Genomic DNA, 901,318 nt, shown 5'->3' on the forward strand with positions numbered 1-901,318 from the left:
GACCTCGTGGCCGGGCTGGTCGGCGGCCTGGGCATGGCGCCCGGCGCCAACATCGGCACCGACGCGGCGATCTTCGAGGCCGTGCACGGCTCCGCCCCCGACATCGCCGGCAAGGGCATCGCCAACCCCACCGCCTTGCTGCTTGCCGCCGCGCTGATGCTCGACCACGTGAAGCTGCCCGAGCTGGCCGCGCGCCTGCGCACCGCCATCGACGAGACGCTGAACATCGACAAGGTGCGCACCGGCGACCTGGGCGGCACGGCGGGTACGGCGGCGTTCACGAAGGCGCTGGTCAGCCGCATCAACGGCGCTTGAGTCTCGCTGCGGCCGCGTTTCCCTTTTCGAGCCCACATGTCATCGACAACCCTTCCAGTCCTTTCCCTGGTCGAAACCCGCGTGCTCGGCGTGCTCGCCGAAAAGCAGCGCACCGTGCCCGACAGCTACCCGCTCACGCTCAACTCGCTGGTGTCGGGCTGCAACCAGAAGACCAGCCGCAACCCGGTGCTCGAACTCACCGAGTCGCAGGTGCAGGCCGCCATCGACAGCCTGCGGGGCTACAGCCTCGTGGCCGAGACCAGCGGCGGGCGGGCATTCCGCTACGAGCACAACGTCGACCGCGTGCTGCGCATCCCGTCGCAGTCGGTGATCCTGCTGACCGTGCTGATGCTGCGCGGCCCGCAAACGGCGGGCGAACTGCGCATCGCCTGCGACCGCATGCACAACTTCGCGGATATCTCGTCGGTGGAAGGCTTCCTCGACGAGCTCGCCGAGCGCCCGGCCGGCGCGCTGGTGGTGAAGCTGCCGCGCCTGCCCGGTGCGCGCGAGAGCCGTTGGGCGCATCTGCTGAGCGGTCCGCCGGCCGAGGAAACCATGCGGCCTGCCGGTGTGTCGGCCGATGCGGCGCAGGCGTCGCACGACGTGTCGCTGGGCGAAGTCGCCGCGCTCAAGGCCAACGTGGCGCGGCTCGAGGCCGAGGTGGCTTCGCTGAAGGCGCTGCTGGGGCGGGTGTGTTCGGAGCTGGGGATTTCCGAGGCGGGCTGACCGCCCGTCCAGTGGATTCGCCAGTCGGCTGACGTCCTGCATCGATGAAGATCCCGCTTCCCTTCCTGTTCAAGGCCCTGGGGATACTGGTTGCGCTGGGTCTTGTGCTCACGGTGGCGCCCCTGTTCATCGCCGCAATGCTTCCGCGCGGCCACCGTATGGCGGATCGACTTCGGTTGTTTGCCAGCTATGTGCCGGTAGCGGTGATGTTCTGCATTGCCCGCTTCGAGATACTCCTGGCCATGGTCGTCATCGTCGTCGGCCTGACCATCGCGCTGCTCCACGCGTGAAACACATCTGTCCGCACTGCAAGGCCGCCGGCATCGGCGGTCTCGCCAAGCGTTGGTCCAGCCGTGCCAATCCGGCCGAATGTCCGGCCTGCAGCGGTCTTTCGCATGTGCTGGCGAGCACCAGCAGCGGCATCTGGGTTGCTGGCATCGTGATCTTCATGTTCGCGTTGGTCGGCGGGCTGGCGCTGCATTCGGGGCTTCTGTTCGTGAGTGGGGCGGTCCTTGCGGCGGCAGTCAACGTGCTGGCCTGGAGGCGCGCGAAGCTGTATCCGATCTCCAGGGAAAGCGCGGGCAATGCGGCAAGGGCCGGCTGGTTCGTGGCCGGCGTCTACGCCTTCATCGCGCTCTTCCACTAGCTAGCACCGCGGTCGAGAGAGGCGGCAGGGGCGTTCGCGCACCGGCATCTTCTGCTCACCGCATTTCACACGGGCTTCACGCAGCCCGCACATCCGGTGCCTAACTTCGGCCTCCATCGTGAAAACCACTGGAGCCCCGAATGGACAACGGACCCACCATCGCCTGGCGCGACCACACGCCCTTCGACGACATCACCCGCCGTGCGCTCGCATGGCTCGCTGCACTGGCCGGCATCGCGAGCCTGTATGCCTTCTTCTGGTGGGCCGCCTCGGCCACCGGCTTCTTCCTCTTCGACGGCTGGCGCCACACCTGGCAGAGCCTGGGCACGGCGATCGTCTTCCGTGACCTGGACACGGTCTACTACCTGCTGAGCTGGGTCCTTTCCGTTCTGGGCGGCCTCTGTGGCTGGATCGCGCTGGTCGGCTTTGCCTTCACGCATCGGCGCGGCTGGGAGGCTGTCGCGCCCTGGATCAAGATCGGCTGCGCCGTCGGCGTGGCGGCAGGGCTGGCCTTCGAGCCCGGGCGCCTGCTCGCGCTGGCACCGATCGTCTGCGCGGTGGCGCTGCTGCTGCGTTCGATGATGCCGGTGCCATCCGCTGGGGCAGAGTTCGGCTCTCGAACATCGGCACGTCCAGACTGAGCTTCAGCGGTTCCATCGCGGCCGGCGTGCGCGAGTGCCGGGCGACGCACCTGCCACTACGCCGCGTTCCAGCCGAAAAAGCGCAACACTTCGTCGCGCTGCTTCATTGTGTCGGCGCGCCCCAGCGCCATCAGCTCGCGCGTGTAGGCCGACTCGAACAGCAGGTAGCTGGCCAGTGCGCCGCCCTTCACGTCGGCAGCCACTTTCGAGCCGCCCAGCAGGTGCCGCACCGCGCCGGGCAGGGCGTCGACGTGGCGTGCCGCGATCACGTCCAGGCGCTCCGAGGGCGAGATCACCAGCAGGTCGAGCGGGCGCAGCGAGCTCGCCGCGCGCGCCTCCTCGGGAATCAGCCCCAGCGTGTGGTTGATGCGGCGCAGGCGCTCGATGTCCACCGCCAGCGCGTCCAGGAAGATGCTCGACAGCGCATGGCCCGCGATCTGCGCCATGGTCGGATAGCCGCTGTGGGTATTGGGCGCGGTGGCGTCGCGCGGCTCGTGCATGCGGCCCGCGCCGATCACCACGATGCGCTGCGCGCCAAGGTGGATGGCCGCCGCGATGGGGGCCGACTGCCGCATCGAGCCGTCGCCGAAGTATTCGGTGTGGCCCTGCATCGGCAGTGCCGTGGCCGGGAACACGAATGGAATGGCCGAGGAGGCCAGCAGGTGCGCATGCGTGATGCTGTCGCGCACCGACAGGCGCTGCGAGCGCACCCAGGGCTCCATCGGCACGGCGGCCTCGAAGAAGGTGACGTGCTCGCCCGAGCTGTAGCTCGACGCGGTCACGGCCAGCGCCTGCAGGTGGCCTTCCTTCATGAGCCGGGGCAGCCGGTCGAGCAGCACCATGCGCTGCAGCAGCTCGGACAGCGGCGTGTTGTCCAGCAGCGACTTCGGCTTGATGCGCATCCAGTTGGCCGCGAAGCGCCCGAAGCCGAGCAGCATGCGCCAGCGCGTGCCGCTGCCGATCACCGAGAGCGAATCGGCGCGGTACACCTGCTCGGCGCGGAACTGGCCCCAGACCTCGGCGATGTGGCCCACCACGTAGTCGAAGTCGTCGCAGCCGCAGGCCAGCGCCGCCGCGTTGATGGCGCCGGCCGAGGTGCCGGTGATGACCTGGAAGGGGTTGCCGGTGCCGGTGAGCGCCGGCCCGGCGGCGCGGCGGATTTCGGCGATGGCTTCCAGTACGCCCACCTGGTAGGCGGCCCGGGCGCCGCCCCCGGTGAGCAGAAGGCCGGTGACGGGGCTTGTCTCGGGCATTTTTGTTCGTTGTCGGGCTATTGGAGGCGCTCGGGGTGCGCGCCTGGCGAGCCCCTTAGACTACCGGCCATTCAGGAGTTTGATCAATGGCACTCACCCCAGAAGGGCTCATGGAGGCACTCAAGGCCGTCCAGGACCCTAACACCGGCAAGCCTTTCGCGGCGACCCGTTCGCTCAAAAACCTCCAGGTCTCGGAGGGCGACGTCTCGTTCGACCTCGAACTCGGCTACCCGGCGAAAAGCCAGCACGCGGCCATCCGCAAGGAGCTGGTGGCGGCCACCAAGGCGCTGCCGGGCGTGGAGAACGTGTCGGTCAACATCGTCACCAGGGTCATCAGCCATGCGGTGCAGCGCGGCGTGCAGCTGATGCCCAACGTCAGGAACATCATCGCGGTGGCCTCGGGCAAGGGTGGCGTGGGCAAGAGCACCACGGCGGCCAACCTGGCGCTGGCGCTGGCGTCCGAGGGCGCCACGGTCGGCCTGCTGGACGCCGACATCTACGGCCCGAGCCAGCCCATGATGATGGGCATCGAGGGCCGCCCCGACAGCGCCGACGGCAAGACCATGGAGCCCATGGAGCGCCACGGCGTGCAGGTCATGTCCATCGGCTTCCTGGTCGACCAGGACCAGGCCATGATCTGGCGCGGCCCCATGGCCACCCAGGCGCTGGAGCAGCTGCTGCGCCAGACCAACTGGAAAGACCTCGACTACCTCGTCGTCGACATGCCCCCCGGCACCGGCGACATCCAGCTCACGCTGAGCCAGCGCGTGCCGATGACGGGCGCGGTGATCGTCACCACGCCGCAGGACATCGCGCTGCTCGACGCCAAGAAGGGCATCAAGATGTTCGAGAAGGTCGGCGTGCCGATCCTGGGCATCGTCGAGAACATGGCAGTGCACGTGTGCTCGAACTGCGGCCATGCCGAGCACATCTTCGGCGCCGACGGCGGCAAGAAGATGGCGGCCGAGTACCAGATGGAGTACCTGGGCGCGCTGCCGCTGGACATCAAGATCCGGCTGCAGGCCGACAGCGGCGCGCCCACCGTGGTGTCCGACCCCGAGGGCGAGGCGGCCGGCATCTACAAGGCGGTGGCCCGCCGCGTGGCCGTGGGCATCGCAGAGAAGGCGAAGGACTTCTCGGCGAAGTTCCCGACGATCTCGATCAGCAAGAACACCTGAAGAACGGCCTTTTCAGATGAACCTGCTCGCCTCGATGCGCTACCTGGTGGCGCTGAACGAGCACAAGCACTTCGGCCGCGCCGCCCAGGCCTGCCACATCACGCAACCGGCCTTGTCGAACGCGCTGCGGGCGCTGGAGACCGAGTTCGGCGTCGTCATCGTCAAGCGGGCACGCGTTTACGTGGGCCTCACGTACGAGGGCGAGCGCGTGCTGGCCACTGCGCAGCGCATGCTGCGCGACAACGAGGTGCTGCTGCAGGAGCTGCGCAGCGACGTGGACAACCCGCACGGGCGCCTGCGCATGGCGGCCGTGCCCACCGCGATACCGATGCTCTCGCGCTTCGCGGCGATGCTGCAGGAGCGGCACCCGGGCATCGTGCCGGCGGTGCTTTCGATGAGTTCGCAGGACCTGGAGACGGGACTGGAAAGTCTCTCCATCGACCTCGCGCTGGGCTACACCGAGCGCATGCACCTGCCGGGCATCAAGCTCAGCGCCTGGCCGCAGAGCGTGGAGCACTACTTCCTGCTGCGCCGCGCGAAGAAGCCCTCATCCGACGAGCTGCGCATCGGCCAGCCGATCTCGTGGGCCGAGGCGGGCAGGCTGCCGCTGTGCCTGCTCACCTCCGACATGCACAACCGCGCCATCGTCGACCAGGCGCTGCGCGAGGCGGGCGCGCCGGTGAGTCCGGCCATCGAGACCAACTCGGTGCTGGCTCTGGCGCTCGCGGTGAGCGCGGGCACCGTCAGCAGCGTACTGCCCGGAGGCATGGTGGATGCAGTGCGCACCCATCGCGAACTGGAAGCGCTGCCGCTGGTGGCGCCGGACGTGCGCACGCCCATCGGCTTCATGACGCAGGACGGCGTGCGCGCTTCGCGCGCCCTCGAGGCCGCGCTGGCGTTCATGCAGGCGCCCGAGTGGCAGGCGCGTCTGCAGCAGCATGACGGCTCGCTCGGCGAGTAATGGTCGTGCGATCGCCTGGCGATGCCACCAAAGGCCTGATCATTTAGTTATTGAATCAGGTCATGCCCTGATCGAATTTGACGGCGCTTAAACCGTTCGCAGACACTCCGCGCCCCGGATTAGCAAAAACTTACACATCCGGCGAACAAGGAGAAATATGGCAGGTTCATCTGCAGGCGTTCTCGATGGAGAACGCGTCGTTGGGGGAGGGGCGCAGACGCAACCCGGCTTCCTGGAAAAAGAACGCATCATCGCGGGCCCCGGCTTCAACCGCTGGCTCGTCCCACCGGCCGCATTGGCCATCCACCTTTGCATCGGCATGGCCTACGGCTTCTCGGTGTTCTGGCTGCCGCTGTCGAAGGCGCTGGGCACCGCGGGCACCGGCGCCCAGGCCTGCGCCAAGGACATGAGCTTCTTCGCCGAGCTCTTCGCCACCGGCTGCGACTGGCGCGTGGCCACCCTCGGCTGGATGTACACCCTGTTCTTCGTCTTCCTCGGCTGCTCGGCGGCCCTGTGGGGCGGCTGGCTCGAACGCGCGGGCCCGCGCAAGGCCGGCGTGGTGTCGGCGCTGTGCTGGTGCGGCGGCATGCTGCTGTCGGCACTGGGCATTCACCTGCACCAGTTCTGGCTGATGATCCTCGGCTCGGGCGTGATCGGCGGCATCGGCCTCGGGCTGGGCTACATCTCGCCGGTGAGCACGCTGATCAAGTGGTTCCCCGACCGCCGCGGCATGGCCACCGGCATGGCCATCATGGGCTTCGGCGGCGGCGCGATGATCGGCTCGCCGCTGGCGGTCGACCTGATGAAGCGCTTCTCCACCGCCACCGACGTGGGCGTGATGCAGACCTTCGTGGTCATGGCGCTGGGCTACTTCGTCTTCATGATGGCCGGCGCGCTGGGCTACCGCGTGCCGCCCTCGGGCTGGAAGCCCGAAGGCTGGACGCCGCCCCCGGCACAGACCAGCAACACCATGATCACGCAGCGCCACGTGCACGTGAAGAAGGTCTGGGGCATTCCGCAGTTCTGGCTCGTGTGGCTGGTGCTGTGCATGAACGTGAGCGCGGGCATCGGCGTGATCGGCATGGCCTCGCCCATGCTGCAGGAAGTGTTCGGCGGCGCGCTGATCGACCTGCCGGCCAGGTACGGCGAGCTCGACAAGACGCAGCTCGCGGCCATCGCCGTGGTGGCGGGCGGCTTCACGGCGCTGCTGTCGCTCTTCAACATCGGCGGGCGCTTCGTGTGGGCGAGCATGTCGGACAAGCTGGGCCGCAAGCTCACCTACACGGTGTTCTTCGTGCTCGGCGGCATCCTGTACGCGAGCATTCCGTCTTCGGCCGGCGCGGGCAGCAAGCTGCTGTTCGTGGGCGCCTGCTGCGTGATCGTGTCGATGTACGGCGGCGGCTTCGCCACCGTGCCGGCCTACCTGGCCGACCTGTTCGGCACTCAGTTCGTGGGCGCCATCCATGGCCGCCTGCTGACCGCATGGGCCACGGCCGGCATCCTCGGCCCGGTGGTTGTGAACTACATGCGCGAGTACCAGCTGGGCCTGGGTCTGCCGCGCGAGCAGGTCTACAACCAGACCATGTACATCCTCGTGGGCATGCTGGTGATCGGCTTCATCGCCAACCTGCTGGTGCGTCCGGTGGCCGACAAGCACTTCATGAGCGACGAAGAGCTGGCCGTCGAGAAGAAGCTGGCGCACGAGAAGGCCTCGGCCGCCGAAGTGGGCAGCGGCTCGGGCCGCGCCGACACGGTGAGCCCGGCGGTCGTGGCGCTGGCCTGGCTCGCGGTGGGCATTCCGCTGGCCTGGGGCGTCTACAAGACGCTGGTGAGCGCCGCCAAGTTCTTCAACTGAGGAACGGCGGGATTCAGCGGCGCCGGAAGCGCAGGCCGATCGCGGCTCATGGCGCACGGACCGGACGGACAATGGCGGCCCGCATTGGTTTACGCTTGGCGCCCACATGAAATCGAAAGTCCAGTTCCGTCTGCGCGTCTACCGGGACGACACCATCGCCATCGGCCCCGGCAAGATCGCGGTGCTCGAAGCCGTGGCCGAGACCGGCTCGATCTCGGCGGCCGCCCGGCTGCTGGGCATGTCGTACCGGCGGGCCTGGATGCTGATCGACGAGATGAACCAGTCGCTCGCCTCGCCGGCAGTGAACACCGCCGCAGGCGGCTCGCGCGGCGGCGGTACGGCGCTCACGCCGGTGGGCGAGGAGATCGTCAAGCACTACCGGGCCATCGAGAACGCGGCGCGACTTGCCGCCGCGGCGGACATCCGGGCGCTGACGCGGCTGCTGGCGCCATGAGTTCCTCCGAAGTGGTCTGCCGTCCGGTCGGCATCGTTCGCAGCCGCTTCACCGAAGCCACCGGCATGCCCATCCAGACCGCCGGCGCGCCCGAGGAAACCGGGCGCGTCGAAGTCTTCGCCGAGTTCGCGCCAGGCCTGCGCGACATCGAGGGCTTCGACTACCTGATCCTCGTCACCCACCTGCATCTTTGCGCGCACGAGCGGCTGGAGGTGGTGCCCTTCCTGGAGCAGGGCAACGCGTCGCACGGCGTCTTCGCCACCCGCGCGCCGGCACGGCCCAACCGGCTGGGCCTGTCGATCGTTCGGCTCACCTCGGTGGAAGGCTGCACGCTGCACTTCGGCGGCAACGACATGATGGACGGCACGCCCGTGCTCGACATCAAGCCCTACGTGCCGAAGTTCGATGTGCGCGAGACCGCGCGGGTCGGCTGGTTCGGCGACAGGCTCGATCAGCTGCCGCGCACCCGCTCCGACGGCGGGATGGGCTGATCGGTCTGCTCGGCGGCCGGTGGCTGTTCCTGCCAGCCTTGCCAGCACGACCACACGCTTTGCGACAGCACCTCGCGCGCCTGCGGCGGCGCCTCGCGGATGCTGCCCACGCTGATGAAGCCCGCCAAGTACTCGCCCGGCAGAACGCCCACCTGCCGCGCCAGCGTCTCGTCGAAGCAGCGTTCGCCGCTCAGCACGATCGCGCCGTAGCCCAGTTGGTGCGCGGCGCTCAGCAGATTGCCCAGCGCGGCTCCCGCGCCCAGCCATTGCTCGCGCGCCAGGATCTTGCTGCGTTCGCGCGGCGACACGACAAAGCCCAGCAGCAGCGGAGGGCGCGTGGCGTGTTCCCGCGCGCGCCGGAGGTCGGTGGGGCTGGCCAGCGGATCGCGCCGCAGTTTCTCCTGCTCGAAGCACCATGCCAGCGCCTCGCGGTTCTGCGGGCGGAATTCGATCACCCGCCAGGGATGCAGGCCGCCGTGGTCGGGCGCGCGCAGGCCGGCCTGGATGATCGCATCGAGTTCGTCGGGGTTCGGGCCCGGATGCTCCAGTCGACGGGGCGACACCGAACGGCGCGTCAGCAGGACTTCGAGAATGCGCTCCGCGCCTGTCATGTGCCGCCACATGTGTGTCATTGCTCCTTGATGGTTCGCGCTCTTTGCGACACGGCCCACACCGCCTCGCGGCGCAGCACCTCGCCGATGTCGCCCGCGTCGGTCGCGTCCACGAAGAAGCACTGGCTTGCGCCGTCGGCGCCGGTGATTGACAGCACGAAGCCCGCGGCATCCACGGTGCGCTCGATGCGCCATTCCTGTACCTGCGTCACGTGATGGCGGAGTTCCGGCCGGCCGGAGATCGAACGGACGACGGCGTCGTGGGCGGAAGTGCGCATGGGCTGATGTCTCCTACGCTGTATCCCGCAGTATATGAAGACTCATCGGATTGCGCATCCCCGTGAGAACCTTGGGCCTCTCCGTGCAACAATTGCGCCGTATTTTCATGAACACGACGAATTCGCTCATCGCTTCGACCGACTGGTTCCCGCTGGTGCTGTCGCTCAAGGTCGCCGCCGTGGCGACCGTGCTGGCGCTGATCGTCGGCGTGGCGCTGGGCTGGGTGTTCGCGCGCAAGAAATTTTTCGGCAGCAGCGTGCTCGAAGCCGTCTTCATGCTGCCGCTGGTGCTGCCGCCTACGGTGATCGGCTACGCGATCCTCGTGGCCGCGGGCCGCCGCAGCCCGCTGGGCGCCTGGCTGCGCGAGCACCTCGACTACACCATCATCTTCAGCTGGCACGGTGCGGTGGTGGCTTCGGCCGTGGTGGCGTTGCCGCTGGTGCTCAAGTCGGCCAGCGCGGCATTCGCGGGCGTGGACCGCTCACTCGAAGCCGCCGCCAGCACGCTGCGGCAGTCGCCGTTCTCGGTGTTCCTGCGCGTCACGCTGCCGCTGGCCTGGCCCGGCATCCTGGCTGGCACGCTGCTGGCCTTCGCGCGCGCCATGGGTGAGTTCGGCGCCTCGCTGATGGTGGCCGGCTCCATCCCCAAGCAGACCCAGACCCTGTCGATGGCCATCTACGACGCGGTGCAGGCCGGGCACGACGACCTCGCGCTGCTGCTGGTCATCGTGACCTCGCTGCTGTCGATCACCGTGCTGGTGCTGTCGAACCGCTTCTTTTCCCTTCGCTGATTTCGTGTTCCATTCATACCCATAAGGAGTCGTCATGCGTCCGTTCCGCCTCTTGTCCCTCGTCGTCGCGCTCGCGCTGCCGCTGGCTGCATCGGCCCAGCAGATCACAGTGTCCGCCGCCGCGAGCCTGACCGACGCGTTCAAGGAGATCGGACCCAAGTTCGAGGCCGCCAAGTCGGGCGCCTCGGTGCGCTTCAACTTCGCCGCCTCGGGCGTGCTGCTGCAGCAGATCGGCCAGGGCGCGCCGGTGGACGTGTTCGCCAGCGCCGACCAGGAAACCATGAACCGCGGCGTCGAGCAGAAGGCCATCGACGCCGCCACGCGCAAGGACTTCGTCACCAACAGCCTGGTGCTCATCGAGCCCGCCAAGGAAGGCGTGGGCCTGAAGTCGCTGCAGGATCTGAACGGCGCTGGCGTCCGGAAGATCGCCGTCGGCAAGGTCGCGACCGTGCCGGTCGGCCGCTACACCAAGCAGGTACTGGACAACGCCAGCCTCTGGACCGCGCTCGAACCCAAGTTCGTGCAGGCCGACAGCGTGCGCCAGGTGCTCGACTACGTGAGCCGCGGCGAGGCCGAGGCCGGCTTCGTCTACCGAACCGACGCAGCCATCGCCGGCGACAAGGTGAAGATCGCCTTCACGCCCACCGGCCACACGCCCGTGACCTACCCGATCGCCGTGGTCGCCGAGAGCAGGCAGAAGGCGCTGGCCGGCGACTTCATCGCCTTCCTCTCGACGCCGGCAGCGCAGGAAGTGCTCGCGCGCTACGGATTCGGCAAGCCATGATCGACGTCGATCTGAAGCTCACGGTGGCCGACGGCCGCCGGCGCTTCGATCTCGCGGTGCGTTTCGCGACGGACGTGCCCTTTGCCGCGCTCTACGGCCCGTCGGGCGCGGGCAAGTCGCTCACCCTGCAGGCCATCGCCGGCCTGCTGCATCCCAGTTCGGGCCATGTGCGGCTCGACGGCCGCACGCTGTACGACTCGGCCCAGGGCATCGACGTGCCTGCGCCGGCGCGGCGCATCGGGTATCTCTTCCAGGACTACGCGCTGTTCCCGCACCTCAGCGTGCGCGAGAACGTGGCCTTCGGCCTGACCGCATGGCATCGCCGCAAGCCCGCCGCGAAGGACGCCGAGCGGGTGCACGCCCTGCTCGAGAGCTTCGGCCTCGCCGCACTCGCCGACAGCCGCCCGCAGACCCTCTCGGGCGGCCAGCGGCAGCGCGTGGCGCTGGCCCGCGCCCTGGCCTGCGAGCCGCAGGTGCTGCTGCTCGATGAACCTTTCGCCGCCCTCAACCCCATGCTGCGCGCCGAACTGCGCGAGGAGCTCGCCCAGGTGCGCAGGCAATGGGGCATTCCGGTGCTGATGATCACGCACGACATCGAGGACGTGCTCGCCCTGGCTGACGTGGCCTTTGTCTACAGCGAGGGCAGGGTGGTGCGCGAGATCGACCTGCACAACGCCGAGAGCCGCAATGTCGCGCTGCGCGAGGCGGCCGGTGCTCGCCTCGTGGAAGACACGCCGCTGCGGCGAAAACTACGGGGGCTGCTGATGCGGGATACGCGGGGAGCCTGAGGCGGCTGCCTTCATTTCCTTTTTGAATCGCCGCATGTCCCGATTCAATTTGACGCTCCTCCGGCCCGCGGCGAACACTCGCCCGCATGAGCAGCGAGCAGAAGATCGAGTTTTACAAGGGCCCCGCGGGCGGTTGGGGCGCATTGCGCAGCGTGACGAACGCGCTGCTGCGGCAGGACATTCCCATCAAGGGCGCGAAGACGCTGCTTTCGGCCAACCAGCCTGACGGCTTCGACTGCCCAGGCTGCGCCTGGCCCGACCGCAACCATGCCTCCACCTTCGAGTTCTGCGAGAACGGCGTGAAGGCCGTGGCCGCCGAGGCCACTGCGCGCCGCGCCGGCCCGGAGCTGTTCGCGAAGCACACGGTGGCCGAGCTTGCCGAGCAGAGCGACTTCTGGCTCGAAGACCAGGGCCGGCTCACCCACCCCATGGCCTACGACGCGGCGAGCGACAAGTACGTGCCGATCGAATGGGACGATGCCTTCGCGCGCATCGCCTGCCACCTGAACGCGCTGCCCGACCCCGATCAGGCCATCTTCTACACCTCGGGCCGGGCCAGCAACGAGGCGGCCTTCCTGTACCAGCTCTTCGTGCGAGAGTACGGCACCAACAATTTCCCCGACTGCTCGAACATGTGCCACGAGCCCAGCGGCAGCGGCATGCGTCCGCAGCTCGGCGTGGGCAAGGGCACGGTCACGCTCGACGACTTCGAGAAGGCCGACGCGATCTTCATCTTCGGACAGAACCCCGGCACCAACCACCCCCGCATGCTCGGCGAGCTGCGCGCGGCCTCGAAGCGCGGCGCGCGCATCGTGAGCTTCAACCCGCTGCGCGAGCGCGGCCTGGAGCGTTTCGCCGACCCGCAGGACAAGCTGGAGATGGCGACCCTGGGCTCCACGCCCATCAGCACGCACTACTTCCAGCTGCGCGTGGGCGGGGACTTCTCGGCCGTCAAGGGGATGATGAAGCACGTCATCGAGCGCGAGGACGAGGCCGTGGCGCGGGGCGAGCCTTCGGTGCTCGACCATGCATTCATCGCCGAACACACCACCGGCTTCGAGGCGCTGGCGGCCGACCTGCGCGCCGAGCAATGGGAGGTGCTGGTGCGCGAATCGGGCCTGAGCGAGGAGCAGATCCGCGCCGCGGCCGACGTGTACCTGGGCGCCGGGCGCGTCATCGCCTGCTGGGGCATGGGCATCACGCAGCACCAGCATTCGGTGGCCACCATCCAGATGATCGGCAACCTGCTCATGATGCGCGGCAACATGGGCCGCGAAGGTGCGGGCGCCTGCCCGGTGCGCGGCCACAGCAACGTGCAGGGCGACCGCACCATGGGCATCTGGGAGAAGCCGCCCGCCGCGCTCCTCGACCGCCTGCAGAAGGTGTTCGGCTTCGAGCCGCCGCGCCGCAACGGCGTGGACACGGTCGAGGCCATCCAGTCGATGCTCGACGGCAAGGGCAAGGTCTTCTTCGCGCTCGGCGGCAACTTCGCGGCCGCCACGCCCGACACCTACCAGACCTGGAAGGCGCTGAAGCAGTGCGAGCTCACGGTGCACGTGACCACCAAGCTCAACCGCAGCCACGTGATCCACGGGCGCGAGGCGCTCATCCTGCCGTGCCTTGGCCGCACCGAGATCGACATGCAGGCCGGCGGCCAGCAGGGCGTGACGGTGGAGGACTCCATGAGCATGGTGCACATCTCGATGGGCATCAATCCGCCCGCGTCGGAGCAGCTGCTGTCCGAGCCGGCCATCGTTGCGCGCCTCGCCGCGGCCACGCTGGGTGCGCGCAGCAACACGCCGTGGCTGTGGCTCATCGAGGACTACGCGCGCATCCGCGACAAGATCGAAGCCGTGTTCGACGACTTCAAGGACTTCAACGCCCGCGTGGCGCACCCCGGCGGCTTCCGCCTGCGCAACACCGCGAGCGAGCGCGTGTGGAACACCGCGTCGAAGAAAGCCGTGTTCTTCACGCACGCCGTGCCGCTGGATACCCCCTCGCACCGCGCCCGCGCGCGCTTCGCGAAAAAGGGCGACACCATCGTCTTCACGCTGCTGACCACGCGCTCGCACGACCAGTACAACACCACCATCTACGGCATGGACGACCGCTACCGCGGCGTGTTCGGCCAGCGCCGCGTGGTCTTCATCCACAAGGAAGACATCCGCGCGCTGGGCATGAAGGACGGCGACTGGGTCGACATCCAGACCGTGTGGAACGACGGCCAGGAGCGCCGCGCCGACCGCTTCAAGCTGGTGGCCTACGACATTCCGCGCGGCAACATCGCGGCCTACTACCCCGAGACCAATCCGCTGGTGCCGCTGTCGGCAGTGGCCGAGAACGCGGGCACGCCGACCTCCAAGTCGATTCCCGTGGTGCTGGTGCCGCACGAGCTGCCGATCCAGAAGCTGGCGGAGGACGAGGCCGACGGCGTGGTGGCTGCATGAGCCCCGGCCCGGCCGCTCCGAAGGGGGCTCGCACCGCAGCCCGCCAGGACGGAGGTACTCCGTGAGCGCCTTGCTGCAGGACAGTCTGTCGGTGGCCATCCTGCGCATGCTCGCGCAGGAGCCCGACGGCACCGGCGTCTCGCTGCCGCGCCTGGGCAAGCGGCTCGGCCAGGGCGCCAGCGTGCTGATGCGCCGGCTCACGATGATGGGCGATGCCGCCATCGGCGGCGTGCGCGGCCCCGGCTGGGTGCGCGTGGTGCAGCACGATGATCGCTGGGTCGCGCACCTGCTCGATGCCGGCAGGGCGCAGGCGCAAACCCTGCCTCCCGAAGACGAAAACCGCGACTGAGCCGACAATGGCTCGCCTACCCCGGAGCCTTCATGTCGCAGTTGCCAGCCCCAGCCGATTCCGAAGACACCCTGCCGCCGCTGTCGCGGCACGCCGTGCGCGTATTCGGCGAGCGCGGCGTCGCGCCCGAAGGCGAGCTGCGCGACGACACCCTCGCGGCCGAGGTACCGGTGGCGCTGGTGTTCAACGGTGTCTCGCACGCGGTGATGATGGCCACGCCGCAGGACATGGAAGCCTTCGCGCTCGGCTTCGCGTTGAGCGAGGGCATCCTCGACGCCGCCGCCGATTGCCGCGGCATCGACGTGCGCACTGTCGATGCATCCGAAGCCGGCCTGCCCGCCGGCATGCCTGGCATCGAGGTGCAGCTCGAAATCTCCACGCGCAGCTTCGAGCGCCTGAAAGACCGCCGCCGCAGCCTCGCGGGCCGCACCGGCTGCGGCGTGTGCGGCGTCGAGAGCTTCGCGGGGCTCGACCTCTCTCCGCAGCGCGTGCCCCGGCGCGACTGGATCGAACGGATAGACCTCGCGACCGTGCTGCGCGCCTTCGCGGCCATGCCGCCGCGCCAGGTGTTCAACGCCGAGGCAGGCGCGATCCATGCGGCCGCATGGGCCACCGTCGACGGCGAACTCACCGACCTGATGGAAGACGTGGGCCGCCATAACGCGCTCGACAAGCTGCTCGGCAGGCTTGCGCTGGCAGGCCGCCTCGAGGAGCCGGGCTTCGTGCTGATGTCCAGCCGGGGCAGCCACGAACTGGTGCGCAAGTGCGCGCGGCTCGGCATCGCGGCGATGGCGACCATCTCGGCGCCCACGGCCATGGGTGTACGCATGGCCGAGCTGTGCGGCCTGCGGTTCTGGGGCCTGTGCCGTGCGCCGCGTGGCGTGCTCTATGCCGATGGGCTCGGCGGCGCGCTCCTTTCGAGCGCCAGCACCGCCTCGGCCACAGCATCGATCCCCTGATCCGAAAGATCGCCCGCCGCCACGCGCTGCCGCCCCGCCCAAGCGCGGAAATGCAGTTCCTGCGACTTCTGGTAATGCGGGTCGTAATGCAACGCCATCAACTCCGCGAACAGATGCGGCAGATCCGCCTCATGCGCCCACTGCTGCCAGCGCGAAACGGTCTCCTTGCCTTGGAGTTCCTTCAGCGCCCCCAGTCTGTCCGCCAGCGCGTCGCGGTCGTCGCCCAGGTAGGCGTAGTCGCGCAGCAGATAAGCCAGCCGCGCCTCGGGCGTGGCCGACACCTCGATGCACGGCGCGGCACGCATCCGCGCCACCAGCGGCAGGGGCAGCGACAACCGCCCGATACGGATGCTCTCGCCCTCCACGTACAGCGGGCGCGATAGATCCACGGTTTCGAGCACGGCCGCGATGCGCGTCTCGAAGTGTTTTTGCGAAGGCTGCGCCACGCCCGGCAGCGAACCGAGCAGCGAGCCCTTGTGGCGGGCGAAGTCTTCCAGGTCGAGCACCTGCGCGTCGCGCGCGGCCAGCGCGTGCAGCACGCGGGTCTTGGCGCTGCCGGTGGCGCCGCAGATCACGCGCAGGTCGAGCTTCGGGGTCAGCGTGTCGATCTGCGAGATCACGTGCCGGCGGAAGCTCTTGTAGCCGCCGGCGAGCTGCTGGGCGTCCCAGCCGACGAGGCGCAGCCAGGTGACCATCGAGCCGCTGCGCATGCCGCCGCGCCAGCAGTAGACCAGCGGCTTCCAGTTCTCGGGCCGGTCGGCCAGCGTCTCGCGCAGATGGCGCGCGATGTTGGCCGCCACCATCGCGCCGCCGATGCGGCGTGCCTCGAATGCGCCTGTCTGCACGTAGACGGTGCCGACGATGTGGCGTTCCTCGTCGTTCAGCACGGGGCAGTTGATGGCGCCGGGAATGTGGTCGAGCGCGAACTCGGCCGGCGAGCGGGCGTCGATCAGCGTGTCGAAGGCGTGGCGGTCGCCCACCCGCACGGGCTGGCGATGACTCATGGCAGAAGTGACCTCATGCCCCGGATTGTCGGCGACCGGGGCAATCAGGCGTAGGCCGGGCCGAGCCCCTTGCGCAAGCGAGCGCTAGCAAAGTCCACCAGCGTGACGAGCGCGAACATCGCGATCAGCACCGTCATCGCCTGCTGTTGCTGGAAGATTGACAGGTGGAAGTACAGCAGCTGCCCCAGCCCGCCGCCGCCCACGAAGCCCAGCACGGCCGCCATGCGGATGTTCATTTCCCAGCGGTAGAGCGTGTAGGCCACCCATTGCGGCAGCACCAGCGGCAGGCTGGCGTAGCTGAAGGCGGTGACGGCATTGGCGCCCGACAGCGTCAGCGCCTGCTCGGGCTCGCGCGGCGCGTTCTCCAGCGCCTCGGCGAAAAGGCGGCCCAGCACGCCCGTGGTGTGCAGCGACAGTGCCAGCGCGCCCGCGAAAGGGCCGATGCCGGCGGCCAGCACCATCAGCGCGGCCCACACCAGCTCGGGCACGCTGCGCAGGAAATTGAGCGCAAAGCGCGCCACATGGCGCGGCAGCCAGCCCGCTCGGCCGGAGGCCGGCAGCGCCAGCACCGCACCTGCGAGCGCCGCCAGCACGGTGCCCAGGGCCGACACCGCCAGCGTCTGCAAGGCGCCGGTACCCGCCTTGGCGAGAAACTCGGGCGAGAGATCGGGCGGGAAGAACTCCGCGATGAACTTGCCCATGAGCCGCAGCGATTCCATCGAACCAAGCGCGCGATAGTCGATGCCCAGGTAGACGAAGCTCGCCACGACGGCCGCGCCGATCAGCAGCAGGGCGATGCGGCAGCGCCAGCACGGCGGCGGGCGCGGAGGCAGCGTCGTTCGTGCCTGCGTCACGCCAGCAGCCTCCGCAGCGCGCTGCTCAGCAGGTCGGCCAGCAGCACCAGCGCCAGGAACACCAGCAGGATGCTGCTGGCTTCGCCGCCGTTGAGCATCTTCATCGACTGGTCCATCAATTGCCCCAGGCCGCCCGCGCCCACGAAGCCCATCACCACCGACGCGCGCACCGCGCATTCCCAGCGGTAGACCGTGTACGAGGCCAACTCCTGCGCCGTGTTCGGGAGCAGGCCGTAGCACAGCGCAGCCAGCCGCCCGCTGCCGCCTTCGAGCAGCGCGCGGGCCGGGCGCGTGTCGGCCGATTCGAGGATCTCCGCGTAGACCTTGCCCAGCATGCCGCCGTAGGTGATGGCCAGCGCCAGCACGCCAGAGGCCGGACCGAGCCCGAGCGCACGCACGAACAGCAGCGCCCAGACGATCTCGGGAATCGCCCGCAGAACCATCAGCAGCCAGCGCGCCGCCTGCCGCACGATGCCCGCCTGCACCCGGCCCGGTCCCGGCCCGATGCGCGAGATGGAAAGCGCGCGCGTCGTCACGAAGCCCAGCGGCGCGCCGATCAGCAACGCGAGCGCGGTGCCGGCCGTGGCCATGGCCAGCGTTTCCAGCGTGGCCTTGAAGAGCAGCGCGAGAAATGCCGGCGAGCCCTCCGGCGGAAAGAAGCCCGCCAGGAAGCCGCCGATGACCGCGAGATTGCCGCTGCCGAAGAGCGCCCACGGCTTGAATTCGGACAGCGCCAGCATCGGCCATGCGATGACGAGCGCGGCGGTCCAGGCAGCCAGCCGGCGCGTGGCGCGCGGATCGCGCAAAGCTACGGTCGCGCTCAAGGGCAGTCCGGCCGGTGGAAGGCCGCCTCGACCGCCGCGCCGGCCGGCAGCGGCCGCTGCGTCGCAACCCCGCCTTCGCTCGCGTAGAGCGCGTCGAGCATCCCGGGCGTGACCTGCGCGGTCGGCAGGTCGAACATCACCGCGCCGCCGCGCATGCCGACGATGCGCGGAAACCAGCGCAGCGCCAGGTCCACCGCGTGCAGCGAGGCTATCAGCGTGGCGCCCGTAGCTTCGCTCTGCGCGACCAGCTGGCCGATGGCCGCGTCGGCCAGCGTCGGGTCGAGCGCGGACACCGGCTCGTCCGCCAGCAGCAGCGCCGGTCGCTGGTACAGCACGCGCGCGATGCCCACGCGCTGCAGCTGGCCGCCGGAGAGCCGGTCGCAGCGCTCGAAGAGCCGCTCCTCCATGCCCAGCCGCGCGAGCGCCTCGTGCGCGCCGGCGATGTCCGAGGGGTGAAACAGCGAGCCCAGCGCGCGCAGCGTCGACCACTCGCCGAGCCGCCCCGCGAGCACGGCGGTGACCGCGCGCAGCCTCGGCGCGATGGGAGGCGACTGGTGCACCGTGCCGATGCGGGCGCGCAGCTTCTTCAGCGCCGCGGCCGGCAGCTGCCAGGGCTTCGCGCCCAGCACCTGCACCTCGCCCTCGGTGGGCCGCAACGCCGCGCCGAGCACGCGCAGCAGCGTGGTCTTTCCCGCCCCCGAGGGCCCGATGACGGCGATGCGCTCGCCGTCGCGCGCGGCCAGCGTCACCTCGGCCAAGGCGCGCTGGCCGTTGGGGTGGACCATACCGACGGCAGTGAGGGAGAAGCTCATGCCAGGGGGCTTCCCGAGGCCATCCCCTCACCCCAGCCCTCTCCCGCAAGCGGGAGAGGGAGCCAACAGCCACTCCCTGCGTTGCCCCCTCTCCCGCTTGCGGGAGAGGGTCGGGGTGAGGGTGTCCCCGCCGCCCGACGAATCACTTGATCAGACCCGCCGACTTCCCCGCAGTCTCGATCCCGTCGTAGTTCGACGACTTGGTCGGAATGAACTTGCTCGCGCGCTGCAGCGCCATGATTTCCTTGTGCGCCGGGTTGGCCGGGTCGAGCTTCAGGAAGGCGTCGGTCAGCTTCTTGGTGAGCGCGGGGTCGAGGCCGGGGCGCACGGTCCAGTTGTAGTCGTAGTAGGTGGGCGTGGTCGCCAGCACCCGTACCTTGGCGGCGTTCGGGTTCTTCGCCTCGACCAGCTTGTCCCACACCGAGGCGTTGAGCACGCCGGCTTCGGCGCGCGAGGCGGCCACGAAGGCCACCGTGGCGTCGTGCGCGCCCGAGAAGGCGACCGTCTTGAAGTCCTTCTCGGGGTTGATGCCCGCCTGCAGCAGGAAGTAGCGCGGCATCAGGCTGCCCGAGGTGGAGGAGGGCGCGCCGAAGGCAAAGGTCTTGCCCTTCAGGTCGGCCAGCGTCTTCGCGGTGCTGTCCACCGGCACGATGAACTTGCTGGTGAATACCTCGTCTTCCGCACGCTGCACGATCGGCACCGCGCCGCCGTTGGTGCGGATGCGCGCCTGCACGAAGGTGAAGCCGCCGAGCCAGGCCAGGTCGATCTTGTTGGTGGCCAGGCCCTCGACCACGGCGGCGTAGTCGGTCACGGGCGTGAACTGCACGTCCATGCCGGTTTCCTTCTTCAGGTAGTCGCCCAGCGGCGTGAACTTGCGCTGCAGCTCGGTGGGCGCCTCGTCGGGAATGGCCGACACGCGCAGCACGCCCTGCGCGAAGGCGCCGAGGCTCGCGGCGGAGAAGGTCAGGCCAAGGGCCAGTCGGGTGAGAGTCTTTTTCATGGATGCGCCTCTGGGACGTGCGGGATAGGAAGGGACGGGATTGTAGAAAGCGGGCCCGATTCGATAATCGCGCCATGAACCCGACTCTCATGAACCCGCTCGCGCCGCTGCGCCTCACGAGTTTTTCGCATGGAGGCGGCTGCGGCTGCAAGATCGCGCCCGGCGTGCTGTCGCAGATCCTGAAGAACCAGGCCGGCGGGCTGATCCCGCCCGAGCTCATGGTGGGCATCGAGACCGCCGACGACGCAGCCGTCTACCGGCTCAACGACCAGCAGGCGCTGATCGCGACCACCGACTTCTTCATGCCCATCGTGGACGACCCCTACGAGTTCGGCCGCATCGCCGCGACCAACGCGATCAGCGACGTGTACGCGATGGGCGGTCGCCCGATCATGGCACTGGCGCTCGTCGCCATGCCGATCAACCAGTTGCCGGTGGAAGTCATCGCCGAGATCGTGCGCGGCGGGCAGGACGTCTGCCGCGCGGCCGGCATCCCGATTGCGGGCGGGCACACCATCGATTCGGTCGAACCCATCTACGGCCTCGTCGCCATGGGCCTCGTGCACCCCGATCGCGTGCGCCGCAACGCCGACGCCAAAGCCGGCGACGTGCTCGTGCTGGGCAAGCCGCTGGGCGTGGGCGTGCTCTCCGCCGCGCTCAAGAAGGAGCAGCTTTCGGAGACCGGCTACCGGCAGCTGATCGAGAACACGACGAAGCTCAATACACCCGGCATCGCGCTCTCGGCCCTCGACGGCGTGCACGCGCTGACCGACGTGACCGGCTTCGGCCTGGCCGGCCACACGCTCGAACTGGCGCGCGGCGCCAGGCTCACGGCCGTCATCGAGTGGTTGAAGGTGCCGCTGCTGGAAAACGTGCTCGCCATGGCCGCCGAAGGCTTCGTCACCGGCGCCTCCGGCCGCAACTGGGCCGGCTACGGTGCCGAAGTGAGCCTCGCGCCCGGACTGCACGCCACCACGCAGAACCTGCTGAGCGATCCGCAGACCTCGGGCGGTCTGCTCGTGAGCTGCGCGCCCGATGCGGTCGATGCGGTGCTGAAGGTCTTCCGCGACGAAGGCTTCGCGCGCGCGGCCGTCATCGGCCGTGTGGAAGCCGGCCAGCCCTCGCTGCACGTGGTGCCCTGAAGAAGCAGTTCTACGCCGACTCGTCGAGTGGGCAGTCGCCGTCGCGAGCGGTCCGAGCTTGCGCAGAGAAGCGCAGACGTACATGGGTACGTCGAGCATCGCAGGTGCAAGATCGGATCGCGCAGCAGGCGAATGCCCGCTCGACGGCGGAGGAAGGAAGGAGTCGAACCTTCCCGGCGACGGCTGGCGCCACCAACCGGGTTTGAAGCCCGGCCGCCCCACCAGGGACGATCTCCCTCCATGACTCATTTCGTCGTTCACGGCCTCGCCCCGAACAACACCGTGTCGGGCCGCAGCAGGTGCGTGTCCTTCACGCGCCGCGTGTAGCCCACACGATCGAAGAATTCCAGCAGCTGGATCGCACGCTTGCGCCCCAGCCCGGTCGCGTCCCTGAAGCTCGCAGCCTCCAGGCCCGCGGGCCCGTCGAGGCAATCGCGCGCGATCGCCGCGAGGCGCTCCACGGTCGCCAGCGGATAGTACAGGTCCTTCACCACCTGGAAGGTCTCGCCGCGTCGCGCGAGGCTCGCGAGCGTCTGCCGCACCATCGCCTCGCTTGCCGCGCAATCCTTCGCCAGGTCACGCACCCATGGCGGATCGAAGCCGCCGTCGGCCAGCCTGGGCAGCAGCTTCTGCGCGAGCTTCTGCTCGGCCTCGTCGAGGCGCGCCGCGTGGTCTGGCAGATGCAGCCAGGTGCCGCTGCGCACCAGCGTGCCGCGTGCGACCAGCTCGTCGATCGCATGGCGCCAGAGCGCGTCGTCCGTGCGCGGCCCGGCAAGGCGCTTGAGGCGGCGCGCGTCGGGGCCGACCTCGTCCGGCGCGGTGCGATGGAAGTCCGCGAGGCGCCCGGCGATCTGCTCTTCGAGCGCGTCCAGGTGCGATTGCGCGATGGCCGTGTGCCCAATGCGCACCGTATCGGCCGGCAGCGGCAGGGCTTCTTCATCCGCCAGCGAGAGCGCACGCGCGGCCTGCGCGGTGTCGACGCCCAGCGGCGCGTTGTGCAGCAGCGCGGCCACGCGCGCGCCGCGCTCGTCGATGGCCCAGGCCGCCAGTGTGCGCAGCCGCTCGGGCGTGCGGCGATAGCGCACCGGCGCGAACGGATCGAGCACGCGCACGCCCGCTACGGTGCGCGTGGCCGAGGCATCGCGCAGCACGCCGCGGTCGCCATGCCATGCACTGACCGGCTCGCGCAGCACAAGCTGGGCCAGCGCGGTCTCGCCGGGCGCGAGCGCGTCGCGGTCGAGCAGCGCTACCGATGCCATCGCGTCGCTCGCACCCAGGTGCGCATGCACCGTCGCGCCAGAGCGCAGCGGCTTCGCCTCGTCGGGCCACAGTGTGAGCAGCACGTCGATGCGTGCCGAAGCGAGCGCAACCGACGGCGCGCAGACCCACTCGCCGCGATGCACCTCGTCCTTGCCGATACCCGCCAGCGCGAGCGCGCAGCGTTGCCCCGCATGCGCCGACTCGGCCTGCTGGTTCTGCGCATGGATGCCACGCACGCGCACCGTGCGGCTGCCCGGCGCGATGCGCAGCTCGTCGCCGATGCGTACCGTGCCGCTGAAGACCGTGCCGGTGACGACGGTGCCCACGCCCGACAGGGTGAACGAGCGGTCCACCGCGAGCCGGAAGGCCAGGCCGTCCTCGCGCGCGCTTTCCTGCCGCGCCACGTCGAGCAGCCGCTCGCGCAGCGCGTCGATGCCTTCGCCCGTCGTGGCCGACACCTCCAGCATCGGCGCACCGGCCAGCGGCGTGGGCGCGAGCAGGGCGGCGATGCCGGCCCGCACCTTCGCGAGCCGCGCTTCGCGCGCGCCGGCATCGATGCGGTCGATCTTGGTGATGGCCACCGTCGCCTCGCGCACGCCGAGCAGCGCCACCACCGCGAAGTGCTCGCGCGTCTGCGGCATCACGCCGTCGTCGGCGGCCACCACCAGCAGCGCATGGTCGATGCCGGTGGCGCCGGCCAGCATGGTGTGCAGCAGGCGCTCGTGGCCCGGCACGTCGACGAAGCCCAGCGACACGCCGCCGGGCGCGTGCAGGTAGGCATAGCCGAGCTCGATGGAAATGCCGCGCCGCTTTTCCTCGGGCAGCCGGTCGGTGTCCACGCCGGTAAGGGCGCGCACCAGCGTGGTCTTGCCGTGGTCGATGTGGCCTGCGGTGCCGATGATCATCGTGGGTAGGTCGTCACATGAAGTTGCGGGTGTGCAGCTCGGCGAGCCGTTGCGCCTCGTCGTGCCCGAAGCCCAGCCGCGAGAGCCGCGCCCGGCGCCCGGCCGCCATGTCGCGCTGCAACTGCTGCACGGCCGCATGGCCGTGCGCGACGGCGGCGGGCGATAGCTCGCCCGCCGCCAGCAGCACGAGCGAATCGAACACCTCCTCGTTGAGGCCCGCCGTGCCGGCCAGCGTGTCATAGCGCAGCTCGATGGCGTTGCGCAGCCGTGTCTGGTAGTCGGGCTGCACCGAGAGCCGGTATTCCAGGTGCGCCATGCCGAAGGCGACGTGGCGCGCCTCGTCGCGCGCGGCGAGCCGCGCGATCTGCCGGGTCACCGGGTCGGGCGCGTGCGCATGCAGGAAGTTGAGCAGGTTCACGAAGCTGCCCTCGCCGAGCACGGCCAGCAGGAAGGTGGCGACGGAGAAATCGGGCGCGTCGAACAGCGTGCGCAGCGAGGCCTGCCCGCCGGCCGTCGACAGCGCGGGCTGGTGGCCGCGCAGCGTGGCGCGGCGCGTGAAGACTTCGACATGCCGCGCCTCGTCCGCGCACTGCAGCGCCAGCAGTTGCAGCACCTCGCGGAAGTGCGGATGAATCTGGCCCAGGTGGCGCGCCGGCACCAGCAGCGCGGCGTTCTCGTTCTCGATGAGGTAGGTCATCACCTGCACCACGGCGGCTTCCACGGCGCCCGGCAGTTCGAAGGGGGCGTCCCAGTCGATGGCGGTGGCCGGGTCCCACTGGGCTGCGGCTGCCTGCCGGTAGAGTTCGCCGGCCGTCGCGGCCCAGAGCTCGTCGCGGCGATGCAGCGCGAAGAAGAAGGGCGGGCTGCCGGCTTCCACCGTGGCGCCGCGCGCGGCAAGGCCCCAGCCGGAAGCGGCATCCTCGGCGGGCACGTCGTCGGCATCGCCGGTCGACTGCGCGCCGAGCCAGCGGCCTTCGGCATGAGGGCCGCGCGTGACCAGCGCTTCTTCATGCGCCGCATCGAAGCGCAGCGCATGCCCCTGGCTTCGGCACCACGCCTCCAGGTGCATGCGCCAGTCCGGCGAGCGGCCGCGCACGCGCAACTCGCCGCCCACCGGCCGTTCGGCCAGCGCGCGGCGGATGAGCAGCAGGGCGCCCTGGTCGAGGCCCAGCGACTCAATATCGATAGTCGGTGTTGGTGATGCGGCCATCGCCGTCGTAGAAGCCTTCGTCGTCCACCGCGCGTTCGAGCAGCGCATAGCCGCTGGTGCGGCCGGGGCGCCATTCGCGCAGGCCCTCGAGTTCGAGCAGCGGGCGCACCTGCGGGTCGTCCCAGCGCATCGCCATCAGCAGCGAGACGAAGCGGTCGACCAGCGCAGCCGGCGCGCCGGGGCTGGTGGTGAAATTGCAGTGGTCGTAGGCGCCGGTGCGCGCCACCACACGCGTGCCGCCCGGCGGCAGCGTGCCGTCGAGGCCGAAGGCCAGGTGGTTGCCGTCGATCAGGCAGCAAGCGTCGATTTCGCCCGCCATCAGCGCCAGCGCCGCGTCGCGCTCGCCGCCGATGTGGTCGCCGTGCTTGCCGCCGAGCACGTCGAAGTAGCGCACCTGGAAGTCGCGCTGCTTCACCAGCCCCTCGCCGCGCAGGTGGTCGAGCGGGATCAGCGTGGCCTGCGGCGAATCGAGCGCGCCGAAACCGATGGTCTTGCCGCGCAGGTCGGCCAGCGACTGCACGGGGCTGTCGGCGCGCACGACGATGGCCGAGCGCAGGTCGCAGTCGGTGTCGCGCATCGCCACGGCCTGCACCTTCAGGCCCCGGCTGCGCGCGATGCGCTCGGCGCGCACCCAGGCCAGCGGCGAGTTCCACGCGAGGTGCAGCGTGCCGTCGAACTGGGCCTCGACCTGGCTTTCGTAGTTCGAATACAGCACGTAGTCGAAGGCCAGGCCGTTCTTTGCGAAGAAGGCCTTGAAGCCTTCCCAGATGGTGATGACCTTGGGCGCGTAGGCCACGGCGCCCATGATCAGCGTCGGTTCGGGCATGGAGTCGATCCTTCCTCAGAACAGCGGCAGGCCGGTAATGGCCTTGCCGATGAAGTCGTAGAGCACGTCGGACGTGGGCGCCATCACGCTCGAGGCGCGCGCATCGCGGAACAGCCGCTCGATGCCCGCCTCCTTGCGGAAGGCTGCGCCGCCGCACACGCGCATCGCGATGTCGGTGACCTCCAACGCGGACTCGGCGGCGGCCGCCTTCACTTCGAGCACGCGCAGCATGGTGTCGGCCCGGCCCGCGCCGATGGCGGCGACGGTGTCGTCAAGCAGCGCTTGCGCCATGTCGGTCTTGATGCGCGCCTTCGCCAGATAGGCGCGGATGGTGGGCAGGTCGGCCAGCGACGAATCGAGGTGCACGTGCCGCGTCTGGCTCACGTGGCCGATGGCAGCTTGCAGCGCGCCTTCCATCAGCCCGGTCGAGCAGGCGGCGCTGAGCACCGAGAACCATGGCAGCACCACGCCCATCATGGTGTCGAAGCCCTTGCCGTCCTCGCCGAGCCGCGCGCTCGCGGGAATGCGCACGTTGCTAGCGGTGATCGGCGTGGATGCATTGCCGCGCAGGCCCAGCCCGTCGAAGCGGCCGGGCAGGCCCAGGCCGTCGGACTTCGCATCGACCAGCCACAGCGTGCTGGCGCCTTCGGCCGCGAGTGGCTTGCTCGACCACACGTAGCTGTCGGCTTCGAAGGCAGAGGTGACCCAGCTCTTGCGGGCGTCGAGCACCACGTTCGCGCCATCCGCGCGCGCGGTGCCGGTGGGCGCCCAGAAGTGGCTGCGCGAATCGGCCTCGGAAAAGGCCAGCGTGCTCAGGTGCGTGCCCTTGGCGATCGCACGGCGCGTTTCCTCGGGGCCGAACTGTTCGAGCACGGCCGTGGCGCAGTAGTGCATGCACACGACCATCGCGGTGGAAGGGCAGGTCTGCGCGATGCGCGAGACCACCTGCGCGGCCTCCTTCAGGCCCAGGCCCTGGCCGCCTACCGACGCGGCCGAGACCAGCCCGAGCAGGCCGGCCTCGCCCAGCGCCGAGATCGTCTCTCGTGGAAAGCGTCCCTCGGCGTCGGTGCGCTGGGCCAGCGGCTTCAGCGTGTGCGTTTCGATACCGGCGAGCACTTCGAGGGGGTTCATCGCTTTCTCCTGGAGTATGGGTTGAGGGAGTTGGTCTATTGCAGCCGCTCGCGCAGGGCATCGAGCTGGGCAGTGAAGGGCGCGCTGTCGTCCAGGCAGCGCAGGTCGAGCAGCAAGCGGTCTTCGGCGATGCGGCCGATCACCGGCAGCGGCAGGCCGCGCAGCGCGGCGGAGAGGGCATCGAGCGCGGTGCCGATGCCCTTCTTCGAGGTGCCGGCCGGCGCGATCGCGAGGCCTGCGGAGGGCAACCGCTCGACAGGCAGCGAGCCGGAGCCGATCTGCCCGAGCAGCGGCACGACCTCGACGGTGAAGCGCGGCGCCACGGCCGCCTGCACCGGTGCCTTCAAGCTCTCGGCCATCTCGCGGATCGCATCTGCGGGCCGCGTGAGCAGGCGCAGCGTAGGCAGGTCTTGCGCGAGGCGCTCGGGCCGCAGGTAGAGCGAGAGCGTGGCTTCGAGCGCGGCCAGCGGCAGCTTGCTCATGCGCAGCGCGCGCTTCATCGGGAACTTGCGGATGCGGCCCACGGCCTCCCTGCTGCCGACGATGAGGCCGGCCTGCGGGCCGCCCAGCAGCTTGTCGCCCGAGAAGGTGACCACGTCGCAGCCGGCCGCGAGCATCTCCTGCGGCAGCGGCTCGCGCGGCAGGCCGTAGCGCGCGAGGTCGATCAGCGAGCCGCTGCCCAGGTCGGTCGCCAGCGGCACGCCGCGCGCATGCGCGATGCCGGCGAGCGTGGCCTCGTCGACGGCCGAGGTGAAGCCCTGCACCGCGTAGTTGCTGGTGTGCACCTTCATCACCAGCGCGGTGTGTTCGTTGATGGCGCGCTCGTAGTCCTGCGGATGCGTGCGGTTGGTGGTGCCGACCTCGACCATGCGCGCGCCGGCGCTGGCCATCACGTCGGGCATGCGGAAGGCGCCGCCGATCTCCACCAGCTCGCCGCGCGAGACGATCACCTCGCGCTCGCGCGCCAGCGCCGCGATGGTGAGCAGCACGGCCGCCGCGTTGTTGTTGACCACCGTGGCGGCCTCGGCACCGGTGATGCTGCACAGCAGCTCTTCCACCAGCGAGTCGCGGTCGCCGCGGCTGCCGGTGGCGAGGTCGTACTCGAGGTTGTTGGGCGAGGTCATCACCGCGAGCAGCCGCTGCAGCGCAGCGTCGGCCAGCAGCGCGCGGCCGAGGTTGGTGTGGATGACGGTGCCCGTGAGGTTCAGCACCGCCTTCATGCGTGGCGCGAGGCGGAACTGGATGCGCGCCGCGAGCGCGTTTCCCAATGCGTCAGGTTGCACTTCGGTCGCGGCGAGCTTGCCCGCCACGGCCTGCGCGCGCAGCCCTTCGAGCAGCGCGCGCGCCTCTTTCACCACGAGCGTATGGCCATGCTCGGCCAGAAGCGCACCCGGCACGGCGAGGCGCAGCAGTTGATCGACAGAAGGCAGATCCTGGGGCCTTGCCGTCGAGCCGTGGACCACGGACTCTTCGGGCATCGCCATCAGCCGCCTCCGCCGTCGTCAGGGATTTCAGGTTCGCCGAACAGAAGCATCAGGTTGTGGCCGCTGCGCTGGTGGCCGGCTTCGGAGACGAGCAGGTCGAGCGTCACGCTCGCCAGGTCGTCGGCGACGGGTTCGACCTCGGGGTCTTTCTCCATCGCGATCTGCTTGAGATAGTGGCCGCAGCTGTCGCAGCACTCGGCCTTCACCGCGCCTTCGCGCGCGCCGGTGGCGGGCAGCTCGACGCCGGGCTGCGGCGACAGCGACTCGAAGTGGATGCCCTTGGTGCTTTCGCAGTGCGAGCACTTGATGCGCACGTAATGCCACTCGGTGCCGCACAGCGAGCAGTGCAGGTAGCGGAAGCCCGCCTCGTCGGCGCCGATGCGCGTGATGCTCACCGTGGGTGCGCTGCCGCAGCAGGGGCATTCGTTGCCGGGGTCGGTGCGGCCGTAGATGTTCTCGCCCGCGCTCTCGGCCACCTGCAACACCAGCTGCGTCCAGTAGGCCTGCAGCCCCGCGGCGATCAGCGGCGCGGCGGCGAGGTCGAGCCCGAACATGATGCGGCGCGAGAGCCGGTCAGCCTGCGTGTCGATCCATGCATCGTCGGCGGCCGCCACGCGGTCCAGCGTGTCGCGTGCGGGGCCTTCGGGCAGCCGTGCGCGGAAGAGAGCGAGCAGCCGCCGCAGCTCCTTCAGCCACACGGGGTCGCGTGTCCAGCCGAAAGCCGGCATCGGCGGCTTGAGCACCTTCGCGGCGGCTTCGAGCGCTTCGGTCTCGGGCAGCTCGACCGGCGCGTAGTCCTGCAGCACCTGGTGCTGCGCCTGCGCGAGGTCGGCGATGAAGATCAGGTACTCGCGCATCGGATGCGATGCGGCGAGCTGGCGCAGCCGCAACTGCCGGTCGGAGAACGCGAGAGAGCGCACCGGCAGGCGCAGGAACGGCATCTGCCGCCCGGCCTGCATCGCGATCTGCTCGGGCTCGAGGATGCGGGTGGTTCTGGTCGGCGGTGCGCTGCCGTTGGAACTGCTCATTCAGCGGACTCTACAGCGATTCATGCGATTCGCGATACGTGATTGGCCCCAGACAGGACATGGCCGGTTCTGTTCGCGGGATACCGCGGAACCGGCTTTGCCGGGCCGCTGGTATCGCCCCCGGAAGGGGGTTGGCGAAGCGACACGAAGTGCGCGAAGCCTGGGGGAGAACTCGCCTACTCACCTCGCGTCATTTTGCGATGCCACAACGGATGGTTGAGTTTTGCCCAGCCTTCGGTGACCGTACCTCGCGTCATCGCGCGCAGCGTGCCCTTGACCCAGATGGCCGCGTAGATGTGCGTGATGACCGACAGGATCAGCACCACGGCCGAGACCGAGTGCACCACCACCGCGATGCGCCGCACGAGGATCGGGAAGAAGCCGACGAACCACGGGCTCCAGAACATGAAGCCCGTCACCAGCAACAGCAGCAGGCTGATGCCGAAGGCCCAGAACACCAGCTTCTGGCCGGCGTTGTACTTGCCCACGGGCGGCATGCTCGACTTGTCGCCCTTGAGCATCTTCGGCGCGTTGGCGATCCACTCGCGGTCGCCCTTGTCGAGGATGTTCTCGCGCCACATCGTGAAGAACAGGAACACGAAGCCCAGCACCATCAGCAGGCCCATGAAGGGATGCAGGATGCGCGTCCATGGGCCGCCGCCGAAGAGCGCGCTCAGGAAGAACAGGCTCGGATGGAAGAAGGCCAGGCCCGAGAGCGCGGCGGCGAAGAACATGATCGCGACGAACCAGTGGTTCATGCGCGTGGCGTCGCGGTAGCGGCGAAGGTAGTAGCGTGTCATCGCGTTCTTCTCCTCATGCGCGGGGTGCGGTGGACGGTGGCGAGGAGGCCGGCGGCTCCTCGATCACCACCACCTCGTCGGGCTTGCCATCGCGGTCGGCATCCGGATGCTCGTCCTTCGGCTCGATGGGGCCGGTCTTCATGTAGTGGAAGAAGCTGCCCACCACGGCGCCGATCATGGCGACCATCGCGAGCGGCTTGGCGACGCCCTTCCACAGCGACACCAGCGGGCTGATCTGCGGGTCTTTCGGCAGGTCGGCGTACAGGCCCGGCCGGTCGGCGTGCTGCAGCACGTACATCACGTGCGTGCCGCCCACGCCCGCCGGGTCGTACACGCCGGCGTTCGAGAAGCCGCGTTCCTTCAGGTCGACGATGCGTTCCGAGGCGTACTCGTGCATGTCTTCCTTGGTGCCGAAGTGCAGCGCGCCGGTGGGGCAGGCCTTCACGCAGGCCGGCTCCAGGCCCACGCCCACGCGGTCGGAGCACAGCGAGCACTTGTAGGCCTTGTTGTCGGCCTTGCTGATGCGCGGCACGTCGAAGGGACAGCCCGTGACGCAGTTGCCGCAGCCCACGCAATGCTCGCTGATGAAGTCGACGATGCCGTTGGCGTACTTGACGATGGCGCCCGGCGAGGGGCACGACTTCAGGCAGCCAGGGTCCTCGCAGTGCATGCAGCCGTCCTTGCGGATCAGCCATTCGAGCTTGCCGGCCTCGGGCTCCACCTCGGAGAACTTCATCACCGTCCAGGAGGAGGGCGTGAGGTCGACCGGGTTGTCGTAGGTGCCGTGCGTGGTGCCGATCTCGTCGCGCAGGTCGTTCCACTGCATGCACGCGACCTGGCAGGCCTTGCAGCCGATGCAGGTCGACACGTCGATCAGCTTGGCCACCTGCTGCACCTGCGGGCGGCTGCGGATGTCGGGCGACGGCGTGGTCGTGGCCGAGCGGGCGGCGATGTCCAGGGTTTGAAGGGACGACATCGCTCAGGCCTTTTCGATGTTCACGGTGAACGACTTGTACTCGGGCGTCTGCGTGTTCGCATCACCCACGAAAGGCGTCAGCGTGTTCACCAGATAGCCCGGCTTGGCCACGCCGACGAAGCCCCAATGATTGGGCAGGCCCACGGTGTGGACCGTGCGCCCGTCCACCTGCAGCCCGACGATGCGCTTGGTGACCACAGCCACGGCCTTGATGTAGCCGCGCTTGCTCGACACCTTGACCATGTCGCCGTGGCCGATGCCTTTTTCCTTGGCAAGCTCCTCGCCGATCTCGACGAACTGCTGCGGCTGGATGATGGCCGAGGTGCGCACGTTCTTGGTCCAGTAGTGGAAGTGCTCGGTCAGCCGGTAGCTGGTCGCCACGTACGGGAAGTCCTTCGGCACGCCGAGCCTCTCGAGGTCACCCTTGAAGATGCGCGCCGCGGGGTTGGCGCGGGCCTTCTCGTTGTTCGGGTGCATCAGGTTGTTGACCAGCGGCGACTCGAAGGGCTCGTAGTGCTCGGGCAGCGGTCCTTCGGCCATGCCGGTGGGCGCGAACAGGCGCGCCACGCCCTCGGCGGTCATGATGAAGGGGCGCACCGCCTCGGCATCGGTCGGATTCGCGTCGGGGCGGATGTCGGGCACGTCGGCGCCGCCCCACTGCTTGCCGTTCCACGCGATGAGGCCGCGCCTGGCGATCCACGGCTTGCCGGTGGCCGGGTCGGTCGAGGCTCCGTTGTAGAGGATGCGCCGGTTCGCCGGCCACGCCCACGCCCAGTTCTGCACCATGCCGATGCCATACGGGTCGGCGTTGTCGCGCCGCGCCATCTGGTTGCCGGCCTGCGTCCATGCGCCTGCGTAGATCCAGCAGCCGCTGGCGGTGCTGCCGTCGTCGCGCAGCAGGCCGAAGCCCGCGAGCTGCTCGCCGGCCTTGGCCGTCGGCGGCTTGCTCGGGTCCTTCGGGTCGGTCAGGTCGACGAGCGCGCGGCCGTTGTATTCCATCGCCAATTCCTGCGCGGAGGGCGAGTGCGGAATCTTGTAGGGCCAGGTGAGCTTGACGATCGGGTCGGGGAAGGCGCCGCCGTCCTTGGCGTAGGCCGTGCGGATGCGGTTGAAGATGCCCGCCACGATCTCGATGTCGCCCTTGGCCTCGCCCGGCGGCTCCGCACCCTTCCAGTGCCACTGCAGCCAGCGGCTGGAGTTGGTGAGCGAGCCGTCTTCCTCCGCGAAGCAGGTGGAGGGCAGGCGGAACACCGTGGTCTGGATGTCGGCGGTCTTGACGTCGTTGAACTCGCCGAAGTTGCGCCAGAACTCGCTGGTCTCGGTCTGCAGCGGATCGATGGTGACCAGGAACTTGAGCTTCGAGAGCCCGTCGACGATCTTCTTCTTGTCGGGGAACGAGCCCACCGGGTTGAAGCCCTGGCAGATGTAGCCGTTGAGCTTGCCCTGGTTCATGAGCTCGAAGGCCTGAAGCACGTCGTAGAGCCTGTCGATCTTCGGCAGGTAGTTGAAGGCCCAGTCGTTCTCCGCCGTGGCCGCGTTGCCCCACCAGGCCTTCTGCATGCTGACGAAGAACTTCGGGTAGTTCTGCCAGTAGCTCATCTGGTTGGGGCGCAGGGGCTTGAGCGCGCGGGTCTTGTAGTAATCCTCCAGCGTCTGCTCGTTGTCACGCGCCAGCGACATGTAGCCGGGCAGCGAGTTCGACAGCAGCCCCAGGTCGGTGAGGCCCTGGATGTTGCTGTGGCCGCGCAGCGCATTCATGCCGCCGCCGGGTACGCCGATGTTGCCCAGCAGCAGCTGAACGATGGCGCCGGTGCGGATCATCTGCGAGCCCTGGCTGTGCTGCGTCCAGCCCAGCGCGTACATGATGGTCATGGTGCGCTGGGAGGTGCTGGTGCTCGCGATGTACTCGCACACCTTCAGGAACTTGTCCTGCGGCGTGCCGGTGATGCGGCTCACCATCTCGGGCGTGTAGCGCGAATAGTGCCGCTTCATGACCTGCAGTACGCACTGCGGGTCCTGCATGCTCATGTCGACCTTGGCCATGCCCTGCTCGTCGAGCGCGTAGCCCCACGACTTGGGGTCGTAGTTGCGCTTTTCGGGGTTGTAGCCGCTGAACAGGCCGTCCTCGAACTTGTAGTCGGGGCCGACGATGAAGGTCGCGTTGGTGTAGTTGCGGACGTACTCGGTCTGGATCTTGTCGTTGCCCAGCAGGTAGTTGATGACCCCCGCCAGGAAGGCGATGTCCGACCCCGCGCGTATCGGCGCGTAGTAGTCGGCCATGGCAGCCGAGCGCGTGAAGCGCGGATCGACCACCACCAGGCGGGCCTTGTTCTGTTTCTTGGCCTCGATGACCCACTTGAAGCCGCACGGGTGCGCCTCCGCGGCGTTGCCGCCCATGATCAGCACCACATCCGCGTTCTGGATGTCCTGCCAGTGGTTGGTCATCGCGCCTCTGCCGAACGTCGGGGCCAGACTGGCCACCGTAGGTCCGTGTCAGACGCGTGCCTGGTTGTCGAACACCAGCATTCCGGTCGAGCGGAATGCCTTGTGCGTGATGTATCCGGTTTCGTTGGACGAGGCCGAGGCGCAGAGCATGCCGGAGCTGGTCCAGCGGTTCACGGTCTTGCCGTCGGCGTTGGTGGTCTGGAAGTTGGCGTCGCGGTCGGCCTTCAGCAGCTTGGCGATGCGGTCGAGCGCCTCGTCCCAGCCGATGCGCTTCCACTCGGTGCCGCCGGGCTCGCGCACCTCGGGGTACTTCAGGCGCATGGGGCTGTGCACGAAGTCGAGCAGGCCCGCGCCCTTGGGGCACAGCGTGCCGCGGTTCACGGGGTGGTCGGCATCGCCCTCGATGTGGAGGATGTCGGACACCACGTTCTTCGCCTTGTCGCCCAGGCTGTACATGATGAGCCCGCAGCCCACCGAGCAGTACGGGCAGGTGTTGCGGGTTTCGGTCGTGCGCGCGAGCTTGAAGTTGCGGGCCTCGGCCAGCGCGGCGGTCGGCGAGAAGCCGAGCGCGACGATGCTGGAGCCGACCAGCCCCGCGCTGCTCACGCGGAAGAATTGCCGGCGGTTCATGTCCATGACACAACCTCCTGCAGCGGTGAAGTGATGGGGTGTTTCATCGTGGTCTTCTTTTCTTCTGGCGGGTAACTTCGAATTCGAATGAACCTGGTGGCGCTACTTGGGCGCCGTGCCGTCGCCTCCGCTGGGCGCGGGCGCCGCGCCGCCGGAGCTGCCGCCCGGTCCGCTCATGCCGCCCACGGCCGCGCCGCCTTCGGACGGGCCCTGGTGGGAGCTGGAGGATTCGACCTTGTCACCGGAGGCGGCGGGGGCGATGCCCGTCGGGCTCGCGCCGGTGGAGGCCTTCGGCGTGGGAGGCGCGGTGGGCTTGGGATCGCAGGCGCTCGCCAGCAGGCCGGCGGCCAGGCAAAGGCCGATGATCTGCAAGCGCTGCTGACATCGTGGCATCGACACTCCTTGTGGGAAGGACGGGTTCGGCAACGGGCTGTTTTTATGGCCTCGTCTTCCGCTGACCGGGCTGCCCGGTTTGCGACAAACGGGATACGTTTGTAGCATCATGCGACAGCATCATGTCCGGATCAAGGCCCGAAAGGGCGCAATAACCCTCGAACCCTGCCGCGGCGCCGGGCGTCGGCTATCGTTCGCGGCATGAATGCCTCCCTCCGCCTCGGTTGGCGCACGCTCTGGCGCGACCTGCGCGCCGGCGAGCTGCGCCTGTTGATCGTCGCCGTGCTGCTAGCCGTGGCCGCGCTCACGGCCGTCGGCTTCTTCGCCGACCGATTGCAGGGCGGCCTCAAGCGCGACGCGCGACAGCTCCTGGGCGGTGACGCGGTGATCGTCAGCGACAACCCGACGCCCGAAGCCTTCGTGGCGCAGGCCAGGTCGCTCGGGCTTCAGGGCACATCCACCTACGGCTTTCCGACCATGGCCCGCGCCGAGGACGCGCAGGGCGGAGCCAGCAAGCTGGTGGCGCTGAAGGCGGTGACGGCGGGCTATCCGCTGCGCGGCAGCCTGCAGACCTCCACCACCATCGACGGCGCCGGCGCCGTCACGCGCGACATCCCACCGCCGGGCGAAACCTGGGTCGACGCCTCGCTGCTCGACTCGCTGGCGCTCAAGGTCGGCGACACGCTGCTGCTGGGCGACACCGGCCTGCGCGTGGGCCGCGTCATCACGCTGGAGCCCGACCGCGGCGCCGGCTTCATGAGCTTCTCGCCGCGCGTGATGCTCAACCAGGCCGACGTGGCCCGCACCGGGCTCGTGCAGCCGGCCAGCCGCGTCGGCTACCGCTATGCGGTGGCGGGCAGCGACGCGGCGGTCAAGCGCTTCACCGATTGGGCCGACGCCACCATCAAGAAGGGCGAACTGCGCGGCGTGCGGCTCGATTCCTTCGAGAGCGGACGCCCCGAGATGCGCCAGACGCTCGACCGCGCCGAGAAATTCCTGAGCTTGGTCGCGCTGCTCGCGGCGCTGCTGTCCGCCGTGGCGGTGGCTCTGGCCGCGCGCGGCTTCGCGGCCAGCCACCTCGACGACTGCGCGATGCTGCGCGTGCTCGGCCAGAGCCAGCGCACCATCGCCATCGCCTATGCCTTCGAGTTCGCGGTGATCGGCATCGTGGCCAGCGCGCTGGGCGTGGCCATCGGCTTCGCGGTGCATTACGTGTTCGTGCTGCTGCTGGCCGGGCTGGTCGAGACCGCGCTGCCGGCGGCCACGCTGTGGCCCGTGGCCTTCGGGCTCGGCATGGGGCTCACGCTGCTCTTCGCCTTCGGGTTGCCGCCGGTGCTGCAACTGGCGCGCGTGCCGCCGCTGCGCGTGATCCGGCGCGACGTGGGCGGGCTCAAGCCCGCGTCGCTCGCGGTGCTGGGCGTGGGCGTGGCGGGCTTCGCGGCGCTGCTGATGGCGGCGAGCAGCGACATCAAGCTGGGGCTGATCGCCGTCGGCGGCTTCGCGGGCGCGGTGGCGGTGTTCGCGCTTTTGAGCTGGCTCGCGGTGAAGGTGCTGCGCCGCAGCGTCAACGAGGCCACCGCGCCGCGCTGGCTGGTGCTGGCCACGCGGCAGATCTCGGCGCGGCCGGCCTATGCGGTGGTGCAGGTCAGCGCGCTTTCCGTGGGGCTGCTGGCGCTGGTGCTGCTGGTGCTGCTGCGCACCGACTTGGTTGCGAGCTGGCGCCAGGCCACGCCGCCCGACGCACCGAACCGCTTCGTCATCAACGTCATGCCGGAGCAGAGCGAGGCCTTCCAGAAGTCGCTGCGCGACGCGGGCGTGGGCAAGTTCGACTGGTACCCGATGATCCGCGGCCGCCTCGTGGCGATCAACGACAAGCCGGTGTCGCCCGACGACTACACCGAAGACCGTGCCAAGCGCCTGGTGGACCGCGAGTTCAACCTCAGCAACAGCGCGGAAGCACCGGCGCACAACAGCATCACCGCCGGCAAATGGATACCCGGCGCCGCCGGCGAGGTGAGCGTGGAAGAGGGCCTGGCCGAGACGCTGGGCCTGAAAATGGGGGACATGCTGCGCTTCGACATCGGCGGCATGCAGAACGAGGCGCGCATCACCTCGCTGCGCAAGGTCGACTGGGGCTCGATGCACGCCAACTTCTTCGTGATGTACACGGTGGCCTCGCTGGCCGACGTGCCCACCACCTACATGGGCGCCTTCCGCGCGCCCGAGACGCGCGGCTTCGACAACGCGCTGGTGCGCAGCTACCCCAACGTGACCAACGTGGACATGAGCGCCACCATCAACCAGGTACAGCGGGTGCTCGACCAAGTAATCCGCGCGGTCGAGTTCCTGTTCGGCTTCACGCTCGCGGCTGGGTTGGTCGTGCTGTTCGCCGCCGTGACGGCCACGCGCGAGGAGCGCGCGCGCGAGTTCGCGGTGATGCGCGCGGTGGGCGCGCGCGCCAGCCTGCTGCGGCAGGTGCAGCGTGCCGAACTCGCGGGCGTGGGCCTGCTCGCGGGCTTCCTCGCGAGCATCGTGGCCGTACTGATCGGCTGGGGACTCGCGCGCTACGTGTTCGATTTCACCTGGACCGCATCGCCGCTGGTGCCGGTGGCCGGCGCGCTGGCGGGGGCGGTGCTGGCGCTCGGTGCCGGTTGGTGGGGCCTGCGCGAAGTGCTGCGCCGGCCGGTGGTCGACACCTTGCGGCGCGCGGCCGAGTAATTTTTCTTTTCTTCGAGGCGAGACGGGGCCGTGGAATGCAATACATTCCCCGGCCCCGTATCCAATTCAGAGAAGAGAAATTCCTGCATGCGCCTGGCGTCTTTCCAGATCACCAACTTTCGCTCGATCAACGACAGCGGCCTCATCGATTCCACGCAGATCACCACGATCCTCGGCCGCAATGACAGCGGCAAATCGAACCTGCTGCGCGCGCTCCACAGCCTGAACCCCACCGAGGGCATCGCCGAACTCAGCCCCATCAAGGACTTCCCGCGCCATCGCCGGCTCGAAGAGTGCACCGGCGACACGCCCGTCGTCTTCACGCGCTGGAGCCTGGACGAGAGCGAACAGGCCGAGCTGGCCGCGATCCTTCCGCGCGCTGCCGGCGTGCGCCACGTCACCGCGAGCCGAGGCTACGCGGCCAGCCGCTCGGCCGGTTTCGAAGGGCTGGCGGCCCTGTCGCTGGACGTGAGCGAGATCAAGGGCAAGGTCCGCAAGATCGTGCCGGCGGTGAAGGCCGCGGCCGAGAAGGTCGCAGAGGAAGCGAAGACGGCGCTCGACCAGGAAGCCGACGTCTTCGACGCCGCGATGATCATGAGCCCCGACTACATCAAGTGGTCGGCCGGCGCCGTCGAGGCGGCGCGGGCCCTGCGCAAGGCGCTGGCCGTGGCGGGCGCCGAGCTCAGCGACAAGCAGGAGCAGATGCTGGCCGAGCTCGAAGACATGGCGCTGGCCATCGCCAACGACGCGCCCGCGCTGGAGCGCGCGCAGGAATGGGTGATCGGCAAGCTGCCGCGCTTCGTCTACGTCGACGAATACCCGGCGCTGCCCGGCCGCCAGAACATCGCCGAATACCTGGGGCGCGAAGGCTGGGGCCAGCTCACGCCCGAGCAGCAGAGCTTCGGCAAGCTCTGCAAGGTCGCGGGGCTGGACCTGCGGCAGCTGCAGGCACTGCTCGAGAAGAATGACCAGGCCACGCGCAACCAGCTCGTCAACCGCGCCGGCTCGGTGGTGACCGCCGAGATCCGCCGCCTCTGGAAAGACCGCGCGCTGAAGGTGCGCTTCAACCTCGACGGCCAGTACCTCGACACGCTGGTGTCCGACCCGAACGCCGCCTACGAAGTCGAAGTGAACCTGGAAGAGCGCAGCCGTGGCTTCCAGTGGTTCTTCTCGTTCTACGTGGCCTTCTTCGCGGACACCAAGGGCGGCCAGTCCGAAGACGCCGTGCTGCTGCTGGATGAACCCGGTCTGCACCTGCACGCCCACTCGCAGGCCGACCTGCTGGCGCACCTGGAAAAGGATTTCGCCGGCAACCAGGTCATCTACACCACGCACTCGCCCTTCATGGTGCCCACGCACCGGCTCGACGCGGTGCGCACCGCGAGCCTGGACGAGGCTTCAGGCACGACGGTGAGCAACACCGCGCAGGGGGACGAGCGCACGCTGTTCCCGCTGAAGGCGGCGCTGGCGTTGAGCCGGATGGCTGGCGAGCCGGTGAAGCAGGAGGCTTCGAAGCCGGTGGCTGCGACGCAGGAATCGGTGAAGCCGGCGCCCGCGAAGCAGGCCGCGTCGGAGGGCGCGAAGCCTGCGAAGTCGGCAAAGTCCGCCGAGGCGGCCAAGCCTGAGCCTGTGAAGCCCGTCATCGTGGAAAGCGCCAAGCCAGTGGAGGCCGCACCTGTTGCAGTGGCCGCACCGGCAGTCTCGCCTGCACCTGCGATGTCTGAGCCGGCGAAGGTCGCAGCTCCTGCCAAGGCCGAGGCAGCCAAGCCCGAACCCGCGAAGCCTGTGGAGGCAGCGCCAGTTGCCTCGCCCGCACCGACGATGCCCGAGCCGGCGAAGGCTGCCGCTCCTGCAAAGACCGAGGCAGTCAGGCCCGAGGCTGCGAAGGCCGAACCCGTGAAGCCAGCCGTGGTGGAAAGCGTCAAGTCCGTGGAGGCTGCACCAGTTGCCGTGGCCGCGCCGGTCGTCCCGCCTGCGGAAGTGCCGGCACCGGTGACGCCCGAACCGGAGAAGCCGGTGGCCGATGGGAGCATCAAGCCCGCCGAGCCTGTGGTCGAGGCCCCGGTCGCCGTGGCTGCCGTGCCCGCCGAGGCGCCAGTGGTGCAGGCCGAGCCCGCCTGATCCATTCCGGGGGACTTTGTTCAGAGGATGGCGTCTTCTTCCCTGAACATGTGCTCCCCCGCAAAGTCCACGAACGCCCGCACCTTCGGCGACAGCTGCCGGCTCGACGGCCACAGCGCCGAGAACTGGCCCTGTCGCACGAGGTGGGTGGCCAGCACGCGCTGCAGTTCACCCCGGCACAGGGAATCGCGCGCGAGAAAGTCGGGCATGTAGGCCACGCCCAGGCCGGCGACTGCGGCGCCGAGCATGGCTTCCATGTTGTTGCACAGCAGGCCGGGCGGGAGTTGGGTGGGCAGGCCGGGCAGGTCCCAGTCTTCGATCTTTCCGCCGGTGACGAACTTGTAGCGCAGGCAGGCGTGCCGCGCGAGGTCGGCGGGTGTCTGCGGCACGCCGTGGCGCTCCAGGTAGGCCGGCGAGGCGACGAGCACGAATCGGAACGGGCCGAGGCGGCGCGCGACCAGCTGCGAGTCGACCAGGTCGCCGCTGCGGATCGCCACGTCGACGCCCTCGGCGATCACGTCGACCAGCCGGTCGTTGAAGTCCAGGTCGAGCTCGATCTCGGGGTAGCGCTCCCTGAAGGCCGGCAGCATCGGCAGCAGGAAGCGGTAGCCGATGGTCGGCAGGCTCACGCGCAGGCGGCCGCGCGGCGCGGCGATGGCGTCCTGCATCATGGCCCGCGCGTCGTCGAGTTCGTCGAGGATGCGGCGGCAGCGCTCATGGAAGAGGGCGCCTTCCTGCGTGAGCCGCATGTGCCGCGTGGTGCGGTTGAAGAGGCGCACGCCGAGCTGCTCTTCGAGCCGCGCGACGTTCTTGCCCACGGCCGAGGCCGAGATGCCCAGCAGCCGGCCGGCCCTGGCAAAGCTCGACAGCTCGGCCGCCCGCACGAAGGATTCGAGTCCGCTGAAGCCGTCCATGGATTGGCAACCTTTGGTTGGGAGTGTGAGGAGCAATGCGGCAATTCTCAGCGCATTGATTCCTTTCTATCTTCGTGCCTTCCTTTTCACCTTCCGCGAAAGCACGTCCCATGTCCGCGTCTTCCTCCAGAAACTGGCTCCTGGCCGCCGTTTGCCTCGCGGCGCTGGGCATGCCGCTGAGCTTCACCGGCCCGGCGGTGGTGCTGCCCGCCGTTCGCGACGCGCTGGGCGGCAGCCCGGTGCAGCTCAACTGGGTGACCAACGCCTTCATGCTGAGCTTCGGCGCCACGCTGATGGCGGCCGGCGCGCTGGCCGATGCCTATGGGCGCAAGCGCGTCTTCCTGCTGGGGCTCGCGGTGGTGGCGCTCAGCGCCTCGCTGCTGACCCTGGCGCCGGGCATTGTGGCCTTCGACCTGGCGCGCGCGCTGCAGGGGCTGGGCTCGGCCGCGGCCTTCGCGGCGGGCACGGCCGCGCTGGCGCAGGTGTTCGACGGCGCCGCGCGCACGCGGGCCTTCAGCCTGATCGGCACTTCGTTCGGCGTGGGGCTGTCCTGCGGCTCGATGCTTTCGGGCTGGCTTGCGGAGAGCTTCGGCTGGCAGGCGGTGATGCTGAGCCCCGGCGCGGCCAGCCTGCTGGCGCTCGGCATCGCGTCGCTCGCGATGCAGGAGTCGCGCAACCCGCAGGCCATGGGGCTGGACGTGCCGGGCACGCTGAGCTTCACTGCCGCGCTGAGCCTGCTCACGCTGGGCGTGCTACAGGCGCCCGACAGCGGCTGGGGCAGCCCGTGGGTGCTTGGCGCGCTGGCGGGCGCGGCGGCAATGGGCGCGGTCTTCGTCGCCGTCGAGCGACGCGTGGCGCACCCGATGCTCGATCTGTCGCTGTTTCGCTTTCCGCGCTTTGTCGGCGTGCAGCTGCTGGCGGCCGCGCCGGCCTACGGTTTCGTCGTGCTGCTGGTGCTACTGCCGATCCGCTTCATCGGGCTCGAAGGGCGCGGCGCAATCGAGGCGGGCGCTTTCATGTTTGCGCTCTCGGGGCCGATCCTCGTGGTGCCGACGCTGGCGGCGTCGCTGGCGCACCGTTTCTCCGCCGGCGCGATCTCGGCCGTGGGACTGCTGGTGTGCGCCGCAGGCCTCTTTTGGCTCAGCCGCTGCGCGCCGGGCACGCCGCTGGGTGTGATGGTGTGGCCGCTGCTGCTGATCGGCGCGGGCATCGGGCTGCCGTGGGGGCTGATGGACGGGCTGGCCGTGAGCGTGGTGCCGCGCGAGCGCGCGGGCATGGCCTCGGGCATCTTCAACACGGTGCGGGTGGCGGGGGAGGGCATCGCGCTGGCGCTGGTGGGCGCGGGGCTGACCGCGCTGGTGGCGGCGCGGCTGGGTCATGCGGAGGCGGCATCGCGCGCGGCGCAGCGCGTCACCACCGGAGACCTGTCGCAGGCGCTGGCCCTGCTGCCGGGCATGGACCGCGCGGCGCTGCTGCACGCCTACGGCTCGGCGTTCGGCACGCTGCTGTGGGTGCTCGCGGGCGTGACGGTGGCGACGGCACTGGTGGTGTTCGCCTTCCTGCGCGGCGAGACGCATGCCGAGGCCGGCGCGGTGGCGCTGGAATCGACGGCTTGCTGAGGGCCCGGTCTGCTCAGTCCGTTCCAGTTGCTTCGGCGGCTTCGAAGATGTCGCGCAGCCACTGGGTGAAGACGCGCACGCGCGACGACAGCTGCCGGTTCTGGGCGTAGAGCACCGACACCGGCATCGGCGGCGGCGCGAACTCAGGAAGCAGTACCTTGAGCCGTCCGTCCGCCAGCTCGCTGGCCACCCGGTAGCGCGGCACCTGCACCAGCCCGAGGCCCGCGACGGCCGAGCCTGTGTACAGGTCGGCGCCGGTCACGGACACGACGCCGCCCAGCTGCATGGCCGTAACCCGCCCGTCGACCGTGAATTCGAGCGGCACCGCCTTGCCCGTGGCGCTGGAGATGTAGTGGATGGCGCGGTGCGACGCCAGCTCTTGCATGCTTTCAGGCTCTCCGTGCGCAGCGATATAGGCCGGGCTCGCGACCGTGACCTGGGGCAGCAGCGCCACGCGCCGGCCGATCATGGACGAGTCCTGCAGCGTGCCCGCGCGCAGCACGCAATCGACGCCCTCGCGTACCAGGTCGACGAGGCGGTCGTCCTCGCCGACGTGCAGCTCTAGCTCCGGGTAGCGCGCCAGGAAGCCCGGCAGCGCGGGCACCACGAAGTGCCGCGCCAGCGTGCCCTGCAGGTTCACGCGCAGCAGGCCCTTGGGGGCGGCGTCGCGGAACAGGCCCTCGGCTTCTTCCACGTCGGCCAGCAGCCGCACGCAACGGCGGTAGTAGGCCTCGCCGTCCTGCGTGAGGCGCACGGTGCGGGTGGTGCGCTCCAGCAGCCGGGTGCCGACGCGCTGTTCCACGCGCTTGATCAGGTTGGTGACGGTGGCGCGCGGAATCTGCAGATCTTCCGAAGCCTGCGTGAAGCTCTGGCGTTCGGCGATGCGCACGAAGGCCTGCATTTCCTGGAAGCGGTCCATGGGCGAGCTTGGAGCCTATTGTTGAAGTAAATGGAATGGTAATGGCGATTTCCGGCTGATTATCTTTCGGATGGAACGATCGAAGATTCGTCTCACCAACCAACCACCACTGCAAAGGAACAGCCAGCCATGACCAACCCATCCACCACCAAGGTCGCCATCGTCACCGGCGCATCGCGCGGCATCGGCGCCGCCGTCGCGCAGCGGCTCGCCAGGGACGGCTTCGCGGTCGCCATCAACTACGCATCGAGCCCGGAACAGGCCGATGCCCTCGTCGCCGAGCTGCAGGCCGCCGGCGGCTGGGCCTTCGCGGTCAAGGCCGACGTGGCCAGCGCTGAAGAAGTGCGCGCCATGTTCGATGCCGTCGAGGCGCAGCTCGGCAAGGTCGACGTGCTGGTCAACAACGCCGGCGTGCTCAAGACGCTGCCGCTGGCCGAGCACAGCGACGCGCTCTACGACCAGGCCTTCGACATCAACGTGCGCGGCACCTTCAACACGCTGCGCGAAGCCGCCACGCGCCTCAACGAGGGCGGGCGCATCGTCAACTTCTCGAGCACCACGCTCGCGCTGAACATGCCCGGCTACGCGGTCTACAACGCCACCAAGGCGGCCGTCGAGGCTTTCACGCACGTCTTCGCCAAGGAACTGCGCGGCCGCAGCATCACGGTGAACGCCGTGGCGCCGGGCCCGATCGCCACGTCGCTTTTTCTCGACGGCAAGACCGAGGAGCAGATCCAGACCTTCGCGAAGATGCCGCCCCTGCAGCGCCTGGGCCAGCCCGAGGACATCGCCTCGGTGGTGGCTTTCCTCGCCGGCCCCGACGCGGGATGGGTCAACGGGCAGATCCTGCGCGCCAACGGCGGCGTCGCCTGAGCGGCGACTCGACGCGAAACAAACCGGAAGGAGAAACACGCCATGAAGAAGCAGATCGTCCTCGTCACCGGTGCCGGCACCGGCATCGGCAGGCTCACAGCCCAATCGCTGGCCGAAACCGGCCACGTCGTCTACGCCTCGATGCGCGACATCGCCGGGCGCAACAAAGGCCGCGCCGCCGAGCTGCGCGCGCTGGCCGCGGCGAAGAACATCCAGCTGCATCCGCTCGAACTCGACGTGCTCTCGCAGGAATCGGCCGATGCGGCCGCCGCGACCATCGTGCGCGAGCAGGGCCATCTCGACGTGGTGATGCAGAACGCCGGCCACTTGGTGGTCGGCCCCACGGAGGCCTTCACACCGGAGGAGATCGTCAAGGTGTTCGACACCAACGTGCTCGGCGCGCAGCGCGTGAACCGCGCGGTGCTGCCGTACCTGCGGGCGCAGGAGTCGGGGCTGATGCTTTGGATCAGCAGCATCACCACCAAGGGCGGCTTTCCGCCGTTCATGGGGCCTTATGGCGCGGCCAAGGCGGCGATGGACTCGCTGGCCGTCACGCTGGCTTACGAGATCGCGCGCTTCGGCATCGAGACCTCCATCGTCGTGCCGGGCGCCTTCACCAAGGGCACCGACCACTTCCCGAGCGCGGGCAAGCCGGCCGATGCTGCAACCGCCGCCTACGCCCGCTACGACGGGCTCATGGACCAGATCGGCGCGCGCCTCTCGGCGCTGACGCCCGACAACGCCGACCCGCAGGCCGTGGCCGACGAGATCGTGCGCATCGTGGGCTTGCCCGCCGGCACCCGGCCGATGCGCTCGGTGATCGACTTCGTGGGCGATGGCGCGACGGAGGTGTTCGAGGTGTCGGAGCGGGTGCGCGTCGAGTTCGCCAAACGCATCGGCATGGCGGACCTGCTCGAAGCGAAGGTGCGTCGCTAAGCAGGGCGTCACAAAGAGCGGGGCGGTATTACTGTCCAATAGCGGGATGGAAAACCCGCCCCACGACCACCTCATCGCCGAGCGCGTGACCGAACTCGAGATCAAGTCCAGCTACGCGGAGGACCTGCTCGACCAGCTGAACATGACGATCTACCGCCAGCAACAGCAGATCGACCGGCTGATCCTCGAAGTCACGCAGCTCAGGGAACAGAGCCGCAATACGATGCAGGAAGGCGCCGCGCGAAATCCCCGCGACGAGCTACCACCGCATTACTGAGCTGGAAAGAAAGATCGATCAGCCGTGCGAGTGCCAGAGCACGGCGAAGAAATGGCAGGTGCTGCCGGCCAGCACGAACAGGTGCCAGACGCTGTGCGCGAAGCGCACCTTGTTGTCGAACAGGAAAACCACAGCACCGGCCGTGTAGAACAATCCGCCGGCCACCAGCCAGCCCAGTCCCGCCGCCGACATGCGCTCGTACAGAGGCACGGCGGCCATCAGCGCCATCCAGCCCATCGCCACGTACAGGCCGGTGGACCACAGCGGATGCTTCAGCCGGTTGAACAGCTTGGCGCTCACGCCCAGTGCCGCCGCCGCACAGATGGCGCCGAACAGCGTCCAGCCCAGCGGGCCGCGCAGCACGCCGAACAGGAAGGGCATGTAGCTGCCCGCGATGAAGAGGTAGATGGCCGCGTGGTCCAGCCGGTTCAACCAGGCCTTCGCCCGGCCGATGGGCAGCGCGTGGTACAGCGTGGAGATGAGGTACAGCACGATGGCCGTGCCCGCGAAGAGGCAGGCGCCGACCACGCCGGCGGCCTGGCCCTTCTGCGCCGCGCTGTAGACCAGGATGGGCAGCGAGGCAATCGCCAGCGCCAGGCCCAGCCCGTGACTGAGGGCGTTGAAGAGTTCCTCCATCGCCGTCTGGTCGCGCGCCGCGAGGACGGAGGTCTTGCTGCGTTGCGAGGCAAGAGGTTGCTGCGAGGGCAAAGAAGAAGTCATCGTCGATTCCGTGCGCAAGTGCGTGTGTGTGGTTCGAAACCGGATGGGCCTGCCTACTTGACCTGCTGCTTGCCCAGCTTGCGTGCCAGCGTGCGCCGGTGCATGCCGAGCCTGCGCGCGGTCTCCGAGATGTTGAAGCCGGTTTCGGCCAGCGTTTCGTGGATGCGCTCCCATTCGAGCGTCTTGATGGATGTGGAGCGGTTGGTCAGCTCCACCTCGGTGGTGCCGGTGGCGCGGCCGAAGGCGGCCTCGATGTCGTCGGTGTTCGACGGCTTGGCCAGGTAGTGGCAGGCGCCGAGCTTGATGGCTTCCACCGCGGTGGCGATGCTGGCGAAGCCCGTGAGCACCACGATCAGCATCTTGGGGTTGTGCCGGTGCAGCATCTGCACGCAGGCCAGGCCCGAGGCCTCGCCGTTGAGCTTGAGGTCGACCACCGCGTAGCCGGGCGAGGAGCCGGCCAGCAGGGACTCGACCTCGGCAAGGTTGCTCGCGTGCGTCACGGCATAGCCGCGGCGCTCGAAGGAGCGACCGAGCGCGCGCGCGAAGGCGCCGTCGTCCTCGACGATCAGCAGCTGGCGCTGCGCTTCAGCTCCGGTTTCGCTCATTGCCTTCCATTCCGATGGTCCTGCTGGCGGCGAGGGCTTCTTCGTCGTCCTCGTCGTCGTCCACTTCCGTCTCTTCTTCCTCGAGCACGATGGCCGCGAGCGGCAGCGTGATCTTCACGATGGCGCCGCCCTCCGGCCGGTTGGCCGCCGCCACGCGGCCGCCTACGGTGCGCGCCACGTTCACCACCAGGAACAGCCCCAGTCCGCCGCCAGCGCGGCCCTTGCTCGACTGGTAGGGTTTGCCGAACTCCTTGAGGATGGCCGGGAGGAAGCCGGGGCCTGCGTCGGTGACGGTGATTGTCAGCGCGTCGGCGTCGTGCGCCGCCTCGAGGCGCAGCCAGTGCGGCGACGCCTCCAGCGCATTGTCGAGCACGTTGCAGATCATCTGCTTGAGGGCCGAGTCGGAAACCATGGGCAGGTCGCGGCCGAAGTGGTTGTCGTACTCGAAGTCTTCCACCGGGCGGGTTGTGCGCCATTCCTCGACCAGGTCGTCGAGGAAGGTGCTGACGGTGGTTTCTTCCGACGACTCGCCGCGCGCCTCGCCGGCCGACAGCAGGATGCCGCTCACGATGCTCTTGCAGCGCTGGATCTGCAGCTCCATCTCGGCCACCTCGGTCAGCAGCTCGGGGTCGGAGCTGAAGTGCGGCAGCCGGCGCCAGTCTCCGAGGATGACGGCCAGCGTGGCCAGAGGCGTGCCCAGCTCGTGCGCCGCGCCCGAGGCCAGCAGGCCCATGCGCACGATGTGCTCCTCTTCGGACGCGCGCTGTCGCAGGTCGGCCAGCCGGGCATCGCGTGCGCGCAGGTTGCGGCTGATGCGGGTGATGAAGATGACGAGCAGCGCCGCGTTGAGCGCGAAGCACACCAGCATGCCCTGGATGTAGGGGCTCCACAGGCCCCTGTCGTGGTCCAGCGGCAGCGCGAGCGGGCGCGAGAACAGCGCCAGCCCGGCGAAGCAGATGCTGGTGATGACCACCATGGTCCAGGTCGACCAGGCCTTCAGCAGCACCGCGCCCAGCGTCACCTGCAGCAGGAAGAGAAAAACGAAGGGGTTGGTCGCGCCGCCGCTCAGGTAGAGCTGCGCGGTGAGGGTGGCCACGTCGACCAGCAGCGCGACGAACAGCTCGCCGTTGGTCACGCGCCGGTGGCTGCGCGAGCGCAGCAGGCTCACCATGTTGAAGAGCGCGAGGCAGGCCAGCACCTGCAGCATGTGGTCCAGCGGCAGCCGGATCTCGAAGCCGTAGTGCACCACCAGGATGGTGGCGACCTGCCCGACCACGGCGAACCAGCGCAGCTGTATCAGCTGCTGCATGTTCTGGTGGCCGATGGCGTTGTCGAGGCTCGCGACGCCGGCGCGGGGCGGGTGCAGCTCGCCCGCGACGGCGGCGGACTCAGCCGTCGCGGCGGGCATCTTGGTCGGCGGGGCGGGCGTCGGCATGGGCCGCATTTTCGCTGCGCCGCACGAACCAGGCCGCGATCAGCACCATGAGGGCCAGGCCATACCAGGTCAGGGCGTAGACGAGGTGGCTGTTGGGAAAGGAAATGACCGTCAGGCCGCCGGCGGGCCAGGCGGGGGTGTCGGTGGCCGGGGCGCCCGGCTTGGCGGGGGCGGCTTCGGCATCGACGAAGTAGGGCGCCACGTCGCTCAGGCCGCGCGCGGCGGCGATGGCCTGCACGTCGCGCGAGAACCAGCGCTCGCCGGCGGGATCGTTCTTGCGCAGGAAGCCGCCCTTGGGCTCGGTCAGGCGCAGCAGGCCGGCCACGGTGGTCTCGCCCTGGGGCTCGGTGGCGGCGCGCGCCTCCCGTTTCTGCGCTTCAGGGGGCACGAAGCCGCGGTTGACGAGCACCACGCTGCCGTCGGCGCTGTTGCGCAGCGGGGTCAGCACCCAGAAGCCGGCGCCGAGCTTCGTGCTGGCCTGCACCAGCGTCTCTTTGTCGTGGAGGAAAGTGCCGGCAAGGCGGACATGCCGGTATTCGTCGTTGGCCGCGTTGACCGTGGGCCATTCGGTTCGCCCGGGGGCCGTGGTGGCCGGGGCTTGCACGCGCTGGTCGACGCGTGCGATGAGATCCAGCTTCCAGGCCCTGCGCTCGACCTGCCATGTGCCGAGCGCGACGAAGCCGGCGAAGGCGAGGACTGCGCAGACCGCCAGCGCCACCCGCGCGGCGGCCGAACGCTGGCGGGCGGCCTGTTCCGCCATCAGGGCATGTTCTTCATGTCGTGCATCGAGTGCGGCATCATGTTGGTGTTCATGTGGTACATGACCCACAGCGAACCGGCCAGCGTGATGACCACGAGCACGAGCGTGAAGATCAGCGCCAGCATGTTCCAGCCGCCTTCGGACTTCGCGTCCATGTGCAGGAAGTACACCATGTGCACCACGATCTGCACCACGGCGAAGGCCAGGATGACGAGGGCGGTGGTGTTGGGCTTGTCGAAGACCTTGGCCATCACGAGCCAGAACGGGATGGCGGTGAGGATCACGGCCAGCACGAAGCCGGTCATGTAGCCCTTGAAGGTGCTGTGGCTCACCGGGCCGTCATCGTGCCCGTGGTCGTCGTGGCCATGGCCATGTGCGCCGTGGCCGGCGGTTTCGGTGTGCACGCTCATTGCAGCGATCCCATCAGATACACGAAGGTGAAGACGCCGATCCAGACCACGTCCAGGAAGTGCCAGAACATCGACAGGCACATCAGGCGTCGGCGGTTGGCGGCGGTGAAGCCGTGCTTGGGCAGCTGGATCATCAGCACGATGAGCCAGACGATGCCGAAGGTCACGTGCAGGCCGTGGGTGCCCACCAGCGCGAAGAACGACGACAGGAAGGCGCTGCGCTGCGGGCCCGCGCCTTCATGGATCAGGTGCGCGAACTCGTAGAGCTCCAGGCCGATGAAGCCCGCGCCCAGCAGGCCGGTGATGGCCAGCCAGACCAGCATGCCGCGCATGCGGCGCTTCTGCATCTCGAGCACGGCGAAGCCGTAGGTGATGGACGACAGCAGCAGCAGCGAGGTGTTGATCGCCACCAGCGGCAGGTCGAACAGGTCGGCGCCCGAGGGGCCGGCCGCGTAGCTGCGGCCCAGTACGCCGTACACCGCGAACAGGCAGGCGAAGATGAGGCAGTCGCTCATCAGGTAGAGCCAGAAGCCCAGCAGCGTGCCGTTCTCGGGGTGGTGGTCTTCGTTGCGGACGTTGAAGACCTCGAACGCGGGCGCGTTCACGGCATTGCCGTGGGAGGAAAGAGCGGTGGTATTAGACATTGGCGGCCAGCAGGCGCGTGCGCGCGTCTTCGGTGCTAACGACTTCTTCCGTGGGGATGTGGTAGTCGCGCTTGTAGTTGAAGGTGTGGATGATCACGGCGGCGAGCATGGCGACGAAGCCGATGCCGGCCAGCAGCCACATCTGCCAGATCAGCGCGAAGCCGCACACCGCGCTCAGCGCCGCGATGATGAAGCCGGCGGCCGTGTTCTTGGGCATGTGGATCGGGCTGAAGCCTTCCAGCGGACGCTGGTAGCCGCGGGCCTTCATGTCGGACCAGGCGTCGTTGTCGTGCACGCGCGGCGTGAACGCGAAGTTGTAGGCGGGCGGCGGCGAGGAGGTCGACCATTCCAGCGTGCGGCCGTTCCACGGGTCGCCCGTGGTGTCGCGCAGCGATTCGCGGCGGATGAAGCTCACCACCAGCTGGATGATGAACGAGGCGATGCCCAGCGCGATCAGCACGGCGCCGAAGGCGGCGACCTGGAACCAGATCTGCAGCGACATGTCCTGGAAGTGGCTCATGCGGCGGGTGACGCCCATCAGGCCCAGGATGTACAGCGGCATGAAGGCGAACCAGAAGCCGACGATCCAGAACCAGAACGAGCACTTGCCCCAGAACGGGTCGAGCTTGTAGCCGAAGGCCTTCGGGAACCAGTAGGTGATGCCCGCCAGCATGCCGAACAGCACGCCGCCGATGATCACGTTGTGGAAGTGGGCGATCAGGAAGAGGCTGTTGTGCAGCACGAAGTCGGCCGGGGGAACGGCCAGCAGCACGCCGGTCATGCCGCCGATCACGAAGGTGATCATGAAGCCGATGGTCCACAGCATGGGCAGCTCGAAGCGGATGCGGCCGCGGTACATGGTGAAGAGCCAGTTGAAGATCTTCGCGCCCGTCGGGATCGAGATGATCATCGTCGTGATGCCGAAGAACGAATTCACGCTGGCGCCGGAGCCCATGGTGAAGAAGTGGTGCAGCCAGACGAGGTACGACAGGATGGTGATCACGACCGTGGCGTACACCATCGAGGCGTAGCCGAAGAGGCGCTTGCCGGAGAAGGTGGAGACCACTTCCGAGAAGATGCCGAAGGCCGGAAGGATCAGGATGTACACCTCGGGGTGGCCCCAGATCCAGATCAGGTTCACGTACATCATGGCGTTGCCGCCGAGGTCGTTCGTGAAGAAGTTGGTGCCTGCGTAGCGGTCGAGCGACAGCAGGGCCAGCACGGCGGTCAGCACCGGGAAGGCGGCGACGATCAGCACGTTGGTGCACAGAGCGGTCCAGGTGAAGACGGGCATCTTCATCATGGTCATGCCGGGCGCGCGCATCTTCACGATGGTGGCCAGCAGGTTCACGCCGGACAGCAATGTGCCCACCCCCGCTATCTGCAATGACCATATGTAGTAGTCCACCCCCACGTCGGGGCTGAACAGAATGCCCGACAGCGGGGGGTAGGCCAGCCAACCGGTCTTGGCGAACTCGCCGACGAACAGCGACGCCATCACGAGGCCGGCGCCGAAGGTGGTCATCCAGAAGCTGAAGTTGTTCAGGAACGGGAAGGCCACGTCGCGCGCGCCGATCTGCAGCGGCACCACGAAGTTCATGAGGCCGGTGACCAGCGGCATCGCCACGAAGAAGATCATGATCACGCCGTGGGCGGTGAAGACCTGGTCGTAGTGGTGCGGCGGCAGGAAGCCTGCGTTGTCGCCGAAGGCCATAGCCTGCTGGGCGCGCATCATGAGCGCGTCGGCGAAGCCGCGAAGCAGCATCACCAGGCCCAGGATGATGTACATGATGCCGATCTTCTTGTGGTCGATGCTGGTGATCCAGTCGCGCCACAGCATGCCCCACAGCTTGAAGTAGGTCAGTGCGCCCAGGACGGCCAGGCCGCCCAGCACCACGCCGGCAAAGGTCACGAGCAGGATCGGCTCGTGGAAGGGAATCGCCTCCCAGGAGAGGCGGCCGAAGACGAGCTTCGTCAGGTCTAGGTTCTGCAACATCTTATTCTTCGGTGGTGCACATCGCGGTGACGTACTTGCGCTTGGGCGAATCGAGGGATTCGATGTCCCAGGCCTGCTTGGTGGCAACGTTGAAGGCGCCGGGCTTGCCCATGCCGCCGCTGGCGTCGATGGCCATCATTTCCTTCATGCACATCTTGTTGCGGTCCACGCACTGGTTGAGGATCGCGTCGTACAGGTCGGATGCAACGGTGGGGTAGTGGCGCACGGGCTCGCGCTCGCTGGGCACTTCGAGCTTCTTGTAGAGCGCGCGGGAGAGTTCGCCGTCCTTGCCGGACTTGACCTTCTGGACCCACTGGTCGAAGCCTTCGTTGCTCAGGCCGTGGAACTTGAAGCGCATGCCCGAGAAGCCGGCGCCGCTGTAGTTGGCGGAGAAGCCTTCGAACTCGCCCGGCTTGTTGATGACCGCGTGCAGCTTGGTCTCCATGCCCGGCATGGCATAGATCTGGCCGGCCAGCGCGGGGATGAAGAAGGAGTTCATGACCGAGGAGGCCGTGATCTTGAAGCTGATCGGGCGGTCCACCGGGGCGGCCAGCTCGTTCACCGTGGCGATGCCCTGTTCGGGGTAGATGAAGAGCCATTTCCAGTCGAGAGCGACCACTTCCACCGTCAGCGGCTTGGTTTCGGCCGGAATCGCGCGCTGGGCGTCGAGGCGGCGCAGCGGCTGGTAGGGGTCGAGCGTGTGGGTGCTGATCCAGGTGATGGCGCCCAGCGCGATGATGATGAGCAGCGGCGCTGCCCAGATCGCCAGCTCGAGCTGGGTGGAATGGTCCCAGTCGGGGCTGTAGGTGGCCTCCTTGTTCGACTGGCGATAGCGCCAGGCAAAGAAGATGGTCAGGGCGATCACCGGAATGATGATGATCAGCATCAGCACGGTGGAGACGACGATCAGTCGTCCCTGCTGGTGGGCGATGTCGCCGGATGGGTTCATCAGCACCGTGTTGCAGCCCGCCAGGAGCATGGCGGAGAGCAGCAGGAGTGCTCGGCGAAGGTTCTTGAGGATGTGCATGCCGGGGGAAAAGAGGTGCAGGGGCGACGCAAAAAGACCCCACAATCTACGCTCGAAGACGGGTTTCGCCTATTGGACGTTTTGTCCTATGGCGGTAAATGTGATTCGGTGCGACGCTCTGGGATCTCCCATGGTCTTATGGTGTCGCGCCGCGGCGTTACACCTGAATTACAGCAAGCAATGACGACGTCCAGCATCATTTCGCAAGGCGCACAGCCGCTGCCGAACCCGGCCGATCACGGCGGCGCCCGGCAGGGCGACGACCACTCGCACATCGCCCCCGGCGAGATCGCGGTCGGTGTGGTCATCGGCCGCGCCTCCGAATACTTCGACTTCTTCGTCTACGGCATCGCCTCGGTGCTGGTGTTCCCGGCGGTCTTCTTCCCGTTCGAGCAGCACCTCGAGGGCGTTCTCTATTCGTTCCTGATCTTCTCCTTCGCGTTCATCGCGCGTCCGTTCGGAACTGTCATCTCGATGATGATCCAGCGACGTTTCGGTCGGGAAGCCAAGCTCACGCTGGCGCTCTTCGTGCTCGGCACCTCCACCGCCGGCATTGCCTTCCTGCCGGGCTATGCCAGCCTGGGCTTCACGGCCATCGTGCTGCTGTCGGTGTTCCGCTTCGGCCAGGGCCTGGCGCTGGGCGGTTCGTGGGACGGCCTGCCGTCGCTGCTGGCGCTGAACGCGCCGGCCAACCGCCGCGGCTGGTACGCCATGCTGGGCCAGCTGGGCGCGCCCATCGGCTTTTTCATCGCCAGCGCGCTGTTCGCCTACCTGTATTCCAGCCTGCCGTCCGAAGACTTCCTCGACTGGGGCTGGCGCTACAGCTTCTACGTGGCCTTCGCGATCAACGTGGTGGCGCTGTTCGCCCGCCTGCGCCTCGTGGCCACCGACGAATACTCGCGCCTGCTCGAAGAGCGCGAACTGGAGCCCACCAGCATCACCGAGCTGGTCAGCTCCCAGGGCAGCAACATCCTGATCGGCGCCTTCGCCGCGCTGGCCAGCTACGCGCTGTTCCACCTGATCACGGTGTTCCCGCTGTCGTGGATCACGCTGTACTCCGACCAGTCGGTCACCGAATTCCTGGTGATCCAGATGATCGGCGCGGCCTTCGGCGCCGCCGGCATCGTGGCCTCGGGCCTGCTGGCCGACCGCATCGGCCGCCGCTTCACGCTGGGCGGCCTGGCCGCGGTGATCGCCGCCTTCAGCGGCTTCGCCCCCACGCTGCTCGACGGCGGCCGTGTCGGCCAGGACATCTTCATCCTGCTGGGCTTCGTGATCCTGGGCCTGTCGTACGGCCAGGCGGCCGGCGCGGTGACTTCCAACTTCGCGCCCAAGTACCGCTACGTCGGCGCGGCGCTCACGGCCGACGTGGCCTGGCTGATCGGCGCGGCCTTCGCCCCGCTGGTGGCCCTGGGCCTTTCGGCCCACTTCGGCCTGGCCTATGTCAGCGTCTACCTGCTGTCGGGCGCCATCGCCACGCTGGCGGCGCTGGGCCTGAACCGGGCGCTGGCGCGGGACTGAGATCTTTCCGCGCAGCAATGAAAAAGGGGCCTTCCGGGCCCCTTTTTCATTTTCATTACGATGCCCCGATGTTCGCCGCTGCAATCTTCGACATGGACGGGCTGCTGATCGACTCGGAGCGCCCCATCATGGCCGCCTGGATCGATGTCGCCCGAACGCTCGGCATCGAGCTTTCGCACAGCCAGTACCTGCAAGTGGTGGGGCTGTCCACGGTGGAGTCTGAAGTGGTCCTCGCTTCGCTGCTGGGCGGACCTGCCGCCTACACCCACGCGGTGGGCCTCGTGCGCCAGCGGCTGCAGCTGGAGCGCTCCGACGGCACGCCGCTGTTCCCGATCAAGCCCGGCGCGGCTGAATTCCTGGCGGCGCTGCGCGAACGCGGCACGCGCTGCGCCGTGGCCTCTTCCTCGACCAGCGGGCAGATCCAGGCCTGCCTCGGCAGTCTCGACGTGCTGCACCACTTCTCGGCGTTCGCGGGCGGCGACGAAGTGGCGCGTGCCAAGCCCGATCCGGCGCTCTACCTGCTCGCGGCCGAGCGCCTGGGCGTGGACCCGGCCGAATGCATCGCCTTCGAGGACAGCGAGAACGGCGCCAAGGCGGCGCTGGCGGCCGGCCTGCGGGTGGTGGTCGTGCCCGACCTGAAGCATCCGCCCGCGTCCATCGTCGAACGGGCCTTCCACGTGCTCGATTCGCTGCACGACGCGCTGGGGCACCTGCCGCGCTGGTTTCCGCAGCAGGCGGCGCAGAAGCCCCAACCCGCATGATCAAGATCGGCACGCTCTGCCACGTGGTCGACAGCTGCCTGGCGTCGCCCTTCACCGAGCGTGCCGTGGGCCGGATCGTGGAGGTGGTCTCCGCGCCCTATGAAGCGCCGAGCGAGCGCTACCTGCCTGGCACCTACTACGACGTGCTGTTCGAGGGCTGGACCTTCTACTGCCGCAGCGACAAGCTCGTGCCCATCTCCGACCCTGATGCCGAGATCGAGCGATGGGAGGACGTCTTCCTCGAAGAGCCCGGCCTCTTGCCCGCGCCCGCTCCTCAGAGCACTTCGTCGCGCAGCTGCGGAAATACCTTCGAGACCTTCGCCAGCAGGTAGTCGCCGTAGCGCCCGCTGAAGGCGTGCACGTTGGCGCGGTCCCAGCGCTCGGCGCTGTCGTCGCGCGCTTCCGCTCCCGCGAGGCCCTCGATGCGCTGCACCCGCGCCTCGAAGTTCGGATCGAAGAACAGCGGAAACGACAGCCGGTCGTGCCCCGAGGTGTTGCGCTTCACGCGGTGCGGCGTCGACTTGTAGAGCCCGCCGGTCATGCGGTCGAGCATGTCGCCGATGTTGCAGACGAAGGAGCCCGCCATCGGCGGCGCGTCGATCCAGCCGCCCGGCGTGTGCACGGCGAGGCCGCCGATGTGGTCCTGGTGCAGGATCGTCAGCAGCCCGTAGTCGGTGTGCTCGCCCACGCCCCATTGCACGTCGAGGCCCTCGGGCACCGGCTGCGACGGGTAGTTGAAGAGACGGAACAGGATCAGCGGGTCGGCCGTGTAGCGCTTCGCGAAATAGCCGGCGTCGAGGCCCAGGCTCAGCGCGATGCCTTCCATCAGCCGGTGGCCCAGCTGCGTGACGGCCTGCATGTAGTCGAGGATGGTCTCGCGAAAGCCCGGCACCTCGGGAAACAGGTTGGGCCCATGCACCGGCGTCTTCGCCTGCACCAGCGGATGTGTGGCGGGCAACTCGGTGCCGAGGTAGAGGCCTTCCTTCCAGTCGGGCCGGCCCGAGGTCAGCTCGCCGCCCAACGGAAAGTAGCCGCGCCAGGCGCGCCCGCCCAGGGCCATGCGCCAGCGCATCTTGGTTTCCTCGGGCAGCTCGAAGAAGCGGTGGCTCAGTTCTTCGAGCCGCTTCACCAGCGCCGGGTCGACGCCGTGGCCGGTCACGTAGAAGAAGCCGTGTGCGCGGCAGGCGGCGCCGATCTGCGCGGCGACGGCGTCGCGTGCGGCGGTGCCCGCGACGAGCGCGGACACGTCGATGAGGGGGAGGGCGTTGTCTTCCATCTTGGTCATGCGTCTCTCGCGAAGGGGGAGCGGATGTCGGCCAGGAACTGCTGCGCGCGCGGATGCTGCGGCCGGTTGAAGAAGTCGTCGGGCGTGGCGCGCTCCAGCACCTTGCCCTCGTCCATGAAGAGCACCCGGTCGGCCACCTCGCGCGCGAAACCCATCTCGTGCGTCACGCAGACCATGGTCATGCCATCGCGCGTGAGGTCGCGCATCACCAGAAGCACCTCGCCGACCATCTCGGGGTCGAGCGCGCTGGTGGGTTCGTCGAACAGCATCAGCGGCGGCTGCATCGCGAGCGCGCGGGCGATCGCCACGCGCTGCTGCTGGCCGCCCGAGAGCTCGCCGGGCCAGGCGTTGGCCTTGTTCGACAGACCGACGCGGTGCAGCAGCGCCATCGCGCGTTCGTCGGCCTGCTTGCGCGTGAGGCCGCGCAGCTGCATCGGCGCCATCGTGCAGTTCTGCAGCACCGTGAGATGCGGAAACAGGTTGAACTGCTGGAACACGAAGCCGATGCGCGAGCGGAATTCGTTCACGTCCAGGCCCGGCGCGTGGATGTCCTGGCCGTCCACCACGATGCGGCCCGACTGGATCGGCTCCAGCCGGTTGAAGGTGCGGATCAGCGTCGACTTGCCCGAGCCCGAGGGCCCGCACACCACGACGACCTCGCCCTTGTGGATGGTTTCGGTCACGTCGACCAGCGCGTGGTAGCTGCCGTACCACTTGTTGACTTTTTCGAGTTCGATCATGCGGACACCTTGGTGGCGGCGGTGGAGATGCCGCGGCGCGCGAGCCGGCGCTCCAGCCAATAGGCGAAGCGCGAGAGGCCGAAGCACAGGATGAAATACGTCCCGCCCAATATGAGGTAGATCTGCGCCGGCTTGGTGAACACCTGCGTGTTGATCTGCGTCGCGATGAACGACACCTCGGCCAGCCCGATGATGTAGCCCAGCGAGGTTTCCTTGATGGTCGAGACGAACTGGTTCACCAGCGAGGGCAGCATGCTGCGCAGCGCCTGTGGCAGCACCACGAGGCGCATCGCGGCGCCGTAGCCCAGGCCCAGCGCACGGGCGGTTTCCATCTGCCCGCGCGGCAGGCCCTGGATGCCGGCGCGCACGATCTCGGCGAGGTAGGCGGCGTCGAACACCACCAGCGCGATCAGCATGGTGGTGAACTGGTCGGTCTTCACGCCGGTGACGCTGGGCAGGAAGAAGTAGGCCCAGAAGATCACCATCAGCAGCGGCAGCCCGCGCACCACGAACACGAAGCCCGTGACCGGCCAGCGCAGCCAGCGCCACGGGCTCACCCGCGCCAGCCCGAGCACGATGCCCAGCGGCAGCGCCAGCACCAGGCCGCAGGAGGCGAGGATCAGCGTGAGCACCAGCCCGCCGAGCGGACCGTTCGGGTACTGGCCGATGAGGAAGTAGACCCAGTAGTCGTTGATGATCTGAAGCATCGCGCCGTCGCCTTCCTCAGATCGTCCGCACCGGGTAACGGTGGTGATACCAGGTGGCAAGTCCGGTGATGGCCAGCGACACCGTCAGGTAGGCCGCGCTCGCGAACGCGAAGGACTCGAAGCTGCGGAAGGTCGCGCTCTCGACCTGGCCGGCCTGGTACATCAGCTCGGCCACGCCGATCACGGTGGCGATGGAAGTGTTCTTCCAAAGGCTCAGCGTCTGCGAGATGAGCGGCGGAATGGTCACGCGCAGCGCCTGCGGAAGCACCACGCGGCGCATGGTGGCCAGGTAGCTGAAACCCATCGCGCGGCCGGCCTCGAACTGCACCGTCGGAATCGCGCGGATGCCGCTTCGGATGTCCTCCGCCATGAAGGCCGCCGTGTAGAGCGCCAGCGCGATGACGGCGCTGTAGGCCTCGATGTGCCCCGCGTAGAGCCATTGCTTGATGTCCTCCGGCAGCAGCTCGGGTGCGCCGAAGTACCAGAAGAGCATGTGCGCCAGCAGCGGAATGTTGCGGATCGACTCGACATACGCGAAGCCCACCCAGCGCAGCGGCGCGAAGGGCGACAGCCGAAGCAGCGCCACCACCAGCGCGATGGGCAGCGCCAGCACCAGCGAGGCCGCGAGCAGTTGCAGCGACAGCAGCAGGCCGGCGACAAGCATGTCGTGGTACTTGCCGGTCAGCAGCAAGGAATAGTCGAACAGGGGCATGGGGGGCGACAGTATCACTGCCGCAGGGGGTCTTGGCTCTCTCCCCGCTGGGGGGAGGGTTGGGGTGGGGGGCACGGCGGCGCCTGGAAAGACGCGGCACTCATGCGGAGGCCGCATGCCCCCATCCCTACCTTCCCCCAGTGGGGGAAGGAGAAACGCGGGCTCAGTCGATCTTGTCGGAGTCGAGCTTGAAGTCGCGCGACTGGAAGCCCGAGGCCGTGTCCGGGCCGTACCACTTGACGAAGATCTTCTGCGCCTCGCCCGACTTCTCGAGCTCGCGCAGCGTGTCGTCCACCACTGCCTTCAGGCCGCTCTCACCCTTCTTGATGCCGATGGCCAGCGCCTCGGTGCTCAGATTCTGCTTGAGCACCACGTACTGCGCCTTCTGCGGGCCCAGCTTGGCGTAGCTGCGCAGCAGCGCGGCCTCGTCGTCCACGTAGCCCACGCCCTTGCCCTGCTGCAGGGCCTGGAAGGCCTGCTGGCTCGTGTCGAAGGTCACGACCTCCACGTTGGGCACGGCCTTGCGGATGTTCGGCTCCTGCGTGCCGCCGCGGATGGTCAGCACCTTCTTGCCGGAGAGCTGCGGCACCTCGGTGATGCCGCTGTCCTTCTTCACGAGGGCCTTCTGGCCGGTGACGAAGGTGGTGAGCGAGAAGTCGATCTGCGCCTCGCGCTCCTTGTTGTGCGTGAGGCCGGCGGCCACCAGGTCGACGTGGCCCTGCTGGAGCTCGGGAATGCGCGCGGCCACCGCGATCTGCTTGAGCACCGGCTTCACGCCGATCTTCTTCGCGATGGCGTTCACCAGGTCCACCTCGTAGCCGACGATCTGGCGGGTCTTGGGGTCGACGAAGGTCGCGGGCTCGTCCGTGCCGAGCACGCCGACGACCAGTTCGCCCTTCTTCTTGATGTCGGCCAATTGGTCGGCATGGGCGGCGGTGCCGATCAGGAAAGTGGAAGCCGCGAGGGCCGCGGCGGCAATCAGGTTCAGGCGCATGTTCTTCTCCTTGGTGGAAAGCAGAGGGGCGAGACCATATCAATAAAACCCCTGATTATTAAATCGTCAATCGACATATGCATATGGTCGAGCTGAAGAGGGCTTTGGCGGGCTGGGTTAAATTCGCGGCGCAAAAACGCGCTTCCGGCGCCTTCTTTCCGCATCTCTTCGAGCGAGATCCTCATGATCATCAAACCCCGCGTGCGCGGCTTCATCTGCGTCACCTCCCATCCCGCCGGCTGCGAAGCCAACGTCCGCCAGCAGATCGAATACGTCAAGGCGAAGCCCGCCATCGAGGGCGGCCCGAAGAAGGTGCTGGTGATCGGCGCATCGACCGGCTACGGCCTCGCCGCGCGCATCACCGCCGCCTTCGGCTGCGGCGCCGACACGCTGGGCGTCTTCTTGGAACGCCCCGGCAGCGAGACCAAGCCCGGCTCGCCCGGCTGGTACAACACCGCCGCCTTCGAGCGCGCCGCGCACGCCGAGGGCCGCTATGCGAAGAGCATCAACGGCGACGGCTTTTCCGATGCGGTGAAGCAGCAGGTCATCGACACCATCCGCGCCGACCTGGGGCAGGTCGACCTCGTCGTCTACAGCCTGGCCGCGCCACGTCGCACGCATCCGAAGACCGGGCAGGTCTTCAACTCGGTGCTCAAGCCCGTGGGCAAGGCGGTGAATCTGCGCGGCCTCGACACCGACAACGAGACAGTGAAGGAATCGGTGCTCGAGCCCGCCACGCAGGAGGAGATCGACAACACCGTGGCCGTGATGGGCGGCGAGGACTGGCAGATGTGGATCGACGTGCTGCAGCAGGCCGGCGTGCTCGCCGACGGCGCGAAGACGACGGCCTTCACCTACCTGGGCGAGCAGATCACGCACGACATCTACTGGAACGGCTCCATCGGCGCGGCCAAGAAGGACCTCGACCAGAAGGTGCTGGGCATCCGCGCGCAACTGGCGGCCAAGGGCGGCGACGCGCGCGTGTCGGTGCTCAAGGCGGTGGTTACGCAGGCCAGCTCGGCCATTCCGATGATGCCGCTGTACCTGTCGCTGCTCTTCAAGGTGATGAAGGAGCAGAGCGTGCACGAGGGCTGCATCGAGCAGGTGCACGGCCTCTACGCCGAGAGCCTCTACGGCGGCGCACCGCACATCGACGCCGAAGGCCGCCTGCGCGCCGACTACAAGGAACTGGCGCCGCAGGTGCAGTCCCGCGTGCTCGAGCTGTGGCCGCAGGTGACCAAGGAAAATCTGTACGAGCTCACTGACTTCGCGGGTTACAAGACCGAGTTCCTGCGGCTCTTCGGCTTCGCCGTGGAGGGCGTGGACTACGAGGCCGACGTGAACCCCGACGTGGGCATTCCGGGCATCGTGCAGCTCTAGCAGGCCCCTCAAGGGATACTCCCGCCCATGCAGATACAAGAAAAGCCGCCCGCCGGCACGCCCTTCGACTGGATCGGCGGCGAAGCAAAAGTGGAGGCGCTGGTCGAGCGCTTCTACGACCTGATGGACCTCGAACCCGCCTACGCCCAGCTGCGCGCGGTGCACGGCACCAGCCTCGACAACGCACGCCAGCGCCTGTTCTGGTTCCTGTGCGGATGGCTCGGCGGCCCGCAGCACTACACCGACCGCTTCGGCCACCCGATGCTGCGCGCGCGTCATCTGCCGCAGAGCATCGGCGGCCACACCATCGGCATCAAGGAACGCGACCAGTGGCTGGCCTGCATGGACCAGGCGATGGGCGAGACGGGCGTGCCCGAAGACCTGCGCGCGCGCCTTCGCGACTCCTTCTTCAAGACCGCTGACTGGATGCGCAACAGAGGCGAGTGACCGCACGGCCGAACATACAAGCAACGATTTCGAAAGACGCTCTCCCATCATGAATTCCATCGTCATCATCGGCGGCGGCCACGCCGCGGCCCAGCTCTGCGCCGGCCTTGCTGAAGCCGGGCAGGGCGCGCGCGTGCACCTGGTCTGCGAGGAGGCTTGCGAGCCCTATCACCGCCCGCCGCTGTCCAAGGCTTTCCTGAAGAGCGCGGAGGAAACCACGCAGCCCCACAAGGCCGCCGACTGGTATCGCGAGGCAGGTATCACGCTGCACCTGGGCGATGCGGCCGTGGCCATCGACCGCGAGGCGCACACCGTGACGCTGCGCTCGGGCGCGGTGCTTCCCTGGGAGCAACTGGTGCTGGCCACCGGCACGCGAGCGCGCCAGATGCCCGACCTGAAGCCGGGCCTGGAGAACGTCGCCAGCCTGCGTGCGGCCGACGAGGCGCATCGCCTGCGCACGCGGCTCGCGGCGGCGGAGAGGGTGACTGTGCTCGGCGGCGGCTTCATCGGCCTCGAAGTGGCGGCCACCGCCAAGGCGCTGGGCAAGACGGTGCAGGTCATCGAGAGCGCACCGCGCCTGCTGGGCCGCGCCGTGTCGCCCGAACTTTCGGCGCACGTGCTGGCCACGCACCGCGCGGCGGGCATCGACATCGTGCTCGGCGCGCAGACCGGCGCCTTCGAGGTCGAGGGCGATCGGCTGGTGTCGCTGCAGGTCAACGGCGTGAAGCAGCCGGTCGACCTGCTGCTGCTGGGCATCGGCGCCGTGCCCGAGACCGCGCTTGCGCAGGCGGCGGGCATCGAATGCGCGGACGGCATCGTGGTCAACGGCCACATGCAGACCAGCGCGGCCGGCGTGCTCGCGGTGGGCGACTGCACGCGCTTCCCTGATCGCCGCGCGGGCCGCGCGCTGCGGCTCGAATCGGTGCAGAACGCCAACGACCAGGCGCGCACCGCGGTTGCCACGCTGACCGGCGAGGCGCGCGCGCACGACGCGGTCGCGTGGTTCTGGTCCGACCAGGGCGGCATGCGCCTGCAGATGGTGGGCCTGATGCCTGCGGAAGGAACGCCCGGCCTGAGCAGCGTGCGCCGCGCGGGTCCGAAGGCCGATGCGTTCTCGCTGTTCCACTACGTCGACGGCCAGCTCGTGTGCGTGGAATCGGTGAACGCGCCGGTCGACCACATGATGAGCCGCAAGCTGCTCGAAGCGGGTCGCAGCCCCGATGCGGCTGCGGTGGCCGATGCCTCGGTTCCGCTGAAGAACCTGCTGGCTTGAGCCGAAGAAGCTGCCTAGCGCCGCGCGGGCGCGAGCAGCACGACCAGCGCCCCGGCCCCGCCTTCGGCCGGTTTGGCCTGCACGAAGGCGATCACTTCGTTCTTCTGGATCAGCCAGCGCTGCGTCTTGGTCTTGAGCACCGGCTGCTTGCCCGGCGAGCCCAGGCCCTTGCCGTGCACCACGCGCACGCAGCGCAGTCCCTGTTTGTAGGCGTTGCGGATGAAGCCGCCCAAGGTTTCGCGTGCTTCGTCGCTGCGCAGCCCGTGCAGGTCGACCTGCGCCTGGATGGCCCAGTCGCCCTTGCGCAGCCGCGCGGTGACGTCGGTGCCGATGCCGGGGCGGCGGAAGCTCATGGCATCGTCCACGTCGAGCAGCGTGGTCACGTCGAATTCGTCTGAGAGCGATTCGCGCAGCACGCGCTGCTCGTCGAGCTGGTGCTGCACCGGGATGGGCGCGGGCGGCTCCGGCGCGAGCGGCACCACGGCCTTGCGGCGCAGCGGCTCGGTGGCGCCGATGGCGCGGGTGAACAGGTCTTTCTCGGCCGCGCGCTTGCGCTCGGCCAGCGCCTTGGCCGCTGCCTCGGCGGCTTCGCGCTCGCGGGTTTCGGCGAGCGCGCGCTGCACCTGCTTGAGATCGGCGAGGTTCTTGATCGAGGACGGGCGCGCGGGCATCAGAGCAGTCCTTTCTCGGCCATCGAGAAACTCTGGCCGGGGCTCACGATGATGTGGTCGAGTACCCGCACGTCCACCAGCGCCAGCGCGGCGCGCAGCGTCTGCGTGAGCGATTCGTCGGCGCGCGAGGGCTCGATGTTGCCGCTGGGGTGGTTGTGCGCCAGCACCACCGCCGCGGCGTGGTGGTGGATGGCGCGCGTGACCACCTCGCGCGGATAGACGCTGGTCTGCGTGAGCGTGCCGCGGAACATTTCCTCCAGCGCGAGCATGCGGTGCTGCACGTCGAGGAACACCACCGCGAACACTTCGTAGGGACGTGGGCCGATATGCAGCTGCAGGTACTGCTTGACCGCGTCGGGCGAGTCGAACACCGCGCCCTCGCGCAGCTTCTCGCCCATGGCGCGGCGCGCCAGCTCGAGCACTGCGATCAGCTCGGAGCGCTTGGCGCTGCCGCCCAGGCCCTTGACCGACTTGAGGTCTTCGGCGCCGGTGTGCAGCAGTCCCGAGAGCCCGCCGAAGCGTTCGAGCAGCTGCTGCGCCAGCTGCAGCACGTTCTTGCCCGCCACGCCGGTGCGCAGCAGCAGGGCCAGCAGCTCGGCGTCGGCCAGCGCGGACGCGCCGCGCGCGATGAGTTTTTCGCGCGGGCGGGCGTCGAGAGGGAGATCCTTGAAAGACATGAAACCCCGGGGTGAAACCTTGGCGGAGCCGGGTCGAAGCCCCGGTCCTTAAAATGAGGCCAGTTTATCGGGACACCTCCCCGTCTCCGCACACCTCAGCTGCTCCATGTCCCAAGTCGTGAATTCCGGCTCTTTTCTCACCCTGCACTACCGGCTGGCCGGTCCTGCGGGCGACATCATCAACACCTTCGCCGACAAGCCCGCGACCCTGTCGCTGGGCACCGGCGAGCTTTCTCCCGCCATGGAGCAGCGCCTCATGGGCCTGGAAGAGGGCACGCACGCCACCTTCGATCTGCCCGCGGGCGAGGCCTTCGGCGAGCGCAATCCCGACATGCAGCAGTGGGTGGCCAGGAAGCTGCTCGCGCAGATGGGCGACCCCGACGAGCAGTACGCCGTCGGTGACGTGGTGCAGTTCCCCACGCCCGACGGCACGGGCAGCTACGCGGGCGCGGTCATCGAGTCGAACGACACCGCGGTGCGCTTCGATTTCAACCACCCGCTCGCGGGCCAGCCCGTGACCTTCGAAGTGAAGCTCATCGGCGTGCTATGAACCCGGGCATTTCCGACGTCATCCTTGCCGAGCCGCGCGGCTTCTGCGCGGGCGTGGACCGCGCCATCGAGATCGTCGAGCGCGCCATCGCGAAGTTCGGCGCGCCGATCTACGTGCGCCACGAGATCGTGCACAACACCTACGTGGTGAACGAGCTCAAGGCCAAGGGCGCGATCTTCATCGAGGAGCTCTCCGACGTGCCGCCCGGCGCCACGCTGGTGTTCAGCGCGCACGGCGTGAGCAAGGCCGTCGAGCAGGAGGCGCGCGACCGCGGCTTCTCGATCTTCGACGCGACCTGCCCGCTGGTGACCAAGGTGCACGTCGAGGTCGCCAAGCTCGCGAAGGAAGGCTACGAGTTCATCATGATCGGCCACAAGGGGCACCCCGAGGTCGAGGGCACGATGGGCCAGCTCTCCAGCGGCATCCACCTGGTGGAAGACGTTGAAGACGTGGCCAGGGTCGCCCCGGCGCAGACCGACAAGCTCGCCGTGGTCACGCAGACCACGCTCAGCGTGGACGACGCCGCCGACATCGCCGCTGCCGTGCGCGCGCGCTTCCCCAAGGTGCGCGAGCCCAAGCAGCAGGACATCTGCTACGCCACCCAGAACCGCCAGGACGCGGTGAAGATCATGAGCCCGCAGGTCGACCTCGTGATCGTGGTCGGCAGCCCCACCAGCTCCAACAGCAACCGCCTGCGCGAACTGGCGCAGCGCCTGGGCACCGAGAGCTACATGGTCGATTCGGCCGCCGAGCTCAGGCCCGAGTGGTTCGAGGGCAAGGCGCGCGTCGGCATCACCGCCGGCGCCTCTGCGCCCGAGGTGTTGGTGCGCGAGGTGATCGACCGCGTGCGCGCGTTCGGCGCGGTCTCGGTGCGCAAGATGGACGGCATCGAGGAAACCATCAAGTTCCCGCTGCCCAAGGGCCTCAAGCTCGACGACATTCCGCCTCCTGGACACATTTCTTGAACAACACAAAAACCACCGACTGGCGCTCCGAAATAGATAGCGCAACGCAACGGCTGGGCGAGCGCGCCGGCCACTTCCTGCGCGAAACCCCGCTGTGGAAGCTGCCGGCAGCCGCTCTCGGCATCGATGCGCCGGGCGCGGAGATCTGGCTCAAGCTCGAGCACATGCAGGTCAGCGGCAGCTTCAAGGCGCGTGGCATGATGAACCGGCTGCTGGCCAACGACATCCCGCAAAGCGGTGTGATCGTGGCCTCGGGCGGCAACGCGGGCATCGCCACCGCTGCCGCGGCGCGTGCGCTGGGCGTGCCCTGCCAGGTGTTCCTGCCGGGCGTGTCGCCCGAAGCCAAGCGCGCGCGGCTGCGTGCCCTGGGCGCCGAGGTGGTCGTCGTCGGCGAGCTGTACCCCGATGCGCTGGCCGCCTGCCTGACGCGCCAGAAGGAATCGGGCGCCTTGCTCACCCACGCCTATGACCAGCCCGAAGTGGTGGCCGGCGCCGGCACGCTGGGCCGCGAGATCGAGCAGCAGGGCGGCTTGCCCGACTCCGTGCTGGTGAGCGTGGGCGGCGGTGGCCTGATCGGCGGTCTCGCCGGCTGGTTCGAGAAGCGTGCCCGCGTGGTCGCACTTGAGCCCGAGAAGGCGCCTACGCTGTTCCGCGCCCGCGAGGCCGGCGAGCCGGTCGACGTGGAGGTGGGCGGCATCGCCGCCGATTCGCTGGGCGCGCGCCGCATCGGCGCCATCGCCTGGGAAATCACGCAGCAGCAGGTGCAGGACGCGCTGCTGTTGTCCGACGAATCCATCCGCGCGGCGCAGCAGTGGCTCTGGAAGGAGCTGAAGCTGGCCGTGGAACCGGCGGCCGCGCTGCCGCTGGCGGCTCTGCAGACCGGCGCCTATGTGCCGCGTGCGGGCGAGAAGGTCTGTCTGATCGTCTGCGGGGCGAACGTCGATCCCGCGACGGTCGCCTGAACGGCTTAGGCGGCCGCCGCCGGGCCGCGCCTCCCTCTCGGGGGCGAATTACACGGAGCGAAGCTCAGTGAAAAGCCGGGGAGCCTTCATTTCTCGCAGTTCACCATCCACGCGACACCGAATTTGTCGGTGAGCATGCCGAAGCCCGTGGCCCAGAACTGGGGACCATAGGGCATCGTGACCTTGCCGCCTTCGGCCAACGCGTCGAACAGCTTCTTGCCCTCGTCCACGTTGTTGGCCTGTACCGACAGCGAGAAGCCCTTGTAGCCCTCGAAGGGCCACTCGGGCGGGGCGTCGGAGGCCATCAGCTTGTGGCCGCGGGCCTCGAGCGTGGCGTGCATGATCTTGTCCTTGTAGGCGGCGGGCGTCTCGTTGCCCGCGGGGCTCTCGCCGAAGGTCATGCTGAAGGCGATTTTGCCGTCCAGTGCCTTGGCGTAGAAGGCGAGCGCCTCGGCGGCGTTGCCGTTGAATGTCAGATAGGCTTCCATCGCTGAATCCCTTTGAGGTGGGTTGGTGGGGCGCCGATGCTACGCCCACCTAAAATCCCCCCATGCTTGACATCACCCTGCTCCGCAAAGACCTGGCCTCCGCAGTGGCCGGCCTCGAAAAACGCAAGAAGAACCAGCCGTATCTCGACGTGTCGGCGTTCACCTCGCTCGAGGCCGAGCGCAAGACGCTGCAGACCCGCACCGAAGAAATCCAGGCTCGCCGCAACACGCTGAACAAGCAGATCGGCCCGCTCAAGGCCAAGGGCGAGTCGACCGATGCGCTGATGGCCGAAGTCAACGCGCTGAAGGCCGAGCAGGAATCGCAATCGAAGCGTCTGGACGAGATCCAGCCCGAGCTGCACGCGCTGCTGCTGGCCGTGCCCAATTTGCCGCACGCCAGCGTGCCGGTCGGCGAGGACGAGACCGGCAATGTCGAAATACGCCGCTGGGCACCGAAGGGCGGTGCCGGCGCCAGCGCAACGCCGCTGGCCTTCACGCCCAAGGACCACGTCGACCTCGGCGCACCGCTGGGCCTTGATTTCGAAATGGGCGCCAAGCTCTCGGGCTCGCGCTTCACTGTCATGAAGGGTCCGATCGCCCGCCTGCACCGCGCGCTCGCGCAGTTCATGCTCGACATCCAGACCGAGAAGCACGGCTACAGCGAGTGCTACGTGCCGTACATCGTCAACGCCGCCACGCTGAGCGGCACCGGCCAGTTGCCCAAGTTCGAGGGCGACCTGTTCGCCGCGAAGAAGGGCGGCCAGGACGGCGAGCCCGCGCCGGACCACTCGGCGCTGTACCTCATTCCGACCAGCGAAGTGCCGCTCACGAACTTCGTGCGCGACGAGGTGGTGGCCGAGTCGCAGCTGCCCATCAAGCTCACGGCGCACACGCCGTGCTTTCGCTCCGAAGCCGGCAGCGCGGGCCGCGACACGCGCGGCATGATCCGCCAGCACCAGTTCGACAAGGTCGAGATGGTGCAGATCGTGCACCCCGAGAAGAGCTACGACGCGCTCGAGCAGATGACCGGCCACGCAGAGGCCGTGCTGCAGGCGCTGGAACTGCCGTACCGCGTCGTGCTGCTGTGCACCGGCGACATGGGCTTCGGCTCGACCAAGACCTACGACCTCGAAGTCTGGCTGCCCGCGCAGGACACCTACCGCGAGATCAGCTCGGTCTCGAACTGCGAAGCCTTCCAGGCGCGCCGCCTGCAGGCCCGTTTCAAGAACGCGCAAGGCAAGAACGAACTCGTGCACACGCTCAACGGCTCGGGCCTGGCAGTGGGCCGCACGCTCGTGGCCGTGCTCGAAAACCACCAGAACGAAGACGGCTCGATCAACGTGCCGGCGGCACTGCGGCCATACCTCGGCGGACTCGAAGTTTTGAAGGCCTGACCACGGGGGGCTTCAAAAGCCCCGTTTTTGTCTGCTAGAATCGCAGGCTCGACAGCACCGGAGAGGTGGCAGAGTGGTCGAATGTACCTGACTCGAAATCAGGCGTACTAGCGATAGTACCGAGGGTTCGAATCCCTCCCTCTCCTCCAAAAAATGACGGCCTGATCCATGTAAAACGTGGATCAGGCCGTTTTCTTTTGGGCCGACGAGCTGACAAGACTCCTCGTATTTCCAGGAAAGGATTTGCCATGAAGCTCCATCCCAGGCTGATTCCGGGCGCAGCCCTGACGCTGGCGATTCTGTCGATCACCGCCTGCTCGGCACCGCAGGCAAAGGACAGCGGCGCGCCAGCCGCGTGCCGTCAGGACGCCGCAGCTGCCCTCACAGGAAAGAACCGCATCAGCGACACCGATGCCCGGCAGGCGACCGGCGCATCCATCGTCCGCCAGATCCAGCCGGGCCAGCCCGTGACGATGGACTACCGCCGCGAGCGCGTGACCATCGAGACGGACCCGGCCAGCGGCAAGATCGTCCGCGCCTACTGCGGATAAGCCGGCCGTTCTCTCAGCTGTTCGCCGTGGCCGCCGCGCCAGCCTGGGCCGAGGGCCGTGGCGCAAGGGCAGGAGCGACTGCGCCTTCCTTGTCGAGCGAACACCACGCCGCTTGAGGCTTGCCGGCTTCCAGCGAACACCAGGCAGCCGAAGCCTTGCCCGTCTCCAGCGAGCACCACGCGGCCTGAGGCTTGCCGGCTTCGAGCGAGCACCACGCTGCCTGAGGTTTGCCGGCTTCGAGCGAACACCACGCTGCCTGAGGTTTGCCGGCTTCGAGCGAACACCACGCTGCCTGAGGTTTGCCAGCTTCGAGCGAACACCACGCTGCCTGAGGTTTGCCAGCTTCGAGCGAACACCACGCTGCTTGAGGTTTGCCAGCTTCGAGCGAACACCACGCTGCTTGAGGCTTGCCAGCTTCGAGCGAACACCACGCTGCTTGAGGCTTGCCCGCCTCCAGCGAACACCAGGCAGCCGAGGCCTTGCCTGCTTCCAGCGAGCACCAGGCAGCCGAATCCTTCACCGCCGCGTGCTGGAGCGCGGGCATGGGCTCGCCGAACTCCTCGGCAAGCAGTTGCTGCATCTGCTGGAAGGCTGCCTCCAGCGCCTTCGCGTCGTCCTCGCCGCGCAGGCCGAGGTACGGAAAGTGATGCAGGAAATATCCGAAGGTGGCCTCGCAATCGGCCGCGTATTTCCTCGTGTCGAGGATGTGCATGTGCCAGAAGCGGTCGACGTCCTGCTCGGGTGCGAGCGTCAGCTCGGGGTGCTTTGCGTGCAGGATCAGATAGCGCTTGTAGGCCACTTCCATCTGGTCGGCGTAGCTTGTCGACCAGCCGTAGCCGTCCTCCTTGCGGCTGGCCTTGAACTTGATCGGGGTCAGGTCGAGCGCGTGGATCGCGGCGATCGTCTGCTCCAATGTCTTGCTCTGGGTTGAATCGGTCATGAATGCTCCTGTGAAGTTGCGGGGAAGCCCGAGCGAACGTGCCCGGTAACGATTGCCGCGACGGTGCTGCGGCCCTCAGGCCGCCACCGACGGGACAAACTGGTTGCGCAGGTGACGCGCCATGAAATCGCGTGCCTCGTCCGCGGGCACGGGCTTGCACAGCCAGTAGCCTTGGGCTTCGTCGCATCCGTGGCTGTGCAGGTAGTTGAACTGGACGGCGGTCTCGACGCCCTCGGCCACCACCTTCATCCGCAGCCCGTGGGCCAGCGTGATGATTCCGTCGATGAGCGCGCGCGCATCGGCGTCCTGCGAGAGGTCGTTGATGAAGGAGCGGTCGATCTTGACCGTCGACAGCGGAAAGTGCTTCAGGTACGAGAGCGAGGAATACCCCGTTCCGAAATCGTCGATGGCCAGGCCCACGCCCATGTCGCGGATGGCCCGCAGCAGTTTCGCCGCGTGCTCGGGGTTCGCCATCATCGCGCTCTCGGTGATCTCAAGCTCCAGCAGCGACGGATCGAGGCCCGATGATTCCAGGATGGCCTTGACGTCGGCCACGAGCGTGCGGCTCTCGAACTGTCGCGGCGACAGGTTGACGCTGGTCAGTATCTCTGGCAGGCCGTGCTTCTGCCATGCGAGCGCGTCGGTGCAGGCTTTTTCCAGTGCCCACTTGCCCATCGAGACGATCAGGCCGAGCTCCTCGGCGATCGGAATGAACTGCACCGGCGGAATCATGCCGAGCACCGGATGGTGCCAGCGCATCAGCGCCTCCACGCCGACGATGCGCTGCGTCTGCAGGTTCATCTTCGGCTGGTAGTGCATTTCCAGCTCGCCGCGCTCCAGCGCATGGCGCAGCGCGCTCTCCAGCATCAGCTGCTCGGTGCTCTGCGCATTCATCTTCGCGGCGTAGAAGCGATAGGTGTTGCGGCCCTTTTCCTTGGCGCGGTACATCGCGGTGTCGGCGTTCTTCAAAAGCGTCTCGGCATCGCCGCCGTTCTCCGGATAGACGCTCACGCCCACGCTGGCGCTGACGTGCAGCTCGCGTCCCTCGATGACGAAGGGCTCGGCGCAGCACTCCAGGATCTTTTCGGCGAGCACCGCGGCTTCGCTCGCGCTGTCGAGGTTCTCCATCAGCAGCACGAACTCGTCGCCGCCGAAGCGCGCCACCACGTCGGTGTCGCGCAACAGCGCCGTGAAGCGCTTGCCGCAGGTCTTGATCATCTCGTCGCCCACGCCGTGGCCCAGCGTGTCGTTGATGTGCTTGAAGCGGTCCAGGTCGACGAACATCACGGCGAACAGCTTCTCCTGCCGGTTGGCGCGCCGGATGGCGCGGGCAAGCTCGTGCTGCAGCGCCGCGCGGTTGAGCAGCCCCGTCAGCTCGTCATGGCTGGCCATGAAGCGAAGGGTCTTCTCGGCCTGCTTGCGCTGCCGGTACTGCACGATCTGCAATGCGATGACGCGCAGCGACTCCAGCGTCTCGGCGTCCGCGACGTACGGACTGGCGCCGAAAAGCTCCAGCGCCGTGGTCGCCTCGGGCGCAACCATCGGCACGACCAGGCCGGTGGTCAGCCCTGCCTCGTGGGCCATCGCGTCGCGGGCGAAATGGCTCGGAGAAGCCTGCGTGTCGATGCGCACGACGCTGCCGATGCCCCACGCACGGCCCAGCGAGCCTTCGCCGGAGCGGTAGGTGAGCAGGCGGCTGGCCTCGACGAAGCGCCGCACCACCGGGTCGTTGTCGGCATGCCAGGCCACGGTGCAGTGAGCCAGGCCGTCCTCGCCGACGCTCCACAGCGCGCCGCAGTCCCAGCGCAGGTCGGTGCAGATCGCCTCCAGCGCCAGCGCGATCACCGTCTCGGTCCTGCCGTCGCCGGCAAGCAGGCGCGCGATCTTGTATTCGAGCTTCTGGCGCAGCGCATCCTTGCGCGGACGCGTGGCGTCGCGCACCGTGCCGCGCACCAGCCGCTTGCCCGCGTCTTCGACCGACTGCGCGATGACGTGGAGCCAGCGCTCGGTGCCGTCGGGCAGGCACAGGCGGTGCTCGAACTCGCTGCGCTCCGTCGACTGGGTGGCCAGCGCGATCTGCCGTTCGACCGTGCTGCGTTCCATGTTCGGCACACGCGAGAGCAGGGCGTGCAGGTCCAGCGGCAAGGGGTCGCCCGCGAAGCCCAGGATGCGCCGCGCTTCCTCGGAGCATTGCAGCGCGCCGGTTTCGGGGTCGAGGGTCCAGCTGCCCAGGCTGGCCAACTGCTGGGCGTCTTCCAGCTGTCTTTCACTCGCGCGCAGGTTGCTGGTCATCTCGTCCGCCAGGACCTGGGCCCGGCTGCCCGTGGTGGCCAGCGACAGCATGATGCCGGCCAGCAGCGCGCTGGTGGCCAGGCCGCCGAAGAAGACGAGCCAGGGGATGGACTTGTCCAGCGGGCCGAGGATCTGGTTCTCGTCCTGCCTGACTTCCACCAGCCAGGAGTGGCCGCCCAGTTCGAAGCCGAGCATGCGCTCCAGGCTGTGCGCCGGCTCGGCAACCGGCTTCGCCAGCGTCGCGCTGTCGAACAGCAGCTCGCGCTCGCCGAACGTGACCGGTGCCACGAACCGGGTCTCGATGCGTGTTCCGATCGGCCCCTTGCCCGGCCCGGCGTCAGCCAGGCGCAGCCGCAGCGTCTTCGCGGCCTCGATGCTGATCACGTCGCGCAGCATTCCCGTGATGCTGAAGCCCGCGCCCACCGAACCCATGTAGGCCTGGCGCCGCTGCTCCAGCGTGTCGATCGGCATCTTCGGGCGATACACCGGCAGCCGCATCGCCAGCCCGACGTCGGACTCGCGCCCCGCGATGCGGATCTTGCGCCCCGAGGTGACGAGCCCGCCGGTGTCACGCCCTTGCTCGAGCGCGTCCCCCCGGTCGGGCATGGCGCCCAGGTCGTTGCCGAGCAGTTTCTCGTTGCCGGCCAGCGGTTCGATGAAGATCAGCGGGTAATAGATGTCCCGCTCGCCGCGCGGCTTGATGGCGAAGCCGGAGGCGACGGCAGCGTCGAGACTGGCATCGCCGCGCACCTGTTCCTCGAAGCGCAGCTTGTCGCCGGGCGCGATGCGGGGGGCGTAGTTGACGGCCTGGAAGCCGGGGTAAGCGCTGGGCAGGTTCAGCCCTGTAACGTAGTCCCGGAAGTCGCTCCGGGTCACCGCGTCGGAGGTGTTGAATCGCGCGCGCAGGCCGATCAGGACGGCGACGTAATCGTCGAATCGACCTTCGACCTTCCGCGCTAGGTCGAGGGCGGTCGCGTCGAAACGCGTCCGTGCGCTTCGCCCGATTTCCTGATGGGCAGAGATTCCGAGGGCGATCGACAGCGCTGTGCCGATGATGAAAATCACAACCGGCAGGCGAATCCTGGCCCAGATGGACAAAGACATGGTTCGATCCTGTCGCTAGTGCAAGCGGTGTGGCTCCGAGTGCTCCACAGTGTGGCACGGTAGCGAGCGCCGTGGTTTCATTTGGGAACAATTCACTCGTTATTCTGTAATGTTGGGTAAGGAGTTCTTAAATATTAATTCTTAAGAATTAATTTCGTCCTGGCGGCAAATCTTTTAACCCGGGTCAAAATGCCAATCCTGGGTACCGCGGAAAGCGGCCTCCTGCCTAGAATGCGGCGACGTGCCCGACAGGGCGCGCAAGAAATCGGGAGTTTCGGGTGGCCAACCGTTCCTATCTCTACAGCCTCGGCAACCGGCCTTCTTCCTACGCCGACCGCCCGGAAACCATTTCGGGCCTGTCCGAGTGGCCGTATGACGTGCCTTTCATGTTCCGGGTTCTCATGTCGGGCGACCCTCGGCTGTGCGCCTCGCTGGTCTCGGACGGCTTCGACACCGACGAGCCTGACAGCAAGACCCGGCTCCATGCGATCAGCAGTTCCTTCGACCCCGGTTTCGAGCGCGTGAAGCGTTTCGTCGACATCGTGCGGCCGCTTGCATTGGCGGCGCCAGCGCCCGGGCCGCAATCCGACGCAGTGGCGAAGCCTGCGTCCTTTCTCGGGCGCCTCGTGGCGCTGGCCTCGCCCCGAAAGGACGCCGTCGCGCCGGCGGCTGCGCCAAAGGCTCCGGAGCAACTTCCGGCCTGGCTCGACGAAACGCTCGTCTTCCTCGAAGCCCATCGCGACCGCTATCTGCTCCTGGAGACGGTCGAGCTCGACACCATGTCCGAAGAAACGGAAGAGGCGCTGCGTGCCTGCGTCGAGCAGGAGATCGCGCGCTGCGTCCACGTCGGCGCCGCCATCGACGCGCTGCCGGCGAATATCGCCGAAGCAGGGCGGCAACTGCAAAAGGCCATCGCGCAGAAATGCCCGGCGCCGCTCGACGCCTTCTTCGGGCTTCGCCTCGACGACGATTGCGACAGCACCCGCAACGGCGCCACGAAGCATCCGCTCGGCCTTCAATGGACGGACGTGCTGTATTTCGGCTTGTGGAACCGCGCCGAATTCGAGGCGAACCTGAGCCAGCAATAGCAGGCGGCGGGCAGGCTTCAGACGCCCGCCGATCGGCGCGTCACCGTGCCCTGGAATTCCTCTGTCGACGCAAGCAGCGGCGTCGCCTTCAGGCACAGGATCTGCGCCTCGCGCCCGTCGTGCGTTCGTTCCAGGCAGAGCGCGACGGCATGCGCATCGTCCGGCCGCAGTCGCCAGAACCGCCAGCGCTCGGCGCTGTTGCCCTCGAGGCCGTGCTCGAAGCCGATGGCCGCGCCGTCGCCGCCGTCCAGGTCGAAGGAAAACCGGTCCAGCGGAATAGACAGGCCCATGCCGCGCGCCTTGATATAGCTTTCCTTGAGCGTCCAAAGATCCCAGAAGCGCGATGGCTGTAGCCCGGCGGGAAGCTGCTGCAGCGCCTGCGCCTCCTTCGCCGAGAAGAAATTTTCCGCGATCTCCAGAGGCGCATTCCTTGCCGTGTGCTCGACGTCCACGCCCACTTCGCGCTCCACCGCCAGCGCCGCCACCACGAGCGATGCGCTGTGCGAAATGTTGAAGCGGATGCGTTGCGCCTGCGGCAGCGCGTTGGCGATCCGCGGGCGCCCGTACTCGTTGTTCTCGAAGCGCCAGTCCGCGGGCGCGACCTGGGGGACGTAGCGCGAGAGCAGCGAGCGGATCAGCCCCCGCGTCATGAGATAGCGGCGCCGGTCCCGGGCGAAGTGAAAGCGCCCGTGCTTTTCGCGTTCCTCGGGCGTCAGCAGGGCCATGATGGCCTCGTCGCCGGTGGGGTCGTCCTGTCCGGGAACGTACAGGTGCCAGAGGTGGACCTGGTGCGGGTCGATCTGCAATTGCATGCGCAGGATTCTGGCCTGCCCCGGCGGTCTTCAGCCCGGCTTAAGCCAGCCGGACGATACTGGAGCCGACGGTCTGCTGGCGTTGGTAGAGGTTGCCCCGGCACCCGCGCCGCTTGATGCGGGCGGTTCCTCGAGGCCGGCGATCGTCACGCCTTTCTTTCTTGCGTTCGCGCGGCTACGCGCGGGCGGCTTCCCCAGCCAGCTTGGCTCGTTCGACGTATCCGGAAAGCCCGAGTCGTCCACCGTCCCTGCCACCGGCTGGGCGGCTGCGTGCCGGAGCTCGTAACCCCGGCCGTAGACCGAGTGCAGCACGAACTCGTTCTTCTTGTGCAGCGACAGCTTGCGGCGGATGTTCGCCACGCAGCAGTCGAGCACCCGGCTCTTGCGTTCGACGCGAGAGTCCTGCCACAGGGAACCCAGCAGCCATTCGCGCTCCAGCAGCTGTCCGGCATTGCGAAACAGCAGCAGCGCCAGCTCGAACTCGCGCGGCTTCAGGCGGATTTCCTCTCCCTTGCGCACCACCACCTTGCGATTGCCGACGAAGCGGTAGTCGCCGAACAGCGCATTCATCGCCTGTGGATGCAGCAGCGTCTCGTTGCGCCGCAGTGCTTCGCGCACGCGCAGTTCCACTTCGAAATCGTCGATCGGCAGCACCGCGAAATCGATGCCGGGGCCTTGCGACTCGGGCTCCGCCGCCGACAGCACCTCGGCCAGCAGTTCGCGCTGCAGCGCATTGGCAACCAGGAAGATCGGCACCCGCAGCGCCTGGCACATCGAGGTCAGCACCGGCCACGCGCCTTCGTCCTTCAGCACCACCAGGAGCAGGTCGAAGTGATTGGTGCCGTGCGTGGCCGCATGCAGGAAGTCGGCGCTGCTGTCGAAGGAAACCGGCGTGCAGCCCATCAGGCGCAGCTTCTGGCCCCAGGCGCGCGTCTGTGCCTCGTCGCAACCCACCATGGCCACCTGTCGCGCGTCGTCGTGAGCATCGTTGTGCATGTCGAAAGCTTCCATGTGTTGGTGGTGGGCGAGGCCGGCCGGCCTCAGCGGTCTGCGCCGCGCGGCAGCTTCCAGCCGATGCCGGCGTTGAACCCCCAGTCCCGCCCCGCGTTGGCGATGGCCATGCCCCAGGCCATCTGCTCGTCGTCCGAAAGAGTCTTGAAACCCAGGCTCGCCGCCGTGTAGCCCCTGTAGTTGCCGAAGGCCAGGCCCACGGTCTTCTCGCCGGGCTGAAGGGCCGGCACATACGCCGCCGTCATCGCCACGGCCATCGCCGTGCCCGAATACGAGATGCGCTCCACGTCGCGCAGTGCGGCGCCCGTCTGGTTCAGTTGGCCGAGGTTGACCGCGTCGCCCGGCAGCATGCCCGGCGCCAGGTTGGAGATCAGCACGGCCTCGGCAGCGCCCGCCATGCCGTGCCCGGCGGCGCACAGCCACAGCACGATCAGCAGCCCGCCTCGCACGCGCTCAGCCCACCGCGAGACGGTTGCCCGAGCCCGCCTGCGTCTTGCGCGCGCCGTCCGGTCCGTAGAACAGCTGCGCGCTGGCCTGCAGGAAGTGCAGCGCCTGCTGGGTGAAATCGAGATGCGCGTAGACCATCGAGCCGTTGCGCAGGTTGTGGCCGCGAGCCTGCCCGGCGAGCTCCAGCAGCGCCTCCCAGGCCTGCCGCGCCTGCGGGCCTGCGGCAGCGGCGGCAGCATCGGCGCCTTCGCGACCGGGCCCGAAGCCCAGTGCAGCCTGCAGCGCCTCGCGCTGCGCGTCGAGCTCGGCCATGCGGTCCAGCAGCACGGTCTTTTCTCCGGCGATGGCCGCCAGGTCGGTGAAAGTGCCGCCCGACATCGCCTCGGCCTCGCGGTCGAGCACCGACAGGAATTCCTCGATGCAGGCCGCCTCCGTGCGCAGATGGGCCAACAGGTCGGGCAGTTGCTTCCTCATTCGCCGTCGCCCTTCGGTACGTTCTGGCCATTGCCGGCCGGGGCATCGGGCGCGCCGGGCGTGAGCAGGTCGCGCACGCTGGCCAGCAGGCCGTCGGCGATGCGTTCGGGCCGGATCTGGTAGCGCCCGGCGCGGATGTCCTCGCGGATCGCCGCCACGCGGGCCGCGTCGAAATCGCTGGCGGTGCCCGCGGCGCTGGGCAGCGTGTGAACGTGCGCCGAGGCAGCCGGGGCCGCCGCCTTGGCTGCGCCTGTCGCAGCGGCCGTCCCTGCCGTGGCGGGCGTCGTTCGATGAAGGGGCGTGGCCGAAGGGGCGGGTTGATCGATTTTCAAGGTGATTCCTCAGGGGCTGACCCGTATATCGGCAGCCTGCGCAAGAACTTTAGGAATGGCGTTCGTGACAGTTTTTGTGCGCCGCGTCATTGCGCCAGCTGTATCTGCCCCTCTTCGTCCGCCACGCCGCTGACCAGCCGCCCGTCGCGGGTTCTGGCCTGCACCACGGCGCCCACGGTCGCCCCGGTCATGGCCTTGGCCTCGGTGCTGACGACGAAGCCCTGGCCCTGCGCCACCACCTTCACCGCCTGCCCCTGCTGGATGACGGTGACGCCGCGCACCAGCTCCTTGCGCAGCGGTGCGCCGGGCGCCACGCGGTTGACCGTCACGACGCCGGCCAGCTCGGCCGCGCTGGTGATGACCGAGCGCGGCAGGCGCGTCAGGTCGCCGGTGCGCTCGGCGACGTCGCCCGCGCCCAGCGGCCGGCCCGCGTCGATCGCGCGCGCGGCCACGAAATAGCTGCCTTCCACCGCCACATGCGCCTGCACGAAGCGCGTCCATGGCCGCTCCGTCTGGCAGCGAACGCCCACCGACACCCGGCCCCAGGGCCTCGCGCCCGGCGGCAGGAAGGCTTCGGGCGCGTCGCAGGCGGGCAGGGCGGAGGCGCCTCGGCCCTCGAGGCTGATCGTCACCTTGCCCGGCAGGCCGGCCGACTGCGTCTGCAGGTATTTCTCGATGACCGCGCCGGCGGTATCGGCCGTGGCGGTCGCATCGGCTGCGGCGGCCGCGCAGCAGCCCGCCAGCGCCAGTGCCGGCAGCACGGTGCGCAGTGCGTGATCGCGAAGCTCGGCAAGCTTTGGAAGGGTCATCGGATACGTGTGGATAGTGGCTTCGATGGCGATGCGTCACACAGGAGCAACGCATGCCGCCGCACGGAAATTCTAGAAATCCGCACGTCGATCGAAGTTGCGAGCAGCAGGCGAAAACCCCCTTTGTTCGGGCGATTGCAAAAGCGGCTCATGCATAGACTCGCTTTCCATCTGTCGCTGCGCCCCGCGCATTGGCGACGCCTCAACGGATGGAACAAACATGCTCGACAAGCTGGATGCGGCGCTTCGCTTCAACCGCGAAGCCCTCAACCTCCGCGCGGAACGCCAGGAGGTTCTCGCGGCCAACATCGCCCATGCGGACACGCCCAACTACAAGGCGCGCGACTTCGATTTCAGTGCGCGCCTGAGCGACGCCGTGGAGCGTGGCCGCGCATCGCAGTCGATGTCGCTGGCCACCACCTCGTCGCGCCATCTCGCCGGGCAGGCGCAGTCCATGCCCGACAAGGACCTGCTCTACCGCGTGCCAAACCAGTCCAGCCTCGACGGCAACACCGTCGAGATGGACGTCGAGCGCATCGCCTTCGCCGACAACGCGCTGCGCTACGAGTCGAACCTCACGGTCATCAACGCGAAGATCAAGTCGCTGCTCTCGGCGGTGCAGCAGTAACAGGCACAAGAAGCAGGAGTCCGTTCCATGCCCTTCAACAGCACCTCCATGAACATCTTCAACGTGGCCGGCTCGGCCATGACCGCGCAATCGCAGCGCATGAACGTGACCGCGAGCAACATGGCCAACGCAGAGAGCGTGGCCGGCCCAGACGGCATGCCCTACCGCGCGAAGCAGGTGGTGTTCCAGGTCGCGCCGTCGGCGTACGGCGCCGGGGACATCGGCGGCGTCAAGGTGGCCGGCGTGGTGGAAGACCCGTCTCCGCCGAAGCTCGTGTTCGACCCCAAGAGCCCGCACGCCAACGCCGAAGGCTACGTGGCGATGCCCAACGTCAACGTGGTCGAAGAGATGACCAACATGATTTCCGCCTCGCGCAGCTACCAGGCCAACGTCGAGGTGCTCAACACCGCCAAGACGCTGATGGTCAAGACGCTGAGCATCGGCCAGTAACTCCCCAAGTCCCGCAAGACGCACACGAAAGAACAGGCACGAACGCGCCATGGCCATTTCCGACACCTCGTCCATCACCGGACAGAACGCCGCCTCGGCGACAAGCAGCAACAGCAGCACCTCGAACGTGGACAGCGAGCAGCGCTTCCTGAAGCTGCTGGTCACGCAGCTGAACAACCAGGACCCGCTCAACCCGATGCAGAACGCCGAGCTCACCTCGCAGCTCGCGCAGATGAGCACCGTGAGCGGCATCGAGAAGCTCAACAGCACGCTCTCGGGCCTGGTGAACCAGACCGGCTCCAACCAACTGCTGCAGGCCACTTCGCTGATCGGGCAGAACGTGCTGTCTCCCGGCGACGTTCTCACCACCAGGGCGCCGGAAGAGGGCAAGGACCCGGCCATGCAGGCCTTCGCCGTGCAGCTGCCGGGCACCGCCTCCGACGTGCAGATCAAGATCCTCGATGCCAGTGGCAAGGTGGTGCGCACCATCGACGCGGGCTCCATGAACGAAGGCGTCAACGCCGTCACCTGGGACGGCAAGGACGACGTGGGCGCCGTCGTGCCCGCGGGCGCCTACCGCTTCACCGTCGAGGCGGCCAACGGGGGCACCTCCGTGAAGTCGACCGCGCTCACCTTCTCGCAGGTCGCCGCCGTCAAGCAGGGTGCCAGCGGCGTGACGCTGGAGCTGTCGTCGGGCGCCAGCATCGGCCTGTCCGACGTGCGCCTGTTCCTCTGAGCTTCTTCTTTCCTTTCCCCACCGCATTCAACGCAAACGTGCCGCAGCCAGCGGCAGACAAGGAACCATCATGGCTTTTTCCCAGGGCATCAGTGGACTCGGCGTGGCCGCGGCCAATCTCGACGTCATCGGCAACAACATCGCCAACTCGGGCACCGTCGGCTTCAAGTCGGCCGCCGCGACCTTCCAGGACGTGTACGCCGGCTCGCGCGTCGGCCTGGGCGCCTCGGTCTCGGGCGTGACGCAGAACTTCTCGCAGGGCGTGACCCAGGCGAGCAGCCGCCCGCTGGACGTGGCCATCCTCAACGGCGACGGCTTCTTCCGCCTGACCAGCGCCACCGGTGAAGTCATGTACTCGCGCAACGGCCAGTTCACGCGCGACAAGGACGGCTACATCGTCAACGCCTCGGGCCTGCGCCTCACCGGCTTCGGCGTGAACGCCAACGGCGGCGTCAGCGGCGGCACGCCGGCGGCCATCCAGATCCCGACCACGCCGATGACGCCCAAGGCAACGACCAGCATCGACGCCGAGTTCAACCTCGACGCGCGCAAGACCGCGCCCACCAAGACGCCGTTCAACTCCGCCGACTCCGACACCTTCAACTACTCGAACGCCGTCGGCCCCATCTACGACTCGCTGGGCAACCCGCACGACGTGTCGGTGTACTTCGTCAAGAGCGCCACCCCCGCCAACACCTGGAACATGTACGGCACGATCGATGGCGCCGCCATCGGTGCCGGTGCGCTCGGCACGCTGACCTTCGACGCAGCCGGCAAGATGACCGCCCCGGCCAGCGGCCAACTGAGCCTCGGCACGCTCAACCTGACCAACGGTGCCGCCGCACTCACGCCCACGATCGACATCTCGGGCACCACCCAGTTCGGCGCCGCCAACGCGATGAGCAAGCTCGCGCAGGACGGCTACCGCTCGGGCGAACTCACCTCGTTCTCGATCAACGCCGACGGCACCATCACCGGCAAGTTCTCCAACGAACAGACCAAGCTGCTGGGCCAGGTCGTGCTGTCCTCCTTCGCCAACCCCAACGGCCTGGAGCCCAAGGGCAACAACGTGTGGGCCGAGACGCAGGCCTCGGGCAACCCGCTCACCGGCACGCCGGGAGAGGGCACCAAGCTGGGCTCGCTGCAGTCGGGCGCGCTGGAGGCGTCAAACGTCGACCTCACCTCCGAACTGGTCAACCTCATCGTCGCGCAGCGCAACTACCAGGCCAACGCGCAGACCGTGAAGACGCAGGACCAGGTCATGCAGACGCTGATGAACATCCGCTGACGCGAAGACAACGACAAAGCCCGAAGACCGACATCAGGAGCACCCAGTGGATCGCATGTTGTACGTCGCCATGAGCGGCGCCAAGCAGGTCATGGAACAGCAGGCCGCCGTCGCCAACAACATGGCGAACGTCTCGACGCCGGGCTTTCGCGCGCAGATCGCCAACTTCCGCGCGGTACCCGTGGTCGGCCAGGAAGCGCCCACGCGCGCCTTCGTGGCCGCCACCACGCCCGGTGCCGACTTCACCCACGGCCCGCTCACCGAAACCGGCCGCGCGCTCGACGTGGCCGTGAGCGGCCAGGGCTGGCTGGTGGTGCAGACGCCCGACGGCGGCGAGGCCTACACCCGCGTGGGCAACCTGCAGATCGGCGCCGACGGCCAGCTCACCACCATGGGCGGGCGCCCGGTGATGGGCGACAACGGCGCGCTGACCGTGCCGCCGGGCTCCACGGTGAGCATCGCTTCCAACGGCCTGGTGGGCGCGCGCGACGCGGCCTCCACCACGCTCACCGGCATTGCCGAAGTCGGCCGCCTGAAGCTGGTCAACCCGGCGGTCACCGACCTCGAGCGCGGCGACGACGGCCTGTTCCGCATGCGCGCGGGCCAGCCACCGGCCGAGGCCGACGAGGCCGTCACGCTGGTCAGCGGCGTGGTCGAAGGCAGCAACGTCAATCCGGTCGAGACCATGGTGGCCATGATCGCCAACGCACGCAGCTTCGAGATGCAGATGAAGTCGCTGCAGACGGCCGACACCAACGCGCAGTCCGCCAACAAGCTGCTGGCCTACGGCTGACGCGCGCTCTTTCGCAATTTCTTCCGCAGGACTTCCAGAAAAATGATCCGCTCCCTCTACATCGCCAAGACCGGCCTCGACGCGCAGCAGACGCAGCTCGACGTGGTCTCCAACAACCTCGCCAACGTCGGCACCACCGGCTTCAAGCGCAGCCGCGCCGTGTTCGAAGATCTGGTCTACCAGAACCTGCGCCAGGTCGGCGGCCAGTCGTCGGACCAGACGCGCCTGCCCTCGGGCCTGCAGGTCGGCACCGGCGTGCATGTGGTCGCCACCGAGCGCATCCACTCGCAGGGCAACCTCACCAAGACCGACAAGCCCACCGACGTGGCCATCAACGGCAGCGGCTTCTTCCAGGTACTGATGCCCGACGGCACCACCTCGTACACCCGCGACGGTTCGTTCCAGACCGACCGCGACGGCCAGCTCGTCACCGCCAGCGGCTTTCCGGTGCAGCCGGCCATCACCGTGCCGGCCAATGCCACCAGCATCACCGTGGGCCGCGACGGCATCGTCTCGGTGGTGCAGGCGGGCAGTACCAACACCGTTCAGATCGGCCAGCTGCAGCTCGCCACTTTCGTCAACCCCACGGGCCTGCAGAGCAAGGGCGAGAACCTGTACGCCGAGACCGACGCATCGGGCGCGCCCAACCAGGTGAACCCCGGCATCGACGGTGCGGGCACGCTGAGCCAGGGTTACGTGGAAGCCTCGAACGTGAACGTGGTGGAAGAGCTGGTCAACATGATCGCCACCCAGCGTTCGTACGAGATCAACAGCAAGGCGGTCCAGACCTCGGACCAGATGCTGCAGCGCCTGGCCCAGCTGTGAACGTGACGGTGACGATGCTGCAGGTGTTCGACCGTCTCTGCCGCGGCGCCGCCGAGGCGAAGGCCCGGCTGATGACGCTGCTCGTGGTTGTGGGCGCGGTGTTCGCCACCGGCTGCGCGCAGGTGCCGCGCGAGCCGCTGGTGCACCAGCCGATGACTGCGCGCTCCGACAACTACGCGGCGGTGCAGACGCGGCGCTCGCCCGGCGCGATCTTCCAGGACGGTCCCGGCGCGAATGCGCTCTTCGAAGACCGCCGCCCGCGCAACGTCGGCGACATCCTCACCATCGTCATCAGCGAGAAGGTCAACGCCACCAAGAATTCCGGCGCCAACGCCAGCCGCACGGGCAGCACGACCGGCGTGTTCTCCGCCATTCCGAAGCTCATCGGCGGCCTGCTCGACGGGCAGGGCACGAATCTCTCGGGCACCAACAAGCTCGACGCCAAGGGCGGAGCCAACGCCAACAACACCTTCAACGGCGTGATCACGGTCACGGTGACGGACGTGATGAGCAACGGCAACCTGCTGGTGAGCGGCGAGAAGCAGATGGGCATCAATCAGGGCACGGAATACATCCGCTTCTCGGGCGTGGTGAACCCGCGCACCGTCTCGGGCAACAACACCGTGCCTTCGACGCTGGTGGCCGATGCGCGCATCGAGTACTCGGCCAAGGGCTACATCGACGAGGCGCAGACCATGGGATGGATGCAGCGCATCTTCCTCAACGTCATGCCATTTTAAAAATGACTTACTCCCAGGCTTCGCGCACTTCGTGTCGCTACTCCTACCCTCTTGCAGGGGGCGATGCCTGCGGCCCGGCAAAGCCGGTTCCGCGGCATCCCACGAATTTTCGGGCTCGCTGGCGCTTCGCGGCGGTGGCTGTGTTGGGCGCTTTGTTCTTTGTTCCTGTGCATGCGGAGCGGCTCAAGGAGCTCGCCAGCATCCAGGGCGTTCGCGACAACCCGCTGATCGGCTACGGGCTGATGGTGGGTCTGGACGGCACCGGCGACCAGACGATGCAGACGCCGTTCACCACGCAGAGCCTGAACAACATGCTGCAGCAGCTGGGCATCACGATTCCGCAGGGCGTGAACATGCAGCTGAAGAACGTGGCGGCGGTGATGGTGACTGCCACGCTGCCTTCGTTCGCGCGGCCTGGACAGAACATCGACGTGACTGTGTCTTCGATGGGCAATGCGAAGAGCCTGCGCGGAGGCACGCTGCTGATGACGCCGCTGAAAGGCGTGGACGGCATGACGTACGCGGTGGCGCAGGGGAACATGGTGGTCGGCGGCGCGGGGGCCTCGGCCAACGGGAGCAAGGTGCAGGTCAACCAGCTCAGCTCGGGGCGCATTCCCGCCGGCGCGCTGGTGGAGCGCACGGTGGAAGCGCCCGTGGGTGCCGAGGGTACTTTCTCGATCGAGCTGAACCGCTCGGACTTCGGCACCACGCAGCGTGCGGTGGATGCGATCAACCGGCAGTTCGGTTCGGGCACGGCCGAGGCCATCGATGCGCGGTCGATCCGCGTGCGTGCGCCCGAGCCGCAGCAGCGCGTGGGTTTTCTCGCGCGGCTGGAAGATCTTGAAGTGACGCCTACGCAGGCCGGCGCCCGCGTGGTGGTGAATGCGCGCACCGGGTCGGTGGTGATGAACCAGGCCGTGCGCGTGAAGGACTGCGCCATCGCGCACGGCAACCTGTCGGTGGTCATCAACACCGAGCCGGTCATCAGCCAGCCGGGGGCGTTCTCGGGCGGCAGCACGGTGGCGGCGCAGACTTCGCAGATCTCGGTCAACCAGGGCGGCGGCGCGATCCAGATGGTGCGCGGCGGCGCTTCGCTGTCGGACGTGGTCAAGGGGCTCAACAGCCTGGGCGCGAACCCGCAGGACCTGGTGTCCATTCTCCAGGCCATGAAGTCGGCCGGCGCCCTGAGCGCCGAGCTCGAAATCATCTGACGGGGTCGGGGCGATGACGGTATCGGCCAATGACCGGAGTGGCGCGCTCGACCAGCGCTTCGCACTCGACGTGCAGGGCGTCGATGCCCTGCGCCGCACGGTGCGCAGCTCGCCTGAAGAAGGGCTGCAGCAGGTCTCGCGGCAGTTCGAGGCGCTGTTCATGAACATGGTGCTCAAGAGCATGCGCGAGGCGACGCCGTCGAGCGGCCTATTCGACAGCCAGGATCAGAAGGTGTACCTGTCGATGTTCGACCAGCAGCTCACGCAGAACCTCTCGGGGCGCGGTGTGGGGCTGGCCGAGGCGATGCTCGCGCAGCTGCGGCGCAGCATGCCGTCGGGACCGCCCGATGCGGAGGCCGACGCAGAGATCGGCGTGAAGCCGATGCTGCTGGAGCCGCGCATGCCCGGGTTTCCGCTCGGAGCCCGTGCGGGCATCCCCCTGGGCTCGGCACCGCCGGCCGCACGCGCGGCCGACCTCGGTATCTACCAGTTCAACAGCGACCGGCGCGCACCAGGCGTGAACAACGGTTCGCTGCAGGGCCAGGTCGACGAGTTCGTGGGCCGCATGGGCGCATCGGCGCAGGCCGCAAGCACGGCCAGCGGCGTGCCCGCGCCGCTGATCCTCGCGCAGGCCGCGCTCGAATCGGGCTGGGGCAAGCGCGAGATCCGCGCCGACGACGGTACGCAGAGCTTCAACCTGTTCGGCATCAAGGCCGACCGCGGCTGGAAGGGTGCGACGGTGGAAACCACCACCACCGAGTACGTCAACGGCGAACCACAGAAGGTGCGCGCGAAGTTCCGCGCCTACGGCTCGTACGAGGAAGCCTTCACCGACTACGCGCGCTTCATCACCCGCAACCCGCGCTACGCGAACGTGCTGGCGACCGACGACCCGAACGAGGCGGCCCACGGCCTGCAGCGCGCGGGCTACGCGACTGACCCGCGCTACGGCGAGAAGCTGGTTCGCATCATGCAGAAATTCGGTTGAGCCGCCAGAGCGCTCACCGCACCAAGGAACTCCCATGGCACAGACCGCAGCAACGGCAACCGCAGCGACCAGGCATGCACAGGCACCGCAGCTTCAGGGCGCGCCCCTGGAGGTCGTGACCTTCAAGCTTGGAGAAGAGGAATACGGCATAGACATCCAGAAGGTGCAGGAGCTGCGCGGGTACGACGCGGTGACGCGGATCGCGAACGCGCCGGAGTACATCAAGGGCGTGGTGAACCTGCGCGGAATCATCGTTCCGATCATCGACATGCGCATCAAGTTCAAGCTGGGCGAGCCGACGTACGACCAGTTCACGGTGGTGATCGTGCTGAACATCGGCGGTCGCGTGGTGGGAATGGTGGTGGACAGCGTGTCGGACGTGATCACGCTGACGGGGGAGCAGATCAAGCCCGCACCCGAGATGGGCTCGGTGCTGGACGCGGACTACCTGATCGGTCTTGGCACGCTGGAAGAGCGGATGCTGATCCTGGTGGACATCGACCGGCTCATGTCCAGCGAGGAGATGGGCCTGGTCGAGAAGATGGCCGCCTGACCGCCCGGACCTGAACCCATACAACGACGAGACAGAGGTTCCGACAGGAGACACGGACATGATGAAGAACTGGACGGTCGGGCGGCGCATGGGCGCTGTCTTTGCATGTTTGCTGGCACTGGTGGTGCTCATCGCGGGCATCGGCGTGCTCCGGCTGCAGGCCGTGGGGGAGGCCACGCAGGCCATGGCCGGTGATTCGCTGGCCAAGGAGCGGCTCGCGGCCGCATGGCAGCTGGCCACCAACACCAACAGCGTGCGCACCTTCTCGCTGCTCAAGAGCGAGGACCCGGCCGTGCAGGCGTATCTGCAGAAGAACATCTCGGCCACCAGCGCCGTCATCACCGAAACGCAGAAGAAGCTCGAGGCCGTGCTGGCGTCGCCCGAAGAACTGGCGCTGAGCGCAGACATCAAGAAGAAGCGCGGCGACTACATCGAGCTGCGCAACCAGGTCCTCAAGCTCAAGGCCGATGGCAGCAAGGACGAGGCGACGAAGCTGACCGACGCGCAGCTCATGCCCGCGCTCGACGCCTACGACGCAAGCATCCGGGCCATGGTGAATCTCCAGCAGCAGGAGATCGACAGGACCGCTGCCGCCATCGACGCGCAATACCGCTCGGGCCGCACCTGGATCGCGGCGCTCGCCTGCCTCGCGCTGGCCGCCGGGGCGACTGCCGCATGGCTGCTGACGCGCAGCATCGTGCAGCCCATCGGCGAAGCGCTGCTGATCGCCGAGACCGTGGCCTCCGGAGACCTGAGCCAGGAATTCGAAACCGAACGCGGTGGTGACTTCGGCCGCCTGCTGCGCGGCATGGGCGAGATGGAAGACACGCTGACCGACCTAGTGACGCGCATAAAGGCATCCACGGATTCGATCGCGGTCGCTTCGCGGCAGATTGCGGCGGGCAACCAGGACCTATCTTCGCGCACGGAGCAGCAGGCTAGTTCGCTCGAGCAGACGGCTGCTTCGATGGAGGAGCTGACTTCGACGGTCAAGCAGAACGTGGACAATGCTCGTCAAGCCAACCAACTGGCGGTGTCGGCGTCCGAAGTCGCGGTCAAGGGCGGTAGCGTCGTGTCTCAGGTGGTCGACACGATGGGCTCGATCAATGCGTCGTCCAAGAAGATCGTGGACATCATCGGCGTGATCGATGGCATCGCGTTCCAGACCAACATCCTGGCACTGAACGCTGCCGTTGAAGCTGCTCGTGCTGGTGAACAAGGCCGTGGCTTTGCGGTCGTCGCCTCTGAAGTCCGCAGCCTCGCTCAACGCTCCGCTGCAGCAGCCAAGGAAATCAAGACCCTGATCGGCGACTCGGTAGAGAAGGTCGAAGAAGGCAGCAAGCAGGTCGAGGAGGCCGGCCGCACGATGGAGGAGATCGTGGGCAGCGTGAAGCGCGTGACGGACATCATGGGCGAGATCACGGCGGCGAGCCAGGAGCAGACCTCGGGCATCGAGCAGATCAACCAGGCGATCACGCAGATGGACCAGGTAACGCAGCAGAACGCGGCGCTGGTCGAGGAGGCTTCGGCAGCAGCGCAATCGCTGCAGGAGCAAGCCAGCAGCCTCGTGCAAGCCGTCAGCACCTTCAAGCTCGATGCCGAAGAGGAAGCCCTGCCGGCCTGAAGACCCATGCGTACGCGTATCAGTCCCAGGCGAGCCCTGCGCATCGGCGCGCGCTTCGCCATCCTGTTGCTCCTCCTGGTCATCGCGCTGAGCCTCGGCTTCCAGGCCGGTGCGGGCTACGAGTGGGCACAACAGACAGTGTTCGTGCTCGGCCTGACGGCCCTGCTTACCGCCATCGCCGTCGTCTGGCTCGTCATGCGTTCGGTCACCCGTTCGACGCATGACGCGGCCAAGGTGTCGGACCGGCTCGACCGGCTGCTCGAGCACGTCAACACGAATATTTCCGAAAAGAACCTTTCTCCATGACTTTGTTTCCCAATCTCAAGATCGGCACCCGCCTCGGCGCGGGCTTTGCCGCTGTCCTTCTCTTGCTGGCAGGCATCGCCGGGCTCGGCCTCAGCGCGATGACCGACATCCAGTCGCGGCTCAACGGCATCGTTAGCGGCAACAACGTCAAGGTGGTCCTGGTGAACAAGATGCTGGACTCGATCCGCGACATCGCCATCCTCGACGGCAACATGATTCTCCTGACCGACGATACAGCCATGCGCGAGGAGTCGAAGAAGATCGCCGCCGCGCGCGAACGCTTCACCGAAAGCCGCGGCGCGCTGGCCAAGCTGCTCGCCACGCCGGAGGGCAAGGCGCTGCTCGCGCGCATCGACGAGAAGGTGGCCGTGCTCGTGCCGCTGAACGCGCAGATCAGCGAGTTCGCGCTGCAGAACAGGAACGACGAGGCGACAGCGCTCTTCATTTCCAAGTTCCAGCCCGCCGTGCGGGCCGTGCTCGCGGAGCTCGAGGCGATGGCCGAGCATCAGGAGCGTCGCTCCATGGAGGCCAATCAGGAGGCAGGCGAAGGCTATGCGTGGTCGCGCAACCTGATGCTCGCACTGGCCAGCTTCGCCGTGCTTGTCGGCGCCGGCATCGCATGGCTCATCACGCGCTCGATCACCCGGCCCATCGGCGAAGCCGTGCAGGTGGCAGAGAAGGTCGCGGCGGGCGACATCAGCTCGCGCATCGAGGTGGCGTCGAAGGACGAGACCGGCCGGCTGATGCATGCCCTCAAGGAAATGAACGAGAGCCTCGTGAAGATCGTCAGCGAGGTGCGCACCGGCACGGACACGATCGCGACGGCATCCGCGCAGATCGCATCGGGCAACCAGGATCTTTCGTCTCGCACCGAAGAGCAGGCGAGTTCGCTGGAGCAGACCGCTGCTTCGATGGAGGAGCTGACTTCGACGGTCAAGCAGAACGCGGACAACGCGCGGCAGGCCAATCAGTTGGCTGTTTCGGCCTCGGAAGTGGCAGTGAAGGGCGGCAGCGTCGTGTCTCAGGTAGTCGACACGATGGGCTCCATCAATGCCTCGTCCAAGAAGATCGTGGACATCATCGGCGTGATCGACGGCATCGCCTTCCAGACCAACATCCTGGCACTCAACGCCGCCGTTGAAGCGGCTCGTGCAGGCGAGCAGGGTCGCGGCTTCGCAGTGGTTGCTTCGGAAGTCCGCAGCCTCGCTCAGCGTTCCGCAGCAGCAGCCAAGGAAATCAAGACCCTGATCGGCGACTCGGTAGAGAAAGTCGAAGAAGGCAGCAAGCAGGTCGAAGAGGCCGGCCGCACGATGGAAGAGATCGTCGGAAGCGTGAAGCGCGTGACGGACATCATGGGCGAGATCACCGCAGCCAGCCAGGAACAGACCTCGGGCATCGAGCAGATCAACCAGGCGATCACGCAGATGGATCAGGTCACGCAGCAGAACGCCGCGCTGGTGGAAGAGGCCTCGGCCGCAGCCCAATCCCTGCAGGAACAGGCCGGCAGCCTCGTCAGGTCCGTGAGCATCTTCAAGCTCGATGCGAATGCCGTCGCCAGCATCCGCCCGGGCTTCACGCCCATCACCCCGATCCCGAAGCCGGCCAAGCCCGCACCGAAGCGGCCGGCCAAGGCCCTGCCGACGCGCAAGGAGCCGTCGGCCGCACCGCAACTGGCCATGGCCGGCGACGACAAAGGTGACTGGACCGAGTTTTAGGTTAACAAATTGAAGGTCCGAGATTCCGAGGCCGATAACGGTGTGACGGTGTTGCGCATCGCGCAAGCATGGGTGCCGTCCCCTGTCATCGGAGGAGGAAGTATGAAATTCAAGGACCTGAGGATCAGCACACGGCTGGGGCTCGGCTTTGCGGCGATGCTGTTGCTTGTGGCCTGCATGGCCGGCGTCGGGCTATGGAGGCTGGCCAACGTGAGCCAGGCCACGGAGAAGATGATGACGCAGGCGCTGGCAAAGGAGCGCCTGGCCGGCGAATGGCAGAGCAATCTCAGGTCGACCTCCATCGCCACCATTGCCATGATCAAGGCGCCGGATGCCACGCTCGAAGCCTATTTCGCCAAGCTTCAGTCGACCGGCATGGAGCGTATCGCCTCGGTTCAGAAAGAGTTCCAGTCGAAGCTGAGCACGCCGGAGGAGAAAGCGCTCTACGACAGGGTCATGGTCGCGCGAACCAGGGTGCGCGAGACTGTGACGAACCTGACCATGCTCAAGGACCGGGGACGGCTCGAGGAAGCGCAGAAGATGGTCGATACCACTTTCTCGGAGGCGCTGGCCGCCTATGGCAGCGCAGTCGACAGGCTGGACCAGCACCAGCACGACGAGATCGACGCGGCTGCCCGCGATATCGCCGAAGACTATGTTTCAGGCCGAATCACGCTGCTGTCGCTGGCCGCCGCAGCCGTCGTGCTGGGTGCGCTGTTCGCCTGGCGCCTGAGCGCGGGCATCGTGCAGCCGCTGCGGCGTGCGCTCGTCGTGGCCGAGACCGTGGCCTCCGGCGACCTGCGTGTGGAAATCCGCGTGGAGAGCCGCGACGAGGCCGGCCTGCTGATGCAGGCACTCAAGGACATGAACCTGAGCCTTGCCAAGGTGGTCGGCGAAGTCCGCATCGGCACGGACACGATCGCTACGGCATCGAGCCAGATCGCTTCGGGCAACCAGGATCTTTCTTCGCGTACGGAAGAGCAGGCGAGCTCGCTGGAGCAGACGGCTGCTTCGATGGAAGAGCTGACCTCGACGGTCAAGCAGAACGCGGACAACGCCCGGCAGGCCAACCAGCTCGCGGTTTCCGCTTCCGAAGTCGCCATGAAGGGCGGCATGGTGGTGTCGCAAGTGGTGGACACCATGGAGTCCATCAATGCGTCGTCCAGGAAGGTGGTCGACATCATCGGCGTGATCGACGGCATCGCGTTCCAGACCAACATCCTGGCGCTCAATGCTGCGGTCGAAGCAGCCCGCGCAGGTGAGCAAGGCCGTGGCTTCGCGGTCGTCGCTTCGGAAGTCCGCAGCCTGGCCCAACGCTCTGCCGCAGCAGCCAAGGAGATCAAGACCCTGATCGGCGACTCCGTAGAGAAGGTCGAGGAGGGCAGCAAGCAGGTGGAAGAGGCCGGCCGCACGATGGACGAGATCGTCGACAGCGTGAGGCGCGTGACGGACATCATGGGCGAGATCACCGCAGCGAGCCGGGAGCAGAACTCGGGCATCGAGCAGATCAACCAGGCGATCACGCAGATGGATCAGGTCACGCAGCAGAACGCGGCGCTGGTCGAGGAGGCTTCGGCAGCAGCGCAATCGCTGCAGGAGCAGGCCGGCAGCCTCGTACAGACTGTGGGCATCTTCAAGCTGGATCCCGGTACAGGTGCCATGCAGCGCCCCAGCTTCAGCCCCATCACTCCCATCGCGAAGCCGGCCAAGGCGCTTTCCTCGCGCGGCGAGAAGCGGGCCGATCCCATGCGCCAGTTGGCCATGACCGGCGCCGACGGTAACGAATGGACCACTTTCTGATGACAAAGGGCTCAACTCTGGCGCACATGTGCCGATAACAGGACGACGGTGCTGGCGCATCCAACGAATGCGGCTGCGCGGTCTCACGCTAGAGAAGGAAGAAAGAGTATGAGCTTGCAGGATCTGACAAACGGCACTCGGCCAGGCCCGGGTTTCGCGGCGGCGCTGCTGCCGATGGCCCTGGCCATGGGTTTCGAGCGAGGCGATCAGGCGATCGTGCAGACGAATCTGGTCGCGCAGCAGCGCCCGGCCCTGGCCTGAGCGAGGACGAACGGACCATGCGCGTCAATCTTCCCGTCACCGGCACCGAATACGAACTGTCGCCGGACGCCGCCCTGGTGTCCCGCACCGACCTGAAGGGTCGCATCACCTACGTCAATCCGGCCTTCATCGAGGCCAGCGGCTTCACCGCGGCCGAACTCATGGGCAAGGCGCACAACATCGTGCGCCACCCCGACCTGCCGCCCGAGGCGTTTGCCGACCTGTGGCAGACGCTGGGTCAAGGCCTGCCCTGGACCGGGCTCATCAAGAACCGCCGCAAGAACGGCGACTTCTACTGGGTGCTGGCCAACGTCACGCCCATCCGCCGCGACGGCCGCACGCAGGGCTACATGTCCGTGCGCAGCAAGCCGGGCCGTGCCGAAGTGGCCGAGGCCGAGGCGCTGTACGCCCGCATCCGCGAAGGCCGCGCGAAGGACATCGAACTGCTGCAGGGCGAGGTGGTCTCGCGCGGCTGGACCGACCCGCTGGCCCGGCTGCGCCGCATCCCCGTGCGCCAGCGCGTCTTCGGCGCGACCGGCATGGGTGCGCTGCTGTCGCTGGGCCTCGGCGTCTTCGGCTGGATGGAAGCATCGCGGCTGGTCGCTTCCGCTGGTGCACAGAGCTGGCTGCCGGGTGCCATGGCCATCGGCGGTGCGGGCTTCACGCTGGCGTGGCTGGGCCTGGGGCAGTTCCTGGTGCGCACGGTGTTCCGCCCGCTGGACGAGGCGGTGCACGTCGCGCGTGCCATCGCGGGCGGCGATCTCGTGCGCTTCGATGTGCGGCGCGGTGACGAGATCACCGGACTGCTGCGTGCGCTGAACCAGATGAGCGCGAACCTGTTCGCCATCGTGGCGGACGTGGGCGCCAACGTGACGGGTGTGATGTCGGCTTCGAGCCAGATCGCTTCAGGTAATCAGGATCTGTCTTCGCGCACGGAGCAGCAAGCTAGTTCGCTCGAGCAGACGGCTGCTTCGATGGAGGAGTTGACCTCGACGGTCAAGCAGAACGCGGACAACGCTCGGCAGGCCAATCAGCTGGCTGTCTCTGCCTCGGAAGTGGCCGTGAAGGGCGGTAGCGTTGTGTCTCAGGTGGTCGACACGATGGGCTCGATCAATGCGTCGTCCAAGAAGATCGTGGACATCATCGGCGTGATCGATGGCATCGCCTTCCAGACCAACATCCTGGCACTCAACGCTGCCGTTGAAGCGGCTCGTGCCGGTGAACAAGGCCGTGGCTTTGCTGTTGTCGCCTCTGAAGTCCGCAGCCTCGCTCAACGCTCCGCTGCAGCAGCCAAGGAAATCAAGACCCTGATCGGCGACTCGGTAGAGAAGGTCGAAGAAGGCAGCAAGCAGGTGGAAGAGGCCGGCCGCACGATGGAAGAGATCGTGGGCAGCGTCAAGCGCGTGACGGACATCATGGGCGAGATCACGGCGGCGAGCCAGGAACAGACCTCGGGCATCGAGCAGATCAACCAGGCGATCACGCAGATGGACCAGGTCACGCAGCAGAACGCGGCGTTGGTCGAAGAAGCATCCGCAGCAGCGCAATCGCTGCAGGAACAGGCCGACGGCCTGGTGAAAGCCGTGCGGGTGTTCCGGGCCGAAACCGCCGAGGCCGTCGCCGAAGCCGCCTGAACCCACGCAGAAACGCCAACCCCATTCAAACCGGAGAAGAAAAGATGCTGAACAAGGCAAGAGATCCCCTGCAACAGGCCGCCTCGGGCTCGTCAGCCGCCACTGGCATGAGCCGCCTGGAGGTCGTGACCTTCAAGCTTGGCGAAGAGGAATACGGCATAGACATCCAGAAGGTGCAGGAGCTGCGCGGGTACGACGCGGTGACGCGGATCGCGAACGCGCCGGAGTACATCAAGGGCGTGGTGAATCTTCGCGGAATCATCGTTCCGATCATCGACATGCGCATCAAGTTCAAGCTGGGCGAGCCGACGTACGACCAGTTCACGGTGGTGATCGTGCTGAACATCGGCGGTCGCGTGGTGGGAATGGTGGTGGACAGCGTGTCGGACGTGATCACGCTGACGGGCGAGCAGATCAAGCCTGCGCCGGAGATGGGCTCGGTGCTGGATGCGGACTACCTGATCGGTCTTGGCACGCTGGAAGAGCGGATGCTGATCCTGGTGGATATCGACCGGCTCATGTCCAGCGAGGAGATGGGCCTGGTCGAAGCCGCCGCCACCGCCTGAGCCCCGGCGTCATGGCCGCGAGGCCTGGCCCGGCTTCCAACTTCCACCCTTGAACGCCTGCACCATGAACTTCCTCTCTAACCTCCGCATCGGCAACCGGCTGGCGCTGGCCTTCGCCATCGTCCTCGGCCTGACCGTGGTTTCGACTGCCATCGCGCTGGTCTCCTCGCGCAGCAACGCGGAAGCCACGCGGGTCATGATGCACAGCCCGCTGGCGAAGGAGAGGCTGATCTCCGACTGGTACGTGCTGACCTACTCGGCCATCGCCCGCACGTCGATGATCGCCCGCACGACCGACGAGAGCCTGCCGGTGGTGTTTGCCGACGTGATTTCCGACAGCGTGAAGAAGGGCAGCGAGACCATCGCCAAGGTCGAGAAGCTGCTGGTGACGGACGAGGAGAAGGCGATCCTGAAGTCCATCCTCGAACTGCGCGCGAAGTACCAGACCGCGAAGGACGACGTGGGCAAGGCCAAGGCGGGCGGTGACACGGTGGCGACTGCGCGCGTCTTCAAGGAAGTCTTCCAGCCGGCGGCCAAGGCCTATGAAACCCGTGTGCTGGATTTGCTCTCGCTGGAGCGCAAGGCCATCGACGACATGAGCGAGGCCATCGACGCGGCCAACACGCGCAGCTTCAACCTGCAGCTGCTGCTGACGGTGCTGGTCGTGGTCAGCGGCGGTGTCTTCGCGTTCTTCATCTCGCGCAGCATCGTGCGCCCGCTGGCGCAGGCCGTTCAGGTGGCCGAGACGGTGGCCGCTGGCGACCTGAGCGCGAACATCGAAGTGCGAAGCCGCGACGAGGCGGGACAGCTGATGGAAGCACTGAGGAAGATGAACATCAACCTGGCGAAGGTGGTGGGCGAAGTGCGAGAAGGGACCGAGACGATCGCGACGGCTTCGGGGCAGATTGCTTCGGGCAATCAGGATCTTTCCTCGCGTACCGAAGAGCAAGCCAGCTCGCTGGAGCAGACGGCTGCTTCGATGGAAGAGCTGACCTCGACCGTGAAGCAGAACGCGGACAACGCGCGGCAGGCCAATCAGCTGGCCATGTCCGCGTCCGAAGTCGCCGTCAGAGGTGGCAGCGTCGTTTCCCAGGTCGTCGACACCATGGGCTCGATCAATGCGTCGTCCAAGAAGATCGTGGACATCATCGGCGTAATCGATGGCATCGCTTTCCAGACCAACATCCTGGCACTGAATGCAGCCGTTGAAGCGGCTCGTGCAGGCGAGCAGGGGCGCGGCTTCGCGGTGGTTGCTTCGGAAGTCCGCAGCCTCGCTCAACGCTCCGCTGCAGCAGCCAAGGAAATCAAGACCCTGATCGGCGACTCGGTAGAGAAGGTCGAAGAGGGCAGCAAGCAGGTGGAAGAAGCCGGCCGCACGATGGAAGAGATCGTCGGAAGTGTGAAGCGCGTGACGGACATCATGGGCGAGATCACGGCGGCGAGCCAGGAACAGACCTCGGGCATCGAACAGATCAACCAGGCGATCACCCAGATGGACCATGTCACGCAGCAGAACGCCGCGCTGGTCGAAGAAGCATCCGCGGCAGCGCAATCGCTTCGCGAGCAGGCCGGAAGCCTGTCGCAGGTGGTCGGCGTGTTCCGCCTGGGTGACAGCGACGTTGCCAGTCCGGCGCATCGGCTCGCGTTCGCAGCTTCGGCGGCGTGAAGAAAAGAACAGAGGGCAAAACAATGCAGTGGTTCCAGAACCTTCGCGTCACCGTCCGGCTGATCCTCAGCTTTCTCGTGGTCGCGGCAATAGGTGCCGCCGTGAGTGCGCTCGGCATCTTTCACATGGGGCGCATCAGTGCTTCGACCGAAGCGCTCTACGCCAACGAGCTTCGTGCCCTGCAGGGCGTGCAGGAAGCCAACATCCACCTGCTGTATGCCAGCCGCGCGCAGATGACGCTGCTGTCGGCCAGCACGCTCGGCGAACGCAATGCAGGCGCGAACGAGGTCAAGGCGTCCATCGAGAGCCTCGCGGCGCGCGCCGCCGAGCTCAAGTCCTTCTTCGGCGAAACCGAGGAGGGCGCGAAGCTGTTCGGCCAGTTCGAAGGACTGATCGGGCCGCTGACGGCACACATGAACGATTTCGTGGCCTTGCTGAAAAAGCAGCCACTGGACAGCACCCAGTTCGACAGCCAGGTGAGCGAGGACAGCGCGCGCCTTCTGAAGGAGTCGCGCGGGCTGGAAGAAGTGCTGCGCCGCATGGTCGCCCACAGCAAGGATCTCGCCCTCGAGCGCGCGGTGCAGGCCGACGGAACCTACAAGACCTCCAGGCTGACGATGCTCGCTCTGGCGCTGGCCGGCATCGTGGTCAGCGTCGGGCTGGGCGTGCTGGTGGCGCGCCTGATGGGGCGGCAGCTGGGCGGCGAGCCGCAGTACGCCGCCGACGTGGTCGGCCGCATCGCCGGCGGCGATCTGTCGCTGGCGGTCGAGGCCGACGCCGCGCACGATGCCAGCTTGTTGCGCTCCATCCAGAAGATGCAGTCGCAGCTGACGTCGGTCGTCCTGGAGATCAAGGGTTCGAGCGACACCATCGCCAAGGCCTCGGAGCAGATTGCGGCGGGCAACCAGGACTTGTCTTCGCGCACGGAGCAGCAGGCGAGTTCGCTGGAGCAGACGGCTGCTTCGATGGAGGAGCTGACTTCGACGGTCAAGCAGAACGCGGACAACGCTCGGCAGGCCAACCAACTGGCTGTCTCTGCCTCGGAAGTGGCCGTGAAGGGCGGTAGCGTCGTGTCTCAGGTGGTCGACACCATGGGCTCGATCAATGCGTCGTCCAAGAAGATCGTGGACATCATCGGTGTGATCGACGGCATCGCGTTCCAGACCAACATCCTGGCGCTGAATGCAGCCGTTGAAGCGGCTCGTGCAGGTGAACAAGGCCGTGGCTTTGCGGTTGTCGCCTCCGAAGTCCGCAGCCTCGCTCAGCGATCCGCTGCAGCAGCCAAGGAAATCAAGACCCTGATCGGCGACTCGGTAGAGAAGGTCGAAGAAGGCAGCAAGCAGGTCGAAGAGGCCGGCCGCACGATGGAAGAGATCGTCGGAAGTGTGAAGCGCGTGACGGACATCATGGGCGAGATCACGGCAGCCAGCCAGGAACAGACCTCAGGCATCGAGCAGATCAACCAGGCGATCACGCAGATGGACCAGGTCACGCAGCAGAACGCGGCGCTGGTCGAAGAGGCTTCGGCAGCAGCGCAATCGCTGCAGGAACAGGCCGGCAGCCTGGTGCGCGCAGTGAGCATCTTCAAGCTCGACGCCAACGCCGTCGCCACCGTGCGCCCCGGCTTCACGCGCATCACGCCGATCCCGAAGCCCGCCAAGGCCTCGCCCACGCGCAAGGAACCCTCGGCTGCCCCGCAGCTCGCGGTGGCAGGCGACGCCAAGGGCGACTGGACCGAGTTCTGAGCAAGAGGCTGTCCCACATGCAGACCGCGAACGCCGCGAGGCGCGACCCCGCCTTTGTCTCCCTGGCACGCACCATGACCCTCGGCGCCGCCGTGGGCATGCTGCTCGTGGCTGCGCTGGTGCTGGCGGTCTTCTACGCGATGGCTTCCGCGCAGCAGCAACGCAGCGCCGCGCAGTATGCCAACGCCAAGGCAGAGGCCATCGCCCGCTCGCTGGACATCTTCGACCAGACCATGCGCCTCACTGCGGAGAATGCCTTCGGCGTCTTCAGGCGCCAGTTCGCGCCCGACTTCGTTCTGGACGAGGCCGCGCAGGGCGCGTTGAGCAGCGACGGCAAGCCCGTCGACGCTGCGCGCATCGCGGAAGTGGATGCTTTCGCGCGCGACTTCCCCGGCGCCAACGCCACGGTGTTCGTGGCGCAGGGCGACGAATTCCGCCGCGTCACCACCTCGGTGAAGAAGGAAAGCGGCGAACGGGCCGTCGGAACGCTGCTGGATCGCAAGAGCGGAGCCTATCCGGTGCTGCGCGAAGGCAAGCGCTTCGTGGGGCGCGTCATGCTGTTCGGCCGCCCGTACATGACGGTCTATGAGCCGGTGCGCGATGCGGCCGGGCGCGTCGTCGCGGTGCTCTATATAGGGCTGGACATCTCCCGGCAGCAGGCCTCCTTCGGCGAAGCCGTCGGGATGACGCGGATCTTCGACACCGGCGGGCTCTACATCGTCAACCCCGCCGGTGGCGCCGAGGCGGCAACGCTCGTATTTCATCCGTCGGCGGCCGGCAAGAAGCTGTCCGAATTCCTGCCGGGTGCGGATGCGGCCGGCTGGCTGTCGCGGATCGCGGCGGCCCCGGATGCGACGTGGATCGACGATGCGCAGCCGGTTCTCGCGCCAGCGAACGGCCAGCGGCGCTATGCCTCGGTGGCCAGGAGCGATGCGACGGGCTGGCTGGTGGTGGCCGAGCTTCCCGCTTCGGAAGTGCTTGCGGTGCTCTATCGCCAGATGGCCTGGATCGGCGCCTGCATCGTGCTGGCCGCCCTGGTGCTGGGCGCCGCGCTGATCGTCTTCATCCGCCGCACGGTGCGCCCCCTGGGACTGCTGAGCGAGCATGTGCAGGCCCTCGGCCAGGGCGACCTGTCGCGCCGGCTGACTTCGGAGCGCCGCGACGAGATGGGCGTGATCACCCGCGCCGTGGAGAACATGCGCGAGAGCCTTGCCGGCGTGGTCGGCGGTGTGCGCGACAGCAGCGACGCCATCGCCACCGCCTCGGGCCAGATCGCGAGCGGCAACCAGGACCTTTCGTCGCGCACGGAAGAGCAGGCGAGCTCCCTGGAACAGACGGCGGCGTCGATGGAAGAACTCACCGGCACCGTCAAGCAGAACGCCGACAACGCACGGCAGGCCAACCAGCTGGCGCTGTCGGCCTCCGCAGTGGCGCTCAAGGGCGGCGCCGTGGTCGGGCAGGTGGTGGACACGATGGCCTCGATCCATGCCTCGTCGAAGAAGATCGTGGATATCACCGGCGTGATCGACGGCATCGCCTTCCAGACCAACATCCTCGCCCTGAATGCGGCGGTCGAAGCGGCCCGCGCCGGTGAGCAGGGCAAAGGCTTCGCAGTCGTGGCTTCCGAGGTGCGCAGTCTTGCTCAACGCTCCGCTGCCGCCGCGAAGGAGATCAAGGGCCTGATCGACGACTCGGTCGGCAAGGTCGATGCAGGCACTGCCCTGGTGGGTGAGGCCGGAAAGACCATGGAAGAGATCGTGGGCAGTGTCGGGCGCGTGACCGACATCATCGGGGAGATCAGCGCGGCCAGCCAGGAGCAGACCTCCGGCATCGAGCAGATCAACCAGGCGATCACGCAGATGGACCAGGCCACGCAGCAGAACGCCGCGCTGGTCGAAGAGGCCTCGGCCGCTGCCCAGTCGCTGCAGGAGCAGGCTGCCAGCCTGGTGCGCGCGGTCAGCATCTTCAAGCTCGACGCGGGCCGGCAAGCCACGCCCCGGACACAGGCCGCAAGCCCGCCCGCCGCGCGCATCAAGCCGTCGTTGCCCGAGCGGCCGCAACTGGCGGTGGCCGGTGCAGGCGACTGGCGCGAATTCTGACGAACTCCGGGCAAAACCAGAAACACACCGTACCGGGCTCCGGCCCCAAGGAAAAGATCATCAAAGCCTTCTACAACCTCAAGATCGCGACCAAGCTGCTCGTGTCTTTCGTCGCCGTTCTCATGCTCACCGCATGCCTGGGCGTGATTTCGATGATGCAGCTCGCCAAGGTCCACGAGACCTCCATCGACCTCTCGATCAACTGGCTGCCGGCCACGCGCTCGCTGCTGGAGCTCAAGGGCATGGTGGCGAACTATCGCTCGCAGGAAATGGCGCATGCCCTCTCGGGTTCGTTCAACGAGATGGCCGCTTACGAGAAGGCGATGGACGAATCGTGGGCGGCGCTGCAGAAGAAGCGCAGCGTGTACGCCGGGCTCATCTCGGAGCCCGAGGAGCGCGAGGTCTTCCCGGTGTTCGAGAAGCTTCTTGCGCAATACGAGCTGGAGCACAGGAAGATCGTTGCCGTCTCGCACACGCAGGACACCGATCAGGCCAGTGCCATGATCCGCGGCAAGTCTCAGCAGCTCAGCGGCGAGATGAATGCCGCGCTCGACAAGCTGACGCAGGTGAACCTGGCGGGTGCCGTCCGCGCGGGCGAGACGGCGAACGCCGTTCACCAGCAGGCCAGGCTCTGGGTTCTGGGCCTGCTGCTGGGCGCCGTGGCGCTGGGCCTGGGGCTGGCGCTGTGGATCGCGCGCATCGTCGCCCGCCCGCTGGAAGAGGCCGTGAAGGTCGCGCAATCGGTGGCTGGTGGCGACCTCACCAGCCACATCGAGGCGCAGACGACGGACGAGACCGGGCAGTTGCTGGAAGCGCTGAAGGGCATGAACGACAGCCTGGTGAAGATCGTCAGCGAGGTGCGCACCGGTACCGACACGATCGCGACGGCTTCGGGGCAGATTGCTTCGGGCAACCAGGATCTTTCGTCGCGTACGGAAGAGCAGGCGAGTTCGCTGGAGCAGACGGCCGCTTCTATGGAGGAGCTGACTTCGACGGTCAAGCAGAACGCGGACAACGCCCGACAAGCCAATCAGCTGGCTGTCTCTGCCTCGGAAGTGGCCGTGAAGGGCGGTAGCGTCGTGTCCCAGGTCGTCGACACGATGGGCTCGATCAATGCGTCTTCCAAGAAGATCGTGGACATCATCGGAGTGATCGATGGCATCGCGTTCCAGACCAACATCCTCGCGCTGAATGCAGCCGTTGAAGCGGCTCGTGCAGGCGAGCAGGGTCGCGGCTTCGCAGTGGTTGCTTCGGAAGTCCGCAGCCTCGCTCAGCGCTCCGCTGCAGCCGCCAAGGAAATCAAGACCCTGATCGGCGACTCGGTAGAGAAGGTCGAAGAGGGCAGCAAGCAGGTGGAAGAAGCCGGCCGCACGATGGAAGAGATCGTCGGAAGTGTGAAGCGCGTGACGGACATCATGGGCGAGATCACGGCAGCCAGCCAGGAACAGACCTCAGGCATCGAGCAGATCAACCAGGCGATCACGCAGATGGACCAGGTCACGCAGCAGAACGCCGCGCTGGTCGAAGAGGCTTCGGCAGCAGCGCAATCGCTGCAGGAACAGGCCGGCAATCTCGTCCAGTCCGTGAGTGTCTTCAAGCTCGACGCCAATGCCGTCGCCAGCATCCGCCCCGGGTTCACGCGCATCACGCCGATTCCAAAGCCCGCAAAGCCCGCGCCGAAGCGCCCCGCCAAGGCCTTGCCCACCCGCAATCAACCCGCAGCCGCTCCACAGCTCGCCATGGCCGGTGACGCCAAGGGCGACTGGACCGAATTCTGAAACGCGTAGGAGGAAGTCAAATGAACCTGAAGGATCTGAAAATCGGAACCCGCCTGGGACTCGGCTTTGCAGCCGTTCTGCTCCTGATGGCGGTCATCGCGGTCACCGGCATGCTGCGGCTGGCGAGCGTGGGCAAGGCCACGGAGGACTTGATGCAGCGCGCGCTGGTCAAGGAACGGCTGGCCAACCAGTGGTCCGTTCTGCTGGGGCCGGCCATCGTGAACTCCTTCGCGATGGTCAAGTCGACCGACCCCAAGTCGGTTGCCTACTTCGAGAAGGCGCGGGCCGACAAGTCGGTGCAGATCAACCCGGTGCAGAAGAAGCTCGAGGAGCTGCTGACCTCGCCCGAGGAGAAGAAGCTGTATTCCGCCATCGCCGATCCGCGCAGCGTGGTGCTGGCGCTCGTCGGGAACATCAACAAGCTCAAGGCCGAGGGGAAGGACGAGGAGGCCATGGTGATGGCCGACACGCAGTTCGCAGCCGCGCTCGCCGTCTACGAGGAGGCCGTGGGCAAGCTCGCCGCGTACCAGCGCGATCGCATCGACGAGCTGGCCAAGGGCATCGATGCCGACCACACGACCGGCGAAAGAACGCTGCTGGTGCTTTCCGTCATTGCGCTGGTGCTGGGCGCGCTGTTCGCGTGGCGTCTGACGGTGGGTATCGTGCGCCCGCTGGGCCATGCGGTGGAAGTCGCGCAGACGGTGGCGGCGGGCGACCTGAGCTCGAACATCACGGTGGAAAGCCGCGACGAGACGGGCAAGCTGATGCATGCGCTGCGCGAGATGAACGCGAGCCTGGCGAAGGTGGTCGGTGAGGTGCGTGAAGGGACCGAGACGATTGCGACGGCTTCGGGGCAGATTGCCTCGGGCAACCAGGACTTGTCTTCGCGCACGGAGCAGCAGGCTAGTTCGCTGGAGCAGACCGCTGCGTCGATGGAGGAGCTGACTTCCACCGTGAAGCAGAACGCGGACAACGCTCGTCAGGCCAATCAGCTGGCCGTGTCGGCCTCCGAGGTCGCGGTCAAGGGCGGTAGCGTCGTCTCGCAAGTGGTCGACACCATGGGCTCGATCAATGCGTCGTCCAAGAAGATCGTGGACATCATCGGTGTGATCGACGGCATCGCCTTCCAGACCAACATCCTGGCGCTCAATGCAGCCGTTGAAGCTGCCCGCGCCGGCGAGCAGGGTCGCGGCTTCGCAGTGGTTGCTTCGGAAGTCCGCAGCCTCGCTCAGCGTTCCGCTGCAGCCGCCAAGGAAATCAAGACCCTGATCGGCGACTCTGTAGAGAAAGTCGAAGAAGGCAGCAAGCAGGTCGAAGAGGCCGGCCGCACGATGGAAGAGATCGTGGGCAGCGTGAAGCGGGTGACGGACATCATGGGCGAGATCACCGCAGCCAGCCAGGAGCAGACCTCGGGCATCGAGCAGATCAACCAGGCGATCACACAGATGGATCAGGTCACGCAGCAGAACGCGGCGCTGGTCGAGGAGGCTTCGGCAGCGGCGCAATCGCTGCAGGAACAGGCCGGCAGCCTGGTGCGCGCAGTGAGCATCTTCAAGCTCGACGCCAACGCCGTCGCCACCGTGCGCCCCGGCTTCACGCACATCACGCCGATCCCGAAGCCCGCCAAACCGGCGCCGAAGCGACCGGCCAAGGCTTTGCCCACGCGCAAGGAACCCAAGGCAGCACCGCAGTTGGCCATGGCCGGCGATGCCAAGGGCGACTGGACCGAGTTCTGACCGGCCCGGCCCTCAACTTTCGGCGGCCGCTGCCGATATAGACGCTGAGGCGCCGACGCGATCGGTGCCACTCCAACTCTCACACCTCATCGACAGGTAAAGCCATATGTCCGGAAGTTTGTTCTACACGGGTCTGAGCGGCCTCGGCGTTGCACGCACCGCGCTGATGACCACGGCCCACAACACGGCCAACGCGTACACCGCCGGCTACAGCCGCCAGGTCGCCGAAATCGCCACCGGCACGGCCCTCTCCAGCGGCTCGGGCTTCATCGGCTCGGGCGCCAACGTCTCGACCATCTCGCGCAGCTACGACCGCTACCTGACGGCGCAGCTCTCCATCGCGCAGTCGGCCTCGGCGGCGCTCGCCACCAACGGCACGCAGGTCAACCGCATCGACACGCTGCTGGCCGACAAGACCTCGGGCATCGCGCCGCTGATGCAGAGCTTCTTCACCAGCGTCCAGGGCGTGGCCAACACGCCGGCCGACCCGGCCGCCCGCCAGCAGATGATCAGCTCGGCGCAGGCGCTGGCCAACAAGTTCCGCGCGACCGACCAGTACCTGTCGGACCTGAACTCCTCCGTCAACGACCAGATCGTCGGCAGCGTCGATCAGATCAACACCTTCGCCAGCAAGATCGCCAGCCTGAACAACCAGATCAGCCAGATCAGCGCCATGGCCGGCGGCCAGCCGCCCAACGACCTGCTCGACCAGCGCGACCAGCTCGTGAGCCAGCTGAGCCAGGTGGTCGACGTGAAGGTGCTGCAGCAGGACAACGGCAAGTACAACGTGTTCATCGCCACCGGCCAGTCGCTGGTGGTGGGCGACTACGCCGCCACCATGGCCGCGGTGAACTCGGCCGCCGACCCGACGCGCAAGGCCGTGGCCCTGCAGGGCTTCGCCGGCAACACTTCCGAGCTGCCCGACGGCGTCATCACCGGCGGCGTGCTCGGCGGCCTGCTGTCCTTCCGCAACGACACTCTCATTCCCACGCAGAACGCCATCGGCCGGCTCGCCATGTCGGTGGCCGACTCGGTGAACGCGCAGCACAAGCTGGGCGTGGACCTGAGCGGCGCGCTGGGCAAGGACTTCTTCACGCAGTCCGTGCCGGTCGCGCTCTCCAACGCGAAGAACGCGGGCAACCTCGAACTCAACGCCACGCTCACCAACGCGTCGCAGCTCACCACCAGCGACTACGGCGTGGCCGTCACCGACGTGGCGGGCACGCTCACCTACACGGTCACCCGGCTCTCGGACAAGACCTCGATGGGCAGCTTCACAACCTTCCCTATTACCTTCGACGGCGTGAGCCTCTCGGCCGCCAGCGGCACGGCGCAGGCCGGCGACTCGTTCCTGATCCAGCCCACGCGCACCGGTGCGCGCGACCTCGACGTGGTGACGCGCGACCCGGCCAAGGTGGCCGCCGCCTCGCCTATCGTCACCGGCAACACCGCCGGCAACAAGGGCAGCGGCGCGCTGGGCGCCGCCACCGTGGACGCGAGCTACCCCGCGACGCCGCTGGCCGGCACCGTCACGCTGAGCTTCGACGCCACCACCGGCAACCTCACGGGCTTTCCCGCCACCTCGCCCGTGACGGTCACGCTGGCCAACGGCACCTCCACCACCTATGCGGCCGGCGCGCCCGTGCCCTACACTGCCGGCGCGAAGATGAGCTTCGACGGCGTCACCGTCAGCATGACCGGTGCGCCCGCGCAGGGCGACACCTTCACCATCGGCAAGAACACGGCCGGTGTCTCCGACGGCAGCAACGCGCTGCTGCTGGGCGCGCTGCAGCGCAAGACCACCATGGCCAACGGCACCGCGACCTTCAACGGCGCGTATTCGCAGATCGTCAGCGAAGTGGGCAACCGCGCCATGGCCATCAAGGTGGCGGCCACCACGCAGGACAGCGTCACCAGCCAGATCAAGGCCAGCCAGCAGGGCATCTCCGGCGTGGTGCAGGACGAGGAAACCGCCAACCTGCTGATGTTCCAGCAGATGTACCAGGCCAACGCGAAGGTGATCCAGACCGCGTCGACCATCTTCGACACCATCCTCGGCATCCGGGGCTGAGCCCGATAGCGGGTCTCACCAAGGGCAGACAAGAAACAAGGCAAGGCAGGCAAAGCGATGCGCATCAGCTCCCAATCCTTCTACGAACAGAACGTGCTGGCCATGGGCCAGCAGCAGCAGAAGCTGTTCAGGGTCCAGCAGCAGCTGGCGACCAACTCCAAGTTCCTCAGCGCCGGCGACGATCCGGTGGGCGCGGCGCGCTCGCTGGGCGTCAGCCAGTCGCTGTCGGAGATCTCGCAGTACGCCACCAGCCGCCAGCGCGCTGCGCTGTCGCTGTCCACCGAGGAGAACGCGCTCAACTCGGTGACCTCGATCCTGCAGAACATCAAGACGCTCACCGTGGCGGCGGGCAATGGCACGATCTCGGACGCAGACCGCGCATCGCTGGCGACCACCATCCAGAGCGCCTACGACCAGCTCGTGGGCGTGGCCAATACCGACGACGGCAACGGCCAGTACCTGTTCGCGGGCTTCAAGAGCGGCTCGCCGCCCTTCGTGGCCACGACCGGCGGCGGCGTGCAGTACGTGGGCGACCAGGGCCAGCGGCTGATGCAGGTCGACGTGGCGCGCCAGATGCCCACTTCGGACGACGGCCGCACCATCTTCCAGTCGGTGCAGGGCGGCGCGGGCTACGTGGCCTCGGGCGCCGCAAGCAACACCGGCACCGGCGTGTTCAGCACGGTGAGCGTGACCGACGCCACCGCGCCGAACTACGGCAAGGACTTCACCATCACCTTCAGCGCCACCGACTACACGGTGACGACCAAGGACACGCCGCCGGTCGTCGCGGCCACCGGCCCGATCTCGGCGGGCACGCCCATTTCCTTCGGCGGTGTCCAGATCAAGTTCACCGGCACGCCGGCGGCGGGCGACAGCTTCGACGTGTCCACCGCGCAGAACGCCGGCACCGACGTGTTCGCGGCCATCGGTGAGCTGGTGAGCGCGCTGCGCACCCCGCTCACGGGCGGCGCGGCCGCCCAGGCCAGGCTGCAGAACGCACTGAGCACCGCCAACGTGAAGGTGACGAACGCGCACGACAACGTGCTCACCGTGCTGTCGTCGGTGGGCTCGCGCCAGAGCGAGATCGACGCGCTGGATTCGGGCGGCGCGGCACGCAAGCTGCAGGAGCAGTCGTACATGTCTTCCATCGAAGACCTCGACCCGTACAGCGCGATCGCGGAGTTCTACCAGCGGCAGACTTCGCTGCAGGCCACGCAGATGACCTTCGCCAAGCTCAACAGCATTTCGTTGTTCAACTATCTGTAGCCGGGTCCGCCGGCACCTGGCCCGAGAGTCGACGAAACAACAACTCCCAGATCGTCAGGGCCGGTAGCGAGAAAGGGTAGTCGCCGCGCAGGGCAGCATGCGCAGGCGCAAGGAGTTCGTGACCGTCCGCGCGGGCACGGGCAGCGTGATACGAAAACCTGGGAGCACGAGCGTGTGGGAATTCGTTCTTTCCGCGTGGAAGGCTGAGCTGGTCAACTATCCCATCCTTCTGATGCAGTCGGCGGCATTGCTGGGCGTCTTCAGCCTGGTGCTGATGCTGTCGAAGCCATCCGAAGCGGTGCTGCATTCGCGCGCGAGCTTCTACGGCTGGACGATGGGCCTGACCGGGTTCGTCCTCATCGCGATGGCGTTCCAGCTGATGAACCTGCCGTCCAAGCCGTACATCGGCTCCGACCTGCTTTTCATGGCGGGCCTGCTGGGCGGATGGCGGGGCGGCGCGATCGGCTGGGCATTGATCGTGGGCGCAAGGTTCCTTTTCGGCGGGACTCACCAGGCGCCGGCCTTCCTGCTCGACATGTCCATGCTGGTGCTTGGCGGCATCGTCATGCACTACCGCCTCGGCCACAAGCCGATCTCGTCCTTCGGCTGGCGCGACATACGCAACGCATGGCTCGTGCGAGTGCTGTTCTCCGTGCTCTCGAGCGGACTGATCCAGGTTCTCGAGCTGGTTCCCACCATGATCAACGCACGGGTCTTCGCGCTGCGCATCCTCGGTTGCGCGCTGTCGCTGGTGATCATCGGGTGCATGCTCGCCCTGCTGCGCAGGGATGCACGCGAAAGGGAGTCGCGCGCCCGCGCATTGGCCATGTCGCGCACCAACCTGCTGACCGGGCTTCCCAACCGGCGCGCGCTCAGCGAGTTTCTCGACAGGCTGCTGGAGGCCGACCCCAGGCAGCACGTGCTGATGACCTTCCAGGTCGCGAACCTCAAGGACATGGTTCGCGCCCTCGGCCACGACTGGACGGACCACTTCTGGGGGCAGCTTTCCAGCAACCTCACCAAGGGGCAGGCGGGCCAGAATCTCGAAGCCTTCCGCCCCCACAGCTTCCAGCTGAGCGACCTCTCCCTGACCGTGGTGCTGCAGGGGGCGTCGCTCGAATGGATGGAGCGGGAGCAGATGGCGCCGCGGGTGCAGGCCGAGGTGGTGGCGACGCTTCGTACCACCCACATCGCCTACATGCAGCTGCAGCTGCGCATCGGCATCTCGAACGTCCGCATGGGCTCGCAGGTGAATGTCTCCTCGATCCTGCGTGACCTGAGCCTCGCGTTGCAGAGCAACGAGCAGATGGTCCGCTACTTCCATTCGTCGTTCGCGGAGCAGTCCGACAGGGACGAGGATGTCCGGCGCCTGCTGATCGACTGGATCCGCACGGCGAACCCGCCCATGCAGTACCAGCCGAAGTTCCACCTGATGACGCGCCATGTGTGCGGCGCGGAGGCCCTGCTGCGGGCGCGATCCATGAAGGACCAGCCGCTGCCGCCGCCCTACGTGATCGAGATCGCGACCCGCCACCAGCTCCTGTCGCAGCTCGAATGGTGCACGCTGGAAGTCGTGGCGCGGGACATCAAGCGCTGCGTTGCCGCCGGCTATCCGATACCGCTGGCCGTCAACATCTCGGCGACCACCCTGACCCTGCCGCGTTTCGGCGATCGCGTGCTGGCGTTTCTCGATCTGCTGAGCGTTCCGCCCCGGCTGCTTTTCATCGAGATCACGGAAAGCGGCCACGTGCCCGACGTGGAGACGGTACGCACCAACATCGTCGTGCTGCAGCGCGCGGGGGTCGGGCTCTCCCTGGACGACTTCGGAACCGGCTACTCCGCGCTGACGACGCTGGCCACCATTCCGTTCTCGGAGGTGAAGATCGACCACAGCATGATCTCGCGCATCGACCAGCCGCGCATGCGCGAGGCCGTGTCCCTCGCGCTCGAAAGCGCGACGCGCTACAACGCCACGCTGGTCGCGGAGGGCGTGGAGACGGAAGCCCAGTCGGCGCTGCTGCTGGAGATGGGGGTGCTCTTCGGCCAGGGCTACCTGTTCTCCAAGGCGATCTCCATGGAGGCGCTGATCCAGATGGCTCGGCGAAAGGGCGCGTTCTGCGCGGATGGAACACTGAAGAGCCCGATGCCCGTACGAGCCTGAGAAGAAAGGACTGCCATCCCCTCGCGCGCCATTGAACGGCTCGAGCGGCGTGAACCACCAGGTTGCAGATACCCGATCATGATCGTCAGCTTCCAATCCATCGACGAACGGGCCCGGCTGGAGGACTTTCTCCGGCTCATCAAGCCGATCTCCGTGGGGACCCAGGTGATCGGGCTCATGTTCTGGGGTGCGGCATGGTGGCTGGCGGACCCGGGCTACCGGTACGTGACCTGGCAAATGGCGCTGCTCGCATGCAGCGTGGCCCTGTGCATCGCCGGGAGCTGCGCGACCCGATTTCTCTCGTTCTTCTCGATCATCTCCGTGTGGCTGCTGAGCCTGGGTTTCTCCATGCTCATGTCGGAGAGTCCCGATCGCCAGGTCTGGGCGGTTTCCATGGGCGTGATCGTCTCGGTCGTGGGCGCGCCGCTCTTCTCCCGATTGAGTCTGTCGGCGTTGGCGAGCGGGGGTGCATGGCTGATCATGGGAGGAGGCGACTGGGTCGGAACTCCCCATGGCCTGGATCCCGGCTGGACTCTGCTGATGCCTTGCGGGACCATCACCATGGGCCTGCTCATGCACGTCATCTTCGCGAAGCTGCACCGCGAGAGCCTGCGGCTGCGCCAGGAGCTCGAGCAGCTCGCATACAAAGACGTGCTCACGGACATGAACAACCGCCGCAAGCTTCTGGGCGACATCCAGAGCATTCATGAGCAAGGCCGGCTCGGCAAAGGATGCTTCCTGATGATCGACGTGGACGACTTCAAGAAGATCAACGACGACTTCGGCCATGCGATGGGAGATCTGGCCCTGCAGCGGATCGCGGCCGTGCTCAGGGAGGTCGCCATCGGGAATGCATTCGGCAGGCTGGGCGGAGAGGAGTTCGGCATCATGCTGGATGGCGGAGGCGAGAGGCATGCGCAGGCGGTGGCGAGCCGGATCCTGGAGCAGGTGCGCGTCATACGCATCGAGGGCCGGCCCGTCACGGTGAGCGTGGGCATATCGGGCGAGGGGCGGCAGCGCGCTCCTTCCGTGCTGATCCGCGAAGCCGACGTTGCGCTCTACGAAGCCAAGCGCCTGGGCAAGGACCGGTTCGTCCTGCATGGCGCGGCCAACTGAATTCGCGCCCCATCAGGGCCGCAGGCCCTGCGTGAAGCGCAGCATGCCGGCGATGCCCTGCACGAAGCGCGGCTCCAGGAAGGCGCCGAGGTTCGGCATCAGCAGCTGCAGCATGAAGATGCCCGCCAGCAGCGTCAGCGGAAAGCCCACCGCGAAGATGCTGAACTGCGGCGAGGCGCGGTTCAGGATGCCCATGGCCAGGTTCAGCGTGAGCAGGGCGGTGATGAGCGGCAGCGACAGCATCAGCCCGCTCGCGAAGATCTCGCCCCCGCCCAGCACCAGGAACATCCAGCCGCCGGAAGCCAGCGGCGCATCGGCCACGGGCAGGGTGTGGAAGCTCTCGGCCAGCGCGTTCAGCATCAGCAGGTGCCCGTCGAGCGCCAGGAAGATCAGCATCGCCAGCATGTTGAGCAGCCGCGCCACCACCATGGTGCTGCCGTGGCTCATCGGGTCGAAGAAGGAGGCGAAGGACAGGCCCATCTGCAGCCCGATGTACTCGCCGGCCGCCAGCACGGCCGTGAACACCAGGCGCATGCTGAAGCCCATGGCCGCGCCGACCAGCACCTGCTGCATGATGATCCAGACGCCGCCCACGGACACCACCGGCACGGCGGGCAGCGGCCCGATGGTGGGCGAGACCACGAACGCCAGCATCGCGGCCATGGCCACCTTCACCGGGCGCGGCACCCAGGGCTCGCCGAAGACGGGCGCGGTGCTCACCAGTGCGAGCATGCGCACGAAGGGCCAGAGAAAGGCGACGATCCAGCCCTCGAGCTGCGCCGAGGTGACCGAAATGATCGACGGCGTCACGTTGGCCCGGACCGCGTCAGGCCAGCAGCTGCGGAATGCCCGCGAACAGCGCGCGCATGTAGTCCAGCATGCGGTCGAGCATCCACGGGCCCGCGACCACGAGCGTCGCGAACACCGCGAGCAGCTTCGGAATGAAGGAGAGCGTGGCCTCGTTGATCTGCGTGGCGGCCTGGAAGATGCTCACGATCAGGCCGATGATCAGCGCCACCAGCAGCAGCGGCGCGCCGATCAGCAGCGAGATTTCCATGGCCCGGTGGCCCATGGTCATGACGGATTCGGGGGTCATCTCTGCGCGGGCCCTAGAGGTAGAAGCTCTGCGCCAGCGCGCCGATGAGCAGTTGCCAGCCGTCGGCCAGCACGAAGAGCATCAGCTTGAAGGGCAGCGCGATGGACGCCGGCGGCACCATCATCATGCCCATGGACATCAGCACGCTCGCCACCACGAGGTCGATGATGAGAAAGGGAATGAAGATGGTGAAGCCGATCTGGAAGGCCGTCTTCAGCTCGCTGATGACGAAGGAAGGCAGCAGGATGCGCAGCGGCACGTCTTCGGGCCCCTGCATTTCGGGCACCTTGGCGAGCCGCGCGAAGAGTGCGAGGTCGCTCTCTCGGGTCTGCTTGAGCATGAAGGTCTTGAAGGGCGCGATGCCGCGCTCCATGGCCTTCTCGGCACTGATCCTGTTTTCGGAGAAGGGCTTGTAGGCCTCGTCGTAGGCCTTGTCGAGCACCGGCGCCATCACGAAGAAGGTGAGGAACAGCGACAGCCCCACCAGGATCTGGTTGGGCGGCGAGGTCTGCGTGCCGATGGCGGTGCGCAGCAAGCCCAGCACGATGAGGATGCGCGTGAAGCTGGTCATCGACAGCAGCAGCGCGGGCAGGAAGGTGAGCGAGGTCAGCAGCACCATGGTCTGCACGCTCAGCGACCAGGTCTGGCTGCCGCCGGGGCCGGGTGTGCTGGTGATGCCGGGCAGGCCTTGTGTCCAGGCGGCTGCGGGCACCAGGGCGGCGGCGAGCAGCAGCAGCGCGGCGCGCAGGCCGCGGCGCAATGCGGGGCGGGTCATGGGGCGGGGTGTTGTTGCCGTGGCTGCTGCGTCTTGCCGGTGAGCGATTCGCGCAGCTTGCGGGCAAAGAGTTCGACGGGGGTCGCAGGCGCCGATGCCATTGCCGCGCCGGCCTGCGTGTGGGGCTGGGCCTGCGCCGGCAGCGTGTGCAGCGTATTGACCTGGCTCGGGGTGACGCCCAGCACCAGCCAGGTGTCGGCCACTTCGACCACCACCACGCGCTCGCGCTGACCGACGGCAGCGCTCGAAACCACCTTCACCAGGTGGCCGCCGCCCAGCCGCTGGAGGCCGAAGCGCCGCGCCAGCCAGGCGCACAGGAAGATCAGGCCGACCACCATCGCCATGCCGAAGCCCGCCTGCAGCAGGCCCGAGGCGCCGACGGCGGCCGGCGCCACTTCGTGGACGGGTGTGGGCACGGTGGGAAGGCTCATGCCCGTGCGAGCTTCTGCATGCGCTCGGAGGGCGTGACGATGTCGGTCAGGCGGATGCCGTACTTCTCGTTCACCACCACCACCTCGCCCTGCGCGATCAGGTAGCCGTTGATCAGAACGTCCAGCGGCTGGCCGGCCAGGCCGTCGAGCTCCACCACCGAGCCCTGCGACAGCTGCAGCAGGTTCTTGATGGTGATGCGCGTGCGGCCGATCTCTGCGGTGAGCTGCACAGGCACGTCGAGCACGCGCGCGATGTCCACCGGCGTGGTGCTGCCGGCCGGCACGGGCGCGGCGGCGGGAGCGTCCTGGATCTGCTGGAAGACCTGCGCGGTGGCGGGTGCCACGGCGGGAGCCGGTGCTGCGGTTGCGGCAGTGGCGGCCGTCTGCTCGGCCAGCGCGCTGGCCCAGTCGTCCGCTTCGCTGCCGGCGGAAGAGGTGTTGTCAGTCATGTTCGTTCTTCAGGTCGCTGTCTTGATGGGTGATCATGTTCTGCACGCGCAGTGCATAGCGTTCGTTGGAGGTGCCGTAGCCGCACTCCATCACCGGCACGCCGCCCACCTTGGCGACGACCGTTTCCGGCAGCTCGATGGGAATCACGTCGCCGACGCGCAGCTTCATCACCTCGCCGATGGTCGAGGGCATGGTCACGAAGTCGGCCACCAGTTCCACGTCGGCGGACTGCATCTGGCGCGACATCTGCGTGACCCAGCGCTTGTCGACCTCGACCTCGTCCTGGATCGGGTTGGACAAGAGGTCGCGGATCGGCTCGATCATCGAGTAGGGCAGGCACACATGCAGGAAGCCGCCGATGGGGCCGAACTCGATCTGCAGCGTGGTGTTGATCACCACCTCGTTGGGCGCGACGATGTTGGCGAGCTTGCCGTGCATCTCCGCGCGCACGTAGTCGAAATCGAGCGGGAACACCGGCTGCCACGCGTCGCCATAGCACTGCAGCGACAGGTCGAGCAGGCGCTTGATGATGCGCTGCTCGGTGCGCGTGAAGTCGCGGCCTTCCACGCGCACGTGGTAGCGCCCGTCGCTGCCGAAGAGGTTGTCCACCACGAGGAACACCAGCTTCGGGTCGAACACGAAGAGGGCGGTGCCGCGCAGCGGCTTCATGTGGATCATGTTGATGTTCGCGGGCACCGGCAGGTGCCGCACGAACTCGCCGAACTGCTGGATCTGCACCGGCCCCACCGAGATGTCGGGGCTGCGCCGCATGAAGTTCAGAAGCGCGCTGCGCAGGCCGCGCGCGAATCGGTCGTTGATGACCTCCAGCGTGTGCATGCGGTTGCGCACCACGCGGTCGGGCGCACCGAGGTCGTAGGCGGGCAGCCCGTCCTTCGGCGGTGGGGGAGGGGGCGCCTGGTCGACGTCGCCGGTGACGCCTTGCAGCAGCGCATCGACCTCGTCCTGCGAGAGCACCTGTTCATACGCCATGGATCGCTTGTCGTCCGGAGGAAGGTGACGTGGTGCTCACTGCACGACGAAGATGTTGAACGAGACGCTGGAGATGCCCAGCTCGGGCGTTTCGGGCGTCAGCGGTGCGTTCAGCGCGGTGCGGATTTCCTCGGCCAGCCTGGCCTTGTCTTCCGGCGTGACCAGCGATTCGGGCGCGCGGTTCGACAGGTGCACCAGCAGCCGGCTGCGCAGCTCGGGCATGAACTCGACGATCTGCGCCTTGGCATGTTCGTCGCGAACGCGCAGGGCCATGCCGATCTGCAGGAAGCGGCTGCGGCCTTCGGACTGCAGGTTCACAGTCAGCGGGTCGAGCATGACGAAGATGGGCTTCTCGGGAACCGGCGGCTTGGTCGTCTCCGCGGAGGCGGCGCCCGTGAAGCGGGGCAGGAAGACGTATGCGGCGGCGCCGGCCGCGGCGAGAAGGCCGACGGCCAGCACGATCCCGATCAGCAGCTTCGGTGAGCGGCGCGGGGGCGGCAGCGAGGCGGAGGCCGGTGCGGCATTTGCGACAGATGTTGGGGGAGCCATGGTGAAGCGGTTTTTCTTGTCCGGTCTATTCTTTTCGAAGTCCCTCGCGGACGAACGGCCGAACAAGCGCACAAAGGCGTTTCATATCCGTTCATTGCAAGGCGCCGTTCAGGGTGGCGGCGTCGCGGGGGCGGAGGCGAAGGTGTGTTGCTGCGTGCCTTTGCGTCAAGCGAAGGTGTCCACGCCGGAGCGCGAGTTGGCGGCAGCGGCGGGGCGTGCGGCGGCGACGGGCGCGGCCGGCGCATTGGCCGTCGCACGGTCGGTGCCGGGGTAGGAGGCCGTGGCCTGCTGCCGCGCGGCGTTCTGCTGCTGGCTCTGCTGCTGTTGCTGCGCGAAGGCGGCGTCGTTGCCGCTGGGCTGGCGCGTCTCCGCGCCGACCGAGGCCTGGCCCAGCGTGATGCCCTGCTCCGACAGCGAATTGCGCAACTGCGGCAGCGCGGCCTCCACGGCCTTGCGCACGCTCTCGTGCGCCGAGACGAACATCGCCTGCGCCTGGTTGTCGCCCATCGACAGCGTGACCTTGAGCGGACCCAGGCCGGCCGGGTTCAGGTTGAGCTCGGCCGTGTGGTGCCCGCTGGCGCTCATGCGCAGCAGCTGCTGGCCCAGGGCCGGCGCCCATTTGTCGCTGCCGACTTCGGGTGCGATGGTGTGTGCCGGAGTGCGTGCGGCTGCCGTGGTGTCGTCTGCGCGATCCGGGGGAGATGCCGTCACCGAAGCCGGCTGCTGCAGCACGACGGGGTCCACCGTGGCCTGCGCGTCCGCGCCGTCGGCTGCGGTGACCGCCGGGCTCGCGGCGACAGCGGCCTTGGCTGCCTGCGCATCGGTGGCCGCCGCAGGTTGCGCCGCGCTCGCAAGCTGCTCGGCGGCGGTTGCGCTCACGGGTGCGCGCGATGTGACGCCACGACCCGTTGCGGCGGTGCCCACGGAGGGGCCTGCGGGGGCGGACACCGGCTTCGCGAACCCGACGGCCATGGTCTGTGCCGCGATGGCGGCGCGGGCGGCGTCGTGCAGCGATCCGGCGGGCGCTGCGTCCGCCTGCAGCGGTGCGGCCTGCGCGGCGGCTGCGGGGGGCTTCTGGGCGGCAGTTTCCTTCGCTGCCTTGGCGGCGACGGCGGCCTCGGTCGTGTCCTGGGCGTCGGTGGCGCCGGTGGCCGTGCCGGCTGCGGCCTTCGCCGAAAGCGCCTGCAAGGCCGGGGCCAGCGCGACGTCGGCCGTGGCATCGGCGGGCGCCGTCTTCGCAAGCGCGCCGGCCTCGCCTTCGCCAGCCTGTGCCGCCGAGCGGCCCACGAGCGTCAATGCGTGCAGCGGCGTGTTCGCCTGCGCGAGAAAGGCGAGGTTCGGATCGGCGAGCGGGGTGTCTTCGCTCTTCGTGTCTTCATCCGCGCCGGGCTTGCGCGCCGCCTTGCGGTCGACGGTGGCGGCATCCGAGATACCGTCCTTGGCGGCCGTGTCGGCATGGTTGCCGCCGTTGGCGCGCGAGCGCTCCAGCGCCGCGCCGAAGCTGAGGCCCTGCGCGTCGTCCGCGTCGCGCCCGCGCGAGGCGGTCTGCGCGGCGGCGGGCTGGACGGCGGCATTCGTCGTGACGGGGGGCATGATCATGGGAGGCATGTCGGTTCCTGCGTGCGGATGTTTTTCTCAAAGAGTCGGGTGCGAGGCGCGGTCGAAGAACTTGCGCGCCGCGCGCTCGTCGCTGTCGCGCTGCTCGCGCTTGGCCTCGGCCATCAGCTCCTGCATGCGCACGCGCTCGGCCAGCGTGTCGAAGGAACTCAGGCGGCGGCGCTGCTGCTGCCAGTCGTCGCGGCCGTGGTCCAGCCGGGTGCCGGTCTGCGCCGCGATGGCGCGCTGCTGCTCGATGGCGTTGTCCAGCGTGCCGAGGAAGTTGCGGTAGTTGCGCCACTGGGAGGAAGGCAGGCCGTCGCGCATCAGGGCGTCGAGCTGGTCGTGGTAGTCCTGACGGTACTGCAGCAGCAGATCGAGCTTCTGGCTGGCGTCCAGGTGCGCGTTCTGCAGCGCGCCGAGGCGCCGCGCGGCGTCGTCGGTCTGCGTGTGCGCCAGGTCGATCAGCATGCCGAGGGGGAGCTTGCGTGTCATCTTGTGCCTCTTTGCGGAGTGGGTGTGCGCGGCTCGCCTTCGAACAGGCTTTCCAGGCGGGCGATGGATTCGGCGTAGTCCGTGCGCTCGTCCATCGACTGCTGCAGGAAGCCTTCGATGCGCGGGTACATCGCGATCGCCTGGTCGAGCTGCAGGTCGTGGCCGGGTGCGTAGGCACCCACGCTGATCAGGTCGCGGTTGCGCTGGTAGCGCGAGAGCATCTGCTTGAAGCGGCGCACGGTGTCGAACTGCGAGGACGGGATCAGCGCCGTCATGGCGCGGCTGATCGAAGCCTCGATGTCGATGGCCGGGTAGTGCCCGGCCTCGGCCAGCGTGCGCGAGAGCACCACGTGGCCGTCGAGAATCGCGCGCGCCGAGTCGGCGATGGGGTCCTGCTGGTCGTCGCCTTCGGAGAGAACCGTGTAGAAGGCCGTGATGGAGCCGCCGCGCCCGTTCGCGTCGCGCGCGCCGTTGCCGGCGCGTTCGACCAGCGCGGGCAGCTTGGCGAACACAGATGGCGGATAGCCCTTGGTGGCGGGCGGCTCGCCCACGGCCAGCGCGATCTCGCGCTGCGCCATCGCGTAGCGGGTGAGCGAGTCCATGATGAGCAGCACGTCCTTGCCGCGGTCGCGGAAGTATTCGGCCAGGCAGGTCGCGTAGGCCGCGCCCTGCAGGCGCAGCAGCGGCGAGTTGTCGGCCGGCGCCGCCACCACCACCGCGCGGGCCAGGCCCTCTTCGCCCAGCGTGTTCTCGATGAAGTCCTTGACCTCGCGGCCGCGCTCGCCGATCAGGCCGACCACGATGACTTCGGCGCTGGTGTAGCGCGCCATCATGCCCAGCAGCACGCTCTTGCCCACGCCCGAGCCGGCGAACAGGCCCATGCGCTGGCCGCGGCCCACGGTGAGCATGCCGTTGATGGCGCGCACGCCCACGTCGAGCACCGAATCGATGGGCGCGCGCGTCAGCGGGTTCATGGGGGGCGAGCTCAGCGGCACCTTGCGCGCCATGTCGAGCGGGCCGAGGCCGTCGAGCGGCCGGCCGGCCGCGTCGACCACGCGGCCGAGCATGCCTTCGCCGACGGGCAGGCGCTTGGTGTGGGCGTTGCCGCCGCCGATGATTCCGGCCGCATCGGGCTCCGGCGCACCGGGGCGCGCATACACGCGCGCGCCGGGCAGCAGGCCCGCCACTTCGGTCTGCGACATCAAAAAGAGCCGATCGCCCGCGAAGCCGACCACTTCGGCTTCGGCATGCCGTTGCGCATGGCCCGGCGGCAGCTCGATCAGGCAATCGCTGCCCACGGGCAGCTGCAGCCCCACGGCCTCGAGAACCAGTCCCACGGCGCGCGTGAGCCGGCCCGATGCGATGGTGGTCTCGCAGCCGGCGACATTGGCGCGGGCTTTCTCGAGCGCGGCGAGCACCGACTGCAGATGGGGATTGGGCGCGGTGGCCTGCATCGTGGCTGTCATCGGGCTTCGGGCCTGCCGTCGGCGTCGCCATTGAGGGCGCCCGTCACGCGCTTCCAGCGCGTTTCCAGCGTGCCGTCGAGCTCGCCCGTGGCCGATTGCACGCGGCAGCCGCCGCGGGTGATGGCGTCGTCGGCGCGCATCTGCCAGCCGGCGGCTTCGATTTCTTCGCCCAGGCTGCTTCTCACCAGCGCCACGTCGTCGGGGTGCAGCAGCAGGCGCGGTTCGCCGCGCAGTGCGGGTTCGGTGTTCAGCAGGTCGCGCACCACGGGCAGCACCCATTCGGGCTCGGCCTTCAGCGTGCGGTGCACCACCTGGCGGGCCACGTCGAGCGCGAGCGCGAGCACGGCCTGCGAGAGCTCTTCCTCGGCGCGGCGCAATGCATCGGGCAGCGACTGGGCCAGCGTGCGCAGGCGTTCTGCATGCGCGCTCGCGGCCGCGAGGCCGGTGGCCAAGCCTTCGGTGTGGCCCACCTTGCGGCCTTCGGCAAGTCCGGCGGAGCGGCCCTCGGCTTCGCCGTCGATGCGGGCTTCCTTGCGGATACGCGCGAGATCGGCGAGGTCGATCCTGGGTGCGGGCGGCGGCGGTGGCGGAGCGGTGTTCCGGCGTTCGGCTGCCGTCTTGCGGGCGGCGGGTGTGGGCGTGCGAGGGCTGCCGTCGATGGTGCCCATCTCCCAGCGCTCCCATGCCGACAGCGCGGGCGGGCTGGGCGGCATGCGCTCGGTCCTCGGCCCGCCGGCGGCGTGGCGCGCGGCGGCATGGATGGCGGCGAGCCGCTCGCGCGATCCGGCGAAGTTGCCGAAGTTGTCGTTGGCGTCAGACGAACTCATCGGTGCCAGGCGTCGAGATCACGATTTCGCCGGCCTCCGCCAGTCGGCGGGCGACCTGCAGGATGGCCTTCTGTTCGGTTTCGACCTGCGACACGCGCACAGGTCCGCGCAGCTCCATGTCCTCGCGCAGCGTTTCGGCGGCGCGCTGCGACATGTTGTTGAGGAACTTGTCGCGCAGTTCCATCGGCGCGCCCTTGAGGGCGATGATGAGCGAGTCGCTCTCGATGTCCTTGAGCAGGCGCTGGATGCTGCGGTCTTCCAGGCCCAGCAGGTTCTCGAAGACGAACATCTCGTCGACGATGCGCTGCGCCAGCGCCTCGTCCTGCTCGCGCACGTGGGCGATGGCTTCTTCCTCCACGCTGGTGCTCATGAGGTTGACGATCTCGGCCGCGGTGCGCACGCCGCCCAGGCGGCTGCGGCGCAGGCCCTGGCCCGCGAGCATCTCGGTGAGCACGTCGGTCAGCTCGTTGAGCGCCGAGGGCTGCACGCCGCCGAAGGTGGCCACGCGCATGATCACGTCGTGGCGCAGCCGTGCCGGCAGCTTCTCAAGCACTTCGGAAGCCTTCATGCGGTCCAGGTGCACCAGCAGCGTCGCCAGGATCTGCGGATGCTCGTCGCGGATGAGCTCGGCCACCTCGCCGGCCTCGAGCTCGTTGAGCCGCTCGATGCCGCCGTGCGGCTCGTCGGGCTGCAGGATGTCTTCCAGCAAGTTGCTGGCGCGGTCCTCGCCCAGCGCCTTGCGCAGCACGGCGCGGATGTAGCTGGTCGAGCCCAGGTGCAGGGCCGAGAGCTGCTCGGTCTCGTGGCGGAACTCGGCCAGCACCTCGGCCAGCTCTTCCTTCGAGACGGATGTGAGCTTCGACATCGCGAGGCCCAGCGCCTGCACCTCGGAGGTAGGCAACTGGTGCAGCGCGGCCGCCGCGCGGTCTTCGCCCAGTGCCATCAGCAGGATGGCGCTCTTGCGTGTTCCCTGTTCGCTACTCATCGTTGTTCATCCAGTGCTGGATCAGCGCCGCCACCACCTTCGGATCCTTGTCGGCGGTCTGGTGGGCGTATTCCATGTCGGCCTTGCGGCGGTTTGCCTCGCGTTCGCGCAGGCTCTCCTCGGCGGAGGGGGCGTTCTCGTCCGGCGCCGCAGCAGCCACGAAGGCCGGGGCTTCCGGCGCGGCAGGCGCGGGCGGAGGCGCCAGGTGCTTGCGCATCAGCGGGCGCAGCACGGCGAACCAGGCGAAGAGCGCGAGCAGGGCGTACAGCAGGTACTGGCCGGCAGTCTTGGCGAGGTCGAGGCTCTCGCGGTCGCGCCAGAAGGGCACCTCGGGGGCGGGGGCGCTGTCGGCATCGCGGGCGAAGGCGCTGTTCACCACGTTGAGCGAGTCGCCGCGCTCCTGGCTGAAGCCCATGGCTTCCTTCGCGAGGTTGCGGATCTGCTCCAGCTCTGCCGGCGTCAGTGCGCGGCTGGCGGTCTTGCCCGCGGCATCCACCGCGTCGCGGTTGTTCACCACCACGGCGACCGACAGGCGCTTCACGCCGCCCGCAGCCTGCTGCACGTGGCGGATGGTGCGGTCGAGCTCGTAGTTGGTGGTGGTGTCCTTGCGCGAGCTGCTCGGGCCGGTGGGCGTGGTGCTCGTCGATGCGGTGGCCGCGCCGGGTGTTCCCGGTGCGCCGGGCGTTCCCGGAGCGGGCGGGGTACCCGGTGCGTTGGGCGCCCGCGGCCCGGTGATCGGCGCGGTCGGGTTCACCGGCGGCTGGTTCGACAGCGCGCCCGGCACGCCGCCGGGCTGTCCGCCGCCGTGCTGTGCCGACTCGCTGCTCTGCTGGCTGCGGATGGCGGCCTGCGTCGGGTCCTGGTTGGGCTTGTATTTCTCGTCGGTGTGTTCGACGACAGAGAAGTCGATGTCCGCCGCCACCTGCGCGCGCACGTTGTTCGCGCCCACGATGGGCTGCAGGATCGCCTCGATGCGGCGGATGTAGCCCTGCTCGATCTCCTGCGCATACTTGAGCTGGCTCACGTCCAGCCCGCGGTCGGCGCCGCGCGCGGAAGAAAGAAGGTTGCCGCGCTGGTCGACCACGGTGACGCTCTTGGCGTCGAGGTCGGGCACGCTGCTGGACACCATGTGCACGATGGCGCTGACCTGGCCTTCGTCGATGCTGCGTCCGCGCGCCAGTGCGAGCACCACCGAGGCCGAGGGCTTCTTCTGTTCGCGCACGAACAGCGATGGCTTGGGCAGCGCCAGGTGCACCCGGGCCGACTCGATCGCGCCGATGGATTCGATGGAGCGCGCCAGCTCGCCCTCGAGCCCGCGCTGGTAGTTGACCTGCTCCGCGAACTGGCTGGTGCCGAACTTCTGGTTGTCCATCAGTTCGAAGCCCACGCCGCCGGCCTTGGGCAAGCCTTGCGCCGCCAGCTTGAGGCGGGTCTCGGCCACCTTGTCGCCAGCGATGAGGATCGCCCCGCCGCCTTCGGCGAACTTGTAGGGCACGTTCATCTGCTGCAGCGACGCGATGATCGCGCCGCCGTCGCGGTCGGACACATTGGTATAGAGCACCTTGTATTCGGGTGCGCGGCTCCAGAGCATGAACGCGGCCACGGCGGCCACCACGGCGGCGCCGCCGATGATCAGCGGCAGCCGTGGCTGCGCGCGCAGGCGTTCCAGGAGCGGGAGCGGGCCGTCGCCGGCCGGGGGCAGCGCGCCCGCGGGCGCAGCCGTGCTCATGGATGCACCCTCGTCGCGGCCATTGCCATGGTGGGAGAGGAATTTCGGTTTAGAGATTTCATTCCGGATGGCCGGTGATGTCGTCCGCGGCCTGTTCGTTTCGCGGACGATTGTCAGCAGTCACCCGGAATTCGAATGGCCGAACAGCCGGGGTTTTCGCCCTCAGTTGAGCGCTTGAATCGGGGTCTTCCCTTGATACGCTGCAAGCCAGCCGGAGAGCCTTTGCTCCTCCGTGTCAAGTCACGCAGAAGTGTTCAGACAAACAATAGGAAGAGGATCACCATGTCCATCAGCGCCATCGAATCGGTCCTGCAGCAGATGCGGGCCACAGCGGTCCAGACGGGCATCGCGCCGCAGGCGGCCGCCCCGGCCGAAGCCGGCGGCTTCGCGGCCGAGCTCAAGCGCTCGCTCGCCAATATCAGCGGCGCCCAGCAGCAGGCCTATGCGCAGGCCGAGTCCTTCGAGCTGGGCAAACCCGGCATCGCGCTCAACGACGTGATGGTCGACATGCAGAAGGCGAACGTCGCCTTCCAGACCGGACTGCAGGTGCGCAACCGGCTGGTGACCGCCTACCAGGAAGTGATGAACCTGCAGGCCTGAGGGTGAACGGGTGATGTGGATAGGGGCACGCAACTTTTTCGTGCATGCCCCCTAAAGGTTCGCAGGACCCCGCCGATAACCAAGTCAACGATGGCTTGAGTCTCTAAGTGGAAGCGGGTCCAGCGTTACGGCCAAAAGCCGGAGTCCACAACCTTTTTTCATCAATCAGGAGTCGAACATGGCGCAAGTCATCAACACGAACAGCCTCTCTCTCATCACGCAGAACAACCTCAACAAGTCGCAGTCGGCGTTGAACAGCGCCATCGAGCGCCTGTCCTCGGGCATGCGCATCAACAGCGCCAAGGACGACGCTGCCGGCCAGGCCATTGCCAACCGCTTCACGGCCAACATCAAGGGCCTGACGCAAGCAACGCGCAATGCCAACGACGGCATCTCGATCGCCCAGACGACCGAAGGCGCGCTGACCGAAGTCAACAACAACCTGCAGCGTATCCGCGAACTGTCGGTGCAAGCCGCCACGGGCACGAACTCGGCCAGCGATCTGGACTCGATCCAGTCGGAAATCGGCCAGCGCCTGGACGAAATCAACCGCGTGTCGGACCAGACCCAGTTCAACGGCGTGAAGGTCCTCTCGGCCAACGCCGGCAAGCTCACCGTGCAAGTCGGCTCGAACGATGGCGAAACCATCGACATCGACCTGCAGGAAATCAGCGCCAAGACCCTGGGTCTGGACGGCTTCAACGTCAACAACACCGGCTCGAAGAACAAGACCGCGACGGCCTCCGACCTGCTGGTCGCCGGCTTCACCGCTGGTGCGACGACCAACGGCATCACGGCCTACAGCCGCACGCTGACCGCCGCCGCCAACGGCGCCACGGCCAACGACGTGCTGGCGAAGATGCAGGACGGCGGCACGGTCACCATGACCGGCGGCGCAACCTACACCTACAGCGCAGCGACCAAGAGCTACACCGCCACGGAAGCCACTCGCAGCCAGGCCAACACCCTCGCTTCGCTGACCCCGGCCGCCGGCACCAGCGTGACCGCCACGGTCAAGCTCGGCAACCGCTCGATGGACGTCAAGATCGACAGCAACGGCACCATGACCGACGCCGCTGACGGCTCGGCCCTGTACCTCGATGCTTCGAAGAACCTGACCAAGACCGGCGCCGGTGCGACGAGCGCCGCCACCCTGTCGGCAGTGCTCGAGCAAGCCACCGGCATGTCCGCCGCTGGCGATTCGATCACCATCGGCGCAACCGGCGCTTCGTACACCGTGGTGACGGCAGCCGCCGGCGCCAGCACCTTCGCGGTTGCAGGCGAGCGCGCCACGGCCGACCAGGTCGCAGCGAAGATCAACGCTGGTGCAGGTTCCATCGACATCGACGGCGGTGGCGCTACCGCTGCCTACGCAGTGGCTGCAGCCGGCGGTGCCGTGACCGGCGCCTACATCGGCGTGAGCGGCCTGACGACGACCGCCGCCGAATCGATCAACCTGAACGCCAATGGCGTGGTGACCGATTCGCAAGGCAGCACGGTGTACGCCGATTCCACCAAGCCGGGCAAGCTGACGACCAACGCCGTGAGCGACGCCAAGTCGACCGTGGATCCGCTGAAGGCACTCGACGCCGCTCTGTCGAAGGTCGACAAGCTGCGCAGCTCGCTGGGCGCGGTGCAGAACCGTTTCGACTCGGTGATCGCCAACCTCGGCACCACGGTGACCAACCTGTCCTCCTCGCGTTCGCGCATCCAGGACGCCGACTATGCGGTCGAAGTGTCGAACATGACGCGCGCCCAGATCCTGCAGCAAGCCGGTACCTCGGTGCTGTCGCAGGCCAACCAGACCACGCAAGGCGTGCTGTCGCTCCTGCGTTGATCGAAGGAGTCTGACCAGAGGTAAAGGAAATGCCGGGGCTCTTCCGCAAGGGCGGCTCCGGCCGGTGCAGGCCTGTGGCGCGAGCCGCGAGTGCCTGCCCTGTCCTCTGCGGCCATGCCCATCGGCGAGGCCGCAGAGGACAGGAAACCCAGCAAGACAAGGTGGAAATGATGTTGAACCCCGTGCCTGCAAATTCCGCGACGGAAAGCCCTTGGGCGCAGCTGCTTCGCGGCGGCGCCGCGGCTGCAGGCGCGCGCGGCGCGGTTGCCGACTCGAAGGGCGGTGCCGATGCGAAGGACGAGGCGACGCCGGTGCAGGTAGAGCAGGCGGTGCGCCAGGCCAACGAGGTGCTCGCGGTGCGCGAGGTCGGTGTGCGCTTCGAGGTCGACAAGGACACCGAGATGCTGATCGTCAAGGTGGTGGACAGCTCCAGCGGCGAGGTCATCCGCCAGATTCCCAACGAGGAAGCGGTGCGCATCGCGAAGCTGATGAACGACGGCAACGGCCTGCTGGTGGACCAGGCGGCCTGAGGTCGCATCAGGCACGCATACACGAAGCGCATCCATCCAGATTCAAGAAAGCATAGACATGGCAACCATCAGCAGCCTCGGCGTCGGCGCTAATCTCGACCTCGCCTCCCTGCTCACGCAGCTCGAGACCGCCGAGAAGCAGCCCATGGTGGCGCTGCAGGCCAGGGCCAAGAGCTACACGAGCAAGCTGTCGGCCTACGGCACGATCCAGAGCGCGCTCGCCACGCTGCAGACGGCCGCCAAGAAACTGGGCGACCCGACGCTGTTCCAGAGCGTGACCGGCACGCCGACGGTCAGCGGCATTCTTTCCGCGACCTCCACGGATTCGAGCGCGGCAGGCAACTACACCATCGACGTTTCGCAACTTGCGCAGGCGCAGACCGTGGTCACCGCGGGGCAGGCCAGTTCCAAGACCGCGATCGGCAACGGCAAGATCACCATCGACTTCGGTGCGATTACCGGCGGCACGCTCGATCCGGCGACCGGCAAGTACACCGGCGCTACCTTCACCGCCGATGCGAGCCAGCCGGCCAAGTCGATCACCATCGATCCGACCAACAACACGCTCGAAGGCATTCGCAACGCGATCAACGGCGCCAATGCCGGCGTGACGGCTTCCATCGTGAATGACGGCAGCGGCGCGCCCAACCGGCTGGTGCTGACCTCGACGCAGACCGGCGACAAGTCGAGCATGCGGATCTCGGTCGACGGCGACGCGACGCTGCAGGGCCTGCTGAACAACGACCCGGCCGGCACGCAGAACCTGAAGCAGACCTCGACGGCGCAGAACGCGAAGCTCAACGTCAACGGCATCGACATCACGAGCTCGACCAACACCGTGAAGGAAGCCATCCAGGGCGCCACGCTGACGCTGGTGAACACCGGCAAGACGGGGCTCTCGATGAAGGAGAACACGGCCAGCGTGGCAACGGCCATCAACGATTTCGTGAAGGCCTACAACAGCCTGCAGAGCACCGCCAAGACGTTGACCGCATACGACGCCGACACCAAGACCGGTGCCGCGCTGGTGGGCGACACCACGCTGCGCAACCTGCAGACGCGCATCCGCCAGGCACTCACCACGCCGCAGTCCGGCGGCACGAACGACATGAAGGTGCTGACCGAGATCGGCGTGTCCTTCCAGAAGGACGGCACCCTGGCCGTGGATTCCGCCAAGCTGGAAAAGGCGCTGGCCAACAACCTCAAGGGCGTGGCGAACCTGTTCTCCAGCGCCACCGGCAGCAAGGCCGGCTACGGCAAGCAGATCGACGCACTGGTGGACGACGTGACCAAGGGTGCGCTGAAGGTGGCCAGCGACGGCGTGACGGCGACCATCAAGGAGCTCGACACGCAGTACGACGCGATGCAGCTGCGCGTGGATGCGACGGTGGACCGCTACCGCAAGCAGTTCAACCAGCTGGACGTGCTGGTCAACAAACTGAACAACACCAAGAACTACCTCACGCAGCAGTTCGAGGCGCTGTCGAGCCAGACCAAGTAAGGCGCAGCACGCGCAAAGAGACCCGGAGCATCAGCCGATGTACACCCCCCACAACATGCGCACCGGTGCCGGCGCCTATGCACGCCTCGGTGTGGAAACCAGCGTGATGAGCGCGTCGCCGCACCAGCTCATCACGATGCTGTTCGACGGCGCGAAGACTGCCATAGGCATGGCGCGCCACCACATGGCGGCCGGCGATACCGAGGCCAAGGGCAACGCGATCTCCAAGGCCATCGGCATCGTCGACAACGGCCTGAAGGCCGGGCTCGACGCCCAGGCGGCCGGCGAAGCAGGCGCCGAGCTGGTGGGCAACCTGTCGGCGCTGTACGACTACGTCGTGCAGCGGCTGTTCCGCGCCAATCTGCACAACGACGTGCAGGCCCTGGACGAGGCCGACCGGCTGCTCGAGAACGTCGCTTCCGCGTGGCGGGAGATCGACGACCGGGCTCGTGGCTGAAATGCAACCGCAAGAGAAACAGGAAAACATGGCATTCCGGAGTGAGGTCGTTCATTGCTACGAAGAGCTGGCCACCGGCATCGCGTCGATGCTGGTGCTGGCACGCGCCAAGGAGTGGGGCCAGCTCCCTGCGCTCGAAGCCCGCTGCTCGGCGATGGTGGAGCGCCTGCGGGCCATCGAGCCCCATGAGATGCTGGACGCGACGCAGGTGGAGCATGTGCTCGACCTGCTGGAGCGCATCCGTTCCGATCAGGCCGAGGTGTCGGGCCTCATCAAGCCGCAGCTCGAGGATCTGATCAGCCGCATGGGGTATCTCACGCAGCAGAAGAACCTCGGCAGGGCTTACGGGCCGCCGCACTGAGCGGGCCCGCCGATCGAACGCGACTCGCTGAAGAAACCGCACCATGACCGTCATCGCCGGACTGCTCGACGCGCTGCTGGCCGCAAGGCTCACGCCGCGGCTGGACGTGCTCGGCATCAAGCCCGAGGCCACCATCGGTGCGCCCGGGCCGGCGGTGGCGATCGGCAAGGTCGAGAACGATGTGCGGCTGCTTTCCAATGCCGCGCTCGACAGGCAGATTCCGGGTGCTGCGGCCGGTGGAACGGCGCATGCGGGGGCGGGTGCCCCGCCTTCGATGGAGGCGCGGCTGTCGGTGGCGGCGCGCGTCATCGGCGCCGTGCTGGCCGACCTGCAGGCACAACCCGGTCCGGTGCGCGGCGCCGTGCCCCTGATGTCTTCGCGCGCGCAGCCGGTGAACGCTGCGGCGCTGGCTGGCACGCTGGCGCAGACGGTGTCGGACAGCGGACTCTTCTATGAGTCGCACCTGGCGTCGTTCACGGCGGGTGGCCGTTCGCTCGCGCAGATGAAGCAGGAGCCGCAGGCGCAATGGGCCGTGCCGGTGATCGCGAAGGCGCAGGCGAGTGCGCTGGTTGCATCGGCGATCGTGGCTGCTGGTCCGGCGGCGGTGATTGCCGATTCGCCGGACGCGCTGCCTTCGCTCGTGGCGCAAGTCCAGGTGCCGATGCTGCAGGGCGGCGAAGTCCGCACGGCGAACCTTGCCGCGCCACAGGCGTCGGCTGCAGATGCGCAACCTCGGGACGCCGGTCACTCCTCTTCTCAAGGCAAACCGCAGACTCTGGAACAACAAGCCGCGACGAATGATGCTGCCCGGGTGCAGGCCGCATATCGCCAGCCCGGGAGCGCGTCGCCCGGCGGCACGCTCGATTCGATGCCCGCGCACCGCGCGAGCGAATCCGCGCGCCAGGCCGACGGTGCCGCAGCCCTGCCGCCATCGCGCGCCGCCGAAGTGATTCATCCGCAGGCCATCACGCTGGTGCACCAGCAGCTCGACCTGCTGGCCAGCTCCGTCTTCCGCTGGAACGGCCACGCCTGGCCCGACGTGCCGATGAGCTGGACCGTCGAGGAAGAACAGCAGGCGCAGCCCGATGCGCGCGGCGTGGCGACAGAAGAAGAGGGCGCGCGCCGGTGGTCGACCACGGTGTCGCTGGAGCTGCCGAAGCTCGGCGAGGTCGATCTGCGGCTGAGCCTGGACGGCCAGGCCGTGCAGGCGCATCTGTTCGCGCGCGAGGCTTCGACCATGGCGCGCCTGCGCGGCGACACCGGCCGGCTCGCGAAGCGCTTCGACGCAGCGGGCCTGCAGTTGCAGCAGGTGCTGGTCGCCGAGAAGGAGGCCGCATGAGCGCCGCGCCGGGCCGCCCCAAGCAAGCTCGCACCGCAGTGCGAAGCACGGAGGTATTCCAATGAGCGCCGCGCCGGGCCGCCCCAAGCAAGCTCGCACCGCAGTGCGAAGCACGAAGGTATTTCAATGAGCGAGGTGCTCGACAACCGCAACAGCGCCGTCGCACTGTCGTACGCGGACAAGACGCGGGCGCCTGTCGTCGTGGCCAAGGGTTATGGCGTGGTCGCTGAATCGATCATGCGCGAGGCGCGCGAGCACGGCCTGTACGTGCACTCGTCGGCCGACCTCGTGAAGCTCCTGATGCAGGTCGACCTGGACCGGCAGATCCCGCCGCAGCTGTATCTGGCGGTGGCCGAGGTGATGGCGTGGATCTACCGCCTCGAGGGTCGCGAAGGCGACTAATTGACCAGATGGACCAATGTGAAATCATGGATCGGGAAATTCACCAAAACGGTCTTTCATCGGGTCGAAATAAACCCATAGTCTTTCTTAATTCGATGTTGCATGCGAATAAATTCATGCATTTTTTGGTGATGCATGAAACATTTGTTACCCAAACTTCTGACACCTGTAAACCCGCGCTCTCCACTCGGAGATGAGGGGCATCGTGTCAGACACCTCCTACATTTTTTATCCTGCTGTCATACAAAACACTTCAACATGTAAAACTTTGTGTATATAATGTATACACGATTGTTAGGAGCACGAAGTGAGCTTTGAATCGGAAATGGGATCAGACATGGAAAACGTCAACATCAGCGCCAACGGCGTGATTTCGAGGGAAATCGGCGAGATAAATCTGGCCTATATGCTGCTGGCTCAGAAGCTGGTGAAGCAGGACCGGGCCGAGGCCATGTTCCGTCTCGGCGTGGGCCGTGAACTGGCCGATCTGCTGGCGAACATGTCGCTCAGCCAGATCGTGAAACTGGCTGCATCGAACTTCCTGCTGTGCAGCTTCCGGCTGGACGACCGCCCGATGTTCGCGGTGGTCGGCGAGGGCAAGGAGCCCGCGCTGCAGCAGGCGCACATGTCGATCCTGATGGCCGCGCGCCAGGCGCAGGCCCAGTCGCAGGCGCAGATGCGCGGAGCGAGCGCGGCGTGACCGGCAAGAGCGTCCTGGGCGAGGTGCGGCAGGTCCAGCTTGCGATCGAGCTGATCGGGCTCGGCGCGCGCCTGCAGTTCCTGGAGGCCGCGGTCACGCTGAGCCGCGAGCGGCTGATCCGCCTCTACAAGGAACTCAAGGGCGTTTCTCCGCCCAAGGGCCTGCTGCCGTTCTCCACCGACTGGTACATGACGTGGCTGGCCAACATCCACTCGTCGATGTTCTACAACATCTACCGCTTCATGCTCGACGAGGCGGACGAGAACGAACTGCCGGCGCTCATCAAGGCCTACCGCCTCTACACGCAGCAGGTCGAGGCCAACGGCGGCGAGGTGGTGCTCGACTTCACCCGTGCCGAGACCATGGTCCGCTTCTTCGACAGCGACATGCTGCAGCTGAGCACCTGCTGCCGGTGCGGCGGTCATTTCGTGGCGCATGCGCACGACAACAAGAACGGATATGTGTGCGTGCTGTGCCGGCCGCCTTCGCGCGCGGGCAAGGCACGCAAGCCCAAGGCGACCGAGCGCCGGCGCGGCGGGCTTGTCGCCGTGGCGCCGGTCATGGACATCGGCGGCGCCGTCTAGGAAGAGTGCCCCGCCGGCGGCCATGGCCGCCAGGGGTTTGTTGATTCGACGCCCGCTGGGCGATAGGGGAAGCGCGTGCTGGTACTGGTTGGATATCTCGTGGTGATCGGTGCCGTCTTCGGTGGCTACGGCCTCATGGGCGGGCACTTCGGCGTCCTGTTCCAGCCGGTCGAACTGCTCATGATCGGCGGCTCCGCGCTGGGCGCCTTCATCGCCGGCAACAACGGCAAGACCATCAGGGCCACCATCAAGGAACTGCCGCTGCTGCTGCGCACTTCCAAGCACAACCGCCAGCTCTACATGGACCTGCTCGCGCTGCTGTACGAGCTGCTCGCCAAGGCCCGCAAGGAAGGCATGATGAAGCTGGAGACCGACGTGGAAGACCCCAGCCAGAGCGAGATCTTCACGCGTTACCCGAGCATCATGGCGCACGAGGGCATCACCGTCTTCCTGTGCGACTACCTGCGCCTGGTCATCAGCGGCAACACCGACGCGCACGAGATCGAGGCGCTGATGGACCACGAGATCGAAACCATCCGCCACGAGGCCGCGGTGCCCGGCCACAGCCTCTCGCGCGTGGGCGACGCGCTGCCCGCGCTGGGCATCGTCGCGGCCGTGATGGGCGTGGTGCACGCACTCGGCTCCGCCAACCTGCCGCCTTCCGAGATGGGCGCGCTGATCGCGCACGCGATGGTGGGCACCTTCCTCGGCGTGCTGCTGGCCTACGGCTTCGTGTCGCCGCTGGCCTCGCTGATCGAGCAGAAGGTGGAAGAGGGCATGAAGATCTACCAGTGCGCCAAGGTCACGCTGCTGGCCAATCTCAACGGCTATGCACCCCAGCTCGCGGTGGAGTTCGGCCGCAAGGTGCTGTTCTCGACCGAGCGCCCCTCGTTCACCGAGCTGGACGACCACGTCCGCGAGGTCAAGGCGCGCTGACGCGCCCATCGCACGAAGCAACGAGCGATCATGAGCGACGAGAAGCCCCGGGTCATCTTCAAGCACGTCCACAAGGGCAAGCACGGCGGCGCGCACGGCGGCGGCTGGAAGATCGCCTATGCCGACTTCATGACGGCCATGATGGCCTTCTTCCTCGTGATGTGGCTGCTCTCCATCTCCAGCACCAAGCAGCGCGAAGGCATCGCCGAGCACTTCCGCATGCCGCTGCGCGTGGCGCTGACCGGCGGCGACAAGTCCAGCCTCAGCACCAGCATGATTCCCGGCGGAGGCGCCGACCCGGTCCACGTCGAGGGCGAAGTCAAGCTCACCGAGACCGCCAGCGAGGACGAGGCCGACGCGAGCCGCCTCGTCGAGATGAAGAAGAAGCTCGACGAGCTGATCGAGAAGAGCCCGGTGTTCCAGCAGTTCCGCTCGCAGATCCTCATCGACATCACCACCGAGGGCCTGCGCCTGCAGATCGTCGACACCGAGAACCGCCCGATGTTCGAGCTGGCGAGCGCTCGCGTGGTGCCCCACATGCGCGCCATCCTGCGCGAACTCGCGCCCGCGCTCAACGGCCTGCCCAACAAGATCACGCTGTCGGGCCACACCGACGCCATCGTCTACACCAACGACCGCTCCTACGGAAACTGGGAGCTGTCGTCCGACCGCGCCAACGCATCGCGGCGCGAGCTCGTGGCCGGCGGCATGACCGACGGCAAGGTGCTGCGCGTGATCGGGCTGGCCGACAGCATGCACCTGGACAAGGCCGATCCGCGCAACCCGATCAACCGGCGCATCAGCATCATCCTGCTCAACCACCGCACCCAGGAGCGCATCGAGCGCGAGAACAGCGTGGAGCCCGTCGGCGGGCTGCGCATCGGCAAGGCGGCCGCGAAGGCGGACTGAGCGAACCCACGACAGCAGACGGCACAACAACAAGAACCACACAAAGACACGAGATGGACCTCAGTCAATTCACCCAAGCCTTCTTCGTCGAAGCCATCGAACTGCTCGCCGAGATGGAGCAGCTCCTGCTGGAGCTCGACGTCGACGCCCCCGACAGCGAACAGCTCAACGCCATATTCCGCGCGGCGCACTCCATCAAGGGCGGCGCAGCGACTTTCGGTTTCACCGCCCTGACCAACACCACGCACGTTCTCGAGTCGCTGCTGGACCGCGCCCGCCACGGGCAGCTGCGTCTGACCGGCCGGATGATCGATGCATTCCTGGAAACGAAGGACGCCTTGCAAGAACAACTCACCGCCTACCAGGCCGGTAATGAGCCGGACCCGGACATGGTCGCGCACATCTGTGGCGTGCTTCAGCAACTCGCGCTCGAAAGCGGCGATGCAAGCGCCGCTGCGGCTCCCCCGCCAGCCCCTGCGCCCGCACCGGTGGCTGCGCCCGAGCCCGTGGCGGCACCGGCCGATGCCGGCAGCGGCAACGGTGGCGGCGCACTGCGCATCCGCTTCGCGCGCCTGTCGGAGAGCGAAGGCGAGCTGCTGACCGGCGAACTGGCCAACCTCGGCAACGTGCTGTCGCGCACGCGCAGCAACGACCAGCTCACCGTGCTGCTGGAAACCACCTGCTCGCCCGACGACATCGTCGCGGTCTGCTGCTTCGTCATCGACGAGTCGCAGATCGACATCACGCATGAAGCCGTTGCAGCGGCTCCGGCGGCTCCCGCGGAAGCCCCGGCGCCGGCGGCCGCGCCCGAGCCGGCCCCGCAAGTGGAAGCCTTGAAGCCGCAGGCCGCACCGGCTCCAGCCTCCGCCGCGGCCGCCGCATCGTCGGCCGTCGCCAAGGAGTCCAGCTCCATCCGTGTCGACGTCGAGAAGGTCGACCAGCTCATCAACCTCGTGGGCGAACTCGTCATCACGCAGTCGATGCTCACGCAGGCCGCGACCATGCTCGACCCGGTGGCCTACGAGCGCTTCCTGAGCGGCCTGGGCCATCTGGAGCGCAACGCGCGCGACCTGCAGGAATCGGTCATGTCCATCCGCATGATGCCGATGGACTACGTGTTCAGCCGCTTCCCGCGCGTCATCCGCGACGTGAGCGCCAAGCTGGGCAAGCAGGTTCGCCTGGACACCTACGGCAAGGAGACCGAGCTCGACAAGGGCCTGATCGAACGCATCGTCGACCCGCTCACGCACCTGGTGCGCAACAGCCTCGACCACGGCATCGAGACGCCCGACGTGCGCCTGGCCAAGGGCAAGGACGCCACCGGCCAGCTGCTGCTGTCGGCGCAGCACCACGGCGGCAACATCGTGATCGAGGTGAGCGACGACGGCGGCGGCCTCAACCGCGAGCGAATCCTCGCCAAGGCGATGCAGCAGGGGCTGCCGGTCAGCGAAACCATGCCCGACGACGAGGTGTGGCAGCTCATCTTCGCGCCCGGCTTCTCCACCGCCGAGCAGGTCACCGACATCTCGGGCCGCGGCGTGGGCATGGACGTGGTCAAGCGCAACATCCAGGAAATGGGCGGCCATGTCGAGATCCACTCGCGCGGCGGGCAGGGCACGACCACGCGCATCGTGCTGCCGCTCACGCTGGCCATTCTCAACGGCATGTCGGTGAAGGTGGGCAGCGAGGCCTACATCCTGCCGCTGAGCTACGTCATCGAATCGCTGCAGCCGTTGCCGGAGCACCTGCATTCCATCACCGCCGACGGCCACGTGATCCGCGTGCGCGGCGAATACCTGCCGCTCATCGAGCTGCACCGCGTGTTCGACGTGGCCGGTGCGCAGACGCACCCCACGCAGGGCATCCTGGTGATCGTGCAGGCCGACGACAGCCGCTTCGCGCTGCTGGTGGACGAGCTGCTCGGCCAGCACCAGGTGGTGGTGAAGAACCTCGAGACCAACTACCGCAAGGTGCCCGGCATCTCCGCCGCGACCATCCTCGGCGACGGCAGCGTGGCTTTCATCATCGACGTGGGCGCCATGCCGCGCATCCAGCGCGCGCAGGCCGCGAGTGCGGCCGCGCTCGCGGGCGCGGCCCGGAGGACCGACGCCATTGCACTCTGACACCCGACGGAGACAGCTGAATGCGGTTTGATTTCTTCCGTCGCGCTTCCGAAGACGCCGGCGCCGACACGGACGCTTCCCCGCAGACCGAGGCGGGCTGCGAAGGCCATGTGGCCTACGCGATGCTGCTCGACGCGCAGCGGCGCGTCATCGGCTATCGCATGGGGTGGCGTGCCACTGGCGCGGACTCCAGGGCGTCCGGTGCCGCAGGCGTCAAGGCGCTCATGGACACGCTCGCCATGCACCTCAACCCGGGCGGCGACGGCTGGTTGCTGGGCTCGCAGCTGCTGTTCGTCGACGTGACGGTCGACGCGCTCTTCCAGAGCGAGCTGCAATCGCTGCCGCCGCAGCAGGTGGTGCTGTGCATGCAGGCGGACGAGCTGATGGACGCCGACTTGCGCTCCATCGTGCTGTTCCTGCGTGAGCAGGGCTTCGGCTTCATGCTGTGCGGCGGCACCGAGATGCCCGAAGACCCGGAGCTGCGCTCCATCGTCACTCACCTCGAAGTCGGCGCGAACGATGCCGACACCGTCGAGCGGCTGCGGCAGGACGCGCAACTGGGCCACCCGCCGGTGGAGCCGGTCGCTTCGCGCGTGGAAGACTGGACCGAGTTCGACGCCTGCGCGTCGCGGCGCGTGAACGTGTTCATCGACGGCGCGTTCCGCAACCCGCCGGTGCTCGAGACCGAAGACGCGCTGCAGCCCGAGTCGCTGCTGATCGTGCAGCTGATGCAGATGCTTCAGCGCAACGAAGACCTGCGCGTGATCGAGGCTGCGCTCAAGCACGACGCCGCGCTCACCTACCGCCTGTTGCGCTACATCAATTCGCCCGCGGTGGGCATGGCGGTGGAAATCCACTCGCTGCGCCACGCGGTCGCCATGCTCGGTTACTCGCCGCTGTACCGGTGGCTTTCGCTGCTGCTGGCCACCAGCAACAAGGCCGGATCGCCCTACATGATGAAGAAGGCCATCCTGCGCGGACGCTTCGTCGAGCTGGTGGGGCAGGGCATGCTGCCCGCCAGCGAGGCCGACAACCTGTTCGTGGCCGGCATGTTCTCGCTGCTCGACCAGTTGCTGGGCGTGTCGATGGAAGGCGTGCTGCGCAAGGTGCAGCTTACCGAGGCGGTGCAGCAGGCCATTCTTTCGCGCGGGGGCCTGTACGGTCCCTTCGTGGCGCTCGCCGAAAGCTGCGAGCTCGACGACGGGCAGGCGGCGCGCCTGTCGGAAGCGCTGTTCCTGAGCCCGGCGCAGGTCAACGCCGCGCAGCTCTCGGCGCTGGTGTGGGCGCAGGACGCCAGCCCGGCCGCGGGCGAGCCATGAAGCGCACGAGGCCCGACGAGATGCGGAAAGTGCGGAAAGCGCGGAAATTGCAAGGCATTTGCGCGTCTGATCGGCCCATTGGAAACGGTGGGCGCTATGTACATTGAAAGCCAACCCTCCAGGCTGGCCGTGACTACCGAGTTCCTCTTCACCGACAGCGATTTCTCGCGCGTGCGAACCCTCATCCACCGCCGCGCCGGCATCGCCCTGGGCGAGCAGAAGCGGCAGATGGTGTACAGCCGGCTCTCGCGCCGGCTGAGGGAGCTGCAGTTGCCCGACTTCACCTCGTATCTCGACTGGCTCGAACAGCGCCAGGACGGCGAGGAGTGGCAGCTCTTCATCAACTCGCTGACCACCAACCTCACCTCGTTCTTCCGCGAGGCGCATCACTTCCCGACGCTGGCCGAGCACGCGCGCAAGGCGAAGCAGCCCGTCACCGTGTGGTGCGCGGCGGCATCGACCGGCGAGGAACCCTATTCGATCGCCATCACGCTGATGGAGGCGCTGGGCGACAAGGCTTCCGCCTCGCGCGTGATCGCCACCGACATCGACACGGCGGTGCTGGCCAAGGCCGCCACCGGCGTGTTCACCGCCGAGCAGGTGCGCAGGCTCGCGCCCGAGCGGCTGCGGCGCTTCTTCAACAAGGGCACCGGCTCCAACGCGGGCAAGGTGCGCGTGCGCCCCGAAGTGGCGGCGATGGTGAAGTTCTCGCGCCTCAACCTGCTCGACAGCGCCTGGTCGGTGAAGGAGCCGGTGGACGCGATCTTCTGCCGCAACGTGATGATCTATTTCGACAAGCCGACGCAGAAGAAGGTGCTCGACCGCTTCGCGCCGCTGCTCAAGTCCGACGGCCTGCTGTTCGCCGGGCATTCGGAGAACGCCTCGCTGGTCAACCAGGCCTTTCGCCCGCTGGGCCAGACCGTGTACGAGCTGGCGCGTTTGCGCGCCGCGGGTGCTTCCTCATGACCACGGCCTCCAACGCGGCCGCGCCGGGCTCGGTGGCCAGCCATCATTACTTCGACCGCGACGTCGGCATGATGGCGGTGAAGCTGCTGCCCTCCGAGTACTACGTGACCTCGAGCAACACCGCGCTCAGCACGGTGCTGGGCTCCTGCGTGGCCGCATGCCTGCACGACCGCGAGGCCGGCGTGGCCGGCATGAACCACTTCATGCTGCCCGACGACGGTGAGCCGGGTGCCTCGGCCGGCACGCGCGACGCCAATGAATCGATGCGCTACGGTGCCTACGCCATGGACGTGCTGATCCGCGAGCTGGTGCGCGCGGGTGCGCGCCGCGACCGGCTCAAGGCCAAGGTGTTCGGCGGCGGCGCGGTGCTGGCCAACATGACCACGCTCAACATCGGCGACCGCAATGCCGACTTCGTGCTGCGTTACCTGAACAACGAGCGCATCGAGGTTGCCGCGCAGGACCTGCGCGGGCCGCACGCGCGCCGCGTGTGCTTCGTGCCGGCAACGGGCAAGGCCATCGTGCGCAAGCTGCGCGCGCAGACAGAAGTGCGGCAGGTGCAGCACGAGGAGGGCGAGCTGCTGCGCAGACTGTCCGGCTCGCGAGCGGCATCGGCAGCCGATAACAAAGGAAACCCGTGAGCGTGAAGAAGATCAAGGTGCTGTGCGTCGACGACTCGGCGCTCATCCGCAGCGTGATGACGGAGATCATCAACAGCCAGTCCGACATGACCGTGGTGGGCACGGCCGCCGATCCGCTGGTGGCGCGCGACCTCATCAAGGTCACCAACCCCGACGTGCTCACGCTCGACGTGGAAATGCCGCGCATGGACGGACTGGAGTTTCTCGAGAAGCTCATGCGGCTTCGGCCCATGCCCGTGGTCATGGTGTCGTCGCTGACCGAGCGCGGCTCCGAGATCGCGTTGCGCGCGCTCGAACTGGGCGCCATCGACTTCGTGACCAAGCCGCGCCTGGGCGTGCGCGACGGCCTGCTCAACTACACCGAGCTGATCGCCGGCAAGATCCGCACGGCGGCCAGCGCGCGCCTGCTGCCCGCGCGGCATGCCGCCCCGGCGCGCCCCGGCGGCGAGGCACCGCAGGAATCTCTGCTGCGCAGCCCGCTGCTGAGTACCGAGAAGCTCATCATCATCGGCGCCTCCACCGGCGGCACCGAAGCCATCCGCGAAGTGCTGCAGCCGCTGCCGCCCGATTCGCCCGCGGTGATGATCGCGCAGCACATGCCCGCCGGCTTCACGCGCTCGTTCGCGCAGCGGCTCGACGGCCTGTGCCGCATCAACGTGAAGGAGGCCGAGCACGGCGAGCGCGTGCTGCCGGGCTATGCCTACATCGCGCCGGGTGGCTTCCACCTGTCGCTCGCGCGCAGCGGCGCCAACTACGTGGCGCACCTAGACCAGGAGCCGCCGGTGAACCGCCACCGGCCGTCCATCGACGTGCTGTTCGATTCGGCCGCCAGGCATGCCGGCAAGAACGCCATCGGAATCATCCTGACCGGCATGGGCAAGGACGGCGCCGAAGGCCTGCTGCGCATGCGGCGCGCGGGTGCCCACACGCTGGCGCAGGACGAGGCGAGTTGCGTGGTCTTCGGCATGCCGCGCGAGGCCATCGCGCTGGGCGCGGTGGACGACGTGTCGCCGCTGGCCGAAGTGAGCCGCCGCGTGCTGGCGCACCTTCGCACGTTCGGTGAACGCGCGAACCGAGTTTGAGAGAAAAGAAAACGACCTTGGAGTTGGAAATATCGTGATCGACAAGAGCATCAAAATCCTGGTTGTGGACGACTTCCCGACCATGCGCCGCATCGTGCGCAACCTGCTGAAAGAGCTGGAGTTCCACAACGTCGACGAGGCCGAGGACGGCGCCGCCGGCATCGAGAAGCTGCGCGGCGGCAACTTCGGCTTCGTGGTGTCCGACTGGAACATGCCCAACATGGACGGCCTGACCATGCTGCAGACCATCCGCGCCGACCCCGAGCTCAAGAAGCTGCCGGTGCTGATGGTCACGGCCGAGGCGAAGAAGGAAAACATCGTGGCGGCGGCGCAGGCCGGCGCCAACGGCTACGTGGTGAAACCCTTCACCGCTGCAACGCTCGAAGAAAAGCTCACCAAGATCTTCGAGAAGCTCGCCAAGGAAGCGGCGTGACATGAGCCAGAACACTTCTCCAGCCGCGGAACCCGCGAACAACACCACCGAAGAGCTTCTGGGCCGCATCGGCCAGCTCACGCGCCAGCTGCGCGACGGCCTGCGCGAGCTGGGCCTCGACAAGCAGGTGGCCAGGGCCGCGCAAGCCATTCCCGATGCCCGCGACCGCCTGAGCTATGTGGCGGCCACCACCGAGCGCGCGGCGCACCGCGCGCTCAACGCCATCGACGTGGCGCAGCCGCTGCAGGAAGCGCTGGCCACCGACGCCAAGGGCCTGAGCAAGCGCTGGGACGAGTGGTTCCAGAACCCCATCGAGCTCGACCATGCGCGCGAGCTCGTGCTGGACACGCGCGGCTATCTCGACGGCGTACCCGAGCGCGCGAGCGCGATCAACTCGCAGCTCATGGAGATCCTGATGGCGCAGGACTTCCAGGACCTGACCGGCCAGGTCATCAAGAAGATGATGGAAGTGGTCAACGACGTCGAGACGCAGCTGCTGCAGGTGCTGATTGACAACTCGGCGCCCGAGAAGCGCCACGAGGCCGTGCAGAGCCTGCAGAACGGCCCGCAGGTCAAGCCCGGCAACCCCGAGGCCGTCACCGACCAGGCGCAGGTCGACGACCTGCTGGAGAGCCTCGGCTTCTGATCGCCGGGGCTTGCCGGCCCCTTTCTATTGTCCGAATTGCAGGGCTATCAGGGCCCTGATCGACAGATTGTTCCGAGGGGTCGAATTCAATAATTTGGCCATGAGCAAGGCGTACTTCGCCAGTGCTGGTTCGGAGCATGAATGGCTGAGGAAAGCGATCTCGAGAAAACGGAACCCGCCTCCGAGCGGCGCCTTGAAAAGGCCCGCGAGGAAGGCAACGTAGCCCGTTCGCGCGAGCTCACCACCTTCGTCATGCTGGGCACGGCCTGTGCCGGCCTGTGGCTCGCTTCGGAGTCGCTCGGCACCAGCATGAACGGCGCGCTGCGCATGGGGCTGCAGTTCGACCGCGCCAGCGCCTTCGATCCCAACTACATGCTGGCCCGCACCGGGCTGATGTCGATGCAGGCGCTGGGCGCCATCGGCCCGATGTTCGCGATGATGATCGTCGCAGCAGTGGTCGCGCCGATGATGCTCGGCGGCTGGCTCTTCTCCACCAAGTCGGTGGCGCCGAACTTCGGCAAGCTCAATCCCCTGGCCGGAATCGGCCGCATGTTCTCCTCGCAGTCGCTCGCCGAACTGCTCAAGGCGCTGGCCAAGTCGGCGCTCATCGGTGGCGTGGCCTGGTGGGTGGTGTCGAGGGACATCGGCACCCTGATGGCCCTGATGGCGCAGCCTGCCCAATACGCGCTGCCGCACGCGCTCGTGCTGGTGGCCAGGCACTGCGTGCTGATCGCCGCCACGCTATTCCTCGTTGCGCTGATCGACGTGCCCTTCCAGCTCTGGAGCTACTACCGCAAGCTGCGCATGTCGCGCGAGGACGTGCGCCAGGAGCACAAGGAAAGCGAAGGCGATCCGCACATCAAGGCCGCCATTCGCCGCCAGCAACAGCAGATGGCACGGCGCCGGATGATGTCCGAGGTGCCCAAGGCCGACATCGTGCTGACCAACCCCACGCACTTCGCCGTGGCGCTCAAGTACCAGGAAGGCGGCATGCGCGCGCCGCGCGTGGTGGCCAAGGGCACCGAGCTCGTCGCCGCGCGCATCCGCGAACTGGCGAAGGAGCACAAGGTGGCGATCCTCGAGGCGCCGCCACTCGCCCGCTCGCTCTACCGACACACCAGGCTCGGCGACGAGATTCCCGCCGGCCTCTACACCGCCGTGGCCGAGGTGCTGGCCTGGGTCTACCAGCTCAGGCGCTGGAAGGCCGAGGGCGGCGAGGCGCCGCGCACACCCACCGACCTGCCGGTTCCCGCAGACCTTCAATACACCGCCGCGGAAGCGGCAGAGCAAGCCGCATGAACGCGATGACAAACCTGATGCGCATGCCCGCGCGCTTCTTCCCGGGCTCGCAGCTCAAGGGGCTGGCAGGGCCGATCCTCATCATCCTCATCCTGAGCATGATGGTGCTGCCGCTGCCGCCATTCCTGCTCGACCTGCTGTTCACCTTCAACATCGCCATGTCGGTGATGGTGCTGCTGGTGAGCATGTACACGATGAAGGCGCTGGACTTCGCGGCGTTCCCGGCCGTGCTGCTGTTCTCCACGCTGCTGCGCCTGTCGCTGAACGTGGCTTCCACGCGCGTGGTGCTGATGAACGGCCACACCGGTCCCGATGCGGCGGGCAAGGTGATCGAGGCCTTCGGGCACTTCCTCGTGGGTGGCAACTTCGCGGTGGGCGTGATGGTCTTCATCATCCTCGTGCTCATCAACTTCATGGTGATCACCAAGGGCGCGGGCCGCATCGCCGAGGTGGGCGCGCGCTTCATGCTCGACGCGATGCCCGGCAAGCAGATGGCCATCGACGCCGACCTCAACGCCGGCCTGATCGGCGAGGACGTGGCCCGCAAGCGCCGCACCGAGGTGGCGCAGGAAGCCGACTTCTACGGCTCGATGGACGGTGCCAGCAAGTTCGTGCGCGGCGACGCGATCGCGGGCCTGCTCATCATGGTCATCAACATCATCGGAGGCCTGGTGGTGGGCATGGTGCAGCACGGGCTGGACTTCTCCACCGCCGGCAAGACCTACACGCTGCTGGCCATCGGCGACGGCCTGGTGGCGCAGATCCCGGCGCTGGTGATCTCCACCGCCGCCGGCGTGATCGTCTCGCGCGTGACCACCGACGAGGACGTGGGCAGCCAGCTCACGGGCCAGCTCTTCTCCAACCCGCAGGTGCTGTTTCTCACGGCCGGCATCGTCGGCCTGCTGGGCATGATCCCGGGCATGCCGAACCTGGCCTTCCTGCTGATCGCGGGCGGCCTGGTGTGGCTGGGGCGCGGGCTGCTGCAGCGCAAGCCGAAGCAGCAGGCGGCGCAGGAAGCCGCGGCGGCGCAGGCCGCGAACCTCGCCGCGTCTTCCGCCGAGACGGCCGAGGCCACCTGGGACGACGTGGCCATGGTCGATCCGCTGGGCATGCAGGTCGGCTACCGGCTCATTCCGCTGGTCGACCAGTCGCAGCAGGGCGAGCTGCTGGGCCGCATCAAGAGCATCCGCAAGAAGATCGCACAGGAAGTCGGCTTCCTGGTGCCGGTGGTGCACATCCGCGACAACCTGGAGATCAAGCCCAACACCTACGTCATCAGCCTGAAGGACGTGGAGATCGGCCGCGGCGAGGCCTTCCCGAATCAGTGGATGGCCATCAACCCGGGGCAGGTGAGCGGCACGCTGCCAGGCACGCCCACGCGCGACCCGGCCTTCGGCCTTCCGGCGACGTGGATCGACGCGAGCCTGCGGCAGCAGGCGCAGGTGTACGGCTACACGGTGGTCGATGCCTGCACGGTGATGGCCACCCACCTGAACCACCTCATACAGACGCACGCCGCAGAGCTGCTGGGCCGCCAGGAAGTGCAGCAGCTGCTCGACCAGATCGCCAAGACCGCGCCCAAGCTCACGGAAGACCTGGTGCCCAAGGTGCTGTCGCTCAGCACGCTGCACAAGGTGCTGCAGAACCTGCTCGACGAGGAAGTGCCGATCCGCGACATGCGCACCATCCTCGACGTGATGGCCGAGCACGCGCCGACCGTGAAGGACCCGACCGAGCTCACCACGCTCACGCGCCTGGCGCTGGGCCGCGCGATCACGCAGCAACTCTTCCCGGGCGACACCGAGATGCAGGTCATCGGCCTGGACGGCTCGCTCGACGGCGTGCTGCAGCAGGCCCTCACCAACAGCAGCGGCATCGAGCCCGGCATTGCCGACAACCTGCTGCGGCAGGCGCAGGCCGCCATCACCCGCCAGGAGCAGATGGGCCTTGCGCCCGTGCTGGTCGTGCAGCACGCGCTGCGCGTGCTGCTGTCGCGCTTCCTGCGGCGCAGCCTGCCGCAGCTCAAGGTGCTTTCGCACGCCGAGATTCCTGATTCCCGAACCATCAAGGTCACCACCGCCATCGGAGGACGAGGTTGAATTCCCCCCAACAGACAGACGTGCGCGCCACCGCGCGCAAATTCGTCGCGGCCACCAGCCGCGAAGCCCTGCGATTGGTCAGGGAGGCGCTGGGCGCCGACGCCATCGTGCTCTCGCACCGCGTCACCGCGCAAGGCGTGGAGATCGTCGCCATGGTCGAGGGCGAAGTGCAGGGCGTGGTGCAGCAGGGCAGTGCGCCTGCGAAACCCGTGGCTGCACCGATCGTGGCGACACCGGTTGCCGCGCCGGCTCCGGTCGCACGTGCGGTGCCGGTGCCGGCGGCGCCTGCTCCCGTTGCGCCCGTCGCATCTGCTGCCCCGGTTGCAACACCCGCCCCGGCCCCCGCCGACACGGTGCTCGAAGAGCTGCACTCCATGCGCGGCATGATCGAGGAACAGCTCGCCAGCGTGGTGTGGAACGACAGGCAGCGCCGCGACCCCGTGCGCGGCCGTCTGCTGCGCACGCTGCTGGGCGCGGGTTTCAGCGCGCGGCTTTCCAAGGCCATGCTCGAGAAGCTGCCCACCGGCCGCACCTATGCCGAGGGCATGGCCTACGTGCGATCGGAGCTCATCCGCGCCGTGCCCGTGCACGAGGACGAGGACGCGCTTTTCGCGCAGGGCGGCGTCTATGCGCTGATGGGCCCCACCGGCGTGGGCAAGACCACCACCACCGCCAAGCTGGCCGCGCGCTGCGTGATGCGCTTCGGCGCCGACAAGCTCGCGCTGGTGACCACCGACAGCTACCGGATCGGCGCCTACGAGCAGCTGCGCATCTACGGCCAGATCCTCAACGTGCCGGTGTACGCGGTGAAGGACGCCGCCGACCTGCATCTCGTGCTGCAGGACTTGCGCGAGAAGCACATGGTGCTGATCGACACCGTCGGCATGAGCCAGCGCGACCGCGCCGTGCCCGAGCAGATCGCCATGCTGGGCCAGAGCCCGAGGCCGGTGAAGCGGCTGCTGCTGCTCAACGCAACCAGCCACGGCGACACGCTCAACGAGGTGGTGCACGCCTACCGCCACGGCAACGAGCTGGCCGGCTGCATCTTCACCAAGGTGGACGAAGCCACGCACCCGGGCGCGCTGATCGACACCGTGATCCGCCACCGCCTGCCGGTGCACTACATCTCCAGCGGCCAGAAGGTGCCCGAGAACCTGATGCAGGCCGACCGCGCGCAGCTGGTGGACAGCGTGTTCCAGCCGCGCCAGCACAGCCCTCTGTTCGTGCCCGCCGAGAGCGACCTGCCGGAAGACACCGCATCGGGCGCCACCTCGCAGCAGGCGGTGCAGAAGGCGCAGGGCGAGACCGATCTGCTGCGCCTGAAATACCAGAACCTGATCCGCGCGATGGCGCACGACGCGCAGGAGCTCGCCACCACCGCGAGCGCGCTGGCCGGTGCGCAGATCGGCTTCGAGCGTGCACGCGCGCTGTGGCGCCAGGCCGTGGATGAGGAAGCCGGCCAGAAGGCCGTGCTGAACGATCTTCTGGTGCATGCGCGCAGCGAAGTGGCCGCGGGCTGCGAGAGCTACGTGCTCGCGCTGTGCGGGCAGGTCGGCCTGCGCTCGAACGAAGGCGGCGATGCATACGAATGCCACGGCAGCCTGCTGCTGTCGGACCGCACGGGCCTGCCGATGGCGGCGCCCAACCAGTGGCTTTCGACGGCGGCCACGCGCGGCACGAAGGACGCCGCGCGCAAGCCCGGCGCACGCCAGGTGCCATGGCTGCGCCAGCAGGACTTCGGCCATCGCCCGCTGGTACATCTGCTGACGCGGCTGCCCGGCATCGAGGCCATGGTGCAGTGGCAGGCCACCGGCCAGCGCTGGCTGGCGCGCGCCCCGGGCTCCACGGCCGTGATCGACTCGCGCACCGGCTCGCCCGACACGCTCGCGCGCATGGATTTCGAATTCGGCGAGGAGCGCCCCATGCGCTTTCGCGGCAAGGCGGCGCTGCTCGCGGTGGCGCATGCCGACGTGGTGCTGCGCTTCAACGCCGCCGCAATGGCTGCGGGCATGGCGCGCGACGAGATGCCGGCGTTGCGCTGCATCGCCACGCGCGTGGTCGACGCGCGCAGCGGCAACGTGCTCGCGCTGAGCCATGCGCTGTCGAACGTCGGCGCCGAGGTTTCCACGCCCCAGCTCGCGCAATGGCTGGGCTGGGCCGTGGATGCCGAGCCCTGCTTCCGTCTTCTGCGCGACGGTGTGCAGCTGGTGGGCGGCATCGGCGAGCTGGGCGATCCGGACCTCATGAAGCGGCTGCTGATCGCCGGCCAGATGACCACCACCGTGTGGCGTCTGCTGCAGGCCGAAGGTGAATGGGCCGACCGCGCCCGCGCGCTGATGGGGCAGCTCACCGGGCGCCAGGCGCGCAACGGCCGCGCCATGAGTGGCAGCGCGCTCTACGCGGGCGTGGGCAAGCTCTTCCTGCTGCTGGATGCGCTCGGTACCGAATCGACCGCCCCGGTGCAGTCGCACCGCGCGCTGGAGAAGCCGCAGAAGCTGGAGCGGCAGGATTGAGGGCACTGCGATGAACAAGCTGGTTGCGGATCAGGCGGACGGCCTCCGGCGCCTGCTCGCGCCGACGCAGGCGCGCGTGGTCGCGGTGGCCGGCATGGGGCGTGGCGCTGGCGGCACCACCGCCGCTATGAACTTCGCCGTGGCGCTGGTGGGGCAGGGCCGCAACGTGCTGCTGCTGGATGAGCACTGCCGCGCCGAGGGTTCGGCCTGCGAGGTCTGGGACATCGACCCGCTGGGCCGCCTGGTCGATGTGGCGAGCGGACGTCTCACGCTCGACGGCGCCGAGGTGCGCGTGGCCTGCGGCGTGCACGTGTTGCCGGCGCCGCCCGATGCCGCGAATGGATCAATTGGCGATGCGGCCGACCCGCGCAGTTTCTGGCACGACGGCGTCGTCGTCATCGACGCGGCCTGCGACGGCGAAGGCCGGCTGTCGCCGCTCGCGCAGTGCGCGGACGACCTGCTGCTGGTGCTGCAGCCGCATCCGGCCTCGGTCACCTCGGCCTACGCGGGCATCAAGCGCCTGCACCACGCCCATGGCCTGAAGCAGATGCGCTTCCTGCTCAACGGCGTGGTCGACGTGCAGGCCGCGCGCCAGATCATGAACAACCTCGCCCATGCCGGCAGCCGCTACCTCGCGCTGTCGCTGCAGGCGGCGGGATGGGTGCGCTTCGATCCGCTGGTCGCCGACGCATGGCGGCTGAAGAAGACCATCGCAGAGGCCTTTCCCGCGAGCCATGCGGCGGTCGACTTCCGCCGCGCCGCGGGCGAGATGGACCAGTGGCCATGGCCCGAGGCAGCGCCGCTGCAGGCCGTGGCCTGAGCCGCCGGCTCCGCACCGAGCAAGGAAGGACGCACGCACGGCCATGTACACCGCACAAGGAACTATCGAGAAATCGCACCTGCTCGCGCAGCACCAGCCGCTGGTGCGCCGCATCGCGCTGCAGATGATGGCGAAGCTGCCGGCCAGCGTGGAGCTGGACGACCTGATCCAGGCCGGCATGCTGGGCCTGCTGGACGCATCCGCGCGCTACCAGGACAACCGGGGCGCGCAGTTCGAGACCTTCGTCAGCCAGCGCATACGCGGCGCCATGCTCGACGAGCTGCGCGCCGCCGACTGGGGCTCGCGCGGCCTGCGCCAGTCGGCGCGCGGCATCGAGAAGGCGATACAGGCACTGGGCCACAAGCTCGGGCGCGCTCCCACCGAAGGGGAGATCGCCCGGGAACTGAAGATGGACATCGAGGCCTACCAGTCGCTGCTGCAGGAGATCCAGGGCTGCCAGCTGCTGTACGTCGAGGACTTCTCCAAGGACGACGCCGACAACGGCTTCCTCGACAGCCGTTCGCAAGACGCCCGAAAGGACCGGCGCAGCAGCGACGATCCGCTGGAGCAACTGCTGGAAAGCGGCTTTCGCCACCAGCTGGTGGACGCCATCTCGGCGCTGCCCGAGCGCGACCAGCTGCTGCTGAACCTCTACTACGAGGAAGAGCTGAACCTGCGCGAGATCGGCGCCATCCTCGAAGTGAGCCAGTCGCGGGTGTGCCAGCTGCACAGCCAGGCGATCAGCAGGCTGCGGGCGAAGCTGAAGGATGTGCTCTAGAAGGAGGCGCTGAATAGGCGTTGTCCGTCAGCGAAGCGCGCCTGCCTCCGGCGCAGCGCGCTCGCCAGGGCACGAAAACTCGGAGGCTTGCCAAAGACCCGCAAGCAACCCTCCTCAAGGCTGCAGGCCAGCCGCCCCATAGGCGAATACGCGCTCATCGGCTCTACCCACAGCGCGGCGCTGGTGCATCTGGGCGGCGACATCGAGTGGCTGTGCCTGCCGCGCTTCGACTCGGCCGCGATGTTCGCCAGCCTGCTCGGCGACGAGCGCAACGGCCACTGGACCATGTGCGCGCGCGACCGCAAGGCGCGCGTCTCCCGGCGCTACCTGCCCGGCACCGTGGTGCTGGAGACCACGATTCGTACGAGCACGGGCGTGGCCGTCGTCACCGACTTCATGCCTCGCCCCGCGCTCGACGGCACACACGAGGTGGTGCGCATCGTGCGGGGCGTGCGCGGGACGGTGAGCATGCACACCGAGTTCCGCATCCGCTTCAACTACGGCGAGTGGTGCCCGTGGATGGAGCGGCGCGACGGCGCGGTGTTCGCCACGGCCGGGCCGGATTCGGTGCGCATCAGCTCGGGCGTGCCGCTGGTCAACGAGAACTTCGCGAGCTTCGCCGACTTCACCGTGTCGGCCGGGCAGTCCATCGCGTTCAGCCTGGACTGGTTTGCCTCGCACCTGAAGCCGCCGGTGACGCGCGATGCCAACGCTCTGCTGGCGCGCACGGTCGCCGAATGGAGCGCGTGGACCGATCGCTGCGGCTACCACGGCGAGTTCCGCGAGCCGGTGATGCGCTCGCTGCTCACGCTCAAGGCGCTGACCTACGAGCCGACCGGCGGCATCGTCGCCGCGCCGAGCACCTCGCTGCCCGAGCTGCCCGGCGGCGAGCGCAACTGGGACTACCGCTTCTGCTGGCTGCGCGACGCGGCGCTCACGCTCTACGCGCTGATCGGCTCTGGCTACGTCGAGGAGGCCAGCGCATGGCGCTGGTGGCTGATGCGCGCGGTGGGCGGATCGCCCGAGGAACTGCAGGTGATGTACGGCCTGCACGGCGAACGCTCGCTCACCGAGCTCGAACTGGGCTGGCTGCGCGGCTACGAGGACAGCCGCCCGGTGCGCATCGGCAACGGCGCGCACGGGCAGCGCCAGCTCGACGTGTACGGCTCGGTCATCGCGGCTTTCCATGCGGCGCGCAAGGCCGGGCTGTCGGACATGGACAAGCTGTGGCCGCTGGAGCGTGCCATCGCGAAGCAGCTCATGGAACTCTGGCGGGAGCCCGACTGCAGCCTGTGGGAGGTGCGCGGCGAGCCCCGCCACTTCGTGCATTCCAAGATCATGTGCTGGCTGGCCTTCGACCGCGTGATCGCCAGCGCAACCGAATACGGGCTCGAGGGCCCCATCGACCGCTGGCGCGAGGCGCGCGACCAGATCCACGCCGAGGTCTGCGCGCGCGGCTACGACGCGGCGAGCAACTCGTTCGTGCAGTACTACGGTGCCGACACGGTGGATGCGGCGCTGCTGTGGATGCCGCTGATCGGTTTCCTGCCGATCCACGACGAGCGCGTGCAGGGCACGGTCGCGCGCATCGAGAAGGAGCTGGTCTTCAACGGGCTGGTGTACCGCTACCGCACCGAGAAGGGCGTGGACGGCCTCGGCGGCGGTGAGGGTGCATTCCTGGCGTGCAGCTTCTGGCTGGCCAACGTGTACGTGGCCATGGGCAGGGTGCGCAAGGCGCGCGCGCTCTTCAGGCGGCTGCTGGCGCTGGGCAACGACCTGGGCCTCTTTGCCGAGGAATACGACCCGGTGGCACAGCGGCAGCTGGGCAACTTTCCGCAGGCCTTCTCGCACATCGGGCTGATCAACAGCGCGCACGCGCTGGTGTCGGCGGCCGGCGGCGTGTGGGAGCTGGCGGACCTCGATGGCAAGGCGCCGTCGAAGAAGAAAGAAGAAAAGAAAGAGAAGAAGAAGGAAAAGGCGCCCGTCAGGAAGCGTTCGCGAGCGCGAACTCCTCGGCGCTGAACACGGTGTGGAAGACCGTGCCATCGAACATCTCGAACAGTTTCTTCGACACTTCGCGGCTTTCGTAGCGCACGGGCGATTCGAGCGCGCGGGCGATGTCCTCGCGGCTCGCGTAGCGGATCGACAGCACCATCGCCAGCTCGGGGTCGCTCACGTCGCTTTCCAGCTGGCGAAGCACGCGCACTTCGAGCGCGCCGGGAAAGCGGGTCCACAGCGGCACCAGTTTCTCGTGCACGTGGCGGTCGAAGGCTTCTTCCATGCCGGGCTTGACCCGGCCCCTGAAGAACGCGCAGCGGATGAACATGGGTTCTCTCTTTCCTGTGTGTCGAGTGCGTGTGGTGAAGGGGGATTCAGCCGCGTTCGTAGCCGCTGAACTGCCGCATCATCTCGGCCGTGTCCCGCGCGATAGCCGAGCCCATGATGCCGACGCCGATCACGGCCACGCGCATCGTCGGGGCAGTCGTCTTCGTCATGCGAAGGCCTTCATGGATGGCCGAGGTGGGCCCGCCGCACGGTGCTACAGGCTCGCGGTGATGCCGCCGTCCACATAGAGGATGTGGCCGTTGACGAAGCTCGATGCGTCCGAGGCCAGGAAGATGGCCGCGCCGCCGAGCTCTTCCACATCGCCCCAGCGGCCGGCGGGCGTGCGGCCGGAAAGCCATGCGGTGAAGGCCTCGTCGGCCACCAGCGCTTGCGTGAGTTCGGTCTTGAAGTGGCCAGGACCGAGGCCGTTGACCTGGATGCCGTGCTTGCCGAGGTCGATCGCCATGCCCTTGGTGAGCATCTTCACCGCGCCCTTGGTGGCGGCATAGGGCGCGATGCCCGGGCGGCCCAGTTCGCTCTGCACCGAACACACGTTGATGATCTTGCCGCGCTTGCGTTCGATCATGCGCTGCGCGACCGAGCGGCCCACCAGGAACACGCTGTCGATGTTGGTGGTGGTGATCTTGTGCCACGCATCCACCGGGAACTCGGCGAACGCCCCGCGATGCTGCATGCCGGCGTTGTTGACGAGGATGTCGATGGGCCCGACCTCGGCCTCGATGGCGGCCACGCCGGCTTCCACGGCCTCGGCGTCGGTCACGTCGAAGGCCTTTGCTTCGGCCGCGATGCCCCTGGCGCGCAGGGCGTCGCGGGCGGCGGCGAGCAGGGCGGGGTCGCGCGCATTGAGCACGACGCGGGCGCCCGCGTTGCCGAGTGCGCCGGCCAGCGCGAAGCCGATGCCCTTGCTGGAGCCGGTGACGAGGGCGGTGCGCCCGGAGAGGTCGAACAGTTTCAAGGGAGTTTCCTGGTGCGTGACTGGCGAATAAGTTACCGGTATCTTTTGCTGCGGTCAATGGGTAAACCCTGAGTTCTCTTGCCCCTCCCTGAAGATTAAAGTTACCGGTATCATTGATACGCCAGCCAAAGGACGCCAGCTTGACCACCACCGCCACCCCTGCGCATGTGCTGATGCCAGGCACCTACCCCGAATGGGACATGGCGCCGATGCGGGAGGCCTACACGCTGCACCACCTCTGGCAGGCGCCTGACCGGCAGGCCTTCATCGCCGAACACGCATCGCAGATCCGCGCGATCGCCACGCGCGGCGAGCTGGGCGCGAGCACTGAGCTCATCGCGGCGCTGCCGAAGCTGGAGCTGGTCGCCTGCTACGGCGTGGGCACCGACGGCATCGACCTCGCCGCCTGCCGTGCGCGCGGCATTCGCGTGACCAACACGCCCGACGTGCTCAACGGTGACGTTGCCGACCTTGCAGTGGGCCTCATGCTGGCAGTGCAGCGGCGCATTCCCGCGGGCGACCAGTTCGTGCGCAGCGGCGCCTGGGCCCACGGCGGCATGCCGCTGGCCACGCGCGTCTTCGGCCAGCGCATCGGCATCGCGGGCTTCGGCCGCATCGGCGGCACCATTGCGCGGCGGCTCTCGGGCTTCGACGTGGAGGTGGGCTACTTCAGCCGCACGCCGAAGGCGGAGAGCCCGCACCGCCACTTCGCCAGCCTGAGCGCCATGGCCGAGTGGTGCGACGTGCTCGTCGTCATCCTTCCCGGCGGCGAGGCCACGCGCGGCATCGTCGATGCCGGGGTGCTGCAGGCGCTGGGCCCCAAGGGCTGGCTGGTGAACGTGTCGCGCGGCACCGCCGTCGACGAAGGCGCGCTGCTGCAGGCGCTGGAGACGCGCGCCATCGCCGGCGCGGCGCTCGACGTGTTCCTCAACGAGCCGCGCATCGACCCGCGCTTCGCCGCGCTCGACAACGTTGTGCTCACCCCGCACCATGGCAGCGGCACCGAAGCGACGCGCCGTGCCATGGGCGAACTGGTGCGCCGCAACCTCGAGGCCCACTTCGCGGGCCGACCCCTGATCACCCCCGTTGCCTGACACCTGACAAAGACAGAAGGAAGAAGAACCATGCGTCTTCGTTGCATGTGCCTCGTGATCCACGCCCCCGACGACCTGCGCCTGGACGAACAGGATGCCGGCGAGATCGGCCCCGGCCAGGTGCTGGTGAAAGTCGGGATGGGCGGCATCTGCGGCTCCGACCTGCACTACTTCCACAACGGCGGCTTCGGCACCGTGCGCATCAAGGAGCCGATGGTGCTGGGTCACGAAGTGGCCGGCACCGTGGTGGCAGTGGCGCCCGGCGTCGAGAGCGTGCGCATCGGCGACAAGGTGGCGGTCAACCCGAGCCGCCCCTGCGGCGCCTGCAAGTTCTGCCTCGAAGGCCTGCCCAACCAGTGCCTGGATATGCGCTTCTATGGCAGCGCGATGCGCACGCCGCACGTGCAGGGCGCCTTCCGCAACATGCTGCTGTGCGAGGCCACGCAGTGCGTGAAGGTGGCCGACCATGTTCCGCTGCGGCTGGCCGCGCTGGCCGAGCCGTTCTCGGTGGGGTTGCACGGCGTGTCGCGCGCCGGCCCCTTGCTGGGCAAGCGCGTGCTGGTGTCGGGCTGCGGGCCCATCGGCGTGCTGGCCATCGCGGCGGCGCGCGCGCACGGCGCGGCCGAGATCACCGCCACCGATGTGGTCGACGAGCCGCTGGCCATCGCGCGCGCCCTGGGCGCCGACCACGTCATCAACGTCGCGAAGGAAAAGGCCTGGGTGTCGCGCTATTCGGCCGACAAGGGCAGCTTCGACGTGCTGCTCGAATGCTCCGGCAACGAGCGCGCGCTGCGCGACGGCCTGGAGGTGATGCGCCCGCGCGGCGTTGTCGTGCAGCTCGGCCTGGGCGGCGACGTGAGCATTCCGCAGAACATGGTGGTGGCGAAGGAGCTCAGCATCTGCGGCTCGTTCCGCTTCCATGCCGAGTTCGCGCTGGCGGTGAAGCTCATCAACGAAGGGCGCGTCGATCTTTCGCCGGTGGTGTCGCACACCTTTCCGATGCTGCAGGCGCGCCAGGCCTTCGAGCTGGCGAGCGACAGGCGCAAGGCAATGAAGGTGCTGATCGATTTCGCGGGAGATGCGGCGCAGGCGGAGGCCGTCGCCGCCTGAAAACCTGAGCAGAGGGCTCAGCCCCGGTGCAGCGGGGTGCCCGGCGCGTCGAGCTCGGCCTTCAACACGTTGCCGTGCGTCGAATCGGTGACGAACAGCGTGGACCGGTCCGGCCCGCCAAAGGCGATGTTGGTCGTCGAGGCTCCGACCGGGCCGCGCAGCACCATGACCGGCTCGGCTCGTGCATTGAGCACCCACACGATGCCGAGCCCCGGGTTGGCGACCAGCAGCCGCCCCCGCGCGTCGACGGCGAGCCCGTCGGGGCCGCTCGGGCCGTAGGAGGTGAAGAACTGGCCCACCTTGGCGACGCTGCCGTCCGCGAGCAGCGGCACGCGCCAGACGCAGTTGCCGCGCGTCACGGCGAGGTAGAGCACCTTGCCGTCGGGCGAGAGCGCCACGCCGTTCGGGCTGGGCACGTTCGACAGCAGCAGGTCGAGCTGTCCGTCGGGCCGCAGGCGATACAGGCGCCCCGACGGGTCGTGCAGCCCGCTCTGGCCCTGGTCGGTGAAGTAGACGTTGCCCCGCGCGTCCAGCACCAGGTCGTTCACGCCCTTGAAGCTCTCGGTGTTGCGCCGCTGCAGGTGCGGCGCGACGCTGCCGGTGCGCACGTCCACGCGCATCAGGCCGTTCTTGTAGTCGGTGACGAGCAGCGTGTTCGCGTCGATGAACTTCATGCCGTTCGGCTCGCCGTCGTATTCGGCAACCGGCGTCCATTCGCCCGAGGCGTCGATGCGGAAGATGCGGCCGAAGGGGATGTCCGAGACGTAGAGGTTGCCGGCGTCGTCGAACACCGGCCCTTCGAGGAAGGAGTCGGTCGGCTGGCCGCCACGGTTGGCGCCGGCCCAGATGCTCGGCTCGCGGCGCCGGAAGTGCTCGGGCATGCTGGTGAAGGTCTGGAGTTCCAGCACCTGGGGCGCTTGCAGGAAGTACATGTCGGTCTCCTAGTCGGCGCGGATCAGGCGGCCGCGAATCCATAGAGTTTCGCCGGGTTGTCGACGAGGATGCGCCTGCGCACTGCCTCGTCGCCGCACCAGGCTGTGAGCACGTTGGCGAGCGCAGTGTCGTCCACCGTTCCCGGCGTCTCGGTCGTGTGCGGCCAGTCGCTGCCCCATACCAGCCGCTCGGGCGCGGCCTCGACCAGTGCCCTGCCCATCGTGAAGGCGTCGCGGTAAGCAGGTGCGCCGTCGCGCGAACGCATGTAGACGCCCGAGAGCTTCATCCACGTGTTGCCGCCATCGAGCAGCCGGCGAGCCGCCGCGAATGCGGCCGCGTCTGCACCTTCGGCCGGGTCGAGGCGCGCCATGTGGTCGATGACCAGCGGCACCGGCAGGGCGGCCAGCACCGGCTCGAGCTCCACCAGCTGCTCCGGATGCACGAAGACCTGGATGTGCCAGCCCAGCCGCGCCACCTTGCGCGCCAGCGTCGTCAGCATCTGCGGCGTGGTGACGCCCCAGGACTGCGGCGTCACGAAGTTCACGCGCAGGCCGCAGACGCGTTGCGCCGCGAGGCGGTCGAGTTCATCGTCGGCCACGTCCTCGGCGACGACCGCGACACCGCGCGCCTGCTCGCCCAGCTGCGCGAGCGCATCGAGGGTGCAGGCGTTGTCGGTGCCGTAGGTCGACGGGTTGACGACCACCGTGCGCGAGGTGCCCAGCCGCTGCTGCAGCAGCCGATAGGCCGCCACCTCGGCGCGCGGCGGCTGGCGCTTCCAGTGCGGCGACGCGGCGAAGCGCGGGTCGAAGATGTGCATGTGGCTGTCGCAGGTGTCCGCAGGCAGCGCGGGCGCGGGGCGATCCAGGCCCACCGAGTGGGGAACCGGCTGCGCGATGGAGGTGGCGTTCATTCGTGCGTTGTCTTCAGTCGAGCTTGATGTTGCCCTTGCGGATCACGTCCGCCCACTTCGCATCTTCCTTCTTCAGGAAGTCGGCGAACTCGGCGGGCGTCGAGCCTACCGGCTGCACGCCGACGTCGACGAAGCGCTTTTTCACTTCCTCTTCCTTCAGCGCCTCGACCACCGCCTTGTGCAGCTTCTCGGCGATGGGTGCCGGCGTGCCGGTGGGCAGGAAGACGCCGTTCCATTCGTAGGCCTCGTAGCCGGGCACCACGGTCTCGGCGATGGTCGGCACCTCTGGCAGGCGTGGCGAACGCTGCGGCGAAGACACCGCCAGCGCGCGCAGCTTGCCGGAGGACACGAGCGGATACGAGGCGGCGATGGTGCTGAACATGAAGTCGACCTGCCCGCCCATCACGTCGGTGATGGCGGGGCCGCCGCTCTTGTAGCCCACGTGCACCATGTCGAGACCGAGCCGCTGGCGCAGCAGCTCCGCCGCGAGCCGCTGCACGGTGCCGCTGCCGCCCGATGCGAAGTTGATCTTTCCGGGTTCGGCCTTGGCCTTGTCCGCAAGGTCCTTGATGCTCTTCAACGGCGATTCGGCGCGCACGATCACGATGTTGGGCGCCAGGGCGACCAGCGCCAGCGGCTGCAGCGCGTTGGCGGCATAGGGCATGCGCGCGAAGAGATGCGGGTTGATCGAGTAGGGCGTGGCGTCGTAGAGCACGGTGTAGCCGTCGGGCGCGGCCTTGGCCGCGAAGCCCGCGCCGATGGTGCCGCTTGCGCCGGGCCGGTTGTCGACGATCACGGTGGTGCCCAGCTTCATGCCCACGCGCACGGCCAGCACGCGCGCGAGCGCATCCGCCGATCCGCCGGGTGCATAGGGCACGACCAGCGTGATGGGGCGCTCCGGATAGGCGGCCTGTGCGGAAGTCGCTGCGGCCGCGATGAGGGTGCATGCGGCGAGCATGCGTCGGATGGCTTTCATGGTGTGTTCCTCTCGTATGCGTTCATTCGGTCTTGAGGTCGAGCGATCGGGCCAGATCGCCGTAGAGCTTGACCTCGCCCGCGAGCTGCGCACCGAATGCGTCGCCGCAGGTGTTGCGGGTCTCCATGCCCAGCGAGCGCAGCTTTTCCTGCGTGGCCGGCGCCTGGGAGAACTCGGTCGCCACGCGGCGAAGCGTGGCCAGCACCTCGGGCGGTGTCTTCGCCGGTGCCAGCAGGCCGTACCAGGCGTCGGCCGTGTAGCCCTTGACGCCGGCCTCCTCGAAGGTCGGCACGCCGGGCAGCAGCGCCGAGCGCTTCGGCGCAGCCACCGCCAGCGCGGTCAGCTTGCCGCTTTGCACCTGTGCGAGCACCGAGCCCAGCGTGGCGAAGGAGCTGTCGACCTGCCCGCCGATGAGATCGGTCACGGCCTGCGCCGCGCCCTTGTAGGGGATGTGGTTCATCGAGGTGCCCGTGAGCTGCGTGAACTGCGCGCTCGCGAAGTGGCCCGAGCTGCCCGAGCCCGGCGTGGCATAGGTGCGCTTGCCCGGCTCGGCCTTCACGGCCTGCAGGAAGGCGCCGAGCGACTTCACCGGCATCGACGGCCCCACCACCAGCACCGTGGGGCTTACGGCCAGCGAGCACACCGGCGCGAAGGAGCGCACCGCGTCGAATTTGACGCGCTGGCTGTAGAGCGCCGGGATCATCGTGTGGTTCGTCGCGCCCAGCAGCAGCGTGTAGCCGTCCGCCGGCGCCGCGGCGACCGCTTCGGCTGCGAGGATCGTGTTGGCGCCGGGCTTGTTGTCCACGATGAATGGCTGGCCCAGCGCGCGCGATGCGTGGTCTGCGAAGGCGCGCGCCACCACGTCTGTGGGGCCGCCCGCGGAGAAGCCGACGAGCACGCGCACCGGCTTGGCCGGCCAGGCCTGGGCGTGCGCCTGCATGTGGACTGCCAGTGCGACCGGCAGGCCGAGCGCGAGCGTGAGCCCGGCCCGGCGGCCATTCTTGCCGCTCTTCATTCTGTTGTCTCCTTGTTATTGGTCGGGATGGTGGCGATGCCTTCAGCTGCTCGCCGCCGTCTGTCGCTCCAGCACCTGAAGCAGGTTCTTCGCGGCGCCCACGCCCATGTTGACGTAGGCGTCGCTGGTCACGCCGCCGATGTGCGGGCTCAGCACGATGTTCTTCTCTCCCTGGAAGGGGTGGCCCGCGGTCATCGGCTCCACCGCGAAGCTGTCCAGCCCTGCCATGAAGACCTGGCCCGAGCGCACGGCCGCCAGCAGGGCCCCTTCGTCGATCAGGCCGCCGCGCGCAGTGTTGACCACGATCACGCCGCGCTTGCAGCGCGCCAGCGTGTCCGCATTGATCAACCCCCGGTTCTCGTCGGTCAGCGGGCAGTGCAGCGAGATGACGTCCGACTCGGCCCAGATGGTCGCGAGGTCCGCGGCCTGCACGTAGGCGGGCAGGTTCTTCGCGTAAGGGTCGAAGCCGAGCACGCGCATGCCCAGCGCATCGACCATGCGCGCGAAGCGCAGCCCGATGGCGCCGAGCCCGATCAGGCCGATGGTGCGGCCGCCGAGTTCGAGGCTCTTGTGCGTCGCCTTGTCCCAGTGGCCCGCGTGCATGCGCGCATCCAGCGCCACCACCGACTTCGCGCAGGCCAGCAGCAGCGCGAGCGCCTGCTCGGCCACCGCCGCCGCATTCGCGCCCACGGCCGCGACCACCTCGATGCCGCGCGCCTGCGCCGCAGCCTTGTCGATGGTGTCGGTGCCGCTGCCGTGCTTGGAGATCACCTTCAGCGAAGGGGCCGCGTCCATGACGGCCGCGCCCACCTTGCCGTAGCGCACGATGATGGCCACCGGGTCGTGCGCGCGGCACAGCGTAACGAGGTCGTCTTCGGTCGGCGTCTTGCCCGCGTAGACGATCTCGTGGCCTTCGAGCAGCTTCACCGCCTGCGGCGCCAGGTCGGCGCCCGTCACCAGAATGGCTGTCACAGCGTCTCGCCTTCCTTCAGGACGCCGGCCGCACGCAGCGCGGAATCGAGCCACTTGGCGGCGGTGTCGCCCTGCTTGATGGCGGCGATGCGCGCGGCCTCGTCCTTCACCTTCTTCGCGGCCAGCGGCAGCAGCGATTCGATCTTCTCGCGCTCCACCACCACCACGCCGTCGGCGTCGCCGATGACGAAGTCGCCCGGACGCACCGTCACGCCGCCGATCGACACCGGATGCCCGATGCGGCCGCCGATGCTCTTGGTGGGGCCGTTCGGATTGGTGCCCGCGCAGAAGACGGGGAAGTCCATCTCGTCGATCTCGATGCTGTCGCGGCAGGCGCCGTCCATCACCACGCCGGCAATGCCGAGCTGGCGGCAGGCGGTCATCATGATCGTGCCCATGAGCGCGGAGCTGAGGTCGCCCTTGCCGTCGATGACGAGCACGTCGCCGGGCTTGGCCATGGCGATGGCGGCGTGGATCATCAGGTTGTCGCCGGGGCGCACTTCCACGGTGATCGCGGTGCCCGCCAGCTTCATGCGGGGACGCAGGGCCTTGATGCGGCCGTCCAGCGCGCCGCGGCGGCCGGCCACGTCGGCCAGGATGGCGGGCTGGAACTCGGCCGCCTGCGCCACGATGTTCGCAGGCACGCGCTCGAAGTCGCGAATGACGTCGGGGAGGGGAGATGACATGGGGAAACCTCTTGGAGTGATGGTGATGGATGGGAGGAAATGAAGAGGGCCAGGCTCATTCGGGCTTGATGCCCGCGTCCTTGACGACCTTGGCCCACTTGGCCAGGTCCGCTTTCTGGGTGTCGGCGAGCTGCTGCGGCGTGCTGCCCACGAGGGTGACGCCGAGCTTGTCGGCCATGGCGGCGATCTCGGGGTCCTTCAGCTGGCGCACCACCTCGGCGTTGAGCCTCTGGACCACGGCGGCGGGCGTGCCCGCCGGCGCGTAGAGCGCCTGCCACTGCTCGACCACGAAATCCTTGAAGCCGGCCTGGCCCATCGTGGGCACATCCGGCAGCGCCTTCAGCCGCGCGGCCGAGGTGACGGCCAGCGCCCTCAGCTGGCCACCCTGGATATGCGGCAGCGCCGCGGCCACCGGCGCGAACATGAAGCTGGTGTGGCCGGCCAGCACATCCTGGATGGCCGGCGTGTCGCCCTTGTAGGGCACGTGCGTCATGCGCGTGCCTGTCTGCAGGCGCAGCAGCTCGCCCTGCATCTGCAGGATGGTGCCGCTGCCGCCGGACGCGAACGACAGCTCCTCGGGCCGCGCCTTCGCCTGCGCGACGAGGTCTGCCACGGTGCGCATCGGCTGTGCAGTACCGACGACCAGCACGTGCGGAATGGTCCCGATCAAGGTCACCGGGGCGAAGGCTGCAACCGGGTCGTACTGCATCTTCTGCAGCAGGTTCGGCACGATGGCCTGCGGGCCGATCGAGGTGCCCAGCAGCGTGTAGCCGTCGGGCGTGGACCGCGCGACGAAGGCGGAGCCGATGGTGCCGGTGGCGCCGGCCTTGTTGTCGACGATCACCGTCGTGCCCAGCGATGCGCCCAGCCGCTGCGCGATGGCGCGGCCGAGAATGTCGGTGGTGCCGCCCGGCGGGTAGGGCACGACCCAGGTGATGGGCCTGCCGGTGGGCCACTGGCCCTGTGCGAGTGCGGGCAGCGACGCCGCGGCGAGCGCGGACAGGCCCAATGCGCCGAAGCGGCGCCTGTGCATGCGGGTCATATTGTCTCCGTGGAAGCGTTGTTCTGTCTGTCGAAGCCGTAGAGCGCGGCCGGGTTGTCGACCAGCACGCGGCGCAAGGCGTCCGACGTCCCGGTCCAGCCGGCGAGCAATGTCATCTGGTGCGCGTCGTCGGGCATGGTCTGGTGGCCGGCACTGGCGCTGGCGTGCGGCCAGTCGCTGCCCCACAGCACGCGCTGCGGCGCGGCCTGCAGAAAGCTCCTTGCCAGCGGTGCCACGTCCGCGAAGTGCGGCGGGCCTTCCTCGCTCACGATGTAGCTGCCCGAGAGCTTGATCCATGCGCGGCCCGATGCGAGCAGGCGCAGGATCAGCGCATGTGCCGCATGCCTGCCGGCCGTCAACGGCGCGAGCCGTGCGAAGTGGTCGAACACCAGGGGGACGGGCAGGTCTTCGAGCACGCCCGCGAGTTGCACCAGCACGTCCGCCGGCGCGAGCAGCTGCAGGTGCCAGCCCAGCGGGGCGATGCGCCTTGCCAGCGGCGCGATCTGCGCGGCGGTGTTCACGACGCCGAGCGAGAGATTGAGCCGGATGCCGCGCACGCCGCAGTCGTGCAGCGAGCGCAGTTCGTCGTCGCCGGTGTTCTCGTCGATGACCGCCACGCCGCGCGCCTGCGCACCGAAGGCGGCGAGCGCATCGCGCAGGGGGCGGTTGTCGGTGCCGTAGGTGGAGGGCGTCACGAACACCACGCGCTCGGTGCCGGTGCGCTGCTGCAGCAGGCGGTAGTCGTGCGCGGTGGCGTCCGGCGGCGTCAGCTTCGCGCCCGGTGCTTGCGGATAGCGCGAGTCGTACAGGTGCACGTGGCAGTCGCAGGCACCCGGCGGTACCTCGACCGGCGTGCGTCCGTGCCCGGCAGAGAAGGGCGCGGTGGGCATGGCGGGCGAAACGGTGCCCGCGACGATGGAGCCGGACATCGGAATCAGTCCAGCCGGACGCCCGAGGCCTTCACGATTGCGCCCCAGCGTACGCCGTCGGTGCGGATCAGCGAGGCGAACTTCTCCGGCGGGCCGGACAGCACCTCTGCGCCCTGCGCCGCGAGCTTCTTCTGCACGTCGGGCGTCGCGAGGGCCTTGTTGAAGGCTGCGTTGAGCTTTGCGATCGCGTCCTTCGGCATCGCCGCGGGGCCCGCCACGCCGAACCAGGTGACGGCCTCGAAGTCCTTGTAGCCGGCCTCGACCATGGTGGGCACGTCGGGCAGGTCGCGGTTGCGTTGCAGCGAGGTCACGGCCAGCGCGCGCAGCTGTCCGCTCTTGATCTGCGCGATGAGCGTCGGCACCGACGACACGTAGAGCTGGATCTGCCCGCCGACCAGGTCGGTCATGCCCTGCGATGCGCCCTTGTAGGGCACGTGCGTGAGCTGGATGCCGGCGACCTTCTGGAACTGCTCGGTCGCGAGGTGGGCCACGGTGCCGTTGCCCGAACTCGCGTAGTTGAGCGCGGTGGGCTTGGCCTTCGCGGCGGCGACCACGTCGGCGAGCTTCTTGTAGGGCGAGGCGGAAGACACGACCACCACCAGCGGCGCCGATGCGACGAGGCCCACTGCTGCGAGGTCCTTCACCGGGTCGTAGGGCAGCTTGGTGTAGAGCGACGGGTTGATCGCGAGGTTGCTGGTCTGGCCCAGCACCAGCGTGTAGCCGTCGGGGCTGGCCTTGGCTGCCGCGTCGACGCCGATGTTGCCGCCGGAGCCGGGCTTGTTGTCGATGACGATGGTCCAGCCTTCGGAGGTCGCGACCTTGTTGGCCACCTCGCGGGCGATGATGTCCGTGCCGCCGCCCGGCGGGAACGGCACGATGAGCTTGATCGGGCGCGCCGGATAGGCCTGCGCCGCCGCGATGCCCGAGGCGAGAAGAAGGGCGAGGCCGAGGGCCGCGCGACGAGGAATGGAGCCGAGGCTCGAGGTACGCATGGGTCTGTCTCCTTATCGTTCGTTACCCACCTGCAGGCCGTGCTGCGAGGCGTGGAACGACTTTAGGTTTGCGTTCCATTCCATACAATGGTGGTCCACTGAACGGACCTTGGACCACTGTGTGAAACAAAATTCGAAGACCGGATCCGCGCTCAAGGAAGTGATCGAGATGCCCCGCGAGGCGGACGCCGAGGCCTCGGGCGGAGTCACCGCCGTCATCCGTGCGCTGCAGTTGCTCGATACCTTCGGCATGCAGGACGAGCACCTCTCGCTCGCGGAACTCACGCGTCGCAGCCAGATGCACAAGACGACCGCGCTGCGCCTGCTGCGCACGCTGGCGCTCGCCGGCTACGTGGTGCAGCGCGAGGACGGCGGCTGGCGGCTGGGCCCCGCGGCCGGCTGGCTCGGTGCCCGCTACCAGGCCAGCTTCGATGCCAACGGCGTGGTCGAGCCGATGCTGCTCGCCCTGTCGCAGGCAACGGGCGAGAGCGCCGCCTTCTACGTGCGCGAAGGAAATTCCAGGACCTGCCTTGCGCGCGTGGAAGGGCCGCAGCCCATCCGGCACCACGCACGCATGGGCGCGATGCTCCCGCTGGACCTGGGCTCACCAGGCCGCGTGATCCTCGCGTTCTCCGGCGAGCCCGGAAAGCTCTACGAGGACATCCGCAAGAAGGGCTACCACTACTCCATCGGCGAGCGCGAGAAGAACGTGGCGACGGTGTCGGCGCCGGTCTTCGGGCTGCGCTGGGCGCTGCTGGGCTCGGTGTGCATCTCGGGCCCCTCGGACCGGTTGCCCAAGGCCAAGCTGATCGGGCTTGCCAAGACGATCATGAAAGCCGCGAACGAACTCTCCTATGCGCTCGCGGGCCGGCCTACTGCGCAGACGCCTGCGGTGGTGTCGACCTGGCACCCCTGACGGGAGGGCTCAGGAACTCTCGCGCTGCTCGATGTGGAACGGAATCAGCACCGTCTCCGCCGGCGGCCGATGCCCCTCGCGCGTGCCGTCGATCACGCGCAGCAGCAACTCTCCTGCCGCCTTGCCGATGCCCACGCAATCCACCGCCACGGTGGTGATGCGCGGATGGCAGGCGCGCGCGACCTCGAAGTCGCCGAAGCCCGCGATGGCGATGCGGCCGGGCACTTCCCAGCCGCGGCGCTGGCATTCCATCAGCGCGCCGAAGGCCGAGAGGTCGGACACGCAGATCACCGCATCCACGTCGGGCCATTGGCGGATGAGCTGCGCCACGGCCTCGCCGCCCTGCGCCATCGAGATCGGTGGCTGGCCGAAGCTGATCACGCGGCCGTCGGGCAGGCCCAGTTCGCGGATCGCGTTCGCATAGCCGCGCTGGCGGTCGGCGCCGCGCGTGTCGCGGTTGGAGGTGCCGCCGATGAAGGCGATGCGCCGGTAGCCCTTGGCGTGCAGGTGGCGCACCATCGCGGCGGCGGCCTCGGCGTTCGAGAAGCCCACGGTGTGCTCGATGGGCGCGGCCGGCAGGTCCCAGGTCTCGACCACCGGCACGCCCGCTGCCTGCAGCATGGCGCGTGCGGCCGGCGTGTGCGAGCCGCCGGTGAGGATCACGCCCTCGGGCCGGCGCGCGAGCATGGCGCGCAGCAGGCGCTCCTCTGTCTCCACGCGGTAGTCGGTGTAGCCCAGCAGCACCTGCAGCCCGCGCGCCTCCACGGCGGCGGTGATGCCCTGCGCGGTTTCGGAGAAGTTGGAGTTGTTGAGCGAAGGAATCAGCACCGCGACGAAGCCCGATCGCTTGCTGGAGAAGGTGCGCGCCGTCTGGTCGATGACATAGCCCATCTCCTCGCAAGCCTGCAGGATGCGCTGGCGCAGCGCCTCGGAGGTCACGCGGTCGCTGCTCGCGCCGCGGTTGAGCGCGCGCGACACCGTCATCTTCGACACGCCGACGCGCGCGGCCACGTCGGCCATCGTCGCGGGGCGGGCGAGGCCAGGAGCGGAGGCGGGGGAGGCTTTGGTCGGCGACAAGGACGGAGCTTCTTTCTCGGGCGGGCGGTTCCGAGGATATGCGACGAGGCATCGCCCGGATCGATGCTCCGGAGGATACGCCGGGAACTCCGCCCGCCCTTCAACCGCCGGTCACTCCGTGACTGCCAGATTCTTCATGCGAACCTGGTCGCCGTTGCGGTAGTAGAAAGAAGTCGTTGGGGCGCTTGAGCTGCGCGCGCTTCTCCAGGTCTTCCAGGCTGATGCCCTCGGGGTTGGCCTGCAGTTCCTGTTCGAGCACGGCGAGTTCGGACTCGCTGGTCACGGTCGCGTAGTCGGCCTCGCGATAGCGGATCAGGGGCTTGCCGTCGCTCGCCGTGAGGCGCCGCCGCAGTTGCCGCCGCAGCCGTAGGTTTCCCAGACGAGCTTGTTGCTGTCGGTGAACCGGAGCTTGTTCCTGACCTTCACTTGCCGGTCTGGGTGCATCCCGCCGGCTCCAGCACCAGCTCGCCGACGAACTGGGCCTGCGCGAGCATCGATGCCGTGCAGAGACCGGCCGCCGCGAGGATTCCTCGAAAGATCTTCCAGGTTGTTTTCACTGGATCTCCCGGTGCATGAAGGTGGCGTTGTCGATGACGTTGTGCATCTCGAGCCCCTTCTTGTCGTAGAGCTTGATGTCGGTGCTCGCGGGCGAGTATTCGAGGATGCCGAAGTTCTCTCGTTCGCCCGTGAGGTAGTACTTGGTGACGAAGGCGCCGGAGGAGACCACTTCAAACATCTTCGTCTCGCCCGCCGGCGGCAGGAAGGCGTTCTCATGGATGTCGCCGGTCAGGAAGATCGACTTGCGCCCCTGAATGATCGCGCGGAACTTTGCGTAATCGTCGCGGTAGCGCATCCAGCCGTTGCCGGTCGCGCGGATCGGCGTGCCGGCGCAGATCACCACGTAGCCCTGCTCGTCGGCCAGTTCCTGCTTCAGGTAGTCGAGCTGCTTCTGCCCGAGCAGCGGTTTGGAGTCGCCGGGGGCGGTGCTGTACCAGCGGGTGTCGAGGAAGATGGCCTTGCCGATGCGCTGCTGCTGGTGCACCAGCGGAATCGAGTAGTAGATGCCGTCGATGGCCGGATCGAGATGCACGGGGTTGCGCAGTTGCTCGATCTGCATGTACTTGGTGAAGAGCCGGCGTGTCTGCTGCTTCACCTCCTGCTTGAGGTCCGAGCCGTGCGCGTTGTTCCAGGCGAAGTCGTGGTCGTCCCAGGTGCCGTACACGCCGCCGCCGTTGTCCTGCTTCTGGCGCAGCGCGTCCCGCAGGGCCTTGAAGTTCGGCACGTTCCACTGCGCTTCGTACTTGCCCTGCATCAGTTCGGCGAACATGGCGGCGTCCCCGCCGGACGGGTCGCCCAGATTGGGGAAGTAGTCCATGTAGATCTGGTCGCCCAGAAGGAACAGGTAGTCGGGCTGCTCCTGCGCGATGCGGTTCCACACGCGCTGGTAGCCCTCGGGGCCGGGCTTGAAGTTCATGCACGACGTGAAGGCGATCTTCATGGGGGACTCCTCGTTCCGCCGGTCTCGGTGCCGGGGTGAGGCGGATCATAGGCAGTCGCCGCGCGCTGTCCCTCCGCAGAATATGGGATGGCGCCGCTCGCTCAGGCGGGCTCTTTCTTCAGCTGGCGCAGTGCTTTCCTTGCATGCGCGGCAGGCGGTTCGCCAGCGGCGAGGCCGCGAAGTTCTCGTTCAGAGCCAGTTGCCGCTTTGCGGCATCTGCACCTTCTCGGCAGGGTCGCTGCCGGTGACGAAGGAGCCGATGACCACGCTCAGCAGCGAGATGAAGATGCTCGCGAAGAGCGCGGTCCAGAAGCCCGAGACCCTGAAGCCCTTCACCAGCGCGGCCACCAGCAGGATCATCAGCGCGTTGATGACCAGCAGGAAGAGCCCGAAGGTGACCAGCGTCAGCGGCAGCGTGAGCACGATCAACAGCGGCTTGACGATCGCGTTGGCCAGGCCCAGCAGCAGTGCCGAGACAACCAGCGCGCCGGTGCTGTCGAACTTCAGCCCGCGAAAGAGATGGCTGGCCACCCACAGCGAGATGCCGGTGATGGCCCAGTGGACGAGGAAGGGAGTCAGGTTGTTCAGCATTGATTCGGTGGTGTGTGGCAGCAGACGCAGAGCTTGTTGCCGTCAGGGTCGCGGAAATAGGCTCCATAGTAGTCCGCGTGGTAGTGCGGCCTGAGGCCGGGTGGGCCTTCGCAGGTCCCGCCTTGCGCCAGGGCGGTTGCATGGGCGCGGTCCACCACGGCACGGTCGGCGGCCATCAGCGCCACCATCTGTCCGTTGCCGGGCGAGGCGGCATGCTCGTCGTACGGGGTGCCCACCAGGAAGAGAGGGCGGGGCGCGTCGGGGCTTTGCCAGCCGGCCCAGGGCTTGCTGTCGTCGCGGAACCTCAGCTTCAGGCCGAGATCGCGCATGAGCGCTGAATAGAAGGAAAAGGCACGCCCGAAGTCGTTCGCGCCGATGTAGACATGGGACAGCATGCGGGTTAATCCTTCCGGGTTATCGCTTGCATTGTGGATGCAACGATCGATTGTTACCCCATGAAACATTGGCGGACGGGCCGTTAAGATCGCCGGCTTATGGCCAATGCGTCGATCGCCAGCATGACCCCCGCTCCCGCTTCGGCCGACGAGGCCGAATCGTGGGTACGCGGCGAACTCATCCGCAGCCTGATGCGCTCCGCGCGCGGCTCCTACTTCGTTTCGGCCGCGCTGATGCCCGCGATGGTCGGCCTGAACTGGGGCTACGTGCCGCGCTGGGAGTTGCTCACCTGGCTGCTGGCCGGCGTCATCGCCACGGCCTGCCGCGCCTGGGGCGCGAGGGTCTACGCGCTGCGCTATGCCGGTCGCAGCTCGGCGGCGCAGCAGCAGTTCACCGAGCGCTACGGCTTCGTATGGAGCACCAGCGCGGTGGTGTGGGGCCTGTCGGTGCTGCTGTTCTTCGAGCGCACGCCGCAGGTCAACCAGTTCATGAGCTGGCTCATCGTGGCCGGCGTGGGCACCTTTCCGCTCAACGGGCTGGCGCTGCATCCGCCGCTGCTCAAGCGCTACGTGAACACGCTGTTCATCACGATGCTGGGCGCGGTGCTGATACGGCTGGTGTCCATCACGCTGCAGCATCCGCAGTTCCAGTACGGCTACCTGATGCCCATACTGCCGATCCTCCACTGGTTCCTGCTGCTGCGGGCCGGGCGGCACATCCATGAGACGGCGCGCAACAGCCTGGAGCTGCTGTTCCACAACCACATCCTCATCAAGTCGCTGACCCAGCAGCGGCAGGCGGCGGTGTCGGCCGTGGCCATGAAGAACCGCTTCCTGGCCAGCGCCGCGCACGACATGCGCCAGCCCGTGCTGGCACTTTCGTTGTATGCCGACTGGCTGCGCAACGAGCCCGAGCTGGTGCTGGAGCTCGCGCCGAAGATCGTGCGCGCCACGCATGCGGTGAACGCGTTGTTCGACTCCATGTTCGACCTGGCGCGCATCGACTCGGGCCAGGTGCGCCTGCACGTCGAGCGCGTCGACGTGCCCGAGCTGCTGCACGACCTCGAGCTGCAATACCGCCCCGTGGCCGAGAGCCGCGGCCTGGATTTCCGCGTGCACATGTGCGAGGGCTCCTTCCTCACCGACCCCATCCGCGTGCGCCGCATGATCGGCAACCTGCTGGCCAACGCGATCAAGTACACGACCGAAGGCGGTGTGCTGCTCGCCGCCCGTCAGGCACGCGACGGCCTGCGCGTGGAGGTGTGGGACACGGGTATCGGCATCGCGCCCGAGCACCTGCGCGACGTGTTCCTGGAGTTCTACAAGGTCGCCGACCACGCCGGCACCTCGGACGGCTTCGGCCTGGGCCTCGCCATCGTCGCGCGCCTCTCGCACGTGCTGGGGCACCCGGTGAGTGTGCGTTCGCGCCTGGGCAGCGGCAGCGTGTTCCGCGTGGCGCTGCACGACGCCGATGAAGCGGTGGCGCAGGCGCGGGTGACGGCCTCCGGCGGCTGAGCTGGTCGCGGGCTGACTGCCCGCACATTTCTGCGCGTTCTGCGCGCCCGAACTCCGACGACCCCCGGTCGCTTAGGGACGCTTTGGATACTTTCGGTAACGTCATCTACGATCCCCGACGCATCTCGCGATGCCTCCAGAACCACGATTCTGTGAGCTGGAGAACTATTTCTATTCGGGTGGAGGGATCAAATAGATATGAAGAGACAAGTCAAGCACGTCTTGGCAAGCAGTGCCGCGCTCGTGTTGCTGGGCGCATGCGGCGGCGGTGGTGGTTCGTCGGGGGGCGGTTTTCCATTTCCGGTGCCTGCACCGGTGCCGGCGCCATCCCCGGGAAACCAGCCATCGGATCCGGGTGCGGTTCCATCTCCTATCGCAGTGGTGACCGCGCCTTCCAACGGAGTGCTGGGGCAGGTTTTCAACCTTGATGGCAGCGCGAGCACCGTGGCGAGCGGCAAGACCAAAACCTACCGTTGGGAACTGCGGTCCAAGCCTTTCGCGAGCCAGTCGGTGCTCGTTGAGTCGGCGGGCGCGAAGCCGTTTCTCCTGCTGGATGTCGTGGGTGACTACACCGTTCGCCTGATCGTCAATGATGGGGAAAGGGACAGCGCCCCGGTGGATGCGACGATTACTTCGGTGGTGCCCGCGTCCACTGGGCCCATGCTGAAGTTCGCGCTTGTCGAGACCACGGCGACGCCAGATTCGAGCAGGACCGCCAACATCCAAGTGTGCGATGCGTACCGGCTCGATAGCCATCTTGCCGATTTCTGGACTCCGGGGTTGAGCGCCTCGAACTGCAATTCAGGCTTGGGCCTTCCTGCTGATTTCCAGACCCAATACCGAAGCACAGGCTCTCTGTCGGTGACTGCCGGCCTCTTCCCTGGCGCGTTGGGGGAGCACAGCACGGTTGCGGCCGGCGCACTCCCCACGGACCTGCCTGCCACGCCGATCAGCATGAGCTATGAACTTGCGGCGAACATCACGGGGTTGGCCCGCACTTCGATCGGGAAAGCCGGTGGAACCTCGCTGGACTATGTCGTTCCTGGGTACAGGATGTACGCACCGTCGAGCAACCCAGGCGCCAAGGCTTCGTACCGTATCGCCGGAGCAGTGGCTCCGCAGCATGCGCCCCAAGGCTGGGAAGCTGTCGTCGAAACTACAGTGAACATCGACGTCTCCGCGTACAGCGGCGCGACGCCCACAACGAAGTTCAACGTGTACACGAAGAAGTTCAACGCGGACTTTTCCGAGGACGTCGATGTCGAACTGGACCCATCTGCCTACACGCAGTTCGTCGGCGACCAGGCGACCTATGCCTTGAGCGTGTCTCATCAGGTGGCCTACAAGAGAAAGCCCAACTGAGCGCGCTGCGCGCTTGAAGACAAAAAAGAACCGCGCATCAAGCGCGGTTCTTTTTGGGGTACCCGGATCGTCGAAGAGGTTGGGCCTTCTATCAGCCCGACAGCAGCCCGTTCGTGCGCGCGTAGTGCAGCGCCTGCGTACGGCTCTTCACGCCCAGCCTGCGGAACAGGCGCCACAGGTGAACCTTCACCGTGTGCTCGCTGATCTCCAGGTCGGTCGCGATGTCGCGGTTGCTCATGCCCTTGTCGAGCATGGCGATCAGCTGCGTCTGGCGCTTCGAGAGCTTGCCGCTGTTGGCGGCGGGCATCTCGTCGGCCTCGTCTTCCGAGCCGGCCATCAGCAGGCCGCGCAGGGCGGCCGCCAGCTCGTTGGAGCTGGCCGACTTCTCGATGTAGGTGTCGGCGCCGGCCTCGATGCAGGCGTCTTCCATGTCGGCGGACGGCGCTGCCGAGTAAACGGCGATCGGCACGTTCGGATAGACCTGCTTGACCGCGATCACGCCCGACACGCCGTTGGTGTCCGGCAGCTTCAGGTCCAGGCAGAAAAGCGTAGGCGCACCACGCTGCTGCACGGAGCCTGCGAGCTTGTCGAGGCGCTCGAGCTCGACGATGTTCTCGGCCGGGCGCAAGCGCCGCAAGACCATCACGATCGCGTCGCGCATCAGGGGGTGGTCGTCGATGACATAAATGCTCATGTTTTCTTCCTTTGTGATCGCACCGTCTTCTCTCGTCGTGCTCATCGGCGGATAAGCCGATGGGCGTTGCCGGATCAACTCCCGCTGGTTGTGCCGGGTGTTGCTTCCGTCAGTGCCTCCAGCGCCTCTTCGACGGCGCGTATTCCTTCTGTACCGATGGGCTCCATCTGGCCGGCCAGCGCGGGCAATGCTTCGCCGCGCTGCGCTTGCAGGATTGCGATGGTACGGCCCGCTTCCTGCGGCGAGGCGAATCCACGGCTTTGCAGCAGGGTTTCGCCGCGCGCATCCAACAGCTTGAAATAGAAAAGCCCGTCCGCCTTCTCGCGGTACTGCTTGAAACTGGGTTTTGCGACCTTGGCCGCCTTGGCCTGGCCCTTGTCCTTGCCGGCCGCCAGGTTGCGCAGGCCGACCGCGTGGCGCAGGCTGGCCATGAACGGCTTGGACAGCGCCTGCGCCTTCTCGGCGCCCAGCAGAAGGGTGCGCTCGATCTGGGCCGGGTCGTTCATCAGCGCCTCGTAGCGCTCGCGCAGCGGCGCCACTTCGAGGTCGATGCGCTCGAACAGCATCTGCTTGGCGTCGCCCCAGCCGATGCCATCGGCGTACGCCTTGCGCAGCGTCTCGGTTTCCTCGGCGCTGGCGAAGGCCTGGTAGATCTGGAACAGCGCCGAGCCTTCGGTGTCCTTGGGCTCGCCGGGGGCGCGCGAGTCGGTCACGATGCTGGAAATCTGCTTTTGCAGTTGCGCGCGCGGCGCGAACAGCGGGATCGTGTTGCCGTAGCTCTTGCTCATCTTGCGGCCGTCGAGGCCGGGCAGGGTGGCGACTGCGTCGTCGATCTCGGCCTCGGGCAGCGTGAAGTGATCGCCGTAGAGGTGGTTGAAGCGCTGCGCCATGTCGCGCGCCATCTCGATGTGCTGCACCTGGTCGCGGCCCACGGGCACCTTGTGAGCGTTGAACATCAGGATGTCGGCGCCCATGAGCACCGGGTACATGAAGAGGCCGGCGGTCACGTCGGCGTCGGGGTCCTCGCCCTTGGCCACGTTCTTGTCGAGCTGCGCCTTGTAGGCATGCGCGCGATTGAGCACGCCCTTGCCGGTCACGCAGGTGAGGAACCACGTCAACTCGGGAATCTCGACGATGTCGGACTGGCGGTAGAAGGTGACGCGCTCGGGGTCGAGCCCGCAGGCCAGCCAGCTGGCGGCGATCTCGAGAGTGGAGCGCTGGATCAGGGCCGGCTCCTGCACCTTGATGAGCGCGTGGTAGTCGGCCAGGAAGAAGAAGCTCTGCACACCGGGCGCGACGCTTTGCCGCACCGAGTGGCGGATCGAGCCGACATAGTTGCCGAGGTGCGGCGTGCCCGATGGCGTGATGCCGGTCAGGACGCGCAGGGGAGCTTTGGAAGACGAAGCCATGGACGAGGAGGAAACTTAGCGCAGCAAAGCCACAAACGGAATAAGGATCGTGTTGATGATGGCGTAGCCCGCAGCCATCAGCGGCTGCAGCCAAAGCTTGCCGAGAACGCCGGCCAGCACCAGAGCCATAACGATAAAGAAGCCGTAGGGCTCGATGCGCGCGAGAAAGTTCGGCACCGGTCCATTCGGCAGCAAGCCCACGAGGATGCGACCGCCATCAAGCGGTGGCAAGGGGAACAGGTTGAAGGCCCACATCACGAGGTTGACCAGCACACCGCCCTGCGCCATCTGTACGAAGAAAGGCTCATCGATACCTGCGGCACGCAGCAGGACGAAGAGGATGGCCCATACAAGTGCCATCGAGAAGTTGGCGGCCGGCGCTGATAGGGACACCCAGAGTAGATCCCGTTTTGGATTGTGCAGATTGCGCGGATCGAATGGAATTGGCTTGGCATAGCCGAACAGCAACGCGCCCGAGGTTGCGAAGTACAGCACCAATGGAATCAGCAGAGTGCCAATGGGATCGATGTGCTTGATCGGGTTGAGCGTGAGCCGGCCCATCATGGCCGCCGTCTGATCGCCGAAGTGGCTTGCCACGCGGCCTCGAACCACGGCGGGCACCGTGATGGCGAACAGCACTGGCAGCGCCAGGATCAGGACGGCTTGAATCTGACTTGAAATATCCACTGGGCGATTGTGTCAGACGGGAGTAGTTCTCAGCCCCGATTTCAGAGGCCCAGCACGGCCAGCGCACCGCGCCCCTGGCGCACCACGACAGGGTCGTCGCCCGTGCCCATGGGCGTGAGGTCAACCACTGTGGTCGGCTGCGAAGGGCATGCACCGGCATCGATGACCGCGGCGATCTGCTTCTCGAAACGCTCGCGGATGGTCTGCGCGTCGTTCAGCGCCTCGGTCTCGCCCGGGGCGATCAGCGTGGTGGCCAGCAACGGCGCGCCGTGCAGCGACAGCAACTCCAGCAGCACCTTGTGGTCGGGCACGCGCAGGCCGATGGTCTTGCGCTGCGGGTGGCTCACGCGGCGCGGCACTTCCTTGGTGGCTTCGAGCAGGAAGGTGTAGGGCCCGGGCGTGGCCGCCTTCAGCAGGCGGTATTGCTTGTTGTCGACGCGCGCGTAGTTGGCCAGCTCGCTCAGGTCGCGGCACAGCAGCGTGAGGTGGTGCTTCTCGTCGACCTGGCGGATGCGGCGAAGCTGGTCTACCGCGTCCTTGTCGTCGAGATGGCAGGCCAGGGCATAGCTGGAGTCGGTGGGCACGGCAACGATCTCGCCGCGCTCCAGCAGCGTGACGGCCTGCTTCAGCAGGCGCTGCTGCGGGTTCTCGGGGTGGACTTCGAAGTACTGGGCCATGATGAAGAAAAAGGCTCCTGGTCAGGATTCGGCGGGCTCGATGGGCACGCGGCGCTCGCGCACCGTGAGCCACGCGCCGGCCGCGCCGCAGACCGCGATCATCGCCATGCCGATGAGCGAGAAGCGGTCCGGCACATGGGAAAAGACGATCCAGCCGCCGAGCATGGCGAAAGCGATCTGTGCATAGAGATAAGGCGTCAGCGTGGAGGCCGGCGCGCGCTGGTAGGCCAGGATCAGCATGAAGTGCCCCACCGTGCCCATGAAACCCATGAGGCACAGCAGCGCCCACCATTCCCACGAGGGCAGCGAGGTCCACACGAAAGGCACCACGAGCGAGACGATCAGCGTGCCCACCCAGCCGGTGTAGAAGTGCATGGTCAGCGGGTTCTCGGTCTGCGCCAGCTTGCTCGTGAGCACCTGAAACCAGGCGTTGCTCAGCACCAGCCCCAGCGGCAACAGCACGGCCCAGCTGAACGCGCTGCCGCCCGGGCGCAGGATCACCAGTGTGCCGATGAAGCCGCCCGCCACCAGCGTCCAGCGCAGCGGCGAAACATGCTCCTTGAGCGTGGTGGCTGCCAGCAGCGTGATGACCAGCGGCGCGATCAGCACGATCGACGTGAACTCGGCCAGCGGCATGTAGCGCAGGCTCAGGAAGGCGAAGATGCTCGACGCCAGCAGCAGCGCACCGCGCAGCGCCTGGTAGCGCGGATGCCCCGTGCGCAGCAGCGCCGTGCCCCGCAGCGGCAGCAGCACCAGCGTGGTCGCCACCGCCTGGAAGGCATAGCGGAACCACACGCCCATGAGGATGGGCACGCCCAGCGTGGAGTACTTGGTGGCCGTGTCGAGCGTGGCGAAGCAGGCCACGGCCAGCACCACGAGGCCGATGCCGGCGAGGATGCGTTCCGATTCCTTGCTCAAGCTTCGCTGCTGCGCCGCGCGAGCGGCCGCCAGCGCAACGGTCGCCGCGTTGTCGGTGCTGGTCCCGGGGCTTGGGCTCACTGCTGGATACGGTCGCCGAGCAGTTCCCACACGGGGGTGAGTGCGCCGGGTAATGGCGGCAGCTTGCCGAGATCGCAGTGGCTTTCGTCGGGGCTGTGGAAATCGCTGCCGCGCGAGGCGGCGAAATCGAACTCGAGCGCCTTGTCGGCGTACTCGACGAACTCGGCCGGCGTGTGGCTGCCGGTGACGACCTCGATCGCCTTGCCGCCGTGCGCCTTGAATTCGAGGAAGAGCGCGTATTCCTCGTTGGCCGTGAACTTGTAGCGGCCCGGGTGTGCGATCACGGCCATGCCCTTGGCAGCGGTGATCCAGTGCACCGCATCCTTCAGCGAGGCCCAGCGGTGCGGCACGTAGCCGGGCTTGCCTTCGGTGAGGAACTTGCGGAACACCTCGGGCGTGTCGCGGCAGTGGCCCTGCTCGACGAGAAAGCGCGCGAAGTGCGTGCGCGAGATGAGTTCGGGGTTGCCGACGAACTTGAGCGCGCCTTCGTACGCGCCGTGGATGCCGACCTTGGCCAGCCCCTCGGACATTTCCTGCGCCCGCTTGCCGCGGCCGCCGCGCGTGTCGTACAGGCCCTGCGAGATGGCCGCGTCGTCGGCATCGAAGCCGAGGCCGACGATGTGCACCGTCTCGCCCGCGAAGGTCACGGAAATCTCGGTGCCGGTGAGGTAGCGCATGCCGTTGGCGCGGGCCGCGGCGGCGGCGCGGTGCTGCCCGCCGACCTCGTCGTGGTCAGTGAGGGCCCAGAGCTCGACCCCGTTGGCGGCGGCGCGCGCGGCCAGTTCTTCGGGCGTCAGCGTGCCGTCGGAGACCACGGAGTGGCAGTGGAGATCGGCATTGAGAATAGAGGACACCCCTGCATTCTATGGGGTCTGGAACACCGTTGCGGGCGCATGGATGCTGCGCAAGATGCTATTAAATAAATAGCATTACTGCGCCGCTGCATGCGCCTCAGCGCTGCTTGCGAAAAGCCGCCCAGGCGGCCACCACGGTGAAGGTCGCCACGATCGCCACCACGATCCAGAAGCCGTGCTTGTGATCCGCCAGCGGGATCCCGCCCACGTTCATGCCGAACAGGCCGGCCAGGATGTTGATCGGCAGCGCCAGCACCGTGACCACCGTCAGCACGAACAGGCTGCGGTTGTTGTCCTCGTTGACGTTGGCCGCGATTTCTTCCTGCAGCAGCTTGATGCGCTCCTGCAGCGCCTGCATGTCGCGCAGCACCACCGAGAACTCCTCGGTCGAGCCGCGCAGCGCCTGCGCATCGGGCTCCGACATCCAGCCCGGCGGCCCCTGCAGCAGCCGGAACAGCGCAGCCGGCTCGGGCGCCAGCAGCCGCTGCAGCCGCACCAGCAGCCGGCGCAGCACGCCCAGTCGCGCGCGCTTGTGGTCGAGGCGGCCGGCCAGCAGTTCGTCCTCGATGCGGTCGATGCGCGAAGTGACGCCGCGCACGATCTTCACCAGCACGTCGGCCTGCGCGCGCAGCAGGTGCTCCAGCAACTCGGTGCTGGAGCGCGGCGCGTCGCCTGCCTTCACCGCCGTGCGCAGCGCATCGACCGAGCGCAGCGGCTTGGTCCGCGCCGTGACCACGAGGCGCGGGCCCACGCTGATCCACAGCGTGGAGATGTCCGAGGGCTCGAAGCTGAACTCGAAGTGCACGTCGTTGATGACGGCGATCAGCGAGTCGTCGTCGCGCTCGATGCGCGTGGAGGGCAGGCCCTCGTGCAGCGTCTCGTAGAAGGTGTCGGAGAGATTCGCGTGCCGCACCAGCCAGCGCTCCGCATGCGCATGGCTCAGGTTGAAGTGCAGCCAGACGTAGGCGGGGTTTTCCTGAGCGTCTTCACCTTCGCAGCCGACGCGGGCTTCGCTGGTTTCGACATCGCGCTGTTCGGCCAGCCACGCGGCGGCCTGCGCCGAGTCGATGGCCCGCGCGGGCTCGGGCGCGCGGGCGTCGAAGAGGTAGCCGCTGATCAGCCCGGCTTCGTCGCCCCCGTAGGACTGGGCGGCGAGATCATGGAATGCCGACAAGATAGTAAATGGACGAGTTCAGAAGATGCGGGTGAACAGCCAGTAGAGCGAGCCCGACAGCAGCATCGCCACCGGCAGCGTCAGCACCCAGGCCAGCGCGAGGTTGCGCAGCGTGGACATCTGCAGGCCCGAGCCGCTGGCCGTCATGGTTCCGGCAACGCCGGAAGACAGAACGTGCGTGGTCGACACCGGCAGCCCGTACATGTCGGCCGCGCCGATGGTGACCATGGCCACCACCTCGGCCGAGGCGCCCTGCGCGTAGCTCAGGTGCGTCTTGCCGATCTTCTCGCCCACCGTGACCACGATGCGCTTCCAGCCGATCATCGTGCCGAGTCCGAGCGCGATCGCCACGGCCACCTTGACCCACAGCGGGATGAAGCGCGTTGCGCTGTCGAGCTCCTGGCGGAAGGTGCCCACGCGCAGCTTCGTCTCCTCGTCGAACTTCGCCGCGCCGCTCTTGTCGAGGTGGCGGATGGCCTCGGAGGCCAGGTACATGTCATTGCGCACGTTGGCGACGGCGTCCGCCGGAACGCCGGCCAGCGAACCATGCTGGCGCACCTGCGTGCCGATGCTGCCGGCCGTCACGGCCAGGGCGGGCACCACTGCGGGGGTGAACTCGCGGGTGCGGACATAGCTGGAAAGCGTGTCGCGCGCGGCGGCCGCCTCCATTGCGGGCAGCGAGGCCGGCACGCTGCGGTTCAGCGCGTTCTGCGCCATCTCGGCCACGGCCACGAACTTGACGCTCTCGTTGGCGGGCATCGCGCGGTTCAACGCATAGGCCATCGGTACCGTGCCCACCAGGATCAGCATGATCAGGCCCATGCCCTTCTGGCCGTCGTTGGAGCCGTGCGCGAAAGACACGCCCGTGCAGGTGAGGATCAGCAGGCCGCGGATCCACCACGGCGGCGGCTCGGTGCCCTTGGGCTCTTCATACAGTGCGCGGTTCTTCACGAAGGCGCGCAGCGCCAGCAGCAGCAGGGCTGCGCAGCCGAAGCCGACCATCGGCGACAGCAGCAGCGAATAGCCCACCTTGGTGGCCTGCGCCCAGTCGACGCCGCTGGTGCCGTCGCGCCCGTGCATCAGCGCATTGGCCACGCCCACGCCGATGATCGAGCCGATCAGCGTGTGCGAGGACGAAGCCGGCAGCCCCAGCCACCAGGTGCCCAGGTTCCAGATGATGGCGGCGATCAGCAGCGCGAACACCATCGCGAAGCCGGCGCCGGAGCCCACCTGCAGGATGAGTTCAACCGGCAGCAGCGCGATGATGCCGAAGGCCACCGCGCCGCTGGACACCATCACGCCCAGGAAATTGAAGAAGCCCGACCACACCACCGCGAAGTTGGGCGGCAGCGAGTGGGTGTAGATGACGGTCGCGACCGCGTTGGCGGTGTCGTGGAAGCCGTTGACGAACTCGAAGCCCAGCGCGATCAGCAGCGCAACGCCAAGAAGTATGTAGGGCACCCAGGTGGTGACGGGGGCTCCGGAGGAAGTGACGTCGCCGACCAGGCTCCAGGCCGTGAAGAGCAGGCCGGCGGCCAGCAGGCCCACGAAGGTGATTAGCGTGAGCGGACCGGGCTTGGCGTCGAGCCTGGGCCGTTGCGTGGGAGGCGCGGACGGCACCTCGGCTTGCGGGGCTGCGAGCGTGTTCATGGGGGATTCTGGGGTGTTGGAATGGCTCCAGATGGTGTTCGCCGTTTGTGACGACTACATGTCAATGGCGTCAAAACCGTCACGTAGTCGTCATATGGGGCGAGCAGCATGCTTTTTCGTTCTCTTTCCCAATCTTTCTTCTGCTGCCACCATGCTGACGAGCGCACTTCCCGACCACGAAGACCTGATGCAACGCATCGCCCGCGACCTGATCGACAGCTACGACGAAGAGCTCGAGCTGGAAATCGAGGACCGCAACATCGACGGCCTCGACCCCGCTTCGGGAGCCGCGGTCGCCTCCACCGACAAGGCGGCCCGTCAGGCCTACTTCAAGGAGCTGTTCCGCCTGCAGGGCGAACTGGTCAAGCTGCAGGACTGGGTGCAGCACAGCAAGCAGAAAGTCGTCATCCTGTTCGAAGGCCGCGACGCGGCGGGCAAGGGCGGCGTCATCAAGCGCATCACCCAGCGCCTGAACCCGCGCGTGGCTCGCGTGGCCGCGCTGCCGGCGCCCAACGACCGCGAACGTACCCAGTGGTACTTCCAGCGCTACGTGGCGCACCTGCCGGCGGCCGGCGAGATGGTGCTGTTCGACCGCAGCTGGTACAACCGCGCCGGCGTCGAGCGCGTCATGGGCTTCTGCTCCGACGACGAGTACGAGGAGTTCTTCCGCACCGTGCCCGAGTTCGAGAAGATGCTCGGGCGCTCGGGCATCAAGCTCATCAAGTATTGGTTCTCCATCACCGACGACGAGCAGCACATGCGCTTCCTCGGCCGCATTCACGACCCGCTCAAGCAGTGGAAGCTCAGCCCCATGGACCTCGAAAGCCGCCGCCGCTGGGAGGAATACACCAAGGCGAAGGAAATCATGCTGGAGCGCACCCACATCCCCGAGGCTCCGTGGTGGGTGGTGCAGGCGGTGGACAAGAAGAAGGCGCGCCTGAACTGCATCAGCCACCTGCTGAGCCAGCTGCCCTACCAGGAAGTACCGCATCCGCCGGTCGACCTGCCCGAGCGCGTGCGCCATGCCGACTACCTGCGCCAGCCCGTGCCGGCGAACATGATCGTTCCTGAGATTTACTAACCCCCAGGCTTCGCGCACTTCGTGTCGCTTCTCCTCCCCCTTGCAGGGGGCAACACCTGCGGACCGCCGGAGCCGGATCCGCGGTGTTTCTGGAAGGGGCCGTGGTGGCGTTCTTGGAGGGTGGGCGCTTTGCCTTCACACTGCGCCATGGCCCGTCGTTCCACCGCTTCCGTTTTTGCACGTGCTTATGAGCGAAACCTCAAGGCGCTGACGAGGCTCACGCTGAGCAACGGCAAGCGCGTGGCGGGGCAGGTGCAGCGCGCGACCGCGAAGCGGCTGAAGCCGCCTCCGGGCAAGGGCGACTGGCTCGCCGGGGTTGCGATGGGACCTGGCGGTGCGCGCGGCTACCACCTGTTTCGGCCTGCCGGGCTGGAACTGCAACCGGGCGAGCGCCTGCCGCTCATGGTCATGCTGCATGGCTGCGGCCAGACCGGGCGCGACTTCGCCGCGAGCACCCGCATGAACGCGCTCGCCGTGCGCCAGCGCTTCCTGGTGCTCTATCCCGAGCAGGACCGGCTCGCCCATCCGCAGGGCTGCTGGAACTGGTACGAGCGCCGTTCCGGCAAGGCCGACGCCGAGGCCGCGACGCTGATGGCCGCCATCGACCAGGCCTGCCTGCTCTATCCGGTCGACCGCGACCGCGTGGCGCTGGCCGGCCTTTCCGCCGGCGCGAGCATGGCGGCCTTGCTCGCGACGCGCTATCCGAACCGCTTTCGCGCCGTCGTCATGCACTCGGGCGTGGCGCCCGGCGCGGCGAAGTCGCCCGCCACGGCCCTGGGCGCGATGCGCGGCGAGCATGTGCCGCCGATGCCCACCACGGCCGTCGGCAAGGCGATGGGCGCTGCGGCAGTCTTCACCACCTTGCCGCCGATGCTGGTGCTGCACGGCGATGCCGACGCGGTGGTCGCGCCGAGCAACGCTGTCAGTAGCGCCGCGGTGTGGGCGACCGCCGTGGGCGCGCGACCGGGGTTGCCGCGCGAGGTGCGGCGCGGCAGGCGCCGTGCGATGCGCGTGACCGACTTCAAGCGCAAGGGCCGTACGCTCGTCACGCTGTGCGAGATCGCGGGGCTCGGCCATTCGTGGAGTGGCGGGGCGCCGAAGCTGCTGTTCAGCGACCCCGAGGGGCCCGATGCCACGCGCATGACCTGGGCTTTTGCCGCCGCGCAGTTCAAGGCCGCTGGAGGCCCGAAGAAGGTCTAGCGGAAGGGGCGGCTATGCGGCGACCGCTCCGTCGCGCGCCGCAGCCCGCCACGCACTGGGCGCCATCCCCTTGCTGCGCTTGAAGGCCTTGCTGAACGCCGCCTCCGACTCGTAGCCCACCGCCGCGGCGATCGTTCCCAGGGCGGCGTTGCCTTGCCCCAGCATGTTGCCGGCCTTGAACATGCGCCATTGCGTGAGGTACTCCAGCGGCGCCTGTCCCACCCGCTCGCGAAAACGCTGTGCGAAGGCCGAGCGCGACAGGTTCGCGACGGCGGCAAGAGCCTCTACCGTCCAGTCGTGGGCGATCTCCTTGTGCATCGCGCGCAGTGCGGGGCCGATGCGCGCATCGGCCAGCGCGGCCAGCCAGCCCGTCTGCGATCCGGCGTTGGCCGCGACGTGCGCGCGCACCGCCTGAACGAACACGATGTCGGCCAGCCGGCTCACGAGCAGGCCGGACCCCAGGCCCGGCTCGCCGGTTTCCATGGCCAGCAGTTGGAGCGTGCCTTGCAGCGCAAGGGCGCGGGCCTGCTCCATCTTCACGTGAAGCAGCACCGGCAGCAGATCGAGCAGCGGCCGTGCGGCGCGCTGGTCGAAGTGGAACCAGCCGCAGATCACCGAGGCCGCCGTGCCCGTGCTACCGAGCTCCACCAGCCCGCCGATACGGTCGCGCACGACGGAGGCGCAACTCACGGTCGGCGTGTTCGGATGGTCGCGCAGGATGTAAGGCGTGCCATGCGCCAGCACATAGCAGTCGCCCGCCGCCAGCGCCACCGGCTGCGCCATGCCCTCGATCTCCAGCAGGCAGCCGCCGCGCACCACGAGCCCGAAGCGTGCGCTCTCGCCGCCGGCCAGGCTCACTCCCCAGGGCGCGCCGGCCTCGAGGCGGGCGTACAGGGCGCTGCGCACCCTCATGGCGGCAAAGATGTCGTCGAGCGGGTCCATCGAAGGCTCCTGGGGTGGTGGACGAATGGACAAGATTTTCGTCTTCCTGGGCATTCACTGTCCATCAGTGGCGACAGAAACTGCGGCCTCACTCTTTCCAAATTGCAACGTGCAGCAGGAGCAGGCCATGAACACCAGGACCGATCTCACCGATTCCACCCAACTCGCCGACCGCTACGTCGCGCTCTGGAATGAACCCGATGCCGACGCGCGCCGCGCCGCCATCGCCAGGCTCTGGGTGCCCGACGGCGAGCACTACGTGCGCACGCTGCAGGCCAAGGGCCACGAGGCGTTGCAGCAGCGCGTCACCGGCTCGCATGAGAAGAACGTGCGCGACGCCGGCTTTCGCTTCGTCCGCGCGGGAGACGTCCAGTTCCTGCGCGACGCGGTGATGTTCCATTGGCACATGGTCCCTGCCGAGGGCGGTCCGGTGGCCGCGCTCGGGCTGGAGTTCCTGGTGCTGGCCGAAGACGGCCGCATCGCCACGGACTACCAGTTCATCCTGCCGACGCCCACCGCCTGAGCCCGGCCGATGACCTCCGAGGTCATTGCCTCCATGCCGCTTCCTTCCAACACTCGAATCCATCATGACGCAGTCAAACATTGCTTCGGCAGCATCGATCTCTTCCTCCGGCAGCCAGAGCCCGGATGCGACAAGGCCCGGCCGGTTGGGCCTGTGGGTCATGCTCAGCGGCACCTTCCTGGTAGTGCTGGACTTCTTCATCGTCAACGTCGCGCTGCCCTCGATGCAGCGCGAACTGCAGGCGAGCGCGGGCACCCTGCAGCTGGTGGTGGCCGGCTACGGCCTCGCTACCGCCGCAGGCCTGATCACCGGCGGGCGGCTCGGCGACCTGTTCGGGCGCCGCCGCATGTTCATGCTGGGCCTGCTGCTGTTCACGCTCGCTTCGGCCGCCTGCGGCATGGCGCCGAACGCCGAACTGCTGGTGACTGCACGCGTGCTGCAGGGACTGGCCGGCGCGCTGCTGCAGCCGCAGGTGCTGGCGATGATCGGCCTGGCCTACACCGGGGAAGACCGGGCGCGCGCCTTCGCGGCCTATGGACTCACGCTGGGGCTGGGTGCCACGCTCGGGCAGCTGGTCGGCGGCCTGCTCATCCATGCCGACCTGGCGGGACTCGGCTGGCGCAGCTGCTTTCTCATCAACGTGCCGGTCGGCCTGTTGGCGCTGATGCTCGCACCGCGCGTCATTCCGCCGCTGGCGAACAACGGCAACAGCCGGCTCGACCTCGTCGGCATGCTGCTGGTGGCCGCGGGCTCGGCGGCAGTGGTGCTGCCGCTGGTGGAAGGCCGCGAACAGGGCTGGCCGCTGTGGAGCTGGCTGTGCCTCGCGGCGGCGCTGCCGCTGCTCGCGGCCTTTGCATACCAGCAGCGCCGGCTCGCCGCGCGCGGCGGTACGCCGCTCGTGGCTCCGGTGCTGCTCGCCAATGCCCGCTTCGGCATCGGCCTGCTCACGACGCTGGCCTTCTACGTGGGCAATGCCTCGCTGTACTTCGTGCTGGCGCTGTACCTCCAGCAGGGCCTTGCACTCGATCCGCTCAGCTCTGGCATCGTCTTCACGTCGCTGGCGGCCGGATTCTTCGCGACGTCGATGGCGGGTGCGCGCCTGGCACGCCGTTTCGGCGGCAAGCCGCCCATCGCGCTCGGTGCCCTCGTGCTCGCTGCAGGGCATGCGCTGCAGTTCGTCAACGTTGCCGTCTGGCCCGGACACCCGCACGTCGTGGCGTGGATGGTGCCGTTGCTGCTGGTGCAGGGCGCGGGGCTCGGCATGGTGATGGCGCCGCTGGTCTCTACCGTGCTGGCCGGCCTGCCGCCGCAGCATGCGGGCGTGGCCTCGGGCGTGATCTCGATGGTGCAGCAGGCGAGCAACGCGCTGGGCGTGGCGCTGATCGGCATTCTTTTCTACGGGCGTCTCGGCCACGCGCCGGATGCGGGGGCATATGCAAGTGCCTTCGGGGTGGCGCTGCTGTATCTGACGGTGTCGGCGTTGCTGGTGGCTGTCTTGCACCGGCGCGGCAACCGGCAGACCTGAAACCGAAGCGCCGTGCGCTGAGGGTGGCCATGCCAAACTCTCCTGTCCGCAAGACAGGACAGACATGGCCACCGACCTGCAGCAACTGACCCAGGCCCTTCGCGACTTCGCCCAGGCCCGCGACTGGGAGCAGTTCCATTCCCCCAAGAACCTTGCCTCCGCGCTCTCCGTAGAGGCCGCCGAACTGCTCGAACACTTCCAGTGGCTCACCGAAGCCCAGAGCCGCAACCTGCCGGCCGACAAGCGCGCCGAGATCGGTACCGAGATCGCCGACGTCTTTCTCTACTTGCTTCAGCTCGCCGACAAGCTCGGCATCGACGTGGTCGAAGCGGCGCGCAGCAAGATGCTTCTCAACGCCCGCAAGTACCCTGCGCCGCCCGCCTGAGTACGTCCGTGTACGCCACCCGGCGTATTTCCCCTTTGTGGTGCATTCCGCAGACTCCCTCCCACGCCAGCCAAGGCTGTCGAAAAGGTTCAACCACCCCGGAGCAGGAGTCCACATGCAACGTCGTTTCACACTCAAGGCGCTTACCGCCGCCGTCGCGCTGGCCAGCATTTCTGCTGCGCCCGCATTCGCTGCCGACACCATCAAGGTCGGCGTGCTGCACTCGCTGTCGGGCACGATGGCCATCTCCGAGACCGTGCTCAAAGACACGGTGCTGATGGCGATCGACGACATCAACAAGAAGGGCGGCGTGCTGGGCAAGCAGCTCGAGCCCGTGGTGGTCGATCCGGCCTCCAACTGGCCGCTGTTCGCCGAGAAGACCAAGCAGCTGCTCGGCCAGGACAAGGTCTCGGTCATCTTCGGCTGCTGGACCTCGGTGTCGCGCAAGTCGGTGCTGCCGGTGGTCGAGGAAATGAACGGCCTGCTGTTCTACCCCGTGCAGTACGAAGGTGAAGAGCTCTCGAAGAACGTGTTCTACACGGGCGCGGCGCCCAACCAGCAGGCCATTCCGGCCGTCGACTACCTGATGAGCAAGGAAGGCGGCGGCGCCAAGCGCTGGGTGCTGCTGGGCACCGACTATGTCTATCCCCGCACCACCAACAAGATCCTGCGCGCCTACCTGAAGAGCAAGGGCGTGAAGGAAACCGACATCGACGAGAAGTACACCCCCTTCGGCCACAGCGACTACCAGACCATCGTCGCCGACATCAAGAAGTTCTCGGCCGGCGGCAAGACGGCGGTGGTCTCGACCATCAACGGCGACTCCAACGTGCCCTTCTACAAGGAACTGGGCAACGCCGGCCTGAAGGCCAAGGACGTGCCGGTGGTCGCCTTCTCGGTGGGCGAGGAAGAACTGCGCGGCGTGGACACCAAGCCGCTGGTGGGCCACCTTGCGGCGTGGAACTACTTCATGTCGATCAAGAACCCGACCAACACCGCCTTCATCAAGCAGTGGAGCGAGTACGCCAAGGCCAAGAACATCGCCGGCCACAAGGACAAGCCGCTCACCAACGACCCGATGGAAGCCACCTGGATCGGCATCCACATGTGGAAGCAGGCGGTCGAGAAGGCCAAGTCGACCGACACCGACAAAGTGATCGCAGCCATGGCCGGCCAGACCTTCACGGCTCCCTCGGGCATCGTCTCGAAGATGGACGAGAAGAACCACCACCTGCACAAGAGCGTGTTCATCGGCGAGATCAAGGCCGACGGCCAGTTCAACGTGGTGTGGAAGACGCCGGGCCCGGTCAAGGCCAAGCCGTGGAGCCCGTACATCGAAGGCAACGACAAGAAGCCGGATTACCCGGCTGGCAAGTCGATGTAAGTCTTCGACAAGTCCCTTGCCTTGCTCCCTCTCCCCTCGGGGAGAGGGCGGGGGTGAGGGCAACGGCGGTCGCTCTGGCCGCCGCGCTTGTTTGAAGGCCGCCGGCCCTCACCCCAACCCTCTCCCCCAGGGGAGAGGGGGCAACACGAAACTCATGATGCTTCGACGAACCCTTCACTGCGCACTCGCCGCCATGCTCCTCATGGCATCGGCCGTCCACGCGCTGACCGCCGACGAAGCCCGGGCCATCGCCTCCGGCGACTCCGAAGCCCGCATCGCCGCGCTCAACAAGGCCGTGCTCACGGCAGACGACAAGACGGCTGCCTTCATCCAGGCCATGTCCGACGACGCGGTCAAGTACACCGAGGACAAGGTCTTCGTGATGAAGGACGACAAAGGCTACGACCCCGTCACCGGCGCCGAGCTGAAGGTGCCCGACACCGCAGAGGACGTCGTCAACAACAACCTCATGCGCGGCGCGCTCGATGCCGCGCAGGCCGCGCTCAAGCTCACGAGCAAGGACGACGCCGTGCGCGCCGAAGCCGCACAGGCGCTCTTCAAGGAGCCCGACGAATCGCGCGTGCCCATGGTCGAGAAGGCGCTGGCCGCCGAGACCAATCCAAAGATCAAGGCGCAGCTCGAACTGGTGCGCGCCGCCAGCATGCTCACCAGCGCCGACAAGGCCAAGCGCCTCGTCGCCGCCAAGGAGCTGGGCAACAACCGCAACCCCGACACCAAGCTGCTGCTCAACCAGCGCCTGGCCGACGAAACCGAGGCGGACGTCAAGGCCGCCATCGTCGCGTCCATCGCCAGCATCGACGGCTCACTGGTCTGGGGCGACCGCATCAACGCCGTTTTCAGCGGCATCAGCCTGGGCTCGGTGCTGCTGCTTGCCGCGCTGGGCCTGGCCATCACCTACGGCCTGATGGGCGTGATCAACATGGCGCACGGCGAGCTGATGATGATCGGCGCCTACGCCACCTACGTGATGCAGGGCATCTTCCAGAAGTACATGCCCGAGGCGGCCTTCGGCTGGTATCTGGTCGCCGCGATTCCCGTGTCCTTCCTCGCGTCTGCGCTGGTGGGCGCGGTGCTGGAGCGCGGCGTGATCCGCTTCCTCTACGGCCGCCCGCTCGAGACGCTGCTGGCCACCTGGGGCATCAGCCTGATGCTGCAGCAGCTGGTGCGCTCGCTGTTCGGTGCGCAGAACGTCGGCGTCGAAAACCCCGGCTGGATGAGCGGCGGCTTCACCATGCTGAGCAACGTCACGCTGCCGTGGAACCGCATCTGCATCATCATCTTCGCGGCCCTGGTGCTGCTGGCGATGGGCTGGCTCATCGGCAAGACGCGCCTGGGCCTGTTCGTGCGCGGCGTCACGCAGAACCGTCCGATCGCCTCGTGCATGGGCGTGAACACCGCGCGCATCGACACCTACGCCTTCGCGCTCGGCTCCGGCATCGCGGGCCTTGCCGGCTGCGCGCTGAGCCAGATCGGCAACGTCGGCCCCGACCTGGGCCAGAGCTACATCGTCGACAGCTTCATGGTGGTCGTGATGGGCGGCGTCGGCCAGCTCGCGGGCACCGTGTACGCGGCGCTTGGGCTGGGCATTCTCAACAAGTTCATCGAAGGCTGGGCGGGCGCGGTGCTCGCGAAGATCGCGGTGCTTGTCTTCATCATCATCTTCATCCAGAAGCGGCCCCAGGGCATCTTCGCAATGAAAGGCCGGAGCGCTGAGGCATGAGCAAGGTCACGTTGCCAACCAAGGGGCCGCTGCTGAGCGGCAAGGGCTGGACGGCCTTCTTCGTCGCACTCATCGTGGTGTGCGCGCTGGCGCCCGTTCTCAACATGTGGGTGCCGGTCGACAGCCCGCTGCACATGAGCGACTACGCGGTGGCGCTGGTCGGCAAGATCATGTGCTACGCCATCTGCGCGCTGGCCATGGACCTGATCTGGGGCTACACCGGCATTCTCTCGCTGGGCCACGGCCTCTTCTTCGCGCTGGGCGGCTACATGATGGGCATGTACCTCATGCGCCAGATCGGCCGCGACGGCAACTACAAGAGCGACCTGCCCGACTTCATGGTGTTCCTCGACTGGAAGACGCTGCCCTGGCACTGGACCTTCAGCGACAGCTTCATCGCCACGCTGATTCTGATCGTCGCGGTGCCGGGCCTCATCGCCTTCGTGTTCGGCTTCTTCGCGTTCCGTTCGCGCATCAAGGGCGTGTACTTCTCGATCATCACGCAGGCCATGACTTTCGCGGCCATGCTGCTGTTCTTCCGCAACGAGACGGGCTTCGGCGGCAACAACGGCTTTACCGACTTCAAGCGCATCCTGAATATTCCGATCGCCACGCAGGAGATGCGAATGACGCTGTTCGCGCTCACCGGTGCCACGCTGCTGGGCTTCTTCCTCTTTGCGAAGTGGCTCATCGGCAGCAAGTTCGGCCGCGTGCTGCAGGCCATTCGCGACGCCGAAACGCGCGTGATGTTCTCGGGCTACAACCCGCTGCCGTACAAGCTCACGATCTGGGTCATCTCCGCCGTGATGTGCGGCGTGGCCGGCGCGCTTTACGTGCCGCAGGTCGGCATCATCAACCCGGGCGAGATGAGCGCGGCCAACTCCATCGAGATCGCCATCTGGGCGGCGGTGGGCGGGCGCGCCACGCTGATCGGGCCGATCATCGGCGCCTTCATCGTCAACGGCGCGAAGAGCTGGCTGACGGTGGCCTATCCGGAGTACTGGCTGTACTTCCTGGGCGCCTTGTTCATTGCTGTCACGCTGTTCCTTCCGAACGGCATCGTGGGGTTGGTGCGCAAGTGGCTCTCCAGGGAGAAGAAAGAAGAGGCTGAAAAGGAGAAGCCGCGGCCCGAGCCCGTGCAGGACGCACGCCGCGCCGTCGCGGCGGAGCAGGGTGTGGAGCCCGAAGCGCTGGCCTCGCTGCCCGTGGACGCGAAGGGAGCACGCGCATGACGCCCGATCTGATGGAAGCCGGCGCCGAGCGCGCGGCACGCGCCAGCGGCATTCACTACGTGAGCGGCAGCACCGAATCGGGCGGCCGTGCCGCCGACTTCGGCCGCCACGTCACGCCGGGCGAAGTCGACGTCACGCACGGCCGCATCCTCTATCTCGAAGACGTCAGCGTGAGCTTCGACGGCTTCAAGGCCATCAACAAGCTCTCGCTCGACATCGCGCCGGGCGAACTGCGCTGCATCATCGGCCCCAACGGAGCGGGCAAGACCACGATGATGGACATCATCACCGGCAAGACCCGGCCCGACGAGGGCACCGTGTTCTTCGGCAGCACCATCGACCTGCTGCGCCACCGCGAAGCGGAAATCGCGCAGCTGGGCATCGGCCGCAAGTTCCAGAAGCCGACCGTGTTCGAGCACCTGACCGTGTTCGAGAACCTGGAGCTCGCGCTGAAGACCGACAAGGGCGTGCGCGCCTCGATGATGTTCAGGCTCGACTCGGCACAGAGCGACCGCCTGGCCGAGGTGCTCGAAACCATCCACCTCGCCGACAGCGTCTCGCGCCTCGCGGGCAACCTGAGCCACGGCCAGAAGCAGTGGCTCGAAATCGGCATGCTGCTGATGCAGGACCCGAAGCTGCTGCTGCTCGACGAGCCCGTGGCCGGCATGACCGACGAGGAAACCGCGCGCACCGCCGAGCTCTTCCTGTCGCTCAAGGGCAAGCACTCGCTGATGGTGGTGGAGCACGACATGAGCTTCATCCGCACCATCTCCGAGATCGTCACCGTGCTGTGCGACGGCTCCGTGCTCGCGCAGGGCACGCTGGACGAGGTGCAGGCCGACGAGCGGGTGATCGAGGTCTATCTGGGCCGCTGAGGAACCGAACCCATGCTGACAGTCAAGAACATCCACCAGTACTACGGCGGCTCCCACATCCTTCGCGACGTGAGCTTCGAGGCCAAACTGGGCAAGGTCACCGTGCTGCTGGGACGCAACGGCGTGGGCAAGACCACGCTGCTGAAGTCGCTCATGGGCCTGGTGCCTATCAAGAGCGGCAGCATCGAACTCGAAGGCAAGCCCATCCACAAGGCCACGCCTTACGACAGGGCAAGAGCCGGCATCGGCTTCGTCCCGCAGGGCCGCGAGATCTTCGCGCGGCTCACGGTCGAGGAGAACCTGCGCATGGGCCTGGCCTACAAGAGCGGCGGCACGCCCATTCCCTCGGAACTGTTCGAGCTGTTCCCGGTGCTCAGGCAGATGATCAACAGAAGAGGCGGCGACCTCTCGGGCGGGCAGCAGCAGCAGCTCGCCATCGCACGCGCCCTGGCACCCAAACCCAAGCTGCTGATCCTCGATGAGCCGACCGAGGGCATCCAGCCCAGCATCATCAAGGACATCGGCCGCGTCATCCGCATGCTGGCCGACCGGGGCGACATGGCCATCGTGCTGTGCGAGCAGTACTACGACTTCGCGCAGGAGCTGGCCGACGACTACCTCGTGATGGAGCGCGGCGAGATCATCGCGCGCGGCCTCGGCAAGGACATGGAAGCACAGGGCGTGCGGCAGCTGGTGGCGATCTGAGCCCACTGGCCAGGCCCTCGCGGCCCTGCCAGTACAGGGCCTTCGGCAATTGCGTATCGGCGCGATTTCAGGGTTTACCCTAAAATCGCGCCTTGCCCGCGGCCGCCGGGCACCCCTCCCAGGAGCCTGGCCTTGAACGCCTCCCCACCCGCGCTGGACAGCGCGGTCACCGACATTTCTTCCTTTTCCCTGCCTTCGGGCAAGCCCGCCAACTTCCTGCGCGCGGTGCTCGCGCTCGGCGTCGGCGGCTTCGCCATCGGCACCGGCGAGTTCGTCATCATGGGCCTGCTGCCCGAGGTGGCGAAGGACATCGGCGTGAGCATTCCCCAGGCCGGCCATGTCATCAGCGCCTATGCGCTCGGCGTGGTGATCGGCGCGCCGGTGCTCGCGGTGCTGGCCGCCGGCTGGCGCCGCCGCGCGCTGCTGATCGCGCTCATGGCCGTGTTCGCGGCCGGCAATTTCGCCAGCGCCGCGGCTCCCAACTACCTGCTGCTGAACCTGCTGCGCTTCGCCGCCGGACTGCCGCACGGCACCTACTTCGGCGTGGCCGCGCTGGTGGCCGCCACGCTCGCTCCGCCGGGGCGCCGCGCGCGGGCCGTGGGGCTCGTAATGCTCGGGCTCACCGGTGCCACGCTTGTGGGCGTGCCCATCGCGGCATGGCTGGGCCAGTTCTTCGGCTGGCGCGCGGCCTTCGTGTTCGTGGGCCTCATCGCGCTGGTGGCCATCGCGCTGCTTCGCCGCGACATTCCCGACATGGCGCCCGCCGCCGGCGCCAGCCCCTGGCGCGAACTCGGCGCGCTCAGGCGCAAGCAGGTGTGGTTCACGCTGGGCATCGCCGCCATCGGCTTCGGCGGCATGTTCTCGGTGTTCAGCTACATCAAGCCCACGCTGATCGAGGTGGCCGGCATGCCGGTGGGCGGCGTGCCCATCGTGCTCGCGCTCTTCGGCCTCGGCATGGTGGTGGGCAACCTCGTGGGCTCGCGGCTGGCCGACAAGTCGCTGATGCGCACCATCGGCGGTGTCCTGGCCTATGCGGCGCTGGTGCTCGCGGTGTTCACCTTCGCGGCGCACCATGTCGTGGCTGCAGCATTCACCGTGTTTCTCATCGGCTCGACCGTGGCCATCGGCCCGGCCCTGCAGATCCGCCTGATGGACGTGGCCGGCGACGCGCAGACGCTCGCCGCCGCGCTCAACCACTCGGCCTTCAACATGGCCAACGCGCTCGGCGCATGGCTCGGCGGCGTGGCGATTTCCGCCGGGCTGGGCTGGACTTCGACCGGCTGGGTCGGCGCACTGCTCGCTCTGGCGGGCCTGGGCATCTTCGGCTGGGCGATCGCAAGCGCCCGTGCCGCCGCACGCCGGCCGGCCGCCGTCGCCTTCTGAGCCGGCTGCCGGCTACTTCGCAGCGGGCGTCGCGGTGCGCTCGCGCAGCAGCGCCGCGAAGTTCTGCAGCTCGGCTGCATTGAGATCCGACACGGCCCAGGCCTGCATGCCGCCCTGGGCCCAGTGCACGAGCTGGTAGCCCTGCCGCGCGGAGAGCACCGGCGCCTGCATCTTTGCATCCGCAGCCGGCCACACGAACAGGTTGATGACGTGCGGCCCCGAGCGGTAGACCAGCGCCGCCACCGTGCGCCCGTCCAGGTAGTCGAGCCGCCCGCCAGCGAGCGGAAAGCCCTCCGCGGCAAGGTCGACCACCGGCGGTGAAAAGTCGAGCTTGCCCGCGAACCAGGGCTTGACCGCGTGATGGTCGGACGAGGCCACGTCCGCCAGGTGCGCTGCCATCAGCGAGCGCACATGGTTGGCGGTGACGCCCTCGGCGAGAGCGTCCGAAGGCGGCACCGGCGTTGCCAGCAGCACGAGCGCCAGGCCCCAGGCCGTGGCCGCGCCGGTGCCGAACCATGCCAGCCCTTGCCACAGGCCCCGGTTTCGCCGCGCAGGCGCGGGTGCAGGCGTGGGCGAGGCGGCCACAACAGCTTCCTCTGCACGCACCGCGTGCCCGATGCGCGCGGCCAGCCCCTCGGGCGGCATGTGCCGCGTGGCATGGCGCCGGATCAGCGTGCCCAGTTCCTCGTCAGACATTGACATGGCGTGTCCTTCCTCCCGCGTCGCCGGGACGTTCGTCGCGCAGGCTCTCGCGCAGCATCGCCCGCGCGCGCGACAGCCGCGACATGACGGTGCCCAGCGGCACGCCTACGATGCGCGCGATGTCCTCGTAGCGCATCTCCTCCAGCTCGCGCAGCACGATCACCTCGCGGTACACCGGCGGCAGCGCATCGATGGCGGCGTTGATTCGCTCGCCCTGCACGCGCTGCTCCCACTGCCGCGCCGGATCGCCCGCATCGGGCGAGGAGGGCGCCGAGACGGCCTCGCTGTCGCGCAGTTCGTCGAACTCCACCTGGTCGGCGAGCTGCCGGTTCTGCCGCATCCAGTCGTAGCAGGCGTTGCGCACGATGCCCAGCAGCCACGGCCGGGCGCTCTCGCCGCGCAGCCCATCGAAGAACCGGAACGCGCGCAGACAAGCCTCCTGCACCGCGTCGTCGGCCAGCTGGTCGTCGCGCAGCAGCCAGCGCGCAAGGTTCCATGCCGCATCGAGATGCGGCAGCGCGGCGGCTTCGAACTGGCGTGTGCGGTCGGTCGACAGGCTCAAGAGCTCCTTCTTCCTGCATGACGTGGCAGCCCGGCGATTTATTCCAGCTCTTTCGGTTTTTCTTTTGGCTCCGCTGGAATAAGCAGGGCATGCCATGCGTCATGCCCTCTGCGGATTCTGCTTCTTCTTTCTTCTTCCAGGAGGTCTTCACCATGATCGCCATGCCCGGCTTCGCGCGCATCTTCGTCATCTTCGCGGCCCTGGCGGCTTCGGCCGGAGCCGCGCTTGCAGCAGGCCCCAAGGCCTATGTCGGCAACTTCAAGGACAGCACCGTCAGCGTGATCGACACCGGCACCGAGCGCGTTGTCGCCACGCTGCCTGTGGCGGCGGGGCCCGACGGCATCATCGTCGCGCCCAACGGGCGCAGCGTGTTCGTGAGCGGCTCGGGCGCCGCTGCCGTGAGCGAGATCGACGCCGCGAGCGACCGCGTCACGCGCGCCATCGACGTGGGCAAGGGGCCGCAGGGCCTGGCCATGACCACCGACGGCAAGTGGCTGCTGGTGGCCGTCAACGGCGACGACCGCGTGGCCTTCGTCGACACATCGGCCCACGGCGTGAGCGCCACCGTGCCCGTGCCCAAGCCGCACACCATCGCCATCCGGCCCGACGGGCGCCAGGCCTACGTCGCTTCGCAGGAGCCGGGGCACTTCGCGCTGGTGGTCATCGACATGGCGACGCGCGCCGTGGTCACGCAGATCCCGCTCGACAAGCCGCCGCGCGACCTCGAGTTCAGCCATGACGGCAAGTCGCTGTACCTCACGCTGGCCGGCGTGGCCGCCGTGCAGGTACTCGACCCCGCCACCAACCAGTGGGGCGCGCCGGTTCCCACGGGCGTGTCGCCGCACATCGCGCAGCACTTCATGGGCATGGCGAGCGGTGTGGTGGTGGTGCAGGGGCCAGGCGAGGTCATGTTGTTCGATCCGGCCACGCACGCGGCGGTGCGCAGCATCCCTGTGGGCAAGCAGCCGCACTGGCTCGACCTGTCGGCGGACGGCAAGAAGCTGTGGGTGAGCAACGAGGGCTCGAACGACGTCAGCGTGGTCGACCTTGCGGGCGGGCCCATGCACACGGTGGCGGTGGGCAACGCGCCGCGCAAGATCGCGCTGCAGCGCACGGCAGCTTCCGAAGGCGCGCACGCAGGCGGCTCGGCGCACGTGGCCATCCGAAACTTCGCCTTCGAGCCCGCGCAGATCACCGTCAAGGCCGGCCAGCGCGTGAGCTGGCAGAACGACGACGGCGCGCCGCACGGCCTGGTCTTCAAGGACGGCTCGACGGGCATCGACCTGCTGCTGCCCGGCAAGGCCTTCGCCCGCGTCTTCGACAAGCCGGGCGTGTACGACTATGTCTGCTCGGTGCATCCGTACATGACGGCGCGGGTCACGGTGGTGGGCTCGCAGCCGGGGGCCTGACTGTCGGCTTTCAGCCGGCCTGATTGACAGGGGCGAGCGAACCGGGGGACATTGCCCCGGATGAAGGAAGAAAGACTCTCGCGCCGACGCCTGCTGTGCGGCGGGCTGGCCGCCGCTTCGCTGGGCCATCCGTTCCTGCGGCTGAATGCGCAGCCGGCCACGGCGTCGCGCGATCCGTTCACGCTGGGCGTGGCCTCGGGCGTGCCGCGCGCCGACGGCTTCGTGCTCTGGACACGCCTGGCGCCAGAGCCGCTGCAGGGCGGCGGCATGGGCGGCGGCATGGGCGATGCGCCCATCGAAGTGCGATGGGAAGTCGCTGACGACGAGGGCTTCAAGCTCGTGGTGGCGAAGGGCTCGGCCATCGCTACGGCCGAGCTTGCGCATTCGGTGCATGTCGAAGTGCAGGGGCTGTCGCCGGGGCGCCCTTACTGGTATCGCTTCACGGCCGGCGGCGCACCCAGCCCGATCGGACGCACGCGCACCACGCCCGCCGAGGACGACGAGACGCAGCAGCCGCTGCGCTTCGCCTTCGCCTCCTGCCAGCAGTACGAGCAGGGCTACTACGCCGCCTACCGCGACATGGCCGCGCAGCCGCTGGACTTCGTGGTGCATCTGGGCGACTACATCTACGAAAGCTCCTGGGGCTCGCGCCACGTGCGGCGCCACGAGGGCGGCATTCCCACGCAACTGGCCGAGTTCCGCAACCGCTACGCGCTCTACAAGACCGATCCGCACCTGCAGGCCGCGCACGCCGCCTTTCCCTGGCTCGTGACCTGGGACGACCACGAGGTGGCCAACGACTACACGAACGACATGTCGCCGCGCAGCTCGGACCCCGCGCAGTTCCTCGCGATCCGCGCCGCCGCCTACCAGGCGTGGTACGAGCACATGCCGGTGCCCGCCAGCATGCGCCCGCGCGGCGCCGATGCGCTCATCTACGGCCGCCACCGCTTCGGCCGCATGCTCGACGTGCTGCTGACCGACGGGCGCCAGTACCGCTCGCACCACGCCTGCCTTTCGGGGCGCAGCGCCTCGCCGCTGGCCGACTGCGCCGACAGGCTCGCGCCGCAGCGCAGCTTCTTCGGCGCGCAGCAGGAAGCCTGGCTGGCGCGCGAGCTGGCTGCGCCACCCGCGCGCTGGACCGTGCTCGCCCAGCCCACGCTGCTCGCCGAGGCCGACCGCAAGCGCGGCCCAGAGCACGGCTACTGGATGGACGGCTGGGACGGCTACGCCACGGCCCGCGCCCGCCTGCTCGATGCGCTGGCCGCGCACAAGGCGCGCGGCGGCAATGCGCTGGTCGCCAGCGGCGACGTGCACGCCTTCTGGGCCGCCGACCTGCGGCGCGGCGACGCGCAGCAGGGCCCGGTGGTCGCGACAGAGTTCGTCGGCGGCGCCATCACCTCCGAGGGGCCCAGCGCCGCCAGCGTGGCGAACATGCTCGCGAAGAACCCGCAGCTGCGCTATGGCCGGGCCGACAGGCGCGGCTATGCGCTCGCCACGCTCGATGCCCGCGACTGCTCGGTCGAGTTCCGCGTGGCGGACGACGAGAAGACCGCCGATTCGCCGGTCGGCCCCATGGCCCGCTTCTCGGTCGAGCCCGGCGCGCCCGGCGTGCACGCCGAGAGCACCTGAGTCGTAAACGCCCGGCGCCTGCAGGATTGCGCGGCCGTGCCTATGATGGCCGCCGCCGCGCAGGCCCCGTCTCCATCTCTATCTGCGTCTCTTTCACCCTTCCCTGAAGCGAGAACCGAACACCATGAGCATTCCCTCCACCCGCCTCGGCCGCACGGGCCTCACCGTGTCCCGCCTTGCCCTCGGCACCATGACCTTCGGCCTGCAGACCGACGAGGCCGTGTCGCACCAGATCCTCGACAAGGCGGCCGAAGGCGGCATCAACTTCCTCGACACCGCCGACGTCTACCCGCTCGGCGGCACCATCGAGACGGCGGGCCGCACCGAGGAAATCATCGGCAACTGGCTGGAAAAGCAGGGCCCCTCGGGCCGCCGCCGCTTCGTCGTGGCCACCAAGGCCGTCAACAAGGTCGGCCCCAACAGCTGGGACCAGGGCGCCTCGCGCAAGCACCTGCTCGACGCCATCGATGCCTCGCTCAAGCGGCTGAAGACCGACCACGTCGACCTTTACCAACTGCACATGGACGACCGCGAGACGCCGCTCGAAGAGAGCCTGGAGGCGCTCGACACCATCGTGAAGTCGGGCCGCGCGCGCTACATCGGCGTGTCGAACTTCCTGGCTTATCGCCTGGCCCGCGCGCTGGGCAAGGCCGAACTGCTCAGGCTCACGCGATACGTGTCGGTGCAGCCGCGCTACAGCCTGCTGTTCCGCGAGATCGAGCGCGAGCTGCTGCCGCTGGCAAGCGAAGAGGGCCTGGGCGTGATCCCCTACAACCCGCTGGCCGGCGGCCTGCTGACCGGCAAGTACAAGCCCGGCGGCAAGCCCGAGGAGAACACCCGATTCACGCTCGGCACGGCTGGCGGCATGTACCAGGACCGCTATTGGAACGAGCGCAGCTTCAACACCGTGACCCAGCTGCACAAGCTCGCCGACGAAGCCGGCGTGCCGCTGGCCACGCTGGCCGTGGCCTGGGTGATGGCGAACCCGCTCATCACCGCGCCGCTGCTCGGCGCAAGCCGCCCCGACCAACTCGACGCGACCATCGCGGCGGCCGAGTACAAGCTCGATCCGGACCTCAAGCAGAAGCTGGACGAGCTGACCGCCGAGTACCGCAAGGGCGACGCTCCGCGCTGAGCGGTCTTTCTCCTTCCCCGCTGGGGGAAGGCCGGGATGGGGGCAGGTCCTTGAACAGGCGCCGCGTTCCATGAGCGCGCCCGTGCCCCCACCCCGACCCTCCCCCAGCGGGGGAGGGAGGAAGCTCAGGAACACCGCGGAACCGGCTCGGCCGGGCCGCTGGTGTTGCCCCCGGAGGGGGTTGGCGAAGCGACACGAAGTGCGCGCAGCCTGGGGGAGAGCCATTTTTTCTGGGGGTGAGCCAATTCTTTCAGAACTGTCAGTTAGTCGACAGCGAGGGGTTTGATGGGGGTGCCTAGAGTGCCCTCATCATGGTTCTTTCCGACGTACCTCATCTCCCGCGCGCAGCCCTCGCGCTGGCCGCCTTGCTCCTTGCGGGCTGCGCCGTCGGCCCCGACTACGTCCGCCCGCAGCTGGACGTGCCCGCTGCCTTCAAGGAAACCGGCGGCCCCTGGAAGACCGCCGCCCCGCAGACCATCGACGCCGACCATCCCTGGTGGGATGCCTACGGCGACGTCACGCTCAGCGCGCTGATCGTGCAGGCCAACGCGGCCAACCAGAACATCCGCGTGGCCGAGGCGCAGTACCGCCAGGCGCAGGCCATCACCGCGGCAGCGCGCGCCGGCTTCTTCCCCTCGGTGGGCCTCAACGCCGGCGCCACGCGCGCCCAGACCAACAGCACCGGCACCGTCAAGCTCGGCACCACCGACACCCTGGGCCTCGGCGCGAGCTGGGAGCCCGACATCTGGGGCGCGGTGCGCCGCTCGGTCGAGGCCGGCAATGCCAGTGCGCAGGCCAGCGCCGACGACCTGGCCGGCGCGCGGCTCAGCATCCAGACCACGCTGGCGCAGGACTACCTGCAGGTGCGCGTGATCGACCTGCAGCGCAACCTGTACGCCAGCACCACCGCCGCTTACGCCAAGGCGCTCGAACTCACGCAGCACCAATACGCGGCCGGCACCGTGCTGCGCTCCGACGTGGCGCTGGCGGAGAGCCAGCTCAAGACCGCGCAGGCGCAGGCCGTCGATCTGGATGCCCAGCGCAGCCAGCTCGAGCACGCCATCGCGGTACTGACGGGGCAGGCGCCCGCGTCGTTCTCGCTGCCGCCGCTCGAAACTTCGTCGCAGCCGCCCACCGCCGAATCGCTCTCGTCGGCCGCAGCGCTGCACCTGCAGCTGCCGGTCACGCCCGCAGGCCTGCCTTCGGAGCTGCTGGAGCGCCGCCCCGACATCGCCGGCGCCGAGCGCCGCGTGCAGGCGGCCAACGCCAACATCGGCGTGGCCAAGGCCGCCTACTACCCGCAGATCGTGCTCAGCGCCAGCGGCGGCTTCAGCGCGGCCACGCTGGGCACGCTGTTCAACACCCCCAGCCGCGTGTGGTCGCTGGGCGCGGCGCTGGCGCAGACCGTGTTCGACGGCGGCCTGCGCAAGGCCCACACCGACCAGGCCGTGGCCGCCTACGACGCCTCGGTCGCGCAATACAAGCAGACCGTGCTCGCCGGCTTCCAGCAGGTGGAAGACAACCTCGCCACCCTGCGTGTGCTCGACAACGAATCGGCGCTGCAGGCCGACGCGGTGCGCGCCGCGCAGCTCGCCGAGCGCCTGGCGCTGAGCCAGTACCGCGCGGGCACCGCCACCTATCTCAGCGTGGTGACGGCGCAGACGCTTTCGCTCACCAACCAGCGCACGGCCGCGCAGGTGCTCGGCCGCCAGCTGGCCGCCAGCGTCTCGCTGATCGCCGCCACGGGTGGCGGCTGGAGCGCCGCCGCAGATGCTGCACAGAAGACTTCCGGGAATTGATGCCATGACGACGACCGCAGAAACCACCACGCTCCCCCTGTTCCAGCGCCGCTCCACCTGGCTCGCGACTGCCACCCTGGTGCTCGTGCTGGGCGGCGGCGCCTGGGCGCTGACCCACCACGCGGCCAACGCAGCCAAGCCCGATGCGCCGAAGAGCCCGCCGGTGCAGGTGACCACCGCGCGCGTCGCGACGCAGACCGTGCAGGTCTATCGCTCGGGCATCGGCACCGTCGCCTCGATGGCCACCGTGACCGTCAAGGCGCGCATCGACGGCCAGCTCGACAAGGTCGGCTTCGTCGAAGGGCAGGACGTGAAGGCCGGCCAGCTGCTGGCCCAGCTCGACCCGCGCACGCTGCAGGCCCAGCTCGCGCAGGCGCAGGCCACCAAGGCCAAGGACCAGGCCACGCTGACGAATGCCCGCGCCGACCTCAAGCGCTACACCACGCTGCTCTCGCAGGACGCCGCCACGCAGCAGCAGGTCGATACGCAGAAGGCCCTGGTCAACCAGCTTGAAGCGGCAGTGCAGAACGACGCCGCACAGGTGCAGTACGCCGAGGTGCAGCTCAGCTTCACGCGCATCTCCTCGCCGATGAACGGCAGGGTGGGCGCGCGGCTGGTGGACCCGGGCAACATCGTCCACGCGGCCGACACCAACGGGCTGGTGGTCATCAACCAGATCGACCCCATCGCCGTGCAGTTCACGCTGCCTGAGGATGCGGTGCAAGACATCAACCGCGTGCAGCAGCAGAGCAGCCAGCCTCTCTCGGTGGTGGCTTATGACCGCAGCGGCACGCAGATGCTGGGCACGGGCAAGCTGATATTGCTGAACAACCAGATCGACACCACCAGCGGCACGGTGCAGCTCAAGGGCAGCTTCGCCAACCCGCAGCACACGCTGTGGCCCGGCCAGTACGTCAACGTGCGCTTGCAGCTCGACCGCCGGGCCGACTCGCTCACACTGCCCGCCGCCGCGGTGCAGCGCGGGCAAGACAGCACCTACGTCTGGACGGTCGATGCCGAGAACAAGGTCGCCAACGTGCCGGTGCACGTGGTGCAGATCGCCGACGGCACGGCCGTCATCGACAAGGGCCTGGAGGCCGGCCAGCGCGTGGTGGTCGACGGGCAGTACAAGCTCAAGCCCGGCGCTACCATCGTCGAGCCGCCGCCCGCCGCGAAGAGTGCAGTCAAGGACGCCGTGAAGGACGCGGCGAAGGTCGCCAGCAGCAGCGGGAGCAGCAATTGAGCATCTCCGCCGCATTCATCAAGCGCCCCATCGGCACCACGCTGCTGGCGCTGGCCATCCTGCTGGTCGGCGCGGCGGTGTTTCCGCTGCTGCCGGTGGCGCCGCTGCCGCAGGTCGACTTTCCGACCATCCAGGTCTCGGCCAACCTGCCGGGCGCCAGCCCCGAGACCATGGCGTCGAACGTGGCGCAGCCGCTGGAGCGGCAGTTCTCGCTGATCGCAGGGCTTTCGCAGATGACCTCGACCAGCGGCCTGGGCTCCACCCAGATCACGCTGCAGTTCGACCTCGACCGCAGCATCGACGCCGCCGCACTCGACGTGCAGGCCGCCATCAACGCCTCCACCGGCCAGCTGCCCGCCAACCTGCCGAGCCCACCCACCTTCCGCAAGGTGAACCCGGCCGACGCGCCCATCCTCATTCTTTCGGTGCAGTCGAAGACGCTGCCGCTGACCGAGGTGAACGACTACGCCGACAACATCCTCGCGCAGCAGATCTCGCAGATCTCCGGCGTGGGCCTGGTCAACATCGGAGGCGTGCAGAAGCCGGCGGTGCGCGTGCAGGTCGACCCCGCCAAGCTCGCCGCGCTGGGCCTGAGCCTGGAAGACGTGCGCACCGTGCTCGCCTCGGCCACCGTCAACGCGCCCAAGGGCACCATCGACGGGCCCAACCAGAGCTTCACCGTCTACACCAACGACCAGCTGCTGAAGGCCAAGCCCTGGAACGACGTGGTGCTGGCCTACCGCAACGGCGCGCCCATCCGCGTGAGCGACCTGGGCGTGGCGGTGGACGGCCCCGAGAACGCCAAGATCGCCGGCTGGGCCTACGCGGGCGCCGCCGCACCCGAAGGCAGCAACGTGCAGAACGGCCGTTCCATCGTGCTGGCCATCACCAAGCAGCCCGGCGCCAACGTCATCGAGACGGTGGACCGCATCAACGCCGCGCTGCCCAGGCTGAAGGCCTCGATCCCGCCGACGGTGGAGGTCAACGCCATCATCGACCGCACGCAGACCATCCGCGCCTCGGTGAAGGACGTGGAGTTCACGCTGCTGCTGACCATCGCGCTGGTGGTGGCCGTGATCTTCGTGTTCCTGCGCAACGTGCCGGCCACGCTCATCCCCAGCGTGACGGTGCCGCTCGCGCTGCTGGGCACGGTGGCGGTGATGTACCTGCTGGGCTACAGCCTCGACAACCTCTCGCTCATGGCGCTGACCATCGCGGTCGGCTTCGTGGTGGACGACGCCATCGTGATGCTGGAGAACATCTACCGCTACGTCGAAGAAGGCATGTCGGCCGTGGAGGCCGCGTACAAGGGCGCGGGCGAGATCGGCTTCACCATCATCTCCATCTCGGTGTCGCTGGTGGCGGTGTTCATTCCGCTGCTGCTCATGGGCGGCATCGTGGGGCGGCTCTTCCGCGAGTTCGCGGTGACGGTCACGCTCACCATCGTGGTCAGCGTGGTGATCTCGCTCACGCTCACGCCCATGCTGTGCTCGCGCTTCTTGAAGAACGAGCACGGCAGCAAGCACGGGCGGCTCTACCAGCTCTTCGAGCGCGGCTTCGACGCCATGCTCGGCGCCTACAAGCGCGGGCTGCATGTGGTGCTCGACCACCAGTTCATCACGCTCATGACCTTCATCGCCACGGTGGCGGCCACGGGCGTGCTGTTCGTGTTCATTCCCAAGGGCTTTTTCCCACAGCAGGACACGGGCTTCATCTCTGGCTTCGCCGAGTCGGCGCAGGACGCTTCCTTCGCGTCGATGAACGCCCGCATGGTCGAGCTGGCCGATGTGGTGCGCAAGGACCCTGACGTGACCGGCTTCGGCATGAACGGCAGTTCGTCGACCTACAACACCGGCAACTTCTACATCAGCCTGAAGCCCAAGGACGAGGGCCGTACCGCCACCGCCGACGAGATCATCGCGCGGCTGCGCCCGCAGCTGGCCAGGGTGCAGGGCGTGAACCTGTTCCTGCAGGCCGGGCAGGACATCCGCGTGGGCGGCCGCGCCTCGCGCACGCAGTACCAGTACACGGTGACCGACGCCAACCTCGACGAGCTCAACACCTGGGCGCCCAAGTTGCTGGAGCGCTTCAAGCAGCTGCCCGAAATCACCGACCTGGCCACCGACCAGCAGAACGCCGCCGCCTCGGCCGTGCTCACCATCGACCGCGACCGCGCGTCGAGCTTCGGCATTTCGCCGGCCACCATCGACGCCACGCTGTACGACGCCATCGGCCAGCGCCAGGTGGCGCAGTACTTCACCCAGCTCAACAGCTACCACGTGGTGCTGGAGGTGACGCCCGCGCTGCAGCAAGACCCGGCGCTCTTCAGCAAGCTCTACCTCAACTCGCCCATTACCGGCCAGCAGGTGCCGCTGTCGACCTTCGTGAAGGTGGACACCAGCAAGACCGCCTACCTCTCGATCAGCCACCAGGGCCAGTTCCCGGCCGTGACCATCTCGTTCAACCTCGCGCCGGGCCATGCGCTGGGCGACGCGGTGAACGCCATCAACAAGGCGCAGGCCGACATGGGGCTGCCGCAATCGCTCACCGGCTCGTTCCAGGGCACGGCGCAGGCCTTCCAGGACTCGCTGGCCTCGCAGCCCTACTTGATCGCGGCGGCGCTGGTGGCGGTGTACATCGTTCTGGGCCTGCTGTACGAGAGCTACATCCACCCGCTGACGATTCTCTCGACGCTGCCCTCGGCCGGCGTGGGCGCGCTGCTCATATTGATGGCGGGCGGCTACGACCTGAGCGTGATCGCGCTGATCGGCATCATCCTGCTCATCGGCATCGTGAAGAAGAACGGCATCATGATGATCGACTTCGCGCTCAAGGCCGAGCGCGAGCAGGGCATGACCCCGCACGACGCCATCTACCAGGCCTGCCTGCTGCGCTTCCGCCCGATCATGATGACCACCATGTGCGCGCTGCTCTCGGGCCTGCCGCTGATGCTGGGCCACGGCTCGGGCTCCGAGCTGCGCCGGCCGCTGGGCTACGCGATGGTCGGCGGGCTGATACTCTCGCAGGCGCTCACCCTCTTCACGACCCCGGTGGTCTACCTGTACCTCGACCGCGCCCACTACTGGTACCTGCGCCGCAAGGAAGCGCGCAAGGCCCGCAAGGCAGCGAAGCAAGGCAAGGCCCCCGTGCCCGCCGAGGTGCACGGATGAACACCGGCTGAGATCGCGGGGGTGGAGACAAAGACAAGAGGGCAGAAAGCGCCATGAAGATCCTGATAGTCGAAGACGAACTGAGAACCGCGGACTACCTCTCCAAGGGGCTGACCGAGCAGGGCTGCACCGTCGACATGGCGCACAACGGCATCGACGGCCAGCACCTCGCGCTTACGCACGAATACGACGTGATCGTGCTCGACGTGATGCTGCCGGGGCAGGACGGCTTCTCGGTGCTGCGCGCGCTGCGTGCCGTGAAGCAGACGCCGGTCATCATGCTCACCGCGCGCGACCGTGTGGAAGACCGCATCAAGGGCCTGCACGAGGGCGCCGACGACTACCTCGTCAAGCCCTTCTCCTTTCTCGAGCTGCTGGCGCGGCTGCAGGCACTGAACCGCCGCGGCCGCAAGCAGGAGCCGATGCAGCTACGCATTGCCGACCTGCAGATCGACCTGCTGGCGCGCAAAGCCTTCAGGGGCAGCACCCGCATCGACCTCACCGCCAAGGAGTTCGCGCTGCTGGCCGTGCTGGCGCGCCGCCAGGGCGAGATCCTCTCGAAGACCGCCATCGCCGAGCTGGTGTGGGACATGAACTTCGACAGCAACACCAACGTGGTCGAGGTCGCCATCAAGCGGCTGCGCGACAAGATCGACGCGCCCTTCAGCCCGAAGTTGCTGCACACCATACGGGGCATGGGCTACGTGATGGAGGTGCGCGATGCTGGCGGGGAGGGCGCGGCGCCGTGAAGCGCTCCATCACCGCGCGGCTGGTGATCATGTTCGCGGCCGTGGCGCTCGCCACCTTCGCGCTGGCCGGCTTCGCGCTGCACAACGTGCTGGCGCGCGAGTTGGAGCGGCACCAGTACGAGGAGCTCGACACCACGCTCAAGAGCCTGCAGTTCTGGATCAAGGCCATCGGCAGCCCCGAGCGCTGGTCGCGCGTGCAGGCGCGCATGGACGCGCTCACGCCCGAGGACGGCAGCGTGCGCTTCTGGGTGCTCAGCGACGACCCGCGCTTCCAGTACGGCAAGGGCCTGGCCGAGATCGACGGGCTCACGCGCGAGGCCAACGGCCACACCAGCGTCGTCGAACTGCCGGGGCAGGAGCGGCCGTTCCGTACCCTGTCGGTGCACATCGATCCCTTCGAGCAGCGTCCGGCCGTGCGGCTGATCGTCGGGCGCAACACCGAGCCCTATGCGCGCACGCGCCAGGCCTTTCTGACGGCGCTGGTCGCGCTTGGGCTGTGCGCGGTTCTGGTGGTGGCCGTGGCGGGCTACTGGATTGCGCGCGTGGGGCTGCGGCCGCTGGAGCGCTTGTCGAAGGAGGCGCAGGCGCTGCGGCCCAAGACGCTGTCGCAGCGGCTGCAGTCGGAGCCGCTGCCCGTGGAGCTCTCGGCGCTGGCCGAAGCCTTCAACGGCGCGCTGAGCCGTCTGGAAGAAGCCTACGGCCAGCTCGAAGCCTTCAACGCCGACGTGGCGCACGAGTTGCGCACGCCGCTGGCCAACCTCATCGGCAGCACGCAGGTGGCGCTGTCGCGCCAGCGCAGCGCCAGCGAGTTCCAGGAGGTGCTGCAGGCCAACCTCGAAGACCTGGAGCGGGTGCGCTCCATCGTCAACGACATGCTCTTTCTCGCGCGCGCCGATCGCGGCGAGGTGGCGACCGGGCTGGTGCTCACGCCGGTGGCGCAGGAAGTGCGCAAGACCATCGAGTTCTTCGAGTTCGTGCTCGACGAGACGCGCGCGCAGGTCGTCATCGAGGGCGACGTGCTGGCCGAGGCGCGGCTGGAAAGCGCGCTCTTCCGCCGCGCCATGTCGAACTTGCTGCAGAACGCCATCGAACATTCGAGGCCGGGCGCGCAGATCGCCGTCACGCTGCGCGAGGAAGCGGCCGCGACGTGGATCACCGTGTCGAACCCAGGCGAGCCCATCGACGCGCAGCACCTGCAGCACCTGTTCGACCGGTTCTATCGCGTCGACGAGGCGCGCAACGATGGGGGCGGGCACCACGGCCATGGCCTGGGGCTGGCCATCGTGAAGGCGGTGGCGAGCATGCACGGCGGGCAGGTCAGCGCATCGAGCGAAGAGGGTTGGAATACCTTCGGCTTCAGCGTAGCGCGCTCGCCCGAGAAAGCCGCCGGCTGACGATGGCTGAAGGCGCCAGGCAATGGCCTGTGCCCGGTACGTTCTTGGGCCATGCCGGACAATCGCTGCCGGCATGAACAGCACGCAACCCCCGCAACTTCCTCCGGCATCCGGGCCACGACAAGGGCAGCCATGGCGCAACTGATGTCCCTGCTCGTGCAGAACGCGATCCTGGTGGTGTTCGCCGCCAGCTTCGCCGCCCGCCTCGGGCTGCCCGTGCCGGCTGCGGCGGTGCTGGTGCTCACGGGCGCGCTGCTGGCGGCGGGAGACGTCTCGGTGGCCGGCGTGGTGGTGGCGGCCGTCATTGCCAACCTGCTGGGCGACGGGGCCTGGTTCTACGCGGGGCGGCGCTTCGGCTACCGCTTCATGCGCATGCTGTGCCGCATCTCCCTGTCGCCCGATTCGTGCGTGCGGCGTGGCGAATCCCTCATTTCAGACTGGGGCGGCCTCTCGCTGGTGGCCGCCAAGTTCGTGCCGGGCGTGTCGGTGGTGGCACCGCCGATGGCCGGGGCGCTGGGCATGTCGGTGCGGCGCTTCATTGGCTTCGACGTGGGCGCGGCGCTGGTGTGGACCGGGCTCTTCCTCGGGCTGGGCTGGGTGTTCCGCAACCAGATCCAGGAAGTGCTGGCCATCCTCGCGCAGGCCGGTGGCATCGCCACCGCGGCGGTGGCCGTGCTGCTGGTGGTGATTCTCGCGGTGCGCTACTGGCGCCGCCGCGCCTTCATGCGGCTCACGGGCATGCCGCGCATCTCTGTGGAAGAGCTGCACGAACTGCTCAGCGGCGAAGAGCCGCCGCTGGTGATCGACGTGCGCGGCAAGGCTGGCGTGCAGGTCGATCCGCGCCGCATTCCGGGGGCGCAGTCGTACACCCTCAAGGCGCTGCAGCAGCGCAGCCTCGACCTGTCGCACGCGGCGGGGCGCGACGTGGTTCTGTACTGCAACTGCCCCAACGAGGTGTCGGCCGCGCAGGCCGCGCGCGTGCTGCTGGCGCGCGGTGCGCGGCGGGCCCTGCCGCTCACGGGCGGGCTCGACGCCTGGGTGGCCTCGGGCCGGCCCACCAGCACGGACTGAACCGGGAAGGGCCAGCCCCTTCGCCTGCAGAAACCGGGCGCCCATGCTAAGGTGCCGCGCTCCGGGTTAACCCTTGGTTGGCCCCGCCTCCCGATACACCCCCCGCCAGCCAACGAGGCCCCTCGTGCCATCTCCTCAAGCTCCGCTTTCTTCCGGCGCACACGCACCCGGCCTCAGCCCGGCCCTCACGCTGGTCTTCGCCGTCGCATGCGGCCTGTGCGTGGCCAATATCTACTACGCCCAGCCGCTCATCGGCCCCATCTCCGACACGCTGCAGCTGCACGCCGGCCTGGCCGGGCTCATCATGGCGCTCACCCAGCTCGGCTACGGCGCGGGCTTGCTGCTGCTGGTGCCGCTGGCCGACGTGGTCGAGAACCGCAGGCTCATCGTGGGCGCGCTCTTCGGCGCGGTGATCGGGCTGGTGGGCATTGCGCTGTCGAACTCGGCCATCACCTTCCTGGCCGCTTCCTTCGTGGTGGGTACCTGCGCGGTCGCGGCGCAGGTTCTGCTGCCCTTCGCCTCGCACCTCGCGCCCGAGGCCACGCGCGGCAAGGTGGTCGGCAACATCATGGCCGGCCTGCTCGGCGGGATCATGCTGGCGCGGCCCTTCGCCAGCGTGGTGGCTTCCGCGCTGGGCTGGCGGGCGGTGTTCTGGGTGTCGGCCGTGCTGATGGCCACGCTCATCGCCGTGCTGTGGCGCGCGCTGCCGCAGCGCCGCCCGCACGCCTCGGTGGGCTATGCGCGCACCATGGCTTCGCTGCCCGGCATCGTGCTGAACACGCCGCTGCTGCGCCGTCGCGGCTTCTACCAGGGAATGATGTTCTCCGGCTTCCAGGCCTTCTGGACTGCCGTGCCGCTGGCTCTGATGCACGAGTTCGGCATGGGGCAGCGCGGCATCGCGCTCTTCGCCCTGGCCGGTGCGGCGGGCGCGTTGATGGCCCCCATTGCCGGCCGGCTGGCCGACCGTGGCCTGACCCGCCCGGCCACCGGCGCTGCCATCGTCGTTGCGCTGTTCTCCTTCGTGCTGGGCGCAGTCTCCATGCACTACCGCTCGCTGGCAGGGCTGGTCGCGGCGGGCATCCTGCTCGACGGCGCGGTGCAGCTTTGCCAGGTGCTCAACTTCCGCAGCCTCTTCATGCTCGCGCCCGAACTGCGCGGCCGTCTCAACGGCCTGTTCATGACCTTCATCTTCATCTGTGCGGCGGTGGCCTCGGGCATTGCGGCCGCGGTGTATGCCTTCCACGGATGGAGCGGGCTGTGCCTGCTGGGTGGCGGGTATGTGGTGCTGGCGCTGCTCTACTACGCGACGGAGTTCAGGCGGGTAGCCGCTCCAGCAGCCGTAGGCGGCTGATCCGGCACCTGGAGGTGCGGTGGTAGCCTTGCCACCCGATGAACCTCCGCACCAAGATCGTCGCCCTGGCCGTCGCACCATTGCTCATCGCGCTGGTGCTGGTGGCGCTGGCGGTGCGCCACCAGGAGCACGATCTGGCCGAGCGCGAGCGCGCCCTCATCGAGCGCAGCTACATGGCCCAGCGCCGCAGCGAGCTGCGCAGCTATGTCGACCTGGCCGTGAGCAACCTGCTGCCGCTGTACGAATCGGGCCAGGACGACGAGGCCACGCGCAACGAGGCGCTGCGCCGGCTGGCCGCGCTCAACTACGGCGACGACGGCTACTTCTTCGTCTACGACCTGGAGGGCAACTCCCTCATGCATTCGCGCCAGCCCGAGCTGGTTGGCCAGAACCTGTGGGAGCTGCGCGATTCGCACGGGCGCTACACCATCCAGGAACTCATCAAGGGCGCGAAGGAGAACGGCGGCGGCTACGTGGAGTACGAGTGGCGCAAGCCTTCGAGCGCGCAGATGGCGCCCAAGCTCGGCTACGTGACCGCGCTGCCGCGCTGGAACTGGATGGTCGGCACCGGCCTGTACCTCGACGACATCCAGTCGACCATGGACACCCTCGACCGGCAGATGAACGCCAACGTCACGGCCACGCTGCTGTGGATTGCCGGCATTGCCGCGCTGTGCCTCGGCGTGGTCAGCGCCGCCGGACTGCTGCTCAACCTCAGCGAGCACCGCACGGCAGAAGCCAAGCTGCGGCTGCTCGCGCGCCGCGTGGTGCAGTCGCAGGAAGAAGAGCGCGGCCACCTCGCGCGCGAGCTGCACGACGGCACCAGCCAGACGCTGGTGTCGGCCAAGCTGCTGATCGAGTCGGCTGTCGAAGCGCTCGACCGCCAGCAGCAGCCCGCGCCGCCCGCGCTCGCGAAGGCGCTGCAGCGGCTCAACGATTCGCTCATCGAGGTACGCCGCATCTCGCACCGCCTGCGCCCCGCACTGCTCGACACCCTGGGCCTGCCCGCCGCACTGGAGCGGCTGGTCGACGAGTTCAGGGAAGAGGGCGGCGGCGTCGATGCATCGATGATGGTCGGCGGCGAATCCTTCGAGCTGCAGCCCGAGGTGAAGACCGCGCTCTTCCGCCTCACGCAGGAGGCGCTGACCAACGTGCGCAAGCACGCCAGGGCGCAGCACGTGCACATTGCGCTGAGCTTCGACGAAGAAGAAGGCGTGCGCCTCGAAGTGAGCGACGACGGCACCGGCTTCGACATTCAGGCCGTGCAGCTCGACCCCCGGCGCGGCATCGGCCTGCGCAACATGCGCGAGCGCATGGAGGCCATCGGCGGGCGGCTCACCATGTGCAGCAACGCCGGGCGCACATCCATCGAAGCCGAAGTGCCGGCCCGCAGCGCGAAGGCGCAAACAGCAGCAGCATGACGACCGCACCCAAGCCCACGACACCCCCTTCGGCACCCGCAACGATGGTCCGCCTCTTCCTGGTGGACGACCACCCGCTGGTGCGCGACGGCCTGCGCGCAAGGCTCGGCTCCATGCCCAACCTCGAGATCGTCGGCGAGGCCGGCAGCGCCGCCGAAGCGCTGGAGCTGGTGGAAAGCCTGCGGCCCGACCTCATGCTCATGGACGTCGGCATGAAGGACATGAACGGCATCGAGCTCGCGGCACTGCTTCTGCAACGCCAGGGCGCGCCGCACGTCGTGATGCTCAGCATGTACGACAACCCCGAGTACGTGCAGAAGGCCCTGCAGGTGGGCGCGCGCGGCTACGTGCTGAAAGACGCGCCCGCGGCCGAGATCGTCGCGGCCATCGAGGCCGTGTCGGCCGGCGGCACATTCCTGAGCCCCGCCGTGTCGAAAAAACTCTTCCGCACGCAGGAGCCCAGGCCGCTGCTCACCCCGCGCGAGAGCGAGATTCTTTCAGCGCTGGGCCGAGGCGAATCGAGCAAGCAGATCGCGCGCGACCTGGGCCTGAGCGTGCGCACCGTGGAGGCGCACCGGCAGAGCATCAAGCGCCGCCTGGGCATCGAGGGGCAGGCCGAGCTCATCAAGTACGCGGTGGAACATGCGCGCGAATTCGGGCGCGATTCCTGAGCTGATGCAGCCGCTTCTGCAGCCTCTTTTTCGCTGATCGATCCCGCGACTGTCAGCGCTTTGTTGACTGGCGCCGCCGCCTCGCGATCAAGCGTAGGAATCGGCAGGTTCTGGGCAGAAAGTCACTTCTGCGCAGCCTGGTCTTCTATACAGTGAATGCCCCTGTGGTTGAACGACCCACCAAGTGGGCATGGAGGGCAGAGCACACAAAGACTTCTCTTGAGCGAAACCGCATTGCCTTGCGGCGGGCTGTCGGTGCGATTTGCATCGACGCGAACGTGAGGCACAAAAGGCGACGGCCAAGGTGTTCGCGCACCTTGACCGTCTGACCAAGTGACGTGCATTACTTTGGAAAGCGAGCACACCAAATGGCTAAACGAATTATGGCCGGGGCAGCAAAGCCGGCATCCGCGGACGCTACGACCACGACACGGGACCCGGCTGGTCTTCTGGAGAACAAGCTGGAGCAGCTGAACTCGCTGCTCTGGTGCTTCTACGGCGCTGGGGACGGATGGTTCCAGGATGCGGGGGAGGCGCATCGGGAGAATCTGCTTTGGATTGCTTCGGATTTGGCGCGGGAGGCTGTGGCGCTTTATCAGGAGATGAGTCCGGCTGGGTGACCGGGATTAGGGCGCCAAGCCTTTAAGGAGGGCTTGGCGCCCGTTCCAGTTTTTCGGCTCCTATCGCGAGTCCTTGCTTGAAGCGCTTACCGCCTGTGGTCGCCGACGGGGGCATTGATGCCCCTTGGTCTCCCCCACTCCGAAACCGTTGAGGCCACTGAATGGTGGTTGTGCGAGGCCGCTCATGCAGGCCTTCACCTCGAGAGATCCCACATCTAGACCCATCTACTCGGTCGGTGATGCTAAACCCCTAATGAAATACTTGTAGCATGAAGTAGCATTCTGCGGTCAATAACTAGAGGATCAGCGAAATGGCGGATGGCAATGTCCTTCGGATCGGGAGTGAGGGTCAAGCGGCCGCGTTCCTGGAAGGCGCGCTCGCAGGTCGATTCGATGGAAAAAACGTCGAGATTGAATTTCAAGACTGGCCAATTCTTAGTCTTCGAGCTAAGGGCGAAGGCTATGACAGCACGATCACGCCCGATATCGCTGAGGCTCTAGTCGAAATTCAGCATGCAATGAACCGTGCCTTCGCACGCCATGTTCATGGTAGTGGAAATGCTCGAGTTCTAACAGCAGATGAGCGACAGGAAATACAGTTCAAGGCGAAGGTCAAAAAGGGAAGCTCTCTTATTGAGGTCAACCTTGGCGAGTACGCGGAGAAGCTCTCAACAGCACTGGCGGGAAAAATGACTGGTACAGAGATTGTTGTGACCGTTCTCGGGCTGGCGTTCATCGCGGGGAGCACGTTGATGGTCAAGTCTTTCTTGAAAGGACGGGCCGAGGAGAAGCAGGCGGACCGCGACTTCCAAAAACTCGTTGCGCTGTCCCAGCAAGAGACGAAGCGACTAGAGACCGTCACGCGCGCGATGGCGGGAAACCCAAGGTTGAGAGCCGATCAAGAGGATTTTGACGAGAGCAGACGAGAGGTCCTGCGAAGTGTTGGCGATGCCTCCTCTCTAGAGGTCAATGGTGTTGAGATGTCGAACGCGATCGCACGCTCCATATCGACTTCTTCGCGCAGAAAGGCCAAGGAACTCCAACTCAACGGGAACTACAAGATCTTCAAAATCGATTGGCAGAATGAAGAGAATGTTCGTTTGTGGTTGGGTGGTGGAGATAGAAATGGCGAATTCGTGGCCTCCCTAGGGACGGACACCATCACGGATGAACACCGAGAGCTTCTTAAGACTGCTGAATGGGAGCGGAAGTCGCTGTACATGCAGATTAACGCCACGGAGCTGAGCGGTGATATCACTACAGCGCGCATCGTCAGCGTTTCTTGGCCGCGGAGGCCGAGGCGACTGCGCGAGGTGGACTCGGAGTAAGACGGTACTTCAAAGAGAATGCTTTTATGAACTCGGAGCCATTTACGACAATGGCTAAAAGAGCTCTTCGCTGTCTCGCACCGACGGTCACCCCAAAGATGCTCTCTTTAAGTCACCGGCGATCAGGTGCACTCAGCGAGTCGATCTCCGTCGAGTTGATCTCCCTTTTCAGAAGGTTGAGTCCCCAGGGAAGTGAGTCATGTGGTTTTGCGGCATCTCCAAGTAGAGCTTAAAGGGGAGGCCTCGAAGCAATGCGGGACGATCAATTGAACGATGCAAGTGGGACAGAGATGCCACGGTTTGTGCCATTCCTAAAGTGGGCCGGAGGTAAGCGCTGGCTTGTGAGCAGTCATGCCCATTTATTGCCAACAACTTTCAATAACTATATCGAACCGTTCGTTGGGGCAGGATCTGTCTATTTCCACCTGCAGCCGGACAAGGCACTACTTGGCGATGCAAATACTGAGCTAGTTGCGACATATCAAGCGATTCAGAGCGACTGGCAGGGGCTCGTCAGTAGCCTGCGATACCGCCAGCGGCGTCATCGAGAGGACGCAGACAGTTATTACTACTGGCTTCGCGGGAAGATGCCCGAGGACCTTACGCAGCGAGCGTCTAGGTTGATCTACTTGAATCGCACATGCTTCAACGGCATTTATCGTGTGAACCGTGAAGGGGAATTCAACGTACCCCGCGGGACAAAGAATAAAGTTCTTATCGAGACAGATAACTTTGCAGGGATGTCTCGGTTGCTGCAAGGTGCCGAGCTAGTAGCTGGGGACTTTGAGGTGCTGGTTAATCGGGCGAAGAAAGGCGACTTAGTCTTCGCAGATCCACCATACACCGTTCTGCACAACTACAACGGTTTTCTTAAGTACAACGAAATCTTGTTTTCTTGGGCGGACCAACAGCGACTTTCACAAGCGCTGCTGCGCGCGGCACGCCGTGGCGTGAAGATTTTTTGTACGAACGCCAATCACCAATCTGTGCGCAGCCTTTACACGAATCCGGAATTCACACTTAAGGTCGTCTCCCGGTACTCACGCATTTCCGCTGATAGCGCGAGCCGAAAAACCTTCGAAGAGCTGATCATCCGAGCCAACATCTAAGGAGAGCAAAAGAATGTCAGAACTTGGCGCACTGCTGAACACTGCCGCAACTCAAGGCAACCCGATTGATGCGCTGAGAGCGTTCCTAGCCCGTGAAGATGCTATGGAGACTGCACGCCAGATTGATCAAATGCGCTTCGTTGGCTACGTTCTAGAGCTCGGCTTCGACATAGCAAAAATTATTACAAGCGACCCGTACAAGTTGGCGGTCGGCGGCATACCCCGGGGGTCTTTTTTGATCATGACCCCAGTGAATGCCGGCAACACACCACCCCACTTCACATTGCTTCGTGTGACCGGTGTGTCGCCTACGCCGTTGTCGAGCCAGGTTCAACAGACATATTTTGAACTGCATAAGAAAGCGATGCCAGAACTCGACGTCTGGACGCAGAGCGAGTTGCAATGGGGGGCTCTCGATTGCGACGTACTCGGAATGTTCTATGCCAATCCGCAGGACATGCGCAAGCTTGGATTTTCTGGAGACGTGAATAACGTGGTTAGCGCGCATCGGTACAAGGTTTTTGCTCCTGATGACGCGCTGCTGAGGCTCATCGTTAACGGGATGGTTAAGCCAGATGATCGTATCGAGATCGGTGCGCTACGAACCATGGAATGTGGCCTGTACAGCACTGGCGGTGTTACGAACATCCCAGTAGAGATTTCGATGAAAGACTTCAAAGGTTGTCGAACCGCGATGTTTGGAAAAACCCGTCTGGGTAAATCTAATGTCGTGAAGTTGTTAGCGCAAGGTATGCTGGATGCCACCGAGCAAGACGGCTCGGTCGGTCAACTTATCTTTGACATCAACGGAGAGTACGCGAACGATAACCCTCAGGATGGGAATCGCTCGTTGCGCTCAGCGAATGAAGCGCGCTCTCAGGTCTATGCGTTGACCGCTCGCCCAGGCACGCCGTCGCGGCCCTTGCGAATGAATTTCTATGAGCAACCAACTGCTTGTCTTGAGGTGCTGGGACAGATGCTGGCTCAAGACAATAAGACTTCCATTTATATCCGGAGCTTCGCCGGAGTAACGCTTCCAGAAATAGCTGAGATCTCCGGCATGACCCCGTCAGATAGGTCGCGTGCTGTTCGCAAGATTCAGATGTATTGGGCAATACTCAACAAGGCGGGGTTTCCAGCGGACGAGTCACGCCTGAGAAATTTGAACCTTTATGCTTCAAAGCACGTTCAGCACTTTGACTGCCACTTCAATCAAGCGCTTAGAGAAGCTGCATACGCAGCAGTGCGAGGGGCTCAGTCGGTCCCACCAAACCCTACGAATTTGGACCAATTACAGACTGAATTGGAAGTCATTGCAGAGTTCAGGCGCGAGTTTCCCAACGATCAATCCCTTCAAAGCAGCGATGGTCGCCCGGGCTTCGATTCAGACGCGATGGCGCTGCTAGAGTTTTTGAATCCCGCAACTGGCGCTGGTCCTACGGTGATCCGTCCTTATCGCGAATACCACGCAGCAAATGCAGGGAATTTTCAAGAAGAGATCTTGAGACTGCTTGATCAGGGGCGAACAGTTATTTTGGATCTTGGAAACGCAACCGATTCTATTCGTAGATATTTCTCGAACATGCTCTCTTCAGCGGTTTTTAGCGCTCAAGAAAGCAAGTTTGTAGCAAACACATTGGGCAACAAGTATGTACAGCTTTACTTTGAAGAAGCTCACAACATTTTCCCGCCGGACAGCAAAGATCTAACTGGCGTGTATGCTCGGTTTGCTAAGGAAGGTGCCAAGTTTCACATCGGAATGGTGTATTCAACGCAGTCTCCTTCAACTATCAACAGAGAACTGCTTGCTCAAACGGAAAACTTCTTTGTTGGGCATCTTTCCAGCCAGGATGAAACAAGAGCCTTATCAAGAGTGCAAATCGCTTTCTCCGGTGTGGAAGAAGACATCCTGAGAGCAAAGACTCCTGGGTATATGCGAATGTTGACTATGTCGCACAGGTTTGTCGTACCAACCCAAGCTTCGAAATTCGAAGCTCGGCAAGCCTCTGCTGCCTAACGGAGACATCCCAATGCCATATAGTCAAGGCACACGGCTGCCGGGGGAGTCCGCATCAAAGTTGGGCCACTTGGCGGTTGTACAGAGCGATTGGGTGAGGAGTCTTGTTGAAGACTTTGAGAGCACAAAAGCTCTCGATGAAGACCCGTCTACTACGGCTTGGCAGTCCTTTGATTCAAACGGCGTTGAGCCATTAAGGAGCATTTGGGCTGTCGACGGTTCATTCGTGTCTGTGAGGTCCAGTCAGAAACCGCCAAAGGAAGTTGCGTTCGTCAAGACAGCGCTACTCATGCTGGACAAAGCCAAACTCGATGTCATCGACAAGGACCTTCCTCACCCTCTTTTACTGCGCGATGCCCTGAAGGACAGCGGAGTGCAACATGCCTCCGTCTTTCCTTTGAAGAACGTGCGTACGCCTTTGGGGAGCAACTACGAGGCCGTGCGTCACATCGTTCGCGATTCGATGCAAGTAGATCAGAGTGGGGCGTTTTACGAGACGTTCAGATGGCTTGCCTTTCGTAAATGGGACTCTGAATCTACGGCACGTTCGCCTGGATTTCAGTGCCCTCATTGCGGTCAGGAGATTCCCGACGGACTCGCTCATGGAACGGACTCGCGCCATTGTCCGCATTGCGAGGGCGAAGTGTTCTTATCCGATGTATGGGGCTTCCATTTGGAAATGGACGAGGACAGCGCTCCCGAGTCGCTGGCATCTTCCTACATGCTTGTCATGGAGCATCTGATGCTTTTCACAGCGGTCAGGCTGATGTGGCATCACACCGATCGAACATTGGTCACTGACACGCTATTCATCAAGGATGGTCCGCTGACTTTGCGGAGTCAGTATTCGAAGCTCGTGCCGAACATTCGTGCATTCCTTCAGTTCGCTAAGACACAACGGCGCCCTGTACACATCATCGGTCAAGAAAAAAGTGGAGCTTTTTTTGACCATCTTGACTCTATTGTGCGATTTGCCGCGCCACATTCGAGAGGTGAGCCAATTGGCTATGCCCCGCTTACGCATGCGTTCGTGCGGCGGGAGGTATATCGCTCGCCAGATCTGTCTAACCCATATGGATCACGCACAAACTGGGGCGAAAAGCTGTACGTGAAGATCGATCCGAACTCGCACATGGTATTAAACGTGCCGACAGGGGACTACCTTGACGATGCCGATCGACCCGTTGCGCAGGACCTTATTGGGCTGGCGCGAATATTGGCGACAGTGCCCTCGCTTATTAGTCACAAGTTTGAAGGTGCCATGTTTCCGGTAGAGCTCGCAAACGGGATTGCGTCAATGTCTAGTTATCCATCCGCGACCATCCTCCAGCGATTCCTTGACGGGCAGCAGCGCTGATCAGGAATTTCAGTGCGATGGCTGATGGAGCGCCATTGCAGGATTCCGCATTGTTCCGCTCGTCGGCCGCTTGAGACTACATAGCGGCTCGTGTAAACGCTGCCCGTGCTCCTGACCCAAACCCTCAATATCCCCGCCCCGGATCAACCACATCCATCGGCTCTTCCCCCTCCGCCACACGCAAGATATTCGCCGCGATCTGCCGCGCAGACGAGGAGGGAATCGCAACCGAAGCCAGATGCGGCGTGATCAGCACCTGCGGCATGCCCCACAGCGGGTCATCGGCTGGCAGCGGCTCGCGCTCGAACACATCGAGCGTCGCGCTGCCGATGTGCCCGCTCTGCAGCAGTGCCGTCAGCGCCGCCTGATCGACCAGCGCCCCGCGGGCCACATTCACGAAAGCAGCGCCGGGCCTCATGCGCTCCAGCCGTGCGCGGTCGAAAAGGCCTTTGGTATGCGGCGTGAGCGGCAGCATCAGCACGACGATGTCGGCCTGGCCGAGCACGTTGTCCAGCGTCTCCATGCCCGAGAAGCATTCCACGCCTTCGATCAGCCGCTGGCTGCGCGACCAGCCCAGCGTTCTGAAGCCCTGGCGCTGCACTTCGGTCGCGGCCATGGCGCCGAGATGGCCCAGGCCGAGTACGGCCACCGTGATTTCCTCGGGCGAGCGCGGGTGGCGGTAGGCCCATTCGCCGCGCCGTTGGGCCTGCTCGAAGTGGGGAATGTCGCGCGCATGGCGCAGCACGGCGAAGAGCACGTAGCCGGCCATCATGCGAGACATGTTCGGATCGGTGATGCGCGTGATGGGGATGCCGGCCGGCAGGTCGCTGCGCGAGACCAGCGCGTCGACGCCGGCGCCCAGGTTGACGATGAGCCGCAGGTTCAGCATCTGCTGGAAGAAGCCCTCTGGCGGCTTCCAGGCCATGGCGTAGTGCACGTCCTCGGGCCGCTCGAGGGCGCTGGAGTGGACCACCTGCAGGTCGGGCAGCTGCGCCTGCAGTGCCTTCTGCCAGGCGCCGAAATCGTCGAAGTCGCTGTAGAAGACCAGGGTGCCGAGGCGTTGCTGTGCCATCTTCATGTGCTCTTCTGCTGCTGTTCGCTGGCGCTGCGAACCAGCCGTGCCACGGCCTCGATCGCGAACTCGTAGCCGTCGCCACCCAGGCCCGCGATCACGCCATGGGCCGCCTTGGAGATGAAGGAGTGGTGGCGGAAGGGCTCGCGCTTCCAGATGTTGCTCATGTGGGCTTCGATGATCTTGCCGGGGAAGGCCAGCAGTGCGTCGAGGATGGCGATGGAGGTGTAGGTGAGGCCGGCCGCGTTGATGACGATGCCGTCGGCCACGCCGCGCGCCTCCTGGATCCAGTCGATCAGCTGGCCTTCGTGGTTGGACTGCAGGAAGCGCAAGCTCACGCCCAGCAACGCGGCCTTCTGCTCGCAGCGCGACTGCAGCACCGGAAAGCTGTCGCTGCCGTAGGTCTTGTTGGCATCCAGGCCATAGAGGTTGGCGTTGGGCCCGTTGAGGAACCAGACCGTGAGGGTAGGAGGAAGCGTGGTGGTGTTGCTCATCATGGGTGCTCTCAGGCTTCGTGGGGAATGGTGGCCTGCATGGCGGGCAGTTGCGCGAACTGGGCATACCAGCGCGTTGCGGCGGGATGGCTGGCGCGCCAGTCCAGTTCAGGAAAACGGAAGTCGAGGTAGCCGAGGCCGCAGCCGATGGCGACTTCGCCGATGGTGGGGCGGGCCACCGCCAGCTCCGGCGCGATGGCCTCGATGGTGCCCAGGCAGGCCGTGACCTTGGTCAGCAGCGCCTGGCGCCAGACGGGCCACTGCATTTCAGTGGGCCGCGCCGTGAGTTCGTAGCGCGCAAGCAGCGCGGCGTCGAGCAGGCCGTCGCCCATCGACTGGCGCGTGAGCGCCTTCCAGCGCGCGGGGCCGGCCGGCGGAAAGATGCCGGCGCTGCCCAGGCTGTCGATGTATTCGCAGATCACGCGGCTGTCGTAGAGCGACTCGCCGTCGTCCAATATCAGCGTGGGCACCTTGGCCAGCGGGTTGTGCGCCGCGATGCGGCTGTCGCGGCGCACCGGATGCGCGGCGCTGTCGAGCCATTCGATGCGTTCGGCCTGGCCGCTCAGGTGTGCGCAGACCATGACCTTGCGCACGAAGGGCGAGGTTGGGGCATACAGCAGTCGCATGATGCTCAAGGCTCCAGGACGAGTTTGCCGAACACCTGGCCGCTCTCCAGCAGCACGTGGGCCTGTGCGGCCTGGGCCAGCGGCAGCCGCGCATGCAGGCGCGGCGCGATGCGTCCGCTGGCGAGCAGCGGCAGCACGTGGCGCGCAATGGCCTGGGCCATGCGCGTCTTCTCGGCATGGGTCTGCGGGCGCATGGTGGATGAATGCAGGCTCAGCTGGCGCTGCATCAGCGTGAGCAGTTCCACCGTGACGGCGGACCCCTGCATGAATGAAAGGCTCACGTGCCGGCCGCCAAAGGCCATGGCCTGCAGGTTGCGGCGCACGTAGTCGCCGCCGACGATGTCCAGCACCACGTTCACGCCGCGCCCGTTGGTGAAGTCGATGCAGGCCTGCACGAAGTCGGTGGTGGGCCAGCAGACTGCGAGGTCGGCGCCCATGGCTTTCAGTTCTGCGAAGCGGGCCTCGTCGCTCGCGGTCGCGATGACGGTGCAGCCGGCCGCATGCGCCATCTGCACTGCCAGCGAGCCGATGCCGCCCGTGGCGCCGTGGATCAGCACGGTCTCGCCCATGGTCAGCCGGCCCAGCTCGAAGAGGTTGTGCCAGACGGTGAAGAGCCCTTCAGGCAGGGCCGCTGCCTCTGCGTCGGACAGCCGCGCCGGCACTGCGAACGAATGGTCCACTGCAGCCACGCACCAGGGCGCATAGCCGCCGCCGGGCACGAGCGCCATGCGCCGCGTGCCGCGCAGCGCGGTGTCGACGCCCGGGCCGCAGGCGACGACCTCGCCGCAGACTTCGAGGCCCAGCACGTCGGTGACGCCGGGCGCGGGCTTGGCGATGCCCTGGCGCTGCATGATGTCGGGCCGGTTGATGCCGGCGGCCAGCACGCGCAGCAGCACTTCGCCGGGGCCAGGTTGCGGCACGGGCCGCTCGGCGAGCACCAGCACGCTGGCATCGCCCGGTTCGCGGGCCACGATGGCCTGCATGGTGGAGGGCAGGGCTTCGCTCATGGCTGGGGGCTGAAGACGCTCACGCCTTCAGGGGCCAGAGCCAGTCCTGCGACCGAGCCGACCGGCCATTGCCGCATGGCCGTGAGGCCCGGGCTGCGCACGGTGACGATCTGGCGTGCCGTCATCGGCAGGTCGACATCGACGAAGGTGTTGATGTGGTCGCCCTGGAACACGTGGTTGACCACGGTGCCGCTGAGCACCGAGGCCGGGTGCAGGTTCTCCAGCCGCAGGTGCTCGGGCCGCACATAGACGTCGAGCCGCTCGCCTTCATGCGAGGCGTGCACCAGCCGGTCCTGCGACAGGCTGATGAGCCCCGAGCCCAGGCGCAGCTGCACGTCGCCCGCGCCCTTGCCGTGGTAGTGGGCCGGCAGGATGTTCACGTCGCCCAGGAAGGACGCGACGAAAGGGTCCTGCGGGCTCTGGTAGAGCTCGGCCGGCGGCGCGATCTGGCGGATCACGCCCGCCGACATCACCGCGATGCGATCGGACATGGCCAGCGCCTCGCCTTGGTCGTGCGTGACGAACACGGTGGTCAGGCCCAGGCGGCGCTGGATCTCGCGGATCTCCACCTGCATGGAGCCGCGCAGGCTCTTGTCCAGGGCCGAGAAGGGTTCGTCGAGCAGCAGCACCTTGGGCTGGATGACGAGCGCGCGCGCCAGTGCCACGCGCTGCTGCTGGCCGCCCGAGAGTTCGCGCGGCTTGCGGTGGCCCAGGCCGTCGAGCTTGACCATGGCCATGGCCTCGCGGATGCGCCTGGCGGCTTCGTCCGTGGGCACGCCCTGCATGCGCAGGCCGTAGCCGATGTTGCGCTCCACCGTCATGTGCGGGAACAGCGCGTAGTTCTGGAACACCAGGCCGATCTTGCGCAGGTGCGGCGGGTCGCTGGTGACGGGGCGGCCTTCGATGAAGACCTCGCCGCTGTCGGCCTCGGCAAAGCCTGCGATCAGGTTCAGCAGCGTGGTCTTGCCGCACCCCGAAGGCCCCAGCAGGGTGAGGAACTCGCCGCGCCGGATCTTCAGCGAGACATCGCGCAGCACGGTCTGGTCGTGGTACTTCTTGACCACGCCTTCGATGCTGACGGCCACGTCGGACACGTTGGCCACATTTGCGGCAGCAGGGCCGAGCTCGGAAGGGACAGGATTCATGGGCCGAAACGATAAGCCCATCGGCTGCCGTCGGGCCTTTGCAGATATTGAGGCCGCCCCTCGGAAAAAACGAAACAGGCGATTCCTCCAGCGTGAGCGCAGCGCCTTCGCTGCGTTGCCGCTGCGCTTCGCTTTTTCCTAAGCCTTGCGTCTGAAAAACATGATTTTCAAACGCGGTGCCCTTCATCAGACTCGCCCCCCAATCGGTGCCTGGCAGTGCCGGCCCGCCCGGCCGAGATCTCCGGCGCCGATCATCCTGAGGAACATCAAATGTCAGTGGAGTCAGTGGAGAAAATCAACACCCTCGTGGTCGGCGCAGGCCAGGCCGGCATCGCGATGAGCGAGCATCTGGCGGCCATGGGTGTTTCGCACCTCGTGCTCGAACGCAATCGCATCGCGGAGCGCTGGCGCTCGGAGCGCTGGGATTCGCTGGTCGCCAACGGCCCGGCCTGGCACGACCGCTTTCCGGGGCTGAAGTTCGAGGGCATCTCGCCCGAGGCCTTTCCGCCCAAGGAGCGCATGGCGCAGTACTTCGAGGACTACGCAGCCATGCTGAAGGCCCCCGTGCGCACCGGCGTGGAGGTGCAGCGCGTCGAGCGCCATGTCGGCCGACCGGGCTTCAAGGTGACCACTTCGCAGGGCGTGATCGAGGCGATGAACGTGGTCGCGGCCACCGGCCCGTTCCAGATTCCGGCCTATCCCGCCATCGTGCCGGCCGATGCGCCGGTCGCGCAGCTGCATTCGTCGGCCTACAAGAACCCGGGCCAGCTGGCCGATGGTGCGGTGCTGGTGGTGGGTGCGGGCGCTTCGGGCTCGCAGATCGCGGAAGAGCTGCGCCAGGCCGGGCGCAAGGTGTACCTGTCGGTGGGCGAGCATTACCGTCCGCCGCGCGCCTACCGCGGGCGCGACTACTGCTGGTGGCTGGGCGCGCTCGGCCTGTGGGACGAAGTGCGCATCAAGCCCAAGAAGAAGCACGTGGCCTTTGCCGTGAGCGGTTATGAAGGCGGCCGCACGGTGGACTTCCGTCGCCTGGCGCATGCGGGCATCGAACTGGTGGGCCTGACCGAGTCCTACGAGGGCGGCGTGATGCGCTTCGCCGAAGGCCTGGCCCGCAACGTGGCGGAGGGCGACCAGGCCTACTTCGACGTGCTGCGCGAAGCCGATGCGTACATCGAGCAGAACGGCCTGCCGTTTCCGCCCGAGCCCGAGGCCTGGGAGCTGCTGCCCGACCCCGCATGCCTGACCGAACCCATCCTGAGCCTGGACCTGAGCGAGGCCGGCATCACCACCGTGCTGTGGGCCACGGGCTTCAAGTTCGACTACAGCTGGCTGCAGGTCAATGCCTTCCACGAGAACGGCGAGCCGTACCACAAGCGCGGCATATCGGCGGAAAGCGGCATCTACTTCCTGGGCCTGCCGAACCTGGTGAACCGCGCCTCGTCGTTCATCTACGGCGTGTGGCACGACGCCAAGTACATCGCCGACCACATCCTTTTGCAGCAGGGCTACATGTCCTACGAAAAGAGCTGAGCGCGCGGGCTGCATAAGTGCTGCATCAATGAGAAGGCCGCCGGATCCTGCGATCCGGCGGCCTTCGTCATTCAGTGCGCGCCGTGGGCCGCAGCACTCTGCGGCTTGCTGATGTATCCAGTCAGCGGCAGAGGAAGTCGACGAGCCCGGCCAGCATGCGGTCGCAGGCCTGCAGCTGCGACAGCTCCACGTATTCGTCGGCCTTGTGCGCCACGGTGATGCTGCCGGGGCCGCACACCAGCACGGGCGTCTGCTGCCAGCTCTGCTTGAACAGGCCGCCCTCGCTGCCGTAGTCGACCTTGGTGGTGGGCGTGCCCTCGGGCAGCAGTCCGCGCAGCAGGCCGACGGCGGGCGCGTCTTCCGGCGTCGAAAGGCTGGGGTAGCTGTTCTGCAGCGTGACCTCGGGCAGCGGTGCGTCGGCATGCTGGGCCTCGCGCTTCACGCGTGCGGCCAGGTTCTGCAGGATGCGTTCGAGGATCTGCGCCGGTTCGTCCTGCGCGACGTTGCGGATCTCGAAGTTCAGCGTGCATTCGCTGGGCACGATGTTGAGCGCGCGGCCGCCCTGGATGGTGCCCACGTGCACGGTGGAGTAGGGCACGCCGTAGCCTTCTTCGCGCGGGCCGCTCTCGGCCAGCTCGCGCTGCACCTCGCGCGCCGAGGCCACGAGGTCGCTGGCCATGTGGATGGCATTGACGAACTGCGGCGCCAGGCCCGAGTGTCCGGCCTCGCCGCAGCAGACCGCACGGTAGGCGGCCTTGCCCTTGTGGCCGGTGCCGATGCGCATCAGCGTGGGCTCGCCGACGATGCACAGGTACGGCGCCGGAAGATGGCCTTCGAGCCGGCGCAACAGATGGCGCACGCCGACGCAGCCGATTTCCTCGTCGAAGGACAGAGCAAGTTGCAGCGGCCTTTTCAGCGGCCGCCCCGCAGCCGCCACCATGGCGGTGACCGCGCAGGCGACGAAGCCCTTCATGTCGGCTGCGCCGCGTCCGTAGATGCGGCCGTCCCTGTGCGTGGCCTCGAAAGGCGGCGAGGTCCAGGGCTGCCCTTCCACGGGCACCACGTCGGTGTGGCCCGACAGCAGCACGCCGGGCACGCCCTCGGGCCCGACCGAGGCGAACAGGTTGGTGCGGCGCGGGTCCTCGGGGGCCGGCGCGCGCGTGGAGGCGATGCCGGCGGACGACAGGATCTCTTGCACCGCGGCGATGAGTCCGTCGTTGGGCCGAAGGGAGACGGAGGGAAAGGCGATCAGCGTCTCCAGCAGGGAGACGCTGGAGACGCTGGCGGAAGGTTCAGGGGTCATGGTTTTTGCGCAGGTGGCACGTCGGACGACTCCGGCGCCACGGGATGGGGATCGAAGAAGCTGGCTGCGCTCATGCCCGGGATGTACTGGTCGGAGATGTAGGCGCGGCAGCGGTCCATGAAGGCCTGGGTCAGCCGCGATTGCTTCATGGGTTTGTAGGTGGCCAGCCCCAGGAGCATGGGGCGGTTCTTGCCGGCCAGGCGCACGCGCACCAGGCGCTTGCCGTCCAGCGACAGGTTGGACTTGGGCCGCACGTTGAACAGCGCATAGCCGATGCCGTTGGCGGCCATGGAGCGCACCACCTCTTCCGAACGCGAACGCGCCACGATGTTGGGCGCGAGGCCGACGCTGGCGAACAGCGAGGTGAAGTAGTCGCGGCTCATGGGCAGGTCGAGCAGCACGAAGGGCTGCGGGGCGAGCTCCTCGAAGGTGACGGCCTTCTGTTGCGCGAGCGGATGCAGTTCGCTCACCAGCACGTAGGGCGGCAGCGTGGCCAGGCTCTCGAACTCGATGTCGTCGTCCAGGCGCAGGTCGTAGGTGAGGGCCACGTCGATCTCGAGCGAGCGCAGCTTGTTCATGAGCACTTCCTGGTCGCCCTCCACCATCTGCATCTCGACCCGCTCGAAGGCGCGCGCGAAGCGGAAGATGACCTCCGGCGCGATCATGGCCGTCAGCGACTGGAAGCTGCCCACGCGCAGCGGGCCCTGCATCACGTCGCCGGTGTCGGAGGCGATCTCGTACAGGCGCGAGGAGCGTTCGAGCACGTCCTGGCACTGGTTCAGCACCAGCGTGCCGATGGCCGTGAGCCCCAGCCCCTTGGAAGGGTGGCGCACGAACAGCTGGACGTTGAGTTCGCTCTCGATGTGAGCGATGGCCGCGGAGATCGAAGGGGAGGAGATGTGGATCTGCGCGGAGGCCGCGGCGATGCTGCCGTGCTTGGCCGTCGCGACGAAGTACTCCATCTGGCGCAGGGAGACGCGGTTGAGCATGTCGGTACAGGAAGGCGCGCCACGCGCGGCGCGAAAGCGAGCGCGCCAGTTTAGCGACACCCCTGCGTCAGAGATTGCCGGGCACACCGAAGCTGGGGGCTGCGCGCGGGTCCAGGGCCCGCGTGATGTAGGCCTCCTGCTGCGGCGCGTAGACCTGCCAGGTGGCGTACAGCGCCTGTACGGGGTCGGATTCGACCCAGTCCAGCCGCAGGTCGACCACGGGCCAGTTCTGCGTGCCGTAGACCAGCAATCCCGCTGAATGCACGGGGCCTTCCTCGCCGCCGGCTGCCTGGCCGGCGAGCATGGCCTGCATCAGTCGCTCCGCCAGCGCCCCCTCGGCTTTCTCGAAGGCCGCCAGCATGGCCGCCGGCACCTCGCGGTTGTGCAGCATGTTGCCGGCGCAGGCCGCGTGCGTGCCCACCACGCTTGCCAGGGTACCCAGCGCGTTGGCGCCGGTGAACACCACCGGCGGGTTGTGTGCGTCGATGGCCATGAGCTGGCGGTAGTCGATGAAGGGCCGCTGCTGCTGCAGCTGCGCCACGGCCTGCGCGGGCGTGTTGCCGGCGGCCATCAGGTCGAGCAGCAGCGGGCCCAGGTCGGGGTCGGTGATGTTCTGGCTGGCGGCGGCGCCCACGCCACGGCGGCCGCGCACGCAGCGCGACGCCACGGCAGGCGAAGAAGAAGCCACGGCCGCACCGAACTGGCCGGTGGCGGGACAGCGCGCAACGATGGAGAAGGTCATGGCGCTCAGTCGGGAATGACGGCGGTGGCGTCGATCTCCACCAGCCATTCGGGGCGGGCCAGGGCCGAGACCACGATGCCCGTGGACACCGGGAACACGCCCTTGAGCCAGCGGCCGACCACGAGGTAGACGGCCTCGCGGTAGCGCGGGTCGATGATGTAGATGGTGATCTTGCAGATGTCCTGCAGCTCGCCGCCGGCTTCCTCCAGCAGCATGGCGATGTTGGACATGGCCTGTTCGGCCTGCCCGGCGACGTCGCCGATGCACACGCTCTCGGAGGTTTCCAGGTTCTGGCCGATCTGCCCGCGCAGGAACACGGTGCGGCCGCGCGCGACGACGGCCTGGCAGAGGTCGTTGTCCAGCTTCTGTTCCGGGTAGGTCACCTTGGTGTTGAAAGGACGGATGCGGGTGTGCTTCATGGTCGCTGCAGGGGGCTGGGGGCAAGAGACGCCGATGGCGCCGGGACCGGCATGGTCGTCGGCGCCGGCCGTCGGCGCCATTTGTTTTTTCCGTGCGACCGTTTAGGAATTTCCGAGCGGCACGCGCGCCGGGGCCCTCGGAAAATTTGAGCCACCTGTACGTAAAAGGCGATTAGGCCGCGGCGTAAGCCATTCCTATGATCCGGCCCCGTGATGCAGGTGCTGCACACGCAGAAGGTGTTGCAGGTGTTTCAGGGCACCTGCAGCCGCAGTACCGACAGATGTTCAACTTTTACGATCGAGGTTCAATCAATGATTCGCAAGCTTCTGACTTTGTGCGCGCTCTCCGCCGCGCTGGGCGGCACCACCGCATGGGCACAGGACAACGCGCTCGTGGTGAGCACCTGGGGCGGCAGCTTCCGTGACCTCATCGACGACAACATCGGCAAGGAATTCACCCGCCAGACCGGCGTGCCCGTGAAGTACGTGACGGGCGGCACCATCGATCGCCTGAACAAGGCCAAGCTGGCCGCCAAGCCCGAGAGCGACATCACCTTCACCACCTCGCACGTGGGCTGGCTGTATGTGAACAGCAACCTGTTCGAGCAGATCGACACCGCCAAGATCCCGAACTACGCCAACTTGGTGGACCGCGCCAAAATCAGCCCGTACCACATCGGCAGCTGGGCGTACGTCTACTCCATCGGCTACCGCCCCGACCTGGTGCCCGCCAGCATCAAGCTCGAAAGCTGGAACGACCTGTGGAACCCGGCGCTCAAGGGCAAGCTCAGCGCGCCCGACTTCGACCCGAGCCACATCATCGCGGTGTCGGCCATGCTCTCGGGCGGCGACGCCGCCACCTGGGAGAAGGGCCAGGACAAGCTCAAGGCGCTCAAGCCTAACTTCAAGGCCTTCTACACCAACGACGCCAACGCACAGCAGCTGATCGCCACCGGCGAGACGCCCGTGGAAGTGATCCTGTCGATGAACGCGTACCACATGGCCAGCCAGGGCGTGCCGATCAAGGTCGTCATGCCCAAGGAAGGCGCGGTGCTCGGCGTGGACACCATGGCCATCATGAAGGGCACGACCAAGGCCGACCTGGCCTACAAGTTCCTGAACATCGCGCTGTCGGCCGACGTGCAGTCGAAGATCGTCGCCTCCAAGAAGGCCAGCCCGGTCGTCACCAACGCGAAGGTCTCGGCCGAGGACGCCAAGCTGCCCGGCGTGTTCACCACCAAGGCGCAGTGGGACACCCAGGCCATCGTGATCGACAACAAGCTGCGCGCCGAGAAGACCGCCGAATGGCGCAAGTGGTTCACCGAGAACATCATGAACTGACCCCTCACTGGAGCACGCAAGCCGGGGAGACCGGCGCGGCCGATGCCGCGCCGGTCTCCCCGCGACGATCGAGCATCTGAAGAAGTTGAATGTTGTTGGGAAGGGCGGGAATGCGTTCCGATCTACGGGCCTGGCTGGTGTCTCCGGCCGTCATTGTTGCGGCGGGCATCGCCGTGTCGCTGCTGGCCGTGCTGCAGTTCAGCTTCCGCGCCTTCGTGCCCGGCTCGCTGGACGTGGGCGGTCTCACGCTGGAGAACTTCAGCGGACTGACCAAGTCGATCTATCTCTCCGCGTTCGCCAACACCCTGCTGCTGAGCGTGGAGACGACGGTGTTCTCGCTGCTGGCAGCCTATCCGCTGGCCTACGCGCTGGTGCGCGTGCGCAACCGCGCGCTCAAGTCCTTCATCCTCGTGGTGTCGATCACGCCGCTGTTCCTGGGCGAGATCGTGCGCACCTACTCCTGGATCGCGGTGCTGGGCAGCAACGGCTTCATCAACGGCGTGCTGCGCCGTGTCGGGCTGATCGAGTGGCCGCTGGAGCTCATGTTCACCCACCTGGGCGTCCTGGTGGCGCTGGTGCACGTGACCATCCCGGTGGTGGTGCTGATGCTGGCCACGGCCATCTCCCACATCGACCGCGACTACGAGAAGGCCGCGCAGAGCTTGGGCGCGGGCCCGGTCAAGACCTTCCTCACGGTCACGCTGCCGCTGTCCATGCCCGGCATCCTCGCCAGCATCACCACGGCCTTTGCATGGACCTTCAGCGCCTTCGCCACGCCGCAGATGATCGGCGGCGGCCGCGTGCCGACCGTGTCCACGCTGGTCTACCAACTCGGCTTCTCGTCGATGAATTTCCCGCTGGCCGCGAGCCTGAGCGTGGTCGGCCTGCTGCTGACCGCTGCCGCGCTGCTCGCGCTGGGCCAGCTGACCAAACGGCTGAAGGCCGTCGGAGGGCACTGACACCATGAAGATCCAGAGCGCCCTGCCGCTTCCGCTGCGCATCGCCGGCCCCTTGCTGATCGCCGTGTTGCTGGGCTTCGTGCTGCTGCCGGTGGTGGTGGTCACCATCGCCGCGTTCAACGAGAAGGCCATCCTGAGTTTCCCGCCCGAGTCGTATTCGCTCCAATGGTTCGCGCGGGTGTTCAGCTACCCCGACTTCCAGCATGGCTTCAAGGCCAGCCTGGTCGTCACCGGCTGGTCGTCGTTCCTGGCGCTGGTGATCGGCACCTGCCTGGCCATCGCAGCGAAGCGGATGGAGTTCAAGGGCAAGCAGACCCTGCTGGCCATCCTGCATTCGCCGCTGGTGGTGCCGCACTTCACGCTGGGGCTGGGGCTGCTGATCCTGGTTTCGCAGGCCTCGGTGCAGCGCGGCTGGGGCATTGCCATCCTGTGCCATGTGATGCTGGTGCTGCCCTTCGTGATGCGCAGCGTCTACGTGTCGATGGAGAACCTGGACGAGCGCCTGGAGCAGGCCGCGGCCAGCCTGGGCGCATCGCCGCTCAAGGTGCTGCTGACCGTGACGGTGCCGCTGCTGGCGCCGGGTCTTTTCGGCGGCTGGCTGTTCGCGGCCATCATGTCCTTCAGCGAGTTCACCGCATCGCTGTTCGTGACCACGCAGGACACGCAGACGCTGCCCGTGGCCATGTACAACTACGTGCGCGAGTTCGCCGACCCGACGCTGGCGGCGCTGTCGGTGGTCTACATCGCAGTCACGGCCACCGTGCTGGCCCTGGCCAACTACTTCCTCGGCCTGGGCAAGATCCTGAACATCGAAGAGTGACGGAGGTCCGTGCGCACGCGGCCGGGCGCCGTCGAGTGCAGTCCAGGCCGCGGCGTTGACTGGGCCTGCGAACAGGGCCACCATGGCGCAGCGCCGCCAATGCCCGATACGGCGGCGCGCCTTTCGAGGCCGTGCGGCTCGCACCTGAGCTGTGGGGGTAACTCGAACAGGGCACCCAAGGGCGTTCGAGGGCAGTGTCCAGCCCCGGCTTTCAAGGAGCCACTCCATGACCGAAAGCGACAAGCTCTTCGCAGGCTCGATCCCCAAGCTCTACGACACGCTCATGGTCCCGTTGATCTTCGAGGCCTATGCTGCGGACACGGCCGAGCTGGTCGCCGGGTTCGCCCCCGGCGCGGTGCTCGAAACAGCCGCCGGCAGCGGCGTGGTCACGCGGGCGCTGGCGCCCAGGCTACGCGCTGGCACTCGCTACGTGGTGACCGACCTCAACCAGCCCATGCTCGACTACGCCGCCACCCGCCAGGGCAGCAGCAGCGGCATCAACATCGAATGGCAGCAGGCCGACGCGCTCAAGCTGCCGTTCGAAGACGCCTCGTTCGATGTCGTCTTCTGCCAGTTCGGCGCGATGTTCTTCCCCGACCGCACCGCCGGCTATGCCGAGGCGCGCCGCGTGCTGAGGCCGGGCGGGCGCTTCGTGTTCACCGTGTGGGACCGCATCGAGGACAACGCCTTCGCCGACGAGGTGACCAGCGCCGTCGCCGAGATCTTTCCGCAAGACCCTCCGCGCTTCCTGGCCCGCACGCCGCACGGCTATCACGACGTGGCGCTGATCCGCAGTGACCTGGGCCGCGCGGGCTTCACCAGCATCGAGATCGAGACGCGCGAGAGGACGAGCCACTCACCCTCGGCGCGCGACGTTGCCACCGCCTATTGCCAGGGAACGCCGCTGCGCAATGAGATCGAGGCGCGCGATGCCCATGCGCTTCAGGCGGCAACGGACAGGGCGGCGCAAGTCATCGCCGGCCGCCATGGCGAAGGCCCGGTGGCCGGCAAGATCCAGGCGCATGTGATCGTGGCGGCGGGGTAGCGAGGCAGGGCGGAAGGCGAGGGCGCTGTCTTCAGCGCGGAGCCCGCCGATCAACCCATCAATGCGTCGTGACGACGATGGGCGCGCCCTTGGTGATGATCATCGTGTGCTCGTACTGCGCGGACAGGTTGCCGTTCACGCCCGCAAGCGTCCAGCCGTCGGAAGCCTCGGTGACGATGCGGCTCTTGGTCGACAGGAAGGGCTCGATGGTGATGACCATGCCTTCGTGCAGCGTGCGCGTGTCCGAAGGGTCGAAGTAGCCGGGAATGTGCTCGGGTTCCTCGTGCAGCGCACGGCCGACGCCGTGGCTCGCGAGGTTCTCGATGATCTTGAAGCCGTAGGCCTTTGCCGTGCGCTCGATGGCGGCGCCGATACGGTTGATCGGCTGCCCGGCCCTGGCGGTTTTCATCGCTTCGGCCAGCGCAGTGCGGGTGGCGTGGCACAGGCGCGTTTTCTGCGGATTGGTGGGCGGCACCACGGTGGTTCCGCCGGTGTCGGCGAAGTAGCCGCCGAGCTCGGCCGACACGTCGACGTTGAGCACGTCGCCAGCGCGAATGATGCGGTCACCGGGAATGCCGTGCGCGGCCTCTTCGTTGATGCTGATGCAGGTCGAGCCCGGAAAGTTGTACGTGAGCTTCGGCGCCGACCGCGCACCGTGCTCCTCCAGCAGCCGCTGGCCGATCAGGTCGAGCTCGCGCGTGGTCATGCCGGGCTCCGCTGCACCGAGCATCCGCTGCAGCGTCAGCGAAACGATGCGGCCGATGCGCTTGAGTGCTACGACGTCGTCTTGTGTTTCGATGGTCATGTCTGTCGGGTCCTTGTGAAAGATGGGCGCGGGCTGATGATGGATGGCCCGCCGGGCAGGGGCCCGTCGATGCGATGGAGCGGGGCGGCCGGAGTGCATTGTTATATGCCGCATCGAATTTCCGGGCATCTTCGCCAGTCATTCGAATATTCTTGCTGTGGCGTACTCGCTCCCATCCACCCCCGTTCAGGTGCCTTCCCAAATGCCCGACCATCCCCACAGCCCCGCCGCCGAACGCAACAAGCAGCCCATCCTCGATGCACTGAGCGGCATCCTCGGCGAGCAGGGCGCCATGCTGGAGATCGCATCCGGCACGGGCCAGCATGCCGTCTGGTTCGCCACGGCGTTGAGTGGATGGACATGGCAGCCTACTGATGCCGATGCGCGCGCGTTGCCTGGGATTGCCGCTCGAATCGAGCAGGCTGCGTTGCCCAACCTTCGCGCGCCGCTTCTGCTCGACGTGACGGCATCCCGATGGCCATCGCAGGGTTTCGCCTTCGCTGAAGGAAAGGAGAGGTTCGATGCGATCTACTGCGCCAACATGATCCACATTGCGCCCTGGGCCGCATGCATCGGCCTGATGCAAGGGGCCGCGCGGCATCTGCGTCCTGGTGGGGTGCTGGTCACGTATGGGCCCTACTTCGAGGATGGAGTGGCGACGGCGCCGAGCAATCTGGCGTTCGATGAGGACTTGCGTGGGCGAAATCCTGCGTGGGGGATACGGCGTATCGAGGACGTGGCTGCGGAAGCGCAGCGGGTGGGGCTTGTGTTGCGGGAGAGGTATGTGATGCCTGCGAACAATCTGCTGCTGGTGTTCGGCTCCTAAGATCGACCCGAGGCTCGAATGAACAGCGAGCTTGCCCCCACATTTCTTTCACGCCCATGCCCCTACCACGTTATCGCAAACTGAACGTGCAACAGCAAAACGCTGTGGTCGAAGATTTGATCCGCCGGGAAGCGATGCACTGGCGAGAGAACCCTCTCCCTGAAGCGCTCAAGCTAAGTGGTCTTGAGCGAGGGGTTCAATGGGAGAGATCCATCATCATTGATCTCTGCATCGATTTCCCCGGGATGCCGAGACTGTCCGGCCTGCTGCTCACGCAGGACGAGAGATTCGTGGATTTCGAGATCGAAACCGACTCGGCGCACAGGGTTGTCGAATCGGTGGAAGCCTGGGAGGACGTGACTGCGACCCAAAACACCAATGAACGCAACCGCGGAATCGGCGCGGGTAGTGGCGCAATCGCAATCAAGGTGCTGCGGGGATTGAACACCTGATATTCCACTCAAGGGACCGAAGATGACGCGCCTTGAAGGCCAAAACTTTGCCGAGCTCAAAGCCCCGACGGACGCGCAAATTCGACGGCGCGTGCTCGCACTCCAGAGCGCGGGAAGACATTCATACGCGTCGCTGACGAGAGAAGACGGAAGCTACGTTCAAGTTGCGGGCGGCAGATCAACCTGCATGGTCGAAAGGTTTGACTCCGCAACCGGAAAGCGGGAGAGGGCATTTCACGACAAGCCGCACCCATTCTTCCCGGAAGGAACCCAACTCGTGTTTGCTGCAGGCACGCTGACGCTCAAGTCCGACGAGTGGTTCTTGGCCGATGCGGTCGTGGAAATATTTCTGTGCTTCAAGGATGGTCGCCAGTATCCAGATGCTGTGTCATGGCGGCCTGCGCCGGGCTTCTGAAGTGCGGTGCTTGCCTGCGTTCGGTTCGGTCGGCGAGCGTCATCGTTAGCCACAATTTCGCTCCTGGACACGTGCATCGATCACGATGTTTCACTTTTGAAACGCATCGGTGCCCCGCCGCTTCGGGCGAGCGCGATTACATTCAAGCCCGGTGCGCATTTGCGCCACCGTTTTTTTCCACCGTTTGATCCAAGCAAGAAAGAACATTCGTTTTGAACAAGACCGACCTCATCGCCGCCATCGCCACGGACACCAACCTCAGCAAGGCCGATGCCGCTCGCGCGCTCGACTCCGCCATCGACAACCTGTCGCGTGCCCTGGCAAAGGGCGACACGGTGCAACTGATCGGCTTCGGCACTTTCGCCGTGGCCAGCCGCCCCGAACGTGAAGGGCGCAACCCCTCGACGGGCGAGAAGATGACCATCAAGGCCAGCAAGGCTCCCAAGTTCACCGCCGGCAAGGCGCTGAAGGACGCGGTCAACGCGCCCGCGGCCGAGTAAGCCTTCCGTCTTCTTTCCCTCTTCCCCTCCGTGGCGCCCGCGCAGCAGTGCGGGCCGCGGAGGGCCGGCATCTTCAGGAAACCGCGGCATTCCGCGCTAGAGTTTGTGCACGTTCACAAGCCCAGCCCTCCGACATGCACGACCACGCGCCTGCTGTGCCGACAACGCCGACCTCTTCTTCTTTTTCCCCGCATTGCAGCGCTGGCTGCTGCGTCTTCTCTCTTCCATCGGGTTCTGTCTTCTGATCGTGGGCTGCGCTGGCCCATCGGGGCCACGGCAGGGTGGCACGACAGGGCCCGCCGTCAGCAGCTCGCTGACGCCCGAGCAATCGAACAGCATCGCAATCCACGCGCTGGGCCTCGTCGGCACGCCGTACCGCTATGGCGGCAACACGCCCGACGGCGGCTTCGACTGCAGTGGCCTCATCGGCTACGTGTATCTCAACAGCGTGGGCGAATCGCCCCCCAGGACGGTGGCGCGCATGACGGGCTTCGGCAGCCCGGTGCCGGTGTCGGAGCTTCGCACTGGCGACCTCGTGCTCTTCGGCTCGTCCACGCCCTCGCATGCGGGTATCTATGTGGGTGGCGGCCGCTTCGTGCATGCGCCCTCGACGGGCGGCGTGGTGCGGCTCGATCGGCTCGATGGTGTGTACTGGTCGCGCCAGACGGTGCAGGCGCGCAGGCCCTAGCTCGATTTGCTTCTGCTGCTCTTCTTCGCAGGTTCGGCGCGTGAGCCTGCCGCGCTCGACGGTGCGGCCGCAGCAGCGCCACCACCAGCGTTCAGCTGATCGACCCACGACAGCGCATCGACATACGCCATGAACCGGTTCAGGTACTCCGGCGACAGGTTGTGCATCAGCGTGAGCGAACGGTGCACGAGGTGGTGCGAGTTGAGCGGGCCCGCGTTCTCGGGCACCTTCGACAGCGATTGCGTCAGGCGCCGGTCGGCGCTGAGCCTGGACCAGGTGCTCTGGAAGTAGCGGATCGATTTGAGTTCGGGCGCGGGAGGCGCAGCAGAGGCCTTGGTGGCGCCTCCGGCCTTTGTTGCTGCTGCTGCCGGTGCAGCCGGAGCATTGCCGAGCATCGGCGCATGGCGCGCGATGTGCTCGGCGAGTTCCGCGAGCGGACTTGGCCCTGCAGCGGTTTCCTGCTCCACCGTGCTTGTGGGCTGCGCCTTCGCACGATCCTCGTCGTACGCCGCAAGAAGCGTCGCTACCTTGTCGTCAAGCATGCGCCGCGCCTCCCCGCCATGCGCGGTGGCACGCTTTGCCATCGCTTCGATGAAGCGGAAGCGCACGGGGTCGAAGCGCTGCTCGCCGCGCGAAAGTGCGGCAGCGACCATCGCGCCGATGTCGCGTGCGGCTTCGCTGCCTTCGGCTTCAGTCACGGGGCTTCGCGGTCGCGCTGCTGGAGGGGCGCGGCGTGGGCGCCATTTCCACGCGCCGGTTCTTCGACCGGCCGTCGGCATCGGCATTCGACGCGACGGGCTGCTCGGAGCCGAACGCAGCCGCGAAGATCGACGACGACGGGACGCCGGATTCGATCAGAGCGCGCGTCACGGTCAGCGCGCGCTGCGCCGAGAGTTCCCAGTTGTCGGCGAACTGGCGCGCGTTGTCGCGCATCTGCCGGTCGTCGGTGAAGCCGCTCACCATCAGGATCTCGTCGCGCGACTTGAGGTAGCTGGTCAGCGGTGCGGCAAGGCTCTTCAGCAGTTGCCGGCCTTCGGGCTGCAGCTCGGCGGAGTTGAAGGCGAAGAGCACGTTGCCGCTGATGCCGATGCGGCCGTTGGTCAGCGTCACTCGGCCGGCCGCGAGCGGCGCGGCCAGGGCCTGTTCGAGCGTCTGCAGGCGCTTGGCTTCGGCCTGCCGTTGCTTCACTTCGGTTTCCAGCTTCGACGCGAGTTCGAGCTGCATGCCGATCGCGCACACGAGGATCAGCACGAAGGCGCCGAGCAGGCCGGCCATGAGGTCGCCGAACACGGCCCACACGGGCACGCCCGGTTCGTCGAAGCCGGCCTCGATGTCGTCGCGGATCATGCTTCGCTGTCCGCGGGCGCCTGCTGCGGCAGCTGACGCTGCCGCTCGGCGATCTGCTGCATGTCTTCGACGATCTGCTTCTGCGACATGATGCTCAGGTCGATCACCTCGCGCGCCTGCGCGACGTAGTAGGCCAGCTGCTCGTCGCTGCGCGCGATGGATTTGCCCAGCGCGCCTTCGATGCGCTGCAGGTGGCCCGCGAGCTTGTCGTTCGACTGGCTGAAGAGCTGCACCGCAAGGCTGAAGGCCTCGCCGAGGCTGGCCACTTCGACGGCGCTGCCGGTGATCTGCGCGGCGACCGAGGCCATCTTTTCGGACTCGGCATCGGCCCGCTCGGTGAAGCGGTTGCCCACGCGCTCCAGCATCTCGGCCGACGCCGACACCAGCGTGTCGATGGCGGTGCGCTGTTCGGTGGAAGCGTGGTTCACCGCGTCGAGGAGGGTGGAGAGCGTTTCGAGGATGCGGCTGCGCTCCTCCAGCATCGTGTTGTCACGCGCCATGCCGTCGGCGAGCTTCTGGCGCAGCTCGGTGATCACTTCGGCTGCGGCGCGTGGTGCTTCCGCCGCTGCCTGCAGCAGCTGGGCGATTTCGGCAACGGTGCTCTTCGCGTGCGCCTCGGTCTGCGCTGACATTTCGCGCGCGGTCTGCGCCATGGTGTCGAGCAGCTGCTTCTGCTGGCCGGCGCTGTGCTCGCCGGCCTGCTGCCATTCCTGGCGCAGCGATGCGGCCATGTCGGTGAGCGACTGCGTCCATGCCGAGAGGCGTTGTTCGTCGCGCGAGGTCATCTGCGACACGATCTCGGCCGCGGCGCGCGGTGCTTCCGACGCGGCCTGCAGCAGTTTCGCGATCTCGGCGATGGTGTTCTTCGCGTGCGCTTCGTGCTGGGTCGACATGTCGCGCGCGGTCTGCGCCATGGTGTCGAGCAGCTGCTTCTGCTGGCTGGTGTTGTGCTCGCCGGTCTGCTGCCATTCCTGGCGCAGCGAGGTTGCCATGTCGGTGAGCGACTGCGTCCAGGCCGAGAGGCGTTGTTCGTCGCGCGAAGTCATCTGCGACACGATCTCTGCTGCGGCGCGCGGCGCTTCCGAGGCGGCCTGCAGCAGCTTCTCGATCTCGGCGATGGTGTTTGTAGCGTGCGCTTCGGTCTGGGCCAGCATTTCGCGCGCGGTCTGCGCCATGGTGTCGAGCAGCTGTTGCTGCTGGCTCGCGTTGTGCGTGCCGGCCTGCTGCCATTCCTGCTGCAGCGATGCGGCCATGGCGGTGAGCGATTGCGTCCAGGCCGAGAGGCGCTGTTCGTCGCGCGATGCCAGCTCGGTCTGCAACTTCGCGTGCGATTGGTCGACGGAGTGGAGCAGCGATGCGGAGTGCTGCTCGAAGGCTGCCGCAGCGGTCGACAGGGCCTGATGCGCATCGCCGGAGAGCTTCTCGCTCACGCGCTGGTGCTGCGCGAGTGCGCTGCTCCAGCTCTCCGACACGTTGCCGACGGCGCTTTCGAGGCGGGTGGAGATGCTGTCTACCAGCGCGGCGGAGCGCTGCTCGAAGGTCTGCGCGAACTGGTCGTGCGAGCCGCGCATGTCGCCGGCCAGCGTTTCGCTGGTGCGCTGATGCTCCGCGAGCGCGCTCTTCCATGTGTCGGCCACGCGGGTGGTGGTGGCCTCGAAGCGGCCGGAAAGGCCGTCGAGCTGCTGCTGGACCGTCTTCGAAATGGTGTCGTGCAGTGCGACGGTTTCGCGTGCGATGCCGGCCATGGTGGCTTCGACCACGGGCTGGATCGCCGCGCCGGCGACGCGCGCGCTCTCGGTCAGGCTGTGCTTCAGCGACTGGTCGACGGAAGCGGCGAGGTTGCCGTAGACGGTTTCGGCCTTGCTGTGGAAGCTGTCCTGGCTGGCGACGAGGCGCTCGTTCAGCGCCTGGCTCTGCCGTTCCATCGTGAGCATCATGGCCTGCAGCTGGCCGACCAGCTCGGGCATGGCGTGGGCCTGCTGCTGAAGCAGCTTGAAGGATTCGTCGCGCTGGTGCATTTGCGAGAAAACGCGCAGCACGGTGGCGATCTTCGTGTCGAGCAGTTGCGCGGCCTGAAGCCTCTCGCGGCGGCTCAGGGCAGAGGCCAGGCCCAGCATGGCCGATGCGGCCACGCCGGCCACCGAGGTGCCGAAGGCCAGTCCGAGGCCCTTGACGGGGGCCGAGAGCGAATCGCGGATGGTCTGCAGGTCGGTCGAGCTTTCGAGCGCGATGCCTGTGCCCCTGAGGGTGACCACCATGCCGACGAAGGTGCCCAGCATGCCCAGCAGCACCAGGAAGCCGGCGAGGTAGGGCGTCAGCGCCGGGCCGGGCAGGCCCACGCGCTCGCCCTCGATGCGCAGGCGCACGGCGTTGCGCAGCGAAGGATGAAGGCGGTCGAGCCATGCGCCGAGGTTCTCCGGCGGGGCGGACAGGTCGGACACGGCCTGGGTCAGCGTGGCGGTCGCCTGCTGGAAGCGGTGCAGTTCCAGCGCGCCCATGATGTAGAAGGCGCCGACGATCATGGTGACGGCCAGCGCCAGCGCGTTGGTGCCGATATATCCGGCGCCCACCCAGCCGACGACGGCCAGGCCGGCGACAAAGACAGCGTATTGAAGGAATCGGGTCATGGGGTCCTGGTGGCCTGGGTGCGAAGGGCATCGAGCAGCCCTTCGACCGGTTGAAATCGAAAATCAAGTTCGGCGAGCAGCACGTCCTGCGCGTCCTTGCGGAACACGTCCAGCCATGCGTCGGGGGGCGGGGCGGCGGTGTCCGGCGTTTGCGCCTCTGCTTCCTCTTCAGTCGACGGCGCTTCGCCCGCCTTGCGCAGTCGCTCGAAATGCCGCTCCAGCAGCCCCGGCACGGCCGACAGCAGGCTGTGCTCGCGTGCTTCCAGCACCTGCGCCATCACCACGTCGACCGAGGCCAGCCGCGCCATGGCAGGCGACCTGGCCGCCATGGCCGAGCGCAGCCTGCTGCGCAGCGAGCCAACGCCGGCTTCCATGGCCTGCTGCCGGGCGAGGTAGCGGCGGCGGTAGGGGGCGAAGTCCGAAGTTGCGTCCTTGCCGGCGCCGAAGGTGTTGTCTTCGACGATGGCGCTGGCCAGCGCGCTTTTCACGCGGTTGCATTCGCTTTCCTCGGTGTTGCGGGGAGCGCGAATGCTGGTTTGTGCCGTTGCGGGCGCGCCGTCGAGCGCGGCTGAAAGGGAGATCGCGTCGGTCCAGCCGAACCACTGGCTCAGCCGGTCGGCGGTGGGGTTTGCGGGTTCGCGGACATCGGCCTCGGCCAGTCGGGAAAGCAAGCGAATGAGCGCCGAGCCGTTGAAACCTGAGCGCTTGAAAACTTGCCCCATAACCTCCTGGATCCGCCTGAACGCGCCTCTTCGAAAAACCCGGCAGTCTACAACAGCGCCCTCTGCCCGGGCCCCTCCGGGCGGCGGCTCAGGACGCCGGCTGTGTAACGAAATGCCAGTTTTTCAGCGCCGTTTTCATTGCCGGCTTCATTGAGGCATGCGCGGCGCATTCGGCGACCGGACGTGCTCCGGCCGCACGCCCAGCCCCACGGCCCGTGCCGGCAGCCGGCGCAAGAGCGGCCAGCGCGCGAGCAGCCGCAGCGGCCAGGGCAGGTGTGCCGGCCTGGCCGGCGGCTTGCTGTCGAGCACGGACATGAGCACGCGGTCCTGTATCAGCCGCTGCACGGCCTGCGTGACGCGCACGGGCCACTCCCGGCGGCGCTGCAATTCGGGCAGCAGACTGTCGATCTGCTTGTCGGTCGCGTCGCCAGCCAGCGCGGGAGCCAGCAGGTTGGCGGCGGCCACCGCGTCCTGCACTGCGAGGTTGATGCCGACGCCGCCCACCGGCGACATTGCATGCGCGGCATCGCCGATGCACAGCAGGCCGCGGCACGACCAGCTCTCGAGCCGGTCGACCGTCACTTCGAGGAGCTTCACCGAATCCCAGTCGGGCAGCGCCGAAGGCAGCCTGTCGGCGAGGAAGGGCGCGATGCGGCCGATTTCCTCGTGGAACGCGGCCATGCCCCGCGCCTGCAGCGCATCGTGGCCGCCCTTGGGTATGACGAAGGCGCATTGCCAGTAGTCGCCACGGTTCAGCGTCACCAGGAAGTGCCCGCCCGCGATGTGGCCCGCGGTGGCGGCGGGGTCGCTGGTCAGCCTCGGAACGGCCATCCACAGCACGTCGATGGGCGCGCCGTAGCTGATGTGCGGCAGCGCCGCCGCATCGCGCAGCGCGGAATGCCGGCCGTCGGCGGCCACCACCAGCGAGGCGTGCAGTTCTACGTCGCGCGGCCGGCCTGCGCGGAGGTCGCGCCGCACCTTCACGCCGTTGACGCGGCCTTTTTCCTGCAGCAGGCCGGTGGCCTCGGCGTCGGTCCACAGCTCGAAGCCCGGGTAGCGCCGGGCCTCGTCGTACATGAAGTCCAGGAACTCCCACTGCGGCATCAGCACGAGGAACCGGCTGTGCGCGGGCAGATGGGTGAAGTCGGCCACCGGCACGCTGCGCCCCTCGAAGGTGGCGCGCAGCTCGTCGATGCGGTCGTGCGGACGCTTCAGGAATGCGTCGAGCAGGCCCAGCTCGTGCAGGATTTCGAGCGTGGACGGGTGCACGGTGTCGCCGCGAAAGTCGCGCAGGAAGTCGAGGTGCTTCTCCAGCACGACCACCGGCACGCCGGCCCGGGCCAGCAGCAGGCCCAGAACCATGCCGGCGGGGCCGCCACCCGCGATGCAGCAGCGTGGCGTCGAGGATGCGGGCGCTTCGGCGGTTGGCGTGTCCATGGCTCCGATCGATCCGGTCGCGCCGCGGACGACGTGGCCTGTGTTGCGCGGCGCCGCCCGGTGTGCCGGGCTCGGGGCTACTCGAACGTGACGCGCTGGGCGATGAGCACGCCGTCGACCACGCGGTCTCCGACGACTGTCACGCGCTTGCCGTTGCCCAGGTTCGTGGCGGTGCCGTTGACGAACATGGTAGCGGAGCCGCCGGCATTCACGTGCTGGCCGCGAACGATGAAGTCGGAAACCGACTGGTAGCCGGCGACGGGGCCGATCACCGTGAATGAGGCCGGCCCGCCCGTGCCGGGCACGTAGCGGATGCGCAGTTTCTTCGCCACGAGCACCTGCCCGGAGAGGAAGCCGTCGACCTCGACCTTGACGCCGTTGCCGATGGAGCCGGCCTGGCCGCCGGTGATCTGCGCGTTGCGCGCGTCGACCTTGTTGCCGAGCACGCGGAAGTCGCCGAGCGAGACGAAGTCGGTGGCGACACCCGCGAGCTGCAGCGCGATGCCGTCGGCGGTCGGGATGGCGTACCAGCCCTTCACCGTGGTGGCGGTGAAGCGGCCGGCCACCGGCGCCACGGTGCCGCGCACGCGGACGATGGCGCCTTCGGCCAGGCTGGCGGTGTCGAGGCCGGGGCCGAAGTCGACGGTGAGCAGGCCGAGCGTGAATTGCCGGCCGGCAAGGTCGAGGTTCTGGACGGTCCCGGTCGCCAGCGGCTCGGCGGAGGCGGGCGCGACGTGCACGCGCGTGGCTCGCAGCGTGCCCGGCGAGGCGGGCAGGCCCCAGACCTGGATCACCGCGCCGTCGCGCAGGTCGGCCGGGCCGTTGGCATCGCCCCAGACGGTGGCGGTGTCGGTGGTCACGCGGCTGCCCATGACGGTGAAGCTGCCGTCCGCGAGGTTGATGGCGGAGACGGCGCCGCGCAGCTCGGCGGCCGAGACGACCTGCGTGGCGACGCCGCTGGTGAAGTTGGCATCGACCTTGCCGGCGACGCGTGCGCTCATGCCGATCTGCAGCTCGCTCGTGTCTTCGAGGCTGAAGGTGGCGCTGTCGGTGTTGTAGCGCAGGCCGTTGAGGATGATGCTGCCCAGGCCGTCGGCGGCGCCGATTCCGGCCGCGTCCGCGCTCACGCCGGTGCCGCCGGAACCCACGCCGGAGCCGTCGCCGTTGGTGTTGCCCGCGGTGCTGGTGCCGTCGCCGCCGGTGCCCGCATTGCCGGTGGAGCCCCCGGAGCCGCTGGTGTCGCCGCCACCGCCGCCGCCCGTTTCCGTGGTGGTGCCGGAGCCGGATGCACCGGCGGCGCCCAGGCCGGACGCACTGCCTCCACCGCCACCGCCGCCTCCGCAGGAAAGGAGCATGGCCATGCCGCCCGCGAGCAGCAGGCCGCGAAGAAAGCGCTGCGCGAGCCGGAAGGAGCGCGGGAGTGTGAGGATCGTGTTCATCGTGAGGGCGGCCCGCTCTTCTTCGGCGCGGCTTCGTCGTCTTCGTAATAGGTATAGATGCCGACGCGGATGCGGGCCTTGCTGTCGGCGGGCGCGCGATCGACGGCCTCGGTCATCTCGCGGGCCAGTTCGTGGTGCAGGCCGGCCCAGCGCTCGCGCGCAAGAAGCTGGATCTTCTCGCAGTCTTCCAGCGTGAGGCCGCGCGCGTACACCGAGCGCTCCAGCATGCGCGGCGTTTCGCCCAGGGTGTTGGAGACGGCGGCCAGCAGGTGGTCGCGGCCGTTGTCGCCCAGGAAGGCGAGCATCGACTGGAGGTCTTCGACCGGCACGAAGCCGTCTGCCATGAGTTCGGCCGTGCCGTTGTCCTCGGCGACCATGTTCAGGCGCACCAGCTCATCCAGGATGGTGCGATGGTGGATGTTGCCGCGGCTGGCCAGCCGGGCCACGCGCTCGAAGGAGGGCTCCTCGTCCTCGGTGGTGACCGGAATGCGGCGCAGGTCCTCGTTCTCGACCGTCATCTGCAGCCAGAGCGTGAAGGTCTTGGCGGCCGCCGAGAGCTCGGTGTGGGGCAGTGGATCGACGGTGGCGCGGACCTTGGCGGTGACGGCCTTGCGGTTCAGGCCGGTGGTGACCGAGATCTGGCTGAGGTTGGGCCGCTTCACGCCCTGCTGGCGCCAGGAGCGCTGCGCCTCCTCGATGAGCAGGTCGCGCAGCAGCTCTTCCAGGTGCGGATGCTTGACGCCCATGGCGAGCGCCAGCCGGACCACCGGACGGAGGATGCGAGCGCAGGCGGCGAGGGCCCAATCCAGCCGGTGTTCCATGAATGCGGTCGTTGCTCCTGGTTCTTTACATGCGAGACAAGAGGAAGAAGGGGGGCCGGGCCGCCGCCCGGGCCCCTTCGCAGCGGGCTATTGTCGTTCGTCCGCGAAGGGGGCTTTTCCGGTGCGTGTGGATGGCGGCTAGGTCGCGGTGCAGGTTCCGTCGTTCGACCTCGTGACGTTGGTGCGCCCGGTGGCGCTGATGCTCACGGCGCGCGACTGGTTGGCGCTGGGGGTGGCGCGGCAGATGGTGATCCGGCTCTGGTTCGCGCCCATGCCGGTGGCCTGGAACACGATGGCGCTCGCGCCGCCCGCTTCGCGCAGCAGGTAGCCCGTGGCCGCGGCGCTTTCCGCGCGCAGCACCTGCGTGCCGCTCAGCACGATCCAGCCGGCCTCCCATTGGCCGTTGGTGCTGCAGCTGCTGCCGTTGGCCGAGGCGCAGAGGGTGACCGGCGCGTTGCGCTTGATGGCTTCGCTGCGTGCGAGCTGGCTGCCAGCGACCAGCGAGGTGGAGTAGTTGCTCAGGCGCATGGAAAGCCGGATGCCGTCGAACGAAGGCACGGCGATGGCGACGAGCACCACCAGCACGGCCACCGTGACCATCAGCTCCACCAGCGTGAAGCCGCGCGCGCGGGCGGTGCGGGGGCGGTAGCGCATGTTGCCGGTGCTCCAGGGGCTCACTTCTGGATGAACCAGTAGACCCGGCCCTTGGGCTGCTTGAACGCGGCCTTGGGCGTGGTGCCCTTGGGGCTGAGGAAGGAGTCGGGGTTGGCGCCGATCACCACGTCGCGCATGCTGCCGTCGTCGAGCTGAACCCGGCCCACCACGGGCGAGGGCGCGAGGCCGCCGCCCACCACGTTCTGGAAGCGGCCGCCCGGTCCCTGGGGCGCGGCGTTGACGTACGAGACGTTGTAGACGCGCGCGGTGCCGAGGTCGGCACGGCACGACTGCGTGTTCGGGTTGCTGGGCGTGTGGGTGTTGAAGGTGGTGACGCCGTAGGCGGTGACCGAGCTGGTCACCACCTGCTCGCCGGCGGCGAGGGCGAGGTACCAGCCCTTCCTGGTGGCGAGGTCGGAGGAGGTCGGCGTGGAGGTGTCGGTGATGGGCAGCAGCGAGGCCTGGCACAGCAGCCCGTTGCCGGTGCCGCAGCGGCTGGTTTCGCTGCTCAGCCAGGTGCTGTCGGTGGGCTTGTCGACCAGCATGTAGAAGCGGTTGGCCACGCCGAGCGCGACGTTGTAGTAACGCAGCGGCTTCTCGCGGTCGCCGGAGCCCAGCAGGATCACGAAGGCGCCGTTGTCTTCCACCACGTCGGGGGCGAACATGAACTTGCGGTTGGGCGTGCAGGTGGTGACGGTGTCGCAGCCGAGCGAGGCGATCTGCGTCATGGTCCAGCCCGAGGGCGCGCCGCTGTCGACGGCAATGCGGTACACGTTGCCGCCCAGGTCCGCCGCATAGGCGATGCGGGCGATGCCCAGGGAATCGGTGACGACGGTGACTTCGCCGGCCACCGGCCGCGCGGTGGCGAACATCTGCAGGCGCGCGCCGGTGTCGGCGTCGAGCACGTAGATGCCGCTGCCCTTCGCGCCGGTGCCGCAGGCCTGGGCTGCGCTGTTGGTGTCGACGTCCTCGCACTTGTCGTAGCCGCCGCCGAAGATGAGCAGGGGGCTGTTGCCGCCGCCATAGCCGCTGGCGCGCATCACCTTGGGAGCCGACCAGGTCTGGCCGATGCCCTCGAAGCCGGTGTCGCAGCCGGTGTCGTCGCCCTGGTTGGGGCAGCCCTTGCGCCACTTCAGCGTGGGCGAGGCGGCGGAAGATACGTCGAAGGAATAGATCAGCCGGCCGCCGCGGCGCATGCTCGCGTAGAGCCAGGCGGTGCTGCCCTGGCGATAGGCCGAGACGGGACCGTCCATGCCGTAGGGCTTGGGCGCCACCGCGCCCGAGGTGACGGGCAGCAGGGGGAAGCTGATGCGCGTGCTGTTGTCGTACAGCCGCTTGATGCTGCCGTAGAACTCCGGCGGCATGAAGGACCAGAGTTCGTCGCCGGCGGCGGCCGAGCCGATGGCCGTGGTGCGGTTGCCGTTGACGGCGCGCAGCACGCCATCGTTGCCGCCGTAGAACACCACCACCTGTGGTATGGCGTCGGTGCCGTAGTTGATGGCCACGGGCCGCGAGTGCACCACGTCGCCGTGCACCGAAGGGCGCATCGAGGTGGAGGTAACGGGGTTGCCCTGCGCGTCGGGCCGCTCGTCGCCCTTGTCGTCGAGGCCGCGCGCCCAGTTGATGATCGCGGTGCGGTCGGTGTCGGCGGTGACGCCCAGCGCGGCCTTGGTGATGGCGGCGTTGCCGTCGGCGAAGGCGGTGAGCGCCGTGCAGCTGCCCGGCGTGCAGGTCTTCATGTTCCGGTTGGCGACGACCGTGCGCCGCAGCATGTAGCCCTGTGCGCCTTTTTCCACCACGTTGCCGTCGGGGCTGTCTGCGACCTGTTTGACGGTTTTTCCATTGACGATGCAGTCGCCGGCGGGGCGGAAACTCCAGTATGTGTCCGTGTCGCTTTGCGGCGGCGTCCAGTAGCTGCGCGCACAGGGAGATATGAAGCCGGTCTGATTATTCACTGCGTTGGCGCCGTCTGCGTCCTGCAGGAGCAACTGGTTGCTGCTGTCCACCCCCAACTTGTATTGCTTGAGGTTGCCGTTCCAGCGCGGGAAGGCATCCTGGTCGGGGCGGAACATGCCCACGAACACCTGGTTCAGGTAGGTGCCCTGGGTGTTCACGCTGACCGGCAGGCTCACCGAGGAGAACACGCTGTTGACCGACTGGATCTTGCTGAAGATGTCGTCCAGCGCCGCGCCGAGCGCGCTGCCCAGGTCGGGATTGGACGAGATGTCGTAGTACTCGCCCTTGCTCTGGGTGGCCATGCTCTTGAGCAGCGCGCTCCAGCCCGGGCCCTGGCCGCCGGTGGCCTTGGCCGCCTCGATGGTGTAGACCTTCACGCCCATGCTGGTCTGCAGGAAGCGCGACCACTCGTCGGCCGTGTTGTCCTGCGAGCCGCTGGGGCTCAGGGCGATCTGCGTCGTGTCGCCGCCCGCGGCGCGCAGCGCGGCGTTGGAGGTCTGGCTGTCGCTGGTGTTGTCCTGCGCCGCGCCGTTGCTGATGTAGATGACGTAGGTGCCGGTGCAGTTCTCGGTGCTGGGGCCGACGTAGGTGGTGGCGGAAAAGCCGCTGAGCGCGTTGCGCGGCAGCGCGTAGATGGCCTTGGAGGCCGCCGTGCCGCTCACGTTGCCGCTGTAGTCGGCCTTGATCTTGCCGTTGCCGGCGATGGGCGTGCCGCTGGCCAGGTAGCGATAGACCTCGGCCATGGTCTTGCCGGCCTTGCCGCCGTTGGACTTGTCGCCGATCTTGTCGAGGCTGCGGATGAGCGCGCCGTACTTGACCTTGGTGCCGTCGTCCAGCGTGCGCACCGCGGCGCGCACGTAGCCGCCGTCGGCGTTGGAGTTGCCCTGGCCGGTCTCGGTGAACATCATCAGGCCGACCTTGAACTTGTTGGACTTCAGGCTTTCGAAGGCCGAGGCGAGCGCGGCGATCTCGGCGGTGAAGGGCTGGTTCCAGTTGGCCGTGTTGTCCAGCACGAACAACACGTTCGGCGCCTGCGCCGCGCTGGGGTTGTAGCCCACGAAGAGGTCGATGTCCTCGGCGTGGGCCGGGCCCGCCGGCAGCGCCGCGAGCGCGGCGACCGTCCACAGCGAAGCGAGAAGTTTCCGGATCATGGTGCGGCCCTGTTCGTATTCGTCGTCGGGTTGTCGTGAAGTGGCATGCCTAGGAGGCGCAGAAGGCATCGAACTGCGCCTTGTTGAGCAGGGCGCGCACGCCCTGGCGCACGGAGGCGGAGGAGCTGCCGGGGTTGCGGACGTCGGTGACCGTGGTGCTGATGTCCCAGACTGAGTTGTATTGGTCGGGCAGCGTCGCGAGCCCGGAGCCGCTGCTCGATGCACCGCCCGTGACGCCGCCCGGGCCGGTGCTGCCGCCGCTACCGGTGTCGAGTGCCTTGGTGGCGCGCACGCAAACGGGGGGAGCGACGTCCACCCTGTAGTCGGTGACGCCGTCGTTGTCGATGTCGACCATGCTCACGGTCCGCTGCGGCGGCGCGAGCGTGGGGCTGCCGTCGCTGCCGGGCACGAGCAGGCTGGAGGCGACTTCCTCGATCGCGCGGTTGGCGGCTGCCACCGCTTCGTTGCGCGTCTGCAGGTTGCCCACGACCCTGAGGTTGGCGTTGCTCAGGTTGAAGGCGGCGGTGACCACGAGCGTGATCAGCAGCAGCATGATCATCCCGATGAGCAGGGCGGCACCGCGCTGGCCGGTGCCGCCTGTGCCGCCTGTGCCGCCGCCGTTGCATGGCCTGCGTGTCTTCATGGCGTTTCCCTTCGGCCGGTGACGTTGGTCAGGCGCACGGAGGTGGAGAACGCGTGCCGCTTGTAGTGGTCGTTGAACGGGCCCAGGGTGGCTCCGCCCAGCTGGTAGGTGCGGGTGTCGGTGTGGCCGGGCGACGCCTCGACGCTGCGCGCCAGCACGTGCAGCCTGACGGCCACCACGTTGACGAGCTGGTCGGCGGTGCAGGCGGGGCTCGTGGTGCAGTGCACGAAGTTGCCATCAGGGCTGCCGTCGCCGCGATTGGCCGGCGTGGACTTGTTCGCCGGGTCGGCCCAGGCGATGGCCGTGGTGTAGTCGACGGCGGCGCCGGTCTTGCTCAGCGTGTCCAGGCCGAGTTCGACGCGGAAGCCCTCGACGCCTTCTATCAGCGGCGTGGGCGGCTGCTGCGCCAGCGTGCCGCCCACGAGGTCGAAGCGCGAGCGTGCCAGCGTGGGAACGCCGTCGCCCACGGTGTCGGCGTAGTCGCGCACGTAGTAGATGTCCGCCACGAGCTTGCGCTTGGGCGAGGGGGTGGTGCAGTCCTTGCTGAACATGTTGCCGAAGCCGGCGGTCGTCAGGTCGAAGGACGAGGGCTTCTGCGTGCCGCACAGCGACGACTGGAAATACATCGCGCCGCTCGTGTCGGCCTCGCAGTTGGGCGTGCCGGGCAGGCAGGTCTCGGCGTGGCGCACCACGACGATGTCGGTGCCGGCCTTCTTGTTCTTCAGCAGGTCGGCGCAGCTGGCGGGGACGCTGTCGTAGGTCTGCACCGGCAGGTCGAGCAGCTGGCGCTTGTAGTCGTCGGTCCAGTTCGCGGCGGAGTAGGGCAGGCAGGGGTCGGGCAGCGCGCCGGTGGGCACGTGCGTGGGGGCGCCGGTGACGGTGAGGTCGTCGAACTCGGGCATGTAGTTCTCCCAGAAGCCGGCGTGGGAGAGCTCGTTCTCGAGCACGAAGACGCTGAGGCGGCCGCTTTCGATCTGGCGGTTGACCCGCTCCAGCTCGCGCTGGGAGTTGCTCACGTTGAGGAAGAGCGCGAGCAGCGCGGCCACCACGATGAGCATGATGGTGATGGCCACCATCAGCTCGATCAGCGTCAGGCCGCGTTGGGCGTGCTGGACGTGCCGCAGGGCGCGCGGGCGGCTCATGAGAGCGATCCGATGCGTACCAGCGTGGTCACGGCGCGGCGGCACTTGTCGTCGGTGCACGTGGTGCCGGCGTCGTACTGGCCCTTGCCGCAGGCCACGCCGGCCGGCGGCGCCGAGATCGGCCCCAGCCCCTGCCAGGCGACGGTGACCAGGTACTCGTTGTTGCCCATGTCTTCCACGCAGCCGCGCCCGCCGATCACGGTGCCCAGCTTGCTGCTGCCCGAGACTTCGGCGGCGCCCTGCAGCGCGTCGCACCACTCCTTGGCGTCCACCTGCTGCCGCGTGCCGGTGGCGGTGGGGCAGGCGGCGTCGGCGCCCAGCGGCGCGCTGGTGACGTAGCTCGCCGCCGTGCGGCGGTTGATCGCGATACGGCTGGCCATGTCGTTCAGCAGGATCAGCGCCTGCGAACGCTGGTACGACTCCATTTCGGAAGCCTGCATGCGGGCCTGGAGGCCCACGAGGCCGAACAGGCCGAAAGCCACGACGACCAGCGTGACCAGCACCTCGATCAGCGTGGTGCCGCGCTGGCGGCGGATGAGGGGGCTTTTCACCATTTGCCGGACGGCGACTTCACGCCTTCGCTGGTGAGGGTGAGATTGCCGTCGCCCTGTTGTGCGCCGGTCGGGGTGAAGGTGAGCGTGTAGCCCGGGATGCCGGTGGTGGACAGGGTGATGTCGTAGCCGTAGCTGCCCGAAACCTCGGCGGGCAGGCTGTAGCCGCTGGCGGTCAGCGCCGCCTTGTCGGCGTAGTTGCGGTTGGCGATGAGGTACTGCTGCTGCCGGTTGGCGATGTCCATCATCTGCGCCTGGGCCGCCGAGCGCTTGGACCGGACGATGTACTGCTGGTAGCTGGGCAGCGCGATCGAAGCAAGGATGGCCACGATCGCGACCGTGATCATGAGCTCGATCAATGTGAAGCCGCTGCTGCGTCTGCGTGCCTGCGAATGCTGGTTCATCGTGGCTCGGAAGGAATGTTTCACATTGTTAATTATGTGAATTTATCACATTTAGAAGAAATGCAAGCCTTCGCGGAAACCTCGTTGCCGGGGTGCCACGTACTGAAATCTGGGGTTTTCCATTACGCAAAGCCACGCGCTTGCCCCGCGCGGTCCGACGGATGCGCCCGCGCCCCGGCCCGGCAAAACTCCCGGGTTCAATCTGAGGAGACATCCGCATGCACAGCATCCGCCGCCATCTGGTGTGGCTGGTCGTGGCCGTGGTCGGCGCATTCGCGCTCGCCACCGTGGCCCTGACCCGCGGCGAAAGCGTCAACGCCCTCTGGGTGGTGGCCGCCGCGATCTGCACCTACCTGATCGCCTACCGCTACTACAGCCTCTTCATCGCCGACAAGGTGCTGGGCCTGGACGGCAACCGCAAGACGCCGGCGCACCGCCACAACGACGGCCTGGACTACGTGCCGACCGACAAGAACGTGCTGTTCGGCCACCACTTCGCGGCCATCGCGGGCGCGGGCCCGCTGGTGGGACCGGTGCTGGCGGCGCAGATGGGCTACCTGCCCGGGCTGCTGTGGATCCTGGCCGGCGTGGTGTTCGCCGGCGCGGTGCAGGACTTCATCGTGCTGTTCATCTCCACGCGGCGCGACGGCCGCTCGCTGGGCGACCTCGTCAAGCAGGAGATGGGGCCGGTGCCCGGCATGATCGCGCTGTTCGGCACCTTCATGATCATGATCATCATCCTGGCGGTGCTGGCGCTGATCGTGGTGAAGGCTCTGGCCGAATCGCCCTGGGGCACCTTCACGGTGGCCGCGACGATTCCGGTGGCGCTCTTCATGGGCGTGTACCTGCGCTACATCCGCCCGGGGCGCATCGGCGAGGTCTCGCTGATCGGCTTCGTGCTGCTGATGCTCGCCATCTTCGGCGGCCAGGCCGTGAGCCAGAGCGCCGAATGGGCGCCGCTCTTCACCTTCGACGGCAAGGCGCTCACCTGGATGCTGGTGGGCTACGGCTTCGTCGCCGCCAGCCTGCCGGTGTGGCTGCTGCTCGCGCCGCGCGACTACCTCTCCACCTTCCTGAAGATCGGCACCATCATCGCGCTGGCCATCGGCATCGTGTTCGTGATGCCGACGCTGCAGATGCCCGCCATCACGCAGTTCGCGCAGGGCAACGGCCCGGTGTGGTCGGGCAGCCTGTTCCCGTTCCTGTTCATCACCATCGCCTGCGGTGCCGTCTCGGGCTTCCACGCGCTCATCTCCTCGGGCACCACGCCCAAGATGCTCGACAACGAACGCCATGCGCGCTTCATCGGCTACGGCGGCATGCTGGCCGAGTCCTTCGTCGCGGTGATGGCGCTGGTCGCGGCCTCGTGCATCGAGCCCGGCATCTACTTTGCGATGAACAGCCCCGGCGCGCTGGTCGGCACCACCGCGCAGCAAGTGGCGGCCACGGTGTCGGGCTGGGGCTTCGTGATCACGCCCGAGATGCTGGTGCAGACCGCCAGGGACGTGGGCGAGACCACCATCCTCGGCCGTACCGGCGGCGCGCCGACGCTGGCCGTGGGCATGGCGCACATCCTTCACCAGGCGATCGGCGGGCAGGCCATGATGGCCTTCTGGTACCACTTCGCGATCCTGTTCGAGGCGCTCTTCATCCTCACGGCGGTCGACGCCGGCACCCGCGCCGGCCGCTTCATGCTGCAGGACCTGCTGGGCAGCTTCGTGCCCGCGCTCAAGCGCACCGACTCGCTGCCGGCCAACCTCGTCGCCACCGCGCTGTGCGTCGCGGCCTGGGGCTACTTCCTGTACCAGGGCGTGGTCGATCCGCTGGGCGGCATCAACACGCTGTGGCCGCTGTTCGGCATCTCCAACCAGATGCTCGCCGCGGTGGCGCTGATGCTGGGCGTGGTCGTGCTCTTCCGCATGAAGCGCGAGCGCTACGCCTGGGTAGCCATTGCGCCCGCCGCGTGGCTGCTGGCCTGCACGCTCACGGCGGGCTGGCAGAAGATCTTCTCGGCCGACCCGAAGATCGGTTTCCTCTCGCACGCGGCCAAGTACACCGAAGGCATCGCCAACGGCGTGCTGGTGGCGCCGGCCAAGACGCCCGAGGCCATGTCGCGCATCGTCTTCAACGACCGCCTCGACGCCGCGCTGTGCGCGCTCTTCATCTTCGTGGTGCTGAGCGTGCTGGTGTACAGCATCAAGGCCTGCATCGCGGCGCGCGCGGCCAACCGCCCGACCACGCAGGAAACCCCGTTCGAACCCGCGGGCGCCGCCGCGACGGCTGCCCACTGACACCATGGCCCTCGCATTGCCGGAAGCCGGGCGCTACTTCGCGCGCTCGCTCAAGCAGTCGCTGCGGCTCATGGTCGGGCTGCCCGACTACGACGCCTACCTCACCCACATGGCGGCCACCCACCCCGACCGGCCGCCCATGAGCTACGAGGCCTTCTTCCGCGAGCGGCTGGAGGCGCGCTACGGGGCGGGCAAGGGGCGCTGCTGCTGAGCGTGGCGCGGGATTGCGTTACAGCTCTTTCCGATCGAAGCCCCGTCCCGCGGGATGGACGGGCCCGTTCCCCGGGCCTAGAGTCCCTTCCATGTCCGCAGCCTGGTGGCTGGCATGGAGGGTGATATGTCGCAGGATCCCTTTGCAGAGTTCAAGAATCGGCAGCGCGAGATGTGGTCGACCTTCGCGCCGACCGCCATGTTCACGACACCGGTGGCGGGGCATCTCGTCGGCTTCGCGCAGATCGCCGAGGGCGAGGCGGTGCTGGACGTGGGCACCGGCACCGGCGTGGTGGCCGTCACGGCGGCGCGCCGCGGCGCACGCGTCACGGGACTCGACCTGACGCCCGAACTGATCGAGGCCGCGCGCGAGAACGCCGGCATCTCCGGGCACGGCGACATCGCCTGGACCGAAGGCGACGCCGAAAACCTGCCTTACGCCGATGCTTCCTTCGACGTGGTGCTCAGCCAGTTCGGCCACATGTTCGCGCCGCGCCCCGAAGTCGCCGTGGCCGAGATGCGCCGCGTGCTGAAGCCCGGCGGGCGAATCGCCTTCGCCACCTGGCCGCCCGAGCATTTCGTGGGCCGCATGTTCGCCTTCATCGGTCGCAATTCGCCGCCGCCTCCGGCCGGCGCGTCGCCGCCACCGCAATGGGGCAACCCGGCCATCGTCACGGAGCGCCTGGGCCAGCACTTCGACGCGCCGTTCTTCGGCCGCGGCACCATGCACTTTCCGGCCCTGAGCATCGGCCACTTCCGCCTGTTCCTGGAGCGCTCGGTCGGCCCTATGCGCAAGCTGGTCGAAGGCCTTGCCGACGATCCGCGGAAGCTGGCGGCGCTGCGGGCCGAGTTCGACGCCCTCGCCGAGCCGTACTACGTCGACAACGTGGTGCACCAGAGCTACCTGCTGACGCGGGCCCGCGCGCGCTGAGCGCCGCCGGGGCGGCCCGGAGCCGGCCCAAGCGCCGGCCTGGAACGCCGTCGCATTTATCTAGAATTCGCGGGTCGCGCGATGCGATCCCTCGTCCGAAGCCCCGGCCACCGCGCCGGTGCGGGCCGGCGAAGGCACCCAACCCAGATTCGTTCAAGGCAGGGCACACACGGTTTCTCCGTCGAAGCGATGGAGGCGCCGGCGTGGCGCTTCGCGATTCCAAAACAAATCGCCCTGAGGGAATTCCTGCCATGTCCGTCCGTTCTCGCACGCCGCGCTTTCGCCTGCGCCAATCGTCCCTGTTCGTCGCCGCGCTGGCCGCAGCCCATTGCGCGGCCCAGGCCCAGGGCGCCGACGCCACGCTCAAGGAGGTGACCGTCACTTCCGAACAGGATGCCGGCTACGCGCCTTCCGTCGGCAGCACCGCCACAAAGGGCAGCGCGCCGCTGCGCGACATTCCGCAGGCGGTCAACGTGCTGCCGGCGCAGCTGCTGCGCGACCAGGGCGCGACCTCGATGCAGGACGCGCTGCGCAATGCGCCCGGCGTGTCGTTCAACGCGGGCGACGGCCAGCGCGACCAGGTGGTGATCCGGGGCTTCACCGCCATTGCCGACTGGTTCGTCGACGGCGTGCGCGACGACGCGCTCTACTTCCGCGACCTTTCGGACACCGAGCGCATCGAGGTGCTCAAGGGCCCGGCCGCCGTGCTGTACGGCCGGGGCTCCTCGGGCGGCCTCGTCAACCGCGTGACCAAGAAGCCGATCTTCGAGCGCCCTTTCGGCGAGGTGTCGCTCGGGCTGGGCTCGCACGACTTCAAGCGGGCCACCGCCGACCTCAACACGCCCATCGGCGAGAACATGGCCTTCCGCCTCAACCTGGCGCGCGAGAAGTCGGGCAGCTACCGCAACCAGCAGTTCATCGACCGCTACAACGTCGCGCCCTCGCTGGCCATCAAGTTCAGCCCGCAGACCGACCTGCTGCTGCAGTACACCAATGCGTACGACCAGCGCCTCACCGACTTCGGCATTCCGGCGCTGAACGGCCGCCCGGTGAACGTGCCCATCGGCACCTACTACGGCTCGGCCTTCGCGAAGCGCGACGACACCACCACGACGAAGGTGCAGTCGTTCACCGCCACGCTCAACCACCGCTTCAGCGATGCGCTGACCCTGCGCAACACCACGCGCTACTACAGCTACAAGCTCGACCGCTTCAACACACTGCCCAGCGGCACCACCGACCCGGTGCGCCTGACGGTGGGCCGCACGCGCGGCTTCGTCGACCGCGACGAGAGCGGCTGGTTCAACCAGACCGACCTGACCTGGCGCAACGAGCTCGGCGGCTTCAGGCAGGAATGGCTGGTCGGCGCGGAGTTCGGCCAGCAGGACAAGCGCCTGTACTCGGTGTCCTCGGCCACCGGCTACGAGCGCGTGAGCATCCTGAACCCGGTGGCCGTGCCGGCGCCGCTGCCGCTTTCGAGCTATACGGCCACCAGCGCGATTCCGAGCAATTCCGCCTTCAAGACAGCCGCGCTCTATGCGCAGAACCAGATCACGCTGGCACCGCAGTGGAAGGCGCTGGTGGGCGGCCGCTACGACGTGTTCGGGCAGGACACTTCGTTCGAGCGCACGCTCGCGCCGCTGTCGCGCACCGACCGCAAGTTCAGCCCGCGCGCGGGCGTGGTCTGGCAGCCGAGCGAAACGCAGTCGTACTACGTGTCGTACAGCCGCTCGTTCCAGCCTTCCGCCGAAACCTTCGCGCTGTCGGCCAGCAACACCGCCAACGACCCCGAGATCACGGTGAACAAGGAGATCGGCGCCAAGCTCGACTTCCTGGATGGCGCGCTCAACCTGACGGCGGCCGTCTTCAACCTGGAGCGCTCGGGCATCAAGAACACCGACCCGTCCAACCCCGCGCGGCAGATCAACGTCGGCACGCAGCGCACCAACGGCCTGGAGCTGGCGCTGGCCGGCAAGCTGCCGGGCCGCTGGGACGTCAGCGCGGGCTATGCGTATCTCGACGCGCGCATGACCAAGTCGCTCGCCACGGTGAGCTCGCTGCAGCTGCCGGTGGGCGCGGCGATGCCGGTGCAGGGCAAGATCGCGCCGCTCACGCCGAAGCACTCGGCCTTCGTGTGGCTCATGAAGGACCTGGGCAACGGGCTGAGCGCGGGCGGCGGCGTCAACTACGTGGCCGCGCGCTATGCGTCGCTGAGCAACCTCGTCACGCTGCCTTCCTACGTGACGGCCGACCTCGCCGCGAGCTACAGGACCGGGCGCTACGAGATCTCCGCCAACCTCAAGAACATCACGAACCGCAAGTACTACGTGTCGGGGCACGGCAGCGTGGACAACCTGATCATGCCGGGCCCGGGGCGCGAGCTGCAGGTGACGCTGACCGCCAAGTTCTGATGCCCGCAGGCGCGGGCTCAGCCTGCGGCTGAGGCGGCCTGAGCCAATTCCAGCTTTTCCGTTCGGCGCGGCAGCGCGACGATGCCTCCACGACAACATCACTCGTGGAGAACATCGATGCCAGCCGAACAACTCAATCCCAGCCAGATGACCGGCCTGTCGCTGCGCTTTCGCGTTCTGCTGTCGGGCGTGCTGTTGCTGGTGGCGGCGCTCAGCGCGGCGCATCCCTCGGACGCGGGTGTCGATCTGCAGGCGGAACAGCACTTCCAGCTGGCCCTGGAGGCACAGGCCGCGCGCGACTACCGCTCGATGCTCGAACACCTGCGGCAGGCCGCCGGCGAAGGCCACGCCGAGGCGCAGGAGATGCTCGGCATGGTGCTGATGACCGGCTCCACGCTCTACGGCACGGCGGTGAAGGCCGACCGCTGCGAGGCGGGCATGTGGATGCGCCGCGCCGCGGTGCAGGGCAGCGAGACGGCGAAGGTGCAGCTGACCTTCCTGAACCGGCTGCGCAGCTCGCCCGACGGCAGGCGCGCCTGCGGCTGAAGGGCGGAGAGCCCTGTCGCGGGCAAGGCGCCGTCTGACGCCGCTCCTGCGGGTAGACCAGCTAGGCTGGGGCTCTTACATCGGAGGCAAGATGAAGCGTCAGCAGCGAAACCAGGAATACCGTTGGGCCGGCCCGGCCGTTCTCATCGCGGCAGGCGCGGCGACGATGTTCCTCGTCGCCGGGTGCGCCGTGCCGCCGCCCACCATTCCCACGGCGAAGCAGGTTGACCTGCAGCGCTTCATGGGCGACTGGTACGTGATCGGCAACATCCCGACGCGGCCCGAGCGCGATGCCTTCAATGCGGTGGAGTCGTACACGCTGCAGCCCGACGGCCGCATCGACACGCGCTTTCGCTATCGAGAAGGCGGCTTCGACGGCCCCCTGAAGACGATGAACCCGGTGGGCCGCGTGGTCCCCGGCACCGGCAACGCGGTGTGGGGCATGCAGTTCATGTGGCCGGTGAAGGCGGAGTACGTGATCGTCGACGTCGACAAGGACTACAGCCTGACGATCATCGGCCGCAGCAAGCGCGACTACGCGTGGATCATGGCGCGCACGCCGGGCATTCCCGAGCCGGCCTACGAGGCGGCGGTCGCGCGCCTCAAGGCGCTGGGGTACTCGGTCGAGAGCCTGCGCCGCGTGCCGCAGCGCTGGCCCGAGGAACAGGCCGGCGCCGCGAAGCCGTAACGAGTGCGGCGCACGCTGGCGCAGTGGCGCTGATGCGCGACAGGATCAGGCGTCGAAGCGCACGATGAGCTGCGTCCCCGTGTAGGTCGGCGTGACCTTGAAGCCCGGCGCGTTGATGGCCGAGAACCGGCCGGTCAGCGTGCCGCCGCTGATGACCGTGAGCGTGTCACCCGCGCTGGGAACGAAGCCGGGCTTGAAGCTCAGGTTCAGCGTGCCGTCCAGGGCCGCCACGCCGGCCACGTTCAGGCGGCCCGCACCGTTGCCGCCGAGATTGAGCTGCAGCGTCGTGCCGGCCAGCTGCGTGTAGGCGCCCGCCATGGTGACGGTCGAAGCCGCATTGCAGATCAGCGTGCCACCACCCACGTAGACATTGCCCTTGCCGAAGGCGGCAGCCGAATCTGCCTGCAGGGTGCCTTGCGCAAGCTGCGTGCCACCCGAGTAACTGTTGCTGCCGCCGAGCGCGAGCGTGCCGCTGCCCTTCTTGGTGAGCTTGCCGGCACCGGAGATGTTGTTGCGCCAGCTGTCCAGTGCGTTGAAGCCGCCGAGGCTGGCGTCCATGGTCACGACCACGTCGCCGTTGAAGGCGCCGTAGCCGTCTGCCGCGTCGAACAGGTTGAGTCGGCCCCAGCCTTCGGGGTCGTCCATCACCGGATAGCCCGAGGGCACGGCCGTGGTCTTGAGTACCACGCGGCGCTGCGTGGCGTCGAGGTACGGCAGGCGCGTTTCGAGCAGCACCTCGGCACCCTTGGGCACCACGGCGGGTTTGGTGGTGTCGGCTACCTGCTTGAAGCCGAAGGTCAGGCGACGAAGGTAGTCGGCCTTGCTCGCGGCGTGGTCGGCGAAGCGGTCGGCTGCGGTGCCCTGCGAATGGGCGAAGTTGTTGAAGGCTGCGGCGTCGCTCGCGCCCACCGAGGCCATCAGCACGCTCTGCGCCTGGGCATAGGCCGCGCTCTTGCGCGCGGCGTTGGCGCCGGTGGAAAGACTCGCGGTGGCCACGGCCTGCCCGTGCAGGCGCCCGCCGACCACGTCCAGCGGCGAATGCATGCCCGCAAGAATCCGGTTCTCTCCGAGTTCGAGGCCGCGCGCCACCATTTCCTGGAAGCGCTGCGGTACGACATAGGCGGAGGCGATCGCATCGCGCACTGCCTCGGCCGTGTGGCCGCTCACGAAGCCGCCGTCGGTGGCGGGCGTGGGGCTCTTGGCAGGCTCCAGCGCGGGCACCACCTTCACGCTGCTGCTCCAGCGCCAGGGCCGCGCGTACTTGTAGAAGCGCTTGGCGGGCTCGGTGGAGCCGTTCTCGCCGATGTTCTTGAGCAGGTCGACCACCGTGCCGAAGCCCGGGTTCGCGGCGCCGGCCACGCCGACGTCATTACCGCCGTCGTTGTACAGCACGGTGGTGGCGTCGGCCGCGATGCCGGTGATGGTGGTGACCTGCTGCGTGGCTGCGCGCCATGCACTCGTCAGCGGTCCCATGCCGTCGCTGATGCTGTAGCCCTTGCCGCGGCGGTCGTCGAGATAGGCGGCCAGTTCCTGTGCGCTGGTGCGTGCGTTGGTGGCGTCGACGACGTACTGGATGTTGCGGTTCAGCACATCGGTGTTGAGCATCTTGCCGTCGGTGGCATCACCGGGAATGCCGCTCCACGTGGATGCGACCACCGCCGGGAAGCTGCCCTGCGCCGACGCCGAGACGCCCGCGTCGACCAGCAGCGTGCTGGGCTGCCAGAAGTCGAGGAAGCCGGCCACCACGCGCACGCCGGCGTTGGTTTCCTTGGTGGCGTAGCGCGCATCGCCGCGCTGGTTGGTCGCGACGTTGTCGACGAAGGGCGGAATAGCGACCGGATCAGGGACGGGCGCGGTGTCGGTGAAGCCCAGATCCTTCGGCGGCCCGGCCACGACGACGGCAGGCGGAGTAGTGGTGGCCGGTGGCGTGCCGGTGACGGGGAACGAGACGCCGCCGTTGCCGCCCCCACCGCATGCCGAGAGGCAAAGCGCTGCGACGAGGGTGATGGCGAAGGGGCGAACGGAGGGAAGAAAGTACGACATGGAGATGCGAATGGAGAACGTGAAGCCTCGAGCAGGCAGGGGTGCCTGATGCGAGTTCGCGCAATCTATCGATGCAACAAGTCGTTTTGATTAATCATCAATCTGGTCGACGCATGGAAGAGGCGCCTGCTCCTTGTGCAGGCTTCCATTCGTTCGAATTTCGGGATGGAGTCGCTCGTTTCTGGAGGCAATCGCGTCTGGACTCGAGTCTGCTGGCTTCAGGCCGCCGCATTCATCGCTTCGAACCCGTGCGCCAGATCGGCCGTCAGATCCTGCGGCGCCTCCAGCCCGATGTGCAGCCGCACCACGGCCCCGCGCCCGCTCCAGTCCGTCACGCTGCGTGCGGCGCGCATGTTGGTCCAGGCCACCAGGCTTTCATAGCCGCCCCATGAGGAGCCGCGCCCGAACAGCCTGAGCGCATCGACAAAACGCTCGACCGCCGGGTTCGCGATGCCGGGCTGCAGCTCGATGGAAAGCAGCCCGTTCGTACCGCTGCAGTCGCGCTTCCAGATCTCGTGCCCCGGATGCTGCGGCAGCGCGGGGCAGAACACGGTCGCGACTTCGGGGCGCTTTTCCAGCCAGTGGGCGACTTCGAGCGCGTGCCGCTCGTGCATCTGCAGCCGCGCCGAGAGCGTGCGCATGCCGCGCAGCACCAGCCATGCGTCGTCGGGGCTCACGGTCATGCCGAAGGCGTCGCAGCGCTCGTTCAGCGGGCGCCATGCAGCCTCTGTGGTGGCGACGGTGCCCATCATCACGTCGGAGTGGCCCGAGAGGTACTTGGTCGCGGCCATGGTCGAGATGTCGGCGCCCAGCGCGAGCGGGCGGTACTGTACGCCGGAGCCCCAGGTGTTGTCGGCCGCGAGCAGTGCGCCGCGCGAGTGAGCCAGCGCGGCGAGCTTCGGCAGGTCGCACATCTCGTAGACCAGCGAGCCGGGGCATTCGGCGTACACCAGCCGCGTGTTCGGCTCGAACAGTTCCTCGATGCCGCTGCCGTCCGCCGCGAAGAAAGAGCTGCGGATGCCGTACGGTTCCAGGAACGAATGAACGAGGTTGCGCGTGGGCTCGTACACGCTGTCGGACATCAGCACGTGGTCGCCCGGCTTCAGGTACGACAGCAGCACCATGCCGATGGCCGCGAGGCCGGTCGGGAAGAGCCGCGTGCGCCAGGCGCCCTCGAGCTCGCTCACCGCGTCTTCGAGCGCGAAGGTGGTGGGCGTGCCGCGCGCGCCGTAGCTGAAGACGCGCTCCTCGTCGCGGCGCATGCGTGCGTCGCGCATCGCGCCCACGCTGTCGAAGAGCACGGTGCTGGCGCGCACCAGCGGCGTGTTGACGGGCACGCCTCCGGCATGGGACGGGGCCTTGCCGGTGCGTGTGAGCCGGGTGTCCAGCGTCAGGCCGGAGGAAGCGTGGTGCGAGTCGGGCATCGTGTTCTGCTGGAGAGGGGAGGCGAGGGAGCCGGGGCCGCTATGTTGCTTCAATCAGTCGGCGCGCGCACCCGAAAGCTTGACGATGCGCGACCAGCGCTCGATGTCCTGCTTCAGCTGTGCCGCGAAGGCCTCGGGCGTGCTGGCCACCACTTCGCTGCCGCCGTCGGTGACGAGCTTGGTCACTTCGGGCAGGCGCAGGGTGCGCACGATGGCTTCGTTCAGGAAGGCCACGCGTTCGGGCGGAGTGCCGGCCGGTGCGAAGAAGCCGTACCAGTCCTCGAAGCGCGCGCCGGAGTAGCCCAGCTCTTCCAGCGTCGGCACCTTGGCGAACACGCCGATGCGGCGCGGACTGGTCACGGCCAGCACGCGCAGCTTGCCGTTCTGCACGAAGCCGGCCACCGAAGCGGTGGAGGTGACCATCACGTCGACCTGGCCGCCGATCAGGTCGGTCAGCGCCGGGCCGGCGCCCTTGTAGGGCACGTGCGTCATTTCCACGCCGTTGTCCTTGGCGAGCACCACGCCGACGAGGTGCGAGAGCGTGCCGTTGCCCGGTGTCGCGTAGGTCACCTTGCCGGGGTTGGCCTTGGCCTTGGCGGCGAGGTCGGCGAAGCTCTTGATGGGCGAATTCGCTTCCACCACCAGCGCGAGCGGCGCGGCGTTGATCTGCGTGATGGGCACGAAGTTCTTGATCGGGTCGAAGCCCGGCGAGGCGTACAGCGAGGGGTTCACGGCCATGATCGACACCTGCGAGGTGAGCACGGTGTAGCCGTCGGGCTTGGCGTCGGCCACGGCCTTGGCGCCGATGTTGCCGCCCGCGCCGCCGCGGTTGTCGACCAGCGCGGGCTGTCCCATGATGTCCGGCAGCTTGGTGGTGACCAGGCGCGCGGTCGCGTCGTTGCCCCCACCCGGCGGGAAGGGCGAGATGAACTTCACCGTCTGCGACGGGAAGCCGTTGCGCGGCGCGAGCGGCTCGGCGGTGGCTGGCTGCAGTGCGAGCGCCGCGAGCCATGTGGCGGTGACGGCAAGACGGGCGACGTGCGGGATGCGGCTGGCGAACGACATGGCGGAACTCCTGGGGCTGGGAACTGACAAGGACGAACGGAAAGCGGGGGCTGGCGGCGGCTCAGGCGTGAGACGCCGCAGCCGGCAGGCGGAAGGCGGCGCGCTCCTGCGCGTCGAGCTGCGCGACGAGGCCGGTCTCCCATGCGAGGTAGCGGCGCGCAGCCTCCTTGTTGCCGTCGTGCCGGTCGTGCACGAAGAACAGGTAGTCGATGCAGTCCGCATCGGCGGGCAGCGCGGGCGTGGCTTCCACGGGCAGGCCCGCGGCGCTCCATGCGGCCATGCCGCCTGAGAGCAGCAGCGCAGCGGGCGAGGCGCCCGCGAGTTCGGAGGCGGCGTTCCATGCGGCGAGCGCGGCGTCGTCCGCCACCAGCACGATCTGGCGTGTCTCGCCCTTCAGGTCGGCGGCCAGGCGCGGGCGGATCGACCATCGTGCCTGAGCGATGTGGCCGGCGCGAAACTGCATGCTGCCGCGCAGGTCGATCACCGCCACGTCGTTGCGCTCGATGCGCGCGGCGAGCGCTTGCGCATCGATGGTGCCGAGCGCAGGTACGACAGGTGCTGCGACCGGCGCGAGCGAAAGCCCGCTCGCCAGCCCGCCCTCGAGCACGCACGCGTCGTGCCCCATCTGCCGCAGCCAGCTTGCGATGGTGGGCGCGCGCACGCCATCGCTGTCGAACAGCACCAGCCGCGCACCGCGCACGCCGAAATACTGGTCGCCGGCCTGCATCAGCTGGCCGCCGGGCGTGTGCTGCGCGCCGGGCAGGCTGCCGGCGGCGAATTCTTCCGGCGTGCGCACGTCGCACAGGAAGAGGCTGCGGCTCGCGTCGTCGGCCCACTGGCGCACGGTCTGCGCGTTGACGCTCGGCACGTCGAAGCGCGCGGCCAGCGCCTTGGCGGCGGGGCGCAGGTCGGTGTTGCCGCTGTCGTCGGCATAGCGCTGCATGCCGCCGTGCTCCAGCTTGTGGTCGTTGAGATACCAGCCCTGTGTGCCGTTCTCCAGCGCATACACCGGGTTGGGCAGCCCGAGGTTGATGAGCGTCTGCGCGCCGATGATGCTGCGTGTGCGGCCCGCGCAGTTGATGACGATGGGCGTGGTGGTGTCGGGCACCAGGCGGCGCACGCGGTAGGCCAGCTCGCCGTTGGGGCAGCAGGTGGCGCCGGGAATGTTCATCTTGCGGAACTCGCCGGTGGGGCGGCCGTCGAGCACCACCACCTTGTCCTTGCGCGCCAGCATGTCGGCCAGCTGGTCGGCGCTGACGCGGGGCGTGTGATAGACCTCCTCGGCCAGCTCGCCGAAGGTCTTCGAAGGCAGGTTGACGCCCGCGAAGAGCACGTAGCCCGCGGCCTTCCATGCGCGGGCGCCGCCCCGCAGCACGTGCACGTCGGTGTAGCCCAGCGCGGCGAGCCGAGCGGCCGCGCGTTCGGCGACCTTGCCGCCGTCGCCCTCGTCGTACACCACCGTGCGCGCGCCGCGTCGCGGCACGAGGCGCGGCGCGTCGATCTCCAGCCGGCTGAAGGGCAGGGGAATGCCGTAGAACAGATGGGCCTCGCCGTACTGGCCGTGCTCGCGCACGTCGAGCAGCGCGATCTCGCCGCCGTCGTGCAGCCAGGATTTGAGGGTCTTCGGGTCGATGGTGGTGGTCATGGAGGCAGGTGTCGGGACGAGTGAGGTCCTGCGATGCCGCCGGGGCGGCCCGCATGAAAAACGGGGAGGGGTGGAAAGGAGAGGGCTAGCGGCGCGTCTGTACGCCGATGCCCATGGTCTGGTACGTGCCGGCCGCCAGGTCGTAGGCGGTGCGGCTGTTCAGTGTTTCGAGGGCGCGGCCGTACATGTGAAGGTGGCGGATGACCTGTTCGCCCTGGATTTCCACCGAGTGGATGTCCTCGGGCATCAGCGCGATGCCCTTGCCCGGCGCCACGACGACCAGCTCGGTCTGCTTGAGCTTGCCCACGCCCGGCACGCTGCCGTCGTCGGTGCGCTCGTACACGCGGTTGTGCTCGGTGCCTTCCACCGCCGCGATGCAGGCCCAGGTGGTGTGGTTGTGCGGAACGATCTTCTTGCCAGGGCGCATGACGTTCAGGTACAGCGCGTAGCTCTGGTCCGGGTCTTCGGCGATCAGGTAGCGGGCCTGGTGCTCGCCGGCTTCGGGCGGCGGGAAGTCGGCGGCGCCCCAGTATTCGGTGTGCGCGGCCAGGCCCTGCAGCGAATCGAGCACCACGTCGAGTTTTTCCCGGGTGGGTTCAGCGCCGCCTATGGTCTTCTTCATGTCGGCGATGGACGCCTCGACGGCTTGGCGGCGTTGCTCGGAAGGGGTGCTCATGCAGTTTCTCCAGTGGGGTTGCCTGTTTGGTGTGCATTCACTGTAGTGACGGGGGCGTGACGCAACAATCCAAGCAGAGCAGGAAACACATCAATAAAATTAATGTATGCCCACGCTCGATCTCGAACTGCTGCGCTCTTTCGCGGCCGTCGTCAGCCATCACAGCTTCGCGGCGGCGGCCGTGCACCTGGGGCGCACGCAGTCGGCGATCACGCAGCAGATGCAGCGGCTGGAGGAACAGATCGGCCACCCGCTCTTCGCCAAGCAGGGGCGGCAGAAGCGGCTGACGGAGCACGGCGAGAGGCTGCTCACCTACGCGCACCACATGCTGGCGCTGAACGACGAGGCGCTGCGCAGCCTGCGGCAGGGGCAGCTCGAAGGCAACCTGCGCATCGGCGCGCCGCACGACGTGGCCGAGACCATGCTGCCGCTGCTGCTGGCCGAGGTGGCGCGCACCTCGCCGCTGCTGCAGCTCGACATCCACATCGGCCGCAGCCCCTACCTGATGACATCGCTCAAGAGCGGCGAGGTCGACATGATCATCTCCAACCGCGCCGACGCGCAGTCGCAGTTCGAAGGCGTGGTGCTGCGCAACTCGCCCACCGTGTGGCTGTGCGCCGCGAGCTACGTGCACGACCCGGCCAAGCCGGTGCCGCTCATCATGGCCGACGGGCCCAGCATCTTCCGCCGCATCGGCCACGAGGCGCTCGACACCGCGGGCGTGGCCTGGACGCCGCGCTACACCTCGTCGAGCCTGATCGGCATCAAGGCCGCGCTGCGCGCCGGGCTGGGTGTGACGGCGCGCGGCGTGGAGCAGCTGGACGCCGGCCTGCGCGTGCTCGGCGCCGGCGACGGCATGCCGAGGCTGCCCGACCTTGCCTACTACCTCTACGTGCGCAGCCACGTGGTGAACCCGGTCACGCGGCAGGTGTTCGAGACGCTGAAGAAGCACCTGCGGCTGCCGCGCACGGACATGCCGGCGTAGCTCGCTCAGCTCGCGGAAGCCGGCCCCGTCATCGCATAGCTGCCGCGCCCGCCCTGCTTGGCCCGGTACATGGCCTTGTCCGCCGCGGCGAGCAGGTCGCGCGGCGCTTCGCTTCCGTTGCCCAGGGCAATGCCGACCGACACGCCGATCGCCATGCCGGCCTGCTCCAGCGGCAAGGGCTCGGTGATGGCGTCGATGCATCGCTGCGCGAGCGCCAGCGCGCCTTGTTCGGCGGGTTCCTTGAGGCCGGTGGCGAGCAGCACGAACTCGTCGCCGCCGATGCGGGCCACCGTGTCCGTCTGCCGCACCAGCTCCTGCAGCCGGCGCGCGATTTCCTGCAGGGCCTTGTCGCCGGCCTCGTGGCCGAGGGTGTCGTTGAGGCTCTTGAAGCCGTCGAGGTCCAGATACAGCACCGCCACCAGGTGCCCGTGCCGCCCGGCGTGGGCCAGCGCCTGCTGCAGCCGGTCGTCCAGCAGCTTGCGGTTGGGCAGGCCGGTGAGCGTGTCGTGGTGGGCGAGGCGCTCCAGCGCCTCCTGGTTGTCGAGCAGCTTGGCCAGCAGCCGGTTGAAGGCCTGCGTGAGATGGCCGATCTCGTCGTCGCGCACCACCTTCAGCGGGGCGAGCGGGAGTTCGCCGCGGGTCATGCGGTCGGCCTGGTCGGCGGCGCGAAACAGCGGCCGCAGCAGCCAGGCCATGACCAGGCCGAGCGCGATGAGCACCGCCGACACCGCCGGCCCGCGCTGCTGCAGGATGAAGGACTGCATCCGCCCCACCGGCGCCAGCGCCTCCGCGACGGGCAGCCGCGCCACCACGAACCAGCCGCTCGTCGGCACCGATGCGATGGCCGAGATTTCGTCGATGCCCTTGGCGTTGCGCGTGGTTCCGCTGCCGCGAAAGCCCGCCATGGCGCGGTCGTGCAGCGGGTTCACGCCGTCGCGCGGCGTCGGCGTGAGGGACATCGCCACATCCGTGGAGGCAACGAAGAGCCGGTCGCGCGGTGAGATCACCAGGATGCCGCCGGACTGGCCCACCCGTCCGTCCTGCAGATGGTCGAGCAGGCCGTCGGCCGTGAGGTCGGCGGTGCCCAGCAGCACCGCGACCACCTCGCCGGCGCCGTTGCGCATGGGCACGGCCATGGGCAGCGCCGAGTGCCCCGAGGGCGTGGCGTGAGGGCGGCCCACCGCGCGCTGCCCGGCGAGCGCGGCGGTGAATTCCGGACTGTCCGTGACCAGCTGTCCGGCATCGTCGAGCCGCTTGCCGCCGGTGTCGGCGACCGTCAGGCCGAGCGGGACGAGGGCGCTCAGCGTGCTGCGCTCGGCGAGCCACGCCCGCAGCTGCCGGGGCTGCGCCAGGAGTTCGGGCGGCACGGCGCCCGCCAGCCGCTCCAGGAACGACAGCCGCTCGCCCAGGTAGTTATCGACGTCGCGGGCCACGTAGGCAGCCAAAGCCGTCTGTTGCGTCGCCACCGACTTCGTGAGGTCCTCGCGCAGGAAGCGGGTGAGCTGGATGTAGCTGGCGGCGGTGCCTACGACCGCCATCACCAGACCCATGACGAGCAGACGGAAAACCAGGCTGTTTGCGGATTTTCGGAGATTCACTCTGGCGTCGGGTCTGGAGGCGGTAGGTGCGGGACTTTATCCGATGCCTTCCCACGGCCCTTCTTCGGGCCCCGTCCGCCGCCCGGCTTCAGCCCGCGACTCCGAAGAAATGCTGCCGGTAGCGTGGCGCCACGTCGTCCACCCGCAGCATCAGCGGCAGGTCGGCCGTGTTGAATGCGGCATCGAGCGCGGGTGGGCCGAGCAGGCGCGCGCCGCAGCGCAGATAGCCCTTGATGAGCGGCGGGGCGGCTGGCGGCGGTGTGTCGCTGTCGGCATCGGTGTCGGGTTCGGCGTCCAGCGGCAGTGCGATGCGCGGCTCCACGCGCCAGCGCTCTTCCACCAGGTGGGTGCGGCAAAGACGGTGCCACAGCCGCGCGGCCGTCGCGCCCTGGTCGTCCAGGCCGATGCTGGCGCAGCCGATCATGGTGTCGAGCGCATGGTCGACCATGTACTGTCCCAGCGCGGCCCACAGCGCCATGATGACGCTGCCCGAGCGCCAGTCGGCGTCCACGCAGGAGCGGCCCAGCTCCAGCGCGTTGCCGCGCAGCGGGGCCAGCGGGGAGAGGTCGAACTCGGTATCGGTGTAGAAGCCGCCGGCCCTGCGCGCCGCTTCCGGCGTGAGCACGCGGTAGGTGCCGATCAGCGGGCCGGGGCCGTTCACCGGGTCGACCGCGCGCACCAGCAGGTGGTCGCAGTAGCTGTCGAAGCGGTCGGCATCCAGGCCGGGCGGGGTGCCTTCGGGCGGCGTGAGGTGCGCGCCCATCTCCAGCGCGAACACGCGAAAGCGCAGGCGCTGGGCGTCGCGCAGGTCTTCCTCGCAATCGGCCCAGCGGGTTTCCAGCGCGGGCGTGGCGCTGCAAGAGGTGAACGGACGATGGGGCAGGGCTTGCGAAGAGGCGATGTCCATGTGCGTGTGGCCACTCAGTTGGAGGGTGGATAGCGGCCGACCAGGCGGTTCTGCCGCCGGTTGAGCCGTGCGAGCGCGAGCAGGCCGATGGGCCGCACGCCGGCCCTGCGCTGCGCCGCGCCGATGGCGAACAGCAGCCGCTGCTTGGCGAAGACCATGCGGAAGCCCTGGATTACGCCGATGTCCGGGTCCCAGGCCTCGATGGCCTCGGAGCCCGCGCCGTTGACTTCCATGATCGTGAAGCCGCGCCCGGCGGCGAGCTCGCGCAGGCTCTCGTAGCGCACGTCGAAGCGCCCGAAGCGGAAGTCGGGCATGTCGCGCGCGACGGCGTCGACCGCGCGCACCAGTTCGGCGGTGACGAGCGCCGCTGCGTCGCGGTAGAGCCCTCCGACGCGGGTGGAGCCGATGGTGGCCAGCCGCACCTGCTGGCCGGCCGCCGGCACGCTGTCGGGGGGCACACTGCATTCATGGCGCGGCGAGCGCGCGATGCGGCACGCCCGCACGTCCGCCGCCACGAGCTGGGCCACCGTGCTGCGGCCGTCGCCCGTCACGCGCGGGAAATAGCGCAGCGCAAGCCCGACGATGCGGCCTTCGCCGCTGACCGGATCGCGTGCGTAGAAGATGCCGGCCTCGCCTTCCTGCGGCAGATAGCGTTGCAGCACGACTGTCTCGTCCCGGGGAAAGACAGCCAGGTAGGCCCGCAGCGCCGCCATGTCGGGCAGCAGGCGCACGCCGTAGCCGCACAGGCCGAGGTCGGGTTTGGCGACCAGCGGGAAGTCGAGGCCCGCCGCAGCGATGGTTTGCCGCAGCGATTCCTCGGTCGCCGTGCCGTCGTTGAACACCGCGCAGTAGTCGGCCGTGACCGAGCGCGCCAGCGGCCCCATGCCCCGGAAGTATTCGAGCTTGCCTTCGCCCGCCATGCCGCCCGAAGTGATGTGCGGATTCGCCGCGCAGGGCACGGTGGCGCCGCCGTGGCGCAGCGAGAGCCACAGCCACTGCACCACCAGCGGCACGCAGATGAGCCACTTGGGCATGCGTTCCAGCACGCTGCATTCGCGCACCACGGCCAGCCGCGAGGTGTCGGCGCCGCCGAACTCCAGTTCCGCGGCCATCACCCGGCCTCCGGCCTGCGCGTGGCGACGAGGCCCACGGCGGCGATGCGGTCGATGTGCGCGTACACCGGCCGCTCCAGCTCCTCGCCGAACACGTCGGGGTCGATCTCGGCGTACGACCATTCGAAGGCGGGCGCCGCCAGCAGCGGCTGTATCTCGGCGAGGAAGGGATCTTCGCCGTCGACCATCGCCACGCCCGTGTAGAGCAGCAGCTGCCCGCCCGGTGCCAGCCGCTTCAGCGACTCGGCCGCGATTCGTGCGCTCAGCGCCCGCCCGAGCCGGGCGCCGCCGTGGCGGTAGGCCCGCTGGGCGGCGTCGTCGAGGTAGGGCGGGTTCGACACGATGAGGTCGAAATCGCCCTCGACGGCCGACAGCGCATCGCCCTGCGCGAGTGTGACTGCGACGCCGGCGACCTCCGCGTTGACGGCCGTGTACTGCAGCGCGAGCGGGTTGATGTCGTTCATCACGACCGTCGCGGGCGTGCCCGTGGCGGCCAGAGCGCGCGCCACCGCGATGCCGCCCGCGCCGCTGCCGCAGCCCACGTCGAGCACGCGCATCGGCTTGTGTCGCTCCTGATGCCGGTCCAGCGCATGCCGGATGAAGCGTGCGAAGCGGCTGGTGTCGGGGCCGAAGAACACGGCGTTCTCCTCGACCGTGGGGTAGGCCGAGTGAAGGAACAGGTCGTCCTCCAGGCTGGAGATGCGCACCGTGCTGCGCAGCAGCGATCCGGTGCGGCGCACGATGCCGGCATGCTCCATGGCGGCCAGCAGTTCCGGCGGCACCGCGCGGGGCTCGAACGACAGGTTCCAGCCGAAGATGTCGCGCAGCGTGGTGCCCGGCTCGCGCCCGCGCCGGGCGAGCACGCGCTGGTGGGTGAGCGGCGTGACGGTGGTGAAGCGATAGCCCGCGCCAGCCACCCGCCGCAGCACATCGGCCGCGTTCATCATGCGGCCAGCTCCTCGGCCTCGCGCAGTTCGGCGGTGTAGCGTTCGAAGCAGCGCTCTCCGCAGGCCAGCCGCATCAGCGCGCCTTCGGCTATGAACTGCCCGCAGGCCGGGTCGGCCTCGACCAGCGGCCGGATCACTTCGCGCAGCCACGCGCGCGAGTGCGATATGTCGAGCGCCGCATGCAGGTCGAAGTAGGCGCGCGCGCGGCCGCTCAGTCCCAGGCGGCGCATGCCGGCCGCCACCTGCTTCACGCGCCCGGGGGCCGTGAGCTCGATGACGCCGAGCGCACCTATCGAGTGGTAGGCATAGCGCCGCGTGGTCGCCAGCGCGACCATGGTGTTGGCGAGCGCGAGCGATTCCCACACGGTGGTGTCGACGGCAGGATGCAGGTCGAGCTCGCGCACCATCTGCTCCAGCATCTGGCCGTGCATGGCGCTCTGCTTGCCGTGCCCCATCTCGTCCCAGAAATTGCGCGCGCATTCCAGCTTGGGCTGCGGCGGCAGCTTGACCTGGGTGCAGGCCAGCAGGTCCTCGAAGCCCGCTTCGCCCGCGGCTTCCTGCGTGAGGAACCAGCGCATCTGCGGCAGCGTGGCTTCGCTGGCCAGCCAGTCGAAGAGCGCATGGTGCTGGCCCGGCCCGATCTGCTCCAGCGACTCGAACCAGGCGACGAAGTGGGCCGCGTTGCCGATGGAAGCCGATGCCGCCGTCTGCACGGTGGCGCGCAGCGCTTCGAGATGCTCGCCTTCCAGCAGCCGGCAGGCGTGCTCGTCGGCGAGATCGTCCTTCCACCACGGCGAAGGGATGCCGGGCCTCAGCCGCACGGCGTTGAACCGCGCCAGCCGGCGGTGCAACTGCGTGCTGGTGTCTGCGCTGGCGTCCGGAGTGTCGTCAGTGGACATGGCCGATCCTCGTCATCCGCTGGGCAAAGGGGCAGAGTGCGCCTTTGCGCGGCGGCTGTCCGTCAGACGGCGCCTACAGATTCGGCCCCGATGCCCGGGGCGCGTGGAGAAACTGCTTCAGGTCGACCAGATGCGCGGCGTGGCCGCAGGCAGCTGCCACAGCTCGCCACGCCAGGCCTGCCAGACCTGCCGCAGCAGCTGCATCGCGGGCTCGACCACGGGGGCCAGCACGCGAAGCACCACCACCTCGGCATGCGGGCTGGTGGCGCCGGCGCTCTCGGCCAGGGGGCTTGCCTCGAGCAGCGTGCGCGCATGCGCGAGCAGGGCATCGCGCCGGGCACGCGCCACCGCCGAGCCCGCCACGAAGAAGAGCGATGCCATGCAGCGGTGGCCGCCGAGGCCGATGGGGCTCTGCAGAAGCCGCTGGTCGGCCGCGTCGATGCGCCCGCGCTCCAGCCAGGTGCCGGGCACTTCGATGTGCTGCAGGAAAGAGCCTCGCTCGAAGGGCTGGCCGGCATTGGGCAGGCCCAGCGCGGTCACGTCCCAGCCGATCAGCTCGGCGCCGGGCTCGGCCTCGATGCTCAGCCGGTTCTCGGCCTGGCAGCCGCTGTAGCAGATGGCTTCGAGCGGCAGCCATTCGAGCCGCGCGCCGGCCGCGAGCCGGATGCGGGTGCGCTGCAGCGCCAGCTCGCCCTCGCTGCGGTAGAAGCGCGAGGCGCCGGGCGTGGTGATGAGCCCGTGGCTGCCATCGGCACCTTCGACGTCGATGTCGAGCGTGTCGCCGCCCACCAGCCCGCCGGGCGGATGCACCAGCACGTTGTGGCAGACGGCATCGCCCTCGGGATAAAGGCTCTGCAGGATTCGCAGCGGGCCGTCATGGCGGAAGCGGGCGACGGTGCGGGCGGATTCCTGCTGGTAGGAGAGATGTAGACGGGCGTGCCAGGGCATTCGCAGAGTCTAGTCCGGGTGTTTTCGTGGAACACCGCGGAACCGGCTTTGCCGGGCCGCCGGTGTTGCCCCCGGTAGGGGGTTGGCGAAGCGACACGAAGTGCGCGAAGCCTGGGGGGCGAGCCCTACTTCCAGGCGCCGTCGTGGGCGGCGCTGGCTTCATCAATGAGAGCGGGGCCGATGCACTCGATGGGATGCGGCGAGGCGCGGAACACGTCGCGGCACGACAGCTCCGCATCGCGCTGGTCCTGCCGCTCGCCACGGAACACGCGCAGCCGTTCAGCGTCGATGCCGAACACCACGCGGCCGATGTTCGACCAGAAGATCGCGCCCGCGCACATCACGCAGGGCTCGCCCGAGGCGTAGAGCGTGGCACTGGCGAGTTCCTCGCGCGAGAGCCCGCGCCCGGCCAGCGCGCGCAGCGCGTTGACCTCGGCGTGGGCGGTGCAGTCGCCGGTCTCGGTGTTGCTGTTGCCGGCCTCGGAGAGCACTTCTCCGGCGGCCGACACGATGACGCAGCCGAAGGGCCGGTTGCCCCTGCGCCGCGCCGCGTGCGACCACACGATGGCCTTGCGCAGGTAGCGGCCGTCGCGCTCGTCGAGCGGGGTCTCCGGCGGATAGAGGGGGCTGTTGTTTTCGCTGAGATCGTTCATGCCTTGGAGAGCTTTGGAAGGGTGCGTTCGCTGCGCGATGGAAGCATCGAAGTGTTGAAGATGGCGTCGGACGCGGGCTTGGCCTTGAGGCCGAAGACATCGGCCACCTCGTCGACCTGCTGCTCCAGCGTGAGCTTCCTGATGTCGCCGAGGCCATGGCCCTGCGTATCGGCCGCGCCTACGTACTGCGCGGTGATGCCCCAGCGCTCGAGCTCGATTTTCTCATCCAGGATCGGCTCGCGCTGCCGCATGGCCGCGATGCTCGGCGCCGGGTTGGCGAAGGTTTCGACGATGGCGCGGTTGCTCGCCCGCAGGAAGGCGGCCACCACCTTAGGGTTCTGCGCGATGAGGTTGCTGCTCGCGAGGATGGCGTTGCCGTACAGGTTCACGCCCGCGTCGGCGTACTTGAGCACCGACAGTTCCTCGGGCTTCATGCGCGCGAAGAGCGAGACGGCCGAGTCGTGGAAGTAGGTGGCGGCATCGACGTCGCCGCGCACCATCACGTTGTCGCGCGCGCTGAAGTCGGTGGTCTGCCACTGGAAGGCGTCGGCGCGCATGCCCTGCTTGCGCGCCACCATGGGCCATGCGCGGCGTGTCGATTCGACGGCCGCGGCCGCGACCTTCTTGCCCGCGAGGCTCTTGAAGTCGCCGGTCACGCCGCGGTCCTTGCGGCCGATGATCGCGAACGGTGCGCGGTTGTAGTACTGGTAGACGGCCTGCACCACCGGCGTGCCGGGGTTCTGCGCGTTGAATTCGACCAGCGAGCTGATGTCGCCCAGCCCCAGTTGGTAGACGCCGCTGGCGATGCGCGTGATGGAGGCAACCGAGCCGGCGCCGGTGTCGATGCTCACGTCCAGTCCTTCGTCCTTGTAGTAGCCCTTGGCCAGCGCGAGGAAGAAGGGCGCGGTCTGCCCGTTGATGCGGAAGTCGAGCGTGAACTTGAGCGGGGTGAGCTTGCCGCCTTGCGCGAGCACGGCGGGGGCGGCGATGGCTGCGATGGTTGCGGTAGTGGCCGCGATGAAGGATCGACGTTGCATGTGGGGCCTCGGAAGCTTCGTTTCTTGAATCCGTTCGCCCCTTCCTGAGGAAGATCATCAAAAAGAGGGCGGCGGGCATTTCAAGAGCAATTTCCGGGCGGGCGCACAGTCGTGGTGCGTGCGCTGCTGAACGCTTCTACTCTTGCGGGCGGTGATGCACGAGGCATGCCAAGGGCTTTTGCTCGGGATTGGGCCTGGGGCTTGGAGACATGGCCGGCCACGCGCACAATCCGGGCGCGCAACTTGCAAGGCAGCTTGCGCAGAGTAGAAGCGTTCAGCCTGCGGTGCCCATCATCCACCGCGCCCAGGCAGGAAATTGCTCTTTCAGTTCGTCCCCACACGACCACAGAAGGAGTCCGCGAATGCTCGTCACCCGTCAACCCGTCTTCCGCAAGTTCTGGCATGCCGTCATGCCGCTCACCGAACTGGCCAACGGCCCCAAGCCCTTCAGGCTGCTGGGCGAAGACATCGTCCTCTTCATCGACTCGGACGGCCAGCCCGCCGCCTTGTGCGACCGCTGCTGCCACCGCACCGCGAAGCTCTCCAAGGGCTGGTGCGTGGACAGCGAAGGCCAGGCCTGCGGCACCGGAGCGATCCAGTGCGGCTACCACGGCTGGACTTACGACCGCAGCGGCCAGGTCATCCGCATTCCGCAGTACGAGGCCGACCGGAAGATCTCGCCCGAATACCGCACCACCGCCTACCGTTGCGCCGCGCGCTACGGCTATGCATGGGTGGCGCTGGAGGAGCCCATCGCCGACATTCCGGCCATTCCGGAGTTCGACGACCCGGGCTACCGCACCATCTTCCAGTTCTACGAGGAGTGGCAGACCAGCCCGATGCGCGCGCTGGAGAACTCCTTCGACAACTCGCACTTCAGCTTCGTGCACCGCGCCACCTTCGGCGTGGCCGCGAGTCCGAAGCCGAGCAAATACGAACTGGTGGAAAACGACTCGGGCTTCTACGCCGAGACGATCATCGAGGCGACGAACCCGGTGAAGTTCCACGCGATCAGCGGAGTGACCGACCCCATCACCACGCGCCACATGCGCAACGCGTACTTCCTGCCGTTCTCGCGCCGGCTCGACATCGAGTACCCGAGCGGCGTGCGCCACATCATCATCAACTGCTTCACTCCCATCGACGACGGGCGCATGCAGCTGTGCCAGTGGCTCTTCCGCAACGACACCGAGGCCGACTGCACCGCGCAGATGCTGATCGACTTCGACGAAGCGGTGACGCGCGAGGACAAGGACATCCTCGAATCGACCGACCCCGACGCGCTGGTCGACACGCGCCGGCGTGGCGTCGAGTATTCGATGGAGTCGGACCGGCCCGGCATGCTGATCCGCAAGCACCTGATGCAGCTGCTGGCGAAGCATGGCGAGGCGGAGGTCTATCGCGGGATGGACGAGAACGTCGTGATTCCCATCGCAAAGGCCGCCTGAGCGGCGGCCTCTGGATATCTGACCGTCAGGCCGGCGAGGCCGCGGGAGTCGGGCGCGATGCGCCGCGCGAGGAACCCTGCTCGTAGCGGTCCATCGCCAGGCCATCGGTGCGGATCTCGGGGCGCTGGCCCATCACCATGTCGGAGATGAGCTTGCCCGAGCCGCAGGCCATGGTCCAGCCCAGAGTGCCGTGGCCGGTGTTGAGGAACAGGTTCGCATAGCGCGTGCCGCCGACGATGGGGGTGCTGTCGGGCGTCATCGGGCGCAGGCCGGTCCAGAAGGTGGCGCTCGGAACGTCGCCGCCGGGGAACAGGTCGGTGACGACCTTCTCGAGCGTAGCCCGGCGGGCCGGGTTCAGGCGCAGGTCGAAGCCGCCGAGTTCGGCCATGCCGCCCACGCGGATGCGGTTGTCGAAGCGCGTGACGGCGACCTTGTAGGTCTCGTCGAGCACGGTGGATTGGGGCGCGAGCGACTCGTCGAGCAGCGGCACGGTCAGCGAGTAGCCCTTGACTGGGTAGACAGGAATGTCCAGGCCCAGCGAGGCGATGGCGGCGCGCGAGTAGCTGCCGAAGGCCATCACGTAGCGGTCGGCCGTGAGGATCTTGCCGGTGCTGGTGCGCACGCCGGTGATGCGGCCGCCGTCGGTCTCGAGCGCGGCGATGGTCTGGCCGAAGCGGAAGTCCACGCCCAGGCCGCGCGCGATCTCGGCGAGGCCGCGGGTGAAGAGGTGGCAGTCGCCGGTCTCGTCGTTGGGCAGCCGCAGGCCGCCGGTGAGCCGGTCGCGCGCGCCGGCCAGCGCGGGCTCGACGCGGGCGAGCGCATCGCGGTCGAGCAGTTCATAGGGCACGCCGCATTCCTCGAGAACGGCGATGTCGCGTTCCACCGCGTCGAGCTGGGCCTGGGTGCGGAACAGCTGCAGCGTGCCGCCGGTGCGCTGCTCGTACTGCAGGCCTGTGTCGGCGCGCAGCTGCTGCAGGCAGCCGCGGCTGTATTCGGCGACGCGCATCATGCGCTCCTTGTTCACTGCGTAGGCCTCGGGCGAGCAGTTGCGAAGCATGGCGGCCATCCAGCGCAACTGGAACAGCGTGCCATCGGGGCGGATCGACAGCGGCGCGTGCTTCTTGAACATCCACTTGATCGCCTTCAGCGGAATGCCCGGCGCGGCCCACGGCGTGGAGTAGCCGGGAGACACCTGGCCGGCGTTGCCGAAGCTGGTTTCCTCGGCGGGACCGGCCTGCCGGTCGAGCAGGGTGACTTCGGCGCCCGAGCGGGCGAGATAGTAGGCCGTGGTGGTGCCGATCACGCCGCCGCCGAGAACGATGACTTTCATGGTGTATTCGCCGATTCAAATGGAATGAATGGAATCTAAAGTCCTCAAGGCAGTGGATTCCACTGATTTAATCGATTCGGCAGTGGAATACACTGCCGCGAACCTTCCAACGCCGTCACCGGAGTGAAATGCCCGAACTCGACCGCATAGACCGCAAGATCCTCGACGTTCTGCAGCGCCAGGGGCGCATGTCGATGACCGAACTGGCCGAGCACATCGGCCTGTCGGCCTCGCCCTGCGCCGAGCGCGTGAAGCGCATGGAGCGCGACGGCGTCATCACCGGCTACCACGCCCACGTCTCGCCCGAGGCGCTGGGCCGCACGCTGCTGGTGTTCGTGGAAATCAAGCTCTCGGCCAAGTCGGGCGACGTGTTCGACAAGGTGCGCAAGGAGCTGCTGCACATGCCCGAGGTGCTCGAATGCCACCTGGTGTCGGGCAGCTTCGACTACCTCGTGAAGGCGCGGCTCAGCGGCATGAGCGAATACCGCCACCTGCTGGGTGACATCCTCAAGAAGTTGCCGGTGGCGGCCGAGTCGCACAGCTACGTGGTGATGGAAGAAATCAAGGAAACGCTGATGCTGGCGGTGGACCGCTGAATCGCTGAACCCATGAGCACGAACAACGACGTACCCGACATCACCATCCGGCCCTGGCGCCTCGACGACTTCGACGCGGTGAAGGCCATCCTCGACGACACCTTCGCCGGTACCTGGCTGCCGCAACTGACGCCCGATGCAGCCAAGGCCTACCGCGAGAGCGGCGAGCCCGTGGGCTACATCGACGAGAAGGGGCCGGACTTCTTCGTGGCCGAGATCGACGCAGAGGTGGTCGGCATGGTGCACTGGGAGCACGACTTCGTGCATGCCCTGCACGTGCCGGCCGTGCACCAGCGCAAGGGCATCGCCCGCGCCCTGATGGCCTTCGCCGAAGACGGCATGCGCGCCGATGGCGTGGCGCTGGCGCGGCTGGAAACCGACACCTTCAACACGCAGAGCCAGGGCTTCTACCTCGCACTCGGCTATCGCGAGGCCGACCGCTACCCCGATCTCGAATGGCACAGCGGCTTCACCACCATCCTTTACGTGAAGACGCTTTCTCCCCGAACCGCAACCCCTTCCCCGAGGACACACGCATGAGCATCTCGATCCGCCGCGACGGCATCAACGGCACGCGCCACATCCTGAAGATCCGCAACCACGAGATTCCGGTCGATGCATCGCCCGCCGGCGGCGGCAGCGACGCGGGCCCGGAGCCGCACGACCTGTACGACGCGTCGCTCGCGGCCTGCAAGGCGCTCACCGTGCTGATCTACGCGCGTCGCAAGGGCATTCCGGTGGAAGACATCGAGGTGGTGGTCGACCGCGATGACAGCGAGGAGCGCAAGGGCGTCTACCGCCTCAAGTCGGGCCTGCGCCTGAGCGGCAACCTCAGCGAGGCGCAGCGCGACGAGCTGCTGCGCGTGGCCGGCAAGTGCCCGGTGCACAAGCTCATGACCGAGGTGAAGACCGAGATCGAGACCGGCTGGGCGGACTGATCCTGCTCCTTGCGGTCACTGCAGCGTGCGATAGGTGCGCACCGCGCGCAGCAGCGCCCACAGGCCAGCCTCCGCCGGCACCTTCTTCTCGTTGAACGCGACGGCGATGTACACGTCGTCGGCCGGCACATAGGCCACGATGCTCGTGAAGCCTTCGATGCCGCCGCTGTGCCCGAGCATCAGGCCGGGGCCGTCGGGCACGTCGTAGAGCTGCACGCCCATGCCGTAGAACGAGTTGCTGCCCGCGTAGGGCCCGATCATCGCGGGCATGCCTGTGAACATGCGATGCACCGATTGGCCGGGCAGCACCTTGCCCGCGAGCAGGGCGTGCCAGAACACCGCGAGATCGCCGGCCGTCGATGCCAGTGCGCCGGCGGCGTAGGGCGTGGCGTACTGGTCGGGGGCATCGACCGGCCGTCCGGCCGCGTGGCCGGTGGCGACGGGCAACTCGACGCCTGGCTTGCGCATGACCGTGTGCGTCAGCGCCAGCGGTTTGATGAGCCGCTTCGCAAGGACATCCGCGAACGGCGCGCCGTCCACCTTCTCGACGATGACGCCGAGCATCGCGTAGCCGGTGTTGGTGTAGCTCCAGTTCGCGCCGGGGCAGAACTGCGGCTTCTGCGATGTACCGAGCGAGATGATTTCGGCGGGCGGGCGGTAGGCCGTGCCCAGCGAGGGCAGCGCGTTGAAGCTCACGAGGCCGCTGGTGTGGCGCAGCAGCTGCTCGATGGTGGTGAGCTTCGCGTTCGGCGCGTCGGGAAACCACTTGTCGATGGTGTCGTCGAGCTTCAGCTTGCCCTCCTCGACCAGTTGCAGCACGACGGCGGCCGTCAGCGTCTTGACTGTGCTCGCGACCTGGAAAGGCTGGTCGGGCACCACGGGCTGCGGCAGCTCCTTGCGAGCGAGCCCGCGCGTGGCGGACCAGGTGCCTTCGCCGGGAATCGCGACCGCCACGCTGGCAGCGGGTACATGCTGCAGCATCCTGTCGAGCGCGTCGCCGAGCGCTTTCTGGAGCGCGGCAGGCAGTTCGCCGTCGATGGAGCGTTTGAAGTCCTTCCGCCAGACCGCCTCGGGCGCCGAACGCATCGGCGGGCCGGCCCAGGAGGGCGAGGGCGTGCACGCCGTCTGCGCCATGCCCGGCGAAGCATGCAGGGTCGCGCACAGTGAAAGCAGCGCGGCCGCGGTCTTCGCCCGTGTCGTCGTCACTTCGCGGCCTCGGCCCGCGTGCGCGCGGCTTCCACGCGCTTGGCATGGCGATCGCCCCAGTCGGCCAGCGGCGCGAGCGCCGCATTGAGCGTGGCGCCCAGCTTCGTCTCCGAATACTCCACGCGCGGCGGCACTTCGTGGAACACCTCGCGGTGGACGATGCCGTCGGTCTCCATCTCGCGCAACTGCTGGATCAGCATCTTCTCGCTGATGTCGGGCAGCGCCCGCTTCAGCTCGCCGAAGCGCAGGGGCTGCACATGCAGCTCCCAAAGGATGACCGCTTTCCACTTGCCGCCGATGACGTCGAAGGCCGGGCCGATGCCGCAGTTGTAGGGTTTCCTGGATTTCATCTTCATCCCCATCAGTAGGTAATACATGCATTTTGGTAAGTACCTAACTTAATTGTAGGTACTTGACCATATAGGAGCCCAATTTCTACGATGCGTCCATCTTCATAACTAGCAACGAGCGAATCGTCATGAGCAGCAAGAGCAGTGACATCAAGGAAGTTGGCGTTCTGGGCCTGGGCGCCATGGGCGCAGCCATCGCGCAGATCTATCTGGACCAGGGCTACAAGGTCACGCTGTGGAACCGCAGCGCCGGCAAGGCCGACGCGCTGGTCGACAAAGGCGCGGTGCTGGCGCGCAGTGCGAGCGAGGCGGTGCGCGCTGCACGCGTGGTCGTGATGTGCGTCTACGACTACCGTGCCGCCGAGGCCATCCTCGCGATGGACGGCGTGGCCGCCGCCATGGACGGCCGCCTGCTGGTGCAGCTGACCACCGGCAGCCCGCAGGACGCGCGCGATGCGCAGGCTTGGGCGCACGAGCACGGTGCCGCATACGTCGAGGGCGCCATCCAGGCCGCGCCCGACCAGATGGGCAGGCCCGACACGCCGCTGCTGGTATCGGGCGCGCGCCCCGCGTTCGACGAAGCGCAGCCCTGGCTGGATGCACTGGCCGGCGGCATCGTCTACCTCGGCGAGGCCGCGAGCGCGGCGGCCGCGATGGACCTCGCCACCCTCTCCACCATCTACGGCACGATGCTCGGCTTCATCCATGGCGCGCGCATCGCCGAGCACGAAGGCTTCGACGTGGCCGAGTACGGCCGCATCGTCGCGGGCATCATGCCGACCTTCGCCGGCTTTCTTCAGCACGAAGGCTCCGTCATCCAGTCGGGCGATTTCGCGATCTCGCAGAGCCCGATGCGCATCTCGGTCGAGGCGACGCAGCGCATATTGCAGACGGCGCAGGACTCGGGCATCAGTACCGAGTTCCCGGTCTTCGCGGCGGGCATCTTCCGGCGGGCGGACGAAGCCGGCCTCGGCGGCGAGGAGCTCGCGGCGCTGATCAAGCTGCTGCGCGCGAAGGGCGTGCAGGCATAGCTCAGGCCCATGTCATGAACTGGATCGCGCGCAGCACTTCGGCTTCGCGTTCCATGATGAAGTCGGTGTGGTTGCAGTTGTCCAGGGTCAACCGGTTCGGGGTGTTCAGCGCCGAGACGAGCCGGTTCGAATCCGCGATGCGCGCGCGGCGGAAGACGCGCAGGTAGACCGCGGCATCCTTCTGTGTCTTCGCGTCGAGCGGCAGTTCGAGCCACGGGAACATGTCGCGGTTGTCCGAGGGCAGGGCAGTGACGACCAGCGAGGGCGCACGCACCGGCTTGTAGTCGGGCGAAAAGAAATGTCCGGCTGTTTCCATCGCTTCGCTCACTTCCTTGGGCGTTTTGATGCTCACGCTGCCATCGGCATGGATGTCGAGGCTGTCGCGCAGATCCGCTTCCATCGCTGGCCACCAGTTCTTCGACTTGCGGCGGAAGAATGCGATGGCTGCCTGCAGCGAACGGCCGTCTTCCGGTTTCGGATCGGGCTCTTCGAGCAGCGCGTTCTTCGGAGTGTCCTCGCCGCCGCTGTCGCCGTCCGCCGTGTAGTCGAAGGTGGTGTCGAGATAGACCAGTCCCTGTGTCCGCCCGGGATGCAGGCCCGCGAAGCGCGTGAGTTCGTTGCCCGCGATCGAATGGCCCACCAGCACCGCGCGCTGCACGCCCAGCGCATCGAGCACTGCCTTCAGGTCGGCAACCAGCGTATCCACCTCGTAATACTGCGTGGCGGTCTTCACCGGGATGGGCTTGTCCGAAAGGCCGTAGCCGCGCCGGCTGATCGCGATCACGCGCGACCTGGCGGCCAGCGCGGGCGCGAGGCTGTCGAAGTAGCGCGCATTGCCCCCGAGCCCGGCCAGCAGCACGATGACAGGCCCCGTGCTGCCGCCGGGCGGTTGCCAGTCGCGCACCTGCAGCGAGACTTCGGGTGTGGCCGACACCTTCACCCGGCGGTCGATGACCGTGGGCTTGCCGTTGCCAACCGTGCCGACTCCGCCAACCCCGACGCCGCCATGACCATGCCCGCCGCCACCGCAGGCCGCCAAGCTCGCAAGGCCGGTCAGGCCGATGGCATGGAGCATGTCCCGGCGCCGCAGGTGGTAGCGATCCGGTCGGGCAGTACGTGCCGGCAGGGAGGGCAATCGATTCACTTGGGTGTTCCGTTTCCGTTTGCAGGGAGAGCTCCAGTGTCCAGGCCGCACCTGAAGGCCTGCTTCGGCATTCATGAAGATTTCCTGAAGTAGGGCCTCGGCGCTTGGCAGATACTTCCGCCACATTCCGGAAACGGAGTGGTCAGTTCACGTGGAGGCTCATGAATCTCTTGCTTGTTGAGGACGACCTTGACCTCGGCAATGGCGTGCGCATCGCGCTGGCCAATCAAGGCATGGATGTGGTGTGGGTCCGCAGGCTCGACGACGCCCTGCGCACGCTCGATGGCGGCACTTTCGACATGGTGCTGCTCGACCTGGGCCTGCCTGACGGCGACGGGCTCGACCTGCTGTTCCGCCTGCGCCGCGACCGCCAGATATTGCCGGTGCTGGTGCTCAGCGCGCGCGACGCGCTCAACGACCGGCTGCGCAGCCTGGACGATGGCGCCGACGACTACCTGGTCAAGCCTTTCGCGCTGGCCGAACTGCTGTCGCGCGTCCGGGCGCTCGCGCGCCGCAGCTACGGCTTCAACGACGAGACCATCCGCATGCGCGGTCTGGCGCTGCACGAGCCTACGCGCGGCGTGATCGTCGACGGTGAGCCGGTCGAACTCTCGCGCTGCGAGTTCGACCTGCTGGCGCTGCTGCTCAAGAGAACCGGCCGCGTGGTCACGCGCCGCGTGATGGAAGAGCAGGTGCTGCCCGGTGGCCAGGCCAACGGCAGCAACTCGCTCGAAGTGCACATCTCCAACCTGCGCAAGAAGATCGGACAGGGCTACATCCGCACGGTGCGTGGCATCGGCTACGTGATCGACGTGCAATCGCTGGCGCGGAGCGCGCAGAAATGATTCAGGCGCTGGCGCAGCGCTGGAAGAACTGGAAACAACCTTCCCTGATGCGGCGCCTGCTGCTCGCGCAGATGGGCGTGGTCGCCTTGCTGTGGACCATGGCCATCGCGCTGCTGCTTTACGACTCCTACGAAGACCCCGAGCTGCTGAAGTTCGAGAAGATCTTCCAGACGGTGATTTCCATCGCGAAGAACACCGCCGACCGGCCCGACAAGCAGCAGGAAACCCTCGCCGCCTTCGACGCCGCGCTGCTCGAGACCATCGGCGACGGCGACGCGGCCTCCGACACCTCGCCCGTCATGCAGGTCTGGCAGGGCGACAGGCTGGTCTATCGTTCGACGGCGGCCGTGCCCGTCATCCTCAACACCGCGCCGAACCTCATCGAGACCGTGAAGGCGGGCAATCGCGAGTGGCGCGCGCGCACGATCGCCTCGCCCGACTCCGACATCCGCGTGATGCTGGCCGAGCCCAGCGTCTGGCGGCTCACCGTCACCGTGATGTATCGCGGCTACTACCTGCTGCCGTTGGTCATCAGCCTGCCATTCCTGGTTTTTCCCGCGTGGCTTTCGGTGCGCCTCGCGCTGCGGCCATGGCGCCGCGTGAGCCAGGAGACCGCCGAACGCGGTCCGGCCGACCTCACGCCGCTTTCATACACGCCGCCGCACAAGGAGCTGCAGCCACTGGTGCAGAGCATCAACAGCCTGCTGCAGCGGGTGCGCGACAGCACATCGCGCGAGCGCAGCCTGATCGCCGACGCCGCTCACGAACTGCGGACGCCGCTGGCCGCGATGCGCGTGAACGTGGAGGCGCTGAAGGAGCAGAGCACCGACGAGCACCAGCGCGAGCTCATGGGCAACCTGCTGCGCAGCAACGACCGCGCGGCGCGCCTGGTGGGGCAGCTGCTGCAGCTGATGCGCAGCGACGCGGTCTCGGACAACAGCCTGCCTGTGATGCTGTCGCTCGATGCGCTGGTGCAGGACCGCCTGGCCATGATCGAAAGCCTGGCCAGCTCGCGCAACATCGAACTGGAGCTGGTGTGCGAAGACCGCGTACCGGTGCTCGGCGAGCGCGAAAGCCTGGTCTCGATGGTCGACAACCTCATCAACAACGCCATCAAGTACAGCCCGCCCGACGGCACGGTGGTCGTGCATGTGTCTCGCGACGGCGCGCACGCCCTGCTGACGGTGGCGGACCAGGGCCCCGGCGTGCCGGCCGTGCTGCGCGAGCGTGTGTTCGACCGTTTCTTCCGCAACCCCGACCAGAGCCAGAGCGGCAGCGGGCTGGGGCTGGCCATCGTCAAGTCGGTGGTCGACCGGCACGGCGGCGAGGTGACGCTGGGTGAAACCGCGAGCGGCGGCCTGCTGGCCACCGTGCGGCTGCCGCTGGCCATGGCCGACGCGCCGCAGCCCATGCTGTGCAGCTGAAGCCTTCCCCGGTGCACGGCCAAAGGGCATAAAGGGCGTGGCCGGGCCCAAATTGGGGCGAGGAATTACACTACCCGGCGCTGTTTACAGGACACTTTCCCATGAAGTGGGTCATTCTTGCCATCTTCGCGCTCAGCGCGCTCTACGTTCATTTCCGCGGCCAGGTACGGCATCGTTTCTTCAGACAGCTCTCTGATCACTCGACCTTCCTCGCCCCGCTGAATGTCTTCATGTACCTTTTCTCGAAGGTGCCGGGTACGCCCTACCTGTCGCCCGCGGAGTTCCCCGAGATGCGCGTGCTCGAGGAAAACTGGGAAGTGATCCGCGAAGAAGCCCTGGCCATGCGCAACGGCGGCAGCATCAAGGCCTCGAACCAGTTCAATGACGTGGGCTTCAACTCGTTCTTCAAGAGCGGCTGGAAGCGCTTCTACCTGAAGTGGTACGACGATGCGCATCCCTCGGCCGCCGTGCTGTGCCCGCGCACCACCGAGCTGCTGAAGGGCATCGGCACCATCAAGGCCGCCATGTTCGCCGAGCTGCCACCCGGCAGCCGCCTCGTGCGCCATCGCGACCCCTTCGCCGGTTCGCTGCGCTACCACCTCGGCCTGTGGACGCCGGGCGTCGAGGGCTGCTACATCGACGTGGATGGCCAGCGCTACCACTGGCGCGACGGCGAGGCCGTGGTGTTCGACGAAACCTACATCCACTATGCCGAGAACACGACCGACCACGACCGCGTGATCCTGTTCTGCGACATCGAGCGCCCGCTGAAATACCGCTGGGCCAGCGCGGTCAACCGCTGGTTCGCGAAGAACCTGCTGGCCGCCGCCGCGTCGCCCAACGATGCCAGCGACAAGACCGGCGGCCTCAACCGCGCGTTCAAGTACATCTATCAGATCCGCGTGGTCGGCAAGCGCCTCAAGGCCTGGGACAAGCGGGTGTACTACCTTGTGAAGTGGGCCATCTTCGGTGGCCTGGCGCTCTGGATCTTCTGGTAGTCCACCTTCACGGCCGCGGCGCCGTGCCCTGGGCGTGCCGGCTGCGGGCATCACTACCTTTGCCGACACCGTTTCGTTGTGTCTCTCGAAGGGGTTGAGCGCACCGATGGGGGCCGTGCTCGCCGGCCCCGCCGACACCATCGGGCGCGCCAGGTGGCACCGCAAGCTGCTGGGCGGAAGCCAACGTCAGGTCGGGATCGCCGCTGCGGCGGGCTTGGTTGCCATCACCACCATGGTGGGACGGCTTGCCGACGACCACGCGCTGGAGGCCTTCAAGGCCGTTGCGCAGTCGAGCGCATCCTGAGCAACAACCTCAGGCCTCGTTCCACACCAGCCGTGCACGCGTAGTGCCCGCACAGCTCACCACGGCCGCGAGCAGCGTGCCGCCGAGCACATCGAGCAGCACATGCTGGCGCGTGGCCAGCGTCGAATAGACGATGCCGAAGGCCCACAGCACGTTGATCACGCGCAGCCATGACGGCGCCCGCACCTCACGCAACTGGCGCTCCAGCAGCATTGCGGTGAATACCGCGAACGCAACGTGCAGCGACGGAAAGGCATTGCCGCCCGCATCGGCGCTCTTGAGGAACTGCAGCGCCGGGTACTGCGTCCAGTCGACCGCGAATGCCGGCACCGCCGTCGGAAAGAACCGGAACACCACGAGGCCCAAGCCCGCCATCACCGCGGCATCGCGTGCGCAGGCCCACAGCTCGGTTTTGTCCTTCGCGAAGGCCGGTGCCAGCGAGATGTAGAACCACAGCGAGCCGTAGAGCACCATCGCGTCGTCGCTCACGCCCACCCAGTGGTCGAGGGGCGTGAGCGGCATCACCGTGGGCTCCGTCGACGGGTTGTGCATGACCCAGAAGTACAGGACGAAGAAGCCGGTAATGCCGACGGTGGTACCGATCATCTTCATCACCCAGAGCGTGGCGAACCGCCGGCCCAACGCCGCGTACCAGAGTGCGGAATGTGCGGGGGAGGAGGGCGCGGTGCGGGATGTCATCGGCGTTGCAGCTTATGCAACTGCATTGCGTGAACATTGCGCCGGCCGCAGGAAGGCCTCTCCTAGAATGACCGGCCTTGTCCCTCCGGCCTTTCCTTGGCCTCTCTTTCCCCGTACTCCCATGAGAATCCTGCTCGTCGAAGACGAAGTCGACCTGGCTCAAGCCCTGGCCTCGGCGCTGCGGCAGAACCAGGCGGTGGTCGATGTGGCGGGCTCGCTGCGAGAGGCCGAGGACTCGGCGCTGTCGGCACAGCACGACGTGATCGTGCTCGACCGGGGACTGCCCGATGGCGACGGCCTCTCGCTGGTGGCTTTCCTGCGCCAGAACGACATTCCCGCCGCTGTGCTGGTACTCACCGCCATGACCGATGTGGCGGAGCGCGTGCTGAGCCTCGATGGCGGCGCGGACGACTATCTTGCCAAGCCCTTCTCCATGGACGAGCTCATGGCGCGCGTGCGCGCACTGGCACGGCGCCCCGCGGTGCGCGCGAACCTTGTCATGACGCTGGGGCAGCTGCGCTTCGACCATCACACGCGGCAGGCCCATGTCGGCGAAGAGTGCCTCACCCTGCCGCGCCGCGAGCTGCTGGTGCTGGAGGCGCTGCTCGAGCACCGGGGCCGCACCGTGCTGCGCGAGGCCATGCAGGACCGCGTATACGGCCACGCGGATGACATTCAATCGAACGCGCTCGACACCCACGTCTCGCGGCTGCGCTCGAAGCTCGACAAGGCCGGCGCGCAGGTCGAGATCCATGCCATCCGCGGCGTGGGCTACCTGATCTGCGCGGCGCGCCCCGCGGCATGACGACGCAATGACGACATGAGGCAAGGCCTGCTCTCGCTGCGCTGGCAGCTCATCTGGAGCCTGATCCTGCTGCAGGTGGTGGTCGGCACGCTGGTGATGGGCGGCTTTCTCGGCCTGGCCTGGGTGCTGGGCCGCGTGGTCGACGAGACCGGGCAGGAAACCATCACGGCCATCCAGCGCGCGCTGGTACGCGGCCCCGATGGAAAGCTGATGGTCGAGCACACGCCGGAGGTGCGGCGCCTGCTGGAGGCCGACCCGCCGTTCTGGTTCATCGCACGCGACAGCCAAGGCTCGGAACTGCGCAACGGCGACGTGCCGGCCATCTACGCCGCGCTCTTCAATTCGCTCGACGGCATGGAGCGCATGGCCATCAACCCGGAGAGCGACAACACCCGTCCCAAGGCCCGCTTCGAACGTGTGGACACGCGCGCGGGCCCGGTGGCCGTGATGACGCAGACCGGCAGTCCGCTGACCGTGAAGAACACGGTCAAGGGCACCGCCATCGCCTTCCTTTTCCTGGTGGCGCCGATGGCGCTGGTGACCTGCCTCGGCGTGATCCTCGCCACACCCTTCGTCGTGAAGCGCGGCCTCAAGGGCGTCGTGGCCACGGCCGAGCATGCCGAGAGCATCGACGTGCACGAACGCACCACGCGGCTGCCGCTGGCCAACGTCGCGAGCGAGATCCGCCCGCTGGTCAACGCCGTGAACCGCGCCTTCGACCGGCTCAACGAGGGCTACGACCGGCAGGAGCGCTTCCTGGCCGACGCCGCGCACGAGCTGCGCACGCCCATCACCACGCTGCAGATCCATCTCGAAGGCCTGCAGGACGGCGCGCTCAAGGTGAAGCTCCTGCAGGCATCGGCGCGGCTCGCCACGCTCGCCGAGCAACTGCTCGACCTGCAGCGGCTGGACCACGTCGCTGCGCACGACCGGCAGCAGGTGGACCTGAAGGCGCTGTGCGAGCGCGTGGCGGGCGACATCGCGCCGCTGGCCATCATGAACCGATGCACGCTGTCGGTGGAAGCGCCCAAACCGTTGTGGGTGCGCGGCGATGCGCCCTCGCTGGAGCGTGCGCTGAGCAACCTGATCCAGAACGCCATCGAGCATGGCGGGCAGGGCTGCGACATCCAGGTGCGGCTGTGGGAGCCCTCGGGCTTCGAGGTGCTCGACTCCGGGCCCGGTATTCCCGAGGCCGACCGCGAGCGCGTGGTGGCGCCTTTCCACCGGCTGGTGCCGCGCGGACGCGGTGCCGGGCTGGGCCTGCATCTCGTGGCCGAGGTCGCGCGCCTGCACGGCGGTCAGCTCACCATCGGATCGAGCGAATCGGGCGGAGCGAAGATGCGGCTGGAGCTGAACCTCGACCTCTGAGCGCGCGGTTGCAGGGCTCCGAGAACCATTGCGCGACGAGTTGCCCCAGCAGGCCCGAGGCCGCGACCACGGCGACGAACCACAGCGGAGTCCACGCGGGCGATGCGCCCAGCCACTGGAAGAACCATGCGCCGGGAATCACCACGAACATGTGGCCCAGGTAGACCTCGTAGCTGTTGCGTCCGAACCAGCGCAACGGCGCGGCAATTGCACCGGCGCACCATTTCCACGGTCGCCAGTGCGCCGCGACCAGCACCAGCGCGACGCCCAGTTCCAGCAGCGTCACCTGCAGTCCGAAGCGCGTGAGGCCCAGTTGGTGCACCTCTTTGCGGAAGCAGAAAACCACCGCGCTCAACACAAGGCCGGTCAGGAGCACGGCATGCCGTACGGCCGCAGCCGGAGCGCGCGGCATGCGATGCGCGAGCAGTGCGGCGAGGCAGCCGAAGGCAATGCCATCCATGCCAGAGAGGTACGAATGATCCTGCCAAAGCTCGTTGTCGCTGAACACGCTGCGCGCCAGCGGCCCGAGCACGATGGGCACGACCAGCAGCAAGGCCAGCCGACGTTCGCTGCCGCAAAGCACGCACACGAGCGGAAAGCAGAGATAGAAGACCTCCTCCACCGACAGCGACCACAGCACGCCCCACGGCCCCGGCAGATAGCCGACCTGCGCCTCCAGCCAGTTGATGTGCAGCCCCAGCGCCGCCAGCAGCGGCCGCCACAGCGAGACCTTGGACGTGTCGAGCGCGAACCATGCGCTGCCCGCGATGTGCAGCGCCGAAAGCACCACGAGCAGCAGCAACAGCGGCGGCAGGATGCGCGCCGCGCGAAAGCGGTAGAACGCCGTTGGCCGGACGCGCGAAAGGTCGCCCCAGCGCCGTACCGACGCGCTCGTGATCAGATAGCCCGAGACCACGAAGAACACGATCACCGCGTAGTAGCCGCTGCGGAGCAGGATGCCCCCGACCAGCGGTCCCATCCATTGGGCGAGCTCCGGCGGCCCGAAGGGAATGCGCAGGTTGGCGTGCAGCAGCACCACGAAGATCGCGGGCAGCCCGCGCAGCAGATCGACATGCGCCAGGCGCGCAAGCGGGGCGGAAGATGCCATCGCGCGATTCTGTGGTCGCTGGCCGCACGGCGGCTGAAGGGCTCCTGAAGCACCGACAATGGGGCCTGCCGCCATGCCTCTCGCCGACCAAGACCTTCTCCCCGATCGACCTCGCCAGCGCACAGGCGTTGATCGATCGCGTCCGTGCGCAGCTCGATGCCGAAGGGCTTGCGATGCGCGCGCCGCCGCCCGAGCCCACTACTTGCTGCGGGCGAGGCTGCAACGGCTGCGTGTGGGAAGGCTGGCTGGCCGCCGTGGCCTACTGGCGCGACGAGGCCTCGCTGCTGCTCGACTGAAGCACAGTACGCGCGACCTCGGTGCGCTTTCCCGGGAGGCTGCCCCGTCGGGCTGCGGTTCTCAAAGTTCGTGCACGTCTTCGCGCGCGGGATCGGCTGGGTGCGAAGCGACAGCGACCCCGGTCAGTCCTGCGGCAAGCAAGGATTCGATGACAGCAGTCCGAAACCAGTTGAATGTGGCTGGATCGTGCAGGTCGATCTCTTGAGGATCGTCCGGTATTAGAAGCGCGCAATCGGTCCCAGCATGGGATACGCCGCCAAGGTCAACCAGCCATGATGCGGCGAATCGCACCAGCGTTTCGACGTTTTCATAGTTGGTGACCTTGAGTGCGATTTCGCTCTCGCTCATTTCATTTTGCTTTTCTTCGACCATTGCGTGGCGATTGTCGAATGCCGGGCGCGGCTCAACCCCGCAGACCCTTGTCGAGCCGATGGAGCAGTGCGCTCATGCGGCTCTTGCCCATCACGCGCGCAGGCATTCGGCGAACCACTTCTCGAATCGTGGGCAGTGCCTGTTCGAGTGCCCATCGGACTTCCGCTTCGGCGGCGGCCTCATCAGCCGCATCGAGTCCAATCGCGTACGCACTGTAGGCCGCTGGACTCAGGATGTGATTCACCTGATGAGGCGTCGCGATCGGATGGGTGTAGGCGGATGCGGCGGCAGTGGATGCAGCCCGGGCTGCGGCCGCCGCTGCTGGATCACCCACTTCCCCTGCGGCTTTCAAGGCAGCCCAAGCGGCCTTGCGAAGATTCGCAGTGCGTGTTCCGCTGGCCCATTGCTCTTGGAGCTCTCGCGGAAGAAGAGCTCCGCCGCGGGCTGGATTCTGCCGCAGCGGCAACGACGACAGGCCTACTGGTTCTGCGAACCGCGGTGCGCCCACCCCGTCGTGTGCTTCTCGACCACGCTGAAGAGCTCGTACATCAGCATCGCCATGGCCCCCACCACCATCAGCCCCGCGAAGGCCAGGCCCATCTGCATGGCCGAGCCGGCCGAGATCAGCAGGTAGCCGATGCCTTCGTTCGCCGCCGTCATCTCGCTGACGGTGGTGCCCACGAAGGCCAGCGTAATGGCCACCTTGAGCGAGCCGAAGAAATAGGGCATGGAGCGCGGCAGGCCGATCTTCATGAGCACGTCCCAGCGTCGCGCGCCCAGCACGCGCAGCACGTCTTCCAGCTCGGGTTCGAGCGTGGCGAGGCCGGTCGCGATGTTGACCATGATCGGGAAGAAGCTGATCAGGAATGCCGTGAGGATCGCCGGCCCGATGCCGATGCCGAACCACACGACCAGGATCGGCACGAAGGCCGCCTTGGGCAGTGCGTTGAAGGCCGTCATCAGCGGATAGATCGCCGCGTACGCGATGCGCGAGCTGCCGATGACGAAGCCCAGCAGCACGCCCACCACGATCGCAAGGCCGAAGCCTGCCATCGTGACCCAGAAGGTGCGCCAGGCATGGCCGGCGATGACTTCCTTGAATTCCCAGAACTGGTTCCAGATGCGCCACGGGCTCGGGAAGATGAAGTCCGAGACCTCGAATGCCGAGCAGATCACCTGCCACAGCAGGAGCACCGCCGCGAGCAGCAGCCAGGGCGACCAGCGTTCGATTTGTTTGGTGTTCTTCATGTGCGGCGCGCCCTCAGTGAGACACCGCCGCGGCGGACTGGGCGGCGCTCGCGCCGGTGTTGCGTATGGCGCCGATGTGGCCGCGCAGCTCCAGCACGATGTCGGTGAACTCCTTGGTGTAGGTGAGTTCGAGCTCGCGCGGGCGCGGCAGGTCGATCTCGCGCTTCACCACGAAGCGGCCCGGGCTCTTGCTCATCACGTACACCGTGTCGGCGAGGAACACCGACTCGCGCAGGTCGTGCGTCACCAGGATCACGTTGAACTGCTGCTCGGTCCAGAGGTCGCGCAGGATGCACCACAGCTCCTCGCGCGTGAACGCGTCGAGCGCACCGAAGGGTTCGTCGAGCAGCAGCATCTTGGGCTCGTGGATGAGCGCGCGGCAGATGCTCGCGCGCTGCTGCATGCCGCCCGAGAGTTGCCAGGGAAACTTGTCCTCATAGCCGCCCAGGCCCACCTTCTGCAGCAGGCGGCGGGCGCGCTCCTCGTATTCCTTGCGCTTCGCCTTGAAGCTGGAGCGGTAGGGCTCGACGATCTCCAGCGGCAGCAGCACGTTGTCGACCGTGGTGCGCCACGGCAGCAGCGAGGGCGCCTGGAAGGCCATGCCCGAGATCTTCAGCGGCCCGGTCACAGGCTGGCCGTCGATGCGGATCCTGCCCATCGACGGCATCTTCAGCCCGGTGGTGAGCTTCATGAAGGTCGACTTGCCGCAGCCCGAGGGCCCGACGATGGCGATGAACTCGCCGCGCTTCACCTTCAGGTCGATGGCCTCGACCGCAAAGTGGTTGGCACGCAGCAGTTCCTCGTTGTAGGCGAGCCAGACGTCCTGGAAATCGACGAAGGGAGCGACGAAGGGGGCTGCGGCCGCGTCCTGCGATGCGGCTGCCATCACTTCTTCAGGATGTTCAGTTCGGCCGCGGGCGGCAGCAGCGCGGCGGTCCACACCGCGTCGGGGCTCACGCGCGTCTTGGTGTTGAAGGCATCCGACACCTGCGAGGCCATGAGCGACATGCGGCCTGCGTTGACCGCGCCGAAGCCTTCGGCGCGCGCGTCGGCGCTGTTGATGACTGTGTCGATGGCCAGCTGCAGGCGGCGCGTCTCGAGCTTGCTGTCGATGATGCCGTCGCGCGCCTTCACCGACTCGATGGCCACGGCCGGGTTGGCGATGACTTCCTTCGCGCCCTTGGCGAAGGCCGAGAGGAATTTCTTCACCGCCGCCGGGTTCTCCTTGATGAGCTTGGGCGAGGCGATGATGACGTTGCCGTACAGCTTCACGCCGTAGTCGGGGTAGGGGAGGATCACCACGTCGGCCGTCTTGGCGCCGCGCGCTTCCAGGTTGAGCAGCGAGGTGAAGGTGAAGCCGGTGATGGCGTCGATGTCGCCGCGCATCAGCATGGTCTCGCGCAGCGTCGGGTCCATGGCGGTCCAGTTGACGGCGCCGACGTTGTTGGCCTTGGCGAAGATCGGGAAGGCGCGGCGGCCCGCGTCGAACACCGGCGCGCCGAGCTTCTTGCCCGTGAGGTCCGCAGGCTTGGTGATGCCGCTCTTCTTGAGCGCCATGACCGAGGCCGGCGTGTTGTTGTAGACCATCATCACCGCGACAGGCTTGTTGGGGCTGTCGGGGTTGTTGGCGTGGAACTCCATCAGCGCCGCGAGGTCGGCGAAGCCCATGTCGTAGGCCCCCGAGGCCACGCGCGTGACGGTGCCGCCCGAGCCGTTGCCCGCGTCGATGGTCGCGTCGAGCCCGGCCGCCTTGAAGTAGCCCTTGGCCGCGGGGTGCAGGAACAGCGCCGCCGGTCCCTCGAAGCGCCAGTCGAGCTGGAACTTGATCGGCGTCGGGCTCTGCGCAAAGGCCGGTGCGAGGCCGAAGCTGATGGCCGAGGCGGCGAGGAAGGACTGGAGCAGTTGGCGCTTGTTCATGCGGAGATCGATCCGTTGGATGAAAGGGGATTGAATGCTTCTGCATTCAAGCAAAAACGGTGCCCGCACGTGATTGGTGCGAACCCTTCCTCATGGATCGAAGCGGTGCGCCGAAGGCGGCATTCGCACCGCGCTAATGCAAAAACGCGGCCGAAGCCGCGTTTCGAGCACTCAAAGCGGGCACCAAGCCCACTTCTTTCCTGCTTCTTCCCCGCTTCTTACTTGTCGACCGTGACCTTCGCCACCGCCAGTGCCGTCATGTTGATGATGCGGCGCACCGTCGAGGAAGGCGTGAGCACGTGCGCCGAGCTCGCGGCGCCCAGCAGCACCGGGCCGACGGTGATGCCGTTGGCACCCGTCATCTTCAGCACGTTGTAGAGGATGTGCGCCGAATCGAGGTTCGGGCACACCAGCAGGTTGGCTTCGCCGCTGAGCGTGGTCTCGGGCAGGGCGGTGCGGCGGATTTCCTCCGACAGCGCCGCGTCGCCGTGCATCTCGCCATCGCATTCGATGTCGGGCGCCATCTGCGCGAACAGGTCGCGCGCCAGGCGCATCTTGCGGGCCGAGCCACGGCTGGAGGTGCCGTAGTTCGAGTGCGAGAGGAAGGCCACCTTCGGCGGCAGGCCGAAGCGGCGCACTTCCTCGGCGGCCATCACGGCGATGCTGGCGAGCAGCTCGGCGCTGGGGTCTTCGTTCACGTTGGTGTCGGTGATGAACACCGTGCGCTTGTCCAGCGTGAGCGCGTTCAGCGTCGCGAAGCCCGGCGCGCCGCGCTTCAGGCCGATCAGGTTGCGGATGTGCTCCAGGTGCACGTCGAAGCGCCCGACCAGGCCGCAGATCATGGCGTCGGCGTCGCCCAGGTGCATCATCAGCGCGGCGATGGTGGTGTTGGAGCGGCGCACCATGGTCTTGGCGGCTTCGGGCGTCACGCCGCGGCGGCCCATGATCTTGTGGAAGCTCTCCCAGTAGGTGCGGAAGCGCGGGTCGTCCTCGGGGTTGACGATCTCGAAGTCGACGCCCGCGCGGATGTGCAGGCCGGCCTTCTTGATGCGCGCGTCGATCACGGCGGGGCGGCCCACCAGGATCGGCTTGGCCAGGCCCTCGTCGACGGCCCACTGGGCGGCGCGCAGCACGCGCTCGTCCTCGCCCTCGGCGTAGGCCACGCGCTTGGCGGTGGCGATCTTGGCGGCGCTGAACACCGGGCGCATGAACATGCCGGTCTGGTAGACGAAGCGCGTCAGGTGCTGGCGGTAGGCGTCCATGTCCTCGATCGGGCGCGTGGCCACGCCCGAGGCGGCCGCAGCCTTGGCCACGGCCGGCGCGATGCGCAGGATCAGGCGCGAGTCGAAGGGCTTGGGAATGATGTAGTCGGGGCCGAAGGCCAGTTCCTGGCCGGCGTAGGCGGTGGCCACCTCTTCGCTGATGTCGGCCTTGGTGAGCTCGGCGATCTCGCGCACGCAGGCCAGCTTCATCTCTTCGGTGATCTTGCTCGCGCCGCAGTCGAGCGCGCCGCGGAAGATGTACGGGAAGCACAGCACGTTGTTGACCTGGTTCGGGTAGTCCGAACGGCCGGTGGCGATGATGCAGTCCGGCCGCACGGCCTTGGCCAGCTCGGGGCGGATCTCGGGCTCGGGGTTGGCCAGCGCCAGGATGATGGGCTGCGTGCCCATGGTCTTGACCATCTCGGCGGTCATCACGCCCGGGGCAGAGCAGCCCAGGAACACATCGGCGTCCTTCACCACGTCGGCCAGGGTGCGGGCGCCGGTGTCTTTCTGGGCGTAGCGTGCCTTGGATTCGTCGAAACCGCCCGCGCGGCCCATGTAGATCAGGCCCTTGGAGTCGCAGGCGTGGATGTTGGCGGGCTTGGCGCCCAGGCCGACCATCACGTCCAGGCAGGCGATGGCGGCTGCACCCGCGCCCGAGACGGCGATCTTCACGTCGCCGATCTTCTTGCCCACCAGCTCCAGGCCGTTGAGCAGGGCGGCGGCCGAGATGATGGCCGTGCCGTGCTGGTCGTCGTGGAACACCGGGATGTTCATGCGCTCGCGCAGCTTCTTCTCGATGTAGAAGCACTCGGGCGCCTTGATGTCTTCCAGGTTGATGCCGCCCAGCGTGGGCTCCAGCGCCGCGATGATGTCGACCAGCTTGTCGGGGTCGCGCTCGGCCAGCTCGATGTCGAACACGTCGATGCCGGCGAATTTCTTGAACAGGCAGCCCTTGCCTTCCATCACGGGCTTGGCTGCCAGCGGGCCGATGTCGCCCAGGCCCAGCACGGCGGTGCCGTTGGTGACGACACCCACCAGGTTGCCGCGGGCGGTGTATTCGGAGGCGGTTGCCGGGTCGGCGGCGATGTCGAGACAGGGATAGGCCACGCCGGGCGAATAGGCCAGCGACAGGTCGCGCTGGTTCAGCAGGGGCTTGGTCGGGGTGATCGAGATCTTGCCCTTGACGGGCGAGCGGTGGTATTCGCGCGCTGCCTCGCGAAGTGCTTCTTCTGCGGGGGAAAGGGGTGCAGCCATGAAAGTCTCCTTGTTTCTGACGGGCAATGAGGCTACCGCAAAAGCAGGGCCTCTTCTTACTGGGGAAATGCCGAAAACGCCTGAATCCATAGCTTCTGCTCGATACGGCGGGTTCCGGCGCATTGGGACGGTCCTGCGGGTTCGCTAAACTGCAGATCGTTACCCATGGTTAACTGACCGACGGTCCAACCACCGTTCAGCCTGGGGCGGGCTGGGGTATCGCCGACAACGACAACACCACGACAAGAGGGGCAAGAACGCATGGCATCCGGACCTTTCAACAGCAACGATCCCGACGTCGTCGTCATCGGCGGCGGCCCGTCGGGCTCCACGGTGGCCGCGTTGCTCGCGGACAAGGGGCACGACGTGGTGCTGATCGAGAAGGCGCAGCATCCGCGCTTTCACATCGGCGAGTCGCTGCTGCCGATGAACATGCCGCTGTTCGACCGCCTGGGCGTGCGCACCGAGGTCGAGGCCATCGGCATCCGCAAGCACGGGGCCGAGTTCGTCTCGCCCTGGCACGACCACTCCAGCCAGTTCCACTTCGCCGAGGCGATGGACAAGAGCTTTCCCTATGCGGTGCACGTGCGCCGCTCGGAGTTCGACGAACTGCTGTTCCGCCACGCCGGCAACCGCGGCGCGCGCACTTTCGAGGGGCAGCGCGTCACCGGCGTGGACATGGATGCCGGCAAGGGGACGCCCGACAACAGGCCTCTGGTGAAGGTCAAGGGCGACGACGGCACCGAGACCACCTGGCGCCCGCGCTTCGTGATCGACGCCAGCGGACGCGACACCCTGCTGTCGAACCAGTTCGACGCCAAGCGGCGCAACCGCAAGCACGCCAGCGCGGCGCTGTTCGGCCACTTCGCCAACGCCGAGCGGCGGCCGGGCCGCTTCGAGGGCAACATCACGCTGTTCTGGTTCGACCACGGCTGGTTCTGGTACATCCCGCTGAAGGACGGCGCGGTGAGCGTCGGCGCGGTGGCTTCTCCCGCCTACTTCAAGCGCCGCAAGGGCTCGCTCGAGGAATTCCTGATGGAAACCATCGCGCTCGCGCCCAAGCTCGCCGACCGGCTGAAGAACGCCACGCTGATGGAAGGCGCCACCTCCACCGGCAACTACGCCTACGACTCGGCCTTCTGCCGCGGCGACCGCTTCATGATGGTGGGGGATGCCTACGCCTTCGTCGATCCGATGTTCTCCTCGGGCGTGTACCTGGCGATGAACAGCGGCTTCGAGGCCGCGACCTGCGCCGACCATTGGCTCAAGGGCGAGATGAAGGAGGCCGAAAAGGCCTTCCGGCACTATGAGAAGGTGATGAAGCACGGACCGAAGATGTTCTCGTGGTTCATCTACCGCATCACATCGCCGGCCATCCGGCGCCTGTTCATGAACCCGCGCAACATCTGGCGCATGCAGGAAGCGCTGCTGTCCATCCTGGCCGGCGACCTGTTCCGCAACACGCCCATCGGGCCGCGCTTCTGGGGCTTCAAGGTGACGTACTACGCCTCGTGCCTGGGCATCCTGCCGCAGGCCGTGAAGACCTGGGCATGGCGCCGGCGCAACCTCAAGGAGTCGCTGGAAGCCGCAAAAACCTGATTCTTTCCAGGAACACCGCGGAACCGGCTTTGCCGGGCCGCAGGTGTTGCCCCCGGCGAGGGGGTTGGCGAAGCGACACGAAGTGCGCGAAGCCTGGGGGAGTGCCTGGTCAGTCCGGGGTTACCGTGTGCTGCGCCAGTGCCTCGAGCGCGCGCACCAGTGCCGAGTGGTCGAGCTGGCCGTAGCCCAGTGCCGCGCAGGCGTTCATGAGCTGCGCCGCGCCGGCCGTCTGCGGCAGCGACACGCCCAGCGAACGGGCGCTCTGCATCGCGAGGTTCAGGTCCTTCTGGTGCAGTGCGATGCGGAAGCCCGGCGCGAAGGTGCGCTTGATCATCCGCTCGCCATGCACTTCGAGGATGCGCGAGCTGGCGAAGCCGCCCATCAGCGCCTGGCGCACCTTGGCCGGGTCGGCGCCCGCCTTCGAGGCGAACACCAGCGCCTCGCCCACGGCAGCGATGTTCAGCGCCACGATGATCTGGTTGGCCACCTTGCAGACCTGGCCGTCGCCGGCGCCGCCCACGAGCGTGACGTTCTTGCCCATCCTGTCGAGCAGCGGCTTCACGCGGCCGAAGGTGCCTTCGTCGCCGCCGCACATGATCGTGAGGCTGGCGGCCTTGGCGCCCACCTCGCCGCCGGAGACCGGCGCGTCGATGTAGCCGGCGCCCAGCGCGGTGATGCGGCGCGCGAAGTCCTTGGTGGCGATCGGGTCGATGGAGCTGCAGTCCACCACGATCTTGCCGCTGGAGCCCTTCAGGCCGTCGGCCACGCCTTCGGTACCGGGCGCGCCGAACAGCACCTTCTCCACGTCGGGCGTGTCCGGCACCATGATGAAGACCACGTCGGCCTGGCGCGTCACTTCGGCCGCCGAGGCGCAGATGGTGGCCTTCGACACGAAGGGCTCGGGCGTGTTGCCGTGCGTGTTCACGAACAGCTGGTAGCCCGCCTCGAGCAGGTGGCCCGCCATGGGGGCGCCCATGATGCCGAGGCCGATGAATCCGATCTTCTGTTGCTGGGTCGTCATGTCTCTTGTTCCTTGTCCGATGTCAGTCATTCATTTCATTGCTGCGTGAGCGCATGCCGCCATCCGAAGCCCTCGACCGTGGTGGCGCGGGGCTTGTATTCGCAGCCGATCCAGCCGTCGTAGCCCAGCGAGTCGATGTGCCTGAAGAGCCACGGGTAGTTGATCTCGCCCGTGCCCGGCTCGCCGCGCCCCGGGTTGTCGGCCAGCTGGATGTGGCCGATGCGCGCCAGGTTCTTCGAGAGCGTGTTCCCCAGCTCGCCTTCCATGCGCTGCGCGTGGTAGATGTCGTACTGCACCCGCAGGTTGGACGAGCCGACTTCGTCGACAAGCGCCAGCGCCTGGTCGGTGCGCGTGAGGAAGAAGCCCGGAATGTCGAAGGTGTTGATGGGCTCGATCAGCAGGCGCAGGCCTGCCGCTTCGAGCTCGCGCGCGGCGAGGCGCAGGTTGGCTACCACCGTCTTGTGCGCCGCGTCCCTGTCGACGCCCGCGGGCACCTTGCCCACGAGGCAATTGACCTGCGGGCAACCCAGCGCGGTCGCGTAGTCGATCGCCACGCCGATGCCTTCGGCGAACTCGCCCGTGCGGTCGGGATGGCAGGCGATGCCGCGCTCGCCCTTGTCCCAGTCGCCGGCCGGCAGGTTGTGCAGTACCTGCTCCAGGCCGTTGGCGCGCAGGGCGGCGGCGAGTTCCTTCTTCTCGAAGGGATAGGGGAAGAGGTACTCCACCCCCTTGAAGCCGGCCTTGGCGGCGGCCTCGAAGCGCTGCATGAAGGGCAGCTCGGTGAAGAGCATCGTGAGGTTGGCTGCGAACTTGGGCATGTCTTTTCTCTTCCTTCTTTTCAGTCGAGCAGCGCGGCAACCGCGGTCGGCGCGTCGGCCGGCGTCTCGGCCAGCGGCTCGAACTCGGTGATGTTGTCGATCTCGGTGCCCATCGCGATGTTGGTCACGCGCTCCAGCATCACCTCGATCACCACCGGCACGCTGAACTCGGCCATCAGCGCCTCCGCGCGGCGGATGGCCGGCGCGATCTCTTCCTGGCGGTTCACGCGGATCGCCTTGCAGCCCAGGCCCTCGACCACCTTCATGTGGTCCACGCCGTAGCTGCTCTCGATGCCCGCGTCGGGCGCCGCGTTGATGTTGTCGAACGCGAGCTGCACGCAGTAGTCCATCTCGAAGCCGCGCTGCGCCTGGCGGATCAGGCCGAGGTAGGAGTTGTTGACCACGATGTGGATGTACGGCAGCTTGAACTGCGCGCCCACGGCCAGCTCCTCGATCATGAACTGGAAGTCGTAGTCGCCCGACAGCGCGACGATCTTGCGCGCGGGGTCGGCGGCGCGCACGCCCAGCGCGGCGGGAATGGTCCAGCCCAGCGGGCCGGCCTGGCCGCAGTTGATCCAGTGGCGCGGGTTGTACACGTGCAGGAACTGCGCGGCCGCGATCTGCGAGAGCCCGATGGTGCTCACGTAGCAGGTGTCGTTGCCGAAGTTGTTGTTCATGCACTGGTACACGCGCTGCGGCTTCATCGGCACTTCGTCGAAGTTGGTCTTGCGCAGCATCGTTTTCTTGCGCTCGATGCACGCCTTGGCCCAGTCGCGGCGATCAGTCAGGCGGCCCGCAGCCTTCATTTCCTCGGCGACCTCCACGAAGAGCTCCAGCGCGGCCTTGGCGTCGGACACGATGCCGAAATCGGGCGTGAAGACGCGGCCGATCTGCGTGGGTTCGATGTCTACGTGCACGAAGGTCCGGCCCTTGGTGTAGACGTCGACCGAGCCCGTGTGGCGGTTGGCCCAGCGGTTGCCGATGCCCAGCACGAAGTCGCTGGCCAGCATCGTGGCGTTGCCGTAGCGGTGGCTGGTCTGCAGGCCGCACATGCCGGCCATGAGCGGGTGGTTGTCCGGAATGGAGCCCCAGCCCATGAGCGTGGGAATCACCGGCACGCCGGTCGCTTCGGCAAAGCGCACCAGCAGGTCGGATGCATCGGCGTTGATGACGCCGCCGCCGGCCACGATCAGCGGGCGCTCGGCCGCGTTGAGCATGCCGATGGCCTTCTCGATCTGGGCACGCGTGGCGGCCGGCTTGTAGGGCTTGAGCGGCTCGTAGCTGTCGATGTCGAACTCGATCTGCGCCATCTGCACGTCGAAGGGCAGGTCGATCAGCACCGGGCCCGGGCGGCCCGAGCGCATCAGGTGGAAGGCCTGCTGGAACACCTGCGGCACCTGGCCCGGCTCGCGCACAGTGACCGACCACTTGGTGACGGGCTTGGAGATCGACTCGATGTCCACCGCCTGGAAGTCTTCCTTGTAGAGCCGCGCGCGCGGCGCCTGGCCGGTGATGCAGAGGATCGGGATCGAGTCGGCCCAGGCCGAGTACAGGCCGGTGATCATGTCCGTGCCCGCCGGGCCCGAGGTGCCGATGCACACGCCGATGTTGCCGGCCACCGCGCGGGTGTAGCCCTCGGCCATGTGCGAGGCGCCTTCGACATGGCGCGCCAGGATGTGCGCGATGCTGCCGCGCTGGCGCAGCGCCGAATACATCGGGTTGATCGCCGCGCCCGGCACGCCGAAGGCCTGCGTCACGCCTTCCTTCTCCATCACCAGAACCGCGGCCTGGACCGCTGTCATCTTTGCCATTGTGAAGTCTCCTTTGGGATGGGCTCACTGTAGGAATCCGGGCGGATTCCAAGAAGACGGCTGCGGACCATAAAACCTATTCCACGCTGGAATAAGTGACTACCATCCGGCCCATGGACAGATTGCTTGCAATGGAAATGTTCGTTCGCGTGGTCGAGACGGGCAGCTTCTCGAAGGCCGCGCGCGAGTTCAACACCACGCAGCCCACGGTGACCAAGCAGATCGCCGCCACCGAGGAGCGGCTGAAGGTGCGGCTGCTCAACCGCAACACGCGCGGCGTGAGCCTCACCGAGCCGGGCGCGCTCTACTACGAGAAGTGCAAGACCATCGTGCGCGAGGCCGAGGAGGCCGACAGCATCGTGCAGCTGCGGCAGACCCAGGCGCAGGGGCTGTTGCGCGTGGGCACCTCGGTGGCCTTCGGGCGGCGCGTGGTGGTGCCGCTGGCGCTCGAATACATGAGCCGGCATCCGCAGGTGCAGCTCGACCTGAGCTTCGAGGACCGCTACGTGGACCTGATCGCGCAGGGCATCGACGTGGCCATCCGCATGGGCAAGCTGGCCGATTCGTCACTGGGCGCGCGCTACCTGGGCGTCAACCCGTGGGCGATGGTCGCCTCGCCCGCCTACCTGAAGAAGCATGGCACGCCGAAGCGCGCGCAGGACCTGAGCGCGCACGTGGCGCTGATCTACAGCAGCGTGGTGGGCGACGAGTTCTGGCGCATGCATACGCCCAAGGGCGAGCCAGTCACGGTCCCCGTGTCGGGCCGCTTCCGCTCGAACAACCTCTCGGCCGTGCTGGCGGCGGCGCGCGACGGCCTCGGCATTGCGCTCATGCCGCGCTACGTGGCCAGCGATTCGCTGGCGGCCGGCAAGGTGCGCGAGGTGCTGGGCGACCATGCGCTGCCCGAGCAGGAGATCCACGCCGTCTTCCCCTCGCCCAAGCTGGTGCCGGGCAAGGTGTCGGGCTTCGTGGCTTTCCTGCAGGGGCGCTTCGGCGAAGGATGGTGGGAGGCCTGAGCGCCTCCTTCCCGAGGCCTCAGGCCGCCACGAAGGCGCCGTGCAGCCCCAGCGGCAGGGCATAGGGCAGCGTGGCCTGCGCCACCGGGCCTGCCGCGAGATTGTCGGCCGCGAAGCACGAGAGCACCGTCTTCTGCCGCCCGAAGTCGAAGGCCGTGCCCAGCACCCAGCCGGGCCTGGAGCCGTCGGGCACGAAGACGTGCTCTTCCACCATGGTCTGCGCGCCATAGCTGAAGCGCTGGCTGCGGCCGGTTTCGACGTCGGTGCGCGCGATCGCGCCGAAGCCGGGCAGGTCGCGCCGGATCTGCGTGGCGTGCACCACCTGGCGATGCCGCAGGCCGACTCTGCGCGGATCGATGCGCGGGAATTCGGCCTCCTGTGCCAGCGCCGTCTGCGTGGCCCGCCCGGTGGAAAGGTTCAGCGTGGCGACAGTCAGGTGCGGCTCGGTGGTCTTCACGCGGCGGGCGCGCATCACTTCGCGATTGCTGATGAACACCGAATCGGAGTTCTCCGAGCGCACGTAGTCGATGTGGATCTGCGTGCCGCGCGGCGTGTCTTCCTCCCAGGCGTTGCCGACGTGGAACAGGAAGCCGGCCGGCAGCGCGAGCATCTGGCGGCGCTCCCAGTTCTGCTTGTCGACCACCAGCGCGCGCATGCCGAGCTCGGGCCGCCAGACGTGAGCGTCGAGAAAACTCGTGCCGTCCGTCTTGCGCTTGCCGTCGTAGACCAGCGGCGGCAGCAGGAACACCAGGTGCCGCCCGGTCACGGCGAAGTCGTGGACCATCGGCATGTCGGCCACCGGCACCACGGCCGCGCGCCGCAGCGTGCCTTCGGGTGCTATCTCGTACAGCGCCAGCAGGCCCTGGCCGGAACTGACGCCGAAGTTCCACACCGTGCCGTCCGGGTCGATCTTGGGGTGGGCCGAGAACGGCATGCCCGCGAGGTCGGCGCGCCAGGTCTTCACGCCCAGCGTGTCCAGCGTGCTCGCATCGACGCGCGTGGCCGAGCCGCCTTCCCACAGGGCCAGCACCTCGCCTCGCATCGGCAGCACGCTGGTGTTGGCAACGTTGATGCTGTCGGCCGAGGTCGGGGGCTCCACGCCCGGCGGCATGGTGCCGAAGGCCTCGAACAGGCGGCGGCCGGCCTTCGTCTCGGCCACGCGCTTGGGCGTGGCGACATAGCGGCCCTGGTGCCGCACGTCGGTGCCCTCGATCACGAAGCGGTGCACCATGCCGTCGCCGTCGAACCAGTGGTGGTAGCGCTCGCCGCCCAGGTCGTGGCCGGCCGGGCCGATGCGAAACAGCGTGCCGGCGACGGCGTCGGGGAAGCGCCCCCTCACCGTGGCACAGGTGAGCGGGAAGTCGTTCGGGGGCGTGGCGAAGCCGGTCTTCCAGGGGGCGCTGGAGGCTTCGAACTGGGCTTGCCAGTCGTCGCTGGCGCCGGCCGCGCGCGCCAGCGGCGCCAGCAAGGGCAGGGCGCCGGCCGAAGCCAGCAGGCGCAGGAGTTCGCGTCGTTCCATGGCGGCTCTCCTTTTCTTCTCAGTGCAGGTGGATGACGGTCTGCATGTCGGCATCGACGCTGATCGCCGCCGCATCGAAGCCCGGCGCGGCTCGGTTGCCCTTGGCGTCGTTCGAGAAGCCGTAGCGCTCGGTGGGCATGCCCATGAGGTTGGTGTCGAGCTTGCCGTTGCCGTTCTCGTCGGCGAACACGCGCAGCGCGTAGCGGCCGGGCGCCAGCCCCGTGAACACCAGGCGGGCCTTGCCTTCGCGCATCGGCGCGGTCTGCGAGGCCACCGGCTTGCCGTCGGTGTAGCTGGCGGCGTCGCCGTACACCGCGACGTAGAGGGTGGCGTCGGCGGCCGGGCCGTCGGCGACGCTCAGGCTCAGGTCGGCGGCGAGGGCGCCCAGGGGCGCCAGGATCGCGGCCGCGCACAGGGCGCGCACGGCGGGGCGGAAGCGGAGAAAGCTGGGGTGCATGACGGGCCTCGTTGGTGGATGGAGGCCCGACGATCCCGCAGGCCGGGCGCGGCGCCCAGCCTCATGCGACGGAATGCGGAATGCGCGCGCGAAATGCGCGCGGCGGGGAGCGGACGGCGCGGGCTTCAGCCGGCCTTTTCGTCCTTGGCGACTTGTCTGGGCTGTGCGTCCTCGGCCTGCTCGTGCCCCGCGCCCACATGGCCGGAGTCGGCAAAAAGGCCCCATGCAGCCATGAACAGCGCCGCGATCACCGGCCCGATCACGAAGCCGTTGATGCCGAAGATCGCCATGCCGCCGATGGTCGACATCAGCACGATGTAGTCGGGCATCTGCGTGTCCTTGCCCACCAGCACCGGGCGCAGGATGTTGTCGACCAGGCCGATCACGAACACGCCCACGAAGATCAGCACGCCGCCCTGCCAGAAATGCCCCGTGGCCAGGAAGTAGATGGCCACCGGCCCCCAGATCAGCGCCGCGCCCACGGCCGGCAGCAGCGACAGGAAAGCCATCAGCACCGCCCACAGCAGCGCGCCCTGCACGCCGAGGAACCAGAAGGCCAGGCCGCCGATCGTGCCCTGGGCGACCGCCACCGCCACGTTTCCCTTCACGGTGGCGCGGATCACGGTGGTGAACTTGTTGAGCAGGTAGTGCGTGTGTGGCTTGGCCAGCGGCACTGCGTCGCGCATCGTCTTCGACAGCGTCGAGCCGTCGCGCACCAGGAAGTAAAGCAGGTACAGCATCACGAAGAAGCTGACGATGAAGTCGAATGTGTTCTGGCCGATGGCCAGCGCCTGGCTCGCGATGATCTGGCTCGCCTGCCCGGCGGCGGCCGAGATGCGCGCCTGCCAGGCCGCCATGTCGCCGAGGTTGAAGCGCTCGACCAGGTTCAGCAGCCACTGCGGCGAGGCATCGAGGATCTGCTGGAAGTAGGCCGCGAAGTTGATCTGGCCCGAACGGATGTTCTGCGTGACCAGCGCGATCTCCTGCACCAGCGACACCCCCACCATGGCCAGCGGCAGGATCACGATGAACAGGCAGATCGCCAGCGTGGACAGCGCCGCCGCATTGGGCTTGCCGCGCATCTTCTTCAGCAGCCGCTTGTAGAGCGGGGTGAACAGGATCGCCAGCGCCACGCCCCACAGCACCGCGCCGAAGAACGGCATCAGCACCCAGAGGAAGGCGACGGTCACGGCGGCGAGAAGGGCGAGGAACACGCCGCGCTGGAGTTGGGGTGAGTTCATAAGTGTCTCGGACTGTAGCCGAGCGTGGCGATGGCAAGCGTCATTCGCCGGCTGCGGCTCACTCGATCGATCAAGGATCTGCTTTCTTGCGTCGGGAATATCGAGATAAATCGCACCAAAGCCCGCTCGTTTATTTCAGATGTCCGCATTCGCCTCGGCTTGAGTTCTAGGATTGTCTGCAAGAAATAAGAGAGGGAGGTGAGCGTGAGCTCAATTTGCAATTGCTATTCGTGCAGAACGAATTGCCCCTGGATCTTTGTCGTGTCTGCATGCATTGATTCGGCAATGGTGCTGCACGTCCGGATTCCGATCCCGTCGGCAGAGGCGCCGTAACTCCGCAAGCCGGCAGCCCGATTGCACAGCCGGTTCCGCGCAGGCGCGGCCGAGCCTCTTTTCTTTCCCAATTGATTTTCACGACATCAACAGACGCAGTCAGGGAGACTGGACAATGGGACCAGGCACGCCGCAGCGGCCACCATCGGGCACACATCAAGGCCTGCCCGCACCGACATCGATTGCCGAGCGCGAGCCTCAGACGGCCGTCGCCCCGCTGAACACTATCGCCAAGGAAGACATCGCCGCCGCGAGCAAGGTGGTGGACGAATGGCTACGGTCTTTCACCGGCGGCTATGTCACGCTCGAGCGGCTGACCATGGTGCTGGGCAGCATCCCCATCGTGGGCAACATCATGGCGCTGGTGGATGTGTTTCTCGACATCGTCACCATCCTCGAGAAGAAGTCGACCGATGCCGTCACCAGGTTCCTGAACTGGGCCAGCCTGGGCATCAATCTCATCGGCCTGATTCCTGCACCGCCCACCATGGCCGCAGCGCGCATGAGCCTGCGACCCACGCTGCATCTGGTCAAGCAGGAGCTCCTGCATGGGGCCAGGAACCTCGGCGGGACCATCGTCACCATGCTCGTGGGGCACCTGAATGCATCCATCGTCGGTGAGCTGGAAACCTTCATCGATGGGGCCATCGCAAGGCTCTCGGGCATTCTGGAAGATTGCGCGAGGCTCTCCGACAGCATCCTGGACAACCTGATCGGCATCCTTCAGCGCGTGCTCGGCGGCCAGGACCTCTTCACCGTCGCCAAGCCGGACGCGGCGGAAACCAACGACTACGACCCCAAGACCCAAAGCACGTGGAGCGGCATGTGGCGCCGGGCGGTGAAGTATTCCGAAGGCACGGCCAAGCGCGCCGCCAACTACGCCGCCAGGAAGGCCGCCGCCTATCTGCCCGAAAGCGTCAGGGCCAGGGTCAACGAGGTGATCGATAGCCTGGGTGCCCTGAAGGCGGACTTCCGCAGGCAACTGGCGGACCTCGCCAACCAGGAACTGCAGGGCAGCATCATGTGGCTGCTGCGCCAGCTGCTGTCGGCCATGGCGCAGAAGAAGAGCCCGCGTGCGGCCATGGTGCCGCCAGGTGCAGGTGCCGAAGCAAGAAGAAGCAGGCCCGACACCCAGGTCGAGCACCTCCGCGTGCAGGCGCCCGTCAAGGGTGATCCCGGTTGCAAGAACTGTCCGCTTTCCGGCGCACAGGTTCCCTCTTCAAGCAAGTTCGCCATCAGCCTGGCGACCGGCTGCGAAAGCTTCACCCATGTCGACTTCGCGCTGGTTGCGCCGTTGCCCATCACCTGGGCACGCACCTACCGCAGCAATCTTGGCGCTTTCGACGAGGGCAGCCTCGGCGCAAGATGGCTCACGCCCTACAGCACTCGCGTGGACATCGCCACGCCGGCTCAAGGTCCGCGGGCCGGCGAGCTCAGCCTGATCTACCACGGCGCGGACGGCCGCAGCCATGCCTACCCGCCGCTGGCCGTAGGCCAGAGCTACCGCGATGCCATCGAAGAAGCGACGCTCACGCGGCTGAGCGAGACGCTGTTGACCGTGGATTTCGGCAAGGCCGTGTCGGCCGGCGAGGCCAGCGACTGGCGCGAGGTCTACGAACTCGTGGATACCGCGGCTCGCAAGGTCTCTACGCAAGGCAGGCAGCACTTTCGTCTCGTTGCGTTGCATGCCGGCAAGGAAGCCAGCATCGGCCTGCGTTACGACCATGTGATCGCAACGACGGGCGAACAGGTCTTGAGCGACATCATCAGCAAGCAAGGCGATCTCACGATTGCCCATGTGGGCACCCGCCCCGATGCGCGAAGCGGACTGATCACCAGCCTGTGGGAGATCAAGGGCGGTCAGGTCGTGCGCCAGCTCGCCGCCTATGTGCACGACGCCGAAGGCGACCTCGTGTCGGCGCAGGACGAAAACGGCGAGAGCTGGAGCTACAGCTACAGCCACCACCTCGTGACGCGATACACCGACCGTACGGGCCGGGGCATGAACCTTGAATACGACGGCACCGGTGTCGATGCCAAGGCGGTGCGCGAATGGAGCGACGACGGAAGCTTTGCCCTCAGGCTGGAGTGGGACAGGAACATCCGGTTGACCTATGCGACCGACGCGCTCGGTGGCGAGACTTGGTACTACTACGACATCCTCGGCTACACCTACCGGATCATCCATCCCGACAAGCGCCAGGAGTGGTTCTTTCGCGATGAAGCGAAGAACATCACCCGCCATGTCCACACCGACGGCAGCACCGACGACTTCAGCTACGACGTCGACGGCAACCTGCGGACCCACACGCGGGCCGATGGCACTCAGGTGCACTTTGCGCACGACAAGCGCGGACGCATGACGGGCCTGCGCGACGCCGAGGGCGGTGTCTGGAAGCGCGACTACGACGCCGACGGCAACCTCGTCGAAGAGATCGACCCCCTGGGGCACAAGACCGAATACGCCTACGACAAGGCCGGCCGGCCCGTGCGCATCACCGATGCGAAGGGCGGCATCAAGTTGCTGACTTACACGCATGCTGGTCAACTTGCCAGCCACACCGATTGCTCGGGCAAGACCACGCGGTGGGAATACGACGAGCAGGGACGCCTGGTCAAGGCGACCGATGCCATGGGCCAGAGCACGCGGTATCGCTACACGACGGCGGACGAACCGGGGCAGGCCACCGCCGCAGCGAACGCCAACCGTCCAGGCCGACTCGAGGAAATCACCCTGCCGGACAACAGCAGCGAGCATTTCGTGCACGACGCCGAGGGACGCCTGCTTGCGCACACCGATGCGCTGGGGCGCAGGACGAGCTATGACTACACGCGCTCCGGTCTCGTGTCCAGGCGCACCGATGCGGCAGGGCACACGCTCAAATACCGCTGGGACCTGCTGGGACGCTTGAGCGAACTGCACAACGAGAACGGCAGCCGCTACGACTTCCGCTACGACCCCGTGGGCCGGTTGCTGGAAGAAACCGGCTTCGACCGCAAGACCACACGGTACCGCTATGACGAATCCACGGGCGTGCTGTCGGAAGTGGTCGAGGGCGAACACACCATGCTGCTGCAATTCGACCCTATCGGCCGCCTGACCGAGCGCAGCGCCGGCGGCGATGCCGAGAGCTTTGCCTACGACCGGAACGGCCGATTGGTCGAGGCCGGCAACAGCGACGCCAAGCTGCAATGGTTCTACGACCTCGGGGGCAACCTGACGCGCGAGCACCAGCACTACCTGGAGGGCGCCCGCACCGCGGTCTGGCAGCACGGCTACGACGAACTCAACCAGCGCATCGCGACCATCCGCCCAGACGGTCACGTCACTCGATGGCTCACCTATGGCTCTGGCCACGTGCACGGATTGCTCGTCGACGGGCAAGACATCCTGGGCTTCGAGCGCGACGACCTGCACCGCGAGATTGCGCGCGAGCAGGGAAACGGGCTCATGCAGAAACAGAACTACGACCTGGCCGGCCGATTGCTGGAGCAGCAGATCTCCCAGACCAGGCGCGGCGCCCTCGGAGCCACCGGCATTCGCCGCAGCTACCAATACGACAAGGCCGGCCAGCTGATCGCCATCGGCGACAGCCGGCGCGGCAACCTCAGCTATCGCTATGACCCGGTAGGGCGACTGCTCGAAGCCAACAGCCGCTTGGGGCGGGAGACGTTCGCGTTCGATCCGGCAGGGAACATCGGCAACCCTTCTTCAGAAGCGGAAGGCACAGCGGAGCCGGCAGGCCGCATCACCCATCGCGTCGCCGTTCGCGCGGGCGCTGACGGTCGCGGCTCGGTCGGCAAGCTGATGGACAACCTCCTGAAGGACTACGCCGGCACCCGCTACAAGTGGGACGAGCGCGGCAACCTCATCGAGCGCAGCCGCAACGGCGAAAAGACGGTGTTCACCTGGGACGGCTACAACCGCATGCGCAGCGCCGAGACCTTCGGCGAAACCACGAGCTTCAGCTACGACCCGCTGGGCCGGCGCATCGTTAAGCGCACGAGGCACGCCTGCACCTTGTTCGGCTGGGACGGGGACACGCTGGCCTTCGAGAGCACACAAAGCACAGAGGGTTGGCGGGAGCACGCGTGGCGTGGTGACAGCGTTCACTACATCCATGAACCCGGGTCGTTCGTGCCGCTGGTACAGATCCGGCAGGCGCAGGCAGTCGTGTTGAGCCGGACGACAGATGTGAAGGCACTGATGGCCGACAACGGTGGTCGCTACGACATCGAACTTGATCCGCTATGGAACGGTGAACAAAGTCGAACGCCTGTGCCGTTCGCCAGGGAAGAGGTCGCCTTCTACCAGTGCGACCATCTGGGCACGCCGCAAGAGCTGACGGATCATGCGGGGCGTGTGGCGTGGTCTGCGAGCTACAAGGCTTGGGGAGAGGCGAAGCAGGCGATCAGTGAGGTGGGACGAAAGGCCGGCTTCAGGAATCCGATTCGCTTCCAAGGTCAGTATTGGGATGAAGAGACGGGGCTGCACTACAACCGGTATCGGTACTACGACCCGCAGACGGGGCGCTTCGCATCAAAGGATCCGATCGGGCTAGCTGGCGGCATCAATGTATTCGAGTACGCAAGCAACGCGATTGAATGGGTTGACCCATTGGGACTTTCGGCTGCATCTGATTTGCCTCGGATGAAGGGGTTAAGCGTGCTGAATGTTGGGTCGACGCTGAATAGTTCGGGCTTTTCCAAAAAGAAAGACAACGGTGTTAATGAAACTTGGACGCATGCGGATGGGTCCGAAGTTCGGATTCATAAATATGGAAACAAATGCGTTTGCCCGTATAAATCGGGAAATAATGCGCATGTCCACAAGGAAGATTCCGTCGGAAATCAATTAAATGATCGCGGAATTGTTTCGCTGGATCCCAAGGAGACACATATTGGGATTCGCAATCCTATTGATTTGCCATTTGTTCGAGGAAGGCCGCATGGATCATGAGCTATGAATATAGGTTGGTGTTTGATGATTCATATTTGATGCAGTGTGTCATAGGTTCGCTGAAGTCCAGTGAGGCTTGCATTAAAGTTGAAGGGCGGGAGATTTATCTAAAAGACCAATTGCTGCAGTCTGTGGCTCAATATGACGTCAAGTTGACTTTGGAAGGCAATTTGTCCGTATGGTTGGAGGTGAACTTCAGATCAATGGGGTTGTATGATTTATTTCAAAAAGCGTTGGGCGGAGGGGGCGTAAAGTGCTACGAGGACGGGGATGTAAATGACGAAGTGAGTTTGAAGGAGGTGTTTCGCATTAAAGGTGGGAGGCAAAATTAATTCAAACGGAAAATGTTATGAATTCTCGGGGATATTGGATTTCGAATCCAATGATGAGTTAAGAAAAAAGGTGCGGCAGTCAGTGTTGGTATTTCTGCCTGTGAGTAGTCGCTTTGCCAGGAGCGTTCCGATTTCATGGCTGGCAAGATCAATAAGAAATGGCACGCGCCAAATTTGCTGGAATAAATTGGCCGTCTGCTGAGATTGGCAAAGGCTGGACAAGTCGGCGGCATTACAAATCAAAGATCGAGTGCACAAATCAGTTTCCCCGCAGCATCAGCCAAGCCGTCAGATTGAGCGAGATCACGGATGTGAAGGCGTTGATGGCCAATAACGGCGGGTGCTACAGCATCGAGCAAGACCTGCTATGAAACGGAGAACAAAGCCGAACGTCTGCGCTATTCTTCAAGGAAGAGGTCGCCCTCTACCAGTGTGACCATCTGGGCACGCCGCAGGAGCTGACGGATCATGAGGGGCGCGTGGCGTGGTCGGCGAGCTCCAGGGCTTGGGGGAAGCTAGGCAGGCATCAGTGAGACGGGGAGGGAAGCGGGGTTTCGGAATCCGATTCGGTTCCAGGGGCAGTATTGGGATGAAGAGACGGGGATGCATTACAACCGTTACCGTTACTACGACCCCTTCAGCGCTAGATACCTTAGTCGAGACCCGATCGGGCTTGATGGCGGGAATAATATTTACCAATATGCGCCAAACCCCTGTCAATGGGTGGATCCGCTCGGCCTAGCCCGAAATGATCAAAAAATCCAAACATCACGTCAAAGCAAAAAAAGTTCTACTGAACCGAAGTTGCCTGAAAAAGTCATTGCGCAAGATGGCGTACTACGTTTGGAGCACTATTTTTGAAGCGGTGATCATGCGCCTGCTCATTTTCATTTGAGAGACGAGGGAGGTTTGAACATTCGGATCGGCCAAAATGGAAAGCCGATTAATCGATCCGAAGAGTTGACCGCTGTGCAGCGGGATTTTATTCAAAACAACAAACCTAAATTAAGATCTTCTGTCGATAAAATCCAGCGATGGCATCGATATGGAAATTTACCTGAGGAATGTGAATGACTGACATTAAGGAAGTTTAGATTTTCAATGGAGCTAATGCAAAGTTTCCTTCGGCAGTATTCGCGAGCAAAGAAGATGCTTTGGGCTGGATAGAAAACCATCAATTGACTGGAGTTTTAACCAAATATCCACTAGGTATTTCGGTTTATGATTGGGCGATTGAAAGTGGTAATTTCAAAATCAAATCGGATAGGGATTCAACGTCAGAGTTTATAGGAAAGTTCTCGAGCGCAGCGCAAGAACACATGCATTTCGAAGATGGAAAACTTGATTGATTTCTCCCGCCGAATGCACGAATGCACGAATGCACGGCTAGAGGTGGGCGAAAAAAGCTAACCCACCAGAAACTTTGCTGCTCCAAAACTGCTTCCCGTGCACGGCGTCAACTCAGATAAGAGAATCATTTTTCAACGCAACACGGTTGCAGCAATCTACCGGCATCGAAGTCCCTGGAAATTCAGATCAAATAAAAATTCCAATTTCAATGTGATCTCCGGTTCAACAGAAAAATTCCAGAATCTGCGAGAACTGTGCATCCGAATGGGGTCGAGGGGTTTAATGGCAAAAAATCTTCAACATCTTATTTCGCGCTTGGAGTCAAATATCATGTCTTTTAAAGAAATGATTTTTGATCTCTTGGATTCTAGTTTCACCAACTTGGGGGTGGTGTCGATCGAGTCGCTGGAGAATGAGGTATGTAGAGGAAAATTTTCACCAAGCAGTCTATTTGAAAAATATAAGAGTATATTTTTAGAGTATGAAATGCTTGTTGAATCTCAGCAATTTTCTGCGATTGATAAGATGGAGTTGAATATTGCAGGCTTGGGATTTTTTGTGGTTCCCGTGGATCATGAAGGCCCTGTGCGTGCGATTTCCGATCTTCAAATTATGAAGGATGGTATTTCTTTTAAAGTGGCATTTCAGGGTTGAAATTTGACTGAAGATTTAATTTTCAGCGATGCTGCCTACTGAAATTCGACCCTGATGAAAAAAGAAAATTCTCGCTCAGATACATGTCTGAGTTGGGTTGCCTTTTTTTGACGATGAGCGATGACGATCTGGATGAGTTTTATATAAACGAAGAGAACTGTCGTTCCGGACTCTTCCATGCAATGAAGGCAGACTTTGATCGGTTTGGTCCAGTGAGCAAGCAGAGGGGGCTCGAAGCCATCGGGCTCATCTTGTCGTCCGGCCAATTCGAACAGTTGTGGACTACGTGGTCTCAAAGTCAGCATCTTTGGACGATGTCGAAGATAAGCCTGCTTGCCTCCGCGCTCTGTGCGAGAGCCTGTCGGGTCAGGTGCCGCCGATGTACGACTTCGGCTCTGATGTGTAGGTAGTCTCCACCATCAACCCGCCTGGCATCGACTTATGCGAGTAGCCCCCAGGCGCGAGACTCGGTTCGGATGTGAAGTTTGTCGATACCGTCGGGGCACATAGGGCCTGCGTCAGGCAATAGAGACCCGATGTCCAATTGCGTTTAGCGGAAGCCCAGGCCATCACCACCGAATCTCTTCGGCGAGCGTGGATCTGATTGCTGCTCCCATGGAGCGACGAATCATCGAACGCGCATTGCCTGGCGGCTCACGGATCACTGCACGCCAAGCGGCGGTATCAACTGCACCCGCATTGCGAGGCGCAAGCCCCCGCGACTCACCGTCGCGCCCGCGGCAACGCCACCGGCGCCAGCGTAACCCTCAGCCTGCTGGTCGCATCCGGCTCCGCCGCAGCATCCACCTCCAGCGCCCGCTCGACATTGCCGATGTGCTCCAGCATCAGCCGCCGCGCCCCGGCCGTATCCCCGGCCTCGAGCGCTGCGACGATCGCCCCGTGCTCCGCACAGGACTGCCCGGCCTCGTGCTTCGACTGATAGAGCGTGGCCGCCAGGGTGGTGCGCGCCGTAAGGTCGCGCAGCACGTCGACCAGCAACTGGTGCCCCATCTGCTCGGCGAGGCAGACGTGGAAATCGGCCAGCAGGAAGGCGCGGGTGGCCGCGTCGGCGCCTTCGATGGCGCGCTGCTCGTCGGCGATGTGGTCGCGCAGCTTGCGGATCACCTTCGCGAGCGGCCGGCCTTCGCTGGCCTCCAGGATGCCGGCCTCGACGATGCGCCGGGCCGAGAAGGCGTCTCGTGCCTCTTCGGCCGAAGGCTCCACCACGTACCAGCCGCGGCGCGATTGCACTTCGACAAAACCGCGCGCTTGCAGCTGCATCAGCGCCTCGCGCACCATGGTGCGGCTCACCGAGAAGTTCTCCGCCAGCGCTTGCTCGCCGAGCCGCTCGCCCGGCGCGAGCTTCTGCGCGAGGATGGCCTCGACGACGCGTTCGGCGATGACGGTGGGGCTGACGTCGGGGGCGGGCATGTCGGTGGTCCTGGTCTTTCTCGTTGTCTCTTTTTTCAGTGGCTCGCGGTATTTACCACGGGCGCCACCTCTGCTTCAGCCAGCGGCTCGTCGTCGGGCGAATAGTTGCCGTCGAGCACCGCATGGGCGCGTTCGCGGTCGATGTCGCCTTCCCAGGCGGCGATGGCCACGGTTGCCACGCAGTTGCCGATCAGGTTGCCCAGCGCGCGGGCAATGCCCATGAACCAGTCGACCGACAGCACCAGCACCAGGCCGATGGCGGGAATTGCCGGAATCGCGTGCAGCGTGGCCGCCAGCACCACGATGGCCGAGCCCGGCACGCCGTGCGCGCCCTTGGAGGTGACCAGCGCGATCGCCAGAATGGTCAGCAGGTCGGCCATCGAGATCGGCGTGTTGGTGGCCTGCGCGATGAACACGGCCGCCAGCGTGATGTAGATCGAGAAGGCGTCGAGGTTGAACGAGTAGCCGGTGGGAATCACCAGGCCCACTGTCGAATCGCGGATGCCCATGCGGCGCAGCTTGGCCATGACCTGCGGCAGCACGCTGTCCGACGAGGTGGTCGCAAAGACGATGGTGAGTTCCTCGCGCAGGTAGCGCAGCAGCTTGATCAGGCTGAAGCCCGACATGCGCATCACCAGCCCCAGCACCACGAACACGAAGACCAGCACCGCGCCGTAGAAGAGGGCCACCAGCATGCCCAGCTGCTTGAGCGAGCCGATGCCGTACTGCCCCACCGTGAACGCGATGGCGCCCAGCACGCCCAGCGGCGCCAGCTTGATGATGATGCCCATGATCTTGAAGAGCACCAGCGACGTTGCGTCGATCACCGCCGCCACCGGCTTGCCGCGCTCGCCCAGCAGCGTGAGCGCGCAGCCGAAGAGCACCGCGAACAGCAGCACCTGCAGCACGTCGCCGGTGGCGAAGGCGTTCACCACCGTCGTCGGAATGAGCTTCATCAGGAACTCGACCGTGCCGCCGCTCGTGAGCTTGTCGGCGTTCGAGGCATAGGCGCTCATCGCGGCCGGGTCAAGCTTGGACGGATCGACGTTCATGCCCGTGCCCGGCTGGAACACGAAGGCCAGCACCAGGCCCATGGCCAGCGCGATGGTCGTCAGCACCTCGAAGTAGATGAGCGACTTCACGCCCACCCGGCCCACGCGGCGGAGATCTCCCGCGCCGGCGATGCCATGCACCACCACGCAGAACACCAGCACCGGGATGATCATCTTGATCAGCTTGATGAAACCGTCACCGAGCGGCTTGAGCTTGACGGCGTACTCGGGAGCCAGGAGCCCCGCGAGCACGCCGAGCACCAGCGCGATGACCACCTGACCGAAAAGCGACTTGGCGAAGCGGGGCATGAGGGACGTCTCCTGTCTGTCTATCTGTCTTGTCTAGGTTTTGCATGCAAGCAATGCCATTTCTTGCATGCAAGAAATGTAGGCAAGGAGACGGAGAGGGCGTCAGAGGGTATTCCCGGGCACGGCCGGGCGCCGACGGCACTGATGGAGACCTTGGGCTGGGCGCCTTGTCGAGTCGACGTGCTCACCGCTTGCAATCCCTGGCGAATCCCTTGCAGCGGTGTTCACGGTGCGATCGATCCGGCGCAGAGCATCACGGCGCCGACAACCAGAGCGGACTTCGTCGTCGTCGGAGAAGTCATCGAAGCAGCGCCTTGCGCTGGACTGGCTGTTGTGCAGGAGCGGTCAGGCCGGCACTGGCTGGGAGATGCCGCAGAGCGCTTCGGTGGCCGGCTTGGTCTTGCGCTCCTTCACCGCCACGTCGGCGAGAGCGAGGATGCCCACGAGCCGCTTGTCGCGGTTGACGATAGGAAGGCGCCTGATCTGGTGTTCGGCCATGATCTGCGCCGCGTGGTCGACCACGTCGTCTTCGTAGGCCCAGCGGATGCCGTCCGACATCACGTCCCGCACCTTGGCCTTTCCGTCGTATCCCTCGGCCACGCCGCGAATGGCGATGTCCCGGTCGGAGATCGCGCCGACCATGCGGTCGTTCTCGCCCACCGGCATCATTCCGAAGTCGCCGTCGCGCATGCGCTGCGCGGCCTCGGCGATGGTTGCGTCGGGGCTGATGACCTCGACTTCGCGGGTCATCACATCGTTGATCTTTCGCATTTGGGAATCCTTTTCCTGAAGAGTGAGATGGGCAGCCGCGGTTTGCGGCCGGCGGTGGGTGAAGCGAGTGCGGGCGCTCAGGTGCCATACGAGATGTCATACGTTTCGACCGCACGCATGTACGGGTCTGGTCCCCTGCCGGAGCCGATGTGCAGGACAAGCACCGCAAAGCCGGTGGTGTCACTGGCCGCGCAACGCTCTATCTGCCCCGAGGAGCCCCCGGAGCTGATTCCCCGGGCGCGGTCGGTGCGGTAGGCGTGGCCGGCAGTTCCACCGGAACCTCGAAGCGCTTCTGGAGCACATGGAAGTACGCGAGCGCGCCAAGCAGCACGATCACCGCCGCCACGATGCCCCACGCGAAGACGCGGCGGTCTTCGCGTTCGGCACTCTCCGGTCGCTGCTCTTCCTTCATGACCGGCAGAGTTTCTGTCGCTGCTCTGCGGGCCTTACTTCTTCATGGCCTTGATGTCGGCCTTGCCCTTGTCCTCTTGCGCCTTGGCCTGCTTCATGCAAGCGGACTTGGCATCGCCCTTCTGGTCGTCGCACTTTTCCTTGGCGATGCTGTAGGCCACCTCGACCCTGGCTTCCGCCAGCTTGCGGGCGCCGCTGTCGCTGGGCCTGACCTTCTGGTCGAGTTCGGCCTTGGCGATCTTTTCCTTGCCCTTGGCCTCTTCCACGCAGACGTCCTTGGCGTTGTCCTTCATCGCATCGCAGGCTGCACGGTCGGCCTTGTAGTCGGCGGCGATCTTGTCGCGGCCGGCCTTCAGCTCGGCAACTGCGGGATCGGCAGCAGGTGCCGTGGGCGCGTTCATCTGCGCATGGGCCGAAAGCACCGTGAGACAGGATGCGGCAATACAGCTGTAGACGAGTTTCTTCATGTCCATCTCCTTGGAACGCCGGCGCTCGTTGTACACAGGATGGAACCGGGGAGGAGGGATCGGGTTGCCGATCAGGCTGGCAGCTCACCCGGCTCGGGTTGTCCGGCGCATGAGGTCCAGACTAGAAAGCACCACGGATGCGTCGATAGGACGCTGGGCGATGCGGCCGTCAGTGCGTGCTGACGCGAGGCCGGTGACCCATGCGCCAGGGGAACTGTTCACCTGGTGCTCCTGGTCGGGGGCTGGTCGTTCGGTGCGATGACCGGCGCGACCGGTTTGTCTGGAAGAGACGCATCGCTGTTCGCGCCGCCTCTGGCCTTGTCCGCCTCGGCTTGTGCCGCGCAGGCGGATCTCTCGGCTGCGCCCTTCAGGTCGTCGCATTTTTTCAGGGCGGCGCGGTAGATGGCTTCCAGCCTTGCTGCGTCGGCGGCCTTGCTCGAATTGCCTTCGCCCTTGGGCTTGGTCGCGTCGATTTCCGCAGGAAGCGGAAGCGGCGCCTGCTGTGCCGTTGCCTGAGCCGCAGCCAGGCAGGTTGCGGCCAGGACGATGAGTTTCTTCAGCTCTGGTCCGGACATGGCGGCCTCCAGAAAGAACTCAATCTGTGCCTCGGCCGCGCGCGCCCATGTCGGACGAGTTCACTTCGCTGCGAACGATTCCGGAGCAGCGATGGCGTCAGGGGCCGTTCATGATTGGACAGAACCGTCAGTAACGTTACCGAATATCCAGCCGCTTCGACCTCGCCCTCCGCACTCCCATCGGAGCGCATCGGCGTCGCGATTTCCGCGCTTCCCTCTGACGCAGTGCGCCGACTCCGGCCCTCCCTAACGGCCATGCCGCTTCGTTGCCGCTCGCGCCTCATCCCGTGGCGATGTAGGACTTTTGCCAGACCTCGCTGTGGTCGAAATGTGAACTTTGCACACTTTGTTTCGCTCCGAAGCAGCCAAAAACGGAGTTCCGCCGTACCTTGATATTGCACTGCAGCAATACGGACGGCGCGGATCTGGATCTCCATGGCCGTGATGTTCGCGAGCGCGGTGCCTGAGTCTCTTCAACCAATGGACGTGCGCCCGGTGTTCCAACTTGGCGCACGTCCGTCGCAAAGGGGTGGTCATGCGTGCTTCGAAACTCCGGTCAGTTCTTCCTTCCCGACGCCCGCCGGGCGCGGGCCGCGCCGTGGGGCGCCGGCTCTCCGGTCCGCGTGGCCGGTTCCGCCAGCACGGCGCCTTCGTGCCCAAGCTCGCCGCCTATGGCCTGCTGGCATTCGTGCTGTGGCTGATGGTCGCCACGCTGGTCCAGCCGCTGCTGTCCTCGCAGGCCACCCGGGCGGTGCTGCAGGCACCGGTGGGGCTGATCACTTCGCCGATCAACGGCGTGGTCACGCAGATGGTGGTGCATGCGCGCGACACGGTCGAGCCGGGCACCGTCGTGGCCACGGTGCGCAATCCGACCATCAACCAGGAGATCCTGACCACGCTGAGCTCGCAGCGTCTCGCGCTGCAGAGCCAGCTCTCGCAGCTGGGCAATCACTTCAAGGCCGACAACCAGGAGTTGAAGTTCGTCGGGCACGAGGCCAACGTCCATCGCGAGGCTTCGCTCGCGCAGGCCTGGGATGCGTGGCAGATCGCGCAGCGCCAGCGGGACGTCGCGCACAGCGTCGTGGAAGAGCAGGAGAACAAGGTCCGGGTCAACAGGGCACTGCTCGAACAGGGCGCGATCAGCGAGCAGGTGATGAATGCGGCCGAGGCCCAGCTGAACACGGCGCGCGCCAATGCGGCGGTGGCGGAGCAGGCCTTCGCCGGCCAGGCCCAGACGGTGGCCAGCGCGGGGCAGGGCGCCTTCGTGGGTACCGGCGGCAACAGCATCTTCCAGACGCTGGAAAGCCGGCGCGAGGTGCTGCGCAACAGCGTCAACCGGGCCCAGCAGGACGGCGCCGCCATCCTCTCGCAGCTCAAGCAGGTGACGGCGCTCGAAAACGAGGAGCGCCAGCGGGTGGAGAAGCTTTCAGCCTACGAGGTCAAGGCGACCCAGCCGGGCCAGGTCCACACCGTGCTGGCGCCCGAAGGTGCCTACGTCACCGCCGGGGCCTCGCTGGTGCGCGTCACCGACTGCCGCCGTCTGGGCGTGGTGGCGGTGTTCCCCGCGCGGGTGGCGAAGCGGCTGAGCATCGGCTCCATGCTCGACGTGAAGCTCGACCAGAACGGCCCGGCGATGCCGGCGCGCGTGCAGCAACTGCTGCCGGTGGCGTCCGACGCGCTGCAGAGCACCTACAGCGTGCCTTTCCCCTTCGCCGAACAGGGCTCCATCTACGCCGTGGCGGACATCGAAGGCGACGCGGTGCAGAAGGCCGCGGAAGGAAGCAGTCTTTGCGCGCCCGGCAAGGTGGTCACGGCCAGCCTGCGGTCTTGAGCCAAAGCCTGCCCGCTGCGAAAGGACACGCCATGCGAGCCGTTCCGATGCTGCGTGCCCTGGCGCTTTGCATGGCTGCCCTGCCCGTGGCGTCCTTTGCCCAGCAGCCAGGAGCGACAGCGACTCAGCAGCGCCTCGCGCAGCAAAGCTGCGAAGGCCTGCGCCAGGCGGTGAAGGATGCGCAGAAGGGCGCCACCACCGGACCGCTGTTCCTCGCGAGCTACCGCCCCGCCGGCAACGACCGCGGCTCGCCGCCGCTGGAACCGGCGCTGGCGGGCGCGGCCTATACCTACGACAACGCACTCGCCGGCATCGCGCTGCTGGCATGCGGCGACGCAGCTTCCGCCAGGCGCATCGGCGATGCCGTCGTGCGCGCCATCGAGCGCGACCCCAACGCCGCCGATGGCCGCGTGCGCAACGCCTATCGCGCCGGTCCGATGACCGAGGACAAAGCCGCGCTGCCGGGCCGCTGGGACGAGGGCCGCAAGCAGTGGATCGCCGATGCCTACCAGGTGAGCACCGCCACCGGCAACGTGGCCTGGGCCGCGCTGCTGCTGCTGAACCTGTCGCAGGCCGAGCCGTCGCCGGCCTATTCGGCGGGTGCACGAAAGCTGCTCGGCTGGATCGAGCAGCGCACGCGCGCGAAGAACGACCCCGACGGCTACAACGGCGGCTGGTACGGCTGGGACAACGCACAGCGTGCGCAGACCTGGAAGTCGACCGAGCACAACATCGACATCGCGGTGGCCGCCGCCTGGGCCGCTCGCCTGGGCGAGGCAGGTGGGCAGAACGAGGCCATGCGCCGTCAGGCACGCACCGCGCTCGAATTCGTCGCCCGCATGTGGAATCCGGCGGAGCAGCGCTTCAACATCGGGACCAAGGAAGACGGTTCGACCATCTCCACCGAGGGCTCGGGGCTCGACGCACAGCTCTGGCCGCTGCTGGCGGCGACCGATCGTTCCTGCGCCTGGACGGGTGCGCTCGACTGGGCGCAGAAGCACCACCGATCCGGCGAGGGCTACGGTTTCTCTCGCGACCCAGACGGCATCTGGACCGAGGGCAGCGCGCAGTTCGCCGCCACGCTGGTGGCCCGCAAGGGCACGGCGCCCGAGGCGCTGTGGCGGCTGCTGGCATCGCAGCGTGCGGACAACGGCCTGTACTACGCCACGCCCAGCGCCCGCATTTCCACCGGGCTGGCCATCGGGCCCGATTCGCCCGGTGCCGACTTCTTCTACTACCACTGGCCGCACCTGGGCGCCACCGCGTGGATCGCGCTGGCCGCCACCGGCTTCAACCCATTCACCGGCAAGACCGCCGCAGCAGGAGCCATTCCATCATGTCCCACCTGATCGCCACGCCGGAGTTCCAGCTCAACGCCCTCGTGGCGGGGCTCGCGCTGCTCCTGATGACGTGGGGCCGTGTCGAGCGCACGAGCCACCGCGCACTGTTCGGGGCGCTGACCGCGCTGCTGCTCATGCGCTACGCCGTCTGGCGCGTGACCGCCACCATGCCGCCTTCGGACCTCGGCTTCGAGACCCTGTTCGCCTGGGTTTTCCTCTTCTTCGAGATGACGGCCGTGGTCTACACGCTGATGTCCATCCACATGCTGATGCGGCGCCGCGACAACCGGGGGCTCGCAGATCTCGGAGAGGCCGCGTTGCGCAAGCGCGGCGCGGATGTGCCGGCGCTGGACGTGTTCATCTGCACGTACAACGAGGAACTGGCCGTGCTCGAGAAGACCATCATCGCCGCCCAGGCCATCGACTACCCGCGCCTGCAGGTCTGGGTGCTCGACGACACCCGGCGCGACTGGCTGCGCGACTACTGCGAACGCAAGGGCGTGAACTATGCGCGCCGGCCCGACAACAGCCATGCCAAGGCGGGCAACCTCAACAACGGCCTGCGGCTGTCGGCGCAAACGACCAACGCACCCTTCATCCTGGTGCTCGACGCCGACTTCGCGCCGCGCCGCCAGATCGCCTACCGCATGCTCGGGCTCTTCGACGACCCGAAGGTCGGCCTGGTGCAGACGCCGCAGTTCTATTACAACGCCGACCCTATACAGCACAACCTGCGCGCCACCGACAGCTGGGTCGACGAGCAGCGCGTGTTCTTCGACGTGCTGCAGCCCGCGAAGGATGCGGTCGACTCCGCCTTCTGCGTGGGCACTTCGTTCATCGTGCGCCGCGACCTGATCACGGCCGCGGGCGGCTTCCCGGTGGGCAGCGTGTGCGAAGACATCCACACCACCTACCTGCTTCTGCGGCGCGGCCACGTCACGCGCTGGCTGGGCGAGCGGCTGTCGAACGGGCTGTCGGCCGAGAGCATCGTCGACTACATCAACCAGCGCAGCCGCTGGTGCCTGGGTACGGTGCAGCTCGCGCTGCTGCCGCAGGGGCCCCTGCGCGGCAAGGGCTACAGCCTTTCGGCGCGGCTGCATTTCCTGCACGGGCTGCTGCACTGGCTGGGCAAGCCCTTCATGGCGCTGATCATGCTGGCGCCCGCGCTGTACTGGTATGCCGGCGTCTCGGCCTTCCATGCGACGCCGCAGGCCTTCGCCGCCTACGGGCTGCCGCCGCTCATGATGTTCTGGGCCTACAGCTACTGGATCAGCCAGCGGCGCTGCCTGCCGGTGTTCAGCGAGGTGAGCCAGCTCGTCGCGGCGATGGCCGTCACGGGCACGCTGTTCGCCGCGATGCTCAAGCCCTTCGGCCATCCCTTCAAGGTCACGGCCAAGGGGCTGGACCGTTCGAAGACGGTGGTGCACTGGAAGCTGGTCGCCGTGTTCGGCGGACTGCTCGTCGCGCTGCAGCTGGGCGGCGCGACGGCCATCATGACCGGGCCGGCGCTCGCGCCGGGCGACCAGCTCAACCTGGTGTGGACCGGCATCGCGCTCGTCCTGTGCCTGGGCGCGCTCATCGCCTGCGTCGACCTGCCCAGGCCGGACGGCGAGGAGCGCTTTCCGTGGCGCGCCGCGACGCGTGTGCGCACGGCGGCGGGCGAGGGCGAATCGCGCTTCGTCAACATCGCCGCGGACGGTGCCCTGCTCGAAGGCGGCGCGATGCTCAAGCGCCTGCGCGTGGGGCAGCCGCTGGAGGTCTATGTCGATCCGGTGGGCTGGCTGCCGGCTTTTATCGACCGCCGCAGGCGCGTCGGCGCGGAGTTGCGCTTTGCCGCCACCGAAGCGCAGCGCGAGCAGCTGGTGAGCCACGTCTTCAACGTGTCCCCGAGCCACGTCGCGGTGCAGGTTCGTCCCTGGGGCGCGGCCTCGGCGCTGCTCGCGAGCGCGGGGTTCGGCTCGCCCGGGGCTGGCTTCGTGCGCATGTTCCTGCGGCTTTCCCTGCTCGTGCTGGCGGTTTGCGTGCTGCTGGTGACGAGCGGCTGCAACCTCACGCCGCCGCTGAAGCAGCCTGATCTGACGGTGCCGTCGAGCTGGCCCGCCGGCACCACCGTGCCGGCGGCGGAGCCCGCCGACTGGCGCGGCTTCGTGCAGGACGACGAACTGCGCGGCCTGATCGATACGGCCCTGCGCCAGAACCGGGACCTGCGCGTGTATGCGGCGCGCGCGCGCGAAGCGCGAGCCGTCTATGCGGGAAGCCGCGCCTCGCTGTTCCCGGAGCTGGGGCTCTCCGGCAACGCGCAGCGCGCGAAGACCACGCCGCTGGGTTCGCTCAGCCCGGTGGGCAACATTCCGTCGGACGGGCGGGTGTCGAACAGCTTCGATGTCCAGGCCGGCGTGATGTCGTACGAGCTCGACTTCTTCGGCCGCCAGCAGAGCACGGCGCAGCAAAGCGGCTCCCTGGCCGAGGCCGGCGACAAGGACTACGCGGCGGCACGCATGAACCTGGTGGGCGAGGTGGCCAACGCGTACCTCACGTTGCGCGCCGATCGTGCGCTGCTCGCGCTGGCCGACACCAACGCGGCTTCGCTCTCGGCCAACGCGGACATGATTGGCCGCGCCAAGGCCGTGGGCGGCGCCGCGCAGCTCGACGTGTACCGCGCGCAGTCGCTGCTGCAGAACGCCCGCGTACGGCAGGAGGAGTACCGCATGCGCGTCGCGCAGGACCTGCAGGGGCTGAACGTGCTGGTGGGCCAGCCCGTGCCGCCGGACACCGGCTCCGCGCGCCCCTGGCCCGAGCGCTCCACCCAGCCCGTGGCGGCGGGGCTGCCGTCCAGCCTGCTGCAGCGCCGGCCCGACCTGCTGGCGGCGCGCGCCCGCGTCGAAGCCGCCAACTCCGGCATCGGCGCGGCCAGGGCGGCCATGCTGCCGACCATCTCGCTGACAGCGCTGACGGGCGGCGTCAGCAACGAACTGAACACGCTGCTCAACAGCGGCAACCGGAGCTGGGCCGGAGTGCTCGGCGTGTCGCTGCCGCTGTTCGACTGGGGGCGTCGCTCGGCCAACATCACGAGCAACGAAGAGAAGCTCGCGGCCGCAATGGCCTCGTACGAATCGGCCGCGCAGGTTGCCTTCCGCGAAACCGCCAACGCCCTGATCGCGGGCGACCACCTGCGCCCGCAGCTGGAGGCGCAGCAGTTGCGCGTGCAGTCGCTGGAGAAGGTCGCGAGCATCTCGCGCACGCGCTTTCGCAGCGGCCTGGAAGACTACTTCTCCAGCCAGGACGCGCAGCGCGAGCTATATGCCGAGCAGCAGCAGCTGATCGAGCTGCAGCTCAAGGATGCGGTGAACCTCGTGAATCTCTACAAGGCGCTCGGGGGCGGGTGGGGGAGCGCCTGACGGGCCGCCGGCGCTCCCGGCTCTCATCGCCGCACGAACACCTCGATCTCGACGCGGCGGTTCGGCGCAAGGCAGTCGATCAGCCCGGCCCGCTTCGCCGTCTGCGCGCACTGCACCTTCGGCTCCGACTCGCCCTTGCCCTGCACCTGGATGGCCTGCGCCGGCACGCCCGCCTGCGCCAGGTAGTCGCGCACGGTCTCGGCGCGCGCCAGCGAGAGCGCCTGGTTGTAGGCGGTGGTGCCGAGCCGGTCGGTGTGGCCCGTGATCCGGATCGACTCCACCGCTGCGCTGCTGCTCTTGATGTCGCTCGCCAGCGCCTCCAGCCTGCGTCGTCCTCCGGGCAGCAGGTCGGAGAGCGAGCGTCCGTCGAAGCGGAAGAGGCCATCGGCGCCGAGGGTGGTCCTCGCGGCAGGAGCCGCCGGCTGGGCGGTGGCGACGGGCGTGGCCGCCGTGCGCGGCGGGCGCAGCAGGTCGGCGCAGCCCGGGCCCTTCCAGTACATGCCGTTCGTCAATACGTCCGCGTTGAAGCGCACCATGTATTGGCAGGTGAGGTACTCGGGACCCGCGCCGGTGCGGAAATGGAAGATGTAGTTCCACTCGCGCACGCCGCCGAGTCCTTCGCTGAAGTGCGGAAAGCCCAGCAGCTCGCGCACCTGGTCCTTGCCCATGCCGGTGCGCATGTTGCGCAGGGCGTCGAGGCTGGGGAAGGCGCCTTGCTGCCACTTGGCCGAGCCCGGGGCGGGGAAGTCGTCGTCCTTTGGTGGCGCCGGGTTTTCCGATGCGGCGCGGGCCTGCATCTCGGGCGTGACGGTGTAGCTCGGGCTGGCGCAGCCGCCGGCCAGCAGTGCAGCGAAGCAGAGCGCGGAAATAACGGAAGGGGTCCTGGAGGGAAGGAGCTTGTTCATGATGGGGTTCGTCCGGTTCATCTGTATCGCCTTCCCTTCAGTTGAAGACCCATTCCGCGCCGACGGTGGCGCCCACGCCGGCGCGGCTGGTGGCCACGCCGCCCGTGATGCTCCAGGCGTTGTTCTCCGAGGTGCGGCGGAAGCTCACGCCCACCGCGCTCTGGCCCTTGAAGGAACCCGCGCCGATGCGCATGACCGTCTTGCCCGGCACGTAGCTGCCGGGCATCTGCAGCGCCATGGCGGCGGCGACGCCGGCGTACGCGTTTTTCTCCACGCCGTCGAGGCGGTCGCCCAGCGCGTTGATGCGGTTGTTCAGGCCGGCGCTGGTCGCGTTGAGCTGGTTGACGTTGACGGCGTCGGTGCCCGCCACGCCCGGCGCCACGTTGTGCACCGTGACCGGCGCAGTGGCGTTGCTGCCGCCCATGGTCACGCTGTTGTAGTTGGTCGTGCCGTCCGCGTTGGTGTCGTACTTGACAGTCGACTGATCGATCACCGCCACCTGGCCCTGCACGCCCCGAAGCTGCGACACGTTGACTGCGTCGCTGTCGGCCGTGCCCGCCGCCACGCCGGTGATCTGGCGGAACTGGCCGCTGGCGGCATTGCCCACCGACACGGCCGCCAGCGTGCTGGTGGTCGCGCCGATGGCGATGCGCTGCGCGTCGGTCGCGGTGGGCGGCACGTAGCCGGCCACGCCCGCTGCGGTGGATGCCACCGAGCCCGCGCCCAGCGCCACGCCGCCTGCCTGCGTCACGCTGCTGCCGGCGCCCAGCGCCACGCCCTGCACCGCGGCGGCGGAAGACTGCGTGCCCAGCGCGATCGAATCGGCCAGGTGCGAGGTCGACCCTTGGCCGATCGCGATGCCGCCGGGCGCGCTCTGCTGCACCACGGCGCCGTTGCCGATGCCCACGCCGTTGTTGCCGTTGACCACCGTCTGCGGGCCGACCGCGACGGATTCCGCGCCGATGGCCAGCGAGTCGGCCGCCGTGGAGTTGGCGTGGAAGTACTGGATCGGCGTGACAGCGAAGGACTGCAGCGCGCCGCTGAGCTGGCGCACCGTCACGGCATCCTGCGCCTGCGTGCCGTCGGCGACGTTGGTGATCTGGCGGTAGGTGGTGGCGCTGCCGACGGAGAGCGCGCCCAGCAGCGTGCGGTCGGTCGTGTTGAATGGGATCAGCGAACTGCCCGCGGGGATGTTGCCGGTGCTGCCCGCGACCGCGCGGTCGGACACGGAGCCCGAGCCGAGTGCGATCCCGTTGTTGACGGTGGCGCTCGCATCCTTGCCCACGGCGACAGCGTCTGCACCTGTGGCGCCGTTGTTGTTTTCGTTGCCGCCGCCGGTGGACTGGACGCTGAAGTACCTGATCTTGTTGGCGGTGACCGTGCTGCTCAGGTTCTCGATCGACTGGTTGGTGAAGAAGAGCTGTGAACCGTTGACAGCATCGGTCGACGAGCCCGAGAGCCTGCCGGCCGCCACGTTGGTGATCGTGCGCTCGGCGCCGACCGAACCGACGCTGACCGTGCTCGTCGGCGCAGCGCCGGCGAAGTTGTAGGTCGTGCCGTTGATCACCGTGCTGGCCGTGCCGACGGCCACGTCCGTCACCGAGCCCGAGCCCAGCGCCACGGCACCGGCGTTGTTGGCCACCGCGTTGGGCCCGATGGCGACGGAATCCGTCCCCAGCGCCTTCGAGTCGGGCAGGACCGAGTTCGCGTGGAAGTACTTGATGCCCGCGCCGGCGTTGATGTTAGTGATGTCGGTCGTGTTCTGCGTGACCTGCAGGTTCGTGGCGTTCAGCTGCGAGCCGTTGACGGCGTCGGTCGAGGTATCGGAGAGCCTGCCGGCCGCCACGTTGGTGATCGTGCGCTCCGCGCCGACGGCGCCGATGCTGACCGTGCTGGTCGGCGCGGTGCCGGCGAACTTGTAGGTCGTGCCGCCGATCACCGCGTTGGGCGTGCCGACGGCCACGTCCGTCACCGAGCCGGAGCCCAGCGCCACGGCACTGGCGTTGTTGGCCACGGCGTTCGGGCCGATGGCGACGGATTCCGCTCCCACCGCCTGCGAGTCGGGCTGGGTCGATTTCGCGTGGAAGTACTTGATGCCCCCGCCGTCGTTGATATTGGTGATGTCGGCCGTGTTCTTCGTGACCTGCAGGTTCGTGGCGTTCAGCTGCGAGCCGTTGATGGCATCGGTCGAGGTGTCGGAAATCCGGCCGGCCGCCACGTTGGTGATCGTGCGTTCAGCGCCCACACTGCCCACGCTCACTGTGCTCGCCGGCGTGGTGCCTTTGAAGTTGTAGACCGTGCCGCCGATGGTCGCGCTCGGCGTTCCCACCGCCGTGGCGGTGACCGAGCCGGAGCCCAGCGCGACGTCGCCCGCGTTGGCCGCTGCCGTTGCCGCGTCGCCGACAGCCACATTGCCCGCCTTGCCGGCGGCACCGGCCGTGGATCCATTGCCCAATGCCACCGACCCCTGGCCGATCGCCTTGTTGCCATTGCCGATGGCGACCGCGCCATTGGCCTGGTTGGCGGCGGTGGCCGAGGCCGTGCCGTCGCTGTTGGCGATGTTGTCCGCGCCGCCGACGTACGCGCCAGTACCGCTCGCGAAGCTCGGATCGCCGATGGCCACGGCGCCATTGCCGTAGGCGGTGTTGCCGGAGCCGATGGACACGGCCTTGCCGCCGGTGGCGGTGGCGTTGGTGCCGATTGCAACCGCTTCGGCCGAGTCGGCCCGGGTATTGCTGCCGACCGCGATGGTGTTCAGGGCCGAGGCGCTGGACAGGCGGCCGACTGCGATCGCTTCCGTCTGCGTGGCGGACGACTCGCCGCCGACGGCGATGGCATTGGTTCCCGCAGCGTTGGCGCCTGCGGTCGCGTTGCCGCCAACCGCCACGGAACCGGTGCCAGTGGCGCGCACGGCGGTGGCGGCGGTGGTCCCGCCCGAGCCGAGCGCCGTGGCGTTGTCGGCAGCTGCGTTGGTCCGCGTACCGATCGAAAGTGCGTCGACGCCGGCCGCGCGGTTTGCGAGACCCATGGCGACGGCGCGAGTCTGCGATGCCTCCACGTCCGTGCCGACGGCGATGGCGCCCTCGGCCGTGGCGCCCGTTCCCGGCACCGTGCGCGAGCCAAGATTGATGGAATTGAGCTTGGATGCGATCGACTGGAAGCCGATCGCAATGGCATTCTGGGCGGCTGCGTTGGCGCTGTTGCCTTGCGCGATGGTATCGAGCGCGAGCGCATTTGCGCGGTATCCAAGGGCGACGCTGCGCAGCCCGGTCGCCTTCGTATTGAAGCCAATGGCGGTTGCGTATGTATCGCTCGCGGTCACGTCCGTGCCGATTCCGATCGCGCTCTCGCTCAGGGAGCCTGTCGCCGGGGCGGTGCGAGCGCCTAGATAAATGGAGTTGACTCCGGAGGACGTGGCTCCGGCACCAATAGACACACCATTAACTGCTGAACTCGCAGCGCCGCTACCCACAGCGACGACACCCGACGCTGCGGCATTTGCGCGTACACCCACGGCAACGCCGTCTCCAGTTGCTTTCGACTGCACGCCGATCCCGATGGACCCCGAGCCGTTGGAGGTGACATCCGTACCGATTGCGATCGAACTCTCGCCTAGCGCACCTGTCCCCGGGGCGGTGCGTGCGCCCAGGTAAAGAGCATTGACCGCAGAGGCTATGGCGCCGTAGCCGAGGGTCGTGGCATTCAGCCCTGTACTGGCAGCGTTGAAACCTATGGCAGTGGCTCCACCCGCGGTCGCCTCAGCCTGCTGACCCGCGCACGTCGCACTGCCGCTGTAGTAGTTGTAAGGCGCCGTGGTGCAAATCGCCGATTGCGCCTGCGCCATCGAGGCACCGCCGAGTCCGCCCAAGGCCAGCAGCGTACTCATGACTCCCGCGCGAAAGTGCCCCGAGGGGCGCAAGGTGAGCGCGAGGGGCATGGTGGCCACCCGGGTTCCGCTGCGTTTCCCTCCGGCGGAAGTGATCTCGGACGCCGCTACCCAGGCGCCGAGGGATTCGTTCCACAACGAACGATAAGTCTTGTTCATGAGCCCCGTCCCATCCATTCAAAGGCCATTGAATAGCCAAAAACCATTCAGGCTCCCTGTGCAATTTTTGAAATATTTTTTGCAAACAAATCTTATGAAATGGGATGGAGGTTGCAGCCTTTGCTGTCTCATTTTGGAGTCATTTTTTTGAATTGATTTGAAATTTAAATCAAGCCGAATGTCCAAATAGTAATATAAAGATACTCAATGAATTATATTTTACAATATTAATTATTTCGATTTATTAGATATAAGTTGTAATCTCTTTTTCAATATGGATGATTCTTGAAAAGAACATTGATTTTTCATTGGAAAGCCGATACTCCATGGTGCAGCGGCACGTCATGGGTACGATCAGGTACCGGAAAATGACAAATCTCGATGGACGCCGCGACTCATCGCGATAATCCCGGCCGATTCGAAACGGCGACGCCGTTCCAGGTCCTTTTCACCCATTCTTTTCCCGATCTCCCCTCATGTCTTCCCACCATTGCCTTCCTGCATTTAGGGCAACTGCCACTCTCGCGCTCAGCCTGGCGCTGGCCTTGCCCGCCACGGCTCAAACCGGTGCATCGGCGCCGCGCGTGCAGTCCGACCTGAAAGACATCCGCATGAAAGCGATCACCAGCCTGTCCAAGGCCGGCGGAAGCGCCAGCGACCGCGACGGCTGCCCCTGGCGGGTGGCAAAGCCGAAGTCGGCGGCGGCGAAACTGGTGGCGGCGCAGGGCTGGGCGGTGATGGCCGACGTGCCGCTGGGCCCCTATCGCGCCGTCAGCTTCGCCGGCCGGATGGAGCCCGGCACCAGCGGCACCTGCAACATCACCCAGGGCAATGTGGCGCTCTTCGACGGCGACAGGCTCTTCGCGCTGGCCTACGGCAAGTCGGCCGAGGACACCGCCATCGGCAACCTGACGCCGCTCGAAGGCGGCAGCGTGCGCGTGTGGGACGGCGACATCGTCGGCTCGCCGGTGGGCGATCTGCGCGTGGAGGCCGACGGCACCGTGCGGCTGGGCAGGCTGGCCGACGAGGAATCCGTCTGCCAGGGCCGTGCCAGCGTGCCGAACGTCTACGGCATGCCGATCGACAAGGCACGCAAGGCGCTAGCCGACAAGGGCTGGAAGCCCGTTCGCATCAAGCCCGACGGCGAATCGCGGCAGGCCGGCTTCATCAGGCGCGGCATCGTCGAGGTCGAGTCCTGCGCGGGAACGGGGCTTGCCTATTGCAGCTTCAGCTACAAGGCCGCGGCGGGCACGCTGTCGCTCGTTACCGCCGGCGAGAGCGCGCTTCCGGGCGTCGTGGGCTACGACGTCAAATGCCGCTGAACAGGATGATGAAGATGATCGAGACCGAGCGCCTCCCCCTGCACGCCGCCTGCATCGCCTTGCTGCTCGCCGGCGCAGGCTCCGCCCACGCCATCGACTGCAGGAAGGCCGGCAACCGCGTCGAGCACATGATCTGCGCCGATGCCAGGCTCAAGGCCGCCGACGCGGAAATGGGCAAGGCCTACGCCGCCCTCGTGCAGCAGGCCGGCAACGACGCCGACCTGCGCGCGATGCTGGTGCGCAGCCAGAAGCGCTGGATCGAAGCGCGCGACACGCGTTTCGACTCACCCATGGACTACCCCGGCGCGCCCGATGCCGCCGCATTGCCCCGCAACCTCCTGCAGGAAATGCGCCGCCGCACCCGCACGCTGGGCGAGCCCGGCAAGACCGACCGCGCCGTGCCGCGCCTGCTCGAGGCCGCGCAGGCGCAGCGCACGTTCCTCGCCCAGTTCACAGGCGGCCCGTTCGCGGGCTTCGCGACCTCGTGCGACTTCCTGCCCGGCGGCCAGCAGCTGAGCTACGGCTGCTTCAGCGACCGCAGCTACCAGCACCACGAGCGCGTCTGCACGCTGCGGGACGACTGGGCCAGCGGCGGTTACTACCAGACGCGGCTCGTCGGCAATGTCGTGCAGGGCCGGCTCCAGACCGTTGCGGCATGCGGCGACGGATCGGAAGGCGGCAGCCCGTGCCCCGAGGCGGATGGCAGCGGCAGGCCGGGTGCGCGCTGGAACCTCCAGCCAGGCATTGCGGCATCGACGCCGAAGGCTTCGCCCAAGCTCGATGCAGAAGCCGAACTCGATGCCGAGGACACCGGCTGGCTGCGTGCCTGCCTGACCGACGCGCGCTATCCGCAGGGCATGGCGCGCTGAGGCCAGATGCGGGCCGCGGAGGGCGTTTCGCGGCGCGCCTTGCCTGCGCACCTACATCGGCTGTCCTGCCGTTCCCACATCCAGCGCGACGGCAGCGCAAAAGCATGGGCTTCGGATCGAACACCGCTCCGGAGCACAGCCTTGCCGACATCGTCCACCCGCACCCACACCAGCAAGCGCTCGCCGGCGGCCAGCGGGCCGCGCGGAGACATCCGCATCGGAATCTCCGGCTGGCGCTATGCGCCGTGGCGCGGCCGCTTCTATCCCGCCGGGCTGGTACAGCGCAACGAGCTCTCCTTCGCCTCGCGCATGCTGCCCAGCATCGAACTCAACGGCTCGTTCTATTCGCTGCAGCGCCCCGAGTCGTACGAGGCGTGGCGCGACCAGACGCCCGACGGATTCGTGTTCGCGGTCAAGGGCTCGCACTACATCACGCACATGCTGCAGCTCAAGGACGTGCGCCCGGCGCTCGCCAACTTCTTCGCCTCGGGCGTGCTGGCGCTGGGCGCCAAGCTCGGCCCCATCCTCTGGCAGCTGCCGCCGAGCATGCGCTACGACCCGCAGCGCATCGACGCCTTCCTCTCGCTGCTGCCGGGCGGCGCCAAGGCCGCCGTCGCGCTGGCGCGCGAGCACGACGAGCGCATGGAGGGCCGGTCGTCGCTGAAGGCGCCGCGCGGTGTGCGCATCCGCCATGCGATCGAGGTGCGCAACCGCAGCTTTGCCGACCCCGATTTCATCGCCATGCTGCGCCGGCACGGCGTGGCCTTGGTGGTGGCCGACACGGCGGGCCGCTGGCCGCTGCTCGAAGACCTGACGGCCGATTTCGTCTACATCCGGCTGCACGGCGACAAGGAGCTCTACGCCAGCGGCTACGGCGATGCGGCGCTCGAGCGCTGGGCGCAGCGCATCGAGGCATGGAGCCGCGGCCGCCAGGTCGGCGATGCGCGGCTGGCCTCGGACGTCGCCGCCCGGCGGGGAAAACGCGATGTCTACTGCTACTTCGACAACGACATGAAGGTGCACGCGCCGTATGACGCTGCGCACCTGGCGAAGCGGCTGGGGCTTGCGACGGGCTTCGGGCCCGACGACACATCCACCATGGAGGCGGCGCCCGCCCCACCGAAGAAGAAGGCCCGCCGCCGGGCATGAGAGAGGAGTGCAGCCCGGCCGGATCGCCGTGTGATGCAGTCTTCTTCAACTACATTGCCCGCATGACCGCATCCATGCCGGGCGAAGCTCCCGTCTACCTCGAAGCCGCAGCGAGCGGCGAATTCATCGAACTGCACGAACACGACAACCGCCTGCGCGTGCGCACCGGCGCGATCGGCCGGCCCTGCCTGGTGCTGCACGCCGGCTTCGAGGCACCCGGCAAGGCGCGGGCCCATTGCAAGCGCCTGCTCGATGCCTGGCGCGCGCGCGGCTTCGTGGAGTGCCTGCCATCGGCGCGGGTGATCGAAGGCAGCGTGGCCGAGGCGCTGCATTGCGACGCACGCGTGCCGCATCCGCTGCTGGCCCCGTTCTTTCAGATCGACGGTGCCGACGAATTGCAGGGCCAGCCCCGGCGGCTGGCGCTGTTTCGCGGCGGCCTGCACTGGCATGGCGACTTCGACCTGGAGCGCATCGCCGAACTCGGCCTGTATGCGGGCGTCATCGTGGCCGGCGACGTGGACGTGGACGGCGTGTTCAGCCAGCTCACCCACACCTATCCGCGCCACGTGCTCGTGGGCGGCGACGTCCGTGCCGCCAGCTTCGGCCACGGCGACAGCCACATGCGCGTGCTCGGCGACGTGCGCGTGCACAACATCGTCTACGGCGAGTACAACGACGGCAGCCTGCGCATCGACGGCGCCGTGCATGGCCGCGCGTTCATCTCCGCCGACCATGCCATGCATGCCGAGGCCGGCTGCCACGCGCCGGTGTGCGACTGGAACAGCGGGCAGAACTGGTTCGATTGCCTCCACCCGGACCTGCTCGAGCCGGACGATCTGCAGGAGGGCGAACCCGGCGCCATGATTTCCCCCGCAGCCATCCGCGCCTTCATGCGCGAAGGCCGCGACCCGTTCCGCCCGGGCGCGCAGCCGGTGATGGACGACGCGCCCCAGGCCACGGCAGAACCTTCGCCGCTTCCACCGCTTCCACCGCTTTCACCGTCCTTTGCAGAGCGCCTGCACGAGTGCGTGGAGGCCGGCGACACCGAAGCGATCACGCGGCTGATCGAGGCCTGGCCGCAGCGCGACGAGGAATGGCGGCAGGCCCTGGCCGGCCGTCTCTTCGCGCCGAGCACCACGCCGCAGCAGCGTGCGCGGTTGAAGGTGTTGCAAGGCCAGGTCGTCTCCGGCACATGATCTTCGACCGCGACACCTACCGCCGCTTCTTCGACGGCTACTTCATCCGCGACTGCACCATCGGCTGCTAGGCTCTCACCCATGTCCAGCGACAAGTTCCAGATCGGCAAGTACGCTTTCGAGTTCGCGCCGGATACCCAGGTCGTCTTCGAGGACGGCGGCATGTCCTTCGATCTGAAGGCACGTCCCGTCGCCTTCGACAAGGCGCTGCATGCGCCGCCCTTCGATCCTGAGGGTTCCGACAATCCGGCGCCGGGGCACATCGCTCCTTCGTTCCGCTCCTCGACCTTTCACTTCCACGACAACCACGACACACCGCACCGGCGCGTGCGCTATCTGAAGAACCAGCCGACGCACGGGTTCTATCTCTGGGAGAAGGGCTTCGAGTACGGCACGCGCTTCTTCGGCGAGATCGACCTGCGGCCCGACCGCATCGAGATGCACGGCCTGCTGCGGCACGACTACGAGACGGACGAAGAGGGCATCGCGGTGGATGTGGTGTGGCACTGCGTGCCGAGGGAAGTGGAGCTCCGCCCGTACACCTACAGCAGCTTCGAAGAAGCGATGGCCGTTCCGCCCGAGCGCGTGCGTCGGCTGCTCATCGGCGAATGGGACGGCCGATGGAACGACGAACTGCTGCGCTTCACGCAGCTGGAGTTCCTGTCGCTTCAGCATTCATGGAACATCGGCGCGGCGGAATCGGCCACCGCGTTCCCGGAGTCCTTCGGCACCCTGACCCGGTTGCGTGAGCTGCACCTGCGCAGCCCCGTCTTCGCCCGCCTGCCGGAAAGCCTTGGCGCGCTCCAAGAGCTGGAGGTGCTTTCGCTCAAGCACTGCCGGATCGAGGCATTGCCCGACAGCATCGGCGAGCTCGCGCAGCTGCAACGACTGCTGCTGGACGGCAACCAACTCAAGACATTGCCCGAATCGGTAGGCCACCTGCCGGCCCTCGAGCTGCTGAGCATCAACCGCAATCCCTTCGAGTCGCTGCCGGCTTCGCTGCGGAACATCGCGAAGGTCGACATCGAGAGGAAGAACGAGGCGCTCTTCCGCGACATCCGCTATCGCCCCGACGTGGAGGTGGAGGCCGACAGAGAAGCCTTCATGGCACGCAGCAGCCCGCGGCATGCGGCGCTGCTCGGCGATGCCCTGGCGCGGCACGGCCTGGATGGCTATGAGGAGCCGCTGCGGCGCCACGCACGCCAGGCGCTGCGTCTGCGTACCACAGAGCCAGAGGACTACGCAAGGCCGGGCAGCACGCGCATCGGCGGCACGCCGGACCTGCCACCCGGCATCGACTACCCGGCCACCGATGGAAAGCTCTGGCGCTTCTACGCGCAGATCGATCTCGCGGACATCGCCGCGCTGCAGTCGTGGTTGCCGCGTACCGGCCGCCTCTACTTCTTCGGCGAGGGCCAGGAGGAGGGCGACGGCGTGCTCGTCCTGCATTCGCAAGCACATGCCGCCGAGCTGCGGCCTTATGCATGGCCGGAGGACGCGGAGTTCGCCGATGGCTTCGACGTGAGCGACGCTCATGAAGGCTGCAAGGTCCGCATCGACGCCACCGTGTCGCTGCCGAATCTCTACAACGACGGAGGAGGGCGCCTGACTGGTGAAGACGCCTCGCTGCTCGAGATCGACAGAGACGACAAGATGCAGCAAGCCTACTGGGCACTCGAGGCCGAGCTTGCCGGCGATGGAGCGCGCAAGAACGGCGCGCACCTGATGAACGCCCACGTGTTCACGCAGCACGAGAACCCGCAGGAGCAGGCCTCGCGCGAAAAGGGCGGCCTGCCGCAGGAGTGGGTCAATCTCCTCACGCTGGCCTCGGACGACAAGCCCGGCTTCTGCTTCTGGGATGCCGGTACTTTCACCTTCAGCATCCATGAGAAGGACCTGGCCCTGGGCGACTTCTCGCGTGTGCACTGGAGCCTGGAAAGCAGTTGAGTCCGCTTCGTTGGTGCGGACTAGAACTTTCGCAGTCCCGCTCGCGTTGTTCTTTCGCAATACCCGTATTCCGCCGTGCCGGATGGCGGATCGGCACGCATTCCGATACCTAGAATCGCGCCGGTCCGGGCATCCGCCCGGCTCCATCAACCGGAGAAACCGCGATGTCCTTTTCGTTCGGTGCCGTCGTCGTCACGTACTTCCCCACCGACGGGCAACTGACGAATCTCCATGCGCTTTCGAACTCGTGCCCGCGCATGTGCGTGGTCGACAACACGCCGGAGCCGGGCGACTGGCACGGCGCACTCGTCGATGCGGGAATCACCGTGCTGCACAACGGCAACCGCGGCGGCATCGCGGGCGCCTTCAACTGCGGCATCACCGAGCTCGAAGCGCAAGGCGCTGAGCTCTTCTTCCTGCTCGACCAGGATTCGGTGCTGCCCGCAGGTTACTTCGACGCAATGTGCCAAGCGGCGGAGATGGCACAGGGAAAGGCTTCCGGTGAAGGCAAGCAAGACGCCGCCTTCCTGATCGGCCCGCTCGTCCACGACACCAACCTCGACGCGCTGATCCCCCAATTCGGCCTGCGGGGCAAGCGCGTCTACCAGTTCGACCTGCGCAAGCCCTTCACCGAGCCGCTGGCGCGCTGCGCCTTCATGATCTCGTCGGGCTCGCTGATCTCGCGCGGGGCCTGGGCCAAGGTCGGCCGCTTCGACGAGCGCTACGTGATCGACCACGTCGACACCGACTACTGCATGCGCGCCCTGCGCAGCGATGTGCCGCTCTATCTCAATACGCAGGTGGTGCTGCGGCACCAGATCGGCGACCTCCAGGCGAAGTCGCTGTTCGGCTGGAAGATCCACGTCATCAACTATCCGGCCGTGCGGCGCTACTACATCTCGCGCAATGCGCTCGACCTCTCGCTGGCGCACATGCGTGCCTTTCCGGCGATCCTGTTCATCAACGTCTACACGCTCAAGCAGATCCTGCCCATGCTGATCTTCGAGCGCGACCGGCTCAGGAAGAGCATCGCGCTGCTGGTCGGCTGCTTCGACGGCCTGCTCGGCCGGCTCGGCGGCATCCGCGAAGTCCGCCCGCGCGTGGGCAAGTACCTGAGCCGCAGCGGTTGAGGTTGCCGCGATGAGCACGACCCTCCAGGCACCGCGCGTGCGCCGCGCAGCGCTCGCCTTCATCTTCGTCACGGTGCTGATCGACTTCCTTGCGTTCGGCCTGATCCTTCCGGGCCTGCCGCATCTGGTGGAGCGGCTGGCCGGCGGCAGCACCGCGACGGCGGCGTACTGGATCGCGGTGTTCGGCACCGCGTTCGCGGCCATCCAGTTCGTCTGCTCGCCGGTCCTGGGGGCTCTGTCCGACCGCTTCGGACGGCGACCTGTGATCCTGCTGTCGTGCCTCGGGCTGGCCGTCGACTTCGTGTTCATGGCCCTGGCCGACAGCCTGCCGTGGCTCTTCATCGGCCGCGTGGTGTCGGGCGTGTTCTCGGCCAGCCTCACCACCGCCAATGCCTACATCGCCGACGTGACGGCACCCGAAGACAGGGCCAGGAGCTACGGCATCGTGGGCGCGGCCTTCGGCGTGGGTCTGGTGCTCGGGCCTGTCATCGGCGGGCAGTTGAGCCACATCGATGCGCGCCTGCCGTTCTGGTTCGCGGCCGGGCTGACGATGCTCAACTTCTGCTACGGATGCTTCGTGCTGCCCGAATCGCTGCCGCCCGAGCAGCGCAGCCGGAAGCTCGACTGGTCGCATGCCAACCCGATCGGGTCGCTGATGCTGCTGAAGCGCTATCCGCAGGTGTTCGGCCTGGCGGCGGTGATCTTCCTTGTCAACCTCGCGCAGTACGTCTACCCCAGCGTGTTCGTGCTGTTCGCCGACTACCAGTTCCAGTGGAAGGAAGACACCGTGGGCTGGGTGCTCGGCCTGGTGGGCGTGCTCAGCGTGGTGGTCAACGCGCTGCTGATCGGGCCGGGCGTGAAGCGCTTCGGCGAGCGTCTCGCCTTGTTGTTCGGGTTGGGTTGCGGGGTGCTCGGCTTTGCCATCTACGGCGTCGCGGACGCGGCATGGGTCTTCCTGCTTGCGCTGCCGTTCGGCACCTTGCTGGCCTTTGCCGGGCCGGCGGCGCAGGCGCTGGTCACCCGGCAGGTCGATGCCGCGGAGCAGGGGCGCATCCAGGGCGCGCTGACGAGCCTCGTGTCGGTCGCGGGCATCATCGGCCCCGCGATGTTCGCCGGCAGCTTCGGCTACTTCATCGGCGCGGACGCGCCGGTGCGTCTGCCGGGTGCGCCGTTCTTCGTTGCAGCACTGTTCCTGTGCATCGGCGCGCTTGTCGCCTGGCGCTGCACGCGGCCGGCGGTGGCGGCCGCAGGCGAAGCGGTGGTCGAGCCAACCTGACCAACCTGACGGCGCGCCGGCTGCCGTCTCTTCGTATCGGGGACCGGTGCAGGCGGCCGCTCCCTCGTACGACTGTGCGATCGAGGGTACTCGCCGGCCTGCCCGTACGTAATTCCCCTTACGGCTGCGTCAGATTGCAATCAGTTTGGCGCCAGAGCATCGATGGGTCCGGATTCCGTCCGGATGGAGACGATCAGCCCCGGCTTGCCGGTGCCGGTGATTTCGAAACCCATCGCACAAGAAGAGATGAAAAACAGAACCCTTGTCAGAGGATTGTTCCTCATGGCGATAGCGCTGGCCTTCGGCCTGACTTCGCTTCGCTACCCCATCGGAGACTTGAGCCGCGCCGGCCCGGGTTTGTTCCCCGCCTTGATAAGTGCGATGCTGCTGGTGATCGCGGTGTCGACCGTGATCCGGTCGTTCTTCGTGGAGCGCGTGGAGCTGGAGTTCAACTTCAAGAACATCTCCCTGATCCTCGGCAGCCTCTGCGGCCTGGCCGTGATCTCCATGTACGTGAACATGATCGCCGGCATCATCTTCATGATCTTCTGCTCGGGCTTCGCCGCGTCGTCCTACTCCGTGATCCGCAACGTGAAGATCTCCGCCGGGCTGATCCTCATGGCGCTGGCCCTGCAGAAGCTGCTCGGCCTGAACCTGCCGCTGTACTGAGGAAAGACCGCACATCATGGACGTCCTCAACAACCTCGCGTTCGGGTTCTCGCATGCCCTGACCATGCAGAACCTGCTGTTCTGCGCCATCGGCTGCACGGTGGGCACGCTCGTCGGCCTGCTGCCCGGCCTCGGCCCGCTGGCCACCATCAGCCTGCTGCTGCCGCTGACCTATTCCATTCCCACCACCGGCGCGCTGATCATGCTGGCCGGCATCTACTACGGCGCGCAGTACGGCGACAGCGTCAGCGCCATCACGATGAAGATCCCGCATGCGAGCAGCATCGTGGCCTGCATCGACGGCTACGCGATGACGCTCAAGGGCCAGACGGGCCTGGCGCTCTTCACGGCGGGCTTCTCCAGCTTCATCGGCGGCACGGTCGCCATCCTGGTGCTGACTTTCCTGGCGCCGGTGCTCGGCGAAGTGGCCTTCCTGTTCGGCCCCGCCGACTACGTCGCGATGATGCTCGTGGGCTTCGTGTGCGTGAGCTTCGTGACCACAGGCAGCCTGCTCAACGGCCTGGCGATGTGCATGATCGGCGTGCTGCTCGGCACCATCGGCACCGACGTGAACAGCGGCATGCAGCGCTTCACGCTCGACCTGCCGTTCCTGGTCGACGGCGTGGGCATCGTGAGCATCGCGCTGGGCTGCTTCGGCATCGCCGAGATCACCAAGAACCTCGACTCGCGCGAGGAGCGCTCGCCCTTCAACGGCAAGATCAACCTGATCCCGACCTGGGCCGAGTTCAAGCGGATCATTCCTAGCGCCCTGCGCGGCAGCGTTGTCGGTTCCTTCCTGGGCATCCTGCCCGGCGGCGGCCCGACCATCGCCCAGTTCGCCGCCTACGCGATCGACAAGAAGGTCAGCAAGTACAAGCACGAGATCGGCACCGGCTGCATCGAAGGCGTGGCCGGCCAGGCCGCGGCCGACGAGGCCGCCGCGCGCACCAGCTTCATTCCGCTGATGAGCATCGGCATTCCCGAGAACGCCGTCATGGCGCTGATGCTGGCCGCCTTCATCATCAAGGGCATCCAGCCCGGCCCGAACATGATCGCCAGCCACCCCGAGCTCTTCTGGGGCCTGGTGGCCAGCATGTGGATCGGCAACGTGTTCCTGCTGGTGCTGAACGTGCCGCTGGTGCGCTACTGGCTGTCGGTGTTCAAGATTCCGTACGCAGTGCTGTTCCCGTCGATCCTGTTCTTCTGCTGCATCGGCACCTACAGCGTGAACAACAGCCTGGAAGACGTGTTCATCACCGCCGCCTTCGGCTTCATGGGCTACATGTTCATGCGGCTGGAGCTCGACGCGGCGCCGCTGATGCTGGGCTTCATCCTCGGCCCGATGCTGGAGGAGAACTTCCGCCGCGCGATGCTGCTGAGCCGCGGCAGCTTCGGCATCTTCGCCTCGCGGCCGATCAGCGGCTCGCTGCTGAGCCTGATCGGCGTGTTCATCGTGTGGCAGGTGGTCTCGTTCCTGATCAAGGTGCGCAAGAGCAAGGGCGCGGCCCTGCCGCCGCAGCCCGTGGCGGCGATGGAGAAATAAACAGGCCGAGCCAAGCCTGATTGCCGCTTCGGCGGCAAGCAATGAGAGACCGTGTTCGCCGCGTTGCCCGCCCAGGGTAGCGCGGCGAACCGCTTTTGGGCGGCGCCGTTCGCGCGCACCGTCAGTGCATGCGAGCGAACTTCCCCGGCGGCTGCCCCACATGACGGCTGAACGCCGTGCTGAAGGTGCTGGCCGAGCCGTAGCCCACCCGCTCGGCCACTTCCGCGATCGCCAGCTCGTCGCCGCGCAGAAGCTGCTTGGCCAGGGCCATGCGCCACGAGAGCAGGTATTCCATCGGAGGCATGCCGACGGCGCGGTTGAAGCGGTCGAAGAAGGCGGAGCGCGAAAGCGCGCTCTTGCGCGCCAGCTGCTCCATCGTCCAGCCGCGCGCGGGGTCCCCATGCATGTGGCGGAACGCGGCCGCGAGCCGCTTGTCCGCCAGGCCGCGCAGCAGACCGGGCGGCGCCTCTTCGCCGGAGGTGGTGCGCAGGGCTTCCACCAGCAGCACTTCCACGAGCCGGGTGAGCACCAGCTCGCGGCCCGGCTTGCGCTCCAGCGATTCCTCGCGCACCAGCTGGGTCAGCAGCGGCAGCTTCTGCGAACCCCGCACGTGCAGCACGGCGGGAAGCAGCGACACCAGCATCGCCGAATCGGGCGAGTCGAACTCGAAGTAGCCGCCCAGCATCCGCACCTCGGGCCGCCCGCCGCGCGTGCCGTGGCGTATCTCGCTGCCGCTCGTGTCAAGGGCCGCCTTGTGCGCGTCGATGGGCACCGGCGTGCCCGGCTCCAGGCTCGTCATCGTGAAGCCGGGCGTGGTGGGCAGCAGCACGAAGTCTCCCGCGGCGAGCGTCAGCGTTTCCTCTCCATCGACCGAAAGCAGGCAACTGCCTTCGAGCAGCGCGCAGAAGCTCGGCAGGCCGAACTGCGTGTAGCGCACGCCCCAGCGTCCGGCCCCGCTGATCACCTTGGAGAACACCGCTCGGGGCTTGAGCAGCGCGATCACCTGCGACAGCGGGTCGACGGCCATGGTTGGACTTTCGCAAACAAATGATGGACTAATGATTGTAGTTAGTCCGGCAGATCGAGCCTATCGTACGAGCTCCTTCCAACCGTTCATTCACTCATCCACGCAGAGGACCCCCATGAAGACTGTTCTGATCACCGGCTGCTCGTCCGGCTACGGCCTTGCCACCGCGCGCTATTTCCATGCCCAGGGCTGGAACGTCATCGCGACCATGCGCAAGCCGCAAGACGGGCTGTTCGAAGACTCGCCGCGCATGCGCGTGCTGGCGCTCGACGTGACCCGGCCCGAGAGCATCGCCGCAGCGCTCGACGCGGCCGGCCCTGTCGACGTGCTCGTCAACAACGCCGGCATCGGCCTGTTCGGTGCCTTCGAGGCCACGCCGATGGCAACGACGCGCGAACTCTTCGAGACCAACACCTTTGGCGTGATGGCCATGACGCAGGCTGTGCTGCCAGGCTTGCGCGAGCGCCGCAAGGGCGTGATCGTCAACGTGACCTCGAGCGCGACCCTCGCGCCCATGCCGCTGGTTGCCGTCTACACGGCGAGCAAGACGGCGATCGAAGGCTTCACCGCCTCGCTGGCTCACGAACTCAAGGCATTCGATGTCGCCGTGAAACTCGTCGAACCCGGCTACGCCCCCACGACGCGATTCACCGAGAACGGCGGCGAGCGCATGCAAGGCCTCGTCACCGAGCCGTATGCGCCCCTTGCGCAGTCGATCTTCGGCATGTTGACCCAGACCACGCAGCTGACCAAGGAGTCCGATGTCGCCGAGGCAGTCTGGCGCGCGGCCAACGACACGACGGGGCAACTGCGCTTCCCGGCGGGCGCCGATGCGGTCGCGCTGGCCAGGCAGGCTGCGGGCTGAAGTAGCCATTCATCGCGGCCAGGCTGTCATCCGGCTGACGCTGTCCGCCGGTTCAATGGCCCGCAGCCGCGCGCTTCGTCCGGACCGCGCGTCATGCTTTTCCACAGCAAGGGGGACTGCCGTGAACGAAGATGCGATCGACGCCTTCAAGGCCAGCCTGGAGCGCACCGCCGCCGAGCGCGAACAGGTGAGGAAACTGGTGGCCGAAGGCCGCTGGCGCGATGCAGAGCCCGACATCGACCGCTCGCGCGCCTATGCGGCGCGGCATCGCACGCTCATGGCGCGCAGCGGCGCGGAGTCCATCACTGGCGACACCGAGGACTTCCAGCGCGCCAGTTTCCTGTCGCAGGGCGCGATCACAGCCCGGGCCGTCGGCTACGTCGAGGTCAACTACGGAACCAAGGCGGAGGTCGGCACGGGCTTCATGGTCAGCCCCGGTCTCTTCATCACCAACCGCCACGTCATCGAAGACGAAGCTGCGGCGCGCGGCGCACAGGTGACCTTCTTCCGCGAGCTCGACGAGCGCGGCGTGCCCCGGCCCACCACGACCTTCCTGCTCGACCCCGACCGCTTCGCGCTGTTCTCGCCCGACGACCAGCTCGACTACGCGCTCGTCGCGCTGGGCCGCCGGCAGTCGGGGCTGGCCGAGGCGGCAGATCTCGGCTTCTGCGCGCTCTCGGACCAGCCCGACAAGCATGTGCTCGGGATGAACACGAACATCGTCCAGCACCCTTCCGGCTGGCCCAAGATGATCTCGGTGCGCAACAACATCCTGACGGCGCGCACCGACCGCACCTTGCTGTACGAGACCGACACGGAGCAGGGCTCCTCGGGCTCCCCGGTGTTCAACGACGACTGGCAGCTGGTGGCCCTGCATCACTGGGGAGAGCCCTTCATCGACCGCAGCGCACTCGGCGACAAGGTGCCGCAGAACGTGAACGAGGGCGTGCGCATCAGCGCCATCTACAGGGACCTTGCCAGCCGCATGGGCGCGCTGCCAGCCGAATGGCAGGCCTTGCTGCGCCAGGCGCTCGCGGCGGCGGCCAACGCCCCGGCCACGGGGAGCGACCGCCGGCTCTCGCCGCCCCGGCCCTCGGCACGGGAAGCCAGGGCCATAGCCATCACGAACCCAACCGCGGAGCAACAGACCATGGCCACCTCGAGCAGCGCTTTGCCTTCCAACTCCATCCGGCTGACCGTGCCCATCGAGCTGACGATCAGCATCGGGCAGGCGGTGCAGGCGCAGCCGGTGGTCGTCGTCGCGCAGTCTTCCGCGCTCGACACCGATGCCGGGCAGCCGAAGGTGCTGGCCCGCGGCGCCGAGGCCGTGCAGGTCGACCAGGACTATGCCAACCGCAACGGCTACGACTCGAGCTTCATTCCTGGCCTGGAGCTGCCGCTGCCCGATGCCTCCCGCGCGCTGGCCCGGCAGATCGCCCCGCTGCGGGCTGAAGAGCCCGACGCGGCCGCCGGCGAGCTGAAATACGAGCACTTCAGCCTGAAGCTCAACAAGTCCAAGCGCATCGCCGTCTTCACCGCGACCAACATCGACGGCGAAACCTACCTGGAAATCGACCGCAAGACCGGCCAGCCCAATGCCTCCGAAGGCGAGGTGTGGTTCAAGGACCCGCGCGTGAGCGCGAGCTTCGTGCTCGACCAGACCTTCTACTCGGCATGGTCGACCTACTTCGACCGCGGCCACCTGACGCGGCGCACCGACCCGACGTGGGGCTCCGCCGAAGACGCCTCGCGCGCCAATGCAGACACCTTCCACTTCACCAACTGCTCGCCGCAGCATTTCAGGTTCAACCAGAGCGCGCGCTACTGGCAGGGGCTGGAGCGCTACGTGCTGGAAAACGGCACGCTTGCCGGCGACGTGAGGCGCAGGCTGGCCGTGTTCCAGGGGCCGATCTTCGACGACAAGATCGACCTGTGGGCCGACGACGTGCAGATCCCGTCGTCGTTCTTCAAGATCGTGGTGTGGAAGGGGCAGGCAGGCCCCAAGGCCGTGGGGCTGGTGGCCGATCAGTCGAAGCTGCTGTCGGAACCCCGGCGCAGCCTCGGCACGCCGCAGGCGCTGGCTTCGGTGGACGTGAACCAGTGGCGCGTGCCCATCACCAGGATCGAGGCGCAGACGGGGCTGGACTTCGGCGAGCTGATCCGCTCGGCCGACACCATCGCCAGTGCCGATCAGCCGCGCGTGGGCGAGGGGCTGGTGCTCGTCACGAGCTTCGAGAGCATCAAGCTCTGACGGCCGGCTTCAGCCTGCCGCAGTTGCAGTTGCAGTTGCAGGCGAGGCGCCGGACTCGCACTGCAGCGCGCTGTCTGTGCTGGGGATGGGGGCGGTGAGGATCTGGGCCAGCCAGTGATCGAGCGTGTCGCCCGGCGGCGGCGCCGGGCGATGCTCGCGGGGCGATGCTTCCGCGGCGCCCGCGGTGCCGCGCGTGATGGGCCCCACCTCGTCGGGAAACCATCTGAAGATGCTGACCTGGCTCTTGTAGCCGTCACCCGGGCGCACGAACAGAAAACCCTGCTGTGCGTTGCCCTCCGCGTCGACCGGAACACCGGCGGCACGCAGGGCCGTGACCCTCGCGCCGGTTTCCATGTCGCACGGCAGCTTCAAGGTAATGGTTGCGTTGTGGACCATCCGTCTCACCATGTTCGTACCCTCATGCTTTCTTGCGGCTCGCTGACTCGAAAAGCTTTCCCAGGGGCCCCGCGTTTTTTTATGAGGGAGGCGCGGGCCTCCCGGAATTTCATTGCGGTACTGCTTACTTGTCGTGATGCAGGTACGTCGCCTGCTTCGGCAGCAGCAGGCTCACGGTGAAGGCCACGACCATCATGGCCGTCACGTACCAGTAGAAGTACGACTCGTGCCCGATCGACTTCAGGCCCAGCGCCACATACTCGGCGCTGCCGCCGAAGATCGCGTTGCCCACCGCGTAGGAGAGGCCCACGCCCAGCGCGCGGATCTCGGGCGGGAACATCTCCGCCTTCACGATGCCGCTGATCGAGGTGTAGAAGCTCACCACCGCCAGCGCGAGGGTAATGAGCGCGCCGGCCACCAGCGGGCTGCCGACGTTCTGCAGGTTGCTCAGCACCGGCACTGTCATCAGCGCACCCAGCGCGCCGAACAGCAGCATGTTGCTGCGGCGGCCGATGCGGTCCGACAGCGCGCCGAACAGCGGCTGCATGCACATGTAGATGAACAGGCAAGCCGTCATCACGTTGCTGGCGGTCTTGATCGACATGCCGGCCGAGTTCACCAGGTACTTCTGCATGTACGTGGTGAAGGTGTAGAAGATCAGCGAGCCGCCGGCCGTGTAGCCCAGCACCACGAAGAAGGCGCGCTTGTGGTGGGTGAACAGCTCGCGCATCGTGCCCGCGCCCTTGGCGGCACGGGTCTTGTTGCTGGCCGTCTCGGTCAGCGTGCGGCGCAGCATGAGTGCCACAACGGCCGCCACGGCGCCGAGCACGAAGGGAATGCGCCAGCCCCAGGCCTTGAGCTCGGCTTCGTCGAGCACCTGCTGCAGCACCACCACGACCACCACCGCGAGCAGCTGGCCGCCGATCAGCGTGACGTACTGGAACGACGAGAAGAAGCCGCGCTGGCCGCGCATGGCCACTTCGCTCATGTAGGTGGCGGTGGTGCCGTATTCACCACCCACCGACAGACCCTGCAGCAGCCGCGCCAGCAGCAGCAGCGCCGGAGCGGCAGCGCCGATCTGCGCATAGGTGGGCAGGCAGGCGATGACCAGCGAGCCCACGCACATCATGACCACCGAGGTCACCATCGAAGTCTTGCGGCCCTTGCGGTCGGCGATGCGGCCGAACAGCCAGCCGCCGATCGGGCGCATCAGGAAGCCTGCGGCGAACACGCCTGCGGTGTTCAGCAACTGGACGGTCGGGTCCGACTTGGGGAAGAAGGCCGGCGCGAAGTAGATGGCGCAGAAGGCGTAGACGTAGAAGTCGAACCATTCCACCAGGTTGCCGGACGAGGCGGCGAAGATGGCGAAGATGCGCTTGCGCTTTTCCTCGAAGGTGTATGGCGTGTTGTTGTTGGCGGTGGCGGGTGCCGCGTCGGGGCTGGAAGCGCCGGCGGCCGCGCTTGCGATGGCGGTCATGAAAAGGGGTCCTTGTCTCTGGCTGCGGCCCGCGGCGTAAGAAGAAAAGGCACGCGGGGGCCGTTGCGGCGAGTCTGTCCCGCCACTGCAGCGCTGTCGTCCGTAACCGGCCGTTAGCCGTCTACGTATCGGTACGCAAGGGTAAACACCTAGAGCGACGGTGTTCAGATACGGTGGGGCGGATCGCGTGAAGCGCTGTTCAGAAAGAAATCCGCTTCCGGCCTGCAGCCTCTATCCCTCATGGAACAGCAGAGTGTCAGCGGCATCCGCTTGCGTCAGGCGGTTCAGGATCGGCCCTCCACTTTTCGGAATCGACAAACGCCACGAGGCCGTCCCCCAGCGCCCGCGAGTTCGCCGGGAAATGTCAGCTCTTGCCGTCAGCCCGGTTCCGCTTCAGCCGGCGAATCTCGGCGAGCTGGAGCCTGAAGGCATCTACCGCTTCCTTGGCCTTGGGCTCCCAGGTGTCGGTCTTCATGTGCGCGAGAACTGCCTCCAGCGCATCGCCGAGTTGTCCGATCTGCCGGCCGTAGCTTCCGACGTCGTCCAGGATCTGCTGCTCCAGAGCAGGGTCCGACGACTTGCCCATATTGATGTTGATGAACCCGAGCTGTCCATTGGCAATCTTGGTGAACCAGGTCCAGGGATTGATTTCCTGGCGCACGTTGCCGGATAGCGGCAAGTAGAAATTCGGCATGGGGGTCCTCCTGCGCAACGCGACCGGCTGCGGCTATGAGGTCAAGCAAGAAGCTCGCCGAGCCGATTCCGGGCCTGTCATGGGCTTGCGCATTGGCTCGCCGAGGACTGCGCCTGCGTCCCGGTTCGACGGATCCTTCAAGGCGCTACAGCGCATGCTCCCGCAGAAACCGGTCCAGCTGATGGCTGTTCGCCAGCCCCAGCTTCGCGAACACGTGCGCCCGGTGCGTTTCCACCGTGCGCTGCTCCAGCGGGGCGAGTTCCTGCGCGATCTGCTTGTTGGGCTTGCCCTCGGCGACCAGACGGGCGATCTGCATCTCGCGCGGGGTGAGCTTGTCCCAAAGCGCCTGCGCGGCCTGGCGGGCCTGGCGGCGGGTGGCGATCTCGCCGGCCTGCTGCAGGGCGCGGGCGATGCTGTCGAGCAGGCGCTCGTCGTTGCAGGGTTTCTCGAGCCAGCCGAAGGCGCCGTTCTGCACGGCTTCCACGGCCATGGGGATGTCGCCGTGGCCCGAAAGGAAGATGACCACCAGCGGGCTGTCCTGCGTGCGCAGCGTGTCGAACACCTGCAGTCCGCTCATGCCTTCCATGCGCAGGTCCATGATCACGCAGCCGGCGCGCTGCAGGTCGGTGCCTTCGAGGAAGGCCTCGCCCGAGGCGAAGGTCTGCACCGCATAGCCGCGCGACAGCAGCAGCAGCCCGAGCGAGCGGCGCACGGCCTCGTCGTCGTCCACGACGCACAGGTTGTTGGCGGGAGCGGCGTTGTTGTTGGTCATGGCGGCGGCGATATTTCCAGCTCGAGGGTGAAGACTGTGCCACCGCCTGGGCGGTCGGCAAATGTGAGGCGGCCCCTGTGCGCCTCGACGATGGTGCGGCAGATGTTCAGGCCCAGCCCGAGCCCGCCGGTCTTGGTGGTGAAGAAGGGCGAGAACACCTGCTCGGCCACGGCTGCGTCGATGCCCGGGCCCCGGTCGGCCACGTGGATGTGCATGCGGCCTTCCTTCAGCTCGGCCTCGATCTCCACCAGCCGCTGCTCCGGCGGCACGGCCTGCATGGCGTGCAGGCTGTTCGACAGCAGGTTGAGCAGCACCTGCTCCAGCAGCACGCGGTCGCCGCGCACCTCGGGCAGGCCGGCCGGAATGCGAAGCTCGGCGCGTGCCTGGCGCATGCGGATCTCGCCCTGCAGCAGCGCGATGGCGTTGCCGGCCAGCGCGGCCACCGAGCAGTCCTCGATGCCCACGGTGCGCTGCCGCACGAAGCCGCGGATGCGCCGCACGATCTCGGCGCTGCGCTGGGCCTGCGTCACGGCCTCGTCGAGGCTGCTCACGAGCAGCCGCTGGTTGCCCTGCTCGGCGAAGGCCTTGGCGGCGCTCGCGAAATTGCTCAGCGCCATCAGCGGCTGGTTGAGTTCGTGGGCCAGTGTGGAGGCCATCTCGCCGAGGCTGGCCAGGCGCTGGGCGTGCTGCAGCTGCTCGTCGTTCTGGCGCTGGCGCAGTTCGGCGCGCTTCTGCTCGGTGATGTCCACCACCGAGCTCATCCAGCCGCTGTGCTTGCCGTCGGCGTCGATCAGCGCGGCGGTGTAGACCATGGTGATGACCTCGTGCCCGTCGCGGTGCCGCAGGCGCGACTCGAAGCCCGAGCGCACGGGCTGGCCGCTCATCATCGCGTCGTAGTGGCGCCAGTGCTGCGTCACGTCGTTCGGGTGCCAGTAGGGGTAGGGCGGCAGCTTGCCCAGCAGCTCGTCGGCGCCGTAGCCGGTCATCTCGCAGAAGGCCGGGTTCACGTAGATGATGCGGCCCTCGAGGTCGCGGGCGCGCATGCCCACCAGCAGAGAGTCTTCCATCGCCTTGCGGAAGGCGTGGGCCTCGTCGAGTTCGTGGGTGCGCTCGCGCACGCGCAGCTCCAGCACGCGGCGCGCGTCGCGCTGCTCGGCGAAGCGGCGTTCGCGCAGCTGCCAGTAGAGGCCGGCCAGCAGCAGCACGACAGCGCACAGCAGGCCAAGCATCCAGGCACGCTCTCGTGCGTTGGCGACTTCCGCGTGGTCGGTCATTACGGTCAGCGTCCAGCCGAGATCGGGCAGGCGCTCGTCCACCGCGAGGTACTGGCGCGGCCGGCCGCCGATGTCGGTGCGCACCTGATAGCCGAGCTCGCCTTCCTCGCGCTCCACCTTCCATGGCAGCGCCGCGAAGCTGGTGCGCGTGCCGTACTGCTGGTCGCGCCGCATGCCTTCGAGTTCTGAGGCCAGCAGGGGGCGCGAGGAGCGGTACATCCACGCGGGAACCGAACTCAGGAACACCACGCCGCGCGCGTCGGTCAGCAGGATGGGGTCGCGCACGAAGGTCCAGGTTTCCTGCACCTGGCGCAGGCTGACCTTGACCGTCACCACGCCCCGTATCTCGCCGCCTTCGCCGCGCACCGGCGAGGAGATGAAGAGCCCCGGCTCGCCGGTGGTCTGCCCTACGCCATAGAACAGGCCGTTGCGCCCCGCGCGTGCGTCGATGAAGTAGGGCCGGTTGGCATACGACTGGCCGACGAAGCTCTGCGGCGTCGCCCAGTTGCTGGCCGCCAGCGTGAGGCCCTGCAGGTCGATCAGGTAGAGCACGTCCGACCCGGCCTGCCGGTTCACCCGCTCGATGTACAGGTTGGCGCGCTGCTTGGCGGCCGCGTCATTGGGTTTGGCCAGCGCTGCCAGCACGTCGGGGTGCAGGCCGGCGGTGAAGGGCAGGTAGCTGTACTTGCCGGCGGCATCGCGCAGGCCGAGCACGTGCACTTCCATGGCGCGGCGTATCGAGTCGGCCTGGAAGTTCGCCTCGCGGTTCGCGGCCCACTGGCCCGCGAGGCCGATCAGCAGCAGGGCCAGCGCGCATGCGGCCACCCAGGCGGCCACGGTGCGATGCCGGCGACGCTGGCGGGCCGGGGAGGGCGCCGACGTGGTCTGCGTCGGGCCGGGAACGGGAGGTGAGATGGAGGTGGGCGGCATGGAAGGGCGGGGCCGACCGGCGGCGGGAGGAGGATTTTGCCCTGATCCTCCCGGGCGGGCTCGGCCGCCTCTGCGGCCCTCCCACCGCTCAGGCGGCCACCGGCTGCGCCTGCGGCGCCGGGCGCGCGTCGAGCTGCTTCGCGAGCGCATCCCACCGCACCCGCGCCGACACCACGCTTTCCAGCTTCACATGCCCGAAGCCGCGGATCTGCTCCGGCAGCCGCGCCAGCGACAGGGCGGTGTCGAAGTCGATGGCGTCGAAGCGCGCGAGCAAGTCCTCGACCATCGCGCGGTAGTCCTCGATGATCTGCCGCTCCATGCGCCGCTCGGCGGTGCGGCCGAACACGTCGAGGGCCGTGCCGCGCAGTCCGCGCAGACCGGCGAGCACGCGGAACGCGCTCATCATCCACGGCCCGAAGCTGGTCTTCAGCGCGCGGCCCTCGGCATCGCGCCGGCCCAGCAGCGGTGGTGCCAGGTGGAAGCGCAGCACCGGCTTGCCCTCGAACTGCTCGCCCAGCTTCTCCATGAAGCGCCGGTCGGTGTAGAGACGCGCGACCTCGTACTCGTCCTTGTAGGCCATGAGCTTGAAGAGGCCCGAGGCGACGGCCTTCGCCAGCACGTTGCCGCCGCGCTTGTGTTGTTCGACCGCGCGCACACGTTCGACCAGCTCGGCATAGCGTTGCGCGTATGCGGCGTTCTGGTACGACACGAGGAACTCGGTGCGGCTCTTCACCAGCGCCTCGAAGCTCTGCGGCCGCTGCAGCGCGACCACCTTCTGCGGCGCGGCTTCGCGCGTCACCGCCGCGAGGTCGAGCGCCGCCTTGCGGCCCCAGCGGAATGCGGCCTGGTTGGCTTTCACCGCCACGCCGTTGATCTCGATGGCCTTGTCCAGCGCCTCGGCCGACAGTGGCACATAACCCTTCTGGAATGCGAAGCCCAGCAGGAACAGGTTGGCCGCGATCGCATCGCCCATGAGCCGCGTGGCCAGCTGTGTCGCGTCGACGAAGTCGGCGCGGCCTTCCACCGATTCCTCGATGAGCGCGCGCACCTGCGCCGCCGGAAACTGCCAGTCGGGCTGCTGCGCGAAGTGCCCGGTCGGCTGCTCGAAGGTGTTGACCAGCGCATAGGTGCGGCCCGGCCGCATGCGCGCGATGGCGTCGGGCGCCCCGGCCGTCAGCATGTCGCAGCCCAGGATCAGGTCAGCCTCTCCGGTGGGAATGCGCTGCGCCTTCAGCTGCGCCGCGTCGCGCGCGATGCGTACGTGCGAGGTCACCGAGCCGTTCTTCTGCGACATGCCCGTCATGTCGAGCACGCTCACGCCCTTGCCTTCGAGGTGCGCGGCCATGCCGATCAGCGCGCCGATGGTGATGACGCCCGTGCCGCCGATGCCGGTGATCAGGATGTTGTGCATGCCTTCGAGCGCGAGTTGCTTCGGCTGCGGCAACGGTGCTTCTTCGGCTGCTGCCTTCGCCGCCACCGGCGCCTGCTTGCGCGGCTTCACGCCTTCCACCGTCACGAAACTGGGGCAGAAGCCCTTGATGCACGACTCGTCGGCATTGCAGGCGCTCTGGTCTACCGCGCGCTTCAGGCCCAGTTCGGTCTGCTTCGGCAGCAGGGCGGTGCAGTTCGACTGCTCGCCGCAGTCTCCACAGCCCTCGCATACTGCGTCGTTGATGAACACCCGCCGCGCTGCCTGCGGAAACTCGCCCTTCTTGCGGCGGCGGCGCTTCTCGGCGGCGCACACCTGGTCGTAGATCAGCACCGAGACGCCCTCGAACTCGCGCAACTCGCGCTGCACGGAGTCCATCTGGTCGCGATGGTGCACGGTGAGCGCGAAGCCCTCGCGCTCCGGCGGCAGCACGCTGCGGTCAGTCCAGCGCGACGGATCTTCGGCCACCAGCGCGAGGCGCTTCACGCCCTCGGCTGCCATCTGGTGCGCGATGCGCGGCACGGTGATCGGACCGTCGACCGGCTGGCCGCCCGTCATGGCCACCGCATCGTTGTAGAGGATCTTGTAGGTGATGTTCACGCCCGCCGCCACGGCCGCGCGGATGGCGAGCGAGCCCGAGTGGTAGTAGGTGCCGTCGCCCAGGTTCGCGAACACGTGCTTGCGCTTCGAGAACCATGCCTGCCCCAGCCAGGGCGCGCCTTCGCCGCCCATGTGCGTGGTGGTCTTGTTGTGCTCGGGGTAGATGGCGGTGGCCATCACGTGGCAGCCGATGCCCGCGAGCGCGAGGCTGCCTTCGGGCACCTTGGTCGATGTGTTGTGCGGGCAGCCCGAGCAGTACCAGGCTGGCCGCGAGGGCGTGGCCACGGCCTTGCCGAGCACCACGTCCTTCGCGTCGAGGATCGCGAGGCGCGTGCGGATGCGGTCGCTGGTGTGGAAGCGCGCCACGCGCGCCGCGACGACGCGCGCGATCTGTGCCACCGAGAAATCGGCCGTGGCAGGCAGCAGCCACTTTCCGCGCGGATGCGCCCCCCATTCGCCCTGCTCGTCGAACTTGCCGATCACGCGCGGGCGCACGTCCTCGCGCCAGTTGTAGAGATGCTCCTTGAGCTGGTACTCGACGATCTGGCGCTTTTCTTCCACCACCAGGATTTCTTCAAGGCCATCGGCGAACTCGCGGATCGAATCGGGCTCCAGCGGCCACGGCATCGATACCTTGAAGAGGCGGATGCCGATGCGCGCGGCCTCGTCCGCGTCGATGCCCAGTTCTTCCAGTGCTTCGAGCACGTCGCGGTACGACTTGCCCGAGGCCACGATGCCCAGGCGCGCTTTTGGCGAATCGATGGTCACGCGGTTGAGGCGGTTGGCGCGCGCATAGGCGATGGCTGCGTAGATCTTGTAGTCCTGCATCAGCGTTTCCTGCTTGCGCGCCTGCACGCCGAGCGTGTCGGTCGACAGGCGCGCATGCACGCCGCCGGGCGGGAAGACGAAGTCGGAAGGCAGCTTGGTATGCACGTCGAGCGCGCCGGCCGCGATGGAGCCCGACGATTCCACCGTGTCCGCCAGCGCCTTGAAGCCCACCGGCAGGCCCGCGAAGCGCGACATCGCGAAGCCGTGAAGGCCGAGCTCTATGTACTCCTCCACGCTCTGCGGATAGAGCATCGGGATCATCGACGCGGCGAACAGGTGGTCGCTCTGGTTGGGCAGCGTGGAAGAGGAGGCGCCGTGGTCGTCGCCCGCCACCAGCAGCACGCCGCCGTGAGGCGAGGTGCCCGCGTGGCTCATGTGCTTGAACACGTCGCCGCAGCGGTCCACGCCGGGCGCCTTGCCGTACCACATGGCGAACACGCCGTCGACGGCGGACTCGCCCGTCAGGTGCACTTGCTGCGTGCCCCACACGGCGGTTGCGGCCAGTTCCTCGTTCACGCCGGGCAGAAACTTCACCGCGTTGGCTTCGAGCTGCGGCTGCGCCTTCCACAGCGCTTCGTCGAGGCCGCCGAGCGGTGAGCCTCGGTAGCCCGAGACGAAGCCCGCCGTGTTCAGCCCGGCCTTCTGGTCGCGCCATTTCTGCACGAGCATGAGGCGCACCAGTGCCTGGATGCCGCTGAGATAGATCCGGCCTTCGGTGGCCGTGTATTTGTCGTCCAGCGCAACGCTGGCCAGTTCGTGGGATGCCATGACAGGAAAAGACTCCGGGTAGGACTCGTCGGAATGCGGGCATGGCCCCGGTAGAGGGCCGGCTCGCGGAATGCCCCGGCGGGGTAGACGCCGGGGCAGCAACGATTCTTCCGGCTTGTCCACGGAAAGTGCTTCTTCGTTTTGGCAAAGAGCGATCCATTCCGGAAGATCTGTCTTTTGCGAGCGCGATCCGCCGAAAGTATTTCGGCGAAGCCCCGGTCCTCACCGGCCCGACAATGTCGGCCTCGCAGACCCACCCCCGCACACCATGAGACCCGACCTCGATTCGCTGGCGCTTTTCCTGCGCGCCATTGAGCACGGCAGCCTGTCCAAGGCAGCGGCCGAGAGCCACATGGTGCTGTCGGCCGCCAGCCGCCGCCTCGCCATTCTTGAAAGCCATCTGGGCGTGGCGCTGCTCAACCGCACCTCCAAGGGCGTGACGCCCACCGGCGCGGGCGAGTCGCTGGCCATGCATGCGCGGCAGATACTGCGCGACGTCGACCGCATGCGCGCCGACCTCTCGGACTACGCGCAGGGCGCCACCGGCCGCGTGCGGCTGCATGCCAATGCGTCGGCCATGGGCCAGTTCCTGCCCGACGACGTGGCGAGCTTTCGCCAGCGCTACCCCGAGATCCGCGTGAGCGTGGAAGAGCACCGCAGTGTCTACATCGTGCAGGCGATTCGCGACCGGCAGGCCGACGTGGGCGTCATCACCAGCGAGGCCGCCGACCCGGCGCTGCACTTCATTCCGTACCGCACCGACCGCCTGGTGGCCATCGTGCGGCAGAAGCATCCATGGCGCGGGCGCGAGGTGTCGTTCGAGGAACTGCTCGACTACGACTTCGTCGGCCTGGAAGACGACTCCGCCATCTCCCGCACCATGGAAGACGCCGCGATGAGCGCGCGCAAGGTGCTGCGCCTGCGCGTGCGGGTGAAGAGCTTCGAGGCCGTGTGCCGGATGATCGAAGCGGGCATGGGCGTGGGCATCCTGCCCGAAGGCGCGGCGGTGACCTATCGCAAGGAGATGAAGCTGCGCTTCATCAATCTCACGGATGCGTGGGCTTCGCGGCGGATGTATCTGTGCACGCGGCAGGAGGCGTTGAGCTTTCCGCAGAGGCGGCTTGTTGACCATCTGCTGGCGCGCGGCATGAGCTAGCGGCTTCGGTCTGGTGCCGGCGGAGGAGGACCGGTGCTATCACCCAGGCGTGTCTGGGGTGTCTCGGGGGTTACACACAAGAACCATAAAAACGGCCGCGGTTTGTTTGCCGGCCCCCACAACAAGAGAACCCCAAATGACACATCGAGGACGAGGATCGAGGCCCGCGTGGCCATTCAAGACACTGGCGCTGACTCTTGCCATCGTATTGACCGCCTGCGGCGGCGGTGGTGGCGGCGCTTCCTTTCCACTGATTCCCCCATCGTCCGGCGGCACGCCATCGGGCAGCACACCGCCGCAGGACAACGCGCAACCTCCTGCCACGCAGCCTGACAACACCACGCCAGTGGTTACGCCGCCCACATGTGCGGCAACCATTCCAGCCGGCGCACCGCTGACGGCCATCTCGTCCGTGCAGGGCACGGGCCACATCAGCCCCATGGCGAACCAGGCCGTGACCGTGCGCGGCGTGGTGGTGGGCGATTTCCAGAACACCGGCACCACCTCGGTGAAGCTGAATGGATTCTTCGTACAGCAGCTCGTGCCCGATGCCGATCCGCTGACCTCCGAAGGCGTCTTCGTCTACGCGCCGAGTGGCAGCACCCGCGTGGCCGTCGGCGACTTCGTGCAGGTCACCGGCGAGGTGACCGAGTTCGGCCAGACCGCCGGTGCCGGCGCGAAGCCTGACAGCATCACCGAGATTGTCGGAACGAGCGCCACTCCGCTGGCCATCAGCGTCTGCGGCAACGGCATGGTCGTCAAACCCACGCAGATCACGCTGCCGGTGGCCGACGAGTCCACGCTGGAGCGCTACGAGGGCATGCTGGTCGAGATCGCACAGCCCCTGGCGGTGACCGAGTTGTTCGAGCTGGGCCGCTACGGCCAGATGGTGCTGTCGCTGAACGGGCGCCAGTTCAACCCCACCAACGGCAACGCGACGGCGACGCATGCGCAGAACCTGCTCTCGCGCATCATGCTGGACGATGGCGCCTCGGTGTCCAACCCGAACCCCATTCCGTACCTGAGCGCGGCCGGCACCGACGGCACCCGCCGCATGGGCGACACCACGCAGAAGATCACCGGCATCCTGAGCCACAACTTCGGCGCCTACCGCATCCAGCCGACGGTGGCGCCGGTGTTCATGCAGGCCAATCCGCGCCAGCCCGCGGCGCCGGTGGTCGGCGGCTCGCTCAAGGTGGCCAGCCTCAACGTGCTCAACTACTTCACCACCTTCCAGGACGGCACGAACTCCACGGGCCAGACGGGGCAGGTCTGCCTGCTCGGCTCCGGCTCTTCGACGGACTGCCGCGGCGCGAACAACCTGAACGAGTTCAAGCGGCAGCAGGCCAAGATCGTGGCGGCCATCATCGGGCTCGACGCCGACGTGGTGGGGCTGATGGAAATCCAGAACACCGACGTGGCGACCAGCGACCTGGTCGCGGCGCTCAACGCGAAGCTCGGCGCGAACATCTACGCGTCCGTCAACAGCGGCGTGTTCGGCACCGACGCCATCAAGGTGGACATCCTCTACAAGCCCGCGAAGGTCCAGCGTGTCGGCAATGTCGTGCTGCCCACCGGCACCGACCTGGCCGACTACACCGCCGCCAGCGGCCGGCCGCCCCTTGCCCAGCGCTTCAGCGCGGTGGGCAACAACGGCGGTTTCTGGTTCGTGGTCAATCACCTCAAGAGCAAGGGCAGTTGTCCCACCACGGGCGACATCGACCAGGGGCAAGGTTGCTGGAACCTCGCGCGCGTCAAGCAGGCGCAGGCGCTGAACAGCTTCGTCGGCAAGCTCAAGGCCATGGGCACGACCGTCGAGACCGACGTGCTGATGATGGGCGACTTCAACAGCTACCTGCTCGAAGACCCGACCAAGCAACTCGAGGCCGCAGGCAACGAGAGCCTGCTCAAGCGCATGCCCGCGGCCGACCGCTACACCTACGTGTTCGGCGGCGAGACCGGCGCGCTCGACCATGCCTACGTCTCGGCCTCGCTGGCAACGCAGGTCAACGGCGTGAACGTGTGGCACATCAACTCCGACGAACCGACCGCGCTCGACTACAACACCGACTTCACCACCGACGACCGCTACGCACCCACGCCGTTCCGCGCGTCGGACCACGACCCGGTGCTCGTGGGCCTGAACCTCGCGGCCGACACCGCGGTGGTGGAGCCCATCGTCAGTGCGTCGATCCCGGGAGCGGCGAAGACTGGCGAGAGCTACAGCGTGAACATCACCGAGGCCACGCCCGGCGGTGCCACGACGGTGACCTCGCTCGTGATCGACTGGGGCGATGGCACCACCACCAACGCATCCGGCACGGGCGCGGTGACGCATACCTACGCGACGGCAGGCACCTTCGGCGTGACGATCACGCTGACCAACTCGGCCAGCCAGACGGCCGTGCAATCGGGCAACGTGACGGTCACCAACACGGTGGTGGTGAATCCGCCCGGGCCGCCGGACCTGTTCTTCAGCGAATACGTGGAAGGCTCGTCGAACAACAAGGCGATCGAGATCTACAACCCGACCGCTGCGGCCATCGACCTGAGCCTGTACGCCGTCAAGCTGTATTCCAACGGCGCTTCGAGCCCGCCGACCAGCACCCAGGCACTGAGCGGCTCGCTGGCGCCCGGCGCCGTGCTGGTGCTGGCGAATGCGAGTGCCACGGCAGCCTTCAAGCCCGCCGGCACGCAGGACAGCGGCGTCGCCAACTTCAACGGCGACGATGCCCTGACGCTGGAAAAGTCTGGCGTGGTCATCGACCGCATCGGGCAGGTCGGCGTGGACCCGGGCACCGAGTGGAAGAGCTCCAACGGAGCCAGCACCCTGAACCAGACCCTGCGCCGCAAGGCCGGCATCACCTCGGGCGATCCCAACCCGGGCATTGCCTTCGATCCGGCGGTTCAGTGGGACAGCTTCCCCATCGACACGTCTGCTGGGCTGGGTTCGCATTCGGTGAACTGAACCCGACCGGGCGCCCGGACATGGGCGCTTCGCATGAAGCAAAGAGAACGGGAAGGGGCGCTCAGCGCAGCGCCTCGACCAGACCCGGTACCGATCCAATTGGGCCAGGACTTCTCGACGCGCTACCCATTCAGGGCGACGCTCACGCCGATGGGGTACCTTGCTCCGCGAATGTCCTCCGCCCTTCGGGCTCCCCCTTTATTTCGCTACGCAAGGCACCTCATCGGCGTGAGCGTTTGGAGCCGCTGGGGCTGACTCAGCAAGGGGCCCGCGAGGTCTGCGCGCAGCGCATTGCGGAAGCTGCATTTGTTGGCAGTCTCCGCGACTTCGTGCTGTATGGCACGGCGCCTTGCCGGGTTCTTCTCTAGAGTGAATGCCCCTGTCACTCGATACCCCGCCAAGGGGAGCAGAAAGGCCCACACACCAAACCACCACCGAGATGTTTGAAGGCTGCTTGCCTCGCGGCAGGTTGTCGGTGCGAAAGCAGCGATGCAAATGCGAGGTATCAAAAGGCGACGGCCAGGGTGTTACGAGCACCCCAGCCGTCTAACCAAGTTCGTGCACTACCCCCGAAAGGAACCGCACAAAAATGGCTACCAAGACTATAGCCCGGCCAACTACGCCGGTAGCTTCCGAAGACAACGCCCAAGACCCGGCGGATCTTCTTGAAAACACCCTCTCTCAGCTCGAAGCTCTTCTGTGGGTCTGTCACGGGGAAGAGATCGACTGGTGCAGCGGGGATGGGCCTCGGCAATTGAACAATCTGCTTTGGCTTGCGGCCGAGATGGCTCGCAAGGCTGGGGAGTTGTTTCAGCTGAGCGAGAAGGCGCGACGTGGGGCGCCTGAGGCTGGCGGGTAGCGGCTGGTCTACGGGCCGCGGCGTTCGCGGCCCGCTTGCCGTGCGGACTCTTTGAGGGACGACGGCTCGAGCCTTCGTGATGGAGAGAGCTCGGCTCGATTGAGGTTGCTTGTGAGGCACACCTCGGTGGCAGCCATGTGCTCCATGCCGATCGTCGAAAGTCCATGCGAGCGGTCGCGTTGCGGCGATTGCCGCGCATCGGGCTATGCTCACGGTAGACCGTTGTCGGCCATGACCGGACGGTCGGCCGCGCGTCAGAATTCGCGGGGAGCCGGGGCGGTGAATGCGACGCACCCCGAAATCCTCAACCATTTATCCCCTGCACCTGACCGATGCTTACTCTTCACGCATTCATCACATCAGCCGACGACGTCCAGCCGTTGGAGGCCCTGGAGCCAAAGCTAACCGGACTCTTTCAGGGGGAACACAGCGCTCGGCCGGATGTGTCGTCTAGCAGCTTGCCGTTTCGGAACGTGCCCCGGCTGCTCTATCGCTGGCCAACATGGAGTTTTTCCGTGACATGCGAGAGCGGTCCGGAAGTCGCCGCAGATGCGGCGCTCGCGCAAGAGGCAGGTGCCGAACTCCCTGGCGGCCCGCCCGTCAATCGCATACGCGTTGTTTTTGCACAGGACGAGAGCCAGCTCTTCACGAACCACATCATCTGGATTGCGGACTGGCTCAAAGAAATCCCAAGCGCCGTGGTCTACGACGAGGTAGGCAAGTGTCTGTGGTGACAGGTCCTTCAGCGACGAGGTTCGGCCAGCAGCAGACGTTGCGCCTCCCTAACCATCATTCTTAAAGCACGCTATGGTCAGAAAAGTACTGGAATGGATAGCGGCTTTGCGAAAAGATCTGCCCGTTCCCGAGCAAGCTGGTACTACAGTTCAGTTTGCAACAGTAGCGGCCGACGACTCGCTTTGCGATTCACTTGTTCAAGCCGGCCGGTGTGTGTGGGTGCCCGAAGAGTGGGTGCGAGAACGTCAAGCTGCTGGGTTCGTGTTGTATCTCGATCCCGGCTCGCGCCGCGGGAGAGCTCGAATAGTCGTGCCAGGCTCTCGAGGTGCCGTTGACGTTTTGATGGAGCGGCCTCCGAGTTCCTCACGCGCTGCGACAACTCCCAAGGCGCAGCTCCATCCGCTCCGAGAGCAATCCCGCCCCCCGCGCGAAGGTCGGCTTTCCTGAGGCAGCCATGCTGCAAGGGCGCAGACTTGGTGCCGACAGCTTCCGGCAGAATGCGGCCAAGTCCGGACATTCGCCTCGAAGTCACAGTATCTGATGCCACGCCATCGAACCCCTCTTGAAGCCGCAGCAGGCAAGCTTATTGTCGCCATCCAAAAAGGAATGGGGAAGCGAGGCTGGTCAGCCTTGGGCAGCTCGGAGCGAGGCGGTTATGCACTCGGCACATGCGCTGCTGCAGGCAGCCTCCAAGGAGGGTTCGATTGAAAATGTCATTGGGCCAGGCTCGGTGAGGACGTTTCTAGGTTGGGAATGGGTTGACGCTCACCCCGCTGTCCTGCCATACATCGCTGACCTAGAGGCCGCTCAGTGAGCGGCGCTACGCGGCCACAACCGGTCGGTCGCCTCGTCAGGCACACTTTGGCCAGTAGCGGACATTTCCAGTCGACGCAGAATTCGACGAGGAGCAGACATTCATGACCGTAAAAGCGTGCGACGTCGAGGAGTTTCAAAAGTATCTGGAGCATTGGAGCGGCGGCGCGGTGTCCCTGAATTCGTACCGCGATGACCACGACCGACTGATTCTGCGCCTCGAACATCCAACTGCGTCTGAGGAACCTGTGGGACTCTCGCTCTTCTACTGCACCTACCTGGCCGGCCCTGTTAGATGGGAGCAGTCTGCCCTGACCATAAAGACGTGCAGTCGGCAGCACGGGGCGCGCGGCTTCGAACTGTCCGATGCGACCGCCGGCTTTGTCGTTCGCTGTGCCAGCGCCAGCCTGTACGGTGAGCCCGAAATCGTGCTGCCTGAGCAACCGTAGACCACCCACTTTCCGCCAGATGCAGTCGCTTTTCAGCAGAGCTCAGTTTCTTGATTCAACAAAGGGGCGGGAAAAATGCAGACTCCGAAGAGTCGGTCGATGTGGGGAAGACTCATCAAACGCCTCAAACTGGCGCTACTTTGGAGCGGATCAAAGACTGACTGAGCCCGACCAGAAGCCGTCATCCGGCCGTCTGGGCCAAATCGCCACGTAGCGACGTTTGGCCACGGCCATGCAGAATTCGACCACCTTTGCGCTTTAAGCAATAAATCCGCATGACATTGACTAGTTTGCTCGGCAAAAAGCTAAAAGACGAAGAGATTCTTCAACTCATGGAGGACTATCAGGTCGGCGATGTCGTATATGGCTTCGACCGCCTACGCGAGGGCACCGAGGACGAGTACTGGGCCGAAACGAAGATGTCCGGATTTGCGGTCCGATTTGACCAGCACCAAGTGCTGAAGACGGTCTTCTGCTATGCGTCGTCAATTGACGGGTTCACCCCCATCTCAACAAGCGACGTTGGGGTACCCTTTTTTGGTTCTTTTGAGGATGCAGAGGGTGCAGCCAAGGCCGCGGGAGTTCGTCATTCCACTGGGCATGTTGACGATGCTCTCCTGGGCATCAAGTCATCTTGGGTCCGACATGAGCGCCCTGAAGCCTGGGTGCACTACGAGTTCCGTGATGGTGAACTTGCCCTGGTCACGCTTTCATGCCCACGGCCGTAATTCGGCCAGGACCGGACCTTCGAACATGTCGCGCAATCGCCAAAAAGGGAACCTTGAGTGAGCAATTCAGATGACTACCTGTTCAGCGGAGGTCGGCCGAATCCCGCAATGGCGGGCGTTCCCCTTCGATTTGCAAGCTCCGGCTCAGAGCCCGATGCTCAGCGAGTTGAAGATGCATCCCGCGCCCTTGGACGACCTGTCAAATATGTGGATGCAGATGGGTGGGAGCAGGAAATCATCGCTGCCACCACTTTCAATTCTGCTGGCGCACTAGCCTACGTTTCATGTGCATCTAAGGACCAGGGCAACTTTGTTGCCGTGTCGTTCGAGTTCCGTGTGCGAGATGCGAACGGTCGGGAAATCAGTTCCGAAATTGAAAGCTACAACCCCTACTTCGGCTGCGACGTGCACTTCATGGAGTGGCGCGAAAGGTCGGCGGTGCTGATCTACCGTGAAAAGCATGACACGTATGCGGCAACCTGTACGTCCGAGGGGCCGGCCCGCTACGTCGCGATTGCCGACTACTGGGTTGTCAACGGTGACGTGCTTGGATACTGGCGCTACAAGGATACCGACGTGCGACGTCTGCGTCTCCCGGACCTAGTCGAATGTCCAAGCGTCTCTGAATCGGAGGCGAAAAGTTTGGGCATATGTCCGTCGAAGCATTGGTGAACAGGCGCACCGCGTGGTGAGGCACGGAGGACAACCGCGAAAGCAGGGCACGGCCCCTTCGTATCCGTTCGGCGAATGTCAGCTTCGGAGCGAGGCGTACAGCCGCTTAGGGCCGAGGCTGTGTAGAAACGCGCGACGCCGTCATGTGAACGAAGACGTGCTGAGATCAGCGGACTTCATCGGTGCCGATATGCGTCCGAGACCGACTATGAAGCTCTCACGGCGCCTCATCGAAGCGTGAACGAGAGTCTGAGGAGACTTACGCCCCCGCCAGCCGCATCCCCTTCATCATTTTCGCGATCCCCAACACGCTCATCACCCGCTTGAGGTTGTACGCAAGCACGTGAAGACTCATCTCCGTCCCAACGTGGGCCATCGTCTTCATCAGGAAGTGCGTCGATCCCATCCAGTGTTTCAGCGTTCCGAACACATGTTCGATGGTCGATCGTCTCAATGTCATCGCATCGGGCTTGCGGTCCAAGCGCTGCTGCATTCGGTCGATTACGGCTTCGTGCTCCCAGCGCCGGATGCGTCGAACAGATGAGGTGGTGCACTGATCTCTCAGGGCACAGTTTGGACAGGAACTACTCCAGTAGAGACGCAATTCCAGATTGTCCTCCAACCTGCTGAACCGGAAGATGGCTCGCTGACCGGCGGGGCAGCGGTATTCATCGTCTTTCGCGATGTAGACGAAGTCAGCCTTGCCGAAGCGCCCGTGCGCCTTCGCGTTGGAAGTCATCGGCTTGGGTACGAAGGCCGTGATTCCCGCATCCTCGCAAGCCTTGATCTCCAGGCTGTTGAAGTAGCCGCGGTCGGCAAAGGCCTGTAGCTTGGACTTGCCCATCGCCTCGCGTGCGGCCACTGCCATTTTGGTCAACTGAGTTCGGTCATTGCCGATGTTTGTGACCTCGTGGGCGACGATCAGGTGATGCTTGGTATCGACCGCCGTCTGGACGTTGTAGCCAACGATGCCTGTGCTCTTGCCGGACTGAAGCATCGAGCGTGCGTCGGGATCCGTCAATGAGCGCTGCTGCCCTGGCTCGCTCTTGAGTTGTTCCTTTGTCTCGTCGAGCTGCCGCATCTGTTCGCGTAGCTTGGCGAGCTTCTCCTGCAGGCGATCCGTCTTGGCTTCGAAGTCGGCCGACTGGATACGATCAGCTGTCTCCAATGCATCGAGGTAACGCTGGATGCTCTGCTCGATCTGCTCCTTGCGTGCATCGATCTTGCCCGGCGAGAAGTTGCGGTCGCGGCTGTTGACGGCCTTGAACTTGCTGCCGTCGACGGCCACGACGGCTTGCGAGAAGAGCTTCATGTGCCGGCACAGCGCAATGAAGCTGCGGCACGCGTTGCGGATGCCCTTGCCGTTGTCGCGGCGGAAGTCAGCAATGGTCTTGAAGTCGGGGGTCAAGCGGCCGGTAAGCCACATGAGTTCAACGTTGCGTTGGCCCTCGCGTTCCAGTCGGCGACTCGACTGGATGCGATTGAGGTAGCCATAGATGTAGAGCTTGAGCAGAACCGACGGATGGTACCCAGGGCGACCAGTTATTGCAGGATCGGCGCCTTCGAAGCCGAGAACACCCAGATTCAGTTCGTTGACGAACGCATCGACGATGCGCACCGGGTTGTCTTCGCCGATGTAGTCGTCAAGGCAGTCCGGCAACAACGTGACCTGATGTCGGTCTGCGCCTTCGATGAATCGCTTCATGGGCTACCTCACTGGGAACGGGTGCCTTATTTTATTTTTGGGTCGGCGTTTGGAGAAGCGTTTTCACACAGCCTCGGCCCAAAGCCGAACTTCGGAACGCCTCAGGGTTGTGTCAGGAACGAGGAGATTGGCACGGCATGGCGGCAGATAAATCGATGTGACGGCAGTCCTGAGAGGGGCGATTAATTCGCTCGACTTCCCAGAATGGAACGGTCAAAAAAAGATGCGTTCTGAGACGGAATAACGGACCTATCAGAAATGCGCACCGACTGCAATTTTTCAGCTGGACTGTCGGCTCAGCTCAATCACCCATCGCATCGACAGGGAACTCAATGCTCAACCGTATCGCGAAATTATTTGGTCACAGGGCCGAATCGAAGCCCGATCAAGTTTCCCTGGCTCCCCTCGCGTTGAACAAGGCTGCAAGTGGCGCCGAAGACGAGTCCGCCTTGGAACGAAGAGAAGCTTCGACGCGTTTCATGCGCCTGTTGACTGCACACTTGGCTAAGGACGAAAGGCGCCGCCTCGTAGACATGATGCTTGCCAGCTTCGATACGTATGGCAACTCCTCGGCGGCGCTTGAGGAGATCGCTTTGGGCAAAGATGGTCAAAGGATCGGGCAATGGCTTGTTATCCAGTGCGATTGGAAGGCGTCGGAAGAGGTGGAATGGCAGGTCGCTGAGATCGCGGTCAGTTTCGGAATTCCTGAACGATGGCGTTGGGCCCCCTGCGATGAAAAGGCCAGAACCGTGCCTGGCGGTCTTTGCGAGGCCGCGAACTGGGCCGCGCCACTCGGCTTCGAGATGCTGCATCTTGACCTTGGGAGCGATACCTACTTTGCCATTCTGATCAAACGGGAGGATGCGGAAAGTGCATACCAAACCGCGCTTTCCGCCGGGCTTAAAGTGCTCAGGATGCCCGAATTCAAGCAATCCCATGCGTAAGCGACCGCAACCCAGACCAAGCGCCGCTCACTGCGGGGACATCCCAAAAAAGTCGGAATCGACGATCGACTAAAGTGGCTGCATTCAGCGGCGGATCCAATCGGTCCGGCGACCTTGAAGAAGCTGACAGTGGCGGGGCAATGGTTCTCTCATGCACGTAGCAGACAGAGAAATTGTGTCGCCAAGACCTGCTATCTCGCAATCCACCTTACATGCGGTTTTCGATGAAAAAATTTCTGCAGCTATTTCTTTCTGCCCTGTTTGCTTACCACGCCCACGCGGCACCACCTTATCCGTATTCAGAGGGTCAAGCGAAGGCGCTGCTAACGCATCTCAGTGCCCACGTGCTGGTCATCAATTCCGACTTGACCTTGATCAGGAAGAAGCCGGCGAGTGAGTTCGACCTGCTGACTTACTACCCGTTGCCCAAGGCCAAGCTCGACGAGTACAAACGCAACGGCCACATCGTCAATACGAACGACGATATCGCTGACTCCGTAACCTACAAGATCAAGGACTACGAGCTAACCAATGAGAAGAACGAAAAGCTGCAAGTGAAGGAAAGCAGCAGAGGGTCGTCGCTGCAGGAATTCCCGCTCTGGACCTACAACAATGTCCTGTGCAGTCAACGAGGTCTTCAGGTGAAGCTGGACAAATCCTTCGAACGCGTCAAGGGGCACATCACGCTGATATTCGAGATGCCAGGAAGCATCGCACGCGAGATCCGGATTCCGATCAATCTTGCCATCACAGACAAGGATCTGCGGCCCGAAATTTGAAGATGCGCTAACTCGGAAGGTGGAATGTCGGCGCAGGATTTCGCGGTGCAGGCCGCCATCGCTGGGGGAGCCCGAAGGGCGGAGGGCATTCGCGGAGGGAAGTACCCGGTGCCCTGCGCACGCGCTCCGAACAACGGCGCTGGCACACAGGGCAAAGAGCAAAGAATCAGCGCAACGCTTCAACCAGATCGAGCACCATCCGGTCCCCACCGAATTTCTCGACCCCATGAGTCAGCAGCGCATCCACAGCCTGCGCAATGCCATGGCTCGAAGACGACTGCTCCGCCATGTCGTTGTAGTACCCCAGGTCCTTCTTCGCGTTCGCCATCGAGAACTTCAGCGAATCGGTGCTGCCGGTCAGCAGCTTGGGCTTGACGCGTTCGAGTGCCACGCCGTTGCCGCCGCCCTTGGCGAGCACGTCGACGAACACGTCGGGCTTCACGCCGGCGTGTTCGGCGCAGGCCGCGGCCTCGCACAGCAGCGTCACGGTGCCCAGCGACACGAAGTTGTGCAGCAGCTTCATCGCGTGGCCGGCGCCGATGCCGCCCACGTGCGTGACGTTCTCGGCGAAGCAGCGCAGCAGTGGCAGGCACGAGGCCAGCACCTGCTCGTCGCCACCCACCAGCAGGTTCAGGCGGCCTTCGGCGGCTTCCTTGGCGGTGCGGGTCATGGGGGCGTCGATGAACTTGCCGCCCTTGGCGCTCACCGCCTCGGCCACCTTCGCGGTGGAGGCGGGTACAGCCGTCGAGCAGTCGATGACCACGGTGCCGGGGCGCAGCGTGGTGAGCGCGCCGCTGTCGCCCAGCATCACGGCCTCGACCTGAGGCGTGCCCGTGACGCACAGGATCAGCACGTCGACCTGCGCGGCCAGCGAGGCCACGTCCTTCACCGAGGTGGCGCCGGCCTTCAGCAGGCCGTCGATGGGCTGGTTGCCCGCGTGCTCCAGCACGGTGAGCTGGTGGCCGTGCTTGACGATGTTGCTGGCGATGCCGTGGCCCATCAGGCCGACGCCGACGAGGCCGACCTTGCGCGGCGCTTGCTGCTGTTCAGTGGTTGTCATGTGTTGTCTTCATCCGTGCTTGATGGCGATGGTCTTGAGGGTCGTGAATCCGAGCAGGGCCTCGAAGCCTTTTTCGCGGCCGAAGCCGCTGGATTTCACGCCGCCGAAAGGCAGTTCTACACCACCCGCCGCACCGTAATTGTTGACGAAGACTTGGCCGCAGTGCAGCTTGTGCGCCATGCGCAGCTGGCGCGCGCCGTCGCGGGTCCACACGCCGGCCACCAGGCCGAAGTCCGTGCCGTTGGCCAGGCGCACCGCCTCGGCCTCGTCGGCGAAGGGCGTCAGGGCCAGCACCGGGCCGAAGATCTCGCGCTGCGCGATGTCGCTCTCGTGCGGCACGTCGCGGAACAGCACGGCCTCCTGGTAGTAACCGGTGGAAGATGCATTGGGCGACACCGTGCCGCGAGCAGCCACCTTCAGGCCGGCGGCCTCGGCGGTCGCGACCATGTCGCGCACCTGGTGGAACTGCTTTTCGTTGATGAGTGGGCCCATGTCCAGGTCTTCGGCGGGCGTGCCTGCGCGCACTGCGGTGAAGCGCCTGGCGAGCCGCTGCACCACTTCTTCATAGACCGACTGCTCCACCAGCACGCGGCTGCCCGCCGAGCAGGTCTGGCCGGCGTTCTGGATGATGGCGTTCAGCAGCACCGGCTCGGCCGCGTCGAGATCGGCGTCGGCGAACACGATCTGCGGCGACTTGCCGCCCAGCTCCAGCGTCACCGGGCAATGGCGCTCGGCGGCGGCCAGGCCCACGCTGCGGCCGGTCATGGTCGAGCCGGTGAAGGAGATGTGGTCGATGCCCGGGTGCGCGCACAGCGCCGCGCCGGCTTCCTTGCCGTAGCCCGTCACCACATTGAGTGCGCCGGCCGGAAAGCCCACCTCGGTCGCGATCTCGGCCAGGCGCAGCAGCGACAGGCTCGCGTCTTCCGCCGGCTTCACCACGCAGGCGTTGCCCGCCGCGAGCGAGGCGCCCACGCTGCGGCCCGCGATCTGCATCGGGTAGTTCCAGGGAATGATGTGGCCCGTCACGCCGTGCGGCACGCGCACGGTCAGCACGGTGTAGCCGCGCTCGTAGGGCAGGGTGTCGCCGTGCAGCTTGTCGCAGGCGCCGGCGTAGTACTCCATGTAGCGGGCCAGCGCGGTGGCGTCGTTGCGCGCCACGCGCAGCGCCTTGCCGGTGTCGCGCGCCTCGAGCTGGGCCAGCTCCTCGTGGTGCTCCATGACGGCGGCGCCTAGCTTGGCGAGCAGCCGGCCGCGCTGCAGCGCGGTCATGCCGCCCCAGGGGCCGTCGAAGTTCTCGCCCATGGCCTGGCGCGCGGCGCGCACGGCGGTGTCCACGTCGGCGGCGGTGCCGCGCGCGATCTCGCCGAACTTGCTGCCGTCGCTCGGGTCGATCACGTCGATGGTGGCGTTGCCTTCGGACTGCACGTGGCGTCCGTCGATGTAGTGGGCTGCTGCAACTGCTGCTGCGTTCATGGTGTGGTGTCTCCTTCCTTGGGGCCGGTCAGCGCGAAGCGCGGGGCTCCGGCCAGGGTTTCTGCGTTTCGCGGATCTGCTCGAAGGCGCGGCTGAACTGCAGCACGCCCAGGTCGTCGAAGCGGCGCCCTGCGATCTGCAGGCCGATGGGCAAGCCTTCGGCCGAGTAGCCGCAGTTGATCGAGGCAGCGGGCTGCTCCGACATGTTGTAGGGCACAGTGAAGCCGATGTGCTCCAGCGGCAGCATCGGGTCGTTGGTCGGCGAGGCGTGGTCGGCCGGCGCGGGCATGTTGGGCGACACCGGCGAGATCACGAAGTCGTAGGCCTTGGTGGCTGCAATGGCCGCCGCGCGCGCGGCGATGAACTGGCTGTAGGCGTCGAAGATGTGCGCGCCCGAGAAGCCGGCCGCGCTCTCGGCCCATTCGCGGATGTACGGCAGGATCTTCGCGCGCACCTCGGGCGCCATCGCCTGGATGTCGATGCACGAGCGCATGCGCCAGAAGTGGTCCATGCCCTGCAGCATCTTCGGCGTCATGAACGCCGGGATCTCGTCGATCACGGCACCGGCGTCCTCGATGCGCTTCGCCGCGCGGCGCACCGCTTCGGCGATCTGCGGATCGAGTGGCAGGCCGCAGCCCGCGTCCATGTGCAGCGCCACGCGCTTGCCCTTGATGAACGAAGCGTCGACCTCGAAGGCCGTCCAGTCGATGATGGGCGGCGGCAGCTCCGAATAGTCGCGGTCGTCGGGCTGTGCGACCGAGGCCATCATCAGCGCCGAGTCGGCCACGGTGCGGGTCATCGGACCGGCGCAGCGGCCCATGTAGGGCGAGCTCAGCGGAATGCGCCCGAAGCTGGGCTTGAGCGTGTAGATGCCGCACCAGCTCGCCGGCAGGCGCAGCGAGCCGCCGATGTCGGTGCCCACGTGCAGCGGGCCGTAGCCAGCGGCCGCAGCGGCGCCGGCACCCGCGCTGGAACCGCCGGGCGTGCGCGACAGGTCCCACGGGTTGCGCGAGAGTTCATGAAAGCTCGACAGCCCCGATGACAGCATGCCCAGGTCGGGCATGGTGGTCTTGGCGACCAGCACCGCGCCGTCTTCCTTCAGGCGCGCGGCGGGCGGTGAGTCGTAGCTCATCGGCACCAACTCGTAGGCGGCGGTGCCCAGCGGCATCGCATCGCCCTTGGTCGCGAGGTTGTCCTTGATGGTCACGGGCACGCCGTCGAGCGTGCCGAGCGGCTTGCCGGCCAGCCAGCGCGCTTCGGAAGCGCGCGCCTGCTCCAGCGCCAGTTCGGGGCGGAAGAGCCAGGTGGCGTGAAGCTCGGGCTCGTAGGCTGCGATGCGCTCGTTCACCGAACGAGCCACTTCCACCGGCGAGAGTTCCTTGGAGGCATAGGCCGCGTGCAACTCCTGCACGCCCAGGGAATACAGCGGCTTCGATGTCGACGTGCTCATCGCATCAACCCCACGAGATCGCGGCCAGGTCGTTCACCACGATCGGCATGCTCGGCCATAGGCCCTTCACTTCCTTGCGCGCGATGGTCGGGAACACGGCCTGGTAGAGGAAGCCGTTGACCGCGTCGGTCGCCAGCATGCGCTGGGCGTCGGCCAGCAGGTCGGCGCGGCGCTTCTTGTTCTCTTCGTTCTGGATGGTGACGAACAGGTCGCGAAACTTCTTCGAGTCGTAGCCCCAGTAGTAGTCGGGCTCGGTGTACTTCACCAGGTCGAAGGGCTCCACGTGCGCGACCATGGTCAGGTCGAAGTCGTGCGCGCCGCCGAAGGTGCCGCTGAGCCACTGGGCCCACTCGACGTTCTGGATCCTCACGTTGATGCCGATCTGCGCGAGCTGCGCAGCGATCACCTCGCCGCCCTGGCGGGCGTAGGAGGGTGGGGGCAGCTGCAGGCGCAGCTCCAGCGGCGTCTTCACGCCGGCCTCGGCCAGCAGCTTCTTCGCCTTCTCCACGTCGAAGGGGTTCATCGCAGTGGTGTCGATGAAGCCCGGCGCGCCCAGCGCGTAGTGGCTGCCGATGGGCCTGCCGAACCCGTCCGCCGCGCCCTGGATGATCGCATTGCGGTCGATGGCCGCCAGGATCGCGCGGCGCACGCGCACGTCGTCCAGCGGCTTCTTGCGGTTGTTGATGGTCAGGATCACCTTGCCGCGCGTGCCCACCTCGATCACCTGGAAGCGCGCGTTGCCCTTGAACTGGCTCACCGAGCGCGTGCCCGCGCGCGGGAAGATGTCGATGTCGTTCGACAGCAGTGCGGCGGTCTGCGCGGCCGTATCAGACATGAAGCGGAAGACGAACTTCTCGGTTTTCGCCAAGTTGGGATCGCGGTAGGTCGGCGACTTCACCAGCGTGCACGAGGCACCGCGCTGCCATGCGCTCAGCTTGTAGGGGCCGGTGCCCACGGGTGCGGTGGCGTTGGTCTCGGCGCTCTTAGGCTCCACGATGCAGGCGGTCGACTGGCCGAGCATGAAGGGCAGGTCGGGGTTCGACAGCGTGCTGTTGACGCCCACCGTGTACTCGTCGAGCACCACGGTGCCGATCTCGCTGAAGAAGCGCTTGTCCTTGTTGGTGCTCTTGGCGCCGCCCGCGCGGTCGAAGGAGAACTTCACCGTGTGCGCGTTGAAGGGCTGGCCGTTCTCGAAGCGCACGCCCTTGCGCAGCTTGAAGACGAAGGTCTTCATGTCGGGCGACGACGACCAGCTATCCGACAGCATCGGCGTGACGCTGCCATCGGCATTCACCTTGGTGAGCGTCTCGAAGATGTTGTACTGCGTGATCTCCGCGATGGCCGACGCGGCGCCGCTGGTCGGGTCCAGGCCCGGCGGTTCGAGCGGCATGCCGATCGTCAGCGTGTTCTTGCCGGCCTGCGCGCGGGCCTGGGGCAGGAAGACACCCGGGATTGCCGCGGCCATGGCGGAAGTCATGAGTGTGCGTCGCTTCAACATTCGATAGTTCCTGGAGGTGAGGGTGAAAGGGAAGGGAAAGAGGGCTCGTCCCGGCTAGCGCGACGGCGTGTGCAGGACGGCGGAAAGCAGGGTGCGCGTGTACTCGTGCTGCGCGTGCTCGAACAGGTCGGCCGGACGTCCGCGCTCCACGATGCGGCCCTTGAAGACCACGCAGACCTCGTCGCACAGGTGGTTGACCACCGCCAGGTCGTGGCTGATGAGCAGATAGCTGATGCCGAACTGCTGCTGCAGGTCCTGCATCAGGTTGAGCACCTGGGCCTGCACCGACACGTCGAGCGCGCTCACGGGCTCGTCGGCCACGATGAGCTTGGGGCGCGTGATGAGCGCGCGTGCGATGGCGATGCGCTGGCGCTGTCCGCCCGAGAACTCGTGCGGGTACTTGTCCATGTCGGTGGTGCGCAGGCCCACGGCGGCGAGCGTTTCCGAGGCGCGTTCGCGCTGTTCGGCGCGAGTGGTGGCCGCAAGTGCTTCGAGCGGCTCGGCGACGATGCGTGCCACCGTCTGGCGCGGGTCGAGCGAGCCGTACGGGTCCTGGAACACCATCTGGAAGTCGCGCCGCGCGACGCGCAGCTCTTCCTTCGAGAGCGCGTGCAGATTGCGGCCTTCGAGCGAGACGGTGCCTGAAGTGGGCGTATCGAGTGCCATCACGAGACGCGCGATGGTCGACTTTCCCGAGCCCGATTCGCCGACGATGCCCACGCTTTGGCCGGCCTGCACTTCGAAGCTCACGCCGTTGAGCGCCTTCACGGTCGGTGGCGGGCCGAAGAGCTTCTCGCGCGGCAGCGCGTAGTGGCGATAGAGGTTGTTGACGGCCAGCAGGGGCTGGCGGGCGGTGGCAGCGGGCTGGCTCATGCGGCGGCGGTCCTGGCGGTGGATGCGGCGATCTCTCCGAGCCGCAGGCAGCGCACCACGTGGTTGTTGGGCAGCAGCGTCTCGCGCGGGCGCGTGTTTTGACACAGGTCGACGGTGTGGGCGCAGCGGCCGGCGAAGGCGCAGCCGCGCGGCATGTCGACCAGCTCGGGCACGCTGCCGCGGATGGTCGGCAGCCGGCCAGCGCGCGCTGCGCCGATGGCCGGGCGCGCGGCGAAAAGGCCGCGCGTGTAGGGATGCGCGCGGCCGGCGAAGACCGTGTCGGTCGGGCCGCTTTCCACTGCGCTGCCGCCGTACATCACGAGCATGCGCTTGACGCTGTTGGAGATCACGCCGAGGTCGTGCGAGATCAGGATCAGCGCCATGCCCATTTCCTTGACCAGGCTCTGGATCAGGTCGAGCACCTGCTTCTGGATGGTCACGTCGAGCGCGGTCGTCGGCTCGTCGGCGATCAGCAGGTCGGGCCCGCAGGCGAGCGCCATCGCGATGCCGATGCGCTGGCGCTGGCCGCCGGAGAACTGGTGCGGGTAGGCGTCGAGGCGCGACGCCGCATCGGGAATGCCTACGCGGTCGAGCAGGTTCAGCGCTTCCTTGCGGGCCTGTTCCTTGGTCAGGCCGCGATGCAGCCGCAGCGGCTCGCCGACCTGGCGCGCGATGGTGTGCACCGGGTTCAGCGCCGTCATCGGCTCCTGGAAGATCATGCCGATGCGGTTGCCGCGGATCTCGCACATCTTCTTTTCGCGCAGGCCGACGAGCTCCTGCCCGTCGAGCTTGATGCTGCCCGAAACCTTGGCGGTGGAGGGCAGCAGGCCCATGAGCGACATCACGGTGATCGACTTGCCGCAGCCCGACTCGCCGACGATGCCCAGCGTTTCGCCGCGCTCGAGCGAGAAGGAGATGCCGCGCACGGCCTGCGCCGGCCCGCGCTGGGTCTGCAGGCCGATCTGGAGGTTGTTGACTTCGAGGAGAGGCATATCGCTTAGCGGGCGCGTGCGAGGCGCGGATCGAGCAGATCGCGCAGGCCGTCGCCGAGCATGTTCAGGCCGAGCACCGCGAGCGCGATGGCCATGCCGGGGAAGACGGCCAGCAGCGGCTGCTGGAACATGAGGGTCTGCGCTTCACTCAGCATGCGGCCCCACGAGGGTTGCGGCGGCTGCGTGCCAAGGCCCAGGTAGGAGAGGGCGGCTTCGGCAAGGATGGCGATGGCGAAGCGGATCGTGATCTGCACGATCAGCACGGCCGAAATGTTCGGCAGCACGTGCTGCATGGTGATGGCGAAGCTGCCCTTGCCGCAGGCGCGTGCGGCGGCGACGTACTCGCGCGACCAGATCGCGTTGGCCGATGCGCGCGTGATGCGTGCGAAGGTAGGGATGTTGTAGATGCCGATGGCCACGATGGCATTCACGATGCCCGCGCCGAACACTGCCGTCATCATGATGGCCGACAGGATCGCGGGAAATGCCAGCGTGAAGTCGGACAGCCGCATCACGGCTTCCTCGACCCAGCCGCGCTTGGCGGCAGCGAGCAGGCCCAGGGCGGTACCGACCACGAGGCCGATGCCGACCGCGATCACGCCCACCAGGATGGATGCGCGCGCACCGACGAGCAGCAGCGAGACCACGTCACGGCCGAACGCATCGGTGCCCAGCCAGTGCGAGCCGGAGGGCGCCTGCAGCTTGTTCGCCATGTCCATGCCGTAGGGCGAGTAAGGCGTCCACACATAAGAGAGCAGCGCCGCCAGTACCAGCAGCGCGGCAAGCACGCCGCCGATGCAGAAGCTGCGATGGCGAAGCGCGCGGTGCCAGAAGCCGGGGGCCTTCAGCGCCACGCCGGTAGCGGCCGGCAGCGTGCCGGAGGTCGGGTTGATGGCACTCATATGTCGCTGGCCTTGATGCGCGGGTCGATGACGGCATAGAGCACGTCGACCACGAAGTTCACGATGACCACCATGGCCGCCAGCAGCATCACGCAGTTGCGCACCACGATCAGGTCGCGGTTGCTGATGGCCTGGAAGATCAGCCGGCCCAGGCCGGGAAGATAGAACACGTTCTCCACCACGATCGTGCCGGCCAAGAGTTCCGAGAACTGCATGCCCATGACCGTGATGACGGGAATCATCGCGTTGCGCAGCACGTGCGTCCAAAGCACCATGCGTTGAGAGACGCCCTTGGCGCGGGCCGTGCGAACGAAGTCCTCGCGCATCACTTCCAGCACTGCCGAGCGCGTGATGCGCGCGAGGATCGCAGCCTGGACCACCGCCAGCGAAAGCGCAGGCAGCAGCAGCGACTTGATCCCTGCGAAGATCCCTTCGCCCCAACCTTCGAAGCCGCCGGCGGAGAACCACTGCAGCTGCACCGAGAACACCAGGATCAGCAGGATGGCGAACCAGAAGTTCGGAATGGCGATGCCGACCTGGGCCATGCCCATGAGGCCGACGTCGCCGAGCTTGTTGTGGCGGGCCGCGGCGGTCACGCCCACCAGCAGCGCGATCACGACGGTGAGCGCCATGGCCATCACGGCCAGGGGCACAGTCAGGGCAAGGCGCTCGAGGATCAGGTCGAGCACGGGCGAGCTGTAGGCATAGCTGTCGCCGAGGTTGCCGGTGAGCAGGCCGCCGATCCAGTGCCAGTAACGGGTCCACGCGGGCTGGTCGAGGCCGAGCTTGGTGGCGAGTGCTGCCACGGCCTCGGGCGAGGCGTCGGGGCCCATGAGCATCTGCGCGGCGTTGCCGGGCAGGATCTCGAGCACGAGGAAGACGATGACCGAGGCGCCGATCAGGGTGCCGATCAGCGTCAGCGTGCGCTTCAGCAGGAACAGGCCCATCTCAGCCTCTCAGGTCGCTACAGGGGAGGCAGGGCGTCATGCTGCCGAGATGCATTCGGCGATGGCGCGGCCCACGTCCACGGTGTTCGCGGTGCCGCCCATGTCGCGGGTGCGCGGGCCTTCGCTCAGCACGGTCTCGATGGCCGAGAGCACGGCGGCCGAAGCCTGTGCATAGACGGGGTCGTCGCCGCCGAGGTGGTCGAGCATCAGCGCGGCCGACCAGATCTGGCCGATGGGGTTGGCGATGCCCTTGCCCGCGATGTCGGGCGCCGAGCCGTGCACCGGCTCGAAGAGCGAGGGGAACTTGCGCTCGGGGTTGAGGTTGGCGCTGGGCGCGATGCCGATGGTGCCGGTGCATGCCGGGCCCAGGTCGGACAGGATGTCGCCGAAGAGGTTGGAAGCCACGACCACGTCGAACCAGTCGGGGTGCTGCACGAAGTGCGCGCACAGGATGTCGATGTGGAACTTGTTCGTCGCCACGTCGGGGTAGCGCTTGGCGATCTCGGCCAGGCGCTCGTCCCAGTAGGGCATGGTGATGGAGATGCCGTTCGACTTGGTCGCGGCCGTCAGGCTCTTGCGCTTGCGGCGGTTGGCGAGTGTGAATGCGTAGTCGATGATGCGGTCCACGCCGGTGCGGGTGAACACGGCTTCCTGGATCGCCATTTCGCGCGGCGTGCCCTCGAACAGGCGGCCGCCCACGGAGGTGTATTCGCCCTCGGTGTTCTCGCGAACCACCAGGAAATCGATGTCGCCGGGCTTGCGGTGCGCCAGCGGGCCGGGCACGCCGGGCATCAGGCGCACCGGGCGCAGGTTGACGTACTGGTCGAAGTCGCGGCGGATCTTGATGAGCAGGCCCCACACGGCGATGTGGTCGGGCACCTTGTCGGGCGCGCCTACGGCGCCGAAGTAGATGGCGTCGTGGCCCTGGATCTTGTCGGCCCAGTCGGCCGGCATCATCAGGCCGGTGCGAACGTAGTGGTCGGAGCCCCAGTCGAAATGGTCGTAGGAGAAATCGATGCCGAAGCGGCGACCGACCGCATCGAGAACGCGCAGCCCTTCGGGCATGACCTCGACGCCGATGCCGTCTCCGGGAATGACTGCAATCCTGTGCTTTTTCTGCATTGACTCAACCTGTTCAAAGTTTGTTTCGTTCGGAGGGCGCCGACGCTCGTGACGCGGGCTTTCGAAAAAATTCTAGAAGCGAGAACCGGGCCCGAAGAGGGGGTTGGCACCCAGTTAGTCTTGACAAAATCAGAAGGCAGCGTCGGCCTGCTTCCCTCGAAGGATGGCGAATTTCTTGTCTCAGGACTGACTTTGAGTTCTAAAAATTAGAAGACTGATGCTGCGGTGAGGACGATCCGGAAAGCCCTTGAACCTCTTTCATGAAGGCTTTCTGAAGCGCGCCGCACGGCCGTGCCGGATACTCCGCGCGCTTGCGATGCGCTCCGCAGAGACCGCTCGCCAGGAGGCTCATGAATTTCTTGTCCGTTGCCGCGAAGGCGATCGCACGGCGCATCAGACGGTGGCTTCAGCCCTCGCTGGTGCGGCGCCTGCTGCTGGCGCAGGTCATGGTGGTCGGGCTGCTGTGGGGTGCCACGCTGGCGTTCTTCCTGTACGACTCCAACCGCCTGCCGGAGCTGGTGCGCTACGACAAGCTCTTCGACAGCATCATCGCCTGCGCCCAGAACCTCGCCTTCGACCCCGCGCGCCAGCAGCAGACGCTCAAGGCCTTCGACATGGCGCTGCTGGAAACCTCGGGCGACTTCAATTCCGACCAGGACAAGGCGCCCGTGCTGCAGGTGTGGCAGCACGGCAGACTCATCTACAACTCCTCGGCGACGGCGCCGGTCATGCACACCTCGATGTCGGGACGGGTGGAGAACGTCCGCGCCGGCGATCGCGTGTGGCGCGCACGCTCGATGACCTCGCCGCTGCTGGACACGCGCGTGCTGCTGGCGGAGCCGGACGTGCTGCGCCTGAACTTCACGATCGAGCACCGCAGCTACTACCTGCTGCCGCTGGCCATCAGCCTGCCGTTCATCGTCTTCCCGGCCTGGCTCTCGGTGATGCTCGCGCTGCGGCCGTGGCGGCAGGTGACGAAGGAGACCGCCGAGCGCGGCCCGGCCGACCTGTCGCCGCTGAGCTTCGAGCCGCCGCACAAGGAGCTGCAGCCGCTGGTGAGCGGCATCAACGGCCTGCTGCGCAGCGTGCGTGACCGGGCATCGCGCGAGCGCGGGCTTATCGCCGATGCGGCGAACGAACTGCGCACCCCGCTCGATGCGATGCGGGTGAACGTCGAGGCGCTGAAGGCGCAGACCACAGACCCCGGCCAGCGCGAGCTCATGGCCAATCTGCTGCGAAGCAACGACCGCGCGGCGCGGCTTGTGGGGCAACTGCAGCAGCTGATGCGAAGCGACGAGATGCCGCAGGATGCCCTGCCCGCGACGCTGGCCTTCGATGCGCTGGTGCGCGACCGCATTCCGCTCGTCGAGGTGCTCGCACGGGCGCGCGGCATCGCGCTGGAGTTCGTGGCCGACGAGGAGGCCGCGCCGGTGCTGGTGCACGGCGAGCGCGAGAGCCTGATCTCGATGGTGAGCAACCTGGTGGAGAACGCCATCAAGTACAGCCCTGACGGCGGCACGGTCACGGTGCGGGTCGGGCGCGAAGCCCCGGATGCCGTGCTGCGCGTGACGGACCAGGGGCCGGGCATTCCGCCCGCGTTGCGCGAGCGGGTGTTCGACCGCTTCTTCCGCAATCCGGACCAGATGCAGTCGGGCAGCGGACTGGGGCTGGCCATCGTCAGGTCGGTGCTGGAGAAGCATGGCGGCCGCATCGCCCTGTCCGACGGGGACGGCGGACGCGGACTGTGCGCGACTGTGTGGCTGCCGCTGCCGCTGTCGGCTGGTGGCTGACAAGCGGGCGCATCCCTCTTAGGATGGGCCGATGCGAACACTTCAACTCCCCTCCGGCGGCGAGATGCCTGTACTGGGCCTGGGCACATGGCGCATGGGCGAAGACGCGAAGCGCCGGGCCGACGAGGTCAAGGCCGTGCGCGAAGCCATCGTGCTCGGCTATCGACTGATCGACACCGCAGAGATGTACGGAGAGGGCGGCGCCGAGACCGTGCTGGGCCAGGCCATCGCCGAGGCCCTGCGCGCGAACGACGTGCGGCGCGAAGAGCTCTTCATCGTCAGCAAGGTCTATCCGCACAACGCCAGCCGGCGCGGCACGCGCGATGCCTGCGAGCGCAGCCTGAAGCGGCTCGGGCTCGACGCCATCGATCTCTACCTGCTGCACTGGCGCGGCAACCACCCGCTGCGAGAGACCGTGGCGGGGATGCATTCGCTGATCGACGATGGCCGCATCGCGCATTGGGGCGTGAGCAATTTCGACACCGACGACATGGAAGAATTGGAGGAGGCAACCGGTGGCGACGGACCGGTCTGCGCGGTCAACCAGGTTTATCTGTCGCTGGGCGAACGCGGCCCTGAGTTCAGTTTGCTGCCCTGGCAGCGCGAGCGCGGCATGCCCTTGATGGCCTACAGCCCCATCGACCAGGGCGCGCTGGCCGAAGACGACGGGCTGGCGGAACTGGCTGACCGGCGGGGCGTGACCGCAGCCCAACTCGCGTTGGCCGCCGTGATCGCGCGGCCCGGTGTGGCCGCAATTCCGAAGGCGGTGCGCAGCGCGCACCTGAAGGAGAACCTGGCTGCTGCCGATTTGAAGCTCGATGCGGCGATCCTGGCAGAACTGGATCGCCTGCATCCACCGCCGAAGCGAAAGACGCCGCTCGCGATGATCTGAGCGCCGCAGCGATCAGTGGGCTTCGGCCTGCTTCGCCGCGGCGATCACTGCACTCTCATCGTGCTTCGCACCGTTGAGGAACAGGTTCAGCAGCACCGCTGCGATCGATGCCAGCAGGATGCCCGACTCGATCAGCGAGTGGATGGCATGCGGCATCCATTGCTTGAAGTTGGGCGCGATCAGCGGAATCATGCCGACGCCCAGCGAGACCGCCACGATCATCGCGTTGTGGCGGTTGTTCCTGAAGTCCACGCCCGAGAGGATGCGGATGCCGGTGGCGGCCACCATGCCGAACATCACGAGGCCTGCCCCACCCAGCACCACCGTGGGCAGCGACTCGACCAGCGCCGCCATTTTCGGCAGCAGGCCCAGCACGATCAGGATGACGCCGCCGGCCACGCACACATAACGGCTCTTGATGCCGGTGACGGCCACCAGGCCGACGTTCTGCGAGAAGCTGGTGTACGGGAAGGTGTTGAAGATGCCGCCGATCAGCGTGCCCAGGCCGTCGGTGCGCAGGCCGCGCGCCAGGTCCTTCTGGCTGATCTTGCGCTCGGTCATTTCGCCGAGCGCGAGGAACATGCCGGTCGATTCGATCATCACCACGATCATGATGAGCGTCATCGTGAGGATCAGGATCGGGTCGAACTGCGGCATGCCGAAGTGGAATGGCAGCACGATGTCGACCCATGCGGCCTTGCCCACCTTCTCGTAGGTCATGAGGCCGGTGACCGAGGCGACGACGGCGCCGATGACGATGCCCAGCAGCACCGAGATGTTGGCGACGAAGCCCTTGGCGTACTTCACGATCAGCAGGATCGACACCAGCACCAGCGCGGCCACGCCGAAGCCGGAAAGGTCGGCGTACTTGGGGTTGGGCACGGTCGGCATGATCGCGAAGCCCTTGGGCACGGCGGGAATGGAACTGCCGGGCGAGGTCACTTCGGCGAGCCATTTCGCATAGACCGGGTCGACCAGCGCGGGGGCGGTCGGTCCCACGGGGTTGCCGAAGATCCAGTTGATGCCCACGCGCATCAGGCTGATGCCGATGACCGCGATGATGGTGCCGGTGACCACCGGCGGGAAGAAGCGCAGCATGCGGCTGACCAGCGGCGCGATCAGTATCGACACCACGCCCGCGCCGATGATGGCGCCGAAGAGAAGCTGCGCTCCGTTCTGGCCGGGGTTTGCGTTGGCGATGGCCACCATCGGCGCGACGGAGGCGAAGGTCACGCCCATCATCACCGGCAGCTTGATGCCGAAGAACTGCGTGGCGCCCAGTGCCTGGATCAGCGTGGCGATGCCGCAGCAGAACAGGTCGGCGGAAATCAGCAGCGCGACCTCGTCGGGGCTGAGCTTGAGCGCGCGCCCGACGATCAGCGGCACCGCAACGGCTCCCGCATACATCACCAGCACGTGCTGAAGGCCGAGGGCGGCGAGCTTGCCGGTGGGCAGCCGCTGGTCCACGGGATGGACTGTTGAGGGAGTGCTGTCGGCCGTCATCGTGTTTCTCCTGCTGCGGCGAGAGAGGGATTGATCGAGGAGAGGCGGGCGACACGGCTCGGCATGCGCACACCTGTTTGTGTACGCCAAACTGTATACAACTTATGCAACAATCCGGATTCAGGAAAACCCGTATCCGGTCCGGGGCCTCGTCCCGGTCGCTTCTTGCTATGCGACGGGGTAGGGGCCGTCGCCGAAAGCCTCGGCGTGGTAGCCCTTGCTGCCCACGTCGCGCGCAAGCTGGCTGCGGAAATCGCGGCCTTCGCGCAGGCAGCGCAGCACGTGCGTGAAGTCATGGCGCGGCTGCCATCCGAGGTCGCGCCGCGCGAGTTCGTTCACGTAGACGCGGTCGAGCTGCCTTGGCAGCGTCCATCCCTGCTTCGCATAGAGCGCTTCCGCGTCGGGAAAGAGGCGGCGCAGCACCGTGGCCGCGTTCTCCCGCAGCATCGGCAGGTCGTCGCGCGTGAAGGGCGTGGTGGCCGAGACGATGTAGCGGCCGAAGCCGATGCGCGGCGCGTGCCGGGCCGCGAGAAGGTGCGCCTGCACCACGTCCTCGATGTCGGCGCGGCGATGCAGCAGTTCGTTGGCCTGGGCGTTGTCCAGCGAGTGGAGGCTGCGCGCGGCGGCATCGTCGTCTTCCTCGGGAAAGAAGCGCGAAGTCTTCAGCACCACCACAGGCAGGCGCTGCTTGCGATGAAACAGCTCGCACAGGCTCTCGGCCGATGTCTTGGTCACGCCGTAGATGTTTTTCGGAACGGGCGTCACGTCTTCGGTGATCCACGCGGCCGGCATGCCTTCGGCGGGCGTCAGCGCGGAGCCGAAGGTGCTGGTCGTGCTCGTGAAAACGAAGGATTCGACGCCGGCCGCCACTGCCTCCTCGAGCAGAACCAGCGTGCCCGTGATGTTTGTGTCGACGAACTCCTGCAGGCTGTGCGTCGCCACATGCGGCTTGTGCAGCGTGGCCGCGTGGATGACAGTGCGCACGCCCTTCATGCAGTCGCGCACGAAGGCGCGGTCGGCGATGGAGCCGGTGCGGTCGGTGAACCCGGAAGAAGCGATGTCGATGCCGCGTGCGGCCTGCGAGCTTGCGCGCAATGTGCGCATCAGGGCCTCGCCGAGGTGGCCGGCGCTGCCGGTGATGAGGATGGTCATGGCCGCAAGACTAGCCTCGGCCGCATGGACCGTCCACGCATAAGTTATGCGTGATTCAGGCGCGCGGCCGTGCCTCCCGCACAGTGAGCCCGGAGGCTGCCTGCTTGGCGTCGTGCTTCGCGATCGCGGCTTCGCTGGCCACATCCTCGGCATGCCGGAACATGCCCGGCGGAATGCGCACCGCGCCGATCGCCAGCGTGGCGAAGGGCGTGAAGCGGACCACGCCATGCCGGTCCTCGCCCTCGATGCCGCCGGACTGCCGGTCGGCATCGTCGTAGAGGCCGGGCGCCTGCCGGTTGAACTCGTCGATCAGCCCGGCGCAGCGCCGGTGCCAGTCGGGGCTCTGGAACAGCATGAGGAAATCGTCGCCGCCGATGTGGCCGACGAAGTCGCGATGCGCGTCGGCATGCTGCGTCGCCAGCCGCGCGAGTAGCAGGATCATCTCGTCGCCGCGCCAGTAGCCATAGTGGTCGTTGAACACCTTGAAGCTGTTCAGGTCCGCGTAGCAGGCGGCGAAGTCGGCGCCGCTGTCGAGCAGCCGCGCGATGTGGATGTTGATGGGGATGTTGCCCGGCAGCGAGGTCAGCGTGTTGGCGTGCCGCGCCGCCTCGATGCGCGCCTCGGTGACGGCGCGCACCAGCTGGTCGCCCGTGCCCAGGCCAGCGTAGCGCTTCTTTTCCGTCACGATGAAGCCTTCGCTCAGGTAGCGCTGGTCTTCCGACATCAGGATGCCCAGCAGGCTCTCGACGTTCTCCTCGCGCTCCACGACGAGGGGCGTGTTGCTGCCGTAGGCCAGGCAGGGGCGACGGCCGTGCACCTCGCGGAAGTACAACCGCGCGTAGTCGTTCATGAACGACTGGCGGTTGATCAGCGCCACGGGCGTTGCGTTGTCGACCACGGCCAGCGCATGCAGCGCCGGATGCTTCTGGAAGACCGCCGCGACCTCGTCGACCGGCGTCTGCGGGCTCAGCGCGGGGGCCTGGATGACCGAGAGGCTGCGCAGCACGTTGGGCTGCGATGTTTGCGACGCATGCGGCATCACCGCGATGCGTGTATCACCGATGGTGGCCGCCACGGGCTCGGGCAGGGTCGGCAGCAGTTCAGGCGCGGGCAGGCCGAACAGGTAGCCCTGGCCATGGGCGATGCCGAGGTCGCGCAGCACGCGCAGGTCCTTGGCGTTTTCCACGCCCTCGGCGATGAGCTCGCTGCCCATCGCGTTGCCGAGGCCGACGATGGCGCGCACCAGCGCCACGTTCTGCGGACAGTTGGCGATGCCCTGGGTGAGCAGCTTGTCGATCTTGACGTAGTCGGGTTGAAGGTCTTTCCAGCGCCGCAGATTGGAATGGCCTTGACCGAAATCGTCGAGCGCGATGCGGGCGCCCAGCGCGTGCAGTGCTTTCACCGCCTGCCGCAGCGCCTCGGCATCGCTCGCCGCGCACTGCTCGGTGAGCTCCACCGTCACGTCGCGCACCGAGATCTCGCGTTTCGTCAGCATGCGTTCCAGCCAGCATGTGCCGTCGGAAGCGTCCATCGCCTCGATCAGCGTATCGGCGCTCATGTTCACGAAGAGCCGGCCCGGCTTGCTCAGGCGGCCCCATTGGGCGAGCACTGCTTCCACGCAGTGCAGCTCAAAGCCGGTAAGCCGCGACTCGGCGGCGGCCTGCGCGAGCATTGCCTCGGGGTTGGGGAGCGCGATGCCGGTGCCGCCGCGGATCAGGGCCTCGTGACCGAAGATCGTCCCCTGGCGCAGATCCACGATCGGCTGGAAGAACGCCGCGATCGCAGGATGCGGCTTGGCGCTGGGCAGGGAGGGCCGGAGCATGCTGTGGGAGGTTGTTCGTCGGCGGCCCTCGCGCGGAAGAATAGCAAGCGAGTAGCCCTTTTGGGCTACAGCATGCCGTATTTGTGTGACAGGAGCACCGGCCGCCCTGCCGGCGAAGTGGTCAGGCGATGGTGGTGACGAGGCGCCCCGCGCGCCCGTCGGCGAGCGCGATGCGCTCCCACAGCACGCGCCCGGGCAGGATCGGGACGATGCGGTCGGTGTTCGGCCCGGTCGCGATTTCGAGCGACGACAGCTCGCCCGCGTGCCAGCCCAGACCCTCGAGGGTGGCTTCGGCTTCCAGGATTTCTCTGGAGGCGTAGCCGATCAGCGAGCGGCCCATGAATTCGCTGGCGTCGGCGCGCCATTCGGCCTGCCGCGAAGGCGATGCGGCCAGCAGCCGGTGCGTGCGGTCGCAGACCAGGTGCACCTTGCGCGTGGACGATTCGACCAGCCGCTTGAGCGCGGCGTCCTGCGCCGGGTCGCACGCTGCCGCGAGCAGCCGGTGGGCCATGGCCTGCTGCGCAGGCGAGAGCGCGAGCTGCCCGCGCTCCCAGCGCGACACCGTCGCCTGGTTCACGCCCATCAGCTGCGCGAAGTGCGTCTGCTTGATGCCGCGCAGCAGCCGCATCTGGCGCAGCGCGAGGCCGAGGTTCTTCCGCATCTCAGATCAGGCCAGCAGCGCCTTGACCAGGTCGAGCTGCCGGTCGGGCTTGTCGGTGCCCAGCTCCAGGCTGGCCTCGATGCGCTCCAGGTGCTCGGTCATGCTTTTCACGGCGGCTTCCACGTCGCCCTTGCGGCACAGGCGCAGGAATTCGGCGTGCTCGTCCGATGAGCAGTGCGGGTCGTTCGACGAGTGGTAGAGCATCGCGATCAGGGAGCTGCGCGCCACCAGTTCGCGCACCAGCTCGGCCAGCGTGCGGTTGCCGGTGGCCTCGGCCAGCGTCACGTGGAAATCGCCCAGCAGCTTCTCGCGCACCGTGCCCATGGTGGTGCTCTGGCGCAGTGCGGTGCGCTCGAACTTGATGTGCTGCTCCAGTGCCTGGTAGTCGCGCGCCTTTGCGCCGGCGATGAAGAGGCGAACCACCTCGCTCTCGAGTATGCGGCGCACCGCGAAGACCTCGCGGGCCTCTTCCACCGAAGGCTGGCTCACGAAGGCTCCCTTGTCGGGAATCATCTCGATGAGCTTGTCCTTCGACAGCATCAGCAACGCCGCGCGCACCTTGGTGCGGCTTACCGAATACACCCGGCCCAGCGCCTCCTCGCGCAGCCAGGTGCCGGGCGGCAGGCGCTTCTCGACGATCGCGGTGGCGATGTCGTTGGCGATGCTCTCGATGGAGCTGTTCTTGTCGGCAGCGGCCGTGCCGTTCTCGTCTGGAACGGCGGCAGCAGCGGGGGGCACTGGGGATCGGGGGAACTGGCGCGGGGCATGCGCGGATTGTGGCCTACCGGGTGAGGGTGAAGCCCTCGAGCGTCCCGATGATGGGCTTGGGCAGGGGCTTTGCAAGCTCCCCGCGCTTGCTGGTGCGCAGCTTCAGCGTCACCAGCGACTCGACGAGCTTGGTGCCGGCCGCCACGCCGTCGATAACCGGCACGCCCAGCATGCCCTCGATGTGCTCGCACAGGTCGGTCATGCCGGCGCAGCCGAGCACGATGCAGTCGGTGCCGTCTTCCTCCAGCGCGCGGCGGCACTCGTCGACGATGCGCTCGCGGGCGCGCGAGCCGGGCTCCTCCAGTTCGAGCACCGGCAGCTCGCAGGCCCGCACGTTTGCGCAGAAGCGCTCCATGCCGTAGATCTCGGCCAGATGCCAGGCCTGCCCGATGGTGCGGCCCAGCGTGGTCACCACGCTGAAGCGGCTGCCGATCATGCTGGCCAGGTGCATCGCCGCCTCGGCGATGCCCACCACGGGGCCGCGTGCCAGTTCGCGCGCGGCCTTCAGGCCCGGGTCGCCGAAGCAGGCGATCACGTAGCCGTCGATGCTGTCGCGCTCGCCCGCGGCGATTTCCTGCAGCAGTCCCGGAACGGCCAGCGCCTCGTCGTAGTGGCTCTCGATGGAGACCGGCCCCATGGCCGGACTCACTGCGACGATCTCGGTGCCGGCCTGCGCCACCGCGCGGGCGCAGGCACCGATCTTCTCGGTCATGCTCCAGGTGGTGTTCGGATTGATGATCTTGATGCGCACGGCGCGGTCCCTTTCTCTTTCTGTCTATCCGACTAACTGACGATTCAAGTCTTGTTGCTGCGGTTCAGCATGGCATAGATGATGAAGCCCAGGCCCATGCCGATGAACCAGGCGTAGTTGGCGGCGCCGCGCAGGGTCGGCACCATCACGCACAGGATCGGCACGATGGCCGCCGGCACCAGCGCCTGGATCGCCTTCGGGTTGTAGCCGCCGCTGTACCAGTATTCGCCCTTGGTGCTCATGCTGTAGAGCGAATCCACGTCGATGCGCTGCCTGCGCACGATGTAGTAGTCGGCAATGAGGATGCCGAACAGCGGGCCGATGAACGAGCCGAGCACGTCGAGCGTGTAGTGGATGACTTCGGGACTGTTGTAGAGGTTCCACGGCGTGAGGAACACCGAGCCCACGGCGGCGATCATGCCGCCCGTACGCCAGCTGATGTGCTGCGGCGCCACGTTCGAGAAGTCGAAGGCCGGTGAGACGAAGTTGGCGACGATGTTGATGCCGATGGTGGCGATCATGAAGGTCAGCGCGCCCAGCACGACGGCGGTGGTGCTGTCGATCTTGCCCACTGTATGCACCGGGTCGGTGATGAGTTCGCCGAACACCGGCAGCGTGGCGGCGGTGGTGATGACCGTCAGCAGCGAGAAGAACACGAAGTTCACCGGCAGGCCCCAGAAGTTGCCCTTCTTCACTGCGTCGAAGCTCTTGCCGTAGCGCGAGAAGTCGCCGAAGTTGAGCATCGGGCCGCTGAAGTAGCTCACCACCAGCGCAATGGCCGAGAGCATCACGGGCAGCGCGTCCCAGCCCTGGAACTTGATGCCGCCGAGGTTCAGGTCGATCCTGCTCCAGCCGGCCTTCCACACCAACCAGCCGCAAAGGATGGCCATGACCACGTACACGGCGGGGCCGGCCCAGTCGATGAACTTGCGGATCGCATCCATGCCGTGCCAGAACACGAAGGCCTGCAGCACCCACATGACCATGAACGCGACCCAGCCGAGCGCGGACAGGCCCGCGAAGCCGTACTGGGTGACCTCGGCATACGGCGCCAGGCCCGGCGCCATGTGCAGCGCCAGCACCATGAAGGCAGCCGAGGCGAGATACGTCTGAACGCCGTACCAGGCCACCGCGATCAGCCCGCGGATGATGGCCGGGATGTTTGCGCCCAGCACGCCGAAGGATGCGCGGCACACCACGGGGTAGGGCACGCCCGTCACCTGGCTGGGCTTGGCCACCAGGTTGCAGAAGATCTGCACGATCACGATGCCCACCAGCAGCGACACCAGCACCTGCCAGCTCGACAGGCCCAGCGCGAAGAGGCTGCCCGCCGTGATGTAGCCGCCCACGCTGTGCACGTCGGACATCCAGAAGGCGAAGATGTTGTATTGGCCCCAGGTCTGCTTCTTCAGCGGAGCCAGGTCTTCGTTGGTCAGGCGCGGGTGGTAGCCCGGCTTGATGAGGGCGTTCGATTCTGCGTGCGGCGCAATGCCGGCTTCGCTCGCCCCCGTGGGGGCCTGGCTGACGACTGTGCTCATGGTCTTACCTCTTGCGGGTGGGTGGATCAGAACCGGTTTTGACGCAAATTTCGCGCCGGATTATTGGGTGCGTTATTTGTATACAAAAAACGAACGCAATCAAGGTCATTTGAGAACTCATATATCGGTGTAATCCCTGAGGTTTCGCGCTTGCGTCGGGTGTGTGCCGCCTCGCGGGCATGTGCGATCTCTGCGGTGCCCGCCGTGGGCGGGCACGGAACGAAGGGGGCGGGAGGCCGAATGCCTCGGGATGGGGCGCGGACGCGTAGCGGTGCACCCCTGAGGTGCACCGCTACGCGGCTGGGTGCCGCCTGATGCGGCGGCGTGCAGTGCGTGACGGCCTTACTGGCCGTGCTCTTTCTTGTGCGCAGGAGCGGCGTGTTCGTGGGGAGCCGGGGGATGGTCGGGGTGCCCATGCGAAGGCCCGGGCGGGTGCGGCCTCGAGGCGGGTGCCGGTGCTGGCCTTGGCGGACGCTGGAACTTCTGCTCGCCTCCCTCGCGCGCCGCAATCACCGGGCGCCCTTCATGCGCCAATCGAGGATCTTCCGCGGGTGCCAAGCGGGCCTGCGGCTCCACGGCGGGCGGCTTCGGTCGTTGGGGCGTCTCGGCGCGAGCCTGCACCGGTGACGGCGAGGCCGTCGCAGGCTCGGGCCTCCTGGCAGGCGCCTCGGACATGAGCGGCTCTGGACGCGACTGCGGTGCAGGGTGCGCAGCGGGCTCGCCGTGCGCCACGGGGCGGACAGCCTCCGCCGACCGTACCGCGGGCGGCGGCTGGCGCTCGGAGGGCCGCGCGGCGACCGGCTTCGCGCTCGCCGGAACGGGCGCCGTCGCACGCACGACGGGCGGCAGTGCAGCCGCAAGGTGGGCGCTTGCCGGTATCGCGGCTTCGAACGGCCTTCCGCTCGCGGTCGCGCTGGCGGGCGCCACCACTTTCACTGTCTGGTTGTTGTTGATGTTCGTGAGGTTGGTGATGTTGTTGATCGTCGTGTTGTTCGTCACGTTGTTGATCGTGGTGTTCTGCACACGCATGCCGACGTTGGTGACTGGCGGCGCACTGACGACCACTGCCGGTGGCGTACCGATCGGGGCAGGCACGATCAGGCCGAGCCGCGAACCGGGAGGCGCGGGAACGAACACGCCAGGAGGCCCGATCGGAGCGATCCCTGCCACCACGCCGGCCGCCGCCACCGACACCGCGAGGCTCAACCCCAGCGGCGGCGGCACGAATGCGACGCCCGGTGGCGACCAGTGGCCGGCGACGAAGACCACCACGTTGTCGCGATGCTCGTAATAGGGTTGCACCCATCCATAGCCCGGCTGTGGAGGCGCGGACCATCGACCAGCGGCCCACACCCAGTTGCCTTGCCATGTCCAATAGCCGCCGGTCCATACCGCACCCGCGAAAGGCGAGGGCGGCGGCACTTCCACGAGCATCGGCGGCGGAGCCCATGCCACCGCGATCGGAGGAGGCTGATACAGCGGCGGATCGACGTACACGCTCACGACAGGCGGTGTGACGGCAGCAACGTGCGCGGGCTGCACGACGGTGCGGACCACCGGTGCCGTCGGCTGAACGACGCAGCCTGCAGTCAGGCTCGCCACCAGAACTCCTGCAATTTGAAAGGTGGGGAGAGAAGATGTTTTTCTCATTCGATATTCCCGAGGGCGTGCACGAATGGCACAGGGAACGACCTAACGGGACCTCGAAAACAGTCGATGACAGCGCGAGGGTGAATTTCATGCGGTAACGATATTTCGTTCGTTAAGTCGATCCGTGTCAGGCTGCAATCAGCCTGCTTCCCACAGCTGGAAGAGGGCGCACGGATGCCTCGCATGCGAAGGCTCCAAAGACCCGCCGTTCTTCTGAGTAATGAATTAGATCAATGATCTGGAGCAAACATATAACGGCGAGTCCGCTCCATCCTGGAGCCTTGAAAGGAAACGCCGTGCGGTTGCTTGATTCTCAGCTTTCATTCGAAACCAAGTTGAGCAACTCACTCCTTGGAATCGACGAGATCCGATTCAAGAGGATCGATGAAGATATCGATGCCACGCGAATACTTCTGGTCGATCATCGATCGAGCTTTTGCCAATCGATGAACGACGCGCTGCAGAAGCGGGGTTTGCTCATCGACGTCGCTCACGGCACTCTTGCGGCTGCGACACCGGCCCTTGCGAGGGGTTACTCGCTGGTTGTGTTGAATTCCATGCAGCCCGGCCTCGCCGGCCTGAACGCCGTGCGATCGATCCGGCGCAAGACGAATGCGCCCCTGCTCGTTCTGACCGAGCGCGACAGCGTTGCCCTGCGCCTCGCGGGCCTGGAGCTCGGAGCGAGCGACTACCTGGTCAAGCCTTTCACGATGCCTCAACTGCTGGCGCGCATCAGGGCATTGGCGCGCAACTGCGCTGCAGGCTCCCAGCCGATACTGTGGCTGGGCGATCTGGAAATCAACGAGCGCGATGCGACGTGCTGCCGCGGTGGCAGGGACCTCGACCTGACCAGGATGGAGTTCGTGCTGCTGCTGGTGCTGCTTCGCAATCAAGGCCAGGTGCTGTCGCGCGAGATGCTCGCCCGCCAAGTCTGGGGCGCGGAGTTCGATCCCGCCACCAATGCAATCAATGTGGCCATACTGCGCCTGCGCAACAAGCTCGACGCACCGTTCGACGTGAAGCTGCTGCACACGGTGCGAGGCGAGGGCTACGTGCTCGAGCAGCGAACACAGTCCTGAAGGGACGCTGGCAGCCGGCGACCTTCGTTCTTGCTAGGGCAGTTCGCGTGCGCTCACCGGGTCGGCCGTTGGCGGCAGCGCGCCGCGCAACGGGCTCGGCGCGAGCTTGCGACCATCGGGAGCAGCTCGCGGTGGCGGGATGAGCTCGGTGCCTTCCATGCGCGTGCTGCCGGTTCGGCTCGGTGCGTGCATGAACGGCGCATCGGGCAGCAGCGGCGCAGCGTCCACTGCGCGCAGCATGATGTTGCCGGTGTCCGGCTGCGTGCGCTGCTGCATGCTGCGGATTTCGTCGTAGCGGCCGTAGGAGAAGGACTCGATGGAGTCCGCATCGCGCATCACGGCGGGGCGCAGGAACATCATCAGGTTGCTTTTGGCGCGCGTGCGGTTTTCGTTCTTGAAGAGGTTGCCCACCACCGGCACATCTCCAGCCAGCGGCACCTTCTCGATGGTGTTGTTGTAGGTGTCGGACAGCAGTCCGCCGAGCATGACCAGGCCGCCGTCTTCCACCAGCACGTTCGACTCGATCGAGCGCTTGTTGGTGGTCGGTCCGTTCTGGTTGTTGACCGTGTTCTGGTCTACCGTCGAGGCCTCCTGGAAGATGGTCAGCTTGACCGTGCCGTTCTCGTTGATGGTCGGGCGCACGCGCAGCGTGAGGCCCACGTCCTTGCGTTCCACGGTGGTGAACGGATTGACGCCGACCGAACCGGCGGCGCTCGCATACTGGCCCGTGACGAAGGGCACGTTCTGGCCGATCACGATGCGGGCTTCCTCGTTGTCCAGCGTCAGCAGGTTGGGCGTGGAGAGGATGTTGGCGTCGCCGTCGCTGCTGAAGAAGTTGGCGATGGCGCCCAGCACGTACTGGCCGCCGATCCTGCCGCCCACGCCGATGTTCAGCCCCGGCGCGATCTGGCTTGCCACGCCGGCGGCATTGCGCGTGGCGAGCGCCTGCGTCAGCGCCAGGATGTTGTTCCTGTTGAGGCTGGAATTGGTGCCGATGACGGCATTGCCGCCCAACGCGCTCTGCCACTGCACGCCGAAGCTCGCGGCCTTGCTGGCGTTCACCTCGACGATCAGCGCCTCGATCATGACCTGGGCCCGCCGGCCGTCGAGCCTGTCGATCACCGCGCGCATCTGCCGGTATTGCGGCTCCGGCGCGGTGATGATCAGCGAATTGGTCGACGGGTCGGCCTGGATCTGGCCACCGGTGGAGGGCTGGTTCGCGTTGTTCAGGGGCGCGTCGGCCGCGCTCGAAGCGCCGCCCTGGCCTCCGCCGTTCGAGCCCGCCTGCGAGACTTGCTGCTGCCCCTGCTGGGGCACGCCGCCGCCTGCAGCCTGGGCCGTGTTCTGCTGGCTCGCCGCCATCGCGGCACGCAGCGTGACGGCGAGCCGCACCGCGTCCGCATTCTTCAGGTAGACCACGTAGATGTTGCCGGCGGCGCCGTTGCCGGTGTCCGCCGGCGGGCGGTCGAGTTTGTCGACCAGCGCGCGCACGAGCTGCATGCGCGCCGGGTTGGCCGCCCGCATGAGCACGGAATTGCTGCGCGGGTCGGCCATCAGGGTGGTGCGGAACGACGTGTCCGCTGCGTTCAACATGGGCGCCGCATCCGGTGCCCCCGTCGTGTTCGACATGCCCGAAGCGGCCGACAGGGTCGATGCACCTGAGCTGCCGCCGTCGATCAGCCGCTGCAGCATCGGCACGATGTCGGTGGCGAGTGCGTACCGCAGCTGGATGATCTCGACGTCGGACGCGTTCGGGGCATCCAGCGATGCGATGACGCGCGCGAGCCGGCGCATGTTGTCCGCGTAGTCGGTGATCACGAGCGAGTTGGTGCCCGGGTTCACGTTGATGCTGTTGTTCGGCGCGATCAGCGGGCGCAGCACCGGCAGCAGGTTGTTCGGCGACTCGTAGTTGAGCCTGAAGATCTGCGTGACGACCTGGTTGCCGGCGTTCGTCGGGATGGCGCCGATGGAGGTATTGACGGTGCCGCTGTGCAGCTTGGCGCTGGCTTCGGGCACCACCTTGTAGAGCCCCTCGGCTTCCACCAGGGCGAAACCGCGCAGGCGCAGCGCGAGGGCGAACTGGTCGAAGGCCGCTGCCGGAGGGATCGCGCGTTCGGTGACGAGGTTCATCGTGCCCTTCACCCGCGGGTCGACCGTCACGTCGCGCCCGGTGACCACCGCGATGGTGCGGGCCACCGCCTCGATGTCCGCGTTGAAGAAGTTCAGCGTGACGGGCTCGCCGCCGGCGGGTGCCCCCTTGGCGCTGGCGGGCGGGCGAGCCGGTGGCGAGGAAGCCGCGGCGCCGGCAGACTGCAGCGTGACCTTGAGCGTACTGCCCTGGATCTCGGTCTTGTACGAAGCGGGCTGCCACAGATTCAGCACGACCCGGCTGCGCTCTCCCGCCTGCACGACATTGATCGAACGCAGGTTGGCCTGGTTCACTTCGACGGCCGCGCGGCCGACTTCGCTGGCGACGCCGGGAAAGTCCAGTGCGATTCGCGCAGGGTTCTGTATGGCGAATCCGCCGGGCAGCTCATCGAGCGGCTGCGCCAGGTCGATCTGGACGACCGCGGTGCCGTGCTGCACATAGCCCGACACCGCCTTGATGGTGTTCTGCGCATGGGCCAAACCCAGTGCGCCGCAGAGCAGCAAGCCCAGGCATGCGGCGCGAACGCTGCGCGCGCCGTTGAACGATGCCTTCATGCGTCAATGCCCGCGCAACCTGGGGTGGCCGAGGTACTTCGCGGGTGCAAGGCTCTTTCGCCCGAGCAGGGCGCGGGCCGGAACGAACGGCCGCCTTCCGGGCCGATGGCTGGCCGGTTCCTCGTGCATGTTCGGATCGCGGGGCAAAACGGTATTAGGGGCCGACAACGATGGTTTGAGTTTACGCACCGATCCACATCGTTGCTGCTTGGGGCTATGCCGGAAGATGGATGCGCCGTCCGGGGCTTCCGGGGACGGATGCTCGCTGATTCGCCCTCCTGCCACTAGCCGTTGAAATGAGATTGAGAACCTCATTTTTGCATGCAATCGGCTGGCGTCCGGGTCGGGTTGGATCGGGCCGGGATGGCTGCCAACGTCTCCGCGAACTTTGCAGGTACCGGCGGCGATGGGTCCGTTCGCGGCGTTGGCCGGCGCGGCAGCCCTCTGGCACGTAATGGCCCATGAGGCGAGGGGACGCTGGCGCCCGGCGCGCGGGGACCCGTAAGATGCGCTCGCCCGCAGCGGCCGCCGGCCGCACGTGCTGCAACCGCGTCGTTCCATGCTCGAACTTCTTACCGATCCTCAGGTCTGGATCGCCTTCGCCACCCTGACCGCGCTGGAGCTGGTCCTCGGGATCGACAACATCATCTTCATCTCGATCCTGGTCGACAAGCTGCCCCTGGCCCAGCGGGAGTTCGCGCGGCGCATCGGCCTTTTCATGGCCATGTTCATGCGCATCGGGCTGCTCCTGGTGCTCGCCTGGATCGTCGGCCTGGTGGCGCCGCTCTTCACCGTGTTCAATCAGGAGATCTCGGGGCGCGACCTGATCCTCATCCTGGGCGGGCTTTTCCTGATCTGGAAGAGCACCAGCGAGGTCCACCAGTCGCTCGAAGGCGAGCAGGAGCACAAGCAGAGTGCCGTCAAGGCGACCTTCGCCTCGGTGATCCTGCAGATCATGATCATCGACCTGGTGTTCTCGCTCGACTCCATCATCACCGCCGTCGGCATGGTGGACGACGTGCGCGTGATGATCGCCGCGGTGATCGCCTCGGTGCTGCTGATGATGCTGTTCGCCGGCCCTATCGGCCGCTTCGTCTCGGCCCATCCGACCATCAAGATGCTCGCTCTGTCCTTCCTGGTGGTGGTGGGCGTTGTGCTCGTGGCCGAGGGCTTCGACCATCATGTGCCCAAGGGCTATGTGTACTTCGCGATGGCGTTCTCGCTGATCGTGGAGATGCTCAACATCCGCATGCGCACCAAGGCCGCCCACCGCGTCGAGCTGAACCCGCCGCGCATGCCCGGCGATTGAACTGCGGGCCGCGCGGCGTTCGACCGCCTGACTACTGTGCGGCGACCTTCACGAACACCGGGTTCGAATAGAACCAGAGGTCGCTGTAGTTGCGCGCGTTGATCGCGTTGAAGCGGGCGACGTTGTCGGTGCCCGTGGTCTGCGCGTCGAACAGCGGCTCGCCGCCGGCGGTCTCGTTGGGCACGTCGGTACCCAGGTTGGTGCCGCGCAGGCGGAAGTACTGGTTGTTGCCGGCCTTCACCGTGTAGCTCACCGCGAAGTAGCCGTCGGCGTCGAGCTTCCAGTCGGCGCGCGTGAAGCGCTTGAGCACGCGCGTCGACGGGTTGGTGTCGCGCGAGTAGCCCGGCGCGCCCGGCAGCTCGGGGCCGGTCACGTCGCCCGCGATCAGGTCGACGTGGTCTACCACCGGCTTCACGTTGGCGAAGATGCCGCTGCCGAGCTGGTACTCGAAGTTGTTGCGCTCGGGGCTCTTGAAACGGATGGTGATCTTCAGGTCTTCGCCCGACTTGGCGCCCAGCTCCGAACCCATCTCGCCCGTGCCCTTGGTGCCCTGCACCTTGAAGTCGAGCGCGTCGATCAGGCCGCCGTTCACCGCGAAGAGCTTGCCCGAGCGCATGGCCGCGAGCAGCGACTTCGGGTCCCTGATGTCGCCGAACAGATGGTTCTTGGCGTACTCGCCCGGCGCGTAGCCGCTGCTGTACAGGCCCTTCGAGATGGTGAAGTGGTAGTCGGAGTTGGCCACGTTCCAGATGTGGCGACCTTCGGAGAGCAGCGCGTCCCAGGTGCCGCCGAGCTTGGCGACGAGGTAGTCGACGCCACCGTAGGTGCGCGAAGGCAGGTTTGCGTCGGTGTAGGCACTCTCGTAGCCGCCGCGGTTCGGCTCCATCTGGTTGCCGACCATGCCTTCGAGCGAGAAGACGATGTTCGGCGCCAGGTCGTTCATCTCGCGCAGCTGCGCGATCGTGTACTTGCCGGGGTTGCGCGACGGGTGGTTGACCTGCACGTAGCTGGTGTCGGGGTAGTTCTTCTTGAGCCAGGCGATCGCGGCCATGGTCTCGGCGTGCGTGTTGTAGCCGGTGCCGGCCTTGGGGCCCCAGGCGGCCACGTCGGCGGCCGGGAAGAGCGCCGGATCGCGGTTGGTGAAGAGGTACTCGAACTGGCTCACGGCCTTGAGGGCGGAGTCCGACATCGGGTTGTCGGTCAGGATGCCCACGTTGCCGTGGTCGTGCGAGGGCATGTCCCATTCGAAGGCCGCGAAGATGGTCTTGTCGGCGTACTTGCCGCTGGCCTGCAGCGCCTTGATGCGCGGCACCTGGTACTTGGCCATGCCTTCCGAGAACGGGATCGACGAGGTCAGCTTGTTCCCGTTGTTGTCGTAGGCGGACGGGCGCAGGTGATCGGAAATCGCTGCCCAGTCGAGCCCGAACTGGTCGAAGGCCTTGGCCAGCACCTGGTCGAGCGTGTTGACCTGCTGGGTGTCGTCCGACTGCATCGTGTGGACGTGCAGGTCGCCGACGGTCCAGCGGCCGGCCGGGGCGGGGGCCGCCGGGGGCGCGGCGGCCGGCGCCGGTGCGGGCGCGACCGCGGTGGGCGTGCCGGCGCTGGTGGGGAAGAGAGCCGGGGTGCTGGAGCCGCCGCCTCCACCGCAGCCGGCGAGCATGAGGGTGCCGATGGCGAGCGTGGAGAACAGGGTGCGGCGCAACGGAAGGACGCGCGGAAGAACGCGCGGGAGGTAGGGGATGGGGAGGGCAGCAGGAAGATTGGACATGGCAGGCCGAAAAAGAAGCGACGCGTACCTGAGGTGCGCGTCTCCGGGAAAGCCGCGAGTTTGGGAGGAGGCGATGACGTCCCGGTGAAAGTTAAACGAAAGTTCGTTGTCACCACGCACCACTTGGGCGCCGATACGTCCTGCGCTCTATAAACTGTGCGCTTTCATGATTCCCCGCGCGCCTTCCCCACAGCTCTCCGCGTCCGTCGACGATGAGGTGCTGTCCCGCATGGTGCGCACCGACCAGATGGTGGCGGTGCGCCGCAGCGTGCTCGCCGCGATTCCCATCAACGTGGTGCTGAGCTGCGTCGCGGCGCTGGTCGCCCTCAACGCGGGCCGCGCGTTCGAAGGGATGTGCTGGCTGCTGCTGTCGCTCATGGTGAACGGGGTGCGCAGCTACATCTGCCGCTGGCCTTTCGCGCCGTGGCCGGGCATCGTGCCCGAAGCCGGCATCGCGACCTCGCCGGACGCCCGCCCCGTCGAATGGCATTTGCGGGTCGCGGCGGCCATGGCGGCCGTGTCGGGCTGCGTGTGGGCGCTCATCCCGCTGCTGTGCGACGGCTATTCCTCGCCGCAGGCGGTGTTCTACCTGACGGTGGTGTGCGGCATCTGCGCAGGGGCCGTCACCTACGGCATCGCTTATGCATTCGTGCCTATCAGCTTCATCGTGCCGGCGCTGCTGTCGGTGGCCGGCTGCCTGGTCTACGCGGGCGGTTTCGACAACCTGAGCCTGGCCGCGATGGTGCTGCTGTATCTCGCGGCGCTTGTGCGCGGCGCGGTGCACAGCGACAGGAATTTCCGCGCAAGCAGCCGCATCCGCAACGAGGCCACCGCGATGGCGGTGCAGTTGCGCAAGGCGCACGCGCAGTCGCTCGACGCGACGCAGCAATTGGCCTTCCGCGCTTCGCACGATTCGCTCACCGGCCTGCTCAACCGCGAAGGCTTCACCGACGCGGCCACCCTGCACCTCGCAGCGCACGACGGCCGTCAGCACGCCGTGCTGCTGCTGGACCTCGACGGCTTCAAGGCGGTGAACGACGCCTTCGGCCACAAGGTTGGCGACCGTGTACTGCAGGACGTGGCCCACTGGCTGCAGCGCGAAACCGCCGAGATGCAGGCCGTGCTCGGCCGCTGGGGCGGCGACGAGTTCGCGCTGCTCTACTGCCTGCGCGACGAGCGGCAGGCGCCCCCCGAGATCGCCCAGGCGCTGATTCGCTCCATCTCGTTCGCCACCGCGCACTACGGCGGCCACCTGGGCGTGAGCATCGGCATCTCGGTGTCGGGCGAGGCCGAGGTGGCCGACATGATCAGCTTCGCCGACGAAGCCCTGCACGAGGCCAAGCGCACCGGACGCAACCGCTACCAGGTCTTCGACAGCGCGCTCAACCAGCGCCTTGCCACGCGCCGCGACGTGGAGCGCGACCTGCTGCAGGCCATCGGCTCGCGCGACATCGGCGTGTGGTACCAGCCGATCATGAGCAGCGACGGCAGCGAGGTCCACAGCCTCGAGGCCCTGATGCGCTGGAAGCATCCGCGCCACGGCTACATCTCGCCGGAGGAAGTGATCTCCGCCGCCGCAAGCACCGGCGTGGCCGAGCCGCTGCTGCGGCATCTGGTCGATGAAGTCTGCCGGGGCATGCGGCAGCTGGAGGCCGAGGGCTCGAGCCTGGCGGGTGTACCGGTGGCGATCAACGTCTCCCCGCGCGAGATGGCGCAGCTGGCGGTCGACGACATCGTGCTCGGCATGCTGAAGCTGCGCAGCATCTCGCCGCGGCGGCTGCAGCTCGAGATCACGGAAGAGGTCGCGCTCGACACCCACGCCACCCGCGGCCGGCTGAATGCGCTTTCGGCCGCGGGCATCGCGATCGTGGTCGACGACTTCGGCGTGGGTTTCTCGTCGCTGGCGTCGCTTCGCAGCGAATATGTGCGGCAGGTGAAGATCGACCGCAGTTTCATCCTCGACCTGTCGTCATCGCCCAGCAACGAGGTGCTGGTGGATGCCATCGTGCAGCTCGGCCACTCGCTGGGCGTGCAGGTGGTCGCCGAGGGTGTGGAAACCCAGGCAGAGCTCGACGTGCTGCGCAACCTGGGGTGCGGGCTGGTGCAGGGCTATCACCTCGCGCGGCCCGCGCCGCTGGCCGAGGTGATGGCTTGGGCCGCTGCCCGCTCGGCGCCTCCGTCGGCACCGGCGCCCGCGCCTGTCCCGGCGGGCTGAACGGCCCGGCCCCTTCAGGCGATCAGGCCAGCAGGTCGCTGAGCGTGCGCGCGATCACCTTGGTGGCGCGGCGCAGGTCTTCCAGCACCACGCGTTCGTCGCTGCGCTTGGCGTGCGATTCGAGCACGGTACGCGGGCCGGCACCGTAGATCACGCCGGGAATGCCGGCTTCCACGTACAGGCGCACGTCGGTGTAAAGCGGCGTGCCCATGGCCTTGACCGGTTCGCCGAACAACTCGCCGCCGTGCTTCTGGATCGCGTCGACCAGTGGCTTGTTGCCCGCCAGCGGATTCATCGAATTGGCCAGCAGCAGGCGCTTGATTTCCACCGTGATGCCTTCGCTCTCGGCGGCCGCGTCGGCGATCACCTTGCGGATGGTGGCCTCCACTTCCACCGGGTTTTCCTCGGGGATCATGCGGCGGTCGAGCTTGAACACCACCTTGCCCGGAACCACGTTGGTGTTGGTGCCGCCCTCGATGCGGCCGACGTTGAGGTACGGGTGCGTGATGCCCTCGACCTTCGACGTGACCTGCTTGTAGAGCGTGTTCTGCGCGTACAGCGCGTTCAGGATCTTCGTCGCGCCCTGCAGCGCGTCGATGCCGGTGGCAGGCACGGCGGCGTGAGCCATCTTGCCGTGCACCGTCACTTCCATCTGCAGGCAGCCGTTGTGGGCCGTGACCACTTCGTAGCTGAAGCCGGCCGCGATCATCAGGTCGGGCTTGGTCAGGCCTTTCTCGAGCAGCCAGCCCGGGCCCAGGATGCCGCCGAATTCCTCGTCGTAGGTGAAGTGCAGCTCGATGCTGCCCTTGGCCGGCTTGGCCACCGCCTCGAGCGCGCGCAGCGCGAAGGTGAAGCTGGCGAAGTCGCTCTTGCTCACTGCGGCGGCGCGGCCGTAGAGGCTGCCGTCGACGATCTCTCCGCCGTACGGGTCGTGCGTCCAACCTTCGCCGGGCGGCACCACGTCGCCGTGGGCGTTGAGGGCGACGGTCCTGCCGCCGTCGCCGTACTTGCGGCGCACGATGAGGTTGGTGATCGATTCGAGGCCGTAGTCCTTCACTTCCTGCGCGGGTACGGCGTGCTTTTCGGCCGTGAAGCCGAAGTCGTTCAGCAGTTCGGCGGTGCGCTCGGCATGCGGCGCGTTGTTGCCCGGCGGCGTGTCGGTGGGCACCTGCACCAGTTGCTGCAGGAACTTCACTTCCTCGTCGAAGTGGGCGTCGATCCAGGCGTCGAGCTTGGCGTAGTCGGTCATGGCTTTTCTTCTGTGTTTCAGTGGGCTTGTTCGGCGGCGAGGTTGTCCAGCAAGAGCTGGAAGGCCTGCACGGCGAGCTGGATGTCGTCGTTGGTGCTCGATTCGAGCGGGTTGTGGCTGATGCCCGAGTTGATGCCGCGCACGAACAGCATCGCCTGCGGCATCACCTCGTGCAGCTTCATGGCGTCGTGGCCGGCGCCGCTGGGCATGCGGAAGAGCGGAATGCCCAGCGCATCGACGGCCTTCTCCCAGCGCTGCTGCCAGGCGGGGGCGCTCGGAGCGGCGGCCGCGCGCATCGTTTCCTCGAGCTCGTAGCGCACGCCGCGGCGCTCGCAGATGTCCTTCAGCGCTGCAACCACGTCGGTGGCCAGCGCGTCGCGCTGCGCGTTGTTGGGCGCGCGCAGGTCGAGGCTGAACTTGCAGCGCCCTGGCACCACGTTGATGGAGCCGCTGGGCACTTCGAGCATGCCGACGGTGCCGACCGAGTCGCCGTCTTTGGCGGCGCGCTGCTCGGTGTAGAGGATCAGCTCGGCCACGGCCGCTGCTGCGTCGCGGCGGCGGTCCATCGGCGTGGTGCCGGCGTGGCTGGCCATGCCGATCACCTCGCCCACGTAGCGCACGCTGCCGTTGATGGATGTGACGATGCCCAGCGGCAGGTCGAGTTCGGTGAGCACCGGGCCCTGCTCGATGTGCACCTCGACGAAGCCCAGGTAGCGTGCCGGGTCGCGCTGGATCTTCGGAATGTCTTCCAGCTTCAGGCCGGCGTGCTGCATGGCCTCGCGCATGGTGATGCCGTCGACGTCCTTCTGGTCGAGCCAGCGCTGGTCGAAGTGGCCGATGAGCGCGCCCGAGCCCAGGAAGGTCGCCTTGTAGCGCTGGCCTTCCTCCTCGGCGAAGCCCACCACCTCGAAGGCGAAGGGCAGGCGCCTGTTCTGGCGCTTGAGTTCGCGCACGCAGGCCATCGGCACGAAGATGCCGAGGCGGCCGTCGTACTTGCCGCCGTTGCGCACGGTGTCGTAGTGCGAGCCGGTCAGCAGCGTCTTGGCGTCGGGCGTCGCGCCTTCGTAGCGGCCGACGACGTTGCCGACCGCGTCGATGTGCACGGAGTCGAAGCCCACTTCGCGCATCCAGCCCGAGATCTGCGCGGCGCAAGCGTGGTGCGCGTCGGTCAGGTAGGTGACGGTGAGCTGGCCCTTCTCGGCATAGCCGGGGTCGGTGTGCACCGAGAGCTGCTCCTGCCAGTCCCACACGTCGTTGCCGAGCGTGATGTCGGCGGCGAACTTGTCGTCCAGGCGGATCTCGGCGATGCGATGGATGTTGCGCAGCGCCTCGCCGAGTTCGAAGTCGGGGTGGTTGTGCAGCCGGCGCGCGAAGGTTTCGATGATCTCGCGCTTGGCCAGCCCGGTGCCGCGCGGGCCGCGCACCGCGAGGATGAACGGGAAGCCGAACTTGGCGTTGTAGTCGGCGTTGAGCTGCTGGATCTTCGCGAACTCATCGGGCGTGCAGTCGGTCAGGCCGGCCTTGCTCTGCTCGTTGGTGGACTCGGCCGTCAGCGTCTTGCTGACCATGGCCTTGCCCGCCAGCTCCGGGTGGGCGCGGATCAGGCCGATCTGTTCGTCGGCCGACGAGCCGGCCAGCGCCTGCACCAGCGCGTGCTTGAGGTGCGCGAGCGAGCGGAAGGGGCGCGCGGCGAGCGCGCGTTCGGCGATCCAGGGCGAGTGCTCGTAGATGCCGTCGAGCAGCGCGACGGCTTCGGCCGGCGCCGCGGCGTTGAGTTGGGCGATGGTGAGGCTCATGATGCGGCTCCGGCTTCGAAGGGGTGCGCCTGCTTCCAGTGGCGCGCGATGTCCACGCGGCGGCAGACCCACACCTTGTCGTGCTGTGCGATGTGATCGAGGAAGCGCTGCAGCGCGGTGATGCGACCGGGGCGACCGAGCAGACGGCAGTGCATGCCGATGCTCATCATCTTCGGGCTGTCGTCGCCGTTCGGATCGCCTTCGGCATAGAGGGCGTCGAAGGTGTCCTTCATGTACTGGAAGAACGGGTCGGCGTGCGAGTAGCCCTGCGGCAGCGCGAAGCGCATGTCGTTGCAGTCGAGCGTGTAGGGCACGATGAGCTGCGGCACCACGGTGCCGTCGGTCTTCTGAACCTTCATCCAGAAGGGCAGGTCGTCGCCGTAGTAGTCGCTGTCGTACTCGAAGCCGCCGTAGTCGGCCACGAGGCGGCGCGTGCGGGGGCTGTCGCGGCCGGTGTACCAGCCCACGGCGCGCTCGCCGGTGAGCTTCTCGATGGCTTCCATGCCCAGTCGCATGTGCTCGCGCTCGGTGGCTTCGTCGATGTTCTGGTAGTGGATCCAGCGCCAGCCGTGGCAGGCGATCTCGTGGCCCAGCTCCTTGAAGGCGGCCGTGAGCTCGGGGTAGCGCTGCAGCGCCATGCCGACGCCGAACACGGTGAGCGGAAGGCCGCGCTTCTCGAACTCGCGCAGGATGCGCCACACGCCGGCACGCGAGCCGTATTCGTAGATGCCTTCCATGCTGATGTGCCGGTCGGGAAAGCTCGCCGGGTTGAACATCTCGGAGAGGAACTGCTCGGAGCCCGCGTCGCCGTGCAGCGTGGCGTTCTCGCCGCCTTCCTCGTAGTTCAGCACGAACTGCACGGCAACGCGCGCGCCGCCGGGCCATTGCGCGTGGGGCGGGTTGCGGCCGTAGCCGATCAGGTCGCGCGGGTAGGGCAGGGTGGAGTCGTAGACGGTCATTGTGTGGATCAGGACAGCGCCAGCGAGATGTCGTTGGTCGGGACCTTGCGGTCGAAGGTGAGGTTGGCCTCGACGTGCTCGAGGTGTTCGGTCATGAGGCGTACGGCGCGCTCCTCGTCGCGTGCGGCGAGCGCCTTCACGATGTCGGCGTGCTCGTCGTTGGAGTGCTCGGCCGCGCTGGCGCTCTGGTACATCAGCGTGATGAGGGCGCAGCGCGAAATGAGCTCGCCCAGGATCTGCGCCAGCACCTGGTTGCCCATGAGCTCGGCCATGCGCACGTGGAAGTCGCCCAGCAGCTCGGTGCGGCCGGAGATGTCCTCGCCCGATACGGCGGACTTCTCGAGCGCCACGTGCTCCCTCAGCGCCTTGATCTTGGCCGGCGTGACGGTGCGCACGAACTCGCGCGTCATCTCGGCCTCGAGCATGCGACGCACCGCGAACACCTGCTTGGCCTCGTCGACCGCCGGCGCGGCCACGAAGGCGCCGCGCGCGGGTTCCAGGCGGATGAGCTTGTTCTGCGAGAGCTGGAACAGCGCCTGGCGCACCAGCGTGCGCGAGACGCCGAAGTGATCGGCCAGCTTCTGCTCGGCCAGCTTGGTGCCGGGCTGAAGCCGGTGCTCGACGATGGCCTTCGTGAGGGCATCGACGATCGAACGGGTGGTGGAGGACTCCATGTTTTTCATGATAGACCCAAAGCCAGTAACTGTATACACTTTTGTCCACCGGAATTTCCCGCACCCACCGATCCGAGCTTTTCGGACTTTCAAGGAGCGCCCCATGGGCCTGAGCACTCACGTACTGGACACGATGCACGGCGGCCCCGCGGCCGGCATGGAGGTCGCGCTGTACACCACCGACGGCGACGCCGCCACGCTGGTGAAGCGCTTCACGCTGAATTCGGACGGCCGCAGCGACGAGCCGCTCTACGACAACAACTCGTTGAAGGTCGGCACCTACCGGCTGGTGTTCGACGTGGCCGGCTACTTCAAGGCCCTCGGCGTCAAGCTGCCGGAGCCGAACTTCCTGAACAAGGTATCGCTGGACTTCGGCGTGGCGCACACCGACCAGCACTACCACGTGCCGCTGCTCGTGAGCCCGTGGAGCTATTCCACGTACCGCGGCTCCTGAGCCGGGGCTTCAGTCGCCTTGTTGCTGGCCTTCGGTCAAGGTGTCGAGTTGGAAGCGGCCGCTTTCGTCCCACAGCCAGGTGTCCGTCCAGGTGACGGAGCCCAGGCGCGTTGCCGGAGGAAAGGGCGATGCCTTCAGCACCGTGCGCTCGATCTCGGCGATCACTTCGGGTGCATGCTTGGGCGCGCGCAGCCAGTGCATCGAGCGCACCTTGCCGCCCGCGTCGATGTTCACCTCGAGCGTGCCGACCGCGTACAGCACCGGCGGCAGCTGGCCCTTGTAGATGCGCGAGCGGTTGGCGTCGTAGACATGGCGCGCGGCGTCGCGGCGATAGGCGCGCGCGGAAGAAGCGCTGGATGCGGACGGCACCGGCCCGGCCCCGACATCGGCGCTGGCTCCGCTCAGTTGGCCGGGAACCGACCCGGTGGAACCGCAGCCTGCGAGCCACAGGGCCGAAACAACAGAAGCTGCAAGTGCGAGGCGGCGAGGCGTAAGCTGGCGATTCATGGCCGGGTTTATACCGTGAGTCGTCGCGCGCCCGGCAACCGAAGGTATCGATGACGATGAGCGGTGCGGTCGATCAATTGCTGGCGCGCCTGCGCCACGAAGACGCGGTGCTGGTGCGCGTCGAGTCCACGCAGGGCTCGGCACCGCGCGAGGCCGGCACCTGGATGGCCGTGTGGGCCGACGGCCTCACCGCCACCATTGGCGGCGGGCAGCTCGAATTCCAGGCCACCAAGGAAGCGCGCGAGCTGCTGGCCGGCACGCGCAGGCCCTTCGACGGCATCCAGCGCTATCCGCTCGGCCCCAGCCTGGGGCAGTGCTGCGGCGGAGTGATGTTCCTCTCCTACGAGCGCATCACGGCCGCCGACGCGCCGAGGCTGCAGCAGGCGCTGGTCGCGCAGCTCGAGCCCGTGGCGCTTTTCGGCGGCGGGCACGTGGGCGCGGCGCTGGCCCGACTGCTGTCGATGCTGCCGTTCTCGGTGCGCTGGATCGACAGCCGCGACGGCGTCTTCCCCGACGAGCTGCCGGCGCAGATCGACACCGAGCATTCCGAGCCGGTGCAGGACGCCGTGGCCGCGCTCGCGCCAGGCAGCCGCGTGCTCATCATGAGCTTCAGCCATGCCGAAGACCTCGACATCGTCATCGCCTGCCTGAAGCGCCTGCGCGAGCGCGGCGACCTGCCCTACATCGGCCTGATCGGCAGCAAGACCAAGTGGGCCACCTTCAGCCACCGGCTGGAGGCGCGCGGCTTCACGGCGGACGAACTGGCCCGCATCACCTGCCCGATCGGCGTGCCCGGCATCACGGGCAAGGAGCCCGAGGTCATCGCCGTGGCGGTGGCGGCACAGTTGTTGCAATCGCTGGGCTGAACAGGGTTTTCCCGGCGGTCGCGCCCTAAAAAAGCGCCCCGCCCCTTGCCAAAACTGTATACACTTTCGGTCCACAACAAGCCGCAGCGGAGCGAGGCCCATTTTTTCATGGAGCCTGCGTTCGCGGCACTTTCTCTGCTTACAGCGCCCGCGGTGGTGAGCAGGCTGAAACCCTTTCCTGGCGTCCCCACGCGCCAATCGGGTTGAGAGAGAAGCATATGGAAAGCTACTACCTCGACTGGGCCAACCTGCTGCTGCGCTGGGTCCACGTCATCACCGCCATCGCCTGGATCGGCGCCTCCTTCTACTTCGTGATGCTGGACAACAGCCTCGAGAAGCCGCAGGACCAGGAATCGCTCGACAAGGGCGTGGGCGGCGAGCAATGGGCCGTGCACGGCGGCGGCTTCTACAACATGCAGAAGTACGCGCTGGCGCCCAAGAAGCTGCCGGACCACCTGCACTGGTCGTACTGGGAGAGCTACTCCACCTGGATCACGGGTTTCTCGCTGTTCACCATGTCGTACCTGTGGAACGCGAGCACCTATCTCATCGACAAGTCGAAGATGGACTGGCAGCCCGGCGCCGCCATCGCCGTGGCGCTGGCTTTCTTCGTCGTGTTCTGGATGGTCTACGACGGCATCTGCCAGATCTTCGGGCGCCGCAAGCACGGCGACACCATCGTCGGCGTGCTGATAGCCATCTTCATCGCCTTCGCGACCTGGCTGGCCTGCCAGTGGTTCGCGGGCCGCGCGGCCTTCCTGCTGGTGGGTGCCATGATGGCCACGACCATGAGCGGCAACGTTTTCTTCTGGATCATCCCCGGCCAGCGCAAGAACGTGGCGGCGCTGCGCGAAGGCAAGCCAGTCGACCCGGTGCACGGCCAGCGCGGCAAGCAGCGCAGCGTGCATAACACCTACTTCACGCTGCCGGTGCTGTTCGCGATGCTGAGCAACCACTACAGCTTCACCTACACGCACAAGTACAACTGGATCGTTCTGCTGCTTATCATGCTCGGCGGCGCGGCCATCCGGCAGTTCTTCGTGGTGCGCCACCGCTTCAAGCTGGGCAACGCGGGCAATCCGCTGCCCTACGCGCTGGTCGGCATCGTGGTGCTGGGCCTGACCATCGTCTGGATGAAGCCCGAACCCGTGGCGGCGCCCGCCGTGGCTGTCGCCGCAGCGCCCGCCGTGCCGTTCAAGGACGTGCAGAAGGTGCTCGAGCAGCGCTGCTACATGTGCCACGGCACGGCCGTGCAGATGAAGAACGTGCGGGTCGACTCGCCCGAGCAGGTGGCGGCCCATGCGCAGGCCATCTACCAGCAGGTGGTGGTCACGAAGATCATGCCGATGAACAACGCCACGGGCATCACCGACGAAGAGCGGGCCCTCGTCAGCCGCTGGTTCCAGGCAGGCGCAAAGACCAACTAGTCAGACAGAAGTTGACCGGCGGCAAGCGGGGCCGGTCGCGGTCCGCAGCACAATCGCCGGATTGGAGACAAAGCAGCAATGACGACCGCATCGACCCCGGCCTTCGGCCCCGCCCCCGATCCGCGCGAAGCCCCGCGCGCCTTCCTCGAGCATCTCTACCGCGTGGCGGTGGACCGCGCGCTGCCGCTGTCCACCCTCGGCGCCCACCTGCCGCCACCACCCAAGGGCCGCACGCTGGTGCTGGGCGCGGGCAAGGCCGGCGGTTCGATGGTCCAGGCGCTCGAGGCCCTGTGGCCGGCCGATGCGCCGCTGTCGGGGCTGGTCGTCACGCGCTATGACCACATTCCGCCGCGCCCCGAGGGGCTGCCGCAGCGCATCGAGATCGTCGAGGCCGCGCACCCCGTGCCCGACGCGGCGGGCCAGCAGGCGGCCGAGCGCATCCTTGCGCTGACGCGAGGCCTCACGGCCGACGACCTCGTGCTGTGCCTCATCTCCGGCGGCGGCTCGTCGCTGCTGGTGCTGCCGGCCGAGGGGCTGACGCTGGCCGACAAGCAGCGCATCAACAAGCAGCTGCTCGAAAGCGGCGCCGGCATCGGCGAGATGAACTGCGTGCGCAAGCACCTGTCGCGCATCAAGGGCGGCCGGCTGGCGGCGGCATGCGCCCCGGCCCGCGTGGTGACGCTGACCATCAGCGACGTGCCCGGCGACGACCCGGCCGTCATAGCCAGCGGCCCGACGGTGCCCGACGCCACCACCTGCGCCGATGCGCTCGCCATCCTCGACCGCTACGGCATCGAGGTGCCCGCGCCGGTGCGCGCCCGGCTCGAAAGCGGCGAACTCGAAACGCCCAAGCCGGACGACGCCGTCTTCAAGGGCCACGAGACGCACATGATCGCCACGCCCCAGCAGTCGCTCGAAGCGGCGGCGCGGGCGGCGCGCGAGGCCGGCATCGAGGCGCACATCCTCAGCGACGAGATGGAAGGCGAGTCGCGCGAAGTCGGCAAGGTACATGCCGCATTGGCGCGCGCCGTGGCGCACCGCGGCGCACCCTTCGCGCGGCCCTGCGTGATTCTTTCGGGCGGCGAGACCACCGTGACGATCCGTCCTCGCCAGCCGGGCCAGGCCAAGGGCAGGGGCGGGCGGGCCGGTGAGTTCTGCATGGGACTGGCCGGCGCGCTCATGGGCCAGCCGCAGGTGTGGGCGCTGGCCGCCGACACCGACGGCATCGACGGTGTGGAAGACAACGCCGGTGCCTTCGTCACGCCCGACACGCTGGCGCGCGCCACGGTCGCCGGAAAGGAGCTGTCCGACCACCTCGACCGCAACGACGCCTATGGCTACTTCGACGCCATCGGCGACCTGTTCGTGACCGGGCCGACGAACACTAACGTCAACGACTTCCGCGCGCTGCTGGTGTTGCAGGGCGGCTGAAGGAGCGGCTGCCCGCTACTCCTTCAGCACCATGTCGATGCACATCACCGCCGCCACGATCAGCAGGCGGCGGGCGTCGCTGGCCGGCACGCCCGGGTCGATCGACAGCATGTAGTTGTCGGCGCTGGTGAAGAGCTCCTTGCCCAGCCCCGCCCACTTCTTGGACACGGCGGCGAACTCGGTGCTGCCCTGCACGAAGCGGAAGTCCCAGCTGGTCCACTTGCCCCTGAGCGTGCAGACGACCTGCTCCTGCGCGTCGAGCACGTCGAACTTGCCGCCGATGGAAAAGAGCTTCTGCTTGAACGAGCCGACCAGCCGGTCGTTCTCGTCCAGCACCTCCACCTTCGACAGGAAGATGGAAACCCCGCGCCTGACCGACAGCACCTTCTGCCCCTCGGGCGTCGACACCACCACGTTGAAGGGCGTGAAGCGCTTGTAGTCGGTGAAGCGCAGCAGCTTGCTGAAGAAGCCCAGGTCCGGCTCGCGGCACTCCAGAATCTTCTGCTGCGAGTGCGGGTCGAAGATGTCGTAGTTGTTGGCCGCCTTGAAGATGCCGACGTGTTCCTTGATGAAAAACAGGTTGTTGCGCAGTGCCGCGTGCATGGTTCCTCTGATCCCTCTTCGTGTTGCTTGGGCGGCGATTATGTTCGGCGCGCGTGACTGGTCCGAGCCCACGCCGGTGGCCGCCAGCCGGCGAGGTTTGTGAACTCGGGTTAATCTATGCTCCCTGCGGCCCATGGCCGCCGCCGCCGTCACCCTCCCGGTGCCGCGCCGCACACCCAGAATTCCCCATTCTTCTTTTCATCATCCAGTCCTGAAGGAATAGCTCGCCATGACCGCCACCTACACCGACACCCGCCTGCTGATCGACAACGAGTGGGTCGACGCCACCGGCGGCAAGACGCTGGACGTCGTGAATCCCGCTACCGGCAAGGCCATCGGCAAGGTGGCGCATGCCAGCATCGCCGACCTGGACCGCGCCCTGGCCGCCGCGCAGCGCGGCTTCGAAACCTGGCGCAACACCCCCGCCAACGAGCGCGCCGCCGTCATGCGCCGCGCCGCCGGCCTGATCCGCGAACGCGCCCTCGAAATCGCCAGGCTGCTCACGCAGGAGCAGGGCAAGCCGCTGGGCGAGGCCAAGGTCGAGACCATGGCTGCTGCCGACATCATCGAGTGGTTCGCCGACGAAGGCCGCCGCGTCTACGGCCGCATCGTGCCCTCGCGCAACCTGGCCGCGCAACAGCTGGTGCTGAAGGAGCCCCTGGGCCCCGTCGCCGCCTTCACGCCGTGGAACTTCCCGATCAACCAGATCGTGCGCAAGCTCGGTGCCGCGCTGGCCACCGGCTGCTCGTTCCTGGTGAAGGCGCCCGAGGAAACCCCGGCGTCGCCCGCCGCGCTGCTGCGCGCTTTTGTCGACGCGGGCATCCCGCCCGGCGTGGTGGGGCTGGTGTTCGGCAACCCTGCCGAAATCTCCAGCTACCTGATCGCCCACCCCATCATCCGCAAGGTCACCTTCACCGGCTCGACCCCGGTGGGCAAGCAGCTGGCCGCGCTGGCCGGCCAGCACATGAAGCGCGTGACGATGGAACTCGGCGGCCATGCCCCGGTCATCGTCGCCGAAGACGCCGACGTGGCGCTGGCCGTGAAGGCCGCCGGTGCCGCCAAGTTCCGCAACGCGGGCCAGGTCTGCATCTCGCCGACCCGCTTCCTGGTGCACAACAGCCTGCGCAACGAGTTCGCGAGCCTGCTGGTCAAGCACGCCGAAGGCCTGAAGCTCGGCGACGGCCTCGCCGAAGGCACCAACCTCGGCCCGCTGGCCAATGCGCGCCGCCTCACGGCCATGGCCTATGTGCTGGAAGACGCCCGCAAGAAGGGCGCCACGGTCGCGACCGGCGGCGAACGCGTCGGCGATGCCGGCAACTTCTTCGCCCCCACCGTGCTGACCGACGTGCCGCTGGACGCCGACGTGTTCAACAACGAGCCCTTCGGCCCCATCGCCGCCATCCGCGGCTTCGACACGCTCGAAGAAGCGATCGCCGAAGCGAACCGCCTGCCTTTCGGCCTGGCCGGCTACGCCTTCACCAAGTCGATCAAGAACGCCCATTTGCTGAGCCAGAAGCTCGAGCTGGGCATGCTGTGGATCAACCAGCCCGCAACGCCCTCGCCGGAAATGCCGTTCGGCGGCGTGAAGGATTCGGGCTACGGCTCGGAAGGCGGCCCCGAGGCGCTCGAGGCCTACCTGAACACCAAGGCTGTTTCGATCCTGGGCGTCTGACGCCCCTTACTCTTCGGCGGTGGCATTCCAGAAGGCTTGCTGCACGCCGTCGAGTGCTTCCAGTTCCTCGATGACACGGTCGAGTTCCTCGGGCTCGACCGCCGTCGCATAGAGCGTTGCACCGATCTCGGTGTCGGCCGGCCCGAACGGGTGCTGGTCGACATCGCGCACCGGGTAGTTCGCGGCCTCCAGCAGCACCAGCAGCTGGTCGAGCACGTCGGGCCGCGCCGCGCGCGAGCAGATCACCCGGACCACGTACGTCGCTTCGCTGCTCTCTTCGCTGATCGGCTGGCGGTTGATGCGGTTCACCACCGGCCGCAGCAGCGTGTTGCTGGCCAGCACGAACAGCGCCGCGATCAGCGCCTCGCCAAGCAGGTCCGCGCCCGCGCAGGCGCCCACCGCCGCCGACCCCCACAGCGTCGCCGCCGTGTTCAGCCCCGTGACGTTGGCGCCTTCCTTCATGATCGCGCCCGCGCCCAGGAAGCCGATGCCCGACACCACATAGGCCACCACGCGCACGGCACCGCCGCTGCCGTCGAGCCGGTAGGCCATGTCGACGAACACTGCCGCTCCCACGGCCACCAGCGTGTTGGTGCGCAAGCCGGCCGTGCGCTGCCGTATCTGGCGCTCCAGGCCGATCACCGAGCCGAGGATGAAGGCGGCGGCCACGCTGACCAGGGTGTCGAGCAGCGAGATCAGGTTGATGTTCTGGATGGCTTGCATCGATGGAATCCTTCTTCTTGTCTTGTTGATGCCTCAGTTTGCAGCCGCCGGGTGTCATGAACATGTCACGAAACCGCGCGGCCGCAAGTGGTCACTGCCACCCGTACCTGCGCGCATACCACCCCTTCACAGCCTGCGTCAGCAGCGCATAGCCCAGCAGCATCGCCACCAGCCAGGGGAAGTACGCCAGCGGCAGGGCCTGCAGCTTGAAGTAGTGCGACAGCGGCCCCATCGGCAGCCAGATGCCCACGGCGGCGATCGCGGCGCCCATGATCAGCAGCGGCCAGGAGGCTCGGCTTTGCAGGAAGGGGATCTTGCGGGTGCGGATCAGGTGCACGATCAGCGTCTGCGACAGCAGGCCCTCGACGAACCAGCCCGACTGGAAGAGTGTCTGGTGGTCCACCGAGTTGGCCGCGAAGACGAACCACATCACGGTGAACGTGAGGATGTCGAACACCGAGCTCAGCGGGCCGAAGAACACCATGAAGCGGCCCAGGTCGGCCGGGTTCCAGCGCTGCGGGCTCTTGAGGAACTCTTCGTCCACGTTGTCGAACGGAATGGCAATCTGCGACACGTCGTACAGCAGGTTCTGCACCAGCAGGTGAAGCGGCAGCATCGGCAGGAAGGGCAGGAAGGCGCTGGCCACCAGCACCGAGAACACGTTGCCGAAGTTCGAGCTCGCGGTGAGCTTGATGTACTTGAGCATGTTCGCGAAGGTGCGGCGGCCCTGGATCACGCCTTGCTCCAGCACCATCAGGCTCTTCTCCAGCAGGATGATGTCGGCCGACTCCTTGGCCACGTCCACCGCGCTGTCCACCGAGATGCCGATGTCGGCGGCTCGCAGCGCGGGTGCATCGTTGATGCCGTCGCCCATGAAGCCCACCACGTGCCCGTTGGCATGCAGCGCGTGCACGATGCGCTCCTTGTGCGCGGGCGTGAGCTTGGCGAAGACCTGGTGCGCCTCGACGACCAGCTTCAGGTCGGCGTCGGCCATCTCCTCGATCTCGCCACCGAGGACGATGCGGCCGACTTCGAGGCCCACGTCGGCGCAGACCTTGCGCGTGACCAACTCGTTGTCGCCCGTCAGCACCTTCACCGCCACGCCGTGATCGGCCAGCGCTCGCAGCGCGGGTGCGGTCGATTCCTTCGGCGGATCGAGAAAGGCCACGTAGCCCAGCAGCGTGAGCCCCGACTCGTCGGCCACGCCGTAGGCCGGCTTCTGCTCCTCGAGCTTCAGCGAGCGGCTGGCCACGGCCACCACGCGAAGACCCTGGGCATTGAGCTCCGAGGCCACGCTGTGGATGCGCGCGAGCACGTCGGCGTCGAGCGCCAGCACTTCGGCGCCGCGCTCGACCGAGGTGCACACCGAGAGGATCTCTTCCAGCGCCCCCTTGCAGATCAGCAGATGCTCGCTGCCGCCGTTGGCCACCACCACCGACATGCGGCGGCGCGAGAAGTCGAAGGGCACCTCGTCGATCTTGCGGTAGGCGGTCTGCAGGCGGGTTTCGAGCTGCATCTCGGCGTGGCTCAGCACGGCCTTGTCGAGCAGGTTCTTCAGCCCCGTCTGGTGGAAGCTGTTGAGGTAGGCCAGCTGCAGCACGTGGTCGGACTGCTCGCCCCATGCGTTGGTGTGGCGCTCGAGCACGATGCGGTCCTGCGTCAGCGTGCCGGTCTTGTCGGTGCACAGCACGTCCATGGCGCCGAAGTTGTGGATGGCTTCGAGCCGCTTCACGATCACCTTCTGGCGCGACATCACGACCGCTCCCTTGGCCAGCGTGGCGGTCACGATCATCGGCAGCATCTCGGGCGTGAGGCCGACCGCGATCGACAGCGCGAACAGCGCCGCCTCCCACCAGTCGCCCTTGGCCACGCCGTTGATCACCAGCACCAGCGGCGCCATCACCAGCATGAAGCGGATCAGCACCCAGCTCACGCGGTTGATGCCGGCCTGGAAGGCGCTGGTGCCGCGGTCGGTGGCCGTCACGCGCTGGGCCAGCGCGCCGAAGAAGGTGCGGTCGCCGGTGTGCACGATCAGCGCGGTGGCGGTGCCGCTGATCACGTTGGTGCCCATGAAGAGCAGGTTCTCGCGTTCGAGGACGCCAGCAGCGTGGTTGCCGCGGTCGAGCACGAATTTCTCGACCGGCATGGCCTCACCCGTCAGCGCGGACTGGCTGATGAACAGGTCCTTGGCCGTGAGCAGGCGGCAGTCGGCCGGGATCATGTCGCCGGCCGACAGTGCGATCACTTCGCCTGGTACCAAGTCGCGCATCGGCACCTCGACGCGCACCGTGCCGGCATGCGTGGTGTCGAAGCCCTCGTCGCCGGCCGTGCCTTCCTTGTGGCCCGGCGCGGGGCGCAGCACGGTGGAGGTGTTGCTCACCATCGCCTTGAGCCGGTCGGCGGCCTTGTTGGAGCGCGACTCCTGCAGGAAACGCAGCACCGTCGACAGCACCACCATGCTGCCGATCACCAGCGTGGCCTTCATGTCCTCGGTGACGTAGGAGACCAGCGCCAGCACCGTCAGCAGCAGGTTGAACGGGTTGCGGTAGCACTGCCACAGGTGCTGCCACCAGCGCAGCGGCTGCTCGTGGCGCACCTCGTTGCTGCCCAGGCGCTTGCGCAGCACCTGCGCGTGTCCCTCGCTGAGGCCGCGCGGCGAGCTGTTGAGCTTGACCAGCATCTCGCCGGCATCGGTACGCGAGGCCGTGTTCAGGGCCTTCGCGATGTCGGGCGGCATGCTGATGGAGCCGGTTCCGACAGGCTTCGAGCCCAGCAGCGTCTGCCAGCGCTCGAAGTGGTGCAGCATGTGACGGCTGCGCAGGAAGCTTTCGAAAAAGGACTTGAGTACGTTCTTCATGATGTTCTCCTTCGGAGCGGCCGCCACTGGCGCCCGCGGAAGGAGAACCCCGGCGCCGATCAGCCGGCCGGGCGCAACCCTCTGCGAGGCGCGGCAGCGGGCCGCGTCGTTGTTGGAATAGGTCTTGGCGAAGGGGGCGCGCTATGGCGCCGACAAGAGGCGGGGTCCATGGTGTGCTCCTGGGTTGCTTGCGGGCTGCTCGAAGAGAAAAGGCGCGGAACGCGGCTCAGCGGCGGGGCACGCAGACCGGCTGCAGCAGCAGATAGCTGCGGATGCGGCGCGTGGTCCAGAGGGCTGCGGCCTGGTCGAGCGCGGCGTCCACGGCCGGGGCCGCTTCCACTGCCACTACGGCAGCGGGCGCAGCCACGCGTGCCGACGGACGAACACGCTGTTGTTCGTGCGGCAGACGACGAAAATGAAAGTGACGCATGACAAGGCTCCTTCGCACAGAAGGGCCTCGCGCACGGACGCACGCAAGCTGACTGAAATACTCAGTGACGAGAACGACGGGAATCGGGAGGAGGGGAGCCGCTCGCCGGAATGGCAAACGGGTCACGCTGTGTGCAACGACCGGCACGCAGCGCGGGAGAAGCCTGCGCTAGAGGGCCGGATGTGTCACGCCTGCCGAGGCACGCGTCTTGTCACTGATCCAACTGGCACTGTCCACGCACGGGGCTCCGAAATGAAGATTTCCGGATTGTTGCACCGCATCACGGGTGCGTCAACCCGCGAGAGGGTGTTCTACGATGCGGTTCGAGGGCTTGTTGCCTCAGTGTTGCGATTGCAGCAGGGCATGTGAAGCGAGCCTTTCAATCAGCATTCATTCCGATGAAGACACCGTCAGTTTTGTTTATCTGCACCGGCAACATCTGCCGCTCCCCCACGGCCCACACCCTGCTCATGCACAAGGCCCGGGCAGCCGGCTTCGACATCGAAGTCGACAGCGCCGCCATCTCGGACGAAGAAAGCGGCAACCCGCCCGACCCGCGTTCCGTTGCCGAGGCGAAGCGCAGGGGCATCGAGATGCACGCGCACGTCGCGCGGCAGGTGAAGAAGTCGGACTTCGAGCGCTTCGACCTGATCATCGGCATGACGGCTCGCCATTGCGCAGCATTGCGCGGCCTTGCGCCCTCGGGCACGGCCGGCAAGGTCCATCTGTTCACCGAGTACGCCGAGGGCATCGACGGCGACGTGCCGGACCCGTGGTACGGCGGACAGAAGGATTTCGTCGAAGTCTTCGACCTGATCGACCGCGGTGTGGACGGGCTGCTCGCGCGCTTGCGCTGAACCCCTGCTACTCGCAGAGCGCCCGTATCGACGGCGGAATCGCCACCGCCCGTATCCCTCCGCCCTCGCGCTTCGCCCCGAAGATGCGCACTTCCTCGCACTCCAGGATCAGCTCGCTCCCACGCGTCACGCGGTAGGTCTGCACGAAGCTCTTCTCGCGCCACTCGGTGATGCGTACCGTGATCTGCAGCGTGTCGCCGTAGCTCGCGGACTTCACGAATCGCGTGTGCGTGTCGACAAGCGGCGTGCCGATCACGCCCAGTGTCTGCGTCGTCTCCTCCCAGCGCGGCACGCCGCATTCGGCGAAGAAGTGGCGCGAGGCCGCGTCGATCCAGCGGAAGAAGTTGGGAAACCAGACGATGCCGGCGGGGTCGCAGTCGCCGAACTCCACGCGCACGGCGTAGACCACTTCCTTGTTTGCAGGGGTGCTTGTATTGCTCATCAGCCCATTCTCGTCGGCAGCCACAAGGCGATGATGGGGAACGCGATCAGGATCACCAGCCGAATGATGTCGGTCACGATGAACGGCAGCACGCCCTTGAAGATGGTGGTGAAGCTCACGTCCTTCACCACGCTCTTGATGACGAACACGTTCATGCCCACCGGCGGGTGGATGAGGCCGAGTTCCACCGTCATCACGATGATCACGCCGAACCAGATGGGGTCGAAGCCCAGGTGCACGATCACCGGGTAGATGATCGGCACCGTGAGGATGATCATCGCCATGGCGTCCATCAGGCAGCCCAGCACCAGGTACATGAGCATGATGAGCGCAAGCACGCCGTAGCGGCCGATCCCCAGGCCGGTGAGGAATTCGGTGAGCTTCTGCGGGCTCTGGGTAATGGTGAGGAAGTAGCCGAACAGCAGCGCGCCGATCAGCACCGTGAACACCGCGGCCGCCGTGCGCGTGGCCGACAGCAGCGCCTCGCGGATCTTCGGGCCGTCGAGCTTGCGCCGCACCAGCCCGAGGATGAAGGCGCCACTCGCGCCCACGCCGCCCGCTTCGGTCGGCGTGAAGAAGCCGCCGTACAGGCCGCCGATGACGAACACGAACAGCACCAGCGGCGCCCACACGTTCTTCAGGTCCTTCAGGCGTTCCGACCAGGGCTTGACCTCGCCGCCGGGCAGCCAGCCGGGCCGCGTCTTCACGATGACCGCGATGGTCAGCACGTACATGGCCATCGCGAGGATGCCGGGCACGATGCCCGCCATGAAGAGCTTGCCGATGTCCTGCTGCGTGAGGATGGCGTACACCGCGAGCACGGTCGAGGGCGGCAATATCGCGCCCAGCGTGCCGCCCGCGGCGATCACGCCGGTGGAGAACGACTGCGGGTAGTTGAAGCGCCGCATCTCCGGGTAGGCCACCGCCGAGAACGTGGCGGCCGTGGCCACCGACGAGCCACAGATCGCCGCGAAGCCGCCGCAGGCCACCACGGTGGCCACGCCGAGGCCGCCGCGCAGGTGGCCGATCATCGAGTTGGCGGCCTTGAAGAGCTCGCGGCTCACGCCCGAGACCGACACCAGCGCGCCCATCAGCATGAACATCGGGATCACGCCGAAGGTGTAGTCGGTCACGGTGCGCATGGAGGTCTGGCCCACCAGCTTCAGCGCGGGGCCGGGGCCCACGAGGTAGCTGTAGCCCACCACGCCCACCAGGCCCATCGCCATGCCCACCGGCACGCGCAACAGCATCAACACGAAGAGGGCGACGAAGCCCAACACTGCGACTGCATCGGGGCTCATTCGTCGGCCTTCTGTTCTGCGTGAACTTCTTCGAGTTGTTCGGGATGGAAGATGAGCCTGTAGGTGCGAATGGCGATCAGCAGCACGGCGCACACGTCGCCGGCCCAGGCCACGGCATAGAAGGGCCAGGTCGGAATGTTGAGGTCGTAGGTCTGCACGTTGTCGACATACGTGCCGCGCACCTTGTCGAACAGCATGATGGTCTGCACCGCCACCACGAAGAGCAGCACCAGCGTGGCGAACACGTCGATCACGCGCTTCATGCGCGGGCCGGCGGCTGTCCACACCAGGTCGACCGTGATGTGGCCTCCCCGGTAGCTGGTGGCGGCGATGCCCCAGAAGATCAGGATGCCCAGCAGCATGCGGCCGAAGTCGTAGGCGTCGGGGATCGAGGTGTCGAAGAACTTGCGCAGCACCACGGCCACGAAGATGTTGAGCGCGACGATCCCTACAAAAATGGCGGCGAGCCATTCAATCGTATTGATCGCGCGGTCCATGTAGCTGGCGGACCGGGTAGCCATCGCTCAGAGCGCCGATTTGTACTTGGCGAGGCTGGCCTTCAACGCATCCATCACCGCCTTCGGGTCTTCGCCGACCTTCTTCACGCTATCGGCCCACTGCGCTTCCGAAGGCGCCGCGGCCTTGCGCCATGCGTCGAGCTGCTCCGGCGTGAGCTTGTAGATCTCGTGGCCCGAGAGCGCCGCCATCTTGGCGTGGCCCGCGAACTCGAAGTCGGCCCACGGCCCGGCTACCTTCTGCGCCCATTCGCTGGTGCAGTGGTCGTCGATCACCTTCTTCTGCGCGGTGGACATGGCGTCGTACTTGCCCTTGTTCATCACCCACACGAAGGGCGTGACGTACAGCGGCACGTCCATGTGGTACTTCACGACCTTGTCGATGCCGAACAGGCCGATGGAGCCCCACGGGAAGGTGATGGCGTCGGCCACGCCGCGCTCCAGCATGTCGCGCGACTCGGGCGCCGAGGCCTGCACGTTGGTGCCGCCCAGCGAGGTGATGAGCTGCCCCACGGTGCTGGTGGCCGGACGCACCTTCATGCCCTTCACGTCGCCGGGCACGGTGATCTTCTTGCGCGAGTGGAAGGTGCCGGGGTCGTGCACGAAGGCGAAGCAGTACTTCACGTCCTTCATTTCCTTGGCCGCGTAGTTGCGGTACCAGGCGTCGATGGCGGCCGAGCCTTCCTTGCCGTTGGCGAACAGGAAAGGCAGCGACGCACCCGCCATCACCGGGAAGCGGCCCGGCTGGTAGCCCGGATTCACGTAAGAGAAGTCGGCGATGCCGTCGCGCGCCATGTCGTAGTGGTCGAAGGCCTTGCCCAGCTGCTCCGACGGGAAGAGGATCGCGGTGATGGTGCCGCCCGACTCCTTCTTGATGTCGTCGGCCCACGCCTGCAGCGCCGGGTTGAGCGGGTGCTGCGCGGGCACCCAGCTCGACAGCTTGAGCTGCACCGGCTTGTCCTGCGCCTGGGCGGCCGGGGAGATCAGCGCGAGGGCTGCGGTGGCCGCTGCGAGGCTCGTGGCCAGGCGACGGAACGGACGGGATTGGCGATGGGCTTTCATGGTCTCCTTCGTTGTGTTGTGTGTCTCTACGAGTGAATCCGCAATCTAGGCAGTCGCGTGCGCGGGGTAAATGGAGGCTTTCCCGTGCGTATTCACAGGTGCAGGGGTAGCCTGTTCGGCGTGCGAACGCGGTGCATGCAATTCGACGTGCCTGCGTCCGAGTTCATCGACGCGCGAGGCGCCCAGCAAGGTCATCGTGCGTTCGGTCTCCTGCGCGAGCAGCTGCAGCACCGAGAGCGCTCCCTGTTCGCCGCCGCAGGCCAGGCCATAGACCGGCGCGCGGCCCACGAGCGCCGCGCTGGCGCCGAGCGCGAGCGCCTTGACGATGTCGCTGCCGCGCCGCATGCCGCTGTCCACCAGCACCGGGATGCGGCCGCCGACCGCATCGAGCATGGCCGGCAGCGCGGCGATCGTGGCCGGTGCTGCATCGAGCTGCCGGCCGCCGTGGTTCGAGACCACGATGCCGTCCGCGCCATGTCGCAGCGCGCGGCGCGCATCCTCGACGCCCAGCAGGCCCTTGACGAGCAGGGGCCCGTTCCAGAGCTTGCGCAGCCAGCCCAGGCTGTCCCAGGTCAGCGTGCGGTCCATGGCGCGCGAGAGCAGCGCGGCCTGCGTCTGCGCCGAGACCGGCGCTCCGTCGTCTTCATCCGGCAGCAGGTTCGCGAACTGCGGCATGCCGCCGCCGGCCAGCCGCAGCAGCCATGCAGGGTGCCGTGCCATGTCGAGCACCGTGCCGGGCGTGAGCCGCATGGGCACGCGAAAGCCGTGGCGCAGGTCGCGTTCGCGCAGCCCGCTGACGGGCACGTCCACCGTGAGCACCAGCGCCTCGAAGCCCGCGTTGCGCGCGCGGCGCACGATGCGCTCGGCGATGGCGCGTTCGCCCATCACGTAGAGCTGCATCCACAGCGCGGCGTCGGGCGCGGCGTTGCGCACGTCCTCGATGCGCGTGTTCGAGGCGGTGGAAAGAATGAAGGGCACGCCCGCCGCCTGTGCTGCAGCGGCCAGAAGTGCATCGGCGCGCGGCCGAACGAGGCCGGCCAGCCCGATGGGCGCGATGGCGAAGGGCGCGCGCCAGCGGCGGCCGAAGAGTTCGGTGCCGATGTCCACCTTGCTGGTGTCGCGCAGGCATTCGGGAATCAGCGGCAGCGCTTCCAGCGCGTCGCGGTTGCGCTGCATGCAGCGCTCGTCCTCCGCGCCGCCGTCGATGTAGTCGAACACCAGCCGCGGCAGCGCGCTCCGGGCGCGACGCCGGTAGTCTTCCACGTTGAGCAGTTGGGCCATCCCTGTTCAGTCCGCCGCGATCCGGCGCTCGCGGATCAGCGCGCCGAAGCGCTGCGAGTCGGCCGCCGCGCGCTGCTGGAACGCGGCCGGCGAGCCGGGCTGCGGCTCGCCGCCGATCGACGCGATGCGCTCCTGCACGGCCGGCAGCGCGAGCGTGCGGTTGATCTGCGCGTTGAGCTGCGCCACCACCTCGGGCGGCGTTCCGGCCGGGGCGTAGAAGCCGAACACAGTGTCGGCGTCGAAGCCGCGCAGGCCGGCCTCGTCGAGAGTGGGCACGTCGGGAAAGAGCGGCGAGCGCTTCGGGCTGCCCACGGCCAGCAGCCGCAGCTTGCCCGCGCGCACCTGCGTGAGCGCGATGCCGGGGTCGAAGGCGTAGTCGATCTGGCCGGCCAGCAGGTCCTGCAGCGCGGGTGCCGCGCCGCGGTAGGGCACGTGCAGCGCGAACAGGTTGGCCTGCGTCTTGAACATCTCGCCCGCGAGGTGCGGCGAGCTGCCGTTGCCCGGCGAGCCGTAGGACAGCTTGCCCGGGTTGGCCTTCACGTACGAGATGAACTCCTTCACGTTCGCCGGCGGCAGCGAGGGCCGCGTGACCAGGAACACCAGCACGCGAGCCGCTGCGGCCACCGGCACCAGGTCCTTCGCGGGGTCGAAGCTCATGCGCGAATACAGATGCGGGTTCACCGACACCATGCCGCCCGAGCTCATCAGCAGCGTGTAGCCATCGGCCGGCGCGCGCGCCACGGCCTCGCCGCCGAGGTTGCCGTTGGCGCCGGCGCGGTTCTCGATCACCACCGGCTGCTTCAGCGATTCCTGCAACGGCTGCGAGATGGCGCGCGCGATCTGGTCGGCGGCGCCGCCGGCCGGGAAGTTGACGATCACCTTGATCGGCTTGGCGGGCCAGGCGTTGTTGGCATGCGCCGGGGCGAGCATGGCAGCGGCGGCCAGTGCCAGCAGGCATCGTCGCCAGGGAAGGGCGGGGCGGGTCATCGGGCTTGTCTCCTTTTCTTGTGTTTCGTGCCGTCCGGTCAGGCCTTGACCGATGGCGGCCGCTTCATCCAGCGGATCGGCTGCGCCTGCACCGGCCGTGGCGCGGCACCGTGCGCGGCCAGCGTGGCGTCGAGCGCTTTGCCACCCTCGTCGGCCAGTGCCGCTTCGCGCGCCGCCGCGATGGCCGTGGCACGAGCCGGGGCGGGCAGGGTGTTGCGGCCCGCCAACTCGTCGATCACGTGCAGCAGGTTGTGCTTGCCGCGTTCGTTGGTGCTGCCGTAGCCCTTGATGAGCCGCCCGCACAGCGCCACTTCGTGGCCCAGCGCCCAGGTCTCGCGCGTGCCCGCTTCCACGGCCTGGAGCCAGCGTTCGATGAGCGCCTGCTCCTCCGCAAAGCGGCTGCCCCGGCGGCGCAGCCAGCGCAGCGAGGCCAGCAGCCGCAGCGAGGCCATGCCCAGCACCGAGTGGCTGCCCACCTTCAGAGGCAGTGCCCAGGGCGCGAGGCCGCGCGACTGGCGGCCCCGGTCCCAGGCCGTGACGCGGCGCGAGAGCGAGGGCGGCAGCAGCGCCGCGAATTCGGCCGCGCCTGGCTTGAAGTGGTCGTAGACCTTCACGATGTCTTCCTCGCCGGCTCGCACCTCGCGCCGTACGCGCTGCGCGCGGCTGGCTCTGCCCTTGAGCGCGGCCACGCGCACGATGTCGTCGAAGGCCATCCACAGCGCGAGCCAGCGCGCGGCCTCGCGCGTGATGGCGAAGCCCCGCGCGCCGGCCGTATCGGCGGCGCGCTCCGCATCGAGCACGCGGCCCAGCCGCTCGGCGTAGAGCGATGCGTAGGCGGCGTCCTGGTAGTCGAGCACGCGGGCATGGCCCAGCGCGAGCATGTCGTGCACGGCCGGCGGAAAGCGCCGCGCCAGGTCGGCGGGCATGGCTGTGGCGGGCGGCGGCGCGTCGTTGGTGTCGCCGGCCATCACGCTGCTCACGAAGGCAGCCTGCGCGCGCGGCGCGTTCACCGCGTCGAAGGCCGAGGCGAAGCCGCGCAGGCTGGCGGCCGCCATCTTGCTCAGCTTCTCGGGGGCGCTGGTGTCGCCGCCGCGCACGACGTGCTCGTAGGCCTCGCGCGGGAACGGGAACAGCCCGCTGCCTGCGATGGCGCCGAGCATCACCGCGCTGACCACCGTGCCGCTGTCGCGCGCGATGGCGTTCATGTCGAACACATGGTGCTCGCGGCTGAAGGCCTTCACCACGTCGAGCAGCCGCTGCGCGTCGGCGCGGCCGTCGCCGGGGACCATGCGCTCGGCGGTGGTGAGGATGCGCGCCGACGAACTGATGACCAGCGTGCGCTGCGGCGCGCTCATTCCGTTGCCGATCTGGCGCGCGGTTTCCAGCAGCTCCGAGGAGACGATGGCATCCAGCGCGCCCGGCACCGGGCTCAGGCTGAACACCGGGCGGCGTCCACCGAGCTGCGAGAGCGGCACCGGGAACATCTCGATGTAGTAGGTGGTGGCGCCGGTGCGCTGCGCCACGCCGGGAATGGACGTGCTCTGCGCCGCGTAGCCGGCATGGCGCGCGGTGTCGACCAGCCATTCGGTGAGCACGCCGCCGCCTTCGCCGCCGAGGGCGCAGACGAGCAATGTGATGGGGCGGTTCTGTTCCATGGTTTCCTCGCCCCTCATGCCGGTTGAAGTGCGCGCACGAACGCGCCGCGCAGGCCGTGAAGCAGCCGCTCGTGCCATTTCGGGTTCTGCACTACCTCGGCCCGGTAGAAGCTCGGGCACAGCGTGGCCGCGTGCGCATTCGCGCCGCACAGGCCGCAGCCCACGCAGCCGTCGATCACGGTGGCGACAGGGTCAACTTTCAGCGGATCTGGGTTGTCGCGCAGCGTGAGCGTGGGGCAACCCGACAGGCGGATGCAGGCGTGGTCGCCGTTGCACACGTCCTCGTCCACGCCGTACTTCACGCGCACCACGCGCTCGCCCTTCTTCAGCAGGCCGGCGATCCACGGCTTGATGCGGCGCTGGCGCTCGAGCTGGCATTCGCCCTCCGCGATCACCACCTTCAGGCCGTCGAAGTCGCTGGTGAGCGCCTCGGTGAGCGTCTTGCGCATGCGCTCCACGTCGTAGGTGGTCACGGTGCGCATCCACTGCACGCCCAGGCCCTTGAGCGTGGCCTCGATGGTCTGGTTCTTGTCGACCAGGCTCTGCTGCTTGTCCTCGGCGCGTTCCTTGATCTCGTCGTCGGGCGTCGAGATGATGTCCTGCGTGCCGGTGGCCGAGGTGTAGCCGTTCTTGAAGATCAGCAGCACCGCGTCGTCGCCGTTGAAGAGCGCGCTCTGCACGCCGGTGAGCAGCCCGTTGTGCCAGAAGCCGCCGTCACCCATGATCGACAGGGTGCGCCGGTTCATCATCGGCGCCACGCCCGCGCGGCTGGCCAGGCTCATGCCGTAGCCGAGGATGGAGTGGCCCATCGAGAACGGCTCGAAGGTGCCGAAGGCGTGGCAGCCGATGTCGGCCGCGATGTGCACCGGCCCGGTTTCCTGCTGCGCGAGCTTGAGGGCCGAGAACACCGGCCGCTCCGGGCAGCCGACGCAGAAGCTCGGCGGCCGGTTGGGCAGCGGCGTGCTCAGCCGGCGCGCCACGGCCTCGCGGCGCTCGCGGTTGCCTGCCAGCCAGGCCTGCGCCGAGTCCGAAGCCTCGCCCGGCTCGATGTACTTTGCGGCGAAGGCGCCGATGCCGCCCGAGAGCACCTCCACGCCGTATTCGCCTGCGGAGGGCAGCATGTCCTTGCCGTGCAGCAGCGTCTGGATGTCGCGCCGGCGCAGCAGCGTGGCGATGTCCTGCTCGATGTACTCGGGCTGGCCTTCTTCCACCACCAGCACCGCGCGCTTGCCCACGCAGAAGTCGGCGACCTGTTCGGGCACCAGCGGGTAGGTCACGTTGAGCACGAGGATCGGGATGTCCGTCTCGCCGAAGGCGTCGGCCAGGCCCTGCTGCTGCAGGCTGCGGATCAGCGCGTTGTAGAGCCCGCCCTGCACCACGATGCCGAGGTCGGCATGGCGTTGCCCCGGCATCAGCTCGTTGAGGCCGTGCTCGACGATGTAGCGCCGCGCGGCGGGAATGCGCTCGTCGCCCTTGAGCTTCTCGTGCCTGAAGGTGACCGGCGGATGCGCGAGCCGCATGTAGTCGAAGCCGGCAGGCTCCTCCATCAGCGCGCGCGTGGAGACCGTGGGCGCGATGTTGTCCTTGCACTCGAAGCTGCCGCGCACGTGGCAGGTGCGGATGCGCAGCTCCATCAGGCAGGGCATGTTCGAGCTTTCGGAGAGGCGGAAACCCTCCTCGACCATGCGCACCATCACGCCGAGATCGGGCCTCGGGTCGAGCAGGCACATGCTCGACTTGAGCGCGTAGGCATGCGTGCGCTCCTGGATCACGCTGGCGCCCTCGCCGTAGTCCTCGCCCACCACGATGAGCACGCCGCCGGTCACGCCCGGCGACGACAGGTTCGACAGCGCATCGGCCGCCACGTTGGTGCCGACGATGGACTTCCACGTCACCGCGCCGCGCAGCGGGTAGTGGATGGAAGCGCCGAGCATCGCCGCGGCCGAGGCCTCGTTGGAGCAGGCCTCGACGTGCACGCCCAGTTCGTCCATGTAGGCCTTGCCCTGGACCATCACGTCGAGCAGGTGCGACACCGGCGCGCCCTGGTAGCCGCCGACATACGCCACGCCCGACTGCAGCAGGCCCTTGGTGATCGCGAGGATGCCCTCGCCGTGGAAGGTGTCGCCCGCGCCGAGGCGCAGCATTTCCACTTCCTTGCTGAATGAAACTTCCATCTTGTCTCTGTCTCTTCTTTGTTCTGGGGCCCGGGTGGGGGCACGGGAGTGTGGGGAGTGTGGTCGGCGGTGCGCCATACCTCAATAAAATGAGGCAGCTATCCAATATGAATACGGTGCATATCGACACGGTCGACCTCAACCTGCTGCGGCTCTTCGACGCGGTCTATCGCGCGCGCAGCGTGAGCCGCGCAGCCGAGGCGCTCGGCCTGACGCAGCCGGCGGCCAGCCACGGCCTGACCCGGCTGCGCCTGCTGCTGGGCGATGCGCTCTTCACCCGCACCCCCGGCGGCGTGGCGCCTACGCCGCGCGCCGACCGGCTCGCGGTGGCCGTGCAGGCGGCGCTGGCCACGCTGGAAAAGGCGCTGCACGAGCCCGATCGCTTCGAGCCGCAGGTGTCGCGCAAGACCTTCCGCATCCACATGAGCGATATCGGCGAGGGCCGCTTCCTGCCGGCGCTGATGGCGCGGCTGCGCGAGCTGTCGCCGGGCGTGCGGCTGGAGACCATGCCGCTGGCGCCGGGCGACGTGGCGACCGGCCTCGACAGCGGCAAGGTCGACTTCGCCTTCGGCTTCCTGCCCGGCGTGAAGGACACCCAGCGCGCCCAGCTGCTGAAGGACCGCTACATCGTGCTGCTGCGCAAGGATCACCCCTTCGTGAAGCGCAGGCGCAGCGGGCAGGCGCTGCTGGAGGCCCTGCAGGAGCTCGACTACGTGGCGGTGCGCACGCACGCCGAGACGCTGCGCATCCTGCAGCTGCTGAACCTGGAAGACCGGCTGCGCCTGACGACCGAGCACTTCATGGTGCTGCCGGCCATCGTGCGCGCGACCGACCTCGCGGTGGTGATGCCGCGCAACATCGCGCGCGGCTTCGCGCAGGAGGGCGGCTATGCCATCGTGGAGCCGCCCTTTCCGCTGCGCGACTTCACGGTGTCGCTGCACTGGAGCAAGCGCTTCGAGGCCGATCCGGGCAACCGCTGGCTCAGGCAGGTCATCACCGACCTGTTCTCCGAGCGGGCATAGCCGGTGGCAGGTGCGAAAAGGGAAGTTCGCGCCCGGCCAACGTTTTTTCGCCGATGGCCGTTGAGGGTTCATGCGCCCGTCAGGCTGGGCGTGCCACTATCCGCCTGCCATGAAGAAACGCATCCCCTCATTCCTGCGCCATGTCGGCCCCGGCGTCGTCACCGGGGCGGCCGACGACGACCCGTCCGGCATTGCCACCTACACCCAGGCCGGCGCCCAGTTCGGTACCGGGCTGCTGTGGACGGTGTTCCTGTCGCTGCCCTTCATGGTGGCGATCCAGCTGGTGTCGGCGCGCATCGGGCGTGTCACCGGCAAGGGCGTGGCGGCCAACCTGCGCGAGCACATGCCGCGCGGCCTCCTGATCGTGCTGGTGTCGCTGCTGGTGGTGGCCAACACCATCAACATCGCGGCCGACATCGCCGCCATGGGCGAGGCGCTGCAGCTGGTGGTGGGCGGGGGCGCGCACTTCCACGCGCTGGTGTTCGGCGTGGTGACGGTGCTGCTGCAGGTGTTCGTGCCGTACCGCAAGCTGGCCCACATCCTCAAGTGGCTCACGCTCACGCTGTTCGCCTACGTGGCGGCGGTGTTCGCGGTGCAGGTGCCCTGGGCGCAGGTGCTGCACGACCTGGTGGTGCCGAAGCTGCAATGGCGCGGCGACTACTGGATGATGATCGTGGCGCTGCTGGGCACCACCATCTCCCCGTATCTCTTCTTCTGGCAGGCGTCGCAGGAGGTCGAGGAGCTGCGGCTCAAGGGCGGCCGCAAGGGCACCGACCAGGAGGTGCGGCACGACCTGAAGCGGGTGCGGCTGGACACCTGGATGGGCATGACCTTCTCGAACCTCATCGCCTTCTTCGTGATGGTGGTGGGCGCGGCGGTGCTGTACGCGGGCGGGGTGCACGACGTGACCTCCGCCGCGCAGGCTGCCGAGGCGCTGCGCCCGCTGGCCGGCGACTTCGCCTTCTGGCTGTTCGCCGGCGGCATCATCGCCACCGGGCTGCTGGCCGTTCCCGTGCTCGCGTCCTCGGCCGCCTACGCGGTGGCCGAGGCCTTCGGCTGGGAAGAGGGGCTGGAGCGGCACTGGCGCGAGGCCAAGGAGTTCTACGGGATCATCGCGGTGGCCACGCTGGTCGGCACCGCGCTCGACTTCACGCCCATCGACCCCATGAAGGCGCTCTACTGGAGCGCGGTGATCAACGGCGTGGTGGCGGTGCCGATCATGGCGGCCATGATGATCCTCGTGACGCGCGAGAACGTGATGGGCGTGTTCACCTCCGGGCGCCGCACCCGCTGGCTGGGGTGGGGCGGCACCGCGCTGATGGGCTTCGCCGCGCTGATGATGGGGTGGGACCTGGTGCGCTGAATCGGGGCCCCGGGCGCGGCGCGTTATTCTTGGGCGCCTGCGCCCCTCGCGTTTCCCGTTGTCCTGACTGCTCCCGAATGTCCGTTTCGTCCGTTCTTTCCCGCGCGTTCCTCCGCGCACGCCATCCCCGTCCCGCGCTCCCCGCCGCACTCTGACGGCTTCTCCCGTGCAAGCGACTCTTTTCCAGGCCGGCCCCGTGCTGGTCTTCATGGCCTGCGTGGCGCTGGCCACCTACGCGCAGAACCTCACCGGCTTCGCGTTCAGCCTGATCCTGCTCGGGCTGGTGTCGGTGCTGCACGTCGCCAGCGTGAGCGACACGGCCAATGCGGCCACGGTGCTGAGCCTGATCAACGCCTGGACCTACTTCCGCGCCCGGCCCGGCGTGGTGCCATGGCAGCTGATGAAGCCGGCGCTCAACGGCAGCACGGTGGGCGTGATCGTCGGCCTGATGCTGCTGACCTGGCTCAGCGGCGGCGCGGTCGACTGGCTGCGCGGGCTGCTGGGCGTGTCGATCCTGGGCTGCGCGGTGCTGCTGGTGCTGCAGGCGAGGCCGCTGCCGGTGGTGTCGGGGCGCACGAGCTTCGCCGTCATCGGCGGGCTTTCGGGCGTGCTGGGCGGGCTCTTCTCCAGCTCGGGGCCGCCCATCGTGTTCCACATGTACCGCCAGCCGCTGGACCGCGAGCTGGTGCGCCGCGCGCTGCTGTTGATGTTCGCCTTCAACTCGCTGGTGCGGCTGGTGATCGTGGTACCCACGGGGCATTTCTCGCTGCATTCGGCGTTGCTGGCAGGCTGCGCGATGCCGGTGGTCTACGGCGTGACGCGGCTGCACCATCGCCTGCCCAACAAGCTGCAGCCGCGCACGCTCAAGTGGCTGGTCGGCGGGCTGCTCGCGGTGGCGGGTTCGACGCTGGTGGCCACCGCATGGGTGGCCATCGCGCACCGCTGAGCCTCACCCGAGGCCGCCCGAGGCCACCCGAAAATCGCCCGGTGGCCCGGGAATTGCAACCTCCACGCAAGGGTTTCCCCGTACGTGGCATACCGGCCCCCACATACGCGTTATGGGCGCCTCCGTATGCAAGACGCCGGACAAGCCGCTAACGTCCATGACTGACCCATGACGGGTCGCCCACGAGCCCCAAAAGCATGAGCACCGACAGCAGCAAGATTCAACCGATCCGCTTTTTCCATCGCGGAAAGATCGTCGACGTCACCGGCGTCCACCCGACCCGTTCAGTGCTCGACTGGCTGCGCGAGGACGCCCGCTGCACCGGCACCAAGGAAGGCTGCAACGAAGGCGACTGCGGCGCCTGCACCGTCGTCATCGGCGAGCTGGCCGCCGACCCCCAGGCCCCCGGCACGGTCGACGGCCTGAGCCTGCAGACCGTCAACGCCTGCATCCAGTTCCTGCCCACGCTGCACGGCAAGGCCCTGTTCACGGTCGAGGACCTGAAGGCGCAGGCCCAGTGCCAGGCCAAGACGCAGAACGCGGACACTGGCCACCATGGCAAGCACCCGGTGCACACGCTGCACCCCGTGCAGCAGGCCATGGTCGACTGCCACGGCTCCCAGTGCGGCTTCTGCACGCCCGGGTTCGTGATGTCGCTGTGGGCCAGCTACGAGCACCACCAGGCCGAGGGCACGCAGCCCACGCGCCAGCAGCTGGCCGACGACCTCTCGGGCAACCTGTGCCGCTGCACCGGCTACCGCCCCATCCTCGACGCCGGCCAGCGCATGTTCGACCTGCCCTCCGTGCGCCTCGACACCAGGCCCGTGGTCGCCGCGCTCACCGCGCTGCAGAACGACGGCCTGGACCTGAACTACGCCGCCCCGCTGGGCGCGCGCATTGACCACTTCCACGCCCCCAAGACCCTGGCCCAGCTCGCCGCCCTGCGCGAGCAGAAGCCGCGCGCGCAGCTGCTGGCCGGCTCCACCGACGTGGGGCTTTGGGTCAACAAGCAGTTCCGCGACCTGGGCGACATCATCTACGTGGGCGACGTGGCCGAGTTGAAGACCATCGAGGATCGCCCGGACAACGGCGGCGAGCTCTACATCGGCGCCGGCGCCTCGCTCGAATCCGCCTTCGCGGCGCTGGTGGAGCGCGTGCCCAGCCTGGCCGAGGTGTGGCTGCGCTTCGCCTCGCCGCCGATCCGGCATGCCGGCACCATGGGCGGCAACGTGGCCAACGGCTCGCCCATCGGCGATTCGCCGCCGGTGCTGATGTCGCTCGATGCGCAGATCGAACTGCGCCGAGGCGATGTGGTGCGCCGCATGCCGCTGCCCGAGTTCTATCTGGACTACATGAAGAACCAGCTCCAGCCGGGCGAGTTCGTCCAGGGCCTGGCCGTTCCGCACGCCGCGATGCGCCGCCAGGTGCGCGCCTACAAGATCAGCAAGCGCTTCGACTGCGACATTTCGGCGCTGTGCGCGGGCTTCGCCATCGAGCTCGAGGCGGGCAGCGACACGGTGAAGGCCGTGCGCCTGGCCTTCGGCGGCATGGCCGCGACCGTCAAGCGCGCCGCGAACGCCGAGGCCGCGCTGGTCGGCAAGCCCTGGACCCAGGCCAGCGTCGCCACCGCCAAGCTCGCGCTGGCGCAGGACTTCAAGCCGCTGTCGGACATGCGCGCATCGGCCGACTACCGGCTGCTGGTGGCGCAGAACCTGATCCAGCGCCTCTGGCTCGAAACGCGGGCGGAGGAGGCGCTGTCCATCGAGGAAACCAGCGTCTGGAGCGTGATGCCCCATGCCGTCAATGCGACTGCGCAAGGAGTCTGACCATGAACAAACCCATCGACGCCCGCCTGCTGCAGCCCGCCGAGGCCTTTGCCGACTACCTGACCAACAACGCCGCGCGCATCGACGTGGGCGCCGAGGCGCTGGCGCACGAGCGCGGCATGCGCGTGGGCATCAGCCGCCCGCACGAATCGGCGCACCTGCACGTGGCCGGCGAGGCCACCTACATCGACGACATCCCGGAACTCGCCGGCACGCTGCACTGCGCGCTGGGGCTTTCGCCGGCCGCCAACGGCCGCGTCACGGCGATCTCGCTGGACGCCATCCGCGCGATGCCGGGCGTGGTCGCGGTCATCACCGCCGACGACATTCCGGGCACAAACGACTGCGGCTCGATCATCCATGACGACCCGATCCTGCTGCCGGTGAACGACGGCGGCGAGATCCGCTACCTCGGCCAGCCGGTGTTCGCCGTGATCGCCGAGACCCGCGACGCCGCGCGCCGCGCCGCGGCGAAGGCCAAGGAGGCGCTGACCATCGAGGCCCAGCCGCCGGTGCTCACGCCGCAGGCCGCGCACGAGCGTGGCCAGTATGTGGTGCCGCCGATGCACATCGTGCGCAGCGGCGGTGCCGCCAACGAGGGCGACGAGGCGGCCGTGCGCACCGCCATCGCCAATGCGCCGCATCGCCACAAGGCCACCTTGGACGTGGGCGGACAGGAGCAGTTCTACCTCGAAGGCCAGATCAGCTACGCCATTCCGAAGGAAGGCGGCGCGTTGCACATCCACTGCTCCACGCAGCACCCGAGCGAGATGCAGCACCTGGTGGCGCATGCGCTGCACCTGCAGTCGAACGAGGTGCATGTCGAGTGCCGTCGCATGGGCGGCGGCTTCGGCGGCAAGGAATCGCAGTCGGCGCTCTTCGCATGCGTGGCCGCCATCGCGGCGCGGCAACTGCAGCGCCCCGTGAAGCTGCGGCTGGACCGCGACGACGACTTCATGGTCACGGGCCGTCGCCACTGCTTCTGGTACGAGTACGAGGTGGGCTACGACGGCGAGGGCCGCATCCTCGGCGCCGAGATCACCATGGTCTCGCGCGCCGGCCACTCGGCCGACCTCTCGGGCCCGGTGATGACGCGTGCGCTGTGCCACTTCGACAACGCCTACTGGCTGCCCAACGTGGCCATGCACGGCTTCTCGGGCAAGACCAACACGCAGAGCAACACCGCGTTCCGCGGCTTCGGTGGCCCGCAGGGCGCGATCGCCATCGAGAACATCCTGGATTCGGTGGCCCGAGAACTGAAGCGCGATCCGCTGGACGTGCGGCGCGTCAACTTCTACGGCAAGACGGAGAACAACGTCACGCCTTACCGCCAGACGGTCACCGACAACATCGTCCACGAACTCGTGGCCGACCTGGAGGCCAGCAGCGACTACCGCGCGCGGCGCGAGGACATCGCAGCCTTCAACGCGAAGAGCGCGGTTCTCAAGCGCGGCCTGGCGCTGGCGCCGCTGAAGTTCGGCATCTCCTTCAACGTGAAGCACTTCAACCAGGCCGGCGCGCTGGTGCACGTGTACACCGACGGCTCGATCCTGGTGAACCACGGCGGCACCGAGATGGGGCAGGGCCTGAACACCAAGGTGGCGCAGGTGGTGGCGCACGAGCTGGGCGTGAGCTTCGAGCGGGTGCGCGTCACGGCCACCGACACGACCAAGGTGGCCAACACCTCGGCCACGGCCGCATCGACCGGCGCCGACCTGAACGGCAAGGCCGCGCAGGACGCGGCGCGGCAGATCCGCGAGCGCCTGGCCGAATGCGCGACCGAGCGCCATGGCGGCAAGGCGAGCGAAGTGCGTTTTGCCAACGACGTGGTCGAGGTCAACGGCCGCTCGCTGGCCTTCAGCACCGTGGTGGGCGAGGCGTACCTCGACCGCAAGCAGCTGTGGTCCGACGGCTTCTACGCCACGCCCGGCCTGAGCTGGGACAAGGACAAGATGCAGGGCCGTCCGTTCTACTACTACGCCTACGGCGCGGCGGTGAGCGAGGTGATCGTGGACACGCTCACCGGCGAATGGAAGCTGCTGCGCGCCGACATCCTGCACGACGCGGGCAAGTCGCTGAACCCGGCGGTGGACATCGGCCAGGTCGAGGGCGCCTTCATCCAGGGCATGGGCTGGCTCACCACTGAAGAGCTGGTGTGGCACCCGCAAAGCGGCAAGCTCACCACGCACGCGCCCAGCACCTACAAGATTCCGACCGCCAACGACTGCCCGCCCGTGTTCAACGTGCGTTTGTTCGAAGGCCAGAATTTCGAAGACTCCATTCACCGCAGCAAGGCCGTGGGAGAACCGCCGCTGCTGCTGCCGTTCTCGGTGTTCTTCGCGATCCGCGACGCGGTGTCGGCGGCCGGTGGGCACAGGGTCGATCCGCCGCTGAAGGCGCCGGCCACCAGCGAGTCGATCCTCCGAGCCATCACCGCCGTGCAGGCGGTGGAACCCACATCGGCCGAATGACAGCGGGCCGTGCTCGCACGGTCCGAGCTTCACTTCCACACCCGGTTTCGCCAAATGCTGCGCTGTATAACTGTTCGCACAGACAAGAAAGGTGTGAACAGCCATGAGAGACCAGGCGCTTTTCGACAAGATCGATCTTCATTTGATCCGGGTGCTTCACACCGTGCTGACCGACCGCAGCGTTTCGCGCGCAGCCATCCGCCTGGGCATGTACCAGCCGGCCGTCTCGGCCGCGCTGAAGCGCCTGCGCGAGCTCTCGGGCGATCCGCTGCTGGTGCGCTCGGGCTCGGGCATGGTGCCCACCGACGCGGGGCTGCGCATGATCGAGCCGGCCGCCAGCATCCTGCGCGCGGCGGAGATGCTGTTCTCGGATGCGCGGGGCTTCGATCCGCAGTCGGCGGCCACCACCTTCCGCATCGCGGCCAGCGACTACATGGACCCGCTCTTCCTGCCCATGCTGGTGGCGCAGGTCAAGCGCGACGCGCCGCTGTGCCAGATCGAGATCCATGCGCTCACGCCCGACTCGGACTACCACGGGCACCTGGCGCTCGGCCAGGTCGACCTGGTGATCGGCAACTGGCTCAAGCCGCCGGAAGACCTGCACATGGCACGGCTCTTCGGGGACGACGTGGTCTCGCTGGTCAACAAGGACCATCCGGCGGTGCGCCGAGGCTGGGACCTGGAGACCTGGCTGGCGGCCGAGCACATCGCGCCCACGCCCATGCACCCGGGCGGGCGCGGCATCATCGACCAGATGCTCGACGAGCTGGGCCGGCAACGCAACATCACGGCGCGCTGCGCGCACTTCGGGCTCATTCCGGACATGGTGGCCTCCAGCCTTCTGGTGCTGACCACGGGGCGCCAGTACTGCGAGCGCTTCGCGTCGCGGCTGCCGCTGAAGATCCTCGACTGCCCGGTGGCGCTGCCGCGCCTCATGTACTACCAGCTCTGGCACGAACGCACCCATTCGTCGAGCTCTGCGCGCTGGCTGCGCGAATGCATCAAGGAGGTGGCGGCTTCGCTGCGGCCTCCGGTTTCCGCCACATCGGGCATGTCCGGCGCCCACGCGCGCCCGCCCGCCGCACCTGAAACCTCGGATCCCTGAGAGAACCCCGTTCGCGCCGGCGTCGTGAGCGGGGCAACGATGAAACCGCCACTACAACAGCTGGAGACAAGCGAAATGAGTACGTTTGAACAGGCGCCGAAAAGCGCCGAGCCCCGCGCGCCGGGGCATGTCGAGTCCGCGCGCCCGCGCGCGGCTGTGGGCAGCGCAAGCGGCTCGGGTCTGCTTGAACGCCTGTTCAAGCTCGATGCGCACAACACGACGGTGCGCACCGAAGTCATCGCGGGGCTGACCACCTTCCTGACGATGGCCTACATCATCTTCGTGAACCCGTCGATCCTCGGCGACGCGGGCATGCCCAAGGGGGCGGTCTTCGTGGCCACCTGCCTGATCGCGGCGCTGGGCACGCTGATCATGGGCCTGTACGCCAACTACCCGATCGCCATGGCGCCGGGCATGGGCCTGAACGCCTACTTCGCCTACGTGGTGGTGCTGGGCATGGGCTACACATGGCAGGTTGCGCTGGGCGCGGTGTTCATCTCGGGCTGCTTGTTCCTGATCGTCACGGTCACGGGGCTGCGGGAGCTCTTCATACAGGGCATACCGCAGTCGCTGCGAACGGCGATCACGGTGGGCATCGGCATGTTCCTGGCGCTCATCGCGCTGAAGAGCGCCGGCGTGGTCGCCGCATCGCCCGCCACCTTCGTCACGCTGGGCGACCTGCACTCGGCGCCGGTGATCCTGGCGACGCTGGGCTTCCTCATCATCGTGGCGCTGGACAAGCTCAAGGTGCGCGGCGCGATCCTGATCGGCATCGTCACCGTGACGGTGCTCTCGTTCTTCTTCGGCGGCAACAAGTTCCACGGCGTGTTCGACGCGCCGCCGTCCATCGCGCCGACCTTCATGCAGCTGGACATCCTGGGCGCGCTCAAGGGCGGCATCCTGAACGTGGTGCTGGTCTTCTTCCTGGTCGAGATGTTCGACGCCACCGGCACGCTGATGGGCGTGGCCAAGCGCGCCGGCCTGCTGGTGCCGGGCAAGATGGAGCGCATGAACAAGGCGCTCCTGGCCGACAGCGGCGCGATCTTCGCGGGCTCGCTGCTCGGCACCTCGAGCACCACGGCCTACGTGGAAAGCGCGGCCGGCGTGCAGGCCGGTGGCCGCACCGGCCTGACGGCCGTGGTGGTGGCTGTGCTCTTCCTGGCCTGCCTGATGATCTCGCCGCTGGCGGGCTCGGTGCCGGCCTACGCCACCGCGCCGGCGCTGCTCTTCGTGGGCTGCCTGATGCTGCGCGACCTGGTCGAGCTCGACTGGGAAGACACCACCGAAGTGATCCCGGCGGCGGTGACCGCGCTGGCGATGCCTTTCACCTACTCGATCGCCAACGGCCTGGCCTTCGGCTTCATCACCTACGCGGTGCTGAAGCTGTGCACCGGGCGGGCACGGGAAGTGCATGCGATGGTCTGGGTCATCGCAGCCGTGTTCCTCTTCAAGTTCGCCTATATCGGCGGGCATTGAAATGACGGACTGAGGCAAGCGCCGTCGGGCGCCGATGGTCGCGGGGACGCCATTAGACTCATGGCCGTTCCCGCTTTGTTGCTGTTGAACGAGACAAATCCACGAAACCCGGCATGACAACCCCCAGACTCCAGCTCGCCCACATCACCAAGCGGTATCCCGCGGTGGTGGCCAACAGCGACATCTCCCTGAGCGTCGCACCCGGCGAGATCCACGCCGTGCTCGGCGAGAACGGCGCCGGCAAGTCGACCCTGATGAAGATCATCTACGGCTCGGTGAAGCCCGACGAAGGCACGGTGATGTTCGACGGCCAGGCCGTCAGCCTGCGCAACCCGCAGCAGGCGAGGGCGCTGGGCATCAGCATGGTGTTCCAGCACTTCAGCCTGTTCGACACGCTCACCGTGGCCGAGAACGTCTGGCTGGGCCTGGACAAGTCGCTGCAGCTGGTCGAGGTCACGCGCAGCATCACGGCCAAGGCGAGCGAATACGGCCTGGACATCGACCCCTCGCGCCCGGTGCATACGCTGTCGGTGGGCGAGATGCAGCGGGTGGAGATCATCCGCGCGCTGCTCACCAACCCCAAGCTGCTGATCCTCGACGAGCCGACTTCGGTGCTGACGCCGCAGGCGGTGATCAAGCTCTTCACGGTGCTGAAGAAGCTGTCGTCGGAGGGCTGCAGCATCCTCTACATCAGCCACAAGCTGCACGAGATCCAGGAGCTGTGCAGCGCCTGCACGGTGCTGCGCGGCGGCAAGGTGACGGGGGTGTGCAATCCGCAGAACGAGAGCACGCAGTCGCTGTCGCGGCTGATGATCGGCAGCGAGCCGCCGCCGCTGCAGCACCGGCCGGCGCACGCGGGCGTGGTGGCGCTGCGCGTCGACAAGCTTTCGCTGGCGCGCGAGGACCAGTTCGGCGTCGACCTCGACGGCATCTCCTTCGAGGTGCGCGCGGGCGAGGTCGTCGGCATCGCGGGCGTTTCGGGCAACGGCCAGAAGGAGCTGCTCTACGCGCTCTCGGGCGAGGACGTGCGTGCCGAGGCGCCGATGGTCCGCGTGTTCGACAAGCCGGCCGGCCGGCTGCGCCCGCGCGCCCGTCGCGCGCTGGGCCTGCATTTCGTGCCGGAGGAGCGGCTGGGCCGTGGCGCCGTGCCCACGCTGGGGCTCGCGCACAACCTGCTGCTCACGCGCGGCGAGGCCGTGGGCAAGGGCGGGTGGATCAGCACCGGCGCGCTGGAGCGACAGGCGAAGGCCATCATCGAGCGCTTCAAGGTCAAGGCCGGCGGGCCGAAGGCGGCGGCGCGCTCGCTCTCGGGCGGCAACCTGCAGAAATTCATCGTCGGGCGCGAGATCGACGCGAACCCGAAGCTCTTCATCGTCTCCCAGCCGACCTGGGGCGTGGACGTGGGCGCGGCCGCGCTGATCCACGCCGAGATCCTCGCGCTGCGCGACGCGGGCTGCGCCGTGCTGGTCATCAGCGAGGAGCTCGACGAGCTCTTCAACATCAGCGACCGGCTGCACGTGATCGCCAAGGGGCGGCTGTCGCCTTCCATCGACCGCGCGGCCGCCACGCTGCCGCAGATCGGCGAGTGGATGAGCGGCCTGTGGCACGGCGCCGGCAAGACCACGGAGGCGGCTCATGCTTAAGCTCGAACCGCGTCCGGAGCTTTCGCGCTTCTGGAGCTATGCCTCGCCGATCCTGGCGCTGCTGATCACCGTGCTCATCGGCGTGGCGCTCTTCGCCGCGCTGGGCAAGGACCCGGTCAAGGGCCTGCTGGTGTTCTTCTACGAGCCCATCAAGAGCGGCTACGCCATTGGCGAGCTGATGGTGAAGGCCACGCCGCTGCTCATCATCGCGCTGGGGCTGGCGGTGTGCTTCCGCTCCAACGTGTGGAACATCGGCGCCGAGGGGCAGTTCGTGTTCGGCGCCATCGCGGCGGGCGGCGTGGCGCTGCTGGCCGACAAGAACACCGGGCAGTGGATCGTCGCGGCCATCCTGCTGGCGGGCATCCTCGGCGGCATGGTGTGGGCAGGCATCGTCGCCTTCCTGCGCGACAGGTGCAACGCCAACGAGATCCTGGTGAGCCTGATGCTGGTCTACGTGGCCACGCTGCTGCTGGGCTACATGGTCTACGGGCCCTGGAAGGACCCGCACGGCTACAACTTCCCGCAGACCAAGACCTTCGAGGCGGTCACGCAGATTCCGCGCCTGTTCAAGGGCTCGCGCGTGAGCATAGGCCTCGTGATCGCGCTGGTGGGGGCGGGGGCGTTGTGGGTGTTCCTGTTCCGCACGCGCGCGGGCTTCGCGCAGCAGGTCGGCGGGCTGGCGCCTGCGGCCTCGCGCTACGCGGGCTTCTCCGCGCGGCGTGCTGTGTGGGTCGCGCTGCTGACCTCGGGCGCCGCGGCCGGCCTGGCCGGCGCGCTCGAAGTGGCCGGGCCGCTAGGCCAGCTCACGCCCTACGTGCCGGCGGGCTACGGCTTCGCGGCCATCATCGTGGCCTTCGTCGGGCGGCTGCATCCGGTGGGCATGATCTTCTCGGCCATCCTGATGAGCATGTTCTACATCGGCGGCGAGCTGGCGCAGTCGCGCCTGGGGCTGCCCAAGTCGCTTACTGGCGTGTTCCAGGGGCTGCTGCTGTTCACGCTGCTGGCCTGCGACACGCTGATCGCCTACCGCATCCGGCGCAAGGCGGCCGCGAAGGTCGCCTCTTCCATGACCACGGCCTCGCTGCAGGCGAGCACGCCCATTACCGCACCCATTACTGCACCGGTCACGCGTGCCACCGAAGGGAGCAACTGACCATGGAGAGCTACGCACTCCTTTTGGGTTCCACGCTGAGCGCGGGCACCGTGCTCGCCATCGCGGCGCTGGGCCTGCTTATCAACGAGAAGGCCGGCATCGTCAACCTCGGCGCCGAAGGGATGATGCTGTGCGCCGCCATCGCGGGCTTCGCGACGGTCGTCACCACGCACAACCCCTGGCTGGGCTTTCTTGCCGGCATGGCGGCGGGCGCCTTGCTCGCGGCCTTCTTCGGCGTGCTGGTGATCTGGCTCAACACCAACCAGTACGCGACCGGCCTCGCGCTGAGCCTCTTCGGCGTGGGCTTCTCGGCCTTCGCGGGCATCAGCTTTGTGCAGGCCAAGCTGCCGGAAAGCGCCTCGTACGCCATACCGGTGCTGGGCGACATCCCGCTGGTCGGCCCGGCGCTCTTCCGCCATCACCCGATGGTGTATTTCGCGGTGGTGCTGACCTTCGCGCTGATCTGGTTCCTCTACCGCACGCGCGCCGGGCTGGTGCTGCGCTCGGTGGGCGAGTCGCCGGAGTCGGCGCATGCGCTGGGCTATCCGGTGCGGCGCATCCGCTTCATGGCGGTGATCGCGGGCGGTGCGCTGTGCGGGCTGGCGGGCGCGTATCTCTCGACGGTGTACACGCCGCTGTGGGTCGAGGGCATGGTGGCAGGCCGCGGCTGGATCGCGCTGGCGCTCACTACCTTCGCCACCTGGCGGCCGGTGCGCGTGCTGCTGGGCGCCTATCTCTTCGGCGGGGTGTCGATGCTGGGCTTTCACCTGCAAAGCAGCGGCGTGGACGTGCCGTCGCAGTTCCTCAGCATGCTGCAGTACATCGCGCCGATCGTGGTGCTGGCGCTGATCTCGCGCAACCCGGCTTTCATCCGCGCCAACATGCCGGCTTCCATCGGGAAACCGTTCTACCCCGGCTCATAATCGCGTTTCTCTTTTCCCGCCAACCTGTCCTTTTGAGGATTTCCGACAATGAATGATCTGAACAAGCGCTCCCTGCTCAAGCTGGCCGCCCTCACGGCGGTCGCTTCGGCGGCCCTGATCGGCTGCGGCAAGAAGAAGAAGCGGCAGCACCGGCCGCGGCGCCCGCGCCGGCCCCGGCACCTGCTGCGGCCGCTCCGGCTCCGGCAGCGCCGCTGAACATCGCATTCGCCTACGTCGGACCGGTGGGCGACGGCGGCTGGACCTTCGCGCATGACAACGCCCGCAAGGCGCTCGAGAAGGAATTCGGCGACAAGATCAAGACCACCTTCGTCGAGAGCGTGCCGGAAGGTGCCGACGCCGAGCGCGTGTTCCGCGACATGGTCGGCCAGGGCAACAAGCTGATCTTCGGCACCACCTTCGGCTACATGGAGCCCATGCTGAAGGTCGCGGCCGACAGCAAGGACGTGAAGTTCGAGCACGCCACCGGCTACAAGACCTCCGACAACATGCGCACCTACGACAGCCGCACGTACGAGGGCGCGTACATGGCCGGCGTCATTGCAGGTGCCATGACCAAGAGCAACACGCTGGGCGTGGTCGGTTCGGTGCCGATCCCCGAAGTGCTGCGCAACATCAACAGCTTCACGCTCGGCGCGCAGTCGGTGAATCCGAAGATCACGACCAAGGTCGTGTGGGTGAACGAGTGGTTCAGCCCGCCGAAGGAAACCGAAGCCGCCACCGCCCTCATCAACGGCGGCGCCGACGTGCTGTTCCAGAACACCGACTCGCCGGCCGTGCTCAAGACCGCGCAGGAAAAGGGCAAGCGCGCCTTCGGCTGGGACTCCGACATGACCGCCTACGGTCCCAAGGCCCATCTGGCCTCGGCCACCATCAACTGGGCTCCGTACTACATCAAGGCCACCCAGGAAGCCCTGGACGGCAAGTGGACCACCGGCCAGGCCTGGTGGGGCGTGAAGGAAGGCGCGATCGACCTCGTCTCCATCGCCGAAGACGTGCCGGCCGAAACCAAGGCCAAGGTCGAGGAAGTGAAGAAGGGCCTGAAGGACGGCAGCTTCGTGATCTGGAAGGGCCCGATCCTCGGCCAGGACGGCAAGGAAGTGGTCGCCAAGGACGCGGTGGCCGACGACAAGTTCCTGTCGGGCGTGAACTTCTACGTCAAGGGCGTCGAAGGCAAGGTGCCTGGCGGCGACAAGAAGTAACTGGCTCGCCCCCAGGCTGCGCGGGCACTTCGTGCCCGCTGCGCCAACCCCCTACCGGGGGGCAACACCTGCGGCCCGGCAAAGCCGGTTCCGCAGTGTTCGCGAAAGAGTCCGGGCTGCGCCGGCCTGTTCATATACACCGAAAAGTTCTAACGACCCGCACATGTTGCGGGTTTTCTTTTTTTGAGGTTACCTACCTGAAACCTCTGCTCCTCCGCTAAAGTAACAATTAGTGTCACTATTGCGCGCCGCCGCAGGGCGGAACGCGGCCGAGGCAAGTCCCGGAGGACCATCAACGCTCCATCACGACGAGACTGAAATGCAGGACGCAGTCACCAATCCCACGCACCCGGCGTCACAGCCGAATTTGCCCGATTCGCTGGAGATTCCTGGTTACGAGTTGCTGGAGGAGCTGGGCGCTGGCGGCTACGGCACCGTGTATCGCGCGCTGCAGCGCAGCACGGGCACCGTGGTCGCGATCAAGGTCGTGAAGCTGCAGGTGGGCAGCCAGCGCGTGGCGCGCTTCCATCGCGAGACAAAGCTCTGCGCCTCGCTGCACCATCCGCACATCGTGCAGCTGCTCGACAAGGGCGAGCAGGGCCCCTGCGTCTACGGCGTCTTCGAGTACGTGCCGGGCGAGACGCTCACCAGCCTGATCCGCCGCAAGGGCGCGCTCACGGCCACGGAGACCGGCCACCTGATGGCGGAAGTGCTCGATGCGCTGGACTGCGCGCACAGCGCGGGCATCGTGCACCGCGACCTGAAGCCCGACAACGTGATGGTCACCTTCACCGGTGCCGTTCCGCACGCGAAGGTGCTGGACTTCGGCATCGGCACCGTCATTCCCTCGAACCGCGGCGACGAGTTCCCGACGCTCACGATGACCGACGAGGCCCTGGGCACGCCGGCCTACAGCGCGCCCGAGCAGCTGCGCGGCGAGCCGCCGGGCGTCAAGTCCGACCTGTACGCGTGGGGCCTGATGTTCATCGAGTGCCTCACCGGCGCGCCCGCCATCCGCGGCGCGTCGGCGGCCGAGATCCTTCACCAGCAGCTGAGCCCGCAGGAAGTGCCGCTGCCCGCCGAGATCGCCAGCCACCCGGTGGCCTCCGTGCTGCGCCAGGCGCTGCGCAAGAAGGCCGCCGATCGCAGCGACTCCGCCGCCACCTTGCTGGCCGAACTCGGCCGCCTGCGGCTGGACGACCTCGTGGGCGTGCTCCGCTCGGCCAAGCTGGCGCAGGACGACGCGCTCGCGCAGACCGTGATCACCACGCGCGGCTTCTCCGAGAAACGGCAGCTGACCGTGCTGTGCTGCAGCGTCTCGGTGTGGCCCGACGCGGCCGACGACGAGAGCGCCGACGAGGCCTTGCCTTCAAACATCGAAAACCTCGAACTGCTCCAGCGCAACGAGCTGGCGCTGTTCTCCGAGACCGCCACGCGCCGCGGCGGCCTGCTGGCGGGCACGCTGGGCGACCGGATGATCGTGCTCTTCGGCTATCCGCACGCCAGCGACACCGATGCGCGGCAGGCCGGCAGGACGGCGATGGAACTCATCGCCCTGAGCCGTCAGCGCTCCGCCGCCATCGAGCAGGAGCACGGCGTGCATCTCGGTATCCGCATGGGCATGCACACCGGCATGGCGATCGTCGCCGCCGGCGAGATTCCGTCGGGCCACGCGGTCAACGTGGCGGTGCGGCTCGAAGGCGTGGCCGACACCGGCACGCTGCTGGCGAGCGAGAGCAGCTACCGGCTGCTGAGCCGCCACGCGCGCTTCGACAAGGCCGGCACCGTCACGCTGCCGGGCCAGTCCGGCGGCGTGCAGACCTACCGCCTCGGCGGGCAAGAGCAGGCCCCGGCTTCGGACGGATTCGCCGAACAGGCGCTGCACAAGGCCTGCATCGGCCGCGAGGCCGAGCTGCAGCAGCTGCGCTCGGCCTGGACCCGGGCCCGCGAGGCCCAGGGCGGCGCGGTGTGGATTCGCGGCGAGCCGGGCATCGGCAAGTCGTGCCTGGCCGACGTGCTGCGCGAGCAGGTGGCCAAGGAAGGCCTGCAGACCGTCGTGGCGCAGTGCCAGCCCGAGAACCAAAACAACGCGCTGACACCGTTCCTCGCGCTGCTGCGCCAGCGGCTCGACGCCATGCCGGACGCCGCTTCGCCCGACGCGCGGCGCGAGCGCCTGCGCGAGGCCCTGCACGCCGCGGGCTGCGACGGCGAGGCGGTACTGCCGATCTTCTGCGCGTGGCTGGCCCTTCCGCTGGGCGACCGCGCGCCGAGCCAGATGTCGCCGCCGATGCAGAAGGCGCTGCTGCTGCAATCGACCGCGCAGTGGCTTCTGCACATGGCCGAGACCTCGCCGCTCCTGCTGCTGCTGGAAGACGTGCATTGGGCCGACCCCACGACCATCGAGTTCGTCGAGCAGCTCATCGCCCAGTTGCCGCAGCGGCGCGTGCTGCTGGTGCTCACCGCGCGCCCCGAATGGGTGAAGCCCGAGGCCATGCAGGCCGAGTGCATCGAGGTGCGCCGGCTCGAGGACACGCAGGCAGCCGAGCTGGCGCGGCAGGCGCTGGCGCCGCGCGTCGTCGCGCCCCAGGTGATCGACAACGTGGTGCAGCGCACTGACGGCGTGCCGCTGTTCATCCAGGAAATGGCGCGCATGATGCTCGACGCCTACCTGGTCGAGAAGGATCACGTCTGGGTCTTCAAGGACACGGCGCAGCCGGCCGCCATTCCGGTCACGCTGCGGGACTCTCTGGTGAGCCGCTTCGACCGGCTCGGCCCCGTCAAGGGCCTGCTGCAGCTTGCCGCCACCATCGGCCGCCAGTTCGAGGCCGAGCTGCTGTGCGCCTGCTCGGGCAAGAGCGCCGAGGCGATGGACAAGGACATGTCCGTGCTGCTCGACGCGGGCCTTGTCGCGCCGGCCGGCCAGCCGGGCAGCTTCATCTTCCGCCACGCGCTGATCCGCGACACCGCCTACGAGAGCATGCTGGTCGCGCAGCGCCGGCAGTTGCACCGCAACGTCGCGCAGACGCTCATCGACAGCCAGCCGCAGCACGTGGCGAGCGAGCCCGGCAGCGTGGCCCAGCACTGGGCCGACGCGGGCGAGTACGCGCAGGCGGTGGCGCTGGCGGTGCGCCAGCTGCGCATCACGCAGCACCGCTCGCTCAACGACGAAACGATTTCCTACGCACAGCACATCGACGGCTGGATGGCGCACCTGGAAGGCGAGGCGCAGCGCGAGGCGCGGCTGGACGTGAACAGCTACGTCACGCAGGCCATGATGAACAAGTACGGCTGGGCGCACGCGCAGGTGGTGGACCGCATCGCGCTGTCGCAGGAACTGCTGTCCGACGCGGTGCCGCGCGAGAAGCAGGTGCAGCACCTGTGGACGCTGATCACCTTCCACCACGTGGCGAGCAACCGCGCCGAGGTGCAGCAGCTGAGCAACCGCCTGCTCGACCAGGCCGTTCAGCAGCAGGACCAGGGCGTGTTCGTCGCGGCGCAGACCTACCTCGGCCTCGCGCACTATTCCGACGGCGATTTCGAGCGCGCCGAGCAGTCGCTGACCGACGCCGTCGAGCGCTACAACCCCGAGGCCCACGCACACCATGCGGCCGACTTCGGCTTCGACACCCGCGTGTGGGCGACCACCGGCCGCGCACTCGTGCGCTGGTTCGCGGGCCACGACGTTGCCGCGCGCGCCGACGCCACCAACGCGGTGCGCTGGGCTCGCGAGATGTCGCACATCCCGTCGCTGAGCATGGCGCTGCTCTACCAGAGCCTGGGCCACCAGGGCCGCAACGACAAGGCGCGCGCGCTGGTGAGCACCGGCGAGCTGCTGGGCATCACGCAGCGCTACGGCCTGCCGGCCTTCCAGGGCTATGCCGAGATCATCCGCTGCTGGGCCACCGGCGACGTCGACAACATCGCAGCGGCCGACGCCTGGGTGCAGGCGCTGTGGGGCATGGGCTGCCGCTATTGCCAGACCTACTACCGCGCCTTCGCCGCCGACACGCTGGCCGCCAACAAGCGCTGGGACGAGGCGCTGGAGCGCATCGACGAATGCCTGCGCATGACCGACGAACTCAAGGAAGGGCTCTACCGGTCGGAGCTGCACCTGCAGAAGGCCCGCTACCTGCAGGGCGCCGGTGCCGATCGCGAGGCCGTGGCCGCGTGCTTCTCCAAGGCCGCCGAGGTGGCGCGCGAGGGCGCCAAGCACAGAACCGAGTACGAGGCCCTGGCGGCGATGCAGGCGCTGGCGGATTCCGCCTTGCCCGACGTTGCCGCGCGCCTGAAGAATCTGGCCGACCTGCGGCCGGAGTTGCCCGCGCGCATGCCGACGCATGCGCCGATTTCCTCTTGAACCAAGGATGAAGTAATCATGACTTTCCAAGTCCAAAGCGGTGACCCGCTGCTCGAGTTCCGCCTGGCCTACCTGCGCGCCATCGCCCGCTCGTGGCAGGACGACGCCTACCGTCGCGATCTGCTCGACCAGCAGGACATCCAGCCGATGCTGCACCGCGACTTCGGCCTGCCGACCGCTTGGCCCCAGCTCGACGTGTCGCTGTTCCTGAGCGCCGACCCGGCCCAGCGCGCCGAATGGAAGCCGATGCTCACCTCCGGCTGGGTCGGCCCCGACGATTCCTTCGTGATCGTGCTGCCGCAGGCACCGGCGTCGAACGCCTCCGAGGCGCTGGCCGCGTACTACCAGCTGTTCCCGAACTTCATGGGTTCCGCCGCATCGTTCGAGGCGGCCGTGCCGCCGCCCGGCATCGTCGGCGGCGCGCTGCCCACGGGCCTGGGCATTCCCGGCGGCGGCGACGGCTCGCTGCTGGCCTTCGGCGGCGTGGTGCTGCGCGCGATCGCCATCGCATGGCAGTCGCCCGAGCTCCTGTATGAGCTGACCCGCGACGCCGAGACCGACAAGGCCAACGTGCTGAGCCAATGGCTGGGCTACAACAACCCGTTCAACTTCAAGATCCTGTTCACCACCAACTCGGCCTTCACCTGGGATGCCGCCAAGGGCGAATGGAACCAGAAGAACGCCGACGGCACCGCGATCAAGAACGCCATCCGCCTGAACTATCCGACGGCACCGGTGGAAGAGAACATGCGCGCCATCGCGCTGACCTCGTACAACAACACGGGCGACCCCTATCCCTTCACCTGCTGAGTCCGCGACAGGGCAGGGGCCGGCCGCAGGCGCGCTGCAGGGCGCCACGGCCACGCTCCTGCTGACGCTGGCCGCGCGCGCCAATTCCGGCGGCGTGGCCGATGCGTCGGTGTTTTCCGATCCCGAGGCACGGCGCATCGCCGCGTCGCTGCCTTTCGACATCTCGGCCTACGCGGCCGACCCGGCCTTCGTGCGCAGCATCGTGCTGCGCGCCGCGCTCTTCGACCGCTTCGCGGCCGGTTTCCTTTCCGATCATCCCGACGCCTTGTGCATCACGCTGGGCGCGGGGCTGTGCACGCGCCGCAGCCGGCTCGGCACCGCGGCGGTGGCGCGTTCGCGCTGGCTCAACATCGATTTGCCCGATGCCATCGAGCTGCGGGCGCAGCACATGCCGCACGCTGATGAAGGCGAGGGCGCCGACATTGCCTGCTCCGTGCTCGACGAGCGCTGGCTCGATGCCGCCGGCCTGCCCGGCGACCGGCCCGTGCTCGCGATGCTGGAGGGCGTGTGCCCCTACCTGCCGCAGGCCCCGCTGGAGGCCGTGCTGCGCAGCCTCGCCGGTCGTTTCGCGCAAGGCACGAACTCGTGCGTCGTCGTGCTCGACCACGTGCATCCGGTGCTCGCCGCCCAGTCGATGGCGGTGGGCGGCATGCGGCTGCCGGTGGTGTCGGGCTTCGAAAGCGCCGCGCAGATCGCGCGCCTGCATCCGTCGATGCAGGTGCTGTCCGAAGACCACATCTACGGGCAGTTCTCGGAGAAGCACCGGCTTTTCGAGGCTGCATTCCGGGCCACGACCGGCGCATCGCCCTACGGCGTGGTGCGGCTCGCATTGGGCCGGCAACAGCCGCAAGACGATGCATAACGGCCCGATGCCGGATTTCTTCACCGACGTCTTCCGCTGGCATGACAGGTTCCTGCCGCCGGTGGTGCTTCGGGATCGCCTGCTGCTGGCCAGCGAGAACGACCTGCTGGTGCTGGGCTCGCCAGGCGTCATGGCCGTGGAGCGCGTGCTGCGCGAGGGAGTCAGCCTCGCCGCCTATTGCCGTACCGGAGAAGCCGCCGCGCAACTCGCGCAGTTGCTGCATGCGCTGGAGGCGCTCGCGCGCCAAGGGCTGGTGCGGCCCGTGGCAAAGAGCGACACCGATTCCTGGCTGGTTCCCGATTATTCGGCGGCGCATGTCCGCACGGCTCTTTCCGGGCAGGTGGATGCGATCGCGCTGTCGAAAGCGGTGGATGCCGGTTCGGCGGGCCGCTGGGCGCAGTCGCTGCCCGACGGCACCGAACTCAGCCTCGTGTTCTGCGACGACTATCTCGACCCCAGGCTTGCCGCCATCGACGCGGAGCAGCGCGCTTCGGGCCGGCCCTGGCTGCTGGTCAAGCCGACGGGAGAGCAGGCCATGGTTGGTCCTGTCTTCCGGGCTTCCGGCCCGTGCTGGCACTGCCTCGCGCACCGTTGGCTCAGGAACCGCCCGGCGCGCGCCTGGTGGCAGTCGCGGCACGGCAGCGCGGATAGCAGCGCGCCGGTTCGCGCCGGTACGGGGCTCGTCGGCGAGCGTCTCAGCCAGTTGCTTCCCCTCGCGTTGGAGATCGCGACCCATGCGGGCGACGCCCAGGTCCGGACGCTGGATTCGCCCGAGCCGCATTTCGTAGCCGTCCGCCCGCAATGCCCTCACTGCGGGACGCCCGGTCTCGTTGCGCGCAAGCAGCGCCAGCCAATCGTGCTGGCGCCGGGCCTGCCCACCGCAAGCCACGACGGCGGCTGGCGCACCGTGCCGGCTTCGGTCACGGTGCAACGGCTGATGCGTCACGTCAGCCCCCTCACCGGCGCGGTCGCGCGGATCGTGCCGCTGAACGCCGAAGCCGAGGGCGCGCTGACGGTCTACCGCAGCGAAATCTTCAGGACGCCGCCGGCCGGCGACGACGAGTTGCCCGGCGCGCTGACCCAGGTGTGCCTGGGCAAGGGCATGTCGATGGAGCAGTCCCGCGCCAGCGCTCTGTGCGAGGCGGCCGAGCGGCATTGCGCCTTTTTCCAGGGCGACGAGGCCTGGCTGATCGCGCCCGCCGCCGATCTGGATGCTCCCTGCATCGAGCCGCAGGCTCTGGCGCTCTTCAGCGAACGCCAGCGCGAGCGTTTCGACACGCACAAGCCGCCGCATGCCGTGGCCCCGTCCGCCGCGATGGAGCAACAGCCTTCATGGTGGACGCCCGCCTGGTCGCTGACCGCCGACGAGCGCCGCTACCTGCCGCTGGCCTTCTGCTTCGCCAACGCGCCGGCGCAAAGCCAGCTTCACGTGGGCTGGACCTCGAACGGCTGCGCGGCGGGGAATACGCGCGAGGAAGCCATCCTCCAGGGCTTTCTCGAACTGGTGGAGCGCGACGCCGCCGCCGTCTGGTGGTACGGCCGCCACCGCCGGCCGGCGATCGGGCTCGACGGCCTCCCGGGCGACATCCTCCAGCGCATCGAGCGCACCTGCGGCCCGCGCTGGGAGCGCTGGGTGCTCGACATCACGCACGACTTCGGCATTCCGGTGGTTGTCGCCGTCGGCCGCCACCTGGACACGGGGGCCTGGGCGGTCGGCTTCGGCTGCAGCCCCGACCGCGCGCTGGCCTGTGAGCGGGCGCTCACGGAAATGAGCCAGCTGATCGCGGCGGGCAAGAGCTTCGCGGTGCCGTCCGCCGAATCCGGGGAGGAGGGGGCTCCGGCCTTCCTCATGCCGGAGGGCACCGCGCCGGTTTCGGCGGCTCCCGCCGCCCGGACCGACATCGCCGACGAGATCCGCCGCTGCGTAGGCATCGCCGCCTCGCTCGGCCTGGAAACCATCGTTCTCGACCACACCCGTCCCGATCTTCCCCTGTGCACGGTGAAGGTGGTGGTGCCGGGCCTGTGCCACATCTGGCCGGAGCTTGGCAATCCGCGCCTGTACGGCGTGCCGGCAGCCCTCGGATGGCGCGACACTCCCATGCGTGAAAGCGACCTGAATCCGCAGGCGCTTTACGTGTGAGATTGCGTATGAGATCGCGTAGGAGAATGCGGCGATGGCCATCTTCAGGAACAAGCTAGACCGGCGCGCCACCGTGCTGCGGCCGATGCATGCCTTCGGTCGCCGCGCCTCGGTCTGCCAGACGGTGCTGCGGGCGCCCGACGTATCCCAGGTCCACGCGATGGTGCGGTGGAACCGGCAGGCGTGGGAAATCGTCGACCAGAGCCGCAACGGCACCACGCTGAACGGCGAGCGCCTGCCCAGCGGCCGCTGGACCGCGCTGCCCCTCGGTGCCGAGGTCCGCATGGGCATCGGCGACGAGTCGATCTGGACCGTGGAAGACCTCGCGCCGCCGGCCACCTGCCTCTTTCCCGCCGATGCCAGCGATGCGGGCGCCATCCTGGAGCTGAACCCGCGCGAGAACCTGCTGCCGGACGAACAGGAGCCCGAGGCGAACGTCTACTTCCAGGACGGAAAATGGATGCTCGAGCACATCGACGGCATCGAGCTGCTGAGCGACGGCGTCATGGTCCGCACCTCGTCGAGCACCTGGGAATTCGTGCTGTGCGACGACCTGGACCTCACCTCCGAGACGCCGATTTCAACGCCCATGCCGGTGGCGCTGTCGGCCGATGTGACCTTGCACTTCGAGGTCAGCCAGGACGAGGAGCACACCAGCCTGAACCTGATGGCGCTGGGCAAGTCCGTGCCGCTGGGCGAACGCATCCATCACTACACCCTGGTCACGCTCGCGCGGCTGCGCCAGAAGGACGCGCAGCGCGGCGTCGCGCCGCAGAGCCAGGGCTGGGTCGGACTGGACGAGTTGTCGCGCATGCTGGGAGTGGAACCCTCCTACGTGAACATCCAGATCTTCCGCGCCAAGCACCAGGTCCTGAACGCGCTGCCGCCGCACCTGGCCGAGCCGCCGCTGGTCGAGCGCCGCCGCGGTACGGTGCGCCTGGGCAACTACCCCTTCCAGATTCGTGGCGGGGCGCAACCTCTGTAATCGTCTGTAATACCAATCACACCCTGCGCTCCCTAGAGTGACGTCCAGTGCGGTGCCACCGTGCCCGTACCGCCTTCAATCACTCTGTTTCATTCGGGATGTCGTCATGGGAATGATCTATTCCGTCACGGTCAACAACCATGCAAGCCACTCGGCTTACTTCATGGTGTTCCAGAACGACCCGACGCAACTGGCGCCGAATGCCCTGTCGCTGGCCTGGTTCGCCAAGTTCTCCAACCCGGGGCCGACCTCCCGCGTCAAGTTCCAGTGGAGCGTCGACATCGGCTTCGCCTGGGCCGAGACGGGCGAGCTGCAGCCCGGCGTGCAGTTCACCCCCACCGAAACCTATGAACCGAGCGGCTGCAACAACAAGATCACGCTCGACTGCAATCGCAGTTACCAGTTCGTGAACCCCGCGCAGGGGCCCGAGCAGTCGCGCCTCTATCTGGCCCAGTCGGGGGCCATCCCGGCCAGGTCCGCGGCCGCCGTGGGCGTGACCATGGGCGGCAGCACCGTGTACGCGGTGCAGGCGCGTACCGGCCAGAACCTGACCTTCTCGCCCCATCCGAAGTACTTCATCGCCTACGGCGACTTCGAGGAGGGCGACGTGATCGACGTCAGCTCGATCAACAACCCGCTGGAGCTGGCGTACCCCTCCGGCGTCTACGCACTGACCACCACGCTGAACGCGGACGGAAGCTGGGACCAGCCGGAGAGCCTGGCCCTTTCGAACGCAAGCCGCCTGCGCCTGCTCGCGGCGGCATGAACACCAAGCCTGTCACACGCCTTGTGGCTTCGTTGAGGACGACGACCATGAAGAAAAGAAGCACCCGCCACCCTGTCCACCCAGCCGCATCCGGCGCGACGTCGCCGGTGGCAATCGAATTCCAGGAGTCCGGCCATGCGCATGCAGCAAGCAACCGTTGAGAGAGTGGCCATGCGGCGCGTGTGCCTGGTGCCCCAGGGGGGGCGTCTGGAAGATCCGCAGGTCGACTGCCTGCCGATGGAGGAGGCTGTGTGGGAGCGCGGCTACACGCTGGTGATCGACGAGGTCAAGCGCGGTCTCTTGCAGGACTTCTGGAAGAACTACTACGGCGCCTCCGCCGAGATGGCGATGTCGGGCAACCGGCTGATGGAACTGCGCAAGGACATCATGGCGATCACGCCCGACTGCCTGGGCGAGCCGGCCGTGTTCCAGTTTCTCGTGAAGCTGACCCGCATGTGCGTGCGGGCGTACAGCGTGCAGGGCACGCTGCAGGTAGTAGCGGATTAAGCCTGCGCAGCCTGCAGCTGCGCCCCCATCTTCTGGTGGATCAGGTTCACCGCCTTCAGCGGGCGCAGCATCACCTTGAACTCGGTGATCTTTCCTTCGTCGTTCCACTTCATCATGTCGACGCCGTTGATCTGGATGCCGTCCAGTTCCAGCGTGAATTCGAGCACGCCGTCGCGTTCCGATTTCAGCTCGCGCACGTAGCGGAAGCTCTCGTTGAAGAACACCTGGAACGCCGCCGCCAGGTATTTCTGCGTGATGCGCTTGCCCACCTGGGGCGTGTGCACCACCGGCGAATGGAATACCGCCGCGTCGTCGAGCAGGGCGTCGAGCCCTGCGACATCGCGTTCCTTGACGAGCCGGTGCCAAGTGGCGAGGGTGTCGATCGGCATGAGTCTCCTGGGGTTGTTGTGGTCGATGACCGCCATTTGACGCACGCGCGGCGCTCATGGCAAGGCACCGCGCGCGCCTGGGCGACTCGGCCGCGCTCTGGCTTCAGGTCATACGGTCCAGAAGGCTGTACCAGGCCACGCCGCCGGCGATGTAGAAGCGCTGCAGGCCATGCAGCGGAATCGGCCGGATCGGAGTGACGGGGTACGGAAAGTCCGCGCCCGAATCCACCATCCGCGCCGCCAGGTGCCTGCCCATGCTCGTGGCCAGCGCGATGCCCCGGCCGTTGTAGCCCAGCGCGATCGTCATGCCCGGCGCCGGCGTGTGCACATGCGGCATGAAGTCGCGCGTGACGGCGATGCGGCCGGCCCAGCGGTACTGGTAGCGCAGCGGTCCGAGCTGCGGAAACAGCAGCTCCAGCGAGCGCTCCAGGTGCGCGAAATCGGCGGGACCGCCCGGGTCGGCGAAATGGCCGCGCCCGCCCATCAGCAGGCGGCCCTGCGCGTCCTTGCGGAAATAGAGCAGCAGGCGCTGCGAGGTCGAGGCGGTTTCGCCGCGCGGCAGGATGGCGTCGGCCGCCGCGCCCTTCAGCGGCTCGGTGGCCACGATGAAGCTGTTGGCCGCCAGCACCGTGCGCTTCAGCCCGGGCCACAGCGCGCCCGTGTAGCCGTTGGTCGCGATGACGACCTGCTCGGCGGTGACGCTCGCGCCTGTCGACGTGCTCGCATGCCAGTGAGAGCCACGCCGCTCCAGCGCGGTGACCTCGGTGCCGCCGTGCACGGCCACGCCCAGGCCCTGCGCGGCGCGCACCAGCCCGCGCGTGTAGGCCAGCGGCTGGATGCCGCCGGCGCGGCCGTCGAGCCAGCCGCCGGCGAAGGTATCGGTGCCCAGCCGTGCCGCGACGGCCGCGCGGTCGAGCATCTGCGTGTTCACGCCGCGCCTGGCCCATTGTTCGGCGCGCGCATGCAGGCCGGCCACGTCCTTCTCCGAATAGGAAACCTGCAGCCAGCCGTTGCGCACCGGCTGGCAGTCGATGCCGTGGCGCGCGATCAGGTCGAACACCAGGTCGGCCGAGCCCGACACAGCGTCGATCAGCGGCTCGGCGCGCTCGGCACCGAAGATCCGCACGAGCTCGTCGGGATCGTGCTTGAGCGTGGGGTTCACCTGTCCGCCGTTGCGCCCCGAGGCACCCCAGCCGGGCTCGTGTGCCTCGAGCACGCACACCTGTACGCCGGCCTCGGCCAGGTGCAGCGCGGCCGAAAGGCCGGTGAAGCCGCCGCCCACGATCAGCACGTCGGCCTTGCGCGATCCGGCGAGCGGCGGCGTCGGCGCAGCTGGGGGGGCTGTTGCAGCCCAGAGCGACGGCGGCATGGCACTGGCTGCGCTCATGCACGCACCTCAGGGGAGCCGGCCGCACCGGAAGGATGCAACACGCGCCGCAGGAAGTCCTGCGTGCGCGCATGGCGAGGCGCGCCCAGCACCTGCGCGGACGGGCCTTCCTCGACGATGCTGCCGCTGTGCAGGAAGCACACGCGGTCGGCCACCTCGCGGGCGAAGCCCATCTCGTGCGTGACCACGATCATCGTCATGCCCTCGTCGGCCAGCGCACGCATCACGCCGAGCACGTCGCCGACCAGCTCGGGGTCGAGCGCCGAGGTCGGCTCGTCGAACAGCATGGCCTCGGGCTTCATCGCGAGCGCGCGGGCGATCGCCACGCGCTGCTGCTGCCCGCCCGAGAGCTGCGCGGGCCAGGCCTGCGCCTTCTCGGCCAGCCCGACCTTGGCCAGCAGCGCCATCGCTTCCTCGCGCGCCTGCGCGGCGTTCTGGCGCAGCACGTAGACGGGGCCTTCCATCACGTTCTCCAGCACGGTGCGGTGCGGGAACAGGTTGAAGCGCTGGAACACCATGCCCATGCGGCTGCGCAGCCGGTGGATGTTCGGTGCGTTGCGGTCCACGCGCTCGCCGAAGGCGCGGATCTCGCCGCCCTCGTACGACTCCAGCGCGTTGATGCAGCGAAGCACGGTCGACTTGCCCGAGCCCGACGGGCCGATCAGGCACACCACCTCGCCCTTGTCCACGTGCAGGCTCACGCCTTGCAGCACGCGGTGCGCGCCGAAGCGCTTCTCGAGTCCCTCGACGTGGATCATGGCTGCTTCCTCCCGGCGGCGAAGCGCTTCTCGAGCCGTCGCAGGCCCCAGACCAGCGGCAGGCTCATCAGCAGGTAGAGGAGGGCGACCAGGGTGTAGACCGTCATGTTCTGGAAGGTCGACGAGGCGATGAGCTGGCCCGCGCGCGTCATCTCGGCCACGGTGATGGTCGAGACCAGCGAGGAGTCCTTCAGCATCATCACCAGCGTGTTGCCGTAGGGCGGCAGCGCGATGCGGAAGGCCTGCGGCAATATCACCCGCCGCATGATCAGCGCCGAGCGCATGCCCATGGCCTGCGCCGCTTCGCGCTGGCCTGGATCGACCGCCTCGATGCCGGCGCGGAAGTTCTCGGCCTGGTAGGCCGAGTAGGCGATGCCCAGCCCGATCACGCCGGCCTGGAAGGCCGTGAGCTGCACGCCGAACTCCGGCAGCACGAAGTAGATGTAGAAGAGCTGCACGATGATCGGCAGCCCGCGGATCACGTTGACGATCACCGTGGCGGCCCACGAGAGCGCGCGCACCGGCGAGAGCTTCATCAGCGCGAGCCCGAGGCCGAGCACGCTGCTCAGCAGGAAGGAGAGCACCGTCACCTGCACGGTCACCACGGCACCCTGCAGGAGGATCGGCAGGAAGTCCTGCGCGTGCTGGAGGAAGGAGGAAGCAGCCATCTGCATCAGTCCTGTCGCGCGGTGCGCAGCCCGTCGAATCGACCGGCCGACTTAGGCGGGCCCATTCGGGGAACACCGCGGAACCGGCTTTGCCGGGCCGCAGGTGTTGCCCCCTGCAAGGGGGTTGGCGCAGCGACACGAAGTGCGCGAAGACTGGGGGTGTGCATCAGATCCCCCACTTCTGGACGATCTTCGCCAGGGTGCCGTCGGCCTTGATGGCGGCGATCGCCTTGTTGATGCGTGCCAGCGTCTCGGTGTCGCCCTTGCGCACCACCAGGCAGACGTCGCCCACGTTCACGGCCTTGTAGCTGTCGACCAGCTTCACGCCGGGGAAGGTGTTCTGGCGGATCTGGTAGGCCATGATGGGCTGGTCGCCGAGGCCCGCCTTGATGCGCCCGAGCGAGAGGTCGCGCGTCATGTCGGCCACCGAGTCGTAGCTGCGCACTTCCTTGAAGATGCCCTTCTTGTTCAGCATGTCGAGGAACACCGTGCCGACCTGCGCGCCCACCACCTCGCCCTTGAGCTCGTCGAGCGAGACGTACGCGCGGGCGTCGTCGGCCTTGACGATCAGGCCCTCGCCGTACGAATAGACCGGGTCGCTGAAGTCGACCACCTCCTGGCGCGCCGGCGTCTTCAGCATGGCGGCCGAGACGATGTCGATCTTGCGCGCGGTGAGCGAGGGGATCAGCGCGGAGAACACCGTCTGCTGCACGTTGACGCCGAAGCCGCCGGCCTTGCCCACGGCGGTGACGGTGTCGACCATCATTCCCTGGATGCTGTTGGTCTTCACGTCCAGGAAGGTGAAGGGCACGCCGGTGGCCGTGGCGCCCACGTTGTAGGTGGGCGCGGCGCCCTGCGCGGCGGCCAGCGAGGCGGCGCCGGCGATGCAAAGACCCAGGGCCAGGCGATGAAGGCGGCGAACGATGCGATTCATGGAAGCACTCCTCGAAGCAAGGGAAGTTGAAGAAAGAAGAAAGAAAAGAGGGGCCGGAAAGGAAAGTGATGCGGGGCAGCGCGATGCAACATGCGTGCCAATAATCGATTCTTTTGAATCTCTAAACAATAAATAGAAACCACTAGTCGAATCATAAATATCGATATTCGATATCTCAGGGAGATGTGGCTATACTCCACCGCCATGGACTCCACGCCCGACACAGCCCCCGAAGACAGCCAGAGCCTGCTTTTCAACCAGTCGCTGGAGAAGGGCCTGGCCGTGCTGCGCGCCTTCAGCGCCCGGCGCCGCACCATGACGCTGGCCGACGTGGCCGAGGCCACCGACATCACCAAGAGCTCGGCGCAGCGCATGGTCTTCACGCTCGAGAAGCTGGGCTATGTGCGCAAGCACCCGAAGACGAGGCGCTACCAGCTCACGCCGAGGGTCATGGAGATCGGCTTCAACTACCTCGCGGCGCACTCGCTGATCGACGTGGCCAACCCCTTCCTGTCGGAGCTGACCAAGGTGACGACCGAAACCTCCTGCCTCACCGAGCCCGACGGGCTGGACATGGTCTACGTGGCGCGCTTCGTCAGCGCGCAGTTCGTGCCGGTGCACATGCCCATCGGCAGCCGCATTCCCATGTACTGCACGGCTTCGGGGCGCGCCTTCCTCAGCGCGCTGCCCGAGGACGAGGCGCGTGCGCTCATCGAAGCCTCCGACCGCGTGGCCCACACCATGCACACCCGCACCGGCGTGGACGAGATCCTGGAAGAGCTGCGCCAGGCGCGGCAGCAGGGCTTCGCCACCAATGCCGAGGAGCTCTTTCTCGGCGACATGACCATCGCCGCGCCGGTGCTGGGCGCGCAGGGCAGGCCGGTGGCCTCGGTTCACGTCGTCGCGCCCACCAGCCGCTGGACGCTGGAGGAGGCGGTGCGCAAGCTGGCGCCCACGCTGCTGCTGTGCGCGCGCTCGCTCACCAGCTCGGCACGCAGCATCGACTGAGACCTATACGGTTTCAGACATCGCGCCGGCAGGTGGCTGCCCTTATGCTGTGCGGGATCACAACGCAGCAGCAGTTCGCACCCACCATGACCGATTTACGCCCCACCTACGACAAGAGCTTCGACCGCATCGCCGCCGACCGCCTGCCCGCGCTGCTGCGCGCCATGCCCAAGGCGGAGCTGCACATGCACATCGAGGGCTCGCTCGAACCCGAGCTCATCTTCGCGCTCGTGCAGCGCAACGGCGTGTCCATTCCCTACGCCAGCGTCGAGGAGCTGCGCAAGGCCTACGCCTTCACCAACCTGCAGAGCTTCCTGGACATCTACTACGCCGGCGCCAGCGTGCTGATCAAGGAGCAGGACTTCCACGACATGGCCTGGGCCTACCTGGAGCGCGCCGCGGCCGACAACGTGGTGCACACCGAGATGTTCTTCGACCCGCAGACGCACACCGCGCGCGGCGTGCCGATGGAAACCGTGGTCAACGGGCTGCACCGCGCCTGCGTCGATGCGCAACCGAAGCTGGGCGTGAGCGCATCGCTCATCCTGTGCTTCCTGCGCCACCTGAGCGAGGAAGACGCCTTCGAGACGCTGGAGCAGGCGCTGCCCTACCGCGACAAGTTCATCGGCGTGGGGCTCGACTCCAGCGAGGTCGGCCATCCGCCCGAGAAGTTCGCCCGCGTGTTCGCGCGCTGCCGCGAGCTGGGCTTCCACCTCGTCGCGCACGCTGGCGAGGAAGGCCCGCCCGAATACGTGTGGAGCGCGCTCGACGTGCTGAAGGTGGAGCGCGTCGATCACGGCGTGCAGAGCACCAAGGACCCTGAGCTGATGAAGCGCCTGGCGAAGGACCGCATTCCGCTCACCGTGTGCCCGCTCTCGAACCTCAAGCTCTGCGTGTTTCCCGACCTGTCGAAGCACAACCTCGGCGCGCTGCTCGACGCAGGGCTGGTGGCCACCGTCAACTCCGACGACCCGGCCTACTTCGGCGGCTACATGAACCAGAACTTCACCGAGACCTTCGCCGCCACTGGCCTGAACGCGCAACAGGCCTGGCAGCTCGCAGCGAACAGCTTCGAGGGCAGCTTCATCGACGCGGCCGCCAGGCGCGCCTACGTCGACCGGCTCAACGCCGTCTTCGCGAGCTTCTGATCGGCGGCGGGCCGCGCCACCAGCAGCGGCATCGCCACCAGCGCACAGGCGCTGGCCGCCAGCCAAACCATCGGCCAGCCCTGCAGCGCCAGCAGGTGCGGAATGGAGAAGGGCGTGACGAAGCACACCAGGAACACACTGGTGTTCGCCATCCCCAGCGCGGTGCCGGCACGCGATGCGCCGGCCAGCGTGGCGAGCTCGGTGTAGGCCACGCCGTGCCATGCCGACACGCACACGCCGCTCACGCCCAGCAGCACGACCAGCGCGATGCGAAGCGCCAGTGAATCAACAGCGTGCGTGCCCGCGGCCAGTGCCAGTGCCGCGAGGCCCGCGAAAAGAAGAACCGTGAGCCCGCTGCAGGCGCGCAGGTAGGCCGGCCGGTTCCTTTTGCGGTCGGTCCAGCGGCCGCTCCACACGCGCATGACCATCGCGCCGCCCTGCACGAACACCATCGTCGCGGTGATGGTTGCGAGGCCCGCGTGGCCGAAGTCGTGCAGGAACACCGTGCCGAAGGAGAGCACCGCGAACTGCGGCGCGCAAAGAATGCCGATGCCGGCCACGATGCGCCACACGCGCGCATCGCGCAGCGGACCGGACTTCGGCGCGGCGGCTGAAGCCGGCGCGGACTTGTCGTTGTGCGGCGCGATGGGCGGCTCGTGCACCCAGGCCCAGCTCATCACCGCGCTCAGCGCGCACAGCAGCGCGAGCAGGCCGTAGAGCGCCGCGAAGCCGAAGTGCAGCGCAACGAAGGGCAGCACCAGCGCGCCGATGCCGCCGCCCATCGGCACGGCCGTCTGGCGGATGCTCATGGCGAGGCCGCGCTCGCTGGCGTCGAACCAGGTCATCACCGCGCGGCCGCTGGCGCCGTTGACGCTGCCGCCGAGCAGGCCCACCAGCAGCAGCCCGCTGCCCAGCCAGCCCAGCCCCGGAATGTGCCCCGCGGCCGGCGCGGCCCACAGCGCCATCGCGATGAGCGCGAGGGCCGTGCTGCCCAGGCCCGCCAGCAGCACGGGACGGTCGCCCCAGCGGTCGGTCAGCAGGCCCCAGGGCAGCTCGCTCACCGCGATGCCCAGTCCCATGAGACCGAGTACCAGCCCGAGGGTGGCGTTGTCCAGCTGGTAGCCGGTGCGCATCAGCACGGCGGTCATCGGGATGCCGCTGAAGGCCACCGAGAAGGCAGCATTGGCGGCCACGCCTGCCGCCAGCACCTTCCAGCGGTGGCGCGGCGTGAACGAAGAGGAGACGGGGGAAGAAGGCGAGTGGGTCATCTTGCCGGGCAGTTTCCGTCTCGGCGAAGGTTTTGAAAATCAGAAAATAATTGGCGAATCGTCCTGAAAAACAGGATGATCGCCACGAAACCCGAAGGAGCCGGAATGAGCCAGGTGATGTTCGATCTCGACGTGCTGCGCACTTTCTCCACCGGTATCGCGCTCGGCAGCTTCGCGCGTGCCGCCGACAAGCTGGGCCGCTCGACCTCCGCCGTGAGCGCGCAGTTGAAGAAGCTCGAATCGCAGGCCGGCACAGTGCTCTTCCGCAAGGCGGGCCGGGGGCTGGAGCTCACCGATGCCGGAGAGACGCTGCTGGCGTATGCCCACCGCATGCTCGAACTCAACGAAGAAGCCAGTGCCGCCATGCGTGGTGCAGACCTGCAGGGATCCGTGCGGCTGGGCCTGCAGGAAGACTTCGGCGAGACGCTGCTGCCGGCCGTGCTGGGCCGCTTCGCGCGCGCGCATCCCAAGGTGCGCATCGAGGCCTGCGTGGCGCGCAGCAGCGAGTTGCGCGAGCGGCTCGAACTCGGCCAGCTCGACCTGGCCCTGGCGTGGGACGCGGGCGACCAGCCGCTGTCGCCGTATGCCGAGCGCGTCGCGCGGCTGCCCCTGCTGTGGATCGGGCCGCGTACGCCCGAGCGGGTAGAGGCGCCCTGGTGGACGCAGCGCGAGCAATTCGGCGGCGTGCGCCAGCCCAAGAGCAAGGAACCGCTGCCGCTCATCATGCTCGACGCGCCTTGCCCGCTGCGAGAGATCGTCATCACTGCGCTCGACAAGGCCGGCGTGCCGTGGCGGCGCGCCTTCGGCAGTGCCAGCCTCGCGGCGCTGTGGGCCGCGGCCTCGGCCGGGCTGGGCCTCACCGTGCGCACGCCCTTCGGCCTGCCATCGCACGTGCGCGCCATCGACCGTTCGACGCTGGCGCTGCCCGCGCTGCCGCAGATTTCACTCGTGCTCTATCGCGCGCAGGCCCTGCCGGAAGCGCCCGCGAGCCGCCTTGCCGCGCTGCTGCTGGAGGCCGTGCGCCAGCATGTCATGCCGGCCGGCTTGCCGATGCGGGAGAATCCGCCGCTGGAGACAAGAACAAAAGTGATACGGCATGGCAACGCAAAACTTCCTGCACCTGTGGGATGACAGGTTCCTCTACATCACACCGGCCATCCAGTCGGGCCTGACGGCCCGCTCGTCGGCCACGCTGCTGGCCTCGGTCAGCGGGCATCCGTTCACGCTGGAGGCAGTCGACGGCACCCGCGTGCGCTGCACCGCCGCACTGGTCGCGCCGCACGTGTCGCGGCGGCTCGACGTCGACGGCTGCGGGCTGCTCTCGCTGAACCTCGACCCGGCTTCCAGCGCCTACCGCATGCTCGCGCGGCGCATGGGCGGCCACGGCATCCAGCCCATCGACGCGCGGCGCTTCGGCGCGCTGCGCGACGACTTCCAGCCGGCGCAATGCGGCGCGCTGCCCAACGAGCGGCTGCAGTCGCTCAGCGCGAAGATGGTCGAGGCCATCACCGAGAGCCCCGAGCTGCAGGCGCCGCTCGATCCGCGCGTCGACCGCGTGCTGCAGGCCATCCGCGCGCATGCGGGGCAGATCGCGCTGCCCGATCTCGCGGCAGTGGCCTGCCTCTCGCCCGATCGCCTCACGCACCTCTTCGCAGAGCAGGTGGGCGTGTCGGTCAAGCGCTATGCGCTGTGGACCAAGGTGCGCCGCACGGTGCAGCAGTTCACCGGCCACGGCTCGCTCACCGACGTGGCGCTGATCAGCGGCTTCACCGACGCGGCGCACATGAGCCGCACCTTCCAGCGCTACTTCGGCCTGCCGCCTTCGTTCCTGGCGAGCCAGGTGCGCGTGACGGCCGACGAGCAGGCCTCGCACGCATGGGGCCAGAGCGTGCAGATGCATTGAATCTGCATTGCAGCGGCTGCGTACAAGCCGTGCGCCGCGAGGCTGCCTAAGCTCCGGAACGCTCCGCCAAGAGAGCATCAACTGGAGACATCATGAGACTTTCGATCCGTCGCGGCATCGTGCCGCTGTCGTTGCTCGCGCTCGCCGCCGCGGCCGTTCTCACAGCCTGCGGAGGCGGTGGTGGAGGCAGCGGCTTCTCGTTCCTCCCGCCGCCTTCCACGCCGGCCAACCCGCCGGCCGATGGCACCTACAAGGCCGAGATCCGCCGCACGTCGATGGGCGTGCCGCACATCAAGGCCGACAACTGGCCCGGCGTGGGTTACGGCTACGGCTACGCGCAGGCGGAGGACGACCTGTGCACCATGGCCGACTCCTTCCTTACCTACCGCGGCGAGCGCTCGCAGTATTTCGGCGCGGACGCGAAGCTGGTGGCCAGCAGCACCATCGGGCTGCCGAAGAACATCGACTCCGACTTCTTCCACCGGCACGTGATCTCGGCCGACGTGCTGCAGAAGATGATCGACGCGCAGCCCGACAACCTGAAGAAGCTGGTCGTGGGCTTCGCGGCCGGCTACAACCGCTACGTGCGCGAGGTGAAGGCAGGCGGCACAGCCCATGCGGCCTGCCGCAACGAGGCGTGGGTGCAGCCCATCACCACCGACGACATCTACCGCCGCATGTACGCGGCCAACCTCGCGGGCGGCTACAGCAACTTCCTCGCGAACATCGCCAACGCGACGGCGCCTGCGGTGGTGGCGCCCACCAAGGTGTCGGCGCACCGCCCCGTCCACAGGAAGGCGGCGATACGGATGGCGGCACTGAAGATCGAGGAGCCCGAGCTGCAGGTGGGCGGCCACGAGGGCGTGGGCAGCAACATGATCGGCTTCGGCACCGCCGCCACCGGCGATTCGAGTCCGTTGCTCTTCGGCAACCCGCACTGGTACTGGCGCGGACCCGACCGCTTCTACCAGGCGCAGCTCACCATTCCGGGCGAGCTGAACATCAGCGGCACCTCGTTCCTCGGCATTCCGGTGATCCTCATCGGCTTCAACGACAACATCGCGTGGAGCCACACCGTGTCGACGGCGCGGCGCTTCGGTTTCTTCCAGCTGAAGCTGGCATCGGGCGACCCGACCAGCTACATGCGCGACGGCGCGGCAGTGAAGATGCAGCCCTCGACGATCACTGTGAAGGTGAAGGGCACCGACGGCGCGATGACGCAGGTCACGCGCACTCTCTACAAGAGCGAGTACGGCCCGATGGTCAACCTGGCGCCGATGAACGCCGGCCTGGCATGGAGCCAAACCATGGCTTTCGCCATCCGCGACATCAACGGCGAGAACTACCGAACCTTCCGCAATTGGATGCGCTGGAACCAGGCGAAGTCGCTCGACGAGTTCATCGCCATCCAGCGTGAGGAAACCGCGATTCCATGGGTCAACACCGTGGCCGTGGGCCGTGGCAGCGCCAAGGCCTGGTACGCCGACATCGGCGCCGTGCCCAATGTGTCGCCCGCGCAGGTGACCGACTGCACCACGGCCATCGGCACCTCGATGCAGGCGACGCTGCCGCGCGTGCCGATCTTCGACGGCTCGCGCAGCGCCTGCGACTGGCAGACCGATGCCGACTCGGCGCAGAAGGGCGCCATCGGCGCGTCTCGCATGCCCAACCTGCAGCGCGACGACTACGTGGCGAACATGAACGACAGCTACTGGCTGGCCAACCCGAAGGCGCCGATGACCGGCTTCCCGGCCATCATGGGCCCGGCCGGCTCCGACCCCGTGAGCTTCCGCACCCGCATGGGCAACGTGCTGGCGCAGGGCCGCATCGACGGCTCCGACAGCTATGGCGCGAAGGGCGCGACGCCCGACACGGTGAAGCGCATGGTGCTGAACAGCCGTGTGCTCACGGCCGAGCTCTTCAAGGCGCAGGCGTTGCCCATCGTGTGCGCCACCTCGCCGATCAAGATCTCCGCCGACCCGCTGACGAGCGAAGCCATCGGCCCGGACGTCGACGTCACGGCGGCCTGCAGCGCGCTGCAGGCCTGGGACGGCGCCGGCACGAGCGGTTCGAAGGGCGCGCACCTGTGGGACGAGTTCTGGAGCCGCGCATCGCAGATTCCGGCGGCCTCGCTCTACAACGTGCCCTTCGATCCGGCGGACCCGATCCACACGCCGCGCGACCTGAACAGTGCGGCCGCCACGCAGCTGCAGCAGGCCTTCGGCGCCGCCGTCGCCCGCGTTCAGGCCAGCGGCTACGCGGTGGATGCCGCACGCGGCGACTACCTGTTCGCCACGCGCGGCGGCAAGAAGATTCCGCTGTACGGCGGCTGCGGCGGCCCGGGCTACTTCACCATCGCCTGTTCTGAGAACCGTCTCGACAAGGGCGGCTACACCATGGACAGCAACCCGAACGGCAACAGCTACATGCAGGTCGTGCGTTTCCCCGACGGCGGCGTGGAGGCCCACACCTTCCTGACTTTCTCGCTCTCGGACGATCCGGCCTCGGCGCACAACGGCGACTACACCCGCGCCTACAGCGAGGGCAAGTGGCTCAAGGTGCCGTTCTCCGAATCGGAGATCAAGGCCGACGCGAGCTACCACAGCACGTCGATTGCCGAATGACATCGCCGACAAGCTGAGTAAAGAAGGGGCGCGTGCGGGGCGCGCCATCGGCCGCCGGTTTTAAGATAGCCGGCGAACGCGCCACGCACGCTCACGGCCCACGCAGCTGCGTTCCTCATACAACAGGAACACTGCATGCGCCCGAAATCTTCGCGCGGCCTCGGGCCGCTTTTTTTCGTGCCGGTTGCCATGGCCCTTGTGGCCTGCACTGGCATTTCCGACCGGTCTTCTTCTGCATCTCTCCAGGATTCCTCGGCGCGCTCCGCCGGCTACAAGGCCGAGATACGCCGCACCGCCATGGGCGTGCCGCACATCAAGGCCGACGACTGGGCCGGCGCGGGCTATGGCTACGGCTATGCGCAGGCGCAGGACGACCTGTGCACCATGGCCGACGGCTTTCTCACCTACCGGGGCGAGCGCTCCGAGTTCTTCGGTGCGGAGGCCAGGCCGCCGGCCAGCGGCACCATCGGCCGGCCGAAGAACATCGATTCGGACTTCTTCCACAGGCACGTGATCGGCACCGATGTGGTCGATGCCATGGCACGCGCGCAGCCGGCGACCATCCGTGGCATGGTCGAGGGCTTCGCCGCCGGCTACAACCGTTACGTGCGCGACCTGAAGAGCGGCGCCGTGGACAAGGGCAATGCCCACGCGGCCTGCCGCAACGAGGCGTGGGTACGCCCGGTGAGCGCCACCGACATCTACCGCCGCATGTACGCCACCAACCTCGCGGCGGGCTACAGCAACTTTCTCTCGAACATCGCGAATGCCATGCCGCCCGGCGCCGGGGTGCCGCCGCTCGGGGCGAGCGACGCGCAGCCGCTGGCATTGCAGGTCGGCGGCACGGCGGGCGTGGGCAGCAACATGATCGGCTTCGGCACCGCCGCCACCGGCGATGCGAGCCCGCTGCTCTTCGGCAACCCTCACTGGTACTGGCGCGGGCCTGACCGCTTCTATCAGGCGCAGCTCACCATTCCGGGGCAGCTCGATGCGAGCGGCACCTCATTTCTCGGCGTGCCCGTGCTGCTGATCGGCTTCAACAACGACATCGCGTGGAGCCACACCGTGTCGGCGGCGCGGCGCTTCGGCCTCTACCAGCTCGCGCTCGTGCCCGGCGATGCCACCAGCTACCTGCGCGACGGCAAGCCCGTGAAGATGCAGGCGCGCGCCATCACCGTGAAGGTGAAGCAGGCCTCGGGCCGCGTCGAGCCGGTGACGCGCACGCTCTACGCCTCGGAATACGGCCCGCTCGTGGACCTGGGCGCGATCGATCCGGCGCTGGCCTGGAACCAGTCGGCAGCCTTCGCCATCCGCGACATCAACGCCGACAACTTCCGCACCTTCCGTACCTGGCTGCGCTGGGCGCAGGCGAAGTCGCTCGACGAACTCATCGCCATCCAGCGCGAAGAGGCATCGATCCCCTGGGTCAACACCGTGGCCGTGGGACGCGGCAGCGCCAAGGCCTGGTATGGCGACATCGGCGCGGTGCCCAACGTGTCGCCCGAGCAGGTGGCCACCTGTACCACGCCGGCCGGCAAGGCGATGGCGGCCGCGCTGCCGCGCGTGCCGGTGCTCGACGGCTCGCGCAGTGCCTGCGACTGGCAGACCGATGCCGATTCGGTGCAGAAGGGCGCAATCGGCGCCTCGCGCATGCCCAGCCTGATGCGCGACGACTACGTCGCCAACATGAACGACAGCTACTGGCTCGCCAACCCGAAGGCCCCGCTCACGGGCTACCCGGCCATCTTCGGGCCGACCGGCAGCGACGCGCAGAGCTTCCGCACGCGGCTGGGGCACCTCATCGCGCAGGGCGCGGCCAAGGGCGCGACGGTCGAAGCCGTCGAACGCGCAACGCTCGACAGCCGCGCCTACACCGCCGAGCTGTTCAAGGGCCCGGCGCTGGAGATGGTGTGCGGCGTGCCCCGCATCGAGGTGAGGGGCGACGCGCAGACTGGTGAGTCGTTCTCGCCGCCGCGCAGCGTCGACACCGGCACTGCCTGCGCGGTGCTGAAGGCATGGAACAACACCGGCGTGGCCTCCGCGCGCGGCGCCCACGTATGGGACGAGTTCTGGGCGCGCGCCATGCGCCTGCCCGCCGACAAGCTCTATGCCGTGCCCTTCAGCGCCAGCGACCCCATCGGCACGCCGCGCGGCCTGAAGCCCTCGGCCGCCGACGACCTGCGCCAGGCCTTCGGCGCGGCCGTGCTGCGCGTGCAGGCCAGCGGCTACGCGCTCGACGCGCCGCGCGGTGAAGCGCTTTTCGTGACGCGCAATGGCCGCAAGGTCCCGCTGTACGGCGGCTGCGACACCCAGGGCTACTTCACCGTCATGTGCTCGGAGAACCCGCTCGACAAGGGCGGCTACACCATGGACGGCGACCCCAACGGCAACAGCTACATGCAGATCGTGCGTTTCCCCGCCGGCGGCGTCGAGGCCCGCACCTTCCTGAGCTTCTCGCTCTCGGACGATCCCGCCTCGCCGCACAACGCCGACTACACGCGGGCCTACAGCGCCGGGCAGTGGCTGCGCCTGCCGTTCTCGGAGGAGGAGATCAAGGCTGACGCCGCGTACAGCAGCGTGTCCATCCGCGAGTGAGGCTGGGGGCGAAGCGGTGGCTCTTCATCAGCGCCGCTTCGCCAGCCAGTTCCATCCGGCACCCGCAGCCATCAGCACGCAGGTGCCGAGGAACACGGCGCGCATGCCGATGTGCCCGCCCACGAAGCCGCCCAGCAGCGGCCCGGCCACCTGGCCCGTGTACTGCGCCGAGGTCGAATAGCCCAGCATGTTGCCGGCCACGCGCTCGGGCACGTTGTGGCGGATCACGCTCGCGATGCACGGCAGCAGCCCGCCGAGCGACAACCCCATCAGGAAGCGCAGCACCACCAGCTGCCAGCCCGAGGTGACGAAAGCCTGCGGCACCAGCAGCAGCGCCGACACCGCGAGGCAGCCCACGATCACGTTCCAGTGCCCCACGCGGTCGGCCAGCCTGCCCAGCCGCGAGGCCGAGAGAATGCTGCCCAGCGCAGCCGCCGACATCACGAGGCCGGCCATCATCGTCACCCGATTCGGATCTTCCACCAGTGTGGCGACATAGACGGTGATGATCGGCTCGATCGACATGTTCGCCAGCATCAGCAGCATGCCGGTGAAGAGCATCGCGACGAGAGGGCGCTTGTCGGGCACGGCGGCCCAGCCGGTCTGCTCGGAGCTGTCGCTGCCTTGCTTGCGCGCGGCAGGCGCCTTGCGCTCCTCGCGGATCAGGAAGGCCGTCGCGAGAAAGGCCACGAAGATGATCGCGCCCGCCGCGAAGAAGGTGTTGCGGATGCCGATCAGCGGCGGCAGCGCGCCACCGACCAGCGGCCCCACGAGATTGCCCGCCATGATGGCCGACGACATCGTGCCCAGCGCCCAGCCGGTGCGGTCCTTGGGCGTCTGCGTGGCCACCAGCACCATCGAGCCCGAGGCGTAGCCGCCCAGCAGCCCCGCCAGCAGCCGCAGCCCCACGAGCTGCCAGACGTTGCCCGCGATGCCGATCAGCGCCATCGCCACCGCCATGCCCAGGCTCGCGCGGATCAGCATCGGCTTGCGCCCGTAGCGATCGGCAAGCCGCCCCCACAGCGGCGCCACCAGCGCCGCGCTGAGAAAGGTCGCGCCATACGCCGCCCCCGACCACTGCACGATCGCCGCATGGTCCTTCACGCCCAGCTGCTCGACGTACAGCGGCAGGAAAGGCAGCAGCAGCGTCATCGCGATGATGGTGGTGAAGGAGCCGAACATGCAGACGGCGAGGTTGCGCTGCCAGTGGATGCTGGCGCCCTGCCCGGCGGATGGGGCGTTGGTGGTCGTGGAGTGCGTCATGGGGAGCGCCCATTGTGGGATGCCGTGCGCGGGCTGGCGCTTGCCGATTGGCGGCGGCACCCATCGCGGCGTGGAAGGGCGCGCCGTGTATCCCTGAAGCCCACGCGGTCAGCGCAGGTCGTTTAGTCTGGCGTCCTGCATCCGGTACAACCCTCCTTTCAGGACATCGCCATGAAACGCATCGGCGTGCTCGTCTTTCCCGGCTTCCAGATACTCGACCTCGCCGCCATCGCGGCGTTCGAGCTCGCGAACATCCATGCCGGCAAGCCTGTCTACAAGGTCGAGCTGCTGTCGGAGGAGGGCGGCCTCGTGGTCAGCTCCTCGGGCGTGGCCACCGACAGCAAGCGCTTCAGTACCGCGAAGTTCGACACGCTGCTGATGGGCGGTGCGCTCACCATCGTGGACACGACCGAGAAGATGCGCCGCTTCCTGCGCGCGGGGCTGCGCGATGCGCGCCGCGTGGCCAGCATCTGTACCGGCGCCTTCGGGCTGGCCGACGCGGGCCTGCTCGATGGACGCCGCGCAACCACGCACTGGTCCTTTGCGGGCGAGCTGCAGAAGCGGCATCCGGCCATCAAGGTGCAGCCCGACCGCATCTTCATCAACGACGGGCCGGTGTGGACTTCGGCCGGCATGACGGCGGGCATCGATCTCGTGCTGGCGCTGGTGGAGGAAGACCTCGGCGTGGAGGCGGCGCGCTTCGCGGCGCGCAAGCTGGTCGTGTACCACCGCCGCGCGGGCGGGCAGTCGCAGTACTCCGCGCTGCTCGAGCTGGAGCCCAAGTCCGACCGCATCCAGAAGGCGTTGGTGCATGCGCGGGCCAACCTGCGCGACACGCTGTCGGTGGAAGAACTCGCCGAGGTCGCTCACCTGAGCCCGCGCCAGTTCAGCCGGGCCTTCAAGGCCGAGACCGGCCAGTCGCCCGCGCATGCGGTGGAGAACCTGCGCGTGGAGGCGGCGCGTGCGCTGATCGACGAGGGCAGCCTCGCGCTGGGCGTGGTCGCGCGCGAAACGGGCTTCGGCGACCCCGAGCGCATGCGCCGCGCCTTCCTGCGCACGCTGGGGCAGCCGCCGCAGAGCGTGCGCCGCGTGGCGCGCCGGGAGGCTGTGGCGGCCTGAGGCGCCGGATGTCCTGAAAAGTGGCTTATATGACATTTACGCCATAGCCTTCCGGGAGGAGACTTTCCCCACGGCCGCACACATCGACGCGGCCAAAAAGGAAAGCTCCATGACCACCACCGTTACTGCTTCAGCAAACTCCCTCAAGGGCACGGCCCTCGTCACCGGCGCCTCGTCGGGCATCGGCGCCGTGTATGCGGACCGCCTCGCGCGCCGCGGCTTCGACCTGATCCTGGTGGCGCGCAACCGCGAACGCCTGGAGACACTGGCCGCGAAGCTCGTGCGCGAGACCGGCCGCAAGGTCGAGGTTCTTCCCGCCGACCTGATGAGCCGCAAGGACATCGCGCAGGTCGAAGCCACGCTGCGCACCCGCGGCGACATCACCATGCTGGTGAACAACGCGGGCGTCGGCGCCGCTGCACCGCTGCTGGCCTCCGACGTCGACAAGATGGAGGAAATGATCGCGCTCAACGTGAGCGTGCTCACGCGGCTCACCTACGCGGCCGTGCCCGGCTTCGTGGCGCGTGGCACCGGCACGCTGGTGAACATCGCCTCCATCGTCGCGATCTCGCCCGAGACGCTCAATGGCGTGTACGGCGGCAGCAAGGCCTTCGTGCTCGCGCTGAGCCAGTCGCTGCAGCACGAACTCAAGGACAAGGGCGTACGCGTGCAGGCAGTGCTGCCGGGCGCGACGGTCACCGAGTTCTGGGAGGTTGCCGGCCTGCCGATGGAGCACCTGCCGAGCGGCATCCTGATGAGCGCGGAAGACATGGTCGACGCCTCGCTGGCGGGGCTCGACCAGGGCGAGCAGGTCACCATTCCCGCGCTGCCCGATCTCGCCGAATGGGATGCCTTCGATGCGGCTCGGCGTGCGATGTCGGGGCGGCTGTCGGCGCCGCGTCCTGCGCAGCGGTATCGCGCTGCCGGAGCGCCAGCCTGAAGCCCCGGCACTAGAATCCTCACCCCGCAGCAGGGCGTCCCGGCCTGCTGCGGGGTTTTGCTTTTCCGGGGCCATGTAGAGGAACACCATGTACAAAAACCTCGCGGGCCGCGCCGTTCTGGCGTTGGCCGCCGCGTGCTTTCTATCTCCCGCCTTCTCGCAAACGCAGTCGCCGAAAGAGCCGCTGAAGATCGGCTTCGTCTACGTCACGCCCGTCACCGACGCGGGCTGGGTGCGCCAGCACGAGGAAGGCCGCAAGGCCGTCGAAGCGGCGCTGGGCGCGAAGGTCAGGACCACCTACGTCGAGAACGTGGCCGAGGGTGCCGATGCGGAGCGCGTGATCCGCGACCTCGCTCAGCAGGGCAACAAGCTCATCTTCACGCCGAGCTTCGGCTACATGGAGCCGACGATGAAGGTCGCGAAGGACTTCCCCGACGTGAAGTTCGAGTCGATCACCGGCTACAAGACCGCGCCCAACGTGGCGACCGCCAATGCGCGCTACTACGAAGGCCGCTACCTGGCAGGCATCGCGGCAGGGCGCATGACGAAGACCAACGTGGCCGGCTACGTCGCGGGCTTTCCGATTCCGGAGGTGCTGCAGGGCATCAACGCCTTCACGCTCGGCATGCGCTCGGTGAACCCTTCTGCGCAGGTGCGCGTGGTGTGGCTCAACGAATGGTTCGATCCGCCGAAGGAGCGCGACGCGGCCATGGCGCTGTTCAACCAGAACGCCGACGTGGTCGCATTCCACACCGGCTCCACCGCCGTGATGGCGGCGGCACAGGAGCGCGGCAAGCTGGCCATCGCGTACCACTCCGACATGCGCAAGATCGCGCCCGACGCGCAGGTCGTCGCCGTCACGCACGAATGGGGCGGCTACTACACGCAGCGCGCGAAGGCCGTGCTCGATGGCAGCTGGAAGAGCGGCAACCTCTGGGGCGGCGTGAAGGAAGGAATGATCCGCGTCGGCGACTTCGGCACCAAGGTGCCCAAGGCCGTGCAGGACGAGGTGCTGGCGCGGCAGAAGGACATCGCGGCGGGCAAGCTGCAGCCCTTCCGTGCGGTTGCGGCCGATGTGCGCGACAACGAAGGCCGTGTCGTGATCGCAAAGGGCGCGCAGTTGAGCGACGAGCAGATCCTGACGATGAACTGGCTCGTGGAGGGCGTGCAGGGGCGGGTGGGGCGCTAGCTAGCCCGGCTGGCGACCGGCGCGCGAAACGCGAGGCAGCAGTGCCTTTATGCGCTGTCGAAGCAGCGCGGGTGTGACGGTCGGAGTCATCTGCAGCACGGCCATGCAGCGGTCCATTCGGCCTTGTCGCGAAAGCAGTGCCTCGGCGGCCTTGGCCAGGTCGGCCTCGATGCTGTCGCCGTAAGCACCGCCCGCCTTGGCCGTTGCCTGACGCAACAGCTTTGCGCTAGGGTTCATCATCGCGAGGTCGATGACGTCGCGGCTGAATACGCTGTCGTCGGCCCAGCGGTCCGAGTTGGCGAGCAGCTTGCTCGTTGCCATATCGAGCGGTGTCAGCGTTGCGATGTCGCCGATCCGGTCTTCCGCGTCCGGCAATTCAAGTGCGATGCGCGCTTCGAGCACGATCTCGAATTTGATCTCCGTGTCGTCCACACGAACCGACGACCGGATGCCGTACTGATCGGCGCGGAGTTCGGCCGATTGCTGTATTTGCAAGCCTCGTCGGGCGAGAGCGCCAAGGCCCTGATCTCCCGTCAGCAGCTGGCGCAGGTGGCGGTAGCCGCCGATGTCGGACACGAGGAAGTCGATGTCCACGGATTCGCGGTACTCGCCGTAACGAAGCGCGATGGCCGTGCCGCCGCCGAAGAGGCAGTTGTTCCGGGCAAGCAGGTCCGCATCGAGCGAGGCCAGCACCTGGGCGACGCGCTGATGGTGCGGCCGCTCAAACATGCAGTGGCTTTCTGCCGAGAGCGCGAGCCAGGTCGGCCAGCAGTTGTCGCTCTGCCGCATCCAGCGCGGCGACGTCGACGTGACGCCAGTTGCGTTCGTAGGTGCCCCATGCCTCCTCGGGCGTGAGTTCGGTGGCAGGGTTCAGTTGCCAGGCAAGCCGGCGCAGCTGGGGGTAGTCGGCAATTCGAATGCCCTCGGCGAGCGGCGCAAGGACAGGTGGTTCGGTGGACATCACCACATCGACATCGAGCCCCAACGCTCCCAGCGCATTCATGTAGGCGCCCATCGTCACCGAAGGTTCTCCACGCTCGATCCTGTGCAAGGTCATGCGGGACAGGCCCGCTGCTTCCGCAGCGGTGGTGGCGCTGACTTTCAGTGCCTTGCGGCGTGCATGAATGCGGCGGCCGAGTGTTGCAAGGCGTCGGTCTGCCGTGGCGGTGGTTGGCGGAGAGGTGGATGGCATTGTGTATCTCATATTAGGCAAATCTGAAGATTTGTCCAGAATGAGCTACTTCAGGCGTTCTCCCCTCAACCCAGCCGCTCCACCACGAAATCCACGAAGGTCCGCAGCTTCGCGCTGGGCCGCGCTTCCGGCAGCCGCATGATGTGCACGGGCCGCGTGGGCAGTTCCCAGTCGGGCAGCAGTTGCACCACCTGGCCCGATGCGAGGGCGGGGGCGAGCAGGGCGTCGGCCTGCACGATCACGCCCACGCCTGCCATGGCGGCGGCCAGCAGGGCCTGGCCGTTGTTGGTGGTGAGCGGGCCGCGCACGGGCACTTGCACCGTCTTGCCCTCGCGCGTGAAGCGCCAGGAATGGTCCGGGCCCCAGGCCGCGAAGCCGAGCAGCGGGAAGGCTTCGAGCTCGGCCGGGTGCTTCGGCTGCCCGTGGCGCGCGACCCAGGCGGGGCTGGCCACGGCGTACATGCGCGCCAGCGCAAGCGGCCTTGCGATGAGCCGCTCGTCGACCGCCGCGCCAGAGCGGATGCCGCAGTCGAAGCCTTCTTCGGCCAGGTCGACCACGCGGTCGTTGAGGTTCAGCTCCACCTTCACCTGCGGATAGGCGGCGATGTATTCGCCGATCACCGGCGTGAGCCGGTGCGCGCCGTAGGCCACGGGCGCGGTGACTCGCAGCACGCCCTGAGGCATGGCGCGAAGCGACTCGGCCACGCCGTCGGCGGTGTGCACGCTGGCCAGCACGTCGCGGCAGCGTTCGAGATACGCAGCGCCGATCTCGGTGAGCGCGTGGCGGCGCGTGGTGCGTTCCAGCAGGCGGGCGCCGAGCTGGTCTTCGAGCGCGCGGATGTGCTTGCCGACCATCACGGCCGAGAGATCGAGCGCCTGCGCGGCGGCGGCGAAGCTGCCTGCGTCCACCGTGGCGACGAAGACTTCCATGGCTCGGAGTTTGTCCATATTGCGAATTATCAGTTTCGAATTGCCTAACCAGAAGCCAATTTATCGAATCGATGGTTCGCAAAAGAATCGCCGCTTGTTGATTCACTTTGGCGAGGTTTTCATGAAGGTTCTTGTTGTGGGCGCGACGGGCGCGGTCGGCGGCGCGGTGGCGCAGGTACTGGCGCAGCGGGGTCACGAGGTGATCCGAGCGGGTCGCACGCGCGGCGACCGGCAGGTCGACATCACCAGCGATGCCAGCGTCGAGGCGCTGTATGCGGCCGTGGGGCGCGTCGATGCGATCGTCTCGACGGCCGGTGGCCTGTTCTTCGGGCCGCTGGCAGAGATGACGCCGGCGAACTTCAATGTCGGCCTGCAGGACAAGCTGCTGGGCCAGGTCCGGCTCGCGCTGCTCGGCCAGCACGTGCTGCGCGATGGCGGCTCGATCACGCTGACCACGGGCGTCGCGGCCGACGATCCGGTTCGCGGCGGAGGCAATGCGGCCGCCGTGAATGCGGCGGTCGAGGGCTTCGTGAAGGGCGCGGCGATCGAGCTGGCACGCGGCCTGCGCATCAACGCGGTGAGCCCGACGCTGCTGACCGAGTCGGTGGCGGCGTATGGCGCGCTCTTTCCGGGCGTCGAGACCGTGCCGGCCGCGCGCGTGGCGCTGGCTTACGTGCGCAGCGTCGAAGGTCCGCTGACGGGGCGCGTGTTTCGCGTGTGGCAATGAGGAGCGGGCATGCACGGCTGGCGGGCGCGCTGCTCGCGCTCGCGGCGACGGCGGCCATTGCGGCGCCACCCGTGGTGCAGGCGCTGCCTGAAGACTGGTATCCGGAAAGCATCGCCATCGGGCCGGACGGCGCGTTCTACGTCGGCAGCTGGCGGCAGGGCGCGGTCGCGCGACTGAAGCCGGGCGCCGCGCCGAAGGCCGAGGTGCTGGTCAAGCCCGGTGCCAACGGCCTGGCGAACGGGCAGGGCGTGCTGGTGGATGCGAAGCGTGGGGCTCTCTGGGTCTGCTCGGGCAACATCGGCTTCACCACCGTGCCGTCGACGCCGAGCGCGCTCAAGCGCTACGACCTGGCCACGGGCGCGCCGCGCGCGAGCTATGCGATGCCGGACGGCGGCTACTGCAACGACCTCGCGCAGGACACACGCGGCAATCTCTACGTGACCGACTCCTACCACCCGCGCGTGCTCAAGCTCGCACCGGGCGCCGCAGCGCTCGCGATATGGAAGGAAGACCCGGCGCTGGCCGGCCCGGGGCCCTACAAGGGCCTGAACGGAATTGCCATCGACCGCGGGCGCGACGTCTACGTGAGCCTGGTGGCTGCGGCTTCCTACGTGCTGCGCATCGGGCTGGGCGCAGACGGCAACGCCGGCGAGGTCACGCGCATCGAGGCGCCGCGCGTGCTGAAGAACGTCGACGCGATCCGCGCCTGGAAGCCGGGCCGGCTCGTGCTGTTCGAGAGCAATGCCTTCGGCGAAGGGCCCTACGGCGGTCAGATCACCGTGGCGAGCGTCGAAGGCACGAAGCTCGGCCTGCAGACCGTGGTGACGGGGCTCAACGACCCGTCTTCCGGTGCAGTGCTGGGCGATCGCGTCTACTTCATCGAGTCGAAGTATTCGCTGCTGACAAAGCGCAACGAGGACGGCGACGGGCCGGTGCCGACGGGCGTGCCCTTCGATATCCAGTCGCACGCACTGCCGTCGCGGTGAGTGCGTTGGGCATATAGCACTCATACGCCCATGGAAATTGCGGTGGGGCGGCGCTGGATTACCCTCCGCAACCACGATGAAAAAAGCCTACCGCGCCTCCCTCCTGCGCTTCGATGCCGCCGGCCAGCCCGTTTTCGACGAGGACGGCCTGCTGGTCGTCGCCCCCGACGCCACCGGCCGCCAGCGGGTGCTCGATGCCGGCAGCCATGCCGACGTCGCCGGGCGCCATCCCGGCGCTCACACGACCCATCTGCCGGGGCGCATCCTCGCGCCGGGCTTCGTGGACATGCACATCCACTATCCGCAGACCGACATCATCGGTTCGCCCGCGCCGGGCCTGCTGCCCTGGCTCGAAAACTACACCTTTCCCGCGGAGAGCAAGTTTGCCGACCCCGCGCATTCGAACGAAGTGGCGCAGTTCTTCCTCGACGAACTGCTGCGCAACGGCGTCACCACCTCGCTGACCTTCGCGACCTCGCACGTGGCCTCGGTCGATGCTCTCTTCGAGGGCGCGCAGCGCCGCGGCATGCGCATGATCACCGGCAAGGTGCTGCAGGACCGCAACTCGCCCGACGGCGTGCGCGACCAGACCGAGCAGAGCCTGGTCGATACCGAGGCGCTGATCCGCAAGTGGCACAACGTCGGCCGGCTGGGCTACGCCATCACCCCGCGTTTCGCGCCCGCGAGCACAGACGCCCAGATGTGGGGCGCGAGCGAACTGGCCGCGAAGTACGCCGACACCTGGATCCAGTCGCATGTGGCGGAGAACCGCGACGAGGTGAGCTGGGTGCGCGAGCTGTACCCGAAGGCGCGCTCGTACCTCGACGTGTATGCAGGCTTCGGCCTGATGCGCGAGCGGGCCGTGTACGCCCACTGCATCTACCTCGACGAGGCCGACCGCGCCCTGCTGCGCGAGACCAGGACGGCGGCCGCCGTGAGCCCGACCAGCAACCTGTTCCTGGGCAGCGGCTTCTTCGACTTCGGCGCGGCCGACCGCGTGGGCTATCCCTACGGCCTGGCCAGCGACGTGGGCGGGGGCACCAGCTTCAGCCCCTTCCACACCATGATGGCCGCCTACTACGTCGGCCGCGAAGGGCAGACCAAGACCGGCCTGAGCATCGCGCCGTCGGAACTCTGGTGGCGCCACACCGGCGGCGCGGCGCGGGCGCTGGGGCTCGACGGCGTGGTCGGCAACCTGCAGCCGGGCTGCGAGGCCGACTTCCTGGTGCTCAACCCGGGGGCCACGCCGCTTCTGGCGCGCAAGACGAAGCAGGCGAACTCGCTGGAGGAAATGCTCTTCGCGATGATCGTGCTGGGCGACGACCGGCTGGTCGAGCGCACGGTGATTTCGCAGGCGCTGTAGCCCCTGCGGCTGGGGGCGGGGTGGCCGCGCGTGCCACAATTCGCCCCCGATTTCCCCGCAGCAGCAGCGAGCGCATATGAGCATCAAGAGCGACAAATGGATCCGGCGGATGGCCGAGAACGAAGGAATGATCGATCCCTTCGAGCCGGGCCAGGTGCGCGAGGCCTCCGGCCACAAGATCATCAGCTACGGCACCTCGAGCTACGGCTACGACATCCGGTGCGCGCCTGAATTCAAGGTCTTCACCAACATCCACAGCACGGTCGTCGACCCGAAGAACTTCGACGAGAAGAGCTTCGTGGACATGCACGGCGACTACTGCATCATCCCGCCCAACAGTTTCGCGCTGGCGCGCACCGTCGAATACTTCCGCATCCCGCGCAACGTGCTGACCATCTGCCTGGGCAAGAGCACATATGCGCGCTGCGGCATCATCGTCAACGTGACCCCCTTCGAGCCCGAATGGGAAGGCTACGTGACGCTCGAGTTCAGCAACACCACGCCGCTGCCCGCCAAGATCTACGCGGGCGAAGGCTGCGCGCAGGTGCTGTTCTTCGAGAGCGACGAGGTCTGCGAGACCAGCTACAAGGATCGTGGCGGCAAATACCAGGGACAGCGCGGCGTGACCCTGCCGAAGACCTGATCACCCCGGCATAAGCGCTTACACGGGTGCGCCGCACCCGAAGTACCATCCTGCGGTCACCGGCAATCACTTCTGCAAAAGGCCGGTAAGGAGAGCGCGATGAGATGGGAAGGCAACGAACAATCGGACAACGTCGAGGACCGCCGCGGTGAAGGCGGAGGCGGTGGCGGCTTCATCGGCGGCCGGGGCATCGGCATCGGGACCATCGCGGTCGCGCTGATCGCGGGCTGGGTCTTCGGCATCAATCCGCTCACGGTGCTGAGCCTGCTCAGCGGTGGCGGCGGGCCGGCCCAGGTGCAGCAACAGCAGCAGGGGCCAGCGCCGAAGCCGCCGTCGAATGACCGCGAGGCGGCCTTCGTCTCCACTGTGCTCAAGAACACCGAAGTGGTCTGGACGGACATCTTCCGCAAGAACGGCGGCACCTACCATCCGCCGCGGCTCGTGCTGTTCCGCAGCGCGACGCCCACGGCCTGCGGCACCGGGCAGTCGGCCATGGGGCCGTTCTACTGCCCGGGCGACCAGAAGGTCTATATCGACCTCGGCTTCTACGACACGCTCAAGAACCAGCTCGGCGCGCCGGGCGAGTTCGCGCAGGCCTACGTCATCGCGCACGAGGTCGGCCACCATGTGCAGGACGAGCTCGGCATCACCGCCAAGGTCGACGGCATGCGCAGCCGCCTGAGCCAGACGCAGAACAACGCGATGAGCGTGCGCGTCGAGCTGCAGGCCGACTGCTTCGCGGGCGTGTGGGCACACCATTCGCAGGAGTCGAAGAAGTGGCTCGACCCGGGTGACATCGAGGCCGCCATGAACGCCGCGCAGAAGATCGGCGACGACGCCCTGCAGCGTTCCGCGGGCCGCGCGGTGGTGCCCGACAGCTTCACCCACGGCTCCAGCGCGCAGCGCCAGCGTTGGTTCGGCGCGGGTTATCAAAGCGGCGACATCAAGGCCTGCGATACCTTCAACGCGCGCAGCCTGTGAGCTGCGACGGCCTCGAACCTGCATGCAGACTGGCTTGATTGCTATTGAATAAATAGCAATTTGGCCGGCGCGGGCGTTGTCACGGCGCGGTCACTGCCGTTTTTTGCGGCAGTGCGACAATAGCGGGCTCAATGACAAGTTCCTTCTCCAATCTGATGCTGGCTGAACCGCTGGCGCGCGCCGTGGCCGAAATGGGCTACGAGACCATGACACCGATCCAGGAGCAGGCCATTCCGGTCGTGCTCTCGGGCCAGGACGTGATGGGCGCCGCCCAGACCGGCACCGGCAAGACGGCGGCGTTCTCGCTCCCGCTGCTGCAGCGCATGCTCAAGCATGAAAACGCCTCGACCTCGCCCGCGCGGCATCCGGTCAGGGCCTTGGTGCTGCTGCCCACGCGCGAGCTGGCCGACCAGGTTGCGCAGCAGATCAAGCTGTATGCCAAGTACACCAACCTGCGCAGCACGGTGGTGTTCGGCGGCATCGACATGAAGCCGCAGACGCTGGAACTGAAGAAGGGCGTCGAAGTGCTGGTGGCCACGCCCGGTCGCCTGCTCGATCACATCGAAGCCAAGAACGCGGTGCTCAACCAGGTCGAATACGTGGTGCTCGACGAGGCCGACCGCATGCTCGACATCGGCTTCCTGCCCGACCTGCAGCGCATCCTGAGCTACCTGCCCAAGCAGCGCACCACGCTGCTGTTCTCGGCCACCTTCTCTCCCGAAATCAAGCGGCTTGCCGGCAGCTACCTGCAGAACCCGGTCACCATCGAAGTGGCGCGGCCGAACGAAACGGCGGCCACCGTCGAGCAGCATTTCTACAGCGTGGCCGACGACGACAAGCGCCGCGCGCTCAGGCAGATCGTGCGCCAGCGCGGCATCACGCAGGCCTTCGTCTTCGTCAACAGCAAGCTGGGTTGCGCGCGGCTCGCGCGTTCGCTCGAGCGCGACGGCCTTCGCACCTCCGCACTGCACGGCGACAAGAGCCAGGACGAACGCCTGAAGGCGCTCGCGGCCTTCAAGGCCGGCGAGGTCGACCTGCTGGTGTGCACCGACGTCGCCGCCCGCGGCCTCGACATCAAGGACGTGCCCGCCGTCTTCAACTTCGACATTCCGTTCAACGCCGAAGACTACGTGCACCGTATCGGCCGCACGGGCCGCGCCGGTGCCTCGGGCCTGGCCGTGAGCTTCGCCAGCGGCGGCAACGATGCCCGCCTGGTGGCCGACATCGAGAAGCTGATCAAGAAGAAGATCGAACTCGAACCCGTCGAGTTCGAGGAAGACCGCCCACGCGGCCGCATCAACGACGGACGCCGTCACTGGCGCGAAGAAGGCGAAGCCGGCGACGCACGCGATGTGCTCGACCAGCCGCGCGAACGCCGTGACGCCGACGCCCGCCGCGTTGGCGGAGGCCGCCCGCATCGCGCACCCGCGGCGCCGCGCGATCCGTTCTTCGACAAGCCCTACGAGCCGGGCCAGCCCGACGCGACGCCCGCATGGGAGGCCGCCGCCAAGGCCGCAACGCCCGGACGCGGCAGCATCTCGAGCAACATCAAGCCCAAGCGCAAGGTCGCGGCCCTGTTCAAGAGCGCCGAGCCGAGCTGAGTCGAATCAAGTCATGATCCCCCTTCGCGAAACACCGAGGAACCGGCTTTGCCGGGCCTCAGGTGTTGCCCCCAGAAGGGGGTTGGCGAAGCGACACGAAGTGCGCGCAGCCTGGGGGTGAGCCCAGGACTCCGGGCCTCAGGTGTTGCCCCCCGGAAGGGGGTTGGCGAAGCGACGCGAAGTGCGCGCAGCCTTGGGGGCGCCCTACCTCCAGCCGCGATGCCAGCCGTATTGCGGGTGGTGCCAGCCCCAGCCATAGCGCGGGTGATACGCCCACACGAAGCCGACGCCCGGCGACACATACGTAGGTGCCACATAGGCCACGCCAGGAGGCGCCGCATACACGGGGCCTGGGGCGGCGGGTGCGACCACGCAGCCGGTGAGCAAGGCTGCCAGCGCGGCAGCGGACAGGGCAAGAACTGGGAATCTCATGGCGAAGCTCCTGGAACGAGTTGTTGTCGGTGTGAACCTCCAACGTCGTCCAGTACCGCCGGATGACGGCCTTTACCCGGGCTACACACTGTGACCGGCGTGTCGCTTTCCTTTCAGGACGCTTTCGCTTTCCGGGGCTTCAGATCGCCTTGAAGTGATGCGTTCCATCGCGCCCCAACTGCGCGACGAGGCCGTACTCCCAATCCAGGTAAGCCTGCATCGCCTCGGCGGGCGCATCGGTGCCTTCGTAGGGGCGGCGATAGCGGTCGGTGCGTGCGCTCGCAAGTCGCGTTTCGCCGCTTTCCTGATCGAGCCCGGCGGCGAACCATGCCGCATTGCCGCCGGCCAGCACCAGCACCTCCGCATCGCGCTGGCCGCGCGCGTCGAGCAAGGCGCGCAGGTCGGCTGCAGCATAGCGGGCGAGCAGGCTGCTGCCGCAGGTCAGCACGTAGCGCGACGAAGGTGGGACAGCGGTGTCGAGTGCCTGCGGCAGCTGCGCGCGGATCGTGTACCAGGCGCCCGGAATGTGGCGCTTCACATAGTTGGCGCTGGTCGTCACGTCGATCACCGCGGTGCCGGGCTGCTTCAGCAGTACAGCCAGCTCAGCCGGCGCGATCTCTTTCACCGCCACGGCAACCGGCGGATAGTCGCTCGCAGGCGTAGTTGTCTCGGTAAGGTCGGCCGGCTCAGGCACCACGTCCAGCACGTAAACCTCCCACCCCATCTGCGCAAGCCACGAAGCACTCATCGAAGCCCGCACGCCATCGTCATCCGCCAGCACGATGCGCGCGCCTCGCACCGGCACCTGGTGATCGGTTTCCTGCACCAGTTGTCCGCCAGGCGCGCTGGCGAAGCCGGGCAGGTGGCCCGCCGCGTATTCCTCGGGCGTGCGCACGTCGAATCGGTAGACGGTGCGCCCGGGTGCTTCCAGCGTCTGCAGGGTGTCCAGCGCAATGCGATGCACGCCCGCCTTGTCGGCCACGCGCCGCGCGTCGGCCTGCGCCTGCGCGCGGTGCGCCTCGGACACGGCGACAGGCGCCTGCCGGTCCGCGCCATGGTCCAGCTCCTGCCCCGCCAGCTTCCAGCCGATGGTTCCATTGCGCAGCGCGGCTACCGGGTTCGGAATGCCCGCATTCACCAGCGACTGCGTGCCGATGATGCTGCGCGTGCGGCCCGCGCAATTCACGATCACCCGCGTCGCCGGATCGGGCGCCAGCTCGCGCACGCGCAGCACCAGCTCCGCGCCCGGCACGCTGGTGGCCGAGGGAATGCTCATCGTCTGGTATTCGTCGAAGCGGCGCGCGTCGAGCACGACCACGTCGGCCTTCGCGTCGATCAGCGCCTTCACTCCGGGCGCGGAGAGCGAGGGCGTGTGCCGCTCGTGCTCGACCAGCTCGCCGAAGGACTTGCTGGGCACGTTCACGTCGCGGAACAGCTCGCCGCCTGCCCGGCGCCAGCCTTCGAGGCCGCCTTCGAGCAGATGCACATTCGTGTAGCCCAGCGCGGCGAAGGTGCGCGCGGCCTGCGGCGCGAGGTCGGTGCCGCCGTGCTCGCCGTACAGCACGATGAGCGTGTCGCGCCGCGGAATGCGCCGCCAGGCTTCGATCTCGATGCGCGACAGCGGCAGGTTCGCGGCCCACAGCGGATGCTCCTGCGCGAACGGGTCTTCCTCGCGCACGTCGAGCAGCGCGGTCTCGTCGCGGGCGATGAGCCGCTCGCGCACTGCGGCGAAGGAAAGAACGGGAAAGCTGGTGGCTGTGGTCGTCGTCATGCGTCTGTCGAGGCTCTGAGTTCTGCGCTGCGGTCCCACAGGTTGGGCAGCAGCGTGTTGGAGTATCCGGAGACGAAGGGCTTGCGGCCGCCCTCCGCCGGGTAAGTATGCCGCCGCACGGCGCCGATGTTCGCGCCGTACACGTGGATGCTGATCGACACCCGGTCGGCATGCGCGTTGTGCACCCGGTGCAGGTCGCCGACGGTGGGCGATACCGCTTCCACCTGGCCCGCATCGAGCCGCACCGCCTCGCCCTGCGGCTGTGCGAGCCCGTCGGCGCCGAGCGCGTAGCCCTGGCTGTACTCCGCGCCGCGCAGCATGCCGATCAGCCCCCACACCGTGTGGTCGTGCACCGGCGTGGCCTGCCCCGGTCCCCACACAAAGCTCACGACCGAGAAGCGCTCGGTGCTGTCGGCGTGCAGCAGGAACTGCCGGTAGTACACGGGGTCGGGCTGCGCGAAGGCCTCGGGCAGCCAGTCGTCGCGCGACACCAGCGTGCGCAGCAGCGCGCCGCCCTCTGAGAGGATGCGGGGCTCGTCGGGTGCGCCGTCGAGCAGCCTGCCGAAGGCGCCGACGAATTCGCGAAGGGGAGTCAGGGAGGTTGTTGTCATGCGGGGCGTTTCCAGACCCCAGTGTCGGTGATCGCGCGCACGTCCACACGCACCGGCAGGATGCCGTCGCGCGCCGAGCGGTCGGCCACCGTCTGCAGCGCGGCGATGTCGGCCTCGCTCACCGGCCGGCCTGCCACCGAGGCCCGCGCGGTGATGATGCGCGACGACTCGATGGGCAGCCGCGTGAGCTGGCTGTAGGCCTGTGCATAGGCTTCGGGATTGGCCAGCGCCCAGTCCCCGCGCGTGCGAGCCGGTCCAGGAACTGCACGATGGCCGCCCGTTTGGCCGGATCGGCCAGAGACGACTCGGTGGCCGTGATGAAGCCCAGCGCGGTGTTGATGCCGCGCCCGTCGCGCAGGATGCGCCCGCCTTGCTGCAGGGCGATGGTGTAGTAGGGATCGAAGATGGCCCAGGCGTCGATCTGCTTCGAGGCGAAGGCCGCCGCCGCATCTGTGGGCAGCACGAACTTCACCGTCACTTCCTCGCGCTTCACGCCGGCTTCCTCGAGCGCGCCGTAGAGCTGGTACTGCGAGATGCTGCCGCGCGCGGAAGACACGATCACCGTCTTGCCGCGCAGGTCCGCCACGCTGCGCAGCGGCGAATCGGGCTGCACCACGATGCCCAGCGAATCGGCCTTGCCGACGCGCGTGGCGACGATCTTCAGCGGCGTCTTGCCCACGGCCGCGGCGAGCACGGGCAGGTCGCCGGCCATGGCGGTGTCGACCGCCGCGCTGCGTTGCGCCTCGAAGAGCGGTGCCGCCCCCTGGAAGTTGGCCCAGCGGTAGGCAAACGGCGCACCGTCGAGTGCGCGCGAGGCCTCGAACAGCGAGCGCAGGCCGCCGGCCTGGTCGCCGAGCACCAGCGAGGTCTGCGGCTGCGCGAAGGCGCGCAGCGAGCCGGCGGCGGCCAGCGACAGCGCGGCGCCTTGCCTCAGCCAACCGCGCCGCGAGCTTTGGGGAAGGAGCGGCAAGGTCATGCTGCGGCTCCCGAAGACAGCAGCGCGCGCTTGCCCGCCGCGACCAGGATCGCGTCGTTCTGCGGCGTGTGGATGCGGCTGCACAGCACGTCGCGGTAGTGCCGCTCCAGCGGGTTCTGCCGCGTTAGGCCGTGGTTGCCGCTCAGCTGCAGCGCGAGTTCGACCACGCGAATGGCATTGCCCGTCACCGTGTACTTGAGCAGGCCGCTGTCGGCCGCCGGCTGCGCATGGCCGCCATCGACCGCCGCGGTTGCGTCGTCGAGCAGCACGCGGTTGGTCCGCAGCAGCGCCTCGATCTCGCCGACATGCTCCTGCACGCGCGGCAGGCTCGCCAGTGGCGCGCCGAGGCTGCCGGGCGCGCGGCGGTTCAGGAAGCCCACCAGCCAGTCGCGCGCGGCATGCGCCACCGCGTCGTAGAGGCTGCCGAGCAGCACAGTCATCCATGCCTGCTGCGTGGCGTGGGCATCGATGTCGGTCTGGCTGCCCGCGTCGGGCGCCCAGTCGGCCGGTGCGCGCAGGTCGACCGCATGGTCGGCGTCGATGGCCACGTTCTCGAACACCACTTCGTGGCTGCCCGAGGCGCGCAGGCCCAGGTGGTCCCAGCTCGCGATCACGCGCACGCCGGGCGCGTTGCGCGGCACCAGGAACACGCCCGTGCGCGGCTGCGCCTCGTCCGTGCGCGCCCACACGGCGAGCCAGCTCAGGCCTTCGATGCCGGTGGTGTAGAGCTTGTGGCCGTCGATCTTCCAGCCGTCGCCGTCGCCCTCGCCATCACGCCGCGCGACCGTGCCCGGCAGGCCGCCTCGTGCCGGCGAGCCCAGCGCCGGCTCCACGCGCAGCGCGTTGATGAGCGCGCCGTTCTCCGCCGCGTCGCGCGCCACGCGTTCGCGCAGGTGCGCGGGCCAGCGGCTGTCGGAGCGCGTCAGCGCATGGTGCTGCAGGTAGGTCATCGTGAGGATCAGCGCCGTGGCCGGCTCGCCGCGCGCCACGGCCGAGATCACGCGGCGCGCCGTCGCCAGCGTGGCGCCGCCACCACCATGTTCGGCGGGCGCGACCAGGCCGACGAGCCCATGCGCCTGCAGGGCGATGAAGTTCTCGCGCGGGAAGGCGCCGCTGCTGTCATGGTCGGCGGCGGTGGCCGCGAACTGGGCCGTGAGGCGCGCCAGGACGGCGGCATCGACGGTGGCTGGAGCTGTGGGGGAGGAATGTTCGGGCGCGTCCGGGGGGCGGCGCAAGGGGAGTGCACTCATGGTTCCCGCACGGTAGCGGGCCGTCTGCCGGGCGAAAACGACGCATCCCGCATATGCAAACTCGTTTTTCTGCGTTCGCTTCCGCGCGATGGCTGGTTACGGTCCGGGTGCATGAAATCAGACTTTCCCCTGGACCGGCGCCACCTGCTGCAGGCCGCCGCGGCGCTGGCCGCCACCGGTTCCGCCGCCTGGACGCAAGCCGCCTCACCCTCCCGAGAAGCGTCGCGCGACCTGTCGGGCGTCACCCTGCGCGTGGGCACCTACAAGGGCCTGTGGAGGCCGCTGCTCGCCGCTTCGGGCCAGGCCGACACGCCCTACAGGATCGACTGGCGCGAACTCAACAACGGCGTGCTGCACATCGAGGCTATCAACGGCGACGCGCTCGACCTGGGATCGGGCAGCGAGATCCCGCCGGTGTTCGCGGCGCGGCAGAAGTCCAGCGTGAAGCTGGTGGCCGTCACGCACGAGGACCTGAACAACCAGGCCACGCTGGCGCGCAAGGACGCGCCGATCCGCAGCATCGCCGACTTCAAGGGCAAGCGCGTGGGCTATGTGCGCGCCACCACCTCCCACTACTACCTGGCCAAGCAGCTGGCCGAGGCGGGCCTGTCGTTCAATGACATCCAGGCCGTGAGCCTCACGCCCTCCGACGGCCTCTCGGCCTTCGCGCGCGGCGATCTCGATGCCTGGGCCATCTACGGCTACAACGGCCAGCTCGCGCGCACCCAGTACGGAGCGCGCGTCATCAAGACAGGCGTGGGGTATCTCTCGGGCAACTTCCCGATCTACGCCAATCCGCGCGCGTTGGACGACCAGTTGCGCCGCGCCGCGCTGGCCGACCTGCTGCAGCGGCTTCAGCGCTCCTTCGCCTGGATCAACGGCAACTTCCTCTCCTACGCCCGCGCCCAGTCGGCCGAGACGCGCGTGCCGGTGGGCGACATCGTCGAGCTCTTCAACCGCCGCAGCGGCGACTACAGCCTGGGCCCCGTCAGCGACGCAGTGGTACGCAGCCACCAGGACGTGGCCGACACCTTCCTGAAGATCGGCGTGCTCGACGGCCCGGCCGACGTGAAGCCCCTGTGGGACCGCAGCTTCGAGAACGTGCTGCGCCTGCCCGTCGCCTGATTTCGCCTTCTTCTTTCTTCTCCCTCTTTTTCCACCCAGCCAAGACAAGGAAAACAACGTGAGCCAATCACCTCAGGACGGCGTCGAGTTCATCGGAATGATCCAGGGCCAGAAGGTCTCGGAGATCCACCCCGCCAAGGGCCCCGCGCTGGACCGCGACTACGTGCGCGCCTTCGCGCAGGCCCACGAGACGGCCGGCTTCGACCGCGTGCTCGTGCCGCACCACTCGACCAGCCCCGACGCCACCCTCACCGTGGCCTATGCCGCCTCCGTCACCGAGCGCATCCATTTCATGCTTGCGCACCGCCCCGGCTTCGTCGCGCCCACGCTGGCCGCGCGGCAGTTCGCCTCGCTCGACCAGTTCAGCGGCGGCCGGCTCGGCGTGCACTACATCTCCGGCGGCTCCGACGAGGAACAGCGCCGCGACGGCGACTGGCTCGACCACGACCAGCGCTATGCCCGCACCGACGAGTACCTCGAAGTGCTGCACAAGGTGTGGACCGCCGAGAAGCCCTTCGACCACCAAGGCGCCCACTACCGCTTCCAGAACGCTTTTTCCGAAGTGAAGCCCCTGCAGACGCGCAACGGCAAGCCGCACGTGCCGGTGTATTTCGGCGGCGCCTCGGAGGCGGCCATTCCGGTGGCCGGCAAGTACGCCGACGTGTACGCACTGTGGGGCGAATCGCTGGACCAGGCGCGCGAGCTCACCACGCGCGTGCGCGCCGAGGCGGCGAAGCACGGGCGCAGCGTGCGCTTCTCGGTGTCGTTCCGGCCGATCCTGGCCGATACCGAAGAGGCCGCGTGGGCACGGGCCGAAAACATCCTGGCCGAGACCAGGCGCCTGCGCGTGGTGCAGGGCTACAACCGCGGCGGCCCGCAGCAAAGCGAAGGCGCCAGGCGCCTGCTGGCCGCTGCCGAGAAGGGCTCGCGGCTCGACAAGCGGCTGTGGACCGCGGTGGCGCAGGAGATCGGCGGCCGCTCCAACAGCACCGCGCTGGTCGGCACGCCCGAGCAGGTGGCCGACGCGCTGCTCGACTACTACGACCTCGGCGTCACGACCTTCCTGATCCGCGGCTTCGACCCGCTGGAAGACTCGCTCGACTACGGCCGCGAGCTGATCCCGCGCACGCGCGAGCTGGTGGCGCAGCGTGCCGCCTCGGTCCGCAAGGCTGCCTGACTTGAATGAATTGCTCCCTCCCCCTCTGGGGGAGGGCAGGGGTGGGGGCAAGCGGCCTCGAACACTGTTACGGCGTTGAAGCCGTCGTGCCCCCATCCCGACCTTCCCCCAGAGGGGGAAGGAGCAAAAAACCGACAACCCAGGAAACCCCATGAGCGCAGTTCTTTCCATCGACCGCAGCGCGGCCCCGCAGCCGCTGAAGCTCAACCCGAACCCGAACCCGAAGCAGAAGTACTGGTTCGACCCGGTTCCGCCGCGCACCACCATCCAGGCCGAGCGCCGCCACCGGCAGGAGCGCCTCGCGGGCGCCTTCCGCCTGTTCGCGCGCTTCGGCTTCGCGCAGGGGCTGGCGGGTCACATCACGGCGCGCGACCCGGAGCTCACCGACCACTTCTGGGTGAACCCGCTGGGCATCCATTTCTCGCGAATCAAGGTGTCCGACCTGCTGCTGGTCAACTCGAAGGGCGAGACCGTCATCGGCGACAGGCCGCTGAACAAGGCGGCCTTCGCGATCCACGCCGCCATCCACGAGCACAACCCGAAGATCATTGCCGCCGCCCACACGCATTCGACCTACGGCAAGGCCTGGTCCACGCTGGGCCGCAAGCTCGACACCATCACGCAGGACAGCTGCGTGTTCCACGACGACGTGGCGCTGTTCGACGACTTCACCGGCATGGTGGTCGACACCAGCGAGGGCGACCGCATCGCGCAGGCGCTGGGCGACAGGAAGGGCGCCATCCTCAAGAACCATGGCATCCTGACTGCGGGCCCCACGGTGGAAGCCGCGGCCTGGTGGTACATCGCGCTGGACAACGCCTGCCACACGCAGCTGCTGGCCGAGGCCGCCGGCAAGCCGCAGCCCATCGACGAGGCCACCGCTCGCCACACGCACGACCAGATCGGCGGGCCCGAGGGCGCCATCCATTCCTTCGACAGCCTCTATGAAGGCCTGGTCGAGGCCGAGCCTGAACTGCTGCTCTGACGCGAACACGATGAACCCGAATCTCTCCCGCCGCGGCGTGCTGCGCGCAGGCGGCGCCGCCGCCGTGGTCGCCTCTGGCGGCCTGATCGCCTCGCAGGCCTTCTCGCAGCAGGCGCGCAAGCTCACCTTCGCCTGGAATGCCTCGGCCTTCTGCCTTTCGCCCGTGGTGGTGGCGCAGGAGCGCGGCTACTTCGAGCGCAACGGCCTGCAGGTCGATCTGATCAACTACACGGGCTCGACCGACCAACTGCTGGAGTCGCTCGCCACCGCCAAGGCCGACGCGGCGGTGGGCATGATCCACCGTTGGCTCAAGCCGCTGGAATCGGGCTTCGACGTGAAGATCGTCGGCAGCTCGCACGGCGGCTGCGTGCGGCTGGTGGGCGCCAAGGGCGCGGGCGTGACCAGTCTCGCGAGCCTGAAGGGCAAGACCATCGGCGTGTCGGACATCGCGAGCCCGGGCAAGAACTTCTTCTCGATCCTGCTCACGAAGAACGGCATCGACGCCGAGAAGGACGTGACCTGGCGCCAGTACCCGGCCGACCTGCTCGACATCGCGGTGAAGAAGGGCGAGATCCAGGCCATTGCCGACGGCGACCCCAACATCTACCTGATCGAGAAGCGCAACCAGGGTGCCTACGTCGAGGTGGCGAGCAATCTCTCGGGCGAATACAAGGACAAGGTCTGCTGCATCGTCGGCGCGCGCGGCGAGCTCGTGCGCAAGGACAAGGCGACGGTCGCATCGCTGGTGCGTTCCATCGCGCAGGCCTCCGATTACGTGGCCGAGAACCCGAACGAGTCGGCAAGGCTCTTCTCGAAGTACTCGCCCAACGTGGCGGTGGAAGACCTGCGCGCGCTGCTGGGCACGCTCACGCACAAGCACCACCCGCTGGGGCGCAACCTGCGCGACGAGGTCGAGTTCTACGCGCGCGACTTCCGCGGCGTGGGCGTGCTCAAGAAGACCACCGACCCGGTGCGCTTCGCCGACCACGTTTCCTTCGATCCCCTGGCATGAACACAAATACGAGCCGCATCCGCATGAGCCACAACAGTTCCCGTCGTCAGTTTCTTGCCCAGGGCACGGCCATTGCAGCTGCTGTCGCACTACCCGGCGTGGCAGCCGCACAGGGCCGTCCGGTGCTGAAAGCCGGCGACCAGAAGGGCGGGCTGCGCGCGCTGCTCGAAGCCGCCGGCGGGCTCGAAGGGCTCAACTACGACATCCAGTGGTCGGAGTTCCCGGCCGCCGCGCCGCTGGCGGAGGCGCTCAATGCCGCCGCCGTCGACTCGGGCCCCATCGGCGATGCGCCGCTGATCTTCGCGCTGGCGGCCGGCACGCGCGTGAAGGCCATCGGCGCGAACCGTTCCGACTCCTACGGCACGGCCGTGCTCGTGCGGCCCGATTCGACGCTGAAGACCGCGGCCGACCTGAAGGGCAAGAGCGTCGCGACCAACCGCGGCTCCATCGGCCACTACGTCACGCTCAAGGCCATCACCTCGGCCGGCCTCAAGCCGGAGGACGTGAACCTGCGCTTCCTGGCGCCGGCCGATGCCAAGCTCGCGCTCACCCAGGGCTCGGTCGATGCCTGGGCGACCTGGGAGCCCTACACCGCGCTGGCCGAGGTCAGCAAGCACGCACGGGTCCTCGTCAGCGGCCGCGGCCTGCTGCCGGGGCTGAGCTACCTCGCGGCCACCGACAGCGCCATCGCTGCAAAGCGGCCGGTGCTGCAGGACTTCCTGCAGCGCGTGGTGAAGGCGCAGCTCTGGTCGTACCGCAACGTCGACGCCTACTCGGCTGCGCTGGCGCGGATCATCGGCATTCCGCCCGAGGCGGCGAAGCTGCAGTTCGAGCGCCGGCAGCAGAAGTGGGTGGCCATCGACGCGCAGGTCATCGCCGACCAGCAGGGCACGGCGGACTTCTACCGGCAGGTGGGGCTCATCAAGCAGCCGCTGGACGTGAAGGGTACCTTCGACACAGGCTTCGGCGTGGCCGGCTGACTGAGACCGCAAGCGCTGCGCGGGACCGTAGCTGAGTCCAAGACTCGCGTAGTTGCGTCCCCGGGGTGCGGGGCTGCGCTGGCTAGAGTCGTTGCATGACTTCCTACGCCATTTCCCCCGCTCCCGTCCATTCCCTGCCCATCCAGGGCGAACAGGCCCGCTTCCCGGTCAACCGCATCTTCTGCGTGGGCCGCAACTATTCCGAGCACGCCCGCGAGATGGGCCACAACCCCGACCGCGAGCCGCCGTTCTTCTTCATGAAGCCGGCCAGCGCCATCGTGGCCGACGGCGGCGAGTTCGCCTATCCGCCGCTGTCGAACGACGTGCATCACGAGATCGAACTGGTGGTCGCGCTCAAGACCGGCGGCGCGAACATCGCCGCGGCCGACGCGCTCGGCCACGTGTACGGCTATGCCGTCGGCCTCGACATGACCCGCCGCGACCTGCAATCCGAAGCCAAGAAGATGGGCCGCCCCTGGGATACCGGCAAGGCCTTCGACGGCTCGGCACCCTGCGGCGAACTGGTGCCAGTGGCCAGGGCCGGCCATCCGGCCAAGGGCGAGATCCGCCTCGATGTGAACGGCGCCCAGCGCCAGGTGGGCGACCTTGCCGACATGATCTGGAACGTGCCCGACACCATCGCCTACCTCTCGACCCTGTTCACGCTGCAGCCCGGCGACCTGATCTTCACGGGTACGCCGGCCGGCGTGGCGGCCGTGCAGCGCGGCGACCGCATGCGCGGCACCGTGGCGGGCGTCGGCGCGCTGGAAGTCGCGGTCGTCTGAGCCTGAAGACCGCGCGCGCATCGGATCTGCAGGGCGTGGCCGGTTCGCCGGCCCGCAAGTTGGCGTACCCTCGCAGGCGAAAGACGAAGACGCCTGCCCCGATGCGCTCCTCCCCACCCACGTCAGTCCGAACCTACGGCATGCACGAGCGTGCCGACCACCTCGACTTCGACATCCGCTTCCAGGGTGCGCGCAACGAGCTCACGCTGCCGCACCGGCATGCGTACTTCCAGATCCAGGTCGGCATCGAGGGCAGCTCGCAGCAGTCCATCGGCGGCGAGGTGCGGCCCTTCGGGCCGCGGCACCTGAGCTTCGTGCTGCCGTACCGGGTGCACGTGATCCCGCATCCGCCCGACGCGCTGTACTGCATCGTCAACTTCGACCAGCGCTTCCTGTGGCCTGAGCTCGACGTCGACGCGCTCGACCTGGAAGACGTGCCGCTGGCCCGCCACCCCGACCTTGCGCCCTTCCTGTTCCAGGAGTACGTCGACTTCGCCTTCGACGAGGCCGACTTCGCGCGCATCCGCAGCTGGCTCGACGAGCTGCATGCGCTGAACACGAGCCGCAGCTTCGGCGCCAAGACGGCGATGCGCGGCATCCTGCAGCAGATCATCGGGCTGGCCTGCATGCGGCAGGAGAACGCGCTGATGCGCCTTTCGCTGCAGCACGACGGCAAGACATCGCAGCGCGACGCATTGCAGCGCGTGGTGCGCTACGTGCGCGACAACCTCGACAAGCCGCTGTCGCTGACCGACGCGGCGGCGGCAGCATTCCTCTCGCCCAACTACCTCGCCAATCTGCTGCGCAAGGAAACCGACCGCACCTTCACCGACCTGGTGACCGAGCGGCGCATCGAGCGCGCGAAGGAGCTGTTGTCGTCCACCTCGCTGCTGGTGCGGGAGATCGCGCACCAGTGCGGTTTTGCCGACGAGGCGTATTTCAACCGGCGCTTCCGCCAGGTGGTGGGAAGCACGCCGCGCAACTTCCGGCGCGAGCACGCGGTGGGAACGCGAGGGTAATTTCCCTTGCAGTCCTCGACTCCCGGCCGGTTGCCGAACGCTCCGGTCAGACCTGGGTCACGCCGTCGATGGGACTTATGTCGCCCACGAGCTGCAGGAGGTCCACCATCGTGAAAGTCCCCGGTGTGCGCGAAGGAAGAGTTGGCGTCCAGTCCGGGCCTTTTTTCCAAAGGTAGGACTCGTGATCGCCGTGGACCAACCCGATGAAGACTTCCGCCACGATGCGCGCGCCCACGGGCCCCAACCGCTCGCCACCTTCCCTGACCGACGCTTCCTTGAGGATGTAGTACCACAAGGGCGTCTGCTCGTGCAGTCCCTGCGCCTTGGCCACCGCGCCGTCCGGTCCGGACGAGATTTCGGCGCTCGTCAGGGGGGTGGGCACTTCCATCGCCTGCGCCACGGATTGGCCTGAGGGCAGTCCCAGCATCACGCCCCGCTTCAGGTTGAGAAACGGAAGGCTGGCACCGCCAGGCAGCGTGTGCAGCGCCTTGACGACGAAAGGATCGATGCGCCGCGCATGGTTGAGCCCGACCCCGGCGGGGTTGTTGCCGAAGTCATAGAAGCGCCGCCAGTCGATGATCCAGTTGCTGGCGAGCTTGCTGATCGGCGTCGGATCGGTGAGCGGATCGGGCGCGAGGTCACCCACGATGCCGCCCGAGAGGCCGGAGAACGCGAACAGAAGTCCCAGCGAGGCGGGGGCGAGCCCGCCGGGTGTGAAGACCCTGTTATGGCTGTAGACCTCCCGAACCATGCTGTGTCCGAGCCGGTAGGCTGCGCCGGAGAACTCCACGGGCATGTAGGGCGTCTTCTTGAACCGGTAGAACCGGCGACCCTCTTCGAGAACGCGAGCCACGATGCCGTCTTCGGTGAGCCGTTCCACGAAGTCGTGCAGGACGAGCCATTGGTAGTGCCAGGTCACCTCACGCCGGGCTTCGAAGAAAAGCTCGGCGGGCGTGGGCGCCGTTGGCGAGGCCATCAGCAGGTCTACTACCTTGTTGTGGAACTTCATGAAGGCCAGATGAGTTTGTGCGACCAGCAGGTTCTCGTCGTTGCGGTGGTCGCCGATCAGGGCCTGGCCCTCCGGGCTTCTCGGGAGGTCGTTGGGGAACACGCCGGGTATGTCGGCCGCGTCCTGCTGGAAGCCCAGAGTGGTCTTGCCGATCAGCAGCTTCGCGCTCGGTGCGTTGTTGGGGCCGCGAGCATAGAGGTGCGGGCTGCCGTCCGGACCGCGTCCATAGATCGAGTCCAGGTCCAGCGCCGGTGTCCTGAAGTTCTGGACTCCGGTCGGATCCTCCAGCTTGTCGCCGATGGAGGTCAGATCCAGCGTGATGTCGTGGTCGACGAACTGGCCAAGATAGGTGAATCCCGCCGGCACTCGCGCGTTGTCCGCGCTGCTGCCCTGATCGACGTCGAGCATCGCAGCGGCGAGCGCCTTCAACTTGTCGTCGGAAACCGAGAGTGGTGCCAGCTGAGGAAACATCCTGCCGAACATGCCCGGATCGCCATGTCCCGCGAGCGCGTCCAGCGATCCTTTGGTTGGGGGGCGGCCGGCCCGACCGTGCTTTGGATTGACACCGACTTCTTGAGACATGATGGCTTCCTTGCTTCGTGTGTGGGGCTTCGAGCAACATGATCGGAGCGGACTTGCATCCTACGGAGCGGCCCGAGGATTCATATACGCTGCTCGCGGTCGGCCGCATGCGCTAGGGAGACTTCACGACGAAGAACTCACTGGGAAACCGGGTTCTTTCCGGGGCCATCCAGCGTTTCGGCCGCCCGCGCCAGCAGCGACAGCCGCTTCACCAGCGGATCGAATAACTCCTCAGGCGTATTGCCATAGCCCAATACCAGCCCGTTGTCCGATGGCATCGGCCGCATCGCGAAGCCGGACAGCGGCGTGGGCGCGATGCGATGGCGCAGCGCCTCGGCGGCGATCTTCCGATCGTCGAAGCGTTCGGGCAGGCGAACCGTGAGGTGCATGCCGCAGTGGCCGCCGTCGATCTCGTGCGGCACCTTGAAATGCTTTTCGAGCGCGAGCCGCAGCGCCTGCTGTCGGTCGCGGTAAAGCCTGCGCATGCGGCCCAGGTGCCGGCTGAACTGGCCACTCTCGATGAAGTCGGCCATGGCGAGCTGCTCGTAGCGGTGACCGCCGCGCAGCATCTCTTCCAGTGGCGTCTGCACGGCGGACACGAGCCGCTCGGGCAGCACGAGAAAACCCAACCGCAGCGACGGGAACATCGTCTTGCTGAAGGAGCCGATGTAGAGCACGGGCGCGTCGTCCACCAGCCCCTTCATCGCGACGATGGGCTCGCCCGTGTGGCGGTACTCGCTGTCGTAGTCGTCCTCGACGATCCATGCGCCATGCCGCCGGGCCTGCGCGATCAGCTCCAGCCGGCGCGCGATGCTCAGCACCGAGCCCACCGGGTACTGGTGCGATGGCGTGGTGTAGACCAGCCGCGGCGGGTGCTTGCGCCAGTCGCGCTCGCTCACGCAGAGGCCTTCGGCATCGACGCGCATGGGCACGATGCGCATGTCGCCCGCATGCATAGCGGCCTTCGCGCCGCGGTAGCCCGGGTCTTCGACCCAGCCGGTATCGCCGGGGTTTGTCAGCAGCCGCACGCACAGCGAGATGGCCTCCTGCGCGCCTTCGGCGATGACGACCTGCCGTGGCTCGCAGCGCACGCCGCGCGTCACCGACAGATGCCGCGCGATGGCCGAGCGCAGCGCCGGCTCGCCCAGCGGATCGCCATAGCTCAGTGCCAGGGAGCCGCCGCTGCGGATCGCGCGGTCGAGCGAGCGCCGCCATGCGGCCAGCGGAAAGTGCGACAGCGCGGGCACGCCGGGGCGCAGCGCGGCGCCCGTGTCGGCGCGTGAAAAGCTCGGCGCGATCTTCGCGAGCCGCTGCGCGGTGGCCGGCGTGCCGGGCTGCTTGCCCGCACGCTCACGCTTCGATGGCGCCAGCGACGAAAGCTCGGTCACGCGGGTGCCCTGCCGGTCGGGCCGCACATAACCTTCGGCCGCCAGATGTTCGTAGGTCGCGGTGACCGTGTTGCGCGAGATGCCGAGCGCCTCGGCCAGCGCGCGCGAGCCGGGCAGGCGGCTGCCGGGTGCGAGGCTGCCGTCGAGAACGGCTCTCTTGAGCCGGTCGTGGAGCTGGCGCTGCATCGGGCCGGCTTCGGGCTCCCGGGAGAGCGGCGAGTCGAGCAGGGCGGAAGAGAGGGAAGGGCGTGGAGGGTGATCGGAGCGTGGCACCATGAAATTGCTCTTTCATGGCACTTTTCGCGGCGCCACGTTGGCGGTACTTTAGCGGTCTTCGGCTTCGCCGTTCACTCTCTCTGCAATGAAAGCGCCTTCATCCATGTCAGCCCGCCAGAACGAGTTCGGCCAGTCCATCGGCCCTGATCTGCCCGAATGGACGCCGCGCGCCCAGCCGCCGCGTCGCACCGTCGAGGGCCGCTTCTGTTCGCTCGAACCGATCGATGCCGGGAAGCACGCCGGCGACCTGCACGCTGCCTACGCACAGGCTCCCGATGGGCGCGACTGGACCTACCTCGGCGTGGGGCGGCCTGCCGATCTCGATGGCACTCGGGCATACATCGAGCGCATTTCCAGGAGCACCGACCCGCTGCACTTCGCCGTCATCGACCGGCAAAGCGGCCGCGCCGTGGGCTCGCTGGCGCTGATGCGCATCGACCCGGCCAACGGGGCCATCGAAGTGGGCACCGTCAACTTCTCGCCGCTGCTGAAGAACACCCCGATGTCCACCGAGGCGCAGTTCCTGCTGATGAAGCTCGCCTTCGACGTACTCGGCTATCGCCGCTACGAATGGAAGTGCGACAACTTCAACGAGCCCTCCAAGCGCGCGGCGCTGCGGCTGGGCTTTAAGTACGAGGGGCTGTTCCGCCAGGCGGTGATCTACAAGGGCCGCGGCCGTGACACGGCGTGGTTTTCGATCATCGACAGCGAGTGGCCGGCGCTGCGCACCGCCTTCGAGCGCTGGCTGGCGCCCGGCAATTTCGACGAGCAGGGGCGTCAGCGCATGTCGCTCGACAAGTTCAGGCTGCCATCCGCCTGATGCCCTGAGCCGGGCAGGCTACTTGCCCGGCTTCTGCGCCTGCTCGCACTCGACCTGGATCAGCTCGCGCTCGTCCAGCGTCGCGCCGATGCGCACCGCGCTCAGGCAGCCGCCCCACACGCAGCCGGTGTCGGTGGAAAGCAGGTCTGGCCGCGAGAGCCAGCCCAGCGTCGACCAATGGCCGAAGGCGACGGTGGCATTGGCCGTCCTGCGCCCGGGCACGTCGAACCACGGCATGTAGCCTTCGGGCGCGGTGGCGGCGCTGTCCTTGGCCTCGAACTCCATCACGCCGCTTGCAGTGCAGAAGCGCAGCCGCGTCAGCGCGTTGACGATGGCGCGCAGCCGGGCATGGCCCGTGAGCGTGTCCTGCCACTGCGCCGGCTCGTTGCCGTACATCGACATCAGGAATTCGCCCAGCGCCGGCCCGCGCAGCACCGATTCGACTTCGGAGGCCAGCACCAGCGTCTGGCCCACCGTCCATTGCGGCAGCACGCCCGCGTGCACCATCAGCAGATCGCCGGCGCCTTTGCCGTCGCCTATGCGCATGTGCAGCGCCATGTGCTGCCGGCGCAGCCATTCGAGCAGCGCCTCGGCGTCCGGCGCGGCAAGAAGCTCGCCCAGCGTGTCCTTGCGGCCGGCCTTGCGCGCGCCATGCGCCACGCCCAGCAAGTGCAGGTCGTGGTTGCCCAGGAGGCTCAGCGCCGAGGCGCCGTAGCCCTGCACACGGCGCAGCACGGCCAGCGAATCGGGGCCCCGGTTCACCAGGTCGCCCAGCAGCACGAGGGTGTCGCGGCTGGGGGAGAAATCGATCTTTTGCAGCAGCCGCTGGAAGGGGGCGTCGCAGCCCTGCAGGTCGCCAATCAAGTAAAGTGCCATTCCCCCATTCTCTCCCTCAGTTCATGGACGTCCTCCTCCTGGCTTTGCTGACCACGCTGAACGCGTTGTTCGCAATGTCCGAAATGGCCCTTTCCACCAGCCGGCGCGCACGCCTCGCCGCATTGGCCGAAACGGGGGACGCCGGCGCGGTGGCCGCGCTGAAGCTGATGGAATCGCCCACGCAGTTCCTCTCGACGGTGCAGATCGGCATCACCTCCATCGGCATGCTCAGCGGCATCGTGGGCGAGGCGGCCTTCGCCGAGCCTCTGGGCTTGTGGATGGAAAGCCTGGGCATGGGCCGCGGCACGGCCAGCATCGTGTCGACCGCGGCGGTCGTCACCTGCATCACCTTCTTCACCATCATCTTCGGCGAGCTGGTGCCCAAGCGCATCGGCCAGCTCTACCCCGAGCCGGTGGCGCGCTGGGTGTCGCGCCCCATGCGCGGGCTGGCCAAGGGCGCCAAGCCCTTCGTGTGGCTGCTGGCTGGCGCCACCGCCACCACGTTGAAGGTTCTGCGCATCGACGCCAACGCAGCCCGCTCGGTGACCGAGGAAGAAATCTCCGCCAGCCTGGAAGAGGGTGTGGACGCAGGCGTCATCGAGCAGCACGAGCACCAGATGGTGCGCAACGTGTTCCACCTCGACGACAGGCGCCTGTCGTCGCTGATGATCCCGCGCGCCGACATCGAATGGCTCGACGCCTCCTTCACCGTGCAGCAGGCGCTGCAGAAGGTGGCCGACGCGGGCGCGCTCAATCTGGTGCATTCCTGGTACCCGGTGTGCCGCAATTCGCTGGATGACGTGGTCGGTGTGATCAGCGTGGCGCACCTGCTGCGACTGGGCCCCGCGCACCCCGGCGTGCTCGGCCAGGAGGCCACGCCCGCGGTCTTCGTGCCCGAGACCCTCACCGGCATGGAACTGCTGGAGCAGTTCCGCGCCCGCGCCGGCCGCCTCGTGTTCGTGGTCGACGAATACGGCGTGGTGCAGGGCCTCATGACCCCGCGCGACCTGCTCGAAGCCATCACCGGGGAACTGCAGCCCGGCATGCAGACCGACGCCTGGGCGCACCAGCGGCCCGACGGCATCTGGGAGCTCGACGGGCTCATGCCCGTGTCGGAGCTGCGCGCGCGCCTGGGCATCCGCGAGCTGCCCGACGAGGAACGCGGCCGCTACAACACCGTGGCCGGGCTGCTGATGGCCGTGTCGGGCCACCTGCCCGAGGTTGGCGAGCAGATCGACTGCGCCGGCTGGTGCTTCGAGATCGTCGCGCTCGAAGGCCGCCGCATCGACCGCGTGCTGGCGTCGCCCGATCCGGCCGCGCCTCCCAAGGAAGAGTAGGGCGCGGGCCATGCTGTCGCTGCAGGCTCTCAGCTGCCCCCAATGCTCCGCGCCATTGCCGCGCGCCGCCCGTTGGCGCACGGTGAACTGCAGCTACTGCGGCGCCACCGTGGTGCGCGGCCGGGAGATCGTCGAGCGCGAGAGCTTCCGTGCCGCATGGCGCCGGGCCAATGCCGATGTGCCCGGCGGGCGCATTCTTGCGTGGCGCGGTGCGCGCTACCGCGTGCTCGCGCCGCTGGCCACCGGCGAGCACAGCGAGGTTCTGCTGGCCGAGCGCCTTGGCGCGATGCCCGCTCGTGTCACTTTCAAGCTTGCGCGCGGCACTTCGGCAGACAGCGTGCTGCAGCGCGAATTCACCGTGCTTCAGGCCCTGCAGGATCTTTCCGTGCCCGGCGCGGCCTACTTCACCCGCCGTCTGCCGCAGCCGCTGGGTACCGGCGTGGCCGAAGGGATGGCGAGCGCAATGAGCGACGGCTCCCGGCAAGCGCTGGTGCTGCGCCACCCGACCGGCTTCTGGGGCAGCCTGCAGGACGTGCAGCAGGCCAACGCTCAGGGCATCGACCCGCGCCATGCCGTCTGGATCTGGCGCCGCATGCTGGAAGTGCTGGCCTTCGTGCATGGTGCCGGCTGGACGCACCGTGACCTGTCGCCCGCGCATGCGCTCGTGCATCCACGCGACCATGGCGTACTGCTCGTCGGCTGGTCTCGCGCGCAGCAGGCCGACGGGGCGACTCACGATGCGGCTGCGGCTCGCGACCTGATGCAGGCCGCCTGGGCCGTGCGCGCCGTGCTGCATGGCGGCGCGGCCGGCGAGCCTGGCCTGGGGGCCAATACGCCGGCACCGCTCGCTGCCGTTCTGCGTGAATTCAGCGAGGACGCCGCTGCATGCCGGCGCCTCGGCGCGCAAGGGATCGAACAGGCGCTTTCGGCGGCGTCGCGCGAAGCCTTCGGCGCGCCCAGGTTCGTTCATTTCGACCCGGCACCGCGCGGCGGTGCCTGAGCCGCAACAACAGTCAAGTCACCAAGAGGAGAGAACTCGATGGGCTACGGAAACTACTCGCACGCCGCACACACGGCGCTCATCGCCGACCGCGCCGCGAGGCCCGGCGCGGAAGTCTTCACGCAGCGCTCCACCCATCCGCTGATGAACCCGCAGGGGCTCAAGGTGCGGGAGTCGCGCGACAACGCCGATCATCCGAACTCGCTGGGTATCGCCTTCGCGCTCGACGTGACCGGCTCCATGGGCGACATCCCGCAGACGCTCGCGCGCCGCGAGCTGCCCACCTTCATGAAGCTGCTGACCGATTGCGGCGTGCCGGACCCGCAGCTGCTGTTCATGGCCATCGGCGATGCGAACTCCGACCATGCGCCGCTGCAGGTCGGCCAGTTCGAATCGACCGCCAACCTCATGGACCAGTGGCTCACCTGGAGCTACCTCGAAGGCGGTGGCGGCGGCACCGGCGAGGAAAGCTACGAACTTGCCTTCTACGTGATGGCGCAGCACACCGACATGGACTGCTGGGTCAAGCGCAAGAAGCGCGGCTACCTGTTCGTGACCGGCGACGAGCTGCCGTACCCGGCCGTCTCGCGCCACCAGATCGAAGGTCTCATCGGCGAGAAGCTCGACGAGGACATCCCCATCGAGGAAGTCATCGCCGCCGCGGCCGAGACCACGCACCTGTTCTTCCTGATTCCCGACGCGCAGCGCCGCCGCCGCTGCGAAGGCCGTTGGCGCGAGCTGCTGGGCGACCATGTCATCTGCATGGATTCGCCCGACGACGCCTGCGCCGTGGCCGCCGGCATCGTCGCTCTCACCGAGAAGGCCGTGCCCAGCCTCGAGGCGCTGGCCGGCGTGATGAGCGCCACCGGCATGGAAAAGGAACGCGTAGGCGGCGTGCTGCACGCGCTCGACGCCTACGCCGCGCTGCTCGACCCGAACGCGCCGCGCCACGCGCCGCCCGGCGTGGCGGCAGCGGCCGCCGGCCCACGCTCGTCGTGGTGGAAGCGGCTCTTCGGCTGACGGCCGTGTGACAGCCGACGCCGCCACGCACTACGTCTCGCTGCTGGGCCTCGGCTTCGGGGACTGCGGCAAGGGGCTCTTCACCGACCACCTCAGCGGCGCGCCGGGCGCCCACACCGTGGTGCGCTTCAACGGCGGCGCGCAGGCCGGGCACAACGTCGTGCTGGCCGATGGGCGGCATCACACCTTTTCGCAGTTCGGTGCCGGCAGCTTTCATGCGGGCGTGGGCACCGTGCTCGCGAGCCCGGTGGTCGTGCATCCCACGGCGCTGCGCGTCGAAGAAGCCGCACTGCGCCAGGTCGGCGTGAAAGACGCCTTCGGGCGGTTGCTCGTCGACGCACGCTGCCGCGTGACCACGCCGTTCCACCAGGCTGCCGGCCGCCTGCGCGAATGGGCGCGGGGCGAGGGCGCGCACGGCAGCTGCGGCGTCGGCGTGGGCGAGACCGTGCGGCAGGCGTTGGCTTCGCCCGATGAAGCGCTGCTCTACGGCGATCTGCGCGATCCCGCCCGCACGATCGAGAAGATCGAGGCACTGCGCAGCGCACTGCTGCGCGAGTTTGAAGCCAGCCCGGCGCTGCACCACGCCGATGCCGCACAGGAAATCGCCATGCTGCGCGACGACACGCTCGCCCAGCGCTGGCTCGACGCGGCCGCGCCATGCGTGACGCAGTCGCCGCCCGCCAGCATCGACCGCATCGCCGAGCGCCTCGCGCGCCCCGGAGCCGTGATCTTCGAAGGCGCCCAGGGCGTGCTGCTCGATGAATGGCACGGCTTCCATCCGCACACCACCTGGAGCACCATCTCGACCGCCGCCGTCGAAGCCGTGCTGCACGATGCCGGCATCGACGCCCCCGTGCAGCACCTCGGCGTGCTGCGCAGCTACCTCACACGTCACGGACCCGGCCCGCTGCCCACGCACGACCGCATGCTCGACGCGCGGCTGGCCGAGCCGCACAACGCCGATGAAGGCTGGCAGGGCGTGTTTCGAAGAGGGCATCCCGATGCGGTGCTGCTGCGCTATGCGCTCGATGTGGTCGGCGCGCTCGACGGGCTGGTGGTAAGCCATCTGGATGCCGTCGAAGGAGTGGGGTTGCGCTGGTGCGCTGGCTATCGCACGGCCGATGCGGGCCGCCTTGCGTCACTGCCGCTGGGCAGCATGCACGACCTCGATCATCAACACGAGCTGACCAGGCTGCTGCGAGGCGCCGAGCCCATCTACGAGCCGCACCTCATCGCCACGCCGCACGCGTGGGTGGAACACGCAGAGGCGCTGAGCGGGTTGCCCGTGCGCTTCGGCTCTTTCGGGCCGACGCGTGAGAGCGTGCGAGGGCGCAAGCATCTGCCCTGATCGAGTACACAAGTGGGGCGGCCGGCGGCGGCGTGCGACCTGTCGATCGGGGCAAAAACGGGTTCTGTTGCAAGGAGCGCCTTTCCAAGCTCTTGGGACGCCGGCCGACCTCCTTACCCGAGCTGCCGGAATGTGACTTTGCGCAGCAATTTCTTACAATGCGTTGCGTTCCGTCTCGCCGGTGCAACCCGAATCGCGCCTTCGTACATTCACCGCCTCCGCTCATGCCTTCGTCCAGACTTGCCTGCCGCTTCGTTCGCAATGCCCGCCTGGCCGCAGGCCTGATCGCCGCTCTGGCGTTGGCCGCGTGTGGCGGTGGCGGGGGTGGCACCGGCAACGCGGCATTCTTCGTTCCCCCGCGCAGCAGCCCGCTGCGCCTGCGCCCGGCGGCACATCCGGCACATCCGGCGAATCCACGGTGCTGATGCGCGTCAAGCCGGAGGCGGTCGGCGTCAACTGCTCCTTGGGCGGCGCGCGCGTCGAAGCCGGCCTGGACGTCGACGGCAATCACGCGCTCGCGGACAGCGAAGTCACCTCCACGCAGTACATCTGCAACGCCACGGCCGGGGTGGATGGCCTCAGCACGCTGGTGCGCATGCGGGCCGAGCCCGCCGGCACCAACTGCGCGCTAGGCGGCTCGCAGGTGCTGGCCGGCAAGGATCTGAACCGCAATGACGTGCTCGAGGATGCGGAGGTGACCAGTTCGGCCTACGTCTGCGGCGGTGCGCCGGGAGCGACGGGCGCCGCAGGGTCGAATGGCCGCGACAGCCTGCTCGCATTCGCGGCCGAAGCCCCGGGTGGCACCTGCACCTATGGTGGTCAACGAGTGCAATCCGGGCTGGACCTGAACGCCAACGGCGTGCTCGATGCCGCGGAGGTCACGGCCACGGCCTACGTGTGCGCGGCCGCGCCAGCCGATACGCGCTGGGTCAGTGTCACCGCCTCGAGTGTCCAGACCGAGTCGAACACCGGCTATCAGGCGAATTCGAGCACCGGCGTCACGCTCACGCTGCCGCCCGCGCCCACGGTGGGCGATTGGATCAAGGTGGTGGGGGTGGGCAGCGGCGGGTGGACCATCGCGCAGAACGCGGGGCAGCGCATCGACACCCGCAGCCTGCCCGGCGGATCGGACTTCGACTGGCGCCCGGTGGGGCCCACCGGTAGCTGGAGCGGCCTGGCCTCGTCCGCCGATGCCACTCGTCTGGCGGCAGTATCCAGCAGCGGCGAGTTGTACACCTCAAGCGACTCCGGTGCGACCTGGAACCTGCGCCTCACGGGACAGCCCTGGAGCGGCGTCGCTTCTTCCAGCGATGGCCTTGCGCTGGTCGCTGCAACCAACGGCGGTGCGATTTTCCGCTCGACCGACGGCGGCAGCACGTGGTTCGACGACGGATCGTCCCGAGCCTGGAGCGCGGTGGCCAGCTCCGCCGACGGGTCGCGCCTGGTCGCGACTGCCTACAACGGGCAAATCTGGACCTCGGCGGACGGCGGTGGCAGCTGGACGGCGCGTGAGTCGAGTCGCACATGGCGCGCCGTGGCTTCTTCGGCCGATGGCCGGGTTCTGGTGGCGGCCACCAATGGTGCCCAGCTGTATGTCTCGACCGACTATGGCGTGAACTGGACCGCGCGCGCGAGCGCCCAGTTCTGGTGGTCGGCGGCGGCGTCGGCGGACGGCAGCATCCTGTACGCCACCGTGGACACGGGCGCCGTCTGGGTCTCCGCCGATTCCGGTACCACATGGGAATCGCAGACCGTCAGCCGGGATTGGCGAGGCATCACCACGTCCGCCGACGGCCGCTACGTCGTGGCCGCCACCAGCGGTGGCCGTATGTACGAGTCCAGCGACCGCGGCCAGACCTGGCGCGCGACCGGCGACGCCGGTGCCTGGACCGCGGTCGCGAGCAGCGCCGACGGCGTGAAGGTGGCCGCCGGCAAGTCGGGCTCGGCCATCCAGCTCGGCGCGCGTCGCATTTCGACCACCCTGGGCGTGGCCGGATCGATTTCCGGAGGGCAACAGGACTCGCTGGAACTGCAATACGTGGGAGGCGGCGTGTTCATGCCCGTTGGCTACGTGTTGGCCAATGTGGCATTCGTCGTTCGCTGAAGCCACAGGCCCACGACCAACCGACGCCGCACCCGCGCCTCACCACGCATACCCCGCCTGCACCCGCGCAGCGACCCTGCTCCCGTTCCCACTGCTCGTAGCCGTCGAAAGCCCCACGCCCAGGTTCAGGTTGTCGTTGACCTGATAGCCGAAAGCGACGCCCACCCCCGACGCACCCGCGTAGTTGCCCACGGCCGCGCCCATCCATTTCTTCCCTGCAGCCAGCGTCGGCATCGACGGCATGGCCAGGGCGGCCGCTACGCCTTGCGCGGCAAACGCATTGGCCTGGCTCGTTGCGTTGGCAACGGCCTGCTGCAGTTGGCCGAGGTTGACGGCGTCTGTGCCCAGCACGCCGGGCGCGACATTCGTGATGCCGCGCAACTGGTTGGTGGCCGCGTTGCCCACCGACACGGTGTTGTCGCGGTCTGCCACCGACCCCTGGCCCAGTGCCACGGCGTTGCTGCCGCTGGCCAGTGTGTTGGCGCCCAGCGCGACGGCGTTGTTGCCGGTGGCGATTGCGTTGTTGCCGACGGCGGTGGTCGGGTCGGCCAGTGCCTTCGCGCCCGCGCCGATGGCGACCGAGCCCGCGTGGCTGGCCTGCGCGCCGTTGCCGACGGCGACGGTGTTCTCTCCATTGGCCTGCGCGTTGGTGCCCATCGAGGTGCTCCCCGCGCCGCTGGCGCCTGCGCCCGGGCCGCAGGCCACGGAGCCGCTCGCGCTCACCGCGCACACGCCGCTGGAAAGCGCCTGATTCATCAACGACTGCAGCGCCGTGACCTGCTGCACGGTGAAGTTGTTCGCGGTGGTGATGGCCGTCTGCTGCGCCTGCTGCACCTGGCCGACGTTGGCCGCGTCGGTGCTCGCCTGGCCCGCGCTCACGTTGCTGATGACGGTGCCCGCGCCGCCGTTGGCGTTGAGCTGCAGCGTGGTGCCGCCCGCGACGTACTGCGCCGAGTTCTGCGCCAGGCCGAGGGCTGTGTTGGAGGTCTGCTGCACGGTATAGAGCTGGCTGCCGTTGACGGCATCGGTGCTGGTGGCGCTCACCGTGCCCGCGCTCACGTTGACGAGGGTGCGCGTCTGGCCCGCCGAGCCGAAGGAAACGGTGTTCGCCGCGGTGGCGACAGAGTTGGCACCGATGGCCACGCTGTTGGTCGCGCCGCTGGCGACCTGGCTGCCCGTGCCGACGGCCACGCTGCCTGTGGCAAGCGCCGATGCGCCGGCCGAGCCGTTGTAAGCACCACCGATGGCCGTGCTGCCATTGCCCGACGCCACCGCGCCCTGGCTGGCGCCCGAGGCGCTGCCGATGGCGACCGCCGAGATGCCCGACGCCTGTGCGCCGCTGCCGCCGGCCGTGCCGGGAAAGCCGCAGCAGCCTTCCGCGCCCTGGCCTCCCGCGCCGACCGCGATGGCACCGCTGGCCGAAGCCTGCGCGCCGCTGCCGCCGGCGCCGCCCGTGCCACCCGCGAAGCCCTGGCCGGCAGTGCCGCCGCCGCCGATGGCCGTCGCGCCGTTCGCGCTTGCGCTGGCACCGGCGCCGCCCGTGCCGCCGGTGCCGCCAGCGGTCCCGTTGCTGCCGTTGCCGCCCGCGCCGATCGAGGTGGCGCCGTCTCCCGAGACCGTGGCCGCGCTGCCGCCGCCGCTGCTGCTCCAGCCCGGCTGGTTGGGGCCGGGGTTGCCGGCGTCACCGGCCACGTAGCCTGCTGCGTGTGCGCTGCCCATGGCGAGCAGAGCCACGGCCGGCAAGTACCGGCACGAGAGCTGGAGTCGAGTGAGCATGGTTCTTCCCTTGCAAAAACGGATAAGACAAAACGCGGCCGAGTGTGTCTTTTTGTTTTCATGAGTTCCATACCCGAGAACTGGTAGATCTGGCTCTGGCGGCCTTCGGATCAGCGCCTGCAGTGCGCCGCGTCATACTCTCGGCCGGATCGTCCCTTCCCTTGAAGATGGGACGAAGCTCCAACCGAAAGCCGGGAGTGGAAAAAATGATGACCGCATGCTGGCGTGCACCCGTAGCAGCACTGGCGCTCGTGTTCTCGATGCTGATGAGCGCGTGCTCCACGCTGCCCTTGCCAGTGTCGGACCGGCCCGTCACGGCAATCGCCGACTTCTCGGACACGCCGCTCGACGCGATCACGCGCAAGGTCCTGCCCGGCGATCGTTCCGACGACCGCTCGGGCTTCCAGCTCCTGCCCTACGGCCCCACATCGTTCGCCACCCGCATCGAACTTGCGAAGCTCGCCACGCGCAGCCTCGACGTGCAGTACTACCTGCTGGCCGCCGACAACACCGGCCGCGCCCTGATGCGCGAGCTGCGCGACGCGGCGCAGCGCGGCGTGCGAGTGCGGCTGCTCGTCGACGACCTCTACACCACCGGCGAAGACGATCTGCTGCTCGCGCTCGCCAGCTACCCCAATGTGCAGGTGCGCCTGTTCAACCCCTTTCCCGGCGGGCGCGGCAGCGACCTGACGCGCTTCATCAGCTCCGGCCTGGAGTTCGGCCGCATCAACCGGCGCATGCACAACAAGCTCTTCGTGGCCGACAACGTCGCGGCCGTGGCGGGCGGGCGCAACATGGCCGACGAGTACGTGATGAATGCCTCCGGCAGCAACTTCATCGACATGGACGTGTTCGCCGCCGGCCCGGTGGTGCGGCAGCTGTCCGACGAGTTCGACCACTACTGGAACAGCACCGTCGTCTACCCCGTGGGCCGCATCGCCAGCAGCGCGCTCACGCCCGAGCAACTGCGGCAGAACTTCGACAAACTCACGGCCGCCGCCAAACCGCCGCAGGCGCCGCGCATTCCGCCCGACGGCAGGATCGCCAACCCCGTCGAGGGCGAGCCGTCCCTGCTGCCGCAGGAGATGCTGCCCATGCTCAACCTGCCCTTCGAACTGGCCGAAGCCCAGCTCAGCCCGCTGCTTTGGGCGCATGCCCGCGTGCTGTTCGATCCGCTCAGCAAGACCGAGGGCCTGAACGAGCGCGAGAACTCCATTAAGGGCACGGTGACCGAGGGCGTGATCCAGTGGTTCCGCACCTCGCGCTCGAGCATCAAGATGGTGTCGCCGTATTTCGTGCCGTCGGACGCGGCGGTGGCCAGCCTCGCGCAGGCGCAGGCCGCGGGCATCAAGGTCGAGCTGGTCACCAACTCGCTGGCTTCAACCGACGAGCCCTGGGTGTATGTGGGCTACTGGCCGCACATCCACGAGCTGCTGAAGGCGGGCGTGGCCATCTACGAGCTGAGCCCCACGCTGAGCGTGAAACGCGGCAAGCTCGGCATCTTCGGGCACCGCACTGGCGCGCTGCACATGAAGAACGGCATCGTCGACCACAAGGAAGTGTTCCTCGGCTCGATGAATCTCGACCCGCGCTCGGCCCACCTCAACACCGAGCTGGGGTTGATCATCAAGAGCCCCGAAATGGCCAGGCAGCTCGACAGCTTCGCCGATGCCGGCAGCGCCTACCGCCTGCGGCTGGACGCCGGCGGCCGCAACATCGAGTGGACCGAGGAAGACGAGAACGGCAAGCAGACGGCCTACGACGTTCCGCCCGAGACCACCGCGTGGCAGCGGCTCAAGCTGCGGCTGATCGCGCCCTTCATTCCGCAGAGCCAGCTGTAGCGCTGCAGTTGCAGCGGCCGCTCACACGTTGCTGGTCGCGCGCACTTCCTCGATGCTGGTCTGCCCGGCCAGCACCTTCTCGATGCCGTCCTGGCGCAGCGTGCGCATGCCTTCCTGCAGCGCGGCCTGCTGGAGCTCCTCGGCGCGCGCGCCGGTCTGCACCAGCCGCCGCAGCGTCTTCGACATGCTCATCAGCTCGTGGATGCCCACGCGGCCCTTGAAGCCTGTCTCGGCGCAATGCTTGCAGCCCTTGCTGGTGTAGGTGTGCAGCCGCCCGTCGCGGCCGTGGCGCTGCATCCAGCCGGCCAGCACCGCCTGGCGTTGCGCCGGGTCGCGCTGCTGCTCGGGGCCGAAGGCGTGCATGTAGTCGTTCAGCAGTTCTTCGACGGCCTCGGGGCTCGCGGGCGTGCCGGTGGTGCACTGCGTGCACAGGCGGCGCACCAGGCGCTGCGCGAGCACGGCCAGCAGCGAGTCGGCGAAGTTGAACGGGTCCATGCCCATGTCCAGCAGGCGGGTGACGGTCTCGGGCGCGCTGTTGGTGTGCAGGGTCGACAGCACCAGGTGGCCGGTCAGCGAGGCCTCGATGGCGGTCTTGGCGGTCTCCTCGTCGCGGATCTCGCCCACCATGATCACGTCCGGGTCGGCGCGCACGAAGGCGCGCAGCGCCTTGGCGAAGGTCCAGTCGATGCGCGGGTTGATCTGCACCTGCCGCAGCCCGGTCTGCGTGATTTCCACCGGGTCTTCCGCGGTCCAGATCTTGCGCTCGGGCGTGTTGATGTGCATCAGAGCCGAGTGCAGCGTGGTGGTCTTGCCCGAGCCCGTGGGGCCCACGCACAGCACCATGCCGTAGGGGCGCTCGATGGCCTTGGTCAGCTGCGCGAGGTTGTCGGGCGACAGGCCCAGCCGGTCCATCGGAATGGGCTTGGCCGAGGCCAGGATGCGCATCACCACGTCTTCGAGGCCGTTGTTGGTGGGGATGGTCGCCACGCGTAGCTCGATGCGATGCTGCGGTGAGTACTTCGCGAAGTTGATCTTGCCGTCCTGCGGATTGCGCTTCTCGCTGATGTCGAGGTCACACATGATCTTGATGCGCGCAACGATCGCATTGCGGTAGCTCGGCGGCAGCTCCAGGTAGGTGTGCAGCACGCCGTCGCGCCGGAAGCGGATGCGCGTCTTCTCCTGGCCGGGGTAGCTCTCGATGTGGATGTCGGAGACGCCGTCGCGGTGCGCCTCGACGATCATGCTGTTGATCATGCGCACCAGCGAGTTGTCCGACTGCTCGATGGGCGCCTCGCTCAACGCCGGCGGGGCGGAGACCTCCTTTTCCAGCGTCTGCAGCAGCTCGCTGGTGCCGGCCACGTCGAAGTCCAGCGGCTGGCTGGGGTCGAGGCTGGCCGCGAAGGGGTTGGGTGCGGCACCGGTGTGCTCGCCGATTTTTTCGTATGCCGCGTTCAGCACGCCGTCGAGGTCCAGGCACTGGCCGACCACCGGCGTGACCTTCATCTGCGCGATGAACTCCACTTCGTCGAGCGCCGAATGCCGGCTCGTCGGGTCGTCGATGGCGACGATGAGCCGCCCCTCGTGCAGCATCAGCGGCATGACCTGCAACCGCCGCGCCACCGCATGCGGCAGCTTGCGCAGCGCCTCGGCCGCCGGCGGATAGAGATGCAGGTTGACCAGCGGATAGCCCATCTTGCGCACCAGCGCCGCCTGCAGCTGGCCCCGGCTCACCACGCCCATGCGCACCAGCGTTTCGCCAAGCGGCACCATCGGGTCCATCTTCTGCCGGTCCAGTCCTGCGCGAAGCTGCTCCTGCGTGATCATGTCCAGCGAGATCAGCGCCTCGCCGATGCGCGCGATGGGCGTGCGGCTCTGCGCGTCGAGCGCGTTCAGCAACTGCTGCGGCATGACGACTTCGTTGATGGACATGGGGGAGGTTCTCCTGCTCGATTTCGTGCATGGATCGTAGAGCGGGATCGTGTCCATTGCCACAGGTTTGAGCTTGAGTACGCAAGTACTCAAGTTAACAACGAGTCAACCTGCGACGCCCACCGGCGGCACGGTCCGTGCGCCGGATTTCCTGTCGTCCTACGCGCACCAGCCGCCGCCTCGCCAAACATGGGAGGAATGCATAGATACGTACTTGTCACCGGCGCAGTGCTGGGCATGCTCGGCTTCGCGGCGAGGGCCGAGCCCATCAAGCTGCCCGTCGACAGCGACGAGAAGGGCTCCGTCTACGTCGCCCCCAACGTCAACCCCACCGAGACCTCGGCCACCGTCAACGGCGCCACGGTCGGCGTGCAGCGGCCCGATGGCAGCGGCACCTACATCGGCACCGACACTTCCACACCCCGGCCCACGTACTCGCTTGGCGCGAGCACCGGCGGCAACGTGTCCTTCTCGGGCGGCTTGCAGTCGGACGGAAAGGCCAACAACGGCGTGAAGGCCGGGGTGACGATCAAGTACTGAGGGTGGATCAGACCAGCGTGCCGTACACGATGAAGCCGTCATGCGTCGCGACCTTGTCGTAGAGCGTGCGGCCCGCCGTGTTGGTCACATGCGTCTGCCAGTACACGCGATGCACTCCCGCGTCCTTCGCTCGTTCGTACACGCCGTGGATCAACTGACGTCCGACGCCCGTGCCGCGCTCTGAAGGCAGTGTGAACAGATCCTGCAGGTAGCAGGTCGGCTCCAGGCGCGTGGTGCTGCGGTGGAACAGGTAGTGGGTGAGGCCTGCCAGCTTGCCGTCGAGCTCTGCCACCAGCGCGTGCACCGGCTCGTAGGCATCGAAGAAGCGCCGCCAGGTCGCCTGCGTGACCGGGTCCGGCAGGGCGGTTGGGCCTTCGCGCCCGTAGAAGGCGTTGTAGCCGTCCCAGAGCGGCTTCCATGCCGCGTAGTCTTCTGGCACCGGAGGGCGGATCAGCAGGGAAGAAGTCATGTCGTCGGGAAACTGCACGTTGAAAACGTGCAATTGCAACATGGCCCGGGCTCAGCGAACGAAGAATTCCTTCAGCGCTTCTTCAGGCAGCTGCCCATGCAGGCCGATGGCGACCACTCCGGCGCGGGCCAGCCCTGAAGGCGGCGCGGCCTTGCGAAGCGAGCCGTGGCGGCCGGCGTACTGCACCTCGGACCACTCTTCGCCAGCCGTACCGTGGCCGGTGCGCAGCAGGCCCTTGAGCCGCAGCACGCCCGCAGGCATTTCGCGCAGCCAGGCACGCAGCGTGGCTGCGGGAATCATCGCTTCGGGCTGCGCGCTCCAGGTCTGGAACAGTGCGCCATGGTCGGGCGAGTGATGGTCGTGATCGCAATCGGGGCCGCATGTGTGGGCAGTGCCCGAGGCGCGCTGCGGCAGCCCCGACAGCAGTGACAGCGGCACTGCCGCCTCCGTGGTCTCGATGCACGGCGTTCCCGACGCGTTCGCCTCGACCCATGACCTTGCCGCGACCAGCGCATCAGCCGATGCGATGTCGGCCTTGTTCAGCACCACGAGATCCGCCGACTTCAGCTGACGCGCCAGCGTATCGGCCAGCAGCGGATCGATCGACTGCCGCGCCGCCGCGCTCGCGTCCACCAGCACGATCACGCCCTCGAGGCTCAGCTCCGGCGCCGCCATGCCGATCTGCGCGATGCGCCACGGGTCCGACACGCCGCTGGCCTCGATCACCACCGCGTCGAAGGGCGTCTTCGCCTCGATCACGTCCACCAGCGCTCGCCCCAGGTCGTCGCCGATCTGGCAGCACACGCAGCCGTTGGTCAGCGCCAACGTGTCGCCATGCGTGGCGGCGATCAGCCCGGCATCGATGTTGAGCGCGCCGAAATCGTTCACCAGCACCGCCATGCGCAGGCCCTTGGCCTCGCGCAGCCAGCGGTTGAGCAGCGTGGTCTTGCCCGCGCCGAGGAAGCCGCCGATGACGGTGAGCGGAAGCCGCCTTGCAGGCATCACGCGCCCTGGCCTCTCTGAGCCTCGAAAACGCGGCCCGAAAGCACCGTGCCCCACACGCGGGCGTCCTTCAGCGCCATCGGGTCCATTTCGAACGGGTCGTCTTCCAGCACGCAGAAGTCGGCGCGCTTGCCGCATTCGATGCTGCCGATCTCGCCGTCCAGCTTCAGCGTCCATGCCGCGCCCAGCGTGATGGCGCGCAGCGCCTGCGCCACGGTGATGCGCTCGGCCTCGCCCAGCAGCCGGCCCTTGGGCGTGATGCGGTTGACGGCGCACCATGCGGTGAAAAGCGGCCCGAGCGGCGTCACCGGCGCGTCGGAGTGGATGGCCAGCGGCACGCCCGCCGCGAGCGCGCTGCCGCAGGCATCGAGCCGGTTGGCGCGGTCGGGGCCCATGGTCATCTCGTAGTGCTGGTCGCCCCAGTACCAGATGTGGTTGGCGAACAGGTTCGCGCAAAGGCCCAGGGCGGCCATGCGGCGGAACAGCGGCGCGTCGATCATCTGGCCGTGCTGCAGCGTGTGGCGGTGGTCGGGGCGCGGAGCGCGCGTCAGCACGCGCTCGATGGCGTCGATGGCCACCTCGCTGGCCTCGTCGCCGTTGGTGTGCGTGTGGATGGTGAGGCCGGCGCGGTGGTAGGTCTCGAAGTCGGCCTCGTACTGCGCGGGCGCGGTCACCCAGATGCCATTGGGCGCGCCGTTGAAGTGCCCCGGCCAGCGCAGCCGCGCCGAGAAGCCCTGGATCGAGCCGTCGAGCATCATCTTCACCAGGCCGTAGCGCAGCCGGTCTGTGTTGCGCGGCACCAGCGACTTCACATGCTCCGCGCCTTGCGCGGCGCCGTGCGTGCCATGGAAGGCCTGGAACGCGGGGAGGATGCGCACGCCGAAGCCGTCGTCCGCCGTCACCGCCTCCAGCACGCCGCAGTCGTCGGGCGTGAGCTTGTTGACCAGGTCGGTCGCGGTGGTCACGCCCTGCAGGCAGGCCAGCCGCGCGAAGGAGCGCACGCCGGCCTCGGTCATCGGCGCGAGCAGGCCGGCGTTGCCGATCTTGCGCAGCACCAGGAACATGGCGGCCGGCTCCTGCAGCTCGCCGGTGGGCTCGCCTCCATTGGCGCCGTCCGCGAACTTGACCACGCCCTCCACCTCGTTGTCGCGCGTAATCTCGGCAATGCGCAGCATCGCGCTGTTGACGTTCATCAGGTGGCCGTTGGCATGGCCGATGACGATGGGCCGCGTGCTGCTCGCGCGGTCGACGTGGTGCACCGTCATGCGCTCGCCGCCGAAGTAGATCGGATCGAACCCCCAGGCGACGAGCGGCTCGCTGTCGGGAATGCCGTCGGCCGTCATCTTCGCGGCCACCTCCGACAGGCGCGAGACCACCTCGTCCATCGAGCGCAGCCCGCTCCACACCTTGCCCTCGGGGTCGCGGCGGTCGAACCATCCGAGGTACGTCCAGTCCCACATGCTGCCTTCCTTCAGGTGGCAGTGGCCTTCGACGAGGCCGGGCATCACCACCTTGCCGGCGAAGCGCTCGTCGAGCGTGAACGGACCCCAGCCCTGCATGTCCGCGAGCGCGCCCACGGCCAGCACTCGGCCGTCGCGCACCGCCACGTGGGTGGCGTGCGGCTGCATCGGGTTCATGGTGATGATCTTGCGGGCCGAGTAGATAGTGGTGGTTGTCTGGCTCATGGCGATGTGGGAATCGAAAGAGGAGGGCGCGGCAGCCCGTCGACGAGGTCGACGCGCCTGCAGCGTACCCAATGATCGGGTGCGACTTCGCGCAGCGGCGGCAGCTCGGCCGCGCAGGCGGCCTCCGCCACCGGGCAACGGCCGGCGAAGCGGCAGCCCTTGGGCGGATCGATGGGGCTGGGCGGGTCGCCGCTCAGCTTGATGCGGTTGGCCGCGCGCCGGCGCCCGCCGCTCACCGTGGGCACGGCCGACATCAGCGCGACGCTGTACGGATGCAGCGGCCGCGCGAAGAAGCTGCGGCGCGGCGCGCGCTCGACGATCTGGCCCAGGTACATCACGGCGATGTCGTCGCAGATGTGTTCCACCACCGCCATGTCGTGCGAGATGAAGAGATAGGTCAGGCCCAGCTCGCGCTGCAGCCGGGCCAGCAGGTTCAGTATCTGCGCGCGAATGGCGATGTCGAGCGCCGACACCGGCTCGTCGCACACCACCAGCTCCGGGTTGGTGGCCAGCGCCCGCGCGATGTTGATGCGCTGGCGCTGTCCGCCCGAGAACTGGTGCGGAAACAGGTGCTGCTGCTCCGGCCGCAGGCCCACCGCCTCGAAGAGCTCGGCCACGCGGCGCGTGCGCTCCTCGGGTGTGCCCACCCGCATCAGGTCCAGCGGCGCGCGCACGGCGGCGCCCGCGCGCTCGCGCGGATTCAGCGAGGAGAACGGGTCCTGGAAGATGATCTGCATCCGCGTGCGCGCCTGCCGCAGCGCCTCGCCCTGCAGCGCACCGAGGTCGGTGTCGCCCAGCTGCATGCGGCCCGATGTGACGGGCGCGAGCCGCATCACCGCCAGCGCGGTGGTGGTCTTGCCCGAGCCCGATTCGCCGACCACTGCCAGCGTGCTGCCGCGGCGCACTTCGAACGAGACGCCGTCCACCGCCTTCACCACCTCGGGCGTGCGGCCCCAGCCGGCCTTGCCGCGCGGAAAGTGCACCTTCAGGTCGTCGACCGAAAGCAGCGTGTCGGTCTTGCCGATGAACGTCATGCGGCCTCTCTTTCGCGTTGGTCGAGCGCTTCGGCATGCAGCCAGCAGGCCGCGCCGTGCGGGACGCCCGCGGCTACTTCGCCATGCACCGCGAACATCGGCGGCACCTCGGCGGCGCAGCGCGGCATCGCGCGCGGGCAGCGCTCGCGGAAGGCGCAGCCGGTGCCCAGCTCCCATATCGAAGGCACCACGCCGGCGATCTCGGCGAGGTCTTCGCGTCCGTCGCCTTCCTGTGCCGTGCTGCTGCCCAGCTCGGGCAGGCAGTCGATCAGGCCGCGGGTGTAGGGGTGGCCGGGCTCCGACAGCACCTGCTCGGTGGTGCCCTGCTCGATGACGCGGCCGGCGTACATCACCATCACCCGGTCGGCCATCTCGGCCACCGCGCCCATGTCGTGCGTGATGAGCATGATGGCCGTTCCCTTCTCGCGCTGCAGCTCGCGCAGCAGGTCGAAGATCTGGGCCTGCACCGTCACGTCGAGCGCGGTCGTGGGCTCGTCGGCGATCAATATGTCGGGCCTGCAGGCCAGCGCCATCGCGATCATCACCCGCTGGCGCATGCCTCCGGAGAGCTGGTGCGGATACTCGTCCACGCGCCGCTCGGGCGCCGGAATGCCCACCTGCCGCAGCATTTCGATGGCGCGCTGCCGCGCCGCATGCGCGTTCATTCCGGCATGCAGCTGCAGCGATTCGCCGATCTGGTCGCCCACGGTGAACACCGGGTTCAGCGAAGTCATCGGCTCCTGGAAGATCATCGAGATGCGGTTGCCGCGCACCTCGCGCATGCGGGCATCGGTGGCTTGCACCAGGTCTTCGTCCTGGAACAGCACCCGGCCGCTGCGGATGCGCCCCGGCGGCGAGGGAATGAGCCGCAGCAGTGCCAGCGCCGTCATGCTCTTGCCGCAGCCCGACTCGCCGACCACGCACAGCGTCTCGCCGGCGCGGATCTCGAAGTCGACGCCGTTGAGCACCAGCGCCTGTCCGCGCCGCGTCTTAAATTCGACGTGCAGGTCCTGCACGCGCAGCAGTGTGTCGCTCTGGTTCGGCATCAGCGTTCCCTCAGTTTCGGGTTGAGGGCATCGTTCAGGCCGTCGCCGATCAGGCTCACGGCCAGCACGGTGATGAAGATGGCCGCGCCGGGGAAGGCCACGGCCCACCAGCACGAGAGCACGTACTGCCGGCTGGAGCCGATCATCAGCCCCCAGCTCATCTGGTTCGGATCGCCCAGCCCGAGGAAGGACAGGCCCGCCTCGAACAGGATCGCCGCGCCGATGGCCAGCGTGGCCGACACCACCAGCGGAGGGAGCGCGTTCGGCAGGATCACCTTCCAGATGATGCGCGCGTCGCGCGCGCCGATGGCCCGCTCCGCGCGCACGAACTCCAGTCCCCGGTACTTCATGAACTCCGCGCGCGTGAGCCGCGCGGTGCCGGTCCAGCTCACGATGCCGATGGCCAGCGTCACCGTCACCAGCGTGGGCGAGAACAGCGTCACCACCACCATCGCGAAGAGCAGGGCGGGCAGCACCTGGAAGAACTCGGTGAGCTTCATCAGCGCGGCATCGACCTTGCCGCCGTAGTAGCCCGCGAAGGCGCCGAGCGTGATGCCGATCAGCACCGACAGCAGCGCGGCCACCGCACCCACCAGCAGCGTGGCGCGGCCGCCGTAGATCAGCGCGGTGAGCACGTCGCGGCCGAGGTAGTCGGTGCCGAGCCAGGCTTCTTCGCTGAAGGGCGGCGTGAGCGGCGCGGCCTTGATCTCGAACGGGTCGGCCGGGTAGAGCCACGGCCCGGCGATCGCCACGAGCAGCACGATCAGCAGCATCGCCATGCCGGCGATGGCAGCCGGGTTGCGCAGGAACATGCGCATTGCCTCCACGCCGGGGTGCTCGACGCGCACGGCGGGTCTGGAAGAGGCTGCAGCGGCAACGGAGGGCATTGCGATCACCTTGCTCATGAGGCCTTGATCCGCGGATCGATGAAGCGGTAGCACAGGTCGGTGAGCTGGTTCATCACCACCACCACGATGGAGGAGAAGAGCAGTACGCCGAGGATGGTGGGGTAGTCGCGCCGCAGCACCGACTCGAAGGCCAGCCGGCCCAGGCCCGGCCAGTTGAACACCGTCTCCACAAGGATCGCGCCCGCCAGCACGTTGCCGAACTGCAGGCCCAGCACCGTCACCACAGGCAGCAGCGCATTGCGCAGTGCATGCTTGTAAAGCACCACCCGGTCGGCCAGCCCCTTGGCGCGCGCGGTGCGGATGAAGTCGGAGCCCAGCACGTCGAGCATCGACGAGCGCGCGAGCCGGCTGTACTGCGCGAGATACACCAGGCTCAGCGTGAGCGTGGGCAGCACCAGGTGATGCGCCACGTCGAGCATGTCGGCGAAGCCGCCGCCGCCCGTCGAGTCGATGGAGCGCATGCCCGCCACCGGCAGCACCGGAAACACCGAGGCCAGCAAGATCACCAGCATGATCCCCAGCCAGAACACCGGCGCCGCGAAGCCCACCAGCGACAGCACGGTGATGAACTGCGAGAGCAGTCCGTTGGGCCTGCGCGAAGACAGCACCCCCAGCGCGGTGCCCACGAGGAAGGCCAGCAGCACCGCGCTCAGCACCAGCAGCAGCGTGGCTGGCACGCGCTCGGCGATCATGCTCGTCACCGGCAGGTTGAAGAAGTACGAGTAGCCCAGGTCGCCCTGCGCCACCTTGCCGAGGTACACGCCCAACTGCACGGGCAGCGAGCGGTCGAGCCCGTACTGCGTGCGCAGTTGGGCCATCAGCTCGGGCGACATGCCGCCGCTGGCGCCGGCGATGGTTTCCACCGGGTCGCCCGGCGCAGCGTGCACCAGCACGAAATTGAGCACCACCACGGCGAGCACCAGGCCCAGGGCCTGGAGCAGCCGCGAGGCGGCGTAGCGAAGCGTGCCCATGATGTCGTCCGCCCGCCTACTTCAGGTACACCTCGTCGAGCGGCGACAGCGGCCCCCAGATCGTGACCGGCACATTCGCCATCTTCTTGCTGGTGATGGTGTGGTACGGCACCTGGTTGATGAACTCGATGGGCAGTTCGTCCGTCACGATCTTCTGGAAGGTCGCGTAGTAGGCCTTGCGCTGCGTCGGGTCGATCAGGCCGCCCGCGGTGTTGAGTAGTTCGTCCACCTTCGGGTTGGCGTACGACTGGGTGTTCGTCCAGACGATGGGCTTGATGTTGGTCGACAGGTAGGTGCGGTGCACGCCGATGATCGGGTCGCCCCAGTTGAACACCGTGTCCATCGACATGTCGAAGTCGTGCGAGGCCAGCCGCTTGGCCCAGGCCGGGAAGTCGGCCGAGGCGCGCACCTCCACCGTGATGCCCACCTTCTTGAGCTGGCCGCGGATGTACTCGGCCACGTTCTTCTGCTGGTCGTCCGCGCCCGGCAGGTAGTCGATGGTGAGCTTGAAGCGCTCGCCGCCCGCGCCGGCCTTGTAGCCGGCGGCATCCAGCATCTCGCCGGCTTTCTTCAGGTCGAGCGGGTAACGCACCAGGTCGGGCACGGCGAAGGGGCTGCTGGCCACCAGCGGCCCGTCGGAGACGGTCGCGAAGCCGCCCATCAGCGCCTTGGCGATGAAGTTCTTGTCGATGGCGGTGGCGATGGCCTTGCGCACCTGCACGTCGGACAGCGGCTTCTTCGCGGTGTTGAAGGCCAGCCAGTTGAGCGCGCCGATGCCGTCGTAGCCCTTGGGCGTGATCGACACCCTCGGGTCGTTCGCGAAGCGCTTCAGGTCCGTGGGCAGCGTGGCGAAGGGCAGCATCTGGATGTCGCCGCGCTCCAGGCCGAGCACCAAGCTCGCCATGTCGGGCGTGACGTTGACGATCACCTTGTCGAGATAGGGCTTGCCGGTCAGGAAGAACTTGTCGAAGCGCTCCATCACGATGCGCTGCGCGGGCTTGAACTCCGTCACGCGGAACGGGCCCGAACCCACCACGTCGGTGGTGTTGCGCGGATGGTTCTTCAGGTCCTGCCCGTCGCCGTAGATGTGCTTGGGAAGAATGGGGCACAGCGCTGGCGACATCGCGAGCACGATGGCCGGATGCGGCACGCTCATGCGGATGACGGCCGTGTACGGGTCGGGCGTGTCCACCTTCTCCACCGGGCCCATCATGGTGGTGAACGGATGGTTGGCCTTGATGGCCATGATCGAGAAGGCCACGTCGGCCGAGGTGACGGGCTTGCCGTCGTGGAACACCGCGTCCTTGCGCAGCTTGAGCGTGAGCGACTTGCCGTCGTCGGCCAGCTTCCACGACTCGGCAAGGTAGGGCTGCGGGTTCCACTTGTCGTCGAAGCGCAGCGGGCTCGCGAAGATCTGCGTGGAGGGCAAGGCGGTGGCAATGCCGGACTGCACCGCGCCGTTCAGGTGCCGTGGCGTCTGCGTGCTGCCGATCACCAGCGTGCCGCCGCGCTTGGGTTCTTCAGCCGCGAAGGCGGAGAGTGGAAGCAGGTTGCTCGCGGCCAGCAGCGTGGCGGACAGCAGGGTGGTGCGGCGCGTGAGCAGGGGAGAAAGCAGGGGAAGCTGCGGAAGCGGGGAGGGCGGGAGCTGCATGACAGGACCTCGGAGAGTTCGACACAGGCAATCGGATTCGGCCTTCATCGGCGTGATGCGATGCGAAGGCCTTGTGTCGAAGATAGGCGCTGGGTGCATGCCGGCGAAGAGCCAACCCGCTGCGACTCGCAGGGCCAGAAGGGGTGGGTTTGCCCCGTTGTGCGGCGAGGTGGTGCGCCACTTCGGGGAATGCGCGACGGCGGTGCGCCGCGCTGCCTTTCTCCTTGCTTGCGTTCCTTGCTTCCTTCTCTTCCCTTTCTCTATTTCTCGTCGCGCAGCCAGTACCACTTGTAGAGCATGCGCTGCCCCATGCGCCTGAACGGCGCGAAGGCGCGCGACTCCACCACGCCCAGCACGTTGGGAAAGGGCAGCTGAGAGTGGTAGATGGGCAGCTCGAACACCTCCCGGCCCGCGTCCTTGCCCGCCACGCGCTCGGCCAGCCGCTTGCCGGCCCAGGTTGAGAACGACACGCCGTTGCCACCGTAGCCCACCGCGTACCAGATGCTCCTGGAGGCATCGGGCTGGGTGATGCGCGGCATCATGTCGTGGCTCATGTCGACCCAGCCCCACCACGAGTAGTCGATGCGGATGCCCGCCAGCGGCGGGAACTTGCGCGCGATGGCGTCGGTGAGCAGCTTCAGGTGCACCGCGCCCTCGGCGTCGGCACCGCTCACCGCGCTGCGGCTGCCGATCTGCAGCCGGTTACCTTCGAGCAGCCGGTAGTAGAAGCGCAGCGTGCGCGTGTCGGTCAGGAATGTCTTCGAGCGGAAGTTGGTCGCCTGCAGCTCCGCATCGGTCAGCGGGCGCGTGACCACCGAGTTCGACAGGATCGGCATGATCCGGTCCTTCAACATCGGGTTCAGCGCCTGCCCCGTGTAGCCGCCGGTGCACACCGCCACGCGGCGCGCGCGCACCACGCCGCCGGGCGTGCGCAGGTGGTGCACGCCGTCGATGGTCTCCCAGCCCTGCACCGGGCTCGATGTGTGCACCGTCACGCCCAGCGCGCGGGCGCGCCGCATCAGGCCGAAGGTGAACTTCAGCGGATGGATGCCGATGCCCTCGGCCTCGTAGAGCGCGCCGACGGTCTCGCGCTCGTCGCAGTAGTCGCGCCGCACTTCCTCGGCGCTCATCATGCGGGTGGCGTAGCCGAACTTCTCGCGCATCAGCCGCGCCTCGGCATCGAGGATGGGCAGCTTTTCCTTGCGGTGCGCAAGATAGAGATGGCCGCCGTCGCAGGCGTCGCAGTCGATCTGCGTGGTGAGGTGGCGGAAGTTCTCGAAGCCGCTGCGGATCTCGGCGTCGAGCTTCTTCGCGGTGTCCAGGCCCCAGCGCTCGATCCACTGAGAGCGCTTGAGCCGGCCGCTCGCGTTCTGTCCCTGGCCGCCGCTGCGGCTGGAGCAGCCCCAGGCCGCCTGGTTGGCCTCGAGCACCGTGGCGCGGATGCCGTGCTCCTGCGCGAGGTACAGCGCGGTCGACATGCCGGTCGCGCCCGAGCCGATGACGGCCACGTCGACATCGATGTCCTGCGTGAGCGGGCCGTCGTCCTCCGGCGGCGTGCCGGCGCTGGCCACCCACCAGGTGGGCGCGTAGGCGCGGCCGGCGCCGGGGTCGGGGGCCAGAAGCGGGTCGTACTGCGGGTCGTAGGGGCGGGGCGGTGCCTTGGGCGCCTGCTGCTGATGCTGGAGCGCCGCGCTGTCGATGCTGGCTGCGCTGGCGTCCACGCGGCGCGCAGTGCTTGTCATGGTCATGAAAGGCTCCAATCGAAGAAGAGAGCTGAAGAACGGTTCACCTGGCGGCGGGCAGGTTCGGCCGAGCCTTGCGGAACACGTTCTTCAGGTGGATCTTTCCGTCCTTGAAGGTGAAGACATCGATGCCGTCGGTCTCGATGCGGCTGCCGTCGGCGGCGGTGCCGGTGAAGGTCCACTGCGAGGTGCCGAAGTCGCCATGCACGAAGTGCACGCCGTTGGTCCATTGCGCATCGGGTACCGTGGCCCACGCGGCGGCGAAGGCGGTGCGCACCGCATCGGTGCCGACGTGGCGCGTGCCGCAGGCATCTGGGCCGGCGGCGGTCTGGAAGATGCAGTCGGGTGTCATGAAGCTCATCAGCGCGTCGATGTCGTGGCGGTTCCAGGCATCGCTGAAGGCGGCGAGGGTGTCGGTGGTCACTGCGGGAGCGGCGGAAGAAGAAGGCATGGCGGTTGCACTGTGGCTCGTGAATTCGATGAAGCAAGGGTAGGCAGCGGCATGCCCGCGCGATAGGGCCAGTTGCGGGAATTCGACCGAGCCAGAACGCCACGGATGCGCCACGGATCGGCATGCCTGCCCTAAACTGCGGCGCACCATGCCCCCGAATCCGCGAGCCATCCAGTGGGCGCAGCTGTTCGCGCTGCCCGATCAACCGGCGCTGCCGCTGCAGGCCCGCCTGCGGACTGCCGTTGTGCAGGCCATCCTCGAGGAGCACCTGGCGCCCGGCGCGCCGCTGCCTTCCTCGCGCGAGCTGGCCGCGCTGCTCGGGCTGAGCCGCAACACCGTCACCTCGGCCTACCTGCAGCTGATCGACGAAGGTTTTCTGGAAGCGCGTCCGCGCAGTGGCGTCTTCGTGGCGCACGGCGCGCGGCCACTCACGGCGGTGCACGCCGAGCCGCTGGTGGGGCGCAGCGGCCAGGCGACCCAGCCGCCGGACTGGTCGGGCCGTGTGCTGCGCTCGCTGGTCGACAAGCCCACGCTCTCCAAGCCCGACCGCTGGCGCGACTACCCGTACCCGTTCGTCTACGGCAACTACGACCCGCAGCTGTTTCCCACCGAAGACTTCCGCGAATGCTGTGCGCGCAGCCTGGCGCGTTCGCAGTTGCCGCACTGGACACCCGACTTCGAGACCGACGACGTGCCCGATCTCATCGAGCAGATCCGCACCCGCCTGTTGCCCAAGCGCGGCGTGTTCGCGCTGAAGGAAGAGATCCTCGTGACCATGGGGGCGCAGCACGCTTATTACCTGCTGGCCGAGGCGCTCTTCGACGAACAGACCCGCGTGGGGCTGGAAGAACCGGGGCATCCGCATGCGCGCAACAGCTTTTCATTGCGGCAGCCGAAGTGGGTGGAGGTCGATGTCGATGAGGACGGGCTGGTGGTCGATGCACTGCCTGCGGCCGACTATCTGTTCGTTACGCCCTCGCATCAGAGCCCTACCACTGCGACGCTGAGCCTGGAGCGGCGGCAGTGGTTGTTGCGTAAGGCAGAGCTGCAGGACTTCGTGATCATCGAGGACGACTACGAGGCGGAGAACCTTTATGAAGGTACGCCGATGCCTGCACTCAAGAGTCTGGACAAGACGGGGCGGGTGATTTACGTGGGCTCTGTTTCGAAGAGCCTTTCGCCTGCGCTGCGGCTTGGGTTCATTGTTGCGCCCCGGGCGCTCATCAAGGAACTGCGGGTGATACGGCATGCGATGGTGCGGCATCCGAGCGCTTTCTTGCAGCATGCTTATGCGCTGTTTCTCTCTCTTGGGCATCACGAGTCGCATGCTCGGCGAGTGAACCATGCGATGCAGGAGAGGCTTGCGTTGGCTGCTCAGGCGTTGAGGGAGCATTTGCCGGATTTCGAGTTCCGGTTGCCTTCGGGGGGGCTTCCATCTGGGTGCAGGCGCCTACCTGGGTTGATGCTACTGAGCTTGCTTTGATGGCTCGGAGTCATGGGGTGTTGATTGAGGCGGGGGATGTGTTTTTTGCTCGGCCTCCTTATCCATGTCCGTTCTTTCGGTTGAGGTTGTCTTCTATTGCGGCTGGGCAGATTCCGGCTGGGATTCGGGCTTTGGCTTTGGCTGTTGGGGAGTTGGCTTTGGCTCGTGGTGAGGTGCGTTCTTTGGGTGGGTTTACTCACTGAGGGGTGTTTGCTTCCCGGGGCCGGGACTCGCCCCGGCGGGCGACCTACTTTTCTTTGCTTCGCCAAAGAAAGGTAGGCAAAAGAAAGGCGACCCCACTGTCTGCGACCCCTTCGCTGCGCTACGGGGCAACCTGCGGTGCTCGCGTTTCGCGGGGTCTCGCAGAACTCGCTTCGCTCAAACAGCTGCGAGCCCTGATCCGCGAAACGCTGCGCTCCTCGGCGCAGCCAGAGGGGGGTGGGGACGTGCGGGCCATCGCTACGCTCGGCCGCAGGTGCCCAGCAGGCGCTTCGCGCCTGCTGGGCTTGGAATGGGGCGGAGGGGTGTTGGTTGCGTGCGCTGTTGGCGTCGTCGGAATTTGTTCTGCCCTTGAATCCCCGGCCGAGCGAAGCGAAGGCCAGTCCAGGCTGTTCAAGAAGCCGAGCGAAGCGAGTTCTGCGGACCCCCTCCTACGTCGAGCACCGCAGGTTGCCCGTAGCGAAGCGAAGGGACGCAGACAGTAGGGTCGCCTTTCTTTTGCCTACTTTTCTTTGGCGAAGCAAAGAAAAGTAGGTCGGCCGCCGGGCCGAGACCCGGCTCCGGGAAGCAAACCAGCCACAAAAAACCAAAACGCACCTCCCCCGTGCAAGACGCACCACAACAAGGGTATTTCCGTACCCACTGGCTCCATCCCCACCCCATTGCTGGCACTTCCTGGCCGCAGACGTTAAGTGCAAAGTCCCCGAAGATTCACCCTCAAGGAGAAACCCGATGACCATGTCCCGCCGTCTCCCCCTCCAGCTAGCCATCCTGGCCACCACCCTCGCAGCCCTGTACGGCACGAGTGCCCACGCACAGCAAGCCAAGGAAGTCACCTTCGCCCACCAGGACATGCTGGTCCCCCTGCGCCTGGTCATGGAATCCGGCGAGGTAGAAAAAGCCACGGGCTACAAGATCAACTGGCGCATGTTCTCCGGCGGCGGCGACGTGATCCGCGCGATGGCTTCAGGCGACGTGCAGATGGGTGAAACCGGCTCCAGCCCGCTGACGGCTGCGGCCAGCCAGGGGCAGGACATCAAGCTGTTCTGGATCTCGGCCGACATCGCGAACGCCGAGGCGCTCATCGCCCGCAATGCGTCGGGCATCAGCAGCATGAAGGACCTGGCCGGCAAGAAGGTGGCGACGCCTTTCGTGTCGACCGCGCACTACCAGCTCATGGCCGGCATGAAGATGGATGGCGTCGACCCCAAGAGTGTGAACGTGATGAACATGCGCCCGCCCGAAATCGCGGCGGCATGGGAGCGTGGCGATATCGACGCGACCTTCATCTGGGACCCGGTGCTTTCCAAGATCAAGGCCACGGGCAAGACCATCGCCACCTCGGGCAGCATTGGCGCGCGCGGTGCACCGACCTTCGAGGGCATCGTCGTCAATGCCAAGTGGGCTGCGGCCAACGAGGCTTTCATGGTCGCCTTCGTGAAGGCGCTCAACCGCGCGAACGAGGAGTACAAGGCCACGGGCAAGAGCTGGACGCCCGATTCGCCACAGACAAAAGCCATGGCCAAGTGGACCAAGGCCGATCCGAAGGACGTTGGCGCGGCCATGGCGCTGTACACTTTCCCGACCATGGCCGAGCAGGTTTCGCCCACGTGGCTGGGTGGCGGCGCGGCCAAGGCGATGGCCAACACGGCTGCCTTCCTGAAGGAGCAGGGCCGGGTGCAGGAAGTGAAGCCCGACTACAGCGCCTTCGTGACGACGGTGTACGTCGACAAGGCGATGGGCAAGTGAGCCGGGGCCACCACGCATGCCCACGCTCGACATTCGCGACCTGACGGTCAACTACGCGGTCAAGGGCGGCACGCTTCAAGCGCTGGCGCCCGTGAACCTCACGATGCACGACGGCGATTTCGTCGTCGCGCTCGGCGCCTCGGGCTGCGGCAAGACCACGCTGCTCAACAGCATCGCGGGCTTCCTGCCGCCTTCGACCGGCGAGATACTGCTCGACGGCAAGCCGGTGGCCGGCCCTGGTGCCGACCGTGGCGTGGTGTTCCAGAAGCACGCGCTGATGCCCTGGCTCAACGTGCGTGACAACGTGGCGCTGGGCCTTCGCCTGGGCGGCATGGGCAAGGCGGAGCGCGACCGCGTCGCTGAAGAAAAATTGAACCTCGTCGGCCTGCAGAAGTACGCCGATCGCGCGGTGTACGAACTGTCAGGAGGCATGCAGCAGCGCGTGGGCATTGCTCGCGCGCTTGCCAGCGACCCGGCCGTACTGCTGATGGACGAGCCCATGGGCGCGCTCGATGCCTTCACGCGCGAGCAGGTGCAGGAGATTCTTCTGCAGGCCTGGTCCAAGTCGAACAAGATGGTGTTCTTCATCACGCACTCGGTGGAAGAGGCGCTGTTTCTCGCCACGCGGCTGATCGTGATGAGCCCTAGCCCAGGGCGCATTTCGCACGTGTATGACGACGTGCCGTTCTCGCGCCAGTACCTGTCGCACGGCGATTCGCGCAAGGTGAAGTCGGAGCCTGAATTCATCCGTATGCGTGAAGAAGTGCTATCGATCATTCATCATCGCGAGGTTGCACATGCCTGAGGTGTCGATTGCATCCCCCGTCGCCATGACGCCACCGCCTTCATCTTCAGCCAAGCCCGCCGCACCGACCGCGCCGGCTGCAGGCACCAAGCTCAAGACCAGCGCCTTCAAGGTGCCGGGCGAGGGCTCCAGCGTGACCATCAGCATCGTCACGGTGATCGTGCTGGTGGCGCTGTGGTTCATCGTCACGAACATGGGCTGGGTGAAGCCGCTCTTCCTGCCCACGCCGCAGGCGGTGTTCCAGCAGTTCTACGAATACCTCACCGGCCAGGCCAACGACAAGCCGCTGTGGCAGCACTTCCTGGCGAGCATGTTCCGCGTGTTCTCGGCCTTCCTGCTGGCCTGCGTCACTGCCATTCCGGTGGGCATCGCGATGGGCATGAGCCGCTTCTGGCGCGGCATCTTCGATCCGCCGCTGGAGTTCTACCGGCCGCTGCCGCCGCTGGCGTACCTGCCGCTCATCATCATCTGGTTTGGCATCGACGAGCTGCCGAAGGTGCTGCTGATCTTCCTGAGTTGCTTCGCGCCGCTGGCGCTGGCCGCGCGCTCGGGCATGCGCAGCGCGTCGCAGGAGCAGATCAACGCTGCGTATTCGATGGGCGCGAGCTACATGCAGGTGATACGCCACGTGATCCTGCCCTCGGCGCTGCCCGACATCCTCGTGGGCATGCGCATCGCCATCGGCTTCGGCTGGACCACGCTGGTGGCCGCCGAGATGGTGGCGGCCAACATGGGGCTGGGTCAGATGGTGCTGAACGCGTCGAACTTCCTGCGCACCGACATCGTGATCATGGGCATCATCGTCATTGGCGTGGTGGCTTATCTTTTCGACCTGCTGATGCGGTGGCTCGAGCGCCGGCTTGTGCCTTGGAAAGGGCGCATGTGACCGGTGGCGGCGGTGCCATCGTCACGGGCATCGGGGGCGGCAGGGCAGGGCCTTCGGTGAGCGCGTCCATCGACTGTTCGAGGTAGTCGAGCATCGCGCGCATCGCGGCGCTGTTGTGGCGGCGCTGCGAGTACGCCGCGTACAGCCAGTGCTCGCGCGGCATGTGCTCGCGCAGCACCGGCACCAGCGCACCGCGCTCCAGGTGCGACTGCGCCAGCGGCTCCGGCACATAGGCCACGCCCACGCCGCGCAGCGCCAGCTCGATGAGCGCGACGGCATCGTTGGCCTCCATGCGGCTGTGCACCTGCACCGCGTACGGATCGCCATTGGTCTCGAAGGGCAGGTTGGTGGTCTGCTTGGCCGAGAAGCTCAGCACGTCGTGGCGGCTCAGGTCTTCGGGCACCTGCGGTATGCCGCGCTGCGCCCAGTACGAAGGCGCGGCGCACACCACCATGTCGAACTGCACGAGGCGGCGCACGATCAGGTTCATGTCGTCGATGCGTCCGCCGGTCAGGTGGATGTCGATGCCTTCCTCGATCAGGTCGAAGTCGTCGTTGGTGAACACCAGGCTCACGTACACGTCGGGGTAGAGCTTGATGAAACCCGCGATCACGTCGGAGAGCCAGCCGGCGATCAGCCCGTGCGGCGCGCTCATGCGCAGCCGCCCGCGCGGATGCGAGCCATGCGCCTGCAGGTCGTTCAGCGTGTTCTCGGCCATCGTCACCAGCTGCGTGCTGCGCTCCAGCAGCACCTGCCCGGCGTCGGTGAGGCTCAGCGAGCGCGTGGAGCGGTTGAGCAGCCGCACGCCGCTGCGGGTTTCGAGCTCCGCCACATAGCGGCTCACCGTGGCTTTCGACATGCCCAGCGAGATCGCCGCCCGGGAAAAGCTGCGCCGGAAGGCGACTTCGCGAAATGTTTTGATGAGGTCCAGACCGTCCATGGTGAGCGGATTGTTCCAGCTTCCGGGATGAGGCTGTCGGCTGTAGGGGCATCGCCGGTTTGGGGGCGCTGCGATGAATACCTCCGTAGCTATACTGCGCCCCGTCACGTCGGAAAAAGGCGTGATCGGGATTGGTCTCCTGAAGCATCTCTGCGACGCAAGCCGCAAGCGCTCCTTGGCGCAGCGGCATTGTTTTCAGTAACTGAACGTCTTGGAGGCCATTCATGGCTGCATCCGCCCGCGCGTCCGCGCGTGTCTCTTCATTTCCCGAATCTTCTTCCGAAGCCGCTGGCGTTGAATCGCTCACGCTGCAGGCCTGCGACGACATAGACAGTCTTCACGAGGTGAGGCAAGCGTATGCGGGCCTCGAAAAGCTCATCGTGCCCCAGCAGGTCAGCGATACGGAAGAGGTCTGCCCGAACCGGTCCGAACTCAGCGCGCTGGTGCGGGTCGTCAACGAAGAACTGCGCAGGCGCATCGAAGCGGCCGAGAACACGCTGCAGTTGCTGCGTGTTGCCGTGGTTGCTAGATGAGCCCCCTGGTCGCCGCCTTCAGCGTCGCGGCCGCACGGGTCGTGCACCCGAGCTTCTGGAACACGCGCTCGACATGAGTGCGCACCGTGCTCGGGCTGATTCCCAGCACACGGGCGACTTCCTTCGTGTTGTGGCCCTGGCTGATGCAGCGCAGGACTTCGAGTTCGCGCTGGGAAAGGGAGGCGTCGACTTGTGCCGGCGCAACGGGCTTTGAGGCGCTGCCCGGCAGAACGCATGCCAGCAGCGCCGTGACGACTTCCTGATCGAAGCGGCCTGCCTTGGCATCTTCCTTCATGCAGTCGAGCGCTTGCGCCTCCGTGAGTTCCGGTCGCCACGGGCGGCGGGTGCGGTGCGATTGCCACTGTTCGGCCGCGGCGACGATCTGCCCCTCCAGCGGCATCGCCGAGCCCGAGCGGCCTCGGAAGTGGCCCGAGCCGTCACGCCGCTCGAAGGCGAAGGATGCGATTTCCGCCTCGGCCGCGAGGCCGTCGATTTGCCCGGCGGCGCGGGAAGTCCAATACGGCACGAGCCGCACGCGCTCCAGCGACGAGGCCGGCAGTGGCTCGGGCGCATTCCAGATCGCGTTGGGAACGGCCGCCCGGCCGATGCCGTGGATCAGGCCGGCCTTGTACGCACGGTGGCACGTGGCTTCGTCGAGGCCGAGCCGTGCGCTGCAGTCGCGTGCCAGTTGGGCCACGCGGCGCGAATAGCCTGTCATCCATGGCAGCTTCAGGTCGATCACGTCGCCGACCAGCTCCAGGCCCATGCGTCGGAGCATCGAGGCGGGCTGTTCTGCGGGCTCGGTCCAAGGCGCGACGGGGGAATCCAGCTCCTTCATCCATGTTGCAGCACAGGGTGCGCTCGCGTCGACGAGGAAGGCCGGGTAGAGGCTGTCCGCGCGTCCGCGCGCCACGGTGAGCGCTTCATCGATCCCGTAGAGACGCCCGAAGATTTCCAGATCGCTCGCCAGCGCCACGACATAGGTCGCGAGCGGAACTTCTTCGCCCTGAAGCACGCCGGGCACACCGCTGCCGTCGTAAGCCTCGAACACGGCGCGCAGGGCCGTCTCGGTCTCGCGGCTCAGCCCCAGCGTGTTCGCGATGTCGCCGGCAATCTCGCAATGGATGTCGGCCATGGCCAGCACCGCATCGGGCACCGGCCCGCTGATGTGCGGCTGGCGCATGCGGGGTGCCCGCGATGCGAGCAGGGCCTGCCGGCCCTGCACATCGTCTTCGAGGAAATCGGCGAACTCCTGCGCATTGGCGGTGCAGCCCGACCAGCGCAACAGCGCGACGTGCTGCACGGCCTCGACCTGCGACGCGTCGCACCCGGCCCCGGCTGCGATCTTCCCGGCGAGCCAGGCCGTGCGCAGCGAGTGATCGGTCGGCTGCCCCATGCTCAGGTCGCCGATGAAGGCCAGCGCGCGGACTGCGTCGAAAACGGTGATGGTCGTCGTGTCGTCGGACATGGGGCAGGCGTGAATCGCGGCGGCGGGCACTCAGCATCGCACAGTTCCCCGGGGCTCTGTCGGTCATCCGACGGATACCGCGTGAGGCGCGGAGGGAAAAGAATGACCGCGTCCGTGCCGTTCACTCGATGGATGGCGATCTTCTCTTTCTTTTTTCTATTCGTTCATCACCATGTCCGACGCCTTGAAAACCGAATCCCGGCGAGCCGCCTGGCTGCGCAATTACTACCTCGTCCGTGCCGCCTTCTCGTTCGCATGGGTCGCGGCGGTCTTCACCGTCGCGAAGCAGTCGCCTGCCTTGGCGACCGTGCTGCTGATCGTCTATCCCGCGTGGGATGCGTTCGCCAACCTGCTGGACGTGAGGATGACAGGCGGTGCGAAAGCTAATGCCACGCAGCTGCTCAACATCTGGATCAGCGCGCTGGTCACGCTGGCTGTTGCGAGTTCCCTCTTGTTCAAGCTGCACATCGCTCTGGCGATCTTCGGGGCCTGGGCGATCGTCGCAGGCCTGCTGCAACTGGCTACGGCCGTTCGCCGCCGCAGGGACAACGGGGGGCAGTGGGTGATGATGCTGAGCGGGGCGCAGTCTGCGCTGGCTGGTGGGTTCTTTGTGGCCCAGCAGGGTGGTGGTGCGCCTGTGCTTCAGACGATTGGGGGGTATGCGGCGGTGGGGGCGGTGTACTTTTTGATTTCGGGGGTGATGGTTCTGGTTCGGGAGCGCAGGCGGGGGGCTCGGGGGCTTGCTGCTGGGGGAGGTTGATGTCGACAGAGTGCAGAAGTGTTGGGCGGCAGCTTGGGGCCGAGGCTGTGTAGAAACGCGCGACGCCGTCATGTGAACGAAGACGTGCTGAGATCAGCGGACTTCATCGGTGCCGATATGCGTCCGAGACCGACTATGAAGCTCTCACGGCGCCTCATCGAAGCGTGAACGAGAGTCTGAGGAGACTTACGCCCCCGCCAGCCGCATCCCCTTCATCATTTTCGCGATCCCCAACACGCTCATCACCCGCTTGAGGTTGTACGCAAGCACGTGAAGACTCATCTCCGTCCCAACGTGGGCCATCGTCTTCATCAGGAAGTGCGTCGATCCCATCCAGTGTTTCAGCGTTCCGAACACATGTTCGATGGTCGATCGTCTCAATGTCATCGCATCGGGCTTGCGGTCCAAGCGCTGCTGCATTCGGTCGATTACGGCTTCGTGCTCCCAGCGCCGGATGCGTCGAACAGATGAGGTGGTGCACTGATCTCTCAGGGCACAGTTTGGACAGGAACTACTCCAGTAGAGACGCAATTCCAGATTGTCCTCCAACCTGCTGAACCGGAAGATGGCTCGCTGACCGGCGGGGCAGCGGTATTCATCGTCTTTCGCGATGTAGACGAAGTCAGCCTTGCCGAAGCGCCCGTGCGCCTTCGCGTTGGAAGTCATCGGCTTGGGTACGAAGGCCGTGATTCCCGCATCCTCGCAAGCCTTGATCTCCAGGCTGTTGAAGTAGCCGCGGTCGGCAAAGGCCTGTAGCTTGGACTTGCCCATCGCCTCGCGTGCGGCCACTGCCATTTTGGTCAACTGAGTTCGGTCATTGCCGATGTTTGTGACCTCGTGGGCGACGATCAGGTGATGCTTGGTATCGACCGCCGTCTGGACGTTGTAGCCAACGATGCCTGTGCTCTTGCCGGACTGAAGCATCGAGCGTGCGTCGGGATCCGTCAATGAGCGCTGCTGCCCTGGCTCGCTCTTGAGTTGTTCCTTTGTCTCGTCGAGCTGCCGCATCTGTTCGCGTAGCTTGGCGAGCTTCTCCTGCAGGCGATCCGTCTTGGCTTCGAAGTCGGCCGACTGGATACGATCAGCTGTCTCCAATGCATCGAGGTAACGCTGGATGCTCTGCTCGATCTGCTCCTTGCGTGCATCGATCTTGCCCGGCGAGAAGTTGCGGTCGCGGCTGTTGACGGCCTTGAACTTGCTGCCGTCGACGGCCACGACGGCTTGCGAGAAGAGCTTCATGTGCCGGCACAGCGCAATGAAGCTGCGGCACGCGTTGCGGATGCCCTTGCCGTTGTCGCGGCGGAAGTCAGCAATGGTCTTGAAGTCGGGGGTCAAGCGGCCGGTAAGCCACATGAGTTCAACGTTGCGTTGGCCCTCGCGTTCCAGTCGGCGACTCGACTGGATGCGATTGAGGTAGCCATAGATGTAGAGCTTGAGCAGAACCGACGGATGGTACCCAGGGCGACCAGTTATTGCAGGATCGGCGCCTTCGAAGCCGAGAACACCCAGATTCAGTTCGTTGACGAACGCATCGACGATGCGCACCGGGTTGTCTTCGCCGATGTAGTCGTCAAGGCAGTCCGGCAACAACGTGACCTGATGTCGGTCTGCGCCTTCGATGAATCGCTTCATGGGCTACCTCACTGGGAACGGGTGCCTTATTTTATTTTTGGGTCGGCGTTTGGAGAAGCGTTTTCACACAGCCTCGGCCCGAAGCAGTCTCTCCGATTTCTAGAAAGCAGTCGTTGCTACGCCCAGATCAGAGATCACCATCAGGGATGTAGAACAGCTTTCGATCTTCGTCACATCCGAACCACCTTATCCCAGGGTCGTCAAGCTTCACCTCTGAAAGGCTCTTCCATCGTGTTGGAGCGAGCTGATAAACAGCGGACTTGCACGCCACCTTGTCCGAGAAAGAAACCGACGCACGAGGCAGCCAAGACGCCTTCATCGGTCCGCACCGAACGTAAGGGCGGCCACCACCAAAGGCCAACCGCCCGATGCCCCAAAGCGCGCCCTGGGTGGCACGGCCAGTTCCGTACTGGATTGCAGTGTTGGACTGCTTGACAGCAAAGCTCCATTCGTAGTCTGCCGAATAGGTCTCCTCGCCCGAACTGAACGTTGTGGGAGGCTTGGAATCACCAGCCGCCTGAAAAGATGTGAATCGAATCGCACAAGTGCCTTCGTCACTGCGCATCAGCAAGACGTTCCCGCTGGGAGCGGCGACTTGATGCCAAGCAATCTTCGCGGAATCCGACGCTGCCAGCACAGATGGATCAAAGTCTGCAAGCGCCTCGATCGAGAGAAAAGTGGCGGCAAGCATGACCATCCAATTTTTGATCGCCGAGACAGCGTGTGTCTTGGGAAGCATGGTGTGATGTCCTGATCGATTTAATGATTTCGCTGAGGGTCCGCAATCGCGCGAATTTCACTTTCAAGGTCAAAGTCTGGTTGTGGCCGAAGTAGGGTGTTCAGTGAGAGTCATCGCGCCGCATCGGAATGTGCGCGCGGCGCGCTGCAAGCGGCACAGTAGTTCGCGGCGGGCGTGCGAAGCGGCTTCCCGCATTCAGAGCAAGGAGGTCCGTAGAGGCTTAGGCGATGGTGATAAAGAGCAAGAGATTAGTCTCCTTGAATCCCGTGATGCGCTTATAAGTGGCTAGTGCTTGCACTCCAACCTCCGCCTGTGCCTGACGTAGGTCAGCCCCTGTTTTCTCGCGATGTTCCCGTATCTGCTCCACGAAACTCTTAGGGAATACCTGTTCATATTCCTCGTCTGTGAGAATCGGGACATCGGTTTTGCATCGCCAGCAATACATAGTGGTGGCCACTTTCCCTCGGTCCTTTCTACGGGCACATGCATTCCGGACGAAAACTGCTGATCCGCCTAAGCGTCCAGTCCTGACCGGGTCTGGAAGTAGCCAGCGGAGCTCGCAGGCATCATTGCCTGCTTGTCGCGCCGGCTGAAGGGCATTCACCGAGGACGCGTTCAAGCTCGACTCTCAACATGGTGCCACGGTCGCCCGCCAATTCCAGACCGAGCCTGACGAGACTACGAGCCAACTCTATGTGGCCGAGTCTTGCAGCCGCGCGGGACAGATGAAGAGTGGCGCGAGCCCTACTCGTTCCAGCGCCAAATTTCCGCAGTAAGTCATCTGGGCTGTCGGTTTCGAGCGCGTTTCGCAAGGTCTGCGCGTTTCCAAAGAATTTGGTCTGTGCCGACAGGATCTCGGCCTCAAGCTGGACGGAGCGCTCGTCGGTCATTTGCCACGGCCAGTCATCGCCGACCCTTCGTCTCAGCATGCACTCGTGTTCCTTCAACTTCGATAGGTCCGCATCTCCCTCGGCTGGAATAAACACGGGATGGGCTCCGAGGTTGACATAGAAGTTGTCTCCCCATCTGCTGCCCTGAAAGTTGATGACGAAGACGAAGTCCCCCTCCCGCTTCCGATAGTTCTGGCCGGAGCCTCGAAAGCCGATTGCACGAAGGCCCGGTGCCACCTTCTTCAAGACCTCTTTCATGACATCTCCAGCAAGCCAACATCAAGTACGCGTAAGTCACAGCGGCAATGCGCTAACACGGCATCGCCGCCTCCACAATCTCAAGGACGCGGCTCATTGAGATACTCGGACACTGCGAAGCACGATACGCACTTGGGCATCGGTCCATGTCGAACTGTCGGCAGACCAAGTCGTTGCCTCGGGTTTGAAGAGAAACTTGTCGCTGCTCGTGTAGCGAAGCCGCGGAGCAAACACCCAATGGCTGTTTCGTGCTTCCCACGCCTCGACTTGAAGCTCGACGCGCCCGTCATCCGAACCTGACTGATGCTCATAGGCCACGAATCGCTCTCCTTGCGCGGTCGAAGTGCAGCGATTCTGACCGATTGCGAATGACTGCTTCCAAGCAGATTGTGCGGTGTCCGCGATCGACTGGTTCTGGCCGCAATTGGCCGGTGAGCACCTCAGGCCGAACGGCTGACGAGGGCCTGGAGATTTTCGTAGGCGTACCCCCGGCGCTCGGTGATAAGCGTGTTCGCACGCGCAAGCAGGGCCTCAGGTATCGGTCCATTTTTCGTCAAGGCAAGTAGGGCACTCGCGATTTCGGTCGCGCCGACTGCTTCGAAGGCTTCGGCAAATGTGCCCATGGCAGGTCTTCCGTAGCGATGAATCAACCCGTCGATGCCATCCTTGTCACAGTAGACCTCCGCCTCAGAGATTGCGAACACCAGCTTCTGAACACCGGCCAACGACGCAAGGCCATGTCGCTCGCCAAGCTCGACCGCGTCCCGGATAGCACCATCGGAATCCATGATTTCTGAGCCTTGCTTTTGAATGTCTGGTTCTGGCCGACTCCTGCGTTGATCGACTGCAGCCGGACGCTGGATCGCTGGCCCTTGCGCACTACGTTCCATAGCCGTACGCCGTTTTTGCGTCTATAAGCTTGGAGAGGATGGAGGACTCGATGTCGGAGTTCGGATTGATTTCACTCCAAGTTGCCGAAACTGTCGATCCGAAAGCGCTGTCGACGAATCTACGCGGGCCGAGGATCATGGTGTACTGACCATTCACGTCGAGCAGAGAATAATTGAGGCAGGGCGAAAAGAGGAAATGACTGCCGCTGTAGAGCCCAATCTGCCCGCCCCGGACTTTGGAGAAGTCGTCAATTGTGGGGTTGATGGCGCCGAGCAGCGGTGGCTCGAAATCGAGTATCTCCATGGCCGCATCGGAATCGCGCGCATATTCATAGCCGGTAGGAATCGCATACAGCTTTTCAACGCGGGCCAGTGTCAGTTGTCTGAAAAACGACTCCAGCACAGAGTCATCCCACTCAGCTACTTGCGCACTGTGAAAAAGAAGACCAACTACGGCCCCCAACCGCACGACAGTGTTCTCATCGAATCGCGCGCCATAGTTGCAATCAAAAAGACGGCGCGCGTTCAGCACAAGGGATACGACGGAAGGCGACGCTCCGTAGATATCTGAGTCGCCAGGAATGGTGGAGGGGGGTGCTTTGATCATTTGAGGACGGCGCTGCGGCAACTGAACCTCGGCGGCTTTAAGGCGAAATGGGAGCTGCGGGCGAACGACCGGTTGAATCCGCCGCCGTCAGTTGAAATTCGTGCCGGGCTCTTCGGTCCCATCGGCATTCCAGAACCGCCACACGCCGACCTCCTTGCCCGCGCGATAGCAGCCCTCTGCTGCAGGTTGGCCGTTCGGATGGAAGTCGTGCCAAAGCCCGTCTTCCTTGCCATCAGCGTACTGGCCTTCGGAAATCACTGTGCCGTTCTCATGGTACTCAATAAAGAGGCCGTGCCGAATCCATCGAGTTCGGTCTGCTGCCATTACCCTCGCATAGCGAAATCTGATGGCTCCCGACTCGTAGGGAATCTCGGCGATGTCGAGGTCAGCTTCGATGGTCATGCTGTTGCGGTCGACGGGCGAACTGGCGGGCGGTGGGGAACGTCCGGTCTTGGCCATTTTGCGACTTGGCACCCGGCCGCCTGCTATCCGAGCTGGTCGACGCGAACCGGCTGGTCTTCGAAAATCAAAACCTGCGGTGCGAGACCATCAGCCATCCGCTCCTGGAAGAAATTCGAACCAATGCCATCGCTCCATTGGCCGACCGTGTACCTCTGCAAGACTTCAACCTCCGGTTTGGTCAGGAAGCGCGGAACCGAATATTCCGTGCGGGCCACTAGTCCCCCAACCTGCGAGTCGAACTCAAACTTCAGTTCCCCTCCAGAGATGCCGACGCCCGCCAGCTCTCGAGTCTCGCTGCCGTCCAGAAGATAGTCAGAAAAAGATTCGTCGGAATAGGTGAGTCCATGCAGCGTTCGCAGAACGCCTCGGTCCTCAACGAGTTCGCCTTCGTCAGACCGGCGGAAGTCGAATACGGAGGCCATTGCTGAGAAGCGGATAGTTGGCACCACTGAGCCCTTCGAATCTAAGAATGTTGATTGCCGATTGTTCATGCAGGTCCGATTGGTGTGCACGCGCTTCTTGCTTGCAACGCCAGACGCGCCGGAACCTGTTGTGTTTACGCTGCGAGAGTCCTCAGTGGGCCGAACTGGGCCGCTCCCGCGAACGTCTGGTTGTGGCCGACTGTAGCCAATGGCAAGAACCGGTGGTTCAAGCCCGAAGGCCACGCAAAACAAGCCGAAATACACACCGATGGGTTGCATCTGATGTCGGCTTAGCGTTCCCAGTCCATGTTGCCATCATCACTGGTTCCGCAAAAAGCCCAAGACTCATGCGCGCTGGCCCCAGAAAATGATCCTTCTATTTGTCGAAATATCCTCCACGATTCGTTCTGGTCTTCTTGCTCTCGGGGCACGTCGAATATCTTCAGATAGGCTGAAAGATTCGGCAGCCAGTCTTCGGCTGATCCCAGCATTCCTCCGATATCCGCAGTATCGAAGTGAACGTAGTCAGAAGAAACTCGACTGAGCATGGACAGAAATGCCTTCAGCCATGCGCGATCTAGCGTAGGGAAGTGGGAGACAAGCCAGCCCTCTCGAGAGGCAAGCATTTCTATCGCGTCGAGCCGCCGCTTGAAGAGATAGGGCCAAGAGTCTCCGTTCTCGTCTGCGGCAAGAACCGTCAGATCCCTTGGTTCATACATCGCAAGCCAAAAGAGCGGCAGGTGAGACCTTGACTGAAGGTACGGCTCGTTGGAGTCGGCCAGGCTGCCAGATGGTGGCGGCAAAGGCGAATCAGTGAAATAGAGGCTGGAGTATGCGGCCATGAATCTGAACTCACGTGTCTTTTGCAAATGGATCTGGGTAGCACCCCATAACTGCTGTTGGCCGGACTCAGTCAGTCCTCGCCCCGCTCCGAAGTAGTGCCAGTTTGATGCGTTTGATGATCTTGGTCCACATCGACTGATTCTTCAGATTTTGCATTTTCCATCCCATCGTTGAAGTCGAAGAATTGAACGCTGCTGCAAAGCGAATGCTCCTAGCCAATTCTCGCCATAGAGATGCGCAACGATCATCGATCAATACGGCCCGTCAGTGCGCTCAGCATCTTGGCGAGGCCGGTATCCGTCGAGCTGTAGGGATAGTCGAAGTGTTCGACTTGCATCCACTGTGCCTCTTGTCCGGGATGAACGTACTTCTCAAAATCGTCGACCAGCAATACTTGGTGTGGATGCACGCCAGGAACAAACCGGAGGTCCTTTGTCTCGCCGTGCCAGGTGATGTATTCCATATCCGCAAACCAGGCGGGCGCAAATCCCTCATCTACCAACAAGCTCGCGATCGTTCTAAATCGCTCTTCCTTGACTGTGGTGAACATGACGATGCGGGGAAAGAGTTCAACGCAACGAGTCAAGAAATCAGCCAGGCCCGGGCGCGGTATCTGGCTCATGGCGTTCGAGATCAAGGTGCCTTCAAGATCGAGGGCAAGGACGTAGCTCTTCATGGATGGACGATGGATCAATCGACTACGGGAAAGTCTGGTCTTGGTCGAATAATGCCGGATAGGTTGCAGGTGCAAAAAACCCTTGCTGTCGTCCGATACGCCTGGAAGCAGCCGCCGTCGTACCGCCAATGCGTGCTCAAGTCTTCATTTCTCTCACCGCCCGTTCCAGACTCGCCTGCACAATCACGCGATGAAACGGCGCAATCGTTGCAAGATAGATGCGTCCAAGCCGGTTGTGGCAATGCACCACCGTCGCCGCGAGCAGTTCGCGTCCATCGGCCGCGTCGGCACGAAGTTGCAGGGCGACGCGGAAGTCGAGATGTCGGTCGTCCGCGCCCACAATCAACTCCGTTGCGCTCTTTGACAGCAGCGGGAAGAAGCCGATGACCTGCCCTTGCGCCTTTCCGGCATGACCGACGGCGCGAGACGATTTGACGCCGAATGGCGTCATCACCACATCGCGTGCAAACGTGAGCGCACGAATCCACCCCGCTTGCCGCTCGAGCGCGAAGCGTGCCAGCACCTCCAGATCGTTGCTTGCTTCTGCCGGCAGTCGAATTGCAAAGGCGTCCAGAAGCTCGGCACCGGCGTAGAGAGGTGTCAGCGCGCTGTTGCAGGGCATGGGTACGGCGCGCGCTTTGGCGGAGGTCATGTTCCGTGGTGGGTTCATGGTGCCCAGGCTGATGACCGGTAATCGTCGCGGCTACTTTGACGCCTCGGCCCGTGTCTTCATGGACTCGCCGACAGGCTTCGAATCACCGAGGCCGTTATCCGGCATCGACGTTGGCGGCGGCGTCAGTTGCTCAACGATTCGAATGCGACGAACAACGAGTTCGTCAATCTCCAGTCGGCGGATTCGAGCCCGGCCCACGAAGAGCCGACCGATGGCCAAGGCCCCGACGGCCAGGGCGCCGAGGGCTGCGGCGCCAATCACGATGGAGCCCATTGCGGCTGTACCGACGGCGTGCGCGCCCGTTGCGGTCGCCGGCAGGGCACGTGCGGACTTTGACGGCCTGAAGTTCATCGAAACTCCTTGTGGAACGTTGGACGTTGGGAGGCATCATGCGTCCGCCCACTTCCGACTGTAGTTGAAGGAAAGTCAGAGCCGCACTCACGGAATGCAGCTCATGCATCGCTTCAAGGAGCAAAGAGCAAAGAGCCTACTGCGGTCTTTCCTGATCGCTCACACGAAGAACGGTGCCGTCTTCCGAGAACTCGAGCAACAGCGGTGCATCCAGCATCTGATACTTCTGCGTGAGCTGAAACAACGCATCCTTGAACGACCCGCTGAAATTGCCGGCGCGCACCTCGGGTGTAAGGGTGTAGTCGCGAGTGCTGTCCCAGCGCACCTCCACGCCCACGGTGGAGCCCCAGTGCATGATCACGCGCCGCAAGGATTCATCCTCGATGGGCCAATGAGCGCGAACCGCACGGATTCTTCGATCGGCAAGAGAGGCGGCCTCTGCTGCGGGCGTGATGGCTGCGGCACTTGCGGGGACAACTTCATCCGGCCCTGGGAGCGCGACACCTGCGGGCATGTCTCGCGATATTTTTTCCACTTGAACCCCGGCCGTGGCGCCGGCGAGCGTCGCGGCAAGGCTCATGCTGATGCCTACCCAGATTGAAGGACGGAACAGAGCCTTTCTCATCGGCGAGTCCGTGGGATGCAAGGAGTTTGGCAAATCGGTTCAGGGGCAGCGGCGCAGAGCCCGGTGGGGCGTGGCCAGGGAAGCGGCCTCTCATTTTATCCGGCGGTATCGAGCACGGGCGTGCACGCGAGGCATCAGGTCTGCGGGTCGGGTGCTTCATGCGTGCTGAAGCGGAGCGCTCTGAAGGCATATGTCTTCTTGCGTATGCCTTCCTTTTTGCGAGGCAACTGAGCTCCTGCAGGGCGAGTTCCTCCGGCATCGTGGTCAGGCATCTGGAGTCGATGAGGACGATGCTTCCGACGCTTCTCTCCTCTGTGAGAGCTGGTGCCGAACCGTTGGAGAGCAATGCGAGATCGACTTGATCGCCAGCCAGATCCGCAGAGTCCATGCTTCGCCGGGGCAGGGGCACAACAGCCGCTGCGAGCAACAGCGCCCTGTTCCTCATGACTTTGGTCATTTCGACTTCGCAAACATCAGAACTAAGATGCCCGCACCATGGCCAACGCCGCATCACTGTCTTCGCATGCCGCACCGTTGCGTAGCGAGGCCAGTGTCGCCATATCGGCGCGGGGCATCCTGGTGGTCGATGACCACGAGCTGGTGCGTCTTGGCCTTCGGGCGCTGCTGCTGGCGGAAACCGCAAGCGTGCCGGTGCACGAGGCACGCAGCCTCGCCGACGCATTGCGCTTGTACGAGTTCCATATCTCGTCGCACCTCCTGGTGCTGCTCGATCTCGATCTGCCCGATTCCCAAGGACTGGATACGCTGGTGCGCTTTCGGCGCGCCTTTCCTGCATCGCGCGTGGTCGTGCTCTCGGGCAAGGACAGCCATGCGCTGATGCAGGGTGTGATGGCGCTCGGGGCGCAGGCCTTCCTGCCCAAGACCGGTCATCTGGGCGAAGTGCTGCGCTACGTGAGGGACAACGATCTGGTCGCCCAACCGGCCTCGCAGTCCGCACCTATGGTCGCCGTCCGCGCGACACCGGTTGCGGCCGAGGTGCAGCCGCAGCTCAATGCGCGCCAGGTCGAGATCCTCGACTGGGTGCTGTCCGGCAAGTCGAACAAGGAGATCGCGCAGCTTTCGCGCCTGACCGAGGGCACGGTCAAGAACCATGTGTCGACCCTGTTGCTGCTGTTCGGCATGCGCTCGCGGGCTCAGCTCATCAGCAGCCTGAGGTGAGCTGATCTTTTCGCGCCTTGCGGCCTTCGACGTGGCGATACCCGCATGCCCGCGATGAATGACCTGCATCCGCCCGAGTTGGCCCAGCGGGTGCTGCGTGAGCAGGTGGCCGCGGTCCACGCCAATGCGCCGGCAGCCTACCTCGCGGACCTCCTCACGGCACAGTCGCTGGGCATCGGCTTGTTCCTGGCCACGTGGAGATGGCAAGTCCTGCTGTGGATGGCGCTGCACCTGGCGTTGACGTTGCGGCGCGCCTACAGGCGTTATCAGCGCAGTCCCGACGCGGCGGAGCACCCTGAGTACTGGGCGCGATTCAATGCACGCAACGTGCTGCTGCGCTCCTGCGTCTGGGGCCTTGCGCCCTGGTTGTGCGTACCGCCTGGGCGCAACCTGGGGCTCTGGGTGATGGTCATCGTCATGATGATGGGAGGATGCGCCGGTGGTGCGCTGTCGCTTGCGGTCCTCAAGCGCAACATCCCGCGCTTCATCGTGCCAAGCATGGCGAGCCTGACCCTGGCGCTGGCCTGGCGGGGCGACAGCACGCACCTGTTCCTGGCCTCCGGCTGCCTGCTGTATCTGTGCGTGATGATCATGTTCGCGCTGCAGCATCACCGCCTGCTGACTTCCGCCTTGACGATGCGCTTCGAGAAAGAGGCGTTGGCCGAGCAGCTGAGCCATCAGATTGCTGCCACTCAACGCGCCAGCGAGGAGAAGACGCGCTTTCTCGCCGCTGCGAGCCACGACCTGCGCCAGCCCATGCACGCCATCGCGCTGTTCGGAGCCGTCATCGAGAAGAAGCTTCGCGGCAGCGAGGATTGGGATCATGCGGCGCGGCTGATGGATGCGGTAGGCACGCTCGGCGATTCGCTCGACACGCTGCTGGACATCTCGCGGCTGGATGCCGGCGAGGTGGCACCGCAGATACGGCCCGTGGAACTCAATCCGCTGTTCCTCGCGCTCAACAATGTGTTCGCGGCACAGGCGGCTGACAAGGAGCTGCAGCTGCGGCTGCGTGCCACGCCGTGCTGGGTGCTGAGCGATCCGCAGCTGCTGCAGCGGCTGCTGTCGAACCTGGTGGACAACGCGCTCAAGTACACGCAGCGTGGCGGCGTGGTGGTGGCCGCCCGTGCACGAGGACTGGTGGTGTGGATCGACATCCGTGATACCGGCATCGGCATCGCGGACGAGCACCTTGGCCGCATCTTCGACGAGTTCTACCAGGTGGGCAATCCGGGACGGGACCGGGCGCGAGGACTGGGCATCGGCCTGTCCATCGTGCAGCGGATCTCGCGCCTGCTGGCACATCCGCTGCAGGTGCGTTCGCGCCTGCATCGAGGCAGTCGATTTCGCCTGGTGCTTCCAGCGGTGTCGGCCTTGGGTGTCGCCCCATCCATTGCAAGCCTGGGCGCTGCCTTGCCATTGCCGCAGCGCGTGCTGATCGTCGACGATGAAGTCGCGATCCGCCAGGCCGTCACCGGGCTGCTGCAGGCCCACGGCGTGACCATCGATGCAGTGGCTGGTGAAGCCGAGGCCGAGGCCGTGCTGTCGCACGCCGCACACGGCAGTGCCCCAGTCGAAGTGCTGCTGTGCGATGTGCGCCTGGCCGATGGTGCCGACGGACTGGCTGCCGCGCAGCGATTGCGGGCGCGCTTCGGCCCCGGTCTGCAGGTGCTGCTGATCACGGGGGAAACCGCACCGCAACGACAACAGCAGATGCGCGACTCCGGGTTGCAGGTGCTGCTCAAGCCGGTGGCCGCCGACAGGCTGCTGCGGACTCTTGCATCGTTGAAGCGACGCGATACGACGGACACTTTCATGCACTCCTGAGCGTCTTTTTTCTGCGCAATCCGATGACCTTCGACACTGGATTGCAGGGGTTACGTTCCCTAACGTGAAGGCCTTCTCGTTCACTCCACTTGAAAGAAGGAAGGCCCATCATGATTGCCACTCGTACCGTTTCCCGTGCATGGCGCGCGCCTGTCGCGCTGCTCATGACGAATCTCTTGCTGGCCGCCTGCGGCGGTGGCGGAGGAGGCGGCGGCGGGTTCCCCGGCTTCGCGGTCGCCCCTGCGCCTGCACCTGCACCTGCTTCGCAGGGAACTCCGGCACCCGCGCCCGCACCGGAAGACACCACACCCTCCATCACGACGCAGCCATCGGATACCACTGTTGGCCAGGGTGTGTCCGCCACGCTGAAGGTGCAGGCCGTACGCGCCACGGCCTATCAGTGGCAGCGCAGCGTTGATGGCGGCACCAGCTGGACGGATGTTTCCGGCGCCACTGGTGACAGCTTCACCACGGCTGCCAATCAACTGGCCGACAGCGGCCAGCAGCTGCGCGTGCGAGTGGCGGGTGCCGATGGCAGCGTGACCAGCCGTGCCGCCACACTGACGGTCAAGTCGTGGGTCGCCAATGTGCTGGCGACCACGGGCGTGAGCTACAGCCATCCCTATCAACTCGTTCTGGATGCCAGCGGCGCGAACCTCTACGTGGCGATGGGAGGAAATGGCTCTGTCTACAGGATCGACACGGCCAGCGGCAACGGCGCAGAGGTGACACCGGGCACGACAATGAATACGCCGTATGGCCTGGCGCTTGCAGCCGATGGCACGCTGTACGTGAGCGACCAGCACCGCATCAACAAGATCGCCCCCAACACCACGACCTTCAGCACCTGGGTCGGCGACAGCTCCAGCGGCTATGCCGACAGCCCGGCCACTCCGCTGTTCCACAACCCCGCCAGCATTGCGCTGGATGGCGCGGGCAACCTGTTCGTGGCGGACACGGAGAACAAGCGTGTGCGCAAGGTCGCGGCCGACGGCACCACTAGCACGCTCGCGGGCGACGGCACGCAGGCCTACCTGGACGGAGTAGGCACGGCCGCCCAGATGGCCCGCCCGCAGGGCCTGGCGATCAGCCGCGATGGCAGCACGCTGTACGACACGGACACCGACAGCCCATGCCTGCGCAAGATCGACGTGGCCAGCGCCACGGTGAGCACGCTGCTGGGCGATTGCGCCAACGGCAATGCGGGCGCAGGCGTGGTCGACGGAACCTCCGCCACGCCGGCCAAGCTCGGCTACTCCTACGGTGTGACGGTCGATTCGAACAACAACGTGTTCCTGACCCAGGCATGGGATGGCGTGGCGCGCGTGGTCTCGCCCTCGGGCGAGATCAGCACGCTGCGGGACAGCAGCGGCACGGCGTTGACGTTCAGCTTCCCGATCGGCGTGGCCGTTGCCAGCGACGGGACTGTCTATGTGGGCGCATCGAACGGCAACAAGATCTTCAAGCTCACGCTTGCGCCTTGAGCTCTGCTGAAGTCCTGAAGGCCAGGCATTCAGACTACCTGCCGGCCCTATAGTGTTGGCAACCCGGGCGCGCCGGCTCATGAAGATCGCCGGCCGCTTCGGCAAAGTCAACACGAGACACATGAAAAAGAGACTTGGCATTCCCCTGTTCGTGATCTGTTCTTCCCTGGTGGGCTGCACATCGGCATCGGACCTGGATCGCAAGGCAGATCGCACGCAAAGCCCCACCGCGGATGCGCGCTGGTTGACGCTGATCGTGAAGGCTGCGGATGGTGTGGAACCCCAGCCCGTCACGCTGCAGTACGTATCGGAGAAATGCAAGGAGGCCACGAGCTATGGCGTGGGCGGCCAGTCGCAGAGCGGCACTGCCATGATGCGAGCCTTGAACTTCGAGAAGATCGATCTCGTCAGGGAGGCTGCAGGCGACGCCTACAAGGCGCGCTTTGCCATCGATGCGGGAGGTGCTTGCCAGTGGAAGCTGGCATCGCTGGAAACTTCATTCAAGTACCGCAGCAGCCATCGACTGGTCAAAGGCAAGGAAGTGATCTCGCATAGAAACGAGTTCAACTTCAGGAGCGCGAAGGACTCCATTCGCACTCCGAACGTGAGGGCGGAGTTCGTGTACTTCCCTGTGATCCTTGTGAAGGACGATCCTTCGAAGAATGAGGTTCGGTTGCGGCCCAAGTCACTCTTCTTTCCACCGAACCTCGATCCATCGACCTCTGGAACCATGACCCTGGACGTGAGGGTTTTCGAAGACATGGCGATGACGGTTCGCGCTGACCCTCAGGACAGCCACCGCTATCTGGTGACCTACCCCGACGGTGCGACGGGTACGAGTCCGTACATGGATATGGTAGGTGTGGAGGATGCGCGGATGCAGTGCCTGCTTTCTACGGGGAAGAAGTCCTGCGCCGAGTACGACCCTCGAAGAAGATGACGAATGCATGCACGGCGGCTCTCTGCGGGCTGCTGCTGCTGCGGTCGCGCAACGCTCCTGTTGCTGGATCTCGATGGCGGTGTTAGCCTCCGCTCCCCGAAGATTTACAACCATCGCGTGCGGCAACAGCCAACAGCACGAGAGACCATGAAGCAATTCCCGATCACGCAAGACGCATCTACGACCCGCGCTGCAGCGGTGGATTCGCTGCGCGCATATTTTGCTGAATTGCTTTCCTAGAGCCTTTCCCCTGGAGGCTCGGCCTCCTGAGTTTCACAAGACCCGGTAGGCCCAAGCCACCGGGTTTTTTGTTTTTCCGCCTGCTCAAATGGAGATCTGGACATGACCCTCGAACGAGAACTCGTCTTCGCCGTACCTGCTGCCGGCGCAGTGCTGCGCGCGTTCTCCGTGGAATCGTTCGTGTAGAGCTTCCAGGCCCTTGTGTGCCTGGAGGTCCATCCTTCAGGAAGAAAAAGCCTGTCGGGTGGTCCACCCGGCAGGCTTCTTTTTTGCCCGCATAGCGGGTACCCGAGTCTGGCGCGCGCGCCGACAACTCCGCCGACTGTTTCGCCTGGCCAGCGGATCGGATCGGTCTATCACTCTCAAACTGGAGAAAACCATGATGAACAAGGTTCATGTGAATGTCGGAACCATCGGTCATGTCGACCATGGCAAGACGACGCTGACGGCTGCTCTTACCTTCGTGCAGGCCGCACGCATTGGCGGTCGTGCGCTGTCCTATGGGCAGATCGACAACGCGAAGGAAGAGCGCGAACGCGGCATCACGATCAACGCCTCGCACGTCGAGTACGAGTCGGTAAGCCGCCACTACGCGCACATCGACTGCCCTGGACATGCCGACTACATCAAGAACATGATCACCGGCGCCTCGCAGATGGACGGCGCGATCCTGCTGGTGGACGGCACCGAAGGCGCTGCACGGCAGACCATCGAGCATGTGCTGCTGGCGCGCCAGGTGAACGTCGGCCACATGGTGGTGTTCGTGAACAAGATGGACCTCGTTGCCGAGGCCGACCGTGCCGACATCGAGCAGCTGATCGAAATGGAGATCGGCGCGCTGCTGGCCGCGCACGGCTACGACGAAGCCCGCTTCATCTTCGGCAGTGCGCTGAAGGCCCTGGCCGCCGCCGAACGCGGCGACCTCGAAGGGCCCGACGTGCGGTGCATCGTTGAGCTCGTGGACGCGCTGGACTCGCGCATCCCCGACCCGGTGCGCGACTACGAAGGGCCGTTCATGATGCCCGTCGAAGGCGTGCACACCATCACGGGCCGTGGCACCGTGGTCAGCGGTCGTGTCGAGCGCGGCGTGATCCGCGTCGGCGACAGCCTGGAGATCGTCGGGCTCAGCTCGGAAGGCGACGAGCAGGTGATCGTCACCGGCGTGCAGTCCTTCCACAAGGACGTCGCCGAGGCGCGGGCCGGCATGAACGTCGGGCTGCTGCTGCGCGGGGTCAAGCGCGACGATGTCGTGCGAGGCCAGGTCGTGGTGAAGCCCGGTGCGCTGAAGCCGTACCGAACGGGGCGCGCCCAGATCTTCGTCCTCAGCAAGGAAGAAGGCGGCCGCCATACCCCGTTCGGCTCCGGCTACCAGCCGCAGTTCTTCTTCGGCACGACCGACGTGACGGGTGTCATCCGCGTCGACACCGAGAGCGGTGTGGTCGAGCCGGGTGCCCAGGCACAGATCGGCTTCGAGCTGAACAAGCCCGTGGCCATCGAGAACGGCATGCGGTTCGCGATGCGCGAAGGCGGCAAGACCGTCGGCGCCGGCATCGTGACCGAGGTGCTCGGCTGAAAGGCTGATGCCGCCTTTGCCCCTGCTGTCTGCTTGTCAGGCGGCAGGGGCATTTTTCTTCTCGCCCGCTGTCAGCCGAGCTGCTCGGCAAGCCCGACGATGATGCCCTCGGGCCCGCGGATGTAGGCGAGCCGGTACGACTTCTCGTACTGCATCTGGCCGATGATTTCCGCGCCATGGGCCTGCATCCGCGCAACGACGGCGTCTATGTCGTCGACGCCGAACATGATGCGGCGAAGACCCAGGGTGTTCACCGGCGCATTCACGGGACCGAACCTGACCGCATCCGGCGTGTGGAACTTGTCAAGCTCGATGCCCTGCCCATCCGGAGTCCGCAGCATTGCCAGGGTGGCTCGCACGTCTCCAAGCCCTATGAGTTTTCCTACGGAAGGCCCCTCGACCGTGGTCTGGCCCTCGAGCTTGAGGCCCAGCTCGACAAAGAACGCTTTCACTGCCTCGAGATCATCGACAACGATCAGGATGTTGTCCATTCGCTTGACTGTCATGTCCTCGGTCTCCTTTCGTTGATCAGGCAGGGCTCGCGAGCAGGGCCTTGGCCCGCGCCAGCAATTCCTTGGTCGCCTTCTTGGCCGGGCGACGATCCGCGATCTTCGCGGCAAGCCGTTCGACGATGGGGCGGTGCCCCATGCCGATGGCGATCTCCAGCAATTCTTCCTGATGCGGATGGATCGGCGTGTAGTCCCTGTCGACTTCGGCGCACCGCGACAAGGCTTCATCGAACAGCTGCGCAAACCGCTCCGGTTCATTCCTGGCGTTCAGCAGCAGCTGGTAGAAGGCCCACTCGACCATGTGCCTGTCGTTCGAAAGTCCATTCCCGGCCCAATCGAAGGCAATGGCCTGGCGCAGCAATGGTTCGGCGGTCTTGATCTCCGCTGCGCGATTGAATGCGATGCCTGCCCGTACGAGATGGTTCATCGCCTGATTGGGCTTGGACCGATCCGCACGGTGCTCGGCATCGGCTCTTTCGGCTGCAAGGCAGAAGAGCAGGGCGGCCTCCGCGTGGAGTTGCCTGTCCTGGCGGTGATGAGCGCGAGTGGCTACATCGAACGCTGAGAAAGGCGCGTCGGCTTTCTCCTTCATCAGGGTGTGCGCCGCGTCGCGGTCGAAATTCGGCAGGTTCATTGGTGGATGAAAAGCGAAGAGCGGATTGTGTGATGGTCGTGCGGGTCTGCCAATGACCGAGGGAGCGGACCAATTGTTGCCCATGGGGCAGCAGGCAGGGTGGAATCACCCGCCTGCCGCTTCGAAAAGTCACTCCCGGGCTTGCGAGGTCTAAACTGTCGCTCCGCTTTTGCAGGAGACGTTTTCATGTCCCGATTGCTTGTGCGCAGCTTCGGTGTTTCGCTCGACGGCTTCGCGGCCGGCCCGGACCAGAGTCTGGAGCATCCGCTGGGTGTTCGCGGCCCCGAGCTCATGGACTGGTTCTTTCCCACGCGCGTCTGGCAGCAGATGCAGAAGACGGGCGAGACCAATGGCGAGACCGGCATCGACAACGAGATCGCCGAACAGGGCTTCGCCGAGATGGGCGCCTGGATCCTCGGGCGCAACATGTTCGGCCCCGTACGCGGCCCCTGGCCCGACGCCAACTGGAAAGGCTGGTGGGGCGACGAGCCTCCGTACCACGTGCCGGTCTTCGTGCTGACCCACCATCCTCGCGCGCCATTGACGATGAAGGGAGGTACCACTTTCCACTTCGTCACCGGTGGCATCCACGATGCGCTGGCGCAGGCGCGAGCCGCCGCAGGCGGGCGCGATGTGCGCGTGGGCGGTGGCGCAGCCACTGTCCGCGAATACCTGAAGGCCGGGCTGATCGACGAACTGCACCTGGCCGTGCGGCCGGTGCTGCTGGGCAAGGGCGAAGCGTTGTTCGCGGGCCTCGATCTGCCGGCGCTGGGTTACCGCTGCGAACGGCAGGTGGCGGGCGAGCGTGCCACGCACATGTTCCTGAGCCGCACCGCGCCCTGACGCGTCATTTGCTGCTCAGGCGGCCTGCTGATTCTCCCGCGCGGACCCCGGCGCCTCGCTTCGCGCGAGCCACAGCCCGCTCGCGATGATCAGTGCGCCGCCGCCCAGCGTCCATGCGTCGGGCGCGGCCTGCCAGAACAGCCAGTCGATCAAAAGCGCCCATGCGAGCGCGCTGTATTCGAAGGGAGCGATGGCCGCCGCCTGGCCATGGCGAAAGGCTTCGGCGATGGCCAGTTGACCCAGGAAGCCGCTGATGGCCAGGCCCGCGAGCACCCACGTATGCTGGGACTGGATCGGCACCCACTGCGGCGCCGACAGCAAGCCTCCGCCCACGGCCAGGCCGATCGTCGTCCAGAAGACCAGCGCGGCGCTCGGCTCGGTACGGCTGATGAGCCGGCCGAGCATGTTCGACAGCGCATAGCAGACCGCGGCCACCAGGATCGCCACCGCACCGGTCGAAAGGAAGGCTCCCTGCTCGGGCCGCAGCGCGATCACCACGCCGGTGAAGCCCAGCCCGATGGCGACCCAGTGCCGCGGCAGTATCGATTCGCCCAGCATCGGCACCGCGATGAGCACCATGAGCAGCGGAGCGATGAAGGTGAGCGTGTAGGCCTCGGCCAGGCCGAGGGTCTTCAGGCCATGGACGAAGAGCACGAGCATCGTCATGTTCAGCACGGCGCGCAGCAGGTGCAGGCGCCAGCGCAGCTTGCGGTTGAAGACGCCGCCCACCTCGCGCCGCCAGGCGATGTACAGGCACACCAGCGGCAGGGCGGTGAAGCCGCGCAGCGCCATCACCTGCAGCGGCGGGTAATGCCCGGCCAGGGTCTTGAGCATCGCGTCCATGCAGGCAAAGAAGGCGCAGGCCAGCAGCATTGCGGCGATGCCGCGCAGGGTTCCGTTCGGTTGCATGGGTGGGGTGTCTCCCTGCGGTGGCCGGATGTGGGGCTCAGTGAGGACCGAACATGACGTCCGATCGCAGGGCGTACTTGACGCCCTCAAGGCTTCAGCAGTTCCGAGGCCGCTCAGAGCCCTTCAATGATCCGCAGATCCCGCTCAGCCCCATCACCCAGCGCAGCAAGCGCCACCTGATAGTCCGGACTGTCATGCGCAGCCACAGCCTGTTCGAGGCTGTCGAACTCGACCAGCACTGTGCGTTGTTGCAACCCGTATTCGTAGACCTTGGTGGGCAGGCCGCGTGCCAGGAAGCGTCCGCCGCCTGCGGTGATTGCCGGGCCTGCCAGCTTCGCGTATGCCGCGAGCTTGTCGGCGTCCTTGATGGCGCGGTATGCGCTGACCCAATAGGCTTTTGCCATGTCGGCTTCTCTCGTGTTTGTTGGCGAGCGGGCAATATAGCGTGCCTGTCTGCCTTCGGCTTCGAAGGGCCGTTCCGGGAGAGCGTGGGAGACCAGCCTCCAGCTTCAGCAGAGCGCTGAAGTTTCCGTGCGAACCACGGCGACCGGTGCGCCCTCGTCCCGCCACATCAGCAGTCCGCGCTGCACCGCCTCCCGCACGGCCTGGGTGCGCGACCGCACACCGAGCTTGCGGTACATGCTCTTCACCTGTGCCTCGATGGTGTTGATGGAGCGATGCGTCGCATCCGCGATCTGGCGGTTGGTCGAGCCGCCCGCGATCATGCACAGCACCTTGAGTTCGCGCGATGACAGCTGGGCAGTGGGTGCGTCGGACACGGGCTCGCAACGGGCCGCGGAAGACGCGATGGAGCCGAGGATGCCCTGCGCCGCGCGTGCTGCGGCCGGTGCGTCGCCTGTCTCGATGGAGCGCATCAGGAATGCCAGCTGCACTTCGCTGGCCTGGGTGAACAGTTCGCACAGGGCGCCGGCCACTGCCATGGCGTGGGCGGAGCGGCCAGGGGGCATGGACACGGCGATTTCCTCTGGGGCGTGGAGGGACTGCATCATGAGAGAGTGAGAAAGAGGGCTGCACTGGCCTGCGGCTGTTGGATCGTCGTTGTCCGTGGCGCCGAAGAGCGAAGTCGATGGTATTAATTGCCTTGCCCTCGCGCACCCGGTTTCGGGGCGCAGATGTGCTCCGGATCACATTCCGGCGCAAAGAGCCTCGCAGCCCGCGAACAGGCTCCAGCAGCGCATCAGTTCGAATGCTGGTCAGGCGGCCGGCGCCTGGAAAGCCCCCGCTGCGGGAACCGTACTGTTTAACGGGGCGTGCTGCACCAGTTCACGCAACTGGCGCCCGTGCGCGAGGGCGGCTACGACAAGCGCATCTCGCAATCGATGATCGCCTCGTACTCGGGACTGTCGCGCGAGGTGATCAACAAGACCATGCGCGACATGGAGCAGCGCGGCCTGCTGCGTCGCGATGCGCATGCGGTGCATGTGATGCATACATTTGCGCAGCCTGCCTGAGCGGATCGGACGCACGGCCTCCCATGTTTGTGTGTTCCCTCGAAGCAGCCTTGGGAAGCACCATTCGGGGATGTACCTACATCCCCTGATGGCGAGTCTGCCGCTGGCGGAGCGCACCAAGCTCGGCGAATCCACCCGCCTGCATTCCTACAAGCGCAACGAAGTCGTTTTGGCAGCTGGCGATTCGACCGACCAGATCTACTGCGTGGCGAGCGGCCTGCTGCGCGTGGTCTCGTTGAATCAGCGCGGCGACACGGAAATGACCACGGAGTTCATCGGTCCCAACGACTTCTTTTTCCACCTGTCGATGCAGGAAGACAGCTACTGTTCGAAAAAGACTTTGATTGCCGCACTGCCTTCGTCGGTGTACCTGATTCCCATCGGGGAAATGCGCAGCCTCTGCACCAGGCATCCGGAAGTGGCACTCGGCCTGCTGGGGCTCGCGATGAAGCGCATGAGCACCTTGCGCGGCCAGTTCCATCGCATCTCGGTGCTCCCCGCCGAAGACTCGGTGCTTCGCGTGCTGCAGCAGCTCACGCGGCTCGCGCCGGCAGGCGAGCAAGGCTATGACAAGCGCATCACGCAGTCGGTGATCGCCTCCTATTCAGGCCTCTCGCGCGAAGTGGTCAACAAGACCATGCGCGACTTCGAGCTGCGTGGCGTGGTGCGCCGCGACGACGACGGCGTGCACGTCGTCAACGATTTCGCGGCGACCGACTTCGCCTGATCTGCCTGGGGTGGGCAGGGGACAGGCCCGCCGCAAGCCGGCCTGCCGAATTCAATCTTCTTGCTGCTCGCCGGCACGGCCTGCGTGCCGCATGTCGAAGAACTCCGGCGGAAGCATCGGGTCATGCTGGTGCGGCTCGACGGCCGACAGGCTCTGTTCGATGGGCAGCAGCCCGCCGAAGTCGGTGGCGGCGAAGTCGGGCTGCACATGCACCCCGTGTTCGTCGCGCCGCACGAGGCCGCGGTTCTCCATGTCGCGCATGGTCTTGTTGACCACTTCGCGCGAGAGGCCCGAGTAGGAGGCGATCACCGACTGCGTGATGCGCTTGTCGTAGCCGCCCGAGCCCGCCGGAGCCAGCAGCGTGAGCTGGTGCAGCACGCGGCCCACCAGGTCTTCGGCCGACAGCGCCGAGATACGGCGCAGCTGGCTGCGGATGACGCTCATGCGCTTCATCGCAAGGCTCAGCAGGCCGATGGCCACTTCGGGGTATGCGCCGCACAGCCGGCGGATGGCGGCCACGGGCACCAGGTAGACGGCCGAAGGCAGCGCGGCGACCAGCGTCTGCATGGCCTGGTAGCGGTCTTCGGCGAAAGAGGGGCTCAGGAAGAAGTCGTCCTGGCGGATGAAGTCGGTGGTGACGTCGCTGGCCTGCGCGCTGCCCTTGCTGTGGGCGACGACGCGCAGCAGCCCGCTGGCCACGCAATAGATGCGGTCGGTCCAGGTGTCGGCCGCCAGCACGATTTCGTTTCGCCTGAACGAGCGCAGCTCGCAGCTCTGGACGAGCGCCGCTCGCTCCGCCGGCGGCACGTTGGCGATGAGGGGATGCAGGTACATGGTTCGCGCAAATGCCCAGCCCGGAGGCGGGCGGAAAAGCCCCGGCAGGGCGCGCTGCGCGCCGGCCGGGGCAGGGGGGACGATGCTCAGCGGGCCGAGGCGATCGTCGACACGGCGGAGTTGCCCACCGCGGTCGCCGTCACCTGGTTGCCAGCCGCGCGCAGCGTGCTGCCGGTGGTGGCACCCGTGATGCCCACGCCGTAGTTCACGGCGGTGGCGGTCGCGGTGATGGCGCCGCTGTTGGTCTGGTAGTTGCCCACCGCGACCGTCGGACGGTTAGCCGCCGTGGCAGGCACGGTCACCGCGTTGGTGGCCGAGTTGCCATAGGCCTGCGCGGCGACGGTGTTGTTCGTCAGCGCGGCGGTACCGTTCATGATGCCGGGCGCGGTGCCGGCGGTCACGCCGTTGAGCGCGACCTGGTACGTGCCGCTGGCGCTGGCCGACACGTTGCCGGTGTTGCCCTGCGTGTTGAGCAATGCCGCCGTGGCCTGCGTGGCGCCGCCGGCCGAGCTGCCCGCGACCGGCGCCGCCGCGGCGTAGCCGCTGCCCGCCGACACGTTCAGCGCGTTGCTGGCGGCGTTGCCGCGTGCCAGCGCCGTGGTGCTGTTGCCGTCGATGGTGATGCCGCTGTTCAGCGCCGCGGCCGTTGCCGGCGAGGTGCCTTCGAGCTTGAAGGTGGCCGAGGTCGAGGCGTTGGCCGTCACGGCCGCGCTGCTGGTCTGCGTGTTGTTGAGGCCTGCGTTCGCTCCCAGCACCGCGGCGCCGTTGAGCGCCACGCTGTTGTCGGCACGGTTGGCCGAGGCTTCGGCGGTCGTGCTGTTGCCGCCGATGGTCGCCGCGCTGTTGACCAGGCCCGTCGTGGCCGAGGCCGTCTGGTCCTGGTTGTACAGGCGCGTCGTCGCGGTGCTGCTCACCGAGGTGGTGGCCGACTGGGCGTTGTTCAGCACGTTGTCACCCGTGGCGGTGCCGGCCACCAGCTGCGCGTTGGTGGTGGCGCCGGCCGGCGTCACGTTGGAGGCCTTCACGCTCAGCGTGTTGGTGACGTCGTTGATCACGCCCAGCGACACGTTCTTGTTGCGCGACAGGTCCACCGACGAGGCGGAGACCGCGCCCGGTGCATACAGCTCCAGGTCCGAGGCCGCCGAGACGGCCGCGTTGCTCGACTGCGCCGACGACAGTGCCGTGGTGCTCGACACGTTGGTGCCGCTCAGGCTCAGGCTGTTGGTGGCCGTGTTCGCCACCGCGCTGCCGCGCTGGCTGTTGTCGGACACGCTCAGCGTCGAGCCGGAGATGGTCGCGCCGGCCGTCGCGTCGATGGCGTAGGTGCCGTAGACGCTGGTCGACAGCGTCGCGCCGCCCGTGACCTGCTGCAGGTTCGACACCGTGTGGTCGGCCTGCGCGCCGGTCGCGCCGCCCGTGAGGCTGCCCGCGCTGGCCGTGGTCGCACCGCCGGAGGCGATGGTGTTGCCGGTGACCGAGGCGCTGTTGGTGGCGCTGTTGCCGGTGACGGCGGCACTGCTGCTGTTGCCGTTGACCGCGAGCTGCGAACCCGTGACGTTGCCGCCCACGGCGATGGTGACGCCGCCCTGGTTCGGGATGGCGGCGACGGCCGACGTGCCGGGGATGGTGGCGCCGAAGGGAACCGACTGTGAATCGTGCAGGTTGTCGTAGGTGGCAGTGGTCACCGTGCCCAGAATGCTCGCCGGTGCCGTGAGCAGGCCGGTGTTCACGCCCGTGCCGACCGTCCAGCCGTGCGAGGTCAGGTAGGTGATCTCCTGCGGGGTCAGGCTCGACTGCTGCACGCCCAGCGTGCCGCTGGTGATGGTCGTGTTGCCGCCGAGCGTGCTGCCGCCGAGGGCATCGACGTCCAGCACATGAGCGTTGTACGTGAACGGCGTGGCCGGCGACGCAGGCGTGCCCGGCGTACCGGCCTGGCCGGCGAGTGCCTGCACCGAAGCGCTGCTGTTCTGCACGTTCTGCACTGCGCTGGAGGTCGACAGACCGTTGCCAGCGAGCGTCAGGCCGTTGGTGGCGCTGTTGGCGGTGGCGGCGGCGCTGGCGCTGTTGCCGTTCGATGCCACGCTGGAGCCGGTGACGTCGCCGCCGATCTGGGTGCGGATCTGCGAAGCGGTCGCGCCCGGTCCGTCGCTGGAGCGCAGCGAAGCGGTCAGGCTGCCCGAGGCGTTCTGCACGCTCTGCACGCTGAAGGCGGCATCGGTGGTGGCCGTGCCGCCGGCGCTCACGGCGCGCGGCTGGGCGGTGACGGTGGCCAGCGTGTTGCCCGACACGTCGAGGGTGTTGCCGCTCGCACGGTTGCCATAGGCCAGGGCCTGCAGCTGGTTGCCCGAGGTCGCGACCGTGGATGCGGCCACGTCGTCCTCGATGGCCGTGTTCACCACGTTGCCGCCCGAGGCGGTCGCCGTGATGACCGAGCCGGCGGCGTTCTGCACGCTGGTGACGTTGCCCACCGAGGCCGCGCCGGCCACGGTGGCGCCCGTGCCCAGTGCCAGCTTGGCGGCGTTGGTCGCATCGTTGCCGTAGGCGGCGGCGACGAAGGCGTTGCCCTGGTTCGACACACTGCTGCGGGTGACGTTGCCTTCGATCAGCACCGCCTGCGCGCCCACGGGCAGGAAGCCCGTGGCGTCGGCCACGGCGCTCACCGCGCCGGCGGCGGTCTGGTTGCTCAGTAGGCCGTAGGCTGCGGTGACACCGGCCGAGCCTGCGGCCGGCGTAGCGACCGATGCAGGGGCAGCGGAGGGAGCCACGGTGGCGCTGTTGGCGGTCACGTTGAGGCTGTTGGCTGCCGAGTTGCCGTAGGCCACGGCGCGCTGCAGGTTGTCGGTGAGCGCGACGGTGCTGTCGGTGGCGTGCGTGCCGAGGTAGGCCGCGGCGACGGAGCCAGCGAGCACGGCGCCGACAGGCGAGTCGCCGTCGGTCACCTGCACGTTGGCGACGCCCGCGCCCGAGCCCACGGTGGTGCCGGTTAGCGACAGCGCGTTGCCGGCGCTGTTGCTCAGGGCTACCGCTTCCTGCGTGTTGTTGCCCACGGTGAAGCTGCTGCCGTGGATGGCGTCGCCGCCGGTGCCGCGCGAGTCGCCCATCAGGCCGATGACGGAACCCACCGTCTGCGCGGAGACCGGTGCCGAGTAGTTGCCCTGCAGGTTCGTCACTGTGGCCGCGCCGGATGCAGTGACGTTGCCGTCGGGCAGGTTGCCGCCCGACAGCACGGCGTTGGTGCCCGACAGCGGCAGCGCGTTGGCCGCGAGCGCGAGGCTCTGGCTGGCGTTGTTGCCGTAGGCGGTGGCGGCCGAGCGGTTGCCGGTGACCGAGACGGCGCCGGCGTTGTTGGTGCCGTTCTCGGAACCGGTGATCGCGCCGATGACGCTCGGACCCGAGATGGCGTTCACGCCGCCGTTGTAGTTGCTCTGCTGGTTGGCCAGCGCGGCGGTCGCGGTGAACGCGGCGGCGTCCTTGCCGCTGAGGATCGCGTTCGATGCGGCGTTGCCGGTTGCCGAGGCGGTGGTCGCGTTGTTCGCGACGGTGACCGCGCCGCCGTCCACCGACTGCACGGCGGCAACGACGCCCGAGCCCTGCGTGGCGGCGGAGAGCGACACGCCCACGTTGCCCTGGCTGTTCGACACGGCGAGGTCGGCCGCGAGCGAGCTCGACAGGCTGCCGCCGTTGTAGGCGCCGGTGTTGGTCGTCGGGCCGCCCGAGCCGGAGACCGAGACGCCGTCGGCCAGCACGATGCGGTTGCCGGCCGTGCCGGCGGTGGCGCCGAGGGCCTCATTGCCCGTGGCGGCGCTGGAGATGGTGTTGCCCTGGACCGAGAGCGAGCCCTTCAGCGTGTTGGTGTCGCCGACTGCGTTGCCGCCGACGGAGGCGGTCACGCTGTTGCCGTTGGCCGAGGCCGAGTGCGTGACCGGGGTGGCCGACTGGTTCAGCTGCTGGTTGGAGACCACGGCCGAGCCGGTGAAGGCCGGCGCGCCGCCCGACTGCACGCTGATGGTGCTGTTGGCGGTGTTGCCCTTGAGCGTTGCGGAAACCGTGTTGTTGTCGAGCACCGGTGCGGCGGCGACGCTGTTGTCGCCGTCGGCGGTCAGCGAGAGCCCCACGGTGTTGCCGCTGGCCGAGGCGGAGGAGGCCGCGCCCGTGCCCTGCTGCACCGAGGTCACGACCAGGCTGCCGTGCGCCGCGCTGATGCTGCCGGCGGGCGTGTAGTTCAGCGTGACCGAGCCGGGGCTGGTCGAGGCGTAGTCCACCGGCACCGTGCCGGAGATGGTCGACGAGCCGCTGTTGATCGTGGTGCTCGCCGAGATGGTGTTGGCGGTGTTGGCCGCGCCGCCGCTGGAGAAGCCGTCGAGGTCGACCTTCACCGTGTTGCCGGTGGCGAGGCTGGAGACCACGCCGCTGTTGGTCTGCACGCCCAGCGAGGCCGCGCCTTCGGCCGGCACCTGGCCGCTGCCGCCCGCGAGCGACAGGTCGACGGCGTTGGTGAATGCATTGGCCGTGGCGCTGGCCTTCACGCTGTTCTGCGTGACGGTGTTGCTGCTGCCGGTCTGCGCGCCGGCGGTGGTGACGTCGATGACGCTGCCGGCGGCCGTGGCCGTCACGGGCTGTGTCTTGTCCTGCACCGACTGCACGCTCTGGTAGGCCGTGGTGTTGACCGCCACCGTGGGAATGGTGGAGACCGTCGTGTCGGCCGCTTGCGCGCCGCCGGCCACGAGCGTGGCCAGCACGGCCAGGCCGATGCTGCTGAGCGGCGCGCCGTTGGCACGGCCGCGCGGGTTCTTGCGGTTCTTCTGCATGGTTCTTCCTTTGATGAATCTGAAAAAAAGACGGGTTCGATGAAAAGCGAAATGACGGACGTCGCGTCGTCCTGGGATGAAGACTTCGTGGTGCCTCTCGGTGACTTACTTCCCTCCGGTTGCGTTCTCCTCACGGACCGGACGGGCCGGCCCACCCCTCCCCGCGCCCTGGACGCGGAGCTTGGCGATCTCCTGCAGGCCGGGGCCGTCGCGGTGGATCGACGTGTCGGCCTTGTCTGGACGCCATGTGACGCTGATGCCGCCGGGCGCGAGGCCGCGCGATGCGAGTGCGGTGGTGACCACGCCGATGCGCTGGTCGGTGAGCAGGTCGCGCTTGCCCGCGTCCCAGTTCTCGGTGTCGCGCGCGACCAGCACCACCTCGGTGGGCGCCTTGGCCGCGGCCGCCGCGATCTGGTCGATGAGGTTCAGCGTGCCGCCGGTGAGCGCGGCCGCGCCGAACTCGAAGGGAATCTGCAGGCTCGAGCCGGTGAGACTCGCGCCCGTCTGGCTGGCCGCGTTGACGGCCTCGCCCTGCTGCACCGGCACACCCGCCGCGTCGACCAGCGGGTTCGGCACCGTACGCAGCTGCTCGGCGGGCGTGAGGGTCAGCTCGCCGGTCATGCGCATGCCCAGGCAGGGGTTCGGGTCGACCTTGGATACCGCCGCCACCAGGCGCACCACGCCTTCTTCGAGCGCCGCGCGCACGCCCATCTGCACGGGCTCCTGGCCCTTGGCGCCGACATCGATGTCGTACAGCTTGCTGCCGAAGAAGCGGAAGACGTTGAAGCCGACCTCGTAGCCGTTGAACTGCTTCGTCAGGCTGATGGTCTTCACGATCATCAGCGTCTTGGTGTCGACGATGCGCAGGTCGATGCCCACCGACTGGCTGAAGGTGCGCGCCTTCACGCCCACCTGGTTCACGCCGATCTCGGCGCCGCCGGAGTTGATGTTGTAGTTGAGCTCGGTGATGCCGCCGACGATGAAGTAGTCGGACTTGTTGATCGAGCCACCGAAGTAGGGCAGCCACGGCACCGTCTGGCCGCCGTTCGGGCCCGCGAGCTGGTGGCTGCGGCCGTCGCCGAGCTGGCGGCGGTCGGCATAGCCGAGCTCGCGCTCGGCGATCACCGGATCGAAGCGCTCGGCCACCTGCACCGCGCCGCCGAGCTTGCCCAGCGCCGAATACACCATCAGCGCGCCGCCCTGGGTGATGGCGTTGCCTTCGTTGATGCTGTACTTGCCGGTGTAGTCCTTCACGTCGCCCACGGTGATGACGAAGGGCGGGCGCTGCGTTCCGGTCATCGCGGACGCGACGTGGTCGCCGAAGCAGGCAAGCACCGCCTCCATGGGTGTGACGTTCTCGCGCACGGCGGGGCCGAGCACCACAGGCGCTTCCTTCGGCGCCATCTGCTGCTGCGGCGCGACGACGCATCCGGCCAGGCTCATGACGGCGGCTGCCGCCGCCAGTCCGCGCGATGCGGCTTTCTTGCCGCGCGGCAACGCGCGGATCGACTTGAATGGGGTCATTCCTTTTTCTTCCCTGTCGGTTGGGTGGTCAGTTGAGTGCGCCGAAGGCACAGGCCGTGCTGCCGCTGATGCTTGCGCTCTGGCTGCCGGTGTTGGTCTGGTTGGAGTTCAGGGCCTGGCTCGACCAGCCCTGCACGTTGCTGGTGGTGGAACCGATCACCGCCGAGCCCACGGCGCCGCTGTTGGCCTGGCCGGTGCTCACCGTGCCGCCGCCGCCCATGCCGGTGTTCGAGTTGCCGGTGGAGTTGGCCGACGCGCCGCTGGTGCCGGGCGAGTTGGCCGTGGTGCTGTTGGTGCCCTGGTTGCCCTGCGCGGTCGAGGTGACGTCGCAGTTGTATTGCTTGCCGACGTAGTTGTTGGTGGTGTAGTTGGCCGCGCCATAGGAGCCGGCCTTCTTGCGCTGGATCATGTCCTGCACCGCCGCCTGGTTGGCCTTGTCGGCGGAGGTCTGGAATTGCCAGGCGCTGTTCTCGCCGACGTTGTTGGCCGAGGCGCATGCGCCCGCGACGGCGAGCAGCACGCACAGCGCGGCGCGCGCGGCATTCGAGGAAAGAGAGCGCGTGGCCAAGGTGGGCGACGCGCCGGTGGGAGCCAGGGCAAGTTGGATGGGCATGGGAGTCCTGCGAAAAAGAACGGAAAAGGTGGGAATCGGCTGCGAGCGACGGAAGGTCATGCGCGTATCGCCCGCTGCACGGACTGGGGGAAGCCGGACCACGCGAGCAGTTCGCCGCCTTCGTCGCGCGGCTCGTTGCGTGGCTCGTTGCGCGATGGCGAGGCCGAGAGCCTTGGCGCGTGCAATGCGGCTTCGAGCGCGCGGTACTGCGCGGCGGCGATGAGGTCTTGCTCGCTGGCCTCGGGGTCTCGCGGGCCGCACTCCTGCATGAGCTCCTGCACGGCGCGCTGCATCATCAGCAGGTCGGTGCTCAGGCGGGCGAGGCGCAGCTGCACGTCGGTGGGGATGCTCATGCCTTGCCTCCTTCGCGGCCGATGCCGTAGCCCTGCAGCCATTGCGCGCCGGCATGCGATGCGATGTGCACGTCGTCGTCGCGCTCCACGCCGTCGACCACCACGTGCGGCGCGAAGTGCACGCACATCGCGAGCATTCCGCGCAGGCATTCGCGGCCGAACTCGCTGTCGCGCGCACGGCGTAGAAGGGCCGCATCGAGCTTCACGATGTCGGGTCCGCAAGCCTGCACGGCCGCGAGGTTGTCGGTGCCGCTGCCGAAGTCGCGGATCGCGATGCGGCAGCCGCGCAGCTGCAGCTGCACGCAGAAGTCGTGAGCCGCTTCCATGTCAGGGAGTGCTGCGCTGTCCGAGATCTCGATCACCAGCCGCGATGCGAGCGCGGGCTCCCTGTCGAGCACCGCGAGCAGCGAGGCCCACCAGTGGTCGACCTGGATGCCCTGCGCCGAGATGCTCACGCCGATGTGTGCCGAAGGCTGAAGCCGCAAGGCGGCCACGGCGCGCCGCATCACGGTGCGGTCGAAGGCGCGCGTGAGGCCCAGGCGCTGCAAGCAGGGCATGAACACTTCGGGCACGAGCGAGGCGGCTTCGCCGTGGCTTGGCGCGATGCGCGCGCGGCCTGCGCGGTAGAGCGTGGTCGACACGCTGCCCGGATGCACCACCGGCTGCCATGAGAACGAGAGGTCTTCGGAGCGCAGCGCTTCGCTCACGCGCACGGCGACATCCATGTCGGCGCGATAGAGCTGGCGCCAGCCGTCGGCGCGGCTCTCGCGCGAGTCGGGGAAGGGTTGCGCGGTCCACAGCGTGAGTTCGATCTCCGAGGCGCCGAGCTGCTCCGGCGAGCGCACGTCGATCCAGTCGGCATGCAACTGCACCAGCGCGGCGATGCCGCCGGCACGCACGGGCTCGGCGCCGAGCACCGCGAGCAGCGTTTCGATGGAACGGGAGGCACGCGGTGCACCACCCGGCTCGCGCACGCCGGAGGCCGCGCAATCGAAGGCTTCGTTGGCCCACACCAGGAAGCAGTCGTCGCGCAGGCGGGACATGTCGGACGAGGGCAACGCGGTGAAATTTGCGCACAGCCGGCGCTGCACTTCGAGGCTCGCGGCCGATGCGAAGTCCTGCCCGTAGGCCTCGGCCAGATGCGGCAGGTTCGCGATGAACACGAAGGCGCAGGCCCTGCGTGCGGCGACGCGATCGGCGGGCGCAGCGCAGGCCTTGGCCGCGGGCTCGGCGTGCGGACTGTGCGCGCCGTGAACACGGCTTCCTGCGAAGGCGCGCTGCGCCCATGCAGCGGGCCGGTGCGTGCCTGCAGGCCAGGCGGTCGGTGATGAGAGAGCGGCCATTTGCGTCCTCGATCGAATTTCTTTTGCTCGAACCCAGTGAAGAGAGAAGAGGCCGCGCTTCTTGCGGCAACAGTTCTCCATCCCGCGCGGTGGCGCGGAATCAAGACGGAAAGCGGGGAATCACCGGACGAGCGAAGGCGTCACGCAGCACGGCACCCTTGCGAGGAGTGCCGGCGATCGGCTATCGGGTCACGGGAGAGAGGGCGTGCGGTTCGCGCGAAAGGACATTCGCGCGGCACGCGACGCGGCTAGGTGTACGGCATGGACGTGGCCTTCGGCTCAGCGGGGCCACGCGTGCGTGTGGCTGACCCGAAAACCGCATTCAGCGGCTCATACGTTCGGTGGAACGAGGGTCTGCAGGCCATCACGTGCAAGCTCCGTAGGACAGTTGTGAAACAAAATGAATACTACGGATTGCAGTAGGAGGCCGCATTCGCTTTCGGGCGGCGAATGTGTGCCAGTTCACATTTGTCAACACTGACCAGGAGAGATCGTGGTTTCCTGGTCGAAGCGGCCTCGGGAGCGTGCCTGGACCTTCCATGCAGAATGCCGGGCACCGATCTTTCAACCTGCTCCACCAAGGCCATGCTGTTGTATCTGTTCGATCTTGCGGGCGTCGCCGTGTTCGCGATCAGCGGCGTGCTGGCCGCGGGCCACGCAGGACTGGACTGGCTGGGCGTGGTCGTGATCGCTTCCGTCACGGCCGTGGGAGGCGGCACCTTGCGCGATCTGCTGCTGAATCGCCATCCGGTGTTCTGGATTCACGACGTGCGCTATGTCTACGTGATCCTTGCGGCAACCGTGGCAGGCATCGCGTGGGCGCACTTCATGCCACTGCCGGAACACGCGCTGGCATTGGCCGATGCGCTGGGACTCGGGCTCTTCGCCATCACCGGGGCGCAGATCGCCGAAGAGCAGCGGCTGCCGGCGGTCATCGTGACGCTGGTCGGCGCCATGACCGGCGCGGCCGGAGGGCTGATGCGCGATGTATTCACGGGGCATGTGCCGCTGCTGCTGAGCAGCGGTATTTACGGCTCCGCCGCCATCGCGGGCATTGCCGCCTATCTGTTGCTTCAGTCTGTCGGTGCAAGCAGACGATGGGCCTTCCATGCCGGAGTGGTTGTGATCGTGGCGCTCCGCATGGGTGGCATCTACGGCGGCTGGCACCTGCCGCTGCTGCGCGTACCGGCCTAGGTACGCGCCGGCGTTCGGCAGCACCGCCGGATTGCCGGGACTGCCCGCTCACGCAGCCGCGGACCTCCCGGGACTCCTGAGCAGACTCACCGCGCTCCCGGCCAGCGCCGCCAACGCAGCCATCGCCAGCCCCAGATGCACCGCACTGTGCGATGGCAGCAACCCGAACACCAGGCTCATCGCCAGGCTCCCGAGCGTCAGCCCCGTGAGCCGCGCAGTGCCTTGCGCCCCACCGGCCGCGCCACTGCGTTCCTTGGGCGCGGAGAGCAGCATGTTCTGGTTGTTGGGCGTCTGGAAGAGACCGAAGCCGAATCCCGCAAGACTCGTGAACAGCGCGATCGGCAACGCCGGATTGCCATGGATCGGCCACAGCGCGCACAGTGCCAGCCCGGTTGCGAGAAACGCGCTTCCTGCCGCGCAGAGCCATGCGGTAGGCACACGCTGCGCCAGGCGCGCCGACAGCGGCGCGGCCAGCATCACCGCCAGCGGCCAGGGCGTCATCAGCAGGCCGGTGATCGCGGTGCTCTGGCCGAGCTCGTGCTGGATGTAGAAGGGCAGTGCCACGTAGCTCGCCATCTGGCCGGTGAAGCAGCAGACCGACGCGATGATCGAGATGCGGAATGAGTGCACGCGCAACAGGTCGAGCGGTACCAGCGGCGCCTTCTTCGTCATCTCGCGGCGCACCAGCAGGACCATGGAGACGACCGCCACGCCGAGCAGCGCGCCGCCGTGCAGCAGGCTCGATGGCAGGCGGTCGCTCCCGAGCACGAAGGTGGCGAACATGATCGCGTTGAGCGCGATGCTCCAGAGGTCGATGCTGTCCTTCGTCGATTCGGGGCGCGGCAGCTTCGTGCATGCGGCGAGCACGAGGATGCCGATGGGCAGGTTCACCGCGAAGAGCCATGGCCAGCTCGCTGCCGAAAGAATGAAGGCGCCAATGGACGGCCCCGCCGCCGTGGCGCCCGCGATGGCGAGTGCGTTCCAGCCGATCGCGCGCGCCAGCAGCCGGCGCGGATAGGTGAAGCGCAGCAGCGCCAGACCGAGCGGCATCACCGCCGCCGCGCCCAGCCCCTGCAGGCATCTCGCGGCCACCAGCCATGGCAGCGACGCAGCCAGCGCACACAGCACCGACGCCACGGTGAAGAGCGCGACGCCACCGGCGAACACGCGGTGATAGCCCAGCCTCGCGCCGATGGCAGAGGCGGGCAGCAGGAACATCACGACCGCGAGCTGATAGGCCGTGATGATCCAGACGGCATCGGCAGGCGTCGCATGCAGTTGCAGGGAGATGCTCGGCAGCGCGACGTTGGCGATCGCGCCGTCGAGCACAACGAGGGCGCCCGCGCCGAGGATGGCGGCGACAGCCGCGATGCGTCGCGGCATCGGCAGGCCGTCGATGTCGTTCGCCGCCTCGGCCACGGCGGCGCGCGGGTCGATGGAAGAGGTGTCGGAGCGCAGTGAAGGTGAGAGCTGCATGGGAGTGACCTGAAGAGAACACGCTCGATTGCGTCGGCCCAGAATAGGACGCCATCAGGTGTTGGCCCAGAGCGCGGCGCGCAGGTTGTTCCTGCATGCGGCGCCTGCTTGAATCCGCGCGCCTGTGCTAGCGTCGGGCATGCAAGACGCCGATCTCAACCTGCTGACCGCGTTGAACGCACTGCTTTCCGAAGGCAACGTGGCGAAGGCCGCCGAGCGCATGGGGCTGAGCGAATCGGCCATGAGCCGCACGCTGGCGCGGCTGAGGGAGGCCACGGGCGACCAGCTCCTGGTGCGCGCCGGACGCGGCATGGTGCCCACGCCGCATGCGCTGGCGCTGCGCGAGCGCGTGAAGGACCTTGTGCAGGAGTCGCACGCGGTCCTGCAGCCTGCCGACGCGGCCATGGACCCGCACACGCTGCAGCGCCTCTTCACCATACGGGCCAACGACGGCTTCATCGAAGCCTTCGCGCATGTGCTGGTGGCTCGCGTCGCGAAGGAGGCTCCCTGCGTTCGCCTGCGCTTCGCGCCCAAGCCAGACAAGGACGTGCGCCCGCTGCGCGAAGGATTGATCGATCTCGATGTCGGCGTGCTGGGCGATTCGGCGGGGCCGGAGGTGCGCATCCAGGCGCTCTATCGGGACCGCTTCATCGCCGCGGTTCGCGAAGGCCATCCACTGCTGGCCGAGGCCGAGATCACGCCCGAGCGCTACGCCGCCTGCGACCACGTGGTCATGTCGCGCCACGGACGCAAGGAAGGACCGGCGGACGTGGCTCTGGCGGCGATGGGGCTGACGCGCAACGTCGCGGTCACCGTGCCCAGCTTCGGCTCCGCCCTGTCGATCGCCGCGGCGACCGATCTCGTGGCGCTGATACCGGCCTCGTACTTCGAACGCCTGAGGGCGCAGAGCACGTTGCGCTCGTTCCCGCTGCCGATGCACACGGAGCAGATCACCATCTCGCAGATGTGGCACCCGCGCATGGATCGCGACCCCGCGCACCGATGGCTGCGGGGCATGGTGCTGGAGCTGTGCCGGATGCTTGCCGGGGGCGAAGCTTAGTCGGCAGGCGACTCGCTCGTTGCTCCTGGCGCCGACTGCGCCAGATGCTGGCCCACTGTAGAAAGCAGCCCGCGCAGCCAGCGATGCGCACCCTGGTGCTGCGAGCGCTCGTGCCATAGCTGGTAGAAGCGCATGCGCGGAAATCCTTCGGGCGCGGGCAGGTTCACCACCGGCAGGCTGCGCGTGAACTGCTCGGCGAAGTGGCGCGCGGTGGTGAAGACGAGGTCGCTCTCGGCCACGAGGTAGGGCGCCATCGCGTAGTAGGGCACGAAGACGCGCGCGTCGCGGGTCTGCCTGAGCCCGGCCAGGTGACTGTCGACGACTGCGCGGTGCGACTTGGCGAAGGGCGTGGGCACGACGTGGGCAGCACTCAGGTAGCGCTGCAGCGTCATCGCGCCCGGCGCGGCCAGCGGATTGGTCGGACTCATCATGCAGACCAGATCGTCCTCGATCAGCAGCGACAGGTGCATGCGCTCGGGCGGCAGGGGCCAGTTGCCGATGACGATGTCCAGCTCGCCCTGCGCGAGCGCGCGTTCGTAGTCGTAGCCGGGCGTCAGCGGGTGGATCAGCAGGCGCGCCTGGGGCGCCTCGGCGCGAAAGCGCGCCACCACCTCGGCCATGAAGCTCGCGGCCAGGTAGTCCGGCGTGGCGATGGTGAAGGTCATGGTGCTGGAGCCGGGTTCGAAGCGCTCGGGGCCGGCCAGCATGCGGTCGATTTCGCCGAGCACCTCGCGCGCGCTGTCGCGCAGCTGCAGTGCACGCGCGGTGGGCACCATGCCTCCGCGCTCGCGCACCAGGATCGGGTCGCCGAATGCATCGCGCAGGCGCCGCAGGGCAGCGCTGATGGCCGGCTGCGTCTGGTTCATGCGGACCGCCGCGCGAGAAACGCTGCGCTCGGCCACCAGCACCGCCAGCACGCGCAGCAGATGGATGTCGACAAGGTCCTGGCTTCTCGTCATGTGTCTAGGGGTTCGACCGGATGGCGCGCCTTTGCGGGACGCGACCTATCGCTCTGGTTTATGCCGCACATTCCGCGCGCCGTGCGCGCGGCGGGACCATTGTGCCTACAGTGCCCCGGCAGGCGGCATTCCTCTTCGCCGACGGACCGGATCGCAGTGCCCCACACCAAGGACCAGGAGAAAAGCATGACATCAACCGCAGCGGCCGCGTCCGCCCGGCCTTCCGATACCCCGTCCGAGCTGGACGGGGTCTACCGCAAGATCATCTGGCGGATCATTCCCTTCCTGATGCTGCTGTGGGTGCTGGCCTGGATCGACCGGGTCAACATCGGCTTCATCAAGCTGACCATGCTCGACGAGCTCAAGTGGACCGAGGCGATGTACGGCCTGGGTGCGGGCATCTTCTTCCTGGGCTACTTCTTCTTCGAGGTGCCGAGCAACCTGCTGCTGCAGCGCATCGGGGCCAAGAAGACCATCATGCGCATCACCATCGGCTGGGGCCTGACCTCCATCGCGACGATGTTCGTGAAGACGCCGGAGATGTTCTACTTCCTGCGCTTCCTGCTGGGGGTGTTCGAGGCGGGTTTCTACCCCGGCATCATCCTGTACCTGACCTACTGGTTCCCCAACGACCGGCGCGCCAAGGCCTTCGGCATGTTCATGTCGGCCTCGGCCTTCGCGGGCGTGATCGGCGGGCCGCTGGCCGGCACCATCATGACCAGCATGCATGGGCTGAACGGCTGGTCGGGCTGGCAGTGGGTGCTGCTGCTCGAAGGCATTCCTTCGGTCATCGCCGGCTTCGTCACCTGGTTCTACCTGACCGACAGGCCCGAGCAGGCCAGCTGGCTCACCGCACGCGAGCGCCAGCTGGTGCACGAAGACCTGGAGCGCGACGGCCGCTCGCTGGGCCAGCGCGAGCACAGCATGCTGGCTTCGCTCAGGAGCGGGCGCATCTGGCTGCTGATCCTGATCTTCTTCTGCATCATCGCGGCCAATTCATCGCTGACCTTCTACGGCCCCACGCTGGTGAAGGAAGTGGGCTTCACCAGCCCGGTGACGGTGGGCTGGATCATGGCCGTGGCCTACCTGTGCGGCGCGGCCGGCATGATCTGGAACGGCTTCCACTCCGACAAGCAGCAGGAGTCGCGCTGGCACTGCGGCCTGGCCGCCGCGCTGGGAGCTGTGTCGCTGCTGGGCGTGGCGCTCTTCCTGGGGCACAGCGCGCTGGCGGTGCTGGTGGGGCTCACCTTGGCCATTGTCGGCACCATGAGCGCCATTCCGGTGTTCTGGCAGATGCCCAACCGCTTCCTGGCCGGCACCGCGGCCGCCGGCGGCGTGGCGCTGATCAACTCCATCGCCAACCTCGCCGGCTTCGGCGCGCCCTGGATGCTGGGGCTCATCAAGACCTCCACCGGCAGCCTCTCGTCCGGCCTGTACGTGGTGGCGGCGGTCGAAGTCTGCGCCACCCTGCTGATCCTGGCCTGCGTGCCTTCGCATCGCAAGCAGTCATGAAAGAGAACGACCGATGACCCTCACCGCCACCCGCCTGAACCTTGACGCGCTCAACGCCATGGACCGCGACGCCTTCGTCGCCGCCGTCGGGCCCACCTTCGAGAACTCCCCCTGGGTCGCCCAAGCCGCGTGGTCGCGCCGGCCCTTCGCGAACGTCGATGCGCTGCATGCCGCAATGCTCGACGTGGTTCGCGAGGCGCCTCGGGAGCGCCGCATCGCCTTCCTCTGCGGCCACCCCGAGCTGGCCGGCCGGGAAGCCCAGGCCGGCACGATGACCACCGAATCCGTCGGCGAGCAGCGCAGCGCCGGGCTCGACGCGCTCAGCCGCGAAGAGCTTGGAGAGATGCAGCGGCTGAACCGCGCGTACCGCGAGCGCCACGGCTTCCCCTTCATCATCGCGGTGCGCCGCAACACCAGGCAGCAGATCTTCGAGGCGATGCGTGCGCGCACCGAAGCGAGCACGGATACCGAGCACCGCGCCGCGCTCGACCAGATCGGGTTCATCACCCGCGGGCGCATCGATGCGCTGCTGGACGGCTGAAGACGTCTGCTTCCCGCTCTTTCCCGACGACACGTTCCCGTTCCCGCCGGCTCGTGCACCCCACGCACCGGCCAGGCCTTCCATCGCCCGAAAAAGGCGACAACGACAGGAGACAACAGCATGGCGAATCAAGTCGTATCCCAACCCGCGCGCAGGCAGTTCGCGCTCTCGGGGCTGGCCCTGGGCGCGGCGACGCTGACCGCGCGCGGAGCACTCGCGCAACAACAGCCGAACGCCGCGCCAGGCCGCCCGGCCCAGGCCAGCGGCCCCATCGTGCTGCACGGCGTGAGCCCGCGCCTGACGGTGCATGCGCTGGACACCTTCCACGGCGCGGCCGCAACCGGGCTGCGCATCGACTTCTCGAGGCTGGAGGGCGGCAGCTACAAGCCGCTGCGCAGCGTCGTCATGAACGGCAACGGCCGCTCCGACGATCCGCTGCTGGTCGGCGAGAGCTACCAGCCCGGCCACTTCGAGCTGCGCTTCCACGTCGGCGAGCACTTCAAGGCCTCCGACGGGCTCTCGGACGTGGTGCCCGTCCGCTTTTCCATCTTCGACGCCGCGCAGCACTACCACGTGCCGATGCTGTGCGCGCCCTGGTTCTTTTCAACATATCGCGGCAGCTGATTGCCGCAGGAGCTCCGACCGATGACCCAACTCCAATCCGGATCCGGCGCCGAGAAATACATGGTCGACGCCATCCGCCTGGCCATGCGCAACGTGCGCGAGCGCAAGACCTGGCCCTTCGGCGCCGTGCTGGTGCGCGACGGCAAGGTGCTGGCCCATGCCGTCAACGAGGTCGACGCCCTGTGCGACCCCACGGCCCATGCCGAGATGCAGGCCGTGCGCATCGCGGCCAAGGCGCAGGGCGGCACCGATTTGTCGGGCAGCGTGGTGTACGCCAGCGGCTATCCGTGCCCGATGTGCCTGACCGCCATGTACCTGGCTGGCGTGAAGGAGGTCTACTACGCCTACTCCAACGAGGACGGCGAGCCGCACGACCTGTCGGCCGAACGCGGCTACCTGGAGATCGCGCGGCCGATGGAGCAGCGCGAGATGCCCGTGCGCGCGCTGCCGGTGCGCGACGAGGGCGAGGACCTGTACGAGGCCTGGTCGCGCGCGACGCGCTGATCGACCTCCGGGGTCAGGCCACCGGCTCGCTGCAGACGCCTTCGACGTTGTGCCCGTCCGGGCCGATGACGAAGGCCGCGTAGTAGTTCGCGTACGCCGAATTTGACATGGTCAAACATGAGTTTCCCGATGTTTCATGATCTGTGGAGACCTGTGCTGCCCAGGGCCGGCGCAAGCATAAACCGGTGATCCGCGGGGCGAGCCGCAGGCCGAAAGCCTCCTGGCGACGGGGAAACCGCTGCCCGGGCCGCTTCGCCGTCAAAATGTCGGCCATGGAATCTCTGATCGAACAACTCTCCGACTCGGTGGCTTCGGCCAGGACGCTGGAAGACTTGACCCGACCGATGCTCGAGATGCTCGGTGCCGTGACCGGGCTGGAGTCGACCTACCTCACCACCATCGACCTCGACAAGGGGCAGCAGCACATCCTCTTCTCGCGCAACGTGCGTCAGCTGAGCATTCCCGAGGGGCTCACCGTGCCGTGGGCCGACACCCTGTGCAAGCGCGCCATGGAGGAGGGCCGCACCTACACCGGCGACGTCGCCAGCTGCTGGGGCGATTCCGACGCGGCCCGGCAGCTCGGCATCCAGACCTACGTGAGCACGCCGGTCAAGACCGAGGGCGGCGACCTGTTCGGCACCTTGTGCGCCGCGAGCGCGGCGCAGCAGCCCCTGCCGCCGCATGCCGAACCGGTGCTGCAGCTGTTCGCGCGGCTGATCGGCCAACAGGTCGAGCGCGAGCTGCTCTACAGGAAGCTCGAGAAGGCCCATGCCGAAGTCGTCACCCTGGCTTCCACCGATGCGCTCACCGGCCTGCCGAACCGCCGTACGCTCATCGACGGCCTGCGCCGGCTGATGGCCCAGGGCGAGCGCGATGGCACCAGCGTGCTGGTCGGCTTCATCGACATGGACGGCTTCAAGAAGATCAACGATACGCACGGCCACGACATCGGCGACGAGTTCCTGGTGGCCATGACCGCTCGCCTGTCGGCCTCGCTGCGCGCGGGCGACATGCTGGCGCGCAACGGCGGCGACGAGTTCGTGGTGATCGGCCCCGGCCCCACTTTCGGCGAATCGCCGAGCGCCGCGGCGCGATCGCTCGCCGAGCGGCTGAGCGAAAGCACCGTGGGCGAACTGCGGCTGCAGGGCACGGCGCTCGACTACCGCGGCGCGAGCGTCGGCGTGGTGGCCGTCGACCCGCGCGCCACCGATGCGGCAGAGGCATTGCGGCTGGCCGACGAGGCCATGTATGCCGTCAAGCGCGGGCGCCGCACCGTGGCGAATCACCGGGAAACGGCTTCGGCCTGAGTTACCGCGATCAGGTGCCGTCGCCGTCAGCTCCGGCGCGAGGCGGCGCGTAGCCCGCAGGAAAGGCGTCGTGCTGCGGCAGCGAATCGCAGATCTCGTACTACGGCGCCTTCGAGCCGACGAACACGTGGCATGTCGGGCGGTTGCCCGGATCGTCGTCGAGGATTCCGAGCGCAAGGCCCAGTTCCTGCGGCCGGGCATCGAACTTCGTGAAGATGTTGGAGCCGTAGGCCGAGCAGAAGCCCCGGTGCTCGCCCGGCGAGGACTCGTAGAAGCGCATCAGCTCCTCGCCGCGCACCCATCGCAGATCGCTCGTCCTCACGCACAGGCAATTGGCGCGGAGAGCCACGGTACCTCCTTTTGCGGCTGTAAATGAAAGCCGTGAAAGCGCGTCGGTGCGGTCAGGGTGGGTTCATAAACCCGTCCCAGTATTGAAATCCAAAGTATTACCTCGTCTCTTGGGCTGCGGCCTCGGCTTCGTTTCGGGGCCGGAGTCCGGAAAGCGATCCGGAGGTGCTGCCATGCGCTTGACCAGCATGAATTCTGTCGGGACTTCGGGAACGGCATATCGGGTCTGGACGGATGACCCCGCGGGTTTCTCTACCCAGAGGATCACGCCGATGCACCACAACTTCCACGAGCATCCGCTGTTCCAGGTGCCCGAGCTCGTGAAGCTCGGAATGGAGCTCTCGAAGGTGGACCAGTGCAGGTTCATGGACCCCAGGCGAACGATTTCATCCGCGCTTTCGCACGAGGGCCGGCCGCCCGGCGGGCGCAGCATCGAGGAGTTCTTCGAGCGCATGGAGGAGCCGGGCTCGTCTTGCGCCTTCTACAACATCGAAGTCGTTCCCCGCTACCAGGCCTTGCTGATGTCGGTGGTGAACTCCATGCGCTCGCTCGTGGAACGCGAGCAGCCGGACATCTTCAGGGTGAACGGCTTCGTTTTCTTCTCGGCGCCGCCTTCGGTGACGCCCTTTCACATCGACCGCGAGAACAACTTCTGGCTGCAGCTGCACGGCCACAAGATCCTCCATGTCTGGGACCATCGCGACCGCAGCATCGTGCCGGCTGATGCCGTGGAGGACTTCATCGTCACGCAGTCGCTCAAGAAGGTGCGCTTCAGCGAAGCCTTCCTGCCGCTGGGGCAGGAGTTCGATGCGCGGCCGGGCGATGCCATCTACTTCCCGAGCACCTCGCCCCACATGACCCGCTCCGAGGTCGGCGGGAACGCTCCCGGCGACCGCCTGTCGATCTCGATCGGGGTGACCTTCTATACAGCCACGACGCGCGAGGTGGCCCGCATCCATCAGGTGAACCGGGTGATGCGCAAGTGCGGGCTGTCGCCGTCGTACCCGAGGGAGTCGCCCACGGCGGACGCGGTCAAGTCGGCCATCGGCGGTTTCGTCGGCGCCGGCCGCGCCCGTCTCGGCGCCGCGCGTGCACGCTTCATCAGCATGACCACGTCGCGGCGCATGAGGCACACGCCGCCACCGGGTTCCTATTGAGCCAGTGTCGGTCGAAGCACCGTTTCTCCCGTGCGGGGATTCGTCAGCGTGACGTTCTCGAGCGCCTTGATCCGCCACTCGCCGGCCCGCCGCGTCAGCACGGCGAGGATCAGCGTATCGACGACGTGAGGCCCCGCCGGATGAGCCGCGCCAGCCGCGAGTCGGCTCCAGAAGTGGATGACCGCCGCGTCATTGCCGAGCGCGGCCACGTCGATCAGTTCGTTCTCCAGCGTGGAGTCGCTGTAGATGGTCGCGTGGATGGGGGCGTGCAGGGCGACGATCTCCTCCACGCCTCGCACGTAGTGGCCGAAGCGGTTCACGAAGGTGGCGTCTTCATGGAAGAGGGCGCCGAGGGACTGCATGTCGTGGTGGTTCCATGCGGTCTGGAACTCTCGCGGGGCGTCTTCTGGATTTCTCATCTGAGCCATGTGGTCTCCTCTCGTCTCTGAAGCCGACGTCCGTCAGCAGATGTGCGCAGATGGGGCTAATGCGAAGCAGCCAGAAATCTGCAGATCAATCCGACCGTAGCGCCGGTGCTCTCTTCGGCTAGACCCTGAACCAGATCCTGAGCGTCACATACAACGCATAGCCCAGGGCCAGCACCAGCCACACCATGAAGAGCACGTTGGCCCAGAATTCGCCGGGATTGGCCGCCAGGGTGTAGAGCTGTCCCGAACAGCCCTTGCCGACGCACGGCACCTCGCGCTGGACCAGCGCGCGCAGCACACGGAAGAAGAGGTAGCAGGCGATGGCGCCGGCCATCAGGAAGCCCACGGGCCCCACGATTCCCTTGGTCAGCTCGTCGTTCTCGTCGCGGGTGCCCTTGCGCAGCAGGTTCTGTCCGAACCTGTACCAGGCGAATCCCAGCAGGAGCATCAACGAGTAATAGAGAGCGTCACGCACGTCTTCGGGATGTGGGTAAGGTTGTGGCCGACTTTAGCCGAGGCTCATCCAAAACCCGATCCGCCACGTACACCTATCCATGGCACGCCTTCGCGCGCGTGCCCCCAAGAGGAAAGAACAGACGCATATGCCGCAGGGCATCGCATTCGCCATCTGCCGGGTCGGGAAGAGGCTGCTGCCGCTCTCCTGCTTCGACCACCGGAAGCGCTGCCGGGTGGGCCACCATCTCTTCGAGCGCCGCGCATGAGCGGTGGAATGACGGCGATCGCGCTGGCGGGCCTTGCGTGGACCGCATCGCTGGCGCTGCTGACCTGGGCGGCGAGCCTCGCGCGGCACGACGCGAGCCTTGTCGACCGCATGTGGTCGGTCTTCATCGCGGGTGCCGGCCTCGTCTACTTCTCGCTGCTGCCTGCGCAGACCGCGCGCGGGCTGTGCATGGCGGTGCTCGGCACCGTGTGGGCGCTGCGGCTGTGCATCTACGTCACCTGGCGCAACTGGGGGCATGGCGAAGACCGGCGCTACCAGGCGATACGCGCTCGCAACCAGCCGAATTTCGGCTTCAGGAGCTTGTACCTCGTGTTCGCGCTGCAGGCGGTGCTGGCGTGGATCGTGTCGGCGCCTTTCCTGCCGGGCATGTCGGCCGCGCGGCCGTTCGGCCTGCTCGATGCGATCGGAGCCGCGCTGGCGCTCTTCGGCATCCTCTTCGAAGCCATTGGCGACGCGCAGATGGCGAGCTTCAAGGCCGACCCCGCGAACCAAGGTGAGGTGATGGACAGAGGCCTGTGGCGCTACACGCGGCATCCCAACTACTTCGGCGAGGCCTGCACGTGGTGGGGCATCTGGCTCATGGCCATCGGTGGCGCGGGATGGGGTGGCGCGTGGAGCATCGTGTCGCCGCTGCTCATGACCTGGCTGCTGCTGAAGGTTTCGGGCGTGCGCATGCTCGAAAGCGACATCGGCGAGCGCCGGCCGGCCTATCGCGACTACATGGCGCGCACCAACGCCTTCGTGCCGGGGCCGGTGCGCGGCGATCGCTCGAGGCATTAGCCGGTGGCCTTGGCTGCCTGGCGGTGGCACCATCGCCGCAGTGAAGCCTTCGTCGAACAAATCTTCCGTGGTGGTGATGCGCATCGTCTTCTGGAGCTCGGCACTTCTCGCGCTGCTCATCCTCGCGGGCGTGGTGTACGAGCAGGTCGGCCGCTATCGTGCTCAGCATGACTTTCCGGCGCCGGGAAAGATGATCGACATCGGCGGTGGGCGAAAGATCCAGCTCGATTGCCGTGGTTCCGGCTCGCCTACCGTCGTGTTCGAGGCGGGCTTGAGCGTCGATGGCTCGCTGAGCTGGTCGGCGGTGCAGCCGGCCATCGCGGCGCGCACGCGGGCGTGCGCCTACAGCCGTGCGGGGCTGATGTGGAGCGACCCGTCGGGCGCACCGATCAGCGCGAAGCAGGTGGTGAGCGATCTCCACGAGGCCCTGGCGCGCGCGGGCGAGCGCGGGCCCTTCGTGCTGGTCGGGCAGTCCCTGGGCGGCCTTTTCGCCACGACCTTCACGCGGTACTTCGGCGACGAGGTGGCAGGGCTGGTTCTGGTGGACCCGTCGCATCCCGACCAGGTGGCGCGCGTCGCGGCCTACATGACGGAAACCCGCTCGCTGCGTTCGCGCATCGCGGTGTCGCTGGCCTGGTCCGGTCTGCTGCGGGCGGCTGCACCGAAGCTGCTGCCCCGGGCGCCGAACCAGAGCGAGCGCGATGCGCAGGCGGTCTGGGCTTACGCGCCCAGGTCCATGGTCACGCAGATGGCGGAGAGCGACGCGACCGACGCCGTGCTCGCCGAAGCCGGAGCCTTCCGCGACCTGGGCAAGCGCCCGTTGGTCGTTCTCACCGCGATGGCGCCGTACACCGAGAGCGAGCTTCGCGGAATGAAGATCACGCCCGCGCAGGGCCGCGAGGTGTTGGCCATCTGGCAGCAGCTTCATGTGGAAGAGACGACGTGGTCTTCGCGCGGCAGGCACCTGCCGCTGCCGAAGTCCAGCCACGACATCCAGTTCGACGATCCGGCGGCGGTGATCGATGCCGTGCTGTCGGTCGTCGAAACGGTTCGCGCGGACGGCGGCGGGCAGCCGTAAGGTAAGTGGCCGCCACCGTGTCCGTGTCTTACCAGCGGAACTTCACGCCCACGCTGCCCTCGATGCCGCTGCTCTTCGTGCGCACCGCGCCGCCCGAGGCCCAGAGCTTGCCCAGCTCCGCATACAGGCTCGCGTTCGGCGAGAGCTGCAGCGTGGCGCCCGCCGCCAGTTCGGTGCTGGTGCCGCCGGTGCGGGTGGCGATGTCGGTGTAGGCGGCAGGGCCGATGAAGCGGGTTGTATCGGTGCCGCTGCCGTTGCGGTAGACGTTGAAGCGCACGTACGGTTGCAGCAGGCCGGCGGAGGTGGCGATCTCGCCCTTCACCCGCACGCCGGCGCGCGCCATCCAGCCGCTGTGGCTGTGCTGCTGCACCAGCGCGGCGGCGATGCCGCCGTCGTCCAGGCTGATGCGCTGGTGCACCAGCTGCAGCTGCGGCTCGATGCTCCAGCCCGGTGCGATGGCGAAGGACTGGCCCACCTCGATGGAGGCCAGCAGGCTGCTGCCTTTGCCGGAGCTGGAGTAGCTCAGCGCGGGCGACGCCGTGTAGTGGTGGCGCCCGGCCTGCAGCACGCCGTCGACGTACAGGCCGCTGTCGTTCTTCCAGGTGGCGTAGGCCCCAAGGTACTGGCTGCGCAGGTCGTTGGAGCCGGCCGCGTAGTTGACGATGCCGCGCGCGAAGCCGTTCACGCGCATGTCGCCGTTGAGTTCGCCGAGGTAGACGCCGGCGCGCCAGTGGGCGTCCGCCCAGAGGTCGGTGCCGGCCTGGAAGCCGGTGAGGCGCCCCTTGCTGGTGGGGCTCACGGTGCCGCCCTGGCTGATGGTGCGGTCGGTGCTGACGATGCGGGCCCAGACCTGGCGGTAGCCCCGGTCGGGCATGGCGGGACCTGCATCGTTGCTGCCGGGAGGGCCGTCGTCGCCCAACCGCTGGCGCATGCTGCCGAGCATCGACAGGTTGGCCTGGCGGAACTGCTCGGGCAGCGCTGCGTACAGCGGCACTTCGGTGCGGTAGGTGGGGACGGTCACGCCGCCACCGCCGCTGCTGCTGCCTCCGGTGCTGCCAGTGCTTCCGCCTCCGCTGGCCGGCGGCGTGACGACGGCGCTGGAGCGCAGATACCAGTTCTCGCCCGCGCCGCTCGCGTCGGCGGCGTACAGGCGGTATTCGTAGGCGCCTGCGTCGACGTGGCCGCCAGCCAGCGCGAAGGCGTTCTTCGTGGTCTGCGCGGTGGTGGTGGCGCCGTTGATTGCGCTGATGACCTCGATGCCGCTGCCGCTGGTCAGCGCGCCCAGGCCGCCGAGGTTGGTGACCTGCACGTTGGTCGTGCCGCTGGCGATGGCGGTGCTGCCGCTGAGGATCAGCCGGTCGCTCGCGCTGCTGCTGTTGCCCAGCGCGGTGCCCAGTCGCAGCGTGCCGCCGTTGCCCACCCACGGGCCGGTGACTGTCAGTGTCGTGCCGGGCACGGTGCCCACCAGCGAGACGGTGCCGCCGTTGGCCATCGACGCGATGGTCTGGCTCTGACCGGCAAGGTCCAGCGTGGCGCCCGATGCGACCGTGAAGGCGCTGGCGCTGCTGAGCGCGCCGGCCGCTCCGGCGCGCAGGGTGCCGGCGTTGACGCTGGTGGCGCCGGTGTAGACGTTGGCGCCGGACAACGTCAGCGTGCCCGCGCCGCTCTTCACCAGCGAGCCCACTCCGGAGACGGGGCCCGACCAGCCCATGTCGTGCCCGTTGGTGTCGATGGTGCCGTTGCCGCCCAGCAGCAGCGGGCTGCTCAGGCTCAGGCCGTTGGCGCCCGCGATGATGCTGGCGGTGGCGCCGCTGTCGATGGCGACGGCGCCCGTCAGCGCGGCGCCGGCATTCAGCGTCAGGCTGTTGCTGCCGCCGGTGAACTCCACCGCCGCCGCGCGGGTGACGCCGTCGCCGCCCATGCCGCCCGTGATGCTGCCGCTGTGGACGATGCCGAGGTTGGCGCCCGCCACACCGACACCGCCCACGCCGTTGGCGCCGCCCGCGCCCCCGTTGCTGTTGGCGCCACCGACGCCGCCGTTGCCGCCGGCGATGGTGCCGGTGTTGGTGATCGCCGTGCTGGTGCCCGTTGCCTGCAGGCCGATGCCGCCATCGCCGCCGGCGCCCGGCGCACCGGTGCCGCCAGCACCGCCGCCGCCGGCGCCGCCCGCGCCACCGGCGCCAGCCGCAACCGCGCCGGAATTGTTCACCGACACCGCGCTGCCCGTCAGCGTGATGCCGTTGCCGCCGGCTCCGCCGCCGCCGCCCGACGCATTGCTGCGCGCCGGCAGCAGTTCTGAGCCGCCCGCGCCGCCGGCACCGCCGGTGACGGTGCCGCTGTTGGCGTAGGTGATCCCGGCGGTCGTCGCGTTCAGGAAGAACCCGACGCCGCCGCTGCCGCCGCCACCGCCTTGCGAGAAGGCATCGCCGCCCTTGCCGCCGGCGCCGCCCGTCGAACTGCCGGAGGCGGTGTAGTTGCCGGTCGGCCCGATGAGGATGGAGCCGTAGCCGCCCGCGCCGCCGCCGCCGGCCGCCCAGAAGCCGTTGCCGCCCGCCCCACCAGCGCCGCCCGTGTAGCTGTTGGAAGAGGAGGTGACGCCGCTGCCGATGGACGCGCCCTGGAAGCCGCCGCCGCCGCCGCCGCCGTAGCCGTTTCCGTTGCTGAAGTCGCCGGTCTGCGACTGGCCTGCGGCGCCGTTGTCGCCCTGCAGCACGCCGGGGCTGACGACGTTGCTGCCGGCTCCCGCCGCGCCGCCCGTGCCGGCGGTGGCGCCGGCGAAGGAGCCGATGTTGGCGTTGGAGCCGGCCGTCGGGCCCGCGTCGGTCGACGATCCGCCGGCGCCTCCGTTCGCGTTCACCGTGGTGTCGTTGAGGCCGCCGCTGCCGCCGCTGCCGTTGGCGCCGCCCGAGCCGGCATGCAGCGAGGTGTCGTTGAGGGGCTGGCCGCCGGCGCCGCCTGCCGCCATTGCCGGGCCGGTGCCCAGCAGCAGCGCGGCGACGGCGATGCCCGCCAGCTCGCACGACCTCGTCGAGCGCGCGTGGCCCCGCGAAGTCTCGGGTGCGGCGACCCACGTGCCGCTTGCTGGATTCCAGAGGGTCCGAAAAATCTTGTTCATGGCTTCAAGTTGTTCGTTCGTTGCCTGAACGGGCAGGCTCCCGCATGCAGGCGCGCGCTTTTCCACGCCCGCACATCCCGTCGTTTCCAGAATTCAAGTCAAAAATGTAAGTACGCGTTGCGGCCGGCGATATGCCCGGAAGCGGGTACCCAGGCGAGGCCTGACGGGTGGCGAGACTGATGCAGGCGGTGCGTGCAGGTACCGCCGGTTGAGGCCCCAGGCGCTACGGTGCGATGACGCCCGGCTCGGGGCATCCCCTGAACTGCATCAAGAGGTAAGCAGTGTTTCGCGCGAAATACAAAGGCTAACGCCGCGCTGGGCGGCGAGGGCGCTTCTCTCGCCCGCGCTCCTGCGCGTGCCCGAGGCTCTGGAGGTAGGCGCAGAACATGTCGGCCATCGCGTCCGAGTAGGCCTCGATTTCCGCGTCGGTCCGCGGGCTCTCCGAGAACTGCTTGCCCACCGAGCTGAAGGTGGTCGTGATCAGGTCGGCCGCCAGCGCGCGCGTGGCGTCGCTGGCATCGGGCAGGGCCTCGCGCATGAAGGCCTGCATGATGCGGTCGCCTGCGGCGCGTGCCTCGTGCGCCTCGGGCGCGTCGCGGTAGAGCGGGGCGGCGTCGTTGAGCGCCACGCGCATTCCGGCTTCCTCGCACTCCGAGCGCACGAAGGCATGCACCAGCATGCGCAGCCGCTCCAGCGGCGGACGCTGCGCGTCTTCGAGGATGCCGCAGAGCATGTCGCTCGTCTGCTTCCATTCGTCGCTCTGCAGCCGGAAGAGGATCGACGCCTTGTTCGGGAAGTACTGGTACACCGACCCGACGCTGACGCCGGCCCTCTCGGCCACCCGCGTGGTGGTGAAGCGCTGCGCGCCTTCCTTCTCCAGAACCTGAAGGGCTGCCTCGAGGATGGCCGCGACGAGGTCGTTGGAGCGGGCCTGCTTGGGCTTTCTTCTAGAGGAGATCGGTGCGCTTCGTGGGTCGGCCATGGGCGGGGTTCGCAACGCGAATAGGAAATGTGAATGTTCCTTCATATTATTCGCCAACCTTCACTCCAACACGAAGAACTCCTGTGACAACCCTCACCAACAAACCGCTGGCGCCCCTGCTGGAGCGCCTGTTCGCCGAGGCCGCCGAGGCATCGCCCGCGATGAGCGCGGCGGTCGCCGGCCTGTCCGACGAAGAGCGTTCGAAGCTGATGCGCAGCAAGACCGGCTACCTCGATCTCTACGCGCGGCTCAAGGACATTGCGCTGCCCGTCTCGCGCGAGACCGGCCTGCTGCTCTACATGCTGGCGCGCAGCGCAGGCGCGCGGAACATCGTCGAGTTCGGCACTTCCTTCGGCATCTCGACGCTGCACCTCGCCGCCGCCCTGCGCGACAACGGCGGCGGCCGCGTCGTCACTACCGAGTTCGAGCCCTCCAAGGTGGCGCGCGCCCGCCGCAACCTCGAGGCTGGCGGCCTTGCCGAGCTGGTCGAGATCCGCGAGGGCGATGCGCTGCAGACGCTCGCCGCCGATCTGCCCGAGTCGATCGACCTGCTGCTGCTCGACGGCGCCAAGGCGCTCTACCCGGAGATCCTCGCGCTGGTCGAAAGCCGCCTGAAGCCCGGTGCATTCGTCGTCGCCGACAACGCCGACTACTGCCCCGAATACCTCGCGCGTGTGCGCTCGCCCGCTTCGGGCTACATGTCCACGCCGTTCGGCGAGGACGTCGAACTGTCGATGCGACTCGGATAAGCCGGGCGGCCGCATCGGCCATTCCAACGCGGACACGCAGCCGGTGTCCGCAGTGCCAGTCGCACTGGCCGTAAGCGTCTGACGTCAACCAACGCACTCCACGACCCTTGCCGGTCGGGGTGCGTTCGCCTGCGCGCTCCGGTCGGCCGGGAGAACACCACGAACCTGGACGACACACCATGACCACTCCATCGACACGGGCCACGACTTCATCGTCGTCGCCACCATCATCGACGCGCGACCCCGCGCAGGGCCGCCTGCTGCTGCTGACGGCCATCCTCTTCATTTCCTATCTCTGCGTCGGCATGTCCCTGCCCGTCGTTCCGATCTTCGTGACGGGGCAGCTCGGGCTGGGTAACGTGTGGGCCGGGCTCGGCGTCGGCATCGCCTTTCTCGCCACCGTGCTGAGCCGGGCGTACGCCGGCACGCAGTCGGACCGCGCCGGGGCCAAGTCCGCGGTGACGCGCGGGCTGGTCTTCTACGTGAGCGGCGCGCTGGTCTCGCTGGTCGCGGGCCTGCTGGCGCAGTCGCCGTGGACGGCCTACCTCGTCCTGCTCGCGGGCCGGCTGCTGGTCGGCCTCGGCGAAAGCCTGGTCGGCGTCGGCATCATCGGCTGGGGCATCGGGCTCGTCGGCCCGGTGCGCTCGGGCAAGGTGCTGGCGCTGGTCGGCGCCGCGATCTACGGCGCGCTGGCGGTTGGCGGGCCGATCGGCCTCGTGCTGCAGCAGCGCTTCGGATATGCCGGCGTGATGAGCGTCGGCGTGATCCTGCCGTGCCTCGGCATGCTGGCGATCTGGCGCATGGCCGGCGTGCCCGCGCATCCCGGCGCCGAGCGTCCGCCGTTCTGGCGCGTGATCGGCCAGGTCTGGCCGCACGGCACCATCGTGTGCCTGCAGGGCATCGGCTTCGCGGCGATCGGTGCGTTCTTCACGCTGCATTTCCTCGACCAGCACTGGCGCTACGCCGGGCTGGGCCTGACGGCCTTCGGCGGCGGCTTCGTGCTCGTGCGCGTGCTCTTCGGCCATCTGCCGGACCGCATGGGCGGCCTGCCCGTGGCCATCGGCTCGCTCGCTGTCGAGACCGTGGGGCAGGCGCTGATCTGGAGCGCTTCCGATCCGGTGGTCGCCCTTGTGGGCGCGTTCCTTACGGGGTTGGGCTGCTCGATGATCTTTCCGTCCATGGGGCGCGAGGTCGTGCACCTTGTGCAGCCGCATCTGCGCGGCACGGCTTTGGGCGGCTTCTCCGCTTTCCAGGATGTCGCCTATGGGCTGACGGGCCCGCTCGCCGGGCTGCTGGCCGACAGGGCCGGCTACGGCGGTGTGTTCCTGGCCGGTGCCGGCGCGGCGGCGGTGGGGCTGGTGATCGCGATCAGCCTTCGCCGGGCTCAGACAAGGTCTCGGCCCTGAACTCGAAGACGGCCTTCGCCTTCAGCTCGGCTTCGAGCCCGGCCTTCAGTTCGACGGCGACTCTCTCGGGCTCGCGGCGCAGCTCCACGATGTCACGCTCGCCCACGCAGAGACCGTCGAGCCGCACGTAGATGCGCGAGAAGTCGCCGCCCAGCGCGCGCGCAACGTCGCCGAGGCAATCGGCCAGCGTGGCGAAGCCGCCGTTGCGGTACGAGCTGGGAGGTATCACGCCCCTTGAGCGGGGCGCGCGAACGGAGTAGGCGTAGGACGAAACTTCCTTCCGCAGCTCCACCACGGGCTGCAGGCAGCGCTGTGCTTCCCCTGTTCTCTTCATGGCCGCAGTGTAGATGCGGCCAAACCCCGTGACCAGCCGGTCATGGGGCACCCGCGGGTCAGCCGCCGGTCAGGGATTGGGCCCTTGCGCTCGCTGCTTCGCGACGAACTCCGGCGTTACCGCCGCCTGCTTGTTGCCGAACTGCGCGATGACGTAGTTGGCCAGCGCCGCGACCTCGGCATCCGTGTAGGCCTTGCCGAAGGCGGGCATGTAGATCTCCCTGTCGTGCACGTGCATGCGCACGCCCTGCAGGATCATCTGCGTCACGTTGGAGCCCTCCGGGTCGTTCACGCCGCGCGTGCCCAGCAGCGATGCGTTGGCGGTCTGCTGGCCCTTGCCGTTCCACTGGTGGCAGCTCGCGCAGGCGGAAGCGAAGAGCCGCAGCCCCAGCTCGTGGCCCTCGGCCGTGTTGGCGGCCGGCGCGGCGGCGCTCGCCGCGAGCGCCCACGGCGCCTTCGCATCGACCTCGATAGGGTTCTTTCCTGCCTTTGCGGGCACCGTGCGCAGGTAGCTCACGAGCGCGGAGGCGTCTTCGGGCTTCAGGTATTGCAGGCTGTGCTCCACCGCCTCGCCCATCGGGCCCGATGCGGAACCGCGACCCTCGGCATGGCCGGTCGTGAGGTAGGCGCCGATCTCGGCGTCGCTCCAGGCGCCGATGCCGTTCTTCGCGTCGGAAGTGATGTTGTAGGCCCGCCAGCCCTGGATGGATTCGCCCGCGAGCTCGCTGCCCTTTTCCATCGCGAAGGCGAAGTTGCGCGGCGTGTGGCATTCGGCGCAGTGGCCCAGCGCGGTGGCGAGGTACTTGCCCTGGTTCCACGCGAGCGGCTTCGATGCGTCGGCCTCGAAGCGTTCGCTCTTGAAGAAGGCCGCGTTCCAGAAGCCCATGGCCCACCGTTGGTTGAACGGGAAGCCGAGGTCGGCCTCGCGGTTCGGCTGGCTGACCTTGGGCAGGCTGAACAGGTAGGCCTTGATCGCGAGCACGTCGTTGCGGCTCAGCGCCGTGTACGAGGTGTACGGGAAGGCCGGGTACAGGCGCTTGCCGTCGGCGCGCACGCCGTCGTGCAGCGCGCGCACGAACTGCTCGTCGGTCCATTTGCCGATGCCGGTCTCGGGGTCGGCCGTGATGTTCGACGAATAGATCGTGCCGAAGGGCAGAACGAAAGGCAGCCCGCCCGCGAAGGGCTGGCCCTTGCCTCCGGGCACCGTGTGGCACGCGATGCAGTCGGCGGCCTTGGTGAGATATTCGCCGCGCACCAGCAGCGCCGCATCGACCGGCGCGCCGGCCAGCGCCGGAGCCTGGCCTTCGGACCCGTCGGTGCGGTTCAGGAAGAAGTAGAGCCCGGCGCCGATGACCACCAGCACCGCCAGTGCCTTGAAGAACCGTTTCATGCCGTCCTCCCTTCGTCGCCGAGCGCCGCGTCGGCGACCTTCTTCTTCAGCGCCTCCTTGTCCTGCGCCAGCAGCGCACGGTTCACAGGCAGCGCGCGCAGGCGCACGCCGGTCGCCGCGAAGATCGCGTTGGCCAGCGCCGGTGCCGCGATGGCGGTGCCGACTTCGCCGAGCCCGCCGGGAGCCTCGGCGCTCTTCACCGCATGCACTTCGATCGTTGGCGATTCGTTGATGCGCAGCGTGCGGTAGTCGTGGAAGTTGCTCTGCTCGATGGCGCCTTCGCGCAGCGTGATCTCGTTGAACAACGCCGCGCTCAGCCCGAACACCAGACCGCCCTGGACCTGCGCCTCTATGGAGCTTGCGTTCACCGCGACGCCGCAATCCACCGCGACCACCGCGCGTCGCATGCGCACCTCGCCCTGCGGCGAAACCTCGGCCTCGACGATGGCGCACACGCGGCTGCCGAAGGCATCGCCCACGGCCACGCCGCGCCCCACGCGCGCGGGCAGCGAGCCCTGGCCCCAGCCGATCTTGCTGGCCGCGAGGTCGAGCACCGCGAGCGTGCGCGGGTTCTTCTGCAGCATCGCGCGGCGGTAGGCGACAGGGTCCTTCTTCGCGCGGTGCGCGAGCTCGTCGATGAAGCTCTCCATCACGAAGAGGTTGTGGGTGGGGCCCACGCCGCGCCACCAGCCAACGTTCAGGCCCGCCGGCATGTCGTGCCGCACCCATTCGACCTTGAGGTTCGGCAGGTCGTAGCAGGGCTCGGCCACGCATTCGATGAGGTCGCCGTCCATGCCGTCCTTGCCCATGAAGGCAGGGGCCCAGCGGCCCAGCACCGTGCCGCCCGCGATGCGGTCGCCGAACCAGAGGATCCGGCCCTCGCCATCGACCACGGCCGAGATGTCGTCGTGGTACATGGGGCGCACGATGTCGTGGCGGATGTCCTCCTCGCGCGTCCACACCACCTTGAGCGGGTAGGGCACCTGCTTGGCGAAGGCCACGGCCTGCTCCACGGAGTCGGTTTCCAGCCGCCGGCCGAAGCCGCCGCCCAGGTACTGGTTGTGCACCACCACCTTGTCTTCCGCCAGGCCGGTGATCTTCGCGGCCACGCTCGCGCAGCGCGCCGGCACCTGCGTGCCCACCCAGATGTCGCAGCCGTCGGGCCGCACATGCACCGTGGTGTTCAGCGGCTCCATGGTCGCGTGCGCGAGCATCGGCAGGTCGTAGGTGGCCTGCACCAGCGTGCCCTCGGGCCGCTTGCCGGTTTCCTTGCCGACGATGGCCTTGTCTTTCGCAAGCGCATCGGCCAGCGCCGTGCGCAGCTGCTGCGTGGTGAGCGTGGCGTTGCGCCCCGGCGTCCACTGCAGCTTCAGCGCCTCGAGGCCGCGCTTCGCGGCCCAGAAATGCTCGCCCACCACGGCCACCGCGTCATTGATCCGCAGCACCGCGATCACGCCGGGAATCGCGCGCGCGGCCTTGTCGTCCACCGATGCCAGCACGCCGCCCAGCGTGGGGCTCGCCTTGACGGTCGCCACCTTCATGCCGGGCACGCGCACGTCGATGCCGAACTGCGCTGTGCCGTCGACCTTGCCCGCCGAGTCGACGCGCCGCAGCGGCTGGCCGATCAGCCTGAAATCCTTGGGCTCCTTCAGCGTCACCTTGCCCGGCATCGGCAGCCTGGCCGCAGCTCCCGCGAGGGCGCCGAAGCCGAGCTGCCGGCCCGAGGCCGCATGGCTCACCACGCCGCGCGCCACCGTGCAGCTCGCGGGGTCGACTTTCCACTGCGCCGCTGCCGCGCTCACCAGCAGCGTGCGCGCCACGGCGCCGGCCTCGCGCAGCACGCCGAAGGTGCCGCGCGTGCTGGTCGAGCCGCCGGTGATCTGGCCGCCGAGCAGCGGCATGCCGTACAGCGCCTCGTTGGCCGGCGAGTGCTCGACGCGCACCTGGTCGAGCTCCACGCCAAGCTCTTCGGCCAGCAGCATCGCCGAGCCGGTGTAGATCGCCTGGCCCATCTCGGCCATCGGCATCACGAGGCGCACGCCGCCGTCGGCGTCGATGCGAATGAAGGCGTTCGGCGCGAAGGCCGGATTGCCGTCGGCGAGCGCGGCGGCCGCGTCGCCCGGCTGCTGCCTCGGGTTGATCGCGGCGAAGGCCTTGCCCGTGCCCAGCCATGTGAAGGCCAGCGCGAGGCCGCCGGCCTGCATGGCCGCGCGGCGGCTGATGCCGCCGATGCCGTTGCCGGTGCCGCTGCCGGTGCGGTCCAGCGACTTCACGATGCGCTCCCCGCAGGCAGCACGGCCACCGACTGCATCACCTCGGCCTTGCCGGTGGCCGCCTGCTTGATGGCAGCCCGGATGCGCGAGTAGGTGCCGCACCTGCAGACATTGCCCGACATGGCCAGGTCGATGTCGGCATCGCTGGGGTTGGGCGTGCGCTGTATCAGCGCGGTGGCCGACATGATCTGGCCCGACTGGCAGTAGCCGCACTGCACCACGTCGACATCGAGCCATGCCTTCTGGATGCTCTTGCCCGCGGGCGTCTGCGCGATGGCTTCGATGGTGGTGACGGCCTTCTTGCCGATGGCGCCGACCGGCAGCACGCACGATCGCACGGGCTGGCCGTCGAGGTGCACGGTGCAGGCGCCGCACTGGGCGATGCCGCAGCCGAACTTGGTGCCGGTGAGTCCGACGATGTCGCGCAATGCCCAGAGCAGGGGCATGTCGTCGGGCGCGTCGATGGCAACGGACTGGCCGTTGATGTTGATGTCGATCATGGGCCTTGCCTTTTTTTATGGTTCGCCGTGGGTGGCAGCGAACCATAGCGCGACTTCGCAAAACGCGCTTGGCGGGCAAGGGGCATTCAGCCGGCGCGCGAGCCTTTTGCTGCAAGGCGCCGGCTGGCATTCATCCGAAGGTATTCATCGCCGCGCCTTGTTCGTCGTGCGGCGGCGATCGGTGCGGGACCGTCAGGCAGGCGCCTTCTGCGCGGTGGGTGCCTGAAGCGGCGGCGTTCCCATCTTGAACAGGCCCGCGAGCTGCTTGCGCAGCTCCGGCGTGTCGGTGTGACCGTGAACGGTCACGGCATGCTGCACGGCGGCATCGAGCAGTTCGCTCTCGGTGTCGGCGCTGAGCGCGACGCTGCAGTTCGTCGTGCTCGGGTACTCGCGGCAATCGATGTATTGGCGTGACATGGCGGCGCCTCCTGGAATGTCCTTACGGACGTGCTTCGAAAATCAGGTTGAAGGGAGTCTCGCTGGCGCGGCGGAAATGCGCGAAGCCGCCCTTGGCGGCCACGTCGCGAAGCCGCGCCTCGCCGGCCTGCGCACCCAGGCACAGGCCCACTTCCTGCGAGCGCGAGGCCGGCGTGCAGATGAAGTTCGACGCCGAATAGAACACGCGCCCCACGGGGTTCATGTTGTCCTCCAGCCGGTCGTTGGCAAAGGGCTCCACCAGCATCCATGTGCCCTGCGGCTTGAGGCTGCCGCGCACATGCGCCGCCGCGCCGACGGGGTCGCCCATGTCGTGCAGGCAGTCGAAGAATGCGACCAGGTCGTAGTCCTTGCCCGGAAAGTCCTTCGCGCTCGCGACTTCGAAGCTCAGGCGCTTCGGATCGTCGATGCCGGCCTTGCGCGCCGTTTCGCGCGCGCGCTCGATGGAGGGTGCGTGATAGTCGAAGCCGATGAAGCTCGACTCGGGGTAGGCCTGCGCCATCAATAGCGTCGACGCGCCATGCCCGCAGCCCACGTCGGCCACGCGCGCGCCGCGTTCGAGCGCGGCCGAGACGCCTTCGAGCGCCGGTATCCACTGGCTCACGAGGTTGGCCGCATAGCCGGGCCTGAAGAAGCGCTCGGTGCCGTGGAAGAGGGCGGGGTCGTGCTCGTGCCAGCCGATGCCCAGGCCGGTGCGCATGGCCTGGACCATCTTGGGCACGGCCTTGAACTGCGCCACGGCGATCTGGAATGCGCCTGGCACGAAGGCCGGGCTGCCTTCCTCGGCAAGCGCGAAGGCCTGCTCTTCGGTGAGAGAGAAGCGCTCGCTCTTCGGGTCGTACTCCACATAGCCGCTGGCGGCCTGGGCCGAGAGCCATTCGCGCAGGTAGCGCGGATCGGTCTCGGTGCGTTTGGCCAGTTCTTCCGCCGTGCCGGGGCCCTTGGCCATTTCCTTGTACAGGCCGAGCTGGTCGCCCACGACGATGGTTGCCGCATGCATCACGGCCCCGATGTCATGGACGAAGTTACCCATGAACGCGTTAAGCCTTGTTTCGTCGATAGCCATGTGTATCCCCTTCGCCGGCGGACGGCTCGCGCGCCCCTCGCCTGCCTATACTGGTTCGCGGCAGAGGGACAGCGGACCATCCTGCGTCCCGACTGATACAGGCGCCATACGCAGCAATGCGTATGCAGGATGAAAGGGGCATGCCATGACGCATCTCACGCGCAACGGTTGCGCGAGCGCACTTCGCCTGCTGGATCAGCTGGAGTCCGGGCAATCGCCCGTGCGGCATCACGGCGTGCATGCAATCCGGCGCATCGCGACGAAGGCGCCGGGCCGGCGCGAGTTCCGCCGGGCCTCGCTGCAGGCCGACCGCTACCGCCGCGTGGGGCTGGAGCATGCGGTGGCGGTGGCCCTGCTGTACCGGCTGACCTGCCGGGCGGAAGCGCCGATGCCCGCCGCCGCTCTTCCACCCGTCATCGCGCCCGTCATCGCGCCCACCCTCACGCCCCGCGAAGGCGACGTCATGCACTGGCTCTCGCGCGGCAAGACCGACGCAGAGATCGCCGCCTTGCTCCAGATCAGCCCGCGCACCGTGCACAAGCACCTGGAGCACGTGTACGTGAAGCTGGGCGTGGAGACGCGCACGGCCGCCGTGATGCGCGCGCTCGGCATGGGCGGCGCGCTCTGAGAAGGACGCCGGAAGAAACCTTCAGCGCGAGGGCACCGCCACCGGCGCATCGGCGGGCGACGCGCTGCGCCCGATCATCCACGCGCACACCGCCGACACCACGCCCGCGAACAGCACGTACAGGCAGATCTGCCACGGCTCGCCGCCGCCCGATTTCAGCAGCGCGGTCGCGATGATCGGCGTGATGCCCGAGGCGAAGATGCCCGAGAACTGGTAGACGAAGCTGATGCCCGTGTAGCGCACCTTGGCGTCGAACAGGTCGCAGAAGAGGGCGGCCTCGGGCCCGTACACCGAGGCGTACAGGATGCCGAAGGGAATGATGATCGACAGCCAGATGAGCAGCACGTTGCCGCCGCTGTGCGTCATGAGCCAGAAGCCCGGAAAGGCCGACACGGCGGTGATGAGCGAGCCCCACATGTACACGCGCGGCCGCCCCAGCCGGTCCGACATGCGGCCGAAGAATGGAATGGCGAAGCACATCACCACCGCCGCCGCCATCACGCCCAGCAGCGCCTCGGTGCGGTTGATCTTGATGGTGCTCGTGAGGTAGTTGATGGAGAACACGCCGAAGATGTTGAAGAAAACCCCGTCGATGTAGCGCGCGCCCATGCCCTTGAGCACGTTGCCCGGGTAGCGCCGGATCATGTCCATGAACGGGATGCGCAGCTCCGCGTTGCGCGCCTTCACGGCCGCGAACTCCGGCGTTTCCTTCACGTGCAGGCGGATGTACATGCCCACCATCACCATCGCGCCCGAGATCAGGAAGGCGATGCGCCAGCCCCACGAGAGGAACTGCTCGTCGGTGAGCAGCCACGACAGCAGCGCCACCACGCCCGAGGCCAGGCACAGGCCGATGGCCAGCCCGATCTGCGGCAGCGAGGCATAGAAGCCGCGCTTCTCCTTCGGCGCGTATTCGTAGGCCATGAGCACCGCGCCGCCCCATTCGCCGCCCAGCCCGATGCCCTGCGCCACGCGCAGCACCAGGAGCAGCAGAGGCGCCGCGATGCCGATCTGCGCGTAGGTGGGCACCAGCCCGATGAGGAAGGTGGCCACGCCCATGATCATCAGCGTGATGATGAGCATGCTCTTGCGGCCGATCTTGTCGCCGAAGTGGCCGAATATCACGCCGCCCAGCGGCCGCGTGACGAAGCCCACCGCGAAGGTGGTGTAGGCCAGCAAGGTCGACACCACCGGGTCGCTGCCCGGGAAGTAGAGCTTGTTGAACACGATGCCGGCCACCACGCCGTACAGGAAGAAGTCGTACCACTCGATGGTGGCGCCCACCAGGGCCGAAACCACCACCCTGCGAATCGCTTTCTCGTCGCTTGCGCTCATGTCGTTGTCTCCGATGAGGTTGTCGTGGCGGCCTCTGCGGGCCTTGGCTTGCAAAAACTCAGTGCGCGGCGGCGGCCGCTCTCATGTCCTCTCTGATCAGGTCGACGGCCTTCTCGGCCATCATCACGGCGGGTGCATTGGTATTGCCCGACACCAGCGTCGGCATCGCCGAGCAGTCGATCACGCGCAGCCCCGCCACGCCGTGCACGCGCAGGCGCGCGTCGACCACCGCGAGCGAGTCGGCGCCCATGCGGCAGGTGCCGGTGGGGTGGAAGATGGTGGCGCCGTTGTTGCGGCAGAACTCCAGCAGGTCTGCATCGCTTGCCGCGCCGGGGCCGGGCTTCACCTCGCGCTTCACGTAGGGGCGCATCGCAGGCGAATCGGCAATGGCGCGCGCGGCCTTCACGCCGGCCACGGTGGTCGCGCGGTCGAGTTCGGTGGACAGGTAGTTGGGCTGCATTTCTGGCGGCTCGGCCGCGTCGAGCGAGCGGATGCGCACGTGCCCGCGCGACTCGGGCCGCAACTGGCACACCGACATCGTGAAGCCCGAGTACGGATGCACCTTGCCGCCCGCCATGTCGGCCGAGAGCGTGGCCACGTGGAACTGGATGTCGGGCGTGGCCGCCACCGGCCGGCCGTCCGCATCTTTCAGCGCGCGCATGAAGCAGCCGCCCTGGTTGATGCCCACCGCCAGCGGACCGGTGCGGTGCAGCAGCCATTCGAGGCCCATGCCCATCTGTCCGAACCAGGAGTTGAGCTGGTCGTTGGTGGTGATGGGCTTGGTGCACTCGTAGCCCAGGCGGATCTGCAGATGGTCCTGCAGGTTCTCGCCGACACCGGGCAGCTCGTGCACCACCGGAATGCCGAAGCGATCGAGCAGCGCGCGCGGCCCGATGCCCGAGAGCTGCAGCAGCTGCGGCGACTGCAGCGAGCCGGCCGACAGCAGCACCTCGCCGCGGCAGCGCGCCGTCTTCAATTCGCCGCCCTGGCGGTAGCGGATACCGGCGGCGCGCCTGCCGTCGAACAGCAGCCGCCCGGCCATCGCCTCGGTCTCGATGCGCAGGTTGGGCCGCCGCTTCACCGCCGGCGTCAGGTAGGCCTTGGCCGTGCTGCAGCGCCAGCCCTTGTGCGTGGTGAGCTGGTAGTAGCCGGCGCCTTCCTGCGCAGCACCGTTGAAGTCGTTCGTGCGCGGCACGCCGGTCTGCGCCGCGCCGTCGATGAAGGCTTCGATCAGCTCGTGCTTCGCCGCGATGTCCGAAACCCTTAATGGCCCTTCGCCGCCGTGGAAGGCGTCGCCGCCGCGCTGGTTGCCTTCGGAGCGGATGAAGTAGGGCAGCACGTCGTCGTAGCTCCAGCCTGCATTGCCCAGTGCGGCCCAGTGGTCGTAGTCCTCGCGCTGGCCGCGGATGTAGATCAGGCCGTTGATCGAACTCGAGCCGCCCAGCGTCTTGCCACGCGGCCAGTAGATGCGCCGGCCGTTCATGTTCGGGTCGGGGTCGGTCTCGAAGCGCCAGTTGTAGGTGGGGCTCCACATCGTCTTGCCGTAGCCGATGGGCAGGTGGATCCACAGTGACCGGTCCGCCGGCCCCGCCTCCAGCAGCAGCACGCGCGTGGCGGGGTCTTCGCTGAGCCGGCCGGCCAGCACGCAGCCGGCGGAGCCTGCACCGACGACGATGTAGTCGAACTCTTCTTCAGGCATGCAATGGGTCCCGGGAGGTTCTGGGCGGGCGAGCGCCTCGTTCGAACGAATCCTAGGTCATTGATTTTTGGAACGCAATGTTCCGTTTTTAACGTTTACCCGCATGCCGGCCCCGGTGGCAGCGGGGTCGGCTTTCCGATTCCTACGCCAGTGCGCTATCGGCCGAGAGCCGAAGCACCGGCTCGACGGTACGCGCGGCAATGGCGGCGGGGCGCGGCTTGCCGACCCGGAAGGCCGAGACCGCCTGCACAAGCTGCTCGACCTGCATGTTCATGCTCTGGGCCGCGGCCGCGCTCTGCTCGACGAGCGCGGCGTTCTGCTGCGTGGTCTGGTCCAGTTGCGTCACCGCCGCGCTGACCTGCGCGACACCGGCGCTCTGCTCGGAGCTGGCCGTGCTGATCTCGCCGACGATGCTTGCGACCCGCCTGATGGAATCGACGACTTCCGCCATGGTGGCGCCCGCGCGGTCGACGAGCGCCGAGCCGGCCTCGACGCGATCGACGCTCGCGCCGATCAGGGCCTTGATTTCCTTCGCGGCGTCGGCGGAGCGCCCCGCGAGGCTGCGCACTTCGGAGGCGACCACTGCGAAGCCCCGGCCCTTCTCGCCGGCGCGTGCAGCCTCCACGGCGGCGTTCAGCGCAAGGATGTTGGTCTGGAACGCGATGCCGTCGATCACGCCAATGATGTCCGCGATCCGCTTGCTGCCGTCGTTGATGCTCTTCATCGTCTCCACCACCTGCACCACGACTTCGCCGCCGCGCATCGCCACGCTGCTCGCGCCGTCGGCGAGCCTGTTCGCCTCGGTGGCGCTGGCGGCGTTGCGCCTGACGGCGGCATTGAGTTCTTCCATGGAGGCTGCGGTTTCCTGCAGCGACGAGGCCTCGGACTCCGTCCGGCGGGAAAGGTCGTTGTTGCCCTGGGCGATCTCTGCGCTCGCGACCGCGATGTTGTCGGCGCAGGAGCGGACCTGGCCGATCAGGGCGACCAGCTGGCGCCGCATGGCGACCATGGACGCCAGCACGCTGCCCTGCGGCGCCTCGTGCGCGCCGTCGATCTCGCTCAGATCGCCTTCGGCGACCCTGTGGGCCGCCACGCTGAGCAATGTCGGCTCGCCGCCGAGCGCCGAAAAGAGACGGCGTGCGATGAAGACGCCGAGCGCCACCGCCGCGAGCACCGCGAAGGAGCTCAGCGCGAGCAGCAACTTCAGCTGCCGCGAATAGGCCGCCGCGGAAGCCTCGACATCCTTTTGCGATATTTCCGCGTTGTAGTCGGCGTATTCGACCGAGGCGAGCAGCAGCTGCAGGAGCAACGGCCTGCACGCGGTATTCATTCTTTCGATCGCCTCCTCGCGTTTTCCAGCGGCGGCGAGTTCGACGATGGAAAGGGCGATAGGCAGGTATTCCTTTTCGGTCTTTTCCATCTTTTCGAAGATGGCCCGTTCGCGCTGCGTCACGTCGTTTTCCGTGTCGAGCGCCTTCTTGAGTTCCTTCAGGGCGGATTGCAGCTTCTCGTTGCTGCCGACCGCCATCGCCTTGGCCCGGTCGCGGTCTGCCCCCGATTGCACGAGCACCATCTCGCGCACGCCGATGGCCCGCCGGCTGGCGGCGATGCCGATCTCGGAGGTCAGCGCCTTGCGGTGCGCGATCCCGGCGACGTAGCTGGAGAACCGGTGGTCGGCCGCACTCAGCGAACGCAGCGCCAGCAGGCTCACAAGCAGCACCAGCAGCGCGAGGATCGTGAAGGTCCCGGCGAGCAGTTTCCGGGTCGAGAGAGTTTTCATGGGTCCGGTATCAGGGTAGGAAAAGCGGGATCGCAACAAGCGCCGTCGGAATTGCGGCGTTTCGTTTTTGAATCGGCGCGAATTCCGTGCTTTTCTTTTCGGTCGCGATTTCAGCTTCTTGAGGCCATTTGCGGTCTTTTTTTTGATCACAAATTCATCGAATTTGTTTACGAAAGAATTCCAGGCATTTTTTCGGAGCCCCGATGAGTGCGCCGGCAATTGCCGCACTGCATGCGTGGAACGAGGTCTGGCGGCACCGGGGCCGGGCAGTGGAACAATCGCTGCGGCCGGACGTCGTCCATGGCCATCCGTTTCCAGACCGACTTCTTTCCTTCACAAGGTTTATCCGCATGCCACGTTCAGCGCGCGCATCCGCCGCAGTGATTCCCGCCGCAGCGCCCCTCCAGGACGACGCGGAGTCCGCCGGCGTCTCCGGCTCCTCCGCCGAGCGCAGCCTGCGCCTGCTGGCGATGCTCGCCAGCGAGGGCCGGGCGCTCACGCTGGCCGAGCTGGCCGCTCGGTTGGGCCTGCCCAAGGGCACCGCGCACCGCATCTGCACCCAGCTGCTGGCCACAGGCTTTCTCGCACGCGACGTGGACGAGCGCTCCTTCACCGTCGGCCCCGCGCTGCGCCGGCTGGCCTTCGACACGCTCAACCACGGCGTGGTGCGCGGGCTGCGGCACGAGGTGCTGTCGGCCCTGGTGCGCCAGGTCGGCGAGACCTGCAACCTCACCACCCTCGACGGCGCGCAGGTGCTGTATCTGGACCGCGTCGAAGCCCAATGGCCGCTGCGCCTGACGCTCGACGTGGGCTCGCACGTGCCGCTGCACTGCACGGCCAGCGGCAAGCTCTTCCTGGCGCAGATGCGCGCGAAGGAGCGCGATGCGTTCATCGGCGGACTGCCGCTGGAACGCATGACGCCCAACACCATCGTCAAGGCCGACGCGCTGCGCGCCGAGTGCGAGGCGATCGCGAAGCAGGGCTACTCGTGCGACCGCGAGGAATTCATTGCCGGGCTGGTGGCGGTGGCCGTGCCGGTGCGCGACGCTGCCGGCGCGGTGCGCGCCGCACTGGCGGTGCATGCGCCGACGGCGCGCATGTCGATGGACGATGCGATCGGGCGCATCGATGCGCTGAAGGCTGCGGCGCAGAAGATGACCGCGCTGCTCTGAGCGGCGGTGGCGGGGCAGCGTTGTCCCGCAAGGCGTTTCGTCAGCTTCGCGTGGGCACGCAGCCAGAGAATCCGTCATTCACAAAAAGCGGGAAGAAAGAAAAACCTCATGCCCAACGTCGTCAAGACCATCCGCAGCTTCAACGACGGCCGCGACCCCGAACGGCTGGCGATGAAGTACGCCAACCTGCGCTCCAGCCCTTTCGTCTTCCTGCGCGGTACCTGCCACCTGTTCTACGACCGCTTGCCGGCGGGGGCGCTGTTCTCCAAGGCGCCCGCGGCATGGCTGTGCGGCGACGCGCACCTGGAGAATTTCGGCAGCTACAAGGGCGACAACCGCCTCGTCTACTTCGACCTCAACGACTTCGACGAAGCCGCGCTCGCGCCGGTGACCTGGGAGCTGGTGCGATTCCTGTCGAGCATTCTGGTGGCAGGCGAGGGCCTGTGCCAGAGCACAGCAGATGCCGAAGCGCTGTGCAGGATCTTCCTCGATTCCTATGCCGCCACGCTCACGCTGGGCAAGGCCCGCTGGGTGGAGCGCGACACCGCCGGCGGGCTCGTCAAGCAACTGCTCGACACCCTGAAGGCGCGCACTCGCCCCGCGTTCCTTGACCGGCGCAGCGACCGCAAGGGCCGCAGGCGCCTCATCCGCTGCGACGGCAAGCACGCGCTGCAGGCCACAGACGCGCAGCGCGAGCGCGTCACGAAGCTGATCGGCACCTTCGCCGCCTCGCAGGAAAACCCAGACTTCTTCAAGGTGCTCGACGTGGCCCGCCGCATCGCCGGCACCGGCAGCCTCGGCGTGGAGCGCTACATCGTGCTGATCGAAGGCAAGGGCTCGCCGGATGCCAACTTCCTGCTCGACCTGAAGCAGGCGCTGCCATCCTCGCTAGCGCCGCACCTGAAGAAGACGAAGCAGCCCGAATGGCCGTCGGAAGCGCACCGCGTGGTCGGCCTGCAGCGCCGCATGCAGGCCGTGTCGATGGCCTTCCTGCATCCCATCGCGGGGCGCAAGTCTTCGTACGTGCTGCGCGGCCTGCAACCCAGCGAGGACAGGGTGATGCTGGACGTGCACCGCACGAGGCTCGCCGATATCCGTGGCGTGATCGCCGAGATGGGGCAGCTCATGGCCTGGGCGCAACTGCGCAGCTCGGGCCGGCAGGGCTCGGCCATCGCGGACGAGCTGATCGATTTCGGTGCTTCGGTGAAGTCGTGGCGCAGGGACTTGCTGGATGCGGCGCATCAATGCGCCGCGCAAGTCGAAAAGGACTGGGCGATCTACTGCGAGGCTTATGACGCGGGGCAGATGGCGCTGCCGACCTGACTGCCGGCTGCCTTCACCAGACCAGACCGACCACCGACCGCACCACACTCACCGCCGCCAGCCCGATCAGCAGATTCAGCACATGCCGCCTGAACTGCTCCGGCGACACGCCCTTGAACGAACGCTGGCCCCACCAGATGCCCGCCAGCATCGCGGGCGCCAGCCATAGCGCCCACTTGAGCGTGTCCGGCCCCAGCAGGTTGCCCGACGCATGCGCCGACGAGGGCATCAGCGCCGCGCTGATGAGCGACACCACGTCGCTGAAGAGCAGCAGCGCGATCAGCGTCGCGCGCAGCGCGGCCGGGGCCATCTTCGCGGTGCTCAGCAGCACCGCGACCGCGATGCCGCCGATGGCAGCAACGCCGTTGATGAAGCCCGAGGCCAGGCCGGCCGCGAGGCGCAGGCCGCGCGTGGGCTCCAGCGCAACGTGCGCGCCGCCGCGCAGCAGCAGGGCGGCAGCCATCAGCAGCATGCCGATCAGCAGGCGCAGCGGGGTCTCGGGCAGCCATGCGAGCAGGGCCACGCCGAGCGGGATGCAGATCAGGTTGCCGAGCATCAGCCAGCCCAGCCAGGGCATGTCCACGTCGCGCGCGATGCCGCGCAGCTGGCTCAGGCTGGCGAGGATTTCCAGCATGAAGATGGCGGGCACCACCAGTGCGGGCGACACCACCAGCGACATGCCCGCCACGGTGATGGCCGAGAAGCCGAAGCCCGCGAAGCCGCGCACGATGCCGGCCGCGAACACCACGCACAGGCTGTAGGCCAGCGTCGCCGGCGCCAGCGGCGGCACCAGCAGTTCGGCCGCCGTCATGCCTGGAAGAGCGGCAGCAGCTTCAGGCGCTGCACCTTTCCGGAAGGGCCGCGCGGCAGGTCCTGCACGAAGCGGTAGTAGCCGGGCGACTTGTAGCGCCCGAGCGCGGTGGCGCTGAACTCGCGAAGCTCGTCTTCCGTGCAGGCGAAGCCTTCGCGCAGCACGATGCAAACGCCGATCTCCTGCCCATAGTGGCGGTCGGGCACGCCCACCGATGCGGCCTCGAGCACGGCGGGGTGCTTCAGCAGGGCTTCGTCGATCTCGCGCGGCGCGATGTTCTCGCCGCCCTTGATGATGAGTTCCTTGATGCGGCCGGTGACGAAGAAGAAGCCGTCCTCGTCGCGGTGGCCGAGGTCGCCGGTGCGCAGCCAGCCGTCGGGCGTGAAGCTCGCACGCGTGGCTTCCTCGTTCTTGTAGTAGCCGAGCATCACGTTCGGTCCGCGTATGACGAGTTCGCCGGTGGTGCCGTCGGGCACGGCCGCGAGCCGCGCGTCGACCACGCCGGCCATGCAGCCCGAGGCGCGGCCCACCGAGCCGAGCTTGCGCGCGGCCGGGTCCATGGGGTTGGAGAAAGAAGGCGCGGCGGTCTCGGTGAGGCCCATGGTCTCGACGATGCCGATGCCGAACATCTGCTCGAAGGCGCGCAGGTGCTCCGGCGGCAGCGCGGCCGAGGCCGAACGGCAGAAGCGGATCGACAGCGTCTGCGCGAGCGGCGGCCTCGGGCCTTCGAGCAGGTACGAGATCATGGTGGGCACCACGTTGATCCAGCTGCACTGCGTCTGCGTGGCCTGTTCCCAGAAGCGGCCAGCCGAGAACTTCGGCGGCATCGCGAGACTGCCGCCGTGCGCCAGCGGCGCGAGCATGGTCACGGTGAAGGCGTTGATGTGATAGAGCGGCAGCACCGCCAGCACGCGGTCGGAAGAGCGCAGCCGGTGCTCCGCGCTGATGGCATGCGCATTGGCCGCGAGGTTGCGCTGCGTGAGCATCACGCCCTTGGGGTTGCCCGTGGTGCCCGAGGTGTACATCAGCAGAGCGACCGCATCGGGCGAGGGCGGTTGCACGTCGGCGGCGGCTTCTTCCTCGCCGGGCAGCGCATCGCCCTCCGGGTCGACCACGATCAGCTTCACGGGCCTGTCGAAGGCTTCGACGATGCCGCGCACGCGCGATTCCCACTCGGGCGCGACGCAGACCAGGCGGCAGTCGGAATGCGAGAGCACGTAGTGCATCTGCTCGGGCTGCGACAGCAGGTTGACGGGGTTCACGCGAAAGCCGCCGTGCATCGCACCCAGCAGCAGCCGCAGCGTCTGCAGGCCGTTGGGCATGACGACCGACACCGTGTCTCCCGGCTGCATGCCGAGCCCGCGCAGCACGGCCGAGACGCGGCGGCATCCGCGAGCGAGCTCGCCGTAGGCGATGTGCTGTTCCGATTCCGTGGCGCGCGCGTACACCGCGTGCGGCTGCTCGCGTGCCTGGCGCTCGATCAGCGCATGCACCGTGGTCGCGGCCGCCGTCATCTTCAGTTCGCGCCGTGGCTGGCGAAGAAGGCGCCGAAGATGTCTTCCTCGCTCGGCACCACCTCGGGAATCGGCCGCGACACGCGCGTGATGTTCAGGTAGTGCCTGTAGTTCATGTTGTCCGAGAAGTTGTTCTTGCCCCAGGTGCCGCAGCCCATCGACAGCGAGAAGGGCAAGCCGTTGTCGAAGCTGCCGCCGGTGGCGATGCAGTGCGCCTGGTCGACGATCACGCGCGACACCGGCAGCGTGAGGCCCAGCGAGAGGGCGCGCTCGGGCACGGCGCTGTGCAGGCCAACCGAATGACCCGCGCCTTCGTACGAATAGATGCGTGCCACCGTGGCGGCGGCCTCGTCGAAGTCGCGCGCCGCGTACACCGCGAGCACCGGGCTCAGCTTCTCGCCGGAGAAGGGATGGTCGTCGCCCACGCCGTCCTCGGCCACCATGAGGATGCGCGGGTCGGCCTGCGCGATGGCCTGCCACCCGGCGCGGTTCGCGCCATCGACTTCGGCCGCGCGTTCGGCGATGACGCGCGCCGATTGGCCGATGACCGCCGCAGAGAGCTTGCCCTCCGGCCACATCAGCTTCTGCAGCGTCGCCTTCTGCGCATCGGCGAGCATGACGGCGCCTCGGTCCTTCAGCGCTGAAAGCATCTTCGCGCGCACCGCGTCGACGACGACGAGGCTGTTCTCCGACGAGCAGCTGGTCGCGTTGTCGAAGGTCTTGGAGCGCACGATGCGGTCGGCCGCCGCCTCCACGTCCGCCGTCTCGTCGACGATGCCCGCCACGTTGCCCGCGCCCACGCCGAAGGCCGGTGTGCCGCTCGCGTACGCCGCGCGCACGTTGGCCTGTGAGCCGGTGGCCACCACCAGGTCGCACAGGCGCATCAGCTCGGCGGTCGACTGTTTGTTGACCGGCGCGGGCAGCAGTTGCACCAGGTCGCGCGGCGCGCCGATGCGGTCGAACTGCGCGTGGATGAACTCGATGAGCCGCGCCGCCGTCGACCAGCCCTTGGGCGAGGGCGCGACGATCACCGCGTTGCGCCCCTTGAGCGCGTTGATGATCTTGTTGGCCGGCGTTGCGCCCGGGTTGGTCGATGGCGTGATGGCGCACACCACGCCCACGGGCCGCGCGATCTCGACGATGCCGCGCGCCGGGTCTTCCGCGATCACGCCGACCGAGCGCACGCCGTGCAGGTCGCGCAGCAGGCCGAAGGTCTTGCGGTGGTTCTTGCGCACCTTGTCCTCGACGTTGCCCACGCCGGTGTCCTTCACGGCCAGCTCGGCCAGCTCGCGGTTGCGCGCCGGCTCGACGATGGCCCAGCCCGCCGCGACCACGGCGGTGTCGACCTGCGCCTGCGACCAGGTCTCATAGATGCGCTGCGCGGCGCGCGCGCGCGCCACCAGCTCGGCGATGGGAGAAGAGGGGGTGTTCGGATGTTCCATGAGTACCTGTGGAGCTCAATCCACCTTGATGTTGGCTTCTTTCGCGAGCTTCTGCCAGCGCACCAGTTCGGCGGTGACCACCTTGCCCAGCTGCTCGGGCGTTCCGCCCACGCCTTCGCTGCCCTGTGCGAGCAGCTTGTCGCGGATCTCCGGCTCCTTGACGACGGTATTGATCACGCGGTTGAGCCTGTCGATGGCGGGCTTGGGTGTCTTTGCGGGCACGAACACGGCGTACCAGGAGTCGACATCGAAGTCGGCGATGCCGGCCTCCTGCATCGTCGGCACGTCGGGAAAGGCCGCGCTGCGCTTGGTGGTGGACACCGCGAGCGCCTTGAGCCTGCCGGCCTTCACGAACTGCGCGGCCGCCGGAATCGACACCCACAGCAGCGGCACCTGTCCGCCCATCACGTCGGTCACGGCCGGGCCGCCGCCGCGGTAGGGCACGTGCGTCATCTGAGTGCCGGTGCGCAGCTTCAGCAGTTCGCCCGCCAGATGCCCGGGCGAGCCGTTGCCCACCGAGGCGAAGGAGATGCTGTCGGGCTTGGCCTTGGCCAGCGCGACCAGTTCGGCCACCGTGTTCGCCGGAAACTGCGTGTTGGCCACCAGGATCTGCGGCAGCGAGGCGACCATGCCCACGGGAGCGAAGTCTTTCGCGGTGTCGAAGCCCAGCTTGGCGTAGATGGCGGGGTTGATGGTGTGCGAGGAGAGCGTGAACAGCACCGTGTAGCCGTCGGGCGGCGACTTGGCCACCAGCTCGGTGCCGATGGAGCCCGCCGCGCCGCCGCGGTTGTCGATGAGCACCTGCTGGCCCAGCAGTGCCGAGAAGCGCTCCTGCACGATGCGTGCGATCACGTCGGTGCCGCCGCCGGGCGGGTAGGGCACGATCAGGCGGATCGGCTTCGTCGGGTAGTCGCCGCTGCCGTTGTCCGCCTGCGCGGCGAACGGCGATGCGAGAGCAGCGAGGGCGGCGAGAGCCAGTATCCCGGCGCGAAGCCTGGGGGCGAAGAACAACTTCATTCGGGTCTCCTTCTCTTTGTGATGGACATCGGCGACGGCCCGGCCGGTGCGGCGCCCACGCGATAGCCCAGCGTGACGCTGGCGTCGCGCGCGCAGGCCATCAGGTGGTCGGCCAGCCCGCGCGCCTGCGTGCGTGCGAAGCGGATCGAGGGCACGCTCATGCCGACGGCCGCCACGGCCTCGCCGCGTGCATTGAGCACGGGCACGCCGAGGCCGCATACGCCGATGCGCCATTCCTCGCGGTTCTCTGCATAACCGCGGGCGCGGGAGCGTTCCAGTTCGTTGAAAAGGGTGTCGAAGTCGGTGATGCTGTTCTTCGTGTGTGCCTCCAGCGTGCCCAGGCGCTCCTGCAGCGCCGGAACGCCGAGCCCGGCCGCCGCGAGCAGCGCCTTGCCCGAGGCCACGCAATATGCCGCGGCGCGTCCGCCGATGCGCGAGTAGGCGGCCACCGGCAGGGGGCTGTCGAACTTGTCGAGGTAGACGATCTCGGCGCCGTCGAGCACCGCGAGGTGGATGGTCTCGCCCGTGGCCTGCGCCAACTGCGCGAGGTGAGGGCGTAACAGGGAGCCGATGTCCGATGCCTCGGAGACCATGGCCCCCAACTCGAAAAGCCTGAGGCTGGGCCGGTAAGTGCTCGTTTCCGGGTCTTGCACGGCCCAGCCGCATTCGACCAGCGTCTGCAGCGTGCGGTGCGCGTTGCTGCGCGCCATGCCGAAGGCCTGCGCCAGTTCGGTGACGCGGCAGTCGCGCTGCTGGCGCACCATCCATTCGATGGCGGCGAGGCCCTTGGCAAGCGTGGAGTCCATGAGGCTGGGGCTTTCATTGCGTTCCAAATATTGGAACGACGTTCTTGAATGCGAAACGCAATGTAAGAACCGCGGATGCTCCTTGTCAATCGGGGACTTGGATGTAAATCCAAATGCCTCAGGGGCTGGCAGCTCAGCGACGATGGCGCCCGGCCATGAGCCCGATGACTTCGCGGAAGATGCTGTTGCCGCTGGAGTTCGCCAGGTCGAGCACATGGCTGCGGCTGTAGTAGGGGCTCAGGTCGAGGCCCACGCCGATGCCGGCGATCTCGATGTCGCCGCGCTGCTCCTGCCGCGCGATCACGTCGCGCAGGTGGTGGTCGAGGTAGTGCGCGTCGTTGGCAAGGTGCGTGGCGCTGTCCATCGGCGAGCCGTCGGAGATGGCCAGCAGCAGCTTGCGCGCCTCGCCGCGCTGGCGCAGCCGCAGGCAGGCCCAGTCGACCGCCTCGCCGTCGATGCCTTCGCGGAACAGGTCGGCCTTGAGCAAGGCTGCCATGGCAGGGCGCGCGCGCCGCCACGGCGTGGCAGCTGCCTTGAAGACGATGTGGCAGCGCTCGTTGAGCCGCCCCGGATGCTGCGGCCGGCCTGCGCGCACCCATTCGCGCTGCGGGCGTCCGCCGTTCCACGCGCCGGTGGTGAAGCCCAGCACCTCGCAGGCCACGCCCGCCTGTTCGAGTGCGCGCGCGAACACGTCGACCATCATCGCGACCGGCTCGGCATGCTCCTTCATCGAGCCCGAGCAGTCGATGAGGAAGGTGACGATGCAGTCGGCCAGCGGCTCCATGCGCTCGATGCGGAACAGCCGGCGCTCGGTAGGCGAGGCCACGAGCTGAGCGAGCCGGCGGCCGTCGACGAGGCCTTCTTCCTGCGCGCCGTCCCAGCCGTCGCGTTCGGGCTCGGAAAGCAGTGCGCGCAGCTCGCGCGCGAGGCGGGCGATGTTCACGCCCTGTGCGGCGATGCGGCGGTCGAGCTTCTCGCGATGGCCTGCGAGCACTTCCTTGCGCGCGAGCCTGGCGGCATCGTGTTCGCGGTCGTAGGCGTTGGTGAAGACGCGGTATGCGCCGCCCGCGCCTTCGAGCACTTCGCTGCGGCCCGACTCGGCGGTGGTGAAGCGCTCGACGATCTCCTGGTCCATGTCGGCCACCAGGCTGAACACGCTGCGCTTGTCGTCGACGTGGGCATCGCGCGCGTCTTCACCGTCTCCGCCGTCTTCCTCGCCGGCCTCGCGCAGCATCGCGGCGACGGTGCGTGCGATGGCGCGGGCGTGCACGGCGTAGGCGGCCTGGTCGGCGCGGTCCTTGCGCAGGCCGGCCAGCGCATGGCCGATCAGCGGCGCGAGTGCGAAGCGCGTGGCTTCGAGCATGTCCTCGGTTTCCTCCACCACCTGCTCGCCGCTGACGCGCGCGCGGCAGATCTGTGCCACCGCGTACAGCAGCAGGCCGCGTGCGGTGTCGGTCAGGCCGGAGTGGTGGAAGGCGAGCGACCATTGCTCGTGCCGATGCCGCAGGTTGTGCCGCATGCCGGCCATGACTTCAGGCGCCATCGCCTCGACGCGGAACTGCTCCAGCATCTCGAACAGCATGCGCTCGACAGGCTCCTCCGGCCGCAGGCTTTCGTGCAGCGCGGCATCCGATGTGGTGAGCCGCAGCGCGAGCCCGTCGGCCATGCCGCGGAACGATGCGAAGTCGTCGGTGTCGGGCGAGGGATGCAGGTGCGGCGCGAACCACGGCAGCGCGACGCGGCCGCGGTGCAGGCGCCGTCCGCGAAAGTGCAGGTCGCGCTCGCCGCTGAATGCGCGCACCACGCCCGCGCAAAGCTCCGCGACGAGTTCTTCCTGCCGCACGCGGCGCTGCATCGCGCTCGCGGGGCCGGCGGTCATTCGCTCGGGCCCGCCGAGAGCTGGTGCGACTCTTTCAGTTCGCGATCGAAGCAGCGCTGGAAGTATTCGGCCACCAGCGGGCGCTCCGCATCGTCGCACTTGTTGACGAAGGAAAGGCGGAAGGCCAGCGCCGGGTCCTTGAAGATCTCGACGTTCTCGCCCCATGTGATCACGGTGCGCGGCGACATCAGCGTCGAGAGGTCGCCCGCCGCGAAGCCCTTTCGCGTGAGGTCGGCCACGGCCACCATCGACGCGACCAGCTTCGTACCCGCCTCGTCGGCCAGCGAAGGCACGCGCGCCTGCACGATGGCGATCTCTTCCGCTGCCGGCAGGTAGTCGAGCGAGGCCACGATGTTCCAGCGGTCGATCTGCGCGTGGTTGAGCCGCTGCGCGCCGTGGTACAGGCCGTTGAGGTTGCCCAACCCGACGGTGTTGGCGGTGGCGAAGAGGCGGAAGAAGGGGTGCGGGCGCAGCACCCGGTTCTGGTCCATCAGCGTGAACTTGCCGTCGCGCTCCAGGATGCGCTGGATGACGAACATCACGTCGGGCCGGCCCGCGTCGTACTCGTCGAAGATCAGCGCCACCGGCCGCTGCAGCGCCCAGGGCACGATGCCTTCCTGGAATTCGGTGACCTGCTGGCCTTCGCGCAGCACCACCGCGTCTTTTCCCACGAGGTCGAGCCGGCTGATGTGGCCGTCGAGGTTGAGCCGCACGCAGGGCCAGTTCAGCCGCGCCGCCACCTGCTCGATGTGGGTCGACTTGCCGGTGCCGTGCAGACCCTGCACCATCACGCGCCGGTCGCGCATGAAGCCGGCAAGGATGGCGAGCGTCACGTCGGGGTTGAAGCGGTAGACGGCGTCGACCTCGGGCACATGGTCGTCGCGTTCACTGAAAGCCGGCACGCGCAGGTCGGAGTCGATGCCGAACACCTCGCGCACGCTGAGCATCCGGTCGGGGCGAAGGTCGGCGGTGTCGGTCATGGCGGTTCCTGCAAGAAGGTTTGTTCAGGCCTGCGCGCGGTCGGAGGCCGCGTCGGCGTCGATGCGGCTCAGTGCCTGCGCGGCGCGCTGCAGCGCGGGCAAGAGCGTCTTCGCCTTGGCCGCGTCCAGCCGCATCACCGGCGCCTGCACCGCGATGCAGAGGTTGGACGGTGCGTCGTCGCCCGAGGGCACCAGCGTGGCGATGCACAGCAGGCCCGGCAGGAACTCTTCGTGGTCGATGGCGTAGCCGTCCTTGCGCACGCGCTGAACTTCCTTCTCCAGCGCCTCGGGGTCGGTCAGCGTGCGGGGCGTATAGGTTTCCAGCGGCGCATTCGACAGCAGCCGGCGGCGCTGTGCCGCGCTCATCTGCGAGAGAAAGATCTTGCCGCTGGCCGAGCAGTGCACCGGCACGCGCGAACCCGAGTGCAGGTAGAAGCGCAGCGGCGCGGCGGTTTCCACGCGGTCGAGGTACACGACCTCGCTGCCCGAAAGGGCGGTGAGGTTGCAGCTCTCGCCGATCTCTTCCACCAGCTGGCGCAGCAGCGTGTGGCGCGCGCCGTGCAGGCTGTCGTTGAGCAGCAGGTTCTCGGCCAGCCGCCGCAGCCGCGTGCCGATGCCGTAGTGGCGGCCGTCGCCCTCGCGTTGCAGCAGCCCCGCGCCTTCGAGCTGCTGGAGCATGCGGTGCAGCGTAGGCTTGGGCAGGCCGGTTTCTTCCACCAGGCCCTGCAGTGAGTAGCGCTGGTCTTTCGCGGCCATGACTTCGAGCAGCGCGAACAGTCGCATGGTGGGAGAGTCACCACCCGAGCCGGCCGGTTCGGCGGCATCCACGGAGAGCCCTTTGACGATCTTCATGGCGCGAATCATAGGTGTTTTATAGAAAAAAGAGACAAGGCGTTCCGATTTTTGTAAATTGTTTGACGCGATGCCGATGCCGACCTATATTCCGCCGGAATGAATTCCGGAACAATTCGTTCCGACTTTTAGAGCGCAACCTCGCCCCTTCATCCATCCAGGAGACGCCTCCCATGAGCCAGAAGCAAGCCGCCGCCCCCGCACGCGAAGCCGTCAAGGGCGTGCAGAAGATGACGCCCTCCGAGGCCTTCGTCGAGACCATGGTCGCCAACGGCGTGACCGACATCTTCGGCATCATGGGCTCCGCCTTCATGGACGCGATGGACATCTTCGCGCCCGCCGGCATCCGGCTGATCCCGGTGGTGCACGAGCAGGGCGGCGCACACATGGCCGACGGCTATGCGCGCGTGTCGGGCCGCCACGGCCTTGTCATCGGTCAGAACGGCCCCGGCATCAGCAACTGCGTGACGGCCGTCGCGGCCGCCTACTGGGCGCACAGCCCGGTCGTGATGATCACGCCCGAAACCGGCACCATGGGCATGGGACTTGGCGGCTTCCAGGAAGCCAACCAGCTGCCGATGTTCCAGGAGTTCACCAAGTACCAGGGCCACGTCAACAACCCCAAGCGCATGGCCGAGTACACGGCGCGCTGCTTCGACCGCGCCATCTCCGAGATGGGCCCGACGCAGCTCAACATTCCGCGCGACTACTTCTACGGCGAGATCCAGTGCGAGATCCCGAAGCCGATGCGCGTGGAGCGCGGCGCGGGCGGCGAGAACAGCCTGAACGCGGCGGTCGAACTGCTGGCCTCGGCCAGGTTCCCGGTGATCCTCTCGGGCGGCGGCGTGGTCATGGGCGATGCGGTGGAGGAGTGCAAGGCACTCGCCGAGCGCCTGGGCGCGCCGGTGGCCAACGGCTACCTGCGCAACGACTCCTTCCCCGCGAGCCACCCGCTGTGGGCCGGCCCGCTGGGCTACCAGGGCTCCAAGGCCGCGATGAAGCTGATCGCTCAGGCCGACGTGGTGCTCGCGCTCGGCTCGCGCATGGGCCCCTTCGGCACGCTGCCGCAGCACGGCATGGACTACTGGCCGAAGGACGCGAAGATCATCCAGGTCGAGGCCGACCACACCAACCTGGGCCTGGTGAAGAAGATCACCGTGGGCATCCATGGTGATGCCAAGGCCACCGCGAAGGAACTGCTCAAGCGCCTGCAGGGCAAGACGCTGGCCTGCGATGCGACCAAGGGCGAGCGCGCCGAGAAGATCAAGGCCGAGAAGGCCGCGTGGGAGAAAGAGCTCGACGAGTGGACCCACGAGCGCGACCAGTTCAGCCTCGATGCCATCGAGGAAGCGAAAGGCGAGAAGACGCCCACCGGTGGCAGCTACCTGCACCCGCGCCAGGTGCTGCGCGAGCTCGAGAAGGCCATGCCGCCGCGCGTGATGGTCTCCACCGACATCGGCAACATCAACGCCATTGCCAACAGCTACCTGCGCTTCGAGGAGCCGCGCAGCTTCTTCGCGCCGATGAGCTTCGGCAACTGCGGCTATTCGCTGCCCACCATGATCGGCGCCAAGTGCGCGGCGCCCGACCGCCCGGCCGTGGCCTATGCCGGCGACGGCGCCTGGGGCATGAGCATGGTCGAGATCATGACGGCCGTGCGCCACGATATTCCGGTGACGGCGGTGGTCTTCCACAACCGCCAGTGGGGCGCGGAGAAGAAGAACCAGGTCGACTTCTACAACCGCCGCTTCGTGGCTGGCGAGCTCGAGAGCGAAAGCTTCGCGGGCATCGCCAAGGCCATGGGCGCGGAGGGCATCGTGGTCGACAGGCTCGAAGACGTGGGCCCGGCGCTGAAGAAGGCCATCGACATGCAGATGAACGAGCGCAAGACCTGCGTGATCGAGATCATGTGCACCCGCGAGCTGGGCGACCCGTTCCGCCGCGACGCACTGTCGAAGCCGGTACGATTCCTCGACAAGTACAAGGACTACGTCTGAACTCCAGCCACTCCATGACCGGTTCGCTGCTGACGCTCAACGCGGGTTCGTCGTCCATCAAGGTCGCGCTGTTCGACGCGGCCGGCGATGGCGATGCCGCGCTCCCGTCGGCGCGCTGGTCGGGGCAGGCGGATGGGTTGGGCGCGGGCCTGAAGGCGCGGCTGCGCGTTCGCGATGCGCAAGGGCGGACGCTGCACGACACGCCGCTCGAAGGCGCGCAGGCTTCGCACCAGGGCGCGCTTGCGGCGCTGCTCGACTGGCATGCGAAGCAATCGGCAGGAGGGCGCATCGCAGCCGTGGGCCATCGCATCGTGCATGGCGGCGCGGATTTCGTTGCGCCGGTTCGCATCGATGCCGGCGTGCTCGAAGCGCTGGCCAGGCTGGAACCGCTGGCGCCGCTCCACCAGCCGCACAACCTCGCGGGCGTGCGCGCGGCGATGGCCGCTTTCGATGGCGTGCCGCAGGTGGCCTGCTTCGACACAGCCTTCCACGCGGCGCAGCCCGAGGTCAACCGGCGCTTCGCGCTGCCGCGCGCATTGCATGACGCAGGCGTGCGGCGCTACGGCTTCCACGGCCTTTCCTACGAGTCGATCGTCGCGCAGTTCGCGGGCATCGCGCCCGAGCTGGCGCAGCGGCGCGTGATCGTCGCGCACCTCGGCAACGGCGCCTCGATGTGCGCCATCGCGCAGGGCCGCTCGGTCGCGACGACCATGACTTTCTCTCCGCTCGACGGCCTGACCATGGGCACGCGCTGCGGCCACATCGACGCGGCCGTCGTGCTCTACCTGATGCGCTCCCAAGGCATGTCGGCCGACGAGGTCGAGGCGCTGCTGTTCCGGCAATCGGGGCTGCTCGGCATCTCGGGCGTGTCCAGCGACATGCGCGTGCTGGAGGCCTCGGCGGAGCCTGCCGCCGCCGAGGCCATCGGCCACTTCGCCGAACAGGTGGTCCAGCACATGGGCAGCCTCGCGGCGGCGCTGCGCGGGGTCGATGCCATCGTGTTCACTGGCGGCATCGGCGAGAACGGCGCTGCGCTGCGCGAGCGCATTCTCGAAGACTGCGAATGGCTGGGCGTGAATGTCGATGCCGCAGCCAATCGTGGCAAGGGCGCAGCGCGGCTCACCACGGCGGAAAGTCCGGTCAGTGCCTGGGTGCTGCGCACCGACGAAGAAGCGGTGATCGCGCGGCACACGGCGCGCGTGCTGCGCGCCGCAGGCTGACGCTGTTCCCCTAGCGCGACGAGGAGGCGCGCGGCACGATGGCGCCGCAGTGGCGCAGGAAGTCGGCCGTCGCGCGGCCCAGCAGCTTGTCGCGGTGCATCACCGTCGCCAGCCGCCGCACGCCGGCCGGCAGCCGCGTGCGCAACTCCACCAAGTGGCCGTCTTCCAGCGCCTGCGCCACCGTGTAGCGCGAGAGGCAGGCCAGCCCGGTGCCCGAGGCCACGACGCGCTTGATGGCCTCGGTGCTGCCCAGCTCGAAGCCCACGTGCACCTGCTCCAGGTTCTGGATCAGCCATGCGTCCGTCACTTGCCGCGTGCCCGAGCCGTGCTCGCGCAGCACCCAGGTCGCCTGCGAGAGCTGCCTGTGCGTGGCGACGCGGCCCGCCAGCTCGTGGCCGGGCGCGGCGACGATCACCAGTTCATCCTCCCGCCATGCCCGCACCACGAGGTCGGGGTGCGTCTGCGGGCCTTCGATGAAGCCCACGTCCACGTCGAAGCCCGCCACCGCCTCGATCACGTCGTGCGTGTTCGCGATGTGCAGGTGCACCTGGCTTTGCGGATGCAGCTTCGTCCATTGCGAGACCTTCTCGGGCAGCAGGTACTCGCCGATGGTGAAGCTGGCCGCCACGCGCAGCGGCGCCGCGTGCTCGCCACTGAAGAGCGCCTCGACCTCGCCGGCCTGGTCCAGCAGCGCCTGCGCCTTGGGCAGCAGGGCACGGCCGTTCTCGTTGAGCACCAGACGGCGCCCGAGCCGGTCGAAGAGCTGCACGCCCACCGACGACTCCAGGTCGGCCAGCGCGCTGCTGGCGGCCGACTGCGAGCGCGCGATGCGGTCGGCCGCCGCGCGGGTGCTGCCTTCGCGGGCGGTGGCGACGAACACTTCGAGCTGGCGCAGGTTGAGGCGCAGTCGCGGGCTCGATGCGGCGCCCTGCGGCTGATCAGTTTTTCCGGTCATGGTGAGCGATATTCTCTGCTTTTTCGTTTGATAGAGGCTGCATACCATCGAGCGGACCCCGCCTGAAAACAAAGGACCGCCAAGTGTTCAGCTTCCTGTCTCGCGAGCCCGTGCACGACCCGCTGGTAGCGCCCACGCCCACCGCCGACACCACGGTCAAGACCACCACCTGCTACATGTGCGCCTGCCGCTGCGGCATCCGCGTGCACCTGCGCGAGGGCGAGAAGGGGCCGGAGGTGCGCTACATCGACGGCAACCCGAACCACCCGCTGAACCAGGGCGTGATCTGCGCCAAGGGCTCCTCGGGAATCATGAAGCAGGTGTCTCCCGCGCGCATCACGCAGCCGCTGCTGCGCAAGGCCGGCAGCGAGCGCGGGGCGGGCGAGTTCGAGCCGATCAGCTGGGAGCGGGCCTTCGACATGCTGACCGAGCGGCTCGCGAAGATCCGCGCCACCGATCCGAAGAAGTTCGCGCTCTTCACCGGGCGCGACCAGATGCAGGCGCTCACGGGTTTGTTCGCGCGGCAGTTCGGCACGCCCAACTACGCGGCGCACGGCGGCTTCTGTTCGGTGAACATGGCTGCGGGAATGATCTACACCATCGGCGGCAGCTTCTGGGAGTTCGGCGGGCCCGACCTGGAGCGCGCCAGGCTGTTCGTGATGATCGGCACGGCCGAGGACCATCACAGCAACCCGATGAAGATCGCCATCAGCAAGTTCAAGCGGGCGGGCGGGCGCTTCATTTCCATCAACCCGGTGCGCACCGGGTACTCGGCCATCGCCGACGAATGGATACCGATCAAGCCGGGCACCGACGGTGCGCTCTTCATGGCGCTGCTGCACGAGCTGATCGGCAACGAGCTGGTGGACCACGCGTTCCTCAAGCGCTTCACCAACGCGCCGCAGCTGGTGGTGCTCGACGACTGCGAGCGCGAGGGACTCTTCGCGTTCGATCCCGAGCGCGGCCCGCCGGGCGATGGGCGCAATCCGCACAACAAGCTGGTGTGGGACAAAGCCAGCGGCAGCGTGAAGCCCGCGTATCCCGAAGGCATTGCGGATGGCTGCGATCCCGCGCTCGAAGGCCACTACACGCTGGCCGACGGCACGCGCGTCGCGCCCTCGTTCCAGCTGCTGCGCGAGCGCGTGGCGAGCTGCACGCCCGAATGGGCGCAGGCCATCACCGGCATCGATGCGGCGCGCATCCGCAAGCTGGCGCGCGAGATGGGCGAGACGGCGCTGCAGCAGGCCTTCGAGCTGCCCATTCCGTGGACCGACGCATGGGGCAAGCGGCACGAGACCACGCAGGCGCGGCCCGTGGCCTTCCATGCGATGCGCGGGCTGGCGGCGCACTCCAACGGCTTCCAGACGGTGCGCGCACTGGCGGTGCTGATGAGCGTGCTCGGCACCATTGACGCGCCGGGTGGCTTCAGGCACAAGGCGCCGTACCCGCGCCACATCGTGCCGAACTACAGGGCCTTCAACGACCCCGGCATGATCCAGCCGAACACGCCGCTCAATGCCGCGCCGCTGGGTTTTCCAGCTGGCCCCGACGAACTGGCGATCAACCCCGACGGCTCGCCGATCCGCATCGACCATGCCTTCTCGTGGGAGCACCCGCTGTCGGCGCACGGGCTCATGCACAACGTGATCACCAACGCGGTGAAGGGCGACCCGTACCGCATCGACACGCTGCTGATCTTCATGGCCAACATGGCCTGGAACTCCAGCATGAACACCATGGCGGTGCGCGAGATGCTCAACCGCAAGGACGAGAAGGGCGAGCACATGATCCCCTTCCTGGTGGTGTGCGACGCGTTCCAGAGCGAGACCGTGGCATTCGCCGACCTCGTGCTGCCCGACACCACCTACCTGGAGCGCCACGACGTGATGGGCATGCTCGACCGGCCCATCTCGGAGTTCGACGGGCCGGTGGATTCGGTGCGCGTTCCGGTGGTGCCGCCCACGGGGCAGTGCAAGCCCTTCCAGGAGGTGCTGATCGAGCTGGCCTCGCGGCTGAAGTTTCCGGCCTTCACCACGCCCGAGGGCGGGCGCAAGTACAGCGGCTACCCGGACTTCATCGTCAACTTCGAGCCGCAGCCGGGCATCGGCTTTCTCATGGGCTGGCGCGGCAAGGACGGCACCGAGCACTTGCGCGGCGCGCCAAACCCGAAGCAGTGGGAGGCCTACGAGAAGAACAACTGCGTGTTCCAGTACCACATGCCCGAGGGCATGCACTACATGCGCAACTGGAACCGCGAGTACCTGGACTTCGCGAAAGACAAGGGTTGGCGCCAGCGCAACGACCCGGTGCAGCTGGCGCTGTATTCCGACACGCTGCAGAGTTTCAGGCTCGCGGCGCAGGGCAAGAGCCCAGGGCGCCAGCCGCCCGAGGCGCTGCGCGAGCGCATCGACAAGTACTTCGATCCGCTGCCCTTCTGGTATCCGCCGCTGGAAGAAGCGGCGACCGACCTCGATGCGTTCCCGCTCAACGCGCTCACGCAACGGCCGATGGCCATGTACCACTCGTGGGACTCGCAGAACGCGTGGCTGCGGCAGATCCACAGCCACAACTACCTGCACGTGAACCCGGTGACCGCGCAGGCCGCGGGCATTGCCGACGGCGGCTGGTGCTGGGTCGAGAGCCGCTGGGGCAAGGTGCGCTGCATGCTGCGCCACAGCGAGGCGGTGGAGCCCGGCACCGTGTGGACCTGGAACGCCATCGGCAAGGCCGACGGCGCATGGCAGCTCGCGCCGGGCGCGGACGAGTCGCGCAAGGGCTTCCTGCTGAACCACCTGATCAGCGAGGAGCTGCCCTGCGCAGGCACCGCGAGCGGCACCATCAGCAACTCCGACCCGATCACCGGGCAGGCTGGCTGGTACGACGTGCGGGTGCGCATACGGCCGGCCGAGCCGGGCGAGCCTGAGGAGAGCTATCCACAGATCGCGAGCATGCCGGCGGTGCCCGGCGTGCTGGGCAAGGCGGCGAGCGTGCTGACCTACTTCGCGGGGAGGAACAGGAAATGATGCAGTGGCTCAAGGACCTGATGACGTCCGCCGCGGTCTTGCCCCCTCTCCCGCTTGCGGGAGAGGGCTGGGGTGAGGGCAGCGGCGCGGGAGTTGGAAGCCGTGGGGTGATGAAGGCCGTTGCACCCTCACCCCGACCCTCTCCCGCAAGCGGGAGAGGGGGCAAGACAACTACCGCACGCGCCGAGCAGGGCGAAACTCTCGCCAAGCAGCTGGCGCTGGTCATCGACCTCAACGTCTGCGTCGGCTGCCATGCCTGCGTGACCTCGTGCAAGCAATGGAACACCTCCGGCAGCGCGGGCCCGCTGGCCGACGAGCGGCCCTATGCGGCCAACCCCACCGGCACCTTCTTCAACCGCGTGCAGACTTACGAGGCCGGCACCTTTCCGGCGACGGAGACCATCCACTTCCCGAAGAGCTGCCTGCACTGCGAAGACCCGCCCTGCGTGCCCGTGTGTCCCACGGGCGCGAGCTACAAGCGCAAGGAAGACGGCATCGTGCTGGTCGACTATGACAAGTGCATCGGCTGCAAGTACTGCGCATGGGCCTGCCCCTACGGTGCTCGCGAGCTCGACGAGGAGCGCCAGGTCATGACCAAGTGCACGCTGTGCGTGGACCGCATCTACGACGAGCAGCTGCCGAAGGAAGACCGCAAGCCCGCCTGCGTGAAGGCCTGCCCGACCGGCGCGCGGCTCTTCGGCGACGTGAAGGACCCCGATTCGGAAGTGTCGAAGGCGATCCGCGAGCGCGGCGGCTACCAGCTGATGCCCGAGTGGGAGACCAACCCGGCCAACCGCTACCTGCCGCGGCGCATCACTTCGTCGACGCAAGAGCTGGAATAGGCAGGAGCAAGCCGCATGCATCCCGCGTTCTCGATTCTTTTCTTCACCACGCTGACCGGTGCCGCGCAGGGGGTGGTGTGCGCGCTCGCGCTGGCCGTGCTCTTCGGGCTCGAACTCGCGCCGGGCTTCCTTGCCCTGGCGCTGGGCGTGGCCGAGGTGCTGCTGGTGGCCGGGCTGGCCGCCTCGTTCATGCACCTGGGCCGCAAGACGCGCGCGTGGCGCGCGGTGCTGATGTGGCGCACCTCGTGGATGTCGCGCGAAGTGATCGTGCTGCCGGCCTTCATCGCGCTGGTGGCGCTGTGGTGGCTGTCGCTGCGGCTGGGCGCCGGCGCGCCGTGGTCATGGCTGCTGCCCGCGCTCGCTCTGTGCGGCGCGGTGCTGCTCTGGTACTGCACCGCAATGATCTACGCCTGCCTGCGCTTCATCGAGGAATGGGCGCACCCGCTGACCATCCTCAACTTCACGCTGATCGGGCTGTCCTCCGGGCTGGTGCTGGCCTGTGCGATGGCGGCGCTGGCTGGCGAGGCACGCTTCGTGCAGGCGTTCGGGCCGTATGCGCTCGTCGCCACGCTGGCGGCGTGGGCGGCGCGCGGCACGGCGCTGCGGCGCAACGCGGGCATCCGCCACAAGTCGACGCTGCAGTCGGCCACCGGCATCCGCACGCAGAAGCTGGTGCAGAAGTCCATGGGCATGTCGGCCGGCTCGTTCAACACGCGCGAGTTCTTCCACGGCGCCTCGCTCGCTGCGCTGGGCAACATGAAGCTGGGCTTCCAGCTGCTGGCCTTCGTGCTGCCGGCGCTGCTGCTGGCCTGGGGCATCGTGGGTGTTGGCGCGCTGCCGTGGCTGCTCGCGGCCCTGGTGCAGGCGCCGGGGTTGCTGGCCGAGCGCTGGTTCTTCTTCGCGCAGGCCCGGCATCCGCAGAACCTGTACTACCAGGTGGTTTCCTAGGCTTCGAAGTTCAGCTTCAGGCCGGGCGTCGGCCAGTCGTCGATGGCGATGAGCCGCCCGCTGCCCGAGAGCGTGACGTAGGCGGTGCGCCGGTCTCTTCCGCCGAAGCAGATGTTGGTGGTGTAGCGGTCGGGCAGCGGCACGTGTTCGACCGTGCTGCCGTCCGGCGCCACGATGCTGATGCCGCCGTGCAGCAGGGTCGCCACGCAGAGGTTGCCGAGCGCATCGACCGCCATCGAATCGAAGCGCTGGTAGTGCCCGCCCGGCGAGGCGCAGAGCATGCGGCCGCCGTGCGGCGAGGGCCAGCCGTCCTTGCGCACGCGGCCGGGCGCCGTGATGTCGAAGGCCCAGACGCGCGCGCCCTCGGTCTCGGCGTAGTAGAGCGTGCCGCCGTCGGGCGAGAGGGCGATGCCGTTGGGCGTCATCACCGGCCGTGCGATCACGCTGGCGGGGCTGCCGTCGGCGTGGCCGTAGAAGAGGCCGCCGCGGTCCATGTCGCGCTCGCGCACCTTGCCCAGGTCGGTGAAGTAGAAGCCGCCGTGCGCGTCGAACACGATGTCGTTGGGGCCGCACAGGGCACCGCCATCCACGGTGTCGTAGAGGCGCTCGGCGCAGCCGGTGGTGAGGTTCACGCGCTCGATGCGACCGCCCGAGTAGTCCTCGGCCTGCCCGACGGGCCGCAGGCAGCCATCGGCCTCGGTGTGCCACCTGAAGCCGCCGTTGTTGCAGACGTAGACCGCGCCATCGGGCCCGATGGCCGCGCCGTTGGGGCCGCCGCCCAGATCGGCCACCACCTGCACGAGGCCGTCGGCGCGCACGCGCGTGAGCGTGCCGCGTGCGATTTCCACCAGCAGTACGGAGCCGTCGTCCATGGCGATCGGGCCTTCGGGAAACTGCAGGCCGGTGGCCAGTTCGCGGATGCGCATCGGGGGCTCCTCGGTGATCGGCGGGCCGCCAGTTTGCGCCAGATCGGTCCGGATCAGCGCAGCAGGGCCTGCACCCAGGCGATGCGCCGCAGCCGCATCACGAAGCTGCAGCGGCTGAGCCTGCAGCGCAGCTGTGCGAAGAGTGGCTTGGCGGTGGGCTCGTCGCCGTTCAGGCCGTTCAGGCCGGCCATGAGCCGGTCGAGCACCGCCGAGGCGCGTACGCCGCCTTCGCGCTGGCTGGCGAGCGAGAGCGCGAAGCTCGCGCTGCCGCCGTCGGTGTCGACCACCGCATCGGACTGTGCCTCGGCCAGCGAGGCTTCAGCGCCGCCGCGCGCATGCCGCAGCACCGGGCGGCCCTGGACGAGCGCGCCGGTCCATCCGAGCGCGTAGTTGCCAGGCGCGAGTCCGCGCAGGCGCTCCACGTAGCTGGAGGGCAGGGGCGTTTCCTCGCCCTGCAATGCGCGCAGGTGCCAGCGCAGCCAGCCCGCGTAGGTCGATGCCGTGGTGGCGAAGCGCCCGGCCGGCATGATCGCGTCGAGCCAGGCCTGCGGGCTGGCGGGGCCGCGTGCATCGGCTTCGCGCCAGGTGCCGGCGATGGCGAGCGGGCGGGCCAGTTCCCGTTCGAACATCGCGCGGTAGCTCAGGCCGGTGGCGCGTTCCATCATGGTGGTGGCTAGCGCGTAGCCCGCGTTCGAATAGCGGAAGCCGGTGCCGTCGGCCGCGGGCGGCTGGCGCACCAGCCAGCGCGCGAAGAAGAGGCGGCGCCCGGCGTCGGTGGTGGGCAGCGCGCCGGCCGGCACGGCCTCGGGAAGAACGGCCAGGAAGCCACGGAACTCTTCTTCGGTGGTGAAGGCGGGCAGGCCGGCGCGGTGCGCGAGCAGGTCTTCGAGCGTCACGTTGCGGTAGGCCGGCAGCATCAGGCGCCGCAGTTCGGGCAGGGCTTCGGCGATGCGCGTGTTCCAGCGCAGGGCGCCGCGCTCGACCAGGCGCGCGGCGATCACGGCCGTCATCGCCTTCGCGTCGGCGCCGACCGGAAAGAGCACCCGGGCGCCGGTCAGGCCCACCTCGTTGAAGTCGCCGAAGTCTCCGTTAGCGGGCGTGACGCGGCCCGTCACCGCGTCGGCGCGCTGTTGCAGGCCCGGGGCCGCCGGCGGCGGGCCGGCATCTTGATTGCCGCAGGCCGACAGGAGCGCGGCGGCGACGAGCAGGGTTGCGAAGGCGGTGTTCACTCTGTGCGACTCCGTTTGGCGCGGGCGGCCACCGTTGCGCGAAGGCGGCGGCCCGGGAAACCGGGAAGAAGGAAGGCGAGAAAGGAGCGCATCATTGTTCGCCTCCGAACCTTTGGCAATGCTTAAGGTTCCCGCCGGACAATCCGGGCGATGCATCTCCTGCTCATCGAAGACGACCTGGACCTGGGCCGCGCCCTCTCGCAGGCGCTGAAGGCCGAGGGCTTCAGCATCGAGTGGCTGCGCCGCATCGCCGACGCCCCGCGCTCCTTCGACGGCGATGCCTGCGGCTGCGTGCTGCTCGACGTGAGCCTGCCCGACGGCTCGGGCCTGCAGCTGCTGTCGCGCTGGCGCCGCTCGGGCGTGACGGTGCCCATCGTGGTCATCACCGCGCGCTCGGCGCTTGAAGACCGGCTTGCGGGCCTGGACGGCGGCGCCGACGACTACGTGGTCAAGCCCTTCGCCACGCCCGAACTGGTGGCGCGCATCCATGCCGTGCGGCGTCGCTATGCGCACCAGGCCAGCGACGTGTGGTCCTTCGGCGAACTGGAGATCGAGCCGCGCAGCCATGTCGCGCGGCTTGGAGGCGTCGTGCTGGACCTGTCGCCGCGCGAGTTCCAGCTGGTGCTGGAGCTCGCCCGCGAGCCCGGCGCGGTGATCCCGAAGGGCACGCTGTCGCAACGGCTCGATCCGCTGGGCGAACCGGTGGACTTCGGCGCCATCGAGGTGCACGTGTCGAACCTGCGCCGCAAGATCGGCGCGGAGCGGATCAAGACCGTGCGCGGCGTCGGCTACATGCTCGCGCCATGATGTGGCTGTTCCGCCGCAGCCTGGTGCGGCGCGTGGCGCTGTCGGTGCTGGTCGCCTTCTCGCTGGCATGGGTCGCGCTGGTGATCTACATGTTCCTGAGCTTCAGCATGAGCATGAACACCGACTCGAGCGTGGTGCGCGCTGGCCGCGAGATCAATACCGCGCTGGCCGGCATAGAAAACGACGAAATCGCCACCGGCGTGACGGACGCGATGGGACGGATCATCAACGAGCTGCGCCGTCAGGAAGGCGAGCTGCCCGGCAACGTGGTCCTCCAGCTGAAGAACCGTGAGGGCCGCCTGCTGTACGTCTCCCCCGAGATCGAGGGGCACGCGCTGAGCGGCGAGCACGACAAGATGATCGACGTGACGCTCGGCGGCCAGCGCTACTGGCTGTACGAGGGCAGCAGCGAGCGCTGGCGGGTGTGGCTGGGCGAGCCGCACTCGGGCATACCGTGGCTGATCGGCTTCTTCGGCAGCTCGCTCTTCCTGCCCTTCCTGATCGCGTTTCCCTTCGTGCTCGCGCCGGTGTGGATCGCCGCCGCGCAGGGCATCAAGCCACTGCGGCAGCTGGGCGAGCGCATCAAGCTGCGCAGCGCGGAAGACCTGTCGCCGCTGGGCTTCGACCCCAAATACGCCGAACTCGAGCCCTTGGTGAAGGCGCTCGAAGGGCTGCTCGCGCAGTTGCGGGGCAAGGTCGAGCGCGAGCGTTCCTTCGTGAACGACGCGGCGCACGAGCTGCGCACGCCGCTGGCGGTGATCGGCGCGCAGGCCCACGTGCTGTCGCGCTCGACCGATCCGCAGGAGCGACAGGAGGCGGCGCAGCACCTGGCACACGCCATCGCGCGCGGCTCGCACCTGATCCAGCAACTGCTGGAGCTGGCCACCATGGATGGCGGCGAGCGTCCCGAGAAGCAGTTCATCGACGCCGCCGAACTCACGCGCCGGCATCTGGCGCAGGCCTCCAGGGACGCCGATCAGCGCCGGCTGGAGCTGATGCTCGAATCCTCCGACAGCCTGGTCTTCGAGCTGCCCGTGCCGCTGTTCGAATCGGTGCTGCGCAACCTGCTCGACAACGCGGTGAAGTACGTGGAGGCCGGCGGCCAGGTGGTGGTGACGCTGCGGCGCGAGGCGCAGGGGCTGGTTCTTTCCGTGGTCGACAGCGGGCCGGGCATTCCGATCGAGGAGCACGAGCTGGTGTTCGAGCGTTTCCATCGCGGTTCGGCCACGCTCGCCCAAGGCACGGGGCTGGGGCTTTCCATCGCGCGGCAGGCCTGCCAGCGCATGGGCGGCACCATCGGGCTCGCGCAGGCGCCGGGTGGACGGGGATGCGCATTCACCGTCTTCATTCCCGGCGGGCAGCCGGCTGCCGTTGCTGCCGCTACTTCTTCGCGCCCTGCATGCGCGCGATGATCTTCGAAGTCTCGTTGCCTTCCTGACGGCCATCGGGGTAGCGGCGCATGTAGTCGAAGACCTTGGCCTGCGAGACCTTCACCATCTGGCCGGCGTGCAGTTCCGGGACGTCGACCGGCTCGTTCTTCAACAGGCCTTCGATGGCGTCGCCGTTCCAGCGCGCGACCTCGACCCACATCCATTCGTTGCCGCCGCCGCGCGTGGTGAACGGCGCCTTCACGAGGATGTATTCGCCGGGCTGCAGGCCCTTGGCGAATGCGTCGCGCAGCTTGGGCAACTGCGCGTTGGCGGCTTTGCTGGCGGCGAGCAGTTCGTCGTTGTGCTTCAGTCGGGTGACCCGGTCTTCGTCGGCGCCGAAGACCGAGACCAGCATGGCTGTCTGCTGCGCGTAGCGATCGGGGCCCTTGTAGCGGTCGAAGCGGATCTCGTAGAGCCTGTTCTGCGGATCGCCGCTTTCCCGGGTGCCGTTGACCAGCGAGAGCCTTGCCACCGCCGCGGCGTTGGGCTTCATGCCCTTGAGCATCGGGTCGCGCGCGGCGGCGTGCTTGAGTGCGCGCAGGTCCATGTCGAACTGGCCGGGCTGCGTCAGCGTGATGCCTTCGACCATCGCCTGCGAGAAGGCGTTGAGCAGGTTGCCCATCGGCCGGTTGTCCGACCATGAGAAATCGCTCACCACCACGTCGGGCAGGCCGAACTTGCCCATGCCGAGCGAGATGGCCCGCACAAGGTCGCCGTTGCGGTAGGCGTGGATGGTCATGTGCTGCGACACGTCGGGAAGGCCATTGGCCCAGCTGTCGATGCGCCGCTTCTGCCATTCGTCGGGCGAGAAGACCTCGCGCGTCTCCTCGTCCCACAGAAGGCCGTCGGTGTCGCGCGCGACCTGCAGCGTGACCTGCAGCGCCTTCTGCATGGCGGCCGAAGACAGTTGCGAGGGGTGTGCGAAATCGAGGATCAGCGCCTTGTCCGCCTTCTGCAGCGCTTCCGCCTGCTCGCGCGAGATGCCGCGGCCGAATCGCTGCAGCGATTCCATGTCGGGCGCGCGGTACTCCTTCAGCACGGTGGTGGTGTTCCAGTTCGCGAAGACCACGGGCGCGCTGACGGAGGAGGGCGACGGCATCGACGCCAGGAGCTTCGGACTGCCGCCGCTCTTGCCGAGCGCACCGCGCAGCGCGGCCACGGGGTCGGTAGCTGGCGCCTTGGCGTAGTAGATGGCGAACTGGAAATGGATGGGGCCGGTCTTCAGCGGCGAGCCTGCTGGCACCGGCGCGCCGGGGACGGGCTTGGCTGCGCTTTGTGCGGCGGCTGGCGGCGTGGCCGGAGCAGCGGCGAGGGCCGCGGTGCTCATCGAGAGGACGAGGGCGGTGAGTGCGAGGTGGAACGGCAGGCGCATGTTCGTGTCGTTGTCGTTGTTGATACGGGCCTAGCCGCGCCGCGAGCCGGCCGCGCGCGGCGTGCCCGGCAGCAGGTGGTCCAGCGGCAGCGCCGTTTCGGACTTGATCTCGCGCAGCACGATGCTCGAGCGCACGTGCGTCACGCCGGGCAGGCTGAACAGCACCTCGTGCAGGAAGCGCTCGTAGTGCTTCATGTCGGGCACGGTCACGTTGAGGATGTAGTCGGCCGGGCCGGTGGCCGACACGCAGCGGATGATCTGCGGACTCGCGGCCACGGCCTCCTCGAAGCGCTGCACCATCGCCTCGCTGTGGCGGTCGAGGTTCACCTCGGCCACGGCCGAGACGTGCAGGCCCACGAGCTCGGGGTCGACCAGCGTGGTGTAGCCGCGGATGACGCCGGCGGCCTCCATGTCCTTGATGCGCTTCCAGCAGGGCGTGGGCGAAAGGCCGACGGCCTCGGAGATCTGCTGCACGGTCTGGCGTCCGTCGTGCTGCAGCGCGGAGAGGATCTTGAGGCAGTGCTCGTCGAGTGAAACGGTGCCGGCATTCATCGCGGAGGTCGCGTGTAGTGATGAGGTTCGGAGGGGCCGAGTGCCGATCCCGTCCGTCGTCGCGATTCTCCCCGATCGATGCGTCCGGGCAATGCAGTGCCTATGCGTCGGCGGCGCGCGCGAATTCCAGCGGCAGGTCCTTGAACTGCTTCTTCAGCGAGGCCTCGGGCGAGCCGCCCACCACGATGCGCGCGAAGGCATCGAGCGGGCTGAAGAAGGCGGGGCGCAGCGTGCCGAGCTTGCTTTCGTCGACGATCAGGAAGCTCTGCGACGCGCTGCGGATGGCGGCCTGCTTCACCGGCACCTCGTGGAAGTTGGAGCAGCTCGCGCCGCGTTCCAGGTCGATGCCGCCTGCCGAGATGAAAGCCTTGTTCACGCCCAGCCTGGCAAGGTACTGCAGGCCCTCGTCGGAGAAGAAGGTGGCCGAGGAGGGGTGGTAGAGCCCGCCCAGCAGCATCAGCTGCGTGTTCGGGCGGCGGCTCAGCACTGAAGCGATGTTCGTGGAGTAACACACCACGCTCAGCGGCATCTCCGGCGGCAGCGCCTCGGCGAAATGGACCATGGTGGTGCCGCAGTCGATGAACAGGCTGTCGTGCGGCTGCACCAGTCCGGCGGCGCGCTCGCAGGCCAGACGCTTGTTGGCCGCGTGCTGGTCGCTGGCCTCGTCGAGCGAGTAGCGCTCGGCGCCCGGCAGCGTGGTCGCAAGCACATAGCCGCCCAGGGCGGAGAGGGGCGATTCGGCCGACGACAGGTCGCGGCGGATGGTCATCTCCGTCACGTCGAGCTGCTGCGCCGCCTGCTTGATCGGCAGCGGGCCACCGGCCTCGACGAGTTCCTGCATCCTGGCCAGGCGCACGGCCCGGGCCTCGGCTCCCGCGGTTCTTCGCATGTTCGGTTTCCTCTGGTCCACGTGCCGGAGTATCGGGCATCGCATGCTGTTTCAATGTTGTTTGAAAAACATATTGCGCGATTAAATGTTGTTGTAATAACATTTGCGGCAACACGAACGACACACGGCCGCGCCGCCACGCGACGCAGCCCGGAGACAAAGACATGCCCCTTGCCTGCCCGCCGCAGATGCGGCCTTCGCGCGCCACGGCGCCCGCCAACTCATGACTTCCACTTCCCTCGTTCGCCCGAGCGGCGCGGTGCGTTCGCGCCCGGCGTCGCCCGCCACTGGCGCCGCTACCGCTGTTACGGCTGCACCTGTACAGGCGCACCCGACCGCCGCGCGCAACACCGCCCAGCCCTTCGACCTCGGCTGGATCGACGGCATCCGCTTCAACCTCTCCGCCGCCGAGCGCCGCGTGGCCACGTTGCCCGGCCGCCGCTCGGTCAAGAAGGACGCGCAGGCCGGCTGGCTGCTCAAGGCCATCACCTGCATCGACCTGACCACGCTCAGCGGCGACGACACCGCCGAGCGCGTGAAGCGGCTCTGCGCCAAGGCCGCGATGCCGGTTCGCCCCGACCTGCTGGCCGCGCTGGGCTTCGCCGACCGCAAGCTGCACACCGGCGCGGTGTGCGTCTATCAGCGCTTCGTGTCGACGGCGGTCGAGGCGCTGGCGGGCACCGGCATTCCGGTTGCGGCTGTGTCCACGGGCTTTCCGGCGGGGCTGATCCCGCACGAGCTGAAGCTCAAGGAGATCGAGGCCTCGGTGCGCGATGGCGCCTCGGAGATCGACATCGTCATCACCCGCGAGCACGTGCTTGCCGGCCAGTGGAAGAAGCTCTACGACGAAATGCTCGACTTCCGCCGAGCGGCGGGCGAGGCGCATGTGAAGGCGATCCTCGCGACGGGCGAGCTCAAGACGCTGCGCAACGTCGCGAAGGCTTCCATGGTCTGCATGATGGCCGGCGCCGACTTCATCAAGACTTCCACCGGCAAGGAGGGCGTGAACGCCACGCCGCTGGTCACGCTCGCAATGCTGCGGATGATCCGCCAGTACGAGGTCCGCACCGGCCTGCGCGTGGGCTACAAGCCCGCGGGCGGCGTCTCCACCGCGAAGACCGCGCTCGACTACCAGGTACTCATGAAGGAAGAGCTGGGCCGCGACTGGCTCGAGCCCGACCTGTTCCGCATCGGCGCCTCCACGCTGCTGGCCGACATCGAGCGCCAGCTGGAGCACCACGTCACCGGCCGCTACTCGGCCTACAACCGCCACCCGATCGGATGAGCCCGATGAGCAACAACAACAGCGGCAGCAGCAGCGTCGCACGCTATTTCGACACCATGGACTACGGCCCCGCGCCCGAGAGCGACACCGACGCGCGCGAATGGCTCGCGCGCCACGCCGAGGGCTTCGGCCATTTCATCGACGGGCGCTTCACGCCTGCTTCCGAGGGCGCGCATTTCGACACGGCCGAGCCGGCCACCGACCAGCGCCTCGCACGCATCGCCCAGGGCTCGGCGAAGGACGTCGATGCCGCCGTGGCGTCTGCGCGTGCCGCGCAGCCCGGCTGGCATGCGCTCGGCGGCCATGGCCGCGCGCGGCATCTCTATGCCCTCGCACGCATGGTGCAGCGCCATGCGCGCCTGCTTGCGGTGGTGGAGGCGCTGGACAACGGCAAGCCGATCCGCGAGACGCGCGACCTCGACGTGCCGCTGGCCGCGCGCCACTTCTATCACCACGCCGGCTGGGCTCAACTGCAGGAGCGCGAGTTCGCCGACCAGGTGCCGCTGGGCGTGGTCGGCCAGATCATTCCGTGGAACTTCCCGCTGCTGATGCTCGCGTGGAAGATCGCGCCCGCGCTCGCGCTGGGCAACACCGTGGTGCTGAAGCCCGCCGAGTTCACGCCGCTGAGCGCCTTGCTCTTCGCCGAGCTCGCGGCGCAGGCGGGCCTGCCGCGCGGCGTGCTCAACGTGGTGACGGGCGATGGCGCCACGGGCGCGGCGCTGGTGGCGCACGAGGGCGTGGACAAGATCGCGTTCACCGGCTCGACCGAGGTGGGGCGGCTGATCCGCACCGCGACGGCGGGCACGGGCAAGTCGCTCACGCTGGAGCTGGGCGGAAAGTCGCCTTTCATCGTGTTCGACGACGCGGACATAGACGCCGCCGTGGAAGGCGTGGTCGACGCGATCTGGTTCAACCAGGGCCAGGTGTGCTGCGCCGGCTCACGGCTGCTGCTGCAGGAAGGCGTTGCCGACGATTTCATCGCGCGGCTCAAGCGCCGCATGCAGACCCTGCGCGTGGGCCCGCCGCTGGACAAGGCGATCGACATGGGCAGCCTGATCGACCCCACGCAGCTCGAACGCGTGCGCTCGCTCGTGGCCACCGGCGTGCGCGAAGGCGCGAGCTGCTACCAGGCGCCGGGCGCGCTGCCGCCGGGCGGCAACTTCTTTCCGCCGACGCTGCTGACGGGCGTGCAACCGGCATCCACCGTCGCGACCGAGGAAATCTTCGGCCCGGTGCTGGTGACGATGACATTCCGCACGCCCGACGAAGCCGTCGTGCTGGCCAACAACACGCGCTACGGCCTCGCCGCCAGCGTGTGGAGCGAGACCATCGGCCTCGCGCTGGGCATCGCGCCGCAGCTGCAGGCGGGCGTGGTGTGGGTCAACGCGACCAACCTGTTCGACGCGGGTGTGGGCTTCGGCGGGTACCGCGAATCGGGCTACGGCCGCGAGGGCGGGAGAGAGGGCTGCTACGAGTACCTGAAGCCGCGTGCGTGGGCGCAGCGCAAGCCGCGTCCTGATGCCGTGGCTGCTGCGGCTGTGGCGGCGAACGAAGCTGCGGACACGAAGAGCGAGTCTGCGCTCGCGCTGCCCGCCATCGACCGCACCGCCAAGCTCTTCATCGGCGGCAAGCAGGTGCGCCCGGATGGCGAGCTCTCTCGTTCCGTCTTTGCAGCCAACGGGCAGGCTGCCGGAGAGATTGGGGTGGGCAACCGCAAGGACATCCGCAACGCCGTCGCCGCCGCGCGCTCGGCTGCGGGCTGGTCGAGCGCGACGCCGCATCGCCGCGCGCAGGCGCTGTATTACCTTGCCGAGAACCTCTCGGCCCGTGCCGGCGAGTTCGCGGCGCGCATCTCCAGCCTGACCGGCGTTGCCGCAAAGGCCGCGCAGGCCGAGGTCGACGCATCGGTGAGCCGCCTGTTCGCCTACGGCGCCTGGGCCGACAAGTACGAGGGTACGGTGCATGTGCCGCCGCTGCGCGGCGTGGCTTTGGCCACGGTCGAGGCGATCGGCGTGGTGGGAGTCGTGTGCCCGGATGAAGCGCCACTGCTGTCCTTCGTGAGCCTGCTCGCGCCGCTCATGGCCATGGGCAACCGCACGGTGATCGTGCCCAGCGAGAAGCACGCGCTGGTCGCCACCGACTTCTACCAGGTGCTCGAAACCTCCGACCTGCCGGCCGGAGTAATCAACCTCGTGACCGGCCCGGCCGCGAGCCTCGCGCGTACGCTGGCGGAGCACGACGACGTCGACGCGCTCTGGGTCTTCGGCGCGAAGGAGCTGTCGCGCGATGCCGAGCGGCTGTCGGTGGGCAACCTCAAGCGCACGCTGGTCGACCACGGCCTGGCCACCGACTGGCATGACGCCGCCTCGGCCGAGGGGCCCGCTTTCCTGCGGCACGCCACGCAGGTCAAGAACATCTGGATTCCCTATGGCGAATGAGCCGAACCAGCGCAGGGCCGTTGGGCGTGGCACCGGAACCAAGGGAAATCCCCGAATAGAAAACGTTTGCGCAAACGTTTTCTTTCTCTAGGATCGCAATCGCGAAAGCCGTTCATTTCGAGGAGACAGACCGCATGCTGAAGTCCATCCATCCGCTGCTCAACGCAGACGTGCTCCACGCCCTGCGCGCCATGGGCCACGGCGACGAGCTGGTGCTGTGCGACGCCAACTTCCCGGCCGACTCGGTCGCCCGCCAGACCTCGCTGGGCCGGCTGCTGCGCATCGACGGCGTGGGCACCACCGAGGCGGCGCGCGCCATTCTTTCGGTGCTGCCGCTGGACAACGCGGTGGAAGATCCGGCGCGGCGCATGGAGATCATGGGCGCGCCCGATGAGATTCCGCCCGTGCAGCAGGAGATGCAGCGCGAGATCGACGCGGCCGAAGGGCGCTCCCGTCCGATGGGCTCCATCGAGCGCTTCGCCTTCTACGAAGCGGCACGCCGCGCGTACTGCGTGATCGCCACCGGCGAGCGCCGCTTCTACGGCTGCTTCGTGTTCAAGAAGGGCGTGCTCGCCCCCGAGGCCTGATCGCGATGACAGCTGTTTCCCCGCATCAGCAGCAGCACGGCGTCGCCGTGCTCGGCATCTTCGTGGCGGACCTCGCCTTCCGGGCGGCCGACCTTCCGGGCGTGGGCCAGACCATCGCCGGCTCCGGCTTCGCCATGGGCCCTGGCGGCAAGGGCTCGAACCAGTCGGTGGCGGCGGCGCGCGCGGGCGCGCAGGTGACCTTCATCTCCAAGCTCGGGCAGGATGCCTTCGGCGCCAACGCGCTCGCACTGTGGGCGCAGGAAGGCATCACGCCGCGCGTGCCGCAGGTGACGACGCAGCCGACCGGCGCGGCCTTCATCTACGTGCACGAGGTGACGGGCGACAACGCCATCATCGTGGTGCCCGGCGCGGCGGCGCTCATCGATTTGGCGGACGTGGATGCCGCCGCCGACGCCATCCGCGGTGCGCGCGTTTTCGTCACGCAGCTGGAACAGCCCGCTGGCGCCGCGCAGCGCGGCCTTGAGCTTGCGCGCGCTGCCGGCACGGTGACGGTATTCAACCCCGCGCCCGCGCTGCCGTTCGACGATGCCGTGTACCCGCTGTGCGACTTCATCACGCCGAACGAGCATGAAGCGGCGGCGCTGAGCGGCATCGCCGTAGAGACCGTCGAGGACGCGCGCCGCGCGGGCGACTTCTTCCTCTCCAAGGGCGTGGGCTGTGCGCTCATCACGCTCGGCGACAAGGGCGCGCTGCTGCACAGCGCCAGCGAGTCGGTGCATCTGCCCGTGTTCCATGCCGGCGTCGTGAAAGAGACAGCTGGTGCTGGCGATGCCTTCAACGGCGGCTTCGCGGCTGCGCTGGCGGAAGGCGCCTCGCCGCTGGAAGCCGCGCGCTTCGGCTCGGCCGTGGCGGCCATCTCGGTCACGCGCGCGGGCACCGCGCCTTCGATGCCCACGCGCGCCGAGGTCGACGCGCTGCTGGGCCGGGCTGCTGCCTGAGACGCGAGCCGCAAAGGAGCTTTCCGTGAAATTCAGGTTTTCAGACCGCGAGCTCAACTTCCTGGTCGGCATCAACGTCGCGATCCTCGTGGTCGCCACGGTGCTTTCGAAGGGCGACTTCCTCGACGTCTACAACTTCCAGTCGATGGGCGGCCAGTTGCCCGAACTCGGCCTGCTGGCCATGGGCGTGGCGCTGTCGATGATCTCCGGCAACGGCGGCATCGACCTCTCGGGCGTGGCGCTGGCCAACCTCTCGGGCGTGGTGGCCGCCACGCTGGCTCCGATGCTGGTGGAGGCCGATGCCTCGCCCTGGCTCTACACCGGCGCCTTCACGGTCATCGCGCTGGCAGTGGGGCTGGCTGGCGGGCTGCTCAACGGCGTGCTGATCGCCCGCGCGGGCCTTACGCCCATTCTCTGCACGCTGGGCACGCAGCTGCTCTACACCGGCCTGGCGGTGGTGCTCACCGGCGGCTCGAGCCTGCGCGTGGGCAACGCGGAGCCGCTCTCTGCCATCGGCAACGAGAACGTGCTGGGCGTGCCCATTCCGTTCGCGATCTTCGTCGTGATGCTGCTGGCCGTGGGCTGGCTGCTCAAGCAGAGCCCGTTCGGCATCCGGCTCTTCCTGCTGGGCACCAACGCCAAGGCGGCGCGCTACGCGGGCATTCCGCAGGGCCGCATGCTGATTGCCACCTACGCGCTGTGCGGCGTGCTGGCGGCGGTGGCGGGCGTGATCATCGCGGGCCGGACGGCCAGCGTGAAGTCGGACTACGGCAATTCCTACCTGCTGATCGCCATCCTCATCACCGTGATGGCGGGCGTGCGGCCGCAGGGCGGCTACGGGCGCATGGTGTGCCTGTTCTTCTCGGCCGTGGCGCTGCAGCTGCTGTCGAGCACCTTCAACCTGCTGGGCATTTCCAACTTCTTCCGCGACTGCGCCTGGGGCCTGCTGCTGCTGTTCTTCCTGGCATCGGCACGCCTGAGCCTGGGCGACCTGCGCAGCTTCATCTCCGTTTCGCGCACCAGCGCACCGCCGCATCAGCCCCCTCCTGGCGCGACGCACAGAACCACCGAGGGCTAGGAGACAAACGAACATGCTGAAGAAAACCAAGATCGCCTGCACCGTGCTCGCACTGGGCACCGTGGCCTTCGCCTCGGCGCTGCATGCGCAGGGCAAGCCGCAGGACATCGTCACCGTGGTGAAGATCACCGGCATCAGCTGGTTCAACCGCATGGAAGTGGGTGTGAAGGAGTTCGGCACCAGCACGCCGGGCGTGGCCACGCGCCAGATCGGCCCGGCCCAGTCCGACGCCGCGCAGCAGCAGCGCCTGGTGGAAGACCTGGTGGCCAAGAAGGTCGACGCGATCGCGGTGGTGTCGATGGACCCGCCCACGCTGGAGCCTGTGCTCAAGCGCGCGATGGAGCGCGGCATCAAGGTCGTCACGCACGAGGCCGACAACCAGAAGAACACCATGGTCGACATCGAGGCCTTCGACAACACGGCCTACGGCGCGCGCATCAACGAGCGCCTGGCCGCCTGCATGGGCCAGCAGGGCAAGTGGACCTCGCTGGTCGGCTCGCTGGGCAGCCAGTCGCAGGTGCAGTGGGCCGACGGCGGTGCCGCGAACGCGAAGAAGTACCCCAAGATGCAGCTGGTCGACGCCAAGAACGAGTCGCTCAACGACGCCGAGAAGGCCTACGGCAAGGCCAAGGAAATGCTGCGCAAGCACCCTGACCTGAAGGGCTTCCAGGGCTCGTCGTCGCTGGACGTGCTGGGCATCGGCCGTGCGGTGGAAGAAGCCGGCCTGGCGGGCAAGATCTGCGTCTTCGGCACCGGCCTGCCGAGCGAGGCGGCCAAGTTCCTCGAGTCGGGCGCGGTCGGCGGCATCGCCTTCTGGGACCCGAAGGACGCCGGCATCGTCATGAACAAGGCGGCCAAGATGCTGCTCGACGGCAAGACCATCACCGACGGCACCGACATGGGCGTGCCGGGCTACAACAAGGTTTCGGTGAAGAAGGGGCCGGGCGTGGGCATCATCGTCACGGGCCAGGCCTGGGTCGAGGTCGACAAGCAGAACTACAAGAAGTATTCGTTCTGACCCGACTGCAGCCATGACCCTGACCGCGCCTTCCACGCAAGCAAGCCCAAGCCCGGCCGGCGCACCGGCCGGGCGCCGGGTGTTCCTCGAAGTGCAGGACGTGCACAAGCGCTTCGCGGGCGTGCACGCGCTGCGCGGCATCGACCTGCGCATCGAGGCCGGCGAGATCTACCACCTGCTCGGCGAGAACGGCTGCGGCAAGAGCACGCTGATCAAGATCATCTCGGGCGCGCAGCCGCCGAGCCAGGGGCGCATCGTGATCGACGGGCAGCCGTACGACTCGCTGTCGCCGCTGCAGGCGCTCAGCCTCGGCATCGAGACGGTCTACCAGGACCTGTCGCTGCTGCCGAACATGAGCGTGGCCGAGAACGTCGCGCTCAGCGAGCAACTCGTCGCCACCGGCGGCCGGCTGGCGCGCCGCTTCGACCGCAAGGCGCTGGCGGCCACGGCCGCGCGGGCGCTGGAGGCGGTGAAGCTGCCGACCGACGCGGCCTTTCTCGCGCGGCGCGTGGACGAGATGCCCATCGCCACGCGGCAGCTCGTCGCCATCGCGCGCGCGGTGGCGACCCGCGCGCGCATGGTCATCATGGACGAGCCCACCACCTCGCTCACGCAGAAGGAGGTGGACAACCTCGTGCACGTGGTGGAGGTGCTGCGCGGGCAGGGCGTGGCCGTGCTCTTCGTGAGCCACAAGCTCGACGAGTGCATGGCCATGGGCGGCCAGGCCATCGTGTTCCGCGACGGCACGAAGGTGGCGCAGGGCCCGATCCGCGACTTCACCAAGGCCGAGATCACGCACTGGATGACCGGCAAGCACCTCGACGGCGAGCGCTATCGCCACGGCACGCACGGCGGCGACGAGCTGCTGAAGGTGGAGTCGCTGGGCCGTGGTGCGCAGTTCAGCGATGTGAGCTTCACGCTGCGCAAGGGCGAGATCCTCGGCGTGACCGGGCTGCTCGACTCCGGCCGCAACGAACTCGCGCTGGCGCTGGCCGGCGTGCAGGCCGCCGACCGCGGGCGCGTGCTGCTCGACGCGAAGGAGATCGTGCTGAAGACGCCCACCGACGGCATCCGCCAGGGCATCGGCTACGTGCCCGAAGACCGCCTGAGCGAGGGCCTGTTCCTCGACAAGCCGATCCGCGACAACATCGTCACGGCGGTGCTCGACCGCCTGCGCGGGCGCTTCGGCGCGCTCGACACGGCCCAGTGCCAGGCGCTGGCCGAGCGCACCGTGAGCGACCTGCAGATCGCCACCCCCGACGTCGACAGGCCGGTGCAGTCGCTCTCGGGCGGCAACCAGCAGCGCGTGCTCATCGGGCGCTGGCTGGCCATCGGGCCGCGCGTGCTGATATTGCACGGCCCCACCGTGGGCGTGGACGTGGGCTCCAAGGACACCATCTACCGCATCGTGCAGCGGCTGGCCGGGCAGGGCCTGGGCGTGATCCTGGTGAGCGACGACCTGCAGGAGCTGCTGCAGAACTGCGACCGCATCCTGCTGATGCGCAAGGGCCGCATCGCCAACGACTTCGACGCGCAGGGGCTCGCCGAGAGCGACCTCTACCACGCGCTGGTTTCCGACACACCTTCCCCCGCATTCTCATGACGGCTTCCACCATGCAAGCGCAGTCCGCGCCCGCAACTTCGCAGCCGGCCGCATCCGTGCCCGGGACGCGGTTCTCGCTGCGCGGCTGGCTCGCGCAGCGCCCCTCGGTCTTCACGCTGGCGCTGATCGTGCTGGCCAGCCTGGCCGTGGGCGCGATCAACCCGAGCTTCTTCCAGCTGCCGGTGCTGTTCGACATCGTGCGCGCCTGCACGGTGCTGGGCCTGTTCGCGCTGGGCGTGCTGATCGTGCTGGCGGCCGGCGGCATCGACGTGTCGTTCGCGGCCATCGCCGCGCTCACCATGTACAGCATCACCAAGCTGGTGCTGAACTACTTTCCGGAAGCGCCCATTGCGCTGCTGCTGGTTGCCGGCGCGGCGAGCGGTGCGCTGCTGGGCGTGATCAACGGGCTGCTGGTGCACTGGCTCAAGGCGCCTTCGCTGATCGTGACCATCGGCACCCAGTACCTGTACCGGGGCATCCTGCTGACCTTCGTGGGCACCGTCTTCTTCATGAACGTACCCGCGCCGATGGATGCCTTCGGCAAGCTGGCGCTGTGGCGCTTCGACACGCCGCAGGGCCTGCACGTGGTGCTGCCCGCGACCGTGCTGGTGCTGGTGTTCGCGGCGGTGCTGACATGGTGGCTGCTGAACCGCACGCTGATCGGCCGCGCGGTGTACGCCATCGGCGGCAGCCTCGCGATCGCGGAGCGGCTGGGCTACAACCTGCGCACGGTGCACGTTTTCGTGTTCGCGTACGCGGGGTTCCTGTCGGGGCTGGCGGGCATCGTGCATGTGTCGAGCACGCGGCTGGCGAACCCCTTCGACCTGGTGGGCAACGAGCTGGACGTGATCGCCGCCGTGATCCTCGGCGGCGCGCGCATCACCGGCGGCAGCGGCACCGTGGGCGGCACGCTGCTGGGCGTGGTGCTGGTCACGCTGATCAACAACGTGCTGATCCTGGCCGGGGTGCCCAGCACCTGGCAGAAGGTGATCATCGGGGCGTTCATCCTGGTGGCGGGCGGCTTCTTCGCGATGCGCAGGCAGGACTGAGACTGGCGGCGCAGGTTTTCTCGGAATTTGGCTGATTGAAAAAGAAAATCGCACTTTTTCGCCGTATGGAGGAGGATTTTTCTCCAAACAAGGGTCTGCGCTAGTGCATTGAAGAAGCACTTCCCCGGAGGGCGGCAGAACAATTCCGGGCATGAATGCCCCACTCAATGCCACCGCGATAAGACGGCCCGGCTACCAACTCTCCGACAACATCTGGGCCGAGTCCGGCTCGGTTTTCCTGACCGGCACTCAGGCGCTGATCCGCGTACTCGTGATGCAGGGCCGGCGTGATGCGCAGCGCGGCCTGCATACCCAGGGCTTCGTCAGCGGCTACCGCGGCTCGCCGCTGGGCATGGTCGACCAGGCGATCTGGAAGGCCGGCGAGCGCTTCAAGCAGACCGGCATCCGCTTCGTGCCTGCCGTGAACGAGGAGCTTGCGGCCACGCAGGTGCTGGGCACCCAGCGTGTGGAATCGGACCCCGAGCGCACCGTCGATGGCGTGTTCGCCATGTGGTACGGCAAGGGCCCGGGCGTCGACCGCGCGGGCGACGCGCTCAAGCACGGCAACGCCTACGGCTCCTCGCCGCATGGCGGCGTGCTGGTGGTGGCGGGCGACGACCACGGCTGCGTGTCGTCGTCGATGCCCCACCAGAGCGACCACGCCTTCATGGCATGGCGCATGCCCATCATGCAGCCCTCCAGCGTGGCCGAGTATCTGGAGTTCGGGCTGTACGGCTACGAGCTCTCGCGCTACTCGGGCGCGTGGGTCGGCATGGCGGCGCTGTCGGAAGTGGTTGAAAGCGCGGGCACCGTCGACCTCGACGCGATCAACGCCCGCGTCGACGCATGGGAAGACGCCGGCGCGGTGAGCGCCGCCACCGGCCACCGCCCGCCGCCCGACGGCCTGCACTACCGCTGGCCCGACCTGCCTTCGCTGCGTATCGAGTCGCGCCTCGAAGACAAGCTCGCGGCCGTGGCCGCATTCACCAGGCGCAACAGCATCGACCGCCACGTGATCGTGAGCGAGCACGCCAAGGTGGGCATCGTCACCTGCGGCAAGGCGCACCACGACCTGATGGAAGTGCTGCGCCGGCTCGAGCTTTCTCCCGAGCAACTGGCCCGCGCGGGCGTGCGGCTCTACAAGATCGGCCTGAGCTTTCCGGTGGAGCAGACGCGCATCAAGGCCTTTGCACAGGGGCTGGAAGAGATCCTCATCGTCGAGGAGAAGGGCGCGGTGGTCGAGACGCAGCTGCGCGACATCTTCTACAACGCGCCCGCCGACGCGCGCCCCGTTCTCGTGGGCAAGCACGACCGCGAAGGCCAGCCGCTGGTGTCGGCGCTGGGCGAGCTGCGGCCCTCGCGGCTCATCGAGCTGGTCGCGCACTGGCTGGCCGTGCACTTCCCCGAGAACCACGACCTGGGCGACCACCTGCAGCACGTTCGCGACTTCACGCCACCCGAGCTGCTGGCCAACGCGAGCGACGCGGTCAAGCGCCTGCCGTACTTCTGCGCCGGCTGCCCGCACAACACCAGCACCAAGGTGCCCGAAGGCTCGACCGCGCGCGCCGGCATCGGCTGCCACTTCATGGCGAACTGGATGGACCGCAGCACCGCAGGGCTGATCCAGATGGGCGGCGAGGGCGTCGACTGGATCTCGCACGCCATGTTCACCAAGACGCCGCACGTGTTCCAGAACCTGGGCGACGGCACCTACTACCACTCGGGCTACCTCGCGATCCGCCAGGCCGTGGCGGCCAAGGCCACGCTCACCTACAAGATCCTCTTCAACGACGCGGTGGCGATGACCGGCGGGCAACCGGTCGATGGCGTCATCAGCGTGGACGCCATCGCGCGGCAGGTGGAGTCTGAAGGCGTGAGCAAGGTCGTGGTGGTGAGCGACGCCATCGGCAAGTACGACGCCATCAAGAACCGCTTTCCGCACGGCACCGAGTTCCACGACCGCGCCGCGCTCGACGACGTGCAGCGCCGCCTGCGCGAGATGGTGGGCGTGACCGTGCTCATCTATGAACAGACCTGCGCCGCCGAGAAGCGCCGCCGGCGCAAGAAGGGCGAACTCGCCGATCCGCCGAAGCGCCTCTTCATCAACGAGGCCGTGTGCGAAGGCTGCGGCGACTGCGCCGTGCAGAGCAACTGCGTGGCCGTGCTGCCGCACGAGACGCCGATGGGCCGCAAGCGCAAGATCGACCAGACCAGCTGCAACAAGGACTACTCCTGCGCCAAGGGCTTCTGCCCCAGCTTCGTGGGCGTGACGGGCGGCAAGCTGCGCCGCAAGAGCGGCGCGCTCGCGGCGGGCCCCGATGCCTTCCTGCACCGCGTGGCCGCGCTGCCGCATCCGGCCGAACATGCATGGACCGGCCCGTACGACCTGCTCGTGACCGGCGTGGGCGGCACCGGCGTGGTGACCGTGGGCGCGGTGATCGCGATGGCCGCGCACCTCGAAGGCAAGGCCGCGAGCGTGCTCGACTTCATGGGCTTCGCGCAGAAGGGCGGCTCGGTGCTGAGCTTCGTGCGCCTGGCCGATTCGCGCGAGCGCCTGCACCAGGTACGCATCGACACGCAGCAGGCCGACGCCATCCTCGCCTGCGACGTGGTGGTGGGCGCATCGGCCGACGCGCTGCAGACCGTGCGCCACGGACGCACGCGCGTGCTCGCGAACGTGCACGAGATTCCGGTGGCCGAGTCGCTGCGCAACCCCGATGCGGACCTGCACGTCGACCTGCTGCTGGAGAAGATGCGCTTCGTCGCCGGCGAAGAGCAGGTCGAGACTTTCGACGCGCAGAGCCTGGCGGAAGAGTTCCTCGGCGACACGCTGGCCGCCAACATCGTCGCGGCCGGCTATGCGTGGCAGCGCGGGCTGGTGCCGCTGAGCCTGGAGGCGCTGATGCACGCGATCGAACTCAACGGCGTGGCGGTGGCCGCGAACCAGTCGGCCTTCTCGCTGGGGCGGCTGGCGGCCGGCAACCCTGAAGCGCTCGATGCATTGCGCGCCGCGCCTGCCGATGCGCAGTCTTCCTCCGTCGACGAACGGCCGCTCGACGTGCTGATTGCCGACGCGCGCCGCCACCTCACGGGCTACCAGAACGCCGCATGGGCGGACCGCTTCGAGGTGCGCATCCGCAGCCTTCGCGAGCGCGAGGCTGCACTGCAGGGCGGCGATGCCAGCCTGCCCTTCACGCGCAACGCGGCGCGCAGCCTGCTGAAGCTCATGAGCTACAAGGACGAGTACGAAGTGGCGCGGCTCTACACCGACGGCGCCTTCCTGCAGAAGCTCAACGAGCAGTTCGAAGGCGATCTGAAGCTTGAATTCCACATGGCTCCGCCGGTGCTCTCGCGTGGCGCGCACGGGAAGGCTCCCGCCAAGATCCGCATCGGAAGCTGGATGCTGCCCGCGATGCGCTGGCTGGCGCACGGCAAGCGGCTGCGCGGCACCGCGTTCGACCCCTTCGGCCGCACCGGCGAGCGGCGCATGGAACGTGAGCTGATCTCGCATTTCGATGGGCTGCTCGACGCCATGGCGGGCGAGCTCTCGGCCGGCAACCAGGCGACGGCCGCGCGCATCGCGGCGCTGCCGCTGTCGATTCGCGGCTTCGGCCACGTCAAGCTCGCGAACTTCGAAGCTGCGAAGCTGCAGGAGGCGGAGCTGCTGCATCGCTTCTCGCCGACGCGCTACCCGAAGCCCGAGCGGGCGCCGTCCGCGGGCCAGATCAGGGGAATCGCGATCGTGGCCGGCGCGCGCTGAGCGCCGGGCTCAGCCCACCGCCTTGATGAGCTTGTCGCGCCCCGCCTTCGCGAGCATGGAGGCGACGGCGCACGAGGCGAGCCGGGCCGGTTCGGAGTCGGCGCGGCTCGTGAGGATCACCGGCACCTTCGTGCCCAGCACGATGCCCGCCGCATAGGCGCCGCCGAGGAAGGTCAGGCTCTTCGCGAGCATGTTGCCGGCGTCGAGGTCGGGCACGATGAGCACGTTGGCGCGGCCGGCCACCGGCGAGACGATGCCCTTGATGCGAGCGGCCTCGGCGTCGATGGCGTTGTCCATTGCCAGCGGGCCGTCGAGCACCGCGCCGGTGATCTGGCCGCGATCGGCCATCTTGCACAGCACCGCGGCGTCGAGCGTGGAGGGCACCTTGGCGTTGACCGTCTCCGTCGCGGAAAGAATCGCCACGCGCACCGCCGGCATGTGCAGCGCGTGCGCAAGATCGATCGCGTTCTGCACGATGTCGGCCTTCTCCTCCAGCGTGGGTGCGATGTTGATGGCCGCGTCGGAAATGATCAGCGGCTGCGCATGGCCCGGGATGTCCATCACGAAGCAGTGGCTGATGCGCCGCGAGGTGCGCAGGCCGCCTTCGCGGCGCACGACGGCACCCATGAGCTCGTCGGTGTGCAGGCTGCCCTTCATCAGAGCATCGACCTCGCCGCGCAGCGCCATGGCCACAGCCGCATCGGCCGCGGCGTGGCTGTGGGGCGCCTCGACGATCGCGATCCTGGAGAGATCGATGCCGGCCTCTTGCGCGGCTGCCTCGATCTTCGCGCGCGGACCCACGAGCGTCGGCACGATCAGGCCCAGCGACGCCGATGCCAGTGCAGCTTCCAGCGAGGCCGCGTTGGCGGGGTGCACCACCGCGACCCGCAGCGAGGGCAGGCCGCGCGCGGCGGCGATCAGGCGGTCGTAGTGCGGGTGGGCTGCGGGTGTGGACGACGCCATGCGGGCTCCTGGAGATGAAGGCAAGGGAATGAGTTACCGCAACGGTACTTGAAATCGGGCACCGTGTTTGTGTGTATCGCATCGCGTGCTGGCTCCGGCTTTGGCCTGCTGCCGGCGAAGCAGCAATCGAGCCGTCTCCGTATCCGATGCAAACCCGCAGGCCAATCTGTGACAGATTACGAGGATCCAATGCAACCGGAGCCAGGAAGCGTGTAAGTGCGGACCTCCCAAGCTCTCTTCCGCAGAGGCCCGGATACCGCAAGGTTCCGGGGCTCTTTGCTTTCCTTCTCACCGAAGCCACGATGTCTGCTTGAGAAAAGGTCGGAACGGTTCGTCGCTTTCACCTCATTTGGCAAATCTGCCCAATCTGGTTCGACTCTGGATAGAGTCTTCATTGCCGCAACATTCTCAATCCATTCGATGAATGAAGAGACTGCCTACTTGAGCAGCGCGGCAATATCCTTCCTGTCGCTGCTGCCCGCCGCGTTCTCGTAGGCGGTCTTTCCGCTGGCATCTTTGGTGTCGCGCTTCGCGCCCAGCGCGAGCAGTGCTTTTACGCCTTCGAGATTTCGGCCCTCCACGGCCATGTGCAACGGCGTCCAGCCCTGGAAGTCGCCCTTGGCGTTGATGTTGGCGCCTTGCTTTGCGAGCAGGTCGATCAGTTCCGCCGAGCCATCGTATGCGGCAGTGTGAATGGGAAGCCAGCCCTCGTCAGTCTTGAGATTGACGTCGGCGCCGCAGGCCAGCATCTTCTTGACGAGTTCAATCTTCTTGTTGGCTACTGCGTGGGAGAAGTTGGTGTCGCCACCGATATCCTTTGCCGCCGGAGCGAGCTTCTTGCACTCGGCGGCACTGGGCTTCTTGATGGGTTCGGCCGCCTGCGTCGTGCCGAGCGCCAGGCCCAACAAGACGGCGGCGATAGGGGGCAGTGTGCATTGAAGATAGGGGTGTTTCATGGATCCGGTCCTCTTTGTTTGTGATGGGGTTCCGCCGCGCATTGCATCGCACGAATGGATGAATGGCAGTCGATGGAGCGGTGCGAATATAGCGAAGCGGACAGGCTCGAAGTGCACTGAAAAAGTTTTCTTCGACCAGTTTGTGTGCGGTAGTTACGTCTTTCTGATCTAAACCCGCGAAAGAAAAATTGGAAATCCGATACCGGACACGCACGGGTTCGCGCAATGTGGTTCCTACTCGGCCAGTTGGCGTACGTGCGCGGCTCTTCCGATGCATCGCAGTGCCTGTAGTCCTTTCTGTGCATGACGTTTGGCACTGTCGGTATTCAGGTGTCTCGCTTTAAGGTAGACGCCTTGCGAACCCGATGCAGCACGGATCACCCGCACCTTAAAACCTATTGCTCTGTTCGCGCGTCTTTCGAGCAGATGGAAATAAGAACGTTGTCCGCTGTGTCACCAGCGCCGGCGCCATCGGGTTGTGATTCGTTGCCGTCCTCCTGCAAAGAGGGCGGCTGGTTCCGATGTGCCCTCGATGGGCACGCAATTTCGAGGGAGTTGATCTCATGGCAGTAGACATGTTCATGCGCGTCGAGGGCGCGAACGGTGAATCGAAGGATTCGAATCACAAGGAGTGGACGGACATCAAGTCGTTCGCATGGGGCGCCACGCAGCCTGGCAACATGGTCAGCGGTGGTGGCGGCGGTGTCGGCAAGGCGAGCTTCAACGATCTGCAGGTGCTGGCGCGCATCGACAAGGCGGCGCCTTCGGTGCTGAAGAACTGTGCGAGCGGCAAGCACCTGGGCAAGGTGGAAGTGTCGGTGTGCAAGGCCGGCGGCTCGCAGATCGAGTACACGCGCGTCACGCTCGAAGAAGTGCTGGTGACCTCGGTGCAGTACACGGCCGAACAGGGCTCGGACGCGGTGTTCGTGCAGTACTCGTTCCAGGCCGCGAAGGTGAAGCAGCAGTACTGGGAGCAGACCGACAAGGGCGGCAAGGGTGCCGAGACGGTGCTGGGCTGGAACATCAAGGAAAACAAGGAGGCCTGAGCTCTCTTTTGCCCGGCCGGTTCGCCGCTCGCGCGGCACGCGCCGGGCTCGCATTGACCAGGGAGCCTTCCACGAATGACCCGCAGCTTCATCGCCCACAGCGCGTTGGGCGAGCGCCTGAAGTTCCGCTCGATGACGGGACAGGAGCGCATTTCCGCACTGTTCGAGCATCGCGTGCGGCTCATCAGCGACATGCCCAACATCCCGCCCAAGCGCATGCTGGGCGAGGACATGAGCATCGAGGTGAACCTCGCCACCGAGCTTGGCGGCGCCGGCAAGCGCTTCCTGAGCGGGCAGGTCACGCGCTTTGCCTACGTGGGCAAGGACGACGGCGACATGTGCGTGTACGAGGCCACGCTGCGCCCGTGGCTGTGGTATGCCACGCGCCGCTCCGACTTCAAGATCTTCCAGTTCAAGACGGCGCCGCAGATATTGCAGGAGGTGCTCGCGCCCTACGGCTTCGCCATCGACGCGCGCCTGAGCGGCAACTACCGCACCTGGGACTACTGCGTGCAGTACTCCGAGAGCGACTTCAACTTCGTCAGCCGGCTGATGGAGCAGGAGGGCATCTACTACTTCTTCTCGCACGCGCAGGGCAGCCACCAGCTGGTGCTCTGCGACGGCCCTGATTCGCACACACCGCTGCCCAACGGCCCGGTGAAGGTGCCGTACCACGCCGGCGTGCTGGCCGCGCAGATCCTCGAGCAGGACTTCATCGACAGCTGGAGCCATTCGGAAGACATTGCTTCGGGCAACTTCGCGGCCGACGACTACGACTTCAGGAAGCCCAACGCCGAGATCGACACCGTGCGCCAGCAGCCGGCCGGCCACAGCCGCGACAACTTCGAGATCTACGACTGGCCCGGCGGCTACACCGAGCTTGGCGACGGCGAGAACTACGCTCGCCTGCGGCTGGAGCAGCTCGCCGGCCGGCGCGAACTGGTGAGCGCCGAAGGCAACCTGCGCCACATGGCGCCGGGCTACCTGTTCGAGCTGGCGCGCCACCCCAACGCCGAGGACAACCGCCGTTACCTGATCGAGGCCGTGAGCTACGACTTCCAGGAGAACGCGCTGCGGGTGGTGGGCGCGGCGGACGCGGCCTACAGCGAATCGACCAGCAGCACCAGCTACCGCCAGAGCTTCGAGGTGCTGCCCGACAGTGCGCCGTATCGCCCAGCGCGCGTCACGCCGAAGCCGCGCACCACCGGGCCGCAGACCGCGGTGGTGGTCGGCCCGGCGGGGGAGGAGATCCACACTGACCAGTACGGCCGCATCAAGGTGCAGTTCCATTGGGACCGCTATGGCCGGCGCGACGAGAACTCCTCATGCTGGATCCGCGTGTCGCAGACCTGGGCCGGCAGCAACTACGGCGCCATGCACATCCCGCGCATCGGGCAGGAGGTGATCGTCGACTTTCTCAACGGCGACCCTGACTACCCGATCGTCACCGGCTGCGTCTACAACGCCGCGCAGATGCCGCCGTGGGAACTGCCGCGCCACAAGACCCAGACCGGATTCCAGACCCACTGGAGCAAGGGCGGCGGCGGCAAGCACATGCTGCGCTTCGAGGACAGCCGGGGCACCGAGCACATCGAGCTCTCCACCGACCACGGCAACACCCACCTGCACATGGGTTACCTGATGAACCAGGGCTCGGGCGTGCAGCGCAGCTACGGCTTCGAGCTGCGCACCAACGAGTGGGGTTCCATCCGCGCCGACAAGGGCCTGCTGCTGACCACCTACACGCAGGACTTCGCGCGGAAGACATCGCGCGACAACCCCGACGGCCACGAGCACATGGGCGCCACGCTCGCGCAGAGCAACGCGCTCATGCAGGCGGCGGGGCAGGCCGTGGCCGCGACGAAATCCCTGGTGAGTGCCATGGCCCAGGGCAAGAACCAGATGCTCTCGGGGCTGGTGCAGGGCGTGCAGTCGCTGGGCGGCGTTTCGCAGGCCGTCACAGCGCTGGCGGCAGGCGGATCGCCCGAGGCTGGCGTCTCTGACGACCCCGACCCGGCCATGGCCGACGCGCAGCAGATGCTCGACCTGTCGCGCAAGATCGACAAGCCCGTGGTCTCCATCGTGAGCCCCGAAGGCCAGACCATGATCAGCCCCCGGCCCATCGTCGTGAGCTCGGGGCAGAGCGTGTCGATGCGCTCCGTCACGGCGCTGACCTTGACCACCGGCGCCCAGCTCACGCAGCTCGCCGCCAAGGGCATGCTCACGCAGGTGAGCGAGGGCGGGCAGATCAACGTGGTGTCCGACGGCGACATCGTCTCGCATGCGAGCGCTGGTGCGATCAACCTGGTGTCGAAGACCGACGCCTCCGTCACCTCCACGGCGGCCAACGCGAACCTCACCGGGCAGAAGTCGGTGGTGATCCAGGCAGCGGAGCAGGACGTGTTCGTCACCGCCAGGACGAGCATCTCGCTGATCTGCGGCAAGTCGTCGATCGTGCTGCTGGCGGATGGGACCGTGAAGATCAACGGCGTGAAGGGGCTGGTGAACTTCACGGACAACCTGGACCAGCGCGGCGGGAAGATTTTCCTGAACTGCGATGCGCCGATCGGCAGCCAGGCCGAAGAAGCCGTGGCGGAGGAGGACGTGCCAGTGGCGCCCGCGGCCGCTGCCACGTCTGCGCAAGCCTCGGAGCATGCCCTGCCCGCGGCGTCGCCGCCGGGCTATGTGACCACCGGCCTCGGCAAGGGCGTCGATGCGATTGCAGCGCGGTCACCCACGTTGCAGCGGCAGCTCAAGTTCCTGCAGGGCGACAAGTGGTCCATCAGCTACGGGCCTGCGGGCGGGGGCACCTATGCCAATACCAATTCGGGCATCAAGAAGATCGTGATCGACGGTGCCTATCAGAAAGACCCGTACAAGACCGCCGCGTCGCTGTCGCACGAGGTCGGGCACGCGATGTATTCGTACAGCTTCAAGCCCGATATTTCCTCGAAGGCCGCGTACGTCAACGGCATGCTCGGTTCCGAGGGTGAGGCTGCGCTGAACCAGATTCAGGTGCGGCGCGAGGTCTGGCGCGCGGCCAAGGTCGACATCCTCAAGGGGGCCGACCCCGCAAATGTGGAAGCCTTCAACGATGCCTACAACATCTGGGCGAAGGGGGGCACCCGCGAGGCTGCGAGGGCCGCGGCCGGCAAGTACTACGGCACGCTCACCACATCGACCACCGGCGAGCAGTACACGCAGTACTACGGCAACGGCTATGACAAGAAATATGCCGGCAAGCACTGAACCATGAATCCACAAGCTACGACGACCCTCACGCTCTGGCAGACCATCGAGACGCTGGCTGTGCAGTTGCCGTTCTCCACGCAGAACGTGGGCCGCACGTTGTCGACCACCCTCAGCGACACGCTTGCCGCTGGCGGCAACGTATTCCAGTTCTTCGAAGGCTCGCCCGTGCGCCTCGCGGACGGCACTGAGCTGGCGCGCATCGATCTGCGCATCAAGCGCGAAGACGCGAGCCGGGGCTTTCTGGTCCTGGAGCTGAAGGGGCGCTGTGTGCCGCTGGCCGAAGTGCGCCAGCACTATGCCGCGCTCGATATCACCGACGTGCCGCGCGGCCGTTCGCTCGACGAGGCGACCACCTTCACGGCCATGCCCGGCTGGGGCCGGCTGTCTTTCGGCTTCACCGAGCGCAACCCGGACTGCCTGGCCTTCGTGGCCTTCGACCCCGCATAGAACACCCCGCAAGAAAGCAGCCCTGATGAAGTACCACATCCAGGAAGGCCGGTTCGACGTGCCCGACGACGGACGCATCGACCGCTCGATGAACGTGCTGGCCATGCCCGACGGCTCGGGCACCACGCTCATCGTGAGCCGCGACGCGCTGCGCGAGCAGGAGAGCCTGGCGCAGTTCGTCACGCGGCAGATGAACGACCTGACGCGCCAGGTGAGCCAGCTGAAGGAGGTGTCGCGCACCGACATTGCCGTGGGCCCGGCCATCGCCAGCCTGCGGGCCATCGAACTCGCCACGCAGTTCAGGCAGAACGGGCAGGCGTTGTACCAGCGCCAGGCCGTGTTCCTGCTGCCGCAGGACCCTGCGGGCAGGGCCGTGCTCATTCTCACGGCCAGCAGCCCCGTGCCCTTCGATGCCGATGCGCTCGCGCTGTGGCGGCGCACGCTCGAGAGTTTTCAGCCCAGGGCCTGACACCTTCATGAAGGCCGCGACGACCCATGGCCGGTAAACCCGCTGCCCGGCTGCACGACCCCATAGCCCACACCAATGCGCACGCGCGCTTCTGGGCCAAGTTCGCGGGTGGGCTGATCGGCGGCATTGCCGTGGGCTTTGCTGCGGGCTTGGCGGCGGCCGCCGTTGTCGGCACCGGTGGGCTCGCGGGGCCGCTGGTGGCGGGCGCGGTGGTGGTGGGCGCGCGCATGGCCGGCGGCTACCTCGGCGCGAGCCTGGGCGAGTCGATCGCCGATGCGCTGGTGCCCGAGACCCTCACCGTGACCGGCATGATCACCAGCGGATCGTCGGACGTGTTCATCGACAGCAAAGCCATCGGCGCCGCCCGCGCCTCGCCAGAGATGCCGATGGACACCGTGAGCTGCAAGAAAGACTCGCCGCAAATTCTTCTTGCCGAGGGCGCGGAGACCGTGTTCGTCAACATGGGCGTCGCCTCGCGCAAGGACGACCACACCGAGTGCGGCGCCAAGGTGAGCGAAGGCTCGCCGACCGTCTTCATCGGCGGGCCGACCGCACGCGTGCGCGATGTGGCCGACGAAGTGCCGCTCATCTCGAAGGTGCTGGTGACCGTGTTTAACCTGGTCATGATCTACCGCGGCCTGCGCTGCCTGCCCAAGCTCGCGCGCCAGGGCAAGAACGCGCTGCCTTGCCTGATCGAAGGCGCGGTAGGGCTGGGCATGGGCATCCACGGCATGGTCAGCTCCTTCGGCAACCCGGTGCATGCGGCCACGGGCGGCAAGTTCCTGGGCGGCGAGAGCGAGCTCGACTTTAGCCTGCCGGGGCCGTTGCCCATCGCATGGCAGCGCTTCTACAGCAGCCACGACCTGCGCCGCGACGGCCCGCTGGGGCAGGGCTGGAGCCTGCCCTATGCGATGGAACTGCGGCTGGGCAGCGATGAAGAAGACCAGCCCATCGTCACGCTCATCGACGAGCAGGGCCGCCCGATGGTGCTGCCCGACATCGAGCCCGGCACCCGCCAGTACAGCCTGCGCGACGGCCTGGACCTGTGCCGCACCGAAGGCGGCCACTACTTCATGCACGTGCCGGGCGGCCTGTTCTTCATGTTCGAGGCGCCGGCCGAAGGCGGGCCGCACGCGCAGACGCTGAAGCTCGCGCGGCTCGAAGACCGCAACGGCAACTTCATCGACCTGCGGCACGACGCGCTGGGGCGGCTGGCCGAGCTGACCGACAGCACCGGCCGCCTGCTGGCGCTGGAGTACGCGGGCGAGAGCCGCCGGCTAGGTGCGGTGCGCCTGGCCGCCGGTGCACCGGGCGAGTTGCCCGGCCTGCTGGTGGCTTATCGGCACGACACCGAAGGCCGCCTGCTCGACGTGACCGACCGCAACGGCGCGGTGGTGCGCCAATTCGGCTACGACGCCCAGGGCCTCATGAACTTCCATGCCGACGCGGCAGGGCTGGAGTGCCACTACGAATGGCGCGGCTCGGCCGGCGACGCGCATGTGGCCCGCCATTGGACCAACGACGGCGAGAGCTACACCGTGCGCCGCATGCCGCCCCCCGCGGACGATGTACTGGCGCTGGGCGAGACCCTGGTCGTCGACCAGCTCGGACGCGAGTACGCCTGGCACTGGAATGCCGACCACCAGGTCACCGACTACATCGACGCGGCGGGCCGTCAATGGCATGCGCAGTACAACGAGCTGCGCCAGCTCGTCGCCGTCACCGAGCCCGGCGGTGCCACCACGCGCTGCACCTACGACCCCATGGGCTTCATGGCCAGCCGCACCGATGCGCTGGGCCGCACGCAGAGCACCGGCTGGACCGAGTTCGGCGAGCCCTGGCGCCAGACCCTCGCGGACGGCAGCACCTGGACCTACGCCTACAGCGACCAGGGCAACCTGGTGCGCGAGACCGACCCGCTGGGCCACACCACCGAATACGCGTACGACAGGCGGGGCCTGCCGATCGTCGTGACCGACGGCAAGGGCGGCACCAACCGCATGACGTGGAACGATTGCGCGCAGCTGCTTTCGCTGACCGACTGCTCCGGCAAGACCACGCGCTACGCATACGACGGCTGGGGCCACCTGCAGACCGTGACCGACGCCATGGGCCAGCGCACGCGATTGACGCACGACGCCATGGGGCGGCTGCTGTCGGTGTCGCAGCCCGACCAGAGCCACCAGTCGTTGCGCCGCGATGCGGCCGGCCGCATCGTCGCCGCCACTGATGCGCTGAGCCGCAGCACGCGATTCGCGCTCGGCCTGCGCGGCCAGCCGCTGGTGCGGCAGGACGCCGAGGGACGCCGCATCGCCTGGCACTACGACAGCGCCCAGCGCCTGCAGGCGATCGTCAACGAGAACGGCCTGCACTTCGAGTTCGTGCGCGACGCCGCCGACCGCGTGGTGGAAGAGCGCCGCGTGGGCGGCACGCGTGTGCAGGTGGAATACGACGCCAACGGCTGGCCGGTGTGCATCACCCATGTACCGGGCATCGGCGACGACGACCTCGCGCTGCATGACGACACCGGGCCGCGGCCCGCTGCGAGCAGGCCCTTGCGCACCGAACTGCTGCGCGACGCCGTAGGCCGCCTCGTCGGAAAGCGCACCGGGAGCCACCACTACCGCTACAGCTACGACCAGCTCGACCGGCTGACCGAGGCGGTCAAGCTGGAGGTGCCGCAACCCGGCACCGGCGGTGAAGCGCGCACGCTGCACCGCACCGTCTTCGCCTACGACAAGCTTGGCCGCATCATCGAAGAGACCGCCATCGACGAGCTCACCGGCGAAACGCACACCCTGCGCCACACGCACGATGAACTCGGCAACCGCACGCAGACCGTGTTGCCAGCCATCGCGTCGCAGCCAAGTGTGCAGCGTGTGCTGAACTACCTGTACTACGGCTCTGGCCACCTGCACCAGGTCAACCTGTCGCAGCAGCGCGGTGATGCACCCGCGGTGCACCAGCTCATCAGCGACATCGAGCGCGACGACCTGCACCGCGAAGTGGCGCGCAGCCAGGGCGCGCTGCACACCCGCTTCGCGCTCGACCCGCTGGGCCGGCGCGCCGCGTCGTGGTGCCGGGCCGGCGGGCTGGACGCGGCCTTCACCACGCAAGACCCGAGCTGGCGCCAGGCCATCGACAGCGCCGGCACGCCCGGCGGCCGCCTGCTGGACGGGTTGATGAAGGAATACAGCTACGACCCCGTGGGCGAGCTGCGGCAAAGCCGGCATTCGCTGCAAGGCACGACAGGGCACCGGTACGACGCCAGCGGACGCATCGAGGAAACCGTGCGCAGCGCGGCTGCCAACAGCGAACGCTTCGCCTACGACCCCGCGGGCAACCTGCTCGACCCATCATCGAGCGCGCCCGGCTATGTGCGCGACAACCTCGTGCGCGTGTTCGAGGACAAGCGCTACAGCTACGACGGTCATGGCCGGCTGGTGCGCAAGAGGGCGGGCCGGCATACCGAACAGCGCTTCGAGTGGGACGAGGAAAGCCGCCTCGTGGCCGTGCACACCACCCGGCGCCCGGGTACGCCCGAAGCCACCACGCAGCTCACGCGCTTCGAGTACGACGCGATGGGGCGGCGCGTGGCGAAGCACGACGCATTCGGCAGCACGCGGTTCGTCTGGGAGGGGATGCGGCTGATCGAGGAACGCAGGGGCTCGCAGGTGGTGAGCTATGTGTACGACGCGGGCAGCCACGTGCCGGTGGCGCGGCTCGATGCGAAGGCCGAGCCCCTTCACGGCGCCTCGGTCGCCCAAGTCTTCCACTTCCACAACAACCCCGTCGGCTTGCCGGAGGAGTTGAGCAACAGCGACGGCAACCTGTGCTGGCGCGCGAGCTATCGCACCTGGGGGGCCACTGTCGCCGAGCACTGGGAAGTCGCGTCGCTGAACGGCCAGCTAGTCAGCACGGCCGAGGAAGTCACTGACGCCATCACGCAGAACCTGCGCTTCCAGGGCCAGTACCTGGATAGGGACACGGGGCTGCACTACAACACCTTCCGGTTCTACGACCCGGACATCGGGCGGTTTATCGGACCCGACCCGATCGGATTGATGGGGGGCTCGAACCTTCATCAATACGCGCCCAACCCAAGCCGGTGGACCGATCCGCTGGGGCTTTCATACTGCGCCTTCGGCAACGCCAGCAAGCCCAGAGCGCCGAGACCGGGAAAAGACATTGCGGTAGATGCCGACGGCATGGTCAAGTCGCAGGCCGGAAAGCAATTCCCGGAGGGGGCATCGACCACCGTTGACCCGACAAAATCGCCGTTGAGCGGGCACTACCACGAGATCCCGGAAGGAACCAAGATGCCGAGCGGAATCGATATAGTGCGGGACGGCTCCGATGTGATTCCGAACTCTCCCCGCGGACCGGGGCATGCGACGGTGTTCCCGACCCGCGATATGCCGTTTACAGAATTCCAGGCTTTGTTCGAATCTCTGCCTTGGCAGCATGCAGGAAAAAAATGAATGATCCGGATGCTTTTCCTGACGAGTGGCGCCTCGTGAAGGAGGCGGAAAACTCTCTTCTTGTCAGCCGATTCAATTTCAAAAAGCACGTTGACTTCAAGAAAACCATATTGCTGGCCCTGAACACCATTTCGGAGCAGGCCGCCGCGCTCAGGTTCCTGAAGGACGATGCCCCCGGGTTGAGCGATCTGGAGTTAGCCGAGATTGCTCCCGTAGTCATGGACATCGCAGTGGACGGAAATATCGACAATCTCATCATCGCAAGGGCCGTGCTTCTGCAGTATTCCTCTCACTTTCTCCAGAGCAGGAAAACAATAAAGAGCTCGCTGGATCGCCGATTTCACAAGTACCTTTCGAGCGACGACGAGTTTCTGTACAGGCGATTGGCTGAATTGCTGGTAACCCTGGATCTGCCGGATGCCTTGGCGAAGTTGTTGTTGATCTGCAAGGACAACGGCAACCCGGAAATCGCCGAGATATACCAGGACTTCTCTACCAGATATGCAGCCGGCAGCGGCTTGAAGAACGAATAATCGAGGTAGCGACACCGAATACCAGATGCGCTCGATCTGTCCCAGCAGGGGATCGTTCGAGGACTGCTACCCCCTGATGCTGCGGTGTTGAATGTGGCCCCGATGCACCCATGCTCGACATCTACCTCGTTCCATCTTCATGCAGCACCATGCCCAAGGACCCGTGCGGGTTGGTGCATGCGGGCTCCATCGACTTCGATGCACATCGCTCCTTGGCCGTTGTGTTCGATCAATGCGGGCAGGCGGGCGCAAAGCTCAGCTACTTCGATGACTCCCTGCTGCGCCCCGAGCAGGTCGTCACGATGCGGCGTGTGTTCGACGCGCACACCAGCGCGCTTGGCGCTAATCGCGGGCAGATCGCCGCGCTCAACGCGATCCGGGGGGGTCTTGATCGTGCTGCAGAACAGGGCATGGGGCTTGCGGCGTTCTGCGACTGAGGCCGGAGAAGAGCCCCTTTAAGAACACGCAGCTGTCGATGCTTCCACCGTTCATCCTGGATGCGATAGCACAGCCCGGCGGCTGCGTGCATGACCACGCCCGTTTGGTCGCCGGCCTGGGAGCTGCGCTGTCGAACGGTTTGGGCGTTGCGTTCGTTCTGGACGACGACATGAATTACAACCCCGCACAGTCGCTGACGTGCAAGCTGTCGGGCTGGGACGCGGTGTTGAGGAAGCACTTCGAATTCGATGTTCGCTTCTACATCTCGTCGAAGGCGCTGCTGTTTGCCGTCTACTGCTTCGACAGGAGGTGGGGCATGGTTGATCGAGCCAATGTCAATCACCCGATCGATCCGGCGAGGTTGCCCGAAGCGGCGAGGGCTTCGATAGACAAGGGCCGGGCCGTGCTTGCGGCGAAGGGTTTGCAGGAAGTGGCGCACGCGTATTTCTTTCTACCTGCACCGGGCTGCACCACGCAGCTCGACGGAGTGCAGGCGAACGTGCTCGAGAGCCTGTTCGCCGAGATCGTTTGAGCGGCCCCTGCACTTGCCATGACGCCGACCATCCAGAAACTCGAAGCCTTCGCCGCCGCAAGAGACTTCGAGCCGCTGCCCGATGCGCCCGCTCACGAACTCGACGAAGTACTCCACGCCTTCAGTGCAGCCAAGGCGCACGCTACAGGCCACGGCCCCGCCAACGATCGGTACTCGCACCTGATCGATTGCGAGTTCAGCAAGGAAATGCAGGCCCGCTTCCATGTCCGCTTCGACCTGCGCGTTTTCGTGGTCTTGCCGTACGTCATGAGCGACGGTGTGAGGCAGCTTGCCGTCGACCACGCGGCGCTTGCCGAACTGTGCGCACCATTCGTGAAGATGCTGCAAGACCGGAAGTTCGACCAGATTTCCTTCGATGATGCCGCGCGGTCTCTTTCGGACGAAATGTTCGACAAGGGATTCGGCGAAGACACTGTGCTCGCTTGCTTCTTCGAGAGCCTGTAGGCCCGCGACCGCGATGACCCCCGGCGAGCTGTTGGTACATTGGGCAACGCGGCCGGCCACGCCATTCATTGCGGACGCCTTATTGGAGCCCATAGACGGTGCGCAGGGCTACGCGGCACTTCGACCTCATCGGCGCCGCAGCAACTCGAAGCCGAGCGGATTTTCCGGCCGCAGCGCGCAAGTGACGAAGACCCATGTGCCTGAAAGCGATCGATCGGAAGGCCTGCTGCAACAGCGCTTGAAAAAAGTTTGTCCAAGCAGTTGACGATTGTGTAAAGACTATTTACAGTCCACCCCACTCAACGCCAACAGGACCCAACGTGAAAGCTGCAACGATCCGCATCTACAGCACTTGCCCCGCATCCGGCAACGTGTTCGTGCGCGTCGCTTCGCACGATGGCCTCGGTCTGCAGCCGCTGCTGCAGCCACTGAATCAACCCCCGTATCCGACGTCCAAGCCGCAGGCCAATCTGTGGTCGTTCGATTACCAGGATCAGGTGCAACCGGGTGGAGGACGCGCATAGGCGCAGACCTCCCAAGCTCTCTCTAACAGAAGAGGCCCGGACACCGCGAGGTTCCGGGCCTCTTCGTTTTCATGCCATTCGTTCACGAGCAGCGATCGTGCTGCCCGCACAAGGTTCGAGCCTTGTGAGTGCTCCTTAAAAATTCGCGGCAGCAGCCACAAACATTTTCTTTTCAGCCCCGGTGACGCAACTGGTAGACGTGTCCGCCTTAGAAGCGGAATTCTGGGAGTTCGAGTCTCCCCTGGGGCACCAATTTCTCTGGGTGTAGTGTCAATCTGGTAGACGGCCTGCCTTGGAAGCAGGAGGCTGCAGGTTCAAATCCTGCCACTCAGACCACCTTCTTTTTTCGTCTGTTTTCTTTCACGCGTGTGTAGCTCAATTGGCAGAGCACTGGACTCCAAACCCAAAGGTTGAAGGTTCGACTCCTTCCGCGCGCGCCATTCATCCGTCTTTACGGGCCCTTCGCCTAGCGGTCCAAGGCACCGGGTTTTGATCCCGGAATCCAAGGTTCGAATCCTTGAGGGCTTGCCAGCTTTTTCTTCATCTCATTCTTCGTTCCGCTAACTCAGTGGCCAGAGTGCCTCCCTGTCCAGGAGGAAGCCAGGGGTTCGACTCCCCTGCGGAACGCCATTCATCGACTCGTTTCTTCATGGATCGTGAGCAGCACTGGCGACTGCAGCGGGCTGTAACCCCGTCTCCTTTGGAATACTTCGTTCGACTCGAAGACGATCCACCACCTTCTCTTTCATTCCTTGTCGCGGCAAGGTTCCGGCGCGGTAGCAAAGCGGTTGTGCAGCGGATTGCAAATCCGTCCAGACCGGTTCGACTCCGGTCCGCGCCTCCATTCACATCGCATTCTTCAATTCATTTTTCCCCGGTAGCTCAGTTGGTAGATGCGGCGTACTGTTAATACGCAGGTCACACGTTCGATCCGTGTTCGGGGAGCCAATAATTCAACAACAACGCCAAAAGGAGTGCCGAAGCATGAAGCCCCAGGTCCAGCCGAACAAGATCGTCGTGCTCTCCGGCTCCGGCGTGAGCGCCGAGAGCGGCCTGCCCACGTTCCGCGACGCCAAGGGCCTGTGGAACAGCTACTCGTGGCAGGAACTCGCAAGCCCCGAAGGCTGGCAGAGGCACCCGGAAGCGGTGCTGGCTTTCTACAACGAGCGGCGGGAGAAGGCATGGCAGGCGCAGCCGAACGCTGCGCACATTGCAATCGCGTCGCTCGAGTCGGCCTACGAGGTCGTGATCGTCACGCAGAACGTCGATGCGCTGCATGAGCGCGCGGGTTCACGCCGCGTGGTGCATCTGCATGGGCAGCTCGCCTATGCACGGGGCACGTCGGAGCCCGAGCCGAAGCGCTATCGCATCGATGGCAACCCGATCGCCATGGGACAGCTCTGCGATGACGGCACACAGCTGCGGCCTGACATCGTGTGGTTCGGCGAGGCGGTGCAGCACTTCGAAGAAGCCGAAGAGCATGTGGCCACTGCGGCGCGCGTGCTGGTGGTGGGCACGTCGCTCACGGTCTATCCGGCCGCATCGCTTGTGCGGTACGCAGACCGCAGCGCGCAGAAGGTTCTTGTCGCGCTCGACATGGAAGAGGTGCCGCACGGCTTCACTTTCCTGCAGGGCAGGGCGGCGGAGCTTGTGCCTGTGCTGGCCGCGAAGTGGTTGAGCGAGGCGCAGCCGGCTTCGTAGTTGCGTTTGACGCCTGCAAATCGAAGGGCCCGCCATCGTATTGATGGCGGGCCCTTTTGCATTCGGCGAGGAATCGGCTCGATGAATTGTTTGGTTTTCAGGGTCGATGCATTGGCTAATTTGGATTAACTGCTTTGGTCTTCATCTTTCGAATGCCCGAAAAATGAACTGTGAGAAATGACTCGAAGAGGAAAGGAATTCGTCTGAATTCAATCGATTTGTCACAGTCAGATCCGAACATCGCATTCACTCAGCCCCGGAGGCGCACGACACGCGTGTCGCCACAACCGGATTTCAATATTGCTCGCCGCAACGGCGGCAAATTCTCAAGGCACCCGGAGGGGGCGCCGCAACCTAGGGAACGATCAATCATGGCAGTAGACATGTTCATGCGCGTCGAAGGCGCGAACGGCGAATCGAAGGACTCGAACCACAAGGAGTGGACGGACATCAAGTCGTTTGCGTGGGGAGCAACGCAGCCTGGCAACATGGTCAGCGGTGGCGGCGGTGGCGTCGGCAAGGCCAGCTTCAACGACCTGCAAGTCTTGGCACGCATCGACAAGGCGGCGCCTTCGGTGATGAAGAACTGCGCGAGCGGCAAGCACCTGGGCAAGGTGGAAGTGTCGGTGTGCAAGGCCGGCGGCTCGCAGATCGAATACACGCGCGTCACGCTCGAGGAAGTGCTTGTGACCTCGGTGCAGTACACGGCCGAGCAGGGTTCGGACGCCGTGTTCGTGCAGTACTCGTTCCAGGCTGCCAAGGTGAAGCAGCAGTACTGGGAACAGACCGACAAGGGCGGCAAGGGCGCCGAGACGGTCCTCGGCTGGAACATCAAGGAGAACAAGGAGGCCTGATTCCTCCTTGTGCATGAACGCAAGCGCGTTGCTTCCGTTCCGTCGGGCCGCAAGGCAGCGGCCCGATGTCCTGATCTTCGTGCGTCGATTCGAATTCCGGGGAGAGTGTCATGCCAACAGGCGCAGCGCGGTCCGTCCGCGTCCTCACCGCTTCTTGCGCCGCCATGCCCACGCTTGGCGGGCAACCCGCACTGGAGCCCATCGCCATCGACGGCGACGAGGGCCTGAGCAAGCTCTTCCGCTACACACTCACGCTCGGCACACCCGAGCAGGCGGGCTACAACGAACGCCAGGCCGCCAACGTCAACATCAAGCAGCTGGTAGGTGAAACGCTCACGGTGCACATCGTGCTCGACGGCCGCCCCGGTGCGGGCGAAGGCAAGCGCCACATCTGCGGCCTCGTGACGCGCGTTCGCTTCCTGCGCCTGGAGAACCGCCGTGCGTTGTACGAAGCGGTGATCGAACCCTGGCTCACGCTGGCCGCGCGCACGAGCGACTACCGCATCTTCCAGAACAAGACCGTGCTCGACATTCTTGGCGAGGTCCTGTCCGATTACGACTTCGCCCACGAACTGAAAGCCACCCGCAGCTACCCGGCGCGCGAGTTCCAGGTGCAGTACGGCGAGAGCGACTTCGACTTCGTCGCGCGCCTGATGCACGAATGGGGCCTGTACTACTACTTCGAGCATGCCGAAGGCGGCCACAAGCTGGTGATCGTCGACGACATGTCCGCCCACCAGCCCTACGCCAACGCGGGCTACCAGAAGATTCCCTTCTACGGCGCAGACGACACCGTGCGCGCCGAGCACTGCGACCGCTTCAACGCCTGCGAGACGCTGCAAAGCGGGCGATGGGTCACGGACGATTTCGATTTCAAGCGGCCCAAGGCGCGACTGCAGCAGGTGAGCGCCATGCCGCGCAAGACCGCGCAAAGCAGCCAGGAGCGCTACGGCTGGCCGGGGGACTACGTGGTCGAGTCCGAGGGCGAGCAACTTGTGCGCACCCGCATGGAGGAGACCGGTAGCCAGGGCGAGCGGGCCAGCGGTTCGGGCAACCTGCGCGCCGTGGTGCCGGGCTGCCTGCTTGCGCTGGAGCGGCATCCGCAGAACGAGTCCAACCGCGAATACCTCGTGACCGACGCGCACCTGCGGCTGCAGGACATCGGCGACGCGAGTGCGCAGCAGGATTTCGAATGCCGCGTCGACTTCGAGGTGATCCCCTCGAGCAAGATTTTTCGCGCGCCTGCACCCGACACGCCGCGCCCGCGCACCACGGGCCCGCAGACGGCCATCGTCACCGGCCCGGCAGGGCGCGAGATCTGGACTGATCAATACGGCCGCGTGAAGCTGAGCTTCCACTGGAACCGCTATTGCACGAAGGACGAGAACAGCTCCTGCTGGGTGCGCGTGTCCTCACCGTGGGCCGGCACCAACTTCGGCGGCATCCAGATCCCGCGCATCGGCCAGGAAGTGATCGTCGATTTCGAGAACGGCGACCCCGACAGGCCCATCGTGACTGGGCGGGTCTACAACGCCGACAACATGCCGCCGTGGACGCTGCCCGACAACGCCACGCAAAGCGGCCTGCTCACGCGCAGCTCCGAAGGCGCGACGGACGCCAATGCCAACGCGCTGCGCTTCGAAGACAAGAAAGGCGAGGAGCAGGTCTGGCTGCACGCCGAGCGCAACCAGGACATCGAGGTCGAGAAGGACGAAACCCACTGGGTGGGCCACGACCGCACCAAGACCATCGACCACGACGAGACCGTGCATGTGAAGCACGACCGCACCGAGACCGTGGGCCACGACGAAACCATCACCGTCGGCAACAACCGCATGGAGACGATCAAGGCCAACGAACTGCTGACGGTGCTGCAGAACATGAACCGTTTTGTCGCGCTCACTTCGTCGGAGGAGGTCGGTATCGCCAAAACCTCGTTGGTCGGGTTGACCCAGACGGTGGCTGTGGGCAAGAGCAAGAGTGAGACCATCGGGGAAGACTTCTCTCTCGATGTCGGCGAGAAGCTCGTCATCACGGTGGGCAAGAGCCGGCTGGAGATGACGAAGGACGGCCAGGTGACGCTCACCGGTGCCAAGTTCGATTTCCGCGCCACCGGTGCGGTGCGGATCAACGGCAAGGTCATCGACCTCTGCTGAGGCGACGGAAAAGATTCCGATGGCGTTGGACCCCAAAGCTGGTGCGTTGGCGTCCTCTGCGCTTCCCTCGCCCAGCGGTTCGCCATTCGCCGGATTGGCAGAGGGGCCCATCGCGCGCGTTGCGGTGATCCTGGGCAAGCCGGCTCCTCGTACACCCGCCAGCGACGCCCCTCCCGAAGCCGGTCGCGACGTTGGCAAAGCGATCGTGGTGTGCACCGCGCCCGATGTCTGCAAGACGCCTATCGGTTCGTCGACGCCGCCCATTCCTTACCAGATCACCGGCAAGCTCGGCGACGACGCCAACACTTCGCAGAACGTGTTTCTTACGGGACTCAAAGCATTCAAGTTCGACAGCGTCGTCACCCACGTCACTGGTGACGAGCCTGGTACGGCCACCGGCATCAAGTCGGGCACGGTGGGCGACATCGCCGAGCCGAAGACCGCTTCCTCCGTTGTGCGCGTCAATGGTCAGTGGCTGGTGCGAGATGGCGACAGCTTCTGGATGAACAAGCGCAACACTGTTGGCGAATTGATCTACAAGAAGGATCGCGACAAGTACTGGCCGCCCGCAGACCCGCCCCTCATCGACGACAGCGAGGCCGAGGCCTTGCTGGCCAAGGCTCAAGCTGGCGGTGCGGCAATCTCCTACTACGAAGCGGACGAGGAGAAAACCGGCAAGGCCAAGATCGCCAGTGCAGCCAACATGGCTGGCTTCAACTCGCTGCTGCGGACCTCGCTGGGCGAACAGCCCGTCATGCTGGCCTTCCTCGATACCGGCAAGACGCCAACGGTCACCGACGTGCCGAAATGGCGGCCGCCTGCGACCATGCCCAGTTCGAAGCTTCCCAAGCCAACAGGCGGGGGTGGTGCCAAGGGCAATCTGATCGCGGTCATTCTCCTCGTGGTCATGCCTGTCGGAGACCACTACGCAGCGATCTACGAGGCCAAGAAGGCCTTGGCGGGCATCGAGCCGCAAACCCCGCGCGAGCAGGCGATCTATGACCAGGCCGTGGAGCAACTCGCTGCCTACAAGGAGGAGTACGCCAGCAGCCACTTCCTCGAGTCGCTGCTGCCGTGGGACTCCAAGGGGTTTCATGCGTTCGACGCGCCGGCGCGGGAATCGGTTGAAAAGCAGATTGCCGAGGAGCGCGCCCGCGTCAAGCAGACGACTGCGGCGCCTGCGCCGGCGACTGGAACGAGTGGCGGTGGTGGCAAGGACGGCAGCCGGATCACGGGCGACAAGGACCCATGCGAGGCCACGCCTTACGATGAGAACAAGGACAAATGCGGAACGGGCGAGGCAGCGCACCACATCATTCCCGACTTCATCCTCCGAGTAGGGACCCGCCTTGACCCGGGGCTGCGCATGCCTGGTGCACCCTCGCTCGACAAGGGGCCGTCAATCTGCCTGAACAAGGACGAGCATGCGGACGTTCACCGGAAGATCGCCGACGGCATGCGCGAGAAAATCAATAGCAACGGGACGGTCACGCTGCAGGACGTCCTGGACATATCGATCGAAGCGCTCGACGAGGTCAAGCCGGATTGCAAGCGCCAGTTCGAACAGGCCGTCAGGGACGCCTTCAAGAACATCCCCAGCGAGACGCTCGGTCGAGGTCTGATGCGAACCACCGAAGAATTGCGCGAGCTGCTGACGAATGCGTGGCGCGTGGGGTAAAAGAAGAGAACTTAGGGCATATCGATGAAACCCCTGATCCGACCCGACGAAATACGACTCCAGATCGAGGGCGCGGCCCTGAGCGGACGCGGAGATCTCTTCCTGAGCTGCTCTAACGCCGAAGCCCGCTTCGAGGGCTTCGCCCGTCTGTGCCAGTACCGCCCAGGCAACGACCCACTGTGGCGCTATGTCGATCTGCCCACCACAGTCGCGGATGCGACCTTCTTCTCATCCCGGACCGGCGAGACCGACGTAACGGCTGCAGCCTCGTTCGTCTTTCTTACGGAAGAAGGCGATGTGATGTACCTGCCGACCGGACACGAGGCCGTGACGGAACGCATCACCGGCGCCGGCTTGTGGAGCGACGACTCCGAGGGCTGGGGCAGCATGATCGCGCTGACCCAGATCGGAGAGCGGCTGTATGCCTGCGGTGGAGGTGGTCAGATCTATCGCCGGGCGAAACCGGGTGTCTGGGAGCACATCGACACCGGTCTCTTGCGCAACAAGGGGGACAAGAAAAGCAACAGCTTCAAGGCGATTGCAGGGCCGAACGAGCAAGAAATCTATGTGGGTGGCTGGCACCAGAACGTGAACGATGGCGTTCTGTACTGTGGCGATGGGCGTCGGCCGTGGAAACCGGTTGCCAACGACATTCGAGCCGTCTCCAGCATCCACGTGGAGCGCGACGATTCGATATGGGCGTGTGGCCGCGGCGGTACCGTGTTGCACGGCAACCATGTCGACGGCTTCAAAGACGTTTCCGAGATCGACGACACCCGGAGCTATGTCGACATCGCCTGCTACGACGGGCAGGTCTTCCTCGCCACGGAGACCGGTCTCTACCTCCATGCCAACGGCAAGACCCGGCCCATCCGCACCGGGCTCGATCCAGATCACACCGACGGCCATATCCTGCGGGTGGCCAACGGCATGTTGTGGTCCATCGGCTATGTCGACATCTTGCGCTTCGACGGAACGAGTTGGGAACGCATCGAGTTCCCCGGCAATCCGCCGATCCGCTGAAGCATCATGAACCTGTGGAAGCGTGACATCGACTGGATGACCGAGGCCTCGCAGCGCATCGGTTGCTGCGGTATCTCCGACTGGCTGCCCGATTTCGCATCATGGGCCGAGCTGACACCGTTCGAATGCCCGCCTTCGACGCTTGCGGCAAAGATCGACTACACCAGCGTTTCGCGCGGCTTGAAGATCACGCTGTTCTATCCCTTCGCCGACCGCGCATCCTTCGCCGATTCTCAGGCCTGGGTGCTCTACGACATGCAGATCGACGCCGCCGCGCTGCCCTTGCCCTTCGGTCTCGATGTCCACGGCGAAACACCGAAAAGTGCCCGGCGCAAGCTGTCCGACGACACCGCCTTCGGTCGTTCAGTCGATTTGCGCGATGGCAACCATCGCATCGTCCATTACCTGGCTGATGGTCGCGTCGTTGGCGTCATCTTCAAGCCTTCGATGGTGGGCATCGAAGGCCTGCATCTGCAACGCATCGTGACCATGCCTGACTTTCGCACGCTGGATGCCAAAGGCATGCCCGCGAACGCCGGACCGTGACGGGTCGGCACGGCCCCTTCCTGCCTGCCAGGTCCTCGCCGGCCATGTCTGATGGCGCAGTGGAGGGCAAGCAGGGCGATGCCCTCCACATCGATACCTGCGGCACGCGATGCCCGGTGCCGATACTCAGGCTCCGCAAGGCACTCGGACGCAGCACACCCGGGCAGGTGCTGGTGCTCACGACGGACGATCCCGCAGCCTTCGCGGACATCTCGGGCGTGCTGCCTTCGCTCCCCGCCCAGCTCCTTGCGACCCGGCGTGAAGGCGACCGCCTGGTCTTCACCCTGTTGCGACGATGAGGGCGAGAGCCCGCGCCATCTCATTCCTCCAATCCTGCTTCATTCACCTTGCGGCATCCGGCATGGCTCCTCATCTTGAAAACCACACGCCGTTTCCCGCCCTGGCGTTCTCGCAGTTCCACCGCGACGGCACGGACATGGCGGTTCTCGCGGTGCGCGGTACCTTCCATCTCGTGCCCGACGCGCCGCTGGTGCTGGCAGCCCGGCAGGACGAACTCGAGCTCGCCGATCGCTACGACGGCGATCCCGCCGATGGCCTGCTGGTGCGAAGCTGCGACATCGTGCCCTTCAAGCCGGCGGCCGATCTCACCCTCCTCGGCGCAAGCTGGGCACCGCAAGGCGCGGAGGCTCGCTCGTGGCTCACGGGAGTGCGATTGGGCAAGCTGGAGAAAGTCGTGCGCGTGCATGGCCCGAGGGCCTGGCAGTGCACGGCGGGGAAGGAGGGCGATGACGACAAGCATGGTTCATCCGGCAAGAAAGACTGGGTGCTCTCGCAGGCCAAGCCCGTGAAGGCCGTGCCGCTTGACTGGCGCGGCGCCTTCGGAGGAGCGATACCCGGCACCGGCGACGAACACACGCCCGTCGACGTCCATCGCCACAACCCCATCGGATGCGGCATCGTCGACGCAAGGCACAGCCCCAGGGACACCGACATTCCCGCACCCTGCATCGAAGACCCCGCCGACCCGGTTCTCGACTGGCGACGCCGCGACTACGTGCCCCAAGGCTTCGGCCCGCTGCCACCGGTGTGGCGGCCGCGCCAGCAGTTCACCGGCGCCTTCGACGATGCGTGGCTGGAATCGAAGCATCCCCTGCTACCCGATGACTTCGACTACCGCTTCTACCAATACGCCGCGCCGGGCCTCATCCACGAGGAGCGCCTGAATGGCGACGAAGAGCTACAGCTTCTTCACATGCACCCTGACCATGCCCACATCCAGGTCTGGCTGCCTGGCGTGCGCCTGTCCGCTGCCGCGCACTGGAACGACGGGGATGCGGCCGCGCTGGAGATGATGCTCGATGGTGTTCACGTGGACATGAACGGCGATCTGGCATCGGTCTATTTGACGTGGCGCTGCTGGGTGCCCAAGCGAGCTGGCATTCGCTTGATGGAGCTGCGGATCGAGGAGCCGTCGAGGTTGGTGGAGATCGGGAGTCGGTATGTGGGGCGGGAGCGGGTGGTGGGGGCGCCGTATCCGTGGTCGGCCGAGGCACCACTGCGGGACATAGGCGGATAGCGGAACTACTTCGCAGGCGTGATCGAAATGGGAGAGATGAGCACATCCGTCTGGTGATTGCCGTTGTCCGAATGGAAGAGCCTGCCAGTTACCTTGACCGACTTCCCCTTGAGGCGTTTGAACACCGCCATGTTCTTCTCGTCGAGCGCCATGTGCAGCAGCACCGCGCCTTTCTCGGCAGGCCAGTCGCGCGGCTCATCGTCTGGAACATCGATCGGTTCGACGAGCCGTATCGCCGGGAACTTGAAGCTCTCACCGTCCGGCGTGATGCCGGGGCCGGAAACAAGCGTGCCTCGAAGCGTGACGACGACGGGGTCGTACTGGTATGTCTTTGCGGCTGCCATCGAAGCAGCGAATGCCAGAGCCAAGGCGACGAATAAGCGGTTCATTGCGAGTGAAGGTGAATTGCGACGTTCCATGATCGCGATGAGTCCGGTAGCGATCGTGATGACTCGCTCAAATTCGATGCGATCCCCAATTTATTCACTACTCCGAGTCTTCCTCTTACACGCTTCTCTTCATACATTTGAAGGTCCGCCGCGCCTCACGGCGGGACATCGATGCACACCGTAGGGATGTCGATGTGAGGCACAAAAGGCGACGGCCAAGGTGCGCTAACACCATGGCCGTCTGACCAATCAACGTGCACCAACTTTGGAAAGCAAGCACATCAAATGGCTGATCAAATTATCGCCGGGCAAGACACGCCCACCTCCCACGGCGCAATCGCCTCGTCCGACGCCGCTGATCTCCTTGAGAAAAAGTTGTCCCAATTGCAATCCCTGCTGAAGTGTTGCTACGGGGACGGATGCGATTGGTTCGATGCGATCGGAGCCGCGCATCGAGACCGCGTCATGTGGATCGCCGCAGACTTGGCCGACGATGCGGCGCAGCTTTCTCAGGAGCTGCTGAAGCAGATCAACGCGGCTGATCCGTCTGGGGCCATGAGCGCGCCTGCGGGTTCGGCCTGATCCCCGATATGCGGCCCGGCTTCAGTGCCGCAAACAAAAAGCCCCGCTATCGAAAAAATAGCGGGGCTTTTATTTGGTGCCGGAGAGATGAATCGAACACCCGACCTTCTCATTACGAATGAGCTGCTCTACCGACTGAGCTACACCGGCGAAGCCTCAGATTATAGCCAAGAAATCAAGCCTTCTCGGCGTGGTACTGGGTCAAACGCTCAACTTCGTTACGTGAACCCAACATCACGCTCACGCGCTCATGCAGTTTGGTGGGCTGCAGGTCCAGGATTCGCTGCTTGCCGTTGGTGGCCGCGCCGCCGGCCTGTTCGACCAGCCAGCTCATGGGGTTGGCCTCGTACATCAGGCGCAGCTTGCCGGCCTTTTCGGGCTCGCGCTTGTCCCACGGGTACATGAAGACGCCGCCGCGCATCAGGATGCGGTGCACGTCGGCGACCATGCTGGCAATCCAGCGCATGTTGAAGTCCTTGCCGCGCGGGCCTTCCTTGCCGGCCAGGCATTCGTCGATGTAGCGCTTCACGGGCTCGTCCCAGTGGCGCATGTTGCTCATGTTGATCGCGAATTCCTTGGTGTCGGGCGGAATCTGGATGTCTTCCTGCGTCAGCACGAAGCTGCCCTGCTCGCGGTCGAGGGTGAACATGGCCACGCCGTTGCCCACGGTCAGCACCAGCGTGGTCTGCGGGCCGTAGATGCAGTAGCCGGCGGCCACTTGCTGGGTGCCCGCCTGCAGGAAGTCGCTTTCCTGCACGCCGGGGTGGTCGTCGGGCTTCTTCAGCACGCTGAAGATGGTGCCGATGCTGACGTTCACGTCGATGTTGCTGCTGCCGTCGAGCGGGTCGAACATGAGCAGGTATTCGCCCTGCGGGTATCGGTTGGGCACCACGTAGATGCTGTCCATTTCCTCGCTGGCCATGGCCGCGAGATGGCCGCCCCATTCGTTGGCCTCGATGAGCACTTCGTTGGCGATGATGTCCAGCTTCTTCTGGATCTCGCCCTGCACGTTCTCGCTCTCGGCCGTGCCGAGCACGCCGCCCAGCGCGCCCTTGTTGACGGCCTGGCTGATGCTCTTGCAGGCGCGCGCGACCACTTCGAGCAGCAGGCGCAGCTGGCCGGGAATGAGGCCGTCGGCGCGCTGTTGTTCGACGAGGTAGCGGGTGAGGGAAATTTTTTGAGCCATGTGTCTTCCGGGTTCGGGTTTTTTTCTTCAGTTGCCTGCGAGAGCGCGGGTCACCACTTCATGCGTGTCCTTGCTCAGGTCCGGCTTGGCCGCCACGCGCGCGATCGCCTCGCGCGCCGCGCTGCGGTACGGCTCGGTCAGCTTGCTCCAGCGGTCGAGCGCGCGCGCGAGGCGAGCGGCGACCTGGGGATTGATGGCGTCGAGCTCGATCACGCGCTCGCTCCAGAACACGTAGCCGGCCGCGTCGGGGCGGTGGAAGGCCCCGGGGTTGGCGCTGCAGAAGCTGAAGATCACGCTGCGCGCGCGGTTCGGGTTCTTCAGGGAGAAGTCGGGGTGCTTCATCAACTGCTTCACCAGCGGCAGGATGTCGCCGCCGCGGTCGGGCGCACCGGCCTGCAGCGAGAACCACTTGTCGATGACCAGCGCCTCGTCCTTGAAGATGGCGTGGAAGCGAGCCAGCGCCTGCGCCGCCAGGGTGTGGCCCGACGACACCAGCGCGTTGAGGGCGTTGAAGCGGTCGGTCATGTTGCCCGCGTCCTTGAAGCGCTGCAGCGTCTTGCCCGGCCACACGGCGTCGCCCGAGGAGCGCGCCGCCAGGCACAGGAAGTTGAGCGCCATGCCGGCCAGCGCGCGGCGGCCCGACGAGGTCGGGTCGGGGCTGTAGGCGCCGGTGTCGTGGTTCTCTTCATAGGCCCACTGCCAGTCGGCGAAGAGGGCGGTGGCCAGCTGGGCGCGCATGGCTTCGCGCACGAGGTGCACGCGCTGCGGGTCGACCACGTCGAGCTGCTCGGCGATGTAGGTTTCCGACGGCAGCGTGAGCACCAGTTCCTTGAAGGCGGCGTCGAGCTGCGGGTTGCGCAGCACGCTGCGCATGGCGTCGATGTAGGCGTCGTTCAGCACCGGCGTGGCGTCGGTGGCCAGCGCGGCAATGCCGTTCAGCGCGGCGCGCAGGCCCAGGCGCTGGCCGGCTTCCCAGCGGTTGAACGGGTCGGGGTCGTTGGCCAGCAGGGTGAGCAGCTGTGCGTCGGTGTACTCGAAGTCGAGGATCACCGGCGCGCTGAAGCCGCGCAGGATCGACGGAACGGGCTCGGCGTCCAGGCCTGTGAAGGTGATCTGCTCGCCGGCGCGCGACAGCACCACGGTGCGCGTGCCTTGCGTCGCTTCGCTTTCGCCTTCGAGCTGCAGCGGCAGTTCGCGGCCGCTGCTGGCGTCGAGCAGGCCCACGTTCAGCGGAATGACGAAGGGTTCCTTGGTCGGCTGGCCCGGCGTGGGCGGGCAGCTCTGCACCACGCTCAGGGTGTAGCTGTGGTTCTGCGCGTCGTACACGCCGTGGGCGGCAAGGCGCGGCGTGCCGGCCTGGCTGTACCAGCGCTTGAACTGGGGCAGCAGGCGGGCCAGTTCCGATTCGGGATTGGCATCGGCAATGGCCTGCGCGAAGTCGTCGCAGGTCACGGCCTGGCCGTCGTGGCGCTCGAAATAGAGGGTGATGCCCTTTTCGAAGCCCTTGCGGCCGACCAGCGTCTGCATCATGCGCACCACCTCGGCACCCTTTTCGTAGATGGTGACGGTGTAGAAGTTGCTGATCTCGATGTAGCTGTCGGGCCGCACCGGGTGGGCCATGGGGCCCGCGTCCTCGGGGAACTGGGCGGTGCGCAGCACGCGAACGTCCTCGATGCGCTTCACGGCGCGGGCCGAGGCGTCGGCGCACAGGTCCTGGCTGAATTCCTGGTCGCGGAAGACGGTGAGGCCTTCCTTCAGCGAGAGCTGGAACCAGTCGCGGCAGGTCACGCGGTCGCCGCTCCAGTTGTGGAAGTACTCGTGGCCGACCACGCTTTCGATGTTGCCGTAGTCGGCGTCGGTGGCGGTGGCCTGGTTGGCCAGAACGTACTTCGTGTTGAAGATGTTCAGGCCCTTGTTCTCCATGGCGCCCATGTTGAAGTCGCTGGTGGCAACGATCATGAAGCGGTCGAGGTCCAGCGGCAGGCCGAAGCGGGCCTCGTCCCACAGCACCGAGTTGATGAGCGAGTTCATCGCGTGCTCGGTCTTGTCGAGGTCGCCGGCGCGCACATACACCTGCAGCAGATGCTCCTTGCCGCTGCGCGCCTTGATGCGCTGCTCGCGCGCCACCAGCTTGCCCGCCACCAGGGCGAACAGGTAGCTGGGCTTCTTGAACGGGTCGACCCACTTGGCGAAGTGGCGGCCCTCGGGCAGCTCGCCCTGTTCGACCAGGTTGCCGTTCGACAGCAGCACCGGGTAGGCAGCCTTGGCCGCGCGCAGGGTGACGGTGTAGCTCGCCATCACGTCCGGACGGTCGAGGAAGTAGGTGATGCGGCGGAAGCCCTCGGCCTCGCACTGCGTGAAGAAGGTGTCTTCGCTCACGAACAGGCCCATCAGCTTGGTGTTCTTGATGGGGCAGCAGGTGGTGAAGATCTCGAGCTCGAAAGCATCGGGCAAGCCGTCGATGACGAGCTGTTCGCCCTCCATCCGGAACGACGCGCCCTGGCCGTTGACCAGCACGCGCGCCAGGTTCAGCTCGTCGCCGTCCAGGCGCAGCGGCTGCACCGGCACCTCGGGGTTGCGGCGCATCTGCATGCGGTTGAGCACGCGGGTCTTGGCGGGGTCGAGGTCGAAGGTCAGCTCGACGGTGTCGATCCAGTACGCCGGGGCGGCGTAGTCTTCGCGGCGGATGGCAATCGGTTGGCCTTGAGCGTCACGTAGCAGCATCGAGTGTCTCCAGAAATTTCGAATGGGCGAGTTCGTCGTAGTCGCGAACCGCGGCGATCACATGGGGGCCGGCAAGCTCGGCGGCGGAATGGGTGCTGCATACGGCCACGGCGCGCATGCCGCCGCGGCGGGCGGCTTCGATGCCGAAGGGCGCGTCTTCGAAGACGATGCAGCGCTCGGGCGCAACGCCGATGCGGCGCGCGGCTTCCAGAAAGATGGCGGGCGTGGGCTTGCCCGAGAAGCCTTCATCGCCGCCCACGATGGCCAGCGGCAGCGGGTCCATCTTCAGGCGCGACATGGCGAACTCGATGTTGTGCCTGTCGCCGGCCGTGCCGACCGCCACCTTGAGCCCGCGCGCCACGGCCGCCTTGGCGAAGGCCGTGAAGCCAGCCACTTCGGTGAAGTTGTCGCTGAACATGGCGCGGTAGATCTCTTCCTTCTCGTGCACCAGCGCCAGGCACTCGTCGTCGGAGAGCTCGCGCTGGAACAGCTCGCGCATGCACTCGGCGCCGGTGCGGCCCGTGGTGCGCGCGAGGATGTCGCTCACGTCGAGCTTCAGGCCGTGGCGCGCCACGAATTCCACCCACGAACGCGCATGCCACGGCATGGAGTCGATCATGGTGCCGTCCATGTCGAAGATGAAGGCTTCGACCTTGCCACCCTTCAGGCTTTGCAGGCTCATCGGTATCACACGCCCTGCTTGAGAGAGGCCTCGATGAACACGTCGAGGTCGCCGTCGAGCACCTTCTGCGTGGCCGAGACTTCGACGTTGGTGCGCAGGTCCTTGATGCGGCTGTTGTCCAGCACATAGCTGCGGATCTGGTGGCCCCAGCCCACGTCGGTCTTGCTGTCTTCGAGCTTCTGCTGTTCTTCCTGGCGCTTGCGCATCTCGTGGTCGTACAGGCGCGAGCGCAGGCGCTTCCACGCCACGTCGCGGTTGCTGTGCTGGCTGCGGCCGTCCTGGCACTGCACCACGATGCCGGTCGGGATGTGCGTCAGGCGCACGGCCGAGTCGGTCTTGTTGATGTGCTGGCCGCCGGCGCCGCTGGCGCGGAAGGTGTCGGTGCGCACGTCGGCCGGGTTGATCTCGATCTCGATGGAGTCGTCGATCTCCGGGTACACGAAGATGCTGGCGAAGCTGGTGTGGCGCCCGCCCGAGGAGTCGAAGGGCGACTTGCGCACCAGGCGGTGCACGCCGGTCTCGGTGCGCAGCAGGCCGAAGGCGTAGTCGCCTTCCACCTTGATGGTGGCGCTCTTGATGCCGGCGGTGTCGCCGGGGGTTTCGTCTTCCAGCTGGGCCTTGAAGCCCTTGCGCTCGGCGTACTTCGTGTACTGGCGCAGCAGCATGCTGGCCCAGTCGCAGGCCTCGGTGCCGCCGGCGCCGGCCTGGATGTCGATGAAGGCGTTCAGCGGATCGGCCGGGTTGTTGAACATCCGGCGGAATTCGAGCTGCTTGATGTCGGCTTCGAGCGTGGCGGCGTCATCGGAGATGGCCTGCAGGCCGGCGATGTCGCCGTCTTCCTTCGACATCTCGTAGAGCTCGGTGTTGTCCGACAGGCCGCTGGTGAGCCGGTCGAGCGTGACGACCACGTCGTCGAGCGACTTCTTTTCCTTGCCCAGCTCCTGGGCCTTCTTCGGGTCGTTCCAGACGTTGGGATCTTCGAGCGATGCGTTGACCGTCCTCAGGCGTTCGGCCTTGGCATCGTAGTCAAAGATACCTCCGTAAATCGACCGTGCGGGCGCTCAGGTCCGCGAGCATTGCGCCGATTTGGTTGATCTGTTCTGCGTCCATGGGGTGTCCTGACTGTGTTCGGGGAAACCGGGCATTTTCTCATGCTCCCGTGTTTCACCGAGGAGGGCCCCCGTATTGCTCCTTCCCCCTCTGGGGGAAGGCTGGGATGGGGGCGGGCAGAGCGCCCATGGCGAGTGCCGGCGTGCCCCACCCCGGCCCTCCCCCAGAGGGGGAGGGAGAAAGGCGAACTCAGAACGCCGGCACCAGCGACCCCTTGAACTGCGTCTCGATGAAGCTCTTCACCTCAGGCGACTGGTACGCCGCCACCAGGCGCTTGGCCCAGGGCTTGTCCTTGTCGGCGCGGCGCACGGCGATCAGGTTGGCGTAGGGGCTTTTCGGCGATTCCTTGATCACCGCGTCCTTGTTCAGCGACAGGCCGGCCTTCTCGGCGTAGTCGTTGTTGATGGCGGCGATGGTCAGGTCGTCGAGCGAGCGCGGCAGCTGGGCGGCGTCGAGCGCCACCAGCTTCAGCTTCTTCGGGTTCGTGACCACGTCCAGCGGCGTGGCTGTGTTGTTCTTCACCGCCTCGGGCTTCAGCGTGATGAGGCCGGCCGACTGCAGCAGCAGCAGGGCGCGGTTGCCGTTGGACGGGTCGTTCTGGATGCCGACCGAGGCGCCGTCGGGCAGCTGGTCGATAGTCTTGATCTTGCGCGAGTAGAAGCCCAGCGGCGCGGTGATGGTCAAGCCCACGGGCACGATGTCGAAGCCGCGCGCCTTGTTCTGGTTGTCCAGGAAGGGCTGGTGCTGGAAGGCGTTGGCGTCGAGGTCGCCCGAGGCCAGCGCCGCGTTGGGCAGCTGGTAGTCGTTGAACACCACGACCTGGATGTTCAGGCCGTCCTTGGCGGCGACCTTCTTGACCACTTCGAATACCTGCTCGGCACTGCCGACGGAGACGCCGACCTTGAGCGTGTTCTTGTCCTGCGCGAAGGCGGTGCTGCCGGCGAAGAGAGCGGCGGCCAGGGTGGCGAGGGCGAGGGTGCGGCGGCGGAAATTGGTGTGCATGTGCTTGCGCGAATCGAAAAAAGGAAGGCGCGAATGTGGCATTGCCCGCTGCCAAAGGGAACGAACCAATGCGCATATCGATATGGCGTGTCGCGCCCACCACAGGTTGTTCTTATGTGTGTATTCATATAAACAGCATCCTTTTTGTTCGTTCCCTTTCGGTGCGTTTCTTTTCATACTCGGCACCTTTTTGCGAACCTACGCGAACTGCGCCACCCGCGCAGGCCGCGCTTCTTCTCCATGACCCACCCTACGCCTGACCAGGGCCGCGGCGATCACGCGGCGCCAGTCATCCGTCTCCAATCGGTGCAGAAATCCTTCGCCTTGCCCAACGGGGAGGTGTTCGACGCCGTGCATTCGCTGTCGCTCGACATCCAGCAGGGCGACGTGTTCGGCCTGATCGGCAAGAGCGGCGCCGGCAAGTCCACGCTGCTGCGCCTCATCAACCTGCTGGAGCGGCCCGACGCGGGCCGCGTCTTCGTCGGCGGGCGCGACCTCACCACGCTCTCGCGCAGCGAGCTGCGCGACACGCGCCAGAACATCGGCATGATCTTCCAGCAGTTCAACCTGCTGCAGAACGCCACGGTGTTCGACAACGTGGCCTTCCCGCTGAAGATCCACGGCCGCCACTCCAAGGCCGAGATCGACGCCCGCGTGCGCGAATGCCTCGCCCTGGTCGGCCTGGCCGAGAAGATCGACACCTACCCGGCCCAGCTCTCCGGCGGCCAGAAGCAGCGCGTGGCCATTGCCCGCGCGCTGGCGCCGCGCCCGCAGGTGCTGTTGTGCGACGAGCCCACCTCTGCGCTCGACTCCGAAACCACGCGCTCGCTGCTGGAAACGCTGCGCGACATCAACCAGAAGATCGGCGTGACCATCGTGATCGTCACGCACGAGCTGTCGGTGGTGGAGGTGCTGTGCCGCAACGTGGCCATCCTCGAAAAGGGCAGGCTGGTGGAGCAGTTCGCGGTCGATGCGGCCGGCGACGCCGAGCGCAAGACCGCGCTGGGCCGCGAAATCGACGAGCTGGTGCGCCGGCGCGAACGCGAAGCGCGCGAATCCCGCGTGCAGCAGGCGCCGGCCCAGTTCGGCGCGCAGGAGCTGGCCTATGTTTGAGAACATCGCCCCCATCCTCCCCGAGCTGTGGGTCGCCACCGGCCAGACTTTCATGATGCTGGCCATCGGCCTCTCGGCCGCCGTGCTGATCGGCGGGCCGCTGGGCATCCTGCTGTTCCTGCTGGGGCCGGGCCAGTCGCTGGAGAACAAGCCGGCGTTCCTGGTGCTCAACTGGCTGGTGAACACGGTGCGCTCGTTCCCCTTCATCATCCTGCTGGTGGCGCTGGTGCCGTTCACGCGGGTGATCGCGGGCACTTCCATCGGGCCGCTGGCGGCCGCTGTGCCGCTGTCGTTCGCGGCCATTCCGTACCTGGCGCGGCTGGTCGACCAGTGCCTGCGCGAAGTGCCGCGCGGCGTGATCGAGGCCGCCCACGCCATGGGCGCGACCGAGCTGCAGATCGTCTGGCGCGTGCTGCTGGTGGAGGCCCGCTCGGGCCTGGTGCTGGCGCTGACGGTGCTGGCCGTGAGCTTCCTCTCGTACTCGGCCGTGGCCGGCGTGGTTGGCGGCGGCGGCATCGGCGACCTGGCCATCCGCTACGGCTACTACCGTTTCCAGACCGACGTGATGGTGCTCACCGTGGCGCTGCTGGTGGTGCTGGTACAGATCCTGCAATTTGCCGGCAATACCACGGCCCGCAGGCTCGACAAGCGTTGATTCCTTCTTTCTCCCTAGCTTTCTCTATCTCATGAAGACCGTTTTCCTGCGCCGTTCCGTTCTCGCCCTGTCGCTGGCAGCTCTCTCCCTGGGCGGCCTCTCGCTGCAGGCCCATGCGCAAGACCCCGCCAAGAAGAACCTGGTGATCGGCGGCACCGCCGGCTCCAACGCCGATCAGCTCAAGCAGGGCATCGTGCCCATCCTCGAGAAGAAGGGCTACAAGGTGAAGCTGGTCGAGTTCAATGACTACGTGCAGCCCAACCTCGCGCTGGCCCAGGGCTCGCTCGACGCCAATTTCTTCCAGCATCAGGTCTATCTGAAGAAGTTCGCGGCCGACCAGAAGCTCGACCTCGCCGAACTGGTGCAGGGCCCGATCGCGCCCATGGGCGTGTACTCGACCAAGCGCAAGACGCTGGCCGACGTGAAGGAAGGCGACCGCGTGACGCTGCCGAACGACCCGAGCAACCTGGCCCGCGCGCTGGTGCTGCTGGAGCAGAACAAGCTGCTGACCATCAAGGCCGGCATCGACCCGCTGCGTGCCACCGAGAAGGACGTGGCCGAGAACCCGAAGAAGCTGAAGTTCATTCCGCTGGAAGCCGCGCAACTGCCGCGCTCGCTGGGCGACACCGAGTACGCCATCGTCAACGGCAACTTCGCGATCTCTTCGGGCCTGAAGCTCACCGAGGCGGTAGTGCTCGAAAAGACCCCCGACTACTACCTGAATGTGGTCGCCGTGAAGACCGCCGACAAGAACACCCAGTGGGCCAAGGACATCGCCGATGCCTACCGCTCGAAGGAGTTCAAGGCGGTGGTCGACAGCAAGTTCCAGGGCTACGCAAAGCCCAGCTTCCTGCAGTAATCCTGCTTTCAAGAAAGGCTCTCCATGCCCGTTCTGGCCGTATTCGATGCTCAGGGAGGCTGGCGCGACACGTACGTGTGCGACGGCTGGATCACCGAACACCTGGCCGTGCAGGGCGTGAGCTGGGGGCGCGGCAGGAAGAAGGGGCAGCGCGTTCTCGACAGTGCGGGGCTCTTCTATCTGCCGACCGATGACGGCTACATCGGGCTGCTGCTCGAAGCCGGCGAGTGGGCCGCCATGCCGGCCGGCAAGCCGCATTTCTTCGATGCAGGTGAAGCCGAATCGCTCGAAGGACTGCCGGCCTCGCTGCCGCTGTTCGAAGCCTTCGTCGAAGAGGTCCTGGCCCTGACGGGAAACGACGCCGACCAAGAATGAGGCGGGCGGTCCGGGGCGCGTGCCCAGGCCGCCGGGTACTCCCCTCCGCGAATGTCCCCGGGCCTGCGGCCCTCCTCCTTTATTTCGCTGCGGGGAGCACCCGACGCCCTGCGCACATGGGCGCTCTGCTTGTTCCGGCCGCATGAGCGCTGCGTCCATCGATCACGACGATGGGGTGCCTTGCGCAGCGAAATAAAGGGGGAGGCCGCAGGCCGGAGGACATTCGCGGAGCAAGGCACCCCGTCGGCGTGATCTCTCCCTGAACAACAAGCCTTCTTCAGGCCGCGAGCCTCTGTGTCGCCCGACCCGTAGGCCGCGCCAGCCCCAGATGGTCGCGCAGCGTGCGGCCCTGGTACTCGGTTCGGAAGATCCCCCGCTTCTGCAGGATCGGCACCACCCCGTCGACGAAATCCTGCAGCCCGTGCGGCAGCGCATCGGGCATCAGGTTGAAACCGTCCGCCGCTCCGGCCCTGAACCATCGCTCGATGTCGTCCGCGATCTGCTCCGGCGTGCCGACGATCACGCGGTGCCCCCCGCCGCCGGCGAGTTCGCGGATCAGCTGGCGTACCGTGTAGCCGTGCGTGCGGCCGGCCGCGACCACGGCGTTGAAGAAGGTGTGGTTGCCGTTGCCATTGGCGGGCAGCGGCAGGTTGTCGGGCAGGCGCTCGTCGAGCTTCAGGCGGTCGGGCGTAATGCCCAGCGTGCCGGCGATGCGCGTGAGGCTGTAGTCCCACGGGATCAGGTCGACCAGTTCGTCGCGGCGGCGCAGCGCCTCGGCTTCGGTGGAGCCGACGATGGTGGTGAGGCCTGCGAGCACCTTCACCGCGTCGGGGCCGCGGCCTAGTTCGGCGGCGCGTGTCTTGAGCGCTCGGGCATAGGCCAGCGATTCCTCGAAGGACTGCGAGGCTGAGAACACCGCCTCGGCATGGCGCGACGCCAGCTCGCGTCCGTCGGCAGAAGCGCCGGCCTGCACCAGCACCGGATGCCCCTGCGGCGAGCGCGGCAGGTTCAGCGGCCCCTGCACCGCGAAGTGTTCGCCGCGATGCGCGATGGCGTGCACCTTGGCGGTGTCGATGAAGCTGCCGGTGGCCTTGTTGCCGACGAAGGCGTCGTCCTCCCAGCTGTCCCACAGCGCCTTCACCACGTCGGTGAACTCGGAGGCGCGCGCGTAGCGCTTCGCGTGGTCGGGCGTGGCGTCGAGGCCGAAGTTGCGCGCCGAGGGCAGGTCGGCGGTGGTCACCACGTTCCAGCCCGCGCGGCCCCCGCTCACATGGTCGAGCGTGGCGAAGCGGCGGGCGATGTTGTAGGGCTCGTTGTAGCTGGTCGATGCGGTGGCGATCAGGCCGATATGCGTGGTGGCGGCGGCCACGCAGGCCAGCAGCACCGTGGGCTCCAGCGCGGTGATCGGGCGGAAGTGGATCTGGTCGACGATGGCCGCGTTGTCCGCGAGGAACACCGCGTCGAGCTTGCCCGCCTCGGCGATCTGCGCGGTGCGGATGTAGTGCTGGATGTCGGCGAAGGCCCACGGATCGCTCTGCGGCAGGCGCCACGCCGAGGGCACGAAGCCCGAATGCAGGATGTTGACGTTGAGGTGCAGCTGCCGCGGCGCGGTCTTGTCGTTCGAAAGGCTCATTGCGAGAAGTAATCGGGCAGCCGGTAGCCGGCCCATGCCGGGTTGGCCCTGAAGAAGCGCTGGAACTCGGGCGACTGGTAGGCGGCCGCGATGTCCTGCGCGAATTTCGCGCTCTCGTTGCTGCGCTTGACGGCGACCACGTTCACGTAGGGCAGCGTCATGTTCTCCAGCTTCAGCGCCTCGGTGAGCTTCAGGCCCGAGGCGATGGCGAAGTTGCCCTGCACGGCGGCGATGTCGGCGTCGGCCAGCGAGCGTGGGGCCTGCGCGGCTTCGAGCGGGACCAGCTTCAGGCGCTTGGGGTTGGCCACGATGTCGCGCTCGGACACCGAGATCGGGCTCACGCCCGGCTTGAGCGTCACCCAGCCGATGCCCGCGAGGATGTTGAGCGCGCGCGCCGCGTTCACCGGATCGGAAGGCAGCGTGACCGTGGCGCCGTCGGGCACGGTGTCGAGCGACTTGTGGCGCTGCGAGTAGAGGCCCATCGGCGGCGTCGGCACGTGCACCACCGGCACGAGGTCGAAGCCCTGCTGCTTGTTGGTGGCGTTGAGGTACAGCGTGTGCTGGAAGATGTTGGCGTCGATCTGCCCGCGCTCCACCGCGTCGTTGGGCTGCACGCCCTGGCTGAACTCGACGTACTTGACGGTGTAGCCCAGCTTCTTCAGCTGGGGCTCGATGCCGTTGGTGAATGCATCGCGGTACGGGCCGGGCATGAAGCCCACGCGCAGGTCGGCGGCGTGAGCGCAGAGCTGGGCCGCGAGGCCCAGGGCAAGGCCGCCGAGCAGCGGGGCGAAGCGGCGCAGCCACGACGGCGCGCGCGAAGAGGAAGACATGACGACAACTCCAGGGGGCGGCGAAAGGAGTTGGGCACTCTAGGGTGCGATGCCTGCCCGGCGAACGAAGATTTGCGCGCTTCCTTATCCGCTGGCCGGATATGGGATGTCGGCCCGGTTCCGGCGGCCCGCGGCTTCAGGGCGAGAGGATCATCACCTTGCACTGGCTGGGCACGATCCGCATGCCCACCATGTTGCCCCGGTTCTGCGTGCTCAGGCTGGTCATGCGCGTGGCCGGCGTGCCCTTGACCAGCACGGTGAACGCCCCCGTCACGTGCCGCGACTGGCTCATGAAGGTCTGCGAGACGATGCCGCCGCCCGCGCCGGTGGTGTCGCCCAGCGTGATCGGCGTGGTGGTCGCCATGTTGTGCGCGGGCATGCACATGAAGAGGATGTTCCAGGCGTTCGGCACGGCCGTGGGGCCGAACGCCATGTTGGGGTATGGAATGGGCGCCATCGCGGCGGGCGGCGTCTTGCAGACGTCGGGAAAGGCGAGATCCATTCCCATCAGCTGGCAGTTGGCGAACATGGCGGTGCTCCTTTCGGCGATGTGGAGGGGGCGGGTCAGCCCATGTGGATCTGCGCGGCATCGACCTTGACGAGGTCGCTGGCCGTGACCACCGTGTGGCGGGCGTGCAGGCGTGCCGTGCCGCCGGCTTCGCAGTCGAGATGGCCGACGCGGACCTGCTCGGTCTCGTCCACCACGCGCAGCGCCCTGCGCGCCATCTGCACCACGCGGTCCGCCACCGATTCGAAGACCTGGCCGACCAGCCGCAGCCGGCCCACCGTGGCGTCGAGGGCCTCGCCGGTGAAGCGCATGTCGTCGACGCGGCACTGGCCGCTGTCGGCCTGGAGGTTCCATTGCGCGGCCCGCATCTGCAGTTCGGCGCCGCTGCTCAGCCGCAGGCCGCCCGGGCTCTCGATCGACAGCGCGCCGGCCGCATCGAGCCGGCTGACCGAACTGTCGGCCTGTTCGAGCACCGCGATCAGGTACACCCGGGCGCTGTCGGGGCCCGAGAGCAGCACGGTATCGCCCGCCTCGGGTCTCAGCAGGCAGCTGGCCGCGCGGCGGCAGCGCCAGGTTTCGCCGTGTTCGTCTTCCACCTCGAAGTTCGAATCGGGCAGCGAGACCGTCAAAAGGCCAACGAAATGGACCGGCGTGGCGGTCGCTGCGAGGCCGGGACGCAGTGGAACGACATTCATGGCTGATTCCTTATCGATGTTGGTTGGTGTGTTTCTCGAAAAAAGCGGGCTGTCGGGGGAGCGGGATTCAGTGCGGGCCGGACCAGGCCTGCGCCTTGAAGAGTTCGGGCTCGTTCTCGATGATTCCGGCGCGGCTGGAGAACCGGGCGCCTTCCTGCTGCGCACGATGCAGGCGGGTGCGCAGGAATTGCGCGCCGCCGAGGTCGGCGCCACGCAGGTCGGCATACGAAAGGTCGGCATCCTGCATCGCGGCATCGCGAAAGCTCGCGCCGGAGCAGCGTGCGCGGTGGAACATGCAAAGCGGCAGGCGGGCTCCCGAGAAGTCGGTGCCTTCCAGCAGGGCCTGTGCCCAGATCGACTGGTCAAAGCGCGCACCGCTGCAGTCGGCGTCGCCGAGGTTGGCCTCGGGGAACAATGCCTGGCATGCATCCGCGTTCGAGAAATTCGCCCGTTTCAGCGTCGCGCCCTTGAAGTTGGCCTGAGTGAGCGTGGCGCCGCTGAAGTCGGCGCCGTCCAGTAGGCTGTCGGTGAACTGGCACATGGGCAGCGAAAGGCCCGCGAAGCACTGGCCGCTCAGGTCGCATTCCAGGAACATCGCGTTCATGGCCGACGCGCCCTGGAAGACGGCAGTCCTCAGGTCGAGCCGAAGGAAGGTCACGTAGGCCAGCACCGCGCCGCTGAAATCGGCCTGCCCGAGCTGCGACTCGATGAAGCTCGCCCGTTCGAAGCGGGACGATCCCAGCCGGCTTTCAGTCAGTTCGCAGCGAAAGAACCTTGCGAGGTCGAGCCTGGCCTGCGCGAAGCTGGCCCGCGCCGCATGGCATTCGGCGAAAGAGGCCGCTTCCAGCTCGGCGGCCTCGAACCGTGCGGCATCCATGCGGCTGCGGAAGAACTGCACTTCCTTCAGGCGAGCGAAGGAGAAGTCGCAGCCCGACAGCGTGCAATGCGACAGCGAGCTGCCCTCGAGGTTGGCGTGCGAGAAGTTCGCGCCGCCGAAGTCGACGTCGTCCATCATCGCGCCCGAGAGATCGAGGCCGCTCAAGTCCCATCCCCTGCAGTCGGCGCTGCCGACCTGGATGCCGTGGCGGACCTTGTCGACGAGTTCATCGCGGGTCATTCGGCGGCAGGAGCGCGTCGCGCGGGCAAGGTTCGGGCATGCCGCGTGTAGGCGCCGAGCAGATGGGTGGTGCCGTCGATCAGGCTTTGCGACACGTCGGTGCGGAACAGGTTGGCGCCGCTCAGGTCTGCCTGCGTGAAGACGGCCTTGGAGAAGTTGGCATCGATGAGGTTGGCGCCGCGCAGGGTGGCGCCGGTGAGGTCGGCGCGCACGAAGAGGCTTTCGCCGGCGATGAGCCGCTCCATGTTGGCCTCCTGCAGCGCGCATTCGGAGAAGTCGCAGTTGTCCAGGCACGCCTGCGCCAGGTCCGCGCGCGTCAGCGGCGTGGTGCGCAGCCCGCATTGCTTCAGCACGCAACGGCGCAGGACGGCTCCTGCGAGCGTGCTGCCGTGCGCGAAGCTGCAGGCGTCGAGCCGCGCGTCGGAGAAGTCGGCCGACTGGCTGCAGTCGGTGGTGACGAAGCCGCAGCGCACCAGCGACGCGTTGACGAAACGCACGTCCGCCAGCGTGCATTCGAGCCACACCACTTGCTGGAAAGAGGCGCCGTCGAAGGCGATACCGTTCATGCGCAGCTTCGTCAGGAACACCTGGTGCCAATCGGAGCCGCGGAAGTCGCATTGGCTCATCTCGCTCTCGGCCAGGCGCGTCTGGTCGAGCGTGGTGTTGGCCATGTTGCATGACATGAAGCGCGCCTTTTCGCAGTTGGTCCCGCTCAAGTCGGCACCGGAGAAGTCCGTGTACTCGCATTGCGCGCCGCCGAGGTTGGCGTTGCGCAGGATCGCGCCAGGCGCCGAGGCGCGAGAAAGCCGGGCGCGCGCCAGCACCGCGCCATCGAAGTTGGCGTTCGCGAGCAGGGCTCCCTCGAGGTTGGCGTCTTCGAGGGCGGCGCCGGAAAAATCCGCGCCGCTCAGGTCCATGCCCGAGAGATCGGCACCGACGAGCCGCATGCCGCGGAAATCGCGCTCGCCGGGAGCGGCCGCCGCCAGTTGCCGCCGCAGCTTCGCCGAGCGGAACGAGGGCATGGGCGGCGCGGGGTCGAAGAGGTGGGCGCCGTGGAGGTAGCCCTGCCTGATCTGCACCGTCATCCGCTCCCTGGTTCCGGCGGGCATGAGTGCAGGGGCAGGGTCCGGGGTGGCTGGCGAGGAGGACGGCGTGGCCGCGAGCTGTTCCAGCTGCCTGATGAGCGCATCCGGATCGAAGCGCTGCGGCTGCTCGCGGCTCTTGTGGAGCAGGGCGGGGTCGATCTCGTCTTCCTGCCTGCGGCGCATCCGCGCGCTTTCCGCCTCGAGTCTGCTTCGGGTTTCCATCATCTCTCCCTGCATGCGCTCGAAATGCCCGGGCACGTCGTCGAAGGGCAGCGGTGCGGCCGGGGGCAGGGGGGCCGGCAGGTATTTGTCGGGGTCCACGCCCAGTGCGATGAGTTCTGCGCGCCGTTTCTCGTGTTCGCGCAGTTGCCCGGCACGGAGGTTGCGCACCAGCGGCCGCTGCATCGGGTCGGGGGCGTCGAGGACGCTCCAGCCGCCGAGGATCTCTTTCGGCGCAAGGTCGCTGTCGCGAAAGGCGAGCAGGCCGCCGCGGGCGGTGTCCAGCCGCTGGAGCAGCACCGACTGGTAGTGCTCGGCTGTGCGCGGCTGCCGAGGTAGTTCCAGCGCCGGCATGATGTGCCGCACATCCGCCGCGTCGTCCTCGCGCACCGGCAGCACGCCGTGCCAGACGAGCGCCACGCGTTCGCGATGCGGAAAGAACCAGGCGGTGGTCAGCCGCAGGGCGATTTCGCGCAGCCCGTTGCCGTCCTTGTCGAAGCTCGCGAAGCAGCGCGCGCGCCAGTCGGGCAGGGTGCCGGCGAGCACCGGCTTCTCCGGGTGCATGTTGAGGATCTCGTAAGGAGCGCCGGGCGGCAGTTCCTGCAGGGCCGGCCAGCGCTGGTCTTCGGGCGCGGCATTGAAGAAGCGCCAGTCCATGTCCGGGGCGAAGCCGGGGAAGTGCCTCTCCAGCCAGTGCTGCCCGTAGCTGCTGCCCATGAGGGTCATGCGCCGAGGGCTATCGATGGGCACCGGGCCGAAGCTGGCGGGCGCCACCTCCTGTCCGCGCGAGCGCACCCGCCCGTGAACGGCTTCCACGTTCGGCGCGCGGCGGGTGTGCACGCCGTTGATCGTCTCGTCGAGCGCGCCGATGCCGCCCGGGTTTTCCGGCACGTCCTGCCCGCCATAGGCATGCGCCCAGTCCAGCGGCATCGCCTCGAAGGGCTGCGGCGCGCTCAGGCGGCCGTCGAGCCAGTAGCGGTCGCCGGATACGTGCAGGGATTTCTCCAGGCCGGCGACACGCAGGCGCACGGCGCACTCGGTCTTGTCCTGCTGGTGACGGGTGTATGCGTGGCCGCTCGCGAGCACTTCCGGCATGCACTTGGGCACGCCCATGTCGAACACGCCCATGCCACCGATTTCCTCGCTGACGGTCTGCCACAGCTCCTGGTCGGCCATGAGCTTCGGCTGCGCTTCCAGGCTGGCGAGCGCCGTGACGGCCACGCCGAGCTGGTCGACGCCCTGCCAGCGATACGGGCGGGTGAGGATGCCAAGGCGCAAGGGCTTGACGGTCTTCATCGGCCGGCGGCCTCCGGGGATGGGCGAGGGCGGGTGAGGTCGTCGCCGTGGTGGGCCGGGGAGCCGCCGCGGCGCTCGAGCACGACTTCGCGGCTCACCGGGTCGAAGCGCACCGCGACGGTCTTTCCGGCCGCGTGGTCGGGCAGGTCGGGCAAGGCGATGGCGGTGGTCTGGTCGACGTCGAAGGCCTCGCTGCCTGCCGTGGCCTGCACGTGAAGATGCAGCTTCGCGATCGCCCACGTGGTGCCTTCGCCCGAGCGGCGCTGGCCGGTGTCGCAAAGGGAGATCACCAGCGCCATGGCGGGCACGCCGTTCGCGAGGACGCCGGCAGCCCTGCGCGTGCGCGCGAGCCTGGCGGCGTGCCGCCGGCGTTCGCGCACGAGCGTGACACACAGGGTGAACGCCAGCCAGGCAAGCAGCGGTGCCAGCACCCACCAGATCGTGAAGGAGACATCCGGCATCCGGCCTGGTGCTCAGCCGAAGAGCACGAAACCCTTGAGCGCGCCCCAGAAGCCGCCGGCGTGCTCCTCGGCCACCACGTTCGAGAAGCTCACGGAGCCGAAGTTGGCCTGGTGCGCATACATGTTCATGATCTGCGCGGTGGCGTCCATCTTCTTGATGTTGCTCGTGAGCGTGAGGCCGGCATTGCTGTTGTTCACGCCATAGGTCGCGCTCGACAGGCCGGTGGCCGTCACCGCGGTCGGCGACCAGTCCCACAGCAGCACGCGGTTCACGCGCTTGACGTGGTTGCCCTCGAAGGTGAAGTCGCCGCTGGCCTTGATGTCGACGTCGCCCGCCGTGGCCTCGATCGTCACCTTCTGCGCCTTGCCGTGGTAGTTGCCGGCCGATACGGTCGAGTTGTGGTCGCCCGTCTCGATGGTTTCCTCCAGGCCTCCCTTGATGCTGTCCTTGCCGCCGCCGCCCGCGACGGTGCGCTGCCAGCCGGTCTGGTAGGTTTCCTGCCGGTTGCCGGCGAGCGTCTTCAGTACCGAGTTGCCGGTGTGGATCTCCTCGTCCATGCCCTCCTTCACGTCCACGAGCAGTCCCTTGTCGAAGGTTTCGTGGCGCAGGCCCGCGTTGACGACGACTTCCGACTGGCCGCTGAGCACCGTCTCCTTCGAACCGAGCTTGGTGGTGGTCTCGATGCGGTTGTCGAAGAAATGCTCGGTGAGCGCGCCCGATACGGTGAGCTTCGAGCCGTTGCGGTACTCGGCGGTGTCCTTCTGCTTGACGATGGTGTCGCGGGTGCGGTCGACGGTGAGGGTGTCGGTCTTCAGCACGTGGGTGTTGCGATGGCCGTCGATGGTCTCGGTTTCGTCGTTCTCGACGTGGATCCTCAGGTCGTTCTCCACGTCGATCTCGAAGTCCTTCTCGGCGTGGATTCGCACCAGCTCGCAGCCCGGCGCGTCGTCGAGGATGAATTCGTTGGCGTTGGTGGCCGAGCCGTCCCTGCTGCGGCTGACGAAGCCGCTGACCGTGACGTTGGCCGGCAGCTCCAGCGGCGGCATCTGGTCGGCGTTGTAGACGCGGCCGATGATGATCGGCCGGTCGGGGTGTCCCCCGATGAAGTCGACCACCACCTCCTGGCCCCGGCGCGGATGGTTCACGGCGCCGTAGTTCGAGCCGGCCCATGCGCTGGAGACGCGCACCCAGCACGAGCTGTTCTCGTCGCTCTTGCCGTAGCGGTCCCAGCGGAACTGCACCTTCACGCGGCCGTACTGGTCGACCCAGAACTCCTGTCCCGCCTTGCCCACCACGGTGGCCGTCTGCGGGCCGTTGGCGCGCGGCATCGGCGTCACGCGGGGGGCGCGAAAGGCGCAGCTGGCGGGCTGCACTGCGAAGTCGAAGCTGTAGGAGCCGGGCTCGCTGCCGCTCGCGTAGCCTCCCTCGCGCAGCGCATAGGAGACAGACACCACGAGGTACTCGCGGTTGTCGTCTTCGCGCGGGCAGTTTTGCATGGTGAAGCGATAGCCGGGCGCCATGCCACGCACGTTGGTATGGCCGGTGTCGCGCTCGGCCTGGGCCTGCGCCTCCTCGAGGCGGATGCGCGCGTAGCGCTCACCCTGCTCGGACTCGCTGAAGCCGCCGAGCCATTCGTACATCTCGTACTGGCCGTGATCGCCGCCGCGAGGCTGGTTTCGCACGTTCATGAGGTCGGCGCGCGGCTTCTTGAAGTCGAAGTCATCCACCACGTAGCTGCCAGGACGGATTTCCTCCGTGACCTGCCACTGGTCGATCACTTCCTGGAACGGCGCGAGGTCGCGGTCGGTGGCGAGATAGCTGATCTTCGGATAGGCCGGCAGGGGTTCGTGCGCGCCGATGTCGTCGGCCAGCACCAGCGTGTGCTGGTTCCTGTCGTGCCTGAAGAAGTAGTAGATGCCTTCGTGCTCCATCAGCCGGCTGACGAAGGCGAAGTCGGTTTCCTGGTACTGCACGCAGTACTCCCACTGCCGGTAGCTGCCGCTGAGCCTCTTCTCGAAGGCGAAGCCGTAGTCGGCGAACACCTCCTCGAGAATCTCGACCACCGACTTGTTCTGGAAGATCTTGCAGTCGCTGCTGCGCGTGAGATACCAGAGCCAGGGCCGCACGCTCGCGCGGTAGACGATGTGGCGCGAGGTGTCGCCTTCCTTGCCGATCATCGTGAAGCGAACGATCTGGCCGTTGAGAAAGCGCGGTTCCCCGGCCGTCTGCATCTCGAGCGCGAGGGGCTTTCCGAGCACGGCCTTCATGTCGATGGACATGCTCGGGCTCAGCAGGTCGACTTCGAACTCGAAGAGTTGCGACAACCCCTCCGTACCGCGCATGGAGCGGAACATGAGTTGCTCTTCGCCCAGTGGCGTGTGCGCGCGTACGACTCTGGTCATTCGAGGACTCCCTTTCGCTCAAGAACACCCAAGACGTGCTGGCTGCACCAGCATCGACCACCGCGCGTGCACCCGCAGGCCGTGTTTGCGAACTTAGGTGTGAAACGTTTGCTCGCCTGGGCGCGCGAGCGCACCACGGTCTGCCTCATCGTTGTGCCAACGAAGCGGCGTGAGGCTCTCTTTGCAAATAGCAGGCCAAGCAGCCGCGGCCGCGGCGGCCGCGATGTCGCGCCGCGCGTGCAGAAGGAAGAGAGTGGGAAGTGCCGGGCTGCAGCCGGCTTCTTCAGGCGATGAACTCTTCGATCATCCGCGCGACGATCCGCGGCTGGTCGTGGTGCAGCATGTGCCCTGCATCCTCGAGCCGCTCGACGCGCACGTTGCCGACCGACTTCAGCCGCTCGTGGAACTCGTCGAGCGTGTAGCGGTTCTTCCACCAGCCGTGCAGGCTGTCGTCGGAGGCCTCCACCATCAGCAGCGGTGCGGTGATGCGCGCATAGAGCGCCAGCGTCTCGTCGACACGGAAGATGTGCGCGTTGACGATCTTGTGCGCCGCCTCGCCGAGGATCTGCCAGCGCTCGCTGCCGTCGGGCTGCGCGTGGTTCACCGACCAGTGGCTGGCGAGCCACGCGGCCTTGTCGGGTGTGAGGCGCGGGTTGGTCTTCATGAGGCGGCGGGCCACGCCGTCCACGGCCGAGTAGCCGGCCAGCGCCATTTCGCCGCGGTGCAGGCGCTTGAGCTCGTCGATCCACTGGCCGTAGCGCGCGGGCGCTTCGTCGGGCTTGCGCGCGGGCATGCCGAAGCCTTCGAGGTTGACCAGGCGGCGGATGCGCTGCGGCCGCACGCCGGCGTAGTGCATGGCGACGTTGCCGCCCATGCTGTGGCCGACGAGGTCGATCTGCCGGCCGCCTTCTCCATCCGGGCCTTCGCCGGCGTAGTGGTCGAGCAGCCATTCGAGGTCCGCCAGGTAGTCGGCGAGCCAGTAGTTGTCGACGCCGCCGCCGTCGGTGAGGCCGAAGCCGCGCCAGTCGGGGGCGATGATGAAGCGGTCTTCCTCCATCGCGTCGACCACGAACTGCCACGACGCCGCCACGTCCATCCAGCCGTGCACCAGCACCAGCGGCGGACGGGCGTCCGAAGGCTGGCCCCACAGCCGCACGTGGTAGCTGAGGTTGCGCACGGGCACGAATTCGCTGCGGGAGGGGCGGAGGGCTTGGTACATGGGCGTCGATGATAAGGAGGCCTTTGTACTGACGCAGTCCGCCACACGACAGCTTGCCGGCAGGCCGCGCGGCGCTCGGGTTTTGGCGCGGCGGCCGGCGGGCCGCGAGACGGGGCGGTAGCATCCCCCGCATGAAAAAGATCCAACTCGGTCAGAGCGACCTGCACGTCACCCCGATCTGCCTCGGCACGATGACCTTCGGCGAACAGGTCGACGAACCCACCTCCCATGCCATCCTGAGCCGCTCGCTGGAGCGGGGCGTCGACTTCATCGACACCGCCGAGATGTACTCGGTGCCCACGCGCAAGGAAACCTACTCCCTCACCGAGACCATCATCGGCAACTGGTTTGCCGCCAACCCCGGCGCGCGCCAGAAGCTGGTGGTCGCGACCAAGGTGGCCGGCCCCTCGCGCGGCATGCCCTGGGTGCGCGAAGGCAGCGGCATGACGGCCGCCGACATCGAGGCCTCGTGCAACGCCAGCCTGAAGCGGCTGCGCACCGACGTCATCGACCTCTACCAGATCCACTGGCCCGAGCGCCACGTGCCGCTTTTCGGCAACATCTACTACGACCCGGCCAAGGAAACCTCGAAGACCTCCATCCATGAGCAGCTCGAAGCGCTGGGCAAGCTGGTGAAGGCGGGCAAGGTGCGCGCCATCGGCCTGTCGAACGAAACGCCCTACGGCGTGCACGAGTTCGTGCGGCTCGCCGAACAGCACGGCCTGCCGCGCGTGGCGACGGTGCAGAACGTGTACAGCCTCATCAGCCGCGGCTACGAGAACGGGCTGGACGAAACCATGCACCGGCTGGGCGTGTCGCTGCTGGCGTACTCGCCGCTGGCCTTCGGCCTGTTGACCGGCAAGTACGACCAGAGCGGCATCGAAGGGCCCGATGCGCCCAAGGGTGCGCGCATCTCCAGCTACGAGTCGGTGCGCAAGCAGCGCTGGGGCCGCCCCGATTCGCTGCGCGCCGCCAGGCGCTACAACCAGCTCGCCCGCGACAACGGCCTGACGCCCACGCAGCTGGCACTGGCCTTCTGCTACACGAAGTGGCAGGTGGCGAGCACGATCATTGGCGTGACCTCGCTGGCGCAGCTGGAAGAAGACCTGGACGCGTACGGCACCACGCTGTCGCCGGAAGTGCTGGCGGAGATCGACAAGATCCGCTGGGAAATCCGCGATCCGGCCGCCTGATTCATCAGCGCGCGCACTCGCCGTTCGCGGCGGCCAGGGCGAGCGCGGGCAGGCTCAGCAGGCCCATGCCGCCGCCCTTGAATTCGCCCTTCCTGCAGTCGCCGTGAGCGGCGTTTGCGACGCCTGAGCTCAGGCGCGAATCGAAGGCGAAGGCGGAGCGCGAATTGCCGTTGATGTCCTGACCGGCTCGATCGGCGAAGGAGCGTTCGCGGCCGATGTCGCGCAGGGCGCGGCGGGTGCTTTCCGAATGGAGGATCAGCGGCGGCGCGGGTGCATCGCTCGCGGCTTGCGATGGCGCAGCGGTGGCGGAGGGTGCTTCGGGCGCGGCGATCGATCTGCTGCGAACGGATTGCGGCGAGCGCCCGACGGCCGGGCGCGGCGACGATGCTGCCTCTTTGCGTGGCGCCGGATCCACTTTTGCGGGAGGCTCCGCTCGCACCATCTGCACGGCGATGCGTTTCGCCGCACCGGCAATGCGCCCATGGGGCTTCGTGGCGATCACCAGAAACCAGAGCACCGCCGCGTGCATTGCGGCGACCGCCAGCACGAGCGCCATGAGAGCGCGGCGGCGCAGCGGGTGGAACGGAATCGCGTCCGCCGGGGCTGGCGTATGCTGCATGGCTCGACCGGAATTCAATGTGGTGCGGCAGATTCTTGCTGCGGTGCACCAGGTTTTCTGAAGTGATCCTGAATCCGAAATTGCCACCCAGATGGCCAAGAAGAACACCCACACCTCCGAGACGCCCGCCACGCAACTGCTGCGCGCGCACAAGATCGTATTCACCGAGCACCCCTACGAATACGTCGAGCACGGCGGCGCGCAGCGCGGTGCCGAGATGCTGGGGCTGGACCCGTTCACCGTCATCAAGACGCTGGTGATGCAGGACCAGGACGCCAGGCCGCTGATCGTGCTGATGCACGGTAACCGCACGGTGTCGACCAAGAATCTCGCGCGCCAGATCGGCGCCAAGTCGGTCGAGCCCTGCAAGCCCGAGGTTGCGCAGCGGCACAGCGGCTACATGGTGGGTGGCACCTCGCCCTTCGGCACGCGGCGCGAGATGCCGGTGTACGTGGAGTCGAGCATCCTGGAGCTGCCGCGCATCGTGCTCAACGGCGGGCGGCGCGGCTACCTGATCGGCATCGATCCGCAGGTGTGCGTGGCGCTGCTGGGCGCGAAGCCCGTGCAATGCGCGCTGGCAGAATAGCCGCCGCCATGGCGACATCACCGTCTTCGTCCTCTTCCGACTTCTTTCCTCCGCTCTGTCCCGCCAACGAAGGCGGCGGGCCGTCGTTCGAAGTCGAGTTCAACGATGGCAAGAAGGACTGGACCGAGGTTTTCGACCTCACCGAACTGCTGTTCGAAACGCTGGAGGCACGCGGCCACGAGCCGGTGCGTGAGCGCGAAAGCTGGCTGCGGCTGCCCGAGAGCGGTCTCTGGCTCTGGCCGCAGATCACCAGCTATTGGGCCAACAGCGACGGCAGCGTGCGCACCAGCAGCACGATCGAGGTGGCGCATGCCGAGCTGCTGCCGAAGGGCCTGTTCGAATACCAGCATTCGGTCGGTGCCGGCATCGCCGCCTCGCTGACCCGGGGCTTCGATCTCTGGGCGCAGGTCGATCTGGTCGTCTTCCTCGATGCGCTGTCCGCCGATGCGGCTGGCCTGGACCACTGCACCTCGATGCAGATGAACTGGGAAGCGAAGGAGGCCGAAGGGCGCCCGGCGCGCGAGCGCCGCGTGCTCTTCGGGCCGGTCGCGCACCAGCATGCGAAGGAGGCGACCGAGGAGGAAGAACATCCGTTCTGCCCCTGCTGCCTCTTCACCAATACCTGGGACGCGTTCAAGCCGCAGATCGAGTCGGACGGCCTCTACGGCGTGCGGCTCTATGCCGCGCGCGACGCCGAGGGCGAAGTGCAGGCCGACTGCCGCATCAACGGCGAGGACTGGCCCGCCGGCGCCGACGCGCTGCGCGCCTACGCGGCGCAGTGGCCCGACCGGGGCTTCGAGTTCCGCAAGCAGTACGTCGTGATCCAATCGCCGCCCGGGGCGCCGGGCGCCTGATCCGATACGCCGAACACACAACAACAACCATCATCCCCCGCGGAGTGCCGTCTTGAGCTTCACCTTGCCTTCCATCATTGCCATCGTGGCGTCGTACCTGATCGGCTCGCTTTCGTTCGCGGTCATCGTCAGCAAGGCGCTCGGCATGGCCGACCCGCGCAGCTATGGCAGCAAGAACCCCGGGGCCACCAACGTGCTGCGCTCGGGCAACAAGGGCGCGGCGCTCGCCACGCTGCTGCTCGACGCGCTCAAGGGCTGGGTGCCGGTTTTTCTGATCCACCAGTTCGGCGCGCGGTGGGGACTGGGGGAGGGCGTTGCAGCCGTGGCCGGCGTGGCCGCGTTCCTCGGCCACCTGTACCCGGTGTTTTTCGGTTTCCAGGGCGGCAAGGGCGTGGCCACGGCCGCCGGCGTGCTGGTGGGCATCGCGCCCTGGCTGGGGCTGGCCACCGGCGCCACTTGGCTGATCATTGCCGTCTTCTTCCGTTACTCGTCGCTGTCCTCGCTGGTGGCCGCTTTCTTCGCGCCGGCCTACTATCTGATCGGCGGCGGCATCGCCTGGCCGCTCGACCGCACGGCGCTGGTCGCGATCATCGTCATGAGCCTGCTGCTGATCTGGCGGCACCGCGAGAACATCCGCCGGCTCGCGGCCGGCACGGAGTCGAAGCTCGGCTCCAAGAAGAAACCCAGCTGAACCCGAATAGAAGGAACACGATCCATGGCTTCCATCACCCGCTACCACGTCGGCCCGCGTCTTTCGGAGACAGCGGTGCACAACGGCACCATCTACCTCGCGGGCCAGGTGCCCGACGACACCACGCAGGACATCCGCGGCCAGACCACGCAGGTGCTGGGCATGGTCGACCGCCTGCTGGCCGAGGCCGGCAGCGACAAGTCGCGCATCCTCATGACGCAGATATTCCTGGCCGACATCAACGACATCACGGCCATGAACGAGGTGTGGGACGCCTGGATTCCGGCCGGCAACACGCCGCCGCGCGCCACCGTGCAGGCCAAGATGGCCAACACGGCCTACAAGATCGAGATCGTGGTGACGGCCGCCCAGGCCTGAAGCTCAATAGCGTTTTTCGAGGACCATCTGGTCCGCGTCGCGGCGCATAGAGAAACGGTTGATGAAGCTGTTGCCCAGCAGCACGAAGGGCATGGCCTGCTGCGAGACGATGGCGTCGATGTCGTACACCTCCACGTCGCCCACGCGCACCGACTGCAGGCGCAGCCTGTAGCCGGTGGTGGTGCCGTTGGCGGTGTTCATCAGCACGCGCTGGCCCTTGCTGTAGTCCAGGCCGATGCGCTGGGCATCGTCGGCCGACAGCGCGATGGCCGTCGCGCCCGTATCCAGCATGAAGGTGACCGGCCGGCCGTTGATGGCGCCCTGCGTCATGAAGTGCCCGCGGCTGTCGGCCGGCAGCACGATGCGGCTGCCGCCGCCTCCGCCACCACCTCCGCCGCCGCCGATGCTCACCGGCGTGTCCATGCGCAGGTTGACGCGCTTGCCCTCGAGCTCGACCACGGCCTGCTCGGCCTGCAGCGAGATCAGCTTCACACCCTGGTAGCTCTCGCCGACCGCCACGGTCTTGGGCGGATTGCCGTTCACGATCAGGATCGCGCGGCTGCCGATGCTGCCGGTCAGGGTGACCGAGCCGGCCGCGTGCGCCACGGCGGCGGCAGCCAGGAGCTGCGCTGCGACGACGAGGGCTTTCATGGGGGCGGTGTCCGCTCAGTCGCGAAAGTTGTTGAAAGTGAGCGGCATGTCGGGCACGTCTTTCTTGATCAGTGCCATCGCCGCCTGCAGGTCGTCGCGCTTGGCGCCGGTGATGCGCACCGCGTCGCCCTGGATCGCGGCCTGCACCTTGAGCTTGCTGTCCTTGATGACGCGGGTGATCTTCTTGGCCTGCTCGCTCTCGATGCCGTTCTTGATCTTGATGACCTGCTTGACCTTGTCGCCGCCCATCTTCTGGACGTCGCCCTTGTCGAGGAAGCGCACGTCGACGCTGCGCTTGGTGAGCTTGTTGCGAAGGATGTCTTCGACCTGGACGAGCTGGAACTCGGCGTCGCCGATCATCGTGATTTCCTTGTCCTTGAGCTCGACGGCGGCGGCCGTGCCCTTGAAATCGAAGCGCGTGGCGATTTCCTTGGCGGTGTTCTCGACTGCGTTCTTCACTTCGGGAAGGTTGGGTTCGCAGACGGTATCGAAGGACGGCATGGACTCTCTCCTGAATTCTTCACGGGTGCAGATGCGACAATTCTCCCATGATCGTGGAGTCCAACGTCCCGCTGCAGCCCTACAACAGCTTCGGCATCGTCGCGCGCGCGCAGCACCTGGCGCGCATTGCCGGCGAGGCCGATCTGGCCGCGCTGCGCGACGATCCGGCATGGCGCGACGCGCCCCGTTTCGTGCTGGGCGGCGGCAGCAACATCGTGCTGACGGGCGACGTGAAATCGCTGGTGCTGAAGGTCGAGATCAAGGGCCTGCGGCTGCTGGAAGAAACGTCCCGCGCCTGGATCGTGGAAGCCGGTGCCGGCGAAACCTGGCATGACGCCGTCGAATGGATGGTGCGCAACGGCTATCCGGGGCTGGAAAACCTGGCGCTGATCCCGGGCACCGTCGGCGGCTCGCCGGTGCAGAACATCGGCGCCTACGGCGTCGAGCTGCAGGACCGCTTCGATTCGCTGGACGCCTTCGACTGGGAAACCGGCCGCAGCTTCAGCCTCGACGCGGCCCAGTGCGCCTTCGGCTATCGCGATTCGGTCTTCAAGCATGCGCGCAGCAGCCCGAACGACTTCGGCCTGGCGGGCAGGGCGGTGATCACCCGGGTGCGCTTTCGGCTGCCCAAGCCATGGAAACCAGTGGTCGGCTATCTCGACCTCGAGCGCAAGATGGAGGAAACCTCCAACTTCACGCCGAGCGCCCAGGACATCTTCGACTGGATCTGCGCCATCCGCCGCGCCAAGCTGCCCGACTGGCGCGTGCTGGGCAACGCCGGCAGCTTCTTCAAGAACCCGACGGTCACGCCCGAGCAGTGCGCCGACATCATCGCGCGCGACCCGAAGATCGTTCACTACCCGATGGATGACGGCAGCATCAAGCTGGCGGCCGGCTGGCTCATCGACGCCTGCGGCTGGAAGGGCAAGTCGGTGGGCAATGCCGGCGTGTACGAGCGGCAGGCGCTGGTGCTGGTCAACCGCGGCGGCCGCGAGAACCCGGTGACGGGCGGCGAGGTGATGACGCTCGCCAAAGCCATCCAGACCAGCGTTTACGAGCGCTTCGGCATCCGGCTGGAGCCGGAGCCGGTGGTGGTCTGACGGCATGGATCTCGACTTCCTGCACCTGAATTTCCGCCGCCGCATCGGCGCCCTGGTGTGGGCCCGCCGTGCAGTGCCTGTGGTCGCGCTGCTGGCGCTCGTTCTCGGAACGCGCCGCTGGGGCTCGATGGTGGCGGTGATCGTGGTGGCGCTGCTGTTCGCGGCGGTGCTCAAGTTCCTCGAAACCAGTCTGCGGCGCCAGTTCATCCGCGAGGCACGGCTGCCGCCCTTCCTGGTCGGCAAGCTGTGCCAGGCGCATCCGCAGCTCAGCCGGCGCGACGCCGAACTGGTGCTGCGCGGCCTGCGCCAGTTCTTCATGGCGCACCTGCGCAGCGACCGCAAGTTCGTGGCCATGCCCTCGAAGGTGGTCGACACGGCCTGGCACGAGTTCATCTTGCACACGCAGGGCTACCAGAACTGGTGCAAGGCGGCCTTCGGCGGCATGCTGCACCACAGCCCGGCCGAGGTGCTTGGCAGGGACGCCAAGCGCAACGACGGCCTGCGCCGCACCTGGTACTGGGCCTGCAAGGAAGAGAGCATCGATCCGCGCAAGCCCGCGCGGCTGCCGCTGCTGTTCGCGCTGGACATCAAGTTCGCGATCGAAGGCGGCTTTCACTACATACCCGACTGCCGGGCGGTCGAGCGGCACATCGGCTCGGATGCCCACTGCGGCACCAGCTTCGGCGATTCATCGTCGGACGGTGGCAGTTCGGGCGATGCCGGCGGCTTCGGCGGGAGCGAGTCGTCGAGCAGCGGCGGCGATGGCGGCTCCGGTGATGGAGGCTCGTCCGACGGCGGCGGCGGGTGTGGAGGCGGCTGCGGCGGAGGTGGCGGGGACTGAAGCCCACGCATCACCCATGAAAAACGGGCCCCGAGGGGCCCGTTTTCATTGGAGGCCGTGATGGCCGTCGATCAGCTCGCGTCGCCGTCGTTCGCCAGCTTCGGCAGCGCAGCGCCTTCGTTCGGCGACAGCAGGCCGACTTGCGTGTAGATGCCCAGCTTCTCGCGCGTGTCGGCGATGTCCAGGTTGCGCATCGTCAGCTGGCCGATGCGGTCCAGCGGCGTGAACGCGCCTTCGACCTTTTCCATGCTCAGGCGCTCGGGCTTGTAGGTGAGGTTGGCCGACTCGGTGTTCATGATCGAGTAGTCGTTGCCGCGGCGCAGCTCGACCGTCACCTCGCCGGTGATGGCACGCGCCACCCAGCGCTGTGCCGTCTCGCGCAGCATGATGGCCTGCGGGTCGAACCAGCGGCCCTGGTAGAGCAGGCGGCCCAGCTTGCGGCCGTTGTCGCGGTACTGCTCGATGGTGTCTTCGTTGTGGATGCCGGTGACCAGGCGCTCGTAGGCGATGAACAGCAGCGCGAGGCCGGGAGCCTCGTAGATGCCGCGGCTCTTGGCTTCGATGATGCGGTTCTCGATCTGGTCGCTCATGCCCAGGCCGTGGCGTCCGCCGATGCGGTTGGCTTCGAGGATCAGTTCGACCAGGTTCGAGTAGCGCACACCGTTCAGCGCGACCGGCACGCCTTCCTCGAAGCGCACCGACACGGTCTCGCGCTTGACCTCGACCTCGTCCTTCCAGAAGGCCACGCCCATGATGGGCTGCACGATCTGGATGCCGCTGTTCAGGTGCTCCAGGTCCTTCGCTTCGTGCGTGGCTCCGAGCATGTTGGAGTCGGTGGAGTAGGCCTTCTCGGCCGACATCTTGTAGGCGAAGCCGGCCTTCTGCATGAACGCCGACATCTCGGCGCGGCCGCCCAGCTCGTCGATGAAGACCTGGTCGAGCCAGGGCTTGTAGATCTTGAGGGCGGGGTTGGTCAGCAGGCCGTAGCGGTAGAAGCGCTCGATGTCGTTGCCCTTGTAGGTGCTGCCGTCGCCCCAGATGTGGACGTCGTCTTCCTTCATGGCCGACACCAGCATCGTGCCGGTGACGGCGCGGCCCAGAGGCGTGGTGTTGAAGTAGGTGACGCCGGCGGTGGTCACGTGGAAGGCGCCGGCCTGCAGGGCTGCGATGCCTTCGTTGGCCAGCTGCGCGCGGCAGTCGATCAGGCGGGCGTTCTCGGCGCCGTAGAGCATCGCCTTGCGAGGGATCTCGTCGTAGTCGGGCTCGTCGGGCTGGCCGAGGTTGGCGGTGTAGGCGAAGGGAATCGCGCCCTTGTTGCGCATCCAGTGGAGCGCCGCGCTGGTGTCCAGGCCGCCGGAGAAGGCGATGCCGACCTTCTGGCCGGCGGGAACGTTTTGGAGGATGGTCGACATGATGGGAGTTCCGTTGGTGTTGGCGCGGTTCAATGGCTCATGGCTTTCGTGGCGCGGCTCTTTGCCCGGGATACCGTGGAACCGGCTTTGCCGGGCCACCGGTATCGCCCCCTGCAAGGGGGTGGGAGAAGCGACACGAAGTGCGCGAAGCCTGGGGGTTTACCCAAAATGACAGATGTAGCTGTAGGGCTCGCCCGTCACGCGGATCTTGAAGCTCGAGTTGCCGGGCACGTTGAATTTCTGGCCGGGGCCCGAGGCGACCCATTCGTCGGTGCCCGCGAGCTGGTATTCGCAGCTGCCGGCGGTGCCTTCCATGATCTCGGGAGCGCCGGTGTTGAAGGTGAGGGTGGACGGCAGGATCACGCCGACCGATTTCTTGGTGCCGTCCGCGAGCGTGAGGCTGTGGCTCACGCACTTGCCGTCGAAATACACATTGGCCTTGGTGGCCACTGCGGCGCTGTTCAGAGTGTCGGTAGTCGTCGTCATTGGGTGGCACCGGCGGTTGGCGACCGGCGAATCGAGGACGCACCGCACCTGCGGCGCACCCGTCAAGGGTTGGAAAAGTCCTCGATTTTAGGGGCTCGGGCGACGCGGGCCGCCGGCCGGGGGCTCAGCGGTGCCAGCCGCCGCGGTATCCGCCCCATCCGCGATAGCCGTAGCCACGGTAGTAGCCGCCACCCCAGCCGCGCGAATAGCCGAGGTTCAGCGAGATGCCCACGGGCGGGTAGGCGTAGGGATACGCATAGGGGTAGGTGTAGGCCGGCTCCACGTAGACGGGGGTGGGGTAGACGGGAGCGGTGTACACAGGGGCCGGCTGGTAGACCGGCGCGGGGGCGCTGGAGACGACGACGCCGGGCTCGGGCACCACGCTGTCCCAAGGCGAGCCGCCGGATTGCGGGGCGTAGCCGCCACCGTTGTTGGCTTCGACCGGGTAGGCCTGCAGTTGCGGCTGCGGCGCCACCGGGGAGGTCGTCACGCCCGTCACGCCATAAGCGCCGGCCTGGATCGCAATGGTCGCGCCGGGCCGGGTGTTCATGCGGGTGGTGTACTGGCGGCCGTTGTATTCGTACGTGACGTTGTAGTTCACGTCGCTGCCGGTCGTTTCGCGGATCGGAGTGGCGGATATCACCCGGGCCTGGACCACCTGGTTCTGCTGCGCATGAACGAGGCCGGTGCCGGCGGCCAGCATGCCGGCGACGGAAATGCCTGCGAGAGTGCGAAAAGTGCGGTTGTTCATGGTGTGTCTCTCCTGCGGATAGAGGTTCGACGCCGGGTGGCAGGTCGGGTTCCGGGATTTACAAGGCGTTGACAGCCCAGGCGTCCGCGTCGAATCCCGTCGTAACGGGCTTTTTGGCGCCCCAGTTGACCACCGGCCGCTTGATCAGGCTGGGGTTGGCCAGCAGCACGGCGCGGGCGGAAGCGGCGTCTGTCACGCCCTCGCGGGTGGCGTCGTCGAGCTTGCGCCAGGTGGTGCCCTTTCGGTTGACCAGGGCCTCCCAGCCGGGCTTCTTCAGCCACTGGTCGAGCTCGGCCTTGGGCACGCCCTGTTTCTTGAAATCATGGAAGGTGTATTCAACGCCGTGTTCGTCGAGCCAGGCGCGGGCGCGCTTGACGGTGTCGCAATTCGGAATGCCGTAGAGGGTTGTCATGGCCGCGATGATGCCCCGGCCGACGGGTCGGCGACAATGCCCGCCTCCATGGAAACCCTGAACGACTGGCTCGCGCGCGCCGAGCAACTCCATCCCAAGAACATCGAGCTCGGGCTCGAGCGCGCCAAAGAGATGGCGCAGCGCCTCGGCCTGCGCTTCGGCTGCCCCGTCATCACGGTGGCGGGCACCAACGGCAAGGGCTCGACCTGCGCCATGCTCGAATCGATCCTGACGCACGCGGGCTACCGCACGGCGGTGTTCACCTCGCCGCACCTGGTGCGCTTCGAGGAGCGCCTGCGCCTGAAGGGCGAGGCCGTCGATGCTTCCAAACTGATAGCAAGCTTCGAACTGGTGGAAAAGGCGCGCGGCGAGATGCCGCTGACCTACTTCGAATTCACCACGCTCGGCATCCTGCACTGCATGACCGTGGAAAAGCCCGACGTGGCGATCCTCGAGGTGGGCCTGGGTGGCCGGCTCGACGCGGTCAACATCATCGACACCGACTGCGCGGTCATCACCAGCATCGACCTCGATCACATGGAATACCTCGGCCCCGACCGCGAGAGCATCGGCTTCGAGAAGGCCGGCATCATGCGCCCGGGCAAGCCCGCCATCGTCAGCGACCCGGTGCCCCCGCAGAGCGTGGTCGACCACGCCAATGCGATCGGCGCCGACCTCTGGCGCTTCGGAACCGACTTCAACGTCGCGGGCGACAAGCAGCAGTGGGGCTGGTCGGGCCGCGGGCGGCGCTACAGCGGGCTGGCCTATCCGGCGCTGCGCGGCGCCAACCAGCTCATCAATGCGGCTGGCGTGCTGGCGGCGCTCGAGGCGCTGCGCCCGCAGCTGCCGATCACGGCGCAGGCGGTGCGCAACGGCCTCGCGATGGTCGAGCTGCCGGGCCGCTTCCAGATCGTGCCGGGCGAGCCGGCGCTGGTGCTCGACGTGGCGCACAACGCGCATGCCGTGGCCGCGCTGGCCGAGAACCTCGACGCGATGGGTTTCTACCCCACCACGCACGGCGTTTTCGGCGTGATGGCCGACAAGGACCTGGCCCCGATCCTCGCGCGCATCGGCCCGCTGATCGACCGCTGGTACTTCACCGACCTGCCCACGCCGCGCGCTGCCAAGGCGGCCGAGCTGCTGGCCAGCTGGCAGGCGCAGAACACGCGCACCGACGCCTCCGGCAGCGTGCATGCGGGCCCGATGGAGGCGCTGCGCGCGGCCATCGGGCAGGCAGGGCCCGCTGATAGAATCGTGGTCTTCGGATCTTTCTTCACCGTGGGTGGCGTACTCGAAAACGGCACCCCCCGGCTGCAAGCCAAACACCTGTTGCCGGGCGGCTGATCGTCGGGCTCTACGCACCTTCCGGCACCTTCTGGCACCACCTCGCTGCACTCCTTCAGGGATCGAACTTCATGGCGTTTTTCAAGTTCCGCACGCGCGGCCCGCAAGGCAACGAAGGACGAGGCGCCCCGGCCGCAGTCCCGGCGGAAAGTGTCGAAACCATGCGTCGGCGTGCGCGCCACCGGCTGCTCGGCGCGGCGGTGCTGGTGCTGCTCGGCGTGATCGGCTTTCCTCTGCTGTTCGACACGCAGCCGCGGCCCGTGTCGGTCGACATTCCCATCGAGATTCCCGACCGCAACAAGGTCAAGCCGCTGCCCGTTCCCGCAACGCCGGCGCCGGCCACCAGCAGCACCACGCCGGCCGCGCCTGACAACAGTAGCTCGCGCGTGGCATCCGCCTCGTCTTCGAGCGGCATGATCACGGAGGCCGCCGACGGCACCGTGATCGACCCCGGCAAGCCGGTTGCCAGCTCTACGGCGTCCGTGCCGCCCACGCCGGCCCCGGCGCCCGAGCGCAAGCCGGACCCCAAGCCCGAACCCAAACCTGAGCCGAAGCCCGAGCCGAAACCCGAGCACAAGCCGGAACCGAAACCGGAGCCCAAGCCGAAGCCGGAACCCAAGCCCGAGGCCAAGCCGAAGCCCGCCGCCGTGGACGACGGCGCCCGCGCCCGCGCGCTGCTCGAGGGCAAGCCCGTCACCGCGACCGCCGCCAAGCCCGCCGCTGCCGACGAGGGCGGCCGCTTCGTGGTGCAGGTCGGCGCCTTCGCCGACGCGGACAAGGCGCGCGAAGTGCGCCAGAAGCTCGAGAAGGCCGGTCTCAAGACCTATGTGCACGTGGCCAAGACGGCAGACGGCGAACGCACGCGTGTGCGTGTCGGCCCCTTCAGCTCGCGTGCCGAGGCCGACCGCGCGGCCGAGAAGGTCAAGGGCTTGTCTTTGTCGGCCGCGATCCTCACGTTGTAAGAGTCGTCGCCTGCTGTTGCCGTGGCCTTGCTCGACTGGACTGCCGTCGCGCTCATCGGGGTGTCGATGCTTTTCGGCCTGATGCGCGGGCTGGTGTTCGAAGTTATTTCGCTGATCGGATGGGTGGCTGCCTTCATCGCCGCGCAGTGGCTGGCTTCGGGCGTCGCGGCATGGCTGCCTTTCGGCGACCCGCAGGGGGCCTGGCGCTATCCGCTGGCCTTCGTGCTGGTGTTCGTGGCGGTGGTGTTCGGCGTGGGCCTGGTGGCCGCGCTCACGCGCAAGTTGATCACGGTCGTGGGTCTGCGGCCAGTGGACCGGATTCTGGGAGCGGCGTTCGGCGCGGCGCGGGGCGTGGTGGCCCTGCTCGTGTTCGCCGTCGTTGTCCATTTGCTGGTGTTGAGCGACAGTGCCTGGTGGCACGAATCGCGCAGCGCCATTGTTCTCGATGCGGCATTGCAGGGCCTCAAACCCTCGCTGCCTGAAAAGTTGGCAAGCTACCTGCCCTGAGAGGAATCGTTCATGTGTGGAATCGTCGGCGTTGTCAGCAACGCACCCGTCAATCAGCTGCTCTATGACGCGCTGCTGCTCCTGCAGCACCGCGGCCAGGACGCCGCAGGCATCGTCACGCTGCAGGAACGCAAGTTCTTCATGCACAAGGCCAAGGGCATGGTCCGCGACGTGTTCCGCACGCGCAACATGCGCGCGCTGCCGGGCAGCGTGGGCCTGGGCCAGGTGCGCTATCCGACCGCCGGCAACGCCTACAGCGAGGAAGAGGCCCAGCCCTTCTACGTGAACGCGCCCTTCGGCATCGTGCTCGTGCACAACGGCAACCTGACCAACGCGCATGCGCTGCGTTCGGAGCTGTTCTCCACCGACCATCGCCACACCAACACCGAGAGCGACTCCGAAGTGCTGCTCAACGTGCTGGCCCACGAGCTGGAGCGCGCCTCGCGCGGCGTGCCGCTGCATCCGGCCGAGGTGTTCGCCGCGGTCAAGAACATGCACAAGCGCCTTCGCGGCTCGTATGCCGTGGTGTCGCTGATCGCCGGCCACGGCCTGCTCGCCTTCCGCGACCCCTATGGCATCCGCCCGCTGTGCATGGGCCGCAGCGCCGACGGCACCGTGATGGTGGCAAGCGAGTCGGTCGCGCTGGAAGGCTCGGGGCATGTGTTCGAGCGCAACATCAATCCGGGCGAAGCCGTGTTCATCGACCTCGAAGGCAATGTGCATTCGATGCAGTGCGCCGAGGCGCCGACGCTGAACCCCTGCATCTTCGAATTCGTGTACCTCGCGCGTCCGGACTCGGTGCTCGACGGCATCTCGGTCTACCAGGCGCGCCTGAACCTCGGCGAGACGCTGGCCAAGCGCGTGGTGTCGACTGTGCCGCCTAACCAGATCGACGTGATCATCCCGATTCCCGAATCCAGCCGCCCGAGCGCCACGCAGCTCGCTCACCTGCTGGGTGTGCCGTACCGCGAAGGCTTCGTGAAGAACCGCTATGTCGGCCGCACCTTCATCATGCCGGGGCAGGGCGTGCGCAAGAAGTCGGTGCGCCAGAAGCTCAACGTGATCGGCAGCGAGTTCAAGGGCCGCAACGTGCTGCTGGTCGACGACTCCATCGTGCGCGGCACCACCAGCCGCGAAATCGTGCAGATGGCGCGCGACGCCGGCGCCCGCAAGGTCTACTTGGCCAGCGCCGCGCCGCCGGTGCGCTACCCCAACGTCTACGGCATCGACATGCCGACCAAGGACGAACTGGTGGCGCACGACCGCACCATCGAAGAAATTCGCGAACTGATCGGCTGCGACGCGCTGATCTACCAGGACGTCGATGCCATGAAGCGCGCCATCGGCTCGCTCAACACCAAGCTCGACGGCTTCGACGCATCGTGCTTCGACGGCGTGTACGTGACCGGCGACATCGACACCGACGCCATCTCGCGCATGAACGGCAACCGTCCGCGCATCGAAGAGACCGAAGAGGATTCCTCGCGCCTCGCGCTTCCCAATCACAGCGAGTGAGAGCAGACGAAGTGACCGACGAAGAACGAACACTGCCGCCCGGGCTGCATCCCGAGACGCTTGCCCTGCGCACCGGTCTCGCGCCGAGCCAGTACGGCGAGCATTCCGACGCGCTCTTCCTGACCAGCGGCTTCGTGCAGCCCGACGCCGAGACCTCGATGCGCCGCTTCGCCGGCACCGAGCCGGGCTTCACCTACTCGCGTACCTCGAACCCGACCGTGACCAGCTTCGAGCAGCGCATCGCAGCGCTCGAAGGCACCGAAGCGGCCATCGGCGCATCGACCGGCATGGGCGCGATCCTGATGATGTGCATGGGCCTGCTGAAGGCCGGCAACCATGTGGTCTGCTCGCGCTCGGTGTTCGGCTCCACGCTGAACCTGTTCGGCAAGGAGTTCGCCAAGTTCGGCGTCGAGACCACCTTCGTGTCGCAGACCGACGTGGCCGAATGGCGCGCGGCGGTCAAGCCCAATACCAGGCTGCTGTTTGCAGAGACGCCGACCAATCCGCTGACCGAGGTCTGCGACATCCGTGCGCTGGCCGACGTGGCCCATGCGGCGGGTGCGCTGCTGGCGGTGGACAACTGTTTCTGCACGCCGATCCTGCAGCGTCCGGCGGCGCTGGGTGCCGACCTCGTCATCCACTCGGGTACCAAGCATCTCGACGGGCAGGGCCGTGTGATGGCTGGCGCGATCTGCGGTCCTTCGAAGCTCATCGTCGATGTGTTCGGGCCCATCGTGCGCACCGCCGGCATGGCGCTGGCGCCGTTCAACGCGTGGGTCGTGCTCAAGGGCATCGAGACGCTGGGCATCCGCATGAAGGCGCATTGCTCGAACGCGATGGAGATCGCGCAGTGGCTCGAGAAGCAGCCAGGTGTTGCGCGTGTCTATTACCCCGGGCTCGCTTCGCATGCGCAGCACGAACTGGCGATGCAGCAGCAGTCGGGGCAGGGCGGCGCGGTGGTGTCGTTCGACGTGGTCGGCGACTCGCCCGAGACGGCGCGCGCCAATGCTTTCCATGTCATGAACAGCACGCGGGTGGTGAGCCTCGCCACCAACCTCGGCGACGTGAAGACCATCATCACGCACCCCGGCACCACCTCGCACGGCCGCCTGACCGAGGCGCAGCGCCAGGCTGCAGGCATCGGCCAGGGGCTGATCCGCCTCGCGGTTGGCCTCGAACATGTCGAAGACATCAAGGCCGACATCGCGCGCGGCCTGAGCACCCTGAATCCACGATAACGAAATGACCGGCAAAGTACGCACCCGCATCGCACCATCCCCCACGGGTTTTCTCCATCTGGGCACGGCTCGCACGGCCCTCTACTCGTGGGCCTATGCGCGCCACTACGGCGGCGAGTTCGTGCTGCGCATCGAGGACACCGACGTGGCCCGTTCCACGCAGGACTCGACGGACCAGATCCTCGCGTCGATGCACTGGCTCGGCCTCGAATACGACGAAGGCCCGATCTACCAGATGCAGCGCCTGGAACGCTATCGCGAAGTGATCGCGCAGATGCTCGCGGCCGGCACGGCCTACCACTGCTACTGCACGCCGGCCGAGCTCGATGAGATGCGCGAGGCGCAACGCGCGCGCGGCGAGAAGACGCTGTACGACCGCCGCTGGCGCCCCGAGCCGGGCAAGGTGCTGCCGCCCGTGCCCGAAGGCGTGCCGCCGGTGGTGCGTTTCTGCAATCCGCCCGAAGGCGACGTCACGTGGAACGACCTCGTGAAGGGCGAGATCACGATCAACAACCGCGAGATCGACGACCTCATCATCCTGCGGCCCGACGGTGTGCCGACCTACAACTTCGCGGTCGTTGTCGACGACTGGGACATGAACATCACGCACGTGTTCCGCGGCGACGAACACATCAACAACACGCCGTGGCAGATCAACATCTTCCGCGCGCTTGGCGCACCGCTGCCGCAGTTCGGCCACGTGCCCGTGATTCTTGGCGACGACGGACAGAAGCTGTCGAAGCGTCGTGGCGCAGTGAGCGTCACTGCCTACGAAGACAACGGCTATCTGCCCGAAGCGATGCTCAACTATCTCGCGCGCCTCGGCTGGAGCCACGGCGACGACGAGCTCTTCACCCGCGAGCAGATGGTGAGCTGGTTCGACGGTTCGCACCTGTCGAAGAGCCCCGCGCAGTGGGACGCGGCAAAGCTCGCGTGGGTCAACGCGCAGTACATCAAGGCGAAGAGCGGCGATGAACTCGCACCGCTCGTTGCAGCACAGTTGCAAAAGCGCGGCATCGTTGCAGACGAGCGGTTGCCCGCGATCTGCGCGCTCTTCAAGGATCGTTGCGACACCACGGTGGCATTGGCCAACTGGGCTGCAGCGTTCTATGGGGACATCACGGTGACCGAAGCCGATCGCGCGCAGCACATCACCGATGCAGTGAAGCCCGCGATCGCAACGCTCGTCGAAAAATTGATGACGGTCACGTGGGATAAGGCCTCGATCGCAGTTATGATCAAGGAAGTCCTCGCGACACACGCATTGAAGATGCCGGTGTTAGCGATGCCAGTACGAGTGCTTGTGTTGGGAACTTCACAGACACCGTCCTTGGATTCAGTCCTCGAAATTCTTTCTCGCGAAAAAGTTATCGAGCGATTGAAAAAGGCCTGAAAATTCGGGCTATAATCTGAGGCTCGACACCCACACGGGGGTATAGCTCAGCTGGGAGAGCGCTTGCATGGCATGCAAGAGGTCAGCGGTTCGATCCCGCTTACCTCCACCAGAGTGTCGAGAAGGTATGAGATGCTGATCGCAGCACGTCCAAGGTTTTGACCCTATCGTCTAGAGGCCTAGGACACCACCCTTTCACGGTGGCTACCGGGGTTCGAATCCCCGTAGGGTCGCCAGTTTCACTTCGGTGAAGCAGGCACGAGTCGTCAACACTCGGTTCCGCAAGGAGCGAACGTTGTCTACCAGGAGTGGTAGTTCAGTTGGTTAGAATACCGGCCTGTCACGCCGGGGGTCGCGGGTTCGAGTCCCGTCCACTCCGCCAGTCAGAAGCCCCTGCAGTCAAAAGCTGCAGGGGCTTTTCACTTTCTGGCTCCCTTCCTCTCGGCCTTTTCGCTCAGCCGTTCGATCCTCTCGCTTCCCGCCGCATCACGCCTGCGAGTTGCTGTTCGCTTGAAAGCATGAAGTCGATGAAAGTGCGCACGCGGCGTGGCACTGCCCGGCTTGCTGGATAGACCAGCGATGCAAGCTTCGGCGCAGGCTCGAAGCCCTGCAGCAATCTTTCCAGTCGACCTTCGGCGATGTGCTCGTTCACGACGAACAACGGCAGGTGCGCGATGCCTACTTCCGCTACCGTCATCGCCGCGAGGTGATGCATGTCATCAGAACGCAAGTCGGCTCGGGGCTCGATCTGCGCCGGGCCATCCGGCGTCATGAAGTTCCATGGTTCCTCGCGACCATCCGGTCGCGTGTACGCGAGGCACTGATGCGCAAGAAGATCTTCGGGCCGTGATGGTCGTGGTGCTGTCGCGAAGCAGGACGGTGCCGCGACGGTGACGAACTGGCCGTATCCGAGCGGTCGAGCCACGAGACTCGAATCGGGGAGGGCACCCACGGCTATCGCGACATCCAAACCCAGATCGAAGATGTCGGACGGCCGCATGGTCGACACGAGCTCAATGCGCAACTTGGGATGTCGCGCGAGCAGCGCCGGCAGCAGCGGTGCGACAACGAAGGTTCCGAAAAGCGGTGGCAATCCCACGCGGACCGTGCCGGCCACCGCACGCGTGCCCGCGCCAGCTTCTTCCGCCGCTTCGGCCAGCAGGTCGAAAGCTCGTGCGCAGCGCTCGTGGAACGCCTTGCCTTCCTCCGTCAGATGCAAGGCTCGCGTCGTGCGCGTCAGCAACTGCACGCCGAGATCGCCTTCAAGCCGGCCGACGGCCTTGCTCACGGCCGATGGTGTCATCCCATGCAAGGCCGCGGCTGCTGTGAAGCTGCCTGCATCGGCCACGGTCACGAACACGCGCGCATCGGCCTCCGAGATCGGCAATTCATGAGTCCGGCTCATCAGTCTTGTGCCCTCAACCCGCTTTTTCATGGAGCCCCTCGTGGCCACCATTGGTGGCGTACGCATTGCCATCAATCACCAACACCCACGACAGGAGCCGTTCGATCATGAAACTCTTCTACAGCCCCGGTGCTTCTTCATTGTCTTCGCACATCGTGCTGCGAGAGGCTGGCCTGACAGCGGAGCTGATCCGCGTCGACCTCGAGACCAAGAACTTGCACGACACCAGGCAGAGCTATCTGCCGTTCAACCCCATGGGCAAGGTGCCCGCGCTCGAACTCGACACCGGCGAGATGCTCACGGAAGGCCTCGCTGTGCTGCAGTACCTGGCCGACCTCGCACCGGCTTCGCATCTCGCGCCACCCGAGGGCACCATGGCGCGCTATCGCATGGCCGAAGCCTTGAGTTTCGTTGCTACCGAACTGCACAAGGGCTTCGCGCCGATGTTCGATGCCGATGTGCCGGCAAGCTACAAGCACAGCCTGATCGCCGACACTCGGGCATTCGAACGCACAGCATTGCTGGTGCAACAAGGGCCTTTCATCTTCGGCGAACACTTCACGATCGCGGATGCCTACCTCTATCCGATCCTGCGTCTCGGTCGTCTTGCCGGGCTCGATTTTTCCCGCTGGCCTGCGGTCGTTCGCTACATGGATGAGGTCGCGAAACGTCCCGCAGTGCATGCGGCAATGCAGGCAGAAGGCCTGCCTGGAGACTGATTCAAGGCCCATCAATGAAGGCCCGAAGCGACCGCGTTACATCTGGGCTCTCGCAGTCGAATAAACTCCGGCCCGCTTGCAGCTTGATTCGTGCTGCGCCGCCATAGGCAACATGGCGAAATCAAACCTATTAGGAACTCAGTTGAACCGCATCGAACTCGTCGAAAAAATCGTCACCGCCCACAACGTCAGCAAGGCAGAAGCCGCGCGCATCCTCGAGACCGTCACCGGCTCGATCGTCGCCGCAGTGAAGAAGGGTGACCCCGTCCAGATCGTCGGCTTCGGCACTTTCAAGCAAGTGGCGCGCGCCGCACGCTCGGGCTTCAACCCCAGCGCCGGCACGAAGATCAAGATCGCCGCACAGAAGGTGCCGAAGTTCGTGCCGGGCGCAGCCTTCAAGGCCGCCGTGGACCCCAAGGCTGCGAAGCGCAAGGCCGACAGCAAGGCTGTGGCTGCGAAGCCCGCAGCGAAGAAGGCCGCCGCTCCCGCCAAGAAGGCCGTGGCCGCCAAGAAGAAGTAAGAAGCAGTGATGCGGGCACTCCGGCCATGTGCCGAAGATGCCCAATTAAAAAACGGCCCCTCGGGGCCGTTTTTTATTGCCGGGCGCAGAACTGCCGCCGGCAGATTGCACCTTCTTCAGTCGGGCTGGATCACGCCCTCGTTCAGGTAGCGCTGGTATTCGGCGATAGGTATCGCCGTCGTCTGCGTGCTGCCGCCGTCGCCCCAACTCAGCACGGCGCTGTCGGGCGCCAGCTGGATCTCGATGGGGCCCTGGGGAATGAGGATCAGGGGGCCGTCGCCGGCCCGGTATTCGACATTTCCTGTGACTTTCGCATTGGCTGCCATGTTCGTTCCTCGGGGTGTTGGGGAATGCGGGGGACGGAACTCAAGCGTATAGGAATCCGGTGCTTCGCGGGTGCGTCGGCACGCGCTTATCCGTGTAGGTCGAATGGCTGTCGGCCGGCGACGGGCGGTCGTCATACCGGCGTCACGTGCTGCGTGGCACGCTCGCGCCTCGAATGACGCAGCACATCAGGATTCTTGTGGTGGTGTCGATGGCCTGCCTTGCCGTCCTGGCGGCGGGCGTTGCGTGGCGCCTGGCTGGTGATGGCGAGGCGCAGGCCCGCACGGCCAATGCCGAGGCCGCCCCTTCTCTGGAGATCCGCTGGCACGGCGGCGGCATCGTGCTTCAGGGCACGGTGCGGGACGCGGCCACGCAGCACGCACTTGCGGAAGGCGCCGCTGCGCGCCTGGGCGGCGAGAGCGAACAGGTGACCGACTGGCTCGACATCACGCCCGCCGCTCTGCCGGTGGCAGACCCCGCGGCGCTCGCCCGGCTCATCCTCCTCGGACAGGAAGGCTGGCACCTGCAGCGCCGGCAGACAGAAGGCTGGCTCGCCGTGCAGTCGCTGACCGACGAGCGCAGCGTGCAGGCGAAGGCGCTCCTGCAGGCCGCCTTCGGCCCAAGCGTTGCGATCCGCCTGGTCCAGCTGCCCTGAGACGGCAACCGATCTCCTTGCGATGCGATGGGGCCTTCATGGCCTCGTCATGTGCGGTGCCCAGCATCCGCTGCATTCCAAACAAGGAGAGAGGTCCCCATGCATCCATCGTTGAAGCACTTCGCCGTCGCCGGCGTGGTAGCCGCCGCCCTGACCGCCTGCGGCGGCAGTTCGAACAATTCCATTCCTTTCGTGCCGCCTCCCGCGGCCACCAATCCGCCGGCGCCGGCACCGGCGCCAGCACCTGCAGTGCCGGGCACCATCGACGTGAAGCTCATCGCTTTCAACGACCTGCACGGCAACCTCGAACCGCCGAAGCTGTCGATCACCGCGCCCGCCAAGGCTGGCGGCACGGTGCCGGTGCCTGCCGGCGGTGCCGCCTACATGGCCTCGGCCATCGCTTCGCTGAAGGCCAAGAACCCGAACAATGCTGTCGTGTCGGCGGGCGACATGATCGGCGCCTCGCCGCTGGTCTCGGCGCTCTTCCTCGATGAGTCGACCATCGAAGCCGTCAACGCGATGAAGATCGACTTCAACGCGGTCGGCAACCACGAGTTCGACAAGGGCCAGACCGAGCTGCTGCGCATGAAGAACGGCGGCTGCGCGAAGAACACCGCGCTCGAGCCCTGCCGCGTGAACAAGAGCTTCCCGGGTGCCAACTTCGGATTCCTCGCGGCCAACACGGTGAAGAGCGACGGCAAAACGCTGTTCCCCGCCACCGGCATGAAGAGCTTCACGAAAGACGGCGCCACGGTGAAGGTGGCCTTCATCGGCATGACGCTGAAGGGCACGCCGAACATCGTGACGCCGGCCGGCGTCGCCGGCTTGAGCTTCAAGGATGAGGCCGACACGGCCAATGCGTTGATTCCGCAACTGAAGTCGCAGGGGGCGGACGCCATCGTCGTCGTGATTCACGAAGGCGGCACAACTGACGTGGGCTACAACGACAAGAGTTGCGCCGGCCTGAACGGCGACATTCTGTCGATCCTCAACAAGCTGGACACGGCGGTTGACGTGGTGATCTCTGGTCACACGCACCGAGCGTACGTTTGTGACTACGGCAAGACCAATCCGGCCAAGCCCTTCCTGCTAACCAGCGCGGGCCAGTACGGCACGCTGCTGACGGATATCAACCTCACCATCGACACGAAGACGCGCAAGGTAACGGCCAAGAGCGCGGACAACGTGATCGTGCAGGGCGAGGCATACACCTCCAGCACAACGACGGTTGCGTTGACCGACCAATACCCTGTCTTCGGCAAGAACCAGGAAGTTGCTGCACTGATCAGCCAGTACCTCACCGTCGCGGGCCCGCTGGCGCAGCGCGTGGTGGGTACGCTCACAACGACGGCCACGCGCGCGCAAACCGCGTCGAAGGAACACGTGCTGGGCGACCTGATCGCCGACGCACAGCTCGCCGCAACCAGCCCTGCCGGCAAGGGCGCCGCGCAGGTTGCCTTCATGAACCCGGGCGGTGTGCGTGCCGATCTTGCACCTGCCGGCGACGGCAGTGTGACCTACGGCCAGATCTTCGCTGTGCAGCCCTTTGGCAACAGCCTCGTGGTGAAGACCATGACCGGCGCACAGGTCAGGGCGCTGCTCGAGCAGCAGTTCAACAGCGGCACCGGTACGGGGGCAAACACCGTGGACAAGCCCAAGGTGCTGCTGCCTTCCAAGGGCTTCAGCTACAGCTACAACCTGTCGCAGCCGGCTGGATCGCGCATCACCAACATGTCGCTCAACGGCACGGCGATGACCGATGGCACCAGCTACCGCGTGACCATGAACAGCTTCCTGGCCACCGGCGGCGACAACTTCACCGTCTTCAACCAGGGCACCGACACGCTGGGCGGCGACCAGGACGTGGATGCGCTGGAGGCCTACATCAAGGCGAACAGCCCGCTGACTCCGCCGGCGACGGACCGCATCACGGCTCTGCCTTGACAGGCGGACGGTGAGTGCAAGGGCAGGTCGCGCTTAGCTGGCCTGCCCGCTCAGATGCCTCTCTCACGCCGGCTGCGGCAAGTCGTGCGACGTCGACTCGACAGGGCGCATGCGACCGCGCGCCAACAACCGGCAGCTGAGCACCGCCTGCAGCACCGGGAACGCTGCGAAGGGCATTGCAACGCCCAGCAGGAGCCCAAAGCGAGGCTCGAGCGCGTAGAACAAGGCCGTTGCAACCAGCACCTGCGCCAGCCAGTTCGCCAGCGTCATCCGTCCCATCGGCGCGAGCTTGCGCAGCCATTGCCGCCAGCGCGGCTGCTGGAAGAGCAGCGCAAAGGCGGACATTGCGAAGAGGAGCAGACCCAGTGCGATCAGTGCGGTCTGCTGGAGCACAGTAGCCGCGACGAAGCTGAAGACGAGGGCGGCCATCAGCAACCGAACCCACAGATGCCTGTAGGCGATAGATTCCAGCAGCATTCGGCGAGCGAGCAGACGCACGGCTGCGAGCTTCTTTCCAGGCTGACCCGCACGTATTCCGAAACTCATGGCGACGAGCAACGAGAGCAATGCAATCGATGACGCGACGACATCAAGCATCGAGGCGCCGAGCAAACCGAGCATCGGCATGACGAACAGCGCGAAGCCGCGCAGCGCGTCCGGTAGTTCAGGTCGGCGGACGCTGCCTGCGCGCGGTTGGCGCGGCAGCCTTGCGGCGAGGTCGAATGTCATGAGGAGTACGCGATGTCGGTTCGGATGCCACATCGCGGACGGCCATGCGCAGCCGTCCGCACCAGTGCCGCGATGCTACGAACCAGCATTGCACGAACATTGCGCGGCGGCCGCGGCCCGTTCCGGTTCGCCGATGCCGTGATCTCGCGTAGGCCGATGCCTTCAACTCGATTTGCCCGGTTTCGACGGTCTTAGCATGGACGAATCTGCCTTCGGGCAGAGATCTCATTGCCGATCCATGTTCTTTTCAAAGGAAGGATTCCGTCATGAAAACCGTCATGAAAAAAGAAGCCATCAACTTGCGGGCGCTGGCGCTTTCGTCCCTCTTCGCGGCGTGCAGCCTGGCCTTCGTCGGGTGCACGACCACGCGGCCGCAGGACCAGGCCAGCAGCGCGTCTTCGCGCGCTTCCATCGATGCGCAGACGGATGCAGCCCTGTCCAAGCTGTACGACTCCGTGAAGGGCTCGCGCGAGCTTGTCGCCAAGTCCAGCGGCGTGCTGGTGTTTCCTGCCGTGGTGGGGGCCAGCATGGGCGTAGGGGCTGAATACGGCCGGGGTGCGCTGCGCGTGAACGGGCGCACGCAGTCCTACTACAGCACCACCGCCGGGTCCGTGGGATTCCAGGCAGGCGCGCAGTCGAAGGCCGTGATCTATCTGTTCAACACCCAGGCCGCGCTCGACAAGTTCCGCAGCAGCAAGGGCTGGACGGCCGGTGCCGACGCCACGGTGGCGCTCGCGACCATCGGCGCCAACGGCAGCATCGACACGAACACGCTGCGCCAGCCCGTGGTGGGCTTCGTGATGACGAACGTGGGGCTGGAAGCGGGCGTCTCGCTGTCGGGCGCGAAGATCAGCGAGATCCAGCCGTAGGAGTTGCCCTTACCAGCCGGCTGCGGGCTCAGCGACCGAGCTGGGCCTGCAGTTCGGCGACCTGCCTGCGCAGTGATTCATTCTCGGCCGTGAGTTCGGCCACGCGCTGCTGCAGCGCTTGCACTGTGTCCAGGCTGGCTTCGTCGTCCGAAGATGCCTCGGCGGACTCCGCACGAGGCTTTTTCTTCGACTCGCGCACCCGTTTCGCGGCCTGTTTGAGTTCGTCCTTGCCCGCGTTCGCGGCAGAAACCTGCTCTTCGGCCGGCAGTGTGGCCACGGCCGCCGCGGTGTTGATCGAAATCACGCCCGACTTCACTGCGGCCACCAGTTCCGGCGCGGCCTGCTTCTGGATCTTCTCGATCATCCCGACCTGACTGCTGCTCAGGCGCGCCGCCTTGGCGATGGCTTCGCGGCTGTTGAGCGGCGCAGGCGGCGGCAGGGGGACGGCGGCCGCAGCGTCGTCGGGCGTCGCGTCCGCAGGCGGATCGACATCGAACGGAGGGTCGTCCGACGAAGAGGACGCGGGTTCGGCTGCCTCGACCGAGCGGCTGCGCTGCTGGTCGACGATGTCCTTCTTTCTCAGCGCGAGCACGCCGCGCAGATAGTCCGAGATGCTGCGCCGGCCGAGGTGCTGGTCGATCATCCAGAGGTGCACGTCCTCGATGGTCTTGAAGCGCGGGTTCTGCACCGTCTTGAACGGCAGGCCGTGCTTCTGGCAGATGCCGTAGCGGTTGTGGCCGTCCACCAGCACGTCACCCCACAGCACCAGTGCGTCGCGGCAACCCTCGGCCAGGATGCTCCGCTCCAGCGCCTCGTGTTCCTCCGGTGTCATGGGGTCGATATAGGCTTTGAGTTCTTCGTTGACGACGATGTTCATGGGTGCGCAATCGGGGTAGGGGCGGCATTTTAGGTGGCGCCGCCGACCGGCCCGGCGGGCAATGGGCTGTCTCGCTTTCGGCCGTTCAAACGTCTTAAGGGGTAAGAGATAAGGGGAGGAGCAACTGCGAGAGCGGGCCTTCTTTTGTCCAAAGATGGTAATAGTTCTTATTTGCATTATATCGAATTGAATACTTCAGGAGTACCCATGGACATGTCGCTTCAGCCAGCCGAGCTCACGCTGGGAGAGGTCTTCATCGCAAACCGTGCCCAGCTCCAGCGCGTCGCGCAAAAAATTGTCCGCACCGCGGACCTCGCCGACGAAGTGCTGCAGGACGCCTACCTCAAGCTCGCCGACGGCGCTTCCGTGCGCGACGTGCGCAAGCCGCTCGGTTACTGCTGCCAGGTGGTGCGCAACGTGGCCTTCGACTACCACCGCCACAATTCCGTCGAGGCCAGCTACCGCACTTACTGTGAAGACGTCGAGCTCGTCAGCCCGCTGAGCAACGACGCGCCCGACCGCGTGCTCGACGGCCGCCAGGCGCTGGCTGCGATCGACCGCGTGCTCGAGGCGCTGCCTGCGCGCACCCGCCTGGCCTTCGAGCTCAACCGCCTGAGCGGCATGACCCAGCGCGAGATCGGCGTGCGCCTCGGCTGCTCCGCCACGCTGGTGAACTTCATGATCAAGGACGCCGACGCCGCCCTCGAAAGCTGCCGCTACCTCGTCCAGGGCGGCTGATTTTTCCGCCTCCCCATCGGCGATACGATGTGGCCGATGACAAAGCAGGACAAGGATCACGACCCGGTCTGGCAGATTGCATGGACCTGGGTGCGCCGCCAGCACGAGCGCGGCGGCCTCGGCGAAGCGGCGGGCAAGGAGCTCGCGCAATGGCTCGCCGCGGATCCTCTTCACCGCAAGACCTACGACGAGGCGGCCCGCCTCTGGCTGCTCGTGGGCCTCGTTCCGCCCGTCAACGACGTTCCCGAGCCCGACGACGGCACTGACGATTCCGCCGCGCGCTAGCCGCGGCTTTCGTTCTCCCTTTCCTTTCTCGCGCCGCGGCCCCCGCGGCCGCGCCCGCGTGCGCGCGCCCCGCGCAAAGAGTGTCGCCAGACCCTAAACACGCGGCCTCCCGCCCCGTCATGTATCGCAAGGGAAGGCGCCTTCGCCTCGCCGCGTGGCCGGCCGAGCCGTGCGAAGCCTCCTTGCCCGCCGATCTCAACAACCCCAAGAGGACCGCACATGTCTACCAGCTGCTTCGACCGTGAGGACGAGACCTTCATCGTTCTCGTCAACCACGAAGAGCAATACTCGATCTGGCCGCAATGGAAGGCCGTGCCCGGCGGCTGGAAGGCCGTCGAAGGCGTCCAGGGCGACAAGAAGACCGTGCTCGAATACGTCGAGAAGACCTGGACCGACATGCGCCCCAGGTCGCTGCGCGACTGGATGGCGCAGCAGGAGAACAAGAACGCTCCTGCCGCTGCCTGAAGCCATCCGAAGAAGAGCGAATGCAGGCGCCCCTTTCCCTTTTGTGCCTGCCCTGCGCGGGCGCCAGCGCCACCATGTACCTGCGCTGGCGGCGGCTGCTGCCGCGCTGGATCGAGGTCGTGCCGATGGAGTTGCCCGGCCGCGGCAGCCGCCTGGGCGAGGATTTCGTCGAAGACTTCGAATCGCTGGTCTCGCTCCTGTGCACCGAGCACGATGCCGCGCTGCGCGGCAACTTCGCGCTCTTCGGCCACAGCATGGGCGCCCTGCTGGCGTGGGGCATGGCGCAGCGCCTTCGCGCCGATGGCCGGCCGTTGCCGCGCGCGCTGCTCGTGTCCGGCAGCGCCGCGCCTTCGCAGCGCGACCCCGACCGCTTCGTCGACATGAACGACGACGAGGCCCTCGTCGGCGATCTGCGCAAGCAGGGCGGAACGCCCGAAGAGCTCTTCGACAGTCCCGAGCTGCTGCGCATGACGCTGGACACCCTGGCCGCCGACTACCGCGTGTGCGGGAGCTTCATGCACGCCGGCAATGCGCCGCTGCCCGTGCCGCTGCATGCCTTTTCCGGCCGGCAGGACGACATCGAGCCCTGGCGCATGGAGGCCTGGTCCGGCGAGACCTCGCGGGCCGGCTTCACGCTCGACTGGTTCGACGGCGGCCATTTCTTCATCCGGCAGCAGGAGGCTGCGGTGCTCGCCGCATTGGTGCGGCACCTGGCCGGGCTGGCGGCGGGAGCGGAAGTCCATGCGCCTCGTGCCCTTGCCTGACCTGCTGCCGCCGGGCTGCGCCGTTGCGCGGGCCCGGCAATTCAAGGAATCGATGTGAACCCGATGCACCCCGTGGACTTCGTGAGCCACCTGCGCGATCTGGCTGCGCGGCGGCCCGGCGACACTGCGCTGATCGCCGTCACCGACCGCGACGGCGCCCCCCTCGACGCCCCCATCACCTACGGCCGGCTCGACGAGCGCGTGCGCGGCCTTGCGGCACGGCTGCAGCAGTTGCATGGCCGTGGCGAGCGCGCGCTGATCATGCTCGACAACAGCGACGACTACGTCGTCAGCTTCTTTGCCTGCCTCTATGCCGGCCTCATCGCCGTACCCGTATTCCCGCCCGAGTCCACGCGCAGGCGGCACCTGGGCAAGCTGGAGGGCATCGCGGCCGACGCCGGCGCCTGCTGCGTGCTGACGCATGCGGCCATCAAGGCGTCCATCGCCAGCGTTGCCGAAGCCTTTGGCGACGCTCCGCTGATCGCCGTCGACGAGATCGGCGCCGAGGATGCCGACCGCTGGGTGCCTCACACGCCGGCCGCTTCCGACATCGCCTTCCTGCAGTACACCTCCGGCTCGACCTCTGCGCCCAAGGGCGTCATGGTCACGCACGCCAACCTCATGGCGAACATGCGTGCGATCGAGGAGGGGCTTTCCGTCGGACGGGACGACACCTTCGCGAGCTGGCTGCCGTTGAACCACGACATGGGCCTGATCGGCGGCCTGCTGCAGCCGCTGCACCGCGGCATTCCCGTCGTGCTGATGTCGCCGCGCTACTTTCTCGAGCGGCCCGTGCGGTGGCTCGAAGCCATCTCGCGCCACCGGGCGACCATCAGCGGCGGCCCCGACTTCGCCTACCGCCTGTGCCTCGAAAGAGTTTCGGAAGCGCAACTGCAGAAGCTCGAGCTGTCGAGCTGGACCCTGGCCTTCTCCGGCGCCGAGCCGGTGCGCGCCGATACGCTGCGTGAATTCAGGAAGCAGTTCGCGCCCGCGGGCTTCGCCGCCGGTGCGGTGTATCCGTGCTACGGCCTCGCCGAATCGACGCTGTTCGTGACCGGCGGCCAGCGCGGCGCGGGCATGGTCGCCCAGGACTTCTCGAGCCGCGGCCTCGCGCGCGGCGTTGTCGAGAGCCAGGCCGGATCTGAAGAAGGCACCACGCTCGTCGGCTGCGGCAGGACCGTCTGCGGCCATGCCGTGCGCATCGTCGATCCAGCTTCGCTGGCCGTGCGCGACGCAGGCGGCATCGGCGAGATCTGGGCCACCGGGCCCAGCATCGGAAGCGGCTACTGGAACAAGCCCGATGTGTCGCGCAATACCTTCGTCGAGCACGAAGGCGCCACCTGGCTGCGCACCGGCGACCTCGGCTTCGTACACGAGGGCCAGCTCTACGTGGCTGGGCGCATCAAGGACATGATCATCGTTCGCGGCCACAACCTGTACCCGCAGGACATCGAGCGCATGATCGAATCCGAGGTCGACATCGTTCGCAAGGGCCGCGTGGCGGCTTTCGCCGTCGATGGGCCGGACGGCGAGGGCATCGGCCTCGCGGCCGAGGTCTCGCGCAGCACGCAGAAGCTGGTCAGTCCCGAGGCGCTGGTCGAGACGCTGAGCGCGGCCGTGAGCGAGCAGTTCGGCGAGCCGCTGTCCGTCGTGATGCTGCTCAACCCCGGCGGCATGCCCAAGACCACCAGCGGCAAGCTGCAGCGCGGCGCCTGCCGGCAGGGCTGGATCGACCGGACGGCCGACGCCTACGCGATGTACGCGCACGGCGAATTCGTGCTCGGCGGTCCGGTGGCCACGGCGAACGCGCCCGCCGCGCAATCGGCGCTCGACGAGCTGGAGCAGGCCGTCGCCTCCATCTGGAACGAAGTGCTGCGCCGCGACGCGCAGCAGCCCGCGCTTGCGCGCGGCGATCACTTCTTCACCCGCGGCGGCAACTCGCTCGCCGCCACGCAGGTTGCGGCCCGCATTTCCGACCGATGGGAAATCGACTTCCCCGCGCGCATGCTGTTCGAGCAGCCGCGGCTGGGCGAGCTCGCCGCCGAAGTGCGCCGGGTGCTCGCGAGCGGCCAGCGCAGCCCGCGCAGCGCGATCCCCGTGCTGCCGGCCGAGCGCCGCGCCGGCCCGCTCGCGCTCTCGCACGCGCAGGAACGCCAATGGTTCCTGTGGCAACTCGATCCGAAGAGCACCGCGTACCACGTCGGCGTGGCGCTTGACCTGTCGGGCCCGCTGCATGCCGAAGCGCTGGGTGCGGCATTCGGCGACATCGTGGCCCGCCACGAGAGCCTGCGCACCGTGTTCCGCGCGGCGGCGGACGGGAGCGTCAGCCAGTGGCTTCAGCCCATGTCGCAGTTCGCGCTGCGGCACGTCGACCTGCGAGATCTGCGCGATCTGCCGGTGCACGAGCGCGAAGCTGCGGCGACCGAGCACGCGAGCCGCGTCCACGCCGAGCCCTTCGACCTCGGCGAAGGCCCGCTGCTGCGCGCGGCGCTGATCCGCCTCGACGAGGCCCGTCACCTGCTCGTCGTCGTGGCGCACCACATCGTGTCCGACGGCGCGTCCATGCAGGTGCTGGTCGACGAACTCGGCGCAGGCTATGCGGCCCGCGCGAAAGGCGAGGCCCCGCGGTTCGAGACGCTGCCGATCCAGTACGCCGACTACGCCCTCTGGCAGCGCGACTGGCTTGCCGCAGGCGAAGCCGCGCGCCAGCTCGCCTACTGGCGTGCCCAGCTCGGCGACGAGCATCCCGTGCTGGCCCTGCCCACCGACCATCCGCGCCAGGCGGTGGCGAGCTACCGCGCCGCCAGCCATGCCTTCGAATTCGACGCCACCCTCGTCGAGCGGCTGCGCGCTGCGGCGCAGGCGCAGGGCGCGACCTTCTTCATGGCGCTGCTGACCGGCTTCCAGGCGCTGCTGCACCGCTACACCGGCCAGCAGGAGGTGCGCGTCGGCGTGCCGGTGGCCAACCGCCACCGCAGCGAGACAGCGGGGCTGATCGGCTTCTTCGTCAACACTCAGGTGCTGCGCGCTTCGGTGAGCGGCCGCATGAGCCTCGCGCAGTTGCTGACGCAGGTCCGCGAAGCCGCGCTCGGCGCGCAGGCCCACCAGGACCTGCCTTTCGAGCAGCTGGTCGAGGCCCTGCAGCCGCAGCGCAGCCTGAGCCACAGCCCGTTGTTCCAGGTGATGCTCAACCACCTGCGCGAGGACGCGGACACGCTGCGCGCGCTGCCCGGCCTGGAAGCCCGCGAGCGCCGCATGGAGGAGGGCGCCGCGCAGTTCGAACTCGTGCTCGACATCCGCGAGCGCGCCGACGGAAGCACCGGCGCCGTGTTCACCTACGCGGCCGAGCTGTTCGAGCCCGCAACCATCGAGCGCATCGCCGCACACTACCGCGCGCTGCTGGAGGCGCTGGCGTCGGATTCAGTCCGGGCCCTCGGCGACGTGCAATGGCTCGACGCGGCACAGCAGCGCCAACTGCGAGACTGGTCTACCGGCGAGCGGCAATCGTCGCAACCGCAGCCCGTGCATCGCCTGTTCGAAGCGCATGCGCGTGCGGCCCCGGCCGCCGTTGCACTGATCGATGGTGACGCCCAGTGGAGCTACGCGGCCCTGAACGAACGCGCCAATCGCGTCGCCCAACGGCTGATCCGCCAGGGCGCCGTTCCGGGCACCGTCGTCGCGGTGGCCATCGAATCGGCCGTAGACCGCGTGGCGGGCCTGCTCGGCGTGCTCAAAGCCGGCGCAACCTACCTGCCGCTGGACCCTTCGCATCCCGCGCAGCGCATTGCGCAGTTGCTGGAAGACAGCGGCGCCGGGCTGCTGCTGGCGAGCACTGCGGATGTGGAAGTGCAGCGAGGCATCGCCTCTGTGCTGTTCGACGAAGAGCAACTGCGCAGCGAAGCCTCCACCGACCCGGAAATCGACCTGCACGAGGGCCAGCTCGCCTACCTCGTCTACACCTCCGGCACCACCGGCCGGCCCAAGGGCGTGGCCGTGCCGCACGGCGCGCTGGCCATGCACATCCAGGCGATGGCACGCACCTGCGGCATGCGCGCCGAAGACCGCTCGCTGCTGTTCGCGCTGCCGCACGTCGACGCGGCCATCGAGCAGTGCCTGCTGCCGCTCGCGACGGGCGCGGCCCTCGTGGTGCAGTCGCAGTGGTGCTCGCTCGCGGGCGAACTCGACGCCCTGCTGCAGCGCCACCGCGTGAGCGTGGTCGACCTGCCGCCGGCCTACGCCCGCCAGCTGATGCAGGGCCAGCCGCCGTTCGCGCACGCCGTGCGCCTCGCGCTCTTCGGCGGCGAGGCCTGGACCGGCGAAGACCTGGCGCTGATCCGCCGCGTGCTGCGCCCCGGGCGGATCGTCAACGCCTACGGCCCGACGGAAGCCGTCATCACGCCCACCGCGTGGAACGGTTCGGCGCACGACGACGTGCAGGGCTACGCGCCCATCGGCCGCCCCGTGGGCAACCGCACGGCCCATGTGCTCGACGCCGACATGCAGCCGGTGCCGCAAGGCGTTGCCGGCGAGCTGTACCTCGGCGGCGAGGGGCTGGCGCGCGGCTACCTCGGCCGCGCGGCGCTCACGGCCGAGCGCTTCGTCGCCGACCCCTTCGGCGACGCGGGCGGCAGGCTCTACCGCACCGGCGACCTCGTGCGCTGGCGCGGCGACGGCCAGCTCGAATACCTGGGCCGGCTCGACCACCAGGTGAAGATCCGCGGCTTTCGCATCGAGCTCGGCGAGATCGAAGCCCGCCTGCGCGAGCACCCTTCGGTGCGCGAGGCGCTGGTGCTCGTGCACGAGGCCGCGGCCGGCCCTTCGCTCGCCGCCTACGTCTCGCCCGCGCCTGCCGCGCAGATCGACACCGCCGCGCTCAGGGAGCGCCTGGCCCGCACGCTGCCCGACTACATGGTGCCCGCCGCCATCGTGGCGCTCGAGAGCTTTCCGCTCACCGCGGGCGGCAAGATCGACCGCCGCGCACTGCCTGCGCCCGTCGTTGCCGGGGGACAGGGCGGCCATGGCTACGAGGCGCCGCAGGGCGACGTGGCCGAGGCGCTGGCCGCGATCTGGGCCGAGCTGCTCAAGGTCGCGAAGGTCGGCATGAACGACAACTTCTTCGACCTCGGCGGCAACTCGCTGCTCGTGATCCGCATGCACCGGCTGATGGAAGACCGGCTCAAGCCGGGCCTCACCGTGGTCGACCTCTTCAAGTACCCGACCGTCGGCGCGCTCGCGCGGCGCATCGAACAGGGACAGCGCGGCGCCGCGCCTGCCGAGTCCGGCGGCGAGCTTGCCGACGACGGGCAGGCGCGCGCCCAGCGCCAGCGCGCGGCCCTGCTGCAGCGCCGCCGTCCCACCGAAAGAAGCCTCTGATGCAAGACCAGACACCTTCGTCCGAATACACGGGCATCGAGATCGCCATCGTCGGCATGGCCGGCCGCTTCCCTGGCGCGCCGGACGTCGACGCCTTCTGGCGCAACATCCGCGACGGCGTGGAGTCGGTCACCGTCTTCAGCGACGAGCAGCTGCGCGCGCGCGGCGTGCCCGAACGCACCCTGGCCGACCCCGACTACGTGAAGGCCGGCGTGCTGTTCGAAGGCTTCGACCAGTTCGACGCAGGCTTCTTCGGCTATTCGCCGCGCGAGGCCGAGCACCTCGATCCGCAGCAGCGCATCTTTCTCGAATGCGCCTGGGAGGCGCTGGAAAGCGCCGGCTGGCAGGCGGGCAACGGGGGGCGTCGGTCGGCGTCTATGCAGGCGACGGCCCCAATCTCTACCTCATGCGGCACCTGCTGCCCGCCTTCGGCGTGGATGCCGGCACCGGCATCGCCGACATGCTCGGCTTGATGAGCGGCAACTCCGCCGGCTCGCTGTGCACGCGCGTGGCCTACAAGCTCGACCTGCGCGGCCCGGCCGTCAGCGTGCAGACCGAATGCTCCACCTCGCTCGTGGCGGTGCACATGGCCTGCCAGGCGCTGTTGAGCCACGACTGCGACATGGCGCTGGCCGGAGGCGTGTGGCTCAACCTGCTGCAGGAAGGCGGCTACCGCTACCAGAGCGGCGCCATCCTCTCGCCCGACGGCCACTGCCGCGCCTTCGACGCGAAGGCCGCCGGCACCGTCATCGGCAGCGGCGCGGGCATCGTGGTGCTCAAGCGGCTTTCCGAGGCGCTGCGCGACGGCGACACCATCCACGCGATCATCAAGGGCAGCGCCTCCAACAACGACGGCTCCGACAAGATCGGCTTCACCGCGCCCAGCGTGCAGGGCCAAGCCAGCGCGATCCGCGCGGCGCAGATGGTGGCCGACGTTCCCGCCGCCACCGTCGGCTATGTCGAGGCGCACGGCACCGGCACAACGCTCGGCGACCCGATCGAGATGGCTGCGCTCACACAGGCCTTCGCCAGCGGCGGCGCGACCGAAAAGGGCCGCTGTGCCATCGGCTCGGTGAAGACCAACATCGGCCACCTCGACGCGGCCGCCGGCGTGGCCGGCCTCATCAAGGCGGCGATGGCGCTGCGCCACAGGACGCTGCCGCCCAGCCTGCATTTCGAGCAGCCCAATCCGCAGATCGACTTTGCGAACAGCCCGTTCTACGTGAACACCGAGGCCAGGCCCTGGCCGAAGGGCGACGCGCCGCGCCGCGCGGGCGTCAGCTCCTTCGGCATTGGCGGTACCAATGTGCACGTGGTGCTGGAGGAAGCACCGGCCGTCGTCGAACACGCGCAGGAAAGCGGCTGGCAGGTGCTGCCGCTGTCGGCCATGAGCGCCGCCGCCACGCGGCAGGCCGCGCAAAGGCTTGCAGCGCACATCGAGGTGCATCCGGAGCTCGCGCTGACCGACATCGCGCACACGCTGCAGTCGGGGCGCCGCGCCTTCGCGCATCGCAGCGCCGTGGTGGCAAACGAGGCATCGGCGGCAGCGCGCATGCTCGCTTCGGGCGAGGGCGTTGTCACCCCCAGTGCCGCCGCCTCGGTGCCGGCGCCCGAAGAACCGCCCGAAGTGGCGTTCCTGTTCCCCGGCGGCGGCACCCAGCACGCCAACATGGGCCTGGAGCTGTACCGCGGCGACACCGCCTTCCGCGAGGACGTCGACCGCTGCTGCGAGCTGCTGCGCCCCGAACTCGGCTTCGACCTGCGCGAGCTGCTGTTCCCCGCGCCGGGCGCGGAGGCCGACGCCGATGCGCGCCTTTTCAGCATCGCCCTGGCGCAGCCCGCCTTGTTCGTCATCGAATATGCAATGGCGCATTGGTGGATGCGCCGTGGCGTGCGCCCCGCCGTGATGATGGGCCACAGCCTCGGCGAATACGTGGCCGCCTGCCTGGCGGGCGTGTTCAGGCTGGAAGACGCGCTGCGCGTGGCGGCCCTGCGCGGCCGGCTGCTGCAGTCCATGCAGCCCGGCGCGATGACGGCGGTGCCGCTCTCGCAGGCCGAGCTCGCGCCCTACCTGAAGGACGGCTGCGACCTCGCCGCGGCCAACGGCGAGCAGCTCTGCGTGCTCTCCGGCCCCATCGGCGCCATCGAGGCAGCCGAGGAGAAGCTGCGCGGGCAGGGCCACCTGCCGCGCCGCCTGCATGTGTCCATCGCCTCGCATTCGGCGATGACGCAGCCGCTGCTCGGCGAACTCGAGCGGCTCATCGCCTCGGTGCCGCGGCAGGCACCGAAGATTCCCTTCATCTCCAACGTCACCGGCCGGCTCGTCACGGCCGAACAGGCGATGAGCCCCGGCTACTGGGCGCAGCACCTGCGCGGCACGGTGCAGTTCGTGGACGGCCTGCGCACGCTGCTCGACGTGCCTGGGCGCGTGGTGCTCGAAGTGGGCCCCGGCGAGACGCTCGCGGGCCTCGCGCGCCAGCACCCCAAGGCCGCGTCGGCGGCCGCCGTGCTCGCCAGCCAGGCGCATCCGCAGCAACGGGCGCGCAACGCGCAGCAGATCGCGCAGGCGCTCGCCAGCCTCTGGATCGCGGGCGTGAACATCGACTGGGCCGCCTGTCATGCGGGCCAGGCGCGTCGCCGCGTGCCGCTGCCGGCCTACCCGTTCCAGCGCCGCCGCTACTGGGTCGACGTGCCCGATGGCGCATCGGCGAAATCGGTGGGCAGGAAGCCGCTGGATGCGTTCTACGTGCCGGCATGGAAGCGCATCGAGGCGCCGATGCCCGTGGTCGGCGAGCCTGGCGCGGGCTGCGTGCTGGTTTACGGCGACGACAGCAGCTTCACCGGCCATCTTGCGCGTCACCTGCGCTCGCAGGGCCGTGCCGTGGCCATCGCGCAGCGCGGCGAATCCTTCGCGCGCAACGGCCGCGACGAGTGGGTGCTGCGTCCCGGCGAGCAGGCCGACCACGCGCGGCTGCTGCGCGAGGTCGAAGCCGACTTCGGCGCCATCGCCGCCATCCACCATCTCTGGTGCCTCGACGAGGTACCCGCCGCCGGGCCTCAGGCCGAGCTGCTGGAGCGCGGCTTCTTCAGCCTGCTGGCGCTGGTGCATGCGCTGGACACGCGCACCACCGCGGCCACCGCCGCCATGCTGCCCATCGCCATCGTCGCCAACCAGATCGAGGACATCACCGGCGCCGAGGCGCTGTGCCCCGAGAAGGCCACGCTGCCGGCCATGGCCAAGGTGATCGGCCAGGAATGCCCGCGCATCCGCTGCCGCTTGATCGACGTGATGCTGCCCGCGCCCGAGAGCGAGGCCGAGACACTGCTCGTCGAACAGATCGCCGCCGAAGCCGCGGCGCTGCTCGAAGAGCCGGGTGAGCCGCTGCTGGCATATCGCGGCGCGCATCGCTGGGCCAAGACTTACGAACCCGCGCCGTTGCCGGCTGCCCCACGGCCGCGACTGCGCCGGGAGGGCGTGTACCTCGTCACCGGCGGCCTGGGCGGCGTCGGCCTCGCCATCGCGAAGCACCTGGCACAGCACTGGCAGGCCAGGCTGGTGCTGCTCGGCCGCACGGCCATGCCCGAGCGCGCGGCGTGGGGCGCGCTGGCCGGCGACGCGAGCCAGACCGAGGCACAGAGAACGCGCCTGCGCCAGTTGCTCGAACTCGAATCGCTGGGCGCGCAGGTGCTGACCCTGTCGGCCGACGTGTCGGACCCGGCACAGGTGCGGGCCGCGCTCACGCTCGCGAACGCGCGCTTCGGCGCGCTGCACGGCATCGTCCACGCGGCGGGCGACGCGGGCGGCGGCATCATGGCCCAGCGCACGCGCGCACAGGTCGACACCGTGTTCTCCACCAAGGTGCGCGGCACCCGCGTGCTGCTGGACGCGGTGCGCGGCCAGCAGCTCGACTTCGTGCAGTTCTGCTCCTCCATCTCCAGCGTGGCCGGCGGCCTGGGCATGAGCGACTACGCCGCGGCCAACGCGTATCTCGACGCTGTGGCCATCGCGCATGCGCGCAGTGGCGGCTATCCGGTCTTCTCGGTCAACTGGGACGCCTGGCGCGGCCTCGGCATGGCCGAGAACATGGTGGTGCCCGAGGGCATCGGCATGGACGGGCCCGAGGGCGCGCGCACCTTCGAGCGCATCGTCAACGGCCCGCTGCGGCCGCAGACCGTGATCTCGACCACCGACCTCGCCGGGCGCCTCGGCCCGCTGGACAACGGCATGCTCGACCTGCTCGATGCCGAAGGCGCGCAGCCCGCCACGAGCGGCGGCAGCCATCCGCGCCCCACGCTGCAGACGCCTTTCGTCGCCCCCGAAGGCGAGCTCGCCAACGCGCTGGCCGCGCTGTGGACCGAGCGGCTGGGCATCGCGCCCATCGGCATGGACGACAACCTGTTCGAGCTCGGCGGCGATTCGCTGGTGGCGATCCAGCTGCTGTCGCGCATCCGCAAGGCCTATGCCGTCGAGCTGCACCCCAGCGAGTTCTTCAAGGCGCCGACCATCGCGGGGCTGATGGCGCACATGCCTGCGCAGGATGCCGCGGCGAACCGGGGCAGTGCCTCTTCGACCGAAATCGCGCCGGTGCCGCGCGACGGCGTGCTGCCGCTGTCGCCGATGCAGCGGCGCCTGTGGCTGGTTGACCGCCTCACCGATGCCGCCAATGTCTCGGGCCGCGCGGCCTACAACATGTCGGCCGGCCTTGCCCTGCACGGCGAACTGGACATCGGCGCGCTGCGCGCGGCCATCGACGCCATCGTCGCGCGCCACGAAGTGCTGCGCACCGTGTTCGCCGAGGACGGCGAGGGCGAGCCCGTGGCGGTGATCCGCGACCGCGTGAGCCTGGACATACCGGTCATCGACGTTCCTGGGGCCGGCAAGGCCGAGCGCGAGCGCCGCTATGCCGGGCTCTTCGACGAACTCGTGCGCATGCCTTTCGTGCTGGCCGAGGGCCCGCTGATCAAGGCCACCGTCGCGCGCCTTGGCGAGCGCGAGCATGTGCTGATCCTCGTGGTGCACCACATCGTGTTCGACGGCTGGTCGATCGCGGTGTTCGCGCGTGAGCTCGGCGATTTCTACCAGCGCGCGCTGCGCGGCCAGCCGCTGGCGCTCGCGCCGCTGCCGGTGCAGTACGTGGACTACGCCTCGTGGTACGAGCGCGCACTGGCCTCGCCCGCCTCCGGCGCCAAGGCCGCGTTCTGGCGCGACTATCTGCGCGACGCGCCCCAGGTCTCCAGCCTGAAACCCGACCACCAGCGCCCTGCCACCGCGTCGCACGCCGGCAGCTCGGTGGTGCTGGAGCTCTCGCCGGCCCTGTCGCAGGCGCTGGGCAGGCTCGCGCGCGAGGCCGACACCTCGCTCTTCACGCTGCTGCTGTCCTCCTTCTTCCTGTTCTTCCACCAGGCCTCGGGCGCCGACGACATCGTCATCGGCACCGACGTGGCGGGACGCGGCCATCCGGACCTGGAGCAGCTGCTGGGCTTCTTCGTCAACGTGGTGCCGGTGCGCTCGCGCATGGCCGGACCAAAGGCCGACTTCAGCCAATGGCTCGCGCGGACCAAGGAGCAGACGCTCGCCGCCATGGATCACCAGGACGTGCCTTTCGACCAGATCGTGGAGCTCGCGGGCGCACGCCGCGCGCGCGACCGCAATCCGCTGGTGCAGGTGCTCTTCGTCCTGCAGAACACACCGGAGATCCGGTTCGCCATCGAAGGCGCCGAGGTCGAGGTGCTGCCCCAGCAGATGAACGAATCCAAGTTCGACCTGGCGGTGTTCGCCAGGGAGCAGGCCGGCGCGCTCACCGTCGAGTGGGTGTACGCCACAGACCTGTACCGGCGGGAGACCGTCGAGAAGTCCGCCGCTTCGTGGCACGCGCTGCTGGAGCGGATCGCCGCAACACCGGGGCTGGCCATCGACGCGCCGGCCACCACCCCATCGCAGGAGCGAATCGACATGAACAACACCACCCGACCCGCAGCCGGCAGCGGCAACAAGATGGACAAGCTCGGCAAGCTTGGGAAACTCGCCAAGGCCGCGCCCGGCGCCGAAGCCGCGCGCACCGCCGCGCGCCCCGTGGTCCAGACCTCCTTTCTCGAGCCCGGCGCCGAGTTCCCCATCGTGCTGCAGGCCACCACCACCGACCTCGACACCGTGGCCTGGGCGAAGAGCCAGGCCGACTACATCGAGATGCTGGTGGCGAAGCACGGCGGCATCCTGTTCCGCAACTTCGGCCTGAAGACGCCGCAGGACTTCGAGGCCTTCGCCGAGGCCATCGAGCCCGAGCTGTATGGCAGCTACGGCGACCTGCCCAAGAAGGAGGGCGGCAAGAAGACCTACCGCTCCACGCCGTACCCCGAGCGGCAGATGATCCTGTATCACAACGAGAGTTCGCACCTCGACCGCTGGCCGCGCAAGCAGTGGTTTTTCTGCGAACTGCCCTCGCCGGTGGGCGGGGCCACGCCCATCGTCGACTGCCGCGAGATGCTGCGCCGCCTGCCGGCCGGCATGGTGGCCGAGTTCGAGCGCAAGGAGCTGCTGTACGTGCGCACCTTCACGCCGGGTCTGGACGTGAGCTGGCAGGACTTCTACAAGACCGACCGCCGCGAGGACGTGGAAGCCCGCCTTGCCACGGCCGGCATCGCCTGGCGCTGGCTCGACGGCGACACGCTGCAGACGCGCACCCGCTGCCCTGCGGTGATCCACCATCCGCTGACCGGCGAGAAGGTGTTCTTCAACCAGATCCAGCTGCACCACCCGGCCTGCCTCGAGGCGCAGGTGCGTGAAGACCTGCTGGCCATGGGCGGCATCGACCGCCTGCCGCGCAACGTGACCTACGGCGACGGCTCGCCCATCTCCGACGAGACCATGGCCGTGGTCGGCCGCGTCTACGAGGAATGCGCGGTGCGCTTCGACTGGCGGCAGGGCGACATCGTCATGCTCGACAACATGCTCGCCGCCCACGCGCGCGACCCTTACGAAGGGCCGCGCAAGATCGTGGTGGCGATGGGCGCGATGTTCGACCGCGCCGCGCTGGCAGGCGCCGCGCAGGTGGCGACCGACGCCCGCATGGCCGACGAGCAGGGGGCATGAGCGTGACGACCGTGACCACTGACAACGCCGAAACCACCTTCGCGCTCAGCCCCGAGCAGCGCCTCGTGCCCGCCGGGGCGCCCCGCCTGCTGATGCTGGCCGGCATCGAGGGCCCGCTGGACACCGCGCGCCTGCGCATGGCGGTGGAGAGCGTGCTGCGCGCGCACGGCGCGCTGTGCGCGTCCATCCGGCAGGTGCCCGGCTACCGGGGCCTGCGGCTGCAGTACCACGACGAGATGCCGCCGCTGAAGTGGCAGTCCGTCGACATGCCCAACGCCTCCGGCGAGGCCGTGGCCGCACGGCTCGACGCCTTCAACCGCGGGCCGCTGGCCATGGAGCGCGGCGAACTCGTCAGCGCCGACCTCGTGCGCACGGGCGAGGCGCGGCACACGCTTGCGCTGTCGGTGAACCCGCTGGCCGCCGACCGCGAGAGCCTGCAGAACCTTTTCGACCAGATCGCCACCGCCTACCTCGGCGAGGGCAGCCTCGATCCGGAAGACATCTTCCAGTACGCGCGCTTCGTCGAATGGCGGCAGGACCTGGTCGAAGGCGAGGATGCCGCCGAGGGCCGCGCCTACTGGCAGCGCTTCGCGGCCGACGCCGCCACGCTCGCGCCGCCGCGCCTGCATGCGCGGCTCGACGGCGCCGGAGCGCCAACGGCGCGCCACGAGGCCGGCGCTGCCATCGACGCGGCGCTCTCGGCCCGCGTGGCCGAACGCGCGGATGCGCTGGGAGTCGAGCCCGAGACCCTGCTGCAGGGCGTCTGGTGGCTCCTGCTCGCTCGGCTGGACGGCGGCGCTGGCCGCTTCGCCGGCGGCTGGCAGCACGACTGCCGGCGCGACTACGAGCCGATGCAGGGCGCGGTCGGCCTGTTCGACAAGGTGCTGCCCATCGTGGTCGACGTGGCTTCCGGCGAATCTTTCGCGAACTGGATCGGCCGGCTGCAGGGCACCATGGCCGCGCACGTCGACGTGCAGGAATACTGGTCCGTCGATACGCCACTGCTCGCCGCACACACCGTCGTCGGTTTCGCCTCGCACGAGGCGTGCCGCCGCCATGGCACCGGCACGCAATGGACGCTGGCCGGCCTGCCCGGTCCGATGCAATGCTTCGAGCTTGCGCTGCAGGCCGCATGGAGCGCCGAGGGCACCGCGCTCTCGCTGCACGCCGATGCGGCGCGCTACAGCCGCGCCGCGCTGGAGCGCCTGCTGATGCAGTTCGCGACCCTGCTCGACGCCGTGGTCGCGCAGCCCGATGCGCCCGTGGGCTCGCTGCCGCTGGTCGGCGCGAAGGAGCAGGCGCTGCTGCTCGCGCGGAACGGCGCGCGCATCGACGTGGGCACGCAGAGCGTGGCCGATCGCATCGCGCACTGGGCGAAGACGACGCCCGAGGCCCCCGCGCTCGAAGAGGGCGGGCAACGCCTGAGCTACCGCGAGTTCGATGCCCGCATCGACCGCCTCGCGCACTGGCTCGTCGCGCAGGGCGTGAAGCCGGGCACCATCGTCGCGCTCAACCTGCCACGCTCGCTCGGTCTGCCGGTGGCGATGTTCGCCGCCTGGCGCGCGGGCGCCGCCTACCTGCCGCTGGAGCCCGGCTGGCCCGAGGCGCGCCGCGCCGCCGTGCTCGCCGATGCGCAGCCCGTGCTGGTGCTTGATGCCCTGCCGGCCGCGCTCGACGACCTGCCCGGCGAAGCGCCGGCGCACCGCATCGCGCCGCAGGACCTGGCCTATGTGCTCTACACCTCCGGCTCCACCGGCAAGCCCAAGGGCGTCGCCATCGAGCAGGGCCAGCTGTTGAACTACGTGGCCGCTGCCTCGGCCGCGATGAAGCTCGATGAATGCCGGCGCTGGGCGCTCACGAGTTCGGTGGTGGCCGACCTTGGCAACACCGCACTCTTCGGCGCCTTCTTCAACGGTGCATGCCTCGTCGTCGCGGATGAGGAAGAAGCCAGGGACGCGGAAGCCTTCGCGCGCTTCATGGCCGCGCATGCGATCGACGCGATCAAGATCGTGCCCTCGCATCTGGAGGCGCTGCTCGAATGCGAGGCGCCCAACCTGCCGCGCACGCTGGTGCTGGGCGGAGAGGCCGCGCCACGCGCGCTGGTCGAGCGCATCGCGCGGCTCGCGCCGCAGTGCGCCATCTACAACCACTATGGGCCGACCGAGACCACGGTCGGCGTGATGGTGCATGCCGTGCCTGTGGACGAGCAACTGCCCGCGCAGCTCCCGCTGACGCAGGTGCTGGCCAACAACCGCGTGCACGTGCTCGACGCATCGCTGCGCCTCGTGCCGGCGGGCGGCATGGGCGAGCTCTACGTGGGCGGTGCGCAGCTGTGCCGTGGCTACCTGAACCGCAAAGCGAACGAGGGGGGCGAGGCCTTCGTCGCCGACCCGTTCAACCCGGGCGAGCGGCTCTACCGCACCGGCGACCTGGCCCACGTGCTGCCCGAAGGCGGCATCCGCCTGGCGGGGCGCGCGGACCATCAGGTGAAGATCCAGGGCTTCCGCGTGGAGCCCGCCGAGGTCGAGGCGGTGCTGCTGGCGCAGCCGGGCGTGCGGCAGGCGGTGGTGCTTGCGGTGCAGGATGCCGCGGGCGCGGCGACGTTGGCCGCCTTCTTCGTCGCGGACGATGCCGCGCTTGCCGATGGCCGCGCGCTGCGCGAGCGGCTCGCCGCGCAGCTGCCCGCGCACATGGTGCCGGCCGGCTTCAAGGCGGTGGACGCCTTCGAGCGCTTGCCCAACGGAAAGATCGACCGCCTCGCGCTTGCCGCGCTGGCGGCGAAGGAACCCGCCGCAGCCGATCGCCGCGTGCGCACCGAGCCGCGCGACGCGCTCGAAGCTGTGCTGGCCGACGGCATGGCCTCGCTGCTGGGCAGCGGCCCCATCGGCGCGGATGAAGATTTCTTCGAGCTCGGCGGCCATTCGCTGCAGGTCATCAAGCTGGTGGCGCGCATCCGCAAGCAGCTGCAGGTGGAGATCGCGGCGGGCGCTGTGTTCGACCACGCGACGCCGGCCGCGCTCGCCGTGGTGCTGCGCGAGGCCAGCGGCGATGCCGAGGGGCTCGAGCGGCGGGCGCGGTCGCTCCGGCAGTCCGAAGAGGCGACGGCAGAAGCAAGCGAGGCTGCATGAGCATCGGTATCGTCAGCACGGTGCGCGATGGCGATGCCGTCGCGCTTTCCTACGCGCAGGAGCAGCTCTGCTTCCTGCAGAAGCTCGAACCCGGCCTCACGGCATACAACCTGCCGCGCGTCTTCCGCCTGGGTGGCGCGCTCGACGCCGATGCGCTGGAGCGTGCGTTCCAGGCGCTCATCGCGCGCCACGCCATCCTGCGCACCGCCTTCTTCGAGCAGGACGGCGTGCCGATGCAGCGGGTGCTGGCATCGGCGCCCTTCGCGCTGGAGCGCATCGATCTCTCGGCGCTTTCGCCCGATGCGCAGAAGCAGCCGCTGGACGAGGCCGTGCGCCGCACCGCGGCGCACGTGTTCGACCTGGGCGCCGCGCCCGCGCTGGTCGCGCGGCTGGTGAAGCTGGGCGACCGGCGCCACGTGCTGGCCGTGTGCCTGCATCACGTGGTCTCCGATGCGTGGTCGAACCCGATTCTTGCCAACGACCTGGCGCGGGCCTACCGGCTCGCGCTGCGCAGCGGCGGTGCCGCTGTCACGCTGCCGCCGCTGCCGGTGCAGTACGCCGACTACGCCGTGTGGCAGCGCGCGAGCGTGCAGGGCGGTGCGCTGGCGCGACAGCTCGACCACTGGAACCGGCACCTCGGCCCCGAGGTTCCGTCGCTCGACTTGCCGACCGACCGCACGCGCCCCGCGCAGAAGACATTCGCCGGCACCGCGCTGGGCTTCGAGCTGCCGGCGGCGCTGGCCCTGGCAGTGCAGAAGTTCTGCCGCGCCGAGAAATGCACGCCCTTCGTCGCGCTGCTCGCGGCATGGCAGGTGCTGCTGTCGCGCCTGAGCGGGCAGGGCGACTTCGCCATCGGCGTGCCCAACGCCGGCCGGCACCACGAGGAGGTCAGCGAACTGCTGGGCTTCTTCGTGACCACCCAGGTGTTCCGCGCGCGGCTCTCGCCGCGGCAGAGCCTGCGCGAGGTCTGCCGGCAGGTGCGCGCCGATGCGCTGGCCGCGCTGGACAACGCCGACCTGCCCTTCGAAGTGCTGCTCGCGAACCGCAAGGACCGGCGCGACCCGGCACGCAGCCCGCTGTTCCAGGTGATGTTCGGCGTGCAGATGTCCGGCGAGGCCGTGGCGCTCGATTTCGAGGGCGTGCAGGCCGAGCTGGAAGAGTTCGACGACGCGGGCGCCAAGTTCGACCTGTCGCTGGATTTCTACATCGACCCGCAGGGCGTGCGCGGCCGGCTCGAATACAACACCGACCTGTTCGAGGCGCGCACCGCGCAGCGGCTGGTCGACAGCTACCAGCGCGTGCTGCAGACGCTGGCGGCCGACCCCGACTGCGTGCTCGCGAATCTCGTGCTGACGGGCGAGGAGGAACGCGCCGAACTGATGCGCCATAGCGCCAACCTGCCACACCGCGCCTACACCGATCCGGTGCACCGGCTGATCGGCCTGCAGGCGCAACGCACCCCCGACGCGGTGGCGCTGGTGTTCGGCGACGCCTCGCTGAGCTACGCTCAACTCAATGCAAAGGCGAACCGCCTCGCGCACCGCCTGATCGCGCTGGGCGTGAAGCCCGACACCAAGGTCGGCATCGCGGTCGAGCGCAGCATCGAGATGGTGGTGGGCCTGCTGGGCATCCTCAAGGCCGGTGGCGCCTACGTGCCCATCGACCCCGAGTACCCGAGAGACCGCATCGCCTACATGCTCGAGGACAGCGGCGTCGCGCTGCTGCTCACCCAGAGCCACGTCGTGCCGGGCATTCCGCTTCGCGAGGGCGTGCAGGCCATCGAGCTGGACCGGCTGGACCTGGAAGCCGGCCCGAGCGTCGACCCCGGCGTGCCCCTGCACCGCGAACACCTCGCCTACGTCATCTACACCTCCGGCTCCACCGGCCGGCCCAAGGGCGCGGCCAACCGGCACCTGTCGCTGTACAACCGCCTCGCGTGGATGCAGGACGCCTATTCGCTGGGCGAAGCCGACACCGTGCTGCAGAAGACCCCCTTCAGCTTCGACGTGTCGGTGTGGGAATTCTTCTGGCCGCTGATGCAGGGCGCGCGCCTGGTGGTGGCCCGACCGGGCGATCACCGCGAGCCGGCGAAGCTGGTCGAGCTGATCCGCCAGCACCAGGTCAGCACCATCCACTTCGTGCCCTCCATGCTGCAGGCCTTCGTGGCCCATGAGGGCATCGAGGCCTGCACCAGCCTGAAGCGCATCGTGTGCAGCGGCGAGGCCCTGCCCGCCGAGGCGCAGGCCAGGGTGTTCGAGCGCCTGCCCGGTGCGGGCCTGTACAACCTGTACGGCCCCACGGAGGCGGCCATCGACGTCACGCACTGGACGTGCAGGCCCGATGGACGCAACCACGTCGCCATCGGCCGCCCGATCGCGGGCACGAAGACCTACGTGCTCGACGATGGCCTGAACCTCGCGACCCAAGGACTGCCGGGCGAGCTGTACCTCGGCGGCATCGGCCTGGCGCGGGGCTACCTGGACAAGGCAGGCCTGAGCGCCGAGCGCTTCGTCGCCGATCCGTTCGGCGGCGCCGGAGAGCGGCTGTACCGCACGGGCGACCTGGTGCGCTGGAGGGAGGACGGAGAGCTCGAATACCTGGGGCGCATCGACCATCAGGTGAAGATCCGGGGCTTGCGCATCGAGCTGGGGGAGATCGAGGCGCAGTTGCTGGCGCAGCCGGGGGTGCGCGAGGCGGTGGTGGTGGCGCAGCAGGCGGCGGGCGGTGCGCGGCTGGTGGCGTATGTCTCGGGCGCAGCGGGCTCGCAGGCCATGGACGCGGCGATGCTGAAGGCGAAGCTGCTGGAGAAGCTGCCCGAGTACATGGTGCCGGGGCCGATCGTGGTGCTCGACGCGCTGCCGCTGAACGCCAACGGCAAGGTCGACCGCAAGGCGCTGCCGCAGCTCCAGGCGCCCGGCGCTGCCACCCGTGTGGCCCCCACGCGCGAGATCGAGCAGGCCCTCTGCGTCATCTGGGCGCAGGTGCTGGGCCTCGACGGTGTGGGCATCCAAGACAACTTCTTCGACATCGGCGGCCATTCGCTGCTGCTGGTGCAGGTGCAGGCGCAGATCAAGTCGCAACTGGGGCTCTTCGTTCCGTTGGTCGACCTGTTCAGGCACCCGACCGTCGCCTCCCAGGCCCAGCGCCTGAGTCCCACCCATTCGGAAGAAACCGCCATGCAGCCGGCGCGCGACGGTGCGCGCAGGCAGCGCGAGGCCATGTTGCGGCGAAAGAAGGCCGCGGAAGGAATGCACCGATGACGAGCGAAGCCAGCGAGCAAGGCGACATCGAGGACTTCGGCGCGATCGACATCGCCATCGTCGGCCTGGCCGGGCGCTACCCCGGCGCGCCGAACGTCGACGCCTTCTGGCGCAACATCCGCGACGGTGTGGAGTCGGTGAGCTTCTTTTCCGACGAGGAGCTGCGCGCGCGCGGCGTTCCGGCCGAGGCGCTGGCCGATCCCGACTACGTGAAGGCTGGCGTCGTGCTCGATGGCATGGACCGTTTCGACGCGGGCTTCTTCGGCTACTCGGCACGCGAGGCCGAGTACCTCGATCCGCAGCAGCGCTTCTTCCTGGAGACGGCCGTCGAGGCACTGGAGCATGCCGGCGGCTACGGCGAACGCCAGTCCAGGCGCATCGGCATCTACGGCGGCGCGAGCACCAACCAGTACGCCTGGCGCAACCTGCTTTCGGCCGGCGTGCTGAGCGGCAAGGGCGAAGAAGCCACGCTGCAGACGCTGGTCAACGGCAACGAGAAGGACGCGCTGTGCACCCGCGTGGCCTACGAACTCGACCTGCAGGGGCCGGCGGTCACGGTGCAGACGGCCTGCTCGACCTCGCTGGTGGCCGTGCACATGGCCTGCCAGGCGCTGCTGAACCACGAGGCCGACATGGCGCTGGCCGGCGGCGTCTCGCTGAACCTGGGGCAGGGGCTGGGCTACCGCTACCAGGCGGGCTCGATCGCATCGCCCGACGGCCACTGCCGCGCGTTCGACGCGCGCGCGGCCGGCACCATCAGCGGCAGCGGCGCAGGCATCGTCGTGATGAAGCGACTGGCCGACGCGGTGGCCGACGGCGACACCATCCACGCCGTCATCAAGGGCTCGGCCATCAACAACGACGGCTCGGCCAAGGTGGGCTACACCGCGCCCAGCGTGGAAGGGCAGGCGCAGGCCATCCTCGCCGCGCAGATGGTCGCCGACGTGGAGCCCGGGAGCATCGGCTACGTGGAGGCGCATGGCACGGCGACGCCGATGGGCGACCCCATCGAGATCGCCGCGCTCACGCAGGCCTTCCGCAGCGGCACGGAGCGTTCCGGCTACTGCGCCATCGGCTCGGTGAAGACCAACATCGGTCATCTGGACGCGGCGGCCGGCGTGACGGGGCTCATCAAGGCGGTGCTCGCGCTGCGGCACCGCACGCTGCCGCCCAGCCTGCACTACGAGAAGCCGAATCCGCAGATCGACTTCGCTGGCAGCCCCTTCTACGTCAACACGGCTGCGCGCGACTGGCCCGCCGGCCCCACGCCGCGCCGCGCGGGCGTGAGTTCCTTCGGCATGGGCGGCACCAATGCGCACGTGGTGCTGGAGGAGGCGCCCGCCGCCGCGGCCACCGGCGTGGCGCGTGCATGGCAGGTGCTGCCGGTGTCGGCCCGCAGCGCCGATGCGGCGCGCGCGGCGCAGGCGCGCCTGTCGCGTCACATCGCAGAGAACACGGACGGCGCGGCACCGCCCCTGGCCGACATCGCCTACACGCTGCAGACGGGACGCAGGCACTTCGCCCACCGCCGGGCCGTGCTGGCATCGAACCCGGCCGACGCCGCGCGCCTGCTCGAGGCGCCCGACGCGGCGCACGGCTGGTCCGGCGCGTGCTCCGCCGAGGCGGCGCAGGCCGCCTTCCTGTTCCCGGGGCAGGGCGCGCAGCACGTGCACATGGGCCGCAGGCTCTACGAGAGCGAGCCGAAGTTCCGCGAGGTGGCCGACCAGTGCTGCCGGTTGCTCGAGCCGCTGCTCGGGCTGGACCTGCGGCAGTACCTTTTCCCGGCCGAGGCCGACGAGGCTGCGGCGGCGCAGAAGCTGTCGCAGACAGCCATCACGCAGCCCGCGCTCTTCGTCGTCGAGTACGCGATGGCGCGGCTGTGGATGCACTGGGGCGTGCAGCCCTCGGTCATGCTCGGGCACAGCGTCGGTGAATATGTGGCCGCGTGCGTCGCGGGTGTGTTCGGCCTGGAGGATGCGCTGGCGCTCATCACCGCGCGCGGACGGCTGATGCAGGGCCTGCCGCGTGGCGAGATGCTGGCCGTCGCGCTGTCGGAGGCCGAGCTTCAGCCATGGCTCTCGCCCGACTGCAGCCTCGCGGCCATCAACGACGAGAAGCTCTGCGTGCTTTCCGGCACGCCGGACGCCATCGCCTCGGTGGAGCGTGAACTGAGTGCGCGCGGCACCGTGGCGCGCCGGCTGCACGTCTCGCATGCCTTCCACTCATCGATGGTGGACCCGGTGCTGCCGGCCTTCGAGGCGCTGGTCGATGGCGTGCGCAGGAATGCGCCGGCCATTCCCTTCATCTCCAACGTCACGGGCCGGCCGATCACCGACGCCGAGGCGGTCAGCGCGCAGTACTGGGTGCGGCATCTGCGCGGCACGGTGCGTTTTGCCGAAGGGCTGGGCGAGGTGCTGGGCATGGCGGGCCGCGTCGCGCTGCTGGAAGCAGGGCCGGGCGAAGTGCTGGTGTCGCTGGCGCGGCGCCATGCCCGCGCGGCCTCGGCCGCCTGCATCGTGGCATCGCAGACCCGGCCGCAGCAATGGCGCGAGGGCGACGCGCAGTGCGCCCGCGCGCTCGCGCAACTGTGGGTGGCGGGCGTGCCGGTCGACTGGCACGCCTATCACTCGGATTCGCGGCGGCGGCACGTGCCGCTACCCACCTATCCCTTCGAGAGCCGGTCCTACTGGATCGAGCCGGTGAAGGCCTCTGCGACCGGTGCGCCCGCGCCGGTGAAGCAGGCCGCACCCGGCCAGCGCGAGCTGGCGGACTGGTTCAGCACCCCCGCGTGGCAGCGGGCGGCGATTTCCGCTGAGCCTGAGGCCGAGGCCAAAGGCGGCTATTGCCTCGTGCTCGGCGACGCGGGCGATTTCCGCTCGGAGCTGGTGCGCAGGCTGACCGGCGAGGCGGCGGCGCCCGTCGTGGTGGCGGAGAGCGCATCGGCCTTCGAGGCCATGGGCGCGCAGCGCTACGGCGTGCGCCCCGATGAGCACGGAGACCTGGCGCGCGTGCTTCGGGAAGCCGGCGCGGCGCACGGTCCCCTGCGCCGCATCTTCCACCTGTGGAGCCTGGAGGAGAGCGAGGCGGATGCCCCGCTGGAGCCCGCCCTGGCGCGCGGTTTCCACAGCATGCTGGCGCTGGTGCAGGCGCTGTACGGCGAAGGTGTCGCCGGCCAGGGCGAACGCCTGCGCGTGACGGTGGTCGCCAGCCAGGTCGAGGACGTGACGGGCCTGGAAAGCCTGAACCCCGCCAAGGCGATGCTGCATGGCCCCTGCAAGGTGCTGCCGCAGGAGTTTCCGGAGGTAGGCTGCCAGCTGATCGACTTGGTGGTGCCCCGCGACGGCGCGGCGCTGGCCCGGCTGGCCGGGCAGGTGCTGGCCGAGTCCCGCGCCGCCGAGCCGCCGGAGCTGGTGGCGTATCGCGGGCCGCACCGCTGGCTGCAGCGCTTCGAGCCCGCGCCGCATGGCGAGAGCCAGCCGGCCCGCCAGCGGCTGAAGAAGCAGGGCGTCTACCTCATCACAGGCGGCCTCGGCGGCATCGGCCTCGCGCTGGCTGGCCGGCTGGCGCGCGAATGGCAGGCCCGGCTGGTGCTGGTGGGGCGCTCCGGCCTGCCGGCGCGCCACTTGTGGGGCGAGGTCATCGCCGATCCTTCCACCTCCGCGGAATTGCGGGAGCGGCTGCAGAAGCTGACGCAGCTTTCGCAGGCCGGCGCCGAGTTGCTGGTGCTGCAGGCCGACGTAGCCGACGCGGCGCGCATGCGCGAAGTCGTGCAGCAGGCCGTCGGGAAGTTCGGGGCCGTCGACGGCGTGATCCACGCGGCCGGCCTGCCGGGCGGCGGCGTGATGGCGCAGCGCGAGCGCGCGGCGGTGGAGGCCGTCTGCGCGCCCAAGGTGCAGGGCACGCGCGCATTGCTGGCGGCGCTGGAGGGGCAGTCGCCCGACTTCGTGGTCTTCTGCTCGTCCACTGCCGCAGCGCTCGGTGCCTTCGGCGACGCGGACTACTGCGCTGCCAACTGTTTTCTCGACGCCACGGCGCGGCTGGCACTGCGCGAACAGCCTTTCCCGGTCTGGTCGCTCAACTGGGACACCTGGCGCGAAGTCGGCATGGCCGCCCATCGCGGCCACCCGGAGGGCGTGGGTATTTCCACGGAAATGGGCACGCTGGCCCTGGAGCGCGTGCTCGCGGGCGCGGTGGCGCCGCAGCTCTTCGTGTCGCCGCTGAGCGTGGAGGAAAAGCGCGCCCGCCTGACCTCTCTGGATTTCGACGTGGAATCCCCGCCGGAGGCTTCCGCCCGCCCGGCCGGCGGCGTGCACGAGCGGCCCGCGCTGGCGACGCCCTTCGCGCCGCCCGCGAGCGAGCTGGAGGCCGACATCGCCGGCATGTGGAGCGAGGCGCTGGGTTTCTCGTCCGTCGGGGTGAACGACAGCCTCTTCGAGCTGGGCGGCGACTCGCTCACGGCCATCCAGCTGCTGGCCCGGGTGCGCAAGAAGTTCGGCGTGGTGCTGCACCCGGCGGCGCTTTTCAACGAGCCGACGGTGGTGGCGCTCGCCGCGCTGGTGGAGCTGCACCTGATCGAGCAGATCGAGCAGTTGGAGAAACAGGAGAAGAGCAGCGGACAGGTGGAAGGGGTGGCCTGAACAAAGAGGCGCCGGATACGTCATCAAGGGTGAAGTCCACCGCGTGGACCGCGCGCACTGCGCAGACCGACTCCTCTTCACCCCATGTCCATATCCGAAAAACTATCCGTTCACCGCGCCCGCCTCACGCCGGCGCAGCAAGCATTGCTGGCGAGCCGCCTGAAGGGGGCGGCGGCATCCGGAAGCCACGAGCCGGATGAGCCGGCGCTGGTGCGCAGCACCGACGCTGCCGAGCGCGCGGCGCTGTCCTTCGCGCAGCGCCGCCAGTGGTTCCTCTGGAAGCTGGACCCCGCCAGCACCGCGTATCACATCGCGGAAGGGCTGCGACTGCAGGGCGCGCTGGACATCGGTGCGCTCAGGGCCGCCTTCCAGGCGCTGGTGGCGCGGCACGAGTCGCTGCGCACGGTGTTCCGCGCCGGCGACGACGGCCTGGCCGAGCAGGTGGTGCTGCCCCGGCTCGAACTCGAAATTCCGCTCGTCGACCTGAGCAGCGCCCCCGAGGCGCTGCGCAGTGGCCTGGCCGGGGAGGCTGCCCGCGTGGTGAACCGCGAGCCCTTCGACCTGCTGCGCGGCCCGCTGCTGCGGGTGAGCGTGATCCGCGAGAGCGAGAAGGCGCACGTGCTGGTGGTGGTGATGCACCACATCGTGTCGGACGGCTGGTCGATGCAGATCCTGGTCGACGAGTTCGTGGCGCGGTACCGCGTGCTCTCGCAGGGCTCCGGCGACTCCGGCGGCGGCGCGCCCGGGCTGAAGCCATTGCCCGTGCAGTACGCCGACTACGCCGCGTGGCAGCGGCGCTGGCTCGATGCCGGCGAGCGCGAGCGGCAGCTCGCCTACTGGCGCGAACAGCTGGGCTCGCAGCAGCCGGTGCTGCAGCTTCCGGCGGACCACCCGAGGAAGGCCGAGGGCGGCTATACCGCCGCCAACCATGTCGTGATGCTGCCGGCACCGCTGGCGCAGGGGCTGCGCCGCCAGATGCAGGAGCGCGGCGCCACGTCCTTCATGCTGATGCTGGCGGGCTTCCAGGCGCTGCTGCACCGCTACACGGGGCAGGAAGACATCCGCGTGGGCGTGCCGGTGGCCAACCGCAACCGCGCAGAGACCGAAGGCGTCATCGGCTTCTTCGTCAACACGCAGGTGCTGCGCGCCGGCGTGCATGGCCGCATGCCGTTCGAGCAGCTGCTCGCGCGCACCCGCGAGGCGGCTCTGGGCGCGCAGGCTCACCAGGACCTGCCTTTCGAGCAACTGGTCGAAGCCCTGCAGCCCGAGCGCAGCATGGGCCATTCGCCGCTCTTCCAGGTGATGTTCAACTACCTGCGCGGCGGCTACGAGGCGCTGCGCACCCTGCCGGGCCTGACGATGGAAGGCTGTTCGCTCGGCGAGAAGGCCGCGCAGTTCGAGCTCACGCTCACCGTCGTCGAGGAGCCCGATGGCGCGATCAAGGCCGGCTTCGGCTATGCGCGGGAGCTGTTCGAGCCCGCCACCGTCGCGCGCATGGCCGGGCACTATCTGGCGCTGCTGCAGGCGCTGGTCGATGCGCCAACCGGCGCGGTGGGCGACGTGGAGCTGCACGACGAAGCCGTGCATGCGGCGCGCGGCCTGAACGCGCAGCGCTTTCCCGACGCGCAGCCCGTGCACCGGCAGATCGAACGGCAGGCGCGGCAGCGGCCCGACGCGGTGGCGCTGGTGTGCGGCACGCAGTCGCTGAGCTACGCGCAGCTCAACGAGCGCGCCAACCGGCTGGCCCACCGGCTGATCGCCTCGGGTGCGGCTCCCGAAACCAAGATCGGCGTCGTCATGGAGCGCGATGCCGACATGGTGGTGGCCGTGCTGGCGGTGCTGAAGTCGGGCGCGGCCTACGTGCCGCTCGACCCCGAGCATCCGCAGGACCGGCTCGCCTACATGACTGCCGACAGCGGCCTGTCGCTGCTGCTGACGCAGGCCGGCCTGCGCGAACGCATCGCGGGCGGCGACGCGGGCATCCGCGTGCTGGCGGTGGACCAGCTGGATCTGTCCGGCGAGCCGGCGCACGACCCGGACGTGCCGGTGCACGGCGAGCACCTGGCCTACGTGATCTACACCTCCGGCTCCACCGGCAAGCCCAAGGGCGTGATGGTGCGGCACGAGGCATTGGCGCATTTCATTCGAAGCATGCAGCAGGCGCCGGGCATGACGGCCGACGACGTGCTCGTGGCCGTCACTTCGCTGTCCTTCGATATCGCGGCGCTGGAGCTCTACCTGCCGCTGTCCTGCGGCGCGCGCATCGTGCTGGCCTCGCAGGACACGGTGCGCGACGGTCGCGCGCTGGCGCAGCTGGTCGAAAGCTGCGGCGCGACCGTGCTGCAGTCGACACCTGCTGGCTGGCGCTTGCTGCGCGCCGCCGGCTGGCCTTCGGCGCCGCTCTCGGGCTTCAAGGGCCTGTGCGGCGGCGAGGCCCTGCAGCCCGACTTGGCCGAGGACCTGCACGGCCTCGGCGTTGCGCTTTGGAACATGTACGGCCCGACCGAGACCACCATCTGGTCGAGCGCACAGCGCGTCGTGGACGGCCGGCCCGGCATCGGCGAGCCCATCGCCGCGACGCAGCTGCGCGTGCTCGACGCCGGTCTGCGGCCCGTGCCGCAGGGCGTGCCGGGTGAGCTCTACATCGGTGGCGTGGGCCTGGCGCGCGGCTACCTGCATCGTCCGGGGCTGAGCGCCGAGCGCTTCCTGGCCGACCCTTTCGACGAGGCCGGCGGCAGGCTCTATCGCACCGGCGACCTCGTGCGCTGGACTTCCGAGGGGCGCCTGCAGTACCTGAGCCGCGTGGACCACCAGATCAAGATCCGGGGCTTCCGCATCGAGCTCGGCGAGATCGAGACGCAGCTGCTCGCGCAGCCCGAGGTGCGCGAAGCCGTGGCCGTGGCGAAGGATGGCCCGGGCGGCGCACGGCTGGTGGCGTACGTTTCGCCGCAGGCCGGGCAGGAAGTCGATGCAGCCACGCTGCGCACGCGGCTGGCCCAGGCTCTGCCCGAATACATGGTGCCCTCGGCCATCGCCGTGCTGAGCGCACTGCCGCTGAACGTGAACGGCAAGGTCGATCGCAAGCAGTTGCCCGAGCTGGAGCCGGGCGCGCAGCAGGCCTACGAGCCGCCACAGGGCGATGCGGAGCAGGCGCTCGCCGCCATCTGGACGCAGGTGCTGGGCACCGGAAGGGTGGGGCGGCACGACAGCTTCTTCGACCTCGGCGGCCATTCGTTGCTGGCCGTGCAGCTGGTGGCGCGCGTGCAGGCCGAGATGCGGGCCGACATCGCCATCCAGGACGTATTTCGCAACCCCGTCCTGAAGGACATGGCGTTGCGCACCGGAGCTTCGGCAATGAAGGAGGGCGCGGACGACGCGCTCTCGGCCGTCGACTCCTTCATCGACAGTTTGGGAGAAGTTTGATGAGCAGCAGCAACAGCACGACGACAACGACACGACGCATCGCGGAACGCTTTGCGCAGTTGTCAGCGGCGCAGCGCCGTGCGGTGTTCCAGAAGATCCGCGCCGAGGGCCTGAGCATCGGGCAGTTTCCCATCGTCGCGGGCGCGGCCGAGTCGGGCGCGCCCGAGGCGCTGTCGTATGCGCAGCGCCGCCAGTGGTTCCTGTGGAAGCTCGATGCGGCGAGCACGGCGTATCACATCTGCGGCGGCCTGCGGCTGCAGGGCGCGCTCGATCTCGATGCGCTGAAGTCCGTCTTCCAGGCACTGGTGGCGCGCCATGCGTCGCTGCGCACGGTGTTCGCGCCCGCCGCCGACGGCCTCGCCGAGCAGGTGGTGGTGCCTTCGCTGGCGCTGGAGATTCCGCTGGTCGACCTGAGCGCTGCCGAGCCTTCCCGGCGCGAGGCGCTGGCTGCCGAGGCGGCCGCGCGCGTGAACGGCGAGCCCTTCGACCTCACCTGCGGCCCGCTGCTGCGCGTGGGCGTGATCCGACTGGACGCGCGCGAGCACGTACTGGTGGTGGTGGTGCATCACATCGTGTCGGACGGCTGGTCGATGCAGATCCTGGTCGACGAATTCATGGCGCTGTACGCCGCCGGTGTGCAGGGCGTGAAGAGCTTTGGGGCCGCGCTGCCTGCGCTGCCCGTGCGGTACGCCGACTACGCCGCCTGGCAGCGCCACTGGATGGAGGCCGGCGAGCGCGACAGGCAGCTCGCCTACTGGCAGGAGCAACTGGGCACGGAGCATCCGGTGCTGCAGCTGCCGACGGACCACCCCCGCAAGGCCGAAGGCGGCTATCGCGCCGCGCACCATGGCCTCGCGGTGCCACCGGCGCTGGCGGCCCGCCTGCAGCAGCGCGCGCAGGCGCAGGGCGCCACGCTCTTCATGGCGCTGCTGGCCGGCTTCCAGGCGCTGCTGCATCGCCACACCGCGCAGGACGACATCCGCGTGGGCGTTCCCGTGGCCAACCGCAACCGCGTGGAGACCGAGGGGCTGGTCGGCTTCTTCGTCAACACGCAGGTGCTGCGCAACCGCGTCGACGCGCGCATGCCGCTGCGCCAGGTACTCGAACAGGTAGTGCAGTCGGCGCTCGGCGCGCAGTCGCACCAGGACCTGCCCTTCGAGCAGCTCGTGGAGGCGCTGCAGCCTGAGCGCAGCATGAGCCACAGCCCGCTGTTCCAGGTGATGCTGAACTTCCAGCGCGAGGCCCGGAAGAGCGCGCAAGCCGGCGGCGATGCGCGCACGCTCCCCGGAATCTCGGCGCAGCCCTATGCATTGGGCGGGCAGTCTGCGCAGTTTGAGCTCACGCTCGATGCCGTGCAGGACGAGGCAGGCGAGGTGCGGCTGAAGTTCGTCTACGCCAGCGAGCTGTTCGACGCGGACACCATCGCGCGCATGGGCACGCACTACCTCGCGCTGCTCGAAGCGCTGGCGGACGACCCCGCGCGCACCGTGGGCGAGGTGCGCCTGCCGGGCGAGGCCGAATCCTCGCTGCTGGAGGAATGCAGCCGCGTGCGGCAGCCCGGCGTGGGCGCATCCGCGCGGCCGCTGCACGCGCTGATCGAGGCGCAGGCGCTGCAGCGCCCCGATGCGGTCGCGGTGACGTGCGAGAGCGCCGAGCTGCGCTACGTCGAACTCAACGAGCGCGCCAACCGGCTGGCGCACCGGTTGATCGCACTGGGAGTGAGGCCCGAGAGCCGCGTGGGCCTCGCGGTGGAGCGTTCGCTGGACATGGTGGTGGGCCTGCTGGCCATCCTCAAGGCCGGCGGCGCCTACGTTCCGCTGGACCCGCAGTACCCGCGCGACCGCCTCGCCTACATGGTGGAGGACAGCGGCATCTCGCTGCTGCTCACGCAGGCCGCCGTGCGCGGCAGCATCGATGCGCGCGAAGGCTTGTGCGTGCTCGAACTCGACACGCTCGACCTCGCGGAGGAATCCACTTCCAACCCGGGCGTGGCGGTGCATGCCGACAACCTCGCCTACGTGATCTACACCTCGGGCTCCACCGGCCGGCCCAAGGGCGCGCAGCTCTGCCATCGCAACGTCGCGCGCCTGCTCGACGCGACGCAGCCCTGGTTCGACTTCGGCCCCGAGGACGTGTGGACGATGTTCCATTCCTACGCCTTCGACTTCTCTGTGTGGGAGATCTTCGGCGCGCTGTGCACCGGCGGCCGGCTGGTGGTGGTGCCCTACTGGGTCAGCCGCTCGCCGGGCGACTTCCTTGCGCTGCTGCGCGCGCAGAAGGTCACGGTGCTCAACCAGACGCCCTCGGCCTTCGGCCAGCTCATCCATGCGCCGGCGTTGGACGAGGGCGAACGCCTTTCGTTGCGCTGCGTGATCTTCGGCGGTGAGGCGCTGGAGCCCGAGAGCCTGCGTCCGTGGATGGACCGCTACGGCGACGACAACCCGAAGCTCGTCAACATGTACGGCATCACCGAGACGACGGTGCACGTGACCTACCGGCCCATCACGCGGGCCGACCTGGAGGAGGGGCAGCGCAGCCCCGTGGGCATCGCCATTCCCGACCTCGGCATGCACGTGCTCGACGGCGGGCTCGAGCGGCTGCCCGTGGGCGTACCCGGCGAGCTGTACGTGGAGGGCGCGGGCCTGGCGCGCGGCTACGGCAACAGGGCGGGGCTGAGCGCGGAGCGCTTCATCGCCAATTCTTTTAGCCGTGCCGGCGAGCGGCTCTACCGCACCGGCGACCTGGTGCGCTGGCGGGCCGACGGGCAGCTGGAGTACCTGGGGCGCATCGACCACCAGGTGAAGATCCGGGGCTTCCGCATCGAGCTCGGCGAGATCGAGGGACAGCTGCTCGTCCAGCCCGGCGTGCGCGAGGCGATCGTGCTGGCCAAGGAGGGGCCGGGCGGCGCCCGGCTGGTGGCCTACGTGTCGCCGCAGGCGGGCGCGCAGGTCGACGTGAACGCACTCAAGTCCGGCCTGGGCTCGGTGCTGCCCGAGTACATGGTGCCCGCCGCCTGGGTGGCGATGCCGCAGGGGTTGCCGCTCAATGCCAACGGCAAGGTCGACCGCAAGGCGCTGCCCGAGCCGGAGCGTGCCGGCGCGAACGACTACGAGGCGCCCCAGGGGGCGGCCGAGGAAGCGCTGGCGGCCATGTGGGCCGAGGTGCTGGGCGTGGAGCGCGTGGGCCGCAACGACAGCTTCTTCGAGCTCGGCGGCCATTCGTTGCTGGCGATCCAGCTGCTGGAGCGCATGCGGCGCGACGGCTGGAGCGTGGAGGTGCGCACGCTGTTCCAGAAACCCCGGCTCGCGGATTTCGCGCAGGCCCTGGCACCCGTGGGCGAAAAGGCCGCGCCTGCCGTCGAAGTGCCCGACAGCCGCATTCCCGAAGGCTGCGAGGCCATCGAGCCCGGCATGCTCGGGCTGGTCGAGCTGCAGCCTGCACACCTGCGCGCCATCGAGGCCGAGGTGCCGGGCGGCGCGGCCAACATCCAGGACATCTATCCGCTTGCGCCGCTGCAGGAAGGCATCCTGTTCCACCACATGATGCAGGCCGAGGGCGACGTCTATGTCAATTCCTTCCTGCTGGGCTTCGACAGCCGGGAGCGGCTCGTTGCCTTCGTCGATAGCCTCAACGAGGTCATCGCGCGCCACGACATCCTGCGCACGGCGGTGCTGTGGGAGGGCCTGCCCGAGCCGGTGCAGGTGGTGCATCGCCGCGCCGGCCTGCAGGTGCAGTGGCTGGAGGCGGATGCGAACGAGGACGTCGCCGCGCGGCTGGGCGCATACGTCGATCCCGCGCGCTTCCGCATCGACGTGCGCCGCGCGCCGATGCTGCGCGCCATCGGCGCGCATGACCCTGCGAACGGCCGCTGGCTGCTGCAGGTGCCCAGCCACCATCTGGCGCTTGACCACGCTTCGGAAGAAGTGCTGGTCGAGGAGATCGCGCTGATCCTGCGGGGCCGGCGCGACGCGCTGCCCGCGCCCGTTCCCTTCCGCCGCTTCGTCGCGCAGGCGCGTCTGGGCGCCAGCCCGGCCGAGGCCGAGAAGTTCTTCACCACCATGCTCGGCGACGTTGCCGAGCCGACGGCACCCTTCGACCTGCTCGACGTGCGCGGCACCGGCAGTGAGCTGGCGGAGGCCCGCCTGCTGCTCGACGCCGGCACCTCGGCCTCGCTGCGCCAGCAGGCGCGCGCGGCCGGCGTGAGCGCGGCCACGCTGTTCCACCTGGCGTGGGCGCTGGTGCTGGCCAAGACCACCGGGCGCGACGACGTGGTGTTCGGCACCGTGCTGTTCGGCCGCATGCAGGGCGGCGAGGACGCCGGGCGCGCGCTGGGCATGTTCATCAACACGCTGCCGCTGCGCGTGCGGCTGGGCACGCGCGACGTGGCCGCCTGCGTGCGCGAGACGCACGCCGCGCTCACCGGCCTGCTGCACCACGAGCACGCCCACCTGTCGATGGCGCAGCGCTGCAGCGGGCTGCCCAAGGGCACGCCGCTTTTCTCCACGCTGCTCAACTACCGCCACATCGCGCACCGCGAGCTCGACGCGGCCCACGAGGCCGCCTGGGGCGGTATCGAGAACCTGGGCTTCAAGGAGTCTTCGAACTACCCGTTCGCGATGTCGGTGAACGACCGGGCCGACGGCTTCGAGCTGATCGCGCAGGTCGATGCCTCGGTGGGCGCGCAGCGCGTGTGCGACTACATGCAGGCCGCGGTGCGCCGCCTGATCGACGCCATGGCCTCGGGTGACGGCCGCCCGGCGGCGGCCTTCGAGCTGCTTTCCGCTCGCGAGCGCGAAAGCCTCGCCGTATGGGGCGCGAACGTGCCGGCCTGGCCCGACGCAGAGCCCGTGCACCGGCTGGTCGAGCGCCAGGCCGAGGTGCGCCCGGAGGCGACCGCGCTGATCTTCGGCGAGCAGCAATACAGCTACGCGGAACTGAACCTGCGCGCCAACCGCCTCGCGCACCGGCTCGTCGCGATGGGCGTGAAGCCCGAGACCCGGGTCGGCCTCGCGGTGCGCCGCTCGGCCGACATGGTCGTCGCGCTGCTGGCCATACTGAAATCGGGCGGCGCCTACGTGCCGCTGGACCCGACCTATCCGGCGGACCGCCTGGCCTACATGGTCGAAGACAGCGGCATCGCGCTGCTGCTCACGAACAGCGAGGCCGGACGGCGGATCGCGGCACCGCGCAGCCTGGCGCTCGACACGCTGGACCTGGCGGCCGAGCCTTCGCACAATCCGGCCGTGCCGGTGCACGGCGAGAACCTGGCCTACCTGATCTACACCTCGGGCTCCACCGGCAAGCCCAAGGGCGTGGCGGTGGCGCACGCGCCGCTGTCGATGCACGTGCAGTCCATCGGCGAGGCCTACGGTATGACGCCGGAAGACCGGGAGCTGCAGTTCGCCTCCATCAGCTTCGACGGCGCGCACGAGCGCACCTGGGTGCCGCTGGTCTTCGGCAGCGCGCTGATGCCGCGCGACGAGGAAGTCTGGTCGGTGGAGCGCACCTGCGCCGAGATCGCGCGGCACGGCATCACCATCGCCTGCTTCACGCCGAGCTACCTGCACCAGATCGCCGAGCTCATGGGCGAGGCGGCCAGCCGGCTGCCCATCCGCTCGTACACCGTCGGCGGGGAGGCGATGCCGCGCACCAGCTTCGAGCTGGTGCAGTCGGTGCTGCGTCCGCCGCGCATCATCAACGGCTACGGCCCGACCGAGACGGTGATCACGCCGATGATCGCGAAGGCCGAGAACGGCGCCGGCTTCGACTGCGCCTACATGCCCATCGGCCGGTTGATCGGCGACCGCACCGCATACGTGCTCGACGCGAGCCTGTCGCTGGTGCCGCCGGGCGTGGCCGGCGAGCTCTATCTCGGCGGGCAGGGGGTCGCGCGCGGGTATCTCAACCGTGCCGGGCTGAGTGCCGAGCGCTTCGTGGCCGACCCGTTCGACGACCGGGGAGGGCGGCTGTACCGCACCGGCGACCTGGTGCGCTGGGGCGCCGACGGCCAGATGGAGTACCTGGGCCGCATCGACCACCAGGTCAAGATCCGCGGCTTCCGCATCGAGCTGGGCGAGGTCGAGGCGCAACTGCTCGCGCAGCCCGAGGTGCAGGAGGCCGTGGTGGTGGCGCGCAAGGGCTCGAAAGGCGCGAGCGGTGCGCGGCTTGTGGGCTACGTGTCGGCGCTGCCGGGAGCGCAGGCCGACGCGCAGGCGCTGCGCGAACGGCTGGGGCAGGTGCTGCCCGACTACATGGTGCCCGCCGCGATCGTGGTGATGGATGCGCTGCCGCTCAACGGCGCGGGCAAGGTGGACCGCGCCGCGCTGCCGGAACCCAGCTTCGCCGCGGCCGGCCAGCACGAGGCCGCGCGGGGCGAGGTCGAGCAGATGCTCGCGGCCGCCTGGTCGGCTGTGCTGGGCGTGGAGCAGGTGGGACGCGACGACAACTTCTTCGAGCTGGGCGGCGACTCCATCCTGAGCCTGCAGATCGTCGCGCGGGCGCGGCAGGCGGGCTGGAAGCTCACGCCGCGCCAGCTCTTCGAGCGCCAGACGGTGGCGCAGCTGGCAGCCGTGGCGCAGCCGGTGGAAGCGACCGGGCAGGCCGGCCATGCGGCGGCGGAGGGCGAGGTGCCGCTGCTGCCGATCCAGGCCGCCTTCTTCGCGCAGCAGATGCCTTCGCGCCACTGGAACCAGGCCGTGCTGCTGCAAAGCCGCGAGCCGCTGAATCCGGCCGCGCTCGAACAGGCGCTGGCCGCGCTGGTACGCCAGCACGACAGTCTGCGCCTGCGCTTCAAGCAGGACGCCGGGGGCGCATGGCGGCAGGCGTACGCGCCGCTGTCCGAATGCGAAGCGCAGAACGTGCTGTGGGTGCGCCAGGCCGCCGACGTGGCGGAGATCGAGCGCCTGTGCGACGAGGCGCAACGCAGCCTCGACATCGGTCGCGCTCCGTTGATCCGCGCGCTGGCCATCGAGGTGAAGGACGGCAGCTGGCGACTGCTGCTGGCCATCCACCACCTCGCGGTCGACGGCGTGTCGTGGCGCATCCTGCTGGAAGACCTGCAGGCGGCCTACGAGCAATGCCGTGCGGGCTATCCCGTGGCGCTGCCCGCGAAGACCAGCAGCTACAAGGACATGGCGCTCGCGTTGCAGGCCCATGCCGCCGCGCGCGAGGCCGAACTCGGCTTCTGGCGGTCGCTGGCCGGAACGCCGGTCGCGCTGCCCTGCGCTCATCCCGAGGCCGGCAACCTCACGGCCGACATGGCGAGCGTCGAGCTGCGCCTGGACCGCGCCCGTACGCAGGCCCTGCTGAAGGACGCGCCGGCGGCCTACCGCACGCAGGTCAACGACCTGCTGCTGACCGCGCTGGGCCGCGCGCTGTGCGCCTGGGGCGGCCACGAGTCGATCCTGGTCGACCTGGAAGGCCATGGCCGCGAGGACCTGTTCGAGCACATCGACCTCACGCGCACCGTGGGCTGGTTCACCAGCCTGTTCCCGGTGGCGATCGAACCACTGGGCGAACCCGGCGAGGCGATCCGGCGCGTGAAGGAAAGCCTGCGCCGCATTCCGGACAAGGGCCTGGGTTTCGGCGTCTTCAGGCACATGGGCACCGAGGCACAGCAGCAGGCGCTGCAGGCGCTTCCGCAGGCGCGCGTCGTCTTCAACTACCTGGGCCAGTTCGACGGCAGCTTCGACGAGCAGGCGCTGTGGGTGCCGGCGGAAGAGTCGGCGGGCGCGTCGGTGGACGAGGGCATACCGCGCGAGCATGAGTTCTCCGTCAACGGACAGGTCTATGACGGCGAACTGGCCCTGAGCGTCAGCTACAGCCGTGTCCGCCACGAGACCACTGAAGTGCGCGGCTGGGTGGAGCGCTTCAAGGCCGAGCTGGAGGCGCTGATAGCGCACTGCACCAGTGGCGCGATGGGCGTCTCGCCCTCGGATTTCCCGCTGGCGAAGGTCAGCCAGGCGCAGCTCGACCGCCTGCCCGTGCCGTGCAGCGAGCTCGCGGATCTGTACGCACTCTCGCCGATGCAGCAGGGCATGCTGTTCCACAGCCTCTACGAGCCGCGAGGCAGCGCCTACGTCAACCAGCTCCGGGTGGACGTCGACGGACTGGACGTTGCCCGCTTCCGGCAGGCGTGGCAGGCGGCGCTGTCGCGCCACGACATCCTGCGCAGTGGCTTCCTTACGGAAGGCAAGGCGCCCGCGCAGTGGGTGGTGCGGCACGCCGAGGTGCCGCTGACGGTGCTCGACGGGCCCGATGCGCCCCGATCCGTGAGCGCACTCGATGCGCTCGCACAGGCAGAGCTGGCGCGCGGCTTCGACCTTGCGCGTCCGCCGCTGATGCGGCTCGTGCTGGTGCGCACCGGCGCGCACTGCCACCACATGTTGTGGACCGTGCACCACCTGCTGCTGGACGGCTGGAGCACATCGCAGCTGATGGGCGAAGTGCTGCGGCACTACGATGGCCAGGAGCTGCCGGCACCGGGCGGGCGCTACCGCGACTACATCGAATGGCTGCAGGGGCGCGATGCGAACGAAAGCGAGCGCTACTGGCGGGGGCAGGTCGGCCTTCTGGATGCACCCACGCGCTTGGCGGCAACCTTGCCAAGGCCTGCGCATGACGGCGCGCGCACGGGGCAGTCGGTGCACGACGGTGAACTCGACGCCGCCGGCATGCAGCGGCTGACACAGGTTGCGCGCCGCGAGCGCGTCACGGTCAACACCATGGTGCAGGCGGCCTGGGCGCTGCTGCTGGGTCGCTACACCGGCCAGCAGCATGTGGTGTTCGGCGCCACGGTGGCCGGCCGCTCGACGGAGCTGCCGGGCTCGGCGCAGATGCTGGGCCTTTTCATCAACACCTTGCCGATGGTGGCTTCTCCGCGCGCCGACAGGCCGGTGGGTGAATGGCTGCGCGAGCTGCAGGCTCGCAACCTTGCCTCCCGCGAGCACGAGCACACGCCGCTGTATGAAATCCAGCGCTGGGCCGGGCAGGGTGGCCAGGGCCTCTTCGACAGCATCGTGGTGTTCGAGAACTACCCCGTCGACCAGGCGCTGAAGGAGCAAGCACCCGGCGGGCTGGTGTTCGGCGAGGTGCAGAACCGCGAAGAGACCAACTATCCGATGACGGTCACCGTGCACGGCGGGCAGACCTTGTCGCTGGCTTTCCACTACGCGCGTGACCAGTTCGACGATGCGGCGGTATCCGCGATGGCGAAGCATCTGCTGGCGCTGCTGCAGGCTCTGTGCGGTGATCCGGCACGGGCTCTGGGTGATATACAGCTGCTGGCGGATGAAGCGGCCGCTGGCATGCGAGCGCTCGGAGAAAACCTGCCGCACCGCGCCTATGCGGAGCCGGTGCACCGGCTGATCGGCCTGCAGGCGCAACGCACCCCCGACGCGGTGGCGCTGGTGTTCGGCGATGCCTCGCTGAGCTACGCGCAACTCGACGCGAAGGCGAACCGCCTCGCGCACCGCCTGATCGCGCTGGGCGTGAAGCCCGACACCAAGGTCGGCATCGCGGTCGAGCGCAGCATCGAGATGGTGGTGGGCCTGCTGGGCATCCTCAAGGCCGGTGGCGCCTACGTGCCCATCGACCCCGAGTACCCGAGAGACCGCATCGCCTACATGCTCGAGGACAGCGGCGTCGCGCTGCTGCTCACCCAGAGCCACGTCGTGCCGGGCATTCCGCTTCGCGAGGGCGTGCAGGCCATCGAGCTGGACCGGCTGGACCTGGAAGCCGGCCCGAGCGTCGACCCCGGCGTGCCCCTGCACCGCGAACACCTCGCCTACGTCATCTACACCTCCGGCTCCACCGGCCGGCCCAAGGGCGCGGCCAACCGGCACCTGTCGCTGTACAACCGCCTCGCGTGGATGCAGGACGCCTATTCGCTGGGCGAAGCCGACACCGTGCTGCAGAAGACCCCCTTCAGCTTCGACGTGTCGGTGTGGGAATTCTTCTGGCCGCTGATGCAGGGCGCGCGCCTGGTGGTGGCCCGACCGGGCGATCACCGCGAGCCGGCGAAGCTGGTCGAGCTGATCCGCCAGCACCAGGTCAGCACCATCCACTTCGTGCCCTCCATGCTGCAGGCCTTCGTGGCCCATGAGGGCATCGAGGCCTGCACCAGCCTGAAGCGCATCGTGTGCAGCGGCGAGGCCCTGCCCGCCGAGGCGCAGGCCAGGGTGTTCGAGCGCCTGCCCGGTGCGGGCCTGTACAACCTGTACGGCCCCACGGAGGCGGCCATCGACGTCACGCACTGGACGTGCAGGCCCGATGGACGCAACCACGTCGCCATCGGCCGCCCGATCGCGGGCACGAAGACCTACGTGCTCGACGATGGCTTGAACCTCGCGGCCCAGGGTTTGCCGGGCGAGCTGTACCTCGGCGGCATCGGCCTGGCGCGGGGCTACCTGGACAAGGCAGGCCTGAGCGCCGAGCGCTTCGTCGCGGACCCGTTCGGCGGCGCCGGAGAGCGGCTGTACCGCACGGGCGACCTGGTGCGCTGGAGGGAGGACGGAGAGCTCGAATACCTGGGGCGCATCGACCATCAGGTGAAGATCCGGGGCTTGCGCATCGAGCTGGGGGAGATCGAGGCGCAGCTGCTGGCGCAGCCGGGGGTGCGCGAGGCGGTGGTGGTGGCGCAGCAGGCGGCGGGCGGTGCGCGGCTGGTGGCGTATGTCTCGGGCGCGGCCGCGCAGGCCATGGACGCGGCGATGCTGAAGGCGAAGCTGCTGGAGAAGCTGCCCGAGTACATGGTGCCGGGGCCGATCGTGGTGCTCGACGCGCTGCCGCTGAACGCCAACGGCAAGGTGGATCGCAAGGCACTGCCGCTGCCTGAAGCGCAGGGCGCGGACGCCTATGAGGCGCCTGCCGACGAGACCGAGCGCGCGCTGGCCTCCATCTGGGCAGAAGTGCTCGGCGCGCAGCGTGTGGGCCGGAACGACAACTTCTTCGAGCTCGGTGGCCACTCGCTGTTGGCGATCCAGTTGCTGGAGCAGGTCCGCCGGCTGGGCTGGGACGCCGAGGTGCGCACGCTCTTCCGCAAGCCGCGTCTCGCGGACTTCGCACAGGCGCTGGCCGAGGCGCGCGGCTCGGTACAGCGCAAGGTGGATGTGCCTGCCAATGCGATTCCGCAGGGATGCACCTCCATCGCGCCCGAGATGCTCACGCTGGTGGAGCTCGACGCCGTACAGGTCGCGCGCATCGAGGCGGCGGTGCCCGGCGGCGCGGCCAACATCCAGGACGTATATCCGCTTGCGCCGCTGCAGGAGGGCATCCTGTTCCATCACCTGCTGCAGACGCAGGGCGATGCCTATATCACGCCTTGCCTGCTGAGCTTCGACAGCGAAGCGAGGCTGGTTCGCTTCGTGGAGAGCTTCAACGAGGTCATCGCACGCCACGACATCCTGCGCACCGCGGTGCACTGGGAGCAGCTGGAAGAGCCCGTGCAGGTGGTGCAGCGGCATGCCGAACTGCGGCTGCAGTGGCTGCACGAGGTCGAAGGCGAAGGCGGGGCTGAGGGTGATGTGGCCGGGCGCCTCGACGCCTGCGTCGACCCCGCCCGCCACCGCATCGACGTACGTCGGGCGCCGATGATCCGCGCCGTGGCCGCGCACGACGCCCCGGGCGGACGCTGGTTGCTGCAACTGCCCTGCCATCACCTGGTGATGGACCACACGACGGTCGAGCTCATCATCGACGAGATCGCACTCATCCAGCAGGGCCGGCACCAAGAGTTGCCGGTGCCCATGCCATTCCGCCGCTACGTGGCGCAGGCACGGCTGGGTGTGAGCCGTGCCGAGCACGACGAATTCTTCCGCCGGATGCTGGCGGACGTGGAGGAGCCGACCGCTCCCTTCAACATGCTCGACGTGCAAGGCGACGGCAGCGCCGTGGAGGAGGTTCGCCTCGCGCTGCCGGACGAGCTGTCGGCCCGACTGCGCCGGGAGGCCCAGCGCCACGGCGTGGGCGCCGCGGCGTTGTTCCATCTGGCCTGGGCCCTGGTGCTGGCAAGGACCACGGGCCGGGACGACGTGGTGTTCGGCACCGTGCTGTTCGGCCGCATGCAGGGCGGCGAGGGGGTCGAGCGTGCACTGGGTATGTTCATCAACACCCTGCCGCTGCGCATACGCATCGGCGGACGGGGAGTGGCCGAGTGCCTGCGCCAGACACATGCGCTTCTGACCGACCTGGTTCACCATGAGCACGCAAGCCTTTCGCAGGCGCAGAAATGCAGTGGTCTGGCCGGCGGCGTGCCGCTGTTCTCGGCCTTGCTCAACTATCGCTACACCCCCAAGGCGGAGCAGGGCGCCGGTGTGGCATCCGGTTGGGAAGGCATCGAGGTGATAGGTGGCGAGGAGCGCACGAACTATCCGTTCTCCATGGCGGTGGACGACCAGGGCACGGGCTTCGCGCTGGCTGCCCAGGTGGTGCGCGGCATCGGTGCGGAGCGCTTCTGCGACTACATGCATGCAGCGCTGCGTGGGCTGGCGGAAGCGCTGGCGCAGCGGCCGTCGCAGCGTGTGCTGTCCGTCGACGTACTGGCAGACGGCGAACGGCAACGCCTGCAGGCGCTGGGCGACAACAGGCTGCGCTACGCCGGCGCACCGCCCGTGCACCGCCTGATCGAGCAGCAGGCTCGGCAACGGCCTGATGCCGTAGCGCTGGCGTGCGGCACGCGGTCGCTGAGCTACGCGCAGCTCAACGAGCGCGCCAATCGATTGGCCCATCGATTGATCGCCTCGGGCGTGACGCCCGAAAGCAAGGTCGGCATCGCCGTGTCGCGCAATGCGGACATGGTGGCCGGCGTGCTGGCAGTGCTCAAGTCGGGGGCGGCCTATGTGCCGCTGGACCCGGAATACCCGCAGGACCGCCTTGCCTACATGGTGGAGGACAGCGGCCTGTCGCTCCTGCTCACCCAGAGCCATCTGGAGCATCGTCTGGCGGGCACGCCGATGCTGGTGCTCGACCAGCTGGAGCTGTCCGGCGAGCCTGCGCACGACCCGGACGTGCCGGTGCACGGCGAGCACCTCGCCTATGTGATCTACACCTCCGGCTCCACTGGCAAGCCCAAGGGCGTGATGGTGCGGCACGAGGCGCTGGCACATTTCATTCTTGGCATGCAGCAGGCGCCGGGCATGACGGCCGACGACGTGCTCGTGGCCGTCACGTCACTGTCCTTCGACATTGCGGCGTTGGAGCTCTACCTGCCGCTGTCCTGCGGCGCGCGCATCGTGCTGGCTTCCCAGGAAACGGTGCGCGACGGCCGCGCGCTGGCGCAGCTGGTCGAAAGCTGCGGCGCGACCGTGCTGCAGTCGACACCTGCTGGCTGGCGCCTGCTGCGCGCCGCCGGCTGGCCTTCGGCGCCGCTCTCGGGCTTCAAGGGCCTGTGCGGCGGCGAGGCCCTGCAGCCCGACTTGGCCGAGGACCTGCACGGCCTCGGCGTCGCGCTTTGGAACATGTACGGCCCGACCGAGACCACCATCTGGTCGAGCGCGCAGCGCGTCCTCGGCGATGCGCCGAGCATCGGCGAAGCCATTCCTGATACCCGACTGCTGGTGCTCGATGCCGACCTGCAGCCTGTGCTGCAGGGCGTGGCGGGCGAGCTCTACATCGGCGGCGTGGGCCTGGCGCGCGGCTACCTGCATCGCCCGGGGCTGAGCGCCGAGCGCTTCCTGGCCGATCCCTTCGGAACGGGCGGCGGGCGCATCTATCGCACCGGCGACATGGTGCGCTGGACCTCCGAGGGTCGGCTGCAGTACCTGAGCCGTGCGGACCACCAGATCAAGATCCGGGGCTTCCGCATCGAGCTCGGCGAGATCGAGGCGCAGCTGCTCGTACAGCCTGAGGTGCGAGAAGCGGTGGTGGTGGCGAAGGAAGGGCCGGGCGGCGCCCGGTTGGTGGCCTACGTTTCGCTGTCGTCCGACGCGGACCCGCAGTTGCTGAAGGAGCGCCTGTCCCAGGTGCTGCCCGATTACATGGTGCCCGCGAGCATCGTCGTGCTGCCGGCGCTGCCGCTGAACATGAACGGCAAGGTCGATCGCAAACAGCTGCCCGACCCCGAGCCGGCCGCCGAGACCGTCCACGAGGCCCCGCAGGGCGCGATAGAAGAGGCGTTGGCCGCCATATGGCAGCAGGTGCTCGGCGCGGAAAAGAGAATCGGCCGCCACGAGAACTTCTTCGAGCTGGGCGGCGATTCCATCCTGAGCCTGCAGATCGTCACGCGCGCGCAACGCGCGGGCTGGACGATAACGCCCCGGCAGCTGTTCGAGCACCAGAGCATTGCCAGGCTCGCCCTGGTGGCGCAAGCCTGCGACACGAACGACGCGCGGCGCCCGCCTCTGCAGCAGCAGCGCGGCAAGCCGCAAGACTTCCTGCCGGCGGACATGCTGGCGAGCCTGCCTTTCGCGGTGGACGAGATCGAGGACATCTACCCGCTTGCGCCCACGCAGGAGGGCATGTTCTTCCACTCGATGGAGGCACCGGGTTCGGGCCTCTATGTGAACCAGCTCAGCGTGGAGATCGGCAACGTCGACCCGCAGCGCTTCGCGCGCGCCTGGGAAGCGATGGTGGCCCGCCACGCGATGCTGCGCACGGCCTTCCTCTGGCAGGCCGGCATGAAGCGCCCGCTGCAGCTGGTGCTGAGGCAGGCACCGGCGCAAGCCGTGCAGCTCACGCAGCTCGACTGGCGCGGCAGTGCCGACGCGCAGCTGCGCCTGGCCGAGCACGCCCGGCAGGAACTGATGCGTCCCGTGGACTGGCTGCAGCCTCCTCTGGCCCGCGTGAGCCTGATCCGGCTCGCGGACGACCGGCATCAACTGGTCTGGACGCACCACCACATCCTGTCCGATGGCTGGACCGACTCGCGCCTGCTGGGCGAATGGCTGGCCTGCTATGCGGGCGAGACGCCGTACTCGGCCCTGCCCGAGTACGGGGACTACGTGCGCTGGCTGCAGCGCCAGGATGCCGGTGCCGCCGAGGCTTTCTGGAAGTCCGAGCTTGCGCAGCACGACGGCCCGACGCTGCTGTCCGAGCCGGGTCGCGAGGCCGTCGACGGCGCGCGAGATGGTTTCGAGAAAATCTACACGCGCCTTTCGGCCGACGAAACGGCCGCGCTGCAGCGCTTCGCGCAGCGCGAGCGCGTGACGATGAACACACTGGTGCAAGCCGCATGGGCGTTGCTGCTGCAGCGCCACACAGAGCGCGACCATGTGATCTTCGGCGCCACGGTTGCAGGCCGGCCGGCGACCCTGCCGGGTTCGGAGGACATGATGGGCCTCTTCATCAACACCATTCCCGTGGCGGTGTCGGCCCGGCCGCACCAGCCGGTGGGCGACTACCTGCGCTCGGTGCAGGAGCGCAACCTGCGCGCCCGGGAGTACGAGCACTCGGCCCTGGCGGACATCCAGCGCTGGGCCGGTTCGGCCGGCCGGCCGCTGTTCGACAGCATCGTGGTGTTCGAGAACTTCCCGGTCGATCGCGCGATGAAGCAGCTCGACCGTTTCGGCCTGCAGTTCGGTGAGGCAGCCGGCGGCGGGCTGACGGGCTACGCGATGGACCTGCAGGTCACCGTGGGCGAGGTGCTGGAGATCGAATACTGTTATGCGCGAGCGTCCTTTGCCGATGTCGCCGTGCGTGCGCAACGCCAGCAGATGGAACACCTGCTGCGTCGCATGACCACCGATGCCGCACGCCCGGTGGGAGAGTTGGGCTGGCTTGACGCTCCGCTGGAGACGGCGGTGCTCGCGCTGGGTTGCACTGAGCACGTCCGTGCGCTCGAGGCACAGGCCGGGTGCGATCGCACCATGGTGCACAGGCTCATCGAGGCGCAGGCCCGGCAGCGGCCCGACGCCATCGCGTTGCTGCTGGGCGACGACGAGATGAGCTACGCGCAGCTCAACGCGCGCGCCAATCGGCTTGCCAATCATCTGGGGGCGCTCGGCGTGGGGCCTGACCGGCTGGTGGGCGTGGCGCTGGAGCGCTCGCTCGATACCATCGTCGCGTTGCTGGCGGTGTTGAAGGCGGGCGGCGCCTACGTGCCGCTCGACGCGGCCTATCCGGCGGACCGGCTGGCCTACATGCTGAGCGACAGCGGCGCGATGCTGCTGGTCACGCAGCGCAGCGTGCTGCCGCGCCTGCCGGAAACGGCGGTGCCGCAACTGCTGATCGACGAACTGGCGCCCGGCATGCTCGATGCGCTGAGCGATGTCGATCCGCAGCCAGCCGTGGGCGTGGACAACCTCGCCTACGTCATTTACACCTCGGGCTCGACGGGCATGCCTAAGGGCGTGGCCGTTACGCACGGCCCACTGGCCATGCACTGCCTGGCCACTGCAGACATCTACGGGCTGAACTCGCATTCGTGCGAGCTGCATTTCATGTCGTTCTCGTTCGACGGGGCGCATGAACGCTGGCTCACGCCGCTTTGCGTGGGCGCGGGACTCGCGCTACGCGACAACGAGCTGTGGACCGCCGAACAGACTTACGAAGCGCTGCACCGCTACGGCGTGACGACGGCCGCGTTCCCGCCCGCGTACCTGAACCAGATCGCGGACTGGGCAGCGCCGCGCGACGACGCGCCGCCGGTCGAGCTCTACGTGTTCGGCGGCGAGGCCATGCCCAAGGCCGCCTACGACAAGGTGCGCACGCACCTGAAGCCGCGGATGCTCATCAACGGCTACGGGCCGACGGAGACAGTGGTCACTCCCCTGATCTGGCGTATCGAGGCCAGCCGGACCTTCGACTGCGCCTATGCGCCCATCGGGCGCCCGGTGGGCGAGCGCACGGCCTATGTGCTGGATGCCGACATGCAAGCCGTGCCCGAAGGCGTGCCGGGCGAGCTCTACATCGGCGGCTACGGCCTGGCGCGCGGCTATCTCGGACGCAGCGCGCTGACGGCCGAGCGTTTCGTGGCCGATCCGTTCGGCGGCGCGGGCGAGCGCTTGTACCGCACCGGCGACCTCGTACGCTGGATGGCCGACGGCAACGTCGAATACCTGGGCCGCGTGGACAACCAGGTGAAGGTGCGGGGCTTCCGCATCGAGCTGGGAGAGATCGAGGCGCGGCTGCTCGCTGCGCAGGGCGTGAGGGAAGCGGCTGTTGTCACGCACGACGGCGCGGCGGGGCGGCAGCTCGTGGCCTACGTGGTTGCTGATGGCGGCGAAGTCCCGCCGCAGTGGCCGCAGCAGATCCGTCAGCAGCTGGGCGCTCAGTTACCCGACTACATGGTGCCCTCGCAGGTCGTGGCCCTGGCGAAGCTGCCCCGGCTGGTAAGCGGCAAGCTGGACCGCCGTGCGCTCCCGGCGCCCGAGGCCGAAAGCACCGCGCGCGTGCATGTGCCGCCTTCGACACCCCAGGCCGAGCAGCTCGCGCAGATCTGGCAGCAGGTGCTGGGCGTTGCGCAGGTGGGCGAGACCGACAACTTCTTCGAGCTCGGCGGCGATTCGCTGTTGAGCCTGAAGGTGATTGCGCAGGTTCGCCGTCTGCGTGATCCGAAGCTCGACTTCAAACTGCGCGACCTTATGCGCTGGCCGACCATTGGCAGCCTGTTGCACGCGATGGAGGCGACGCAGGCGACAGGGCATTCCGATACCAGCCTGGTCGCGCTCAACGGCGAGAGCCACGGCGGTGTTCCGGCGCTCTTCTGCATTCATGCAGGCATGGGAACCGTGTTCGATTACCGCCCGCTGGCGCAACGCCTGCAAGGCGTGCGCGCCGTCTACGGCCTGCCGTGCCGCTCACTCACCGACGCCACGCATCGCGATGTGTCGATCGGGCAGATGGCTGCGGACTATGGCGCCATGATCCGCAAGGCGCAGCCTGAGGGGCCGGTTCATCTGCTGGGGTGGTCGTTGGGCGGCACGCTCGCGGCGGCCATGGCCGCATGGTTCGAGGCGCGCGGGGAGGCGGTGGCGTTCCTGGGGATGGTCGATCCGTATGTGCCGATGGAGGCCAACCGGGCGTTGCCGCATGCCCCGGCGCATGATGCTTCAGCCGGTAAGGATGAAGGATGGAGAGACTTTGTCGACTTCGTCTCGATCGCGTTGCCTGATATCCGGCCTGAATCGGTGCTCGCGGATCGCCAAGGCGTCGCGCTCGATGAAGCGGCAGCGGCCGCATCGCTGGAAGGACTGCTCTCGCAGATGCGGGCGCAGGGAGAAGGGGCCGACGGAGCGGACACGGCTGCCGGTTACGCCGCCCTTGGCAGCCAGGAGCTCGCGCGAATCTTCACTGTGGCACGGCACCTCAAGGCGCTGTCGCTGCAGACCGGCGCGCTGCCGGCGCTGCGGTGCCGAGCGGATTGCTGGTGGATCGCACGGCGCGCGGCAGAGCATCGCGATGAGCTGGCGCGCCAGCTCGACCAGGCGATACCGGTGGACAGGGAGCTGGTGCTGGGGCACTTCGAGATCGTGCGCAGCGCAGCATTGCTGGATGAGATCGCAGCCGCGCTTGCAGCGGCTGCGCGCGATCCGCAGGCCCGCCAGCATCGAGAGGCGGCTTGATCGGGGTTGAATGAAGAACTGGCGCTCTTCCCGAGGGAGAGCGCCAGTCTGGCGAAACGAGGCTAAAAAAGAGAGAGAAGGAGGGAGGGGAAAAAGAGCCGTTCGAACCGGCTCAGGCAGCGACGGCTGCGCTTCTTGCGGGCTGCAGACTTGCTGCCCGCATCTGTGCACGCCGTTTGCGCATCCAGATGATCACGCCGGTCGCACTGAGCATTGCCACTCCCAGGCCCATGAGCGAGATCATGATCCGCCCCGGCAAGCCGAGGATACGGCCCGAGTGCAGGGGGAACTGCGCCTGCAGGAAGATGTCGCCTGCAGTGCCGGTGCCCGGTATGTTGGTGCCGGCCAGCGCGCCGGTGCGCCCGTCGATGTAGAGCCAGGGGTTGCCAAGCCCGCCGTCGCCATGGTCCTGGCCAGGCTCGAAGAAGCCCACGCCATAGATGCCGTGGCGCGCGGAGTAGAAGATTCCGCCCGGCGGCGCGGTCCAGCCCCGGCTCGTGGCATCGGACTGGGCCAGCGCGATGGCGCGCTCGCGGGTGATCGAGGGCTCGATCGGCTGGTTCAGCGGTGCAGCCGTGCGGGTGGAGAAGACGTTGGGCGTCAGCGGCGAGAAGAACGACACCACCGGACGCATGATCTGGTCGCCGAGGTTCATGGAGATCGACGTCGTCGCAAGGATCAGCAGCAGCGCCCAGACCCAGACGCCCCCCGAGCGGTGAAGGTCGAAATTGAGCTTGTGCCCGCCCTGGCGCCAGCGGAAGGCGAAGGACTTGCGCCACGACTTGCGGCTGGGAAACGAGAGCCACAGCGCGATGAAGCAGTCGAGCGTCCAGACGATGGCGACCAGGCCCATCAGCCACATGCCGAACTCGATGTCCCACCGGTCGGGGATGTGCAGGCTGTAATGCAGCTTGTAGAGAAAGGGCAGCAGGTTCTCGCGCGAAAGCGAAATGGCGCCCCACTCGCGCGTGCCCTGCACGAGACCGGTCGCGGGGTCGAGCGCCATCTGGTTGAAGCCCGGCTCGAACAGCTGGCCGGTGGCCGGGTTCACGCGCGCGTCGACCGACATCGACAGCGTGTGGCCCGGTTCGATGAACAGGGGCAGGTAGTTCACCCGCACGCGCGGCTCGGACGCCTCCACCCGGCGCGCGAGTTCGAGCGGCGGGATGGGCGACTGTGTGGCGCCGCTCTTCGCGTCGAACAGCACGGGGTTGAGCCATTCGTCGAGTTCGTGATCCCACGAGATCACCGCGCCGGTGAGGCCGGAGACGAACAGGAACAGCGCGGCGAACAGCCCCGCCCAGCGATGGAAGATGCCGAATGCCGCGCGCATGTCCGTCAGACTGCTCAGAACTGGACCTGGGCCGAGAACGCGATGCTGCGCGGCGCGCCGACGTAGTAGCTGTTGAGCCAGTAGCTCTTGTTGGTCACGTTGCTCACGTTCAGGCGCAGCGTCAGCGGTTTGCCCGAGACCTTGGTGGCGTAGCGCATGCCGATGTCTGCGGTGGTCACGGCCGGCAGGCGGTCGGTGTTGGCCGCGTTGGCCCACTGCTTGCCGGTGTAGTAGATGCCGCCGGTCAGGCTAAGGCCTGGAACGGGGAGCTCGTACTCGGAGTAGATCTTGGCGACGACCTTCGCCACGTTCATCGGCGCATTGCCGTTGTAGTCGGAGCCCTTCACCTTGGCGTCGAGTGCGGTGATGCCACCCACCACGGTCCACTTGTCGGCGATCTTGCCCGAGGCGTTGAACTCGATGCCCTTGTGGTTCTGGCGGCCGGCCTGGGTGTAGACGTTGTTGCTGTCGGTGAATTCGTAGGCCTTCTCGATGTCGAAGAGCGCCGTGGTCAGCAGCATGTTGCCGACGGTGGCCTTGATGCCGATCTCCTTCTGCCGGCTGACCATCGGGGCCAGGATGGAGCCGTAGTTGCTGGCGGTGTCCGGCGCGATGCCGCCTTGTTCCAGGCCTTCGAGGTAGCTGGCGTAGGCGGTGAGCCAGGGCACCGGCTTGTACATGAGCGAGATCGAGGGCGAATTGCGGCTCTTGTCGTAGTTGGGCTGCGACAGGGCTCCGGTGGAGTCGAGCGATTCGGTGCGAATCGTGCTGTGGTTCACGCCCACGAGCATCGACCACTGGTCATTGAACTGGATGTTGTCGCCAATGACGTAGTTGGAATTGACCACGCGGCCCGAGTAGTAGGGGGCGGAGAGGCTCGGTGGGAAATAGGGCTCGGGCACGTAGGTCGGCGTGTTGAAGGGGTAGGGCCCTTGCCAGCCGGTGTTGGGGCTGCTGCGTGTGCTCCACGAGCGGTCGGAGTACATGTAGTAGCCGAGGGTCAGCTTGTGCCCGACCGGGCCGGTGTTGAAGCTGATGTCGGCCAGCGCGGAGCCAGCGTCGAAAGTGTCCTTGGTGCGGCCCGAGCGGATGCGGATCTGGTTGTAGCCCTCGTTCGAGGACACGCTGTTCATCGTGTGGTCCTGGATCGGACGGTCGATGTTGTCGCGCATGTAGGCTGCGCGCAGCGTGACGTTGTCGTTGAGCCGGTAGGTCGCCTTGCCCATGAGCTTGGTGTTCTCGAATTCGTCGCGCACCCAGGGTTGACCCCAGTTCTTCCTGGCGTCGGGCGCACGGCCGTGCGGTACGCCATCGAAGAACCAGTAGGCGGAGGTGCCGGAGGTGCGGTACTTGTTGTAGACCGCGTTGAACTCGAGCAGGAGCCTGTCGGTCACCTGCCAGTCGACCGCGGCGCTGACCAGCGTGCGGTTGATCTTCTGGTCGTCGATGGCGGTGCCGCCTTCCTGCTTGACGACATTCAGCCGATAGCCTGCGCGGCCGGCCTCGTCGAAGCGGCCGCCGAAGTCGCCATGCACATAGCCTTGGCTGCCGCCGTAGTTGCCTACCGTGACGCTGTTGAGGCGCTCGATCGTCGGGCGCTTGTAGACATAGTTGATCATCCCTCCGGGCGAGGCCGCGCCGTAGAGGAAGCCAGAGAGACCGTTCAGGATCTCGACGCGCTCCTTGTCTTCGAGCACGGCCGCGTGGTTGTAGACGCGGCGCAGGCCGTCTTCGGCGATGTTCGATCCTTCGAAGCCGCGGATGCTCACCAGAGGGCTCCAACTCGTGATCTGCGGCGTGGACGTACGGGTGGAGGCGTTGAGCTTGTAGATGTCGTCGGGAGATTGAGCCTGGATGTTCTGCATCAGCTCGCGCGGGACCACGCTGACGGAATAGGGCGTGTCCTGCAGGTTCATGCTGCCGAGAGGGCCGACCGACGACAGGGTCTTGGCGCGGTAGCCGTCGGTGGCGCTACCGTCTTTCTGCAGTGCGGCGGACGAATCGGAATCGAGCGAGGCAGTGACCAGCACCTGCGGCAGGGTCTTGCCGGAATCGCCGGTGATCCCGGAGCGGATCACATAGGCGCCGCCCTCGCGCGAGGCGCTCAGGCCGCTGCCGGAGAGGAGCCTGTCGAGCGCCTGCTGGAAGGTCAGCCGCCCCGAGATGGCTGGCGCGCTGATGCGTGAGACCACTTCGCCCGAGGCCAGCACCTGGGTGCCCGTCTGCCGCGACAACTCGTTCAACGCCGCCGCCAGCGGCTGCGCGGGCACGCGGATGTCGAAGGTCGGCGCGGCCGCCTGTTCGGACGCCTGGGCGGAAGCAAGGCTGCTCCAGCTGACGAAGGTGGTTCCGAAGGCAGCGGCAAGCGCGGCGCTCAGAAGGCGATGGCGAGGCGAAGAACGCATGGGTCAGGGCTCCAGGTCAAGTAAATGCGACGTATTCGTACTTTTGGACGCCATGGCTCGCGAAAAAACCGCAGCCTTGGCGTTTCTCAAAGTAAGACGTTTGAACTCGCCAAACAGAGACACCCTGTTTCGGCACGGGTACGCCGCGAGGCCGGAATCGCCTCTTTTTTCAGCGCGCCTGCAGCTCCACGCTGCCGTCCGGGTTGGGTACTGTCGTTACCGGGAGGATCGTCGGCAGCACCTCCACCAGGCCCACGGAGTCGTTGGTGCGGAAGCGGCCGGACAGGCGCAGGGCGCCGATGCGCGCGTCGGCGCTGACGATGGGGCGGACTCGGTAGCTGTTGACCGCCGCAAGGGCCTCGCTCAGGGGCGTGTTGTCGAACACCAGCCAGCCGTCTCGCCACGCCGAGAGGGCGCGGGTGTCGGACTGCCGCACGGCATCGGCGTGGCCGTCCTGCACTTCGACGAGCTCGCCGGCGCGCAGGTCGATGGTTTCCGCGACAGATGCGGATGCATCGGCGCTCTGACGGGGGCGCACCTGCACGCGGACATGCCCTTGTTCCACCCCCACGGTGATCGGCCCGCCGCGGTCGCGCACGGTGAAGACGGTCCCGACCACCTCGATGACCGCGCCGCGTGTGCGGACCAGAAAGGGCCGTTGCGCGTCGTGCGCCACTTCGAAGCGCACCTCGCCGCGCGCCATGTCGACGACGCGCTGCCTGCGGTACAGCGTGACCTCGATGGCGCTTTGCGGCGCGATGTCGAGATGGCTGCCGTTGCCTGACGCGTCTGCTGCACCGACGCCGTCGGGCAGCCTCACCTTCAGCATCTGCGCGGTGCGGGTGCTGTAGGCGGAACGAAAAACGGGCTGCTGCCAGTACCACTGCACGCCGCGGCCCGCGACGAGCCCGCCGCCGACCAGCCCCGCGATTGAAAGCAGCAGCTTGCGGCGCTGCGGCGAGCGGGCGGAGGTTGCCGCTGCGGCCGCCGCCGCCATGCCGGCCGCCGGTGTGTCGAAGTGCGCGCGCAGGTCGTCGGCCATGCCGCCGAGCATGTCCCAGCGGTGGCGCGCTTCGAGCAAGGCCGCCGCGTGCTCCGGCGATCGGTTGCGCCACTGATTCAGGGCCATGCGGGCGCGCCGCGCGGCATCGACCGGTGCTGCTATCTCGCCTTCGACGATCAGCGCGAGCGCGCGCTCGATCAGCCGTTCGCGCGGTGCGCCCACTGCCATGCCGCCGCTCACGAGAAGTCTTCGGCCAGCGTGGCGTCGAAGCCCGCACGGCTGTGTACGTGCGGCGGCTCGATCAGCTCGGCGCGCAGCTCGGCGAACACCCGCGAGCAGTCGATGGTGGCGCGAAGCAGGTGCTTGGCCACGGCCATTTCGGTGATGTCGAGCTGCTGCGCGATTTCGGCGCGCGTGTGGCCGTAGGCCCGGAACAACAGGAACACTTCGCGCCGCCTGGGCGGAAGCTTCTCCATGGTCTCGACCACCCGCACCAGCACGCGCTGCTGCGCCAGGACGAATTCGCTGGAGGGCGCCACGAGGCTGGAGCCGATCGTGGCGTGCGAGCCGACCCATTCCTGCGCCACCTTGCGGCGGCGCGCGTCGTCGATGCAGAGATTGCGCGCCACGCGAAAGAGCAGGGCGCGGGGCGATTCGATGCCGCCGCCGCTGTTGTCCTTCGCGTCATCGGACGCGATGTCGATGCGCGCTGCACCGGGCGCCTTCGTTGCCTGCGCGTAGACGCGCTCGAAGCTCGACTGCGCAATGTCCGCCGCGTAATGGGGGTCCCTCAGGTCGCGAGTGAGCTGTCGGCGCAAGTCCGCATAGTGAGCTACAAGTTCCTGGACGAGGTCGCGCATCCGGCAGCCTTCTCGCAAGCATCGACGATGGGCCCCGGAAACCGGCCGCCGGTCATGCCCGCGAAATCGCCGCCTCCTTCCGGAAGCAACGAAATGGCGACGATGGCTCTGCGTTTCGGCGACCCCGGGGGATGGGGTTAATAAGAACTATTCTTATTAAGTGTATCACCGAGCCGAGTCTTTCCGATGTCAGATGACTGCCGCCGCGCGCGACGAGCGTTCCGCCGCTTGTGCCTGCTGCTGCATGGGGCGCGGATTCGCGTTCAGCAGCGCCTGCCCGATCTCGTCGGACCGGATCGCAGTGACCGACAGCAGCGTGTCACTCAGCCCGTGGCTCGTCTCGCAGGCGCCCTGCAGGAAGATGCCCGGCTTGAGCTCCGGCGTGCCCTGCAGCCTGTAGTCGCGGTCGACCGTGAAATCGCCCAGATAGGGCGCCAGCGGATCGAGCAACGTCCTGTGGCCGTCGCGCGTGTAGCCCGTGGCGAGGATCACCACGTCGTAGGCCTGGCTGCCGCGCTGTCCGCTGTTGAGGTCGTGCAGCGACAGGTGGATGCCGTCCGCCGCCGCGCGCACTGCCGACACCTCATGGCGGCGCAGGAAGCTGTGGCGCGCGACGCCCGCCACGCGCTGGCGGTAGAACACGTTGAAGATCTGCTGGATCAGCTCCAGGTCGGGCGCCGCGTAGTTGGTGTGCCAGAACTCCTCCAGCAGCTCGGCGCGCTCGGGCTCGGAGCGGTTGAACACGAAGTCGGTGAAGTCGGCGTTGAAGATCTCGTTGACGAAGGGGCTGTCGTCCGAGGGCTTGATCGAACGCGCCCGCATGATCAGGTCGACCGCCGGCTTGTTCGGATGGCTCTGCAGGTCCATGAAGATCTCCGCCGCGCTCTGGCCTGCGCCCACGATGGCGATGCGTTTCGCGTCGGGGTGCTTCGCGATCGCCTCCAGGTAGCTGCTCGAATGGAACACGCGCACGTCGTCCCTGAAGGGCTGGAAGCGCGCCGGGATGTTCGGCACGCCGCCCACGCTTACCACCAGGTTGCGCGCCAGCCGCTCGCGCACCGTGCCGTCGGCTTGGCGCGAGCGCACGCGCAGCATCTGCACCTCGGTGCCGCGCATCTCCGGCACCACTTCGAACACCGCCTCGCCGTAGGCGCAGCGGTCCTCGAACTGCGCCGCGGCCCAGCCCAGGTAGTCGTTGAACTCGTGGCGGCTCGGGAAGAAGGTCTTGAGGTTGACGAAGTCCTGCAGGCGCTGCTTCTCGTGCAGGTAGTTCAGGAAGGTGAAGCGGCTCGCGGGGTTGCGCAGCGTCGCCAGGTCCTTGATGAACGAGATCTGCATGTGCGCGTTGTCCAGCAGCATGTTCTTGTGCCAGACGAAGCCCGGCTGCTTCTCGATGAACAGCGCGTCCACGAACTGGCCGTGGTGGCGCTTCTCGTCGAGGGCGATCGCCAGGGCGATGTTGGACGGGCCGAAGCCGACGCCGATCAGGTCATGGATTTGCATATGAGGGGTCCTCGGTGGGATGTTCGGCGCGCTCGGCCGAAGTTGGCGAAATGGTCGACTCCCCTTGGGGAATCCAGAGGGCCTCTCCGAAGAAGCGTTCGCGCAGCAGCATGCCCAGCATGGCCCGCTTGTGCGGAAAGTCGAACTCCTTCACGTGCGCATAGCCGCAGCGGCCCAGGCTCTTGATCATCTTGTGGTTGTCCGCGCGCGGCTCGATCACGATGCGCTGCGTGCGGCAGTCGTCCAGGAAGAGGTAGTGCGACACCGACGGCATCCACGCCGTGAGGAAGGGCTTGCCGCGAAACCGCGCCTCGCCGATCAGGGCGTGCCAGCCGCGGTCGTGGTCGCCCGCGTCGCAGAAGGGCGCGATGCGGTCCTCCTTGGCCCAGTACACCTCGAAGTAGCCGAAGGCCTCGCCGTCCAGCCGGCCGATCAGCCCCGTGACGCGCGGGTCGGCCGCGATGGCGTCCAGGTACGCGCGATGCTTCGCGAGGTCGCCCTGTTCTTCCCAGAAGTGCGCGACCACCGGGTCGTTCATCCAGCGGTTGAAGGCGGGAAGGTCGCGCTCGATGTCCACGGTGTCGAGCGTCAGCGTCTGCGACAGCCACGGAATGTGGCGCTGGTAGACCGTGCCGACGGGCTTGGCGGGCCGCAGCGGATGCCGCCTGCCCTGGCTCATCACATGGCGCTGCGCGAAGGGCTCGCGCGGATTGCGCTGCCACACGCGCGGGAGCTGCCAGAAGGTCTCGCGCACCACGCTCGGCAATTGCCCGGCCAAAGCATCGACCGCCCCGGCATCGACCAGCCGGGCGATGCACGACGATGGCACCTGCAACGGCAGCGTCTTGCACTCCGGATGCCGAACGAAGACGGCTTCGATGGCCGCCAGCAGATGGGTCTCCTCCGGCTCCTTGCCATCGCCCCGCGGCCATTCCAGACGCAACGTGCCGGCCTGCTCGCGCAATGCCCAGCGGCTGCTGCGTTCGTTGCCGCCTTGCGGGCCGACCGTGAGCTTCATTGCGTCGAGCCGCACTTCGAGCGGCTGGTCTTCGGGGTGCGCATGGAACACCCATGCGCCGATCGCCGAAGGCGTCGCGGCAACTGCCGGCCGCTGGAAAGCCTCGGCCAGCACCTGCGCGAGCGACGAGCGCAGCGCATTCGCTTCCTCCACCACCTGGCTCAGCCGTGCGAAGTCATGGACCATGCCCTCATGCACGGCCAGGTGCGTGCGCACGCCGGCATCCTGAAGGCGCCCGGCGTAGGCCTTGCCTTCGTCCACCAGCGGGTCGTATTCCGCCAGCACGATGTGCGCGGGTGCAAGGCCGCAGAGATCCTTCGCGGCGAGCGGGGCGAAGCGCCAGTCGTGGCGGTCGTCTTCGCTGCGCAGGTAGTGGCCGAACATCCATTGCAGCGTGCGCTGCTCGAGCAGATGCCCCTTGGCGTAGCGCTGGTGCGAGTCGCTGTCCTGCCGGATGCTGGTGCAGGGATAGAGCAGAAGCTGCAACAGCGGCTGCGGGCGCCCGGCATCGCGCGCGGCAATCGTCAGCGCCGTGGCCAGCGTGCCGCCGACGCTGTCGCCGCCGAAGGCCACGCGGGAGGTGTCCAGGCCGAGCGAGCCGCCGTGCGCTGCGAGCCACAGGGCGGCGTCTTCGGCGTCGTGGAAGGCGGTAGGGAACTTGTGCTCGGGCGCGAGTCGATAGTCGACCGCCAGCACAGCGCACGCGGCGTGTCTTGCCAGCGTGCGGCACAGCGCGTCGTGCGAGTCCAGCCCGCCGACGACATAGCCGCCGCCGTGAAAGTAGAGCAGGGTGGGCAGCGGTGCGCCCGTGGGGGCGCCGCGGTACAGCCGCGCGCGCAGCGGTGCGCCGTCGCGGGCGCGCAAGCCGATGTCCTCGACGGGGAGGTCGGGGCCGACGCCGTCGAGCGCCAGCGTCGACTGGTCGTAGCTGGCGCGCGCCTCGGCGGGCGACATGTCGCACATCGGGGGGCGTCCGTCCTCCTCGGCGATGGTGGCCAGTTCAAGGAAGGCTTCTAGGTCGGGATGCAGTGGCATGGGAGTCGCAGTTGCATCTATGAATGGATGCTTATCCGCAAAAGACGCACGGCGCGGCTGTTTGTTTAGGCGTGGTCCCGCACCTTGCGGAACTCCGGCGCCAGCGGGCACACCCCGCAGTAGCCCTCCTCGGGCAACAGGTAGTAGAGGCAGCACTGCCGATGCAGCGTGACCGCAGCCGTCGTGCCGGACTGCATCCGCACGACCTTGCGCTGCACCGTGAACATCGGGTTGTCGGTGCAGCCCCAGCGCGGCTGGTGCAGCAGGTGGTCCAGGTCCTTCGCGATGGAGGGGGCGTGGCCGCCGAGCAGCAGGCCCTGCTGGAGCACGGGCTCCAGGTAGCGCGCGGCATTGCCCCACAAGATCCTGGGCGCGATGCGCGTCAGCCGGGTCAGCTGCGCGAAGAGCGGGCCAAGGTGCTCGAAAAGGAGTGCTGCGTAGCGCGTGGCGGCATCGGCGCCGGCGTGCGCCCGCCCCTCGTGCGTGATGTGAAAGCGCTGCGGCACGGCGCCGTCGTCGAAGGTGATCCATACCCGCTCCGGCGCCATCGGAAATTCGTGTTGCAGCAGGCTGGCCGCCGCGGCCACCGGAGGCAGCAGGGCATTCAGGTAGTGCATGCTCCAGGCCGAGGCCACCGGCCGCAGGTCGGGCCTGCGCACGCGGCGGTGGCGGGCGTGCTGCTGCAGCAGCGCGGCAAGAAGTTCCGGCCTGGCGATCAACTCGGCCACCTGGACGGCGCCCGCGGGCGGCTGTGGCGCGCAGGCCAGCGTTTCGCCGTAGGCTGCCCACTCGCCCCGGAAGATCGGCGCCAGCAGGGGAATCATCGGAAGAAAAGACCGGGCGTGGCCGCGCAAGTCGTGCTCATCCAACAGGAGACGCGCGAGCCGCCCGAAGGTTTAGTGCGGCGCAATAGTTCACGAAATTGCGACGCGGAGATGACATGCGCTAAACATCCGCCGGCGGGCCGCGTCTATCCACGCATCCACAGCAGTCCTGGCGTCCAGATGCGATGAACTCCCGTCACCACGTTCCTTCCGATCCGGCTTTCAGCGAGGCCTGGCGGCTCTTTCGCGAGCTGCACGACGCGCCGTCGCTCGAGTGCGCGGAGAAGCTGGTCCAGTGGCTGGGTCGCGATGCCCGGCACGTGCGCGCGCTCGACGATGCCCTGACCCTGTGGGCGCTGGCCGGCGCGGCGATGGTCGGGTCCGCGCCCGGCGACGAGTCGTGCCAGGAGCCGACCCTGCAGTAAGCGGCGGGCCGGCTGCCGGCTAAACATTCCGGCCGCCGCAGCGTCATACCGGCATGCAAACCCAACCCGCCAGCGCCAAGGCAACCGATCTGCTCCGGCTGCTGAAACCCTTCGCTCCCTGGATCCTGCTCTCGGCCGTCACCGGCATCGCTGCCGGCGCAGCCACCGTGTCGCTGCTGGCGACCATCAACGAGGTGCTCAGCCGGCCCGGCGGCATGGCCGGAGGACTGCTCCTGACCTTCATCGCGCTGTGCGTGGTGGCGCTGGTCGGCCGCGCGCTCTCGGACATGTCGAACAACGTCGTGGGCCAGCGGCTGGTCGCGCAGGTGCGCAAAGACCTGGCCCTGAGGATTCTCGCGGCGCCCATCGACGCACTGGAACGCTACCGCATGCACCGCCTGATGCCCGTTCTCACGCAGGACGTGGACATGATCAGCGACGTGGCCTTCATGCTGGCCGCCACCATGATCTCGCTGGCCATCGCGCTGGGTTGCCTCGGCTACCTCGCGTGGCTGTCGCCGGCGCTCTTCGGCCTGCTGGTGGTGGCCATGCTGATCGGCGTGGCCATCCAGAGCTGGGCGCATGGGCGCGGCATCGCGGGCTTCTTCCAGTCGCGCGAAAAGGAAGAGTTACTGCACAAGGCCTATCGCGGCATCAGCGAGGGCGCCAAGGAGCTGCGCATGCACCGTGCCCGCCGCGCCAGGGTGTACGAGGGGCAGATCGCCCAGACCGTCGATGCGATCCGCGACATCAACCGTCGCGCCATCAACACCTTCGTGCTCGCCACCTCCTTCGGCTCGGCGCTGTTCTTCCTGCTGATCGCGCTGATCCTCGGCTGGGCCGCATGGCGCACGACCGATCCTGTGGTGCTCAGCGGCTTCGTGCTGGTGCTGCTGTTCATCAAGGGGCCCATCGACCAGATCGTGGGGGCGCTGCCGCACCTGGGCCGCGCCAAGGTGGCGTTCGGGCGCATCGCCGACCTGTCGGCGCGTTTCGCCACGCCGGAGCCGCACCTGCACCTCGACTCGCCGCCCACCTCGCCGCCGCTGCGCGAGGGCATCGAGCTGCGCGGCGTGCGCTATGCCTTCGATGCGCCCGAGGGCGGCGACGCCTTCGTGCTCGGCCCCGTCGACCTGCAGATCGGCCGCAGCGAGATCGTCTTCGTCGTCGGCGACAACGGCTCGGGCAAGACCACGCTCATCAAGCTGCTGCTGGGCCTGTACGCGCCGCAGCAGGGCGAAGTGGTGCTCGACGGCAAGCCCGTCACGCCCGAGACGCGCGACGACTACCGCCAGCTCTTCACCACCGTGTTCTCCGACTTCTACCTGTTCGAGGACCTGGTCGCCGGCGAGGAGGGCGGCCACCAGGCGTTGCCCGAGACCGCGCTGCCCTACCTGCAGCGGCTGGAAATCGCGCACAAGGTCTCGGTGAAGGACGGTGCCTTCAGCACCACCGACCTGTCCACCGGCCAGCGCAAGCGGCTCGCACTGGTGCACGCCTACCTCGAAGGCCGCCCGGTGCTGGTGTTCGACGAATGGGCGGCCGACCAGGACCCGACCTTCCGCCACTTGTTCTACACCGAGCTGCTGCCCGAACTGCGCGCCAAGGGGCACTCGCTGGTCGTCATCTCGCACGACGACCGTTACTTCCACGTGGCCGACCGCATCGTGCACATGAAGGCAGGGCGCGTCGCGCAGGTCACGGCCACGCCGGCGCAAGGCCTGGCGGCCTGAGCGCGGGTGGCCAGGCGGGCAGGCAAGCAAGGCAGATCAGGACAGGAGCGAACGAGCCAGTGGCAGTTTCGGCAGCAATGCAGTACGCGGCGGCGCCCGCGAGCGAGAGCTTCTCGGTGCAATTGCGCAGCATGGGTATTCGGCCCACGGTCATCCGCCTCTGCGTGCTGCAGACGCTGGCCGAGAGTGGTTCCGAGTGGCTGGGCGGCGAGGAAGTGTTCCGCCGCATGCTCGCGCGCGGGACTGTCTCCGGCCTCGCCAGCGTCTACCGCGTGATCAAGGAGCTGGAAAAAGCCGACCTCATCCAGCGTGAATGGGAGCGCAGCCTGGGCGGCGTGCGCGCTGTGCACCGTCTGCGGTCACAGCAGGCCACGGGAGGCACGGTTCGGCTGAGCTGCGGCGGCTGCAACGCCAGTGTCGAGGTGATCGACGAGGCGCTGCACCAGGGGCTGATGCGCGCGGCGCAGGCCCATGGCCTGCCGGCCGGCGGACCGGTCACGGTGCATCTGGGCTGCACGCAGCCGGATTGCGCGCGCTGCGACGATCCGGTGCCCACGGCCGCCAGCATGCAGAGGCCGGAGGCGGCGCGGGCCGCATCCGTCAAGCTCCACGTCCGCCAGGCGGGCTGACCTGCGGTACGCGCTAGACCCGGATCACCCGCCCCGGGTTCAGGATGTTCTTCGGGTCCAGCCCGCGCTTGATCGCCCGCATCATCTCCAGCGCCACCGGCGACTTGTGCTTCTCGAGCTTGTCGACCTTCAGCGAGCCCACGCCGTGCTCGGCCGAGAACGAGCCGCCGAACTTCTCGACCGCGTCGTACACCAGCGTGTTGATGCGCTCTTCCTCGTTCTTCAGGAAGGCCTTGGTATCGACGTTCTCCGGCGCCTGCACGTTGTAGTGCAGGTTGCCGTCACCCAGGTGGCCGAAGTTGACCAGCCGCACGCCGGCGATCTCGCGCGCCAGCAGCGCGTCGGTTTCTTCCACGAAGGCCGGGATGCGCGACACCGGGATCGAGATGTCGTGCTTGATGTTGAGCCCTTCCTCGGCCTGCGCGAGCGGAATGCTTTCGCGGATGTGCCAGAGCTGGTGCGCCTGCGTGAGGTTCTCTGCCACCACCGCATCGGTCACGCAGCCGTCCTCGAAGGCGGTTTCGAGCAGCGCCTCGAAGCGTGCGCGGGCGTGGTCCTCGGATTCGCTGTCCGAGTTTTCCAGCAGCACGCAGTACGGCACGGCCTCGTCGGCGATGAAGGGCACGCGCAACTGAGGCATGTGCTTGTCGACCAGGCTCAGCGCGAAGCGGCCCATCACCTCGAAGCCGGTGAGGCCCGAACCCAGGTGCTTGTGGGCGAGGCCCAGCAGGGTCACAGCATGGTCCAGCGAGGGCACCGCGGCCCAGGCCGTGAGCTGCGCGGCGGGCAGCGGGTAGAGCTTCATGGTCGCGGCGGTGATGATGCCCAGCGTGCCCTCGCTGCCCACGAAGAGGTCGCGCAGGTCGTAGCCGGTGTTGTCCTTGCGCAGGCCGCTGGTGCCTTCCCAGATCTCGCCCTGCGGCGTGACAACCTCCAGGCCCAGGCACAGCTCGCGCGTGTTGCCGTAGCGCACCACCTGCGTGCCGCCCGCATTGGTCGCGAGGTTGCCGCCGATGGTGCAGCTGCCCTCGGCCGCGAGGCTCAGCGGGAACAGGTAGCCGGCCTTCTCGGCGGTCTCCTGCAGTGTCTGCAGGATGCAGCCGGCCTCCACCGTCATGGTGAGGTTGGCGGCGTCGATGGTGCGGATCGCGTTCAGCCGCTGCAGGCTCAGCACCACCTGCGTGCCGCTCTCGTCCGGAATGGAGCCGACCGCGAGGCCGGTGTTGCCGCCCTGCGGAATCACCGCCGTGCCGGCCGCGGCGCAGGCCTTGACCACGTCGGCCACCTGCTGCGTGTTGGCCGGCCGCACCACGGCCAGCGACTTGCCGCGCGAGCGCTTGCGCCAGTCCTGCTCGTAGGCGGTGAGGTCGCCCTCGTTGAGCACGTGCGACGCGCCGACGATGGCGCGCAGCTGTTCGATCAGGGAAGAAGAAGCAGAAGTAGCGGCAGTGTTCATTGGGCGGAAGCCTCCAGTTGGCGGGCAGCGTTCTTGGCATGGCGCAGGCGCAGCCGCACATGCCAGGCGCAGGCTGCGAAGAGCACGAGGCACAGCAGCACCTCGATCAGCGCGAGCACCTGGCTCACGCCGCTGGTGTCGCTCCAGGCGCGCACCACGCCCTCGGTGAAATAGAGCCAGATCATCAGGCTGACCCAGCGGTAGGTGTACATGCGGTTCTTCCACAGGCCCGCGAGCGGAACGACCAGCGGCAGCACCTTCAGCGCCATCAGCGAGCCGCCCGGTCGCAGGGGCGCGAGCCACAGCTCCCAGGCCAGGCCCAGCACGATGAGGCCGACGACGCTGCCCACGGCGGCCCAGCGGGTGGCGCGAACGGAGGAGGGCGGAAGCGGCGGGTTGGCATTCATGAGCGGGATACCGCGGAACCGGCTTTGCCGGGCCGCTGGTATCGCCCCCGGTGAGGGGGTTGGCGCAGCGACACGAAGTGCGCGGAGACTGGGGGAGAGTTCAACTCCTATGATACCGGCCATGAATCGTCGGCAACTCTGGAGGGATCTTTCGCGCTTCCCGTGGCGCAACACGGCCGCGGTGTTGGGCGAGCGCTTCCGCGAAGACCGGCTCGGCCTCACCGCCAGCAGCCTGACCTTCACCACCACCATCGCGATGGTGCCCTTCTTCACGGTGGCGCTGGCCCTCTTCACCGTGTTCCCGATGTTCGCCAAGATGCAGGGCCGCCTGCAGCGCTGGCTCATCGAGAGCCTGATTCCCGACAACATCGCGCGGCAGGTGCTGGGCTACCTGAACCAGTTCGCGAGCAAGGCCAGCGGGCTGGGCATCGCGGGCCTGATCGTGCTGCTGATCACCGCCATCGCGCTGATCCTCACCATCGACAAGACGCTCAACAACATCTGGCGCGTGCGCACGCCGCGGCCGTTCGCGCAGCGGGTGCTCATCTACTGGGCTGCCATCACGCTGGGGCCGATCATCCTCGCGGTGAGCCTGTCGACCACCTCATACGTGGTCGCGGCCACCAGCGACGTGGTGGGGCGCGGCATGGTCAAGCTCTTCTTCGACACCTTCGAGTTCATGCTGCTGGCGGTCGGCATGGCGTCGCTGTACCACTACGTGCCCAACACCAACGTGCGCTGGTCGCATGCCTGGGCCGGAGGCATCTTCGTGGCGGCGGCCATCGAGATCGCCAAGCGCGTGCTGGGCTACTACCTGAGCCTCGTGCCGACCTACTCGGTGCTGTACGGCGCCTTCGCCACGGTGCCGATTTTGCTGGTGTGGATCTACGTGGCGTGGGTGATCGTGCTGCTCGGCGCGGTCATCGCCGCCTACCTGCCCAGCCTGCTGACGGGCGTCGCGCGGCGCGGCGGCACCGCCGGCTGGCCCATGCAGCTGGCCATGGAAACGCTGCAGCACCTGGCCCGCGCGCAGGCCACGCCGGCCAAGGGCATGGGCGCGACCGAACTGGTCACGCGCATGCGGGTCGATGCGCTGCAGCTGGCGCCGGTGCTCGAGACGCTGGTGGCGCTCGACTGGATCGCGCCGCTGGCGGAAGAACCAGCCAACGAAGACCCGCGCTACGTGCTGCTCGCCGACCCGTCGACGCCCATCGAGCCGCTGCTGAAGGAGCTGCTGATGCCGCAGGCCGAGCCGCTCGAAGATCTCTGGCAGAAAGGCCCGCTGCGCTCCCTGAGGCTGGGCGACGTGCTCCTGATCTAGATCTTCACGCGCCCCAGCCAGATGTCGCGGTACATGGCCCAGTCGCCCATGAAGGAATAGAGCGGCCGCTTGAACGAGGCCGGCTTGTTCTTCTCGAAGCCGAAGTGCCCGACCCAGGCGAAGCCGTAGCCCGCCACCAGCCCGGCCAGCAGCCACCATGGGTTGAGCGTGACCAGCAGCGCCACCAGGCACAGCAGCGAGATCGTCGAGCCCGCGAAGTGCAGCCGCCGGCAGGTGACGTTGGCGTGCTCGGTGAGGTAGAAGGGATAGAACTCCGCGAAGCTCTTGAACTGGCGCGGATCGACGGCAGATGCGGGGGCAGTCGTGGTGTTCATCGTGCGGGTCTCCTGTACCCTCCGGGAGGGCTTTGTCCATAATAGCCACGACCTCCCGGCCGTACCACCCGGTCTTCCGATCACACCACCGACGCATCAGCCTTGAGCGCTATTCCAAGCCTTCCAAGCACCCCCGAATCCGCTGATCCGGCCGGCGATGCGCCGTGGGTCGTCTGCCTCTGCGCAGAATGGTGCGGCACCTGCCGTGACTACCGGCCGCTGCTCGAAGAAGTGGCGCGCGCGCATCCGCAGTTCCGCTTCGCCTGGGTCGACATCGAGGACCACGCCGACATCGCCGATGCCTTCGACGTGGAAACCTTCCCGACCCTGCTGGTCGCCGGCGCCGACGGCACGCGCTTCCTGGGCCCGCTGCTGCCGCACGCCGAGACGCTCTCGCGCATGCTCTCGGCGCTGCAGCCGCCGCAGCCTTCGAGCCTCGACGTCGATCTGCTGCTGGCTGTGCTGAACAAGAAGCCTGCCCTCTTCACGGTCTGACCGGAGCCTTCCCATGAAAGTCCTGATCTTCGGCGCCACCGGCATGGTGGGGCAGGGCGTGCTGCGCGAGTGCCTGCTGGCGCCCGATGTCGAAAGCGTCGTCGCGGTCGGCCGCAACCCCACGGGGCAGCAGAACCCGAAGCTGCGCGACCTGGTCCACAAGAACATGTACGACTACGGCAGCATCGAGCCGCAGCTGCAGGGCTTCGACGCCTGCTTCTTCTGCCTCGGCGTGTCGTCGGTGGGCATGAAGGAGCCCGAGTACAGGCGCATCACCTACGACCTGACGCTGGCGGCAGCCACCGTGCTCGCGCGGCTCAACCCGGGCATGACCTTCACCTACGTGACGGGCGCGGGCACCGACAGCAGCGAGCGCGGCAGCAGCATGTGGGCGCGCGTGAAGGGCGCGACCGAGAACGCCCTGCTGCGCCTGCCTTTCAAGGCGGCCTACATGTTCCGCCCCGGCATGATCCAGCCGCTGCACGGCATCCGCTCGAAAACGCCGGTCTACGACGCGGCCATTGTCGTGCTCAAACCCGTGCTCGGGCTGGCCTTCCGTCTCTGGCCGAACCGCGTGACCACCACCGAGAAGCTGGGCCGCGCGATGCTGGCCGTGGCGCGCAACGGTTCGCCGAAGCCGATTCTCGATCCGGCGGACATCAACGCCCTGGGCTGATCTCTTTCTTCGCCGCGTCGGAGGCCCGAGCGCGCCCCAGCTTGCGCCGCCCCGCATTGGCGATGGCATCCACCAGGTGCCGCACGAAGTCCTGCGCCAGCGGCGGCAGCGTGCGGCCTTCGAGCGCCAGCACCTGCAGCTGGCGCTGCTGCAGCGGTGCCTCCGCGAAGGGGCGTGCCACCACCGTGCCCTCGTCGATCAGGTGCATCACCGTGAGCAGGCCCGAGAGCATCACGTCAGGCGTGCGCAGCAGCGGCAGCAGCACCGAGGAGAAATTGCTCACGAAGAGCGCGTGGTATTGCAGCCCCTGCAGGCTGCAGGCCTGGTCGAAGAGCTGGCGCGCCGTCACGCCCTTGTCACCCACGGCCAGCGGGTAGCGCACCGCGTCGGCCACCGACACCACGCGTTGCCGCGCCAGCGGATGGTCGGGCCGCAGCACGGCGTACACCGGCGCGGTGGCCGAGTGCTCGATCTTCAGCCCGGGCTCGGGCGCGACCACGTACTTGAGCGCGATGTCGGTCTCGCCGCGCGCCAGCAGCGCGCTCACGCCGTCTGGCGAGCCCACGTGCAGCTCCAGCTGGCAGCCCGGGTTCGCCGACTCGAAGCTGCGCATCACCAGCGGCATGAAGTGCCCCGCGAAGCCCTCGGTGCATGCCATGCGGATGCGTCGCGCGCTCTGGCCGCCGAGGTCGCGTACCTGCTCCACCACCTGCTCGATGTCGAGCTGCGCATTGCGCAGATGCGCAGCCAGCCGCTCGCCGGCCGCCGTGAGCGCCATGCCGCGCGCATGCCGTTCGAAGAGCGGCGTGCCCAGGCTGTCTTCGAGCTTGGCGATCTGCCGGCTTACCGCAGATGACGCCACGAACAGGCGCGCCGCAGCCTGGTTGACCGAGCCGCTGCGCGCCACTTCGAGGAAGTGCCGCATCGGGATGCTGAGCAGCGGTAGCGTCATGGCGATGGCCGAAAAGGGCGGAGTGTTGCCTTCAAGGCAATGGTAGCTTGCCAAAACGATGCTGGAAGCATCGGCCTCCAGGCCTTGTACTTGCTCCACCCGCCAAACGGGAAGACACAGAGAGCCAAGGACCCCCATGCAACGTTCAGACAGCCTCGCCGCCGCAGCCGCCTATTTCGACGGTGGCGGCTTCTTCACCGACCTCCAGCGCCGCATCGCCTTTCGCACCGAAAGCGACACCGGCGCCGCCACGCCCGCGCTGGAGGCCTACCTGCGCGAGGAGATGATTCCGCCGCTCGCGGCCCTCGGCTTCGCCTGCGAGGTGATCGCCAACCCGGTGCCCGGCGGCGGCCCTTTCCTCATCGCGCGCCGCATCGAGGACCCGTCCCTGCCCACGGTGATGAGCTACGGCCACGGCGACGTGGTCAGCGGGCAGGACGCCCAATGGGAAGAGGGCCTCGCCCCCTGGACGCTGACCATGCGCGGCGAGCGCTGGTACGGACGCGGCACGGCCGACAACAAGGGCCAGCACAGCATCAACCTGGGCGGCCTCGCGGCGGTGCTGGAAGCCCGTGGCGGCCGCCTGGGCTACAACGTGACCTGGCTCATCGAGATGGGCGAGGAGGCTGCCTCGCCCGGCCTGCACGCGGTGTGCGAGCAGCAGCGCGACAAGCTGCGCGCCGACCTGTTCATCGCCAGCGACGGTCCGCGCGTGAGCGCGGCGCGGCCCACGCTCTTCCTCGGCTCGCGCGGCGCGGTCAACTTCAGCCTGCGGCTGCGCGCCCGGCCTCGCGGCTACCACTCGGGCAACTGGGGCGGCGTGCTGGTCAACCCGGGCACGGTCATCAGCCATGCGGTGGCCTCGCTGGTCGATGTGCGCGGGCGCATCCTCGTCGAGGCGCTGCGTCCGCCGCCGGTGGCGCGGGCGGTGCGCGATGCGCTGGCCAGCATCGCCATCGGCGGCGGCGCGGACGATCCCGAGGTCGACGAGGGCTGGGGCGAACCGGGCCTGAGCCCGGCGGAGCGGCTGGTGGCCTGGAACACCATCGAGGTGCTGGCGCTTGGCGCGGGCTCGCCGCAGCGGCCCGTCAACGCGATTCCCTCCGAGGCCGTGGCGCACTGCCAGCTGCGCTTCGTGGTCGGCACGCCGTGGCAGGACCTGCAGAAGATCGTGCGCGCGCACCTCGACGCGCACGGCTTCGGCCAGATCGAGGTGCAGGTCACGCTGACCGGCGCGGCGACGCGGCTCGACGTGGAGAACCCCTGGGTGGGCTGGGCGCGCAAGTCGATCGAGGAAAGCAGCGGCCGGCGGCTCGACCTGCTGCCCAACCTCGCCGGCTCGCTGCCCAACGACGTCTTCGCCGACCTGCTGGGGCTGCCCACGCTGTGGGTGCCGCATTCATACCCGGCCTGCGCGCAGCATGCGCCCAACGAGCACCTGCTCGCGCCGCTGGCGCGCGAGGGCCTGCAGATCATGGCCGGCCTCTACTGGGACCTGGGCGAGCCGGGCCTCGCACCCTGGGCCGCCGGCCGGCTTGCGCAATCCGCTTCCACTCTCTCCTGACACGCACCATGGACATCGCCATCTCCCGCCGCCGCTTCGGCCTGCTGCTTTCCACTTCCGCCGTGCTGGGCGCCCATTCACCCGTCTTCGCCCAGGGGGGCTGGCCCGAACGCCCGATCAAGCTGGTCGTGCCCTTCCCGCCGGGCGGCGGCACCGACCTGGTCGCACGCGCCATGGGGCAGACGCTGTCGGAGCAGCTCGGCCAGCCCGTCGTGATCGACAACAAGCCCGGCGCCTCCACCATCATCGGCACCGACGCGGTCGCCAAGGCCGCGCCCGACGGCTATACGCTGCTGCTGTCGGGCTCGACCAGCTTCAGCGTGAACCCGGCCCTGCGCGCCAAGCTGCCCTATGACACGGTGCGCGACCTCGCGCCCATCGCCATCGTGGCGCGCACGCCGCTGGTGCTGGTGGTGGGCAAGGGCCAGCCCTGGCAATCGCTGCCCGAACTCATCGCGGCGGCCAAGGCCAAGCCGAAGAGCATCCGCTACGCCACCTTCGGCTCGGGCTCGGGGCCGCACCTGTCGGGCGAGCTGTTCGCGCTGGCCGCGGGCATCCAGCTGCAGGACATTCCGTACAAGGGCAGCAGCCAGAGTTCGCTGGCGGTGATCGGCGGCGAGGTCGAAATCGCCATCGATACCGTGGCCGCCGTGGCGCCGCACGTGCGCGCGGGCAAGCTGCGCGCGCTGGGCATCGTGGGCGCGACGCGCTCCAGCATGCTGCCCGAGGTGCGCACGCTGGCCGAGCAGGGCCTGCCCGAAGCCACCTTCGACGCCTGGTACGGCTTTGCCGCCCCGGCGCGCACGCCGGCGCCGGTGATCGACAAGCTCGCTCGCACGGTGGTCGCGACCATGGGCCACCCGGCGCTGCAGGCGCAGCTGCGCGCGCAGGGCATGGAGCCGGTGGCCATCGGCGCGGCCGCATTCCGCGCGCAGATGGAAGGCGAGATCTCGCGCTACCGCGCGCTCGCCCACCGGGCGGGCATCGCGGCGGAATAAGCGCTCGGGCGCCCGGCGCTCAGGCGCTCAGGAAGTCGCGCAGCGCGAACAGCACCGCGTCGGGCGCCTCGCTCATCAGCGAGTGGCCCGCGTGCACCGTCACCACCTTCGCGTTGCGCGCCTTGCCCACCAGCGCCTTGGTGGCGCGCGGCGGCGTCATCTGGTCGGCGTCGCCCAGCAGGAACAGCACCGGGCACTGCACCTTCTCCATCGCGGCCTCGCCGTTGGCGTAGTCATTGCAGGCCTTGAAGCCGATGTGGAACACGTTGGCCTCGCGGTTGCTCGCCAGCACGCGGCGCATCAGCGCGCGCGAGCTGCCATAGAGCCAGGTGCCCGGGCCGAGCGAGGAGGGCGGCGGCGCCAGCAGCGAGTGCGAGAAGGTGTTGACCATGGCGATGGCGCGCTGCGGATCGCTCACCGAACTTTCGAGCAGCGCGGGCGACACCACCATCGGGTAGGCCGTGCCCACCATCGCGAGCTGGGTGATGCGCTCCGGCGCGCGCGAGGCCGCTTCCAGCGCGATCAGCGAGCCGAAGCTGTGGCCGACCAGCGCGGCCTTCTGCACGCCGGCCGCGTCGAGCAGCGCAATCACGAACTGCGCCGCCTCTTCCACGCTGGCCGGCGGCGGGCCGCCGCTCTTGCAGTGGCCGGGCAGGTCGACCGCGAGCACGTTCCAGCCGTGGTTGGCGAACCAGCGGCTCTGCAGGATCCACACGCTGTGGTCGTTGAGCACGCCGTGGATGAAGACGACGGTGGGCTTGGCCGCATCGAAGGGCTTGCCGCCGGTGTAGCAGTACGTGGTCTGGCCGTTGACGGTGTAGTTCATCTCAGGCACCCGCCTTTTCCGCGGCCTTCAGGGCGCGCTTCAAGTCGTCGATCAGGTCGGCCGGGTCTTCCAGGCCGATCGACAGGCGGATCGTGCCCTGCGAGATGCCCGCGCCCGCCAGCGCCTCGTCGGTCATGCGGAAGTGCGTGGTGCTCGCGGGGTGGATCACCAGGCTGCGGCAGTCGCCCACGTTGGCCAGGTGGCTGAAGATCTTCAGCGCCTCGATGAAGGCCTTGCCCTGCGCGCGGCTGCCCTTGATGTCGAAGCTGAACACCGCGCCCGCACCGCGCGCGCCGTGGCGCAGCAGCTTCTGCGCGAGCGCATGGCTCGGGTGCGATTCGATCAGCGGGTGCCCCACGCGCGACACGAACGGGTGGCTCGCGAGGAACTCGACCACCTTCTGCGTGCTGTCGATGTGGCGCTCCATGCGCAGCGGCAGCGTCTCGATGCCCTGCAGGATCAGCCAGGCCGTGTGCGGGCTCATCGAGGCGCCGAAGTCGCGCAGGCCCTCGCGGCGGGCCCGCAGCAGGAAGGCGCCCACCGTGCTTTCCTCGCTGAAGACCATGTTGTGGAAGCCGTCGTAGGCCTGGGTCAGCTCGGCGAATTTGCCCGATTTTTCCCAGTCGAAACTGCCGCCGTCGATCACCACGCCGCCGATGACGGTGCCGTGGCCCGAGAGGAACTTGGTGGCCGAGTGGTAGACCAGGTCGGCGCCCCAGTCGAAAGGCTTGATGAGGTAGGGCGAGGTGAGCGTGGAATCGACCAAGAGCGGCACGCCGGCCTCGTGGGCGATGTCGGCCACGGCCGGGATGTCGAGCACGTCGAGCCCGGGGTTGCCCACCGTCTCGCCGAAGAAGAGCTTGGTCTCGGGGCGCACCGCAGCGCGCCAGCCATCGAGGTCGCCGGGCTTCACGAACGTGGTCTCGATGCCGAAGCGGCGCATCGTGTAGTGCAGCAGGTTCTGCGAGCCGCCGTACAGCGCCGTGCTGGCCACGATGTGCGAGCCCGCGCCCATCAGCGTGGCCACCGACAGGTGCAGCGCCGCCTGCCCGCTGGCGGTGGCGATGGCGCCGATGCCGCCCTCGAGTGCGGACACGCGCTGTTCCAGCACCGCGTTGGTCGGGTTGCTGATGCGCGAATACACGTGGCCGGCGCGCTCCAGGTTGAACAGGGCCGCGGCGTGGTCGCTGGATTCGAAGACGAAGGAGGTGGTCAGGTGGATCGGCACCGCCCGCGCGCCGGTGGCGGGGTCGGGCGCGGCGCCGGCGTGCAGCGCGAGGGTGTCGAAACCGGGGTCGGAATATCCGGGCATGAGGGCCTTTCTCGTGTCTGAGCTGTTGTCTCCTGGCAATGCCCCGTTACGTCTGCAATTCATGCGTGCGCGACAGGGGCGCTCAGGTCGGCGTCGATTGTGGGCTATATTCAAAAACGGCACGCCCGCCGAGATAGCCGAGATTGAGTTCCCAGAGGAGCAAAACGATGAAAGTCAGCGACATCCTTCGCGTCAAGGGCAATACGCTCTTCACCATCACGCCAGACGACCTGCTGGCAGAAGCCGCCAAGACGATGGCGGAAAAGGACATCGGTTCGCTGGTGGTCATGGAGCACGGAGACCTGGTCGGCATGCTCACCTTCCGCGAGGTGATCGTGACCATCGTCGGCAACGGAGGCCAGGTCGGCACCACGCAGGTCCGCAAGGCCATGGACGACGCCCCCGTCACCTGCACGCTCGAAACCGACCTCGACGAGATCCGCCGCATCATGCTGGAGCGCCACGCGCGCTACATGCCCGTGATGGACAAGCGCATGCTGATGGGCGTGATCAGCTTCTACGACGTGGCCAAGGCCGTCGTGGACAGCCAGAACTTCGAGAACAAGATGCTCAAGGCCTACATCCGCGACTGGCCCGAGGAAGACGAGAAGGCCGGCTGAGCGCCGCCGGCTTTTCTTCCCGCATCAGGGCAGGCGCGCGATCTGCGCCTGCAGCAGAGTGTAGAAGCCCTCGGTATCGGCCTCGCTGATCCACAGCGTGTTGGGCGTGCGGCGGTTGTAGCCGCGGAAGTCGACCACCGTCGCACCGGTCGTGAATTCGCCCTTCGTCTCCACATCCACGCTCACCTTCGCACCCTTGAAGAGCTCGGGCTTCAGCAGGTAGGCGATCACGCACGGGTCGTAGATCGGCCCCACCGCCACGCCCCGGCGGCGCAGGCCGTAGGCCATCATCGAATCGAAGATGTCCGCCACCACCTTGCCGGCGTTGTTGCCCATGGCGCGAAAGGGCGCGATGCGCTCGGGCGTCAGCAGCACGCGGCGGGCCGCGTCGTGCGACATGGCCGTCACGGGCACGCCGCTGCGGAACACGATCGAGGCCGCTTCCGGGTCGGCATACACGTTGAAGGTGGCGGCCGGCGTGATGTTGCCGCCGACGCCCCAGGAGCCGTCCATCACCACGATCTCGGCAATGGCGGGCTTGATCTCGGGCGCCGAGTTCAGCGCGGCCGCGAAGTTGGTGAGCGGCCCCAGGCCCACGAGCGTGATGCTCCTGGGGGGCGCAGCGCGCAGCGTCTCGATGATGTACTGCACCGCGTGGGTGGGCATCAGCGGGCCGCGCGGCTCGTGCAGCGTCGGACCTTCCATGCCGGTCTTGCCGTGCACGTCGTCGGCGAAGATGGGCTCGCGCACCAGCGGGCGCGGGTAGCCGGCGTAGACCGGAATCTCGGGCCGGTCGGCCCAGTCGCGCACGATGCGCGCGTTCTTCCCGGTCACCGTCAGCGGCAGGTTGCCCACGCTCACGGTCAGCGCCCTGATGTCGAGCCGATCCCTGGCGGCCATGGCCATCAGCAGGGCGATGGCGTCGTCCTGGCCGGGGTCGGTGTCGATGATGACCTGGCGCTTGCCGGCCAAGGGAGGCAGCCGGGTGGCGGGCGTGCCCGCGAGCGCCTGCGCCAGTTCGGCGGGGCTCGGGCTTTGGGCCCATGCCATGCCGGCGAGGCCGGCGGCGGATGCACCCAGCAGCAGGGCGCGGCGGGAGAGCATGGGCCTGGTCATGCGCTCACTCCTTGATGTTGGCGGTCTGCACGATCTTCTGGTTGCGCGCGTACTCGGCCTGCACGAACTTCGCGAACGACTCCGGCGTGCCGCTACCCGGCAGCGCGCCTTGTTCCACCAGCTTGGCGCGCACCGCTTCTTCCTGCAGTACCGCGTTGAGCTCCTGGTTGATGTGCGCGACCACGGCCGGCGGCGTCTTGGCGGGCGCGAAGATGCCGGTCCAGCTCACCATGTCGAAGCCCTTGAGGCCGGGCATCTCGTCGAAGGTGGGCACGTTGGGCAGCGCGGCGAGCCGCCTGGTGCCGGTGATGCCCAGCGCCTTCAGCCGCTTGCCGTTCACGTGCGGAATCGCGCTGGTGCTCACCAGCATCGCCAGGTCGACCTGGTCGCCGATCACGTCGGTGGCGATCTGCGCGCCGCCGCGGTAGGGCACGTGCGTGACGAAGATGCCGCTGCGTTCCTTCAGCAGCTCCATGGCCAGCTGCAGCACCGTGCCCACGCCCGAGGTCGCGTAGTTGTACTTGCCGGGCTTGGCCTTGGCGAGCTTCACGAAGTCGGAGAAAGTCTGGGCCTCCAGGCCGGGCCGTGCCACCAGCACCATCGGCGCGGTGTTGAGCAGGCCCACCGGCGCCAGGTCCTTCAGCGGATCGAAGCGGAAGGCCGAGGGGTTCACCAGCTTGCCGATGGCGATGGCGCTGTCGGGGCCTGCCACCAGCGTGTAGCCGTCGGGTGCGGCGTTCACCGCCTTGGCCACGCCGATGGCGCCGCCCGCGCCAGCCACGTTCTCGACCACCACCGACTGCTTGAGCCGCTCGCCGAGGCGCTGGGCCACGAGACGCGCGTTCACGTCCACGCTGCCGCCGGCGGTGAAAGGCACGATCAGCGTGATGGGCTTGGCCGAGGGCCAGGCCTGCTGCGCGAAGGCCATGGTGGGCAGGGCGGCGCAGAGCGCGGCCGAAAGGGCTGCACAAAGCAGCAGGCGGCGGGGCGTGTTCATGGCGTGGGTCATCCTTGGTGATCGGGGGAGGGGGCGGGTTCGCTTGCGAGCCGGGCGCGCAGGGCGTCGAACTCGGCGCTCCACTGCGTGCGCCATTCGCGGCGCTGCGCGTCGTCGATCCATGCGCCATCGAGGCCGTTGAGCATGAAGCCGCGCAGGTGGTCCAGGCCGAAGCCGAAGTCGCGCACCATCATCAGCCAGGCCTGCGTGGGCGTGACCTTGTGCAGCGTCGGGTCGTCGGTGTTGGGGTGGATGCGCAGGCCCAGGGCGGGCATGCGGCGGATCGGATGATCCAGCGCCCAGCGCTCGGGCGGCAGCGTGCGCAGGTAATACGAGTTGGTGGGCACCACGGTGAAGATCACGCCGCGCTCGGCGCACTTGCGCGCGTAGTCAGGCTGATCGACCACCGTGTAGCCGTGGTCGATGCGGTCGACCTGCAGGTCGTCGAGCGCGGTGCGCACGTTGGTCCAGGGCATGCCGAACTCGCCCGCGTGGGCGGTGGTCTTCAGGCCGGCCTTCTTCGCCTCGGCATAAGCCTGCGCGAACAATTCCGGCGGACGGTCGTTCTCGCGGTAGTCGATGCCGATGCCGATCACTTCCTCGCAGCGGTTGGCCTTCACCCACTCGACCATCTCCACGGCCGCTTCGGGGCTGGCCTCGCGGTCGATGGCGGCGATGAGCAGGCCGGAGATGCCGAACTCCTGCTTCGCGTCGTGGATGGCGCGCACGATGGCGCCCTGCGCGAGCGGGTAGGCAATGCCCGACTCATGCACCGTGCCGGTCGGGTTCCAGAAGAACTCCGCATGACGCACGTTGTGCGCGGCCGCGTCCTGCAGGTATTCGAACGTGAGCTGATAGAGATCGCCGGCGCTGCGCACCAGCTGGGCGTCGAGCGCGCGCAGCACCCGCAGCACGCCGACGGGCTTCTCGCCGCGCGTGTAGAAGCCCTCGATCTCGTCGTCCGCCAGCGGCGAGCCGGCGCGGCGGTTGAGCTGCTTGAAGGTCTCGTGGCGCACGGTGCCGAACAGGTGGCAGTGCAGCTCGGCCTTGGGCATGGCGTGCAGCATCTGCTCCAGCGTGAGGGGCGCTGCGGAGGCAACGGGCGCGGACGTGGGGCTGGTCATGGCGGCAGTCTAGTAATGGCGCCCTCATAAGGAAAATTTTGAATTTCTATAATTTGATTCACTGAATCAATAACCGGGATTCGCCATGGCCGCCTTGCCCCTGCGCGCGCTCACGCTGCGCCAGCTCCAGTTCTTCTCGGTGCTGGTGGAAGAAGGCCAGTTCGGCCGGGCGGCGCGGCGGCTGGCCATCACGCAGCCGGCCTTGAGCAATGCGATCAAGCAGATGGAAAAGCTGCTGGGCGCAGAGCTGCTCACCCGCTCGACCCATCGCTTGGAACTCACGCCCGTGGGCGCCGAAGTGCTGGCGCGCACCGACTTCCTGGTCAACACCTTCGAGGTGGCGCTGCGGGACATCGAAAGCACGGTGCAGCGCGGCCGGGCTTACGTGCGCGTCGGCGTCATTCCCTCGGCCAGTGCGCGCGTGGCGGCTGCGGCCAGCGAGTTCCTGCAGACGGAAGGCCGGCGCGAGGTGGAGCTCTCGTGGCGCGATGCCCCGTCGAACACGCTGCTGGCCGAGCTGCGCAGCGGCCAGATCGACATGGCGGTGGCCGCCATCACCGAGCCGCCGGGCGGCCTCACCTGCATCGACCTCTTCCGTGACCCGCTGGTGCTGGTGGTGCGGCGCGACCACCCGCTGGCGGCGGCCGGCGACGCCAGCTGGGAGGCCATCGGCAAGGAGCGGCTGGTGCTCTTCGAAAGCGGCAGCATGCCCGCGCTGGGCAATCCGGCGCGCGCGCAGTTCGCGCAGGGGCCGCAGCCGTACCGCGTGAGCTACTCCGAGACGCTCTATGCGCTGGTGCGCGGCGGGCAGGCGCTGGGGCTGATGCCGCGCCTGTACACCTCGTCGCTGCGCGACCCCGAACTGGCCGTGGTGCCGCTGCTGAAGCCGCGCGTCGAGCGCCGCGTGGTGCTGGCCTACCTGCCGGGTCCGATGCGCAACGTGGTGGCGCAGGAGCTCATCGCCTTCCTGCGCGAGCGGCTGCCGCAGGCCGGCGAGGCGACGGTGCGGCGCGTGAGCGGCAAGGGCGTGCGGGCGCGGCGCTGAGCCGGTCCCTCATTCCATCTTCGTCTCGATGCGGAAGCGCTCCAGCGTCCAGCCTTCGCCGAGCAGGAACATTCGCGTGTGCAACTCGGCCAGCGCGGCGCCTTCGATCTCGCGGCCGAGATAGCGCAATCGCTTTTGGCGCAGGTCGGCGAAGGCCGCCTCGTAGCGGCGCGACAGGCTCTGCCAGAGCGCGTGCGCGCCCGGCGACTGCCGAGCGCCGCTCATGAGGCAGATGCCCCGGTCCAGCGCCCAGCGGTAAACGGCGGAGGCCAGCCCGCGCCGCTGCCAGGCCGGGTGGTATTGCGAATGCGGCGCTCGGATGTGGCGCTCCGCCCTGCGGCTCAGCTCGATCAGCCGGTTGAAGACGGTGTAGCCGACGAGCATGTTTCGGCTCAGGTCCTCGATGTAAACATACAGCTCGCCGTCGGCTTCGCGAAAGCGTGCGCGCAGCCCGGGGTCGCCCAGCGCGAGGTCCGGCATGTCCTGCAGGCGGTCTCGCAGGGCGCGCATGCGTTCGTGGATGGGCGTGAGCGTGGCCTTGCCCGGATCGACGTCGATGCGCAGTTCGGCCGGCCTGAAGCACCAGCCCGGCAGTGAGGGGAAGAAGAACGGGATGGGCAGCGCCAGCGATGTCATGCCGCCCTCCGCCGGACCACCGCCGTGGAACTCGGTGCTTGCACGCCATGCGGCACCACGAGCACGTCGCCCGTGGACCACCGCAGCACGCGCAGCGCCACGCTGCCGAGCAGGAAATCCGTCAGCGCCGAACGCCCGCGCTTGCCGACCACCAGCAGGTCGGCCCCGGAGTACTGCTGCTGGACGGACGCCTGCCGCGCCGGGTCGCCGCGTCCTATCGACGAGACCACGCGGTTGCGGCGCGCGCTCGACGCATCGGACAGCCACAACATGCGTTCGCGGGCATGGCGGGCGCATGCGTGGCGGTAGGTGTCGATCGCGTGCGCCGACACGTCCGCGTAGCGCAGCTTGCCTTCGTGCATGGGAGTGAAGGCATGGAACAGCTCGATGTCGGCCTGACTGTCGAAGGCGCAGGCCGCATCGACCAGGGGACGCGAAGCCTCCATGAGGTCGACGGCGACGAGGATGTGCGCGTAGCCGCCGGCCTGCGCATGGAGCCGAACCACGAGCACCGGCCGCTGCGCGGCCCGCAGCAGCCGCTCGGCCGGCTGACCCCGGAAGAAGGCCGCGAGCGAGCGGTCGGGCTCGTCGCCGATCACCACGAGATCGCACCAGTGCGCCTCCCGCGCGGCGTCCTCGAGCCGCCCGCGCGTGTCGTCGATCTTCTTGACCAGGATGCCGAAGCGCCCGGCCACTTCGAGGCACACCGCGCCGAGGCCGCCTGCCGCATCGGCTGGGCCCGCGAAGGCCGCGGGTGCGTACATGATCTTCAGCAACGCACCGTGCGCCGCCGCGATGGAGGCCGCTCGCACCACCGTGCGCAGGCCGTGCGCCGACAGGTCGGTGATCGCCAGGATCGATTGGATGTTGTTCATCGTCAGAGCTCTTTCCGCATGGCAAAGCCAGCCGCCAGCCGTGGCGAAGCGGCTGGCGACAGGCGAGGGGTTCAGCTGGGGAAGGCGCGGCGCGCCCGCATGGGCGCGCTACCGCGCGGGGCTTTGGCCCGGCGGTCGATGAAAAGGTGCTGAAGAAGGGGGAGGAAGAGGCTGACCGCCGGGCTCAGAGATCTGCGAGGGTCTGGTGCGACCCCGCAGCTGTCCGCGCAGTAAAGACTGCGCGCGGCGTGCTGCGGATGAATGGCTGGCGTTGCATGGCGGCCGAGTGTAGGAAGCCCCGCGCGCGAGGGCAAACAAAGGCCTCACGACCCTTGCCAGATTGTTTTCTTGTTTCTCTCAGCCGTTCAGTTCGGCCGCCGCATGAATCGTCTCGCGCACGCGCGGATAGATCTGCGCGTTCCACTTGCTGCCGCTGAACACGCCGTAGTGCCCGACGCCGGCCTGCAGGTGGTGTGTCTTGAGGTAGGGCCGGATGCCCGTGCAGAGGTCTTGCGCCGCCACGGTCTGGCCCACGGCGCAGATGTCGTCGCGCTCGCCTTCCACGGTGAGCAGCGCCGTGCGGCGGATGGCTGCCGGGTTCACGGTGCGCTCGCCCACGGTGAGCCTGCCCAGCGGCAGGTCGTAGGTCTGGAACACGCGCTCCACCGTCTCCAGGTAGAACTCGGCCGGCAGGTCGTTCACCGCCAGGTACTCGTCGTAGAAGGTGCCGATGGTGCGGGCCTTCTCGATGTCGCCTTCGACCAGGTGGCTGTACATGTCCTCGAACTGCTTCTTGTGCCGCTCGGGGTTCATGCTCATGAAGGCCGACAGCTGCAGGAAGCCCGGGTACACGCGCCGCATCATGCCGGCGTGCGGCCACGGCACGTGGCTGATGAGGTTGCGCCGGAACCAGTCGATCGGCCGGTCGGTCGCGAGCTTGTTCACCGCCGTGGGGTTGATGCGGCAATCGACCGGGCCGGCCATGAGCGTCAGGCTGCGTGGCGTGGCGGGGTTGTCGTCCTCGGCCATCAGCGCGGTCGCCGCCAGTGCGGCCACGCAGGGCTGGCATACCGCCACCATGTGCACGCCCGGGCCCACGGCCTCCAGGAAGCGGATGAGCTGCAGCGTGTAGTCGTCCAGCCCGAAGCCGCCGTGCCACAGCGGCACGTCGCGCGCGTTGTGCCAGTCGGTCAGGTAGACGTCGTGGTCGCGCAGCAGGGTGCGCACCGTTTCGCGCAGCAGCGTGGCGAAATGGCCCGACAGTGGTGCGGCCAGCAGCACCGGCGGATGCACCGCATCGGTGTTCTTGCGGAAGTGCAGCAGGGTGCCGAAGGGCGAGACGAGGGTTTTCTCCTCGTGCACGGCCACTTCGGCGCCGTCGAACACCACGCTGTGTATGCCGTAGTCGGGCCGCGTGTGGGTCAGCCGCATGCGCGAGAACACCTCGAACTGGGCGGCCATGCGCCGCAATATGGTGCGCTCCGTGCCGTCTTTCCACAGGGCCTTGCTCATGTACTGCGCCGCGAGCCGCGCCGGAGAGAGCAGGTCGGCTTGGTTCTGGTAGGCCCGGTACAGCATGAATACCTCGCAGGCAAGTTGCGGGCCAACCGCATGGCATGGCGCTTGCACGCAACAGCACAACGCCCAAGGAGCTTCACGATGGCCAAACCCGTTCTCACCATCAGCAGCAAGAACTACGGCGCGTGGGCGCTGCGCGGCTGGCTGATGTGCAGGCTGGCCGGGCTGGACTTCAGCGAGAAGGTCATTCCGCCCGACGATCCGGCCATGAAGGCCGAGATGCTGCTGCTGTCTTCGTCGATGCTGGTGCCCTCGCTGCAGCACGGCAGCGTGAAGGTGTGGGACACGCTGGCCATCGGCGAATACCTCAACGAGATCAAGCCCAAGGCCGGCCTGCTGCCAGACGACGTGGCGGCCCGCGCCCATTGCCGTGCCATCTGCGGCGAGATGCACTCGGGCTTCGGCTCGATGCGCGGTGCGCTGCCGATGAACATCAAGGCCCACTTCAAGAACTTCAAGGTGTGGTCTCGCGCGCAGGCCGACATCGACCGCATCGTCGCCATCTGGCGCGAATGCCTCAAGGCGTACGGCGGCCCCTTCCTGTTCGGCAAGCAGCCGGGCATGGCCGACGCGATGTACGCGCCGGTGGTCACGCGCTTCCTGAGCTACGACGTGGCGCTAGACAGCGTGTGCGCGGCTTACTGCAAGCGCGTGATGGAGCTGCCGGCCATGAAGGAATGGGTGACGGCCGCGAAGCAAGAGCCGGAAGAGATCGACGAGCTCGACGCGGAGTTCTGAGCAGCGCGCTTCATGAACTCGCCGGGGGCGGCTCGAAGCCGGCCTGCGCCAGCTTGCGCTCGATGTTCTGCGCGGCCTGCTGCAGGTCGGCCAGGTGGGCCGAGACGATCTCGCGCTCGCTCTTCACCGCCGGCAGCCAGGCGCAGCTGAGGCAGCCCACTACCCGGTCTTCGTGCCGTACCGGTACTGACACCGCGCCGAAGCGGTCGGGCGAATCCAGGCTGGTCGAGGTCGGGTCGCGCGCGACGTAGCCCAGGTCGCGCGCATGCGCCACCATGCGTCGGATGTTCTCGGGGCGCCGCGCGCTGCGGTCGAAGTCGTTCGGCGAGCGCGCCAGCGCGGCGAGGATCTCGCGCCGCTCGTCCTCGGGGCAGAACGACAGGTAGCAGCGGCCCAGCGACGACAGCAGCATCGGCGGCCGGAAGCCCAGCGCGCGGTAGTTGACCGCCAGGCCGTTGCGCGGCCGGTCGGTGTCGAGAATGAGCATCGCCGTGCCGTCGCGCACGCCCAGGTCGATGGGCCATGGCACCAGCCGCTGCAGCGTGGCGCGTGCAGGCGCAGCAAGCGCCGAAAGCCGCGTGCGCCATGCTGCCACGGGCCCCGACTGGCCGGTCGCCGACGCGGGCACGTAGCGTTTGTCGTGCTCGCTGCGCTCGACCCAGCCCGCCTGCTGCAGCGTCTTGAGGATGCGCAGCAGCGTGGCCTTCGACACGCCGGTCTGCCGGTGCAGCTCCTGCAGCGTGACGGCCGATGAGCGCTGGATGGCCAGCATCACGTCGAGCCCGCGGCGCAGCGCGTCGATCGACTTCACGCTCTGCGTGCCCATGGTGTCGGACATGCCGGCCTCCAGAAAAAGTTTCACTCCGTGAAACTATATCTTCTGGCCGCGCAGCCTCGTTCCTACAGTGCGTTCGACCCCAACGTCGTCCCACCGAGAAGGAAAAGAGCATGTTGTTTCACCATCGAAACGCGGCCCGTGCCGCTGCTGCAGCCGTTCTTTCGCTATGTGCCGCCACCGCGGCCATGGCGCAGGCATGGCCCTCGAAGCCCATCACCATCGTCGTGGCCTACCCGGCGGGCGGCGACACCGACGCCATCGCGCGCACCTACGCCGAGAAGCTCTCGCAGCGGACCGGGCAGCCGGTGCTGGTCGACAACCGGCCCGGTGCGAGCGGCATGATTGGCAACGTGTGGGTCGCGAAGGCGCCCGCCGACGGCTACACGCTGCTCTTCACGCCCAGCACCTTTCCCATCGCGCAGCACGTGCTGAAGGCCGGCCCCGGCGTAGCGCACGATGTGGTGAAGGACTTCACTCCCATCGTGAAGACCGGCAACATCCCGCTGCTGCTGGTGACCTCGCCGGCGAGCGGCATCCAGAGCGTCGCGCAGCTCGTGGCCGGGGCGAAGGCCGGCAAGACCGTCACCTACGGCACGCCGGGCGCGGGCTCGCCGATGCACATCGCGGGCGAACTGCTCAACAAGGACGCCGGCATCTCGGCCACCCACGCGCCGTATCGCGGCGTGGCGCCGGTGGTGAACGACACGCTGGGCGGCCACGTCAGCGTGGGCTGGATCACGCCCGGCGCGGTGGCGGGCCACATCGCCACAGGCAAGCTGCTTCCGCTCGCCGTCGCGGAACGCCAGCGCACGAAGCTGATGCCCGAGGTGCCCACCTTCATCGAGCTGGGCTTCAAGGACGTGGACGTGAGCGCATGGATGGGCCTGCTCGGCCCGAAGGCGATGCCTGCTGACGTGGTGCAGGCGCTCAACAAACACTTCAACGAGATCCTGAAGATGCCCGACGTGCAGGCCAGGATGGCCGCGCTCGGCATCGAACCCGTGGGCGGTGCGCCGGCCGTGCTGGCGAAGCAGATTTCCGACGACGACCAGCGCTTCGGCAAGCTGGTGCGCGAGTTCGGCATCCGCGCCGATTGAACACAAGCGACAAGGACACCGAGCAATGTTGAGCGAAGAGAAGAACCGCCTGCTGACCGAAGTGGGCCCCGGCAAGCCGATGGGCGACTACCTGCGCCGCTACTGGCACCCGATTGCCGGCGCGAGCGAGTTCGACGACAAGGCGGTGAAGCCGCTGCGCATCCTCGGCGAGGACCTGGTGCTCTACAAGGACCTGAGCGGCAACTACGGCCTGGTCGACCGCCGCTGCCCGCATCGCAACGCCGACATGTCGTACGGCTACGTCGAGCAATGCGGCCTGCGCTGCAGCTACCACGGCTGGCAATACGACCAGAGCGGCCAGTGCGTGCACCAGCCCTTCGAGGAAACGCTGGACCCCGGCGCGCGCATGCGCAGGAACACGAAGATCAAGGCCTACCCCGTGCAGGAGAAGGCCGGGCTGCTCTGGGCCTACATGGGCCCGCAGCCGGCGCCGCTCTTGCCCGACTGGGAGCTCTTCAACTGCGCGAACGGCTTCGCGCAGGCGGTGTTCGCACAGATTCCTTGCAACTGGTTCCAGTGCCAGGAGAACTCCATCGACCCGGTGCACTTCGAGTGGACACACAACAACTGGACCACGCGCCTGCAGGGCGATGAAGGGCCGTATGTGCCAACGCACCTGAAGCTGGCTTTCGAGGAGTTCGAGCACGGTTTCGTCTACAGGCGCCTGCGCGGCGGCGAGCGCGAGGACAACGTGATGTGGACCACCGGCCGCGTCACGCTGTGGCCCAACGGCTTCTTCCTGGGCCACCACTTCGAATGGCGCGTGCCCATCGACGACCACAACACGCTGAGCGTGCTGTGGGTGCTGAGCCGCGTGCCGAACGAGCAGGAGCCTTACGTGCAGGAGCGCATTCCTTCCTGGTACGGGCCCATCAAGGACCCGGCGACGGGCCGATGGATCACCAGCCACGTCGCCAACCAGGACTTCGTGGTGTGGGTGGGGCAGGGCGCCATCACTGACCGCACGCGCGAGAAGCTGGGCCAGAGCGACAAGGGCATCGTGATGATGCGCCGCCGCTTCTTCGAGGAGCTGGAGGCGATGCAGGCCGACCCGGCGCACGAGCCCAAGGGGCTGATCCGCGATCCGGAAAGGAACCGTGACGTGTTCCTGCCCTCGGCGTGCCGCGACGAGATGATCCATGGCCTGCCGCGCAAGGAGCTGGCGGCGCATCCGCTGCTTGGGCCATACCTGAAGGATTTCTTCGGGCAGGCCGGGCAGCCCGACGAGGTGCGCGCGGCCTACGAGAAGGCCATCGGGCAGAAGGTGGAGGGCGCCGCCTTCTTCAAGGTGCACGGCGCCGGCGCTGAAGAGACGGCCTAACGGCGGAACATCCGCAGGTCGAGTTCGCTTTCCTCGCCCAGCCACATGGCGTGCGTCGTGTGGTCGGCGAGATCGTCGCCCGTCACGCCATGGATGAAAACGTCGAGCCCGTCGCGGTTGGCTTCGAGCCATCCGATGACCTGGTCGAACTCGGCGGCGTCGAAGGCGAGCTGGCAGCTCCAGTGCGGATGCGGGCCCACCAGCCGCTCGTGCACGCGGCCGACCACGACCATCAACTCGTGGCCTGCGCGTTCGCAGAGGGCCTTGGCCTGCGCGAGCGTGTCGGGGCCGAAATAGACGTGGGCGTGGTACTGGGCGTAGAGGTTTTCTGGACGGCGAGGCATGGTGCGCTCATTGTGATCCTGTTCGCGGGCCGAGGTGGAAGCGCCCGCTGTAGCGGAACACGTCGCCGAACCAGCGGTGGCGCAGCAGCATCTTCATGGTGAAGCGGTCGGCGTGGGCCGGATCGGGCCGTTCCTCCACATAGGCGGTGCCCATGAACAGGCCGAGCGGCAGCGGGATGCGCAGCCCCGCGATGCGCCAGACGTAGCCCAGGTCGCGGAACACCACCGCGCCTTCTTCCGCGCTCACCGCGAGGCGCATGCCGATGCCGAAGCGCACGTACTCGGTCACCTCGCTGCCATGGGCTGCGTCGTGCTCCATGTGCGAGCGGAAGTGGAAGGGCGGCCTGCCGGGGAAGCGGAAGACACGGTCCCAGTAGAGCGTGGCGTTGTCAGGGCGGCAGCGGTAGTGCACCTCGACGGGCACCTCCTTTCCCTGGTGCGGCACCAGCGCGCCGAACAGCCGCCCGAACGGCATCAGCAGCGCGGCCCAGGGCGCGTGCCAGATCTCGTCCATGGTGCCGCGCACGCAGACATGGTCGTCGGAGAAGGGCCTCATCGTGTAGTGGCGGCGGATGACGTCGCCGAGCCGGTCCCACGCGGGGCCAAGCGCTTGCTGGAAGACGGGTTGCATCGTCATCGAACTGCCGCAGTTGCCGTGGCTTCGGCGCGTGCCTTGTAGAAACGCAGGATGTTCTCCGAGGCGTCGTTCAGCAGCAGGTGCATGACACGGTCGGCATACCAGTTGAAGCTGGTGCTCAGCCGCCACGACACAGCCACGCGCAGCTCGGTGCCGCCGTCGCGCGGCGTGAGCGTGTAGGTGGCGTCGCGCAGGTCGAAGTACTGGCCGCCGATCATCACGTGGTCGTCGAGCGCGCCGGCCGGGAAGGAGTCGGGCGAGAAGCGGAAGCGCCACTTCAGCAGCCGGTTGGGCTCCCACTCGGTGATGACTTCCTCGAAGTGCACGTTCTTCTGCCACTGCACCTGGCGCACGCGGCCCTCGGGTGTATCGACCGTCACGCCCGACACCGGCATCGGCACACCGATGCGGTAGGCCCATGCGTCGCCGACCTCGGCGGGGCGGATGTCGCTCGCGGCGTTGAGCTCGTGCCACACGCGCTCTGCCGGCGCGGCGATGAAGAGCGCGCGCGAGGTGCTGGAGAAACGGTCGGGGTTGGGCAGCTGGGGCTCGATGGCGCCGAGCACCAGCGGCAGCATCGCGAAGCTGTAGACCGCCTGCTTCGGCCAGTTGGTAATGCGGCACACGATGCCCATCGCCAGCCCGCCCACGCTGCCCATGGTGGCGAACAGCGGCACGATGACGATCGCGCAGATCAGGCCTTCGATGAACACCACGAGCGTTCCGCCGACGAAGAGCGAGGTTGCCACCCACGGCGCCCAGATGTAGTACCACCAGTTGCGGCGCTCGATGCGCTCGGCCATGTACACCGTGACCGCGCCGCACACCGCGGGCACGAAGTAGACGAAGGAAGCCAGCATGGCCGAGTAAGGCTTGCCGGGGGCGCTGCTGAAGAACAGGCGCAGCACCAGCGCGACCGCGGCGCCGATGGCCATCGGCCAGAACCAGCCGAAGGGCATGCCGCGAACGGGCCTGGGCTGTGCTTCTTCGCTCATCGCGGGCTGCGGTTCGACGGGGGCCAGCCCGGCGAACCGGCTTTCTTCGGGATCGTTTTGCATGAAAAGCCTCTTCTCCTCTGTCTGTTTGTATTCGTGCTGCGCTCAGTCGGCGCGGCGCGTGGCGGTGACCATGCAGTAGTCGAAGTCGCGCCAGAACATGCCCAGCGCCAATGCGCAGTAGCTGGCCACGATGTGCTTGCGTCGCCACGGGCTGAGCCTGCCGCGTGCCTTCCAGAGTTCGGCCAGCGTGAAGCGGGTGGCCAGCACCGGGATGTGCAGCGCGCTGGGCGCGACGCGCCAGCGCAGCGACTTCACTTCGACGTCCTCGAAGCCGTGCGCGTGCAGCGCGGCGACGAAGTCTTCGCGCACGGCCAGCGTCGGTACGGCCCAGCTGTCGGCCCACAGGCGGTGCAGCCAGCTTGCGAGCCGGCCGGGGCTGCGCCGCAGCAGGAAGCCGTCGACCACTGCGAAGCGCGCACCGGGCTTCAGCAGCCGCGCGGCTTCGCGGATGAAGTCGGCCTTGTCGGTGCCGCCGGCATAGCAGGCGCTTTCTAAAGCCCACGCACCGTCGGCTTGGGCGGCGGGCAGGCCGGTGCGGGTGTAGTCGGCTTCGATGTGCGCCATGCGGTCCGCCACGCCCGCTGCGGCGTCGAGCTTCGCGGCGATGCGGTTCTGCACGGCGACGTTGGTCACGGTGATCGCGTAGAGCGATGCATGGTCGCCAACCAGCGTGCGCGCGGTGGCGCCGGCGCCGCAGCCCATGTCGATCACGCAGCGGCCGGGCGCGTCGTCGAGGCGCAGCGCACGGCCGACCACGCGGTTCATTTCGACGAGCATGCCTTCGCGGCGCAGCGGGTTCAGGCCCGCGCGCCAGAAGCCGAAGTGCATGTTGTAGCTGGGGCTCCATGCGCTGTAGTCGGTCGCGACCTCGGTGAAGTAGTCCTGCGTGTCCTCCGCCGTGATGGGGGCGCCGGTGTTCTCGGACTGGGTGCGCGCAAGCGTTTCGCGTGGCATGCGGAAGTCGGGCTGGAAGACGGTGGGCATGGTGGTTCCCTCGGGTGGTTGTTGCTTTTTCTTCAGATGCGGCAGTTGCCGTCGCCGCAGGACGGCGCAACGTGCCCCGCCAGCCTTGCGGCCAGCCAGCGCGGAATGCGGTAGCGGTTGCGCGCCAGCAGCGCGTAGGCACGGTCGGCCAGCGGCGCGAAGAGCGGAAGGTCGAGCAGCAGGCTGCCGCTGGACAGGCCCACCGCCGTGCGGCAGATGCGGATCGCCGGCACGCCGACATGCACCTTGCCTTCGGCGTCGCAGACGTGGATTGCCGCCATCAGCGCCTCGCGCGGTGCCGGGCCGCCGGTGAAGGCGGAGGGCGAGCAGTCGACCAGCAGAAGCCGGCCCGCCGCGTCGCGCGCCTTGAGGGCGCCCATTTCGGCGGAGCAGATCGCGCAGCTCGCATCGAAATAGATCGTGAGCGGGTAGGCAGGTGTCGCGATATGGCTCATGGTGTTCTTTGTTCTCGATATTTCTGTTGAAACAGAAATTATTGGGCAAAAAAAGAGGCCTCAGATCATGGGAAGGCTGGCGTGGTGCGCGTCGGGGTCTTCGCCCTTGTCGCCGCCGTTCTTGCCGCCTTGCGGCGAGTCGCCGCGCACGAACTTCTGCACGCTGGCACCCAGCGTCATCACCTTGTCGAGCGTGCCTGGCGACAGCCGCAGCATCTCGTCGGCCCAGGTGGCGAGCTTTTCCATGAGCTCCATCGTGGAGCGGATGCGGTCCTGCGCGTCGGCGGGTTCCTTCTGGAATCCGGGGCTGGACACCAGCTCGCGCAGCACGCGCACGGTGGGGTCGAACTCTCGTTCCTTGCGCTCGCGCACCACGGTGCGAAACAGCTCCCACACGTCGACGCTGGTCTCGAAGTAGTCGCGCCGGTCGCCCAGCGTGTGGGTGATGCGGACCAGGTTCCAGGCCTGGAGCTCCTTCAGGCTGTTGCTGATGTTGGAGCGGGCCACGCCGAGCGTGTCGCACAGCTCTTCGGCATTCATGGGCTTGCCATAGGCGAAGAGCAGGGCGTGGATCTGGGAGACGGTGCGGTTCACGCCCCACAGCGAGCCCATTTCGCCCCAGTGCAGGACGAACTTGCGTTGGATGTCGGTGAGTTCCATGGCGCCGAGTTTAGGATTCTCGAAATTTCTGTCAAGAAAGAAATTAAAAAATAGGCAACGACGGTGAATCGGTGGAATACTGTATGAATAAACAGTAAATCGAGTTGCCAAGGAGTCGCCGACCATGCCAGCCGCCCGCATTCCCATCCACGCCATCAAGGGCCGCGGCGCGGCCACGCACATCGCGCACCGTTTCTCGAAAGACGAGCGCGACGCCTTCGACGACGGCTGGGGCACGCTGGAGGAGGGGGCGGCCGAGGCCGAGACGCTGCAGCCCATCGCCACCGAGGTGCGCTTCGAAGACGTGAAGTCGGCGCTCAACGAGAACGACTCGCCCGACATCTACTTCGACCGCTCGCTCAACCCCTACCGGGGCTGCGAGCACGGATGCATCTACTGCTTCGCGCGGCCCACGCACAGCTATCTCAACCTGTCGCCCGGCCTCGACTTCGAGACCAAGCTGATCGCCAAGCGCAACATCGCCGAGGTGCTGCGCACCGAGCTCGGGCGCCGGAGCTACCGGCCCAGCTACATCGCCATCGGCACCGCCACCGACTGCTACCAGCCCATCGAGCGCGAACTGCGGCTCACGCGCTCGGTCATCGAGCTGCTGGGCGAGGCGCGGCATCCTTTCGCGCTCGTCACCAAGTCGAGTGCCATCGAGCGAGACCTCGACCTGATCGCGCCCATGGCCGCCGACCGCCTCGCGGCCGTGTACGTCACCGTGACCACGCTCGACGGCGACCTCGCCCGCAAGCTGGAGCCGCGCGCCGCAGCACCGCACCGCCGGCTGCGCACGATCCGCACGCTCACCGAAGCCGGCGTGCCGGTGGGTGTGAGTGTGGCGCCGCAGATTCCCTTCGTGACCGAAGACATGGAGCAGGTGCTCGAAGCCGCATGGGAGGCCGGCGCGCGCAGCGCCTTCTACACGGTGGTGCGGCTGCCGTGGGAGGTGGCCCCGCTCTTCAAGGAATGGCTGGCGCTGCACTACCCGCAACGGGCCGACCGCATCATGGCGCGCATCCACGAGATGCGCGGCGGCAAGGACTACGACGCCGACTTCGCCACGCGCATGAAGGGCTCGGGCCTGTGGGCCGACCTGATCCACCAGCGCTTCCAGAAGGCGACGAACCGTCTCGGCTACAACCGCGAGCGCATTCCGCTCGATGTCTCCGCGTTCCGGCCTCCGGGCGCGGCGGGGCAGGGGAGCCTGTTCTAGAGGTGCACAATCCGGGCTTGTCGATCACCCCCAGCGCACCCGGCACCGCCGGCAGGCGCGCAGAGCTTCCAGCCCCAGAGGGCGCATGCGAATCCACGAACTGAAAGAGCGGCTGCGAAAAGCCGGAGCCGGCCCCAGCCACGAGCAGCGCATCCTGCGGCTGTGGTCCCACGCCCTGCCCAGGAACAGCGGCAGGCGCCTGCCCGCGAGCTTCTTTCCTGCACCGCTGATGGAGGCGCTGCCGGCCATCGAGGCCGAGCTTGCGGGGCTGGCGCGCGTGGTCGCGGCGCATCCGGGTGCCGATGGCTCCGAGCGGCTGCTGGTCGCGCTCGCCGACGGCCAGACCGTGGAAAGCGTGCTGCTGCCGCGCGACGGCCTCTGCGTGTCGTCGCAGGTGGGCTGCGCCGTCGGCTGCCAGTTCTGCATGACGGGCCGCGACGGCCTGCTGCGCCAGGTGGGAAGCGCCGAGATCATTGCCCAGGTTGCGCTTGCGCGCATGCGCAGGCCGGTGCGCAAGGTGGTCTTCATGGGCATGGGCGAGCCGGCGCACAACATGGACAACGTGCTCGAGGCCATCGAGCTGCTCGGCAGCGTGGGCAACGTCGGCCACAAGAACCTCGTGTTCTCCACCGTGGGCGATCCGCGCGTGTTCGAGAGACTAGCCAAGGAGCGCGTCAGGCCCGCGCTGGCGCTTTCGCTGCACACCACCAAGGCCGAGCTGCGCAGGAAGCTGCTTCCGCGCGCGCCCAGCATGACGCCGGAAGAACTGGTCGCCGCCGGCGAACGCTACGCGCGAGCCAGCGGCTACCCCATCCAATACCAGTGGACGCTGCTCGAAGGCGTCAACGACGGTCAGGACGAGATCGACGGCATCGTCCGCCTGCTCTCGGGCAAGTTCGGCGTGCTGAACATGATTCCGTTCAACGCGGTGGATGGCGTGGAGTTCAACCGCCCCTCGTGGGAGCGCTGCAAGCAGATCGCCCGCACGCTGCACGAGCGCGGCATCCTCACGAAGCTGCGGCAGTCGGCGGGGCAGGACATCGACGGCGGATGCGGCCAGCTGAGGGCGCGGGCAGCGGAAGTGGCCGAGGTCGCCGAAGTCGCCATACCGATCCGCAGGATCGAAGAGCTGCGCGTCAGCTGAAGGACGCCATCCAGTCCCAGACCTGCGCGGGCGCCTCGACCATCACGTTGTGTCCATGCGAACCGAGGTCGCGCGCTTCGGCATTGAGCGAGCGGGTCTGCTCCAGCGTCACCATCGCATCGTTGCCTCCGCGCGCGAGATGAACGGGGCAGCGCGCGAGTGCCATCAGCTCCGATAGCGGCGGCTTGCCCACCGCGTTGGCGCGCGGGTCCATCGCAAGGCGCCAGCCGCCGTCGCTGTGTGCGATGCCCCGTGCGGCCACCGAAGCCGGTGCACCGGCCACCGCGGCGAGGCCCGATACCTTCAGGTATCGCTCGCGCGCTTCCTCTTCGGTGGCGAACAGCTTCGCGGGCTGAAGTGCAAGCGAGTCCAGGCGGCGCACTTCCTCGTCGCTCCACGCGATCTTGATGCCGGCCGCGAAGACGCGATGCGGCACGAGGCCGAACCATCCCGTGGCGAGCGCGAGGCCGACCACGCCGCCCAGCGAATGCCCGAGCACCACGAGGCGGCCCTCCGGTTGCAGATGCGGCAGCACGGCGCGCGCGACGCTCGCTGCATGCTGGCCGATAGCATAGGAGTCCTGCCTGCCGGAGCCGCCATGGCCGGGCAGGTCAAGCGTGAGCCAGCGGCCTTTCCAACGGGTGCCGGCATCGGCGCACAAGGGCGACCACACGGCGCCCGTCGCGCCCATTCCGTGCAGCAAGAGAAGCAGGTCCGGGCCTTCGCCGCCTTGTTCCGTGTACATGTCCGCCGTCTCCATCGGTCTTCGATGGATCGAGAATACCCGGACGTGTCCGGCGGGTGCCCTGGCCACCGGGGACGCAGGGGGCCCGTCTCAGCCGGCGTCCACCAGCTCCCAGTGATTCGCCAGGTGCATGAGATGCGCCCGGGTGTACTCCGGCTTGCTCAGCGCGCCATAGGCGAAATGCGGTGCGAGCGCGGCGCCGTGCCGCTCGAAGCGGGCCAGCGCGGTCATCAGGTGGTCCACGGCGGCATCGAGCGGCTGGCTTGATGCGATGGCTGGCGCGCCGGGGATGGGCTCTTCGAGCCCGTGGCTCATCCTGCCGCGCGCCGAGAACACGGCGAACGCCATGCTGCCCAGCGAGGCGCGGAACCACGCGGGCTTGAGCTGGGGGAAGCCGTCCAGGGAGTATTCGACGCTCTGCGCGCTGTGGTGCAGCACCTGGGCCAGGTCCCAGCCGGAGCGGGTGCGCAGCGGCGTCGTGCGCAGGCGCTCGAGGGTGCGCATGGCGCGGGGCAGGTCGGAGAAATCGTCCATGGCGATGGTCTGGTCGGAGTGGGTGAGGACGTAGCCGGCGCCCGTGGCTGCCGCGCCGGCCAGCAGCACGCCGCCGGTCAGCAGGGTGCGCCGGGTGCGCGACGCACGGTTGTCGTCCTTTTTGTGGGTGTCCATGTGGTGCCGGATGGTAGGCACCGGGCCGCGCCGGAACTGTCAAATTTCCGACGATCTCCGCATTCAGGCGCTGCGCCCCGGCCACCTGTGGCGCGTGCCGCCCGAGCGGCGGTCGGCCTTCTCCGGCACGACGCCCAGAGCGCTCAGCTCCTTGCCGCGCGCCTCGATCCGGCGCAGGCACATGAGGAAGACGTCGAGGTGCTCTTCGTCGATGGCCTCCAGCAGATCCATGTTGAGGCGCGCGATTCTCGGAAACACCGCGTCGCACAGCTGGCGGCCGGCGGCGCTCAGGCTCACGTGGACCTCGCGGCCATCGTCGGCGTCGCGCCTGCGTTCCACCAGTTTCTTCTCAGCAAGGCTGCGCAGGCCGCGCGAGGTACGCACGCGGTCGAGCTGCAGGCGTTCGGCGAAAGCCGATGAAGTGATCTCGCCGATCTGCGCGAGCATGCCGATCATTCCCCACTCGCGGTGCGTGATGCCGAAGCCGCCTTCGACGAGGCGCGTCGCCATGCCGCTGCCCGGGCGCATGGCACGGAAGAGGCGGTACAGGAGCAGGTCGTTCAGGGAGCGCGGTGAGCGCAGGGCCTGGGCATCGGGGAAAGCTTGCATTGGAAATCCGGACGCGAGGTCTTGGGCGCGGCCAACCGACCTCGATGGTGGGTGATGGATTAGATCAATCGTTTGTTGATATTTATAAACTGCCGGGCAATGAATATTGCCGCAATGTCATTGAGATTCGCGGCATTTATCCATCGGACGTCCGCCAATTGCGGAAAGTCAGCCGGTGCTCAGTGTTCGCCGTCGCGCTTTTACGCAGAGTCGGCATATCGCACCGCTATTCACGCCGGATCGATCGCAATTCGAATATCGATCGATAGCAATAGCGGAATTGATGGGCCCCAAGCCTTTTACAGCCGTCATTCAAGGAAGGACTACCTTGCTCGATCTGAACGAAGTCGCCATGTTTGTCCAGGTGGCGCGCCTGGGCAGCTTCGCGGAAGCCGCGCGGCACCTGCGCATGCCCTCGGCCACGGTGAGCCGGCGCATCCAGCAGCTAGAGGCGCGCCTTGGCACCCGGCTGATGCAGCGCTCCACCCGCAAGCTCACGCTGACCAGCGCGGGCCAGACCTTCCACGAGCGCTGCAGCCCGGCGGTCGAGGAACTGATAGAGGCCGGGCAGTCGCATGTGGCGGTCAACAAGGAGCCCAGCGGCGCGATCCGGGTGGCGGCATCGGCCAGCTTCTTCGAATACTTCGACATGGGCTGGGTGTCGGCCTTCCTGGCTGCGCACCCACTGGTGCAGATCGACTTCGTGCTCAGCGACCTGCCGGCCGACCTCATCGCCGACCGCGTCGACGTGGCGTTCCACATCGGGGCGCTCGAAGATTCGAGCTACGTGGCACGCAGAATCTTCACGAGCTACGGCGGCCTCCTGGCCAGCCCCGCCTACATCGCGGCGAACGGCGCGCCGCGCGACCTTCGCGAACTGAGCGAGCACGAGTGCGTGACGCAGCCGCCAGCCACAGGCAGCTTTGCCACCTGGCGCCTGCAGGGGCCCGACGGCTCCGAGGAAGACGTCCGTGTGCGTGGCCGCTTCAGCAGCAACACCCACGTGGCGCTGCGCGAGGCCGCCTGCGCCGGACTGGGCATCGTCGCCCTGCCGGCGATCCTGACCTCGGCCGAGCTGGCGTCGGGCCGGCTGGTGCCGGTGCTGCCCCAATACGTGCGTGCAGGGCGCGGCATGAGCGTGGTCTACCCGAGCCGCCAGCAGCGGCCGCTGGCGGTCACGGCGTTCGTGGACATGGCGGTCGAAAAGCTCAGCCTGCAGGAGTGGACGCCTCTCCCGGCCGAGACGATGAGCGAAAGCCGGTTGGAGCGGCCTCTCGACTCCTCGGTCTGCCGCTGAACTCCGGAGCGCAATTTCGGTTGCTCTTATTTGCCGATTGCGCGCGCACCACATAAGTGCAATTCGCCGTTATTTGGTGCAATTCATTCGGCCGAATCGTGCGGATTGCATCGAAAGCCGATCGGCTGAAACTCATTTTGTGCGCTAGTGGAGTACAACGGATTTCGTAAACAATTGTCACGACAGCTTTTGATGGACATCCAATTCGGCACGTCTGCATTGCGCTCTGCGCACAAAAAATCTCATTCATTTTCATCATTCCCGTATAGAGAAATGGATATTTCAGGTAACAGCAAGGGGAACGGGTTGAATCCACGGTCGACGAGTACAGCGAAACAACACGCGGGCCGACGGCTTTCGCGCCAAGCCAGAGGCTTCACGCTGATTGAATCGACGGTCCTTCTGGCTTGCTTCGCCGTTGCCGCATCCGCCGTGCCGGCCCGCTGCAAGAACGAGGTCCTGAGCGGACGACCGCTCGGTGGATCGGACGGTCTCGTGGCATCCCACATCGGCATGCAGCGCTTTCACCAGGCCGCCGCCGGGGCGCTGGAACGCATCTTTGCGCCGGGCCTGCAAGGCTGGCGCGACACGGCCTCGATGGACTGACCGGGCATGGCGGCGGCGCAGAGGACACATCCATGCTGAGGCTCGGCGTCCACAAGCTGCCCATGGCGGAGGTCGTCCTGATCCACACGATCATGAGGCTCTCGGCGGGTCAGCCCGGCTTTGCCTGGCAGCTGGTCGATGCGCCGCCCTACGATGCGCTGCTGGTCGACGGCTCCTCGGCGGAGCATGAATATCCCGGGACGGTCGACAGCATGGCCGCGGCCGTGCTCAGGCTCACGCGCATGAACGCGGGCTGGCAGCCCGGCACCATGGAGCGGCCTATCCGCGCCGACAGGCTGCAGCAGTGGCTGCGCAGCGTCGAGCAGGCGCTGCGCGAGGCGCAGCCCGGCGGCCTCACGCTGCACGAGCAGACGGCGCTGGAAGTCGAGGTGTCCGACGCCGAGCACTTCATGCTGCGCCGCTGGCCGCCGTCCATGCTGCTTCGCAACGACCTCGACAACATCCGCATGGCGAGCCTGCTGTCGCGCCGCGCGTTGAACGCGATCGAGCTGTCGGACATCAGCCAGCTGCCTTTCTCCCAGTGCGTGGCCTTCCTGCTCGAACTGCGCAAGGCCGGCGTGCTGGAGCTGCACGTGGCGCAGGCCTTGCCGCCGGCCATGCCCCGGAGCGACAAGGCGCTGTGCAGCCGCGATCTGGCGCGCAGCTTCATCGATGGCATCCGCCGCCGGCTGGGCCTGCGCGTGCCATGAGGGAGCACAAGATCCTCGTCACGGGCACCGTGGGTGCCGGCAAGACGACGGCCATCGGCCTCGTGAGCGAGGTCGCGCCCATCGTGACCGACGTGCGCAATTCCGACGCGGCCATAGACAAGGCCCGTACCACCGTCGGGCTGGACTACGGCCAGCTCACGCTGGACAACGGCGACATCGTCCGCCTGTTCGGCACGCCGGGGCAGGCCCGCTTCGACTTTCTCTGGAAGATCCTCGCGAGGAACGCGTTGGGCCTCATCGTGCTGATGGACAACTCGCGGCCAGATCCGCTCGCCGACCTGTCCGTGTACCTGGATGCATTCGCCGAGCACCTGCGCACGCTGCCCTGCGTCGTCGGCGTGGGGCGGATGCGCTCCCATCCCGTGCCCACCCTCGACGACCATGCCGAGCGGCTCGCATCCACCGGCCGGGTGTTTCCCATTCTCGATGTGGACGTGCGCCGCCGGAGCGACGTGCTTCTGCTGATCGACACGCTGCTCATGCAACTCGAAGCCGACATGCGGGGAGACGAAGAGTGAGTTCCATACACGGCCTGTCCAGGACGGCCACGGTGCATGCACAGCGTGAAGTGCGCAAGCTGGTCGAAGAGCTGACAGGTGTGACCGCGGCGGTGGTCGCCACCGCGGACGGCTTCGACGTGGCCTCCGCCTGCGTCAGCGACGCGGAACCGGCGCGCGTGGCCGCCATGGGCAGCTCCATCGTGGCGATCGGCGACGTGGTTTCGCAGGAGGCCCGCCTCGGCCGCCGCGAGAGCGTGATGGTGTTCTCGGACTCGGGCTTCGCGGTGTTCCACAGCGTGCATCGCCGCGACACCGATCTCGTGATCAACGTGCTGGCGCGAGACAGCGCCGTGCCCGCGATGGTGGCGTACCGCGCCGCCCAGCTCGCCAGGACCCTCGCCGAGGCGTGACCACCGATTCCCCCGCGCGCGTCTGCGTGGCGCGCGGGTCTCTTCCCGTACGCAGCAATTCCTTCTTTCAACTTCAACGATTTCATTGGAGAAAACTTGGCTTCCATCAAGCAGACGCTCGACGACATCCTGACCATCGACGGCGCCATGTGCGCGGCCGTCGTCGACGCCGGCAGCGGCATGATCCTCGGCAGCGAGGGCTCGGGCGTGGACATGGAGATCGCCGCGGCCGGCAACACGGAAGTGGTGCGCGCCAAGCTCAAGACCATGCGCGCGCTCGGCCTGAGCGACGTGATCGAGGACATGCTCATCACCCTCGGCAGGCAGTACCACATCATCCGCCCCTCGTCGGTGAAGGAGGGGCTCTTCCTCTACGTGGTGCTCGACAAGCAGCGCGCCAACCTCGCACTCGCGCGCCGCAAGACGCAGGAAGTCGACAAGCTGATGGACTTCTGAGAAAGCGGCAGGCAGTTCCCAGTGCTGGATCTCAACGAAGTCGCCATGTTCGTGCAGGTGGCGCGGCTGGGCAGTTTTGCCGAAGCCGCGAGGCACCTGCGCATGCCTTCCGCGACCCTGAGCCGGCGAGTGCGGCAGCTGGAGGCGCACCTGGGCGCCCGCCTGCTGCAGCGCTCGACCCGCAAGCTGGCGCTGACGAGCGCTGGGCAGGCTTTTTCGACCGCTGCCTGCCCGCGGTGGAGGAGCTCATGGGTGCCGGGAAGCTGCAGCTCGCCGGAGGCCAGGAGCCGAGGGGCCTGGTGCGGGTGGCCGCCCCGGCCAATTTCTTCGACTTCTTCCCGATGGAGTGGGTGACCGCCTTCCTGTCGGCGAATCGGCACGTGCGGCTCGACTTCGTCCTCAGCGATGCGGTGGCCGACCTCATCGCGGAGCGCGTCGACGTGGCTTTCCGCGGCGGTCCGCTGCGGGATGCGAGCGGCGCGACACGCAGGATATTCGCCAGCTACGGCGGCCTCTTCGCGAGCCCCGGCTACGTGGCTGCACATGGGCAGCCCGCCAGCCTGGATGAACTGGGCGAACACCATTGCGTGACGCCGCCGCCGGACACTGGCCGCCTGTCGACCTGGCTCCTGCAGGACGCCGAAGGCGTGGAGCACGACGTGCGCGTGCGCGGCCGCTTCGTGAGCAACATGGAGGACGTGCTGCGCAAGGCCGCGTGCGCCGGCCTGGGCATCGCGGCGCTGCCGTCGATCGTGGTGGCTTCCGACCTGGCCGCCGGACGGCTGGTGCGCGTGCTGCCGCGGTACAGGCGCGCCGGACGCGGGCTGAGCGTGACCTACGCCAGCCGCCATCACATTCCGCACGCGGTCTCGGCCTTCGTCGAGATGGCGATGGAGAAGCTTGCCGCCAGCCAGGACTGGGGTTCGGCTTCTCCGGCGATGCCCGCCGGCTGAACCGCCGGCCGGTGACGCTCAGTCGGCCTTGGCGGTACGGTCGCCCGCGGGCGCAAGGCAGTTCGCGGGCGCTCCGGCCACGTCCGCGCCGCACCAGTCGCCACCCAGCGCCTTCACCAGGAACACCGATGTCAGCAGCCGCTGCCCCTGCAGCTGCGCGGCCTGCCGCTCCACCGTCAGCAGCGACTGCTGCGCGGTGATCACGTCGAGATACGTCGATGCGCCGCCTTCGTAGCGGCTGGTCGCCATGTCGAGCACGCGCCGCGCCGCGGTCACGGCCGACTGGGCCTGCGTGGTGGCGCTGTCGAGCGCCGAGAGGCCGGTGATGCCGTCCTCCACTTCCTGCAGCGCCGCCAGCACGGTGCGGCGGTAGTTGCCGACGGTGACGTCGTAGCCGGCCCTGGCGAAGTCGACGTTCGCGCGGACGCGCCCGCCGTCGAACAGCACCTGCGTGGCCGACACGCCCACCGACCACAGCAGGCTGGGGCCGTTGAACAGCGTCTCGATCAGGCGGCTGTCCACGCCCACGGTGGGCGAGATGACGAAGCTCGGATAGAAGGCGGCCGTGGCCACGCCGATCTGCGCATTGGCAGCTGCCATCGCGCGCTCGGCCGAAGCCACGTCGGGCCGGCGCTGGAGGATTTCCGAAGGCACGCCCAGCGGCACCGCGGGCGGCTTGATCTCGCGCAGGTCCACCGGCAGCGAGAAGTTAGGCGCGGGCGTGCCGGTGAGCGTGGCCAGCGCGTGTTCGTACTGGGCGCGTTGCTTCTTCAGCACGTCGACCTGCGTGAGCGTGGTTTCCAGCAGCGCCTGCTGCTGCGCCACGTCCAGCCCCGAGACGGCGCCCAGGTCGTGGCGGGCCGTGACCAGTTCCAGCGCGCGGCGCTGCAGTCCGATGGAGCGCGAGAGCACGTCGAGCTCGATGTCGGTGGAGCGCAGGTTGAAGTAGTTGCTGGCGAGTTCGGCGCTCAGCAGCAGCCTGGTGTTGGCCAGGTCGGCGGCCGATTGCTCGGCGGATGCGGCCGCACCCTCGACGGTGCGCTGCACGCGGCCCGCGAGGTCGAGCTCGTAGCTCGCGTTCAGCGAGGCGGCGAAGTCGTTCTGCACCGTCGATGAATTGGCGGTGGCGTAGTTGGTGAGTGGACGGTTCGCCGAGATCTTCAGGCGCGATGCGCGCGTGCCCAGGCCCAGCTGTGGATACCGGCTGGCCGAAGTGGCCGCCAGCGCGGCGCGCGCTTGCGCCAGCCGTGCGTTGGCGATGGCCAGCGTGGGGCTGCCGGCCAAGGCCTGCGCCTGCAGCGTATCGAGGGTGGCGTCGTCGAAGCGCTTCCACCACGGGCCCTTGTCGGCGCTGTCGCTGGGCGTGCTCACGCGCCAGGGCTCCTCGAGCTTCCAGCTCACGGGCAGTGGCGTGTCGGGTGTCTTGTAGTCGGGGCCGACGGCGCAGCCCGCGACCAGCGCGAGCAGCGCGGTGCAAGCGGCCAGCTGTCGCAACCTCACGCCGGTTCCTTCTTCGGCAGAGCGGCGGGAGCGGGGGGCGTGGCGGCCTTGGATGCGCCCGGCTGCTGCTGTTGCTGTGGTGCCTCGGGCGCGACGGCCACGATGTCGCCATCGGCCAGCGAGTCGGAGGGGTTCAGCACCATGCGGTCGGTGCCCTCGAGTCCGTCGATCACTTCCACGTTCTCGCCGTAGTTGCGCCCCAGTGTCACCGCACGCAGGCCGATGCGGCCCTGCGCATCGACCACCGCGATGCGCGTGCCCTCGGCGCGGAACAGCAGCGCGTTCGCCGGCACCGTGAGCGTGCGGCTCGCGGCCAGCGGCAGCGACACCTGCACGTAGGCGCCCGGCAGCAGCGCGCCGTCCTTGTTGGGCAGCGAGATCTCGACCTGCATCATCCGCGTGGTCGTGTCGATGGCGCCCGAGGTGCGCGCCACCTCGCCCTTGAAGGTCTGGCCGCGCAGCTCGGCCTGCGTCACCACCACCGGCTGGCCGGCCTTCACCAGCTGGGCGTAGGCCTGCGGCACGTTGACGTACACGCGCAGCGGATCGGTCTGCGCCAGCATGAAGAGCGCGCGCCCGGCGCCGCCGCCGGCACCCGCGTCGATCAGGTCGCCCACGTCGACGTTGCGCCGCGTGATCACGCCCGAAAACGGCGCCACCACGCGCTTGAAGCCTTCGGTCTGCTTCAGGCGCTGCACGTTGGCGTCAGCCGCCGCCACGTTGGAGGTGGCCTGCGCCACGGCGCTGCGGCGCTCGTCCAGGTCCTGCTGCGAAACCACATCCTTCTTGCGCAGCGCTTCCCAGCGATCGGCCGTGCTGCGCGCCAGTTCCAGCCCCGAGGCGGCCTGCGCGCGGGCGGCGACGGCCTGCGAGAGCTGCTGGTCGATCTCGGGCGTCTCGATCTCGGCGAGCAGCTCGCCCTTTTCGACGCGGCTGCCGATGTCCCTTGTCCAGCGCTTGAGATAGCCGCTGGCGCGCGCCGAGATGGGCGACTGCACGAAGCCCTGCAGCGTGCCGGGCAGCGAGAGCGTCTGGCCCGCGGTGGGCATGCGGGGCAGGGCGGTCTGCACGTACTGCTTCGCGCGCTCGGCGGTGCCGGCCTCCAGCGCGCGGGCGTTGGCGATGCGCACGAACACGGTGCGCGCCGCGCCCAGCGCCAGCAGCACCAGGACGATCAGCACCAGCCAGCGCGTGCGCCGCACGATCTGCCGGCGGCGCAGCAGCTGCTCGCCGTCGCCTTCCTCGACGGCGATGGGGTGGATGGCCAATGCCGAATGGCGTTGCTCCGTCATGACCAGCTCGGCGCCGGGCCGCTCCCAAGGCGAGCTGCGGCCCCCTCGGGGGGCAGCGAATACACGAAGTGAATGAGCGTGGGGGTCATCATCGGCGCCGGGCCGCTCCCAAGGCGAGCTGCGGCCCCCTCGGGGGGCAGCGAATACACGAAGTGAATGAGCGTGGGGGTCATCAGGTTTCAGTTCTCCTGGGGCGCGGCGCCTGCGATGGGTTGATGCTGCTGCTGCGCGGCTTCGCGCGCCGCCCGGCGGTGCGCAAGCCGACTGTGCACTCCCGCGAACACGGCGGGCACGAAAAACAATGTCGACACCGTGGCAAAGACCAGGCCACCGATCACCGCGCGGCCCAGCGGCGCGTTCTGCTCGGCGCCTTCGCCCAGGCCCAGCGCCATCGGGATCATGCCGATGATCATCGCCAGCGCCGTCATCAGCACCGGGCGGATGCGGGTGGCGCCGGCCTCCAGCGCGGCCGACAACGGCGGAATGCCCGCGGCCAGCCGCTCGCGCGCGAAGGACACCAGCAGGATGGAATTGGCCGTGGCCACGCCCATGGTCATGATCGCGCCGGTGAGCGCGGGCACGCTCAACGTGGTGCCGGTGATGAACAGCATCCACGCGATGCCCGCCAGCGCGGCCGGCAGGGCGGTGATGATGATGGCCGCGTCCAGCCACGACTGGAAGGTGACGACGATCAGCAGGTACACCAGCACGATGGCCATCGCCAGCCCCACGCCCAGGCCGATGAAGGACGACTGCATCGTCTGCACCTGCCCGCGGATCTCGACGCGGCTGCCGCGCGGCAGCGTGGGCCGCATCTCGTCGACCAGCTTCTGAACCTTCGACGCCACGCTGGCGAGGTCGGTGCCCTGCACGCTCACGTAGACGTCGATCACAGGCGCGATGTTGTAGCGCGACATCACGGCCGGCTGGCGCGCGGCCTGCGCGTCGACCAGGTTGCCCAGCAACTGCTGCGAGCCGCCGCCCGCAGCCGGCGTGCCGCCCGCGCCCACCGGGATGTTGAGCAGCGAATCCAGCGAGTCGACCACGTACTGCGGCGACTGCACCGCGATGCTGTAGACCACGCCGTTGGCCGGGTTCAGCCAGAAGGCGGGCGCCGTCTGCGAGCTGCCCGACAGCGCGATGAGCACGTTCTGCCCCACGTTGGAGGCGGTCAGGCCGTACTGCTGCAGCCGCGTGCGGTCCATCTGCAGGCTCAGCGCGGGGCCGTCCAGGCGCTGGTGCACGTGGGCGTCGACCGCGCCGGGAATCTTGCGGATCGCCTTGGTGAGTTCGGCCGCGCGCGCGGCATTTCCGGCCATGTCGTTGCCGCTGAATTGCACGTCGATGGCAGCCGGCAGGCCGAAGTTCAGGATCTGCGTGACGATGTCCGCCGGCTGGAAGAAGAACTCCGTGCCCGGAAAGCGCTTGGGCAGTTCGGCCCGCAGCAGCGACACGAACTGCTCGGTCGGCTTGTGGCCCTCTTTCAGCGACAGCAGCAGCTCGCCGTCGAAGGTGCCGATGGTGCCGGCGTTGCTGTACGACAGGTTGATGCCGCTGTTGGGCACGCCGAGGTTGTCGAGGATGGTCTCCAGCTGGTCGGGCGGCACCAGCTCGCGGATGGCGGCCTCCACCTGGTCGGTGAGGCGAGCGGTTTCCTCGATGCGCGTGCCGGTGGGCGCGCGCAGGTGCAGGCGGATCTGGCCGGCATCCACCGTCGGGAAGAAGTCGCGGCCCAGCGCGGGGTAGAGCAGGCACGAAAGCAGGCAGAAGCCGAGGAAGAGGCCGATGAAGCCGGCGCGCTTCGAAAGCACCGCCGACAGCACCAGCGTGTAGGCGCGGCGCACGCGCTCGAAGCGGCGGTCGAAGGCGCGGTACAGGCGCTGCAGGGCGCTCTGTTTTGCGCCCTCGGCAGGTTGCGCCGAATGCGCACCACCCATCAGCAACATCACCAGCGTCGGCACCAGCGTGCGCGACAGCAGGTAGGAGGCGATCATGGCGAACACCACCGCTTCGGCCAGCGGCACGAACAGGAAGCGCGCCACGCCCGAGAGGAAGAACATCGGCACGAACACGATGCAGATGCACAGCGTGGAAACGAACGCCGCCGATCCGATCTCGCCCGCGCCGACCTCGATGGCCTCTTTCAGCGGCGTGCCCATGTGCAGGTGCCGCTCGATGTTCTCGATGGTCACGATCGCCTGGTCGACCAGAATGCCCACCGAGAGCGCGAGGCCGCCCAGCGTCATGAGGTTGAGCGTCTCGCCCAGCGAATAGAGCACCAGGATGGACGCCAGGATCGACAGCGGGATCGTCAGCCCGATGATCAGCGTGCTGCGCCAGTTGCCCAGGAAGAGCAGCACCATCGCGGCGGTGAGGGCAGCGGCCAGGATGGCCTCGAACACCACGCCCTTCACGGCGGCCTTGACGAACACCGACTGGTCGAACAGCGGCGTGATCTTGATGTCTTCCGGCATCGTCTGGGCGGCGATGGGCAGCATGGCGCGGATGTTGGAGACGATGTCCAGCGTGGAGGCGCCGCCGTTCTTCAGCACCGACAGCAGCACGCCGCGCACGCCGTCCTGGCGCACCACGTTGGTCTGCGGCGAGAAGCCGTCGCGCACGTAGGCCACGTCGCGCAGGTAGGTGGTGGCGCCGTTCACCGTGCGGATCGGCAGGTCGTTCAGGCCCGCGATGGCATCGGGCGAGCCGTTCATCCTCACGTTGTATTCGGTGGCGCCGAACTTGGCCGTGCCCGAGGGCAGGATCAGGTTCTGCGTGTTCACCGCGTTCACCACGTCGGCCGGCGAGAGGCCGCGCGCCTGCAGCGCCTGGGTGTCGAGGTCGACCGAGATCAGCCGGTTCTTGCCGCCGTAGGGAAAGGGGATGGCCGCGCCCGGCACGGTGATGAGCTGTGGCCGCAGCTGGTTGACGGTGGCGTCGAAGAGGGAGTTTTCAGAACGGGTGGGGCTGGAAAGCGCCAGCTGGATCACCGGCACGCTGGAGGCCGAGTACTTGATGACCAGCGGCGGCGTGATGCCCGGCGGCAGCTGCCGCACCTGCGCCTGCATCGAGGCCACCACCTGCGAGATCGCCATCTCGATGTTGGCGGTGGGCTGGAAGAACACCTTGATGATCGACACGCCCGCCAGCGACTGCGATTCGATGTGCTCGATGTCGCTCACCGTGGTGGTCAGCCCGCGCTCCACCTGGCCCGAGATGCGCTGGCCCATCTCCTGCGCCGGCAGGCCGGTGTAGTTCCAGATGACGCTGACCACCGGGATGTTGATTTCCGGGAAGATGTCGGTCGCCATGCGCGCCAGGACAAAGGGCGTGGCCAGAACGATCAGCATCGCCATGACGATGAAGGTGTACGGACGACGCAACGCGAGCTGGACCATGGCGAGGGCTCTCTGCTTCCGGCGGAAAAAGGTTTTGCATCATAAGGAAGTAGATTTAGGTTTGCAGGCGAGCGTGGACGAGCTGTGGCGCTTTACCAAAAGGGCGGCGTACGGACGGCGGCAGGCCGGGGCCGTGCGCGCTGGGTGAAGAAGTGGCGCAGTGGTTCGGCCGCCGGATGGCCGAAGCTCAGTCGGCCGAATCCAGCGCGAGTCGCAGCCACGTCACGTTCGGATTCCCCGGGTCGCGCTGCACCTTGAAGCCCAGCTTGCGCGCCAGCGCCAGCATGCCGACGTTGTCGTAGAGCGTGATGTCGGCCAGCTGCCTGACGCCGGCCGCCCTGGCCGCGTCGATCAGCTTGCGCATGAGCTTGTGGGCAAGGCCGTGGTGCTGCCAGGCGTCGGCGATGACGATGGCGAACTCTGCGGCCTGCGCTGTCTCCGGCATGTCGCCCCGCACGTAGCGCACCACGCCCATCTGCTGTTCTGCGCCGTCGACCACGGTGGTCGCGATCAGCGCGAGTTCCCGGTCGTAGTCGATGTGCGTCATGCGCCACAGCTCGTCGGGCTGCGGCGTCCGGGGCGAGAGCAGGCGGCGGTAGCCGGTTTCCCTCGATAGCCCGCCGACGAAGGCGGTGTGCATGGCCAGGTCCTCGGCGCGGATGGGGCGGATGCGCACCGGGGTGCCGTCGGCCAGCTGCCAGTCCTCGACCAGGTGGCTGGGGTAGTCGAGGGCCGGCATGGCATCACACGGTATTCAGCCGATCACTTCGGGCCAATCCGTATGGAAGAACTGCCCTTCAGGCTTGTCCACGCGCTCATACGTGTGCGCGCCGAAGAAGTCCCGCTGCGCCTGCAGCAGGTTTGCCGGCAGGCGCTCGGTGCGATAGCTGTCGTAGTAGGCCAGCGAGGCGCTGAAGGCCGGTACGGGGATGCCGTTGCTCACGGCGAGCGCCACCACTTCGCGCCAGTTCTGCTGGGTGCGGTTGAGCAGATCCTTGAAGAACGGGTCGAGCATCAGGTTGGCCAGGGCCGGGTCGGTGCGGAAGGCGTCGGTGATGCGGTTGAGGAAGCGGGCGCGGATGATGCAGCCGCCGCGCCAGATCGAGGCGATGCCGCCAAGGTCGAGGCCCCAGTTCTTCCTGTCGCCCATGGTCTTGATGAGGTCGAAGCCCTGCGTGTAGCTGATGACCTTCGAGGCGTAGAGCGCGTCGTGCACCTTGGCCACCAGCGCCTTCTTCTCCACCGGCAGTTCGATCTTCGGCCCCTGCAGCTGCTTGCTGGCGGCCACGCGCGCCTTCTTCTGCGACGAGAGCACGCGCGCTTCCACGGCGGCGTTGATGGTGCTGATGACCACCGCGTTCTCGGCGGCGTTGATCAGCGTCCACTGGCCCGTGCCCTTCTGGCCGGCCTTGTCGAGGATCACGTCGACGATCGGCTTGCCGGTCTCCGGGTCTTTCTGCTCCAGCGCCTTGGCGGTGATCTGGATCAGGTAGCTCTGCAGCTCGCCGTCGTTCCATTCATTGAAGATGGCGGCCATCTCGTCGGTAGTGAAGCCGGCTGCCTTGAACAGGCTGTAGGCCTCGCAGATGAGTTGCATGTCGCCGTACTCGATGCCGTTGTGCACCATCTTCACGTAGTGGCCCGCGCCGCCGGGGCCGATGTGGATGACGCAGGGCTCGCCGTCCACCTTGGCCGCGATGCTCTCGAAGATGGGCTTCATCACCTCCCAGGTGGAAAGCGGGCCGCCCGGCATGATCGACGGCCCCTTGCGCGCGCCTTCCTCGCCGCCCGAGACGCCGGCGCCGATGAAGCGCAGGCCCTTGCTGGAGAGGTACGCGTCGCGGCGCTCGGTGTCGGTGTAGAGGCTGTTGCCGCCGTCGATGACGATGTCGTCCTTGTCGAGCAGGGGAATGAGCTGCTCGATCACCTGGTCGACCGGCGCGCCGGCCTTCACCATGATCTGGATCTTGCGCGGCCTGGCCAGGCTCTGCACGAACTCCTCCAGCGTCTTCGCGCCGACCAGCTTCTTGCCGGGATTGGCGGCGATGAAGGCTTCGGTGGTGGCCTCGGTGCGGTTGTAGACGCTGACCTGGAAGCCGCGGCTTTCCACGTTCAGCACCAGGTTCTGGCCCATCACGGCCAGGCCGATCAGTCCGAAATCGCTTTGCTTGTTGCTCATGACCTGTCTTGCCCTTCCTTCGAGTGTGTGCATCCGGGGCAGGCAGGCGCCCGGCGCACCGGTTTGGTTCGAGGGCCATTTTGCCGATGTGGCGCGCTCGCAGGCGTCGGAGGCGGTCTATACCCGATTGGCAAGCGGGTCCGCCTTGGCTATGTTCGGCGCGCATGAGCAATGCCGCCATCCACCGCTGGTCCACCGACGCCGTGCCGCCCGCGCAGCGGCTGGACTACTGGGTGGGCGCGGTCTGCGAGGGTTTCCTGGAGATGGACGTGACCAGTCCCATGGCCGGCAGCTTCGGCGCCACGCTCGAATCTGCGCCGCTCGGGCCCATCGTGGTCAACCAGGTGCGCGGCAGCGCGCAGGACGTCTACCGCACCCGCCGGGCCATCGCCCACAGCCGCAACAACTACTTCTACCTGCTGTGCAAGGCCGACTCGGCCTGGGTGGCGGCGCAGGACGGCCGCTCGGCACGGCTGCTGCCGGGCGACGCGGTGCTGGTCGATTCGCGCCGGCTCTATGAATTCCACCTGCTGCAGTCGGCCGACACCATCTCGCTCGAACTGCCGACCACCTGGGTCGACGCATGGATTCCCGACGCCGGCGACCAGGTGGCGCGGCGCATCGACGGGCATGCGGGCTGGGGCGGCGTGTTGTGCGGCTTCGTGCGGCAGCTCTCGCCGGAACTCGCGGTGAAGCCGCCGATGCCCGCCGAACTGCTGAGCGACCAGCTCGGCGGCCTGCTGGCGCTCGCCACCGGCGGCGGATTCGCGGATGTCCCCGGCAAGGGCAGGGCGGCGCTGCGCCGCCGCGTGCTCGACGCCACGCGCGAGCGGCACGCGGAGCCGGGCCTGACGGCCGCCAGCGTGGCGCGCGGACTGGGCATTTCGGAGCGCAGCCTGCACCGCTGCCTGGCCGGCGGCGAAGGCAGCGGCGGCAGCGAAGGGGGCGCCACAACCTTCGCCGCCGCACTCGCGGGTTTCCGCATGGCGGCGGCTCGCCGCATGCTCACTGATGCACGTTTCGACCGCTTGGGCATCGCCCAAATCGGGTATCGCGTGGGCCTGGCCGATGCTTCACACTTTGTTCGCCAATGCCGTGCGCACCTGGGCGCCACACCCGGCGAACTGCGGCGCCGGCGCTGAACTGGCGCGAACCGGCCATCCGCGTGGCAGGCATCGGCCATTCGCGGCATCGCCCTGTTCCTAAAGTCCCTCTCCACCGAAACATCGAAAGAGACATCCCATGTCCGATACCTATGTCCTGGTCCACGGCGCCTGGCACACCGGCGCCGAGATCGAAGCCGTGGCCGACGGCGTGCGCGCGGCCGGCCATACCGTGTACTGCCCCACGCTGGCCGGCAACAACCCCGGCGACGACCGCTCCGCCATCGGCCTCGAGGACGCCATTGCTTCCGCCGTGCGCTACATCGAGGAAAAGAACCTCACGCAGGTCCGCCTCGTGGGCCACAGCTACGGCGGCATGGTGATCTCGGGCGTGGCCGACCGCATCGCCCACAGGCTGAAGCGGCTGGTCTACATCAATGCCTTCGTGCCGCTGGACGGCGAATCGCTCAACGACATGGTGCCGCCGCACTACGTGACGATGTTCGACGCCGTCGCCGCGGCCAGCGGCAACGCCGTGACGCTGCCCTTCGAGATCTGGCGCGAGGCCTTCATCAACGACGCCGACTTCGCGACCGCGCAGGCCGCCTACGAAAAGCTCAACCCCCATCCGTATCGCACTTTCACGGACAAGATCCGGCTGAGCCAGCCGCTGGCCGCGCTGGCGCTGGGCAAGTCGTACCTGAACTGCCAGCAGGACACCGCGATGCCGCACGGCATGCCGTGGCATCCGCGCCTGTCGGAGCGGCTGGGCCTTTTCAGGCTGGTGGAGTGTCCGGGCAGCCACGAGATGTTCTTCTCGAACCCGCAGCGCCTCGCGCAGGCCATCATCGAGGCCGGGCGCGACTGAGCCCGGAAGTTCAACCGCTGCCGCCGAAGAGCGCGTCGTACACGCGGATCGACGCCCAGGCGTCGTTCGCGGCGTATCTGATCTGCGCCTCGGTGAGCTGCCGGTTGGCCCAGTTCGAGGTGGTCGCCTTGCGCGACTTGACGAAGCGGCGGTCGAACACCAGCGCCACCGCCGCCTTCACGCCCACCGACCTGCGGTAGCCCCGGCGGCGGAATTCGTCGTCGATGTCGAACACTGCCTTCGGTTCGATGTTCAGGCGGTTGCGGATCAGCGTCAGGTCGCCCGAAAGGCCGAAGCCCACCTTGCGCAGCTCGGTGGAAGCGATCAGCGCGGCCACCACCGGGTTGCACTCGGTGCGGTGCAGCTGGAACAGCCAGGCCGTGTCGCGCGTGGCGAACTGCACCACGTGCGGGCCGCCCGACACCTCGTTCTTCGCGAAAGTGGGCTTGGATTCGGTGTCGAAGCCCGCGATGCCTGCCGCCAGCAGCGTGGCGGCGGCGCGCTCGGCCTCCTGCGGCGTGGAGACGACCACGATGTTCGCGGCGACCAGGCTTTCGAAGGGGTCGAGCAGCGCGATCTGTTCGCGCTCGGGCAGGGGCGGGAGCGCGGAGGTGTTGCGGCGCTCGTTCACCGGGCTGCTGCTTTCGTCGTCGGCTTTTTCTTTTTCACGGGTGCTTTCTTTGCAGCGGTTTTCTTTGCCGCTGTCTTTTTGGCTGCGGCCTTCCTTGCGGTCGGCGCTTTCTTCGGTTTTTTCGGCTTCGGCGGCTGGCCCGAGCGCAGCGCGGCCTCGTAGGCGAGCCGGCCCCAGCGGGCGGCTTCCTCGCGGTCCTCGAAGAGATCCGCCGGCGCGAGACGGTACGACATCGGCATCGCCTTGCCCTGGCGCATGTAGGTGAAGGGCTGCAGGTTCAGCCTGTCGAAGTGCGGGGCGCTTTCGGCGTCGGACTTCAGGTAGAGCGTCTCGTTGGCCACCAGCGCGATCATGCGGCCCTCGTGCCATACGCCATGGCCGCCGAACATGCGCTTCGTTTCGATGCGGCCCAGGCGCTCGAAGATCTCGTGCAGGCTTTGGACGAAGACGCTCATCGGGCAGGGCTCGCCACGGGCCGCACGGGCGTCGACGCCTGCGCGCCGACCACGGTATTCCAGGCCTTCACCCGCCAGCCGGTGACGATGCCATTGAGCACGTACGGATCGGTCTTCGCGAAGGCAGCGGGCACATCGGGCGAGTCGGCTTCGAACAGCAGCAGCGCGCCGTCGGGCGGGTTGCCGGTGGCGCCGCCGAGCAGCAGCTCCCCGCGCTCCACGGACTGCCAGGCGAGCGCCAGGTGCGCGTCGCGGAATTCGCCGCGGCGTTCGAGGTAGTCGGGAGCGGTTTCGTAGATCAGCAGGTAGTGCATAAGGATTTCCGGGCAGGGCCGCCGCGGTCAGGCGGTGATCTCGATGCGGTTGCCGTCCGGGTCGAGCACCACGCTCTCGTAGTAGCCGTCGCCGGTGCGGCGCGGGCCGTCGAGCAGCGGATAGCCGTCGGCCTTCAGGCGCCGAGTGAGTTCGTCCACCGCCGCGTCGGAGCCCACGCTGATCGCGAGGTGCGTCCAGCCCATGCGCTGCGCGCCAGCCTCGGCCGGCACGGGCGAGAGCGTGCTGGTTGTCATGGCCTCGATGCGCGCGCCGTCGCCCAGGCTCAGGAAGCAGGAGGCGAAGCCCTTGGCAGGGTTGACGTAACCCGAACCGGCGATGGCGCCGAAGTAGTCGACGTAGAAGCGCTTGCAGCGTTCGAGATCGGTGGTCCAGAGTGCGATGTGGTCGATGCGCATGGGGCAGCGAAGGATGAGCGGAAGGGCGGGCGGCAGGTCAGCCGATGCGCCACGGCGGGCGCGAGGGCGACCAATGGTAGGCGATGCGTTCGCGTCCGCTCGTGGGGTGGCGGTCGGTCGCGCCGCGCTCCAGCCCGTAGCGTTCGTAGAAGCGCTGCGCCGACGTGTTGCTGGCCGCCACGTGCAGCCGCCAGCCGGAGGGAATGCGCACGCAGGCCTCGTCGAGCAATGCCTTGCCCAGGCCCTGGTTGCGCAGATGAGGCTCGACGAAAAGCTGGGCCACGTACTCGCGCTGAGCCAGCAGCACCATGAAGGCCAGCACCTGGCCTTCGCGCTCGGCCAGTACCACCCCGGCGGGCGGGCCGAACTCGGTGTGCACGCGATGCAGCCAGTGGGCGATGGGTTCGACCTGCGCAACGTCGCGGTTGGCGGAAATCCAGGCGCGCCGCCAGATGCCCGCCAGCACCATGTTCTCCTCGGCCCCGCCTTCGCGTGACCGCAGGTGGAAAACCGGAATCTGGGCGGCGGACATGATGCGTTTCATGATACGGCGCGGGGCCGCCGCAGTCGATGAGGCAGTACGCTAGGCCCGCAGGGTCTGCGCGTGATGCGCGATGTGGTCCGCCATGAAGCTCTGGATGAAGTAGTAGCCGTGGTCGTAGCCCGCGTGTCGGCGCAGCGTGAGCGGCTGGCCGGCGGCAAAGCAGGCGGCCTCGAAGACCTCGGGATGCAGCTGCTCGGCCAGGAATTTGTCGTCCAGGCCCTGGTCGATGAGGATGCCCTGCGGATAGGGCGCCGTCACCTGCGACTTCATGAGTGCGCTGGCGTCGTGCGCCAGCCATTGCGCGCGGTCGGCGCCGGGCTCGCCCAGGTAGCCCGCGAAGGCCTTCTCGCCCCATGGGCATTGCGTGGGCGCGCAGATCGGCGCGAAGGCCGACAGCGACCTGAAGCGCCCCGGATGCCGCAGCGCCAGCGTGAGCGCGCCGTGCCCGCCCATCGAGTGGCCGAAGATGCCGATGCGCTCGCCGTCGATGGGAAAGTGCCTGGCCACCAGCGGCAGCAGCTCGTGCACGATCCAGCTTTCCATGCGCCAGTGCGTGGCCCAGGGCTCGGCCAGCGCGTCGAGATAGAAGCCGGCACCGATGCCGAAGTCCCAGTTGTCCCTGGCGCCCGGAATGGCTTCCGCCTCCGGGCCGCGCGGGCTGGTGTCTGGCGCGATCAGCGCGATGCCAAGGCTGGCCGCCATGCGCTGCGCGCCGGCCTTGATGGCGAAGGTTTCCTCGTTGCAGGTCAGCCCCGCGAGGTAGAGCAGGGCCGGCACGCGTTCGTGCGCGACCTGCGGCGGCAGGTAGACCGAGAAGCGCATCGGCAGGCCGATCTCGAGCGAGCGGTGTTCGACGAAGCGCTGCAGGCCGCCGAAGGCGCGGTGCTCGGAAAGGGGCTTGGGGGTGTTGTCGGTCATTGCGGATTCTTGTTGCCGCGCAGCGCGGGCACGAGTTCGAGCACGGCGTCGGCGAAGGTACGCGGCGCTTCCTGCGGCAGGTTGTGGCCGGCGCCGGGCACGAGCCGGTGCGAGCGCGGGCCGCCGAAGCGGTGCGCATGGGCAGAGGCATCGGCGGGCGGACGCACGCCATCGTCGATGCCGTCGAAGGTGATGGCGGGCACGTTGATCGTGGGCTGGGCCGCGAGGCGGCGCTCGATGTCGGCATAGGCCGGGTCGCCAGCCACCAGGCCGAAGCGGTGGCGGTACGACTGGATCACCACGTCCACGAAGTCGGGATGGTCGAAGGCGGCGGCGCTGCGCTCGAAAGTGGCGTCGTCGAACTTCCAGGTGGGCGACCAGAGCTTCCACAGCAGCTTCGTGAACGCCTTGCGGTCCTTCTGGAGGCCGGCGCGCCCGCGCTCGCTGTGGAAGTAGTACTGGTACCAGAGGCTGTGCTCGTTGTCGGGCGTGTCGGGCTCCATCGCCTTCGCGATGTTCTGGATGTTGTAGCTGTTGAGGGACACCAGCCCCGCGCAGCGCTGCGGCCACAGCGCCGCGACCACGCAAGCCGCGCGGCCGCCCCAGTCGTAGCCGGCCAGCACGGCGCGCTCGATCTTGAGCGCGTCGAGCAGCGCGAGCAGGTCGGCCCCCAGCGCAGCCTGCTCGCCCGAGCGCGGCGTGGCCTCGCTCAGGAAGCGCGTGCCGCCGTAGCCGCGCAGGTACGGCACGATCACGCGGCAGCCCTGGTCGGCCAGCATGGGCGCGACTTCGGCATACGTGTGGATGTCGTACGGAAAGCCGTGCATCAGCAGCACCGGCGGGCCGTCGGCGGGGCCGGCCTCGTAATAGGCGACTTCGAGGACGCCCGCCTCGATCTTGCGCAAGGGCTCCATGCGGTTCATGGCGGGCATCTCCTGGCGTCAGTAGATGACCACGCCGCGGATGGACTCACCGCGCTTCATCAGGTCGAAACCCTTGTTGATGTCTTCCAGCGGCATCGTGTGCGTGATCAGGCTGTCGATGTCGATCTTGCCTTCCATGTACCAGTCCACGATCTTCGGCACGTCCGTGCGCCCGCGTGCGCCGCCGAAGGCCGAGCCTTCCCACTTGCGGCCCGTGACCAGCTGGAACGGCCGCGTGCTGATCTCCGCACCCGCTTCGGCCACGCCGATGATGATGCTGCGGCCCCAGCCCTTGTGCGTGCATTCCAGCGCCTGGCGCATCACCTTGGTGTTGCCGATGCACTCGAAGCTGTAGTCGGCGCCGCCGTCGGTCAGCTGCACGATGGCATCGACGATGTTCTCGTGGTCCTTCGGGTTCAGGAAATGCGTCATGCCGAACTTGCGGGCCATGGCCTCGCGCTCGGGGTTCAGGTCGATGCCGATGATCTTGTCGGCGCCCACCATCTTCGCGCCCTGGATCACGTTCAGCCCGATGCCGCCGAGGCCGAACACCACCACGTTGGCGCCGGCTTCCACCTTGGCCGTGAAGATCACCGCGCCGATGCCGGTGGTCACGCCGCAGCCGATGTAGCAGACCTTGTCGAAGGGCGCATCCTCGCGGATCTTCGCCAGCGAGATCTCGGGCGCGACGGTGTAGTTGCTGAAGGTCGACGTGCCCATGTAGTGGGCGATGGGCTTGCCGTCGAGGCTGAAGCGGCTGGTGCCGTCGGGCATCTGGCCCTTGCCCTGCGTGCCGCGGATGAGCTGGCACAGGTTGGTCTTGCGGCTCAGGCAGAACTTGCACTGGCGGCATTCGGGCGTGTACAGCGGAATGACGTGGTCGCCCTTCTTCAGCGTGGTGACGCCGGGGCCGACGTCCACCACGATGCCCGCGCCTTCATGGCCCAGGATGGCGGGGAAGATGCCTTCGGGGTCGGCGCCCGAGAGCGTGTAGTAGTCGGTGTGGCAGATGCCGGTGGCCTTGATCTCGACGAGCACTTCGCCGAACTTCGGGCCCTCCAGGTCCACGGTTTCGATGGTGAGCGGGGCTCCGGATTTCCAGGCGACGGCGGCTTTGGTTTTCATGGGGTTCGGTCTTCAGAAGCGGGGAATGGGTGAGGATTCTCAGGCAGGGCCAGCAGGGAAGATACCCGACATGCCGATGAACCCCGGCATGTGGCGGAAATCCCAGACCCAGTTTCGCAGCGCGGGAAACTCATCGAGCGAAATGCCGCCTTCGCCCGCCAGCGCGACGTACGGAAAGCAGGCCAGGTCGGCAATGGTGGCCTCCGGCGCCGACGCGAGCCAGCGCAGGCCTTCGGCGGCCCGTTCGGCAAGGTGGTCGTCGAGCACGCGGAACACGGCGCGCGCGCCCGCGCGGCAGGCGTCGATGTCGAGGTGGTGATAGCCCAGCGCGTCGTGCAGCCGCGCGGCCGAGGCGGTGCGGGTGATCTCGTCGGCGGTGGCGAGCCACTGCGCGACTTCGCCGCGCAGTCTCGCGTCGGCCGGATACCAGCGGCCCTGCGGGTCGTGGCGGCTCGCGAGGTAGACCAGGATGGCCTGCGCGTCGCGCAGCACGAAGCCGTCGTCGTCGAGCACCGGGAGCTGGCCGAGCGGGTTCACTTTGGCGAGGAAGGCGGCCGACTTGTGCTCGCGGCCGGGAAAGAAATCGACCGGCGCCGACTGGTACGCAACGCCCAGCCAGGCCAGCATCTGCCGCACCTTGAAGCAGTTGCCCGAAAGCGGGTAGTCGTAGAGCTTCAGCATCGCTGTCATGCGGCAGCCCTCACGCCGAAGCGCATGCCGCGCTCGCGCAGCCATCGCCGGTAGGTGACGGAGGAAATGTCGCCGCGCGTGGGCGTCTCGGCGCGGCCTTCCAGCGGCATGCGCTTGAAGGCGTGGTTCTCCAAAATGGGTTTGTCCTGCCCGAAGATGGTGTGCTGGAAGGCGATGAGCTCGGCGTCGGTGGAATGGTCGTCGTAGCAGGCCAGCAGGGTGTGGGCGATCACGTGTTCCTCGTCGACGGGCTGCAGGAAGATGCCGATCGCGTCGAGCTCGCCCGCGCGGAAGCTGGACTTGTAGAGCATGGCCGAGAAGGGCTGCATCACGCGGTACTTGTAGAGCACCTCGCTGCCCGACGAATCGTGCGCGGCGGAAGCGCGCGGCTGCCAGAAGCGGCAGTCGGTGGCCCAGATCTCGCCGGTGGCGGGCTCGACCTGCACCTGGTACTGCGCCACCTCTGTGTGCGGCACCTTGCCGAGGTAGTCGGCATGCACGAAGGGAAAGTGCGCCATGTCGAGGAAGTTCTCGATCACGCGCAGGCCCGACACCGCGACGCCGATGCCGCCGCAGTCGACGCGGCGGCGGCCGGGCTCGCCGTATTCGGGAAAGTCGAAGAGCGGACGGGCGGGGCGGCTGCTGGGGCAGACCCAGAGATAGCCGTAGCTGGATTGCACGGCGAGCGGGGTGTCGCCGAGGCTGCAGCGGGGCGTGCCGTCGGCATCGGTGGAAAGCCGCACGGTTTCGCCGAGCAGGCGTGTGTCGCGCGAGGCCGATGGAGCCGGCGCCGGGCCGACGACCAGCCAGTCGTGGATCATGTTGGGGTCGTCGGTGACGAAGGGCATGGGTTTCTCTTTCTTCAGCCTTGGTGGGGCAGGGCTTCGATGTCGGTGCGCAGTTGGCGGGCTGCCGCGTGCAGGGCCTTCATGGCGGCCGAGCCGGGGGCGGCTTCGGTCCACAGGTGGATGAAGGCGAGGCGGGTTTGGGCGTCGAGGATGAGGGCGACGGTTTCCGTGCCGCCGAGTCGGCCGCGCCAGGCAGGAGAGGCCATGCCGTGGCGTGCCAGCTCTTTCCGCACCGTGCCGGCGGATGCGCGAACGGTCAGCGTGCGGCAGAAATGCCAGCCGGCGGGGACGGCATTGCGCAGTTCGTCGGGAACCGGCGGCGCCTCTGGCGACAGATGCACCCACAGCATCCCCGCCGCCTCCGCCGTGCCGAAGGTCTTCGCACAGACATTGCGCGGTGCCTGCATGGCCGGATGCGCCGGAATGCTGGCGCACTGCCCGCTGCCGGCCTCGTACTGCCAGCCGTGGTAAGCGCAGGCCAGGCGGTTGTCGATGACCTGCCCGAGCGTGAATCGCACGCTGCGGTGCGGGCAGCGGTTCTCCCAGGCCTGGGCGGTGCCGTCGGCGGCGCGCCAGAGCGCGAGTTCCTGGCCTTCGGCGAAGCCGGCGACGATGTTGGCGCCCGGGCGGAGGTCTGCCGAGCGCGCGACGGGGTGCCAGGTGGCGGCGGTGTTTTCTGGGGTATTCATGTGTCGTGGGAAAAGCGCGGAAAGGACGGCTGCGCACCGGTGATACCGTAACGTTTCCACCGCACCGATGAAAGTCACATGAAGAGACGCTGCTTTTCATTCCTGCAACGCTGGGCTGCATGAGCCGCATCGATCTCGCCCTGGTCGAGGCTTTCGTGCTGATCGCCAGGAGCGGCAGCCTGACCAAGGCCGAAAGCCTCTCCGGCGTTTCCAAGGCCACGCTGAGCCGGCAGCTCACGCGGCTGGAGGAACTGCTGGGCGCGCAACTGCTCCTGCGCAGTCCGCGCCGCATCTCGCTCACCGAGGCCGGCCGCGCCTTCCTGGTGCGCGGCGAAGGGCTGCTCGACGAGGTGAAAGGCCGGCTCGAGGAGGCCAGCACCGAAGTCCATGCGTTGACTACAGGCGTGTCGGGTAGCCTCTCGCTGCTGTCGGACACGCAGTTCAGCACTTCCTTCGTCTGCCACGTGGTCAAGCTGTTCCTGGAGGCGCATCCGGACGTGCGCTGCCAGCTCGACGTGGCGAACGGCTTCCACGCGCCGCAAATCGGCGACGTCGACTGCTATGTGTGCTCCGAGCCGCCCGATGCGCCGAACCTCGTGGCGCGGCTGCTGGGGCGGCTGAACTACGGGCTGTACGCGAGCCCGCAGTACCTGGCGCGGCACGGCACGCCCTCGTCGCCCGGGGAACTGGCGGCGCACCAGTCCATCGTGATGAAGGAGCCTTCGGAGCGCTCGCAGGTGCTGCTGGTGTCGGGCACGGCCAGCTTCGCCTTCAGCCCCGAGCCGGCTTTCCAGACCAACGACCACTGGGTGATGAAGACCTTCTGCATCGACGGCCTGGGCATCGCGCTTCTGCCGGCCTTCTTCGTGCGGCCCGAGCTGGAGCAGGGCGTGCTGGCGCCGGTGCTGCCGCAGTGGCAGCCGGAGCCCCGGCGCATCTATTGCGCCTACCAGCGGCAGCGCTACATGGGGCAGAAGCTGCGCTCCTTCGTCGACCTGATGGCGCGCTGCGTGGTCGACATCGATTCGTACAACTACTACGTCGGCTCGTCCGCCGCGCGGCGGCGCAGGACGGCCGCGAGAACATAATCGGCCTCCGTTCGCCAGATTCCGCCAGACAACCATCATGAAGAAGATCCTCGTCCTCAACGGCCCCAACCTCAACCTGCTCGGCACGCGCGAGCCCGAACAGTACGGACGCGACACGCTGGCCGACGTCGAACGCCTGTGCAAGGAAACGGGCGCCAAGTTCGGCGTCGAGATCGAATGCCGCCAGTCAAACCACGAGGGCGTGCTGATCGACTGGATCCAGGAAGCCGGCCGCGAGGTGGCGGCGGGCAACATGATCGGCGTGGTGATGAACCCCGGCGCCTACACCCACACCTCGATCGCGCTGCACGACGCCATCAAGGGCGCGAGCGTGCCGCTGATCGAGCTGCACATCTCGAACGTGCACGCGCGCGAGGAATTCCGCCACCACTCGTACATCTCGCCGGCGGCCAAGGGCATCATCGTGGGGCTGGGCGTGAAGGGCTACATCCTCGCCATCACGGCGCTGGCGACCTGACCCGGGCCTTCGGCGCCGTCAATAGAGTTGTTTCGGCGCCGAGGCCTTCCAGCTGCGGCTGATGCGGCCCTGGCTGTCGATGCTCTCCAGGTGCACGTCGAAGCCCCAGAGCCGCGCGACGTGCTTGAGCACCTCTTCGGCCGTGTCGTGCAGCGGCAGGTTGTTGCGCTGCGTGTGGCGCAGCGTCAGCGAGCGGTCGCCGCGCATGGCCACGTTCCACACCTGGATGTCCGGCTCGCGGCTGCCGATGTCGTACTGGCGTGAGAGCGATTCGCGCAGTGCGTGGTAGCCGCTGTCGTCGTGGATGGCCGACACCTCCAGTTCCGACTCGCTCTGGAAGTCGCGGATCGAGAACAGGCGGAAGTCGCGCATCGTCTTCGGGCTCAGGAACTGACCGATGAAGCTCTCGTCCTTGAAGTTGCGCATCGCGTAGTCGATGGTCCGCAGCCAGTCGGTGCCGGCGAAGTCGGGGAACCAGCGGCGGTCTTCCTCGGTGGGCTTCTCGCAGATGCGCCGCAGGTCGGTGTACATCGCAAAGCCCAACGCGTACGGGTTGATGCCGCTGTAGGCGCGGTGGCCCACCGGCGGCTGGAAGATCACGCCCGTGTGCGAGCTGAGCCATTCCATCATGAAGCCGTCGGCGAGCTGGCCGCGGTCGTACATGGTGTTGAGCAGCGTGTAGTGCCAGAAGGTGGCCCAGCCTTCGTTCATGACCTGGGTCTGACGCTGCGGATAGAAATACTGCGCGATCTTGCGCACGATGCGCACCACCTCGCGCTGCCAAGGCTCCAGAAGGGCTGCGTTCTTCTCGATGAAGTAGAGCAGGTTCTCCTGCGGCTCCGAAGGAAAGCGCTTGGCCGCGTCGGCCTCGGCGGCCTGCTCGCTCTTGCGCGGCAGCGTGCGCCACAGGTCGTTTACCTGCTGCTGCATGTGGCGCTCGCGCTCGGCGCGCTGAGCGGCCTCCTGCGCCAGCGATCGCTTCTGCGGACGGCGATAGCGGTCGACGCCGTAGTTCATGAGCGCATGGCAGGAGTCGAGCAGCTCTTCCACCGCGTCGAGGCCGTGGCGCTCCTCGCACTCGGCGATGTAGTGCCGCGCGTAGACCAGGTAATCGATGATGGACGAGGCGTCGGTCCACATCCGGAACAGGTAGTTGCCCTTGAAGAAGCTGTTGTGGCCGTAGGCTGCGTGCGCGATCACCAGGGCCTGCATGGCCATGGTGTTCTCCTCCATCAGGTAGGCGATGCACGGGTCGGAGTTGATGACGATCTCGTAGGCCAAGCCCATGTGGCCGCGCTTGTAGTTCTTCTCGGTCGAGATGAACTGCTTTCCGTACGACCAGTGGCGGTAGATCATGGGCATGCCCACGCTGGCGTAGGCGTCCATCATCTGCTCGGCCGTGATGACTTCGAGCTGGTTCGCGTATACGTCGAGGCCATAGCTCCTGGCGGTCTTGGCGATCTCGGTGTGGTAGGTCTCGATCAGCTCGAAGGTCCAGTCGGAAGGGCTGGGCAGGCGTTCCAGCCGAGGGAGGCTGGTGGCCGCAGGAGGGGCGGTGATGGCGGTGTTCATGACGTGACCCCTTCCTTCTTGAACAGGTCGCGGAAGACCGGGTAGATGTCCTGCGCGTCGGACACCTTGCGCATCGCGAAGTTGGGCTGCACGCCTTCGAGCTGCTGGTATTCCTGCCACAGGTTCTGCTCGGTCTCGGCCACCTGCACGTAGGCGTAGTAGCGCACCACCGGCAGGATGTTGTCGACCAGCAGCTCGCGGCAGCGGCCGCTGTCCTGGTGCCAGTTGTCGCCGTCGCTGGCCTGCGCGCCGTACACGTTCCATTCGCCGCTGGGGTAGCGCGCCTTGATGATCTCGTCCATCAGCACCAGCGCGCTGGACACCACCGTGCCGCCGGTCTCGGTGGCGTGGAAGAACTCTTCCTCGGTCACTTCCTGCGCCTGCGTGTGGTGGCGCAGGAAGACGAGGTCGATCTTCTCGTAGTGCCGCGTGAGGAACATGTACAGCAGCATGAAGAAGCGCTTGGCCATGTCCTTGCGCGCCTCGTCCATCGAGCCCGACACGTCCATGAGGCAGAACATCACGGCCTTTGCGCTGGGCACCGGCGTCTTCACGCGATTGCGGTAGCGCAGGTCGATGGGGTCGATGTAGGGAACGTGCCGCATGGTGCGGCGCAGCTCGGCGATGCGTTCCTCGGTCTCGCGGATTTCCTTCTGGATGAAGGGCTGCTCGACCTGCGGATGCCGTTGCAGGCTCTCGAGGTGCGCTTCGAGCCGCTTGAGTTCCTTGCGCGGCTCGCCGCCCAGCGCAATGCGGCGGGCGAGGGCGCCGCGCATCGAGCGCACCACGTGCAGGTTGTTGGGCGAACCGTCGCTGGTGAAGCCGGCGCGGTGGCTCTTCCACTCGGGCACGTCGGCGATCTGGGTGCGAATGAGGTGGGGCAGCGCGAGGTCGTCGAAGAAGACGCGCATGAACTCCTCGCGCGTGAGGCGGAAGACGAAGTCGTCCTCGCCTTCGCCGCTGTCGCTGGCCTCCCCGCTGCCGGAGCCGCCGCCGCCCCCGCCCTCGGGGCGCTTGATGCGGTCGCCCTTCAGGTACTCCTGGTTGCCCGGGTGCACGTATTCGCGGTCGCCGCCGCGGGCATGGCCGAACACGGGCTCGGACACGTCGTGGCGCGGCAGGGTCACATCTTCGCCTTGCTCCAGTTCGCGGATGTTGCGGCCGCTGACGGCGCGCCTCACCGCTTCCTGGATCTGCCCCTTGTAGCGCCTGAGGAAGCGCTCACGGTTGCCAATGGACTTGTTCTTGCCCGATAGCCGGCGGTCGATGATCTGCTGCAGGATGGCCAAGATGTCTGCTCCCTTAACGACGGATCACGCGTTCCTTCGTGAAACGCCGCGGAACCGGCTTTGCCGGGCCGCTGGCGTTGCCCCCTGCAAGGGGGTTGGCGAAGCGACACGAAGTGCGCGAAGCCTGGGGGTGTGCCATATCAAGAGCTCTTGCGCACCCGCAGATACCACTCGCAGAGCAGGCGAACCTGCTTCGACGTGTAGCCCTTCTCGACCATGCGGGTCACGAAGTCCTCGTGCTTCTTCTGCTCGTCGGCGCTGCTCTTGGTGTTGAAGCTGATCACCGGCAGCAGCTCCTCGGTGTTGGAGAACATCTTCTTCTCGATCACCGAGCGCAGCTTCTCGTAGCTGGTCCACGCCGGGTTGCGCCCCGCGTTGCCGGCCCTAGCGCGCAGCACGAAGTTGACGATCTCGTTGCGGAAGTCCTTCGGGTTGCCGATGCCGGCGGGCCGCTCGATCTTCTCGAGTTCGGCGTTGAGCGATGCGCGGTCGAAGACTTCGCCGGTGTCCACGTCGCGGAACTCCTGGTCCTGGATCCAGTAGTCGGCGTAGGTCACGTAGCGGTCGAAGATGTTCTGGCCGTACTCGCTGTAGCTCTCGAGGTAGGCGGTCTGGATTTCCTTGCCGATGAACTCGGCATAGCGCGGCGCCAGCAGCTCCTTGATGTAGCTGATGTACTTCTGCTCGACTTCCGGCGGGAACTGCTCGCGTTCGATCTGCTGCTCGAGCACGTACATCAGGTGCACCGGGTTGGCGGCCACCTCGGAGCTGTCGAAGTTGAAGACCTTGGAGATGATCTTGAAGGCGAAGCGGGTGGAAACGCCGCTCATGCCCTCGTCGACGCCCGCGTAGTCGCGGTACTCCTGGATCGACTTGGCCTTCGGGTCGGTGTCCTTGAGGTTCTCGCCGTCGTACACCTGCATCTTGCTGAAGGTGCTGGAGTTCTCGGGCTCCTTCAGGCGCGTGAGCACCGAGAGCTGGGCCATCATGCGCAGCGTTCCGGGGGCGCAGGGAGCGTTGGCCAGCGAGGAGTTGCGCACCAGCTTCTCGTAGATCTTGATTTCCTCGGAGGCGCGCAGGCAATAGGGCACCTTGACGATGTAGATCCGGTCGAGGAAAGCCTCGTTGTTCTTGTTGTTGCGGAAGGCCTTCCACTCGCTCTCGTTGCTGTGCGCCAGCACGATGCCGTCGAAGGGGATGGCGCCGAAGCCTTCGGTGCCCTTGAAGTTGCTTTCCTGCGTGGCGGTCAGCAGAGGGTGCAGCACCTTGATCGGCGCCTTGAACATCTCCACGAACTCCAGCAGGCCCTGGTTGGCCAGGCACAGGCCACCGGAGTAGGAGTAGGCGTCGGGGTCGTCCTGGGCGAAGGTCTCGAGCTTGCGGATGTCGACCTTGCCGACCAGCGAGGAGATGTCCTGGTTGTTCTCGTCGCCAGGCTCGGTCTTGGCGACCGCGATCTGCCGCAGCACCGACGGGTAGCGCTTGACGACCTTGAACTGGCGGATGTCGCCGCCGTACTCCTCGAGCCGCTTGACGGCCCAGGGCGAGAGAATTCGATTCAGGTAACGGCCCGGGATGCCGTATTCCTTTTCAAGAATCTCGGCGTCTTCGACCGCATCGAAGAGGCCGAGGGGCGATTCGTTCACCGGCGAGCCCTGGATGGCGTAGAAGGGCACGTGCTCCATGAGCTGCTTCAGGCGCTCCGCGATCGAGCTCTTGCCGCCGCCCACCGGGCCGAGCAGGTAAAGGATTTGCTTCTTTTCTTCCAGCCCCTGGGCCGCGTGGCGGAAATAGGACACCACCTGTTCTATGGCGTCCTCCATGCCATAGAACTCCTTGAATGCCGGATAGATCTTGATCACCTTGTTCGCGAAGATGCGCGAAAGGCGGGGGTCGTTGCGGGTGTCGACCAGCTGGGGCTCTCCGATGGCCTTGAGCATGCGCTCGGAGGCGGTGGCGTAGGCCATGGGATCACGCTTGCAGATGTCCAGGTAATCCTGCAGCGAGATGACTTCCTCGCGAGTGCGCTCGTAGCGGGCGGCAAAGTTGCTGATCACATCCATGGTCACGCCTCCTTAAGGTCGGTGGGCTTTTGGCCCGATGGCGTGCAGCAAAGGCCTTGCGCAACATTTAAAGGTGTGCCTGCCCATGGCTGCATGCCGCGGAAAACTCCCTTACAACAATCTGCTAACAATCAGCATAAAGCAAAGATTGAACCCGGCAAATCATTTGTTAATTCAGAACCACGACGCCAAGTAAAGTTCCAGAAAAAACAAGGAACAAATTTCCGGATTTCAGGTAAATTCAAAGGCTCGCTTTCTTAATTCTCTCCGGGTGAAAACACCTATGCCGAATGGCCATCGTCCGTCTTCGGCTTTTCTCCGGGAAAAAATCGCCTATTGAGCTTCGAGGCTCAAAAAACAGGCGTTCCTGTTGCAATAACGCGCGATCTGCCGTTCGGTTTATTGCTCAGCCGAAAAAAATATAAAAGCAAACCCTGAGCCACTTTGGGATAGGCGGCTCGCGTGAGTTGGCGTCGGTAGCGGGCTCGGGGAGGAGTCGGCATGTTCCTCGACGGTGCGATGCGCACCGTTGCCGTGCTTGCAGTCAGGCTCAAGGGCCCGTGTGCACCAGTTCGAAGACGCCGGTGTGGAGAACGGTCATGAAATGACCGGTGCTGGCGGTGAGGCCGTTGCCGAGTGAGGTCCCCGGTGCTACATGGCAGACGAGAAGGCGGGTCGAGGCGCCGCATTGCAGCCCGATGGACTCGGGCTCGCTGCCTTCAAGCAAGGCCCGCACATCTTCGGTGCTCAGGCGCGTGAGTTCTTGAGAGTCCTTGCCCATCCGCAGCTCCCAGCCGTTGTCGCCAGGCACCCGCTGCGGAGCAGGCCCGGCGCGCGCCGCGCGGTCATCAGCTGAAGAATTCCTTCGCCTTGTCGAACCAGCCCTTGTCGGTGGGGCTGTGCTTCTCTCCGCCCTTCTTGAGCGAATCGTCGAGCTCCTTGAGCAGCTTGCGCTGGAACTCGGTGAGCTTCACCGGCGTTTCGACGCGCACGTGGCAGTACAGGTCGCCCGGATAGCTCGAGTTCACGCCCTTGATGCCCTTGCCGCGCAGGCGGAACTGCTTGCCGCTTTGCGTGCCTTCGGGAATGTCGATGGCCGCCGCGCCCTTGAGCGTGGGTACGTTGATCTCGCCGCCGAGCGCGGCCGTGGTCACGCTCACCGGCACCACGCAGTGCAGGTTGTCGCCGTCGCGCTCGAAGATGTCGTGCTTCTTCAGGCGGATCTCGATGTAAAGGTCGCCCGGAGGGCCTCCGTTGACGCCGGGCTCGCCGCTGCCGGTGACGCGCATGCGCTGGCCGTCGTCGATACCGGCTCGGATCTTCACTTCGAGCGTCTTGTTGCGCTTGATCTTGCCCTGGCCGTGGCACGCGGTGCAGGGCTCGGGAATGATCTTGCCGCTGCCGTGGCAGGTGGGGCAGGTCTGCTGCACGCTGAAGAAGCCCTGGCGCATCTGCACCGCGCCCGCGCCGTGGCAGGTGGTGCAGGTGATGGGCTTGGTGCCGGGCTTCGCGCCCGAGCCGTGGCAGGTTTCGCACTCGTCCCAGGTGGGGATGCGGATCTCGGTGGTCTTGCCCTCGGCGGCTTCCTCGAGCGTGATCTCCATCGCGTAGCTCAGATCGCTGCCGCGGAAGACCTGGCGGCCGCCGCCTCCGCGGCCCCGGCCGCCGCCGAATACGTCGCCGAAGATGTCGCCGAATGCTTCCGCGAAGCCGCCGAAGCCTTCGGCGCCCGGGCCGCCGCGCATGTTGGGGTCGACGCCGGCATGGCCGTACTGGTCGTAGGCCGCGCGCTTCTGGCCGTCGGAGAGCATTTCGTAGGCTTCCTTGACCTCCTTGAACTTGGCCTCGGCCTCCTTCGAGGTGTCGCCGTGGTTGCGGTCAGGATGGTGCTTCATCGCGAGCTTGCGATAAGCCTTCTTGATTTCTTCCTCGCTCGCGTTCTTGGGGACGCCGAGGGTTTCGTAGTAGTCGCGTTTGGTGGCCATGGCAGGTCGATCGGGAGATCAGGGAAGCAGCTGGAACTCGGGTAACTTGAAGCGAGAAAGGCTGGAGCACCCTTCCAGGTGATCCAGCCTTGGTCGGCGGGCTGGAGATCAGCCCTTCTTGACTTCCTTCACTTCGGCGTCGACCACGTTGTCGTCAGCCTGTGCATGCGCAGCAGCTTCCGCGCCAGCCGCACCGGAGGCGGCCGAGGCGCCGGCCGCGGCCTGCGATTCGGCATACATCTTCTCGCCGAGCTTCTGGCTTGCGGTCATCAGCGTGTTGGTCTTTTCCTCGATCGCGGCCTTGTCTTCGCCCTTCAGCGCTTCCTCGAGGTCCTTGATCGCGGTCTCGATCGCTTCCTTCTCGGCGGCTTCCAGGCTGGCACCGTGTTCGCCCAGCGACTTCTTCACGCTGTGCACCATGGCTTCGCCCTGGTTGCGGGCCTGCACGATCTCGAGCTTCTTCTTGTCGTCGGCGGCGTTCAGCTCGGCGTCCTTCACCATCTTCTGGATCTCGTCCTCCGACAGGCCCGAGCTCGCCTTGATGGTGATCTTGTTTTCCTTGCCGGTGCCCTTGTCCTTGGCGCCGACGTGCAGGATGCCGTTGGCGTCGATGTCGAAGCTCACCTCGATCTGCGGCGTGCCGCGCGATGCCGGCGGAATGCCTTCGAGATTGAATTCGCCCAGCAGCTTGTTGCCCGCGGCGATGTCGCGCTCGCCCTGGAACACCTTGATGGTCACGGCCGGCTGGTTGTCCTCGGCGGTCGAGAAGGTCTGAGCGAACTTCGTCGGGATCGTGGTGTTCTTGGCGATCATCTTGGTCATGACGCCGCCCATGGTCTCGATGCCCAGCGACAGCGGGGTCACGTCCAGCAGCAGCACGTCCTTGCGGTCGCCCGAGAGCACCTGGCCCTGGATGGCGGCGCCGACGGCCACGGCCTCGTCGGGGTTCACGTCCTTGCGGGGTTCCTTGCCGAAGAAGGCCTTCACCTTTTCCTGCACCTTGGGCATGCGGGTCATGCCGCCGACCAGGATCACGTCGTTGATGTCGCCCACGCTGATGCCGGCGTCCTTGATGGCCAGTCGGCAGGGAGCGATGGTGCGCTCGATCAGCTCGTCGACCAGGCTTTCGAGCTTGGCGCGGGTGAGCTTGATGTTCAGGTGCTTCGGACCCGAGGCATCGGCCGTGATGTAGGGCAGGTTGATGTCGGTCTGCGCGCTGTTCGACAGCTCGATCTTGGCCTTCTCGGCGGCTTCCTTCAGGCGCTGCAGGGCCAGCACGTCCTTGCTCAGGTCGACGCCCTGTTCCTTTTTGAACTCGCCGATGATGTAGTCAATGATGCGCTGGTCGAAGTCTTCGCCGCCCAGGAAGGTGTCGCCGTTGGTCGACAGCACTTCGAACTGCTTCTCGCCGTCGACGTCGGCAATTTCGATGATCGACACGTCGAAGGTGCCGCCGCCGAGGTCGTACACGGCGATCTTGCGGTCGGCCTTGTCCTGCTTGTCCAGGCCGAAGGCCAGGGCAGCGGCGGTGGGCTCGTTGATGATGCGCTTGACGTCGAGGCCGGCGATGCGGCCGGCGTCCTTGGTGGCCTGGCGCTGGGCGTCGTTGAAGTAGGCCGGCACCGTGATCACGGCTTCGGTCACGGTTTCGCCGAGGTAGTCTTCGGCGGTCTTCTTCATCTTGCGCAGGATGTCGGCGCTGACCTGCTGCGGGGCCATCTTCTTGCCGCGCACTTCCACCCATGCGTCGCCGTTGTCGGCCTTGGCGATGGTGTAGGGCATCAGGTCGATGTCCTTCTGGACTTCCTTTTCCTCGAACTTGCGGCCGATCAGGCGCTTGATCGCGTACAGCGTGTTCTTGGGGTTGGTGACGGCCTGGCGCTTGGCCGAGGCACCGACCAGCACTTCACCGTCTTCCTGGTACGCGACGATCGACGGCGTGGTGCGCGCACCTTCCGAGTTCTCGATCACACGCGTGGTGTTGCCTTCCATGATCGACACGCACGAGTTGGTGGTGCCGAGGTCGATGCCGATGATCTTTGCCATGTTCTTACTCCTGAAAGCCTGAAAGTTATGTTGTTATGAACGTGTGGATAACCCGTTGCGATTCAAGGGACGAAACGGGGATTTCCTGTGGGAATCTTGTGTGCGGAAGTGCCGTTCACTTCGGCGCGCTGACCGTCACCAGCGCCGGGCGCAGCACGCGCTCGTTGATGGTGTAGCCCTTCTGCAGCACGCTCACCACGGTGTTGGGTTCCTGGTCGGCGGGCACCATGGAGATGGCCTGGTGCTGGTGCGGGTCGAACTTGGTGCCGGGTGCGGGGGCCACTTCGATCACCTTGTTGCGTTCGAGCGCGCTCTTGAGCTGGCGCAGCGTGGCTTCGGCGCCTTCGCGGATCTGCTCGGGCGTGGCGTCCTTGACGGCCAGGCCGGCTTCCAGGCTGTCGGTCACCGGCAGCAGGCTTTCGGCAAAGGCCTCGACGGCGAACTTGCGGGCCTTGCTGATTTCCTCGTCCGCGCGGCGGCGGGCGTTCTGCACATCGGCCTGGGCGCGCAGGTACTGGTCGGCAAGCTCGGCATTCTTGGTCTGCAGCGCGGCGAGTTCGCCCTGGGCCACGGCCAGTGCGTCGAGCGCCTCGGCTTCATTGGCGAATTGCGCAGCCTCCAGTTCTTCGGGGCTTGGCTCGCCTTGCAGCATTTGAGAATTCTGTGCGGATTGTTGCGGGTCAGACATTTTTCAAAGAACCGGTACGTGCCGGGAAACAGACGATAGCCAGCCACTTGGGGCTGGCCAGAGGCTTTTCAAGCGAAAAATAGGGCGGAAATGGCCTCGGAGACACAAAAAAGGCCCGGAATCGGGCCTTGGAGCCTTCGGCCCGGGTGCTCAGTGCGCGTCGAGCAGTTCGACGTCGAACTTGAGAGTGGCGTTCGGGGGGATCACGCCGCCGGCGCCGCGGGCACCGTAGCCCAGCGATGCGGGAATGATCAGCGTGCGCTTGCCGCCGATCTTCATGCCGGCCACGCCTTCGTCCCAGCCCTTGATGACCTGGCCCGCGCCCAGCGAGAACGCGAAGGGGTCGTTGCGGTCGCGGCTGGAGTCGAACTTGGCGCCTTGCACGCCGTCGTTGTAGAGCCAGCCGGTGTAATGCACATGCACGTGCTGGCCGGCCTTGGCTTCGGCGCCGGTGCCGACTTCGGTGTCTTCGTATTGCAGGCCGGAGGGAGTGGTGGGCATGGGAAACGCTCCTTGCGTCGATGTGAGATCCGTGGATCGAAGGCGCGGAGTTTACCGAGGCCCGGCGGGCTGCCCCGCCGTCCGTCAGCCGTGGCTGCTGTCGTCGCCGGCCGGCGCGGGTGCGGGAGCAGGTGCCGCGAGGGGATCGGAGGAGGGAGCCGCGGCCGGCGTAACCGGGGTTGCGGCAGGGGCGGCGGGAGCGGCTGCCGCCGGCGCGGCAGGCGCCGTTGCCGCGGCCTTCTTCAACTGGCCGAGCTGCCATTTGCCGGCGAAGGCCTGCAGGTCGGACAGGCGCTTGAGCAGGTCCTGCCCGCTGAGCGTGAGGCTGTAGCCGTCGCTGCCGTGGCCGACGAGGCCGGCCTCGCGCAACTCCTTGATGCGGGTGTTGAGCGTGTTGGGAGTGATGCCGCCCACGCTGTCCTGCAACAGCCGGAAGGTCTGCGCGTGGCCGTCGCGCAGCGCCCAGAGCACGCGCAGCGCATAGCGGGCTTCGAGCAGGGCGAGCAACTGGCTGACGGCTGCGGTTTCCTTGGTACTCATCGACATCATCTCCTCGAAGCTGGGCGGGCCGTCGACCTGCGGGGGACAGGGCGATGCCTCGCGTTCTTGTGGTTGGTTATGAACCGTCTCGTTGGCCGGCGACTATAGCGCAATCGATGAGGATGCTACTAGTTTTGTAGCTGTCAGGGCAAGCTGGATGCGGGCTGTGAGACAAAGCCTCACAAATTGGGGTATTCGGCCATCGCTTCGCCCAACCGGATCGCGCGGCCGGGCGACCACTGCGGGTTGAAAGCCAGCGCGGGCGCCGGGAAGAGCATGACGACGGTGGAGCCCAGCAAGAATCGGCCCATCTCGTCGCCCTTGCGGATGTCGATCTGCTGGTCGGTGTAGTGCCACTCGCGCAGCTCGCCCACGCGCGGCGGATTGACCACGCCGTGCCACACGGTGGCCATGCTGCCGACGATGGTGGCGCCCACCAGCACCAGCACGAAGGGACCGCGCGCCGATTCGAAGACGCACACCACGCGCTCGTTGCGCGCGAAGAGGCCCGGCACGCCGCGCGCCGTGGTCGGGTTGACGGAGAACAGGTCGCCCGGCACGTGGATCATGCGCACCAGCCGCCCGTCGCAGGGCATGTGGATGCGGTGGTAGTCCTTCGGACTCAGGTAGAGCGTCGCGAAGCTGCCGTGCGCGTACTTCGCGGCGAGAGTGGCGTCGCCGCCCACCAGCGCGGTGGTCGTGTAGTTGTGGCCCTTGGCCTGGAAGATCTGGTCGCCTTCGATCGCGCCGAACTGGCTGATCGCGCCATCCACCGGGCAGACCAGGTCGGCCTGCGCGAGGGGCCGGGCGCCGGGCTTGAGTTCGCGCGTGAAGAACTGGTTGAAGCTCTTGTAGTGGCCGATGTCCGACTCGAGCGCCTCGCCCATGTCCACGCCGTACTTGGCCACGAAGCGCCGGATGATCCACGTCGTCACGGCGCCCCGCTCCTTGCCCGCGACCCAGCCGGCGAAATTGGTCAGGGCCTGCTTGGGAAACAGGTATTGGGGCAGTACGGCGGAGCGGTCGGACACGTGGGAATGATCTGGAAAGCGGATCGGAGGGGCATTCTATAAAGGGCTTTCCGCCCGGGACGTAGGAAGCTTCCCTTGGTTCCCCCGGCCAGCCCCTGCCGATCGCGCCGCATCAGTCGGGCTTGATCCCTGCCGCCTTGATCACCTGAGCCCACTTCTCCACCTCGGCCTTCTGGAAGGCCGCGATCTGCACGGTGCTCAGGTCGGCCGGCTCCATGCCGAAGCCCTTGAGCTTGTCCTGCATCTCCGGCGTCGCGAGGATCTTGCGGATCTCGGTGTGCAGCCGGTCGACCACCGGCGCGGGCGTTTGTGCGGGCACGAAGATCGCCTGCCACGACACCACCTCGAAATCCTGCAGGCCCGGCACGCCCGATTCGGCCACCGTCGGCACGTCGGGCATCGAGGCCAGCCGCTTCGACGAGGTGACGGCGATCGCGCGCAGCTTGCCGCTCTGGATGTGCGGGCCGGCCACCACCGTGGTGTCGAACATCATGTCGACCTGACCGCCGATCACGTCCTGGATCGCCGGGCCGCTGCCCTTGTACGGGATGTGCGTGAACTTCACGCCCGACTTGTAGGCCAGCAGCTCCAGCGCCAGGTGCTGCGAGGTGCCTGTGCCGGCCGATGCCGACGAGAGCCCGCCCGCCTTGCCCTTGCTGGCGGCGATCACGTCGTTCAGCGTCTTGTAGGGGCTCGCCTGGTTCACCACCAGCACCACCGGGTTGGTGCCGATCAGCGTCACCGGCGCGAACGACTTCTGCGGGTCGTAGCCGAGCTTCGGATACAGGCTCACGTTGATCGCGTGCGAGCTGATGGTGCCGCCCACCAGCGTGAAGCCGTCGGGCGCGGCGCGCGAGCCGATCTCCGAGCCCACGCTACCGCCGGCGCCGCCCTTGTTGTCGATGATCACCGTGGTGCCCAGCACCGGGCCCAGCTTCTGCCCGATCAGCCGGCCCAGCACGTCGGTGGTGCCGCCTGCCGGAAACGGCACGAGGTAGGTGATGGGCTTGCCCGTGGGCCAGTTGCCGCTGCCCTGGGCGAAGGCCGCCGGAAGCGCGACGGCGACCGAAGATGTGAGAGAAGAGGCGAGGGCGGTGCGGATGAGTGTGCGGCGTTGCATGCGAAGTCTCCTTGGGTTGTCAGTTGGCGCCGGCTGCCGTTCAGGGCAGGTCGACGATCTCGATCCAGTTCGGGTTCTTGCCCACGTCCAGGTGCTGGGGCTTGCCCAGTGCGCCGGTGGTGCCGTCGATGGTGTGGAGCGAGATGCCGTTCGATTCCTGCCCCGCCGCGATCAGGTAGCGGCCGGTGGAGTCGATGGCGAAGCCGCGCGGCCCCTTCTCGGTCGGCGTCTGGCCCAGCGGCTGCAGCTGGCCGGTGGCGGCATCGACCTTGAAGGCCGAGAGCGTGCTCGAGGTGCGCTCCGATGCGTAGAGAAAGCGCCCGTCCGGCGTCAGGTGCAGGTCGGCGGCCCAGGGCTTGCCGGTGAAGCCGGCGGGCAGGGTGGTGGTGCTCTGTTCGAGCCTGAGCGTGCCGCGCGCGGCATCCCATGCGAACACGTGCAGCGCTGCGTCGAGCTCGTCCAGCAGGTAGACATGGCGCTGCGCCTTGTCCCACACGAAGTGGCGCGGGCCCGACTTGGCGGCGGTGGTGGTCAGCGGCGGATCGTTGGGCGAGAGCAGGCCCTTCTCCGCGTCGAAGCGCCAGCTCGACACGTTGTCGCCGCCCAGGCTGGTGGCGAGCACGAAGCGGTTGCTCGCGTCGGCGTGGATGGCGTGCGCGTTGGGCGCCGTCTGGATCAGCTGGTGGATGGGGCCCACCGTGCCGTCCTTGCCCACCGCGTTGACCGTGATCTTGCCGCCCTGGTAGGAGGCCGCGAACAGCCACCTGCCGCTCGCGTCGAGGTCGAGGTTGGCCATGCTGTCGGCCAGCGGGGCCTCGCTCAGCTTCTGCAGCCTGCCGCTGGCGCCGTCGATCGAAAGGGCGGTCACGCGAAACGGCTGCGAGCGCAGTGCGGCATACAGCACGCGCTTGTCGCGGCTCACCACCATCGGCATCACCGTGCCGCCGACGTTCAGCGTCTGCACCGGCTTGAGCGCGCCCTGGCCCCGGTCGAGTTCGAGCACCGAGATTTCCTGGCTGTCGGCGTTCGACACGTAGACCCAGGTGGCGGCCTGCGCGTGCGCCGCCGCGGCCGCACACACCAGCGAAGCGATGATTGCCTTCATGGCGAGCCGCCTCAGGGCTTGATGCCCAGCTTGGTGATGAGCTGCCTGAAGTACTCGTTGTCCTTCGCCAGAGTTTCCTTGAAGGCCGCGCCGTCGGTGTAGACGTAGCCCAGGTTCTGCTTGTCCATCACCTCGCGCAGCGCCGGCTCCTTCGCGGTCCTGGCTGCGATGTCGCGCAGCTTGGCCATCACTTCGGGCGGTGTGTTCTTCGGCGCGCCGAGGCCGCGCCAGGTGCCGATCGAGATGTCGATGCCGCGCTCCTTGGCCGTGGGCACCTTGTCGAAGGCGGGCAGGCGCTTGTCGGCCATCACCATCAGCATCTTGAGCTTGCCGGCCTGCACGTAGGTCGAGACCTCGGCCGGGCTCACGGCCACCGCGTCGACGTGGCCGCCCAGCAGCGCCAGCACCGCGGGGTTCGCGCCCTGGAAGGGGATGTGGTTGAACCTGGCGCCGGTCTTGTCCTCCAGCGCAGAGGCCGCCAGGTGCCAGATCGAGCCCGTGCCCGAGTTGCCCACGCCCATCTCGCCCGGCTTCTTCTTCGCCGCGGCGACGAATTCCTCGATGGTGTTGTAGGGCGAGTCGGCCTTCACCGTGATGGCGGCCGGATCGGCGTTGAGCTGCGCGATGGGCTGGAAGTCGTCGTAGTTGAATTTGGCAAGGCCCAGATGCGGCAGCGTCAGCAGCTCGACCGTGAGCACCGCAAGCTTGTAGCCGTCGGGCTTGGAATGGATCACCTCGTTCCAGCCGATGGCGCCGCCCGCGCCGGGGCGGTTCACGATCACGATGCTCTCGGACATGTGCTTGCGGCTCGCGTCCGCGAAGGCGCGCGCCAGCGCGTCGGTGCCGCCGCCGGGCTGGTAGGGCACGACCAGCTCGACCACGTGGTTCGGGTAGTCGTTGCCGGCGGCACGGGCCGCTGGCGCCGCGGCGCCGAAGGCGATGCACGCCGCGCCCGTGAGGGCTGCGAGCTTGCGCAGGAATCGGATCGTCATCTTTTTTGTCTCCGTTTGTGGTTGTTGAAAAACTGGGTGTGAAGGAAAAAGGCTCAGGGCATGTACTGCCCGCCGTTCACCTCGATCACCTGACCTGTGACGTAGCCCGAGAGCTGTTCCGAGGCGAGATAGAGGAAGGCGCCCACGCACTCGTCCGGCGTGCCGATGCGCGCCATCGGGATGCTCGCCTTGAAGCTCTCCAGCATCGCGGGCGTCGAGAAGCGGTCGTGGAACGGCGTCTGGATGACCCCCGGCGCCACCGCGTTCACGCGGATGCGGTCGCCCGCCAGCTCCCTCGCGAGCCCGTGGGTCGCCGTGCTCACGAAGCCCTTCGAGCCCGCGTAGAGGTACGCGCCCGGGCCACCGCCGGTGCGCGCCGCGACCGAAGTCACGTTGATGATGTTGCCGCCGCCGTGCGCGCGCATCAGCGGAACCACCTCGCGGCAGAACGAGAGCACCGAGCGCGCGTTGATGTGCAGCACCTCGTCGAAGAGCGCGTCGTCGAACTCGGCGATGGGCACCCGCTTGACCAGGCTGCCCGCGTTGTTCACCAGCACGTCGATGCGCCCGAGCTGCGCCGCGGCCTGCCTCACGCACTCGCGGATCGCGCCCGTGTCGCGCACGTCGGCCTTGAGCGCGAAGGCGTTGCCGCCGGCCGCGCGGATGGTGTCGACCACCTGGTTCGCCGCGTCGGCGGAGCTGTTGTAGTGCACCGCCACGCGCATGCCGCGCGCGGCGAAGGCGATGGCCACCGCCGCGCCGATGCCGGTGCTGGCGCCGGTGACGAGGGCGGTGCGGTCCTTGAGATCTTCCATGAGGGGCTCCTTGGATGAAGAGACTGATCGACGAAAGGAATCGGCACGGTGCGAGCGTGGCTGGCCGCGCCGCACCGCGCCGCGCCGCACCGCGCGGCGCGGCGCGGCGGCCGTGCCTCCTCAGGTCACGGGTGCGGGGTTGAACAGCACCAGCGCGTTGTGCAGCTTCCAGTGCTCGGCCCAGGTCTTGCGGCGGCCGCTGGCCACCTCGAGCATCAGCCGGAAGAGCTCCCAGCCCACGTCCTCGATGCTGGCCTCGCCGTCGGCGATGCGGCCCGCGTTCACGTCCATCAGGTCGTGCCAGCGGCGCGCGAGGTCGCTGCGCGTGGCGACCTTGATCACCGGCACCTCGGCCAGACCGTAGGGCGTGCCGCGGCCGGTGGTGAACACGTGCAGGTTGATGCCGGCGGCCAGCTGCAGCGTGCCGCAGATGAAGTCGCTGGCGGGCGTGGCGGTGTAGATCAGGCCCTTGTTCAGACCCTTGTGCGCCGCCTTTTCGCCGGGCGCGAGCACGCCGCTGATCGGCGCGGAGCCCGACTTGACGATGGAGCCCATCGCCTTCTCCACGATGTTGGAGAGCCCGCCCTTCTTGTTGCCCGGCGTGGTGTTGGCGCTGCGGTCGACCAGGCCCTTCTTCAGGTAGGCGTCGTACCAGGCCATCTCTCGGATCATGGCCTCGGCCACTTCCGGCGTGGCGGCGCGCGAGGTGAGCTGGTCGATGCCGTCGCGCACCTCGGTGGTCTCGGAGAACATTACGGTGGCGCCCGCGCGCACCAGCAGGTCGGTGCAGAAGCCCACCGCCGGGTTGGCGGTGACGCCGGAGAAGGCATCGCTGCCGCCGCATTGCACGCCCACCACCAGCTCGCTGGCGGGCACGGTCTCGCGCTTGCGTGCGTTGAGCCGGGCGAGGTGCTCCTCGGCCTGGCGCATGACCGAATCGATCATCGACATGAAGCCGACGTGCGCCTCGTCCTGCAGGCAGACCACGTCGAGCGCTGCATCGGTCGCGGTGCCCGCGCGCTGGTCGGCGATGGGAATGCTGCCCGGCGGCAGCAGCCGCTCGGGCTGCAGCTTCTCGCAGCCCAGGCTCACCACCATCACCTCGCCGCCGAAGTTCGGATTGAGGCTGATGTTACGCAGCGTGCGGATGGGCACGATGGCATCGGGCGCGTCGATGGCCACGCCGCAGCCGTAGGTGTGTTCCAGCGCCACCACGTCGTCGACGTTGGGATACTTCGGCAGCAGCTCGGACTTGATGCGCTGCACCGCGAATTCGGTGACGCCCGCCACGCACTGCACCGTCTGCGTTATGGCCAGGATGTTGCGCGTGCCCACCGAGCCGTCGGCGTTGCGGTAGCCCTCGAAGGTGTAGCCCTCCAGCGGCGGCAGGGCAGGGGGCTTGACCGTCGCGATGGGCAGGCCGTCGAGCTCGGGCGCGGTCGGCATGCGCATGACCCGCTCGTGCACCCAGCTGCCGCGCGGCAGCGCCTTCTGCGCGTAGCCGATCACCACGTCGTAGCGGCGGATGGCGTCGCCTGCGGCGAAGTCGACCAGCGCGACCTTGTGGCCCTGGGGCACGTTGTCCACCAGCCGCAGGCCGTCGGGGAATTCCGCGCCGGCCTTCAGTCCGCCGTCGTTGGCGACGATGGCCACGTTGTCTGCCGCGTGGATGCGGATGTAGAGCGGTGGGCGGATGGGTTCGGGCATCATGCGCTCCTTGCTTACTTCACGACCATGAACATGCTGGGCAGCCAGGTCGAGAACGCGGGAACGAATGTGACCACTCCCAGCGCAAAGATCAATGCCCCGTAGAACGGCCAGATGGTCTTCATCACCGCGCCCACAGACACCCCGCCGATCGCGCAGCCGACGAACTGCGTTGTGCCCACGGGCGGCGTGTTCAGGCCCAGCGCGCAGTTGATGAGCATCACGATGCCGAACTGCACCGAAGTCATGCCGTACTGCTGCGCGATGGGCAGGAAGATCGGCGTGCACAGCAGGATGGTGGCCGCCATGTCCAGGAAGGTGCCCAGCACGAACAGGATGATGTTGATGAGCAGGAAGATCACCCACGGCGTGCTCGTGACCTGCGACAGCATCTGGCCCGTGAGCTCGGCCACGCCGTACAGGCTGATGAGGTAGCCGAAGGTGCTGGAGATGCCGATCAGCAGCAGGATCACGCCGGTGGTGCGTACCGCCTTCGACGCGGCCTTGACGAAGTGTTCCCACTTCAGCGTGCGGTACACGAAGATCGTGAGGGCCAGCGCGTAGAGCACCGCCACCGCCGCCGACTCGGTGGCCGTGAAGATGCCCGACAGGATGCCGCCCAGGATCAGCAGCACCACGAAGAGGCCCGGCAGCGCCGCCGCGAACGAGCGCGCCACGATGGCCCAGCCCGGGAAGGTGCCGGCAGGGTAGCCGCGCTTCACCGCCACCAGGTAGGCGGCCGCGAGGTTGCTGATGGTGAGCACCGCTGCGGGCAGCAGCGCCGCGAGGATCAGCGCCGCGATCGACACCTTGCCGCCCGCGGCCAGCGAATAGATGATGAGGTTGTGGCTGGTCGGCATCAGCGCGCCCACCAGTGCCGCGTGGGTCGTCACGTTGACTGCGTAGTCGGCGTGATAGCCCTCCTTCTTCATCATCGGGATCATCACCGCGCCCATGGCCGAGACGTCCGCCACGGGCGAGCCCGAGACTCCGCCGAACAGCGTGCAGGCCACCACGTTCGACATGCCCAGGCCGCCGCGCACGTGGCCCACGAGATCGCGCGCCAGATTGACGATGCGGTCCGCGATGCCGCCGTAGAGCATCAGCTCGCCGGCGAAGATGAAGAACGGAATCGCGAGGAACGAGAAGATGCCCATGCCCGAGGTCATCTGCTGGAAGCCGACCGCCAGCGGCAGGCCTTCATAGAGCAGCGTGGCCAGGGCCGACAGGCCGATGGAGAAAGCCACCGGCACGCCCAGCAGGAGGAAGAGCGTGAACGAGAGGCAGAGAATGAGCAGAGGAATGGTCATGGTGGCTCAGGCCCAGGCAGGTTCGACTTCGCGGCCCTGGGCGAGCGCGATGATGTGTTCGATGGAGAACATCACGATGAGGACGCCCGACACGGCGGCGGGCACGTACTTCCAGCCCTCGGAAATCCAGAGCGTGGGCAGGCGGTAGTCCCACACCGATTCGGCCAGTTCGGCGCAGTTCCAGGCCATGGCCAGGCCGAACAGCAGGATCAGCGCGTGGATGAGGTATTCCATCTTCAGCCGCAGCCAGTCGGGTGCGAGGACGAGGAATGATTCGAGCCCGATGTGGCCCGCGTCGCGCACGCCCACGGCCACGCCGAGCATGGTGACGTAGAGCACCAGCAGCAGCGCGAGGCTTTCGGCCCAGGTGGGGGTGTTGTTGAGCACGTAGCGGCCGAACACCTGCCAGCTCACGGCGCAGATGACCGCGACGAGACCGAGGATGCCCAACCACATGCAGGCACGGGCGAGCGTGCGGCAAAGTTTGGTGTACATATTTCCAGCGCGAAAAATGGAAAGGCCCCGCCTCTTCGTGGAACACTGAGGAACCGGCTTTGCCGGGCCTCAGGTGTTGTCCCCGGTAGGGGGAAGGAGAAGCGACACGAAGTGCGCGAAGCCTGGGGGCGAGCCCTGTTTACTTCGTGTCCTGCACGCGCTTGACGAGGTCTTTCAGCTTCGCGTCGGTGATGAACTTGTCGTACACCGGCTTCATTGCTGCCTGGAACGGAGCCTTGTCGACCTCGATGATCTCGGCGCCGCCGGCCTTGACCGTGGCCAGCGACTTCACTTCGCGCTCTTCCCACTGCTTGCGCATGTAGGGCACCGACTCCTTGGCGGCCTGGCGGATCCAGCCCTGCTCCTCGGCGGAGAGCTTGTCCCATGCGCGCTTGGAGAACAGCAGCATCTCGGGCGCCATCGAGTGCTCGGTCTTGCTGTAGTACTTGGCCACTTCGAAGGCGCGCGCGCTCTCGTACGTGGGGTAGTTGTTCTCGGCGGCGTCGATCAGGCCGGTTTTGAGGCCCGTGTAGACCTCGCCCATGGGCATGGGCGTGGCGTTGGCGCCCATGGCTTCCAGCATCGACACCCACAGGTCGGACTGCTGCACGCGAACCTTCAGGCCCTTCATGTCGGCGAAGCTGCGCACAGGCTTCTTGGCGGTGAACATCGAGCGCGCGCCGCTGTCGTAGTAGGCCAGGCCGATGAAGCCCTGCTTCTCGCACGACTTCAGGATCTCTTCGCCGATCGGGCCGTCGAGCACCTTGTGCAGGTGGTCGACCGAGCGGAACAGGAAGGGCATGGTCGGCACCTGCGTCTCGGGGCAGATGTTGTTCATGGGCGCGATGTTCACGCGCACCATCTGCAGCGCGCCGATCTTGGTCTGCTCGATCGTGTCCTTCTCGCTGCCGAGCGAACTGTTGTTGAACACCTTGATGCTGTGCTTGCCGCCCGACAGCGCCTTCAGGCGCTCGCCCATGAACTTCACGGCGGTGACGGTGGGGTAGTCGTCGGGGTGGATGTCGGCCGAACGGAACTCGGTGGCGTGTGCAGCCATGGTGGTCAGCGCGGCTGCGGCGCACGCGGAAAGTGCGATCAGGGTCTTCTTGGCGAATTTCATTTGTCTCGTCCTCTGCTTGGTGGTTGTTGAAAAGGGGAATCAGCTGCCGAAGGCCGGCTCCGGCATGCCCTGCGCGCCGGGCCGCAGCGCGAACACGCCGCCGGCCAGCGGCTGGTCCGACAGGTCGATGCCGCCGGGGCGGATCGAGGTGACGAACAGGGTGTCGAGGCCCGCGCCGCCGAAGGCGCACATGGCGGGCTTCTTCACCGGCACTTCGAGCGAGCGGTCGAGCCGGCCGTCGGGTGTGAAGCGGTGCACCAGGCCGGCGTCGTTGCCGCAGATCCAGTAGCAGCCGTCGGTGTCCATGGCGGCGCCGTCGGGGCGCCCGGGCAGGGGCTTCATGTCGACGAAGAGGCGCCGGTTGCCCGGCGTGCCGGTGGCTGTGTCGTAGTCGAAGGCCCAGACGGCCTGCACCGTGGGGTGCGAATCCGACAGGTACATCGTGCGGCCGTCGGGGCTGAAGGCCAGGCCGTTGGGCACGATGAGGTCGTCGAGGCGAAGGGCGGCTTTGCCGTCGCCCTTGCCGTAGCTGTAGAGGCGGCCGACGCGCGCACCTGCGGCCATGTCCAGCAGCATGGTGCCGGCCCAGAAGCGGCCCTGGCGGTCGCAGCGGCCGTCGTTGAAGCGCATGGCAGGGGCGGCGTGGTCGACGGGGGCGAGCGGCGTGGAGGCCAGCGTGCCGTCGGCCTGCGGCTTCAGCGAGAAGAGGCCGCTTTCCATGCCGGCGATCCACTCGCCGGGCGCATCGGCGCGCGGCGCGATGCAGGCGATCATTTCATCGGCCTTCCACTGCGCGTGGCCTTCGCCCGCATGCCAGCGGTTCAGCGTCCGTGCCGGAATGTCGACCCAGTACAGCGCCTGCTCGGCGGCATGCCACACCGGGCTTTCGCCAGTGCCGTTGCGCGCGTCGAGGACGAGTTCAGCTTGCATCGCCTCAATCGCCTGCATCGCCGAATGGGCCCTGTGCGGTGAAGGCGCCGCCCTGGTAGATGGCGTTCGGATCGGTCGGCGCGACCGGGGGCTGCTGCTCGACCTTGTCGCGGAACACCTCGGAGCTGTCCTGCGGCACGAAGCCCAGGTGCGCGGCCGCGCTGTTGTCCCACCACACGTCGCGGTTGTTCGACATGCCGTAGACCACCGTGTGCTTCACGTCCGGGGTGAAGAGCGACTTCTCGATCAGCGAGGTCAGGTCGCGGTAGCTGAGCCAGGTGCTCATCATCCGGCGGTTGGCCGGCTCGGGGAAGGAGGAGCCGATGCGGATGCTCACCGTCTCGATGCCCCAGCGGTCGAAGTAGAACTGCGCGACGTCCTCGCCGAAGGACTTCGACAGGCCGTAGTAGCCGTCGGGCCGGCGCGCGGCGTGAGCGTCGATGTGCTCGGTCTGCCTGTAGAAGCCGATCACGTGGTTCGAGCTCGCGAACACCACGCGCTTCACGCCGTGGCGGCGCGCGGCCTCGTAGATGTGGAACACGCCCTTGATGTTGGCCTCGAGGATTTCCTCGAAGGGCCGCTCCACCGATACGCCGCCCAGGTGGACGATGGCGTCGCAGCCTTCGACCAGCGCATGCACCGCGGCCTTGTCCGCGAGATCGCAGGGCACGGTTTCCTCGTTCGCGCCGGTGGCCGGCGCCAGCGAGGCGATGTCGGACAGGCGCAGCACGTTCGCATAGGGCTTGAGCCGCTCGCGCAGCACCTTGCCGAGGCCGCCGGCCGCGCCGGTCAGCAGGAGGCGGTTCATCTTGTTGTTGTCTGTCATGGTTGCGCGTCCTTGCATGCTGGGGTCATGGTTTCCGAGGGGCTGCGGTCGCGGCGGCTTCGCGGAAGCGGCCGGTACGATGCCGGTGAAGCAAGGTCGAGGTCGCGAGGTCGAAAAGGCGCTGCATTTCGGTGCCGTGGAAACCGAAGGCCGCTGGTGGATAAGCCCGCGACGCTTGGGAGTTGAGTGATAAGTTATCTGTTGTCGTACAACTAGTTTGGAGATTATCATCGTGGCCATGGTTCAGACGACTGCGGGTAATCCCTTGGTGTCGGACGCTCCGGCGGAAGCGGGCTCCTCGGCTTCTTCCTTCGTGGGGCGTCCGCGCCAGCGCGCGCGCGGCCTCGCGCACGGGCTGGTCGAAGACTTGGGCGAGAAGATCCGCAGCCAGTCGCTGCGGCCGGGCGACAAGCTCCCCACCGAGTCGGCCATCATGCAGGCCTACGGCGTAAGCCGCACAGTGGTGCGCGAGGCGCTTTCGAAGCTGCAGGCCGCGGGGCTGGTCGAGACGCTGCACGGCGTGGGCACCTTCGTGCTGCAACCGCGCACTGGCGGCGTGTTCCGCCTCGATCCGGGCGAGATCGCCGCGTCGGTCGACGTGCTTGCCGTGCTGGAGCTGCGCATCAGCCTGGAGACCGAGTCGGCCGGCCTTGCCGCCAGCCGCCGCACCGACGGGCAGCTCGTGGCCATGCGCCAGGCGCTCGACGACTTCGAGCGCAACGTGGTCGTGGCAGGCGACACCGTGGGGCCCGACTTCCGCTTCCACCTGCAGATCGCCGAGTCGACCGGCAACCCGTACTTCGCGGACATCATGCGGCACCTGGGCACCACGCTCATCCCACGCACCCGCATCAGCGCCATTCGTACCCACGAGGGTGGGGCGCCTTACCTGAGCCGCGTCAACCGCGAGCACGAAGAGATCTACGCGGCCATCGCCCGGCGCGACCCCGAGTCGGCGCGCGCCGCCATGCGCATCCATCTGACCAACAGCCGCGAGCGGCTGCGCATGGCGCAGGAAGCGGCGCAGCAGAAGGCGAAGGCCGATGCTTCCGCGGCAGGCGGTGCCGACGCAGCCGTGCCGTCGGCCGACGGCGCTTCATCCCACTGATATTTTTCTTGTCCGCCATGCTGGACAAGTCATCTCTCCAGTTGTACGATGACTGATAACTTGTGCCGCAAGTCGCGCGCAAGGCCATGACGACCATCGAACAACAGGAGGCAGCATGACCATCTCCCGACGCGGCGCACTCGGCGCCGCACTGGCCACGACCCTGGCCGCCAGCCTGCCGGCGCGTTCCTTCGCGCAAGCAGCCGCAGGCGCCCAGGGCGGCACCGGCAATTGGCCCTCGAAGCCGATCCGGATCATCGTTCCGTACCCGCCGGGCGGTTCGTCCGACATCATCGCGCGGGCCATCAGCCAGCCGCTGTCGGAGGCGCTGGGCCAGTCGGTGATCATCGACAACAAGGCCGGTGCCAACGGCAACCTCGGCGCCGACCTGCTGGCCAAGGCGCCGGCCGACGGCTACACGCTGATGCTGTGCGACCTCGGCGCGCTGGCCATCAGCCCGTCGCTGTACCCCAAGCTGCCTTTCGATCCGTCGAAGGACCTGCGCAGCGTTTCCATGCTGGCCTATTCGCCCCACCTGCTGGTGGTGCACCCCTCGGTGCAGGCGAGCACGCTGAAGGAGCTGGTCGAGCTCTCGAAGAAAAGCGATCTCAACTTCGCCGTCACCGCCAGCGGCAGCACCGCGCACCTCGCGGGCATCGAGCTGCAGCGCCGCATCGGCGCCAAGTGGGAATACGTGCCCTACAAGGGCGGCGTGCAGGCGGTGCTCGACACCGTCTCGGGCCAGACCCAGGTGCTCATGAACGGCATGCTCGCCACCTACCCGCAGGTGCAGGCGGGCAAGCTCAAGCTGGTTGCCGTGTCCAAGGCCACGCGCATGCCGCTGATCGGCAGCGTGCCCACCATCGCGGAGCAGGGCGCTCCCGGCTACGAGTCGGGCACCTGGCAGGGCATGGTCGCCGCGCGCGGGGTGTCCGACGCGATCATCAACCGGCTCAACCGCGAGCTGGTGCGCATCATCCGCACCGCCGACATCCGCGCCCGCCTCGCGGGCCAGGGCGCCGAGGTCGTGACCATGACCGCGCCCGAGCAGGACCAGTTCTTCGCCAAGGAGCGCGCGCGCTGGGCGCAGGTCATCAAAGAGGCCAACGTCAGGCTCGACTGACCGGCTGCCACACCCCTTTTCTTTTTCCCAATCTTCACTGGACTCTTCCCGATGAACCCGCAAGAACTCAAGACCATCATGGGCTCCGGCCTGCTCTCGTTTCCGTTGACCGACTTCGACAGCAACGGCGACTTCAACAAGAAGGGCTACCAGCAGCGCCTCGAATGGCTGGCTCCCTACGGCGCGAGCGCGCTGTTCGCGGCCGGCGGCACGGGCGAGTTCTTCTCGCTGACCGGCGACGAGTACCCCGGCATCATCCAGACCGCGGTCGACACCTGCCGCGGCGTGGTGCCGATCATCGCGGGCGCGGGCGGCCCCACGCGCTTCGCCATCCAGTGCGCTCAAGCCGCCGAGAAGGCCGGCGCGCACGGCATCCTGCTGCTGCCGCACTACCTCACCGAAGCCGGCCAGGAAGGCCTGGCCGCGCACGTCGAGGCCGTGTGCAAGAGCGTGAAGTTCGGCGTGATCGTCTACAACCGCGCCACCAGCCGCCTGAAGCCCGACACCCTGGCCGCGCTGGCCGAGCGCAACCCCAACCTCGTCGGCTTCAAGGACGGCGTGGGCGACATCGAGGCCATGGTCGCCATCTACCAGAAGATGGGCGACCGCTTCGCCTACCTGGGCGGCCTGCCCACCGCCGAGGTCTACGCAGCCGCCTACAAGGCGATGGGCACGCCGGTGTATTCGTCGGCCGTCTTCAACTTCATTCCGAAGACCGCCATGGACTTCTACAAGGCCGTCGCCGCCGACGACCTGCCGACCCAGCACCGCCTGCTGAAGAACTTCTTCATGCCCTACCTCGAGCTGCGCAACCGCGTGCCGGGCTACGCGGTGAGCATCGTGAAGGCCGGCGCAAAGATCGTCGGCCACGACGCCGGCCCCGTGCGCGCGCCGCTCACCGACCTGAAGCCCGCCGAGATGGAGCAGCTCAAGGCGCTGATCGACTTGCTCGGTCCGCAGTAAGCCGGCACGCGGCGGACGAACCGACCTCAATCACAACAACGGAGACAAGGCGCCATGTTCCTGAAGAAGCTCTTCCTGGTCGCCGCCTCGGCGGCCCTGTTCTCGGCCTGCTCGGTGATGCCCTCGGGCAACGCCGCGTCGGCCGCACCCGAGGTGGCCGCGGCCGCCGAGCGCCTGCGCATCGCGATGATCGACCCTACAGCGCCGGCCTTGGGCGCGCTGGTGGCCGACGACCTCAGCTACGGCCATTCGGGCGGCAAGGTCGACACCAAGGCTAGCTTTATTTCCGACCTGCTCGACGGCAAGTCCGACTTCGTGACCATCGCCATCACCGACCAGACAGTGAAAGTGGTCGATGGCAACACCGCCATCGTGCGCCACACGCTCACGGCCGACACCAACGACTCGGGCAAGCCCGGCAAGGTGGCGCTGAAGATCCTCGGCGTCTGGCAGAAGCAGGGCGGCAGCTGGAAGCTGCTGGCCCGTCAGGCCGTGAGGATCTAGGTCGAATGAAGAAGAGAGACCTTCTCACGGCGGTGCTTGCAGTCGCCTCGGCGGTGCTGCTGCCGCTGCCCGCCTCGGCGCAAGCCGATGCATGGCCCCAGCAGAGGCCGGTGACGATCATCGTGCCGTTCCCTGCGGGCGGCTCCACCGACATGGTCGCCCGCACCGTCGCGCTGCAGCTGCAGACCAGGCTCGGGGGCAGCTTCGTCGTCGACAACCGGCCCGGCGCCACCGGCACCATCGGCACCGGTCAGGTCAAGCGCGCGGCGCCCGACGGCTACACGCTGCTGGTGTCTTCGCTCGGTGCCTTCGTCGTCACGCCGCACCTGCAGAAGAGCGTGCCCTACGACGCGACGAAAGACTTCGACTACATCAGCGTGCCCGTGCAGGCGCCCAACGTGCTCGTCGCGAACGTCGCGCGGCCCGAGCACACCGTGGCCGACGTGCTGGCGCTGCTGCGCAAGACGCCGGGCAAGGTCTCGTTCGCGAGCTCGGGCAACGGCTCGTCCGACCACCTCTCCGCCGAGCTCTTCTGGCAGCAGACGAAGACCGAAGGCGTGCACGTGCCCTACAAGGGCGGTGCGCCGGCGGTCAACGACCTGCTGGGCAACCAGGTCGACTTCTCGTTCCAGAACGTCAATGCGGTGCTGCCGCATATCCGCGGCGGCAAGCTGCGCGCAATCGCCGTCACGGGCGACAAGCGCTCGCCGGTGCTGCCCGACGTGCCCACGCTGGCCGAGGCCGGCGTCAAGGGCGCGGAGGTCTACTCATGGCAGGGCATGGCCGCGCCCAAGGGCCTGCCGCCCGCCGTGAAGAAGAAGCTGAGCGACGCGGTCATCGCCGCCATGCAGGACCCGGAGACGAAGAAGCGCATGCTCGAGCAGGGGCTCGAGATCGTCGCCAGCACGCCGGAAGAATTCACCGCCTTCCAGTTGCGCGAATGGACGCGATGGAAGACATTGATCGAAGCCCGCCACATTACTGCAGACTGAAGCACGCAGCCCGAAGATGACAAGCCCTGAATCCGTTGTTTCCAAAGTCGTGACGGGCGCCCCCGTCGTCACCGGCATGCGCGTGGTCCCCGTCGCGGGCCACGACAGCATGCTGATGAACCTGAGCGGTGCCCACGGCCCGTTCTTCACGCGCAACCTGCTGATCCTGACCGACAGCGCCGGCCATACCGGCGTGGGCGAGGTGCCGGGCGGCGAGAAGATCCGCCAGACGCTGGAAGATGCGCGCGACCTCATCGTCGGCCAGCCCATCGGCCGGCACAACGCGATCCTCAACAGCATGCGCCGTGCCTTCGCCGGGCGCGACAGCGGCGGGCGCGGCCTGCAGACCTTCGACCTGCGCGTGACCATCCATGCGGTCACGGCCGTCGAAGCCGCGCTGCTCGACCTGCTGGGCCAGTTCCTCGAAGTGCCCGTGGCAGCCCTGCTCGGCGAGGGCCAGCAGCGCGACGCGGTGCAGATGCTCGGCTATCTCTTCTACGTGGGCGACCGCAGGAAGACCGACCTGCCCTACGAGAGCGACCCCGGCGCCGACAACGACTGGTTCCGCCTGCGCCACGAGGAGGCGATGACGCCCGAGGCCATCGTGCGCCTGGCCGAGGCCACGCATGCGCGCTACGGCTTCACCGACTTCAAGCTCAAGGGCGGCGTGCTGCGCGGCGAGGAGGAAGTCGAAGCCATCCGCGCGCTGCACGAGCGCTTTCCCAAGGCCCGCGTCACGCTCGACCCCAACGGCGGCTGGCTGCTGCAGGACGCGATCCGCCTGTGCCGCGACCTGCACGGCGTGATGGCGTACGCCGAAGACCCGTGCGGCGCCGAGGGCGTGTTCTCGGGCCGCGAGGTGATGGCCGAGTTCCGCCGCGCCACCGGCCTGCCCACGGCGACCAACATGGTCGCCACCGACTGGCGCGAGATGGTGCACAGCCTCTCGCTGCAGTCGGTCGACATCCCGCTGGCCGATCCGCATTTCTGGACCCTGCAGGGCTCCGTGCGCGTGGCGCAGCTGTGCCAGGCCTGGGGCCTGACCTGGGGCTCGCATTCGAACAACCACTTCGACGTGTCGCTCGCGATGTTCACGCATGTGGCGGCGGCCGCGCCGGGCAAGGTGACGGCCATCGATACGCACTGGATCTGGCAGGACGGCCAGCACCTGACCAAGGCACCGCTGAAGATCGAAGACGGCTTCGTGAAGGTGCCCACGCGCGGCGGCCTGGGCGTGGAACTCGACATGGACGAAGTCGAGAAGGCGCACCAGCTTTACCTGAAACATGGCCTCGGCGCGCGCAACGATGCGCAGGCGATGCAATATCTGATTCCCAACTGGACTTTTGACAACAAGCGCCCGTGCATGGTGCGCTGAAGGAACCCTCATGCAGAACTTCGACAACCTCATCGCCGGCGAATGGCGTGCCGGCGCCAGCTACAGCCCCAACCTCAACCCCAGCAACCTGTCCGACGTGATCGGCCAGTACACGCAGGGCGACGCGTCGCACGTCGATGCCGCCGTGGCTGCCGCCACCGCCGCCTTCCCGGCCTGGGCCACGGGCAGCGTGCAGGCGCGCTCCGACGCGCTCGACAAGATCGGCAACGAGATCCTCGCGCGCAAGGAAGAGCTGGGCACGCTGCTGGCACGCGAAGAGGGCAAGACCAAGGCCGAGGGCATCGGCGAGGCCGCGCGCGCGGGCTACATCTTCAAGTTCTTCGCGGGCGAGTGCCTGCGCCTGTCGGGCGAACTGCTGCCCTCGGTGCGCCCGGGCATCGGGGTGGAGATCACGCGCGAGCCGGTCGGCGTGGTCGGCCTCATCACGCCGTGGAACTTCCCGATCGCCATTCCGGCCTGGAAGATCGCGCCCGCGCTGGCATTCGGCAACTGCGTGGTGCTCAAGCCCGCCGACCTGGTGCCGGGCAGCGCCTGGGCCCTGAGCGAGATCATCAGCCGCTCGGGCATTCCGGCCGGCGTGTTCAACCTGGTGATGGGGCGCGGCAGCGTGATCGGCAATGCGCTGGTCAACCACCCCGGCGTCCATGCGATCAGCTTCACCGGCTCGGTGGGCGTGGGCCGCAACATCGCGGTGCAGTGCGTCACCAACCACAAGAAGGTGCAGCTCGAGATGGGCGGCAAGAACCCGCAGGTGATTCTTGACGACGCCGACCTCGCGCAGGCCGTGGAGCTCAGCGTGCAGAGCGCCTTCTACTCGACCGGCCAGCGCTGCACCGCGTCGAGCCGGCTCATCGTGACAGAAGGCATCTATCCGAAGTTCATCGCCGCCATGAAGGAACGCATGGCGAAGATCAAGGTGGGCGACGCGCTCGCGCAGGGCACCGACATGGGCCCGGTCTCGTCGAAGTCGCAGCTCGACCAGGACATGGAGTACGTCGCCATCGGCAAGAGCGAAGGCGCCACGCTGGCGGCCGGCGGCGAACTGCTGAAGCTGGAGACCGACGGCTACTACATGTCGCCGGCGCTCTTCAGCGAATCGGCCGCAGCCATGCGCATCAACAGGGAAGAGATCTTCGGCCCGGTGGCGAGCGTGATCCGCGTGAAGAACTACGAGGAAGCGCTGGCCACGGCCAACGACACCGAGTTCGGCCTCTCGGCCGGCATCGCCACCACCTCGCTGAAGTACGCCACGCACTTCAAGCGCCACAGTCAGGCCGGCATGGTGATGGTCAACCTGCCGACGGCGGGCGTGGACTACCACGTGCCCTTCGGCGGCCGCAAGGGTTCGAGCTACGGCCCGCGCGAGCAGGGACGCTATGCGCAGGAGTTCTTCACGACGGTGAAGACGGCGTACACGCTGGCCTGATCGGTCTCCCCGATCTTCCGGCCCGTCTTCAGGCGGGCGGGAGCGAGGACGGCGGCGCACGCCGGCGTCTTCGCATCAGGTATTCGACCAGCTCGAACACCCCCTCGCTCAGCAACGCCAGCGCCGCCGCAGGCAGCGCGCCTGCCACCAGCAGCTCCCGGTCGTTGAGCGCCAGCCCCGTCACGATGCGTTCGCCAAAGCCACCCGCGCCGATGAAGGCCGCGATGGTGGCGGTGCCGATGGCGATCGCCGTGGCGGTGCGCACGCCCGCCAGCAGCGTGGGCAGCGCGAGCGGCAGCAGCACCAGCCGGAGGCTCTGCGGCGGTGTCATGCCCAGCGCGGTGCCGGCCAGCCGCAGGCCGTTGGGCACCTCGGCCAGGCCCGTCACGGTGTTGCGCATGATCGGCAGCAGCGAGTAGAGGGTGAGCGCGATCAGCGCCGGCAGCGCGCCGATGGCGCCCAGCATCGAGATCAGCACGGCCAGCAGCGCCAGCGAGGGCACGGTCTGCAGCAGGCTGGCGAATCCCAGCACCACCGCGCGCAGCCGCATGTGCGGAAACACCAGGATCGCGACAGGCACGCCGATGAGGATCGCGATGCCCACCGACAGCGCCACCAGCAGCAGGTGCTGCCGTGCGAGCTTCCACAGGTCCGGTCCGAACAGCTTGGCCATGAAGCCGCGGCGCGCTTCCTGCGGCTGCGCATTCGCGCCGCCCTTGCCGGTGCTGGCGATGAAGTCGCGCGCGATCGCGTCGAAGGGCACGCCTTGCAGCTCGGCGCGCGCGTTCATCGCGATCATCGCGTGCTCGTCGACCTTGCCTTCCAGCGTCTGCAGCGCGGCCCAGGCCTTAGGCAGGCGCCTGGGCAGATCGAGCTTGTAGAGCACCACGGCGTCGTAGCGCGGAAAGTACTTTTTGTCGTCCTCCAGCACGCGCAGGCCGAGGTGGTCGATCTTGGCGTCGGTGGTGTAGATGTCGATCACGTCGATCTGCTTCGCGGCCACCGCGTCGTAGGCCAGCCCGTGGTCGAGGCCGGTGGGCGTCTGCGTGAAGCCGTAGCGCCCGGCCAGGCCCTTCCAGCCGTCTGCGCGGCCGATGAATTCGTTCGACAGGCCGAACTTCAGCTCGGGGTGCTTCGCCAGGTCGCTCAGCGTGCGCAGGCCCAGCCGGTCGGCATCGGCCGCGCGCACCGCGAGCGCATAGCCGTCGTTGAAGCCCAGCGGAATTGCCACGCCCAGGCCCATCGGCGCGAGCGCGGCGTTCATCGCTTCGCGCGTCTCGGCCGGCGCGCCCTTGAGGATTTCGAGCGCGATGGTGCCGGTGTATTCGGCGTAAAGGTCGATGGCTCCCGAGCGCAGCGCCTCGTAGACGATGGCCGTGTTGCCCAGTCCCTGCCGCACGACGGGCGGCGTGGCCACGTGCGGCGCCGCCGTCTGTGCCAGCAACTCGGCGAGGATGTACGACTCGGTGAAGCGCTTGGAGCCGACGCGCAGCGTCTCGTCCGCCGCCCGCGCGATGCCGCAGACGGCAAGCCAGGCGAGGGCGAAGAGCAGGGCGGCGCGCAGGAGGCTGCGGGGCAGGTGCATCCGGGCCAGTGTATAGACAAGCTCCCGCTGCGCGTACCCGTCGATCTCCTACAAGCCGTGGCGCGCGGAGCCGATGGGGCCGGTCGCCCAACGGGCTCACAGTGGGCGGCAATGAAGAAAAAGACCCGGAAAAAGACCCAACCCGAGAGAGGCGACAACCTCCCCGGCCCCGACGTCCACGGCCTGCGCGAACTGCCCGGCCTGCAGGTCGACGGCTACAGCCTCCAGCTGCGCGACAAGGACGGCTTCGTCGGCGACCAGGCCAGCCAGACGGCATTCCGCGAGCTGCTCGAACGCTGGCGCAAGCGCCGCCGCAGGAAGGGCAAGGACCCGCTGGGCCTCTCGCATTCGCGCGACCTCGCCAAGAAAGAGCTCGACCGCGCGCTGCAGGAGAAGAAGGCGTCCGAAGCCACCGACCTGATGCACGTGGCCATCGAGGAATTTGCGCTGGAGCTGGCTCAGGTGATCCAGCGATTCATGCGCCAGCCTTCATGGAAGCAGGTGCAGCGCATCGTGATCGGTGGCGGCTTTCCCGAGAGCGACGTGGGCGAGCGCGCCATCCTGCAGACCGGCGCCATCCTCGAGGAGATGGGCCTGCACGTGCAGATCGCCCGTCTCTCGCATGACGTGGACGATGGCGGCCTGATCGGCTGGGTGCACCTCGTGCCGCCCTCCATGCTGAAGGGGCACGACGCGATCCTCGCGGTCGACATAGGCGGCACCAACGTGCGCTGCGGCATCGTGAAGACGCGCCACCGCAAGGCGCCCGACTTCTCGCTCGCGAAGGTGGTGCGCCGCGAGAAATGGCGCCATGCGGACGAAGGCCCCAACCGCGCAGGCATGGTCGATCACATCGCCGGCATGCTGGAAGACATGGTGCGCTACAGCGAGCGCAAGAAGATCCGGCTCGCGCCCTTCGTCGGCATCGGCTGCCCAGGCCTCATACGGCCCGACGGCTCCATCGCGCGCGGCGCGCAGAACCTGCCGGGCGACTGGGAAGGGCACGCCTTCCACCTGCCCAGCCAGCTGTGGCGCCGCATGCCGATGATGGGCTCGGGCCCGACGCTGGTGCTGATGCACAACGACGCGGTGGTGCAGGGCCTGAGCGAACTGCCCTTCATGCGCGAGGTGCGGCACTGGGGCGTGCTCACCATCGGCACGGGGCTGGGCAACGCGAGCTTCACCAACAGGGACTGAGCCAGGTCAGAGGTCCTCGGGGCGCAGGCCTTCGATGCGGATGCTGGCGGAACTGCTGGCCACGTTGCCCGCCGCATCCATGGCGCGCACTTCGACGTTCGCCGAGCCGGGCCGCTTCGGCGTCCACGCGCACACGTAAGGCGCGGCGCGCAGCGTGCAGGCGGTCTTGCCGTCGACGATGAACTTCAGCTCGGCCACGCCGACGTTGTCGGACGCGCCGGCGGAGAGCCTTGCGGCCACGCCAGCGGGCACGCTCGGGGGCACGGCCAGCGAAACGGCAGGCGGCACGGTGTCGGCAGGCGCGTTGACGATCACGTTGGCCGAAGCCACCGCCGAGTTGCCAGCCGCATCGAGCGCGATCACGCGGATGGTCTGCACGCCGGGCGCGCTTGGCGTCCAGCTGCAGGTATAGGGCGGGGCGGTGAAGGTGCAGATCGGAATGCTGTCGCGGCCCACCACCTTCACGCCGACGATGGCCACGTTGTCGACCACCGCGGGCGCGATGACGGTGAGCTGCCCCACGGTGGCCATCGAAGGTGCAGCCACCGACACGGTGGGCGGCGTGATGTCGGGGCTGCCGAGCGCGAGGTCGATGGTGAACATCGGCTGCCCCTGCACCGCCTTCTGCTCGAAGGCATCGAAGATGGTGAACCAGGTCGCGCCGGGCGCGCGGTTGGCCGCGCGCGCTTTCACCAGCAGCGTGGTCTTGCCGACGGCGAAGCAGCTGAAGCCGCAGTCCCAGTCGAACTGGTAGCGGCCCGAGGCGTCGGCCACGCCGGTCGCGAGCATCACCAGCGGCTTGCCGGTGCCCGGGTTGCGCCACACCGACACCTGCGCGCCGGGCAGGGCGGCGCCGGTGTCGCGGTCGGTCACGCGCACCTGCGTGGCGGTGGTGCCCGCCATGAACTTCGAGCTGCCGAGCTTGGGCCAGTCGGTCCAGTCGGTGTCGATGTTGGCCTTGGTGCCGGCGGTGAAGCGGATCATCTCCAGCGTGGCGATGCGGTTGGCGGCCGGGTCGCGGCGCTGCTCGAAGACCGTGCCCAGCAGCGGGTCGAGCCGCCAGTGCTGGCGGCTCCACCAGTAGCGGTCGCTGTCGCTGGCCAATGCGAGGTCGGTAATGGGTGCGACGCCGGTGGTGTCGGCCACGGCGACGCTGTTGTAGTACTCGCCCGAGCCCGCGCCGAACACATGCTCCAGCTCGTGCAGCAGGGTCTTGAGCTGGCGGGCGAGGTAGTCCTTCTCGGTGGATTCGGGGGCGCCTGGCGTGGGGGCGCGGGTCAGGCGCAGCGGGTCGTGGATGGCGATCCAGTTCAGGTTCCAGGTCACGCCCTTCTGCGGAAAGGTCCAGCTCGTGGAAAGCCCGCCGTGGCTGTAGCCGCGGGTGGACTTCGACACGCACACCACCACCTCGCCATTGACCAGCCCGTTGTAGCTGCACTGCGGCGCGTTGGCGGGCGCGGTCAGCTGCAGGTCGGCGGCGGGGTCGAAGGAGAAGCTGCGCACCGTCTCGCGCGTGAACACGGTGTTGACGTCGGCCACGTACTGCGCGAGCCGGCGGGCAGCCTCGGCGGGGCCGATGTCGGTGGCCAGCTCGGGGTCGACGATGAATTTCAGGCGGTGGGTGCTTGGCGCCGCCCGGCCGATCTCGTCCATGGCGGCGAAAGCGGTCGACGGGATTCCGGACAGTGCGAAAAGCGTTGTCGCCAGCATCAGCGCCGATTTCGCCAGACTTGCCAGATTCGCCAGGGCGCGCAGCGAGAAGAAAGCTCGCATCGGTTTTCCCCGGGGGCGGGGCGGAAGACTCCAACGAACGGCGCCCTGGCCGGCCCCGCGAGAGGCCGTGCCCGGGCGGGCTACCCCGCCAGGCAGGGGGTGCCGGGAGATCCGTCAGTGCCTGCCAGGTGACGAACCTGTAGGGCAAGCAAGCATGTCAATCCCCGAAACCGGTGGATATTTTAGTGTGCTTGTTCAATTGGTTTCAATTGTGTTGCATTTGTGCTTCTGGCGCCACAGCCTCGCCGCCCAGCGCCTTGTAGACCGCCACCAGTCCCACCGCGAGCCGGCTGCTGCTCTGGGCCTGGTCGCGCCGCGCCTGCAGCAGGGTGCGGCGCGCGTCGAGCTCCACGCCGAAGTCCGTGAGCCCGCCCTTGTAGCGCGCGGCCGCCAGCACCAGCGCGTCGCGGCTGCGGCGCTCGCGCTCGGCCAGCTCGGCCTGCTGCTGGCGCTCGGCGGCGTAGGCGGTGAGCGCCGAGTCGATCTCGTGCCAGGCCTTGAGCACGGTCTGCTGGAAGGCCACCGCCGCTTCCTGCTGCTGCAGTTCGCGCAGCTCGACGGTGCCGCGGCGGCGCCCGCCATCGAAGATCGGCAGGCTGATCGACGGCCCCACATGCCACTGCCGGCTGCCCCATTCGCCGAAACGCTCGCTGCCCACCGATTCGTAGCCGAAGCCGGCGCCCAACGTCACGCGCGGATAGAGATCGGCCACGGCCACGCCGATGCGCGCGGTGGCGGCATGAAGCTGCGCCTCGGCAGCAGCGATGTCGGGCCGGCGCCGTGCGAGTTCGGCAGGCTGGCCCAGCGCGAGCGGCGGGAGTGTGGGCGCGTCGAGTGCATCGCCCGTGGCCTTGTCCGCCAGCTCGGCGTTGAGCGCGCCGGGCGCGGCACCTGCCAGCAGCGTGATGCGGTTCATCGCATCGGCCTCCTGCTGCTGCAGGGCCGGAATGCGACCGCGCAGGTCGGCGAGCAGTGCGCGCTGGCGAGCCGGGTCAAGGTCGGTGACCAGGCCGCCATCGGCGCGCGCCTGCACCAGTTCGAGCGATTCGGCGGCGGCCGCGATGTCCGCGCGCGCGATGCGCAGTTCGCGCTGCGTGCCGCGCAGCTCGAAGTAGTTGCGCGCGAGTTCGGCCTGCACGCTGAGCCTGGCCTGCCGCAGCAGCGCGGCCGATGCGCCCGCGTCGGCATCGGCCGCCTCGATGGCGCGGCGCACCCGGCCCCAGAGGTCGATCTCCCACGAGGCGTCGAAGCCGGCCTGGTAGAGGTTGTAGGGCTCGCTGAGCGTGCGGATGAGCTGGTCGCGGTTGGAGACCGAAGAGCCCAGCGCGTCGATCATCCGCGTGGCGGCGCCCGTCTCGCTCTGGCGCTGCCGCGTGACGCCCGCACTGGCGTTGAGCTGCGGCCCCTGCTGCGCCGCCGTGATGTTGCGCTGCACGCGGCTTTGCGCGAAGCGCAGCGCGGCGGTCTGCAGATCGGGGTTGCTCGCGAGCACCATGGCTTCGAGGCGGTCCAGCACCGGATCGCCGAAGGCCTTCCAGTCGCCCGATGCGATGCCACCGCTTGGCGGGGCCTGCCGCTCGGCACCCAGCAACGCGGGCGAGCCGCCGTGCCATGCGGACCAGTCGGCGGGGGCGCCGGCTTCGGGCGGCTTGTGATCCGGCCCCACGGCGCAGCCGGCAAGAACGAAGGCAATGGAAAGCGTTGCAGTGGCAAGGGACAGAGGATGGGACACGACACGCTCCCGTTTTCAGACAAGACGATGGCGGAACAGCCACGCCGCCAGCGGCAGCGTGACGGCGGCGATGACGGCGAGCGGAATCAGGTTGTGCCAGACCGTGCCCAGCCCCACGCCTTCCAGATACACGCGCTGCACCAGGTCGATGGCGAAGCGCAGCGGATTGGCCAGCGTCGCCACCTGCAGCACCTGCGGCATGTTGCGCACGGGCGTGGTCAGGCCCGACAGCAGCATCAGCGGCATCAGCAGCACGAAGGCGTAGAGCATGGCCTGCTGCATGTTGGCCGACACGGCCGAGATCGAGAGACCGATGCCCACGCTCGCCACCGTGAAGAACAGCAGCCCCGTGTAGAGCGTGAGAAGCGAGCCCGCCATCGGAATGCGGAACCAGAAGAGCGCCACCAGCAGCACCAGCGAGGACTGCACCAGGCCCACCAGCACGGGCGGCAGCGCCTTGCCAATCATGATTTCGAGCGGCGACATCGGCGTCACCAGCAGCTGGTCGAAGGTGCCCTGCTCGCGTTCGCGCGCCACCGACAGCGCCGTGAGCAGCAGCGTCTGCAGCATGCTGAGCGCGGCGATCATGCCGGGCAGCAGGTTCCAGCGCGTCTCCAGGTTGGGGTTGAACCAGGCGCGCGATTCCACGGTGAGCGAAGGCGGCGGCGCCCCGGCGCGGGTGCGCAGCTCGGCGTTGTAGCGCTCGACCACCGCGCTCACGTAGCCGGCGGCCGAGCCCGCGGTGTTGGAGTTGCGCGCATCCAGGATCAGCTGGATGGCCGCCGTCTGCCCCGCGCTGAGCCGCTGCTCGAAGTCGGCGGGAATCTGGATGACGAGCAGCGCCTTTTCGGTGTCGATCACGTCGCGGATGTCGGCCTGCGAGCGCAGCGTGGCCACGCGGTGGAACACGCCGGTGCTGTCGAGGTGCGCGATCAGCTCCGACGAGGCGCCGTTGCGGCTCTGGTCGAGCAGCGCGTAGGGCGCGTCGGTGAGGTCGTAGGTGGCGCCATAGCCGAAGACCAGGCTCTGCATGATGGCCGGCGCGACCAGGATGGCGCGCGTGGCCGGGTCCTTGAGGATGGTCAGCAACTCCTTGCGGCAGAGGTTGGCCACGCGCAGGAAGAAATCGATGAGGGCGTTCATGGCCGGGGCTTTCAGTCGAGGCTCTTTCGCGTCACCGCGCGGGCCACCAGCAGCAGGCCCACCGCGTAGGCCAGCAGGATCGCGCAGTTGCGCCACACCAGCGGCCAGACGTCGCCCGCGAGGAACAGCGTCTTGATGAGGTCCATGAAGTAGGTGGCCGGCAGCAGGTGGCCGATCACCCACACGGCGGTGGGCACGTTGCGCAGGTCGAAGAGAAAACCCGACAGCATCATCGAGGGCATGAAGGTCGCGATCAGCGCCACCTGGCTTGCGAGGAACTGGTTGCGCGTGACCGAGGAGATCACCAGGCCCAGGCTCACCGCCACGATCAGGTACAGCATCGAAGCGAACACCACCACCAGGAGCGAGCCGTACATCGGCACCGCGAACAGGTAGCGCGCCGACAGCAGGCACAGCGCGAGGCCCAGCATGCCGACCGCGAAGTACGGAATGATCTTGGCCAGCAGGATCTCCACCGGCCGCACCGGCGTGACGAACAGCGCCTCCAGGGTGCCGCGCTCCCACTCGCGCGCCATCACCAGCGCGGTGAGGAAGGCGCCCACCAGCGTCATGATGAGCACGATGAGTCCCGGCACCAGATACCACGTGCTGGTGTTCGCGGCGTTGAACCACATGCGCTGCTCGACCGTGACGCTGCCGACGATCGCCGGGCCGCCGGAGTTGCCGCCGCGGTCCGCCTGCCGCACGCCAGACTGCGCGAGTGCGCCGCTCACGTAGGCCAGGATGATGCTCGCGCGCCCCGCGTCCGAGCCGTGCACGATGAGCTGCACGCGCGCATTGCCGGCGGCGAGCGAGCGCGAGAAGTCGGAGGGCACGCGTACGATGCCGTCGATCTTGCGCTCGCGCATCAGCACCTCGGCGTCGTGCATCGAACCCAGCAGAACCGGCGCGATGGTGGGCGAGAGCGCCAGCCCGGCGATGGCCTCGTGCGCCGTGGGCGAGGCGTCTTCCATCACCACCGCCACGGGCGCGTTCTTCACGTCCAGCGACATGCCGTAGCCGAAGATCAGGATCAGCACCATCGGCAGCAGGATGCCGATGGCAAGGTTGCTGCGGTCGCGCAGGAGCTGGCGGAACTCCTTGCGCGTGAGGGAGACCAGGCGGGACCGGAAGCCGCTCTTGCCAGTCATGCCGCCGCCTCTTCGCGGACCTTGCGCCGCGCCTTCTCGACGATGCCGATGAATGCCTGTTCCATGTCGATGCGCCTGGTGTCGTCCTCGCCGTTGCCCAGCGCCTGCGCGCGCACCTCCTGCGGCGTGCCGAGCGCCAGCACCTTGCCGGCGTCCTGGATCACGATGCGGTCGCAGTACTCGGCTTCCTCCATGAAGTGCGTGGTGATGACGACCGTGGTGCCGCCTTCGGCCAGCGCGGTGATGCGCCGCCAGAAATCGCGACGCGCGAGCGGGTCGGCACCGCTGGTGGGCTCGTCGAGGAACAGGATCTCGGGCTCGTGCAAGAGGCCCGTGGCCATGGCCAGCCGCTGCTTGTAGCCGCCGGGCAGCTGGCCGCTGGGCGCATCGAGCGAGTGGGCGAGGTCGAACTGGCGCAGCACGGTGTCCATGCGCTCGCGCAGCTTCGAGCCGCGCAGGCCGTAGGCACCGCCGAAGAAGGAGAGGTTCTCGCGCACCGTGAGGTTGCCGTAGAGCGCGAACTTCTGCGAGACATAGCCGATGCGCTGGCGTGCCTGCGCGCGGGCATGCCGCAGGTCGACGCCGGCCACGCGCAGCTGTCCACCGCTGGCCGGCAGCAGGCCGCACAGCATGCGGAAGGTGGTGGTCTTGCCTGCGCCGTTGGGGCCGAGCAGGCCGAAGATCTCGCCGCGCCGCACCGAGAAGCTGGTGCTGGCGACGGCGACGAAATCGCCGAAGCGGCGTACGAGGTCCTTCACTTCGATGACGACCTCGCCGGGCTGGCCGGTGCCTTGCGGCGAGGTGGCCATCGGGGCCGCGTCTTCACCGTGCGAGGGCTGGGCGCGCAGCAGCGTCATGAAGCCGTCTTCGAGGCGCGGCGCGACGGGCTCGGTGCGTGCGCCTCCAAGCAGTTCGCCGAACCGTGCGTTGCCCGTTGCCTCGCGGCGGATGAAGCGCACCTCGCCGCCTTGCGGCACCGCGTCGACGATCTCCTCGCGCGCGTCGAGCAGGCGGGACTGCAGCAGCCGGGGCGGCTCGCCTTCGGGTGGCGTCGCGACGAAGCACAGGCCGTGCGCGCGGTCGCGCAGTTCGGCGGGCGTGCCCTGCGCCAGCAGCTTGCCGCCGTGCAGCACGAAGACGTGATTGCAGCGCTCGGCCTCGTCGAGGTAGGCGGTGCTGACAATGACGGAGAGTCTTTCCTCGTCCACCAGCTGCTGCACGATCTCCCACAGCTCGCGACGCGAGAGCGTGTCCACGCCCACGGTGGGTTCGTCGAGCAGCAGCAGGTCGGGTGAGCGCACCAGCGTGCAGGCGAGCCCGAGCTTTTGCTTCATGCCGCCCGAGAGCTTGCCGGCCGGGCGGTCGGTGAAGCGGCCGAGGTCGGTCATCTCCATCAGGCGCGCGTAGCGTTCGCGCCGGCTGTCGCGGTGCACGCCGTGAAGGTCGGCATACAGGTCGAGGTTCTCCTGCACGCTCAGGTCCTCGTAGAGGCCGAAGCGCTGCGGCATGTAGCTGATGCGGTCTTGCACCGCCTGCGGATCGGCCGATACGTCGATGCCCAGCACACGCAGCTCGCCCGCGTCGGCGCGCATCAGGCCGGCCATGAGGCGCAGCAGCGTGGTCTTGCCAGCGCCGTCGGGGCCGACCAGTGCGGTGAGCGTGCCGGCGGGTACTTCGAGCGATATGTCGTCGAGTGCGAGCACGGGCTCCTTCGACCCCTTGGGCAGAAAGCGCTTGTGCAGCGAGCGTCCGGCCACGGCCGGCCCGGTGGCGGTCATCAGGGCTTGCCGGTAGTGGAAGAAGAAGAGGAGGGCGGGGGCGCGAGCTGCAGCCGCACGGTGGCGGGCATGCCCAGGCGCAGGCGGTCCTGCGGGTCGTCGACCATCACGCGGACTTCGTAGACCAGGCTGCTGCGCAGCTCCTCGGTCTGCACGGTCTTGGGCGTGAACTCGGCCACCGACGAGATGTAGCCCACCTTGCCCGCGATGGTCTCGCCGGGCTGGCTGTCGGTGCTCACGCGGACTTCCTGGCCGGCGCGCACGCGGCCGAGGTCGGGCTCGGCCACATAGGTCCGCACCCACTTGGGATCGGTGATGGCGAGGGTGAAGGCGGGGCGCTGCGGCGAGGCCATGTCGCCGGGCTCGAGCAGGCGGGCGCGCACGATGGCGTCGATGGGCGCCTTCAGCTCGGCCTCGGCGAGCTGGTGGTTCATGAGCGCGAGCTCGGCACGGGCCGATTCGAGCTGGGCCTGCGCCTGGCCGATGTCTTCCTTGCGCGGGCCGGTGACGACGAGCTGCTGCGCCTTGCGCGCGTTGTCGAGCTGCGCCAGCGCCACCTTGCGCCTGGCCTGCGCGCTGTCGAGGTCCTGCTGGCTCACGGCGCGGCCCGCCGTGGTGGCGCCGATGGCCTGCAGGCGCGCGAGCTGCTGCTGCGCCAGCTCGGCATCGGCCTGCGCGGCCGCCACCTGGGCATTGGCCTGCGCCACTTCCTCGGGGCGGCTGCCGGTCTTCAGGCGCAGCAGGGCCTGTTCCTGCACGCCGATGCGCGCCTGCGACTGCGCCACGCGCAGCACCAGCGAGCGGGTGTCGAGCCGGCCCAGCACCTGCCCGGCGCGCACGCGATCGCCCTCGCGCACCGTCAGTTCGGCGATGCGGTCGCTGGCGTTGAAGGCCAGCGAAACCTGGCGCAGGTCGACGTTGCCGTACAGCACGAGCTGGTCGGAGGGCGTGGCCGCGCGCTGCGCGTACCACCAGCCGCCCGCCGCAATGGCGACGACGGCCACCGCGGCGATGGCGATGAGGGGTTTCCTGTTCATGGCATGTGTCCTGGCGTGGCTGTTGCGGCTTCGCGGCCGGTGTGATGTTATCAAATTGAAATTTGAATTTGAAGTATTTTCTTGCTTCGGTTAGCCTCGGGGCATGGCAACCCGCACCCAGCGCACCGACGGCAACACCACGCGCCTGCACATCCTCGAAACCGCCGGCAGGCTGTTCGCGGAGCAGGGCTTCGCCGAAAGCACCAGCAAGGAAATCTGCACCCGCGCCGGCACCAACATGGCCGCCATCAACTACCACTTCGGCGGCCGCGACGGGCTGTATGAAGCGGTGCTGATCGAGGCGCACAAGCAGCTCGTGAGCCTCGACGAACTGATGGCGCTGTCGGTCGAGTCGAGCGATCCGCGCCAGAAGCTGCGCACCTTCCTCACGCACATGGTCGAGATGAGCGCGCAGCCGAAGGCGCCCTGGGGCTTCCGCGTGGTGCTGCGCGAGGCGCTGTCGCCTTCGCCGGCGATGCCGGCGCTGATCCAGCGTGCGGTGCTGCCCAAGGCCAAGCTGCTGCGCGGCATCGTCGGCGAGGTCATGGGCCTGCCTGACGACCATCCCTCGGTGCAGCGCAGCCTGCTGCTCACGGTGCTGCCCTGCCTGGTGCTGACGGTGGCGCCCAAGGACCTGAGCAGCAAGGTGCTGCCGGCCTTGAAGGAAACCCAGGCCCTAGCCGGCGAGGTGGTGCGCTACGTGCTCGCCGGGCTCGATGCCGTGGCGAAGGAGGCCAAGGGGGCGAAGGGCGCGAAGGGCGACGAAGCCCCGCTGCCCGAACCTGCGCCTAAAGCTGGAAAGCTACGGTGAGCAGCAGCCCCTCGGCCACGTCGCGCAGCAGGCCTGGCCGCCGCGAGCGGTAGGGCTCGCCGGCCGAGGCGGTGGTCTCGATCCACTCGGCGAGCCATTCGATGTGGTCCTGGCCGTAGAACACCACGGCCGCTTCGTGGTTCAGCAGCAGGCTGCGCAGGTCGAGGTTGATCGATCCGCACATGGCGAGCTCTTCGTCGACCACCACCGCCTTGGCGTGCGCCATGAAGGGCAGCATGCGAAAGCTCACGCCCGCGCGCGCGAGGTCGCGCATGGCGCGGGCGCGCACGAAATCGGCCAGGCGGTGGTTGGAGCGCGCGGGCATCGCGATGGTCACCTGCACGCCACGGCGCGCGGCCAATCGCAGGGCGTCGCGCAGGCCGTCACCCGGCACGAAGTAGGGCGTGATGGCGAGGATGCGGTGCTCGGCGCGGAAGCAGGCGTCGATCAGCAGCGCATGCGCCGTGTCTTCCGTCTGGTCGGGGCCGCTCGGCAGGAACTGGGCCATGGCCGTGCCCGGGCCGTAGGCGTCGGGCGCGGTGATGGCGCGGGCCTTGCGGCTGCGCACCGAGGCCCAGTCGTGGTCGAACTGGCGCGCCGCCGCGGCCGCCACGCTGCCGCGCAGGTCGAAGGAAAGATCGCGCCAGGCTTCGGGGTGCTTCTCGTTGCCGGTGAAGTACTCGCCCGCGAGGTTGCGCCCGCCCGACCAGAGCCAGCCGTCGTCGGCGATGGTGAACTTGCGGTGGTTGCGCAGGTTGCGCGGGCCGATGCGGCGCAGGCTGAAGAAAGGGCGGAACACCGCCACCTCGCCGCCCGCCGCGCGCAGCCGGTCGAAGTGATGGCGCGGCAGCGACAGCGCGCCGAAGCCGTCGAGCAGCACCCGCACCTTGATGCCCTCGCGCGCCCGCTGGGCGAGCCGCTCCAGCACCGCGTGACCCAGCGGGTCGTCGCCGATGATGAAGGTGCACACGTCGATGCGCTCGCGCGCGCCGTCGATCACCTCCCACAGCGCCTCGCGCGCGGCCTCGCCGTCGGCGTGCATGCGGATCGCGCAGCGCCCCGGCGGCGCGAGGCCGAAGCTCTCGATCAGGTCGGCGGCCCAGTGGCCCGGCGGCACCGAGCGCGGCGGCCGGGGCGAACCCGCCGGGCGCAGCTTGCGCTGGCCGAACAGCAGGTACATCGGCAGGGTGAAATAAGGCATCAGCACCAGCCCCATGACCCAGGCGATGGCGGTGGTGGGAGCGCGCTGCTCGCGGCGCGCTCGCGTGGTCAGCACGTAGACCAGCAGTGCGAAAGTGACGACGAGAAAGTGCTGCGAGGGGGAAGGCAGCCAGTCGAACTCTTTGGTCGGCATGAACCGATGATGCCTCAGCGCCCGGCGCGGTGCCTTCAGTGCCCCTTCAGCGTTGCAGGAAGGCCGGCACGCCGCGTCCCTGCGAGGCGAGGAAGCGCATCATCGGGTCGACCGACGCACGTACCGCGGGCCGGTCGCCCACGCGTGTGCGCCATGCCAGCAGGCGAGGCGTGGCCCCGGTCATGCCCGCGCCCTTGCGGTCGGCGAACACGCAGGCCATGTAGAAGGCAATGTCGGCGAAGGAATAAGGGCCGGCCAGGTACTCGCGCGTGGCGAGCAGGCCTTCCATTTCCTCGTAGAAGCGTGCGCAGCCGGCGCAGGCCGCTATCGCGGGAGCGCTCTGCATGGCTTCCTGCAGGCCGAAGAGCTTGATGACGTTCGGGAAGAAGACCTCGTCGGACTTCTGCTCCAGCTGCCGCGCGCGGGCCCGCTCGGCAATGCCTTCGGGCCACAGCGGCGGGCTGGGATAGCGGTCTTCCAGGTACTCGAAGATCTGCGTCGAGTCGAAGAGCGAGACCTCGTCGTCGACCAGCACCGGCACCTGCTGCTTGACCGGGTTGACCCGAAGCACCTCGGGGTGCTTGGGCTCGTAGAAGTCGCCTTCGATGAAGGGCACCATGACCAGTTCGAAGGGCACGCCTTTCTCGCGTGCCGCGATCTCGACCTTGGCGCCGAACATGCTGAGGGGGCCTGAGTAGATGTGAGTCGTCATGGGCCCCGACTTCAACAGAAACGGCGCGTCAGGTCGAGCCCCAGACCTCCTGCGCGGTCTCGACCACCAGGCGCAGCTTGTTGCGCTGCGCTTCCACCGCGATGTTGTTGCCGTGCACGGTGCTGGAAAAGCCGCACTGCGGCGACAGCGCGAGCTGGTCGAGCGATGCGTACTTGGCGGCGTCCTCGATGCGGCGCTTGAGCTCGTCCTTGTCTTCCATCTCGCCGAACTTGGTGGTCACGAGGCCGAGCACCACGGTCTTGCCCTTGGGCAGGTAGCGCAGCGGCTTGAAGTCGCCCGAGCGGGCGTCGTCGTATTCCATGAAGTAGGCGTCGAGGTCCATCTCCTTGAGCAGCGCTTCCGCCACCGGCTCGTAGTTGCCGGCCGCGGCGTGCGTGCTCTTGAAGTTGCCGCGGCACAGGTGCATGGCCAGCAGCATGCCCGGAGGCTTCTGCGCGACCACCTTGTTGATGAAGGCGGCGTAGCGGTGCGGCAGCTCGTTGGGGTCGTCGCCGCGCTTGCGGGCAGCCTCTCGCATGTGTTCGTCGCACAGGTAGGCGAGGTTGGTGTCGTCCATCTGCACGTAGGTGCAGCCGGCGGCGGCCAGCGAGCGCAGCTCGTCGCCGTAGGCCTTGGCCACGTCATCGTAGAACGCCGGGTCGAGCTCGGGGTAGGCGTCCTTGCTGATGCCGGCGCGGCCGCCGCGGAAGTGCAGCATGGTCGGCGAGGGGATCGTCACCTTGGGCGTGCGGCCTGCCGAGACCTGGCTCTTGAGGTACTGGAAGTCGGCGAGCTGGATGTCCTTGACGTGGCGCACCTTGTCGATCACGCGCATCGCGGGCGGAGCGAGTTCTTCAGTGCCGTCGGGCTTGCGGATGGTGACCGGGATGTCGGTCTTCACGCCGCCGAGCTGGTCGAGGAAGTCGATGTGGAAGTAGGTGCGGCGGAACTCGCCGTCGGTGATGCTCTTCAGGCCGATGTCTTCCTGGAAGCGGACGATCTCGGTGATGGCCTTGTCCTCGACGAGGCGAAGCTGCTCGGGCGTGATCTCGCCCTTGGCCTTCTGCTCGCGGGCTTCGAGCAGGTACTTGGGACGCAGGAAACTGCCCACGTGGTCGTAGCGGGCGGGCAAGGCGGCGTGCTGTGTCATGGATGACTCCGTCGTGATCTTTGAGGGAACGAACGGAACATCGTATCGCCTTCGAAATGCCGTCCTGTGTATACAGATATCTCGGTGTTTACCCTCGAATAGGCTCGAAATGCTGGAAATCTGGCTATTTCTGTATACATTGAGTATTCATGAAAACGCCCACGACAGCCTTCCCCCTGAACGCCTGGTATGCCGCCGCCTACGACGTCGAAGTGCGCCATGCGCTGCTGCCACGCACCATCTGCAACCAGAAACTGGTGCTCTTCCGCCGCACCGACGGCCAGGTGGCCGCGCTGGAAGACGCCTGCTGGCACCGGCTGATGCCGCTGTCGCTCGGCCGCCTCGAAGGCGACGAGGTGGTCTGCGGCTACCACGGCCTCGTGTACAACAGCCAGGGCCGCTGCACGCACATGCCCAGCCAGGAAACGCTCAACCCGTCTGCCTGCGTGCGCAGCTTTCCGGTGGCGCAGAAGCACCGCTTCGTGTGGATCTGGCCAGGCGACCCGGCCAAGGCCGACCCGGCGCTCATCCCCGACATGCACTGGAACGACGACCCCGCCTGGGCGGGCGACGGCAAGATGATCCGCGTCAACTGCGACTACCGCCTCGTGGTCGACAACCTCATGGACCTCACGCACGAGACCTTCGTGCACGGCTCCTCCATCGGCAACCGCGAAGTGGCGGAGGCGCCTTTCGTGGCCACGCACGGCGACCGCTCGGCCACCGTCACGCGATGGATGGAAGACATCGACCCACCGCCGTTCTGGGGCAGCCAGATCCGCCACGCGCGCGGCTACACCGGCAAGGTCGACCGCTGGCAGATCATCCGTTTCGAAGGCCCCTGCACCGTGAACATCGACGTGGGCGTGGCCGAGGCCGGCAGCGGCGCGGTGCCCACCGGCGGCAACCCGGGCGACCGCAGCAAGGGCGTCAACGGCTACGTGCTCAACACCATCACGCCCGAGACCGACAAGACCTGCCTGTATTTCTGGGCCTTCGCGCGCAACTACTGCCTGGGCGAGCAGCGCCTCACGCATGAGCTGCGCGAGGGCGTCTCGGGCATCTTCCGCGAGGACGAACTGGTGCTCGAAGCACAGCAGAAGGCGATGGACGAGCACCCCGACCACAAGTTCTACAACCTCAACATCGACGCCGGCTCGATGTGGGCGCGCAAGCTCATCGATCGCATGATCGAGAAGGAGAAGCCCGCGCGCGCAGCGATCCCGATCCGCCCGGCCGAGAAGGAGGCCGCGTGAGCCGTGTGAAGGTCGCGGTCGTCTCCGCTGCCGCCGAGCCCGGCGACAGCGGCAGCTCGCAGGCCGTGAAGGCGCAGCTGCGGCTGCGCGAGATGATCCTCGCGGGCGAGCTGCCGGGCGGCGCGCGCATTGCCGAGGTGGCGATCTCCGAGCAGCTCGGCGTGTCGCGCACGCCGGTGCGCACCGCGCTGATGCGGCTCGAACAGGAAGGCCTGCTCGAGGCGCTGCCCAACGGCGGCTATGCGGTGCGCACTTTCTCCGAGCGCGACGTGGCCGATGCCATCGAGCTGCGCGGCACGCTCGAAGGCCTGGTGGCCCGGCTCGCGGCCGAGCGCGGCGCGGCGCCGGTGGTGCTGCGCGAGGCGCGCGCCTGCCTGCAGCGCATCGACGAGCTGCTGCGCGAGCCCGCGCTCGACGACGCCGCCTTCTCGCGCTACGTGACGCACAACGAGCGCTTCCATGCGCTGCTGTGCGAGATGGCGGGCAGCCCCGTCATCGCGCAGCAGCTGGAGCGCGTGATCAACCTGCCGTTCGCCTCGCCCTCGGGATTCGTCGTGGTGCAGGCCAATTCGCCGGCCGCGCGCGACATGCTGGTGGTTGCGCAAGACCAGCACGTGCAGGTGCTGGATGCCATCGAGTCTGGCGAAGGCTCGCGTGCCGAGGCGCTGATGCGCGAGCACAGCCGCATCGCGCGGCGCAATCTGCGCGAGGCGCTGCATGGCACGCACGCCCCCGAGCAGCGCCCGCTGCCTGGCGTGCAGCTGATCCGCCGGCGCGGCTGATTTCCCCTCTTTCTTTTTCTCCCTGGTGTTCCCCGATGAAAAGCGATCTTCAATGGATGCAGGCGCAGGTCGTCGCGCTGCGCGATGTGACGCCCACCGTGCGCGAGTTCGAACTGCGCCCCGAGAGCGGATTCGCCGCCGGCCATGAACCCGGCGCGCACCTCCAGGTGCAGGTGCTGACCGCGCAGGGCAGGGTGCAGACCCGCTCCTACTCGCTGGTGGGCGAGGGCGACGGCCGCTGCTGGCGCATCGCCGTCAAGCGCCTCGACGACGGCCGCGGAGGCTCGCTCGCGATGTGGCGGCTTGCGGTGGGCGACCGCCTGCAGGTGAGTGCGCCGCAGAACCACTTTCCGCTCGACCTCTCGGCCCCCGGCTACCTGCTGGTGGCCGGCGGCATCGGCATCACGCCGCTGGTGCTGATGGCGCAGCGGTTGGCCGCGCACGCCAAGCGCACCGGCGTGCCCGTGAAGATGCTCTACGGCGCACGCAACGCGGACGAGTTGGGCTACCTGCAGCACCTGCGCGAGGCGCTGGGCGAGGACGTCGAGGCGCACGAAGGCTCGGCCCCCATCGACTTCGCCGCCGCCATCGCCGCGCTGCCGCCCGGCGGCCAGCTCTACACCTGCGGCCCGGTGCCGATGCTCGAAGCCGTCAAGCGCGCCTGGCACGCGGCAGGCCGTGCCATCGCCGACCTGCGCTTCGAGACCTTCGGCAGCAGCGGCCGTCTGGCCGTGCAGTCATTCATGGTGCGCATCCCGCGGCATGACCTGGCCATCACTGTGCCGGCCGACTGCACGCTGCTCGATGCGCTCGACGCGGCAGGCGTGCAGACGCTCTCCGACTGCAGGCGCGGCGAATGCGGCCTGTGCGCCATGGACGTGATCTCGGTCGACGGTGAGGTCGATCACCGCGACGTGTTCCTCAGCGAGCACGAAAAGAAATCGACCACGCGCATCTGCGCCTGCGTGTCGCGCGCCGTGGGCACGCTCACGCTCGATTCCGCCTACCGCGCCGACAGTTGATGCAAGCGGCCCGTGACGGGCCGAAGACTGCCTTGCGCGATGATCGCGCAGTTCATTTGTCAATCGCGCAACAAAGGTCAGCGACTGTGGCCGGCTAGGTGATTGCCTGCTGCGCCGGATGTTGCAAAGTGTTCAAAATAGCGCCGGTTCGCGTTCCGCCCCTCAAAGGAAAAAACATGCAAAGACGCCATCTCATCCAGACCGCCGCCCTGTCGGCTCTTGCGCTTTCGATGTCGCTGGCCAGCGCCCAGGACAACAAGTTCAAGATCGGCCTGATCCTTCCGATGACGGGCCAGTCGGCCTCCACGGGCCGCCAGATCGAAGCCGCCGCGCGCCTGTACATGGCCCAGAACGGCGACACCGTGGCCGGCAAGAAGGTGGAACTCATCGTCAAGGACGACACCGGCCTGCCCGACGTGACCAAGCGCCTCGCGCAGGAGCTGGTGGTGAACGACAAGGTCAACGTGCTGGCCGGCTTCGGCCTGACGCCCCTGGCCCTGGCCGTGGCGCCCATCGCCACCCAATCGAAGACGCCCGAAGTCGTGATGGCCGCCGCCACGTCGAGCATCACCGAGGCATCGCCCTACATCATCCGTTCGAGCTTCACGCTGCCGCAGGTGTCGGTGGCCATGGGCGACTGGGCTCCGAAGAACGGCGTGAAGACGGTCGTCACGCTGGTGGCCGACTACGGCCCGGGCAACGACGCCGAGAAGTTCTTCAGCGAGCGCTTCCAGCTCAACGGCGGCAAGGTGATCGAGAAGCTGCGTGTACCGCTGCGCAACCCCGACTTCGCTCCCTTCCTGCAGAAGGTGCGCGACGCCAAGCCCGACGCGCTGTTCGTCTTCGTGCCCTCGGGCGCGGGCGCGGCCGTCATGAAGCAGTTCCTGGAGCGCGGCATGGACAAGGCCGGCATCAAGATGATCGCGACCGGCGACGTGACGGACGACGACCAACTCAACGACATGGGCGACGGCGCGCTGGGCGTGGTCACCTCGCACCACTACTCGGCCGCGCATCCGTCGGCAATGAACAAGAAATTCGTCGAGGCCTTCGAGAAGGCCAACCCCAAGATGCGCCCCAACTTCATGGCCGTGGGCGGCTATGACGGCATGCGCGTCATCTATGAAGCGCTCAAGGCCACCAAGGGCCAGGGCGGCGGCGAGGCGCTGCTGGCGGCCATGAAGGGCCAGGTCTTCGAGAGCCCGCGCGGCCAGGTGCTGATCGACGCGCAGACGCGCGACATCGTGCAGGACGTGTACCTGCGCAAGGTCGAGAAGAAGGACGGGCAGCTCTACAACGTCGAGTTCGACGTCATCAAGGGCGTGAAGGACCCGGGCAAAGCAAAATAAAGGCTCGCCCCCAGGCTGCGCGCACTTCGTGTCGCTTCGCCAACCCCCTACCGGGGGCAACACCGCAGGCACGGCAAAGCCGGTTCCTGGGTGTTTCCCGAAGGCGTCGCGCCGTGCGGCAAGCTGCTGAGTCGCTCATATGTTGACCATTCTTTTCGACGGCATCGCCTACGGCATGCTGCTCTTCGTGCTCGCCGTCGGCCTGGCCGTGACGCTGGGGCTGATGAACTTCATCAACCTCGCGCACGGCGCCTTCGCCATGGCGGGCGGTTACCTCACGGTGTTCGCGATGCAGAAGCTGGGCGTGCCGTTCCTGGCCTGCCTGCCGCTCGCATTCATCGTCGTCGCGCTGGCCGGCGCGCTGCTGGAGCGCACGCTCTACCGGCCGATGTACGGCAAGCCTCACCTCGACCAGGTTCTCTTTTCCATCGGCCTCGCATTCATGGCGGTGGCGGCGGTCGACTACTTCGTGGGCTCCTCGCAGCAGAACGTGCAGTTGCCCGAATGGCTGCGCGGGCGCACCGAGATCGGCGACGGCGCGCTGCTGCTGGGCATGGGGCACTACCGGCTCTTCATCATCGGCGTGTGCGCGGTGCTCACGGTGGTGCTGCAGCTCATTCTTTCGAAGACGCGCTTCGGCAGCCGGCTGCGCGCAGCGGTCGACGACCCGCGTGTGGCGGCGGGGCTGGGCATCAACGTCAACGTGGTGTTCCTGCTGACCTTCGCGGTGGGCTCGGGGCTCGCGGGCCTCGGCGGCGCGCTGGGCGCGGAGATCCTGGGGCTCGATCCGACCTTCCCGCTCAAGTACATGATCTATTTCCTGATCGTGGTGTCCGTCGGCGGCACCTCGTCGATCACCGGGCCGCTCGCGGCGGCGCTGCTGCTGGGCATCGCCGACGTGGCGGGCAAGTACTTCATTCCGAAGATGGGCGCGTTCACCGTCTACCTGCTGATGATCCTGATCCTGATGTGGCGCCCGCAGGGCCTCTTCACGCGAAAAGGAGGCCGCTGAATGAGCACGCCTCTTCCCGTCGTTGCAGATTTCCAGGCGGCCCTGCTGCGCAAGGCGCGCTGGCGTCCGCTCGAATTCGTCGTGTGGGCCGTGGCCTTCGCGCTGCCGCTGGTGATGCCCTCGCACTCGCTGCTGGTCAACGAGATCGCCATCGTCGCGCTGTTCGCGATGTCGCTCGACCTGATCCTGGGCTACACCGGCATCGTGTCGCTGGGCCATGCCGCCTTCTTCGGCTTCGGCGCGTACGCGGCGGCGCTGTTCGCCAAGCTGGTGATGCCCGATCCGACCGTCGGCCTGCTGTTCGCGACGGTGCTGTCCGCGCTGCTGGGCATGGTGGCGAGCGTGACGATCCTGCGCGGCAGCGACCTCACGCGGCTGATGGTGACGCTGGGCACGGCGCTTCTGCTGCTCGAACTCGCCAACAAGCTCGACTGGCTCACCGGCGGCGCCGACGGCCTGCAGGGCGTGGTGATGGGGCCGGTGCTCGGCATGTTCGAGTTCGATCTCTTCGGCCGCACGGCCGCCTGGTATTCGCTGGCGGTGATGCTGGTGCTGTTCCTGCTGATGCGCCGCCTCGTGCACTCGCCCTTCGGCGCCACGCTCAAGGCCATCCGCGACAACCGGCTGCGCGCCATGGCCATCGGCATCCCGGTGGTGTCGCGGCTGGTGGTGATCTACACCGTGGCGGCGGGCATTGCCGGCGCGGCCGGTGCGCTGCTGGCGCAGACCACGGGTTTCGCCTCCCTCGACGTGCTGGCCTTCGACCGCTCGGCCGACGTGCTGCTGATGCTGGTCATCGGCGGCGTGGGCTGGCTCTATGGCGGCGTGGCGGGTGCCATCGTCTTCAAGCTGCTGCAGACCTGGCTGTCGGCCGTGACGCCGCAGTACTGGATGTTCTGGATCGGCCTGATCCTGGTGCTGCTGGTGCTGGTCGGGCGCGACCGGCTGCTCAAGCCCTGGACCTGGATCGGCGCTGGCGGCAAGAAAGGCGGCGCGGCGTGACCGACACCGTTCTCTCCACCCATGGCCTCGTGATGCGCTTCGGCGGCATCACCGCCACCAACAACGTGTCGATGGAGCTCAGGCGCGGCGCGCGCCATGCGCTCATCGGCCCCAACGGCGCGGGCAAGACCACGCTGATCAACCAGCTCACCGGCGTGCTCACGCCCACCGAGGGCCGCATCACCCTGATGGGCGAGGACATCACCACGCTCGCGCCGCACAAGCGCGTGGCGCGCGGTCTGGTGCGCACCTTCCAGATCAACCAGCTCTTCGACTCCATGACGCCGCTCGAAACGCTGGCGCTGGTGGTGTCGCAGCACCAGGGCGCCGGCGCGCAATGGTGGAAGCCGCTAGGTTCGAGCAAGGCCATCGCGGAGCGCGCGGCGCAGCTGCTGGAGCAGTTCCACCTGAGCGACGTGGCTCAGCAGCAGGTGAAGCACCTGGCCTACGGCAAGCGCCGCCTGCTGGAGATCGCCATCGCGCTGGCCTGCGAGCCGCGCGTGCTGCTGCTCGACGAGCCGGTGGCGGGCGTGCCCGCCGGCGAGCGCGAGGAACTGCTGCAGACCGTGGCCGCGCTGCCGGCCGACGTGTCGGTGCTGCTGATCGAGCACGACATGGACCTGGTGTTCAGCTTCGCCGACCGCATGACGGTGCTGGTCAACGGCACGCTGCTGACCGAGGGTGACCCGGAGACCATCGCCAACGATCCGCAGGTGAAAGAGGTCTATCTGGGCCACGGAGACGGAATGGACCCCCACGCTCACATTCGTTCGCAGCCCCCCGAGGGGGCGCAGGCCTCCCTTGGGGCGGCCCGGCGGGAGGCCCCCCATGTCTGAGCTGCTGAGAATAGAAAACCTGAGCGCCGGCTACGGCGAGGCCGTGGTGCTGCACGACGTGGCCTTCACGCTCGGCGAGGGCCAGACGCTGGCGCTGCTGGGCCGCAACGGCACGGGCAAGACCACGCTGATCAACACGCTCGCGGGCGCGACGCGCCAGCACGGCGGCAGCATCACGCTGGGCGGCCAGGCGCTGCACAAGCTCGCGCCGCATCAGCGCGCGGCAGCAGGCATCGGCTGGGTGCCGCAGGAGCGCAACATCTTCAAGTCGCTCACCGTGCACGAGAACCTCACTGCGGTGGAGCGGCCGGGCAAGTGGAACCCGCAGCGCGTCTACGAGATGTTCCCGCGCCTTGCCGAGCGCAAGACCAACCTCGGCACGCAGCTGTCGGGCGGCGAGCAGCAGATGCTGGCCGTGGGCCGCGCGCTGGTGCTCAACCCCAAGCTGCTGCTGCTGGACGAGCCGCTCGAAGGGCTCGCGCCGATCATCGTGGAAGAGCTGCTGCGCGCCATCCGCCGGATCACGCAGGACGAGGGCCTGGCCGCCATCATCGTGGAGCAGCACCCGCAGGCGATCCTCGCGATCTCCGACGAGGCTGTGGTGCTCGATCACGGGACCATCGTGCACACCGACAGCGCCGCTTCGCTGCGCTCCCAGCCGCAGGTGCTCGACCGGCTGCTGGGCGTGGCGCGGTAGTCGGGAGCTCCTGCTTCAGATCGCGCAGCCGTCGGGGCCGCAGGCCGGTGCCGGCGCATCCGCTGCAGCCGGGGCCGGCTTCGAGGCTTCGGCCACGGCGGCAAGCTGCTTCTTCCATTCCTCCGCACGGCCGAGCCATGGGCCGATGTCGACGCGGCCGGCGCTGCCATCGGGCTGCACGAGCACGAAGGTCGGAAAGCCCTGGCCGCCCGCGCGCTGCAGGAACTGGCGACTCTCGGCGATGTGGCGGGCAGTGGCTTCGCCCGACTGACGCTCGAAAGCCGATGCAAAGGCTTCCGTTTCGAAACCGAGTTCACCGGCGATCGCCTTGAGCACCTCCACGTCGGCGATGCGGCGGCCCTCGACATAGTGCGCCCGCTGCAGGCTGTGGATCATGTCCAGCCCGCCGCCGGGGCGCAGCGACTCGGCTGCGAGCACGGCGGTGGTCGGCGGCTCGGAATCCATCACCGCGCCGGTGTCTCGCAGGAGTCCCTCGAAGTAGCGCTCGCCGAAGGGCTGGCCGGTCATCTCGGCGATGCGGTGATCGTGCGGCAGCACGTAGTCACGCCACTGCGGTGTGATCGGGCGGCGGTTGGCGCCGGTCATCATGCCGCCGCCGTGGAACTCGACCTTCAGGCCCGGCACTTCGCGCGCCGCGTCGACCAGCGGCGCGGCGGCGTAGCACCAGCCGCACAGCGGGTCGAAGATGTAGTGCAGCGTGGCGCCTGCGCCCGTTGCATCTGCTGCGTCGGTCATTGCGGCCATTTCATTTCTCCCTTGATGACCTTGGCGCCGAGTTCCAGCGAGGAGGCGTCTTCCAGCTTCGGGTAGCGTTTCTTCATCGAGGCGATGAGCGTTGCCGAGTCCTTGGCCTTTGCCGCTTCGACTTCGAAGGCCTTCAGGTAGTCGCGCGTGAACTTCACCGAAGCCAGCGAGTAGGGCGCACTGCCGTTCGCGTTCGGCAGGTAGTGGCCCGGCACCACGGTCTTCGGGTGCAGCGCCTCGATGCGGCCCAGCGTCTTGATCCAGTCGCGGCGCGATTCGGGCGTCTGCGTGTCGGCCACCCACACATGGATGTTGGCCGACACCGGGATGCCGCCCACCACGGCCTTCAGCGAGGGAATCCACGCGAAGCTGCGCTCGGGCGTGGGGCCGTCGAGGCCGACGACCTGGATCTTGCGGCCTTCGAGCTCGATGCTGTCGCCGGCCAGCGGCTGCGGCACCACCAGCGCCTTGGGCGCGTTGTCCTTGAGGATCGGACCCCAGTGCGCGAGCTTGCCGTCCTTCGAGGCCTGGATGGCGGCCACGGTCTCCGGTGTGGCGACGATCTTCGCGTCGGGGAAGGCGGCCTGGATCACGTCGAGGCCGAAGTAGTAGTCGGGGTCGCTGTGGCTGATGTAGACCGTGGTGAGCTTCCTGCCCGTGGCCTTGATCTTCTGCACCAGCGCCTCGGCGTCGTTGCGCTGGAACTGGGCGTCGATGAGCACCGCGTCGGCCTGGCCGGTGACGATCTCGGAGGAGACCGGGAACATCGACTTCGCGCCCGGGTTGTACACGTCGAGCTTGAGCGGCTGGGCGGCCTGGGCGGTGAGGCTGAAACCGAGGGCGAGGGCGGAGGAGAGGAGGGTTCTGCGGAGCATGGTGGTGTTCTTTCCGGTGGATGTGGACGGGTGACAGCGTTGGATGCCGGGAATCTTAGGTTGCGTGAATGGAAACAAAAACCTGACGATCCACAACGAATAGTTTCCTAATCCGGTCGAATCAGTCCGTGGCCCGCCGCTCCAGATGCGCCACCAGCAGCTGCGCCGAGGGCGACAGCTCCGTGTCGCTACGGAAGCAGATCGCGAAGCGCCGCCGCGCCCATGCGTCGGTCAGCGGCATCAGTCGTAGTCCGAAGGCCTCGGCAAAAGGCCGCGCCACCTCCGCCGGCACCACGCTGATCGCCAGCCCCGCGCGCACCACGCGCAGCGCTGCGTCGAAGTTGGACACCAGCACCCGGTACACCAGCGGCTTGCCTGCCACCGCCGCCTCGCGCGCGAGCATCAGCTGCACGGCGCTGAGCGCAGGCATGCCGACGAATTCGTGGTCCAGCACCTGCTCGAAGCGCACGCTCTCGCGCTGCGCCACCGGGTGCGAGGGATGCGCCACGATGGCGAGGTGGTCGCAGCGGTAGTCGCGCCGCTCCAGGCCTTCGAGGTCGGCGGCGTCCCAGCACAGGCCGATGGAGGCGCTGCCCTCGCGGATGCCGCGCACGATCTCGGGGCTCACGCGCTCTTCCATGTCGACGCGGATGTTGCGGTGCGCCGGGTCCTGCAGGAAGTCGGCCACGTCCTCGGCCAGCGACTCGGCCATGACCGAGGCCGAGGCGAGGATGCGCACGTGCCCGCGCACGCCGCCGGCGTAGGCCGCCATGTCGCGCTCGATGCGGTTCACGCTGCCGAGCATCGCGCGGGCGTGCTCCAGCAGCGTTTCCCCGGCCGGCGTGGGCACCACGCCCCGGCGCTTGCGCAGCAGCAGCGGCGTGCCGACGGTCTCCTCCAGCTGGGCCAGCCGCTTGCTGATGGCCGAGCCGACGATGCTGGCCTGCTCGCCGGCGCGCGCGATGCTGCGCGTTTCGCAGACAGCCACGAAGAGCCGCAGGGTGGTGAGGTCGAGGTCTCTCATGGTGTTCCGTTCTGGAATCAGATGGCTTCCAAAATATACCTTCTGAATCGAATTGGAACTCCTACCATCGGTGCCGTAGTCAGCATCACCACGGAGACAAGACTTGATTCACGCCTTCCTGCCGCCGAGCGCGGTCGTCCGCGAAGTGGGGCTGCGCGACGGCCTCCAGAGCATCGCGCGGGTGCTTTCCACCGAACGCAAGCTCGAATGGATCCGCGACGCGCACGCCGCCGGCCAGCGCGAGATCGAGGTCGGCTCCTTCGTGCCCGCCCGCCTGCTGCCGCAGCTGGCCGACACGGACGAACTGCTGGCGTACGCGAAGACGCTGCCGGGGCTTTTCGCCTCGGTGCTGGTGCCCAACCTCAAGGGCGCCGAGCGGGCCATCGAGGGCGGGGCCGATCTGATGATGGTGCCGCTGTCGGCCAGCCACGCGCACAGCCTCGCCAACCTGCGCAAGACGCCCGACGAGGTGGTGGCCGAGGTCGGCCGCATCCGCGCGGCGCGCGACGCGGCGGGCTCGAAGACGCTGATCGACGGCGGCGTGGGCACGGCCTTCGGCTGCACGCTGCAGGGCTACGTCGATCCCGACGAGGTGCTGCGGCTGATGCAGGCGCTGCTCGACGCCGGCGCCGACCGCGTGAGCCTCGCCGACACCGTGGGCTATGCCGATCCGGCGATGGTGCGCAGCCTGTTCGAGCGCGCCCTGCACATCGCGGGCGACCGGCTGTGGTGCGGCCACTTCCACGACACGCGCGGCATGGGGCTCGCGAACGCCTATGCGGCGCTCGAAGTCGGCATCACGCGCTTCGACGCCTGCCTGGCCGGCATCGGCGGCTGCCCGCATGCGCCCGGCGCCAGCGGCAACGTCGACACGGAAGACCTGGTCTTCATGCTGGAGAGCATGGGCGTGGCCACCGGCGTCGACCTGCCGAAGCTGCTCGACCTGCGCAGGCGCGTGGCCGGCTGGCTCGAGGGCGAGACGCTGCAGGGCACGGTGTGGCGCGCGGGTTTTCCGAAGACTTTCACGGCCACGGAAGGCATTGCGGCATGAGCACGACGGATACACAACAGAAGCGCCTGCCGCTCGCCGGCATCCGCGTGGTCGAGTTCACGCACATGGTGATGGGGCCGACCTGCGGCATGGTGCTGGCCGACCTGGGTGCGGAGGTCATCAAGGTCGAGCCCATCGAGGGCGACCGCACGCGGCATCTGCTTGGCGCGGGCGCGGGCTTCTTCCCGATGTTCAACCGCAACAAGAAGAGCATCGCGCTCGATCTGCGGAATCCGCGGGGGCTCGAAGCCGCGCTGCGGCTGTGCGTGAGCGCCGACGTGGTGGCGCAGAACTTCAAGCCCGGCACCATGGACAAGTACGGCCTGGGCTACTCCGCGCTCGGCAAACTCAATCCGCGCCTCGTGTACGTGGACCATGCCGGCTTCCTGCCCGGCCCCTACGAACACCGCACCGCGCTCGACGAGGTGGTGCAGATGATGGGCGGCCTGGCCTACATGACCGGCCGCCCCGGCGATCCGCTGCGCGCGGGCACCAGCGTGAACGACATCATGGGCGGCATGTTCGGCGCCATCGGCGCGATCGCGGCGCTGATGCAGCGCATGCAGACCGGCAAGGGGCAGGAGGTGAAGTCGGCGCTGTTCGAGAACAACGTGTTCCTCGTCGGCCAGCACATGCTGCAGTACGCCATCACCGGCGAGGCGGCGGCGCCGATGCCCGAGCGCATCTCGGCCTGGGCGCTGTACGACGTCTTCACCGTGAAGGACGGCGAGCAGATCTTCCTGGCGGCGGTGAGCGATGCGCAGTGGAAGACCTTCTGCGACGCGCTGGGCTTCGACGACCTGAAGGCCGACCCCGCGCTGCGCACCAACAACGACCGCGTGCGCATGCGCCCGACGCTGCTGGCCGACTTGCGCCAGCGCCTCGCGCAGCGCCCGGCGGCGGAGCTGTCGGCGATCTTCGAGGCCCGGGGCCTGCCTTTCGCGCCGATCACGCGGCCGGAAGACCTCTACGCCGATCCGCACCTGAAGGCCACGGGTGGGCTTGCCGACATCCGGCTGCCCGACGGCGAGCGCGCCGGAGAGATGGCGCAGACCACTCTGTTCCCGATCACGCTGGACGGCGAGCGCCTCGGCGTGCGGCTGCACCCGCCGACGCTGGGCGAGCACACCCGCGAGCTGCTGGCCGAACTGGGCTATGCGCGCGAGCAGGTCGATGCGCTGCATGCGGAGTCGGCGGTGGCCTGAACAGCCTGAACAAGGCAAGACGCCTTCCCAGAACCATAAAGAAGAGAGACAAGACCATGACGAACACGCTTCCCCTCAAGATGAACCGCCGCGTGCTGCTCGGCTTCGGCGCCAGCGCGGCCGCAGTGGCCGCATGCCCCGCGCTCGCACAGGGCTCGGACAAGCCCATCCGCCTGATCCTGCCGATCAGCGCGGGGTCGGGCGTGGACACCATCGCGCGCGCCGCCGCGCCCGCGCTGGGCAAGGCCTTCGGCCAGCCGGTGGTGATCGACAACCTGCCGGGCGCGGGCGGCATCACCGGCGCGGCGGCCATCGTCAAGGCCGCGCCCGACGGGCTCACGCTGGGCATGGTGTCGAACAACCACGTCATCAACCCGGCGGTGTTCAGGAAGATGCCCTTCGATGCGATCAACGACATCACGCCGATCAGCGTGGTGGGCGCCACGCCGCTGGTGCTGCTGGCCAACCCCAAGCTGCCGGCGAAGAACGTGCCCGAGCTGGTCGCGCTGCTGCGCGCGAAGCCGGGCGCCTACAACTACGCCTCGTCGGGCAACGGCACCATCCTCCACCTCGCGGGCGAGATGTTCATGGACGAGGCCGGCGTGAAGGCGCGGCACATTCCGTACAAGGGCACCGGGCCGATGATGACCGACATGATCGGCGGGCAGGTCGAACTGGGCGTGGTGGCGCTGCCGGCGGTGCAGCAGCACATCAGGAGCGGCGCGCTGCGCGCCATCGGCCTGTGCGGCGCGCAGCGCTCGCCGGCCGCGCCCGACATTCCGACCATCGCCGAGCAGGGTCTGCCGAACTACGCGGTCGAAGGCTGGTTCGCCGTGATCGGCCCCGCCAAGATGCAGCCGGCGGATGTGCTGCGCGTGCACGACGCGGTGGTCGCCGCGTTCAACAGCGCCGAGGTGCGCGAGGCGATGGACAAGCAGGGCAACGTCGTCAGGCCGACGACGTCGGAGCAGGCAGCGAGCTACTTCCGCAGCGAGGCCGCACGCTATGCGGCGCTGGTGAAGAAGGCGAACGTGGTCGTGGAATGAATGTCTTGCTCCTTCCCCTTTGGGGGAAGGTTGGGATGGGGGCAGGCCTGTGACGAGGCGCCGCGCTTCCACGGAGGCCGTCGTGCCCCCACCCCGCCCCTCCCCCAGAGGGGGAGGGAGAAATGCATCGGGGTCTATCCCGGACCGACTGCGCGATACAGCGCCCGCACGAAATCCGACTGCGTGATCATGCCGGCCAGCCGTTTCTCGTCGTCGATGATGGGAATGTGGTGGTGGCCGCCCTCGGAGAACAGCGGTACCAGGTCGACCACGGGCCGGTCGGCGCTGGCCACGCGCACCTGGCGCGTCATGATCTGGCCCACCACCTCGGGCTTGCTCGACATCACGGTGCGGGTGGCGCGGATCAGGTCGCGCAGCTTGGCGGCGATGCCTTCGTGATGCTGCAGGTCGAGCTGGCGGAAGAAGTCGGCCTGCGTGACGATGCCCACCACGCGGCGCGTGCGGTCGGTGACGGGCAGGGCCTTGATGCGGCGCTCGTGCATCAGCGCCCAGGCCTCCTGCAGCGGGGTGCCGAACTCCACCGAGATCGGCACCGTGGACATGATGTCCGCGCAGCTCAGCGTGCCCAGGCGGCGCTTGTACGACTCCAGCTCGGTCTCGCGGATCAACGATTCGAGGTCGTCGCGGCTGATGTCCAGCACCTGGTTGTAGCGAGACAGCACGGCGTCGATGTCGGCCTGGCTGAAGCGCGCATCCGAGCCCGGCGGGCGCGGCGCCACCTGCACATGCGGATAGCGCCGGCCGGTCAGCGTGTTGTAGGCCACGCCGGCCAGCACCAGCAGCAGCGAGTTGGTGAAGAAGGGAAAGAGGGCGGCCGAGAAATGCGTGGTGTGCGTCAGCACCGCCAGCAGGGCCGCGGCGCCTCCGGGCGGGTGCAGGCAGCGCGCGCTGAACATCAGGCCGATGGCACCCGCCACGGCGACGGCGGCGGCCAGCTCGGGCTGGGGAATCCAGCTGGCGGCCGCGATGCCCACCACCGCCGACAGCGTGTTGCCGCCGATCACCGACCACGGTTGTGCGAGCGGGCTTGCCGGCACCGCGAACACCAGCACCGCGCTCGCGCCCAGCGGCGCGATAAGCCAGACCGAGGCATGCAGCGGCCCGGCCAGCCAGTGCGACAGCAGCGCGGTGATCAGCAGGCCGATGCCCGCGCCCATGACCGCGCGCAGCCGCTCGCGCGCATCGACGGTGGTGCGGCCAGGCAGCCAGGCGCGTGCGTGGGTGAGCAGAGCTGCGAGGCGCATGTCCGTTCTCAGCCCTCGTGCGCCACCTTGCGTCCGATGTCGGGCCAGCGGCCGTGCAGCCACACCCAGGCGACCAGGCCGATGCCCAGCATGCCCATGGAGGTGAGCGCCAGCGCGAGCGTGGAGTGCATCACCAGCGGCGCCACCGCGCCGGCCACGATGCCGTTGGCGGTGGAGCCGATCACCGCCTGCAGCGACGAGGCCATGCCGCGGCGCTCGGGGTGCAGGTCGAGCACCAGCAGCGTGACCACCGGCACCATCAGCGCCCAGCCGAAGGCGAACACCGCCAGCGGCCACAGCGCCCACGCCACATGTGCGTGGAAGAAGGTGTTGGCCACCACGTTGACGACCGACGTGACCAGCATGATCACAAAGCCGTCGCGGATCTGCCGCTTGGGCGCTACCTTGCCGGCCATGCGCCCGCTGGCGCGCGCGCCGAGCATGATGCCGCCGATGGTCAGCAGGAAGAACCAGAAGAACTGCTGAGGCTGCAGCGCGAGATGGTCGCCCAGGAAGGCGGGCGCGGCCAGCACGTAGAGGAACATGCCGTTGAAGGGCACGCCGCTCGCAAAGGCCAGCAGCAGGAAGCGCGGGTCGGAACACAGGTCCCAGTAGCCGCGCATCAGGTGCCGCACCTGGAAGGGCTGGCGGTGGTCCTTGTGCAGCGTTTCGGGCAGCAGCTTGTAGTTGGCCGTGAACAGCACCACGCCCACCGCCACGAGGAACCAGAACACCGCGTGCCAGCCGGCGTGCACGAACAGGAAGCCGCCCACGATGGGCGCGATGGCCGGCGCCACGCCGAAGTAGATCGTGACCTGGCTCATCACCCGCTGCGCCTCGGCGGGCGGGAACATGTCGCGGATCACCGCGCGCGAGACCACGATGCCGGCGCCGGTCGACAGGCCCTGCAGCCCGCGGAATAGCACCAGTTGCGTGATGTTCTGCGAGAGCGCACAGCCCAGCGAGGCCAGCGTGAACACGGCCAGGCCCCACAGCACCACGGGGCGGCGGCCGAAGCTGTCCGACAGCGCGCCGTGGAACAGGTTCATGAACGCGAAGCCGAACAGGTAGGCCGAGAGCGTCTGCTGCATCTCGGCCGGCGTCGCGCCGATGGACTGCGCGATGCCCGAGAAAGCCGGGATGTAGGTGTCGATGGAGAAGGGCCCGAGCATGCCCAGCACGGCGAGCAGCACCGCAAGCGCCCAGCGCGGGGCCTGCCAGAGTTTGTCTGCATCGGGATTCATGAGGTTTGCTCCGTTCTTTTTATCGCGAAGGCCAAAAAAGAAAGCGCCCTTGCGGGCGCCTCCTCGTCGGGAAATACCGGGAGACCGGCTCAGAGCGTATCAATAAAGCTGCGCAGCTTGTCCGAACGCGACGGATGCTTGAGCTTGCGCAGTGCCTTCGCCTCGATCTGGCGGATGCGCTCGCGGGTCACGTCGAACTGCTTGCCGACTTCTTCCAGCGTGTGGTCCGTGCTCATCTCGATGCCGAAGCGCATGCGCAGCACCTTGGCTTCGCGCGGCGTGAGGGAGTCGAGGATGTCCTTGACCACGTCGCGCAGGCCGGCCTGCATCGCGGCCTCGATGGGGGCCGTGTTGCTGCTGTCCTCGATGAAGTCGCCCAGGTGCGAATCGTCGTCGTCGCCGATGGGGGTTTCCATCGAGATCGGCTCCTTCGCGATCTTCATGATCTTGCGGATCTTGTCTTCCGGAATCTCCATCTTCGCGGCCAGGATGCCGGCGTCGGGCTCGAAGCCGAACTCCTGCAAGTGCTGGCGCGAAATGCGGTTCATCTTGTTGATCGTCTCGATCATGTGCACCGGGATGCGGATGGTGCGCGCCTGGTCGGCGATCGAGCGCGTGATGGCCTGGCGGATCCACCACGTCGCGTAGGTCGAGAACTTGTAGCCGCGACGGTATTCGAACTTGTCGACCGCCTTCATCAGGCCGATGTTGCCTTCCTGGATCAGGTCGAGGAACTGCAGGCCGCGGTTCGTGTATTTCTTGGCGATGGAGATCACGAGGCGCAGGTTGGCCTCGATCATTTCCTTCTTGGCGTCGCGCGAGGACGATTCGCCCTCGTTCATGCGCTTGTTGATGTCCTTCAGCTCCGACAGCGGCACCACCACGCGCGACTGGATGTCGGCGAGTTTCTGCTGCAACTCTTGAACCGGCGGGATGTTGCGCGCGAGCACCGAGCTCCAAGGCTTGCCGGCGGCGGCCTGCTTCTCGACCCACTTCAGGTTCAGCAGGTTCGAGGCGATGCGGTTGCCGTTCTTGTCGTAGCCGCTGAAGTCGCGGATGAACTCGTCCTGCGGAAAGCCGCACTTGTCCACGATGATGCGGCGCAGCTCGCGTTCCTTCTTGCGCACGTCGTCCACCTGCGTGCGCACCAGGTCGCACAGCTTCTCGATGGTGCGGGCGGTGAAGCGGATGGTCATCAGCTCGTCCGACAGGGACTGCTGGGCCTTGGCGTAGGCGGGCGTGCCGTAGCCTTCCTTGTCGTAGATCTTGTGGACCTTCTCGAACAGTTCGGCGATGCGGTCGAAGCGCGAGAGGGCCTCGTTCTTGAGTTCCTCGAGCTTCTTGGTCAGGGCCTTGGAGCCGCCCTTGCCGTCGTCGTCGTCTTCCTCGTCGAACTCGTCGAAGTCTTCCTCGGCCACGTAGTCGTCGGCCTCGTTGGGGTTCGAGAAGCCGTCGACGATGGTCGAGATGACGACCTTGCCTTCACGGATCTCGCCGGCCAGGCGCAGGATTTCGGCGATGGTGGCGGGGGAGGCCGAGATGGCCTCCATCATGGCCATCAGGCCGCCTTCGATGCGCTTGGCGATTTCGATTTCGCCTTCGCGGGTCAGCAGTTCGACCGTGCCCATTTCGCGCATGTACATGCGCACCGGGTCGGTGGTGCGGCCGAATTCGCTGTCCACCGTGGACAGGGCCGCTTCGGCCTCTTCTTCGGCTTCTTCCACCGTGGTGGCGGTGGGCGCGGTGTTGTTCAGCAGCAGGGTTTCGGCGTCGGGCGTCTGCTCGTACACCGCCACGCCCATGTCGTTGAGCATGGTGACCACGACTTCCATGGTCTCGGCGTCGACCAGCTTGTCGGGCAGGTGGTCGGAGATTTCGCCGTGCGTGAGGTAGCCGCGGGTCTTGCCCAGCGTGATCAGGGTCTTCAGGCGCGAGCGGCGCTTGGCCAGGTCTTCCTCGGAGAGCACGGTCTCGTCGAGGCCGAACTCCTTCATCAAGGCGCGTTCCTTCGCCTTGCTGATCTTCATGCGAAGCGGCTTGACCTTTTCTTCGGTCGCGGCAGCCGCGGGCTCGTCACCCGCCAGGTCGTCCTCGATGTCCGACAGGTCGACGTCGCTCTCGGGGGCTTCCTTGTCGGCCTTGGGCTTGCGGCCGCGCTTGGCGCCGGTGGCGGGCGTCGCGGCGCCGGCGGCCTTGGGCGGGCGGCCGACCTTCTTGGCGGCCGGGGCGGCTGCCTTCTTGGGATCTTCGAGGGAGGTCGATTTCGTGGGCACGGTTTTCACTTTCGTAGCGGCGGCCGATTTGGATGCGGCGGCGGCCGTCTTGGTTGCCGGTTTCGCACCGGCTTTCAACGGTTTTTCTGCTGCGGGCTTGGTGGCGACGCTTTTGGCAAGTGAAGGAGCAGGCTTCTTTGAACTGGGCATACGACCTCGTTACGGCAAGAAAAGACAAGCGGAATCACAGGCGCACCGCCACGCGGACGGCACCACCGAGCCCGTGCACAGGCACGGACTGGAAACAAATGGGAATGAGGAACTAATTCCTCAACAGGCAAGATGTCGGGCGAACATTTGGTATGCAGTCCTTGCGGTTATTGACCCTTTCCGCCGGAATCTACCGTTGGAGTGCATTGCGCTAGGGGTCGGCCCGGAGGTGCTGCTGTCGCTCTTGCCTATATTTCGCCAATTGCGAAGCCCTACATTATAGCGTGTTGCGCAAATTTCAAGCAGTTTCTGAACCCGACGCGCGCACGCGGGCACGCAATTCGAGCCGGCGGACTTCCAGCGCCTTGTAGCGCTCCAGGGCTTTCGGGTCTTTTCCGACGGCGGCGATGGCCTCGCTCTGCTGGGCCTTGAGGAGGTCGTCGAGCATGAAGTCGAGCACGCTGGCGAGCTCCCGGGCCGCATCGGCCAGGTGTTGCGCTTCTTCGCCCTCGGGAACGGGGCCGGCTTCGGAGACCGACATCAGCCGCTCGGCCAGCGGCTCGAAGTCGAGCCCGCGCAGGCCCTCGCGCAGGGCGGCCCAGGGTTGGACGCCGTGCTCGTGCAGCTGGCTGTCGAGCCAGGTGAAGAGGGCGCCGTGGTGGCCCGGCAGGTCGCAGAGCATCACGTGCAGTTCGTGCGACAGCGCCTCCCACTGGGCCATGTTCGACAGCAGCAGCCGCACCGCGACGTCCGGGCGGCTGGGCGGCGCGCCGCGGCCGCGCAGGGGTTCGATCGGCTCCTCGAACTTGCCGCCCCAGCGCTTGCCGCCCTTGCCTGCGAACTTGCGCTGCGGCTGGAACTTGGGCTTGCTATCGCTTTCATAGCGGGGCGGCTCGTAGTCCTGCGGCGGGGGCATGTCCGGGTAGTAGTCGTCTCCGCCTCCGTCGCCGTAGCTCGGGGGCTCGTCGTGGCGCCTTTGATGCTGCTGCGCAGGGGCGCCTGCAGCCTTGCGCGGACCGGGCGTGGAGGCCCACAGCTCAGACAGTGCCGGCGCGTCCAGCTGCACCAGCGTCGCGATTTCGCTCAGCAGCTGCCGCTTGAGCGCGCCGTCGGGCATGGCGCTCCAGAGCGGGCGCACGTTGCTGGTCATGTGCGCGCGGCCCTCGGCAGTTGTCAGGTCGCAGCCTTCTCGGGCGACCTCGATCATGAAGCGCGACAGCGGCGTGGCCTCGTTGACGAAGCGGGCGAAGGCCTCGGCGCCGTGCTCGCGGATGAAGCTGTCGGGGTCGTGCTCCGCCGGCAGGAACAGGAACTTGATGCTGCGCACGTCGGTGGCATAGGGCAGGGCGCCGTCCAGCGCCTTGCGGGCGGCGCGGCGTCCGGCGGCATCGCCGTCGAAGCTGAACACCACCGACTCGGTGAAGCGAAAGAGCTTCTGCACATGGTCCGTGGTGCAGGCCGTGCCGAGCGTGGCCACCGCGTTCGGAAAGCCGAGCTGCGCCAGCGCCACCACGTCCATGTAGCCCTCGGTGACCAGCGCGTAGCCGCGCTCGCGGAAGGCGGAACGGGCTTCGTACAGGCCGTAGAGCTCGCGGCCCTTGCTGAACACCGGGGTTTCGGGCGAATTCAGGTACTTGGGCTTCTCATCGCCCAGCACCCGGCCGCCGAAGCCGATGCATTCGCCCTTCACGTTGCGGATCGGGAACATCACGCGGTCGCGGAAGCGGTCGTAGCGCTTGGCTTCCTCCTCGCTGAGCTTGCCTTCCTCGTTGTTGACGATCACCAGACCGCTCTCGGCGAGCAGCGGATCGTCGTAGTCGGGAAACACGCTGGCCAGCGCGCGCCAGCCTGCCGGCGCATAGCCGATGCCGAACTGCTTGGCCACTTCGCCCGAGACGCCCCGGCCTTTCAGGTATTCGATGGCGCCGGGCGCCTGTCGCAGGTGCTTGCGGTAGGCGTCGCCGGCCTTCTCAAGCACGTCGGTCAGCGTGGCCTGCTTCTGGCGCTGGCTGGCGGCGCGGGCGCGCTCGGCGGGGGAGACATCGTCCTCGGGCACCTGCAGGCCGTACTGGCCAGCCAGGTCGTGAACCGCTTCGACGAAGCCCATGCCCGCATGCTCCATCAGGAAGCCGATGGCGTTGCCGTGCACTCCGCAGCCGAAGCAGTGATAGAACTGCTTGGTCGGGCTGACGGAGAAGGAGGGCGATTTCTCGCCGTGGAACGGGCACAGCCCCATGAAATTGGCGCCGGCCTTCTTGAGCTGCACATAACGGCCGACGATCTCGACCACATCGGCGCGTGCGATGAGTTCCTGGATGAATGAAGCGGGGATGGTCATGTAGGCGAAGAGCGGCAAATCATACGCAAGCGGCCGAAGCCGCACGCCCGGGCGGCATACTGAAAGCGACCGGAATCCACGCATGACGACGCCCAAACCCCTGCAACATGTCGCGCCGCTGCTGCGCCACCCCCTGAGATTCGCCTGGGACGCCCTCAAGGAATTCCGCGCCAACCAGGGCCTGTTGCTCGCGGGGGCGGTGGCGTACTACGCGCTGCTTTCCATCGTGCCGCTGCTGATCGTGAGCGTGATCGCGCTGTCGCACGTCATCGAGCAGGCCGAGCTGCTGCGCACCATTGGACAGTACCTGGGCTGGCTGCTGCCGGGGCAGTCGAAAGCCATCGTGGCGGAGCTTTCGAGCTTCCTGGACCATCGCGACGTGCTGGGGCCGGTGCTGCTGGTGACGATGCTCTTCTTCAGCTCGCTGGCCTTCAGCGTGCTCGAAAGCGCGATGGCGGTGATCTTTCACCACCGCAAGGCAGACCACAAGCGGCACTTCCTGGTGTCGGTGGCCATGCCCTACGTCTACATCCTCTGCCTGTGCGTGGGGCTGCTGCTGGTCACGCTGGTGTCGGGCGCGCTTCAGCTGGTGGGGCGGGAAAGCGTCGACCTGCTGGGGCGCAGCTGGTCGCTGTCGGGCGTCTCGGGGCTGCTGCTGTACCTGCTGGGGCTGGGCGGCGAGATCTTCATGCTGACCTCGCTCTACCTCGTGATGCCGGCCGGGCGCATGTCGCTGCGGCATGCGCTGCTGGGCGGCGTGACGGCGGCGCTGCTGTGGGAGGCCACGCGGCGCGTGCTGATCTGGTATTTCTCGACGCTCTCGCAGGTGAACGTGGTCTACGGCTCGCTCACAACGGCCATCGTGGTGCTGCTGAGCCTGGAGATCGCCGCCACGCTGGTGCTGCTCGGGGCCCAGGTGATCGCGCAGTACGAGCGCCTGGACCGTACCGGCAGCACGAAGCTGCCGGAATCCGAAAAGATCAGCGGGGAGCCAGTCGAATCGCTCCGTCCAGGCGAATCACCTCGCCGTTGAGCATGTCGTTCTCGATGATGTGCTTCGCGAGCTTGGCGTAGTCCTCGGGCGTGCCCAGGCGCGAAGGGAAGGGCACGCTGGCGGCCAGCGCATCCTGCACTTCCTGCGGCATGCCGAAGAGCATGGGCGTGCCGAAGATGCCGGGGGCGATGGTCATGTTGCGGATGCCGCTGCGCGCGAGGTCGCGGGCGATGGGCAGGGTCATGCCGACCACGCCGCCCTTCGAGGCGCTGTAGGCGGCCTGGCCGATCTGGCCGTCATACGCGGCTACCGAGGCGGTCGAAATCAGCACGCCGCGCTCGCCGGTGGATTCGGGCTCGTTCTTGCTCATGGCGTCGGACGCGAGCCGGATCATGTTGAAGCTGCCGATCAGGTTGACCGTGACGGTCTTGCTGAAGGTGGCCAGCGCGTGCGGGCCGTTCTTGCCCACGGTTTTCTCGGCCGGGGCGATGCCGGCGCAGTTGACGAGGCCGACCAGCTTGCCCAGCTTGAGCGCGGCGGCCACGGCCGCCTGGCCGTCGGCTTCCTGGCTCACGTCGCACTTGACGAACACGCCGCCGATTTCCTTGGCAACGGCTTCGCCCTTTTCAGCCTGCATGTCGGCGATCACCACCTTGGCGCCGTTGGCCGCCAGCATGCGCGCCGTGCCTTCACCGAGGCCCGAAGCGCCACCGGTCACGATAAAAACCTTGCCATCGATCTGCATTGAAGTCTCCTGAGATGAGCCTTTCATTATCGAAGACGCGAAGCACAGACCAGGAACACCGCGGAACCGGCTTTGCCGGGCCGCAGGTGTTGCCCCCGGAAGGGGGCGGGCGAAGCGACACGAAGTGCGCGCAGCCTTGGGGTGGGCAACAGGAATAAAAAAGGCCTCATCCGAGGATGAGGCCCTGAATTGGATCCGTGAGGACCCAAGGAGACAACTGGTGGTGGTCGGTCTGCAGCTTAGCGCTTGCGCGAAGCGGTAGCGGTCTTCGCGGCGGCGACGGCTTGGGTCGACACGGCGTTGAAGTTGGCTTCGGCGACGTCCGACGCTTGCTTGACGGCCTTTTGCACCGATTCGAAAGCGTTGTTGGCGGCAGCCACGGCGCTCTTCAGGACGGCAACGGCGGTTTCCGAACCGGCGGGAGCATTCTTGGAAGCGCTGTCGACCAGGCCGACGAAGGCTTGCTGGGCTTCGGACGCCTTGGCTTCGAAGGCCTTGGTGAACTCGGCGCCGGTGCCTTGGGCGATGTCGTACAGGTGACGGCTGTAGGCGGCGGTCTTCTCGGCCAGGGGCTGGAACAGGCTGGCTTGCAGCGTCAGCAGCTCCTGGGCGTCCTTCACGCTCAGGGCGGCCTGGGCGGTGTTCTGGGCTTCGGCCAGGGCGGCCTTCGAAGCGGTCACGTTCAGTTCGACGAGCTTTTCGACGCCTTCGAAAGCCTTGGTGGTCAGGCCGAAGAGGGTTTCGAGGTTTGCTTTTTGGGCGGCGAGGATTTGGTCAGCGGTCAGGGCCATTTGAAATCTCCAGAAGGGATGATTGAGTGCTCGGTTCACGTTGCGCTGTCTCGCCGTCTATGTTGCGGTGCAGCATGGCCTCAAGTATAGGCAGCTGGGTTTTGCGATCAAGGGGTTTTTGCTGCCCTGCAGCAATTTAGAAGCGGTCTTCTAAATTCGGTCGCGCAACGGTTACCGGCTGGTCACGCGCCGGTCACCAAGGTTGCCTTCGGCCGCAAAAGCCGCTGGCAGAATGCCGCGCGATGAGCGCCCCCACCAAACCCACTCCCCATGCGCGCAGCGGCTACCGCGCATTCCGCAGCATCCCGACGCGCTGGGCCGACAACGACATGTACGGTCACGTCAACAACGTCGTCTACTACAGCTGGTTCGACACGGCGGTGAACGCCCTGCTGATCGAGCGCGGGGCGCTCGACATCCACCAGGGCCAGACCATCGGCTTCGTCGTGGAGACGCAGTGCAACTACTTCGCGCCGGTCGCCTTTCCGCAGACGGTGGAAGCAGGAGTGCGCGTCGCCCAGGCAGGCCGCTCGAGCGTGCGCTACGAGATCGCCCTGTTCGCCGAAGGCTCCGACACCGCCGCCGCGCAGGGCCATTTCGTCCACGTCTACGTGGATCGCGCCACGCAGCGCCCGGTGCCGTTGCCCGAAGCCTTGCAGCGGGTGGTCGATTCGCTCAGGGCCTGAAACCCTGCGAGCCGCCCTCCCCAAAAGAAAGACGGCGCCCGAGGGCGCCGTCTTGCCTGTCAGGCCTGGAAAGGCCTTACATGCTCTTCTTCATGGCCTTGATGTCGGCCTTGCCTTGGGCTTCGTCGGCCTTGGCCTGCTTTTCGCAAGCAGTCTTGGCTTCGCCCTTCTGGTCGTCGCACTTTTCCTTGGCGACTTCATAGTTGGCCTTCACCTTTTCCTCGGCGACCTTGCGAGCGTTGCTGTCGCTGGGCTTGTACTGCTGCTCGAGTTCAGCCTTGGCAACGTTTTCCTTGCCCTTGGCTTCCTTCATGCAGACGTCCTTGGCGTTGTCCTTCATGGTGTCGCACTGGGTCTTGGCGACCTTGTAGTCGGCTTCGATCTTTTCCTTGGCGACCTTGTACTCGTCCTTGGTCATTGCACTGGCCTGCGTGGCCACGAAGCAGGTGGAGGCGAGGGCCAGCATGAGAAGGTGTTTTTTCATGGATTTTCTCCTTCGGAGGTTGATTGAATTCGGCTTGAGGCAGGGGGCGCTCAGTAGCGCTCGAACCAGAGGCTGTCGGGTGTACGGCCGTCGCGCGATTCCCAGTCCTTGACCTGCTTTTCGGCTTCGTCGCGGCTGATGCCGTGGCGTTCCTGGATGCGGCCGAGCAACTGGTCGCGCTTGCCGGCGATGACGTCGAAGTCGTCGTCGGTGAGCTTGCCCCACTGCTCCTTGACCTTGCCCTTGAGCTGTTTCCAGTTGCCTTCGATGGTGTCCTTGTTCATGCGAATCTCCTTTGGGACTGTTGATCCGGCTGGCTGTGTCCGCCGCCGTGAAAGCAATGTGGCTTCAACGATTCGCCCTGACGGTAGGACGTGCTGTTCGGACCCCGTAGGCAGAGGCCGACGCGTCCCGTGATAATCGAACGGCCGCCGAAAGTTTGAGACACCGCGCCCAGCACCATGATCATTCACAGCCTGCTCGACACCGACCTCTACAAGTTCACGATGATGCAGGTGGTCCTGCATCACTTCCCGGGGGCACGGGTCGAGTACCGCTTCAAGTGCCGCAACCCCGGCGTCGACCTTGCCCAGTTCGCAGGGCAGATCCGCGAAGAGGTGCGCGGCCTGTGCTCGCTGCAGTTCCGCGACGCAGAGCTCGCCTACCTGCGCTCCATGCGCTTCATCAAGAGCGACTTCGTCGACTTTCTCGGGCTCTTCAGGCTCAACGAGAAGTACATCAACATCATTCCCCAGCCCTCGGGCGAGCTCGAGATCCGCATCAAGGGGCCGTGGCTGCACACCATCCTGTTCGAGATTCCGGTGCTGGCCATCGTCAACGAGGTCTACTTCCGCAACACGCAGAAGAAGCCCGACTTCGAGGAAGGCCGCCGCCGGCTCGAGACCAAGCTGGCCCAACTGCAGGAAGCCGGCCTCGGCGACCTGAAGATCGCCGACTACGGCACGCGCCGCCGCTTCTCCAAGGACTGGCACGAAGAGGTGCTGCGCACTTCGGCCGCCCGGCTCGGCGCCGTCACCTCGCCGCCGGTGCAGGCGCCGCCGGGCGCGCGGCTGCCGCAGCTCGCAGGCACCAGCAACGTGCTGTACGCGATGAAGCTCGGGATGATCCCGCTGGGCACCATGGCGCACGAATACCTGCAGGCCTGCCAGGCGCTCGGCCCGCGGCTGCGCGACAGCCAGATCTTCGGCTTCGAGAGCTGGGCGCGCGAATACCGCGGCGACCTGGGCATCGCGCTGTCGGACGTGTACGGCATGAGTGCCTTCCTGCGCGACTTCGACCTGTACTTCTGCAAGCTCTTCGACGGCGCGCGGCACGACAGCGGCGACCCGTTCCAGTGGGGCGAGCGCATGCTGGCGCACTACATCGCCAACCGGGTCGACCCGCGCACCAAGACGCTGATCTTCAGCGACGGCCTCACGGTGCCGCGCACCATCGAGCTCTACCAGCAGTTCCGCGGCCGCTGCCAGCTGGCCTTCGGCATCGGCACCAACCTCACCAACGACCTGGGCTACGAGCCGCTGCAGATCGTCATCAAGATGATCGAGTGCAACGGCCAGCCGGTGGCCAAGCTGTCGGACACGCCGTCCAAGAACATGTGCGAGGACGAGAAGTACCTGGCCTACCTGCGTCAGGTCTTCGAAATCGAACAACCCCCGGCCTGAAAGCTGTACTGGCCCGTCTGGTACGGTACGGCCCCATGCAAAAGAAGACCCCACTCAAGGCGGCCGCTCTGCCGTTGCTGCTCCTGTTCCCCGTCCTGGCCTCGGCCGCCGAATTCGACGGCGGCAGCCTCTCGCCGCTGTGGGGCGTGCCCTTCGCGGGCATCCTGCTGTCGATCGCGCTGCTGCCGCTGCTCGCGCCGGTCTTCTGGCATCACCACTACGGCAAGGTTTCGGCCGCCTGGGCGCTGGCCTTCCTCCTGCCCTTCGCGGCGAACTTCGGCGTGGGCTTCGCCGGCGAGCAGTTCGTGCACGCGCTGGTGGCCGAGTACATCCCGTTCATCATCCTGCTGACGGCGCTCTTCACCGTGGCCGGCGGCATCCACATCCGCGGAAACCTGCACGGTGCGCCGGGGCTGAATACGGCCATTCTTGCCATCGGTGCGGTCCTCGCGAGCTTCATGGGAACCACGGGCGCCTCGATGCTGCTGATCCGGCCGCTCATACGCGCCAACGACAACCGCGTGCACAAGGTGCACGTGATCGTGTTCTTCATCTTCATCGTGTCGAACGCGGGCGGCTCGCTCACTCCGCTGGGCGATCCTCCGCTCTTCCTGGGCTTCCTGAAGGGCGTCAGCTTCTTCTGGACCCTGCAGAACATCCTGCCCGACACGCTGTTCATCCTGGCTGTGCTGCTGGTGCTGTTCTATTTCATCGACCGCCACTACTACCGCAAGGAAGGCGTGCTTCCGTTCGACCCGACGCCCGATACGCCCCGCATCGGCTTCGACGGCGCCGCCAACTTCTGGCTGCTGGGCGGCGTGGTCGTGCTCGTGCTGCTCAGCGGCTTCTGGAAGTCGCCGGTGGTCTTCGATGTGTTCGGCACCGAGGTCGGCTTGCCGGGGCTGGTGCGCGACCTCGGGCTGATCGTGATCGCGGTGGTCTCGTACAAGCTCACCTCGCCCAAGGTGCACGCCGACAACCAGTTCGAATGGGGCCCGATGGCCGAGGTGGCCAAGCTGTTCGCGGGCATCTTCCTGACCATCATCCCGGTGATCGCGATGCTCAAGGCCGGCACGCAGGGGCCGTTCGGCGCCATCGTCTCGGCGGTGACCCGTGCCGACGGCCAGCCCGATCCGGCGATGTACTTCTGGGCCACGGGCCTGCTGAGCTCCTTCCTAGACAACGCGCCGACCTACCTCGTGTTCTTCAACACGGCGGGCGGCGACCCGGTGGCGCTGATGACCACCTACGCGAGCACGCTGGCCGCCATCTCGGCCGGCGCCGTATTCATGGGCGCCAACACCTACATCGGCAACGCACCCAACCTCATGGTCAAGGCCATCGCCGAGAGCCGCGGCGTGCGCATGCCGAGCTTCTTCGGGTACATGGCGTGGTCGTGCGCCATCCTGGTTCCGCTGTTCGTACTTTCCACCTTCCTCTTCTTCCGCTGAGAGACAAACAAATCATGAGCAAGCCCAAGATCCTGGTCGCGCGCGCGATCTTTCCCGAGACCATCGAGCGCCTGTCGCAGCATTTCGAGGTCGAGTCGAACCAGTCGGACGAGAGCTGGAGCAAGGAACAGCTGATCGCGAAGCTGCAGGGCAAGCAGGGCGCCTTCACCACCGGCAGCGAGCGCATCGACGCCGCGGTGCTCGATGCCTGCCCCGACCTGAAGATGTGCGCCAACATGGCCGTGGGCTACAACAACTTCGACGTCGACGCCATGGCCGCGCACGGCGTGCTCGGCACCAACGCGCCCGACGTGCTGACCGAAACCACGGCCGACTTCGGCTTCGCGCTGCTGATGGCCACGGCGCGCCGCATCTCCGAGAGCGAACACTTCCTGCGCGCGGGCAAGTGGCAGAAGTGGAGCTTCGACATGTTCGCCGGCTCCGACATCCACGGTTCCACGCTCGGCATCATCGGCATGGGCCGCATCGGGCAGGGCATCGCGAAGCGCGGCGCGCACGGCTTCGGCATGAAGGTGGTCTATCACAACCGCTCCAGGCTCGACGCGGCGCTCGAGGCCGAATGCAAGGCCAGTTACGTGAGCAAGGAAGAGCTGCTGAAGACGGCCGACCACGTGGTGCTGGTGGTGCCGTATTCGCCGGCCTCGCACCACACCATCGGCGCGGCCGAGATCGCGCTGATGAAGCCGACCGCCACGCTCGTCAACATCGCGCGCGGCGGCATCGTCGACGACGCGGCGCTGGCCGTTGCGCTGCGCGAGAAGCGCATCGCCGCCGCCGGCCTCGACGTGTTCGAGGGCGAGCCCAAGGTGCACCCCGACCTGCTGACCGTGCCCAACGTGGTGCTCACGCCGCACATCGCCAGCGCCACCGTGCCCACGCGCCGCGCCATGGCCGATCTCGCTGCCGACAACCTCATCGCGTACTTCAGCGGCAAGGGCCCGCTGACGCCGGTGACGCCGGTTCCGGCGGCCAGCAAGTAAGCCGGTAGAAAAAGAGGGCGTACGCGGACCTTGGACCCATCGCTGATTCTTGTCGGACTCGGAGTACTCGCGCTCATCCAGCTCGTGCTGGTTATCTGGCTGCTCGCGCGCCGGCCGCCCCCGCCCGATCACGCTGACCTGACACGCATGCTGGCCGCGCTGGGCGCGGCCAACGAGCGCACCGAGCGCGAGCTGCGCAACGACATCGGCGAAAGCTCGCGCGGCACACGGCAGGAAACCGCGCAGGCCTTCGCCACCTTCCAGCAGGCGCTGGTGCAGCAGGGGGCGGAGGCCACGCGTACGCAGAACGCGCAGCTCGATGCCTTCGCGCTGCAGCTCGCGTCGCTGCAGAAGACGCTGGCCGACACGCTCAACACGCAGCTGCAGGGCCTGAGCGAATCGAACGCGCGCCGCCTTTCCGAGGTGCGCGCGACCATGGAGGCGCAGCTCGCGCAGCTGCAGCAGACCAACGCCGCCAAGCTCGACGAGATGCGCAGGACGGTCGACGAGAAGCTGCAGAGCACGCTCGAAGCCCGCCTGGGCGAGAGCTTCAAGCAGGTGGCCGACCGGCTCGAGCAGGTGCACAAGGGCCTGGGCGAGATGCAGACGCTGGCCGTGGGCGTCGGCAGCCTGCAGCGCGTGCTGACCAACGTGAAGACGCGCGGCATGTTCGGCGAAGTGCAGCTCGAGGCGCTGCTCGAGCAGGTGCTCACGCCCGAGCAGTACGCCAAGCAGGTGGAAACCAAGCCGCGCAGCGGGCTGCGGGTGGACTTCGCCATCCGCTTTCCGGGCCGCGGCGACGACGGCGCGCCGGTGTGGTTGCCCATCGACGCGAAGTTTCCGCGCGACGACTACGAGCGGCTCATCGACGCGCACGAGCGTGCGGATGCGGCGGGCGTCGATCTCGCGGCGAAGGCGCTGGAGGCGCGCATCCGCATCGAGGCCAAGTCCATCGCCGACAACTATCTCGCGGCGCCGCACACTACCGATTTCGCGATCCTGTTCCTGCCCGTGGAGAGTCTCTACGCCGAGGTGCTGCGCCGGCCCGGCCTGATGGATGCGCTCCAGCGTCAGCACCGCGTGACGCTGGCCGGCCCCACCACCTTGCTCGCGATGCTCAACAGCCTGCACATGGGCTTCCGCACGCTGGCGCTGGAGCGGCAGGCTTCCGAGGTCTGGAAGGTGCTGGGCGCGGTCAAGACCGAGTTCGAGCGCTACGGCGAGTGGGTCGCGCGCATCAAGGAACAGGTGGCCAAGGCCTCCGACACCATCGACAAGGCCGATACGCGTGCCCGGCAGATGCGCCTGGCGCTGCGCAAGGTCGAGGCGCTGCCAGAGGCGCAGGCCCAGGCGCTGCTGCCACCCACGTCCGCCAATGGAGCCGACAGCAACAACAACGAGAAGGAAGAGGGCGAAGACACCCCGTGAAAGGTTCCGAACTGCTGCGTGTGATCGGCGCCCAGGTGTGCCTGCACGCGACCATGGCCGGCATGCGGCTCGCGACGCCGCTGCTGGCCCTTCAGCAGGGCTACAGCGCGGCGGCGGTCGGTGTGCTGATCTCCCTGTTTGCGCTCACCCAGGTTTTTCTGGCCCTGCCGGCGGGGCGCTTTGCCGACCGGTACGGCTTCAAGCGGCCGCTTTGGCTGTCCGTCGTCGCGGCGGTCGTCGGCGCGGGGCTGGTGGTGATCTTCCCTGTGTTTCCGGTGATGTGCCTCGCGGCGCTGCTGACCGGCGGCGCCACGGGCGCGACGGTGATCGCGCTGCAGCGGCACGTGGGGCGCTCGGCCACCGACGCGACGCAGCTCAAGCGCGTGTTCAGCTGGCTGGCCATCGCGCCGGCCGTCGCCAACTTCGTCGGGCCGTTCCTGGCCGGCATGCTGATCGACCACGCGGGCCGCGCGCCGGCCGACATGCTCGCGTTCCGCATCTCCTTCGCGGTGATGGCGGCGTTGCCCATCCTCTGCTGGATGCTCGCGCGCGGCGCGGACGAACCGCCGCCTGCCGCGCCGCTGGCAGGCGCCAAGCCGACGCGCGCCTGGGACCTGCTGCGCGAGCCGATGTTCCGCCGGCTGCTGTTCGTGAACTGGCTGCAGTCGTCGAGCTGGGACGTGCATGCCTTCGTGCTGCCGATCCTGGGGCACGACCGGGGCATCAGCGCATCGGTGATCGGTTCGATCCTCGGCGCCTTCGCCATCGCGGCGGCGGTGATCCGCGTGGTGCTGCCCGTGATCGCCTCGCGGGCCTCGGAGCGCAATGTGATCCTGACCTCCACGGCGGTGACGGCACTGGTGTTCGCCGTCTATCCGCTGCTGGATTCGGCCTTGACCATGGGCATCTGCTCCGTGGTGCTGGGCTTCGCTCTGGGCGCGGTGCAGCCGATGGTGATGAGCATGCTGCACCAGATCACGCCGCACAGCCGCCACGGCGAGGCGCTGGGCCTGCGGCTGATGACCATCAACGCCTCGAGCGTGGCGATGCCGATGCTGTTCGGCTCGCTCGGTGCGCTGATTGGCATTGCCGGCGTGTTCTGGGTGGTGGGGGGCGTGGTGGCGATAGGGGCGAGAGCGACGTGGGGGCTGAAGGTTTGATTCGGCGGGCGCGGGGCGCGTAATCCACATCCGGGATAAGAGTACTTCCCATCTCTTTGACAATCTACTGACTCGAAGTCAGTATCGGAGCCTTTCATCAATGACCTGAAGGCGACCGACAGATGACGCAGAGCGGCGACACCGCCATGAACCCAGCCGGTGCCGATGGAGAGCTCTCCCAGCGCCGGCGCACCAAGGCCCCCGAGACGCGCGCAGCAGCGCTGATGGAGGCGGCCCAGCGGCTCTTCGTCGACAAGGGCATCGCGGCCACCAGCATCGACGACATCGCCGCCGGCGCGCAGGTGGCCAAGGGCACCTTCTACCTGTACTTTTCGTCGAAGGAGGCGCTGCTCGGCGCCTTGCAGCAGCGCTTCGTCGACATCTTCTGCGAGCGGCTGCAGGAGGCCATGGACCGCCAGCGGCCCGACAACTACCACGCCCGCCTGAAGGCCTGGGTGGAGACGGGGCTCGAGATCTACCTCGACAACGTCGCCCTGCACGACGTGGTGTTCCACGAATACCGCCCTGAAGACCGCCGCATGCGCAACGACAACGCGGTCATCACGCAACTCGTCAGCCTGCTCAAGCAGGGCGATGGCGCCGGCTTCTGGGACGTGGAGGACGCGACGCTCATGGCAGTGATCCTCTTCAATGCGCTGCACGGCGTGGCCGACGACGCCGTGGCGATGGGGCAGACGAGTGCGGCGGAACGCAAGCGCCGCGCGCGGGCGCTCACGAGGTTCTTCGAGCAGGCGCTGCATCCGGCCGAGGATGACGGCACCGACTGAATCAGGAGCGGATCAGAGCTTGTAGAAGCGCTTGATCGCGCTCCACGCGTCTTCCGGCGCGTCCACGTACTCGAAGAGCTTCACGTCGCCCGGCGAGATCACGCCTTCCTCGACCAGGAAGTCGAAGTCGATCAGGCGCTTCCAGTAGTCGGAGCCGAAGAGCACGATCGGCACCGGCTTCGACTTCTTGGTCTGCACCAGCGTGATCACCTCGAACAGTTCGTCGAGCGTGCCGAAGCCGCCCGGGAAAGCCACCAGCGCCTTCGCACGCATCATGAAGTGCATCTTGCGGATGGCGAAGTAGTGGAACTTGAAGCTCAGCGCCGGCGTGACGTACGGGTTGGCTTCCTCTTCCATCGGCAGCGCGATCGCCAGGCCCACGGAAAGCCCGCCGCCCTCGTGCGCGCCACGGTTGGCCGCCTGCATGATGCCGGGGCCGCCGCCGGTGCAGATGAAGAGCTTGTCCTGCGGCTCCTTGTCGTTGCTGTACCGGGCCACCAGCTTGCCGAAGGAGCGCGCCTTCTCGTAGTAGTGCGAGTTGCGCGCCAGCCGGCGCCAGCGCTCGGAGGCCGCGGTGTCGCCGTTGAGTTCGGCCTGCGCGATCATGGCCGCGGCGTCTTCCTCGCTGCGGAAGCGCGCGCTGCCGAATACCACCACGGTGTTCTCGATGCCATGGGCGCGCTGCTCGATGTCGGGCTTCATCAGCTCGAGCTGCATGCGGATGCCGCGCGTCTCGCGGCGCAGCAGGAATTCGGGGTCGGCGAAGGCGATGCGCGAGGGATCGGGATCGAGCGGAAGGCCCTGGTCCGCGTGGGACTGGAGCGTGGCCCAGGCATCGGCCAGGCGCTTGTCGTGAAGGTTGTGCGTGTTGTTCATTGAGAAACCGGACAGGTTGACCCGGGTGATCGATTGTGCAGCGTTGCAACCATCATGCCCATCATGGGCCGGAAACGAAAAAGGCTCCTTGCGGAGCCTCTTTCGTTGGTGGTGGTCGGTTGAGCTGCTGCAGGCTCAGACGCGCTTGCGGTATTCGCCGGTGCGCGTGTCGATTTCGATCTTGTCGCCTTGCGAGACGAACAGCGGCACGGGCACTTCGAAGCCGGTGGCGATCTTGGCGGGCTTCATGACCTTGCCCGAGGTGTCGCCCTTGACGGCAGGCTCGGTCCAGGTGATTTCGCGCTCGACGCTGGTGGGCAGTTCGACCGAGATGGCCTTGCCTTCGTAGAACACCACTTCGACGGCCATGCCGTCTTCGAGGTAGTTCAGGGCGTCGCCCATGTTCTCGGCTTCGACTTCGTACTGGTTGTATTCGGTGTCCATGCAGACGTACATGGGGTCTGCGAAGTAGGAGTAGGTGCACTCCTTCTTGTCGAGCACGATCTGGTCGATCTTGTCGTCGGCCTTGAAAACCACTTCGGTGTTGAAGTTGGCGATCAGGCTCTTCATCTTCATGCGCACGGTGGCGGAGTTGCGGCCGCCGCGGCTGTATTCGGTCTTGAGGACGACCATCGGGTCCTTGCCGTGCATGATGACGTTGCCGGCGCGGATTTCTTGAGCGATTTTCATAACAGGGTCTCTGGATGTTGGCCGCTCGGTGCGCGGGGCTTTCGTTTGCCGTTCGGTTGCCGTCGCGATGCTTGTCCGGACGTTTGCCCAAGTGGCTGGCCCCGCGGTACATGTCCCGCGGCAGGTTTAGCGGACAGCATTCCGGGTCGATGAGAACCGGGCCGAAATCCGCAAAGCCCACTATTTTAGCTTTTTTGGGTGACGAATTTCCGCAGTTGGGTAACCAGGTCGTCCTGCGCGAGCAGCCGCGCGCGGGCGTCCTGGGCCGTTTGCAGCCACGGACCCTGCATTTCCGGCACGGGCAGGGCCGCATTTCCGAAGCCGTTCCACGCGTGGTGAAAAAGCCGCAGCGAGTGCGGGGCGCCGAGCCAGTCCAGCCAGGCGTTCAGCTTCTCGTGGTGGGCATCGTCGTCCTGCGGATAGATCTGCCAGACCAGCGGCGCGCCGGCCCAGAGTGCGCGCACCAGCGAGTCCTCGCCGCGCACGAAGTTCAGGTCGCAGGCCCACAGCAGGTGGTCGAAGTCGTGCTGCGTGAGATAGGGCAGGTATGAAATTGATAGCGCGCCGCGGCCGTGGGGCAGCGGCGCGCTGCCATGGAGAGCCTGAACCGCCTGCGTGGCGCGACCGGCTGTCACCAGCAGGCGCGTGGGCTGGTCGCTTTCGGCGAGGCGGGCCAGGAGGTCGGCCAGCGCCGGAGGCTCGTAGCAGAAAAGGGAGACCAGGCGCTCGCCCTCCTGCCACGGAATCTGCCGGGCCGCCAGCCATTGCGCGCGATCGAAGCCTGCCCTGCGCTCCATCAGGTCGGGCTCGCGCAGCAGTCCCCCCGTTGCGGACGTGAAGCCCGGGTAGAAGAAGCGCTTGCTCAGTCCCGCGCCCGGTCCCTTGAATACAGGGGAGGGCAGGCCGTGCAGCCGCTCGACATAAGGCTCGGCCGAGAGGTATTCGAGATTGATCCAGGCCAGGCCCGGTCTTTCGGCGAATCGGGCGATCAGCTCCGGCGCAGGATCGCATCCGAAGGCTTCGACCAGCACGTCGGGTGCCGGCCCGGCCACGGCCGCGTGAAGGGCGGCGGGGTCCAGCCAGTCGATCACCTGCACGCCGTCATGGCCCGTGCGCGCCTCGGGCGCCATCCAGCCCAGCGCCGTCGCGTCGTCGATCCACAGCCGCACACGTTCGCCGAGTAAAGCCAGCTGGCGGGCCAATCGCCAGCAGACACCGAGGTCGCCGTGGTTGTCGATGACCTTGCAGAAGATGTCCCACTGCTTCGATTGGCTGGATTGCATGGTCGCGAGTGTGCCCGGGTTCGCGGGCGGTGCTTGCTATGCTGTCCGGACAACCACCACCGGAGAGAGAACCCATGAGGATGAAGACCTTCCGTGCCGCGAAAACCGTGCTCGCAGTCTCCCTGGCCCTTTGCGGCATCTGCGGCATGACAGCCGCAGTGGCGCAGACCCAGACTCCGCCGTCGCTCACGCCGCAACAGCAGCGCTTTCACGACATCTACAAGGAGCTGATCGAGATCAACACCACCCATTCGGTAGGCGACAACACCGCGGCGGCGCGGGCCATGGAAAAGCGTCTGGTCGAAGCGGGCTTCGCTCCGGGCGACATCCAGATCTTCGAACCCTTCCCCAAGAAGGGCAACCTCGTGCTCCGATTCAAGGGCGACGGCAGCAAGAAGCCGCTGCTGTTGCTGGCTCATATCGACGTGGTCGAGGCGCGCCGCGAAGACTGGAAGACCGATCCCTTCAAGCTGCAGGAAACCGGCGGCTACTTCACCGCGCGCGGTGCCATCGACGACAAGGCCATGGCCGCGGCGCTGGTCTCGGTGGTGGGCCAGCTCAAGCAGGAGGGCTTCAAGCCCAAGCGCGACCTCATCCTCGCGCTGACCGCCGACGAGGAACGCGGCGACGCGCTGAGCAACGGCGCCTTCTGGCTCATCAACAACAAGCCCGAGCTGCTGCAGGCCGAGTTCGGCATCAATGAAGGCGGTGGCGGCGAGCTGCGCGGCGGCAAGCCGAACCTGCACCGCATGCAGGTGGCCGAGAAGATGTACACGACCTACATGCTGGAGGCGCGCGACGTGGGCGGCCACAGCTCGGTGCCGACCAAGACCAACCCCATCTACGCGCTGTCGGCAGCGCTTGAGCGGTTGGGCAACTACAGCTTCCCGGTGAAGCTCGCGGACGTCACCAAGACCTACTTCGCGCGCAGCGCGCCTTTCGCCACCGGCCAGCTCGCCGATGACATGCGCGCCGTGGGCGCAGGCAATCCCGATCCGTCGGTGATCGAACGCATGTCGGCCAACCCGGCCTACAGCGCCCAGTTCCGCACCACCTGCGTGGCGACGATGGTGCAGGCCGGCCACGCCGAGAACGCGCTGCCGCAGTCGGCCAAGGCCACCGTCAACTGCCGCATCCTGCCGCACGACGACCCGGACGAGGTGGAGCGCCTGCTGACCCAGGCCGTCGGCAACGACAAGATCGTGGTGCGCAACCTGGGCAAGCCGCTGCGCAGCCCGGCCTCGCCGCTGAACGGCGACCTGGTGAAGACGGTGGAGTCGATCACGCAGCAGATGTGGCCCGGCGTGCCCGTGGTGCCCGCGATGAGCACCGGCGCCACCGACAGCCGCTTCATGCGCAATGCCGGCATCCCGATGTACGGCGTGACCGGCATGTTCCTCGAGCCCTCCGATGCGCGCGCTCACGGGCTGGACGAGCGCATCGAGATCCAGCGCCTGTACGACGGGCGCGAGTTCCTGTACCGGCTGGTCAGCGAACTCGCGAAGTAGGCAGTAAGCGCCGGAGCCCTTGGGTGCCCGGTGCGGGGCGTTCAAGGGTTTGCGCGCACGCGGCCGCCGGGCTCGCATGCCGCGCGCCACAATAGCCGCCATGTCAGACGTGCATTCCGAACAACTGCTCAGCGAAGTCGCGGCACTGCCGCAACTGCCCGGCGTGTACCGCTATTTCGACGCGGCCGGGGCGGTGCTCTACGTTGGCAAGGCGCGCAACCTGAAGAAGCGGGTCGCCAACTACTTCCAGAAGAGCCACGGCGGCACCCGCATCGGGCACATGATCTCGAAGATCGTGCGCATGGAAACCACGGTGGTGCGGTCGGAGGCCGAGGCGCTGCTGCTCGAGAACAACCTCATCAAGACGCTCAAGCCGCGCTACAACATCCTGTTTCGCGACGACAAGAGCTACCCCTACCTCAAGATCGCGTCGCACCAGTTCCCGAGGCTGGCCTACTACCGCGGCGCGGTCGACAAGAAGCACCGCTACTTCGGGCCGTACCCCAGCGCATGGGCGGTGAAGGAGTCGATCCAGCTGCTGCAGAAGGTGTTCCGCCTGCGCACCTGCGAGGACACGGTGTACGCCAACCGCACGCGGCCTTGCCTGCTCTACCAGATCAAGCGCTGCAGCGGCCCCTGCGTGGGCCACATCGGGCCCGAGGCCTATGCGCAGGACGTGGCCAGCGCCGAGGCCTTCCTGATGGGCGACACGCAGCTCGTGCTCTCCAAGCTCGAGCAGCGCATGACGGCGCATGCCGAGAAGCTCGAATTCGAGCAGGCGGCCGATCTGCGCAACCAGATGTCGGCGATCTCGCGCGTGCTGCACCAGCAGTCCATCGAGATCGCGTCCGACAAGGACGTGGACATCCTGGCCGTGAAGGTGCAGGGCGGCAAGGCCTGCGTGAACCTGGCAATGGTGCGCGGCGGCCGGCACCTGGGCGACCGGCCGTACTTCCCGGTGCATGTGGAAGACGCGGCGCAGATTCATCATGGCGAACTCGACGACGAGGAAGGCCTGCCGCTCGCCGCGGCCGTCTCGGTCGAGGTGCAGGTGCTCGAGGCCTTCATCGCCCAGCACTACATCGACGTGCCGGTGCCCGCCACGCTGGTGCTGAGCGAGCAGGTGAGCCGAGAGCTGATCGAGGCCATCTCGCAGCAGGCCGGTGCGCGCGTGACGGCGGTGTTCCAGCCGCGTGAGCAGCGCCGCCACTGGCTGGAGATGGCCGAGACCAACGCCAAGCTGCAGCTGGCCCGGCTGCTGGCTGAAGAGGGATCGCAGCAGGCGCGCACCCGCGCGCTGGCCGATGCGCTGGAGCTGGCGTCGGACGATCTCGACAACTTCCGCGTCGAGTGCTTCGACATCTCGCACACGGCGGGCGAGGCGACGCAGGCCTCCTGCGTGGTGTTCGAGCACCACGCCATGCAGAACAAGGAATACCGTCGCTACAACATCGAGGGCATCACGCCCGGCGACGACTACGCCGCCATGCGCCAGGTGCTGCATCGCCGATACGGCAAGCTGGCCGAGGCGATGGCCGCCGAGACCGACGCCCTGCCGCCGGGCGATGCCGAAAGCGATGGCAGCGAGGCGCCGCCCAAGCTGCGCACCGCCCGCATGCCCGACCTGGTGCTGGTCGATGGCGGCAAGGGGCAGGTGTCGATGGCGCGCGAGGTATTCGGCGAGCTGGGCTTGCCACTCTCGTTGATCGTCGGGGTCGAGAAGGGCGAGGGCCGCAAGGTCGGTCTCGAGGAACTGGTGTTCGCCGACGGCCGCGAGAAGGTCTACCTCGGCAAGGACTCGGCCGCGCTGATGCTGGTGGCCCAGATCCGCGACGAGGCGCACCGCTTCGCCATCACCGGCATGCGGGCCAAGCGCGCCAAGGTGCGGGTGGGCGGCAGCCAGCTCGAGGACATTCCGGGCATCGGACCGAAGCGGCGGGCGCGCTTGCTGCAGCGATTCGGCGGCATCCGGGGTGTGGCGGCGGCGAGCATCGAGGACATCGCCTCGGTCGAGGGCATCGCCTCCGACCTGGCGGAAGAAATCTACAAGGCGTTGCATTGAGCGCATGCCCCCCGCGAGGGGGTGGCGCGGCCATGACACAATCAAGCGATGTTCTGGACCCTGCCGACCATCATGACCTGGACGCGCATCGTCGCGATCCCTTTGATCGTCGGTGTGTTCTACCTGCCGATGGCCGAGCCGATGCGCAACCTGATCGCCACGGTCATGTTCATCGTCTTCGCCGCGACCGACTGGCTCGACGGCTTCCTGGCGCGCCGGCTCAACCAGACCTCGGCCTTCGGGGCCTTTCTCGATCCGGTTGCCGACAAGTTCCTGGTGTGCGCCTCGCTGCTGGTGCTGGTGCACCTGAACCGGGCCGACGTGTTCGTGGCGCTGATCATCATCGGCCGCGAGATCGCCATTTCGGCGCTGCGCGAGTGGATGGCACAGATCGGCGCCAGCAAGAGCGTGGCGGTGCACATGATCGGCAAGGTCAAGACGACCGTGCAGATGATCGCCATTCCCTTTCTGCTCTATGACGGGCGCCTGTTCAAGGTCATAGACACCGGCGTCTGGGGCCAGTGGCTGATCTGGATCTCCGCCGTGCTCACCATCTGGTCGATGGTGTACTACCTGCAGAAGGCCATTCCGGAAATCCGGGCCCGAACCAAATAATCAAATGACACCGGCAACCCCGGCCCGCGCGGGCTGGCTGCGGGCGATGCCCGCGGTCTTCGTGCTGATCTGGAGCACGGGCTTCATCGTCGCGCGCTACGGCATGCCATATGCGCCACCCCTCAAGTTCCTCGCCGTGCGCTTCGCCTTGTCGCTGGCCTGCTTCGCCGCGTGGGTCGCGCTGGCGCGGGTCGAGTGGCCGAAGCAGCGGGCCCAATGGGGTCATCTGGCCGTCACCGGCATCCTGATGCAGGCGGGCTACCTTGGCGGCGTCTGGGCCGCTGTGCGCGAAGGCATGGGCGCGGGGTTGGTGGCGCTGCTGGTCGGCATCCAGCCGGTGCTGACGGCTGTGTGGCTTTCCTTCACCGGCGGGCGCATCACGGGGCGCCAGTGGATCGGACTGGGGCTGGGTTTCGCGGGCCTGGTGCTGGTGGTGCTGCGCAAGCTGGGGCAGGGCGGCGAGGTCAGCGTGGAGACGATGGCGCTCGCGCTGATGGCGCTGGTCTCGATCACCGCGGGCACGCTGTACCAGAAGCGCTTCGTCGCGCCCTGTGATGTGCGCAGCGCGAGCGCCGTGCAGATGGCGGCTGCCGTGCTCGTCACCCTGCCGTTCGCGGCGCTGGAGACGGACAGCATCCAGTGGAACCTGCATTCCGGCGGCGCGATGGCCTGGTCGGTGCTTGCGCTGTCGCTGGGCGGCAGCTCGCTGCTCTACATGCTGATCCAGCGCGGCACGGCCACTGCCGTCACCAGCCTGCTCTATCTGGTGCCGCCCTGCACGGCAGTGATGGCGTGGCTGCTGTTCTCCGAGCCGATCACGCTGGTGACGGTGCTGGGCATCGGGCTCACGGCGGCGGGCGTGAGCCTCGTGGTGCGCAGCGGCGGCCGCTGAGCCACCTTCTTATATCTAGCATCTAGCGCGATCCGGCCTTCCCCGGCTTCCAGGGCTCGCTGCGGAACTGCTCGACGAGGTGGTCGACCAGCAGGCGCACTCGGCGCGGCGTCTTCGGCCGCCAGGGTGCGATCCAGTGGATGTCGGCTTCCGCCATCGCGTACTGCGGCAGCAGGCGCACGAGATCGCCGCTCGCGAGCTGGGGTGCGATGTCCCACAGGCTGCGCAGCATGATGCCGTGCCCGGCCATGCACCAGTCGCGCACCATCTCGCCCGAATTGCTGGCCAGCGGCCCCTGCACGCGCACGCGCGCCGTGCTGCCGTCCCGCGCGTGGCGCAGTGTCCAGACGGCGTGCTGGCGCTGGCCGGCGGCATCGCCGTTCTCGCGCGCGACCAGGCAATCGTGCGAGGCCAGCGCCTCGATGGTGGCCGGCGTGCCACGGCGTTTCAGGTAGTCGGGCGACGCGGCCAGCACACGCTGGTTGCGCGCGATGCGCCGCGAGACCCAGTCGGCCGCGTGGCGCTGCTGCACGGCCCAGAGCCAGACCGCGCCGTCGTAGCCCTCGGCACCGAGGTCGGGCAGTTGTTCGGTGAGCACCAGCTCGATCTGCAGCGCGGGATGCCGGGCCTGGAAGGCGGCCAGTGCCGGCCCGAGCCAGAGCCGGCCGAAGCCGAAGGTGGCGGCGAGGCGGACGGTGCCGGTCAGCTCGTTCTGTCGCTCGCCGAGTTCGCTTTCCAGCGCGGCGAAGCCGTCGAGCAGCGCCCGCGCATGCAGGCAGACCGCTTCGCCTTCGGCCGTGGCGCTGAGGCGCCGGGTGGTGCGGTCGAACAGCCGCTGGCCCAGGCGCGTCTCCAACGCGCGCAGCCGCTTGGTGACGACGGACGGCACCACGTCGAGCGTGGCCGCCGCGCCCGCGAGGCTGCCCTGGTCGCGAATCGCCAGAACAAGTGCCAGGTCGCTTCTTTCCATCGATGGTTGATTCATGCCAGATCGGAAAGTATGAATTGGCCGATTGTTGCTTGATGGCTGGCAGGGCGCAACGCACAATCGTCGCCGTGACGGCCTCTTCCTTTCTTTCCTTCCCCACCTTCGACATCGAGCGCAACGGCGTGCGCATTCACGGGCGCATCGGCGGGCAGGGGGCTCCCTTGCTGCTGCTTCATGGCCATCCGCAGACGCATGCGATCTGGCATCGCGTGGCACCGGCGCTGGCGGAGCGATTCACGGTGGTGGCGGTCGACCTGCGCGGCTATGGCGATTCGGGCCGGCCGGCGGCGGATGCCGAGCATGCGGTCTACAGCAAGCGCGAGATGGCGCTCGACGCGCTCGCCGCGATGCAGCACCACGGCTTCGAGCGCTTCGGCATCCTGGCGCACGACCGCGGTGCGCGCGTCGCGCATCGGCTTGCGATGGACCATCCCGAGGCGGTCGAGCGCATGCTGCTGCTCGACATCGCACCCACGCTCGCGATGTACGAGCAGACCTCCGAGGCCTTTGCCAAGGCCTACTGGCACTGGTTCTTCCTGATCCAGCCGCCACCGCTGCCCGAGGCGCTGATCGCGTCCAACCCGGTGCGCTACGTGCGCAGCGTCATGGGCGGACGGCACGCCGGCCTCACGCCCTTCGCACCCGAGGTGCTGGCCGAGTACGAGCGTTGCGCCGCCATCGCGGGCACCGCCGAATCCATCTGCGAGGACTACCGGGCCTCCGCCACCATCGATCTCGTGCACGACCGCGCAGACATCGCCGCCGGCCTGCAGTTGAAGCAGCCGTTGCGCGTGCTGTGGGGAGAGCACGGCGCGGTCGGCAAGTCCTTCGACGTGCTGGGGCTATGGCGCGAGCGCGCCTGCGACCTGTCGGGCCGCGCCCTGCCTTGCGGTCACTATGTTCCCGAGGAGGCCCCGGACCAGTTGCTCGCCGAGGCCCTGGCCTTCTTTCCTCTTCTTCCATCTTCGCAACACGCACACGCAGGAGACACTCCATGAGCACCCACAGAATCGCAGTCATCGCCGGCGACGGCATCGGCAAGGAGACCATGCCCGAGGGGCTGCGCGTGCTCGATGCCGCGGCGCGCAAATTCGGCATCGACCTGAAGTTCGAACATTTCGACTTCTCGAGCTGGGACTACTACGAGAAGCACGGCCAGATGCTTCCCGACAACTGGAAGGACCAGATCGGCGGCCACGACGCCATCTTCTTCGGCGCGGTGGGCTGGCCCGAGAAGATTCCGGACCACGTGTCGCTGTGGGGCTCGCTGCTGATGTTCCGCCGCGAGTTCGACCAGTACATCAACCTGCGTCCCGCGCGCCTGATGCCCGGCATCATCGCGCCGGTGGTGCGCCGCGACGGCACGCCGCGCGAGCCCGGCGAGATCGACATGTACATCGTGCGCGAGAACACCGAGGGCGAATACTCCAGCATCGGCGGGCGCATGTACCAGGGCACGCCGCGCGAGATCGTGGTGCAGGAAACGGTGATGTCGCGCGTGGGCGTCGACCGGGTGCTGAAGTTCGCGTTCGAGCTCGCGCAGTCGCGGCCGAAGAAGCACCTGACCAGCGCCACCAAGTCGAACGGCATCTCGATCACGATGCCCTACTGGGACGAGCGCGTGGCCGAGATGGGCAAGAGCTACCCCGGCGTCAAGCTCGACAAGTTCCACATCGACATCCTCACCGCCCACTTCGTGCAGCGGCCCGACTTCTTCGACGTGGTGGTGGCGAGCAACCTGTTCGGCGACATCCTGTCCGACCTCGGGCCGGCCTGCACCGGCACCATCGGCATCGCGCCGAGCGCCAACCTCAACCCCGACCGCACTGCGCCGTCGCTGTTCGAACCGGTGCACGGCTCGGCGCCGGACATCGCCGGCAAGGGCATCGCCAACCCGATCGGGCAGATCTGGTGCGGCGCGATGATGCTGGAGTTCCTGGGCCACAAGCAGGCGCACGACGCCATCCTGTCGACCATCGAGAAGGTGCTCGCGCCCCAAAGCGGAGCACCGCGCACCCCGGACATCGGCGGCAAGGCCAGCACCTCCGACCTGGGCAAGGCCATCGCCGATGCCCTTTGAGAGCCTTTGAAAAAGGACTTCACGAAACGCCCCTAAAATCGCGCGCTCCGCTGCTCTGCATGGCCTCGCGTCTTATTGACACCCTGCAGACCAGTGGTTGTAATCCTCGCTGGCAGCGCGCTGCCGAGGCGTCAGGCCTGCCAGGTTCTTGTGTCGCACCGTTTGCGGCCAGGTCGCAGCTGACGAAAGCCGACCAACTTTTTTCTACAAGGGGCCCTTGTGAACAAGACCGAACTGATTGAGCACATTGCAAAGAACGCCGACATTTCCAAAGCCGCAGCGACCCGCGCGCTCGAATCCACCATCGGCGCCATTCGTACCACGCTCAAAAAGGGCGGCTCCGTTTCGCTCGTCGGTTTCGGCACTTTCGCAGTAGGCAAACGCGCGGCCCGCACCGGCCGAAATCCCCGCACCGGCGACGCGATTAAAATCAAGGCCGCCAAGATCCCGAAGTTCCGTCCCGGCAAGGCGCTGAAAGACGCGCTGAATTGAGGCGTTAGACTCGGAGAGTATTTCCGGTGGGGTGCTTAGCTCAGTTGGTAGAGCGGCGCCCTTACAAGGCGTAGGTCGGGGGTTCGAGCCCCTCAGCACCCACCACCACCCGATGCAAAGGCGAACCACAAGTTCGCCTTTTTTATTGCCGTCCGACTGCTGTCGAAAAAGAGTGTTCAAGCATGTTTGATACCTTCCGCAAGTACAACAAGATCGTGATGATCATCTTGTTCTTGCTGATCATTCCGTCGTTCGTGTTGTTCGGTGTCGAGCGCTATCAGGGCTTCGGCCGCGACGAGAAGGTTGCGCGCATCGAAGGGCACGACATCACGAAGCCCGAGTGGGATCAGCAGCATCGCGTCGAGACGGATCGCATCCGCCAGCAGTCGCCCAACGTCGACCCGACGCTCCTCGAATCAGACGCCATGCGCTACGCCACGCTGGAGCGCATGGTGCGCGATCGCGTGCTGGCCGCAGCGGCTGCCAAGGCCAACATGACGGTGTCCGAAGACCGCCTCTCGCGCATCTTCGCGCAGGACCCGGGCCTCGCCACCTTCCGCACGCCCGACGGCAAGTTCGACCGCGAGAGCTTCCAGCGCGTGACGGGCCGCACGCCCGAGCAGTACGAAGCATCCGTGCGCGCGGACATGGCAACGCAGCAGGTGCTGCTGGGCATCTCGAGCACGGCCTTCACGCCGCCCGCGCTGGCCGCGACCACCATCAACGCCTTCTACGACACGCGTGAAATCCAGGTCGCCCGCTTCACCCCTGAGGCCTTCGCCTCGAAGGTGACGGTGAGCGATGCCGACATCGAGACCTACTACAAGGACCACACGGCGCAGTTCCAAGCACCCGAGCAGGCCAGCATCGAA

Annotated in this window: 788 protein-coding genes, 14 tRNA genes and 9 pseudogenes (2 of these 811 only partly in view); 412 read left to right on the forward strand and 399 right to left on the reverse strand. The window is 67.5% G+C overall.

All coding sequences use genetic code 11. The annotated features are described in order from the left end of the window. From AC1VNX_RS08430 to AC1VNX_RS08450, 5 genes are all read left to right on the forward strand, one after another. Nucleotides 1-315 carry the final stretch of an isocitrate/isopropylmalate dehydrogenase family protein gene (locus tag AC1VNX_RS08430; RefSeq protein WP_483156284.1) on the forward strand. The gene continues 717 nt to the left of window position 1, outside the view, so the window shows 315 of its 1,032 coding nt (coding positions 718-1,032); its start codon lies beyond the left edge, outside the window; the stop codon is at nucleotides 313-315. Between the two features lie 36 nt (nucleotides 316-351). Next, nucleotides 352-1,041 carry a YceH family protein gene (locus AC1VNX_RS08435; RefSeq protein WP_483156285.1) on the forward strand — a complete coding sequence of 230 codons (690 nt, stop codon included), beginning with the start codon at nucleotides 352-354 and terminating at the stop codon, nucleotides 1,039-1,041. A 44-nt stretch (nucleotides 1,042-1,085) separates the two neighbouring features. After that, nucleotides 1,086-1,331 (forward strand): hypothetical protein, encoded by a 246-nt coding sequence (locus AC1VNX_RS08440; protein ID WP_483156286.1) that lies wholly within the window; start codon nucleotides 1,086-1,088, stop codon nucleotides 1,329-1,331. Then, nucleotides 1,328-1,687 carry a hypothetical protein gene (locus AC1VNX_RS08445; RefSeq protein WP_483156287.1) on the forward strand — a complete coding sequence of 120 codons (360 nt, stop codon included), beginning with the start codon at nucleotides 1,328-1,330 and terminating at the stop codon, nucleotides 1,685-1,687. The genes AC1VNX_RS08440 and AC1VNX_RS08445 overlap by 4 nt, the downstream gene beginning before the upstream one ends. A gap of 140 nt (nucleotides 1,688-1,827) precedes the next feature. Next, entirely contained in the window at nucleotides 1,828-2,328 is a 501-nt protein-coding gene (locus AC1VNX_RS08450) for a hypothetical protein (RefSeq protein ID WP_483156288.1), read from the forward strand. A 56-nt stretch (nucleotides 2,329-2,384) separates the two neighbouring features. On the opposite strand, the gene AC1VNX_RS08455 is transcribed toward AC1VNX_RS08450, so the two are convergent. After that, nucleotides 2,385-3,581 (reverse strand): patatin-like phospholipase family protein, encoded by a 1,197-nt coding sequence (locus tag AC1VNX_RS08455; protein WP_483156289.1) that lies wholly within the window; start codon nucleotides 3,579-3,581, stop codon nucleotides 2,385-2,387. 86 nt (nucleotides 3,582-3,667) lie between these two features. On the opposite strand from AC1VNX_RS08455, the gene apbC reads away from it, so the two are divergent. The 5 genes from apbC (at nucleotide 3,668) to tsaA (ending at nucleotide 8,520) form a co-directional block, all read left to right on the forward strand. Then, nucleotides 3,668-4,759, forward strand: a complete 1,092-nt coding sequence (gene apbC / locus AC1VNX_RS08460) for an iron-sulfur cluster carrier protein ApbC (RefSeq protein ID WP_483156290.1) — start codon at nucleotides 3,668-3,670, stop codon at nucleotides 4,757-4,759. Between the two features lie 16 nt (nucleotides 4,760-4,775). Beyond that, nucleotides 4,776-5,720: a LysR family transcriptional regulator gene (locus AC1VNX_RS08465; protein WP_483156291.1), complete on the forward strand. Its 945-nt coding sequence runs from the start codon at nucleotides 4,776-4,778 to the stop codon at nucleotides 5,718-5,720. A 157-nt stretch (nucleotides 5,721-5,877) separates the two neighbouring features. Then, the gene (locus AC1VNX_RS08470; protein ID WP_483156292.1) at nucleotides 5,878-7,575 is read left to right on the forward strand and encodes an OFA family MFS transporter; all 1,698 of its coding nucleotides are present in this window, start codon (nucleotides 5,878-5,880) and stop codon (nucleotides 7,573-7,575) included. 106 nt (nucleotides 7,576-7,681) lie between these two features. Beyond that, nucleotides 7,682-8,029 (forward strand): winged helix-turn-helix domain-containing protein, encoded by a 348-nt coding sequence (locus AC1VNX_RS08475; RefSeq protein WP_093198108.1) that lies wholly within the window; start codon nucleotides 7,682-7,684, stop codon nucleotides 8,027-8,029. Further along, nucleotides 8,026-8,520 carry a tRNA (N6-threonylcarbamoyladenosine(37)-N6)-methyltransferase TrmO gene (tsaA, locus tag AC1VNX_RS08480; RefSeq protein WP_483156293.1) on the forward strand — a complete coding sequence of 165 codons (495 nt, stop codon included), beginning with the start codon at nucleotides 8,026-8,028 and terminating at the stop codon, nucleotides 8,518-8,520. The genes AC1VNX_RS08475 and tsaA overlap by 4 nt, the downstream gene beginning before the upstream one ends. Here the strand turns inward: tsaA and AC1VNX_RS08485 are convergent. Continuing rightward, the gene (locus AC1VNX_RS08485; protein ID WP_483156294.1) at nucleotides 8,481-9,152 is read right to left on the reverse strand and encodes a nitroreductase family protein; all 672 of its coding nucleotides are present in this window, start codon (nucleotides 9,150-9,152) and stop codon (nucleotides 8,481-8,483) included. The two genes, tsaA and AC1VNX_RS08485, sit on opposite strands and share 40 nt — an antisense overlap. Continuing rightward, nucleotides 9,149-9,409, reverse strand: coding sequence for a hypothetical protein (locus tag AC1VNX_RS08490; RefSeq protein ID WP_483156295.1), 261 nt, complete (start codon nucleotides 9,407-9,409; stop codon nucleotides 9,149-9,151). The genes AC1VNX_RS08485 and AC1VNX_RS08490 overlap by 4 nt, the downstream gene beginning before the upstream one ends. Before the next feature lie 107 nt (nucleotides 9,410-9,516). Between AC1VNX_RS08490 and modB the strand changes: the two genes are divergently transcribed. The 6 genes from modB (at nucleotide 9,517) to fdhD (ending at nucleotide 15,527) form a co-directional block, all read left to right on the forward strand. After that, entirely contained in the window at nucleotides 9,517-10,200 is a 684-nt protein-coding gene (gene modB, locus AC1VNX_RS08495; RefSeq protein WP_483156296.1) for a molybdate ABC transporter permease subunit, read from the forward strand. Between the two features lie 34 nt (nucleotides 10,201-10,234). Further along, entirely contained in the window at nucleotides 10,235-10,984 is a 750-nt protein-coding gene (gene modA, locus AC1VNX_RS08500) for a molybdate ABC transporter substrate-binding protein (protein WP_483156297.1), read from the forward strand. Beyond that, on the forward strand, nucleotides 10,981-11,772 hold the full coding sequence (locus AC1VNX_RS08505; RefSeq protein ID WP_483156298.1) for an ABC transporter ATP-binding protein: 792 nt from the start codon (nucleotides 10,981-10,983) through the stop codon (nucleotides 11,770-11,772). The genes modA and AC1VNX_RS08505 overlap by 4 nt, the downstream gene beginning before the upstream one ends. Nucleotides 11,773-11,858: 86 nt before the next feature. Then, on the forward strand, nucleotides 11,859-14,219 hold the full coding sequence (locus AC1VNX_RS08510; RefSeq protein ID WP_483156299.1) for an FdhF/YdeP family oxidoreductase: 2,361 nt from the start codon (nucleotides 11,859-11,861) through the stop codon (nucleotides 14,217-14,219). A gap of 61 nt (nucleotides 14,220-14,280) precedes the next feature. After that, entirely contained in the window at nucleotides 14,281-14,568 is a 288-nt protein-coding gene (locus AC1VNX_RS08515; RefSeq protein WP_301504243.1) for a hypothetical protein, read from the forward strand. A 32-nt stretch (nucleotides 14,569-14,600) separates the two neighbouring features. Next, complete coding sequence (gene fdhD, locus AC1VNX_RS08520; protein WP_483156300.1) at nucleotides 14,601-15,527, forward strand: formate dehydrogenase accessory sulfurtransferase FdhD; 927 nt, start codon at nucleotides 14,601-14,603, stop codon at nucleotides 15,525-15,527. On the opposite strand, the gene mnmH is transcribed toward fdhD, so the two are convergent. The 5 genes from mnmH to AC1VNX_RS08545 all read right to left on the reverse strand — a co-directional run bounded on the left by mnmH (nucleotide 15,455) and on the right by AC1VNX_RS08545 (nucleotide 20,021). Then, nucleotides 15,455-16,531, reverse strand: a complete 1,077-nt coding sequence (gene mnmH / locus AC1VNX_RS08525) for a tRNA 2-selenouridine(34) synthase MnmH (RefSeq protein WP_483156301.1) — start codon at nucleotides 16,529-16,531, stop codon at nucleotides 15,455-15,457. The genes fdhD and mnmH overlap by 73 nt on opposite strands. Nucleotides 16,532-16,575: 44 nt before the next feature. Continuing rightward, nucleotides 16,576-17,385 (reverse strand): phosphonate ABC transporter, permease protein PhnE, encoded by an 810-nt coding sequence (gene phnE, locus AC1VNX_RS08530; RefSeq protein WP_483156302.1) that lies wholly within the window; start codon nucleotides 17,383-17,385, stop codon nucleotides 16,576-16,578. Beyond that, nucleotides 17,382-18,209: a PhnE/PtxC family ABC transporter permease gene (locus tag AC1VNX_RS08535; protein ID WP_483156303.1), complete on the reverse strand. Its 828-nt coding sequence runs from the start codon at nucleotides 18,207-18,209 to the stop codon at nucleotides 17,382-17,384. Before AC1VNX_RS08535 ends, phnE begins: the two co-directional genes overlap by 4 nt. After that, on the reverse strand, nucleotides 18,206-19,021 hold the full coding sequence (locus AC1VNX_RS08540; protein ID WP_483156304.1) for a phosphonate ABC transporter ATP-binding protein: 816 nt from the start codon (nucleotides 19,019-19,021) through the stop codon (nucleotides 18,206-18,208). Before AC1VNX_RS08540 ends, AC1VNX_RS08535 begins: the two co-directional genes overlap by 4 nt. 142 nt (nucleotides 19,022-19,163) lie before the next feature. Further along, a complete protein-coding gene (locus AC1VNX_RS08545) occupies nucleotides 19,164-20,021 on the reverse strand; it encodes a putative selenate ABC transporter substrate-binding protein (RefSeq protein ID WP_483156305.1) in 858 nt (285 codons plus the stop codon). A gap of 74 nt (nucleotides 20,022-20,095) precedes the next feature. Between AC1VNX_RS08545 and selD the strand changes: the two genes are divergently transcribed. Beyond that, nucleotides 20,096-21,163 (forward strand): selenide, water dikinase SelD, encoded by a 1,068-nt coding sequence (gene selD, locus AC1VNX_RS08550; protein WP_483156306.1) that lies wholly within the window; start codon nucleotides 20,096-20,098, stop codon nucleotides 21,161-21,163. A 147-nt stretch (nucleotides 21,164-21,310) separates the two neighbouring features. Here the strand turns inward: selD and AC1VNX_RS08555 are convergent. From AC1VNX_RS08555 to AC1VNX_RS08605, 11 genes are all read right to left on the reverse strand, one after another. Beyond that, nucleotides 21,311-21,403, reverse strand: a tRNA-Sec gene (locus AC1VNX_RS08555). Nucleotides 21,404-21,420: 17 nt separating this feature from the next. Beyond that, nucleotides 21,421-23,328: a selenocysteine-specific translation elongation factor gene (gene selB, locus AC1VNX_RS08560; protein ID WP_483156307.1), complete on the reverse strand. Its 1,908-nt coding sequence runs from the start codon at nucleotides 23,326-23,328 to the stop codon at nucleotides 21,421-21,423. 13 nt (nucleotides 23,329-23,341) lie between these two features. Then, nucleotides 23,342-24,538 (reverse strand): ferritin-like domain-containing protein, encoded by a 1,197-nt coding sequence (locus AC1VNX_RS08565; RefSeq protein ID WP_483156308.1) that lies wholly within the window; start codon nucleotides 24,536-24,538, stop codon nucleotides 23,342-23,344. Further along, entirely contained in the window at nucleotides 24,504-25,364 is an 861-nt protein-coding gene (locus AC1VNX_RS08570; RefSeq protein ID WP_483156309.1) for a phosphate/phosphite/phosphonate ABC transporter substrate-binding protein, read from the reverse strand. The genes AC1VNX_RS08565 and AC1VNX_RS08570 overlap by 35 nt, the downstream gene beginning before the upstream one ends. A 15-nt stretch (nucleotides 25,365-25,379) precedes the next feature. Next, a complete protein-coding gene (locus tag AC1VNX_RS08575; RefSeq protein ID WP_483156310.1) occupies nucleotides 25,380-26,495 on the reverse strand; it encodes an acyl-CoA dehydrogenase family protein in 1,116 nt (371 codons plus the stop codon). Nucleotides 26,496-26,530: 35 nt separating this feature from the next. After that, a complete protein-coding gene (gene selA / locus AC1VNX_RS08580; protein ID WP_483156311.1) occupies nucleotides 26,531-27,979 on the reverse strand; it encodes an L-seryl-tRNA(Sec) selenium transferase in 1,449 nt (482 codons plus the stop codon). Continuing rightward, nucleotides 27,979-29,007 (reverse strand): formate dehydrogenase accessory protein FdhE, encoded by a 1,029-nt coding sequence (gene fdhE, locus AC1VNX_RS08585; protein WP_483156312.1) that lies wholly within the window; start codon nucleotides 29,005-29,007, stop codon nucleotides 27,979-27,981. Before fdhE ends, selA begins: the two co-directional genes overlap by 1 nt. A 176-nt stretch (nucleotides 29,008-29,183) precedes the next feature. Then, on the reverse strand, nucleotides 29,184-29,807 hold the full coding sequence (locus tag AC1VNX_RS08590; protein ID WP_483156313.1) for a formate dehydrogenase subunit gamma: 624 nt from the start codon (nucleotides 29,805-29,807) through the stop codon (nucleotides 29,184-29,186). 13 nt (nucleotides 29,808-29,820) lie between these two features. After that, nucleotides 29,821-30,783: a formate dehydrogenase subunit beta gene (gene fdxH / locus AC1VNX_RS08595; RefSeq protein WP_483156314.1), complete on the reverse strand. Its 963-nt coding sequence runs from the start codon at nucleotides 30,781-30,783 to the stop codon at nucleotides 29,821-29,823. 3 nt (nucleotides 30,784-30,786) lie between these two features. Further along, complete coding sequence (gene fdnG, locus AC1VNX_RS08600; RefSeq protein WP_483156315.1) at nucleotides 30,787-33,864, reverse strand: formate dehydrogenase-N subunit alpha; 3,078 nt, start codon at nucleotides 33,862-33,864, stop codon at nucleotides 30,787-30,789. A 96-nt stretch (nucleotides 33,865-33,960) separates the two neighbouring features. Next, the gene (locus tag AC1VNX_RS08605; RefSeq protein WP_483156316.1) at nucleotides 33,961-34,251 is read right to left on the reverse strand and encodes a hypothetical protein; all 291 of its coding nucleotides are present in this window, start codon (nucleotides 34,249-34,251) and stop codon (nucleotides 33,961-33,963) included. Nucleotides 34,252-34,452: 201 nt separating this feature from the next. Between AC1VNX_RS08605 and AC1VNX_RS08610 the strand changes: the two genes are divergently transcribed. Together AC1VNX_RS08610 and AC1VNX_RS08615 are read left to right on the forward strand one after the other, a co-directional pair. Continuing rightward, the gene (locus AC1VNX_RS08610) at nucleotides 34,453-36,969 is read left to right on the forward strand and encodes an ABC transporter permease (protein WP_483156317.1); all 2,517 of its coding nucleotides are present in this window, start codon (nucleotides 34,453-34,455) and stop codon (nucleotides 36,967-36,969) included. A gap of 87 nt (nucleotides 36,970-37,056) precedes the next feature. After that, nucleotides 37,057-39,090 carry an AAA family ATPase gene (locus AC1VNX_RS08615; RefSeq protein WP_483156318.1) on the forward strand — a complete coding sequence of 678 codons (2,034 nt, stop codon included), beginning with the start codon at nucleotides 37,057-37,059 and terminating at the stop codon, nucleotides 39,088-39,090. Nucleotides 39,091-39,110: 20 nt separating this feature from the next. Here the strand turns inward: AC1VNX_RS08615 and AC1VNX_RS08620 are convergent, their stop codons facing one another. Then, the gene (locus tag AC1VNX_RS08620; RefSeq protein ID WP_483156319.1) at nucleotides 39,111-40,004 is read right to left on the reverse strand and encodes a LysR family transcriptional regulator; all 894 of its coding nucleotides are present in this window, start codon (nucleotides 40,002-40,004) and stop codon (nucleotides 39,111-39,113) included. Nucleotides 40,005-40,114: 110 nt separating this feature from the next. On the opposite strand from AC1VNX_RS08620, the gene AC1VNX_RS08625 reads away from it, so the two are divergent. After that, a complete protein-coding gene (locus tag AC1VNX_RS08625) occupies nucleotides 40,115-41,623 on the forward strand; it encodes an MFS transporter (protein WP_483156320.1) in 1,509 nt (502 codons plus the stop codon). Between the two features lie 13 nt (nucleotides 41,624-41,636). Here AC1VNX_RS08625 and AC1VNX_RS08630 read toward each other — a convergent pair whose 3' ends face one another. Then, nucleotides 41,637-42,542, reverse strand: coding sequence for a LysR family transcriptional regulator (locus tag AC1VNX_RS08630; RefSeq protein ID WP_483156321.1), 906 nt, complete (start codon nucleotides 42,540-42,542; stop codon nucleotides 41,637-41,639). Nucleotides 42,543-42,671: 129 nt separating this feature from the next. Between AC1VNX_RS08630 and AC1VNX_RS08635 the strand changes: the two genes are divergently transcribed. The 3 genes from AC1VNX_RS08635 to AC1VNX_RS08645 are packed head-to-tail and all read left to right on the forward strand — an operon-like array spanning nucleotide 42,672 to nucleotide 44,628. Next, nucleotides 42,672-43,415, forward strand: coding sequence for an SDR family oxidoreductase (locus AC1VNX_RS08635; protein WP_483156322.1), 744 nt, complete (start codon nucleotides 42,672-42,674; stop codon nucleotides 43,413-43,415). Nucleotides 43,416-43,457: 42 nt separating this feature from the next. Further along, nucleotides 43,458-44,351, forward strand: a complete 894-nt coding sequence (locus AC1VNX_RS08640; RefSeq protein ID WP_483156323.1) for an SDR family NAD(P)-dependent oxidoreductase — start codon at nucleotides 43,458-43,460, stop codon at nucleotides 44,349-44,351. A gap of 46 nt (nucleotides 44,352-44,397) precedes the next feature. Beyond that, a complete protein-coding gene (locus AC1VNX_RS08645) occupies nucleotides 44,398-44,628 on the forward strand; it encodes a SlyX family protein (protein ID WP_483156324.1) in 231 nt (76 codons plus the stop codon). A gap of 18 nt (nucleotides 44,629-44,646) precedes the next feature. Here AC1VNX_RS08645 and trhA read toward each other — a convergent pair whose 3' ends face one another. From trhA to cyoA, 8 genes are read right to left on the reverse strand one after another with little or no spacing between them, the layout of a single operon-like run. Further along, on the reverse strand, nucleotides 44,647-45,348 hold the full coding sequence (trhA, locus tag AC1VNX_RS08650; protein WP_483156325.1) for a PAQR family membrane homeostasis protein TrhA: 702 nt from the start codon (nucleotides 45,346-45,348) through the stop codon (nucleotides 44,647-44,649). 53 nt (nucleotides 45,349-45,401) lie between these two features. After that, nucleotides 45,402-45,953, reverse strand: a complete 552-nt coding sequence (locus AC1VNX_RS08655; RefSeq protein WP_184640987.1) for a response regulator transcription factor — start codon at nucleotides 45,951-45,953, stop codon at nucleotides 45,402-45,404. Beyond that, complete coding sequence (locus AC1VNX_RS08660; RefSeq protein WP_483156326.1) at nucleotides 45,934-47,388, reverse strand: ATP-binding protein; 1,455 nt, start codon at nucleotides 47,386-47,388, stop codon at nucleotides 45,934-45,936. The genes AC1VNX_RS08655 and AC1VNX_RS08660 overlap by 20 nt, the downstream gene beginning before the upstream one ends. After that, nucleotides 47,342-48,148 carry an SURF1 family protein gene (locus AC1VNX_RS08665; RefSeq protein WP_483156327.1) on the reverse strand — a complete coding sequence of 269 codons (807 nt, stop codon included), beginning with the start codon at nucleotides 48,146-48,148 and terminating at the stop codon, nucleotides 47,342-47,344. Before AC1VNX_RS08665 ends, AC1VNX_RS08660 begins: the two co-directional genes overlap by 47 nt. Continuing rightward, nucleotides 48,148-48,558, reverse strand: coding sequence for a cytochrome o ubiquinol oxidase subunit IV (cyoD, locus tag AC1VNX_RS08670; protein WP_483156328.1), 411 nt, complete (start codon nucleotides 48,556-48,558; stop codon nucleotides 48,148-48,150). Before cyoD ends, AC1VNX_RS08665 begins: the two co-directional genes overlap by 1 nt. After that, nucleotides 48,555-49,202: a cytochrome o ubiquinol oxidase subunit III gene (gene cyoC, locus AC1VNX_RS08675; RefSeq protein ID WP_301504309.1), complete on the reverse strand. Its 648-nt coding sequence runs from the start codon at nucleotides 49,200-49,202 to the stop codon at nucleotides 48,555-48,557. Before cyoC ends, cyoD begins: the two co-directional genes overlap by 4 nt. Further along, the gene (cyoB, locus tag AC1VNX_RS08680; protein ID WP_483156329.1) at nucleotides 49,195-51,198 is read right to left on the reverse strand and encodes a cytochrome o ubiquinol oxidase subunit I; all 2,004 of its coding nucleotides are present in this window, start codon (nucleotides 51,196-51,198) and stop codon (nucleotides 49,195-49,197) included. The genes cyoC and cyoB overlap by 8 nt, the downstream gene beginning before the upstream one ends. Nucleotide 51,199: 1 nt before the next feature. Continuing rightward, nucleotides 51,200-52,225 carry a ubiquinol oxidase subunit II gene (cyoA, locus tag AC1VNX_RS08685; RefSeq protein WP_483156330.1) on the reverse strand — a complete coding sequence of 342 codons (1,026 nt, stop codon included), beginning with the start codon at nucleotides 52,223-52,225 and terminating at the stop codon, nucleotides 51,200-51,202. 180 nt (nucleotides 52,226-52,405) lie between these two features. Here cyoA and AC1VNX_RS08690 point away from each other — a divergent pair, with 180 nt between their 5' ends. The 3 genes from AC1VNX_RS08690 to AC1VNX_RS08700 all read left to right on the forward strand — a co-directional run bounded on the left by AC1VNX_RS08690 (nucleotide 52,406) and on the right by AC1VNX_RS08700 (nucleotide 54,839). After that, the gene (locus AC1VNX_RS08690) at nucleotides 52,406-53,746 is read left to right on the forward strand and encodes an MFS transporter (protein WP_483156331.1); all 1,341 of its coding nucleotides are present in this window, start codon (nucleotides 52,406-52,408) and stop codon (nucleotides 53,744-53,746) included. A gap of 68 nt (nucleotides 53,747-53,814) precedes the next feature. Continuing rightward, nucleotides 53,815-54,507 (forward strand): HAD family hydrolase, encoded by a 693-nt coding sequence (locus AC1VNX_RS08695; RefSeq protein ID WP_483156332.1) that lies wholly within the window; start codon nucleotides 53,815-53,817, stop codon nucleotides 54,505-54,507. Continuing rightward, nucleotides 54,504-54,839 (forward strand): hypothetical protein, encoded by a 336-nt coding sequence (locus AC1VNX_RS08700; protein WP_483156333.1) that lies wholly within the window; start codon nucleotides 54,504-54,506, stop codon nucleotides 54,837-54,839. The genes AC1VNX_RS08695 and AC1VNX_RS08700 overlap by 4 nt, the downstream gene beginning before the upstream one ends. Here the strand turns inward: AC1VNX_RS08700 and AC1VNX_RS08705 are convergent. The 5 genes from AC1VNX_RS08705 to AC1VNX_RS08725 form a co-directional block, all read right to left on the reverse strand. Beyond that, complete coding sequence (locus AC1VNX_RS08705; protein WP_483156334.1) at nucleotides 54,782-55,792, reverse strand: isopenicillin N synthase family dioxygenase; 1,011 nt, start codon at nucleotides 55,790-55,792, stop codon at nucleotides 54,782-54,784. The genes AC1VNX_RS08700 and AC1VNX_RS08705 overlap by 58 nt on opposite strands. Beyond that, nucleotides 55,789-56,532, reverse strand: a complete 744-nt coding sequence (locus tag AC1VNX_RS08710; protein ID WP_483156335.1) for an amino acid ABC transporter ATP-binding protein — start codon at nucleotides 56,530-56,532, stop codon at nucleotides 55,789-55,791. Before AC1VNX_RS08710 ends, AC1VNX_RS08705 begins: the two co-directional genes overlap by 4 nt. Beyond that, nucleotides 56,529-57,239 (reverse strand): amino acid ABC transporter permease, encoded by a 711-nt coding sequence (locus AC1VNX_RS08715; protein WP_395317043.1) that lies wholly within the window; start codon nucleotides 57,237-57,239, stop codon nucleotides 56,529-56,531. Before AC1VNX_RS08715 ends, AC1VNX_RS08710 begins: the two co-directional genes overlap by 4 nt. Before the next feature lie 16 nt (nucleotides 57,240-57,255). After that, nucleotides 57,256-57,951, reverse strand: coding sequence for an amino acid ABC transporter permease (locus AC1VNX_RS08720; RefSeq protein ID WP_483156336.1), 696 nt, complete (start codon nucleotides 57,949-57,951; stop codon nucleotides 57,256-57,258). A gap of 163 nt (nucleotides 57,952-58,114) precedes the next feature. Next, nucleotides 58,115-58,945, reverse strand: a complete 831-nt coding sequence (locus tag AC1VNX_RS08725) for an ABC transporter substrate-binding protein (RefSeq protein ID WP_483156337.1) — start codon at nucleotides 58,943-58,945, stop codon at nucleotides 58,115-58,117. Nucleotides 58,946-59,128: 183 nt separating this feature from the next. On the opposite strand from AC1VNX_RS08725, the gene fabV reads away from it, so the two are divergent. The 3 genes from fabV to AC1VNX_RS08740 are packed head-to-tail and all read left to right on the forward strand — an operon-like array spanning nucleotide 59,129 to nucleotide 62,045. Further along, a complete protein-coding gene (gene fabV, locus AC1VNX_RS08730) occupies nucleotides 59,129-60,325 on the forward strand; it encodes an enoyl-ACP reductase FabV (RefSeq protein ID WP_483156338.1) in 1,197 nt (398 codons plus the stop codon). 27 nt (nucleotides 60,326-60,352) lie between these two features. Then, nucleotides 60,353-60,772 carry a group II truncated hemoglobin gene (locus AC1VNX_RS08735; protein ID WP_301504331.1) on the forward strand — a complete coding sequence of 140 codons (420 nt, stop codon included), beginning with the start codon at nucleotides 60,353-60,355 and terminating at the stop codon, nucleotides 60,770-60,772. Nucleotides 60,773-60,821: 49 nt separating this feature from the next. After that, nucleotides 60,822-62,045, forward strand: coding sequence for an NAD(P)/FAD-dependent oxidoreductase (locus AC1VNX_RS08740; protein ID WP_483156339.1), 1,224 nt, complete (start codon nucleotides 60,822-60,824; stop codon nucleotides 62,043-62,045). A gap of 14 nt (nucleotides 62,046-62,059) precedes the next feature. Here AC1VNX_RS08740 and AC1VNX_RS08745 read toward each other — a convergent pair whose 3' ends face one another. Together AC1VNX_RS08745 and radC are read right to left on the reverse strand one after the other, a co-directional pair. Further along, complete coding sequence (locus AC1VNX_RS08745; protein WP_483156340.1) at nucleotides 62,060-62,716, reverse strand: Smr/MutS family protein; 657 nt, start codon at nucleotides 62,714-62,716, stop codon at nucleotides 62,060-62,062. Continuing rightward, nucleotides 62,716-63,393 carry a RadC family protein gene (radC, locus tag AC1VNX_RS08750; protein WP_483156341.1) on the reverse strand — a complete coding sequence of 226 codons (678 nt, stop codon included), beginning with the start codon at nucleotides 63,391-63,393 and terminating at the stop codon, nucleotides 62,716-62,718. The genes AC1VNX_RS08745 and radC overlap by 1 nt, the downstream gene beginning before the upstream one ends. Before the next feature lie 106 nt (nucleotides 63,394-63,499). On the opposite strand from radC, the gene AC1VNX_RS08755 reads away from it, so the two are divergent. From AC1VNX_RS08755 to AC1VNX_RS08765, 3 genes are read left to right on the forward strand one after another with little or no spacing between them, the layout of a single operon-like run. After that, nucleotides 63,500-63,943, forward strand: a complete 444-nt coding sequence (locus AC1VNX_RS08755; protein WP_295986347.1) for an FKBP-type peptidyl-prolyl cis-trans isomerase — start codon at nucleotides 63,500-63,502, stop codon at nucleotides 63,941-63,943. Next, complete coding sequence (gene ispH / locus AC1VNX_RS08760; protein WP_483156342.1) at nucleotides 63,940-64,908, forward strand: 4-hydroxy-3-methylbut-2-enyl diphosphate reductase; 969 nt, start codon at nucleotides 63,940-63,942, stop codon at nucleotides 64,906-64,908. The genes AC1VNX_RS08755 and ispH overlap by 4 nt, the downstream gene beginning before the upstream one ends. Continuing rightward, a complete protein-coding gene (locus AC1VNX_RS08765) occupies nucleotides 64,905-65,870 on the forward strand; it encodes a threonine/serine dehydratase (RefSeq protein ID WP_483156343.1) in 966 nt (321 codons plus the stop codon). Before ispH ends, AC1VNX_RS08765 begins: the two co-directional genes overlap by 4 nt. Before the next feature lie 86 nt (nucleotides 65,871-65,956). Here AC1VNX_RS08765 and AC1VNX_RS08770 read toward each other — a convergent pair whose 3' ends face one another. Further along, entirely contained in the window at nucleotides 65,957-66,358 is a 402-nt protein-coding gene (locus tag AC1VNX_RS08770) for a VOC family protein (protein WP_483156344.1), read from the reverse strand. A 62-nt stretch (nucleotides 66,359-66,420) separates the two neighbouring features. On the opposite strand from AC1VNX_RS08770, the gene serS reads away from it, so the two are divergent. The 3 genes from serS to AC1VNX_RS08785 all read left to right on the forward strand — a co-directional run bounded on the left by serS (nucleotide 66,421) and on the right by AC1VNX_RS08785 (nucleotide 68,303). Then, entirely contained in the window at nucleotides 66,421-67,752 is a 1,332-nt protein-coding gene (gene serS, locus AC1VNX_RS08775; RefSeq protein ID WP_483156345.1) for a serine--tRNA ligase, read from the forward strand. Between the two features lie 59 nt (nucleotides 67,753-67,811). After that, nucleotides 67,812-67,901, forward strand: a tRNA-Ser gene (locus tag AC1VNX_RS08780). A 99-nt stretch (nucleotides 67,902-68,000) separates the two neighbouring features. Continuing rightward, the gene (locus tag AC1VNX_RS08785) at nucleotides 68,001-68,303 is read left to right on the forward strand and encodes an I78 family peptidase inhibitor (protein ID WP_483156346.1); all 303 of its coding nucleotides are present in this window, start codon (nucleotides 68,001-68,003) and stop codon (nucleotides 68,301-68,303) included. A gap of 13 nt (nucleotides 68,304-68,316) precedes the next feature. Here AC1VNX_RS08785 and AC1VNX_RS08790 read toward each other — a convergent pair whose 3' ends face one another. Continuing rightward, the gene (locus AC1VNX_RS08790; protein WP_483156347.1) at nucleotides 68,317-69,243 is read right to left on the reverse strand and encodes a glycine-rich domain-containing protein; all 927 of its coding nucleotides are present in this window, start codon (nucleotides 69,241-69,243) and stop codon (nucleotides 68,317-68,319) included. A gap of 75 nt (nucleotides 69,244-69,318) precedes the next feature. Next, on the reverse strand, nucleotides 69,319-72,639 hold the full coding sequence (locus AC1VNX_RS08795; protein WP_483156348.1) for a bifunctional diguanylate cyclase/phosphodiesterase: 3,321 nt from the start codon (nucleotides 72,637-72,639) through the stop codon (nucleotides 69,319-69,321). Between the two features lie 278 nt (nucleotides 72,640-72,917). On the opposite strand from AC1VNX_RS08795, the gene AC1VNX_RS08800 reads away from it, so the two are divergent. Next, the gene (locus AC1VNX_RS08800) at nucleotides 72,918-73,727 is read left to right on the forward strand and encodes a DUF7822 domain-containing protein (RefSeq protein ID WP_483156349.1); all 810 of its coding nucleotides are present in this window, start codon (nucleotides 72,918-72,920) and stop codon (nucleotides 73,725-73,727) included. A gap of 17 nt (nucleotides 73,728-73,744) precedes the next feature. Here AC1VNX_RS08800 and AC1VNX_RS08805 read toward each other — a convergent pair whose 3' ends face one another. From AC1VNX_RS08805 to flgA, 6 genes are all read right to left on the reverse strand, one after another. After that, complete coding sequence (locus tag AC1VNX_RS08805; RefSeq protein WP_483156350.1) at nucleotides 73,745-74,539, reverse strand: 4'-phosphopantetheinyl transferase family protein; 795 nt, start codon at nucleotides 74,537-74,539, stop codon at nucleotides 73,745-73,747. 30 nt (nucleotides 74,540-74,569) lie between these two features. After that, nucleotides 74,570-75,535 carry a winged helix-turn-helix transcriptional regulator gene (locus AC1VNX_RS08810; RefSeq protein ID WP_483156351.1) on the reverse strand — a complete coding sequence of 322 codons (966 nt, stop codon included), beginning with the start codon at nucleotides 75,533-75,535 and terminating at the stop codon, nucleotides 74,570-74,572. 44 nt (nucleotides 75,536-75,579) lie between these two features. Then, entirely contained in the window at nucleotides 75,580-75,999 is a 420-nt protein-coding gene (locus tag AC1VNX_RS08815) for a YadA-like family protein (protein WP_483156352.1), read from the reverse strand. A gap of 4 nt (nucleotides 76,000-76,003) precedes the next feature. Beyond that, entirely contained in the window at nucleotides 76,004-76,471 is a 468-nt protein-coding gene (locus AC1VNX_RS08820) for a flagella synthesis protein FlgN (RefSeq protein WP_483156353.1), read from the reverse strand. Continuing rightward, complete coding sequence (gene flgM, locus AC1VNX_RS08825) at nucleotides 76,468-76,803, reverse strand: flagellar biosynthesis anti-sigma factor FlgM (RefSeq protein ID WP_483156354.1); 336 nt, start codon at nucleotides 76,801-76,803, stop codon at nucleotides 76,468-76,470. The genes AC1VNX_RS08820 and flgM overlap by 4 nt, the downstream gene beginning before the upstream one ends. An 86-nt stretch (nucleotides 76,804-76,889) precedes the next feature. Beyond that, nucleotides 76,890-77,612: a flagellar basal body P-ring formation chaperone FlgA gene (gene flgA / locus AC1VNX_RS08830; RefSeq protein ID WP_483156355.1), complete on the reverse strand. Its 723-nt coding sequence runs from the start codon at nucleotides 77,610-77,612 to the stop codon at nucleotides 76,890-76,892. 220 nt (nucleotides 77,613-77,832) lie between these two features. Here flgA and flgB point away from each other — a divergent pair, with 220 nt between their 5' ends. The 26 genes from flgB to AC1VNX_RS08960 all read left to right on the forward strand — a co-directional run bounded on the left by flgB (nucleotide 77,833) and on the right by AC1VNX_RS08960 (nucleotide 109,368). Continuing rightward, nucleotides 77,833-78,240 (forward strand): flagellar basal body rod protein FlgB, encoded by a 408-nt coding sequence (gene flgB, locus AC1VNX_RS08835; protein ID WP_483156356.1) that lies wholly within the window; start codon nucleotides 77,833-77,835, stop codon nucleotides 78,238-78,240. Nucleotides 78,241-78,267: 27 nt separating this feature from the next. Next, entirely contained in the window at nucleotides 78,268-78,690 is a 423-nt protein-coding gene (flgC, locus tag AC1VNX_RS08840) for a flagellar basal body rod protein FlgC (RefSeq protein ID WP_483156357.1), read from the forward strand. 49 nt (nucleotides 78,691-78,739) lie between these two features. Then, a complete protein-coding gene (locus AC1VNX_RS08845; protein WP_483156358.1) occupies nucleotides 78,740-79,426 on the forward strand; it encodes a flagellar hook assembly protein FlgD in 687 nt (228 codons plus the stop codon). Between the two features lie 70 nt (nucleotides 79,427-79,496). Next, complete coding sequence (flgE, locus tag AC1VNX_RS08850; protein ID WP_483156359.1) at nucleotides 79,497-80,714, forward strand: flagellar hook protein FlgE; 1,218 nt, start codon at nucleotides 79,497-79,499, stop codon at nucleotides 80,712-80,714. A 46-nt stretch (nucleotides 80,715-80,760) separates the two neighbouring features. Then, nucleotides 80,761-81,507 (forward strand): flagellar basal-body rod protein FlgF, encoded by a 747-nt coding sequence (gene flgF, locus AC1VNX_RS08855; RefSeq protein ID WP_483156360.1) that lies wholly within the window; start codon nucleotides 80,761-80,763, stop codon nucleotides 81,505-81,507. 42 nt (nucleotides 81,508-81,549) lie between these two features. Then, entirely contained in the window at nucleotides 81,550-82,332 is a 783-nt protein-coding gene (gene flgG, locus AC1VNX_RS08860) for a flagellar basal-body rod protein FlgG (protein WP_301504373.1), read from the forward strand. 71 nt (nucleotides 82,333-82,403) lie between these two features. Beyond that, on the forward strand, nucleotides 82,404-83,072 hold the full coding sequence (locus tag AC1VNX_RS08865; RefSeq protein WP_483161911.1) for a flagellar basal body L-ring protein FlgH: 669 nt from the start codon (nucleotides 82,404-82,406) through the stop codon (nucleotides 83,070-83,072). Nucleotides 83,073-83,215: 143 nt separating this feature from the next. Further along, the gene (locus AC1VNX_RS08870; RefSeq protein WP_483156361.1) at nucleotides 83,216-84,283 is read left to right on the forward strand and encodes a flagellar basal body P-ring protein FlgI; all 1,068 of its coding nucleotides are present in this window, start codon (nucleotides 83,216-83,218) and stop codon (nucleotides 84,281-84,283) included. A 13-nt stretch (nucleotides 84,284-84,296) separates the two neighbouring features. Continuing rightward, nucleotides 84,297-85,271, forward strand: coding sequence for a flagellar assembly peptidoglycan hydrolase FlgJ (flgJ, locus tag AC1VNX_RS08875; protein ID WP_483156362.1), 975 nt, complete (start codon nucleotides 84,297-84,299; stop codon nucleotides 85,269-85,271). 34 nt (nucleotides 85,272-85,305) lie between these two features. After that, nucleotides 85,306-85,824 carry a chemotaxis protein CheW gene (locus AC1VNX_RS08880; RefSeq protein ID WP_483156363.1) on the forward strand — a complete coding sequence of 173 codons (519 nt, stop codon included), beginning with the start codon at nucleotides 85,306-85,308 and terminating at the stop codon, nucleotides 85,822-85,824. A 58-nt stretch (nucleotides 85,825-85,882) separates the two neighbouring features. Next, complete coding sequence (locus tag AC1VNX_RS08885) at nucleotides 85,883-87,448, forward strand: methyl-accepting chemotaxis protein (RefSeq protein WP_483156364.1); 1,566 nt, start codon at nucleotides 85,883-85,885, stop codon at nucleotides 87,446-87,448. 6 nt (nucleotides 87,449-87,454) lie between these two features. Beyond that, on the forward strand, nucleotides 87,455-87,754 hold the full coding sequence (locus AC1VNX_RS08890; protein ID WP_483156365.1) for a hypothetical protein: 300 nt from the start codon (nucleotides 87,455-87,457) through the stop codon (nucleotides 87,752-87,754). Then, a complete protein-coding gene (locus tag AC1VNX_RS08895; RefSeq protein ID WP_483156366.1) occupies nucleotides 87,751-89,469 on the forward strand; it encodes a methyl-accepting chemotaxis protein in 1,719 nt (572 codons plus the stop codon). Before AC1VNX_RS08890 ends, AC1VNX_RS08895 begins: the two co-directional genes overlap by 4 nt. A 102-nt stretch (nucleotides 89,470-89,571) precedes the next feature. Next, complete coding sequence (locus AC1VNX_RS08900; protein ID WP_483156367.1) at nucleotides 89,572-91,269, forward strand: methyl-accepting chemotaxis protein; 1,698 nt, start codon at nucleotides 89,572-89,574, stop codon at nucleotides 91,267-91,269. Nucleotides 91,270-91,377: 108 nt separating this feature from the next. Beyond that, on the forward strand, nucleotides 91,378-91,530 hold the full coding sequence (locus AC1VNX_RS08905; protein ID WP_483156368.1) for a hypothetical protein: 153 nt from the start codon (nucleotides 91,378-91,380) through the stop codon (nucleotides 91,528-91,530). A gap of 17 nt (nucleotides 91,531-91,547) precedes the next feature. Then, complete coding sequence (locus tag AC1VNX_RS08910; protein WP_483156369.1) at nucleotides 91,548-93,164, forward strand: methyl-accepting chemotaxis protein; 1,617 nt, start codon at nucleotides 91,548-91,550, stop codon at nucleotides 93,162-93,164. A 107-nt stretch (nucleotides 93,165-93,271) separates the two neighbouring features. Beyond that, a complete protein-coding gene (locus AC1VNX_RS08915) occupies nucleotides 93,272-93,730 on the forward strand; it encodes a chemotaxis protein CheW (RefSeq protein WP_483161912.1) in 459 nt (152 codons plus the stop codon). Nucleotides 93,731-93,794: 64 nt separating this feature from the next. Beyond that, entirely contained in the window at nucleotides 93,795-95,396 is a 1,602-nt protein-coding gene (locus tag AC1VNX_RS08920) for a methyl-accepting chemotaxis protein (protein ID WP_483156370.1), read from the forward strand. Nucleotides 95,397-95,419: 23 nt separating this feature from the next. Beyond that, on the forward strand, nucleotides 95,420-97,141 hold the full coding sequence (locus AC1VNX_RS08925) for a methyl-accepting chemotaxis protein (RefSeq protein ID WP_483156371.1): 1,722 nt from the start codon (nucleotides 95,420-95,422) through the stop codon (nucleotides 97,139-97,141). A 17-nt stretch (nucleotides 97,142-97,158) separates the two neighbouring features. Further along, complete coding sequence (locus AC1VNX_RS08930; RefSeq protein ID WP_483156372.1) at nucleotides 97,159-99,240, forward strand: methyl-accepting chemotaxis protein; 2,082 nt, start codon at nucleotides 97,159-97,161, stop codon at nucleotides 99,238-99,240. 59 nt (nucleotides 99,241-99,299) lie between these two features. Beyond that, a complete protein-coding gene (locus tag AC1VNX_RS08935; RefSeq protein ID WP_483161914.1) occupies nucleotides 99,300-101,018 on the forward strand; it encodes a methyl-accepting chemotaxis protein in 1,719 nt (572 codons plus the stop codon). 20 nt (nucleotides 101,019-101,038) lie between these two features. After that, on the forward strand, nucleotides 101,039-102,754 hold the full coding sequence (locus AC1VNX_RS08940) for a methyl-accepting chemotaxis protein (protein ID WP_483156373.1): 1,716 nt from the start codon (nucleotides 101,039-101,041) through the stop codon (nucleotides 102,752-102,754). 106 nt (nucleotides 102,755-102,860) lie between these two features. Then, the gene (gene flgK, locus AC1VNX_RS08945; RefSeq protein WP_483156374.1) at nucleotides 102,861-104,825 is read left to right on the forward strand and encodes a flagellar hook-associated protein FlgK; all 1,965 of its coding nucleotides are present in this window, start codon (nucleotides 102,861-102,863) and stop codon (nucleotides 104,823-104,825) included. 57 nt (nucleotides 104,826-104,882) lie between these two features. Further along, the gene (gene flgL / locus AC1VNX_RS08950) at nucleotides 104,883-106,091 is read left to right on the forward strand and encodes a flagellar hook-associated protein FlgL (RefSeq protein ID WP_483156375.1); all 1,209 of its coding nucleotides are present in this window, start codon (nucleotides 104,883-104,885) and stop codon (nucleotides 106,089-106,091) included. Nucleotides 106,092-106,188: 97 nt separating this feature from the next. Beyond that, on the forward strand, nucleotides 106,189-108,252 hold the full coding sequence (locus tag AC1VNX_RS08955) for an EAL domain-containing protein (RefSeq protein WP_483156376.1): 2,064 nt from the start codon (nucleotides 106,189-106,191) through the stop codon (nucleotides 108,250-108,252). Nucleotides 108,253-108,330: 78 nt separating this feature from the next. Next, on the forward strand, nucleotides 108,331-109,368 hold the full coding sequence (locus tag AC1VNX_RS08960; RefSeq protein ID WP_483156377.1) for a GGDEF domain-containing protein: 1,038 nt from the start codon (nucleotides 108,331-108,333) through the stop codon (nucleotides 109,366-109,368). A 12-nt stretch (nucleotides 109,369-109,380) separates the two neighbouring features. Here AC1VNX_RS08960 and fliR read toward each other — a convergent pair whose 3' ends face one another. The 13 genes from fliR to fliF form a co-directional block, all read right to left on the reverse strand. Then, nucleotides 109,381-110,166 carry a flagellar biosynthetic protein FliR gene (gene fliR, locus AC1VNX_RS08965; RefSeq protein ID WP_483161916.1) on the reverse strand — a complete coding sequence of 262 codons (786 nt, stop codon included), beginning with the start codon at nucleotides 110,164-110,166 and terminating at the stop codon, nucleotides 109,381-109,383. A 28-nt stretch (nucleotides 110,167-110,194) separates the two neighbouring features. Next, entirely contained in the window at nucleotides 110,195-110,464 is a 270-nt protein-coding gene (fliQ, locus tag AC1VNX_RS08970; RefSeq protein ID WP_483156378.1) for a flagellar biosynthesis protein FliQ, read from the reverse strand. Nucleotides 110,465-110,477: 13 nt separating this feature from the next. After that, complete coding sequence (gene fliP, locus AC1VNX_RS08975) at nucleotides 110,478-111,239, reverse strand: flagellar type III secretion system pore protein FliP (protein WP_260319401.1); 762 nt, start codon at nucleotides 111,237-111,239, stop codon at nucleotides 110,478-110,480. Next, on the reverse strand, nucleotides 111,236-111,670 hold the full coding sequence (fliO, locus tag AC1VNX_RS08980; protein ID WP_483156379.1) for a flagellar biosynthetic protein FliO: 435 nt from the start codon (nucleotides 111,668-111,670) through the stop codon (nucleotides 111,236-111,238). The genes fliP and fliO overlap by 4 nt, the downstream gene beginning before the upstream one ends. Further along, entirely contained in the window at nucleotides 111,667-112,119 is a 453-nt protein-coding gene (fliN, locus tag AC1VNX_RS08985) for a flagellar motor switch protein FliN (protein ID WP_483156380.1), read from the reverse strand. Before fliN ends, fliO begins: the two co-directional genes overlap by 4 nt. Continuing rightward, nucleotides 112,112-113,110: a flagellar motor switch protein FliM gene (gene fliM, locus AC1VNX_RS08990; RefSeq protein ID WP_483156381.1), complete on the reverse strand. Its 999-nt coding sequence runs from the start codon at nucleotides 113,108-113,110 to the stop codon at nucleotides 112,112-112,114. The genes fliN and fliM overlap by 8 nt, the downstream gene beginning before the upstream one ends. Nucleotides 113,111-113,146: 36 nt before the next feature. Then, entirely contained in the window at nucleotides 113,147-113,659 is a 513-nt protein-coding gene (gene fliL, locus AC1VNX_RS08995; RefSeq protein ID WP_483156382.1) for a flagellar basal body-associated protein FliL, read from the reverse strand. Nucleotides 113,660-113,824: 165 nt separating this feature from the next. Then, nucleotides 113,825-115,258 (reverse strand): flagellar hook-length control protein FliK, encoded by a 1,434-nt coding sequence (locus AC1VNX_RS09000; protein WP_483156383.1) that lies wholly within the window; start codon nucleotides 115,256-115,258, stop codon nucleotides 113,825-113,827. Nucleotides 115,259-115,294: 36 nt separating this feature from the next. Then, nucleotides 115,295-115,750, reverse strand: coding sequence for a flagellar export protein FliJ (fliJ, locus tag AC1VNX_RS09005; protein WP_483156384.1), 456 nt, complete (start codon nucleotides 115,748-115,750; stop codon nucleotides 115,295-115,297). Beyond that, entirely contained in the window at nucleotides 115,747-117,216 is a 1,470-nt protein-coding gene (gene fliI / locus AC1VNX_RS09010) for a flagellar protein export ATPase FliI (protein ID WP_483156385.1), read from the reverse strand. The genes fliJ and fliI overlap by 4 nt, the downstream gene beginning before the upstream one ends. Next, nucleotides 117,213-118,043, reverse strand: a complete 831-nt coding sequence (fliH, locus tag AC1VNX_RS09015) for a flagellar assembly protein FliH (protein WP_483156386.1) — start codon at nucleotides 118,041-118,043, stop codon at nucleotides 117,213-117,215. The genes fliI and fliH overlap by 4 nt, the downstream gene beginning before the upstream one ends. Further along, a complete protein-coding gene (fliG, locus tag AC1VNX_RS09020) occupies nucleotides 118,030-119,028 on the reverse strand; it encodes a flagellar motor switch protein FliG (protein ID WP_483156387.1) in 999 nt (332 codons plus the stop codon). Before fliG ends, fliH begins: the two co-directional genes overlap by 14 nt. Further along, entirely contained in the window at nucleotides 119,021-120,757 is a 1,737-nt protein-coding gene (gene fliF, locus AC1VNX_RS09025) for a flagellar basal-body MS-ring/collar protein FliF (protein WP_483156388.1), read from the reverse strand. Before fliF ends, fliG begins: the two co-directional genes overlap by 8 nt. A 282-nt stretch (nucleotides 120,758-121,039) precedes the next feature. Here fliF and fliE point away from each other — a divergent pair, with 282 nt between their 5' ends. The 25 genes from fliE (at nucleotide 121,040) to AC1VNX_RS09150 (ending at nucleotide 147,654) form a co-directional block, all read left to right on the forward strand. After that, nucleotides 121,040-121,357 (forward strand): flagellar hook-basal body complex protein FliE, encoded by a 318-nt coding sequence (gene fliE / locus AC1VNX_RS09030; RefSeq protein WP_483156389.1) that lies wholly within the window; start codon nucleotides 121,040-121,042, stop codon nucleotides 121,355-121,357. Between the two features lie 178 nt (nucleotides 121,358-121,535). Next, nucleotides 121,536-123,194, forward strand: coding sequence for a FliC/FljB family flagellin (locus AC1VNX_RS09035; protein WP_483156390.1), 1,659 nt, complete (start codon nucleotides 121,536-121,538; stop codon nucleotides 123,192-123,194). Nucleotides 123,195-123,361: 167 nt separating this feature from the next. Next, nucleotides 123,362-123,724 carry a flagellar protein FlaG gene (locus AC1VNX_RS09040; protein WP_483156391.1) on the forward strand — a complete coding sequence of 121 codons (363 nt, stop codon included), beginning with the start codon at nucleotides 123,362-123,364 and terminating at the stop codon, nucleotides 123,722-123,724. Between the two features lie 58 nt (nucleotides 123,725-123,782). Next, a complete protein-coding gene (gene fliD, locus AC1VNX_RS09045; protein WP_483156392.1) occupies nucleotides 123,783-125,225 on the forward strand; it encodes a flagellar filament capping protein FliD in 1,443 nt (480 codons plus the stop codon). A 37-nt stretch (nucleotides 125,226-125,262) separates the two neighbouring features. After that, the gene (fliS, locus tag AC1VNX_RS09050) at nucleotides 125,263-125,682 is read left to right on the forward strand and encodes a flagellar export chaperone FliS (protein ID WP_483156393.1); all 420 of its coding nucleotides are present in this window, start codon (nucleotides 125,263-125,265) and stop codon (nucleotides 125,680-125,682) included. A 28-nt stretch (nucleotides 125,683-125,710) separates the two neighbouring features. Continuing rightward, a complete protein-coding gene (locus AC1VNX_RS09055; protein ID WP_483156394.1) occupies nucleotides 125,711-126,043 on the forward strand; it encodes a flagellar protein FliT in 333 nt (110 codons plus the stop codon). Nucleotides 126,044-126,086: 43 nt separating this feature from the next. Next, complete coding sequence (fliK, locus tag AC1VNX_RS09060; RefSeq protein WP_483156395.1) at nucleotides 126,087-127,382, forward strand: flagellar hook-length control protein FliK; 1,296 nt, start codon at nucleotides 126,087-126,089, stop codon at nucleotides 127,380-127,382. A gap of 126 nt (nucleotides 127,383-127,508) precedes the next feature. Further along, nucleotides 127,509-127,784: an EscU/YscU/HrcU family type III secretion system export apparatus switch protein gene (locus tag AC1VNX_RS09065; protein ID WP_483156396.1), complete on the forward strand. Its 276-nt coding sequence runs from the start codon at nucleotides 127,509-127,511 to the stop codon at nucleotides 127,782-127,784. Between the two features lie 337 nt (nucleotides 127,785-128,121). After that, nucleotides 128,122-128,484 carry a flagellar transcriptional regulator FlhD gene (gene flhD / locus AC1VNX_RS09070; protein WP_483156397.1) on the forward strand — a complete coding sequence of 121 codons (363 nt, stop codon included), beginning with the start codon at nucleotides 128,122-128,124 and terminating at the stop codon, nucleotides 128,482-128,484. Then, on the forward strand, nucleotides 128,481-129,068 hold the full coding sequence (flhC, locus tag AC1VNX_RS09075; RefSeq protein ID WP_483156398.1) for a flagellar transcriptional regulator FlhC: 588 nt from the start codon (nucleotides 128,481-128,483) through the stop codon (nucleotides 129,066-129,068). Before flhD ends, flhC begins: the two co-directional genes overlap by 4 nt. A 75-nt stretch (nucleotides 129,069-129,143) precedes the next feature. Further along, a complete protein-coding gene (motA, locus tag AC1VNX_RS09080; protein WP_483156399.1) occupies nucleotides 129,144-130,004 on the forward strand; it encodes a flagellar motor stator protein MotA in 861 nt (286 codons plus the stop codon). 30 nt (nucleotides 130,005-130,034) lie between these two features. Next, nucleotides 130,035-130,913: a flagellar motor protein MotB gene (gene motB, locus AC1VNX_RS09085; RefSeq protein ID WP_483156400.1), complete on the forward strand. Its 879-nt coding sequence runs from the start codon at nucleotides 130,035-130,037 to the stop codon at nucleotides 130,911-130,913. A 53-nt stretch (nucleotides 130,914-130,966) separates the two neighbouring features. Next, nucleotides 130,967-133,036 carry a chemotaxis protein CheA gene (cheA, locus tag AC1VNX_RS09090; protein ID WP_483156401.1) on the forward strand — a complete coding sequence of 690 codons (2,070 nt, stop codon included), beginning with the start codon at nucleotides 130,967-130,969 and terminating at the stop codon, nucleotides 133,034-133,036. Nucleotides 133,037-133,056: 20 nt separating this feature from the next. After that, nucleotides 133,057-134,355 carry an EAL and HDOD domain-containing protein gene (locus AC1VNX_RS09095; RefSeq protein ID WP_483156402.1) on the forward strand — a complete coding sequence of 433 codons (1,299 nt, stop codon included), beginning with the start codon at nucleotides 133,057-133,059 and terminating at the stop codon, nucleotides 134,353-134,355. Nucleotides 134,356-134,451: 96 nt separating this feature from the next. Beyond that, entirely contained in the window at nucleotides 134,452-135,321 is an 870-nt protein-coding gene (locus AC1VNX_RS09100; protein ID WP_483156403.1) for a CheR family methyltransferase, read from the forward strand. Continuing rightward, nucleotides 135,318-135,962 (forward strand): chemoreceptor glutamine deamidase CheD, encoded by a 645-nt coding sequence (gene cheD / locus AC1VNX_RS09105; RefSeq protein ID WP_483156404.1) that lies wholly within the window; start codon nucleotides 135,318-135,320, stop codon nucleotides 135,960-135,962. The genes AC1VNX_RS09100 and cheD overlap by 4 nt, the downstream gene beginning before the upstream one ends. A gap of 2 nt (nucleotides 135,963-135,964) precedes the next feature. After that, nucleotides 135,965-137,044, forward strand: coding sequence for a protein-glutamate methylesterase/protein-glutamine glutaminase (locus tag AC1VNX_RS09110; protein ID WP_483156405.1), 1,080 nt, complete (start codon nucleotides 135,965-135,967; stop codon nucleotides 137,042-137,044). A gap of 34 nt (nucleotides 137,045-137,078) precedes the next feature. After that, on the forward strand, nucleotides 137,079-137,477 hold the full coding sequence (cheY, locus tag AC1VNX_RS09115; RefSeq protein WP_126023328.1) for a chemotaxis response regulator CheY: 399 nt from the start codon (nucleotides 137,079-137,081) through the stop codon (nucleotides 137,475-137,477). A 1-nt stretch (nucleotide 137,478) separates the two neighbouring features. Next, the gene (gene cheZ, locus AC1VNX_RS09120) at nucleotides 137,479-138,123 is read left to right on the forward strand and encodes a protein phosphatase CheZ (protein ID WP_483156406.1); all 645 of its coding nucleotides are present in this window, start codon (nucleotides 137,479-137,481) and stop codon (nucleotides 138,121-138,123) included. Nucleotides 138,124-138,264: 141 nt separating this feature from the next. After that, nucleotides 138,265-139,422, forward strand: coding sequence for a flagellar biosynthesis protein FlhB (gene flhB / locus AC1VNX_RS09125; RefSeq protein ID WP_483156407.1), 1,158 nt, complete (start codon nucleotides 138,265-138,267; stop codon nucleotides 139,420-139,422). Further along, a complete protein-coding gene (flhA, locus tag AC1VNX_RS09130) occupies nucleotides 139,419-141,521 on the forward strand; it encodes a flagellar biosynthesis protein FlhA (protein WP_483156408.1) in 2,103 nt (700 codons plus the stop codon). The genes flhB and flhA overlap by 4 nt, the downstream gene beginning before the upstream one ends. Then, a complete protein-coding gene (gene flhF / locus AC1VNX_RS09135) occupies nucleotides 141,518-144,034 on the forward strand; it encodes a flagellar biosynthesis GTPase FlhF (RefSeq protein WP_483156409.1) in 2,517 nt (838 codons plus the stop codon). The genes flhA and flhF overlap by 4 nt, the downstream gene beginning before the upstream one ends. 10 nt (nucleotides 144,035-144,044) lie before the next feature. Continuing rightward, entirely contained in the window at nucleotides 144,045-144,854 is an 810-nt protein-coding gene (locus tag AC1VNX_RS09140; protein WP_483156410.1) for a MinD/ParA family ATP-binding protein, read from the forward strand. 43 nt (nucleotides 144,855-144,897) lie between these two features. Continuing rightward, on the forward strand, nucleotides 144,898-145,632 hold the full coding sequence (locus AC1VNX_RS09145) for an RNA polymerase sigma factor FliA (protein WP_483156411.1): 735 nt from the start codon (nucleotides 144,898-144,900) through the stop codon (nucleotides 145,630-145,632). Nucleotides 145,633-145,719: 87 nt separating this feature from the next. Beyond that, nucleotides 145,720-147,654, forward strand: coding sequence for a glycoside hydrolase family 15 protein (locus AC1VNX_RS09150; protein WP_483156412.1), 1,935 nt, complete (start codon nucleotides 145,720-145,722; stop codon nucleotides 147,652-147,654). Here the strand turns inward: AC1VNX_RS09150 and AC1VNX_RS09155 are convergent. The 3 genes from AC1VNX_RS09155 to AC1VNX_RS09165 are packed head-to-tail and all read right to left on the reverse strand — an operon-like array spanning nucleotide 147,617 to nucleotide 148,933. Beyond that, a complete protein-coding gene (locus AC1VNX_RS09155) occupies nucleotides 147,617-147,958 on the reverse strand; it encodes a putative antibiotic biosynthesis monooxygenase (protein WP_126023335.1) in 342 nt (113 codons plus the stop codon). The genes AC1VNX_RS09150 and AC1VNX_RS09155 overlap by 38 nt on opposite strands. 46 nt (nucleotides 147,959-148,004) lie before the next feature. Continuing rightward, nucleotides 148,005-148,127, reverse strand: a complete 123-nt coding sequence (locus tag AC1VNX_RS09160; protein WP_483156413.1) for a hypothetical protein — start codon at nucleotides 148,125-148,127, stop codon at nucleotides 148,005-148,007. 44 nt (nucleotides 148,128-148,171) lie between these two features. Further along, entirely contained in the window at nucleotides 148,172-148,933 is a 762-nt protein-coding gene (locus AC1VNX_RS09165) for an SDR family oxidoreductase (RefSeq protein WP_483156414.1), read from the reverse strand. Between the two features lie 140 nt (nucleotides 148,934-149,073). On the opposite strand from AC1VNX_RS09165, the gene AC1VNX_RS09170 reads away from it, so the two are divergent. Together AC1VNX_RS09170 and AC1VNX_RS09175 are read left to right on the forward strand one after the other, a co-directional pair. After that, nucleotides 149,074-150,027, forward strand: coding sequence for a 2-hydroxyacid dehydrogenase (locus AC1VNX_RS09170; RefSeq protein ID WP_483156415.1), 954 nt, complete (start codon nucleotides 149,074-149,076; stop codon nucleotides 150,025-150,027). A gap of 30 nt (nucleotides 150,028-150,057) precedes the next feature. Then, complete coding sequence (locus tag AC1VNX_RS09175; RefSeq protein ID WP_483156416.1) at nucleotides 150,058-151,137, forward strand: L-idonate 5-dehydrogenase; 1,080 nt, start codon at nucleotides 150,058-150,060, stop codon at nucleotides 151,135-151,137. A 17-nt stretch (nucleotides 151,138-151,154) separates the two neighbouring features. On the opposite strand, the gene AC1VNX_RS09180 is transcribed toward AC1VNX_RS09175, so the two are convergent. The 9 genes from AC1VNX_RS09180 to AC1VNX_RS09220 are packed head-to-tail and all read right to left on the reverse strand — an operon-like array spanning nucleotide 151,155 to nucleotide 159,592. Continuing rightward, nucleotides 151,155-152,069: an SMP-30/gluconolactonase/LRE family protein gene (locus AC1VNX_RS09180; protein ID WP_483156417.1), complete on the reverse strand. Its 915-nt coding sequence runs from the start codon at nucleotides 152,067-152,069 to the stop codon at nucleotides 151,155-151,157. Between the two features lie 23 nt (nucleotides 152,070-152,092). After that, nucleotides 152,093-152,980, reverse strand: a complete 888-nt coding sequence (locus tag AC1VNX_RS09185) for an amidohydrolase family protein (RefSeq protein WP_483156418.1) — start codon at nucleotides 152,978-152,980, stop codon at nucleotides 152,093-152,095. Nucleotides 152,981-152,993: 13 nt separating this feature from the next. After that, nucleotides 152,994-153,956, reverse strand: coding sequence for a tripartite tricarboxylate transporter substrate binding protein (locus AC1VNX_RS09190; RefSeq protein ID WP_483156419.1), 963 nt, complete (start codon nucleotides 153,954-153,956; stop codon nucleotides 152,994-152,996). 22 nt (nucleotides 153,957-153,978) lie between these two features. After that, on the reverse strand, nucleotides 153,979-154,971 hold the full coding sequence (locus AC1VNX_RS09195) for a Bug family tripartite tricarboxylate transporter substrate binding protein (RefSeq protein WP_483156420.1): 993 nt from the start codon (nucleotides 154,969-154,971) through the stop codon (nucleotides 153,979-153,981). A 42-nt stretch (nucleotides 154,972-155,013) separates the two neighbouring features. Next, nucleotides 155,014-155,943 carry an NAD(P)-dependent oxidoreductase gene (locus tag AC1VNX_RS09200; RefSeq protein ID WP_483156421.1) on the reverse strand — a complete coding sequence of 310 codons (930 nt, stop codon included), beginning with the start codon at nucleotides 155,941-155,943 and terminating at the stop codon, nucleotides 155,014-155,016. Further along, entirely contained in the window at nucleotides 155,940-156,629 is a 690-nt protein-coding gene (locus AC1VNX_RS09205; protein WP_483156422.1) for an RraA family protein, read from the reverse strand. The genes AC1VNX_RS09200 and AC1VNX_RS09205 overlap by 4 nt, the downstream gene beginning before the upstream one ends. Nucleotides 156,630-156,684: 55 nt before the next feature. Next, nucleotides 156,685-157,671, reverse strand: a complete 987-nt coding sequence (locus AC1VNX_RS09210) for a Bug family tripartite tricarboxylate transporter substrate binding protein (RefSeq protein ID WP_483156423.1) — start codon at nucleotides 157,669-157,671, stop codon at nucleotides 156,685-156,687. Next, nucleotides 157,668-158,600 carry an amidohydrolase family protein gene (locus AC1VNX_RS09215; protein WP_483156424.1) on the reverse strand — a complete coding sequence of 311 codons (933 nt, stop codon included), beginning with the start codon at nucleotides 158,598-158,600 and terminating at the stop codon, nucleotides 157,668-157,670. The genes AC1VNX_RS09210 and AC1VNX_RS09215 overlap by 4 nt, the downstream gene beginning before the upstream one ends. 5 nt (nucleotides 158,601-158,605) lie before the next feature. Beyond that, the gene (locus AC1VNX_RS09220) at nucleotides 158,606-159,592 is read right to left on the reverse strand and encodes a Bug family tripartite tricarboxylate transporter substrate binding protein (RefSeq protein ID WP_418122180.1); all 987 of its coding nucleotides are present in this window, start codon (nucleotides 159,590-159,592) and stop codon (nucleotides 158,606-158,608) included. Between the two features lie 169 nt (nucleotides 159,593-159,761). On the opposite strand from AC1VNX_RS09220, the gene AC1VNX_RS09225 reads away from it, so the two are divergent. Continuing rightward, nucleotides 159,762-160,508, forward strand: coding sequence for an IclR family transcriptional regulator (locus AC1VNX_RS09225; protein WP_483161917.1), 747 nt, complete (start codon nucleotides 159,762-159,764; stop codon nucleotides 160,506-160,508). Nucleotides 160,509-160,517: 9 nt separating this feature from the next. On the opposite strand, the gene AC1VNX_RS09230 is transcribed toward AC1VNX_RS09225, so the two are convergent. The 6 genes from AC1VNX_RS09230 to AC1VNX_RS09255 all read right to left on the reverse strand — a co-directional run bounded on the left by AC1VNX_RS09230 (nucleotide 160,518) and on the right by AC1VNX_RS09255 (nucleotide 164,069). After that, complete coding sequence (locus AC1VNX_RS09230; protein WP_483161918.1) at nucleotides 160,518-161,528, reverse strand: LacI family DNA-binding transcriptional regulator; 1,011 nt, start codon at nucleotides 161,526-161,528, stop codon at nucleotides 160,518-160,520. Nucleotides 161,529-161,685: 157 nt separating this feature from the next. Then, nucleotides 161,686-161,868, reverse strand: a complete 183-nt coding sequence (locus AC1VNX_RS09235) for a hypothetical protein (protein ID WP_483156425.1) — start codon at nucleotides 161,866-161,868, stop codon at nucleotides 161,686-161,688. 139 nt (nucleotides 161,869-162,007) lie between these two features. Beyond that, nucleotides 162,008-162,142: a hypothetical protein gene (locus tag AC1VNX_RS09240; RefSeq protein WP_483156426.1), complete on the reverse strand. Its 135-nt coding sequence runs from the start codon at nucleotides 162,140-162,142 to the stop codon at nucleotides 162,008-162,010. Next, nucleotides 162,139-163,083: an alkaline phosphatase D family protein gene (locus AC1VNX_RS09245; RefSeq protein WP_483156427.1), complete on the reverse strand. Its 945-nt coding sequence runs from the start codon at nucleotides 163,081-163,083 to the stop codon at nucleotides 162,139-162,141. Before AC1VNX_RS09245 ends, AC1VNX_RS09240 begins: the two co-directional genes overlap by 4 nt. Nucleotides 163,084-163,272: 189 nt before the next feature. After that, nucleotides 163,273-163,674, reverse strand: coding sequence for a phage holin family protein (locus AC1VNX_RS09250; protein ID WP_483156428.1), 402 nt, complete (start codon nucleotides 163,672-163,674; stop codon nucleotides 163,273-163,275). Continuing rightward, complete coding sequence (locus AC1VNX_RS09255) at nucleotides 163,668-164,069, reverse strand: VOC family protein (protein WP_483156429.1); 402 nt, start codon at nucleotides 164,067-164,069, stop codon at nucleotides 163,668-163,670. The genes AC1VNX_RS09250 and AC1VNX_RS09255 overlap by 7 nt, the downstream gene beginning before the upstream one ends. Nucleotides 164,070-164,168: 99 nt before the next feature. Between AC1VNX_RS09255 and shkS the strand changes: the two genes are divergently transcribed. Beyond that, nucleotides 164,169-165,584 carry a surface-behavior sensor histidine kinase ShkS gene (shkS, locus tag AC1VNX_RS09260; RefSeq protein ID WP_483156430.1) on the forward strand — a complete coding sequence of 472 codons (1,416 nt, stop codon included), beginning with the start codon at nucleotides 164,169-164,171 and terminating at the stop codon, nucleotides 165,582-165,584. Nucleotides 165,585-165,782: 198 nt separating this feature from the next. Further along, nucleotides 165,783-166,946, forward strand: coding sequence for a hypothetical protein (locus tag AC1VNX_RS09265; RefSeq protein WP_483156431.1), 1,164 nt, complete (start codon nucleotides 165,783-165,785; stop codon nucleotides 166,944-166,946). Between the two features lie 91 nt (nucleotides 166,947-167,037). Here AC1VNX_RS09265 and AC1VNX_RS09270 read toward each other — a convergent pair whose 3' ends face one another. The 8 genes from AC1VNX_RS09270 to AC1VNX_RS09305 form a co-directional block, all read right to left on the reverse strand. Continuing rightward, entirely contained in the window at nucleotides 167,038-167,640 is a 603-nt protein-coding gene (locus tag AC1VNX_RS09270; RefSeq protein WP_007837193.1) for a LuxR C-terminal-related transcriptional regulator, read from the reverse strand. A gap of 74 nt (nucleotides 167,641-167,714) precedes the next feature. Next, nucleotides 167,715-169,049: a tryptophan--tRNA ligase gene (locus AC1VNX_RS09275; protein WP_483156432.1), complete on the reverse strand. Its 1,335-nt coding sequence runs from the start codon at nucleotides 169,047-169,049 to the stop codon at nucleotides 167,715-167,717. Between the two features lie 15 nt (nucleotides 169,050-169,064). Continuing rightward, a complete protein-coding gene (locus AC1VNX_RS09280) occupies nucleotides 169,065-169,736 on the reverse strand; it encodes a site-2 protease family protein (RefSeq protein WP_483156433.1) in 672 nt (223 codons plus the stop codon). A 41-nt stretch (nucleotides 169,737-169,777) separates the two neighbouring features. Further along, nucleotides 169,778-170,413 (reverse strand): L-threonylcarbamoyladenylate synthase, encoded by a 636-nt coding sequence (locus tag AC1VNX_RS09285; protein ID WP_019657850.1) that lies wholly within the window; start codon nucleotides 170,411-170,413, stop codon nucleotides 169,778-169,780. Nucleotides 170,414-170,434: 21 nt separating this feature from the next. After that, nucleotides 170,435-171,412 carry a DMT family transporter gene (locus AC1VNX_RS09290; RefSeq protein WP_483156434.1) on the reverse strand — a complete coding sequence of 326 codons (978 nt, stop codon included), beginning with the start codon at nucleotides 171,410-171,412 and terminating at the stop codon, nucleotides 170,435-170,437. After that, a complete protein-coding gene (locus AC1VNX_RS09295) occupies nucleotides 171,409-172,266 on the reverse strand; it encodes a 3',5'-nucleoside bisphosphate phosphatase (protein WP_483156435.1) in 858 nt (285 codons plus the stop codon). The genes AC1VNX_RS09290 and AC1VNX_RS09295 overlap by 4 nt, the downstream gene beginning before the upstream one ends. A gap of 97 nt (nucleotides 172,267-172,363) precedes the next feature. Beyond that, complete coding sequence (locus AC1VNX_RS09300) at nucleotides 172,364-173,440, reverse strand: transporter (RefSeq protein WP_483156436.1); 1,077 nt, start codon at nucleotides 173,438-173,440, stop codon at nucleotides 172,364-172,366. 18 nt (nucleotides 173,441-173,458) lie between these two features. Further along, nucleotides 173,459-175,090 carry an inorganic phosphate transporter gene (locus AC1VNX_RS09305; RefSeq protein WP_483156437.1) on the reverse strand — a complete coding sequence of 544 codons (1,632 nt, stop codon included), beginning with the start codon at nucleotides 175,088-175,090 and terminating at the stop codon, nucleotides 173,459-173,461. 151 nt (nucleotides 175,091-175,241) lie between these two features. Between AC1VNX_RS09305 and ppk2 the strand changes: the two genes are divergently transcribed. Both ppk2 and AC1VNX_RS09315 read left to right on the forward strand, forming a co-directional pair. Then, nucleotides 175,242-176,171, forward strand: a complete 930-nt coding sequence (gene ppk2 / locus AC1VNX_RS09310; RefSeq protein WP_483156438.1) for a polyphosphate kinase 2 — start codon at nucleotides 175,242-175,244, stop codon at nucleotides 176,169-176,171. A gap of 147 nt (nucleotides 176,172-176,318) precedes the next feature. Then, nucleotides 176,319-177,371 carry an extracellular catalytic domain type 1 short-chain-length polyhydroxyalkanoate depolymerase gene (locus AC1VNX_RS09315; RefSeq protein ID WP_483156439.1) on the forward strand — a complete coding sequence of 351 codons (1,053 nt, stop codon included), beginning with the start codon at nucleotides 176,319-176,321 and terminating at the stop codon, nucleotides 177,369-177,371. A gap of 12 nt (nucleotides 177,372-177,383) precedes the next feature. On the opposite strand, the gene AC1VNX_RS09320 is transcribed toward AC1VNX_RS09315, so the two are convergent. Next, nucleotides 177,384-178,313 (reverse strand): AraC family transcriptional regulator, encoded by a 930-nt coding sequence (locus AC1VNX_RS09320; protein ID WP_483156440.1) that lies wholly within the window; start codon nucleotides 178,311-178,313, stop codon nucleotides 177,384-177,386. A gap of 127 nt (nucleotides 178,314-178,440) precedes the next feature. Here AC1VNX_RS09320 and AC1VNX_RS09325 point away from each other — a divergent pair, with 127 nt between their 5' ends. The 9 genes from AC1VNX_RS09325 (at nucleotide 178,441) to AC1VNX_RS09365 (ending at nucleotide 188,066) form a co-directional block, all read left to right on the forward strand. After that, the gene (locus tag AC1VNX_RS09325) at nucleotides 178,441-178,836 is read left to right on the forward strand and encodes a nuclear transport factor 2 family protein (protein ID WP_483156441.1); all 396 of its coding nucleotides are present in this window, start codon (nucleotides 178,441-178,443) and stop codon (nucleotides 178,834-178,836) included. A 64-nt stretch (nucleotides 178,837-178,900) separates the two neighbouring features. Next, nucleotides 178,901-180,361 carry an MFS transporter gene (locus AC1VNX_RS09330; RefSeq protein ID WP_483156442.1) on the forward strand — a complete coding sequence of 487 codons (1,461 nt, stop codon included), beginning with the start codon at nucleotides 178,901-178,903 and terminating at the stop codon, nucleotides 180,359-180,361. 64 nt (nucleotides 180,362-180,425) lie between these two features. After that, nucleotides 180,426-180,746 (forward strand): nucleotide pyrophosphohydrolase, encoded by a 321-nt coding sequence (locus tag AC1VNX_RS09335; RefSeq protein ID WP_483156443.1) that lies wholly within the window; start codon nucleotides 180,426-180,428, stop codon nucleotides 180,744-180,746. A 115-nt stretch (nucleotides 180,747-180,861) separates the two neighbouring features. Next, nucleotides 180,862-182,130, forward strand: a complete 1,269-nt coding sequence (urtA, locus tag AC1VNX_RS09340) for an urea ABC transporter substrate-binding protein (RefSeq protein ID WP_483156444.1) — start codon at nucleotides 180,862-180,864, stop codon at nucleotides 182,128-182,130. Nucleotides 182,131-182,323: 193 nt separating this feature from the next. Beyond that, a complete protein-coding gene (gene urtB, locus AC1VNX_RS09345; protein ID WP_483156445.1) occupies nucleotides 182,324-183,871 on the forward strand; it encodes an urea ABC transporter permease subunit UrtB in 1,548 nt (515 codons plus the stop codon). Then, complete coding sequence (gene urtC, locus AC1VNX_RS09350; RefSeq protein ID WP_483156446.1) at nucleotides 183,868-185,103, forward strand: urea ABC transporter permease subunit UrtC; 1,236 nt, start codon at nucleotides 183,868-183,870, stop codon at nucleotides 185,101-185,103. Before urtB ends, urtC begins: the two co-directional genes overlap by 4 nt. Continuing rightward, on the forward strand, nucleotides 185,100-185,978 hold the full coding sequence (gene urtD / locus AC1VNX_RS09355; protein ID WP_483156447.1) for an urea ABC transporter ATP-binding protein UrtD: 879 nt from the start codon (nucleotides 185,100-185,102) through the stop codon (nucleotides 185,976-185,978). Before urtC ends, urtD begins: the two co-directional genes overlap by 4 nt. 12 nt (nucleotides 185,979-185,990) lie before the next feature. Continuing rightward, nucleotides 185,991-186,683: an urea ABC transporter ATP-binding subunit UrtE gene (urtE, locus tag AC1VNX_RS09360; protein WP_483156448.1), complete on the forward strand. Its 693-nt coding sequence runs from the start codon at nucleotides 185,991-185,993 to the stop codon at nucleotides 186,681-186,683. A 132-nt stretch (nucleotides 186,684-186,815) separates the two neighbouring features. Beyond that, the gene (locus AC1VNX_RS09365; RefSeq protein WP_007837231.1) at nucleotides 186,816-188,066 is read left to right on the forward strand and encodes an MFS transporter; all 1,251 of its coding nucleotides are present in this window, start codon (nucleotides 186,816-186,818) and stop codon (nucleotides 188,064-188,066) included. A gap of 12 nt (nucleotides 188,067-188,078) precedes the next feature. Here AC1VNX_RS09365 and AC1VNX_RS09370 read toward each other — a convergent pair whose 3' ends face one another. Together AC1VNX_RS09370 and AC1VNX_RS09375 are read right to left on the reverse strand one after the other, a co-directional pair. Next, a complete protein-coding gene (locus AC1VNX_RS09370) occupies nucleotides 188,079-188,768 on the reverse strand; it encodes an anti-sigma factor family protein (RefSeq protein WP_483156449.1) in 690 nt (229 codons plus the stop codon). Continuing rightward, nucleotides 188,755-189,330 (reverse strand): sigma-70 family RNA polymerase sigma factor, encoded by a 576-nt coding sequence (locus AC1VNX_RS09375; RefSeq protein ID WP_483156450.1) that lies wholly within the window; start codon nucleotides 189,328-189,330, stop codon nucleotides 188,755-188,757. Before AC1VNX_RS09375 ends, AC1VNX_RS09370 begins: the two co-directional genes overlap by 14 nt. 152 nt (nucleotides 189,331-189,482) lie before the next feature. On the opposite strand from AC1VNX_RS09375, the gene AC1VNX_RS09380 reads away from it, so the two are divergent. From AC1VNX_RS09380 to AC1VNX_RS09455, 16 genes are all read left to right on the forward strand, one after another. Further along, nucleotides 189,483-190,739, forward strand: a complete 1,257-nt coding sequence (locus tag AC1VNX_RS09380) for a YVTN family beta-propeller repeat protein (RefSeq protein WP_483156451.1) — start codon at nucleotides 189,483-189,485, stop codon at nucleotides 190,737-190,739. 60 nt (nucleotides 190,740-190,799) lie between these two features. Beyond that, on the forward strand, nucleotides 190,800-192,371 hold the full coding sequence (locus AC1VNX_RS09385) for an alkaline phosphatase D family protein (protein WP_483156452.1): 1,572 nt from the start codon (nucleotides 190,800-190,802) through the stop codon (nucleotides 192,369-192,371). Between the two features lie 124 nt (nucleotides 192,372-192,495). Beyond that, nucleotides 192,496-193,506: an aldo/keto reductase gene (locus tag AC1VNX_RS09390; protein WP_483156453.1), complete on the forward strand. Its 1,011-nt coding sequence runs from the start codon at nucleotides 192,496-192,498 to the stop codon at nucleotides 193,504-193,506. A 311-nt stretch (nucleotides 193,507-193,817) separates the two neighbouring features. After that, the gene (locus AC1VNX_RS09395; RefSeq protein WP_483156454.1) at nucleotides 193,818-195,305 is read left to right on the forward strand and encodes an efflux transporter outer membrane subunit; all 1,488 of its coding nucleotides are present in this window, start codon (nucleotides 193,818-193,820) and stop codon (nucleotides 195,303-195,305) included. A 4-nt stretch (nucleotides 195,306-195,309) separates the two neighbouring features. Continuing rightward, nucleotides 195,310-196,548 carry an efflux RND transporter periplasmic adaptor subunit gene (locus AC1VNX_RS09400; protein WP_483156455.1) on the forward strand — a complete coding sequence of 413 codons (1,239 nt, stop codon included), beginning with the start codon at nucleotides 195,310-195,312 and terminating at the stop codon, nucleotides 196,546-196,548. Continuing rightward, nucleotides 196,545-199,718, forward strand: coding sequence for an efflux RND transporter permease subunit (locus AC1VNX_RS09405; RefSeq protein ID WP_483156456.1), 3,174 nt, complete (start codon nucleotides 196,545-196,547; stop codon nucleotides 199,716-199,718). Before AC1VNX_RS09400 ends, AC1VNX_RS09405 begins: the two co-directional genes overlap by 4 nt. 53 nt (nucleotides 199,719-199,771) lie before the next feature. After that, the gene (locus AC1VNX_RS09410; RefSeq protein WP_483156457.1) at nucleotides 199,772-200,467 is read left to right on the forward strand and encodes a heavy metal response regulator transcription factor; all 696 of its coding nucleotides are present in this window, start codon (nucleotides 199,772-199,774) and stop codon (nucleotides 200,465-200,467) included. Beyond that, entirely contained in the window at nucleotides 200,464-201,861 is a 1,398-nt protein-coding gene (locus AC1VNX_RS09415) for a heavy metal sensor histidine kinase (RefSeq protein WP_483156458.1), read from the forward strand. The genes AC1VNX_RS09410 and AC1VNX_RS09415 overlap by 4 nt, the downstream gene beginning before the upstream one ends. A 144-nt stretch (nucleotides 201,862-202,005) precedes the next feature. Further along, a complete protein-coding gene (locus AC1VNX_RS09420) occupies nucleotides 202,006-202,932 on the forward strand; it encodes a DedA family protein/thiosulfate sulfurtransferase GlpE (RefSeq protein WP_483156459.1) in 927 nt (308 codons plus the stop codon). Nucleotides 202,933-203,056: 124 nt separating this feature from the next. After that, the gene (locus tag AC1VNX_RS09425) at nucleotides 203,057-204,283 is read left to right on the forward strand and encodes an MFS transporter (protein ID WP_483156460.1); all 1,227 of its coding nucleotides are present in this window, start codon (nucleotides 203,057-203,059) and stop codon (nucleotides 204,281-204,283) included. 38 nt (nucleotides 204,284-204,321) lie between these two features. After that, a complete protein-coding gene (locus AC1VNX_RS09430; protein ID WP_483156461.1) occupies nucleotides 204,322-205,704 on the forward strand; it encodes a cache domain-containing protein in 1,383 nt (460 codons plus the stop codon). Further along, nucleotides 205,701-206,375 (forward strand): response regulator transcription factor, encoded by a 675-nt coding sequence (locus tag AC1VNX_RS09435; protein WP_483156462.1) that lies wholly within the window; start codon nucleotides 205,701-205,703, stop codon nucleotides 206,373-206,375. The genes AC1VNX_RS09430 and AC1VNX_RS09435 overlap by 4 nt, the downstream gene beginning before the upstream one ends. Nucleotides 206,376-207,306: 931 nt before the next feature. Next, nucleotides 207,307-208,323: a hypothetical protein gene (locus AC1VNX_RS09440; protein WP_483156463.1), complete on the forward strand. Its 1,017-nt coding sequence runs from the start codon at nucleotides 207,307-207,309 to the stop codon at nucleotides 208,321-208,323. Nucleotides 208,324-208,574: 251 nt separating this feature from the next. Beyond that, nucleotides 208,575-209,432 (forward strand): DNA adenine methylase, encoded by an 858-nt coding sequence (locus tag AC1VNX_RS09445; RefSeq protein ID WP_483156464.1) that lies wholly within the window; start codon nucleotides 208,575-208,577, stop codon nucleotides 209,430-209,432. Between the two features lie 13 nt (nucleotides 209,433-209,445). Continuing rightward, complete coding sequence (locus AC1VNX_RS09450; protein WP_483156465.1) at nucleotides 209,446-211,449, forward strand: ATP-binding protein; 2,004 nt, start codon at nucleotides 209,446-209,448, stop codon at nucleotides 211,447-211,449. A 289-nt stretch (nucleotides 211,450-211,738) separates the two neighbouring features. Then, entirely contained in the window at nucleotides 211,739-212,806 is a 1,068-nt protein-coding gene (locus tag AC1VNX_RS09455) for a hypothetical protein (protein WP_483156466.1), read from the forward strand. Between the two features lie 124 nt (nucleotides 212,807-212,930). Here the strand turns inward: AC1VNX_RS09455 and AC1VNX_RS09460 are convergent, their stop codons facing one another. Genes AC1VNX_RS09460 through AC1VNX_RS09480 form a run of 5 tightly spaced genes read right to left on the reverse strand, consistent with a single transcriptional unit; the run spans nucleotide 212,931 to nucleotide 217,150 of the window. Then, entirely contained in the window at nucleotides 212,931-213,884 is a 954-nt protein-coding gene (locus tag AC1VNX_RS09460) for a 2-hydroxyacid dehydrogenase (RefSeq protein ID WP_483156467.1), read from the reverse strand. Further along, entirely contained in the window at nucleotides 213,881-214,372 is a 492-nt protein-coding gene (locus tag AC1VNX_RS09465; RefSeq protein WP_483161919.1) for a type II 3-dehydroquinate dehydratase, read from the reverse strand. Before AC1VNX_RS09465 ends, AC1VNX_RS09460 begins: the two co-directional genes overlap by 4 nt. 11 nt (nucleotides 214,373-214,383) lie before the next feature. After that, a complete protein-coding gene (locus AC1VNX_RS09470) occupies nucleotides 214,384-214,998 on the reverse strand; it encodes a glutathione S-transferase (protein WP_483161920.1) in 615 nt (204 codons plus the stop codon). Nucleotides 214,999-215,003: 5 nt separating this feature from the next. After that, a complete protein-coding gene (locus AC1VNX_RS09475) occupies nucleotides 215,004-216,005 on the reverse strand; it encodes an NAD(P)H-quinone oxidoreductase (protein ID WP_483156468.1) in 1,002 nt (333 codons plus the stop codon). Beyond that, a complete protein-coding gene (locus tag AC1VNX_RS09480) occupies nucleotides 216,002-217,150 on the reverse strand; it encodes an ABC transporter ATP-binding protein (RefSeq protein ID WP_483156469.1) in 1,149 nt (382 codons plus the stop codon). Before AC1VNX_RS09480 ends, AC1VNX_RS09475 begins: the two co-directional genes overlap by 4 nt. A gap of 270 nt (nucleotides 217,151-217,420) precedes the next feature. Here AC1VNX_RS09480 and AC1VNX_RS09485 point away from each other — a divergent pair, with 270 nt between their 5' ends. After that, nucleotides 217,421-218,680 (forward strand): flavin-containing monooxygenase, encoded by a 1,260-nt coding sequence (locus AC1VNX_RS09485; RefSeq protein ID WP_483156470.1) that lies wholly within the window; start codon nucleotides 217,421-217,423, stop codon nucleotides 218,678-218,680. A gap of 121 nt (nucleotides 218,681-218,801) precedes the next feature. On the opposite strand, the gene argE is transcribed toward AC1VNX_RS09485, so the two are convergent. The 4 genes from argE to AC1VNX_RS09505 form a co-directional block, all read right to left on the reverse strand. After that, complete coding sequence (gene argE, locus AC1VNX_RS09490) at nucleotides 218,802-219,983, reverse strand: acetylornithine deacetylase (protein WP_483156471.1); 1,182 nt, start codon at nucleotides 219,981-219,983, stop codon at nucleotides 218,802-218,804. After that, complete coding sequence (locus AC1VNX_RS09495; protein ID WP_483156472.1) at nucleotides 219,980-220,972, reverse strand: LysR family transcriptional regulator; 993 nt, start codon at nucleotides 220,970-220,972, stop codon at nucleotides 219,980-219,982. The genes argE and AC1VNX_RS09495 overlap by 4 nt, the downstream gene beginning before the upstream one ends. A gap of 67 nt (nucleotides 220,973-221,039) precedes the next feature. Further along, nucleotides 221,040-221,714, reverse strand: a complete 675-nt coding sequence (locus AC1VNX_RS09500; RefSeq protein WP_483156473.1) for a DUF1028 domain-containing protein — start codon at nucleotides 221,712-221,714, stop codon at nucleotides 221,040-221,042. Between the two features lie 5 nt (nucleotides 221,715-221,719). Next, nucleotides 221,720-222,133: a RidA family protein gene (locus AC1VNX_RS09505; RefSeq protein WP_019656931.1), complete on the reverse strand. Its 414-nt coding sequence runs from the start codon at nucleotides 222,131-222,133 to the stop codon at nucleotides 221,720-221,722. A 312-nt stretch (nucleotides 222,134-222,445) separates the two neighbouring features. Between AC1VNX_RS09505 and AC1VNX_RS09510 the strand changes: the two genes are divergently transcribed. From AC1VNX_RS09510 to AC1VNX_RS09525, 4 genes are all read left to right on the forward strand, one after another. Beyond that, nucleotides 222,446-223,474, forward strand: coding sequence for an ABC transporter substrate-binding protein (locus AC1VNX_RS09510; RefSeq protein ID WP_483156474.1), 1,029 nt, complete (start codon nucleotides 222,446-222,448; stop codon nucleotides 223,472-223,474). A 110-nt stretch (nucleotides 223,475-223,584) separates the two neighbouring features. Beyond that, nucleotides 223,585-224,433, forward strand: a complete 849-nt coding sequence (locus AC1VNX_RS09515) for an ABC transporter permease (RefSeq protein WP_483156475.1) — start codon at nucleotides 223,585-223,587, stop codon at nucleotides 224,431-224,433. Between the two features lie 4 nt (nucleotides 224,434-224,437). After that, on the forward strand, nucleotides 224,438-225,253 hold the full coding sequence (locus AC1VNX_RS09520; RefSeq protein ID WP_126023400.1) for an ABC transporter permease: 816 nt from the start codon (nucleotides 224,438-224,440) through the stop codon (nucleotides 225,251-225,253). Between the two features lie 226 nt (nucleotides 225,254-225,479). Further along, entirely contained in the window at nucleotides 225,480-226,298 is an 819-nt protein-coding gene (locus AC1VNX_RS09525; RefSeq protein WP_483156476.1) for a class I SAM-dependent methyltransferase, read from the forward strand. Between the two features lie 58 nt (nucleotides 226,299-226,356). Here AC1VNX_RS09525 and map read toward each other — a convergent pair whose 3' ends face one another. Next, nucleotides 226,357-227,103 carry a type I methionyl aminopeptidase gene (gene map, locus AC1VNX_RS09530; protein WP_483156477.1) on the reverse strand — a complete coding sequence of 249 codons (747 nt, stop codon included), beginning with the start codon at nucleotides 227,101-227,103 and terminating at the stop codon, nucleotides 226,357-226,359. A gap of 202 nt (nucleotides 227,104-227,305) precedes the next feature. Here map and AC1VNX_RS09535 point away from each other — a divergent pair, with 202 nt between their 5' ends. The 5 genes from AC1VNX_RS09535 (at nucleotide 227,306) to AC1VNX_RS09555 (ending at nucleotide 229,984) form a co-directional block, all read left to right on the forward strand. Then, nucleotides 227,306-227,929, forward strand: coding sequence for a DUF938 domain-containing protein (locus AC1VNX_RS09535; RefSeq protein ID WP_483156478.1), 624 nt, complete (start codon nucleotides 227,306-227,308; stop codon nucleotides 227,927-227,929). Between the two features lie 86 nt (nucleotides 227,930-228,015). Continuing rightward, complete coding sequence (locus AC1VNX_RS09540) at nucleotides 228,016-228,381, forward strand: hypothetical protein (RefSeq protein ID WP_483156479.1); 366 nt, start codon at nucleotides 228,016-228,018, stop codon at nucleotides 228,379-228,381. Between the two features lie 22 nt (nucleotides 228,382-228,403). Beyond that, complete coding sequence (locus AC1VNX_RS09545; RefSeq protein ID WP_483156480.1) at nucleotides 228,404-228,796, forward strand: hypothetical protein; 393 nt, start codon at nucleotides 228,404-228,406, stop codon at nucleotides 228,794-228,796. A 212-nt stretch (nucleotides 228,797-229,008) separates the two neighbouring features. Further along, nucleotides 229,009-229,296, forward strand: a complete 288-nt coding sequence (locus AC1VNX_RS09550; protein WP_125946996.1) for an HU family DNA-binding protein — start codon at nucleotides 229,009-229,011, stop codon at nucleotides 229,294-229,296. A 193-nt stretch (nucleotides 229,297-229,489) separates the two neighbouring features. Further along, nucleotides 229,490-229,984 carry a C40 family peptidase gene (locus AC1VNX_RS09555; RefSeq protein ID WP_483156481.1) on the forward strand — a complete coding sequence of 165 codons (495 nt, stop codon included), beginning with the start codon at nucleotides 229,490-229,492 and terminating at the stop codon, nucleotides 229,982-229,984. Here AC1VNX_RS09555 and AC1VNX_RS09560 read toward each other — a convergent pair. The 13 genes from AC1VNX_RS09560 to AC1VNX_RS09620 form a co-directional block, all read right to left on the reverse strand. After that, complete coding sequence (locus AC1VNX_RS09560) at nucleotides 229,981-230,682, reverse strand: DUF2894 domain-containing protein (protein ID WP_483156482.1); 702 nt, start codon at nucleotides 230,680-230,682, stop codon at nucleotides 229,981-229,983. The two genes, AC1VNX_RS09555 and AC1VNX_RS09560, sit on opposite strands and share 4 nt — an antisense overlap. After that, nucleotides 230,675-231,331 (reverse strand): OmpA family protein, encoded by a 657-nt coding sequence (locus tag AC1VNX_RS09565; protein WP_483156483.1) that lies wholly within the window; start codon nucleotides 231,329-231,331, stop codon nucleotides 230,675-230,677. Before AC1VNX_RS09565 ends, AC1VNX_RS09560 begins: the two co-directional genes overlap by 8 nt. After that, nucleotides 231,328-233,958 carry a DUF802 domain-containing protein gene (locus AC1VNX_RS09570; protein ID WP_483156484.1) on the reverse strand — a complete coding sequence of 877 codons (2,631 nt, stop codon included), beginning with the start codon at nucleotides 233,956-233,958 and terminating at the stop codon, nucleotides 231,328-231,330. Before AC1VNX_RS09570 ends, AC1VNX_RS09565 begins: the two co-directional genes overlap by 4 nt. Continuing rightward, nucleotides 233,955-234,680, reverse strand: coding sequence for a DUF3348 domain-containing protein (locus AC1VNX_RS09575; RefSeq protein WP_483156485.1), 726 nt, complete (start codon nucleotides 234,678-234,680; stop codon nucleotides 233,955-233,957). Before AC1VNX_RS09575 ends, AC1VNX_RS09570 begins: the two co-directional genes overlap by 4 nt. 147 nt (nucleotides 234,681-234,827) lie before the next feature. Continuing rightward, nucleotides 234,828-236,117, reverse strand: coding sequence for an FAD-dependent oxidoreductase (locus AC1VNX_RS09580; protein WP_483156486.1), 1,290 nt, complete (start codon nucleotides 236,115-236,117; stop codon nucleotides 234,828-234,830). A 77-nt stretch (nucleotides 236,118-236,194) separates the two neighbouring features. Next, nucleotides 236,195-237,556 (reverse strand): DUF5666 domain-containing protein, encoded by a 1,362-nt coding sequence (locus tag AC1VNX_RS09585; protein WP_483156487.1) that lies wholly within the window; start codon nucleotides 237,554-237,556, stop codon nucleotides 236,195-236,197. Further along, on the reverse strand, nucleotides 237,553-238,377 hold the full coding sequence (locus AC1VNX_RS09590; RefSeq protein WP_483156488.1) for a DUF6502 family protein: 825 nt from the start codon (nucleotides 238,375-238,377) through the stop codon (nucleotides 237,553-237,555). Before AC1VNX_RS09590 ends, AC1VNX_RS09585 begins: the two co-directional genes overlap by 4 nt. Before the next feature lie 138 nt (nucleotides 238,378-238,515). Then, entirely contained in the window at nucleotides 238,516-239,031 is a 516-nt protein-coding gene (locus tag AC1VNX_RS09595; protein ID WP_483156489.1) for a GspH/FimT family pseudopilin, read from the reverse strand. Nucleotides 239,032-239,051: 20 nt separating this feature from the next. Then, complete coding sequence (locus AC1VNX_RS09600; protein WP_483156490.1) at nucleotides 239,052-242,138, reverse strand: pilus assembly protein; 3,087 nt, start codon at nucleotides 242,136-242,138, stop codon at nucleotides 239,052-239,054. A 49-nt stretch (nucleotides 242,139-242,187) separates the two neighbouring features. After that, nucleotides 242,188-242,781, reverse strand: a complete 594-nt coding sequence (locus tag AC1VNX_RS09605) for a hypothetical protein (protein WP_483156491.1) — start codon at nucleotides 242,779-242,781, stop codon at nucleotides 242,188-242,190. Beyond that, nucleotides 242,778-243,923: a PilW family protein gene (locus tag AC1VNX_RS09610; protein ID WP_483156492.1), complete on the reverse strand. Its 1,146-nt coding sequence runs from the start codon at nucleotides 243,921-243,923 to the stop codon at nucleotides 242,778-242,780. Before AC1VNX_RS09610 ends, AC1VNX_RS09605 begins: the two co-directional genes overlap by 4 nt. Continuing rightward, nucleotides 243,920-244,477, reverse strand: coding sequence for a prepilin-type N-terminal cleavage/methylation domain-containing protein (locus AC1VNX_RS09615; protein WP_483156493.1), 558 nt, complete (start codon nucleotides 244,475-244,477; stop codon nucleotides 243,920-243,922). The genes AC1VNX_RS09610 and AC1VNX_RS09615 overlap by 4 nt, the downstream gene beginning before the upstream one ends. Beyond that, nucleotides 244,471-244,902: a type IV pilin protein gene (locus tag AC1VNX_RS09620; RefSeq protein ID WP_483156494.1), complete on the reverse strand. Its 432-nt coding sequence runs from the start codon at nucleotides 244,900-244,902 to the stop codon at nucleotides 244,471-244,473. The genes AC1VNX_RS09615 and AC1VNX_RS09620 overlap by 7 nt, the downstream gene beginning before the upstream one ends. A 194-nt stretch (nucleotides 244,903-245,096) precedes the next feature. Here AC1VNX_RS09620 and AC1VNX_RS09625 point away from each other — a divergent pair, with 194 nt between their 5' ends. The 6 genes from AC1VNX_RS09625 to AC1VNX_RS09650 all read left to right on the forward strand — a co-directional run bounded on the left by AC1VNX_RS09625 (nucleotide 245,097) and on the right by AC1VNX_RS09650 (nucleotide 251,955). Beyond that, nucleotides 245,097-247,169, forward strand: a complete 2,073-nt coding sequence (locus AC1VNX_RS09625) for a carbon starvation CstA family protein (protein WP_483156495.1) — start codon at nucleotides 245,097-245,099, stop codon at nucleotides 247,167-247,169. A 4-nt stretch (nucleotides 247,170-247,173) separates the two neighbouring features. Next, a complete protein-coding gene (locus AC1VNX_RS09630; RefSeq protein ID WP_013542989.1) occupies nucleotides 247,174-247,380 on the forward strand; it encodes a YbdD/YjiX family protein in 207 nt (68 codons plus the stop codon). A gap of 126 nt (nucleotides 247,381-247,506) precedes the next feature. Then, on the forward strand, nucleotides 247,507-248,310 hold the full coding sequence (locus AC1VNX_RS09635; RefSeq protein ID WP_483156496.1) for a class I SAM-dependent methyltransferase: 804 nt from the start codon (nucleotides 247,507-247,509) through the stop codon (nucleotides 248,308-248,310). A 251-nt stretch (nucleotides 248,311-248,561) separates the two neighbouring features. After that, the gene (locus tag AC1VNX_RS09640) at nucleotides 248,562-250,721 is read left to right on the forward strand and encodes a TonB-dependent receptor (RefSeq protein WP_483156497.1); all 2,160 of its coding nucleotides are present in this window, start codon (nucleotides 248,562-248,564) and stop codon (nucleotides 250,719-250,721) included. Between the two features lie 117 nt (nucleotides 250,722-250,838). After that, entirely contained in the window at nucleotides 250,839-251,267 is a 429-nt protein-coding gene (locus tag AC1VNX_RS09645; protein ID WP_483156498.1) for a sel1 repeat family protein, read from the forward strand. A 91-nt stretch (nucleotides 251,268-251,358) separates the two neighbouring features. Continuing rightward, a complete protein-coding gene (locus AC1VNX_RS09650) occupies nucleotides 251,359-251,955 on the forward strand; it encodes a lipocalin family protein (RefSeq protein WP_483156499.1) in 597 nt (198 codons plus the stop codon). A 45-nt stretch (nucleotides 251,956-252,000) separates the two neighbouring features. On the opposite strand, the gene AC1VNX_RS09655 is transcribed toward AC1VNX_RS09650, so the two are convergent. The 5 genes from AC1VNX_RS09655 to AC1VNX_RS09675 form a co-directional block, all read right to left on the reverse strand. Beyond that, nucleotides 252,001-253,998: a phosphatase PAP2 family protein gene (locus AC1VNX_RS09655; RefSeq protein ID WP_483156500.1), complete on the reverse strand. Its 1,998-nt coding sequence runs from the start codon at nucleotides 253,996-253,998 to the stop codon at nucleotides 252,001-252,003. A 218-nt stretch (nucleotides 253,999-254,216) separates the two neighbouring features. Beyond that, on the reverse strand, nucleotides 254,217-255,422 hold the full coding sequence (metC, locus tag AC1VNX_RS09660; protein ID WP_483156501.1) for a cystathionine beta-lyase: 1,206 nt from the start codon (nucleotides 255,420-255,422) through the stop codon (nucleotides 254,217-254,219). 54 nt (nucleotides 255,423-255,476) lie between these two features. Then, complete coding sequence (locus tag AC1VNX_RS09665; protein WP_483156502.1) at nucleotides 255,477-256,487, reverse strand: Bug family tripartite tricarboxylate transporter substrate binding protein; 1,011 nt, start codon at nucleotides 256,485-256,487, stop codon at nucleotides 255,477-255,479. Nucleotides 256,488-256,548: 61 nt separating this feature from the next. After that, the gene (locus AC1VNX_RS09670; RefSeq protein WP_483156503.1) at nucleotides 256,549-258,132 is read right to left on the reverse strand and encodes a rhodanese-like domain-containing protein; all 1,584 of its coding nucleotides are present in this window, start codon (nucleotides 258,130-258,132) and stop codon (nucleotides 256,549-256,551) included. Between the two features lie 85 nt (nucleotides 258,133-258,217). Further along, nucleotides 258,218-258,808 (reverse strand): cysteine dioxygenase family protein, encoded by a 591-nt coding sequence (locus AC1VNX_RS09675; RefSeq protein ID WP_483156504.1) that lies wholly within the window; start codon nucleotides 258,806-258,808, stop codon nucleotides 258,218-258,220. Between the two features lie 106 nt (nucleotides 258,809-258,914). Here AC1VNX_RS09675 and AC1VNX_RS09680 point away from each other — a divergent pair, with 106 nt between their 5' ends. Then, nucleotides 258,915-259,793 carry a LysR substrate-binding domain-containing protein gene (locus AC1VNX_RS09680; RefSeq protein ID WP_483156505.1) on the forward strand — a complete coding sequence of 293 codons (879 nt, stop codon included), beginning with the start codon at nucleotides 258,915-258,917 and terminating at the stop codon, nucleotides 259,791-259,793. 5 nt (nucleotides 259,794-259,798) lie between these two features. Here AC1VNX_RS09680 and AC1VNX_RS09685 read toward each other — a convergent pair whose 3' ends face one another. The 8 genes from AC1VNX_RS09685 to AC1VNX_RS09720 all read right to left on the reverse strand — a co-directional run bounded on the left by AC1VNX_RS09685 (nucleotide 259,799) and on the right by AC1VNX_RS09720 (nucleotide 267,894). Further along, nucleotides 259,799-261,343, reverse strand: a complete 1,545-nt coding sequence (locus AC1VNX_RS09685; RefSeq protein ID WP_483156506.1) for a diguanylate cyclase domain-containing protein — start codon at nucleotides 261,341-261,343, stop codon at nucleotides 259,799-259,801. 136 nt (nucleotides 261,344-261,479) lie between these two features. After that, complete coding sequence (locus tag AC1VNX_RS09690; RefSeq protein WP_483156507.1) at nucleotides 261,480-262,298, reverse strand: GNAT family N-acetyltransferase; 819 nt, start codon at nucleotides 262,296-262,298, stop codon at nucleotides 261,480-261,482. 14 nt (nucleotides 262,299-262,312) lie between these two features. After that, entirely contained in the window at nucleotides 262,313-263,410 is a 1,098-nt protein-coding gene (locus tag AC1VNX_RS09695; protein ID WP_483156508.1) for a hypothetical protein, read from the reverse strand. Next, the gene (locus AC1VNX_RS09700; RefSeq protein WP_483156509.1) at nucleotides 263,410-264,357 is read right to left on the reverse strand and encodes a methyltransferase; all 948 of its coding nucleotides are present in this window, start codon (nucleotides 264,355-264,357) and stop codon (nucleotides 263,410-263,412) included. Before AC1VNX_RS09700 ends, AC1VNX_RS09695 begins: the two co-directional genes overlap by 1 nt. Then, nucleotides 264,354-265,256 carry an iron-containing redox enzyme family protein gene (locus tag AC1VNX_RS09705; RefSeq protein ID WP_483156510.1) on the reverse strand — a complete coding sequence of 301 codons (903 nt, stop codon included), beginning with the start codon at nucleotides 265,254-265,256 and terminating at the stop codon, nucleotides 264,354-264,356. The genes AC1VNX_RS09700 and AC1VNX_RS09705 overlap by 4 nt, the downstream gene beginning before the upstream one ends. A 117-nt stretch (nucleotides 265,257-265,373) precedes the next feature. Continuing rightward, the gene (locus AC1VNX_RS09710; RefSeq protein ID WP_483156511.1) at nucleotides 265,374-266,204 is read right to left on the reverse strand and encodes an urease accessory protein UreD; all 831 of its coding nucleotides are present in this window, start codon (nucleotides 266,202-266,204) and stop codon (nucleotides 265,374-265,376) included. 125 nt (nucleotides 266,205-266,329) lie between these two features. After that, entirely contained in the window at nucleotides 266,330-266,857 is a 528-nt protein-coding gene (locus tag AC1VNX_RS09715) for a nucleoside deaminase (protein ID WP_483156512.1), read from the reverse strand. Continuing rightward, complete coding sequence (locus tag AC1VNX_RS09720) at nucleotides 266,854-267,894, reverse strand: ABC transporter substrate-binding protein (RefSeq protein ID WP_483156513.1); 1,041 nt, start codon at nucleotides 267,892-267,894, stop codon at nucleotides 266,854-266,856. The genes AC1VNX_RS09715 and AC1VNX_RS09720 overlap by 4 nt, the downstream gene beginning before the upstream one ends. 362 nt (nucleotides 267,895-268,256) lie before the next feature. Between AC1VNX_RS09720 and AC1VNX_RS09725 the strand changes: the two genes are divergently transcribed. Next, nucleotides 268,257-269,342, forward strand: a complete 1,086-nt coding sequence (locus AC1VNX_RS09725) for an aromatic ring-hydroxylating dioxygenase subunit alpha (protein WP_483156514.1) — start codon at nucleotides 268,257-268,259, stop codon at nucleotides 269,340-269,342. 25 nt (nucleotides 269,343-269,367) lie between these two features. On the opposite strand, the gene AC1VNX_RS09730 is transcribed toward AC1VNX_RS09725, so the two are convergent. Continuing rightward, on the reverse strand, nucleotides 269,368-270,672 hold the full coding sequence (locus AC1VNX_RS09730) for a D-amino acid dehydrogenase (protein ID WP_483156515.1): 1,305 nt from the start codon (nucleotides 270,670-270,672) through the stop codon (nucleotides 269,368-269,370). Nucleotides 270,673-270,800: 128 nt separating this feature from the next. Between AC1VNX_RS09730 and AC1VNX_RS09735 the strand changes: the two genes are divergently transcribed. Genes AC1VNX_RS09735 through AC1VNX_RS09745 form a run of 3 tightly spaced genes read left to right on the forward strand, consistent with a single transcriptional unit; the run spans nucleotide 270,801 to nucleotide 272,206 of the window. Continuing rightward, nucleotides 270,801-271,268: a winged helix-turn-helix transcriptional regulator gene (locus tag AC1VNX_RS09735; RefSeq protein WP_019656974.1), complete on the forward strand. Its 468-nt coding sequence runs from the start codon at nucleotides 270,801-270,803 to the stop codon at nucleotides 271,266-271,268. A gap of 12 nt (nucleotides 271,269-271,280) precedes the next feature. After that, a complete protein-coding gene (locus AC1VNX_RS09740; RefSeq protein ID WP_483156516.1) occupies nucleotides 271,281-271,808 on the forward strand; it encodes a GNAT family N-acetyltransferase in 528 nt (175 codons plus the stop codon). Beyond that, the gene (locus AC1VNX_RS09745) at nucleotides 271,805-272,206 is read left to right on the forward strand and encodes an OsmC family protein (RefSeq protein WP_483156517.1); all 402 of its coding nucleotides are present in this window, start codon (nucleotides 271,805-271,807) and stop codon (nucleotides 272,204-272,206) included. Before AC1VNX_RS09740 ends, AC1VNX_RS09745 begins: the two co-directional genes overlap by 4 nt. Nucleotides 272,207-272,221: 15 nt before the next feature. Here AC1VNX_RS09745 and AC1VNX_RS09750 read toward each other — a convergent pair whose 3' ends face one another. Both AC1VNX_RS09750 and AC1VNX_RS09755 read right to left on the reverse strand, forming a co-directional pair. After that, nucleotides 272,222-273,412 (reverse strand): serine hydrolase domain-containing protein, encoded by a 1,191-nt coding sequence (locus AC1VNX_RS09750; RefSeq protein WP_483156518.1) that lies wholly within the window; start codon nucleotides 273,410-273,412, stop codon nucleotides 272,222-272,224. Further along, entirely contained in the window at nucleotides 273,409-273,762 is a 354-nt protein-coding gene (locus AC1VNX_RS09755; RefSeq protein ID WP_483156519.1) for a winged helix-turn-helix transcriptional regulator, read from the reverse strand. Before AC1VNX_RS09755 ends, AC1VNX_RS09750 begins: the two co-directional genes overlap by 4 nt. 128 nt (nucleotides 273,763-273,890) lie before the next feature. On the opposite strand from AC1VNX_RS09755, the gene AC1VNX_RS09760 reads away from it, so the two are divergent. Next, nucleotides 273,891-274,793 (forward strand): NAD(P)-dependent oxidoreductase, encoded by a 903-nt coding sequence (locus AC1VNX_RS09760; protein ID WP_483156520.1) that lies wholly within the window; start codon nucleotides 273,891-273,893, stop codon nucleotides 274,791-274,793. A 1-nt stretch (nucleotide 274,794) separates the two neighbouring features. Here the strand turns inward: AC1VNX_RS09760 and AC1VNX_RS09765 are convergent, their stop codons facing one another. Further along, a complete protein-coding gene (locus AC1VNX_RS09765) occupies nucleotides 274,795-275,868 on the reverse strand; it encodes an alpha/beta fold hydrolase (protein ID WP_483156521.1) in 1,074 nt (357 codons plus the stop codon). Nucleotides 275,869-276,098: 230 nt separating this feature from the next. Here AC1VNX_RS09765 and AC1VNX_RS09770 point away from each other — a divergent pair, with 230 nt between their 5' ends. The 4 genes and pseudogenes from AC1VNX_RS09770 to AC1VNX_RS09785 form a co-directional block, all read left to right on the forward strand. Then, nucleotides 276,099-276,782 (forward strand): response regulator, encoded by a 684-nt coding sequence (locus AC1VNX_RS09770; RefSeq protein ID WP_483156522.1) that lies wholly within the window; start codon nucleotides 276,099-276,101, stop codon nucleotides 276,780-276,782. Beyond that, complete coding sequence (locus AC1VNX_RS09775; RefSeq protein ID WP_483156523.1) at nucleotides 276,779-278,206, forward strand: sensor histidine kinase; 1,428 nt, start codon at nucleotides 276,779-276,781, stop codon at nucleotides 278,204-278,206. Before AC1VNX_RS09770 ends, AC1VNX_RS09775 begins: the two co-directional genes overlap by 4 nt. A 101-nt stretch (nucleotides 278,207-278,307) precedes the next feature. After that, nucleotides 278,308-279,204 carry a lipid A hydroxylase LpxO gene (gene lpxO, locus AC1VNX_RS09780; RefSeq protein WP_483156524.1) on the forward strand — a complete coding sequence of 299 codons (897 nt, stop codon included), beginning with the start codon at nucleotides 278,308-278,310 and terminating at the stop codon, nucleotides 279,202-279,204. Nucleotides 279,205-279,229: 25 nt separating this feature from the next. Further along, nucleotides 279,230-279,466, forward strand: a pseudogene (locus AC1VNX_RS09785) (beta-eliminating lyase-related protein); the annotation flags it as partial. 51 nt (nucleotides 279,467-279,517) lie between these two features. Here the strand turns inward: AC1VNX_RS09785 and AC1VNX_RS09790 are convergent. Then, the gene (locus AC1VNX_RS09790) at nucleotides 279,518-280,207 is read right to left on the reverse strand and encodes a phosphatase PAP2 family protein (protein WP_483156525.1); all 690 of its coding nucleotides are present in this window, start codon (nucleotides 280,205-280,207) and stop codon (nucleotides 279,518-279,520) included. A gap of 121 nt (nucleotides 280,208-280,328) precedes the next feature. Between AC1VNX_RS09790 and AC1VNX_RS09795 the strand changes: the two genes are divergently transcribed. Both AC1VNX_RS09795 and AC1VNX_RS09800 read left to right on the forward strand, forming a co-directional pair. Beyond that, nucleotides 280,329-281,012 carry a response regulator gene (locus AC1VNX_RS09795; RefSeq protein WP_483156526.1) on the forward strand — a complete coding sequence of 228 codons (684 nt, stop codon included), beginning with the start codon at nucleotides 280,329-280,331 and terminating at the stop codon, nucleotides 281,010-281,012. Nucleotides 281,013-281,027: 15 nt separating this feature from the next. Further along, nucleotides 281,028-282,380: a sensor histidine kinase gene (locus AC1VNX_RS09800; RefSeq protein WP_483156527.1), complete on the forward strand. Its 1,353-nt coding sequence runs from the start codon at nucleotides 281,028-281,030 to the stop codon at nucleotides 282,378-282,380. Here the strand turns inward: AC1VNX_RS09800 and AC1VNX_RS09805 are convergent. Continuing rightward, on the reverse strand, nucleotides 282,316-283,488 hold the full coding sequence (locus AC1VNX_RS09805) for an acyltransferase family protein (RefSeq protein ID WP_483156528.1): 1,173 nt from the start codon (nucleotides 283,486-283,488) through the stop codon (nucleotides 282,316-282,318). The two genes, AC1VNX_RS09800 and AC1VNX_RS09805, sit on opposite strands and share 65 nt — an antisense overlap. On the opposite strand from AC1VNX_RS09805, the gene AC1VNX_RS09810 reads away from it, so the two are divergent. Further along, nucleotides 283,482-283,784 carry an oxidoreductase-like domain-containing protein gene (locus AC1VNX_RS09810; protein ID WP_483156529.1) on the forward strand — a complete coding sequence of 101 codons (303 nt, stop codon included), beginning with the start codon at nucleotides 283,482-283,484 and terminating at the stop codon, nucleotides 283,782-283,784. The genes AC1VNX_RS09805 and AC1VNX_RS09810 overlap by 7 nt on opposite strands. Nucleotides 283,785-283,845: 61 nt before the next feature. Here the strand turns inward: AC1VNX_RS09810 and AC1VNX_RS09815 are convergent, their stop codons facing one another. From AC1VNX_RS09815 to AC1VNX_RS09835, 5 genes are all read right to left on the reverse strand, one after another. Further along, nucleotides 283,846-284,157, reverse strand: coding sequence for a hypothetical protein (locus tag AC1VNX_RS09815; RefSeq protein WP_483156530.1), 312 nt, complete (start codon nucleotides 284,155-284,157; stop codon nucleotides 283,846-283,848). Between the two features lie 477 nt (nucleotides 284,158-284,634). Beyond that, the gene (locus AC1VNX_RS09820) at nucleotides 284,635-285,405 is read right to left on the reverse strand and encodes an ABC transporter permease (RefSeq protein WP_483156531.1); all 771 of its coding nucleotides are present in this window, start codon (nucleotides 285,403-285,405) and stop codon (nucleotides 284,635-284,637) included. Between the two features lie 13 nt (nucleotides 285,406-285,418). Further along, nucleotides 285,419-286,291 carry an ABC transporter ATP-binding protein gene (locus AC1VNX_RS09825; protein ID WP_301505125.1) on the reverse strand — a complete coding sequence of 291 codons (873 nt, stop codon included), beginning with the start codon at nucleotides 286,289-286,291 and terminating at the stop codon, nucleotides 285,419-285,421. Further along, nucleotides 286,291-287,322, reverse strand: a complete 1,032-nt coding sequence (locus AC1VNX_RS09830; protein ID WP_483156532.1) for an ABC transporter substrate-binding protein — start codon at nucleotides 287,320-287,322, stop codon at nucleotides 286,291-286,293. The genes AC1VNX_RS09825 and AC1VNX_RS09830 overlap by 1 nt, the downstream gene beginning before the upstream one ends. Before the next feature lie 218 nt (nucleotides 287,323-287,540). Then, the gene (locus AC1VNX_RS09835; RefSeq protein ID WP_483156533.1) at nucleotides 287,541-289,841 is read right to left on the reverse strand and encodes an NADP-dependent malic enzyme; all 2,301 of its coding nucleotides are present in this window, start codon (nucleotides 289,839-289,841) and stop codon (nucleotides 287,541-287,543) included. A gap of 261 nt (nucleotides 289,842-290,102) precedes the next feature. Between AC1VNX_RS09835 and AC1VNX_RS09840 the strand changes: the two genes are divergently transcribed. After that, nucleotides 290,103-291,440, forward strand: a complete 1,338-nt coding sequence (locus AC1VNX_RS09840; RefSeq protein WP_483156534.1) for an NAD(P)/FAD-dependent oxidoreductase — start codon at nucleotides 290,103-290,105, stop codon at nucleotides 291,438-291,440. Between the two features lie 109 nt (nucleotides 291,441-291,549). Here the strand turns inward: AC1VNX_RS09840 and AC1VNX_RS09845 are convergent, their stop codons facing one another. Genes AC1VNX_RS09845 through gcl form a run of 3 tightly spaced genes read right to left on the reverse strand, consistent with a single transcriptional unit; the run spans nucleotide 291,550 to nucleotide 295,090 of the window. Continuing rightward, complete coding sequence (locus AC1VNX_RS09845) at nucleotides 291,550-292,461, reverse strand: 2-hydroxy-3-oxopropionate reductase (protein WP_301505133.1); 912 nt, start codon at nucleotides 292,459-292,461, stop codon at nucleotides 291,550-291,552. Nucleotides 292,462-292,496: 35 nt separating this feature from the next. Continuing rightward, nucleotides 292,497-293,279 carry a hydroxypyruvate isomerase gene (hyi, locus tag AC1VNX_RS09850; RefSeq protein ID WP_483156535.1) on the reverse strand — a complete coding sequence of 261 codons (783 nt, stop codon included), beginning with the start codon at nucleotides 293,277-293,279 and terminating at the stop codon, nucleotides 292,497-292,499. Nucleotides 293,280-293,299: 20 nt separating this feature from the next. Next, nucleotides 293,300-295,090, reverse strand: coding sequence for a glyoxylate carboligase (gene gcl / locus AC1VNX_RS09855; protein WP_483156536.1), 1,791 nt, complete (start codon nucleotides 295,088-295,090; stop codon nucleotides 293,300-293,302). Nucleotides 295,091-295,203: 113 nt separating this feature from the next. Here gcl and AC1VNX_RS09860 point away from each other — a divergent pair, with 113 nt between their 5' ends. Further along, the gene (locus AC1VNX_RS09860; RefSeq protein ID WP_483156537.1) at nucleotides 295,204-296,106 is read left to right on the forward strand and encodes a LysR family transcriptional regulator; all 903 of its coding nucleotides are present in this window, start codon (nucleotides 295,204-295,206) and stop codon (nucleotides 296,104-296,106) included. A 19-nt stretch (nucleotides 296,107-296,125) separates the two neighbouring features. Here AC1VNX_RS09860 and AC1VNX_RS09865 read toward each other — a convergent pair whose 3' ends face one another. From AC1VNX_RS09865 to AC1VNX_RS09875, 3 genes are all read right to left on the reverse strand, one after another. Continuing rightward, the gene (locus AC1VNX_RS09865) at nucleotides 296,126-297,625 is read right to left on the reverse strand and encodes a carotenoid oxygenase family protein (RefSeq protein ID WP_483156538.1); all 1,500 of its coding nucleotides are present in this window, start codon (nucleotides 297,623-297,625) and stop codon (nucleotides 296,126-296,128) included. 19 nt (nucleotides 297,626-297,644) lie between these two features. Then, on the reverse strand, nucleotides 297,645-298,082 hold the full coding sequence (locus tag AC1VNX_RS09870) for a DUF2141 domain-containing protein (protein ID WP_483156539.1): 438 nt from the start codon (nucleotides 298,080-298,082) through the stop codon (nucleotides 297,645-297,647). Between the two features lie 125 nt (nucleotides 298,083-298,207). Further along, entirely contained in the window at nucleotides 298,208-299,323 is a 1,116-nt protein-coding gene (locus tag AC1VNX_RS09875; protein WP_483156540.1) for an AI-2E family transporter, read from the reverse strand. 448 nt (nucleotides 299,324-299,771) lie between these two features. Here AC1VNX_RS09875 and AC1VNX_RS09880 point away from each other — a divergent pair, with 448 nt between their 5' ends. From AC1VNX_RS09880 to AC1VNX_RS09910, 7 genes are all read left to right on the forward strand, one after another. Further along, the gene (locus AC1VNX_RS09880) at nucleotides 299,772-304,616 is read left to right on the forward strand and encodes an RHS repeat-associated core domain-containing protein (protein ID WP_483156541.1); all 4,845 of its coding nucleotides are present in this window, start codon (nucleotides 299,772-299,774) and stop codon (nucleotides 304,614-304,616) included. Continuing rightward, nucleotides 304,613-304,948, forward strand: coding sequence for a hypothetical protein (locus tag AC1VNX_RS09885; protein WP_483156542.1), 336 nt, complete (start codon nucleotides 304,613-304,615; stop codon nucleotides 304,946-304,948). The genes AC1VNX_RS09880 and AC1VNX_RS09885 overlap by 4 nt, the downstream gene beginning before the upstream one ends. Before the next feature lie 158 nt (nucleotides 304,949-305,106). Further along, nucleotides 305,107-305,319 carry a hypothetical protein gene (locus tag AC1VNX_RS09890; RefSeq protein ID WP_483156543.1) on the forward strand — a complete coding sequence of 71 codons (213 nt, stop codon included), beginning with the start codon at nucleotides 305,107-305,109 and terminating at the stop codon, nucleotides 305,317-305,319. Nucleotides 305,320-305,406: 87 nt separating this feature from the next. Beyond that, on the forward strand, nucleotides 305,407-305,481 hold the full coding sequence (locus AC1VNX_RS09895) for an RHS domain-containing protein (protein WP_483161921.1): 75 nt from the start codon (nucleotides 305,407-305,409) through the stop codon (nucleotides 305,479-305,481). Between the two features lie 70 nt (nucleotides 305,482-305,551). Beyond that, the gene (locus tag AC1VNX_RS09900; protein ID WP_483156544.1) at nucleotides 305,552-305,809 is read left to right on the forward strand and encodes an RHS repeat-associated core domain-containing protein; all 258 of its coding nucleotides are present in this window, start codon (nucleotides 305,552-305,554) and stop codon (nucleotides 305,807-305,809) included. A gap of 233 nt (nucleotides 305,810-306,042) precedes the next feature. Continuing rightward, nucleotides 306,043-306,297: a DUF7710 domain-containing protein gene (locus AC1VNX_RS09905; RefSeq protein ID WP_483161922.1), complete on the forward strand. Its 255-nt coding sequence runs from the start codon at nucleotides 306,043-306,045 to the stop codon at nucleotides 306,295-306,297. Nucleotides 306,298-306,394: 97 nt separating this feature from the next. Further along, nucleotides 306,395-306,952, forward strand: a complete 558-nt coding sequence (locus AC1VNX_RS09910; protein WP_483156545.1) for a hypothetical protein — start codon at nucleotides 306,395-306,397, stop codon at nucleotides 306,950-306,952. 723 nt (nucleotides 306,953-307,675) lie between these two features. On the opposite strand, the gene AC1VNX_RS09915 is transcribed toward AC1VNX_RS09910, so the two are convergent. The 6 genes from AC1VNX_RS09915 to AC1VNX_RS09940 all read right to left on the reverse strand — a co-directional run bounded on the left by AC1VNX_RS09915 (nucleotide 307,676) and on the right by AC1VNX_RS09940 (nucleotide 311,968). Further along, nucleotides 307,676-308,383: a GntR family transcriptional regulator gene (locus tag AC1VNX_RS09915; RefSeq protein WP_007839027.1), complete on the reverse strand. Its 708-nt coding sequence runs from the start codon at nucleotides 308,381-308,383 to the stop codon at nucleotides 307,676-307,678. Nucleotides 308,384-308,418: 35 nt separating this feature from the next. Then, the gene (locus tag AC1VNX_RS09920) at nucleotides 308,419-309,744 is read right to left on the reverse strand and encodes a C4-dicarboxylate transporter DctA (RefSeq protein WP_483156546.1); all 1,326 of its coding nucleotides are present in this window, start codon (nucleotides 309,742-309,744) and stop codon (nucleotides 308,419-308,421) included. Between the two features lie 345 nt (nucleotides 309,745-310,089). Continuing rightward, on the reverse strand, nucleotides 310,090-310,515 hold the full coding sequence (locus AC1VNX_RS09925; protein ID WP_483156547.1) for a CBS domain-containing protein: 426 nt from the start codon (nucleotides 310,513-310,515) through the stop codon (nucleotides 310,090-310,092). Between the two features lie 199 nt (nucleotides 310,516-310,714). Continuing rightward, complete coding sequence (locus tag AC1VNX_RS09930) at nucleotides 310,715-310,927, reverse strand: hypothetical protein (protein ID WP_483156548.1); 213 nt, start codon at nucleotides 310,925-310,927, stop codon at nucleotides 310,715-310,717. 34 nt (nucleotides 310,928-310,961) lie between these two features. Further along, the gene (locus AC1VNX_RS09935; RefSeq protein ID WP_483156549.1) at nucleotides 310,962-311,393 is read right to left on the reverse strand and encodes a hypothetical protein; all 432 of its coding nucleotides are present in this window, start codon (nucleotides 311,391-311,393) and stop codon (nucleotides 310,962-310,964) included. A 218-nt stretch (nucleotides 311,394-311,611) separates the two neighbouring features. Next, on the reverse strand, nucleotides 311,612-311,968 hold the full coding sequence (locus tag AC1VNX_RS09940; protein WP_483156550.1) for a hypothetical protein: 357 nt from the start codon (nucleotides 311,966-311,968) through the stop codon (nucleotides 311,612-311,614). A 535-nt stretch (nucleotides 311,969-312,503) separates the two neighbouring features. Here AC1VNX_RS09940 and AC1VNX_RS09945 point away from each other — a divergent pair. From AC1VNX_RS09945 to AC1VNX_RS09955, 3 genes are read left to right on the forward strand one after another with little or no spacing between them, the layout of a single operon-like run. After that, nucleotides 312,504-313,799, forward strand: a complete 1,296-nt coding sequence (locus tag AC1VNX_RS09945; RefSeq protein ID WP_483156551.1) for an HlyD family secretion protein — start codon at nucleotides 312,504-312,506, stop codon at nucleotides 313,797-313,799. 32 nt (nucleotides 313,800-313,831) lie between these two features. Next, nucleotides 313,832-315,148, forward strand: coding sequence for a hypothetical protein (locus AC1VNX_RS09950; RefSeq protein WP_483156552.1), 1,317 nt, complete (start codon nucleotides 313,832-313,834; stop codon nucleotides 315,146-315,148). Further along, a complete protein-coding gene (locus tag AC1VNX_RS09955) occupies nucleotides 315,136-318,537 on the forward strand; it encodes an efflux transporter outer membrane subunit (RefSeq protein ID WP_483156553.1) in 3,402 nt (1,133 codons plus the stop codon). Before AC1VNX_RS09950 ends, AC1VNX_RS09955 begins: the two co-directional genes overlap by 13 nt. 23 nt (nucleotides 318,538-318,560) lie before the next feature. Here AC1VNX_RS09955 and AC1VNX_RS09960 read toward each other — a convergent pair whose 3' ends face one another. From AC1VNX_RS09960 to AC1VNX_RS09970, 3 genes and pseudogenes are all read right to left on the reverse strand, one after another. Beyond that, nucleotides 318,561-319,442, reverse strand: coding sequence for an OmpA family protein (locus AC1VNX_RS09960; RefSeq protein ID WP_483156554.1), 882 nt, complete (start codon nucleotides 319,440-319,442; stop codon nucleotides 318,561-318,563). 37 nt (nucleotides 319,443-319,479) lie between these two features. Then, a complete protein-coding gene (locus AC1VNX_RS09965; protein WP_483161923.1) occupies nucleotides 319,480-323,379 on the reverse strand; it encodes a beta strand repeat-containing protein in 3,900 nt (1,299 codons plus the stop codon). Between the two features lie 12 nt (nucleotides 323,380-323,391). Further along, nucleotides 323,392-323,505: pseudogene (locus AC1VNX_RS09970) on the reverse strand (ESPR domain-containing protein); the annotation flags it as partial. A gap of 458 nt (nucleotides 323,506-323,963) precedes the next feature. Between AC1VNX_RS09970 and AC1VNX_RS09975 the strand changes: the two are divergent. From AC1VNX_RS09975 to AC1VNX_RS10015, 9 genes are all read left to right on the forward strand, one after another. Beyond that, entirely contained in the window at nucleotides 323,964-324,809 is an 846-nt protein-coding gene (locus AC1VNX_RS09975; RefSeq protein ID WP_483156555.1) for a PASTA domain-containing protein, read from the forward strand. Nucleotides 324,810-324,823: 14 nt separating this feature from the next. Beyond that, nucleotides 324,824-325,678, forward strand: a complete 855-nt coding sequence (locus tag AC1VNX_RS09980) for a lysozyme inhibitor LprI family protein (protein ID WP_483156556.1) — start codon at nucleotides 324,824-324,826, stop codon at nucleotides 325,676-325,678. A 141-nt stretch (nucleotides 325,679-325,819) separates the two neighbouring features. After that, entirely contained in the window at nucleotides 325,820-326,827 is a 1,008-nt protein-coding gene (locus AC1VNX_RS09985; protein ID WP_483156557.1) for a DUF72 domain-containing protein, read from the forward strand. Nucleotides 326,828-326,889: 62 nt separating this feature from the next. Beyond that, nucleotides 326,890-328,023, forward strand: coding sequence for a hypothetical protein (locus AC1VNX_RS09990; RefSeq protein ID WP_483156558.1), 1,134 nt, complete (start codon nucleotides 326,890-326,892; stop codon nucleotides 328,021-328,023). A gap of 81 nt (nucleotides 328,024-328,104) precedes the next feature. Further along, complete coding sequence (locus AC1VNX_RS09995; protein WP_483156559.1) at nucleotides 328,105-329,970, forward strand: DUF1963 domain-containing protein; 1,866 nt, start codon at nucleotides 328,105-328,107, stop codon at nucleotides 329,968-329,970. A gap of 164 nt (nucleotides 329,971-330,134) precedes the next feature. Beyond that, on the forward strand, nucleotides 330,135-331,100 hold the full coding sequence (locus AC1VNX_RS10000) for a glycosyltransferase family 2 protein (RefSeq protein WP_483156560.1): 966 nt from the start codon (nucleotides 330,135-330,137) through the stop codon (nucleotides 331,098-331,100). Between the two features lie 10 nt (nucleotides 331,101-331,110). Continuing rightward, complete coding sequence (locus AC1VNX_RS10005; protein ID WP_483156561.1) at nucleotides 331,111-332,376, forward strand: TCR/Tet family MFS transporter; 1,266 nt, start codon at nucleotides 331,111-331,113, stop codon at nucleotides 332,374-332,376. A gap of 246 nt (nucleotides 332,377-332,622) precedes the next feature. After that, nucleotides 332,623-333,045, forward strand: a complete 423-nt coding sequence (locus AC1VNX_RS10010) for a tripartite tricarboxylate transporter TctB family protein (RefSeq protein WP_483156562.1) — start codon at nucleotides 332,623-332,625, stop codon at nucleotides 333,043-333,045. 16 nt (nucleotides 333,046-333,061) lie between these two features. After that, nucleotides 333,062-334,588 carry a tripartite tricarboxylate transporter permease gene (locus tag AC1VNX_RS10015; protein WP_483156563.1) on the forward strand — a complete coding sequence of 509 codons (1,527 nt, stop codon included), beginning with the start codon at nucleotides 333,062-333,064 and terminating at the stop codon, nucleotides 334,586-334,588. 121 nt (nucleotides 334,589-334,709) lie between these two features. Here AC1VNX_RS10015 and AC1VNX_RS10020 read toward each other — a convergent pair whose 3' ends face one another. Then, nucleotides 334,710-335,615, reverse strand: a complete 906-nt coding sequence (locus AC1VNX_RS10020; protein WP_483156564.1) for an AraC family transcriptional regulator — start codon at nucleotides 335,613-335,615, stop codon at nucleotides 334,710-334,712. Between the two features lie 115 nt (nucleotides 335,616-335,730). On the opposite strand from AC1VNX_RS10020, the gene AC1VNX_RS10025 reads away from it, so the two are divergent. After that, nucleotides 335,731-336,480 carry an SDR family oxidoreductase gene (locus AC1VNX_RS10025; protein WP_483156565.1) on the forward strand — a complete coding sequence of 250 codons (750 nt, stop codon included), beginning with the start codon at nucleotides 335,731-335,733 and terminating at the stop codon, nucleotides 336,478-336,480. Nucleotides 336,481-336,601: 121 nt separating this feature from the next. Beyond that, on the forward strand, nucleotides 336,602-338,731 hold the full coding sequence (locus AC1VNX_RS10030) for a DNA/RNA non-specific endonuclease (protein WP_483156566.1): 2,130 nt from the start codon (nucleotides 336,602-336,604) through the stop codon (nucleotides 338,729-338,731). A gap of 9 nt (nucleotides 338,732-338,740) precedes the next feature. Here the strand turns inward: AC1VNX_RS10030 and AC1VNX_RS10035 are convergent, their stop codons facing one another. The 6 genes from AC1VNX_RS10035 to AC1VNX_RS10060 all read right to left on the reverse strand — a co-directional run bounded on the left by AC1VNX_RS10035 (nucleotide 338,741) and on the right by AC1VNX_RS10060 (nucleotide 347,899). Further along, nucleotides 338,741-339,127, reverse strand: coding sequence for a hypothetical protein (locus tag AC1VNX_RS10035; RefSeq protein WP_483156567.1), 387 nt, complete (start codon nucleotides 339,125-339,127; stop codon nucleotides 338,741-338,743). Nucleotides 339,128-339,251: 124 nt separating this feature from the next. After that, nucleotides 339,252-340,604: an MFS family transporter gene (locus AC1VNX_RS10040; protein ID WP_483156568.1), complete on the reverse strand. Its 1,353-nt coding sequence runs from the start codon at nucleotides 340,602-340,604 to the stop codon at nucleotides 339,252-339,254. Nucleotides 340,605-340,968: 364 nt separating this feature from the next. Next, nucleotides 340,969-341,298 (reverse strand): hypothetical protein, encoded by a 330-nt coding sequence (locus tag AC1VNX_RS10045; RefSeq protein ID WP_483156569.1) that lies wholly within the window; start codon nucleotides 341,296-341,298, stop codon nucleotides 340,969-340,971. A gap of 145 nt (nucleotides 341,299-341,443) precedes the next feature. Further along, nucleotides 341,444-342,070 carry a response regulator transcription factor gene (locus AC1VNX_RS10050; RefSeq protein WP_483156570.1) on the reverse strand — a complete coding sequence of 209 codons (627 nt, stop codon included), beginning with the start codon at nucleotides 342,068-342,070 and terminating at the stop codon, nucleotides 341,444-341,446. Then, nucleotides 342,067-344,274, reverse strand: a complete 2,208-nt coding sequence (locus AC1VNX_RS10055) for a sensor histidine kinase (RefSeq protein ID WP_483156571.1) — start codon at nucleotides 344,272-344,274, stop codon at nucleotides 342,067-342,069. The genes AC1VNX_RS10050 and AC1VNX_RS10055 overlap by 4 nt, the downstream gene beginning before the upstream one ends. A gap of 88 nt (nucleotides 344,275-344,362) precedes the next feature. Continuing rightward, nucleotides 344,363-347,899, reverse strand: a complete 3,537-nt coding sequence (locus AC1VNX_RS10060; RefSeq protein WP_483156572.1) for an indolepyruvate ferredoxin oxidoreductase family protein — start codon at nucleotides 347,897-347,899, stop codon at nucleotides 344,363-344,365. A gap of 268 nt (nucleotides 347,900-348,167) precedes the next feature. Here AC1VNX_RS10060 and AC1VNX_RS10065 point away from each other — a divergent pair, with 268 nt between their 5' ends. From AC1VNX_RS10065 to AC1VNX_RS10090, 6 genes are all read left to right on the forward strand, one after another. After that, nucleotides 348,168-349,055 carry a LysR family transcriptional regulator gene (locus AC1VNX_RS10065; protein WP_301511885.1) on the forward strand — a complete coding sequence of 296 codons (888 nt, stop codon included), beginning with the start codon at nucleotides 348,168-348,170 and terminating at the stop codon, nucleotides 349,053-349,055. Nucleotides 349,056-349,191: 136 nt separating this feature from the next. Next, nucleotides 349,192-352,023: an ExeM/NucH family extracellular endonuclease gene (locus tag AC1VNX_RS10070; RefSeq protein ID WP_483156573.1), complete on the forward strand. Its 2,832-nt coding sequence runs from the start codon at nucleotides 349,192-349,194 to the stop codon at nucleotides 352,021-352,023. A 1,332-nt stretch (nucleotides 352,024-353,355) separates the two neighbouring features. Next, the gene (locus AC1VNX_RS10075) at nucleotides 353,356-353,616 is read left to right on the forward strand and encodes a hypothetical protein (protein ID WP_483156574.1); all 261 of its coding nucleotides are present in this window, start codon (nucleotides 353,356-353,358) and stop codon (nucleotides 353,614-353,616) included. Between the two features lie 918 nt (nucleotides 353,617-354,534). After that, nucleotides 354,535-354,879, forward strand: a complete 345-nt coding sequence (locus AC1VNX_RS10080; RefSeq protein ID WP_126024413.1) for a hypothetical protein — start codon at nucleotides 354,535-354,537, stop codon at nucleotides 354,877-354,879. 275 nt (nucleotides 354,880-355,154) lie between these two features. After that, nucleotides 355,155-355,607: a hypothetical protein gene (locus tag AC1VNX_RS10085; RefSeq protein ID WP_126024412.1), complete on the forward strand. Its 453-nt coding sequence runs from the start codon at nucleotides 355,155-355,157 to the stop codon at nucleotides 355,605-355,607. 57 nt (nucleotides 355,608-355,664) lie between these two features. Next, nucleotides 355,665-356,279 (forward strand): hypothetical protein, encoded by a 615-nt coding sequence (locus AC1VNX_RS10090; RefSeq protein ID WP_483156575.1) that lies wholly within the window; start codon nucleotides 355,665-355,667, stop codon nucleotides 356,277-356,279. 259 nt (nucleotides 356,280-356,538) lie between these two features. Here the strand turns inward: AC1VNX_RS10090 and AC1VNX_RS10095 are convergent, their stop codons facing one another. After that, a complete protein-coding gene (locus AC1VNX_RS10095) occupies nucleotides 356,539-357,984 on the reverse strand; it encodes an IS1182 family transposase (RefSeq protein ID WP_483156576.1) in 1,446 nt (481 codons plus the stop codon). A gap of 332 nt (nucleotides 357,985-358,316) precedes the next feature. Here AC1VNX_RS10095 and AC1VNX_RS10100 point away from each other — a divergent pair, with 332 nt between their 5' ends. Continuing rightward, nucleotides 358,317-358,928, forward strand: coding sequence for a DUF6630 family protein (locus AC1VNX_RS10100; protein WP_483156577.1), 612 nt, complete (start codon nucleotides 358,317-358,319; stop codon nucleotides 358,926-358,928). Nucleotides 358,929-359,152: 224 nt separating this feature from the next. Next, complete coding sequence (locus AC1VNX_RS10105) at nucleotides 359,153-359,707, forward strand: hypothetical protein (protein ID WP_483156578.1); 555 nt, start codon at nucleotides 359,153-359,155, stop codon at nucleotides 359,705-359,707. A 166-nt stretch (nucleotides 359,708-359,873) separates the two neighbouring features. Here AC1VNX_RS10105 and AC1VNX_RS10110 read toward each other — a convergent pair whose 3' ends face one another. The 9 genes from AC1VNX_RS10110 to AC1VNX_RS10150 are packed head-to-tail and all read right to left on the reverse strand — an operon-like array spanning nucleotide 359,874 to nucleotide 370,024. Further along, nucleotides 359,874-360,767 (reverse strand): NAD(P)-dependent oxidoreductase, encoded by an 894-nt coding sequence (locus AC1VNX_RS10110; protein ID WP_483156579.1) that lies wholly within the window; start codon nucleotides 360,765-360,767, stop codon nucleotides 359,874-359,876. Nucleotides 360,768-360,776: 9 nt separating this feature from the next. Next, complete coding sequence (locus tag AC1VNX_RS10115) at nucleotides 360,777-362,240, reverse strand: aldehyde dehydrogenase family protein (RefSeq protein WP_483156580.1); 1,464 nt, start codon at nucleotides 362,238-362,240, stop codon at nucleotides 360,777-360,779. A 28-nt stretch (nucleotides 362,241-362,268) separates the two neighbouring features. After that, nucleotides 362,269-363,690 (reverse strand): amidase, encoded by a 1,422-nt coding sequence (locus AC1VNX_RS10120; protein ID WP_483156581.1) that lies wholly within the window; start codon nucleotides 363,688-363,690, stop codon nucleotides 362,269-362,271. 4 nt (nucleotides 363,691-363,694) lie between these two features. After that, the gene (locus AC1VNX_RS10125; protein ID WP_483156582.1) at nucleotides 363,695-365,188 is read right to left on the reverse strand and encodes an ABC transporter substrate-binding protein; all 1,494 of its coding nucleotides are present in this window, start codon (nucleotides 365,186-365,188) and stop codon (nucleotides 363,695-363,697) included. Between the two features lie 54 nt (nucleotides 365,189-365,242). Continuing rightward, a complete protein-coding gene (locus AC1VNX_RS10130; protein ID WP_483156583.1) occupies nucleotides 365,243-366,061 on the reverse strand; it encodes an ATP-binding cassette domain-containing protein in 819 nt (272 codons plus the stop codon). Further along, nucleotides 366,058-367,053 carry an ABC transporter ATP-binding protein gene (locus AC1VNX_RS10135; RefSeq protein WP_483156584.1) on the reverse strand — a complete coding sequence of 332 codons (996 nt, stop codon included), beginning with the start codon at nucleotides 367,051-367,053 and terminating at the stop codon, nucleotides 366,058-366,060. Before AC1VNX_RS10135 ends, AC1VNX_RS10130 begins: the two co-directional genes overlap by 4 nt. 5 nt (nucleotides 367,054-367,058) lie before the next feature. Continuing rightward, entirely contained in the window at nucleotides 367,059-367,955 is an 897-nt protein-coding gene (locus tag AC1VNX_RS10140; RefSeq protein WP_301505780.1) for an ABC transporter permease, read from the reverse strand. Continuing rightward, complete coding sequence (locus tag AC1VNX_RS10145; RefSeq protein WP_483156585.1) at nucleotides 367,952-368,902, reverse strand: ABC transporter permease; 951 nt, start codon at nucleotides 368,900-368,902, stop codon at nucleotides 367,952-367,954. Before AC1VNX_RS10145 ends, AC1VNX_RS10140 begins: the two co-directional genes overlap by 4 nt. A 36-nt stretch (nucleotides 368,903-368,938) precedes the next feature. Beyond that, on the reverse strand, nucleotides 368,939-370,024 hold the full coding sequence (locus tag AC1VNX_RS10150) for a tartrate dehydrogenase (RefSeq protein ID WP_126024279.1): 1,086 nt from the start codon (nucleotides 370,022-370,024) through the stop codon (nucleotides 368,939-368,941). A gap of 350 nt (nucleotides 370,025-370,374) precedes the next feature. Here AC1VNX_RS10150 and AC1VNX_RS10155 point away from each other — a divergent pair, with 350 nt between their 5' ends. Further along, a complete protein-coding gene (locus AC1VNX_RS10155) occupies nucleotides 370,375-371,814 on the forward strand; it encodes a sensor histidine kinase (protein ID WP_483156586.1) in 1,440 nt (479 codons plus the stop codon). Between the two features lie 31 nt (nucleotides 371,815-371,845). After that, nucleotides 371,846-372,706, forward strand: coding sequence for an aldo/keto reductase (locus tag AC1VNX_RS10160; protein ID WP_483156587.1), 861 nt, complete (start codon nucleotides 371,846-371,848; stop codon nucleotides 372,704-372,706). A 12-nt stretch (nucleotides 372,707-372,718) separates the two neighbouring features. Here AC1VNX_RS10160 and AC1VNX_RS10165 read toward each other — a convergent pair whose 3' ends face one another. The 8 genes from AC1VNX_RS10165 to AC1VNX_RS10200 all read right to left on the reverse strand — a co-directional run bounded on the left by AC1VNX_RS10165 (nucleotide 372,719) and on the right by AC1VNX_RS10200 (nucleotide 382,503). After that, nucleotides 372,719-374,209 (reverse strand): nucleobase:cation symporter-2 family protein, encoded by a 1,491-nt coding sequence (locus AC1VNX_RS10165; RefSeq protein WP_483156588.1) that lies wholly within the window; start codon nucleotides 374,207-374,209, stop codon nucleotides 372,719-372,721. A 168-nt stretch (nucleotides 374,210-374,377) separates the two neighbouring features. Beyond that, nucleotides 374,378-375,361 (reverse strand): NAD-dependent epimerase/dehydratase family protein, encoded by a 984-nt coding sequence (locus AC1VNX_RS10170; RefSeq protein WP_483156589.1) that lies wholly within the window; start codon nucleotides 375,359-375,361, stop codon nucleotides 374,378-374,380. Between the two features lie 55 nt (nucleotides 375,362-375,416). After that, nucleotides 375,417-377,183, reverse strand: a complete 1,767-nt coding sequence (locus tag AC1VNX_RS10175; protein ID WP_483156590.1) for an EAL domain-containing protein — start codon at nucleotides 377,181-377,183, stop codon at nucleotides 375,417-375,419. A 121-nt stretch (nucleotides 377,184-377,304) separates the two neighbouring features. Continuing rightward, the gene (locus tag AC1VNX_RS10180; protein ID WP_483156591.1) at nucleotides 377,305-377,844 is read right to left on the reverse strand and encodes a helix-turn-helix transcriptional regulator; all 540 of its coding nucleotides are present in this window, start codon (nucleotides 377,842-377,844) and stop codon (nucleotides 377,305-377,307) included. 6 nt (nucleotides 377,845-377,850) lie between these two features. After that, entirely contained in the window at nucleotides 377,851-378,582 is a 732-nt protein-coding gene (locus tag AC1VNX_RS10185) for a GntR family transcriptional regulator (protein WP_483156592.1), read from the reverse strand. 43 nt (nucleotides 378,583-378,625) lie between these two features. Further along, nucleotides 378,626-379,363 carry an aspartate/glutamate racemase family protein gene (locus AC1VNX_RS10190; RefSeq protein WP_483156593.1) on the reverse strand — a complete coding sequence of 246 codons (738 nt, stop codon included), beginning with the start codon at nucleotides 379,361-379,363 and terminating at the stop codon, nucleotides 378,626-378,628. 44 nt (nucleotides 379,364-379,407) lie between these two features. Further along, complete coding sequence (locus AC1VNX_RS10195) at nucleotides 379,408-380,901, reverse strand: NCS1 family nucleobase:cation symporter-1 (RefSeq protein WP_483156594.1); 1,494 nt, start codon at nucleotides 380,899-380,901, stop codon at nucleotides 379,408-379,410. 342 nt (nucleotides 380,902-381,243) lie between these two features. After that, on the reverse strand, nucleotides 381,244-382,503 hold the full coding sequence (locus AC1VNX_RS10200) for a hypothetical protein (RefSeq protein ID WP_483156595.1): 1,260 nt from the start codon (nucleotides 382,501-382,503) through the stop codon (nucleotides 381,244-381,246). Nucleotides 382,504-382,832: 329 nt separating this feature from the next. Here AC1VNX_RS10200 and AC1VNX_RS10205 point away from each other — a divergent pair, with 329 nt between their 5' ends. Then, nucleotides 382,833-383,630, forward strand: a complete 798-nt coding sequence (locus tag AC1VNX_RS10205) for a winged helix-turn-helix domain-containing protein (protein WP_483156596.1) — start codon at nucleotides 382,833-382,835, stop codon at nucleotides 383,628-383,630. Between the two features lie 33 nt (nucleotides 383,631-383,663). On the opposite strand, the gene gspD is transcribed toward AC1VNX_RS10205, so the two are convergent. Further along, nucleotides 383,664-386,333, reverse strand: a complete 2,670-nt coding sequence (gspD, locus tag AC1VNX_RS10210) for a type II secretion system secretin GspD (protein WP_483156597.1) — start codon at nucleotides 386,331-386,333, stop codon at nucleotides 383,664-383,666. Between the two features lie 559 nt (nucleotides 386,334-386,892). On the opposite strand from gspD, the gene AC1VNX_RS10215 reads away from it, so the two are divergent. After that, nucleotides 386,893-387,642, forward strand: coding sequence for a TerC family protein (locus tag AC1VNX_RS10215; RefSeq protein WP_483156598.1), 750 nt, complete (start codon nucleotides 386,893-386,895; stop codon nucleotides 387,640-387,642). Between the two features lie 31 nt (nucleotides 387,643-387,673). On the opposite strand, the gene AC1VNX_RS10220 is transcribed toward AC1VNX_RS10215, so the two are convergent. Then, nucleotides 387,674-389,302 (reverse strand): CehA/McbA family metallohydrolase domain-containing protein, encoded by a 1,629-nt coding sequence (locus AC1VNX_RS10220; protein ID WP_483161924.1) that lies wholly within the window; start codon nucleotides 389,300-389,302, stop codon nucleotides 387,674-387,676. Nucleotides 389,303-389,576: 274 nt separating this feature from the next. Between AC1VNX_RS10220 and AC1VNX_RS10225 the strand changes: the two genes are divergently transcribed. Then, the gene (locus AC1VNX_RS10225; RefSeq protein ID WP_483156599.1) at nucleotides 389,577-391,625 is read left to right on the forward strand and encodes a putative bifunctional diguanylate cyclase/phosphodiesterase; all 2,049 of its coding nucleotides are present in this window, start codon (nucleotides 389,577-389,579) and stop codon (nucleotides 391,623-391,625) included. A 22-nt stretch (nucleotides 391,626-391,647) separates the two neighbouring features. On the opposite strand, the gene AC1VNX_RS10230 is transcribed toward AC1VNX_RS10225, so the two are convergent. The 4 genes from AC1VNX_RS10230 to AC1VNX_RS10245 are packed head-to-tail and all read right to left on the reverse strand — an operon-like array spanning nucleotide 391,648 to nucleotide 396,312. Then, nucleotides 391,648-392,874, reverse strand: coding sequence for a M20 family metallopeptidase (locus AC1VNX_RS10230; protein ID WP_483156600.1), 1,227 nt, complete (start codon nucleotides 392,872-392,874; stop codon nucleotides 391,648-391,650). A 17-nt stretch (nucleotides 392,875-392,891) separates the two neighbouring features. Beyond that, nucleotides 392,892-394,670 carry a 2-oxo-4-hydroxy-4-carboxy-5-ureidoimidazoline decarboxylase gene (uraD, locus tag AC1VNX_RS10235; RefSeq protein WP_483156601.1) on the reverse strand — a complete coding sequence of 593 codons (1,779 nt, stop codon included), beginning with the start codon at nucleotides 394,668-394,670 and terminating at the stop codon, nucleotides 392,892-392,894. Next, a complete protein-coding gene (gene puuE, locus AC1VNX_RS10240) occupies nucleotides 394,667-395,629 on the reverse strand; it encodes an allantoinase PuuE (RefSeq protein WP_483156602.1) in 963 nt (320 codons plus the stop codon). The genes uraD (AC1VNX_RS10235) and puuE overlap by 4 nt, the downstream gene beginning before the upstream one ends. Nucleotides 395,630-395,637: 8 nt before the next feature. Further along, on the reverse strand, nucleotides 395,638-396,312 hold the full coding sequence (locus AC1VNX_RS10245; RefSeq protein WP_483156603.1) for a GntR family transcriptional regulator: 675 nt from the start codon (nucleotides 396,310-396,312) through the stop codon (nucleotides 395,638-395,640). A 94-nt stretch (nucleotides 396,313-396,406) separates the two neighbouring features. Between AC1VNX_RS10245 and uraH (AC1VNX_RS10250) the strand changes: the two genes are divergently transcribed. After that, complete coding sequence (uraH, locus tag AC1VNX_RS10250) at nucleotides 396,407-396,757, forward strand: hydroxyisourate hydrolase (RefSeq protein WP_483156604.1); 351 nt, start codon at nucleotides 396,407-396,409, stop codon at nucleotides 396,755-396,757. Nucleotides 396,758-396,766: 9 nt separating this feature from the next. On the opposite strand, the gene AC1VNX_RS10255 is transcribed toward uraH (AC1VNX_RS10250), so the two are convergent. Next, nucleotides 396,767-397,264, reverse strand: a complete 498-nt coding sequence (locus AC1VNX_RS10255; protein WP_126185318.1) for a hypothetical protein — start codon at nucleotides 397,262-397,264, stop codon at nucleotides 396,767-396,769. A 56-nt stretch (nucleotides 397,265-397,320) separates the two neighbouring features. Between AC1VNX_RS10255 and xdhC the strand changes: the two genes are divergently transcribed. From xdhC to AC1VNX_RS10270, 3 genes are all read left to right on the forward strand, one after another. Continuing rightward, on the forward strand, nucleotides 397,321-398,130 hold the full coding sequence (gene xdhC / locus AC1VNX_RS10260) for a xanthine dehydrogenase accessory protein XdhC (RefSeq protein WP_483161925.1): 810 nt from the start codon (nucleotides 397,321-397,323) through the stop codon (nucleotides 398,128-398,130). Between the two features lie 218 nt (nucleotides 398,131-398,348). Beyond that, entirely contained in the window at nucleotides 398,349-399,557 is a 1,209-nt protein-coding gene (locus AC1VNX_RS10265; RefSeq protein WP_483156605.1) for a urate hydroxylase PuuD, read from the forward strand. A gap of 78 nt (nucleotides 399,558-399,635) precedes the next feature. After that, nucleotides 399,636-400,988, forward strand: coding sequence for a glycerate kinase type-2 family protein (locus tag AC1VNX_RS10270; protein ID WP_483156606.1), 1,353 nt, complete (start codon nucleotides 399,636-399,638; stop codon nucleotides 400,986-400,988). A 15-nt stretch (nucleotides 400,989-401,003) separates the two neighbouring features. Here the strand turns inward: AC1VNX_RS10270 and AC1VNX_RS10275 are convergent, their stop codons facing one another. Then, nucleotides 401,004-401,591 (reverse strand): LURP-one-related family protein, encoded by a 588-nt coding sequence (locus AC1VNX_RS10275; RefSeq protein ID WP_483156607.1) that lies wholly within the window; start codon nucleotides 401,589-401,591, stop codon nucleotides 401,004-401,006. A 229-nt stretch (nucleotides 401,592-401,820) separates the two neighbouring features. On the opposite strand from AC1VNX_RS10275, the gene AC1VNX_RS10280 reads away from it, so the two are divergent. Continuing rightward, on the forward strand, nucleotides 401,821-403,263 hold the full coding sequence (locus AC1VNX_RS10280; protein ID WP_483156608.1) for an NAD-dependent succinate-semialdehyde dehydrogenase: 1,443 nt from the start codon (nucleotides 401,821-401,823) through the stop codon (nucleotides 403,261-403,263). Nucleotides 403,264-403,269: 6 nt separating this feature from the next. Here the strand turns inward: AC1VNX_RS10280 and AC1VNX_RS10285 are convergent, their stop codons facing one another. The 3 genes from AC1VNX_RS10285 to AC1VNX_RS10295 form a co-directional block, all read right to left on the reverse strand. Next, nucleotides 403,270-403,986, reverse strand: coding sequence for an MgtC/SapB family protein (locus AC1VNX_RS10285; protein WP_483156609.1), 717 nt, complete (start codon nucleotides 403,984-403,986; stop codon nucleotides 403,270-403,272). A gap of 91 nt (nucleotides 403,987-404,077) precedes the next feature. Continuing rightward, a complete protein-coding gene (gene mgtA / locus AC1VNX_RS10290) occupies nucleotides 404,078-406,843 on the reverse strand; it encodes a magnesium-translocating P-type ATPase (protein ID WP_483156610.1) in 2,766 nt (921 codons plus the stop codon). 226 nt (nucleotides 406,844-407,069) lie between these two features. Then, nucleotides 407,070-407,273, reverse strand: a complete 204-nt coding sequence (locus tag AC1VNX_RS10295; protein WP_483156611.1) for a hypothetical protein — start codon at nucleotides 407,271-407,273, stop codon at nucleotides 407,070-407,072. A 398-nt stretch (nucleotides 407,274-407,671) separates the two neighbouring features. On the opposite strand from AC1VNX_RS10295, the gene AC1VNX_RS10300 reads away from it, so the two are divergent. Continuing rightward, nucleotides 407,672-408,130, forward strand: a complete 459-nt coding sequence (locus AC1VNX_RS10300; RefSeq protein WP_483156612.1) for a low molecular weight protein-tyrosine-phosphatase — start codon at nucleotides 407,672-407,674, stop codon at nucleotides 408,128-408,130. A 7-nt stretch (nucleotides 408,131-408,137) separates the two neighbouring features. Here AC1VNX_RS10300 and AC1VNX_RS10305 read toward each other — a convergent pair whose 3' ends face one another. From AC1VNX_RS10305 to AC1VNX_RS10340, 8 genes are read right to left on the reverse strand one after another with little or no spacing between them, the layout of a single operon-like run. Further along, on the reverse strand, nucleotides 408,138-408,572 hold the full coding sequence (locus tag AC1VNX_RS10305; protein WP_483156613.1) for an acyl-CoA thioesterase: 435 nt from the start codon (nucleotides 408,570-408,572) through the stop codon (nucleotides 408,138-408,140). Further along, the gene (locus AC1VNX_RS10310) at nucleotides 408,572-409,873 is read right to left on the reverse strand and encodes a TRAP transporter large permease (protein ID WP_295976904.1); all 1,302 of its coding nucleotides are present in this window, start codon (nucleotides 409,871-409,873) and stop codon (nucleotides 408,572-408,574) included. Before AC1VNX_RS10310 ends, AC1VNX_RS10305 begins: the two co-directional genes overlap by 1 nt. Continuing rightward, complete coding sequence (locus AC1VNX_RS10315) at nucleotides 409,870-410,394, reverse strand: TRAP transporter small permease (protein WP_418116051.1); 525 nt, start codon at nucleotides 410,392-410,394, stop codon at nucleotides 409,870-409,872. The genes AC1VNX_RS10310 and AC1VNX_RS10315 overlap by 4 nt, the downstream gene beginning before the upstream one ends. A gap of 3 nt (nucleotides 410,395-410,397) precedes the next feature. Next, complete coding sequence (locus tag AC1VNX_RS10320; RefSeq protein ID WP_483156614.1) at nucleotides 410,398-411,450, reverse strand: TRAP transporter substrate-binding protein; 1,053 nt, start codon at nucleotides 411,448-411,450, stop codon at nucleotides 410,398-410,400. 45 nt (nucleotides 411,451-411,495) lie between these two features. Further along, nucleotides 411,496-412,731, reverse strand: coding sequence for an alpha-hydroxy acid oxidase (locus tag AC1VNX_RS10325; protein ID WP_483156615.1), 1,236 nt, complete (start codon nucleotides 412,729-412,731; stop codon nucleotides 411,496-411,498). 6 nt (nucleotides 412,732-412,737) lie between these two features. Then, nucleotides 412,738-413,718 carry a Bug family tripartite tricarboxylate transporter substrate binding protein gene (locus tag AC1VNX_RS10330; protein WP_483156616.1) on the reverse strand — a complete coding sequence of 327 codons (981 nt, stop codon included), beginning with the start codon at nucleotides 413,716-413,718 and terminating at the stop codon, nucleotides 412,738-412,740. 38 nt (nucleotides 413,719-413,756) lie between these two features. After that, entirely contained in the window at nucleotides 413,757-415,373 is a 1,617-nt protein-coding gene (locus AC1VNX_RS10335; protein ID WP_483156617.1) for an indolepyruvate oxidoreductase subunit beta family protein, read from the reverse strand. Between the two features lie 14 nt (nucleotides 415,374-415,387). After that, on the reverse strand, nucleotides 415,388-417,547 hold the full coding sequence (locus tag AC1VNX_RS10340) for a thiamine pyrophosphate-dependent enzyme (RefSeq protein WP_483156618.1): 2,160 nt from the start codon (nucleotides 417,545-417,547) through the stop codon (nucleotides 415,388-415,390). A 107-nt stretch (nucleotides 417,548-417,654) separates the two neighbouring features. Here AC1VNX_RS10340 and AC1VNX_RS10345 point away from each other — a divergent pair, with 107 nt between their 5' ends. The 18 genes and pseudogenes from AC1VNX_RS10345 to AC1VNX_RS10430 all read left to right on the forward strand — a co-directional run bounded on the left by AC1VNX_RS10345 (nucleotide 417,655) and on the right by AC1VNX_RS10430 (nucleotide 443,122). Next, nucleotides 417,655-418,569 carry a LysR family transcriptional regulator gene (locus AC1VNX_RS10345; RefSeq protein WP_483156619.1) on the forward strand — a complete coding sequence of 305 codons (915 nt, stop codon included), beginning with the start codon at nucleotides 417,655-417,657 and terminating at the stop codon, nucleotides 418,567-418,569. A 109-nt stretch (nucleotides 418,570-418,678) separates the two neighbouring features. Continuing rightward, nucleotides 418,679-419,932: an NRAMP family divalent metal transporter gene (locus AC1VNX_RS10350; protein WP_483156620.1), complete on the forward strand. Its 1,254-nt coding sequence runs from the start codon at nucleotides 418,679-418,681 to the stop codon at nucleotides 419,930-419,932. A 166-nt stretch (nucleotides 419,933-420,098) separates the two neighbouring features. Further along, on the forward strand, nucleotides 420,099-420,878 hold the full coding sequence (locus tag AC1VNX_RS10355; RefSeq protein WP_483156621.1) for a TSUP family transporter: 780 nt from the start codon (nucleotides 420,099-420,101) through the stop codon (nucleotides 420,876-420,878). A 197-nt stretch (nucleotides 420,879-421,075) separates the two neighbouring features. Beyond that, nucleotides 421,076-422,704 carry a xanthine dehydrogenase small subunit gene (gene xdhA / locus AC1VNX_RS10360; RefSeq protein WP_483156622.1) on the forward strand — a complete coding sequence of 543 codons (1,629 nt, stop codon included), beginning with the start codon at nucleotides 421,076-421,078 and terminating at the stop codon, nucleotides 422,702-422,704. Between the two features lie 2 nt (nucleotides 422,705-422,706). Further along, nucleotides 422,707-425,175, forward strand: a complete 2,469-nt coding sequence (gene xdhB / locus AC1VNX_RS10365) for a xanthine dehydrogenase molybdopterin binding subunit (RefSeq protein ID WP_483156623.1) — start codon at nucleotides 422,707-422,709, stop codon at nucleotides 425,173-425,175. Nucleotides 425,176-425,278: 103 nt separating this feature from the next. Further along, complete coding sequence (locus tag AC1VNX_RS10370; RefSeq protein WP_483156624.1) at nucleotides 425,279-426,280, forward strand: LysR family transcriptional regulator; 1,002 nt, start codon at nucleotides 425,279-425,281, stop codon at nucleotides 426,278-426,280. Between the two features lie 75 nt (nucleotides 426,281-426,355). Next, complete coding sequence (locus AC1VNX_RS10375; protein WP_483156625.1) at nucleotides 426,356-427,756, forward strand: NCS2 family permease; 1,401 nt, start codon at nucleotides 426,356-426,358, stop codon at nucleotides 427,754-427,756. Between the two features lie 113 nt (nucleotides 427,757-427,869). Continuing rightward, on the forward strand, nucleotides 427,870-429,399 hold the full coding sequence (locus AC1VNX_RS10380; protein WP_483156626.1) for an ABC transporter ATP-binding protein: 1,530 nt from the start codon (nucleotides 427,870-427,872) through the stop codon (nucleotides 429,397-429,399). Next, a complete protein-coding gene (locus tag AC1VNX_RS10385; protein ID WP_483156627.1) occupies nucleotides 429,392-430,552 on the forward strand; it encodes an ABC transporter permease in 1,161 nt (386 codons plus the stop codon). The genes AC1VNX_RS10380 and AC1VNX_RS10385 overlap by 8 nt, the downstream gene beginning before the upstream one ends. A 2-nt stretch (nucleotides 430,553-430,554) precedes the next feature. Next, the gene (locus AC1VNX_RS10390) at nucleotides 430,555-431,475 is read left to right on the forward strand and encodes an ABC transporter permease (RefSeq protein ID WP_483156628.1); all 921 of its coding nucleotides are present in this window, start codon (nucleotides 430,555-430,557) and stop codon (nucleotides 431,473-431,475) included. 48 nt (nucleotides 431,476-431,523) lie between these two features. Beyond that, nucleotides 431,524-432,695: pseudogene (locus AC1VNX_RS10395) on the forward strand (BMP family ABC transporter substrate-binding protein). 319 nt (nucleotides 432,696-433,014) lie between these two features. Beyond that, nucleotides 433,015-437,052 (forward strand): TOMM system kinase/cyclase fusion protein, encoded by a 4,038-nt coding sequence (locus AC1VNX_RS10400; protein WP_483156629.1) that lies wholly within the window; start codon nucleotides 433,015-433,017, stop codon nucleotides 437,050-437,052. An 18-nt stretch (nucleotides 437,053-437,070) separates the two neighbouring features. Then, on the forward strand, nucleotides 437,071-437,862 hold the full coding sequence (locus AC1VNX_RS10405) for a BMA_0021/BMA_0022 family TOMM bacteriocin (RefSeq protein WP_483156630.1): 792 nt from the start codon (nucleotides 437,071-437,073) through the stop codon (nucleotides 437,860-437,862). Nucleotides 437,863-437,956: 94 nt separating this feature from the next. After that, nucleotides 437,957-438,724 (forward strand): class I SAM-dependent methyltransferase, encoded by a 768-nt coding sequence (locus AC1VNX_RS10410; protein ID WP_483156631.1) that lies wholly within the window; start codon nucleotides 437,957-437,959, stop codon nucleotides 438,722-438,724. A 7-nt stretch (nucleotides 438,725-438,731) separates the two neighbouring features. After that, a complete protein-coding gene (locus AC1VNX_RS10415) occupies nucleotides 438,732-440,864 on the forward strand; it encodes a TOMM precursor leader peptide-binding protein (protein WP_483156632.1) in 2,133 nt (710 codons plus the stop codon). Between the two features lie 34 nt (nucleotides 440,865-440,898). Beyond that, the gene (locus tag AC1VNX_RS10420; RefSeq protein ID WP_483156633.1) at nucleotides 440,899-441,849 is read left to right on the forward strand and encodes an FHA domain-containing protein; all 951 of its coding nucleotides are present in this window, start codon (nucleotides 440,899-440,901) and stop codon (nucleotides 441,847-441,849) included. Between the two features lie 106 nt (nucleotides 441,850-441,955). Beyond that, on the forward strand, nucleotides 441,956-442,615 hold the full coding sequence (locus AC1VNX_RS10425; RefSeq protein WP_483156634.1) for a hypothetical protein: 660 nt from the start codon (nucleotides 441,956-441,958) through the stop codon (nucleotides 442,613-442,615). A gap of 135 nt (nucleotides 442,616-442,750) precedes the next feature. Then, on the forward strand, nucleotides 442,751-443,122 hold the full coding sequence (locus AC1VNX_RS10430) for a hypothetical protein (protein ID WP_483156635.1): 372 nt from the start codon (nucleotides 442,751-442,753) through the stop codon (nucleotides 443,120-443,122). On the opposite strand, the gene AC1VNX_RS10435 is transcribed toward AC1VNX_RS10430, so the two are convergent. The 5 genes from AC1VNX_RS10435 to AC1VNX_RS10455 form a co-directional block, all read right to left on the reverse strand. Continuing rightward, nucleotides 443,119-443,511, reverse strand: a complete 393-nt coding sequence (locus AC1VNX_RS10435) for a nuclear transport factor 2 family protein (protein ID WP_483156636.1) — start codon at nucleotides 443,509-443,511, stop codon at nucleotides 443,119-443,121. The two genes, AC1VNX_RS10430 and AC1VNX_RS10435, sit on opposite strands and share 4 nt — an antisense overlap. 103 nt (nucleotides 443,512-443,614) lie before the next feature. After that, the gene (locus AC1VNX_RS10440) at nucleotides 443,615-444,898 is read right to left on the reverse strand and encodes an NAD(P)/FAD-dependent oxidoreductase (RefSeq protein ID WP_483156637.1); all 1,284 of its coding nucleotides are present in this window, start codon (nucleotides 444,896-444,898) and stop codon (nucleotides 443,615-443,617) included. Next, nucleotides 444,895-445,656, reverse strand: a complete 762-nt coding sequence (locus AC1VNX_RS10445) for an amino acid ABC transporter ATP-binding protein (protein WP_301508715.1) — start codon at nucleotides 445,654-445,656, stop codon at nucleotides 444,895-444,897. The genes AC1VNX_RS10440 and AC1VNX_RS10445 overlap by 4 nt, the downstream gene beginning before the upstream one ends. Beyond that, entirely contained in the window at nucleotides 445,653-446,324 is a 672-nt protein-coding gene (ehuD, locus tag AC1VNX_RS10450; RefSeq protein WP_483156638.1) for an ectoine/hydroxyectoine ABC transporter permease subunit EhuD, read from the reverse strand. The genes AC1VNX_RS10445 and ehuD overlap by 4 nt, the downstream gene beginning before the upstream one ends. Before the next feature lie 166 nt (nucleotides 446,325-446,490). Then, nucleotides 446,491-447,258, reverse strand: a complete 768-nt coding sequence (locus AC1VNX_RS10455) for an ABC transporter substrate-binding protein (RefSeq protein ID WP_007832784.1) — start codon at nucleotides 447,256-447,258, stop codon at nucleotides 446,491-446,493. On the opposite strand from AC1VNX_RS10455, the gene AC1VNX_RS10460 reads away from it, so the two are divergent. The 3 genes from AC1VNX_RS10460 (at nucleotide 447,257) to AC1VNX_RS10470 (ending at nucleotide 449,414) form a co-directional block, all read left to right on the forward strand. Beyond that, entirely contained in the window at nucleotides 447,257-447,394 is a 138-nt protein-coding gene (locus tag AC1VNX_RS10460) for a hypothetical protein (protein WP_483156639.1), read from the forward strand. The two genes, AC1VNX_RS10455 and AC1VNX_RS10460, sit on opposite strands and share 2 nt — an antisense overlap. Before the next feature lie 68 nt (nucleotides 447,395-447,462). Then, nucleotides 447,463-448,266: an IclR family transcriptional regulator gene (locus tag AC1VNX_RS10465; RefSeq protein WP_483156640.1), complete on the forward strand. Its 804-nt coding sequence runs from the start codon at nucleotides 447,463-447,465 to the stop codon at nucleotides 448,264-448,266. A gap of 86 nt (nucleotides 448,267-448,352) precedes the next feature. Continuing rightward, entirely contained in the window at nucleotides 448,353-449,414 is a 1,062-nt protein-coding gene (locus AC1VNX_RS10470) for an adenosine deaminase (RefSeq protein ID WP_483156641.1), read from the forward strand. On the opposite strand, the gene AC1VNX_RS10475 is transcribed toward AC1VNX_RS10470, so the two are convergent. Then, a complete protein-coding gene (locus AC1VNX_RS10475) occupies nucleotides 449,375-450,682 on the reverse strand; it encodes an MFS transporter (RefSeq protein WP_483156642.1) in 1,308 nt (435 codons plus the stop codon). The genes AC1VNX_RS10470 and AC1VNX_RS10475 overlap by 40 nt on opposite strands. A gap of 105 nt (nucleotides 450,683-450,787) precedes the next feature. On the opposite strand from AC1VNX_RS10475, the gene AC1VNX_RS10480 reads away from it, so the two are divergent. From AC1VNX_RS10480 to AC1VNX_RS10495, 4 genes are all read left to right on the forward strand, one after another. Continuing rightward, nucleotides 450,788-451,813: a LysR substrate-binding domain-containing protein gene (locus AC1VNX_RS10480; RefSeq protein ID WP_301508722.1), complete on the forward strand. Its 1,026-nt coding sequence runs from the start codon at nucleotides 450,788-450,790 to the stop codon at nucleotides 451,811-451,813. Then, nucleotides 451,779-452,585 carry a helix-turn-helix domain-containing protein gene (locus AC1VNX_RS10485; RefSeq protein WP_483156643.1) on the forward strand — a complete coding sequence of 269 codons (807 nt, stop codon included), beginning with the start codon at nucleotides 451,779-451,781 and terminating at the stop codon, nucleotides 452,583-452,585. Before AC1VNX_RS10480 ends, AC1VNX_RS10485 begins: the two co-directional genes overlap by 35 nt. Before the next feature lie 92 nt (nucleotides 452,586-452,677). After that, nucleotides 452,678-455,209 (forward strand): penicillin acylase family protein, encoded by a 2,532-nt coding sequence (locus AC1VNX_RS10490; RefSeq protein ID WP_483156644.1) that lies wholly within the window; start codon nucleotides 452,678-452,680, stop codon nucleotides 455,207-455,209. A gap of 135 nt (nucleotides 455,210-455,344) precedes the next feature. Next, a complete protein-coding gene (locus AC1VNX_RS10495; protein WP_483156645.1) occupies nucleotides 455,345-457,804 on the forward strand; it encodes a penicillin acylase family protein in 2,460 nt (819 codons plus the stop codon). A gap of 27 nt (nucleotides 457,805-457,831) precedes the next feature. Here AC1VNX_RS10495 and AC1VNX_RS10500 read toward each other — a convergent pair whose 3' ends face one another. Continuing rightward, on the reverse strand, nucleotides 457,832-459,067 hold the full coding sequence (locus AC1VNX_RS10500; RefSeq protein WP_483156646.1) for an MFS transporter: 1,236 nt from the start codon (nucleotides 459,065-459,067) through the stop codon (nucleotides 457,832-457,834). Nucleotides 459,068-459,238: 171 nt separating this feature from the next. On the opposite strand from AC1VNX_RS10500, the gene AC1VNX_RS10505 reads away from it, so the two are divergent. The 3 genes from AC1VNX_RS10505 (at nucleotide 459,239) to AC1VNX_RS10515 (ending at nucleotide 462,315) form a co-directional block, all read left to right on the forward strand. Next, nucleotides 459,239-460,186 carry a GlxA family transcriptional regulator gene (locus tag AC1VNX_RS10505; RefSeq protein WP_483156647.1) on the forward strand — a complete coding sequence of 316 codons (948 nt, stop codon included), beginning with the start codon at nucleotides 459,239-459,241 and terminating at the stop codon, nucleotides 460,184-460,186. Nucleotides 460,187-460,295: 109 nt separating this feature from the next. Beyond that, nucleotides 460,296-461,126 carry an SDR family NAD(P)-dependent oxidoreductase gene (locus AC1VNX_RS10510; protein WP_483156648.1) on the forward strand — a complete coding sequence of 277 codons (831 nt, stop codon included), beginning with the start codon at nucleotides 460,296-460,298 and terminating at the stop codon, nucleotides 461,124-461,126. A gap of 88 nt (nucleotides 461,127-461,214) precedes the next feature. Continuing rightward, nucleotides 461,215-462,315, forward strand: a complete 1,101-nt coding sequence (locus tag AC1VNX_RS10515; protein ID WP_483156649.1) for a BMP family ABC transporter substrate-binding protein — start codon at nucleotides 461,215-461,217, stop codon at nucleotides 462,313-462,315. Here AC1VNX_RS10515 and AC1VNX_RS10520 read toward each other — a convergent pair whose 3' ends face one another. The 3 genes from AC1VNX_RS10520 to AC1VNX_RS10530 form a co-directional block, all read right to left on the reverse strand. Continuing rightward, the gene (locus tag AC1VNX_RS10520; protein WP_483156650.1) at nucleotides 462,316-463,044 is read right to left on the reverse strand and encodes a nucleotidyl transferase AbiEii/AbiGii toxin family protein; all 729 of its coding nucleotides are present in this window, start codon (nucleotides 463,042-463,044) and stop codon (nucleotides 462,316-462,318) included. Continuing rightward, complete coding sequence (locus tag AC1VNX_RS10525; protein ID WP_483156651.1) at nucleotides 463,037-463,507, reverse strand: helix-turn-helix domain-containing protein; 471 nt, start codon at nucleotides 463,505-463,507, stop codon at nucleotides 463,037-463,039. Before AC1VNX_RS10525 ends, AC1VNX_RS10520 begins: the two co-directional genes overlap by 8 nt. Before the next feature lie 65 nt (nucleotides 463,508-463,572). Next, nucleotides 463,573-464,454 (reverse strand): LysR family transcriptional regulator, encoded by an 882-nt coding sequence (locus AC1VNX_RS10530; protein WP_483156652.1) that lies wholly within the window; start codon nucleotides 464,452-464,454, stop codon nucleotides 463,573-463,575. 103 nt (nucleotides 464,455-464,557) lie between these two features. Here AC1VNX_RS10530 and AC1VNX_RS10535 point away from each other — a divergent pair, with 103 nt between their 5' ends. The 6 genes from AC1VNX_RS10535 to AC1VNX_RS10560 all read left to right on the forward strand — a co-directional run bounded on the left by AC1VNX_RS10535 (nucleotide 464,558) and on the right by AC1VNX_RS10560 (nucleotide 470,737). Then, nucleotides 464,558-465,163 carry a short chain dehydrogenase gene (locus tag AC1VNX_RS10535; RefSeq protein WP_301508728.1) on the forward strand — a complete coding sequence of 202 codons (606 nt, stop codon included), beginning with the start codon at nucleotides 464,558-464,560 and terminating at the stop codon, nucleotides 465,161-465,163. Then, the gene (locus tag AC1VNX_RS10540) at nucleotides 465,160-466,149 is read left to right on the forward strand and encodes an NHL repeat-containing protein (RefSeq protein WP_483156653.1); all 990 of its coding nucleotides are present in this window, start codon (nucleotides 465,160-465,162) and stop codon (nucleotides 466,147-466,149) included. Before AC1VNX_RS10535 ends, AC1VNX_RS10540 begins: the two co-directional genes overlap by 4 nt. Before the next feature lie 76 nt (nucleotides 466,150-466,225). Then, nucleotides 466,226-467,512, forward strand: a complete 1,287-nt coding sequence (guaD, locus tag AC1VNX_RS10545) for a guanine deaminase (protein ID WP_483156654.1) — start codon at nucleotides 466,226-466,228, stop codon at nucleotides 467,510-467,512. A 76-nt stretch (nucleotides 467,513-467,588) separates the two neighbouring features. After that, the gene (dcd, locus tag AC1VNX_RS10550; RefSeq protein WP_093199891.1) at nucleotides 467,589-468,155 is read left to right on the forward strand and encodes a dCTP deaminase; all 567 of its coding nucleotides are present in this window, start codon (nucleotides 467,589-467,591) and stop codon (nucleotides 468,153-468,155) included. Between the two features lie 99 nt (nucleotides 468,156-468,254). Next, the gene (gene ypfJ / locus AC1VNX_RS10555; RefSeq protein WP_483156655.1) at nucleotides 468,255-469,136 is read left to right on the forward strand and encodes a KPN_02809 family neutral zinc metallopeptidase; all 882 of its coding nucleotides are present in this window, start codon (nucleotides 468,255-468,257) and stop codon (nucleotides 469,134-469,136) included. A gap of 131 nt (nucleotides 469,137-469,267) precedes the next feature. Next, on the forward strand, nucleotides 469,268-470,737 hold the full coding sequence (locus tag AC1VNX_RS10560; protein ID WP_483156656.1) for a DEAD/DEAH box helicase: 1,470 nt from the start codon (nucleotides 469,268-469,270) through the stop codon (nucleotides 470,735-470,737). 204 nt (nucleotides 470,738-470,941) lie between these two features. On the opposite strand, the gene AC1VNX_RS10565 is transcribed toward AC1VNX_RS10560, so the two are convergent. The 5 genes and pseudogenes from AC1VNX_RS10565 to AC1VNX_RS10585 form a co-directional block, all read right to left on the reverse strand. Then, entirely contained in the window at nucleotides 470,942-471,169 is a 228-nt protein-coding gene (locus tag AC1VNX_RS10565; protein WP_301508733.1) for a hypothetical protein, read from the reverse strand. Between the two features lie 139 nt (nucleotides 471,170-471,308). Further along, nucleotides 471,309-472,940, reverse strand: coding sequence for a rhodanese-related sulfurtransferase (locus tag AC1VNX_RS10570; RefSeq protein ID WP_483156657.1), 1,632 nt, complete (start codon nucleotides 472,938-472,940; stop codon nucleotides 471,309-471,311). Further along, the gene (locus AC1VNX_RS10575; protein ID WP_483156658.1) at nucleotides 472,937-473,551 is read right to left on the reverse strand and encodes a cysteine dioxygenase family protein; all 615 of its coding nucleotides are present in this window, start codon (nucleotides 473,549-473,551) and stop codon (nucleotides 472,937-472,939) included. The genes AC1VNX_RS10570 and AC1VNX_RS10575 overlap by 4 nt, the downstream gene beginning before the upstream one ends. Next, nucleotides 473,548-474,527, reverse strand: a pseudogene (locus AC1VNX_RS10580) (ABC transporter substrate-binding protein). The gene AC1VNX_RS10575 and the pseudogene AC1VNX_RS10580 overlap by 4 nt, the downstream one beginning before the upstream one ends. Beyond that, nucleotides 474,524-475,777 (reverse strand): acyl-CoA dehydrogenase family protein, encoded by a 1,254-nt coding sequence (locus AC1VNX_RS10585; RefSeq protein WP_483156659.1) that lies wholly within the window; start codon nucleotides 475,775-475,777, stop codon nucleotides 474,524-474,526. Before AC1VNX_RS10585 ends, AC1VNX_RS10580 begins: the two are co-directional and overlap by 4 nt. Before the next feature lie 111 nt (nucleotides 475,778-475,888). Between AC1VNX_RS10585 and AC1VNX_RS10590 the strand changes: the two genes are divergently transcribed. The 7 genes from AC1VNX_RS10590 to AC1VNX_RS10620 all read left to right on the forward strand — a co-directional run bounded on the left by AC1VNX_RS10590 (nucleotide 475,889) and on the right by AC1VNX_RS10620 (nucleotide 482,860). After that, on the forward strand, nucleotides 475,889-476,902 hold the full coding sequence (locus AC1VNX_RS10590) for an ABC transporter substrate-binding protein (protein WP_483156660.1): 1,014 nt from the start codon (nucleotides 475,889-475,891) through the stop codon (nucleotides 476,900-476,902). A gap of 97 nt (nucleotides 476,903-476,999) precedes the next feature. Then, complete coding sequence (locus tag AC1VNX_RS10595; RefSeq protein WP_483161926.1) at nucleotides 477,000-478,079, forward strand: LLM class flavin-dependent oxidoreductase; 1,080 nt, start codon at nucleotides 477,000-477,002, stop codon at nucleotides 478,077-478,079. A 151-nt stretch (nucleotides 478,080-478,230) separates the two neighbouring features. Further along, the gene (locus AC1VNX_RS10600) at nucleotides 478,231-479,064 is read left to right on the forward strand and encodes a class II aldolase/adducin family protein (RefSeq protein WP_483156661.1); all 834 of its coding nucleotides are present in this window, start codon (nucleotides 478,231-478,233) and stop codon (nucleotides 479,062-479,064) included. A gap of 10 nt (nucleotides 479,065-479,074) precedes the next feature. Beyond that, entirely contained in the window at nucleotides 479,075-480,076 is a 1,002-nt protein-coding gene (locus tag AC1VNX_RS10605) for an ABC transporter substrate-binding protein (protein ID WP_483156662.1), read from the forward strand. After that, a complete protein-coding gene (locus AC1VNX_RS10610; RefSeq protein WP_483156663.1) occupies nucleotides 480,073-481,056 on the forward strand; it encodes an ABC transporter substrate-binding protein in 984 nt (327 codons plus the stop codon). The genes AC1VNX_RS10605 and AC1VNX_RS10610 overlap by 4 nt, the downstream gene beginning before the upstream one ends. Before the next feature lie 95 nt (nucleotides 481,057-481,151). Continuing rightward, nucleotides 481,152-481,841: a fumarylacetoacetate hydrolase family protein gene (locus AC1VNX_RS10615; protein ID WP_483156664.1), complete on the forward strand. Its 690-nt coding sequence runs from the start codon at nucleotides 481,152-481,154 to the stop codon at nucleotides 481,839-481,841. A 140-nt stretch (nucleotides 481,842-481,981) separates the two neighbouring features. After that, on the forward strand, nucleotides 481,982-482,860 hold the full coding sequence (locus tag AC1VNX_RS10620; protein WP_483156665.1) for a helix-turn-helix transcriptional regulator: 879 nt from the start codon (nucleotides 481,982-481,984) through the stop codon (nucleotides 482,858-482,860). 46 nt (nucleotides 482,861-482,906) lie between these two features. Here AC1VNX_RS10620 and AC1VNX_RS10625 read toward each other — a convergent pair whose 3' ends face one another. Then, entirely contained in the window at nucleotides 482,907-484,451 is a 1,545-nt protein-coding gene (locus AC1VNX_RS10625; protein ID WP_483156666.1) for a peroxidase family protein, read from the reverse strand. A 137-nt stretch (nucleotides 484,452-484,588) separates the two neighbouring features. Further along, complete coding sequence (gene pdxR / locus AC1VNX_RS10630; protein ID WP_483156667.1) at nucleotides 484,589-486,115, reverse strand: MocR-like pyridoxine biosynthesis transcription factor PdxR; 1,527 nt, start codon at nucleotides 486,113-486,115, stop codon at nucleotides 484,589-484,591. Nucleotides 486,116-486,218: 103 nt separating this feature from the next. On the opposite strand from pdxR (AC1VNX_RS10630), the gene AC1VNX_RS10635 reads away from it, so the two are divergent. Further along, nucleotides 486,219-486,935 (forward strand): GNAT family N-acetyltransferase, encoded by a 717-nt coding sequence (locus tag AC1VNX_RS10635; protein ID WP_483156668.1) that lies wholly within the window; start codon nucleotides 486,219-486,221, stop codon nucleotides 486,933-486,935. Nucleotides 486,936-486,953: 18 nt separating this feature from the next. Here AC1VNX_RS10635 and AC1VNX_RS10640 read toward each other — a convergent pair whose 3' ends face one another. Continuing rightward, complete coding sequence (locus AC1VNX_RS10640; RefSeq protein WP_483156669.1) at nucleotides 486,954-487,811, reverse strand: symmetrical bis(5'-nucleosyl)-tetraphosphatase; 858 nt, start codon at nucleotides 487,809-487,811, stop codon at nucleotides 486,954-486,956. 23 nt (nucleotides 487,812-487,834) lie between these two features. On the opposite strand from AC1VNX_RS10640, the gene AC1VNX_RS10645 reads away from it, so the two are divergent. The 5 genes from AC1VNX_RS10645 to AC1VNX_RS10665 all read left to right on the forward strand — a co-directional run bounded on the left by AC1VNX_RS10645 (nucleotide 487,835) and on the right by AC1VNX_RS10665 (nucleotide 494,620). Continuing rightward, nucleotides 487,835-489,148: a hemolysin family protein gene (locus AC1VNX_RS10645; protein ID WP_483156670.1), complete on the forward strand. Its 1,314-nt coding sequence runs from the start codon at nucleotides 487,835-487,837 to the stop codon at nucleotides 489,146-489,148. A gap of 10 nt (nucleotides 489,149-489,158) precedes the next feature. After that, entirely contained in the window at nucleotides 489,159-490,148 is a 990-nt protein-coding gene (locus AC1VNX_RS10650; protein ID WP_483156671.1) for a lipopolysaccharide kinase InaA family protein, read from the forward strand. A 39-nt stretch (nucleotides 490,149-490,187) separates the two neighbouring features. Next, nucleotides 490,188-491,168: a VWA domain-containing protein gene (locus AC1VNX_RS10655; protein WP_483156672.1), complete on the forward strand. Its 981-nt coding sequence runs from the start codon at nucleotides 490,188-490,190 to the stop codon at nucleotides 491,166-491,168. 7 nt (nucleotides 491,169-491,175) lie between these two features. Then, entirely contained in the window at nucleotides 491,176-492,516 is a 1,341-nt protein-coding gene (locus tag AC1VNX_RS10660) for an adenylosuccinate synthetase (RefSeq protein WP_483156673.1), read from the forward strand. A 424-nt stretch (nucleotides 492,517-492,940) separates the two neighbouring features. Further along, nucleotides 492,941-494,620, forward strand: a complete 1,680-nt coding sequence (locus AC1VNX_RS10665; RefSeq protein WP_483161927.1) for a WD40/YVTN/BNR-like repeat-containing protein — start codon at nucleotides 492,941-492,943, stop codon at nucleotides 494,618-494,620. Nucleotides 494,621-494,659: 39 nt separating this feature from the next. Here the strand turns inward: AC1VNX_RS10665 and AC1VNX_RS10670 are convergent, their stop codons facing one another. Next, complete coding sequence (locus AC1VNX_RS10670; protein ID WP_483156674.1) at nucleotides 494,660-496,396, reverse strand: YadA family autotransporter adhesin; 1,737 nt, start codon at nucleotides 496,394-496,396, stop codon at nucleotides 494,660-494,662. A 206-nt stretch (nucleotides 496,397-496,602) separates the two neighbouring features. On the opposite strand from AC1VNX_RS10670, the gene AC1VNX_RS10675 reads away from it, so the two are divergent. Further along, nucleotides 496,603-498,237: a phospholipase D family protein gene (locus AC1VNX_RS10675; protein ID WP_483156675.1), complete on the forward strand. Its 1,635-nt coding sequence runs from the start codon at nucleotides 496,603-496,605 to the stop codon at nucleotides 498,235-498,237. A gap of 21 nt (nucleotides 498,238-498,258) precedes the next feature. Here the strand turns inward: AC1VNX_RS10675 and AC1VNX_RS10680 are convergent, their stop codons facing one another. Next, the gene (locus AC1VNX_RS10680; RefSeq protein ID WP_483156676.1) at nucleotides 498,259-500,166 is read right to left on the reverse strand and encodes a GspE/PulE family protein; all 1,908 of its coding nucleotides are present in this window, start codon (nucleotides 500,164-500,166) and stop codon (nucleotides 498,259-498,261) included. Nucleotides 500,167-500,364: 198 nt separating this feature from the next. Between AC1VNX_RS10680 and AC1VNX_RS10685 the strand changes: the two genes are divergently transcribed. Then, on the forward strand, nucleotides 500,365-500,706 hold the full coding sequence (locus tag AC1VNX_RS10685) for a hypothetical protein (RefSeq protein WP_483156677.1): 342 nt from the start codon (nucleotides 500,365-500,367) through the stop codon (nucleotides 500,704-500,706). 7 nt (nucleotides 500,707-500,713) lie between these two features. On the opposite strand, the gene AC1VNX_RS10690 is transcribed toward AC1VNX_RS10685, so the two are convergent. The 10 genes from AC1VNX_RS10690 to AC1VNX_RS10735 all read right to left on the reverse strand — a co-directional run bounded on the left by AC1VNX_RS10690 (nucleotide 500,714) and on the right by AC1VNX_RS10735 (nucleotide 511,665). Continuing rightward, nucleotides 500,714-501,175 (reverse strand): GNAT family N-acetyltransferase, encoded by a 462-nt coding sequence (locus AC1VNX_RS10690; RefSeq protein ID WP_483161928.1) that lies wholly within the window; start codon nucleotides 501,173-501,175, stop codon nucleotides 500,714-500,716. A gap of 51 nt (nucleotides 501,176-501,226) precedes the next feature. After that, on the reverse strand, nucleotides 501,227-502,177 hold the full coding sequence (locus AC1VNX_RS10695; RefSeq protein ID WP_483156678.1) for a CobW family GTP-binding protein: 951 nt from the start codon (nucleotides 502,175-502,177) through the stop codon (nucleotides 501,227-501,229). Next, nucleotides 502,177-503,862: an amidohydrolase gene (locus AC1VNX_RS10700; RefSeq protein WP_483156679.1), complete on the reverse strand. Its 1,686-nt coding sequence runs from the start codon at nucleotides 503,860-503,862 to the stop codon at nucleotides 502,177-502,179. Before AC1VNX_RS10700 ends, AC1VNX_RS10695 begins: the two co-directional genes overlap by 1 nt. Then, complete coding sequence (locus AC1VNX_RS10705) at nucleotides 503,859-504,896, reverse strand: ABC transporter ATP-binding protein (protein ID WP_483156680.1); 1,038 nt, start codon at nucleotides 504,894-504,896, stop codon at nucleotides 503,859-503,861. Before AC1VNX_RS10705 ends, AC1VNX_RS10700 begins: the two co-directional genes overlap by 4 nt. Continuing rightward, a complete protein-coding gene (locus AC1VNX_RS10710) occupies nucleotides 504,893-505,942 on the reverse strand; it encodes an ABC transporter ATP-binding protein (protein WP_483156681.1) in 1,050 nt (349 codons plus the stop codon). The genes AC1VNX_RS10705 and AC1VNX_RS10710 overlap by 4 nt, the downstream gene beginning before the upstream one ends. Continuing rightward, entirely contained in the window at nucleotides 505,942-506,847 is a 906-nt protein-coding gene (locus AC1VNX_RS10715; RefSeq protein WP_483156682.1) for an ABC transporter permease, read from the reverse strand. Before AC1VNX_RS10715 ends, AC1VNX_RS10710 begins: the two co-directional genes overlap by 1 nt. Beyond that, on the reverse strand, nucleotides 506,844-507,821 hold the full coding sequence (locus AC1VNX_RS10720; RefSeq protein ID WP_483156683.1) for an ABC transporter permease: 978 nt from the start codon (nucleotides 507,819-507,821) through the stop codon (nucleotides 506,844-506,846). The genes AC1VNX_RS10715 and AC1VNX_RS10720 overlap by 4 nt, the downstream gene beginning before the upstream one ends. A 16-nt stretch (nucleotides 507,822-507,837) precedes the next feature. Then, nucleotides 507,838-509,472: an ABC transporter substrate-binding protein gene (locus tag AC1VNX_RS10725; protein ID WP_483156684.1), complete on the reverse strand. Its 1,635-nt coding sequence runs from the start codon at nucleotides 509,470-509,472 to the stop codon at nucleotides 507,838-507,840. Nucleotides 509,473-509,732: 260 nt separating this feature from the next. Continuing rightward, the gene (locus tag AC1VNX_RS10730) at nucleotides 509,733-511,220 is read right to left on the reverse strand and encodes an NAD(P)/FAD-dependent oxidoreductase (protein WP_483156685.1); all 1,488 of its coding nucleotides are present in this window, start codon (nucleotides 511,218-511,220) and stop codon (nucleotides 509,733-509,735) included. A 37-nt stretch (nucleotides 511,221-511,257) separates the two neighbouring features. After that, complete coding sequence (locus AC1VNX_RS10735; protein WP_483156686.1) at nucleotides 511,258-511,665, reverse strand: nuclear transport factor 2 family protein; 408 nt, start codon at nucleotides 511,663-511,665, stop codon at nucleotides 511,258-511,260. Nucleotides 511,666-511,813: 148 nt separating this feature from the next. Between AC1VNX_RS10735 and pdxR (AC1VNX_RS10740) the strand changes: the two are divergent. The 4 genes and pseudogenes from pdxR (AC1VNX_RS10740) to AC1VNX_RS10755 all read left to right on the forward strand — a co-directional run bounded on the left by pdxR (AC1VNX_RS10740) (nucleotide 511,814) and on the right by AC1VNX_RS10755 (nucleotide 516,807). After that, nucleotides 511,814-513,351 (forward strand): annotated as a pseudogene (gene pdxR / locus AC1VNX_RS10740) (MocR-like pyridoxine biosynthesis transcription factor PdxR). Nucleotides 513,352-514,099: 748 nt separating this feature from the next. Beyond that, nucleotides 514,100-515,116, forward strand: a complete 1,017-nt coding sequence (gene tauA, locus AC1VNX_RS10745; protein WP_483156687.1) for a taurine ABC transporter substrate-binding protein — start codon at nucleotides 514,100-514,102, stop codon at nucleotides 515,114-515,116. 16 nt (nucleotides 515,117-515,132) lie between these two features. Continuing rightward, a complete protein-coding gene (locus tag AC1VNX_RS10750) occupies nucleotides 515,133-515,921 on the forward strand; it encodes a taurine ABC transporter ATP-binding protein (RefSeq protein WP_483156688.1) in 789 nt (262 codons plus the stop codon). Between the two features lie 25 nt (nucleotides 515,922-515,946). Continuing rightward, nucleotides 515,947-516,807: an ABC transporter permease subunit gene (locus tag AC1VNX_RS10755; protein ID WP_483161929.1), complete on the forward strand. Its 861-nt coding sequence runs from the start codon at nucleotides 515,947-515,949 to the stop codon at nucleotides 516,805-516,807. Here the strand turns inward: AC1VNX_RS10755 and AC1VNX_RS10760 are convergent. Beyond that, on the reverse strand, nucleotides 516,725-517,747 hold the full coding sequence (locus tag AC1VNX_RS10760; protein WP_483156689.1) for a LysR family transcriptional regulator: 1,023 nt from the start codon (nucleotides 517,745-517,747) through the stop codon (nucleotides 516,725-516,727). The two genes, AC1VNX_RS10755 and AC1VNX_RS10760, sit on opposite strands and share 83 nt — an antisense overlap. Before the next feature lie 224 nt (nucleotides 517,748-517,971). Here AC1VNX_RS10760 and AC1VNX_RS10765 point away from each other — a divergent pair, with 224 nt between their 5' ends. Next, the gene (locus tag AC1VNX_RS10765) at nucleotides 517,972-518,280 is read left to right on the forward strand and encodes a hypothetical protein (RefSeq protein WP_483156690.1); all 309 of its coding nucleotides are present in this window, start codon (nucleotides 517,972-517,974) and stop codon (nucleotides 518,278-518,280) included. On the opposite strand, the gene AC1VNX_RS10770 is transcribed toward AC1VNX_RS10765, so the two are convergent. Then, nucleotides 518,273-519,748: an HD domain-containing phosphohydrolase gene (locus tag AC1VNX_RS10770; RefSeq protein WP_483161930.1), complete on the reverse strand. Its 1,476-nt coding sequence runs from the start codon at nucleotides 519,746-519,748 to the stop codon at nucleotides 518,273-518,275. The genes AC1VNX_RS10765 and AC1VNX_RS10770 overlap by 8 nt on opposite strands. 172 nt (nucleotides 519,749-519,920) lie before the next feature. On the opposite strand from AC1VNX_RS10770, the gene AC1VNX_RS10775 reads away from it, so the two are divergent. After that, the gene (locus AC1VNX_RS10775; RefSeq protein ID WP_483156691.1) at nucleotides 519,921-520,508 is read left to right on the forward strand and encodes a DUF308 domain-containing protein; all 588 of its coding nucleotides are present in this window, start codon (nucleotides 519,921-519,923) and stop codon (nucleotides 520,506-520,508) included. Between the two features lie 186 nt (nucleotides 520,509-520,694). Here the strand turns inward: AC1VNX_RS10775 and AC1VNX_RS10780 are convergent, their stop codons facing one another. The 12 genes from AC1VNX_RS10780 to AC1VNX_RS10835 form a co-directional block, all read right to left on the reverse strand. After that, nucleotides 520,695-522,140 (reverse strand): IS1182 family transposase, encoded by a 1,446-nt coding sequence (locus AC1VNX_RS10780; protein WP_483156576.1) that lies wholly within the window; start codon nucleotides 522,138-522,140, stop codon nucleotides 520,695-520,697. Between the two features lie 127 nt (nucleotides 522,141-522,267). Continuing rightward, nucleotides 522,268-522,879 carry a hypothetical protein gene (locus tag AC1VNX_RS10785; RefSeq protein ID WP_483156692.1) on the reverse strand — a complete coding sequence of 204 codons (612 nt, stop codon included), beginning with the start codon at nucleotides 522,877-522,879 and terminating at the stop codon, nucleotides 522,268-522,270. Between the two features lie 566 nt (nucleotides 522,880-523,445). After that, the gene (locus AC1VNX_RS10790; RefSeq protein WP_483156693.1) at nucleotides 523,446-524,027 is read right to left on the reverse strand and encodes a DUF4304 domain-containing protein; all 582 of its coding nucleotides are present in this window, start codon (nucleotides 524,025-524,027) and stop codon (nucleotides 523,446-523,448) included. A gap of 440 nt (nucleotides 524,028-524,467) precedes the next feature. Next, nucleotides 524,468-524,815 carry a hypothetical protein gene (locus tag AC1VNX_RS10795; protein WP_483156694.1) on the reverse strand — a complete coding sequence of 116 codons (348 nt, stop codon included), beginning with the start codon at nucleotides 524,813-524,815 and terminating at the stop codon, nucleotides 524,468-524,470. A 91-nt stretch (nucleotides 524,816-524,906) separates the two neighbouring features. Beyond that, on the reverse strand, nucleotides 524,907-525,524 hold the full coding sequence (locus AC1VNX_RS10800; protein ID WP_483156695.1) for a hypothetical protein: 618 nt from the start codon (nucleotides 525,522-525,524) through the stop codon (nucleotides 524,907-524,909). A gap of 87 nt (nucleotides 525,525-525,611) precedes the next feature. Continuing rightward, complete coding sequence (locus AC1VNX_RS10805) at nucleotides 525,612-525,983, reverse strand: toxin-antitoxin system YwqK family antitoxin (RefSeq protein WP_483156696.1); 372 nt, start codon at nucleotides 525,981-525,983, stop codon at nucleotides 525,612-525,614. A 26-nt stretch (nucleotides 525,984-526,009) separates the two neighbouring features. Further along, the gene (locus tag AC1VNX_RS10810; protein ID WP_426389142.1) at nucleotides 526,010-526,477 is read right to left on the reverse strand and encodes a hypothetical protein; all 468 of its coding nucleotides are present in this window, start codon (nucleotides 526,475-526,477) and stop codon (nucleotides 526,010-526,012) included. Between the two features lie 221 nt (nucleotides 526,478-526,698). Beyond that, nucleotides 526,699-527,250: a hypothetical protein gene (locus AC1VNX_RS10815; RefSeq protein WP_483156697.1), complete on the reverse strand. Its 552-nt coding sequence runs from the start codon at nucleotides 527,248-527,250 to the stop codon at nucleotides 526,699-526,701. Nucleotides 527,251-527,495: 245 nt separating this feature from the next. Continuing rightward, nucleotides 527,496-527,927, reverse strand: a complete 432-nt coding sequence (locus AC1VNX_RS10820; RefSeq protein WP_483156698.1) for an NIF family HAD-type phosphatase — start codon at nucleotides 527,925-527,927, stop codon at nucleotides 527,496-527,498. 136 nt (nucleotides 527,928-528,063) lie between these two features. Then, a complete protein-coding gene (locus AC1VNX_RS10825) occupies nucleotides 528,064-528,579 on the reverse strand; it encodes a DUF2867 domain-containing protein (RefSeq protein WP_483156699.1) in 516 nt (171 codons plus the stop codon). Nucleotides 528,580-528,630: 51 nt separating this feature from the next. Continuing rightward, nucleotides 528,631-528,951 carry a hypothetical protein gene (locus AC1VNX_RS10830; RefSeq protein ID WP_483156700.1) on the reverse strand — a complete coding sequence of 107 codons (321 nt, stop codon included), beginning with the start codon at nucleotides 528,949-528,951 and terminating at the stop codon, nucleotides 528,631-528,633. 136 nt (nucleotides 528,952-529,087) lie between these two features. After that, nucleotides 529,088-529,576 carry a TcpQ domain-containing protein gene (locus tag AC1VNX_RS10835; protein ID WP_483156701.1) on the reverse strand — a complete coding sequence of 163 codons (489 nt, stop codon included), beginning with the start codon at nucleotides 529,574-529,576 and terminating at the stop codon, nucleotides 529,088-529,090. Nucleotides 529,577-530,071: 495 nt separating this feature from the next. On the opposite strand from AC1VNX_RS10835, the gene AC1VNX_RS10840 reads away from it, so the two are divergent. The 5 genes from AC1VNX_RS10840 to AC1VNX_RS10860 all read left to right on the forward strand — a co-directional run bounded on the left by AC1VNX_RS10840 (nucleotide 530,072) and on the right by AC1VNX_RS10860 (nucleotide 536,819). Then, on the forward strand, nucleotides 530,072-530,755 hold the full coding sequence (locus tag AC1VNX_RS10840; protein ID WP_483156702.1) for a response regulator: 684 nt from the start codon (nucleotides 530,072-530,074) through the stop codon (nucleotides 530,753-530,755). A gap of 78 nt (nucleotides 530,756-530,833) precedes the next feature. Next, nucleotides 530,834-532,582: an ATP-binding protein gene (locus AC1VNX_RS10845; protein WP_483156703.1), complete on the forward strand. Its 1,749-nt coding sequence runs from the start codon at nucleotides 530,834-530,836 to the stop codon at nucleotides 532,580-532,582. Between the two features lie 110 nt (nucleotides 532,583-532,692). Then, nucleotides 532,693-534,066, forward strand: a complete 1,374-nt coding sequence (locus AC1VNX_RS10850) for an NHL repeat-containing protein (RefSeq protein ID WP_483156704.1) — start codon at nucleotides 532,693-532,695, stop codon at nucleotides 534,064-534,066. A 79-nt stretch (nucleotides 534,067-534,145) separates the two neighbouring features. Next, entirely contained in the window at nucleotides 534,146-535,006 is an 861-nt protein-coding gene (locus tag AC1VNX_RS10855) for a hypothetical protein (RefSeq protein WP_483156705.1), read from the forward strand. A gap of 619 nt (nucleotides 535,007-535,625) precedes the next feature. Further along, the gene (locus tag AC1VNX_RS10860; RefSeq protein WP_483156706.1) at nucleotides 535,626-536,819 is read left to right on the forward strand and encodes an elongation factor Tu; all 1,194 of its coding nucleotides are present in this window, start codon (nucleotides 535,626-535,628) and stop codon (nucleotides 536,817-536,819) included. A 71-nt stretch (nucleotides 536,820-536,890) separates the two neighbouring features. Here AC1VNX_RS10860 and AC1VNX_RS10865 read toward each other — a convergent pair whose 3' ends face one another. Then, nucleotides 536,891-537,325: a VOC family protein gene (locus tag AC1VNX_RS10865; RefSeq protein WP_483156707.1), complete on the reverse strand. Its 435-nt coding sequence runs from the start codon at nucleotides 537,323-537,325 to the stop codon at nucleotides 536,891-536,893. Nucleotides 537,326-537,347: 22 nt separating this feature from the next. Next, the gene (locus AC1VNX_RS10870) at nucleotides 537,348-537,962 is read right to left on the reverse strand and encodes a hypothetical protein (RefSeq protein ID WP_483156708.1); all 615 of its coding nucleotides are present in this window, start codon (nucleotides 537,960-537,962) and stop codon (nucleotides 537,348-537,350) included. Nucleotides 537,963-538,148: 186 nt separating this feature from the next. On the opposite strand from AC1VNX_RS10870, the gene AC1VNX_RS10875 reads away from it, so the two are divergent. Then, nucleotides 538,149-538,805: a dihydrofolate reductase family protein gene (locus tag AC1VNX_RS10875; RefSeq protein ID WP_483156709.1), complete on the forward strand. Its 657-nt coding sequence runs from the start codon at nucleotides 538,149-538,151 to the stop codon at nucleotides 538,803-538,805. A 15-nt stretch (nucleotides 538,806-538,820) separates the two neighbouring features. Here AC1VNX_RS10875 and AC1VNX_RS10880 read toward each other — a convergent pair whose 3' ends face one another. From AC1VNX_RS10880 to AC1VNX_RS10890, 3 genes are all read right to left on the reverse strand, one after another. Beyond that, nucleotides 538,821-539,714 (reverse strand): DMT family transporter, encoded by an 894-nt coding sequence (locus AC1VNX_RS10880; RefSeq protein WP_483156710.1) that lies wholly within the window; start codon nucleotides 539,712-539,714, stop codon nucleotides 538,821-538,823. A gap of 113 nt (nucleotides 539,715-539,827) precedes the next feature. Beyond that, nucleotides 539,828-540,118 carry a DUF1330 domain-containing protein gene (locus AC1VNX_RS10885; protein ID WP_483156711.1) on the reverse strand — a complete coding sequence of 97 codons (291 nt, stop codon included), beginning with the start codon at nucleotides 540,116-540,118 and terminating at the stop codon, nucleotides 539,828-539,830. 105 nt (nucleotides 540,119-540,223) lie between these two features. Further along, nucleotides 540,224-540,682, reverse strand: a complete 459-nt coding sequence (locus tag AC1VNX_RS10890) for a response regulator transcription factor (RefSeq protein ID WP_483161931.1) — start codon at nucleotides 540,680-540,682, stop codon at nucleotides 540,224-540,226. A 303-nt stretch (nucleotides 540,683-540,985) separates the two neighbouring features. On the opposite strand from AC1VNX_RS10890, the gene AC1VNX_RS10895 reads away from it, so the two are divergent. After that, nucleotides 540,986-541,186, forward strand: a complete 201-nt coding sequence (locus AC1VNX_RS10895) for a helix-turn-helix domain-containing protein (protein ID WP_483156712.1) — start codon at nucleotides 540,986-540,988, stop codon at nucleotides 541,184-541,186. A gap of 70 nt (nucleotides 541,187-541,256) precedes the next feature. Beyond that, a complete protein-coding gene (locus AC1VNX_RS10900; protein WP_483156713.1) occupies nucleotides 541,257-541,913 on the forward strand; it encodes a Crp/Fnr family transcriptional regulator in 657 nt (218 codons plus the stop codon). A 51-nt stretch (nucleotides 541,914-541,964) separates the two neighbouring features. Here the strand turns inward: AC1VNX_RS10900 and AC1VNX_RS10905 are convergent, their stop codons facing one another. The 6 genes from AC1VNX_RS10905 to AC1VNX_RS10930 form a co-directional block, all read right to left on the reverse strand. Next, a complete protein-coding gene (locus tag AC1VNX_RS10905; protein ID WP_483156714.1) occupies nucleotides 541,965-542,747 on the reverse strand; it encodes a Crp/Fnr family transcriptional regulator in 783 nt (260 codons plus the stop codon). A gap of 86 nt (nucleotides 542,748-542,833) precedes the next feature. Next, nucleotides 542,834-547,555, reverse strand: coding sequence for a beta strand repeat-containing protein (locus AC1VNX_RS10910; protein WP_483156715.1), 4,722 nt, complete (start codon nucleotides 547,553-547,555; stop codon nucleotides 542,834-542,836). A 105-nt stretch (nucleotides 547,556-547,660) separates the two neighbouring features. Beyond that, nucleotides 547,661-549,079: a CsgG/HfaB family protein gene (locus AC1VNX_RS10915; RefSeq protein ID WP_483156716.1), complete on the reverse strand. Its 1,419-nt coding sequence runs from the start codon at nucleotides 549,077-549,079 to the stop codon at nucleotides 547,661-547,663. 28 nt (nucleotides 549,080-549,107) lie between these two features. Further along, entirely contained in the window at nucleotides 549,108-549,692 is a 585-nt protein-coding gene (locus tag AC1VNX_RS10920; protein ID WP_483156717.1) for a hypothetical protein, read from the reverse strand. 56 nt (nucleotides 549,693-549,748) lie between these two features. Beyond that, on the reverse strand, nucleotides 549,749-550,045 hold the full coding sequence (locus tag AC1VNX_RS10925; RefSeq protein ID WP_483156718.1) for a hypothetical protein: 297 nt from the start codon (nucleotides 550,043-550,045) through the stop codon (nucleotides 549,749-549,751). Next, nucleotides 550,042-551,388, reverse strand: a complete 1,347-nt coding sequence (locus tag AC1VNX_RS10930; RefSeq protein ID WP_483156719.1) for an EAL domain-containing protein — start codon at nucleotides 551,386-551,388, stop codon at nucleotides 550,042-550,044. The genes AC1VNX_RS10925 and AC1VNX_RS10930 overlap by 4 nt, the downstream gene beginning before the upstream one ends. Before the next feature lie 546 nt (nucleotides 551,389-551,934). Here AC1VNX_RS10930 and AC1VNX_RS10935 point away from each other — a divergent pair. Beyond that, on the forward strand, nucleotides 551,935-552,582 hold the full coding sequence (locus AC1VNX_RS10935) for a trimeric intracellular cation channel family protein (RefSeq protein ID WP_483156720.1): 648 nt from the start codon (nucleotides 551,935-551,937) through the stop codon (nucleotides 552,580-552,582). A 48-nt stretch (nucleotides 552,583-552,630) separates the two neighbouring features. Here the strand turns inward: AC1VNX_RS10935 and AC1VNX_RS10940 are convergent, their stop codons facing one another. Continuing rightward, nucleotides 552,631-554,058: an MFS transporter gene (locus AC1VNX_RS10940; RefSeq protein ID WP_483156721.1), complete on the reverse strand. Its 1,428-nt coding sequence runs from the start codon at nucleotides 554,056-554,058 to the stop codon at nucleotides 552,631-552,633. A gap of 139 nt (nucleotides 554,059-554,197) precedes the next feature. Here AC1VNX_RS10940 and AC1VNX_RS10945 point away from each other — a divergent pair, with 139 nt between their 5' ends. Continuing rightward, a complete protein-coding gene (locus tag AC1VNX_RS10945; RefSeq protein ID WP_483156722.1) occupies nucleotides 554,198-555,118 on the forward strand; it encodes a LysR family transcriptional regulator in 921 nt (306 codons plus the stop codon). On the opposite strand, the gene AC1VNX_RS10950 is transcribed toward AC1VNX_RS10945, so the two are convergent. Continuing rightward, entirely contained in the window at nucleotides 555,115-556,077 is a 963-nt protein-coding gene (locus AC1VNX_RS10950; RefSeq protein ID WP_483156723.1) for a LysR substrate-binding domain-containing protein, read from the reverse strand. The genes AC1VNX_RS10945 and AC1VNX_RS10950 overlap by 4 nt on opposite strands. A 186-nt stretch (nucleotides 556,078-556,263) precedes the next feature. Between AC1VNX_RS10950 and AC1VNX_RS10955 the strand changes: the two genes are divergently transcribed. From AC1VNX_RS10955 to AC1VNX_RS10970, 4 genes are all read left to right on the forward strand, one after another. After that, nucleotides 556,264-557,589, forward strand: a complete 1,326-nt coding sequence (locus tag AC1VNX_RS10955; protein WP_483156724.1) for an MFS transporter — start codon at nucleotides 556,264-556,266, stop codon at nucleotides 557,587-557,589. A gap of 13 nt (nucleotides 557,590-557,602) precedes the next feature. Then, nucleotides 557,603-558,130 carry a 2-oxo-4-hydroxy-4-carboxy-5-ureidoimidazoline decarboxylase gene (uraD, locus tag AC1VNX_RS10960; protein ID WP_483156725.1) on the forward strand — a complete coding sequence of 176 codons (528 nt, stop codon included), beginning with the start codon at nucleotides 557,603-557,605 and terminating at the stop codon, nucleotides 558,128-558,130. Nucleotides 558,131-558,250: 120 nt separating this feature from the next. Beyond that, the gene (gene uraH / locus AC1VNX_RS10965) at nucleotides 558,251-558,754 is read left to right on the forward strand and encodes a hydroxyisourate hydrolase (protein ID WP_483156726.1); all 504 of its coding nucleotides are present in this window, start codon (nucleotides 558,251-558,253) and stop codon (nucleotides 558,752-558,754) included. A 21-nt stretch (nucleotides 558,755-558,775) separates the two neighbouring features. Then, nucleotides 558,776-559,258, forward strand: a complete 483-nt coding sequence (locus AC1VNX_RS10970; RefSeq protein WP_483156727.1) for a nucleoside deaminase — start codon at nucleotides 558,776-558,778, stop codon at nucleotides 559,256-559,258. Between the two features lie 13 nt (nucleotides 559,259-559,271). Here the strand turns inward: AC1VNX_RS10970 and AC1VNX_RS10975 are convergent. Then, nucleotides 559,272-559,352 (reverse strand): annotated as a pseudogene (locus AC1VNX_RS10975) (VOC family protein); the annotation flags it as partial. A 178-nt stretch (nucleotides 559,353-559,530) separates the two neighbouring features. On the opposite strand from AC1VNX_RS10975, the gene AC1VNX_RS10980 reads away from it, so the two are divergent. After that, nucleotides 559,531-560,565: a sensor domain-containing diguanylate cyclase gene (locus AC1VNX_RS10980; protein ID WP_483156728.1), complete on the forward strand. Its 1,035-nt coding sequence runs from the start codon at nucleotides 559,531-559,533 to the stop codon at nucleotides 560,563-560,565. Nucleotides 560,566-560,665: 100 nt separating this feature from the next. Here the strand turns inward: AC1VNX_RS10980 and AC1VNX_RS10985 are convergent, their stop codons facing one another. Then, the gene (locus AC1VNX_RS10985; protein ID WP_483156729.1) at nucleotides 560,666-560,887 is read right to left on the reverse strand and encodes a GFA family protein; all 222 of its coding nucleotides are present in this window, start codon (nucleotides 560,885-560,887) and stop codon (nucleotides 560,666-560,668) included. A 298-nt stretch (nucleotides 560,888-561,185) separates the two neighbouring features. Between AC1VNX_RS10985 and AC1VNX_RS10990 the strand changes: the two genes are divergently transcribed. Next, the gene (locus tag AC1VNX_RS10990) at nucleotides 561,186-562,070 is read left to right on the forward strand and encodes a JmjC domain-containing protein (protein WP_483156730.1); all 885 of its coding nucleotides are present in this window, start codon (nucleotides 561,186-561,188) and stop codon (nucleotides 562,068-562,070) included. Here the strand turns inward: AC1VNX_RS10990 and AC1VNX_RS10995 are convergent. Continuing rightward, a complete protein-coding gene (locus tag AC1VNX_RS10995) occupies nucleotides 562,064-562,489 on the reverse strand; it encodes an SgcJ/EcaC family oxidoreductase (RefSeq protein ID WP_483156731.1) in 426 nt (141 codons plus the stop codon). The genes AC1VNX_RS10990 and AC1VNX_RS10995 overlap by 7 nt on opposite strands. A gap of 127 nt (nucleotides 562,490-562,616) precedes the next feature. After that, on the reverse strand, nucleotides 562,617-562,973 hold the full coding sequence (locus AC1VNX_RS11000; RefSeq protein ID WP_483156732.1) for a hypothetical protein: 357 nt from the start codon (nucleotides 562,971-562,973) through the stop codon (nucleotides 562,617-562,619). A 255-nt stretch (nucleotides 562,974-563,228) separates the two neighbouring features. Here AC1VNX_RS11000 and AC1VNX_RS11005 point away from each other — a divergent pair, with 255 nt between their 5' ends. Together AC1VNX_RS11005 and AC1VNX_RS11010 are read left to right on the forward strand one after the other, a co-directional pair. Further along, on the forward strand, nucleotides 563,229-564,020 hold the full coding sequence (locus AC1VNX_RS11005) for a DUF1295 domain-containing protein (RefSeq protein WP_483156733.1): 792 nt from the start codon (nucleotides 563,229-563,231) through the stop codon (nucleotides 564,018-564,020). A gap of 40 nt (nucleotides 564,021-564,060) precedes the next feature. Then, the gene (locus tag AC1VNX_RS11010) at nucleotides 564,061-565,098 is read left to right on the forward strand and encodes an alpha/beta fold hydrolase (protein ID WP_483156734.1); all 1,038 of its coding nucleotides are present in this window, start codon (nucleotides 564,061-564,063) and stop codon (nucleotides 565,096-565,098) included. Nucleotides 565,099-565,126: 28 nt separating this feature from the next. Here the strand turns inward: AC1VNX_RS11010 and AC1VNX_RS11015 are convergent, their stop codons facing one another. Further along, nucleotides 565,127-568,213: an autotransporter outer membrane beta-barrel domain-containing protein gene (locus AC1VNX_RS11015; RefSeq protein ID WP_483156735.1), complete on the reverse strand. Its 3,087-nt coding sequence runs from the start codon at nucleotides 568,211-568,213 to the stop codon at nucleotides 565,127-565,129. Between the two features lie 304 nt (nucleotides 568,214-568,517). Beyond that, entirely contained in the window at nucleotides 568,518-569,240 is a 723-nt protein-coding gene (locus tag AC1VNX_RS11020) for a TetR/AcrR family transcriptional regulator (protein WP_483156736.1), read from the reverse strand. A gap of 38 nt (nucleotides 569,241-569,278) precedes the next feature. On the opposite strand from AC1VNX_RS11020, the gene AC1VNX_RS11025 reads away from it, so the two are divergent. Together AC1VNX_RS11025 and AC1VNX_RS11030 are read left to right on the forward strand one after the other, a co-directional pair. Beyond that, nucleotides 569,279-569,944 (forward strand): O-methyltransferase, encoded by a 666-nt coding sequence (locus AC1VNX_RS11025; protein WP_483156737.1) that lies wholly within the window; start codon nucleotides 569,279-569,281, stop codon nucleotides 569,942-569,944. A gap of 179 nt (nucleotides 569,945-570,123) precedes the next feature. Further along, nucleotides 570,124-571,350: an arabinose transporter gene (locus AC1VNX_RS11030; protein ID WP_483156738.1), complete on the forward strand. Its 1,227-nt coding sequence runs from the start codon at nucleotides 570,124-570,126 to the stop codon at nucleotides 571,348-571,350. Here AC1VNX_RS11030 and AC1VNX_RS11035 read toward each other — a convergent pair. From AC1VNX_RS11035 to AC1VNX_RS11050, 4 genes are all read right to left on the reverse strand, one after another. Further along, nucleotides 571,313-571,684 carry a hypothetical protein gene (locus AC1VNX_RS11035; RefSeq protein WP_483156739.1) on the reverse strand — a complete coding sequence of 124 codons (372 nt, stop codon included), beginning with the start codon at nucleotides 571,682-571,684 and terminating at the stop codon, nucleotides 571,313-571,315. The two genes, AC1VNX_RS11030 and AC1VNX_RS11035, sit on opposite strands and share 38 nt — an antisense overlap. Nucleotides 571,685-571,753: 69 nt before the next feature. Further along, on the reverse strand, nucleotides 571,754-573,073 hold the full coding sequence (locus AC1VNX_RS11040; protein ID WP_483156740.1) for a c-type cytochrome: 1,320 nt from the start codon (nucleotides 573,071-573,073) through the stop codon (nucleotides 571,754-571,756). Further along, a complete protein-coding gene (locus AC1VNX_RS11045) occupies nucleotides 573,070-575,277 on the reverse strand; it encodes a xanthine dehydrogenase family protein molybdopterin-binding subunit (RefSeq protein WP_483161932.1) in 2,208 nt (735 codons plus the stop codon). The genes AC1VNX_RS11040 and AC1VNX_RS11045 overlap by 4 nt, the downstream gene beginning before the upstream one ends. 65 nt (nucleotides 575,278-575,342) lie before the next feature. After that, entirely contained in the window at nucleotides 575,343-575,846 is a 504-nt protein-coding gene (locus tag AC1VNX_RS11050; RefSeq protein WP_301510570.1) for a (2Fe-2S)-binding protein, read from the reverse strand. Between AC1VNX_RS11050 and AC1VNX_RS11055 the strand changes: the two genes are divergently transcribed. Then, a complete protein-coding gene (locus AC1VNX_RS11055) occupies nucleotides 575,830-576,072 on the forward strand; it encodes a hypothetical protein (protein ID WP_483156741.1) in 243 nt (80 codons plus the stop codon). The two genes, AC1VNX_RS11050 and AC1VNX_RS11055, sit on opposite strands and share 17 nt — an antisense overlap. On the opposite strand, the gene AC1VNX_RS11060 is transcribed toward AC1VNX_RS11055, so the two are convergent. Both AC1VNX_RS11060 and AC1VNX_RS11065 read right to left on the reverse strand, forming a co-directional pair. Then, nucleotides 576,039-576,263: a DUF1059 domain-containing protein gene (locus AC1VNX_RS11060; RefSeq protein ID WP_483156742.1), complete on the reverse strand. Its 225-nt coding sequence runs from the start codon at nucleotides 576,261-576,263 to the stop codon at nucleotides 576,039-576,041. The genes AC1VNX_RS11055 and AC1VNX_RS11060 overlap by 34 nt on opposite strands. A 22-nt stretch (nucleotides 576,264-576,285) precedes the next feature. Continuing rightward, the gene (locus tag AC1VNX_RS11065; protein WP_483156743.1) at nucleotides 576,286-577,347 is read right to left on the reverse strand and encodes a class I SAM-dependent methyltransferase; all 1,062 of its coding nucleotides are present in this window, start codon (nucleotides 577,345-577,347) and stop codon (nucleotides 576,286-576,288) included. Between the two features lie 145 nt (nucleotides 577,348-577,492). Between AC1VNX_RS11065 and AC1VNX_RS11070 the strand changes: the two genes are divergently transcribed. Continuing rightward, nucleotides 577,493-577,975 (forward strand): helix-turn-helix transcriptional regulator, encoded by a 483-nt coding sequence (locus AC1VNX_RS11070; RefSeq protein ID WP_483156744.1) that lies wholly within the window; start codon nucleotides 577,493-577,495, stop codon nucleotides 577,973-577,975. Nucleotides 577,976-577,996: 21 nt separating this feature from the next. On the opposite strand, the gene AC1VNX_RS11075 is transcribed toward AC1VNX_RS11070, so the two are convergent. From AC1VNX_RS11075 to AC1VNX_RS11085, 3 genes are all read right to left on the reverse strand, one after another. Further along, nucleotides 577,997-579,310, reverse strand: a complete 1,314-nt coding sequence (locus tag AC1VNX_RS11075; RefSeq protein ID WP_483156745.1) for an MFS transporter — start codon at nucleotides 579,308-579,310, stop codon at nucleotides 577,997-577,999. Between the two features lie 58 nt (nucleotides 579,311-579,368). Further along, a complete protein-coding gene (locus AC1VNX_RS11080; protein WP_483156746.1) occupies nucleotides 579,369-581,009 on the reverse strand; it encodes a GMC family oxidoreductase in 1,641 nt (546 codons plus the stop codon). Between the two features lie 142 nt (nucleotides 581,010-581,151). After that, entirely contained in the window at nucleotides 581,152-582,789 is a 1,638-nt protein-coding gene (locus AC1VNX_RS11085; RefSeq protein WP_483161933.1) for a methyl-accepting chemotaxis protein, read from the reverse strand. A gap of 350 nt (nucleotides 582,790-583,139) precedes the next feature. On the opposite strand from AC1VNX_RS11085, the gene AC1VNX_RS11090 reads away from it, so the two are divergent. Both AC1VNX_RS11090 and AC1VNX_RS11095 read left to right on the forward strand, forming a co-directional pair. Then, entirely contained in the window at nucleotides 583,140-583,961 is an 822-nt protein-coding gene (locus AC1VNX_RS11090; protein ID WP_483156747.1) for an IclR family transcriptional regulator, read from the forward strand. Between the two features lie 108 nt (nucleotides 583,962-584,069). Then, entirely contained in the window at nucleotides 584,070-585,284 is a 1,215-nt protein-coding gene (locus tag AC1VNX_RS11095) for a DUF2252 domain-containing protein (protein ID WP_483156748.1), read from the forward strand. Between the two features lie 13 nt (nucleotides 585,285-585,297). Here the strand turns inward: AC1VNX_RS11095 and AC1VNX_RS11100 are convergent, their stop codons facing one another. The 8 genes from AC1VNX_RS11100 to AC1VNX_RS11135 form a co-directional block, all read right to left on the reverse strand. Further along, complete coding sequence (locus AC1VNX_RS11100; RefSeq protein WP_483156749.1) at nucleotides 585,298-586,095, reverse strand: sulfite exporter TauE/SafE family protein; 798 nt, start codon at nucleotides 586,093-586,095, stop codon at nucleotides 585,298-585,300. Beyond that, nucleotides 586,092-587,609 carry an AMP-binding protein gene (locus AC1VNX_RS11105; RefSeq protein ID WP_483156750.1) on the reverse strand — a complete coding sequence of 506 codons (1,518 nt, stop codon included), beginning with the start codon at nucleotides 587,607-587,609 and terminating at the stop codon, nucleotides 586,092-586,094. The genes AC1VNX_RS11100 and AC1VNX_RS11105 overlap by 4 nt, the downstream gene beginning before the upstream one ends. A 2-nt stretch (nucleotides 587,610-587,611) precedes the next feature. Further along, nucleotides 587,612-589,051 carry an acylating sulfoacetaldehyde dehydrogenase gene (gene sauS / locus AC1VNX_RS11110; RefSeq protein ID WP_483156751.1) on the reverse strand — a complete coding sequence of 480 codons (1,440 nt, stop codon included), beginning with the start codon at nucleotides 589,049-589,051 and terminating at the stop codon, nucleotides 587,612-587,614. Nucleotides 589,052-589,066: 15 nt separating this feature from the next. Then, complete coding sequence (locus tag AC1VNX_RS11115) at nucleotides 589,067-590,068, reverse strand: tripartite tricarboxylate transporter substrate binding protein (protein ID WP_483156752.1); 1,002 nt, start codon at nucleotides 590,066-590,068, stop codon at nucleotides 589,067-589,069. After that, complete coding sequence (locus AC1VNX_RS11120) at nucleotides 590,065-590,874, reverse strand: IclR family transcriptional regulator (RefSeq protein ID WP_483156753.1); 810 nt, start codon at nucleotides 590,872-590,874, stop codon at nucleotides 590,065-590,067. The genes AC1VNX_RS11115 and AC1VNX_RS11120 overlap by 4 nt, the downstream gene beginning before the upstream one ends. A 133-nt stretch (nucleotides 590,875-591,007) precedes the next feature. Then, a complete protein-coding gene (locus AC1VNX_RS11125) occupies nucleotides 591,008-592,753 on the reverse strand; it encodes a cobaltochelatase CobT-related protein (protein ID WP_483156754.1) in 1,746 nt (581 codons plus the stop codon). Next, complete coding sequence (locus AC1VNX_RS11130) at nucleotides 592,750-593,733, reverse strand: AAA family ATPase (protein WP_483156755.1); 984 nt, start codon at nucleotides 593,731-593,733, stop codon at nucleotides 592,750-592,752. The genes AC1VNX_RS11125 and AC1VNX_RS11130 overlap by 4 nt, the downstream gene beginning before the upstream one ends. Before the next feature lie 24 nt (nucleotides 593,734-593,757). Continuing rightward, on the reverse strand, nucleotides 593,758-594,597 hold the full coding sequence (locus AC1VNX_RS11135) for an IclR family transcriptional regulator (RefSeq protein WP_483156756.1): 840 nt from the start codon (nucleotides 594,595-594,597) through the stop codon (nucleotides 593,758-593,760). 161 nt (nucleotides 594,598-594,758) lie between these two features. Between AC1VNX_RS11135 and xsc the strand changes: the two genes are divergently transcribed. After that, nucleotides 594,759-596,582: a sulfoacetaldehyde acetyltransferase gene (gene xsc, locus AC1VNX_RS11140; protein WP_483156757.1), complete on the forward strand. Its 1,824-nt coding sequence runs from the start codon at nucleotides 594,759-594,761 to the stop codon at nucleotides 596,580-596,582. A gap of 14 nt (nucleotides 596,583-596,596) precedes the next feature. Then, nucleotides 596,597-597,802, forward strand: coding sequence for an acetate/propionate family kinase (locus AC1VNX_RS11145; RefSeq protein WP_483156758.1), 1,206 nt, complete (start codon nucleotides 596,597-596,599; stop codon nucleotides 597,800-597,802). 10 nt (nucleotides 597,803-597,812) lie between these two features. Here AC1VNX_RS11145 and AC1VNX_RS11150 read toward each other — a convergent pair whose 3' ends face one another. Beyond that, the gene (locus AC1VNX_RS11150) at nucleotides 597,813-598,757 is read right to left on the reverse strand and encodes a LysR family transcriptional regulator (protein WP_483156759.1); all 945 of its coding nucleotides are present in this window, start codon (nucleotides 598,755-598,757) and stop codon (nucleotides 597,813-597,815) included. An 83-nt stretch (nucleotides 598,758-598,840) separates the two neighbouring features. Between AC1VNX_RS11150 and AC1VNX_RS11155 the strand changes: the two genes are divergently transcribed. Genes AC1VNX_RS11155 through AC1VNX_RS11165 form a run of 3 tightly spaced genes read left to right on the forward strand, consistent with a single transcriptional unit; the run spans nucleotide 598,841 to nucleotide 603,570 of the window. Beyond that, the gene (locus tag AC1VNX_RS11155; protein ID WP_483156760.1) at nucleotides 598,841-601,780 is read left to right on the forward strand and encodes a molybdopterin oxidoreductase family protein; all 2,940 of its coding nucleotides are present in this window, start codon (nucleotides 598,841-598,843) and stop codon (nucleotides 601,778-601,780) included. After that, a complete protein-coding gene (locus AC1VNX_RS11160) occupies nucleotides 601,777-602,622 on the forward strand; it encodes a 4Fe-4S dicluster domain-containing protein (RefSeq protein ID WP_483156761.1) in 846 nt (281 codons plus the stop codon). The genes AC1VNX_RS11155 and AC1VNX_RS11160 overlap by 4 nt, the downstream gene beginning before the upstream one ends. 15 nt (nucleotides 602,623-602,637) lie before the next feature. Further along, nucleotides 602,638-603,570 (forward strand): dimethyl sulfoxide reductase anchor subunit family protein, encoded by a 933-nt coding sequence (locus tag AC1VNX_RS11165; protein ID WP_483156762.1) that lies wholly within the window; start codon nucleotides 602,638-602,640, stop codon nucleotides 603,568-603,570. Here the strand turns inward: AC1VNX_RS11165 and AC1VNX_RS11170 are convergent. Continuing rightward, nucleotides 603,567-604,496 carry an SMP-30/gluconolactonase/LRE family protein gene (locus tag AC1VNX_RS11170; protein WP_483156763.1) on the reverse strand — a complete coding sequence of 310 codons (930 nt, stop codon included), beginning with the start codon at nucleotides 604,494-604,496 and terminating at the stop codon, nucleotides 603,567-603,569. The genes AC1VNX_RS11165 and AC1VNX_RS11170 overlap by 4 nt on opposite strands. 53 nt (nucleotides 604,497-604,549) lie before the next feature. After that, nucleotides 604,550-605,725 (reverse strand): serine hydrolase domain-containing protein, encoded by a 1,176-nt coding sequence (locus tag AC1VNX_RS11175; protein ID WP_483156764.1) that lies wholly within the window; start codon nucleotides 605,723-605,725, stop codon nucleotides 604,550-604,552. A gap of 150 nt (nucleotides 605,726-605,875) precedes the next feature. Here AC1VNX_RS11175 and AC1VNX_RS11180 point away from each other — a divergent pair, with 150 nt between their 5' ends. Together AC1VNX_RS11180 and AC1VNX_RS11185 are read left to right on the forward strand one after the other, a co-directional pair. After that, nucleotides 605,876-606,532 (forward strand): response regulator, encoded by a 657-nt coding sequence (locus tag AC1VNX_RS11180; protein WP_483156765.1) that lies wholly within the window; start codon nucleotides 605,876-605,878, stop codon nucleotides 606,530-606,532. After that, nucleotides 606,529-607,944 carry a HAMP domain-containing sensor histidine kinase gene (locus tag AC1VNX_RS11185; protein WP_483156766.1) on the forward strand — a complete coding sequence of 472 codons (1,416 nt, stop codon included), beginning with the start codon at nucleotides 606,529-606,531 and terminating at the stop codon, nucleotides 607,942-607,944. Before AC1VNX_RS11180 ends, AC1VNX_RS11185 begins: the two co-directional genes overlap by 4 nt. On the opposite strand, the gene AC1VNX_RS11190 is transcribed toward AC1VNX_RS11185, so the two are convergent. From AC1VNX_RS11190 to AC1VNX_RS11200, 3 genes are all read right to left on the reverse strand, one after another. After that, nucleotides 607,913-609,334 carry a DUF2314 domain-containing protein gene (locus AC1VNX_RS11190; protein ID WP_483156767.1) on the reverse strand — a complete coding sequence of 474 codons (1,422 nt, stop codon included), beginning with the start codon at nucleotides 609,332-609,334 and terminating at the stop codon, nucleotides 607,913-607,915. The genes AC1VNX_RS11185 and AC1VNX_RS11190 overlap by 32 nt on opposite strands. Nucleotides 609,335-609,364: 30 nt before the next feature. Continuing rightward, entirely contained in the window at nucleotides 609,365-609,886 is a 522-nt protein-coding gene (locus AC1VNX_RS11195; protein ID WP_483156768.1) for an Lrp/AsnC family transcriptional regulator, read from the reverse strand. A gap of 100 nt (nucleotides 609,887-609,986) precedes the next feature. Beyond that, nucleotides 609,987-610,775 (reverse strand): DeoR/GlpR family DNA-binding transcription regulator, encoded by a 789-nt coding sequence (locus AC1VNX_RS11200; protein WP_483156769.1) that lies wholly within the window; start codon nucleotides 610,773-610,775, stop codon nucleotides 609,987-609,989. A 223-nt stretch (nucleotides 610,776-610,998) separates the two neighbouring features. Between AC1VNX_RS11200 and deoC the strand changes: the two genes are divergently transcribed. The 9 genes from deoC to AC1VNX_RS11245 all read left to right on the forward strand — a co-directional run bounded on the left by deoC (nucleotide 610,999) and on the right by AC1VNX_RS11245 (nucleotide 624,552). Continuing rightward, on the forward strand, nucleotides 610,999-612,060 hold the full coding sequence (gene deoC / locus AC1VNX_RS11205; RefSeq protein ID WP_483156770.1) for a deoxyribose-phosphate aldolase: 1,062 nt from the start codon (nucleotides 610,999-611,001) through the stop codon (nucleotides 612,058-612,060). A 5-nt stretch (nucleotides 612,061-612,065) separates the two neighbouring features. Next, on the forward strand, nucleotides 612,066-614,498 hold the full coding sequence (locus AC1VNX_RS11210) for an aldehyde dehydrogenase family protein (protein WP_483156771.1): 2,433 nt from the start codon (nucleotides 612,066-612,068) through the stop codon (nucleotides 614,496-614,498). A 134-nt stretch (nucleotides 614,499-614,632) separates the two neighbouring features. After that, nucleotides 614,633-615,085: an RbsD/FucU family protein gene (locus tag AC1VNX_RS11215; protein ID WP_483156772.1), complete on the forward strand. Its 453-nt coding sequence runs from the start codon at nucleotides 614,633-614,635 to the stop codon at nucleotides 615,083-615,085. A 5-nt stretch (nucleotides 615,086-615,090) separates the two neighbouring features. Continuing rightward, complete coding sequence (locus AC1VNX_RS11220; protein ID WP_483156773.1) at nucleotides 615,091-616,044, forward strand: ribokinase; 954 nt, start codon at nucleotides 615,091-615,093, stop codon at nucleotides 616,042-616,044. 25 nt (nucleotides 616,045-616,069) lie between these two features. Continuing rightward, nucleotides 616,070-617,122 (forward strand): ABC transporter permease, encoded by a 1,053-nt coding sequence (locus tag AC1VNX_RS11225; protein WP_483156774.1) that lies wholly within the window; start codon nucleotides 616,070-616,072, stop codon nucleotides 617,120-617,122. A 13-nt stretch (nucleotides 617,123-617,135) separates the two neighbouring features. After that, the gene (locus AC1VNX_RS11230) at nucleotides 617,136-618,140 is read left to right on the forward strand and encodes a substrate-binding domain-containing protein (protein WP_483156775.1); all 1,005 of its coding nucleotides are present in this window, start codon (nucleotides 617,136-617,138) and stop codon (nucleotides 618,138-618,140) included. Nucleotides 618,141-618,153: 13 nt separating this feature from the next. Further along, on the forward strand, nucleotides 618,154-619,743 hold the full coding sequence (locus tag AC1VNX_RS11235; RefSeq protein ID WP_483156776.1) for a sugar ABC transporter ATP-binding protein: 1,590 nt from the start codon (nucleotides 618,154-618,156) through the stop codon (nucleotides 619,741-619,743). Continuing rightward, entirely contained in the window at nucleotides 619,740-620,792 is a 1,053-nt protein-coding gene (locus AC1VNX_RS11240) for an ABC transporter permease (RefSeq protein WP_483156777.1), read from the forward strand. Before AC1VNX_RS11235 ends, AC1VNX_RS11240 begins: the two co-directional genes overlap by 4 nt. Nucleotides 620,793-620,943: 151 nt before the next feature. Further along, the gene (locus AC1VNX_RS11245; protein ID WP_483156778.1) at nucleotides 620,944-624,552 is read left to right on the forward strand and encodes an indolepyruvate ferredoxin oxidoreductase family protein; all 3,609 of its coding nucleotides are present in this window, start codon (nucleotides 620,944-620,946) and stop codon (nucleotides 624,550-624,552) included. A gap of 9 nt (nucleotides 624,553-624,561) precedes the next feature. Here AC1VNX_RS11245 and AC1VNX_RS11250 read toward each other — a convergent pair whose 3' ends face one another. Further along, nucleotides 624,562-625,515, reverse strand: a complete 954-nt coding sequence (locus AC1VNX_RS11250) for a phosphate acetyltransferase (RefSeq protein WP_483156779.1) — start codon at nucleotides 625,513-625,515, stop codon at nucleotides 624,562-624,564. 437 nt (nucleotides 625,516-625,952) lie between these two features. Beyond that, on the reverse strand, nucleotides 625,953-626,471 hold the full coding sequence (locus tag AC1VNX_RS11255; RefSeq protein ID WP_483156780.1) for an ankyrin repeat domain-containing protein: 519 nt from the start codon (nucleotides 626,469-626,471) through the stop codon (nucleotides 625,953-625,955). A 563-nt stretch (nucleotides 626,472-627,034) separates the two neighbouring features. Between AC1VNX_RS11255 and AC1VNX_RS11260 the strand changes: the two genes are divergently transcribed. The 25 genes from AC1VNX_RS11260 to AC1VNX_RS11380 all read left to right on the forward strand — a co-directional run bounded on the left by AC1VNX_RS11260 (nucleotide 627,035) and on the right by AC1VNX_RS11380 (nucleotide 648,153). Then, entirely contained in the window at nucleotides 627,035-627,517 is a 483-nt protein-coding gene (locus AC1VNX_RS11260; RefSeq protein WP_019658228.1) for an Hcp family type VI secretion system effector, read from the forward strand. Between the two features lie 75 nt (nucleotides 627,518-627,592). After that, nucleotides 627,593-630,766: a type VI secretion system Vgr family protein gene (locus AC1VNX_RS11265; protein ID WP_483156781.1), complete on the forward strand. Its 3,174-nt coding sequence runs from the start codon at nucleotides 627,593-627,595 to the stop codon at nucleotides 630,764-630,766. Between the two features lie 3 nt (nucleotides 630,767-630,769). Next, on the forward strand, nucleotides 630,770-631,216 hold the full coding sequence (locus AC1VNX_RS11270) for a hypothetical protein (protein ID WP_483156782.1): 447 nt from the start codon (nucleotides 630,770-630,772) through the stop codon (nucleotides 631,214-631,216). Nucleotides 631,217-631,241: 25 nt separating this feature from the next. Then, a complete protein-coding gene (locus AC1VNX_RS11275; RefSeq protein ID WP_483156783.1) occupies nucleotides 631,242-631,685 on the forward strand; it encodes a DcrB-related protein in 444 nt (147 codons plus the stop codon). Nucleotides 631,686-631,711: 26 nt separating this feature from the next. After that, entirely contained in the window at nucleotides 631,712-636,166 is a 4,455-nt protein-coding gene (locus AC1VNX_RS11280) for an RHS repeat-associated core domain-containing protein (protein ID WP_483156784.1), read from the forward strand. After that, nucleotides 636,163-636,699 (forward strand): hypothetical protein, encoded by a 537-nt coding sequence (locus AC1VNX_RS11285; RefSeq protein ID WP_483156785.1) that lies wholly within the window; start codon nucleotides 636,163-636,165, stop codon nucleotides 636,697-636,699. Before AC1VNX_RS11280 ends, AC1VNX_RS11285 begins: the two co-directional genes overlap by 4 nt. Nucleotides 636,700-636,809: 110 nt before the next feature. Then, complete coding sequence (locus tag AC1VNX_RS11290) at nucleotides 636,810-637,136, forward strand: hypothetical protein (RefSeq protein WP_483156786.1); 327 nt, start codon at nucleotides 636,810-636,812, stop codon at nucleotides 637,134-637,136. A gap of 38 nt (nucleotides 637,137-637,174) precedes the next feature. Then, nucleotides 637,175-637,669: a hypothetical protein gene (locus AC1VNX_RS11295; protein WP_483156787.1), complete on the forward strand. Its 495-nt coding sequence runs from the start codon at nucleotides 637,175-637,177 to the stop codon at nucleotides 637,667-637,669. 18 nt (nucleotides 637,670-637,687) lie between these two features. Further along, a complete protein-coding gene (locus AC1VNX_RS11300) occupies nucleotides 637,688-638,134 on the forward strand; it encodes a hypothetical protein (protein WP_483156788.1) in 447 nt (148 codons plus the stop codon). Nucleotides 638,135-638,454: 320 nt separating this feature from the next. Next, nucleotides 638,455-638,658 (forward strand): hypothetical protein, encoded by a 204-nt coding sequence (locus AC1VNX_RS11305; RefSeq protein ID WP_483156789.1) that lies wholly within the window; start codon nucleotides 638,455-638,457, stop codon nucleotides 638,656-638,658. A 175-nt stretch (nucleotides 638,659-638,833) separates the two neighbouring features. Continuing rightward, nucleotides 638,834-638,910 (forward strand) — tRNA-Leu (locus AC1VNX_RS11310). A gap of 6 nt (nucleotides 638,911-638,916) precedes the next feature. Then, a tRNA-Pro gene (locus AC1VNX_RS11315) sits at nucleotides 638,917-638,994 on the forward strand. Between the two features lie 28 nt (nucleotides 638,995-639,022). Continuing rightward, nucleotides 639,023-639,098, forward strand: a tRNA-Trp gene (locus AC1VNX_RS11320). 15 nt (nucleotides 639,099-639,113) lie between these two features. Continuing rightward, a tRNA-Gln gene (locus tag AC1VNX_RS11325) sits at nucleotides 639,114-639,189 on the forward strand. A gap of 23 nt (nucleotides 639,190-639,212) precedes the next feature. Further along, a tRNA-Asp gene (locus tag AC1VNX_RS11330) sits at nucleotides 639,213-639,288 on the forward strand. 140 nt (nucleotides 639,289-639,428) lie between these two features. Beyond that, a tRNA-Cys gene (locus AC1VNX_RS11335) sits at nucleotides 639,429-639,502 on the forward strand. Nucleotides 639,503-639,529: 27 nt separating this feature from the next. Further along, nucleotides 639,530-639,606 (forward strand) — tRNA-Asn (locus AC1VNX_RS11340). 36 nt (nucleotides 639,607-639,642) lie between these two features. After that, a complete protein-coding gene (locus tag AC1VNX_RS11345) occupies nucleotides 639,643-640,359 on the forward strand; it encodes an SIR2 family NAD-dependent protein deacylase (protein WP_483156790.1) in 717 nt (238 codons plus the stop codon). A 371-nt stretch (nucleotides 640,360-640,730) separates the two neighbouring features. Further along, nucleotides 640,731-641,213 carry an Hcp family type VI secretion system effector gene (locus AC1VNX_RS11350; RefSeq protein ID WP_369661437.1) on the forward strand — a complete coding sequence of 161 codons (483 nt, stop codon included), beginning with the start codon at nucleotides 640,731-640,733 and terminating at the stop codon, nucleotides 641,211-641,213. 164 nt (nucleotides 641,214-641,377) lie between these two features. Further along, nucleotides 641,378-643,369, forward strand: coding sequence for a type VI secretion system Vgr family protein (locus AC1VNX_RS11355; protein WP_483156791.1), 1,992 nt, complete (start codon nucleotides 641,378-641,380; stop codon nucleotides 643,367-643,369). Between the two features lie 19 nt (nucleotides 643,370-643,388). Then, nucleotides 643,389-645,047: a DUF4150 domain-containing protein gene (locus tag AC1VNX_RS11360; RefSeq protein ID WP_483156792.1), complete on the forward strand. Its 1,659-nt coding sequence runs from the start codon at nucleotides 643,389-643,391 to the stop codon at nucleotides 645,045-645,047. A 24-nt stretch (nucleotides 645,048-645,071) separates the two neighbouring features. Further along, nucleotides 645,072-646,070, forward strand: a complete 999-nt coding sequence (locus AC1VNX_RS11365; RefSeq protein ID WP_483156793.1) for a beta propeller repeat protein — start codon at nucleotides 645,072-645,074, stop codon at nucleotides 646,068-646,070. 6 nt (nucleotides 646,071-646,076) lie between these two features. Then, nucleotides 646,077-646,616 carry a hypothetical protein gene (locus tag AC1VNX_RS11370; protein ID WP_483156794.1) on the forward strand — a complete coding sequence of 180 codons (540 nt, stop codon included), beginning with the start codon at nucleotides 646,077-646,079 and terminating at the stop codon, nucleotides 646,614-646,616. 44 nt (nucleotides 646,617-646,660) lie between these two features. Then, complete coding sequence (locus AC1VNX_RS11375) at nucleotides 646,661-646,915, forward strand: sulfurtransferase TusA family protein (protein WP_483156795.1); 255 nt, start codon at nucleotides 646,661-646,663, stop codon at nucleotides 646,913-646,915. A gap of 62 nt (nucleotides 646,916-646,977) precedes the next feature. Beyond that, nucleotides 646,978-648,153: a DUF2169 family type VI secretion system accessory protein gene (locus tag AC1VNX_RS11380; RefSeq protein ID WP_483156796.1), complete on the forward strand. Its 1,176-nt coding sequence runs from the start codon at nucleotides 646,978-646,980 to the stop codon at nucleotides 648,151-648,153. A 5-nt stretch (nucleotides 648,154-648,158) separates the two neighbouring features. On the opposite strand, the gene AC1VNX_RS11385 is transcribed toward AC1VNX_RS11380, so the two are convergent. After that, nucleotides 648,159-648,572, reverse strand: a complete 414-nt coding sequence (locus AC1VNX_RS11385) for a DUF4431 domain-containing protein (protein WP_483156797.1) — start codon at nucleotides 648,570-648,572, stop codon at nucleotides 648,159-648,161. Nucleotides 648,573-648,827: 255 nt separating this feature from the next. On the opposite strand from AC1VNX_RS11385, the gene AC1VNX_RS11390 reads away from it, so the two are divergent. Continuing rightward, nucleotides 648,828-649,124 carry a hypothetical protein gene (locus tag AC1VNX_RS11390; RefSeq protein ID WP_483156798.1) on the forward strand — a complete coding sequence of 99 codons (297 nt, stop codon included), beginning with the start codon at nucleotides 648,828-648,830 and terminating at the stop codon, nucleotides 649,122-649,124. A 74-nt stretch (nucleotides 649,125-649,198) separates the two neighbouring features. On the opposite strand, the gene AC1VNX_RS11395 is transcribed toward AC1VNX_RS11390, so the two are convergent. The 6 genes from AC1VNX_RS11395 to AC1VNX_RS11420 form a co-directional block, all read right to left on the reverse strand. Then, nucleotides 649,199-649,274, reverse strand: a tRNA-Thr gene (locus AC1VNX_RS11395). A 25-nt stretch (nucleotides 649,275-649,299) separates the two neighbouring features. Further along, the gene (locus AC1VNX_RS11400) at nucleotides 649,300-650,310 is read right to left on the reverse strand and encodes a class 1 fructose-bisphosphatase (protein WP_483156799.1); all 1,011 of its coding nucleotides are present in this window, start codon (nucleotides 650,308-650,310) and stop codon (nucleotides 649,300-649,302) included. Between the two features lie 27 nt (nucleotides 650,311-650,337). Then, complete coding sequence (gene pepN, locus AC1VNX_RS11405; protein WP_483156800.1) at nucleotides 650,338-653,034, reverse strand: aminopeptidase N; 2,697 nt, start codon at nucleotides 653,032-653,034, stop codon at nucleotides 650,338-650,340. Next, nucleotides 653,021-653,716, reverse strand: coding sequence for an HAD family hydrolase (locus AC1VNX_RS11410; protein WP_301508642.1), 696 nt, complete (start codon nucleotides 653,714-653,716; stop codon nucleotides 653,021-653,023). Before AC1VNX_RS11410 ends, pepN begins: the two co-directional genes overlap by 14 nt. Nucleotides 653,717-653,721: 5 nt before the next feature. After that, nucleotides 653,722-654,826, reverse strand: a protein-coding gene (prfB, locus tag AC1VNX_RS11415) for a peptide chain release factor 2 (RefSeq protein WP_126025249.1) whose coding sequence is annotated in 2 segments (ribosomal slippage) — nucleotides 653,722-654,744 and nucleotides 654,746-654,826 — 1,104 coding nt in all. Because the reading frame shifts where the segments join, the coding sequence is not laid out codon by codon here. Nucleotides 654,827-655,015: 189 nt separating this feature from the next. Beyond that, nucleotides 655,016-655,828, reverse strand: coding sequence for a MetQ/NlpA family ABC transporter substrate-binding protein (locus tag AC1VNX_RS11420; RefSeq protein WP_483156801.1), 813 nt, complete (start codon nucleotides 655,826-655,828; stop codon nucleotides 655,016-655,018). Between the two features lie 240 nt (nucleotides 655,829-656,068). Between AC1VNX_RS11420 and AC1VNX_RS11425 the strand changes: the two genes are divergently transcribed. Genes AC1VNX_RS11425 through AC1VNX_RS11440 form a run of 4 tightly spaced genes read left to right on the forward strand, consistent with a single transcriptional unit; the run spans nucleotide 656,069 to nucleotide 658,830 of the window. Then, on the forward strand, nucleotides 656,069-656,941 hold the full coding sequence (locus AC1VNX_RS11425) for a methionine ABC transporter ATP-binding protein (protein WP_483156802.1): 873 nt from the start codon (nucleotides 656,069-656,071) through the stop codon (nucleotides 656,939-656,941). Then, complete coding sequence (locus AC1VNX_RS11430; protein WP_483156803.1) at nucleotides 656,934-657,596, forward strand: methionine ABC transporter permease; 663 nt, start codon at nucleotides 656,934-656,936, stop codon at nucleotides 657,594-657,596. Before AC1VNX_RS11425 ends, AC1VNX_RS11430 begins: the two co-directional genes overlap by 8 nt. A 31-nt stretch (nucleotides 657,597-657,627) precedes the next feature. Beyond that, nucleotides 657,628-658,455, forward strand: coding sequence for a MetQ/NlpA family ABC transporter substrate-binding protein (locus AC1VNX_RS11435; protein WP_483156804.1), 828 nt, complete (start codon nucleotides 657,628-657,630; stop codon nucleotides 658,453-658,455). 24 nt (nucleotides 658,456-658,479) lie between these two features. Then, nucleotides 658,480-658,830, forward strand: a complete 351-nt coding sequence (locus tag AC1VNX_RS11440; RefSeq protein WP_483156805.1) for a hypothetical protein — start codon at nucleotides 658,480-658,482, stop codon at nucleotides 658,828-658,830. Nucleotides 658,831-659,107: 277 nt separating this feature from the next. Here AC1VNX_RS11440 and AC1VNX_RS11445 read toward each other — a convergent pair whose 3' ends face one another. From AC1VNX_RS11445 to AC1VNX_RS11485, 9 genes are all read right to left on the reverse strand, one after another. After that, on the reverse strand, nucleotides 659,108-660,463 hold the full coding sequence (locus tag AC1VNX_RS11445) for an LLM class flavin-dependent oxidoreductase (protein WP_483156806.1): 1,356 nt from the start codon (nucleotides 660,461-660,463) through the stop codon (nucleotides 659,108-659,110). Next, a complete protein-coding gene (locus tag AC1VNX_RS11450) occupies nucleotides 660,460-661,293 on the reverse strand; it encodes a MetQ/NlpA family ABC transporter substrate-binding protein (protein ID WP_483156807.1) in 834 nt (277 codons plus the stop codon). Before AC1VNX_RS11450 ends, AC1VNX_RS11445 begins: the two co-directional genes overlap by 4 nt. A gap of 136 nt (nucleotides 661,294-661,429) precedes the next feature. Continuing rightward, the gene (locus AC1VNX_RS11455; RefSeq protein WP_019658249.1) at nucleotides 661,430-661,822 is read right to left on the reverse strand and encodes a DUF4150 domain-containing protein; all 393 of its coding nucleotides are present in this window, start codon (nucleotides 661,820-661,822) and stop codon (nucleotides 661,430-661,432) included. 35 nt (nucleotides 661,823-661,857) lie between these two features. Continuing rightward, nucleotides 661,858-662,496, reverse strand: a complete 639-nt coding sequence (locus AC1VNX_RS11460; protein WP_483156808.1) for a DUF3540 domain-containing protein — start codon at nucleotides 662,494-662,496, stop codon at nucleotides 661,858-661,860. A 67-nt stretch (nucleotides 662,497-662,563) separates the two neighbouring features. Next, nucleotides 662,564-663,613: a pentapeptide repeat-containing protein gene (locus AC1VNX_RS11465; RefSeq protein ID WP_483156809.1), complete on the reverse strand. Its 1,050-nt coding sequence runs from the start codon at nucleotides 663,611-663,613 to the stop codon at nucleotides 662,564-662,566. Then, nucleotides 663,610-666,213, reverse strand: coding sequence for a DUF2169 family type VI secretion system accessory protein (locus AC1VNX_RS11470; RefSeq protein WP_483156810.1), 2,604 nt, complete (start codon nucleotides 666,211-666,213; stop codon nucleotides 663,610-663,612). The genes AC1VNX_RS11465 and AC1VNX_RS11470 overlap by 4 nt, the downstream gene beginning before the upstream one ends. Beyond that, entirely contained in the window at nucleotides 666,210-666,674 is a 465-nt protein-coding gene (locus AC1VNX_RS11475; RefSeq protein WP_483156811.1) for a hypothetical protein, read from the reverse strand. Before AC1VNX_RS11475 ends, AC1VNX_RS11470 begins: the two co-directional genes overlap by 4 nt. Nucleotides 666,675-666,686: 12 nt before the next feature. Continuing rightward, nucleotides 666,687-669,077 carry a type VI secretion system Vgr family protein gene (locus AC1VNX_RS11480; protein ID WP_483156812.1) on the reverse strand — a complete coding sequence of 797 codons (2,391 nt, stop codon included), beginning with the start codon at nucleotides 669,075-669,077 and terminating at the stop codon, nucleotides 666,687-666,689. A 283-nt stretch (nucleotides 669,078-669,360) separates the two neighbouring features. After that, nucleotides 669,361-670,296 carry an alpha/beta fold hydrolase gene (locus AC1VNX_RS11485; RefSeq protein WP_483156813.1) on the reverse strand — a complete coding sequence of 312 codons (936 nt, stop codon included), beginning with the start codon at nucleotides 670,294-670,296 and terminating at the stop codon, nucleotides 669,361-669,363. A gap of 131 nt (nucleotides 670,297-670,427) precedes the next feature. Between AC1VNX_RS11485 and AC1VNX_RS11490 the strand changes: the two genes are divergently transcribed. Beyond that, entirely contained in the window at nucleotides 670,428-671,489 is a 1,062-nt protein-coding gene (locus AC1VNX_RS11490) for an aldo/keto reductase (RefSeq protein ID WP_483156814.1), read from the forward strand. 4 nt (nucleotides 671,490-671,493) lie between these two features. Here the strand turns inward: AC1VNX_RS11490 and AC1VNX_RS11495 are convergent, their stop codons facing one another. Further along, nucleotides 671,494-672,108, reverse strand: coding sequence for a hypothetical protein (locus AC1VNX_RS11495; RefSeq protein ID WP_483156815.1), 615 nt, complete (start codon nucleotides 672,106-672,108; stop codon nucleotides 671,494-671,496). Between the two features lie 91 nt (nucleotides 672,109-672,199). Here AC1VNX_RS11495 and AC1VNX_RS11500 point away from each other — a divergent pair, with 91 nt between their 5' ends. Genes AC1VNX_RS11500 through AC1VNX_RS11515 form a run of 4 tightly spaced genes read left to right on the forward strand, consistent with a single transcriptional unit; the run spans nucleotide 672,200 to nucleotide 674,617 of the window. Continuing rightward, nucleotides 672,200-672,694: an aminoacyl-tRNA deacylase gene (locus tag AC1VNX_RS11500; protein ID WP_301508621.1), complete on the forward strand. Its 495-nt coding sequence runs from the start codon at nucleotides 672,200-672,202 to the stop codon at nucleotides 672,692-672,694. A gap of 8 nt (nucleotides 672,695-672,702) precedes the next feature. Then, the gene (locus tag AC1VNX_RS11505; RefSeq protein WP_483156816.1) at nucleotides 672,703-673,548 is read left to right on the forward strand and encodes a DUF6348 family protein; all 846 of its coding nucleotides are present in this window, start codon (nucleotides 672,703-672,705) and stop codon (nucleotides 673,546-673,548) included. Nucleotides 673,549-673,600: 52 nt separating this feature from the next. Continuing rightward, nucleotides 673,601-674,239: a glycerol-3-phosphate 1-O-acyltransferase PlsY gene (gene plsY / locus AC1VNX_RS11510; protein ID WP_483156817.1), complete on the forward strand. Its 639-nt coding sequence runs from the start codon at nucleotides 673,601-673,603 to the stop codon at nucleotides 674,237-674,239. A gap of 24 nt (nucleotides 674,240-674,263) precedes the next feature. Further along, entirely contained in the window at nucleotides 674,264-674,617 is a 354-nt protein-coding gene (locus AC1VNX_RS11515) for a RidA family protein (protein ID WP_132802791.1), read from the forward strand. 3 nt (nucleotides 674,618-674,620) lie between these two features. Here the strand turns inward: AC1VNX_RS11515 and AC1VNX_RS11520 are convergent, their stop codons facing one another. Both AC1VNX_RS11520 and AC1VNX_RS11525 read right to left on the reverse strand, forming a co-directional pair. Further along, nucleotides 674,621-675,268, reverse strand: a complete 648-nt coding sequence (locus AC1VNX_RS11520; RefSeq protein WP_483156818.1) for a retropepsin-like aspartic protease family protein — start codon at nucleotides 675,266-675,268, stop codon at nucleotides 674,621-674,623. 15 nt (nucleotides 675,269-675,283) lie between these two features. Beyond that, a complete protein-coding gene (locus AC1VNX_RS11525; protein ID WP_483156819.1) occupies nucleotides 675,284-675,769 on the reverse strand; it encodes a YajQ family cyclic di-GMP-binding protein in 486 nt (161 codons plus the stop codon). A 47-nt stretch (nucleotides 675,770-675,816) separates the two neighbouring features. On the opposite strand from AC1VNX_RS11525, the gene murB reads away from it, so the two are divergent. Together murB and AC1VNX_RS11535 are read left to right on the forward strand one after the other, a co-directional pair. After that, nucleotides 675,817-676,869 carry a UDP-N-acetylmuramate dehydrogenase gene (gene murB, locus AC1VNX_RS11530; protein ID WP_483156820.1) on the forward strand — a complete coding sequence of 351 codons (1,053 nt, stop codon included), beginning with the start codon at nucleotides 675,817-675,819 and terminating at the stop codon, nucleotides 676,867-676,869. A 4-nt stretch (nucleotides 676,870-676,873) separates the two neighbouring features. Next, nucleotides 676,874-677,710, forward strand: coding sequence for a glycine-rich domain-containing protein (locus AC1VNX_RS11535; RefSeq protein ID WP_483156821.1), 837 nt, complete (start codon nucleotides 676,874-676,876; stop codon nucleotides 677,708-677,710). Nucleotides 677,711-677,781: 71 nt separating this feature from the next. Here AC1VNX_RS11535 and argG read toward each other — a convergent pair whose 3' ends face one another. The 4 genes from argG to AC1VNX_RS11555 all read right to left on the reverse strand — a co-directional run bounded on the left by argG (nucleotide 677,782) and on the right by AC1VNX_RS11555 (nucleotide 680,771). Next, entirely contained in the window at nucleotides 677,782-679,122 is a 1,341-nt protein-coding gene (argG, locus tag AC1VNX_RS11540; protein WP_483156822.1) for an argininosuccinate synthase, read from the reverse strand. Between the two features lie 159 nt (nucleotides 679,123-679,281). Further along, nucleotides 679,282-679,608 carry a pyrimidine/purine nucleoside phosphorylase gene (gene ppnP, locus AC1VNX_RS11545; RefSeq protein WP_483156823.1) on the reverse strand — a complete coding sequence of 109 codons (327 nt, stop codon included), beginning with the start codon at nucleotides 679,606-679,608 and terminating at the stop codon, nucleotides 679,282-679,284. Between the two features lie 124 nt (nucleotides 679,609-679,732). Further along, nucleotides 679,733-680,359, reverse strand: a complete 627-nt coding sequence (locus AC1VNX_RS11550; protein ID WP_483156824.1) for a glycine zipper 2TM domain-containing protein — start codon at nucleotides 680,357-680,359, stop codon at nucleotides 679,733-679,735. 58 nt (nucleotides 680,360-680,417) lie between these two features. After that, nucleotides 680,418-680,771, reverse strand: a complete 354-nt coding sequence (locus tag AC1VNX_RS11555) for an ArsC family reductase (protein ID WP_483156825.1) — start codon at nucleotides 680,769-680,771, stop codon at nucleotides 680,418-680,420. A 36-nt stretch (nucleotides 680,772-680,807) separates the two neighbouring features. On the opposite strand from AC1VNX_RS11555, the gene folC reads away from it, so the two are divergent. The 9 genes from folC (at nucleotide 680,808) to AC1VNX_RS11600 (ending at nucleotide 688,112) form a co-directional block, all read left to right on the forward strand. Continuing rightward, nucleotides 680,808-682,115, forward strand: a complete 1,308-nt coding sequence (gene folC / locus AC1VNX_RS11560) for a bifunctional tetrahydrofolate synthase/dihydrofolate synthase (RefSeq protein ID WP_483156826.1) — start codon at nucleotides 680,808-680,810, stop codon at nucleotides 682,113-682,115. A 71-nt stretch (nucleotides 682,116-682,186) separates the two neighbouring features. Further along, entirely contained in the window at nucleotides 682,187-683,077 is an 891-nt protein-coding gene (locus tag AC1VNX_RS11565; protein WP_483156827.1) for an SPOR domain-containing protein, read from the forward strand. A 21-nt stretch (nucleotides 683,078-683,098) separates the two neighbouring features. Then, nucleotides 683,099-683,584 (forward strand): CvpA family protein, encoded by a 486-nt coding sequence (locus tag AC1VNX_RS11570; RefSeq protein WP_483156828.1) that lies wholly within the window; start codon nucleotides 683,099-683,101, stop codon nucleotides 683,582-683,584. Between the two features lie 12 nt (nucleotides 683,585-683,596). Continuing rightward, nucleotides 683,597-685,099 carry an amidophosphoribosyltransferase gene (gene purF, locus AC1VNX_RS11575; protein ID WP_301508605.1) on the forward strand — a complete coding sequence of 501 codons (1,503 nt, stop codon included), beginning with the start codon at nucleotides 683,597-683,599 and terminating at the stop codon, nucleotides 685,097-685,099. An 11-nt stretch (nucleotides 685,100-685,110) separates the two neighbouring features. After that, complete coding sequence (locus tag AC1VNX_RS11580) at nucleotides 685,111-686,337, forward strand: O-succinylhomoserine sulfhydrylase (RefSeq protein WP_483161934.1); 1,227 nt, start codon at nucleotides 685,111-685,113, stop codon at nucleotides 686,335-686,337. A 4-nt stretch (nucleotides 686,338-686,341) separates the two neighbouring features. Further along, on the forward strand, nucleotides 686,342-687,730 hold the full coding sequence (gene gltX / locus AC1VNX_RS11585) for a glutamate--tRNA ligase (protein ID WP_483156829.1): 1,389 nt from the start codon (nucleotides 686,342-686,344) through the stop codon (nucleotides 687,728-687,730). Nucleotides 687,731-687,766: 36 nt separating this feature from the next. After that, nucleotides 687,767-687,842: transfer RNA gene (locus AC1VNX_RS11590), tRNA-Ala, on the forward strand. Between the two features lie 48 nt (nucleotides 687,843-687,890). Further along, nucleotides 687,891-687,966, forward strand: a tRNA-Glu gene (locus AC1VNX_RS11595). 69 nt (nucleotides 687,967-688,035) lie between these two features. Next, a tRNA-Asp gene (locus tag AC1VNX_RS11600) sits at nucleotides 688,036-688,112 on the forward strand. Between the two features lie 72 nt (nucleotides 688,113-688,184). Here the strand turns inward: AC1VNX_RS11600 and AC1VNX_RS11605 are convergent. Beyond that, on the reverse strand, nucleotides 688,185-689,165 hold the full coding sequence (locus AC1VNX_RS11605; RefSeq protein ID WP_483156830.1) for a LysR family transcriptional regulator: 981 nt from the start codon (nucleotides 689,163-689,165) through the stop codon (nucleotides 688,185-688,187). A gap of 23 nt (nucleotides 689,166-689,188) precedes the next feature. Here AC1VNX_RS11605 and gstA point away from each other — a divergent pair, with 23 nt between their 5' ends. Beyond that, entirely contained in the window at nucleotides 689,189-689,854 is a 666-nt protein-coding gene (gstA, locus tag AC1VNX_RS11610) for a glutathione transferase GstA (RefSeq protein ID WP_483156831.1), read from the forward strand. A 142-nt stretch (nucleotides 689,855-689,996) separates the two neighbouring features. Then, nucleotides 689,997-690,374 carry an HU family DNA-binding protein gene (locus tag AC1VNX_RS11615; protein WP_130428910.1) on the forward strand — a complete coding sequence of 126 codons (378 nt, stop codon included), beginning with the start codon at nucleotides 689,997-689,999 and terminating at the stop codon, nucleotides 690,372-690,374. A 116-nt stretch (nucleotides 690,375-690,490) separates the two neighbouring features. Here the strand turns inward: AC1VNX_RS11615 and AC1VNX_RS11620 are convergent, their stop codons facing one another. Beyond that, nucleotides 690,491-690,700 carry a hypothetical protein gene (locus AC1VNX_RS11620; RefSeq protein WP_483156832.1) on the reverse strand — a complete coding sequence of 70 codons (210 nt, stop codon included), beginning with the start codon at nucleotides 690,698-690,700 and terminating at the stop codon, nucleotides 690,491-690,493. Between the two features lie 173 nt (nucleotides 690,701-690,873). Here AC1VNX_RS11620 and AC1VNX_RS11625 point away from each other — a divergent pair, with 173 nt between their 5' ends. Then, nucleotides 690,874-691,353, forward strand: coding sequence for a hypothetical protein (locus AC1VNX_RS11625; protein ID WP_483156833.1), 480 nt, complete (start codon nucleotides 690,874-690,876; stop codon nucleotides 691,351-691,353). A gap of 99 nt (nucleotides 691,354-691,452) precedes the next feature. Then, the gene (locus AC1VNX_RS11630) at nucleotides 691,453-693,297 is read left to right on the forward strand and encodes a bifunctional metallophosphatase/5'-nucleotidase (protein WP_483156834.1); all 1,845 of its coding nucleotides are present in this window, start codon (nucleotides 691,453-691,455) and stop codon (nucleotides 693,295-693,297) included. A gap of 63 nt (nucleotides 693,298-693,360) precedes the next feature. Here the strand turns inward: AC1VNX_RS11630 and AC1VNX_RS11635 are convergent, their stop codons facing one another. Beyond that, complete coding sequence (locus tag AC1VNX_RS11635; RefSeq protein ID WP_483156835.1) at nucleotides 693,361-694,026, reverse strand: DUF418 domain-containing protein; 666 nt, start codon at nucleotides 694,024-694,026, stop codon at nucleotides 693,361-693,363. Nucleotides 694,027-694,292: 266 nt separating this feature from the next. Between AC1VNX_RS11635 and AC1VNX_RS11640 the strand changes: the two genes are divergently transcribed. Further along, nucleotides 694,293-694,895 (forward strand): BPSL1445 family SYLF domain-containing lipoprotein, encoded by a 603-nt coding sequence (locus tag AC1VNX_RS11640; protein ID WP_483156836.1) that lies wholly within the window; start codon nucleotides 694,293-694,295, stop codon nucleotides 694,893-694,895. Nucleotides 694,896-694,923: 28 nt separating this feature from the next. Here the strand turns inward: AC1VNX_RS11640 and AC1VNX_RS11645 are convergent, their stop codons facing one another. Then, nucleotides 694,924-695,772, reverse strand: a complete 849-nt coding sequence (locus tag AC1VNX_RS11645) for a plasmid replication/partition related protein (RefSeq protein WP_483156837.1) — start codon at nucleotides 695,770-695,772, stop codon at nucleotides 694,924-694,926. A gap of 207 nt (nucleotides 695,773-695,979) precedes the next feature. On the opposite strand from AC1VNX_RS11645, the gene AC1VNX_RS11650 reads away from it, so the two are divergent. From AC1VNX_RS11650 to AC1VNX_RS11705, 12 genes are all read left to right on the forward strand, one after another. Continuing rightward, nucleotides 695,980-696,510, forward strand: a complete 531-nt coding sequence (locus AC1VNX_RS11650) for a sigma-70 family RNA polymerase sigma factor (protein WP_483156838.1) — start codon at nucleotides 695,980-695,982, stop codon at nucleotides 696,508-696,510. Nucleotides 696,511-696,546: 36 nt separating this feature from the next. Continuing rightward, nucleotides 696,547-696,795, forward strand: coding sequence for a FecR/PupR family sigma factor regulator (locus AC1VNX_RS11655; RefSeq protein ID WP_483156839.1), 249 nt, complete (start codon nucleotides 696,547-696,549; stop codon nucleotides 696,793-696,795). Nucleotides 696,796-697,014: 219 nt separating this feature from the next. After that, the gene (locus AC1VNX_RS11660) at nucleotides 697,015-697,260 is read left to right on the forward strand and encodes an MbtH family protein (RefSeq protein ID WP_483156840.1); all 246 of its coding nucleotides are present in this window, start codon (nucleotides 697,015-697,017) and stop codon (nucleotides 697,258-697,260) included. 20 nt (nucleotides 697,261-697,280) lie between these two features. Then, a complete protein-coding gene (locus AC1VNX_RS11665; protein WP_483156841.1) occupies nucleotides 697,281-698,024 on the forward strand; it encodes a thioesterase II family protein in 744 nt (247 codons plus the stop codon). Nucleotides 698,025-698,087: 63 nt separating this feature from the next. Further along, the gene (locus tag AC1VNX_RS11670) at nucleotides 698,088-703,397 is read left to right on the forward strand and encodes an amino acid adenylation domain-containing protein (protein WP_483161935.1); all 5,310 of its coding nucleotides are present in this window, start codon (nucleotides 698,088-698,090) and stop codon (nucleotides 703,395-703,397) included. Beyond that, entirely contained in the window at nucleotides 703,397-703,870 is a 474-nt protein-coding gene (locus tag AC1VNX_RS11675; RefSeq protein ID WP_483156842.1) for a beta-ketoacyl synthase N-terminal-like domain-containing protein, read from the forward strand. Before AC1VNX_RS11670 ends, AC1VNX_RS11675 begins: the two co-directional genes overlap by 1 nt. After that, nucleotides 703,804-710,487, forward strand: coding sequence for an SDR family NAD(P)-dependent oxidoreductase (locus AC1VNX_RS11680; RefSeq protein ID WP_483156843.1), 6,684 nt, complete (start codon nucleotides 703,804-703,806; stop codon nucleotides 710,485-710,487). The genes AC1VNX_RS11675 and AC1VNX_RS11680 overlap by 67 nt, the downstream gene beginning before the upstream one ends. After that, nucleotides 710,484-713,615, forward strand: a complete 3,132-nt coding sequence (locus AC1VNX_RS11685) for a non-ribosomal peptide synthetase (RefSeq protein WP_483156844.1) — start codon at nucleotides 710,484-710,486, stop codon at nucleotides 713,613-713,615. The genes AC1VNX_RS11680 and AC1VNX_RS11685 overlap by 4 nt, the downstream gene beginning before the upstream one ends. Beyond that, nucleotides 713,612-716,875 (forward strand): amino acid adenylation domain-containing protein, encoded by a 3,264-nt coding sequence (locus tag AC1VNX_RS11690; protein ID WP_483156845.1) that lies wholly within the window; start codon nucleotides 713,612-713,614, stop codon nucleotides 716,873-716,875. The genes AC1VNX_RS11685 and AC1VNX_RS11690 overlap by 4 nt, the downstream gene beginning before the upstream one ends. After that, on the forward strand, nucleotides 716,872-721,512 hold the full coding sequence (locus AC1VNX_RS11695; RefSeq protein WP_483156846.1) for a type I polyketide synthase: 4,641 nt from the start codon (nucleotides 716,872-716,874) through the stop codon (nucleotides 721,510-721,512). The genes AC1VNX_RS11690 and AC1VNX_RS11695 overlap by 4 nt, the downstream gene beginning before the upstream one ends. A gap of 84 nt (nucleotides 721,513-721,596) precedes the next feature. Further along, a complete protein-coding gene (locus AC1VNX_RS11700) occupies nucleotides 721,597-724,935 on the forward strand; it encodes an amino acid adenylation domain-containing protein (RefSeq protein WP_483156847.1) in 3,339 nt (1,112 codons plus the stop codon). Beyond that, entirely contained in the window at nucleotides 724,935-743,432 is an 18,498-nt protein-coding gene (locus AC1VNX_RS11705; protein ID WP_483156848.1) for a non-ribosomal peptide synthase/polyketide synthase, read from the forward strand. Before AC1VNX_RS11700 ends, AC1VNX_RS11705 begins: the two co-directional genes overlap by 1 nt. A gap of 112 nt (nucleotides 743,433-743,544) precedes the next feature. Here AC1VNX_RS11705 and AC1VNX_RS11710 read toward each other — a convergent pair whose 3' ends face one another. From AC1VNX_RS11710 to fhuF, 8 genes and pseudogenes are all read right to left on the reverse strand, one after another. Then, a complete protein-coding gene (locus AC1VNX_RS11710; protein ID WP_483156849.1) occupies nucleotides 743,545-744,765 on the reverse strand; it encodes a PepSY-associated TM helix domain-containing protein in 1,221 nt (406 codons plus the stop codon). A gap of 14 nt (nucleotides 744,766-744,779) precedes the next feature. Further along, a complete protein-coding gene (locus AC1VNX_RS11715; protein WP_483156850.1) occupies nucleotides 744,780-747,170 on the reverse strand; it encodes a TonB-dependent siderophore receptor in 2,391 nt (796 codons plus the stop codon). 169 nt (nucleotides 747,171-747,339) lie between these two features. After that, nucleotides 747,340-748,413: a FecR family protein gene (locus AC1VNX_RS11720; RefSeq protein ID WP_483156851.1), complete on the reverse strand. Its 1,074-nt coding sequence runs from the start codon at nucleotides 748,411-748,413 to the stop codon at nucleotides 747,340-747,342. Then, nucleotides 748,410-749,033, reverse strand: a complete 624-nt coding sequence (locus AC1VNX_RS11725) for an RNA polymerase sigma factor (RefSeq protein ID WP_483156852.1) — start codon at nucleotides 749,031-749,033, stop codon at nucleotides 748,410-748,412. The genes AC1VNX_RS11720 and AC1VNX_RS11725 overlap by 4 nt, the downstream gene beginning before the upstream one ends. A 189-nt stretch (nucleotides 749,034-749,222) precedes the next feature. Beyond that, nucleotides 749,223-750,536 (reverse strand): lysine N(6)-hydroxylase/L-ornithine N(5)-oxygenase family protein, encoded by a 1,314-nt coding sequence (locus AC1VNX_RS11730; RefSeq protein WP_483156853.1) that lies wholly within the window; start codon nucleotides 750,534-750,536, stop codon nucleotides 749,223-749,225. Then, nucleotides 750,523-751,554 carry a GNAT family N-acetyltransferase gene (locus tag AC1VNX_RS11735; RefSeq protein WP_483161936.1) on the reverse strand — a complete coding sequence of 344 codons (1,032 nt, stop codon included), beginning with the start codon at nucleotides 751,552-751,554 and terminating at the stop codon, nucleotides 750,523-750,525. The genes AC1VNX_RS11730 and AC1VNX_RS11735 overlap by 14 nt, the downstream gene beginning before the upstream one ends. 93 nt (nucleotides 751,555-751,647) lie before the next feature. Then, nucleotides 751,648-752,589 (reverse strand): annotated as a pseudogene (locus tag AC1VNX_RS11740) (alpha/beta hydrolase); the annotation flags it as partial. 65 nt (nucleotides 752,590-752,654) lie between these two features. After that, on the reverse strand, nucleotides 752,655-753,413 hold the full coding sequence (gene fhuF / locus AC1VNX_RS11745) for a siderophore-iron reductase FhuF (protein ID WP_483156854.1): 759 nt from the start codon (nucleotides 753,411-753,413) through the stop codon (nucleotides 752,655-752,657). Between the two features lie 185 nt (nucleotides 753,414-753,598). Between fhuF and AC1VNX_RS11750 the strand changes: the two genes are divergently transcribed. Genes AC1VNX_RS11750 through AC1VNX_RS11760 form a run of 3 tightly spaced genes read left to right on the forward strand, consistent with a single transcriptional unit; the run spans nucleotide 753,599 to nucleotide 756,200 of the window. After that, nucleotides 753,599-753,838 (forward strand): hypothetical protein, encoded by a 240-nt coding sequence (locus AC1VNX_RS11750; protein ID WP_483156855.1) that lies wholly within the window; start codon nucleotides 753,599-753,601, stop codon nucleotides 753,836-753,838. Between the two features lie 53 nt (nucleotides 753,839-753,891). Next, on the forward strand, nucleotides 753,892-755,571 hold the full coding sequence (locus tag AC1VNX_RS11755) for a cyclic peptide export ABC transporter (protein ID WP_483156856.1): 1,680 nt from the start codon (nucleotides 753,892-753,894) through the stop codon (nucleotides 755,569-755,571). Nucleotides 755,572-755,630: 59 nt separating this feature from the next. Then, nucleotides 755,631-756,200 (forward strand): transcriptional repressor, encoded by a 570-nt coding sequence (locus AC1VNX_RS11760; RefSeq protein ID WP_483156857.1) that lies wholly within the window; start codon nucleotides 755,631-755,633, stop codon nucleotides 756,198-756,200. A 13-nt stretch (nucleotides 756,201-756,213) separates the two neighbouring features. On the opposite strand, the gene AC1VNX_RS11765 is transcribed toward AC1VNX_RS11760, so the two are convergent. Both AC1VNX_RS11765 and AC1VNX_RS11770 read right to left on the reverse strand, forming a co-directional pair. Further along, nucleotides 756,214-757,656, reverse strand: a complete 1,443-nt coding sequence (locus AC1VNX_RS11765; RefSeq protein ID WP_483156858.1) for an FAD-binding oxidoreductase — start codon at nucleotides 757,654-757,656, stop codon at nucleotides 756,214-756,216. After that, entirely contained in the window at nucleotides 757,653-758,063 is a 411-nt protein-coding gene (locus AC1VNX_RS11770) for a DUF2069 domain-containing protein (RefSeq protein WP_483156859.1), read from the reverse strand. Before AC1VNX_RS11770 ends, AC1VNX_RS11765 begins: the two co-directional genes overlap by 4 nt. Before the next feature lie 109 nt (nucleotides 758,064-758,172). On the opposite strand from AC1VNX_RS11770, the gene AC1VNX_RS11775 reads away from it, so the two are divergent. Continuing rightward, nucleotides 758,173-759,384: a YihY family inner membrane protein gene (locus tag AC1VNX_RS11775; RefSeq protein ID WP_483156860.1), complete on the forward strand. Its 1,212-nt coding sequence runs from the start codon at nucleotides 758,173-758,175 to the stop codon at nucleotides 759,382-759,384. On the opposite strand, the gene AC1VNX_RS11780 is transcribed toward AC1VNX_RS11775, so the two are convergent. Next, a complete protein-coding gene (locus AC1VNX_RS11780; protein WP_483156861.1) occupies nucleotides 759,381-759,719 on the reverse strand; it encodes an Mpo1-like protein in 339 nt (112 codons plus the stop codon). The two genes, AC1VNX_RS11775 and AC1VNX_RS11780, sit on opposite strands and share 4 nt — an antisense overlap. 111 nt (nucleotides 759,720-759,830) lie before the next feature. On the opposite strand from AC1VNX_RS11780, the gene AC1VNX_RS11785 reads away from it, so the two are divergent. Together AC1VNX_RS11785 and AC1VNX_RS11790 are read left to right on the forward strand one after the other, a co-directional pair. Next, nucleotides 759,831-760,214, forward strand: a complete 384-nt coding sequence (locus AC1VNX_RS11785) for a thioredoxin family protein (protein WP_483161937.1) — start codon at nucleotides 759,831-759,833, stop codon at nucleotides 760,212-760,214. Nucleotides 760,215-760,227: 13 nt separating this feature from the next. Then, nucleotides 760,228-760,890, forward strand: coding sequence for a Rossmann-fold NAD(P)-binding domain-containing protein (locus tag AC1VNX_RS11790; RefSeq protein ID WP_483156862.1), 663 nt, complete (start codon nucleotides 760,228-760,230; stop codon nucleotides 760,888-760,890). Here the strand turns inward: AC1VNX_RS11790 and AC1VNX_RS11795 are convergent. Then, nucleotides 760,874-761,842 carry a LysR family transcriptional regulator gene (locus tag AC1VNX_RS11795; protein ID WP_483156863.1) on the reverse strand — a complete coding sequence of 323 codons (969 nt, stop codon included), beginning with the start codon at nucleotides 761,840-761,842 and terminating at the stop codon, nucleotides 760,874-760,876. The genes AC1VNX_RS11790 and AC1VNX_RS11795 overlap by 17 nt on opposite strands. Nucleotides 761,843-761,978: 136 nt before the next feature. On the opposite strand from AC1VNX_RS11795, the gene AC1VNX_RS11800 reads away from it, so the two are divergent. Both AC1VNX_RS11800 and AC1VNX_RS11805 read left to right on the forward strand, forming a co-directional pair. Then, the gene (locus tag AC1VNX_RS11800) at nucleotides 761,979-763,406 is read left to right on the forward strand and encodes a M20 family metallopeptidase (RefSeq protein ID WP_483156864.1); all 1,428 of its coding nucleotides are present in this window, start codon (nucleotides 761,979-761,981) and stop codon (nucleotides 763,404-763,406) included. 8 nt (nucleotides 763,407-763,414) lie between these two features. Next, complete coding sequence (locus AC1VNX_RS11805; RefSeq protein WP_483156865.1) at nucleotides 763,415-764,404, forward strand: Bug family tripartite tricarboxylate transporter substrate binding protein; 990 nt, start codon at nucleotides 763,415-763,417, stop codon at nucleotides 764,402-764,404. Nucleotides 764,405-764,423: 19 nt separating this feature from the next. Here AC1VNX_RS11805 and AC1VNX_RS11810 read toward each other — a convergent pair whose 3' ends face one another. After that, nucleotides 764,424-765,230: an alpha/beta fold hydrolase gene (locus AC1VNX_RS11810; protein ID WP_483156866.1), complete on the reverse strand. Its 807-nt coding sequence runs from the start codon at nucleotides 765,228-765,230 to the stop codon at nucleotides 764,424-764,426. Nucleotide 765,231: 1 nt separating this feature from the next. After that, nucleotides 765,232-766,542: an O-acetylhomoserine aminocarboxypropyltransferase gene (locus AC1VNX_RS11815; RefSeq protein WP_483156867.1), complete on the reverse strand. Its 1,311-nt coding sequence runs from the start codon at nucleotides 766,540-766,542 to the stop codon at nucleotides 765,232-765,234. 167 nt (nucleotides 766,543-766,709) lie between these two features. Here AC1VNX_RS11815 and AC1VNX_RS11820 point away from each other — a divergent pair, with 167 nt between their 5' ends. Continuing rightward, nucleotides 766,710-767,162: a CBS domain-containing protein gene (locus AC1VNX_RS11820; RefSeq protein WP_125951753.1), complete on the forward strand. Its 453-nt coding sequence runs from the start codon at nucleotides 766,710-766,712 to the stop codon at nucleotides 767,160-767,162. A 24-nt stretch (nucleotides 767,163-767,186) separates the two neighbouring features. Here the strand turns inward: AC1VNX_RS11820 and AC1VNX_RS11825 are convergent, their stop codons facing one another. Genes AC1VNX_RS11825 through AC1VNX_RS11835 form a run of 3 tightly spaced genes read right to left on the reverse strand, consistent with a single transcriptional unit; the run spans nucleotide 767,187 to nucleotide 770,399 of the window. Continuing rightward, nucleotides 767,187-768,278, reverse strand: a complete 1,092-nt coding sequence (locus tag AC1VNX_RS11825) for a nucleoside hydrolase (protein WP_483156868.1) — start codon at nucleotides 768,276-768,278, stop codon at nucleotides 767,187-767,189. A 4-nt stretch (nucleotides 768,279-768,282) separates the two neighbouring features. Next, on the reverse strand, nucleotides 768,283-769,275 hold the full coding sequence (locus AC1VNX_RS11830; protein ID WP_483156869.1) for a Bug family tripartite tricarboxylate transporter substrate binding protein: 993 nt from the start codon (nucleotides 769,273-769,275) through the stop codon (nucleotides 768,283-768,285). An 8-nt stretch (nucleotides 769,276-769,283) separates the two neighbouring features. Further along, nucleotides 769,284-770,399, reverse strand: coding sequence for an adenosine deaminase family protein (locus tag AC1VNX_RS11835; protein ID WP_483156870.1), 1,116 nt, complete (start codon nucleotides 770,397-770,399; stop codon nucleotides 769,284-769,286). A gap of 85 nt (nucleotides 770,400-770,484) precedes the next feature. Between AC1VNX_RS11835 and AC1VNX_RS11840 the strand changes: the two genes are divergently transcribed. Further along, the gene (locus tag AC1VNX_RS11840) at nucleotides 770,485-771,444 is read left to right on the forward strand and encodes a LysR family transcriptional regulator (protein ID WP_483156871.1); all 960 of its coding nucleotides are present in this window, start codon (nucleotides 770,485-770,487) and stop codon (nucleotides 771,442-771,444) included. A 9-nt stretch (nucleotides 771,445-771,453) separates the two neighbouring features. Here the strand turns inward: AC1VNX_RS11840 and AC1VNX_RS11845 are convergent, their stop codons facing one another. From AC1VNX_RS11845 to AC1VNX_RS11855, 3 genes are all read right to left on the reverse strand, one after another. Continuing rightward, nucleotides 771,454-772,080 (reverse strand): N-acetyltransferase, encoded by a 627-nt coding sequence (locus AC1VNX_RS11845; RefSeq protein WP_483156872.1) that lies wholly within the window; start codon nucleotides 772,078-772,080, stop codon nucleotides 771,454-771,456. Beyond that, nucleotides 772,077-772,955 carry a universal stress protein gene (locus AC1VNX_RS11850; RefSeq protein ID WP_483156873.1) on the reverse strand — a complete coding sequence of 293 codons (879 nt, stop codon included), beginning with the start codon at nucleotides 772,953-772,955 and terminating at the stop codon, nucleotides 772,077-772,079. The genes AC1VNX_RS11845 and AC1VNX_RS11850 overlap by 4 nt, the downstream gene beginning before the upstream one ends. Nucleotides 772,956-773,312: 357 nt before the next feature. Further along, nucleotides 773,313-774,533 carry a polyhydroxyalkanoate depolymerase gene (locus AC1VNX_RS11855; protein WP_483156874.1) on the reverse strand — a complete coding sequence of 407 codons (1,221 nt, stop codon included), beginning with the start codon at nucleotides 774,531-774,533 and terminating at the stop codon, nucleotides 773,313-773,315. Between the two features lie 81 nt (nucleotides 774,534-774,614). On the opposite strand from AC1VNX_RS11855, the gene AC1VNX_RS11860 reads away from it, so the two are divergent. After that, the gene (locus AC1VNX_RS11860) at nucleotides 774,615-775,271 is read left to right on the forward strand and encodes a glutathione S-transferase (RefSeq protein ID WP_093051545.1); all 657 of its coding nucleotides are present in this window, start codon (nucleotides 774,615-774,617) and stop codon (nucleotides 775,269-775,271) included. A gap of 10 nt (nucleotides 775,272-775,281) precedes the next feature. On the opposite strand, the gene AC1VNX_RS11865 is transcribed toward AC1VNX_RS11860, so the two are convergent. Beyond that, the gene (locus tag AC1VNX_RS11865; RefSeq protein ID WP_483156875.1) at nucleotides 775,282-776,109 is read right to left on the reverse strand and encodes a helix-turn-helix domain-containing protein; all 828 of its coding nucleotides are present in this window, start codon (nucleotides 776,107-776,109) and stop codon (nucleotides 775,282-775,284) included. Nucleotides 776,110-776,219: 110 nt separating this feature from the next. On the opposite strand from AC1VNX_RS11865, the gene AC1VNX_RS11870 reads away from it, so the two are divergent. Both AC1VNX_RS11870 and AC1VNX_RS11875 read left to right on the forward strand, forming a co-directional pair. After that, nucleotides 776,220-777,206: a tripartite tricarboxylate transporter substrate binding protein gene (locus AC1VNX_RS11870; protein ID WP_301511106.1), complete on the forward strand. Its 987-nt coding sequence runs from the start codon at nucleotides 776,220-776,222 to the stop codon at nucleotides 777,204-777,206. A 25-nt stretch (nucleotides 777,207-777,231) separates the two neighbouring features. Continuing rightward, nucleotides 777,232-778,548, forward strand: coding sequence for a Rieske 2Fe-2S domain-containing protein (locus AC1VNX_RS11875; protein ID WP_483156876.1), 1,317 nt, complete (start codon nucleotides 777,232-777,234; stop codon nucleotides 778,546-778,548). On the opposite strand, the gene AC1VNX_RS11880 is transcribed toward AC1VNX_RS11875, so the two are convergent. The 6 genes from AC1VNX_RS11880 to AC1VNX_RS11905 are packed head-to-tail and all read right to left on the reverse strand — an operon-like array spanning nucleotide 778,545 to nucleotide 782,686. Then, entirely contained in the window at nucleotides 778,545-778,892 is a 348-nt protein-coding gene (locus AC1VNX_RS11880) for a DOPA 4,5-dioxygenase family protein (RefSeq protein WP_483156877.1), read from the reverse strand. The genes AC1VNX_RS11875 and AC1VNX_RS11880 overlap by 4 nt on opposite strands. Nucleotides 778,893-778,899: 7 nt before the next feature. Continuing rightward, nucleotides 778,900-779,529: a DUF4166 domain-containing protein gene (locus AC1VNX_RS11885; protein WP_483156878.1), complete on the reverse strand. Its 630-nt coding sequence runs from the start codon at nucleotides 779,527-779,529 to the stop codon at nucleotides 778,900-778,902. Next, nucleotides 779,526-780,587, reverse strand: a complete 1,062-nt coding sequence (locus AC1VNX_RS11890; RefSeq protein WP_483156879.1) for an SRPBCC family protein — start codon at nucleotides 780,585-780,587, stop codon at nucleotides 779,526-779,528. The genes AC1VNX_RS11885 and AC1VNX_RS11890 overlap by 4 nt, the downstream gene beginning before the upstream one ends. A 42-nt stretch (nucleotides 780,588-780,629) precedes the next feature. After that, complete coding sequence (locus AC1VNX_RS11895; protein ID WP_483156880.1) at nucleotides 780,630-781,571, reverse strand: SAM-dependent methyltransferase; 942 nt, start codon at nucleotides 781,569-781,571, stop codon at nucleotides 780,630-780,632. A gap of 32 nt (nucleotides 781,572-781,603) precedes the next feature. After that, nucleotides 781,604-782,026: a thiol-disulfide oxidoreductase DCC family protein gene (locus AC1VNX_RS11900; protein ID WP_483156881.1), complete on the reverse strand. Its 423-nt coding sequence runs from the start codon at nucleotides 782,024-782,026 to the stop codon at nucleotides 781,604-781,606. A gap of 60 nt (nucleotides 782,027-782,086) precedes the next feature. Beyond that, nucleotides 782,087-782,686: a GbsR/MarR family transcriptional regulator gene (locus AC1VNX_RS11905; RefSeq protein ID WP_483156882.1), complete on the reverse strand. Its 600-nt coding sequence runs from the start codon at nucleotides 782,684-782,686 to the stop codon at nucleotides 782,087-782,089. A 124-nt stretch (nucleotides 782,687-782,810) separates the two neighbouring features. Here AC1VNX_RS11905 and AC1VNX_RS11910 point away from each other — a divergent pair, with 124 nt between their 5' ends. Beyond that, a complete protein-coding gene (locus tag AC1VNX_RS11910; RefSeq protein WP_483156883.1) occupies nucleotides 782,811-783,905 on the forward strand; it encodes a PA0069 family radical SAM protein in 1,095 nt (364 codons plus the stop codon). A gap of 85 nt (nucleotides 783,906-783,990) precedes the next feature. Then, nucleotides 783,991-785,049 carry an RNA methyltransferase gene (locus AC1VNX_RS11915; protein WP_483156884.1) on the forward strand — a complete coding sequence of 353 codons (1,059 nt, stop codon included), beginning with the start codon at nucleotides 783,991-783,993 and terminating at the stop codon, nucleotides 785,047-785,049. On the opposite strand, the gene AC1VNX_RS11920 is transcribed toward AC1VNX_RS11915, so the two are convergent. The 3 genes from AC1VNX_RS11920 to AC1VNX_RS11930 form a co-directional block, all read right to left on the reverse strand. Continuing rightward, entirely contained in the window at nucleotides 785,042-785,794 is a 753-nt protein-coding gene (locus AC1VNX_RS11920; protein ID WP_483156885.1) for an alpha/beta fold hydrolase, read from the reverse strand. The two genes, AC1VNX_RS11915 and AC1VNX_RS11920, sit on opposite strands and share 8 nt — an antisense overlap. A 90-nt stretch (nucleotides 785,795-785,884) precedes the next feature. Beyond that, entirely contained in the window at nucleotides 785,885-786,463 is a 579-nt protein-coding gene (locus AC1VNX_RS11925; protein WP_483156886.1) for a DUF1569 domain-containing protein, read from the reverse strand. Nucleotides 786,464-786,526: 63 nt separating this feature from the next. Next, complete coding sequence (locus AC1VNX_RS11930; RefSeq protein WP_483156887.1) at nucleotides 786,527-787,072, reverse strand: MarR family winged helix-turn-helix transcriptional regulator; 546 nt, start codon at nucleotides 787,070-787,072, stop codon at nucleotides 786,527-786,529. Nucleotides 787,073-787,400: 328 nt separating this feature from the next. On the opposite strand from AC1VNX_RS11930, the gene AC1VNX_RS11935 reads away from it, so the two are divergent. From AC1VNX_RS11935 to AC1VNX_RS11965, 7 genes and pseudogenes are all read left to right on the forward strand, one after another. Further along, nucleotides 787,401-788,369: a LysR family transcriptional regulator gene (locus AC1VNX_RS11935; RefSeq protein WP_483156888.1), complete on the forward strand. Its 969-nt coding sequence runs from the start codon at nucleotides 787,401-787,403 to the stop codon at nucleotides 788,367-788,369. A 192-nt stretch (nucleotides 788,370-788,561) separates the two neighbouring features. Next, on the forward strand, nucleotides 788,562-788,975 hold the full coding sequence (locus AC1VNX_RS11940; RefSeq protein WP_483156889.1) for a hypothetical protein: 414 nt from the start codon (nucleotides 788,562-788,564) through the stop codon (nucleotides 788,973-788,975). A 32-nt stretch (nucleotides 788,976-789,007) separates the two neighbouring features. Then, nucleotides 789,008-789,685 carry a hypothetical protein gene (locus AC1VNX_RS11945; protein ID WP_483156890.1) on the forward strand — a complete coding sequence of 226 codons (678 nt, stop codon included), beginning with the start codon at nucleotides 789,008-789,010 and terminating at the stop codon, nucleotides 789,683-789,685. Further along, nucleotides 789,682-790,224 (forward strand): GTP-binding protein, encoded by a 543-nt coding sequence (locus AC1VNX_RS11950; RefSeq protein WP_483156891.1) that lies wholly within the window; start codon nucleotides 789,682-789,684, stop codon nucleotides 790,222-790,224. Before AC1VNX_RS11945 ends, AC1VNX_RS11950 begins: the two co-directional genes overlap by 4 nt. Continuing rightward, nucleotides 790,221-790,616 carry a roadblock/LC7 domain-containing protein gene (locus AC1VNX_RS11955; protein ID WP_483156892.1) on the forward strand — a complete coding sequence of 132 codons (396 nt, stop codon included), beginning with the start codon at nucleotides 790,221-790,223 and terminating at the stop codon, nucleotides 790,614-790,616. The genes AC1VNX_RS11950 and AC1VNX_RS11955 overlap by 4 nt, the downstream gene beginning before the upstream one ends. Nucleotides 790,617-790,712: 96 nt before the next feature. Next, entirely contained in the window at nucleotides 790,713-791,072 is a 360-nt protein-coding gene (locus tag AC1VNX_RS11960; protein WP_483156893.1) for a hypothetical protein, read from the forward strand. Nucleotides 791,073-791,093: 21 nt separating this feature from the next. Then, nucleotides 791,094-792,025 (forward strand): annotated as a pseudogene (locus tag AC1VNX_RS11965) (LysR family transcriptional regulator). Between the two features lie 18 nt (nucleotides 792,026-792,043). On the opposite strand, the gene AC1VNX_RS11970 reads toward AC1VNX_RS11965, so the two are convergent. From AC1VNX_RS11970 to gnd, 5 genes are all read right to left on the reverse strand, one after another. Further along, nucleotides 792,044-793,525 (reverse strand): efflux transporter outer membrane subunit, encoded by a 1,482-nt coding sequence (locus tag AC1VNX_RS11970; RefSeq protein ID WP_483156894.1) that lies wholly within the window; start codon nucleotides 793,523-793,525, stop codon nucleotides 792,044-792,046. Continuing rightward, on the reverse strand, nucleotides 793,522-794,817 hold the full coding sequence (locus AC1VNX_RS11975; RefSeq protein WP_483156895.1) for an efflux RND transporter periplasmic adaptor subunit: 1,296 nt from the start codon (nucleotides 794,815-794,817) through the stop codon (nucleotides 793,522-793,524). Before AC1VNX_RS11975 ends, AC1VNX_RS11970 begins: the two co-directional genes overlap by 4 nt. 179 nt (nucleotides 794,818-794,996) lie before the next feature. After that, nucleotides 794,997-798,215, reverse strand: coding sequence for an efflux RND transporter permease subunit (locus tag AC1VNX_RS11980; RefSeq protein WP_483156896.1), 3,219 nt, complete (start codon nucleotides 798,213-798,215; stop codon nucleotides 794,997-794,999). A gap of 187 nt (nucleotides 798,216-798,402) precedes the next feature. After that, nucleotides 798,403-798,954 carry a GNAT family N-acetyltransferase gene (locus tag AC1VNX_RS11985; protein WP_483156897.1) on the reverse strand — a complete coding sequence of 184 codons (552 nt, stop codon included), beginning with the start codon at nucleotides 798,952-798,954 and terminating at the stop codon, nucleotides 798,403-798,405. A gap of 15 nt (nucleotides 798,955-798,969) precedes the next feature. Beyond that, nucleotides 798,970-800,394: a decarboxylating NADP(+)-dependent phosphogluconate dehydrogenase gene (gene gnd, locus AC1VNX_RS11990; protein WP_483156898.1), complete on the reverse strand. Its 1,425-nt coding sequence runs from the start codon at nucleotides 800,392-800,394 to the stop codon at nucleotides 798,970-798,972. Nucleotides 800,395-800,558: 164 nt separating this feature from the next. Between gnd and AC1VNX_RS11995 the strand changes: the two genes are divergently transcribed. Further along, entirely contained in the window at nucleotides 800,559-801,536 is a 978-nt protein-coding gene (locus AC1VNX_RS11995; protein ID WP_483156899.1) for an AraC-like ligand-binding domain-containing protein, read from the forward strand. Between the two features lie 100 nt (nucleotides 801,537-801,636). Next, nucleotides 801,637-802,365, forward strand: a complete 729-nt coding sequence (locus AC1VNX_RS12000) for an alpha/beta fold hydrolase (RefSeq protein ID WP_483156900.1) — start codon at nucleotides 801,637-801,639, stop codon at nucleotides 802,363-802,365. A gap of 10 nt (nucleotides 802,366-802,375) precedes the next feature. Here AC1VNX_RS12000 and AC1VNX_RS12005 read toward each other — a convergent pair whose 3' ends face one another. Genes AC1VNX_RS12005 through AC1VNX_RS12055 form a run of 11 tightly spaced genes read right to left on the reverse strand, consistent with a single transcriptional unit; the run spans nucleotide 802,376 to nucleotide 809,919 of the window. Then, the gene (locus tag AC1VNX_RS12005; RefSeq protein ID WP_483156901.1) at nucleotides 802,376-802,996 is read right to left on the reverse strand and encodes a 3'-5' exonuclease; all 621 of its coding nucleotides are present in this window, start codon (nucleotides 802,994-802,996) and stop codon (nucleotides 802,376-802,378) included. Further along, nucleotides 802,993-803,451 carry a TfoX/Sxy family protein gene (locus AC1VNX_RS12010; protein WP_483156902.1) on the reverse strand — a complete coding sequence of 153 codons (459 nt, stop codon included), beginning with the start codon at nucleotides 803,449-803,451 and terminating at the stop codon, nucleotides 802,993-802,995. The genes AC1VNX_RS12005 and AC1VNX_RS12010 overlap by 4 nt, the downstream gene beginning before the upstream one ends. Next, nucleotides 803,448-803,765: a YciI-like protein gene (locus tag AC1VNX_RS12015; protein WP_483156903.1), complete on the reverse strand. Its 318-nt coding sequence runs from the start codon at nucleotides 803,763-803,765 to the stop codon at nucleotides 803,448-803,450. The genes AC1VNX_RS12010 and AC1VNX_RS12015 overlap by 4 nt, the downstream gene beginning before the upstream one ends. A 27-nt stretch (nucleotides 803,766-803,792) precedes the next feature. Continuing rightward, a complete protein-coding gene (locus AC1VNX_RS12020) occupies nucleotides 803,793-804,182 on the reverse strand; it encodes a VOC family protein (protein ID WP_483156904.1) in 390 nt (129 codons plus the stop codon). A gap of 37 nt (nucleotides 804,183-804,219) precedes the next feature. Then, nucleotides 804,220-804,714, reverse strand: coding sequence for a GNAT family N-acetyltransferase (locus AC1VNX_RS12025; protein WP_483156905.1), 495 nt, complete (start codon nucleotides 804,712-804,714; stop codon nucleotides 804,220-804,222). Nucleotides 804,715-804,765: 51 nt separating this feature from the next. Then, the gene (gene fghA / locus AC1VNX_RS12030) at nucleotides 804,766-805,644 is read right to left on the reverse strand and encodes an S-formylglutathione hydrolase (RefSeq protein WP_483156906.1); all 879 of its coding nucleotides are present in this window, start codon (nucleotides 805,642-805,644) and stop codon (nucleotides 804,766-804,768) included. Beyond that, nucleotides 805,641-806,567 carry an alpha/beta fold hydrolase gene (locus AC1VNX_RS12035; protein ID WP_483156907.1) on the reverse strand — a complete coding sequence of 309 codons (927 nt, stop codon included), beginning with the start codon at nucleotides 806,565-806,567 and terminating at the stop codon, nucleotides 805,641-805,643. Before AC1VNX_RS12035 ends, fghA begins: the two co-directional genes overlap by 4 nt. A gap of 18 nt (nucleotides 806,568-806,585) precedes the next feature. Next, nucleotides 806,586-807,692, reverse strand: a complete 1,107-nt coding sequence (locus tag AC1VNX_RS12040; RefSeq protein WP_422085732.1) for an S-(hydroxymethyl)glutathione dehydrogenase/class III alcohol dehydrogenase — start codon at nucleotides 807,690-807,692, stop codon at nucleotides 806,586-806,588. A 39-nt stretch (nucleotides 807,693-807,731) separates the two neighbouring features. Next, on the reverse strand, nucleotides 807,732-808,382 hold the full coding sequence (locus tag AC1VNX_RS12045; protein WP_483156908.1) for a glutathione S-transferase family protein: 651 nt from the start codon (nucleotides 808,380-808,382) through the stop codon (nucleotides 807,732-807,734). Continuing rightward, nucleotides 808,379-809,230 (reverse strand): aromatic ring-hydroxylating dioxygenase subunit alpha, encoded by an 852-nt coding sequence (locus AC1VNX_RS12050; RefSeq protein ID WP_483156909.1) that lies wholly within the window; start codon nucleotides 809,228-809,230, stop codon nucleotides 808,379-808,381. Before AC1VNX_RS12050 ends, AC1VNX_RS12045 begins: the two co-directional genes overlap by 4 nt. A 14-nt stretch (nucleotides 809,231-809,244) precedes the next feature. Continuing rightward, nucleotides 809,245-809,919, reverse strand: a complete 675-nt coding sequence (locus tag AC1VNX_RS12055) for a Rieske (2Fe-2S) protein (RefSeq protein WP_301508052.1) — start codon at nucleotides 809,917-809,919, stop codon at nucleotides 809,245-809,247. A gap of 119 nt (nucleotides 809,920-810,038) precedes the next feature. Here AC1VNX_RS12055 and AC1VNX_RS12060 point away from each other — a divergent pair, with 119 nt between their 5' ends. Together AC1VNX_RS12060 and aroQ are read left to right on the forward strand one after the other, a co-directional pair. After that, entirely contained in the window at nucleotides 810,039-811,007 is a 969-nt protein-coding gene (locus tag AC1VNX_RS12060; protein WP_483156910.1) for a LysR family transcriptional regulator, read from the forward strand. A 37-nt stretch (nucleotides 811,008-811,044) separates the two neighbouring features. After that, on the forward strand, nucleotides 811,045-811,485 hold the full coding sequence (gene aroQ, locus AC1VNX_RS12065) for a type II 3-dehydroquinate dehydratase (RefSeq protein ID WP_176667144.1): 441 nt from the start codon (nucleotides 811,045-811,047) through the stop codon (nucleotides 811,483-811,485). Nucleotides 811,486-811,503: 18 nt separating this feature from the next. Here the strand turns inward: aroQ and AC1VNX_RS12070 are convergent, their stop codons facing one another. From AC1VNX_RS12070 to AC1VNX_RS12165, 20 genes and pseudogenes are all read right to left on the reverse strand, one after another. After that, on the reverse strand, nucleotides 811,504-813,057 hold the full coding sequence (locus tag AC1VNX_RS12070; RefSeq protein WP_483156911.1) for a SpoVR family protein: 1,554 nt from the start codon (nucleotides 813,055-813,057) through the stop codon (nucleotides 811,504-811,506). Further along, the gene (locus AC1VNX_RS12075; protein ID WP_483156912.1) at nucleotides 813,054-814,346 is read right to left on the reverse strand and encodes a YeaH/YhbH family protein; all 1,293 of its coding nucleotides are present in this window, start codon (nucleotides 814,344-814,346) and stop codon (nucleotides 813,054-813,056) included. Before AC1VNX_RS12075 ends, AC1VNX_RS12070 begins: the two co-directional genes overlap by 4 nt. 140 nt (nucleotides 814,347-814,486) lie before the next feature. Then, nucleotides 814,487-816,409, reverse strand: coding sequence for a PrkA family serine protein kinase (locus AC1VNX_RS12080; RefSeq protein WP_483156913.1), 1,923 nt, complete (start codon nucleotides 816,407-816,409; stop codon nucleotides 814,487-814,489). A gap of 550 nt (nucleotides 816,410-816,959) precedes the next feature. Then, nucleotides 816,960-817,190, reverse strand: a complete 231-nt coding sequence (locus AC1VNX_RS12085) for a hypothetical protein (RefSeq protein WP_483156914.1) — start codon at nucleotides 817,188-817,190, stop codon at nucleotides 816,960-816,962. A 67-nt stretch (nucleotides 817,191-817,257) separates the two neighbouring features. Further along, nucleotides 817,258-818,394: a molecular chaperone DnaJ gene (gene dnaJ, locus AC1VNX_RS12090; protein ID WP_483156915.1), complete on the reverse strand. Its 1,137-nt coding sequence runs from the start codon at nucleotides 818,392-818,394 to the stop codon at nucleotides 817,258-817,260. Nucleotides 818,395-818,502: 108 nt separating this feature from the next. Next, a complete protein-coding gene (gene dnaK / locus AC1VNX_RS12095; protein WP_483156916.1) occupies nucleotides 818,503-820,440 on the reverse strand; it encodes a molecular chaperone DnaK in 1,938 nt (645 codons plus the stop codon). A gap of 115 nt (nucleotides 820,441-820,555) precedes the next feature. Continuing rightward, entirely contained in the window at nucleotides 820,556-821,128 is a 573-nt protein-coding gene (gene grpE, locus AC1VNX_RS12100; protein ID WP_483156917.1) for a nucleotide exchange factor GrpE, read from the reverse strand. Nucleotides 821,129-821,278: 150 nt separating this feature from the next. After that, nucleotides 821,279-821,629 (reverse strand): FKBP-type peptidyl-prolyl cis-trans isomerase, encoded by a 351-nt coding sequence (locus tag AC1VNX_RS12105; protein WP_013540334.1) that lies wholly within the window; start codon nucleotides 821,627-821,629, stop codon nucleotides 821,279-821,281. Nucleotides 821,630-821,866: 237 nt separating this feature from the next. Next, nucleotides 821,867-822,169, reverse strand: a pseudogene (locus tag AC1VNX_RS12110) (winged helix-turn-helix transcriptional regulator); the annotation flags it as partial. A gap of 179 nt (nucleotides 822,170-822,348) precedes the next feature. Then, nucleotides 822,349-823,200 carry an archaetidylserine decarboxylase gene (gene asd, locus AC1VNX_RS12115; RefSeq protein ID WP_483156918.1) on the reverse strand — a complete coding sequence of 284 codons (852 nt, stop codon included), beginning with the start codon at nucleotides 823,198-823,200 and terminating at the stop codon, nucleotides 822,349-822,351. A 112-nt stretch (nucleotides 823,201-823,312) separates the two neighbouring features. Then, on the reverse strand, nucleotides 823,313-824,320 hold the full coding sequence (locus AC1VNX_RS12120; protein ID WP_483156919.1) for a Bug family tripartite tricarboxylate transporter substrate binding protein: 1,008 nt from the start codon (nucleotides 824,318-824,320) through the stop codon (nucleotides 823,313-823,315). Nucleotides 824,321-824,360: 40 nt separating this feature from the next. Beyond that, nucleotides 824,361-825,425 carry a lactonase family protein gene (locus AC1VNX_RS12125; protein ID WP_483156920.1) on the reverse strand — a complete coding sequence of 355 codons (1,065 nt, stop codon included), beginning with the start codon at nucleotides 825,423-825,425 and terminating at the stop codon, nucleotides 824,361-824,363. Nucleotides 825,426-825,436: 11 nt separating this feature from the next. Next, a complete protein-coding gene (locus AC1VNX_RS12130; protein WP_483156921.1) occupies nucleotides 825,437-826,417 on the reverse strand; it encodes a tripartite tricarboxylate transporter substrate binding protein in 981 nt (326 codons plus the stop codon). A 53-nt stretch (nucleotides 826,418-826,470) separates the two neighbouring features. Further along, a complete protein-coding gene (locus AC1VNX_RS12135; protein WP_483156922.1) occupies nucleotides 826,471-827,232 on the reverse strand; it encodes an SDR family NAD(P)-dependent oxidoreductase in 762 nt (253 codons plus the stop codon). A 120-nt stretch (nucleotides 827,233-827,352) separates the two neighbouring features. Continuing rightward, nucleotides 827,353-828,939 (reverse strand): galactarate dehydratase, encoded by a 1,587-nt coding sequence (gene garD / locus AC1VNX_RS12140; RefSeq protein ID WP_483156923.1) that lies wholly within the window; start codon nucleotides 828,937-828,939, stop codon nucleotides 827,353-827,355. A 14-nt stretch (nucleotides 828,940-828,953) separates the two neighbouring features. Next, nucleotides 828,954-830,249, reverse strand: a complete 1,296-nt coding sequence (locus tag AC1VNX_RS12145; protein WP_483156924.1) for a TRAP transporter large permease — start codon at nucleotides 830,247-830,249, stop codon at nucleotides 828,954-828,956. 6 nt (nucleotides 830,250-830,255) lie between these two features. Then, a complete protein-coding gene (locus AC1VNX_RS12150; protein ID WP_483156925.1) occupies nucleotides 830,256-830,744 on the reverse strand; it encodes a TRAP transporter small permease in 489 nt (162 codons plus the stop codon). A 139-nt stretch (nucleotides 830,745-830,883) separates the two neighbouring features. Further along, nucleotides 830,884-831,864 (reverse strand): TRAP transporter substrate-binding protein, encoded by a 981-nt coding sequence (locus tag AC1VNX_RS12155; protein ID WP_483156926.1) that lies wholly within the window; start codon nucleotides 831,862-831,864, stop codon nucleotides 830,884-830,886. A gap of 39 nt (nucleotides 831,865-831,903) precedes the next feature. Then, on the reverse strand, nucleotides 831,904-832,794 hold the full coding sequence (locus AC1VNX_RS12160; RefSeq protein WP_483156927.1) for an SMP-30/gluconolactonase/LRE family protein: 891 nt from the start codon (nucleotides 832,792-832,794) through the stop codon (nucleotides 831,904-831,906). Between the two features lie 4 nt (nucleotides 832,795-832,798). Further along, nucleotides 832,799-833,620, reverse strand: coding sequence for an NAD-dependent epimerase/dehydratase family protein (locus tag AC1VNX_RS12165; protein ID WP_483156928.1), 822 nt, complete (start codon nucleotides 833,618-833,620; stop codon nucleotides 832,799-832,801). 238 nt (nucleotides 833,621-833,858) lie between these two features. On the opposite strand from AC1VNX_RS12165, the gene AC1VNX_RS12170 reads away from it, so the two are divergent. From AC1VNX_RS12170 to AC1VNX_RS12200, 7 genes are all read left to right on the forward strand, one after another. Continuing rightward, nucleotides 833,859-834,728 carry a FadR/GntR family transcriptional regulator gene (locus AC1VNX_RS12170; protein ID WP_483156929.1) on the forward strand — a complete coding sequence of 290 codons (870 nt, stop codon included), beginning with the start codon at nucleotides 833,859-833,861 and terminating at the stop codon, nucleotides 834,726-834,728. A 115-nt stretch (nucleotides 834,729-834,843) separates the two neighbouring features. Continuing rightward, nucleotides 834,844-835,851 carry a Bug family tripartite tricarboxylate transporter substrate binding protein gene (locus AC1VNX_RS12175; RefSeq protein ID WP_483156930.1) on the forward strand — a complete coding sequence of 336 codons (1,008 nt, stop codon included), beginning with the start codon at nucleotides 834,844-834,846 and terminating at the stop codon, nucleotides 835,849-835,851. A 51-nt stretch (nucleotides 835,852-835,902) separates the two neighbouring features. After that, nucleotides 835,903-836,814, forward strand: a complete 912-nt coding sequence (gene kdgD, locus AC1VNX_RS12180; RefSeq protein ID WP_483156931.1) for a 5-dehydro-4-deoxyglucarate dehydratase — start codon at nucleotides 835,903-835,905, stop codon at nucleotides 836,812-836,814. A 54-nt stretch (nucleotides 836,815-836,868) separates the two neighbouring features. Next, the gene (locus tag AC1VNX_RS12185; RefSeq protein WP_483156932.1) at nucleotides 836,869-837,318 is read left to right on the forward strand and encodes a nuclear transport factor 2 family protein; all 450 of its coding nucleotides are present in this window, start codon (nucleotides 836,869-836,871) and stop codon (nucleotides 837,316-837,318) included. Between the two features lie 5 nt (nucleotides 837,319-837,323). After that, a complete protein-coding gene (locus AC1VNX_RS12190) occupies nucleotides 837,324-838,310 on the forward strand; it encodes a Bug family tripartite tricarboxylate transporter substrate binding protein (protein ID WP_483156933.1) in 987 nt (328 codons plus the stop codon). Between the two features lie 16 nt (nucleotides 838,311-838,326). Further along, complete coding sequence (gene gudD, locus AC1VNX_RS12195) at nucleotides 838,327-839,688, forward strand: glucarate dehydratase (RefSeq protein WP_483156934.1); 1,362 nt, start codon at nucleotides 838,327-838,329, stop codon at nucleotides 839,686-839,688. A 10-nt stretch (nucleotides 839,689-839,698) separates the two neighbouring features. Continuing rightward, nucleotides 839,699-841,135 carry an aldehyde dehydrogenase family protein gene (locus AC1VNX_RS12200; RefSeq protein ID WP_483156935.1) on the forward strand — a complete coding sequence of 479 codons (1,437 nt, stop codon included), beginning with the start codon at nucleotides 839,699-839,701 and terminating at the stop codon, nucleotides 841,133-841,135. A 28-nt stretch (nucleotides 841,136-841,163) separates the two neighbouring features. Here the strand turns inward: AC1VNX_RS12200 and AC1VNX_RS12205 are convergent, their stop codons facing one another. Next, nucleotides 841,164-842,720, reverse strand: coding sequence for an ABC transporter permease/substrate-binding protein (locus AC1VNX_RS12205; RefSeq protein WP_483156936.1), 1,557 nt, complete (start codon nucleotides 842,718-842,720; stop codon nucleotides 841,164-841,166). 111 nt (nucleotides 842,721-842,831) lie between these two features. Here AC1VNX_RS12205 and AC1VNX_RS12210 point away from each other — a divergent pair, with 111 nt between their 5' ends. Continuing rightward, entirely contained in the window at nucleotides 842,832-843,917 is a 1,086-nt protein-coding gene (locus AC1VNX_RS12210; protein ID WP_483156937.1) for an ROK family protein, read from the forward strand. 6 nt (nucleotides 843,918-843,923) lie between these two features. Here AC1VNX_RS12210 and AC1VNX_RS12215 read toward each other — a convergent pair whose 3' ends face one another. From AC1VNX_RS12215 to AC1VNX_RS12240, 6 genes are all read right to left on the reverse strand, one after another. Beyond that, nucleotides 843,924-845,690: an Ig-like domain-containing protein gene (locus AC1VNX_RS12215; RefSeq protein ID WP_483156938.1), complete on the reverse strand. Its 1,767-nt coding sequence runs from the start codon at nucleotides 845,688-845,690 to the stop codon at nucleotides 843,924-843,926. Nucleotides 845,691-845,895: 205 nt separating this feature from the next. Further along, nucleotides 845,896-847,422, reverse strand: coding sequence for an efflux transporter outer membrane subunit (locus tag AC1VNX_RS12220; RefSeq protein ID WP_483156939.1), 1,527 nt, complete (start codon nucleotides 847,420-847,422; stop codon nucleotides 845,896-845,898). 15 nt (nucleotides 847,423-847,437) lie between these two features. Continuing rightward, entirely contained in the window at nucleotides 847,438-848,565 is a 1,128-nt protein-coding gene (locus tag AC1VNX_RS12225) for an ABC transporter permease (protein WP_483156940.1), read from the reverse strand. Between the two features lie 11 nt (nucleotides 848,566-848,576). Beyond that, complete coding sequence (locus tag AC1VNX_RS12230) at nucleotides 848,577-849,716, reverse strand: ABC transporter permease (RefSeq protein ID WP_483156941.1); 1,140 nt, start codon at nucleotides 849,714-849,716, stop codon at nucleotides 848,577-848,579. Then, on the reverse strand, nucleotides 849,713-851,494 hold the full coding sequence (locus AC1VNX_RS12235; protein WP_483156942.1) for an ATP-binding cassette domain-containing protein: 1,782 nt from the start codon (nucleotides 851,492-851,494) through the stop codon (nucleotides 849,713-849,715). The genes AC1VNX_RS12230 and AC1VNX_RS12235 overlap by 4 nt, the downstream gene beginning before the upstream one ends. Next, nucleotides 851,494-852,531: an HlyD family secretion protein gene (locus tag AC1VNX_RS12240; RefSeq protein ID WP_483156943.1), complete on the reverse strand. Its 1,038-nt coding sequence runs from the start codon at nucleotides 852,529-852,531 to the stop codon at nucleotides 851,494-851,496. Before AC1VNX_RS12240 ends, AC1VNX_RS12235 begins: the two co-directional genes overlap by 1 nt. Before the next feature lie 103 nt (nucleotides 852,532-852,634). On the opposite strand from AC1VNX_RS12240, the gene AC1VNX_RS12245 reads away from it, so the two are divergent. Then, complete coding sequence (locus tag AC1VNX_RS12245) at nucleotides 852,635-853,342, forward strand: TetR/AcrR family transcriptional regulator (protein ID WP_483156944.1); 708 nt, start codon at nucleotides 852,635-852,637, stop codon at nucleotides 853,340-853,342. Here the strand turns inward: AC1VNX_RS12245 and AC1VNX_RS12250 are convergent. From AC1VNX_RS12250 to AC1VNX_RS12260, 3 genes are read right to left on the reverse strand one after another with little or no spacing between them, the layout of a single operon-like run. Then, nucleotides 853,320-854,696: a phospholipase D-like domain-containing protein gene (locus AC1VNX_RS12250; protein WP_483156945.1), complete on the reverse strand. Its 1,377-nt coding sequence runs from the start codon at nucleotides 854,694-854,696 to the stop codon at nucleotides 853,320-853,322. The two genes, AC1VNX_RS12245 and AC1VNX_RS12250, sit on opposite strands and share 23 nt — an antisense overlap. A 46-nt stretch (nucleotides 854,697-854,742) precedes the next feature. After that, a complete protein-coding gene (locus AC1VNX_RS12255) occupies nucleotides 854,743-855,408 on the reverse strand; it encodes a glutathione S-transferase family protein (RefSeq protein WP_483156946.1) in 666 nt (221 codons plus the stop codon). 28 nt (nucleotides 855,409-855,436) lie between these two features. Beyond that, nucleotides 855,437-856,558 carry a 5-methyltetrahydropteroyltriglutamate--homocysteine S-methyltransferase gene (locus AC1VNX_RS12260; RefSeq protein ID WP_483156947.1) on the reverse strand — a complete coding sequence of 374 codons (1,122 nt, stop codon included), beginning with the start codon at nucleotides 856,556-856,558 and terminating at the stop codon, nucleotides 855,437-855,439. A gap of 149 nt (nucleotides 856,559-856,707) precedes the next feature. On the opposite strand from AC1VNX_RS12260, the gene AC1VNX_RS12265 reads away from it, so the two are divergent. The 8 genes from AC1VNX_RS12265 to AC1VNX_RS12300 all read left to right on the forward strand — a co-directional run bounded on the left by AC1VNX_RS12265 (nucleotide 856,708) and on the right by AC1VNX_RS12300 (nucleotide 864,514). Continuing rightward, nucleotides 856,708-857,814, forward strand: coding sequence for an aromatic ring-hydroxylating dioxygenase subunit alpha (locus tag AC1VNX_RS12265; RefSeq protein ID WP_483156948.1), 1,107 nt, complete (start codon nucleotides 856,708-856,710; stop codon nucleotides 857,812-857,814). 5 nt (nucleotides 857,815-857,819) lie between these two features. Beyond that, a complete protein-coding gene (locus AC1VNX_RS12270) occupies nucleotides 857,820-858,596 on the forward strand; it encodes a GntR family transcriptional regulator (RefSeq protein ID WP_483161938.1) in 777 nt (258 codons plus the stop codon). A 35-nt stretch (nucleotides 858,597-858,631) separates the two neighbouring features. Next, nucleotides 858,632-859,618 (forward strand): PDR/VanB family oxidoreductase, encoded by a 987-nt coding sequence (locus AC1VNX_RS12275; RefSeq protein ID WP_483156949.1) that lies wholly within the window; start codon nucleotides 858,632-858,634, stop codon nucleotides 859,616-859,618. A 176-nt stretch (nucleotides 859,619-859,794) separates the two neighbouring features. Beyond that, on the forward strand, nucleotides 859,795-860,967 hold the full coding sequence (locus tag AC1VNX_RS12280) for an ABC transporter substrate-binding protein (RefSeq protein WP_483156950.1): 1,173 nt from the start codon (nucleotides 859,795-859,797) through the stop codon (nucleotides 860,965-860,967). A 139-nt stretch (nucleotides 860,968-861,106) separates the two neighbouring features. Beyond that, complete coding sequence (locus AC1VNX_RS12285) at nucleotides 861,107-861,979, forward strand: branched-chain amino acid ABC transporter permease (RefSeq protein ID WP_019655845.1); 873 nt, start codon at nucleotides 861,107-861,109, stop codon at nucleotides 861,977-861,979. After that, a complete protein-coding gene (locus AC1VNX_RS12290; RefSeq protein ID WP_483156951.1) occupies nucleotides 861,980-862,981 on the forward strand; it encodes a branched-chain amino acid ABC transporter permease in 1,002 nt (333 codons plus the stop codon). Beyond that, nucleotides 862,978-863,817, forward strand: a complete 840-nt coding sequence (locus AC1VNX_RS12295) for an ABC transporter ATP-binding protein (RefSeq protein WP_483156952.1) — start codon at nucleotides 862,978-862,980, stop codon at nucleotides 863,815-863,817. Before AC1VNX_RS12290 ends, AC1VNX_RS12295 begins: the two co-directional genes overlap by 4 nt. Next, nucleotides 863,810-864,514 carry an ABC transporter ATP-binding protein gene (locus AC1VNX_RS12300; RefSeq protein WP_483156953.1) on the forward strand — a complete coding sequence of 235 codons (705 nt, stop codon included), beginning with the start codon at nucleotides 863,810-863,812 and terminating at the stop codon, nucleotides 864,512-864,514. Before AC1VNX_RS12295 ends, AC1VNX_RS12300 begins: the two co-directional genes overlap by 8 nt. A 15-nt stretch (nucleotides 864,515-864,529) precedes the next feature. Here AC1VNX_RS12300 and AC1VNX_RS12305 read toward each other — a convergent pair whose 3' ends face one another. The 3 genes from AC1VNX_RS12305 to AC1VNX_RS12315 all read right to left on the reverse strand — a co-directional run bounded on the left by AC1VNX_RS12305 (nucleotide 864,530) and on the right by AC1VNX_RS12315 (nucleotide 867,178). Next, nucleotides 864,530-865,279, reverse strand: coding sequence for a DsbA family protein (locus AC1VNX_RS12305; RefSeq protein ID WP_483156954.1), 750 nt, complete (start codon nucleotides 865,277-865,279; stop codon nucleotides 864,530-864,532). Next, nucleotides 865,267-866,154 carry an MBL fold metallo-hydrolase gene (locus tag AC1VNX_RS12310; protein WP_483156955.1) on the reverse strand — a complete coding sequence of 296 codons (888 nt, stop codon included), beginning with the start codon at nucleotides 866,152-866,154 and terminating at the stop codon, nucleotides 865,267-865,269. Before AC1VNX_RS12310 ends, AC1VNX_RS12305 begins: the two co-directional genes overlap by 13 nt. 121 nt (nucleotides 866,155-866,275) lie before the next feature. Then, a complete protein-coding gene (locus AC1VNX_RS12315) occupies nucleotides 866,276-867,178 on the reverse strand; it encodes a LysR family transcriptional regulator (protein WP_483156956.1) in 903 nt (300 codons plus the stop codon). A 103-nt stretch (nucleotides 867,179-867,281) separates the two neighbouring features. Between AC1VNX_RS12315 and AC1VNX_RS12320 the strand changes: the two genes are divergently transcribed. The 3 genes from AC1VNX_RS12320 to AC1VNX_RS12330 are packed head-to-tail and all read left to right on the forward strand — an operon-like array spanning nucleotide 867,282 to nucleotide 870,480. After that, nucleotides 867,282-868,229 carry a hydroxymethylglutaryl-CoA lyase gene (locus tag AC1VNX_RS12320; RefSeq protein WP_483156957.1) on the forward strand — a complete coding sequence of 316 codons (948 nt, stop codon included), beginning with the start codon at nucleotides 867,282-867,284 and terminating at the stop codon, nucleotides 868,227-868,229. Continuing rightward, complete coding sequence (locus tag AC1VNX_RS12325; protein ID WP_483156958.1) at nucleotides 868,226-869,434, forward strand: CaiB/BaiF CoA transferase family protein; 1,209 nt, start codon at nucleotides 868,226-868,228, stop codon at nucleotides 869,432-869,434. Before AC1VNX_RS12320 ends, AC1VNX_RS12325 begins: the two co-directional genes overlap by 4 nt. Nucleotides 869,435-869,490: 56 nt before the next feature. Further along, entirely contained in the window at nucleotides 869,491-870,480 is a 990-nt protein-coding gene (locus AC1VNX_RS12330; protein WP_483156959.1) for a tripartite tricarboxylate transporter substrate binding protein, read from the forward strand. A gap of 134 nt (nucleotides 870,481-870,614) precedes the next feature. On the opposite strand, the gene AC1VNX_RS12335 is transcribed toward AC1VNX_RS12330, so the two are convergent. The 3 genes from AC1VNX_RS12335 to rpoD form a co-directional block, all read right to left on the reverse strand. Then, complete coding sequence (locus AC1VNX_RS12335; RefSeq protein WP_483156960.1) at nucleotides 870,615-871,745, reverse strand: HPP family protein; 1,131 nt, start codon at nucleotides 871,743-871,745, stop codon at nucleotides 870,615-870,617. Nucleotides 871,746-871,753: 8 nt separating this feature from the next. Next, entirely contained in the window at nucleotides 871,754-872,989 is a 1,236-nt protein-coding gene (locus tag AC1VNX_RS12340) for a multidrug effflux MFS transporter (RefSeq protein WP_483156961.1), read from the reverse strand. An 89-nt stretch (nucleotides 872,990-873,078) separates the two neighbouring features. Continuing rightward, complete coding sequence (gene rpoD / locus AC1VNX_RS12345) at nucleotides 873,079-875,262, reverse strand: RNA polymerase sigma factor RpoD (RefSeq protein ID WP_483156962.1); 2,184 nt, start codon at nucleotides 875,260-875,262, stop codon at nucleotides 873,079-873,081. On the opposite strand from rpoD, the gene AC1VNX_RS12350 reads away from it, so the two are divergent. Next, nucleotides 875,255-875,695 carry a hypothetical protein gene (locus tag AC1VNX_RS12350; protein ID WP_483156963.1) on the forward strand — a complete coding sequence of 147 codons (441 nt, stop codon included), beginning with the start codon at nucleotides 875,255-875,257 and terminating at the stop codon, nucleotides 875,693-875,695. The two genes, rpoD and AC1VNX_RS12350, sit on opposite strands and share 8 nt — an antisense overlap. 15 nt (nucleotides 875,696-875,710) lie before the next feature. Here the strand turns inward: AC1VNX_RS12350 and dnaG are convergent, their stop codons facing one another. After that, nucleotides 875,711-877,750, reverse strand: coding sequence for a DNA primase (dnaG, locus tag AC1VNX_RS12355; RefSeq protein ID WP_483156964.1), 2,040 nt, complete (start codon nucleotides 877,748-877,750; stop codon nucleotides 875,711-875,713). Between the two features lie 82 nt (nucleotides 877,751-877,832). Between dnaG and AC1VNX_RS12360 the strand changes: the two genes are divergently transcribed. Next, complete coding sequence (locus AC1VNX_RS12360) at nucleotides 877,833-878,783, forward strand: YihY/virulence factor BrkB family protein (RefSeq protein ID WP_483156965.1); 951 nt, start codon at nucleotides 877,833-877,835, stop codon at nucleotides 878,781-878,783. Here the strand turns inward: AC1VNX_RS12360 and AC1VNX_RS12365 are convergent. Next, nucleotides 878,731-879,489: a 3-hydroxyacyl-CoA dehydrogenase gene (locus AC1VNX_RS12365; RefSeq protein ID WP_176667095.1), complete on the reverse strand. Its 759-nt coding sequence runs from the start codon at nucleotides 879,487-879,489 to the stop codon at nucleotides 878,731-878,733. The genes AC1VNX_RS12360 and AC1VNX_RS12365 overlap by 53 nt on opposite strands. Before the next feature lie 239 nt (nucleotides 879,490-879,728). Next, nucleotides 879,729-880,280: a phasin family protein gene (locus tag AC1VNX_RS12370; RefSeq protein ID WP_125951637.1), complete on the reverse strand. Its 552-nt coding sequence runs from the start codon at nucleotides 880,278-880,280 to the stop codon at nucleotides 879,729-879,731. Nucleotides 880,281-880,522: 242 nt separating this feature from the next. On the opposite strand from AC1VNX_RS12370, the gene AC1VNX_RS12375 reads away from it, so the two are divergent. Further along, complete coding sequence (locus tag AC1VNX_RS12375) at nucleotides 880,523-880,966, forward strand: acyl-CoA thioesterase (RefSeq protein ID WP_483156966.1); 444 nt, start codon at nucleotides 880,523-880,525, stop codon at nucleotides 880,964-880,966. A gap of 76 nt (nucleotides 880,967-881,042) precedes the next feature. On the opposite strand, the gene AC1VNX_RS12380 is transcribed toward AC1VNX_RS12375, so the two are convergent. Together AC1VNX_RS12380 and AC1VNX_RS12385 are read right to left on the reverse strand one after the other, a co-directional pair. Then, nucleotides 881,043-881,450 (reverse strand): hypothetical protein, encoded by a 408-nt coding sequence (locus tag AC1VNX_RS12380; protein ID WP_483156967.1) that lies wholly within the window; start codon nucleotides 881,448-881,450, stop codon nucleotides 881,043-881,045. A 50-nt stretch (nucleotides 881,451-881,500) separates the two neighbouring features. Beyond that, on the reverse strand, nucleotides 881,501-881,734 hold the full coding sequence (locus AC1VNX_RS12385; RefSeq protein ID WP_019655865.1) for a CsbD family protein: 234 nt from the start codon (nucleotides 881,732-881,734) through the stop codon (nucleotides 881,501-881,503). A 177-nt stretch (nucleotides 881,735-881,911) separates the two neighbouring features. Here AC1VNX_RS12385 and pncB point away from each other — a divergent pair, with 177 nt between their 5' ends. From pncB to AC1VNX_RS12415, 6 genes are all read left to right on the forward strand, one after another. Then, nucleotides 881,912-883,132 carry a nicotinate phosphoribosyltransferase gene (gene pncB / locus AC1VNX_RS12390; RefSeq protein ID WP_483156968.1) on the forward strand — a complete coding sequence of 407 codons (1,221 nt, stop codon included), beginning with the start codon at nucleotides 881,912-881,914 and terminating at the stop codon, nucleotides 883,130-883,132. Nucleotides 883,133-883,167: 35 nt separating this feature from the next. Next, nucleotides 883,168-884,583 carry a sodium:proton antiporter gene (locus AC1VNX_RS12395; RefSeq protein ID WP_483156969.1) on the forward strand — a complete coding sequence of 472 codons (1,416 nt, stop codon included), beginning with the start codon at nucleotides 883,168-883,170 and terminating at the stop codon, nucleotides 884,581-884,583. A 14-nt stretch (nucleotides 884,584-884,597) separates the two neighbouring features. Further along, nucleotides 884,598-885,584, forward strand: a complete 987-nt coding sequence (locus AC1VNX_RS12400; RefSeq protein WP_483156970.1) for a 2-hydroxyacid dehydrogenase — start codon at nucleotides 884,598-884,600, stop codon at nucleotides 885,582-885,584. Nucleotides 885,585-885,614: 30 nt separating this feature from the next. Then, complete coding sequence (locus tag AC1VNX_RS12405) at nucleotides 885,615-887,012, forward strand: DNA recombination protein RmuC (RefSeq protein ID WP_483156971.1); 1,398 nt, start codon at nucleotides 885,615-885,617, stop codon at nucleotides 887,010-887,012. Then, on the forward strand, nucleotides 887,009-888,172 hold the full coding sequence (locus tag AC1VNX_RS12410) for an MFS transporter (RefSeq protein ID WP_483156972.1): 1,164 nt from the start codon (nucleotides 887,009-887,011) through the stop codon (nucleotides 888,170-888,172). Before AC1VNX_RS12405 ends, AC1VNX_RS12410 begins: the two co-directional genes overlap by 4 nt. A gap of 122 nt (nucleotides 888,173-888,294) precedes the next feature. Next, on the forward strand, nucleotides 888,295-888,960 hold the full coding sequence (locus AC1VNX_RS12415) for a TetR/AcrR family transcriptional regulator (RefSeq protein ID WP_483156973.1): 666 nt from the start codon (nucleotides 888,295-888,297) through the stop codon (nucleotides 888,958-888,960). Nucleotides 888,961-888,972: 12 nt separating this feature from the next. Here the strand turns inward: AC1VNX_RS12415 and AC1VNX_RS12420 are convergent, their stop codons facing one another. The 3 genes from AC1VNX_RS12420 to earP all read right to left on the reverse strand — a co-directional run bounded on the left by AC1VNX_RS12420 (nucleotide 888,973) and on the right by earP (nucleotide 891,809). Then, on the reverse strand, nucleotides 888,973-889,836 hold the full coding sequence (locus tag AC1VNX_RS12420; RefSeq protein WP_483156974.1) for an LOG family protein: 864 nt from the start codon (nucleotides 889,834-889,836) through the stop codon (nucleotides 888,973-888,975). A gap of 135 nt (nucleotides 889,837-889,971) precedes the next feature. Beyond that, nucleotides 889,972-890,526: an elongation factor P gene (efp, locus tag AC1VNX_RS12425; RefSeq protein WP_176667085.1), complete on the reverse strand. Its 555-nt coding sequence runs from the start codon at nucleotides 890,524-890,526 to the stop codon at nucleotides 889,972-889,974. Between the two features lie 185 nt (nucleotides 890,527-890,711). Further along, nucleotides 890,712-891,809 carry an elongation factor P maturation arginine rhamnosyltransferase EarP gene (gene earP / locus AC1VNX_RS12430; protein WP_483156975.1) on the reverse strand — a complete coding sequence of 366 codons (1,098 nt, stop codon included), beginning with the start codon at nucleotides 891,807-891,809 and terminating at the stop codon, nucleotides 890,712-890,714. Nucleotides 891,810-891,883: 74 nt separating this feature from the next. Here earP and AC1VNX_RS12435 point away from each other — a divergent pair, with 74 nt between their 5' ends. From AC1VNX_RS12435 to AC1VNX_RS12450, 4 genes are all read left to right on the forward strand, one after another. Beyond that, entirely contained in the window at nucleotides 891,884-893,317 is a 1,434-nt protein-coding gene (locus AC1VNX_RS12435) for a M20/M25/M40 family metallo-hydrolase (protein ID WP_483156976.1), read from the forward strand. Between the two features lie 100 nt (nucleotides 893,318-893,417). Continuing rightward, on the forward strand, nucleotides 893,418-895,379 hold the full coding sequence (gene uvrC, locus AC1VNX_RS12440; RefSeq protein WP_483156977.1) for an excinuclease ABC subunit UvrC: 1,962 nt from the start codon (nucleotides 893,418-893,420) through the stop codon (nucleotides 895,377-895,379). A gap of 48 nt (nucleotides 895,380-895,427) precedes the next feature. After that, nucleotides 895,428-895,994 (forward strand): CDP-diacylglycerol--glycerol-3-phosphate 3-phosphatidyltransferase, encoded by a 567-nt coding sequence (gene pgsA, locus AC1VNX_RS12445; RefSeq protein WP_093051202.1) that lies wholly within the window; start codon nucleotides 895,428-895,430, stop codon nucleotides 895,992-895,994. 4 nt (nucleotides 895,995-895,998) lie between these two features. After that, nucleotides 895,999-896,886, forward strand: a complete 888-nt coding sequence (locus tag AC1VNX_RS12450) for a DMT family transporter (RefSeq protein WP_483156978.1) — start codon at nucleotides 895,999-896,001, stop codon at nucleotides 896,884-896,886. Between the two features lie 22 nt (nucleotides 896,887-896,908). Here the strand turns inward: AC1VNX_RS12450 and AC1VNX_RS12455 are convergent, their stop codons facing one another. Further along, the gene (locus tag AC1VNX_RS12455; RefSeq protein ID WP_483156979.1) at nucleotides 896,909-897,856 is read right to left on the reverse strand and encodes a LysR substrate-binding domain-containing protein; all 948 of its coding nucleotides are present in this window, start codon (nucleotides 897,854-897,856) and stop codon (nucleotides 896,909-896,911) included. Nucleotides 897,857-897,942: 86 nt separating this feature from the next. On the opposite strand from AC1VNX_RS12455, the gene AC1VNX_RS12460 reads away from it, so the two are divergent. The 5 genes from AC1VNX_RS12460 to AC1VNX_RS12480 all read left to right on the forward strand — a co-directional run. Beyond that, nucleotides 897,943-898,872 carry an alpha/beta fold hydrolase gene (locus tag AC1VNX_RS12460; RefSeq protein WP_483156980.1) on the forward strand — a complete coding sequence of 310 codons (930 nt, stop codon included), beginning with the start codon at nucleotides 897,943-897,945 and terminating at the stop codon, nucleotides 898,870-898,872. Next, a complete protein-coding gene (locus AC1VNX_RS12465) occupies nucleotides 898,869-899,954 on the forward strand; it encodes a tartrate dehydrogenase (RefSeq protein WP_483156981.1) in 1,086 nt (361 codons plus the stop codon). Before AC1VNX_RS12460 ends, AC1VNX_RS12465 begins: the two co-directional genes overlap by 4 nt. A gap of 219 nt (nucleotides 899,955-900,173) precedes the next feature. After that, on the forward strand, nucleotides 900,174-900,446 hold the full coding sequence (locus AC1VNX_RS12470; RefSeq protein ID WP_007830705.1) for an HU family DNA-binding protein: 273 nt from the start codon (nucleotides 900,174-900,176) through the stop codon (nucleotides 900,444-900,446). Between the two features lie 29 nt (nucleotides 900,447-900,475). Further along, nucleotides 900,476-900,551, forward strand: a tRNA-Val gene (locus tag AC1VNX_RS12475). Between the two features lie 77 nt (nucleotides 900,552-900,628). After that, nucleotides 900,629-901,318: the beginning of a peptidyl-prolyl cis-trans isomerase gene (locus tag AC1VNX_RS12480; RefSeq protein WP_483156982.1), read on the forward strand. The gene runs 1,227 nt beyond the window's last position; the window shows 690 of its 1,917 coding nt (coding positions 1-690); the start codon lies at nucleotides 900,629-900,631; its stop codon lies off the right edge, out of view.

This window comes from Variovorax sp. TLI9-5A (assembly GCF_056867935.1).

Coding starts and splice junctions, on each gene's coding strand:
- AC1VNX_RS08435 (WP_483156285.1), top strand. CDS start 352: ATGTCATCGACAACCCTTCCAGTCCTTTCCCTGGTCGAAACCCGCGTG.
- AC1VNX_RS08440 (WP_483156286.1), top strand. CDS start 1,086: ATGAAGATCCCGCTTCCCTTCCTGTTCAAGGCCCTGGGGATACTGGTT.
- AC1VNX_RS08450 (WP_483156288.1), top strand. CDS start 1,828: ATGGACAACGGACCCACCATCGCCTGGCGCGACCACACGCCCTTCGAC.
- AC1VNX_RS08455 (WP_483156289.1), bottom strand. CDS start 3,581: ATGCCCGAGACAAGCCCCGTCACCGGCCTTCTGCTCACCGGGGGCGGC.
- apbC (WP_483156290.1), top strand. CDS start 3,668: ATGGCACTCACCCCAGAAGGGCTCATGGAGGCACTCAAGGCCGTCCAG.
- AC1VNX_RS08465 (WP_483156291.1), top strand. CDS start 4,776: ATGAACCTGCTCGCCTCGATGCGCTACCTGGTGGCGCTGAACGAGCAC.
- AC1VNX_RS08470 (WP_483156292.1), top strand. CDS start 5,878: ATGGCAGGTTCATCTGCAGGCGTTCTCGATGGAGAACGCGTCGTTGGG.
- AC1VNX_RS08475 (WP_093198108.1), top strand. CDS start 7,682: ATGAAATCGAAAGTCCAGTTCCGTCTGCGCGTCTACCGGGACGACACC.
- tsaA (WP_483156293.1), top strand. CDS start 8,026: ATGAGTTCCTCCGAAGTGGTCTGCCGTCCGGTCGGCATCGTTCGCAGC.
- AC1VNX_RS08485 (WP_483156294.1), bottom strand. CDS start 9,152: ATGACACACATGTGGCGGCACATGACAGGCGCGGAGCGCATTCTCGAA.
- AC1VNX_RS08490 (WP_483156295.1), bottom strand. CDS start 9,409: ATGCGCACTTCCGCCCACGACGCCGTCGTCCGTTCGATCTCCGGCCGG.
- modB (WP_483156296.1), top strand. CDS start 9,517: ATGAACACGACGAATTCGCTCATCGCTTCGACCGACTGGTTCCCGCTG.
- modA (WP_483156297.1), top strand. CDS start 10,235: ATGCGTCCGTTCCGCCTCTTGTCCCTCGTCGTCGCGCTCGCGCTGCCG.
- AC1VNX_RS08505 (WP_483156298.1), top strand. CDS start 10,981: ATGATCGACGTCGATCTGAAGCTCACGGTGGCCGACGGCCGCCGGCGC.
- AC1VNX_RS08510 (WP_483156299.1), top strand. CDS start 11,859: ATGAGCAGCGAGCAGAAGATCGAGTTTTACAAGGGCCCCGCGGGCGGT.
- fdhD (WP_483156300.1), top strand. CDS start 14,601: ATGTCGCAGTTGCCAGCCCCAGCCGATTCCGAAGACACCCTGCCGCCG.
- mnmH (WP_483156301.1), bottom strand. CDS start 16,531: ATGAGTCATCGCCAGCCCGTGCGGGTGGGCGACCGCCACGCCTTCGAC.
- AC1VNX_RS08540 (WP_483156304.1), bottom strand. CDS start 19,021: ATGAGCTTCTCCCTCACTGCCGTCGGTATGGTCCACCCCAACGGCCAG.
- AC1VNX_RS08545 (WP_483156305.1), bottom strand. CDS start 20,021: ATGAAAAAGACTCTCACCCGACTGGCCCTTGGCCTGACCTTCTCCGCC.
- selD (WP_483156306.1), top strand. CDS start 20,096: ATGAACCCGACTCTCATGAACCCGCTCGCGCCGCTGCGCCTCACGAGT.
- selB (WP_483156307.1), bottom strand. CDS start 23,328: ATGATCATCGGCACCGCAGGCCACATCGACCACGGCAAGACCACGCTG.
- AC1VNX_RS08565 (WP_483156308.1), bottom strand. CDS start 24,538: ATGGCCGCATCACCAACACCGACTATCGATATTGAGTCGCTGGGCCTC.
- AC1VNX_RS08570 (WP_483156309.1), bottom strand. CDS start 25,364: ATGCCCGAACCGACGCTGATCATGGGCGCCGTGGCCTACGCGCCCAAG.
- AC1VNX_RS08575 (WP_483156310.1), bottom strand. CDS start 26,495: ATGAACCCCCTCGAAGTGCTCGCCGGTATCGAAACGCACACGCTGAAG.
- selA (WP_483156311.1), bottom strand. CDS start 27,979: ATGGCGATGCCCGAAGAGTCCGTGGTCCACGGCTCGACGGCAAGGCCC.
- fdhE (WP_483156312.1), bottom strand. CDS start 29,007: ATGAGCAGTTCCAACGGCAGCGCACCGCCGACCAGAACCACCCGCATC.
- AC1VNX_RS08590 (WP_483156313.1), bottom strand. CDS start 29,807: ATGACACGCTACTACCTTCGCCGCTACCGCGACGCCACGCGCATGAAC.
- fdxH (WP_483156314.1), bottom strand. CDS start 30,783: ATGTCGTCCCTTCAAACCCTGGACATCGCCGCCCGCTCGGCCACGACC.
- AC1VNX_RS08605 (WP_483156316.1), bottom strand. CDS start 34,251: ATGCCACGATGTCAGCAGCGCTTGCAGATCATCGGCCTTTGCCTGGCC.
- AC1VNX_RS08610 (WP_483156317.1), top strand. CDS start 34,453: ATGAATGCCTCCCTCCGCCTCGGTTGGCGCACGCTCTGGCGCGACCTG.
- AC1VNX_RS08615 (WP_483156318.1), top strand. CDS start 37,057: ATGCGCCTGGCGTCTTTCCAGATCACCAACTTTCGCTCGATCAACGAC.
- AC1VNX_RS08620 (WP_483156319.1), bottom strand. CDS start 40,004: ATGGACGGCTTCAGCGGACTCGAATCCTTCGTGCGGGCGGCCGAGCTG.
- AC1VNX_RS08625 (WP_483156320.1), top strand. CDS start 40,115: ATGTCCGCGTCTTCCTCCAGAAACTGGCTCCTGGCCGCCGTTTGCCTC.
- AC1VNX_RS08630 (WP_483156321.1), bottom strand. CDS start 42,542: ATGGACCGCTTCCAGGAAATGCAGGCCTTCGTGCGCATCGCCGAACGC.
- AC1VNX_RS08635 (WP_483156322.1), top strand. CDS start 42,672: ATGACCAACCCATCCACCACCAAGGTCGCCATCGTCACCGGCGCATCG.
- AC1VNX_RS08640 (WP_483156323.1), top strand. CDS start 43,458: ATGAAGAAGCAGATCGTCCTCGTCACCGGTGCCGGCACCGGCATCGGC.
- AC1VNX_RS08645 (WP_483156324.1), top strand. CDS start 44,398: ATGGAAAACCCGCCCCACGACCACCTCATCGCCGAGCGCGTGACCGAA.
- trhA (WP_483156325.1), bottom strand. CDS start 45,348: ATGACTTCTTCTTTGCCCTCGCAGCAACCTCTTGCCTCGCAACGCAGC.
- AC1VNX_RS08655 (WP_184640987.1), bottom strand. CDS start 45,953: ATGAGCGAAACCGGAGCTGAAGCGCAGCGCCAGCTGCTGATCGTCGAG.
- AC1VNX_RS08660 (WP_483156326.1), bottom strand. CDS start 47,388: ATGCCGACGCCCGCCCCGCCGACCAAGATGCCCGCCGCGACGGCTGAG.
- AC1VNX_RS08665 (WP_483156327.1), bottom strand. CDS start 48,148: ATGGCGGAACAGGCCGCCCGCCAGCGTTCGGCCGCCGCGCGGGTGGCG.
- cyoD (WP_483156328.1), bottom strand. CDS start 48,558: ATGAGCGTGCACACCGAAACCGCCGGCCACGGCGCACATGGCCATGGC.
- cyoC (WP_301504309.1), bottom strand. CDS start 49,202: ATGTCTAATACCACCGCTCTTTCCTCCCACGGCAATGCCGTGAACGCG.
- cyoB (WP_483156329.1), bottom strand. CDS start 51,198: ATGTTGCAGAACCTAGACCTGACGAAGCTCGTCTTCGGCCGCCTCTCC.
- cyoA (WP_483156330.1), bottom strand. CDS start 52,225: ATGCACATCCTCAAGAACCTTCGCCGAGCACTCCTGCTGCTCTCCGCC.
- AC1VNX_RS08690 (WP_483156331.1), top strand. CDS start 52,406: ATGACGACGTCCAGCATCATTTCGCAAGGCGCACAGCCGCTGCCGAAC.
- AC1VNX_RS08695 (WP_483156332.1), top strand. CDS start 53,815: ATGTTCGCCGCTGCAATCTTCGACATGGACGGGCTGCTGATCGACTCG.
- AC1VNX_RS08700 (WP_483156333.1), top strand. CDS start 54,504: ATGATCAAGATCGGCACGCTCTGCCACGTGGTCGACAGCTGCCTGGCG.
- AC1VNX_RS08705 (WP_483156334.1), bottom strand. CDS start 55,792: ATGACCAAGATGGAAGACAACGCCCTCCCCCTCATCGACGTGTCCGCG.
- AC1VNX_RS08710 (WP_483156335.1), bottom strand. CDS start 56,532: ATGATCGAACTCGAAAAAGTCAACAAGTGGTACGGCAGCTACCACGCG.
- AC1VNX_RS08715 (WP_395317043.1), bottom strand. CDS start 57,239: ATGCTTCAGATCATCAACGACTACTGGGTCTACTTCCTCATCGGCCAG.
- AC1VNX_RS08720 (WP_483156336.1), bottom strand. CDS start 57,951: ATGCCCCTGTTCGACTATTCCTTGCTGCTGACCGGCAAGTACCACGAC.
- AC1VNX_RS08725 (WP_483156337.1), bottom strand. CDS start 58,945: ATGCGCCTGAACCTGATTGCCGCCGCGGCCCTCGCGGCTTCCACTTTC.
- fabV (WP_483156338.1), top strand. CDS start 59,129: ATGATCATCAAACCCCGCGTGCGCGGCTTCATCTGCGTCACCTCCCAT.
- AC1VNX_RS08735 (WP_301504331.1), top strand. CDS start 60,353: ATGCAGATACAAGAAAAGCCGCCCGCCGGCACGCCCTTCGACTGGATC.
- AC1VNX_RS08740 (WP_483156339.1), top strand. CDS start 60,822: ATGAATTCCATCGTCATCATCGGCGGCGGCCACGCCGCGGCCCAGCTC.
- AC1VNX_RS08745 (WP_483156340.1), bottom strand. CDS start 62,716: ATGCCCGCGCGCCCGTCCTCGATCAAGAACCTCGCCGATCTCAAGCAG.
- radC (WP_483156341.1), bottom strand. CDS start 63,393: ATGTCTTTCAAGGATCTCCCTCTCGACGCCCGCCCGCGCGAAAAACTC.
- AC1VNX_RS08755 (WP_295986347.1), top strand. CDS start 63,500: ATGTCCCAAGTCGTGAATTCCGGCTCTTTTCTCACCCTGCACTACCGG.
- ispH (WP_483156342.1), top strand. CDS start 63,940: ATGAACCCGGGCATTTCCGACGTCATCCTTGCCGAGCCGCGCGGCTTC.
- AC1VNX_RS08770 (WP_483156344.1), bottom strand. CDS start 66,358: ATGGAAGCCTATCTGACATTCAACGGCAACGCCGCCGAGGCGCTCGCC.
- serS (WP_483156345.1), top strand. CDS start 66,421: ATGCTTGACATCACCCTGCTCCGCAAAGACCTGGCCTCCGCAGTGGCC.
- AC1VNX_RS08785 (WP_483156346.1), top strand. CDS start 68,001: ATGAAGCTCCATCCCAGGCTGATTCCGGGCGCAGCCCTGACGCTGGCG.
- AC1VNX_RS08790 (WP_483156347.1), bottom strand. CDS start 69,243: ATGACCGATTCAACCCAGAGCAAGACATTGGAGCAGACGATCGCCGCG.
- AC1VNX_RS08795 (WP_483156348.1), bottom strand. CDS start 72,639: ATGTCTTTGTCCATCTGGGCCAGGATTCGCCTGCCGGTTGTGATTTTC.
- AC1VNX_RS08805 (WP_483156350.1), bottom strand. CDS start 74,539: ATGCAATTGCAGATCGACCCGCACCAGGTCCACCTCTGGCACCTGTAC.
- AC1VNX_RS08810 (WP_483156351.1), bottom strand. CDS start 75,535: ATGCACAACGATGCTCACGACGACGCGCGACAGGTGGCCATGGTGGGT.
- AC1VNX_RS08820 (WP_483156353.1), bottom strand. CDS start 76,471: ATGAGGAAGCAACTGCCCGACCTGTTGGCCCATCTGCGCACGGAGGCG.
- flgA (WP_483156355.1), bottom strand. CDS start 77,612: ATGACCCTTCCAAAGCTTGCCGAGCTTCGCGATCACGCACTGCGCACC.
- flgB (WP_483156356.1), top strand. CDS start 77,833: ATGCTCGACAAGCTGGATGCGGCGCTTCGCTTCAACCGCGAAGCCCTC.
- flgC (WP_483156357.1), top strand. CDS start 78,268: ATGCCCTTCAACAGCACCTCCATGAACATCTTCAACGTGGCCGGCTCG.
- AC1VNX_RS08845 (WP_483156358.1), top strand. CDS start 78,740: ATGGCCATTTCCGACACCTCGTCCATCACCGGACAGAACGCCGCCTCG.
- flgE (WP_483156359.1), top strand. CDS start 79,497: ATGGCTTTTTCCCAGGGCATCAGTGGACTCGGCGTGGCCGCGGCCAAT.
- flgG (WP_301504373.1), top strand. CDS start 81,550: ATGATCCGCTCCCTCTACATCGCCAAGACCGGCCTCGACGCGCAGCAG.
- AC1VNX_RS08865 (WP_483161911.1), top strand. CDS start 82,404: ATGACGCTGCTCGTGGTTGTGGGCGCGGTGTTCGCCACCGGCTGCGCG.
- flgJ (WP_483156362.1), top strand. CDS start 84,297: ATGACGGTATCGGCCAATGACCGGAGTGGCGCGCTCGACCAGCGCTTC.
- AC1VNX_RS08880 (WP_483156363.1), top strand. CDS start 85,306: ATGGCACAGACCGCAGCAACGGCAACCGCAGCGACCAGGCATGCACAG.
- AC1VNX_RS08885 (WP_483156364.1), top strand. CDS start 85,883: ATGATGAAGAACTGGACGGTCGGGCGGCGCATGGGCGCTGTCTTTGCA.
- AC1VNX_RS08890 (WP_483156365.1), top strand. CDS start 87,455: ATGCGTACGCGTATCAGTCCCAGGCGAGCCCTGCGCATCGGCGCGCGC.
- AC1VNX_RS08895 (WP_483156366.1), top strand. CDS start 87,751: ATGACTTTGTTTCCCAATCTCAAGATCGGCACCCGCCTCGGCGCGGGC.
- AC1VNX_RS08900 (WP_483156367.1), top strand. CDS start 89,572: ATGAAATTCAAGGACCTGAGGATCAGCACACGGCTGGGGCTCGGCTTT.
- AC1VNX_RS08905 (WP_483156368.1), top strand. CDS start 91,378: ATGAGCTTGCAGGATCTGACAAACGGCACTCGGCCAGGCCCGGGTTTC.
- AC1VNX_RS08910 (WP_483156369.1), top strand. CDS start 91,548: ATGCGCGTCAATCTTCCCGTCACCGGCACCGAATACGAACTGTCGCCG.
- AC1VNX_RS08915 (WP_483161912.1), top strand. CDS start 93,272: ATGAGCCGCCTGGAGGTCGTGACCTTCAAGCTTGGCGAAGAGGAATAC.
- AC1VNX_RS08920 (WP_483156370.1), top strand. CDS start 93,795: ATGAACTTCCTCTCTAACCTCCGCATCGGCAACCGGCTGGCGCTGGCC.
- AC1VNX_RS08925 (WP_483156371.1), top strand. CDS start 95,420: ATGCAGTGGTTCCAGAACCTTCGCGTCACCGTCCGGCTGATCCTCAGC.
- AC1VNX_RS08930 (WP_483156372.1), top strand. CDS start 97,159: ATGCAGACCGCGAACGCCGCGAGGCGCGACCCCGCCTTTGTCTCCCTG.
- AC1VNX_RS08940 (WP_483156373.1), top strand. CDS start 101,039: ATGAACCTGAAGGATCTGAAAATCGGAACCCGCCTGGGACTCGGCTTT.
- flgK (WP_483156374.1), top strand. CDS start 102,861: ATGTCCGGAAGTTTGTTCTACACGGGTCTGAGCGGCCTCGGCGTTGCA.
- flgL (WP_483156375.1), top strand. CDS start 104,883: ATGCGCATCAGCTCCCAATCCTTCTACGAACAGAACGTGCTGGCCATG.
- AC1VNX_RS08955 (WP_483156376.1), top strand. CDS start 106,189: ATGCGCAGGCGCAAGGAGTTCGTGACCGTCCGCGCGGGCACGGGCAGC.
- AC1VNX_RS08960 (WP_483156377.1), top strand. CDS start 108,331: ATGATCGTCAGCTTCCAATCCATCGACGAACGGGCCCGGCTGGAGGAC.
- fliQ (WP_483156378.1), bottom strand. CDS start 110,464: ATGACCCCCGAATCCGTCATGACCATGGGCCACCGGGCCATGGAAATC.
- fliP (WP_260319401.1), bottom strand. CDS start 111,239: ATGACCCGCCCCGCATTGCGCCGCGGCCTGCGCGCCGCGCTGCTGCTG.
- fliO (WP_483156379.1), bottom strand. CDS start 111,670: ATGAGCCTTCCCACCGTGCCCACACCCGTCCACGAAGTGGCGCCGGCC.
- fliN (WP_483156380.1), bottom strand. CDS start 112,119: ATGACTGACAACACCTCTTCCGCCGGCAGCGAAGCGGACGACTGGGCC.
- fliM (WP_483156381.1), bottom strand. CDS start 113,110: ATGGCGTATGAACAGGTGCTCTCGCAGGACGAGGTCGATGCGCTGCTG.
- fliL (WP_483156382.1), bottom strand. CDS start 113,659: ATGGCTCCCCCAACATCTGTCGCAAATGCCGCACCGGCCTCCGCCTCG.
- AC1VNX_RS09000 (WP_483156383.1), bottom strand. CDS start 115,258: ATGATCATGCCCCCCGTCACGACGAATGCCGCCGTCCAGCCCGCCGCC.
- fliJ (WP_483156384.1), bottom strand. CDS start 115,750: ATGACACGCAAGCTCCCCCTCGGCATGCTGATCGACCTGGCGCACACG.
- fliI (WP_483156385.1), bottom strand. CDS start 117,216: ATGACAGCCACGATGCAGGCCACCGCGCCCAATCCCCATCTGCAGTCG.
- fliH (WP_483156386.1), bottom strand. CDS start 118,043: ATGAGTTCGTCTGACGCCAACGACAACTTCGGCAACTTCGCCGGATCG.
- fliG (WP_483156387.1), bottom strand. CDS start 119,028: ATGAGTAGCGAACAGGGAACACGCAAGAGCGCCATCCTGCTGATGGCA.
- fliF (WP_483156388.1), bottom strand. CDS start 120,757: ATGAGCACGGCTGCGCCCGCGGGCGCGCTGCCCCCGGCCGGCGACGGC.
- fliE (WP_483156389.1), top strand. CDS start 121,040: ATGTCCATCAGCGCCATCGAATCGGTCCTGCAGCAGATGCGGGCCACA.
- AC1VNX_RS09035 (WP_483156390.1), top strand. CDS start 121,536: ATGGCGCAAGTCATCAACACGAACAGCCTCTCTCTCATCACGCAGAAC.
- AC1VNX_RS09040 (WP_483156391.1), top strand. CDS start 123,362: ATGATGTTGAACCCCGTGCCTGCAAATTCCGCGACGGAAAGCCCTTGG.
- fliD (WP_483156392.1), top strand. CDS start 123,783: ATGGCAACCATCAGCAGCCTCGGCGTCGGCGCTAATCTCGACCTCGCC.
- fliS (WP_483156393.1), top strand. CDS start 125,263: ATGTACACCCCCCACAACATGCGCACCGGTGCCGGCGCCTATGCACGC.
- AC1VNX_RS09055 (WP_483156394.1), top strand. CDS start 125,711: ATGGCATTCCGGAGTGAGGTCGTTCATTGCTACGAAGAGCTGGCCACC.
- fliK (WP_483156395.1), top strand. CDS start 126,087: ATGACCGTCATCGCCGGACTGCTCGACGCGCTGCTGGCCGCAAGGCTC.
- AC1VNX_RS09065 (WP_483156396.1), top strand. CDS start 127,509: ATGAGCGAGGTGCTCGACAACCGCAACAGCGCCGTCGCACTGTCGTAC.
- flhD (WP_483156397.1), top strand. CDS start 128,122: ATGGAAAACGTCAACATCAGCGCCAACGGCGTGATTTCGAGGGAAATC.
- motB (WP_483156400.1), top strand. CDS start 130,035: ATGAGCGACGAGAAGCCCCGGGTCATCTTCAAGCACGTCCACAAGGGC.
- cheA (WP_483156401.1), top strand. CDS start 130,967: ATGGACCTCAGTCAATTCACCCAAGCCTTCTTCGTCGAAGCCATCGAA.
- AC1VNX_RS09095 (WP_483156402.1), top strand. CDS start 133,057: ATGCGGTTTGATTTCTTCCGTCGCGCTTCCGAAGACGCCGGCGCCGAC.
- AC1VNX_RS09100 (WP_483156403.1), top strand. CDS start 134,452: ATGTACATTGAAAGCCAACCCTCCAGGCTGGCCGTGACTACCGAGTTC.
- cheD (WP_483156404.1), top strand. CDS start 135,318: ATGACCACGGCCTCCAACGCGGCCGCGCCGGGCTCGGTGGCCAGCCAT.
- cheZ (WP_483156406.1), top strand. CDS start 137,479: ATGAGCCAGAACACTTCTCCAGCCGCGGAACCCGCGAACAACACCACC.
- flhB (WP_483156407.1), top strand. CDS start 138,265: ATGGCTGAGGAAAGCGATCTCGAGAAAACGGAACCCGCCTCCGAGCGG.
- flhA (WP_483156408.1), top strand. CDS start 139,419: ATGAACGCGATGACAAACCTGATGCGCATGCCCGCGCGCTTCTTCCCG.
- AC1VNX_RS09140 (WP_483156410.1), top strand. CDS start 144,045: ATGAACAAGCTGGTTGCGGATCAGGCGGACGGCCTCCGGCGCCTGCTC.
- AC1VNX_RS09145 (WP_483156411.1), top strand. CDS start 144,898: ATGTACACCGCACAAGGAACTATCGAGAAATCGCACCTGCTCGCGCAG.
- AC1VNX_RS09155 (WP_126023335.1), bottom strand. CDS start 147,958: ATGTTCATCCGCTGCGCGTTCTTCAGGGGCCGGGTCAAGCCCGGCATG.
- AC1VNX_RS09160 (WP_483156413.1), bottom strand. CDS start 148,127: ATGACGAAGACGACTGCCCCGACGATGCGCGTGGCCGTGATCGGCGTC.
- AC1VNX_RS09175 (WP_483156416.1), top strand. CDS start 150,058: ATGCGTCTTCGTTGCATGTGCCTCGTGATCCACGCCCCCGACGACCTG.
- AC1VNX_RS09180 (WP_483156417.1), bottom strand. CDS start 152,069: ATGTACTTCCTGCAAGCGCCCCAGGTGCTGGAACTCCAGACCTTCACC.
- AC1VNX_RS09185 (WP_483156418.1), bottom strand. CDS start 152,980: ATGAACGCCACCTCCATCGCGCAGCCGGTTCCCCACTCGGTGGGCCTG.
- AC1VNX_RS09190 (WP_483156419.1), bottom strand. CDS start 153,956: ATGAAAGCCATCCGACGCATGCTCGCCGCATGCACCCTCATCGCGGCC.
- AC1VNX_RS09195 (WP_483156420.1), bottom strand. CDS start 154,971: ATGAAGAGCGGCAAGAATGGCCGCCGGGCCGGGCTCACGCTCGCGCTC.
- AC1VNX_RS09205 (WP_483156422.1), bottom strand. CDS start 156,629: ATGTCATCTCCCCTCCCCGACGTCATTCGCGACTTCGAGCGCGTGCCT.
- AC1VNX_RS09210 (WP_483156423.1), bottom strand. CDS start 157,671: ATGACCCGCATGCACAGGCGCCGCTTCGGCGCATTGGGCCTGTCCGCG.
- AC1VNX_RS09215 (WP_483156424.1), bottom strand. CDS start 158,600: ATGTCCGGCTCCATCGTCGCGGGCACCGTTTCGCCCGCCATGCCCACC.
- AC1VNX_RS09220 (WP_418122180.1), bottom strand. CDS start 159,592: ATGCGTACCTCGAGCCTCGGCTCCATTCCTCGTCGCGCGGCCCTCGGC.
- AC1VNX_RS09225 (WP_483161917.1), top strand. CDS start 159,762: ATGCCCCGCGAGGCGGACGCCGAGGCCTCGGGCGGAGTCACCGCCGTC.
- AC1VNX_RS09230 (WP_483161918.1), bottom strand. CDS start 161,528: ATGGCCGACGTGGCCGCGCGCGTCGGCGTGTCGAAGATGACGGTGTCG.
- AC1VNX_RS09245 (WP_483156427.1), bottom strand. CDS start 163,083: ATGAAGATCGCCTTCACGTCGTGCATGAACTTCAAGCCCGGCCCCGAG.
- AC1VNX_RS09250 (WP_483156428.1), bottom strand. CDS start 163,674: ATGCTGAACAACCTGACTCCCTTCCTCGTCCACTGGGCCATCACCGGC.
- AC1VNX_RS09255 (WP_483156429.1), bottom strand. CDS start 164,069: ATGCTGTCCCATGTCTACATCGGCGCGAACGACTTCGGGCGTGCCTTT.
- shkS (WP_483156430.1), top strand. CDS start 164,169: ATGGCCAATGCGTCGATCGCCAGCATGACCCCCGCTCCCGCTTCGGCC.
- AC1VNX_RS09265 (WP_483156431.1), top strand. CDS start 165,783: ATGAAGAGACAAGTCAAGCACGTCTTGGCAAGCAGTGCCGCGCTCGTG.
- AC1VNX_RS09270 (WP_007837193.1), bottom strand. CDS start 167,640: ATGAGCATTTATGTCATCGACGACCACCCCCTGATGCGCGACGCGATC.
- AC1VNX_RS09275 (WP_483156432.1), bottom strand. CDS start 169,049: ATGGCTTCGTCTTCCAAAGCTCCCCTGCGCGTCCTGACCGGCATCACG.
- AC1VNX_RS09285 (WP_019657850.1), bottom strand. CDS start 170,413: ATGGCCCAGTACTTCGAAGTCCACCCCGAGAACCCGCAGCAGCGCCTG.
- AC1VNX_RS09305 (WP_483156437.1), bottom strand. CDS start 175,090: ATGAACACGCTCGCAGCCCCGCAAGCCGAGGTGCCGTCCGCGCCTCCC.
- ppk2 (WP_483156438.1), top strand. CDS start 175,242: ATGCTGACGAGCGCACTTCCCGACCACGAAGACCTGATGCAACGCATC.
- AC1VNX_RS09315 (WP_483156439.1), top strand. CDS start 176,319: ATGGCCCGTCGTTCCACCGCTTCCGTTTTTGCACGTGCTTATGAGCGA.
- AC1VNX_RS09320 (WP_483156440.1), bottom strand. CDS start 178,313: ATGGACCCGCTCGACGACATCTTTGCCGCCATGAGGGTGCGCAGCGCC.
- AC1VNX_RS09325 (WP_483156441.1), top strand. CDS start 178,441: ATGAACACCAGGACCGATCTCACCGATTCCACCCAACTCGCCGACCGC.
- AC1VNX_RS09330 (WP_483156442.1), top strand. CDS start 178,901: ATGACGCAGTCAAACATTGCTTCGGCAGCATCGATCTCTTCCTCCGGC.
- AC1VNX_RS09335 (WP_483156443.1), top strand. CDS start 180,426: ATGGCCACCGACCTGCAGCAACTGACCCAGGCCCTTCGCGACTTCGCC.
- urtA (WP_483156444.1), top strand. CDS start 180,862: ATGCAACGTCGTTTCACACTCAAGGCGCTTACCGCCGCCGTCGCGCTG.
- urtB (WP_483156445.1), top strand. CDS start 182,324: ATGCTCCTCATGGCATCGGCCGTCCACGCGCTGACCGCCGACGAAGCC.
- urtC (WP_483156446.1), top strand. CDS start 183,868: ATGAGCAAGGTCACGTTGCCAACCAAGGGGCCGCTGCTGAGCGGCAAG.
- urtD (WP_483156447.1), top strand. CDS start 185,100: ATGACGCCCGATCTGATGGAAGCCGGCGCCGAGCGCGCGGCACGCGCC.
- urtE (WP_483156448.1), top strand. CDS start 185,991: ATGCTGACAGTCAAGAACATCCACCAGTACTACGGCGGCTCCCACATC.
- AC1VNX_RS09370 (WP_483156449.1), bottom strand. CDS start 188,768: ATGTCAATGTCTGACGAGGAACTGGGCACGCTGATCCGGCGCCATGCC.
- AC1VNX_RS09380 (WP_483156451.1), top strand. CDS start 189,483: ATGATCGCCATGCCCGGCTTCGCGCGCATCTTCGTCATCTTCGCGGCC.
- AC1VNX_RS09385 (WP_483156452.1), top strand. CDS start 190,800: ATGAAGGAAGAAAGACTCTCGCGCCGACGCCTGCTGTGCGGCGGGCTG.
- AC1VNX_RS09390 (WP_483156453.1), top strand. CDS start 192,496: ATGAGCATTCCCTCCACCCGCCTCGGCCGCACGGGCCTCACCGTGTCC.
- AC1VNX_RS09395 (WP_483156454.1), top strand. CDS start 193,818: ATGGTTCTTTCCGACGTACCTCATCTCCCGCGCGCAGCCCTCGCGCTG.
- AC1VNX_RS09400 (WP_483156455.1), top strand. CDS start 195,310: ATGACGACGACCGCAGAAACCACCACGCTCCCCCTGTTCCAGCGCCGC.
- AC1VNX_RS09410 (WP_483156457.1), top strand. CDS start 199,772: ATGAAGATCCTGATAGTCGAAGACGAACTGAGAACCGCGGACTACCTC.
- AC1VNX_RS09420 (WP_483156459.1), top strand. CDS start 202,006: ATGTCCCTGCTCGTGCAGAACGCGATCCTGGTGGTGTTCGCCGCCAGC.
- AC1VNX_RS09430 (WP_483156461.1), top strand. CDS start 204,322: ATGAACCTCCGCACCAAGATCGTCGCCCTGGCCGTCGCACCATTGCTC.
- AC1VNX_RS09435 (WP_483156462.1), top strand. CDS start 205,701: ATGACGACCGCACCCAAGCCCACGACACCCCCTTCGGCACCCGCAACG.
- AC1VNX_RS09440 (WP_483156463.1), top strand. CDS start 207,307: ATGGCGGATGGCAATGTCCTTCGGATCGGGAGTGAGGGTCAAGCGGCC.
- AC1VNX_RS09445 (WP_483156464.1), top strand. CDS start 208,575: ATGCGGGACGATCAATTGAACGATGCAAGTGGGACAGAGATGCCACGG.
- AC1VNX_RS09450 (WP_483156465.1), top strand. CDS start 209,446: ATGTCAGAACTTGGCGCACTGCTGAACACTGCCGCAACTCAAGGCAAC.
- AC1VNX_RS09455 (WP_483156466.1), top strand. CDS start 211,739: ATGCTGGACAAAGCCAAACTCGATGTCATCGACAAGGACCTTCCTCAC.
- AC1VNX_RS09460 (WP_483156467.1), bottom strand. CDS start 213,884: ATGAAGATGGCACAGCAACGCCTCGGCACCCTGGTCTTCTACAGCGAC.
- AC1VNX_RS09465 (WP_483161919.1), bottom strand. CDS start 214,372: ATGAGCAACACCACCACGCTTCCTCCTACCCTCACGGTCTGGTTCCTC.
- AC1VNX_RS09470 (WP_483161920.1), bottom strand. CDS start 214,998: ATGCGACTGCTGTATGCCCCAACCTCGCCCTTCGTGCGCAAGGTCATG.
- AC1VNX_RS09475 (WP_483156468.1), bottom strand. CDS start 216,005: ATGAGCGAAGCCCTGCCCTCCACCATGCAGGCCATCGTGGCCCGCGAA.
- AC1VNX_RS09480 (WP_483156469.1), bottom strand. CDS start 217,150: ATGAATCCTGTCCCTTCCGAGCTCGGCCCTGCTGCCGCAAATGTGGCC.
- AC1VNX_RS09485 (WP_483156470.1), top strand. CDS start 217,421: ATGTCAGTGGAGTCAGTGGAGAAAATCAACACCCTCGTGGTCGGCGCA.
- argE (WP_483156471.1), bottom strand. CDS start 219,983: ATGACCCCTGAACCTTCCGCCAGCGTCTCCAGCGTCTCCCTGCTGGAG.
- AC1VNX_RS09495 (WP_483156472.1), bottom strand. CDS start 220,972: ATGCTCAACCGCGTCTCCCTGCGCCAGATGGAGTACTTCGTCGCGACG.
- AC1VNX_RS09500 (WP_483156473.1), bottom strand. CDS start 221,714: ATGACCTTCTCCATCGTTGCGCGCTGTCCCGCCACCGGCCAGTTCGGT.
- AC1VNX_RS09505 (WP_019656931.1), bottom strand. CDS start 222,133: ATGAAGCACACCCGCATCCGTCCTTTCAACACCAAGGTGACCTACCCG.
- AC1VNX_RS09510 (WP_483156474.1), top strand. CDS start 222,446: ATGATTCGCAAGCTTCTGACTTTGTGCGCGCTCTCCGCCGCGCTGGGC.
- AC1VNX_RS09515 (WP_483156475.1), top strand. CDS start 223,585: ATGCGTTCCGATCTACGGGCCTGGCTGGTGTCTCCGGCCGTCATTGTT.
- AC1VNX_RS09520 (WP_126023400.1), top strand. CDS start 224,438: ATGAAGATCCAGAGCGCCCTGCCGCTTCCGCTGCGCATCGCCGGCCCC.
- AC1VNX_RS09525 (WP_483156476.1), top strand. CDS start 225,480: ATGACCGAAAGCGACAAGCTCTTCGCAGGCTCGATCCCCAAGCTCTAC.
- map (WP_483156477.1), bottom strand. CDS start 227,103: ATGACCATCGAAACACAAGACGACGTCGTAGCACTCAAGCGCATCGGC.
- AC1VNX_RS09535 (WP_483156478.1), top strand. CDS start 227,306: ATGCCCGACCATCCCCACAGCCCCGCCGCCGAACGCAACAAGCAGCCC.
- AC1VNX_RS09545 (WP_483156480.1), top strand. CDS start 228,404: ATGACGCGCCTTGAAGGCCAAAACTTTGCCGAGCTCAAAGCCCCGACG.
- AC1VNX_RS09565 (WP_483156483.1), bottom strand. CDS start 231,331: ATGATCCGCGACGACATCGAGGCCGGCTTCGACGAACCGGGCGTGCCC.
- AC1VNX_RS09570 (WP_483156484.1), bottom strand. CDS start 233,958: ATGACCCGATTCCTTCAATACGCTGTCTTTGTCGCCGGCCTGGCCGTC.
- AC1VNX_RS09575 (WP_483156485.1), bottom strand. CDS start 234,680: ATGGGGCAAGTTTTCAAGCGCTCAGGTTTCAACGGCTCGGCGCTCATT.
- AC1VNX_RS09580 (WP_483156486.1), bottom strand. CDS start 236,117: ATGGACACGCCAACCGCCGAAGCGCCCGCATCCTCGACGCCACGCTGC.
- AC1VNX_RS09585 (WP_483156487.1), bottom strand. CDS start 237,556: ATGAACACGATCCTCACACTCCCGCGCTCCTTCCGGCTCGCGCAGCGC.
- AC1VNX_RS09590 (WP_483156488.1), bottom strand. CDS start 238,377: ATGGAACACCGGCTGGATTGGGCCCTCGCCGCCTGCGCTCGCATCCTC.
- AC1VNX_RS09595 (WP_483156489.1), bottom strand. CDS start 239,031: ATGCGCTACCGCCCCCGCACCGCCCGCGCGCGCGGCTTCACGCTGGTG.
- AC1VNX_RS09600 (WP_483156490.1), bottom strand. CDS start 242,138: ATGATCCGGAAACTTCTCGCTTCGCTGTGGACGGTCGCCGCGCTCGCG.
- AC1VNX_RS09605 (WP_483156491.1), bottom strand. CDS start 242,781: ATGAAGACACGCAGGCCATGCAACGGCGGCGGCACAGGCGGCACAGGC.
- AC1VNX_RS09610 (WP_483156492.1), bottom strand. CDS start 243,923: ATGAGCCGCCCGCGCGCCCTGCGGCACGTCCAGCACGCCCAACGCGGC.
- AC1VNX_RS09615 (WP_483156493.1), bottom strand. CDS start 244,477: ATGGTGAAAAGCCCCCTCATCCGCCGCCAGCGCGGCACCACGCTGATC.
- AC1VNX_RS09625 (WP_483156495.1), top strand. CDS start 245,097: ATGCACAGCATCCGCCGCCATCTGGTGTGGCTGGTCGTGGCCGTGGTC.
- AC1VNX_RS09630 (WP_013542989.1), top strand. CDS start 247,174: ATGGCCCTCGCATTGCCGGAAGCCGGGCGCTACTTCGCGCGCTCGCTC.
- AC1VNX_RS09635 (WP_483156496.1), top strand. CDS start 247,507: ATGTCGCAGGATCCCTTTGCAGAGTTCAAGAATCGGCAGCGCGAGATG.
- AC1VNX_RS09640 (WP_483156497.1), top strand. CDS start 248,562: ATGTCCGTCCGTTCTCGCACGCCGCGCTTTCGCCTGCGCCAATCGTCC.
- AC1VNX_RS09645 (WP_483156498.1), top strand. CDS start 250,839: ATGCCAGCCGAACAACTCAATCCCAGCCAGATGACCGGCCTGTCGCTG.
- AC1VNX_RS09650 (WP_483156499.1), top strand. CDS start 251,359: ATGAAGCGTCAGCAGCGAAACCAGGAATACCGTTGGGCCGGCCCGGCC.
- AC1VNX_RS09655 (WP_483156500.1), bottom strand. CDS start 253,998: ATGTCGTACTTTCTTCCCTCCGTTCGCCCCTTCGCCATCACCCTCGTC.
- metC (WP_483156501.1), bottom strand. CDS start 255,422: ATGCCCGACTCGCACCACGCTTCCTCCGGCCTGACGCTGGACACCCGG.
- AC1VNX_RS09665 (WP_483156502.1), bottom strand. CDS start 256,487: ATGTCGTTCGCCAGCCGCATCCCGCACGTCGCCCGTCTTGCCGTCACC.
- AC1VNX_RS09670 (WP_483156503.1), bottom strand. CDS start 258,132: ATGACCACCACCATCGACCCGAAGACCCTCAAATCCTGGCTGCACGAC.
- AC1VNX_RS09675 (WP_483156504.1), bottom strand. CDS start 258,808: ATGAGCACCCCTTCCGAGCAACGCCGCCAAGCCGTCGAGGCGTCCATC.
- AC1VNX_RS09680 (WP_483156505.1), top strand. CDS start 258,915: ATGCCCACGCTCGATCTCGAACTGCTGCGCTCTTTCGCGGCCGTCGTC.
- AC1VNX_RS09685 (WP_483156506.1), bottom strand. CDS start 261,343: ATGGGTCTGGTGATGGCGGTCGTAGGCACCGCCGCCAGCTACATCCAG.
- AC1VNX_RS09690 (WP_483156507.1), bottom strand. CDS start 262,298: ATGGACATCGCCTCTTCGCAAGCCCTGCCCCATCGTCCGTTCACCTCT.
- AC1VNX_RS09695 (WP_483156508.1), bottom strand. CDS start 263,410: ATGGCCGCGGAACTGGAGTTCGGCGGCGCCGACACCTCGCGGCTGGCC.
- AC1VNX_RS09700 (WP_483156509.1), bottom strand. CDS start 264,357: ATGATGAACGCGGCCGATGTGCTGCGGCGGGTGGCTGGCGCGGGCTAT.
- AC1VNX_RS09705 (WP_483156510.1), bottom strand. CDS start 265,256: ATGTCCACTGACGACACTCCGGACGCCAGCGCAGACACCAGCACGCAG.
- AC1VNX_RS09710 (WP_483156511.1), bottom strand. CDS start 266,204: ATGCCCTGGCACGCCCGTCTACATCTCTCCTACCAGCAGGAATCCGCC.
- AC1VNX_RS09715 (WP_483156512.1), bottom strand. CDS start 266,857: ATGAACGATCTCAGCGAAAACAACAGCCCCCTCTATCCGCCGGAGACC.
- AC1VNX_RS09720 (WP_483156513.1), bottom strand. CDS start 267,894: ATGCAACGTCGATCCTTCATCGCGGCCACTACCGCAACCATCGCAGCC.
- AC1VNX_RS09725 (WP_483156514.1), top strand. CDS start 268,257: ATGCTCGTCACCCGTCAACCCGTCTTCCGCAAGTTCTGGCATGCCGTC.
- AC1VNX_RS09730 (WP_483156515.1), bottom strand. CDS start 270,672: ATGAAAGTCATCGTTCTCGGCGGCGGCGTGATCGGCACCACCACGGCC.
- AC1VNX_RS09735 (WP_019656974.1), top strand. CDS start 270,801: ATGCCCGAACTCGACCGCATAGACCGCAAGATCCTCGACGTTCTGCAG.
- AC1VNX_RS09740 (WP_483156516.1), top strand. CDS start 271,281: ATGAGCACGAACAACGACGTACCCGACATCACCATCCGGCCCTGGCGC.
- AC1VNX_RS09745 (WP_483156517.1), top strand. CDS start 271,805: ATGAGCATCTCGATCCGCCGCGACGGCATCAACGGCACGCGCCACATC.
- AC1VNX_RS09755 (WP_483156519.1), bottom strand. CDS start 273,762: ATGAAATCCAGGAAACCCTACAACTGCGGCATCGGCCCGGCCTTCGAC.
- AC1VNX_RS09760 (WP_483156520.1), top strand. CDS start 273,891: ATGAGCAGCAAGAGCAGTGACATCAAGGAAGTTGGCGTTCTGGGCCTG.
- AC1VNX_RS09765 (WP_483156521.1), bottom strand. CDS start 275,868: ATGCTCCATGCCATCGGCCTGACCGGCCTTGCGAGCTTGGCGGCCTGC.
- AC1VNX_RS09770 (WP_483156522.1), top strand. CDS start 276,099: ATGAATCTCTTGCTTGTTGAGGACGACCTTGACCTCGGCAATGGCGTG.
- AC1VNX_RS09775 (WP_483156523.1), top strand. CDS start 276,779: ATGATTCAGGCGCTGGCGCAGCGCTGGAAGAACTGGAAACAACCTTCC.
- lpxO (WP_483156524.1), top strand. CDS start 278,308: ATGAAGTGGGTCATTCTTGCCATCTTCGCGCTCAGCGCGCTCTACGTT.
- AC1VNX_RS09790 (WP_483156525.1), bottom strand. CDS start 280,207: ATGACATCCCGCACCGCGCCCTCCTCCCCCGCACATTCCGCACTCTGG.
- AC1VNX_RS09795 (WP_483156526.1), top strand. CDS start 280,329: ATGAGAATCCTGCTCGTCGAAGACGAAGTCGACCTGGCTCAAGCCCTG.
- AC1VNX_RS09800 (WP_483156527.1), top strand. CDS start 281,028: ATGAGGCAAGGCCTGCTCTCGCTGCGCTGGCAGCTCATCTGGAGCCTG.
- AC1VNX_RS09810 (WP_483156529.1), top strand. CDS start 283,482: ATGCCATCGCGCGATTCTGTGGTCGCTGGCCGCACGGCGGCTGAAGGG.
- AC1VNX_RS09805 (WP_483156528.1), bottom strand. CDS start 283,488: ATGGCATCTTCCGCCCCGCTTGCGCGCCTGGCGCATGTCGATCTGCTG.
- AC1VNX_RS09815 (WP_483156530.1), bottom strand. CDS start 284,157: ATGGTCGAAGAAAAGCAAAATGAAATGAGCGAGAGCGAAATCGCACTC.
- AC1VNX_RS09820 (WP_483156531.1), bottom strand. CDS start 285,405: ATGAAGAACACCAAACAAATCGAACGCTGGTCGCCCTGGCTGCTGCTC.
- AC1VNX_RS09825 (WP_301505125.1), bottom strand. CDS start 286,291: ATGGCAGCCGCATCGCAGGACGCGGCCGCAGCCCCCTTCGTCGCTCCC.
- AC1VNX_RS09830 (WP_483156532.1), bottom strand. CDS start 287,322: ATGAACAAGCGCCAACTGCTCCAGTCCTTCCTCGCCGCCTCGGCCATC.
- AC1VNX_RS09835 (WP_483156533.1), bottom strand. CDS start 289,841: ATGGCTGCACCCCTTTCCCCCGCAGAAGAAGCACTTCGCGAGGCAGCG.
- AC1VNX_RS09840 (WP_483156534.1), top strand. CDS start 290,103: ATGGCATCCGGACCTTTCAACAGCAACGATCCCGACGTCGTCGTCATC.
- AC1VNX_RS09845 (WP_301505133.1), bottom strand. CDS start 292,461: ATGACGACCCAGCAACAGAAGATCGGATTCATCGGCCTCGGCATCATG.
- hyi (WP_483156535.1), bottom strand. CDS start 293,279: ATGCCCAAGTTCGCAGCCAACCTCACGATGCTCTTCACCGAGCTGCCC.
- gcl (WP_483156536.1), bottom strand. CDS start 295,090: ATGGCAAAGATGACAGCGGTCCAGGCCGCGGTTCTGGTGATGGAGAAG.
- AC1VNX_RS09860 (WP_483156537.1), top strand. CDS start 295,204: ATGGACAGATTGCTTGCAATGGAAATGTTCGTTCGCGTGGTCGAGACG.
- AC1VNX_RS09865 (WP_483156538.1), bottom strand. CDS start 297,625: ATGGAACGACGCGAACTCCTGCGCCTGCTGGCTTCGGCCGGCGCCCTG.
- AC1VNX_RS09870 (WP_483156539.1), bottom strand. CDS start 298,082: ATGCACCCCAGCTTTCTCCGCTTCCGCCCCGCCGTGCGCGCCCTGTGC.
- AC1VNX_RS09875 (WP_483156540.1), bottom strand. CDS start 299,323: ATGAACTCACCCCAACTCCAGCGCGGCGTGTTCCTCGCCCTTCTCGCC.
- AC1VNX_RS09880 (WP_483156541.1), top strand. CDS start 299,772: ATGGGACCAGGCACGCCGCAGCGGCCACCATCGGGCACACATCAAGGC.
- AC1VNX_RS09885 (WP_483156542.1), top strand. CDS start 304,613: ATGAGCTATGAATATAGGTTGGTGTTTGATGATTCATATTTGATGCAG.
- AC1VNX_RS09890 (WP_483156543.1), top strand. CDS start 305,107: ATGGCACGCGCCAAATTTGCTGGAATAAATTGGCCGTCTGCTGAGATT.
- AC1VNX_RS09900 (WP_483156544.1), top strand. CDS start 305,552: ATGCATTACAACCGTTACCGTTACTACGACCCCTTCAGCGCTAGATAC.
- AC1VNX_RS09915 (WP_007839027.1), bottom strand. CDS start 308,383: ATGCCCGCCCCCGACGTCAGCCCCACCGTCATCGCCGAACGCGTCGTC.
- AC1VNX_RS09920 (WP_483156546.1), bottom strand. CDS start 309,744: ATGCCCCGCTTCGCCAAGTCGCTTTTCGGTCAGGTGGTCATCGCGCTG.
- AC1VNX_RS09925 (WP_483156547.1), bottom strand. CDS start 310,515: ATGCGAAAGATCAACGATGTGATGACCCGCGAAGTCGAGGTCATCAGC.
- AC1VNX_RS09930 (WP_483156548.1), bottom strand. CDS start 310,927: ATGAAGGAAGAGCAGCGACCGGAGAGTGCCGAACGCGAAGACCGCCGC.
- AC1VNX_RS09935 (WP_483156549.1), bottom strand. CDS start 311,393: ATGAAGAAACTCGTCTACAGCTGTATTGCCGCATCCTGTCTCACGGTG.
- AC1VNX_RS09940 (WP_483156550.1), bottom strand. CDS start 311,968: ATGTCCGGACCAGAGCTGAAGAAACTCATCGTCCTGGCCGCAACCTGC.
- AC1VNX_RS09945 (WP_483156551.1), top strand. CDS start 312,504: ATGCGTGCTTCGAAACTCCGGTCAGTTCTTCCTTCCCGACGCCCGCCG.
- AC1VNX_RS09950 (WP_483156552.1), top strand. CDS start 313,832: ATGCGAGCCGTTCCGATGCTGCGTGCCCTGGCGCTTTGCATGGCTGCC.
- AC1VNX_RS09955 (WP_483156553.1), top strand. CDS start 315,136: ATGTCCCACCTGATCGCCACGCCGGAGTTCCAGCTCAACGCCCTCGTG.
- AC1VNX_RS09960 (WP_483156554.1), bottom strand. CDS start 319,442: ATGAACAAGCTCCTTCCCTCCAGGACCCCTTCCGTTATTTCCGCGCTC.
- AC1VNX_RS09965 (WP_483161923.1), bottom strand. CDS start 323,379: ATGCCCCTCGCGCTCACCTTGCGCCCCTCGGGGCACTTTCGCGCGGGA.
- AC1VNX_RS09975 (WP_483156555.1), top strand. CDS start 323,964: ATGTCTTCCCACCATTGCCTTCCTGCATTTAGGGCAACTGCCACTCTC.
- AC1VNX_RS09980 (WP_483156556.1), top strand. CDS start 324,824: ATGATCGAGACCGAGCGCCTCCCCCTGCACGCCGCCTGCATCGCCTTG.
- AC1VNX_RS09990 (WP_483156558.1), top strand. CDS start 326,890: ATGACCGCATCCATGCCGGGCGAAGCTCCCGTCTACCTCGAAGCCGCA.
- AC1VNX_RS09995 (WP_483156559.1), top strand. CDS start 328,105: ATGTCCAGCGACAAGTTCCAGATCGGCAAGTACGCTTTCGAGTTCGCG.
- AC1VNX_RS10000 (WP_483156560.1), top strand. CDS start 330,135: ATGTCCTTTTCGTTCGGTGCCGTCGTCGTCACGTACTTCCCCACCGAC.
- AC1VNX_RS10005 (WP_483156561.1), top strand. CDS start 331,111: ATGAGCACGACCCTCCAGGCACCGCGCGTGCGCCGCGCAGCGCTCGCC.
- AC1VNX_RS10010 (WP_483156562.1), top strand. CDS start 332,623: ATGAAAAACAGAACCCTTGTCAGAGGATTGTTCCTCATGGCGATAGCG.
- AC1VNX_RS10015 (WP_483156563.1), top strand. CDS start 333,062: ATGGACGTCCTCAACAACCTCGCGTTCGGGTTCTCGCATGCCCTGACC.
- AC1VNX_RS10020 (WP_483156564.1), bottom strand. CDS start 335,615: ATGGCCGTCGACCCGCTGTCGCAGGTGATCGCGCTGCTCAAGCCCCGA.
- AC1VNX_RS10025 (WP_483156565.1), top strand. CDS start 335,731: ATGAAGACTGTTCTGATCACCGGCTGCTCGTCCGGCTACGGCCTTGCC.
- AC1VNX_RS10035 (WP_483156567.1), bottom strand. CDS start 339,127: ATGGTCCACAACGCAACCATTACCTTGAAGCTGCCGTGCGACATGGAA.
- AC1VNX_RS10040 (WP_483156568.1), bottom strand. CDS start 340,604: ATGACCGCCATCGCAAGCGCGGCCGCCGGCGCTTCCAGCCCCGACGCG.
- AC1VNX_RS10045 (WP_483156569.1), bottom strand. CDS start 341,298: ATGCCGAATTTCTACTTGCCGCTATCCGGCAACGTGCGCCAGGAAATC.
- AC1VNX_RS10050 (WP_483156570.1), bottom strand. CDS start 342,070: ATGACCAACAACAACGCCGCTCCCGCCAACAACCTGTGCGTCGTGGAC.
- AC1VNX_RS10055 (WP_483156571.1), bottom strand. CDS start 344,274: ATGCCGCCCACCTCCATCTCACCTCCCGTTCCCGGCCCGACGCAGACC.
- AC1VNX_RS10060 (WP_483156572.1), bottom strand. CDS start 347,899: ATGGCATCCCACGAACTGGCCAGCGTTGCGCTGGACGACAAATACACG.
- AC1VNX_RS10065 (WP_301511885.1), top strand. CDS start 348,168: ATGAGACCCGACCTCGATTCGCTGGCGCTTTTCCTGCGCGCCATTGAG.
- AC1VNX_RS10070 (WP_483156573.1), top strand. CDS start 349,192: ATGACACATCGAGGACGAGGATCGAGGCCCGCGTGGCCATTCAAGACA.
- AC1VNX_RS10080 (WP_126024413.1), top strand. CDS start 354,535: ATGACCGTAAAAGCGTGCGACGTCGAGGAGTTTCAAAAGTATCTGGAG.
- AC1VNX_RS10085 (WP_126024412.1), top strand. CDS start 355,155: ATGACATTGACTAGTTTGCTCGGCAAAAAGCTAAAAGACGAAGAGATT.
- AC1VNX_RS10095 (WP_483156576.1), bottom strand. CDS start 357,984: ATGAAGCGATTCATCGAAGGCGCAGACCGACATCAGGTCACGTTGTTG.
- AC1VNX_RS10100 (WP_483156577.1), top strand. CDS start 358,317: ATGCTCAACCGTATCGCGAAATTATTTGGTCACAGGGCCGAATCGAAG.
- AC1VNX_RS10105 (WP_483156578.1), top strand. CDS start 359,153: ATGAAAAAATTTCTGCAGCTATTTCTTTCTGCCCTGTTTGCTTACCAC.
- AC1VNX_RS10110 (WP_483156579.1), bottom strand. CDS start 360,767: ATGACAACCACTGAACAGCAGCAAGCGCCGCGCAAGGTCGGCCTCGTC.
- AC1VNX_RS10115 (WP_483156580.1), bottom strand. CDS start 362,240: ATGAACGCAGCAGCAGTTGCAGCAGCCCACTACATCGACGGACGCCAC.
- AC1VNX_RS10120 (WP_483156581.1), bottom strand. CDS start 363,690: ATGAGCACGTCGACATCGAAGCCGCTGTATTCCCTGGGCGTGCAGGAG.
- AC1VNX_RS10125 (WP_483156582.1), bottom strand. CDS start 365,188: ATGTTGAAGCGACGCACACTCATGACTTCCGCCATGGCCGCGGCAATC.
- AC1VNX_RS10130 (WP_483156583.1), bottom strand. CDS start 366,061: ATGAGCCAGCCCGCTGCCACCGCCCGCCAGCCCCTGCTGGCCGTCAAC.
- AC1VNX_RS10135 (WP_483156584.1), bottom strand. CDS start 367,053: ATGCCTCTCCTCGAAGTCAACAACCTCCAGATCGGCCTGCAGACCCAG.
- AC1VNX_RS10140 (WP_301505780.1), bottom strand. CDS start 367,955: ATGAGTGCCATCAACCCGACCTCCGGCACGCTGCCGGCCGCTACCGGC.
- AC1VNX_RS10145 (WP_483156585.1), bottom strand. CDS start 368,902: ATGGGCCTGTTCCTGCTGAAGCGCACGCTGACGCTGATCGGCACCCTG.
- AC1VNX_RS10150 (WP_126024279.1), bottom strand. CDS start 370,024: ATGCAGAAAAAGCACAGGATTGCAGTCATTCCCGGAGACGGCATCGGC.
- AC1VNX_RS10155 (WP_483156586.1), top strand. CDS start 370,375: ATGAATTTCTTGTCCGTTGCCGCGAAGGCGATCGCACGGCGCATCAGA.
- AC1VNX_RS10160 (WP_483156587.1), top strand. CDS start 371,846: ATGCGAACACTTCAACTCCCCTCCGGCGGCGAGATGCCTGTACTGGGC.
- AC1VNX_RS10165 (WP_483156588.1), bottom strand. CDS start 374,209: ATGACGGCCGACAGCACTCCCTCAACAGTCCATCCCGTGGACCAGCGG.
- AC1VNX_RS10170 (WP_483156589.1), bottom strand. CDS start 375,361: ATGACCATCCTCATCACCGGCAGCGCCGGCCACCTCGGCGAGGCCCTG.
- AC1VNX_RS10175 (WP_483156590.1), bottom strand. CDS start 377,183: ATGCTCCGGCCCTCCCTGCCCAGCGCCAAGCCGCATCCTGCGATCGCG.
- AC1VNX_RS10180 (WP_483156591.1), bottom strand. CDS start 377,844: ATGCGGAAGAACCTCGGCCTCGCGCTGCGCCAGATGCGGCTGCTGCGC.
- AC1VNX_RS10195 (WP_483156594.1), bottom strand. CDS start 380,901: ATGAGCACAGTCGTCAGCCAGGCCCCCACGGGGGCGAGCGAAGCCGGC.
- gspD (WP_483156597.1), bottom strand. CDS start 386,333: ATGAAGGCATCGTTCAACGGCGCGCGCAGCGTTCGCGCCGCATGCCTG.
- AC1VNX_RS10215 (WP_483156598.1), top strand. CDS start 386,893: ATGCTCGAACTTCTTACCGATCCTCAGGTCTGGATCGCCTTCGCCACC.
- AC1VNX_RS10220 (WP_483161924.1), bottom strand. CDS start 389,302: ATGCTCGCCGGCTGCGGTGGAGGCGGCGGCTCCAGCACCCCGGCTCTC.
- AC1VNX_RS10225 (WP_483156599.1), top strand. CDS start 389,577: ATGATTCCCCGCGCGCCTTCCCCACAGCTCTCCGCGTCCGTCGACGAT.
- AC1VNX_RS10230 (WP_483156600.1), bottom strand. CDS start 392,874: ATGACCGACTACGCCAAGCTCGACGCCTGGATCGACGCCCACTTCGAC.
- uraD (WP_483156601.1), bottom strand. CDS start 394,670: ATGAGCCTCACCATCGCCCAACTCAACGCCGCGGCGCCGGCCGAAGCC.
- puuE (WP_483156602.1), bottom strand. CDS start 395,629: ATGACCGTCTACGACTCCACCCTGCCCTACCCGCGCGACCTGATCGGC.
- AC1VNX_RS10245 (WP_483156603.1), bottom strand. CDS start 396,312: ATGAAAAACATGGAGTCCTCCACCACCCGTTCGATCGTCGATGCCCTC.
- uraH (WP_483156604.1), top strand. CDS start 396,407: ATGGGCCTGAGCACTCACGTACTGGACACGATGCACGGCGGCCCCGCG.
- AC1VNX_RS10255 (WP_126185318.1), bottom strand. CDS start 397,264: ATGAATCGCCAGCTTACGCCTCGCCGCCTCGCACTTGCAGCTTCTGTT.
- xdhC (WP_483161925.1), top strand. CDS start 397,321: ATGAGCGGTGCGGTCGATCAATTGCTGGCGCGCCTGCGCCACGAAGAC.
- AC1VNX_RS10265 (WP_483156605.1), top strand. CDS start 398,349: ATGGAAAGCTACTACCTCGACTGGGCCAACCTGCTGCTGCGCTGGGTC.
- AC1VNX_RS10270 (WP_483156606.1), top strand. CDS start 399,636: ATGACGACCGCATCGACCCCGGCCTTCGGCCCCGCCCCCGATCCGCGC.
- AC1VNX_RS10275 (WP_483156607.1), bottom strand. CDS start 401,591: ATGCACGCGGCACTGCGCAACAACCTGTTTTTCATCAAGGAACACGTC.
- AC1VNX_RS10280 (WP_483156608.1), top strand. CDS start 401,821: ATGACCGCCACCTACACCGACACCCGCCTGCTGATCGACAACGAGTGG.
- AC1VNX_RS10285 (WP_483156609.1), bottom strand. CDS start 403,986: ATGCAAGCCATCCAGAACATCAACCTGATCTCGCTGCTCGACACCCTG.
- mgtA (WP_483156610.1), bottom strand. CDS start 406,843: ATGAAGAACGTACTCAAGTCCTTTTTCGAAAGCTTCCTGCGCAGCCGT.
- AC1VNX_RS10295 (WP_483156611.1), bottom strand. CDS start 407,273: ATGCGTCACTTTCATTTTCGTCGTCTGCCGCACGAACAACAGCGTGTT.
- AC1VNX_RS10300 (WP_483156612.1), top strand. CDS start 407,672: ATGAAGACACCGTCAGTTTTGTTTATCTGCACCGGCAACATCTGCCGC.
- AC1VNX_RS10305 (WP_483156613.1), bottom strand. CDS start 408,572: ATGAGCAATACAAGCACCCCTGCAAACAAGGAAGTGGTCTACGCCGTG.
- AC1VNX_RS10310 (WP_295976904.1), bottom strand. CDS start 409,873: ATGAGCCCCGATGCAGTCGCAGTGTTGGGCTTCGTCGCCCTCTTCGTG.
- AC1VNX_RS10315 (WP_418116051.1), bottom strand. CDS start 410,394: ATGGCTACCCGGTCCGCCAGCTACATGGACCGCGCGATCAATACGATT.
- AC1VNX_RS10320 (WP_483156614.1), bottom strand. CDS start 411,450: ATGAAAGCCCATCGCCAATCCCGTCCGTTCCGTCGCCTGGCCACGAGC.
- AC1VNX_RS10325 (WP_483156615.1), bottom strand. CDS start 412,731: ATGGCCCAACTGCTCAACGTGGAAGACTACCGGCGTCGCGCCCGGAGC.
- AC1VNX_RS10330 (WP_483156616.1), bottom strand. CDS start 413,718: ATGACCCGCCCCGCCCTTCCCTGGCGACGATGCCTGCTGGCACTGGCC.
- AC1VNX_RS10335 (WP_483156617.1), bottom strand. CDS start 415,373: ATGGAACAGAACCGCCCCATCACATTGCTCGTCTGCGCCCTCGGCGGC.
- AC1VNX_RS10340 (WP_483156618.1), bottom strand. CDS start 417,547: ATGGAAGTTTCATTCAGCAAGGAAGTGGAAATGCTGCGCCTCGGCGCG.
- AC1VNX_RS10345 (WP_483156619.1), top strand. CDS start 417,655: ATGAATACGGTGCATATCGACACGGTCGACCTCAACCTGCTGCGGCTC.
- AC1VNX_RS10350 (WP_483156620.1), top strand. CDS start 418,679: ATGAAGAAACGCATCCCCTCATTCCTGCGCCATGTCGGCCCCGGCGTC.
- xdhA (WP_483156622.1), top strand. CDS start 421,076: ATGAGCACCGACAGCAGCAAGATTCAACCGATCCGCTTTTTCCATCGC.
- xdhB (WP_483156623.1), top strand. CDS start 422,707: ATGAACAAACCCATCGACGCCCGCCTGCTGCAGCCCGCCGAGGCCTTT.
- AC1VNX_RS10370 (WP_483156624.1), top strand. CDS start 425,279: ATGAGAGACCAGGCGCTTTTCGACAAGATCGATCTTCATTTGATCCGG.
- AC1VNX_RS10375 (WP_483156625.1), top strand. CDS start 426,356: ATGAGTACGTTTGAACAGGCGCCGAAAAGCGCCGAGCCCCGCGCGCCG.
- AC1VNX_RS10380 (WP_483156626.1), top strand. CDS start 427,870: ATGACAACCCCCAGACTCCAGCTCGCCCACATCACCAAGCGGTATCCC.
- AC1VNX_RS10385 (WP_483156627.1), top strand. CDS start 429,392: ATGCTTAAGCTCGAACCGCGTCCGGAGCTTTCGCGCTTCTGGAGCTAT.
- AC1VNX_RS10390 (WP_483156628.1), top strand. CDS start 430,555: ATGGAGAGCTACGCACTCCTTTTGGGTTCCACGCTGAGCGCGGGCACC.
- AC1VNX_RS10400 (WP_483156629.1), top strand. CDS start 433,015: ATGCAGGACGCAGTCACCAATCCCACGCACCCGGCGTCACAGCCGAAT.
- AC1VNX_RS10405 (WP_483156630.1), top strand. CDS start 437,071: ATGACTTTCCAAGTCCAAAGCGGTGACCCGCTGCTCGAGTTCCGCCTG.
- AC1VNX_RS10415 (WP_483156632.1), top strand. CDS start 438,732: ATGCCGGATTTCTTCACCGACGTCTTCCGCTGGCATGACAGGTTCCTG.
- AC1VNX_RS10420 (WP_483156633.1), top strand. CDS start 440,899: ATGGCCATCTTCAGGAACAAGCTAGACCGGCGCGCCACCGTGCTGCGG.
- AC1VNX_RS10425 (WP_483156634.1), top strand. CDS start 441,956: ATGGGAATGATCTATTCCGTCACGGTCAACAACCATGCAAGCCACTCG.
- AC1VNX_RS10430 (WP_483156635.1), top strand. CDS start 442,751: ATGCGCATGCAGCAAGCAACCGTTGAGAGAGTGGCCATGCGGCGCGTG.
- AC1VNX_RS10435 (WP_483156636.1), bottom strand. CDS start 443,511: ATGCCGATCGACACCCTCGCCACTTGGCACCGGCTCGTCAAGGAACGC.
- AC1VNX_RS10440 (WP_483156637.1), bottom strand. CDS start 444,898: ATGAGCGCAGCCAGTGCCATGCCGCCGTCGCTCTGGGCTGCAACAGCC.
- AC1VNX_RS10445 (WP_301508715.1), bottom strand. CDS start 445,656: ATGATCCACGTCGAGGGACTCGAGAAGCGCTTCGGCGCGCACCGCGTG.
- ehuD (WP_483156638.1), bottom strand. CDS start 446,324: ATGGCTGCTTCCTCCTTCCTCCAGCACGCGCAGGACTTCCTGCCGATC.
- AC1VNX_RS10460 (WP_483156639.1), top strand. CDS start 447,257: ATGGAAGCACTCCTCGAAGCAAGGGAAGTTGAAGAAAGAAGAAAGAAA.
- AC1VNX_RS10455 (WP_007832784.1), bottom strand. CDS start 447,258: ATGAATCGCATCGTTCGCCGCCTTCATCGCCTGGCCCTGGGTCTTTGC.
- AC1VNX_RS10465 (WP_483156640.1), top strand. CDS start 447,463: ATGGACTCCACGCCCGACACAGCCCCCGAAGACAGCCAGAGCCTGCTT.
- AC1VNX_RS10470 (WP_483156641.1), top strand. CDS start 448,353: ATGACCGATTTACGCCCCACCTACGACAAGAGCTTCGACCGCATCGCC.
- AC1VNX_RS10475 (WP_483156642.1), bottom strand. CDS start 450,682: ATGACCCACTCGCCTTCTTCCCCCGTCTCCTCTTCGTTCACGCCGCGC.
- AC1VNX_RS10480 (WP_301508722.1), top strand. CDS start 450,788: ATGAGCCAGGTGATGTTCGATCTCGACGTGCTGCGCACTTTCTCCACC.
- AC1VNX_RS10485 (WP_483156643.1), top strand. CDS start 451,779: ATGGCAACGCAAAACTTCCTGCACCTGTGGGATGACAGGTTCCTCTAC.
- AC1VNX_RS10490 (WP_483156644.1), top strand. CDS start 452,678: ATGAGACTTTCGATCCGTCGCGGCATCGTGCCGCTGTCGTTGCTCGCG.
- AC1VNX_RS10495 (WP_483156645.1), top strand. CDS start 455,345: ATGCGCCCGAAATCTTCGCGCGGCCTCGGGCCGCTTTTTTTCGTGCCG.
- AC1VNX_RS10500 (WP_483156646.1), bottom strand. CDS start 459,067: ATGACGCACTCCACGACCACCAACGCCCCATCCGCCGGGCAGGGCGCC.
- AC1VNX_RS10505 (WP_483156647.1), top strand. CDS start 459,239: ATGAAACGCATCGGCGTGCTCGTCTTTCCCGGCTTCCAGATACTCGAC.
- AC1VNX_RS10510 (WP_483156648.1), top strand. CDS start 460,296: ATGACCACCACCGTTACTGCTTCAGCAAACTCCCTCAAGGGCACGGCC.
- AC1VNX_RS10515 (WP_483156649.1), top strand. CDS start 461,215: ATGTACAAAAACCTCGCGGGCCGCGCCGTTCTGGCGTTGGCCGCCGCG.
- AC1VNX_RS10520 (WP_483156650.1), bottom strand. CDS start 463,044: ATGTTTGAGCGGCCGCACCATCAGCGCGTCGCCCAGGTGCTGGCCTCG.
- AC1VNX_RS10525 (WP_483156651.1), bottom strand. CDS start 463,507: ATGCCATCCACCTCTCCGCCAACCACCGCCACGGCAGACCGACGCCTT.
- AC1VNX_RS10530 (WP_483156652.1), bottom strand. CDS start 464,454: ATGGACAAACTCCGAGCCATGGAAGTCTTCGTCGCCACGGTGGACGCA.
- AC1VNX_RS10535 (WP_301508728.1), top strand. CDS start 464,558: ATGAAGGTTCTTGTTGTGGGCGCGACGGGCGCGGTCGGCGGCGCGGTG.
- AC1VNX_RS10540 (WP_483156653.1), top strand. CDS start 465,160: ATGAGGAGCGGGCATGCACGGCTGGCGGGCGCGCTGCTCGCGCTCGCG.
- guaD (WP_483156654.1), top strand. CDS start 466,226: ATGAAAAAAGCCTACCGCGCCTCCCTCCTGCGCTTCGATGCCGCCGGC.
- dcd (WP_093199891.1), top strand. CDS start 467,589: ATGAGCATCAAGAGCGACAAATGGATCCGGCGGATGGCCGAGAACGAA.
- ypfJ (WP_483156655.1), top strand. CDS start 468,255: ATGAGATGGGAAGGCAACGAACAATCGGACAACGTCGAGGACCGCCGC.
- AC1VNX_RS10560 (WP_483156656.1), top strand. CDS start 469,268: ATGACAAGTTCCTTCTCCAATCTGATGCTGGCTGAACCGCTGGCGCGC.
- AC1VNX_RS10565 (WP_301508733.1), bottom strand. CDS start 471,169: ATGAGATTCCCAGTTCTTGCCCTGTCCGCTGCCGCGCTGGCAGCCTTG.
- AC1VNX_RS10570 (WP_483156657.1), bottom strand. CDS start 472,940: ATGACGACGACCACAGCCACCAGCTTTCCCGTTCTTTCCTTCGCCGCA.
- AC1VNX_RS10575 (WP_483156658.1), bottom strand. CDS start 473,551: ATGACAACAACCTCCCTGACTCCCCTTCGCGAATTCGTCGGCGCCTTC.
- AC1VNX_RS10585 (WP_483156659.1), bottom strand. CDS start 475,777: ATGAGTGCACTCCCCTTGCGCCGCCCCCCGGACGCGCCCGAACATTCC.
- AC1VNX_RS10590 (WP_483156660.1), top strand. CDS start 475,889: ATGAAATCAGACTTTCCCCTGGACCGGCGCCACCTGCTGCAGGCCGCC.
- AC1VNX_RS10595 (WP_483161926.1), top strand. CDS start 477,000: ATGATCCAGGGCCAGAAGGTCTCGGAGATCCACCCCGCCAAGGGCCCC.
- AC1VNX_RS10600 (WP_483156661.1), top strand. CDS start 478,231: ATGAGCGCAGTTCTTTCCATCGACCGCAGCGCGGCCCCGCAGCCGCTG.
- AC1VNX_RS10605 (WP_483156662.1), top strand. CDS start 479,075: ATGAACCCGAATCTCTCCCGCCGCGGCGTGCTGCGCGCAGGCGGCGCC.
- AC1VNX_RS10610 (WP_483156663.1), top strand. CDS start 480,073: ATGAACACAAATACGAGCCGCATCCGCATGAGCCACAACAGTTCCCGT.
- AC1VNX_RS10615 (WP_483156664.1), top strand. CDS start 481,152: ATGACTTCCTACGCCATTTCCCCCGCTCCCGTCCATTCCCTGCCCATC.
- AC1VNX_RS10620 (WP_483156665.1), top strand. CDS start 481,982: ATGCACGAGCGTGCCGACCACCTCGACTTCGACATCCGCTTCCAGGGT.
- AC1VNX_RS10625 (WP_483156666.1), bottom strand. CDS start 484,451: ATGTCTCAAGAAGTCGGTGTCAATCCAAAGCACGGTCGGGCCGGCCGC.
- pdxR (WP_483156667.1), bottom strand. CDS start 486,115: ATGGTGCCACGCTCCGATCACCCTCCACGCCCTTCCCTCTCTTCCGCC.
- AC1VNX_RS10635 (WP_483156668.1), top strand. CDS start 486,219: ATGTCAGCCCGCCAGAACGAGTTCGGCCAGTCCATCGGCCCTGATCTG.
- AC1VNX_RS10640 (WP_483156669.1), bottom strand. CDS start 487,811: ATGGCACTTTACTTGATTGGCGACCTGCAGGGCTGCGACGCCCCCTTC.
- AC1VNX_RS10645 (WP_483156670.1), top strand. CDS start 487,835: ATGGACGTCCTCCTCCTGGCTTTGCTGACCACGCTGAACGCGTTGTTC.
- AC1VNX_RS10650 (WP_483156671.1), top strand. CDS start 489,159: ATGCTGTCGCTGCAGGCTCTCAGCTGCCCCCAATGCTCCGCGCCATTG.
- AC1VNX_RS10655 (WP_483156672.1), top strand. CDS start 490,188: ATGGGCTACGGAAACTACTCGCACGCCGCACACACGGCGCTCATCGCC.
- AC1VNX_RS10665 (WP_483161927.1), top strand. CDS start 492,941: ATGCGCGTCAAGCCGGAGGCGGTCGGCGTCAACTGCTCCTTGGGCGGC.
- AC1VNX_RS10670 (WP_483156674.1), bottom strand. CDS start 496,396: ATGCTCACTCGACTCCAGCTCTCGTGCCGGTACTTGCCGGCCGTGGCT.
- AC1VNX_RS10675 (WP_483156675.1), top strand. CDS start 496,603: ATGATGACCGCATGCTGGCGTGCACCCGTAGCAGCACTGGCGCTCGTG.
- AC1VNX_RS10680 (WP_483156676.1), bottom strand. CDS start 500,166: ATGTCCATCAACGAAGTCGTCATGCCGCAGCAGTTGCTGAACGCGCTC.
- AC1VNX_RS10685 (WP_483156677.1), top strand. CDS start 500,365: ATGCATAGATACGTACTTGTCACCGGCGCAGTGCTGGGCATGCTCGGC.
- AC1VNX_RS10690 (WP_483161928.1), bottom strand. CDS start 501,175: ATGACTTCTTCCCTGCTGATCCGCCCTCCGGTGCCAGAAGACTACGCG.
- AC1VNX_RS10695 (WP_483156678.1), bottom strand. CDS start 502,177: ATGCCTGCAAGGCGGCTTCCGCTCACCGTCATCGGCGGCTTCCTCGGC.
- AC1VNX_RS10700 (WP_483156679.1), bottom strand. CDS start 503,862: ATGAGCCAGACAACCACCACTATCTACTCGGCCCGCAAGATCATCACC.
- AC1VNX_RS10705 (WP_483156680.1), bottom strand. CDS start 504,896: ATGACGTTCATCGGCAAGACCGACACGCTGCTTTCGGTCGACGACCTG.
- AC1VNX_RS10710 (WP_483156681.1), bottom strand. CDS start 505,942: ATGCCGAACCAGAGCGACACACTGCTGCGCGTGCAGGACCTGCACGTC.
- AC1VNX_RS10715 (WP_483156682.1), bottom strand. CDS start 506,847: ATGAGCAAGGTGATCGCAATGCCCTCCGTTGCCGCTGCAGCCTCTTCC.
- AC1VNX_RS10720 (WP_483156683.1), bottom strand. CDS start 507,821: ATGGGCACGCTTCGCTACGCCGCCTCGCGGCTGCTCCAGGCCCTGGGC.
- AC1VNX_RS10725 (WP_483156684.1), bottom strand. CDS start 509,472: ATGCAGCTCCCGCCCTCCCCGCTTCCGCAGCTTCCCCTGCTTTCTCCC.
- AC1VNX_RS10730 (WP_483156685.1), bottom strand. CDS start 511,220: ATGACCATGACAAGCACTGCGCGCCGCGTGGACGCCAGCGCAGCCAGC.
- AC1VNX_RS10735 (WP_483156686.1), bottom strand. CDS start 511,665: ATGCCTTCTTCTTCCGCCGCTCCCGCAGTGACCACCGACACCCTCGCC.
- tauA (WP_483156687.1), top strand. CDS start 514,100: ATGACCATGTCCCGCCGTCTCCCCCTCCAGCTAGCCATCCTGGCCACC.
- AC1VNX_RS10750 (WP_483156688.1), top strand. CDS start 515,133: ATGCCCACGCTCGACATTCGCGACCTGACGGTCAACTACGCGGTCAAG.
- AC1VNX_RS10755 (WP_483161929.1), top strand. CDS start 515,947: ATGACGCCACCGCCTTCATCTTCAGCCAAGCCCGCCGCACCGACCGCG.
- AC1VNX_RS10760 (WP_483156689.1), bottom strand. CDS start 517,747: ATGGACGGTCTGGACCTCATCAAAACATTTCGCGAAGTCGCCTTCCGG.
- AC1VNX_RS10765 (WP_483156690.1), top strand. CDS start 517,972: ATGGCTGCATCCGCCCGCGCGTCCGCGCGTGTCTCTTCATTTCCCGAA.
- AC1VNX_RS10770 (WP_483161930.1), bottom strand. CDS start 519,748: ATGTCCGACGACACGACGACCATCACCGTTTTCGACGCAGTCCGCGCG.
- AC1VNX_RS10775 (WP_483156691.1), top strand. CDS start 519,921: ATGTCCGACGCCTTGAAAACCGAATCCCGGCGAGCCGCCTGGCTGCGC.
- AC1VNX_RS10780 (WP_483156576.1), bottom strand. CDS start 522,140: ATGAAGCGATTCATCGAAGGCGCAGACCGACATCAGGTCACGTTGTTG.
- AC1VNX_RS10785 (WP_483156692.1), bottom strand. CDS start 522,879: ATGCTTCCCAAGACACACGCTGTCTCGGCGATCAAAAATTGGATGGTC.
- AC1VNX_RS10790 (WP_483156693.1), bottom strand. CDS start 524,027: ATGAAAGAGGTCTTGAAGAAGGTGGCACCGGGCCTTCGTGCAATCGGC.
- AC1VNX_RS10795 (WP_483156694.1), bottom strand. CDS start 524,815: ATGGATTCCGATGGTGCTATCCGGGACGCGGTCGAGCTTGGCGAGCGA.
- AC1VNX_RS10800 (WP_483156695.1), bottom strand. CDS start 525,524: ATGATCAAAGCACCCCCCTCCACCATTCCTGGCGACTCAGATATCTAC.
- AC1VNX_RS10805 (WP_483156696.1), bottom strand. CDS start 525,983: ATGGCCAAGACCGGACGTTCCCCACCGCCCGCCAGTTCGCCCGTCGAC.
- AC1VNX_RS10810 (WP_426389142.1), bottom strand. CDS start 526,477: ATGAACAATCGGCAATCAACATTCTTAGATTCGAAGGGCTCAGTGGTG.
- AC1VNX_RS10815 (WP_483156697.1), bottom strand. CDS start 527,250: ATGGCCGCATACTCCAGCCTCTATTTCACTGATTCGCCTTTGCCGCCA.
- AC1VNX_RS10820 (WP_483156698.1), bottom strand. CDS start 527,927: ATGAAGAGCTACGTCCTTGCCCTCGATCTTGAAGGCACCTTGATCTCG.
- AC1VNX_RS10825 (WP_483156699.1), bottom strand. CDS start 528,579: ATGACCTCCGCCAAAGCGCGCGCCGTACCCATGCCCTGCAACAGCGCG.
- AC1VNX_RS10830 (WP_483156700.1), bottom strand. CDS start 528,951: ATGAACTTCAGGCCGTCAAAGTCCGCACGTGCCCTGCCGGCGACCGCA.
- AC1VNX_RS10835 (WP_483156701.1), bottom strand. CDS start 529,576: ATGAGAAAGGCTCTGTTCCGTCCTTCAATCTGGGTAGGCATCAGCATG.
- AC1VNX_RS10840 (WP_483156702.1), top strand. CDS start 530,072: ATGGCCAACGCCGCATCACTGTCTTCGCATGCCGCACCGTTGCGTAGC.
- AC1VNX_RS10850 (WP_483156704.1), top strand. CDS start 532,693: ATGATTGCCACTCGTACCGTTTCCCGTGCATGGCGCGCGCCTGTCGCG.
- AC1VNX_RS10855 (WP_483156705.1), top strand. CDS start 534,146: ATGAAGATCGCCGGCCGCTTCGGCAAAGTCAACACGAGACACATGAAA.
- AC1VNX_RS10860 (WP_483156706.1), top strand. CDS start 535,626: ATGATGAACAAGGTTCATGTGAATGTCGGAACCATCGGTCATGTCGAC.
- AC1VNX_RS10865 (WP_483156707.1), bottom strand. CDS start 537,325: ATGACAGTCAAGCGAATGGACAACATCCTGATCGTTGTCGATGATCTC.
- AC1VNX_RS10870 (WP_483156708.1), bottom strand. CDS start 537,962: ATGAACCTGCCGAATTTCGACCGCGACGCGGCGCACACCCTGATGAAG.
- AC1VNX_RS10875 (WP_483156709.1), top strand. CDS start 538,149: ATGTCCCGATTGCTTGTGCGCAGCTTCGGTGTTTCGCTCGACGGCTTC.
- AC1VNX_RS10880 (WP_483156710.1), bottom strand. CDS start 539,714: ATGCAACCGAACGGAACCCTGCGCGGCATCGCCGCAATGCTGCTGGCC.
- AC1VNX_RS10885 (WP_483156711.1), bottom strand. CDS start 540,118: ATGGCAAAAGCCTATTGGGTCAGCGCATACCGCGCCATCAAGGACGCC.
- AC1VNX_RS10890 (WP_483161931.1), bottom strand. CDS start 540,682: ATGCCCCCTGGCCGCTCCGCCCACGCCATGGCAGTGGCCGGCGCCCTG.
- AC1VNX_RS10900 (WP_483156713.1), top strand. CDS start 541,257: ATGTACCTACATCCCCTGATGGCGAGTCTGCCGCTGGCGGAGCGCACC.
- AC1VNX_RS10905 (WP_483156714.1), bottom strand. CDS start 542,747: ATGTACCTGCATCCCCTCATCGCCAACGTGCCGCCGGCGGAGCGAGCG.
- AC1VNX_RS10910 (WP_483156715.1), bottom strand. CDS start 547,555: ATGCAGAAGAACCGCAAGAACCCGCGCGGCCGTGCCAACGGCGCGCCG.
- AC1VNX_RS10915 (WP_483156716.1), bottom strand. CDS start 549,079: ATGACCCCATTCAAGTCGATCCGCGCGTTGCCGCGCGGCAAGAAAGCC.
- AC1VNX_RS10920 (WP_483156717.1), bottom strand. CDS start 549,692: ATGCCCATCCAACTTGCCCTGGCTCCCACCGGCGCGTCGCCCACCTTG.
- AC1VNX_RS10925 (WP_483156718.1), bottom strand. CDS start 550,045: ATGAGCATCCCCACCGACGTGCAGCTGCGCCTCGCCCGCCTGAGCACC.
- AC1VNX_RS10930 (WP_483156719.1), bottom strand. CDS start 551,388: ATGGCCGCTCTCTCATCACCGACCGCCTGGCCTGCAGGCACGCACCGG.
- AC1VNX_RS10935 (WP_483156720.1), top strand. CDS start 551,935: ATGCCGGGCACCGATCTTTCAACCTGCTCCACCAAGGCCATGCTGTTG.
- AC1VNX_RS10940 (WP_483156721.1), bottom strand. CDS start 554,058: ATGCAGCTCTCACCTTCACTGCGCTCCGACACCTCTTCCATCGACCCG.
- AC1VNX_RS10945 (WP_483156722.1), top strand. CDS start 554,198: ATGCAAGACGCCGATCTCAACCTGCTGACCGCGTTGAACGCACTGCTT.
- AC1VNX_RS10950 (WP_483156723.1), bottom strand. CDS start 556,077: ATGACGAGAAGCCAGGACCTTGTCGACATCCATCTGCTGCGCGTGCTG.
- AC1VNX_RS10955 (WP_483156724.1), top strand. CDS start 556,264: ATGACATCAACCGCAGCGGCCGCGTCCGCCCGGCCTTCCGATACCCCG.
- uraD (WP_483156725.1), top strand. CDS start 557,603: ATGACCCTCACCGCCACCCGCCTGAACCTTGACGCGCTCAACGCCATG.
- uraH (WP_483156726.1), top strand. CDS start 558,251: ATGGCGAATCAAGTCGTATCCCAACCCGCGCGCAGGCAGTTCGCGCTC.
- AC1VNX_RS10970 (WP_483156727.1), top strand. CDS start 558,776: ATGACCCAACTCCAATCCGGATCCGGCGCCGAGAAATACATGGTCGAC.
- AC1VNX_RS10980 (WP_483156728.1), top strand. CDS start 559,531: ATGGAATCTCTGATCGAACAACTCTCCGACTCGGTGGCTTCGGCCAGG.
- AC1VNX_RS10990 (WP_483156730.1), top strand. CDS start 561,186: ATGCACCACAACTTCCACGAGCATCCGCTGTTCCAGGTGCCCGAGCTC.
- AC1VNX_RS10995 (WP_483156731.1), bottom strand. CDS start 562,489: ATGAGAAATCCAGAAGACGCCCCGCGAGAGTTCCAGACCGCATGGAAC.
- AC1VNX_RS11005 (WP_483156733.1), top strand. CDS start 563,229: ATGACGGCGATCGCGCTGGCGGGCCTTGCGTGGACCGCATCGCTGGCG.
- AC1VNX_RS11015 (WP_483156735.1), bottom strand. CDS start 568,213: ATGAACAAGATTTTTCGGACCCTCTGGAATCCAGCAAGCGGCACGTGG.
- AC1VNX_RS11020 (WP_483156736.1), bottom strand. CDS start 569,240: ATGAAGGAACATTCACATTTCCTATTCGCGTTGCGAACCCCGCCCATG.
- AC1VNX_RS11030 (WP_483156738.1), top strand. CDS start 570,124: ATGACCACTCCATCGACACGGGCCACGACTTCATCGTCGTCGCCACCA.
- AC1VNX_RS11035 (WP_483156739.1), bottom strand. CDS start 571,684: ATGAAGAGAACAGGGGAAGCACAGCGCTGCCTGCAGCCCGTGGTGGAG.
- AC1VNX_RS11040 (WP_483156740.1), bottom strand. CDS start 573,073: ATGAAACGGTTCTTCAAGGCACTGGCGGTGCTGGTGGTCATCGGCGCC.
- AC1VNX_RS11045 (WP_483161932.1), bottom strand. CDS start 575,277: ATGCAGGCCGGCGGCCTCGCGCTGGCCTTCACATGGCTGGGCACGGGC.
- AC1VNX_RS11055 (WP_483156741.1), top strand. CDS start 575,830: ATGTTGATGTCGATCATGGGCCTTGCCTTTTTTTATGGTTCGCCGTGG.
- AC1VNX_RS11050 (WP_301510570.1), bottom strand. CDS start 575,846: ATGATCGACATCAACATCAACGGCCAGTCCGTTGCCATCGACGCGCCC.
- AC1VNX_RS11060 (WP_483156742.1), bottom strand. CDS start 576,263: ATGTCACGCCAATACATCGATTGCCGCGAGTACCCGAGCACGACGAAC.
- AC1VNX_RS11065 (WP_483156743.1), bottom strand. CDS start 577,347: ATGGCTATCGACGAAACAAGGCTTAACGCGTTCATGGGTAACTTCGTC.
- AC1VNX_RS11070 (WP_483156744.1), top strand. CDS start 577,493: ATGACGCATCTCACGCGCAACGGTTGCGCGAGCGCACTTCGCCTGCTG.
- AC1VNX_RS11075 (WP_483156745.1), bottom strand. CDS start 579,310: ATGAGCGCAAGCGACGAGAAAGCGATTCGCAGGGTGGTGGTTTCGGCC.
- AC1VNX_RS11080 (WP_483156746.1), bottom strand. CDS start 581,009: ATGCCTGAAGAAGAGTTCGACTACATCGTCGTCGGTGCAGGCTCCGCC.
- AC1VNX_RS11085 (WP_483161933.1), bottom strand. CDS start 582,789: ATGAAAACTCTCTCGACCCGGAAACTGCTCGCCGGGACCTTCACGATC.
- AC1VNX_RS11090 (WP_483156747.1), top strand. CDS start 583,140: ATGCCACGTTCAGCGCGCGCATCCGCCGCAGTGATTCCCGCCGCAGCG.
- AC1VNX_RS11095 (WP_483156748.1), top strand. CDS start 584,070: ATGCCCAACGTCGTCAAGACCATCCGCAGCTTCAACGACGGCCGCGAC.
- AC1VNX_RS11100 (WP_483156749.1), bottom strand. CDS start 586,095: ATGACGGCGGCCGAACTGCTGGTGCCGCCGCTGGCGCCGGCGACGCTG.
- AC1VNX_RS11105 (WP_483156750.1), bottom strand. CDS start 587,609: ATGACGGCGGCCGCGACCACGGTGCATGCGCTGATCGAGCGCCAGGCA.
- sauS (WP_483156751.1), bottom strand. CDS start 589,051: ATGGAACATCCGAACACCCCCTCTTCTCCCATCGCCGAGCTGGTGGCG.
- AC1VNX_RS11115 (WP_483156752.1), bottom strand. CDS start 590,068: ATGAAGTTGTTCTTCGCCCCCAGGCTTCGCGCCGGGATACTGGCTCTC.
- AC1VNX_RS11120 (WP_483156753.1), bottom strand. CDS start 590,874: ATGGACTCCACGCTTGCCAAGGGCCTCGCCGCCATCGAATGGATGGTG.
- AC1VNX_RS11125 (WP_483156754.1), bottom strand. CDS start 592,753: ATGACCGCCGGCCCCGCGAGCGCGATGCAGCGCCGCGTGCGGCAGGAA.
- AC1VNX_RS11130 (WP_483156755.1), bottom strand. CDS start 593,733: ATGACCGACACCGCCGACCTTCGCCCCGACCGGATGCTCAGCGTGCGC.
- AC1VNX_RS11135 (WP_483156756.1), bottom strand. CDS start 594,597: ATGATTCGCGCCATGAAGATCGTCAAAGGGCTCTCCGTGGATGCCGCC.
- xsc (WP_483156757.1), top strand. CDS start 594,759: ATGAGCCAGAAGCAAGCCGCCGCCCCCGCACGCGAAGCCGTCAAGGGC.
- AC1VNX_RS11145 (WP_483156758.1), top strand. CDS start 596,597: ATGACCGGTTCGCTGCTGACGCTCAACGCGGGTTCGTCGTCCATCAAG.
- AC1VNX_RS11150 (WP_483156759.1), bottom strand. CDS start 598,757: ATGACCGGAAAAACTGATCAGCCGCAGGGCGCCGCATCGAGCCCGCGA.
- AC1VNX_RS11160 (WP_483156761.1), top strand. CDS start 601,777: ATGATGCAGTGGCTCAAGGACCTGATGACGTCCGCCGCGGTCTTGCCC.
- AC1VNX_RS11165 (WP_483156762.1), top strand. CDS start 602,638: ATGCATCCCGCGTTCTCGATTCTTTTCTTCACCACGCTGACCGGTGCC.
- AC1VNX_RS11170 (WP_483156763.1), bottom strand. CDS start 604,496: ATGCGCATCCGCGAACTGGCCACCGGCCTGCAGTTTCCCGAAGGCCCG.
- AC1VNX_RS11180 (WP_483156765.1), top strand. CDS start 605,876: ATGCATCTCCTGCTCATCGAAGACGACCTGGACCTGGGCCGCGCCCTC.
- AC1VNX_RS11185 (WP_483156766.1), top strand. CDS start 606,529: ATGATGTGGCTGTTCCGCCGCAGCCTGGTGCGGCGCGTGGCGCTGTCG.
- AC1VNX_RS11190 (WP_483156767.1), bottom strand. CDS start 609,334: ATGCGCCTGCCGTTCCACCTCGCACTCACCGCCCTCGTCCTCTCGATG.
- AC1VNX_RS11195 (WP_483156768.1), bottom strand. CDS start 609,886: ATGAATGCCGGCACCGTTTCACTCGACGAGCACTGCCTCAAGATCCTC.
- AC1VNX_RS11200 (WP_483156769.1), bottom strand. CDS start 610,775: ATGCGAAGAACCGCGGGAGCCGAGGCCCGGGCCGTGCGCCTGGCCAGG.
- deoC (WP_483156770.1), top strand. CDS start 610,999: ATGACTTCCACTTCCCTCGTTCGCCCGAGCGGCGCGGTGCGTTCGCGC.
- AC1VNX_RS11210 (WP_483156771.1), top strand. CDS start 612,066: ATGAGCAACAACAACAGCGGCAGCAGCAGCGTCGCACGCTATTTCGAC.
- AC1VNX_RS11215 (WP_483156772.1), top strand. CDS start 614,633: ATGCTGAAGTCCATCCATCCGCTGCTCAACGCAGACGTGCTCCACGCC.
- AC1VNX_RS11220 (WP_483156773.1), top strand. CDS start 615,091: ATGACAGCTGTTTCCCCGCATCAGCAGCAGCACGGCGTCGCCGTGCTC.
- AC1VNX_RS11230 (WP_483156775.1), top strand. CDS start 617,136: ATGCTGAAGAAAACCAAGATCGCCTGCACCGTGCTCGCACTGGGCACC.
- AC1VNX_RS11235 (WP_483156776.1), top strand. CDS start 618,154: ATGACCCTGACCGCGCCTTCCACGCAAGCAAGCCCAAGCCCGGCCGGC.
- AC1VNX_RS11240 (WP_483156777.1), top strand. CDS start 619,740: ATGACGGCTTCCACCATGCAAGCGCAGTCCGCGCCCGCAACTTCGCAG.
- AC1VNX_RS11245 (WP_483156778.1), top strand. CDS start 620,944: ATGAATGCCCCACTCAATGCCACCGCGATAAGACGGCCCGGCTACCAA.
- AC1VNX_RS11250 (WP_483156779.1), bottom strand. CDS start 625,515: ATGGCGTCGTCCACACCCGCAGCCCACCCGCACTACGACCGCCTGATC.
- AC1VNX_RS11255 (WP_483156780.1), bottom strand. CDS start 626,471: ATGAAACACCCCTATCTTCAATGCACACTGCCCCCTATCGCCGCCGTC.
- AC1VNX_RS11260 (WP_019658228.1), top strand. CDS start 627,035: ATGGCAGTAGACATGTTCATGCGCGTCGAGGGCGCGAACGGTGAATCG.
- AC1VNX_RS11265 (WP_483156781.1), top strand. CDS start 627,593: ATGACCCGCAGCTTCATCGCCCACAGCGCGTTGGGCGAGCGCCTGAAG.
- AC1VNX_RS11270 (WP_483156782.1), top strand. CDS start 630,770: ATGAATCCACAAGCTACGACGACCCTCACGCTCTGGCAGACCATCGAG.
- AC1VNX_RS11275 (WP_483156783.1), top strand. CDS start 631,242: ATGAAGTACCACATCCAGGAAGGCCGGTTCGACGTGCCCGACGACGGA.
- AC1VNX_RS11280 (WP_483156784.1), top strand. CDS start 631,712: ATGGCCGGTAAACCCGCTGCCCGGCTGCACGACCCCATAGCCCACACC.
- AC1VNX_RS11285 (WP_483156785.1), top strand. CDS start 636,163: ATGAATGATCCGGATGCTTTTCCTGACGAGTGGCGCCTCGTGAAGGAG.
- AC1VNX_RS11290 (WP_483156786.1), top strand. CDS start 636,810: ATGCTCGACATCTACCTCGTTCCATCTTCATGCAGCACCATGCCCAAG.
- AC1VNX_RS11295 (WP_483156787.1), top strand. CDS start 637,175: ATGCTTCCACCGTTCATCCTGGATGCGATAGCACAGCCCGGCGGCTGC.
- AC1VNX_RS11300 (WP_483156788.1), top strand. CDS start 637,688: ATGACGCCGACCATCCAGAAACTCGAAGCCTTCGCCGCCGCAAGAGAC.
- AC1VNX_RS11345 (WP_483156790.1), top strand. CDS start 639,643: ATGAAGCCCCAGGTCCAGCCGAACAAGATCGTCGTGCTCTCCGGCTCC.
- AC1VNX_RS11350 (WP_369661437.1), top strand. CDS start 640,731: ATGGCAGTAGACATGTTCATGCGCGTCGAAGGCGCGAACGGCGAATCG.
- AC1VNX_RS11355 (WP_483156791.1), top strand. CDS start 641,378: ATGCCCACGCTTGGCGGGCAACCCGCACTGGAGCCCATCGCCATCGAC.
- AC1VNX_RS11360 (WP_483156792.1), top strand. CDS start 643,389: ATGGCGTTGGACCCCAAAGCTGGTGCGTTGGCGTCCTCTGCGCTTCCC.
- AC1VNX_RS11365 (WP_483156793.1), top strand. CDS start 645,072: ATGAAACCCCTGATCCGACCCGACGAAATACGACTCCAGATCGAGGGC.
- AC1VNX_RS11370 (WP_483156794.1), top strand. CDS start 646,077: ATGAACCTGTGGAAGCGTGACATCGACTGGATGACCGAGGCCTCGCAG.
- AC1VNX_RS11375 (WP_483156795.1), top strand. CDS start 646,661: ATGTCTGATGGCGCAGTGGAGGGCAAGCAGGGCGATGCCCTCCACATC.
- AC1VNX_RS11380 (WP_483156796.1), top strand. CDS start 646,978: ATGGCTCCTCATCTTGAAAACCACACGCCGTTTCCCGCCCTGGCGTTC.
- AC1VNX_RS11385 (WP_483156797.1), bottom strand. CDS start 648,572: ATGGAACGTCGCAATTCACCTTCACTCGCAATGAACCGCTTATTCGTC.
- AC1VNX_RS11390 (WP_483156798.1), top strand. CDS start 648,828: ATGGCTGATCAAATTATCGCCGGGCAAGACACGCCCACCTCCCACGGC.
- AC1VNX_RS11400 (WP_483156799.1), bottom strand. CDS start 650,310: ATGGCTCAAAAAATTTCCCTCACCCGCTACCTCGTCGAACAACAGCGC.
- pepN (WP_483156800.1), bottom strand. CDS start 653,034: ATGCTGCTACGTGACGCTCAAGGCCAACCGATTGCCATCCGCCGCGAA.
- AC1VNX_RS11410 (WP_301508642.1), bottom strand. CDS start 653,716: ATGAGCCTGCAAAGCCTGAAGGGTGGCAAGGTCGAAGCCTTCATCTTC.
- AC1VNX_RS11420 (WP_483156801.1), bottom strand. CDS start 655,828: ATGCACACCAATTTCCGCCGCCGCACCCTCGCCCTCGCCACCCTGGCC.
- AC1VNX_RS11425 (WP_483156802.1), top strand. CDS start 656,069: ATGACCCACCCTACGCCTGACCAGGGCCGCGGCGATCACGCGGCGCCA.
- AC1VNX_RS11430 (WP_483156803.1), top strand. CDS start 656,934: ATGTTTGAGAACATCGCCCCCATCCTCCCCGAGCTGTGGGTCGCCACC.
- AC1VNX_RS11435 (WP_483156804.1), top strand. CDS start 657,628: ATGAAGACCGTTTTCCTGCGCCGTTCCGTTCTCGCCCTGTCGCTGGCA.
- AC1VNX_RS11440 (WP_483156805.1), top strand. CDS start 658,480: ATGCCCGTTCTGGCCGTATTCGATGCTCAGGGAGGCTGGCGCGACACG.
- AC1VNX_RS11445 (WP_483156806.1), bottom strand. CDS start 660,463: ATGAGCCTTTCGAACGACAAGACCGCGCCGCGGCAGCTGCACCTCAAC.
- AC1VNX_RS11450 (WP_483156807.1), bottom strand. CDS start 661,293: ATGTCTTCCTCTTCGCGCGCGCCGTCGTGGCTGCGCCGCTTCGCCCCG.
- AC1VNX_RS11455 (WP_019658249.1), bottom strand. CDS start 661,822: ATGTTCGCCAACTGCCAGCTGATGGGAATGGATCTCGCCTTTCCCGAC.
- AC1VNX_RS11460 (WP_483156808.1), bottom strand. CDS start 662,496: ATGAATGTCGTTCCACTGCGTCCCGGCCTCGCAGCGACCGCCACGCCG.
- AC1VNX_RS11465 (WP_483156809.1), bottom strand. CDS start 663,613: ATGACCCGCGATGAACTCGTCGACAAGGTCCGCCACGGCATCCAGGTC.
- AC1VNX_RS11470 (WP_483156810.1), bottom strand. CDS start 666,213: ATGAAGACCGTCAAGCCCTTGCGCCTTGGCATCCTCACCCGCCCGTAT.
- AC1VNX_RS11475 (WP_483156811.1), bottom strand. CDS start 666,674: ATGCCGGATGTCTCCTTCACGATCTGGTGGGTGCTGGCACCGCTGCTT.
- AC1VNX_RS11480 (WP_483156812.1), bottom strand. CDS start 669,077: ATGACCAGAGTCGTACGCGCGCACACGCCACTGGGCGAAGAGCAACTC.
- AC1VNX_RS11485 (WP_483156813.1), bottom strand. CDS start 670,296: ATGTACCAAGCCCTCCGCCCCTCCCGCAGCGAATTCGTGCCCGTGCGC.
- AC1VNX_RS11490 (WP_483156814.1), top strand. CDS start 670,428: ATGAAAAAGATCCAACTCGGTCAGAGCGACCTGCACGTCACCCCGATC.
- AC1VNX_RS11495 (WP_483156815.1), bottom strand. CDS start 672,108: ATGCAGCATACGCCAGCCCCGGCGGACGCGATTCCGTTCCACCCGCTG.
- AC1VNX_RS11500 (WP_301508621.1), top strand. CDS start 672,200: ATGGCCAAGAAGAACACCCACACCTCCGAGACGCCCGCCACGCAACTG.
- AC1VNX_RS11505 (WP_483156816.1), top strand. CDS start 672,703: ATGGCGACATCACCGTCTTCGTCCTCTTCCGACTTCTTTCCTCCGCTC.
- AC1VNX_RS11515 (WP_132802791.1), top strand. CDS start 674,264: ATGGCTTCCATCACCCGCTACCACGTCGGCCCGCGTCTTTCGGAGACA.
- AC1VNX_RS11520 (WP_483156818.1), bottom strand. CDS start 675,268: ATGAAAGCCCTCGTCGTCGCAGCGCAGCTCCTGGCTGCCGCCGCCGTG.
- AC1VNX_RS11525 (WP_483156819.1), bottom strand. CDS start 675,769: ATGCCGTCCTTCGATACCGTCTGCGAACCCAACCTTCCCGAAGTGAAG.
- murB (WP_483156820.1), top strand. CDS start 675,817: ATGATCGTGGAGTCCAACGTCCCGCTGCAGCCCTACAACAGCTTCGGC.
- AC1VNX_RS11535 (WP_483156821.1), top strand. CDS start 676,874: ATGGATCTCGACTTCCTGCACCTGAATTTCCGCCGCCGCATCGGCGCC.
- argG (WP_483156822.1), bottom strand. CDS start 679,122: ATGTCGACCATCCTCCAAAACGTTCCCGCCGGCCAGAAGGTCGGCATC.
- ppnP (WP_483156823.1), bottom strand. CDS start 679,608: ATGACGACGACTACCGACACTCTGAACAGCGCCGCAGTGGCCACCAAG.
- AC1VNX_RS11550 (WP_483156824.1), bottom strand. CDS start 680,359: ATGAACAACCGCACTTTTCGCACTCTCGCAGGCATTTCCGTCGCCGGC.
- AC1VNX_RS11555 (WP_483156825.1), bottom strand. CDS start 680,771: ATGACAACCCTCTACGGCATTCCGAATTGCGACACCGTCAAGCGCGCC.
- folC (WP_483156826.1), top strand. CDS start 680,808: ATGCCCGCCTCCATGGAAACCCTGAACGACTGGCTCGCGCGCGCCGAG.
- AC1VNX_RS11565 (WP_483156827.1), top strand. CDS start 682,187: ATGGCGTTTTTCAAGTTCCGCACGCGCGGCCCGCAAGGCAACGAAGGA.
- purF (WP_301508605.1), top strand. CDS start 683,597: ATGTGTGGAATCGTCGGCGTTGTCAGCAACGCACCCGTCAATCAGCTG.
- gltX (WP_483156829.1), top strand. CDS start 686,342: ATGACCGGCAAAGTACGCACCCGCATCGCACCATCCCCCACGGGTTTT.
- AC1VNX_RS11605 (WP_483156830.1), bottom strand. CDS start 689,165: ATGAAAAAGCGGGTTGAGGGCACAAGACTGATGAGCCGGACTCATGAA.
- AC1VNX_RS11620 (WP_483156832.1), bottom strand. CDS start 690,700: ATGGCAGCCAATGCGAAAGTCACAGGAAATGTCGAATACCGGGCCGGC.
- AC1VNX_RS11625 (WP_483156833.1), top strand. CDS start 690,874: ATGACGCAGCACATCAGGATTCTTGTGGTGGTGTCGATGGCCTGCCTT.
- AC1VNX_RS11630 (WP_483156834.1), top strand. CDS start 691,453: ATGCATCCATCGTTGAAGCACTTCGCCGTCGCCGGCGTGGTAGCCGCC.
- AC1VNX_RS11635 (WP_483156835.1), bottom strand. CDS start 694,026: ATGACATTCGACCTCGCCGCAAGGCTGCCGCGCCAACCGCGCGCAGGC.
- AC1VNX_RS11640 (WP_483156836.1), top strand. CDS start 694,293: ATGAAAACCGTCATGAAAAAAGAAGCCATCAACTTGCGGGCGCTGGCG.
- AC1VNX_RS11645 (WP_483156837.1), bottom strand. CDS start 695,772: ATGAACATCGTCGTCAACGAAGAACTCAAAGCCTATATCGACCCCATG.
- AC1VNX_RS11650 (WP_483156838.1), top strand. CDS start 695,980: ATGGACATGTCGCTTCAGCCAGCCGAGCTCACGCTGGGAGAGGTCTTC.
- AC1VNX_RS11655 (WP_483156839.1), top strand. CDS start 696,547: ATGACAAAGCAGGACAAGGATCACGACCCGGTCTGGCAGATTGCATGG.
- AC1VNX_RS11660 (WP_483156840.1), top strand. CDS start 697,015: ATGTCTACCAGCTGCTTCGACCGTGAGGACGAGACCTTCATCGTTCTC.
- AC1VNX_RS11665 (WP_483156841.1), top strand. CDS start 697,281: ATGCAGGCGCCCCTTTCCCTTTTGTGCCTGCCCTGCGCGGGCGCCAGC.
- AC1VNX_RS11670 (WP_483161935.1), top strand. CDS start 698,088: ATGCACCCCGTGGACTTCGTGAGCCACCTGCGCGATCTGGCTGCGCGG.
- AC1VNX_RS11675 (WP_483156842.1), top strand. CDS start 703,397: ATGCAAGACCAGACACCTTCGTCCGAATACACGGGCATCGAGATCGCC.
- AC1VNX_RS11680 (WP_483156843.1), top strand. CDS start 703,804: ATGCGGCACCTGCTGCCCGCCTTCGGCGTGGATGCCGGCACCGGCATC.
- AC1VNX_RS11685 (WP_483156844.1), top strand. CDS start 710,484: ATGAGCGTGACGACCGTGACCACTGACAACGCCGAAACCACCTTCGCG.
- AC1VNX_RS11690 (WP_483156845.1), top strand. CDS start 713,612: ATGAGCATCGGTATCGTCAGCACGGTGCGCGATGGCGATGCCGTCGCG.
- AC1VNX_RS11695 (WP_483156846.1), top strand. CDS start 716,872: ATGACGAGCGAAGCCAGCGAGCAAGGCGACATCGAGGACTTCGGCGCG.
- AC1VNX_RS11700 (WP_483156847.1), top strand. CDS start 721,597: ATGTCCATATCCGAAAAACTATCCGTTCACCGCGCCCGCCTCACGCCG.
- AC1VNX_RS11705 (WP_483156848.1), top strand. CDS start 724,935: ATGAGCAGCAGCAACAGCACGACGACAACGACACGACGCATCGCGGAA.
- AC1VNX_RS11710 (WP_483156849.1), bottom strand. CDS start 744,765: ATGCGCGCGGCATTCGGCATCTTCCATCGCTGGGCGGGGCTGTTCGCC.
- AC1VNX_RS11715 (WP_483156850.1), bottom strand. CDS start 747,170: ATGCGTTCTTCGCCTCGCCATCGCCTTCTGAGCGCCGCGCTTGCCGCT.
- AC1VNX_RS11725 (WP_483156852.1), bottom strand. CDS start 749,033: ATGCGCGACCTCGTCCAGGAACTTGTAGCTCACTATGCGGACTTGCGC.
- AC1VNX_RS11730 (WP_483156853.1), bottom strand. CDS start 750,536: ATGCAAATCCATGACCTGATCGGCGTCGGCTTCGGCCCGTCCAACATC.
- AC1VNX_RS11735 (WP_483161936.1), bottom strand. CDS start 751,554: ATGAAGCTCACGGTCGGCCCGCAAGGCGGCAACGAACGCAGCAGCCGC.
- fhuF (WP_483156854.1), bottom strand. CDS start 753,413: ATGATTCCCCTGCTGGCGCCGATCTTCCGGGGCGAGTGGGCAGCCTAC.
- AC1VNX_RS11750 (WP_483156855.1), top strand. CDS start 753,599: ATGAACTCCCGTCACCACGTTCCTTCCGATCCGGCTTTCAGCGAGGCC.
- AC1VNX_RS11755 (WP_483156856.1), top strand. CDS start 753,892: ATGCAAACCCAACCCGCCAGCGCCAAGGCAACCGATCTGCTCCGGCTG.
- AC1VNX_RS11765 (WP_483156858.1), bottom strand. CDS start 757,656: ATGAACACTGCCGCTACTTCTGCTTCTTCTTCCCTGATCGAACAGCTG.
- AC1VNX_RS11770 (WP_483156859.1), bottom strand. CDS start 758,063: ATGAATGCCAACCCGCCGCTTCCGCCCTCCTCCGTTCGCGCCACCCGC.
- AC1VNX_RS11775 (WP_483156860.1), top strand. CDS start 758,173: ATGATACCGGCCATGAATCGTCGGCAACTCTGGAGGGATCTTTCGCGC.
- AC1VNX_RS11780 (WP_483156861.1), bottom strand. CDS start 759,719: ATGAACACCACGACTGCCCCCGCATCTGCCGTCGATCCGCGCCAGTTC.
- AC1VNX_RS11790 (WP_483156862.1), top strand. CDS start 760,228: ATGAAAGTCCTGATCTTCGGCGCCACCGGCATGGTGGGGCAGGGCGTG.
- AC1VNX_RS11795 (WP_483156863.1), bottom strand. CDS start 761,842: ATGACGCTACCGCTGCTCAGCATCCCGATGCGGCACTTCCTCGAAGTG.
- AC1VNX_RS11800 (WP_483156864.1), top strand. CDS start 761,979: ATGCAACGTTCAGACAGCCTCGCCGCCGCAGCCGCCTATTTCGACGGT.
- AC1VNX_RS11805 (WP_483156865.1), top strand. CDS start 763,415: ATGGACATCGCCATCTCCCGCCGCCGCTTCGGCCTGCTGCTTTCCACT.
- AC1VNX_RS11810 (WP_483156866.1), bottom strand. CDS start 765,230: ATGAACTACACCGTCAACGGCCAGACCACGTACTGCTACACCGGCGGC.
- AC1VNX_RS11815 (WP_483156867.1), bottom strand. CDS start 766,542: ATGCCCGGATATTCCGACCCCGGTTTCGACACCCTCGCGCTGCACGCC.
- AC1VNX_RS11820 (WP_125951753.1), top strand. CDS start 766,710: ATGAAAGTCAGCGACATCCTTCGCGTCAAGGGCAATACGCTCTTCACC.
- AC1VNX_RS11825 (WP_483156868.1), bottom strand. CDS start 768,278: ATGACCAGGCCCATGCTCTCCCGCCGCGCCCTGCTGCTGGGTGCATCC.
- AC1VNX_RS11830 (WP_483156869.1), bottom strand. CDS start 769,275: ATGAACACGCCCCGCCGCCTGCTGCTTTGTGCAGCCCTTTCGGCCGCG.
- AC1VNX_RS11835 (WP_483156870.1), bottom strand. CDS start 770,399: ATGACCAGCCCCACGTCCGCGCCCGTTGCCTCCGCAGCGCCCCTCACG.
- AC1VNX_RS11840 (WP_483156871.1), top strand. CDS start 770,485: ATGGCCGCCTTGCCCCTGCGCGCGCTCACGCTGCGCCAGCTCCAGTTC.
- AC1VNX_RS11845 (WP_483156872.1), bottom strand. CDS start 772,080: ATGACATCGCTGGCGCTGCCCATCCCGTTCTTCTTCCCCTCACTGCCG.
- AC1VNX_RS11850 (WP_483156873.1), bottom strand. CDS start 772,955: ATGAACAACATCCAATCGATCCTGGCGATCACCGACCTGTCGGCGCAC.
- AC1VNX_RS11855 (WP_483156874.1), bottom strand. CDS start 774,533: ATGCTGTACCGGGCCTACCAGAACCAAGCCGACCTGCTCTCTCCGGCG.
- AC1VNX_RS11860 (WP_093051545.1), top strand. CDS start 774,615: ATGGCCAAACCCGTTCTCACCATCAGCAGCAAGAACTACGGCGCGTGG.
- AC1VNX_RS11865 (WP_483156875.1), bottom strand. CDS start 776,109: ATGTCCGACACCATGGGCACGCAGAGCGTGAAGTCGATCGACGCGCTG.
- AC1VNX_RS11870 (WP_301511106.1), top strand. CDS start 776,220: ATGTTGTTTCACCATCGAAACGCGGCCCGTGCCGCTGCTGCAGCCGTT.
- AC1VNX_RS11875 (WP_483156876.1), top strand. CDS start 777,232: ATGTTGAGCGAAGAGAAGAACCGCCTGCTGACCGAAGTGGGCCCCGGC.
- AC1VNX_RS11880 (WP_483156877.1), bottom strand. CDS start 778,892: ATGCCTCGCCGTCCAGAAAACCTCTACGCCCAGTACCACGCCCACGTC.
- AC1VNX_RS11885 (WP_483156878.1), bottom strand. CDS start 779,529: ATGACGATGCAACCCGTCTTCCAGCAAGCGCTTGGCCCCGCGTGGGAC.
- AC1VNX_RS11890 (WP_483156879.1), bottom strand. CDS start 780,587: ATGCAAAACGATCCCGAAGAAAGCCGGTTCGCCGGGCTGGCCCCCGTC.
- AC1VNX_RS11895 (WP_483156880.1), bottom strand. CDS start 781,571: ATGCCCACCGTCTTCCAGCCCGACTTCCGCATGCCACGCGAAACGCTT.
- AC1VNX_RS11900 (WP_483156881.1), bottom strand. CDS start 782,026: ATGAGCCATATCGCGACACCTGCCTACCCGCTCACGATCTATTTCGAT.
- AC1VNX_RS11905 (WP_483156882.1), bottom strand. CDS start 782,686: ATGGAACTCACCGACATCCAACGCAAGTTCGTCCTGCACTGGGGCGAA.
- AC1VNX_RS11910 (WP_483156883.1), top strand. CDS start 782,811: ATGCCAGCCGCCCGCATTCCCATCCACGCCATCAAGGGCCGCGGCGCG.
- AC1VNX_RS11915 (WP_483156884.1), top strand. CDS start 783,991: ATGCGAATCCACGAACTGAAAGAGCGGCTGCGAAAAGCCGGAGCCGGC.
- AC1VNX_RS11920 (WP_483156885.1), bottom strand. CDS start 785,794: ATGTACACGGAACAAGGCGGCGAAGGCCCGGACCTGCTTCTCTTGCTG.
- AC1VNX_RS11925 (WP_483156886.1), bottom strand. CDS start 786,463: ATGGACACCCACAAAAAGGACGACAACCGTGCGTCGCGCACCCGGCGC.
- AC1VNX_RS11930 (WP_483156887.1), bottom strand. CDS start 787,072: ATGCAAGCTTTCCCCGATGCCCAGGCCCTGCGCTCACCGCGCTCCCTG.
- AC1VNX_RS11940 (WP_483156889.1), top strand. CDS start 788,562: ATGGACATCCAATTCGGCACGTCTGCATTGCGCTCTGCGCACAAAAAA.
- AC1VNX_RS11945 (WP_483156890.1), top strand. CDS start 789,008: ATGCTGAGGCTCGGCGTCCACAAGCTGCCCATGGCGGAGGTCGTCCTG.
- AC1VNX_RS11950 (WP_483156891.1), top strand. CDS start 789,682: ATGAGGGAGCACAAGATCCTCGTCACGGGCACCGTGGGTGCCGGCAAG.
- AC1VNX_RS11975 (WP_483156895.1), bottom strand. CDS start 794,817: ATGACGGAGCAACGCCATTCGGCATTGGCCATCCACCCCATCGCCGTC.
- AC1VNX_RS11980 (WP_483156896.1), bottom strand. CDS start 798,215: ATGGTCCAGCTCGCGTTGCGTCGTCCGTACACCTTCATCGTCATGGCG.
- AC1VNX_RS11985 (WP_483156897.1), bottom strand. CDS start 798,954: ATGCCGGCCCTCGACTACCCCAGCCACCTGGTCGAGGACTGGCAGCTG.
- gnd (WP_483156898.1), bottom strand. CDS start 800,394: ATGAGCAACAAGCAAAGCGATTTCGGACTGATCGGCCTGGCCGTGATG.
- AC1VNX_RS11995 (WP_483156899.1), top strand. CDS start 800,559: ATGAGCAATGCCGCCATCCACCGCTGGTCCACCGACGCCGTGCCGCCC.
- AC1VNX_RS12000 (WP_483156900.1), top strand. CDS start 801,637: ATGTCCGATACCTATGTCCTGGTCCACGGCGCCTGGCACACCGGCGCC.
- AC1VNX_RS12010 (WP_483156902.1), bottom strand. CDS start 803,451: ATGAGCGTCTTCGTCCAAAGCCTGCACGAGATCTTCGAGCGCCTGGGC.
- AC1VNX_RS12015 (WP_483156903.1), bottom strand. CDS start 803,765: ATGCACTACCTGCTGATCTACGAAACCGCTCCCGACTACCTCGAACGC.
- AC1VNX_RS12020 (WP_483156904.1), bottom strand. CDS start 804,182: ATGCGCATCGACCACATCGCACTCTGGACCACCGATCTCGAACGCTGC.
- AC1VNX_RS12025 (WP_483156905.1), bottom strand. CDS start 804,714: ATGTCCGCCGCCCAGATTCCGGTTTTCCACCTGCGGTCACGCGAAGGC.
- fghA (WP_483156906.1), bottom strand. CDS start 805,644: ATGACCGACAACACCCCCAAGCCCCTTTCCGAGCACCGCGCCTTCGGC.
- AC1VNX_RS12035 (WP_483156907.1), bottom strand. CDS start 806,567: ATGAACCGCATGGAGCCCTTGCGCAAGATCGAGGCGGGCGTCCTCGAA.
- AC1VNX_RS12040 (WP_422085732.1), bottom strand. CDS start 807,692: ATGAAAACCAAAGCCGCCGTCGCCTGGAAATCCGGAGCCCCGCTCACC.
- AC1VNX_RS12045 (WP_483156908.1), bottom strand. CDS start 808,382: ATGACAGCGATGCTGAAGCTCTACGACTACCCGCTTTCGGGCAACTGC.
- AC1VNX_RS12050 (WP_483156909.1), bottom strand. CDS start 809,230: ATGCCCTTCGTCACCGACGACCCCAACATGATCCACGACTGGCTGGTC.
- AC1VNX_RS12055 (WP_301508052.1), bottom strand. CDS start 809,919: ATGAATACCCCAGAAAACACCGCCGCCACCTGGCACCCCGTCGCGCGC.
- AC1VNX_RS12060 (WP_483156910.1), top strand. CDS start 810,039: ATGAGCCGCATCGATCTCGCCCTGGTCGAGGCTTTCGTGCTGATCGCC.
- aroQ (WP_176667144.1), top strand. CDS start 811,045: ATGAAGAAGATCCTCGTCCTCAACGGCCCCAACCTCAACCTGCTCGGC.
- AC1VNX_RS12070 (WP_483156911.1), bottom strand. CDS start 813,057: ATGAACACCGCCATCACCGCCCCTCCTGCGGCCACCAGCCTCCCTCGG.
- AC1VNX_RS12080 (WP_483156913.1), bottom strand. CDS start 816,409: ATGGATGTGATCAGCAACTTTGCCGCCCGCTACGAGCGCACTCGCGAG.
- AC1VNX_RS12085 (WP_483156914.1), bottom strand. CDS start 817,190: ATGGGCAAGGACTCTCAAGAACTCACGCGCCTGAGCACCGAAGATGTG.
- dnaJ (WP_483156915.1), bottom strand. CDS start 818,394: ATGGCCACCAAACGCGACTACTACGAAACCCTCGGCGTCCCCAAGAAC.
- dnaK (WP_483156916.1), bottom strand. CDS start 820,440: ATGGCAAAGATCATCGGCATCGACCTCGGCACCACCAACTCGTGCGTG.
- grpE (WP_483156917.1), bottom strand. CDS start 821,128: ATGTCTGACCCGCAACAATCCGCACAGAATTCTCAAATGCTGCAAGGC.
- AC1VNX_RS12105 (WP_013540334.1), bottom strand. CDS start 821,629: ATGCCCACCACTCCCTCCGGCCTGCAATACGAAGACACCGAAGTCGGC.
- AC1VNX_RS12120 (WP_483156919.1), bottom strand. CDS start 824,320: ATGCAACGCCGCACACTCATCCGCACCGCCCTCGCCTCTTCTCTCACA.
- AC1VNX_RS12125 (WP_483156920.1), bottom strand. CDS start 825,425: ATGAAGGCAATCATCGCTTCGCTGGTGTGTGCGGCCGCGGCGGCGCAC.
- AC1VNX_RS12130 (WP_483156921.1), bottom strand. CDS start 826,417: ATGACGATCCGATTCCTGCGCAAGCTCGCAGCCCTCACGGGCGCGGCG.
- AC1VNX_RS12135 (WP_483156922.1), bottom strand. CDS start 827,232: ATGGAAGATCTCAAGGACCGCACCGCCCTCGTCACCGGCGCCAGCACC.
- garD (WP_483156923.1), bottom strand. CDS start 828,939: ATGCCCGAACCCATCCGCCCACCGCTCTACATCCGCATCCACGCGGCA.
- AC1VNX_RS12145 (WP_483156924.1), bottom strand. CDS start 830,249: ATGACCATTCCTCTGCTCATTCTCTGCCTCTCGTTCACGCTCTTCCTC.
- AC1VNX_RS12150 (WP_483156925.1), bottom strand. CDS start 830,744: ATGTACACCAAACTTTGCCGCACGCTCGCCCGTGCCTGCATGTGGTTG.
- AC1VNX_RS12155 (WP_483156926.1), bottom strand. CDS start 831,864: ATGAAATTCGCCAAGAAGACCCTGATCGCACTTTCCGCGTGCGCCGCA.
- AC1VNX_RS12160 (WP_483156927.1), bottom strand. CDS start 832,794: ATGCAAGCTGAACTCGTCCTCGACGCGCGCAACGGCACTGGCGAAAGC.
- AC1VNX_RS12165 (WP_483156928.1), bottom strand. CDS start 833,620: ATGACAGACAACAACAAGATGAACCGCCTCCTGCTGACCGGCGCGGCC.
- AC1VNX_RS12170 (WP_483156929.1), top strand. CDS start 833,859: ATGGTTCAGACGACTGCGGGTAATCCCTTGGTGTCGGACGCTCCGGCG.
- AC1VNX_RS12175 (WP_483156930.1), top strand. CDS start 834,844: ATGACCATCTCCCGACGCGGCGCACTCGGCGCCGCACTGGCCACGACC.
- kdgD (WP_483156931.1), top strand. CDS start 835,903: ATGAACCCGCAAGAACTCAAGACCATCATGGGCTCCGGCCTGCTCTCG.
- AC1VNX_RS12185 (WP_483156932.1), top strand. CDS start 836,869: ATGTTCCTGAAGAAGCTCTTCCTGGTCGCCGCCTCGGCGGCCCTGTTC.
- AC1VNX_RS12190 (WP_483156933.1), top strand. CDS start 837,324: ATGAAGAAGAGAGACCTTCTCACGGCGGTGCTTGCAGTCGCCTCGGCG.
- gudD (WP_483156934.1), top strand. CDS start 838,327: ATGACAAGCCCTGAATCCGTTGTTTCCAAAGTCGTGACGGGCGCCCCC.
- AC1VNX_RS12200 (WP_483156935.1), top strand. CDS start 839,699: ATGCAGAACTTCGACAACCTCATCGCCGGCGAATGGCGTGCCGGCGCC.
- AC1VNX_RS12205 (WP_483156936.1), bottom strand. CDS start 842,720: ATGCACCTGCCCCGCAGCCTCCTGCGCGCCGCCCTGCTCTTCGCCCTC.
- AC1VNX_RS12210 (WP_483156937.1), top strand. CDS start 842,832: ATGAAGAAAAAGACCCGGAAAAAGACCCAACCCGAGAGAGGCGACAAC.
- AC1VNX_RS12215 (WP_483156938.1), bottom strand. CDS start 845,690: ATGCGAGCTTTCTTCTCGCTGCGCGCCCTGGCGAATCTGGCAAGTCTG.
- AC1VNX_RS12225 (WP_483156940.1), bottom strand. CDS start 848,565: ATGAACGCCCTCATCGATTTCTTCCTGCGCGTGGCCAACCTCTGCCGC.
- AC1VNX_RS12230 (WP_483156941.1), bottom strand. CDS start 849,716: ATGACTGGCAAGAGCGGCTTCCGGTCCCGCCTGGTCTCCCTCACGCGC.
- AC1VNX_RS12235 (WP_483156942.1), bottom strand. CDS start 851,494: ATGACCGCCACCGGGCCGGCCGTGGCCGGACGCTCGCTGCACAAGCGC.
- AC1VNX_RS12240 (WP_483156943.1), bottom strand. CDS start 852,531: ATGAACAGGAAACCCCTCATCGCCATCGCCGCGGTGGCCGTCGTCGCC.
- AC1VNX_RS12245 (WP_483156944.1), top strand. CDS start 852,635: ATGGCAACCCGCACCCAGCGCACCGACGGCAACACCACGCGCCTGCAC.
- AC1VNX_RS12250 (WP_483156945.1), bottom strand. CDS start 854,696: ATGCCGACCAAAGAGTTCGACTGGCTGCCTTCCCCCTCGCAGCACTTT.
- AC1VNX_RS12255 (WP_483156946.1), bottom strand. CDS start 855,408: ATGACGACTCACATCTACTCAGGCCCCCTCAGCATGTTCGGCGCCAAG.
- AC1VNX_RS12260 (WP_483156947.1), bottom strand. CDS start 856,558: ATGACACAGCACGCCGCCTTGCCCGCCCGCTACGACCACGTGGGCAGT.
- AC1VNX_RS12265 (WP_483156948.1), top strand. CDS start 856,708: ATGAAAACGCCCACGACAGCCTTCCCCCTGAACGCCTGGTATGCCGCC.
- AC1VNX_RS12275 (WP_483156949.1), top strand. CDS start 858,632: ATGAAAAGCGATCTTCAATGGATGCAGGCGCAGGTCGTCGCGCTGCGC.
- AC1VNX_RS12280 (WP_483156950.1), top strand. CDS start 859,795: ATGCAAAGACGCCATCTCATCCAGACCGCCGCCCTGTCGGCTCTTGCG.
- AC1VNX_RS12285 (WP_019655845.1), top strand. CDS start 861,107: ATGTTGACCATTCTTTTCGACGGCATCGCCTACGGCATGCTGCTCTTC.
- AC1VNX_RS12290 (WP_483156951.1), top strand. CDS start 861,980: ATGAGCACGCCTCTTCCCGTCGTTGCAGATTTCCAGGCGGCCCTGCTG.
- AC1VNX_RS12300 (WP_483156953.1), top strand. CDS start 863,810: ATGTCTGAGCTGCTGAGAATAGAAAACCTGAGCGCCGGCTACGGCGAG.
- AC1VNX_RS12305 (WP_483156954.1), bottom strand. CDS start 865,279: ATGGCCGCAATGACCGACGCAGCAGATGCAACGGGCGCAGGCGCCACG.
- AC1VNX_RS12310 (WP_483156955.1), bottom strand. CDS start 866,154: ATGCTCCGCAGAACCCTCCTCTCCTCCGCCCTCGCCCTCGGTTTCAGC.
- AC1VNX_RS12315 (WP_483156956.1), bottom strand. CDS start 867,178: ATGAGAGACCTCGACCTCACCACCCTGCGGCTCTTCGTGGCTGTCTGC.
- AC1VNX_RS12325 (WP_483156958.1), top strand. CDS start 868,226: ATGAGCACGACGGATACACAACAGAAGCGCCTGCCGCTCGCCGGCATC.
- AC1VNX_RS12330 (WP_483156959.1), top strand. CDS start 869,491: ATGACGAACACGCTTCCCCTCAAGATGAACCGCCGCGTGCTGCTCGGC.
- AC1VNX_RS12335 (WP_483156960.1), bottom strand. CDS start 871,745: ATGCGCCTCGCAGCTCTGCTCACCCACGCACGCGCCTGGCTGCCTGGC.
- AC1VNX_RS12340 (WP_483156961.1), bottom strand. CDS start 872,989: ATGAATCCCGATGCAGACAAACTCTGGCAGGCCCCGCGCTGGGCGCTT.
- dnaG (WP_483156964.1), bottom strand. CDS start 877,750: ATGACCATCCCCGCTTCATTCATCCAGGAACTCATCGCACGCGCCGAT.
- AC1VNX_RS12360 (WP_483156965.1), top strand. CDS start 877,833: ATGACGACGCCCAAACCCCTGCAACATGTCGCGCCGCTGCTGCGCCAC.
- AC1VNX_RS12365 (WP_176667095.1), bottom strand. CDS start 879,489: ATGCAGATCGATGGCAAGGTTTTTATCGTGACCGGTGGCGCTTCGGGC.
- AC1VNX_RS12370 (WP_125951637.1), bottom strand. CDS start 880,280: ATGGCCCTGACCGCTGACCAAATCCTCGCCGCCCAAAAAGCAAACCTC.
- AC1VNX_RS12375 (WP_483156966.1), top strand. CDS start 880,523: ATGAGCGCCCCCACCAAACCCACTCCCCATGCGCGCAGCGGCTACCGC.
- AC1VNX_RS12380 (WP_483156967.1), bottom strand. CDS start 881,450: ATGAAAAAACACCTTCTCATGCTGGCCCTCGCCTCCACCTGCTTCGTG.
- AC1VNX_RS12385 (WP_019655865.1), bottom strand. CDS start 881,734: ATGAACAAGGACACCATCGAAGGCAACTGGAAACAGCTCAAGGGCAAG.
- pncB (WP_483156968.1), top strand. CDS start 881,912: ATGATCATTCACAGCCTGCTCGACACCGACCTCTACAAGTTCACGATG.
- AC1VNX_RS12395 (WP_483156969.1), top strand. CDS start 883,168: ATGCAAAAGAAGACCCCACTCAAGGCGGCCGCTCTGCCGTTGCTGCTC.
- AC1VNX_RS12400 (WP_483156970.1), top strand. CDS start 884,598: ATGAGCAAGCCCAAGATCCTGGTCGCGCGCGCGATCTTTCCCGAGACC.
- AC1VNX_RS12415 (WP_483156973.1), top strand. CDS start 888,295: ATGACGCAGAGCGGCGACACCGCCATGAACCCAGCCGGTGCCGATGGA.
- AC1VNX_RS12420 (WP_483156974.1), bottom strand. CDS start 889,836: ATGAACAACACGCACAACCTTCACGACAAGCGCCTGGCCGATGCCTGG.
- efp (WP_176667085.1), bottom strand. CDS start 890,526: ATGAAAATCGCTCAAGAAATCCGCGCCGGCAACGTCATCATGCACGGC.
- earP (WP_483156975.1), bottom strand. CDS start 891,809: ATGCAATCCAGCCAATCGAAGCAGTGGGACATCTTCTGCAAGGTCATC.
- AC1VNX_RS12435 (WP_483156976.1), top strand. CDS start 891,884: ATGAGGATGAAGACCTTCCGTGCCGCGAAAACCGTGCTCGCAGTCTCC.
- uvrC (WP_483156977.1), top strand. CDS start 893,418: ATGTCAGACGTGCATTCCGAACAACTGCTCAGCGAAGTCGCGGCACTG.
- pgsA (WP_093051202.1), top strand. CDS start 895,428: ATGTTCTGGACCCTGCCGACCATCATGACCTGGACGCGCATCGTCGCG.
- AC1VNX_RS12450 (WP_483156978.1), top strand. CDS start 895,999: ATGACACCGGCAACCCCGGCCCGCGCGGGCTGGCTGCGGGCGATGCCC.
- AC1VNX_RS12455 (WP_483156979.1), bottom strand. CDS start 897,856: ATGGAAAGAAGCGACCTGGCACTTGTTCTGGCGATTCGCGACCAGGGC.
- AC1VNX_RS12465 (WP_483156981.1), top strand. CDS start 898,869: ATGAGCACCCACAGAATCGCAGTCATCGCCGGCGACGGCATCGGCAAG.